Origin of the sequence: Streptomyces sp. S07_1.15 (assembly GCF_020739505.1) — a bacterium.
Lineage (GTDB): Bacteria > Actinomycetota > Actinomycetes > Streptomycetales > Streptomycetaceae > Streptomyces > Streptomyces xinghaiensis.
Map to the genome: position 1 here is coordinate 5,340,784 of NZ_JAJBZK010000001.1, position 917,915 is coordinate 6,258,698.

The window sequence follows — 917,915 nt, forward strand, 5'->3', positions numbered from 1 at the left end:
TTCCGGCTGGCCACGGCGATCCGGCAGGGCGAGCGGGCCGCGGCCGAGGGATCGGCGGGTGACTACTTCTACTGGGTCTTCCCCGCCGACGCCGGGCAGCGGGTCACCGTGACGGCCACCGTGAAGCTGCCCGAGTCCGCCGGCCGCCAGGGGGCGTCCCGCTGGCGGATCGACGTCCACGACGGGCTGCGCCGCCGCCAGGCGTGCGTCCACGGCAGCCAGACCAGGTCGGTCCCGGCGGACGCCGCCTCGGTGCAGCTGGCCTGCACCCTGCGGACCGTGCGGGCGTGGGCGGAGCCGTGGAGCGACGCCCCCCTGCCGGGCAGTTACTACATCCGGCTGACGGTTGTCGATCTGCCGCAGCGGGACCTCGGACTGCCGGTGCGGGCGGAGATCGAGGCCACCTCGGAGGACGCGGGCGGCGCCCATGCCGTGGACGGGAAGCTCTCCACGCCGCTCGTCCCGCTGACCGTCACCGGGCCGGACCGGGAGGACCGGGAGGACCGGGACTCCGCACAGGAGGAGCAGGAGGAGCAGGAGGAGACGGCGCAGGCCGCCGGGGCGCCCGAGGACGGCTGGTCCTCCGGATGGTGGACGGACCGCTGGATCTGGACCGCCGCCGGGGGCCTGCTCGCGGCGTTCACCACCGCGGCCGGATACTCCCTGGCCCGTGGTCCCGGCCGTCGGCCGGGCGCCCCGCCCCGGGCCTGACGCTCCGGTGCGGCCCGTACGGCGGGGCGGCGGCGATGCCGCCGGCCGGTGCCGTACGGGCCCGGAGGGCCGGGCCCCCGGCCCTCCGGGAACGCGGGCATCCGCCGTGCGGCGCCTGTGGGTACCGGGGCAGCCGGCCTCCCGGGTCGCGGGGAGGGCTTCGTCACCGCCTCCGTCACCGCCTCCGCCGGGCCGCCCCTGGAACCGCCTGCGTCGCCCGTACCCCGGCCGCATCCGCCACCGCGCCGTGAGCACCCGGCGGAGGACGGACGGCCGGGGCGTGGCCCGCGCGGTCGTGGGCACTCGTGCGGGCAAGCGCGGCAACCGAGGCAGGCGAGGCAAGGCGGCCTCCCGGCCGCGCTCTGACCAGCGGAGTGGACGGTGATGCCGGCATGAGCGGTGCCAACGGGAAGACGGGACAGGGCGGCAAGGCCGGGCGCGGACGGGAGAAAGCGCTGGTCCGGGCCCTGGTTCAGGAGGAGGGGCGGACATACGCGGAGGAGGCCGGGGTCCGGCTGAAGGACGCGCCCCAGCCGCTCTACCAGCTGATGGTGCTGTCCCATCTGCTGTCCGCGCGGATCCGCGCCGACGTCGCGGTGGCCGCCGCCCGCGCGCTCTTCGAGGACGGGATGCGCACCCCGCGCCGGATGGCGGACGCGAGCTGGCAGGAGCGGGTGGACGCGCTGGGCAAGGGCCACTACCGGCGCTATGACGAGCGGACGGCCACCCAGCTCGGCGACGGCGCCGGACTGGTGCTGGAGAAGTACCGCGGCGACCTGCGGCGGATGCGCGAGGAGGCGCGGCGGCGGGCGGACGGCGACGGGGCCGACGAGACGGCCGCCGAGAGGGAACTGCTGCAGGAGGCCCCCGGCATCGGCCCGGCCGGGGCGGACATCTTCCTCCGGGAGGTGCAGGGCGTCTGGCCCGAGGTCCGGCCCCATATCGACGGCAAGGCGCTGGACGGCGCCGCGCGGCTCGGTCTGCCGGACTCGCCCGGCGCCCTCGCGCGCCTCGTCGGCGAGGAGGACCTGCCGAGGCTCGCGGCGGGCCTGGTACGCGTCGCGCTCGACAAGGGCGCGGCCGAGCGGGTGCGGGAGGCGGCCGGCGTGTGACCCCCGTTACGGGCCCGGGGGCGCGGGTGAGCCGGGGCGGTCACTTTCGGCGGTTACTTCGCTTGTGACGTTCTGTGACGGAGACCGGAGCGACGGCGGGCGGCAGCGCTGCGCCGCGGGGCCGCGGGGCCGCGTGAAGCGGAGTCCCCGCCGTCCGTCCTCCGGTGGTCATCGTCCCGGCCGCCGACGAGCACGCGCCCACGCCCACGCCCCGCGAATCCCGGCGCCCCTGCGAACAGCACGGCCGAACCCGGCCCGTCCGGGACCCGGCGGGGACCCGGCGGGGACCGGCCCCGGAGACGAAACCGGCCCCGGGCCGCCGCGGATGGGCGGGCCGGGGCCGGCTCGGGGAGAGGACGGCCGGTGGGCGGACGGGGCGGGCTCAGGCACCCAGCCGGCCGCCGGTCAGCCGGGCCAGCGGGCCGCGCCTGCGGGCCGCGCGACGGCGCGCGACGAGCACCCCGGCACCGGCCACCGCGGCGGCACCGGCCCCGGCCGCCCCGGCGGCGATCGCCTTGCGGGCCTTGACGGCGAGCCAGGCCGTACCGGCCACCGCCGCGGCCTTCTTGGGCATGCCGGCCATGGCCTGCCCGGTGGCGGTCGCCTTCTCGGAGGTCGCCTGCGCGGTCTTGGTGGCGAGACCGCCGACCGCGGTTTTCGCCGCGGCCGCCTTCGCGGCAGCGGCCTTGGCGGCGGGGCTGTCGGCCATCTTCACCATGCCGTTGGCACCGGAGCGGGCCTGCTCACCCGTCTTGTCGGTGGCCTGCCCGGCGTTGTCCCGGGCGGCCTTGCCCGCTTTCTCGGTGCTGGTCGCGGCGGCCCGCGTACCGTTCGCGGCGTTCGTGGCCTGCGTTCCCGCCTTCTCGGTCGTGGTCGCCGCGGCGGACTTGGCGCCTCCCGCCCGTCCGCCCGCGTTCGTCTTCTTGCCGTTCTGGTTGGATACGTCCTTGTTCTCAGCCATGGCCTCCGCCTTACCGCTACGCAGAGCGACAAACGCATGGCTGTTCCGGCACCTCCGGTGCCCGGTCTCCCGGGGCCTGTCATGAGATCCGGAAAGAAGGGCAGGAGTGCGGGTGTGTAGGACGAATGGGCCGGGGTAGACGCCCCTTCACCCCCGGATGGACGAGCAAGACGAGCATGGAGGCCACTATGGACACCACGGCAAGCACGGTTTCGATGGCGGTCTCGGAGATCGAGTCGGAAGCCGGCGCCGCGGCGACCGTGGGGGAACTGCCCTGGATCGAGGACCCGACCAAGGTCGCGCCCCAGGATGCCCGGGAGCTGTCCAAGCTGTTCTTCGACCGGCTCGCCGAGCTGGAAGAGGGGACGCACGAGTACCAGTACGCGCGCAACTCCCTGATCGAGCTGAACCTCTCCCTGGTCCGGTTCGCGGCCCGCCGCTTCCGCAACCGCTCGGACGAGATGGAGGACATCGTCCAGGTCGGCACCATTGGGCTGATCAAGGCGATCGACCGGTTCGACCTGAGCCGCGAGGTCGAGTTCACCACCTTCGCCGTGCCCTACATCGTCGGCGAGATCAAGCGGTTCTTCCGCGACACCAGCTGGTCCGTGCACGTTCCGCGCCGGCTGCAGGAGCTGCGGATCGAGCTGGCGAAGGCCAATGACGAGCTGTCGCAGCGGCTGGACCGCTCCCCGACCCCCGAGGAGCTGGCCAAGCACCTGAACCGGACGGTCGACGAGGTGCTCGAGGGCATCGTCGCGAGCAACGGCTACGCCGCCGGCTCGTTGGACATGCCGGTCGAGGACGGCGGGGAGAACTCCCGCGGCAACACCCTGGCCGACCTGCTCGGCGACGTGGACCCCGCGCTGGAGACCATCGAGAACCTGCACGCCCTGAAGCCGCTGCTGGAGAACCTGGGCGAGCGCGACCGCACCATCCTGGAGCTGCGCTTCGGCCAGGAGATGACGCAGTCGGAGATCGGCGCCGAGCTGGGCATCTCGCAGATGCACGTCTCACGGCTGCTCTCCCGCACGCTCCGCGAGCTGCGCGCCGGGCTCGTCCCGAACCAGGCGTGAACCCGGCGGTTCCCGCCGCCACTTGGTAAAGCCTCCCGGGCTTTCCGCACTCTTCCCGGCTGTGCCGACCGGACCGATCCGGTCGGCACAGCCGTTTTGGGCGCCACATCCCCGTTTTTGTGCGCACCGCCGCTCAGCCCTTTGTCTTTGTTGTCTTTGCGCCCGCCTTTCCCGGGGGGAACGGATCGGTCGTTCCGGGAAGGAGTCCGGAGAATACGGCGCAGGCGGTGAAGGCGGTGAAGGCGGTGAAAGCGGCGGGGACGGCGGGGACGGCGGGGATGGCGGGGACGACAGAGGGGCCGACCGGAATATCCGGTCGGCCCCTGAGCCATCCCCTGATTCTTCTCAGTCGAGGTGAACCCCGGTTCTACCAGCGGTACCAGCGGCCTCGCCGGCCGCCCGCACCCGCGGGCCGGACGAAGAAGCCCACGAGCCAGAGAACCAGCACGATCACCGCGATCCACCACAGTGCTTCGAGTGCGAATCCCGCCCCGAAAAGGAGCAGGGCCAGAAGGAGAACGAGTAGAAGCGGAACCATGTTTATCAACCTCCATGGAAGCTTGTGCCCCTGAGGTTCCCGTACACACGGCCGCATTCCGGTTAGTTTTCCGGGTTCGGGGGAATCCTGCCGCCCTTTTTCTCCCCTCGCCACCCGGTCGGCGGAATTTCCGGAACGGGGATCCGGCGGAGCTCAGCCCTCGCGGTCGTCGGAGGGCGCCCGCACGATCACGACCGTGCACGGAGCGTGGTGGGTGACGTGCTGGCTCACCGAACCGAGCAGGGCGCCCTTGAAGCCGCCCAGCCCGCGGCTGCCGACCACCAGCAGTGACGCGCCGCGGGCCGCCTCCAGGAGCACCTGCACCGGCCCGCCCGCCTGGGTGAGTGCGCGGACCCGCACCGGCGGCTCCTTCCCGACCGCCTCCTCGACGGCGGTCAGCAGGGTCTGCTGCGCGCTCTCCTCCAGGGTCGCGTCGGTGGGGGCGGTCGGCGGCATCATCCCGCCCCAGGTGACATAGCCCGGCCACTCCCAGGACATGATCGCGTCCACCTCGGCGCCCGTGAGCTCCGCCTGCCGGACGGCCCAGCGCAGGGCCTCCCGGGAGGGCTCCGAGCCGTCCACTCCCACCACGATCCGGTTTTCCGTCCGGTCCGCCACTGGCTGCCTCCTGGGCTCTGGGTAAGGCGTCTGTCTGTCTTGTTCCGTATGACCGCTTCAGCGGCCGTCCATACCGCCCGCCGCCCCGTCCGGCCCCGTCAGCTTCCGGCGAAGAAGCCGGCGATGGCCGAGACGAATCCGGGGTCGCGGACGGCCGTCAGATGGTCTCCGGGGACGGTGTGCAGCCGGGCGCCCGGTATGGCGTCCGCCAGCACCGCCGGCCGTACGGCCAGCGGGTCCTCGTCCCCGGCGATCACCAGCGTAGAGGCCGTGACCTCGGTGAGCGGCATCGGTGCCCGGTGAACGGCGGCGGCGTGGGCGGCGAGGGCGGCGCGGTCCGCGCCGACCGCGTCGGCCAGGGCGCGGAAGCCGGCGGCCTCCGCCGCCACGGTGGAGGGGTCCTCCGCGGTGAGCGCGGCGATCACCGAACCCGTCGGCAGGGCGCGGGTGTCCAGGCCGCCGACCTCCACGACCCCGGCGCCCACGCCGCCCACCACCAGGCGTGTCACGCGCTCGTCCCCGGCGGCCGCGAGCAGGGAGACGACGGCGCCCATCGAGTAGCCGGCGAGGTGCACCCGCTCGGCGCCCAGGAGGTCGAGAAGCCTGCGGAGGTCGCGGGCCATCACGGCCTCGCCGTAGGCGGCCGGGTCGTGCGGCTTGCCGGACCGCCCGTGGCCGCGGGCGTCGATGCCCACGACGCGGTGGCCACGGGCGGTGAGCTCGCCGACGATGCCCGGCGCCACCCAGTTGACGAAGGTGTCCGCGACGAAGCCGTGGTGCAGCACCACGGGCGGGGTGCCCGGGACGGCGGTGTCCGCGCCGTAAACGTGGTAGGTGAGGGGCGTGCCGTCGGCGGCGGTGAACCGGTGGGCGGTTCCGCGCGGATATCCCTCCGGGCCGGCCGGGTCTCCGCTGCCGGCCGATGCCTGCTGTGTCATGCCGTCGTCCCGTCGTGTCGGTGTCGGTGTCGGTGTGGATGTCGGTGCGGGTGCGGGTGCGGGTGCGGGTGCGGATGCGGATGCGGGTGCGGTGTGGGCGGCGGTGTCCGGGGACCGTGGTTCCGGGCCCGGCTCCGCCGCCGGGATCCACGGTCCGGGGCGCCAAGCGAGGTCCGGGGCACCGGCCGGGCCGACCGTAACCGCGGGCGGCGCGGCGGGGCGAGCCTCTTGTGCCCTGGGCACAGCGGGGCGCCGGCCGGTCTGGACGGCCGCCCAGACGGCGCCGGCCCGCCGGACGCTCCCGAAGCGGCTCCGGGCGCCGGTCGGGACACCGGTACGGCCGGTGGCGGGTGCCCGGCGCGCGGCGGGCCCGGCACGCCCCCGCTGTGGGCTCGCACAACGGGGCGCATACCGCTTCTGGGAGCCCGCCCCGATCTCGTCCCCGGCCATGGACCGCGGTTCCGCGCCCGTGGTGTCGTGACGGCCCGATCCGGCCATACGAGGAGGGCCCTTGCGTGCCTGGCAGGTCCACGAACCGGGGGAACCCGTCGCCGCACTGCGCCTGGAGGACGTCGAGGATCCGGTGCCGGGCCCCGGCCGGATCCTCGTCCGGGTGCTCGCGGCGGCGGTGAACTTCCCCGACGCCCTGCTGTGCCGCGGGCAGTACCAGCTCAAGCCGCCGCTGCCGTTCACCCCTGGCCTGGAGGTCTGCGGAGAGGTGATCGGGACCGGCGAGGGCGTGACCACCCCGGCCGTCGGCGAACGGGTCGTCGGACTCTCCGCGCTCCCGCACGGCGCCTTCGCCGAACGGACGCTCATGGAGGCCGACTCCGCACTCCCGGCCCCCGCCGCCCTCGACGACACGGCGGCCGCCGCGTTCTACATCAGCTACCAGACGGGCTGGTTCGGGCTGCACCGGCGGGCCGCGCTGCAGCCCGGGGAGACGCTGCTGGTGCACGCCGCGGCGGGCGGTGTCGGCAGCGCCGCCGTCCAGCTCGGCAAGGCGGCCGGGGCCACCGTCATCGGCGTGGTGGGCGGCCCCGAGAAGGCCGGACTCGCACGCCGGCTCGGCGCGGACGTGGTCGTGGACCGGCACCGCGAGGACTTCGCCGACGTCGCCCTGGAGGTCACCGCCGGGCGCGGCGCGGACGTCGTCTACGACCCGGTGGGCGGCAGCGCGTACAGCGGTTCGGCGCGCTGCATGGCCTTCGAGGGACGCATCGTGGTCGTCGGCTTCGCCAGCGGTGTCGTGCCCCGGCCGAACCTCAGCCGGGCGCTGCTCGGCAACTACACCATCCTCGGCCTGCACTGGGGCCTGTACGCCCGGCGGAGCCGCCCCGAAGTGCTGCGCGCACACCGGGAACTGACGGCGCTCGCCGACCGGGGCGTGGTGACCCCGCTCCTCGGGGAGCGGCTGCGGCTGCCGGACGTCGCCGACGGCTTGCAGCGGCTCGCGGACGGGACGACCGCCGGACGGGCGGTGATGCTGCCGGACTGACCGGACTGACCAGACTGACCGTGCTGAGCGGACCGGCCGGGCCGTGGGAACGCCCGGACCGGCGGAGGAGCAGAGACGCAGAGACGCAGAGACGCAGAGACGCAGAGGCGCAGAGAAGCAGGGGGAGCCGAGGAACGGAGCCGGCGCGGGGGCGGAGGAACGGGGCCGGCAGGGGAACGGATGAACGGTCGGCCGGTTCCAGGGGGCGCACACCGGGGGGATCCGCACCGGGGGATTCACACGAGGAGTTCCTGATGAGATCGGTGAACCAAGAGCACGGCGGCAGGGCACCGGGACGACCGCCGCGGCGCCTGCACGGACGGCGGGCCGAACTCCGGGCCCTGGGCGCGCTGCTGGAGGCGGCACAGCGAGGGACCGGTGGAGCGCTGCTGCTCGTGGCCGAGCCGGGGCTCGGCCGCAGCGCCCTGCTCGACCGGGTGGCGGCGCACGCCTCGGGGACGTCGGGGCGGTCCGCTCCGGGACGCGCGCCGGAGCACGCGCCGGGGCTCACCGGCGGGTGCGTGGCCACCGTGCTCCGTATCCGGGCGGTGGCCGCGGAACAGCACATCCCCTACAGCGGTCTGCACGCCCTGCTGACCCCGGCGGCGTCCCTCCTCCCCGCGGTCACACCGCGCACCGCGCCCCTCGCCGAGGCGCTGCGCCTGGCCCGCCCGGTCCCGCAGGACACGGCGGCCGCCCGGGGCGCCGCGGCGGCTCCGGACACGACGGCTGCCCCCGCCACGACGGCTGCCCCCGACACGGCGGTGTCGGCCCCGCGGGAGACCGTTCGGGGCGCAACGGCCGGGCGAGGTGCGGCGGTTGCCGCTGGCGCGGCGGTGGCTCCGGGCGGCGGCCCCGGGCCGGAACACGAAGGTGGTGCAGGTCCGGGCCGGGGCGTCGCGGCGGCCCGGGGCACGGAGTCCGTCCGAGGCGGGGACCGGGTCCCGGCGAGCGGATTCCCGGGCGGCGTGTGGCGGGACACGGCCGAGAACCCTTCCGCCGTGCCGCCGCAGGCCGCGGACGGGCCGGCCGGTGCACGCGCGCCCGCGCTCCGCCCCGGCCGGCCCGCCGGTGCCGCAGCCGGTGCCGCCGCGAGCGCCTGCTCGGGCACCGGCCCCGGCACCGGTGCGGTCGCGGACGCCCTCCTCGCCCGGCTCGGGGAGCTGACACGCCGCGGGCCGCTCCTCGTCTGCGTCGACGACGCCCATCTGCTCGACCCCGACTCGCGCGCCGTCCTGGGGTTCACCGCGCGCCGCCTCGACGGCGGCCCGCCCGTCGCTCTGCTGCTGAGCGTGGAGCAGGGGCGGGCGGGCGAACCGGAGTTCGCCGGTGTTCCGGCCCTCTCACCGGCACCCCTGGCCGAGCCCGACGCCCTGGCCCTGCTCGACGACCTGCTGCCCGGTGACGCCGCGCCCGCCGTACGGGAGGCGCTGCTCCACGAAGGCTGCGGCAATCCCAGCCTGCTCACCGACCTGGTGGCCGGCCTGACCCCGGCCCAGCTGGCCGGGGCCGCCCCGCTGCCGGAGCCGCTGCCCGCCGACGGGCCGCTGCTGCGCGACGGCGCCGCGCGGCTCCGGGCGCTGCCGCCCGATACCCGGCTGCTGCTCCTGCTGGCCGCCGCCGCGCACGAATGCGCGGGCCAGGGGGCCGGCATCGGCGCCGATCTGCTGCTGTGCGCGGCGCGCCGGGCCGGGCTCGCCGGGGCCGCCCTGGAGCCCGCCGAGACGGCCGGTGTCGTACGGACCGAGGGTGACCGGGTCCGCTTCGCCCACCCGACGCTGCGCCGCGTGGCCTACGGCGGCGAACCGCTGGCCCGCCGCCGTGCCGCGCACGCGCTGCTCGCCGGAGTGCTGGCCGCGCGCGGCGAGGCGTACCGGCTGCGGGCCCTGCGGCACCGGGCGGCCGCCACCGAACAGCCGGACCCGGAGCTGGCCGACCGGCTCGCCGCCGCCGCGGCAGCCGCCCCGGGCGCGGCCCACGCCCACGGCGAACGGGCCGCCGCCCTGGCCCGGGCCGCCGAGCTCACCGTCTCCACCGACGCCCGGGTCACCCGGCTCGCCGCCGCGGCCGAGCACGCCTGGCTCTCGGGCCGTCCCCACCGGGCGCGCTCCCTGCTCGCGGCGGGCCGCGAACTGCCCGCCCGGGAAGCCGTACGGGGCCGGGCCGAACTGGTGCGCGGCATCCTCGAACTGCGGGACGGCGTGGTCACCGACGCCCGCGAGGTCCTGCTGCACGCGGCCCGGCTGCTGGAACCGCACGACCGGCCGGGGGCCCGCCGTGCCCTGCTGCACGCGGCGGAGGCGGCCTGGGCCGACGGCGACGTGACCGGCTATCTCTCCGACATCGGCCGCGCCACGGCCCTGACCTCCCCGGGCGGCACGGCCGGGGATGACCGTGAGGCCGCGGCCTGTGCCGCCGGTGACGCTGACGGCGGTGACGGCGGTGACGGCGGTGAGCACGACCCCGGTGAGGGCGGCGGAGGCGCCGGCCACCGCCGCGTACGGACGCCCGCCGCCCCACCCGCCCGTACGGGCGCGCCCGCCGCCCGGTCCGGGCGCGGGCCGGAGCCGCACGGTCCGGCCGGGAGCGCCCTCCTCGACGCCTACTGCGACGGGATGCGCGCGGTGATGAGCGGCCGGTTCACCGACGGAAAGGAGCCGCTGCGCCGGGTGATCCGGCTGGGCCGGGGCGCCGAGGAGCACGAGAGCCTCATCCGCGCCGGAGTGGCGGCCCTGGTGCTCGGCGAGGTCGGCGCGGCCTGCGAGATCAACACCCGTGCCCTGGCCCTCGCCCGCGTCCGCGGACTCGACACCCTCGTCCCGCAGACCTTGGAACACCTGGTCTACGCGGAGCTGCGCGCGGGCCGTCACACCCGGGCCCACGCCCACGCCCTGGAAGGGCTGAAGGCCGCGGGCCGCGCGGGTCAGCGGAACTGCGCCGCGCACCACCACGCGGCCCTGGCCATGACCGCCGCCCTCCGCGGTGACGCGGCGGCCTGCGAGGAGCATGCGCGGGCGGCCGGCGAGAACGCGGGCCCGCACGGCCTCGGGGTGGCCGCCACGCTGGCCGTGTGGTCGCTCGCCCTCGCGGACCTGGGCCGGGGCCTGCCCCGCGAGGCCCTGGTCCGGCTGCGCCCGCTCGTGGGCACCGGCGCCGGGCGCGGGCATTTCGCGCTGCGCATGATCGCCGTACCGGACCTGGTGGAGGCCGCGGTGCTGGCGGGGGAGCCGGGCGTGGCGCGAGCCGTGCTGCCGGAGTTCGAGATCTGGACGGCGCACACGGCCGATCCGCAGACCCCGGCGCAGCTCGCCCGCTGCCGCGCGCTGCTGGCGGTGGAGCCGGCGGCGGGCGAGCCCGGCCGCACCGGGCGGCGCGCCGTCCCGGCAGGCGCGCCGGCGGCCGGTGTGACCGGTACGGGGGGCGCGGCCGGTGGGGCCGAGGCGGCCGGGTACGGGGTGCCGGCGGCTCGGGTGGCCGTCTCCGCCCTCCCCGGCGCCGTATCCGCACCGCGGCCCTGCCGGACGGCCGGGGCGGGGGAGCCGGCCGGTCCGGCGGTGACCGGCGGCTGCCCGGAGGACGGGACGGGAGGCGGGAGGGGAGCCGGGACGGCGGCCGGAACCGGAGCCGTGACGGCGGCCGGGACGGACGCCGGGACCGACGCCCTCTTCGCCCGGGCCCTGGAACTGCACGACCTGGCCGGCGGTGATTTCCAGCGGGCCCGCACCCAGCTGCTGCGCGGCAAGATGCTCCGCCGCAAGCGCCGCCCGGGAGCGGCCCGGGACCATCTGCGCGACGCGCTCGTCTCCTTCGAGCGGTGCGGCGCCGCGGCCTGGGCCGAGCAGGCGCGGGCCGAGCTGCGGGCCACCGGCGAGGCCGGACGGGCCGCCGAGGCCCCCGCCGTCGCCGGGCTCCTCACCCCGCAGCAGCTGCGGATCGCGCGCTGCGTGGCGGAGGGGGCGACCAACCGCGAGGTGGCGCTCCGGCTGTCCGTCAGCCCGCGCACCGTCGACCACCATCTGCGCAATGTGTTCGCCGCGCTCGGCATCAGATCCCGGGTGGAACTGCCCCGGCTGCTCGCCGCGGCCGGGCCGGCAGCCGGGCCCGGAGCCGGGACCGCGAACGGCCCGGTGCGGGCACGGGCGGCCCGGCCGGGGCCGTGACCGGAAACATGCCCGGGGACCGGTCCGTCCCCCGGGTGGCGAGGCCGGCCGCTCCCGGCCCGGAGACCGGCTCCGCCGCAGCTCACCGGGGTGGAGCCCGGGCGGGGACGGGCCGGCCGGGGCGGCTGTCGCGGACCGAGGCGGCGCTGCGGCCGGGCCGCAATTCGGACACGGTTGCGGGCATGGGTATGGACGAATGACCGACCGGACGGTATGTCCTTGGAGGAAGAGGACGCACCACCCCGGAAACACCGGGGGCGGGCCGGTTGCCACGGCCCGCCCCCCGCCCAGGCCCCCGCACCCGTGGAGGACCGAGATGCACCCAGTCGTACGGGCCCGAGTGCGGGCCCTGCCGGGACTGCCCGCGGCGGACGAGCCGGTCCGGTCGCGGGCGAGCGCCGAGGCGGTCACCGTGCTGCACCGCGCCGCCCGCGTGCTCATCGACCAACTGCCCCTGCTGACCGACCGCGTCGTCACCCTGCTCCGCGAGCAGGAGCCCGCCTACCGTGCCCCCACCACGGACCCGGACGACCTGTGGCAGGAGGTCCACGGCTCCCTCCGCCACAACGTCGGCTCCCTGCTGCGCCCCAAGGAATCCCGCGAGTCGGCCCGCCAGTGCTCCTGGCGGATCGGGGCCGAGCGCGCCGAGCAGGGCATGCCGCTCGACGCCGTGCTGCACGCCTTCCGGCTGGGCGGCTCGGTCGTCTGGCAGGGCCTGGTCGAGGCGGCGAGCGAACGGAACCCGGAGGACGCGCACCTCCTCGTCCACGTCGCCGCCGACGTGTGGAACTTCGTCGACGAGCACTGCGGACTGGTGTCCGACGCCTACCGCCAGGTCGAACGCGAGCTGACCTGGCGCCGCGAGAACCGGCGCCGGCTGATGACCGAGGCCCTGCTCGACGGCACCACCCGCATCTCCGACCTGCCCGAGGTGGCCGCCGCCCTCGGCCTGCCCGAGGACGGCCGGTACGCCGTCGTCGTGGTCACCGGCGGTCGGCGGGCCGCGTACGGGGGAGGGGAGCCGCTGTCCGTCCCGGACGGGATGAGCGTCGTCTGGCACACCGGGGCCGACGCCGACCACGGCATCGTCCTCGTCGGTGACGGCAGCCCGGCCGCACTCGCCGCCCGCATCAAACCGCCACCGGGCGGCCGGGCCGGGATCAGCTCCGTGGTCGGCGGCCTGGCCGCCGTCGGGGACGCGCGCAGGCTGGCCGCCAACGCCCTGCGCTGCGCCGCAGGGGACGGCGATGTGGCGGTGCTGGAGGAGCATCTGCCCGCCGCGATGGTCATCTCCTCCCCGGAGCTCGGGGCCGCGCTGACCGAGCGCGTCCTGGGGCCCGTCCTCGAACTGGAGCCCTCCGACCGGGACATCATGCTGGACACGCTCACCGTGTGGCTGGCCGCGCAGGGGTCGGCCGTGCGCGCCGCGACCCGGCTGTTCTGCCACCGCAACACGGTGCTCAACCGGCTGCGCCGCTACGAGCAGCTCACCGGGAGCTCCCTCGGCAGCCCGCAGGACGTGGTCGAACTGTCGCTGGCCCTGACGGCGCGCCGGCTGCTCCGGGTCTGAGGCCGCCCGCCCGGCGGCGGAGCCCGGAGCTCCGCCGCCGCCCGTCCGCGAGCCGGGCGTCCCGGTGCCGGCCCGCGCCTCCCGTCCGGACGAGCTCGTTCGGGCTCCTCGGGTACGGCCGGATCGCTGCCCGCTGCCCGCTGCCCGCCGCCCCGGGTGACGGTCGTCCGTGCCGCCCCCGGGGCGTGTGCGCGGCGCGCGGGGCACGCGCGGCACCGTCCGGCCGGCGTCCCGGCGCCCCCGTTCCCGCGTGCTCGGACACCGGCCCCCCCGGGCCCCCCGGGCCTGCCCGCGCTCCGGTGCTCCGCCCGTTCCGCCGGCCTTCCGGCGGCCGGTGACCCGGCCCGGCCCGTGGAGGAGGCCCGCCGAGCCGGCCCGTACGCGGGCCCGCCCGGCGGCCCGGACAGCGGTTCCGTAACCGGACGATGGCGCACGGTGTGACAGCGCACAGTCCGTGCGCGGCCCTCTTGGGCCCGGTCACCGAGGTGCGGTCCCCGCCTGTACGGCCGCCGGGCCCGCTGCTGTCGTGACGCGGGTGACTTCCGCTTCCGCCTTCCTCGACGCCGGAACGCTGGCCTATGTGATCTTCTCGGCCTGCGTCGCCATCTCGTTCCTCCTCTGCGTGCTCGCGGCCACCGACACCGACGAACCCGCCCAGTTCTACACGGGCAGCGGCGGGATGAGCCCCGCCCAGAACGGGCTCGCCATCGCCGGTGACTACATCTCCGCCGCCACTGTGCTCACCACCACCGGGGCGATCGCCCTCACCGGCGCCGACGGCCTGCTCAGCGCCGCCGCCACGGTGCTCTCCCTCTACCTGCTGAAGCTGCGGCTGGCCGGGCCGCTGGCCGAGGGGCCGCGCCACTACACGCTCGGCGACATCCTGGCCCGCCGGCTGCGGGAGCGGCCCGCGCGGATCGCCATCGCGCTGGTCACGCTGATCGTCACCTTCCCGATCCTGCTGGTGCAGCTCGCCGCCGCCGGAATCATGATGACCACCCTGCTCGACCTGCCGGGCGAGGCCGCCACCACGATCAGCACGGTCTTCGTCGGCCTGCTGATGGTCGGCTACGTCGCCTTCGGCGGCATGCGCGGCACCGGGCTCGTCCAGATCATGAAGATCGTGGTGGTGACGCTGGTGACCACCGTGCTCGCCGCGATGGTCCTGCACCGCTTCGGCTGGAACCCGATCCGGCTGATGACCACCGCCGCCCGGAACAGCGGGGCCGGCGACGGCTACTGGACCACCGGCGTCCAGTTCGGCCGCTCCGCGCTGAACCGCGTGGAACTCCTCAGCCTGGACCTCACCCTCGTCCTCGGCGTGGCCTGTATGCCGCACGTGATGATGCGGCTCTACACCCACCGCGGGGCCGAGGCCGCCCGCAAGTCCATGCGGTGGGCCGTGGGCACCGTCGCCGGCTTCATGGTGACCATCGTGGTGCTCGGTATGGGCGCCGCCGCCCTGGTCGGCGGAAAGGAGCTGTACCGGCAGGACCACGCCGGCGGCACCGCCCTGCTCGCGCTGACCCGGGTCCTGGACAGCGGGGCGCGCGCCGCCGACCAGAGCCTGCTCTTCGCGGTCGTGGCCTGCGCCGTCTTCGTGACCGTCCTCGCCGCCGTCGTCGGCATCACTCTCGCCGCGGCCACCACCGTCGCCCACGACCTCCTCGCCCGGACCGTCTTCCGGGGCCGGCTGTCCCGCGGCCGGGAGGTCCGGTACGCCCGCTGGGCCGTCCTCGGTGTCGGCACCACGGCGGTGCTGCTGGCGATCCCCGCCCAGGGCTGGAACGCCCAGGTGCTGATCGTCTACACCTTCGGCGTCGCCGCCTCCGCGCTGCTGCCGACCCTCGTCTACACCTTCTTCTGGCGCGGCTTCACCACGGTCGGCATGTACGGCAGCCTCTACGGCACGACGGTGCTGCTGACCGTGCTGACGGTCTTCTGCCCCGGGGTCTCCGGGCTGCCGGTGTCGATCTTCCCGGACCGCGACTTCGCGTGGTTCCCGCTCCAGACCCCCGGCATCGTCACCATCCCGGCCGGCTTCCTCCTCGGCTGGCTCGGCTCCGTCCTCTCCCGCCCCGAACAGCGGCGCGACGGCGGCCCCGGTGAGGGCGGCACCGGTGAGGGCGGCGACGGCTACGACGGCGGCGGCCACGGCGCGGCGGACCCGCGGGAGGACGGCACGGCCACCGTCCCGGCCGGCCGCTCCGACGAGTGGTTTCCCTCCTGGCCGGCCGCGGAACGCCGTGGTCCGCGGCACTCCCCCTCTGGGCGGACGCACAACGGGCACGGGCGGCCCTTGGGAGTGGGACCCGACCTGGCCGACTGACCTGTACCCGCCTCCGGCGCCGTGTTGTCGTATCCGTCACTTCCCCCGAACCGCCCCCGCGCGGACCCCGAGGAGAATCCATGCCCGATGTCTCTCCCGAGGCCCTGCACATCCAGGACCTCGACGTGTCCTACGGACAGTCCGTCCGCGCTCTGCGGGGTGTGACCCTCACCGTCCCCGCCGGCAGCGTGGTCGCCCTGCTCGGCGCCAATGGTGCCGGGAAGAGCACCCTGCTGCGCACGGTCTCCGGCACCCTGCGGATGCACCGCGGCGCGATCACCGCGGGAAGCGTGGAATACGCCGGCCGGAAGCTCAACGGCGCCGACCCGGTGACCGCCGTCCGCGCCGGAGTCGTCCAGGTACCGGAGGGACGCCGCGTCTTCGGCGCGCTGACCGTCGACGAGAACCTCCGCGCCGGCGGCCTCGGACTGCACCGCTCCCGCCGCGACAACGCCGCCCGCGACCGGGTCTTCGGCCTCTTCCCACGCCTCGCCGAACGCACGAACCAGCGCGCCGGGCTCCTCTCCGGCGGCGAGCAGCAGATGCTCGCCATCGGCCGTGCCCTGATGGCCGCCCCCAAGCTGCTGCTCCTGGACGAGCCGTCGCTCGGCCTGGCCCCGCAGATGGTGGCGCGGATCGGCGAGGTCGTCACGGAGATCAACCGGCAGGGCACCTCGGTGCTCCTCGTCGAACAGAACGCGGCCATGGCGCTCGAACTCGCCGGACACGCGTACGTCCTGGAGGTCGGCGAGGTCCGGCTCTCCGGACCCGCCGCCGAGCTGGCCCGCACCGACGAGGTGCGCCGGCTCTACCTCGGCGAGGAGACACCCCGGCAGGAGCCCGTCGCGGCGGGCGCGGAGAAGGGGCGGTGAACGGGGTGAAGCAGCCCAGCACGAGTCCGGCGGCCGCCGGGAAGACGACCGGGGCCGAAGGCACCACCGAAGCCACCGGCACCGCAACCACCGGCACCGTCACACCCCCGCTGCGCGTCGAGGACGTCACGGTGCGGTTCGCCGGACTGACCGCTCTCGACGGCGTCGGCTTCACCGTCGAGCCCGGCAGCATCCACGCCCTCATCGGGCCCAACGGCGCCGGCAAGTCCACCTGCTTCAACGTCCTCTCCGGGGTCTGCCGCCCGGCGAGCGGCAGCGTCCACTTCGGCGACCACGAGCTGACCCGGCTCCGCCCGCACCGGATCGCCGCCCTCGGTATCGCCCGCACGTTCCAGAACATCGTCATGACCGCGGGCACCGTCGCCGACAACCTGATGCTGGGACGGCACGTCCTCACCCGGGCCGGCTTCGCCGCGACCGCCCTGCGGCTGCCCTCGGCCGTACGCGAGCAGCGGGTCCACCGGGAGCGCGCCCGGGAGATCGCCGAACTCGTCGGTCTCGGGCGGCTGTTCGACACCCCGGTGGCCCTGCTCTCGTACGGCGACCGGAAGCGGGTCGAGATGGCCCGCGCCCTCTGCCTGGAGCCGCGGCTGCTGCTCCTCGACGAGCCGGTGGCCGGGATGAACAGCGCGGAGCGGCAGCGCACCGCCGAGACCGTCCGGGCCGTACGGGAGGAACTCGGCCTCTCCGTGCTCATCGTCGAACACGACATGGGCCTGGTCATGCGGCTCGCCGACGCCGTGACGGTGCTCGACTTCGGCCGCCGCATCGCCGGCGGCGCGCCCGGCGAGGTCCGCCACGACCCCGCCGTGCTCCGGGCCTATCTCGGCACCGGAAAGGAAGAGGTCCCCGACCCCGATCCGGACCCGGAGCCGGGCTCCGGCCCGGACCCGGGCCCGGACTCACAGGAACGACAGGAAGAGGAGCACTCCGCATGAGCACGGCTGCGGAAATCGTGCTGAACGGGCTCGCCCTCGGCTCGGTGTACGCCCTGGTCTCCCTGGGCTTCGTCATCATCTTCAAGGCATCCGCCGTCTTCAACTTCGGCCACGGATCGCTGCTGCTGCTCGGCGGCTACCTCACCGCCGTCCTGCACGAACACCTCGGCTTCGCCGCCGCGCTGGCCGTCGCCGTCGTCGCGACGGCCGCCGTGGCCGCCGCCATCGAACGGCTGCTGCTGCGCAACACGGACCCGCACGCCGCGCACACCCTGACGATCATCACCATCGGTGTGGACATCGTCCTGATGACCGACCTGGCCCGCCGGATCGGCGGCGACCTGCTGAGCCTCGGCGACCCCTGGGGCAACGGCATCGTCGAGTTCGCCGGGGTCACCGTCGCGCAGAGCCGGATCGCCTCGATCGTCGCCGCCGTCCTCGTCATCGGCGCCGTCTTCGCGGTCTTCCGCTTCACCTCGTGGGGCCTGTCCCTGCGCGCCGCCGCCGAGGACCGGGAGGCCGCCGCCCTCATGGGCATCCGGCTGGAACGCATCCGGATGCTCGCCTGGTGCCTCGCCGGGGCCCTGGCCGCCATCGCCGCGGTCTTCCTGACCGCCTTCCCGTCCGCCGGACTGGAGCGCACCACCGGGCACATCGCGCTGGCCGCCTTCCCGGCCGCCGTGCTCGGCGGCATGACCTCACCGACGGGCGCCCTGCTCGGCTCCCTGCTCATCGGCGTCACCGAGGCCCTCTGCGCCGGCTACCAGACGGAACTCTCCGCGCTGGGCTCCGGCTTCAGCGACGTCGCACCGTACGCGGTGATGGTGCTGGTCCTCATGTTCCGCCCGACCGGGCTGCTCGGTACGAAGGAGACCGTCCGTGTCTGACCGCACCACCGACAAGCACGACGCCACAGCCGGCACCGCCGGCGGCGAGCGCGCCCAGCCCGCCCCGGCGGCGGCCGGCACCGCGACCGGGACGGAGGCCGCGACCGCGACCGGGCCGGCGACCGCGCCCGCCCCCGGCGGCCCCGGCGACGGCGCCGGCGGGGCCCCCGGGCCGGACACCGCTCCGGCCCCGGCCGGCCGGCGGATCACCCCCGCCCGCGTCCTCCCCTTCGCCGCCGCCCTCCTCCTCTGCGTCTTCCCCTTCTACCTCGACGCCGCCTGGCTCCAGATCGGCCTGTTCGCCATGGCCGCCGCCATCGGCGCCATCGGCCTCAACCTGCTGACCGGCAGCACCGGCCAGCTCTCCCTGGGCCACGCCTTCTTCCTCGCCGTCGGCGCCTACGGCTACGCCTGGTTCGGCGGCGACCCCGGCCCCGGGCTGCCGCCGCTGCTCGCGCTCGTCCTCGCCGTCGCCCTGACCGGCGTCGCGGGCGGCCTGTTCAGCCCCATCGCCGGCCGGCTGCGCGGCATGTACCTGGGCGTCGCCACCCTCGCCCTGGTGTTCCTCGGCCACCATGTGATGCTGAACGCCGAGCCGGTCACCGGCGGCTACAACGGCCGCTCCGTACCGGCCATGGAGATCTTCGGCTTCTCCTTCACCGGCAGCGACCCGTACCTGGCCGTGCTGGGCGTGCCCTTCGGCGCCACCGAACGCCTCTGGTACCTCGCCCTGGCGCTGCTCGCCTTCGCCTGGTGGACCGCGCACAACCTGCTGCGCGGCCGCTCCGGCCGGGCGCTCACCGCCGTACGCGACAGCGAGGTGGCCGCCGCCGTGCTGGGCGTGCCCGTCGCCCGCTACCGCTCCGGCGCCTTCATCGTCTCCTCGATGTACGCCGGTCTCGCCGGCGCGCTGATCGCCCTGATCTCCCAGACCGTGGTGCCCGACTACTTCAGCCTGGCGCTCTCCATCGACTACCTCGCCATGATCGTGATCGGCGGCCTCGGCTCGGTCGGAGGCGCCGCCGTCGGCGCGCTCTTCGTCAGCGCCCTGCCGCTCGTCATCGCCCGCTACGCCGACCAGCTACCGCTGATCGAGCCGCCCGGGGCCCCCGGAAACGCCGTCGGCCCCGCAGACGCCGCCCGCTACCTCTACGGCGCGGCCATCGTCCTCATCCTCCTCCGCGCCCCCGGCGGGCTGAGCGGCCTGCTGCACAGCGGCAAGCTCCGCCGCTTCCGTACCGGCGTCCGTCCCCGTACCACCAACGAAACCCAGGAGCCCACCTCATGAAGCACAGCAGGAGAGCCGCCGTCGCGGCGGCGGTCGTCGCCCTGGCCCTCGCCGGGACCGGCTGCAGCACCAAGGCCCAGGAGTCCGACGGCGGCAAGGCCGGCGCGGACGGGGTCAAGACCGGTCCGGGTGTCACCGAGAAGACCATCAAGCTCGCCGCGCTGACCGACCTCAGCGGTCCGTATGCCACCCTCGGCAAGAGCATCGTCCAGGCCCAGAAGATGTGGGCCGAGGACGTGAACAAGGACGGCGGCATCTGCGACCGCAAGATCGAGATCGTGGTGAAGGACCACGGCTACGACGTGCAGAAGGCCCGCTCCGCCTACACCGAGGTCTCGCCCGACGTGCTGGCCATGCCGCAGGTGATCGGCTCGCCCGTGGTCGCCGCCCTGAAGGACAGCGTGGCGAAGGACAAGATCCTCACCTATCCGATGGCGTGGGCCGCGTCCCTGCTCGGTGAGGACGCCATCCAGGTCCTGGGCACCACCTACGACATCGACATGATCAACGCCGTCGACTTCCTCAACCGCGAGGCCGGGGTGAAGAAGGGCGACAAGATCGGCCACGTCTACTTCGAGGGCGACTACGGGCAGAGCGCCCTGGAGGGCGCCAAGGCCGCCGCCAAGGAGCGGGGCATGACCGTCGTCGAGCAGAAGATCAAGCCGACCGACACCGATCTGTCGGCCCAGGTCTCGGCCCTGCGCGCGGCCAAGGTCAAGGCGGTCCTCATCAGCGCCGGACCCACCCAGACGGCTTCGCTCGTCGGCGTCTCCGCCGCCAAGGGCTTCACCGTCCCCGTCCTCACCAGCGCCCCGGGCTACGCCCCGCAGCTGCTGAAGACACCGGCCGGCCCGGCCCTGGAGAAGATGCTGCACATCGTCAGCGCCACCCCGCCGGTCAGCCACGACCTGCCGGACCTGGAGAAGATGGTCGCCGACTACCAGAAGAAGTACCCCAAGGAGCTGGTCGACTCCGGCACCCTCTCCGGCTACAGCGCCGTCACGGCGCTCGACGCGGACCTCCGCGCGGCCTGCGAGGCCAAGGACCTCACCCGTGAGGGCCTGGTCAAGGCGCACCGCGCGCAGAGCGAGCACAAGGGCTTCGGCGTGACGCAGGACTTCAGCGACGCCTCGCAGCCCGCGACGTACGCCTCGTACATCTCCAAGCCCGACCCGAAGAAGGTCGGCGGCTCGGTGCTGGTCGAGGACGCGCACGAACTGCCGGAGGCGCGGGAGTACTTCAAGAACCGCTCCTGACCCCCGCTGCCCGGGACCCGCGATCCGGGATCCGGGAGCCCGGGAAGCACTGACACGGACGGCGGTCCGCACGGCCCCTCAGCCCGGGGGAGCCGAGCGGACCGCCGTTGGCCGTGCGCCGCGGCCCGTTCCGCCGGCCGCTCCGGGGCCGTGCGGAGCGTCCCCCGCCGCGACAAGGCCGGGGAAACCGCCCGGAAGCGTTGCCTCCGCCGTGCCGCTCCGGGGAGACTGCATTCCGTGACTACCGGGTCGGCCATGGGCCACGCACGAGTGAGGCACCCGGCCACGAGGTGAGGACGGGGCGGGCCAGAGGCCCGCCTGCCCGCTCCGCCCCGGCGGCCGCCGCGCACCCGCGCACCGCGATCATGCGCCCCTGCGCCCGCACGCGCACTCCGCGCCGCCGTTGCCCGGCGTTCCTCCGCACCGCCCGAACGGTGCGCCTCCCCGCCCGTCTTCCGGCGCGGCCGCACAACCGCGCGACCGCCGGGGCCGGCCGGGACGCCCGCCACCGGCCCTCCGGCCGGACGGCAACCCTCACCCCACGCACTCACCGGCGGCGACCGCCCGCCTCCCGGCGCCTGACGCCCCCGCGCACACGGACGCGTCCGGCCGCCGGCGGCCCGCGGCGGCGCCCGCCGGAGAACCGGAGACACACCGCAGCATGCCGAACGACTTCAACCAGCAGATCATCGAGGAGTTCCGCGCCAACGGCGGCCGCGTCGGCGGCCCCTTCGAGGGCGCCCGGCTCCTCCTTCTGACCACCACCGGCGCACGGTCCGGCCGGCAGCACACCACTCCGCTGGGCTGCCTGCCCGACGGGGAGCGGGTGCTGGTCATCGCCTCGGCCGGCGGCTCACCGCACCACCCGGACTGGTACCGCAACGTCCTGGCGCACCCCCGCGTCACCGTCGAGGACGGCGCCTTCACCTACGAGGCGGGGGCGGCCGTCCTGGAGGGCGCCGAACGGGACCACCTCTTCGCCCGCGCGGCCGAGGCCGACCCGGGCTGGGCCGACTACCAGGCCGGGGCGGGACGGACCCTGCCGGTCGTCGCCCTGACCCCCCTCCCGGGCCCGCCGCGCCCGAACGCGGCGTCCTGGGGCGCGGCCCTCCAGCTCGTCCACGACGCCTTCCGCCGCGAACTCACCTTGATCCGCGGGGAACTCGCGGACTCGGGACCGGGCGCGCTCGGCGCCCAGCTCCGCGTCAACTGCCTGACGTTCTGCCGGAACCTGCACGGCCACCACACCAACGAGGACGCCGGGATGCTCCCGGCCGTGGCCGGACGGAACCCGGAGCTGGCCCCGGTGACGGAGCGCCTGTACCGGGAGCACGAGCGGATCGCGGCCCTGCTGGACACCCTCCGCGACCTCGTCTCCGCCGGGGACGCGGAGCCGGCCGCCGTCCTCCCCGAGTTCGACCGCCTCACCACCGAACTCGAAAGCCATCTGGCCTACGAGGAGGAGCACTTGATCCCCCTCCTCGACGCCGCGACCACCTGACCCCACGGGCGCCCGGCCCACCGGGGGAGACGCCGTGACGCCCGCGCGCCCGGCCCGGGCGTCACGGCGCACGCCGCCGGCCGTCCGGCCGTCCCGGGGCCTCAGCCGGCCGGGGAACCCTCCGGGGCGGCGGGCGGCAGGGCGGTGAGCGCCAGGACGGCCAGGTCGTCGCGGAGCCGCTCGCCCCACCAGGCGTGGGCGTCCTCCATCAGCACCGCCGTGATGTGGTCGGCCGGGCGCGCGGTGCCGGGCGGGGGCGGCTGCTTGGCGACGACGGCGGCGAGGTCCTCGGACTCCCGCTGGTGGTACGAGCCCGCGCCCTCGGTGAAGCCGTCGGTGTAGAGGACGAGGGTGTCGCCGGGCAGCAACTCGGTCTCCGTCACCGGGTGGTGCACCTGCCCCAGGGCGCCCAGCAGCGGCCCGTGCACATCGAGGACGGTCGTGCCGCCGTTCGCCCGGCGCAGCAGCGGGGCGGGGTGGCCCGCCGAGGCGAGGTGGAGGCGGGTGGGCGTCACGGTGGTGTCGACGACGACGTAGGCCAGGGTGCAGAAGGGGGTCCGCTGGCGGCGCAGGGCCCGGTCGACGAGGTCGAGGACATGCGCCGGGTCGGGGGTGTGCTGGGCCGCGGCCCACAGGGTGTGGCGCACCAGGCCGGTGATGGCGGCCGCGGCCGGGCCCTTGCCGCAGACGTCGCCCAGGACGAGGACGTGCCGGCCGTCGGCCGCGGCGAAGGCGTCGTAGAAGTCGCCGCCGATGTGCAGCCCGCTGCCGTGGGGGTGGTAGCGGGCGGCGAGGTCGAAGCCGGGCAGGGCGGGGAGGTGGGGCGGCAGCAGGGGGTGTTCGAGTGCCTGGGTGGTGGCGCGCAGCCGGTGCAGCAGGCGGTCCTGCTGGATGCCCACGGCCATCTGGTCGGCGATGCCCTCCAGGGTGCCGGAGGCGGCGGAGGACAGCGGGGCGGTGCTGCCGAGGGCGAGCACCCCCAGCAACTCCCCGCCGGAGACGAGGGGATAACCCACGCAGACGGTGGAGTCCTCGCCCGGGACCTCGTCGAGGGCGGGGCGGCGCTCGGCGGCGACGCGTTCCATCAGCGCCTGGCGGACCCGGACGTGCGCCGGGGTCGGACCGTCGGCCGGGCCGTCGGCGCACACCGTGTGGTCCAGCCGGTCACCGGCCGGCGTCCGTACCGCCCAGACGCACGCGAAGACGGCCGACAGCCGGTTCACCGCCGCCTTGACGCACCGCTCCAGCCGCTCCGGCAGCGGCCCCGGAGCGGTCATGGCCGCGGCGACCTCCGCGCTGAGCAGCGCGTGGCTCGTCCGCTCGGCGAGCTGACGCTGGGCGCGCAGCCGTTCGGTGATGTCCTCGACGAGCAGCAGCCGGCGCTCCCGCCCCTCGGGGTCGAGGACCTGCTGCGGGGCCAGCCGCAGCGCCTGCGCCGTGCCGTCCGGGCGGAGACGTTCGAAGACCGCGCCGGGGTCGGCGCCGGGCTCTCCGCCGGACGAGGCGAGATGCCCCTCCAGCCGGGCGTGCAGGGTCTCGGGGAACAGGGCGGTCAGCGGCCGGCCGAGCGACTCGGGCTCGCCGAGGTCCAGGATGTCGGCGGCCTTGTTGTTCCAGGCGGCCATGGCCCCGGAGGCGTCCAGCATCAGCGCGCCGACCGGCGCCTGGGTGAGGAACTCGCCGAAGAGGTGGTCCCCCATTTGCCGGCTGATCGCCGTGCCGGCGCCGAGCCGGTACTGGGCCGCGGCCCGCACCGTCGTATAGGTGCGCTGCCGGCCGAGCGCCGTCATCATCTCCCGGGCCACCCCGGGCAGCCGGTCCGCCTGCGAGGCGGGGAGGTGGCGCGCCCGGTCGCCGGAGAACAGCAGGGGCAGGGCGGCGAGATCACCCTCGGTCTCCGCGGTGGAGACGGCGATCACCACCAGGTCGGCGGGGTGCGGACGCACCGCGTGGACGAGGCCGAAGGGGGACGGCAGCTCCTGGCCGAGCACCACCAGCGTGGGACGGCGCTCGCCGCGCACCCCCTGGGTGTGGTCCACGAGCTGCTCGGGCGGGACGAAGAGCACGTCGGCTCCCGGGCCGAGCACCGCCTGCAGCGCCGACACCGCGCCCGGGAGTACGCCGACAAGGAGGACGCGGGGTCTGTCCGGAGGCACCGTCATCCCTCCAGCAGCGGTTCGTCGAGCAGGGCCCGGCCCGTCCAGATGCGCAGCACGTCGGTGGTCGGGGCCATCACATGGGCCGCGCGGGCGTCGCGCAGCATCCGGTGCAGGGGGGAGTCCTGGCCGTAGCCGATGCCGCCGACCAGGGTCAGGGCGTCGTTGATGACGCGCTCCGCCGCCTCGGCGACCTCGGCCTTCGCGGACGCCAGCCCCATCAGCGCCTCCGCGCCGCCGGCCTCCGCCTCCACGGCCGCGTGGAAGATCAGCCGCCGGGTGCGCTCCACCCGGGCCCACATCGACCCCAGCCGGTGCTGGACGACCGGCTGCGAGGCCAGGGCCCGGTCGGAGTGGGCGTGCCGGCGCCGCAGCAGATGGGCGCGGGCCTCCTCCAGAGCGGCGGCGGCGACGCCCAGGTAGGTGCCGGCCATGGCCATCAGGAAATACGGGGCGACGACGTTGAAGACGTACCAGATCTGGTCGCCCTCCTCGCCCAGCAGACGGGACTGCGGGATGTCCACCCCGCGCAGCTCCAGGGAGCGCGAGGAGTTGCCGCGCATGCCGAACCCGGTCCACGGCTCGCCCCACACCTGCCCCGCCGTTCCGGCGTCGAGCACGGCGCAGGAGAACAGGCCCGGCGGGATACCGGGGTCGGCCGCGACCGCGGAGAGCACATAGGAGTCCGCGTGGGCGGCGTTGGTGACGAAGCTCTTGGTACCGGTCAGCCGCAGCCGGCCGGGACGGCTGTGCTCCATGCGCGTCTGCGGCAGCCAGAACTCGCCGCCGGTGGCCGGCTCGGACAGGGCGAGCGTCGTCAGATGCTCCCCGGCGGCGATCGGCCGCAGATACCGCTCCTGCTGCTCCGGGGTGGCCTTGGCGGCGATCACGGCGGAACCGGCCAGATGCATGCCGAAACAGATGGACGTCGACGCGCAGGCCCGGCCCGTCACCTCGCCGACCTGCGCCACGGCCAGCAGACCGTGCCCCAGGCCGCCGAACCGCTCGGGCACCACCAGCCCGCCCAGCCGCCGCCGCAGCGCGGCCATGCCCTGCTCCGGCCACCGCTGCCCGGCGTCGGTCTCCGCCGCACGGGGGGCCAGGACCTCGTCCGCGGCCTCGCGTGCCAGGGCCACCACCTTGCCCAGCTCGATCCGCGCCACCGCTGCACCGTCCTTCTGTGTACGGGACCCGGTCGAAGGACTTCGGCGGGCGTCTCCGGCTGTCAACCCACCGACTTTCCGCCGACTCGCGCCGCGGAGTCAAATCGCACGGGAAGGCGAGCTTCCGCGGAAACCGGCCCGGCGCGGCCTCCGGCGCGGCGGCACCGGCCGCCCCGGAGGTCCGGGCCCCGGCTCAGTGCTCCGGCAGGCGCTGGAGCAGGCCCCAGGTGAACTCGGCGATCACCCGGCGCCGTTCACCGGTCGCCGCGTCCGGTGCCGTGAACGCCAGCCGCCAGCGGGTCGGGGCCGAGCCCTCCATCGGCGTGGCCGGGGCGAAGGCGCGGGCCACCTCGTCCACCGTGCAGCTCCAGGGACGCAGATCACCGAGCGTCCGCAGGACGGGGCCGGGGGCGCCCGGGGCGCGGACCAGCCACTCGTTCCACACCTGGCCGCCCGGCGCCGCCAGCACCTCGAACCGCAGCTCCGGCCAGAGCGGCACACGCCAGCGCAGGGCCTCGCACTCCAGGTCGCCGATGCGGCGCGGGGCACGGGACTCCGGCGGGCCGAGCACCGAGCGGTAGCGCGCCAGGGCGCCGCGGGCCCGGGGCGAGCGCACCATCGCCTGCCAGCGGCGGTTGGCCTCGCGCATCACCGCCCGGCTCTCGCCCAGCTCCCGCAGGGCGTCCTCGACGAGGCCGGGCTGGTGGTCGGCCATCCGCCGGAGCAGCACGAGCTGGAACAGGAGAGGACCGGGCAGGGGCGGGGGAGGGGCGTCACGCGGGAAGGCGGGCCCGGCGGGCCCGGCGGCCCCGGCGGCCCCGGCGCCGGCGGCGGATCGGGTGCCGGCGGCGGGGCGGCTGCTGTCGTCGGGACCCGGGGCGCCGGCGGGCGGTTCGGAACGGCTCATGGCTCCATCGTCCCGCGGCGCGGGGGCGCGGAGCGGCCGGCGGGGGAGCGGCGGGATCCGGCGGCACGGTGAGGGGCCCGGCGCGGCCGGAAGACCCCGGAGCCCGAGAGCCCCGGAGCCGCGGAGCCGGAAAGCCCGGAGACGGTGACGACCAGGCTTATTGCCGCCCGAACGGCCCGCGGTTAGGCTGGCGTTCGTCATACCGATCAACGGCCGGGGTTTCGAACGCTCCGTTCCGGGCGCCGCCGCTGACGGAAGCGACTGCCGGAAGTAGGTGAGTGAGCGGTTATGGGACGCCTGGTACCCGCCGTGACCCGAGCCCTGGACATCCTGGAGCTCTTCCTCGAAGGAGACGGTACGCTCTCCGCCCCCGAGATCACGCGCAAGCTGCAACTGCCGCGCACCACCGTGCACGAGCTGGTCACCACGCTCGCCGCCCGCAACTACCTCGTGGCCGTCCCCGACCAGCCCGGCCGCTACCGGCTCGGCGTCCGCCCGTACCAGCTCGGCAGCCGCTACGCCGAGCAGCTCGACCTCGCCGCCGAGGGCCGGCAGGTGGCCAGGGGCGTCGCCGAGACCTGCGACGAGACCGTGCACGTCGCGATCCTGGAGGGCACCGACGTCATCTACATCGCGAAGGTGGACAGCACCCACGCCGTCCGCATGGTCTCCGCGGCCGGCCGCCGGCTCCCCGCGCACTGCACCTCCGTCGGCAAGATGCTGCTCGCCTCGCTCCCCGAGACCGAACTGAAGCAGCTCTTCCCCGACGGCCGGACGCTGACCGCGATGACGGACAACAGCATCACCTCGCCCACCGCGCTGCGCCGCCAGCTCGCCGCGATCCGCGAGAGCGGGATCGCCGTCGAGCACCGGGAGTCCAACCCGGACGTCAGCTGCGTGGCCGCGCCGGTGCGGGACTCCGCGGGCACGGTCGTCGCGGCGCTCTCCATCTCCGTACCGATGATCCGCTGGAGCGAGGAGCGGCACGCGGAGCTGTCGGAGCTGGTCGCCAAGGGCGCGGCCGAGCTGTCGGACCGTCTCGGCTACCGTGGCCGCCCATGAGCACAGTGACTCCCGGCCGCACGGCCCGGCACCCCCGCCCGGAGGTGGCCGTCCGCGAGACCGCCGAACTCGGCGAGGGGCCGACCTGGGACCCGGCGACGGGCCGGCTGATCTGGATCGACATCCTCTCCTCCCGCGTCCACGGCTACGACCCGGCCACCGGCCGCCGCACGGTCTTCACGACCGGACAGCACGTCGGCGCCGTGAAGCCGCGCGCGGGCGGCGGCCTCGTGCTCAACCTCCGCGACGGCGTGGCCCTGCTCTCCCCGGAGGGCGCCTTCTCCTGGCTGCACCACGACCCGGTGCCGAACCGCCGGGGCAACGACGCGGCCGTGGCGCCGGACGGCTCGCTCTGGGCGGGCACCATGACGTACGACGAGACCCCCGGCGGCGGCAGCCTCACCCGGATCGCGCCGGACGGCACGGCGGCCGAGGTGCTGCCGGACTCCACCGTCAGCAACGGCACCGGCTGGAGCCCCGACGGACGGCTGATGTACTACGCCGACTCCCCGACCCGCCGCGTCGACGTCTTCGACGTCGCCGGTCCGGACATCCGGGGCCGCCGCACCCTGGCGGAGATCGAGGACGGCGCGGGCTACCCGGACGGGCTGTGCGTGGACGCCGACGGCTGCGTCTGGGTGGCGCTGTGGGACGGCGGCGCGATCCGCCGCTACACCCCGGACGGCCGTCTGGACCGCACCCTCCCCCTCCCCGTCCGCCGCCCCACGGCCTGCGCCTTCGGCGGCCCGGACCTCACGGACCTGTACATCACCACGGCCCGCGTCGGCCACCGCCCCCACCCCCTGGCCGGCTCCCTCCTCGTCCTCCCGAACGCGGGCCAGGGCCTCCCGCAGCCCCCGTTCGCCGGATGACCGGTCTTCCCGGACGGAGAGCGACGGGTGCAGCGGGAGTGCGAGGCGGACCACGGTCCGGCCGGCCCTCACTCGCCTGACGGGATGCGGTACTGCGATCCGTCGGGTGAATGCCGGGCTCTGACCGGTCTGATCCGCTGGGAGTCCTCGCTCGACGGTCTGATCGGTGCCGCCAACCACTGCGATGCGGACGACCGGCCTTCTGTCCGGCTGGATCGTGATGCGGTGAGGGGCATTTTGCGGCGATGTGTCTCCGGGCAGCTGGACGCTCTCGAACTGCCGCGCTGGGCTGAAGCGGTGCACATGCTGAACCGTGTCGAGATCGACGAAGCAGACCGTGATGTGCTGACCCAATTCCTCTTCGAGGTGTCGACTCCTGAACTGTTCGAGCCGATCACCGTTGACGTATGCCGGCGATGGATCCGTCGTATGGAACAGGCGTAGCGCTCCGCTCACGCAGAGACTCCGGAGGCCCGGACTCGGAACGGCCGGACAGCCGCAGGGCCCCCAACGCGCCCGACACTTGGCAGAGCAGGCCGGCCATCGGCGGGTTTGAGCCGGGCCGTCCCGGCCAGGCGTCCTCCCGGTGGGCCGGGGCAGGTCGAAGCTCTGGGAGGCAGCGGCGCGACGGGTGCTGCCGCCCCCAGACTGGCCAGGTGACCGCAGTGTTCGACTATGAGGACATGCACCACTTGGTGGACCGGCTCACGCCGCACCAGGTACGTCGCCTGCGCCTGCTCGTCACCCGGGACGAGGAACTCGCCCAGGCCGCCGAAGCACTCCCATCGCGTCCCACTGAGGAACAGGCTGTCCCTGCAGGATCGCTGGCGCTGATCGGGGCGGTCAACGGGCCGGAGGACCTGGCCGAGCGGCACGACGACTACATCCGCGAGCGGATGCGCGAGCGGTTCGGCGACCAGGCGTGAACGCGATCGTCCTCGACACCGGCCCTCTCCCCGCTGCCCTGAACGCCGGCGACCGCCGCCACGCGGAGTGTGCGTCTCTGCTGGTCTCGACGACCGGCCGCCGCCTGCTCCCAGCCCTGTGCTGACCGAGGTGTGCTGGCTGCTGGAACGCTGGCCCAAGCTGGAAGCCGCCTTCCTCTCCGAGGTCGCCAAGGGCACCTTCGAACTGGTCCACCTCACCCCTGCCGACCTGGAGCGGATGGGTGAGCTCGTCCTGCAGTACGCGGATTTCCCTCTCGGCGGCGTCGACGCCTCGGTGATCGCCGTAGCCGAACGCTTCGGGGTGGAACGGATCGCGACCCTCGACCACAGACACTTCAGCGTCGTCCGCCCCCAGCACACCCCGGCTGGGACCTATGGATTGCCGCTGAACTGCAAAAACGCAGTGAGAAGAGGCCGCCCGCCACACGTACCACGTGCTGGCCGGGGACGCTCCGTCACTCCACGCTCGCGCCGACCCGTCAGGCCTCCACGCCCAGCATCCGCCGCAGGAGGTCGCGGAGGAGGGTGCGCTGCTCCGCCGACAGGGCGGCCAGCGGCTCGCGGGCGAAGTCGAGGGAGTCGCGGAGGCGGCGGGCGGTGGCGCGGCCCTCGGCGGTGGTGGCGGCCAGTTTGACGCGGCGGTCGTCCGGGTCGGGGCGGCGTTCGACGAGGCCGCGGGCCTCCAGCCGGTCGACGATGCCGGTGACGTTGGACGGCTCGCACTTCAGCCGCTGCGCGATCCGCCGCATCGGGAGCGGTTCCAGGGAGAGCAGGCCGAGCAGCCGGGCCTGGGCGCCGGTGAGGTGGTGCTCGGCCGCGGCGTCCTCGTACTCCTCGTGGTAGCGGGCCACGACGGCGGCGATGAGCTCGACGACCTCGAGGGTCAGGGGGTCCGTGCTGCGTGAGGCCATGCATCCAGAGTAACGATTTACTTGACAATCTGAAATATTGGGCAGCATGGTTGTTTCAGGTAGTGAAGTATCTGGCCGTCGCTGGCTTGCAGCGCGGCCCTGAGGAGGAGTGACCCATGCCGGAACAGCCCGCCCCGTCCGGACTGCCGCGAGCCGGCCGCGCCTGGCATCTGGTGGCCCGGCCGCACGGCGCGCCGGTCCCGGAGGACTTCGCGCTGCGGGAGATCCCCGTCACGGAGCCCGGCCCCGGCCGGATCCTGGTCCGGAATCTGCATCTGTCGGTCGACCCCTACATGCGCGGCCGGATGAACGACGTCAAGTCGTACGTCCCGCCCTTCCAGCTGGACGCGCCCATGGACGGCGGCGCCGTCGGCGAGGTCGTCGCCTCGGAGGCCGAGGGCTTCGCGGTGGGCGACCATGTGCTGCACGGGCTGGGCTGGCGCGAGTACGCCGTCGTGAAGGCCGAGCACGCCACCAAGGTGGACCCGGCCGTCGCCCCGCTCACCGCCTATCTCGGCGTGCTCGGCATGCCCGGCCTCACCGCCTACGCCGGGCTGCTGGAGGTCGCCTCCTTCCAGGAGGGCGACGCGGTCTTCGTCTCCGGCGCGGCCGGTGCCGTCGGCAGCCTGGTCGGCCAGATCGCCCGGCTCAAGGGAGCCTCCCGCGTCATCGGCAGCGCCGGCTCGGACGAGAAGGTGCGGGCCCTCACCGAGGAGTACGGCTTCGACGCCGCGTTCAACTACAAGAACGGCCCGGTGGGGGAGCAGCTGAAGGAGGCGGCGCCGGACGGCATCGACGTCTACTTCGACAACGTCGGCGGCGAGCACCTGGAGGCGGCGATCAGCTCCCTCACGGTGCACGGCCGTATCGCAGTCTGCGGAATGATCTCCCAGTACAACGCCACCGAGCCGTCGCCGGCTCCGCGCAATCTCGCCCAGGTCATCGGCAAGCGGCTCCGCATCCAGGGGATGCTCGTCAGCGACCACCAGGCGCTGCAGCCGCGGTTCGTCGAGGAGGTCGGCGGCTGGATCCGGTCCGGCGACCTCCACCACCCCGAGACCGTCGTGCACGGCATCGACCATGCCGTCGACGCCTTCCTGGGCATGCTGCGCGGCGAGAACACCGGAAAGATGATCGTCAGCCTCGACGGCTGATGCCCTTCCCTCTGCCCCGCGCCACCCCCACGCACCACCCCCGCGTACCGCCGTCTGCTCGGCGCCGGCCGGGTTCGCAGCGCCCGGCGGAGATGCCCGGTGCGCGGAAGCACAGTCCTGACGCAAGTTCAAGAGCGCACACGTCGTGCGCACCACAGGAGGATTCACATGTCCGTCCAGACCGTCGACGTTCTGTACACCGCGATAGCCACCGCCGAGGGAGGGCGTGACGGCCGGGTCGCCACCGACGACGGCAAGCTCGACGTGGTCGTCAACCCGCCCAAGGAGCTGGGCGGGAGCGGTGCGGGCACCAACCCCGAGCAGCTCTTCGCCGCCGGGTTCAGCGCCTGCTTCCAGAGCGCGCTGGGTGTGGTCGCCCGGCAGCGGAAGGCCGACATCACCGGCTCGCGCGTGACGGCGAAGGTCGGCATCGGAAAGGCCGGGGCCGGTTTCGGCCTGGAGGTCGAACTGGTCGTCTCCATTCCGGGCGCGGACGAGGCGACGGTCCGCGAACTGACCGAGGCCGCACACCAGATCTGCCCGTACTCCAACGCCACCCGCGGCAACATCAAGGTCGGCCTGACGGTCGCCTGACCTCCGCCGCACCGTTGCCCCGCACCGGCCCCGCCCCGAATCCACGGGCGGGGCTTGTGCCGTCCGGGGCCCCGATAGGCTGCCGTCATGCGTGATCTCGGGGTGGGTTTCGGTTACTTGGCCAAGGGCCAGCGGTGGGTGAGCCGGCGCGGCAGCCGGATGAAGACGGGGCTGCTGCTGCCGCCGCTCATCACCCTGGCGCTGTATGTGGCGGCGCTGGTCGTCCTCGGCTTCTGGGCCGACGACATCACCGCCTGGGCCACGCCGTTCGCCGACGACTGGGACTCGCCCTGGCAGGGCCTCCTCCGCACCACCCTCACCGCGCTGCTCTTCGTCGGCGGGCTGTTCTTCGCGGTGGTGACGTTCGCCGCGGTGACCCTCCTCGTCGGGCAGCCGTTCTACGAAGCCCTGGCCGAGCAGGTGGACGAGTCCGAGGGCGGCGCCCCCGCCGGACCCGAACTGCCGCTCTGGCGCGAGCTGGTGATCTCGGCGCGGGACAGTCTGCGGGTGCTCTTCTGGGTCGCCCTCTTCGGGCTGTCCCTGTTCGTGCTGGGGTTCGTGCCCGTCATCGGGCAGACCGTCGTGCCCGTGGCCGGTGTCTGCGTCTCGGGGTTCTTCCTCACCGTCGAGCTGGCCGGAGTGGCGCTCGCGCGCCGCGGCCTCCCGATCAAGGAGCGGTTCCGGCTCCTGCGCGGCCGGATGATGCTCACCCTCGGCTTCGGTGTGCCGCTGGCGCTGGCCTTCCTCGTCCCGGTCGTCGCCGTCTTCCTGATGCCGGGCGCGGTGGCGGGGGCGACCCTCCTCGCCCGCGACCTGCTGCCGCCCGAGGAGGAGCCGCCGGGCCCCGGGACCGGCGAGCCGGCCACGCCGGACCCGGCCCGGCCCGTACCCCCGGCCTGGCCCCCGGCGCCGTCGGCGGGCTGACCTTCTTGCGGAGCAAGTCCGCCTCCGTGACGGCACGGAACCGGCTACGGAACTGACGGCGCGCAACGGCCGTCGGCACGCGTGAACACCGCGGGCCGCACCCCATCTCCCGGGCGTGCGGCCCGCGTTGGCGTGTCGGCGGCTTTGCCGTTTCTCTGCGCGAAGCGTTGACGGGGCATTCTTTCGAATCTATCTTGCCGTTCGAAGTTACGGGCGCCATTCGAAATGTCGAACGGTGTCAGCCCTCCCGCACGCCATGAGCATCCCGAAGACGTAGGGATACCCGCCGTCATGCAGCAGAGTTCACGAACTTCACGGAGCCGCAGAAGCGTGCTCACCGGTCTCGGCGCCCTCGCCGCCGCCGGCACCCTGGGAACCGTCTCCTCCGGCTGTGCGGCTCCCTCGGCCGCCGGCGCGGACCGCACCCGCCTGCGTTTCTGGCATCTGTTCGGCGGCGGTGACGGCGTCAACATGCAGACGCTGCTCGACGCCTTCCGCGCCGAGCACCCCGATATCGGCCTGGAGGCCGCCACCCTCCAGTGGGGCGCGCCGTACTACACCAAACTCGGTATGGCCGGTGCCGGCGGACGCGCCCCGGAGGTGGCCGCCCTCCACCTCACCCGCCTCCCCGGCTTCGCCCCCGGCCGGCTCCTCGACCCCTTCGACCTCGGCCTCCTCGCCGAACACGGCGTCCGCCCGCAGGACTTCCCCGAGGACATCTGGCGCCGGGGTTCCGTGGACGGCGAGCAGTACGCCGTCCCGCTCGACACCCACCCCCTGGTCCTCTTCTACAACACCGAGATCTGCAAGAAGACCGGTCTCCTCGGTGACGACGGGAAGCTCGAACCCATCAAGGGCGCCGGGGAGTTCACCGAGGCCCTGCGCACCGTCAAGAAGACCACCGGCCGTCCCGCCCTCGCCATGGAGACCATGGGTGCCGACACTGTCGGCCCCTGGCGGCTCTTCGCCGCCTTCTACTCCCAGACCGGCGGCACCGTCCTCGACGACACCGGCACCCGCATCACCATCGACGACGCCAAGGCCCTGCGGGTCCTGGAATGGATGCGCTCCCTCGTCGACGAGGGGCTGGCCATCCACCGGGTCGACTACCAGGGCGGCGTCGGCGCCTTCAACACCCAGCGGACCGCCTTCCTCATCAACGGGGAGTGGGAGGTCAGCACCTTCCTCACCACGAAGATCCCCTTCTCCATGACCAGGATCCCCGACCTCTTCGGCCGGGCCTCCACCTTCGCCGACTGCCACACCTTCGTCCTTCCGCACCAGGCCGGCCGCGGCGGCGCGAGCAACGAGGCCGCCCACGCCTTCGTCGCCTGGCTGCTCAAGCACACCGTGGAATGGGCCAAGGGCGGCCACGTCCCCGCCTATCTGCCCACCCTGAAGAAACCCGAGTACCTGGAGCTCACCCCGCAGTCCGAGTACCGCTCCGTCCTGGACGACGTGGCGCTCGACCCGCCCGCCTGGTTCGCCGGCTCCGCCTCCTCCATGCAGATCGAACTCGGCGCCGTCTTCTCCGGTGTGCTCACCGGCTCCCGCAGCCCCCGCAACGGCCTCGCCGAGGCGAAGAGACGGCTGCGGAAACTCCTCGACACCCCGAACCCCTTCGGAGGCGCGGCATGACCACCACCTCCGCCGTACCGCCCGCCGCGCCCGCCGCCGAGGCCCGGGCCGGGACCACGGGCCCCGTGCGGTCCGTCCGCCACAGGTGGACCGAGCACGGACTGCTCTTCACTGCCCCGTTCCTCCTCGTCTACGCCCTCTTCCTGGTGTGGCCGCTGCTCTACGGCGTCAAGATGAGCCTCGGCGACGACAACATCGCCGGCACCGAGTCGGAGTTCATCGGGCTGGACAACTACGCCGAGGCGCTGACGGACCCGAACGTCTGGTCCTCCCTCTGGAACACCCTCTGGTTCACCGTCCTCAGCACCGTCCCGCTGGTCGTACTGGGCCTGGTTCTCGCGCTGCTGGCCCACCATCTGCGGGTGGTGCAGTGGCTGTGGCGGCTCTCCTGGTTCGCGCCGTTCCTGCTGCCCTCGGGCGTCGTCTGCCTGCTGTGGCTGTGGATGATCTACCCGTCCGACTTCGGCCTGGCCGACCTGCTGCTGGGCGCCGCCGGGCTCGACCCGGACATCGGCTGGCTCGGCGACACCCGCTACGCGATGCTCTCCATCGTCCTCACCACCGTGTGGTGGACCGTCGGCTTCAACTTCCTGCTCTACCTCGCCGGACTGCAGTCCATCCCGCAGCACCTCTACGAGGCCGCCGAGATCGACGGCGCCGGGCCCTGGCACCGGCTGTGGCACATCACCCTGCCGAGCCTGCGCCGCACCACCTTCGTCGTGCTGGTGCTCCAGCTGCTGGCCTCGCTCAAGATCTTCGACCAGGTCTACATCATGACCGGCGGCGGCCCCGACGAGTCCACCCGGCCGATCCTCCAGTACGTCTACCAGGCTGGCTTCACCGGCTACCGGATCGGCTACGCCTCCGCCGTCTCCTACGTGTTCTTCGCCCTGATCGTCGTCGTCTCGCTGGTCCAGCTGCGGCTGTCCCGGCGCGCCAGTGAGGAGAATGACCGGTGAGCGCAACCGCCGTGGACGGCACCACCGTGGCCGGTGCTCCGGTTCCGGGCGCCGCCGCCGGGCCCGGGACCGGCGGGGGCCGCACGCCCCGCTGGACGCGGGGCCGGATCGCCCTGCTCGCCCTGGCCCTGCTGCTGGCCGTCGCCTGGCTGCTGCCGCTCGCCTGGGCCGTGGCCACCTCCCTCAAACCGGCGAGCGAGACGACGAAGACCACACTGGAGTGGGTGGGCTCCACCATCACCTTCGACGCCTACGGCGAGGTGTGGGCGTCCGGCGACCTGGCCCGCTGGATGTTCAACTCCGCCTACATCGCGGTGATGACGACGCTCCTGACGGTCACCACCTGCGCGATGGCCGCCTACGGCTTCGCCCGCACCGAGTTCCGCGGCCGCCGCGTCCTCTACGGGATCGTGCTCGCCGGGATCATGGTGCCGCCGCAGGTGCTGATCGCCCCGCTCTTCGCCGAGATGGTGCGGCTGCGGCTCGTCGACACCTACTGGGGCGTGATCCTGCCGCAGGTCGCCGTGCCCGCCATGGTCTTCATCCTGGTGAAGTTCTTCCAGGGCGTGCCGCGCGAGCTGGAGGAGGCCGCCTTCTGCGACGGCGCCGGGCGCTGGCGGGTGTTCTGGCAGATCGTGCTGCCGCTCTCCCGGCCCGTGCTCGCCGCCGTCGCGATCTTCACCTTCATCTCCACCTGGAACAACTTCCTCTGGCCGTTCCTGGTGACCACCGACCCGGCCGGGATGACGCTGCCCGTCGGGCTCGTCAACGTCCAGTCCACCTACGGCGTGCGCTACGCCCAGGTGATGGCCTCCCTCGTCATCGCCGGGCTGCCGCTGCTCGTCGTCTTCGCGATCTTCCAGCGCCAGATCGTCCGCGGTGTCGCCCATACGGGTCTCGCCGGCCAGTAGCCCAGGTCCGGCCCGGGGCACCGGCACCCGCCCGGAGCCCCGGCCGGACCGCCCACGCGCAACGCAACGCACCCCGTACGCGCCGCGCACCGCGCACCGCGCGCCGCGCAGCCGCGTACGACCCGCCCTCCCGTACCCCCACGCCCCGCAACGGAAGGACACCCCCATGCGTCGCCGACGCGCTCTGCTCACCGCCCTGCCCGCGGCCCTGCTGCTCGCCCTGCTGCCGTCCGGCGCCACCGCCTACCCCAACCCGGGGCTGGTCACCGGCGATGTCGTCGTCCACGACCCGACGATGGTCAAGACCACCGACGGCCGCTACGTCCTCTACTCCACCCACGGCGGCCTGGAGGCCCGCACCTCCACCGACCGCACGCACTTCACCCGCGCCGGATCGGCCTTCACCAGCCCGCCGTCCTGGTGGTCGGAGTACTCCCCGGAGCGGGACCCCTGGGCGCCCGACATCTCGTACCACGACGGCGCCTACTGGATGTACTACGCCGTCTCCTCCTTCGGCTCCAACCACTCGGCCATCGGGCTGGCCAAGAGCTCCACCGGCCTGCCCGGCAGCTGGAGCGACCGCGGCATCGTGTACCGCACGAGCACGAGCGACAACCACAACGCCATCGACCCGAACCTCTTCGTGGACGACGACGGCACCTGGTGGCTGAGCTTCGGCTCCTACTGGACCGGGATCAAGATGATCCGCCTCGACCCCGCCACCGGTAACCGGCACAGCGACCGCACCGTGCACAGCCTCGCCACCCGGCCCGACGCGCCGCACGCCGTGGAGGCCCCGCAGATCGTCAAACGGGACGGGTCCTACTACCTCTTCGCCTCGTACGACCGGTGCTGCGCCGGCACCGACTCCAGCTACAAGATCAAGGCGGGCCGGGCGAGCAGCCCGACCGGCCCCTACACCGACCGGAACGGTGTACGGATGATGGACGGGGGCGGCACCCCGGTACTGGAGACCCACGGGCGGTACATCGGGCCCGGCGGGCAGTCCGTCCTGAAGGACAGCGACGGGCATGTGCTCGTCTACCACTACTACGACCGCGACGACAACGGCACACCCAAGCTCGGCATCAACCTGCTGGGCTGGAGCGGCGGCTGGCCCACCGCGTACTGACCCCCGGCCGGGCCCGGCGCCCCGGGCCCGGCCTCTCCGTACCGCCCCACCGCCCCACCGCACCGCCGTATCCCCGTCCCCGTCCCCTCGTCCCCGTACCGAAAGGCCTCCATGACCGCCCGCACCGCCCGCATCACCCTGGACCCCGCCTTCGCCGTCGGCGACGTCAACCCCCGCCTCTTCGGCTCCTTCGTCGAGCACTTGGGCCGCTGCGTCTACACGGGCGTGTACGAACCCGGCCACCCGGCCGCCGACGAGGCGGGGCTCCGCACCGACGTCCTCGAACTGGTCCGCGAACTCGGCGTCACCGCCATCCGCTACCCCGGCGGCAACTTCGTCTCCGGCTACAAGTGGGAGGACGGCACCGGCCCCGTGGAGGACCGGCCGCGCCGTCTCGACCTCGCCTGGCGGTCCACCGAGACCAACCGCTTCGGCCTCGCCGAGTACATGGACTTCGTCGCGAAGGCCGGCGGCGAGCCGATGATGGCCGTCAACCTCGGCACCCGCGGCGTCGCCGAGGCGCTCGAACTCCAGGAGTACGCCAACCACCCCGGCGGCACCGAGCTCTCCGAGCGCCGCATCGCGCACGGGGCGAAGGACCCGTACGGCATCCGCCTCTGGTGCCTGGGCAACGAGATGGACGGGCCCTGGCAGACCGGCCACAAGACGGCCGAGGAGTACGGCCGGCTGGCCGCCGAGACCGCCCGCGCCATGCGGCAGATCGACCCGGACGTGGAACTGGTCGCCTGCGGCAGCTCCGGCCAGTACATGCCGACGTTCGCCGCCTGGGAGGCCACCGTCCTGGCGGAGTGCTACGACCTCGTCGACCACATCTCCCTGCACGCCTACTACGAGGAGAAGGACGGCGACCGTGACTCCTTCCTCGCCTCCGCCGTCGACATGGAGTCCTTCATCGAGAACGTGATCGCCACCTGCGACCACGTCGGTGCCCGGCTCAAGTCGAAGAAGCGGATCAACCTCTCGTTCGACGAGTGGAACGTCTGGTACCTCTCCCGCTTCCAGGAGGAGGCCGAGCGCAACCCCGGCCAGTGGGAGGAGGCGCCGCGGCTGCTGGAGGACAACTACAGCGTCACCGACGCCGTCGTCTTCGGCTCGCTGCTGATCGCGCTGCTCCGGCACGCCGACCGGGTGACCGTCGCCTGCCTCGCCCAGCTCGTCAACGTCATCGCCCCGATCCTCACCGAACCCGGCGGCCCCGCCTGGCGGCAGACCACCTTCTTCCCCTTCGCGCAGGCGTCGCGGTACGGACGCGGCCGGGTCCTGACGGTCAACCCGGCCGGACCCGTGCAGAAGACCGCGCGCTACGGAGAGGTGCCGCTGCTGCACGCCACGGCGGTACAGGACGAGGAGACCGGCGCGGTCACCCTCTTCGCCGTCAACCGCAGCCAGACCGAACCGCTGCCCCTGGAGGCCGCGCTGCACGGCCTGTCCGTCGGACGGGTCGCCGAGCACAGCGTGCTGGCCGACCCCGACCCGGAGGCCCGCAACACCCTCGCCGAACCGGAACGCGTCACCCCGCACGCGGCGGCGGAGGGCACCGAACTGGCGGACGGCGTGCTGCGCACGGTGCTGGAACCCCTGTCCTGGAACGTCATCCGCCTCGTCTGACGGGACGGAGCGCCCGGCCCGGACAGGCCCGGCCCGCCCGCTCCGGCTCCGCCCCCACACGTGCCCAACGGCTGTACGCCGAACAGCCGTTGGGCACTCCCTCCGGTACGGGCCCGCACCCACCGGGCCGCACGACCCCCACCCCGTACCGCTCCGCTCCACCGGCCCACCGGCACACCGCACCACCGGACGGACCCGCCCCACCCCGGCCGCGTACACCCTCGTCAACCGCAACAGCGGCAAGTGCCTGGACGTGGAGGACGGTTCCACGGCCGACGGCGCGAACGTCCGCCAGTGGACGTGCAACGGCGCGGACGCCCAGCGCTGGCGGATCGAGGACCTCGGCGACGACACCAGCCGCCTGGTCGGCGTGGCCGGCGGCAAGGTCCTGGACACCGCCGACTGCTCCGCGGAAGACGGCGCCGCTCTGCGCCAGTGGTCCTGGCTGGACAACGCCTGCCAGCGCTTCCGCCTCGCCGTCACGGACAGCGGCGGCTGGGTCCGCCTGATGAACGCGGCGAGCGGCAAGGTCGCGGACGTGGCGGACTGCTCCACGGCCGACGGGGCCGACGTCCGCCAGTGGACGTGGCTGGACAACGCCTGCCAGCAGTGGCAGCTGAAACCGGTGTCCTGACGGCCGGCCGGCCACCGGCGTGGCGCCCGCGCACCGCCGCGGGTGCCACGCCTCCTACATTCCGTGACGCGATTCACACGACCAGTAGCCGCACAGCGGTTGCGCTGTTCACCGCGCAGGGGAGACAAGAAGCATGGAGCCCCACACCTACGCCCTGTGCTGTCCCCCGCAGATCACCGTCCCGAAGATCGCCCGCGACTTCGTGACGAGCGTCCTGCGCTCCCTGGACCTGCGGCACATCACCGACAGCGCGGCTCTGTGCACCTCCGAACTGGTCACCAACTCCTATGTGCACACCAACAGGGGCGGGGACTCCGGCTCCGGCATCGGCTCCCTGCTGTGGCTGGTGATCGAGCCGACCCTCGTACGGATCAGCGTCTACGACGCCAACCCGTCCGCCCCCGCCCCGCGCAGCGCCCGGGACGACGACGAGGGGGGCCGAGGCCTCGCCCTGGTCGCCGCCCTCGCCGACGCCTGGGGCCACGTACGGGGAGGCCCGCCCGGCCTCACCGCACGCCAGGGCAAGGGCGTCTGGTGCGAACTGGGCACCCTCCGGGCGTAGCCGGCGAACCCGGTGCGGCGGCGCGCGGGCGGGCGCGTCGGCCGGTCGTGCACCGGATCAGCTCCTCATGCCCTCAGGGCCGGGCCGTCGAACTCCCCGTTCTTCACACCGCTGAGCAGCGAGCCCAATGCGGTGGGGGAGACGGTCAGGACGGTGCCGGGGGCCTCGCTCTCGCGGAGGGCGACGGCGGCGGGGCCGGCGGCGGCGAGTTCGACGCACTCGCCCTCCTCCTGGGAGTAGGACGACTTCTGCCAGATGGTCTTCTCGGCCAACGGATGACCCTTCACAGCTCTCGGACGACCGACTGGAGGAAGGAACGCGACTCGGTCTCCCCGAGCGCCGCCGCCTGCATGGCATCGAAGAGCGTCCGGTACTTCCGCAGTTGCGGCTCGGTGTGGAGCAGCCCCATGCCGTGCGCGGCGTCGACCTGCACGCTGTCGAGCTGCGGTACGGGCCCGCAGGCGTAGAGCATCGCGTGCCCGGACCCGATGTGCGCCTCGGAGGCGAAGGGGATCACGCGGAGGCTGATGTACGGCTGCTCGCTCAGGCTCTGCAGGGCCTTCAGCTGTTCGCGCACCACCGCGCGGCCGCCGAAACGCATGCGCAGCGCGGCCTCGTGGATGACCACCTCGTAGGGGGACGTGCGGTGCCGGCTCAGGACGGACTGCCGCTCCATGCGGTGCGAGACGCGGGCCTCCAGCTCCGTCTTGGGCAGCGGGGGCAGGGCGGCGCCGAAGATGGTGCGGGCGTACGCCTCGGTCTGTAACAGGCCGGGGATGTGGGTGATCTGGATGGTGCGGAGCCGGGTCGCGTGGTGCTCCAGCTCGGAGAGATCCAGCAGCGGGGCGGGCAGCACGCCCCGGTACGCCTCCCACCAGCCCTGGCCGCGCTGTTCGTAGGTGATGGCCACGAGGGCGTCGATCAGCGCGCTGTCGCCGCAGGAGTAGAACGTCGCGAGCCGCCGCAGGCGCTCCTCGCTGACCCCGAGCCGTCCCGCCTCGATATGGCTGACCTTGGCGGGGTCCACCCCCAGGAGTTTCGCGGTGTCGCGGGCGGTGACCCCCGCGGCCTCGCGCATCCTCCGCAACTCGGCACCCAGTCGCTCCTGACGAGCTGTCGGCGCGCTTCTCAGCGACATGGCGTCCCCTCGTGGCTCGTGTGTCGCATGTGACGCAACACCTTTTCATGAACCGGGGGAGGCGAGGGACGTGGAGGGACCAGGTTGCAGGGGTGCCATGTTGCCCCGGCGGCGGTGCCGGGGAGGCAGCCGCTCTGCCATGGTGCTCCGGGGGTGCTGCTGCCCAGCGTGGCGGAGGGCGTGGTCGGTGGTGACCGGCAGCAGCGGTTCCCGGCTTCACGGGAACACCGCCCCCGGCGGGGGTTACCGCCCCGGCTTCCCCCGGGGCCATGCCACACGGTGAGCATCCTCAACCGCAACCCTTACAGGGGGGAGCCACCCAAGCCCTTGGGGAGCCGGAGGCCGAAATCGTCAGGGAACGTCGTGGATATTGTGTTCGGCCATGTCAGAAGCGTGCCGCGTGATGACGCGGTAGTCGGCGTCGTCATGCAGCACCACCAGCCCGTGATGAGCCGCAGTCGCCGCGATCATGAGATCTACAGCCGAGGCACTGCGGTGCTCACCGGCTTGGGCCATGCGGTGCTGCACCGCGCCGATCCAGCGTCCCGCGTTCTTCGGTACCGACACGTCCGGGTAGAGATCCGCGAACATCTCGGCGATCTCGCCGTACTCGCGACCGTTCCGGGCGCTGTACAGAAACTCGGTGCGCTGTGGAAAGCAGGAGGCCATGGCTCCGGCGTCGACCGCGTCGTACCACGCGGACTGCAGTTTCGGCTCCCGGAGCAACCGGACGAGTGCCGACGTGTCGAGCAGGTACATCACCGGGTGCGCTTCTCCGCCTCGTGCAGAGCCTCGGCGTCCTCCACAGCTCCCCACTCCCGCGCCCGCTCGAAGTGGCGACTGATACGGGCCGCCCGCTCCTGCTGCTCGGCGTAGAAGTGGAGCGCGACGTTCACTGCTTCCTTCTTCGTCCTTGCCTTCGAGAGGGCCATGGCCCGTCGCAGAGCGTCGTCATCAATATCGATTTGCGTAACGGACACACCGCACCTCCGTCCAATGTTGGTGATGTACATAGAAGTGTACATGAGCAACATTCCGACCGCGAGCAGAGCGACTGCGTGCCACGCCTGCCTCTGCACACAGCAAGCCTGCTCTCGCCGACGCGGGGTGTTCACGGCTGGTGCTGTCCGAAGGGGATGGGGCGCTCCGTCAGCCAGAAGGGACGAGTAGGTCACCGTGATCCTCGCCTGACGGCACGAGCTGGCCCTACGGCCGCAGGAAACCGATTGCTGGCTTCCAGGTAAGCCAACGGCCAGGCCTTTGACGAATACCACGATGGCCTGCGCCGGGTGATGGCGAGGACCAATCGCTACCGTCCTGCCGCAGGCCAGGCGTACCGTTTCGGGTGTCGAGTTCAGAACGGAGTCAGTATGCGGCACCCCGCTGACGACCACACCGGCGCTCGCATCGCCGACTACCGCAAATTGCGTCACCTCACCCAAGAGGCGTTGGCTCAGAGGGCGTACCTCTCCCGCAGTTGCATCGCCAAGGTTGAACGGGGACTTGCGCCGGCCACTCCTGCTGTCGTGGCGGCCGTGGCCCGCGTGCTCCAGGTTGACGTCGCTGTCCTCAACGGCCAGCCGTACACCTCCGAAATGCAGCAGGATCACTTGGACTTGATGATCGCGCCGCTGTCCGACGCGTTGGATCTCTACGACCTCGGGCCCGACCCGGACATCACACCTCGCTCTGTCGCCGACATCGAGCTGGACGTCCGCGTCTTGTGTGAGAAAGCCTGTGCCACCGAGTACAGCGGTGTGGGGCAGCAACTCCCCGGCCTGCTTGGCGAGCTCACCACAGCCATCAGCCTTCTGCCCGAAGGCGAGGAACGGCGGCGCACCGCCGCAGCGTTGTCCTGGTGCTACTGGGTGGCCTACGAATTCGCCTACCGGCTCGGCTACCACCTGCTGGCGTCCATCGCGCTGGAGCGGATGGGGTGGACCGCTGAGCAGGCCCAGGACCCACTGCTCCTCGCGGTCCGTCTCAGCCGCCGCAGTGCCATGCTGCTGCGCCGTGGTGACAGCCGCATGTCGCTGCGCACGCTGGACCGCGCGCACCGACTCGTGGGCCAGCACGACGCCCCTGGCTCCGTGCCGGTCCTCGCGGTCTCCGGGAGTCTGCACTTGGCAGCGGCCATCGCCGCGGCTCAGGCCAAGGACCCGGACACTGTGGCAGGGCACATGGAGTTGGCGCGGCAGGTGGCGAAGGAGATTGGCCGCGACGTGCCCCAGGTGTACTGGGCCGCGTTCGGCGAGACCAACGTCCAGCATTTCGATGTGGCCACGCGGGTGGAACTCGGGCAACTCGGCGACGCGGTAAAGACCGCGCGGTCGCTGCGTTTCCCTGCCGAGCATCCGCGGATGCGGGTGGGCCGGTACTACATCGAGATGGCCCGGGCTTACACCGAGATGGGGCGGGTGGAGGCGGCGCAGCGGGCGCTGCGCCAGGCCCGAACAGTGGCACCGCAGCAGGCCCGCTACCACCCGCTGGTGCGGGAGACGATCGGCGCGCTGGTGCGTCGGCAGCGGCGGGCTGCGGAAGGGCTGACATCACTCGCAGCGTGGGTCGGTATGTGACGGTACGACGGTAGTCAAGAGGCGTTTGTTCCCGTCTCGTGTACAGCGGGATCACTCCAGCTCGGCACTGTTGTGACGTACCGTACGCGTCGCGTCGCATGGAGTTCATCGTGCTGGACAAGCATCCCACCGTTGCGCTGGAGTGGATCCGCCGTGCGGGCGGTAGTCCCGGGCAGGCGGCCGTCGCGTGGCCGGCGGACGAGCTCGTCACGGTCCCGGTGGGTGTCGCCTGGGACGTCGTACGGCTGCCGGCCGCCGAGGGATGGCGGACCGTTCACATCCTGCAGAACCTCGGGGAGGTCGGCCCCGTCCTGCTCGGCCCGAAGGGCGTCGAGGTGATGGTGCCGGTAGGCGCGGTCGATGGCTGGGACCTGCCCGGCGCGCGCGTGCTGGCCCGGGCCGAGCAGGTCGATGTGCCGCACCCGCGCGTGGTCGCGCCGCACACCCGGCACCGGCGCACGTGGATCGTTCCACCAACTGCCGAGCCCGCCGTGCTGACGGACGCCGACGCCCTGTACGGGGCCTACGCGGCGGCACTTGCCACGGGAGGGTCCGCCCGGTGAGGCAGTGCGCACGGTGCGGTGACCTCGGTCGACTGGTGCGGGTCGACGCGCGGGACGGTGCTGTCACCGGGGCCGTTGTGTACGCCTGTCCCGGCCACGTCGCGGAGTTACCGCCGCTCCCCGGAGCGGACCCGATCGGGCTGATCGAGTCGGTGGCGCGGGCCCGCCGGGAACGGGACGCGGCCGGGCGGTGAGGCGGCGGTGAGGCTGCGAATGGTGCGCGTGGCACGAGCTGCTCGCCCCGGACGCCGTGCCCGTCCGGGTCGTCGAGGCGGGGCTCGGTGCGGGCTCCCGGTGGTACGCCTGCCGCCGCTGTGTCACCGATCTGGGCCTGGTCCCGGACCTCCGCCTCGCCCCCACGAGGCGGAGGCCCGGGCCGGGTGGTCAGCGGGCCGAGAAGGAGTGCACCGTCTCCGAGCGGTAGGTGTCGCCCGGGCGGAGGACCGTGGACGGGAACGAGGGCTGGTTCGGGGAGTCCGGGAAGTGCTGGGTCTCCAGGCAGAAGCCGTCGCCCTGGCGGTAGACCCGGCCGGAGGTGCCGGCGTAGGTGGCGTCCAGGAAGTTGCCGGTGTAGAGCTGTACGCCCGGCTCGGTGGTGGCGATCCGCATCGTGCGGCCGGAGCGCGGGTCGGTGACCGTCATCGCGTGGCGCGGGCGGGTGGTGATGCCTTTGTCCAGGACGTAGTTGTGGTCGATGCCCCGCCCGTACAGCACCTGCTCGTGCGCCTCGCGGATGTCGCGGCCGATCGGCTTCGCGCGCCGGAAGTCGAAGGGCGTGCCGGCCACGGGGAGGAGCTTGCCCGTGGGGATGAGCGTGGCGTCCACCGGGGTGATGCGGGACGCGTCGAGCCACAGCTCGTGGTCCATGATCGTGCCGGTGCCCTCGCCGCCGAGGTTGAAGTAGGTGTGGTTGGTGAGGTTGACGACCGTGGGGGCGTCCGTGGTCGCCTCGTAGACGATGCGGAAGTCCCCGCGCGCGGTGAGGATGTAGTCCACCCGCACCGTCAGCTCGCCCGGGTAGCCCATCTCGCCGTCCGGGCTGACCCGGGTGAGCGTCAGGCCGGCGTCGCCGCCCCGGGTGAAGGGCTCGACGTCCCAGACCCGCTTGTCGAAGCCCCGGTCGCCGCCGTGCAGGCTGTTCTCCCCGTCGTTGAGCGGGAGTTGGTAGGTCTTGCCGTCGAGGGTGAAGCGGCCCCGGGCGATGCGGTTGCCGAAGCGGCCGATCAGCGCGCCGAAGAACGGGCTGTTCTCGGTGTACGAGGCGAGGTCCGCGAAGCCGAGGGAGACATTGGCCGTGCGGCCGTGCCGGTCGGGGATCTCCAGGGACTGGACGATGCCGCCGTACGACAGCACCCGCAGCCGCGTGCCGCCGCGGGCGAGGGTCCAGCGGTCGACCCGGGTGCCGTCCGGGAGGCTGCCGAAGCCCTCCCGGGTGGGGCGGCCCCGCCCCGCGGGCCCGGCTTCCCCCGAGTCCGGGGCCGCGGCCCCGCTTCCGACTCCGGCCCGGTCCCGGGCCTGCGCCGCGCCTGGTGTCGTCATGCCTGCCGCCAATCCTGCGGCCGCAGCCGCTATCACCGTGCGTCTCGATGTCATGCCGTGCCGATCCTCTCAAAGGGGACAAGGGGACAAACGGGCAGAGGGTGCCCGGCCCGGGGGCCGGCCGGGGCCGGCTAGGAACCGACCCGGCGCTTGTTCCAGACGTCGAAGCCGACCGCCGCGAGCAGCACCAGGCCCTTGATGACCTGCTGGTAGTCCGAGCCGATGCCGACCAGGGACATACCGTTGTTGAGCACGCCGAGCACCAGGCCGCCGATGATGGCGCCGAGGACGGTGCCGACGCCGCCGGTGGCCGAGGCACCGCCGATGAAGGCGGCGGCGATGGCCTCGAGTTCGAAGTTGATACCGGCGTTGGGGGTGGCGGCGGTCAGCCGGGCCGCGTAGACGACCCCCGCCAGGGCCGCGAGGACCCCCATGTTCACGAAGACCAGGAAGGTGACGCGCTTGTCCTTGACGCCGGACAGCTTCGCCGCCGCCCGGTTGCCGCCGAGGGCGTAGACATGCCGGCCGATGATCGCGTTGCGCATCACGAAGCCGAGGGCCATCAGCAGGCCCACGAGGATCAGCAGCACGATTGGTGTGCCGTGATAGCTGGCCAGGGTCAGCGTGAAGGCCACGACCGCCGCCACGAGGGCGGTGCACTTGGCGATGAACAGCCCCCTAGGGATGACGTCCAGCTCGTACCGCTCCTGCTGGCGGCGGTCGCTCCACTCCCGCCACAGCACGAAGACGACCACGCCGAGGCCGATCAGCAGCGTCGCGTTGTGGTAGTTGGTGTCCGGGCCCAGCTCCGGTATGAAGCCGTTGCCGAGGGACTGGAAGCCGTCCGGGAAGGGCCGCAGGGTCTGGCCCTCCAGCATGATCTGGGTGGCGCCGCGGAAGAGCAGCATCCCGGCGAGGGTGACGATGAAGGACGGGATGCCGATATAGGCGATCCAGAAGCCCTGCCAGGCCCCGGCCGCGGCGCCGATCAGCAGGCAGAGCGCCAGCGCGAGCACCCACGGCATATCGTTCTTGATCATCATCACGCCCGCGGCGGAGCCCACGAAGGCGGCCAGCGAGCCCACGGAGAGATCGATGTGGCCCGCGATGATCACGATCATCATCCCGATGGCCAGGATCAGGATGTAACTGTTCTGCTGGACCAGGTTGGTGACGTTCTGCGGCTTCAGCAGGATGCCGTCCGTCCACACCTGGAACAGCACGACGATCAGTGCCAGCGCGAGCAGCATCCCGTACTGCCGCATATTGGCGCGCATCCCGCGCAGCAGCGCCGCGGCGAGGCCGCCCCCGGCGCCGCCCCCGGCGCCCGGGCCGGAGCCCGGACCCGGCGCCGGTCCCTCGTCCTTGGTGGTGGTCGTGGTGCTCATCGGGTCCGTCCTCTGTCCATGGTCATGTGGCGCATCAGCACTTCCTGGGTGGCCTCCGCCCGGGGGATCTCCCCGGTCAGCCGGCCGGCGGCCATCGTGTAGATCCGGTCGCACATCCCGAGCAGCTCCGGCAGCTCGGAGGAGATGAAGACCACGGCCTTGCCCTGTGCGGCGAGATCGTTGATGACCGTGTAGATCTCGTACTTCGCCCCCACGTCGATGCCGCGGGTCGGTTCGTCGAGGATCAGCACCTCGGGGCCCGCGAAGATCCACTTGCTGAGGACGACCTTCTGCTGGTTGCCGCCGCTCAGCCGGTTCACGGTCTCGAACACCGTGGGGGTCTTGATGTTCATCGACGTCCGGAACCGTTCGGCGACCCGGGCCTCCTCGTGCTCGCTGACGACACCGCGCCGGGCGACCTTCGGCAGGGAGGCGATGGAGATGTTGCGGGTCACGTCGTCGCCGAGGTTGAGCCCGTAGGTCTTGCGGTCCTCGGTGACGTAGGCGATGCCGTGGGCGACGGCCTCCGGCACGGTCCGCGTGGAGACCTCCTTCCCGTGGAGCAGGACCCGGCCCGCCGCGTGCCGCCCGTAGCTGCGCCCGAAGACGCTCATCGCCAGCTCGGTGCGGCCCGCGCCCATCAGCCCGGCGATGCCGACGATCTCGCCGCGCCGCACCTCCAGGGACACCCCGTCGACGACCTTCCGCTGCTGGTCGATGGGGTGGTGCACGGTCCAGTCCGCGATCCGCATCGCCGTCTCCCCGGCGCCCGGGCCCGCGTAGTGGGTGCGCTCCGGGAAGCGGTGGTCCAGATCGCGGCCGACCATGCCGCGGATGATCCGCTCCTCGGAGACGGCCGGCTCCGCGTCGGGCGTCTCCCGGACGGCGAGGGTCTCGATGGTCCGGCCGTCCCGCAGGATGGTGACGGAGTCGGCGACCCGCCGGATCTCGTTGAGCTTGTGCGAGATGAGGATGCAGGAGATGCCCTGCGCCTTGAACTCCAGCAGCAGATCGAGGAGTTTGGCGCTGTCCGCGTCGTTGAGGGCGGCGGTGGGCTCGTCGAGGATGAGGAGCTTCACCTCCTTGGCCAGCGCCTTGGCGATCTCCACCAGCTGCTGCTTTCCGACGCCGATGTCGGCGATCCGGGTGTGCGGCGAGTCGGTGAGCCCGACGCGCCGCAGCAGCCTGCGGGCGTGCCCCAGGGTGTCGTTCCAGTTGATCACCCCGCGGGTGGCGTGCTCGTTGCCGAGGAAGATGTTCTCCGCGATGGAGAGATAGGGGACGAGGGCGAGTTCCTGGTGGATGATGACGATGCCGCGCCGTTCGCTGGCCCGGATGTCCTTGAAGGCGCAGGGCTCGCCGCGGAAGACGATCTCGCCCTCGTAACTGCCGTGCGGGTGGACCCCGCTGAGGACCTTCATCAGGGTGGACTTGCCCGCGCCGTTCTCCCCGCAGATCGCGTGGATCTCGCCCTCGCGCACGGTGAACTCGACGCCGGACAGGGCCTTGACGCCGGGGAAGGTCTTGGTGATGGAGTGCATGTCGAGCACGGAGTGCCCGGGCGGCGCCGCCCCCGGGCCGCCCGTCGTGCCGGTGGCCGCTTTCATGGTGACCGCCGCCCCTTACTTCAGCTCGGAGGCTTTGTAGTAGCCCTCGTCGATGAGCAGCTGGGTGTTGGACTTGTCGATGCTCACCGGTTGGAGGAGATAGGCCGGCACGACCTTCTTGCCGTTGTCGTAGGTCTTGGTGTCGTTGACCTCCGGCTCGCCGCCGGTCAGCATCGCGTGGCCCATCTGGACGGTGGCCTTGGCCAGCTTCCGGGTGTCCTTGTAGATGGTCTGGGTCTGCTCACCCGCCATGATCGACTTCACGGAGGCCTTCTCGGCGTCCTGGCCGGTGATCACCGGGTACGGCTTGTCCTTGCTGCCGTAGCCCACGCTCTTGAGCGCGGAGAGGATGCCGATGGAGATCCCGTCGTACGGGGAGAGCACGGCGTCCAGCTCGGCCGAGGTGTAGGACTTGCTCAGCAGGTCGTCCATCCGGCGCTGCGCCGTGCCGCCGTCCCAGCGGAGGGTGGTGATCTGGTTGAGCTTGGTCTGCTTGGAGCGGACGACCAGCTTCTTGTCGTCGATGTACGGCTTGAGGACGCTCATCGCGCCGTTGAAGAAGAAGCGGGTGTTGTTGTCGTCGGGGGAGCCGGCGAACAGCTCGATGTTGAACGGGCCCTTCTCGCCGCCCTCCTCCTTCAGCCCGAGCTTGTCGGCGATGTACGTGCCCTGCTGCACGCCGACCTTGAAGTTGTCGAACGTGGCGTAGTAGTCGACGTGTTCGGTGCCCATCAGCAGCCGGTCGTAGGCGATGACGGGGATGTTCGCCTCGGCCGCCCGGTCCAGCACATTGGTGAGCGCCGCGCTGTCGATCGCCGCGATGACGAGCAGCTCGTGGCCCTTGGCGATCATGTTCTCGATCTGGGCGACCTGCTCGTCGACGTCGTCGTTGCCGTACTGGAGGTCGGTCTTGTAGCCCTTGGCCCGGAACTGCTCGGCCATGTTCCGGCCGTCGGCTATCCAGCGCTCGGACGACTTGGTGGGCATGGCCAGGCCGATGGTGCCGCCCTTGGCGTCCTTCTTGCCGTCGTCGTCGACGCCGGTGGAGTCCTGGCCGCAGGCGCCGAGCGCCGAGGTGAGGAGAAGCGCCGCCGTCGCGGCGCCGAGACCTCTGGTGATGCGCATGGTGGTTCCTTCCGTGGTGGGGCGGGTCGGTGCGGGTCGGTGCGGGTCGGTCAGGAGACCGGGTCGGCGGGGAAGCGCCGCAGGTCTCCGGGGAGGCGGGAGCCGAGGGGGGACATGCCGCCGTCCGCCCCGTGCCGCGCCAGCAGGTCCAGGACGAGCCGGCCGCGGCGCACCCGTTCCCGCGCGGTGTCGAGGGTGACGTCGCGCAGGTGGGCCCCGTAGGGGTAGATACCGGGCGCCTTGCTCAGCCCGAACTTGAGGTAGACGGGGGCGCCGCGGCGGATCAGCTCCCCGGTGTCGTACATCCGGACGTAGCCGCCGAGGTCGTCCGGGGCCTCGATGTAGAGGTCCATCGGCGCCCGGCCGGCCCGGCGTATCTCGGTGAGCTGGTCGAAGGAGAGATCCGAGGGGATGTTGATGGAGTCGGCGCCGAGCCGCTCCCACACCGCGTACGAGGCCGGGTTGACCGGGCCGACGAGCGCGGAGACCTTGAACGTGGTGCCGGCCGGCAGCACACCCCGTTCCCGCAGCCGGTGCAGCGTCCACAGCACGCCCTCGTCGGCGACGAGCAGGCAGCGCACGCCGAGTTCGGTGGCGCGGACGGCGTCCTCCACGCACCCCGCGAGCCCGTCGTGGCCGCGGGCCCGCAGGCCGCCGCCGCGCGAGTCGGTGCGGGTGGCGGCGCCGATGTCCCAGGTGCCGCGCGGGCCGGTGAACAGGCAGAGCTCGATGTCCCGTTCGGCGCAGGCACCGGTCATCTCGGTGATCTCGTCGTCGGTGAGCATCCAGACGCCGCTGCCCTGGCTGATCCGGTGGATCGGCACGTCCAGCCGGGACGATTCCTTGAGGACGGTCGCCAGCGCCTCGGGGCCCTCCACCGACGGCACCTCGGTGCGCCAGGTGCCGCCGTCGGGGAAGGTGTGCGGGGAGGCGTCGGCCGGGTCGTCGGCGGGGACGGGCTCGCCGAGCTGGGCGAGGGCGGCCGAGCCCGGGCGGCGCGGCGCGGGACGGGTGCTGTCGGACACGGGACTCCTCTGTTCTGCATGACGAATGGTGTTCGGTCGGCCGGCCGTCCGGACGGCCCGGGCCGGGACACCACCGGTGGGGAGCCGGGGTGCCGGGGACCGGCCGGAGGGTGTCCGGGGCAGTCGCCGGGAGGCGTACGGCGGGTCGGGGGCGGGAGCGGGCGGGGGTGACGGGAACCGGCCGGGCCGCGGGATCAGGGGCGCAGCAGCACCTTCCCGGCGCCGGGATCACCGCCGCCGACGAGCGCGACGGCCTCGGCGTACTCCTCCCATGCCAGCTCGTGGGTGATCAGCGGTGCGGGGTTCAGCAGCCCGGTCCCGAAGGCCCGCACGGCGTACGCCCAGGCCGCCGGCGGGGCACCGAAGACGGTGTGCACGGTGATCTGGCGCATCGCCAGGCCGAGCGGGTCGATCCCCTCGGCGCCCGCGCCGGGCAGCCCGGTGAGCACCACCCGGCCGCCGCCCCGCGCCAGGGAGACCGCGCAGCACGCGCTGCGCGGCGCGCCCGCGGTCTCGACCACCAGGTCGTACCGGCCGGTGAGCGCGGTGAGCCCGTCCGGCGGGCGGACCTCGGTGGCGCCGAAGGGCACCGCCTGCCCGGCCCGGCTCGCCCGGGGCTCCACGACCAGCAGTTCGGCGGGGGAGGTGGCGGCCAGGAACTGGACGGCCAGCAGGCCGAGGGTGCCCGCGCCGACGACGGCGATCCGCTCGGCGGGCCGGGCCGCCGCCGTCAGCGCCGCGGCGGCGGCCACGGCGGCCGGCTCCAGCAGCGCCGCGGCCCGCAGGTCGGCGTCGGGGGCGAGGAGGTGCAGCAGCCGGGCGGGCAGGGTGAGGGTGTCGGCGAAGGCACCGGGCCGGGTGAAGCCCGTCTCGTCGTAGCCGCCGGTGCACAGGGAGGTCTCGCCGGCTCGGCAGCGTTCGCAGGTCTGGCAGTTGCGGAAGCCCTCGCCGACGGTCTTCCGGCCCACCAGCCCCGGGTCGACGCCCTCGCCGACCGCCTCCACCGTCCCCGACCACTCGTGGCCGGGGGTGACGGGGTAGCGGACGTAGCCGGGTGCGCGGGTGCCCTCGTACAGCTCGCGGTCGCTGCCGCACACCCCCGCCGCGTACACCCGGACCAGGGCCTCGCCGGGGCCGGGCGGCACGGGCTCCGCCGGGACGATCCGGTGGGTGCCGGGCCGTTCCAGGAGGACGGCGCGGCCGCCCGTCATGACCGGCCCCCGGTGGGGTCGCGCTTCTCCCAGCCCTCGGCCCACAGGTCGAAGTGGGCGCGCTGCTGCGGGAACCCGGCCGCCGCGTCGGGGTCGAACTCGACACCGAGGCCGGGTGCCTCCGGCAGGGTGAAGTAGCCGTCCACGACCTCGGGGGCGCCCTTCACCACCTTCTTGATCTCGGCGTCCGCGAAGTCGTTGAAGTGCTCCAGGATCTTGAAGTTGGGGGTGCAGCCCGCGAGCTGGAGGGAGGCGGCGGTGAGCACCGAGCCGCCCACGTTGTGCGGGGCGATGAGGACGTAGTGCGTCTCGGCGGTGGCGGCTAGCTTCCGGGTCTCCAGGATGCCGCCGAGGTGCCCGACGTCCGGCTGGATGATGTCGGCGGCCTGTGACTCGAAGAGCTCGCGGAACTCGATGCGGTCGTGGATGCGTTCACCGGTCGCGATGGGCAACGTTGTCTTCGCCGCCATCTTGGCGAGCGCCTTGAGGTTCTCCGGCGGCACCGGCTCCTCCAGCCAGGAGGGGTGGAACCGCTCCAGCTCCTTCGCCAGCCGGGAGGCCGTCGCCGGGCTGAACCGCCCGTGCATCTCGACCAGCAGCTCGGCCTCCGGGCCGATCGCGTCGCGTACGGCCTCGACGAGGGCGAGGGAGTGCAGGGTCTCGGTGTGGTCGAGCTCGAAGTGGCCGGTTCCGAACGGGTCCAGCTTCAGCGCCCGGTAGCCGCGGTCGACGACCCGGCGGGCGGCGGCGTGGAAGGCCTCGGGGGTGCGCTCGACGGTGTACCAGCCGTTGGCGTACGCCTTCACCCGGTCGGTGACGCGGCCGCCGAGGAGCTGCCAGACCGGCACGCCCAGCGCCTTGCCCTTGATGTCCCAGCAGGCCATCTCCACACAGGCGATGCCGGACATGACGATCTCCCCGGCCCGCCCGTAGTCGCCGTACTTCATCCGGCGGACGAGGTCCTCGATCGCGAACGGGTCGGCGCCGGCCAGGTGGTTGACCTCGGCCTCGCGGAGGTAGCCGACCAGCGCGTCGGTCCGGCCGAGCATCCGGGTCTCGCCGACGCCGGTGATGCCCTCGTCGGTGTGGACGAGGACATAGGTCAGATTGCGCCACGGAGTTCCGACGACATGGGTGGTGATGCCGGTGATGCGCAAGGCCACTGCCCTTCCGGTGTTCGATATTTCGTCACACGTTCGAAATCCTGGCGTGACGGTAATGACGTGCCGGGAGCAGTGTCAATGGTCGTGCACCCGCGTCCTTCCCCGAACCGGGTGACGGCACCCCGGGCCGGGGGAGAAGGGCCGGTTTCCGTGGCCGGAGGGGCAAAGCCCGAGGCCCGGCGGGCGGTGGCGGCGACCGGATCCGGCCAGGGAACGCCGGGGCCGGGGCGGGCCGGAGGGAAGGGCCGGGCCGCGCGGTCCGGCGTCTCCTCCCGCCCCTCATGTCCCTTGCCGCGCACGGCTGTTCGCCGACGCCGCCGGTGGGGCGCGGATACACCCCCTCGGGCGTCCGCGGCCGGGGAACGCGGGACCGCCCCCGAGAGTGAAGCTTCCGTGATATCCGGCCCGGACCGACGGTACGTCACCCCGGGGTCCCCGGCGCACGGTAGCTTTTCCCCGGGGCCGCAGGCGCCGTGCCCCCGTGGCGGGTTCCCGGTCCCCCGATCGGGTCAGGGCGTCACCCGGCATCCGTACGTTCACGGCACGTCACATAGTGTCCCTTTTGCAGAGGATCGCTCCCGATGATGTTTACTGTTGGTAATCTCGGGGCCTGGTGCGGAAGTGATCTCTGGGGCAGACTGTCAAGTGCTGTTCCGGACGAGACCGGTACGGGCGCGAGTCCGCTGGGGAAGGCCCACCTCGTCCCACACTGGAGGTCCCGGTGACGACACGTGGAGTTCTCTACGTCCACTCCGCCCCCCGCGCGCTCTGCCCGCACGTCGAGTGGGCGGTCGCGGGCGTCCTCGGCGTGCGCGTCAGCCTGGACTGGATCAGACAGCCCGCCGAACCGGGCACCTGGCGTGCGGAGTTCTCCTGGCAGGGCGAGCACGGCACCGCTTCCAAACTCGCCTCCGCGCTGCGCGGCTGGCATCTGCTGCGCTTCGAGGTGACCGCGGAGCCCTGCCCCGGCGCCGAGGGCGAGCGCTACAGCTCCACCCCCGGGCTCGGCATCTTCCACGCCGTCACCGGCATCCACGGCGACATCCTGATCCCCGAGGACCGGCTGCGCGCGGCCCTGGCCCGCTCCGCCCGCGGCGAGACCGTCCTGGAGGCGGAGATCGCCAAGCTCCTCGGCAAGCCCTGGGACGACGAACTCGAACCCTTCCGCTACGCCGGCGAGGGCGCCCCGGTCCGCTGGCTGCACCAGGTGGTCTGAGCCCCCGGCGGAAAACGGCGGAACGCCCGGACGCCCGCGGACGCACGCGGAAGCGGCCCGCCCGGATCACTCCGGGCGGGCCGCTCCGTGCCGCGGTGGCGCGTCAGACGGTCCGGAAGGCCAGTACGACGTTGTGGCCGCCGAAGCCGAACGAGTTGTTCAGCGCCGCGATCGTCCCCTCGGGCAGCGTGCGGGGCTCGTCGCGCACGACGTCGGCGTCCACTCCGGGGTCGAGATCCTTGATGTTGATGGTCGGCGGGGCCGTCCGGTGGTACAGCGCCAGCACGGTGGCCACGGTCTCCACACCGCCCGCGCCGCCCAGCAGATGGCCGGTCATCGACTTGGTGGCGGAGACCGCCATGTGGTCGACGTCGTCCGCGAAGACCTTCCGCAGCGCCTTGATCTCCGCGACGTCGCCCTGCGGGGTGGACGTCGCGTGCGCGTTGATGTGGGCGACCTCGGAGGGCTTGAGGTCGGTGGAGTCCAGCAGGTTCCGCAGGGCGTCGGCGATGCCGCGGCCCTCCGGCTCGGGCTGGGTGATGTGGTGACCGTCGGCCGAGATGCCCTGGCCGAGCACCTCGCAGTAGACCTTGGCCTTCCGCGCGGCGGCGTGCTCCGCGGACTCCAGGACGACGACGCCGGCACCCTCGCCGAGCACGAAGCCGTTGCGGCTCGCGTCATACGGGCGGGAGGCGCCCTCGGGGTCGTCGTTGTCCTTCGACATCGCCATCATGTTGCCGAAGGCCGCGATCGGCAGCGGGTGGATGGCGGCCTCGGTGCCGCCCGCGACGACCACGTCGGCGCGGCCGGTGCGGATCATCTCCACCGCGTAGCCGATCGCCTCGGCGCCGGAGGCGCAGGCGCTGACCGGGGTGTGCACGCCGGCGCGGGCGCCCACCTCCAGGCCCACATTGGCCGACGGGCTGTTCGGCATGAGCATGGGCACGGTGTGCGGGGAGACGCGGCGTACGCCCTTCTCCTTGAGCACGTCGTACTGGTCGAGCAGGGTGGTCACGCCGCCGATGCCGGAGGCGATGACGGCGCCCAGCCGCTCCGGGCGGACGGCGCCGGCGTTCTCCTCCGAGCCGGCCGCGCCGGTGAAGCCGGCGTCGGCCCAGGCCTCACGGGCGGCGATCAGCGCGAACTGGGCCGAGCGGTCCAGCTTGCGCGCCACCGGCCGGGGCAGCACCTCGGAGGGGTCCACGGCCGCCGAGGCGGCGATGCGGACGGGGAGGTCGGCGAAGCGCTCGCCCTCCAGGGCCGCCACACCGGAGCGTCCGGCGATCAGGCCTTCCCAGGTCGAAGCGCTGTCGCCACCCAGCGGTGTGGTTGCTCCGATACCGGTGACGACCACGGTGCGATTGGTCGAGTTCACAGGAATGTTCTCCACGAGTAGAGGGGTGCGGTACCGCCACCGCCGGGGTGGCGACGAACGCTCGGCTCAGGCCTGGTGCTTGAGGATGTAGTCCGCGGCGTCGCCGACGGTCTTCAGGTTCTTGACGTCGTCGTCCGGAATCTTGACGTCGAAGCGCTCCTCGGCGGCGACGACGACCTCGACCATGGACAGCGAGTCGACGTCCAGGTCGTCGGTGAAGGACTTGTCCAGCTGGACGTCCTCGGTGGGGATACCGGCGATCTCGTTGACGATCTCCGCGAGACCGGCGACGATCTCTTCCTGCGTGGCGGCCATGATGGCGCTCTCCATTCGATGTGTTTCGGTGGTGCTTTCCGGATGAAAACAGGACGCGTGGTGACCGGATGCCCGTAACCGCGCGTTTCGTGCCTAGGGGAGAGTAACGACCGTGGCGGCGTAGACGAGACCCGCCCCGAAGCCGATGACGAGCGCGGTGTCACCGCTCTTCGCCTGCCCCGTCGCCAGCAGCCGCTCCATCGCGAGCGGAATCGACGCTGCCGAGGTGTTGCCGGTGGTCTCGACGTCACGGGCGACCGTGACGTGCTCCGGCAGCTTGAGGGTCTTCACCATCGAGTCGATGATCCGCATATTGGCCTGGTGCGGAATGAAGACGTCCAGGTCGGCCGGGGTGATCCCGGCCGCTTCCAGGGCCTGCTGGGCCACCTTCGCCATCTCGAACACCGCCCACCGGAAGACCGCCTGGCCCTCCTGGGTGATGGCGGGGTAACGGATGTCGGAGACGTCCGTCCGGCCGCGGTAGGCGTCCCAGGGCACGGTCTGCTTGATGGTCTCGGACTTGTCGCCCTCGGAACCCCAGATGCTCGGGCCGATCCCCGGCTCCTCGGACGGGCCGACGACCACGGCGCCCGCGCCGTCGCCGAACAGGAAGGCCGTGGCGCGGTCCTCCAGGTCGGTGAGGTCCGACAGCCGCTCCACGCCGATGACGAGGACGTACTCCGCGCTGCCCTCGGTGACCATCCCCTTGGCGAGGGTCAGTCCGTAACCGAAGCCCGCGCAGCCCGCGTTGACGTCGAACGCGGCGGGCCGCCCCGCGCCGATCCGGTGGGCGATCTCGGTGGCGACGGCCGGGGTCTGCTTGAAGTGCGAGACGGTGGCGACGATGACGCCGCCGATCTGCTCCGGGCCGATCCCGGCGTCGGCGATGGCCTTGCCCGCCGCCTCGGCCGACATCACCGCGACGGTCTCCTCGGGCCCCGCCCAGTGCCGGGTGCTGATGCCCGAACGGGAGCGGATCCACTCGTCGGAGGAGTCGATGTGCTGCAGGATCTCCTCGTTCGGCACCACCCGCGTCGGGCGGTAGCCGCCGACGCCGAGGATGCGCGCGTACGGGGCACCCCGGCTCGGCTTGATCTTCGCGGTCATGGTTCTTCGGCTCCTATTCCGCGGCAGAGCGGGCGGGCGCCGCGTGCTCGGCGATGAGCTCGCGGGCTGCGTCGAGGTCGGCCGGGCTCTTCAGCGCCAGGGTCTTCACCCCGGGCAGCGCCCGCTTCGCCAGCCCGGTGAGGGTGCCGGCGGGAGAGACCTCGAGCAGCGCGGTGACGCCCAGCTCCTGGAACGTCTCCATGCACAGATCCCAGCGGACCGGGTTGGAGACCTGGTTGACCAGGCGCTCCACGGCGTCCGGGCCGGACGCGACGGCCCGGCCGTCCTTGTTCGAGAGGTAGGGAACGCGCGGGTCGGAGACGGTCAGGTCCTTGACCGCGGCCTCCAGCTTCGCGACCGCCGGCGCCATGTGGCGGGTGTGGAACGCGCCGGCCACCTTGAGCGGCATGACGCGGGCCTTCTCCGGCTTCTCCGCGGAGAGCGCGGCGAGTTGCTCCGCGGTGCCCGCGGCGACGATCTGCCCGGCGCCGTTGATGTTGGCCGGGGTCAGTCCGAGCTTCTCCAGATGCGCCAGCACCTGCTCCGGGTCGCCGCCGAGCACGGCGGACATCCCGGTCTCGGTGACGGCGGCGGCCTCGGCCATGGCCAGGCCGCGCTTCCGCACCAGGGCGACGGCGTCCTCGTCGCTCAGCACCCCGGAGAGCGCGGCGGCGGTCAGCTCGCCGACACTGTGCCCGGCGACGGCGCCGACCCGGGCCGGGATCTCCGCCCGGGGGTCGTCGAAGAGCGCGTACGCGGAGACCAGCCCGGCGGCCACCAGCAGCGGCTGGGCCACCGCGGTGTCACGGATGGTCTCGGCGTCGGCCTCGGTCCCGTAGTGCACCAGGTCCAGGCCGGAGACGGCCGACCACTCCGCCAGGCGTCCGGAGACACCGGGGAGGTCGAGCCAGGGGGTCAGGAAGCCGGGCGTCTGAGCGCCTTGGCCGGGAGCGACGAGTACGAGCACTCTCACACTCTCTCGTGACGGTGGTCCCGGCCGCCCGTGGGGACAGGGACCAAGAACGGACAGGGGAATTGTTGGTATCCAACAAAGGGCTAGTGCGGTGATCCCGCGTCGGCGAGACGGCCCAGGATGAGCGCGATGCGCAGGGTGAACGCGGAGCGCACATCGGACGGTGACCAGCCGGTGACATCCGTCACACGTCGGAGCCGGTAGCGCACGGTGTTGGGGTGGACGAAGAGCATCCGCGCGGCGCCCTCCAGACTGCTGGCCTGCTCCAGATAGACGCTCAGCGTTTCCAGCAGCGCCGACCCGGCTTCCTCCAGCGGTCTGTAGATCTCCTCCACCAACTGCCGCCGGGCGGCGGCGTCCCCGGCCATCGCGCGCTCCGGCAGCACATCGTCCGCGAGGACGGGCCGCGGCGCGTCCGGCCAGGCCGCGCACGCCCGCAGACCGGCCGCCGCGGCCGCCGCCGAGCGCGTCGCGGAGAGCAGATCGCCGACGACGGGACCGGCGACCACCGGGCCCGCCGCGAACGGCCCGATCAGATCCCGCGCGGTGCGCAGCGGATCCGCGCTGCCGCCGGCGACGACCACCAGCCGGCTGCCCAGCACCCCGGTCAGCACCTGGAGCTTCGCGTGCCGCGCGGCCCGCCGGATCGCCTCCACGGTCAGCTCGCTGTCGCCGTCGGGCGCCGTGCCCAGCACGACGCAGACATGCTCCGGGGAGTTCCAGCCCAGCGCGGCGGCCCGGGACAGCGCGCCCTCGTCCGCCTCACCGGAGAGCACCGCGTTGACGACCAGCGACTCCAGCCGGGCGTCCCACGCACCGCGCGCCTCCGCGGCCTGGGCGTACACCTGGGCGGTGGCGAAGGCGATCTCGCGGGCGTAGACGAGCAGGGCCTCGCGCAGGGCGTTCTCGTCGCCCGGGGCGGCGACCTCGTCGATCGCCGACTCCATGACCTCGATCGTGGTGCGCACCATCTCCACGGTCTGCCGCAGCGTGATGGCCCGGGTCAGCTCGCGCGGCGCGGTGCCGAACACGTCCGTGCTGATGGCCTGGGGTGCCTCGGGGTGCCGGAACCACTCGGTGAAGGCCGCGATGCCGGCCTGCGCGACCAGACCGATCCAGGACCGGTTCTCCGGCGGCATCGCGCGGTACCACGGCAGCGTCTCGTCCATGCGGGCGATCGCGTCCGCGGCGAGGGAGCCGGAGGACTTCTCCAGCCGGACGAGTGTCGCGGCGTGCGGATGGCGGACGGGGGCGTCGGAAGATCCGGTCTCAGGTTCAGGCACGGAACCAGCCTGCCTCATCGTGCGGCCATCCGGGGCCGGGGGTCCGGAGAGCGGGACCGGGGGACGGGTCCGGGTACCGGTCCGGGACAGGGGTGCCCCGCCGTCCCCCGGGGCGCCGGGCGGGCGTTCGGCCGTGTCCGGCCGTGTCCGGAGCGCCCCGGGTTGTACCGCCGGATCCGCCCCGCTTCCGTCGCCGTCGGCGTCGGGCCCGCTCCGGCCGTTGACGGGCCGGCGCAACCGCCACAACCACCGCACCCGTCACGCCCGCCTCCGGCCGCCCCCGCCGCGCCCGGGCACACCGCGTCCTCTACGGTGTGATCATGAACGAGGTCTGGCGGGCGGGCGCACGGTTCCGGGGCGGGGACGCGGGCGCCGGCATCGAAACCCTGCACGCGTTCTCCTTCGGCCGGTTCTACGACCCGGACAATCTGTCCTTCGGCGCGCTGATCGCCTGCAACGAGGAACGGCTGGAGCCCGGCGCGGGCTTCGCCTCCCACCCGCACCGCGACACCGAGATCGTCACCTGGGTCGTCGAGGGCGAGCTGACGCACCGTGACTCGGCCGGGAACACCACGGTGGTGCGCCCCGGCGACGTCCAGCGGCTCGGCGCGGGCAGCGGGGTGCGGCACGAGGATCGCAACGAGGGCGAACGGCCACTGGTCTTCGTCCAGATGTGGCTGACCCCGCGCGAGCCCGGCGGCGAACCGGAGTACGAGATCGTGCGCGGCATCGCCGACCGCACACCGCTCGCCGTGGACCGGGCGGAGGCGGACCTGCACATCCGCCGCCCCGACGCCGGGACGCGAGTCGTCCTGCCGGACGCGCCGCTGCTCTACGCCCATGTGGTGCGCGGAGCGGTCCGGCTCGCCTCGGCGGGCACCCCCGGCACCGGCGGCCCGGAGACGCTCACCGGCGCGGACGGCGAGCTGCTGGGCCCCGGGGACGCGGCCCGGATCACGGACTGCCGGGGCCGCTTCCTGGTCGCCGAGGAACCCTCCGAACTGCTGCTCTGGGAACTGCCCTAGCCGAGGGACGCCCGGAGCCCCGGAGCCCCGGTGGCCTCCGGGGAAGGCCCGTCGGCAACGGCCTTCCCCGGAGAGGCCGCGTCAGGGCAGGGTGACGAACGGAGCGAGGAAGTCGCGTGCCGCCGGGGTGTCGAGGCGGTAGGCGACGTTGGTCGCGTAGCACACGGCGTCACCGGTGATGGTCGTCCCCACCAGGGTCCGCTTCCCGTCGATCTCCGCGAAGTTCGGGCCGCCGGAGTCGCCGTAGCAGGCGCCGCCGTTGCCCTGCGGCTCCGTCATCGCCAGCCGGATCCAGGACCGGTCGAGGGCGTTGAACGAGAGCGGGGCCTTCATCCGGACCCCGCCGCCGGGGTGGGTGTGGCCGCCGGGTGCCCGGAGGGCCTCCTGGGTGCCGTAGCCGGCCACCGTGAAGCCGGTGTCGTTCAGCCCGCGCGGGCCGAGTTCGCCGAGCCGGCCGGCGGCGGGAAGCGCGGCCGGGGTGAAGTCCCAGCGCTCCCGCGTCTCCTCCGCCGGGAGCTCGATCACGGAGATGTCGTGGGTGTCGGACTGCGGGCCCGGGTACTCCGGGTGGTTGTGCGCCTCGCCCCGCACGGCGACGTCCGCGGCGACGGCGGCGGGGTCGCCCGGATGCCGGGCCCCGGCCTCGTCCAGCGCGGACTGGACGTCCTGGTCGAGCGAGACGTGGAAGCGGACGTTGTCCGGCCAGTCGGTGGTGCAGTGCGCGGCGGTGAGGAAGGTGTCCTCGTCGACCATCGTGCCGGAGCAGACCCAGTCCACCCGGTCGGGGGTCGCCGGGTCGCCGTCGTTGTCCCAGGTGGCCACGAGGGCGCCGACCTCGGTGCGCTCGGGTGCGGGGGTGGAGTTGTACGAGCTGATGGCCGCGGCCGGCAGGGTCGCCGCCAGTGCCAGGCCGGCGGTGGCCGAGGCCACGGCTATCGACTTCGCCAGAGTGGAGCGGGTGGAGCGCGGATGGGTGGTGGCCCGCAAGATAAGCCCCTTTGTCGGTGTGCCCGTTCGTTCGTGCCGTGCGCCTGGCCGGCGACACGGAACGAACGAACGGACGTTCGGCTGTTCTGCTGCTCTCAGCGTCGGCCGGGCGCAGAACATCACCGGGGCGTGGCGAGCGGGCGGGGCCCCGGCCCGGTTCAGCCCGTCCGTTCGCCCAGTTCGGTGAGAACCGTGTCGGTGAACGGGGGCCAGGCGTCGATCGCCCAGGACCCGAAGTCCCGGTCCGTGAGGACGACGCAGGCGGCGCCGTCGGCACCGGCGTCCGGGTCGGACCAGAGGAAGGTGCCGGTCTGGCCGAAGTGGCCGAAAGTGCGGGGTGAGGAGGAACTCCCCGTCCAGTGCGGGGACTTGCCGCCCCGGATCTCGAAGCCCAGCCCCCAGTCGTTGGGGCGCTGGTGGCCGTAGCCGGGCACCACGCCGTTCAGCCCGGGGAAGACCACCTGGGTCGCGGCGGCCACGGTCTGCGGGTGCAGCAGCCGCGGGGCCTGCACCTCGGCGGCGAACCGGGCCAGGTCGGCGGCGGTGGAGACGCCGTCCTTCGCCGGGGAGCCCGGCAGATGGGTGGCCGTCATGCCGAGCGGTTCCAGCACCGCCTGCCGCAGATAGTCGGGGAAGGCGATCCCGGTGGCCTTGGCGACGTGGTCGCCCAGCGCCTCGAACCCCGCGTTGGAGTAGATCCGGCGCTCGCCGGGGGCCGCCATCACCCTCGGCTCGTCGAAGGCCAGACCGGAGGCGTGCGCCAGCAGATGGCGGACCGTGGAGCCCTCGGGCCCCGCGGGCTCGTCGAGTTCGACGGCGCCCTCCTCGTACGCGACGAGCACGGCGTAGGCGGCCAGCGGCTTGGTGACCGAGGCCAGCCGGAACCGGTGGTCCTGCGGACCGTGCGACCCGGCGAGGCTGCCGTCGGCCCGGACGACAGCGGCCGCCGCGGTGGGAACCGGCCAGTTCTCGATCATCCGCAGACTTTCCATGGCCGGGAGCCTAACCGGCCGCCGGGCGCCTCATGCGTCCGGCCGGGTCCGCCGGGGGAGCGGAACACGGGCAAGGGGGTGACCGGGGCGCGGCCCGAGTGGGCGGGGCCCGTGCGGGTACGCGGACCGGGCCCGCCCGGAATGGCTGGGAAGGAATCCCGCGGCCGCTTGCTTCGAGTGCACTCCAAGCCCATAGCGTGAGCGGCGTCCGGTGAGCTCCGAAGGGAAGGCGGTCGGCGATGAGCGTGGTGGAGAGTGCGCCCGTACGGCGGGATCTGTGTGCGTCGGCGCTCCCGGAGCATCCGCGCCCGGCTGGCCAGGACGCGTACACCATCAGCGAGGTCTCGGCCTGGACCGGCCTGACCGCGCACACCCTGCGCTGGTACGAGCGCATCGGCCTGATGCCGGACGTGGACCGCTCGCACACCGGCCAGCGCCGCTACACCAACCGTGACCTCGACTGGCTCAACTTCGTCGGCAAACTGCGGCTGACGGGGATGCCGGTCGCGGACATGGTCCGCTACGCCGGGATGGTCCGCGCGGGCGACCACACCTACGCCGAGCGCCGGGAGCTGCTGACGGCCCACCGCGAGGACGTCCGCCGGAGGATCACCGAACTCCAGGACACTCTGGACGTACTCGACTACAAGATCGACCTCTACACGGGAGGACCCGGCACCGCATGAACCAGCACACGAGCAGCGACGGCGAACGCATCGCCCGCACCCACCTCGGCACCGGCGGCCCCGAGGTGGGCGTGCAGGGCCTCGGCTGCATGGGCATGAGCTTCGCCTACGGCCCCACCGACGAGGCCGAGGCCCGCGCCACCCTCGAACGCGCCCTGGAACTGGGCGTCACCCTCTACGACACCGCCGACATGTACGGCATGGGGGAGAACGAGCGGTTCCTCGCCCCGTTCGTGGCGGCCCACCGGGACGAGATCACCCTCGCCACCAAGTTCGGCATCGTGCTCGACCCGGCCGACCCGTCCAAGCGCGGCATCCGCAACGACCGCGCGTACATCCGGCAGTGCGCCGAGGCCAGCCTGCGCCGGCTCGGCGTGGACGTCATCGACCTGTACTACATGCACCGCCGGGACGTGAACGTGCCCATCGAGGAGACCGTCGGCGCCATGGCCGAACTGGTCGAGGAGGGCAAGGTCCGGCAGCTCGGCCTGAGCGAGGTCACGGGCGCTGAACTGCGCGCCGCGCACGCCGAGCACCCCATCGCCGCCGTGCAGTCGGAGTGGTCCCTGTTCAGCCGGGACGTGGAGCGCACGGCGGTGCCGGCGGCCGCGGAGCTCGGGGTGGCCTTCGTCCCGTACTCGCCGCTCGGCCGGGGCTTCCTGACCGGGGCGTTCACCGACGCCGGGAAGGAGCTGACCGAGGACGACTTCCGCCGGACGATGCCCCGCTTCACCGGCGAGAACGCCGAGGCCAACGCGGCGCTGCTGGAGCCGGTCCGGAAGGTCGCCGGGGCGCACGGCATCACCCTCGGCCAGACCGCGCTGGCCTGGGTGCACCAGCAGGCTGAGCGGTACCCCGGGCTGAGCGTCGTCCCGATCCCGGGCACCCGCAAGCGCTCCCGCGTGGAGGAGAACACCGCCGCCACCCGCATCCGGCTGACGGACGAGGACCTGACCCTGCTCGCCCCCATCGCCGACCGCGTCGCGGGCACCCGCTACCCCAGCATGGCGCTCACTTCGGCGGGCCGCGAGTAGCCCTCCGGCCGGACACGATGCCCCGGCGGCCCGGGGTGACCACACCCCGGGCCGCCCGGCTCCGGCTCACAGCTCCGCCAGCAGCTCCGCCTTCTTCGAGCTGAACTCGTCGTCCGTGAGCAGCCCCGCGTCGTGCAGGGCCCCGAGGTGGCGGATGCGGTCGGCGACGTCGGCCGGGTCGCGGCGGGTCCGGCCCGGTGGCTCGGCGATGAGGGCGGGGGCGGGGGAGCGGCGCCCCGGGCCGCCGGGGCAGTCGGCGGTGGCGGGCTCGGCGGCCTTGAGCGCCTCCAGCACCGAGGCCGCGAACGGCAGCGACTCGTGGACGAGGCCGTAGCCGAGCCCGAAGACCACGGCCGCCGGGTCCTGGTCGGCGTCGCCCGGCGCCGGGTCGTCCGCGCCCCGGCGCAGCAGCCGCAGATGCCCGTCGAAGACCTCGGGGGAGCGCCACTCGACGCCGGCCAGCTCGCTCACCGGGAAGGTCTGGTCCCCGGCCTTCCACTTGGCGGAGGAGGCGCCGGTCCAGAACCAGCGGAAGGTGACGTTCCGGCCGTCGAAGGCGGCCTTGCCGTCGTACGCCTTGAAGCTGAGCGGCGGCGGAGGGGCGGCGACGAGATGGCAGGCGGCGGGGTCGGCGGCGTCCGGGCCGAGCGCGGAGCGCATCTCGTCCGCGTAGTACTCGGCGAGCAGCTCGCGCTCGGCGGGCAGCACCAGCCGGTAGGGGTCCGAGCCCTCCTTGAGCTGTCCGCCCGCCGCGTCCATCAGCGGGTCGGCGCCCGGCCGGGGCACGGCCCGCAGCACCACCGTTCCCTTTCTGCCGGGAGCGAGCTCCACGGCCGACAGCGCCTCGTACGGGACGCGTCGCTCGCCGAGCACGTGGAAGAGTCTCGGCGTGCGGATCCCCCGTTCGAAGCGGATGAGCACGGAGTCCGTGTCGAACTCCCAGACGGTGTGAAAACCGGCCAGCACATCACCCATACGGCTCATCGTATGCGGCGGGGGACCACCCGTCCTCCCTCCGTGCCCTCCGGCGCGCCCGGCGCGCGTCACAGCGTCCGGTGCCCGGGGGCCGCGGGCTGCCCGCAGCCCGTTCCCCGGCCGGGCGGGCAGCTCACGGCGGCGAGGTCGCCCACGCCGACCCGGGCGAAGTTCGCCAGGCTGGCGGTGCCCGGCACGAAGTAGCCGGTGTGGCCGGTGGCGCCCGCGGCGGAGAGCAGCCGGGCGCCGAAGGCCGGGGAGACCGGGTCCACGCCGTGGCCGAGCGCGCCGAACTCCAGATTCGGCACGTCCTCGATCCAGTCGTCGGCGTCCCGGGTGGCCCAGATCCGGGCCCGCCCGCCGAGGTCCGCGACCCGCTCGGCCCGCATCCCGGGGCTGCCCGCGACCGCTATGTCGGTGACCCGGGACGGCAGCGAGCGGGCGGCGACGCCGCAGACCACGGAGCCGTAGCTGTGGCAGAACAGGGCGACGCTCGACGATCCGGGCAGCGCCCGGACCAGCGCCCGCAGGGTGACGGCGCCCGCCGCGGCGAGCCGGCCCGCGGCGGCGTCCATGCCGACGCCCGCCGGGCTGGTGTAGTCGGCCCAGGCGATGACGGCGGTACGGACTCGGGGGGCGGCCGCGCGCTCGGCGCGGTGCAGCGCCCGCGCCATGCCGACCGGTGCCGTGAACGTCCGCCGGGTGCGTTCGAAGGTGAGCAGATGGGTGTCGACGCCGGGCACCACCACGGAGACCCGCTGGGCCGTGTTGAGGTCGCCGAAGACCTCCGCGACCCGGCCGGGGCCGGTCGGGTCGAAGGCGAGGATCTGCCGGTTCCCACGCAGCAGCGAGCCGTAGCGCTGCATCCGGCGGGCCACCTGCTCCCGGCCGAGCTCGGTGAGCCGGGGGTCGTCGAGCCGGGCCCGTTCGGCGGCGATCGCCTGCCGCAGCGCGGTGCGGTTGGCCCGGTAGCGCAGGGCCGTCGGGGCGCCGTTGAGGTTGCCCACGACCAGTGCGTGGCGCTCGGCGAGCCGCCGGCGCTGCCTCTCGCCGAGCGAGCGGAAGAAGTCCCGGACGGCCGCCGGGGAGGACTCGGGCCGGGGGAGTCTCCGTCCGTCGGCCGAAGCACGGTTCCAGGCCGCCTGGGCGGCGGCGCGGGCCCCCGGCTGCGGGCGGTGGGTGCGGATCGCGGTCCAGCCGGTGGTGGCCAGCAGTATCAGCACCAGGCCCAGGACGAGCGCCGCCCGCGAGGCGGGGGAGCCGCTGAACCAGGAGGCGGGAGCGGAGGAGCCGAGCTCAGACAAGGAAGACACTGCGGCACACCCTAGGAGACGGGCGCTGCCGAATCGTTATCCGGCGGGTGAGCGTGAGTCATTTCACGTTTGAGGCCGGGCATAGCGGTCGCAAGGGACGACCGTCTCCGGGCGGACAGCGGGGCGGATACCGGGGCGGATGCCGGGACGGATGAGGGAGGAAGGCCCAGGTGGACGGCGGGGCGGGGCGTGGGCGTGCCCGCGGCCGGAGGCGGCGGAGCCGGAACCATGGGCCGGCCGGAGCCGGCGGGTCAGTCCTCCGGCGTCGGCCCGTCCAGGGCCAGGGCGGGGCCGATCGCGTCGAGATGGCGCTCGGTGAGCCGGCGCAGCGCCTCGGCGCTCGCGTCCGGTCCCGCGCCCCAGATCCGGCCGGTCATCCGCATCACGCCGGTGAAGGCGGCGACGAGCACCCGTGGCCGGAGGTCGGCGACCGGGTCCGTCCCGGCCCGGCGGGCGATGTCGCGGACGAGGCGGTCCTCCAGCTCCGCCGAGCGGCACATCGCGGTGGCGAGCAGGGCGGGTGTCGACTCGATGACCTGGTACATCCGCATGTGCAGCCCGGGCTCGACGGTTTCCCCGACGGCTTCGCCGAAGGTGTCCCAGGTGACGGAGACGGCCCGGCGCAGCGCGGTCAGCGGCGGCTCGCCGTCCGGCCGGGCCTCGAAGGCGTCGAGGAAGTGATCCTCGACGAGGTCGTGGACGGAGAAGGCGACCGCCTCCTTGCCGGCGAAGTAGCGGAAGAAGGTCCGCTGGGAGACCCCGGCGGCCTCGGCGATGTCGTCGACCGTCGTCTCCTCGTAGCCCCGGCTGGTGAAGAGTTCCAGGGCCGAGCGGATCAGCGCGTCGCGGGTGCGTTTCTTCTTGCGCTCGCGCAGCCCGCCCGGTGCCCCTTCGGGGTCGGCAGTCGTCACCTTCGGGCCGCCTCTCGCTCGGTTCCTCAGCTGTTCTCCCTGCTCAGGGATGGTGTGAGTAGACGTGACAGTTACCGTTCCCGGAAACGGTTTGTCAACTGTCAGTCGCTGCCATAATCTCCGGCCATGACGTCTCAGACCACCGTCGCCGACGCGGCGCCGGACCTTCCCGAGCCCGGACCCCGCAAGGGCCTGCGGGGGCACCCCTGGCTCACTCTTCTCTCCGTCGCGATCGGCGTGATGATGGTCGCCCTCGACGGCACGATCGTCGCCATCGCCAATCCGGCGATCCAGCAGGACCTCGGGGCCTCGCTCGCCGACGTCCAGTGGATAACCAACGGCTATCTGCTCGCCCTCGCCGTCTCCCTCATCACGGCGGGCAAGCTCGGCGACCGCTTCGGGCACCGCCAGACCTTCCTGATCGGCATAGCCGGCTTCGCCCTCGCCTCGGGGGCCATCGGCCTCTCCGCCAGTGTGCCGCTGGTGGTCGGCTTCCGGGTCCTCCAGGGCCTCTTCGGCGCGCTGCTGATGCCCGCCGCGCTGGGCCTGCTGCGGGCCACCTTCCCGGCCGAGAAGCTCAACATGGCGATCGGCATCTGGGGCATGGTCATCGGCGCCTCCACCGCGGGCGGGCCGATCGTCGGCGGTCTGCTGGTGGAGCACGTCAGCTGGCAGTCGGTCTTCTTCATCAACGTGCCGGTGGGCATCGCCGCCCTCCTGATGGGCCTGGTGATCCTCCGTGACCACCGCGCGGAGAACGCCCCGCGCTCCTTCGACATCCCCGGCATCCTGCTGCTGTCGGCCGCGATGTTCTTCCTCATCTGGGCGCTCATCAAGGCCCCCGCCTGGGGCTGGGGCGACGGGCTCACCCTGGGCTTCCTGACCGCCGCGGTGCTCACCTTCGCGGCGTTCGCGTTCTGGGAGACGAAGGTCCGCGAACCGCTCATCCCGCTGGGGATGTTCCGCTCCGTGCCGCTGTCCGCCGGTACGGTCCTGATGGTGCTGATGGCCTTCGCCTTCATGGGCGGGATCTTCTTCGTCACCTTCTACCTGCAGAACGTGCACGGCATGAGCCCGGTCGACAGCGGGCTCCATCTGCTGCCGCTCACCGGCATGATGATCGTGTCCTCGCCGATCGCCGGCGCCCTCATCACCAAGGTCGGCCCGCGGGTCCCGCTGGTCGGCGGCATGGTGTTCACGGCCACCGCCATGTTCGGCATGTCCACCCTGGAGACGGACTCCGGCAGCGGCGTCATGTCCCTCTGGTTCGTCCTGCTCGGCCTCGGCCTGGCGCCGGTCATGGTCGGCGCGACCGAGGTGATCGTCGGCAACGCGCCGCTGGAGCTGTCCGGTGTGGCCGGCGGTCTCCAGCAGGCGGCGATGCAGGTCGGCGGCAGCCTCGGCACGGCCGTGCTCGGCGCGACCATGGCCGCCCGGGTCGACGACCAGCTGCCCGGCAACTGGGCCGAGGCCCAGCTCCCGCCGGTCACCCCGGAGCAGCTGGCGAAGATGTCCGAGGCCGTGGAGGTCGGCATCCCGCCGCTCACCAAGGAGACGCCGCCGCAGGTCGCCGAGATCATCACCGGCGTCACCCATGAGACGTTCGTGTCCGGCATGGGTTTCTCGTTCACCGTCGCGGGCGGGGTCGCGGTCCTCGCCGTCGTGGTCGCCCTCTTCACCAACCGGGGCGTCAACGCCGGGGCCGGTGCCGGCGGCGCCCACATCTGAGGCGGCCGGGGCCCTGCGCCGGGCCGTGCCCGCGCCGGGGGCCGGTTCGGGCCGGGTCCGGGCCGGGCGGCGGCTTGCCCGGCCGCGGGCCGGAGGGGTCAATTCCGTTTACTGGCAGCCCCGTTGGGTCATCCCCGGCGGGGCTGTCCCCTATCCGGGTGGCATCGCCCGGAGGCCCTTGGCGGCGGAGGCACCGGCCGGAGAGGCTCGTCGCGGAAACGCCGCCGGGCATCCGTCCGGCGGCCGGCTGTGTGCCCGCGCCCCGGCGCGGCACCTCACGGGGGAGTGATCCCGATGAAGCGCCCTGTCCTGATGACGCGTTCTTTCCCGACGACCCGCCCTGTCCTGACGACCGCGGCCGTGACCGTCACCGCGCTGGCCGCCGCCCTGGTCCCGGCCGCCCCGCTGGCCGCCGCGGCCCCTCCGGCGCCACCTGCCTCCGCCGCACCCGCGCTCCCGGCCGCGGGGCCGCCCGGCCCCTCCTCCGGCTCCTGCCCGTCCGGGGCGTTCTGCCTCTGGGACCGCCACGGCTACGGCGGCACCCGTACCGCCCACGAACTCTCCGGCACCGACATCGAAAGCTGTATCCCGCTGCCCGCCGGAGCCTCGGCGGGCTCGCTGGCCAACCGCACCGGCCGGCCCGTCACCACCTACCAGAGCGCCGAGTGCGGGGAGACGGGCGAGTTCGACACCTATCCGGGCGGCGGCACCTGGGTGCCCGACTCCCCGTACCGGGTGCGGGCGTTCAAGATCTGGGAGAACTGACACCCGGCCCGCCGCCGTTCCGCCCGGCCGGCTCCGGGACGGCGGCGCGGCCCTCCCCGGCCGCCGCGAGCTCCGCGCGCAGCGCCCGGACCTCGGCGGTGAGGTCATCGATGGCCGCCGTCTGCCGCTGCTCCTCGGCGTTCTCCCGGTCGAACTGGGAGATGAACCAGGCGGCGATGTTCGCGGTGACCACACCGAGCAGGGCGATCCCGGAGAGCATCAGCCCGACGGCCAGCACCCTGCCCAGCCCGGTGGTCGGGGCCAGATCGCCGTAGCCGACCGTGGTCATGGTGGTGAACGACCACCACACCGCGTCGCCGAACGTCCTGATGTTCCCCTCGGGGGATCTGCGCTCGACCTCCAGGACGGCCAGTGAGCCGAACAGCAGCAGCCCGGCACAGGACCCGGCCACATAGGTGGTGAGGCGGATCTGGGCGGTGGCCGCGGCCAGCCGGGCCCGGTGCCCCGCCAGCAGCAGCCCGGAGACCAGCCGCAGCAGCCGCAGCGGCTGGAGCAGCGGAAGGGCCACGGCGAGCACCGCCAGCGGATTCTCGCGGAGGAACCGCAGCTTCCGCGGCGACAGGTGCAGCCTGATGGCGAGGTCCACGGCGAAGGCCGCCCAGACCCCCCACTCCACGGCCCGGCCGGCCTCGCGCACCCAGGGATCACTGTCCGGCAGGACGATCGGCACGGTGTAGGCGGCCGCGAACAGCAGGGACAGCGCCAGCAGCGGCCCCTGGGTGCGGCGCTCCCAGCGCTCCCTCTGGTGCAGGCCGGACGGTGTCTCGCTCATGCCGTGAATCGTATGGGAGTACGAGGGAAGACGGAGAGCAGCCCGAATTCGACAACCCTTGGAGGGACGAGATGGCGGGCATGGGACACAGCAGTACGCGCAGGCACCCCCGTGAGAGCGGCCGGATGTGGTCGCGGAGCGGGCCGGATCGCGCGTCACTGGGCATCATCGGCCTCGTCTGCGCGATCGCCGGGTTCTTCGTCCTGGGCATCGTCCTCGGACCCGCGGCGATCGTGGCCGGCTGGATGTCGATGGGCCGCCGCTGGGACTTCCGCGGCGCCTCGGTACCGGCGCTCGTCGCGGTGGTCCTCGGTGCCATCGACACGGTGATGGCCGTCCTCCTGCTGGCCGGGGCCGGTGGCGGCCTCGGCGGCGGCGTCGTCTGACCGGGCGGCCCCCGCGGCGCCCGGCGCGCACGACGTGACACCACAGAGGGGCCGGGCCCGGAACGCATCTCAGCGTTCCGGGCCCGGCCCCTCTGTTCCACCGCGTGTGCGTCAGGCGTCGCCGCCCGCCGTACCGGGGTTGGCCGCCTTCGGGTCCAGCAGCTGGTAGCGGTCGATGGCCTGCTTCAGCACGGAGCGGTCCACCTTCCCGTCCCGCGCCAGCTCGGTGAGGACCGCCACCACGATCGACTGGGCGTCGATGTGGAAGAAGCGCCGGGCCGCGCCGCGGGTGTCCGCGAAGCCGAAGCCGTCCGCGCCCAGCGACTGGTACGTCCCCGGCACCCAGCGCGCGATCTGGTCCGGAACCGCCCGCATCCAGTCGGACACGGCCACCTTCGGGCCCTCGGCGTCCCGCAGCTTGGTGGTGACGTACGGGACGCGCTGCTCCTCCTCGGGGTGGAGCAGGTTGTGCTCCTCCACCGCGACGGCTTCCTTCCGCAGCTCGTTCCAGGAGGTGGCCGACCAGACGTCCGCCCGGACGTCCCACTCCTCGGCGAGGATGCGCTGCGCCTCCAGGGCCCACGGCACCGCGACACCGGACGCCATGATCTGCGCCGGGATCATGCCCCGCTCGCCCTGCTTGAGGCGGTGGAGGCCCTTGAGGATGCCCTCGACGTCCACGTTCTCCGGCTCGGCCGGGTGCTGGATCGGCTCGTTGTAGACGGTGAGGTAGTAGAAGACGTTCTCGCTGTCCTCGCCGTACATCCGGCGCAGACCGTCCTTGACGATGTGCGCGATCTCGTACCCGTACGCCGGGTCGTAGGACACGGCGGCCGGGTTGGTGGAGGCCAGCAGCTGGGAGTGGCCGTCCGCGTGCTGGAGGCCCTCACCGGTCAGCGTGGTGCGGCCGGCGGTGGCGCCGAGCACGAAGCCGCGGGAGAGCTGGTCGGCCATCTGCCAGAACTGGTCGCCGGTCCGCTGGAAGCCGAACATCGAGTAGAAGACGTAGACCGGGATCAGCGGCTCGCCGTGCGTGGCGTAGGCCGAGCCGGCCGCGATCAGCGAGGCCGTGCAGCCCGCCTCGGTGATGCCGTCGTGCAGCAGCTGGCCCGTCGGCGACTCCTTGTACGCGAGGAGCAGCTCGCGGTCCACGGACTCGTACTGCTGGCCCAGCGGGTTGTAGATCTTGGCGCTCGGGAAGAACGAGTCCATGCCGAAGGTGCGGTACTCGTCGGGCGCGATCAGCACGAAGCGCTTGCCGATCTCCTTGTCCCGCATGAGGTCCTTGAGCAGCCGCACGAAGGCCATGGTGGTGGCGATCTGCTGCTGCCCGGTGCCCTTCTTCACCGTCGCGTAGGTCTTGTCCCCGGGCAGCACCAGCGGCTTCGACCGCACCACGCGGGTCGGCACGTAGCCGCCCAGCGCCTTGCGGCGGTCGTGCATGTACTGGATCTCCTCGGAGTCGCGCCCCGGGTGGAAGTACGGCGGCGCGCCGGACTCCAGCTCCTTGTCCGGGATCGGCAGGTGCAGCCGGTCGCGGAACATCTTCAGGTCGTCGACCGTCAGCTTCTTCATCTGGTGGGTCGCGTTGCGGCCCTCGAAGTTGGGGCCGAGCGTCCAGCCCTTGACGGTCTGGGCCAGGATCACGGTGGGCTGGCCCTTGTGCTCCTTGGCCGCCTTGTACGCCGCGTAGATCTTCTTGTGGTCGTGACCGCCGCGGCCCAGGTGCAGGATCTGGTCGTCGGTCATGTTCTCGACCATCTTGCGCAGCCGCTGGTCGCCGCCGAAGAAGTGCTCGCGGATGTACGAGCCGCTCTCGGTGGCGTACGTCTGGAACTGGCCGTCGGGGGTGGTGTTCAGCTTGTTGACCAGCAGGCCGTCCCGGTCCTGGGCCAGCAGCGGGTCCCAGGTGCGGTCCCAGACCAGCTTGATGACGTTCCAGCCGGCGCCGCGGAACTGGGACTCCAGCTCCTGGATGATCTTGCCATTGCCGCGCACCGGGCCGTCGAGCCGCTGGAGGTTGCAGTTCACCACGAAGGTGAGGTTGTCCAGGCCCTCGCGGGCGGCGATGGAGAGCTGGCCGATCGACTCGGGCTCGTCCATCTCGCCGTCGCCGAGGTAGGCCCAGACGTGGGAGTCGGAGGTGTCGGCGATGCCGCGCGCCTCCATGTAGCGGTTCATCCGCGCCTGGTAGATCGCGCCGAGCGGGCCGAGGCCCATGGAGACCGTCGGGAACTCCCAGAAGTCCGGCATCGACCGCGGGTGCGGGTAGCTGGAGAGGCCGTCGGGGGCCTTGGACTTCTCCTGGCGGAAGCCGTCGAGCTGGGCCTCGGAGAGGCGGTCCAGCAGGAAGGCGCGGGCGTAGACGCCGGGCGAGGCGTGGCCCTGGAAGAAGATCTGGTCGCCGCCGTCGCCGGCGTCCTTGCCGCGGAAGAAGTGGTTGAAGCCCACGTCGTAGAGCGAGGCGGAGGAGGCGAAGGTGGCGATGTGGCCGCCGACGCCGATGCCCGGGCGCTGGGCACGGGAGACCATGACGGCCGCGTTCCAGCGGGTCGCGTTGAGGATCTTGCGCTCGATCTCCTCGTTGCCGGGGAAGAACGGCTCGTCCCTGGTCGCGATGGTGTTGACGTAGTCCGTGCTGCGCATCTCGGGGACGGCGACGCGTTTGGCGCGTGCCCGCTCGATGAGGCGGAGCATCAGGTAACGGGCGCGTTCCCGGCCTCGCTCATCGACGGCTGCGTCGAGCGAGTCGAGCCACTCCTGGGTCTCCTCGGGATCGAAGTCCGGGACCTGGCTGGGAAGACCGCCAATGATGATCGGGTTGCGATCGGATGCGGAAGCCACGCTGTTCCTTCGCTGTTTCGGTCGTGCTGTGCACGTCATGGATTCGTGCTCTGCTGGTGTCGCGCCGCCTCCATCGTGGACCGCAGAGGCGAATACGTCATCTCTACTGATCGGTAATAACCACGGTACTGCGCGGTAACCGCCACTCTGTGAGACAACGGGGGGTTCCGGCCGACTTGGGTGGCTCGGCCGACCGCAACCCTACGCCTCGCCGGGGCGCCGCCCCGATGCCGGTCCGCGGTGCGGACGGCCCGTTCGGCGCAACCTCCGCGTGTACCCCCGAAATGCGCCGGAAATCCCCGACCGGCACCATGGCCGGGGAGTACGTCTTGCGGCGACAAGTCAACGTTTGGGCGGGATAAGGGGTCAGGTACTTGCGCGATCCGCCCGGCCCGTGTGGACTACGCCCAAGCCTCGCGTGCGCGTGGGGTGAGAAGAACACTCGAAACACGACAGGAGGCAATCCGTGAGCGCGACCGCGGACCACGCGGAGGAGCGGACCAACCCTGCCGCCAGGCTGGGTTTCCAGCCCGGACAGGTGGTCCAGGAGCTCGGTTACGACGACGACACCGAGCAGGATCTGCGTGCGGCCATCGAGGAACTGACCGGCACGGAGCTCGTCGACGAGGACTACGACGACGTGGCCGACGCCGTGGTGCTGTGGTTCCGAGAGGACGACGGCGACCTGACGGACGCGCTGGTGGACGCCACCACCATGATCGACGCGGGTGCCCCGATCTGGCTGCTGACGCCGAAGACCGGCCGCGACGGCTACGTCGAGGCCAGTGAGATCGGCGAAGCCGCCTCCACCGCCGGACTGGCGCAGACCAGCAGCGTCAGCGCCGGGAAGGACTGGGCGGGCAGCCGCCTCGTCACTCCCAAGGCGGCCCGCTCCGGGAAGCGGTAGCCCGCCCCCGGCCCCGAGCCGTACCGGACCGTACCGGACCGTCCCTGTGCCCCCGTGGTGATCCACCGCGGGGGCACACGGCGTTCCCGGGCCCCGGCGCGGTCCGCGGGCGGCCCCCGGCACGGGGCGGAACGGCGCAGTGGAAGACTGGGGCACGACCGGTAACCACGACGAGAGGGACGCGCACCCCATGGCGATCGATGTCGGCACCCAGGCCCCTGACTTCCAGCTCAAGAACCAGCACGGTGAGCTCGTGAGGCTCTCGGACTTCCGCGGTGAGAAGAACGTCGTCCTCCTCTTCTACCCCTTCGCCTTCACCGGCGTCTGCACGGGCGAGCTCTGCGCCCTCCGCGACGAGCTGCCCCAGTTCGTCAACGACGACGTGCAGCTGCTCGCGGTCTCCAACGACTCCCCGTTCTCGCTGCGGGTCTTCTCCGAGCAGGAGAACCTGGAGTACCCGCTGCTCTCCGACTTCTGGCCGCACGGCGAGGCCTCGCGCGCCTACGGCGTCTTCGACGAGGAGAAGGGCTGCGCCGTGCGCGGCACCTTCATCATCGACAAGGAGGGTGTGGTCCGCTGGACCGTCGTCAACGGCCTCCCGGACGCCCGGGACCTGAACGACTACGCCAAGGCCCTCGGCACGCTCTGAACCGCCCGCACGGGCGGTGATCCCGGGGGAACGGGCCGGTGGAGAAGCCTGTCCCCCGGGGTGGCCGCTCACTAGGATCGGTCCCGTTGATCCGATGTCATCGCACGACGGGGGCGGGGCCGTCTTCCCCCGCCCCTCGCATCCAGGGGAGGACTTGTGGGAGTCAGTCTCAGCAAGGGCGGGAACGTCTCTCTGAGCAAGGAGGCGCCGGGCCTGACCGCCGTCACCGTCGGTCTCGGCTGGGACGTCCGCACCACCACCGGCACCGACTTCGACCTCGACGCCAGCGCGCTGCTGACGAACGCGGAGGGCAAGGTCGTCTCCGACCAGCACTTCGTCTTCTTCAACAACCTCAAGAGCCCCGACGGCTCCGTCGAGCACACCGGCGACAACCTCACCGGTGAGGGCGAGGGCGACGACGAGGCCATCAAGGTCAACCTCGCCGCGGTGCCCGCGGACGTCGCCAAGATCGTGTTCCCGGTCTCGATCTACGAGGCCGAGAGCCGCCAGCAGAGCTTCGGCCAGGTGCGGAACGCCTTCATCCGCGTGGTGAACCAGGCCGACAACAACGAGCTGGCCCGCTACGACCTGACGGAGGACGCCTCGACGGAGACCGCCATGGTCTTCGGCGAGCTGTACCGGCACGGCTCGGAGTGGAAGTTCCGGGCCATCGGCCAGGGCTACGCCTCCGGTCTGCGCGGCATCGCGCAGGACTTCGGCGTCAACGTCTGACATCCTCGATCGCCCGGCGCCGCACCTCCCCCAGCGCGGAGGTGCGGCGCCGGGCGCGGCGGGGACGACGCCGCGGTGCCGGCGGCGCCCGGCGGGATCAGCAAGGCATCACAGAGGGGGAGGAACAGATCATGGGTGTCACGCTCGCAAAGGGAGGCAACGTCTCCCTGTCCAAGGCCGCGCCGAATCTCACCCAGGTCCTGGTGGGCCTCGGCTGGGACGCGCGGTCCACCACGGGAGCGCCGTTCGACCTCGACGCCAGCGCGCTGCTGTGCCGCGACGGCCGGGTGCTGGGCGACGAGTACTTCGTCTTCTACAACAACCTCACGAGCCCGGAGGGCTCCGTCGAGCACACCGGCGACAACCTCACCGGCGAGGGCGACGGCGACGACGAGTCCCTGCTGCTCGACCTGACCAAGGTGCCGGCGCAGGTCGACAAGATCGTCTTCCCGGTCTCGATCCATGACGCCGATGTCCGGGGGCAGACCTTCGGGCAGGTCAGCAATGCCTTCATCCGGGTGGTCAACCAGGCGGACGGGGCGGAGCTCGCCCGCTACGACCTCAGTGAGGACGCGTCCGGCGAAACCGCGATGATCTTCGGCGAGGTGTACCGGTACGGCGGCGAATGGAAGTTCCGGGCGGTCGGACAGGGGTATGCGTCGGGTCTGCGGGGGATCGCTCTAGACTTCGGGGTCAACGTTTCGTAAAGCCGCGCACTGCGCGCGGGGGACCCGTACTCACGATTGGGTAGCCAGTGCTCCTGAAAACCTTCGGCTGGTCCTTCGGCGTCACCGCCGCGGGACTGGCCGCCGCAGCCTATTTCTGGGGCTGGCAGGGGTTCGCCGTGGTGGCGATCCTGTCGGTCCTGGAGATCTCGCTGTCGTTCGACAACGCGGTGGTCAACGCCGGTGTGCTGAAGAAGATGAACGCCTTCTGGCAGAAGATCTTCCTCACCATCGGCATTCTGATCGCCGTGTTCGGTATGCGACTGGTCTTCCCGGTCGTGATCGTCGCCATCACGGCCAAGGTCGGACCGATCGAGGCCGTCGAACTGGCCATGCGCGACCCCGACCAGTACGAGATGCTGGTCACCGACGCCCACCCGGCCATCGCCGCCTTCGGTGGCATGTTCCTGTTGATGATCTTTCTCAACTTCCTCTTCGACGAGAAAGAGCACCACTGGCTGCCCTGGTTCGAGAAGCCGCTCAGCCGGCTGGGCAAGGTGGACGGCCTCGCCGTGGGCATCGCGCTGGTCGTCCTGCTGGTCACCGCCGCCACCATCGCCACCGAGGCCGCGCAGCACGGCGGTACGTATGAGGACAAGTCGGCGACCGTTCTCCTCTCCGGCGTGGCCGGCCTGATCACGTATCTCTTCGTGGGCGGGCTCTCCGGCTACTTCGAGGACAAGCTGGAGGAGGACGAGGAGCACGACGAGGAGGTCAAGGAGCAGGCCCGGCGCGAGGGCAAGGACCCGTCCCTGGTCGGCCTCGCCGGCAAGGCCGCGTTCTTCATGTTCCTCTACCTCGAAGTGCTGGACGCCTCCTTCTCCTTCGACGGCGTCATCGGCGCCTTCGCCATCACCAACCACATCTTCTGGATGGCGCTGGGCCTCGGCATCGGCGCGATGTACGTCCGTTCGCTCACGGTCTACCTGGTCCGCGAGGGCACCCTCGACGACTACGTCTACCTGGAGCACGGCGCGCACTACGCCATCGGCGCCCTGGCCGCGCTGCTGCTCATCACGATCAAGTTCCACATCTCCGAGGTCATCACCGGCCTCATCGGCGTGGGCCTGATCGCGGCCTCCTTCTGGTCGTCCGTCCGCCGCAACCGCGGACTGGCCGCCGAGGGCCACGAGGAGGAGACCAAGGTGTCACCGGGAGTGTGACCCGGTCCGGGGTGTGACCACGCTCCGAATGAGGAACGCTCTGTGCGGGGCGGCCACCAGGCAGCGGAACCCGGAACCGGCCGGGCCGCCGGCCGTCGTGGCCGCCCCGCGGTGCTGCCCGGTCCGCGCTCCCGCGGGCCGGTCGAGGGGACGAGAGCAGTGGGGGTGTCCAGCGTGGCGTTCTGGAACAGGGAATGGTCCTGGCCTTCCTGGCTGCGGCCCGCCGACGGCCGGTCGGTCTTCGAGAGCGGCAACCCCGCGACCAACGCGATAGAGCTCACCAAACGACGGCAGACCGTCTCGCTCACCAAGCAGGGCGCGGCCAGCGGCAACCTCCGCGTCAACCTCTCCTGGCGGATGCGGACCTCGGACATCGGCGGCTACACCAAACGCGGCGGGCTGCTGCGCAACCCGGGCAGTCTCTTCAAGCCGGAGATCGTGCAGGCGCAGGGCCCGGCCGTGGTCAAGATCGACCTCGACCTGGCCTGCATGTACGAGCTGAAGGACGGCTCCAAGGGCGTGGTGCAGCCGCTCGGGAACTTCCTCGGCGACATCAACAGCCCGCCCTATGTGAAGCTCAGCGGCGACGACCGGTTCGGCGGCACCTCCGGCGAGACGATCTACATCAACCTCGACCACCGGGACGAGTTCAAGCGGCTGCTGGTCTTCGTCTACATCTACGACGGCACCCCCGCCTTCGACCGCACCCACGCCGTCGTCACGCTCTACCCCAGCAACGGCCCGCGGCTGGAGATCGGGCTCGACGAGCGGGCCCCGCAGGCCCGCTCCTGCGCCGTACTGCTGATCGAGAACGTCAAGGGCGAGCTGGTGGTGCGCCGCGAGGTGCGGTACGTCTACGGCTTCCAGGCGGAGCTGGACCGGCTGTACGGCTGGGGGCTCCAGTGGGGGCCGGGGACGAAGGAGAAGGTCTGACGGGCGCGGCGGCCCGGGGCGGCGGCCGTGCCCCCGGGCCCGCCCGGCCGCCGTCCGGTCAGCGGCTCCGCTGGAACTGCGGCCCCTGCGGCGGCAGCGCGAATGCCGGGTCCGGCGCCGCCGGCGCGGGGTGCTGCGGATAGCCGTAGGCCGCCGCCGGGTGGTGCGGGTAGCCGTACCCCGGCGCGTGCGCCGGAGGCGCCTGCGGGACCGGGGCCGGGGCGGCCGGCGGGGGCGGGAACGGCGGCTGCGCGGGCGGGGCGGCCGGCGGGGGCGGCGGATAGCCGTAGCCGGGCCGGTGCGCGCGGGTGGCCTCCTCCAGCGCGGCGGCGGGCGCGGCGGCGGGCGCGGCGGCGGGCACGGCGGCCGGTTCCCGGTGCGGTGCGGGCACCGGCTCGGTGAGCGCCTCCGGGGCGGGTGACGGGGCGGGTGACGGCGCGGGTGCGCCGCCGCCGGACGGGGCGGTGCCGGAGGGCTCGTCCCCGGCGTCCTCCACCGAGATGCCGTACTCGGTGGCCAGACCGATCAGCCCGGTGTCGTACCCCTGGCCCAGGGCGCGGAACTTCCAGGTGTCGCCGCGCCGGTAGAGCTCGCCGCAGATGAGGGCGGACTCGTCGCCGGTCTCGGGCACCACGTCGAAGACCGCGAGCGGCTCGCCGCCGTTCCCCGAGACCTCCGGTGAGGCGTCGAACAGCAGCAGCCGCAGATCCGGCACCCCGCCGAAGGCGCCGCCGTCGGACGACGCGGCCAGCACCACCCGGTCCACCACCGGCTCCAGTGCGGCGATCTCGGCCTCGACGGTGTCCGTCAGCGCGTCCGCCAGCCGCTTCTTGGGCAGGTGCCGCACCAGGCCGGAGGGGTGGCGCGGCTGGTTGTAGAAGACGAAGTCCTCGTCCGAGCGCACACGGCCGTCCGCGTTCAGCAGCAGCGCGGACGCGTCGACATCGGGCACCCCGGGCCCCGGAGTCCAGCGGAGCACCGCCCGTACGGCGGATGCGTCCAGCGGGATGTTCGACCCCTTCAACATCGCGTGCGTCATAGCGGTCATCCTGCCTTCCCGGGGCAGGCGGGTACAACGCGGGGACCGCATCCCGTGCCCGCCGGACCGGCAGCGGACGGGGAACGGACACGGGCGGGATACGTGATTTTCATGTTCGCAAGGGCTTTCGAGCCTGAACGCAACGTACGATTACCGGCCAGATCGCGTCACGGCGCGACAGATCACAGGGGGAGTTCCCATGCGCCACTTCGGGTACGTGCCGCCCGATGTCCGGACGGCCCTGTTCCACCGGGAGCCGGGCCGGTTCGACGTCGACTCCCCAGCTCAGCGGCTCGCCGTCGCGCTCGGAGCCACCCTCTACAGCCCCGCGACCCGGCCCGCGCTGGCCGAGGACGTGATCAAACAGCTGGGCCGCGGAGTCGTCTCGATGGTGCTGTGCCTGGAGGACTCCATCGACGACGCCGACGTGGCCGGCGCCGAGGAGAACCTGGTCCGGCAGCTCCACGCCCTGCTGGAACACGGCTCCGAGCTGCCGCTGCTCTTCATCCGGGTGCGGTGGCCGGAACAGATCACGGACCTCGTGCGCCGCCTCGGGCCCGCGGCGCGGCTGCTGTCCGGATTCGTCCTGCCCAAGTTCACCGAGGAGCGGGGCGTTCCGTTCCTGGAGGCGCTGACGGAGGCCGAGAACGCCTGCGGGCGGCGGCTGTTCGCCATGCCCGTCCTGGAGTCGCCGGAGCTGCTGCACCTGGAGAGCCGCGCGGAGACCCTCGCCGGCATCCGGCGCAGCGTCGACAAGTACCGGGACCGGGTGCTGGCGCTGCGCCTGGGCGTCACCGACTTCTGCTCGGCGTACGGACTGCGCAGATCCCCGGACATGACGGCGTACGACGTACAGCTCATCGCCTCCGTGATCGCCGATGTGGTCAACACGCTCGGGCGGGCGGACGGCACCGGGCTCACCGTGACCGGGCCGGTGTGGGAGTACTTCCGCCTCCAGGAGCGGATGTTCAAACCGCAACTGCGGCGCAGCCCCTTCACCGGCCGCGCCGAGAAGCTGCGGACCGCGCTCATCGAGCACGACATGGACGGCCTGCTCCGGGAGATCGAACTCGACCGCGCCAACGGCCTGCTGGGGAAGACCTGCATCCACCCCTCCCACGTCGCCCCGGTGCACGCGCTGTCCGTCGTGAGCCACGAGGAGTACAGCGACGCGGTCGACATCCTGCGGCCCGAGCGGGGCGGCGGCGGTGTGATGCGCTCCGCCTACACCAACAAGATGAACGAGGTGAAGCCGCACCGCGCCTGGGCCGAGCGGACGCTGCTGCGCGCGGAGGTCTTCGGGGTGGCGCGGGAGGACGTGACCTTCGTGGAACTGCTGGCGGCCGGCATCACGTGACCGAGAACGGCGGCAGCGGCCGCGGCACACCCAGGGTACGGACGACAGCGGAGAGGCGAGGCGTTCACAGGATGCGGCAGGAGCGGGAGTGGTCCGGGGCGTGGGTCGCGGAGCGGCTCGGTGTCGAGCTGCGCGAGGCGGACCGGCCGGAGGACGGCGACGGGCCGGGCCCCGGGGCCGGGGAACCCGCGGCCGGTGACGCCGCGGCCGGACCGGGCGGCATGGCCGGACCGGGCGGCGCCGCCGGTGCCGGGGATCCGGGCGGCGCGGGCATGACCGGCACGGCCGGCACGGCCGGCACGGCCGGTGCGGAGACGCTGCGCGGGCTGCTCGGCCTGGCCCTGCGGCGCAACCCGAAACGGGCGCATCTGCTGGTCTCCCAGGTGCTCGGCAAGCATGTGCCGCAGCGCCCCGATGTGGTCCACGAGGCCGGGCTCGGCCTGGGCCGCCGGGTGCGGCGGCTGCTCGGCGAGGAGGCGGCCGCCCGCGCCGTCGTCCTCGGCTACGCGGAGACGGCGACCGGGCTCGGGCACAGTGTCGCCGACGGGCTGGGGCCGGCGGCGTACCTCCACTCGACCAGGCGGCCCGTCCGGGGGATCGCGCCGGTCGGCGGCTTCGAGGAGGAACACAGCCACGCCAGCTCCCACCTGCTGCTGCCCGAGGACCCGGACCTGCTCGGCGGGGACGGGCCGCTCGTGCTCGTCGACGACGAGTTCTCCACCGGCCGCACGGTGCTCAACACCGTCCGGGCGCTGCACGAGCGGTTCCCGCGCGACCGGTACGTGATCGTCGCCCTCGTCGACCTGCGGACCGGCGAACACCGGGACGCCCTGCGGAAGGCCGCGGCCGATCTGGGGGCCCGGGTGGATCTCGTGGCGCTGGCCTCGGGAACGGTCCGGCTGCCGGAGGACGTCCTGGAGCGGGGACAGGCGCTGGTGGCACGGTACGAGGCGGTGGCGGGTGCGGAGGCCGGTGCCGGGGCCGTCGCCGGGGCCGGTGCCCCGTCCGGAGCCGGCAGCCCTCCGGCGGCGGTGCGGCGGGTGGAGCTCGGCTGGCCGCACGGACTGCCGGACGGCGGACGGCACGGCTTCCTGCCCGGGCACCGGGCACGGCTGGAGGCGGCCCTGCCGGAGATGGCCGGCCGCATCGCGGAGGCGCTCACGACGGACGGCGCCGCGGTCGCGCCGGTACCGGAGCCCGGCGCGGCCGAGCCGGGGCCGGCTTCCGTTCCCGGGCCCGCGGCTTCCGTACCGGGGCCCGCGGCCTCCGTTCCCGGGCCGGCCTCCGTTCCGGAGCACGCCGCCGACCGGCCGGGTCGCGCGGAGCCGGGCGCCCCCGGGCGCGTACTCGTCCTCGGCTGCGAGGAGTTGATGTACGCGCCACTGCGGCTCGCCCAGGCTCTGCAGCGGGCGCTCGGCGAACGGGCCGAGGTGCGGTACTCGACGACCACCCGCTCACCGGTCCTCGCCGTCGACGACCCCGGCTACGCCATCCGCACCCGGATCGCCTTCCCCGCGCACGACGCGCCGGCCGACGGCCCCGGGGAGCGGTACGCCTACAACGTCGCGCCCGGCGCCGACCCGGCCCGCCGCTTCGACGCCGTCGTGACGGTCGTGGACTCGGCCGCCGACACGGTCGAGCTGCACGCCCCGGGCGGACTGCTGTCCGAACTGGCCCGCCACACGGACCGGGTGCTGCTGGCGGTCGTCCCGTCCCACGTGCCCAGCCCCCGGGCGGGACGGACGGGACCGACGGGCCGGACGGGCCGGAAGGAAGGCGCGGCCGGGCCGGGCCCGGCGGCGGCCCCGGACACGGGCCCCGCCGCGCAGGCGGCCCCGGTGTCCGCGGAGGCCGGCCCGGGAGCCGTGCCCCCGCCCCGCGGACCGGCGCCCGCGGCGCTGCCCGGCCCGCTGCGCGGGCCCGCCTTCTCCTCGTACCGGCCGGACGAGGTCGGCTGGCTGCTCCAGGACCTCTCCGCCGTCCCCCTCGAAGCCCCCGTCGAGGAGCGGGAGGAGGCCGTGCAGCGCGGTGGCGCGCACTACGCCGAGTCGCTGCCGGTCGAGTACCAGCCCAGCGAGGACTACCAGCGGCTGTTCCGCACCGCCCTCGACACCTCCGCCGCGCGGATCGCCCGCGCCGTCGGCACCGTCACCGAGACGCTGCTCGCCGAGCGTGCCGGCCGGGGCACCGGCCGTCCCGTCCTGGTCTCGCTCGCCCGCGCCGGCACCCCCGTCGGCATCCTGATGCGCCGCTGGGCGCTCCACGCGCACGGGCTGGACCTGCCGCACTACGCCGTCTCCATCGTTCGCGGCCGGGGCATCGACACCACCGCACTGCGCTGGCTGGCCGAGCACCACGACCCGGCGGACGCCGTCTTCGTCGACGGCTGGACGGGCAAGGGCGCCATCACCCGCGAACTCGCTGCCGCGATCGAGGACTTCACCCGCACCACCGGCATCACGGGCTTCGACCCGGAGATCGCCGTCCTGGCCGACCCGGGCGGCTGCGTGCGGACGTACGGCACGCGCGAGGACTTCCTGATCCCCTCCGCCTGCCTCAACTCCACGGTCTCCGGGCTGGTCTCCCGGACGGTGCTCCGCGCGGACCTGGTCGGGCCGGACGACTTCCACGGTGCCAAGTTCTACCGGGAGCTGGCCGGTTCCGATGTCTCCGGGCACTTCCTGGACGCCGTCTCGGCGCGCTTCGGCGAGGTGGCGGAGCGGGCCGCGGCGGACGCGGCCGAACTGCTCTCGGACACCGGCCGCGCGCCGACCTGGGAGGGCTGGGCGGCCGTCGAACGGATCAGCGAGCAGTACGGCATCCACGACGTGAACCTCGTCAAGCCCGGGGTCGGCGAGACGACACGGGTCCTGCTGCGCCGGGTCCCCTGGCGGGTCCTCGCACGGCGGGGCGCGGGCGCGGACCTGGACCACATCCGGCTGCTGGCCGAGCAGCGCGGGGTGCCGGTGGAGGAGGTCGGCGAACTGCCGTACAGCTGCGTCGGACTGATCCACCCGCGCTACACGCGCGGCGCGACGGGCGCGGACGGCAAGGCGGTGATCTCCGCGTGAGCACGCACGAGACGGCGGGCCGGGACGGAACCGGGAGGCAGGACGAGCCCGTGAGGCACGACAAGACCGCGGGGCACGACAAGACCGCGGGGAACGACGAGACCGCGGGGAACGAGACCGCAGGGCGGGACGAGACCTTGAGCACCGGCGCCACCCCGGCCACCGGCGGAAGCGCGGGCACCGGCGCGGCGGCGCCCGCGCCCGCCGCGCCCGCCACGTCCCCGTCACCGCACCCGCCCGGCAGCGGCCCGGGCCCGATCGTCGTCGCCAGCGATCTCGACCGCACCCTGATCTACTCCGCTGCCGCCCTCGCCCTCGACATGGCCGACGCCCTCGCCCCGCGCCTCCTCTGCGTCGAGGTGTACGAGCACAAACCCCTCTCCTACCTCACCGAGACCGCCGCCGGGCTCCTCGAACACCTGGCGCGGGAGGCCGTGTTCGTCCCGTCGACCACCCGGACCCGGGCGCAGTACGGCCGCATCCGCCTCCCCGGGCCCCCGGCCCCGTACGCCGTCTGCGCCAACGGCGGGCATCTGCTCGTCGACGGGGAGTCCGACCCCGGCTGGCAGCGCCGGGTGCGCCGCACGCTCGACGAGGGCTGCGCCCCGCTCGCCTCCGTGCGCGAGCACCTGCTGCGCTCGGCCGACCCGGAGTGGCTGCTCAAGGAGCGGGTCGCCGAGGACCTCTTCGCCTACCTGGTGGTCGACCGCGCGCTGCTGCCCGACGCCTGGGTCAAGGACCTCGCGGACTGGGCCGACGGGCAGGGCTGGACGGTCTCGCTCCAGGGCCGCAAGATCTACGCCGTGCCGAAGCCGCTCACCAAGAGCGCGGCCGTCGCCGAGGTGGCGCGGCGCACCGGCGCCTCCCGGGTGCTCACCGCGGGCGACTCGCTCCTCGACGCCGACCTCCTGCGCGCCGGCGACCAGGGCTGGCGCCCCGGCCACGGCGAACTGGCCGACACCGGCTGGACCGCGCCGCACGTCACGGCGCTCGCCGAACGGGGCGTGGCGGCGGGCGAGGCGATTCTGCGGTCCCTGGTGCGGGCGGTGGCGGCGTGAACGAGGATGGCGCCATGGCTGATACGAACACCACCACGGGGGCGGCGCGCGAGGCGGGCCGGCGCAGCCCGCTCGACCCGGACCAGGTCACCCCGCTCACCCCCGAGCTCTACGACTACGTCCTGCGCCACAACCCGCCACTGGACCGGGTGCGGCGGGAACTCGTCGACACCACCTACGAGAAGCTCGGCGGCCGGGCCCGGATGCAGGTCTCCGAGGAGCAGGGGCCGCTGCTGGCCTTTCTGGCGAAGCTCGTCGGAGCCCGGCTGATCGTCGAGGTCGGCACGTTCACGGGGATGTCGGCGCTGTGGATGGCGGAGGCCCTGCCGGACGGCGGCAAGGTGATCACCTGCGACGTCTCGGAGGAGTGGACGGCGTACGGGCGCGAGGCCTGGGCGAAGGCGGGCGTCGCCGACCGCATCGACCTGCGCATCGGCCCGGCCCTGGACACCCTGCGCGCCCTGCCCGCCGAGCCGGGGATCGACCTGGCCTTCATCGACGCGGACAAGGAGAACAACGGCCGCTACTGGGAGGAACTGGTGCCACGGCTGCGCCCGGGCGGGCTCATCGCCGTGGACAACGTCTTCTTCCACGGCGAGGTGACGGACCCCGGGGCCACGGGCGGGGGCGGGGCCACCCGGGACTTCAACGAGCAGGTGCTGGCCGACGACCGGGTGGACTCGGTGATGCTGACGGTCGCCGACGGCCTGACCCTGGCCCGCAAGCGCTGAGCCCGGCCGGGCGGGCGCCGGCCGGGCGGGCGTCGGCCGGGCGTCGGCCGGTCCGGGCCGGTCCGGGACGTGGCGGTCTCCCGCCGGCCGTCCCGTCCCGGCCCGGACCGGCCCGTCCCTCCCGGTTCAGCCGCAGCAGCCGCCACCGCAGCAGCCGCCACCGCCACCACCGGCGGAGGGGGCCGGTGCGGCCGGTGCGGAACCGGAGGCCGTGCCTCCGACGGCCACGGTGGAGAGCAGCTTCACGGTGTCCTCATGGCCTTCCGGGCAGACGGCGGGGGCGGAGGACTCGGCCATGGGACGGCTCAGCTCGAAGGTGTCGCCGCAGGACCGGCAGCGGTACTCGTATCGGGGCATGCGGCCAGATTAGCCGCCCGCGGGAGGTGATGGGGCGGGCGCCCGGCGCACCGCCGGGCACCGTCTCAGTGCCCCGCGCCCAGCTCCTCGCGGATCTCGCCGACGACGCGCGCCACCGTCCGCCGCACCGCCTCCGTCTCCAGCAGGAAGTGCCACCAGTCGGGGTGCCGCCCCTCCAGCCCGGCCACCGCGCGGTCCAGGCGCACCACCGCGTCGTCCAGCGGGCGCGCGTGCCGGGGGTCCGGGGTGTCGCGGCCGGCCATCGCCAGGCGCTGCGCGTCGCGGATGGCGAAACGGGTGCGCTCGGTCTCCTGTGAAGGGCGGGCGGAGACCTCGTCCAGCCGGCGCAGCCGGTCACCGGCCGCCGAGACGGCCTCGTCGGCACCGTTGAGCAGGGCCCGCACCGTGCTGAGCCGGGCCGTGGCGTCCGGCCAGCGCTGTTCGCGCCGGGCCTCCCGGGCCTCGCGGAGCTTCTCCTGCGCCTGCTCGACGGCCCGGGTTGCCTCCTCCGGCACCGGCTGGAGGTCCTGCCAGCAGGCCGCGCTGTAGCGGCGGCGGAGCTCGCTGAGGATCGGGCCGACGCCCTCCGTGCGGGTGGTGATCGCCTCGGCGCGGGTGCGCAGCGTGACCAGGCGCCGGTCGATCTCGGCCGCGCGGGCGGGCAGTTGCTCGGCCTCGCTGCGTATCGCCTCGGCCTTGCGAAGCACGTCGTCCGCACGCCGCAGGGTGTCCTGGACGCCGTGCTGCCCGGCGCCCTGGTTGAGCTTGGTCAGCTCGGGGGAGAGGGCGGCGAGGCGGGCGGCGAGATCGTCGGCCCCGAGACCGGCGGCCCGTGCGGAGTCGAGCGCCCCGGTGGCGGCGAGCAGGGCCTGCCGGGCGCGTTCGACGGCGGGGGCGAGGCGGGCGAGCTGGGTCTCGGCCTTGTCGAGGAGCGGGGTCAGACCGCTCGCGAAGCGGTCGAGCTCCGCCTTCGTCCGCCGGAGGTCGTCCCGGGCCCGGTCGAGATCGGCGCGGGCGCGAGAGGCGGTGGCGGAGTCGAGGTCGTCGCGGTCGAGGTCGTGGGCGTCGACGGCGTTGATGTAGCGGTGGCTGACCTCGTCGATGCGCTGCCCGAGAGCCCGGAAGCCGTCGGCGGCGCGGCGGGCGGGCGGCGAGCTGTCCACGGCGACGATGGTCTCGATGGAGATGCGCAGATCGCGCTGGGCGGAGTCGAGCTCGTAGAAGGCGGCAGCGGCGGCGTCCTTGGCGGCCTGGGCCTGCGCACGCTGGTCGTCGCGCCCGCCGCCGAACCAGCGCCGGGTGCCGCCGCCGGAGAAGGCGAGCGGCGCGGCGGCCGCGAGGAGGGGCAGGAGCGGCAGCGGCAGCAGGACGAGCCCGAGCAACGGCCGGAACGGGCCGCTGCCACGGGGGGCGTGGGGGCCGCGGGAATTGCGCGAGGGGGTGCCGTGACGACCGGGGAAGCCGGCGGAACGCGAGGGGCCCGGGGAACCCGAGGGGCCGGGAGCACCGGAAGGACCGGAGAGTCGACCGCGCAGCCGGAGAAACCCCGGCGGGGCGGCGGCCGGACCTCTCCGGCCGGCCGGGCCGGTCGGTGACGGACCGCCGCTGGGCGGAAGGCGGTGGTGTACCGGCCGTCCGTACGGCTGCGCAGGTCTCGCCGTCACATCCCTCTCCCGTGCCGCGTCCGCCCCGTCCGGCAGATCACTGCCGGGTAGGAACATTGTCCCACCAGGGGTGAACGAATACACGGCCCGATTCGTTCGCGATCTTGCGCAGCCGGCCGCCTACTCGGCCGTGCGGACGGTGATGCTCCCGTTGTCGCTGCGGACGGTGATCCGGTGCTTGCTCGCGGTGTCGCGCGGGACCGTGATGTCGGTGTCCCCGTTGCGGGCCTCGGCTTCGACCCGGTAGGAGGCGCGCGGCAGGCCGAGGGAGACGGATCCGTTGTCGCTGGTGACGTCCACCTGGTCCGGCACCCGCGTGAACCCCAGCTCCACCGCCCCGTTGTCGGCTTCGGCGGACACCCGGCGCGCGGCGACACCGGTCGCCTTGACCTTGCCGTTGTCGCTCTTGAGCTCCAGTGCTCCCCGGGCGTTCTCGACCCGCACCGATCCGTTGTCGGAGCGGAGCTTGAGCGCGGTGGCGAAGCCGGTGGCGGTGACCTTCCCGTTGTCCCCGTCGACGGTCACGGCGACATCGCGCGGCACCTCCACCCGGTGCCGGGAGCCGCAGTTGTCGATCAGACCTTCGCAGCGGACGCCGATCCGGAGGGTGTCCCCCTCCATCTCCCAGAACTCCTCGACGTCACCGCCGAGGGCCGTCCAGCCGCTGAACCACCGGGTGACCCGGACGTCCTCGACCTCGGCGGGCACCAGCTCGACCGAGGTGTTCTCCGCGTCTATCTTCAGGATCTCCCCGCCGAGGGAGAACGCCCGCCGCTCAGGGGCCTCGTCGTCGCCGGCGTCACCACCGCACCCGGCGACACCCGTGACCAGAACGACCGAACCCATGACGGCGAGCAGGCCCCGCCACCGACGGCGCGAACGGGAGCGGGACGGGAGCGGAAGACGGCGGTGAGGCATCACGATGAACTCCGAACGGGCCGGTGGAACTCCGGTTGACAGGGTCACTCCGACCGTAGGGATCCGGCCCGCCCCGAACGATCCGGCCGCCCACCCGATCCGGGGTGGGGCCACCCCCCGTACCCGCCCTCCCGCTAGGGCACCGGGCACCGGCACGCGCCGGACCCGGGCGAGCCCGCCGTCGCCGCCGTCGCCGCCGTCCCCGCCCCCTGTCAAGGGCTCGGGCCCGCTACCGTCACGTTTATGGGCAGAAGCCATCGGCCATGTAGTCTGTCCCATCGTTCCCGAGGGCGCATAGCTCAGTGGTAGAGCGCTGCTCTTACAAAGCAGATGTCGGCGGTTCGAACCCGTCTGCGCCCACCAGCCCCCGCGCACCACGAAGGCCCAGGCCGTCCGGCAGAGAACCGGAACCCTGGGCCTTGTCCGTGCCCCCTCCGGCCGGAGGCGGGAGAGGCGGCGTGCCGCCTACGTGCCGGATGGGCCGCCTTGATCGTGCATGTCCCTGATCTCCGCATCTGTCCCTCCATCGCCCCTGCCCGGCGAGATCGCGGTCTATGGCTGGGACACCTACGATCGGCATCGTGGTCGGTCTCGGCGCCTTCGGCTGGAGGAGATGCGCGATGACACACGATGGCGGGCTCAGGCTGCGCCTGCAGCGTGTCCTCCACGCACCGCGCTCGGTCGTATTCCGGGCGTTGACCGAGCCGAAGGAACTGGCCAAGTGGTGGGGCCCCGACGGGTTCACCATCCCCAGTGTGGAAAGCGACCTTCGGCCCGGCGGTAGCTATCGGATCGCGATGCGGCCTCCGGAGGGCGATCCGTTCTTCCTGGTGGGGGAATTCGTTGAGGTCGTCCCTCAGGAACGCCTGTCCTACACCTTCCGGTGGGAGAATCCCGATCCCGAGGATCGGGAGACGGTGGTGACGCTGTCGCTTCGCGATATCGGCGGTACACGGACCGAGCTGGTTCTCAGCCAGGGCGACTTCGCCACTGAGGGGCGCCAGGCTCTGCACGAGCAGGGCTGGGCTGAGAGTCTCCACAAGTTGGAGGAGCTGATGTCGTCGGCCGCGTCGGCCTGAGATCTTTGCCGTGGGCAGGCGCCCTGACGGTGGCTGTACCTGTCTTCGCACCTCCCCTGAACAACGACATCACGACCCACGGCTTGAGTGGCAGGCCGTTCCGGCCGGTGCCTGCACGGACGGATGGGCTCGCAGTTCTTCGACGAGGAAGGCCGCGGAGGCGACCGTTCCCCGCCCGTGGCAGTTCCCTCCCGAAGCCGCTGCGCCGGCCTGCTGAAGCCGCACAAGGGCTCGCTTCAACGGCAAAGCCGTTCAGGGGATCTTCTCGGGTCGTCCGTCCGGATGCGAGTGTCCGACGGCTGGGTGACAGTGGTGGGAGTTCCCTATCCCGGAGACCAGGGAGACCCACGATGATCCAGAAGCTGCACGAGAAGGGCCTGCGCAGCGAACACGCGTACACCGCAGGCTTCCTGTCCATCGGCCTCTCCATTGCCGCCTGGGCCGCGTCACTCAAGGCAGAACAGGGACTCGGACTCGACCGCGCCGACCGGTGGGGCATCTTCGTCGGCGAATGGGCCCCCACCTTCTTCGGCGTCGGGCTGGCGCTCTCCCACTACGAGCAGCAGGAGGGCACCCTCACCGCCGACGTGCACGACTTCCGTCGGGAAAGGGAACGCCAGGCCATGTAACGCGACCGCCCGTCCCATAGGTCATGCGTGAGGTCATGCGTGACGGGTGCGGCGATACGGCGGTCGGGGCGGCCGGCGGATGCCGGATCCGTGCCGGATCGAGCGGCGGGCCACGGCCGATCGGGCCGCGCGTTCGGGTGCGAGCGTCCTCGGGCCGGCCCAATGCCCCGAAACCGCTGATGGCAGGCGCGGACCGCTCTGCGACGGGTGCCAAGCCCGGGCGGCGTGACGCGGCGCTTCGAACCCGTCCGCACCCACCAGCCAGAAGACCCCCGGCCGATCACGGCCGGGGGTCTTCGACATCCCTTTCCGGCATCAGCGGGTGCTGCCGGCCCGTGGTCCGGGCCGTCGTGCCGAAGGCCGTGATGCTCTGCGGCGCACCTTCGAATCCCGCCCTGCGGATCACGTGTCGCGCCGTATGCGCGGGCGGCGGGACCGGAGCCGTATCCGCCCCCGGCGAGCCCGCCCCGCCCTCACCGTGCACATGCACAATCCGGCGCCCCGATCCGGCTTCCCCGCTCCATCGACCGCGCCGCGGCGGCTCCCGCAGACTGCCCGGAACATTCCGCCGAAACCTTCTGAGCAGGAGCCCGGGCCATGACGTCGTACACCAAGCATTTCATCGGCGGGGAGTGGACCCCGTCCGGGAGCACCGAGACGATCGATGTGGTCAATCCCGCCGACGAGCAGGTGATCGGCTCGGTACCGGCCGGCACCGCCGAGGACGTGGACCGCGCCGTGCGGGCCGCCGCCCAGGCGTTCGAGACCTGGTCCCAGACCTCCCCGTCGGTGCGCGCCGCGCACCTGGTCCGGATCCAGCAGGTACTGGAGGCGCGGGGCGAGGAGATCGCGCGGCTCGTGGCCAGTGAGGTCGGCACCCCCGTACAGGAGAGCAGGGTGCTCCAGGCCGGGCTGCCCGCGTTCACCTTCGGCCAGGCGGCCGACCTGGCGTCCGGTTTCGACTACGGACCGGAGGAGGTCGGCAACTCGCAGGTCGTGCGGGAGCCCGTGGGCGTGGTCGGATGCATCACCCCGTGGAACTTCCCGCTCCACCAGGTCTCCCTCAAGGTGGCGCTCGCCCTGGCCGCCGGCTGCACCGTCGTCCTCAAGCCCTCCGAGGTCGCGCCGCTCTCCGCGCTGCTGCTGGCCGAGATCGCCGAGGAGGTCGGGCTGCCCGCCGGCGTGCTCAACGTGGTGACCGGGTACGGGCCGGTCGTCGGCGAGGCCCTGGTGGCCCACCCCGAGGTGTCGATGGTGTCGTTCACCGGGTCGACCCGCGCCGGCCGCCGGGTCGCGGCGCTCGCGGCCGACACGGTGAAGAAGGTGGCGCTGGAACTCGGCGGCAAGTCGCCCAACATCATCCTCGACGACGCCGATCTGCGGGCCGCGGTCACCGACGGCGTCGCCAAGTGCTACCTCAACTCCGGGCAGACCTGCATCGCCCTCACCCGCATGCTCGTCCCGCGCGCCAAGCTCGACGAGGCCGGACGGATCGCCGCCGAGGTCGCGAGCGGCTACCACGTGGGCGACCCGCAGGCGGAGGAGACGCAGATCGGCCCGATGGCCAATGACGCCCAGCTCAAGCGGGTACGGGACTACATCGCCGCCGGTATCGCCGAGGGCGCCACGCTGCTCACCGGCGGGCCCGACGCCCCGCAGGACGGCCCCGGCTACTTCGTCGCGCCCACGGTGTTCAGCGATGTCAGCAATGACATGACCATCGCCCGGGAAGAGATATTCGGTCCCGTGTTGTCGCTCATCCCCTACGACACCGAGGAGGAGGCCGTCGCCATCGCCAACGACACGCCCTACGGCCTGGCCGGAGGCGTGTGGTCGGGCGACCCCGAGCGGGCGAAGTCGGTCGCCCGCCGGATCCGGGCCGGCATGGTCGACGTCAACGGCGGAGCCTTCAACCCCTTGGCGCCTTTCGGCGGTTACAAGCAGTCGGGTGTGGGCCGTGAGGCCGGGCGGATGGGCTTCGAGGAGTTCCTGGAGACCAAGGCCATCCAGCTCTGACACCCGGGGAGCGCTCCGGCGCCCACCGGGAGCGCGATGTCCCCACGCACGCCGGGGCACACCCCGGATGTACGGCGGCCACACGGTCCGGACCGCAACCGGAGCCCTGGGACGCACGCCGGCGCCATGGCCGGCGGACCATCCGACCGGGGGCCCACCGAGGGCCCCGGTCGCATCGAGCAGGCATCTACCGGGCCGCCGGGGGACGGCGGTGGCCCGGTAGGTGCCGGTGGGCGGCCGTCACGCGGCAGCCGCAGAGAGAGGACGCACAATGTACGACTTCATCATCGTGGGTGCGGGATCGGCCGGCTGTGTGCTCGCCGCGCGGCTCAGCGAGGACCCGGACGCGCGCGTGCTGCTGCTGGAGGCCGGCGGGCCGGACGATGCCCAGGAGATCCACATCCCGGCGGCTTTCGGGAAGCTGTTCCGCACCAAGTACGACTGGGACTACCTGACCGAGCCCGAGCCGGGGCTGGAGAACCGCCGCCGCTATCTGCCGCGCGGCCGGATGCTCGGCGGCTCGTCCTCCATGAACGCGATGATCTACGTCCGCGGCAACCGGCGGGACTACGACGCCTGGGCGGCCGCCGGGGCCGACGGCTGGGGATGGGAGGACGTCCTGCCGTACTTCCTGCGCGCCGAGGACCACCACGCCGGCCCGTCGCAGTGGCACGGCGCGGGCGGGCCCCTGCCGGTCAACCCGGGCCGCTCACGGCACCCGCTGATCGACGCGTTCGTCACCGCGGCGCAGGAGGCCGGGCACCCGTTCAACCCCGACTTCAACGGCCCCGAGCAGGACGGCGTCGGCTACTACGAACTGACCCAGCGGGGCGGCCTGCGGTGCAGCACCGCCGCCGCCTATCTGCGCCCCGCCCTGGACCGGCCCAACCTGGAGGTGCTCACCGGTGTCCAGTGCAACCGGGTCCTCTTCGACGGGGACCGGGCCGCCGGTGTCGAGATCGACCGCGGCGGCGCCACCGAGGAACTGCGGTGCGCGCGGGAGGTCGTCCTCTGCGCCGGCGCCTACAACTCGCCGCAGCTCCTCATGCTCTCCGGCATCGGCCCCGCCGGCGAGCTCACCGCCCACGGGATCACCTCCCGGGCCGACCTGCCGGTGGGCGAGAACCTCCAGGACCACGCGCACCTGGCCGTCGTCCACCTCACCGACACCGACTCCCTGCTGAGCGCCGAGACGCCGGACAACGTGCGGCTGCTGGAGACCGAGGGACGCGGCCCGCTGACCTCGAACGTCGGCGAGGGCGGCGGCTTCTTCCGCACCACCGGCGGACTCGACGCCCCGGATGTGCAGATCCACGCCGTCCCCGCGATGTTCCACCAGGAGGGCCTGGGGGCGATCACCGACCACGGCTTCCACATCGGCGCCGTGCTGCTCGCCCCCACCAGCCGCGGCAAGGTCACGCTGCGTTCGGCCCTTCCCAGCGCGAAGGTGCGCATCCTGCACAACTACCTGGCCACGGAGGAGGACCGGGCGACGGCGGTCCGCGCGCTGAGGCTCGTCATGGACATCGCCGGGCGGCCCGCGATGCGGGCGCACCACCGGGCGGACTTCCTGGCCCCCGACCCCGGCTGCGGCGACGACGACCTCCTCGCCTACGCCCGGCGCGAGCTGCAGACGCTGTACCACCCCGCCGGCACCTGCGCGATCGGGCCGGTCGTGGACCCGGAGCTGCGCGTGCACGGGGTGACGGGACTGCGGGTCGCCGACGCCTCCGTCATGCCGACGGTCGTCCGGGGCAACACCAACGCCCCCACCATCATGATCGCGGAGCGGGCGGCGGATCTGATCCGCGGGACCGCGGGCCCGGCCGGTGCGGCCGCGTCCGCCGACGCGGACGACGCGGCGGTGCGCGTGGTCCGTACGGTGCCCCAGGCGCAGCCCGCCGGTTCCCCCGGTCCTGTCCGTTCCGTGCGTCTGGTCGACCCGGCGTGACGCCGCCTCCCTCCCCGGCTCGCGGGGCCGCCCACGCGGCCCGGCGGGGACCGGTGATCGCACGGCCTCTCGCCACCACCGGCACCCGTGGTTACCCTGCAAGTGGCCCGGCCTCCGGAACCGGGCCACGGCCCGACGCCGGGGGAGCCCCCATGACCGTGATCTCCCACGACTCAGGAGTGCACCGGCTGGCCGACGTCCTGCTGCCGGGGGTCGACCGGTTCGCCGACCTGCTCGCCGACCGCATCGCGGTCGAGGAGGAGGCCTACCACGAAGGCGTACCCGTCCCGTACGGCGAGCTCCGTACGGCCTGCGCCGAGAACCTGCACTCCATGATCACCCAACTCGGCCGGGACACCCTGGACCTGCGGGTCCCCCGGGACACCGGCCGCTTCAAGGCCGAGCGCGGCGTGCCGCTGTCGGCGGTCACCCACGCCTACCGGCTCGCCGGCCGCTTCCTGTGGGAATGCGTGCTCAACGAGGCGGGCGACTCCGTCCCGCGGGAGGTGCCGTACGCGGCCTCGGCGGTGTGGACGGTCAGCGATGCCTTCACCGACGCTGTGACCGGCGCGTACCGCGAGACCATGGCGGAGCGGGCCCACTGCGACCGCCAGGTGCGGAGCCTGCTCCTGGCGGCGCTCCTCGACGGCCGGCTGGACGAGGGCGCGCACCTGTGGGAGTGCGCCGAGGCGCTGCGCCTGCCGCCCCGTGGCGTCTTCGCCGTGGTGAGCTGCGAGAAGGTGCCGCCGGCGGCCACCGGGCCCGGCCTCCGCCGCCTGCCCGGCGGCCGGCCGCCGCACGGCGCGGAGGGACCGGGCGGAGCCGGCGGAGCGGAGGGTACTCTGCGCGCCCTCGGCGTCGCCTCGGTCTGGCGGACGGAGGGCGAAGCCCTGGTGGGGCTGCTCTCCCTGGGCTCGCCGCGGGCCCTGCCCGAGGTCACCGGGCTCTTCCGGCGGCACGGCACCGGACGGGTCGGGGTGAGCGCCCTCTTCCACGGACTGGAACACGCGCCCGCCGCGCTCCGCCAGGCACGCCTGGCCTGCGCCTGCGTCCCGCCCGGCACCCGGGAGGTGGCCTCGTACGGCGACTCCCCGGTCGGGCTGATGGTCGTCAGCGCCCCCGACTCGGCCGAGCACGCCGTACGGGAGGTGCTGAGCCCGGTTCTGGAACTGCCCGCGCACGAGCGGGACGTGCTGCTGGAGACCCTGGCCCAGTGGTTCGCCGTCGGCGGCTCCTCCACCGAGACGGCCGCCCGGATGTTCTGCCACCGCAACACCGTCACCCACCGGCTGCGCCGCGTACAGGAACTCACCGGCCGGTCCCCGACCGACCCGGTGGGCGCCAGCGAGATCCATCTCGCCCTGGAGGCGCGGCGGTTGCTGGCCGGACTGCCGGGCGGGCCGGCGGCGCGGACGGGTCCTGGCGGTTCCGCGGTTTCCGTCGGTCCGGCCGGTCCGGCCGGTCCGGCCGGACCGGTCGAACCTGCGGGACCGGTGGGTCCGGTGGGTCCGGGGGGTTCGGTCAGTCCGATCCGTCCGGTCGGCCCGGCCCGTTCCGGCCGGCCTGCGGGTCCGGCGGGGCGCTGACGCGCAGCCCTCGGGACGGGCCGGAGGCCGTCGGAGCCGATGGCATCCGGCGGTGCGGGTGGTCGCCGTCCGGGCGGACGGCCCGTAACGGGAGCGGTCCCTACCGCGGCGCCGGGTGGGTCTCCGGCGGCCGGTGCCGTGCGGCCCCGCCGCCCGTGGAGCCGGCGGGGATGCGCCCCGGCCGGTGAGGGCGTTTCCCCGCTCGGCGGGCACCGCGGCACGGAGACGCCGTGGCGGCCGTGGACACGGCTCCCGTCCCCGTCCCCGTTCACCGTTCTCCCGCCGGGCCCGCTCCCCGTGCCGGCCCCGACCGACGCGCGCACTCTCCGCCCCGGCCGCGGGGCCCGCTCTCCCGCCCCCTGTCCCGGCCCGTACCCCGCCCGGGCCGTCCGGCATCCGCGTGTGCCGCGCCGCGACCCCTGTGTCAGCCCCCCGTGTCAGCCCCTGTTCGTCCACCTCCCACACCACCGTGCACATCCCGAGCGAAAGAAGGCCCTGTCATGCCCACCCTCTCCGTCAACGGCACCACGCTCGCCTACGACGACGTCGGCCCGCGCGACGCCACCGCCCTCGTCCTCAGCCATTCCCTCTTCTTCGACCGGACGATGTTCCGCCACCAGGTGGAGCGCTTCTCCCGGGAGTACCGCGTCATCACCTACGACCACCGCGGACAGGGCGGGAGCGCGCCGTCCGCCGCCGAGTCCCTCGGCATGGAGACCCTGTCCGAGGACGCGGCAGCGCTCATCGAGGCGCTCGGCGCCGGCCCCTGCCACTTCGTCGGGAACTCCCTCGGCGGCTTCATCGCCCTCCGGCTGGCGGCCCGCCGCCCCGACCTCGTACGCTCCGCGGCCGCGCTGGGATCCTCGGCGGAGGAGGAGCACAAGGTCGCCGAATTCGACCCGCTCGTCCAGGAGCTGCGGGCCAACGGCACGCGGAAGGTCGTGGACGCGGTCATGTACGTCATGCTCGGTGACGCGACGCTGGCCGACCCGGAGAAGAAGGAGCTGCGCGAGCACTGGCGCACGTACATCGAGCGGCTCCCCCCGTCCATCGGGGACGCCGCGCACGCGGTGGTGTACCGCGAGAGCGTGCTGGACGAGCTGAGCCGGGCGCGGGTGCCGGTCCTCGCCGTCGCGGGCGAGGAGGACCACGCCTACCCGCCGCCGCTCTCCGAGCGGATCGCGGAGACGGCGCCGGACGGCCGCTGCGTCGTGGTGCCGCGGGCCGGCCACTCGGTGGCCCTGGAGCAGCCGGAGCTCGCCAACGAGCATCTCGCCGCGCACTTCGCCGCGGTGGACGGCGCGTCCCGGCCGGCGTGACCCGGTGAGCAACGCGCCGGCCCCGGTCCCCCCTCAGGGACCGGGGCCGGCGCACGGGGCCCGTGTGGGCCGTCCGCCCGGCGCTACGCGCCGCCGTCGACCGGGCCCGCCCCGGCGCCCGTCAGGATGCGGACCTCCGCCTCGGTGAAGTCCGCGCCGCCCCGTTCGCGGGCGTCGAGGACCGACCCGAGCCAGCCCAGCAGGAAGCCGAGCGGTATCGAGATCACCCCGGGGTTGCTGATGGGGAAGACCGCGAAGTCCGCGTCCGGCAGCAGCGAGGCCGGGGCACCCGACAGGGCAGGGGAGAACACCACCAGCAGCACGGAGGAGGCCAGGCCGCCGTAGATGCTGCACAGCGCGCCCTTCGTGGTGAAGCCCTTCCAGTACAGGCCGTACAGCAGGGCGGGCAGGATCGCGGACGCGGCGATGGCGAAGGCGAGGCCCACCAGGAAGGTGATGTTCAGACCCTGCGCGAACAACGACAGGCCGGTGGCGGCGAGGCCGATCAGCACCACCGCCGTTCTGGCCACCAGCAGTTCGCTCTTCTCCGACGCCTTTCCGCCGCGCATGCCCACCTGATAGAGGTCGTGCGCCACCGCGGTCGCGGCGGCCAGCACCACGCCGGCGACCACGGCCAGGATGGTGGTGAAGGCGACGCAGGTGATCAGGGTGAGCAGGAAGGGACCGCCGAGGAACTCGGCCAGCAGCAGCGTGGCCGAATTGCCCGAGGCGCTGTCGGCCGTGACGGCGTTCCGCCCCAGCAGCGCCACCGCGCCGAACCCGATGAGCCCCGCCATCAGGCAGAAGGCGCAGGTCAGCAGAGTCGCCCACTGGACCGAGCCGCGGGCCGCGCGTGCCGTCGGCACGGCTCCGAGCCGCATCAGCAGGTGCGGCAGCCCCGCGGCCCCCAGCACGACCGCCAACTGCAGGCTCAGCGCGTCGAGTTTGCTCACGCCGTTGTCCCCGTACCGCACGCCGGGGGCCAGGAAGTCCGCCCCCAGGCCGCTGTGCTGGGCGGCCCGGCGCAGCAGGCCGTTGGGATTCCAGCCGACCTCCGCCATGACGAGCAGGGCCAGCAGCCCGCCGCCGCCCAGCAGCAGTACGGCCTTCACGAGTTGTACGACGGTGGTCGCCCGCATCCCGCCGATCACCACGTACGTGACCATGAGCAGGCCGAGCACGGCGACCACGATCTGCCGCGCCCCGGGCCCGGACAGGCCCAGGATCGGCGCGGCCAGCGCCCCGGCGCCGACGAGCTGGGCGACCAGGTAGACCAGGCAGACGGTGACGGTGGCGGCACCCGCCGCCCGGTGCACCCGGCGTGGCCGCAGCCGCCGGGCCAGGCTGTCGCCGATCGTGAACCGCCCCGTGCTGTGGAACGGTTCGGCGATCAGCAGGGCGATCAGGATCCAGGCGACGATCGGCCCCAGCAGGTACGGAAGGCCGTCGTACCCGGTCAGGGCGACCAGGCCGGGCGTGCCGAGCAGGGTCGCCGCCGACATGTAGTCGCCGAAGAGGGCGATGCCGTTCCTGGCCGGGGTGAGCCGGCCGTCGCTGACGTAGAAGTCGCCCGGGGTGACCCGGTCCGTCGTCACCCAGATCGCCAGGAACAGCGCGCAGGACACGAAGGTCGCGAAGACGGTCAGGACGGGAAAGGAGCCGGAGTCCGCCAGGTTCAGTGGATCGGTCACCGGGTGTTCCCCTGTCCCTGGTGGACGACGCGCAGCCGGTCGGCGTCCGGGTCGAGCTCGGTCCGGGCGTACCGGGCGTACCAGAGGGCGGCCCAGACGGTGGTGGCGCACTGGGCCAGACCGAGGAGGAGGCCCACGTTGAGCGGTCCGGCGACCTGCGCGCCCATCAGATCGCGCGCGTGGTTCGCCAGCAGCGCGGTGAGCAGGTAGAGGCCCGTGACGGTACCGGTCACCCGGAACAGCGGGCGCCGGCGGGCGGCCCGCAGCCGGGCCATCCGGGGATCGGCCCGGAGCTGCTCGTACACCGACGGGCGGCCCTGGCGGCCCGCCCCGCCCCCGGGGGCGAACGCGTCGGCCGGGCCGAAGCCGCCGGGGCCGTACTCGGCGCCCGGGCCGTAACCGCCGCCGCGGGGTCCGCCGCCCGGTCCGGACGCGCCGCCGTAGGTCCCGCCACCCGGTCCGGACGCGCCGCCGCGCCAGTCCTCCGCGCCGCTCCCGCTCCCGCTGCCGGACCCGCCGCCGTGGGGCGGCGGAAAGGCGGCCGTCACGCCTCTCTGCCCTGGGACGCGGCGGTACCGGCGGCGGCCGGGCGCGGCTCCTTGTGCGAGCCGACGAGGTCCGCCTTCAGCACACCGTCCGCGTACCGCCTGCGCAGCTCCTTCTTGTCGAACTTGCCCACCGAGGTCTTCGGCACCTCCTCGAGCACGACCCAGCGCTCCGGGAGCTGCCACGCCGCGACCTTCCCGGCGAGGAAGGCGCGCAGCTCCTCGTACCCGGCGGTGCCGCCCTCCCGGAGCACCACCGTGGCCAGCGGGCGCTCGCCCCACTTGTCGTCGGGGACGCCGACCACGGCGGCCTCGGCCACGTCGGGGTGCGCCATGAGGTGGTTCTCCAGCTCGACGGAGGAGATCCACTCCCCGCCGGACTTGATCACGTCCTTGACCCGGTCGGTGAGGGTGAGGAAGCCGTCCGGGGTGATCGTTCCCACATCGCCGGTGCGCAGCCAGCCGTCGTGGAACTTCTCCGGGTCGTCGTCGAGGTAGTACGAACCCGTGACCCACGGGCCGCGGACCTCCAGCTCACCGACGCTCTTCCCGTCCCAGGGCAGCTCGGATCCGCCCAGGCCGATGAGCCGCGCCTCCACCGGAGCCGGGAAGCGGCCCTGGCTGAGCCGGTGGCGCCAGGCGTCCTCGCCCTCGGCCCCCGCCGGCTCACGGGCCAGCGCGCCCAGCGGCGACACCTCGGTCATGCCCCAGGCGTGCAGCAGCCGGATGCCCAGCTCCTCCTCGTAGGTGCGCATCAGCGAGGGCGGGCAGGAGGAACCGCCCACGACGGCCTCCTCCATGCTGGAGATGTCGGCCTCGGGGTGCTGCTGGACGTGCGTGGCCAGGCCCTGCCACACCGTGGGCACACCGGCTCCCTTGTTCGGCCGGGAGGCGGCGATGAACTCCGCGAGGGGTGCGGGGGCCAGGAACCGGTCCGGCATGGCGAGCGAGGCACCGGTCAGGAACGCCGCGTACGGCAGGCCCCAGGCCTGGGCGTGGAACTGCGGGACGATGACCAGGAGGCGGTCCCGGCCGGAGATGTCCATGGTGTCGGGCAGGCTGATGCCCAGGGAGTGCAGGTACAGCGACCGGTGGCTGTAGACGACGCCCTTGGGGTGACCCGTGGTGCCGGACGTGTAGCACATGCCCGCCGCCCGGCTCTCGTCCAGGTCCGGCCAGTCATAGGTCTCGGGCAGGCCCTCCAGCAGCCGCGTGTAGTGGTGCACGGTCACTCCGGCGCCGGACAGGGCCGAGGTGTCCCCCTCGCCGTTGACGACGACATGCCGCACGGTGCGCATCTCCGGCAGCAGCGGGGCGAAGACCGGCAGCAGCGAGGCGTCGACGATGACGACGGTGTCCTCGGCGTGGTTGGCGATATACGTGAGCTGCTCGGGGAAGAGGCGGATGTTCAGGGGGTGGATCACGGCGCCCATGGCGGGCACGGCGAGATACGCCTCCAGGTGCTCCTGGTTGTTCCACATGAAGGTGGCGACCCGGTCGCCCTCCTGCACGCCGAGACCGGACAGGGCGTGGGCGAGCCGGGCCGAGTCCCGGCCCACCTGCGCGTACGTGGCGCTCCTGGTGCCGGTACCGGTGGCAGTGGCGGTGGCAGTGATCACCTCGCTGCTGCCGTGCAGGTTCATGCCGTTCTCCAGCAGCCTGCGGATCAGCAGCGGGACGTCCTGCATGGTGCTGGTGACGAGGGGAGGGGACATGTCCGTGGGAATCCTTGGGTCGGTGGTGTCGAAGAGGTGCCGACGGCGTCGCGTCCGCCGTGGTGAGTGGCGTGATCCTGCGTTCCGGGCCCGCGACCGCGTAGCTCCAGGGAGAGGTCTGACTTCGGAGGTCTCCATCCGGAGATGTCTCCCGGCGGGTCTCCGGGTGACGATGTCGTGAACGGAGGAGAGGGCGGCGCTCGCTCCTGGTCCGTTCCACGGGGAGCGACTTAGCATGAAAAATGTGGCAGTCAGCAAGCGGAATCCGCCGTCATCGGATCTTCTGTTCGAGCTCACCGAGGGCTACGGCCAGGTCCTCGCGCTGCTCGACCAGTCGCTCGCGATGCGCCGGATCGCCGACGACGTGCCCGAGTTCAGCGGCGTCGACGTGGCCTGGGTGGGCGAGCCCGAGGGCGACGACCGGATCGTGCTGGGCCACTGCGTGAACACGCGGACACCCGCCGTGAACGGCCTGGTCGTCCCGGCGGGCTGCGGCCTCGGCGGACAGGTCATGATCCGGCGCCGCCCGCTGTGGGTCAGCGACTACCGCCACTCCGACACCATCACCCACCACTTCAACGCCCAGGCCGAGACGGAGGGCCTGGGCGCCATGATCGCCGTGCCGGTGTCCCACGAGGGCCGCCTGCTGGGCGTCCTCTACGGGGCCAACCGGGAGACCGCCCCGTTCGGCGACCGGACGGCGGAGGCCCTCCAGCAGGCCGCCAGCCGGGCCGCGGCCGCCGCCGTGGTCGCGGAGCGGGCCCGCCACGCGGCGGAGGTGGCGGTCCACGAGGAACGGCGCCGGCTCGCCCTGGAGCTCCACGACACCGTGGGGGCCATGCTGTTCTCCATCGGCGCCGGCATCCGCACCCTCGTCGACGAGCTCCCGGCGGAGGACGCCCGGCACGCCCGCCTCAGCGACCTGGAGGAACAAGCCCTCCAGGCCACCGCCGCGCTGCGCGGCTCCCTCGACATGCTGAGCGCGCCGCCGGAGCAGGTCGCCCTCGGCGTCACGCTGCGCGGTGACTGCCGTGCCTTCCAGGAGCGCACCGGGATCATCGCCCGGCTCATCACCGTGACCGAGGTGCCCGGCCTGTCCTCCGCGCAGATCAAGGCGCTGGCCGACGCCACCCGGGAGGCGCTGCTCAACGTCGAGAAGCACGCGCGGGCCCGCTCCGTCGTGGTCAGCGTCTTCACGCTGTCCGGGGGCGTGTGCGTGACCATCGCCGACGACGGCACCGGGTTGCCGCGGGACGGACGGAGCTCCGGCGGCCTCGGGCTCTCCACGATGTCGGAACGCCTGGAGCGGCTCGGCGGCCGGGCCCGCTTCGGCCGCAACGAGGACGGCGGCGTCACCGTCCAGGCGTGGGTGCCGGCGTGAGCGGACCCACTGTCCGGGTGCTCGTCGTGGACGACCACCCGATCGTCCGCGACGGGGTCGCCCTCGTCCTGGGCAGCACCTCCTGGATCACCGTCTCCGGCTACGCCGGCTCCGGACGCGAGGCGGTCGTCGAGGTCGGGCGGCTGAAGCCGGACGTCGTCCTGCTCGACCTGCGCCTGCCCGACATGCTCGCCCCCGAGGTGATCCGCGAACTGCGCTCCCGTGTCCCCGGCGTCAAAGTGGTGATCTTCACCGCCTATCCGGAGCACGCCGCGCTGGAGGACGCGCTGGAGGCCGGGGCGCACGCCGTCGTCGTCAAGGACGCCGAACGGTCCGACCTCGTGGACATCATCCGCCGGGTCAACGCCGGTGAACGGGTCGTGCGGACCAGCCCCGACCGCCTCATGGAGGTCCTGCTGGCCGGCCGTCTCAAGAAGAGCGGACTGACCCGCCGCGAGTACGAGATCCTGCGCAGGGTGGCGATGGGCGAGACCAACCCGGAGATCGCCGACGCCCTCGGGCTGACCCGCAACACGGTCAAGACCTATCTCCAGCGGACCCTGGAGAAGCTGGGCGCGCGCAACCGGATCGAGGCGCTGGCCCGGGCCGGCGAGCGGGGGATCCTCTAGCAGCCGGGGCCTCCTCTTCCGGCGGCGGCTGTCCGCGACCTATGCGGTCGTGCGCCTGCCGGCCAGGTCCTTGAGCTCCTCCGGCAGTGCGTCGGCGGCCGGCAACAGTGGCAGCAGTTCCGGTTCGCGTGTCACCGCGCGGAAGACGAGCGCGACGCTCACCTGGTGGCCGGGACGGTGCACGATCTCCATCGGATCGCCGGCGCGGATGTCCCCCGGCTTGATGACACGGAGATACGCACCCGGCAGCGCGGCCTCGGTGAACCGCCGGATCCAGCCGTCGCGCTCCAGCCATCCCTGGAATGTCGCGCACGGGATCCGGGGGCACGACACCTCCAGGACGACGTCCCGCCCGATGCGCCAACGCTCGCCGATCAGCGCGCCGTTGACGTCCAGGCCGGCGGTCGTGAGGTTCTCCCCGAAGACACCGTTCGCGAGCGGCCTGCCGAACTCGGCCTCCCAGCCGTCGAGATCCTCGCGGGCATAGGCGTAGACGGCCTGGTCGGGGCCGCCGTGGTGCTTCACGTCGTAGACCCGGTCGCCGGCCAGGCCGACCGCGCCGGTGCCCTTGGGGCCGGGGGCGGCGACGGCGACCGGGCCCTCGGCGGGCCGCTTGTCGATTCCGGTCGCGCTGAGCCTCTTCCAGGGGTTGGGGCCGGGCTTGCCGACATTGACGGAGAGCAGCTTCATCCGGGCGACGGTACGGTTCGTCTGCCCCCGGGCGCGACACATTTCCCGGGCACCGCCCCTGTACCCCGGGCCATCGCCCCTGCCCCTGCCACACCGCGGAGTCTCAGCGGAAGACTTTGGCGAGGCGCAGCAGCCCCTCGCCGATCTCCTCCGGGGTGTGGGTCGTGAACGACATGCGCAGCGTCGCCGGGTCCGGCGGGCCCGCGTGGAACGGGGCGCCGGGGACGTAGGCCACGTCGTGGGTCACGGCTTCGCGGAGCAGGGCCGTGGCGTCGTGGCCGTCGGGGAGCCGGACCCAGAGGAACATGCCGCCGTCGGGACGGTTCCAGCGGCTGCCGTCCGGAAGGGCGGCGGGCAGCCCGTCGAGCAGAGCGTCGCGGCGGGTGCGGTAGGCGGCGCGGACACGCGCCAGATGGGCGTCCAGGTCGGCGTCGGCCAGGTAACGCGCCGCGGCCGCCTGGTCGATGGTGGAGGAGTGCAGATCGAGGGCCTGCTTGGCGATCACGCAGGCGCGGCGCAGTGCCGCGGGGGCACGGAGCCAGCCGAGCCGGAGGCCCGGGGCCATGATCTTGGAGAAGCTGCCGAGCAGGACGGTGCGGTCGGCGGCCGCGCCGAGGGACGCGATCCACGGCACGGGGCTGCCCTCGAACCGCAGTTCGCCGTACGGGTCGTCCTCCACGATCCACAGGCCGTGGCGCCGCGCGGTGCCGGCGACGGCCTGCCGGCGCTCGGCGGGCAGCGTGCGGCCGGTGGGGTTCTGGAAGGTGGGGACGAGGTAGAGCAGCTTCGGCCGCTCGCGGGCCACCAGCTCCTCCAACGCGTCCGGGTCGGCGCCGTCCTCGTCGGAGGGCACGGGCACCACCCGCGCGCCCGCGAGGGCGAAGCACTGCAGCGCCGCCAGGTAGGTGGGGTCCTCGACGAGCACGGTGTCCCCGGGCTCCAGCAGTGTCGTCGCGAGGAGCGTCAGCGCCTGCTGGGAACCCGCCGTGATCAGCAGGTCGTCCGGACCGGTCGGCAGGCCGCGGACTCCGAGCCGGGCCGCGACCGCCGCGCGCAGCGCCGGGTCGCCCTCGGTCGTCGAGTACTGCAGGACGCGCCGCGGCGCCTCGGCCAGGACGCGGTCGTACGCGGCCCGCAGCCCTTCGGCGTCGAAGAGCTCCGGCGCGGGCAGTCCGCCCGCGAACGAGATCACTTCGGGCCGGGCGGTGAGCGCGAGGATGTCGCGCACGGGCGACGAGCCGACCGCGGCGGCACGGCGGGCGAGGGCGGGGAGCTGGGCTGCTGGGCTCGTCATGGCCGAAGCCTAGGGAAGATCGGTGGTGTGCCCATCTACTTTCCGGTATGTGGGCACCATCCGGGTGCCGGGTGCCGGGTGGGCCGGGCGGCTCCGGTCCCCGCCGGGCGGGTGGGACTCCCTGCCGGGGAATGGGTCCGGAAGACCCATGTGCCGGGCCGGGGCGCGGGCTACGGTCGCGCAGGTGGGGGAGTGGTGAGGACGAGTAGCGAGGAGAGACGGTCCCGGTGAACCGCCGACGCGATCTGCCACTGGTGTACTCCTGTTCCGGATGCTCCAGCGCCGCCCAGATGACGAACTGGCTCGCCGTTCAGCTCGACCGGCGCGGGATCGCCGAGATGTCCTGCATCGCGGGTGTCGGCGGTGACGTGCCGAGTCTGGTGCGGAAGGCCACGAGCGGGCGCCCCGTCATCGCCATCGACGGCTGTGTGCTGCAATGCGCCCGTAACTGCCTGGCCCGGCACGGGGTGACGCCCACCGTGCACCACCTCCTCAGCGACGACGGGGTGCGCAAGCGGCTCGGCGAGGACTTCGACCCGGAGCAGGCCGAGCGGGTGCTGACCGGCCTGGTGGACCGTCTCGCCACGGCACCCGTGGACGGGAGGGAACGCGATGCGCACGATGGGTAGGCCGGCCGGTGGCGTCCGGACCGGACGGACGGGGAGCCCGGCGGGGACGGCCCCGGCGAGGTCCGCCCCGGTGGGCGCGGCCCGGGACGGGGCCTCCACGACGGTGCCGAAGACGGCAGAGCCGGACGGGGCGAGGCCGGGCAGGCCGACGCCGCACAGCTCTGGGCTGTCCCCGGCCGGGACGTCCGCGCCGGCGTCCGCCCCGGCGCGTGGCCGGCCCCGGAGCAAGAAGCGCGGGCAGTGGGTGCCGCCGCAGCACGGCGCGTGGGCGATGCTGCTCCTGCCGTACCTGGCCGGGCTGCTGTCCGCCGGGTTCGCCTGGCCGGACCTGCCGCTGCTCGTCGCGTGGATCGGCGGCTACCTGCTGTCGTACTTCGCCCTGCTCGCCGTGAAGACGCGCCGGCCCGCCCGCTACCGCGACCAGCTCCTCGCCTACGGGCTGACGACCCTGGCCGCCGGGGCCGTCGTCCTCGCCGCGCGCCCCCAACTCCTCCTCTACGCGCCCGTGTTCGCCCTGGCGCTCGCGGTCAACGGCTTCTTCGCCTCCCGCCGTGACGACCGCGCCCTGGTGAACGGGCTGGTCTCCGCGGCGGCCGCGACGCTGATCCTCCCCGTCGTGGCGAGTGTCGCGGGCGGGTCCCCGTGGGACGTCGGCGGGACGTTCACCGTCGTCCTGCTCTACCTCGCCGGGACCGTCCTGTTCGTCAAGAGCTGCATCCGCGAGCGGGAGAACACGGCGATGTTCGCCGCCTCCACCGCCTTCCACGCGGCCGCGCCGGCGGTGGCGGTCTGGATCGCCCCGGTGTACGCCGTGGCGTTCGGCTGGTACCTGGTCCGTGCCGCGGGGCTGCCGCGCCGCCGGATGACTCCGCTGCAGCTCGGCCTGGTGGAGATCGTCAGCTCGCTCCTGCTCCTGGTCTCCGTGGCCCTCGCGGCCTGACGAGCCGGCCGGTACGAGGGCCCAGGGCCCGAAAGCCGCCGCCGTTCGCTCCGGTCCGCTCAGGAGTCCGCGGCCGTCAGGAGCACGGCGGCGTCCAGGGGCAGCGGTTCCGGGGTGAAGCGGATGCCCAGGGCGGCGATGACGTCGGCGATGGGGTTGGCGATCCAGTAGGCGCCGTCGGTGCGGCCGGCGAAGAGCAGGCCCACCGCGCGGTTGCGGTCGTCGACCGTCAGGCTCCCCGAGTCGCCGCCCGCGACGACCGGGGCGCCGTCCTCGGACGCCACGGTGAACTGCCCGCGGAACAGCCGGCCGCCGACCGTCACATCGAGACCGACCGCGTCGATGATCCCGCCGGTGACGCCCGTGGTGCGCCCCGACTTCCGGGCCCGCATCCCCAGCCCCGCCGCGCCGACGCCGCTGACCAGCCCGATGCCCGCGATGGCGTCGGACAGGAAGCGGTTGCCGTCGAGGACGGCCACGGCGGCGTCCACCCGGTCGGTGTCGGCGTACCGGAGCAGGCGGGCGACGGTGTCCCGGGGCGCCGTGCCGCCGTCGAACGGGCCCGGCTGGACGATCTCCTCGCCGGCGGCGCAGTCCGGCACCCCGCACAGCACATGCCAATTGCTGAGCAGGAGCTGCGAGCCCCCGCCGGTCGCGTCGTACACCGCCGCGCCCAGCGTGCCGGCCGTGACGCGCAGACCCGCGACGCTCGTCCCGGGGACGGCGAAGGGGAAGTGGCGGGCCCTCCTGCGCTCCGGGGGCAGCGGCGGGGCGCCGTTGCGGAGGAGGGTGAACTCGCCCTCCACGACATCGACGGTGACGCCCTCCAGTTCGCGGGGCAGGACATCCGAGGCGCGGAGTTCGGCCTCGGGCACCTTGCGGCGCACGAAGACGCGGACGCACGGCTCGGACAGGCGCCGGCCGGCCCGCATCCGCAGGCCGACGCCCACTCCCGTGACGTTGGGGTAGGTCATGAGGCGGGTGGCGAACCGCTCCTTGACCACGTCGATGCGGTGGTCGTGGGCGATGGGGCCGTCCGGCGGCCCCTCGCTCCGGGCGCCGCCCTCCTCGCGCTCTCCGGGGATCACGGGGGCGCCTGCACGGTGACGCGGGTGATGTAGGCGCTGTCGTCGCCGTGCAGGAGTTTGACGCGCAGGCCCCGGGCCAGGGCCAGGGACAGCTCGGTGGTGAAGAGGGCGACGGGGCCCTCGGACCGGTCACCGAACCAGATGATCAGCAGTTCGTTGGCCGGAGTGCCCTCCTCCCGCCGGATGTTCACGAACCCGAAGCCGTCGGAGAGCTTGAGCTCCTCCACCCGGCCCACTGTGTCCACGACGGCCATCTCCGCCTCACTCCCCGCAGACCATGGAGACGCCCGTGCCGCCGGATGCCTTCCGCAGCAGACGGGCGGCCAGGTCGGCGTCGCCCAGCACGCGCAGCCGGCCCCCGGTGAAGGCGTCGAGCGGCGACAGACGGCCGTCGGCGATCTCCCACCAGACGGCCTCGCGGGTGACGAGTTCGACATCGGGCGGGCCGGGCACCGCGCCGCCCTCCACCACCCGGTACTTGCGCTTGGCCGGGACCAGCGTCCACTGCCGGTCCACTCCGCTCCCGGACGCGGCGCGGTCCGCGCCGCCCGGGCCGGTCCCGCCGGTTCCGGCGGGGGCGAGGAGGGTGAAGCGGACGATGGCCTGTTCGCCGCTCTCGCTCAGCAGGTCGGCCAGCCGGTGGAAGGTCTGCCCCACGTCGGCCTGCCGTACTGCGGTGAGCGGGCGGAGCTTGGCGTATGCGGTCACGGGGGCCCCTCGGAGTCGTCGTACTGGCCGGGCACTCCGTCCCACACTGCGGGGGTGCGCGCGGGGCCACCAGCCCTCGCACGGGGAATTCACCCGGCCGAGTGGCCGGCGGACGCCGCGGGGTGACGTGTGGCCCGTGGCACGGAGACACGGGGCACCGGACTCGCGGCGTGGCGCCGTCGCGTGCGTGCGGGTGGGCGGGCTCGGGTGAGGCGCCCGGGGGACGAACCGGGGGACGGGCGGGGGCGTGGGCCGGCGGTCAGGGCTGGGGAGCGGCCGCGCGGTCCAGGTCCAGGTGGGGGAGGTGGTGCCCGAAGCGTTCGCGCTTGGTGACCAGGTACGCCAGGTTCTCCTCGCGCGGCGGGATCAGCAGCGGGACCTGCTCGGCGATCCTGATGCCGTGGCGGAGCAGGGCGTCGCGCTTGAGGGGGTTGTTGGACATCAGGCGGACGGAGCGCACCCCCAGATCGTGCAGCATCTCCGCCGCCACCCGGTAGTCGCGGGCGTCGGCCGGGAGACCGAGGGCGAGGTTCGCCTCCACGGTGTCGAGGCCCTCCGCCTGCAGGGCCATCGCCTTGAGCTTGGCCAGCAGGCCGATGCCGCGGCCCTCGTGGCCCTGGAGGTAGATCAGGACGCCCCTGCCCTCGGCCACGATGGCGCGGAGCGCGGCGGAGAGCTGGTCCCCGCACTCGCAGTGCTTCGAACCGAAGGCGTCTCCGGTCAGGCACTCCGAATGCAGGCGGGTGAGGGCGCCCTCACCCTCGATATCGCCGTATACCAGCGCTATTTGTTCGTCGCCGCGAATGCGGTCCAGGTAGCCGACGGCGAGGAATTCGCCGTGCTCGGTGGAAAGCCGGACGTGTGCCACGCGTTCGACACCTGGAGCGAGAGCACTGTCGCGGAGTGCGACATCACTGTCTGTCATGGCTCGATCCTATCGGTAAGACCCTGGCGGTGGAATCGGAAACGGTGAGAAAGTATCAACTGGTTTTGTTGTTCGTCACGTTCGGTCGTTGAGATCGTGATTTCCGCGTAGGCTGCTCGCGTTGACGGCGCGCGGTGCGTGTTCCGTGTGCTCCGGGTCCGTCCCGGACCGGGTTCCGCCGCGGCCGTGTGGTGTCGGAGAAATACTGAAAGGGCCGGGAAACATGAGTGGTTCGGGGACGGGGCTGCCGGCTTCGGGGCTGTTGCCGCTGGACACGACGGAGGACGTGGGGAGCCGCGGAGCCGCCGTCGCCGTGCTCCCCATCGGGAGTTTCGAGCAGCACGGCCGCTTTCTTCCGCTGGTCACGGACACGGTGGTGGCCTGTGCCGTCGCGGGGGAGATCGCGGCCGCGCACCCGGTACGGCTGCTGCCGCCGGTGACGGTCTCCTGCTCGCACGAGCACGCCGACTGGCCCGGGACGGTGAGCATTTCCGCCGCCACGCTCTACGCCGTCGTGAAGGACATCGCGGAATCCCTCCGCCGTTCCGGGGTCACAAATCTCGTCCTTGTCAATGGGCACGGCGGAAACTATGTGCTGCGCAACGTCGTTCAGGAGTCCGCCGGCAGCGGTACCCGTATGGCACTTTTCCCCGGCTCGGGCGACTGGGACGCCGCACGCGAGCGGGCGGGTGTGGTGACCTCCTCGCGCAGCGATATGCACGCGGGCGAAGTGGAGACCTCCATCCTGCTGCACGCTCATCCGGAGCTCGTGCGCCCCGGATATGAGACTTCTGATTGGCTCTCCGACGACCGTCAGCATTTGCTCACTCTCGGTATGCGGCCTTACACCGGTTCCGGTGTGATCGGCCGGCCCTCAATGGCTTCGGCGGAGAAAGGGAAGCAATTGCTGGCCGGGCTGGTGGATTCCTTCGGGGAATACCTTTCCGTGCTGGGTACGGCGGAACGGGTTCCGGAGCCCCCGCGGCCGGAGCCGGACCGGTCCGGACCCCGGTCCGGTGACGGCGCCGGGCGGGGGGCGCTGTGAACGCGGGGGGCGCGGGCCGCGGCGCGGAGCGCGGCGGAGAGCAGGGTGCGGGTGTGCTCGGCGCATCAGAGGCCTGGGAGCGGTTGTGCGGGGTCCGGAGCGAGGCGGACGCCGAAGCCGCCGGACTCGTCGCGGACGCGGACGGCCGGCGCCGCTGGCCGCACGCCTCGCCCGGGGCGGCCCTTCTCGCCGAGCGCTATCTGTCCCTCTGCCTCGCCGGTCCCCGCTTCACCTTCGCGCAACTGGGGCAGAGCCTGGACGGGTTCATCGCCAGCCGCACCGGCGACGCCGACTACGTCACCGGCGAGGAGGACCGGGAGCATCTGCACCGCCTGCGCGCGCTCGCCGACGCGGTGGTCGTCGGCGCCGGCACCGCCGCCGCGGACGATCCCCGGCTGACGGTCCGCGCCTGCGCGGGCACCAACCCGGTACGCGTCGTCCTCGATCCGCACCGCCGCGTGCCGCCGGGGCTCCGGGTGTTCCGCGACGGCGAGGCGCCGACCCTGTGGGTGGTGGGCGCCGGCGACGGCGAGCACGGGCGGCGCGGCGAGCCCGGCGGCGCGGACGGTGACGGCCGGACGGACGTGCTCGTCCTCCCGGACAGCGCCGCGTTCGCCCCCCGCCGCCTGGTGCACGAGCTCGCGCGGCGCGGGCTCGGCCGCGTCCTCGTCGAGGGCGGCGGCGTCACCGTGTCGCGCTTCCTCCACGAGGGGGCGCTGCACCGGCTCTACGTGACCGTGGCGCCGGTCCTCCTCGGGGACGGCGTCCCGGGGCTCCGCTTCACCGGCCCGGAGCTGATGCGCGACGCGCTCCGCCCGCCGGTCCGGCGAGCCGTCCTCGGCGAGGACACCCTCTTCGAACTCGACCTGCGGGCGCCGCAGTCCGGCGCACCACTGGGCCAGCAGCACACCGACACCGGGCAGGCTCGCGGCGAAGGACAGCAGTCCGTAGACGACGGCGACGGTCAGCCCCTGGGCGGCGCCCAGGCCCGCGGCACCGAACGCCCACGCGGTGACACCCTCACGGGGACCCCAGCCGGCGACGTTCAGCGGTAGCGCCATCGCGAGCAGCGCCAGCACCATCAGGGGCAGCAGCTCGGCCGCCGGGGCCGTCGCTCCGGCGGCCCGGGCCGCCAGCAGGAACATGCCCAGATAGCCGGCCAGGACGACGGCCGACGAGACCACCACGCCCGGCCAGCTGCGGCGGGCCAGCAGTCCGAGGCGTGCCTCGGTCAGCATGGTGCGCAGGGCGCGGGCCCAGCGGGAGCCGCCGCCCGGCCTCGCGGCGGAAGCCCCGTCCGGGTTCCCCTCCGGGGCGCGGCCCGGCCGCAGACGCCGCCGGAGGACGAGCAGCAGGACCGCCGCACCGGCCGCGGAGAGCGCCGGCAGGACGCCCGGCGCCGTGACCACGCGCCAGGCGGACCGCCCCGCCTCCGCCAGGGCCGCGGACGGTTGCGCGATCAGCAGCGCCACGCCCACCGCCACCAGCACACCCTGCCCGGCGCACCGTTCGAGGACGACCGCGCGGACGCCCCGGCCGACGTCGCCGGAGCTGCGCCCGTGCCGCACCGCGCGGTGCACATCGCCCAGGACACCGCCGGGCAGCGCCGCGTTGAGGAACAGCGAGCGGTAGTAGTCGGCGACCGCGCGGCCCAGCTTCAGCCGGATGCCCAGGCCCCGGGCCACCAGACACCAGCGCCAGGCACTGAACACGGTGGTCAGCAGGCCCAGGCCGAGCGCGGCCAGCAGCGTGGTGCCGTCGAGCCGCCGCACGCCGTCCAGGAAGGCGCCGGTGCCCAGCTGCCACAGCAGGACGGCGAGGATGGCCAGACCGCCGATCATGCCGAGGCGGTTCCGGAGCGCGTGCGGGATCACGGCGTACCGCCCGCCGGGGGAGCGGGAAGGGCCAGCAGGTCGCTGTGGTGGACGACCGCCCGCAGCTCGCCGGCCGCGCACGACTCCAGCCGGCGCCGCAGATACGTCTCCGCGGGCTCCGTCAGCTCCGGGCACTGTGCGACGGCGGCACCCACCCAGCCGCGCAGCCACTCCGCGGCCAGCCCCGGCCCACCACCGGCGGGGCCGGCGGGGCCTGCGGGGCCGCCGGGGCCCAGCCGCCACGGGCTGGCCTCGGTCCGCACGGTCAGACCGTGGCGCGTGAACGCTTCGGCGGCCTCCGTGACGGCGTCGGGGCCGAGGAGCCGGCGGCCGTCCACGGCCCGGCGCTGGTGGGCGTTGAAGGCGTCGGCGATCTCGCCGTCCAGCGGGTCGGCCGGGGAGAGTTCGACCCGTCCGGCGACCGACAGCACCAGCAGTGCCGGGCAGCCGGCGGCGGCGCAGGACGCGGCGAGCGCGTCCACCTCCTCGCGGGTCAGCAGGTCGAGCAGGGCGGAAGCGGTGACGAGCGAGGTGCCGGCGAGGACGTCGGCGGTCAGGAGCGTCGCGTCCCCCTGTTCGGTCTCCACCGTGACGGGGCTGCCGTCGGCGGCCGTGCGGGGCATCCGCTCGGCGGCCAGCTCCAGCAGCTCCGGGTCGTGGTCGTGGAGGATCCAGTGCTGCGGTCCGGACAGCCGGGGTGCGAGCCAGCGGCTCATGGAGCCGGTGCCGCAGCCGAGGTCGCGGATCACCAGCGGGCCCTGCCGCCCCGGACGTCCGGGGCGCTGCGGCCGCTCCTCCTCCCTGTCCCGCCCGTCCGCCCAGTGCCGGACCAGCGGGCCGAGCAGCCGCGGCGCGCGGGCGGCGGCGTCGGCGCCCTCCCGCAGGGCCAGCCACTCGGGGGCGTAGCGGGGCGCCCCGTCCCCGGCCGCGGCGTCGGGCCCGGCGCCGTCGAGGCTCCCGGTACCGGCCGGGCTCGTCACGGCCGGGTGCCCGGACGGGCCTCCGCCCGCGGCCGGGCCGTCCGCCGCGGTGTCGCGCAGGGTCGCGGGCTCGGTCTCAGCAGGCATGGGTCCTCCGGAGTTCCGTACGGAGCCGGAGCTCCTCCAGCACCGCGGCCAGGTTCCGCGCGGTCGTCTCCCAGCCGGCCAGGGCATCGCGCCGGCGCCGCGCGGCCGTCCGCCACCGGTCGCGCACGTCCGGCTCGGAGAGCCAGCGCCGCAGGGCGGCGGTGAGCACCGCGGGTTCGTCCGGCGGTACGAGGGCACCGGGCCGGCAGCCGTCGGGCGTGTGGCCGACGGCCTCCGGGACGCCGCCGACGGCCGTCGCCAGGACGGGGACGCCGCGCCCGAGCGCCTCGGTCACCGCCATGCCGTACGTCTCGGCGTACGAGGTCAGCACGAACAGGTCGGCGGCGGCGTAACTGGCGTCCAGGGCGGCGCCGGTGCGGGGGCCGGTGAGCCGGACCCGGTCGCCGAGGCCGAGTTCGGCGATCAGCTTCCGCAGCCGGGTCACATAGGCGGGGTCGTGGTCCAGGCCGCCGACGAGATGGCAGCTCCACGGCAGGTCGGTGACGCCGGCCAGGGCCTCGACGAGCCGGTGCTGGCCCTTGCGCGGGGTCACCGAGGCGACGCACAGCAGGCGCGGGGCGCCCGTGTCCGCGCCGCTCCCGGCACCGTCCGCTCCCCCGGCGCCGTGTCCGCGCGGGCCGTCGTCCGTGCCCGGCGCCAGCGGGGCGATGTCCGCCCCGGGCGCGGCGGCGTGGACCCGGGCGGGCGCGAGCCCGTGCTGCTCCACCAGCCGGCCGGCGGCCCACTGGCTGGTGGCGACGACGGCCGGCACGGCCCGGAGGGTCTCCCGCTCGGCGGCGTCCAGTTCGGCGGCCGTCGCCGGGTCGAGCCCGGTCTCGTCGCCCAGCGGCAGGTGCAGCAGCACGGCGAGGCGCAGCCGTTCGGCCTCCGGGACGACGATCTCGGGCACGGCGCAGGCGACCAGCCCGTCGAGCAGGACGAGGCTGCCGTCCGCCGGCTCCCGCAGGACGCGGGCCAGTTCGGCGCGCGCGCCGGGGCCCGGCCGCGGCCAGCCGCCGTCGACGGCGTGCGGGTGGACCTGCCAGCCGAGGCGGGGCAGATCGCGGCAGACACGGAGGTCGTACACGTTGCCGCCGCTGGGCGCGGACGGGTCGGCCACGTCTCCGGGCATCACCACGTGCACCGAGCGCGGGGGCAGGGTGGTGGTGGCGGCCCCGTTCACAGCGTCCGCTCGTAACTCGCCCAGGCGATGTGGGATTCGTGCAGGGTGACGGAGATGCCGCTCAGGCCGCGGGCGCCCTCGCCCAGGGCCCCGGCGTGCACCTTGCCGGCCAGCCGGTCGGCGATGACCTTGGCCAGGTACTCCGTCGAGGTGTTGACGCCGGCGAACTCGGGCACCTCGTCGAGATTGCGGTAGTTGAACTCCCCGACCACGGCGCCCAGTTCACTGGTGGCCAGGCCTATGTCGACGACGATGTTGTCGGCGTCCAGGTCCGTACGGCGGAAGGTGGCGTCCACGAGGAACGTCGCGCCGTGCAGACGCTGCGCGGGTCCGAAGACCTCGCCGCGGAAGCTGTGAGCGATCATCAGGTGCTCACGGACGGTGACGCTGAACAACGACCGACCTCCAGGTCTCGGGCTGTGCGGCCCGCTGCCGGGCCGTGCCATGCAGTACGGCCGGAGCGTAACTCCTGTTCAAAGCCCGGGCCGCGGAGAATTCCGGCGCGCTGCCCGGCGGCGGTGGTGCCGCGTGCGGCCGGTGACGCGGGGAACGGCTCACGCGGGGCGGCTCACGCGGGCGGGTCGTACCGGACGCGGTGGCACAGCCCGGGGAGGTCGCCGGAGGCGATCCGGGCGAGCGTGGCCGGCAGTTCCTCGAAGGCGCATTCGCCGGAGACGAGGGCGTCGAGGGCGGGGTCGGCGAGGAGGCCGAGGGAGAGCGCGAGCCGGTCGGCGTAGCCGCGGCGGGAGGCGCGGGCGGGGGAGACCGTGCCCACCTGGCTGGCGCGCACGGTCAGCCGGCGGGAGTGGAAGGCCTCGCCGAGCGGCAGGGCGACCCGCCGGTCGCCGTACCAGCTCAGCTCCAGGACCGTGCCCTCCGGGGCGAGCAGTTCCAGCGCCCGCGCGAGCCCGGCCTCGCTCGCGCTGGCGTGGACGACGAGGTCGCAGTCGCCCAGCGCGTCCTCCGGGAGGGCGAACCCGGCGCCCAGCGCCTCGGCGACGGCGGCGCGGGACGGATCGGCGTCGACGAGCTGGACGCGGACGCCCGGGAAGCGGGCGAGCAGGGCGGCGACGGAGCAGCCGACCATGCCGGCCCCGATGACGGCGATCCGGTCGCCGACCAGCGGCGCCGCGTCCCACAGGGCGTTCACCGCTGTCTCCACCGTGCCGGCCAGCACGGCGCGGGCGGCGGGGACCGTGTCCGGCACCGGGGTCACGGCGCTCGCCGGGACGACGTACCGGCTCTGGTGCGGGTAGAGGCAGAAGACCGTACGGCCGAGCAGGTGCTCCGGCCCCTCCTCGACGAGGCCGACGCTGAGATAGCCGTACTTGACGGGAGCGGGGAACGCGCCCTCCTGGAAGGGCGCCCGCATCGCGGTGTGCTGGCTCTCCGGCACACCGCCGCGGAAGACGAGGCTCTCCGTGCCGCGGCTGACGCCCGAGTACAGCGCGCGCACGACGACGTCGCCGTCGGCCGGCTCGGGCAGGGTGACGTCCCGTATCTCCCCGTGGCCGGGCGAGTTGAGCCAGAAGGCGCGGGCGGTGCGCGGCATCGGCGTCCTCCTGGTGAACGCTGGGCTGCTGGCTCACGTTATTGAACGCGAGGCCGCACACGGTACGCGGCGGTCCGACTCTGTCACAGCGTCACCTCCCGGCCGGACCCGGCCGGGACCGGTCCGCACCTCCGCACCGGCACAGCGCCGGGAGCGGCACGCGGACCGGCGGCGGACACGGAACACAGCACACGCACAGCACACGCACAAGCACACAGCCGACAAGACACACAGCGGGAGGATGCGCGGTGGCCCTGAGCGACCTATGCGAAACGAGGCTCCTGCGCCAGGAGACGACCGCGGGGGCGGGCGCGCAGATCTTTCTGCTGGTCCTTCTCGACACGGTCGTCGGACTGGGGCTCGCGGGGTGGCTGACGGGCCTGGCGTTCACGGTCGGCACCTGGGCCCTGCTCACCCGCGCCCTGCACCGGTCCTGGCCGCCCAGGCCGTTCGGGCCGGCCAACGCCGTCACCCTGGCCCGTACGACGCTCGTCGGAGGGGTGACCGCGCTCGTCGCTGACTCCTTCACCGGGCCGGTGCCGGTGGGGACGCTGGTCGCGCTCACCGCGGTGGCGCTGAGCCTGGACGCGGTGGACGGGCAGGTGGCCCGGCGCACCGGAACGGCCTCCCCCCTCGGGGCCCGCTTCGACATGGAGGCCGACGCCTTCCTGATCCTGGTGCTCAGCCTCTATGACGCCATGGCCCTGGGTGGCTGGGTGCTGCTGATCGGCGCCATGCGCTACGGCTTCGTCGCGGCGGCCCGGGTGATGCCGTGGCTGAACGGTCCGCTGCCGCCGAGCATGGCGCGGAAGACGGTGGCCGCGCTGCAGGGCGTGGCGCTGCTCGCGGCGGGCTCCGGACTCCTCCCGCACCCGGTCGCCTTCGGGACGGTGCTGGGGGCGCTGGCGCTGCTGGTGTGGTCGTTCGGCCGGGACATCGGGACGCTGTGGCGGTTCCGGGTCCGGGACGTCCGGGACGCCCACGACGCCCGGGCCGTGGTGATCCGGGGAACGGCGGCGGAGAGCGTCTGAGCCGGCCGCGGAGCGCCGGAGGGGCGGCTGCCCCGGTCCCTTCGACGGGCCGGGGCAGCCGCCCCCGTGCGTGCGCTGCTCCGGTCAGGCCTTCTTGTCGACGACCTTCAGGTTGTACGGGTAGCCGGAGGAGCCGCAGTTGAGCGTCGCAGCCTTCTCCACACCCCGCGTGCGGTAGCCGGGGGTGCCCTTGTAGGGGCCCCTGGCGCCGCCCGGGCCGCCGCAGTACGCCTGGACGTTCCAGGTGCCGTTGCCCGAGCTGCACCAGCCCACGGCCACGTGGTCGTTGGTGTGCGACACGTAGGCGCTGCAGCCGGACGGCCCGGCGGCGGCCTGCGCGGACGGCGCGAGGCCGAAGGTCACGCCGGCGGCCAGCAGTCCCATCGCCGACGCGGTGGTCCCGAACTTCTTCAGAGTGCTGGTCATGCACCCTCCCCGTTCGAACGGATATTCCAAAGAGGACGGTAGTCGGGTGGGGGACCGTGCGCGTCCTACCCCAAGATGATCAAAACGGGACCCCGGGGTGGATTGACATATCCCAACCAGCTGTATAGGCAGCCCAGTTGAGACCCCGCGTCCTGGCTCGACGGCGTTCGTGCGCGTGATGTCCGGACGGCAGGGATGAGCCCCGGGCCGTCGGGTCCGGGGCTCACCCTCTGCCGGTGCGGGCCGGTGTTCACCGGCCGGCGGTCACCGCTTCGCCGCCTTGTCCGGGTCCGCGTTCTTGCCCGCGTCCGATTCCGCGTCGGCGTTCGATTCCGGCTCCGACGCGGACGGGGCCTCGGCCTCCGGGCCGTACGCCGTCAGGAAGCGGTCGCGGAAGGTGTCCATCCGCCAGACCGGGGCGTCCGGGCCGGGCTTCAGGCCCTCGTCCCACTCCCAGTCGGAGATCCGGTCCAGCACGGCCTCGTCGTGGGCGACGATCGAGACCGGTACGTCCCGGCTGGCCCCGTCACCGGCGACGGTCGGGACGGGCTGGTGGTCGCCGAGGACGACGAGCACGGTGTCCTCGTCGCCGTACTCCTCCAGGTACGAGACCAGGCTGTCCATTGAGTACTCGACGGCGCGCCGGTACTCGGTGCGCACCTGCTCGGGGTCCTTCCAGACCTCCTCCGGGTCCTTCCCCTCCTCCTTCATGGCGTGGTAAACGGAGCCGTTGCCGACCTCGTCCCAGCCGATCATCCGCGGGATGGGGGCCCAGGGGTTGTGGCTGGTGGCGAGGATGATCCCCGCCATCAGCGGATCACGGTCCCGCTTGGCGCGCTCCAGCCGCTCGAAGGCGGACAGGGTGTACTGGTCGGGTACCGGCGACCAGCTGAACTTCGGCCCCCGGTAGCCGAGTTCCTTCGAGTCGTAGACGGCGTCGAAGTCGTAGAACTTGCCCTCCGGCCAGGCCCGGGTGACGCCCGGCATCATGCCGACCGTCCGCCAGGCGCCGGAGCGCTGGAAGGCGCCGGTGAGGGTGAGGCGGTCGCTCGCCGTCACGGTGCGGTACCGCCGCTGGTTGTCGACCCAGAGGCCCGACCAGAGGGTGGAGTGGGCCAGCCAGCTGCCGGCGCCGGTCGTGGGGGAGCGGAGGAAGCCGCTCCGGGAGGAGAACCCGGCCTTGTCCAGCCGGTCGGTGTCCTCCGCGAGGGCCGCGCTCATGAGCCGCGACATCTCCGGGTTCTCGTCGATCGCCACCCGGCCGTAGCTCTCGATGAAGGCGAAGAGGACGTCCTTGCCGCGCAGGGCGGTCAGCAGCTCGTCGGGCGGGGTGTCGCCGAAGTCGTCGACGGCGGCCACCCGGGCGAACTTGCGTTCGTCCTTGATGCCCGCCTCCACCCGGTTCACCCGGTCCTTGACGAGCTTCGCCGCGGCGCTGGAGGCCACCGGCGTGCTGCCGATCCGGAGGCCGATCGCGGAGCAGGTGATCCAGACGATGGCGACGACGAAGGTGGTGCGGGTGGCCGTCGTGCGGTGCCGGGCCAGGATCTCGCTCAGCCGGATCACCGCCAGCGTCATCAGCACGGGCACGGCGGCGGCCAGGGTCACCGCGCCGATCACGGCCGCGGTGGCGCCGGTCCCGCCGATCGTGGCTTCGAGGAAGGAGTGGCCGTCCTCGAAGAGGATCCAGTCGAGCACCAGGTCGAACGGCCGGCTCAGCACCGCGTAGAAGCCGATGTCGACGAACTTCAGGACGAGCAGCAGCCCGAGGCCCGCCCCGGAGAGCGCCGCGACCCACCGCCGGGGCCTCGGCGGCAGGAAGAGCAGGACGGCGGCGGCGACGACCGCCTCACCGGGGACGCGTGTGAAGGCGAAGGGGGTGAAGCGGCTGAGTCCGTTCGGCATGACGAGCGCGGCGAAGACGAACAGGACGGCCAGGGCCGTCGCCCCGTACGTCAGGACCCTTGCCGCGGCGGGGTGTTCGGCCCGCCACCGGCCGCGCGGGTCGCGGCGCCCGCGGCGCCCGGGGGTTCCGGCGGGGCGGCTGCCCCCGGGGGCGCCGACTGCGGTGCCGTCGTCGCCGCCGGCCGCGGGGCCGTCCGGGGTGCGGGCCGGGGCGGGCTCGTCCGCGGGATCGACGGTTCCGGTCCCGGCGGCGGGGTTTTCGGTCCCGGCGGGCCGCCCGGCCGGAGCGGACTCCTCTTCGGCGGACGGCTGTTCCGGTCCGTGGTCCGCTCCGTCGCCTGCGCGGGAGCGCTCGCCCGCGGGGGCGGTGTCGTCTCCGGGAGGCTTCTCCCCGGCGCCGGTGCCGTCCGCCGCCGTACCGGCGGCTGCCGGGGCGTCATCCGGGCCGGCGCCGGTATCGGCCCGCTCGTCCGTACCGCCGGCCGAGGTGTCCCCGTGGCCCGTGGCGGTGTCCCGGTCCGTGGCAGTGCTCCGGTCCGTGGTCGTGGTGTCGTCCGGTGTGCGCTCCCGGGAGTCGTCCGGCGCCGGGCCGTCCTCCTTGGTGGCGTTGTCCGTTGTCGGAAGCTGACGAGAGAGCGGCAACCCGAAGGTCCTTCCATGCGAAGCCCGGTAGTGGCACGGCGGGCCGGCCCGGAAGCGGGGCCCGCCGTTATGGGTACGGCCCATGGGCGGCAACCACTCAATCAACCGGGCGTGCCGGGCGGGGGAAACTGCCGGTCGTGACGGAACGGTGGCCGTCCGCATCTCCGGGGCCGGGCGCCCCGCGGTCCCGGCCGCCGGGGCCGCGGCGGGCGCCGGGGCCGGGGAGACCCTCCGCGCTTCCCGCGCCGGGTCCCACGCCCGGTTGCCGTCGGCGCGGCGCCGGGTGAGCCTGGACGGAAGGGCGCGGAGGCGCGCCGGCGCCCGGCCGTGCGCGGGACGTCGCGGAGAGGCGGTGGCGTGGACCGGACGGAGGCCGGCGGACGGCCGCGCGGCAGCGGCCACCGGACCGTGCCGCACACCGCCGATCTGCGGCTGGAGGCATGGGCGGAGACGGCCGAGCGGTGCATCGCCGAGGCGGTACGCGCAGCCGTCGAGAGCTTCGCGGACATCTCCGGGGCCGTGGCGGTGGCCGAGCGCACGTTCGAGGTCACGGCGGCGACCGACGAGGACCTGCTGGTCGCCGTCCTCGATGAGGCCGTCTACCGCTTGGACGCCTACGGCGAGATCCCCCTGGAGACCGTGGTCGGCCCGGTCCGGGGCGTGGAAGGCGGCCGGGCCGCCACCGTCCGCTGCCGGATGGCCGACGCCTCCCGCACTCCGCTGATCGGTGCCGTACCCAAGGCCGTCTCGCTGCATGACCTCCGGCTGCGCGGTGACTCCGGGGGATGGGCCTGCGCGGTGACCCTCGACGTCTGAGGCCCGCCCGGAGCCGCGTCCGGCCCCGTCCGGATACGGGACGGCCGCAGGGGCGGGGGAACGGGGGCCGTCATACGGCCGCCCCCGCGGACCGGAGGTGAGGATGTGGAGATCGTACTGACGGAGGAGACCCCGTACCGCTTCCGGATCGAGGAGCGGGAGGCGATGCGCGTGCCGGGAGTGGTCTTCGCCTCGCGCGAGCTGCTGCCGCAGGCGGCCGGTGACAAGGCCCTGGAGCAGGTCGCGAACGTGGCGACCCTGCCCGGCGTCGTCCGCGCCTCGTACGCGATGCCCGATGTGCACTGGGGGTACGGCTTCCCGATCGGCGGGGTCGCCGCCACCGACATCGACGAGGGCGGTGTCGTCTCGCCAGGTGGCGTCGGCTTCGACATCTCCTGCGGGGTGCGGCTGCTGGCCGCCGGGACGACCCGCGCGGAGCTGGACCCCGGCGGTTTCGAGCGGCTGATGGACATCCTCGGCCGCACCGTCCCGCGCGGCATGGGACGCGGCGGTCTGTGGGAGCTGCCCGGCCCGGACGCGATGGACGACCTGCTGGTGGGCGGCGCCCGGTACGCCGTCGAGCACGGCCACGGGGTGCCCCGGGACCTGGAACGCTGCGAGGACTCCGGGGCGCTGGAGGGCGCCGCGCCCGGCGAGGTCAGCCGGCGGGCCGTGGAGCGGGGGCTGGGGCAGGTGGGCAGTCTGGGGTCCGGCAACCACTTCCTGGAGGTCCAGGCGGTCGACCACCTCTACGATCCGGAGGCGGCGGCGGTCTTCGGGCTGCGGCCGGACCAGGTCTGCGTCATGATCCACTGCGGTTCGCGCGGACTGGGCCACCAGGTGTGCACCGATCATGTCAAGGTGATGGACCAGGCGCTGCACCGCTACGGCATCGAGCTGCCCGACCGTCAGCTCGCCTGCGCCCCGGTCGACTCGGCCCCGGGCCGCAACTATCTGGGCGCCATGGCGGCCGCCGCCAACTACGGGCGCGCCAACCGGCAGTTGCTCTCCGAGGCGGCCCGCCGGGCCTTCACCACCGCCCTCGGGACCGGTCTCGACCTGGTGTATGACATCTCGCACAACATGGCCAAGGTCGAGACGCACGAGGTGGACGGCCGGCCACGCCGGCTCTGCGTCCACCGCAAGGGCGCGACCCGGGCCCTGCCGCCGGGCGACCCGGACCTGCCGGAGGACCTCGCGGGGGCGGGGCAGCCCGTGCTCGTCCCCGGCACCATGGGCACCGCCTCGTATGTCATGACCGGCCTGCCCGGCAATGACGCCTTCCACTCCGCCTGCCACGGCGCGGGCCGGGTGATGAGCCGCCATCAGGCGCTGCGCGCCGTCCGCGGCGAGCGGTTGCGCGCCGACCTGGAGTCGAAGGGTGTGGCCGTCCGGCCGTCCTCCTGGCGGGGGCTGGCCGAGGAGACCCCGGAGGCGTACAAGGACGTGGACGTGGTCGCGGACGTCACGGAGGGCGCCGGCCTCGCCCGGCTCGTCGCCCGTCTGGTGCCGCTGGGCGTGGTCAAGGGCTGACGGAGGGCCGGCCGGCACGCGAAGACCCCCTGCCAACGGGAGTGGCAGGGGGTCTCCGGCGCGGTCCGACGACGGTGGAGGTGATCAGCCGGGGGCTTTCAGGGCCGCCGGCCGGAGGACGTCGGACCGGTGCGGGTGGAGCGGGACGGGTGCCGGGCGCGGAGTCGGGGCCGGATCCGGCGTCCGTCCGTGGTCACCGGCGGCCGTGGCCCCAGTGGCCGTGTCCGCGGTTGTGGCCGCGGCCGTGGCCCCAGTGGCCGCGGTGGTGCCCGCGGCCGCGGTCCCAGTGGCCGTGGCCGTGCCCGCGGCCGTGGCCCCAGCGGCCGTGTCCGCGGCCGTGGCCGTGACCCCGGCCCCGGCCGCGGTGCTCGGTGTAGCTCTCCTGGTCGTAGCTCTGCTCGTAGCGGATCTGGCCGCGGTCGGACTGCATGTCCGACTGGGCCGTGGCGGTGCCGGTCCCGAAGATCCCGACCGTCCCCAGCATGGCCATGACGATGGCGGCCTTCTGCAGTTTGCGCATGGTCTCCTCTTCCTCCAGTGATGTCATCCGGCGAACCGGATGGGGTGGATAGAGGCTAACCATCCTTTTCCTGGCTTAGGGGGCACATGGTCCGGATAGAGCCCGGATAGGGGTTTTTCGGTATGTATGTTCGTCCCGGTGGCCCTCCGGCGTGGCGGGACGGCCCGGGAGTGGGCCCGGAGACAGCGCCGGGGGCGGCGGCCGGGTCCGGTCCCCGGCCGCCACCCCCGGCTTTCCCCGCCCCGGCCACCCGTTCGAGGGCGGGGAAGGCGTGGTCAGTTCGGCCAGACCTGGGCCTTGAGATAGCTCTTCTCGACCGTCACCGGCTCCTCGCCGTAGTGCGCGATCTGGAGTTTTATCTTGCGGTCCTTGCGCGCCTTGCCCGAGAAGGGGAAGGCGAGGAAGGTGCTGCCGGCGGTGCCGGCCGTCTCACCGATGGGGTGGGTCTGCACGGTGTCGCCGGAGGTGTTGTCCTCGACGATGCGGGCCTGGAGTTCCCGGCCCGGGGTGAGGCCGCGGACCCGTATCGAGGCCACGCCGTTGTACTGGCAGTTGGTCGCGAAGGTGCGGCCGCCCGCGGCGTGGTGCTTGAGCGGGTCCGACCACTCCTGGTCCCAGGCCACCGAGTACCAGGTTCCGGGAACCATGGTGAATTCCTTGTGCATACCGAGACTGAGGTAGAGCGGCACGTCGTCCTCCGGGGCGGTGTTGTCCTGGCCGGGCGGGCGTGAGAGCAGGGCTTTCACGCGGGACCGGAAAGTGCTCATGGTGAAGCCGCGCGGATCGACCTTCCCCGGCTGCCACTCCAGGTGCCCGATGACGGAGCGTTCGTTCCAGCCGTGCGCGCGGCAGATGGCGGCGGCCCAGCGGGCCGCGGCGTCGAGCTGGGGTTCGGGCCAGGGGTCGCGGCCGTTGCCGAGGTTGATCAGCTCGATGCCGTAGAAGTGGCGGTTGCCGTCGGTGTTGGCCTCGTTGTCGGCCGGCAGGGCCCGCTCGTCGATGACGGCGCGCAGGACGTCGTCGTCGCCCGAACCGGCGTGGTTCGCGCGGCCGTTGCCCACCATGTAGAGCGTGCCGTTCTTGGCGCCCACGGTGTGGCAGAGCGGTCCGGGCAGCGAACTGTGCCCGTTGTAGCAGAGAGCCACGGACGAGTCGGTGCCGGAGGTGACGGTGTGGTGGATCATCACGCCGTACACCGGCCCCCAGGGACCCTTGTGGTTGCGGTTGTGGGTGCGCCAGCTCTTGTACTCGACGACCTTGCAGCCTTCGGCCTTGATCGCTGCGAGGAGCCGGCTCGCGGAGAGGGGTGTGGCCATGGGGCATCCCTTGGACTGCTGGATGGAAGAGGGCACGCCGTGGGGGCGGCACGTGCCGGGAACAGAGAAGGTAGCCAACTATCGGTAATATCAACGGACTTCGAGAGTCTCGGCGTGTTGGCTCAGTGGTGATGCCCGTGATGCGGTGGTGCGGAAACGCCCTCCGGGCAAAACGCCGGTAATTGGCCGGTAACGGGCCTTGACGGGGGCCGCGGTGACCGGCCGTCACTCCGGCAGGCGCAGCCGGCTGACCGTTGTCAGGGGATGGCGGGTCGAGCTCTGCCGCACCTCCACCGTCAGCACCGGCGGCACGGGCAGATACGGCGTTCCGTCCGTGGTCACGGCCCCGGCCGCCGCCGGCTCCCCGCCCGGCGGCAGACCCGCGAGGGCCCCGGCGAGTTGCGCGCGGGCCGCCGGGGCCAGCGGGGAGGTGAGGACGGGGGTGTCGTCGCCGGGCAGGACCACCGCCAGGGCGCGCGGATGCGTGCGGGAACCCGTCACCCCGGCGACCACCGCGTCCCGGGTGTCGGAGTGCCGCAGCTTGCGCCAGTCGCGCCGGCCGCCGCGGTAGGGCCCGTCGAGCCGTTTGACGACCAGGCCCTCGATCCCGTTCGCGGTCAGCGTCTCGTACCAGAGCGAGGCCACCTCCTCGTCGGTCGTCATCGGCACGGCCTGGACGGGCGGGCCGACCGGGGCCAGCAGCCCGGTCAGCGCGGCGCGCCGCCGCCGGTACGGCAGCGGCCGGAGGTCCGTGGTGCCGGTGGCCAGCAGGTCGAAGGCCGCGTACGAGGCGGGGAGCCGCCGGGCGAGCTCGGCGGCCCGGCCGCGGCGGGCCATGGCGCGCTTCTGCACGGCGGCGAAGTCGGTGCGCCCCTCCGTCCAGACGACGACCTCGCCGTCCAGCACCGTCCCGGCGGGCAGCGCCTCGGCCGCCGTCACCAGATCGGGGAAGGCGTCGGTGACGATCCGGCCGGAGCGCGCCTGGAGGAGGACGCGGTCCGGGTCGCGGAGCAGGACGACCCGGTGGCCGTCGAACTTGGGTTCGTACGCGAGACCGGTGCCGCGGGGCAGCCGCTCCACCGGCCGGGCCAGTGCCACCTCCACCGGCGGGCGCAGCACGGCCCGGGCGGGCCGGCCGCCGGGGCCGGGGTCCGGCCGGCCGCCGCCGGCGCTCTCCGCGTCGGCGTCCCCGGGCGCCGGGCCGGGCCCGCGCCCGTCCCCGGCGCCCGGGCCCCGCGCCGGTTCCGCTCCGGGGTCGCTCATGGCGCCCGCAGGTCCGGCAGCGGGTGGCCGCGTTCCGGGTCGAGGAGCCCGGCCAGCAGGTCCCCGTGCCCCTCCAGCCGCCCCGGCAGGTCACCGGCGCGGAAGGTGAGCTGCTCCGGCTCCGAGCAGGCCCGGACCTCCGCCCACTCCACCGGCGCCGAGACGGTCGGGGTGTCGCGGGCCCGCAGCGTGTACGGCGCGGCGGTGGTCTTGGCGGCCGCGTTCTGGCTGAAGTCGACGAAGACCTTCCCCGGCCGCAGCGAGCGGGACATCCGATGGGTGACCAGCCCCGGCATCGCCCGCGTGGCCTCCACCGCGAGGGCCTTGGCGTAGGAGGTGACCTCGCGCGAGGGCGCGGGAGGGTGCAGCGGGACGAGCAGGTGCAGCCCCTTGGAACCGCTCGTCTTGGCGTGGGCGCCCAGGCCGTCCCCGGCCAGCCGCTCGCGCAGCCAGTCCGCGACGACGCAGCACTCGACGACCGTCGCCGGGCTGCCGGGGTCGAGATCGAGGACGAGCCGGTCGGCGAGGGCGGGCTCCGCGGCCTTCCACTGCGGGGTGTGCAGCTCGGTGACGAGGTTCGCCACCCAGACCAGCGTCGGCAGGTCCTGCACCAGGATCTGCCGCGCCCACTTGTCCTCCGAGCGCGGGACCTCGGCCGTCTTCACCCAGGCGGGGGCACCGGGCGGAACGTTCTTGGCGAAGAAGTGCTCGCCCCCCGCGCCGTCCGGATAGCGCAGCAGGGACAGCGGGCGGTCGTGCAGGTGGGGCAGGAGCGCCGGCGCGACGGCGGCGTAGTAGTGCAGGACCTCACCCTTGGTGAAACCGCTCGGATAGAGGACCTTCTCCAGATTGCTGAGCGCCAGCCGCCGCCCCTCCACCTCCGCGATGATCGACATAGCATGGATCATCACATGAAGGCACGAAAGGTGTGAATCGTGCGATCCATCTGGAAGGGTTCCATTTCCTTCGGCCTGGTCAGCATCCCGGTCAAGGTCTTCGGGGCGACGGAGAACCACTCGGTCTCATTCCGCCAGGTCCACGCGGCCGACGGCGGGCGCATCCGCTACCGCAAGGTCTGCGAGCTGGACGAGGAGGAAGTCCCCACGGAGGAGATCACCAAGGCCTTCGAGGCCGCCGACGGGACGACCGTGCCGCTCAGCGACGAGGACCTCTCCGCGCTGCCGCTGCCCACCGCCCGCACCATCGAAATCCTCGCCTTCGTGCCGGCCGACACCGTGGACCCCCTCCAGCTCGACCGCTCGTACTACCTCGGCGCCGACGGCGGCGGCGCGGTGAAGCCGTACGTCCTGCTCCGTGAGGCGCTGAACCGCAGCGAGAAGGTGGCCATCGCCAAACTGGCCCTCCGCGGCCGCGAGACCCTGGCGATGCTGCGGGTCGTCGACGACGCCCTCGCCCTGCACACCATGCTCTGGCCGGACGAGATCCGGCCCGCGACCGGGGTCGCGCCCGACACCGAGGTCGGCATCCGCGACGCGGAACTCGACCTCGCCGACACTCTGATGGAGACCCTCGGCGACCTGGATCCCGAGGAACTGCACGACGAGTACCGGGAAGCCGTCGAGGCGCTGGTCGCCGCCAAGCTGGAGGGCGTCGAACCGGAGGAGGCGCGGGAGCGGGTGGAGGCCGGGGGCAAGGTCATCGACCTGATGGCCGCGCTGGAGAACAGCGTCCGCGCGGCACGGGAGGGGCGCGGCGAGCAGGGCGCGGCGGCCGGCGGGGAGGGCGGAGGCGGCGGGGGGAAGGGCGGCGGCGCGGCCGGCGCGAAGGAGGGCGGAGGGGCGGAGGGCGGCGTCCGGGAGCTGCGGTCCGGCAAGGGCGCCGGCAAGGGCGCGGGGAAGGCGGCGGCCGGGAAGACCGCGGCGCGGAAGAGCACCGCCAAGCGCGGGGGAGCGGAGGAGGAAGGGGCGGGCAAGGCGGGCAAGAAGAGCGGCGGGAGCCGGAAGAGCACGGCGGCGAAGAAGAGCGGATCGGCGGCGAAGGAGTCCGGCGGGCGGCGGAGCACGTCCGGGGCGGCGAAGAAGACGGCGTCCGCCGGGAAGCGGGATCGCGCCACCGGCTGACGGCCCCCGGCACCGCCCCGGGCCCGGCCCGTGCGGGCGGGGCGCCGGGCGTGTCCGGCCGGCGGCCCACGGCCCGTACGGATCGGCCGGTACGGAGGCGGGCGGCCCCGTACGGGGTTCAGCGGCCCGGGGCCGTACGGGCGCGGCGGCGCAGATACAGGCCGAGCGCCGCGGCCGCCAGCAGGGCGCCGCCCGCCGCCGTCACCGTCCCGCGGAAGCCGCCCGCTCCGGCCTCCACCGCCTCCCGCGAGACGGTGACGCGGGTGGCGGCCGAGCGGCCCTCGGGGCCGCCGCACCGGACGCTCACCTGGTGCTCGCCGGTCCCGGCGTGGAGATGGACCGTGGCGCTCCCGAACAGATGACCGGCCTTCAGATCGCCCGGTTCCAGCCTGATGCGCCCGAAGGCCGGGGACGAGGCCGTGCCGGTACGGCTGTCGCACCCGGTGGCCCGCAGGCGCAGCGTGCCGCCCGGCGCGATGGTGGACGGCTCCGTCTCGACGGCGGGGCCCGGCGGGGCGTCGTCCGAGGCGGCGGCCGCGGCGGGGGTGAACGGCTCCGCCACCGTGAGCGGAGCCGCGCTCAGGACGGCGGCGGCCAGGGCGGCCGGCGCGGCGAGGCGTGTGCTGCGCATGGGCGGGTCCTCCTCCACGTCCACGGCGGGCTCCGGGCCCGCCGTGTGCGGCCGGAGGCCCGCGCTCTCCTCGGGGAAGGCTAGAAGCCCCGCCGGGACCCGGCGATCCGGGCGCGGCGAACGAGTGGCCGTACGAACGACTGGCCGTACGGAGGAGCGGCCGGACGGGTGAGGGCCGGGCCCCACCGGGCGGTGGAGCGGCCGTGCGCACCGGGCCGTGGGGGCGGCGTGCGAACCGGGGCGTGGGAGAGCCCCTCCCGGGCTACGCCACCGCGTCCGGCCGCGGCCCGCCCCGGCGGGCAGGGCGCCGGAGGGCGTACGCGGCCGCCGAGCCCGCCGCGAGGAGGGCCAGCACCGAGACGGCGGCGCCGAACCAGGAAGCGCCCAGCCACTGCCCGCCGACATAGCCGAGGCTCACGCCGTAGCCCGCCCACATCAAGCCCGCCAGCGCGGACCACGGCAGGAACTCGCGGACCGCGCGGTGCGCGGCGCCCGCGCCCAGGCTCACCACCGACCGGCCCGCGGGCGCGAAGCGGGCGAGCAGCACCAGCGGGCCGCCGCCCCGGACCAGCGCGGTGCCCAGCCGGTCCTGCGCGGTGGAGAGCCGGCGGGACCGGGCGATGGCACGGTCGAACCGCTCACCGCCGCGCCGGGCCAGCCGGTACGCGGCCAGGTCGCCGAGGACGGAGGCGGTCGCGGCGCAGAGGGCGAGCACCAGGAGGTCGGGCACACCGCCCGCGGCGGGGCCGGCCGCACCGGTGGCGGCGTCGACGGCGTCGGCCGCACCCGCGCCCGCCGCCGCGGTGGCCGCCGCGATCACCAGGACCCCGCTCGGCAGCACGGGCAGGAAGACGTCGAGCAGCACCGACACCACGACGATGACGTAGATGCACGGGGCCGCCGTCAGCGACCCCAGATCCTCCAGCACGGCTTCTCCCATCCGAACCCCCGACCGCGCGTCGCGGGGGTGCGGCAGAAGCGGTCATGTACCGCCGTACAGCGTACGCCCGGGGCGGGCGGGCCGGTCTCCGGGGCTCGCGCGCCGGATCCGGGCGCGGAACATCCGTACGGCGGGCACGGAGCGCCGGTGCGGCCGGGAAGGGATGGTCGCCCGGAGACCCCGGAGACCCCGGAGACCCCGGAGACCCCGGAGACCCCGGAACCGCAGAACGGCGTGTGGACGAGGAGTGCGATGAACGCGGTGACATCGGTGAAGAGCAGGCGTACGGCGGCCCGTTGGAGCGGGTGGCGCACCCGGGCGGCGGCCGGCGGCAGTGCCGCCCCGGCCGTCCTGCTCGTCCTGGTGCTGGCCCTGACCGGCGGCCTGCCGTTCGTGGGGCCGGCCGGCGCGGCGGAGCCGGACCCGGAGCGGAGTGACGGAAGCCATACCGCCGGCGACGACGGGCCGCTGGGCCACTGGCTCCGCGACGTGCTCGGCCCCCGCCCGCCGGAGGACGGCTCCGCCGCCGCCCGGAACGGCCACCCCTCCGGGGCGCGCGGGGAGCGGACACCCCCGGACGCCCCCTGGTCCTCCCGGGTCAGCGCGGCTTCGTCGTTCGCGCCGGTGCCCCCGCACGGCCTGCTGAACGCGGTCACCTACGACACGGAAGCCGTGCCGCCCGGGGCCCGGATCGGCGTGCGCCAGTGGACGGACCCGGAGGGGACGACGGTGCGGCTCCGGGTGAGCGGGCTCGAGCCCGGACGCGCGTACGGAGCACATGTGCACACCCGGCCCTGCGGCGCCGAACCGGACTCCTCCGGGCCGCACTACCAGCACCGCCGGGACCCCGAACAGCCGTCCACCGACCCCCGGTACGCCAACCCGGACAACGAGGTGTGGCTGGACTTCACCGCCGGCGGCTCCGGCGACGGCACGGCGGAGGCCCGGCAGGACTGGAACTTCCGGCCCGGCGAGGCCCGTTCCGTGGTGCTGCACGAGCACACCACGGCGACGGAGGACGGCGCGGCCGGTACCGCCGGTGCCCGGCTGGCCTGCTTCACGGTGCCGTTCGCCGCGCAGCGCTGAGGAGGCGCGGGGGGCCGTGGCCCGGCCGGCCGGCGGTGAGCCGGTCCGGCCGGGGCGGCTCACCACCGGCCGGCACCGCCGCCGTCCGGGCCGGTCATCCGGCGGTCCAGGACCGTGGCCAGCCGGGCGCCCCCGGCGCCGTCGGGCTCGGCGCGGTGGAGCGTCAGAGCGGCCTCGCGGCCGCGCAGCGTCAGGGTCATCAGCTGGTTGCCGAACCACGGTCCGCCGGCCTTCCGCCAGCTCACCGGCGACCGCCGGACCCGCCCGTGCCGGGCCAGGACGCGCCCCAGCAGGCGGCCCGCGCGGCTCCAGCCGAAGCGGAAGCCGAGCTTGATCGCCGCTGGGACGCTGTTGTGCAGCGGGGAGCAGGTCAGCTGGAACACCCGGGCCGAGGGCCGGACCGCTCCGTCCGGCCCGGCTCCGCCCGCACCGCCCGGCTCCGGCCACCGCGGTTCGGCGATGTACGCGTGGTGGACGTCGCCCGAGAGGACGCAGACCGTGGCCGGCGCCTCCGGGCCGCTGCCCGCGCCGGCGACCAGCTCGGTCAGCGCGTCGAAGGAGGCCGGGAACGCGGCCCAGTGCTCCAGGTCCGCGCCCTGCCGCACCTTCTCGCCCCAGCGGGCCCATCGGGAGCCGCGCTCCCCGCCGCACAGGGCCGCGTTCCACTGCTCGGTGTCGTGGATGGCGGGCGGCAGCAGCCAGGGCAGCGAGGTGCCGATCAGCAGATGGTCGCGCGAGCCGGGGTCGGCCAGCGCCTGTTCGCGCAGCCAGTCGGACTCGCTCTTGCCGAGCATCGCGCGCCGCTGCTCGGGCAGGACGCGGGCGGCGCGGGTGTCGACCATCAGGAGCCGGGTCCGGCCGAAGTCGCGGCGGTAGCTCCAGCGGACGTGGGTGGGGTCGGCGTAGGCGGCGGCCGCGAACTCCCGTACGAGCGCGGTGCCGTCGGGTGCCTCCCGTACGGCGGTGAAGAGCGGGTCGGCCGCCAGTTCGGCGGGGGAGAGGTTCCCCAGGTGCTGGTAGACCCAGTAGGACATCAGTCCGGACAGCACCCGCTCGCGCCACCAGCCGGTGGTCTCCATCTCCGCCAGCCAGGCCTCGCTGGTGTTCCAGTCGTCTATGACGTCGTGGTCGTCGAAGATCATGCAGCTGGGGACGGTGGCCAGCAGCCTGCGCAGCTCGGGGTCGGACCAGGATTCGTCGTAGAGGCGGGTGTACTCCTCGTAGTCCGCGACCTGGTCGCCCGGCGGCTCCTCCAGGCCGCGCCGTTCCGCGATCCACCGCCGGGTCGCCTCGGAGGTCTCGTCCGCGTACACCTGGTCGCCCAGGAGCAGCAGGACGTCCGGGCGTTCGGCGTGCGGATCGGCGGTCAGCCGGAGGGAGAGGGTGTCCAGCGCGTCCGGGCCCAGACCGGCGCCGGCGGTGGTGGACGGCGGGGCGGCCCAGCGGCAGGAGCCGAAGGAGACGCGCAGGGGGGCGCCGTCCGCGCCGTCGGTGCCGGGACGCGGAAGGGTGCGGATGACCGGGGCGGGCTCGCCGCCGCCGGGCGGGGGCCAGACCTGGCGGCCGTCGAGCAGCACCCGGTACGGGGTGGTGCTCTCCGGGGCCAGGCCGGTGACGGTCACCAGCGCGTAGTGGTGGCCGCCGACCCGCCAGCTCCGGGCCGTGCCGCCGGGGGCCGCCGGGGGTGCCGTGCCACCGGGTGCGGCCGCTCCCGCGAGGGGTGCGCCGCCCGTGCCGGGCGGGCCGCCCGCACCACGCGCGTCCTCCGCCCCGCCGGCGCAGCGGACCTCCGCCTCGCACGGGCCGTCCGTCTCGACCCAGACCGTGGCGCTGTGTTCGTCCACGTACCGCAGAAGCGGGCCCAGCCGCAGTCCGGTCATGGTGATCGCCTCCCTCCGTCGTCCCGCAACGGTACGGAACGACGGAGGGAAGCGGGGAGTGCCGGGGGCGGCGGGTGGTCCGGCCCGGCGGCCGGCTCGGGTCCGGCGGGGTCCCCGGCCGGCCCCGTCCCCGTCCAACCCCCGCCCGCCTGCGGGCTCTTGGGTGCCGGGCGGGTCAGCAGCCGTTCAGGACGCCGCTGAGCGCCGACTTCTCGGCGGAGTCGACCGAGAGGGCGTAGTAGTGCTTCACCTGGACCCACATGCGGGCGTACATGCAGTGGTAGCCGCTGCTCGGCGGCATCCACTCCGCCGGGTCCTTGTCCCCCTTGGACTGGTTCACATTGTCCGTGACGGCTATGAGCTGGGCGCGGGTGAGGTCGTTGGCGAAGCCCTGGCGCTTGCTGGTGGTCCAGGAGGAGGCGCCGGAGCGCCAGGCCTCGGCGAGCGGTACGACGTGGTCGATGTCGACGTCGGAGGCGGCCGTCCACACGCCGCCGTCGTACGGGGAGCGCCAGGTGCCGCTGACCGCCGCGCAGGAGCTGTTCTGCTCGACGTTGGTGCCGTCGCGCTCGAGCACGACCTCGCGGGTGTTGCAGCTGCCGCTCTGGGTGCTCCAGTGCGGGAACAGGTCGCGGCTGTAGCCGCTGCTGGAACCTTCCGCCCTGACCGTCAGCTGGGAGAGGTAGCTGCGGGCGGTGGAGGCGCTCGGCGGGGTGGGGGGCGCCGCCTGCGCGGACGGACCGCTGAGCAGCATCGTGCCGAGCAGGGCGGTGAGCCCGGCGGCCAGCCCGGCGCGACGCGCGTAGACCGTGGAGCGCGGGGCGGGGGCGGAGTGGGTACGGGGCATGGGAACTCCCTGGGGATGGGGGGATGTTGGCCGGTGGGGATCGGCCACAGGCTGCCGCCGCCAGATGTCCTGGGGTGGGGCGCCGGGTTACAGATTGACGACATGAGCACGTCAGATCAAGGGTTTGACGTGTCCATACCCGGCGGTCGGGTGGACGAACAGGGGCACACCCGTGCGAGCGGGGCGCGGGCCCGTCCTAGGGTGGCCGCGTGCTCACCGCCGCCGACGCCCTGCTCCCCGTCAACCCCGTGCTGGGGATCGTCCTCGCCGCCCTGCTCCTCGCGGCCGCCGCCGTCGCGGCCCTCGCCCGGCTCGCCGGCCCGGACGGCCGCGGCTACGCCCGTGCCGTCGTCACCGCGGGGCTGCGGGCCGCGGTGCAGCTCGCCGCCGTCTCGTACCTCATCGGCTGGGTGGTCCGCGCGGTGCCCCTGCTGCTCGGCTTCGTCGCGCTGATGTTCGGGGTGGCGGTCTGGACGGCGGGCCGCCGGGTGACCCGCAACCGCACCTGGTGGCGGGCCGCCCTGCCGATCGGTGCCGGGGTGGTGCCGGTGGTCGCCGTGCTGCTCGTCACCGGGCTCGTCCCGCTCAAGGGCATCGCCCTGATCCCCGTCAGCGGCATCCTCATCGGCGGCGCGCTGACCGCCACGGTGCTCGCGGGCCGGCGGGCCCTCGACGAACTGCACACCCGCCACGGGGAGGTGGAGGCCGGGATGGCGCTGGGGCTGCTCGTGCGCGAGGCCCGGCTGGAGATCGCCCGGCCCGCCGCCTCCGACGCCCTGCTGCCGGGGCTGGACCAGACGCGGACGGTGGGCCTGGTCACGCTGCCGGGCGCGTTCGTCGGCATGCTGCTCGGCGGGGCGTCACCCGTCATGGCCGGGGCCGTACAGCTGTTCGTCCTGGTCGCGCTGGTGGCGGTGCAGGTGGTGGCGGTGGCCCTGGTGCTGGAGCTGGTCGCCCGCGGACTCCTGCACCGGGACGGGGAGCCGGCGGAGCGTCGCGTAGGCTGAACGCGTCTGAAGGGGAGTAGCTCTTCGCCGGACCGTCGACATACTGCTCGGCCGCCTCTCGCGGCCGGGCCGGCGCCCGGAGGCAGGCGGTGCGCGGTGGCGCGCGGCCCGCCCAGCGAGACCTTCGGCCGCAGTGTCCAGACGCTGCCGGGCCGAAGCGACCCCTGAAACACAGCCAGGTCATCGGTCGGGCAGCCCAGGCAACCGATCGACAGAGGGAAACACCGCTGTGCTCAGCATCGGCACCATCGCACTCGTCTTCGGCGTCGTGTTCCTCGCCGAACTGCCCGACAAGACCGCGCTCGCCGGTCTCCTGCTCGGCACCCGCTACCGCGCCTCGTACGTCTTCGCGGGCGTCGCCGCCGCCTTCCTCGTCCATGTGGTGCTCGCCGTCGCCGCCGGCAGTGTGCTCACGCTGCTGCCGCAGCGGATCGTGCAGGCCGTGGTGGGCGTGCTCTTCCTCGTGGGGGCCGCGGTCCTGCTCTTCAAGAAGGGCGGTGACGAGGACGAGGAGAAGAGCGCCGAGCCGGGCGGCCAGAGCTTCTGGAAGGTCTCCGGCGCCGGCTTCACGCTGATCCTGGCCGCCGAGTTCGGCGACCTCACCCAGATCATGACCGCCAACCTGGCCGCCCGCTACGACGACCCGCTGTCGGTCGGCATCGGCGCGGTACTGGCGCTGTGGACGGTGGCGGGCATCGGCATCCTCGGCGGCCGCACCCTGATGAAGTACGTGCCGCTGCGGCTGATCACCAAGGTCGCGGCGACGGTCATGCTCGCGCTCGCGGCGTTCAGCCTGTACGAGGCCGCGACGGGCTGACGGCCCGTGGCCGCCGGCGGCCGGGCGGGTGATCCGTGCCGCCGGCGGGACGGCCGGGGGTCAGCCGCCGAAGGCCAGGACCAGCCCGGTGGCGTCCCGGGTGATCCGGACCGGCTCCAGGTCCGGCACATGGACGGTGGGCCCGCAGGCGGCCGCGCGGGCGCCGACGCCGACCACCCGCATCCCGGCCGCGCGGGCCGCGGCGATGCCCACCTCGGAGTCCTCGAAGGCCACACAGTCCTCGGCGTCGAAGCCCAGTTCGGCGGCGGCCTTGAGGAAGCCCTCCGGGTCCGGCTTGCTCGCGCCCACGCACTCGGCGGTGACGCGCACCGGCGGCGACAGCAGCCCGGCGGCCGCCATCCGGGCGGTGGCCAGCCCGCTGTCGGCGGAGGTGACCAGAGCGTGCGGCAGTCCGCGGAGCGCCGCCATCAGGGCGGCGGCGCCGGGCACCGGGACGACCCCGTCCATGTCGGTGGTCTCCCGGTCGAGCATCCGGCGGTTGTCCGCGTGGTTGAGGGCCGCCGGACGGTCCGGAAGGAGCAGCGCCATCGTGGCGTGGCCCTGCCGGCCGTGCGCATGCCGCATGACGTGGTCGCCGTCGAGACCCTGCTCCGCCGCCCACTGCCGCCAGCACCGCTCGACCACCGCGTCGGAGTTGACGAGGGTGCCGTCCATGTCGAGGAGGACGGCGCGGGCGGAGAGGGGCGCGGCGGGGATGGCCGTCATGGGCTGCTCCTGGACGCGGGGCGTGCGATGGGGGAACCGGAGACCGGAGAACCGGGAAAAGGGGAACCGGGAACCGGAGGACAAGGCGGCTCCGCCCGCCGGTCAGGGAACACGGGCGGAACCACTTTGTTCCACAACCATACAAAACATGGGGCCAAGACGCCAGACCCACCGGGAAACGGATGTGAATCCGCTGGTGGCGGCCGGTGCTCGGCAGGCAGGGGCGGGCGCTCCGGCTGGGTGATGGGCCGCGACCGGGGGCCGGTGGCCGGTGCCGTACCGTGCCGCGTTTCGCGGCGGACGGGGACGGGGCGGCGCGGAGCGGGACGGGCCGGGACGGGGGTGGGGCGGCCGTCTCCGGCCGGTGCTGTGGCGGAGGTGGAGGTGGAGTGCGTGAGGTGCCGGCGGCTCCCCGGCCGGCCGGCGCGGGCCGGGAGTGGGCGTCCGCCGTACGTCGAGCGGGCCGTCCGTCGAGCGGGCCGTCCGGCGAGCGGGCCGTCGGGCGAGCGGGAGCGGTCGGCGGGCGCGAGCGAGCGGGAGCGGGCGGCCCGTCCCGCCGCACCCCTACCCCTGGGTGCGGCTCTCCAGGGAGCTGCGGGTCGCCGGGCCGTAGACGCCCTGCGGGTCGCCCTCGACGCCGAACATGTTCTGGTAGCGGCTGATGGCCCGGACCTCGTTCCCGTTGTACTGGCCGTCCTCCTCCACCTTCAGCGAGCGGCCGAGCTGGTTCAGCCGCTTCTGCATCTCCAGGACCTCCGCTCCGGACATCCCCTTGCTGAGGACCGGTGCCGGTTGGGGCCCGGGCGTCTCGTCCAGAGTCTCGGCGCCCTCGTCCGCCGTCCGGTCGGCTTCCGGCTTCCCGGACGAGGACTTCGCGGCGGACGGGGACCGGGTCGGTGTGGCGGACGCGGGGCCGGTGGCCGAGGCCGAGGGCCGGCCGCTGCCCGTCCAGGCGTCGCCGGTGGGCAGGACGGCGGTGGGAGCCCGGGGCGTCTCGTCCGGCAGTGCGCGGTCGCTCTCCTCGCTGCTGCCGGACAGGCCGACGGCCAGGACACCGGCGCAGACGGCGGCCACCGCCGCGGCGGTGGCCGTGACGGCCGCGGTGCGACGGCGGCGCTGCCGGCGGTCCGCCCGCCGGTCGGCCCGTGGATACCCCGGTCCGTGGGGGTCCCGGCGTCCGTGCCCGGCCGGCGCCTCCGGTGCGGCGGGGGTGGTGCCGAAGAGGCCCAGATCCTCCTCGCGGGGGCCGGAGGCCGGGGACTCCGGCAGGGCCACCAGTGAGGCCGCCGGGTGGAGGGGGCGGAGGGGCACCGTGGCGCCGTCACTCCCTCCCCCGTCCCGGTCCCGGTCGTGGTCCCGGTCCGGGTGGTCCTGGGGAAGCCCCGGGGCCGGGTGGGCGTCGGTGTTCATGCGCGCCGGGCTGTCCGCGGATGCCGGGTCCGGCTCCGCGGCCGGAGCGGCCGGGCCGTACGGCGGGAATCCGCTGCCACCCTCCTCCGGACCGCGCCGGCCCTGTCCGTCTCCGTCCCGGGGTTCCCCGGAGACCGCGGTTCCGGACGGGAACCCGCCGGCCGGACGGGGCGACGGACCGGTCGACGGCTCATGGGGCGGCGGGGCGGTGCCCCCGGCCGCGGAGGCCGCCCGCCCCGCGCAGTCGCAGCCGAGGCCGTCGGCCTGTGTCCGCTCCAGCCCGCAGACCGGGCAGAGATGTGCCGTCACCTGATGGATCCCCTCATCGCAGTGGGAGCGATTATGCAGACAGCGGTGTGAAGGGGAACGGACAGGTCCCCATCGGGGCGCTTCCCCCGGGGGGCATAGGCCGCGAAACGGGCCGGACGGGACTTCTTCGGGCCCGTGCGGGGTCCTTCCTACGGCTCCTCGGTGCGCCCCTCCAGGGAGCGGCGGGTGGCCGGTCCGTAGACGCCGCTCGGGTCGCCCTCGACGCCGTTCCAGTTCTGGTAGTTGGCGATCGCCCGCTCGTCCTGGTCGTCGTAGCTGCCGTCCTCGTCCACCGTGCTGAACAGGCCCACCTGGTTGAGGCGCTGCTGCATCTCCAGGACCTCCGGTCCCGACATCCCCTTCTGCAGGACCGGCGGAGCGTCCTGTCCGGAGCCCGAGCCGGATCCGGACCCGTCGCCCGGCTCGTCCGGGGCGTCCGAGACGGAACCCGACGCCCGGGTGGGTTCCGGGGTGCCGTCCGGCGCCGCCGAACCCGCTGTCCCCGAAGGGCTCGCGGACGGGGACGAGCCCGTGGCCGAGGCCGACGGGGAGCCGCCGTTGGCCGAGGCGGAGGCCGAGGGCGAGGCCGAGGTGCTCGCCGACGGGCCGTTTCCGTCGGTGGGGAGCACGGCCGTGGGCGTGAGGCTGTTCTCGTTCGGTGCCGCGCGGTCCTCCTTGTCGCCGCCCAGCAGCCCGGTGCCGAGGACCCCGGCGCAGACGGCGACCACCGCCGCGGCCGCCCCGGCGATCACGGCCGTACGGCGGCGGCGCCCGGTCCGGCCCGGTCCGGGGCGGCCGGGGTCCTCCGGGTCGCGGTCCGCGAAGGCCTCGTCGTGGAAGAGCCCCAGGTCCTCGGCGCGGGGGTGGGAGTCCCCGCCCTGGGCCGCGCCGGCCGCGCCGGCCGCAGGGGTGAGCGGGGAGAGGGCGCGGGTGGCGTCCGGGGCGCCGTCCTCCCCGGCCGGGCCGCCGGTCTCCGGTGCGGCACCCGGGCCGGCTCCGGAGTGATCCGGCCGGTCCGGGCCCGCCGGGTGGCCGGTGGCGTCGAGCCGGGGGAGCGCGGTGGTCGGGGCCGCCGGGTCGGCGGGCTGTTCCGCGCCCGTACCGGCGGAGGCGGCGGAGCCCGGCGCGGACCGGCCGGTCCCGGGGGCGTCACCGGGCGGGCCCGCTCCGGCCGGGCCACCGGTGCCGTCGGGCCCGCCGGTGTTCCCCGGTGCCGGACCGGCGGGCGGGGAGTGGAACAGCGTGTCCCAGCCGGTCCCGGACCCGGGAACCGCGGCCGGACCGGGCCCGGATTCCGGAGAGGAGGCGGACGGCGCGGCGGAGGCGGCGGCGGGGTCCGGTCCGGAGATCCCGCCGGCGGACCGGTCCGCGGTCCGGCCGGACCCCGGGTCCGGGGCGCCGTCCGGTTCCCGGGCCGCCGCGGAGTTCTCCGCCGGTGAGCCGGGCGCCGGGGTGTCCGGCGCGGCGGCGGGACCCGCGGCCGGGGGTTCCCCGGAGGCCGGCGCCGGTTCGCGCAGTTCCACGTACGGCCGGATGCGCAGCGGGTCAAAATCCTCGGCGGCGGCGGCCGCCCGGGCCGCGCACGCGCAGCCGGGCCGGCCGTCCCGCTGCCGTGCCGCCCCGCACTCCGGGCAGACATATGCCGTCACGGTGGGTCCCCTCCCTCGCGTGGGAGCGATTATGCAGACAGTTGTGCGAAGAACACAGCCAGGCCCCCGCCGACGGGCCCTTCCGGCGGGCCATACCCCGGCAAAACCGCCAGGATGGGACGCGGAGCCGCGGGAACGCGCGGACACACACGGCAGCCGCCGGGCCGCGCGGGCGGCCGGCGGGGGAGCAGGCCCGAACCGAGGAGGCGTCCATGGCCGAGGACGCGGCCCCACCCCCGGGAGGGACGGCACGGAACGGCGGACCCGACGAGCACCGGGCCCTCCGCGCCTCCGGCGCCCCGGGCGGAACCGCGGCGCCGGGGGCCCCCGCGGCCGTCCGGGCGGCGGACTCGGATTCCACCGCCCCGGCGCCCGCCGGCGCTCCCCGGCCCGGGGAGGACCTGCCCCGGCGCACCGTGCGCCTGGCGATCGGCGCACTGCTGTTCGGCATGCTGCTCGCCGCCCTCGACCAGACGATCGTCGCCACCGCCCTGCCCGTCATCGTCAGCGAACTCGGCGGCCTGGACCACCTCTCCTGGGTCGTCACCGCCTATCTGCTCGCGGCCACGGCCGCCACCCCGCTCTGGGGCAAGCTCGGTGACCAGTACGGCCGGAAGCGGCTCTTCCTGCTCGCCATCGGCATCTTCCTGATGGGCTCCGCGCTCTGCGGGATCGCCCGGGACATGCCGCAGCTGATCGTCTTCCGCGCACTCCAGGGGCTCGGCGGCGGCGGACTGATGGTCCTCTCCATGGCCATCACCGGCGACATCGTCCCGCCCCGTGAACGCGGCCGCTACCAGGGCCTGTTCGGGGCGGTGTTCGGCGCGGCCAGCGTGCTGGGGCCCCTGCTCGGCGGCCTCTTCACGGAACAGCTCAGCTGGCGCTGGGTGTTCTACGTCAACCTCCCGATCGGGCTGGTCGCGCTGTTCGTCATCGCCGCCGTCCTGCACATCCCGGCGCGCCCCGTCCGGCACACCATCGACTATGCCGGGATCCTCCTGATCGCCGCCGTCGCGGCCGTGCTGGTCCTGCTCTCCTCACTCGGCGGCACCGTCTGGCCCTGGGTCTCCTGGCGGGTCGCCGGGCTCGCCCTGTTCGGCGCCGTCCTCCTGGCCGCCTTCACGGCCGTGGAACGGCGGGCCGTGGAACCCGTGCTGCCGCTGGGCCTGTTCCGGATCCGCACCTTCACCCTCGGATCGGTCATCGGCTTCGTCGTCGGCTTCGCGATGTTCGGGACGATGATCTATCTCCCGACCTTCCTCCAGGTCGTACGGGGGCTCAGCCCCACCGCCTCCGGGGTCCGGATGCTCTGGATGGTCGCCGGGCTGCTGATCGCCTCGACCGTCTCCGGCCAGCTCGCGAGCCGCACCGGGCACTGGAAGGTCTTCCCCGTCGCGGGCTGCGCGGTCACCACCCTCGGGCTGCTGCTCCTGCACCGGATCGACCGGTTCAGCCCCGGCTGGGAGATCAATGTCTCCTTCACCGTCTTCGGGCTCGGCCTCGGCCTCGTCCTGCAGATCGTGGTGCTCGCCGTGCAGAACGCCGTCGGCTACGAGGACCTGGGCGCCGCCACCTCCGGCGCGACCTTCTTCCGCTCCATCGGCGCCTCCTTCGGGGTCGCCGTCTTCGGCACGGTCTTCTCCGGCCGGCTGGGCGACCGGCTCACCGCCCTGCTCGCGGACGAGCGTCTGCCCGCCGGAGCCGGGCCCGCCGACCTGGCGTCCGACCCGCGCACCATCGACCTGCTCCCGGCGCGGCTGCGCCCGGAGGTCCTGGACGCCTACTCCGCGTCGATCACCGACGTGTTCCTCTTCGCGGCCCCCGTCACCTTCGGGGCGCTCGTGCTGGCCGTCCTGCTCAAGGAGGAACCGCTGCGCGGCTCCGTCACCACACCCGACATGAGCGAGACCTACGCGAGCAACCCGGTGGAGCGCTCCTCCCACGACGAGGTGGCCCGCGCCCTCTCGGCCCTCGGCGCCCGCGAGGGATGCCACGGCCTCTACGAGGACATCACCGCCCGGGCCGGCTACAGCCTCGACCCCGCCGCGAGCTGGCTGCTGCTCCGCGTGCGGCGCGAGGGCGGGGCCGACCCGGCGGTCCTCGCCGGGCGCGGCACCCTGCCGCTGAGCGTGCTCACCTCGGCCGTACGGCAGATCGAGGGCCGCGGCCTGGCGGTCCGGGACGGGCTGCCGCTGCGGCTGACCGCCCGGGGGCGGAAGGTCGCCGGCCGGCTCGCCGCGGCCCGCGAGGAGCATCTGGCGGCGCTGCTCGGCGACTGGTGGGGGCCGGACCGGCCGCGGGACCTGGAGGAGGTGGTCCGCGAGCTGAGTGCGGAACTGTGCGGCTCGGACGAGGAGTGGCCGTACGACGACGGCGGGCCGCGGCACGGCGGACACCGGCGCGGCGGACACCGGCACGGGCACGGCGGGGGACACGGTGTCCGGCACCGCGCGGACGCCGGGGCAGGGGCGGGGGCGTACCCGGGCTGAGCACGGGGGAGGCGGCCGTACGCCCCCGCGCGGCTCAGCCGAGGTGCTTGGCGAACCAGTGCTCGGCGTACGGGTCGTCGTTGTAGGCGGGCACTTCCGCGTAGCCGTGCCGGGCGTAGAGTGCCCGCGCCTCGACGAGGTCGTGCCGGGTGTCGAGGACGACGCGCTCCGCGCCCAGTCCCCGGGCCGCCGCCTCCACCGCCCCGAGCAGGGCGCTTCCGCCGCCGCTGCCCCGCGCCTCCGGGCGGACGTAGAGGCGCTTGAGTTCAGCCGTGCCCGGCCGCAGGAGGCGCAGCCCGCCGCAGCCGGCCGGCTCGCCGCCGAGGCGGGCGACGAGGAAGACGCCCGCGGGCGCGGCGAGGTCGTCGCTGTGGTGCTCGACGAGCCCTTCGTCGATCTCGGCGTCCGTCACGGCGCGCCCGTGGTACCGGCCGGCGACCTCGGCGTAGTAGGCGCGCAACAGCCGCCCGGCGACGGGTGATCCGACGGGTTCGGGGGAGACGGTCCAGAGGGCGGTGGGGCGGTTTCCGATCCCGGTCATGGCCGCATTCTGTGACGGTCCCGGGGCCGGGGGCAGCTCAATTTCCCGGTCCCCCGGCCGCTTTGACGGCGTTTGCGGCCCGTGTCCGGGGCAACACGCCGTGATGAAAGCCTCGCACGAGGGGAGCTCAGCGAAAGGCACGACATGTCCACAGGCGTGATCATCATCTTGGCCGTGGCGGCTCTCGTCATCGTCGCGCTCGTGCTCGCCCCGCGCGTCATGCAGAGTGGCGGTGGCGGCCTGAAGCGCCGGTTCGGTCCCGAGTACGAGCGCACGGTGGCCCGCCACGACGGCGACCGGAAGGCCGCGGAACGGGAACTCTCCGAGCGGCTGCGGCGCCACGGCGATCTGCGGACACGCCCGCTGAGCGCCGAGGCCCGCGAGCAGTACGTGGCCCGCTGGGCCGGCGTGCAGGAGCAGTTCGTCGACTCGCCCGCGCAGGCCGTCGACGCCGCGGAGCGGCTGCTGGGCGAACTGATCCGCGAACGCGGCTTCCCGGCCGACGAGTTCGACGAGCAGGTCGCGGCCCTGTCGGTGCACCACGGCGAGCACGTCGAGGGCTACCGGCACGTGCACGCCGTCGCCGCACGGGCCCGCGAGGGCCGGGCGGAGACCGAGGAGCTGCGCGAAGCCGTGGTCCACGCCCGCGCGCTCTTCGAGGAACTGGTCAGCACACACCCGCAGGACAACGCGCGGCACCGGGCCCACGACCGCGGCGCCGAGCGGCACGGCACACGCACCCCGGCCGCCGGGACCGGCAAGCAGCGGCTCGCCGACCGGCTGCACGGCCCCTGGGCCGCCCGGCACCACACCGGAACGACGAAGGGCGGTGCGTGATGGCGCATCTCGGCAGGAACAAGCACGAGCACGAACAGGGTGACGGCTACGAGCGGGGACCCGGCTCCCACCCGGACCCGGCCGTGACGAGCGCCCCCGGGCGGACCCCGGCCGGACGGCCCGCGGACGACGGCAGCGCCGCCGGCTTCCCGGCCGGCGCCGCGGCCCCGGAGGCCCCGGGACACCCGGGCGGCCCGGCGGACCTCGTCCCCCCGTCCGACCCCTCCGGTGCGGCGACCACGGCGGCCCCCGCCACTTCGGCGGCCCCGTACGCCCCGCCGGCCCCGGGCGGCGAAGCCGCCCCGGTGGACCCGGCGACCGGCCTTCCGGCCCGCTCGTACCCCGGCCCGGGGGAGCCCGCGGTGGACCCCGCCGGCGACCCCGCGCCCCACGGCGGTGCGACGGCCGGCGAGAACTCCGTCCCCGGCGGCGGCGCGTCGTACAACGACGGCGCGGCGCACGGCGAGGGCGCGGCCCCCGGCGACGGCGCGGCGCACCGCGGTGACACGGCTCTCCCGGCCGCGGCCGCGCCCCTGCTGCCGCAGCGCGAGTGCGACCGGCTCTCGGAGCGGCTGCAGCACACGGTGACGGGCTTCGTCGACAGCCCCCGGGAAGCGGTCCGTGAGGCCGACGCCCTGTTCGAGGAGGCCGCGGAGAACGTCGCGAAGGCCCTCAGCGAGCAGCGCCGCAAGCTGCGCAGCGCCTGGGAGCACAACGGCGGCAGTGGCAGCGGCAGCGGCAAGGGCCGGGACGCTCACCTCGACACCGAGGAACTGCGCACCGCCCTGCGCGACTACCGCGACCTGACGGAGCGTCTGCTCCGCGTCTGAACCACCCACCGCACCGCCGCGACGGGCACACGACCCCGTGGAGACGTCCGTCGGGGAGTAGGAGCCGGTACGACCCTGAGAGGACCCCGGAAGCCACGGCTTCCGGGGTCCTTTCGTGTGCGCGGGGCCCGGCCCGTACCGCCGGCGGCAGGGGGACCGGGAATGGCCGCCGGCCGTGGCGGAGGTGCGCGCCGGTGGTGCGCGGTGCACCCCGCGGTGGTGCGAAAGAGCGCGTACGATAAGCGTTTTGCTGCTGATTGGTGCGTATTGAGGCCATTGCCCCGGTTATCCCGTCCGGGGTGGGGGATCACCAGGAGGTCCGCAGCGGGCGTGCCGCTTCCCCGGCCCGGCCCGGCCCGCCGGCCGCTTCACGGTGCGGCCCCCGGAGACCGGGAGGCGCGGGGACCCGCGCGGGTCCACGGCGCCGGGGCCGCACCGCACACGCTCCGGGCGGGCCCACACTCCGTACCCACACGGGAGATCCACATGGATGCGCACACGCAGCAGTCGCAGCAGTCGCAGCAGCGCGCGGGGCGTCTGCCCCGGCAGACGGGCGGACCGCCGCCGGTGACGCGGATCGGCGTCCTGGCGACGTCCACGATCCCGGTCGGCGCCGGACCGGCCGCCGTGGCGGTCACCCCGGGCGGGAAGGCCTACGTCGTCAACAGCGACTCCGACGGCGTCACCGTGATCGACACGGCCACCGGCACCGTTCTGGACACCATCGCGCTCCCGGCCGGCAGCGGGCCGACGGCGGCCGCCGTGGCCGGCGGCAAGGTCTATGTGACCAACCTCAACACGGACACCGTCTCGGTGATCAGCACCGCCACCGACACGGTCACGGGTACGGTCACGCTCGCGGCGGGCACCGGGCCGATCGGTGTCGCGGTGTCCAACGGCAAGGCGTATGTGAGCAATTTCCTGGCGGGCTCCGTCACGGTCATCGACACGGCGACGGACACGATCGTGCCCGTCGTCTCGCCCGTCCCGGCCGGCGTCCTGCCGTCCGGAGTGGGCTCCTCGAACGGCCTGGTGTTCGTGGCCGACACCGGATCCCACACCGTGACGGTGATCGACAGCAGCACGGACACCACCCAGACCGTCGCGCTCCCGGCCGGCTCCGGACCCTCCTCGGTGGCCGTGTCCGGCGGCTTCGCCTACGTCGTGAACTCCGGCTCCGCCACGGTGTCGGTGATCGACACGGCCACGCTTCTGGTCACCGACACGATCCTGCTCCCGCCCGGGACCGAGCCGGTCGCGGCCGCGATCGCGGACGACGGCAGGGCCTATGTCACCGACTACGCCGGCGACGTGGCACTGGTGATCGACACCGCCACCCACGCCATCCTCTACACCGTCGCGGCCGGCACCACGCCGTACGGGATCGCGGTGGCCCCGGGTGGCGACATCTACGTGACCGACTACACGGTGGGAGAGGTCACCGTCCTCACCGTGCCGGTGGTCACGGGCGTCACCCCGACGACGGGGCCCTCCACGGGCGGGACGACGGTCACGATCACCGGCAGCGGTTTCACCGGGGCGACCGATGTCACCATCGCCGGGGTGCCGGCCGCCTCCGTCACCGTGAACAGCGATACCGGCATCACCGCGGTCACCGCGCCCGGCACGGGCAGCGGCCCGGTGATCGTCACCACGGCCGAGGGCACCGGCACCAGCGTCGGCACCTTCACCTACGTCTTCTCGCTCACCTCCACCACGACGACCCTGGAGGTGATCCCGGGCCCGGCGGTCTGCGGCGAGGACGTCACCCTGCGGGCCACGGTGGTCACCGCCAACGAGGACCCGGTGACCACCGGTTCGGTGACCTTCATCCTCAGCGACGGCGGCCCGGTCCGGACGGTGGCCCTGGACCCCTCCGGGCAGGCCAGTACGGTCTACTCCGGTCTCGGCGTGGGCGTGCGGCAGGCCGCCGCCTTCTTCGTCCCGGCCGGCCTGGGCACCGCCCCGTCGAACTCCCCGCTGACGCCCGTCACCGTCGAACCGGTCACCACGGCCACCACGGTCACGGCCGTCCCCGCCGTCACCACCCAGGGGCAGCCCGTCACCCTCACCGCCACCGTCACCCCCTCGTCCTCCGGCCCGGAGACGATCGACGGCACCGTCACCTTCACCGGCCCGGGCGGCTTCAGCCAGACCGTCCCGGTGAACCCCGGCGGGGTGGCGACCGTGACCACCAGCGCCCTGCCCGCCGGCACCAACACGGTCACCGCGGCCTACAACGGCAACGGCTGCTTCGCCGGTTCCTCCGGCACGGTCACCGTGACCGTCAACCCGCCCGCCACCACCGCGACCCGGCTCGACGCGGAACCGGCCGCCATCCGGATGCGGACCAACGGCACCTTCGTCATCCCGGCCCTGCGGGCCACCCTCACCAACGCCGCCACCGGGGCGCCGCTGCCCGGACAGACCGTCACCTTCACCGCCGACCCCACCACCGGGCAGGTGACCCTGGGCACGGCCGTGACCAACGCCTCCGGTGTCGCCACCCTCAGCCAGGTGACCGTCCAGTCGACCCTGGTCACCACGGAGTCCTACCGGGCCTCCTTCGCCGGGACCGCCGTCTACGGACCGTCCACCGACACGGCGCCGCTGGACTTCCGGCCGCTGCCGCTCCTCCCCTGAGCACCGGAACCGGGGGCCGCGCCGGGTGGGTACCGGCACCCCGGCACGGCCCCCTCCACGCCGCGCCCGCCCCGGGGCGCGGCGTCTCCCGTCCGCACGGGACGCGGACGCGCGGGACTCCGTCCCTCCGCAGGCACCCTTCCGGCCCGGGCGGCGGGATCCGGCCACCGTCCACCACCACCCATCCCGGCACGCCCGGAAACACCCGGACAAACCACCCGGCTCCCCGGGAAGATCGGGGCTAATCTGCGGGCAATGGGCGGCGACGGTCAGGTGGCCGCCGGGTGTCCCGCGTCTTGCACGGCGCGGTGCGATGGACACCCAGGGGGCGGACGGAGACGGGGGAGCGGTCGGACGGTGGCGAATCCGGAGAGCAACGGACTGCGGGCGATCGCGGAACCGGCGGCATCACGGACGGTGCTGGCCGTCGGCGCGCTCTGGCTGGTGGTCGCCCTGCTGGCGGCCCGTCAGGCGGCGGCCGTGCTGCGACTGCCCCCGCGGCGGCGGCTGGCCGATCTGGAGACCTGGATCGGGGAGAACGGCGTCCTGCGGGCCGGGCAGCCGCTGTACGGGGACGGCTCCTTCACCGGCACCCCGTTCGCCGGGCTCGTCCTGAAACCCTTCACCCGGGCCGCCGAACAGGCGCTCGGGGTCGGCTGGACCTTCGGCACCCTGCTCCTCGTCGTCGCCACCGGCCTGGTGACGGCGCGTCTGCTGCCGGGGCCGCTCTCCCGGCGGGCCGCGCTGTTCGCGGCGCCCGTCGCGCTCGTCCTGCTGGTCGTCTCGGTGCCGGTGCGCAACACCTTCACCCTCGGCCAGACCAGCGTCCTCCCCGTCCTGCTGGTCCTCACCGCCTTCCTGCCGCGCTGCTCCGCCCGCGTCTCCGGGGCGCTCACCGGCATCGCGGCCGCGCTCCAGCCCGCCGTGCTGCTCTTCGCCGTGCTGCTGTGGGCGGCCGGCCGGCGGCGGGCCGCGGCGACCGCCGCGGGGACCTTCGCCGCCTGCTCGGCGCTGGCCTGGGCCGCGTCACCGGACGACTCCTGGACGTACTGGCTGCGCCACGCGGCGGGCGCGGGCCTCGGCGGGCCCCCCGACAGCCCGGCCAACCAGTCCCTGCACGGGCTGCTGCTCCGGCTCGGCGCGCAGGGACCGCTGGAGATCGCGCTCTTCCTCGTCCTCGCGGCCGCCGTCGCGGTGGCCGGGCTGCGCCGGGCGGCGCGCTACGCGGCCGACGGCCAGTGGCTGCTCGCCGTGGCGCTGGCCGGCTGCGTCGCGGTGGCCGTCTCGCCCACCGCGTGGCAGCACCAGCAGCTGTGGATCCTGCTCGCCGCCGTCGGGCGGGTCGGGCGGCGCCGGGCCGACCGGCTCGTCTGGCCCGCGGTCGTCGTCCTGGTGATGACCCTGCACCGGGACGCCCTCGTGCCGAAGATCGAGTGGATAGGGCTCATCGGGGAGAACGCCCCGCTGCTGGCGGCGCTGGCCGCCGCCTGCGCGGTGCCGTTCCTGACCAGGGCAGAACCGGAATGGCTGCGGCCGCGCCCCGCGCCGCACGCCTCGCCGGCGGCGGCCGGGGCGGGACGGCTGCCGCTGCTGCGGTCCTGGCCGCAGCCGCTGACCCGGCCCAATCTGCTGCTGGAGCTGCTGCTCATCCGGGTCGGCTACTGGGCGTACTCCTGGGTCCGCGGCCAGGCGCCGGACGGGCGGTGGCTCGCGGAGCACCACGGGTGGCAGATCCTGGAGATCGAGGCGGCGCTCCGCATCGACGTCGAGCTGTGGTTCAACCTGCTGGTGGCGCGGACCGGCTGGCTGGAGAGCGCCATGAACTTCGCCTACTCGGCCTTCCACTTCCTGGTGCCGCTCTCGCTGCTGGGCTTCATGTATCTGCGCCGCCCCGTGCTCTACCGCTGGGGGCGCACCTCGCTCGCGTTCGCCACCCTGCTGGCGCTGATCGGCTTCTGGATGTACCCGCTGGCGCCGCCGCGGCTGATGCCGGGGCTCGGCTTCGTCGACACGGCCCACGGCCCGCAGGACCTGGACCACCCCGACTTCGGCGCGCTGACAGGGATCTCCAATCAGTACGCGGCCATGCCCTCGCTGCACGTCGGCTGGTCGCTGTGGTGCGCCGTGGTGGTGTGGCGGCTGACGCCCGCGCTGTGGCCGAGGGTGCTGGGCGTGCTCTATCCGGTGCTGACGACGGTGGTGATCGTCGGGACCGCCAACCACTATCTGCTGGACGCGGCGGGCGGAGTCGTCGTGGTGGCGGCCGGCTTCGGGGTGCGGCATCTGCTCATCGGCCGTACGGCGGAGCAGGCCGGCGCGGCCGGGATCCCGGAGCTCCCGGACCCGGCGGGCGCGGCGGACGGTGCGGGCGGTGCGGACGCCGCGACCGGGACGGATGCGGACGCGGAGCGGGCGGCGCGGGAGCGGAGGCCGGGGGCGGTCCCGGGCCGGGGCGCGGAGCCGGAACTCGCGGGGAGGACGGCGAGCGGGGAGAAGGCCGGAGCGCCCGGGGAGAGCTGAGCGGCGGGAGCCCGGGCCGGAGCCGGGGCCCCGGTCGCGCGGCGGCCCGGCACCGGCCGCCGCGCGGAGACGAGGGCCCGTACGGACCGGGCGCGCGGCCGGTCCGTACGGGCCCGGCCCGCGGTCGGGGCGGAGGGGACCGGCCGGACCGCGGGAGCCGTGCGGATCAGCCGGTGACGGTGATCTGCGAGGCCGGGTCGGTCACATCGGTGACGTCATAGGTGGCGTTGAAGACCGAGGTCTCCGCGCTGGTCGGGCAGCCGAAGCCGCCGGTGGCCGACACCGGGACCTGGGCGTCGGTGAAGTCCAGCTGCGAGGGGGTGCCGTTGGTCCAGGAGCCGGCCACGGGCGCGGCACCGTCGGGGGCGGCGGTCACCGTGCAGGAGGCGAGGCCGCTGGTCTTCAGCACGAAGCCGCCCTGGGGGATGGTCAGGGTGGCGCTGCTGGGGTCGCCGTGCTGCATCGAGACACCCCAGACGCCGGTGGTGGTGATGGTGACACTCACCCCGGGGAGGCTGGAGCGGCAGGAGCTGTAGGTCGGGGCGTTGATGACGCTCTCGACCGGGCCCTCGGCGTTGGTGTTGCCGGGGGCGTCCGGGACCTGGTTGGCGTCGGAGGTGCCGTCCGCGGCGGGCGCGGAGCTGGAGACGGTGCAGGTGACGGTCACCGCGCCGGCCTTGAAGGTCGCCGATCCGTTGAGGGTGGCGGCGAACTGGTGTCCGGCGGGGGAGACGGTGGTCGGCCCGGCCGCGGTGGAGTCGGCCGGGGCGGCGGTGGCGGAGGCGGCGCCGGTGAGCGCCAGGGCGGCGGCCGTGGCGGCTCCGGTGCCGCAGGCGACGAGGGCGCGCAGGGCTAAGGCTCGCGTCATGGTGGGGGTTCTCCTTGTGAGGGTTGGGGTGTTTCCGGGGTGAAGGAGGTCGTGCGGGGACGGGCCCGGGGAGGGCTCGGCTCCCGGAGCCGGCGGGCGGTTCGGGCCCGTTACCGGCGCCGGCGCCCGGGTGGCGGCCGTTCTCCGGTCGCGTCCCCCTTCGCCCGCCGCGGCACGGGCCGCCAGGCGAAGATCATGGAGCCGCCGACGATGCCCAGCACGGTGCCGATGAAGAAACCACCGAGGTTGGACATCACCAGTGCGGCGGCGGCGAGCAGGACGGTGACGACGCCCGCGAGGCCGCGGTAGTGGGGGGCGAACCAGGCGCTCAGCCCCATCACCATCATGATGAGGGCGAGCAGGACGGAGGGCAGGCCCGCGATCCCCTGATGCAGCATCATCTCGACGGGGGCGAGCGGGATGAGGCTGATCTCCAGACCGGCGAGGACGGTCAGCAGGCCGCCCCAGAAGGGACGGCTCCGCCGCCACCGCCGCCAGCGGGCCCGTACACCGGGCCGGGTGCCCGGGGAGCCGCCGGTCACCCCCGTACCGGCGGCCGCGGGGGTGCCGGGGGAGGCTGCGGGGCGGGCCGGTTCGGAGGGGGCACGGCCGGGCACGTCAGAAGCACTCCGTCCGGCCCTTGTGGATCTTCATGTGCAGCCCGGCGAGTTTGAAGGTGCCGGCGGTGGTGGCCCAGGCGGTCTGCTTCAGGTTCGTCATGCGGATGTCGTCGGCCTGCTGCGAGAAGAGGTCCTGCATGCCCTGGGCGCCGTCCGGCCCCTTGTCGAGGGTGGAGGCGTCCCGGCCGATCTCGATGTTGGTGAAGGAGGCGTTGCCGGCGAGCTGGGTGGCGTCCAGCATCAGGTCGGTGGCCTCGACCTTTTTCTTCCCGGTGCCCGCCGAGAGCTTGAGCGAGATGTCGCCGACGACCGGCAGGCTGGTGACCACGGACTGGCAGAGATTCGTCATCTCCGCCTTCCGCAGGCCGGTCACGGCCACGGGCAGCAGCTCGTCCCGGACGTTGGTGTCGAAACTGCCGTACTGGACGAAGCCGTCCCCGGTGAGTTCGTCGGCGGAGACCTTGAACTCCTGGCCGGAGACGGCGAACGAGGCGGCGAGCGCCCCGTTGGCCAGCGCGACGGCGAGCGCCGCGGTGGCCGCGAATCCCGGGACCGCGAGTAACGCGAATCTCCGCAGTCCGACCCGGCCGGTCTCGTAGCCGTCGGCTTCATCCCTGTTCTGAACGTTCTCCATGGTCTGTCCCCTTGGTAATGATCAGTGATGATCGGTGAAGAACGGGGTCAGCGCCTCGGACTGCGCGTCAGTGGTGCGTGGGGGGAGGGTGGTGCGGCTCTGTGCGCGGTACGAAGGGGCGCAGTGGTGCAGTGTTGAGTGCATGCCAAGCCGTGGGTTACCGAGGGTATGACTCGCCAGTAACCTTGGCAAGACCGCGGCGGAACCGGATTTCCGGGGCCCGGCCCGGAGGTGTGGAGCGCACCCGTCCGCCGCGGGCCGCGAGGAGCGGCGGCCGGCACGGGCTGGCTCAGGGCCGCTCGAACGCCACCGGGGCCTCGAAGGCCGCCCGCCGGGTGGCGCGGCGCAGAGCCGCCAGGACGGTGGAGCCGAGGGTGAGGGTCAGCACCACGGTCAGCGCGGCCCGGGGAAGGTCCCAGCCGAGCGAGGTCGCCAGGCAGTACGCGGCGAAGCGGACGAGGTTCTCGTGCACCGGGTCGCCCGGGACGAAGGAGATGCCGGTCCCCAGCCCGCCGATGTACGGCCAGCCCTGGAGGTTCATCACCGTGCCGTAGAGGACGGCCGCGGCCCCGCCGTACGCGGCCAGCAGCCACCGCTCCGCCCGGCCGCGCAGCCGTTCGGCCCCCGGCAGCAGCCCGGCGCCCATCGACACCCAGCCCATCGACAGCATCTGGAACGGCATCCAGGGCCCCACCCCGCCGGTCAGCAGGGCCGAGGCGAACATCGTCACCGCGCCCAGCACGAAGCCGAAGCCCGGGCCGAGCACCCGGCCGCTCAGCACCATCAGGAAGAACATCGGCTCCAGCCCGGCGGTGCCCGCGCCCAGCGGCCGCAGCGCCGCGCCGGCCGCCGCGAGCACACCCAGCATCGCGATGGCCTTGGCGTCCAGCCCGGTGTCGGCGACGGTCGCCACCACGACGGCCACCAGCAGCGGCAGCAGCGCCGCGAAAAGCCACGGCGCGTCACCCGAGTGCGCCAGCCCGGACGCGGAGTCGGCGAGCAGCGGCCAGCCGAAGGCCATCACCCCGATCGCGCTGACGAGTACGAGCGCCGCGACCGAGCGCGGGCCGAGACGGACCGCCCGCACCCGGCCGGCCGCCGGGCGCTCCGGGGTCATCGGGCGTCCTCCGTCCGGGGGCTGTCCGGATCATCGGGGCTGCCGGGACTGCCGGGGCTGCCGGGGCTGTCCGGGGCGGCCAGGGCGTTCCGCACCTGGGAGACGGTCAGCCAGGGCTGCGGGGCCAGGATCTTGGACACCTGCGGGGAGAAGGCCGGGGAGGCGGTGACGACCTCGGCGGTCGGGCCGTCCGCGACCACCTCGCCGTCCGCCAGGATCACCACCCGGTGCGCCAGTTCGGCGACGAGCTCCACGTCGTGGGTCGCCAGCAGGACGGCGTGTCCCTCCGCCGCCAGTCCGCGCAGGATCTCCACCAGCCGGGACTTGGCGGCGTAGTCGAGGCCGCGGGTCGGCTCATCGAGCAGCAGCAGCGGCGGGCGTGCCGTCAGCACGACGGCCAGGGCGAGCGCCAGCCGCTGCCCCTCGGAGAGGTCGCGCGGATGGGTGGTGTCGGAGACGTCCGGCAGCAGGGCGGTGACCAGGGCCCGGCAGCTGCCCGGCTCCGCGTCCGCGTCCCCGTCCGCCGCCGCGCACTCCGCCGCGACCGTGTCGGCGTAGAGGAGGTCCCGCGGCTCCTGGGGTACGAGCCCGACCCGGCGGATCAGCTCGCGCGGGGGCGTGCGGTGCGGGACGACGCCGCCGGCGAGGGCCGTGCCGCCCGCCGGACGGTGCAGCCCGGCGAGGGTGTTGAGCAGGGTCGACTTGCCCGCGCCGTTGCGGCCCATGAGGGCCACCGTCTCGCCGGGCCGCACGGTCAGCCCGATCCGGCGCAGCACCTCGGTGCGGCCGCGCCGCACCGACAGCCGGGACAGCTCGGCGGCGGGGACGGCATCCGGGGCGGCGGCCTCCGCGGCGGCCCCGGTGGCGGCCGGGCGCGCGGCGGGAACCGGGTCCGGGTGCGGGGTGAGCCCCGCCAGCCGTTCCCGCAGCGGGCCGGCGGTCCGCCGCGCGTCCCGTACCGACAGCGGCAGCGGAGACCAGCCGGCGAGCCGCCCCAGGGCGACGACCGGCGGCGTCACCGGGGACACGGCCATGATCTCCGCCGGACCGCCCGTCACCGGGGCCGCGCCGGGCGCGGGCAGCAGGATGACCTGGTCCGCGTAGTGCACGACCCGCTCCAGCCGGTGCTCGGCCAGCAGCACCGTCGTGCCCAGGTCGTGCACCAGCCGCTGGAGGACCGCGAGCACCTCCTCGGCGGCGGCCGGGTCGAGCGCGGAGGTCGGCTCGTCCAGCACCAGCACCCGCGGATGCGGGGTCAGGACGGATCCGATCGCGACCCGTTGCTGCTGGCCGCCGGACAGGGTGGCGAGGGGACGGTCGCGGAGCGCGGCGAGGCCGAGCAGGTCGAGCGTCTCCTCGACGCGGCGGCGCATCACGGCCGGGGCGAGGCCCAGGGACTCCATGCCGTACGCCAGTTCGTCCTCGACCGTGTCGGTGACGAAGTGGGCGAGCGGGTCCTGGCCGACGGTGCCGACGACGTCCGCCAGCTCGCGCGGCCTGTGGGTGCGGGTGTCGCGGCCCGCGACCGTGACCCGGCCGCGCAGAGTGCCGCCGGTGAAGTGCGGAACGAGACCGCTGACCGTGCCCAGCAGTGTCGACTTGCCGACACCGGAGGGGCCGACGAGCAGGCACAACTCGCCCTCGGGGACCGTCAGATCCACACCGGTGAGCGCCGGTCCGGCGGCGGCTGTGCCTTCGTAACGGACCGACACGTCGTCGAACCGGATCACGCTGTCTCCTCCGGTGGGATGGCGGACGCGGTGCGGCGGCGCTCCGCGCGGTGCGGCGGGCTCGTCCGGCCCGGGCGGACCGGGGCGGCACCGGGAGCCCCGTCCGGGGTGCCGGAATCCGGCGGCGCGGCTCCGTCCGCCGGGCCGTGCTCCGGGCCGTGCTCCGGGCCGTGTTCCGGGCCCGTCCGGCCCGGGCGGAGGCGCCAGGCGGCGACGGCCCCGTCCGGAACGGCGTCCGGGTCCGGGGCCCCGGACCCGCGGGCCCGCTCGGACGGTTTGCCCGCCTCCGCGCCCCCCGACGCGGAGACGGCGTCGAACGGCCCGGATCCGCCCGGCCCGCCGCGGCGGGTCCGGGACGCGGGCGCGGGCGCCGGGGCGGCCACGGCCGGGAGCAGCCCCAGCAGGACACCGGCCGCGGGCCACAGGGGGAGGGCCGGTGCCGTCAGCGGGACGACCGACGGGTGCAGGTCCGCCCGGCCGGCGGAGGCGGACCAGATCATCACCGCGGCCACCGCCGCCCCGGACCCGGCGACCAGCCAGGAGCGGACACCCCAGCGGTCGGGCCGGTAGCGGCTGCGCACCGAGCGGCGGCCGCCGAGCCACAGCCCGGCCAGCGCGGCCGACAGCCCCAGCAGCAGGACGGGCAGGCCGAACCCCGCGCCCTCCGCGGCCAGCAGACCGTAGGTGCCGGCGCAGACGCCGAGGAGCCCGCCGAGGGTCAGCACCGTCGTGGTGTGCCGTACGACGGCCGGGACGCGGGCCGTGCGGCCGTAGCCGCGCGCGTCCATCGCGGCGGCCAGCGCGACGGACCGCTCCAGTGCGCCCTCCAGCACCGGCAGCGCGATCTGGAGGATCGCCGTGACGCCCCGGTCGGCGCGCCCGCGCAGCCGGCGTGCGGCGCGCAGCCGCACCACGTCGGCGACCAGGTTGGGGGCGAAGGTCATGGCGACGACGACGGCGACGCCCGCCTCGTACAGCGCGCCCGGCAGCGACTTCAGCAGCCGCGCCGGGTTCGCCAGCGCGTTCGCCGCGCCCACGCAGGCCAGGAGCACGGCCAGCTTGAGGCCGTCGTAGAAGGCGAAGACAAGCCCCTCGGCGGTGACCCGGCCGCCGATCCGCACCCCGCGCGCCCATTCCGGCAGCGGCACCTCGGGCAGCGTGAAGAGCACCTGGCTGCCCGGGATCGGCGAGCCGAGGAAGATGGAGAAGACCAGCCGGATGGCGATCACCACCAGGCCGAGCTTGAGGAACGCGCTGTAGCTGCGCGCCCAGGGGGCGTCGGTGCGCCGCGCGGCGACGACGTAGCCGGCGACGGTGGCGAGCAGGGCCAGCAGCAGCGGATGGGTGGTCCGGGACGCGGCGGTGGCCAGACCCAGGGCCCACAGCCACCAGGCCCCGGCGTGCAGGGCGTTGCCGCGCGAGGCCTCGGGCGCCCGGGACGCGAGACGCCCGCGGAGCCGCGCCGCCGCGGACGGACCCGCGCCCGTCCCCTCCGCGCCCGGCCGCCGGACCGCGCCGTCCGCGCCCCGCTCCGGCCGCCGGGACCGGGGCACGGCGGCCGTCGCGGGGCGCGGCGGAGCGGCACCGCGGCCCGCCGCGGGCCGGGCGCTGTCGAGAGGGCCGGGACGGGGTGTCCCGGGGGCGCCGGGGCTCATCCGCGGCGTCGGCGGGCCTGCCAGGCGGCGCCCGCGGCGAGGACGGCGACGGCGGCGGCACCCGCGTAGAGACCGGTGGACGAGCCGCCGCCCTCCCCGCCGGCCGGTTCACCGGCACGGTCGTCACCGGAGCGGCCGTCACCCGAGCCGTCGGAACCGCTTCCGCCGGACGGGTCCGCGCCGCCGTCCCCGGCACCCGCGTCCCCGGACACCTGTTCGCCGCAGCCGCGCTCCGGGTAGCCCGCGATCGCGCACAGCAGCGCCGAGGTGTTGTAGCGGAGCGGCTTCGCGACGGCGGCCAGGGCCTCGCCGCTGGTCGCGTCCTCCGGCACGGACGCGCACTCCGTGCGGGGCTCCGGGGGCCGTTCGCCGTCCGGCGCGTCCTCGGTGGTACCGAAGTCCAGCACGAGCGCGACCCGCTTGCGGCCGTCCTCGGCGGGGGTGTCCGCGCAGATGGCCGCGAAGCCGGCGGTGTCGCGCGGCTTCGCGGCGTCCTGGGTGTTGACGCTCACCGAGAAGCGGAAGCCCTCGACGTCGCCGTCGGCGGGCCGGGCCGTCGCCGGCCCCTCGGTGGCGTAGCTCCAACTGCCGCCGTCCCGCTGCCAGAAGGACCAGTAGCGGTACCCCTCGGCCTGCGCCGGTCCCGCGCCGAGCGCGGTGACGGCGGCCACGAGCAGCAGCACGGCCGGCCCGCGCACCCCGGGGCGCGCCGGCGGGCGCCGGTGGACACCGGCCCGGTGCCCCGCGTCCGCCGCCGTGCCGGCGCGGCCCCGGGCTCCGCCGGGACCCGCGGCCGTGCGGGCGGCCCGGGGACGGCCGGTGCCGCGCGGCGCCGTGCCGTGCCGGCCGCCGCTCCGCCGCATGCCACCCGGGCCGCTGCTGTGCGGCTGCTCCGCTCTGTCCGTCTCCGCGCCGAGCGGCCCCGTCAGGCGCGGCCGGGTGCCGCGCCGGTCCGTGCCGTCCGGTGCCCGGAGACCGGTGATCCGCCATGGCCGCCTGCTCACGACCGCTTCCTCCGGCCGGCGGTGAGCATCAGGACGGCGCCGGCGACGAGCCCCGCGAGTACGCCCGCGCCCAGGATCCACCAGAGGACGGAGACGTCGCCGGACCCGGACTTCTCGCCCTCCTCGCCGGCGTCCGCGCCGGCCGCCGGCACCGACTCCGGCTCCGGCCCGGTGGCGTTGAGCTCCTTCACCAGGTCCGTGCCGCCGAAGGAGCGCGGGTCGCCGCCCGCGGCGTGCGCGGCGAGGACCAGGGTGCCCAGACCGGCGGGGTTGTCCGCGGCCCACTCGGCGGAGTTCTTCTCCAGCCAGGCCAGTGGCGCCTCGGCCGCCTCCGGCCGCCCGGCCGCCACCAGGGCGATCACGGCCTCGGCGGTGTTGGAGTGGTCCGGCACCGGCTCGTCGGCGCCGGGCGCGAGCGAGGTGAGGTGCCCGTCCTTCTCCAGCAGCCCGGTGAGGTACGCGGCGGCGCCGGACGCGGCCTCCTCCGGCGTGCGGCCGGCGTCCGCGCCGGAGCCGCACTCCAGCGGCTCGGGCGCGCCGCCGCCCTCGCCGCCGTCCCCGGCGGCCGGGGTGACGGCCAGGCCCTTGCCGTGACCGGCGAGGACACCGGCCACCGTGGCGTCGGCGTTGGCCAGGAGACGGCCCTTCTTGTCGGGCTGGAAGGCGTAGGCGCCGCGGTCACCGGCGTCGGCGTCGCAGCCGAGCTGCAGCTCCGCGAGCGCGTCGTACGGGGACTTGCCGTCCGCCCGGGTGGCTTCCGGCTTCTCGCCCGCCGCGGCCAGCGCGCCGACGACCACGGAGGTGGAGTTGGTGTCGCTGGGGGTCCCCGGGAGGTAGCCCCAGCCGCCGTCCTCGTTCTGCACGGACTTCAGCCAGCCGACGGCCTTGCGGACCTCGCCGGTGTGCCCGCCGAGGGCCGCCAGCGCCTGGACGGCGACGGCGGTGGCGTTGCTGTCCACCGGCGTCTTGGCGTCGCACTCGGCGCCGGCGTCCGCGCGGTAGGCGGCGAACGCGCCGGAGGCGCACTGCTGCCCGGTGAGCCAGTCCACGGCTTCGGCGGCCGGGGTGACGCCCGCGGTGTCCTGGGCGAGCAGGGCTATGGACTGCCGCCACACCCCGTCGTAGGCCGGGTCCTTGGTGCCGTGCAGCCCGGACGGCGGCTTCGGGGCGGGGGAGGAGGACGGCGCGGCGGTGTCGGCCGAGGCGGCGGGTGCGGCGAGCGCACCCAGCACGGCGGACGCGGCCAGGGCCGCGGCGGTGCGGCGTACGTTCATGGTTTTGGTGCCTTCCGTTGGCGGTTCTCGTGGCGGGGGGCAGCCGGGCACGGCCGACCCCGGCCGCGCGGACCGCACGCGGAGGGCACACCGGGCTCGTCTTCCGTAGACCTCGACGGTGCCGTCCGCGGCCGGGCGCCCAGGAGGGCGCCGCACCGGCGGACGGGAGCCTGTTCGCGCCCGGACAGGTGCTCCGGCTCGTACGGCCGCGCGGGGCGCGGGGTGTACTCACGGTTGCGGGTCAGCGCCGGATTCGCACCGGTCTTCCCCTGTCAGGGCACGGATGAAGTTGTCGGGAGACACCCTAACCGGCCGGTAGAAGATCATCGAACGGGTGTCCGCCCAGCCTGCCGGAAGGGAGCGCGGAGCGCCCCGGAAGGGGGTGCCGGACGGGGGCGGCGGCCGGGCGGATGCGGGCCTCCCGCCCTCCCGGTGCCCGCCCGTGCCCGGGCCGCGGCCGTCCGGGGCGGGTGCCACCCCGGGCGCCCGACCGGTAGGACCCCAGGTCAGGGGCTGTTCGGAGGGGCGAGAGGGCGCCGTTCGACGGGATTCGAACTGCCGTAACTTACTCATGCGTTCCGCACATCAGGGTCGTGACAGCTGTGACTGTTCCGCCGGCGCCCCCCGGTGACAAGCTCAAAGCACACCGAGAGGCCCGCACCACCGGACGGGACGAAGGAGCGTCATGGACCTGGGGTACGCCGTGTACTGCGACGCGGACCGCACGTTCTACGACGCCCCGCACCGGCTCTCCGCCGGCACCGAGGACACCCCCGGAGCGCCCGGCGCCCTCTACGAGCACGCCCGCCGCGAGGCCCCCGAGGGGTGGCAGCGGCACAGCAACGGCGACTGGCTCGCCTTCCGCCCGCTCGACACCTCGCTGCCCGCCCAGGGCTGGAAGATCCACGTCTCGGCCACGCTCGACAACGCCGAGAAGATCCTCACCCAGGTCTGGGACTACTGCGTGCCGCGGTCGGTGGCCTTCAAGTTCATACCGGGCCGGCACCTCCTCCGCACCCGCAACGCCAAGTACGCGGACCGGGGCGGCAGCGGCAAGTTCATCACCGTCTACCCGGAGAACGACGAGCAGTTCGGGACCATCGCCCGCGAGCTCGGCGAACTCCTCGACGGGGAACCCGGCCCGTACATCCTCAGCGATCTGCGCTGGGGCGCCGGCCCGGTCCATGTGCGCTACGGCAGCTTCACCGAACGGCACTGCTACGACGAACAGGGCGTCCTGCGCCCCGCCGTGGAGAACGCCGAGGGGAAGCTCGTACCCGACCGCCGGGACCCGGCCTTCCACATACCCGGCTGGGTGGAGCCCCCCGCCTGCCTCACCCCGCACATCGAGGCCCGCACGGCCACCCGCACCACCGGTATCCCGTACCGCATCGAGAAGGCCCTGCACTTCTCCAACGGCGGCGGTGTCTACGCCGGGACGGACACCCGCACCGGTGAGAAGGTCGTCCTCAAGGAGGCCCGGCCCCACGCGGGTCTCGCGGCCGACGGAGCCGACGCCGTGAGCCGGCTGGAGCGCGAACGCGCCGCCCTCGAACGCCTGTCGGGGCTGCCGTACACCCCGGAGGTGCGCGACTCCTTCGTCCTCGGCGACCACCACTTCATGGTGATGGAGTTCCTGGAGGGCAAGCCGCTCAACACGTTCTTCGCCCGCCGGCACCCGCTCATCGAGGCCGACCCCGCACCGGAGGCGCTCGCCGGGTACACGGACTGGGCGATACGGATGCACGGCATGGTGACCGAGGCCGTGGAGGCGGTCCACGCCCGCGGCGTCGTCTTCAACGACCTGCATCTGTTCAACATCATGGTCTCCGAGGACGAGTCCTCCGTCGCCCTCCTCGACTTCGAGGCCGCCGCGCACATCGACGAGGGCCGCCGCCAGGTGGTCGCCAACCCGGGCTTCGTCGCCCCGGCCGGGCACCGCGGCTTCGACGTCGACCGCTATGCGCTCGCCTGTCTGCGCATCGCCCTCTTCCTTCCGCTCACGAGCCTCTTCGCCATCGACCGCGGCAAGGCCGCGCATCTCGCGGAGATCGCCGCCCGGGAGTTCCCGGTGGCCCGCGGCTTCCTCGACGAGGCGGTCGCCGAGATCCTCCGCGACCCCGCCGCCGGACCGACGGCGGCCGGAGCGGACGACGCGGCCGGCAGCGCCCCGGCGGCCCGGGCTCCGTATCTGCCCGTCGACCCCGCGGACTGGCCGCACAGCCGGGACTCCATGGTCCGCGCCATCCTCGCCTCGGCCACCCCGGACCGCCACGACCGCTACTTCCCGGGCGACATCGCCCAGTTCCGGGCCGGCGGCGGCCTCTGCTACGGCTACGGCGCGGCCGGCGTCCTGCACGCCCTCGCCGAGACCGGCGGCGGACGGCACCCGGAGGCGGAGGAGTGGCTGCTGCGCCGCACCGAACGCCCCGCTCCCGGCACCCCCCTCGGCTTCTACGACGGACTCGCCGGCATCGCCTGGACCCTGGACCGCCTCGGCCACCGGGAACGCGCCCTGGAACTGGCCGGGCTCACCCTCGCCGAGGACTGGTCCGGCATGGCGCCCGACCTGCACAGCGGACTCGCCGGCATCGCCCTCGCCCTGGACTCCCTGGGCGCGAGCACGGGCGAGATCGCCCTGGAGGACGCGGCCGCGCGCTGCACCCGGATCGTCGCGGACCGGTTCGCCCGCTCCGACGGCACCGAGGGCGGCACCGGCGGCGGCACCGGGCGGACCGGCGGCGGAGTGCCGCGCGCCGGGCTCCTCCACGGCGCCGCCGGCCAGGCCCTGCTCTTCCTCCGCCGGTACGAGCGCACCGGGGACCCCGCGCTGCTGGACCTCGCGGCCGAGGCCCTGCGCCGCGACCTCGCCCGCTGCGTCAAGGGCCCCGACGGCGCGCTCCAGGTCGACGAGGGCAAGCGCACCATGCCCTACCTCGGCGCCGGCAGCGTCGGCATCGGCATGGTCCTCGACGACTACCTGGCCCACCGCCACGACGAGGACTTCGACCGGGCGCGCCGCGACATCGTGCGGGCCGCCCAGGGCAAGTTCTACGCCCAGCCCGGGCTGTTCCGGGGCGCGGCCGGGATGGTCCTGCACCTGGCCCGCACCACCACCGGCGGCCCGGGCACGGACGAGACCGCCCTGCGCCGCCAGATCACCGCCCTCACCTGGGGCGCCGTCCCGTTCCACGGGGAACTCGCCTTCCCCGGGGAGCAGATGATGCGCCTCTCCATGGACCTCAGCACAGGCACCGCCGGGTGCCTGCTCGCCCTGGGCAGCGCGCTGCACGGCTCTCCCGTGCACCTGCCCTTCCTCCCGCCGCCCGCCGGGCGGCCCCACGAGCCGGTCTCCGCCGGAGGCCGTACCCAAAAAAATCCCGTCCCCACGGACATCAAGGAAAGGACAGTGTCATGACCCTTCTCGACCTGCAGACCATGGAGACCCCCGCCGAGGAGATCACCGGCGAGCTGGCGACGGGCGGCGGCTCCCGCGCCTCCCTGCTGCTCTGCGGCGACAGCTCCCTGAGCGTCACCACCTGCAACTGATCTGAGCCGCTAGTCGGCAGGTCAGCTCAGCGCGGTCCCGGGCGGCGGCATTCCGCCCGGGACCGCACGCTCACCGTACGCGCCGCCTTCGTCCGCGCGTCACCGGAGGAGGGGAGACACCGCAGCCCATGGCCACCGAGCCGGCCGGCACCGGCCCCTCCGCCGAAGCCCGGGACGCCGGGGACCGCTCCCCCGGCGCACGGGCCGTCACCCCGGGCGGGGACTCCCGCCGTGCGGAAGCCCGCGGTGCGGAAGCCCGCGAGAAGGCCCGTAATGGCAAGACCCGTAACGGCAGGGCCCGGACCGCCGGCGCCCGCCGCCACGACGAGGCCCGTACCTCTCCGGCCGCCGCCGGCGCCTCTCCCGCGGACCCGGCCCCCGGCGCCCGCCGGCTGCTGGCCGGCGCCGCGCGCCGCAGCACCGGCCGGGCCGTCCTGATCCTCTGCGCCACCACGGCCTCCGCCGCCGCGACCATCGCGCTGCCCGCCGTGCTCGGCCACACCCTCGACCTGCTGCTCGGCAGACGGGACGGAGCCCAGCCATGGGTGGCGCTCTGCGGCGTGCTGCTCGCGGCCGAGGTCCTGCTCGACGCGCTCACGGCCCACGCCACCGGCGTCACCAACGCCCGCTCCACGGCCTGGCTGCGCAACCGCGGCACCGCCCACCTCCTCTCCGTCGGCCCGCGCCGCGCCGCCCGGTTCACCCCGGGCGACGTCGTGACCCGGCTGACCGGCAACGCCGCCGAGGCGGGCACGGTCCCCGCCACCGCGGCCGCCTCCGCCGCCTCGCTGCTCACCCCGGTCGGCGGCATCGTCGCCCTCGTCCTCGTCGACGTCTGGACCGCCGCGGTGTTCCTCGCCGGGGTGCCCGTCCTCCTGCTGCTCCTGCGGGTCTTCGTCCGCAGCTCCTCCGACAGCGTGACGCGCTACCAGCGCATCCAGGGAGACATCGCGGCCCGGCTGATGGAGGCACTCGGCGGCGCGCGGACCGTCGCGGCCGCCGGTACGGCGCGCCGTGAGCGGGACCGGGTGCTCGCGCCCCTCCCCGAACTCGACGCCCAGGGGCGCCGGATGTGGCAGGTCTACGGCCGTGCCGTCACCCAGGGCGGCATCCTGGTGCCGCTGCTGACCACCGCCGTCCTGGCCGTCGGCGGTGTGCGGCTGGCCGCCGGGCAGCTCAGTGTCGGCGAACTCCTGGCCGCCTCCCGCTACGCGGGCCTCGCCGCCGGGATCGGCGCCGTCGTCGGCCAGCTGAGCGCCCTGGTGCGCGGCCGGGCCGCCGCCCGCCGCACCGCCGAACTGCTGTCCGCGCCGCGCGTGCGCCACGGCAGCCGCCGTCTGCCGCCCGGCGGGCCCGGCCGGCTCGAACTGCGCGGCGTCACCGTGGTCCGGGGCGGCGCCCGGGTGCTGGACGGCGTCGACCTCACCGTCCCCGGCGGCGTCACGGCCGCCGTCGTCGGGCGCTCCGGCGCCGGCAAGTCGGTCCTGGCCGCCGTGGCCGGCCGGCTGGAGGACCCGGACGGCGGCACCGTCCTGCTGGACGGCGTGCCGCTGCCCGAACTCGACCGGGCGGAGCTGCGCCGGGAGGTCGGCTACGCCTTCGAACGCCCGGCGCTGTTCGGCGGCACCGTGGGCGGGGCCATCGCCTTCGGCGCCGGCGAGCCCCCGGAGGAGACCGTACGGTCCGCCGCCCGCACCGCGCGCGCGGACTCCTTCATCCGCCTGCTGCCCGCCGGCTACGCCACCCGGCTCGCCGATGCGCCGCTCTCCGGCGGTGAGCTCCAGCGCCTCGGACTGGCACGGGCGTTCGCTCACGCCGGCCGGCTGCTGGTGCTGGACGACGCCACCTCCAGCCTGGACAGCGTCACCGAGCTGGAGGTGGGCCGCGCGTTGACCCGGGATGTACGGGCCGGCACCCGCCTGCTCATCGCCCACCGGGTCTCCTCGGCGGCGCGCGCCGACCTGGTGGTCTGGCTGGAGAACGGCCGCGTCCGCGCCGTGGGGCCGCACGAGGTCCTGTGGGAACGCCCGGCGTACCGCGCGGTCTTCGCCGGCACCGGCACCGGCACCGACGCCGATACCGGCACTGGCACCGACGCCGAAGCGATCGACCCGCCCGGTCCGGCGGTCACCGGTGCCCCGGGTGCCGTTCCCGGCGGCCGGGGCCGGACGGGGGGCGCCCCGTGACCCGGCCGGGACGCACGGAGGACACCACGCCGGAGCGGCGCGCCGCACCCGGGCCCGGAGCGGCAGCACGGCGGGAGGACCCCGCCGCGGGGCGGGGCGCCGCGACGGGGCGCGACCGTGCCGGACCGGACCCGGCGGCCCCGGACCGGCCGCAACCGGACCGGACCGCAGGGAGCCGGCCCGGAGAAGACCCGGCACCCCGGCCCCGCTCCGGGAGGGACCGGGCCGGGCGGGGGGCGCTGCGGCGGATCCTGCCGCAGGCGCGCCGGTTCCTCGGGGCGCGGCTCCGCGTCCTGGCCGCGCTCGGCGGCTGGTCGCTGCTGGAGTCGGCGCACACCTTCCTCGGCGGCTACAGCGTGGCGCAGGCCCTCGACCGCGGCTTCCTCGCCGGGGACACCCGCACCGGACTCCTCTGGCTGGCCGTGGCCGCCGCGGCCGTCGTCGTCGGAGGCTTCGCCAACCAGGGCGTGTTCCGCGGGCTGGCCGGCCTCGTCGAACCCCTGCGCGACGGGCTGCTGCGCCGGGTGGTGTCGGCCTCCCTGCGCGAGGCGGTCGCCGATCCGGCGCGGGCCGACAGCGCCGTCGTCTCCCGGATCACCCACCAGACGGAGACCGCCCGGGACAGTTTCGCGGGACTGGTGCTGGTGGCCCGCTCCTTCCTGTTCACCGCCGCCGGCGCCCTGCTCGGGCTGGCGTCCCTCGCCCCCCTGCTGCTGCTCGTCGTCGGGCCGCCGCTGCTGCTCGGCCTGGCCCTGTTCCTCGCCACGCTGATCCCGATGGCCGCCCGGCAGCGCGACTACCTCCGCGCCGACGAGGCGCTCGCCGAGGAGTACGGGGCGGTCGCCGGGGGCGTCCGGGACATCGTGGCCTGCGGTGCCGAGGACCGTACGGCGGCACGGGCCGCGCAACTCGCCGACGCCGAGCTGGGCGCCGCGCGGTCGCTCGCCCGGTGGGCCGCGGCGCGCACCCTGTCGCTCGGGGTGGCCGGGCAACTGCCCGTCCTGCTGCTGGTCTTCGCGACGCCCTGGCTGCTGGACAGGGGGGTCACGGCCGGTGAACTGCTGGGCGCGCTGACCTACTTGACGCAGTCGCTGCTGCCCGCGCTGCACACCCTGATGACGGCGCTGGGCGCCGCGGGCACCCGGCTGCTGGTGATCCTGGACCGGCTCACCGGAGGCCACGACGGCCCACCGGGCGCGGAGACGCCGGGCCCCGGGGCCCCCGGCTCCGTCCAGGGCGGCGCCGCGGTGCCGCGTCCGGACCCGGCCTCCTCGGCGGTGCCCCCCGCACGGAGCGCGGCCCCGGACGCGGTCACGGGCGGCGGGCCGGAGCCGGGCGCGCCGGCCGTCGAACTCCGCTCGGTCACCTTCGCCTACGGCGCCGGGGCGCACCCGGTGCTGCGCGATCTGGACCTCACCGTCGGGGCGGGGGAGTGCCTGGCGGTGGTCGGGCCGAGCGGCATCGGCAAGTCCACCCTGACCGGTCTGGTCGCCGGGCTGCTGACCCCGGGCCGGGGGGAGGTCCGGGTGCTCGGCCGCCCCGCCCGCTCGTGGCCGGCCGGGGAACCCGCGCGGCTGCGGGTCCTCATCCCCCAGCAGGCGTACGTCTTCACCGGCACCCTGCGGGAGAACCTGCTCTACCTCTGCCCGGACGGCGCCCCGCCGGAGGCGGTGAGCGCATCGGCGGAGGCGGTGGGCCTGTCCGGGCTGGCGGACCGGCTCGGCGGTCTCGACGCCGTCGTCGACCCCGCCGTGCTGTCGCAGGGGGAGCGGCAGTTGATCGCCCTGGCCCGGGCGCATCTGTCCCCCGCTCCGGTGGTGCTGCTGGACGAGGCGACCTGCCATCTGGACCCGGTGGCCGAGGAGCGGGCCGAGCGCGCGTTCGCGGAGCGGCCGGGCACGGTCATCACGGTCGCGCACCGGATCAGCTCGGCCCGCCGGGCCGACCGGGTGCTGGTGATGGACGGGGTGCACGCGCTCTGCGGCAGCCACGACGAACTGCTGGACCGCTCCGGTCTCTACCGTGATCTCGTGGGCCACTGGCAGACCGTGCGCGTCTGACACCCGGTGCGCCCGGGGGACTGGAATGGCCGCCGCCCGCCGGCCCGGCCCGTCGAAGCGGGGCCGGGCGCCGGCGGGCGGCGGCCGGGGCGGGACTCAGACCCAGCCGGCGCTCTGCGATATGCGAACGGCGTCGATGCGGTTTCTCGCACCGGTCTTGCGGATCACCGAGGCCATGTAGTTGCGCACGGTCCCGTTGCACAGATGCAGGCTCTTGGCGATCTCGGCGATCGGCGCGCCCTCGGCGGCCAGGGAGAGCACGCTCAGCTCGCGTGCCGTCAGCGGCATCTCGGCCGCCTGCATGAAGCCGAAAGCGAGCGATTCGTCCACGAATCGCTCGCCCTTGGACACCTTGCGGATGGCGTCCAGTAATCGCTGCGGGGTCGCGTTCTTGCTGACGTATCCCAGGGCGCTGGCGTCGAAGGCGCGGCGGAGCGCGCCCGGCCGTCCCGCGGTCACCAGGGCGAGCAGCGCGCTGCGGCGGCCGGTCCGGAGCCCCTGGGCCCCACGGCCCTCCGGCTCGGCGGCTTCCAGGACCGCGGTGAGCGAGTCCGAGGCCGGGTTGTCGGCGTCGACCACGCAGACGTCCGGACGGGTGGCTTGCGCCCGCGCCGGGAACTTGTCCCAGGTCGCCGCCGTGACTTCCAAATCGTGCTCCCTCCCCAGCAGTGCGGCCAGCGCCGACCGCAGAAGCCCGATGTCGTGCACCAGAAGTACCCGGATCACTTGCCCGTCCCCTCCAGACTCGTGTGCACCGGTGGTCTCCCATGTGTCCGTCTGTGTCCGTCGGAACATCTGATTAGTTGAGTCGTCCAAGAGCGCGTTCCCACAACGCGGGCGAGGGAACGGACGACACGGGACTTGGCCTACGGACTTGCCCTACGTCCCGTGCTGTAGTCGGTTCAGCGGGCGTGTTCCGGAGCTTTTCCGGGGTTTCGCGCGCCCCCCGCGTGCGCCACCTCCGCGCCCCCCTGGCGCGTCTCGTCCGCGCTGTCCGGTGTCCCCGCCTCCCGCGGGGCCGTGAGGTCGATGAGCCGGCAGGCGGTCTCGATGTCGGTGCGCACCCTCTCCGTGGAGGAACGGCCAGCCAGCCAGGCCACGAGCGTCGCGTGCCAGGTGTGCTCGATGACGCGGACCGCCGAGAGCAGTTCGGGGCCCGGGGTGCCGGTCCGCCCCATGGCGTCCAGGATGATCGTGGTGGTCAGCCGGGACACGGCGGCCACCTCCTCGCTCACCGACCGGTCGGCGAAGGTCAGCGCCCGCACCATCGCGTCCGCCAGCAGCGGCTCGCGCCGCAGCGCGCGGAAGGCGCGCAGCACCGTTTCGGCCACCCGGGCCGAGGGCGCCGCCGCGGTGACGGGTCTTCTCGCCGGCGTCTCGTACAGCCGCTGCAACTGGTCCCGCAGCGTGGCGACCAGCAGATGGATCTTGGACGGGAAGTAGCGGTAGAGGGTGCCCAGGGCGACCCCGGAGCTCTCCGCCACCTCGCGCATCTGTACGGCGTCGAAGCCGCCCCGGCTCGCGAGTTCGGCACTCGCACGCAGGATCGACCGACGGCGGGCCTCCTGACGCTCCGTCAGACGTGAGGGGGAGAGCTGTGACGCTGGTTCCGTGGTCATATGTCCCGATCCGTGACATCTCCGGTGTGCGCCGCCATCCGCAGGGGCACCTCACCGTGCCCGAGTGCTCACGGCGGGCGCAAGCTCAGGGCATGGCTCCGGAGGTGCGGAAAGGCCCGGCGGCGCGCCGACCGTGGTGCGAATCACCCGGCCCGGACCGGCGGTAAGTGCTACCTGCCGGTAGATTCGAAGCTCCTCCCACGGCGGACGACCACGGCGGGCGACTCCGCGGACGGCCGGGCGGGCAGCCGGGCGGGGTGACGGACGGGCGGCCGGGCGGCCGGCCAAGCTGAAACTTGTTCTAGATTGGCGCGAGCCGCTACGCTCCGGCAGAACTGAAGTGAGAAGGGGCCCGAAGAGTGACCGCTGAGGCCGCACCGGCAGCCGCATCGAGCCCCTCCGCCGGAACCCCCGGCCCCCTCGCGGCCGACGGCGGACGCCCGCTGCGCATCGCCCTCCTCACGTACAAGGGCAACCCGTTCTGCGGCGGCCAGGGCGTCTACGTCCGGCACCTCTCCCGCGAACTCGCCGCGCTCGGCCACTCCGTGGAGGTCATCGGCTCCCAGCCCTACCCGGTCCTCGACGGGACCCCCGGCCCCGGCGGAGTGAGCCTCACCGAACTGCCCAGCCTCGACCTCTACCGGCAGCCCGACCCGTTCCGCACCCCGGGGCCCGGCGAGTACCGCGACTGGATCGACGCCCTGGAAGTGGCCACCATGTGGACCGGCGGCTTCCCCGAACCGCTCACCTTCAGCCTCCGCGCCCGCCGCCATCTCGCGGCCCGCCGGGGCGCGTTCGACGTCATCCACGACAACCAGACCCTCGGCTACGGCCTGCTCGGCGGCCCCGCCCGGCTCGGCGCCCCGCTCGTCACCACCGTCCACCACCCCATCACCGTGGACCGGCGGCTCGATCTCGACGCCGCCACCGGGCCCTGGCGCCGCGCCTCCGTCCGCCGCTGGTACGGCTTCACCCGCATGCAGAAGCGCGTCGCCCGCCGGCTGCCGTCCGTGCTGACCGTCTCCGGCACCTCCCGCGACGAGATCGTGGAACACCTCGGCGTGCCCGGGGACCGCATCCACGTCGTCCACATCGGCGCCGACACCGAACTGTTCTCCCCGGACCCCTCCGTCCCCGAGATCCCCGGCCGGATCGTCACCACCTCCAGCGCCGACGTCCCCCTCAAGGGCCTGGTGCACCTCGTCGAGGCGCTCGCCAAGCTCCGCACCGAGCACCCCGGCGCCCATCTGGTCGTCGTCGGCAAGCGTGCCGAGGACGGGCCCGTCGCCGCCGCCATCGAGCGCTACGGCCTCGCCGACGCCGTCGAGTTCGTCAAGGGCATCAGCGACACCGAACTGGCCGACCTCGTGCGCGGCGCCCAGATCGCCTGCGTGCCCTCCCTCTACGAGGGCTTCTCGCTGCCCGCCGCCGAGGCCATGGCCACCGGCACCCCGCTGGTCGCCACCACCGGCGGGGCCATCCCCGAGGTCGCGGGCGAGGACGGCGAGACCTGCCTGGCCGTACCGCCGGGCGACGCCGGAGCCCTCGCCGCCGCGCTCGGCCGGCTCCTCGACCCCCACGACGGCCCCGCGCTGCGCCGCCGCCTCGGCCACGCCGGCCGGGAACGCGTGCTCTCCCGCTTCACCTGGGCCCGCGCCGCCCGCGGCACCGTCGAGCACTACCGGCGGGCCGTGGAGCGGCAGGGCGCCGCCCTCCCGGCCGGAGCCGCCGCCCCCACCGCCCCCTCCACCGGCCGTCCGCCCGGCCGGCCGGACCGGACGCACCCCCGACCGAAAGAGGCAGACCCCGAGTGCTGACCGTCGACTTTTCCCGGTTCCCGCTGGCCGCGGGCGACCGCGTGCTCGATCTCGGCTGCGGCGCGGGCCGGCACGCCTTCGAGTGCTACCGCCGGGGCGCGCACGTCGTGGCGCTCGACCGCAACACCGAGGAGATCCGCGAGGTCGCCACCTGGTTCGCCGCCATGAAGGAGGCGGGCGAGGCCCCGGCCGGCGCCACCGCCACCGCCATGGAGGGCGACGCGCTGGCACTGCCCTTCCCCGACGACAGCTTCGACGTCGTCATCATCTCCGAGGTGATGGAACACATCCCCGACGACAAGGGTGTGCTCGCCGAGATGGTCCGCGTCCTCCGGCCCGGCGGCCGGATCGCCGTGACCGTCCCCCGCTACGGGCCGGAGAAGGTCTGCTGGGCGCTCTCCGACGCGTACCACGAGGTCGAGGGCGGCCACATCCGCATCTACCGCGCCGGGGAACTGGTCCGCAGGATCCGCGAGGCCGGGCTGCGCCCCTACGGCAGCCACCACGCGCACGGGCTGCACTCGCCCTACTGGTGGCTGAAATGCGCCTTCGGCGTCGACAACGACAAGGCACTGCCCGTCCGCGCTTACCACAAGCTGCTGGTCTGGGACATCATGAAGAAGCCGCTGCTCACCCGGGTCGCCGAACGCGCCCTCGACCCGCTGATCGGCAAGAGCTTCGTCGTCTACGCCACCAAGCCGCGGCTCCCGGACCCCGGCCCCGTCGACGCGGCCACCGACGCAACCGCCGAGGGCCGGGCGTGACCAGCCCCGGCCGCACCGAACGCCTGGTCCTGCCCGGGGTCCTCACCGCCGAGCAGGCCGCCGCCACCGTGGCCGGCATCCTCGCCCACCAGCGCGAGGACGGCGCCATCCCGTGGTTCCGCGGCCACCACCTCGACCCCTGGGACCACGTCGAGGCCGCCATGGCCCTCGACGCCGCGGGCGAACACGAGCGCGCCGAGGCCGCCTACCGCTGGCTGGCCGACCACCAGCTGCCGGACGGCTCCTGGTACGCGGCCTACGCCGACGGCGACGCGGCGGCACCCACCGACCGCGGCCGGGAGACCAACTTCGTCGCCTATGTCGCCGTGGGCGTCTGGCACCACTACCTCTCCACCGGCGACGAGATCTTCCTCGACCGGATGTGGCCCACCGTCTACGCCGCCGTCGAGTTCGTCCTCGCCCTCCAGCAGCCCGGCGGGCAGATCGGCTGGAAGCGCGAGGCCCCGGAGCGCGACGGCGACGCCGGAGCGGCCGTCACCGACGCGCTGCTCACCGGCTGCTCCTCCATCCACCAGGCGTTGCGCTGCGCCCTGGCCATCGCCGAGCAGCGCGAGGACCCGCAGCCCGACTGGGAGCTGGCGACCGGACTGCTCGCCCACGCCATCCGGCACCACCCGGAGCGGTTCCTGGACAAGTCCCGCTACTCCATGGACTGGTACTACCCGATCCTCGGCGGGGCGCTGACCGGCACCGCGGCCAAGGAGCGCATCGAGGAGGGCTGGGACGCGTTCGTGGTCCCCGGCCTCGGCGTCCGCTGTGTGCTGCCGAACCCGTGGGTCACCGGCGGCGAGAGCGCCGAACTGGCGCTCGCCCTCTGGGCCATGGGGGAGTCGGACCGCGCCGTGGACATCCTCCGCTGGATCGGCCGTCTCCGGGACGGCGAGGGCATGTACTGGACGGGCTACGTCTACGAGGACGCCGCCTTCTGGCCGGAGGAGCAGACGACCTGGACGGCCGGCTCGGTGCTCCTGGCCGTGGCCGCCCTCGGAGGCGACGAGGCGACGACGGCCGTCTTCGGCGGCGAACGGCTGCCCGCCGGGCTGGACCCGGACTGCTGCTGAGGCGGGACCGGCTGTGGCGGCGGAGGAGCCGCCGGGAGCCGCCGGTCCGGCATCCGGCCGGGAACCCCGGTCGCGGCGGGGTCCCCGGCCGGACGGCTGCGGGACCGCCGGGCTCGCGCCGGGCGGGGCCGTGTGCCCTGCCCTGCCGTGCGAGCCCGGCCGGGGGTCAGGCCCCGCGCGGCATACGGGCCGCCAGGGCGTGCCCGATGGCGAGGTACACCACCGCCGGCAGCCCGTAGTTCAGCACCACGCGCAGCCAGTCGAGATCCATCGTGAAGAGGTCGCGGGACCATCCGGCCAGCCAGTGGGCCGCGTTCTGGACGAAGTTCACCAGGTCGTTCGCCCGGTTCGCGTCGAGCAGATACATGATGATCCACAGGACCAGGATTCCCGCGGCCACATTCGCCACCAGCCGGATCGCCGCGGCCGCGGTACTGCCGCCTGAACGTCGGTAAGGGCTCATGCAGCGCGTATTGCCCCGTTCATGCCACGGAAACCCCTCCGGGGCGCGAGCGGTACGGAACAGCCGGAACCGTCAAGTCCGGTACCGGACGGGTGGGCCCGCCGGGGCTGCCGGGTGCACTGGGGCCGCCGGACCCGCGCGAGCCCGGTACGAGGCGCGGAACACCCCGTGGACGACCGCGGCCCCCGCCCTCCCGGACGCCCCGGTGACGGGACGGACGGAACAGGGGAGCGGGGGCCGGGGAAACCACCGTGCCCGGCACCGTGCGGCACGAGACGGTGCCGTGAAGGGCCGGGCGGCGCCGGGATCAGCCGCGCTGGATGCCGGAGGTGTCCTGCAGGACGCCGCGCCGGCCGTCCTGGGTCTGCGCGACGAGCGCCTGACCGCGCTGCTCGACCGCCAGGTACCAGGTGCCGGGCGCCAGTTCGGCGATCGGCGTCGGGGAGCCGTCCTCCGCGTACAGCGGGCGGGCCACGGGCACCGCGAACCAGAACGGGGAGAAGTCGCCCCCACCCTGCGCCGGCGGGCCGGCCTGCGGGCCGGGCGCCGGGGCCCCCGCCTGCGGCTGGCCGCCGTACGACGGCTGCTGCCCGCCGGGGCCGGGCTGTCCCGCCGGGCCCGGGTAGCCGTAGCCCTGCGGCTGCTGCTGCTGGCCGCCCGGGTAGCCGTAGCCGCCCGGGGCCGGGGCGCCCGGTCCGGCCCCGTACGGGGTGGGGGCCTGCGGCTTCGGGGCGCCCAGCAGGGACGCCTGGAGGGCGGGCACCCGGCTCGGCAGCAGGGCGCCGGCGGCCAGCGCGAGCCCGCCGAGCAGCGCGAGGATCGCGCCGAGGCCGACGGACGGGCCGTCCGGCGTCACGAGGCCCCAGGCGGAGTTCCAGGCGGTCGCCAGCGCCAGCCCGGTGCCCCACTCGCCGAGGGAGAGCCCGAGGACCTTGCGGCCCTGCGGCTGGAAACGGCCCGCGATCAGCAGGCCGGTCGCGATCAGGCCGAGCAGGAAGATGGCGGGCAGGGCCAGCGGGAGCTGGTCCATGTCCCAGGCGCTGGGGAGATTCTTCTCGGCCTGGTCGCAGAACTCGCCTTCGCAGTCCACGGAGTAGTAATTCAGGAACGAGGCGATGAACAGCAACACCGCTGCTCCGATCACCACGCCGTCGCCTCGAGTGAGGGAGCGGATGTTCACGTAAGGTCCTTCGTCGTCTCGTGAGTGTGGTTGCTGCCGCCGGTGCGCGGGTGGCCTGGCGCGGGGGTGGCCCCCCATCGTACGGACGGACAAATCGCCCTGTGGTGCCGGGTGTGACAGCGGGTCACCATGACGTGCGCTTTCCCCGCTTTCCCCGTTTCCTCCCCCGTTTCCCCGTTCGGCCCGGCTCTCCCCCTTCTCCAGGGCGGCCGGGGAGGGCCATGGGCGGTGCCGTTCACGTCGTCAGGAAGGACTCCACGCCGTCCGCGATCCCCCGGGCCGCGCGCCCGCGCCACCGCGCGCTGGTGAACTGCCCGGCGTCGCGCGCGTTCCGCATGTTGCCGCACTCGACGAACACCTTGGGGACCGTGGAGAGGTTGAGCCCGCCGAGGTCGGAGCGTACATCCAAGCCGGTGCCGCCGCCGAGGTAATCCGCGGGCCGGAAACCGGTCTCCCGGGCGTACGCGCCGGCGACGTGCTCGCCCAGTTCGCGGGAGGGCTTGGTGATCGCGGCGGTGTCCGCCCGGCCCTCCCGGACCCGGCCCGGGAGGATCACATGGAAGCCCCGGGCGCCGGCCGGGGCACCGTCGGCGTGGACGGAGACGACGGCGTCGGCGCCCGCCTCGTTGCCGATCTCGGCGCGCTCGTCGATACAGGGCCCGTACGGGCGGTCACCGTCCTGGGTCAGCACGACCTCGGCGCCGCGCTGTTCGAGCAGCGTGCGGATTCTGCGGGCGACGTCCAGGGTGAACTCGGCCTCGGCGTAACCGGAGCCGGTGGCCGTCCCGGTGGTGTCGCACTCCTTGCGCCGGGTGCCGATGTCGACGGTCCGGGCGATCTCGCGCGGGTGGTCGCGGTTGCCGGGGTTGTGCCCGGGATCGATGACGACGACCTTGCCGGCCAGCGGCCCGTCCCGGTCACCGGACCCGGCGCCGTTCCCGCCGCTCGCCGAGGGCGCCGGTGCCCCCGGGCCCGGTTCCGCGGACGGCGCCGGGGTGACCCCGCCGTGCGGCCGTCCCGCCGTCGCGCCGCCCCCGCGGGCGCCCTCGACCGGGCCGCCGGCCGCCGACTGCCAGACCAGCCATCCGGCCACACCGGCGGGCACCAGCACGGACAGCCCGATCAGCGCGCGGCGGCGGGCCCGGCGGGGCCGTGCGAAAGAGTTGCCGTTCGACACGTCGGCGATGCTATCGGCGGGGGTCAGCTCTCCGCGCCCGTACGGCGCAGCACATGCAGGGAGCCGGTGGAGGACACCTCGGTGAAGTCCCCGGACTCCAGGGCGCGGCGGTAGATCCGGTACGGGGCCTGGCCGCCGTCGGCCGGATCGGCGAAGACGTCGTGGATGAGCAGCAGCCCGCCGGGCGGCAGATGCGGGGTCCAGCCCTCGTAGTCGGCGGTCGCGTGCTCGTCGGTGTGGCCGCCGTCGACGAAGACCAGCCCCAGCGGCCGCCCCCAGACCCGCGCCACCTGCGGCGAGCGGCCGACGACCGCGACGACGTGGTCCTCCAGCCCGGCCGCGTACAGGGTGCGGCGGAAGACGGGAAGGGTGTCCATCCGGCCCACCTCCGGGTCCACCAGGCCGGCGTCGTGGTACTCCCAGCCGGGCTGCTGCTCCTCCGAGCCGCGGTGGTGGTCCACGGTCACGGCGACGGTGCCGGCGTCCCGGGCGGCGGCGGCCAGCAGGATGGTGGACCGGCCGCAGTAGGTGCCGACCTCCAGCAGCGGCAGCCCGAGCCCGGCCGCCTCCACGGCGGCGGCGTACAGGGCGAGCCCCTCGTCGACGGGCATGAAGCCCTTGGCCGCCTCGAACGCGGCCAGCACCTCCGGGGCGGGCCGGGCGGTCGTCGCCTGCTGGGGCTGGGGGGCCATGGCTGTCCTTCTTGTCGCTGGTCGGCGGGGCGGTCCGTGCGGCCGGCCGGGGGCGGCGGGACGGACCGCGCGGCCCCGGCCGCCGTTCCGGGGCAGGGTCTCTCCTCCGGTACCGGGCGCCCGGCCGCCCGGGAACGGCGGGCGGAGCCGGCGGAGACCCCCATGCTGCCCGACGGCCCGCGCCGGGAGACGGGCGGGGGCGGCGTACAGGGGAGCGGGCGGGGCCGCTGCCCCGGGGCCCGCGCACCCGCCGCGTCCGGACCGGGCACGGGCCGCGTTGCCCGGAGCCCCGTTCGGCCGGGGTGACCGGGACGGGGCCGGCCGGGACGCTCATAGGGTGGGGCCCGCCCCGGGCGGTCCGGTGCGGGGCGGTGCGGGGCGCGGAAGCGGAGCCGGCAGCCGCCCCGTCACGGAACGCCGGCAGAGTGAGGAAGTGGTTACGCCATGACCGCCGCCAACCACCCGTCCGCGAACCCCGGTCCCGGAGAGAACCCCGGTCCCGGAGAGAAGCCCGGTCCCGGAGGGAAGCCCGGCACGGGCCCGGGAACGAACGGCGCCGCCGGTGCGGAGCCCGCCTCCGCGACCGGGCCCGCCGCCCTGCCCGCCGTACCGCCGTTCCCGGCCCGGGGGCGCCGGGTGCTGGTGACCGGTGCCTCGCGCGGACTCGGCCGGGCGCTCGCCCGGGTGTTCGCCGCGAACGGCGACCGGGTCGCGGTCCACTACGGGTCCCGGCGCGCGGAGGCGGAGCGGACCCTCGCCGCTCTCGACGGGGACGGCCACGCGCTGCTGGGCGCCGATCTGGCCGACCCCGGCGCGGCGGCCGGGCTGGCCGACGCGGCCCGTGAGGCGCTGGGCGGCCTCGACGTCCTCGTCAACAACGCGGCCGTCAACACCCCGCACCCGCCGGCCTCCACCGGCTTCACCGCATGGGCCGAGGCGTGGCGCCGCCATGTGGACGTCAACCTGCTCGCCACCGCCCATGTCTCCCACAGCGCCGCGCGGTGGATGATCGAGCAGGGCACGGGCGGACGGATCGTCAACATCGGATCCCGGGGAGCCTTCCGCGGTGAGCCCGACCACCCGGCGTACGGGGCGACGAAGGCCGCGGTGCACGCGCTCGGCCAGTCCCTGGCGGTCGCGCTCGCCCCGTACGGCATCGCGGTCGCCTCGGTGGCGCCCGGGTTCATCGGCACGGAACGGGTCGCGCACCGGCTGACCGGCCCGGAGGGCGCGGCCATCCTCGCCCAGAGCCCCTACGGCCGGGTCGCGGACCCGGACGAGATCGCGGCGGCGGTCCGCTGGCTCGCCTCACCCGAGGCGGAATGGTCCTCGGGCACGGTGCTGGACCTCAACGGGGCCTCCTACCTGCGCACCTGAGGAGCCGGCGGGTCTGCGGACCCCAACGGCAGCCGGTGTGGTGAACCGCGGGCCACGGACGACGCCGGCCGTCGCCGCGGCGGGGCCGGTGTGTCCGCGGCCCGCAGGCCCGTGCGGGGTCGGCTCGACGAGCTCGCGCTGCGAGCCGGAGAATTGGGCCCGGTGAGAACCGGGCACCGCCGGGCCGGCGTCCTCTCTCGTGACCAGCCCCCCACGCACGGGAGAACGATCGTGACCGGCAAGGATGTTGAACGGACCGACGAGCGGGTCCGCCCCGTGGAGCCCTGGTGGGCGGGGACGGGCACGTGGGGGGCTGCCGCACTGATCGTCGTGGGGAGCGTCGCCGTGGCGTGGGTCTTCCTCGGCCTGCCCGGAACTCCGGACGAGGTGGCGCAGGGCTATCACCAGGCCGCCAGGGTCATCGCCATCGGCTCGGTGATCGCGGGATGCGCCCTGCTGGGCCGCCGCCGCGCCCGGGCGGTAGCGGGGGCGGGGGCGGGGGAAGCGAACGAGCGGGAAAGCCCCTGACGCCACTGGGCGCCGTTCCCGGAACCCGTCCGGCGGGCGGGTGCGGGCGGTGGTGACGCGCGGGGGCGCGGACGGCAGCAACGACGTCCCCTGCTCCCCGGCACCCGGCTCCGTGCCGGTGGCCGCCGGGACTCCGTCCCCGGACGCGGCTGTGGCCGCCGGGGTCGCCGGCGGCCACAGCCGTTCGGTTTCTGCCGGAAGGACCGGTCAGGCGTCGCGTTCCGGCGCCGGGCGGCGGTGCCTGCCGCGTGCGGGGGCCGTGGCGTCCTCGGACGCGGCCGGTCCCCGGTGCTTCCCCGGGCCGGATGAGGTCTGGACGGTTCCCGTGCGCGGGCGGGCCGCGATGGTCTCGGTCTGTGTTTCGGACATGTCGGTGGTTCACCCCGTTGACTGACTGTGTGCTGTGTCCGGGGCCCGCGACCGCGACCACGGCATGAGACGCCTGCCGGTCATGCCAAGTCCCCTGTGGCGCACCGGTCGTGGACGGGCGCCGACCCCCACCGGAGTTTATCCCGGACCCCTGTCATGGACTCGCCCGGAGGTGCCGGGACACGCCGTCGGCATCTCCCGCAGGGGGACCGGGCGCGGGACGGACGGGGTTCCGCCGGGCGCGGACCCGGCACGCTCCCATGACAAGCCTGTTGACGGGTCGCCGGCGCCCGGTGCGCCGCCCCCTCCGCCGGTCGGCGGTGCCGGCTCTCCCGGCGGCGGGCCGGCTGCTCCGGCCGGTGGCGCCCCCGGTGACGTGCCCGCTCCGGGCAGCGTGTCCGAAGCCCTCGCCGCAGCCGCCCGGAGGTCCCTCCGGGAGATCATCCGGAAGGCCATCCGGGGCACCCGGGCCGGGCGGAGGAGCGGTGCGGTGGCGGGCAGGGGCACCCGGGCCAGGCCGCAGGGCACGTCCGCCGTGGCGTACGGCAGCCGGAGTTCCCCCTCCGCCGTCCACAGCCCGGTGCCCGCCAGCCAGCCCCGCGGCGCCGTGAGCAGGCGCAGCCGGCCCTCGGAGGGCCGCCACACCCCCACCCGGGGGCCGTCCGGGCCGTCGATCCGCAGGGCCACCCCGCAGTGCTCGGGCAGCAGCGTCTGGCCGGGCTGCACCGCGAAGGGGACCGGCGCGGTGCCGGCCGCCGCGGCCGCTCCGCCGCCGCTTCCCGCTCGGCCCGCCCCGCCGTCCGCGCGAGTGCCGTCCGCGCGAGTGCCGTCCGCGGAGGCCCCCTCCGCGGAGGTGCCGCCGGGCGGCCGGGCCGGGCCACCGGCCCCGTACAGCAGCGCGCCGGGGAAGCGCGCCGGGCGGGCGCTGCCGAGCACGCCCCAGCCCAGCCGGTCGTGCCCCGGCGCGTTCGACCGCAGCAGCAGCAGACCGCTGTCCGGGTCGGCGAGCAGCAGCCGGTCGTCGCTGTCCTCCGTGATCCGGAGCAGCGGGCTCGTCTCGCCGCGGTGCCGCAGATGGACGGTGATCGTCTTGGTGCGGCCGTCCACCGTCCGGTCCAGGGCCAGCAGGTGGCCGTCGCGGTCGAGCCAGGCGCCGCCCGAGCAGCGGCCGGGGATCTCGGTGACGCGCTCCGGCCCGGCGGGTCCGCCGTGCACGCGCCACAGTTCCGTGGACCGCTCGCCGGGCGCCAGCGCGTAGGCGGTGACGCCGTCGGGCGCGGGCGGGAGCAGCCGCAGCCGCTCGCGGCCGACCGAGCCGGCGGGCTGCTCGCCCGTGACGGGGCCGGCCGGGTAGAGCAGCGCGAGGGCGTGCCGCCCCTCCAGGCGGCGCCGGATCAGCACCCGCCCGTCCGCCAGTGGCAGTACCTCGCTGCCCGGCTCCTCCGGGCGGACGCCGGGCAGCCGTACGGCGTAGGGCTCCGGGCCGCCCAGGGTCCACCGCTCCGCGAACAGGCCGCCGTCGGGGTCCGGCAGCAGCCGGGCGGCGTACGAACCGTCCGCGGCGATGGTGAGCGCCGGGGCCTCCGCCGGGGCGGGGGCCGGGGGTCTTGCCGGTGCCGTGTCATCGTCCACGGCGGTCTCCAGGACACAAGCCGTCATGCTCGGTCACCTCCGGTTACCGATACTGGGTTTCGTCCGCCGGAACGGCCCCATGGAGCCGGGGTGCTTCATGCGTACGGGTGGCGTTCCCCCGAACCGGCTGAGCGGAGGGGCACAGATGTGCTGCCGTCGCTCGCCGGTTGTGCGGATACCGGCCGGGCCCGGGGCGGCGGGGCACCGGCGGGTCCGCCCGGGGAGGGCCCGGGCAGGGGCCCGGGGCGGGTCTGCCGGGTCCGGGTGCGGGTAGCCTTTGCCCGTGCCCGCACTGTCTGAAGTCATCGCCGCGCTCGACGCCCTCTGGCCCCCCGAGCGGGCCGAGGAGTGGGACGCCGTCGGGACCGTCTGCGGAGACCCCGACGCCCCCGTCCGGCGCGTGCTGTTCGCCGTCGACCCGGTGCAGGAGGTCGCCGACGAGGCCGTACGGCTCGGCGCCGATCTGCTCGTCACCCACCACCCGCTCTATCTGCGCGGGACGACGACGGTCGCGGCCACCACCTTCAAGGGCCGCGTCGTGCACACCCTGATCCGCAACTCCGTGGCGCTGCACGTGGCCCACACCAACGCGGACCGCGCCGACCCCGGTGTCTCCGACGCCCTCGCCGGCGCGCTGGACCTGCGGATCACCGGCCCGCTCGTGCCCGATCCGTCCGACCCCGAGGGCCGCCGCGGCCTCGGCCGGATCTGCGAGCTCGACGAGCCGGAGACCCTCGCCGAGCTCGCCGGCCGCGCCGCCGCCCGGCTGCCCGCCACCGCGCAGGGCATCCGGGCCGCCGGTGAGCCGGGCCGCGTGATCCGCACCGTCGCGGTCTGCGGCGGCTCCGGCGACAGCCTGTTCGCCGACGTGCGGCGCGCGGGCGCCGACGCCTACCTCACCGCCGACCTGCGGCACCACCCGGCGTCCGAGGCGCGCGAACACGCCCTGCACTCCGGGCGCGGACCGGCGCTGCTGGACGCCGCGCACTGGGCCACCGAGTGGCCCTGGACCGAGCAGGCCGCCGCCCAGCTCGACGAGATCTCCGACCGCCACGGGTGGGACCTGCGCACCCACGTCTCCCGTACGGTCACCGACCCCTGGACCGCCCACGCGGCGTCCGCCGACCCTTCCACCGACATCCCGGGAGCCCCGAACTGAACGCCGAGCCCGCCGACCAGATCCGCCTTCTCGACGTCCAGGCCCTCGACGTCCGGCTCTCGCAGCTCGCGCACAAGCGCAGGACGCTGCCGGAGCACGCCGAGATCCAGACCCTCGAAGCCGACCTCGCGCAGCTGCGCGACCTGCTGGTCGCCGCCCAGACCGAGGAGAGCGACACCGCCCGCGAGCAGACCAAGGCGGAGCAGGACGTCGACCAGGTGCGCCAGCGCGCCGCCCGGGACCAGCAGCGGCTCGACTCCGGCGCCGTCACCTCGCCCAGGGACCTGGAGAACCTCCAGCACGAGATCGTCTCGCTCGCCAAGCGCCAGGGCGACCTGGAGGACGTCGTCCTGGAGATCATGGAGCGCCGGGAGTCCGCGCAGGAGCGGGCCCGGGAACTGGCCGGGCGCGTCGAGTCCGTGGAGGCCAAGCTCACCGACGCCGCCACCCGCCGGGACAACGCCGTGGCGGAGCTCGACCAGGAGGTCGCGAGCCTCACCAAGGAACGCGAGGTGGTCTCCGCCTCCGTACCGGCCGATCTGATGAAGCTCTACGAGAAGCTCCGCGTCCAGCAGGGCGGGGTCGGCGCGGCCCGGCTCCACCAGCGGCGCTGCGAGGGCTGCCGGCTGGAGCTCAACATCACCGAGGTCAACGACGTCCGCGCTGCGGCGCCCGACCAGGTGCTGCGCTGCGAGAACTGCGGCCGCATCCTGGTCCGTACGCCCGACTCGGGGCTGTAGAGGCGATGAGCGGACGCAAGCGGCGCTTCATCGTCGAGGCCGACGGCGGCTCCCGGGGCAATCCGGGCCCCGCCGGCTACGGCGCGGTGGTCCTGGACGCGGCCACCGGCGAACCCCTCGCCGAGGCGGCCGAGTTCATCGGCACGGCGACCAACAACGTGGCCGAGTACCGGGGTCTCATCGCCGGACTGCGGGCCGCGCGCACCCTGGACCCGGACGCCGAGATCCAGGTGCGGATGGATTCCAAGCTCGTCGTCGAGCAGATGTCCGGCCGCTGGAAGATCAAGCATCCGGACATGCGGCCCCTGGCGGCCGAGGCCAAGACGATATTCCCCACCCCCGGGCAGGTCAGCTACACCTGGATCCCCCGGGAGAAGAACAAGCACGCCGACCGGCTCGCCAACGAGGCCATGGACGCGGGCAAGCGCGGCGAGCGCTGGAAGCCCTCGCTCTCCACGGCGGCCCTCGACGCCGGACCCCGGCCGGAGGCCGTCGCCGACTCCGCCGAACCCGAGGAACTGGAAGAGCTGTCCGATCGGGCCGGGGCGCCCGCCCCGGCCGGGCGGGCCGCCGCACCCGCCGTCCCGCCGGCCGGCTGGGCGGCCCCCGCCGACCTCGGTGCCCCCGCCACCTTCGTCCTGCTGCGGCACGGCGAGACCGCCCTCACCCCGGAGAAGCGCTTCTCCGGCAGCGGCGGCTCCGACCCCGGGCTGTCACCGGCCGGCCGCCGGCAGGCCGAGGCCACGGCGGCGGTCCTCGCCGCGCGCGGCACTGTCCAGGCGATCGTCAGTTCCCCGCTGCGGCGCTGCCGCGAGACGGCGGAGACCGTGGCCGCCCGGACGGGGCTCGACATCCGGGTCGACGAGGGCCTGCGCGAGACGGACTTCGGCGCCTGGGAGGGCCTGTCCTTCGCCGAGGTGCGCGACCGCTACCCGGAGGACCTCGACGCCTGGCTCGCCTCACCCCGGGCCGAGCCCACGGGCGGCGGGGAGAGCTTCGAGACGGTCGCCCGCCGGGTGGCCCGCTCCCGCGACAAGCTCATCGCGCGCCACGCGGGCCGCACCGTTCTGCTCGTCACGCATGTCACGCCGGTCAAGACCCTGGTCCGGCTGGCGCTGGGGGCGCCCCCGGAATCGCTCTTCCGCATGGAGCTGTCCCCGGCCTCCCTGTCCGTGGTGGCGTACTACGCCGACGGCAACGCCTCCCTGCGCCTGCTGAACGACACCGGCCACCTCCGCTGACCCGCACCGGGGCGGGCCCGCCCGGCTTCCCCCCGGGGGTCCGCCTCGCTGCCGGCGGCCGGACAGCGCTGGGCGCGGGGCCGGGCGGGGCCGGGTGGCGCTGCCCGTGCCGGGCGTGCCGCTCAGTGCACGTCGGTGACGATCACGTCCAGGGCCCAGGGCCTGCCGGTTCTGCCCGCCTTCGGTGCCGGCTGCACTTCGACGGTGTGGCCCAGCTCGCGCAGCGCATCGGCCAGTTCGGCCGGGTGCGCGGGCTCCACGCCCGCGACCAGCAGATCCCGGACGATCCTGCCCTTGGTGGCCTTGTTGAAGTGACTCACCACGGAGCGCTTCTCCACCTCCTTCACGGTCTTCGAGTGCAGCACCCGGACCGTGGCGGTCCGCTCCGCCACCGCGCCCTTCGGCTTCCAGGCCGTGGCATACGCCGCCGAGCGGAGGTCGAGGACCAGGCCCTCACCGGCGGCCTCCGGCAGCACCTCCGCCATCGGGCCGCGCCAGTACGCCCCCAGCGCCCCCAGGCCGGGCAGCTTCACCCCCATCGAACACCGGTAGGACGGGATCTGGTCGCCGGTCCGCAGCGCGCCCCAGAGCCCCGAGAACACCAGCAGGGTCCGCTCCGCCCGGGCCCGGGCGGCGGCGTCCAGGGAGGCGAGACCCAGGGCGTCGTAGAGGACGCCGGTGTAGATCTCGCCCGCCGGCCGGGTCCCGGCGGTCAGCAGAGCGGCGTTCTTCGCGACCTCGCCCCGCAGCCCTTCGCCTATCCCCAGGACGGTGCGGGCCTTCTCCTCGTCCGCCCCGCACAGCTCCACCAGCTCGCGCAGCACCTCGCCGCGGGCCGCCGAGAGCCCCGGCAGCGACAGCGAGTCCAGGTCCAGCGGGCCGCCGGACCCGCCCGCGGCCTTACCTTCGGACGGCGGCAACAGCACGAGCACGGCGGAACTCCTCGCAGGGACTCACGGCAGCGGGGCGGATACGGCTACGGATGGTCACGGAACCGGCCGGGTATCCCCGCAACGGAACGACCGGCTCCGATCCGAGCTTAGAACCCGTCCCGAACGCCCCCGCCGGGACCCCGGAGCCGGGCGGCGGCCAAGCACCGGTGTCGCCACGGGGCCGGGCCGGCCACGGGGCGCGCGGGATGTCCGGAGCGGTGCGGCCCGCTGGAGAGGCCGGACCACACGCCCGGGTCAGCCCCCGGATGTCCGGCCGAGCCGGAAGGGCCCGGCCGCCCCGGGCCCGAACATCACCGGCAGTTGGTTGCCCGCCGGTACCAGCACGATCGGCTCCTCCCGGTACTCCCGGAGGAAACACTCCAGGGGCTCCCAGATCAGCGTCCGGTAGCCGGCCTCCGTCTGCTGCGGGGCGAACGAGAGGGACAAGGACTCGCCTTCGGACTCCCCGTCGGTCACGCTGACGGCCTCCACCGGGAGCCATTCCCCGCCGACCCACGCTTCGAGGCGTATGTAGTCCATGGCGCAAGCCTGCCCTGGCTCACCCTCTGTTCGCACCTCGGCCGGGGATCGGTTCGGCCTCGGTCGGGTCCCGGGCGGGACTCATTGCCGTGACCACCCCGGCCTCCTGGGCTGTTTCCCCTTCAGCCGGAGCCGGAGCCGGAGCCGGAGCCGGAGCCGGAGCCGGAGTCCGGAGCCGGAGACCCGGCGGGCGCCGGGACCGGCGGTCGCTCCGGGGCCGCCGCGCCCCGGGCGGGGGTCACGGCCGCGCGTTCACCCTCCGTGGCGCCCCTTGGCCGGAGCGCGGCCACCGCCGCCCGTGGATCGTCCGCGTGGAACCGTATGAGCCGGGCCCGGACCGGCTTTCCGAAAGGCCGCACGGCCGTCACCGGCGCGGTCAGCTCCACTGTGACGGAGGTCTGGCTGTCCACGATCAGGTCCAGGTCACCGGCATCGCCGACCCGCAGCAGCCGGCCGTCCGTGTACCGCCTCTCGTAGCGGACCGAGGCGATCAGTCCCGCCGGTATCCGCAGATCGAAGAGCGCGCCGTAGCGGACACGGAGTGAGCCGTCCGCACCGACCACATGGGGACGGGTGACAGTAGGCGTGCAGCCCCACCATCATCAGCACCCCGTACAGCCCCAGCACCAGCAGAACCGTGTGGACAACGGGCCAGGGGACGACCAGCGCCAGCACCACCGTCTCGATGACGGAGGCGAGCGTCAGCAGGAACATCATCGGAGCCTGGCACCGGGCGTAACCGACGGCCCGGGCGCCCGGGCCCACTCCGTGGCTCCGCCGGGCCGCCCAGAGCACCAGGCTCACCATCGCCCGCGCCTCGTGCGCCACCAGCCGCCGCGCGAGCGGAGGCACCACCTGCCGTACGGCCCGGCGCAGGGCGGGGCCGCGCTCCTCCCCGGCGCGACGGGCCCGACGGTAGCGGCGGGCCGTCACGACCACCCCCGCGGTGAGCGCTGTGAGAACCAGCGCTTCGACGGCGAGCACCACCGGCCACGGAAACCGCACCCCGGCGACGAGGCACACCAGGACCGTCACCTCGCCCACCACGACGGTGCCCGCACCCCACCGCCGCCACCGCACGGTCCGGCCGCCGTCCGCTCTCTCCGAGGCCGGAGCCGCCGCTCCACCCGTGCCGTCCCCGTTCATGTCTGTTCCTTCCGCTCGGTGAGAAGAGTCATCGCCCGCCGCAGCGCCGCCGCCCGGGCGGGGCCGAGACTTTCGAAGAGGGCGTCCATGAAGCCTTCGGGCGGTCCGCCGGGGGCTCCGCCCGCGCCCTCGCCCGGCGGCCCGCCCGCCGCCGTCAGCTCGGATATCGCCTCGCGCGGCAGACAGCCGGCCAGCGCCTGCGCGGCGAGCTCCACGCGGGGGTCCGATGGATCGGCATCCGCCAGCTCGTCCAGCAGCGCGTACATCTCGTAGGCGCGCTCGGCCGCCTGTGGAGCCGCCACCATCTCGCGGACGAACCGCGACAGCCGGCGCCGTTCCTCCGGGCCGGAGCCGGGGGTTTCCAGGAGCGCCAGAACCTCCCGGTCCATGGCGGCCGTGCGCGACTCCGGGCCCGGCAGGGCCGCGGACACCCGGGCCATCTCCTCGAACAGGGCGCCCAGCTCCGGGGAGACCGGCCCCTCCGGCGGCAGGCCGCCACTCTCCCGGGCCTGCCGCAGCAGCACCCCCAAACGCTCGCGCCGGGCGCGGATCGCCGCCTCCTGCCGCGCGAGATCGGCGTCCAGCTCCTCCAGCACCTCGCGCAGCTCCCGTCCCGCGTCGTCCGCGAGGACGTCCCGCACCTCGTCCAGGCCGAGCCCCAGCTCCGTCAGCCGTCGTATCCGCGCGAGCCGCACCGCGTCCCGCAGCGCGTAGACGCGGTAGCCGTTGGCGCGCCGCCCGGGCTCCGGCAGCAGGCCGAGATGGTGGTAGTGGCGCACGGTCCGGGTGGACACCCCGGCCAGCGCGGCAAGCTCTCCGATCCGCATGCCACCCATCCAAAACGTTGACGCTGCGACAAGGTCAAGCGCGGCTGTGCCCGGCCGGTCCGGCGCGGTGCTGATCGTGGCAACCCGGCGTTCGCGTGTGCCACGATCGGGGGAAGTAACCCCTTCGTGCAGGGATGCGGCCCCCTCCGCTCCCTACCGTGGCGGCGAGACAGGGAAGGTGCGTGACATGAGCGCCATGGCGCATGAACACGAGCCGCTCACGCAGGAAGAAGTCCTGCTGGAGGGCTTCTTGGCCCTGGACACGCCGGAAGGCTTCCGGGCCGAGCTGATCGAGGGGGAGATCGTTGTGACGCCGCCGCCGGAGGGGGCCCATGAAGCGAACATCAGCCGGATCATCAGGCAGGTGGCGCGCCGCTCCGCGGTGGACATGGACGTGTCCGGCAACAAGGGCCTCATGCTCCCCCGCGCCGGACAGTGCGTGAAGAACCATGTCATCCCCGACCTGACCTTCGCCGAGGCACGGGTGGGGCTGTTCGACGACGCGGAAGCGTGGATGCCCTGTGGCGAGGTGGCCATGGTCGTCGAGGTGACCTCGACCCGCGCCGACCGCGACCGCACGACCAAGCGCCACTGCTATGCGCGGGGTGGTATCCCGCTCTACCTGCTGGTCGACCGTGAGAAGTGTTCCGTGACGCTCTTCAGCGAGCCGGGGGAGGGCGACTACCGGCAGGTGTGCACCGTGCCCTACGGGAAGCCCATCACCCTCCCCGCGCCCTTCTCCTTCGACCTGGAGACGGGCGACTTCGTCTGAGCCGTGCTCCGGCCGGTGCGGGACCGGGGACCGGGGGGGGCGGATCCCGATGAGTTCCGCATGGTCCGGCCGTCTGTCCTCCTGTGAAGCCCGCGACAGGAGGATGCCGATGCCCCGTTCCGATCCGTCACCGGCCGCGTCCTCCGGGCACGGCCGGCCGCCCGGAAGACCGCGCCCCGCGCCCGGCGGGCCACCGGGCACGGTCGTGCTGACGCTTCCCGGCACGGTCGCCCGCGGAGAGGTACCCGCGCTCTGTACGCGGTTGCAGAGCCTCCTGGGACGGAGTGAGGGGACCGGTGGAGTCCCCGGCCACGAGGGGCCGCTCACGGTCGTCCTCTGCGACGCCGGTGCCGTCACCCGGCCCGATCTGGCGACCGTGGAAGCCCTGGCCCGGCTGCGGCTCACCGCCCGGCGGCTCGGGTGCCGGTTACGGCTGCGGAACGCCGGGCCGGAACTGCTGGCCCTCCTCCACCTCCTCGGTCTGGATGCCGTTCTCGGGGCCCGGGGTGCTGCCGTCGGGGCCGAGCCGCGGGGGCAGGCCGAAGAGGGGGAAGAGGTGCGGGGTGTCGAGGAAGGCGTTGAGCCCGGTGATCCGGCCGTCTGAGATCTCGATGACCTGGAGCGCCCAGGGCTCGTAGCCGTGGCCGTCGGCGGCGGGGCGGTACTGGCCGAAGGCGGGGCAGCCGTTGGCGGTGACCGGGAGCAGCCGGGAGCCGCGGCAGCCGATTCCGGTGCCCAGCATCCAGGCGCGGATCTCGGCGTGACCGCGCAGCCACAGCGGGTACGGCGGCATGGAGAGGCGTGCGTCCTCGTGGAGCAGGGCGGTGAGCGCGTCGAGGTCGTAGCGCTGGAAGGCGTCGACATAGCGCTCCAGCAGGGCCCGCTGTTCCTCGTCGAGGGGGCGGACCGTCTCGGTGGCGTCCGCCCCGGTGGCCTCGATGGTCGAGCGGGCCCGCTGCAGGGCGCTGTTGACCGAGGCGACCGTGGTGTCCAGCAACTCCGCGATCTCGCTCGCCTTCCAGGCCAGCACCTCCCGGAGGATCAGCACGGCCCGCTGCCGGGGCGGCAGATGCTGGAGCGCGGCCACGAAGGCCAGCCGGACCGTGTCCCGCGCCACCGCCACATCGGCCGGGTCACCGCCGGACTCCAGGACCCGGCCGTCGGGGGCCGGCTCGACCCAGGCGGTCTCCGGCAGGGCCTCGGGAAGCGGTGTGCTCGCGGGCTGGGGGGAGGAGAGGTCCATGGGGCGGGCGCGGCGGTTGTTCCCCTTCAGAAGATCCAGGCAGACGTTGGTGGCGATGCGGTAGAGCCAGGTGCGGAGCGACGCGCGGCCCTCGAAGCGGCCGAGGCCCTTCCAGGCGCGGACCATGACCTCCTGGACGGCGTCCTCGGCGTCGAACGCCGAGCCCAGCATCCGGTAGCAGTAGCCGGTCAGCTCCACCCGGTGCCGCTCCAGCCGCTCCTCGGCCGCGGGCCCGCCGGGCCCCGCGGCCTCACTGGCCGTCGCCGTACCGGCCTTTCCGTACGTTGCCACGAGATCACTCACCGAGACTCACCTCACACCGCACCCGGACACCGCTTCCGACCGGCTTCTCCGGTCACGGGGGACACAGTAGGAGGGGGGTCTGACAACGGGCCCGAGCCGCAGACGCCGGCGGAGAGGTCCGGCCGTGGAACCCGCGGCACGTTCGGGCGCCGGGCAGCGGACGGCGGCGGTGGAGGGCCGGCCGCCTGCCGGGCACGGCAACGTGCCTGGTCGGCTACCATGGCGACACGGCAGGCGAGCCGGGCGGACGGCCGCGTGGAGCCCACTGGGCTCCCCGAGGAACGTCCGGACTCCACAGGGCAGGGTGGTGGCTAACGGCCACCCGGGGTGACCCGCGGGAAAGTGCCACAGAAAACAGACCGCCGGGGATCTCGGTCCTCGGTAAGGGTGAAACGGTGGTGTAAGAGACCACCAGTGCCCAGGGTGACCTGGGCAGCTTGGTAAACCCCACCCGGAGCAAGGTCAAGAGGGGACACCCCGGTGTCCCTGCGCGGACGTTCGAGGGCTGCCCGCCCGAGTCCGCGGGTGGACCGCACGAGGCCGGTGGCAACACCGGTCCCAGATGGATGGCCGTCTCCCCGGCCGCCGCGAGGCGACCGGGCGACAGAATCCGGCGTACAGCCCGACTCGTCTGCCTTCATGGCCCTGATGCGGGCGTTGACCCGGAGCGGTTCAGGATGAACCGGGGCAGTTCATCCTTCGTGGGTGCGGGAGGCGGCTCCGGCCTCCCGCACCGACTCCCGTATTCGGAGGCCTGCAATGGGTCTGGCAGTTCAGACAGGCGACCCCGGATTGTTCCCATTTTTCTTCGCCGGAATCTGTGGCATCGGCCTGCTTGTCATGGGGTATGTGTTCGTCGCGAATCCTGGAGGCCGTGGCGATCGAATAACTCGGATGTGGATCAACGCATCGCCTTTTCGTTGTTCCTCACGGTGTACGTGCTGCGTGTGCACGGTGGAGACCGGCTGTGCTGTGGCGGCAGGCGCGGCGTCGGCGTACGGAATTGTTCGTTGGATCACCGGGGCCTGCTACGAGGCCGCGCTGCTGCGGGCGATGGCCGCGTTTCTCGTCACCGCGATCGCGGTGTGCTCGCTCGTTGATGCGGTGGCCGGGCACCGTGAGCCCCGGTCGGACCGGAGAGCTCCCGCCCGTCGCGGTCGGATATCCGGGGAGATTCCTGCATCGCGTCCTTCAAGTGGTCGTTAACCGCGTCGACTTGGCGCGTTCCCGTCGGGGGGAGGCCATGCGTGGGGACCAAGGGGCTTCGGAGGAACCGCAGCCCGGACTGGACAGACCGAGTGCCGATGGGTAGACAAGCACGCGAATCTTCTGGCCGGGCGGGTTGATCCGGGTCGACGAGCCGACTGCGAGGAGCTTCGTCTGCTGCTGCCGCCGGGTCCACCACCCATCTCCGCACCGGATGGGAAGGGGCTCAATGACCGGAAGGTTGATTCTTCGTGCCCGTTCCGCCGCCTGCGTATCCACATCAGCCGCTGCCGCCGCCCGGGCCCGGACAGCAGTGGTATCCGATGCCCCCTCCCGCGCCGCCGGCACTGAATCCCTTGGCGGTTACCGCGCTGGTGACGTCACTGCTGTGTCTTGCTCCGCTTGGTCTGATATTCGGCATCGTCGCGCTGGTGCAGATTTCCCGAAAGAAGCAGCGGGGCAAGGGCCTTGCGATTGCCGGGATCTCCATTTCCGGGGCGGTGCTTGCGCTGGTCGGTATCGCCGTCGCGGTGGCCGACTTCAGGGTCTGGACCCTGCCCGCCCGGGACGACACCGGCGAGGTCGCGAAGCGGGGCTGGACCACGGTCCACTCGGTCGAGGTCGGTGACTGCTTCAATCCGGGCGACTGGCTGCCGGGACGGGACACACCGCGGCTGGCCGACGCGAACGTGGAACTGGTCCCGTGCGACGCTTCGCACCGGGGCGAGGTGTATGCCACCTTCGAGCTCGCCGGGGAGAGGGAATTCCCGGGGCGCGACGAGATCGCGGCGGTCGCGTGGTCGCGCTGCGCGAGGCTCTACCTCGACTACTCGATGGATCCGGTGGCCTTCGGCCGTCTGCAGAGCTACTACTTCTATCCGGAGCAGCGGGACTGGGACGCCGGCCGGCGCACCGTGCTGTGCTGGGTGGCGCGTCCGGGCGAGGCCGAACTCGACACGTCGGTACGGCGGGACGCGTCCCATCTCGAACCCGCGCAGCTGGCCTATCTCTCGGCGCTCAAGCCGCTGAACGCCGAGGCCGTGCTCCGTCCGGTGAAGAGCCCGCGGCAGGACCTTGCCGGTGCCAGGAAGTGGGCCGGTCGCATGGCCGAGGCGCAGGCCGAGACCATCCGGCTGCTCAAGGACGCCGATCTGCCCGGCGCGGAGCGGCCGGCGGGGAAGCTCGTGGCGGAACTCGAAGCGGGGTTGCCGTTCTGGCGGCAGGCGTCCCGGGCGTCCGACACGGACGGCTTTCTCGAGCGTCTGCGCTCCGTGGAGAAGCACGACGGGGAAGCGTACCGCCGCGAGATTCGTGGCCGGCTGGACCTTCCCCTGGCCCCGGCCGAGTCGGCCGAGCGGGCCTAGCGGAGCCGGAGCCGCTGTCCCGCCGGCCGTCCCGGAGCGGGCGGTCGCGGTCGGCCGGCGGCCCGGGCTGCCGGGTACCGCGCGGCGCGCGGCTGCCGGGGCCCTGCGGGATGAGTTCCCGGTCGTGCGCGCCGGGGTTCGGGCGCCGGGGTCCGGAAGGCGTGAGGGTGAGACCGGGATTGAACGGGGCGTACAGGGTGACTCGTGGGATACCGGTCATCCGGAGGTCGCGGGGTCTCCGGGCTGCCCGGGGCCTATAACTCTTCAGGAAAGGTGATGATCGGAATGACGCTTCCCGTCCGCCACCGCACGGCCGCACCGAGCTGGGGGCCGTTCCGCGAGTTCGAGGAGCTGTACGACCGGATGGGCCGGCTGCTCGGCGGCGGCTTCCCCCCGGCCGGTGAGCTCGCCGAGAGCGGCATGTGGTCGCCCCTGGCCGACATCGAGGAGAGCGACGACGGCTACACGGTGGACCTGGAGCTCCCCGGGGTCGGCAAGGACCAGATCATGATCGAGGCCATGGAGTCCCAGCTGATCGTCCGCGGTGAGGTCGAGGAGAAGGAGCGCAAGGGAGTGCTCCGCCAGCAGAGCCGCCGCTACGGACGGTTCGCCTACCGCTGGAGCCTGCCGGCGGACGCCGATACGGACAACATCACCGCCGAGCTGGCCGACGGCGTGCTCGGCGTGCGCATTCCGAAGACCGAGAACGCCAAGCGGCGCCGCCGGGTGAAGATCAAGGGCTGACCGCCGGAACGGCAGTCCGTCCGGCCGGGCCCGTCCGCCGCCTCCTCCCGGCGCGGTGGACGGGCCCCGGCGTGCCCGGTCGCCCGGACCCGGTTCTCTCACGTTCCGCTCGCCGCATGCTGCGCGAGGTGAACGCCGAGTCCGTGATGTGGACCGGTGGTGGCCCTCTTTGCCCCGTTTCCTTTAGATGGACGCACCATTTCCGGTGCGGGAGGGATCCATCCGCCATGAGCCAGCATGTGCACGTCCGCCTCACGAAGGACCTCGGCGTTTCCGAGCGGGGTGAACTCATCGAGGAGTCCTACTGCCGGTGCGGAGCGCAGTGGGCGCGGCTGCTCACCGTGGAGCAGGGCGAATCCGAGCAGTGACCGGAGGTCCCGGCTCCGTACGGCCTGCCTGGGGCGGGTAGGCCCGGCGGGCGCTTCCGCCCGTCGGCGCGCTGTGCCATATTGGGGCGTCCGCCGCCGTGCCGCGGGACCGGGAGGACGGGGCGGATGCCCCCGGCGAGGAAGAGGCGATGAGGGACGGTCTGCGCGTCGGTGAGATCTTCACCCACAGCTATGTCGTGCCGCCGGACAAGACAGTGCGGCATCTCTATCCCGAGTCCCCGGAATTCGCCGAATTCCCCGAGGTGTTCGCCACCGGATTCATGGTCGGGCTCATGGAGTGGACCTGCGTCCGGGCGCTGACACCCCATCTCGAACCCGGCGAGGGAAGCCTGGGCACGGAGATCCGCGTCACGCACACGGCCGCGACTCCGCCGGGGCTGACCGTCACCGTCACCGCCGAACTGCTCAGCGTGGAGAAACGGCGGATCCGCTGGCGGGTCACCGCGCACGACGGCGTCGACGCCATCGGTTCCGGAACCCATGAACGCGCCGTGGTGACGCTCGACCGGTTCACGGCGGGAATGCGGGAGAAGCTGGCCCGGGGCACAGCCGCCGGACCGGCCGTTTCCCCGTAACACCGGCTCCCGGGGCCGGTTTCCGCCGGGGCGTTCCGGCCCGTCCCGCGCCGCCGTGACGTCCCGCACACGGGGTGTGAACAACACGCACGCATCTTTCCGTGCGCACACCCTGTCTTCCGGCCGCGATGCGCGGTTCACTCTGACCACGGGTCGCCGCCCCCCGCCCAGCGGCCCGCCCCGCTCCGCCCCCGGTCGCACCTCCTCCCTCCGCGCGACGGGGGCGGGGCCATGCCCGCGCCCGTACCGCGCCTCGCCCGTCCGCCCTCCGCTCCGCCCGTACGCCCGGCGCCCGGGCCCGCCGAGCCCAGCGGGCGCGCTCCTGGCAGCCGGCGCGTGCAGCCCTCCCGCACGGCCCGGCCGTCCGCACGCCCGGCCTCCCCGCACGCCCGGCCGCTCGCCCCGCCTCGCAGCGCCCTCGGCGGACGTAATGCGGCCGATCGCCCCAGTCGGGGGCGAAGCTCATCCGACGGCCATGTGGGCGTTGTGCACACGACAACGGTCCGCCGTTCCCCGCCGCCACTGTCTTCCCGACACCAACCCACGTCAGGGGAGGGCCACATGACGTCCACGTTCCACGAGCGGGAACTCCGGGCCGCCGCCGCACACCTCGGCCGCCGCCGCTTTCTCACCGTGACCGGAGCCGCCGCCGCACTCGCCTTCGCCACCAACCTGCCGGGCAGCTCCCAGGCCGCGGAGCTGGACGCCCGCCGGGCGCTCGCGGCCGATCCGTTCACCCTCGGAGTCGCGTCCGGCGATCCCCGGCCCGGTTCCGCCCTGCTGTGGACGCGGCTCGCCCCCGAGCCGTACACACCCGACGGCGGAATGCCGGAGGCCAGAGTCGAGGTCTCCTGGGAGGTGGCGCGCGACGAGCGGTTCACCCGGATCGTCCGGCGCGGCACGGCCACGGCCCACCCCGAGTACAACCACGCCCTGCACATCGAGGCGGACGGCCTCGAACCGGACCGGGTGTACTGGTACCGCTTCCGCGCCGGGGACCACGTCAGCCCGGCCGGCCGCACCCGCACCGCGCCCGCCGCGGGCGCCCGGATCACGGACCTCAGGCTCGCCGCCGTCTCCTGCCAGGCCTACCACCAGGGCTACTTCACCGCCCTCGGGCACCTCGCGGACGAGGAGCTGGACGTCGTCTTCCACCTCGGCGACTACCTCTACGAGTACGCCGTGAACGCCGTGGGCGGCGCCCGCGCCTACACCGACCGCACCCTGCCCGCGCACTTCAACCGGGAGACCGTCAGCCTCGACGACTACCGGATGCGCTACGGCCTCTACAAGTCCGACCCGGACCTGATCGCCGCCCACGCCGCCCACCCCTTCGTCGTCACCTGGGACGACCACGAGACCGAGAACAACTATGCCGACGACGTCCCCGAGAACGGCGTGCCGCCGGAGGAGTTCCTGATCCGCCGCGCCGCCGCCTACCGCGCGTACTGGGAGAACCTCCCGCTGCGCGCCCCCCAGCGCCCCAACGGCGCCGACATGCGGCTCTACCGGCGGCTGACGTTCGGCAAGCTGGCCCAGTTCGACATCCTCGACACCCGCCAGTACCGCTCCGACCAGGCCTACGGAGACGGCTGGAAGGCCCCCGGCCCCGAGTCCGAGGACCCCTCGCGCACCCTCACCGGCTCCGCCCAGGAGCGCTGGCTGCTGAGCGGCTGGCGCGCCTCGCGGGCCCGCTGGAACGTCGTGCCGCAGCAGGTCACCTTCTCCCGGCGGCGCAGCAACTCCACCGACGACTACACGGTCAGCATGGACGCCTGGGACGGCTACCCCGCCTCCCGCGAACGGGTGCTGGCCGGGGCGGAGTCGGCCGGGGTGGAGAACCTCGTCGTCCTCACCGGTGACGTGCACGTCGGCTACGCGTTCGACATCAAACGGGACTTCGACCGCCCCGAGTCCCGCACGGTCGGCACCGAGTTCGTCGCCACCTCCCTCAGCAGCGGCGGCGACGGCGCGGACCAGCCGGCCAACTACCGGCGCTACATGGACGCCAACCCGCACATGCGCTTCTACAACGGGCGGCGCGGCTACGTCACCGTCACGCTGGACGAGGAGAAGGCCCGCGCGGACTTCCGCACTCTCCCCGCGGTGACGACCCCGGGGGCGCCGATCGCCACGGCGGCGTCCTTCGTCACCGAGTCCGGCGCGCCGGGCCTCCGGGAGGTCTGACGGTCCCGGCCGCGGCCCCGTCCCGCCGGCTCCCGGGCGGGACGGGGCCGCCGCGGGTCCCGGCGGCGGGGGCCCGGCGGCCGGGACCCGTCAACCCCCTGCCGACCCGGCCCCGTTCACTCCTCGCCGGGGTAGCGGACGCCGATCCGCCCGCGCACCGCGTCCAGCGTGCGCATCACGGCCAGGGTCCCGTCCAGCGGCACCAGCGGCGACTCCTTCTCGCCCGCCCGCAGACAGCGCATGACCTCGGCCGCCTCGTGCTGCATCCCGCTGTGTTCGCTCCGCACGGTGATCTCCTCCGGCTCGCGGCCGGGCCGGTGCAGCACGCACAGTCGCGGGTCGAAGAAGCCGCGCGGGAACTCGATCCGGCCGGCCGTTCCCGTCACGGCGGCCGTCATCGGGGTGTCCGCGGTGATCGAGCAGCTCAGCATCCCCACCGCGCCCGAGTCCCAGCCCAGCAGGATGCCGGTGTTGGCGTCCACGCCCTCCGGGGTGAGCTGGGCCCGCGCCTGGACGTCGTCAGGTTCGCCCAGCAGGAGCTGCGCGAACGCCACCGGGTAGACGCCGAGGTCGAGGAGCGCGCCGCCGCCCTGCGCCGGGTCGCGCATCCGGTGGCCGGCGTCGAACGGGCCGGTGATGCCGAAGTCGGCGTGGACCGCCCGCACCTCCCCGATGGCGCCGTCCCGCACCAGCCGCAGCATCTCCAGCACCACGGGATTGCAGTAGGTCCACATGGCCTCCATCAGGAAGCGGCCGCGGGAGCGGGCCAGGTCCACCAGCTCCGCGGCCTCGGCCGCGTTCAGCGTGAACGGCTTCTCGCAGAGCACCGCGCGCCCCGCCTCCAGGCAGAGCCCGGCCGCCGCCCGGTGCGCGGCGTGCGGCGTGCGGCGTCGCCACGTACACCACGTCCACCCCGGCGTCCCCGGCGAGCTCGGCCCAGCTCCCGTACGCCCGCGGGATGCCGAAGCGCTCGGCGAAGGCCTCGGCCGGGCCCGCGCTGCGGGAGGCCACGGCGGCGATCTCCGCGTCCGGCAGTCTCCGTACCTGCTCGGTGAAGGTGGAAGCGATCCCGCCCGTTGCCAGAATGCCCCACTTGATCTGATCCATGACCATCCCCGCCTGATGTCGGCCGCACTGATGCTGAGAGGATATGGGAGCGATTTCAACAGCGATGGAGAGGCTTATGCGGAAGAGCGGCCCGGCCGGTGACCGGCGGATCCCCCGGCAGCGGTCCCGTCCCGCCCGCGGCGCCGGGAGCGCCCGCGGCGCGGCGGCGGCCGGACAGCGGCGGACGAGCCTGCTGGTCACCCTGATCCTCGGCGGAATGACCGCCGTGCCGCCGCTCTCCATGGACATGTACCTCCCGGCGCTGCCGGAGGTCGGCCGCTCCCTCGGCAGCTCCGCGGCGACGGTCCAGCTGACCCTCACCGCCTGCCTCGCCGGCCTGGCGCTCGGTCAGCTCGTCATCGGGCCGATGAGCGACCGCTGGGGGCGCCGCCGCCCGCTGCTCGCCGGCATGGTGGTCTATGTGATCGCCACCGCGCTCTGTGCGCTGGCCCCCGGCTCCGGGGTGCTCATCGCCCTGCGGCTGGTGCAGGGGCTGGCCGGCTCGGCGGGCATCGTGATCGCCCGCGCCGTGGTCCGCGACCTGTACGACGGCAACGCGATGGCCCGCTTCTTCTCCACCCTGATGCTGATCTCCGGGGTCGCCCCGATCATCGCCCCCGTGGTCGGCGGGCAGGTGCTGCGGATCACCGACTGGCGCGGGGTGTTCGTCGTCCTCACCCTGATCGGGGCCGCGATCACCTTCGCGTCCTGGCGGTGGCTGGGCGAGACCCTGCCGCCGGAGCAGCGGCACGGCGGCGCGGCCCTCGGCGGCACCCTCCGCACGATGCGCGGGCTCCTCGCCGACCGGGTCTTCACCGGCTACATGCTCACCAGCAGCTTCGCCTTCGCCGCCCTCTTCGCCTACGTCGCCGCCTCCGCCTTCGTGGTCCAGGAGATCTACGGCGCCTCCCCGCAGATGTTCAGCCTGCTGTTCGGGATCAATTCCGTCGGCCTGATCGGCGTCAGCCAGATCAACGGCAAGATCCTCGTCGGACGCGTCAGCCTGGACAAGGTGCTCGCCTTCGGCCTCGCCGTGATCACGGCGGCCGCGACCGCCCTGCTGCTCATGACGAGCGGGGTGTTCGGGGCGGTGGGGCTGGTGCCGGTGGCGTCCGCCCTCTTCGTGCTGATGTCCGCCATGGGTCTGGCGATGCCCAACACCAACGCCCAGGCGCTGATGCGCACCCGGCACGCCGCCGGTTCCGCCTCCGCGCTGCTGGGCACCAGCACCTTCCTCGCCGGGGCCGTGGCCTCGCCGCTGGTCGGCATCGCCGGCGAGGACACGGCCGTGCCGATGGCGGTGGTGCAGCTGGTCTGCGCGCTGGCGGCCGTCCTGTCCTTCCTGCTGCTGTGCCGCCCGTGGCGGCGCCGGGAGACTCCGCCGCCGACGGAGGCCGTGGCCGAGCCGGAGCGCCGGGAGGACACGGAGCGCCGGGACGGTACCGAGCGCCGGGAGGACACGGAGCGCCGCGAGGGAGCGGAGAGCTGAGCCACCTCGGACCGCGGCCCGGCAGGCCCGGCAGCCCGGACCGGGCGGGGGCGGCCCCGCGGAGGTTGCGCCGCCTCGCCGAGGGAGTCCGGGAGAGCCCGGCCGCCGTGGTCCCGGTGGTCCGTCCGACCGCCTAAAATCGGCCGGATGTACGCCTCCCCCTCCCACCCGGCCGAGGCCGCCTCCGTCGGCGACGGTCTGCGGGCCGGGCTCGCGCACCTGCTCGACGGGCTGCCGCCCCGGCAGGCCGCGCGGGCCGTCGAACGGCTGATCGCCACCTACCGCGGACGCACCCCCACCGACGCCCCGGTGCTCCGCGACCGGTCGGACGTCACCGCGTACGCCGCGTACCGGATGCCCGCGACCTTCGAGGCCGTGAACTCCGCGCTCGCCGCCTTCCGCGCGAGCGTCCCCGGCTGGGAACCGGAGAGCCACACCGACATCGGCGGCGGCACCGGTGCCGCGGTCTGGGCGGCCGAGGCCAACTGGCCCGGCGGGAACCGCCGCACCACCGTGCTCGACTGGGCGGAGCCCGCCCTGGCCCTCGGCCGCGAACTGGCCGGGTCCGCCGGCCCCGCCGGGCTGCGCGCGGTGGAGTGGCGGCGTGCGGTCATCGGTGACGGGCTGCGGCTGCCGGAGACCGGCCTGGTCACGGTCTCGTACGTACTGGGGGAGCTGACCGGCGCGGACCGCGCCGCGGTGGTCGGCGAGGCGGCCCGCGCGGCGCGGACCGTGGTCCTCGTCGAACCGGGCACCCCGGAGGGCTATCTCCGGCTGCGCGAGGCCCGGGAGCGGCTCATCGCGGCCGGGCTGCGGATCGCCGCGCCCTGCCCGCACAGCGCGGCCTGCCCGATGGAGCCGGGCCGGGACTGGTGCCACTTCGCGGCCCGGGTCGGCCGGTCCGCGCTGCACCGCCGCGTCAAGGGCGGCTCCCTGCCGTACGAGGACGAGAAGTTCGCCTATGTGGCGGCCACCCGCCTCCCGGCCCCGGCGCCGAACGCGGAGACGGGCGCGGAGACGGATGGGCAGGCGCCCGCCGGTCCGGCCGTCCCGCGCGTCGTGCGCCACCCGCAGATCCGCAAGGGGCAGGTGCTGCTGGACCTGTGCACACCGGAGGGGACCCTCCGCCGGGAGACGGTCACCAAGCGGCACGGCGCCGGCTACCGCCGGGCGCGCGACACCGCCTGGGGTGACACCTGGCCCCCGCCGCCCGCCGCTCCCGGGGCGGACTGACGGGGCCGGCCGCCCGAGGCGGTTCGGGGTGAAATATGCCGCCTCGCCCGACTGCTAGATTCTCGCCATGGCCGAACCTCGCAGCCCGCAGACCTCCCGCCGCAGCGAACGCTCCCGCCGCGCCATTCTCGACGCCGCTCTCGAACTGGTCGCCGAGACCGGATTCGGCAAACTCACCATCGAGGCCATCGCGGCCCGTGCGGGCGTCGGCAAGCAGACGATCTACCGCTGGTGGCCGTCCAAGGCGGCGGTACTGTTCGACTCCTTCCTCGCCCTCGGTGAGGACGCGGGCGGGATCGCCCTCCCCGACACGGGTGATCTGGAGGCCGACCTCAAGCAGGTCATGCGGGCCACGGTCGACGAGCTCAACGACCCCCGCTACGACCTGCCGAGCCGGGCGCTCGCCGCCGAGAGCCAGAACGACCCGGTGCTGGCGGCCGAGTTGACGGCCAAGGTGCTCGAACCGCAGCTCGCCGCCTACGAGGAGCGGCTGCGCAGCGCCCAGCGGGCCGGCGACATCGCGGAGGGCACGGATCTGCGGGTGGCGCTGGAACTGCTCGTCGGGCCGCTGCACCACCGCTGGATGCTGCGGACCCGTCCGCTGACCCACGCCTTCGCGGACACCGTCGTCGCGATGGTGCTGCGCTCGCTCGCTCCCCCCGCGCGCTGACGGAACGGCCGCCCCGCGCCATCGCCGGGGGGCGGATGGGGCAGCCGTGGCGGGGGGAGACGGGGCGGGGGCGGGGCGGACCCGGCCGCCGGCCTGTGAGCATGGAGACAGCGGCGGAACGGAATATCCGGACATCAGTGCTCATGGCAGGCCACAAGGCGGGGAACGGCGGGTACCCCGGATGTGAACACCGGCCACCTCGCGCCCCGGAAGGTGGCAGCATTGACCGGGCAACGGTCGAAGTGAGGGGATCGATGGAACGCGAAAAAGGGTTCTCCCAATGGCTGCGCCGCCGCCCGCGAGGTGGGGCGCGGGGCCGTACGGCCGCCGAGGCGGCGGCCGCGGACCGTGAGAACCTGCTGCTGGCGGCCGTGGCCGCGGGCTTTCCCCTGGCGGAGGCCGCCCACCCGGAGGGGTACGGCTGCTCCTGCGACCGGATCGGCTGCCCCACACCCGGCCGGCACCCCGTCTCCTTCGCCTGGCAGACCCAGGCGACCACCGATGCCGAGAAGATCCGCAAGCTGCTGCACGACCGTCCGCAGGCCAACTTCATCACGGCCACCGGCATCGACCACGACGTGCTGGACGTCCCCGCCGAGGCCGGGCTCCAGGCCCTGGAGCGGCTGGAGGCCGAGGGGGTGGAGGTCGGACCGGTCGCGGAGAGCGGCGACGGCGGCCCGCTCGGCCGGGTGCTCTTCTTCACGGCCACCCGCGGCAAGCCCGAGGACGAGGACGAGTGGTGGCCCTGCGAGCTGGACTGCCACCCCGAGACCATGGACGAGCATCCCGGACTGCGCTGGCACTGCCGGGGCAGCTATGTGCTCGTACCGCCCGCCGCGCTGCCCGCCGGGGGTTCGGTGCGCTGGCTGCGGGGGCCGGAGCGGCCGCTGCCCGATCCGCTGACGCTGCTGGAGGCGCTGACGGACGCCTGCGCCCAGTACGCGGACGGGGCGGGCGCGGGCCAGGAGGCCCCGGCCTGGCCGATGGGCCGCTGACCGGCACAGCCGCGGGCACCGGCACCGGCCCGTGGGGCGGGTGCCGGCGCGCGGAGGTCAGCCGCCGCGCGCCGCGGTCAGGCCCTCCAGCCGGTTGAGGAAGACGACCTTGCCGCCGTCCTCCTTCGGCGGAATGCTCACCGCCGACTGCGATATCCGCACCAGGGTGAGGCTCTTCTCGGCCTTCCCGGTCAGCAGGGCGTTGGCCTTCTGATCGTTGATCTTGTTGATGGTGAAGCCCTCGGCCATCGTCTGCTTCTGCGTGTGGTGCGCGGCGAAGAAGGCGAGCGCACCGCCGTCCTCCGTGCGGAGGGCCACGGTGCGGTACTGCGGCGGCCGGGCCGGCTGGTCGGCGAACTGGGTCCAGTACTTGGGGGTCTTGCTCTCCCGCTTGCGGTACGCCAGCTGGGCGGAGGTGGCGTAGCCGTCGCCGAAGAGCTCCCCCTTGCCCGAGCCGAGATAGTCGGTGTACGTCTTGCTGATCTTCGCCGGGTCCGTGACCAGGGCGGAGCCGCGGCCGCCGGTCACCGGCTCGGCGTAGCCGTCCTCGTCGACCGCGAACTCCGGCACCTCGTCCCGGCTGAGGATCGACAGATACGCGGCCTTCCACGGGTCGTCGAGAGCGCTCCGGGTGAAGACGAGGAGCCAGCGGTTGTCGTCGCGGTTGCTGTCGGTGTCGGCGACGAAGAACTTCGGCCAGCCGGCCTGCCGGGGGATGGCGAAGCGCGCGTCCGTCAGCTTGAGCGGCGGGTAGTCGGGCAGGCCGTCCGGGTTCTTCACCCGGCGGGCCTTGAGGTCGGCCTCTCCCATGGTCTGGAGGGCGCCGGTCTCCACCCGGGCGCCGAGGGCCGGGTCGAGCTCGCGGTTGGCCCGGTTGTAGCCGTCGGTGAACCGCTGGAGCGCCTTGGCGGCCTCGGCCTTCGTCACGGCCGGTACCACCGCGCGTTCGCCGTGCACCGTCACGCAACCCGTCAGCGTCAGCAGTGCTGTGGCCGACAGGACCGCCGTCACCTGCGGCAACCTGCGTCTCATGGGGCTCGATGCTCCTTCGGACTGCTCGATTCGGCGCAACCCTACCGGGCGGGGGGCCGGCGCCGGGCGGGGATCACGTTCCACCGCCCCCGCGGGTCGCGGTCCGCGGGTGCACCGGTAACTGGTGGAACGCACCACGGCGGTGGGAGGTTCAACCTCCGCCGGACGTCCCGCGAGAGCGCGGCGGAGCCCGGGCACCCGCGGCGGGGGCGCGGCGGGGCGGCGCCCGTCCGCGGGCGGCGGACGGTTGTCCGCGGCGCGTGCCATCATGCACGGTGCGTGGGTGACCGCCCACCGGGGTGTGCTCTCGTCTGGGGGGATGATGGCCGGGACTGCGGAGTCGGGGTACGCGGCGGCGCTGCGTGAGCTGCGCGGGGCGCAGAAGACGGCGAAGGGGGTGTCGCTCTACTCCCGTTACGTCAACCGACCCGCCGGGCGGATCCTCGCCGCGGCGGCGTACCGGGCCGGGCTGACCCCGAATCAGGTCACGTTGATCAGCGCGGCGTTCAGCTTCGCGGGGGTGGCGGCGCTCGCGCTCGTCCGGCCCTCCTGGGGGCTGGCCGCGGCCGTCTGGGCGGCTCTGGTGGTGGGGTTCGCGCTCGACTCGGCGGACGGCCAGCTGGCCCGGCTGCGCAAGGAGAGCAGTCCGGCGGGGGAGTGGCTCGACCATGTGGTGGACGCGGCGAAGATCGCCGCGCTGCACGCCGCCGTGCTGATCTCCTTCCACCGGTTCTTCGACCTGCCCGGGCCGGGCTGGCTGCTGGTGCCGCTGGGCTTCCAGTCCGCCGCCCTGCTGATCTTCACGGGCGGGCTGCTGGCCGACAAGCTCAAGCCGCGGGGCGCGGCGCCGGCCGGTGCTCCGGCTCCGGCCCCCTCACGGCTGCGGGCGGTGGCGCTGCTGCCGGTGGACTACGGCGTCTTCTGCGCGGTGTTCCTGTTGCTCGGCAGCGAGCCGGTCTTCCTGGCCGCCTATACGGCCCTGTTCGTCGTGCACGCGCTCTTCCTGGTGGCCTTCATGGCGAAGTGGTTCCGGGAGCTGAGCGCGATACGCCCGGTGTGACGGGCTGCGCCAGGGTGTCGAGGGCGCGCCGCAGCTGGGTGCTGGAGGTGTGGACGGTGTACGGGAAGTAGACGACCTCCACGCCCACGGTCGCGAAGTCCCGTTCCAGCTGGTCGCCCTTGGGCGTGCCGCGCCAGTCGTCGCCCTTGAAGATCTTGTCGAAGCGGACCTGCTGCCAGGTCTCCAGCTTGTCCGGCACGGTCTCGACGAACGCCGCGTCGACGAAGCGGATGGAGCGGATGATCTCCAGCCGCTCCACCAGCGGGACCACGGGCGTCCGGCCTTTGGCCAGTTCCGCCATCTCGTCCGAGACCACTCCTGCGATGAGATAGTCACATCGGGCCCGTGCGTGTCTCAGGATGTTGAGGTGACCCACGTGGAACAGATCGTAGACACCCGGTGCATAACCGACGGTGTGCGTCATGCGGTGGTACCCCCCTTCACGGCGCGCTCCCCAGCGCGCCGCTGTCGACGATAGCCGGATGCGGGGGTCGTGCACGGTCGGATTGCGAAAGGCCAACTAACAGAGAAGAAAGCCACGTTGCAGTAATGAACAGCTAGGGTTGCTGCCATTCGACTCCGGGGGGAGGAGCGCGCCATGCCGGAGACCGGTACGGCCGCGGCGGGGCGGGTTCTGCTCGTCTCCACCAACTACGCGCCAGAGCAGGCCGGAATAGGGCCGTACGCCACGCAGATCGCCGAACACTGGGCCGCCGGCGGGCGGATCGAGACCCATGTCCTCGCGGGCATCCCGCACTACCCCGCCTGGCGGGCCGATCCGGCGTACCGCGGCGTCTGGCGCCGCGAGGAGACCCGCGCCGGCGTGCGGGTCCACCGCCGCCGGCACACCGTGCCGCCCCGGCAGACCGCCGTGCGCCGGGCCCTGTACGAGGCGTCCATACTCGCCGGGGGACTGCTCGCACCGCCCCGGATGGGCCGGCCCGACGCCGTGGTCGCCCAGCTGCCGAGCCTCGCCGGCGGTGTCCTCGGCGCCCGGATCGCCGGCCGGCACGGCGTCCCGTACGTCCCCGTCGTCCAGGACCTGATGGGCGCCGCCGCGGCGCAGAGCGGCATCCGCGGCGGTGACCGCGCCGCCGCCGCGGCCGCCGCGGTCGAGCGCCGGGTGCTGCGCCGGGCGACCCTGGTCGGCGTCATCCACGAGACGTTCACCGACAAGGTGGCCGCCATGGGCGTGGACCCGGGGCGCATCCGGCTGGTGCCCAACTGGTCGCACGTCGCCCGCCCTTCGCGGCCCCGGGCCGAGACCCGCGCCCGGCTCGGCTGGGACGCGGACCGCCCCGTCGTGCTGCACTCCGGCAACATGGGCCTCAAGCAGGGGCTGGAAGTGCTCGTCGGCGCCGCCCGCGCCGAACCGGGCGTCGACATCGTCCTCATGGGGGACGGCAACCAGCGCGAACGGCTCCAGGACCTCGGCCGGGGGCTGCCGAACCTGCGCTTCCTCCCGCCCGCCGGGGAGGCCGAGTTCCCCGACGTCCTCGCCGCGGCCGATGTCCTGGCCGTCACCCAGCGCGCCTCCGTCCTGGACATGAGCATCCCGTCCAAACTCACCTCCTACTTCGCCGCCGGCCGGCCCGTGGTCGCCTCCGTCGCGGAGGAGGGGGGCACCGCCGGGGAGGTGCGGCGCTCCGGGGCGGGCGTGCTCGTCCTCCCGGAGGACCCGGACGCGCTGCTGGACGCGGTCCGGAAACTGGCCGCCGACCCCGCCGCGGCCGACGCGCTCGGCGCCCGCGGCCCCGCCTACGTCGACGCCCACCTCAGCCGCGAGGCCGGGCTGGCCCGGATCACCGGGCTCCTCGACGAGGCACTGGAGACACACCCGAGCCCGAGGGGACCCCGCTGATGACGGTGGTACAGCACGGCGCCCAGCAGGGGCCCGACGAACCGGACCTGCTGCGCGACCAGTTCCGCCAGCTGCTGCGCTACCGCGTGCTGATCGTGGCCGGCGTCGTCCTCGGCCTGCTCGGCGGGGCCTGGACCGCCCTCGCCGGCGGCGCCGCCTACACGGCCACCAGCGAGGTGACCGTGCGCTCGGCCACCTTCGACCCGTTCTCGCCCGGCGGCGGCAACCCCGAGAAGGAGGTCAGCATGGGCTCCGAGCGGCAGACGGCGCTCAGCAACGCCGTCGCCGCCCGTGCCGCGAAGGAGCTGGGCGACCCGGACCGCGTCGAACGGCTGCAGGACGGCCTCCAGGTCACCAATCCGCCCAACACCCTGGTCCTGCGCTTCTCCTACACCGACGGCTCCCCGCGGACCGCCGCGACGGCCGCCAACGCGCTCACCCAGGCCTATCTCGACAACCGGCGCGACCAGACCCAGTCCGTGATCGACAACATGATCCAGGGCTACGAGGAGCAGCTCGAACCGCTGAAGAAGCAGCGCGACAAGCTCGCCGAGCAGATCGACGGACTCGGCGAGGGCCGGGCCCTGGACACGACGCTCTCCGTGCAGTCCGGCGTCATCGGCCGGATCTCCGAGCTCAACAGCAGCATCACCAAGCTCAAGGCGGTGGACACCACCCCCGGATTCGTGGTCCGCACCGCCACCCCGCCGGCCGCGGCCTCCGGCCCCGGGCTGCCGCTGCTGCTCGGCCTCGGCGGCGCCGTCGGCATCGGCATCGGCCTGGTCGCCGCCTGGGTGCGGCTGGTCTTCGACCCCACCGCCCGCTCCCAGAGCGACGTGGTCCGCGCCCTGCGCGCACCCGTGCTCGGCACGCTCCCCCGCCCGCGGCGGAAGCAGCCGCGGCGGCTGCTGGCCCAGGGCCGGGTCGCCGAGGAGTACCGTTCGATCGCCTTCCGCCTCGCCTACGACCAGGGCTTCGCCGAACGGCGGCGGCTGCTCGTCGTCGCCCCGCGCGGTCCCATCGACACCGCCGCCGAGGCCTCCGTCAACCTCACCGCCTGCTTCGTGGAGATGGGCCGGGACGTCCTCCTCGTCGAGGCCGACCTGCGCACCCCGGGCCTCGCCCACAAGCTGCGCTCCGCCGAGGGCGTACGGCCCGGCTGGGCCCGCACCCCCGCCCGCGGCGACAACGGCTGGCCGACCGGCCTGCAGATACCCATCGACGCGGGGGAGTCCGGCGCCTTCGACCTGGTGCCCGGCAGCAAGGTGCGCAACGTCGCCCGCGCGCTCACCTCCGGGCCCGCCACCCGGCTGTTCGCCGAGGCGGAATCCCCCGGGACCGTGGTCGTCGTCCTCGCGCCCGCCGTGCTCTCGTACGCCGACGCGATAGCGCTCGCCGACCGCGTCGACGGAGTGCTCGTGGTCTGCGACCCGCGCGAGGTGCGGCGCGACGACCTCGCCCGGGTCCGCGAACTCGTCAGCGGCGCGGGCGGCACGGTCCTCGGAGCGCTGCTGCACTCCGAGGACTCCGCCCGCCGCCGCCGCGTCCCCGAACTCCGCCTCCGCCGCCGCGGACGCGGCGCGGAGCCTCCCCGCCCGGCCGCGGGGGCCGGCGGCACAGGCACCGGCCGCGACACCGCGACGGAGCCCGCGCCGGGATCCGGTGCCGAGCACGGGACCGCGACGGGGGGCGGCGCGGACCAGCAGCGGGTCTCCTGGCCCACCGCCGGGGAAGGGGCCGCCCGCCCGGGTGAGGAGGGCGACCGCAGCGGGGACCCGGCCCGCCCGGCCCGCCGGTGACGCACGGCCCTACCGGCGGCGCTCCGGGCCCGGACCCCGGGGCCCGGTCCGCCGGACCCGCCGAGTCCACGGAGCCCGCCGGACCCGGCGGCACGGGAGCCGGGGAGCGCGGGGCCGGAGCCTCCGGGGCCGGAGGAAGCGGGTCCGGAGGTGCCGCAGCCGAGGAACCCGGAGCCGGGGAGCCCGGAGCCGGGGAGCCCGGAGCCGAGGAACCCGGAGCCGAGGAACCCGGAGCCGAGGAACCCGGAGCCGGGGAGCCCGGAGCCGGGGAGCCCGGAGCCGGAGGGCTGCGGACGCGGGCCGCCGTGCTCTGCTCCGTCGCCGACCAGGGCGTCTCCGCGCTCACCAACATCGCGGTGCTGATCGTCGCCGCCCGGCTCTCCACCGCCGCCGGCTTCTCCGTCTTCTCCATCGTCTACACCGTCTTCACCGTCCTGCTCGGCCTCTGCGTCTCCTACGTCGGACAGGCCCTGGTGCTGGAGCGCGGGGAGCCGTCCGCCGTCCGCTCCGCCTGCCGCTCCGCGCTCGTCTTCACCGCCGGCGTCTCCGCCGCGACCGGTGCCGTCATGGCCGCCGTGCTCGTCCTCGTGCCCGGGGAGACGGCGCGCGGGCTCGCCGTCCTCGGCCTCGTCCTGCCGGTCGTCCTCACCCAGGACGCCGTCCGCTACTGCTGCTCCACCCTCCGGCTGCCCCATCTTGCCCTCGCCGCCGACCTGTTGCGGCTCGCGGCCGTCGTCCCCGCCCTCGCCCTCCAGCCGCAGGGCAGCGGGCCGAGCCGGCTCATCGCCGTCTGGGGCCTGTCCGCCCTCCCCGCCCTCCTGCTCGGCACGGCGCTGCTGTGGCCCCGGCTGCGCGGTGTCCCGGGCGATCCGCGCCGCTTCCTGCGCCGCGGCCATCTGGGGCGGCGCTTCGTGCTGGAGTTCGCCGTCGGCAACGCGTCGAGCCAGCTCGCGATCGTCGGGCTGGGCCTCTTCGCCAACCAGCTCGCCGTCGGCGCGCTCCGCGGCGCCGTGGCCCTCTTCGGCCCGATGAACGTCCTCTTCAACGCGGCGACCTCCTTCGGCCCGCCGCTTCTGAACCGGGTCTCCGGCACCGGGCGCCGCATCCGCGCCACGGCCGTTCTCGCCCTCGTCCTCGCCGGCACGGCGGCGCTGTGGGCCGGCGTCCTCACCCTGCTGCCCGGCCGGGCGGGGCGCGAACTCCTCGGCGCCACCTGGGACTCCGCCTCCGCGCTGCTCCCCGCCACCGGGGCCCAGTACACGGCCATCGCCCTGGGCACCTGCGCGCTGCTGACCCTGCGCGTGCTCAGCCCCCGGGCCACCCTGCCGATCCAGGTGGTCTTCTCCCTGCTCTCGGTGGCCCTCCTCATCGGCGGCTACGTCCTCGGCGGTGTCCTCGGCGCGGCCTGGGGCCTCTGCCTCGGCTCCGCCCTCAAGGCCGCCGCGGCCTGGACCCGCGCGGTCCTCCTCGGACGCGGCGCGGCACGGGACACCGGCGCGGCCGCCGCCCCCGGGGACCGGGCCGGGGCGGGGGCGGGGGCGTCCGGGGGCGGTGGACGCTAGGTGCTCCGGCGGCGGGTGCGCGCCCGGGTGCGGCGCGGCCCGGCCCGGCCCTACCGCAGAAGCTTCCGGACGTCCGAGCGGAACGTCGTCACCAGGGCCAGGCAGAACAGCGCGATCCCGATGCGCCCGGCGGCCTGCAGCAGCGGCCCCCGGAGCAGGATGAAGGAGTAGCCGGCGATCAGCGGGATCACGGCCGCGGTGATGTTGCCCGGCCGTTCGTCGTCCACCGTGCGCAGGGCGTACCGCCGGTCGCCGCGGGCGCAGAGATAGCCCAGCCCCAGGAAGCCGGCCACCATGCCACCGGAGCCGAAGTCGAGCCACAGCTCCGCCCAGAGCGGCGAGGAGAGGTTGGTGTTGGTCATCCCCATCCACTGACCGACCCGCACCCCCGAATCCAGGGGCTTGCCGTCCCAGAGCGAGCGGGGCACGAAGAAGAACGTCGTTCCGGCCAGTTGCCGCCCGTAGGAGTGGCCGGCACCGGACTCGACGAAGGTGATCGTGTTGGCGAACATGCCGATCTGGTCGTAGTCCTTGAGTGTCAGGGGCTCCACGAAGGAGGAGGACTCCACGGCCTTGCGGCCCTCCTCGTCGTACCGGAAGCGGTCCATGAAGGGGAAGAGCAGCAGCGCAGCGATCACCCCGAGTGCCAGCGAGGTCCGGTACATCACCGGGCTCTTCGGGAAGGCCGTGAAGAGGATCGCGAAGGCGACGGTGAGAAACCAGTACCGCGGGTTGGAGACGGGGTTGTTGACGACGGCGTTGACGACCACCAGCCCGGCCAGGAGCAGCAGGATCACCGGGCTGCGCCGCGGCACCTTGGAGGTGACCAGCCAGCGCAGCAGGAAGAGCAGCGCCAGCAGCGCCGGTACGGTGCCGAAGCCGCGCAGGAAGGCCGAGCCCACATTGCCGTCACCGCCGCCCGCCCCGCTGGCCCCGATGGACTCGCTGATCTCCTGGCGGCTCTCGAAGAAGACGGCGGGGCCGCCGAGCTGGACGATGAACAGCCCGCTGCCCGCGTAGGCGAGCAGGATCAGCAGGTAGAGCCGCCGCCGGCCCACCGAGGCCGCGGGCGGCGACCAGCGGATGCGCAGCGCCGGGCGGTGCCGGGCCAGCAGCACGCCCACGTCGAACGCGACGCAGCCCAGCAGCACCAGCGCGATGGCGAGCACCGTGTCCGAGCGGGGACCGACCACCGGAGTGGGCGTACGGCCGAGCACGGCCTGCGCGAGCGGGGCCACACCCATGGCGATGTAGCAGAACAGCCAGAAGGCGCCCTGGATCAGCCGGCGCCGGGCCGTCAGCACCATCGCGGAGAGCCGGGCACCGGCGTAGCAGGTGAGCGCCAGCTGCAGCCAGTACGCCTCGTCCCGCACCCCGTCGCCGTACTGGGCGGACACCACGGCGGGCAGCCCGAAGACCAGTCCGAGGATCAGCGGGACGGACAGCGCCCGGGAGAGCACGGCGCGCGGCGCGGAGCCGGCGGCGGTGGCGGTGGCGGACGGCGGTGCGGGCGCGGGCGGTCCGGGCACGGACGGGCCGGGCGCGGGCGGCCCCCCGGGCGCACCCGGGCCGCCGCCGGACGCACCCGGGCCGCCGGGCGCGGGCGGGACGTTTCCCGGTCCCTTGCCCGGCCCGTCGCCCGGGCCGTCCCCCGGTCCGGCTTCCCCCGGTCCGGCCCGTTCCGCCGCTCCGGCCGGTCCCGCCGGCAGGTCGACTGCCATGTCCCCCCAGACGTACGCGAGTTCGGCCCCGGGACGGCACGGCGGCCGCCCCCCGGCCTGCAGTCTAGAAGCGTCCCCGTACACCGTCCGCCACTTCGTTCGATAAGCCTGCGGGCGGCCGTGCGCCGCCGATACGCTGACGGCACGATGCCGGGGGGCATCGGGGGGAGGAACACTTCGTGAAGGTCCTGCACGCGGTCACGCTGCACACACCGACCAATGACTTCGGCGGTCCCACCCGCGTCGCGCTGAACCTCTCACGGGGGCTGCGGCGGCGTGGCGTGGACGCCCGGATCACCGCGCTCGGCGACCGCTTCGACGGCCCGCTGCCCGACACCGTCGAGGGGGTGCCCGCCTGGCTGTACCAGGCCCGGCACGTGCTGCCGGCCTTCGAGGTCAGCGGCATCACCTCACCGGCCCTGCTCGCCCGCGCGCACCGCATGGTGAAGGGCGCCGACGTCGTCCACGTCCATCTGATGCGGGATCTCATCACGCTGCCCATCGCGCTGATCGCGCTGCGCTGCGGCACCCCGCTGGTCCTGCAGACGCACGGCATGATCGACCCGACCGAGAAGCGCGTCGCCCAACTCGTCGACGTCCTGGGCCTGCGCAAGGTGCTGCGCGAGGCCGACGCCGTCCTGCATCTGACGGAGATGGAGCGGGAGGACGTGGCGGCGGTCATCGCGCCCGACCCGCTGCGCCACACCCACCGGCTGGTCAACGGCGTCCAGCCGCAGGAGCGCCGCCCCGCCACCACCGGGGACCGGCCGCCGACCGTGCTCTATCTGGCCCGCGTCCAGGCCCGCAAGCGGCCGGAGGACTTCATCTCCGCCATGCCCGTGGTCCTCGCCAAGTACCCCGAGGCGCGCTTCGTGCTCGCCGGGCCGGACACCGGCCCGCTCGCCGACGAGATGCTGGCCCTGGCGGCCCGGCTGGGGGTGGCGGACTCGGTGGAGTACGTGGGCCCGCTCGGCCACACCGAGGTGCTGGAGCAGCTGCGCCGCTCCGACGTCTACGTCCTGCCGTCCGTGGTGGAGCCCTTCGCCGTCTCCATCCTGGAGGCCATGTCGGTGGGGCTCCCCGTGGTCGTCACCGAGACCGGCGGGCTGTCGCCGGACGTGGCGGCGGCGGGCGCCGGACGGGTCGTGGACAGCCGCCCCGACGCCGACAACGGGCCGCTGGTCGGCCAGGCGATCCTGGAACTGCTGGACCCGGCCGCCAACGCCGAGGCCTCCGGGGCCGCCCACCGCCTGATCCACGACAAGTTCTCCATCGACGCGGTCGTCGAGGACCTGCACGGGGTGTACGAGGAGGTCATCGCCCGGCACGGACGATGACCCCTCCCCGGCCCCCCCCCGCGTTCCCCTCCGGCCGTCCGGAGGGGAACGCGGGGGAGCGCCGGACGCTCAGCCGGTCCGGCCCGTGCGCCGGCCCTCCCGCGTCTTGAGCCCGATCTGCCACCGGTAGAAGCTCATCGCCAGGGCGTAGTCCAGACCGGCCCGCCCGTCGAGGAAGCCGAGCTTGTAGAAGTAGGCGTAGCCGAACGACACCAGCGGTTTGAACGGCGCCTTGTGGAAGAGCTGCCCCTGCCGGGTCTTGGCCAGCCGGATCTCCTCCCGCACCTCCGGGTGGAGTTCCAGCCACGCCTCCCAGTCGGAGTACCGGTTGTGCCGGTCGAACCAGGTGCGGACCGGGTCCAGGTCCTCGTGCTCGATGGGGGAGCGCAGCCGCCGCACCGACTCCGCGATCGGCTGGTAGTGGCCCTCCTGCTCGCCCATGCCCGGCGCGTCGAGATCGCCGAGCACGGGGAAGTAGCAGCGGTTGCGGTCCATCAGGGCCCGCTTGACGATGGTGTAGCCGTGCCGCAGCCGCTGCCCGGCGAACCAGTAGCCCAGCGGGATGTCGAAGGCCGCCTCCGCCACCGGCTCGGAGAAGACCTGCCGCAGCTCCGCCAGCAGCGCCGGGCTCGGCGTCTCGTCCCCGTCCAGGAAGAGCATCCAGGGGATCTCCGGGCGGACGTGGTCGAGGCACCACTGCTTCTTCTTGGGGTACTTGCCGTCCCACTCGTACGGCACGATCTCCGCGCCGAGTCCGGAGGCGATCTTGCGGGTGTCGTCGGTACTGTCCGAGTCGACCACGACCACCGCCTCGAAGTGGCCCATGACGGAACCGACGGCGGCGGCGATGTTCTCCGCCTCGTTCTTGGTCGGAATCGCCACGACGATGGGGAGTTTGGCGCTCACCCTGTGCCTCCTGGGTTCAGCCAGCTGTGGCAGCCCGCGGAACTGAAGCCGCGGGCCGCCGCCGGGATGGTGATCTCGATGTCCCCGCCCTGGGACCGGCCGGAGCCGGAGTCCAGCTTCTTGCCGCCGGCCCCGGTGATCCGCCAGACGCACTCCTCGCCGCCGCCGCCGTCACCGCCGGCGTCCGCGCCGGACGGGCCCGGGCCGGGGGACCGGTAGCGGCCGGGGACGATGGTGCTCCCCGCCTTCCGCCGCTCGCCGACCGTGAACTCGCCGTCGGGGAAGCCCCGGTCGGCGGCCTCCACCAGCGGCATCCGCCGCGGGCAGAGGTGGGTGACGGCGTCGCGGGCGCCCCGGATCTCGCCGAGGATCAGCGCGCTGACCGCCATGTCCTCGTTCCGCCGCTCCAGGAACGCCAGACGGTCGCAGGCCTCCTGCCCGCCCTCCAGGACGGCCGCCGGGTCCTGCCCCCTGGGCACCCGACCGGCCAGGTACTTCTTCTCCTTCTTGCTGAACGACCCCGTGACGGGGGTGAGTTCCGACACCGGCTCCTTGGGGCCGGACGGTACGCCGCCCGCGTCCGGGCCCTTGGAGTCCTCCGCCGGCGCCGACGGGCCGGCGGCCGCGCCGGAGCGCTCCTCCTTGCCGGCCCTGCCGTCCTTGCCGTTCCGGCCGTCCCCGGCGCCGCTGCCACCGTCCCCTCCGCCGCAGCCCGCCAGCAGCACGGCGGCGGCCGTCACCAGCGTGACGGCCGCGCCGCGGCGGGCACCGTGGCGCTTCACGGTGCCCCGAAGGTCAGCAGCAGGGTGGGGTCACCGGCGGTCCCCGGGGCCTCCCGGGAGGAGAGCCACAGGCTGTCGGTGCCGTCACCCGTCAGGGCGATGTCCAGGTCCTGGCCGAGCCGGGAGGCCAGTTCGGCCGTGTCCAGCAGGGTGGAGTAGGTGCCCTGCGGGGTGCTGGCCCCGGTCAGTGTGCCCAGGACGGTCGAGGACAGCCCGGGCCGGCCGGTGTAGGTCGTGCCGGTCTCGGTCCACGCGCCGGTGACGGGGACGATCCGGGCCGGGTCCCCGGAACCGGCGAACGAGTCCGAGGTCAGCTGCACCCGCAGCGCGGCCGCCTTGAGCACCTGGCCCGCCGGCGCCTCCGGCAGCGGGAAGCGCAGATACGCCTCGTACGCCGTGGAGCCGCGCACCGCGAGCTGCCCGGTGCCGCCGTAATTGGTGCTCGCCGCCTGCTGGTTGACGTAGGTGTCGGCCACCGGCTGCACCGCGGTCACGGTGTCCGAGGGCGCCGTGCCCAGCTCGTGGTGCTCCTCGACCTGCGCGGAGCTGAGCACGCCCGGGTACACGGCGGACTCGTCCAGCTGCCCGGCGAAGTAGTCGCTGCTCGGGCGGCTCGGGAAGCCGCGCAGATTGTCGCCGCCGAAGCGCCAGTAGCCCTCGAAGTCCCGGCTGCTGACGACCAGCAGGTTGCTGGCCCGCAGCTGTCCGTCCACGTAGAGGCGCATCCCGTTGCTGCCCTGGGTGGCGACGACGTGGTGCCACTCGCCGTCGTTGTACGAGCCCGGGGTGGTGATGGTGCGCGTCCAGCCGCTGGTGACGCCGAAGATCAGCCGGCCGGAGTCGGTCATGTAGACGTGCTTGTCGTGCCGGGAGCTGTTCTGCAGGATCCGGTCACCGAAACCGGCGAGCATGCCGCCGGCCGTGGTGTCCGTCTTGAACCAGGTCTCGATGGAGTAGGCGTCCGGCCGGGGCCGCCGCTTGTCGCTGTAGGTGTACGAGTCGACGCCGTCGTGGCCGACGGCCGTGCCGGTGCCGGGGACGGCGCCCGGGGTGACGGCGCGGGCCGGGCCGCCGCGGTGGATACCGGCGCTCTGCGTGCCGGAGGCGTCGGCGGCGAAGGTGCCGGACGGCTCGTCGTAGCGCCAGTACAGCTCGGCGCCGTCGGCGCGCACCTTCTCCGCGTACGCCTCGGGGGCGAGGGCCGGGGTGACCGACCGCGGGGGCGAGAGGGAGCTGGTGTTGGTGCCGTCGCTCGCACTGACCCGGTAGGTGTAGGTGGCACCCGGGGTGACGTCGGTGTCGGTGAACGTCAGCTGCGGCTGCGACCACGGCTTGGAGGAGGCGCTGACGGTGTGCACCGGTGTGGAGGAGCCGTTGCGGTACACGCGGTAGGTCAGCTCGCTGTCGTCGAGGTCGACGCTCGGCTGCCAGCGGACCGTGACCGAACCCGGCGCAGTGCTCGACGCCTCGGTCTGCGGCACCGGCGGCGCGCCCGTGTCGGGGCTGTCGGCGAAGCGCGTCAGGCCCTGCTGGCCGTCGCCGTTGACGGTGGTGAACTCGCCGCCGACCCAGAGGAAGTCCCGGCCGCCGGCCGAGGAGACGGCCATGGTGCGCGGCCCGATCATCTCGCCGAGGCCGTCGTTGGTGTCCGGGAACCAGCCGAGCAGTTCCGGATCGTTCACCGACTGGGCCAGCAGGTGGTAGCGCTCCTGGTTGGGGAAGGCGCCCATGCTGCTGCAGTCGTGCGCGTGCGAGCCGCTGTAGAGGACGTCCTGGTGGGTCTGGACGGACTGGGTGGCGCCCAGGCAGGTGTCCCGCCAGCGCTGGTCCAGGGTGCCGAGATCGTAGGCGACGCGCCCGTCGAAGACGCCGCCGCCGCTGCCCTCGCTGGCCGAGTAGACGCCCGAGGCGTCCGCGAAGATGTCCTTCACCACGGATGTCTGCGGGAAGAAGCCGAGCGGGTAGCTCTTCTCGACCGCGCCGGTGGAGGCGTCCACGGCCGCCAGCGCGTGCGAATTCTCATCGTTGACGGTGAAGAAGTCGCCGCCGAGCACAACCGTTTCGCCGTCGGGGGTCACCTCGACGGCCCGGCCGGGCTCGTCCGCGTCGGCCCGCCAGGGCAGGACGTCACCGCCGGTGGAGACGGCGGCGAAGCGGCTCCGCGACTGGCCGCCCACGGTCTGGAAGTCGCCGCCCAGATAGACGGCGCCGTCCGTGGCGGCCAGGGCCCGGACGGTGGCGTTGACCGAGGGCTTGAAGTCGGTCCGCGGAGTGCAGGTGTCGATGTCGATCGCGGCCAGGCTGCTGACCGGGACGCCGTTGACCGCGCCGAAGAAGCCACCCGCGTAGAGCGTTTCCTCGTCCGGTGACACCGCCAGCGCCCGGACGGTCGCGCTGCCGGAGCCGACCGTGAAGGACAGCTCGCAGTCCGTCGGCGCGCCGGTCGCGGCGTCGAGGGCGGTGAAGTTCACCGCCTGCTGCTCCTGGCTGCTGCCGGCGGACGTGCCCGGCGGTCTGACGGCCGAGAACGTACCGCCGGCGAAGACCACCCCGCCGGCCTCCGCCATCGCCCAGACGATGCCGTTCGTCTGCCAGGTCGGCAGATCGTCGGCGGTGATGCCGACGGGCGGGGTGAGGGCGGCGGCCGGCGCCGCCGTCACCGTCCCCAGTCCCGTCAGCGATGCGGCCGCCAAGGACAAGGCAGCCGTATAGGCCCCCACTGTGCGCATGTGCCCCCCCGGGCTGTGCTTTTACCCGAACGCGGCCCAGCGGCCGCCTCTAGCTGGCGAGAGTAGGCCGTAGCCGTTCCGCCGGTCACCACTTCGGCCGAACTCATTGCCGTTTGTTGGCCGTTGTATTTACCCGCCCTGCCCGGCACATCATCCGCCGATTCACCGGTCGATTCTCACGGCGGCGCCGGAGAGCTCCGATTCCAGCTGGGCCCGGTCGGCGTCCACCATGATCCGGGCGAGTTCCGGCCACCTCACGCGGGCCTTCCACCCGAGGAGCGATTCGGCCTTGGAGGCGTCCCCGATGAGCGCGTCGACCTCGCTCGGGCGTTCGTACTTGGGGTCGAAGCGGACGTGCTCGGACCAGTCCAGACCGGCGGCGGAGAACGCCGTCTCCGTGAACTCCCGTACGCTGCCGGCCTGCCCGGTGGCCACCACGTAGTCGTCCGGCTCGTCGCGCTGGAGCATCCGCCACATCGCCTCGACGTACTCCGGGGCATAGCCCCAGTCCCGCACCGCGTCGAGATTGCCGAGGTAGAGCCGGTCCTGCAGGCCCGCCTTGATCCGGGCCACCGCGCGGGTGATCTTGCGGGTCACGAAGGTCTCGCCGCGGCGCGGGGACTCGTGGTTGAAGAGGATGCCGTTGACCGCGTAGAGGCCGTACGCCTCCCGGTAGTTGACGGTGGCCCAGTAGCCGAAGACCTTGGCGCAGCCGTAGGGGCTGCGCGGGTGGAACGGTGTCCGCTCGTTCTGCGGCGGCGGGGCGGAGCCGAACATCTCCGAGGACGAGGCCTGGTAGATGCGGGTGTCGATCCCGCTGGCGCGGATCGCCTCCAGCAGCCGCAGGGAGCCCATGCCCGTCACGTCGCCGGTGTAGAGCGGGGCGTCGAAGGAGACCCGGACGTGGGACTGCGCGCCCAGGTTGTAGACCTCGTCCGGCCGCAGATCGCGGAGGAGGTTGACGAGCGCCACCCCGTCCGAGAGGTCCGCGTGGTGCAGGACGAGGGTGCGGCCCGGCTCCTGCGGGCCCTGGTAGATGTGGTCCAGGCGTTCGGTGTTGAACGACGAGGACCGGCGGATCAGGCCGTGGACGGTATAGCCCTTCGACAGCAGCAGTTCGGCCAGATAGGAGCCGTCCTGCCCGGTGACGCCGGTGATCAGCGCGGTTCTGCCCCCGGGCTGCGTGGTGTCGTTCGTGTTCATCGGTCGTTCCCCCCTCGGGACGGGGCCGTACGGCGGTACGGCCCCCGTGGTCGGCGCGGGGCCGGACGGGCCTTCCGCCGTTCCCCTGCCTGCGGTGCTGCGGTGCTGCGGTCCTGCGATACGTGGTGCGTGGCGTGCGGTCCGTGGCTCCGTGGTTCTCGGTGTTTCCCGGTTTGGTGTGCTACGCGCGGAATGCCCTGGCAGAATCCGGGACATGACCCAGACGACGCATCAACTGCTGCCGGAAACGGCCCGGATATTCGTGGCCGGCCACCGCGGCCTGGTCGGATCGGCGGTCACCCGCCGCCTCACGGCCGACGGCCACGAAGTCGTCACCCGCGGCCGGGACGAACTCGATCTGCGCGACGCCGCGCGCACCGAGAGCTTCCTGCGCGACGTCCGGCCGGACGCCGTGGTGCTGGCCGCCGCCAAGGTGGGCGGCATCATGGCCAACAGCACCTATCCGGTGCAGTTCCTGGAGGACAACCTCCGCATCCAGCTCAGCGTCATCGCCGGCGCCCACGCGGCCGGGACCGGCCGGCTGCTCTTCCTCGGCTCCTCCTGCATCTATCCGAAACTCGCCCCGCAGCCGATCCGGGAGGACGCCCTGCTCACCGGTCCGCTGGAGCCGACCAACGAGCCGTACGCCCTCGCCAAGATCGCCGGCATCACCCAGGTCCGGGCCTACCGGCGGCAGTACGGGGCCTCCTACATCTCCGCCATGCCGACCAACCTCTACGGCCCCGGCGACAACTTCGACCTGGAGACCTCGCACGTCCTGCCCGCCCTCATCCGCCGCTTCCACGAGGCGAAGGAGAGCGGCGCCCCCGAGGTCACCCTCTGGGGCACGGGCACCCCGCGCAGGGAGTTCCTGCACGTGGACGACCTCGCCGCCGCCTGCGCGGTGCTGCTGCGCTCCTACGACGGCGACGACCCCGTGAACGTCGGCTGCGGCGAGGACCTGACGATCCGCGAACTCGCCGAGACCGTACGGGAGGTGACCGGTTACCCGGGCCGGATCGCCTTCGACGCCGGCAGGCCCGACGGCACCCCGCGCAAGCTGCTCGACATCTCCCGCATCTCCGCCCTCGGCTGGAAGCCGCGCGTCCCGCTCCGCGACGGCATCGCGGCCGTCTACGCCGGCTGGCGCGCCGGCGCCGCGGCCTGATCCCCGGTCTCCCCGGCGGCCACGGCCCGGCGGGCCGCTCACTGCTCGCACCTCGGCACCACTCCGCTCAGTACGCTCCGCGTCCGTCGACGACGGCGCGGAACGTACGGGCCAGCAGGTCCAGGTCCCCGCGGAGGCACCAGTTGTCGGCGTAGCGCAGATCCAGCGCCACGCTCTCGTCCCAGGAGAGGTCGGACCGGCCGCTGATCTGCCAGAGCCCGGTGAGCCCCGGCTTGACCGCCAGCCGCCGCATCGCCACCTCGTCGTACTGCGCCACCTCGTCGGGCAGCGGCGGACGCGGTCCGACCAGCGACATCTCGCCGCGCAGGACGTTGGCCAGCTGTGGCAGCTCGTCCAGCGAACTGCGCCGCAGCCACCGGCCCACCCGGGTCACCCGGGGGTCGCGGCGCATCTTGAACAGCGGGCCGTCCTGCTCGTTGGCGGCGGCCAGCTCCGCCCGCCGCTGCTCGGCGTCGACCACCATGGTGCGGAACTTCCACATGGTGAACGGCTTGCCGTCCAGGCCGGTCCGGGTCTGCCGGTGCAGCACCGGGCCCGGGGAGTCCAGCCGTATCACCAGCGCCAGCAGCCCGTACACCGGTGCGAGCAGCAGCAGGCCGAGCGCCGCGCCCGTCCGGTCCAGCGCCGCCTTGAGCGCCGTCTGCGGGCCCTGGCGGTGCGGCGGGGCGACGTGCAGCAGGGGCAGCCCGGCGACCGTGCTGGTCCGCAGGCGCCGCGGCGCCACGTCCGTCAGCCCCGGCGCCAGGGCCAGCGGCAGCCCCGAGTCGTGCAGCGCCCAGGACAGCCGGCGCAGCCGCTCACCGCTGATCCGCGGGCCGGGCACGACCAGCACCAGATCCGCGGCCAGCTGCTCGGCCGCGCCCAGCACCGGGACCCAGTCCTGCTCGCCCCGCGCGGGCGGCGCGGAGCCGATGCGGGCCGGGGCGGGCACCCCGGACGTCAGCTGGGCGCTGCCGACCGGAACCACCCCGGTCACCACATAGGCGTGGTCGGTACGGGAGGCGAGCCGCTCCACCACCTCGTCCGCGGCGGCGGGTTCGCCGATCACCAGCACCCGGTGCACCGACTGCGCGGAGCGGCGCTGCCGCGTCAGATGCCGGTGGGTGACCTTGCCGCAGAGAGCCGACAGCAGCGGGGCGAAGGAGAGGGCCGACAGGGCCGTCACGGGATCGGACGTCTCGCCGGCCGCGATCCGGACCACCGCCAGCAGGCCCAGCAGCGTCAGCCAGTCGTGGAGTGCCGGGATGACGCCGCGCGATTCGCCGAGGGCGTCGGAGCCGTAGCGGTGGCGGGCGGCGCGGACCACGGTCCACAGAGCCGCCCCGACGAGAGCCGCCGGTACGGGATGCGGTTGCCCCGTACCGGCGAAGACGAAGGCCACGGGAAGCGCGACCCCCAGGATGTCGGTGGCCAGCGCCGCGGGTAAATACCACCGCGCCTTGCCACTGCGCCGGCGGTGTGGTGACCCCCCTCCGCGGACGCCGGAGGCCGTCACCGATCTGGCCTTGGACATACCGATATGCCGCATGAACCCCCCTGGCACAGCGCGACCGTGACGGCGCGCGTACCCTTCCCCAAAGGCCACGCGCCTACGTACGTCTGACCGTATGGCAAACGTCTGTACGTCCGCTGCTGTTTGAAGAACTTTGCTCGGGGATATCCCCGAAATTCACTTCTTGGCGCGAAGACCCACCCTGCGCTGCCGTCACGGCGCCGGAGATGGTATAGGAACGCGGATTTCGGAAGCGCGTGCCCGCCGGCGGCGCGGCGGGCGGCGCCGGGGCGGGTGGCGTGCCGGTACGGTCCCCGGCGCGGGGCCGAGGCGGGGGCTCACGCGCTGAGCGGGTCCTCCACGCGCCGCGCGAAGTGGTCGCCGAGCTCCCGGAAGAGCGCCGTGTTCAGGGCGAAGGCGCGCCGGCACTCGTCCACGACGCGCTCCTTCTCGGCGTCGTCCACCGGCAGGGCGTCGAGCAGTTCGCGGTACTCCCGCTTGAAGGCGGCAGGGTTGCCGATCCCCTCGAAGACGTAGAACCGCACGCCGTCGCCCTTGCGTGCGAAGCCCCAGGTCTTCTCCGCGGTGGAGCGGATGATCTGGCCGCCGCTGAGGTCGCCGAGGTAGCGGGTGTAGTGGTGGGCCACATAGCCCGCGGGCCACTCCCGCGCGACCTCGGTGATCCGCGCGGCGTAGGCCGCGGTGGCGGGCAGTGGTTCCGCGGCGGCGCGGCGGCCGGGGCCCCTGAGGTGGTCGAGATCACGTTCGAGCTCGGGGACCCGCCGCAGCTCCGTGCGGAGAAACGGTCCTGCAACCGGGTCGCCGGCGAGGGCGTCCGCCTGCTCCTCCAGCGCGCGGTAGACGAACCACAACTGCTCCGTGTAGAGCGCGTACGCCTCCACGCCCAGCCGGCCGGCGAGCATGTCACCGATGAAGGCGGAGTTCTCGGCCTCGGTGTGCTGCGCGTGCGACGCGGTGCGGATCAGGGTCGAGAACGGCGTGCTGCTGGGGGCGTCCATGGCGGGCCTCCGGGGGACCGGTGCGGGCGGGTCGGTGCGCCGCCACGCTCTCCGCAAGGTTGCGGCGGAGGCGCGGGCGCCGGCTGGCGTCTGCTCGGGTCTGCTCCGGGCCCGCTCACCGCCGGCCCGCGGCCCGAGTCTACAGCTTCCCGACAGGCTGTCGGGAAGTCCGCCCGCCGGCCCGCGGCCACTTCCGGCCGACCTGCCGCCCGCCCGGCACGCTCCGGGCGGTCGGCGGTCGGCGGTCGGCGGTCGGCAGTCGTCGGTCGGCGGTTCAGGGCAGCGTCAGGATCTCCGCGCCGGACTCGGTCACCACGAGGGTGTGCTCGAACTGGGCCGTCCGCTTCCGGTCCTTGGTGACCACGGTCCAGCCGTCCTCCCACATGTCGTACTCGTGGGTGCCCAGCGTCAGCATCGGCTCGATGGTGAAGGTCATCCCCGGCTTGATCACCGTGGTCGCGTGCGGGCTGTCGTAGTGCGGGACGATCAGGCCGGAGTGGAAGGAGCTGTTGATGCCGTGCCCGGTGAAGTCCCGGACCACGCCGTAGCCGAAGCGCTTGGCGTACGACTCGATGACCCGCCCGACGACGTTGATCTGCCGGCCGGGCCGGACCGCCTTGACCGCCCGGTTCAGCGCCTCCCGGGTCCGCTCCACCAGCAGCCGGGACTCCTCGTCCACGTCCCCGCAGAGGTAGGTGGCGTTGTTGTCGCCGTGCACCCCGCCGATGTAGGCGGTGACGTCGAGATTGACGATGTCCCCGTCGCGGAGCACGGTCGAGTCGGGGATGCCGTGGCAGATGACCTCGTTGACGGACGCGCAGAGCGACTTGGGGTAGCCCCGGTAGCCGAGGGTCGAGGGGTAGGCGCCGTGGTCGCACATGTACTCGTGCGCCACGCGGTCCAGTTCGTCGGTGGTGACACCGGGCGCGATGAGCTGCGCGGCCTCTTCCATCGCGCGGGCGGCGATGCGCCCGGCGATCCGCATGCGCTCGATCGTTTCGGCGTCCTGCACCTCGGACCCCGTGTACGGGGTGGGGGCGTCCCTGCCCACGTACTCGGGGCGCGGGATGGAGGCGGGTACGGAACGGCGGGGGGACAGCGTCCCGGGGACAAGCAGCGACTGGCCAGACATGCGGCGAGTGTATCCGCGGCCGCTCGGGCAACATGAGCGGCAGAGCGGCCGGAAGGCCGCCCCGGCGGCCGGGAGCGGCCGCGAGGAGAGGAGCCCTTCGATGGCGCTGTTCAGCAGGAACCGTCCGGCCGGCAAGGCGGGCGAGTGGTACTACTGCCTCAAGCACGGGAAGGTCGAGGAGGGGCCCGAGTGCCCGGCCAAGGACCGCATGGGCCCGTACGCGAGCCGGCCCGAGGCCGAGCACGCGATGGAGACGGCCGCGGAGCGCAACACCGAATGGGAGACCGACCCCCGCTGGCACGACCGGGACGGGACGGAGAACGGTCCGGGCGGCGGCCGGGGCTGAGCCGGGGCCGCCCGGTGCCGGCGGGCCGGCAGAAGAAGCCGGCGCATCGGGCCGGGCCCTCGGCGCCCGTGCTACCAGCCGGCCGGCGGCGGGGTCATCAGCCCCTCCGCCAGCCGGGAGAGCCGGTCCCGGAAGCGGCGCCGGCCGCGCGGCCCGGGCAGCCCGGTCTCCCCGGCCGCCGCGCTCACCAGATGCTGCACGGTGTCCAGGCCGAGCACCCCGGCCGGCGCCGGCCCCGCCCCCGGCGTGGTCAGCGTCTCGTGCGCCAGCGACCGCAGATCCCGGTCGCCGCCGTCGAGGGCCAGGACGGTCGCCCCGGCGCGGCGGGCGCCGCGCACCCGTTCCAGCAGGTGTTCGCCCGGCTCGTCCGGGGTGACGACCAGCAGGGTCTCGCCCCGCCGCACCGCCTCCAGCCGGGCCGGCCCGACCGCCAGATGCGCGGGCGCCCCCGGCCGCACCCGGTGCCGCACCAGCGTGGGGGAGAGCTGCGGGAGTCCGGCCCGTGCCGCCTCGTCGTCCAGGTGGGCGGCCAGATGCCAGGGCTCGTACTCCGCGCTCCCCACCAGCAGCAGTCCGCCGCCGCGCGGATCGACGGAGCGGCGCAGCGCCCCGGCGAACCACCGGGTGGCGTCCAGCCAGGCCGTCCCGGCGAGCACGTCGCGCAGCAGGGCCACTCGTACGGCGTCCATGCGCGCATCCTGTACCAGCCGCGGAGTCCGGCGCCCGCCGGTCGGGCGAAGTTCCCCCGGACGGGAGCGGAGCGGTGCGGACCGCGGGACCCGCCCGGCCGGACGGCTCCCGGCGCCGGGCGGCGGTCTTCCCGGAGGCGGTCTCCCGGGGCACTCTGTCCGGGTGCGGGAGAGGCGCCGGAGGTGTCGAAGCGCCGGGCCGGGTGTGACAGTATCGCTGTCATGAACTCCACCGACGCAGCGCAGAAGGCCCCGGCCAAGGACCCCTGGGAGCTCCCCGACGTATCCGGCCTGGTGGTCGGCGTCCTTGGCGGCACCGGGGACCAGGGCCGCGGACTCGCCTACCGGCTGGCCCGGGCGGGGCAGAAGGTGATCATCGGCTCGCGGGCCGCCGAGCGTGCGGAGACCGCGGCCCGTGAGCTCGGCCACGGCGTCGAGGGGGCGGCCAACGCCGAGTGCGCCCGCCGCAGTGACATCGTGATCGTCGCGGTGCCGTGGGACGGTCACGCCGCGACCCTCACGGCCCTCCGCGACGACCTCGCGGGCAAGCTCGTCGTGGACTGCGTCAACCCGCTCGGCTTCGACAAAAAGGGCGCCTACGCCCTCAAGCCCGAGGAGGGCAGCGCGGCCGAGCAGGCCGCCGCGCTGCTCCCGGAGTCCCGGGTCACCGCGGCCTTCCACCACCTCTCCGCCGTCCTCCTCCAGGACCCGGCGGTCGAGAAGATCGACACCGATGTGATGGTGCTGGGCGAGGTGCGCGCCGACTGCGAGACCGTCCAGGCCCTGGCCGCCCGCATCCCGGGGATGCGCGGCGTCTTCGCCGGCCGGCTGCGCAACGCCCACCAGGTGGAGTCGCTCGTGGCCAACCTGATCTCCGTGAACCGCCGGTACAAGGCCCACGCCGGGCTGCGGATCACAGACGTCTGAGTCCGGCCGCCGCCACGGCCCGTTCGGGGCTCCGGCCGTGGTCCGCCGGCCGTGGTCCACGCCGGCCGGGTTCCGGCCGCCAGGGGGTGGGGAGGACGGCGGCGGAGGGACGTGGGGGACAATGGCCGGGTTCGTCGCACCCGCTCTCCGAGGAGCCGACCGCCATGCCCCGCCTCGCCCTCTTCTCGCTCGCCGTCTGCCTGCTCGCCACCGCCGCGGCGGTGGTCTCCTTCGTCGAGGGGAGCTGGCTGGGCGTCCTCTGGGTCATGATGGCGGGCGTCTCCTCCAACATGGCCTGGTTCCACTTCCGCAAGAACCGGGCCCAGCGCGCGGCGGCGCAGCACACCACGGGCTGACCTCCCCGCCCCGCCGGCGGGGGAACCACGCGGGTCCGGCGCCGTCTCGAACGGCGCCGGCCGGGTAGACGGCGGCCGGGAGGGGTGCGGAGCGCGCCTCTCCGCCCCGTATCGCGTCAGAGAGACGATTACCGTGACTAGACTGGCGGCCGTGCCCCAACTTCGCCTCGCACTGAATCAGATCGACTCGACCGTCGGCGACCTCGCCGGGAACGCCGAGTCGGTCCTCAACTGGACCCGGCACTCCGTCGAGCAGGGCGCCCATCTCGTGGCGTTCCCGGAGATGGCGCTGACCGGCTACCCCGTCGAGGACCTGGCGCTGCGCCGCTCGTTCGTCGAGGCCAGCCGCGCCGCCCTCGTCTCGCTCGCGGCCCGGCTGGAGGCCGAGGGGCTGGGCGAGGTGCCCGTCGTCGTCGGTTATCTGGACCGTTCCGAGCACCCGCAGCCGCGCTACGGGCAGCCCGCCGGCGCCCCGCGCAACGCCGCCGCCGTGCTGCACCGCGGCGGGATCGCGCTGACCTACGCCAAGCACCACCTTCCCAACTACGGCGTCTTCGACGAGTTCCGCTACTTCGTGCCCGGCGAGACCCTGCCGGTCGTCCGCGTGCACGGCATCGACGTGGCCCTCGCCATCTGCGAGGACCTCTGGCAGGACGGCGGCCGGGTCCCCGCCGCCCGCGCGGCCGGCGCCGGCCTGCTGCTCTCCATCAACGCCTCCCCGTACGAGCGGGAGAAGGACGACACCCGGCTGGAGCTGGTCCGCAAGCGCGCCCAGGAGGCCGGCTGCACCACCGCCTATCTGGCGATGATCGGCGGCCAGGACGACCTGGTGTTCGACGGCGACTCGATCGTGGTGGACGCCCGCGGCGAAGTGATCGTCCGCGCCCCGCAGTTCTCCGAGGGCTGCGTGCTGGTCGACCTCGACCTGCCCGCCGCGGGCGAGATCCCCTCCGGCACCGCCGGGGACGGGCTCCGGGTGGAGCACGTGGTCATCAGCGAGGAGCCGCTGCCGCCCTACGAGGCCGAACTGACCTCCGGCTACGCCGACCGCCTCGACGACGACGAGGAGGTCTACTCGGCCCTCGTCGTCGGCCTGCGCGCCTACGTCGCCAAGAACGGCTTCAGCAGCGTCATCCTCGGCCTCTCCGGCGGTATCGACTCCGCGCTCGTCGCCGCCATCGCCTGCGACGCCCTCGGCGCCGCCAACGTCCACGGCGTCTCGATGCCCTCCCGCTACTCCTCCGAGCACTCCAAGGGCGACGCGGCCGATCTGGCGGAGCGCACGGGGCTCAACTTCCGCACCGTCCCGATCGGCCCCATGTTCGACGCCTATATGGAGTCGCTGGGCCTCACCGGCCTCGCCGAGGAGAACCTCCAGGCCCGGCTGCGTGGCACCCTGCTGATGGCGCTCTCCAACCAGGAGGGCCACATCGTGCTGGCGCCCGGCAACAAGTCCGAGCTGGCCTGCGGCTACTCCACCCTCTACGGCGACTCGGTCGGCGCCTACGGCCCGATCAAGGACGTCTACAAGACCTCGGTGTTCCGCCTCGCGCGCTGGCGCAACCGGGCCGCCGAGGAGCGCGGCCAGACCCCGCCGATCCCGGAGAACTCGATCACCAAGCCGCCCAGCGCCGAGCTGCGCCCCGGCCAGGTGGACACCGACTCCCTCCCGGACTACGACCTCCTCGACCGGATCCTGGAGCTCTACGTGGACCGGGACCAGGGCCGGGAGGAGATCGTCGCGGCGGGCTTCGAGGCCGGGCTGGTCGCCCGGGTGCTGCGGATGGTGGACGCGGCGGAGTACAAGCGGCGCCAGTACCCGCCGGGCACGAAGATCTCCGCCAAGGGCTTCGGCAAGGACCGGCGGCTGCCGATCACCAACCGCTGGCGGGAGGAGACGGGCTGAGCCCGGGGCGGACCGCCGCCCGGGGCGGGGGCCGCGGCGGACCACCCGCCGGGAGCGCCACCGCGGCCCCCGCCCCCGCCGCCCGGGTGCGGGGGCCGCCGCCGTACGCGCTCCGCGGCGGCGGCGTCAGAAGTCCACGGACGCGGCGACCGGCAGATGGTCGCTGGCCGTCCTCGGCAGCGACCAGGACGAGACCGGCTCCACCCCGCGCACTATGATTTGGTCGATCCGCGCCATCGGGAACGACGCGGGCCAGCTGAACCCGAAGCCGTCGCCCGCCGCACCCTGCGTGGACCGCATCTGCGAGGTGACCGGCGACAGCGCGCGGTCGTTCATCGTGCCGTTCAGATCGCCCAGCAGGACCACCCGCTCCAGCGGCTCGTCCCGGATGGCGATGCCCAGGGCCTCCGCGCTGTTGTCCCGCTGCCCGGCGGTGAACCCGGCGTTCAGCTTCACCCGCACCGACGGCAGGTGCGCCACGTAGACGGCGACCGGCCCGTCCGGGGTGCCGACGGTGGAGCGCAGCGCCCGGGTCCAGCCCATCTCGATGTCGACACCGCGGACGTCCGACAGCGGGTACTTGCTCCAGAGCCCGACCGTGCCCTCCACCTTGTGGTGCGGGTACTCCGCGGCCAGCCCCTTCTCGTACGCCGGCACGGTCCCCTGCTTCAGCTCCTGCAGCGCGACCACGTCGGCACCCGATCCGGCGATGTCCCGCGCGGTGCCCGCCGGATCGGGGTTGTCGGCGTTGACGTTGTGCGTGACCACGGTCAGCCCGCCGCCGGAGCCCGCCTTGCCGGTGACGAGTTCGCCGAAGAGGTTGAGCCAGACGGCCAGCGGCAGCACCAGCGCGACCAGCGCCGTCGCCGAGCGCCGCAGCAGACCCAGGACGAGCAGCACCGGCAGCGCCAGCCCGAGCCAGGGCAGGAAGGTCTCCAGCAGACTGCCCAGGTTGCCGACGCGGTTGGGCACCCGGGAGTGGAAGACCATCAGCAGCGCGATCACCACGGAGCAGACCGCCAGCAGGACGCCGCGCCGCCAGGTGCCCGGGCCGAACCGCGCGGCGGCCAGACGCCGGGCCCGGGAACCGGTCCGACCGGTGTCCGGGCCGCCGGGTCCCGAATCCGTCATATACGCCTGCGCCATGTGCTGCCCTTCGTGCCTCGCCGCGCTGGTCCCCGCGTACGCACCCTAGGGGATCGCCTTTCCCTGCCCGCCGTGCGCGGCGGCCTTCCGCTACGGGGACGCCCGGGGCCTCGCGCGGGGTTCCGGACCGTACCGGTGCCCCCGCCGCTGTGACGGAAACAGGACATCCGGCGCCGGTCCGCGCCCTGCCCGCCGCCGGCGTCCGGGCGGGGGAGCCCCGGGCCTCGGGCCCGGCGGCGCGGGGGTGTGGGGCACACCACTTTCCGGATCGCCCGGCCGGTGCCACCATGGGGGGTGATCCGGGGACGCCGTCAGGGCGCCTCGAGACGACAAGGAGCCGAAGCCATGACGCACGTTCCGCCTGCGCCTGCCCCGAAGCAGCCCGCGGCCGACAGCGGGAAGACGCTGTACGGAGGCACGGGAAACCGGCGCATCACCGTCCGCGACATCGCCGCCGCCAAGCAGCGCGGCGAGAAGTGGCCCATGCTCACGGCCTACGACGCCATGACGGCCTCCGTGTTCGACGAGTCCGGCATCCCCGTCATGCTCGTCGGCGACTCGATGGGCAACTGCCACCTCGGCTACGAGTCCACCGTGCCGGTGACCATGGACGAGATCACCCTGCTCTCCGCCGCCGTCGTCCGCGGCACCAAGCGGGCGCTGATCGTCGGCGACCTGCCGTTCGGCTCCTACCAGGAGGGCGCCGTCCAGGCGCTGCGCAGCGCGACCCGGCTGGTCAAGGAGGCCGGCGTGGGTGCGGTGAAGCTGGAGGGAGGCGAGCGCTCGGCCGACCAGATCGAGCTGCTGGTCCAGTCCGGCATCCCCGTCATGGCGCACATCGGCCTCACCCCGCAGTCCGTCAACGCCTACGGCGGCTACCCGGTCCAGGGCCGCGGCGAGGAGGCGGCGCAGCAGCTCCTGCGCGACGCCAAGGCGGTGCAGAACGCGGGCGCCTTCGCGGTCGTCCTCGAACTGGTGCCGGCCGAACTCGCCGCCGAGGTCACCCGCTCCCTGCACATCCCCACCGTCGGCATCGGGGCCGGCGCCGAGTGCGACGCGCAGGTCCTGGTGTGGACGGACATGGCCGGTATGACGTCCGGCCGGGTCCCGCGGTTCGTCAAGCAGTACGCGCAGCTGCGCGAGGCGCTGGGCGGCGCGGCCAGGGCGTTCGCCGAGGACGTCGTCGGCGGCGCGTACCCGGCGGCGGAGCACAGCTTCCACTGATCCCTGTCCCCCGGGAGCTCTCGGGCTTCCGGGTACTCGCGGGAGCGCCCGCCGGGACGCCGTCCCGGTACGCCCCGTACCGCCTCATCCCCGAGCCACCATGAGGCCGGCAGCCCGCCGACATCCCCCATCGGCGGGCTGCCGGTGTGCCGGGGGCCGGGGCCGTACCCGCAGCACGGGCCCCGGGCCGGGGGAGCCGCCGGACGCTCTCCGCAGTCCGCTCTCCGCAGGCCGCTTCCCGCCGGACGCGGGGCCCGGCCTCACCGGGCTGCTCGGGGGTGCGGTGAGACCGCGAAACCCCCTGGTAATCCCCGGTTGCGATACTGGTGTTCGAGCCGTCGCGCAGGAGACGCGCAGGAGACTCGTGAAACGGTATCCGACCTGCGAGGATGGCTCGTGTGACGCCTCCATCCGGCAACGGGACGGCCCTTCCGCCCCGCTCCGCGGAGCCGTACGGCGGCCGGGCCCCGACCGCTGCCCGAGGGCGGGGCCGCGGCGTACTACGCTGCTCGTGGCTCCCAGGGCGGAGGACGCGTTCCCTCCCGGCCTCCCACGGCCGGGAATCCCCACGCAAGGAGAGAGATGGACAAGCAGCAGGAGTTCGTGCTCCGTACGCTGGAGGAGCGCGACATCCGGTTCGTGCGGTTGTGGTTCACCGACGTGCTCGGATTTCTGAAGTCCGTCGCCGTCGCGCCCGCCGAGCTTGAGCAGGCGTTCGACGAGGGCATCGGCTTCGACGGCTCGGCCATCGAGGGCTTCGCCCGGGTGTACGAGTCCGACATGATCGCCAAGCCCGATCCGTCGACCTTCCAGATCCTGCCCTGGCGTGCCGAGGCCCCCGGCACCGCCCGCATGTTCTGCGACATCCTGATGCCGGACGGCTCCCCCTCCTTCGCCGACCCGCGCTACGTCCTCAAGCGCATCCTCGCCAAGACCTCGGACCTGGGCTTCACCTTCTACACCCACCCCGAGATCGAGTTCTACCTGCTGAAGAACAAGCCGGTGGACGGCACCCGCCCCGTCCCCGCCGACAGCTCCGGCTACTTCGACCACACCCCGCAGAACGTCGGCATGGACTTCCGCCGCCAGGCCATCACCATGCTCGAATCCATGGGCATCTCGGTGGAGTTCTCCCACCACGAGGGCGCCCCCGGCCAGCAGGAGATCGACCTCCGCTACGCCGACGCGCTCTCCACCGCCGACAACATCATGACCTTCCGGCTGATCATGAAGCAGGTGGCGCTGGAACAGGGCGTCCAGGCCACCTTCATGCCCAAGCCGTTCTCGGAGTACCCGGGCTCCGGCATGCACACCCACCTCTCCCTCTTCGAGGGTGACCGCAACGCCTTCCACGAGTCCGGCGCCGAGTACCAGCTCTCCAAGGTCGGCCGGTCCTTCATCGCGGGCCTGCTCAAGCACTCCGCGGAGATCTCCGCCGTCACCAACCAGTGGGTCAACTCCTACAAGCGCATCTGGGGCGGCTCGCAGCGCACGGCCGGCGCGGGCGGCGAGGCCCCCTCGTACATCTGCTGGGGCCACAACAACCGCTCGGCGCTCATCCGGGTCCCGATGTACAAGCCGGGCAAGACCGGCTCCACCCGCGTCGAGGTCCGCTCCATCGACTCCGGCGCCAACCCGTACCTCACCTACGCCGTGCTGCTGGCGGCGGGCCTCAAGGGCATCGAGGAGGGCCACGAACTCCCGGCCGGCGCCGAGGACGACGTCTGGGCGCTCTCCGACTCCGAGCGCCGCGCCATGGGCATCGAACCGCTGCCGCAGAACCTGGGCGAGGCCATCGACCTGATGGAGCGGAGCGAACTCGTGGCGGAGACCCTCGGCGAGCACGTCTTCGACTTCTTCTTGCGCAACAAGAAGCAGGAGTGGGAGGAGTACCGCAGCGAGGTCACGGCCTTCGAGCTTCGGAAGATGCTGCCGGTGCTGTAAGCAACGGCCGTGTGACGCGGCCCCGCCGCGTGCGGTGGTCCGGGCCGGCGGTGTCGAACCGTCGGCCCGGAGCCGTTCCCCGTTCCCCGTTCTTTCGTTGTCCGGAGGCCCCGGTGCCGTGGCGACGGGCCCGGGCCGGCAGTTACCCCCGTGAGCTGCCGGCCCAGCGCTGCCGCGTGGCGCCCGGTCAGGCGAACCGTGCCGCTTCCGGTGGCGGCTGTGCCGGGAAGCGGACGACGGGTTCGCCGGGCCGGCCCGCCAGGGCACGGGCCCCTTGGCGGGTGCCCCACAGGTGCCCGCACACCAGGAGGGCGGCGAGCGCCCCGTACACCATGAAGACGGTGGTCCGGATCACTGCCGGTCCGGGCGGCACGGCAGCCGCGACGGCTGCCACGACGAGGGCGACCAGACCGAGCCCCGGACCGGTCCGGAGCGCCCCCCTGGCGCCCCGGCCCGGTCCGGCAACGCCGGTCCGGTCGTCCCCGCCACCGGCGCCGTTCCCGCCGGCGTCCTTCTCCGTACCGCCCGCCTGCGCGGACTCCTCGTCGTCGAGCTGCTGTTCGACGCGGTCGAGCAGTGCGTCCCAGGCACGGGGCGTCATCTCCCCGTACAGCTCCAGCAGCCGATCCTGACTCCTCTCCACCTGTCCGTGGAGAAGACCGCGGATGTCTGACATGTCGATACCTCTACCTCCTCGATCTGTGAGCGGGTTCCGGGCCCGGACCGCTCCGGACGTCCTCCCGCGTGCTCCGTACGGCCGCTAGGACCCAACCTGGGATCACGGGCCGCCGTTGCCGGCAGGCCCGTCCGGCCCGTGATCCCGAGAAGAGTGCTAGTCACTGAATCCGAGCTCGTCGTGGATGGTCTGCCGGTGGGGGGCGAGGTGGGCGCGGATCCTGTCCGTGCGGCGCTTCACCGTCTTGCGGTCGATGCGGAGGGCCCGGCCGATCTCGGTCTGGCCGAGGCCGACGACGATCCACAGGTGGGCGACCTCGCGCAGACCGCTCTTCTCCGGGAGGGCCTTCTCCAGCACCGATTCCACGGCCCGGATACGGAGGTACTCGTCGGTCTCCGGGTCGGTGTGCGCGCTCTCGGGGAGGGTGTCCGAGGGGAAGGAGCGGTCCCGGTCGTACGCCCGGCAGGCGTCGGCGATGACGCCGAGCGTCACGGTCGTCGCGAAGGCCCGGCCGCCGTCGTCGCGGTCGATCGCGAACTCGGGGTCCGACCAGCGGCGGACGAGCCGCAGCACGGCCTCCTGGAGCAGGTCCTCCCGGACCCGGCCCATCCCCTTGCCGAGGATCAGCCGCTCCATGTGCGGCCGCAGCCGCTGGATTTCGGCGACCTTCTCCCCGGTGAGCCTCCGGCGCGGAGCGGGGACGCCATCCCGCCGGTCGTCCGGCTGCGGCACCTTCGAGCGGGGGGACGGGGACGACGGCTCGCCGCCGTCGTCCCTCCCGCACGTCATTGGTGCGTTGCTCATGGGTGTTCCCTTCCTGCTGTCGTGGAGGTGCTCCCGCGGCGCCTCTCGGTGGTTATGCCGACGGGGAAGCCCGGGACGGGGCGGCCGGGCCCCGTAACTTTCCGTCGCTGCGGGGAGGTTGCCGCCGGGGGAGACGGTTCCGGGGCCGGCGCGGTGTCCGCACGCCGGCCCCTGAGGCAGCGGACCGGGCTGGTCAGCGCAGGGCCTGGAGGAGAAAGGCGCCGGCGCCGATACCGACCAGCAACGCCACCCCGAACGTCGGTTCGAGCCAGGCCAGGTATGTCACCAGGGCAGCGATGAGCAGGATCAGCAGAACGAAGGAGACCTTCGCGAGCGACGGATCGGAGTTCATCTACGTCTCCTCTTCGGTGGGGCGGGCGGCGCTCACGGGGACCGGGGCGACGCCGGTTCGCTCTCCTGTGCCGACCGGGCGGTGCCGGTCCGCGGCACGGGAGGCCTGGAAGTGACGCGCGTCACCGCCCGGTGTGCGCGGTGAGGTGGCGTGCTCCGGGCGGCCGCCGCCGGACGGCGCAGCCGTTTCCCGGCGGTGCGGCGCCCGGCCGTCAGCCGTCACCCGGTGATCGCTCGCACGCAACGGGCGGCGGCCGGCCCGCCCCTCCTGTGCCACGGATCCGGGCGGCCGCCCGGCTGTCGGCGTACCGGGTGTGGGCGGGGGCGGATAGGCTCGGGACGATCAACCAGGCGGGCCGGTCAGGGGTCCGGGCCTGGTCGCCGGGCCGGCCACGGCGGGTGGGCCGTGGGTGAAGGACGGGTGGCGCAGCGTGCAGCAGGGGCGGCGGGACAGCACATTCGGACGGCTGGTGCGGAACGGGTTCACCGACCCGGCCGTGGCCGAGCGGCTGCTGAACGCGCCCGAACTCGCCGGTGTGCGGCACGACCCGCTTCTGCTCGACGCCCTCGGCGCCACCGCCGACCCCGATCTCGCCCTGCGCGCCCTGGTCCGCCTGGCCGAGTCGCTGGCCGCGCGCGACGCACGGGACGCGCTGGAGGCCCCTGCCGGACCACCGGCCCCGGCCGGACCACCGGCCGCGTCCGGCACGCCCGTCCCGCCCGGTACGGGCGCTCCGGGGGCCGGGCCCGCCCCCGCCCCCGGCGCGGCCCCGGAGGAGGGTTCCGCCACGGTCCCGGACAAGAGCCCCGGCACGGCCCCGGACGCAGGCTCCGCAACGCTCCCGGCGGGCACCCCCGGTACGCAACCGGGCGGGCATCCGGCTCCGGAACCGTCCCCGGCTGCGGCTCCGGAACCGTCCCCGGCCGCCGACCCGCCCCCGGCGGCCCGCGCCCCCGCGCCCGGCCCGCGGACCCGGGCGCTGCTCGACACCCTGGTCACCGCCAAGCCGTTCCGCGACCGCCTGCTGCGCGTCCTCGGCGCCTCCGAGGCGCTCGGCGACCACCTGGTGCGGCACCCGCTCGACTGGCAGACCCTCGTCACGTACGAACCCGGCGATCTCCACCCCGGGCTGGCCGAGTTCGAGCACGATCTGGCCGGCGCCGAGGACGCCGACAGCCTCCGCGCCGCCTACCGCCGCTCCCTCCTCACCATCGCGGCCCGCGACGTCTGCGGCACCATCGACGTCGCCGAGGCCGCCGCCGAGCTCGCGGACCTCGCCACCGCCACCCTGCGCGCCGCCCTCCGCATCGCCGAGGCCGCCGCCCCCGACGACGCGGCCGTCTGCCGGCTGTCCGTCATCGCCATGGGCAAGTGCGGCGGCCAGGAGCTCAACTACGTCTCCGACGTGGACGTGATCTTCGTGGGCGGGGCCGCCGACGACCGGGCGTCCGCCGAGGAGGAGACGGAGGCCCTGCGCGCCGCCACCCGGCTCGCCTCGCATCTGATGCGGCTCTGCTCCGACACCACCGCCGAGGGCACCATCTGGCCCGTCGACGCCAACCTCCGCCCCGAGGGCCGCAACGGGCCCCTGGTCCGTACTCTCTCCAGCCACCTCGCCTACTACCAGCGCTGGGCCAAGACCTGGGAGTTCCAGGCCCTGCTCAAGGCACGCCCGGTCGCCGGGGACGCCGCTCTCGGCCGGGAGTACTGCGACGCCGTCGCCCCCATGGTCTGGCAGGCCGCCGAGCGGGAGAACTTCGTCGCCGACGTGCAGCAGATGCGCCGCCGCGTGGTCGAGAACATCCCCGCCGCGCAGATCGACCGCGAGCTCAAACTCGGCCCCGGCGGCCTGCGCGACGTCGAGTTCGCCGTCCAGCTGCTGCAACTCGTCCACGGCCGCGCCGACACCGGCCTGCGCAGCGGCTCCACCCTGGAGGCGCTGGCCGCGCTCGCCGAGGGCGGCTACGTGGGCCGGGCGGACGCCGCCGCCCTCGACGAGGCGTACCGCTTCCTCCGGGCGATGGAGCACCGCATCCAGCTCCACCGGCTGCGCCGCACCCACCTCGTCCCCGAGGACGAGGCCGATCTCCGCCGCCTCGGCCGCTCCCTGGCCGCCGCCTTCCGGTGGGACCGCGGTACGGAGCCGGTGGTGACGCTCCGCCGGGAGTGGAAGCGGCACAGCCGCGAGGTGCGCCGGCTGCACGAGAAGCTGTTCTACCGGCCGCTGCTGGACGCCGTCGCGCAGCTGGAGCCCGGCGCGGTGCGGCTCAGTACGACGGCGGCCCGGGAACGCCTGGTGGCTCTCGGCTATGCCGACCCCGCCGCCGCCCTGCGCCATCTGGAGGCGCTGGCCTCCGGTGTCAGCCGCAAGGCCGCCATCCAGCGCACCCTGCTGCCGGTGCTGCTCGGCTGGTTCGCCGACTCGGCCGACCCCGACGCCGGGCTCCTCAACTTCCGCAAGGTCTCCGACGCCCTCGGCGGCACCCCCTGGTACCTGCGGCTGCTGCGCGACGAGGGCGCCGCCGCCGAGAACCTCGCCCGGGTCCTCTCCGGCGGCCGGCTCGCCCCCGATCTGCTGATGCGCGCCCCGGAGGCCGTCGCCCTGCTCGGCGCCCCCGACGGGCTGCGCCCGCGCGGCCGCGCCGCCCTGGAGCAGGAGGTGCTGGCCGCGGTCAACCGCGCCGACGGCCCCGAACAGGCGGTCACCGCCGCCCGCGGGGTGCGCCGCCGCGAGATGTTCCGCACCGCCGCGGCCGACCTCATCGGCGCGTACGGCACCGAGGAGAGCCCCGCCCAGCACGACCCCGGCGGCGCCGTCGGCCGGGTCGGCACCGCCCTCACCGACCTCAACGCCGCCACTGTCGCCGGTGCGCTGCGCGCCGCCGTCCGCGCCCAGTGGGGCGACACCCTGCCGACCCGCTTCGCCGTCATCGGCATGGGCCGCTTCGGCGGCCAGGAGCTCAACTACGGCTCCGACGCCGACGTCCTCTTCGTCCACGAGCCGCGCGAGGGCGTGGCCGAGGAGGAGGCCGCCCGCGCCGCCTTCGCCGTCGCCAACGAGATGCGCCGGCTGCTCCAGCTCCCCTCCGCCGACCCGCCGCTGCTCATCGACGCCGATCTGCGCCCGGAGGGCAAGACCGGCCCGCTGGTGCGCAGCCTCTCCTCGTACGCCGCCTACTACCGGCGCTGGGGGCAGCCGTGGGAGAGCCAGGCGCTGCTCCGCGCGGCACCGGTCGCGGGCGACGCCGGGCTGGGGGAGCGGTTCACCGAACTGATCGACCCGCTCCGCTACCCGGTGGAGGGCCCGGACGAGCACGCCGTCCGCGAGATCCGGCGGCTCAAGGCCCGGATGGAGAAGGAGCGGATGCCGCGCGGCGCCGACCGCACCACCCACGCCAAGCTCGGCCGGGGCGGGCTCTCCGACGTCGAGTGGACCGTCCAGCTGATCCAGCTCCGGCACGCCTGGGCGGAGCCGGGCCTGCGCACCACCCGCACCCGCGAGGCCCTGGCCGCCGCGCACGCGGCCGGGCTCATCGGGACGGAGGACGCGGAGATCCTGGACGAGGCGTGGCTGCTGGCGACCCGGCTGCGCAACGCCGTCATGCTGGTCCGCGGCCGCCCCGGTGACACGTTCCCCGCCGAGGTGCGGGAGCGGGCCGCCGTGGGCCGCTACCTCGGCTACGAGATCGGCAGCAGCGGCGAACTCCTCGACGACTACCGCCGCGTGACCCGCCGCGCCCGCGGCGTGATGGAACGCCTCTTCTACGACGACCAGGGCTGACCCGGGCCCGGCGGAACGGGCTCCGCGGGTCTGCCGTGCCGTCAGCCCCGGTCCGCCGGTGCCGGGGACCCGCCCGGCCGGTGGCCCGCCGCGCCGCGCGGAGCCGCGCCGCGCGGGCCCGGCAGCATCGCGGGCCCGGTGCGCGGTCCGTCACCGCACGCTGCCCCGAACAGGCGCTCCAGGACCACCGCCACGCCGTCCGCGTCGTTCCCGGGGGCCGTCTCGTCGGCGGCCGCGAGCAGCTCCGGATGGCCGCCCGCCATGGCCACCCCGTAGCCGGCCCAGTCCAGCATCGGCAGGTCGTTGGGCATGTCGCCGAAGGCGATGGTGTCCGCGGCGGTGAATCCCAGCAGTTCCGCGGCGGCCGCCAGCCCGGCCGCCTTCGTCGTGCCGGCGGGCAGCAGCTCGACCATGCCCGCCTGCGAGTGGACCACCGTCATCGCGTCGCCCGCCAGCCGCCCGGCGGCCTCGGCCACGGCGCGGTCGGGCAGCTCCCGGTGGCGCATCAGGACCTTCTCGATCGGCTCCGCCCACAGCAGGGCCCGGTCGGTGACCGTCTCGCTGCCCGGCGGGGGCGGCGTGAAGAACCCGGCCGTGCTGACGCAGCGGTTCTCCGGCGCCGCCGTGACCACGCCCAGCTCCAGCGGTCCCAGTTCCCGCTCCACCGCGGCGACCAGATCACGGGCCGGACCGCGGCCGAGGGAGGCCGTCATCAGCAGCCGGTCGGTCGTGGCGTCGTAGAGCTGGGCGCCCTGCCCGCAGACGGCCAGGCCGTCGTAGCCGAGGTCCAGCAGGAACGGGCGGCAGGAGGAGGCGGGCCGGCCGGTGACGACGAGGTGGAGCGCCCCGGCGCCGGTGGCCAGCTTGAGCGCCTGCCGGGTGCGGAGGGAGAAGGTCAGGTCGGTGCGGAGCAGGGTCCCGTCGAGATCGGTGGCGACCACCCGGTACGGCAGCGCGTCCGCCCCGGCCCACCGGTCCGCGGGGCCGTCCCCGCAGACCCGCCCCTCCCCGGACACCGGCTCGTCCCGCTCCTCCCCGGACACCGGCTCGTCCCGCTCGTCCCCGAACACCGGCCCGTCCCCGCCCGCCGCGCCGGGGACGCCCGCCGGCTCAGGCCGCATGGAGCGGCGTCACATGCCGGGGGAGACGGTAGGCGACCGAGCGGTACCAGAGGTACGAGAACCCGTAGCCGGCGGCCAGGCAGAGCACACCGCCGACGGCGTCCAGCCAGAAGTGGTTGGCCGTCGCCACGATCACGAGCAGGGTCAGCGGCGGGTAGAGCCAGCCCAGCACCTTGGCCCAGAGCGCGGGCGCCAGCATCACGATGGTGATCCCGCACCACACCGACCAGCCGATGTGCATGGACGGCATCGCCGCGTACTGGTTGGACATGCTCGCGAGGTTGCCGGAGGCCATCGAGCCCCAGGTGTCGTGCACGACGACCGTGTCGACGAAACCGCCGTCCGGCACCAGCCGGGGCGGTGCCAGCGGATAGAGGTAGTAGCCGAGCAGCGCGATCCCCGTGGTCAGGAAGAGCACCAGCCGGGTCGCGGCGTAGCGGCCCGGATGCCAGCGGTAGAGCCACACCAGGACGCCGACGGTCACGATGAAGTGCAGGGTGGCGTAGTAGTAGTTCATCCCCACGATGAGCCAGGTCACCGAGTTCACGGCGTGGTTCACGGTGTGCTCGACGGCGATGCCCACCGCCTGCTCCGCCCGCCATATCCAGTCGGCGTTGCGCAGGGCCGCGGCCTTCTGCTCCGGGACGGCGTTGCGGATCACCGAGTAGATCCAGTAACTCACCGCGATGAGCAGGATCTCGAACCGCAGCCGTGGGCGTCGCGGCAGCCTCAGCCGTCCGATCGAAAGGCGTTCCCCCCCGGGCTGGGCCTCTGGCCGTGTGTCGGCCGGTGATTTCTCCAGAGTCCTCACAGTCGCGTCACCCACGCGCCACAGTCTGCCAGACCCCGGCGTGTTCCCGATCACCCTCCGGCCGGGACGTCGGCCGGTGCCCTCCGGGCCGGTGAGGACTGTCCCTGCGGACCCGCGGCGGTCGACCCGCGGACCACCAGTTCGGGCAGGAAGATGAACTCGCTGTGCGGGGCCGGGGTCCCGCCGATCTCCTCCAGCAGCGCGCGCACCGCCGCCTGGCCCATGGCCTGGACCGGCTGACGGATCGTGGTCAGCGGCGGGTCGGTGAAGGCGATCAGCGGGGAGTCGTCGAAGCCGACCACCGAGACGTCCCGGGGGACGGCGAGGCCCTGCTGTCGGGCGGCGCGGATGGCGCCGAGCGCCATCATGTCGCTGGCGCAGATCACGGCGGTGCAGCCGCGCCGGATCAGCGCGTCGGCCGCGGCCTGGCCGCCCTCCAGGGTGTAGAGGGAGTGCTCGATCAGCTCGTCGGACTCCTCCTGGGTCAGCCCCAGCTGCTCGCGCATCCCCTGCCGGAAGCCCTCGGTCTTCCGCAGCACGGGGACGAACCGCTTGGGGCCCAGCGCCAGCCCGATCCGGGTGTGGCCGAGGGCCGCGAGATGCGTCACGGCCAGCCGCATCGCCGCGCGGTCGTCGGGCGAGACGAACGGGGCGCGGACCTTCGGGGAGAAGCCGTTGACGAGGACGAACGGCACGCCCTGCCCGCGGAGCTGGTCGTACCGCTGCATGTCGGCGGAGGTGTCGGCGTGCAGCCCGGAGACGAAGATGATGCCGGAGACCCCGCGCTCCACCAGCATCTCGGTGAGCTCGTCCTCGGTGGAGCCGCCCGGGGTCTGGGTGGCGAGGACCGGGGTGTAGCCCTGGCGGGTCAGGTTCTGCCCGATGACCTGCGCGAGCGCGGGGAAGATCGGGTTGTCCAGCTCGGGGGTGATCAGTCCGACCAGCCCGGCGCTGCGCCGCCGCAGCCGCACCGGGCGCTCGTAGCCCAGGACGTCGAGCGCGGCGAGGACGGATTCGCGGGTGGTCGCGGCCACCCCCGGCTTGCCGTTGAGCACGCGGCTGACTGTCGCTTCGCTGACCCCCGCCTGGGCTGCGATGTCGGCGAGCCGTGCGGTCATAGGGCTGGACTGTACCGGTCGCATGTCAGATTGCCCACCACGCGCAGGATTCGGCCGGAATACGGACGGTTCCGCCGTCCTCGCGCGGGGCGGGGGCGGCCATCGGGGCGCTGCTCAGCAGGGGCCGGCCGGGCCGGGGCAGGGTGACGGGCCGGTCGAGGGTGTTGAGCACGCAGACCACCGGGCCCCGCGCGCCGCCCTCTCCCTCTCCGGCGGACGGCGCCGGGGCGGTGCCCGGGGTGCGGCGGAAGGCGAGGACGCCCTCGGGCGCGTCCAGCCACTCGACCGCGTCGCCCGGGCCGAGCGCCGGGAGCTCGCGGCGCAGGGCGATGGCCGCGCGGTAGAGCTCCAGGGTGGAGGCCGGGTCGCCGGTCTGCGCCTCGACGCTGTATCCGGCCCAGTCGCCGGGCTGCGGCAGCCAGCTGGGGCCGCCGGGCTCGGGGCCGAAGCCGTACGGGGCCTCGGTGCCGGACCAGGGGATCGGCACCCGGCAGCCGTCGCGGAAGCCGTCCTGGCCGTCGGCGCGGAGGAAGGAGGGGTCCTGGCGGACCTCGTCGGGCAGGTCGGTGACCTCCGGAAGCCCGAGCTCCTCGCCCTGGTAGACGTAGACGGAGCCGGGCAGCGCGAGCGTCAGGAGGGCGGCGGCGCGGGCCCGGCGCAGGCCGCGCTCCGGGTCGCCGTCGGCGTAGCGGGTGGTGTGCCGGACGACGTCGTGGTTGGAGAGCACCCAGGTGGTGGGCGCGCCGACGGACGCGGTGGCGGCGAGGGAGGTGTCGATCACCGTGCGCATCTCCGCGGTGTCCCAGCCGCTTCGCAGGAACTGGAAGTTGAACGCCTGGTGCATTTCGTCGGGGCGGACGTAGAGGGCGAGCCGCTCGGAGTCCGGGGCCCAGGCCTCGGCGACACCGATCCGCTCGCCGTCGTAGGAGTCCAGCAGCCGGCGCCAGTGGCGGTGGATCTCGTGGACGCCGTCCTGGTCGAAGAAGGGCAGCTTCTGGGTGCCGATGAGGCTGGCCTGCTGCCCGTGGCCGATGTCGGGCAGGCCCTCGGCCTTGACGAGGCCGTGGGCGACGTCGACGCGGAAGCCGTCCACGCCCAGGTCCAGCCAGAAGCGGAGGATGGCGTCGAACTCGCGGCGGACCTCCGGGTGCTCCCAGTTGAGGTCGGGCTGCTCGGGGGCGAAGAGGTGGAGGTACCAGTCGCCGGGGCGGCCGTCGGGGTTCGTGGTGCGGGTCCAGGCGGGGCCGCCGAAGACGGACTCCCAGTCGTTGGGCGGCAGCTCGCCGTCCGTGCCGCGGCCGGGGCGGAACCAGTAGCGGTCGCGGGCGGGGGAGCCGGGGCCCTCGCTCAGGGCCTGCCGGAACCAGACGTGCCGGTCGGAGGTGTGGTTGGGGACGATGTCCATGATCACGCGGATCCCCAGCCCGTGAGCGGCGCTGATCAGCTCCCGGGCGTCGTCGAGGTCGCCGAAGAGCGGGTCGACGGTGCGGTAGTCGGTCACGTCGTAGCCGCCGTCGGCCTGCGGGGAGAGGTAGAAGGGGGTGAGCCAGACCGCGTCCACGCCCAGCCGGGCCAGATGCGGCAGCCGCTCCCGTGCGCCGCGCAGATCGCCGATGCCGTCGCCGTTGCCGTCGGCGAAGGAGCGGACGTAGATCTGGTAGATGACGGCGTCCCGCCACCAGTGTGCGGCGGTGCCGGAGCCGCCGCGCGGGGCGTCCCCCGGGCCGGCGCCGGGGGCGGGCGCGGGCCGGTCGTGGAGGGCGGGCGTGAGCTCCTGAGTCATCGTCGTTTCCCCTTCGGTAGCCGGTGTGACGCTCGGCACGGACGCCAGAGAGGACAACGCGCCGCGGCCCCCCGTGGTTGACGTGGGGAACGTAACAGCTTTGCAAGCTCTTGCGGAAGTATCGGCAGATTCTTGCGGCAGGGCCGAAAGCCCCCCGGCCAGGGCCGTCAAGGGGTGGGGTGACAACTGTGCAGACACGCCGCTGTAACGATCCGGCAGCCTTGCAGAAAGTTGCCGCAAAGACTTTCGGCCACATTGCATCCCTGTTACGTTCGCGGTACACCCGGCGCCGCGACGGCGCGGTCAGGGCAGGTGGTCCCCCGGGACCCCGGCCATCACGGGCTCTCATGAAGGAGTAACACCATGCGGCGTGGCATAGCGGCCACCGCGCTGGTCGCGACGCTCTCCCTGGCGGCGACCGCGTGCGGCGGGGACAGCGACAGCGGCGAGAGCGGCGAGAAGAAGGGCTCCGGCGAGCTCTCCGGCACCGTCACCTTCTGGGACACCTCGAACGAGGCCGAGAAGGCGTTCTTCAAGAAGACCGCCGAGGGCTTCGAGAAGGAGCACCCGAAGGTCGACGTCAAGTACGTCAGCGTCCCCTTCGGCGAGGCCAGCAACAAGTTCAAGAACGCCGCGGGCGGCGGCTCCGGCGCCCCCGACGTGATGCGCACCGAGGTCGCCTGGGTCGCCGACTTCGCCAACCTCGGCTACCTGGCCCCGCTGGACGGCACCGCGGCCGTCGACAACAAGGACGACTACCTCGACCAGGCCTGGGGCAGCACCCAGTTCGAGGGCAAGACCTACGGCGTGCCGCAGGTGATCGACACCCTCGCCCTCTTCTACAACAAGGATTTGCTGAAGAAGGCCGGCGTCGAGGTCCCCGAGTCCGTCGAGGACATCAAGAACTCCACCAAGAAGTTCAAGGGCGAGGACGTCACCCCCTTCTACATGCGCGGTGACGACGCCTACTGGTTCCTGCCCTTCCTCTACGGCGAGGGCGGCGACATGGTCGACGCCGAGGCCAAGAAGATCACGGTCGACGACGGCGCCGGCGCCAAGGCGTTCGAGACGATCCAGGACCTGGTGGACTCCAAGGCCGCGACGACGGACACCACCGACGGCTGGGAGAACATGCAGAAGTCCTTCAAGGACGGCAAGGTGGCCATGATGCTCAACGGCCCCTGGGCGATCGAGGACACCCTGGCCGGCAAGGAGTTCAAGGGCAACGAGGACAACCTCGGCGTCGCCCCGGTCCCGGCCGGCAGCGAGGCCCAGGGCGCCCCGCAGGGCGGCCACAACCTCTCCGTCTACGCGGGCTCGAAGAACCTGGACGCCTCCTACGAGTTCGCCAAGTACATGAGCTCCGCCGAGGTCCAGAAGGCCACCACCGAGGAGCTGAGCCTGCTCCCGACCCGCACCTCGGTGTACGACGAGCAGACCGTCAAGGACAACACGATGGTCCAGTTCTTCAAGCCCGCCGTGGACAAGGCCGTCGAGCGCCCGTGGATCGCCGAGGGCAACTCCCTCTTCGAGCCCATCCGCGTCCAGCTCGCCGACGTGCTGACCGGCAAGACCGAGCCCGAGGCCGCCGCCGACAAGATCGGTGAGGAGTACGCCAAGCTCCTCAAGGACGGCGACTGGAAGTAGGACCGAGGAACCCAGGGAGAGGCTGACCGACGACCATGGCTGTCGAGACAGGCCGGTCGGTGGCACCGGCCGCGGGCGGAGACGCCCGCGGCCGCGGCCGCGGAACCGGCGGAGCACCCGGCAAGACCCCCGGCCCGCTGCGCCGGGCCCTGGCCACCCACTGGTACGCCTGGGCCATGGTGGCCCCCGTGGTGACCGTCATCGGGGTGATCATCGGCTATCCGCTGGTCCGCGGCATCTATCTGTCGCTGACCGACGCGGACGAGGCCAACGTCGCCCGCACCATCGGCGTCAACGAGATCGAGGCGACCTACGAATTCGTCGGCCTCGACAACTACCAGGCCATCCTCACGGACAGTGTCTTCTGGGACCGGCTCGGCTGGACCGTGCTGTGGACGGTGGGATGCGTCTCCATCACCTTCCTCCTCGGCCTGGTGCTGGCCACCATGCTCAACCGCAAGCTGCGCGGCCGCACCGTCTACCGGATGGCGCTGATCCTGCCCTGGGGCATCCCGGCCTTCGTGTCGGTCTTCGCCTGGCGGATGCTCTACAACGAGAAGAACGGCATCCTCAACCAGCTGCTGGCCGGCGGCGGCATCGACGGCATCCCCTGGCTGGGCGACCCGACCTGGGCCAAGATCTCCGTCATCGCGGTGAACGTCTGGCTCGGCGTGCCGTTCATGCTCGTCGCCATGCTGGGCGCCATGCAGGGCATCCCCGGCGAGCTGCTGGAGGCCGCCGAGATGGACGGGGCCAACGCCTGGCAGCGGTTCCGCAACGTCGTGCTGCCCGGCATCCGCTCGGTCAGCAGCACGGTGATCCTGCTGAGCACCATCTGGACCTTCAACATGTTCCCGGTGATCTTCCTGCTCACCCGGGGCGGCCCCGGCGACTCCACCGAGATCCTGGTGACCTACGCCTACCGGCTGTCCTTCATCGTCAGCCCGCGCGACTTCGCCTCCTCCGCGGCCTGGGGCGTGCTCATCCTGCTGCTCCTGTCGGCCTTCGCGGTGGTCTACCGCCGTTCGCTCCGCAAGCAGGGAGAGGTGTGGTGACGACCATGAAGAGCACCGGAACCCCCGGCCCCACCGGGACCACCACGGGCACCACGACGCCCGACCCCGCCACCACCGCCCCGGTACCGGCCGCCGCCGTCCGCGGGGGGAACGGCCGCACCGGCCGCGTCCGCAGGCGCGGCGAGCGCGGGCCGCTGGCCTCCGCCGGGCTGCACGCCGGCCTGCTGCTGGCCGCCGTGACCGCCGTGTTCCCGCCGCTGTGGCTGCTGGTGACGTCCTTCAAGCCCAAGAGCGACGCCTTCACCACCTCACTGGTGGAGAACTTCACCTTCGCCAACTACGACCACGTTCTGAACGACACCCGCTTCCTGACCTGGTTCGGGAACTCGGTGGTGATCGTGCTGATGACCACGCTCCTGGGCGTCTTCATCTCGGCCACCACCGGCTACGCCGTCAGCCGCTTCCGCTTCCCGGGCATGCGCCCGCTGATGTGGACCCTGCTGATCACGCAGATGTTCCCGATGGCGATCCTGATCGTGCCGCTCTACAACCTCATGGCACAGCTCGGGCTCCTCAACCAGCCCGTCGGCCTGATCATCACGTACCTCACCATCGCCGTGCCGTTCTGCGCCTGGATGATGAAGGGCTTCTTCGACACCATCCCCGTCGCCATCGACGAGTCGGGGCGGGTCGACGGACTCAACCCCTTCGGCACCTTCTGGCGGCTGATCCTGCCGCTGGCCAAGCCCGGCATCGCCGTCACCGGCTTCTACAGCTTCGTGACCGCCTGGGCCGAGGTCGCCTACGCCTCGGCGTTCATGACCGGCGAGGAGAACCTCACCCTGGCCGGCGGCCTGCAGACCTTCGTCAACCAGTACACGAACGACTGGGGATCGATGACGGCCGCCGCCGTGATCATCGCCGTGCCCGCCATGATCGTCTTCGGTTTCGCCCAGCGCCACCTCGTCGCCGGGCTGACCGCGGGCGCCACCAAGTCGTGACCGGGACCGGCCGCTTACCCACCCCCGCCTGCCACCCGGCGGCCACGGCCACACCGGCGCCGCGGCCGCCGAGTTCCCCGAGATCCAGGGATGACATGACCCACGACCCCACCGGCACCCCCCAGGCCGGCTCCGCCGCCCCCACCGCGGAACAGCGCACCGGCTGGTGGCGGGACGCGGTGATCTACCAGGTGTACCCGCGCAGCTTCGCCGACGGCAACGGCGACGGCATGGGCGATCTGGACGGGGTGCGCACCCGCCTGCCGTACCTCGCCGGGCTGGGTGTGGACGCCGTCTGGCTCAGCCCCTTCTACGCCTCCCCGCAGGCCGACGCCGGCTACGACGTGGCCGACTACCGCGCCATCGACCCGATGTTCGGCACCCTGGACGACGCCGCCGCGGTCATCCGCGAGGCCCACGCCCTGGGCCTGCGGATCATCGTCGACCTCGTCCCCAACCACTGCTCCGACCAGCACGTCTGGTTCCGGCAGGCACTCCGCGAGGGCCCCGGCTCACCACTCCGCGAGCGGTTCCACTTCCGTCCCGGCAAGGGCGCGGACGGCGAGCTGCCGCCCAACGACTGGGAGTCCGTCTTCGGCGGCCCCGCCTGGACCCGCACCACGAACCCCGACGGGACCCCGGGGGAGTGGTATCTGCACCTCTTCGCCCCCGAGCAGCCCGACTTCAACTGGGAGCATCCAGCCGTCCAGGACGAGTTCCGCTCCATCCTCCGCTTCTGGCTGGACCTGGGCACCGACGGCTTCCGCATCGACGTCGCCCACGGCCTCGTCAAGGCCGACGGACTCCCCGACATGGGCCGCGGTGAGCAGCTGAAGCTCCTCGGCAGCCAGAAGCTGCCGTTCTTCGACCAGGACGGCGTCCACGAGATCTACCGCTCCTGGCGGAAGGTCCTCGACGAGTACGCGGGCGAGCGGATCGGCGTCGCCGAGGCCTGGACCCCCAGCGCCGACCGCACCGCCCTCTACCTCCGCCCCGACGAGCTCCACCAGGCGTTCAACTTCCACTACCTGGGCGCCGGCTGGAACGCCGCCGAGCTGCGCGAGGCCGTCGACGCATCGCTCGATGCCATGCGGCCCGTCGGCGCGCCCACCACCTGGGTGCTCTCCAACCACGACGTCGTGCGGCACACCACCCGCTACGCGGACGGCGACCCGGAGCGCGGCCTGCGCCGGGCCCGTGCCGCCGTGCTGCTGATGCTGGCGCTGCCCGGCTCCGCGTACGTCTACCAGGGCGAGGAGCTCGGGCTTCCGGAGGTCACCGACCTGCCCGACGAGGTCCGCCAGGACCCCTCCTTCTTCAAGGAGAACGGCCAGGAGGGCCTGCGCGACGGCTGCCGGGTGCCGATCCCCTGGTCCGGCACCGAGGCCCCGTACGGCTTCGGCCCCGAACCCGGCGGCCCCAGCTGGCTGCCGCAGCCCGACGTCTGGGCCAAGTACAGCGTCGAGGCGCAGACCGGCGACCCGACCTCCACCCTGGAGCTCTACCGCGCCGCGATCGCGCTGCGCCGCGAACACCCGGCGCTCGGCGCGGGCGAGAGCGTGGAGTGGCTGGACGCGCCCGAGGGCGTCCTCGCCTTCCGCCGCACCCCGGCGGACGGAGCCGGGGGCGCGGGCGGCCGGGCTTCGGACGGTGTCTTCGTCTGCACCGTCAACACCACCGGTGAGCCGGTCCGCGTCCCGGCGCCGGGCCGGATGCTGCTGGCCAGTGACGGCACGGTCGCCAGGGGCGCGGGCGCGGGGGGCGCGGTCGTGGAGGGCGGCGACGTCGTGCTGCCCGCCGACTCCGCCGTCTGGTGGACGACGTGACCATGGCCGTGCCGCGGGGCGGCGGCGAACCCGCCGCCCCGCGGCTCGCGGACATCGCCGCCCAAGCGGCCGTCAGCGAGGCGACCGTCAGCCGGGTGCTCAACGGCAAGGCGGGCGTGGCCGGTTCCACCCGGCAGCGGGTGCTCGCGGCGCTCGACGTCCTCGGCTACGAACGCCCCGTCCGGCTGCGGCAGCGCAGCGCCGGACTCGTCGGACTGGTGATCCCCGAGCTGACCAACCCCATCTTCCCGGCCTTCGCCCAGGTCATCGAGCAGTCCCTGGCCGGGTACGGCTACACGCCGGTGCTCTGCACCCAGATGCCCGGCGGCGCCACCGAGGACGAACTGGTGGAGCAGCTGGAGGAGCGCGGCGTCACCGGCATCATCTTCCTGTCCGGGCTGCACGCCGACACCACCGCCGACCCCGCCCGCTACACCCGGCTGACGGCGCGCGGCGTGCCGTTCGTCCTGATCAACGGCTACAACGACAACATCGCCGCGCCGTTCGTCTCACCCGACGACCGCTCGGCGGCCCGGATGGCCGTACGGCACCTCGTCGAGCTGGGCCACGAGCGGATCGGCCTGGCCGTCGGCCCGCAGCGCTTCGTCCCGTCCCGGCGCAAGACCGAGGGGTTCGTCGCGGAGCTGCGCGAATCGCTGGGCCAGTCCCGCGAGGAGGCCGAACGGCGCGTCCACCACACGCTGTTCGGGCTGGAGGGCGGCCAGGCGGCGGCGGGCGCGCTGCTCGACGAGGGCTGCACGGGCGTGGTGTGCGGCAGCGACCTCATGGCGCTCGGCGTGATCCGGGCCGCCTGGCAGCGCGGCCTGGACGTACCCGGCGACATCTCCGTCGTCGGCTTCGACGACACCCCGCTGATCGCCTTCACCGACCCGCCGCTGACGACCGTGCGGCAGCCGGTGCAGTCGATGGCGACGGCCGCGGTCGGCGCCCTGCTGGAGGAGATCGAGGGCAACCCGGTGCAGCGCACGGAGTTCGTCTTCCAGCCGGACCTCGTCGTCCGCGGCTCGACGGGGCCGGCCCGGAGGACGCCGGGCGACTGAGCCGGGGCGAGCGGCGGTCGCCCCGCGTGGCGCCGGACCGGCCGTCCGTTCGCGTTTCCGTATCCCCGCCCCGCCCCGCCCTGGCCCGCCCCCGCCCGGCCCGCTGCCGGGCCGGGGCGCTGTGCTGTGCTGTCGGCCCCGGCTGCCCCGGGCTGCCCCGGTTCGGGCCGGTTCACGCCCGAGCCGGTCCGGGACCCGTTCCGGAACCGCTCCGGAGGCCGCCGGGACGGCCGTGGAAAGCGATTGCGGATCTTCCTCCGCGAACTGTGTTGCTCCGCCCGCCGTTCGGCTACTGTGGCGCGCGCTCCCACACGCGCCCCCCACCAGCCCGTCTCCGGGCTGCTCCGCGCTGTGCGCTCGCCGGAAGGGTTCGAGAGAGGAACCACCGTTGGCAGACGGCCGCCAAGCACGCCATGACGGCACGGAGCCGGAGCGGGGAACACCCGAGCCGGGCACCCCGGGACCGGACCGGGAGGTACGGATACCGCCGTACCTCGGAGAAGAGGAGGACGGGGAGGAGGACGGGGAGGAGCCGCCCGCCACGGGGGACGCGACCGGGGACGGCGCGGATGACGGCGCGGATGACGGCGCCCCGTCCGGCGGCGCGCCCGCGACCGCCCCCGCGCCGGAACCACGGCCCGGTGTCCCGGCCGGCCCGCCCGCCGTTCCGGCCGGTCCGCCCGCCGGTTCCGCGGAGGCCGCCGGCCCGCACCACCCCGCTCCCGCCGCGCCCGCCGGCCGGAGCCCGGATCCCGCGGCGTCCGACGGCCGCGTCCCGGATGCCTCCGCGTCCCCGGGCGGGAGCCCGGGTGCCCCCGCGTCCACCGGCCGGCCCGCCGGATCCGCCACGCCCGCCGACCGGCCGCTGGTGGCACCCCCGCCGTGGCGGCGGGACCGGCCCTCCGGGCCGCCGGCCGCCGGGGACGATCCGGTGTTCCGCTCGGCCGTCGTCCCGCGGGGCCCGGGCCGGCCGGTGCGGCCGGTGCGGCCGGCGGTCCCGGTGGTGGCCGTGTCCGGTCTCGTGATCGGTTCGGTCCTGGCGCTGGCCCTGTGGTTCGGCGGCGGCGGTCCCGCGGACGCGGGGGCGGAGTCCGGCGCCACACCGTCCTGGCACGCCGCCCCCCGCCCCACCCCGTCCCTGCCGGGTGCCGGCCGGGAGGAACCCTCGAACTCCCCTTCGGGTACGGAGAAGACCCCGTCCCCCTCGCCCAGCGCGTCGCGCACCTCCGCGGCACGCCCGGCGCCCGCCCCGTCCCGTACCGCCGGCCCGTCGTCCGGCTCCCGCACCGGCGGGGACCGTGAGGGCGGCGCGAAGGAGGAGCGCGGCAGGATCAGCGAGGGCGGAGCCTCCCGCACCGGATCGGAACGATCGCTGCGGTCGGTCAACTACCCGGACCGGTACGTGCGTCACCGGGACGGCCGGGTCCTCCTCGACCCGATCGGTTCCCCCGGCGCGGCCCGGGACGCCACCCTCGCCCTGGTGCCGGGGCTCGCCGACGGGCGCTGCCACTCCTTCCGGACGCTCGACGGCCGCTACCTCCGGCACCGCGACTTCCGCGCCGTCGTGGCGGGCAACGACGGTTCCCGGCTGTTCCGCGAGGACGCGACCTTCTGTATGCGCCAGGGCGCGGCCGGACAGGGATCGGTCTCCTTCGAGGCGTTGAACCACCCCGGCCGCTTTCTGCGCCACCGGAACTTCGAGCTCCGGCTGGACCCGTGGGAACGCTCGGGCCTCTACCGGGCCGATATCTCCTTCCAGCTGACCTCGCCCCTCGGCTGAGCGCTCCCGGTCCGGGGCCGGGTGGCCGCCGGGCCGCCGCCCCGGCCGTCACCGCTGCTTACTGCGGTTATAGGAGGCGAAGTGTGTTGCGGCGAAGGTCGTTTGGGCTACTGTGACGCGGGTTCGCCCGCGCCTCCGGGGGCTCCGCCACCGGTTCGGAGGCTGCCGCCCCAAGGGCTGTGCGTTGGTCAGAGAAGGTCTTGGGAGGACCCGAGATGACAGCCGACACGCCACGCGACGACGGCCCGGGGCCGGACCCCGGCGTATGGTCGCCCCCCTATTGGGAGGACGGCGCGGAGTGGCCCACCGGTGGCTACACCGGCGCGTTCCCGGCCGGCGGGGAGCCGGCCGCCGCGCCCGGCGCCGACGACCTGGTGGGAGCCGCCCCCGCCGGGTCGTTCTACGGCTCCGGGCCCCTGATGCCTCCGCCGCCCCCGCCTCCCGCGCCGCGCGGCAGACGCCGCCGGAAAGACGGCGGCAGGGCCGGCGGACCGCCGCCGAACCTGTCGGAGTACGGCCTCTCGCTGCCGGGGGACGACGGCACCGGCGCCCGGCCCGCCCGCCGGGCGCGCCGTATCGGCTGGCGCCTCCGGGACTGGCCGCTGAACCCGATCCTCCTGCTGGCCGGGCTGCTGGCCGCCTCCCTGGCGGGCACGGTCTGGTTCTTCGGAATGGACATGCTGGGCGCGGACGGCGACGACGGCCCGGCGGGCGGCGGCGCGGCGCCGGGGGCGTCGGCGCCGCCCGGGAGCAGACCCCGGCCCACCCCGTCCCTGCCCAACGCCCCCGCGCCGGGCGTGTCCGGCAAGGGCGGGCTGCCGTCCGAGGGGGCCACGGCGAACCGCTCGTTCCAGTCCGTCAACTACCCCAAACGCTATCTGCGCCAGCGCAACGGCGGGATCTTCCTCGACCCCGTCAGCTCCGGCCCGGCCGCGGCGGCCGACGTCAAGGACGCCACCTTCACCGTGATGCCGGGCCTGGCCGACGACAAGTGTTACTCGTTCAAGACGGCCAACGGGACGTACCTGCGCCAGCAGAAGTTCCGCGTGCGGGTCTCCGCCCCGCAGGACACGGGCCTCTTCCGCCAGGACGCCACCTTCTGTGCCACCGAGGGGATGGTCGCCGGCGCCACCAGCTTCGAGTCGTACAACTTCCCCGGCCGCTTCCTGCGCCACCGCGACTTCCGGCTGGTGCTCGACCGTCCCGACGGCTCGGACCTCTTCAAACAGGACGCCTCGTTCCGCGTCATCGCCGCCCTGAGCTGAGCCCGCCCGGGGCCGGCCCCCGTCACGTCCCGCCCGCGCGTACATCATGAGAGCACTCGGGGCGGCGCACCGGAGTGCGGGCCCGGCCGGTCGCCCGGGATCCCGTGAACCTTTCCGCCCCGCACGCCGACTGTTCCGGTGAGACGCGGAAGCGGAGAGGGAGGTGCGGTGAGCGGCGACGAGCGGCGTGACGGGCTGTTGGTGGTGCGCTGCCAGCTCGGGGAACGGGAAGCCTTCCCCGAACTGGTGCGTGCCTGGCATGCCCCGCTGTGGCGCTACGTGCGGGCCATGGTCGGCTCGCCGCACCTCACGGAGGATCTCACCCAGGAGGTGTGGATCGCCGTGGTGCGCGGACTGCCGCGGCTGCGGCAGCCGGAGCGGTTCGCCCCCTGGCTGTTCACCATCGCCCGGCGCGCGGTGACCGACCACCTGAGGCAGGCGTACCGGGCGTCGGAAACCACCATGGACGAAGCGGGCGCCGTCGTCGACGACTCCCTCGGCAGTCTGCTCACGACGATGCAGGTGGAGGCCGGCCTGGGCGGGTTGCCGCCCCCGGAGCGCGAAGTGCTGATCCTGTTCCACCTGCAGGATCTGCCGCTGGCCGCCTGTGCGGAGGTGATCGGCGTACCGGTCGGCACGGTCAAGAGCAGGCTGCACCGCGCGCGCCGCATGTTGCGCGGCGTCCTTGCCGAGAGGGGATACGGACATGAGTGAACCGAACCCCGCTCCCCGGCGCGGCGTGCCCGGGGAACTGGAGCGCGCGCTCGCCGCGGAGGTCTCGCTGGGCTCACGGATCCGCCACCTTGCCGTGGGACTGGCGGGAGGATGCGGGGCGGCACTGATCGCGGTGCTGTGGGCCACCGAGCCGCATCCGCTTCCCCCGCGCACTCGGGCCGCCTTCGCCGGGCTGATCGCCATCGGGCTGGCCTGGGCGGTCTTCGCCGGCTGGGTGCTGAGCAGACGGCGGCCCCTCTTCGCCCGGGACCGGGTGCTGGCAGCCCGGCTCGCGCTCGTGGCCGCCGCGGTGACCGGCGTGGCCGGGACGGCGCTTGCCGCTGTACGCGCCACCACGGCCGGGGTCCTGGTCACGGCCCTGGCCGGTGTCCTCCTCGTCGCCGCGGCAGGACTCGCCCTGGTCCGGGCGCGGTCCCGCCGCCGCGAACTGCTCGGGCTGCGGGCCGCCCTGCAACGGGACAGGTCTTGAGCCCCCGGCCTGCGTTCCTTCCGATTCACCGAGATCACCGAGATCACCGAGGAGACCGCCGTGAATAACAAGATCACCCCCCTGGGGCCACTGGCCCTCGCTCTGCGCCTCCGCGGGGCCGGCAGGCGCACCGTCTTCCTGGTCGCCGCGGCGGTGTGCGCGGCACTGCTGCTCGGGACCGGCCTTCTGCTGCTGACCTGAGGCCCCGGCCGGGCCCGCGGCAGCGGGGACGGTCACCGGCTTCCGCGACGGCGGACGTGCGCGCCGGGCGTGGCCCGGGCCGACCGGGGATTATCGTGAGCGCAGACCGGAACAATCCGCCGGAATCACGGCATAGCGGAAACAGGGCGGCCCCATGGGGGACTGGTGGTATCGCAACATCGTGGAGCCGGGCAAGCTGCCCCTGCTGCTCAGCCTGGCCGGGTTCGTGACCGTGTTCCTGGTCACCCGCGGCATCACCCGGATGATCCGGGCCGGCCGCGGCCCGTTCCGCAACGTCGGCACCGGACGGGTGCACATCCACCACATGGTGCCCGGCATCGTGCTGGCCGCCATCGGGGGCTTCGGGATGGCGGCCATCGCGGACGAGAGCGGCGGGGCGGCGGCGATGGCGCTGGTCTTCGGCGCCGGAATGGGCCTCGTCATGGACGAGTTCGCGCTGATGCTCTACCTCAGCGACGTGTACTGGTCCCAGCAGGGCCGCGCCTCCGTCGAGGCGGTCATGCTCACCGCGGCCGCCGTCGGCATGGTGCTGCTCGGCGCGCTGCCGGTGGGCGTGGACGATGTCAGTGAGTCGGAGCAGGACAACCGGGCGGTTCTGGCCCTGACCGTCGCCCTGCACTTCCTCATCGTCGTGACGTCCTTCGTCAAGGGGAAGATGCGGCTGGGCGTGATCGGGATCTTCCTGCCGCCCGTGGCGCTGACCGCCGCCGTGCGCCTCGCCCGCCCCGACTCGCCCTGGGCCCACCGCTTCTACTCGGAGGGCTCGCGCCGCCGGCGCCGGGCCACGGAGCGGGCCCGGCGGCACGACGCCCGCTGGGGCGGTGTCAGCGCGAAGGCGGGCAACCTCCTGGCGGGCAAGCCGGACCGGCACTGAGGACGGGGCCGGTCCGGGCTCCGCTCACCCGCCGCTCCTCGCCGCTCACTCGCCGACCGCTCCGTCGATCCGCTCGCGCAGGAAATCGGCGTGGCCGTTGTGGCGGGCGTACTCCTCGACCATATGGGCGAGGATGTAGCGCAGGGAGAAGTCCTCGCCGCGGCGGCGGCCCGTGACGTCGAGGGACTCGGCGGCCTCGACGACGGCGCGGGACCGCGCGCACGCCTCCCGCCAGACTCGGAACGCCTCCTCCGGGTCGGCGGTGTCCACGTCGAAGGCACCGTCCGTACCGTCCTCGCGGGGCCAGTACCGCGGCACGCTCTCGCCGTTCACCACGTTCCGGAACCAGCCGCGTTCGACATCCGCCATGTGCCGCACGAGCCCGAGCAGGGAGATCGGGGACGGCGGCACGGCCCGCTCGCGGAGCTGCTCCGGGGAGAGCCCCGCGCACTTCATGGCGAGGGTGTCCCGCTGGTACTGCACATATCCGTTGAGCGTGGCCCGCTCGTCGTCGACCGGCGGCGGATCAATCCTCTGGTGATCGGTCATCGGGACATCATGCCGTCCGGGGGCACCGGCCGCGTGCCGAAGTACCGCCAGGCAGACGCTTCTTGGACGCGACGGACGGCCGGCGAACGCGCCCCGGCGCCCGGATCGGGAGGAAGCCGGCGCGGAGGAAGCGGCCCGGTGCTCGTCTCACCCGGCGGACGGCAGGGTGGCCGGCCGCCGGGCGGCGGCGCCGGGTACGGGCCGGTCGCACGCCGCCCGCCGTGACGCGGACTGCTGTTCCCCCTGGAACCGGCCCGGCCGGACGGGCGCGTGGGGTCCGTGGACGGGGTGGTCCGGAAGCGGCCACGCCCTGCGGATCCCCCGGCCGGCCGGGCCGGAGTCAGGGCTGAACGTAACACTGCTGCAATAGTTTGCGAAAGAGCTTGCAGGCGTCCAACCCGTGGTGAGGCGGCGGGATTTCGCCTCCGTAACGCGGTTGTGTCCAGGGTCTTGACCTCGGGCGGCGGGCGTCCTACCGTCCGGTATCCAACGTCTTGTTGTTTCTTGCAGCAAGAACCTTCATCGGCCTTAGGGGCATGGCGCGTTGCCGCACGAGGCTGGCTCCCCCACCCCCATTCCTCACCCAGGAGGAAGCAATGGCCCGTAGCGTCAGCAGACGCCGACCCCTGGCCGCGGCCCTCGCCCTCGTGGCGGGCGCGGCCGCCGGACTCGCCTCACCCGCCGCCACCGCCCCGGCCCAGGCGGCACCCCCCGGTACCAAGCAGGTGACCGCCGTGCTCTTCGAGTGGCGGTTCGACTCCGTCGCCAAGGAGTGCACCGAGACCCTCGGCCCGGCCGGTTACGGCTACGTCCAGGTCTCGCCCCCGCAGGAGCACATCCAGGGCGGGCAGTGGTGGACCTCCTACCAGCCCGTCAGTTACAAGATCGCGGGCCGGCTCGGCGACCGGGCCGCCTTCAAGAACATGATCGACACCTGTCACGCGGCGGGCGTCAAGGTCGTCGCCGACAGCGTCATCAACCACATGTCCGCCGGCTCCGGCACCGGTACCGGCGGGTCCTCGTACACCAAGTACGACTACCCCGGCATCTACTCGGGCGCCGACATGGACGACTGCCGGTCCGAGATCAACAACTACGGGGACCGGTACAACGTCCAGCACTGCGAGCTGGTCGGCCTCGCCGACCTCGACACCGGCGAGGACTACGTCCGCGGCCGCATCGCCGCCTACCTGAACGACCTGCTCTCCCTCGGCGTGGACGGCTTCCGCGTCGACGCCGCCAAGCACATGCCGGCCGCCGACCTGGCCAACATCAAGTCCCGGCTGAGCAACCCGAACGCCTACTGGAAACAGGAGGCGATCCACGGGGCCGGTGAGGCCGTCTCCCCGGGCGAATACCTCGGCACCGGCGACGTCCAGGAGTTCCGCTACGCCCGCGACCTCAAGCGGATGTTCAACAACGAGAGCCTCGCCCACCTCGAGAACTTCGGCGAGAGCTGGGGCTACATGGAGTCCGGCAAGTCCGCCGTCTTCGTCGACAACCACGACACCGAGCGCGTCGGCGACACCCTCAGCTACAAGGACGGCGCCAACTACACCCTGGCGAACGTCTTCATGCTCGCCTGGCCCTACGGCGCCCCCGACGTCCACTCCGGCTACGAGTGGACGAACAAGGACGCCGGCCCGCCCAACGGCGGAACGGTGAACGCCTGCTACAGCGACGGCTGGAAGTGCCAGCACGACTGGCCCGAGATCCGGAACATGGTGGCCTTCCGCAACACCGCCGGCAACGCGGCCGTCACCAACTGGTGGGACAACGGCAACGACGCCATCGCCTTCGGGCGCGGCAGCAGCGCCTACGTCGCCATCAACCACGAGAGCGGGCCGCTCAGCCGCCTTTTCCAGACCTCGCTCCCGTCCGGCGACTACTGCGACGTCCAGAGCGGCACCACGGTGACCGTCAACGGCTCCGGCCAGTTCACCGCCACCCTCGGCGCCAACACCGCCCTCGCCCTGCACACCGGGGCCCGCACCTGCTCCGGCAGCACCGGCGGCGGTGGCGGCGGTGGCGGTGGCGGTGGCGAGGATCCGGCCGCGGGCGCGTCGTTCAACGTCAACGCCACCACGGTGCTCGGGCAGAACATCTACGTCACGGGCAACCGCGCAGAGCTCGGCAACTGGAACCCGGCCTCCGCGCTCAAGCTCGACCCGGCCGATTACCCGGTGTGGTCACTGAGCGTCCCGCTGCCCGCGGGCACCTCCTTCGAGTACAAGTACCTCCGCAAGGACGCGGGCGGGAACGCCACCTGGGAAAGCGGCGCCAACCGCACCGCCACCGTCGGCAGCGACGGCAGCGTGCGGCTCACCGACACCTGGCGCGACTGACCTCTTCCGCCGCCCCTCGCGGGCGCCGGCCGTCCGGCCCGTACTCCCCGACGGGCCGGGCGGTCGTCCCGCCGTTCTCCACCCCCTGCCGCGCCCCCGCCGTCCCCCCGGCCAACCCCTCCGCCACCGGGTGTGCTCCGCGCGGCCCCGCACGGGCCGCGCACCCCACCGCACCCACCGCACCATCCGCCATCCCTTGAGGAGATGTCACCCGTGACCGGAAACCCGCGTCGCAGAACGGCCGCAGCGGCCGTCACCGCGGCGCTCTTCGCGGCCGTCCTGCCCGCGGCGCAGCCCGCGTCCGCGGCACCGCCGCCGCCGAAACCGCCGTCGGACCGGTCGCTGGCGGCGCAGCCCGCGCGCCACGACCAGTCGCGCGAGCAGTTCTACTTCGTTCTGCCGGACCGGTTCGCCAACGGCAGCCGCGCCAACGACAGGGGCGGGCTGTCCGGCGGCCGCCTCGACACCGGGTTCGACCCGTCCGACAAGGGCTTCTACCAGGGCGGCGACCTCAAGGGCCTGACCCGCAAGCTGGACTACATCAAGGGCCTCGGCACCACCGCCATCTGGCTGGCGCCGATCTTCAAGAACAGGCCGGTGCAGGGCGAGGGCGAGAACGCGTCGGCCGGCTACCACGGGTACTGGATCACCGACTTCACCCGGGTCGACCCGCACTTCGGCACCAACGCCGAGCTCACGAAGCTGATCGACAAGGCCCACGCCAAGGGCATGAAGGTCTACTTCGACGTCATCACCAACCACACCGCCGACACCGTCGACTACGCGGAGAAGGAGTACGGCTACAAGCCCAAGGGCGCCTTCCCGTACCTCGACAAGGACGGCCGCCCGTTCGACGACCGCGACGGCATGCCGCGCACGGGCGTGGACCTGGACGCCTTCCCCTACACGCCGGTGGCCAAGGGGGAGAAGAAGGTCCCGGCCTGGCTCAACGACCCGGCGATGTACCACAACCGGGGCGACTCCACCTTCGCGGGCGAGTCCGGTGAGTACGGCGACTTCTTCGGCCTGGACGACCTGTGGACCGAGCGCCCCGAGGTCGTGCGGGGGATGGAGAAGATCTACCAGCGCTGGGTGAAGGACTTCGGCATCGACGGCTTCCGGGTGGACACCGTCAAACACGTCGACCTGGACTTCTGGACGCAGTGGGCCACCGCCCTCGACGCCTACGCCGCGAAGCGCGGCCGGGACGACTTCTTCATGTTCGGCGAGGTCTACTCCGGCGACCCGGCCGTCACCGCCCCGTACGTCACCCGCGGCCGCCTCGACTCCACCCTCGACTTCCCCTTCCAGGAGGCGGCGCGTTCCTACGCCTCCCAGGGCGCCGAGGCGTCCACGCTGTCGGACGTCCTCGCGCAGGACTACCGCTACACCACCGACGGCGCCAACGCGTACTCCCAGGTCACCTTTCTCGGCAACCACGACATGGGCCGCATCGGGAGCTTCCTGAAGAAGGACAACCCGGAGGCGGACGGCGGGGAACTGCTCCGGCGGGCGAAGCTCGCCAACGAACTGATGTTCCTGACCCGCGGCAACCCGGTCGTCTACTACGGCGACGAGCAGGGCTTCACCGGCGCGGGCGGCGACAAGGACGCCCGGCAGACCCTCTTCGCCTCCAAGACCGCCGACTACCTGGACGACGACCAGCTCGGCACCCGCCGCACCCACGCGGACGACGCCTACGACCCCCGGCACCCGCTCTACCGGCAGATCGCCGGCTTGTCGAAGCTCACCGGGAAGCACCCGGCGCTGCGCGACGGCATCCAGACGGAGCGCCTTGCCGGCACGTCGCTCTACGCCTTCTCGCGGACGGACGTGCGCGAGAAGACCGAGTACGTCGTCGTCTTCAACAACTCCACCAAGGCGAAGACCGCCGAGATTCCCACCGGCTCCGCCCGCATGACATTCCGTACGCTCCACGGCGGCTCCGGCGGCTCCGGCGGCTACGACGACGCGGACCGCGTGGTCAGCGGCGCCGACAAGAAGATCGAGATCACCGTCCCCGCCCTCTCGGCGACCGTCCTCAAGGCCGCGAAGCCGCTCCCCGCGCCCGCCGCCAAGCCCTCGGTGACCCTCACCGCCCCGGAGAAGGGCGCCACCGGCACCGTCGAACTCACCGCCGACGTGGACGGCGGACAGCTTAACCGGGTCGTGTTCGCCGCCCAGACCGGCCGCGGGACGTGGCGGGTGCTCGGCAGCGCCGACCATGCCCCGTACAAGGTCACCCACCACATCGACGACACCGTCCCCGCCGGAACCGCCCTGCGCTACAAGGCCGTCGTGGTGGACAGCAAGGGCCGCACCGCGAGCGCCCTCGCCTCCTCCGCCACCGGGCAGCCCCCGGCGCCCGACAGGCCCACCGCCGTCGAACGGGACTACGCCGTCGTCCACTACCGCCGCCCCGACGGCGACTACGACGGCTGGCAGCTCCGGGCCGGCGAGCGCACCGGAGCCTTCACCGGCCGCGACGCGTACGGCGCCTTCGCCTGGATCACCCTGGGCGAGGACGAGAGTGCCGCCGAACTGAAGTTCACCGTCGAGAAGGACGGCACCGCCGACGGCCCCGAACGCACCATCGACCTGGCGAAGACCGGCGAGGTGTGGATCGAGCAGGGCGACGACGGCCTCACCGGCGAGCGCCCCGACGGCGTCTACCCGCCGCAGGACACGACCAAGGCCGTCATCCACTACCAGCGCCCCGGCGGCGACTACGACGGCTGGGGCCTGCACACCTGGACCGGCGCGGCCGAGCCGACCGAGTGGTCGAAACCGCTGGAGCCGGTCCGGAAGGACGCCTTCGGCGCCACCTTCGAGGTGCCCCTCGCCGAGGGCGCGACCTCCCTGTCGTACATCCTCCACAAGGGCGACGAGAAGGACCTCCCGAGCGACCAGTCCCTCGACCTCGCCGCTCACGGCCACGAGGTCTGGCGGCTCGCCGGCAAGTCCGGTCATCTGCTCCCCGCCACCGGCGGCGCCCCCGACCTCGACCTCAGCAAGGCCGAGGCGCAGTGGATCGACCGCGACACCGTCGTCTGGAAGGTGAAGGCCACCGCCGCCACCAGCCAGCAGCTCGTGTACGCCCCCCGGGGCGGCATCACCGCCGAGGACGGCGCCCTCTCCCACGAGGGGCGGTGGCTGCGGCTCGCCCCCGCCGCGCTGACCGACGCGCAGAAGAAGAAATACCCGCACCTCGCCGGCCACCCGGCCTTCCGCCTGGACGAGCGCGACCGGGACCGGGTCCGCGAGGCCCTGCGCGGCCAGCTGATCGCCACCCAGCGCTCGGCATCCGGCGCGCTGCTCGCCGCCACCGGCGTCCAGATCCCGGGCGTGCTCGACGACCTGTACGGAGCGGAGGCGACCAAGGCGGACCTCGGTCCGGTCTTCTCGGCGGACGGCACCCCGTCCCTCTCCGTCTGGGCCCCCACCGCCCGCGCGGTCTCCCTCGAACTCGACGGCAAGAGGATCGCCATGCGCCGTGACGACGCCAGCGGCGTCTGGAGCGCGGCCGGGAAGAAGAACTGGCGCGGCAAGCCCTACCGCTACGCCGTGACCGTCTGGGCGCCGAGCGTCCGGAAACTCGTCACCAACAAGGTCACCGACCCCTACTCCACCGCCCTCACCGCCGACTCGAAGGAAAGCCTCGTCACCGATCTGGCCGACCCGGCACTGGCCCCCGAGGGCTGGGCCTCGCTGAAGAAGCCGGAGGCGGTGCCGCTGCGCGACGCGCAGATCCAGGAACTGCACGTCCGCGACTTCTCCGCGGCCGACCCGACCAACGAACACCCGGGCGAATACCTGGCCTTCACCGACCGGGGCTCGGACGGCATGAAGCACCTGGAGAAGCTCGCGGACGCCGGCACCTCGTACGTCCACCTGCTGCCGGTCTTCGACATCGGGACCATCCCCGAGAGGAAGTCCGACCGGACCGAGCCGGACTGCGACCTGGCCGCCCTGCCCGCCGACTCCGAGCAGCAGCAGGAGTGCGTCGGGAAGGCCGCCGCCCGGGACGGCTTCAACTGGGGCTACGACCCGCTGCACTACACCGTCCCCGAGGGCGGCTACGCCAGTGACCCGGACGGCCCCCGCCGGACCGTGGAGTTCCGGAAGATGGTGCAGAGCCTCAACGGCAGCGGGCTGCGCACCGTCATGGACGTCGTCTACAACCACACCGTGGCGAGCGGCCAGGACGGCAAGTCCGTCCTCGACCGGATCGTCCCCGGCTACTACCAGCGGCTGCTGGCGGACGGCTCCGTGGCCACCTCCACCTGCTGCGCCAACACCGCTCCCGAGCACGACATGATGGGGAAGCTCGTCGTGGACTCCGTCGTCACCTGGGCGAAGGAGTACAAGGTCGACGGCTTCCGCTTCGACCTCATGGGCCACCACCCCAAGGCCAACATGCTCGCCGTCCGCAAGGCGCTCGACGCCCTGACGGTGGAGAAGGACGGCGTGGACGGCAAGGCAATCATCCTCTACGGGGAGGGCTGGAACTTCGGCGAGATCGCCGACGACGCCCGCTTCGTCCAGGCCACGCAGAAGAACATGGCGGGCACCGGCATCGCCACCTTCAGCGACCGGGCCCGCGACGCGGTGCGCGGCGGCGGCCCGTTCGACGCCGACCCGGGTGTCCAGGGCTTCGGCTCCGGCCTCTTCACCGAGCCCAACGGCTCCGACGCCAACGGCAGCGAGGCGGAGCAGAAGGCACGGCTGCTGCACTACCAGGACCTCATCAAGGTCGGGCTGAGCGGCAACCTCGCCGGCTACTCCTTCACCGGCTCCTCCGGGAAGAAGGTCAAGGGTTCCGAGGTGGACTACAACGGCTCACCGGCCGGCTACGCCGCCGCCCCCGGCGAGGCCCTGGCCTACGCCGACGCCCACGACAACGAAACCCTGTACGACGCCCTGGCGTTCAAACTGCCCGCGGACACCCCGGCGGCCGACCGGGCGAGGATGCAGGTGCTCTCCATGGCCACCGCGGCGCTCTCCCAGGGCCCGGCGCTCTCCCAGGCGGGCAGCGACCTGCTCCGCTCCAAGTCGCTGGACCGCAACTCCTACGACAGCGGCGACTGGTTCAACGTCCTGAACTGGGACTGCGAGAAGGGCAACGGCTTCGGCCGCGGCCTGCCCCCGGCCGCCGACAACAAGGACAAGTGGCCCTTCGCCAAGCCCCTGCTGAGCAAGGAGCGGCTCCGGCCCGGCTGCACGGAGATCGAGGGCGCCTCGGCCGCGTACCGGGACCTCCTCCGCATCCGCACCACCGAGCCGGTGTTCGGCCTGGACACGGCGGAGGCGGTGCAGAAGCGGCTGTCCTTCCCGCTCTCCGGCACGGAGGAAACGCCGGGCGTCATCACCATGGCCCTCGGTGACCTGGTGGTGGTCTTCAACGCCACCCCGCGGGAGCAGAAGCAGAAGGCCGGCTCCGGGCGGGACTACGCCCTCCATCCGGTCCAGGCCGGGGGCTCGGACGGCGTGGTGAAGAAGGCGTCCTACGCGCGCGACTCGGGCACCTTCACGGTCCCGGGCCGCACGGTGGCGGTCTTCCAGCGGCACTGATCCGGCGGCCGGTTCCGCGGGCCGGACCACGCGGTGAACGGACCACCCGGTGAACGGACCATCCGGGCGCGCCCTCTGGGGCGAGCGCCGGGTGGTCCGTTCGCGTGTGTAGGGGAAAGGGGGGAGGGCTGTACGAGGCGTGCGGCCCACGGCGGCGTTTCGGGCGGTGGTTCAGGCGGCGGGCCCGGGGCTGAACTCCGCGAGCCGGGCGACGAAGGCGGCGAAGGCGCCGTCGGCCGTCTGTTCGGAGATGATGGCGCGCACCACGGCGGCGGTCTCCTCGTCGTACGCGGCGGTGACGGCCGCCAGCGCCAGGAAGTCGTGCGCGAGCTGCAACTCCATCTCCTCGCGCGGCACATCGCAGCCGTCGAGCCAGGTCAGCGCCGTGGTCTCGGCGAGCCCGATCCAGGAGCGGACGACGAGGCCGAGACGCGGGCCGGGCTCGTCGGTCCCCAGGTGGAGGAGGATCTGCCGGTACGCGGCCTCGCGGACGTCGTCGATCAGCGCGTTGGCGCGCTCGGGGCCCACGGCGCTGCCGCCGCGCAGCAGGGCGGCGAAGCCGGGGCCGTGGTCGTCGACGAAGTCGAAGTAGCGGTTCACGACCCGCAACATCCGTGCCCCGAGCGGGCCTTCACGGGGCTCGGTGAAACGGTTCGCCAGTTCTTCCGCGGCCCGGCTGACCGCCGCCTCGTACAGGCTGTGCTTGCCCGGGAAGTAGTGGTAGACGAGCGGCCGCGAGATCCCGGCGGCCGTCGCGATGTCGTCGATGGACACCTCGTCGGGGGAGCGGCGGCTGAACTGCTCCAGCGCCACGGCGATCAGTTGTTCCCGCCGCTCTTCGACACCCATCCGGCGGCGTACCACGGTCGTCATGATGGCTACCTTAACGACCGGTTATCTGGGTGTTGTGTCCCCGGCGCCAGGTGTGACGGGCGGCACGGGGGCGTGCCGGGGCGGGGGTGAGGGCCGGTTCCGGTGTTACCCGCGGGACGGGTGTGGCTGGAGGGGCGTGAGTTGGGGTGTTTCCCCGCCGAGGCGGGCGGGGCGGGGGCGGGAGGGGTTAATACCCTAGGGGGTATACCATGGCGGCATGAGGGGACATCCGCGCGGCACCGCAGGACCGGGGCGAGGGCTCCGGTGGCTCCCGGCCGGATCGCCGACCGCCCCGGCCGCCCCGGCCATTCCGCACGGCCCCCCGGCCGGGGGCGGCCACTGCCGGGACACCCGGCCCGTGATGCCGCCGGGACCGGCCGCGGAGGACCGGGCGCGGGAGGACGTCCGCGCCCGGCTCGCCCGGCGCTTCCCGGACACCCCCTCCGAGGTGCTGGACGCGGTCCTGGCGGAGGAGTCCGCCGCCTTCGCCTCGGCGCCGCTCCGGCACTACGTGCCGGTCCTGGTGTTCAAACGCGTGTGCCGCCGGCTGGCCGGGGACGGCCCGGCCGGGGCGGAAGCCGGAGGGGAGCCGTCATGAAGCCCGTACCGAAGTGCGTGCTCGACCGGTCGCGGCCGTGCAACTCCTGCATCGCCGCCGATCCCCGCAGCTGCCCGTACCCCTATCTGCTCGGGGAGAGCGACCTCGGGGAGACGGAGACGGAGACCGAGGGCGAGACGGCGGCTCCGGAGCACGGCGCCGCGGCGCCCGCCCGGTAGCCGGAAGACGTGCGAAGGGGTTCCCCGCCCTTCCCGTGCCGGGCGGGGAACCCCTTCGCGCGGCCGGCCGCCGTGGCCGCCGGGCCGCTCCGGTCAGCTCACCTGCCAGCCGCTGAACTCCACCAGGCCGCGCCGGCCGTCACCTCCGTTGGCCGCGCTCATGAACATCCCCGCGTCCTGCGGCCCCGCGGCCGCGCCCGGCACCCGGACGGCCGCCACGGTGCGCCAGGTCGCGCCGTCGTCCGCCGAGCACTCCCCGGTGTACGCGTCCTCGCCGGTGCGGGTCAGGCGCAGCACGACCGGGGCGGTGAGACCCGTGACGCGGCGGTAGCTGTCGAGGGTGCCGTCGCCCGTGGCGTCGTAGGAGAGGACGACGCCGTTGGCCGGGGTGACGGAGAGATTGAGGAAGCCGGGGGAACCCGCCGCCTCCAGGGAGTTGCGGACGACGAGGCCCGCGCGGGCCCACGGTCCGGTGACGGCCTGGCTGTCGGCGCGGACGGTCACCGCGGTGCCCGCGGCCAGGACGCCCGGGCGGTAGAGCGCGCCGAACTCGGCCGTGGCCTTCCACAGATCGGCACCGCCGCCCTCGATGGCCCAGCGGTCGCCGAGCTGCCCGAAGAGCGCCGCGTTCCCGTTCGCCGTGCGCCAGCCGGGCCCGGGCGGGCTCGCGACGTACAGGACGCCGGGGTGGGCGGTGCGCACCGGGGCCTCGCCGCGCGGCCCGTAGCGCACCGCGATCTCGTACGGCAGCGGGTCCAGGGGGCGCGCCGGCGGGCCCGCGGGGGCGGCCACCCGCCAGCGCGCCCGGCCCTCGCCGCCGGCCGGGACCGGCGGCAGGGTGACGGTCTCCCCGGGTTCGCCGGGTTCGCCGGTGAGGCCGGTGAGGGTGAACTCGACGGAGCCGGTGGGGGCCAGGCCGTTGGTGTTGCGGAACGCCGCGGTGAGGTCGGTGCCGCCGCCGGGCGGGATCGCCGCCGGGTCCGCCGAGACCGTGACGATCCCCTGGTACGGGGCCCGGGCCAGCTCGTCGTGGACGCGCCGCGCGGTGCGGAAGGCGTCGGTGACGGGCCGTTCCGGGTACCTCTGCCGCTCGCGGGTCCAGGGCTCCTCGACGGCGTACCAGTCGAAGGCGCGGGGCTCGCGGTCCTCGGCGAGGGCGTTCTCCAGCTCCTCCAGGTAGCTCCGCCACTGGGGGAGGTGGAAGTCGCCGATGAGGCCGTTCCAGTCGCGGTTGGCGTAGTTGGCGAGGCGCCCGCCGTCGGCGGTGGGGCGGTCGGCCCAGGTGGTGATGAGCGTGCGGGCCGTCTGTTCCAGCCGGTCGGACTCGGCCTCGTCCGACCCCGTGCGGCGGGCGTCGGCGAGCCAGGGGCCCAGCAGGAAGCGGTGGTGGGCGCCCGTCATGGCGTCGCTGAGCCGCATCAGCCGCAGCCACAGCGCGGACAGGGCCCGGAAGGTCTCCGGGTCCCCCCGCTCGTAGGCGGTGCGGAGCTGCGGCAGGAGCTGCCAGGAACGGTTCGCCAGGGCCTGCCGGCCGAGGTCCGTGAGATCGTGCCGGTAGGCGTCGGAGCCGCGCAGCGCGGCCCGGACGCCGAGCAGGGCGGCGAAGGCCGTGTCGAAGGCGGCCGGATCGAAGGCCGGCATGTGGGTGGCGTAGTGGGTGCCGGAGCGTGCGGTGAGGCTGGGGCGGGCGGCGAAGATGCTGTCGTGCGGGCGCCCGTCGCGGCTGCCGATCTCGTAGGCGGTCTCCCGCAGCGCGGCGAGGGCGGCCCGGGCCTCGCGGTCGCGGCCTCCGTAGCGGATGTCGGCGTACTCGGCGAACCAGGCGGCGCGGTCCACCCGCTCCTCGCGCCAGGCGAGTTCGCTGAAGAGTTCGAAGGCGGCCGGGTCGCGCTCGGCGGCCTCCGCCATATAGGCCGTGCCGGTGAGCTTGCTGCCCGGCTTGTCGCGCCAGACCGTGAACCGCTCGGTCCACCGGTGGGTCTTGGCCCCGAGGGTGGTGCGGCCGCCGAAGTTGGGGATGGTGCCGAAGGCGTACGGGGTGCCGCCCCAGTCGGCCTCGCGGTCGGTCACCCGTTCCAGGTCGGAGAGCCCGTCGACGACGAGCATCCGGTCCTTGTCGAGGGCGTCCAGCAGTTCCCGGCGCGGGTTCTCCTGCCAGCCGAGGATGACCCAGACGGAGCCGGGGCGGGCGGTGCGCAGCGCGGTCTCGACGGCGCGCGCCGCTTCGGGGACGGGCACGTCCCCCGGGTCGCCGCCCTCGTGCAGCAGGTCCATCTTGAAGTGGTCCGCCGCGCCGAAGAGTTCCTCCTGATGGCGGTAGAAGGACGCGGCCACGGCGCGGAAGGCGGCGGTGCGCGGGTCGAGCCAGTCGGGGCGCTCCAGGCCGGCCCAGGTGCCCTGCGGGATGGTGCGCGCCCCGTCGTTGCGCCCGGCGAAGCCGCCGGGGACGGTGCCGAAGTAGCCGGGGAGCACCGGGGACATGCCCAGTTCGCGCATCCGGTCGCAGACGCGGCGGCCCAGGGCGGTGCGGCGCGCGAGCAGTTCCGGGCTGACGGGACCGCCGTAGCCGCTCATGTTCTGCAGCAGCCACCACGGCTGGTGGGAGGGGGCCGGGATCCAGGCGCGGGCCTCCTCGTCGGTGTAGCCGAAGTCCAGGAGCAGCCGGTGGTAGACGGCTTCCTGGCCGGGGGTGACGAGCACCTGGTTGCAGCCGTGCAGCGCCAGGATGTCGATCAGGCGTTCCCAGCGCGGCCAGTCGGCGTACGGGGCGGTGTAGCCGTCGTGCGTGTCGTTGAGGGCGAACCGGTTCGGCACGGTCGCGGACCGGACCAGCGGACGGTCCGGGGCGGGCAGCCGGCGGGGCAGTTCCGTCTGGCTTCCGGACCAGCTGAGATGGGCGCGGCAGACGTACTTCAGATACCAGTTGACCCCCGTGAGCAGCACCGCCGGGCTGGTGCCCGCCACCTCGACGCGCCCCGCGGCCCCGGTGACGCGGAAGCGCTCCCGGCCGCCGGACAGCGGCCGGAGCCGGAACTGGCCGGCGTGGCCGGGCAGCAGGCGCTCCAGCGCCGCACGGGCGGGGGCGGGGTCGAAGGGCGGGCCGGCCGCGGGGGCCTCGGCGCGGGCGGCCGGTGCGTGGTCGCCGAGGGCCGTGATGCCCAGGGCACCGGCGGCTCCCAGCAGAACCCGTCTGGTCAGTTCGGACACGTGCGCTCCCCACTCTGCGTAGCACAGCGGTAACAGGTGTGCGTGAGGTGTGCACGCTAACGAGCCGGCCGGGGCCCGGCAATGAGACGCGCGACGCGGTGAGCCGTACCCCGGGACACACCGAGAAGTCACGATGCGGCCCCCGCGGGGCCGCGCCCATCCGGAGGACCGATGTCATCGAAGCGTTCGGCGGTGCGCACCGCCGCCGTCACCCCTGTGCTGGCCTGCGCCCTGCTGCTGACCGCCGGCTGCGGCGGCGGGGACGGCGGGGCGGACGACGGGGCCGGAGTTCCCGAGACGGCCACCGGCACCGTGGAGCAGCTCGCCGGGAAGGCGGGCTGCGGGAAACCGAATCTGCAGATCGACGCCGAGGAGCTGCGGCAGGGACGGTGCGGCACAGGCGACGGCCGCTATGTGCTGGCCACCTTCGCGACCCACCAGGGGCAGCAGGACTGGCTCTCCGAGGCCGAGGGCTACGGGGGCACCTATCTGGTCGGCCCGAAGTGGGTCGCCGTGGGCTCCCCGAAGGTGGTGGAGAGCCTCCGCGGCAAGCTCGGCGGCGACATCGAGACGGGCGCCTCGCACGGCCCCGCGCACGGCGGCGGCTCGGGCGGCGCGTCCGAGGAGTCCCCGGAGGGGTCCCACGGGGACGCGCACCAGGGGGGCCACCGGGACTCGCACGGCTGACCGTACGGCCGGCCCGTCCGTACGAGCCCGGGGCCCGGCGGCACGGCCGCGCGCGGAAACAACGGCGGGGGTGCCGGTGAGGATCACCGGCACCCCCGCCCCGTGACGGCCACAGGGGAGGCCGCCAGGGGAGTGGATGACGAAGGACCGGGTCATCGGGGGGACCGAATCAGCGGTCCGGCAGCGCCGGGAGAGGCACCGTCAGGTGCACTCCTGGCCGCTGTTGATGCACTCCACCGCCTCCGCCATCAGGTTCTCGGAGAACACGTTGATGAAGTCACCGTGGTCCGTGACGGGCTTGTGCAGCTGCTCCGGGAAGGAGTCCACGGCGAAGTTGGTGCCCTCCGGCACGTCGTAGACGATCCGCTGCACGAGCTTCGGGATGGCCACGAAGCCCTCGTCGCAGGAGCCGTCCTCATTGGCGAAGTCGACGTGCGTGCGGTGGTTGGCACTGTCGGCGTTCTGGCCGTCCCAGCAGCTCTGGAACTCGAACGTGCGCACCACCTGGCTGCCCTCGGGGCACAGCGGGTACTTGTCCGCGATCTGCCGGTCCTCGAAGCCGGTGCAGCTCCAGGAGGAGTTGGCGTTGTCCGTGCCGTTGGTGAAGGCCTTGGCGTCACCGGTGATGATGCGCAGGAAGCGCGGCATCTCCACGACCTCGCCGACCGGGCTGCCCTGGAACTCCATCGTCACCTCGGCCGGGGTGATGATCTTGCCGACGTTGCCGTCGAGGCCGCCGCCCGGGGTGTTGACGTCCGCCTCGTCACCGCCGGTCAGGTCGCGCAGGACCGGCCAGTAGTACGTGGACTGGTCCTCCTGGTTGGCGCAGGTGGTCTCGCCCTGGGCCAGGTCCTCGTCGACGGCGAAGGCGTCGTTGGCCTGGTTGCCGACGTAGTCGTGCATGTGGTGCGCGGCGTTGACCACACCGGGCGCCACGATGATGTTGTCCGAGTTGAACTTGCCGTTCTCGTTGACGCCGCAGTCGCTCTTGAACACGCCGGTGGACGCGTTCTCCTGGGCCTCGGGCTCCTGGACGTTCGGCTGGACGTCGTTGATGTCCACGAAGTCCTCGGGGGAGGGACCGATCTGCGGCGGCGGGGCCTCGCCCTCGCCCTGGCCGCCGTCGCCCTGGCCGCCGTTCTGGCCGTCCTGCTGCCCGCCGTCCTGGCCGCCGTCCTGTTCGCCGCCGCCTTGCTGGCCGCCGTCCTGCTGGCCGTCGCCGGGACGGACCGTGCCGCCGTCCTTCATGCCGCAGCGGGCGAGCTTCTCCAGGCCGGCCTGGGTCACACCGGCCCGCTCCAGGGCGATTCTGATGCGGTCGAGACTGGCACGGCGCTTGCTGGCCAGCGGGTCGAGCACGGAGTTCTTGGTCCACGACGCGTCGAGAGCGGCCGCGCGCCGGTTCTCCACGAGGCGCTTGTAGGCCGCGCCGATCTGGGCGTCGAGCCGCCCCAGTTCACGGCTGACTTCCTTCCGCGACTGCCTGGGGACCTTTTCCAGACGGTCCACCACATCCGGACAGGCGATGGTGGACGCCTGTTGTGCTACCGCTCCTTTCCGGCTGTCGCCATCGTTCGAGGTGCCGGCGGAGGCGTAGAAGTTCACTGCAGCGAGCCCGCCGCCTCCCAACAGGAGAGCTGCCGCCGCACCAGCCGTCCTGTTCAGCAAAGGGGAACGCTTGTGTGTCTTGGGCTTCATGGCCAGCGGTACGGAGCCCGTCGCCCGGGTGTTCAAACCCGCGCCGGACGATTACTCCCGCGCGCCCCGGTCCAGATAGGCCAGAACCGCGAGAACCCGCCGGTTGTCGTCGTCCGACGGGGCCAGACCGAGCTTCGTGAAAATATTCGATGTGTGCTTCGCCACGGCCCGCTCGGTGACGAAGAGTTCCCCCGCGATGGCCGTGTTCGAACGGCCCTGGGCCATCAGCTCCATCACCTCGCGCTCGCGCGGGGTGAGCTTCTCCATCGGCCGGTCCCGGGACCGGCGGCTGAGGAGCTGGGAGATGACCTGCGGGTCCATCGCGGTGCCGCCCGCGGCCACCCGCCGCACCGCATCCGTGAACTGGTCGGCGTCGAACACCCGGTCCTTCAGCAGATAGCCGACCCCGCCCATGCCGTCCGCCAGCAACTCCCGTGCGTAGAGCTGCTCCACATGCTGAGAGAGCACCAGCACGGGCAGCCCGGGCGTCTCCCGGCGCGCGGCGAGCGCGCACTGCAGGCCCTCGTCCGTGAACGACGGCGGCAGCCGGACGTCGACCACCGCCACGTCCGGCTTCAGCTCCGCGAGCGCCCGGCTCAGCTCCGGGCCGCTCTCCACGGCCGCCGCGATCTCGAAGCCGAACGCCTCCAGCATCCGGACCAGGCCGTCCCTCAGGAGGAAGAGGTCTTCTGCGAGGACAACACGCACGGCAGCTCCATCGTCACCAGGGTCGGACCGCCGGCCGGGCTGCTGACGGCGAGTATGCCGTCGAATGTACCGAGCCGGCGTTCGATCCCGGCCAGGCCCGAACCGGCCGACGGGTCCGCCCCGCCGCGGCCGTTGTCCGTGACGGTCATCCGGAGTGTCCCCGAGGCCGCGTCATGGTGCACATCCAGCCACACCCGCTCGGCCCCGGAGTGCTTCACCGCGTTCGTCAGCACCTCGCTCACCGCGAAGTACGCCGCCGACTCCACCGGCGCCGCGAACCGCCCCGGCAGGTCCACCTCCACCTCCACCGGCAGCGGCATCCGCAGGGCCAGGGCCCGCACGGCGTCCCCGAGACCGCGCTCCGCCAGCACCGGCGGATGGATGCCCCGCACCAGGTCGCGCAGCTCCGTCAGCGCCTCGGCCGAGTCCTGCCGGGCCGCGGCGAGCAGCTTCCTCGCCTGCTCCGGGTCCTTCTCGAGCAGGGCCTCCACGGTGCCGAGGCTCATGCCCATCGCCACCAGCCGGGCCTGCGCACCGTCGTGCAGGTCCCGTTCGATGCGGCGGAGTTCGGCGGCCGAGGTGTCCACCGCGTCGTGCCGCGTCTCGGACAGCCGCTCCACCCGCCGCGCCAGGGCCTCCTTGGACGGTGCGAGGACCGCCCCCGTCAGCCGGAAGTGGGCCTGCAGCAGTGCCGGGTTGACGCGGAGGGCACCCGCCAGGACCAGCAGCCCGAGCGCGCCCGCCGCGAGAGCGCTCACCTGGCCCCGAACCGGGATGAACGCGAACCAGTAGCCGTCCCCGAGCACCCGCCACAGCCCGGCCGCGATCGCGACCCCCTCGGCGGCGAAGGCGAGCAGCACGGCCGGCAGCGCCGCCGTGAAGAAGCCCGCCGTCATGTCGACCGGCAGCCACAGCAGATCCCGCCACGTCGCCGGGTCCCGCAGCAGACGCGCGCACCGCTCCGCCTGGCCGGCCAGGCCCGGCCGCAGGTCCGCCGGGAGCGGACGGTACGCGGACGGAGTCCGCACGCCGGCCCAGTCGTACCCCAGCCTCCGCCGCCACTCCGCGAACGACCGTACGGCCCCCAGCACCACCGGTGTCGTCAGCACGCCCACGCCGAGGCTGATGAAGCCGATCGACAGCACCGACAGCACGAGCAGCGCGATCGAACCGGCCAGCGACACCACGGCGACGTACAGCCCCCGCCCGGCCGCCCTCAGCGCATCCCTGAACTTCCCCATCTTCGGCCCCCGGCCCCTTGCTCCGCGCCCGGCTCTCGGGCACGGCCCCAGTCTCGCCGGATCGGGAGCCGGCGGTCACGGGGCCGCGCCCCCCGGGCGGGGTGCACCTGGCACCACTCCCGCGCGGTGTGCCCGGGCCTCCGGCCCCCGGCCCGGTCCGGTGCTCGGCCACGGCGTGGGACGGCCCGGCCCGGTGGGGCCGCGCCTGCGGGCGGCTACCGCCGGGGCGGCGTCCGGGGCCGGCCCGCGGCGCGGGGCCGCCGAGCGCGGCTGTCCGCCGCTCCCGTCCCCGTACTGCGGGGGAGCGGGTGACGCCCGGCCTACTCACCAGCGCGCCGGGCACGGGGCCGGGGGAGCGGTCCGGCCACCGGCCCCGGCTGCCGCCCGGTCCTCCGTACGGGAATCCGCTGGCCGGGTGAGTCGATCGGCGGTCCTGTCCGTATCCAGCAGCGGAACGACAAGGACTCCGGGGCAGGTACGGGTGAACTCAGCGGGCGCACAAGGGCGTTGGCCGATCGTCGCCGCTGCCGCCGCCCGGTGCGGCGTGGGAGCATGCACCCCACCATGACGGCAGACGGATCGCTGACGCGCCTCTTGCGGGCCGCGCTCTTCGCGGCCGTCTCCGTCGTGCTCGCGGCCACCGGGCACGCGGTGATGTCCGGTCACGACATCCCGCTCCCGGCCCTGCTGGCCGCCTTCGGCATCACCGGCACCGTTGCCTGGCTGGCCGGAGGGCGGCGCCGCGGCGTCCTCTCCATCGCCGGCACGCTCCTCGCGGTCCAGACCGCCCTGCACCTGCTCTTCACCGACGGCCCCGGCACCGCCGCGGCCCGTCCCCGGGCGCCCGGCGGGCCCCTGCCCGAGGCGGGGCCGGCCGGTGCCGGTACCGGCCCGGGGCACGGCGTCGGCGCCGCGCCGGATCCCGCCGGTCTCGCCGTCCCGGGCGAGCACTCCGCGCACGCCACACTCGCCATGCTCGCCGTCCACCTCCTCGCCGCGCTCTGCTGCGCCGTCTGGCTCTGGCGGGGCGAGGCCGCCTTCTTCCGGCTGCTGCGCTGCCTGGGTTCCCTGGCGCTGACGCCGCTGCGGACGCTGCTCCGGGCCGCCCGGTACGGGACCCCGGCCGCGCCGCGCCCCGTGCGGCCGCCGCTGCCGTACGGGGAGGCGGCCCTCCGGCTTCGGGGCTCCCTGCTGGCCCACGTCCTCTCCCGGCGGGGGCCGCCGCCGTGGGCCCGGCCCCACCCCACCCCGTACGCCCTCGGGCCCGCGCCCGGTACGACGCCGGCCTGACGGGCGCCCGCCGCGCGGTGCCGCACGGGCGGCCCCACGGGCCGCCGCTCCCGCCGTGACCCGACGGCCTGGGCGGTCGCGCCAGCTGTGCGGCCGCGACGCGTTGCCGTCGCGCGGTGGTGAGCGTGTGGGGCCGGGGTGTGAACCGTACGCGGAGCCGCCGTCCGGGCGGCCCGCGGCCATTCCGGGCGGTCCCGGACGGCCGGGCGGTGGAAGCCCCCCGGCCGGGCGACGGGCCGGCCGCGCCCACCGGCATCCCCACGCCGGGCCGCGGCCGGGACTCCACCGCGCCCCTCCGGGCCCGGCTCCACCCGCCCCCGCCCCCGTGCCGCGCCCGCGCCTCCGCGCGCCCCGCGGCCGACCACGAAGTGAGGCCAACCCCCATGTCCATCGACGATCCCGCCAAGCCGGACACCGACCGTCCCACTCCACCGGGCACCGCTTCCGGCTCCGGCACCACGGCCGTGGCGTCCGCGTCCACCGGCACCGCGTCCACCGGCAGCGCGTCCACCGGCACCGCGTCCACCGGCACCGCGTCCCATGACGGTGCCTCCCCGGCCGCGGATCCGGCGACCGCTGACACGGCGGCGGCGGACCCGGCGGCCGCCGGCGAGGCGGTCACCGTCTCACCGGTCACCACCGCGAAGGCCGCCACCCCCGCCCCCGTCCCCGGTCCGGCCCCCGCCGGCGCACCCGGAGGACTCCGCGGGGGCGGCACGGAGGACGAGCCGCCCGCACCGGCCCCGCAGGCCGGCACCGCCACCCCGCCCCGCGTCCCCGCGCCGTCCAAGGGCAGCCTGCGCCCGCTCGTGCTGCGGATGCACTTCTACGCGGGCATCCTCGTCGCCCCGTTCCTCCTGATCGCCGCCGTCACCGGGATGCTGTACGCGGCCTCGTACCCGCTGGAGAAGGTGATCTACGCCGACGAGCTGACGGTCCCCGTGCCCGAGGGCAAAGCCGCTCTGCCGCTGTCCCAGCAGGTCGGGGCAGCCGTCGAGGCGCACCCCGGCGGCACGCTCTCGAAGGTGTGGCCGTCCCCCGAAGCGGGGGCCACAACCCGGGTCCTGTTCGAGGATCCGGGTCTCGGGGAGAGCAAGTCGACGGCCGTGTTCGTCGACCCGTACACCGCCGAGGTGCGCGGAGAGCTCCTCAGCTACGGCAGTTCCGGCGCGCTCCCCGTGCGCGCCTGGATATCGGAGCTCCACCGCCATCTGCACCTGGGCGAACCGGGGCGCCTCTACAGCGAACTGGCCGCCAGCTGGCTGTGGGTCGTCGCGCTCGGCGGGCTGCTGCTGTGGCTGCGGCGCCGCCGTGCCACCCGCGGTGCCCGCGGTCTGCTGCTGCCGGAGCGGGGCCTGACGGGCCGCCGGCGCACGATGTCCCGGCACGGCGCGATCGGTGTCTGGTCACTGCTGGGCCTGCTGTTCCTCTCGGCGACCGGGCTGACCTGGTCGACGTACGCGGGCGAGAACGTCGCCCTGCTGCGCGAGCAGCTGCGCGGCACCACCCCGGCGGTCACCGCCACCGTGGACCCGGCGGCCGGCACCGGGGCGGGCGGCCACGAGGGCCACGGCTCCGCCCACGGCGACGGCGGCCACCAGCCGGGCGAGGGAGGCGACATCGGCCTGGACCGGCTCATGGACACCGCCCGCGAGCAGGGCGTCTCGGAGTCCGTGGTGATCACCCTGCCGGCCGGCGAGAAGGCCGCCTATGTCGTCGCGGAGAACGACAAGCAGTGGCCGGTGCACTTCGACTCGGTGTCCGTGCACCCGATGACCGGCGAAGTCGTGGACACCCTGGCCTTCGCCGACTACCCGGTGCTCGCCCAGCTCACCCGGGTCGGCATCGACGCCCACATGGGGCTCTTCCTCGGGCTGCCCAACCAGCTGCTGCTGATCGCCCTGATGGCCGGACTGATCGTGCTGATCGTGTACGGCTACCGGATGTGGTGGCAGCGCCGCCCCACGCGCGGGACCCGCTTCGGCGTCGGGCGGCCGATGCCGCGCGGCGCCTGGCGCAAGGCACCGCCGGGAGCGCCGGCGGGGCTGCTGGCGGCGGCGGTGCTGCTCGGCTGGTTCGTACCGCTGTTCGGGCTGGGGCTGGTCCTGTTCCTGACCGTGGACCTGCTCCGCGGAGCGGTGGCCCGGCGCCGGGCGGACGTCTCCTGACGCGCACGGCCCGCTGACGGGCTGACGCGCAAGGCCCCGCTCCGTACCGTCTCCTCCGCCCGGTGGCCCGTACGGAACGGGGCCGCGCGGCGGGCGCCGGTACGGGCGGTCCGCCGCCCCGGACAGCGCGACGGGCGCCCGCCGGTGCCGCGGGCGCCCGTCGCCTCACCGCGGGGAGGCGCGGAGGGATCAGACCTGGCCGGCCTTCTCCAGGGCGGTGCAGCAGGTGTCGACCATCAGCCGCGTCACCACGTACGGGTCGACGTTGGCGTTCGGACGGCGGTCCTCGATGTAGCCCTTGCGGTCCACCTCGACCTGCCAGGGGATGCGGACCGACGCGCCGCGGTCGGAGACGCCGTAGCTGTACTCGTTCCAGGGCGCCGTCTCGTGGAGACCGGTGAGCCGGGCCTCGATGCCGACGCCGTAGTGCTTGACGTGCACGGCCGGCTTGTCGCCGTCGCCCAGCGCCTCGCAGGCCGTGATGATCGGCTCGTAGCCCTCGCGCATCGCCTTGGTCGAGAAGTTGGTGTGCGCGCCCGCGCCGTTCCAGTCGCCCTTCGCCGGCTTGGCGTCCAGCGTGGCGGAGATCCCGAACTCCTCGGCCGTGCGGTAGAGCAGCCAGCGGGCCACCCACATGTGGTCGGAGACCTCCAGCGGCGACAGCGGGCCCACCTGGAACTCCCACTGGCCGGGCATGACCTCGGCGTTGATGCCGGAGATGCCGAGGCCCGCCGTCAGGCAGTTGTCCAGGTGCTTCTCGACGATCTCACGGCCGAAGATCTCGTCGGCGCCGACGCCGCAGTAGTAGCCGCCCTGCGGGGCCGGGTAGCCGTTCTCGGGGAAGCCCAGGGGCCGGCTGCCCTGGAAGAAGGTGTACTCCTGCTCGATCCCGAAGACCGGCTGCTGGGCGGCGAACTTCTCCGCCACCGGACGCAGCAGCGCGCGGGTGTTCGAAGCGTGCGGGGTCAGGTCCGTGTGCAGCACCTCGCACAGGACGAGGATGTCACCGCCGCCGCGGATCGGGTCCGGGCAGGAGAAGACGGGCTGCAGGACGAGGTCCGAGGAGTGGCCCTCGGCCTGGTTGGTGCTGGACCCGTCGAAGCCCCAGACGGGCGGCTCGGCGCCGTCGGCCAGGATCTTCGTCTTCGAACGGAGCTTTGCGGTGGGCTCGGTCCCGTCGATCCAGATGTACTCGGCCTTGAAGGTCACGTGGTCCCCCTCGTGCGGGTGCGGACGGCAGCGGGTGCGGGTCCCGGAAGCGCCTCTTCCGCGCGGCTCTGCACGGTGGTGCCCAACCCCCCGGTCCCCTCGGCGGCAGCATGGCAACGGGCCGTTTCCCGGCAGTTGCTCCGGTGTAAACCGGCTGTGTCCGCGGGGCCCCGTATGTGTCGTACGGGCTACGGGGCGCTGCCCGCGCGGCGGGGGCGGCGGGGAGCCGGCGGGGCCGTGGCGGCGACGGGCACCACGGACACCGCCACGGGCAGCACGGGCAGCACGGGCACCCACGGTCTCGACGGGCGTCGCGGCCACCACGGCGCTACGGCATCGGACGGACGGCCGGTGATCCGCCCGGAAAGTCTCCCGGCCCCGGGTGACGATGAGGCCGTACCGCCGCTGTCCCCACCGGCCCCGCACGGCCGTCTCCGCGGGGGACATCCGGGAGTCCGCGCCATGTGGGCATCCGTGGACTCCCGGACCGGGGAATACAGGGCAGCCGAGGGGGACGCCCGAGGGAAGCCGAGGAGAGCCGACCGCCATGAACGACCTGACCTTCACCGCCCCCCTGTGGGTGTGGGCCGTGCTGACCGCCGCCATCGGTGTGATGCTCGCCGTCGACCTGCTCGCCCACCGTGACAGCCACGTCATCGGCTTCCGCGAGGCCTCCCTCTGGAGCGCCGGATGGATCGCCGCGGGTCTCGCCTTCGGCCTGATCGTGTGGGCCTGGCAGGGCGGGGAGGCGGCGAGCACCTACTACGCCGGCTATCTGATCGAGAAGGCCCTGTCGATCGACAACATCTTCGTCTTCGCGCTGGTGTTCTCGTTCTTCGGGGTCCCGGACGCCTACCAGCACAAGGTCCTGTTCTGGGGAGTGATCGGCGCGCTCGGCGCCCGCCTGGTGTTCATCTTCATCGGCGCCGAACTGCTGGAGATCTTCTTCTGGACCGCCTATCTGTTCGGCGCGTTCCTGATCTGGACCGGCTACAAGATGGCCGTCTCGCACAACACAGAAGTGCACCCGGACCGCAATCCGGTCGTGCGGCTCGTCCGGCGGATCGTGCCGACCGATCCCACGTTCCACGGCGACCGGTTCATCGTCCGCGTGAACGGCCACCGCACGGCGACCCTGCTGTTCGTCGCCCTCGTCGCGATCGAGGCCACCGACCTGGTCTTCGCCATCGACTCGGTGGCCGCCGTCCTGGCGATCACCACCAACACCTTCCTGGTGTGGACCGCCAACGCCTTCGCCATCCTCGGCCTCCGCAGCCTGTACTTCCTCCTCGCCGGCCTGCTGCGCCGCTTCCGCTATCTGCACTACGGGCTGGCCGTGCTGCTCGCCTTCGCCGGCGTCAAGCTGATCCTGTCCGAGACCCCGGTCGGCAAGCTGCCCATCCCCGTCACCCTCGGGTTCATCGTCGCGACGATCGCCGTCTCCATCATCTGGTCCCTGGCGGCCACCAGGAGCGAGCAGAAGCGGGACGGGGACAGCGGGAAGGGAGCGGCGGGCGGCACCGGGTGAGCGGGCGAACGGCCCCCTCCGCCGGCCCCCTCCGCCGGCGCCCGCCCGCCCGTCCTCAGATCCGCTCGGTGCGGACCAGGGCGTCGATGGCGGTGCGCGGCCCCTCGTCCGTCTCCACCGGCCGGCCGACCGGCTCGGCGCGCAGGATGCGGGCGTGGGGCCGCCACACATCGGCCACCCGGGCGGCGGTGTAGAGGACGTCGGGGGACTGCGGGCCGCCGTAACCGTGTTCGAGGTTGTCGGAGTCGTGACCCACCAGCAGCAGGGTCCCGCCGGGCCGTACGGCGGTGGCGGCCAGCCGCAGCGCCTCGGCCATCCGGGGCCACGGAAGCTGCAGATAGACGACGAGCGCGAGGTCGTACGCCGCCGCTTCGACCGCCCCCGCCGGCTCGGTCAGATCCGCCTGGACGGTCCGGATCGTCACCCCGCGCTCCGAGGCCAGCCGCTCCGCCTTGGCGAGGGCGACGGGGGAGAAGTCCACGGCGTCCACATCCCAGCCCCGTTCCGCCAGCCAGACGGCGTTGCGGCCCTCACCGGCGGCGAGATCCACTGCCCGCCCGGCGGGCAGCCCGGCCAGCTCCTCCGCGACGAACCGGTTGGGCCCGGCCGACCACACCAGCTCCGTGCCGCGATACCGCTCGTCCCACGCCTCGGCGTCCACACCGGCTCCTCACTGCTCGCTGCTCGCTGCTCGCATGTCCTGCGACGACGGGCTTCATGATTCCAGGGCGGCCGCCCGGCCGCCGCGCAGCCGGTGCCGAGTCCCCCGGGTGCGGCGAAGCGCCTCCGACTGTGGCAGGAGCAGGGACCGCAACGATCCTCGTTCGTGCCGGTCGGAGGCGCTTCTCGGGTGCCCGGCCATCCGCCGGACAGCCCGCTTTCGCGAAGGGGCGGGCTAGCTCCGCGCTGCGGCGGGCTGCCGCTCGAGCGCCGGGGCGGGCGTGCCGTCGGCGCCGATGCTGCCCGGCACGGACAGGAGTGCCTCGTACCAGGCGGTGGCCATCTTGCTGTAACCGGTGGCGTTGGGGTGCACTCCGTCGGCCAGGTCGGCCGTCGTCAGCTTGCTGTACATCTCGACCAGGTGGACCCGCTTGCCGGCGTCGGCCCTGCTCTGCACGATCCCGGGGATCGCCGCATTGAACGTCCGCACGGTCGCGTCACCCCAGGCCAGCGGCACGATCGTCGCCACGAAGAGGTGTGCGTCCGGAGCCTGGGCGGTGATGCGGTCGATCAGCGTGGCGAGCCGTGCGGGGGCGCCGCCCGGGTCGCCGCCGTACATGTCGTTGGTGCCGATGTGCAGCAGGATCGTGTCGGGGGTGTAGGTCCTCAGCCAGCTCTCGATGTTGCTGTCGATCTGGGCGATGGTCCAGCCGGAGTGGCCTTCGTGGTCGCGGTCGCCGAGATTGCCCGGTCCGTTGGCCTGCGAACCGACGAAGTCGATCTCGTGGCCGCCCGCGACCAGCTTCTGCCAGAGGTCGACGCGATATCCGCCGGGCACGTTGAAGCCGTCGGTGATCGAGTCGCCGAGCGGCATGACGCGGACGGGCGCGGCATCGGAGTCGGCGGGGGCGGCGGAGGCGGCTGAGGCGGCGGAGGCGGTGGAGGCCATGCCGAGGAGCAGCGCCACGAGGGCGACCAGGCCGGAGAGCAGGTGCCGTGTTCTGGTCATGGGGGGTGTCCCTTCGTTCCTTCAGGTCCCTCACGGCACACCGCGGCACGCGGAGTTGAGCTCCGCCGCAGAGGGCTGCCGGCGGAGCGGTGGACCGGTGCGGGCGGGCCGGTCGGCGACTCGGGGGTGGGGTGTGGGAGCGCTCCCAATGTACGGGCGGGCCGAGAGGCGCGGCAATACGGCCGGAAGGGCGCAGAACATTCCGCCTGAGGAGGCATCCCGCCGGGCAGTGGACCCGAGCTGTTTCCCGACGGTTGTCCGCCGTCGTCTTGCGCGGACGCGGGGCCGCGACCGGACCCCTGTGCCGGTCGCGGCCCCGCCGGCCGGAGGCGGTGCGGTCAGCAGCCGCCGCCCGTCGTGGCGCCCGCCGTGGCGCCGGCCGGCGCCGGGGCGCAGCAGCCGCCGCCGCTGTCGCCCTGTGCGGTGGCGGCCGCGTCGTCGAACAGGCCGGCGCCTCCGCACACGCCCGTCTCGGGGAGCGTGAGTTCGACCCGGTCGGCGGACTCGGTGTCGCCCGCGAGCGCGGCGGTGACGGAGCGGACCTGCTCATAGCCGGTCATCGCCAGGAAGGTGGGGGCGCGGCCGTAGGACTTCATGCCGACCAGGTAGACGCCCTGCTCGGGGTGGGACAGTTCCCGGTGGCCGTGCGGGTAGACGGTGCCGCAGGAGTGCTGGTTGGGGTCGATCAGCGGGGCGAGGGCGACCGGGGCCTGGAGGCGTTCGTCCAGGCCGAGGCGGAGCTCGGACAGGAAGGAGAGGTCGGGGCGGAGGCCGGTGAGGACGACGACCTCGTCGACCGGGTCGAGGCGCCGGCCGTCTTCGCCGGTGAGCACCAGCCGTCCGCCGGCGTCCCGTTCGACGGCCGCGGTGCGGAATCCGGTGACCGCGTCGGCGTGGCCGTTGTCGACGGCGGCCTTGGCCGCGAGGCCCAGGGCGCCGCGGGCGGGGAGCTCGTCGGCCTCGCCGCCGCCGAACGTGGAGCCGCTGATGCCGCGCCGCAGCACCCATACCGCGTGCGTGCCCGGCTCGTCCCGGGCGACTTCGGCGAGGCCGGCGAGCGCGGTGAAGGCGGAGGCGCCGGAGCCGATGACGGCGGTGCGCTTGCCGGCGTAACGGGCTCGGACGGCCGGGTCGTTGAGGTCGGGTACGCGGTAGGTGACGCGGTCGGCGGCCGCCTTCTCGCCGAGGGCGGGCAGGCCGGCGGCCCCGGCCGGGCCGGGCGTGGTCCAGGTGCCGGAGGCGTCGATGACGGCCCGGGCGGTGACGCGCTCCTCGCGGCCTCCGTCGGTGGTGAGGTGCAGGACGAAGGGCTGGGCCTCGCGGTCGGCGTCGACGATGCGGTCGCGGCCGGCGCGGGAGACGCCCGTAACGCGCGCTCCGTAGCGGACGCGGTCGCCCAGGGCGTCGGCCAGCGGCTGGAGGTAGAGCTCGGCCCAGTCGCCGCCGGTGGGGTAGGCCGCGGGGTCCGGCGCGGTCCAGCCGGTGGGGGCGAGCAGCTTCTCGGCGGCCGGGTCGACGACCTCGCCCCAGGTGGAGAACAGGCGCACATGGCTCCACTCCCGCACGGCGGAGGCGGCGGCCGGCCCGGCCTCCAGGACCAGGGGTTCGATGCCGCGCCCGACGAGGTGGGCCGCCGCGGCCAGGCCCACGGGGCCTGCTCCGATGACGGCGACGGGAAGCTGCTGCTCGCTCATGGTGATGGGTCTCCTCGCGTGGTGGGGCGCGTCGGTGGGCCGTGCGGCGGGCCGGTCCGGACGGTGTGGTGCGGGTTCCCCCGGCGAAGGGCCGGTGAAGGGCTGTTGTGCGGACGGGCGGGGTCGCCACGGGTCTCTGATTCGACGCTTGTCGATGTCTGGTGCATCCGGAGCTTGCCACGTCGCATCGATGAGTGTCAACATAGACGCATGTCGAAGTTCGAGAGGGCCGAGCTGCCCGTCCTGGACGCCGGGGACGTGGTGCCGTGCTGCCCGCCGATCACCGCCGGGGAGTTGTCGCAGGCCGACGCGGAGAAGACGGCCGCGATGTTCAAGGCGCTGTCCGACCCGGTGCGGCTGCGGCTGTTCTCCAGGATCGCCTCACACGCGGGCGGCGAGGCGTGCGTCTGCGACATCTCCGACGTGGGCGTCTCCCAGCCGACCGTCTCCCACCACCTGAGGAAGCTGCGCGAAGCCGGCCTGCTCACCTCGGAACGGCGCGGGACCTGGGTCTACTACCGGGTCGCCCCCTCCGTGGTCGCCGCGATGGCCGCCATGCTCGCCCCGCGCACCTGAACCGTCGCGCGCCGCGTCACCGCCTGCGGGTGCGCCTCGGCGTGACCACGGCTCACGGGGAGGACGGGGTGGTGTTCCGTCCGTCCGGGCCACCGGGGCGGGGCCCGGCGGGCCCGGTGGGAGAGCGGGGCGGGGGAGCCGCGTAGCAGCGCACGGTGACCGTCGTGTCCGGGGACCACCGCTGCCGGACCGCGGCCAGGAAGTGCCATCCCAGCCGCTCGTACAGGGCGACAGCCCGGGTGTCCGAGGCCAGCACGTCGAGGACCGGGTGCAGGCCGCGCTCCCCGGCCTCCTCCACGGCCCGGCCGAGCAGCAGGGCGCCCACCCCGTGACCGCGTGCCGCCGGAGCGGCGAAGAGACGGCCGACGACCGCCGTCGCCGCGGCGTTCCCTCCCGTTCGTTCGCTCCACACCGCCGGTGCCGCATCGTCCGTCCCGCTGCGGGAGAGGCCGATGTGCCCGGCGACGTGCCCGTTCAGTTCCGCCACCCAGGCCGTGAGAAGCGCGGGCGGCGCCAGCCAGCCGGCGGGGTCGTCGGGCCAGTTGGCGGGATAGCCGTCGTGCGCGTGCACGTCGGCCAGAAGCCGGGCGCACGGGCCGAGGTCGGCGCCGGCCCGTGCGCGGATACGGGGGACGAGGGGTGCGCCGGGCGCTGGGCAGGTGCCGGGGCGCATCGGAGGCATCAGAGGCATCGGAGCATCGAACCACGGCCGCGCCCGGCCGCACCGGAACTCCCGGCCGCCCCCTCCGGCGTGCGCGTGTACCGGGACGCCGTGGGGCACTGGTACGCCTCGTTCGCCGTCGCCTGCGGAAGCGCGGCTTGCGGAGGGAGCCCGAGCCAGGACTCCCTCCGCTCGAAGAGGGGAGGGAGTCACACCCCCGTGACGCCGTCGACGCGTTCGCGGATCAGGTCGGCGTGGCCGTTGTGGCGGGCGTACTCCTCGATCATGTGGACGTAGATCCAGCGCAGGTTCACCGGGCCCTCCACGCCCGGGTTGGGCGGAAGCAGACCGGTGTCCTCCAGGCCGTGGGCCGCGCAGATCTTCCGGCTGCTGTCGATCTCCGCGCGCCAGCGGGCGAAGACCTCGTCCCGGCCGAGCCCGTCGCCCAGGTCGAAGCCGCCGTCCGTATCGCTGAGGTCGGCGGCGCGGCCGAAGACGGGCGGGGCGTCCTCGCCGAGCAGGATGCGCCGGAACCAGTTCCGCTCCACCTCGGCCAGGTGCCGCACCAGGCCGAGCAGCGTCATGTTCGACGGAGGGACGGCCGCCTCGCGCAACTGCTCCTCCGTCAGGTCGCGGCACTTGACGGCGAGCGTCTCGCGCTGGAACTCCAGCCAGGCCTCCAGCCCGGTGCGTTCGTCGGCGGTCAGCGGCGGTATGGGACGGTCGAAGGTCGTCATACCGAGCATCCTGCCAACGCGCACCGGGCCGGAGAAGGCCCCTCCGGGAGGCGCGAGGGAGGCGAGGGGCCGGTTTCTGTGCCCCGGCGGTCACGCCGGGGCGGTGCGGCTGCCGCTTATCGGGCGGCGGCTCCGGTGCCGTCCAGGCCGAAGAAGGTGATCGCCCGCGCGGCCATGCCGCTCTGCAGCACGTTGTGGCTGCCGCCCGAGATGCTGATGGCCTCGACCGGCGCCTGGTCGCCGGTGCCCCCGTAGCGGGTGCGGGTCCAGCTCCACTGCGGCTGGTCGGTCGACGACGGGTTCTCGCTCACGCCGTGGACGTTGGTCCACTGCTCGACCTGCTCCCCGAAGTTCGGGTAGCGCAGGGTGTCGTCGTTGGTGCCGTGCCAGATCTGCACCCGCGGCCGGGGGCCGTCGTAGCCGGGGTACGCGCCGCGCACCAGGTCGCCCCACTGTTGGCCGCTCCGGTTGATCTGCCCGTTGGCGCAGGCGCTGTTCCAGCCGGAGCCGTCGGTGGTGGCGAAGCAGCTGTGCGGTACGCCCGCGAAGGACGCGCCCGCCCTGAAGACGTCCGGGTAGTTGCCGAGCAGGACATTGGTCATCATCGCGCCGGAGGAGGCGCCGACGACGAAGACGCGCTCCGGGTCGGCGTTGTTGCGCTGCTGCACGTAGTCGATCATGGATTTGATGCCCACCGGGTCGCTGCCGCCGTCACGGCGCAGCGCCTGCTGCGAGGAGACGTCGAAGCACTGGCCGCTGCGGGTCGCCGACGGGTAGACGATGACGAAGCCGTACCGGTCGGCCAGGGACTTGAACTCCGTGCCGTTGTGGAACGCCGGTCCGGAGCCGGTGCAGTAGTGCACGGCGACCAGCAGCGCCGGCTGCGGCGCGACGTTGTCCGGTACGTACAGGTGCATCCGGAGACCGCTCGGGTTGTTGCCGAAGTTGTTCACCTCGACGAGCTGCGCGGTGGGGGCGGCGGGCGCGGTGCCGGCCGCCGCCGCGGCGGGGGCGGCGGCGATCCACAGGGCCGCCAGCAGCGGCAGGACGCCGCCGAGCAGGGCGGCGACGAGCGTGCGCGGGGATCTTCCGGGCAGCGGTCCACCGCGTAACGCTCCTCCGCGGGATCCGCGGGACGGGATCGCGGGCGACGTGGGGGTGTCGGGCATGCCGTTCTCCTTTCTAGACTGCGGCTGTGAAGGGCTTGTTGCTGCGCTTGTCGGCACTGGACGCGGACGCGGCCACCGCGGTGCGGGTGATCGCCCACTTCGAGGCGCTGATGAGCGCCGGTTCCGACGCCGTGTCGCTGGTGCGGTCCACCGCCGGCCTCGCGCAGTGCGCGGCCGGACTGGAGCGGACCGGCGGGCGCAGGGTGCGGTTCGGGCCCGGGGGAGCCGCGCTCCCGGGCGAGCCCGAACGGGTGTCCGGCAGCGCCTTCTTCGGCGACACCGACTCCGGACCCGGCGGGCGAGTGTGGCTCGAGCGCCCGGGCGCGCCGGGCCCGTTCGACGAGCTGGTGCTCGAATGGATGGCCATCGCCGCCCGGATGCTGGACGGACGGCGCCGCGCGGCCGAGCCACCCCATGCGGCCGACCCCGCGCTGGTCGAACTGGTGCTCTCCGAACGCGAGGCCGTCGAGGACCGGGCGCGGGCCCTGCGGCTGCTGGGCCTGGTGCCCGAACTGCCGCTGCGGGTCGTCGCGGTGGCCCTGGCGGGGACCGGGGCGGCGGGCGCACCGGCTTCCCCCGGCTCACCGGGGGCGGCCGGTTCCGCCGGCGGGACAAGAGGCGCGGACGCGCTCACGCCCGCGGCGGACCGCGGGAACGGCGCCGGCGGGGCGGAGGCCGCGTCGGCTGGCAGCGGACACGGAGCCGGCCCCGCACCCGACATCGGAGTGGAGACGGTCGCCCTGCTCGGGCGGAGCGGTCTGCCCGGCTCCGTACGGATCGCGCGGGTGGGCCCGCTGGGCGCGGTGCTCGTCCAGCGGCCCGACGGCGACCCCGCCTCACCGGCCGAGGAGCTGCGGGCGGCGGCCGGTGCGCGCCCGGCCGGCCCGGACGCGCCGGGACAGCCCGCGGGGCGGGCGGTACGGAGCGTACGGGCCGGCGTCGGCGGCCTCGCCGATGCCCTGGACGCCGGCGTCTCCTGGCAGCAGGCGCGGGTGGCGCTGCGGTTCGCGGTGGCGGGCCCGCCCGAGGAGGCCGTGACGGACCACGACGACCTCGGCCCGGTCGCGCTGCTGGCCGAGGTCCCGGCGGAGCGGCTGCGCGCCCGGCCGGAGGTACGGGCCCTGGCGGAGCTGGCGGCGGGGGAGGGCGGCGGGACGGGGATCGCGGCGCTGGCCGCGTTCTGCCGTACCGGCTCGTTGCGGCAGGCCGCGGCGGAGCTCCATCTGCACCACAGCTCGGTGGCGGCGCGGCTGGCGCATGTCGAGGAGACGCTGGGCTGGCGGCTGAGAGACCCGCGGGACCGTTTCCGTGCCCATCTGGCGCTGTACGCCTGGCGGTTGTCCGGCACGGAGTGAGCGGGGGCCGCGGCGGCGCCCGTCGTCCCCCGGGTGCCCGGGGGCCCCGTCCGGATGCGGCCTCCCGTCCGGATGCGGCCCGGCCGGACGCCCGCCGTCCGGCGGTGCCCCGCCGTCCGGGCGCTCATCGGCCGAGGGCCCGGGCGAGCACGGCCGTGATCTCGGCGGTGATCCGCCGGACGACGGCGGCGTGCTCCACCGCCCCCGCTCCGTGGAAGGTCCCCGGGAGGACGTGCAGCTCGGTGGGGACCCCGGCGGCCAGCAGCGCGCGGGCGTAGTCGATGCCCTCGTCCCGCAGCGGGTCGAACTGCATCACCGTGAGGTGCGCGGGCGGCAGCCCCTTCAGCAGGGCGGTCCCGGCCCGTGCTGGCGCCGCGTACGGGGAGACGTCCTGGGAGCCGGGCGTGCCGGGGCCCAGGTAGGCCTCCCAGCTCAGCCGGGCGTTGTACCGGTTCCACACGGGGGTGTCGGTGTGGAGCCGGGCGCTGGCGGTCCGCAGCCGGTCGTCGAGCGCGGGGGCGACCAGGCACTGGAAGCGGATCGCCGGACCGCCGCGGTCGTGGGCGAGCAGGGTGAGCGCGGCGGCCAGGCAGGCTCCGGCGCTGTCGCCCCACAGCGCCGTCCGGTCGGGCAGTATGCCCAGTTCGGCGGTGTTCTTGGCGAGCCACGAGAGCCCCGCGTAGCAGTCCTCCAGCGCGGCGGGGTACGGGTGTTCGGGCGCCAGCCGGTAGTCCGGCGAGACGACCAGCGCGCCGAGTTCGCGGCAGAACCGCAGGTTGCCCTCGTGGTCGGCGTCGGGCGTGCCGACGACGAAGCCGCCGCCGTGGATCGCGTAGACCACGGGCAGCGGGCCCCGCGCGTCCCGGGGCCGGTAGAGCCGCAGCGGCACGTCCGGGGCGTCCTCGGGGCCGGGAACGGAGATGTCCTCGACCTCGACTCCGGTGGTGTCGGCCGCGGCGACGACGGCGGACAGCTGCTCCGCCTGCGCGGCCCGGGCCGCGGCCACATCGCTGATGTCGACCTCCGGCATCATCGCGACCGCCGCGGCCAGCTCCGGGTCGAAGGCATAACGCATCCGTGGTCCCTCCGTTCCGCGCGGGTGTGGGGGGTGGCGTCGCACGGAACCTCCTGAACGGTGTCACGGAGGGTCCCGCGCGGTCATCAGACAGGCGTCGGAAGAACCGCCTCCGCCGTCCGACACCCGCGCGCGACGCCCGACGGCCCCGAAAATTTTTCGCCAGCCTACGACCTGCGCCTTCCGCAGGAAGGTCCATTCCGGCCGGGCGCTCTCCGCTCACACCCCCTTGACGTGGGGGAAAGCCCGTTCCTAAGGTCTGCCCCGCCCGACAGAAACTTCCGGAAAATTTCGGCCGGAGCGGCTGGCGGGGATGCAGCGGGAGCAGGGGCCGACGGCGGTACGCTCCCGGGCCCGCCGCCCGTGCCGCGGGCGGCGCGGACCGGGCCGGGCACCACCACGCGCCCACGGAGCGTCAGAAAGGGGCCAGGGATGGCCAGATCCGCGACCCGGAACGGAGCCGGCGAACCCGGCCGGAACGAGACCCGGGAGCACGGCGCGCCGCGGCCCGGGCCCGGCGGCGCCCGGCAGGGGAGGGACGCGGCCCCGCCGGCACCGGCCGGCAGGACGGGACGTCCGGGCGCACGGCGCCGGCCGGGCGGTTCCCCGCTGCTCGCCACCGGCCTCTGCCTGGCCGCCGTGGCGGTCACCGCGGCCACCGCACCGGCCGCGCAGGCCCACCGGCCCGGCCCCGCGCAGGGCGGCAAGGCCACCCCGGCGATCGTGGACTCCACCCGGCACGGCGGCAACACCGTCGCCCTCACGTTCGACGACGGACCCAACCCGGCCGACACCCCGCGCCTGCTCCGGGTGTTGCGCGAGCAGCGCGTCAAGGCCGTGTTCTGCCTCTGGGGCGACCACGTCGAGGCCCACCCCGAGCTCGTACGGAAGATCGTCGCGGGCGGCCACACGCTCTGCAACCACAGCATGCACCACGACGACATGGGCGCCTGGTCCGAGGAGGAGATCCGGGCCGACCTGCGGCGCACCTCCGCCGCCATCCGCAAGGCCGCCCCGGGAGCCCGCATCCCGTACTTCCGTGCACCGTACGGCAGTTGGGGCAAGAGCCCGGAGGTCGCGGCCGGGCTGGGGATGCAGCCGCTGGGCTGGCGGCTGGTGGTCGGCGACTGGGACCCGCCGGGGACCGACGAACTGGTCAGCCGTCTGGAGGAAGGCCTCACCCCCGGAGCCGTCGTTCTCCTCCACGACGGCGGCGGCGACCGCAGCCAGACCGTGGCCGCCGTCGAACGGATCATCCCGAAGCTCCGCTCCCAGGGCTGGCGCTTCGACCGGCCCGCCCGCCGCGGCTGACCCGCCGCCCGCCGCCCCGCGGGCCGCTCCGCCCTCCTCGCACCGGATCCCCAGGAGAGAAGCATGAACGACGACAGCACCCGGACACCCGGGCCCCGGGGCGGCCACCGCCCCGGCCCCTGGAGCCGGGTACGGGCCGGTGCCGTGGCCCTGCTCACCGGCACCCTGCTGATGGCCTCGGCGCCCGCCGCCCCGGCCGCCCCCGGACCGCACGGCGGCGGCCCGGCCCGCACCGCGTCCTCCTGGACCGGCACCTGGGGCGCCGCCCCCACGACCGTCCCGGCCTCCGACGGCACCGTCTTCGAGGACCAGACCCTCCGCCAGGTCGTGCGGGTGAGCACCGCCGGCCAGACCCTGCGCGTCCGCTTCTCCAACGAGTTCGGCACCGAGCGGCTGCTCATCGGCGAGGCGCACATCGCCCGGCGGGCCGGCGGCGGACCGGGCTCCTCCATCGCCCCGGCCACCGACCGGACACTCACCTTCGGCGGCAAGCGCTCCGTCACCGTCCCGCCGGGCGCCCCGATGCTCAGCGACCCGGTGAAGCTGCGCGTACCGGCCGGCACCGACCTCGTCGTCAGCATCCACCTCCCGCGCCGCACCCCGGGCGCCACGGTGGCCGCCTTCGCCCACCAGACGAACTACGTCGCCGACGGCAACGTCACCGGCCGCACCCACATCGACCCCGCCGCCACCAACGACCGCTGGTACTTCCTCACCGGCGTCAGCGTGGCCGCCCACCGGCCCGCGGCTGCCGTGGCCCTCGGCGACTCCATCACCGCGGGCACCGGCCTCGACGCCAACAACCGCTGGTCCGACGTCCTCGCCCGGCGCCTCCAGCAGAAGCCCGCGCTGCGCGGCACCGGCGTCGTCAACAAGGGCATCAGCGGCAACCGCCTCCTCCACGATCCCAACCCGCCGGAGGGCCACCAGGCCGAGGCGTACGCGGCCTACTTCGGCGAGAGCGGCCTGGCCCGCTTCGACCGCGACGTGCTCGCCCAGCCCGGCGCGCGCTACGCCCTGGTGCTGCTCGGCGTCAACGATCTCGGGCACCCCGGGACCGTCGCCCCCGAGTCCGAACGGGTCTCGGCGGAGGACCTGATCAACGGCCACCGCCAGCTCATCGCCCGTGCCCACGAGCGCGGACTGAAGATCTACGGCGGCACCGTCACCCCGTTCAAGAACGACACCCTCGGCTTCTACAGCGAGGAGAACGAGGCCGCGCGGCAGCGGCTCAACCACTGGATCCGCACCAGCGGCGAGTACGACGCCGTCATCGACTTCGACCGGGCCGTCCGCGACCCGCAGGACCCGGAGCGCCTGCTCCCGGCCTACGACAGCGGCGACCACCTCCACCCGAACGACGCGGGACTGACCGCCATGGGACGCGCCGTCCCGCTGAGGCTCTTCCGCTGACGGGCCGCCCCGCCGCGACGGGCCGGCGCGCAGCCGCGCCGGCACCCGTCCGCGGGGGACGCCCGCACCGATGTCCTCACGCGCCGGCGCACGCGGGTGCCGACGAACCCGCGGGCCGAAGCGCTGAGGCACAGGCCGAGACCCCCACCGTCTCCGGGGGTCTCAGGGGCCGCCACCCCCGCCCCCGGGTGGCGGCCCCGTGGCCTTTCCCCCGGCTTCTCCGGGGCGGGCACGGGCCGCCTACGAGGCGCCGCAGTGCTCCAGCCGGAGGGCGAGGTCGCGGTCCGGCCAGGGCAGGGAATCCTCGTACAGGTGCGTCCTGGCGACGAGTCGCTGGACCGCGGCGGTCAGGGACCGGGAGAGCCGGGCCTGCCCGGAGACCCCGGGCCCGGAGACCCCGGGTGTCCCCGGTGAGACAGGTCCGGGGGCGCCGCCGGGGCCGGGGCCGGCAGCGCCCTGGTCGAGCTGGGCCAGGCCCATCCTGGTGCGCAGCAGCATGAGGGCGGCGGGGACCTCCGTGCCCTCGTCCGGCCGCGTGTCCCCGTCGGCGGACCGCGGGGGGTTCTCCAGGACGGACGCCTGCCGCGCCCAGTGCCGGGCGTCACGGAGCTCGCCCCGCTGGAGGTGGAGCAGATGCAGGCACAGGGCGGACACGGCCTTGCCGGCGCCCGCGGAGAACTGCCAGAGGAACTCCGCCACTTCCTCGCGGTCGGAGAGGTGGAGGAGGCAGGCGAAGACCAGGGCGCCCTCCGGCTCCAACTGGTGGGAGGTGGCCAGCCGGCCGATGTGCCGGGCGGCGGGGGTGCTGTGGAGAACGTAGGCCGCGAGGTGGCGCAGGTCCCCGGCGGCGCGGCCGTTGCGGGAGGACGCCCACGGGGGCGCCGCCCGCTGTGCGTGGCGCAGGGCGGCGCGTCCGCTGTGGGCGGCCGGAGCCGGGAGCCGGCCGCCGCCGGCGGCGCGGCGCTGGAGTTCGGCGACATCGCGTTCGATGCGGCGGCGGGAGGCGGCGATCTCCTCCTCCTCGTAGTCGTGCCGGAGGACTTCGGCGTCGGCCAGGAGCTCGCCGAGCGTACGGGGCGGTCGCATGGGGGTTCCTGTCTCCTTCATCGGTGCTCCCGGCCCGCCTGCGGGAGCCCGAGGTCCCGTTCGAGCTTCCGGCGGGCGGCCCCCAGATGGCAGCGGACCGTCGCCTCGGTGATGCCCATGATGTGGGCGGTCCGGTCGGAGGGATAGCCCAGGACGTGCCGGAGGACGATGACGTCGAACAGCCGGTCGGGCAGCCGGGAGATCGCCGGGTACAGGCCGATCCTGCTCTCCATGGCGGCGAACTGCTCGCGCACCGACTCCAGTGCCACCCGGGCGACGCTGCTGAAGACCGCCGTCTCCGCCATGGCCGGCTCGCGGTCCCCCAGTTCGCCGGCGATGTACTGCTTGAGGTGGGCCCAGGCGCAGGTGGCCGGGTTGGGCTCCTCCATCAGCTGGTCCCAGTGGGTGGCCAGGTCCATGAAAACCTGGTGCACCAGCCGGGTGGCCGCACCGGGGTCGCCCAGCTGGAGCTCGGCGTAGCGCTGGTAGGGCCGGTAGTACTGGCGGTGCAGTGCCCAGAAGGCGCGCGGCAGTTGCACGGAGCGGGCTCGCAGAGCGCGGCCGGACTGCGACGGGGGCGTGTCCTCACTCACGCGTGCTCTCCCTTCTCCGGAACCTGGAAGGGGCGGGCGGCCCCGGCGGGGGCGGGGGACGGACGGCAGGGGAGCGGGGTCCGGTGATCGAGCAGCGATGCGGTTCCGACGCGTACGCCGGCGGCGAGGGCCCGGCGTACGAGACGTGCGGCGTCAGGGGTGAACACGCGCATGGCGGTGGCCAGCACCAGACCATGCAGGAGCACTTCGTTCACGGCTTGCTTCTCTTTCGCAGAGGCGGCCGGCACTGCGGTCCCGGGTCCGTGGTCCGTGGTCCGTGGTCCGTTCCGGATCCGTGCCGGAGAGGTGTTCGCTCTCAGTGACCAGCTAAGCGAGCCGGGGGGCCGAACGTTGAGACCGGTCTCGAAAAAATCCCCGACCCGACATGACCGACCGGTAGTTCCGTAACAGCAACCGGAATTCCCCGGCGGGTGCCCTCCCGCTCGGCCCCACCAGCTCCACCAGCCCATTTCAGAGCCCGGCCCGGCCTCACCCTCCGTAACCGGCAGACCCCCGCTGGTGTCCCGGGCGGCCCGGCCCCGCGTTCACTGTGAGGCACTTCACTCCCGGTTCAGGTTTTGCCCGTCACCACGGCAGTGCCCACGGGTACCGCGGCACCGGTCCCACACGAAGACCGCCGCCCGCGCGGAGTGCGCGGACGGCGGCCCGGAGCCGGAAGCCCGTGAAGGCCGGTCGCTCTAGATGTCGAAGTACATCTCGAACTCGTGCGGGTGCGGCCGGAGGGCCATGGGGGCGATCTCCTGGGTCCGCTTGTAGTCGATCCAGGTCTCGATCAGGTCGCCGGTGAAGACGCCGCCCGCCTGGAGGTACTCGTTGTCCGCCTCCAGGGCGTCGAGGACCGCGGGGAGGGAGGTCGGGACCTGGGCCACGTTGGCGTGCTCGTCGGGCGCGAGCTCGTAGAGGTCCTTGTCGATCGGCTCGGCCGGCTCGATCTTGTTCTTGACGCCGTCGAGGCCCGCCAGGAGGAGGGCGGAGAAGGCGAGGTACGGGTTCGAGGACGGGTCCGGGGCGCGGAACTCGACGCGCTTGGCCTTCGGGTTGGAGCCCGTGATCGGGATGCGCATCGCCGCGGAGCGGTTGCGCTGCGAGTAGACCAGGTTGACCGGGGCCTCGAAGCCCGGGACCAGGCGGTGGTACGAGTTCACCGTCGGGTTGGTGAAGGCCAGCAGCGACGGGGCGTGCTTGAGGATGCCGCCGATGTAGTAGCGGGCGGTGTCCGAGAGGCCCGCGTAGCCCTGCTCGTCGTAGAAGAGCGGGTCGCCACCGGCCCACAGGGACTGGTGGACGTGCATGCCGGAGCCGTTGTCACCGAAGATCGGCTTGGGCATGAAGGTCGCGGTCTTGCCGTTCCGCCAGGCGACGTTCTTCACGATGTACTTGAAGAGCATCAGGTCGTCGGCCGCGGCGAGCAGCGTGTTGAACTTGTAGTTGATCTCGGCCTGGCCGGCGGTGCCGACCTCGTGGTGCTGGCGCTCGACCTGCAGGCCCGCCTTGTCCAGCTCCAGGGAGATCTCGGCGCGCAGGTCGGCGAAGTGGTCGACCGGCGGGGCCGGGAAGTAGCCGCCCTTGTACCGGACCTTGTAGCCGCGGTTGTCCTCCAGGGCGCCGGTGTTCCAGGCGCCGGCCTCGGAGTCGATGTGGTAGAAGGACTCGTTCGCGGCGGTGCTGAAGCGCACGCTGTCGAAGACGTAGAACTCGGCCTCGGGGCCGAAGTACGCCGTGTCGGCGATGCCGGTGGAGGCGAGGTACGCCTCGGCCTTCTTGGCGATGTTCCGCGGGTCACGGCTGTACTGCTCGCCCGTGATCGGGTCGTGGATGAAGAAGTTGATGTTGACCGTCTTGTCCCGGCGGAACGGGTCGACACGAGCCGTGGTGAGGTCGGCGCGGAGCGCCATGTCGGACTCGTGGATCGCCTGGAAGCCGCGGATCGACGAGCCGTCGAACGCGAGCTCCTCGGCCGGGTCGAAAGCGGCGGCCGGGATCGTGAAGTGCTGCATCACGCCGGGCAGATCGCAGAATCGGACGTCGATGAACTTGACGTCCTCGTCCGCGATGAACTTCTTCGCATCGTCGGCGTTCTGGAACATGCAACTCCTCCTAGCCCGCCGTCCGGGGGGTGGCGGGATTGCCTGGAACGCGGCCAGTGCGGTGGCACGCTGGCATCGACCTTAGGTTTGGGGGATTTCCCGAGCGTGACCCATTTGTTTCGCCGAGGTTAACCGGCCCGTGGTCGCTTCTGCCTGTTGAAACACGGAGCCGCGCTCGTCGCCGGGGTGGTCGTCCGGGTCGCCGGGCCCGTTCCGCGCGGCGGGGAACGTATGCGGTCCCGGGCCCGCCGGGGCGCCGCAGTACCGTGGACGGGTGGACAACAGGCACGCAATCGGATCGTGGATCTCCGGCCCCCGCGCGGCGGCCGAGGACATGGGTGTGGACTTCGGCTACCGCGGCGAGCGCCTCGGCCTGCCCAAGGAGGGGCCGGGCTCGGTCGCGTGCGTGGGGCGCCGCACCGGCGCCCTCTTCATCGACTGGGCGCTCTGCGTCCTGATCGCCTACGGGCTGCTCTCCGGCGGCGAGCTCAGGGCCGCCAACAACTGGGCGCTCGCCCTCTTCGCGCTGCTCAGCGTCACCACCGTCACCACGGTCGGGAGCACGCCCGGCAAGCGGCTGATGGGCCTGCGGGTCATCGCCGAGAACGGTGACCGGCTGGGCGCCGTACGGGTCGTGGCGCGGACACTGCTGCTCCTGCTGGTCGTCCCCGCGCTGATCTGGGACCGCGACGGCCGCGGCCTCCACGACCGGCTCGCCCGGGCGGTCCAGGTACGCATCTGAGCGGCGCCCCCGCCCTCCGCCGGCGGGCGTCCCGGCCGAGCCGCCCCCGCGCCGGCATCCGGCCCGGACGGGGCGGAGCCGGGGCCGGGCCGGAAGCGGCACCGCCCGCGCCGCACGCGAAGGGCCCGGATCCTCCAGGGGCTTCCTGGGGGGATCCGGGCCCTTCGGCTGTCCGTGCCGGGCCGTATACGGCCGGGCCGACCGCCCGGCGCCGGCGCCCCGCGCCGCCGCCGGGGACGGCTCAGCGCATCCGGCCGCCCTTGGGCATCCGCATGCCCTTCGGCAGCGGGCCCTTCGGCATCGGCATATTGCTCATCAGGTCGCCCATCGCGCGCAGCCGGTCGTTGACCGTGGTGACCTGCGGGCCGGTCAGCACCCGGGGAAGCTTCAGCAGATGGGTGCGGACCTTCTTCAGCGGCACCTGGCCCTCGCCGTTGCCCACCGTGACGTCGTGCACCGGGACGTCCGTGACGATGCGGGCCATCTTCCGCTTCTCCGAGGCCAGCAGGCCCTTGAGCCGGTTCGGGTTGCCCTCGGCCACCAGCACGATGCCCGCCTTGCCGACGGCCCGGTGGACGACGTCCTGCTGGCGGTTCATCGCCACCGCGGGCGTCACCGTCCAGCCGCGCTTGATGTTCTCCAGGACCGCCGCGGCCGCGCCCGGCTGGCCTTCCATCTGCCCGAAGGCCGCCGCCTCGGCGCGCCGTCCGAAGACGATCGCCATGGCGAGGAAGGCCAGCAGGGCGCCCAGGATGCCCAGGTACACCGGGTGGTCGATCAAGAAGCCGATCGCGAGGAGGACACCGAAGGTGACAAGTCCCACAGCCGCGACGACGAGCCCGACCTTGGAGTCGGACCGCTTGGTCATCTTGTAGGTCAGGGCGATCTGCTTGAGCCGCCCGGGGTTCTCGGATGTTTCCTTCCTCGCCATGCCCCCGAGTTTACGTGGCCTGTGGGGCGCGGGTCGCCGCGGCCTCCAGTACGTGCTCGGCCTCGTACCGCGCCTTGGCGCGGCGGCGGTCCTCCAGGACGGCGGTCCAGGCGTTGCGGCGGGCGGTGAGCTGGCCCCGGCGCAGAAGAACGGACTCCACGGCCCGCAGTGCGCCGGTGACGGACGGGATCGCGGTGGCGTGGACGGGAGAGCCCTGCATGGTCTCGTTTCCCCTCGGAGCGTCGTGGACGGGAGGAAGTGGCGCGGGCGGTGCGGCGGCGCCGGGTTCACGCGGGCGGGCGCGGCGGGCGGCGGTCCGGCGGGCGGGTAAGGCGGCCGTGCCGGACCGGCGCGTGTGCGTTCGCGGTGCGTAAATCCAGCGTCATGAATAGGTGTTACCAGTGGGTGACCGATCGGTCAAACGCAGCGAAACAATGGTCCGAAACGGACGAACACTGGCCCCGGCGCGGGGCCGTGCGGCCCCTCCGGGGGAGCCGCACGGCCTCTTGACTTCGCGATCGGGAACGCTCGTGTGCACGGGTGAACGCCGGCGGGGGGTGACGGGGCCGGCCGTGCCGCTCAGGCGGACTGCCGGTCCGCGGCAGCGGCGGCGCCACCGCGCGCCGGGGCCTCGCCGCGCCGCTCCATCGCCTGCGCGTAGAGCCGTCCGGCGCGGTAGGAGGAGCGGACGAGCGGGCCGGACATGACACCGGCGTAGCCGATCTCCTCGGCCTCCTGCTGCAGTTCCACGAACTCCTGCGGCTTCACCCAGCGCACCACCGGGTGGTGGCGGGGCGTGGGCCGCAGGTACTGGGTGATCGTGATGAGCTCGCAGCCGGCCTCGTGCAGGTCGCGCAGCGCCTCGGTGATCTCCGCGCGCTCCTCGCCCATGCCCAGGATCAGATTCGACTTGGTGACGAGCCCGTCGGCGCGGGCCTGCCGGAGGACGTCGAGGGAGCGGTCGTAGCGGAAGCCGGGACGGATGCGCTTGAAGATCCGGGGAACCGTCTCGACGTTGTGCGCGAGCACCTCGGGGCGGCTGGAGAAGACCTCGGCGAGCTGTTCGGGGACCGCGTTGAAGTCGGGGATCAGCAGTTCGACGCCGGTGTCCGGCATCAGGCCGTGGATCTGCCGCACGGTCTCGGCGTAGAGCCAGGCGCCGCCGTCCTCCAGGTCGTCGCGGGCCACTCCGGTGATCGTGGCGTACTTCAGCTCCATGGACCGTACGGATTCGGCCACGCGCCGGGGCTCGTCGCGGTCCAGCGCCTGCGGCCTGCCGGTGTCGATCTGGCAGAAGTCGCAGCGCCGGGTGCACTGGTCGCCGCCGATGAGGAAGGTCGCCTCGCGGTCCTCCCAGCACTCGTAGATGTTGGGGCAGCCGGCCTCCTGGCACACCGTGTGCAGGCCCTCGCGCTTCACCAGGCCCTGGAGTTCGGTGTACTCGGGGCCCATTTTGGCCCGGGTCTTGATCCACTCCGGCTTCCGCTCGATGGGGGTCTGGCTGTTCCGGACCTCCAGACGGAGCATCTTCCGACCGTCGGGTGCGACTGCGGACACGTCCGGCACTCCCCTTTTCTCAGCGTTGCCTTGCGTGGCTATTCGAATCTTCGGCGAACACCAGGGTACGCCCGTATTTTCCACGGCCGCCGTGCCGGGGGCCCGCCCCCGTCCGCACCGCCGTGCCCCGCCGCCGCCGGTGCGCCGGGGAAGCGGGCCCGCCCTCCGCCAACCCCGGGCGAGGGGGCGGGCATTCCCGCCTCCCGGGCCGCCCGGCGGGGCACGTCAGACGGCCCGGGGGAGCGGCTCGGCCGTCTCCAGGACCTCGCGCAGCCGCTTCTCCACCACCGGGAGCACCTCGGAGACCGGCACCGTGCGCCCCAGCTCGGCGGAGAGCGAGGTCACGCCCGCGTCGCGGATGCCGCACGGCACGATCCGGTCGAACGAGGTGTTGTCCGGCTCGCAGTTGAGGGCGAAGCCGTGCATGGTGACGCCCTTGGCCACGCGGATGCCGATCGCGGCGAGCTTGCGGTCCTCCCCGCGCTGCCCGGCGTTCGAGGGCGCGTACTCCGGCCCGGCCAGCCGGGGGTCGAACAGCTCGTCGTTGATCCGCGGGTCGAAGTCCAGGGAGAGGCCGCCGAGGGAGGCCGCCGGGGCGTCCGCCGGGTCGCCGAGCACCCAGACCCCGCTGCGGCCCTCGATCCGGGAGGTCTCCAGGCCGAAGTCGGCGCAGACCCGGATCAGGGCCTCCTCCAGGCGGCGCACATGGGCCACGACGTCCACCGGGCGGGGCAGCTTCAGGATCGGGTAGCCGACGAGCTGGCCGGGGCCGTGCCAGGTGATCTTGCCGCCGCGGTCGACGTCGACGACCGGGGTGCCGTCCAGCGGGCGCTCGCTGTCCTCGGTCCGGCGGCCCGCCGTGTAGACGGCCTGGTGTTCCAGGAGCAGACAGGTGTCGGGGACCTCGTCCGCGAACCTCGCCGCGTGCACCCGGCGCTGCTCCTGCCACGCGGCCTGGTACTCGACGGCGTCCGCCCCGAAGCCGAGGTGGACAAAGCGCAGCTCACTCACGGTGGCTCCTCTTCGAACAGCGATACGGCACGGATGGCGCCCTCAGCCACTGTACGACCGGGGCGGGCCCGCGCCGCGCCCGGCCGCCGGAGCCCGCATCCCGGGAGGCCGGAAGCGCCCGGGCCGGGGATCCGGACGCGGCCCGGTCCGGCACGAGGGGACGGACGGGACGGACCGGCCTTAGCGGGCCACCGGGTGGTTTCGCACCGGAATACCGGTCCCGCTCACACGATCGGATGAACAAGGCGACGAGACGGCCGAAATCGCCGCGTCTCTCGCTAAATTCGCGCCGGTCCAAGGAGGGCGATCGGGCGAGCGCGGGCTGCCGGCCACAGCACCGGGGCCTGTCGCGCCCCGCTCCCCCCACGGGTCCGGAAGGCAGGAGACCGCACAACCGATGACGGATCGACCCTCCCCCGGGCTGCGTGACGGGACCATCCCCCAGCGCATCCCCAACCGCCGCCTGGCGGCTCTCATCGCCGAGGCCGGCTTCTCCAACGCGGGGCTGGCCCGCCGGGTCGACCAGCTCGGCCTGGAGCACGGCCTCGACCTGCGCTACGACAAGACGTCGGTGACCCGCTGGCTCCGAGGCCAGCAGCCGCGCGGCACGACCCCCGCACTGATCGCGGAGGTCTTCACCCGCCGGCTGGGACGCCGGCTCACCGCGCAGGACCTCGGGCTGGACGCCTGCGCGCCGGTCTACGCCGGCCTGGAGTTCGCGGAGACGCCCGCGGAGGCGGTGGACATCGTCAGCGGGCTGTGGCGGAAGGACTCCGGCAGCCACGCCGAGCTGCGGAAGATCGCGTTCACCCCGGCCGGCCTGGTGGTCCCGAGCCGCGACTGGCTGATCGGCCGGACGGACGAGAGGGTCGCCCGCCCCGGCCGGCAGCCCGGACCGGCGGAATCCCAGGGCCCCGGGGAGGGCGAGGGCCCCGCCGCCGTGCCCGGCCCCCGTACCGGCCCGTCCGCCGCCCCGGCGCCCGGTCCGGCGCGGCTCCGTCCCGGCACCGTCCCGGGGCCCCGCGCAGCCCTCCGCTCCGGCACCGGCACCGCGGCACCCGGCGTCTCCGGCAGCCCCGGGAGCGACGGCAGCACCGTCACCGCGCCCGGCCGGACGCCGCCGCCCCGCGGGCGGGAACGGCCCGACCGCGGCCCGGGCACCAAGGTGACCGCCGGCGACATCGCGGCCCTGCGTTCGGTGGGCGAGCTGTTCCGCTCGCTCGACCACGCCTACGGCGGCGGCCACGCCCGGCAGGCCCTGGTCCGCTACCTCGAACACGAGGCCGAGCCGATGCTGCGCGGCTCCTACGGCGAGAGCACCGGCCGGCAGCTCTTCGGCGCCGTGGCCGATCTCACCCGGCTCGCGGGCTGGACCTCGTACGACATCGCGGCGCACGGCCTCGCCCAGCGGTACTTCGTCCAGGCCCTGCGGCTTTCGCAGGCCGCCGACGACCGCGTCTACGGCAGCTATGTCCTGGTCACCATGAGCCGGCAGGCCGTCTACCTGGGCCACGGCCGGGAAGCCGCCCAGCTCGCCCGGGTCGCGCAGCAGGGAGCGGGCTGCGGCGCGCCCCCCGTGGTGCAGTCGCTGCTGCACGCGGCCGAGGCCCGGGCGCACGGGCTGCTGGGCGACACCCGGGCCTGCACGGGGGCGCTGACGCGGGCGGAGCGCGCCCTGGAGTCGGCGCGCCCGGGCGACGAGGTGCCGTACTGGGCGCGCTTCTTCGACGAGGCGCAGCTCGCCGACGAGTTCGGGCACTGCCACCGCGACCTCGGCCAGTACCGGGCCGCCGCGCAGCACGCCGAGCGGTCGCTGCAACTGCGCGACTCCGGCTATGCCCGGAGCCGGCTGTTCTGCCGGGTGGTGCTCGCCTCGGCCCGGCTGGGCCTGGGCGATCTGGACCAGGCGTGCGCGCTGGGGGCGGAGTCCGCGCGGCAGGCGGCCGAGATGCGGTCGGTGCGCGCCACGGAGTACGTCCGCGAGTTCGAGCGCCGGCTGGAGCCCTTCAAGGACGCCGCGGCGGTGCGCGGCTACCGGGAGCGCGTCGCGGCACTCTGACCGGCCCCGGGCGGCGGGGGTGCGCGGCTCCCGTGCGGGCCGTGCGCCCGCACGGAGGGCGTCCGTGCGGGAGGCGCCCGCACGGAACGCGTCGGTGCGGGCGGCGCTGACCGCGCCTTCCGCCCGGCCGGGCCGCCCGCGGTGCTACGCCGCGGAGGCCACCGGTTCGGCGGCGGAGCCCGGGCGGAGGCCGAAGTCGCGCAGCACCGCCGCGGCGGCCCGGCACCCCGAGCCGTACGCGCCCTGGGCGGTGCTCGTGTCGCGGTGGTCGCCGCACACGTACAGCCCGTGCAGCAGCCGCACCGGCCGCTGGTGGTCGTGCGGCGCGGGCATCGCGGGCACGGCTTCCGGGTCGTGCCGGACGGCGACCAGCTCCCAGTCCTCCGCCGGGGTGCCGTAGAGCTCCCCGAGCTGGGCGCGGGCGCTCTTGTCGAGGAGCGCGGGCGGCTCCCCGGCGGCCGGGCCCAGGACCGTGGACGTGATGAGCGCGCGGCCGCAGGGGCTGCGCCGGGGGTCCGCCGCGCTGACCACGAGGGTGTGCGCCACGGGCCCGGTCCGGTCGGCGTCGAGGAGGGGCACCGGCTCCTGCGACGGCGGCTCGGGCGCGGCGTGGTGCAACACGGTCACCGGGTGGAACCCGGGCAGCCGCAGACCGGGCAGCAGCCCGGCGGCGGCGCGGGCGCCGGTGGCCACGACGACGGCACGGCAGCCGATCTCGCCCTGCGTGTCGGTGATGACGGAGCTGGTGGCGGCGGACACGGCCCGGACCCCGGTCCGTACGGTGCCCGGCGGGAGGGTGGCGGCGAGGAGGCCGGTCAGCGCGGCCGTACCGCCCTCGACGACGCTGAGCCGGCCCCGGGCGTAGCCGCGCAGCGCGAGATCGGCGCAGCGGCCGGAGGTGGTCAGCTCCGGGTCGTTGAGGAGCGCGGTGAGCAGGGGCCGCAGATAGCCGTCGATGGTGCGGGGCGGCAGTCCCCGGCTGCCGGGGAACGCGGCGGCGGGCAGCTCCGGCCGGGCCAGCAGCCGCTCGGCCGGGGTTCCGGCCAGCCGGCTGAGGTAGCCGGCGAGCCGGGCCTGGTCAAGGGCGTTCGCGCGGGCGGCCCGTGGCGCGCGGGGCGCACGGAGGGTGCGCGGGGCGCGTGCGGCACCGGCCAGGGCACGGGCCGCGGCCCGGGTGCCCCGCGCGCTCCGGGGTTCGGCGTACCGGTGGACGCGGCCCCCGCTGTGCACCAGCAGGCCGGGGGAGAGGGGGCGCAGGACGAGGTCCGCCAGCTCGGGCGCGGACGCCAGCGCCGGCAGCGACGGGTCGAGGAGCCGCCCCGGGCGGTCGAGCCGGAAGCCGTCGGCCTCCTCGGTGGCCATCCGGCCGCCGATCCGGGGTGCCGCCTCCAGGACCGTCACCTCCAGGCCCGCGCGGCTGAGCCGGGCCGCCGCCGTGAGTCCCGCCAGCCCGGCGCCGACCACGACGACGTCCGTCCGGTCCGCGGAGCCCCGTCCGCTGCCGTTCCGTGTGCTGCTCTGCTGTGCGGTGCTCTCCTGTGCGGTGCTGAGCACGTGCCCTCCCCGAGGTCGGCTGTGTCCCCTCACCGGGCCACCTGCGGTCGCTGGAGACCTCATGCCCTCAACCGGCGACCGCAATACCCGGCATCCCCTTCCCCCCGAGCCTAGGAACGATTACCGGCCCGCACAGTCGCGCATCAACCGGGCACGGGCGCACGGGGGTTGAGGGGAGAGCGCCGGTGGGCGGACGGGCCCGCGCACAGCCGCGTCCCGGTCTTTCCGGTTGCGCTCCCATCGGTGCCGGTGCCGGTGCCGGTGCCGGTGCCGGTGCCGGCGTGGGCGTGGGCGTGGGTGGGCCCGTCGGCCGTGCGCCGCCACGCGGACCGTACGGGCGTGCGCGCCCGCCCGGTCAGCGCAGCGCGGCCCGGATCGCGCTCTCGACGGTCGGGTGGGCGAAGGTGAAGCCGGAGCCGAGCAGCCGGCGCGGCACCACCCGCTGGCTGCTCAGCACGTCCTCGGCGAACCCGCCGAGCGCCAGCCGCAGCGCGGGTGCGGGTGCGGTGGCGAGGGTCGGCCGCCGCAGCACCCGGCCCATCGCGGCCGTCACCTCCCGGTTGGTGACCGGCACGGGTGCGGTGAGGTTGACCGGGCCGGAGAGCGAGGCGGTGGCGATGAGGTGCCGCAGGGCGGAGATGTGGTCGTCCAGGGCGATGAAGCTCCAGTACTGCCGGCCGTTGCCGAGCCGCCCGCCGAGCCCGGCCTTGAAGAGCGGGAACAGCCGCCCCCAGGCGCCGCCCTCACGCGCCACCACCAGGCCGGTCCGGGCGAAGACCGTCCGGACGCCGGCTTCCTCGGCGGGCGCCGCCGCGGCCTCCCACTCCTGGCAGACCCCGGCCAGGAAGCCCTCCCCGGGCGGCGCGCTCTCGTCGGTCTCGCGGTCGCCCGTGTCGCCGTAGTAGCCGATGGCGCTGCCGCAGACGAGGACGGGCGGCGGGGTGTCCAGCGAGGCCAGGGCCCGGGCGATCGTGGTGGTGCCGAGCACCCGGCTGTCCCGGATCGTTCTCTTGTAGCTCTCCGTCCACCGGTGGTCGGCGACTCCCGCGCCCGCGAGGTGCACGACGGCGTCGCAGCCGCGGAGCGCGCCGGCGTCCGCGGAGCCGCCCTCCGGGTCCCACTGCGCCTCGTCCGGCGCCCGGGGCGGCCGGCGTACCAGCCGTACGGTCTCGTGCCCTCCCGCGGCGCGCAGGGAGCGGAGCAGTGCCGAACCGATGAGACCGGACGAGCCGGTGATCGCGATACGCATGAGGCCATCCTGCCCCCGGTGTACGGGAGGTGACGGGTATTGGGGGGCGGTGGCACAGTGGCGTCCATGCCCGAACCGCTCATACGTCCGGTTCAGCCGGTGACCGTCCGCCCTGCCGTGCCCGTCGACGGGGCAGCGCTCGGCGACCTCGACCGCCGCGTCTGGTCGCGGCTGCACTCCGTGCAGCCGGAACCTCCCGCTCCGGGTGCGCCCTTCTTCGACGCGGCCCATCCGCCGGAGGACCTGCTCGTCGCCGAGATCCAGGCGCGGATCGCCGGCTACATCCGGCTGGTGCCGCCGACCAGGCTGCCGTCCAACAACCATGTCCGGCAGATCCAGGGACTGGCGGTCGACACCTGGGCCCGCGGCCGGGGCGTGGCCCGCGCCCTCCTCGACGCCGCCTGCGACGAGGCGCGGCGGCAGGGCGCGGTCCGGATCACCCTGCGGGTGCTGGGCCACAACACACCGGCCCGGCGGCTGTACGAGTCGGCGGGCTTCGCCGTGGAGGGCGTCCTGCCGGGCGAGTTCCTGCTGGACGGGATGTTCGCCGACGACGTCCTGATGGGACGCTCCCTGGGGCCGGAGAACGGCTGAGGGACCGGCGGCGTCTCCGCCCGGCGGGCCCCGGGGCCGCGCCCGCGCCTCACCGCGGGGGCGGGAACCGCTCGGTGAGGGCGGGGAAGCGCTCCGCCAGCGCCGCGCGGTCGCCGAAGTCGAGGGGTGTGCCCTCGGGTTCGGCCGGCTGTTCGGGCAGCCCGAGGTCCGGCAGTTCGACCGCGGTGAGCTGCTCGTACGCCTCGTAGGGCGCGTAGCCGAGGTCCTCCGCCTCACCGTCCAGTTCCTCGTCGAAGTCCTCCAGCAGCTCCGCCAGATCGTCGGGCTCGTGCAGCGCGCCCTCGAACACCTGCCGCCCCTGGCCGATCAGCCAGCAGCGGAAACCCTCGAACGCCTCCTCGCCGGCGTCGCCCGTCAGCAGCCAGGCGGCGGCCCACAGATCCCAGCGGTGGGCCCGCGTCAGCCGGGACTCGAAGTGCCGTGCGAAATCCACCACCGATTCGGGGTCCAGCAGCACCAGCCGTTCCACGAGTGCGTCCGCCTGCTCCACCGGATCCCCGCCGGCGGCCTCGCGGGAGCTGTCGACGATCGCCCAGAACTCCGTCTCGTCCATCACGGGACCAGCATCGGCCCTGCCCACCCGCCGCGCACGCGCAGCATGCCGGATGCGGCCGTGTCGTTACCGGCCGGGGTGATGACCCGCAAATCGGGGGATGCCGTCCCGCGCCGGAGCGCCCGGACCGTCCGGACCGGAACTCGCCCGAGGCGCGCGGGAAAAGACGACAGAAGATGTCCGCATTGCCTGCCAGGGTCGTTCCGTCCGCACGGAGGAGGAACCGTGCGGGCGGTACGGACAGAGAGAGGAATCCGCACACGTGAACGAACAGGGCAGGCCGGCGGACCGGGTGGCGCTCGTCGCGGGAGCCACCCGCGGCGCGGGACGCGCCATCGCCGTACAACTGGGGGCCGAGGGCGCGACCGTCTATGTGACCGGCCGCACCACACGGGCGCGGCGCAGCGAGGTGGACCGCCCGGAGACCATCGAGGAGACCGCCGAACTCGTGACCGCCGCGGGCGGCACGGGCATCGCGGTGCCCACCGACCATCTGGAACGGGAACAGGTCCGCGCGCTGACCGAGCGCGTCGACCGTGAGCAGGGGCGGCTGGACGTCCTCGTCAACGACCTCTGGGGCGGCGAGCACCTCGTCGACTTCGGGAAGAAGATGTGGGAGATCGGCCTGGAGCGCGGCCTGCGCATGCTGCGGCTGGGCGTCGAGAGCCACATCGTCACCAGCCACTACGCGCTGCCGCTGCTGATCCGCCGGCCCGGCGGGCTGCTGGTGGAGATCACCGACGGCACCACCGAGACGAACCAGGACTACCGCGAGAGCTTCTACTACGACCTCACCAAGTACGCGCCCCTGCGGATGGCCCACGGCCTCGCAACGGAGCTGGAGGAGTACGGCTGCACGGCGGTCTCCGTCACCCCCGGCTTCCTCCGTTCCGAGCAGATGCTCGACCACTTCGGCGTGACGGAGGAGAACTGGCGGGACGGGGTGGCGAAGGAACCGGGTTTCGCGATCTCGGAGTCCCCGGTCTTCGTCGGCCGGGCCGTCGCCGCACTGGCCGCGGACCCGGAGGTGGCGCGCTGGAACGGGCAGTCGCTCTCCAGCGGGCAGCTCTCCCGGGTCTACGGCTTCACGGACACCGACGGCACCCGGCCGGACGCCTGGCGGTACCTCAGGGAGGTGACGGCCGGCGGCCGGGAGGCGGACGACGCGGAGTACCGCTGAGCGAGGTGCGGCCGTCTCGTCCGTCCCCCGCGGCGCGGCGGCCGTGCTGCCGGGCTACCGCCCGTCCTGCCCGTCCTGCCCGTCCGGCTCGTCGTGCCGGTCCCGTCCGTCGTGCCCGTCCCGCGCGTACAGCGCGGCCGCGCGGGCCGCCGCCTCCGCGAAGCGGGCGCGCAGCTCCGGCGGCTCCAGCAGTTCGGCCTCCGGGCCGAGGGCGAGCAGCTGCTCCTGGGCGACGTCGAGCGACTCCACGGGCAGGGTGACGGTGACCCACCCCTCCCCGTCGGCCTCCCCGGCCGCGGCGAGGGCCTCCCGCGCCGCCACCCGGTCGGTGACCCGGGGCAGCTTCCGGGCCCCGGCCGCGGAGAGCCGTACGACGACCGTGTCGCGCAGGATCGAACGGGCGAACTCCGCGGCCCGCTCCCGCCAGAAGCCCGGCAGATCGAACCCCTCGTCCCGGGCGAACCGCTGCTCCGAGACGGTGACGGAGCCGAAGCGCTCCACGCGGTAGACCCGGTGGGACCGGGGGCCGGGTCCGGCGCCGGGCGTCCGGCCGGACCCGCAGGACCCGCAGGACCCGCCGGAGCCCCGGGGCGCCGGGACCGCCGCCCGCGACGGGGAGAGCCCCTCCTCGGCAGGCCGGGCCACCAGGTACCAGACGCCGGCCTTGAGGACGAGCCCGTACGGTTCCAGGGTGCGCCGCACCTCCGTGCCGCCCGTCTCCGCCCGCCGCCGGTAGCGGGCCGTCAGCAGCCGGTCGCCCCACACCGCCTCCGCGATCAGCGGCAGCGGCTCCGGGGTCACCGGCTCCTGCCACCAGCCCGGCGCGTCCAGATGGAAGCGCTGTGCGGCGCTCGCGGGGGTGTCGCTCAGTTCGGGCAGCAGCGCGGCGGCCACCTTCAGCCGGGCCGCGGAGGCGGTGTCCGCCAGGCCCATGGCGCGGAGCGCCGAGGGCACCCCGGAGAGGAACAGCGTCTCCGCCTCGCCGCGGGCGAGGCCGGTCAGGCGGGTGCGGTAGCCGCCGATGAGCCGGTAGCCGCCCGTCCGGCCGCGCGCCGCGTAGACGGGCACCCCCGCCTCCGAGAGCGCCAGGACGTCACGGGCGACGGTCCGTTCGGACACCTCCAGCTCCCGCGCCAGTTCGGCCCCGGTCATCGACGGCCGGGACTGGAGGAGCAGCACCATGCGGATCAGCCGGGCGGCACGCATGGGCGCCATCATGCCGGGGCGGCCCGCGGCCGGTCACTTCGGCCGTGCCGGAACGACGGGGGCCGCGCCCCGGGAACGACGGTGCCCCCGCCCGGACGGACCGGGACGGGGGCGCCGTCGTGGAATCCCGAGGGGACCCGGGCCCTTACAGGCCGAGATCGCTCTCGAACGCGCCCTCTTCCAGGCGGGTCTTGAGGGTCCCCAGGAAGCGGGCCGCGTCGGCGCCGTCCACCAGGCGGTGGTCGTACGTCAGCGCGAGGTAGACCATGTCGCGGATGGCGATGGACTCGCCCTCCGGGGTGTCCACCACGACCGGACGCCGGACGGTGGCCCCGATGGCCAGCATCGCGACCTGCGGCTGGTTGAGGATCGGGGTGTCGAACAGCGCGCCGCGCGAACCGGTGTTGGTCACCGTGAAGGTGCCGCCCGACAGCTCGTCCGGCTTGAGGCCGCCGTTGCGGGTGCGGTTGGCCAGGTCGGCGGTCTTCTTGGCGATGCCGGCCAGGTTCAGGTCGCCCGCGTTGTCGATGACCGGGACGAAGAGGCCCTTCTCCGTGTCCACCGCGATGCCGATGTTCTCGGTGTCGTGGTAGGTGATGGTCTCGTCGTCGTTGATCTTGGCGTTGACGGCCGGGTGGACCTTCAGCGCCTCGGTGACGGCCTTCACGAAGAACGGCATCGGGGAGAGCTTGACGCCCTCGCGCGCCAGGAACTGCTCCTTGGCGCGCGCCCGGAGCCGCATGACGCGGGTGACGTCCGCCTCGATCACGGTGGTCAGCTGCGCCGAGACCTTGAGGGACTCGGTCATGTGCTTGGCCGTGGCCTTGCGGATCCGGCTCATCTTCACCGTCTGGCCGCGCAGCGGCGACGGCTGCACCGGGGCGGCGGCCTTCGGGGCCGGCGCGGCGGCGGCCGGAGCCGCGGCCTTGGCGGCCTCGGCGGCGGCGACGACATCCTGCTTGCGGATGCGGCCACCGACACCGGTGCCCTTGACCGAGGACAGGTCCACGCCGTGCTCGGCGGCGAGCTTGCGCACCAGCGGGGTGACGTACGCGCCCTCACCGCCGGGCTCGGCGGCGGCCCGCGGAGCCGGCGCGGGGGCCGGGGCGGGCGCGGGGGCGGCCGGCTGCGGTTCCGGAGCCGGGGCCTCGGCGCGCTGCGGTGCCGGGGCCTGCGGGGCCTGCGGAGCCGGAGCCGGGGCGGGCTCGGGAGCCGGAGCGGGCGCCTCCTGCTTCGGGGCCTCCTGCTTCGGGGCCTCCTGCGCCGGCGCGGGGGCCGGAGCGGGAGCGGCGGCCGGGGCCTGTCCGGCCGCGCCGATGACGGCCAGCTTGGCGCCGACCTCCGCGGTCTCGTCCTCGCCGACCAGGATCTCCAGCAGGGTGCCGGCGGCGGGCGACGGGATCTCGGTGTCGACCTTGTCCGTGGAGACCTCCAGCAGCGGCTCGTCGGTCTCGACCGACTCACCGACCTCCTTCAGCCACCGGGTGACGGTGCCCTCGGTCACGGACTCGCCCAGCGCGGGCAGCGTGACCGGGGTGCCCTCGGCGCCTCCGCCGGACGGCGCCGGAGCGACCTCCTGCTTCGGGGCCTCGGCCTGCGGGGCCGGGGCGGGCTCGGGCTCGGGCTGCGCCTCGGCCGCCGGGGCGGCCTCGGCGGCCGGAGCCGCGGTCTCGGCCGGGGCGCCGGAACCGTCGTCGATGACGGCCAGTTCGGCGCCGACCTCGACGGTCTCGTCCTCGGCCACCTTGATGGAGGAGAGAACACCGGCCGCCGGGGCCGGGATCTCGGTGTCGACCTTGTCGGTCGAGACCTCGAGCAGCGGCTCGTCGGCCTCGACGCGTTCACCCTCGGCCTTCAGCCATCGGGTGACGGTGCCCTCGGTCACGCTCTCGCCGAGCGCCGGGAGGGTTACGGAAACCGCCATGGTTTCGGTTGCTCCTATCGAATGGTGCGGATGTGGGCGCGCCCGGATCAGTCGTGGGAGTGCAGCGGCTTGCCGGCCAGCGCCAGGTGGGCCTCGCCGAGCGCCTCGTTCTGCGTGGGGTGGGCGTGGACCAGCTGTGCGACCTCGGCCGGCAGCGCCTCCCAGTTGTAGATCAGCTGCGCTTCCCCGATCTGTTCGCCCATCCGGTCACCGACCATGTGGACGCCGACCACGGCGCCGTCACGCACCTGGACGAGCTTGATCTCGCCCGCGGTCTTCAGGATCTTGCTCTTGCCGTTGCCGCCGAGGTTGTACTTGAGGGCGACGACCTTGTCGGCACCGTACATCTCCTTGGCCTTCGCCTCGGTGACGCCGACGGAGGCGACCTCCGGGTGGGAGTAGGTGACGCGCGGCACGCCGTCGTAGTCGATCGGCACGGTCTTCAGCCCGCCCAGCCGCTCCGCGACGAGGATGCCCTCGGCGAAGCCGACGTGCGCCAGCTGGAGGGTCGGCACGAGGTCGCCGACGGCGGAGATCGTGGGGACGTTGGTCCGCATGTACTCGTCGACGAGGACGTAGCCGCGGTCCATGTTGACCCCGGCCTCCTCGTAGCCGAGGCCCTGCGAGACGGGGCCGCGGCCGACGGCGACGAGCAGCAGCTCGGCCTCGAACGTCTTGCCGTTCTCCAGGGAGACCTTCACGCCGTCGTTCGTGTACTCGACGCCCGAGAAGCGGGAGCCGAGCGAGAAGTTGATGCCGCGCTTGCGGAATGCGCGCTCCAGCAGCTTGGAGCTGTTCTCGTCCTCGAGGGGGACGAGGTGGGGGAGCGCCTCGACGATGGTCACGTCCGTACCGAAGGACTTCCACGCGGAGGCGAACTCGCAGCCGATGACGCCGCCGCCGAGGACGACCACCGACTTCGGCACCCGGTCCAGGCCCAGCGCGTGGTCCGAGGAGATGACACGGTTGCCGTCGATCTCCAGGCCCGGCAGGGACTTCGGCACCGAGCCGGTCGCCAGCAGCACGTGCCGGCCCTCGTAGCGCTGCCCGTCCACGTCCACCGAGGTGGGCGACGACAGCCGGCCCTCGCCGGTGACATACGTCACCTTGCGGGAGGCGACCAGGCCCTGCAGGCCCTTGTACAGGCCGGAGACCACACCGTCCTTGTACTTGTTCACGCCCGCCATGTCGATGCCGTCGAACGAGGTCCGGACACCGAACGAGGCGCCGTCGCGGGCCTGGTCGGCGATCTCACCGGCGTGCAGCAGAGCCTTCGTGGGGATGCAGCCGCGGTGCAGACAGGTGCCGCCGAGCTTGTCCTTCTCGATGAGTGCGACGTCCAGGCCCAGCTGCGCCCCGCGCAGGGCGGCGGCGTAGCCACCGCTGCCGCCGCCGAGGATCACTAGGTCGAAAACGGTGCTGGCGTCGTTCGCCACGTCACGTCCTCCATGCATGGGTGCGCCGGAGCCGGTCTTCCGAGACCGGGCGGCGGCTGTTGTTCGGCCGCTGAGTTCTTCAAGCCCGTCCGTGTGGCTCGCTCGGTACGTGAGCCGGGGCCCTGTCCTGCCGAGACAACATCTTCGCATTTGTTGACGGCCGACGGGACGCGGGGCCGGTCCTCGGGACGCCCGTCCGGCCGAGGCGGGGGGTTACTCGCGCGTAGGGCCGGTGGGGGCGGGCCGCGGGGCCCGGTGGACACTGGTCGGTTGCCCGGGCGCCTGCCCCGGAGGGGCGGAGGGATGCCCGCGCGGATTTCGTTCAGGGCGAACGCACGGACGAACGCGGGGGAGGCCGGGGGCCGGAGGCCCGGCGCGGTGACGGCCGGGGCTGGGCACGCGGCCTCCCGGCGCGGGGCCCGCCGCGGAACGGCACCGGCCGCCGCCGGACCGGTGTTCCCGGTCCGGCGGCGGCCGGTGGTGGAGCGGCGCGCGGAGGGCGACGCGCGCCCGTCGCCGTCGCCCGGCGCCGCCCGGTGCGTTCAGCCCAGGTCGCCCGCCGCGGTGCGCTCGGCCAGCCGCACCAGCGTCCGGACCGCCGAGCCCGTTCCGCCCTTGGGGGTGTAGCCGTACGGGGCGCCCTCGTGGAAGGCGGGACCCGCGATGTCCAGGTGAGCCCAGGTGATGCCCTCGCCCAGGAACTCCTTGAGGAAGAGACCGGCGACGAGACCGCCGCCCATCCGCTCGCCCATGTTGGCGATGTCGGCCACCGGGGAGTCCATCCCCTTGCGGAGCTCCGCCGGCAGCGGCATCGGCCAGGACTGCTCGCCCGCCTCCTGGGAGACCTCGTGCAGCGAGGCGCGGAAGGCGTCGTCGTTCGACATGATCCCGAACGTCCGGTTGCCCAGCGCCAGCACCATGGCGCCGGTCAGCGTCGCCACGTCCACGATCGCGTCCGGCTTCTCCTCCGAGGCGCGGGCGAGCGCGTCCGCCAGCACCAGCCGGCCCTCGGCGTCGGTGTTCAGCACCTCGACGGTCTTGCCGCTGTACATCCGCAGCACGTCACCGGGGCGGGTCGCGGAGCCGGACGGCATGTTCTCGGCCAGCGCCAGCCAGCCGGTGACGTTCACCGCGACGCCCAGCCGCGCCGCCGCGACGACGGCGGCGAACACGGCGGCCGCACCGCTCATGTCGCACTTCATCGTCTCGTTGTGGCCGGCCGGCTTGAGGGAGATGCCGCCCGAGTCGTAGGTGATGCCCTTGCCCACCAGGGCGAGGGTCTTCTTGGCCTTGGCATGCGTGTACGAGACCCGGACCAGCCGCGGCGGGTTCTCCGAGCCCTTGCCGACGCCGAGGATGCCTCCGTAGCCGCCCTTGGCGAGCGCCTTCTCGTCCAGCACCTCGACCTTCAGGCCGTGCTCCTTGGCGGCCTCCTGCACGGAGGCCGCGAAGGACTTCGGGTGCAGGTCGTTGGGCGGCATGTTGACCAGGTCGCGCGCCCGGTTGACCTCGGCGGCCAGCGCCGTGGCGCGCTCCGCCGCCGCCTTGAACGCCTTGTCGCGCGGCTTGCCGCCCAGCAGGGTCACCTCGGCCAGCGGCGTGCTCTTGTCGTCCTTCTTCCGGCCGCCCGCCGGGGCGGAGCGGTAGGCGGTGAAGGTGTACGCGCCGAGCAGCGCGCCCTCCGCCACGGCCGCCGCGTCGTCCGCGTCCTCGACCGGCAGGGCGAACCCGCCCTTCTTGGCACCGGCCAGCGCACGGGCCGCCGTGCCCGCGGCCCGGCGGAGCACCTCGCCGTCGAACCGGTCGCCCTCGGCCGGGGCTTCGCCGAGGCCGACCGCCAGCACGACCGGGGACTTGAAGCCGGACGGCGCGGGCAGCTTCGTCACCTCGCCCTCGCCGCCGGTGGCGCCGAGCGTCTCCAGTACGGCGGCCAGCTTGCCGTCGAAGGCCTTCACCACGGCCTCGGCTCCGGCCGCGGCCACGGGCCCCTTGGCGCCCTTGGCCACGCCGACGACGATGGCGTCCGCGCGGAGCGCGGCCGGGGACGAAGTGCTGAGAGTCAGTGCAGTCACGGTGGTGGGGTCTCTCTCTTCCGTTGAGTTCCTCGGCCGATGGATGGGCCGGCCGCGCCCGGGGCATCGTATGCGCCGGGTGAATCCCGGCTGCCGATGGACGGGCGTGGGGGGTCCTTCTCCGGGAACCCTAGCCCTCACCGGCGGGCCCGTTCAGCGCCCGGCCGCGGCCGCCGGCGCCCCGCCGGCCCTCCCGGCGCCGGTCGCCGGGCGCGCGGGGCGGGGACGGAGCGGGGCGCGGTCGCCGTACGGCAGTTGACGCCCCGGCGGGACGTGACGCGGCCGGCTCGCCGTCCGGCGGGGCGGCGGTGCGGCGGCGGGGGCGGGCGGCCGCCGAACGGCCCGCGGCCGGCGGCCCGTTGGCCGTGCGCCCCGGGGCGGGCGGCCCGGCGGAGCTGCGGATGCCGCTTCCGGGGCGGCGGGACGGCTGTCCGGTCCGCCGCGGACGCCCCGTCCCGCACGGCCGCACGGCCGCTCAGCCGAGGGCGAGCACGATCAGGGCCGCCGTCGCGGCCGTCTCGGCGAGGGCGCCGAAGACGTCGCCCGTCACCCCGCCGAACCGCGACCGGCAGTGGCGGAGCAGGAGTTCGGCCGCGCCGAGAGCGGCCAGGACGGCGAGCGCGGCCTGCAGGGCCGCCCACGGGCCGAGGAGGGCCCCGGCCGCCGCGCACACCACCGCGGTGACCGCCGCCACCGTGAGCGCCGTCCGTACGGGGACCACGCCCGCGACCGCCGCGCCCAGCCCGTCCGGGCGGGCCGCGGGCACCCCGGCGCGGGAAGCCAGGGTGAGGGCGCAGCGCGCCGCCGCGGCGGTCACGACCAGGGCGACCGCGCCGGCCGCCCAGCCGTCCGCGTACAGCTCGGCCAGGGCCGCGGTCTGCGCGAACAGCACCAGGACGAGGGTGACGACCCCGAACGGGCCGATGTCCGGCTGCTTCATGATCCGCAGGGCTTCCCCGGCGGGCCTGCCGCTGCCGAGACCGTCGGCGGTGTCGGCGAGACCGTCCAGATGCAGCCCGCGGGTGAGCGCCGCCGGTACGGCGACGCCGGCGACCGCGGCCAGCAGCGGGCCCGCGCCCAGGAGGAGCAGCACACCGCCGAGCGCCCCCGCGCAGAGACCCAGGACGGCGCCGGCGACCGGGGCGCACACCATGCCGCCCCGCGCGGCGGTCCGGTCCCAGCGGGTGACGCGCACCGGCAGCGCGGTGAGGGTGCCGAACGCGAACCGCAGGGCGTCGTCCGGGGTGGCCGGCCCTTCGGCGGGGGAGTCCGGCTTCCCGGACGGGGGCGGAGGGGTGCCGGGCGGGGAGGCCGGATTCCCGTCCGGGGGGACCGGGTTCCCGCCGGTGGGCGGGGTGCGCTCGTCGTGCGGTCCCCCGGCCTCCCCGGCCCGGGAGGCCGGCCCCTCGTCCGGGGAAGCGGAAGCGGGGCCGTTGCCCGGAGACGCGGGGCGGCGCGGGTCGTCGGCAGTCGGCTCGGTCACGCGGCGCAGGCTATCCGGCGCCCCGCGGCTCGCCAACGGCCGGTGCCGCACGGATTCCGGCCGGGCCCGGGGAGACGGGGCACGGCGGTCCTCGGCTCGCCCCGCAGCCGATGCCGGGGCGGAAGGCCGGGCCGGTCACTGCCCCGGTATCCGTTCCCCGGCGCGCGGCCGCCCCGCCGCCCTGGCGCCGTCGCGTCCTGCCTGCCGTCCGTCAGGCCGTTCCGTCGCCGGACGGTTCCGGGGCGGCGGGTGCCGCGGCCGGTTCCGAGTCCCGCACCGAGTCCGGCACCGAGCCCGGCTGGGAGTCCGGCTGGGAGTCCGATCCCGAGCCGGTGCCGTGTTCCGGTGCCGGTGCCGGTGCCGGGTCCGGCCGCTCCTCGCGCCGTTCTTCCGGGAGTTCCGCCAGCAGGGCAGCCGCCGCCTGCACCATCGGCAGGGCGAGCAGGGCGCCGGTGCCCTCGCCCGCCGTCACCCCGTGGTCCAGCAGCGGGTCCATGGCCATCCGGTCCAGCGCCTTCTCCTGCGCGGGCTCGCCGCTCGCCTGGCCCGCCAGCCACCAGTCCGGGGCGCGGAAGGCCACCCGCTGCCCGACCAGCGCGCAGGCGGCCGACACCACCCCGTCCAGGATCACCGGCGTACGGCGTACGGCGCACTGGAGCAGAAAGCCGGTCATGGCGGTGAGGTCCGCGCCGCCGGTGGCCGCGAGCAGTTCGAGCTGGTCGCCGAGGACCGGCCGGGCGCGGCGCAGCGCGTCGCGGATCGCCGCGCACTTGCGCATCCACGCCAGGTCGTCGATGCCCGCGCCGCCGCGGCCGGTCACCACGGAGGCGTCGGTGCCGCAGAGGGCGGCGACGAGGGTGCTCGCCGCGGTGGTGCCGCCGACGCTGAGGTCGCCGAGGACCACGAGGTCGGTGCCGGAGTCGGCCTCCTCGTCGGCGACGGCCATCCCGGCGCGGAACGCCTGTTCGGCCTCCTCGGAGGTGAGCGCGTTCTCGACGTCGATCCGGCCCGAGCCGCGCCGCACCCGGTGGCGTACGACCTCCTCGGGGAAGTCGCCGGGGTCGCAGTCCAGGGACATGTCCACGACGCGTATCCCGGCTCCGAACCGCCGGGCCAGCACCGCCGCCGGGCTCTCCCCGTCGAGGACGGCGCGCACGAGCCGGTGCGCGCTCCCGGCGGGACGGCCGGAGACGCCCAGCGCGGCCACCCCGTGGTCACCGGCGAAGAGCACGAGGCGGGGCCGTTCGACCGGCCTGACGGCGGCGGAGTGCTGCGCGGCGGCGAGCCACTCGCCGAGATCGTCCAGCCGTCCGAGGGCCCCGGGCCGTACGGCCAGCCGCTCCCTGCGCTCTTCGGCGTCACGCCGTACGCCGGAGTCGGGGCGCTCGATCAGATTGCCGAAGTCATCGAGATTCAGACCGCTCATCCGCCGCACCCTACCCTCGCCGGGCAGCCGCCCGGACGCCACGGGGCGGGCTCCCGCCACGGGCGTGGTACGGGAGCGCGGGTGGCCGGGACCCCGGCTCCTCCGCTCAGCCGCGCAGCGGCAGGGCCTGCCCCGCGACCACCAGCAGGACGTGTTCGCACTCCGCCGCCACGGCCGCGTTCAGCCGGCCCAGTTCGTCCCGGAAGCGCCGTCCCGACGCGGTGGCGGGGACGACCCCCGAGCCCACCTCGTTCGAGACGGCCACGACGGTGCGGCGGGTGGAGCGGACGGCGGACACCAGCGCCTCCGTCCGTGCCCGCAGGGCGCGTTGGCCGCCTCCGGCCGCCCACACCTCGTCGTCCCAGGCGCCCACCGCGTCCATCGCGTGCGTCAGCCACAGCGCGAGGCAGTCGATCAGCAGCGGGGGGCCGTCCCCGGCCAGCAGCGGCACCAGGTCGCAGGTCTCCGTCGTCCGCCAGCTCCCCGGCCGGCGCTCGCGGTGCAGCGACACCCGCGCCGCCCACTCCCGGTCCCCCTCGCGGGTGCCGCCCGTCGCCACGTAGAGCACCTCCGGGAACGACTCCAGTCTCCGCTCCGCCTCCGCCGACTTGCCGGACCGGGCGCCGCCCAGGACGAGCGTGCGCCGCGGCGGGGCGGGGGGCACCGGACGCCCCCGGGCGCCGAGTGCCGTGCCGTCCGGTACGGCCCGGGCACCCGCCGCCGACAGCCGCCGGTGCAGCTCGGTGCCCGGCGGTGTCCCGTGGCCGAGGTGGACGCCGATCACATCGGTGGCGGCCGTGACCGCCCCGGCCGCCCGCAGCCGGGCCAGCGCCTCGGGCCGGCCCAGGACGTCGAGCAGCACCACGCCGTACGGGGCCGGGCGCGGCGGCATGCCTGCCGGTGCCGCGCCCGGCGGCAGGTACAGCAGGTCGTCGCCGTCCGGCCCGGTGACCGAATAGCCGGTGCCCGGGGCGTCCACCGCGACCGCCCGCACCCGGTGCCCGCTGATCAGCGCCAGCTCGCGGCCGTCCGGCACCCGTCCGGGAGCGGGCAGCCCGGCGGGCACGTCGACGGCCGGTCCGGTGTGCGGATGCGAGAGCAGCACCTGCCGTACGCCCCGCAGGGAGCGCCCCGCGCGGGCGGCGGCCTGCACGGCGTCCGGGGGCAGGTCGAGCAGGAGGGCGCCGTCGACGAAGACCGAGGTGGCGGTCCGGGCGTCCGCGCCCACGGCGGTCGCGCAAGAGGCGCAGGGGCAGCCCGGGAGCGGCAGCCCGCCCGGGGCCCCGGTGCCGAGGAGAGTGAGTTCCACGCCCTGATCGTCTCGCGTCCCGGGCCGGTGGCGCGCACGGCCTGCCGGGCGCGCCCCCGGGTGCGCCCCCGCCGTCCCGCGATGGGGTGAGGCACCGGGCCGGCGGCCCCGGGGGCACAGGAGGGCGCCGGCCCGCCCGCCGCATAGGGTGGACGCAGCACCTCATCACAGGAGCCGGCAGCCGGGAGGCGTACATGGCGTGGACGTGGCGGTTCGAGAAGTCCGACGGGACGGAGACGGCACCCGCGGTCGAGCCGGGCGAGTTCAGCACCCAGGGCGACGCGGAGTCCTGGATCGGCGAAGTGTGGAAGGAACTCCTGGAGGGCGGCACCGAGCAGGTCACCCTCTTCGAGGACGGCACGGAGGTCTACGGCCCGATGAGCCTCAGCGCCGCCGAGGGCTGAACCGGCGCGGCGGAGCGGGCGGGCGGGGCGCCGACGGCGTACCGGCCCGCCCGCCCGCCATCCGGGAGCCCGCACCGGACGGAAGCAAAAGCCTGTAACAAGCCGGGAGCTCCCCCGGAACGGCTCCGGGAGAACGAGGTACAGCCGCACTGGCGCCCCCGCCGCCCCGCGCGGACTACGCGTCCGCCACCGCTTCCCCCGGCGCTCCCCGTACCCCGCACACGTGCAGCAGCGCCGCCACCGACCGGTAGGGGTCGGTGCGCCCCGCCCGGTCCTCGGCGGCCAGCATCAGTTCCAGCTCGCGCACGCTGCCCGGATGCGCGTTGTCGGCCACCTGGTCGGTGAGCACCCGCACCCCGTACCAGGCGTGCAGCGGGGCCCCGATCCCGGAGAGCGTGGCGGAGACCGCGTCGAGCCGGTCGGCGCGGGCGGTGCGGCCGGCCCGGGTGGCGTAGGTGGTGGAGTCGAAGGAGGAGAGCGCGGTCTCCCAGTCCCCCGCCAGCCCCGGGCGCATGGCCAGCGCGTCGGCGTTCCGTACGAGCAGCGACAGCAGGCCGCCGGGTGCCAGCACCCGGGCGAGGCCGGCGAGTAAGGGATCGGGCTGCTCCGTGTACATCAGCACCCCGTGGCAGAGCACCACGTCGAAGCTGCCGGGCAGGAAGTGCACGCCCGTCTCGCGGCTGTCGCCCTCGATCAGCTTGAACCGCTCGCGTATGCCCTCGGGTTCGGCGGCCAGCGCGGTGCGCACGGCCTTGATCAGCGGCGCGTGGGACTCCAGACCGGTGATCCGGTGGCCCGCCCGGGCCAGCCGCAGCGCCTGCGTGCCGTGGCCGAGGCCCACGTCGAGCACCCTGAGCCGCTGCCCGACCGGGAAGCGCGCGGTGATCTGCTCCTCCAGCTGCCGGGCCACGAGCTCCCGGCGGACGGTGTTGCGGATCCCCTCCGGACCGCCGAGCCAGTTCGCCGCCCCGTCGGGCTGCCAGTCGGTCTCGGCCGTCGCCCGGCCCGCCCCCGCGGCACTGTCCGTGCTCAGGGCCGCTCTCCGCGCTTGACCTGCGGCTTGGGCAGCCGGAGCCGCCGCATCTGCAGGGTGCGCATCAGGGCGTAGGCCACGGCTCCGCGGCGGGGCTCGTCCGGGAAGCGGGCGGCCAGCTGCTTCCGCAGCCGGACTCCGATGCCGATCGAGTCGATCACGATCATCACGATCACGCCCATCCACAGCAGCAGCGAGGCGTTCTTGACCTGCATCGACGGGAGCATGCTCAGAATGAGGATGATCACCGCCAGCGGCAGGAAGAACTCCGCGACGCAGAACCGGGAGTCGACGAAGTCGCGGGCGAAGCGCCGGACCGGGCCCTTGTCCCGGGCCGGCAGATAGCGCTCGTCACCGCTGGCGAGGGCTTCGCGCTGCCGGGCGAGGTCCGCGCGGCGGGCCTCCCGGGCGCGCTTGGAGGCCTCCTTGCGGTTGGCCGGCGTCGCGGCCACGGTGCGGCGCTGCGACTGGGCGACCGCGCGCTTGGGCGTGGGCCGGCCCTTGGGGGCCTGCGGGTCGCGGGGCTGCTTGGAGCTCGCGGCCACCCGGGGGGTGGCGGCCTGCTCATCCTTGGAACGGCTACGGAACACGAAACCCAAGGGTACGGGGTCCCACGGGCCGGCCCACAGCCCGTACTGGGCACGATCCCGCAACGGTCGGTCCCCGGCCGGTTCCGCGCGGTCGCCGGAGCCGGTTCCGGACCGCGGGAGAGCGGGGATACCGGACCGGTCCCATGGGACGGGGCGGGCCGGGGTACCAGACCCTTGGGGCCCCGGCCTACTCCCTGCGCCGGAGAAGGCCGTCGCGTGATCGTCCTGCAGGAGGAGCGCATCCGCGGCCGATCAGTGCGGTAATGGAAGCAGGGCCCTTACTGTGGGTCCGAGGACTGCCCGAGGACGAGCCCGGAGAAGGGGGCGCGCGAGACCCATGAGCGGTGTCATGAAGCGGATGGGGATGTTGTTCCGCGCGAAGGCCAACAAGGCCCTGGACCGGGCGGAGGACCCGCGCGAGACCCTCGACTACTCGTACCAGAAGCAGCTGGAGCTGCTGCAGAAGGTCCGCCGCGGCGTCGCGGACGTCGCCACCTCCCGCAAGCGGCTGGAACTCCAGCTGGGCCAGCTGCAGAGCCAGTCGAGCAAGCTGGAGGACCAGGGCCGCAAGGCGCTCGCCCTCGGCCGGGAGGACCTCGCCCGCGAGGCGCTGTCCCGCCGGGCCGCGCTCCAGCAGCAGGTGACGGACCTGGAGACCCAGCACCAGACCCTGCAGAGCGAGGAGGAGAAGCTCACCCTCGCCGCCCAGCGGCTGCAGGCCAAGGTCGACGCCTTCCGTACGAAGAAGGAGACCATCAAGGCCACCTACACCGCCGCCCAGGCGCAGACCCGGATCGGGGAGGCCTTCTCCGGCATCTCCGAGGAGATGGGCGACGTCGGCCTGGCGATCCAGCGCGCCGAGGACAAGACCGCGCAGCTCCAGGCGCGGGCCGGCGCGATCGACGAGCTGATGGCCTCCGGGGCGCTCGACGACCCGACGGGCATGGCGAAGGACGACATCGCGGCCGAGCTGGACCGGCTCTCCGGCGGCACGGACGTCGAGCTGGAGCTCCAGCGGATGAAGGCGGAGCTGGCCGGCGGCAGCACCCAGCAGCAGGCCATCGAGGGCGGCGGCGCGCAGCAGCAGCCGCAGGGACAGCAGCCCCAGCAGGCGCCGCAGGCCCAGCAGCCGCAGAATCAGCAGCAGACCCCGCCGGACTTCGGCAAGCACTGACAGCAGGGCGTCGGGGCGCCGGGGCGGCGGAACGGCAGCGCGCCGGGCGGCTCGGCACCCGGCGCCAACGGAGACCGCCGTACGGCAGCAGGCAGCACGGCACCGGGCATCCGGAGACCGGGACCGGCCCCGGCGGGCCGGCAGTGGCAGCGGCAGAGGAGGTCGTCGTGATCGTACGGATCATGGGGGAGGGGCAGGTGAGGCTGGCCGACAGCCACTTCGCCGAGCTCGACAAGCTGGACGACGAGCTGCTCGCGGAGATGGAGGGCGGTGACGAACCGGGCTTCCGCCGCACCCTTCACGCGCTGCTCGACGCCGTGCGGGAGTTCGGCGAGCCCCTGCCGGACGACGCCCTGGAACCCTCCGAGCTGATCCTTCCGTCGCCCGACGCCACCCTGGACGAGGTCCGGGAGATGCTGGGCGACGAAGGGCTCATTCCGAGCTGAGGGCGGGTCCCCGGAGGCCGCCCCGGCCGGTCCGCCCCGGTACGGGTACCGGAGCCGGTCCGGTCACGGGCAGCCGCCGGACCCCGTACCGTTCCTGTCGTGACAACCCTCGCCGCCGGTCCGGGCATGGCCCGCTCGCAGCGCTGGCTGCGCTCGCACCCCCTCGCGGTCGACGCCGTGCTCGCCGGTGTCCTGCTCGTGCTGGTCCTCGTCGCCCTGGCGGTGGGCCACAAGCCGTACGGGCAGCCCCGGTTCTCGGAGCGCACCCCCGAGCCCTCCAGTGTCGTCATCGCGGTGCTCGCCTGCTCGGCGCTGATCCTGCGCCGCCGGATGCCGGCCCGGGTCCTCGTCTGCACCGGCGCCCTCACGCTTCTCGAACTGGTCACCGGACCCGGTGAGGAGGGCACACCGGTCGCGCTGACCGCGGCCGTCGCCCTCTACACCGTCGGCTCCCGCACCGACCGTTCGACGACCTGGCGGGCCGGGGCCGTGGCCGTCGTCGCGCTCACCACGGCGGCCGCGCTGTTCGGCCCGCGCCCCTGGTACGGGCAGCAGAATCTGGCCCTCTCCGCCTGGATGGGCATGGCCGCGGCCGCCGGTGACGCCGTCCGCAGCCGCCGCGCGTTCGTCGACGCCATCCGGGAGCGCGCCGAACGGGCCGAGCGGACCCGCGAGGAGGAGGCCCGCCGCCGGGTGGCCGAGGAGCGCATGCGGATCGCCCGTGAGCTGCACGACGTGGTCGCCCACCACATCGCCCTGGTCAATGTGCAGGCGGGGGTCGCCGCGCACGTCATGGACAACCGCCCCGACCAGGCCAAGGAGGCGCTGGCCCATGTGCGGGAGGCGAGCCGCTCGGCGCTGAACGAGCTGCGCACCACCGTCGGCCTGCTCCGGCAGTACGGCGACCCGGAGGCCCCGACGGAGCCCGCCCCCGGCCTGGGCGTGCTGGACCAGCTCGTCGGCGGCTTCGCCCGGACGGGGCTGCCGGTGGAGGTGGAGGTGTCCTCCACCGAGCCGCGCGGCCCCTGGTTCAGCCGCCGCGCGGAGCAGGCCGCGGCCGTGACCGGGGAGCTGCCCGCGGCGGTGGACCTCACGGCGTACCGGGTGGTGCAGGAGGCGCTGACCAATACGCACAAGCACGCGGGGGAGGGCGCCGCCGCCCTGGTCCGGATAGCGCGGGGCGCGGGGGTCCTGGAGGTCAGCGTCCTCGACGACGGGGCGGGCGCCGCCGCTGCCGCGGCCCCCGGCGGGACGGATCCGGGCGGCCGGCCGGGCCCGCAGCGCGGACCGGACCGCGGGACTCCGCACGGGGACCCGCCCGGCCCGGACGGCGGGGAGTCCGCCGCCTCCGGTCCCCCCGGCGGTCACGGCCTGCTCGGGATGCGGGAGCGGGTGGCGGCGCTCGGCGGGGTGTGCGAGACGGGCCCGCGCCGCGGGGGCGGCTTCCGGGTCCACGTACGCCTGCCGCTCACCGCCGACGGGATAGCCGCCGCGGACGCCGCGGCGAAGGCGTCCGCCGACGCCGCCTGCCGGGGCGCGCGGCGGAGAGAGGGAGCGTTGTGACCATCCGCGTGCTGCTCGCCGACGACCAGGCCCTGCTGCGCAGCGCCTTCCGGATCCTCGTCGACTCCGAGCCCGGCATGGAGGTCGTGGGCGAGGCGTCCGACGGCGCGGAGGCCGTCCGGCTGGCCGGGGAGCGCCGGGCCGACATCGTGCTCATGGACATCCGGATGCCCGGCACCGACGGGCTCGCCGCCACCCGTCTGATCAGCGCCGATCCGGAGCTGTCCGGGGTGCGGGTGGTGATGCTGACGACGTTCGAGGTGGACGAGTACGTGGTGGAGTCGCTCCGGGCGGGCGCCTCCGGGTTCCTCGGCAAGGGCGCGGAACCGGGGGAGCTGCTGGCCGCGATCCGTACCGTCGCGGCGGGGGAGTCGCTGCTGTCGCCGGCGGCGACCACCGCGCTCATCGCCTCCTTCCTCTCCCAGGGCGTGCCCCCCGGCGAACCGTCCGCGGGCGGCGGCGGTGACGGCGGCGCCGGGCGGGGCGACGGCGCCGGCCGGCTGGACGTCCTCACCGGCCGGGAGCGGGAGGTGCTGGGCCTCGTCGCGGCGGGGCTGTCGAACGGCGAGATCGCCGAGCGCCTCACCGTCTCCCCGCTGACCGTGAAGACCCACGTCAACCGGGCGATGGCCAAGCTCGGCGCCCGCGACCGGGCCCAACTGGTCGTGATCGCCTACGAGTCGGGCCTGGTACGGCCGAGGGTGTAGCCCGGGGTGCGCGGCGCGTACTGCGTCCGTGGTACGCGCCGCCGGCGGAACCGCCCCGGGGGCTGAGGAAGCCGCCGCCGGCATGGGGGATCGTAGGGGCGGGCCCCAGGCCCTTCCGCCGGCCGGCCGTGCCCGCCCGGCGCCGTCCGGCGTGCCCTCCCGGGACGTGTCCCCGGGAGCCGGATCCGACGAACCTCCGGAAAGCGAGACCCGCACCCATGTCCTGGCTGTCCCGTATCAGCCTCGTCCAACGGGGGCTGGTCGCCCTCATGGCGATCGTCGCGGTGGTCTTCGGGGCCATCGCGATACCCCAGCTCAAGCAGCAGTTGCTGCCCTCGATCGAACTGCCGATGGTGTCGGTGATCGCCCCGTATCCGGGCGCGGCCCCCGATGTGGTGGAGAAGCAGGTCGTCGTCCCGCTGGAGGACGGCGTCCAGGCGGTGGACGGCATCACCGGCGTCACCTCCACGGCGGGCGAGGGCTCCGCGGTGATCATGGCGCAGTTCGACTACGGGGACGGCACCGACCGGATCGTCGCCGATGTCCAGCAGGCCGTGAACCGGGCCCGCTCCCAGCTGCCGGACGGCGTCGACCCGCAGGTCGTCGCGGGCTCCACGGACGACATCCCGGCCGTCGTGCTCGCCGCCACCTCCGGCGAGGAGGACCAGCAGGCGCTGGCCGGCCGCCTGGAGCGTTCGGTGCTGCCCGTGCTGTCGGACATCGAGGGCGTCGGCCAGGTCACCCTGGAGGGCGTGCGCGACCGGATCGTCGCCGTCACCCCGGACGAGAAGAAGCTCGCCCGGGCCGGGCTGAGCACCGCGGCGCTGACCCGGGCACTGCAGGCGAACGGCGCCACGATGCCCGCCGGGTCGTTCGACGAGGACGGCCGGAACCGCACGGTGCGCGTCGGCGGCGGCTACACGAGCCTGAAGGAGATCGAGGACCTGCGCCTCACCCCGGCGGCGGGCGAGCCGAGCGGCCCGGCCGCGGCGGGGGCCGCGGGCGCCGCCGGAGCGGAACGGGCCGCGGCCCCCGTCCGCCTCGGTGACGTCGCGGAGGTCGAGGAGCGGCCGGACGAGGCCACCTCGCTCACCCGCACCAACGGTGAGCCCAGCCTCGGCGTCGTCCTCACCATGGGCCAGGACGGCAGCGCCGTCGCCATCTCCGAGGCCGTCGCCGAGACCCTGCCCGAGCTGGAGCGGAGCCTCGGTTCCGGCGCCGGGCTGACCGTCGTCAGCGACCAGGGGCCCGCGGTCTCCAAGTCGATCGAGAGCCTGACCACCGAGGGGCTCCTCGGCCTCGTCATGGCCGTGATCGTCATCCTCGTCTTCCTGGTGTCGCTGCGCTCGACGCTGGTGACGGCGGTGTCCATCCCGCTCTCCGTGGTGGTCACCCTGGTGGTGCTCTGGTCCGGCGACCTGTCGCTCAACATGCTCACGCTGGGCGCGCTGACCATCGCCGTCGGCCGGGTCGTCGACGACTCGATCGTCGTCCTGGAGAACATCAAGCGGCACCTGGGCTACGGAGAGGAGCGGCAGCGGGCCATCCTCGGCGCCGTCCGCGAGGTGTCGGGGGCCATCACCTCCTCGACCCTCACCACCGTGGCCGTCTTCCTCCCGGTCGGGCTGGTCGGCGGCATGGTCGGCGCACTGTTCGGCGAGTTCTCCCTGACGGTGACGGTCGCCCTGCTCGCCTCGCTGATCGTCTCGCTGACGATCGTGCCGGTGCTCTCGTACTGGTTCCTCCGCGCCCCCGGGGCCGCGGACGGCGGTACGGGGACCGACCCGGAGACGCTGCGCCGCGAGGCCGAGGAGAAGGAGGCGGGCAGCCTGCTGCAGCGCGCCTATGTGCCAGTGCTGCGCTTCGCCACCCGCCGCCGGGTCACCAGCCTGCTCATCGCCGCGGCGGTGCTCGCCGGCACCTTCGGCATCACGCCGCTGCTCAAGACCAACTTCTTCGACCCCGGGGCCACCGACACCGTCTCCATCAAGCAGGAACTGCCCCCCGGCACCGGCCTCTCCGCCTCGGACGAGGCCGCCGCGAAGATCGAGCGGATGCTCGACGGCATCGACGAGGTCGCCGACCACCAGGTCACCGTCGGCTCCTCCGGCATCATGGCGGCCTTCGGCGGCGGCCGGGACGCCAACCAGGCGACGTACCAGGTCCGGCTGAAGGACTCGGACGGATCCGCCGTCGTCGTCGACAGGATCCGGGAGGGCCTGGCCGGTCTCGGCGAGGACATCGGGGAGACCACCGTCTCCGCCGGCGACGGCTTCGGCAACCAGAACCTGAGCGTCGTCGTCAAGGCGGCCGACGCGGAGGTGCTGCGCGAGGCCGCCGACCGGGTCCGCGACGCGGTGGCGGAGCTCGACGGCGTCACGGACGTCCAGAGCGACCTGTCGCGGTCCGTGCCCCGGATCTCCGTCTCGGCCAAGCCGGAGGCCGCCCGGTACGGCTTCACGGAGAGCGCCCTCGGCCAGGCCGTGACCCAGGCCGTCCGCGGCACCACCGCGGGCACGGCGGTGCTGGGCAACGCCGAGCGCGAGGTCGTGGTGAAGTCCGCGCGGCCCGTCACCACCGAGGCCGGGCTGCGCGGGCTGGAGCTGCCCACCCCCGCGGGCCCGGTACGGCTCACGGAGGTCGCGGAGATCGAGTCGGTGCCCGGCCCCGTGAGCACCACCCGGATCGACGGCGCCCGCGCCGCGACCGTCACCGCCAAGCCGGCCGGTGACAACACCGGGGCGGTGAGCGCCGAACTCCGGACGACGCTCGATGCCCTGGACCTGCCCGAGGGCGCCGAGGCCGAGATCGGCGGCGTCTCGCAGGACCAGGACGAGGCGTTCTCCGCGCTGGGGCTGGCCATGCTGGCGGCCATCGCCATCGTCTTCATGCTGCTGGTGGCGACCTTCAAGTCGCTGGTCCAGCCGCTGATCCTGCTGGTGTCCGTCCCGTTCGCGGCCACCGGCGCGCTGGGCCTGCTGGTGCTGACCGGCACCCCGATGGGCGTCCCTGCGCTGATCGGCATGCTGATGCTGATCGGCATCGTGGTCACCAACGCCATCGTGCTGATCGACCTCGTCAACCAGTACCGGGCCCAGGGGTACGGGATCGTCGAGGCGGTGATCGAGGGCGGCCGGCACCGGCTGCGGCCCATCCTGATGACGGCCCTCGCCACGATCTTCGCCCTGCTGCCGATGGCGCTCGCCGTCACCGGCGACGGCGGGTTCATCTCGCAGCCGCTGGCCGTGGTGGTGATCGGCGGCCTGGTCACCTCGACGCTGCTCACGCTGCTGCTGGTGCCGACGCTCTACGCGATGGTCGAGCTCCGCAAGGAGCGCCGCGCGGCGAAGCGGGCCGCCCGGCGGGAGCGGTCCGGTGAGGGCCCGGCGGGGGAGTCCGGCTCGCCGGACGGCGCCAGGGAGGCCGAGCCGGCCGGCGTCTGACGCGCAGGCCGGGAGGCCGGACGGCGGGAGCCCGAACGGCGGAAGGCCGACGGCGAGAGGCCCGCCCCGCACCAGGACGGTGCGGGGCGGGCCTCTCGCTCGCCGTCGGGCCGCGGCTACGGCAGGGCGAGCATCCGCTCCAGCGCGACCTTCGCGTACTTCTCCGTCTCCCGGTCCACCTGGATGCGGTTGACGACCCTGCCGTCCGCCAGCGACTCCAGGGCCCAGACCAGGTGCGGCAGATCGATCCGGTTCATCGTCGAGCAGAAGCAGACCGTCTTGTCGAGGAAGGAGATCTGCTTGTCCTCGGCGGCGAAACGGTTCGCCAGCCGGCGGACGAGGTTGAGCTCCGTGCCGATCGCCCACTTCGACCCGGCGGGCGCGGCCTCCAGGGTCTTGATGATGTACTCCGTCGACCCGACGTAGTCGGCCGCGGCGACGACCTCGTGGCGGCACTCCGGGTGCACCAGGACATTGACGCCCGGCACCCGCTCGCGCACCTCGTTGACCGAGTCCAGCGAGAAGCGGCCGTGCACCGAGCAGTGCCCGCGCCACAGGATCATCTTCGCGGAGCGCAGCTCCTCGGTGGTCAGCCCGCCGTTCGGCTTGTGCGGGTTGTAGACCACGCAGTCGTCGAGGGACAGGCCCAGGTCCCGTACGGCGGTGTTGCGGCCGAGATGCTGGTCGGGGAGGAAGAGCACCCGCTCGCCCTGCTCGAACGCCCAGTCGAGCGCCCGCCGGGCGTTGGAGGAGGTGCAGATCGTGCCGCCGTTGCGCCCGGTGAAGGCCTTGATGTCGGCGGAGGAGTTCATGTACGAGACGGGCACGGTCGACCCGGCTATGCCCGCGTCGGTCAGCACGTCCCAGCACTCGGCGACCTGCTCGGCGCTGGCCATGTCGGCCATCGAGCAGCCCGCGGCGAGGTCGGGGAGGACGACCTGCTGGGCGTCGCCGGTGAGGATGTCCGCGGACTCGGCCATGAAGTGCACACCGCAGAAGACGATGTACTCGGCCTGCGGCCGTGCGGCGGCCTCCCGGGCGAGCTTGAAGGAGTCACCGGTCACATCGGCGAACTGGATGACCTCGTCCCGCTGGTAGTGGTGGCCGAGGACGAAGACCTTGTCCCCGAGCTTCGCCTTGGCCGCCGCGGCGCGGGCCACGAGGTCCGGGTCGGACGGCGCGGGCAGATCGCCGGGGCATTCCACACCGCGTTCGCTCCCGGGGTCGGCCTCGCGGCCGAGCAGGAGGAGAGCGAGCGGTGTCGGAGACACGTCGAGAGGCTGGGCGGTGGTCACTGCACGCACCTTTTCCTGTTCTGCAGACACCCTTTTCGTCTGAATGACGCTATCTATCATAACCGCTTCACGTCACGTTGACGATGCCGCTTGTGTCGATGTGGCGCATCCGTCCGGCGGGCGGGCCCGGCCGGAACTGTCTCCTTCCGGGCGGGTGTGCGAGCATGAACAGCGGAAGTGATGGCGATACCGCCGCCCGGAATGAATCCGGGGCGCCGTGGGTTGAGCCGACGGCAAGCGATCCGTACAACCCGGGAGAGAAGCAGATGTCCGTTCAGGACGAGAAGACCACCGCGAGTGACGGCATCCTCCTGTCCGACGCGGCCGCGAGCAAGGTCAAGGCGCTGCTGGAGCAGGAGGGCCGCGACGACCTCGCGCTGCGGGTCGCGGTGCAGCCCGGGGGCTGTTCCGGTCTCCGCTACCAGCTCTTCTTCGACGAGCGTTCCCTCGACGGCGACGTCGTGAAGGACTTCGACGGGGTCAAGGTCGTCACCGACCGGATGAGCGCTCCCTACCTGGGCGGTGCCTCCATCGACTTCGTCGACACCATCGAGAAGCAGGGCTTCACCATCGACAACCCCAACGCCACCGGTTCCTGCGCCTGCGGCGACTCGTTCAGCTGACCCGGCCGGCCGGACGCGGGACATACCGGAGGCGGCGGACCGTGCGGTCCGCCGCCTCCGGCGTGCCCGGCCGTCCCCGCCGCGGGAGGCCGGGGGCGCTCACTTCTTCCGCGGGACGCGCTCGCCGTCCGCGGCGTCCACGACCTGCCGGTCGCCCAGCGGCTCCTTGAGCTCCACCGTCTCCTTCATCATCTTCGCCATCTTGACGCAGGCGCGGCCCGGTTCCTTCTCGGTGCCGGTGATCCGGACGGTGACCCGCTGCTCGGTGCTCTCGGCCGACAGTTCGTAGTCGGTGCAGACCCCGCCCCAGAAGCGGACCGTCAGCTTCCGGCCGTCCGCGCTGTAGGTCTCCACCCGGGTCAGGTCCTCGTCGCCACCCGGCTCGCCCGGCTCGGCGGGCCCGGAGGTCGGCCGGTCCCCGGGGGCGGACGAGCCGCCGTTCCCCGCGATGTGCTCCGGCTTCACCGCCGGATAGGTCACCGTGAAGGTGTCACCCTCGCCCGCGCCCGGCGCCTCCACGGTGAACAGCCAGGCGGGCACCAGGGCCTGCTTCCCGGCCACGAAATGCGCCGCGTAGCCGAAGACGGCCTTCCGTACCGTGGCCGGCCCGGGCTTCGCCGGGGTACTCCGGCCCGGCTCGCTCCGCTCGGTGTTCTCTCCGCCGGAACCCTCCTCGGCGGCGGGGCCGTCCTGTGCGGGATCGTCCTGTGCGGGGCCGTCCTGCGCCGGATCGTCCTGGCCGGACCGGACCGGCGCGGGCAGGGTGCTCGGCGCGGCGGGGGGCTCCCCGCAGGTCGGGCTCCCCGGTCCGGAGCCGTCCACGTGCGGTACCGCAGAGGCGCAGCCGCCGAAGCCGATCCGTCCGCCGCCCGCGGACCTGTTGAGCCGCTCCAGCGCCTCCTCCGCGCCCAGCAGCGGATACTCGGGGCCCTTCTCGAGCTCCGCCAGATGCCCGCTGCCGCCGACCACATCACCCCCCGGCCCGATCCGCAGGCCGGTGTGCCGGCCGTAGGTGGGCCGACCGTCCACCACCGGGTCGGCGTTCACCACCCGTACGGCGCCCATGGCCGTACCGGCGTCCACAGCAGCGTCCGCCAGGCCGGCGGCCTTCAGCACGGGCCGGGCGGCGCTCTTCGCCTCCGCCTCGGAGACGGGCTCGCCCTCGGCGGGGCCGTCCGGCGGTACGGGGCACTTCGTGGACGAGGAGGAGCTGTCCGAGCCGGACCCCTTCCCGGGCCCGTCCTGCTCCTTCTCCTTCTTCTCCGGCCCGGCCGGCGGCTCCGCGCAGTCGTCGCTGCCGCCCGGGCCGTAGCGCTGGTACGTCCAGGTGCCGGGAGCGTTCCTGGCGACGTCCAGCTTCGGGCCCGTCGCGTCCCGGAGCGGGCCGAACTTCCAGGTGTCACCGGCCAGTCGCGCCGGGCCCGGCACGTCCAGGGCCCGCGCCAGCCGCTCGGCGGCGGCGCGGCCGACCTCGCCCCGGGGATGGTGCACGGGGGCGGAGTCCGGGCCGTCCGGAAGCTCGCCCTCCGCGATGTAGGTGCGTCCGGCGGGGTCCGGTTCGCCGGGGGCGACCCCCGGGCCCTCCGCCGCTCCGCCGTATCCGTCCAGCCGCAGGGGAGGGGGGTCGCCCGCCGCGGGCGCCGAACCGCCGTCGCCCGCGGTGGAGGCCCAGTACGCCCCGCCACCGCCGGCGAGCAGCACCGCCACCGCGACCGACGCGGCGATGATCGTGGAACGCCGCTGCCGCGGCCTGTCCGGGGCGTGCTGCTCCGGTGCGTCCTCCGGAGGTCGCTGGGTGCTCACCGCATCGCTCCTATCGCTCCGCTCGACGCGGGACGGCGGTGCGCGCCGGTCCGCGTATCGGTCCCTCTCGCGCCCCTTGACCGGGACACGCCGATGGGACGGAGCGGAGGAGCGTACGGTTCCCCCTTTCGGGTGCGGGGATTCCGCTATCCGGACGGACTCAGTCGCCGTACTCCGACATTCCGTCCAGAAGCCGCGCGGAGGAGGCCGGGACCCGGACGCCGTGGATCCGCGACGGCGGTACGGGCTCGGCGTGCGCCGCGGCGCCCGCCCGCCAGTGCGGGGCCATCCGCGAGCAGTCGCCGCGGAGTTCGGCCAGTCCGCCGTCCAGCTCCAGCGGCGTGGGGTCGGTGGTGACCGGCAGCGCGGGGGATCCGGGGTGGTGCGGTGTGATCGGCATGACGACTCCTGGGCCGGGCTGGGAACCGCACAGGCGGAACGCCTGTCTCCTCGCACCGTATGCATCCCGGCCCGGGCGAAGAAAGCCCTACTATCGGGTAGTTTTCACCGGTCGGAGGCGCCGCCCGGACCGGGTAGCGTGAACCGTCCCCTTCCGCCGCCCGCAGGAGAAGCCCGCCGTGCGTATCGCTGTCACCGGCTCCATCGCCACCGACCATCTGATGACCTTCCCCGGCCGCTTCGCCGACCAGCTCGTCGCCGACCAGCTCCACACGGTCTCGCTCTCCTTCCTGGTCGACGCCCTGGACGTGCGGCGCGGCGGCGTCGGCGCCAACATCTCCTTCGGCATGGGGCAGCTCGGCGTCCGCCCCGTCCTGGTCGGCGCCGCCGGACCGGACTTCGACGAGTACCGCGCCTGGCTGGAGCGGCACGGCGTGGACACCGGCTCGGTGCGGATCTCCGAGATGCTGCACACCGCCCGCTTCGTCTGCACCACGGACACCGACCACAACCAGATCGGCTCCTTCTACACGGGCGCGATGAGCGAGGCCCGCCTGATCGAGCTGAAGTCGGTCGCCGACCGGGTCGGGGGGCTGGACCTCGTCCTCATCGGCGCGAACGACCCGGAGGCGATGCTCCGCCACACCGAGGAGTGCCGGACCCGGAACATCCCCTTCGCCGCCGACTTCTCCCAGCAGATCGCCCGGATGACCGGCGAGGACATCCGGATACTCCTCGACGGCGCCACCTATCTCTTCGCCAACGAGTACGAGAAGGGACTCATCGAGTCCAAGACCGGCTGGACCTCCGAGGAGATCCTGGGCCGGGTCGGCACCCGTGTCACCACCCTCGGGGCCAACGGCGTGCGGATCGAGCGGAGCGGGGAGGAGCCGATCGAGGTCGGCACCGCCGAGGAGGAGGCCAAGGCCGACCCGACCGGCGTCGGCGACGCCTTCCGCGCCGGCTTCCTGGCGGGCGTCGCCTGGGGCGTCGGCCTGGAGCGCGCCGCCCAGATCGGCTGCATGCTGGCGACCCTCGTCATCGAGACCGTCGGCACCCAGGAGTACGAACTGCGCCGCGCCCATTTCATGGACCGCTTCACCAAGGCGTACGGCCACGAGGCCGCGGCCGAGGTCCGGGCCCATCTGACCTGAGCCGGCGGGCTCCCCGGGGACTGCCCGGTCCTAAGCCCGGCGGCGCACCAGGTACACCGCACCGCGCTCCGCCGGGCGTTCGCCCGCGTACTCCTGGTCCCGCATGGCGCACCAGGCCGGGATGTCCAGGCGCGCGGCCTCGTCGTCGGCCAGGACGGCGACGAGCGCGCCGTCCGGCACCTCCCCGATGACCTTGGCGAGCTCGATCACCGGGACCGGGCACCGCCGTCCCAGCGCGTCCACGGTCAGCGCGGGCTCTTCGGCGCCGGGCCCCTCCGCCCCGGCCGCTTCCGGAGCGGCGCCTTCCGCGGGCTCGGCCCGCTCCGCCGGGGCCCGCTCCGCCCCGGCCCCCGCGGCCTCCTCCTCCGGCAGGGGCGCCCCCAGTCGGCCCCGCACCTCGCCCACTGTCTCCGGCAGGACGGCGAGGAACCGCTCGACGTCCTCCGCGGCGGTCCCGGCCGGCAGGGACACCCGGACGTTGCCCTCGGACAGCACTCCCATGGCGCGCAGCACATGACTGGGCACCAGCGTGCTCGCCGTGCAGGAGGAGCCCGAGGAGACCGAGAAGCCCCGCCGGTCCAGTCCGTGCAGCAGGGCCTCCCCGTCGACATAGAGACAGGAGAAGGTGACGAGATGCGGCAGCCGCCGCACCGGATCGCCCACCACCTCGACATCCGGCACCAGTTCCGGCACCCGCGCCCGGATCCGGTCCACCAGGGCCCGCAGCCGCGCCGCCTCCCCCTCCGCCTCCTGCCGCACGGCACGGAGCGAAGCGGCCGCGGCCAGCACCGCCGGGATGTTCGGGAAGCCCGCGGCGCGGCCCGACTCCCGCTCGTCCGCCGGCCCGCGCGGCGCGAACCGCACGCCCTTCCGTACGGCCAGCAGCCCGACCCCGGGCGGCCCGCCCCATTTGTGGGCGCTCGCCGTCAGCAGCGACCAGCCGCCGTCCACCGGCCCCCACGCCAGCGACTGCGCGGCGTCCACGAGCAGTGGCACCCCGGCGTCCCGGCACGCCTCGGCGACCTCGGCCACCGGCTGCTCGGTGCCCACCTCGTGGTTGGCGGACTGGAGGCAGGCGAGCGCGGTGTCCGCGCGCAGCGCCCCGGCGTAGCGCCCGGCGTCCACCCGGCCGGTCCGGTCCACGCCGACCTCCTCCACGGTGCCGCCGTCCGCGGCGTGGGCGGCGGCCGACTGCAGGACGCAGGAGTGTTCGACGGCCGAGACGAGCAGATGCCGCCCGACGCGCCGGCGGCCCGCGAGGGCGCCGGCCATCCCGTCGTACACCGCCCGGGTGCCGGAGGAGGTGAAGACCAGTTCGTCGGGCCGGCAGCCGGCCGCCTCGGCGGCGGTCTCCCGGGCCGCGTCGAGCAGCATCCGGGCGCGCCGGCCCTCGCGGTGGAGCCGTGCCGGGTCGGCCCAGCCCTCGTCGAGCGCGGCGAGCAGGGCCTGCCGGGCGACGGGGTGGAGCGGCACGGAGGAGGCGGAGTCGAAGTAGGCCACGCCCCGACGCTAACCCCTGCCCGGCGGGTCCGACACGCCCGTCCCGTACGGGCGCCCGGGCAGGGCCGTTCTGGGCCCCGCGACCTCCCGAAAGGCCCCCGCTCACGGGGTGCGGAGGGCCGCGTTCCCCACCTTCGGGGAGTCGCGCGGCGCGTTGGGCACCCTCCCCGCGCGACGTGAAATGGCGTCCAGTAGGGTTTGGTCCGCATAAACATCCAAACCCCTGCCCGCGACAAGGGCCGGCGACCGAACGCAGAGACGGCCGCAGGTCGGCGGGCGAGACTCTCGGGAAGGCGCTACGTGAGTCCCAACGGCTCCGACCGCTCGTCGCGGCGCCCGATGCGGCGGAAGCTGCCGCAGGCGCTTGCCGCGGGCCTGGTCCTGGTGACCGCCACCGGTTGCACATACGAGGACTTCCCCCGCCTCGGAATGCCCACCCCCATCACAGAAGAGGCGCCGCGGATCCTCTCCCTGTGGCAGGGATCCTGGGCCGCCGCGCTCGCCGTGGGCGTGCTCGTCTGGGGCCTGATCCTGTGGAGTGTCATCTTCCACCGGCGTTCCAGGACCAAGGTCGAGGTTCCCCGGCAGACCCGGTACAACATGCCGATCGAGGCCCTCTACACGGTGGTCCCGCTGATCATCGTCTCCGTGCTCTTCTACTTCACCGCGCGTGACGAGAGCGAGCTGCTGAAGACCTCCAAGGAGCCCGACCACGTCATCAACGTGGTGGGCTACCAGTGGAGCTGGGGCTTCAACTACATGGAGGACGTGGACGGCGACCCGGCGACGCCCGGGACGCTGCCCAAGGAGGTCTCCTCCATCGCGGAGAAGAAGCTGGAAGGCGTCCCCGAGGGCGCCGAGGGCGTCTACGACGCCGGCACGCCCGGCGACCGCAACCCGCAGAACGGCAACCCGGGCCCGACCCTGTGGCTGCCCAAGGGCGAGTCGGTCAAGTTCATCCTGACCTCGCGGGACGTCATCCACTCCTTCTGGGTGGTGCCGTTCCTGATGAAGCAGGACGTCATCCCGGGCCACACCAACCAGTTCCAGGTGACTCCGGAGAAGGAGGGCACCTACATGGGCAAGTGCGCCGAGCTGTGCGGCGTCGACCACGCCCGGATGCTCTTCAATGTGAAGATCGTTTCTCCGGAGCGCTACCAGCAGCACCTGAAGGACCTGGCGGAGAAGGGCCAGACCGGCTACATCCCTGCGGGTATCACCCAGTCTGATGCCGCCAAGAACGCGGAGACCAACAACCCATGAGCATCCTCAACGAACCCCAGGGTGCCGCTGCCGCAGCGACGGCTGCCGCAGCACCGCCCGTGCGCGTCAGGAAACCCGGGAGCGTGGTGGTCGACTGGCTGACGACCACCGACCACAAGAAGATCGGCACGCTCTACCTGGTCACCTCGTTCTTCTTCTTCTGTGTCGGCGGTGTCCTGGCGCTCATCATGCGCGCGGAACTCGCCCGGCCCGGTACGCAGCTGGTCTCGAACGAGCAGTTCAACCAGGCGTTCACGATGCACGGCACGATCATGCTGCTGATGTTCGCGACGCCGCTCTTCGCCGGTTTCGCCAACTGGATCATGCCGCTGCAGATCGGCTCGCCCGACGTGGCGTTCCCGCGGCTGAACATGTTCGCGTACTGGCTGTACCTCTTCGGCTCGCTGATCGCGCTGGGCGGCTTCCTCACCCCGCAGGGCGCCGCGGACTTCGGCTGGTTCGCCTACACCCCGCTGTCCGACGCCATCCGCTCGCCGGGTGTCGGCGGTGACATGTGGATCATGGGCCTCGGACTCGGTGGCTTCGGCACGATCCTCGGTTCGGTCAACTTCATCACCACGATCATCTGCATGCGCGCTCCCGGCATGACGATGTTCCGGATGCCGATCTTCACCTGGAACGTGCTGCTGACCGCGGTGCTGGCGATCATCGTCTTCCCGGTGCTTGCCGCCGCGTTCTTCGCGCTGGAGGCGGACCGCCAGTTCGGCTCGCACATCTTCGACGCGGCCAATGGCGGGGCGCTGCTGTGGCAGCACCTCTTCTGGTTCTTCGGCCACCCCGAGGTGTACATCATCGCGCTGCCGTTCTTCGGCATCGTGTCGGAGATCATCCCGGTCTTCAGCCGGAAGCCGATGTTCGGTTACATCGGCCTGATCGCCGCGACGATGGCGATCGCGGGCCTCTCGGTGACCGTCTGGGCGCACCACATGTACGTCACGGGCGCCGTCCTGCTCCCGTTCTTCTCCTTCATGACGCTGCTGATCGCGGTGCCGACCGGTGTGAAGTTCTTCAACTGGATCGGCACCATGTGGAAGGGCAGCCTGAGCTTCGAGACCCCGATGCTCTGGACGGTCGGCTTCCTGATCACCTTCGTGTTCGGTGGCCTCACCGGCGTCATCCTGGCCTCGCCGCCGCTGGACTTCCACGTGTCGGACTCGTACTTCGTGGTGGCGCACTTCCACTACGTGGTCTTCGGCACGGTCGTCTTCGCGATGTTCGCCGGCTTCCACTTCTGGTGGCCGAAGTTCACCGGCAAGATGCTGGACGAGCGGCTCGGCAAGATCACCTTCTGGACGCTGTTCGTGGGCTTCCACGGCACGTTCCTGGTGCAGCACTGGCTGGGCGTGGAGGGCATGCCGCGGCGTTACGCGGACTACCTCGCCGCGGACGGCTTCACCGCGCTGAACACGGTCTCGACGATCGCCTCGTTCCTGCTCGGCCTGTCGCTCCTGCCGTTCTTCTACAACGTCTGGAAGACCGCCAAGTACGCGCCGAAGGTCGAGGTCGACGACCCCTGGGGCTACGGCCGTTCGCTCGAATGGGCGACGTCCTGCCCGCCCCCGCGGCACAACTTCCTCAGCCTGCCGCGGATCCGCTCCGAATCCCCGGCCTTCGACCTGCACCACCCGGAGATCGCCGAGATCGACACACTCGAAGCCCGGGAAGCGGTGGCCGGCAAGGCCCTCGCCGGTGACAAGGAGGCCGCGAAGTGAAGATCCAGGGACACGTCTTCCTCTGGCTGTCGCTCTTCTTCCTCACCGTCACCATCGTCTACGGCCTCTGGTCGAGGGAGCCCGTCGGTACCACGGCGCTCTTCCTCTCCTTCGGCCTGACCGTCATGGTCGGCTTCTACCTGGCCTTCACGGCCCGCCGCGTGGACACCGGCGCCCAGGACAACCTGGACGCCGATGTCGCGGACGACGCCGGGGAACTGGGCTTCTTCAGCCCGCACAGCTGGCAGCCGCTCTCGCTGGGCATCGGTTCCGCGCTCGCCTTCCTGGGCGTCATCTTCGGCTGGTGGCTGCTGTACTTCTCGGCACCGATCCTCCTCATCGGACTCTTCGGCTGGGTGTTCGAGTACTACCGCGGCGAGAACGCCACCCAGTAGCGCACCACCGCACGCACACGCGCCGGGCCCGGAAGCAGCCGCTTCCGGGCCCGACCCGTTTGGCCCATCCGCCGCGCCGGACCGCCCGGCATTTCATAGCTTGTGGCTTATGAACCACAACCCGCGCATACGCACCGTTCTGGGCAGCGGCCTGCTGATAGGCGGGCTGGTCACGGCCACCGCCGCCTGCGGCGGCTCCGGACCCTCCCTGACCGACAAGCCCTACGACGCCACCGGCCAGATAGCCTTCAGCGGCGACGGGAGCGAGGGGCGCGCCCTCGACCCGGACAAGCCGCTGGAGATCACCGCCAGGAGCGGCGGCGGACGGATCACCGACGTGACCGCCACCGACACCGCGGGCCACCGAATACGCGGCGAGCTCAACGACGACGGAACCCGCTGGCGCAGCACCTCCCAGCTGACCGCCGGTGTCCGCTACACCCTCCGGGTGAGCACCGAGAACCGCGGCGGCGCCCCGGGGCTGCGCGTCATCCACTTCGAGACCGCGCCCGCCGACCGCCGGCTGCGCGTCACCTTCGGCCCGGACGCCGGGACCTACGGCGTCGGCCAGCCCATCACCGCCGAACTCAGCCGTCCCGTCCGGGGCCGCGCGGCGCGCGGCCGCGTCGAGAGCTCCCTGCAGGTCGTCTCACGGCCCCGCGTGGCCGGCGCCTGGCACTGGGTGGACGAGAAGACGCTGCACTACCGGCCACGCGACTTCTGGCCCGCTCGCGCCACCATCGAGGTGCGCAGCGCCCTGGGCGGCGTCGAGGCCGCGAAGGGGCTGCGGGGCGGCTCCTCGAAGCCGCTGCGGATCCGCACCGGCCCACGCGTCGAGGCGGTCACCAACGCCCGCACCCACACCCTGACCTTCAAGCGCGACGGCAAGGTCGTCCGCACCATTCCGGTCACCACGGGCAAGCCCGGCTTCGAGACCCGCAACGGAACCAAGATCGTCCTGGCCAAGGAGGCCTTCGTCAGGATGCGCGGCACCAGTGTGGGCATCGCGGCGGGCAGCGCCGAATCCTACGACCTGCCGGTGCACTGGGCCGTCCGGGTGACCTGGAGCGGCGAGTACGTACACGCGGCGCCGTGGTCCGTCGGCTCGCAGGGCTCGGCCAACGTCAGCCACGGCTGCACGGGCATGAGCATGGCCAACGCCAAGTGGTTCTTCGACCATGTGCGGCTCGGCGACATCGTCAAGGTCGTCGGCAGCGAGGGCGAGACGATGACGCCGTTCGACAACGGGTTCGGCGACTGGAACCTGGACTGGGCGAAGTGGTCGGCGGGCAGCGCCCTGCACGGCCCCGCCGAGCAGGAGGATGCCGGACCGGCCGAACCGGCCCGGCTGCGCCCCCAGTTCTGAGCCCCGGGGCTCAGGCGTCCACGGCGGGCCGGGCGCGCAGCAGGCCCGCCAGGGCGCCGGCGAACTCCACCGGGTCGACCGGGTGGGTCACCGCGGCCTCGGCCCGGCTCCAGGTGGCCAGCCAGGCGTCCTGCGGGCGGCCGATCAGCAGCAGGACGGGCGGGCAGCCGAAGATCTCGTCCTTGATCTGCCGGCAGACGCCCATGCCGCCCGCGGGCGCCGTCTCGCCGTCCAGCACGCACACGTCGATCCCGCCGGCGTCCAGGGCGCTCAGCACGGCCGGCAGCGTGGCGCACTCCAGGAACTCCACCGGGGGCACGTCGGCGGCCGGGCGCTTGCCCGCCGCCAGTCGCACCTGCTCGCGCGTCCTCGCGTTGTCGCTGTAGACCAGGACCGTGGCGGTCGGCTGCATCGTTCCTCCAGGCTTGCGGCGTACGGACGGCACGGTGGTGTGTGGAGCCGTTGCGGCGGATGCTACTCCGCCGGAGCGGCGGGGGAGGAGGGGCGGGCGGATCCACGATCCCGCCCGGGCCGGACGGTCCGGTTCCGCACGGGGCGGCCGGGGCGGCGACGACCGCGGCACCGGGCCGCCCGGAGCCCGTGGAAGCCGCCGTTCCGCCGCCCCGCGGAGCCCGCGGAATGGGCCGAAAGAGCAGCGTGTACGGCCTTGACACACCGAACGGCACCCCCGGGGTGAGCGCTGGATAAGCGACCGACATAATGTCGGTCGTGGCGACAGCAACGACAGTAGACACCGGGCACGCGCACCCGTCGGTCAATCGACCGAACCTCACCAGCGTCGGAACCATCATCTGGCTGAGTTCCGAGCTGATGTTCTTCGCGGCCCTCTTCGCGATGTACTTCACCCTGCGATCGGTGACCGGAGCCGAGTTCTGGTCGGAAAAGGCGGACGCACTCAACTTCCCGTTCGCGGCGGCCAACACCACGATCCTGGTGCTCTCCTCCCTCACCTGCCAGCTCGGCGTCTTCGCCGCCGAGCGCGGTGATGTGAAGAAGCTCCGCTCGTGGTTCGTGGTCACCTTCATCATGGGCGCCGTCTTCATCGGCGGCCAGATCTTCGAGTACACCGAGCTGGTGAAGCACGAGGGCCTCTCGCTCTCGTCGGACCCGTACGGCTCGGCGTTCTACCTGACCACCGGCTTCCACGGACTGCACGTGACGGGCGGACTCATCGCCTTCCTGCTGGTCCTGGCCCGGACCTACGCGGCCAAGAGGTTCACCCACGAGCAGGCCACGTCGGCCATCGTCGTGTCGTACTACTGGCACTTCGTCGACGTCGTCTGGATCGGCCTCTTCGCCACGATCTACATGATCAAGTAATCGGTCCGACGGACCCGCACCACACCAAGCCAGAAGCATCGACGCAGAAGATCCTGACACCGGGGTAATCCGTGAAAAAGCTCTCCGCACGACGGCGCCATCCGCTGGCGGCGCTTGTCGTCCTACTCTTCGCGCTGGCGGTCACCGGGGGGCTGTACGCGGCGTTCGCACCCGCGGACAAGGCCCAGGCCGACACCACCGCTCAGTCCCTTGCCATCAAGGAGGGCAAGCAGCTCTACACCACAGGCTGCGCGAGCTGCCATGGCACGGGCGGTCAGGGGACCTCCGACGGCCCGAGCCTGGTCGGAGTCGGCGCCGCCGCGGTCGACTTCCAGGTCGGCACCGGCCGGATGCCCATGCAGCAGCCGGGCGCCCAGGCCCCGAAGAAGCCGGTGGTCTACTCGCAGGCCGAGATCGACCAGATGGCCGCGTACATCGCCTCGCTCGGCCCCGGCCCGGCCGTGCCGGCGAAGGAGGCCTACGACCCCGAGGGCGCGGACATCGCCAAGGGCGGGGAGCTCTTCCGCACCAACTGCGCGCAGTGCCACAACTTCACGGGCCGGGGCGGCGCCCTGACCGAGGGCAAGTACGCCCCGAACCTCGAGGGCGTCTCGAACAAGCACATCTACGAGGCCATGCTGACCGGCCCGCAGGCCATGCCCGTGTTCCCCGACTCGACCACGCCCGAGCAGGACAAGCGGGACATCATCGCCTACATCAACACGGTGAACGGTGAGGATTCGGCCAACCCGGGCGGCCTGGAACTGGGCGGCTTCGGTCCGGTCACCGAGGGCCTGTTCGCCTGGACCTTCGGCCTCGGCGCGATGATCGCTGTCGCCATCTGGGTCGCCGCCCGGACCGCAAAGGCCAGGAAGTCATGAGCGAGACTGGATCGAACAAAGACGTGTCCCAAGAATCCCTGCCGAGTGAGCAGGCAACGGCTCACGACGGCGCGGTGACCCCCGCGGGCAACCCGTTCGCGGACCCGGGCCTGCCGCCCCACCAGCCCCGCATCCAGGACATCGACGAGCGGGCCGCCAAGCGCTCCGAGCGCACCGTCGCCCTGCTCTTCGTCGTGTCCATGCTGGCCACGATCGGCTTCATCGCCAGCTACGTGGTGTTCCCGATCGACAAGATCGTGTACATCTTCCCGTTCGGTCACGTCAGCGCGCTGAACTTCGCCCTGGGCCTCACCCTCGGCATCGCGCTGTTCTGCATCGGCGCCGGCGCGGTCCACTGGGCCCGCACGCTGATGTCCGACGTGGAGATCGCGGACGAGCGGCACCCCATCGGCGCCGAGTCCGAGGCCAAGGCCACGGTGATGGCCGACTTCCGGCAGGGCGCCGCCGAGTCCGGCTTCGGCCGGCGGAAGCTGCTCCGCAACACCCTCTTCGGCGCGGTGGCCCTGGTGCCGCTCTCCGGCGTGGTGCTGCTGCGCGACCTCGGCCCGCTGCCCGGCGACAAGCTCCGGCACACGCTGTGGGCCAAGGGCAAGCTGCTGGTCAACCAGAACACCAACGAGCCGCTGCGGCCGGAGGACATCCCGGTCGGATCGCTGACCTTCGTCAAGCCCGAGGGCCTGGAGGAGGACGACCACGAGTTCAACGTGGAGATCGCCAAGGCCGCCGTGATGGTCGTCCGGATTCAGCCGGAGGACATCAAGGACAAGAAGGAGCTCGACTGGTCGCACGAGGGCATCGTGGCGTACTCGCGGATCTGTACCCACGTCGGCTGCCCGGTGACCCTGTACGAGCAGTCCACCCACCACGTGCTCTGCCCGTGCCATCAGTCGACCTTCGACATGGCCGACGGCGCGCGGGTGATCTTCGGCCCGGCGGGCCACGCCCTGCCGCAGCTGCGGATCGGTGTCAACCAGGACGGCTACCTCGAAGCCCTCGGTGACTTCGCGGAGCCCGTCGGCCCGAGTTTCTGGGAGCGCGGATGAGTACGGCGACCGACAACCGGCGCAAGGCGCCCGCGGGAGAGCGGGTCGCCGACTGGGCGGACGGACGGCTGGGGATCTACACCCTGGCCAAGACCAACATGCGCAAGATCTTCCCGGACCACTGGTCCTTCATGCTGGGCGAGGTCGCGCTCTACAGCTTCATCATCATCATCCTCACGGGTGTGTATCTGACGCTGTTCTTCGTGCCCAGCATGGCCGAGGTGGAGTACCACGGCGCCTACGTGCCGATGCACGGCGTCCGGATGACGGAGGCCTACGCCTCCACCCTCGACATCAACTTCGACGTGCGCGGCGGTCTGCTCATCCGGCAGATCCACCACTGGGCGGCCCTGATCTTCCTGGCCTCCATGTTCGTGCACATGATGCGGGTGTTCTTCACCGGTGCCTTCCGCAAGCCGCGCGAGGTCAACTGGGTGTTCGGCTTCCTGCTGTTCGTGCTCGGCATGTTCACCGGCTTCACCGGCTACTCGCTCCCGGACGACCTGCTCTCCGGTACCGGTGTCCGGTTCATGGAGGGCGCGATCCTGGCGACGCCGGTCGTCGGCACGTACCTGTCGATGTTCCTGTTCGGCGGGGAGTTCCCGGGTACCGACGTGATCCCGCGGTTCTTCGCGGCCCACGTCCTGCTGCTGCCGGGCATCATGCTCGGCCTGCTGGTGGCGCACCTGATCCTGGTCTTCTACCACAAGCACACCCAGTTCCCCGGCCCCGGCAAGACCAACACCAACGTGGTCGGCATGCCGCTGCTGCCGGTCTACATGGCCAAGGCCGGAGGCTTCTTCTTCCTGGTCTTCGGTGTGATCGCGGTCCTCTCCGCGCTCTTCACCATCAACCCGATCTGGGCACTCGGCCCGTACCGGCCCGACCAGGTGTCCACCGGCGCCCAGCCCGACTGGTACATGGGCTTCTCCGAGGGACTCATCCGGGCCATGCCCGCCTGGGAGTTCGTGCTGCCGGGCGGCTACACGCTCAACCTCGGTGTGGCCATCCCGCTGGTGATCGTCTTCCCGCTGGTGCTGACGGTGATCGCGGTCTACCCGTTCATCGAGTCCTGGGTCACCGGCGACAAGCGGGAGCACCACATCCTGGACCGGCCGCGGAACGCCCCGACGCGTACCGCCATCGGCGCGGCCTGGATCAGCTGGTACCTGGTGATGCTGCTGGGCGGCGGCAACGACATCTTCGCCATCCACTTCGACATGTCGATCAACGCGGTCACCTGGTTCGTGCGGATCGCCTTCTTCGTGGTGCCGGTGATCGTCTTCATCGTCACCAAGCGGATCTGCCTCGGCCTCCAGCGCCGGGACCGGGACAAGGTGCTGCACGGCCGCGAGGCCGGCATCATCAAGCGCCTGCCGCACGGTGAGTTCGTCGAGGTGCACGAGCCGCTCTCGCAGGAGCAGCTCCACACCCTCACCCAGCACGAGCAGCCCAAGCCGCTGGAGGTCGGCCCCGAGGTCGACGAGAACGGCGTACGGCGCAAGGTGCCGCGGAGCCAGAAGCTCCGGGCCCGCCTCTCGCGCGGCTGGTACGGCGAGGGCTCCCAGATCCCCAAGGCGACCCCGGAGGAGTTCAAGGAGATCCAGAGCGGCCACGGCCACCACTGAGGCCGCACCCGCGGTCGCCACACAGCCCCGGGCCCCGGCCCGTCCCCTCGTGGGGCGGACCGGGGCCCTCGGTCCGTCCGGGGGCCGCGGGGTCCATACGGGCGGTCCGCGGGGGCGGTCCGTGCCGCGACCGTCCCGCAGTACGGGCACCGGCCCGTGCCGGGCGCCCCGCCCCGTTAGGCTGTGCCGGGGCCCGCCGCGGCCGGCCCCCAGGCCACCCCTTCCCCATGGACTCCAGGAGCGGACCATGAACGTCGTGACCCCGGCAGGCGGCGGCAGCGTGGCGGCCCGCACCTGGCCCGACGTGCTGACCTCACTGCTCGACGGCAGGAACCTTGGCGCCGACGACACCGCCTGGGCCATGGACCAGATCATGAGGGGCCAGGCCACCGACGCCCAGATCGCCGGCTTCGCGGTCGCGCTGCGGGCCAAGGGCGAGACGGTCGCCGAGCTGTCCGGGCTGGTCCGCACCATGTACGAGCACGCCCGGCTGATCGAGGTCCCCGGGGACACCGTCGACATCGTCGGCACCGGCGGCGACCGCGCCCGTACGGTCAACATCTCCACCATGTCCGCGATCGTGGTCGCGGGCACCGGCGCCAAGGTCGTCAAGCACGGCAACCGCGCCGCCTCCTCGGCGAGCGGCGCCTCCGACGTGCTGGAGAAGCTCGGCGTCAACCTCGAGCTCACGCCGCGGCGGGTGGCCGAGGTGGCCGGGGAGGCGGGGATCACCTTCTGCTTCGCGGTGAAGTTCCACCCGTCGCTCCGTCATGTGGCGGCGGCCCGGCGGGAACTGGGAATCCCCACCACCTTCAACTTCCTCGGCCCGCTGACCAACCCGGCGCGCGTCACCGCGCAGGCGACCGGTGTGGCCAGCGCCCGGATGGCGCCGATCATGGCGGGCGTCCTCGCCGAACGGGGCTCCTCCGCGCTGGTGTTCCGGGGCGACGACGGGCTGGACGAGCTGACGGTCACCGCCACCTCGCAGGTGTGGATCGTGCGGGAGGGCACGGTGCGCCAGGAGTCCTTCGACCCACGGGACGTGGGCGTCGATCTGGTGCCCGTCGAGGCGCTGCGCGGGGCGGACGCCTCGTACAACGCGGATGTCGCGCGCCGGCTGCTGGCGGGCGAGAAGGGCCCGGTGCGGGACGCGGTGCTGCTCAACTCGGCCGCCGCCCTCGCCGCCCTCCACCCGGCGGACACACCGCTCACCGAGCAGATCGCCGAGGGCATGGCCCGGGCCGCCGAGTCGATCGACTCCGGCGCCGCCCTCCGGACGCTGGAGCGCTGGGTCGCCGCGAGCCAGGTGTGACCCCGGGGTTCCGCCGGCTCCCTGGGGGCCGGCGGAACCCCGGCGGGCCGCCGGCCGGGGGTCCGCCTCAGCCGGTCAGGAGTCCAGGCCGATGGCGAACGCGGCCTCCAGGTCGTGCTGCGAGTAGGTGCGGAACGCCACATGGGTGTCGGTGGCCCGGACGCCGTCGACCTTGTTGATCCGGCCGGGGATCACATCGGCGAGATCGTCGTGCCGGTTCACCCGGACCATCGCCACCAGGTCGTAGGTGCCGGTGACGGAGTAGACCTCGCTGACGTTCTCCAGGGCGGCGATCGATTCGGCGATCTCCGGGATCCGGTCCACGCTGGTCTTGATGAGCACGATCGCGGTGATCACGGCTGGCTGTCTCCCTCGGTCGCCCGGTCTGCGCTGCTCACTCTAGCCGCACCCCCGTAGCGGACCCACGCCCAGAGGAAGCCGGCCAGGAAGCCGGTCAGATGCGCCAGGTACGCCACTCCGGAGCCCTCCGGCGCGCTCTGCGACGCCAGCCACTGGAGCGCGAACCAGAAGGGCAGCACCACCCACGCCGGGAAGCGCAGCGGCAGGAAGAAGAGGAACGGGAAGAGGCTGGTGACCCGGGCCCTGGGGAAGAGCAGCAGAAAGGCGCCCAGCACCCCCGAGACGGCCCCGGAGGCGCCGACCAGGGGCTGGTCGGAGGCCGGGTCCGCCGCGGCGAAGGCGGTCAGCGCGAGGTAGCCCGTACCGGCGTGCAGCAGGACGTAGCGCGCCGGGCCCAGCCGGGTCTCCACCATGCGGCCGAAGACGTGCAGGAAGAGCAGGTTGCCGAGCAGATGCAGCCAGCCGCCGTGGACGAAGAACGCGGTCAGCGGGGTGAGGAGGGCCTCCGGCGAGCCGCCGAACAGTTCGGCCGGCACCAGGCCCCAGCGCCGGAAGTGGTCGTTCTGCGCCGCGATCAGCCGGTCGCCGCCGCCCTGGGCGGGGTTGAGTCCGGAGACCGGCCCGAGTACGAAGAACAGGCAGCACAGGCCGGTGAGGGTGTGGGTCACCACGGCGGGCCCGCGGTCCGTGCTTCCCGGGGCCGGTTCCGCGGGGGGCCGGCCGCCGCCGGGGAGCCCGCGCGCCTTTCTCCGCATGCGCAGATCATGGCGTAACGGGCTCCGGCGGACGGAACGCCTCGCCGGGCGTCCACCCCGTGACCGGGCCCGGCGAGCGGGCCCGGGCAGGCCGTAGGGTTGCGGGAGAGCATCCCGCAGTCCGACGGCGCACCGCGGACCAGAACGTGCAGAAGACGCAGACGCAAGTGACGCAGAGAACGAGGAGACGATGGGCGTTCCCCAGCCGACGGCCGAGACCCGGTGGCGCTGCACCCTGTGCGGCAACCTGACCCGTTTCGACGTGACCCGCTCCAGCAGAGCGGTCGAGTACGTGCATCTCGACCTGGCGGGGGAACCCAGGATCGAGGAGCGGGACGTGCTCAGTGAGACGATCGAGTCGGTCCGCTGCCGCTGGTGCAACGCGGTGGACCAGATCGAACTGGTGGACCGCCCCGGTGTGAGCGGCTGAGATCGGAGCGCGACAGGTGGTGGAGCACACGGGCGACGGCGCCGGGGACGCGGAGCGGTCGGCCGACGCCGGGGAGGTGCTCGACCGGCCGTTGCCGGAGGGCGTGCGGCGCCGGGTCGTCGCCCTCGTCGCGGACGCCTTCGGCAGTCTGACGATGGCGGAACTGCCGCCCCAGCTGCGGCAGTACGCCCGTTTCACCCCCAGCCGCCGTGCCAAGTTCGCGGGCAACGCCATGGCCGCCGCCCTGGAGAGCCATCCGCTCTTCCGGCAGCGGGTCGGCGAGCGGCTGCGCGAGAGCCGGCCGGAGCTCTCCGGGGCCCTGGAAGCCGGGGCGCCGCCGGCCGCCGCGGATCCGGCCGAGGTGGCCGCGCTGGCGTACATACTGCGGCCCGTGGGCTGGGCCAAGCTGGTCGCCGCGGCCGGCGAGGAGGTCCAGCGGGCCCGGGCGGAGCGGGCCGAGGAGGAGGCCGGCCGCGAGGTGCGGCGGCTCCGCGAGGAACTGGCCGAGGCTCGCGCGGCCGCACGCGCGGAGGCGGACCGGGCGCGCACCGAGCTGGAGAGCGCCCGCAAGGAGGCGGACGTCCTCCACCGGAAGCTGCGCAGCGCGGTGAGCGACGTGCGCCGCGGCGAGGCCGCGCTCCGCAAGGCCGCGGCCGAGCTGGAGTCCGTACGGGCCGCGGCGGCGGCCGAGAAGACGGCGGCGGACAGCGAGGCGCGGCGGCTGCGGGCCCGGCTGACGGAGGCCGAGTCGGCCCTGGAGGCCGGGCGCCGCGCGGTGCGCGAGGGCCGCAGCGTCGAGGACATGCGGCTGCGGCTGCTGCTGGACACCGTGCTGGACGCGGCCCAGGGGCTCCGCCGGGAGCTGGCCCTGCCACCCGCCGCGCAGCACCCCGCGGACACCGTGGACGCGGTGGAGCCGGGGCGGATGACACCGAAGGACATCGCCACCCGCGCGCTCTCGGAGACCGACCCGGCGCTGCTCGACCAGCTTCTCGCGCTGCCGCAGGCGCATCTGGTGGTCGACGGCTACAACGTCACCAAGACCGGCTATCCGACGATGCCGCTGGACAAGCAGCGGCTGCGGCTGCTGGGCGGGCTGGCGGTGCTCGCCGCGCAGACCGGTGCCGAGATGACGTGTGTGTTCGACGGCGCGGAGCTGGCCGCGCCCGTGCTGCTGGCGCCGCCGCGCGGGGTGCGCGTGCTGTTCAGCAAGCCGGGGCAGACCGCCGACGAGCTGATCCGGCGCCTGGTGCGCGCGGAGCCGCCGGGGCGCCCGGTGGTCGTGGTCTCCGCGGACCGGGAGGTGGCGGACGGAGTGGCGCGCGCCGGCGCGCGCCCCGTCGCCTCGACGCTGCTGCTGAAGCGGCTCGCGCGCACCTGACCCGGAGCGGCCCGGGGCCCGGCGGGGGCCTTCTGTGGCACGCAGTGTCAGGCCGCTGTCACCGGCTGTGCGAGCGCGGGTAAAGAAAACCTTCCGGCGGGAATTTTTTTCGCCTCACCCTTTGAACCGATCACGACAAGGTCACTAGGGTCGGCTCCGAACCCTCCGCGCGGTGATCATCCATCGGGGATGTCCGCGGGGGAACCGCCGAATCCGGTATGTCCGGGCAGCTCCCGGGCCGGACACCGGAGCCGGGCCGCGTTCCGTCCTCCCGGCAGGCGGCTGGAGGAAGAAGGAGGTCGCCTCCGTGGCGTCCCACCGTCGACCCAGGCAGCCGGGCCGGGCACGCGTCAGCGTGCTCACGGCCACCGCCGCCGCAGCCGTCGCCATCACCTCGCAGGCCGCCCAGGCCGCGCCGCAGCCTTCCAAGAACGACGTGAAGGCCAAGGTCGACAAGCTGTACGAAGAAGCCGAGATGGCCACCGAGAAGTACAACGGTGCCAAGGAGAAGCAGGAGAAGCTCGAAGAGGAGGTCTCCAATCTCCAGGACAAGGTGGCCCGCGGCCAGGAGGACCTGAACGACCTGCGCAACGGCCTCGGTTCGATGGCCACGGCCCAGTACCGCTCCGGCGGCATCGACCCGTCCGTGCAGCTGCTGCTCTCCTCCGACCCGGACACATATCTGGAGCGGGCCTCCACGCTCAACCAGCTCAGCGGCAAGCAGGCCGAGGCCCTCGGCAGGATCACCGGGAAGCAGCGCACGCTCCAGCAGCAGCGCGCCGAGGCCGCCGGCAAGCTGGAGGAGCTCGACACCACCCGCGAGGCGCTGGGTGAGAAGAAGCGCGAGATCCAGGGCAAGCTGGCCAGGGCCCGCGCCCTGCTCAACACCCTGACGGCCGCGGAGCGCGCCGAACTCGCCGCCGAGGAGGACCGGGCCAACCGCTCCGCCGGCGAGCGGGTCGACCTCGGCAGCGCCGTCCCGGAGTCGCAGCGCGCCGCCGCCGCCCTCTCCGCCGCGCAGTCCAAGATCGGCGCACCCTACGTCTGGGGCGCCACCGGCCCCAGCTCCTTCGACTGCTCCGGGCTGACCTCCTGGGCCTACTCCCAGGCCGGCGTCGGCATCTCCCGCACCTCGCAGGCCCAGGCCAACGACGGCACGCGGATCGGCCGGAGCGCTCTCAAACCGGGCGACCTGGTCTTCTTCTACGGCGATCTGCACCATGTCGGCCTCTACGCCGGCAACGGCCAGATCCTGCACGCCCCGAAGCCCGGGGCCAATGTGCGCTACGAGTCGATCAACAACATGCCGTTCCAGTTCGGCGTCCGGATCGGCTAGTCCGACACACCGCCCGTTCGAGCGAATCGGGCGGCGTCCGGCTCCTTCCGTCCCACCGGTGACCTGCGTCTCCGGTGGGACGAGGCGTTTCCGGGCCCCGTTCGGTCCTTTCACCCCGAGCATCCATCTGGTTACTCTCTGCCCGCAGTTCTCCGGTCCCGGTCTCCTCCGGGACCTCCAGCGGAAGGGAGCACGGCCAGCAGTGGCATCCCATCGCCGGGCCGGCAAGACCGGCCTCACGCAGTCCAACCGCATCACGATGCTGCCCGCCGCGGCGGCGACGGCCGCCGTGGCGCTCTCCATCGCCCCGGCGGGCGCCGAGCCTCGGGACACCCCCGCCGAGGTGCGGTCCGCGGTCGGCCGGCTCCACGTCGAGGCCGAGCGGGCCACGGAGAAGTACCACGCGGCGGGGGAGCGGTACCGGCGGCTGAGCGCCGAGGCCGGACGGCTCTCCGACCGCGTCGCGCGCGGCCAGGAGCGGGTCAACCGGCTCCGCGGCGTCCTCGGCTCCCTCGCCGGCGCCCAGTACCGTGCCGGCGGTGTGGACCCGGCCGTGCGGCTGCTGCTCTCCTCCGACCCGGACACCTACCTCGACCGGGCCGTCACCCTCAACCGCATCAGCGAACGCCAGGCCGGCGAACTGCGCTCCCTGCGGCGGGCGCAGACCGAGCTGCGCGAGGAACGCGCCCGCGCCGCGCGCCGGATCGCGGCGGCGGAGCGCAGCCGGAAGGCCGTCAGCCGCCACAAGCGGGCCGTCGAGGGCCGGCTGGCCCGCGCACAGCGCCTGCTGGACTCCCTCGGCCCGGAGCAGCGCGCGGAGCACCGGCGGGCCGCCCGCGACGGCGGCCGTACGGAGTTCCCCGGCGGCGGCACCGCGGCGTCCGGCCGCGCGGCGGCGGCCGTGGCCGCGGCCCGGGCGGCGGTGGGACGGCCCTACGTCTGGGGCGCCACCGGTCCCGGCTCCTTCGACTGCTCGGGGCTCACCTACTGGTCGTACCAGCAGGCGGGGGTGACGCTCCCGCGCACCTCCCAGGCCCAGCGGTTCGCCGGCCGCCGGATCCCGCTGAGCGAGGCCCGCCCCGGCGACCTGGTGACCTACCGGACGGACGCCAGCCATGTCGGCATGTACGTCGGGAACGGACAGATCGTGCACGCCCCGCACCCCGGCGCCGCCGTGCGCTACGACCCCGTGGGCCTGATGCCGAACGCCACCGTTACCCGGGTCTGAGGCCCCGCGCCGCCCGCGGCCCGGGCTCGTGTGCCGTCCGGATCCCGGCGCCCGCACGCCCGGATCGGGGCGGGCCCGCGCCCCGGCCGCGGCCGTACGATCGGGAGCGTGGCGTTTCCGGGGCGGTACGGGAGGGTGCGCGCCGCCGCACCGGCGGTCGCGGCGCTGCTCGTGCTGTTCACGCTGCTGCCCGCCTGCGGCCGGGCCGACCCGGGCGACCGGTCGGTGCAGCGGCTGCTGGACCGGCGGTCGGCCGCCCTCCTCGACCGCGACGAACGCGCGTTCCTCGCGGAGACCCACCCCTCGGCCGGCCGGCTCCGCGCCCGCCAGCGGGAGGTGCTGCGGAACCTCGCCGAAGTCCCCCTCGCCTCCTGGGAGTACGACCTCACCGGCACCGGCGGCTTCGAGCCCGCGCCGGGCGAGGGCCGCCGCATCGCCGTCCGGGTCCGGCTGAGCTACCGGCTCAGCGGCCACGACACCGGGCCGGCGACCGCCGACCAGCGGCTCACGCTCGCCGAACGCGGCGGACGCTGGTACATCGCCGCGGAGCACCCCACCGGCGACGGTCCCGAACCGCTGTGGGAGCAGGGCCGGGTCGAGGCCGTCCGGGGGAGCCGCAGCCTGGTGCTCGGCGTCGGCCACGACCGCGGCCGGCTGCGCGGCATCGCCCGCACGGCCGACCGGGCCGTCCCCGCCGTGGACGCGGCCTGGGGCGGCGGCTGGGCCCGCCGGGTCGTCGTCCTCGTACCGCGTTCCCCGGCGGACATGGCGGAGCTGCTGGGTGACCCGCCGGGGAGCTACCGCGGCATAGCGGCCGTGACCACCGGGCGGACCGGGGGCGCACCCGGCGGCCCCGCCGACCGCGTCATCGTCAACCCGGCCGCCTACGGCATCCTCGGCGAGACCGGGCAGGACGTGGTCCTCACCCACGAGACGGCCCATGTCGCCACCCGCGCCCACACCTCGCCCGCCACCCCGCTCTGGCTCTCCGAGGGGTTCGCCGACTGGGCCGGCTACCGGGACACCGATCGCCCCGCCTCCCGGATCGCCCCCGAGCTGGCCCGCGAGGTCACCGCCGGCCGCGCGCCCGGGGCGCTCCCCGGCGACGAGGACTTCTCCTTCACCGGGGACGCCCGCCGGCTGGCCCGCGCGTACGAGGCGGGATGGCTCGCCTGCCGCATGATCGCGGAGGAGTGGGGGGAGGAGACGCTGGTCTCCTTCTACCGGGCGGTGGGCGAGGCCGGCCCCGACCGGTCCCGGGCCCTGGAGGCCGCCCTCCGCGAGCAGCTGGGCCTCGGCCCCGCCGCCTTCACGGCGCGCTGGCGCGCGTACGCGGAGAGCCGGCTCGGCTGAGGCGCCGCTGCGGGTTCCGCGGGGTTCCGCGGGGGTTCGTGACGTTCTGCGCGGTTTCGCAGGTGTGTGCGGGGTTCTCGCCCGGGGTGCGGGTCCGGCGAGGCCGGGGTCGGGTCTTCCCGCCGTCGGCCCGTACTCCCCGGTTTCCGCGCTGCGCGCGGGTGCTGCCCTCCCACCCGCCCGTTTGCCGTACAGCGGTGCCTCGGGGGCAGGCTCCCCAGCCCGGCGCCCGAGCCCCGCACCGTCTCCGCCCCCGGTCCGTCCCTCCCGGGTCCGTCCCCTGGGACCGTCCCCCGGGCCCCCCGCGCGTACGCGGAGAGCCGGCTTGGCTGAGGCGCCGCTGCGGGTTCCGCGGGGTTCCGCGGGGGTTCGTGACGTTCTGCGCGGTTTCGCAGGTGTGTGCGGGGTTCTCGCCCGGGGGCGGGTCCGGCGAGGCCGGGGTCGGGTCTTCCCGCCGTCGGCCCGTACTCCCCGGTTTCCGCGCTGCGCGCGGGTGCTGCCCTCCCACCCGCCCGTTTGCCGTCCAACCAGTGCCTCGGGGGCGGGCTCCCCGGTACGGCGCCCGCGCCCGGCGCCCCGGGCCCCGCACCGTCTCCGCCCCCGGTCCGTCCCTCCCGGGGGCCGTCCCCCGGGCCGCGCTCCCTCCCGTCCCCGGGAGACGGCGCCGCAGGCGCCCCTGGGCCCGCCCCGGGGGGACCCCGGAGCACCCCGGAGCACGCGGCGGGCCACCCGGTACTGTCGGCCGGGATGGACAAGACCCTGATCGTCACGAACGACTTCCCGCCCCGTCCCGGCGGCATCCAGTCCTTCCTGCACAGCATGGCGCTGCGCCTGGACCCGGCCCGCCTCGTCGTCTACGCCTCCACCTGGAAGGACGGCAGCGAGGTGGCCCGGTTCGACGCGGAGCAGCCGTTCCCCGTCGTCCGGGACCGCACGAGCATGCTGCTGCCCACCCCGCGCGTGGCCCGCCGCGCCGCGGAGCTGCTGCGGGAGCACGACTGCACCTCGGTGTGGTTCGGCGCCGCCGCCCCGCTCGGGCTGATGGCGCCGGCGCTGCGCGGGGCCGGCGCCCGCCGCCTGGTCGCTACCACGCACGGGCACGAGGCCGGCTGGGCCCAGCTGCCCGCCGCAAGGCGGCTGCTGCGCAGGATCGGCGAGGGTACCGACACGATGACGTATCTGGGGGAGTACACCCGCTCCCGGATCGCCGCCGCGCTCACCCCGGAGGCGGCGGCCCGCATGGTGCAACTGCCGCCGGGGGTCGACGAGAAGACCTTCCACCCGGGCTCGGGGGGCGACGAGATCCGGGCGCGGCTGGGGCTCACCGGCCGTCCCGTGGTGGTGTGCGTGTCGCGGCTCGTCCCGCGCAAGGGGCAGGACACGCTGATCCGGGCGATGCCGGCGATCCTGGCGGCCGTACCGGACACGATGCTGCTGATCGTGGGCGGCGGCCCGTACCGCAAGGACCTGGAGAAGCTCGCGGACGGCTGCGGGGTGGCGGACTCGGTGCTCTTCACCGGCTCGGTGCCGTGGGAGGAACTGCCGGCCCACTACGGCGCGGGGGACGTCTTCGCGATGCCCTGCCGCACCCGGCGGGGCGGGCTGGACGTCGAAGGGCTCGGCATCGTCTACCTGGAGGCCTCGGCGACGGGGCTCCCGGTGGTGGCGGGGGACTCGGGCGGGGCGCCGGACGCGGTCCTGGACGGGGAGACGGGCTGGGTGGTGCGCGGGGAGTCCGTGCCGGACGCGGCGGAGCGAATCGTGACGCTGCTGCGGGATCCGGCACTGCGGCGGCGGATGGGGGAGCGGGGGCGCGCCTGGATCGAGGAGCGCTGGCGCCGCGACCTGCTGGCGGACCGTCTGGCCTCGCTGCTCTGACGCCCGCCCGGCCCGGGGCACGGCGCGGAACGTACGTCGGGGGCGGGGCCCTTCCCGGGGGGTGCCGGCCGGCCGCGAAGGCGCGGGGCCGGGGCCGGGGCCGGAGCGGAGGACCGTGAGGTCCGCGCCGTCCCGTCCGGGCCGGAGGTGCCCCGGCGGGCGCCCCGGCCGGAATCCGGCACCGCCCGCTCCGCTCGTCGCGTCGTCGGACGGCCTGGGGCGGGCCGGGGCCGGACCCCGGACCGCCCGGCCCGGCGGAACCGGGCCGGAGGCTACTTCGTGTAGAGGGCCTCGATCTCGTGCGCGAAATCCTTCGCCACGACGGCCCGCTTCAGCTTCATGGACGGCGTGACGTGCCCGGATTCCTCGCTGAACTGGGCCGGGAGGATGCGGAACTTGCGGACCGACTCGGCCTTCGACACGGCCGCGTTGCCGTCGTCCACGGCCTTCTGGACGTCGGCCAGCAGCTCCGGGTCGTCCCGCAGCGTGGCGGCCGTCGTGCCGGCGGGCCTGCCGTGGTCCTCCAGCCAGCGCGGCAGGAAGTCCTCGTCCAGGGTGATGAGCGCGCCGACGAAGGGGCGGCCGTCACCGACGACCATGCACTCGCCGACCAGCGCGTGGGCCCGGATGCGGTCCTCGATGACTGCGGGGGCGACGTTCTTGCCGCCGGCCGTCACGATGATCTCCTTCTTGCGGCCCGTGATCGCGAGATAGCCGTCCTCGTCGAGGGTGCCGATGTCGCCGGTGTGGAACCAGCCGTCGGAGAGCGCCTCGCGGGTCGCGGCCTCGTTGTTCCAGTAGCCGGTGAAGATGTGCTCGCCGTGGAGCAGCACCTCGCCGTCGTCGGCGATCCGGACGACCGAGCCGGGCAGCGGCTGGCCGACCGTGCCGATCTTCTGCCGGTCCCAGGGGTTGAACGCCGTCGCGGCGCAGGACTCGGTGAGGCCGTAGCCCTCCAGGACCGTGAAGCCGATACCGCGGTAGAAGTGGCCGAGCCGCTCGCCGAGCGGGGCGCCGCCGGAGATGGCGTGCCGCGCGCGGCCGCCGAGCACCGAACGGAGCTTGCCGTAGACGAGCTTGTCGAAGGCCTTGTGCTTGATCCGCACGCCCAGCGAGGGCCCGGAGGGCGTGTCCAGGGCGCGGCTGTAGGCGATGGCGGCGTCCGCGGCCTTGTCGAAGATCCCGCCCTTGCCGTCGGCCTGGGCCTTGGCGCGGGCGGAGTTGTAGACCTTCTCGAAGACGCGCGGCACGCCGAGCACCATCGTCGGCCGGAAGGAGGCGAGTTCGTCGGTGAGGTTCTTGATGTCGGCACAGTGGCCGAGGCGGATCGGCGCGAGGACGGCGGCGATCTCGACCAGCCGGCCGAAGACATGGGCGACCGGGAGGAAGAGCAGGACGGAGCACTCACCGGTGCGGAACAGCGGGCGCAGCCGCTCCACGACGTTGCCCGCCTCGGCGAAGAAGTTGCGGTGCGTCAGCACACAGCCCTTGGGGCGGCCGGTGGTGCCGGAGGTGTAGACGATGGTGGCGGGCGAGTCGGCGTCCGCCAGCGCGGACCGCTCGTCGGCCTCCGCGTCGGTGATCCCGGCGCCCTGGCCGCGCAGTTGTCCCACGGCGTCGCGCTCGATCTGCCAGACGTGCAGCAGCTCGGGCAGCCGGTCCCGTACGGAGTTGACGGCGCCGGCGTGCGCGTCGGTCTCGACGAGGCAGGCCACGGCGCCGGAGTCGCTGAGGATCCAGGCGATCTGCTCGGGCGAGCTGGTCTCGTAGACGGGGACGCTGACGGCGCCCGCGCTCCAGATCGCGAAGTCCAGCAGGGTCCACTCGTAGCGGGTGCGGGACATCAGGGCGACGCGGTCGCCGGGGCGTACCCCGGCGGCGATGAGGCCCTTGGCGGTCTCGCGAACCTCGGCCAGGAAGTCCTTCGCGGTGACGTCCTCCCAGCGGCCGTCCCGCTTCCGCGCGAGGACGGCGACCTCGGGATGGAGCGCGGCGTTGCGGCGGATGAGATCCGTCAGGTTTCCGTCCGCGGGGACCTCGTACAGGGCCGGAAGGCTGAACTCGCGCAAGACTGCTGCTCCTCATAGGGCGCCGGTGCTGCCACGTCGTAACCGGCGTGCTGCCGCGGCCGCGGTCCTTGATGTGGGGGAATGGGGGAAGGGGACGACGACCCCGGACGTTACCCACCGGTATCGGCTCCCCGGTAGGGGGGGCCGCCCAGATGTTTTACGTGTCACACATACCGGGCCGCGGTGCGGGGTTGGTGCTCGAAGCCTAGTCGAGTCCCCCCGCCGCCCGTGGGGAGCCGCAGGTCGCGGCCGTCTCCCCGGTGGGGTACGGACGGCGTAGGGTCCACCGCATGCGAGTCCATGTGGTCAGTGACGTGCACGGGAACAGCGCGGACCTCGCCAGGGCGGGCGACGGCGCGGACGCCCTGGTCTGCCTCGGCGACCTCGTGCTGTTCCTGGACTACGCGGATCGTTCCAGAGGGATATTTCCGCGGCTTTTCGGCACGGAGAACGCCGAGCGGATCGTGGAACTCCGCACCGACCGGCGCTTCCGGGAGGCCCGCGAGCTCGGCGCCCGGCTGTGGGCCGGGCTCGCCGGCGGGGAGGAGGAGCGCCGCCGCGTCATCGAGTCCGCGGTGCGCGAGCAGTACGCCGAGCTGTTCCCCGCCTTTCCGCGGCCCACGTACGCCACCTATGGCAATGTCGACATCCCGGCCCTCTGGCCGGAGTACGCGGGCGCGCACGGGGTCAGCGTGCTCGACGGCGAGCGGACCGAGATCGGCGGCCTGGTCTTCGGCTTCGTCGGCGGCGGGCTGCCCAGCCCGATGCGCACCCCGTACGAGATCGACGAGGAGACCTACGCCGCGAAGGTCGCCGCCCTCGGCGAGGTGGACGTGCTCTGCTCGCACATCCCGCCGGAGGTCCCCGCACTCTGCTACGACACCGTGGCCCGCCGCTTCGAACGGGGCAGCCCGGCCCTGCTGGAGGCGATCCGCGCGACGCGGCCGCGCTACGCGCTGTTCGGGCACGTGCACCAGCCGCTGGTGCGCCGGATGCGCGTCGGCGCCACGGAATGCGTCAACGTCGGCCATTTCGCCGCGACCGGGACGCCGTGGGCGCTGGAGTGGTGACCGGCGGCGAACGGCGGCCCGCCGGGCGTCCCCGGGCGTCCCCGGGCGTCCCCGGGCGTCCCCGGGCGGGCGGAGAGCGGCCGCCGACCGGAGGGAGGGGCCCGCCGGACCCGTTCCGGCGCGCGGTAGCCTTCACCGGCAGGGGCGCAGGCCGGAGCCGACCGCAGTGAAGGAGCCACCGCGATGGCGGAACACACCAGCTCGAACATCATGATCGAGGCGGCACCGGGCGAGGTCATGTCGGTGATCTCCGACTTCGACCGCTACCCGGAGTGGACCGGGGAGGTCAAGGAGGCCGAGGTGCTGGCCAAGGACGACCGCGGCCGTGCCGAGCAGGTCCGGCTGGTGCTCGACGCCGGGGCGATCAAGGACGACCACACCCTCGCCTACACCTGGACCGGCGAGAACGAGGTGAGCTGGACACTGGTGAAGTCGCAGATGCTGCGCTCCCTCGACGGCACCTACCGGCTGACGCCGGCCGACGGGGGCGCCCGCACCGAGGTGACGTACCAGCTGACCGTCGACGTCAAGATCCCCATGCTCGGAATGATCAAGCGCAAGGCGGAGAAGGTCATCATCGACCGGGCTCTCGCCGGTCTGAAGAAGCGCGTCGAGAGCGGCGCGCAGGCCTGAGGTGGCGAGCACCCTCGTCCGCACGGTCCTGGTGACCGGCCCCGGAGGGGCGGGACGCACCACCGCCGCCGCGGCCTCCGCCCTCGCGTCGGCCCGGCGCGGGCAGCGCGTTCTGCTGCTGACCACCGGCCGGCCCGGCCCTCTGGACACGGTGCTCGGCCGCACGCTGCCGCCGCCCGCCGCGGCCACCCGCGCCCCGGAGCGCGGACCGGCGCCGCACGCCCCGGCGGCCGCCCCCTGGACCGCGCCCGTCCCCGCCGCGCCCGGCCTCTGGGCGGCCCGGGTCGAGGGCGACGAACACCTCCGCGAACACGTCCTCGCCCTCCAGGAGCGCGGCGGGCCCGTGCTCGACCTGCTGGGCGCCGCACCCCTCCACCCGGACGAACTCGCCGTCCTGCCGGGCGCCGGGCGGCTCGCCGTCCTCCGCGCGCTCCGCGCGGTCCGCGACCTCCCGGCCGCGGCCCCCGGGTCCGCGTCCGCCCCCGCCTCCGCGGGGGAACACCCGGCGGAACACCCGGCGGCGGAGGACGGGCTCCCGGACGCCTGGGACCTCGTGGTCGTCGATCTGCCGCCCGCCCAGGAGACCTTGGCCGTCCTGGCGCTCCCCGAACAGCTGAGCTGGTACCTGGACCGCCTGCTGCCCCCGAGCCGGCAGGCTGCCCGCGCACTGCGGCCGGTGCTGGCCCAGCTCGCCGGGGTGCCCATGCCCGCCCCCTGGCTCTACGGGGCCGCCGACCGGGCCCGGGCCGAACTCGCCGCCGCGCGCGAGGTGCTGGGCGCCCCGACGACCACGCTGCGGCTGGTGGCCGAGCCGGGCCCGGCGGCCGTGGACGCGCTCCGCCGCCTCCGCCCGGGACTCGCCCTGCACGGCCACCGCGTCGACGCGGTCATCGCCGGCAAGGTGCTGCCCACCGGCTCGGCCGACCCCTGGCTCGCGGCCCTCTCCGGCGAGCAGCAGACCGCCCTGAAAGCCCTCGACGAGGAGTGGGCGGACCCGGACACCGGCACGGCCCTGTACGAACTGCCGCACCTCGGCCGCGAACCGCGCGGTCCGGAGGACCTGGCCGTCCTGGCCGACGCCCTCGCACACCGGCCGGGCCCCCCGGAGCACCTTCCCGGCGCACCGGCGGCCCCCGGATGCGGGACCCCGGGCCCCGGGGCCCCGAACGGCGCCGTACCGGGCCCGGGCGCCCCGGCCTGGACCGTGGAGGACCGGCGGGCGGAGGAGGGCGTGCTGGTCTGGCGCATCCCGCTGGCCGGAGCCGAGCGCGGCGACCTCGAACTGGTGCGGCGCGGGGACGAACTGATGGTCGCCGCGGGCCCGTTCCGCCGTATCGTCCCGCTGCCGTCGGCGCTGCGCCGCTGCACCGTGTCCGGGGCCGGACTGTCCGACGGCGAGCTGCGGGTCCGCTTCGTGCCCGAGCCCGGTCTGTGGCCCCGCACTCCCTGAGCCGGCGTCCGCCGGCCCGCCGCCGCGGCCCTGACGCCGGGGCCGTCACCGGGCCCCGGGCCGGGCCGGGGAGACGGCCACCGGCGGCGGTTCCGGTACCGTCGGAGGCGGGGGCGTCCGCCGAGGCGCCTGACCGCCGATCCCGCAGCAGGAGCCCGCAATGAGCGATCCCACCGAGCACCCGGCCACCGAGCCCGCCGGGACCCCGGCCACCGGGGCGGCCCCCGACGCCGACGCCTGGTCCACGGCCTGTGCCGAGGACCTCGCCGCCGAGAAGGCGCGCCGCCGCGCCCAGGAGGGCCGGCCGCCCGGCAGCGCCGCCGAGGAACTGCTCAAACTGGCCGACGCCGTCGCGGACAAGCTCTCCTCGCTCCAGCTCCCGGTCGCCGGCCTGGCCGCGCAGAGCGCCGTCCAGCAGCTGGTGAACCGGGCGAAGGCCGCCGTGGAGCCGGTCGTGGAGCGCAACCCGGACGTCTTCGACCACCTCGCCGCCGCCGGCTCCGAGCTGCTCGCCGCCTACCGCTCCGCCGTCGAGCGCCAGGAGAGCGACTGGACCCGGGGCACCGCGGACCCGAGGAGCCGTGGGACGGACGCGGACAGCGCGGACGGAGACAGCGGCGGGGGACCGGAGGACCCGGGGGGTCCGTCCGGAAGCGGGCGCATCGACCTCGACTGACCACAGCTCCGGTACGGTTGGTCACGCAGCGGGGATCGACCGGACAACTGAGGGATACATGGGACTCACCATCGGCGTCGACATCGGCGGCACGAAGATCGCAGCTGGCGTGGTCGACGAAGAGGGCTCGATTCTCGAGACGTGCAAGGTCGCGACCCCACCGACCTCCGAGGGCGTCATCGACGCCATCGCGGAAGCGGTCCGCACGGTCAGCACCGGCCACGAGATCACGGCCGTCGGCATCGGCGCGGCCGGCTACGTCGACGACAAGCGGGCCACCGTACTCTTCGCCCCCAACATCAACTGGCGCCACGAGGCGCTCAAGGACAAGGTCGAGCAGCGGGTGGGGCTCCCGGTCGTCGTCGAGAACGACGCCAACGCCGCCGCCTGGGGCGAGTACAAGTTCGGCGCCGGCGCGGGCCACGACGACGTCATCTGCATCACGCTCGGCACCGGCCTCGGCGGCGGCGTCATCATCGGGAACAAGCTGCGCCGGGGCCGCTTCGGCGTCGCCGGCGAGTTCGGCCACGTCCGGGTCGTCCCGGACGGCCTGCTGTGCGGCTGCGGCAGCCAGGGCTGCTGGGAGCAGTACGCCTCCGGGCGGGCCCTCGTCCGCTACGCCCGCCAGCGCTCCGTGGCCACCCCCGAGAACGCCGGGATCCTGCTGTCGCTCGGCGACGGAACGCCCGAGGGCATCGAAGGCCGGCACGTCAGCCAGGCGGCGCGGCGGGGCGACCCGGTCGCCGTCGACTCGTTCCGCGAGCTCGCCCGCTGGGCGGGCGCGGGGCTGGCCGATCTGGCCTCGCTCTTCGACCCCTCCGCCTTCATCATCGGCGGCGGCGTCTCGGACGAGGGCGATCTGGTCCTGGACCCGATCCGCAAGTCGTTCCGGCGCTGGCTGGTCGGCAGCCAGTGGCGGCCGCACGCCCAGGTGCTCGCCGCGCAGCTCGGCGGCAAGGCCGGTCTGGTGGGCGCCGCCGACCTGGCGCGCCAGGGCTGACCGGCTGAGAGGACCGAGCGGGTGAGCGCGGCGGAGACGGACGGGACGGACGGGGCGGAGCACGGCCCCCGCACCGGTGGCACGGACTCGGACGGCCCGGCCGCTCTCCCCGCCTCCCGCACCGAGGGGGACGGCTCCGCCGTGATCCGCGTGCTCAGCTACAACGTCCGCTCGCTGCGCGACGACCGGGAGGCGCTGGCCCGGGTCATCCGGGCCTGCGCCCCCGATCTCGTCCTGATCCAGGAGGCGCCGCGGTTCTTCCGCTGGCGCAAGTCGGTGGCGCGGCTCGCCCGCGCCGCGGAGCTGGTGTACGTCACAGGCGGGGCCACCGCCACCGGCCCGCTGATCCTCTCCTCGCTCCGCGCCCGGGTGGAGCGCACCGAGGACATCCTGCTGCCGCTCACCCCGGGACTGCACCGGCGCGGCTTCGCCACCGCGGTCCTGCGGTTCGGGGACGCACGGCTGGTGGCGGCGAGCTGCCACCTCAGCCTGGCGGCGGCCGAGCGCGAGGCGCAGGCCGGGATGCTGCTGGACGTCCTGGACCGGCAGACGCGGGAGGCGGGTGTGGCGAACGCGGTCGTCGGCGGCGACCTCAACGACCGTCCGGGCGGGCGCGCGTTCCGCAGGCTCACCGGCGGGCTGCGGGACGCCTGGGCCGAGGCCCCGTGGGGCGGCGAGTACACCTCGACCCCCGCCGATCCGCACCAGCGCATCGACGCGGTGCTGGCCACGGAGGGCGTGGAGATCCTGGGCTGCGGGGTGCCCCTGGAGCTCGACGGCGTCAGCCACGCCGATCTCCGGGCCGCCACGGACCATCTCCCCGTTCTGGCCGCCCTCCGGATCCCCGCCGGACCCGGCGCCCGGCACCGCGGGGCACCGGCGCGCGGCTGAACACGCCCCGCCGGTGCGGCGGTTGGCGCGGAGGGGCCCCGGAACTGGCGAAGACCCCCGTGCGACGGAGGTACCCACCTCGATCGCACGGAGGCCTTCGGAGAACACCGTAGGCCCGGAGGGCCGTTTTCGGAAGGCGCCCGTCCGCCGCGATTACGGATTCTCCGGCGGGCCGGCCCGGGAGTCAGACGACGGCGCCCCGGCCGGGGTCGTCGTCCTCCTCGTCGTCCTCCCGCATCCGGGCGACGAGGGTCGCGAAGCCGCCCAGGAAACCGCCGACCCCGAGGGTCGCGATCCACCAGGTGACCGGCTGCTGGGCCAGCACGGTGACGATCAGCAGCAGCGGTCCGCCGAGCACCGCGAGCCAGGCGAACTTGGTGGGGGTGTCGGCTTCCGGGAGCGGCGGCGGCTCGGGCGGTACGAAGTGGTCCTCGTCCCCGCCCTCTCCGCCTTCCGCGCCCCCGTCCCCGGCGGGCTCACGCGGGCTCCAGTCCCGGGGGCCCGTGCCGGCCGGGAAGATGACGCTCGACCCCAGCGGCCGGTCCGCCCCGGCCGCCGGCCCGGAACCGGGGGAGGCCGGGGCCCCGGGCCGGCCGGTGGCACCGGAGCGGTCCGCGGAGCCGGAGCCCGCGCCCTCCGCCCCGGACGTCCCCGCCTCCCCGGCGGTATCCGACGGCTCCGTCCCCGCGGGCCCGGACTCCCGCCGTACGGGTCCCCGGTCCGCGCCGCCGCGCGCCGGCGTCCCCGGCTCGGGCTCCGCCCCGGCCGGGAACGGCTTGAGCGGCTTCTCCGTCTCCAGGAAGCCGGGCAGCGCCCCGGGCCCGGGCGCCGGCTCCCGCGCGGGCGGGTCGTCCCCCGGGAACTCCGGTTCGTCGCCGTACCCGGCGACGATCGCCGCCCAGGCGGCCTCCTCGTCGAACGGTTCGGGGCCGTCCTCGTGCCCGGTGCCGGTACCGCGTTCAGCCACCGGTCGCCGTCCCTTCCCGCTCGGTGCCGTCCGCCACGAGCCGGCCGATGAAGTCGTGGGAGTCCTGGAAGATCCGCTCGGCGTCGTAGTCGAGCGTGGCCACGTGGTAGCTGCGCTCCAGCAGGGTCTCGGTGACGTCCGTGGACGAGACCCGGCTGAGGATGCGGGCGGAGTCGGCCGGGGAGACCACATGGTCCCGCGCGCTGTGCAGCAGGAGCAACGGCTGGGTGACCTGCGGCAGTTCGCCGTCGAGCAGCCGCAGGAAGCGGCGCAGGGAGTGCGCGGCGTGCAGCGGCACCCGGTCGTAGGCGGCCTCCTGGACGCCGCCCTTGGCGATGTCGCTCGCCAGGCCCTTGGTGGTGCGCACCAGATGGCGGGCGACGGGCAGCGCGTACGCCGACAGCCCGTGCACCCGGTTCACGGGGTTGACCACGACGATCCCGCTGATCTCGTCGCCGTGCTTGGCGGCCAGCCGCAGCGCGAGAGCGCCGCCCATGGAGAGGCCGCAGACGAAGACCTGCCGGCACCGGGCGGTGAGGCCGCGCAGGCCCCGGTCGACCTCGGCGTACCAGTCCTGCCAGCCGGTCAGCTGCATGTCCTGCCAGCGGGTGCCGTGGCCGGGCAGCAGCGGCAGGGACACGGTGTATCCGCGCCCGGCGAGGAAGTCGGCCCAGGGGCGCATGGACTGCGGGGAACCGGTGAAGCCGTGGCAGAGCAGGACACCGATGTCCCCGCCCTCGTGGTGGAACGGTTCGGCTCCGGGGAGGACCTGCACCGGAGGTCTCCTGTTCGTCGTCGTTTCGCGAGGTCCGGCAGGGGCTGCCGGGTGATGCCGGGCCGGTGGGCACGGCCGGTTTTCACCGTACGCGACGGCGCCGGTACCGGGTAGGTCCGCCGACCGCCTCCGGGCCGGAACGCCCGCGGCGGCAGGCTAGAGTCGTGCCGCACACACAGGAGGTCCTCGGTTGCTTTACGGCGCAATGAAGCTGTCCATCGGCGGGACGCTGAAACTCGCCTTCCGTCCCTGGGCGGAAGGGCTGGAGAACATCCCGGCGGAGGGCCCGGCGATCCTCGCCAGCAACCATCTCTCCTTCTCGGACTCCTTCTTCTTCCCCGCCATGGTGGACCGGAAGGTCACCTTCATCGCCAAGGCGGAGTACTTCACCTCGCCCGGGGTCAAGGGCAGGCTGACCGCCGCCTTCTTCAAGGGCGTCGGCCAGCTGCCGGTGGACCGCTCGGGCGGGCGCGCCGCGGGGGAGGCGGCGGTGCGCAGCGGCGCCGGGGTGATCGAGAGCGGCGAGCTGTTCGGGATCTACCCGGAGGGCACCCGCTCACCGGACGGACGGCTCTACCGCGGCAAGCCCGGTGTCGCGCGGATCGCCCTCGCCACCGGGGCCCCGGTGATCCCCGTCGCCATGATCGACACGGAGAAGATCCAGCCGCCGGGGAAGGTCATACCGAAGCTGATGCGCCCCGGGATACGGATCGGCAGGCCGCTGGACTTCAGCCGCTACCACGGCATGGAGAGCGACCGGTTCATCCTCCGTTCGGTGACCGACGAGATCATGTACGAGATCATGAAGCTGTCCGGCCAGGAGTACGTCGACGTCTACGCCAACGTCGCCAAGCGGCAGCTCGCCGAGGCGGCGAAGCGGCGGAAGGACGAGGAGAAGGCGGCGCCCGGCGCGGAGAGCGCCCGGCGGGCCGAGGGGGAGCGCGGGGCCGGGGGCGCCGAAGAGACCGGCGCACCGGGGGATTCCGGGGCGTGATCCGTCCCGGGTGAGGGGGGTTGGGGAGATGGCACCGAGTCTGCGGTCACGCGTTCGGCCCGGCGGCGGGACGGCGGCCCGGGAGGGCGCGGCCGGGGAGGGCGGACCCTCCGGCGGGCGGAGCCGGCCCCGGATGTCCGTGGAGCAGCCGCTCTGGCGGGCGCTGACCGGCTACCGCGTGCTGACCATGGCCTACGCCATCGCCCTCTTCGGCTACGACCACGACGAGTACGCCCGCCCGCTCGGCGCCGCCGCCTATCTCGCCGTGCTGGCGGTGTGGACGCTGGCGACCGCCGGCCGGGTCTCCTCCGCCGAGCGCTGCACCCTGCGGTTCCTGGTCGCCGACCTGACCGTGGCGGTCGCCGGCATCCTGCTGACGCCCGTCGTCGACACCGCGGAGCGCATCGCCGCCGGTGGCCCCACCCTGCCGTCCATCTGGACGGCCGGCGCGGTGCTGGGCTTCGCCCTCAAGGGCGGCTGGCGCTGGGCGGCGGTCGTCTCCGCGGTCGTCGGCGTCGCCAATCTGATCGAGCGCGGCACGCCCGCCCAGGACACCATGCACAACGTTCTGCTGGTCTGGATCGCCAGCGTCGCCATCGGCTACGTGGTGGAGGTGGCCCGGGCCAGTGAGCGCACCCTCGCCCGGGCCCTGGAGGTCGACGCCGCCACCCGCGAACGGGAGCGGCTGGCCCGCGACATCCACGACAGCGTGCTCCAGGTGCTCGCGATGGTGCAGCGGCGCGGGGCGGAGATCGGCGGCGAGGCGGCCGAGCTGGGGCGGATGGCGGGCGAACAGGAGGTGGCGCTGCGCACCCTGGTGGCCGGCGGCCTCGTCCCCGCGGCCCGGCGCTCCCCCGAGCAGGCCTCCCGGGGCGGCGGGGAGCCGCGCCCCGGCCCGGCCGGCTCCCCGGCCGCGGAGGGCGGTGACGGCGCACCGGAGCCCGCCGGTCCGTCCTCGGGGGGTGCGTCCACGGGTGCGGCGGACGGGAGCCGTGATCTGCGGACCCTGCTCGCCGCCTGTGCGAACTCCCGTGTCTCCTTCGCCGAGCCGGGCGCGCCCGTCCTGCTGGAGACGCGCGCGGCGGAGGAACTGGCCGCCGCCGTGGGTGCCGCCCTGGACAATGTGGACCGCCACGCGGGCGCGGACGCGCGGGCGTGGATCCTGCTGGAGGACGAGCCGGGCGAGGTGATCGTCACCGTCCGGGACGACGGCCCGGGCATCCCGGAGGGACGCCTCGCGGACGCGGAGCGGGAGGGGCGGCTCGGCGTCGCCCTCTCCATCCGCGGCCGGCTGCGCGAACTGGGCGGCAGCGCCGAGCTGCTGTCCGTACCCGGGCAGGGCACGGAAGTCGAGCTGCGGATACCGCGGACAGCACGGGGGAGTGAGAGCCGATGACGACGGAACCGGCGCCGGTGAGGGTGATGGTGGTCGACGACCACCCGATGTGGCGGGACGCGGTCGCGCGCGACCTGGCGGCGGCCGGGCACACCGTGGTCGCCACCGCCGGGGACGGCCCGCAGGCGGTGCGGCGGGCCCGTGCCGCGAGGCCGGACGTCCTGGTCCTCGACCTCAACCTGCCCGGGCTGCCGGGGGTCGAGGTCTGCCGGCAGCTCGTCGGCTCGCAGCCGGGGCTGCGGGTGCTGGTGCTCTCGGCCAGCGGTGAGCACGCGGACGTGCTGGAGGCGGTGAAGTCGGGCGCCACCGGCTATCTGCTCAAGTCCGCGGGGGCCGGGGAGCTGCTGGACGCGGTGGCCCGGACCGCGGCCGGCGACCCGGTGTTCACCCCGGGCCTGGCCGGGCTGGTGCTCGGCGAGTACCGGCGGCTGGCGTCCGAGCCGGAGCCGCCCTCCGCCGGCGCCCCGGACGCCCCCCGGCTGACGGACCGGGAGACCGAGGTCCTGCGGCTCGTCGCCAAGGGCCTTTCGTACAAGCAGATCGCCGAACGGCTGGTCATCTCGCACCGCACGGTGCAGAACCACGTCCAGAACACCCTGGGCAAACTCCAGCTCCACAACCGGGTGGAGCTCGTGCGCTACGCCATCGAGCGCGGCCTCGACGAGGCCTGACGCCCCGTCGGTTCCGGCCGGCGGCCCCTCCGGCTCCCCGCCCGCCATCCCCGTCCGTCACTCCATCCGGGTGAAGCCGGGGACCGGTCTCCCCGGGAAAGTGCGAAATCGACCGATTGCTCCCATCCCCTGTGATCTGGATCACTACTACCGTGAGCGCGTAATGGCGCGACTACGGAGAATGATCACGAAGGGAAGATCCCATGCGGGTCGGAGTACTGACCGGTGGCGGTGACTGCCCCGGACTGAACGCCGTGATCCGGGGCGTCGTCCGCAAAGGCGTCCAGGAGTACGGGTACGAATTCGTCGGGTTCCGCGACGGCTGGCGGGGTCCTCTGGAGGCCGACACGGTTCCGCTCGACATCCCGGCGGTGCGCGGCATCCTGCCGCGCGGCGGGACCATTCTCGGCTCCTCGCGGACCAATCCGCTCAAGGCCGAGCACGGCATCCGCCGGATCAAGGAGAATCTGGCGAAGCTGGAGGTCGACGCGCTCATCGCCATCGGCGGGGAGGACACCCTCGGGGTCGCGGCCCGACTCGCCGACGACTACGGCGTCAACTGCGTCGGCGTGCCGAAGACCATCGACAACGATCTCTCCGCCACCGACTACACCTTCGGCTTCGACACGGCCGTCAACATCGCCACCGAGGCGATCGACCGGCTGCACACCACCGCGGAGTCCCACATGCGGGTGCTGGTCGTCGAGGTGATGGGCCGTCACGCCGGCTGGATCGCGCTGCACTCCGGTCTCGCCGGCGGTGCCAACGTCATCCTCATCCCGGAGCAGCGCTTCGACCTGGAGAAGGTGTGCGCCTGGGTGGAGTCCCGGTTCAAGATCCGCTACGCCCCGATCGTGGTGGTCTCCGAGGGGGCCATGCCCCTCGACGGCGACATGGTCCTCAAGGACGGCTCGCAGGACGCCTTCGGCCACGTCCGGCTGTCGGGCGTCGGCGAGTGGCTGGCCAAGGAGATCGAGGCCCGCACCGGCCAGGAGGCGCGCACCACCGTCCTCGGCCACGTCCAGCGCGGCGGCACCCCCAGCGCGTACGACCGCTGGCTCGCCACCCGCTTCGGGCTGCACGCCATCGAGACCGTCCGGGACGGGGACTTCGGCAAGATGGTCGCCCTGCGCGGTACCGACATCGTGCGGGTGCCCATCCACGACGCGACGGCCAGGCTCAAGACCGTGAGCCCGGAACTGTACGCCGAGGCGGGCGTCTTCTTCGGCTGACGGTCCGGAGGCGCCGCCCGCCCCCACCACCCCGGGGCGGGCGGGCGGCGCCCGGCCGGAGCGACGGGCCGTCACCGCGGCCCGTCCCGGCGCCTCCCGCCCCGGATCCCTCCCGGCGGGCCACGGCCTCTTCCCGGACGGCTAGTAGCATCGAAGGCGTTGTCGTCAGCAGCTGTGTGCTCGTACCGGGAGAATCGTGGACATCCTCGCCTTCGGCGTCCAGAACGATGAGAAGCCGATGATCGAGCGGGCCTTCACCGGCCGGCACACCGTCCGCTGTGTGGACGTCTTCCTCAACCGGGACACCGCCCCCATCGCCGCCGACCACGAGATCATCAGCGTCAGCGTCAACGCCCAGCTCGACGCCTCGGTGCTGCGCACCCTCGCCGCGGGCGGCACCCGGATGATCGCCCAGCGGGCCACCGGCTTCAACAACATCGACCTGGAGGTCGCCGCCGAGCTCGGCATGACGGTCGCCCGGGTCTCCCACTACTCCCCGTACTCCGTCGCCGAGTTCGCCTGGACCCTGGCCATGGCCGTCAACCGGCGCGTGGTCCGGGCCGCCACCCGCACCCGCGACTTCGACTTCCGCCTCGACGGGCTGATGGGCCGCGACCTGCACGGCCGCACCGCCGGGGTGATCGGCACCGGCAAGATCGGCGAATGCTTCGCGCGCATCGCCCACGGCTTCGGGATGAAGCTGCTCGGCTGGGACATCGCGGAGAACCCGGCCTGCACCGAGCTGGGCATGGAGTACCGCGAGGACCTGCCCGAGCTGCTCGCCGAGGCCGACCTCGTCAGCCTCCACGTGCCGCTGCTGCCGGCGACCGAGCATCTGCTGGACCGGCACGGCCTGTCCGTCATGAAGGACGACGCGATCCTCGTCAACACCAGCCGCGGCGGGCTCGTCGACACCGGCGCTCTCATCGAGCAGCTGAAGGCGGGCCGCTTCACGGGCGTCGGGCTGGACGTCTACGAGGCCGAGGCCGGGCTCTTCTACCTGGACAAGTCGCTCGACGTGGTCACCGACGACACCCTGGCCCGGCTGATGACCTTCAGCAACGTCCTGGTCACCTCCCACCAGGCGTACTACACCCGCGACGCCACCGCCCAGATCGTCGAGACCACCGTCGGCAACATCGACGACTACCTGGCCGGCCGCACCAGCGAGAACGTCCTGGTCCCGGCGGCCGGCCGCGCGGCCGGCTGAGGGACCCTTCCGGCGGGCCTCCCCGCGCCGCTCCCCGGCCCGGGTGTCGCGGCACCTTTCCCGGCCCGGGTGCCCCGTCCGGTTCCGTGGTCTTCCCCCGCCCGTGGGATGGCGCTGCTCCGACCGGTTGACGCCGGTCCGGGCCGCCCGGCCCGTCCGGTGAAAACGGCGATGTATGCCCGTGCCAGCCATCCCACCGGAACACCTCGGGACCTCGCATGCGCCATCCCGGACGGCCCCTGGCCCCGGCCGCCACCCCGTCCGCCGGGCGGGTGATCCCGCCGGGCGGCCCCGGCCCCGTCGCCCCGGGGCATCCGCCGGGGTATCACGTCCTCGGGGCGGTGAACGGCACCGCCGTCCCCGGGACCGCGGCCGCCCGGGCGCTCCGGCGGCCCGGCTGACGAGGACCGCCGTACGGAACGGGCACCCCCGAGGAGAGGACCGGCATCGTGGACCGACGGGAACTGGTCCGGGTACTGCGCGAGGAGCGGGTGCCGGACGCCTTCTACGACATCCCCGGTGTGCGCGACATCCCGTCCCCCTCGGACGTGTACTTCTTCCTGCGGCCCGCTCCGGACGGCTGGGCCGTGGGACTCCGGCAGCGCTCCGGGGACCAGGACGTGCGCGCCTTCTCCTCGGAGGACGAGGCCTGCCGCGAGCTGCTCGGCCGGCTCACCACGCTGCCGCCCCCGCCCCCGGAGGAGGGAACGGAGGCCGGGCAGCCCGCCCCGGAGCCGGATGCCGTCCGGCCGGACGTCCCGGGTACCCCGCCGGACGCCCCGGGCACCCGGGGTACCCCGGATGATCCGGACGGATCCGGCGGGCCCTGACCGCGCACGGCGGGGCGCACGGCACCTCGCCGAGCGCGCCCCGCCGCCGTGTCATCTCCGCAGCGGAAGCGTCATCACCAGCCGGGCGTCGCCGGGTCCGAAGTAGTTCTCGTGGTGGTCGAGCCGGGCGAAACCCAGCGACTCGTACAGTTCCACCGCGGCGGTGTTGGCGGGCTCGACGGTCAGCCGGACCTCGCCGACCCCCTCCGCGCGCAGCCGGCGCAGGGCCTCCGCCATCAGCTGCCGCCCGAAGCCGCGGCCCCGTGACCCGCTGTCGATCCCGAGGCCGAGGATCCAGCTGCGGCTCTTGTCGGACTGGGTGCCGACGAGGACGTAGCCGACGAGGGAGTCCCCGTCGTCCAGCACCAGGAGCTGGTCCCCGTGCAGGTCGTAGAGCTGGCGCAGCACGAAATAGGGGTAGGCGTGCTCGGCGAAGACCTCTCCGTCGAGCCGGGAGAGGGGCGGCAGGTCCTCCTCGGTGATCGTTCTCACCCATGGCGGCCGGCTCTCCGGGGCCAGGGACACGGCCGAGACGGCGGACAGCGGTAATCGATCTCCGGAAAGAGCAGTCATGCGCCACTTCCTGGTGAAAGGGTCTGGGACCACGCGTCATCACCCGTACAGGTGGAACGCGGTGGGACGGCGTGCGCCTTCCGGCGGGGTGGCCGACGGCCGGCGGTCAGACCAGGATTCCCGGACCGAACAGGACGTTCAAGGTTGGAACGGGCCAGACGCCGCATTGCGCCGACGCGCCCCCCGTGCTCCGGCAGGGCCTGTTCCATGCTTCCGCGAACCCCCTATGGCTTGTTCAAAGCTGAGACCGGGCGGGGGTTTCTCGCTACGCTTGGACGATGGTTCTGAGAACGTTTGATCCCGGGCCCGGGAAATCGCAAGAGCTCAATGGTGAGACCGACTGGAACGCGTTCGATTCCGACGCGTACGTCGAGCACAACTACCGCCATCTGCGCTCCGACGACGAGCAGATCATCCGCATCGTCCGGGATCACTTCCGGGACCATTTCCGGCTCCACCCGGCGGCCGCTCCCGTGCCGGGGATCGACGTCGGGTCGGGCGCCAATCTGTACCCGGCGCTCACTCTGCTCCCCTGGTGCTCGGAGGTCACGCTCTTCGAGCGGGCCCTGACCAACGTGCAGTGGCTGGAGCGCCAGGTGCCCGGCTACGAGGCCAACTGGGACGCCTTCTGGGGCGTCCTGCGCGAGGTGGAGCCGTACGCCGGGATCGAGGACCCCCGGGCGGGGCTGCGGCTGGCCGCCCGCCCCAAGCAGGGCAATCTGTTCGATCTCCCCGAGCGGCGCTGGGGGATCGGCACGATGTTCTTCGTGGCCGAGTCGATGACGACCTCCCACGAGGAGTTCCGGGTGGGCGTGCGGCGCTTCGCGGAGTGCCTGCGCCCCGGAGCGCCCTTCGCGGCCGCCTTCATGGAGGGCTCCACGGGCTACTCGGTCGGCGGGGAATCCTTCCCGGCCTGCAGTGTGGAGGAGGAGCAGGTACGGGAGGGCCTGGCTCCCTATTCCGAAAGCGACATGCACATCACGCGCATCGGCATTCCTGGCGAACGTCCTCTCCGCCAGGGATATGAGGGCATGATCGTGGCCTGCGGCCGACGCCGTTCCGTTTCATCGTGATAAACGCACACCATTGAAGGGCGGCCCGCTTTCCGGTCGGCGGTCCGGGGGCGGGCCCGGGGTGAGGGGTATGGGGGATGCAGATCAAACCGCGCCAGCAATTGCTGGACATCTGGCGGGCCATTGCCCGCTATTCATTCGCGGACGGGGAATGGGACTGGGGGGACGCGGGCGGGCTCAGCAGTGTCGCGGACGCCGAACGCCTGCTCTGCCTCATGTACCCGGCCACCGAGTTCCCCGCGTTCCGCCTGGACGATCCGGACACCACGGACCGTGACGTCCGGGAGGTTCTCAGCGGCGCGGGCAGCCGGCTGGAGCTCCCGGCCAAGCTTCTTTCGGTTGTCGCCGAATTCATGAACACCCACACCACGGACGACAAGAGACCGAGTTTCGCCGGGGGCCACTACTTCAACGCCCGGGATTCCGAAGCCGAACTCACCCCGGAACAGCGGCAGTTGGGTGTCGTCGACTCCTTCTCCCTGTCGATCACGCTCTCCCTGGCCACCCTCGGCTTTCTCAAGGTGTATCTGAGCAAGCCCCGCCGCGCCGAAGTCCAGGCGATGGCCGACGAACTCAGGACCGCCACCGAGGCCCGCCTCACCGCCGCCATGGTGAGCCTGCTCCGCTCCTTCACCGTCAACGTCTTCGACGCCGAGGCCCCCCAGGGCCGCACCCTCTGCAGGCTCCTCGGCCAGGGCCGGGTCTCCGAGCGGATCGCCGCCCAGCAGTTCCAGCGCCGCTTCAGGTCCCTGCGCGCCACCATCCGGGACAGCATCTCCCTCGGTGTCGACGTCGCCGACGGCCTCGGCGACGACAACCAGCTCTTCGAGTGCGGCTGGGCCTGGAGCCTGGTGAAGGACGCCCCGCCGGTGAAGACCGAGAGCGAGATCGGCCCGCAGCCCGACGGCGTCGCCAAGCCCACCCCGTACCTCTACTTCACCGTCGTCGCCCTCGACGGCATCCAGGACCTCTTCTCCGAGCGCACCCTCACCCTCGGCCTGCTCAACGTCGAACAGCAGCGCCTCGCCGAGGCCCTGCGGCTCCGGTGGGAGATCACCCAGCAGTACTGGTCGCGCATCGCCCGGTTCGGGGAGGCCGGCTGGCCGCTGGAGGACATCCCCTGGCGCACCACCGGCCAGCGGCAGGAGTCGGAGTACTTCTCGCTCTCCGTCGCCGCCATCCTCGTCCACGACCTGGTGCGCCGCCGTGCCACCGACGACGACCTCACCCGCACCGTCGACGTCATGGAACGGCTCGCCGAACGCGGCCGCGTCACCAGCCGCATGAAGGTCGGTGACCCGGCCATCGAGCTGCACGCCCCCGGTGTGGCCATGCCCCTCCAGGGCGGTGAGGCGCTCGGACCGCCCATGCAGTGGTCGATGCCGGACTTCTCCGCCCAGCTGCTCAAGCGGACCATCCAGCTGTGCTCCCTGTCCCGCAGCATCTCCTCCCACGACCGGCTGCTGCGGCTGGCCGAGCGGATCTTCGATCACCTCTGGCAGCGCCGCAACCGGAGCGGGGAGAGCGCGGGGCTCTGGGACAACATCCACGCCGTCTACCCGGACGCGCCGGCCCGCGGCTGGTCGCTGTCCTGGAGCATCACCGAGCGCGTCACCGAGTGCATGGTCGCGGCGCGCCAGCTCTACACCCAGCCGCCGATCCGCAGCGGCACGCTCATCGGCATCGCCCGCGACCTCCTCAGCGAGGCCACCCACCTCCTCGGCAACGAGCAGCTCGAACCCACCTCCACGGCCGACGGCTCGCGCGGGATGGCGCTCAAGGGCATCGAGATCAAGCTCGCCCGGGCCCGCGAGCTCCTGGAGGAACAGCCGGGCACCTCCTGCGCGCTCAGCACGGAGGTTCTCGGCGAACTCGACACCCTGGCCCTGGCCCGGCAGACGGCCTCCCGGGGAGTGTGACGGTGATCGTCTTCGCGGCCTCCGACAAGGGAGGCACCGGCCGCTCCGTCACCAGCGCGAACCTGGCCTACCGCCGCGCGCTCGCCGGGGACGACGTCTGCTATCTCGACTTCGACTTCGGCTCCCCCACGGCCGCCGCCGTCTTCGACATGCCCGGCGCGCTGCGCGGCGTCCAGGGGGGAGGGCTCCACTCCTACCTCCAGGGCCGCGCCACCGAGCCGGCACGGACCGACGTCTGGGCCGAGACCGAGCACGAGGTGCTGCGCCACCGCCCGGCCGGCTCCGGGAATCTCGTCCTGCTGCCCGGCGACCGCAGCGGCGGCGAGTTCACCGTCGGCCCGGACACGCTGCGCCGCTGCGTCGATCTCCTCCTCCGGCTGAACGGCGAGTTCGACCTCGTCGTGGTCGACCTGAGCGCCGGCCGCAGCTACGCCGTGGACCTCGCCCTGGAGGCCACCTCGCGGCGCGAGATGCGCTCGGTTCCCGCCCGCTGGCTCGTCTACCACCGCTGGACCCGCCAGCATGTGATCGCCGCCGCCGGGCTGGTCTTCGGTGAGCGGGGCATCGTCGCCGGCGGCGTCACCCGCGGGCACGACAAGGCGCTGCTCACCGGCGCCATCCGCTTCGTCCGGGCCGCGGTGCCCGATCCCGAGTCGCCGCTGTGGTCCCAGGTGCCGCCCGCCCAGTCCGCCTGGATGCGTAAGTGCGACCAGGATCTCGACGTGCTCGCCGCGGACCTCGACATCGGCTACACCCGGCTGCTCGGCTCCGTACCGCTGGAACCCGTCCTGCAGTGGCGTGAGCAGCTCATCACCGACGAGGACGTCCTCGCCAGCCGGATCGCCAACATGGAGACCCTGCAGGCCCTCGAAGAGCTCTCCAGGAAGCTCACCGACGACGAGTCGTGGGGGCAGCCGTGACGGACGCGGTCTTCCGGGAGACGACGGCCGACCCCCGCACCCAGTCCATACCGCTCTCCCACATCTCGCTGGAGATCGGCCACTTGTACATGGAGGACTTCGAGGCGGGCCCCGAACGGCTGCGCGAACACTTCGCCCGGGTGCGGCCCTGGGTGGACGCGGTCCTCGCCTCGGCCGTGAACGGGAAGGGGGCGCGGCCCCGGGTCAGCACCTGCTTCCTCGTCGACGACTACTTCAGCCGGTTCTCCTCGCCCGCCGAGGTCGTCCCCCTCCTGCTGACCGAGGCCGAGCGCTGCGGGCTGACCATCGACTACCTGGCCCGGGAATCCGCCTGCGACGTGGCGGACGGCGTGCGGCTCGCGGAAGCCGTCGAGCACCGGCTCGTCGAGTCGCCGCCGCCCGGCAGCGACGGCTCCCGCCCGCCGGTGAAGGAGATCGGCTGGCTCGCCAACGGCGAGCGCACCCCCGGCGTGGAGCGGCTGGAGGCCATGGCCAACGACCTTCCGCCGTCCTGGCGGCCACCGGCCGAGACCGCCGCCCACCGCCACTCCGTCTTCCTGGACGTCGAACTCTGGGACGACCGCGACGGCCGCCGCACCTGGTCCTGCCCGTTCCTCGCGGCCGTCTGGCAGCTGGCCCGGCTCGGGCTCCTCCGCCACCGCGGCGAGCCGGTGCTCCGGCCCCGGCCCCGGCCCGAGGGCGGCTTTCCCCGGGACTGGGCCGACCTGGCACCCCTGACCCGGCTCAACCCCGCGGCCCAGCCGTTCGCCGCCTACCGCACCTGTTCCGTGCTGCCCTCCCGTTTCCTGCCGGTCGAGCACGCCGTCCGTGTCATCCTCGGCCAGGTGGAGGTGGACCCCGGGGCGCTCGGCCAGGTCGCCGAGCGCTCCGCCGGTGAGCGGATCGCGCTTCCGGACGCCGTCGCCGACCGCGTCACCCACGTCTTCTGCGCGGAGGCGTGAGATGCGGGCGCCCGGTGACACCGCGGAGACCGTGCTGGCCTGTGGCGAGGTCCGCACCTGCCTGCTCCAGACCTCCGCGTCGCTGCCCGCGGCGGCGGCGGGCGAACTGCTCCGGATCCGCGCGGACGAGCGGGTGCGGATCTCCGAGCGCCCCAATCTGCACGCCGTCTCCCCGGACGTCCTCACCGGTGTGGACTGCCGGCTGCCCGCGGCCACCGGTGCCAAGGTGCGCGCCGTCGGGACGGTCGCCGCCCGCGCGGTGCTCGTCGAGGGCCGGGTGCTCCAGACGACCGCGCAGTTCCGCTCCCCGGGCCGCGGCCCCGACCTGCGCCGTCCCTGGGGCCACTACCTCGTCCGGCCCGGGGTGCTGGAGCCCCTGGGCCGGCTGCCCGGACGGGCCGTCGCCGACGGCGTCCTGGCCGACCGCCGGCAGCCCGGCGAGCTCGATCTGGGGGCGATCGCCGAACGGCTCCTCGGCGAACTGCTGCGGCACCCGCTGCTCGACCAGCGGCCCCCCTTCAAGTCCCGGCGCACCCGGCTGCGCTGGGCGGCGTTACGGGCCGCGGACGGCGCCGGCCCGTCGATCGAACGCTTCACCCTCGCCGAGGACGGGCTGCGCACCGTGGAGCTGCGGCTGCCGGAGCACACCGAACCGGCCGCCTGCGCGGGGCTCTGCGAGGACCTCGCCCTGCACGACTGGCTGCTCACGACCCTCGTACGGATGGTCGAGCGCAGCCGGCTGGGATCGGCGGACGGGCACGACGCCGTGATGGCGCTCCGCCCGGCCGTGGACCATCTGTTGCACCTGTGGATGCCGAGAGCACGAGTGGACACGACCCTGGGCCCGCTGTGGGAGGTGCTTGAGCGGAAGCCCGGATTCACCCGGCAGTGGCAGACGCTGGTCCAGCGCATCAGGGACCAGCTCGCCCTGCAGGCCATTCCGTTGCTGCGCGAAGCCCTGACGGCACGCTGACGGGGGTGCGGGCACGCACGGACCCGACCGGGGGAGTAGGACGACAGATGCACGCATCGACGAGAACACCGGGGGCACCGGCCGCCCTGGGCCCGCCGCAGCAGGCCGGCATTCCGCCGTTCCTGCTGAAAACCGTGATCACCGCCTTGATCGGCGGTTTCACCTACGCACTCACCAACGCCGTCGACCAGCCCGAGGTCTGGAAGCTGACGGTCTCCGTCTTCGTCGCCGGCGCGGCCATGATCGTGCAGTACATGGTCGACTTCGAGCGCCGGCTCGGTGCCGTGGAGCACAGTCTCACCCGTCACAACACCGAGATGAAGGAGCTGGTCGCCGAGGGATTCGCCAAGATCAACCACGCCACCGAGCTGTTCGGCCTGGTCGAGGGGTCGGCCCTGCGGGCCGACGGGGTGACCCGGCTGGTGCGCAACGCCACGATGGTCGGCTCCGAGGGGCCCGAGATCATGAAGGCGTTCGCCCAGGCCGAGGTCACCCGCCTCGGCACCCTGATGGCCAACCTCCACCAGAAGCACGCCGACTACGACGGGGAGGACCACGACTGGATCGTGACCCTCACCCAGTGCGCCTCCCGCACCATCGACGCCACCAGCACCTCCGTGGACCACGACTTCTGGCCCACCGAGCTGGGTCAGCGCTATCTGCGGGCCCAGCGCGATGCCATCCACGAGCACGGGGTGAGCATCCGCCGGCTGTTCATCGTCAACACACCGCAGGAGATCGACGAGGAACTGCTGCAGCTGGTGGAGCACCAGAAGGGCCTGGGCATCGAGGTGCGCGTCCTCGCGCTGTCCGAGCTGCCGCCGACCGCCGGAATCGACACCACGAACGACTTCATCGTCTTCGACCACTCCCTGTCCTACGAGGTCGAGCCCGACCTGCGCGGGATGAACGCCAAGACCACCCTGGACCTGCGCGACGACCGGGTGGCCCGGCGGGTCAAGCGCTTCGAGGAGCTGTGGAAGGCCGGGGAGGAGGAACCGGAGCCGGACGAGTAGCCGGCGGGGTGCGGGCACCCCGGGGTCCGAGGAGGCCCCGGGGTCGCTCCGCCACCGCCGCCCCGGCGCCGTCTACACGCGCACGGCCGCCAGAAGGCCGGCGACGAGGGACGTCCCGTCGAGCGTCAGCACCGACTCCGGGTGGAACTGCACCCCCGCGAAGCCGGGACCGCGCAGCGCGTGGACGTCGCCGGTGGCCGGATCGCGGCTCAGCTCCACGCCGTGCAGGGCCAGCTCCCGTTCCGCCGCCTCCTCGCAGCGCGCGGTGAAGGTGTTGTAGAAGCCGACGGTCTCCCGGCGGCCGAAGAAGTCGATCCGTTCCTGCGCGCCCTGGTACGGCACGTCCTTCCGGGCGATCTCCAGCCCCAGTTCGGCGGCGAGCAGTTCGTGGCCGAGGCAGACGCCCAGCAGCCCGTGCCGGTGGTCCCGCACCAGATCGGCGGCCAGGGCGCGCAGCAAGCGCATCTTGGGATCGGCGGTGTCGGCCGGGTTCCCCGGACCCGGGCCGAGGACGACGGGGCCGCGGTGGGAGAGCGCCGCCTCGCGCAGCCCCGGCTCGTCGTAGCGCCGTACGGTCACCGCGAGACCGGTGGAGCGCAGCAGATGCGCCAGCATGGCGGTGAAGGTGTCCTCGCCGTCGACGACCAGGGCGTGGAGACCGGCGAGGGCCGGGCCGTGCGGGGCGTCGGCGCCGGTCCCTTCCTCCGCGGTCCGCATCCGCAGCCAGAACGGCGCCAGCCCGGCGCGGCGGGCGTCGAGCGCCGCCCGCACCCGCGGATCGTCCGCGAGCCGCGGTGGCGCGGCCGCGCCCGGGCGGTCCGGCGCGGCGAGCACGCCCAGCGCGGCGAGGACGCCGGCCGCCTTGGCGTGCGTCTCGGCAACCTCGCTCCGCGGGTCGGAGTGGCGGACGAGGGTGGCGCCGACCGGCACCCGCAGCCGGCCGTCGGGCGCGATGTCGGCGGTCCGGATGAGGATGGGGGAGTCCAGGGTCTGCGCGCCGCCCGCGTCCCGTCCGATGAGCGCGAGCGCGCCCGCGTAGTAGCCGCGGCCGCGGCCGTCCGTGTCGTGCGGGCTCACGGGTTCGTACCGCTCGATGACGCGGCAGGCGTTCTGCACCGGCGAGCCGGTGACCGTCGCCGCGAACATGGTCTCCCGCAGCACGTCCCGCACGTCCAGCGAGCTGCGGCCGCGCAACTCGTACTCGGTGTGCGCGAGATGCGCCATCTCCTTGAGCCGCGGGCCGATGACGGCGCCGCCCCGGTCGCCGACGGTGCACATCATCTTCAGCTCCTCGTCCACGACCATGGACAGCTCCTCCACCTCCTTGCGGTCGTGCAGGAAGCGCAGCAGGCCCTCGGCGTCCGGCCCGCCGGGCGGGTAGCGGTAGGTGCCGCTGATCGGGTTCATCACGACCGTTCCGCCGGACATCCGCACATGCGCCTCCGGGCTCGCCCCGACGAGGGTGCGCTCGCCGGTGTGCACGGCGTAGGTCCAGTAGGCGCCGCGCTCCCCGGCGAGCAGCCGACGGAAGAGGGCGAGCGCGTCGGCGGGGCCGTAGCCGGGGATCTCGCCGCGGAAGGTGCGGCGGATGACGAAGTTGGCGCCCTCGCCGCGGCCGATCTCGTCCCGGACGACGCGCTCCACGATCTCCGCGTAGGCGTCGTCGGTCACGTCGAAGGACCCGTTCCCGACCCGTACGGGATGGCGGGGCAGGGCGTCCAGGAGTGCGGGGAGCGGCAGTTCGAGGGTGCGCTCGGGGCGGAGGACGGCCAGCGGTGTCCCGTCGTCCCGCACGTCGAAGCCGCGCTCGCGGATCTGCCGGAACGGGATGAGGGCGAGCGCGTCGGTGACGGGCCGTCCGTCCGCGGCCGGCCCCTCGCCGAGCGGGATGTCGGCCAGCCGTTCGACATGCTCGACGGGGCCGGTGAGGACCTCGACCACGTCCTCGTCCCGTCCCGGCGCGTTGCGGCGCAGCAGCGCGAACGGCGGGCAGCCCGGGCTCAGCAGCCGGGCCACGATGGCGGCGGGGGACTCCAGGAAGTCGGCTGACCCCGGAGCGGTGGGGGAGGGACGGGAGGCGGGACCGGGGGAGGCGGGGACGCGGGCGGTGCCGGGTGATCGTTCCATGACGGGCGGTTCCTTCCGGATCTGCGGAGGGACGGCCGTCCGTCGAACGCCGAAGGCCGCCCCGGGAGGCGGCCTTCGCGTAAGAGGTTCAGTGGGTGCGCGCGAGGAGGTGGGCCGCCGTATCAGCGGGCCACCACCAGTTCTGGTGCAGAGGCGCGAACATGGCCGCCACCCTACCCGAACGGCCCCCGGCCGCACCGCTCCGTTCCCGCCACGGGAGCGCGGGCCCGGCGGGTGTGCGGGCCCGAACCCCCGGCCGTGCCATGCGCTGCGTCGCAGTGGCCGCGGCGGTCATGCCGGTCGCGGAGCAGCACGGCGGCGCCGGGGCCGGGATCACCCGCCTGACATCGGGTGATCCCGGACGCTCGACGCAGGCCCGGTGCCGTGGGGGCGCCGGGCGGCCGTGCTACTCGAAGGGGATGGTCAGGACCGATCCGGTGCCGACCTGGAGCGTGGCCGGGGCCTTGCCGATGGCGCCCCAGACCTCGGCGCGGACGGTCCCTCCCCGGAGGTCGCCCAGGGTGCCGGAGGAGGAGAGCAGTCCGGTGCGGGCGGGGGTGTAGTCCTCGTAGCCGGGGAGGGGGTCGGTGGCGAAGTAGCGGTACGTCTCCACGCGGTCGAAGGAACCGTCGCCGGTCAGGTCGTAGGAGATCCGGACCTGCTGGCCGAGGCCGACGTGGATGCCGGCGTCCACCTTGAGGCGGAAATCGGTGGAGGCGCCGCCCTTCACGGTGCCGTTGACGTTCCGCACCTCGTACACCAGGGGCCGGTGCGGGACGCCGTCGTAGTTGCCCCCCTCGGCGGAGGGGATGGTGTCGGTCGCCGGGGACGTGGCCGCGGTGGTGGAGAGGGTTCCGCCCGGTCGCAGATGGAAGGTGTCACCGGTCACCGGCGAGGGGGACGGGTCGGTCGGGGTCGGCTCCGGGTCGGTGGGGGTGGGCTCGGGATCGGTGGGGGTGGGGTCCGGGTCGCCGGGCAGCGGGGTGTCGGATCCGTTGCCGGAGGCGGAGGAGTGGGCGGGGACGTTGAGCACGGCGCCGTCGGAGAAGGTGACCGTCCGGGCGGTGCCGGTGTCGTTGCGGGCGGCGTAGGTGCGGCTGCCGCCCTTGGCGAACACGGCGGCGGTGGGGCTGTCGGCGGTGACCGAGGTGTCGGGTGCCCCGATCGCGTCGAGGGTGCTGATCCAGTGGTAGGTGTGGGCCTTGGTCTCGCCGTCCTCCGGGGTGTAGGCGCCACCGGTGGCGTCCCAGGCGGCCTTGGCCTTCGCCGGGTCGGCCAGGGCCTGGAACTCCCACAGCACGTCGCGCCACTCCGCGGCCGGGCCGCCGTTCTCCCGCTCCATCTCGGCGATGCTGCGCCGGATGGCGTCCTTCTCCCGGGCCAGGTGGAGCGAACCGCCCGTCACGGGGAGGACGTTGATGCCGTGGATCTCCTCGGGGTTGGCGGTCCACCAGGTGGCGTAGGCGGCGCCGCTGCTCCACACCATGCCGACGGCGTCGTGGGTGTAGTCGCCGGGGTAGACCTCCTCGTCGGCGTCGAACCAGTACTGGGCGATGGCCTCGGACTCGGTGGTGAGGAGATGGACGCCGAGGTCGCGCAGCGAGGTGTTGCCGGTCGCCGAACCCCACAGGACGAGTCCGGCGCTGAGGTTGACCGACTCGGAGGACGACTCCTGGTTGTTGCCGGCCGCGAAGGACGCGTGCCCGGCGGCCCAGCTGTGCCCGGCGTAGACGTCGAAGCCGCGCAGGAAGGGGAACATGGCGTCGGTCCGGCTGGGGTTGGCGGTGTCCCGCACCAGCAGGTCGACCATGCCGCCCCAGGCGGAGTCCGCGGCCCACCCGGGGTCGTGCTGGGCGACGACGGCGGCCGCCAGCACGTAGTAGCCGTAGTGGAAGTGGTGGTCGTTGAGTTCCTTGTCGCTGCCGTAGGAGGCGGGGTAGCCGGTGAGGGTGCGCCACTGGGCGTCGTAGGAGAACTCGGCCTCCCCGCCGGCGGTGAACCACGCCTCCAGCCGGCCCTTGATCAGCTCCAGCAGCTTGTCCCGGGCGGCCGTCTCCCCCAGTTGCTCCGCGATGGGGACGAGCTGGGCGAGTTTGCCCAGGGCCTTGCCGGTCCAGTACGTGTCACGGGCGCCGCTGAACGGATCGCCCGCGTTCACCGCCTCGTTCAGGTACGCCCTGAGCCGGGCCGTGTCGGGCCCGGAGGTCTTCGGCAGACCGGGCAGGACGCCGGTCACCTTCTGCTCGGTGGTGAAGCTCCTGCCCTCGCGCACCTTCATCGTGCCGCGCGGCGAGACGTAGGTGTACGGGGTGAGCGGGTCGGTGGCGTGCAGCCACTGGTGGCGGTAGAGGGCCTGGAGGGTCCCGGTCTCCGTGCCCTCCTTGGCGGTGGTGGTGAGGGTGTAGCCGGCGCGCACCGTGCCGGCCTTCTCGTCGTAGTCCCAGGTCGCCTTGGAGCCGGTGACGAAGCTGAAGGCGTAGGCGCGGTAGTCCGCCAGGGCGCCGGTGCGGGGCAGGACGGCCAGCGAGAAGTAGTCCTTGGAGCCCAGGCCGGCCCGGATGTCGTTCCCCGAGACCGTCCAGTCGCTGCCGGTGGGCGCGAAGAGGGCGTAGTGGTGGCCGGCGACGGTCACGCCGAGCACGTTGCCGTCGTCGGCGAAGACCTCGGGCGCGCTCGCGGTGGTGATCCGCGCGGCGCCGCCGCTGCCCTGGGCGTAGACGAAGGGCATGCCGTGGCCGATGGTGGCGCGGAACGTCCGGGAGCCGTCGGACCACTGGGGGGTGACGGTCCAGTCGCTCCAGTCATGGGCCTTGGCGTCGGGGGAGTTGAGTCCTTCGAGGCCGACGGTGAGGTCCCGCTGGTGCGGGAACTCGTACTGGCGGCCGTCGCCGACGATCGCCGAGGCGGTGGGGTAACCGACCTCCAGCCCGCCGGAGACCGCCTTGTATGTGAGGGGGTGGCCGTACATGTTCTCGGAGTACGGGTTGTCCGCGAAGCGCTGGAAGGCCAGGGAGGACCACCAGTCGTTGGTCGGCACGGGACGGTCCGCGGCGGCGGCCGTGACCTTGGGGGCGACGGGGGCACCGCTGTTGTTCTGCGGTCCCTCCGCGCCGGCGGGCCGGGTGTCGCTGTAACTGCCCCGGCCGACGGGGACGGTGGCGGCGGAGGCGCTGCCCGCCCCGGCCGCGACGAGGCCCGTCGCGGTTAAGGCGGCGGCCGTGGTGACGGCCATGATTCTGCGAAGACGCATGGACTCTCCTTTTTGAGAGCGCTCTCAAAGAATGCCGTCAACGTAGAGAGCTGTCGGTACACCGTCAATACTTGAAGCAGTCCGGGATGCGGGGGTGTGGAGGCCGGCCGCCCGGGCCGTGCGGTGACCGCCTCCTCGCGGTGCGGAGTCACCGCAGGCCGGTGCGGGTACGGGCCGTCGCGGTCACGGCCGGCGGGCCCGCGGAAGGGGCGGCCGGGAACGGACGGCGTCCTTCGGCTTCTGGAGTCCCGGCGGGCGGCGGCCGGGCCTCCGCTCTCACAAAGCGGCGCGAACGCCCGCGACGGGAGGAGAGGGATTCCGTCTCAGATTCCGGGCGCGGGGCCGGCGGCGGGGCCGGGCGTCGTAGGGTTGACGCCGTGACCGTGAACGCTGAATCCACCGCCGGTGTCAACACCTGGCGAGACCTGCCCGCGGCGCAGCAGCCCGAGTGGCCCGACTCCGAGGCTCTGCGCGATGTGATCGCGGACCTCGAGTCCTATCCTCCGCTCGTCTTCGCCGGCGAGTGCGACCAGCTGCGGGCCCAGCTGGGTGCCGTCGCCAGGGGTGAGGCGTTCCTGCTCCAGGGCGGTGACTGCGCCGAGGCGTTCGACGCCGTGGGTGCGGACCAGATCCGCAACAAGCTGAAGACGCTCCTCCAGATGGGGGCCGTGCTCACCTACGCCGGCTCCGTGCCGGTCGTCAAGGTGGGCCGGATCGCCGGCCAGTACAGCAAGCCGCGGTCCAAGTCGACCGAGACCCGGGACGGCGTGACCCTGCCCACGTACCGGGGCGACTCCGTCAACGGCTTCGAGTTCACCGAGAAGGCCCGGGTCCCGGACCCGGAGCGGCTGAAGCGGATGTACCACGCCTCCGCCTCGACGCTGAACCTCGTGCGCGCCTTCACCACCGGCGGCTACGCCGACCTGCGCCAGGTGCACGCCTGGAACCAGGACTTCGTGAAGAACTCCCCGTCCGGGCAGCGCTACGAGGCGCTGGCCCGGGAGATCGACCGGGCGCTGAACTTCATGAACGCCTGCGGCGCGGACCCGGAGGAGTTCAAGACCGTCGAGTTCTACTCCTCGCACGAGGCGCTGATCCTCGACTACGAGTCGGCGCTGACCCGCACCGACTCCCGGACCGGGGAGCTCTACGACGTCTCCGGCCACATGATCTGGATCGGCGAGCGGACCCGGCAGCTCGACGGGGCGCACATCGAGTTCGCCTCCCGGGTGCGCAACCCCGTCGGCGTCAAGCTCGGTCCGTCCACGACGCCCGAGGACGCGCTGGCGCTGATCGACCGGCTCGACCCGGAGCGCGAGCCGGGCCGGCTGACCTTCATCACCCGCATGGGCGCGGACAAGATCCGCGACAAGCTGCCGAACCTGGTGGAGAAGGTCACCGCCTCCGGCGCTCAGGTGGTCTGGGCCTCCGACCCGATGCACGGCAACACCTTCGAGGCGGCGTCCGGGCACAAGACCCGCCGCTTCGACGACGTGCTGGACGAGGTCAAGGGTTTCTTCGAGGTCCACAAGGGCCTCGGCACCCACCCGGGCGGCATCCACATAGAGCTCACCGGCGACGACGTCACCGAGTGCGTCGGCGGCGGCCACGAGATCTTCGTGGACGATCTGCACCAGCGGTACGAGACGGCCTGCGACCCGCGGCTCAATCGCAGCCAGTCGCTGGACCTGGCCTTCCTCGTCGCGGAGATGTACCGGGAGCAGTGAGGCCGGAGCCCGGGAGCGGCGCGGGGGCGCGCATCCGGGCGGAGGGCATACGCGAGGGGCGCGGATCACAGAGATCCGCGCCCCTCGCGTTGTGCGCCCCGGCCCCTGCTGGGTAAGGTAAGGTTTACCTGACTTTCCGCGACCGGCCGGCCCGGCCGCCTGTTGGAGGTGAACCGCGTGTACGTCTGCTCCTGTTTCGGCATCACCGAGCGGGAAGTGCGCGAGCACGCGGACGCCGGGGCCTGCACACCGCGCCGGATCGCCTCCGCCTGCAAGGCGGGCACCGACTGCGGCGGCTGTGTGCGGCGCATCCAGGCGCTGCTGGGGCGGGGCGCCGCACCCGGGGCCCGGGAGGCGGCAGCCATCGCGTCGTCCACCGCGCCGTCCACCGCGGCGGTCCCGTCCGTCGCCCCGGTGGTCCTCGCCGCCGCACAGGCGGTGCGGTCCGCCCGCTCCGCGCGGGCCGCCGAGGCCGCCTGAGCGGATCCCCGCCCGGCGGTACGGCCGCCCGGGCCCGTACCGCTCCTGCCCCTCAGCCCGTGCTCGCCTGGCCCGACTCCTCGGCCGGGTCGATGAGCTGGGCGAGATAGAGCGGCTCCGTCAGCTTCTCGATCAGATCGAGCTGGGTGTCCAGGTAGTCGATGTGGTTCTCCTCGTCGGCGAGGATCGTCTCGAAGAGGTTGGCCGAGGTGATGTCGCCCTTGGACCGCATGATCTCGATGCCGCGCCGCAGCCGGTCGATGGCCTCGACCTCCACCTCCCGGTCGGCCCGGAACATCTCGCTCACCGTCTCGCCGATCCGTACGTGGAAGAGCCGCTGGTAGTTCGGCAGGCCCTCCAGGAAGAGGATGCGGTCGGTGAGCGCCTCGGCGTGCTTCATCTCGTCGAAGGACTCGGCGCGGGTGTACGCGGCGAGCTTCACCCAGCCGTTGTGCTCCTGCTTCTTGGAGTGCAGGAAGTACTGGTTGGTCGCGGTCAGCTCGGCGGTCAGCTGTTCGTTGAGGATCTCGATGATCTCGGGGTCGCCCTGCATCGCGGTGGCTCCTTCACCATCCGGGTGAAACGGACTGAACGGAATGAACTGGGGTGAGCGGTGTGAACGGAGCGAACGGGCTGAGTGCGCTGTTCGTCGGCCCGGCGCATCCTCGCACCGCCGCGAGGATTGATCCAGTAAGTCACCACTAACCCGAATTCATCCGCTTCATCCCGGCCCCGGTCACGATCCGCTGCCGGGGTCTGTCACCATGGACCCCATGGGTCAGCCGGAAAGCCGCGAAGGGGAACAGTCGGTCCTTCCTCCCGGCCAGCGGCTGCAACGCGGCTGGCCGGTCACCCACTACGGGCCGGTGCCCAAGTTCAGACCCGAGCGCTGGGAATTCCGGATCTTCGGCGCCCTGGCCGACCCGGCCGGCCGGGACCGCTGGAACCACGAGGAATTCTCGGCGCTGCCCTACACGACGGTCACCGCCGACCTCCACTGCGTCACCAAGTTCTCCATGACGGACGCGGAATGGGGCGGTGTCGCCGCCCGGACGCTGCTGGACCTCGCGCCGCCCGCGCCCGCCGTCACCCATGTCATGGCCTGGGCGGAGTACGGCTACAGCGCCAATATGCGGCTCTCCGACTTCGCCTCCGAACGGACCATCCTGGCCACCCACAAGGACGGCGAGCTCCTCACCGCCGAGCACGGCTTCCCGGTACGGCTGATCGTGCCGCACCTGTACGGCTGGAAGGGGCCCAAGTGGCTCCGGGGCATCGAGTACATGACCACCGACCGCCGCGGCTTCTGGGAGGAGCGGGGCTACCACAACCTGGGTGACCCCTGGCGCGAACAGCGCTACTCCTACCAGGAGGAACCGGGCGAGGGCCCGGAGCTGTAGCGCCGCCGGCCGTTCGCCCGCCGCGGGCCGGGGCCGTCCGCGCGGGACCGCACGCCGCGCCCCCGCTACGAGCCGGAGCCGCCGCCGTCCCGGAGTTCCTTGAGCAGGGCCACGTCCGCCGCGTGCCCCTCCTGGCCGCCGGGGGTCTCGATGACCAGCGGTACGCTCTCGGCCGCCGGGTGCGTGAACAGCTCGCGGAACGGCTCCGCACCGATGCGGCCCCTGCCGATGTTCTCGTGCCGGTCCTTGTGCGCGCCGGTGACGTCCTTGGAGTCATTGGCGTGGATCAGCTTCAGCCGGCCCGGGCCGACCGTGTCCACCAGCTCGTCCAGCAGCGCCTTGGTGCCGCCCGGTGCCGCCAGGTCGTGCCCGGCGGCGAAGGCGTGGCAGGTGTCCAGGCAGACACCGAGCCGCGGATGGCGGTCGAGCGCGTCGAAGTACGGGCCCAGGTCCTCGGCGAGCGCGCAGAGCGAGGCGCCCTGGCCGGCGGTCGGCTCCAGCAGCAGCCACGGGTCGTCGTCGTGCGTCAGCTCGTCCAGCAGCGGCAGCACCCGCTCCCGTACCTGGGCGAGCGCCGTGGCGCGGTCCCGGCCCCCGGTGGCCGAGCCGGTGTGGACGACGACGCCCAGCGCGCCGATCGCCCGGCCGCGCCGGAGCGAATGCCGCAGGGACCGGACGGAGCGCTCGGTGGTCGCCTCGGTGTGCGAGCCGAAGTTGATGAGATAGGGAGCGTGCACGTACGCGGGCAGCGCCTCGGCGGCACAGGCGGCGCGGAACGCCTCGTCCTGCGCCGGGGAGCCCGCCGGGGTCGCCCAGCCGCGCGGATTGGCGACGAACACCTGCAGGGACTCGGCGCCGATCTCCCGGGCATGGGCCAGCCCCCGCGCGGCGAGCCCGCCGGCCACACGGACATGGCTGCCCACGGGATTCCGGGCGCGGGCGGGGGAGGGGGCCGGGGCGGGGACGTACGGGGCGCTCACCCCTCCAGGGTGCCAGGCGGCCGGAGCGGACCGGCGGCCGGGCCGACCGGCCTGCGGGTTCGCCGTCCCCGGCCGGGCTCCTCCCCGCCGGACCGGGGACGCCGGTTCAGGCGCGCCCGGCGGCGAACGGGCCTCCCTGGGTGAAGGCGAGAGCGGCGAAGCGTTCGCCGATGCGGCGGTGCGTGGCGGCGTCCGGGTGGAGCCGGTCGGGCAGCGGCAGCTCGGCGGCGTCCGCCTCGCCGTAGAGCGCGCGGCCGTCGAGATACCGCAGGTTCGGGTCCTCGGCGGCCCGCTGCTCCACGAGGCGGCTCAGCTCCTCCCGGATGACGCGCAGCGTCAGCTTTCCGGCGGCGCGCTCGGCGGGGTCGCCCAGGGCCCGGAACCCGAGTTCTCCCTCGGCGAGCCGGCTGAGGTCCGGCGCGCTGGGGCCGGGGGTGTCCTCGTGGATGGGGCACAGCACGGGGGAGACGACCAGCAGCGGCACGGTGGGGTGGCCCTCGCGGACGGTGTCGAGGAAGCCGTGCACCGCGGGGCCGAAGGCCCGCAGCCGCATCAGGTCCGTATTGACGAGATTGATGCCGATCTTGACGCTGATCAGATCCGCGGGGGTGTCGCGCAGGGCGCGGGCGGTGAACGGGTCGAGCAGGGCGCCGCCGCCCAGCCCCAGATTGATCAGTTCCACGCCGCCGAGCGAGGCGGCCAGCGCCGGCCAGGTGGTGGTGGGGCTCGCGGCGTCGGAGCCGTGGCTGATCGAACTCCCGTGGTGCAGCCACACCCTGCGGTTCCCGGCCGGCAAGGGCTCGACGGGGGCGTCGGTGCGCAGGGCGACGAGTTCGGTGGTCTCGTTGTGCGGCAGCCAGATCTCGACGTCCTTGACGCCGCCGGGCAGGCCGGTGAAGCGGGCGGTGCCGGCCGGGCCGGGCCGTTTCTCGGCGCTCCCGGTGGCCATGTCGATGAACAGCGTGTTGCCGCCCGTGACGCTTGCCCGCCCGGCCGGGCGGCCGTCGACGAGCAGGTCGTACAGGCCGTCCGGGCGGGGCGGGGCGCCGTTGTGGACGCGTTTGGTGGGCAGGGTGTCCAGCTCGACGGCGGTGGCCCGGGTGCGGAAGGCCAGCCGGACGCCCGAGGGCTGGGACTCGGCCAGGGCCAGCTGCCCGTCGGCGCACTGGGCACGGGCCCGGGCCGGCAGCCGGTGCGGGAGCAGGCCGTGCTCGGTGCGCTCCAGGTCGAGGGCGCCGCGCAGCAGGTCCGCCGTGACGGGGGTGGTGATCCAGGGGTGCTCGGTGGGCATGGCAGACCTCGCTGAGGGGGATACGGGGGCGTCGTCGCCGAGCGGAGGGCGTCCGCACCGGCGGCGGTCCATCCCGGCGGCGGTCCGTCCCCCGGGCGGTGCGGGCTCCGGCCGGGGTCAGGGCGCGGGCGGAGGTGCGGGCCGAGGTGCGGGGGAGGGGGCCGGGGGTGCGGGCCAGTTCCGCAGCAGGGCGTCGAGGGCGTCCAGGATCCTCGGCCAGGTGTCCTGCGGTCCGGGCGCGCTGTGGCTGAACGCTCCGCCCGTCTCCAGGGTGACGAAGCCGTGGAAGACGCTGCCCAGCAGCCGGACGGCGTGCGTCTGGTCCGGCTCCGTCAGGTCGTAGCCGCGCAGGACCGCCCGCGTCATCCCGGAGTGCCGGGGGCCGGCGCTCGCGGCGGCCGTCCCGGGGTCGAGCCGCAGCTGGGCCGCGGCGTAACGGCCGGGATGTTCCCGGGCGTAGTCGCGGTAGACGTCTCCCAGGGCGGCCAGGGCGTCCTTCCCGGCCCGTCCGGCCAGGGCCGCGGCGCCCCGGTCGGCGAGTTCCTCCAGGGCGAGGAGGGCGATCCTCGTCCGGAGGTCCCGGGAGTTCTTCACGTGCGAGTACAGACTCGCCACCTTGACGTCGAACCGCCGGGCGAGCGCCGAGAGGGTCACCGCGTCGAACCCGGCCTCGTCGGCCAGTTCCGCTCCCGCCCGGGTCAGGCGCTCGGCGCTCAGTCCTGCGCGTGCCATGTCCCTCCTCCTCTGTTCCGTCAGCCATTATGCATTTGCCTAATAGCCTTAGCCAAATTAGCGTGTCTTATATGAAACCGCTGACCGAGCGAGAGATCCGTGCCGCGTTCGTGAACTGCACCAAGGGCGAGGCGAAGCGCCTGTCCGTCCCCCGTGACCTGGGCGACCGCCCCTGGGAAGACCTGGACTACCTCGGCTGGCGGGACCCGCTGGCTCCCGACCGCGCCTACCTCGTCGCCGAGCTGGACGGCCGTCCGCGGGCCCTCGCGCTGCGCGGCTCCCGCGCCTCCTCCCGGACGGCGCGGCGCAGCATGTGCTCGGTGTGCGTGACCACCCACACCGGGGGCGTCTCCCTGATGGTCGCGCCGAAGGCGGGGAAGGCCGGCCGGCAGGGCGACTCGGTGGGCATATACCTGTGCGGCGACCTCGCCTGCTCGCTCTATGTACGGGGCCGGAAGGACCCCGGCCCCGGCGCGCGGCTCCACGAGACGCTCACCACGGAGGAGAAGATCCTGCGGACCGTGGCGAACCTCTCGGCGTTCGTCGCCAGGGTCACCGCCTGACCCCGGGACCGGCGGCCCGCCGCCGGGGGACACCGCGAACCGCGGACTTCCCCGGGGTGAACGCCCCTACCGGACGCGGAGCGTGATCGTGCTGCCCTTCGGCGCCTCGTCGCCCGCGTCGACCGACTGGTCGAAGACCGTGTCACCGAAGAAGAACCGGCGGATCTTCACATCGAAGCCCAGTTCCTCCAGCTCGCTGCGGGCCTCCTCGGCGTCGGCGCCCTCGACGTCCGGCACCACGATCATCTCGGGCCCCCGGGACAGGGTGAGCGTGACCGTGTCGCCCTGCGCGAGGGTGGCGCCCTCGGCCGGTGACTGCTCGGCCACCGCGCCCTTCTCCTCCTCGGAGAAGACCCGCTCCGGGGCGATCCGCACCTTCAGGCCCGCGTCCTCCAGCGTCTGCCGGGCGTCGCCCGCCGGTTCGCCGGTCACGCCGGGCGTCTCCACGGGCTCGCCCCGGGAGACGGTGAGGGCGACGGCCGTGTCGGGCTTCCTCTCGGTGCCCGCCTTCGGGCGGGTGGAGACCACCGCGCCCCGGGCGACCGTGTCGTGGAACGTCTCCGTGACCACGCCGGGCACCAGGCCCAGCTCCTTGAGCCGGTCCTCGGCCTTCCCCAGCGGCACGCCCCGCAGATCCGGGATCTCCACCACGTCCGGGCCCTTGGAGACGAGGAGCGTGACCGTGCGGCTGTCGCGGATGCGGGCGCCGCGCTCCGGGTCGGTGCTGATCACGCGGCCGCGCTCCACGACGTCGCTGAACCCCTCCTTCACCTCGACGTCCAGCCCGGCGGAGCGCAGGGTCTTCTCGGCCGCGGCCCGCGGCTCGCCCAGCACCCCCGGGACCCGGGTGAACTGGCCCGAGTTGATGTACCAGACCCCCAGGACGCTGCCCAGGAGCAGCAGCCCGGCGGTGATCAGCGGCAGCAGCCGCCGGCGCCGCAGCGCGCGGCCGGCGGGCGCGGTGGGGACGGCGGAGGACCCGGGCCCCGGCGCGCCCGGCGGCGGCACCTCCAGCCGGCTGGTGCGCTCCAGGCCGTCCTCGCGGTGCAGGGCGGCGGTGCTCTCGTACGGCTCCCGGCGGGGCCCGCCCCGGTCCGGGGAGCCCGCCGCGGCCGCCGCGGCGCGGGTGCGGGGCAGCACGCTCGTACGGTCCTCGCTGCCCGCGGCCGCGGGCGTCAGGGCCTGCGGCGGCAGGGCGTCCAGCTCGGCGCCGGTGAGCCCGGCGCGCACCTCCCGGACCGCCGCGAGCATCGCGGCCGCGTCCGCCGGGCGCGCCGCGGGGGTGCGGGCGGTGGCGTCGCACACCAGGCGGTCCAGCCCGGGGGCCAGGCCGGGCACGGCGGCCGACGGCGGCGGTACGTCCTCGTGGAGGTGCTGGTAGAGCACCTGGGCGGGGGTGCCGCCGGCGTGCGGCTTGGCTCCCGTCAGCATCTCGTACAGCACGATGCCGCAGGCGTAGACGTCGACGCGGGGGTCGGCGGTGCCGTGCTCGATCTGCTCGGGGGCGAGATACGAGACCGTGCCGAGCAGGGTGCCCGGGGAGGCGGTGGTGTCCGTGTCCACGGCCCGCACCAGGCCGAAGTCGGCGACCTTGACCCGGCCGTCGTCGCCGATCAGCACGTTCTCCGGCTTCATGTCGCGGTGGACGAGCCCGCCGAGGTGCGCGGCGCCGAGCGCGGCGAGCACGGGCTCCAGGATGTCCAGGGCGGCCCGGGGGCGGAGCGCCCCGCGCTCGCGCAGCACGTCGCGCAGGGTGCACCCGGCGACGTACTCCATGGCGAGGAAGACATGGGTGCCGTCGTCGCCCTGGTCGTACACCCCGACGACATTGGGGTGGTCGAGCCGTGCCACGGCCTTCGCCTCGCGGATGAACCGCTCGACGAAGGCGGCGTCGGCCGCGAGCCCCGGGTGCATCACCTTGAGCGCGAGCACACGGTCGAGCCGGGTGTCGAGACCCCGGTAGACGGTGGCCATACCGCCGGTGGCGATCCGCGCGTCGATCCGGTAGCGGCCGTCGAGCACCTGCCCGACCAGCGGGTCCTCCCGGCGCGGGCCGGGGGAGGGGTCCTGCAGGGTCGTATCCACGCTGGTGAGTCTACGAGCCGTGGCGCGCGGTGCGGGCCCTCCCCGGGGCGCCCGTGGCCGCACTGCTACCGGAATGTGACAGCGGGTGGGAAACCGGCGGGCGGCGGGGCGCGGGGCCGCACCGGCCGCCCCGGGAGCGGCCGTTGGGGCGTACGGGGGCGGGGCGGCGGCGGGTGGCGAGGGGCCGGGCGGGCGCGGAGGCGGACGTGAGTCCCGTCACGGCTCCGGGGCCGTGCCGTCGCGGTGGCGGGACCGGGAACCGCGCGGGCCGGGGCCCGGTGCCGCCCCCGGCCCGGCGCGTCCCGCTGCCGTCCGTCCCTCCCGTTCCCCGGCCGGGCCCGCCGCGCCCTCCGCCAGCCGGTCAGCCCGTCAGCCGAAGGCCGGCCGCTCCGGGTCCAGCGCCGCGCGGCCCTCGGCGGGCGAGGACGCCTCGGCGAAGTGCCGGCGCGGGATGCGGCCCGCGCGGTGCGCCAGCCGGCCCGCCTCCACGGCGTGCCGCATGGCGTGCGCCATCAGCTCCGGTTCCTGCGCGCGGGTCACCGCCGAGGCCAGCATCACGGCGGCGCAGCCCAGCTCCATGGCCAGGGCCGCGTCGGAGGCGGTGCCCGCGCCCGCGTCGAGGATGACGGGCACCCCGGCCCGCTCGGTGATCAGCTGGAAGTTGTGCGGGTTGCGGATGCCGAGCCCGGAGCCGATGGGGGAGCCCAGCGGCATGATCGCGGCGCAGCCCGCCTCCTCCAGCCGCCGCGCCAGCACGGGATCGTCGTTGGTGTAGGGCAGGACGGTGAAGCCGTCGTCGACGAGGGTCTCGGCGGCGTCCAGCAGGCCGACCGGGTCGGGCAGCAGGGTGCGCTCGTCGGCGACCACCTCCAGCTTTACCCAGTCCGTGCCGAGCGCCTCACGGGCGAGGCGGGCGGTGAGGACGGCTTCCCCGGCGGTGAAGCAGCCCGCGGTGTTGGGCAGCGCGCGGATGCCGAGCCGGTCCAGGACGGACAGGACGGAGCCCTGCACGGTCGGGTCCAGCCGGCGCATCGCGACGGTCGTCAGCTCGGTGCCGGAGGCGGTGAGGGCGCGCTCCAGGACGTCCAGGCTGGAGGCGCCGCCGGTGCCCATGATGAGCCGGGACGCGAACGGGACCCCCGCGATGACCAGCGGGTCGGCGGCGGGTTCGTGAGCGGGCGAGGGCGCGGTCGCGGACGGGGGCGGCGCGTCCGGGGACGGGCCGGGCGCGGCGGGCGCGGTGCCCGCGTGCGCGGTGCCGTCGTACACGGTGGTGTCGGCCATGGGTCAGCCTCCCTGGACGGCGGTGAGGATCTCGACGCGGTCGCCCGCGCCGAGCCGGGTGGCGGGCCAGGCGCCGCGCGGGACGACGGTCTCGTTGACGGCGGCGGCGACCCCGGTGCGGGCCCGGGTGAAGCCGGCGACCAGCGCGTCCAGCGTGGTGCCGGCGGGCAGGTCGCGGGAGGCCCCGTTGACGGAAACGGTCACGGTCGTGTTGACGTCGACGGTCATACGGGCTGCTCCTGTCGTGCGGAAGCGGATGCGGCGCCGGCCGCGCCGGTGGCTTCGGTGGCTGCGGCGCCGCCCGCGAACCGCAGCGGCGAGAAGGCGCGGGCCTCCTCCGGCAGCGCGCCGGTGGCCAGCGCCTCGGCCATCGCGTCCCCGGTGACCGGCGTGAGGAGAACACCGTTGCGGTGGTGGCCCGTCGCCAGATGCAGGCCGGGCAGTGCGGACGGGCCGAGCAGCGGGGCGTTGTCGGGCGAGCAGGGGCGCAGGCCCGCGCGGGTCTCGGTGAGCGGCAGTTCGGTCAGACCGGGCACCAGCTCATGGGCGTCGCGCAGGAGTTCGTACACCCCGCCCGCGGTGACGGTGGTGTCCCAGCCGAGTTCCTCACTGGTCGCACCGATCACCAGTTCGCCGTTCTCGCGCGGCACCAGGTAGACCTGTCCGCCGCGCACCACGGCCCGTACGGTGCGGGAGAGGAAGGGCGCGTACCGCTCGGGCACCCGCAGCCGCAGCACCTGCCCCTTGACCGGCCGCACCGGTGGCAGCACCTCCTCCGGAATCCCCTGGAGCCGTCCGCTCATGCTCCCGGCGGCCAGCACGGTCAGCCCCGCCGCGACCCCGGTGCCGTCGTCCAGGACGGCGCCGGTCGCGCGGTCCGCCGAGACGGACAGCCGCCCGGCGCGCTGCCGGTGGAAGACGACCCCCGCGCGTTCACAGGCGCGCACCAGGGCGGTCGCCAGCCGCCGCGGATCGCACTGGTGATCGCCGTCCACCCGCAGACCGCCGCGCACCCCCGGCGCCAGCATGGGTTCCAGACGCCGGCACTCACGGCCCGTCAGCCACTGCGCGTCCAGTCCGGACGCCAGTTGCAGGGCGTGCAGTTCGCGCAGGTGGGCGCGGTCGTCGGCGTCCAGGGCGACCGCGAGGGTGCCGCAGGCCCGGTAACCGATGTCCTGGCCGCTCGCCTCCTCCAGCTCGGCCGCGAACGCCGGATAGCGCGCGGCGGAGGCCAGGTTGAGACCCAGCAGCGTCTGCTCGCCGTAGTGGAGTTCGGAGACGGCGGCCAGCATCCCGGCGGCCACCTGCGCGGCACCGCCGCCCGGAGCGGGGTCGGCGACGGCGGTGTCCAGGCCGCGCTGGGCCGCGCGCCAGGCGGTGACCAGGCCGATGATGCCGCCCCCGACGACCAGTACGTCATGGGTGTGCCGGGCGGCTCCGCGCCCGCCTCCGCCCGCGTGCCCCTCGGCGCAGCTGTGCGCGTTCCCCGGTGATGTGTGCATGGGCGTCCAGCTCCTCCCTTCGCCGGCATGACCCGGATCAGGTTCGTACGGTCGGAGGCGGTCCGGCCTCCCTCTCAGCCCGGTCCTCCGGGCTCCCGCGAGTGCTTGTGCCCGCCACCCTAACGCCCCCGCGCCGACCGCTGTAAGGCCCGGCCGGGTCGCGGGCCCGCCGTCCGCCCGGGCGCGGGACCCGTGCGCGGCCCGGCCGCCGGGGACCGCCCGCGGTGTCCGCCGGGGCGGTCCTAGAGTGAACGCGTGAGCGAGGACAGGCGGACAGCAGAGCGAGTCGTGATCGTCGGCGCGGGCATGGCGGGGGCGCGGACCGCGGTCGCGCTCCGCGAGGAGGGCTGGCCGGGCGCCATCACCCTGCTCGGCGCCGAGAGCCACCCGCCGTACGACCGGCCGCCGTTGTCGAAGGCGGTACTCCAGGGCGGGCACGGCGGGCACGGCGGGAACGCGGCCGCCGGTGCCGAGGGGGGCGCGTCGGCCGGCGCGGCCACCGGTCCGGCCGGAGCCACATCGCTCGGCATCGACTTCGCCGCCCTGGACGTCGAATTGCTGCTCGGCCACCCGGCGAACGCGCTCCGCGCCGCCGACCGGCTGGTCGTCGCCGGGGACACCGTCCTCCCGTACGACCACCTCGTCATCGCCACCGGCGCCGATCCCATCGGCCTCCCCGGCAGCGAGACCTCGCCCGGCGTGCACGTGCTGCGCACCCTCGACGACGCCGAACGGCTGCGCCCGGTGCTCGCCGCCGGCCGCCGGATCGTCATCGTCGGCGCGGGCTGGATCGGCGCCGAGCTCACCACCGCCGCACGCGAGGCGGGCTGCCCCGTCACCGTCGTCGAGGCCACCGGCCGCCCGCTGGCCGACGCCCTCCCGGCCGAGGTCACCGCGCCCATGGCGGGCTGGTACGAGGAGGCGGGCGCCCGCCTCCTCACCGGCACCCGCGTCGCCGCCGTCGAGTCCGGCGGCGTCCTCCTCGGGGACGGCAGCCGGCTCCGCGCGGACGCCGTTGTCGTCGGCATCGGCGCCCGGCCCGCCACCGGCTGGCTGGCGGGTTCCGGCGTCGAGCTCGGCGCGGACGGCTCCGTACGGGCCGACGAGCGGCTGGGCACCTCCCTGCCGGACGTCTACGCGGTCGGCGACTGCGCCTCCTTCCCCTCCGCCCGCTACGGCGAGCGGCTGCTGATCCACCACTGGGACAACGCCTTCCGGGGACCGGTCACCGTGGCCGCGCGCATCGCGCGCCGCGCCGAGGAGACCCCCGTGTACGACCCGGTGCCGTACTTCTGGTCGGAGCAGTTCGGCCGCTTCCTCCAGTACGCGGGCCACCACTCCGGCGGCGAGCGCCTGCTGTGGCGCGGTGACCCGGCGGGCACCTCCTGGTCGGTGTGCTGGCTGCGGGACGGGGTGCTGACGGCCCTGCTCGCCGTGGGCCGGCCGCGCGACCTCGCGCAGGGCCGCCGGCTGATCGAGCGGGCGGCGCGGCTCGACCCGGAGCGGGCCGCCGACCCCTCCGTGCCGCTGAAGTCGGCCGCCGTCTGAGCGGGTGTGCGCCCGCCCGGCGGTGCCGCGCTTCCGGGTGTCGGTCCCGGATGGCACGCTTGACCTGTGACCGAGATTGACACGAAGACCGAAGCGCTCGTCTCCGACTGGCTCACCCTCCCCGACGTCGCCGAACGCCTGGGCGTGGAGGTGACCCGCGTCCGGCAGCTGGTCAGGGAGGGCCAGCTGATCGCGGTGCGCCGTGGCGAGAACCGCGTGCTCCAGGTGCCGGCCGCCTTCATCGGGAACGGCAAGGTGATCAAGGGCCTCGTCGGAACGCTGACGCTCCTGCGGGACGACGGCTTCACCGACGAGGAAATGCTGGAATGGCTCTTCACCCCGGATCCGAGCCTGCCCGGCACGCCGGCCCAGGCCCTGGGGGAGAACCGCGGCACGGAGGTGAAGCGCCGCGCCCAGGCGCTCGCCGTCTGACCGGAGCCGGACACGAAGCCGGACCCGGAGCCGCACACGAAGCCGGACACGGCGCCGGCCCGGTCCGGAAACGGTCCGGGCCGGCCCGCCGGCCGGCGGCCGAGTGCCGCACCGGGCGGCCGGGCCCGGCCGCCGGGACGGCGGCGCCCCGTGCGCCGGGAGCCCCGCAGCCCCGGGCCTGCGACCGGTCCGCGTCCGGCGGCCCGCCGGAGCCACGCCGTCCGGACCCACGCCGTCCGGGGCCCGGGCGCACACCGGCACGCCCACAGCACGTCACGCCTGAACAACCGCAACGGTGTACGGGCCCGGAGCACCCGGGCCCGTACACCGACGAAACGGGGGACCGCCATGGCCCGCGCCCACACCCACGCCGAAGCCGCCGCCCAGCTCGCCGGTGCCCGGCTCTATCTGTGCACCGACGCCCGCACCCGCCAGGGCGACCTGCCCGCGTTCCTCGACGAGGTGCTCTCCTCCGGCGTGGACATCGTGCAGCTGCGCGACAAGGGCATCGAGGCCCGCGAGGAGCTGGAGCACCTGGAGGTCATGGCCGACGCCTGCCGCCGCCACGGCAAGCTGCTCGCCGTCAACGACCGCGCCGACATCGCCCACGCCGCGGGCGCCGACATCCTCCACCTCGGCCAGGAAGACCTGCCCGTCCCGGCCGCCCGTGCCGTCCTCGGCGACGGCCCGCTGATCGGCCGGTCCACCCACTCCGGGGCCCAGGCCGCCGCGGCGGCCTCTGAGCCGGGCGCCGACTACTTCTGCACCGGCCCCTGCTGGCCCACCCCCACCAAGCCCGGACGGCCCGCCCCCGGCCTGGACCTGGTCCGTTCCACCGCGGCCCTCGGCACCGGCCGCCCGTGGTTCGCCATCGGCGGGATCGACGCGGGCAATCTGGAGCAGGTGCTCGACGCCGGAGCCCGGCGTGTGGTGGTGGTCCGTGCCCTCACGGAGGCCGCCGACCCGGCCGCGGCCACCGCCGACCTCGCCCGGAGGCTCCGCGAACGCCCGCTCTGACCCGCGGCCGGTACCGGCGCGAGGGGCGGCGGCAGGCCGGGCGGCCCCGTGCCGCACGGCGATCCGCTGTCCGCCTGCTGGACAGTGCTGGGGACGGGGTGCGCCGGTGGTTAACCTGCCGGTATGGCCCTTGGTATCCCCTCCACCCGGACGGACCACGCCCGCACCGTGCGCGACCTCCTCGCGTCCGGCGCGCAGTCGTATTCGTTCGAGTTCGCCGCCCCCAAGACGGAGAAGGGCGAGCGGACGCTGTGGAACGCCATCCGGCGGATCGAGGCCGTCGCCCCCACCTTCGTCTCCGTGACCTACGGCGCGGGCGGCTCCTCCCGGGACGGCACCGTGCGCGCCACGGAGCGGATCGCCACCGAGACCACGCTCACCCCCGTCGCCCACCTCACCGCGGTGAACCACTCCGTCGCCGAACTGCGCAACGTCATCGGCAGCTACGCCGGAGCGGGTATCCGGAACATGCTCGCGCTTCGCGGCGACCCGCCCGGTGACCCGATGGGCGAGTGGGTCCCGCACCCCCAGGGCGTCCGGTACGCCGCCGACCTCGTACGGCTGATCAAGGAGTCCGGCGACTTCTGCGTGGGCGTCGCGGCCTTCCCCGAGATGCACCCGCGCTCCCCGGACTGGGAGAGCGACATACGGCACTTCGTCGACAAGTGCCGGGCCGGCGCCGACTTCGCCATCACCCAGATGTTCTTCTACCCGGAGGACTACCTGCGCCTGCGGGACCGGGTGGCGGCGGCGGGCTGCGAGACCCCGATCATCCCCGAGATCATGCCGGTCACCAACGTCCGGCAGATCGAGAGATTCGCCCAGCTCAGCAACGCGGCCTTCCCCCCGGAGCTGGCCGAGCGGATCCTCGCGGTCAAAGACGACCCGGCCGCTGTACGCTCCATGGGGATCGAATACGCCACGGAGCTGTGCGCGCGGTTGATGGGAGAGGGCATCCCGGGGTTGCACTTCATCACCCTGAACCACTCGACGGCGACGCTGGAGATCTACGAGAATCTGGGGCTGCACCAGCGGCCCCGATGACGGCCGAAAGCGGCGGAAGCGGGGCGGCACATGGGCTGGACAGTCCTCTACATCGCATTCGGGGTCGTCGCCCTCTGGCTGCTCGGTGAAGTGCTGCTGCAGTACAAGGCGCGGCTGCGCTGGCGGCTCCTCGCCTTCGCGGGCTTCTCCTGCGTGGTCGTCGGTGTCCTCCTGATCCCCTCCGTGGTGCTGATCGGCATCGGCGCGATGGCCTTCGCCGTCGGACAGACCTTCGTCACCCTCTCCTTCCGGCGCGGCTTCTCCACCGGGTGGGCCATCGGCGGCAAACCGGGCGCGAGCAAGCGCCGCAAGGGCGACCCCGGGAACCGGGCGGAGCCCACCCTGGAGGTCTCTGACCTCGAAGCCCTGCCCGACGGCGCGGAGTTCCCCGACGACGGGGCGTTCCCCGACGACGGCGGGCGGCCCGAACGGGAGCCGGAACCCGCCGTCTACCGGCCGGAGCCGCTGCCCGACGACACCGGTGAGTACGGCGTCTACGGCGACACCCGGTACGGCGATCCCGGCCGCGACACCGGCCGCGGCGGCTACGGCGAGTACGCCGGCTACGACGACGGCTACGGCACCTACGTGGGGACCGGCGCCGCCACGGGGCAGGCCGGCGGCCAGACCGGCTACGGCCAGGGCCAGGGCACGTACGACTACCAGACGGCGCAGTACGGCGGCTACGCCGACCCGTACTCCGGCGCCGGTGACCAGGGCTACGGCCAGGGCTACGCCCCGGACGGCGGAGCGTACGGGGCGGCCGACCCGTACGCGGGCGCGCCGTACCAGGCGGCGGACCCGTACGCCCCGGACCCGTACGCGCAGCCGTACTCCGAGACCCCGCCCGGCGGTGTCTGGGTGCCGCAGCAGCGCGACGGTGCGGGGCCCCTGCCGCCCGAGGAGGCCCCGGCGGACCAGCCGCCCTACCCGTACCAGGCGCCCCCGGGCTACAACAGCGGCTTCGACGAGCAGCAGTACCGCTACTGATCCGCCGGAGCCACCGAGCCCGGAGCCGCCGGCCCGAGCCCTGAGCGGGTGCGCTTTCCGCGCACCCCGCGAGGGTGCCGGCCCCCTCCCGGCACGTCCGGCCGGCGGACCGGCGCCGGCCGTCCGCCGTTCCGCGGCCGGGGCCCGCGGCGGGGCCCACAGGGCGGGCCGGGCCCCGCCGTTACTGCGAGCCGCGCCAGTCGTCGCCGTTCACGATCAGGCCCGCGACCAGCGCGCCCGACATCCCGGTATGGGCGAGCCCGCCACCGGGATGAGCCGAACCGCCCACCAGATACAGCCCGCCCACACCGGCGCGGTTGCCCGCGCGGAGGAAGGCACCGCCCGCGCCCGCCAGCGAGGGGCCCGGCACCGAGCCCCCGGGCACCCCCGTCTCGCGTTCCGTGTCGGCCGGTGTCCGGGCCTCCCGCCACAGCAGCCGGCTCTCCAGATCGAGCCCGGCCTTGCCGGCGGCGGCCAGTACCGCGTCGGCGAACCGTTCGGCGTGCCCTCCGGCGGTCCAGTCGAGGGAGCCCTCCGCCCCGGTCCCCCCGGGGGCGTGCGGCGGGACGGTCACCGAGAGCACCGCGGTCTCATGGCCGGGGTCCGGGAGCAGTGCGGGATCGCCGGGGCGGAGCACCGTCACGGTGGGGCGGTCGCAGAGGCTGCCGAAGTCCGCGTCCAGACCGGCCCGTTCGGTGGCCGGATCGGCGGCGTGCAGCACCGTGCGGTGTGCCGTTCCCTCCGGACGCGGGCCGCGCAGCGCCAGCAGCAGGCTGAACCGGCCGTGGCCGGGCGGGGCCGCGGTGGGGGACGGAGCGGGCGGAGCGCCCGCTTCCGGCGGCAGCAGGCGGTCGTACAGCAGCCGGGCGTCGACGCCGGAGACCACGGCCTCGGCCGCGACCCGTCCGCCGTCCCGCAGCTCCAGTCCGGCGGCCCGCCCGTTCTCGACGAGGACGCCCGTCACCTCGGCGCTGAAGGTGAACTCCACGCCCCGCGCGCGGCAGCGCTCGTACAGCGCCTCCGCCAGGGCCCGCAGGCCGCCCCGCACGTACCAGCTGCCGAAGGTGTGCTCCAGATACGGCAGTACGGCCGCGCTCGCGGGCACGGTCCTCGGGTCGAAGCCGTAGGCCAGGGCGTGGCTCTCCAGGAGGGCGGCCAGCCGGGGATCGCGCAGCTCGCGCCGGGCGAGTTCGGCGAGGGTGCCGGGCGGTCGCGTCCTGCGCAGGCCCAGCAGCCTCCGCCCGGGCGGGGCCGGGTGGGGATCGCGCTCCAGGCCGGCCCGGTCGCGCGGCAGCGGCTCCTCCAGCAACGGCCGCCGGGTGGCCTCCCAGGTCTCCCGGGCGCGGTCCAGCAGCCCGCCCCAGCGCTCCCCGGCACCCGCGCCGAGCGCCGCGTCGAGGGCCCGGGTCACGCCGGCCCGGGAGGCGCCCGGCAGGGAGAGGTCCGTGCCGTCCGCGAACAGATGCCGGCTCGCCGGGTCGACCTGCTCCAGCGCGAGGCACGACTCCAGGGGCTCCTTGCCGGTCTTGAGGAACAAGTCCCGGAAGACGGCCGGCAGATGGAGCAGCCCCGGTCCCGTGTCGAAGCCGAACCCGTCGCGTTCGAAGCGGCGGACGGCGCCGCCGTACGTCTCCGCGCGCTCGTACACCGCCACCCGGTGGCCTGCCACGGCCAGCCGGGCGGCGGCCGCCATCGCGCCCGTGCCGGCGCCGATCACCGCAATCCGTGCCATGCGCGAGACCTTAGCCGGGGGTGCCGACAGCCGTGCCGGTGGCCCGTTCCACCCGTCCGGCCGGGGGTTTCGCCGGTGCCGGGGGAGTGCCGCCGTGCCCGCCCGTGAGTATGCGGCGCAGGGTCTGAGTACCCGTACCCAGGCGGCGGATGAGTAGCCGCGCGGATGGGCCGGGCCGCCCGCGGACGGAAGAGTGAGGGGCACGGAAGGGGAGCCCGCAGGCACCGCCGGCACGGGGCGGCGGAACGGCGCGGCACCCCGGGACGGCCCGGAGGAGCACCACGGGGGAGCTCGTCCGGGCGGCACGGGGGAAAACCCGGGCCACGGGGAAACCCGGGCACGGGGGTACGGGGGAACGCTGTCCTGGCGGGGTACGACGGGGGATCGCACCACGCCAGGACAGCGCCCTTTTCGCGCGCTCACACCATGCCCGCGCGCTCACACCATGCCCGCGCGCTCACACCATGCCCGCGCGCTCACACCGTGCCCGCGCGGTCCTCCCGGCCGCTCCGCTCCCCGCCGACCCGCCCCTGCAGGAGCCGGGAGAGCGCGGCGTGCACGTCGTCGAGGGTCCGCTCCGGCTGGAACGCCTTCCAGTCCAGCGCCGCCACCAGGACCATGCCGACCAGGGCCGCCGCCGTCAGCTGGACGTCGATCTCCCCGCTCACCTCGCCGTGCTCCACGGCCTCCCGGATCACCGTCTCCACGACCGCGACCGCCTGCTGCCGCAGCACCAGCAGGGTGTCCTGCCAGGCCCGGTTGGTGCGCCAGAGTTCGGCCACGTAGAGCTGGGTGAAGGCCGGGTAGCGGTCGATGAAGGCCAGTCCGGCGCGGACCATGGCGTCCAGCGCGTCCACCCGGCTGCCGCCGCGCTCCGCGGTCTCGTCCGCCGCCCGCTGGAGCGAGGCGGTGAGCATCCCCACCCCGTGGCGGAGCAACTCCTCGAACAGTTCGGTCTTGCTGGCGAAGTTGTAGTAGACGGTGCCCTTGGCCACCCCGGCGCGCTCGGCGATCTCCTCCACCGTGGTGGCCGAGAAGCCCTGCTCCGCGATGAGCGTGACGGCCGCCTCGTAGAGCTTGGTGCGGGTGGCCCGCCGACGGGTGCTCGTGCTCTCCATGCCGCTGATTCTCCCGGTTACCGGGCGGTCTACCGGCGGGTCGGGCCTCACAGGCTCAGCTCCGGGTGCAGCCGGTCCACCGTCCACACCTGGCGGCGCCGGGCCGACCAGGCGGTGAGCGCCAGCGCGCCCAGGGTGTACGCGGCCAGCACCGCGGTGCCCTGCCACACCGGTTCCAGGCCGCCTCCCGTGATCAGCCGGCGCAGCCCCTCGACGACGTGGGTCATCGGCAGGAAGGGGTGGACGGCGTTGAAGAAGCCGGGGCTGGTCTCGACGGGGTAGGTGCCGCCCGCGGAGGTCAGCTGGAGCATCAGCAGCGCCAGGACGAGGATGCGGCCGGCCGGGCCGAAGCGCGCGTTCAGCCACTGCACGACGGCCGCGAAACAGGCGGTGACCAGCAGCAGGAAGCCCATGGTGCCCGCGGCCCGCGCCATCTCCAGTCCGAGTCCCCAGTGGAGTACGGACATCAGGGCCGCCGTCTGCAGCACTCCCAGGGCCGCGACGGGCAGCCAGCCGGCCACCGCGATGCGCCAGGAGGCGGCACCGGTGGCCAGCGCTCGCCGGTTGAGCGGCTGGATCAGCATGTACGCGACCATGGCGCCCACCCAGAGGGAGAGCGGGATGAAGTACGGGGCGAAGCCGGTGCCGTAGTCCGGCGCCGTGTGCAGTGAGCGGTTGGCGAGCCGGACCGGGTCGGCCATGACCTCCGTCCGGGCGTCGCGCTCCTCGCGGTCGTAGTCCGGGATCTTCCGCGCGCCGTCGTGCAGGCCGCCCGCCAGCTTCTCCGATCCGTCCGCCAGCCGGAACAGGCCGCCGCCCAGATCGCCGGCGCCCTCGGAGAGCCTGCCGATCCCCCGGTCGAGGCGCTCCGAGCCCTTCTTGGCGGTGGCCAGGCCGGTGTGCAGGGAGTGCGCGCCGCGGGCGACCTTCTCCGCGCCCGCGTCCAGTTTCCCGATGTCGGTGACGGCGGTGTCGACGTCCTTCCAGAGGGCCGGGGCCTTCCGCTCCACGGTCCGGGCGTGCCGCTGCACGGAGGCCAGGTCGCGGTCCAGCCGGTCCAGTTCGCCGTTCTCGCTCCGCGCCAGGGACTCGACGGTCTCCGCGGCCTCCGCGGACTTCCCGGCGGCCTCGGCGGCCTTCTTCAGCCCCGGGCAGGCGGTGTCGGGGGCCGGGGCGCGCTCACAGCGCTCCTTGTGGTCGGCGGCGAGGAAGTCCGCCGCCTCGCGGGCCTCCCCGGCCAGTTCGGCCGCGGTGGTGGGCGAGGGGAGATCGCCGAGGTGGCCGCGGACGGTCCCGGCGGTGTCGGCGACCAGGCCGGCGGTGCGCCCGATCTCGTCCCCGTGCTCCTTGAGGAAGGGGACGACACGGCCCATCCGTTCGGCCTCCTCGGCGAGCTTCCCGGTGCCCTCCGCCACCCGGGCGGCGCCGGAGTCGAGGCGTCCGGCGCCCTTGTGGAGCTTCCGCAGCCCGGTCCGGAGATCGCCGCTGCCCTTCTCCGCCTTGGCCAGGCCGTCGGCGAGGTCCGTGGCGCCCCGGTGCGCCTTGTCCACGCCCTCGTCCAGCTTGTCGGCGCCCTCGGCGGCCTTCTCGGTGGCCCCGTGGATGTCGGAGAAGGAGAGGAAGATCTTGTCCAGATAGGAGCGGGCGGTGTCCGCCGAGGCCGCGGAGCGCACCTCGGCGAAGACGGTCCTGGAGATCTGCCCGACGACGTAGTTGTTGGCGTCGTTGGTGCGCACCCGGAGCGCGCCGTTCTCGGGGAGCTCCCCGCCGGAGCCCGAGGTGAGGCGCTCGCTGAAGTCGCCCGGCACGGAGAGCGAGAGGTAGTACCGGCCGCTCTCCACCCCCGCACGGGCCTCGGCGGCGCTGACCTCGTGCCACTCGAACGTGTGGCTGTCGCGGAGCCCGTCGGCGATCTCGTCGCCCGCCGTGATCCGTTCACCGCCGGCGGTGGCGCCGCGGTCGGCGTTGACGAGGGCGGCCGGGACCTTGTCCAGCCGGCCGTACGGGTCCCAGAACGACCACAGGTAGAGCGCCCCGTAGAGCAGCGGCAGCAGGAGCAGGGCGACGAGCGCCGCCCGCGGCATCCGGCCCCGGCCGAAGCGCCGCAGCTCAAGCGCGGCGAGTCGTGGCGAACGCATCCGGTGCCCCCTTCCCGTCCGTCGTTTCGTCCAGGGAATCCGTGCGGGCGCCGGAGGGCCCGGCGGACGGCCCGTCGCCCCCGGGGGTCTCCGCGGCGGCCGTGCGGACGGTGACGGAGCCGGGCGGGGCCTGGCTGCACACGGCGAGCACGGTGGTCCCCGCCGCGGCCACCCCGGTCAGCAACTCCCAGACGGCGGCCCGCTCCCGGCCGTGCAGCTTGAGATCGGCGTCATCGACGGCCAGCAGCCGTGGCCGGCCGGTCAGCGCGAGCGCGACGGAGAGCCGCAGCGACTCCAGCCGCTCCAGATCCCGCACGGTCGTCCGGGAGCCCTGGGGAAGGGTCTCGGGCGCCAGCCCGGCGCCCTCCAGCGCCGCCTCGATCCGCTCCCGCAGGTCCGCGGCCCGTGCGGCGCGCGGACGCAGCAGCTCCCGGGGCGGGGTGCCGAACCGGCGTTCCATCAGGGCGCGTTCGCGCAGGTGCTCGGCGACGGTCAGGGACGGTTCGAGCTCGGAGACCCCCGGGACCGGGCCGAGGGCGCTGATCCGCCGTACGGCGGCCATGTGCCCGCGCCGGGCTCCCCGGCCGGTCGGCAGCCGGAGGCCGCCGACCTCCGCGTGCCCGGTGTGGGCCCGCATCCGCCCGGTGAGGGCGAGCAGCAGGCAGGTCCGGCCCGTACCGGACGGCCCTTCGACGGCGATGAGCGCACCGGGTTCCGCCGTGACGGCGATGTCGCGGAAGGCCCAGCCGCGGGGGCCCCGCAGGCCGAACCCCTCGGCCGAGACCGCCGCTCCCCGCGGGGTGGTGTCCTTCACCCTCGCGTCCCCTCTCCTCGTTCCGCGCCGGCTGTGCCGGCGGCTTTTTGAACTGACTGGTCAGTACAGAAACATAGCGGCCGAGGCGTGGCGGCCCACCGCCGGGGGCCCGGCTCGCGGGGGCGTGGCTCGCGGGGGCGTGGGGGAGGGGGGAGGCGGCACGGAACCCTCCCGAGCCGCGGCGGGAAAACCCGGGAAGCGGCTGGTACGGGAGGAAACCGCAGGTCAGGCCGGATTGTCAGTGGTGTGCCCGACGATGTGCACATACGGCCCCGACAGCCGTTCCGCGACGACAGGAGGTTCGTCATGGCGACCACGTCCGCCGCAGCGCGCCGACGCCGCAGCAACCGGACCACCCCCGCACTCGCCGGTTCCCCGGCCGACGTCCACCCCGTGGTGCGCCGGGCCGGCGCACCGCCCGAGGCGCTGGGCCTGCTCGCCCAGGCCCGTGCCGGGCTGGACGAAGCCGCCGGACTCCCGGAGCCGAACGAGCGTTACGCCACCGCCCACCTCGCCGCCCTGCGGACCGCCGCGGCCGTGCTCGCGGTCCGCGGCCGGCCCGAGAGCAGCCCGCGCCGCCGGCAGCGCATCCGCAGCGCCTGGGAGGTGCTGCCGGAGGTGGCTCCCGAACTGACCGAGTGGAGCATGCTGTTCGCCTCCGGTGCCGCCCGCCGGGCCCGCGCCGAGGCGGGCATACGCGACGCGGCCGGCAGCCGCGACGCCGACGATCTGCTGCGCGACGCCGGGATGTTCCTGCGGCTCGTGGAGCGGATGCTGGTGCTCCAGCCGGTGCTGCCGCAGGCCCGCACCGCCGAGCCGCGGCAGGAGGCGGAGCCCGACGCGAGCTGAGCGGGAGAGGCAATAGGGTGGAGGGCGCCTGCACCGACTGCGACCGCCGTCCCCGCGGCGGTCCCGCGCCGAGGAGTCCCCCGCTGTGTCCGACCCGATGCGCCCCCGAGCCTCTCTCCGCACCGCCGTGGTCTGGGACGTGCTCCGGGAGGCACTGGACCGCCGGATGAAGAGCGCGGGCCCCGGCGGGCACGGTTCCCGCGCCGTGCTCGACGTGCTCGACACCGGGGGCGGCACCGGCAACTTCGCCGTGCCCGTGGCCCGTCAGGGCCACCGCGTCACCGTGGTCGACCCCAGCCCCAACGCCCTCTTCGCGCTGGAGCGGCGGGCCGCCGAGGCCGGCGTCGCCGACCGCGTGCGCGGAGTCCAGGGCGATGCGCACGGCCTCTTCGACGTGGTCGAGCGGGGCGGCTTCGACGCCGTCCTCTGCCACGGCGTCCTGGAATACATGGAGGACCCGGCGGAGGGCGTGCGCAACGCCGTCGCCGCGCTCCGCCCGTCCGGCACGCTCAGCCTGCTCGCCGCCGGCCTGGGCGGTGCCGTCCTCGCCCGCGCGCTCGCCGGGCACTTCTCCGAGGCACGGCAGGTTCTGGCCGATCCGCACGGACGCTGGGGGGAGGGCGACCCGGTGCCCCGCCGCTTCACCCCGGAGGAGCTGACCGCGCTCGTCACCGGTGCCGGGCTCGCCGTCGAGGCGGTGCACGGCGTCCGCGTCTTCGCCGACCTGGTGCCCGGCGCGCTGGTGGACGGCGAGCCCGGTGCCGTGGAGGCCCTGCTCAAGCTGGAGGCGGCCGCGGCGGAGGTCCCCGCCCTCCAGTCCGTCGCCACCCAGCTGCACGTCCTGGCTGAACGGGAATCCGGCTGACGCCGTACGACGTACCGTCCGGAGTCGCCCGACTCCGGCCGGCGCATTGCTCTGGGCCACAGCCTCACCCAATCGGACGCATTGCCCCGTATGATCGAGGGAACACGGTCGGCATCGTCGGACGGGCCGGCAGGGGAGAGTGACCCGGAACCTGACCCGATGTGCCCTGCGTCATGGGAAATGACGCAGGGGAGCGGGTTTCACGGGGGCGAATCCCTGCCTATCCTTGAAAGCGTCGCACCCGGTCGCTCCCGCGACCGACGAGTAGGAGGACTCCGTGCCGCTCTCGGAGCACGAGCAGCGCATGCTCGAGCAGATGGAGCGAGCGCTGTACGCCGAAGATCCCAAGTTCGCGACAGCGCTTGAGGGAAGCGGGCTGCGCACGTACACCCGTCGCCGGGTGTACCAGGCGGTCGCGGGTTTTCTGGTGGGTATCGCGCTTCTCATGGCGGGCATGGTCGCCCAGCAGATCTGGATCAGCGTGGTGGGGTTCCTCGTCATGCTCGGGTGCGCCGCGCTCGCCGTCACCAGTTGGCGCAAGGCACCCCAGCCGGGTGAACAGCAGCCCGCCGATACCGGCGCCCAGGGAAGCCGCAGACAGGGCAGGCAGCGCCGCTCCATGATGAACCGCATCGAGGAGCGCTGGCAGCGCCGCCGCGACGAGCCGGGACACTAGCCGCCGGCACCGGCGGACGGCCGAGCCGGACCGCGGAGCCGGCACACGGACACACCGTGAGGGGTGGCCTCGTGAGAGGTCACCCCTCACGTCTGTTCGCGTACACGGGCGTTTCCCCGTTCCCGTCCCCCGCCCCGCGTATCCCGTTCGCGGCCCATGCCCGGTCCGGCCGGACCGCCCGGACCGGCCCCGTCGCGATCCCCGGACGCGGGGCCTCCGGGCACGGCCCGCTCCGGGAGCCGGGCCGTCCCGGCGAAGGCCGTTCCCCGGTCCGTCTCCGGGCTCAGCCCCGCTGCCGGGAGGGGACGCGCCGGGAGACCCGCAGCACAGCCGTGGTCCAAGCGGCGCTCCACCGCTCGGTCAGCGCCCACCACCGGCGCGAGCAGGCCCACACCACCCGTACCGCCGAGCGCGGCGCGAACAGGGCCCGCAGCCGCGTTCCCCGCCCGGCCGCGGCATGCAGCGCCGCCCGCACGCGCCGTACGTCGTCGGCGAGCCCCGGCGCCGGACGCGGCACCGGCGCGTAGAGCACCTGCTCCACGGCCCCGGCCACCCGGCGCACCGATTCCGCCGCGGGCTCCTCCAGCCCGCCGGCCGCCACGATCCGCTCGGCGGCCCGGCGCGGAGTCTGCGAGTCGTCGGGCGGGAAGCCGTGGTCCCAGGCCGAGTCGATCAGCTCCCGCCAGGCGGCGAGGACCTCCCCGGCCGGGTCACGCGGCTCCTTCCCCGCTCCGCCGAGCCGGCGTCCGCGCACCCGGGTCCGCCACACCAGCGGCAGCAGGGGCAGTCCCAGCAGCAGGACGGCCGCCGCGGTGGACAGCAGGATCGTGCGCAGCGGCAGTCCGCCACCGGTGGCACCGCTCCCGGCGTCGGCCGGGGGCACCTGGCACTCACCGAGGAACCGCTGGTCCGCCGGGCAGTCCTCCCGGTCGGAGGGGGCGGCCGACGGCTCCGAGGACTCGACGGGCTCCGGCTCGTCCGGGACCGTGGTGCCGCTCTCCGGGGCGTCCGGCACGGTGTAGTCGGGGACCGTTCCCCGGGAGGGCGTCGGCTCGAAGCGGACCCAGCCGATGTTCTCGAAGTACAGCTCGGGCCAGGCGTGCGCGTCGCGGAGGCCGACGGACATGGTGCCGTTCGCGCTCGCCGTTCCCGGGGTGAAACCGACCGCCACCCGCGCCGGGATGTCCAGGGTCCGCGCCATGGCGGCCATGGAGAACGAGAAGTGGACGCAGAAGCCCTCCTTCTGCTCCAGGAAGTTGGCGATGGCCTCGCTGCCGCTCCCGGCCTCCACCTGGGTGTCGTAGACGAAGCCGCCCTCGGACGCGAACCAGTCCTGCAGCCGCACCGCCTTCTCGTACGCGCTGCCCGCGCCCTCGGTCACGTCCCGCGCCGTGCGGGCCACCACCGGGGGCAGCGAGTCCGGGACCTCGGTGTACTCGCGCAGCAGATCGGCGGGCGGCGGGCCGGCCGCGGCGAGCTGCGCCGCCGTCGGCTGCACCAGCAGGCTCGACACCCGGTACTCCGCCCCCCGGGTCGTCTGCCGGCGGTTGCCGACCAGGGTGCGGCCCTCCGGCTCGAAGCTCCAGCGCCCGCCGATCTCCACCCGGGTGGCCGGGTACGGCATCGGAAGCCAGCTCTGCCGGTAGGAGTCGGAGGCCGAGATGGAGGTGTCGATCCTGGCCGTCGCCACCTCGGGGCTCAGCCCGCGGGGCGGCGGCAGCTCGTCGGGTACCGGGCGTATCGGCCGCTCCGAGGACTTCCAGGAAGAGCCGTCGAACTGGTCCAGGGCGACGATCCGCAGATAGAGGTCCCGGGTGTTCTCCGCGTTCGTCCGGTAGGAGAGGACCTCCCGGTTCTCCGGCTGGTTGAGGCTGTTCTGCAGGGACACCAGCGGATTCACGGTCGTGATGGTGCCCGCCCCGGGCCCGGAGCCCGCGGTGCCCCGCTGCCCGTCGAGGAGCCCGTCGCCCAGTGAGGGCATGACCGCGGGCAGCAGCATGGCGATGCCCAGCGTCACCGCGCCGATCCGGCGGCCGGTGCGGAGCGGGGCGGCCGCCCGGCCGCCGCCGGACGGCTCCAGCCCGGCCCCCAGCCTGCTGGGCGCGGGCGGCGCGCCGCTGAAGACCCGCCCCCACTGCGAGAGCCGGTCCCGGCCCTCGGCCAGCAGGAGCAGCAGATAGCCGACCGCCGCCAGCAGGAACCACAGCCAGCGCGAGCCGCCCTGGTCCAGCCCGGCCGCCACGGAGTACAGCGCCAGCAGCGGCAGGCCGGCGGGGGCCGCCGCCCGGTACGTCACGGCGAGCACGTCCACCAGCAGGCCGATCGCCAGTACACCCCCGACCAGCATCAGCCGGATGCCGGGCGTCACGGGCGCCGGTATGGAGTACTCGCCGATGTCCTGCGCGCCCTCCGACAGCAGCAGGGCGAACTCGCGGAAGGCGTCCGGGCCGGGCAGCAGCCCGGCCACGGCCTGCCCCCGCGCGAAGAACCAGGTCAGCAGCAGGAACGCCACCAGCAGCTGGGCGAGGGCCGTCAGCGGGCGGGGCAGCGGCGCCCGCCGCGCCAGCGCGCCCGCCCCGGACACGGCCGCCAGCAGGAACGCAGCCTGCGGCAGCCAGCCCGCCTCCTTCACCAGCGGCAGCAGGGAGCAGGCCGCCAGCAGGGTGGCCAGCGCCGCGCTCACCGCCAGCCGTCCGCGTCCGCTCATCGCCGCTCCTCCGTCCGCCGCGTCATGTCATGCCCCCGTCTGCCCGCCCGCCGGTGCCCCCGCTCGCGGCCGCTCCGCCATCCGCCACAGGTCGGGCAGGGCCGCGCCGGGGCGGACCGGGACCGTCGACCAGCCCGCCTCGCGCAGCAGCCGCAGCCGGCCCGCGAAGCCGTCGGGGTCCGCGTCCGGCTCGCGCGCCCAGGCGCCGGTGTCCAGGACGAACGCGACGGCCCGCCCGGTCCGGTGCCGCAGCCGCGCCACCACCGCCGTCTGCTCCTCGTCCAGCGCTCCGAGCAGCGCCACCAGCAGTCCTTCCCGGCCGCCGCGGAGATGGTCGTAGGCCCCGGACAGCCCCGGCCCGTCGGAGTGGTCCACCACCGCGAGGGTGTCCAGGATCAGCCCGGCCGTGTCCGCGAAGTCCCCCGGCGTCCCCGCGCCGCCGTCCGTACCGGGCACCGCGTCCCCGGTGTCCGTCAGCAACCGCACCGAGAAGCCCCGTTCCAGCATGTGCGCCGAGATGGAGGCCGCCGCGGACACGGCCCACTCGAACCCGGAGTCCGGCCCCGCGCCCCGGTGCGCGACACGCCGGGTGTCGAGCAGCACCGTGCAGCGCGGCTGCTGCGGCTGCTCCTCCCGGCGCACCATCAGCTCGCCGTAGCGTGCGGTGGAACGCCAGTGCACCCGGCGCAGATCGTCCCCGTGCCGGTAGCCGCGGGGGATGACGTCGTCCTCGCCGGCCAGCGCGAGCGAACGGTGCCGCCCCTCGCCGTAACCGGGAGTGTCCCCGGAGAGCCGGACCGGCGGCAGGGGCTCGGTGCGCGGCACCACGGTCAGGGTGTCCCGCCTGCTGAACGCCCGGGTCAGCTCGCACATCCCGAACGGGTCGGTCAGCCGCAGCTGGAGCGGCCCGAGGGGATAGCGGCCGCGCAGATCCGAACGGACCCGGTACGACACCTCGCGCCGCCCGCCCGGCTCCACCCGGTCCAGGACGAACCGGGGGCGCGGCCCGAGGACGTACGGCACCCCGTCCTGCAGCATCAGCAGCCCCGTGGGCAGCCGGGAGACGTTGTCGACCCGCAGATGGACCCGCGCCTCCGAGCCGGCCGGGACCCGCGCGGGAGCCAGCCGCCGGCTGCCCGCCACCTGGTGGCGCGTGCGGTACAGCACCGCGACGCACACCAGGGGGAGGACGGAGAGCAGCAGCCCGACCCGCAGCAGGTCGTCCTGCCCCAGGACGTAACTGCACGCGGCCGCGGCGAAACCGGCGGCCAGGAAGGACCGCCCCCGGGTGGTGAGCCCGGCCAGCGCACCCCGCAGGGTGCCCCGCTGCTCCCGGCCCTCCGCGGGCGCCGCGGCCTCTCCCGGCGCGCCGGACATCACAGCCCCCGCAGGCCCGGCGGCCGGCCCGGCGTTCCGCGCCACTGCTGCGCGGAGGGATCGGGCACCGGGGTCTGCCGGAGGATGTCGGCGACGACCTGCTCGGACGTACGCCGCCCCAGCTGCGCCTGGGCGGTGGGCAGCAGCCGGTGCGCGAGCACCGGGACGGCCAGCGCCTGCACATCGTCCGGGAGGGCGTAGTCCCGGCCGTGCAGGGCCGCCGAGGCCTTCGCGGCCCGCAGCAGATGGAGCGTCGCCCGCGGCGAGGCGCCCAGCCGCAGCTCGGGGTGGTTGCGGGTGGCCGCCACCAGATCGACGGTGTAGCGCCGGACGGAGTCCGCGACGTGCACGGAGTGGACCGCGTCGATCAGCTTGACGATGTCGTGGGCGTGCGCCACCGGCTGCATGTCGTCGAGCGGCGAGACGCCGCCGTGCACGTCCAGCATCTCCAGCTCGGCCTCGGCGCTGGGGTAGCCGATCGACACCCGGGCCATGAAGCGGTCCCGCTGCGCCTCCGGCAGCGGGTAGGTGCCCTCCATCTCGACCGGGTTCTGGGTGGCCACCACCATGAAGGGGCTGGGCAGGTGGTACGTCTGCCCGTCGGCGGTGACCTGCCGCTCCTCCATCGACTCCAGCAGCGCCGACTGGGTCTTCGGCGAGGCGCGGTTGATCTCGTCACCGATCACGATCTGGGCGAAGATCGCGCCGGGCTTGAACTCGAAGTCCCGCCGCTGCTGGTCGAAGACGCTCACCCCGGTGATGTCCGAGGGCAGGAGGTCGGGGGTGAACTGGATGCGCCGCACCGAGCAGTCGATCGACCGCGCCAGCGCCTTCGCCAGCATGGTCTTGCCGACCCCCGGTACGTCCTCGATGAGCAGATGCCCCTCGGCGAGCAGCACCGTCAGCGAGAGCCTCACGACCTCCGGCTTGCCCTCGATCACGTTCTCCACCGACCGGCGCACGCGCTCCGCGGTGGTGGTCAGATCAGTGAGGCTCGCTCGATCGTCATAGGTCGTCACCCAGCCCTCCTCGGCCCGTTCTCCGGGCCGGCGCACCCTTCGGCGGGCCGGCCACACATCACACGCGCGTCATACGCGCTCACCGCGTCCGGCGTTCGCCGGCGACGGTGCCGTATCTCCGCATTCTTGCCGTCCTCACGGCTTCACGTCACACGCCTGTGGACAACCCGGGTCTCTTTGCCCCCGTGTGTACCGGCTTGTCTGCCCGAAGAGCCGGAGGGTCACGGGGGACCCCCCGTGGCCCCCCGGGGCTCAGGACTCCGGCCCCGCGGGGTCGATCTCCCGCAGCAGCCCTGTGGTCACGTCGAAGACGAACCCGCGGACGTCGCGGGTGTCCAGCAGGAACGGCGAGGTGCGGACCCGCTGCATCGACTGGCGCACGTCCTGATCGACGTCCCGGAACGCCTCCACCGCCCAGTTCGGCCGCTGGCCGACCTCCATCTCCAGGTCGTGCCGGAACTCCTCGGTGAGGCTCTCCAGACCGCAGTTCGTGTGGTGGACCAGAGCGATGCTGCGGGTGCCCAGGGCGCGCTGGCTGATGGTCAGCGAACGGATGGTGTCATCGGTGACCACACCGCCGGCGTTGCGGATGGTGTGGGCGTCACCCAGGTCCAGGCCGAGGGCGGCGTGCAGGTCCAGCCGCGCGTCCATGCAGGCCACGACGGCGACCTTCTGGACGGGCCGGGCGTCCATGCCCGGGTCGGTGAACCCGGCGGCGTACGCGCGGTTGGCGCTCACGAGCCGGTCGATGACGCTGTCGGTGGCGGGGCGGGGTGCGGGCGCAGATGTCGACATACTCCGACGTTATCCGGCGCGCCGGGCCGGGGCCCGCTGTGAGATGGGGGCAAAGCCGTCCAACGGCCCGGGATGTGAGCCGATCCACACCCCGCGGACGGCCCCGCAGGCGGCCCCCCGGACGGCCCCGCGGAGGGCCGGGAGCACGGTCCGCGCGGCGCGCAGGCCCGTTGATTGACCGCGCCGGGGAGTGGACTAAAGTGACGCGAAGTGGGAGGCGCGGAGCTCCCCCGGACCGAAAATCCCGCGTGCGCGGCCTGTACATACGGCTCGGCCTCCTCCCGCTCCCCGGTCGGCTGACGCTCCTTCCCCGGTGCCAGCGGCTCGCGAGAGCGGGCGGGGACCCGGCGGTGCGTACGGCGGCGCCGATCTGAGAGGGCGCATGAGCGAGACCCGACATGTCCCGGTGATGCTCCAGCGGTGCCTGGACCTGTTGGCCCCTGCCCTGGCCGAGCCGGGCGCCGTCGCCGTCGACTGCACCCTCGGCCTCGGCGGGCACAGCGAGGCCCTGCTGAACGCCTTCCCCGGCGTCCGCCTCATCGCCCTCGACCGCGACCCCGTGGCGCTGCGGCTCGCCGGCGAGCGGCTCGCTCCCCACGCGGACCGGGCCACCCTGGTGCACGCCGTCTACGACGAGCTCCCCGAGGTGCTGGACCGGCTCGGCATCCCGCGCGTCCAGGGCGTCCTGTTCGACCTGGGGGTCTCCTCCATGCAGCTGGACGAGGCCGGACGCGGCTTCGCCTACGCCCAGGACGCACCGCTCGACATGCGGATGGACCAGACGACGGGCATGAGCGCGGCCGAGGTCCTCAACACCTACCCGCCCGGCGACCTGGTCCGCATCCTGCGCGCCTACGGCGAGGAGAAGTTCGCCCGGAAGATCGTGGACGCCGTCGTCAGGGCCCGGGCCGAGGAGCCCTTCACGAACAGCGCCCGTCTCGTGGAACTGATCCGGAACGCCCTGCCCCAGGCGGCGAAGCGCACCGGCGGCAACCCGGCCAAACGCACCTTCCAGGCGCTGCGCATCGAGGTCAACGGCGAACTGTCCGTCCTCGAACGGGCGATCCCCGCCGCGGTCTCCCGGCTCGCCGTCGGCGGCCGCATCGCCGTGCTGTCGTACCACTCGCTGGAGGACCGGCTCGTCAAACAGGTGTTCGCGGCCGGAGCGGGCAACACGGCGCCCCCCGGTCTGCCCGTCGTCCCCGAGCAGTACCAGCCGCGGCTGAAGCTCCTGACCCGCGGCGCGGAGCTGCCCGGCGGCGCGGAGGTGGCGGAGAACAAGCGCGCCGCGCCCGCCCGGCTGCGCGGCGCCCAGCGGATCAGGGAGGACCACCGGTGAAGCGGACGCTCCGCGGCAGGGCCGCCCGGCTGGCCCGGCTGATGCCGGCCGGGCCGAGCACGGCGGCCCGCACTCCGTTCGTCCTGCTGGTGGTGCTGCTGCTCGCCGGCGGGCTGATCAGCCTGCTCCTCCTCAACGCCTCGCTCAACCAGGGCTCCTTCCGGCTCAGCGAGCTGCGGAGGGAGACCACCGACCTGACGGGCCGGCAGCAGGCCCTGCAGCAGGAGGTCGACGCCTTCACGGCGCCCGACGCGCTCGCGGAGCGCGCCCGCGAGCTCGGCATGGTCCCCGGCGGCAGCCCGGTCTTCCTGTACCCGGACGGCACCGTGCGCGGCGTCCCGTCCGAGGCGGCCGCCCCGCCGTCCCCGGCGCCGGGCCCGTCCGGCGCCTCCGCCGCTCCCTCCGGGCTTCCGGGCCTCTCCGGGCTCTCGGGGCCGGCGGAGGGGCCGCTCCCGGAGCCGCCCGCGCACCGCCCCGGCGGCTGACCGCCCGCACCCCCGCACCGGAAAGGCCAGCGCATGAGTGACCCCCAGCAGCCGCGCCGGCGGGTGCCCGGCCCCGCCGCCCCCCGCGGCCGCCGGCCGGGGCCGGCGGGGAGGGTCCCGCGGTCCGGCGGTGCCAAGGGCCGCGGACCGGGCGCCCCCGGCGGCCGCGGTCCGCGCCCCGGCCGCCCGGCGCAGCGGCCGATCCGCCTCGGCAGCCCCCGTCCCCGCCTCCGGCTGATCAGCCTCGCGCTGACCCTCGTCATGCTCGCGTTCGTGGTCCGCCTGCTCCAGGTGCAGGCCGTGGAGGCCGACACCTACGCGGCCAAGAGCCGGGTCAACCGGTACATCACCCATACGATCGCCGCCGAGCGGGGCTCCATCACCGACCGCTCCGGCGGGGAGCTGGCCACCACCGTCGACGCCTACGACATCATCGGCGACCCGTATCTCTTCGCCCCGGAGCAGAGCGGGAGCCGGGACGCGCCCGAACAGGCGGCCGAACTGCTCGCGCCCATCCTGGAGCAGGACGAGGACGGGCTGGCGGAGAAGCTCTCCGCGGGCAACTCCCGCTACGCGGTCCTGGCCCGCCGCCAGTCCCCGCAGGTCTGGCAGCAGATCAAGGACCTCAGGGACGGCTTCGCCGAGAAGGCCGGCTCCGGCGGCGAGCCGAACCCGCTGGCGGGGATCTACCAGGAGCCGCACAGCAAGCGGATCTACCCGAACCGGGAGCTGGCCGCCGGGATACTGGGCTTCGTCAACGCCGAGGGCAGGGGCGGCGGCGGCCTGGAGGCCAAGCTCGACAAGGAACTGGCCGGTGAGCCCGGCAAGATCACCTACGCCCACTCCGGCGGCCGCCGGGTGCCCACCGAGAGCGCCCGGGAGCAGCCCGCCGTGCCGGGCTCCGACGTCCGGCTGACCGTCGACCGCGACCTGCAGTGGGCCGCCCAGCGGGCCATCACCGAAAAGGTCCGCGAGACCGGTGCCCAGCGCGGTTACGTCGTCGTGCAGGACACCCGAAGCGGCGAGATCCTGGCGCTGGCCAACGCCCCCGGGTTCGACCCGAACGACATCTCCGCCGCCGGCACGGGCCTCGGCAACCCGGCGCTCCAGGACGCGTACGAGCCCGGCAGCACCAGCAAGGTGATGTCGATGGCCGCCGTCCTGGAGGAGGGCGCCGCCACCCCGGGGACCCATGTGACGGTGCCCAACCGGCTGCACCGGGCCGACCGGCTCTTCGCCGACGACGTCGACCACCCGACCTGGTATCTGACGCTCAACGGCGTGCTCGCCAAGTCCAGCAACCTCGGCACGATCCTCGCCGTCGAACAGCTCGGCACGACGCAGAAGGAGGCCAACAAGGTCCTCCACTCCTATCTGCGGAAGTTCGGCATCGGCCGGCCCACCGGCCTCGGCTACCCCGGCGAGACCCCGGGCATCCTGGCGAAGCCGGAGGACTGGAGCGCTTCGCAGCAGTACACGATCCCGTTCGGCCAGGGGCTCTCGATCAACGCCGTCCAGGCCGCCTCCGTCTACTCGACGATCGCCAACGGCGGGGTGCGCGTGGAGCCCACGCTCGTCCGCGGCACCACCGGCCCCGACGGCCGCTTCACCCCGGCACCGGAGCCCCGGACCACCCGGGTCGTCAGCGAGAAGACCGCCAAGACGCTCGCGAGGATGCTGGAGTCCGTCGTCGGCAGCGAGGAGGGAACGGGCACCAGGGCCCGGATCCCCGGCTACCGCGTCGCGGGCAAGACCGGTACCTCCAACCGGGTGGACCCGGACACCGGCCGTTACAACGGCTACACCGCCTCGTTCGCCGGATTCGCACCCGCGGACCGGCCGAGGGTCACCGTCTACTGCGCCGTCCAGGACCCGGACCCCGACAAGGGGAGCTACTTCGGCGGCCAGGTCTGCGGCCCCGTCTACAAGCAGGTCACGGAGTTCGCGCTGAAGAGTCTCAAAGTGGCCCCGACCGGCGCCGACCCGGCGAAACTGCCGGTGACGTTCGAGCCGCGCGGCTGAACGCGCGCCGGAACCGGGCGGAATCACGCGGATCGACGCACCACAGGGCGGGACAACGGGGAACAAGAGCCGAAACCGGAAGAACCGGGAAGAGGCCCGGAGAACCGGGAGATACCGGAGAGCCCGGACGCCCCAGTAACCGAGAAAGAGATTGAGGCCGGATCCCGTGACGTCGATCACCCCGGACGGCGAGGAACGGAATGCCTTCCACCCCTTGTTTCGCGACCCGCCCGGTGGGCCGGGTACGCTCACCGCCGTGCCACATGCTGATCAGTCCCACACCCCGTCCCCCGACGCGCCGCCGACGGGGGACGCCCCGAGGCGAGTCCCCGCGAACCCCCCGGGGGCGCCACGCCCCGAACGGGTCCACCCGACGCCGGTGGCGAAGCTGGCGGATCAGCTGGGCGCCGAGCTCCCCCCGGGCGCAGCCGACGCGGCGGTCACCGGCATCACCCACGACTCCCGCGCGGTGCGCCCCGGCGACATCTACGCCGCGCTCCCCGGAGCCCGCCTGCACGGCGCCGACTTCGCCGGACAGGCCGCCGGCCTCGGCGCCGCGGCCGTCCTCACCGACCCGTCCGGTGCCGAGCGGGCCACCGCCACCGGCCTCCCGGTCCTCGTCGTGGACGATCCCCGCGGCCGGATGGGCGAACTGGCCGTCACGGTCTACGGCGACCCGGGCCGCGACCTCCTCCAGATCGGCATCACCGGCACCTCCGGCAAGACCACCACCGCGTACATGATCGACGGCGGTCTCCGGGCCGCGGCCGCCGCCCGCCGCCGGCACCCGGTCACCGGCGCGGACGACGGCGGGGACGGGGAGGACGGCGGCGCCCCCGAACCCACCGGTCTCATCGGCACCGTCGAGTCCCGGATCGGCGACGAGCGCATCAAGAGCGAGCGCACCACCCCGGAGGCCACCGACCTCCAGGCGCTCTTCGCCGTGATGCGCGAGCGCGGTGTCCGCTCGGTCACCATGGAGGTCTCCAGCCACGCCCTGGTCCTCGGGCGGGTCGACGGCTGCGTGTTCGACGTCGCCGTCTTCAACAACCTCAGCCCCGAACACCTGGACTTCCACCCGGACATGGAGGACTACTTCCGGGCGAAGGCCCAGCTGTTCACCGCCCGCCGCAGCCGCGCCGGCGTCGTCAACCTCGATGACGAGTACGGCCGCCGCCTGGTCCACGAGTCCGAGGTCCCGGTCACCACCTTCTCCGCGGAGGGCCACCCGGACGCCGACTGGCGCGCCGAGGAGATCGAGGTCGGCCCGCTCGGCTCCACCTTCACCGCCGTCGGCCCCAAGGGCGAGTCCGTGCGGGCCGCCGCGCCGCTGCCGGGCCCGTTCAACGTCGCCAACGCCCTGGCCGCGGTCACCGCTCTCGTCGTCGCGGGAGTCGACCCGCAGACGGCCGCCGACGGCGTCGCGGGAATCCCCGGGGTCCCCGGCCGGCTGGAACGGGTCGACGAGGGCCAGCCGTATCTCGCCTTCGTCGACTACGCGCACAAGCCCGACGCCGTGGAGTCCGTCCTCCGCGCGGTCCGCCGGGTCACCGACGGCAGGATCCACGCGGTGCTCGGCTGCGGCGGCGACCGCGACCCGCACAAGCGCCGCCCGATGGGCGCGGCGCTGGCCCGGCTCTCCGACACCGCCGTGCTCACCTCCGACAACCCGCGCTCCGAGGACCCCCTGGCGATCCTCGCCGTGATGCTCACCGGTGCCTCCGAGGTCCCGGTCCACGAGCGCGGCGACGTCCTGCTGCACGCCGACCGCGCCGAGGCCATCGCCGCGGCCGTCGCCCGGGCCGAGCCCGGTGACGCGGTGCTGGTCCTCGGCAAGGGGCACGAACAGGGCCAGCACATCGCGGGCGTGGTCCGCGCCTTCGACGACCGCGAGGTGCTGGGCGGGGCCATCCGCGCCCGTGCCGCCGCGGAGCGCTCCACCCCGGCGGAAGCCGGCGGCGCGCTCCCTCCGCACTCCACCGACCAGGGATGACAGACCGCCATGCGCGCACACGCCTTCACCCGGCAGCCGTCCGGCCCCCACGGGGGTGACCGGTGATCGACCTCTCGCTCGCCGAGATCACCGCCGCCGTCTCCGGCCGTCCGCACGACATACCGGACCTCGGCGCCCGGGTCACCGGCTCCGTCGAGATCGACTCGCGGAAGGCGGGCCCCGGCGGCCTGTTCGCCGCGTTCGCCGGTGAGAACGTGGACGGCCACGACTACGCACGGCAGGCCGTCGAGCGGGGGGCGGTCGCCGTTCTCGCCGCCCGGCCCGTCGGAGTCCCGGCGATCGTCGTCGACGACGTCACGGCCGCGCTCGGCGCGCTGGCCCGCGAGGTCGTCCGGCGCCTGGGCACCACCGTCGTCGCGCTGACCGGCTCGGCCGGCAAGACCAGCACCAAGGACCTGCTCGCCCAGCTCCTGCAGCGGATCGGCCCGACGGTCTGGCCGCCCGGCTCCCTCAACAACGAGATCGGGCTGCCGCTGACCGCCCTGCGCGCCGAGGCGACGACCCGTCACCTCGTCCTGGAGATGGGCGCCCGCGGCAAGGGGCACATCCGGTACCTCGCGGAGCTCACCCCGCCGCGGATCGGCGTCGTGCTCAACGTCGGAACCGCGCACGTCGGCGAGTTCGGCGGCAAGGAGCAGATCGCCGAGGCGAAGGGCGAGCTGCCCGAGGCGCTGCCGCCGGCCGCGGAGGGCGGCCTGGCCGTCCTCAACGCCGACGACCCGCTGGTACGGGCCATGGCGGGCCGTACCCGGGCCCGTACCGTCCTGTTCGGCGAGTCCGCGGACGCCGGCGTCCGCGCCGAGGACGTCCGCCTCACGGACACCGGGCAGCCGGCCTTCACACTTCGCACCCCCACCGGGTGCAGCGCCGTGACCCTGCGGCTGTACGGTGAGCACCACGTGTCGAACGCGCTCGCCGCGGCCGCCGTCGCCCATGAGTTGGGCATGCCTGCCGACGAGATCGCCACCGCGCTCTCCGAGGCCGGCCAGCTCTCCCGCTGGCGCATGGAGGTCACCGAGCGCCCGGACGGCGTGACGGTCGTCAACGACGCCTACAACGCGAACCCCGACTCCGTGCGGGCGGCGCTCCGTGCGCTCGTCGCCATGGGCAAGGGGCGTCGTACGTGGGCCGTGCTCGGCGAGATGGCCGAGCTCGGCGAGGAGTCACTCGCCGAGCACGACGCGGTCGGGCGGCTGGCCGTCCGACTCAACGTCAGCAAGCTTGTGGCGGTCGGGGGCCGGGAGGCCGCCTGGCTCGACATGGGTGCCAAGAACGAGGGTTCGTGGGGTGAGGAGTCGGTGCACGTGTCCGACGCACGGGCGGCGGTCGACCTTATGCGCAGAGAACTGCGCCCGGGCGACGTCGTGCTGGTGAAGGCGTCCCGTTCGGTGGGGCTGGAGCGGGTGGCGCAGGAGCTGCTCGCCGACGGCGGCGCGGCCGCGGGCGAGGGTGAGGTCGCCGGCCGATGAGGCAGATCCTCTTCTCCGGAGTCATCGGGCTCTTCCTGACCCTGGTCGGCACTCCGCTGCTGATCAAACTGCTGGCCCGCAAGGGCTACGGGCAGTACATCCGGGACGACGGCCCGCGCGGGCACCACGGCAAGCGCGGCACCCCCACCATGGGTGGTATCGCCTTCATCCTGGCCACGCTCATCGCGTACGCCCTCACCAAGGTGATCACCGCCACGAACCCCACCTTCTCGGGTCTCCTGGTGCTCTTCCTGATGGCGGGCATGGGCCTGGTCGGCTTCCTGGACGACTACATCAAGATCGTCAAGCAGCGGAGCCTCGGTCTGCGCGCCAAGGCGAAGATGGCCGGCCAGCTGATCGTCGGCATCGCCTTCGCGGTCCTGTCGCTCAACTTCGCGGACGGCCGGGGCCAGACACCGGCCTCCGACAAGCTCTCCTTCACGCAGGACTTCGGCTGGTCGCTCGGCCCGGTCATCTTCGTGATCTGGGCGCTGTTCATGATCCTCGCGATGTCGAACGGCGTGAACCTGACCGACGGCCTCGACGGCCTGGCCACCGGCGCCTCCGTGATGGTCTTCGGCGCCTACACCTTCATCGGTGTCTGGCAGCACCAGGAGTCCTGCGCCTACGCCGAGCGGCTGACCAACCCCGCCGCCTGCTTCGAGGTCCGCGACCCGCTGGACCTGGCCGTGGTGGCCTCCGCCCTGATGGGCGCCTGCTTCGGCTTCCTGTGGTGGAACACCTCGCCCGCCAAGATCTTCATGGGCGACACCGGTTCGCTGGCCCTCGGCGGCGCGCTCGCCGGCCTGGCGATCGTCTCCCGCACGGAGCTCCTGCTCGCCCTGCTCGGCGGCCTCTTCGTCCTGATCACGATGTCCGTCGTGATCCAGGTCGGCTCCTTCCGCCTCACCGGGAAGCGGGTCTTCCGGATGGCGCCGCTCCAGCACCACTTCGAGCTCAAGGGCTGGAGCGAAGTGCTGGTCGTGGTCAGATTCTGGATCATCCAGGGCATGTGCGTGATCGTCGGTCTCGGTCTCTTCTACGCGGGCTGGGCGGCGGGCAAGTGAACTGGACCGGCACCCGTGTCACCGTCGCCGGACTCGGTGTCTCCGGGGTCCCCGCAGCGCGCGTGCTGCGGGGCCTCGGCGCCCGGGTCACCGTGGTCAACGACGGCGACGACGAACGGTCGCGGCAGCAGGCCGCCGAACTGGAGGCGCTGGGCGTCACGGTCCGCCTGGGCGACGGCGCCACCCTCCCGGAGTCCACCGAACTCGTCGTCACCGCCCCCGGGTGGCAGCCGGACAAGCCGCTCTTCCGGGCCGCGGCCGAGGCCGGCGTCCCGGTCTGGGGCGATGTGGAGCTGGCCTGGCGCCTGCGCGGCCCGGACGCCGCGCCCTGGCTCGCCGTCACCGGCACCAACGGCAAGACCACCACGGTCCGGATGCTCGCCGCCATCCTGGAGGCCGCCGGGCTGCGCACCGCCGCCGTCGGCAACATCGGTGTCTCCGTCCTGGACGCCGTCCTCGCCGAGCAGCGGGAGGACGCCGAGCCGTACGACGTGCTGGCCGTCGAACTCTCCAGCTACCAGCTGCACTGGGCGCCCAGCCTGCGCGCGCACTCCGCCACCGTCCTCAACCTGGCGCCCGACCATCTCGACTGGCACGGCTCGATGGAGGCGTACGCCGCCGACAAGGGCCGGGTCTACCGGGGCAACACGGTCGCCTGCGTCTACAACGCGGCCGACAAGGCCACCGAGGAACTGGTCCGCGCCGCCGACGTGGAGGAGGGCTGCCGCGCCATCGGCTTCACCCTCGGCCCCCCGGCGCCCTCCCAGCTCGGCGTCGTCGACGGCATCCTCGTCGACCGCGCGTTCGTGGCGGACCGTCAGAAGCAGGCCCAGGAGCTGGCCGAGGTCTCCGACGTCAACCCGCCGGTCCCGCACAACATCGCCAACGCCCTCGCCGCCGCGGCCCTGGCCCGCGCCTACGGCGTCGAGCCGCGCGCCGTACGGGACGGCCTGCGGGCGTTCCGGCCCGAGCCGCACCGCATCGCGCGGGTTGCGGAGATCGGCGGCGTCACGTACATCGACGACTCCAAGGCGACCAACACCCATGCCGCCGAGGCCTCCCTGACCGCCTACGACCCCGTCGTCTGGATCGCCGGCGGCCTCGCCAAGGGCGCCACGTTCGACGAGCTGGTGGCGGCGGCCTCCGGACGGCTGCGCGGGGCCGTCCTGATGGGCGCCGACCGGGCCCTCATCCGCGAAGCCCTGACGCGACACGCCCCGGATGTCCCGGTCGCCGAGCTCGACCGGACCGACACTGGGGCGATGGCGGCGGCGGTCCGGGAAGCGGCGGCGCTCGCCCGGCCGGGAGACACCGTTCTGCTGGCCCCCGCCTGCGCCTCGATGGACATGTTCGTCAACTACGGCAAGCGCGGCGAGGCCTTCGCCGAGGCCGTACGCGAGCTCGGGGCCGGGCATGGGGGACAGGGACGCTGACCGGGCCGCCCCCCGTGCCCGACCGGCCGCCCGGCACCCGGCAGCCCGACTGGAGGGGACATGACGGCCGAGCGGCCCCGCATCCCGACACGTGAGCGCGCCCCGGCACGTCCCCGCCCGGCGCGGTCCGGCGGGGCGGGCCGGAGCCGCACCGCCCCGGCCCGCCCCGGACGCCGCCCGTCCGGCCGCTCCGGCCCGGCGCACCGGCTGCGGCACCTCAGGAACCGTCTGCGGCGCGCCTGGGACCGCCCGCTGACGGCCTATTACCTGATCCTGGGCAGCGGGATGCTGCTGACCGTGCTGGGCCTGGTGATGGTCTTCTCCGCCTCCCAGATCCAGGCGCTCCGCTCCGACCTGCCCTCCACCTACTTCTTCGGCAAGCAGTTGCTGGCCGCGGGGATCGGCGCGGGCCTGCTCCTGCTGGCCTCCCGGATGCCGGTCCGCCTCCACCGCGCCCTGGCGTACCCGCTGCTCGCCGTCTGCCTGGTGCTGCTGGTGCTGGTCCAGATCCCCGGTGTCGGGCACGCGGTGAAGGGCAATCAGAACTGGATCCAGCTCGGCGGCCCGTTCCAGCTCCAGCCCAGCGAGTTCGGGAAGCTCGCGCTCGTCCTCTGGGGCGCCGACCTGCTGGCACGCAAGCGGGAGAAGAAGCTGCTGGCCCAGTGGAAGCACCTGCTGGTGCCGCTGGTTCCGGTCGCCTTCCTGGTGCTCGGACTGATCATGCTCGGCGGCGACATGGGCACGGCCATCATCCTGACCGCGATCCTCTTCGGCCTGCTCTGGCTGGCCGGTGCCCCCACCCGGCTGTTCGCCGGGGTGCTCGCCGTCGCCGGGCTCATCGGCGCGCTGTTCATCGGGACCAGCCCCAACCGGATGGCCCGCCTGGAGTGCATCGGTGCCACCGACCCCGGCCCGCAGGACCAGTGCTGGCAGGCCGTCCACGGGATATACGCTCTGGCCAACGGCAACTGGTTCGGTGCCGGCCTCGGCGCAAGCGTGGAGAAATGGGGCGAACTGCCAGAACCACACACCGACTTCATCTTCGCCGTGACAGGGGAGGAACTCGGCCTGGCGGGGACGCTGTCGGTGCTCGCCCTCTACGCGGCTCTAGGCTATGCGGGTATCCGCGTGGCCGGACGCACGGAGGACCCCTTCGTCAGGTACGCCGCGGGAGGTGTGACCACCTGGATCACGGCCCAGGCCGTGGTCAACATCGGTGCGGTGCTCGGCCTGCTGCCGATCGCCGGAGTCCCGCTCCCGCTGGTCTCCTACGGGGGGTCGGCCCTGCTGCCGACCCTGTTCGCCGTCGGGCTGATGATCGCGTTCGCGCGCAGTGAGCCCGCCGCCCGGGCGGCCCTGGCCATGCGGCAGCCTCGTCTGAGGCAGTTTTACCCGGGAAAGCGGCTGGCCCGGGCGGGAAGGAACACGATGAGACGGCGCGCGGAGCGGCCGCCGTCCGGAGAGCGGTGAATTTCGGTGCATGTCGTACTCGCCGGTGGGGGGACCGCCGGCCACATCGAGCCCGCGCTCGCCCTCGCGGATGCCCTGCGGAGGCACGACCCGGCCGTGGGGATCACGGCCCTGGGAACGGAGCGCGGACTCGAGACCCGGCTCGTACCCGAGCGGGGCTACGAACTGGGGCTGATCCCGGCCGTACCACTGCCGCGCAAGCCCACACCGGAACTGATCACCGTTCCCGGCCGGCTGCGCGGCACCATCAAGGCCGCGGAGCAGATCCTGGAGCGCACCAAGGCCGACTGTGTGGTCGGGTTCGGCGGCTATGTGGCGTTGCCCGGCTATCTCGCGGCCAAGCGGCTGGGGGTGCCGATCATCGTCCACGAGGCCAACGCGCGCCCCGGCCTCGCCAACAAGATCGGCTCGCGGTACGCCGCGGCCGTCGCGGTGAGCACCCCGGACAGCAAGCTGCGCGGCGCCCGTTACGTGGGCATTCCGCTGCGCCGCTCCATCGCCACCCTGGACCGGGCGGCGGCCCGTCCGGAGGCCCGGGCCGCGTTCGGCCTGGACCAGAATCTGCCCACCCTGCTGGTGTCCGGCGGATCGCAGGGCGCGCGGCGGCTGAACGAGGTCGTGCAGACGGTGGCTCCGGCGCTCCAGCGCGCGGGCGTCCAGATCCTGCACGCGGTCGGCCCCAAGAACGAACTGCCGCGGGTCGACAACATGCCGGGCATGCCGCCGTACATCCCCGTCTCGTACGTGGACCGGATGGACCTGGCCTACGCGGCGGCCGACATGATGCTCTGCCGCGCGGGCGCGATGACGGTCGCCGAGCTGTCGGCGGTCGGACTGCCCGCCGCCTATGTGCCGCTGCCCATCGGCAACGGTGAACAGCGGCTCAACGCCCAGCCGGTGGTCAAGGCGGGCGGCGGACTCCTGGTGGACGACGCCGAACTGACGCCCGAGTGGGTACAGCAGCAGGTGGTGCCGGTGCTCACCGACGCCTACCGGCTGCACGAGATGTCGCGCGCGGCCGCCGACTTCGGCCGCCGGGACGCCGACGAACTGCTGGTCGGCATGGTCTACGAGGCGATCGCGGCACGCCGGGCCGGCTGACGGCCCCGGAGGACGGCGCGCGGAACGCGGGAAGGCAGGGGAGTGTGGCCGGACAGACGACCGCCCGGCGCGGCGGGAACGGGCTGTCGCCGTCCGGCCCGTCCCCGGAACCGGCCGGGCGGGAGCGTCCGCGCCGGTGGCGCCCGCGGGGAGACCGGCTCGTCTTCTGGGCCCTGGGCCTGGCCCTGTCCGCGGCCGGCGTCTTCTGGTTCCTGTACGGCTCGCCGTGGGTGAGGGTGGAGCGGGTGACGGTGGACGGGACCGGGGTACTGACTCCGGAGCAGGTCCGCCGGGCGGCCGCCGTTCCGCGCGGCGCCCCTCTGGTTTCCGTCGACACCGACGCGGTCGCCGCCCGGCTGCGGAAAAAACTCCCGCGCATCGACTCCGTCGAGGTCGTACGCTCATGGCCGCACGAGGTCGGTCTGAAGGTGACGGAGCGAAAGCCCGCGGTGCTTATCGAAAAGGGCGGAAAGTTCATCGAAGTGGACGGTGAGGGTGTGCTTTTCGCCACGGTGAGCCAACCGCCCAAGGGCGTACCGCTGCTGGAAATGGACGCCGCCCGGTCACCGAGTCTGCGCCGTTTCGGAGCGGAACGGCTGCGGAGGGAGGCAGCCGGTGTCGCGGCCGGGCTGCCTGCCCCGATTCACCGGGAGACCCGTGCCCTGGTGGTCCGTTCCTACGACTCCGTCACCCTGGAACTGACGGGCGGCCGGACCGTGGTCTGGGGTTCGCCCGAGCGCTCGGAACAGAAGGCCGGGACGCTTCTCGCTTTGCTGAAAAGCGCGCGGGGAGCCGACCACTTCGATGTGAGCTCTCCCAGCGCCCCGGCGGTCTCCGGGAGTTGACCCCGGCTCATCCGGCCCGCACCCTGGTGCCCCACCACGACGCGCGATCACATAGGGTGAAAAGAAAAGCGGCAGGTTCGGCGTGTTCGTTGAACGCGCGGCACTTGTCGACTTAGTGTCTCGTTCGAAGGCTCCAAGGGGCAGACACACTGGTAACCCTAAACTTCACGGTTAGGGTTCGGGTCGGCACTTCGAACCGGCCCTCAGGCATACGTAACTCGAGGCGAGAGGCCTTCGACGTGGCAGCACCGCAGAACTACCTCGCAGTCATCAAGGTCGTCGGCATCGGCGGCGGTGGCGTCAACGCCATCAACCGGATGATCGAGGTCGGTCTCAAGGGCGTCGAGTTCATCGCGATCAACACGGACGCACAGGCCCTGCTGATGAGCGACGCGGACGTCAAACTCGACGTCGGCCGTGAGCTCACCCGGGGCCTCGGCGCCGGCGCCAACCCCGATGTCGGCCGCAAGGCGGCCGAGGACCACCGCGAGGAGATCGAGGAGGTCCTCAAGGGGGCCGACATGGTCTTCGTCACCGCGGGCGAGGGCGGCGGCACGGGCACCGGCGGCGCCCCCGTGGTCGCCGGCATCGCCCGCTCCCTGGGCGCGCTGACCATCGGCGTGGTCACCCGTCCCTTCACTTTCGAGGGCCGGCGCCGCGCGAACCAGGCCGAGGACGGCATCGCCGGCCTGCGCGACGAGGTCGACACCCTCATCGTGATCCCCAACGACCGGCTGCTGTCGATCTCCGACCGCCAGGTCAGCGTGCTCGACGCCTTCAAGTCGGCGGACCAGGTCCTGCTGTCGGGTGTCCAGGGCATCACCGACCTCATCACCACCCCGGGGCTCATCAACCTCGACTTCGCGGATGTGAAGTCCGTGATGTCCGAGGCGGGATCGGCGCTCATGGGCATCGGCTCGGCGCGCGGCGACGACCGCGCCGTGGCCGCCGCCGAGATGGCGATCTCCTCACCGCTGCTGGAGGCGTCCATCGACGGCGCCCGCGGGGTGCTGCTCTCCATCTCGGGCGGCTCCGACCTCGGTCTGTTCGAGATCAACGAGGCCGCGCAGCTGGTCAGCGAAGCCGCCCACCCGGAGGCCAACATCATCTTCGGCGCGGTCATCGACGACGCCCTCGGCGACGAGGTCCGGGTCACCGTGATCGCGGCCGGTTTCGACGGCGGCCAGCCGCCCTCGAAGAGCCAGAGCCGGGACAAGGTACTCGGCTCCTACGGCGGCCGCGAGGAGACGCCCGCGCCCGCCCCGGTGGAGAGCCGCCCGTCCTTCGGCGGACTCGGCAGCGTCACCCCCTCCCGTGAGGAGGAGCCCGAGCCGGCCGAGACGGCCCCGGTCGCCGACGTCCCCGCACCGCCGGCCGCGCCCCCGCAGGTGCCCCCGGCCCGTCCGTACTCGGACAGCCAGGCCGAGGAGCTCGACGTGCCGGACTTCCTCAAGTAGCCGTGGCCCGCACGTGATAGGGGAACAGTACGAGACGGGCGGCGCCCGCTTCGCCTTCACCGACCGGTGGGGCGGGGTGAGCGCCGCTCCGTATGCCGAGCTCAATCTCGGCGGCGCGGTCGGTGACGACCCCGCGGCCGTCCGCAAGAACCGCGGGCTCGCCGCGGAGTCGCTGGGCCTCGCCCCGGAGCGGGTGGTCTGGATGAACCAGGTGCACGGCCGGGACGTGGCCGTGGTCGACGGTCCCTGGGAGGGAACCGCGGGTGACGCCGTCGACGCGGTGGTGACGGCCCGCCGGGGGCTCGCCCTCGCGGTGCTCACCGCGGACTGCGTTCCGGTCCTGCTGGCCGATCCGGTCGCCGGAGTCGCGGGCGCCGCCCACGCGGGCCGTCCCGGACTCGCCGCCGGAGTGGTCCCGGCGCTGGTCGGAGCCATGGTGCGGCTCGGTGCCGAACCCTCCCGGCTCGTCGCGCGCACCGGCCCGGCCATCTGCGGCCGTTGCTACGAGGTCCCGGCGGGGATGCGCGACGAGGTCGCCGCCGTGGTGCCGGGGTCCCGGGCCGTCACGGCCTGGGGCACGCCCGCCCTCGACGTGCCGGCGGGTGTCCGGGAGCAGCTGTCCGGGCTCGGGGTGGAGGGGGCGGTCTCGTCGACCGTCTGCACCCGCGAATCGGCGGACCATTTCTCGTACCGCGGCGAGCGCACCACCGGGCGCCTGGCCTCCTATGTCTGGTTGGACGGATGAGCGTGACCGATCGCAGGGCCGAACTGGCCGCCAACCTGGGGCGGGTGGAGGAGCGCATCGCCTCCGCCTGCGCCGCGGCGGGCCGGAAGCGGGAGGAGGTGACCCTGATCGTGGTCACCAAGACCTACCCGGCCTCGGACGTGCGGCTCCTCGCCGAACTGGGCGTCCGGCACGTCGCGGAGAACCGGGACCAGGATGCCGCGCCGAAGGCGGCGGAATGCGCGGACCTGCCTCTGACGTGGCACTTCGTCGGCCAGTTGCAGAGCAACAAAGTCCGTTCGGTGGTCGGTTATGCCGATGTGGTGCATTCCGTGGACCGCCCCAAACTCGTCAACGCGCTGTCCGCGGCGGCGGTCCGGGCCGGCCGCGAACCGGTCTGCCTGATCCAGGTCGCCCTGGACGCCGGGTCCGGCGAGGCGGCGGGCCGGGGCGGCGCCGCGCCCGGCGCGGTACCGGAGTTGGGGGACGCGATCGCGGCCGCCGACGGTCTGCGGCTCGGCGGCGTGATGACCGTGGCGCCGCTCACCGGCCCTTACGCCGGACGTCAACGGGCCGCCTTCGAGCGGCTGTTGGAAATCTCATCCGGCCTGCGGGCGCGTCATCCTGCTGCGAACATGGTCTCAGCGGGTATGAGTACGGATCTCGAGGACGCCATCGGGGCCGGAGCGACACATGTACGCGTCGGTACTGCGGTACTCGGAGTCAGGCCCGGCCTCCGGTAACGTCGCCAAGAAGTCGGACCACAGCAGAAAATATGGTCGGTTCCGCCCCCGGGCGGGCGGACCGAGTGGATCCAGGGCGGCCGGTGACGGAGCCGATCCACCACAGAGCGGAGGACGCAGAACATGGCCGGCGCGATGCGCAAGATGGCGGTCTACCTCGGCCTCGTGGAGGACGATGGGTACGACGGCCGGGGGTTCGACCCCGATGACGAGTTCGAACCCGAGCCGGAGCCCGAGCGGGCGCACCGGCAGCACCAGCCGCACCAGGCGGACCGAATGGAACGGGGCGAACCGGACGAACCGGTAAGAGTCGCCCAACCCCCCGCGCAGCGTGAACCGGTGGCCGTCACGGCCGAAAGCGGGCGTCCCGCCCGTATCGCCCCCGTGGCGTCCATCACACCCGAACGCCAGAGCCTGGAGAAGAACGCACCGGTGATCATGCCCAAGGTCGTCTCCGATCGCGAGCCCTACCGCATCACGACGCTCCACCCCCGGACCTACAACGAGGCCCGTACCATCGGGGAACACTTCCGTGAGGGCACTCCGGTGATCATGAATCTGACGGAGATGGACGACACCGACGCGAAGCGACTTGTCGACTTTGCGGCGGGCCTGGTCTTCGGTCTGCATGGCAGCATTGAGCGAGTGACGCAGAAGGTGTTCCTGCTGTCGCCTGCTAACGTCGATGTCACGGCGGAGGACAAAGCCCGTATCGCTGAGGGCGGGTTCTTCAACCAGAGCTGAGACGCAACAACCGGCCGTACGGCCCGAGACGAAGTGCAAGGGGAGAGGGAAGCGCGGGATGGACATCGCACTGCAGGTGATCTACATCGCGCTGATGTGCTTCCTGATTGTGCTGATTTTCCGGTTGGTCATGGATTATGTCTTCCAGTTCGCCCGGTCGTGGCAACCCGGCAAGGCGATGGTGGTGCTCCTGGAAGCGACCTACACTGTGACCGATCCGCCACTCAAGCTTCTGCGGCGGTTCATTCCGCCGCTGCGTCTCGGGGGCGTGGCGCTCGACCTGTCCTTCTTCGTACTGATGATCATCGTCTACATCCTGATCTCCGTCGTGAGGCAGCTGTGAACGATACGGTCTTGCCGATATGCCGACGACTACGTTGAGGTGAAGAGATGCCGTTGACCCCTGAGGACGTTCGGAACAAGCAGTTCACGACCGTCCGCCTCCGAGAGGGCTATGACGAGGACGAGGTCGATGCCTTCCTCGACGAGGTCGAAGCAGAGCTGACCCGGCTGCTGCGCGAGAACGAGGACCTGCGGGCCAAGCTCGCGGCCGCGACGCGCGCCGCCGCGCAGAACCAGCAACAACAGGGCATGCGCAAACCGCCGGAGCAGCAGGAGAGGCCCGGCGGGCCGGTGCCCGCCGCCATATCGGGCCCGCAGCCGGTGCCGCCGCAGCAGCAGATGGGCCCGCCCCAGCTGCCCGGTGGAGCACCTCAGCTGCCCGCAGGTCCCGGTGGCCACGGCCCGCAGGGCGGCCCCGGCATGCACGGCCCCGGCCCGATGCAGGGTGGTCCCGGTCACATGGGCGGTCCGATGGGCGGCCCCGGCGGCCCCGGCCAGCACATGCAGCAGCACCAGGGCCCCGGCGGTCACATGGGCCACGGTCCCGGCCCCGGCGGTCCGGGCGGTGACGGCGGCGCCGCGCGCGTGCTGTCGCTCGCGCAGCAGACCGCGGACCAGGCGATCGCGGAGGCCCGTTCCGAGGCCAACAAGATCGTCGGTGAGGCCCGCAGCCGTGCCGAGGGCCTGGAGCGGGACGCCCGCGCCAAGGCCGACGCCCTGGAGCGGGACGCCCAGGAGAAGCACCGTGTCGCGATGGGCTCCCTGGAGTCCGCGCGCGCCACGCTGGAGCGCAAGGTCGAGGACCTGCGCGGCTTCGAGCGGGAGTACCGCACCCGTCTGAAGTCGTACCTGGAGAGCCAGCTGCGTCAGCTGGAGAACCAGGCCGACGACTCGCTGGCCCCGCCGCGCAGCGGCCCGCCGGCTCCGTCGCTTCCGCCGTCCCCCTCCATGGCCGGTGCCGGCTCGATGGGCGGGCACATGGGCAACCAGTCCATGGGCGGTCCCTCGGGTGGCAACGGCGGTCCGTCCTACGGAGGCCAGCAGCAGATGTCGCCGGCCATGACGCAGCCGATGGCACCGGTGCGGCCGCAGGGCCCGTCGCCGATGCAGCAGGCACCGTCGCCGATGCGCGGCTTCCTCATCGACGAGGACGACAACTGATCGCGGCGCCTTAGGGCGCGCGCCGTCGGCATATCACGGGTCCGGGCCCGGAGGGAATCCCTCCGGGCCCGGACCCGTGCGCGTCCGCGGGTGGCGCCCCCTGGGGCCCGGCGGGGCCCGGCCGGCTTCCGCGCGGCCGGGCCCCGTCCCTGATCCCGGCTCAGGCCTCCGTCTTGCGGAGACGGAAGGTGAGGGCCAGGCCCTCGTCGGTGAAGGACTCGCCGTACGCCTCGTCCGGTCCGGGAGCCGCCCCGGCGAAGTCGGTCGCCAGGACTTCGTCCGCGATCAGTGCCGCGTGCTCGGTGAGCGCCGCCCGGGTCTCCGGCTCCGTGGACTCCCAGCGGAGGGCGATGCGGTCCGCCACGTCGAGGCCGCTGTTCTTGCGTGCCTCCTGGATCAGCCGGATCGCGTCCCGGGCCAGGCCCGCGCGGCGCAGCTCCGGGGTGATCTCCAGATCCAGGGCCACGGTGGCGCCCGCGTCGGAGGCGACCGACCAGCCCTCGCGCGGGGTCTCCGTGACGACGACCTCCTCCGGGGCGAGCGTGACCGTCTCGCCGTCCACCTCGACCGACGCGGTGCCCTCGCGCAGGGCGCGGGAGAGCGCCGCGGCGTCCGCCCGGGCGATCGCCTTGGCCACCGCCTGGACGCCCTTGCCGAACCGCTTGCCCAGGGCCCGGAAGTTGGCCTTCGCCGTGGTGTCGACGAGGGAGCCGCCGACGGCCGAGAGGGAGTCCAGGGAGCTGACGTTCAGCTCCTCGGTGATCTGGGCCCGCAGCTCCGGCGAGAGGGCGTCGAAGCCCGCGGCGGCGACCAGTGCGCGCGACAGCGGCTGCCGGGTCTTGACCCCCGACTCGGCGCGGGTCGCCCGGCCCAGCTCGACCAGCCGCCGGACCAGCAGCATCTGCTCCGAGAGCCCCCGGTCGACGAGCGCGGCCTCCGGCTCCGGCCAGGTGGACAGGTGCACCGAGTCCGGGGCGTCCGGGGTGACCGGGACGACCAGGTCCTGCCAAACCCGCTCGGTGATGAACGGGACCAGCGGGGCCATCAGCCGGGTCACGGTCTCGACGACCTCGTGGAGGGTGCGCAGCGCCGCGGCGTCGCCCTGCCAGAAGCGGCGGCGGGAGCGGCGGACGTACCAGTTCGAGAGGTCGTCGACGAAGGCCGAGACCAGCTTTCCGGCGCGCTGGGTGTCGTAGCCCTCCAGTGCCTCGGTGACCTCGGTGACCAGGGTGTTGAGCTCGCTCAGCAGCCAGCGGTCGAGGACCGGGCGGTCCGCCGGGGCCGGGTCCGCGGCGCTCGGCGCCCAGCCCGAGGTACGGGCGTAGAGGGCCTGGAAGGCGACCGTGTTCCAGTAGGTGAGGAGCGTCTTGCGGACGACCTCCTGGATGGTGCCGTGGCCCACGCGGCGCGCGGCCCAGGGCGAGCCGCCGGCGGCCATGAACCAGCGCACGGCGTCGGCGCCGTGCCGGTCCATGAGCGGGATCGGCTGGAGGATGTTGCCCAGGTGCTTGGACATCTTCCGGCCGTCCTCGGCGAGGATGTGGCCGAGGCAGACCACGTTCTCGTAGGAGGACTTGTCGAAGACCAGGGTGCCGACGGCCATGAGCGTGTAGAACCAGCCGCGGGTCTGGTCGATGGCCTCCGAGATGAACTGCGCCGGGTAGCGCTTCTCGAAGATCTCCTTGTTCTTGTACGGGTAGCCCCACTGCGCGAAGGGCATCGAGCCGGAGTCGTACCAGGCGTCGATGACCTCCGGGACGCGGGTGGCCTCCAGGGAGCAGCCCTCGGCGGTGCAGGGGAAGACGACCTCGTCGATGTACGGGCGGTGCGGGTCGAGCCCGGACTGGTCGGTGCCGGTGAGCTCGGTGAGTTCGGCCAGCGAGCCGACGCAGGTGAGGTGGTTCTCCGCGCAGCGCCAGATCGGCAGCGGGGTGCCCCAGTAGCGGTTGCGGGAGAGCGCCCAGTCGATGTTGTTGTTCAGCCAGTCGCCGAAGCGGCCGTACTTGACCGAATCCGGGTACCAGTTGGTGCGGTCGTTCTCGCGGAGCAGGGCGTCCTTGACCTGGGTGGTGCGGATGTACCAGGACGGCTGCGCGTAGTAGAGCAGCGCGGTGTGGCAGCGCCAGCAGTGCGGGTAGCTGTGCTCGTAGGGCAGGTGGCGGAAGAGGAGACCGCGGCTGTCGAGGTCGGCGACCAGGTCCTCGTCCGCCTTCTTGAAGAACTGGCCGCCGACGAGCGGCAGTTCCTCCTCGAAGGTGCCGTCGGGGCGCACGGGGTTGACGACCGGCAGCCCGTAGGAGCGGCAGACCTTGAGGTCGTCCTCACCGAACGCGGGGGACTGGTGGACCAGGCCTGTGCCGTCTTCCGTCGTGACGTACTCGGCGTTGACGACGAAGTGCGGCGCGGGCTCACCCGCGTCCGGCGCGGGGAACTCCAGCAGGGCGAACGGGCGCTCGTACGCCCAGCGCTCCATCTCGGCGCCGGTGAAGGACTGCCCGGTGGTCTCCCAGCCCTCGCCGAGCGCCTTCTCCAGCAGCGGTTCGGCGACGACGAGCTTCTCACTGCCGTCCGTGGCGACGACGTAGCGCACGCCCGGGTGGGCGGCGACGGCCGTGTTGGACACCAGGGTCCACGGAGTCGTCGTCCAGACCAGCAGGGCCGCCTCACCGGCGAGCGGGCCGGAGGTCAGCGGGAAGCGGACGTAGACCGAGGGGTCGACGACGGTCTCGTACCCCTGGGCGAGTTCGTGGTCGGAGAGGCCGGTGCCGCAGCGCGGGCACCAGGGGGCGACCCGGTGGTCCTGCACCAGCAGGCCCTTGGCGAAGATCTCCTTCAGCGACCACCACACGCTCTGGATGTACTCCGGGTCCATGGTGCGGTAGGCCTCGTCGAGATCGACCCAGTAGCCCATGCGCGTGGTGAGTTCGGCGAAGGCGTCGGTGTGACGGGTCACCGACTCGCGGCACTTCGTGTTGAACTCCGCGATGCCGTACGCCTCGATGTCCTTCTTGCCGTTGAACCCGAGTTCCTTCTCGACCGCCAGCTCGACCGGCAGCCCGTGGCAGTCCCAGCCGGCCTTGCGGGCGACGTGGTAGCCGCGCATGGTGCGGAAGCGGGGGAAGACGTCCTTGAAGACCCGGGCCTCGATGTGGTGGGCGCCGGGCATGCCGTTCGCGGTCGGCGGGCCCTCGTAGAAGACCCACTCGGGACGCCCCCGGGACTGCTCCAGGGAGCGGGCGAAGACCTTGTTCTCGCGCCAGAAGTCGAGCACGGCGTGCTCCAGCGCGGGCAGGTCGACCTGCGCGGGGACCTGGCGGTACTGCGGCTGTGGACTCATCGGGGTCTGCCTCCGGCGGACACATGCGGGTGGTGATCGTGCTGTCCGTCGGAGGGACGAGAGCCTGTCGCTCCCGCGGTACCACCCTCCTTGACCGGGGAGCCGCCGGCCGGCGCTCCTCGGCCCCCTCATTGGGGTGCGCTGCCGGTTCTACTCGCCCCCGCGGTACGCGGGGGTTTTCCTCCGGCGGCTCCGGGGTGATCTTCGCACCGCGCACACCCCCGGGCTCGCACCGTCCCCGGGTCGCTCATGGCTGCGTACGGAACTACTCGTCCCCATCCACGCCTCACGCTGGGCCCAGTGTACGGGCCCGGGCGGGCGGCGGCCGACCGGATTTCCGGGGGCGGGCCCGGCCCCGCCGGCCCACCCGAATGGCCATACGCGGGCTCCCGGGTTCGCGGCCCCCGGTTGGAGGCGCTCCCGGGTCGCCGCCGCGGCGGATTACCCGCCGGGGAGCGGGGCACAACGGATGCAGGCCCGCTCCCGGCCGGTACCGGCGGAGGCGGGCCGGGGTGGTGGGAGATCCGGATGGTCGGCGTGCCCCGTTGCCGCGACCCCCGAGTCGACTTATCGTCCGAGCACGATTAACGACAAGATCACAATATGGTGAGGGGGCCGCTGCGATGGTGGCGAAGAAGCCCGTCGTCGAGACGGCGGAGCCGGCCGGTACGGCGGCCCCGGACAACAGCGCCGGTACGGCCGGCGCGGCGGCCGTGGTGAGCGGGACGGCCGCCGCGGAGACGGCCGTACGGCGGCCGGCCGCGCACACGGCGGCCGCGCCGGAGCGGACCGCGAAGGCGGCACCGGCCGCCGGGAAGCCCGCAGAGAAGACGGGAGCCAAGACGGTGGTTGCGAAGAAGACCCCGGCCGGCACGGCCGCGGCCGTGCCCGGGGAACTGGCGGTACGGCCCGGTGAGGACCCCTGGACCCCCGAAGAGGTCGACGAGGCGCGGAACGGGCTGCGGAGCGAGGCCGAACGGCTGCGCACCGAGATCGTCTCCTCCCAGGAGGCGATCGCCGGACTGATGCGGGACTCCGGCGACGGCGCGGGCGACGACCAGGCGGACACCGGCACCAAGAACATCACCCGCGAGCACGAGCTGGCGCTGAACGCCAACGCCCGGGAGATGCTCGACCAGACCGAACGGGCGCTGGAACGGCTCGACGCCGGCACGTACGGGCGCTGCGAGTCCTGCGGCAACCCCATCGGCAAGGCCCGGATGCAGGCCTTCCCGCGGGCCACGCTCTGCGTGGAGTGCAAGCAGCGGCAGGAGCGGCGGTAGCGGGGCCCGGAACAGGCGTTCCCCGGCACGGTCCGGCGCCGCCGGGCCGTGCCGTACCCTCGTCCTCAGCCGGGTGGGGCCCGGTGGCGGACCAGAGGCTGAGGGACTCACGTGGCAGAGGCGGAGCGGATCATCGACACCCCGGATTCCGAGGGGGAGCGGCCGGAGGCCGGGCCCGACGGCGAGCAGGGGGCGGACGCCGGCGACGGCGCGGCCCCCCGGGGCCGGGGCAAACGGCGGATCGCCGTACTGCTCGCCGTCGCCGCGATCGCCTACCTCTTCGACCTGGGCACCAAGATGCTCGTGGTGGCCAAGCTGGAGCACCACCAGGCGATTCCGGTGATCGGGGAGTGGCTGCGGTTCGAGGCCGTGCGCAACCCGGGCGCCGCCTTCGGTATCGGCGAGGCGCTGACCGTGGTCTTCACGGTCATCGCGGCGGCCGTGATCGTCGTCATCGCCCGGATCGCGCGGAAGCTGTACAGCCTGCCCTGGGCGGTCGCGCTGGGGCTGCTGCTCGGCGGCGCCCTCGGCAACCTCACCGACCGGCTCTTCCGCAGCCCCGGCTTCTTCCGGGGCGAGGTCGTGGACTTCATCGCGCCCAAGGGGTTCGCGGTGTTCAACCTCGCCGACACGGCCATCGTGTGCGGTGGCGTCCTCATCGTGCTGCTGTCCTTCCGCGGGCTCGACCCCGACGGCACCGTCCACAAGGACTGACGACCGGGCGCCGTGCCGCGTCGCGCCGGGGCACCGGCCGGGACGGGCGGGGTTCCGCGTCCGGCATACTCGACGGGTGAGCACCCTTCCCGAAATCCGCACGCTGCCCGTACCCGACGGCCTCGAGGGCGAACGCGTCGACGCCGCGATAGCCCGTATGTTCGGCTTCTCCCGCACCAAGGCGGCCGAGCTGGCCGCCGCCGGGAAGGTACTGGTCGACGGCAGCCTCGCCGGGAAGTCCGACCGGGTCACCGGTGGTGCCTGGCTGGAGGTCGAACTGCCGCGGGCCGCGCCGCCGGTGGAGATCGTCGCCGAGCCCGTCGAAGGCATGGAGATCGTCCACGACGACGACGACATCGTGGTGATCGACAAGCCGGTCGGGGTCGCCGCTCATCCCAGCCCCGGCTGGACGGGCACCACCGTGATCGGCGGGCTGGCCGCCGCGGGCTTCCGGATCTCGACCTCCGGCGCCGCCGAGCGCCAGGGCATCGTGCACCGTCTGGACGTCGGCACCTCCGGGCTGATGGTGGTGGCCAAGTCCGAGCGCGCGTACAGCCTGCTGAAGCAGCAGTTCCGGGAGCGCACGGTCGACAAGCGCTACCACACGCTCGTCCAGGGCCACCCCGACCCGCTGAGCGGCACCATCGACGCCCCCATCGGCCGGCACCCGGTCCACGACTACAAGTGGGCCGTGACCGCCGAGGGCAAGCCCAGCGTCACGCACTACGACCTCATCGAGGCCTTCCGCGCCGCCAGCCTGCTCGACGTCAAGCTGGAGACCGGCCGCACCCACCAGATCCGGGTGCACATGGCGGCGCACCGCCACCCCTGCGTCGGCGACCTCACCTACGGTGCCGACCCGACGCTCGCCAAGCGGCTGAAGCTCGGCCGCCAGTGGCTGCACGCGATGCGGCTGGGCTTCGAGCACCCGGCGGACGGCCGGTGGGTGGAGTTCGCGAGCGCCTACCCCGAGGATCTGCAGCGGGCGCTGGACATCGTGCGCTCCGAGAGCGCCTAGGAGCGGGCCGGCCGCGCTCCTCCGGCCGCGCTTCCACGGGCCCGTCCGCACGGGCCCTTCCGCGCGGGCCCGCTCAGGCCGGGCTCAGCGGCGGTGGAGCCGGGGGCCGCGGCCGGAGTGGTTCTTGCCCGCCCGGCCGGCCCTGCCGGACTTCTCCGTCCCCTTCCCCTGCTCCGCCGCCTCCTCCGGCCGGCCGTTCCGCGCGGCGGCGCGGTCGGCCGCGGAGGCGGGCGCCTCCGCCCGGTCCTCCGGTGACTCCGTCCGCTGGGCGGCCACGGTCCCGTCGACGCCCGTCGGCAGCCCGTCACGTTCCCGCTTCCGCGGCGGCGGGAAGACCGCCGGGGCCGTGTTGATGCGCGGCAGGGCGTACGGATGCTCCTCGCGCAGCCAGGTCAGCAGCTTCTCCCGGACCTCGACCCGGGCCGTCCAGAGGGTGTCGCCGTCCTTCGCCGTCACCAGGGCCCGCACCTCCATGGTGCTCGGGGTCGAGTCGGTGACGGTGAGGTTCCAGTTCCGGCCGTCCCAGGCGTCGACCGTCTGCACGATCTCGCCCAGTTTCTCCCGCATCAGCTGGACCGGCGCGGAGTGGTCGAGATGGAAGAAGACGGTGCCGGTCATCTGCGGACTGTTGCGCGACCAGTTCTCGAACGGCTGGCTGGTGAAGTACGAGACGGGCATGGTGAACCGGCGTTCGTCCCAGGTCTTCACGGTCAGGAAGGTGAGGGTGATCTCCTCGACGGTGCCCCACTCGCCGTTCACCACGACCGTGTCACCGATCCGCACCATGTCGCCGAAGGCGATCTGCAGGCCGGCGAAGAGGTTCCCCAGCGTGGACTGGGCGGCGATGCCGGCCACGATGCCCAGCAGACCGGCCGAGGCCAGCAGCGAGGTGCCGACGGTGCGCATCGCGGGGAACGTCAGCAGCATCGCCGCGCCGGCCACCACCGCGACGACCGCGGTCACCACTCGCTGGATGAGCGTGATCTGGGTGCGGACCCGGCGGACCCGGGCCCGTTCGTTGGTGGTCGCGGAGTAGCGGGCGAACGAGGCCTCGACGACGGCCGTGACGACCCGCAGCACCAGCCAGGCGGTGGCGCCGATCAGCACCAGCGTCAGCAGCCGCCCGATGGCCACCGTGTGATTCCGGGCGAGATGCGCCTGGTCGTAGGAGCCGCGCAGCAGCGCCGCGCCCAGCACCAGCTGCAGCGGCACCAGCGCCCGGCTCAGCATGTCCCACAGCGGCGTCTCCGGGTGCCGGGCGTCGCTTCTGCGGAGCGCCACGCGGACGAGCCAGCCGACGGCGAGCGAGATGACCAGCGCACCGCCGAACACGATCAGCGGGCGCAGTACAGCCTCCATCGGCACGGTGTCTCCTCCTCGGGGCGGGATTCCGGCGGCGTCCGGGCCGCGGACATCCGGTCGACCGTAACTGGCACGATGAGAAGACTGCTAACCGTTCTCAGGGAAGTGACACGGGTGCCGGGCTCTCCGACAGTTGTTCTTTTTCACAGTTCTTACGGTCTGCGACCGGCCGTGCACGCCGCGGCGGACCGCATGCGGGCCGCCGGGCACGAGGTCCACGTGCCGGATCTGTACGACGGCCGCACCGCGGGCAGCGTGGAGGAGGGCATGGACCTCAAGGACGAGATCGGCGGCGACGAGCTGCTGAGGCGCGCGGTCGCGGCCGCCGCGCCGCTGTCCGACCGCGGACTGGTCTACGCGGGCTTCTCGCTGGGTGGTTCGCTGGCCCAGAACCTGGCGCTGGCGGACGTGAAGGCTCGCGGGCTGCTGATGCTCCACGGCACCTCGGACCTCGCCGAGGACGCGTCCGCGGACGGGCTGCCCGTCCAGCTCCACGTCGCCGACCCGGACCCGTTCGAGCCGCACGACTGGCTGAACGCCTGGTATCTGCGGATGCGCCGGGCCGGAGCGGAGGTGGAGATCTTCCGCTACCCGGGAGCCGGCCACCTCTACACCGATCCGGACCTCCCGGACCACGATCCGGAGGCGGCGGAGGAGACCTGGTCGGTGGCCCTGTCGTTCCTGGCGGAGCTGTAGCCCGCGGTACGGAGCCCGTTCACGGGCGCGGTGGTGCGGACGCCGCGCGCGGCGGCGTCCGCGTACGCCGTTCGTTTCGCGTCATCCGATGGCTTTTCTGCCCGCCGGTGGTGTCCGCCGTCGTCAGCGCGCCTGCCGCGGGAGCACCGTCCCCGCGGCAGGCGCGCCGCCGGGTCCCGGCCCCGGGCGCCTGCCAGGTCAGGCACTCCCCGCACGGTTACGGGTACCGGTGGGAAAGGCTGAAAATACCTGCACCGAGCGTGCTTTTGTCGATCATTTCCCCTGAAGCCGATCGTGTCCGGTGTTGCGGAAGTTGACCCTTTTACCGCCTGCCGGTCCCCTGGTGTGGCGTGATATTTGCAGACGGTCTGGCGGAGTACGGGCGTGCCTGCTGCACTGGGCAGGTCTACCCGGGGGAGTGGCCGTGCTGCGCATGCTGACGTCCGTGCGACTTGCGGCTTCAGTCGCTTCCGTGGTCATGATCGGATGCTGGGTCAACTTCTATACGGAACAGATTTCGCAGGGTGATTACCTGCATTCATTGCTAGGATTGGGCTGGGATAATTCACTGCTGGTCCTGGGTGTATTTTCCCTGGTTGCCGGTGAAAGTGCTACCCGAAGGTGGGCCATGGTGGAACATGACGAGTTCAGGCAGCGGTACTTAATGCTGCAACAGCGTCAACGCCGCCTGTTGGAAAGTACGTTGGGGCTGGTCTGCGAGCTGATTTCCAAAACTTTTCAGATACCGTGCAACGCGCGCTATTTCGTGGCCGAGCGGGACGGGGAGGGCCGCCATTACATCAGGCAGGACCGCGACCTCGCCGTGCTCAACATCAGCATGCCACGCGAATTCGGTTTCACGCGGATCCATGTGGACACCCCGCACATCGTCAGCGGGCGGGCCTTCCGGGAGCGGGTGCCGCTGTTCCAGGAACTCCCGGTCGCCCACAGCGATCTGTACGATCCCGAGGTCGGCCGCATGATCGAGCCCGCGCAGCGCTGGGTGCTCGCCTGCCCGGTCCTGCGCCTGGACGCCGTCACCAACAGCCATGCCCCGGAGGCGCCACCGCACGGCGTCATCGTCTTCTACGGCACCGAGGTGCCCGAAGGGCCGGACCGCGATGACCGCGTCCGGACGAGCCTGGACTACGCCCAGCGCTTCGCCGAGCAGATGTCGCACATGCTCAACATGCTGGAACTCTCCACGGAATCGGAGCCGGCCGGTGCCCCGGTGGCATGAGGGGTTACCGGCGTCCGTCTGCGTCCGGCTGACCCGGCGGTGCAATGCCGCGTGCTCGTTCTGCCAGGCCCCGCCGACGAGCCGGGCGGAGATCCGGGCCGCGGACCTCGGCCGGATGGCACGGTCCTTCGCACGCCACGGGGTCCGTTCGATGAAACTGTCCGGTGGGGAGCCGACGGTGCGCGAGGACTTGCCCGAGATCGTCGCTCTGATCGCCGCCGCGGGGCTCAAGCCGGTCGTCATCACCAACGGCATCACCCTGTCCGGGGCATTACTCGACGCCTGTGCCGCCGGCGGCGGGGAGTTCAAGTTCAGCGTGCACCGGCCCTCTTCCGACAATGATCTCATCCTGCGGCGGCGCCCCTTCGGCCACGTGCGGAAGAACATGGCCCGCGTCGCCGACCGTGGCGCGGGGCTGTCGGTGAACTCCGTGGTCACCCCGGGAACACTGTCCCTGATGCCGGAACTGGTGGAGTTCAGCCGGGAAGCCGGTGCCGGGAAGGTCAGTTTCATTCCCGTCGTAGCCCGGGGCCGTGCCCGCCGCAAGAACGAGTTCTGTTTCTCCTCCGCCGAACTGGACTCGGTGATCGGACGGGCGGGAGAACTCGCGGCGCTGTACCGGGGGCGCATCGTGGTCCGCTGCATAGATTTCCGCAGCCATGACTACTGGATTGTGGAGAACGACGGTTCCCTGTGGGCCGAGACGGCGAGCGAGGAAGCCGACCGGAAAATCTGCGGACGGGAAGAACTGCTGATGCTGGACGACGTTGCTGTGGAAAGGGGCCTCTGATGGGCGCAGCCGGTCATGACCGCTTCGAAGCGGTCATGCAGAAATGCGTGAGCCTGGGCAGGGAAGCGGCCGCTTCCGGGAATTACGGGCTGGGCGCCATGGTGGTCCGGGAGGGGGCCGTCCTGGGGGAGTCCGCCAGCGGGCTCGTCAAGGGCACGGATCCGACCGCGCATCCGGAGATCGTGGCGATCAGGACGGCCGCGGAACGCGTCGGCTCCCGCTACCTCCCGGGCGCCTACCTGATCACGACGCTGGAGCCCTGTCCCATGTGCACCGCCGCCGCCATCTGGGCGAAGATGGGCGGGATCGTCTACGGGGCCGCTCAGCCGGACGCGCTGCACTGGGCCGCGGAACACCCCGACACGACCTTCACCTGGCGTCAGATCGAGATGCGCGCGCGAGACGTCGTACGGGCCGGTCACCCGCTGATCGAGTTGTACGAAGGGGTGTGCCGCGACGACTGCCTGGCTCTTTTCCCCCTCACGGCTTCCCGTGCCCGGGAGCCGCGGCCGCACGGGCGACGTGCCCCGGCGGGCGGCGGTCGGCCCGCGCCGGTGGCGGGAGCACGGTAGGCCCGGCGGGGCCGGGCCGTGGCCGCGGCGACCGGGGGCCGGGGGCCGGGCGGCTGTTCACGGCCGGGTGCAGCGTCCCCGGGAGCCGCCGTCCGGGGTGGGGAGGCACAGCAGTTCGCGGTCGTCCTCGTCATGGCTGAGGTAGCGGCCCACGCACTCGTTCTCGGTGGTCCGGCCGTGTTCCGCGCAGAAGGCGAGGGCCGCCTCACCGTCGTCGAACGGGCCGGGGGCGTAGACCACCCAGTAGCCGGGCCGCAGCGAGGCGAAGTCGCTGCTGTGCAGCAGGAGAGCCCCCGGGACCTTCTCGCGCAGCTCCGCCAGCTGCCGTCTGGGGGCGGGTTTTCCGGGGACCACCGCCTCGGAGAAGAGCTGGGCGATCCAGGTGCCGGGGCGCGGGCCCGTCGCGGACGGGGAGCTCTCCGGCGGCGTCCGCGGCGGTGTCTCCGGGGACGCGGACGGCCCGGTGCCGCCGCTCGTCGGTGCGGTGGACGGTGACGCGGAGGACGAGGGCGCCGCGGACCCGGTGGCGGAGGCGGTGCCCGTGGACGCGCTCGTGGTGCGCGTGGGGGGAGGGGGGTTGCCGCCGTCGCCGGTCAGGGCCAGATAGACCCCGGTCGCCGCTAGCCCGGCGCCGACGACCGCGGCGGCGGCCATCCCCGCCACCGTGCGGCGGCCCCGCCGGTCCCGGTCCGCCGGAGCGGGTGGCCCGGAGCCGGCCGTGGTCACGGTGGGCGCCGTGTGGAGCGGGCCGGACGGGGGCGGGACGCCGGGCAGGGTGGGGGCCGGCGGCGGGGGCGGCGGAGCCGTGTGCCCCTCCGCCGCGGCGGCCAGCAGCCGGTCGAGCCGCGCCGCGTCCGGCCGGGCGGCGGGGTCCCGTACGAGCAGCTCCGCGAGGACGGGCGCGAGCGGGCCCGCGCGCCGCGGGGGCGGCACGGGCTCGTCGAGCACGGCGGCGAGCGTGGCGACGGCCGTGGCGCGCCGCACCGGGTTGACGCCCTCCACGGCGACGTACAGCAGCATGCCGAGCGACCAGAGGTCCGAGGCCGGGAGGTCGTCGCGGCCCCGGAGGCGCTCGGGGGCGATGTACTCGGGAGAGCCGATCACGTCGCCGACGGCGGTGAGGGTCATGGAGCCCTGCAGGGCGGCGATGCCGAAGTCGGTGAGGACCGCGCCGCCGTCGGGCCGCAGCAGGACGTTGGCCGGTTTGACGTCGCGGTGGTGGATGCCCGCGGCGTGCGCGGCGGACAGGGCGGAGAGCAGTTCGCGGCCGATGCGGGCGGCTTCCCGGGGCGTCAGCGGGCCGCGGGTGTCGAGCCGGTCCTGGAGGGTGCCGCCGGACAGCAGCTCCATGACGAGCCAGGGGTACGGCCCCTCGTCGTCCACGATGTGATGGATCGTCACCACATGGGGGTGGCTGAGCCGGGCCAGCGCCCGGGCCTCCCGCCACACCCGCTCCTGGAGCACGCGGCCGGCGCCCGGTCCCGCGCCGGCCGCCGCCGGATCCGGGGGCCGTACCTCCTTGAGGGCGACCTCCCGCCGCAGAGCCCGGTCGCGCGCCCGCCACACCGCGCCCATACCGCCGCTGCCGAGCCGTTCCAGCAGCTCGAAGCGGCCGTCGATGATGTCCCCGGACTCGCTCAACTCGCCGTCCCCCAGCCGCCGTACCGCTGCCGTCCATGCCAGGTGCAGCAGCAGGGTATACAGCCCGCCGCGTCCCGGGGGCCCGCCACGGGAGGGAGAGCGGGCCGGGGAGGCGTGGACCGGGGCCCGCACCGCGCCGGCCGTCCGGGTCACCGGGCCCGCCGCGGCGGCCGGGGCCGCGGCGGGCCCGGCGGGCTGCGGGCGGTGGTTCAGCGGACCGGCCGGTCCACCCGCTCCAGCTTCTGCGCACCGGAACGGGTCCGGTAGGAGCGCAGCCACTCCGTGGAGGCGGAGCGGTCGGTCTTCTCGGATATGGCGTAGTAGTCCATCTGCGCCCGCTCGGCGGTGACGTCCAGGACGCCGTAGCCGTGCGAGTCCATGTCCACCCACTTCACATGGCGGTTGGCGGCGCGGACGGCGGCCGTCGCGACCAGGGAGGCGGTCTGCGGCGGCACGTTCAGGATGTCGTCGATGTTGTCCGAGGTCACCGAGGTCACCACGAACTCCGTGGCGGCGGTGGCCGAGAGGGGGTACGTGGCGGCCCTCACGGGGACGTCGTTGGCCCAGGCGGTGTGGATGTCACCGGTGAGGAAGACGGTGTTCTCGATGCCCGACTCCCGCAGATGGGTGAGGAGTTCGCGGCGGTCGTCGGTGTACCCGTCCCACTGGTCGACGTTGACGGCCAGGCCCTCGGCGGGCAGGCCGAGCAGCTTGCCGAGCGGGCCGAGCAGATACGCGGGGACGGAGCCGAAGGCCACCGGGGAGATCATCACCGAGGTGCCGACCAGCTTCCAGGCGGCGTCGGAGGACGCCAGCCCGCTCTTCAGCCAGTCGAGCTGCTTGCGGCCGGTGATGGTGCGGTCCGGGTCGTCCACCTCGCCGTTGCCGATGGAGCTCTGCTGCGAGCGGAACGAGCGCAGGTCCAGCAGGTGCAGATCGGCGAGCCGGCCGAAGCGCAGCCGGCGGTAGGTGGTGCCCGCGACGGAGGGGCGCACCGGCATCCACTCGAAGTACGCCTGCTTGGCGGCGGCCACGCGCCGCGCCCAGTCGCCCTCGGTGGCGGGGTCGTGGTTCTCGGCGCCACCGGACCAGGCGTCGTTGGCCACCTCGTGGTCGTCCCAGATGGCGATGACCGGGTGGGTGGCGTGCAGGTTCCGCAGGTCCTCGTCGGTCTTGTAGTTGCCGTGCCGGGCGCGGTAGTCGGCGAGGGTGAGGATCTCGTGGGTGGGGACGTGCGAGCGGATCACGCCGTCCGCTCCGGGGAAGCCGCCGCTGCCGTACTCGTAGATGTAGTCGCCGAGGTGGAGCACCGCGTCGAGGTCGGTGCGGGCGGCGAGGTGGCGGTACGCGGAGAACCAGCCGGCCTCCCAGTCGGCGCAGGAGACGACGCCGAAGCGGACGGCGGGGGCGGTGGCGTCGTGCGCGGCGGTGGTGCGGGTGCGGCCGGTGGGGGAGACCGTGCCGCCGGCGGTGAAGCGGTAGAAGTACTGCGTGGCCGGGCGCAGTCCGCGGACGTCGGCCTTGACGGTGTGGTCGGCCGCGGCGGTGGCCGTCGCGGTGCCGCGGGCGACGACCGAGGCGAACGAGCGGTCCTCGGCCACCTCCCAGCCGACCGGGGTGTCCGGCCCCCGGCCGGAGCCGGGTACGGCGTCGGCGGTGGGCGTGATGCGGGTCCACAGCAGGACACCGTCGGGGAGCGGGTCGCCGGAGGCGACGCCGTGCAGGAACGCGGGGGCGTTCCCGGCCGCCGCGGCGCGGTGGGCGCCGGTGAGCGGGATCATCGCGGCGCCCGCGCCGGCGGCCGCGGCCTTGACGACCGTGCGGCGGGAGTGGCCTGCGGGGCGGGGGGCGGTCTCGGTCTCTATAAGGTCCGTCACGGGCCGACAGATTACTGCCGGGTACGGCGAACGGGCAGACGTACGACGGAAATTCGCCTGCCCGTTGCCGTTCCGGCGGTGATTATTCCGCTGTGAGGGCCTTGTCGATGGCGGCCTTGAACTGGTCCGGGGCCATCGGGGTGTTCTCGGTGCCCTCGACGACGAGCTTCTCGCCGTTCATCTTGAGGGTCGGGGTGCCCTGGACATCGCTCTTGTCGAACTTCTTGTCCATCTCCAGGGCCCACTTGTCGAAGGTGCCGTCCTTGACGTCCTTCTCGAAGTCCGCGTTGCCCTTGAGCTCCTTGATCTCGCCGGCGACCTCCAGGAGGTAGGCGTCGTCGGCGAACTTGTCCTCGGACTCCTCCGGGTGGTTCTTCTGGGAGTACAGCGCGTGCTTGTAGTCCATGAAGGCCTGCGGGCTGACGTCCAGGGCGGCGCCCAGGGCGCTCAGGGCGTTCTTCGAGCCGGAGCCCTGGGCCATGTCGTCGATGAAGGTGGCCATGACGAACTCGGCCTTGTACTTGCCCTCCTCGACGTCCTGGATCAGGATCTCGCCGCTGCCCTGCTCGAAGGCGGCGCAGGCGGGGCAGCGCATGTCCTCGTAGACCTGGAGGGTCTTCTCCGCGCCCTTCTCACCGATGATCACATCGGTGCCCTTGGCGCCGGAGGTGTTGGCGGGCTTCACGAGCTTCTTGTCCTCGGCGGCGTCGTTCCACTCTTTCGAGCTCACCGTGCCGCTGCCGCCGCCGTCACCCAGCTGGGTGACGGCGAAGCCGATGCCGGCCGCGATGGCCAGGACGCCCACGATCGAGCCGCCGACGACGAGCTGGCGGCGGAGCTTGTCCTTCTTCGCCTGCCGCTCGCGCTCCTCGCGCAGCCGCTCGCGGGCGTTTCGCTTGGCTTCCTGGCTGTTGCGCTTGCTCATGGTGATTCCCTGCTCCGTGGTGTAAGGGGGTCGCGGTCGCTGTGCCGGGACGGGGCCCGGCGGCTGTCAGCGGACAGCCGCGACGGCGGGCGGTCCGCGCCGTACGACGGAGTACACCAGCATGGGGAGCCGGCCCGGTGCCACGGGGCGCCGCGGCCCGTGCGGCCCGCGGCGCGGCGCGGGACCGGCCGGGACGAGCGCGGCGACCGCGAGGAGCAGCGGCCGGAAGGCGAAGGCGGCCAGGGCCCGCAGCAGCCGGCCGAGCGCCGCCTCGCCGCGCCACAGCCAGACGGCGGCGGTCAGGCCCACCGCGGCGTGCGCGGCGAGCAGCAGCCAGGGGGTGGCCGGACCGCCGGGTACCGGCAGCGCGGCGGCGTCGCCCGGGGCCGTCATCCGCGCCAGGGGGGTGCCGAGGGTGCCGCCGCCGCAGAGCAGGTCGACGCCGAGCGAGCGGAGCGGGCCGGCCACGGGGCCGCCGCTCTCGCCGTAACAGGTGTGCTGGCCGGTGGTGAAGACCGTGTCCGCGGCCAGCTCCAGGGGGACGAGCAGCGCCGCGATGGACCAGAGGCCGCGCTCGCGGCCGGCCAGCGCGTACGCGATCAGGAAGACGCCGGCGGCGACCGCCGCCACCGGGCCGACGGGCAGCGGCGCCGCGGACAGGGCCACGTGCGCGGCCGTGGACAGCGTGAGGCAGAGCGCCGTGAACAGCGCCGCCCGCAGCGTCCTCAGCTGTGCTCCCGATACGTCCATCGCCGGAAAGTGTGCCACGGCCCCGGCTAAGCGGGACCTAAACCCGGGCTTCCGGCAGCCGGTCCGGAACCCGGCGGTCCGGGGGCGGACCGCACCCGTCCGGAGCGGGCCGCCGCCACCCGGTTCCGGCCGGCCGGGGACACGCCCGCGCCGCCGTTTCCCGTACCGTTCCGGAGGCTTCCGCTGCCCGCCCGGCCGGTCCCGGCGGGCAGCGGGAAACCCGTCCGGGGGAAGCCGGAAGAGGGCTCCCGGGTGCCCTCCGGCGTCACTCCCCGGGCATAGACTTCGGTGCTGTCGCCGCACGCGTTCCCCACGCGTCCCAGCCGTCACCGACCCTTGCCCGGAGGTCTTCCACCGTGACCAAGCCGCCCTTCACGCACCTGCACGTTCACACCCAGTACTCGCTGCTGGACGGTGCCGCGCGGCTCAAGGACATGTTCGCGGCCTGCCAGGACATGGGCATGTCGCACATCGCGATGACGGACCACGGCAACCTCCACGGGGCCTACGACTTCTACGACCAGGCCACCAAGGCCGGCATCACGCCGATCATCGGCATCGAGGCCTACGTGGCCCCCGAGTCGCGGCGGAACAAGCGGCGCATCACCTGGGGCCAGCCGCACCAGAAGCGGGACGACGTCTCCGGTTCCGGCGGTTACACCCACAAGACGATCTGGGCGAGCAACAAGACCGGTCTGCACAACCTCTTCCGGCTCTCCTCCGACGCCTACGCCGAGGGCTGGCTCACCAAGTGGCCCCGGATGGACAAGGAGGTCATCGCCGAGCACTCCGAGGGCCTGATCGCCTCCACCGGCTGCCCCTCCGGCGAGGTGCAGACCCGGATCCGGCTCGGCCACTTCGACGAGGCGCTCAAGGCCGCCGCCGACTACCAGGAGATCTTCGGCAAGGACCGCTACTTCCTGGAGCTGATGGACCACGGCCTGGAGCTGGAGAAGCGGGTCCGGGACGACCTCCTGCGGATCGGGAAGAAGCTCGGCATCCCGCCCCTCGTCACCAACGACTCGCACTACACGCACGCCGGCGAGGCCGACGCCCACGACGCCCTGCTCTGCATCCAGACCGGCAAGAACCTCTCCGACCCCGACCGCTTCCGGTTCGGCGGCTCCGGCTACTACCTCAAGTCCACCGACGAGATGTACGCCATCGACTCCTCGGACGCCTGGCAGGAGGGGTGCGCCAACACCCTGCTCGTCGCCGAGCAGATCGACACCACCGGCTGGTTCGAGAAGCGCGACCTGATGCCCCGGTTCGAGGTCCCCGAGGGCTACACCGAGGTGACCTGGTTCCGCGAGGAGGTCAAGCGGGGCATGGCCCGCCGCTACCCGGGCGGCGTCCCGGAGGACCGGCAGCGGCAGGCCGAGTACGAGATGGACGTCATCATCCAGATGGGGTTCCCCGGCTACTTCCTCGTCGTCGCCGACTTCATCATGTGGGCCAAGAACAACGGCATCGCCGTCGGCCCCGGCCGCGGCTCGGCGGCCGGCTCGATCGTCGCCTACGCCATGGGGATCACCGACCTCGACCCCATCGAACACGGCCTGATCTTCGAGCGGTTCCTCAACCCCGAGCGCGTCTCCATGCCCGATGTCGACATCGACTTCGACGAGCGCCGGCGCGGTGAGGTCATCCGGTACGTCACGGAGAAGTACGGCGCCGACAAGGTCTGCATGATCGGCACCTACGGCACCATCAAGGCCAAGAACGCCATCAAGGACTCCGCCCGGGTGCTCGGTTACCCGTACGCCATGGGCGACCGGCTCACCAAGGCCATGCCCGCCGACGTCCTCGGCAAGGGCATCCCGCTCTCCGGCATCACCGACCCCTCGCACCCCCGGTACAGCGAGGCCGGCGAGATCCGCGCGATGTACGAGAACGAGCCCGACGTCAAGAAGGTCATCGACACCGCGCGCGGCGTCGAGGGCCTGGTGCGGCAGATGGGCGTGCACGCGGCCGGCGTCATCATGTCCAGCGAGAAGATCACCGACCATGTCCCGGTCTGGGTCCGGCACACCGACGGCGTCACCATCACGCAGTGGGACTACCCCACCTGTGAGTCGTTGGGCCTGCTCAAGATGGACTTCCTGGGCCTGCGCAACCTCACGATCATGGACGACGCCGTCAAGCTGGTGAAGGCCAACAAGGGCATCGACATCACCCTGCTCGACCTCTCGCTCGACGACCCCAAGACCTTCGAGCTCCTCCAGCGCGGCGACACCCTCGGCGTCTTCCAGTTCGACGGCGGACCCATGCGCTCCCTGCTGCGCATGATGAAGCCGGACAACTTCGAGGACATCTCCGCCGTCTCGGCCCTCTACCGGCCCGGCCCGATGGGCATGAACAGCCACATCAACTACGCGCTGCGGAAGAACGGCCAGCAGGAGATCACGCCGATCCACCCGGAGCTGGAGGAGCCTCTCAAGGAGGTCCTCGACATCACCCACGGCCTCATCGTGTACCAGGAGCAGGTGCAGAAGGCCGCCCAGGTGCTCGCCGGCTACTCCCTCGGACAGGCCGACCTGCTCCGCCGCGCGATGGGCAAGAAGAAGAAGGAGGTCCTCGACGCGGAGTTCGTCAACTTCCAGAAGGGCGCCCGCGAGAAGGGCTTCTCCGACGAGGCCATCCAGGCCGTGTGGGACGTGCTGGTGCCCTTCGCCGGCTACGCCTTCAACAAGGCGCACTCCTCCGCGTACGGACTGGTCTCCTACTGGACCGCCTACCTCAAGGCCAACTACCCGGCCGAGTACATGGCGGCGCTGCTCACCTCGGTCCGCGACGACAAGGACAAGTCGGCGATCTACCTCAACGAGTGCCGCAGGATGGGCATCAAGGTCCTCCCGCCGGACGTCAATGAGTCGGACGCCAACTTCACCCCGCGCGGTGACAGCACGATCGTCTTCGGCCTGACCGCCGTCCGCAACGTCGGGCAGAACGTCGTGGACTCGATCGTGCGCTGCCGCAAGTCCAAGGGGAAGTACGCCTCCTTCCCGGACTTCCTGGACAAGGTGGAGGCGGTGGTCTGCAACAAGCGGACCGTCGAATCCCTGATCAAGGCCGGTGCCTTCGACGAGCTGGGCCACACCCGCAAGGGCCTGACGGCGCACTACGAGTCGATGATCGACAACGTGGTGCAGGTCAAGCGGAAGGAGGCCGAGGGGCAGTTCGACCTCTTCGGCGGCATGGGGGAGGACGACGGGGACGACACCCCGGGCTTCGGGCTCGACGTCGAGTTCTCCGACATCGAGTGGGACAAGGCGTACCTCCTCGCGCAGGAGCGGGAGATGCTCGGCCTCTACGTCTCCGACCACCCGCTCTTCGGCATCGAGCACGTCCTCAGCGAGAAGGCGGACGCGTCGATCTCCCAGCTGACCGGCGGGGACTACTCCGACGGCACCATCGTCACCATCGGCGGCATCATCTCGGGCCTCCAGCGGAAGATGACCAAGCAGGGCAACGCCTGGGCCATCGCCACCGTCGAGGACCTGGCCGGCTCCCTCGACTGCATGTTCTTCCCGGCCACCTACCAGCTGGTGTCCACCCAGCTCGTGGAGGACGCCGTGGTGTTCGTCAAGGGCCGGCTCGACAAGCGGGAGGACGTGCCCCGGCTGGTCGCCATGGAGATGATGGTCCCCGATCTCTCGGAGGCCTCCGCCAACGGGCCCGTGACGATCACCATTCCGACGGTGCGGGTCACTCCGCCGCTGGTCGAGAAGCTCGGTGAGGTGCTCACCCAGCACCGCGGGTCCACCGAGGTGCGGATCAAGCTCCAGGGCGCCCGGAAGACCACCGTCCTCCGGCTCGACCGGCACCGGGTCACCGCCGACCCCGCCCTCTTCGGGGATCTCAAGGTGCTGCTCGGGCCGTCCTGCCTGGCCGGCTGAGGCACCGCCCGGGGCTTCCCGCTCCCGCCCCGCCGCCGGGACCGTACGCCGAAGGGGGCGCGCCCGTGGGACCGGGGCGCGCCCCCTGTGCGCCGGAGGGCGCCGTCAGTTGTGCCCGAAGCGCCGCTGGTGCTTCTTCGAGACGTTCCGCGAGGATTCCGGGGACTCGGCTCGCATCCGCTCCTGCGCTTCCATGGAACCGCCCTTGTCCTGTTCCCCGCCGCTCCCGGCGGCGGAGCGGACCTGCTGCTTGCGGTCCCGGTTCTTGTTCTTCGCCATGGTGGTGCCTCCTCCCGGCGCTCCGGCCGGCGGCCCGGCGGGGGACGGGAGCGCCGTCGCCCTCACTGTGACATGCCCCGGCAAAGGCCGCATGTCGGACAATTACCGGCGGTGAGCGGCGAGATCGGGGCCCGGCGGCACCGACGCGCCACGCCGGTGATCCAGTTCGGCAGATAACCCCCGGGCGGTCGGGCAGACTCGGGGGATACCCGAAAGAAAACCGTTCCGGGGGGCGGCGGATCAGGAAAGAGGGTGGACCGTGGAGCGCTGCGTCGTCCTGGTGGACGCCGGTTACCTGCTGGGGGCCGCCGCGAGTCTGCTCGCCGGAGAGCCCGCCCGGTCCCGTATCAGCGTGGACCACGCCGCCCTCATCCAGGCCCTGCGGGAGCGCGCCGAGGCCGACACGGAACGCCAGTTGCTCCGCATCTACTGGTTCGACGGCGCCCCCGACCGCGTACCCCAGCCCGAGCACCGGCGGCTGCGCGTCATGCCGCGGGTCACCGTCCGGCTCGGCGCGCTGACCCGGAGTGACGGCCGCTGGGCGCAGAAGGGCGTCGACGCGGCGATGCACGCCGAGCTCACCGAACTCGCCCGCAACCGCGCCTGCTCCGACATCGTCCTCGTCACCGGCGACGGCGATCTGCTGCCGGGGCTGATGTCCGCCAAGGAGCACGGCGTCGCCGTCCACCTCTGGGCCGTGCAGGCCGCCGACGGCGACTACAACCAGTCCGAGGACCTGGTCGCGGAGGCCGACGAACGCCGGGTCCTGGACCGCACCTGGATCACCCGGGCCGTCCGCGCCAGGGACGCCGGCACCGCCTGCCCGCCGCAGCCCGAGTCCCGGCCGGAGATCGCGGCGATCCTCTCCGCGCCGCTGCCCGAGTCCGACGGTGACGGGCCGCGCGGGAGCCGGGTCGGAGCACCGCGCAACGGCGCTCCGGCCGCCCTGGGCACCCCCGCCCCCGCACCCGGCGAACCCGCCGCCGCCCCGGACGGCACGGAGGACGGCGCCCCCGCGGAGCGCAACGGGCGGCCCGCCGGGAGCGACGGCCCCGCCGACGGCGCGGCCAGAGGCGTGCCGACCCCCAAGGACCTCGCCGGCCTCGGCCGCGGCCCCGCCGCCCCCGCCGGGCCGCCCGCACCGGTCCCCGCCGCCACCCTGCGCTGGTCCTCCGACCGCGGCTGGATCGACCGCGGCGGCGGCCCCGCCGACCCCCCGGAGAGCGCGGCCCTGCCCACTCTCGCCCAGCTCACCAGCCCGGAACAGCGCTGGGCCGACCGGGAGGAGGACATCACGGCCGTCAGCGGCGACCCCTTCGAGGTCGGCCAGGTCTTCGCCCGCCGCTGGAAGGACCGGCTGCCCTCCCCGGCCCCCCTGAAGCAGCTGACCGCCGACTACCCGCGCATCCCGCACCGCATCGACGGCGAACTGCTGCGGTACGCCGCCCGCTTCGGGCTGCTGGCCCACAAGGACGACCAGATCGACGAGCGCGACCGCTACGCGATCCGCGCCGGCTTCTGGCGCGAGGCCGGCGCCCCGGCCGCCGCCGAGCCCTCCCCGGCCGCGGACTGAGCGGCACGGGCGCGTACTCTCGTTGACCGTGAGCACGGGCACAGCACAGGCGGCACACGGCGCCGGCGGCGCGGCGGCGGCCGCCGCGCCGGTCTGCTCGGTGCGCGGCCTGGTCAAGACCTATCCGGCCGCCCGCGCCCGCCGCGGCGCCCCGGCCCACCCGGCCGTCCGGGCCAGCGACGGCATCGACCTGACGGTGCGGCGCGGCGAGATCTTCGGCCTGCTGGGACCCAACGGCGCCGGCAAGTCCACCCTCGTCCGCCAGCTCACCGGGCTCATGCGCCCCGACGCGGGCGAGGTCCGGGTGCTCGGCCACGACCTCGTACGCCATCCCGAGCGCGCCGCCCGGCTCATCGGCTACCTCGGGCAGGAGTCCACGGCGCTCGACGAGCTGACGGTCGCCCTGGCCGCCGAGACCACCGGGCGGCTGCGCGGCCTGGACCGGCGCACGGCCCGTGCCGAGCGGGACGCCGTCCTCGACGAACTCGGCCTCGCCGCCCTCGCCGGCAAGCCGCTGAGCCGGCTCTCCGGCGGCCAGCGGCGGCTCGCCTGCTTCGCCGCCGCGCTCGTCGGCGACCGTCCGCTGCTCGTCCTCGACGAGCCCACCACCGGCATGGACCCGGTGGCGCGCCGCGCCGTCTGGGCGGCGGTGGACCGGCGCCGCGCCGAGCGGGGGGCGACCGTCCTGCTGGTGACGCACAACGTCCTGGAGGCCGAGACGGTGCTCCACCGGGTGGCGGTGCTGGAGCGCGGCCGGGTCATCGCCTGCGACACCCCGGCCGGGCTCAAGGCGCTGGTGGACGGCGAGGTGCGGCTGGAGCTGGTGTGGCGGGACCGGCCGCCGCTGAACGTTCCCGAGGTCGCCGCCGTACGGAAGGCCGCGACGGAAACCGGGCGGCACTGGACGCTGCGGCTGACGCAGGAACGGGCCCGGGCGCTGGTCGCCGCCGTCACCGGCGGTCCGGCGTTCGCGGCGCTCGACGATTTCACGCTGGCCACCCCGAGCCTGGAGGATGTCTATCTCGCGCTCGGCGGAAACGGCACGGAAGGGCTGGTGAAGGGGTGACCGGCGGTACACGCAGGGCCACAGCGGACGGGAGCGGCAGGACGTGAGCGCCGTGTCCGCGCGGGCGGTGCCCGGCGCGGCCCCCGCAGCGGCCGGACCGGCCGGACCGGCCGGATCGGCCGCCCCCGGAGCGGAGCCCGCGCCGCTCGCGCCCCGCGCGCGGCTGCTGCCCGCGCTGGCCGCCGTCTACCGGGCGCAGCTCTCGCGCGCCCGGGTGGCCCGGATCCCCCTGCTGTTCGTGGCGACCTTCCAGTCGCTGGGGATCATGGTGCTGATGCGCGGCATCGTCCACAGCGGCGAGGAGGCGCGGGCCGTGGTGGCCGGGTCGAGCGTGCTGGTCGTCGCCTTCGTCGGGCTCAACCTGCTCGCCCAGTACTTCGGGCGGCTGCGGGCCGGCGGCGGGCTGGACCACTACGCGACGCTGCCGGTGCCGCCCGCGGCCGTGGTGCTGGGCGCCGCCGGGGCGTACGCCTCGTTCACGGTGCCCGGCACGGTCTTCGTCGCCGTGGCCGGCAGTGTGATGTTCCAGCTCCCGATGGGCCAGCTCTGGGTCCTCGGCGCGGTGATCCCGCTGGCCGGTGCCGCCCTGGCCGGCCTGGGGGCCGCGCTCGGGCTGCTGGCGCCCCGGCAGGAGATCGCCACGCTGCTGGGGCAGCTGGGCATGTCCGCGGCGCTGCTGCTGGGCGTCCTGCCGGCGTCGCGGCTGCCGGAACCGGTCGCCTGGGCGCGCGATCTGCTGCCCTCCACCTACGGTGTGGAGGCGCTCGCCCGGGCCTTCCAGACCCGCCCCGACTGGGCCGCCCTGGGGCTCGATCTCGCCGTCTGCGCCGCGGTGGGCGTGGTCTCGCTGGCCGCGGCGACCTGGGCCTACCGGAGGGCGGCGCTGCGGTGAGCCGCCCCGACGGCCCTCCTGCGGAGGGAGGACGGTACGGCACCTGGCACGATGGCGGGGTGACCGCACCGCTGACACCGCCGCCCCACGGCCGTTCCCCCGATGACCCCGTGCCGCAGCCTTCCCTCGGCGCCCCGCCGTCCGCGGCCCTGGAGCCCGGCGAGCTGCGCCGGGCCGTACTCGTGGGGCTCGCCGTCACCGTCACCGGAGTGCTGCTGGGGCTGGCCTGGCTGTGGCTGGCGCCGCGCGTGCCGCTGGTCTCCGACGGCAAGGCCGTCTATCTGGAGAACACCGAGGGCGAGCACGCGGTCGGCGCGGACGGGACCTTCGTCCTGCTGGGCCTGGCCCTCGGCGCGGTCTGGGCGCTGCTGGTCTTCCTGCTCTTCCGGCGCGGCGGCGTGCCGCTGGTGGCCGCCCTGGCGGTCGGCGGGCTGCTCGGTTCGCTGATCGCCTGGCGGCTCGGCGTCGCCCTCGGGCCGACCACGGACGTCGTCGCGCACGCCCGCGAGGTGGGCAAGGGCGTCACCTTCGACGGGCCGTTGCAGCTGCGGGCGAAGGGCGCGCTGCTGGCCTGGCCGACCGCCGCCATGCTGGTCCATCTGGCGCTGACCGGCTTGTTCGGGCCGCGCGACCCGGAACCGGTGCTGCCGCCGCTCTGAGCGGGGGAGGGCCCGGAGGGGGCCGGCACCGGGGCACCCGGCCTCAGGGCCGGGCGATCGGGGCCAGGACGGCGCCGGTGAGTCCGGCGAGGTCCGCCGGGGCCAGCTCCACCTCCAGGCCGCGGCGGCCCGCCGAGACGCAGATCGTGGCGTGCTCCGCGGCCGAGGCGTCGAGCACGGTGGGCAGCCGGCGCCGCTGGCCCAGCGGGGAGATACCGCCGCGGACGTAGCCGGTGGCCCGCTCCGCCGCCGCCGGGTCGGCCATCGCCGCCCGCTTCCCGCCCGCCGCCGCGGCCAGGGCCTTGAGGTCCAGCGAGCCGGAGACCGGGACCACGGCGACCGTCAGCGCCCCGTCCACCTCGGCGAGCAGCGTCTTGAAGACCCGGGCCGGCTCCACCCCCATGGCCTCGGCCGCCTCCGCGCCGTAGGAGGCCGCGGCCGGATCGTGCGCGTAGGAGTGCACCGTGAAGTCGGTGCCGGCCTCGGTGAGGGCGACCGTGGCGGGTGTGCCCCCGGAACCGGCCGCCGCTCCGCCCCGTCGCTGCTTCTTCTTCGCCACGTCTCCGTGCCTCCGCCCGTGCCGCCGGCCCGTCCGCCGGGGCCCGTCTAGTTCTGGCTCATCGGCTGCCGGGTCAGGTCGACCGCGGGCAGCGAGGGGATGCTACGGATCACCGCGCTCTCCGCGCGAAGGAGTTTCAGCTCGGCCGCGAGCCGGGACACGGTGTCCGGCGCCTCCAGCAGCCGCTGCTTCGCCGGGGTGTCGAGCACCGCCGCCGCGGCGACCAGGTACGACAGCACCGACGGCTCCCCGGGCAGCTCCTGCTCGCCCGCCAGCGACCGCTCGCTCGCCCCGGCCAGCCGCTTCTGGTACGTACGGAACGCCCGGACCACCCCGGAGGCCAGCGCGCCCGCGCCCTCCCCCTGCACCTCCGGGAGTTCCTCGCACTCGCCGGTCAGAAACGGGCCGGAGGCGTCGACCGAGTGCAGCCGGACCCGGGTCGTCCCGGTGGCCAGCACCTCGTAGCCGCCGTCCTCCTTCTCGCGGATCGTGGCCGCGTCGGCCACACAGCCCACGGAGTGGAAGGCGGCCAGCGGGTCACCGCCGAAGCCCGCGCCGGGGCCGCGCTCGGGCAGCGCGGTGGCGTCCGGCAGGCCCGGGACGGAGGGGGCCGTCTCGTGACCGTCGCGGATGGCGACGACGACGAAGCGCCGCGGGGCGTCCTCGTCCAGTTTCAGCAGGTCGCGCATGAGGGCCCGGTACCGCTGCTCGAAGACGTTGAGCGGCAGGACGAGGCCCGGGAAGAGCACCGTGTTCAGCGGGAAGAGCGGAAGGCGCGCGATGGTCACAACGGGCAAGCCTACTGGCCGGGCGGCACCACCCGGTGGCCGCGCCGCCACAGGGGCATGCCGGCGGCCACCTGGAGCCGGGTGCCGTCGCGCATCTCCAGGAGCTGGCCCAGCGGGTCGTCGGAGACGGCCGTCCACGGGAAGGCCGTGGCGTGCGGGCCGATGAGCCGGAACTGGTCCAGGGCCTCCTCCCAGCGGCCGCGGAGGACCAGCAGCAGGGCGAGGACGTTGCGGACCTCGGCGGGCCACGGGTCGCCGGGCGCGTACCGGGCGGACATGCCGATGGCGAGTTCGACGGCGGCGTCGATCCGGCCCGGGGAGGCGATGTCCGCCAGGTCCTCGAACTCCGTGCGGGCGAGACGAGACCGGGCGGTGCCCCCGGCCGGGGGCCCGGCCGCCGGGCCGGCGTGGCCGAGGAGGGCACGGGCCGGGAGGGCCTGCAGCAGGGAGCCGGGGAGCGCGGCCTCGGCGGCCCGCTCGGCGAAGTAGAAGCAGGCGTCGTGGCGGCGGGCGCCGAGAAGGACGTCGCCCTCCTCGGGTTCCGTCTCCTCCGCACCGGCGGCGCCCGCCCGCCCCGCACCGTCCGCGCCGTGCGGCCCTCCGCCGTCCCCCGGGCCCGAGGAGCGGCATCGGGCGGTCAGATAGCGCAGGGCCGCCACATGGCAGCCGCTGTGGTGCGGGGAGCGGGCGACCGCCTCGGACCAGATGCCGGCGAACTCGGAGTGCGGGAGGCCGAGTCCGCGCGCCCGGTCCAGGGCGATCCGCCAGGGCACCGGGTCGTGCGGCGCGGCCCCGGCGGCGGCGCGGACGAGCGGGGCCGCGGCGTGCAGCCATTCCTCGCGGTCCGCGCGCGGCCGGGCGCGGCGCACGGCGAGCGCGGCGCGGAGCAGGGCGAGGTCGGGGTCGCCGGGCGCGGCCTCGGCCTGCCAGCGGCCGAACCAGTCGGGACGGGACTGCGCGAAGCGCGCCAGGACGTCGGTGCAGCGGTCGCGGTACTCCCACTCGGCGTCGTCCCGGGTGGCGGCGAACAGGGCGGCGGCGGGGCGGTGGTCGCCCGCCCCGGCGGCGGTGAGCACGCCGGAGAGCCGTTCGTCGGGCGCGTCGAGCACCACCTCGTGGTCGGGAACGAGGCCGGCGGCGAGACGGGAGGTATGGCGGATCATGCGCGCAGTGGTCGCCAGCGCGCGGAAATAGACCATGGTTCCATTGAAAAGCGCAGGTCGTAGCTGTTCCAGCAGTTTCCGGTGACGCTTCGGTATCGGAATTTCGGTTGCCTGGGGAACAGTCAACAAGCGGTAAAAAAACGGGAGTTCGCCGCCCGGTGACGCGGCGGGCGCACCCGGGGGCCGGGCCGCCCCGTTCCCCGGCGGCCGGTCAGTTGCGCCGCAGGAGGCGCGACGCCCCGGCCGCGACGGTGGTGGCGAGGACCCAGCCGAGCAGGATCATGACCACCGACGCCCACTGGTGGAAGCCCGTCATCCGCCAGGACGTGTCCTGGCCCAGGTTGATGACCGGCAGCAGCAGGTCGAGGGCGTAGATCCAGGGGTCCCAGTGCGGGGCGCCCTCGTCGCTGACGGCCGGCGGCTTGATCCGGGAGAACAGCAGCGCGCCGGCCGCCCACAGGAAGGCCATCCACACCGCCGCGCGGCCCGGCCGGTACCCGTACGCCACCGTCCAGTCCTGCAGGAAGCCCCACAGCTTCCCGGCCACCGGCAGGGTTTCGCGGCGCCGCCGCTGCTTGGCGAGCAGCACCTCGCGGGCGTGGGCGTCCTCACCGCTCGCCCGCAGCGCGTTCGACAACTGCTCGTACGGTTCGGGGGCGTACTCCGGGGTGGCGGCCGCGACCCACTCCAGCCGCATCGCCAGCGGGAACCGGCCGCGCGGGATCAGGCACTCGTAGCCGAATCCGGCCATCGACAGGCCGCCCGGCCCGGGCCAGCTCGACGCCTGGTCCACCAGATTGACCACCTTGGCACCCGACAGTGTCACCCGGCCGCGGTGCGGGCGCTCGCACAGGAAGCGCAGCTCCGGCGTCTGGATGCGCCGCATGGACAGCTCCTGGTCGGCCTCCATGACGAAGCGGGCCTGCTCGAAGTCGACGGCGTCCCCGAAGCGCCCGTCGTCCAGCCGGACCCCGCCCACGCATTCGAAGCGCTGCACGCGCATACCGCTCCCGGGCGTGTTGACGACCCCGTACGGCGGTGTGGTGCCGGTGGCGAACGGCGAGCCGCTGAGCCCGGCGGCGGTCAGATAGAGCGTGCGTTCCACGGTGAGCTGCGGCGCGTTGAGCGCCCGCCGCCCGTGCGGATTGCGCAGCTTGCTGCCGCGCAGGCTGAGCGAGACCCCGATCTGCGCGCCGCGCAGGCTCAGCTCGCCGTGCGACTCGATCAGCTCGGCCTGGAGGTCCTGGCCGACGGAGATCCCGTCGGCGACGATCGAGCGGCCCCGGCGGTCGCGCTCCACGGTGAGCTGGTTGAGCAGCAGATCGGTGCCGATCTGGGCGTCGGTGAGGCGGATGCCGTGGGGCACGGTGCAGCGCGGCAGATGCAGATCGCCCTCCGTCTGCAGCCGCGCGCCCTCCAGCCGCGGTATCCGGCAGCCCACCAGCCGCAGCGTGGTGAATCGGGCCTCCGGCAGCAGGATCTCCCGCTCGAAACGGCAGCCGTGCATCTCCACATACGGATCGACGGTGCCGCCGGCCAGGTCCAGGGTGCCCGTGACGTAGGCACCGTTCAGCTTCAGCGCGGTGACCCGGCCCGGCTGCGGCGGCGGACCGTCGAGGAGTAACAGCGCCAGGACGCGGGCGCGCACCGTGCGGTCGGGGCCCCAGCGGTGCTGCCCGTCCGGATCGTCGTGGAGCGGGTTGCGGCTGCGCAGATCGTGCGTGCTGCCGTTGCGGAACGCCTGCCACATCCCCCATTCCGCGGGGGTCAGTTCAAGAGATGCCGGCGGCTCGCCGTCCCCTGGCACGGTCACTCGCGCGTCCTCCTAAGTCGTGCACGGCCGTCCCGGCCCGTACAGGTGTCCCATGCCCGCTGGGTAACCGTATGAAAGCCGATGGTCACGAGTGACTGCGGGGTCCCGTATCAGCGATTGATACGGGTGCCCGGCCCGCGTGCCGGGTCTGAGACACTTGACCGCGTGATCTCCCGAATCGATCTGCGCGGCGACGCCCTCCCCGAGGGGGCGGCCCTGCGCGACCTGCTGCCACGAGCCGAGTTCGACGTCGAGGCCGCCCTGGAGAAGGTGCGGCCCCTCTGCGACGACGTGCGCCATCGGGGCTCGGCGGCGGTGCTCGACCTCAACCGGCGGTTCGACGGTGTCACGCCCGACCGGACCCGCGTCCCCGCCGAGGCCCTCACCCGGGCCCTGGAGGAGCTGGACCCGGCCGTCCGCGCCGCGCTGGAGGAGTCGATCCGCCGCGCCCGGCTCGTCCACCGCGACCAGCGCCGCACCGACCACACCACCCAGGTCGTGCCGGGCGGCACCGTCACCGAGCGCTGGGTGCCCGTGGAGCGCGTCGGCCTGTACGTTCCGGGCGGCCTCGCCGTCTACCCGTCATCCGTAGTGATGAATGTGGTGCCCGCGCAGGAGGCCGGCGTCGAGGGCATCGCCGTCAGCTCTCCGCCGCAGGCGGCCTTCGGCGGTCTGCCGCACCCGACGATCCTCGCCGCCTGCGCCCTGCTGGGCGTGACGGAGGTGCACGCCGCGGGCGGCGCCCAGGCCATCGCCATGTTCGCGTACGGCACCGACGAGTGCCTGCCGGTGAATCTCGTCACCGGCCCCGGCAACATCTACGTCGCCGCGGCCAAGCGGCTGCTCAAGGGCCGGATCGGCATCGACGCCGAGGCCGGGCCGACCGAGATCGCCGTCCTCGCCGACGCCGGGGCCGACCCGGTGCACGTCGCCGCCGACCTGATCAGCCAGGCCGAGCACGACACCCTCGCCGCCTCCGTCCTCGTCACCGACTCCCCGGAGCTGGCCGGGGCCGTGGAGACGGAGCTGAAGACCCAGGTCGCCGCGACGAAGCACGTGGAGCGGGTCACCGCGGCGCTGGCCGGCCGGCAGTCCGCCATCGTGCTCGTCGACGGCATGGACGAGGGCCTGCGCGTGGTCGACGCCTACGCCGCCGAGCACCTGGAGATCCAGACGGCCGACGCGGCGGCCCTCGCCGCCCGGGTCCGCAACGCGGGCGCGATCTTCGTCGGCCCGTACGCCCCGGTCTCGCTCGGCGACTACAGCGCCGGCTCCAACCACGTCCTGCCCACCGGCGGCTGCGCCTGCCACTCCTCGGGGCTCTCGGTGCAGTCCTTCCTGCGCGGCATCCACGTCGTGGACTACAGCCGCGAGGCGCTCGCGGACGTCGCCCACCACGTGGTCACCCTCGCCGAGGCCGAGGACCTGCCGGCGCACGGGGCCGCGATCACGGCCCGTTTCCCCGGGGCGCGGACGGACGGACGGGCGGACGGAGGGTCCGGGAGCACGTGAGCGCGAACACCCCGGCACCCTGGGACGCCCTGCCCATCCGGGAGGAACTGCGCGGCCAGTCCGCCTACGGCGCCCCGCAGCTCGACGTCCCCGTCCGGCTGAACACCAACGAGAACCCGTACCCGCTGCCCGAGGCGATCGTGCGGCGGATCGCCGAGCGCGTCACCGAGGCGGCCCGCACCCTCAACCGCTACCCGGACCGGGACGCCGTCGAGCTCCGCACCGAACTGGCGACGTACCTCACCCGCACCTGCGGGCACGAGGTCACCACCGGCCAGGTGTGGGCGGCCAACGGCTCCAACGAGGTGCTGCAGCAGCTGCTGCAGGCCTTCGGCGGCCCCGGGCGCACCGCCATCGGCTTCGAACCCTCCTACTCGATGCACGCCCTCATCGCGCGCGGCACCGGCACCGGCTGGATCTCCGGCCCCCGCCACGCCGACTTCCGCATCGACGTGGAGAAGGCCCGCGCGGCCATCGCCGAGCACCGCCCCGACATCGTCTTCATCACCTCCCCGAACAACCCCACCGGCACCGCCGTCGAGGCGGAGACCGTCCTCGCCCTGTACGAGGCGGCGCAGGAGGCCAAGCCCTCGCTGGTCGTCGTCGACGAGGCGTACGGCGAGTTCAGCCACCGGCCCTCGCTGCTGCCGCTGATCGAGGGCCGGCCGCTGCTGGTGATCAGCCGCACCATGTCCAAGGCCTTCGGCGCGGCCGGGCTCCGGCTCGGCTATCTCGCCGCCGACCCGGCCGTCGTCGGCGCCGTCCAGCTCGTACGGCTGCCCTACCACCTCTCGGCCGTCACCCAGGCCACCGCGCTCGCGGCGCTGGAACACACCGACACCCTGCTCGGTTACGTGGAGCAGCTGAAGTCGGAACGGGACCGCCTGGTCACGGAGTTGCGCGCACTCGGCTGCGAGGTGACCGACTCGGACGCCAACTTCGTCCAGTTCGGCCGCTTCGAGGACGCCCACAAGACCTGGCGGGCGCTGCTGGAGCAGGGCGTCCTGGTCCGCGACAACGGCGTGCCCGGATGGCTGCGCGTCACCGCCGGCACCCCGGCCGAGAACGACGCCTTCCTCGACGCGGTACGCGCCGTGCTGCACCGCCCGGGGAACGCACCGGACCCCCGGCCGGACCCCCCGAGCACCGGGAACCCCACCAAGGAGACGAACCGATGACCCGCGTGGGCCGCGTGGAGCGCACCACCAAGGAGACCAGCGTCCTCGTCGAGATCGACCTGGACGGCACCGGCAAGGCCGATGTCTCGACCGGCGTCGGCTTCTACGACCACATGCTCGACCAGCTCGGCCGGCACGGCCTCTTCGACCTCACGGTGAAGACCGAGGGCGATCTGCACATCGACAGCCACCACACCATCGAGGACACCGCGCTGGCGCTCGGCGCCGCCTTCAGGAAGGCCCTCGGCGACAAGGTCGGCATCTACCGCTTCGGCAACTGCACCGTCCCGCTGGACGAGTCGCTCGCCCAGGTCACCGTCGACCTCTCCGGCCGCCCCTACCTCGTGCACACCGAGCCCGAGAAGATGGCGCCGATGATCGGCGAGTACGACACCACGATGACCCGGCACATCCTGGAGTCCTTCGTGGCCCAGGCGCAGATCGCCCTGCACGTCCACGTGCCCTACGGGCGCAACGCGCACCACATCGTGGAATGCCAGTTCAAGGCCCTCGCCCGCGCGCTGCGCTACGCCAGCGAGCGCGACCCGCGCGCCGCCGGCATCCTGCCGTCCACCAAGGGCGCGCTGTGACGGGGCTGTCCACCGTCCTGATCGTCGTGGGGCTCTTCCTGCTCGGCGGGGTGATCTCCTTCGCCCGGCAGGGGCTGCCCAGGGGCGTCATCGTGCTGCTGGCGATCAGTTCGGCGATGTGCCTGGCGGCGGGCATCATGCGGCTGGAGGGAGTATGGGAATGACCGGCACCACTGACCCGGGCGGCACGGGCGCCGCCGGAAGCGCCGGCACCGGCACCGGCACCGGCAAGAAGGTCGTCGTCTTCGACTACGGCTTCGGCAACGTCCGCTCCGCGGAGCGCGCCCTCGCCCGGGCCGGCGCCGACGTCGAGATCACCCGCGACTACGACCGTGCCATGAACGCCGACGGGCTGCTCGTCCCCGGCGTCGGCGCCTTCGCCGCCTGCATGCAGGGGCTCAAGGAGGCACGCGGCGACTGGGTCGTCGGCCGCCGGCTGGCCGGCGGGCGTCCCGTCCTGGGCATCTGCGTCGGGATGCAGATCCTCTTCGCCCGCGGCATCGAGCACGGCGTCGAGACCGAAGGGCTGGACGAGTGGCCGGGCACCGTCGGCCCGCTGCGCGCCCCCGTCGTCCCGCACATGGGCTGGAACACCGTGAAGGCGGCCGAGGGTTCGCAGGCCTTCGCCGGGCTGGACGAGGACACCCGCTTCTACTTCGTCCACTCCTACGCGGTCGGCCAGTGGGACTTCGAGGCCGGCAACGCCTCCATCCGCCCGCCGAAGGTCAGCTGGACCACGCACGGCGAGCCGTTCGTGGCCGCCGTGGAGAACGGCCCGCTGTGGGCCACCCAGTTCCACCCGGAGAAGTCCGGCGACGCCGGTGCCCAGCTGCTGCGCAACTGGGTCGACACCCTCTGACACCCTCTGACGGCACCGCGCGGCGGCCGGCACCGGCGGCCCCGCCCGGGCCGGCCCGTCCCCCTCCCGTCCACCGCCCGCCCCGACACCGAAGGCACGCCACGCCATGACCACGCACCGCCTCGAACTCCTCCCGGCCGTCGACGTCCGCGACGGCCAGGCCGTCCGCCTCGTCCACGGCGAGTCCGGCTCCGAGACGTCCTACGGCGACCCGCTCTCCGCCGCCCTCGCCTGGCAGAAGGCGGGCGCGGAGTGGCTGCACCTGGTGGACCTCGACGCGGCCTTCGGCACCGGCGACAACCGCGCGAAGATCGCCGAGGTCGCCCGCTCCATGGACATCAAGGTCGAGCTGTCCGGCGGCATCCGCGACGACGCCACCCTGGCCGCCGCCCTCGCCACCGGCTGCACCCGCGTCAACCTCGGCACCGCCGCCCTGGAGACCCCCGAGTGGGTCGCCCGGGTCATCGCCGAGCACGGCGACCGGATCGCCGTCGGCCTCGACGTCCGCGGCACCACCCTCCGCGGCCGCGGCTGGACCCGTGACGGCGGCGACCTCTACGAGACCCTGGCCCGGCTCGACTCCGAGGGCTGCGCCCGCTACGTCGTCACCGACATCGCCAAGGACGGCACCCTCCAGGGCCCCAACCTGGAGCTGCTGCGGAACGTCTGCGCCGCCACCGACAAGCCCGTCGTGGCCTCCGGGGGCGTCTCCTCCCTGGACGACCTGCGGGCCATCGCGGCCCTGGTGCCGGAGGGCGTCGAGGGTGCCATCGTGGGCAAGGCCCTCTACGCCAAGGCGTTCACCCTGGAGGAAGCGCTCGCCGCGGTGTCCTGAGCGGTGACCGGCCGCGGCCCCGCACCGCCGCGGCCGGCCCGCGCCGCCCCCGTCCGTCGTCCCGTCCGCCATGCCGTCCCGCAGCTTCGAGGAGCAGGAACCGATGCCGATGCCCGGAACCGGACCGTCCGACGCCGTCCCGTCCATACAGCGCGTGCAGACCGACAGCCCCTGGGAGGAGTCGATCGGTTTCGCGCGGGCCGTCGCGGCGGGGGACCGGGTGCTGGTCTCCGGCACCATGCCCCTCGTCGGGGGAGACCTGATGGGCGAGGGTGACCCCTACGAGCAGGCGCGGACGGCCTTCCGCAACGCGCTGGACGCGCTCGCGCGGTTCGGCCTCGGCGCCGGGGCCGTGATCCGCACCCGCATGTACCTGACCCACGCCCGCGACGTGGAGGCCGTCGGCCGCGCCCACCAGGAGATCTTCGGCGCCGTGCGCCCGGCCGCGACCCTGGTCGTGGTCTCCGGCTTCGTCGACTCCCGGGTGCTGGTCGAGGTGGAGCTGGAGGCGTTCCGCGGCGACGACCGCTCCGCGCCCGCCGCCCCCGCGCGGACGTCCCCGCAGACGCCCGCGTAGACGTCGCGCGGACGTCCGCGCAGACCTCCCGCACACAGACCGACAACGAAGAGGAGACCGAGCGACATGACCCTGGCGGTCCGAGTCATCCCCTGCCTGGACGTGGACGGCGGCCGGGTCGTGAAGGGCGTCAACTTCCAGAACCTGCGCGACGCGGGCGACCCCGTCGAGATGGCCAAGCTGTACGACGCCGAGGGCGCCGACGAGCTGACCTTCCTCGACATCACCGCCTCCTCGGGCGACCGGGAGACCACCTACGACGTGGTGCGGCGCACCGCCGAGCAGGTCTTCATCCCGCTCACCGTCGGCGGCGGCGTCCGCTCCACGGAGGACGTCGACAAGCTGCTGCGCGCCGGGGCGGACAAGGTCGGCGTCAACACCGCGGCCATCGCCCGCCCCGACCTGATCCGCGAGATCTCCGAGCGCTTCGGCAGCCAGGTGCTGGTCCTCTCCGTCGACGCCCGCCGCTGCCCGGAGGGCACCACCACGGCCTCCGGCTACGAGGTCACCACCCACGGCGGGCGGCGCGGAACGGGCATCGACGCCGTCGAGTGGGCCCACCGCGCGGCCGGGCTGGGCGCCGGGGAGATCCTGCTCAACTCGATGGACGCCGACGGCACCAAGGACGGCTACGACACCGAGATGATCAAGGCGGTGCGGGCCGAGGTCACCATCCCCGTGATCGCCTCCGGCGGCGCGGGCAGGCTGTCCGACTTCGCCCCGGCGGTCACCGCGGGTGCGGACGCGGTCCTCGCCGCCTCGGTCTTCCACTTCGGCGACCTCCGCATCGGCGAGGTCAAGCGAGCCCTGCGCGAGGCCGGCCACCCGGTCCGCTGAGCGGGCGGCCGTCCGGGCGCGGCCCTGTCCGCACGGACGGGGAGAGGGGACGTTCGCCCGGCTGAAACCGGCGGCGGCGCCCTCAGGGCAACACCTCACGGCGGCGGCTGCCCCAGAGGCCGATGGGGGCATGTCCGGCGCCAGCCTGTGGCCGCCGTCCAGAGCGCCGGCCATGGGCCCTCCGCGGGTCAGCTCCCCGATCCGCCCCCGAAGGTGATGCCGCCGTGGAAGTCGCGTCCCTGGACGAGAGGCCCGCCGATCCGCGCGTTTCCGCTCACCGTGTTGCCCGAGGGCCCGGCATCCGCCTCCGGAACGCCCAGCGCGGTGCGGTGGTGCTGCACCCAGGCGGCGAGCAGCGCCGCGAGCTCGCCGTCCTCCTCGGCGCGGGAGACAAGGATCTCCGCGTACCGCCGGAAGTCCTCCGGCCCGGCGCCCGTGAGATCCGGAACGGAATCCGGCGGTGCTCCGGGAAGTTCCCGCTCCCGGTGGAACGCCCGGCGGACCAGGCTCGAGAGCTGCTCCAGGGCTTGGCGGGCCGCCTCACTGCCCACCTGCGCGCCGGCCGCGGTCATCACCGACATCAGTGCCACCGCCGAAACGGTCTCCATGGCTTCCCCCCGTTGTTCCCCCGGTCCGTGGATGTCTCACGGTAGCCGTATATGCCCGGAATCGGTACACGGCCGCCGGCGGCCGCCGCCCGGAAACCTCCGGCCGAAACGTGCCGTGCAAGGTTTGTCCAAGCCCCGGGCAAGCCTTTCGTCCGCCGCGCCGGGCAGACCGCTCGCGACAAGGACCGGACACGCGTCAAGACGACGGGGGGCACGATGTCTGTGGAGGACGGGCCGGCAAGGCCGGTGGTGAGGGACTCGGGTCAGTGGGCCACACTGCCCGACTGCAAGAAGATCCTGGTGGTCGTACACACCGAGGTGTACGGGAGGAGACTGCTGGACCTGCTTCCTCTGCTGGAGGCGGACCTGCGGGTGCAAGTGGTCTTCACGGTCGCCCCGCACGCGTTCTCGGGAGGCGCGGAGCGGTTGCTGCGGGAGCTGGGCGGAACCGTACTGCCCTGGGAGAAGGCGGCGCGGCGTTCCTTCGACCTCGCCCTGGCCGCCGGCTCACAGGGCACGGAGCAACTGCGCGCTCCTCTCATCCGGCTCCCGCACGGAGCCGGGCACATCAAGCTGTCGCGTGTGGCGGACGACGGGCCCGGAGCACCGCGTACGGTCGGGGGCTTGGGGCGGAAGTACCTGATGTGGCAGGGCCGGGTGGTCCCGCAGGCGGTGGCGCTGGCGCACCGGGAGGAACTGGCCGAGCTGGAGCGCTGGTGCCCGGAGGCGCTGCCGCGGGCGGAGGTGGTCGGTGACCCGTGCCACGACCGCATCGCCGCGAGCCTGCCGCTGCGGGCGCGGTACCGGGAGGCGCTGGGCCTGGACGACGGCCGGCGGCTGGTTCTGGTCTCCACGACCTGGGGCCCCGGCTCGTCGTTCAACCGGCTGGACGCCCTGGTGCCCCGGCTGTCGGCCGAACTCCCGGAGGACGAATACCGGGTGGCGCTGCTGGTCCACCCGAACATCCGGGCGGGGCACGGCGACTGGCAGGTGCGCGCGTGGCTCGCGGCGTGCCGCCGTCGGGGAGTGGCCCTGATCCCGCCCGGGACCGACTGGCGGACTCCGCTGATCGCGGCGGACTGGATCATCGGTGACCACGGCTCCGTCACCCTCTACGCCACCATGACCGAGGCCCCGATCCTCCTGGCCCGCTTCCCGGAAAGGGATGTGAACCCCGCCTCTCCCGGGGCGGACCTCGCCCGCACGGCTCCCGCTCTGTCGCCCTCCCATCCGCTGCACGAGCAACTCGCTTATGCCGCGGCCGAGTACCCGGAGGCGGAATACCGGGGGATCGCCGCGCGGATCTCCTCCGAGCCGGGCCGGTTCAGCAGGAACATGCGACGGCTGATGTACCGGCACCTCGCCCTCGGCGAGCCGGCCTGCTTTCCGGAGACGGAGCCACTGCCCCTGCCGGAACGGCTCGCCGGAGAGCCGGGACCGGAGCGGGGGGAGAGGTCGGCATGAGAGCACCCGCCGGCCCCGCGGGCCCGGCCGTCGTGGTCCGTACGGACGCCGGGAAGCCGGTCGCGCCGGTCCCCGCCGCGGAGTGGCCGGCGGGGGACAGCCTGGTCGTGGACCTCGGCGGAGCCGCCTCCGCGGCACTGGCGCAGTGCGCGGACGTCCTCTGGAGTACCGGGGAGGAGGCCCGTGCCCGGTCGCTGCTGCGTACGTATCCCGGCTGCCTGGTGGTGATGCTGCGGACCCCGGCGGAGGAGTGCGTCGCCTTCTTCCGCAGCGGTGCCCGGGTCGCGGCCGCCGCGGGTGGCGACCGTGCGGGGGACGCAGGGGACCGGCAGGTGTTGGGGGCGGCCCTCCACGCCTGGTATGTGGCGGCGCTGCCGCTGGAGGACCTGGACTCCGCACTTCTGGTGCGGGCCGAACGCGTCTACCGGTTCCGCCTGCTCGGGCCGCCTGGGTGCAGGCTCTGCAAGCGGGCGGCCAGCCGCCGCGCGTCTTGAGAACTGACCGGGGCGTAGAGGGCCAGGGACCGCTCGTAGTGGTCCCCGGCCTTCTCCGTGTCACCGCCTTCCGCGGCCGTCTGGCCCAGGAATTCGAGGACCCGGGCCTGCCAGTGCACGGACCCGGCCGCGAGGAATTCCTCGTGGGCCCGGTGGAGCAGTTCCTCGGCGGCCGCCGGGTCCCCGTGCGCCCGCGCGTGGGCCCGGCCCAGAAAGGCCAGGGCGCGCGCCGCGTCGTAGGCGTCGGACTCGGCGAGCAGGGCCTCACGGGCCGCGGTCAGGAGGGTGACCGCCTCGTGGGGCCGTCCCCGGGCCTGGGCGATGTCGCCCAGGACCAGCCGGGTCAGGGCGGCCCCGCGGCGGTATCCGATCTCCTCACGCAGTTCCAGGGCCCGGGTCAGATGGGGGATGGCGCGTTCCAGGTGCCCGGCCAGCCGCAGCGACTGGCCGAGTCCGTGGAGCGCCTGAGCCTCCGCCCGGACGTCACCGTCCTGCCGGGCGAGCTCCAGCGAACGGCCGAACCACTCGGCCGCCTCGTCATGACGCCCGTCGTTGCGCAGACCCGCGCCGCCGGAGGTGAGCATGCGCTTCTCGGCGGTTCTGTCCCCGGCCCGGCACGCGGAGTCCAGACCGATCCCGTGGGCCTCGGTCCACAGGTCGTAGGGCCGCAACCGCAGGAACAACGGCCACATGGCATCGGTGAGTTGCCATACCGCGTCGTGCCACTCCCGCCCGGCGGCGGCCCGCAGCACCGCCATCAGGTGCAGGCGTTCCCCGTCCAGCCACTGCAGCGCGGCGCGGGAATCCGCGAAGGTCACGGGGTGCGCGGGAGGGAAGACGTAGTCGCGGCGGAGCGTGCGGTGGCTCGGGGTCAGCAGAGCTTCGGCGGCGGTCGCTGCGGCGAGATAGACGTCGACGACCCGACGGACCGCCGCGTCCCGGTCGGCGGGTGAGTCCTCGCGGCCGGCGAGATCGTCGGCGTGCGCCCGGATCAGGTCGTGGAACCGGTAGCGTTCACCGCCGCCGACGGGGTCCGGCGTGAGGTCCTCCAGAAGGTTCACCTCGACGAGATCGTCGAGAACGCGTTCCGCCTCCGCGCGGGACGTGCCGCAGGCGGCAGCGGCCACCGTGCTGTCGAAGACGGTGACGGGCTGCGTGCCGAGGCACCGGTACGCCCGGGCGACGTCGGCCGGAAGCGTCCGGTACGACTCGTCGAGCGCGGTCCGGACGGCTCCGCTGCCCTCCGCCCGCAACGGCTCCAGCCGGCTGCCGGCGTCCCGGTCCAGAGCCGCCGCCATCACCGTCAGCGACTGCCGGGGCCGGGCGGCCATCCGGGCGGCGGCCACGCTGACGGCGAGCGGCAGACCGGCGCACAGGGCGGCGACCCGTCGCGCTGCCTCCGGCTCCTGTCCGACCCGGTGCGCGCCGACCCTGCTGGTGAGCAGTGCCACCGCGGCCTCGGGGCGGAGCGGCTCCACGTGGTGGAAAACTGCGCCGTCCACCACCAGCCCGGTCAGCCTCCGCCTGCTGGTGACGACCACCAGGCTGCTCGCCGAGCCGGGCAGTAGTGGGCGTACCTGGGCCGCGCTGAGGGCGTTGTCCAGAAGGACCGCGATCCTCAGGCCGGCGGTGACCGACCGCCACAGAGCGGCCTGTTCGTCGAGCCCGGACGGAATGTGCGTGCTGCCGAAGGCGCGCAGGAACTGGCCCAGGACCTCTCCCGGCGCGGCAGGGCCGCCGGTCGGCGAGTGGCCGCGCAGGTCGGTGTAGAGCTGGCCGTCGGGACAGTTTCCGGCCAGCCCGGTGAGCCAGTGGGAGGCCAGAGTCGTCTTCCCCACCCCGGCCGGGCCGCTGATCACCACGCGGAGCGGCGCCGGCGCGGGGCCGTCCGCTGTCTCCCGGCGGAGCGCCTCCAGTGCCCGGAGATCGCTGTCGCGGCCGCCGAAGTCCGCGGGAACGGGCAGGAGCTGGCGCGGTACGGGGCCGCGCGGCGGCCCGGCGGGCTCGGCGGAGTGGATATGCACCCCGCCGTGGATGTCCCGGCTCTGCAGGACCGCTCCGCTGATCCGTGCGGTGCCGCCCAAGGTGTTGGCGTGGACGGAATCGTCCGCGCGCGGTGTCGCGGCGAGGACCCACAGCCTGAGCTCCTCCGTGAGCCCGGGCCGGCTCGCGGCCCGGGCCGCGAGAAGCTCCGCCAGTTCCGCGGCGCGGAAGGGGTCCCCGGGGGACGTCTCCCAGGAGGCCAGCGCCCGTGACAGGAGGTCCCCGGGCGCAGCGGCGGCTCGTACGATCTCCACGAGAGCGGGCCGGGCGGTCCTCCGCCGGTCCGCCCCGATCAGGGCAGCGGTCAACTGCGGGACCGTCACCGGGTCCATGTCCACGTCTTCCCCCGTCTGTCCGCGGCAGCGTAAGCGCATGGGCGGGCTCGGATGACTGGGGCATACCCCTGCTTCGGACCTGACAGGCCGGTCGATGGGCGTGGAAGAACGTTTCGGCCATGCCAATCACCGCAAGTGGGCTTCTAGTGCGACAAGTTGACGACGTGTCATGCTTGACCCAAAGACGGCGGGCCGGCGATGGGGGGAACGCTGGTGGGCTGCGCGATTCACATCCTGGGACCTGTGGCCGTACGGACGCCGGCCGGGCGTCACCGTTTCGGGTCGTCCAAGGAGGGAGCCGTACTCGCCGCTCTGGCCTTCGACGTGAACAAGCCGGTCTCCACCGACACACTGATCCGTAGGGTGTGGGACGAGGACCCGCCCGACAGGCCCCTGGTGAGTCTCCGTTCCTATATGTCGCGCCTCCGGAAGAGACTGGGCAGAGCCGCCGTGCCGGACGGGCCGCGGCTGACCCAGAACGCCCACGCCTACACGCTCGAAACGCCGCCGGACACCGTTGACTGCCACCGCTTCCGCACGCTCGTCTCCCGGGCCGCCGCACGGTCGGCCGACGGCGACGATCCGGGCGCCCTGGCCCTGATGCGGGAGGCCGAGGCGCTGTGGCGGGGCGAACCCCTGACGGGAATCGGCGGGACCTGGGCCGAAACCGTCCGGGCCGACCTCGGCGAGCGGCGCTTCGCCGCGATCCTCGCCCGGGCCGAGACACAACTCCGGACCGGGGATTTCGCGGAGGTGGTCGCCGACCTCTCGGCCCTCGCCGCGGAGCGCCCCACCGACGAGACCCTCCTCGCCCACCTCATGGTGGCGAGCTATGCCTGCGGCCGGCAGGCCGACGCCCTGCGGTTCTACGAATCCGCCCGCCGGCGGCTCTCGGACGAACTTGGTACGGACCCCGCGGAGAACCTCTCCCGCGTCCACCGGCTGATACTGCGCCAGGCCCCCGTCAGCGAGCTGATATCCGGCGGGAAGGCCACCACCCGGCGGAGCCGGAGCGCGGAACAGCGGCCTCCCGACAACCTGCCACGCCACGCGGAACTCGTGGGCCGTGAGGCGGAGATGGGGATTCTTGCGGACTGCGTCGGCAGTCCTCCGCCCGGCTCTTGCGCAGTTGTCGCACTTCAGGCGATTTCCGGCATGGCCGGGGTGGGGAAGAGCCTGCTGGCTCTCCACGCCGCGGAGCGGTTCGGCGCCCATTTCCCCGACGGGCGGATCCACCTCAATCTCCAGGCACACGCCCCGGGGGCGGAGCCCCTGACTCCGCGGGCGGCCCTCTCGTCGCTGCTGCGCGCCCTGGGGGTGCCGGCCGGGTCCATCCCGCAGGAACCGGAGGAGGCGGCGTCACTGTGGCGGACCCTCCTCACGAGCCGCCGCGCCGTGATCGTCCTCGACGACGCGGCCGACGCGGAACAGGTGCGCCCCTTGCTGCCGGGCCGGTCGTCCTCCCTGGTCGTCATCACCAGCCGCCGCCGGTTGTCCGGCCTGCCCGGGGTGCGCCCCCTCTTCCTCGACGTCCTGCCACCCGAGGACGCGGTGGCGCTCTTCCGGCGGCTGGTCGGGGACGAACGCGCGGGGGACGGCGCGCAGATCGCGGAAGTGGTGCGTCTCTGCGGATATCTCCCCCTGGCGGTGGAACTCGCCGCCGGGCGACTGGTGTCCCGGCCCACGTGGAAGGTCTCTCATCTGATCCGCAGAATGACGCGGGGACAGGGCCGGTTGAGAGAAATCCGCGACGGCTGCGATGAGATCGGCCGGGCGTTCGAGATGTCCTACAACACCCTTACGGAAGATCAGAAGAGAGTGTTCCGGTTCGCCGGACTGCACTTCGGCTCCGAATTCGATCTGTACGCCGCCGCGGCTCTCACCGGGTTCGGCCCGCAGAAGACGGAGCGGATTCTCGATGATCTGCTCGACGCGCACCTGGTTCACGAGACCGCACCCGAACGGTACCGATTTCATGATCTGCTCGGCGAGTACTCCCGCACTCTGGCCACGGCGGTGGACTCCGCGGCGGACCGCGACCGGGCCCTGGCGCGCCTCGCGGAATTCTGTCTCCACGCGGCGGACCGTGCGGTCCGGCTTGCCGATCCCCGTCACCCGCGCCTCGGCACCGGCCACGGCGACTGCCGTCTCCCGCTGCCCTCCTGGCATGACCCGCAGGAAGCCGAGAGCTGGCTGATGGCCGAACGCGCGGCACTGATCGCCGCGGAACGCCATCTGCGCGAACACGGCGCACCCCGCCGGGCGGCCCTGCTCGCCCACACGCTGGCGGGCTTCCTCGACAAGGAGGGGTACTGGCCGGAGGCCCAGCGCATGCACGAGCACGCCGCCCGTACCTGGGCCGGCCTGGGGGAGGAGCGCTGTGAGGCCCGGGCCCGCATCGACCTCGGCATCACCCTCACCCACGCGAGCCGCTACGCGGAGGCCGCCGCGGCGGGAGAACGGGCCCTGGAACTGGCCCGCGCGGTCGGCGACACCGAAGCCGAGGCGGAGGCACTGCACCGGTTGGGACTGGTGCACTGGTGCAGGGGCGATTACCGCTCCATGCTAGCGACCCAGCAGACGGCACTGGAATTGCGCAGAAAATCCGGCGACCGATGGCAGATGACCCGCAGCGTGAACAATATCGGGATCGCCTATCTGCATCTGGGGGAACATTCCAAGGCGCTGCAGCATTTCCAGGAGGCCCTGGCGGTTTTCGGGGAACTCGGGGACGGGCGGGGACAGGTGCAGTCCCTGAACAATGTGGCAGAGGCCTATCTCGAAATGGGTGACAAGAAGGCGGCCCGCGAATCCTTTGCGAGGGTGTTTGATCTCGCCATGAAGCAGGGGAGCCGCACGGAACAGGCCGTGGCCCAGTTGAACATGGCCAACACCTTCTCGCTGCCAGAGGAAATGAACCAGGCATTGGACCTCTCCAGGGAGGCCCTGTTCTCCTTCCGGCGGTTGGGAGACCGGCGTTACGAAGCCATTACGATGAACTTCATGGGCCGGGCGCTCCTGGTGGCGGGACGGCACCGTGACGCCCAGGTGCACCACGCCCGGGCGCTGGAAGCGGCGCGCCCCATCGGCGCGGGGCTGGAGGAAGCCCAAGCGCTGTGCGGTCTCGGTGCCGCCGAGTTCGGTGCCGGTCAAGGGCCGGCCGCTGCCACGCACTTGGAAGCGGCGCTCGCTGTCGCCCGTCGTCTCCACTCGCCGAAGGACGAAGCCCAGGCGTGCGCTCTGCTCGCCGAGGTGCGGTTGGCGGCCGGTGCGCGCGCCGAGGCCGTCTCCCTGCTCCGGCGGGCGCTGGAGATATTCGAACGCCTCGATCCCGCCGAGGCCGAGCGAACAAGAATTCGACTAGCATGCCTGCGGGGAACTCGAGCGGACGGGACGGGCGGCCTGGATCCAGGGTGAGGACACCCCTTTGGTGTCGCCGCCCGCCTTCTTCGGCCCCCGTCCGGTCAAACGAGTGTTTGCTGGTAGTGTTCCCTTTCGGTTCATTGGGATCGTTGAGCAAACCTCGGAGTTTCCCGCGTGTTCGAAATGCTGCTTCTTGCCGCCATTGTTCAGCCCGTCGGCCAAGCCGGATCCGAAATTGGCAATCCCGGGCATGTACACGTCGCTGCGGCGCGGCCGGCCGCCATTTCGCTCTCCGCACCGATCCGGATCGCCGCGCAGGAATCCACAGTGGCGAGTACAGGTGGCAAAGGGCGCGTTTGCATGCCGTCCTGAGGCGGAATCGCACGAATCCCGAGGCGGGTCTCCGGCGTGGCGGCCGTCGTCGCAGACCGCCGGAGCCGGGTCAGGGGCCGGCGTTCCCGGCGCCCGCGGAGGCTGCGGTGGCCGCCGGGTCCGGTGACCTGCTCGTGGCGCCCAGTTCGCGGAGGACGCGGATCAGGTCGGCCGGGGCCGCGGCGAGGCGGACCCGGCGGCCCGCGTCGTCGAGTTCGGCGATGTGCCAGCTCCGGGGAACGGCCTCGCTGTCGTCGCCCCGGACCCGGCGCACCTCCCGGACGGTAAGCCGTTCCACCGGTATCGGTTTCGCCGCGAACCGGCCCGGGCCGGGGTGGGGTGTCACCGCGGGCGGGCCGCCGCCCCCGAGCACGATGTGCGTGCCGAAGTGGTGCGGGTTGTAGTCGGTGTGCTCCAGGAAGCGGGCCGACAGGAACACCTCTGCGTCCTCCCCCTTCTTCTGATCGGGGGACGCCCCGGCCGCACCGGCGTCTCCGGGGCCGCGCACCCGGGTGGCGCGCCAGGCGAGGACGAGAAGCCCCAGCGTGACGAGCGAGCCCGCGGCTGCCCACGTGACCGCCACCGGAGAGGTGAACAGGGTCGTGGGGTGGAGGTAGCAGAGCGGCAGCAGCCACAGCGCCGTTCCGGCGAGGGCGCCCACGAACGGCAGCGCGGACGGCAGGACTTCGTCGTCGGGCAGCCGCCGCCCGCGCAGGCGCAGCAGCACACGGGCACCGGGGTAGCCGGCGGCGAGGGCGAGCACGGCCGCGAGGACGGCCACGTCACCGGCGGGGACGACGTGCTTGTGCCACACATGGCGCTCCCCGGCGACCTCCATCACCTCGCCGCGCCAGACGGCCAGTTCGACACGGTCGCCGGGCCGGAACGTCTGTGCCGCCTCTTGCGAGACCGAGAGCTGCTCCAACGGCCGGCCGTCGCTGAAATACACCTGGCCGGGCTGCTTGGGTCCGTTGACCTCGGTCCGCTCGATCACGGCGGGCACGGTGGACAGACAGTCGGCCCGTGACTCGGCGGCGGAGGCTTCCGCGGCACACGGAACGGCCGCCCGCCAAGCCCGCACCTCCGACGCGGTGCCCGGTACGAACGACGCGGCCACTCCGGCGCCGGCGAGCAGCAGCGCGCACAGGGTCAGCGATCCCGCCCAGCCGCCCCCGGCGGTGCGGGACGAGACGACGGGCCGATGGTCCGATTCCGGGGCTCCGTAACGGCGGTGCAATGCGCGGAGCACGTCCAGCTTCGCGTCGAACTCCGGGTCGGGGGAGGCCCCGCAACTCGGCAGCGGAAGCAGCCTCCTGCGTCCGTCGCGCAGCACCAGGCCGACGCGGCGGATCTCCTTGGAGTGGTAGGCGCCCGGGTACCGGAGCTGGATCCGCAGATCGGCGATGTCGCGCCACGGAACGCTCCGCCGGCGCAGCAGCGTCCGGGAGTGCAGGCCGTAGGCGTCACCGCGCACCTCGGCGGTGACCCCGCGCACCGAGGCGAAGCCCACCAGGGCGAAGAACAGGCCGAGGCCCAGCCACATGTCCAGGAGCGTGCCCCGGGAGGCCGCCCGCGCCACGGCCAGAACCGCCCCCGCCACCCCGAGGGCGAGGAAGAACCCAAGGGTGCGGCGGTAGGGGGAATGGCAGGTCACTTCCCGTGCGGTGGTCATGCGCGGAAGCATGCCATCGGCCGCGCCGCGCGTTCTTGTGCGGGGTACGGCAGCGTTCCGGCCCGGAACGCTGCCGCACTGTCCGTGAACCCGGTTCCGGCACCCGGGAGTTCCGGCCGGCCGCGCGGTTCCGGGCGGGCCTGTCGCGCGGGGTCCGGTGCCCTGGACCGGCGGCAGCGCGTGCCGGGTGCGCGTGTTCCGGCACTGCGGAAGAGAGCGGCCCGATGCCCGTCGTCCCGGCTAGGACGCGTTCGCCGTGCGTCCCGACTGCTGTCCGCGGGTCCGGTCCACCAGATGGAGCACCGTGAGCGGCGCGGAGGGGAGCGCGGTCCAGCCGTCCTCGGCCGAGCTGCCCCTGGACAGGTACTTGGCGGCGATGGAGACGACCACCAGCGCCTGCCTGTAGCTGAAGCCCTCGGCGATGCCGGTGCGCGCACTGAACTCCGGCAGCTGACCGCCGTGACCGATCTGGGATTGGCTCGCGGCCCGGTCCGGAGCGGTGGTGCTCGCGTTGGCGGACCTGCCCCCCGCGCTGCCGTTCGCCTCCATGGCCTCGGCCCGTGACAGTGTGGTGCCGCGCCAGAGGATCACGTGCTGGTCGGACTGCTGTTCCACCAGACTGGCCACCGTGGCATCGGGCGTGGGCTGCGGCAGCTGTGACTCGAACCTGGTGCTGAAGTTGTCGTCGTCCGAGTCGTAGTTGTCGCTGTCCGGGTCCCGCTCCGTCGGCCCGGTGGCGTGCCGGGCGAGCTGCACGGGAATGCCGGCGTCGGCCGGGGCCTGCCGGGCATCCTCCTCCGGTGCGCGCTGGACGTCGGGGAGCGGGGCGGACATCACGCGGGCCGCGTTGGCCTCGGCGGCCCGTTCGAACCGGTCGCCCGGGTCGGACACCCGCACCCCGCCGGGCCCGGTCGTGCCGTCCACCGACCCCGAGCGCTGCTGCATCACATGGGTGAGCTCGTGCGCGAGGGTGTGGGGATCGGCGCCGTCCGGACCGATGGCGATGTCGTTGCCCGAAGTCCACGCCTTGGCCCGAGCTCGGCCGTGGAGCGCTGGGCCACCGCGTCGGTGTGCACCCTGACCTCGGAGAAGTCGGCGCCCAGCCTGGTCTCCATCTCGCTCCGGAGCGGCTCGTCCAGCGGCCGCCCGCCCGAACGCAGCACGTCGTGCACCGGGGACCGCTGCACGTCCGGCTGCGGCCACCGGTCCGAGCAGCCCCGGGTGCAGCGCTCGGCCGTCCATGACGTGCAGCGTGCCCCCGGCCGGCCCCTCGACGACACCACCCGCGCCGAGATGGAGGGCCGGCTGGACGCGGACTTCTCCGACGTCCGGGTCCACAACGACAGCACCGCGAAGGCGTCCGCCGCCGAAGTCGGCGCCCGTGCCTACACCTCCGGGAGCCATGTCGTCATCGGCGACGGCGGCGTGGACAAGCACACCCTCGCCCATGAGCTGACGCATGTCATCCAGCAGCGGCAGGGCCCGGTCGCGGGCACGGACAACGGCGCGGGTGTGAAGGTGTCGGATCCCTCGGACCGGTTCGAACGCGAGGCGGAGGCCAACGCGACGCGGGTGATGTCGGGTCCGGCGGAGCGGAGGAGCGTCCCGGAACCGGGCGGCGGCGCGGAGGGGACGGGCGGCGCGGGGGCGCCGGTGCAGCGTTCGGCACCGGCGGTCCAGCGGATGAAACTGGCGCAGGGCAAGATCGTTTTCACCAACGTGGCCCTGAAGTACCCGGAGTACATGGAGAAGGCCGGCAGGCTCCTTCAGCTCCTCGCCGGACACAGCATGATCAGGAGTTACCTCGGGGAGCGCGACTGCTCGATCACGCTGGAGAAGCGCACCACGGAGACCCCCGCCGACGTGATCGACAAGGGGGAGGAGGGCGTGTTCGTCACCCTCGCCTCCTACTACTTCGAGAACTACGACATCGGCTACATCGCCGGAATGCTCTGCCACGAGTTCGGCATCCACCCGCTCGCGGAGAGCATGCCGAACATGGCGCGGGAGGAGGAGAGCTTCCGGGACATGCCCTTCCCCGTGCCCGGCCTGGAGAGCGAGGACAGGGGCGGGCCCGACGGGTTCGTCTCGATGAACTCGGCCAACGCCAAGCAGGCCGACCACGTGCTCGGCGCCATCCCCGGCAGCCCCCGCTACACCGTCTACCGCGATCTGGCCCTGGAGATGGCGCAGATGCTGCTGCGGGACGCGGAGACCCGCGTCCAGGGGGCCAGGGAGCAGGACGTCACGGACCTGCTCGACTGCTTCCTGATGGACGTCGCCTCCATCGCCGCCACCAACGACGACCGCAAGCGCGGGCTTCCCGTCTTCACCAACCGGGAGGGTGAGGCGGTGCGCCGCGACATCGCGACGGTCTACAACGCCTACAAACAGCGGCTGGCGAACGGCCTGCCGGCCGACCGCCAGGGCATCGCCCCGCTGTTCCCGCAGGACAAGACCCCGCAGGCCGTCAAGGCGGACTTCCAGACGCTCATGGCGCGCATCGCGAAGGGCGCGTTCCGGGCCTGGAGCATCGACAACAGCGAGGGGTGACGCGGGCCGGGAACGGCGGACGCGACGCATGATGCAGAGATGACCGGAGGAGAACGGGTTCGGCACGGCAGCCCGCAGCGCTACGCGGAAGCGTTCCTGCGGGCCGCCCGCCCCGCCCTGGAGGACTTCCCGGTCTGCCGGGGCGCGCGGCTGGAGTCACTGGACGTCGAATACCTGACGGATGACCGGGAGGCTGAGGGCGCCGTCCGCGCCATCTGCGCGGTGGCCGTCGTCACCTTCCGCGGCCACCGCTTCTCCTACCGCCGGGGCATCTGGCCACCGGCCCACCCGGCGTCCACGGCCGCCGCGATCTACGCGACGGTCCTGGAGGAGCGGCTGCTGACTCGCCCCCGTCCTCCGCGCGTCTCCGGGACGGACCCGGCGATCGAACCACCGGTCGAGCTGTGAGGCGGAGGTCCCGGGTGCGGGACTGCCCGCGTCCGCCGCGTTGGGCCGTCACCCCGCCGACGGGACGCGAGGCTCAGGCACGCAGGTGCGCCGCCTGCGCGGTGAAGGTCGTCCACGCGTCGGGGGAAACGACCAGCGGGTGCCGCTCGGTGTCCTTGGAGTCCCGGACCAGGACGTCTTCAGGACGTATGGCGACCTCGACGCAGTTGTCACCCCCGCCGCCGCTGTAGCTGCTCTTGGACCACACCAGTTCAGTCGTGTTCACAACGCTCCTCGCATCCGCTCCAGCAGGCTCGTAGTGGCCTGTCGGCTCAGAGCCTGTGCGCGCATCTTGCCATAGCGCTGAAGCATCGAACTGGCTACTTTCGGATCGGTGACGAGGGCGCTGTTGTCATGGCCCTCGACGTAGCCGATCCATCGGTTCTCGACCGTCTCCGCCAGATACATCGGCCCTTCGAAACCGGAGTGATCCTCCTGCTCAAGCGGCATGACCTGGATCTCCACGTTCCGCAGGCGTCCCTGCTGGAGAAGATGGTCGATGAGTGTCCTCGTGACATCGACGCCTCCCAAGCGGCGCGTCAGCAGAGCCTGCTCGATGATGAAGCTGAACGTCGTGTTCGGCCGTTCGGTGAAGAGCCGCTGTCTGGCCAGCCGGGCTGCTACCTGACGCTCGAACTGCTCCTCCGTGAGCGGCGGCAGGCGACGTTCGAAGATCTGCCGGATGTACGGCTCGGGTTGCAACAGCCCCGGAACGACCCGGCACTCATACGCATACAGCGACACCGCCTCCTCCTCGATCCCGGCCCACTGCCGGAACCAGGAGGCGAGCCCCGCCTTGCGGGTGAGGCTGCGGGCCGCCGCGTCCAGGACGCGGGCGGCTGCCGGGCCCAGGACGTCCTCCGAGCGGTCGATGAGGTTGTGGGGCGGGAACCGCTTGCCCTGCTCGATCTTGGCGATGTATGGCTGGGAGTACTGCACCCGGGGCGCGAACTCCTCCTGCGTCAGCCGCGCTTCCTCCCGGAGCGCCTTCAGTACCGCGCCGAAGGTCTTGAGACTGTCCGACACCTCGGGCTCACCGTTCGTGCAGCCGCCGCCCCCACCGCCGGTGCCTCCGCGCCCGTTCCCGGCGCCGCCCGTGCCACCCCCGTCCCCGACTCCGCCGCGCTTGCCGCCGCCCCCGCTGCCCGCCGCCATCGCAGCCTGCCTTTCCGCCGCACTCCCGTGACACTTCCGGTGTTCACATGCTCACCCAGGGTCACGCGCTCAGTCCAGCGGGTCGGCTGATACAACGCGATCTGTATCAGCGTCGTCCCTGCTCAACTGCACGACCCCGGCGGAGAGATCGGCCATCGTGGCCGCGCCCGCACGGGGGGTGCCGTCACCGTACGTGCGTTCGCGTACCGCAGCGTCCATGCGATGCGGTGTCCGACCGGCCCGACTGCCGGCCAGTCTTCGACCGAAGCGGCCGTTGGGCCACCGCCGGGAGAAGGTGGCTCCTGTGCCACGGCTGTGGGCCATCAAGCTGACCAACGAGCTGAACCAGCTGGCCTACGACGACGACAAGAAGCACAAGGCGCAGTACCTGGAACTGCAGGGCGGGCTGGCCGACACCATCGCCAAGGCCACTCGGGTACCCGGCTCGGTCGCCGACGCGCCCCCGGGGTCGCAGAAGTTCAAGGACTGGCTCGCCGGCGAGGACGGCAGGTTCTACCGGCAGTGGATGGAGAGCCTTGACCGGCACGGCACCAAGAACTACGGGTCGAACACCCAGCCGCTCTACGGCTACCAGTCCTTGGTCGGTCTGATGCAGCACAGCAACGCCAAGTACGACGACCAGTTCCTCTACGAGCTGGGCGACGATCTGATAGCGGCCGAGAAGAAGCAGCCCGGCATCTACACCGAGTGGGGGGCCGGCCACGACGGCATCCGGGCGGATGCCCTCGACGGGCTTCTGGGCGTGATGAGCAAGAACCCCGACGCGGCCACGGCCTTCTTCGACCCTGCGGGCAACGGGTCGGGCTCCGACCACCGCGGCAACGACCATCTGAAGTACCTGCTCAACGAACGTGAATGGCCGCAGCACAGCACAGCCGCCGGTACGACGGTCTTCACCATGGACGACCCCCTCAACCGCACCGGGCTCGGCGCGGCGCTGGAAGCGGCGGCCACCGGGCGGGAGCCCAACTCCGCCGGGGCGGCCTTCGGTCAGCACTCGGAGGCCCAGGCCCGGGTGATGCAGGAGACCATCACGCTGCTGGACAAGGACGGCAACGGCGACACGATCCCGGAGAACCTGAAGGTTCCGCTCGGACGTGCTCTCGCCGACTACACGGTCGACACCCACGCGATCCTCAGCGGCACTGAGCCGAGCAGCCCGGGAGGGCTGTCCAACATCAACGCCAACGGTGACGAGTCCGGCATCACCAACAGCAAGCACAGCCTGCTCCGCGTGATGCGCGGGGTGTCCGACGCGGCGTACGGGACGACTCCGGGCGGCGAACCCGTCCTCGTCTACGATCTCCTGTACGAGAACGAGAGGCGCTACTCCGCCGAGTACCTGAGCACGGCCAGGGACGCCCCGGCCGGCCAGCAGAGCAACGTCGTCGGCGACTGGGACAACAGGGCCCGCCACGTGGCCGAGGTGTACGGCTCCATGACCGCCATCGGATCCGACATGATCCTCGACGACCGGGACACGAAGATCGGCAACCTCAACGACCAGATGCGCTACACGTACCACGGGGTCGGCGGCCTCTTCACCCAGATCCCCGTGGTGGGGGACCCAGTTCAGCGCATGGTCGACGCGGCCACCTACGAGTACTCCAAGGACGTGGCGCAGGCGGCCGAGGACGTGGCCCAATCCGAGGATAGTGCCGCCACGACCGCCGGTATCGACGGTACGAACGCGCTTCTCGACGCATGGGGGGACGAACGCGGCGTCAGCGACAGCGATGCGCACAAGCATGCCAAGGGCGAAGCCAAGCAGAGCTTCATCACCGGGCGCGAAGACGCCTATTCGGCCCTGCGGACGAGGAAGTGAAATGACGAACGAAAACGGCGGGGTGGGTCTCGGGCGGAAAATCCTCATCCCCCTCCTGGCGGTCGGCGTCCTGGCCGTGGGGGCCCATCTATGGCTGAACACCAACCTGTTCGGCCCCGAGGACGTGTGCGGAGGGCTGGTGTCCACCGACTCGGCCGAGGCCGTCTTCACACGGCCCGGCCGCATCTCCGACCGGGACGGGCTGGACGACCGTCCGCGTGACCGGCTTCACTTCCGCTGCATCGTGGAGAGCTCGTCCTTCCTCCCCGGATCGGACACCGAGCGAATCAGCCTCTCGGGGAGCCGCGAGCGCGGTGACTTCGTCTTCACCGAAGAGGGCCGCTGGCCGAGCCCCGCCACGATGTCGTTCTTCTCCGGCGGCGCCACCGGCGCGGTGGGAGCCCACCACGGCTGGGTCCTGCTGCCCGGCGCCTGCACCACGGCGGACGGGCCCGCCGCCGTCGAGGGGTACGTGCCGGAGGGCTCGGACCCGGTGGAAGTCGCCCGGCTTCTGACCGAGGTCGCCAATCACGCGGCTGAGCGGGCGGATTGCGCGGCCGAGCGGCCCCTCACCGCTCCCGACACCCTCGATGCGGCGCCGGAGCCGCGCCGGGTCCGGGACGGCGCGGTGTGCGGCCTCCCGGGCCTGGGGTTCCCCGGGCCGGACGCGCCGGCCGAGGTGATGGAGACGGTTCAGGACCACCGCGGCCGCATCTGGGCGTGCGAGGTCGCCGGATACGCGACCTACTCCGTGACGCGGGAGCCTCGCATCGTGGAGGGCATCCGCTCCTCGCCCCGCTTCAAGGAGCAGCCGCGCGTGGCCGGTATGGAGGTGTCGGGCTTCGATTCCTTGCACTTGGTCGCCGATTGCGCGGGCACTCCGACGTACTTCTCCCTGGAGTTCGACCTCGGCTACACCTCCACCATCGGAGACCCCCGAACCCCGCGCGTTCGGGCCCTGCTCGACAATTTCGCCGAGGTCGTCGGCAAGCGGTTCGGCTGCTCCACGGCGACTTCCTGACCAGGTCTATTCCCCCGCACGAGACAACCGAGGATCTGACCCGTGACTCATTCCCGGCAGCACCGGCCGGCGATCGCAGCCGTCCTGACGGCGGCGGCCCTGATGACCGGCTGCCAGAGCGGCGGCGCAGCGACACCGCTGAGCCTGGACGGCCTGACCGAGACCGCCGACGGAATGCCGGACGACGGCACCGACACCTGCCCGCTCCCGTACGACATGGGTCGGGCCGCGAAGGCCGCGGGCCTGGACGCGGAAGCCGGGCCCGGGCCGGTGGAGAAGAGCGACGAGCCCGTCGCCACGGCCGAGGGCGGGAAGCGCGCCGAGCCCGGGGACCCGCTGGCCGTCAACCAGGGCGTCCTGGTGAGTTGCACGTTCCACATCGGGCGGGACGACGTGCAAGTGCACACCGCCGCCACCCGCGAGGGGTACGCGGTCGTACCTCTGGCACCGGTGGTCTCGCGGCTCGCCGCAGTGTCCTCCGACGAACTGATCGGCTATATCGACAAGGCCGGAAAAGCCAAGCCCGGAGAGGCCGTCGTCACCGGCAGCGGCAATGTTGCCGCCGTGCGCCTGAAGCTCGACGGCGACGGAGATGGCGTTCTCGTGGTCGGTGCCGGGGAGTGGGGGAAGGCTTCCCTGGGCCGGAAGCAGACCGGCGACCTCACGCAAGCGCTCGCGGATCAGGTGGGGTGAAGCAGGGCCGGACAGGGCTGCGCTCCTCCTGACGCCCGTTGCCACGGTGCTCCTGATCTCTCGTGGTCACGCAGTGCCACGGACCCGGACCGGCGACTGGGCTGATACAGCGCGAATCCGGGTCAGCGTTGTCCCTGGTCAACCATCTTGTCGGGCCGAAACGCTGGCCGTCATGACAGCACCACGCACCGAAGTCCCCGTCACCGTACGTACGTTCGCGCACCGCTTCTCGTCCACGCGGCGCGGTGCCCGGCTCGCCCGGCTGCTCGCCGGGCACCAGCTCGTCGACTGGGGACTCCCGCGCGGCACGTGCGCGTTCGACGGCGCCACCCTCGTCGTCGCGGAACTCGCCTCGAACGCCGTGCTGCACGGCCTCGTCCCGGGCCGGGACTGCGCGCTGCGGCTCGCGTACGACACCGGGACCGGCATCCTCCGGATCGAGGTGTCCGACACCCATCCCGGCCGCCCCGCCCGCGTCGAGCCCTCACCCGCCTACGACCGGGGGCGGGGGCTGGCCCTGGTCGAGGCGATCGCCTTCCGCTGGGGTGTGCAGGACCGGAACGGGCCCGGCAAGACGGTGTGGGCGGAGTGCGCCATGGCGACGGCCTGCGAGAACGCGGACCGTCGGAGGGCTGGGAGCACCCCTGTGCGCGCACCCGGACTGAGCCCGGGCGGGCCCGGGCGTACTGGTCCGGACGGCGCCGTCCCGGATGCCGCTGGGGAAGAAAGGGGCGAGGATCGGCTGATGTGACGAACACCGGGCCACACCGTGGCGGGAAGGGCTCCCTCGGTGGAAGCGGTGGCACCGCTCGGGCCGGCGGCGCCCAGAGAGTGGAGGCTCTGTCGGACGGGGTCTTCGCCATCGCGATGACGCTCCTGGTGCTGGACATCTCCGTGCCGGCGGGGCTGGACAGTGCGCACTTCCACGAGGCGCTGCTCGATGTGACGCCGAACATCGCCGCGTACGCGCTCAGCTTCGCCGTCATCGCCCAGTTCTGGCGCGATCACCGCAGCATTCTCGGCACCGCGCCCACGGCGGACGGCGCGGTCCTCGGTCTGACGCTGGTGGGACTCGCCCTGGTGGCCCTGCTGCCGTTCCCGACGTCCCTGCTCGCCGAGTACACCGAGCAGGCCCTGGCCGTGGCGGTCTACTCGGGCACGGTGGCGGCCGTCAATACCGTTCATACAGCCTTGGTGGCTGCCGTGCGCCGCAGTGAGACGGCCCGGGACCGGGACCGGGACCCCGCCGGACCGGCCGACAAGGGGCCGAGGGCCAGGAGGCAGCGGCTTGCCGTTGACTCGGGGGTCACCGCCGCGGTCTTCGGTGCCGCCGTGCCGCTGGCCTTCGTCTCGCCGGCGGCGGCCATGTGGTCCTGGCTCGCACTGGTCCCGCTGAACATCGTGATCGGCCGCAGACGACGGCGTGCGCAGCAGGAGGCGACGCACCGGGAGCCTGCGCAGAGATCTCCCGAGGTGTGACACCGGCGGGTATCGGGCCGGTGTCACACCGCCGGGCCGGACGACGCGTACAGGCCACACGGCCGACGGCTCCTCGGAGAGCGAGCACGTCTGCCGTGCCGTCGGCGGCCGGGTCGGGCTCCGGATCAGCCCTCCCGCAGTTCCCGCGCCAGGCCCTGGATCTCCTCCGCGATCCGGCGTTGCAGGCCGCCGCCGAACGTGACGCGGCTGGCTCCCAGTTCGCCGAGGTCGCGCGGGGACGGGCCGCCGGGGAGTGCGATCGCGTTGAGCGGTCCGCCGATGCCGGCGGCGAGTTCGGGCAGCAGCTCCGGCGGGGCGAGGATCGGGTAGACGCAGTCGGCGCCGGCCTCGCGGTAGAGGCGGCCGCGTTCGATCGCCGCGCCGGCGTCCGGCACACCGCGGAGGAAGGTGTCGACACGGGCGTTGAGGAACAGGGCGCCGCCCGCCGCGGCCCGGACCTCCGCGAGCCAGTCCGCGTGCCACCGCGGGTCGGCCAGCTGGTGGTCCGCCGGACCGGAGTCCTCCAGATTGCAGCCCACCGCCCCCGCCTCCAGCAGCCGTTCGACCAGCTCGCGGGGCGGCAGTCCGTAGCCGTCCTCGACATCCGCCGAGACGGGGACGGAGACGGACCGGACGATCCGCCCGATCGCCGCGAACATCTCCTCCGGCGGAGTGCCGCCGCCGTCCGGATAACCGAGGGCCGCCGAGACGCCCGCGCTGGGCATGGCCAGGGCCGGGAAGCCCGCGGACTCGAAGGCGCGGGCGCTGACGGCGTCCCACGGGCCGGGGAGGACGAGCGGAGCGGAGGGCGCCCGGTCGTGGTGGAGGGCGCGGAAGGTCTCGGCCCGCGAAGCGGCTCCGTTGGTGCCGTCGGCGGTGTCGGTCGTGGCAGTCATGTGTGTGAGCGTAGGCAACTGCCGTGGAATACACCTCCGTTCGAGGCGGGCCGGCTCCGGCACGGCCCGGGAGCGGGTCAGCACACCCCGCCGGGGCCCGGGGCGGGAAGCCCCGGCGGGGGAGCAGCCGGTACCGCGCACCGGGCCCGGCGGGACCCCGGCCGGACAGGGGGCCCAGGCGCGGGTGAGGCGCGGGTCACCGGTGCCCGCGGGACGGAGGGCCGGGTCCTGGCCAACCGTGCCCGGTCGCGCAGCTGTTCAGGACGGTCCGGAGTCCCCGGGCGCCGGGCGGCGGCCCTCCATGCGCCCGAAGACGGTGAGCGCGTCCTCCGCGGAGTTGCGGGCATGGACGTACTCGTCCGCCCAGGCGGCGGCGTCCGGGAAGGCCGACTCGGCGGCGATCCGCGCGCACGCCGCCGTGTAGTCGTACGGAGTGCGGCGCAGCTCCACGCCCGGGCCGAGCAGCGCCCAGTGGGCGCCCCGGCGGCCGTACGGCATGCCGACGCTGCCCGGGTTGACGACCAGACGTCCGTGCACGAGCCGGGTGAACGGCATGTGCGTGTTGCCGCAGACGATCACCTCGACGCCGGCGTCCACACCGGCCAGGACCTCGGCCCAGCGGCCGGCGGAGGAGTCGGCGAGGACGATCTCCGCGTCGTCGCGCGGGGTGCCGTGGCAGAACAGCACGCGGCCGAGGCCGTCCACGTCCAGTTCGGCGGTGAGCGGGAGACCCGCGAGCCGTTCGGCCTGGTCCGGGCGGAGCTGCTCGGCCGCCCAGACGGAGACCGGGATGCCGGCCGGCGCTCCCTCGACCAGTTCCCGGTCCGCGTTGCCCCGGATCCACAGCGCCCGGTCGCCGAGCGAGTCCAGCAGGTCCAGCGTCTCGGCGGGCTGCGGCCCGGCGGCCAGGTCGCCGGTGAGCACGATCCGCTCGGCGGACCGGACGGCGGGTTCGGCCAGCACGGCCTCCAGGGCGGGCAGCGCCCCGTGGATGTCGGACAGTACGGCGACTCGCTGCGGCATGGCGGTGACGGTAGTGGCGCCGGGCGTGGCCCGCGGGCAGGTTCACTCACCGCGAAGCCCCGCGCCGGCAGGGCCTGTTGCGGCCGTCGAGCTGCCAGGGCTGTCGGGACTGCCCGGGGTACGGGACTGCCCGGGGTACGGGGCTGTCCGGGCCGACGGGGCCGTCCGGGGTGCCGGGGCCGTCCGGGCGGCCGTCCCGGGTCCGGCGGAGCTCTGGGCCCGGCGGGGGCCCGGCCCCTCACCACGCCCGGGGACGCCCGCCGCCCGCGTCAGCCGCGTCAGATGCCGAGCTTGGCCGCGTACGCCTTGGCGACGGCGTCCTTGTCGCCCTCCGTCTCCACGCGCGCCTTCTCCTGGCGGCCGTAGAGGAAGAGCAGCAGCTCACCGGGCTCGCCGGTGACCGTGACCACCGGCGTGCCGCGGTGGGCGACCGCCGTGCGGCCGTCCGGGCGGCGCAGCACCAGGCCGACCGGCGACTTGCGGCCCATCATCCGGGCGGCCTTCTCGACACGGGACCACAGGGCGTCGGCCAGGACCGGGTCCAGCTCGCGCGGCTCCCAGTCGGGCTGGGCGCGGCGGATGTCCTCGGTGTGGACGTAGAACTCGACGGTGTTGGCGACCTCGTCGATCTGCTTCACCGAGAACGGCGACATCCGGGGCGGGCCGGTGCGGATGAGCTGGATCAGCTCCTCGTACGGCTTCGCGCCGAACTCGGCGGCCACCCGGTCCAGCCGTGACGCGAGCGGCTTGACGAACATGCCCGCGGCCGCGTCGGGACGGCGCTCGCGCACCACGAGGTGCACGGCGAGGTCGCGGGTGGTCCAGCCGTCGCACAGGGTCGGGGCCCCCGGGCCCGCGTTCTCCAACAGATCGGCCAGGAGCAGACGTTCACGCTTCGCAAGGGTCGACATACCGCCACCCTACGACCGCGACGGGGAAGCGGCCATGACGCCGCGCGGCGTTCCGGGGGCCATGGGGGAGAACCCCGAGCGAGGTCGGGGGCGGGTCTCGGGGGCGGACCGGGGGTGAGGGCCGGGACGGTCCGCGGCCGCGTGTCCCCGCGCCGCCGCGGGACGGCCGGCGGCGCGTCCCTCGGGGCGGCCGCGGCCGGAGCCGCCGGTGCGCCGGCCCGGTGCGGACGGTGCGCCGGCCCGGTGCGGACGGTACGGCGCCGGGCGTGACGGCGCGTCGCTCCGTCCGGGCCGGCGGATTTTCCGGGGCGCCCCCCGTGGCGGCAGAATGGCGGCCATGTCCAGCGACTCCCGTGACCGCGGCCGCACCGCCTCTGCCGGTGCGGCCGGTTCCTCCCGTCTCGACCCCGCCGTCGCCGCGCGGCTCAAGCGGAACGCCGACGGGCTCGTCCCGGCCATCGCGCAGCAGTACGACACCGGCGAGGTGCTGATGCTGGGCTGGATGGACGACGAGGCCCTGCACCGGACCCTCACCACGGGCCGCTGCACCTACTGGAGCCGCAGCCGCGGCGAGTACTGGGTGAAGGGCGACACCTCGGGGCACGTCCAGCACGTGAAGTCCGTGGCGCTCGACTGCGACGGCGACACCGTGCTCGTCAGGGTCGACCAGGTGGGCGCCGCCTGCCACACCGGTGACCGCACCTGCTTCGACGCGCAGGAACTGCCGCTCGGCCCGGCGGCCCCGGCCGGACCGGGCCCCTCGGCCTGAGGAACCGGGCCCCCTCGGTCCGGCCCGGGGTCTCCGGTCCGCCGCCGGGGCCCCGGCGGGCCGCATCGTGGAACGCACCCGGTGGCAGCCGCCGCGCCCACTAGGATCCGGGCCCATGAGTACCGGCGCCGCCACGATGGATCTCACCACCTTCCGCAAGCTGGCGGCCGACCGCCGCGTCATCCCCGTCAGCCGCAGACTGCTCGCCGACGGGGACACCCCGGTCGGCCTGTACCGCAAGCTCGCGGCCGAACGCCCCGGCACGTTCCTCCTGGAGTCCGCGGAGAACGGCCGCTCCTGGTCGCGCTACTCCTTCGTCGGTGTCCGCAGCGACGCCACCCTCACCGTCCGCGACGGCGAGGCGCACTGGCTCGGCACGCCCCCCGTCGGCGTCCCCACCGGCGGCGATCCGCTGGAGGCCCTGCGCGCCACCGTCGACACCCTGCACACCCCGCGCGACCTGGGCGACCTCCTCGGCCTGCCGCCCTTCACCGGGGGCATGGTCGGCTACCTCGGCTACGACATCGTGCGCCGCCTGGAGAAGATCGGCGACAGCACCCGTGACGACCTCGGCCTGCCCGAGCTCACCATGCTGCTCACCTCCGACCTCGCCGTGCTCGACCACTGGGACGGCACCGTCCTGCTCATCGCCAACGCGATCAACCACAACGACCTCGACACCGGCGTCGACGAGGCCTACGCGGACGCCGTGGCCCGCCTCGACGCGATGACCGCCGACCTCGCCCGGCCCCTGCCCGGCGGCGCCGCCGCCCTGCCGCCGTCCGTACTGCCCGAGTTCACCCAGGGCTGGGGCGGCGCCGCGTACCAGGAGGCCGTGGAGGACATCAAGGAGCGCATCCGGGCCGGTGAGGCGTTCCAGGTCGTCCCGTCCCAGCGGTTCGAGACGCCCTGCCCGGCCTCCGCCCTCGACGTCTACCGGGTGCTGCGCGCCACCAACCCCAGCCCGTACATGTACCTTCTGCGGTTCGACGGCTTCGACGTCGTCGGCTCCAGCCCCGAGGCGCTGGTCAAGGTCGAGGACGGGCGCGCCATGCTGCACCCCATCGCGGGCACCCGGCCGCGCGGCGCCACCCCGCAGGAGGACGCCTCCCTCGCCGAGGAACTGCTGGCCGACCCCAAGGAGCGCGCCGAGCACCTGATGCTGGTCGACCTCGGGCGGAACGACCTCGGCCGGGTCTGCGAGCCGGGCAGCGTGGAGGTCGTCGACTTCATGTCGGTGGAGCGCTACAGCCACGTCATGCACATCGTGTCCACCGTCACCGGCCGTCTCGCCGAGGGCCGCACCGCCTTCGACGTGCTCACCGCCTGCTTCCCGGCCGGCACCCTCTCCGGCGCCCCCAAGCCGCGCGCCCTCCAGATCATCGAGGAGCTGGAGCCGACCCGGCGGGGCCTGTACGGGGGCTGCGTCGGCTATCTCGACTTCGCCGGGGACTCCGACACCGCCATCGCCATCCGCACGGCCCTGCTGCGCGACGGCACCGCCTATGTGCAGGCCGGGGCCGGGGTGGTGGCCGACTCCGACCCGGTCTCCGAGGACACGGAGTGCCGCAACAAGGCGGCGGCGGTGCTGCGCGCGGTACGGATGGCCTCCGGGCTGCGGTAGACCGCCCGTTCCGGGCCCCGCGCCCGTACCGGGCCGGCCGCGCGCGGCCGGCCGGACCGCACGGCGGACGGCGCCGGCGCTTCCGCCGTGCGTACTCGGGTGCCCCGGACGACACCCGGCCGCTCCGAGAGACATGGCGGCGGCCGGTACGGTGCCCGCGGTTCCCGGGCGGGCCCCGGGCCGGGCGGTCTCCTGCGAGCCGTTCATCCCCCGGGCCCGCGGACTGCCCGCGAAACCGCGGACTGCCCGGGCCCGCGTGCCCGCACCCGGGCCCGTACCGCCCCGGGTGCGGGCAGCGGGGCGGTACGGGTCATAGTGGAAACGTGAGTCCCGTACCCGAGCCGCGCAATCACCCCGAACCCGAGCACCCCGAACCCGGGCACCCCGCATCCGGCCCTCGCCGGACCGGGGCCGGTCCCGCACCCGGATCCGCCGGCGGCGCCGGTGCCGGGGACACGTCCGGCGGCGCGGGCCGGCGCAGTCTCGCCGCCGCGCTCGCACTCGGTGCCGCGGGTGCCGCCCTCGCCCTGGTCGCCGGCGGACAGACCTGGTCCGAGGCCACGACCACCGCCGCCCAGGGGGCGCTGCGGGTCGCCGCCGAAGGCCGGGACGTCACCGGCGTGCCCGCCGCGCTGGCCGTCGTCGGGCTCGCCGCGCTGGTCGCCGTGTTCGCCGTGCGCCGCGCCGGACGGGCCGCCGTCGCCGCGCTGCTGGCGCTCAGCGGCGCGGGCACCGCCGCCGCCTCCCTGTACGGCCGCGCCGGCACCGGGGCCCTGGAGGCCGAGGCGGCCCGGACCACCGGGCTGGTCGGCGCCGGTGTGGAGAACGTCACCCACACCCCCTGGCCGCTGGTCTCCACTGCGGCCGGGCTGCTCCTCCTGCTCGCCGGACTGCTCGCCCTGCGCCACGGGCACCGCTGGCCCGCCATGTCCGGCCGGTACGAGCGCCCGTCCGGTGCCGCGCGCCGCGGCGCCGCCGCGCCCGGCCCGGAGCGCCCCGAGGAGATGTGGCGTGCCCTGGACCGGGGCGAGGACCCGACCCGCGACCGCTGAAACACCCTGGGACACCACCCCGGACCCCACCCCCGACCTGCGCGGCGGCCCCGCCGTTCCGACGCTCCGGGACGGCACCCCGGCGCGACGGTGTCACAGCCCGTCGGGAACAATGGACGCCGAGCGTTCACCGCGCCCGAGCCAGGCGCACACAGAGCAACGAGGAGAACTCATGGCGGGCACCGACCACGGACACACCCCGGCCGCCTGGACCGGCGTCATCATCGCCTTCATCGGTTTCTGCGTGGCCAGCGCCTTCACCGTGATGGCCAGCCCCGTGGGCTTCTGGGTGGGTATCGCCCTCGTCTTCCTGGGCGGGATCGTCGGCTGGATGATGAAGAAGGCCGGCCTGGGCCAGGACGCCACGCGCGAGCCGCAGAAGCGCCAGCCGCAGCACTGACCCGCGGGCGGCGCACGGCGCCCCCGCGAGCCGGGGCGGAACCGTGAAGGCGCGGCCCCGTGGCCCGTACGGCCGTATGGACGGCGTACGAGGGCCCGGGGCTGCGCCTTTCCGCGTGCGCGGAAAGACTCGGTCCTGTGAGCGACGAACCCGCGCACCCCGCACCGTGCCCTTCCCCGCCTCCCGCGTCCCTGCCTCCCACGTCCCGGCCTTCCGCGTCCCCGTCTCCCGCGTCTCCGTGCCCGTCCCCGCCGCCCGGCGGTGACCGGCGCCCGGCCGGCCGTGCCGCGCGGCTCCTTCCGTCCCGTGTGAGGGCCCTCGCCGCACCCGCGGGGGCGCTCGCCGCCGGTGCGGCCGCCCTCGGCTGGGTCGGGGCCGTGGACCCCGGGGTGCCGGGGCGCTACCCGGTGTGCCCGCTCTTCCACACGACCGGCCTCCTGTGCCCGGGCTGCGGCGGTCTCCGCAGCGCCCACGCCATCGCGCAGGGCGATCCGGCCGCCGCCTTCGGCGCCAACGCGCTGGTCGTCCTGGCCGTGGCCGCGGCGGCCGTCGTCTGGGTGCTCTGGGCCGTACGCGCCGTACGCGCCGTACGCGCCGTACGGGTCGTGCCTGCCGCCCGGCAGGGGCGCGCCGCCCGCCCCGTGCCGGCCGGGTGCGGGGCGCGGTTCGTGCGGAGCCGTCCGGTGTGGTGGGCCGCCGGGGTGCTCGTCACGGCGTTCACGGTTGTCCGGAACCTGTCGTTCGGCGCGGGCCTGGCACCGTAGAACCGGAACCGGTAGCACCGGGTATGTCCACGTGTCGGGACCCCGGGCGCCCGGATGTGAACGGTGTGCGCCCGGCCGGATACCATCGCAGAGTCTCGCGCAGTCGTGGGCGGGCGGTGCCCGGCGGGCACCGGACGGCCGCGATCGCTCCACCACCGTCCCGGAAGGGGGCCGCTCCCGTGAGTGTGCTCGACGAGATCATCGAGGGAGTCCGTGCCGACCTCGCGGAGCGGCAGGCGCGCGTGAGCCTCGACGAGCTCAAGGAGCGGGCGGCCAGGACCCCTCCGGCCAAGGACGGGGCCGCGGCGCTCCGCGGTGACAGCGTCAAGGTCATCTGCGAGGTCAAGCGCTCCAGCCCGTCCAAGGGCGCGCTGGCCGCGATCGCCGACCCGGCCGGGCTCGCCGCCGACTACGAGGCGGGCGGCGCGGCCGTCATCAGCGTGCTGACCGAGGAGCGGAAGTTCGGCGGCTCGCTCGCGGACCTGGAGGCCGTCCGCGCCCGGGTCGACATCCCCGTGCTGCGCAAGGACTTCATCGTCACCTCCTACCAGCTCTGGGAGGCCCGCGCCCACGGCGCCGACCTCGCCCTGCTCATCGTCGCGGCCCTGGACCAGGCGGCCCTGGTGTCGCTCATCGAGCGCGCCGAGTCGATCGGCCTGACGCCGCTCGTCGAGGTGCACGACGAGGAGGAGGTCGAGCGGGCCGTCGTCGCCGGCGCCCGCGTCATCGGCGTCAACGCGCGGAACCTCAAGACGCTGGAGGTGGACCGGGCCAACTTCGGGCGGATCGCCCCGGGGATCCCCGACCACATCGTCAAGATCGCGGAATCGGGCGTGCGCGGACCGCACGATCTGATCGCGTACGCCAACGAGGGCGCGGACGCCGTGCTCGTCGGGGAGTCGCTGGTCACCGGCCGCGACCCCAGGACGGCGGTGTCCGACCTCGTGGCGGCAGGCGCGCACCCGGCCCTGCGGCACGGGCGCGGCTGAGGCGTCCCGATGACCCGTTCCCCGTACGCACGGCTCGCCCGCGGCTGCCGGCCGCGGGGCTGCCGCGCGCCCGCGCGGCGGGTGCGGGGGCGGCGGGTGCGCTACCACATCGGCAGCGAGCCGGGGCAGATCAACGGCATGCGATGGCATGCCGTGGCCACGCGTACGCCCGCCGGCACGGCCTGACGCGGCCTGACAGGGTCCGACTCCGTCCGGCCGCCGGCTGGAGCGCGCCCCCCGTGAGGGGGCCGGCCACCGGAGCGGTGCTGCCTTCCGCTTCCGGGCTGCTCCTGCCGCGCCCTCGGCTTCCGAAGTCCGAGAGTCCGGTTTCCGGGCCCGTCCGGACCGGGGGCTCCGGCTCGGCGTCCCGCAGCGGTGTCCCGCAGCGGTGTCCCGTGCCGGCGTCCGGCGGCCGCCCGTCTCCCCGGCTCGTTACGGCCACGGGCCGGAAGCACCGGGCCCGGGCGGCGGCCATACCGCCGGGCGGCCGGGCGTACGCGTACCTCTCCCCGCGGACCGTTCACCACACCACCACGCCATCCGGGGCACCGCGCCCCGGCACGAGGAGTACCGCAGATGTCCTCCGATTTCTTCATCCCGGACCCCGAGGGTCTGGTCCCCAGCCCCGAGGGCTACTTCGGCGCGTTCGGCGGCAAGTTCATCCCCGAGGCGCTGGTCGCCGCGGTCGACGAGGTGGCCGCCGAGTACGCCAAGGCGAAGGCCGACCCGGCCTTCGCCGCCGAGCTGGACGAACTGCTCGTCAACTACACCGGCCGCCCCAGCGCCCTCACCGAGGTCCGGCGGTTCGCGGAACACGCCGGTGGCGCCCGGGTCTTCCTCAAGCGGGAGGACCTCAATCACACCGGCTCCCACAAGATCAACAATGTGCTGGGGCAGGCGCTGCTGACCCGCCGTATGGGCAAGACCCGCGTCATCGCCGAGACCGGCGCCGGGCAGCACGGGGTCGCGACGGCCACCGCCTGTGCCCTCTTCGGCCTCGAATGCACCATCTACATGGGCGAGGTCGACACCAAGCGCCAGGCGCTCAACGTGGCGCGGATGCGGATGCTCGGCGCCGAGGTCATCGCCGTCAAGTCCGGCAGCCGCACCCTGAAGGACGCCATCAACGAGGCGTTCCGCGACTGGGTCGCCAACGTCGACCGCACCCACTACCTCTTCGGCACGGTCGCCGGACCGCATCCCTTCCCCGCCCTGGTCCGGGACTTCCACCGGGTGATCGGCGTCGAGGCGCGCCGGCAGATCCTGGAACGCGCCGGCCGGCTCCCGGACGCGGTGGCGGCCTGCGTGGGCGGCGGCTCCAACGCCATCGGCCTGTTCCACGCGTTCCTCCCCGACGAGGCCGTCCGGCTCGTCGGTTTCGAGCCCGCCGGGCACGGCGTGGAGACCGGCGAGCACGCGGCGACCCTCACCGAGGGCACCTCCGGCATCCTGCACGGCTCCCGCAGCTACGTCCTCCAGGACGAGGACGGCCAGATCACCGAGCCGTACTCGATCTCCGCCGGGCTCGACTACCCGGGCGTCGGCCCCGAGCACGCCTACCTCAAGGACACCGGCCGCGCCGAGTACCGCGCGGTCACCGACGACGAGGCGATGCAGGCGCTGCGGCTGCTGTCGGAGACCGAGGGCATCATCCCGGCCATCGAGAGCGCGCACGCGCTGGCCGGCGCCCTCGTCCTCGGCCGCGAGCTGGGCCAGGACGGGCTGGTGCTGGTCAATCTCTCCGGCCGCGGCGACAAGGACATGGAGACCGCCGCGCGCTACTTCAAGCTGTACGACCCGAGCGACGAGATCGAGGCCGAGTGATGGCGGGCAACCTGGAACTCCTGGAATCCGTCCTGGCCAAGGCCAAGGGGGAGGGCCGGGCCGCGCTGGTCGGCTATCTGCCCGCCGGTTTCCCGACCGTGGACGGCGGGGTGCGGGCCGTCACGGCGATGGTCGAGGGCGGCTGCGACGTGGTCGAGGTCGGGCTGCCGCACAGCGACCCGGTGCTGGACGGGCCGGTCATCCAGACCGCCGACGACATCGCCCTGCGGGCCGGGCTGCGCATCACCGACGTGATCCGCACGGTGGCCGAGGTGCACGCCGCGACCGGGGCGCCGGTGCTCTGCATGACGTACTGGAACCCGGTCGACCAGTACGGCGTCGAGCGGTTCGCCGCCGATCTGGCCGAGGCCGGGGGAGCGGGCTGCATCCTCCCCGACCTCCCCGTCGAGGAGTCCGCGGTGTGGCGCGAGGCCGCCGCGCGGCACGGCCTGGCCACGGTCTTCGTCGTCGCGCCGAGCAGCCGGGACGAGCGGCTGGCGAAGATCACGGCGGCCGGCAGCGGCTTCGTCTACGCGGCCTCCCTGATGGGGGTCACCGGTACCCGGGAGTCCGTCGGCGAGCAGGCGCAGGACTTGGTGCGCCGCACCCGGGCCACCACCGGGCTGCCCGTCTGCGTCGGGCTCGGCGTCTCCAACCCGGAGCAGGCGGCCGAGGTCGCGGCGTTCGCCGACGGGGTGATCGTCGGCTCGGCCTTCGTCAAACGGCTGCTGGACGCCCCGGACCTGGAGAGCGGGCTGGACGGAGTCCGGTCGCTGGCCGGGCAGTTGGCGAAGGGCGTGAGCCGCGGGGCCTGACCGCCCGGATCAGCGGGGGAGCGGAACGGGGAGGCCTGCGCCTCCCCGTTCCGCCGTTCCGGCTCCGTTCCGCCATTTCGGCTCCGTCCCGGCTCTCGGCCGCTGTCGGCCCGCTGGATTACCCTGGCACCACCCCCACACCCCGTCACCGGCCGGGCCGCCGTGCGCCCCGCCCGGCCGCCCCGTGCGACCCCAGGAGATGTGAGGACCGTGACCGCAGAGCCGCCCGCCACCGGCCGGGCCGCGGACGAGCCCGATCTGCCCGCGATATCCGAGGAGGAGTGGGCGCGGTTCGTCGAGGAGAGCGCCGGGCCCGCGCGGGCCCGGGCGCCCAGGGAGCCGTCGGCGCGTGCCCGTATGGTCACCGAACGGCTGCGCCGGGAGGACGAGGCGGCCGCCCGGCGCCACGGCACCCTCCGCCGGTGGCGCCGGCGGGGGAGGCCGGCCGTGCCCCGGCAGCCGGAGGGGTGGCGGACCGCGCCCGCCCGACCGCAGGCCCGCGGGCAGCGCTGGTCGGGCGTGGTGGCCGGCCTGGTCTTCGTCGTCCTGCTGGTCGTGGTGGTGGCCGACCCGGCCCGGGTCCTCTCCTGACGCCCCGATTCCTCAGCCCGGCCTCCGGGGCGGGTCCCCGCCGGGCGCCCGCCCGGCCGGCCCCCGTGACCGTTCGGCCACGGGCGAGCACGGGGAGGACGGGGGCGCGGGGCCACACCCGGGGCGGCCCGTTACGGAGCCGTTGCCGGGCGGGTTGCCCGGTCCCCCGCCCGGCACGGTAGCGTCGGGACCGCCATGGACCTCGCATACATTCCCAGCCCGTCGACCGGCGTGATCGAACTCGGTCCGATCCCGCTGCGCGGCTACGCGTTCAGCATCCTCATCGGCGTCTTCGCCGCCGTCTGGATCGGAGGCCGGCGCTGGGTCGCCCGCGGCGGCCTGCCCGGCACGGTGGCCGACATCGCCGTCTGGGCCGTGCCGTTCGGTCTCGTCGGCGGCCGTCTCTACCACATCTTCACCACGTACGAGCCGTACTTCGGTGAGGACGGCAACTGGGTCGACGCCTTCAAGATCTGGGAGGGCGGGCTCGGCATCTGGGGGGCCATCGCCCTCGGCGCCGTCGGTGCGTGGATCGGCGCCCGGCGCCGCGGCGTCCCGCTCCCCGCCTACGCGGACGCGGTCGCGCCCGGCATCGCCATCGCCCAGGCCATCGGCCGCTGGGGCAACTGGTTCAACCAGGAGCTGTACGGCAGGGCCACCGATGTGCCCTGGGCCCTGAAGATCGACAAGGGCCCCGAACCCGGGCTCTACCACCCCACGTTCCTCTACGAATCGCTGTGGTGCGTCGGCGTCGCCCTGCTGGTGATCTGGGCGGACCGCCGCTTCAAGCTCGGCCACGGGCGGGCCTTCGCGCTGTATGTCGCCGCGTACACCGTGGGCCGCGGCTGGATCGAGTACCTGCGGATCGACGAGGCCAACCATGTGCTCGGCCTGCGCCTCAACGTCTGGACCTCGATGATCGTCTTCCTCGGGGCGGTCACCTACATGATCGTCTCCTCCCGGCTGCGCCCCGGCCGGGAGACCGTGGTGGAGCCGGCGGCGGAGGAGGCCCGCGCGGCCGAGGCCGCCGACGCCGGGCGGGACGGCGAGAAGGACAGCGGGCCCGGGAAGAACGGCGGGCCCGGGAAGAACGGCGGGGCCCCCGGGGCGACGGGGACCGCGGAGAGCGGCGACGCCCCCACCGGGTCCGGCGAACCGGCGGTGTCCGGCGGCGGCACGGCCGCTGCGGACGGCCCGGCTGACGGTGACGGCACCGCGGACTCCGGGGCGGGCACCACCAAGAAGCTCTGAGACGGAGATCACGGACACGTCCGCGGACGGCGGCGGCCCCCCGGGGGGACCGCCGCCGTTTTGGCTGCCCGCTCCACCGCCCGGAAGTAAAACCGCAGGTCAGAGAGGTAAGTTCGGCCTTCCTTGCTGGCGGCGCCAAGGCATCGCGCGTACCTTCGCAGCCAGGGGGAGCCGACGGGCTGTCCCGGGGAAGGGAGCACCACACCCATGGCCAGCAGCAGCGCCGCCGACAACCTCACCGCGGATGTCACCGGGGCCGAGGACAAGCCGCACGACACGCACCGGGACAACCACACCCACCGCGACGTCAACGGCGGCTGGCTCCGCCCCGCGGTCTTCGGCGCGATGGACGGCCTGGTGTCGAACCTGGCCCTGATCACGGGTGTCGCGGGCAGCAACGTCGCCTCGCAGACCATCGTGATCACCGGGATGGCGGGCCTCGCGGCGGGAGCCTTCTCCATGGCCGCCGGCGAGTACACCTCGGTCGCCTCGCAGCGTGAGCTGGTGCTGGCCGAGCTGGAGGTCGAGCGCGAGGAGATACGGAAGAACCCGGCGGAGGAGGAGCGGGAGCTCGCGGAGCTCTACGTGTCGCGCGGCGTGGAGCCGAGGCTGGCCCGGGAGGTCGCCGAGCAGCTGTCCCGCGACCCCGAGCTGGCCCTGGAGATCCACGTCCGGGAGGAGCTCGGGGTCGATCCCGGCGACCTGCCCTCGCCGGCGATCGCCGCCGTCTCCTCCTTCGGTGCCTTCGCGGTGGGTGCCGTTCTTCCCGTACTGCCGTATCTGCTGGGGGCGGAGCGGCTGTGGCCGGCGGTGCTGCTCGCCCTGGCCGGGCTGTTCCTCTGCGGCAGCCTGGTGGCGAGAGTCACGGCCCGCTCCTGGTGGTACAGCGGCCTCCGGCAGTTCATCCTGGGGGGAGCGGCCGCCGCTGTGACGTACGGCCTGGGCTCCCTCATCGGAACGGCCGTAAGCTAGAGGGACCGGCCACGCCGGCCGGTGCTTCCTCCCGGCCGGGAAACCAGTTGTTACTTGCGGGTTTCGATCGGTGCCCGGCTGGGCATGAGCCGGAAGCGCTACGGGCAGTGCCGCCCGTCCGGCGCCGGAGAAGACGAGGGCCGAACGCTCCTGTCGCTCCCCCCACCACCGCTCTGAGCTGGTGGTGTCCGCATGATGGAACGCCGTTTTCGCGCTGCGGGACAGCGGTCATCATGTAACCTGCACGAAATTCGCAGAGGGCCAACGTCGTCCCTCGGCACGTGACACTGCCACGACGACGACGGGAGAGCCGATGCGCACGCCGCGCCTGCTGTCCGACCACTCCGCGGCCAGCGGTGGGAACACCGCCTGGTCGCCCCTGGCCGGACGCCCTGACCAGCAGGGCATGTACGACCCGCGCAACGAGCACGATGCCTGCGGCGTCGGCTTTGTGGCCACCCTCACCGGCGAGGCGAGCCATGACATGGTCGAGCAGGCCCTCACCGTGCTGCGCAACCTGGAACACCGCGGCGCCACCGGCTCCGAGCCCGACTCGGGCGACGGCGCGGGCATCCTCCTCCAGGTCCCGGACGCCTTCCTCCGCGAGAACGTCTCCTTCGAACTCCCCGAGGCCGGCGCCTACGCCGTCGGCATCGCCTTCCTCCCCGCCGGGGACAGCGAGGCCGCCGGCCGCGTCGAGGCCATCGCCGCCGACGAGGGCCTGACCGTCCTCGGCTGGCGCGAGGTGCCCGTCGCCCCGCAGATGCTCGGCGCCGGCGCCCGCGCCACCATGCCGGACTTCGCCCAGCTCTTCGTGGCCGACGGCGAGAACACCGCGCTGGACCTGGACCGCAAGGCGTTCCTGCTCCGCAAGCGCGCCGAGCGCGAGGCCGGGGTCTACTTCCCCTCCCTCTCCGCCCGGACGATCGTCTACAAGGGCATGCTCACCACCGGGCAGCTGGAGCCGTTCTTCCCGGACCTCTCCGACCGCACCTTCGCCACCGCGATCGCGCTGGTCCACTCCCGGTTCTCCACCAACACCTTCCCGAGCTGGCCGCTCGCCCACCCCTACCGGTTCGTCGCGCACAACGGCGAGATCAACACCGTCAAGGGCAACCGCAACTGGATGCGGGCGCGCGAGTCACAGCTCGCCAGCGACCTGTTCGGCGAGAAGGCCGCCGAGCGCGTCTTCCCGGTCTGCACCCCCGACGCCTCCGACTCCGCCTCCTTCGACGAGGTCCTGGAGCTGCTGCACCTCGGCGGCCGTTCGCTCCCGCACAGCGTGCTGATGATGATCCCGGAGGCGTGGGAGAACCACACCTCGATGGACCCGGCCCGCCGCGCGTTCTACCAGTACCACGCGACGATGATGGAGCCCTGGGACGGCCCCGCCTGCGTCACCTTCACCGACGGCACCCAGGTCGGCGCCGTTCTCGACCGCAACGGCCTGCGCCCGGGCCGCTACTGGGTCACCGACGACGGCCTCGTCGTGCTCTCCTCCGAGGTCGGCGTCGTCGACGTCGACCCGGCCAAGGTCGTCCGCAAGGGCCGCCTCCAGCCCGGCCGCATGTTCCTGGTGGACACCGCCGAGCACCGCATCATCGAGGACGACGAGATCAAGGCCGAGCTCGCCGCCGAGCAGCCCTACCAGGAGTGGCTGGAGACCGGCCTGATCGACCTGGCCGACCTGCCGGAGCGCGAGCACGTCGCGCACACCCACGCCTCGGTCATCCGCCGCCAGCAGACCTTCGGCTACACCGAGGAGGAGCTGCGCATCCTCCTCGCCCCGATGGCCAAGACCGGCGCCGAGCCCATCGGCTCCATGGGCACCGACTCGCCCATCGCCGCCCTCTCCGACCGGCCCCGGCTGATCTTCGACTACTTCACCCAGCTCTTCGCGCAGGTCACCAACCCGCCGCTGGATGCCATCCGCGAGGAGCTCGTCACCTCGCTGCTCTCCTCCCTCGGCCCGCAGGGCAACCTGCTGGAGCCGACCGCCGCGTCCTGCCGCAGCGTCACCCTGCCGTTCCCGGTGATCGACAACGACGAGCTGGCCAAGCTCGTCCACATCAACGCCGACGGCGACCTGCCCGGCTTCAAGGCCGTCACCCTCTCCGGTCTCTACCGGGTGAGCGGCGGCGGCGAGGCCCTGGCCGCGCGGATCGACGAGATCTGCGCCGAGGCCGCCTCCGCCATCGAGGACGGCGCCCGGCTGATCGTCCTCTCCGACCGGCACTCCGACGCCGAGCACGCGCCGATCCCCTCGCTGCTGCTCACCTCCGCGGTCCACCACCACCTCATCCGCACCAAGCAGCGCACCCAGGCGGGCCTGCTGGTCGAGGCCGGTGACGTCCGCGAGGTCCACCACGTCGCCCTGCTGATCGGCTACGGCGCCGCCGCCGTCAACCCGTACCTGGCGATGGAATCGGTCGAGGACCTGGTCCGCGCCGGCACCTTCCTGCCCGGTGTCGAGCCCGAGACCGCCATCCGCAACCTGATCAAGGCGCTCGGCAAGGGCGTCCTCAAGGTCATGTCCAAGATGGGCATCTCCACCGTCGCCTCCTACCGCGGCGCACAGGTCTTCGAAGCCGTCGGCCTGGACGAGTCCTTCGTCGAGAAGTACTTCCACGGCACCACCACCAAGATCGGCGGTGCCGACCTGAACGTGATCGCCCAGGAGGTCGCCGCCCGGCACACCAAGGCGTACCCGGTCTCCGGCATCGCCGCGGCCCACCGCGCCCTCGACATCGGCGGCGAGTACCAGTGGCGCCGCGAGGGCGAGCCGCACCTCTTCGACCCGGAGACGGTCTTCCGGCTGCAGCACTCCACGCGCACCCGCCGCTACGACATCTTCAAGCAGTACACCCGGCGGGTCGACGAGCAGTCCGAGCGGCTGATGACGCTCCGCGGCCTGTTCTCCTTCAAGTCCGGCCGCCCCTCGATCCCCATCGAGGAGGTCGAGCCCGTCTCGGAGATCGTCAAGCGCTTCTCCACCGGCGCCATGTCGTACGGCTCCATCTCCCAGGAGGCGCACGAGACCCTCGCCATCGCCATGAACCAGCTCGGCGGCAAGTCCAACACCGGTGAGGGCGGCGAGGACCCGGACCGGCTCTACGACCCGGCCCGCCGCTCGTCGATCAAGCAGGTCGCCTCCGGCCGCTTCGGCGTCACCAGCGAGTACCTCGTCAACTCCGACGACATCCAGATCAAGATGGCCCAGGGCGCCAAGCCCGGCGAGGGCGGCCAGCTCCCCGGCCACAAGGTCTACCCGTGGGTCGCCAGGACCCGGCACTCCACCCCGGGCGTCGGCCTGATCTCCCCGCCGCCCCACCACGACATCTACTCGATCGAGGACCTCGCCCAGCTCATCCACGACCTGAAGAACGCCAACCCCCAGGCGCGCATTCACGTCAAGCTGGTCTCCGAGGTCGGCGTCGGCACCGTCGCCGCCGGCGTCTCCAAGGCCCACGCCGACGTGGTGCTGATCTCCGGCCACGACGGCGGCACCGGCGCCTCGCCGCTCACCTCCCTCAAGCACGCGGGCGGCCCCTGGGAGCTCGGCCTCGCCGAGACCCAGCAGACCCTGCTGCTCAACGGGTTGCGCGACCGCATCGTCGTGCAGACCGACGGCCAGCTGAAGACCGGCCGCGACGTGGTCGTCGCCGCGCTCCTCGGCGCCGAGGAGTTCGGCTTCGCCACCGCGCCGCTCGTCGTCTCCGGCTGCGTCATGATGCGCGTCTGCCACCTGGACACCTGCCCGGTCGGCATCGCCACCCAGAACCCGGTGCTGCGCGAGCGGTTCAGCGGCAAGGCCGAATACATCGTCAACTACTTCCAGTTCATCGCCGAGGAGGTCCGCGAACTCCTCGCCGAGCTGGGCTTCCGCACCCTGGAGGAGGCGGTCGGCCACGCCGAGCTGCTGGACACCTCCCGGGCCGTCGGCCACTGGAAGGCGCAGGGCCTCGACCTGGAGCCGCTGCTCCACGTCCCGGACCTGCCGGCCGGTGCCGCCCGGCACCAGGTGATCGAGCAGGACCACGGCCTGGGCAAGGCCCTCGACAACGAGCTGATCAAGCTCGCGTCGGACGCGCTCGCCGCGGACAGCGCCGAGAAGGCCCAGCCGGTCCGGGCCCGGCTCGCGATCCGCAACATCAACCGGACCGTGGGCACCATGCTCGGCCACGAGGTGACCAAGCGGTTCGGCGGCGCAGGACTGCCGGACGACACCATCGACATCACCTTCACCGGCTCCGCCGGCCAGTCCTTCGGCGCCTTCGTGCCGCGCGGCGTCACCCTGCGGCTGGAGGGCGACGCCAACGACTACGTCGGCAAGGGCCTCTCCGGCGGCCGGCTCGTCGTCCGCCCGGACCGCGGCGCCGACCACCTCGCCGAGTACTCGACCATCGCGGGCAACACCATCGCCTACGGCGCGACCGGCGGCGAGATCTTCCTCCGCGGCCGGGTCGGCGAGCGCTTCTGCGTCCGCAACTCCGGCGCCACGGTCGTCTCGGAGGGCGTGGGGGACCACGGCTGCGAGTACATGACCGGCGGCCACGCGGTCGTCCTCGGCGAGACCGGGCGCAACTTCGCGGCCGGCATGTCCGGCGGCGTCGCGTACGTCATCGACCTGGACAAGGACAACGTCAACCCGGACCTCGTGTCCGCCGTCGAGGCGCTCGACGCCGACGACGCGCGCTGGCTGCACGACGTCGTGCGGCGCCACCACGAGGAGACCGGCTCCACCGTCGCCCGGGCCCTGCTCGACGACTGGGACGCGGCCCTGCCCCGCTTCGGCAAGGTCGTCCCCGCCACCTACAAGGCCGTGCTCGCCGCCAAGGACGCCGCCGAGCGAGCGGGACTCTCCGAGTCCGAGACCCACGAGAAGATGATGGAGGCGGCGATCAATGGCTGACCCCAAGGGCTTCCTGACCACGGGCCGCGAGGTCGCCGAGACCCGCCCCGTCCCCGAGCGCGTCAAGGACTGGAACGAGGTCTACGTCCCCGGCTCCCTGCTGCCGATCATCAGCAAGCAGGCCAGCCGCTGCATGGACTGCGGCATCCCCTTCTGCCACCAGGGCTGCCCGCTCGGAAACCTCATCCCCGAGTGGAACGACTACGTCTACCGCGAGGACTGGACGGCGGCGAGCGAGCGGCTGCACGCCACCAACAACTTCCCGGAGTTCACCGGGAAGCTGTGCCCGGCGCCGTGCGAGGCCTCCTGCGTCCTCGGCATCAACCAGCCGCCGGTGACCATCAAGAACGTCGAGGTCACCATCGCCGAGAAGGCGTGGGACCGCGGCGACATCACTCCGCAGCCCCCCGAGCGGCTCTCCGGCAAGACCGTCGCCGTGATCGGCTCCGGCCCGGCCGGCCTGGCCGCCGCCCAGCAGCTCACCCGGGCCGGCCACACCGTCGCCGTCTTCGAACGCGCCGACCGCATCGGCGGTCTGCTCCGCTACGGCATCCCCGAGTTCAAGATGGAGAAGCGCCACATCAACCGCCGCATCGAGCAGATGCGCGCGGAGGGCACCCGCTTCCGCACCGAGATGGAGATCGGCCGGGACATCAACGCGGCCAAGCTGCGCAAGCGGTACGACGCCGTCGTCATCGCCGTCGGCGCCACCACCGCCCGCGACCTGCCCGTCCCCGGCCGTGAGCTGAACGGCATCCACCAGGCGATGGAGTACCTGCCGCTCGCCAACAAGGTGCAGGAGGGCGACCTCACCGTCTCCCCGATCAGCGCCGAGGGCAAGCACGTCGTCGTCATCGGCGGCGGCGACACCGGCGCGGACTGCGTCGGCACCGCCCACCGCCAGGGCGCGGCCTCCGTCACCCAGCTGGAGATCATGCCGCAGCCGGGCGAGGACCGGGCGCCGAACCAGCCCTGGCCGACGTTCCCGATGCTCTACAAGGTCACCTCCGCGCACGAGGAGGGCGGCGAGCGGGTCTACTCCGTCTCCACCACCCACTTCGAGGGCGACGAGGACGGCAACGTCCAGTGGCTGCACATGGCCGAGGTCGAGTTCAAGGACGGCAAGCTCGAACAGAAGCCCGGCACCGAGCGGAAGATCCCGGCGCAGCTCGTCACGCTCGCCATGGGCTTCACCGGCACCGACCGGGAGAACGGCATGGTCGAGCAGTTCGGCCTGGAGCTCGACGCCCGCGGCAACATCGCCCGGGACGAGCACTACGCCACCAACGTCGACGGCGTCTTCGTGGCCGGCGACGCCGGACGCGGCCAGTCGCTCATCGTCTGGGCCATCGCCGAGGGCCGCTCCGCGGCACGCGGCGTGGACCGCTACCTGACCGGCGGCAGCTCCCTGCCCGCCCCCATCCGCCCGACGGACCGCGCCCTGACGGTCTGACGGCCCGGGACCCGCGCCGCTCCGACGGCGTACGGAACGAACGCGGCGCCCGCCCCTCCCACCCCGGAGGGGCGGGCGCCGCGCCGTTCGGTACGGGGGCAGCCGGGCGGCTCGGTCAGCAGGGAAGCAGAGCGGCCGTCACCACCGGACCGCAGGACGGCGTCGCCGCCTTCCCCGTCTCCGCCGTCTCCTCCTGCACCGGGGCGACCCAGGTCAGGAGCACGGCGGCCGCGATGGCCAGCATCCCGGCCAGCGCGAGACCGCGGGCCCGGCCCACTATGCGCCAGATGGCGCGGGTGCGTTCGGTCTCGTAGTCGAGAACGCGGGTGGCGTCCAGGGTGGGGGTGTAGCCCGGTGGGCCGTGCACGGCGGACACGGTGAGCCACGAGGCCGCGATCAGCGCGGCGAACGAGGCGGCCAGCAGACCGATCACCGCCCACCGCCACCAGCCGGGCAGATCCATCAGGTTCTCCCGGCCCTTCAGCACGAACACCGCACCGATCAGCCCGGTCAGCGAGGCGATGAAGTTGCGGTAGCCCTCCGCCTGCTGCCGCGCGGCCCGGAGCTGCTCGTGCGGCTCCACCATGGCCCGCAACCGGCGGTCGGCGGCGGCCAGTTGCTCGGGCGTGAACCGCCAGGGTGTCCGCGGGCCGCCGGGAGCGCCGCCCGCACCCCCGGCGCCCGGGGCAGCGCCCGTCACCGGTGCGTCTCCGCCCCGCCGAGGCCCGGCAGCCCGCCGGGAGGGAGCTCGATCAGCAGATGGGCGCCGCAGCCCGGGCTGTCCTCCTCCGGCGGCCGGCCGGCGTGGGCCCGGCCGCAGAGGCAGCGGGTGTAGAGCGGGGCGCGATCCTCCTCGCCGCCCCCGCGGCCTCCGCCCCGGCGTTTCCTTCTCCGTCGCAGCGCTTCCCGCCCGCCGCCCTTGGCCACGTAGGCGTACTGGTTGAGTTCCCAGCGGCGGACCATGGCGCCGTGGCACTCCGGGCACTCCCCGGCGGCCTCGTACACCTCCTCGCCGATCCGCCGCCAGGTGAACCCGGCCACGACGGCTCTGGCCTGCGGGTCCCACTCCACCGAACGGTGGCCGGTCATCACGGTGCTCCTGTCGTGCGGGGAGGATCCGGCAAGGTTAAGCCGAAGAGCCCCGCGTAACGGGCGAGGCGCTCCAGTACCCGGGCGGGGGAGAGGTCCGTCTCCTCGGAACAGAGCAGAACGTGGTCCGGGTCCACCGCGCCGGAGAGCGCGGGGGCCCGGCCCGTCAGCCGCTCGGTGAGGACGATGACGTCCCGCCAGTCCGGCACCAGGCCCCTCTCCGCACCTTCGGGGGCCCGGACGGTGACGTCGAGGCCGAGCTCGGCGAAAGGGGCGTAGCGCTCGTAGGTCTTGACGAGCGGCCACCCGAACCGGCCGGACACCAGGACGAGTTCGAGTGCGCCGAGGGTGCCGGGGCCGAGCAGGCCCGCGTCGAAGACCGCCTGATCGGGCTTGATCGGGGTGAGTTCGTCGAGGAGGCCAGGGTCTTCGCCGCGGGTCAGCGTCCCGGGCGGCTCGGGCGCTCCCGCGCCCGCGAATCCGGCCAGCCGGCGGGCCGACGCCCCCACGGTCAGCCGGGAGCGGAGCGCGTGCTGAACGATGGCGCCGATCGTCAGGCGCTCCACGAAGCGGGTGGGCTCGACCTCGTCACACAGCGCCTGGCAGTCCTGGGCCCGCGGGCACAGGGCGGCCGCGGCCCCGGTGAGCTCCGCAGCTCGCAGGGGCAGACCGTATTGCTGTGCTTCCTGGAGCAGCAGCGCCCGGGCTCCCGCCAGATCCAGTGAGAAATCCGCAGCTAGGGAAAGGAACTGGGCTCCCGTCAGGCCGGCGCCGTCGAGATCTGCCTGACCGACCAGGCTGTAGGAACGGTGACTGACAAGAATCTTGGACGGCGGGTGTCCGGCCCGGACGGCGTCCATGGTCGGCTGCACCTCGCCGGCGTCCAGCAGCCCGAACTCCACCAGGTGGGACAGTGTTTCCTCCAAGGGCTCTGCCTCGTCCGGGTCGGCAGACGCGTCCCAGGACGCGGAGAGCAGCGTCCACGGCCCGATCCGGTGGCCGCGTACGCGAGGAGCCGGCCGCAGTGCGTACTGGAGCCAGTCCGGCACCCGCCAGCCCGCGCTGCGTGCGGGTATCCGCGGACCGCGGATACCAGTGATCGTGCTGCACCGGTCGATGCGTTCGACCACCTCGCCCACCGGCAGTTTCAGCCGCTGAGACGCACGGAGTACGTGCCATGGATCGGGGTCCGCGCCCAGCCAGGGCGCTGAGCCGTCGAGGTCTCTGGAGAGCAGCCAAGGACCCAGCGCGTCGAGTTCCGCGACAGCGGCGGCGGTCGGGGAAACGGGGCCGACGACCGCTTCCCCGACGTCCTCGCGGAGAGCGCGGATCTGGTCGAGGGAGGCGTCGGGTATCTCCAAGGCCCGGGGTTCGTCCGCTCGTACCCGGGTGTTCCGCGGCTTCAGCCGGCCGACGGCATCACTGGCCTCGAACCCGGCCAGAGCGGTGGCCTCGGAAGGGCTGATGGTCCGTGCCCCGGCGGCCCCCAGGGGAGGCGGGGTGGGAAGCCTGTCGTCGAGCGCCGACAGTTGCGTCAGCGCCTCAGCCGCCCGGCTCAGCGGCACCTCGCTCAACGCGGCGGCCAGCAGCAGCGGGGCGTGCTGTGTCGGAGGGCCGGCTTGCGGCGGGAAGGGCACCCCCCAGTAGGAGGGGCGCGGCAGGAGGAACTCCCGGTAGCACTCGTAGACATCCGCGACCACCCTGTCGGGGCGGACGGACCGCAGCGCGCGGATGTCCGGTGCCTCGGGCACATGCAGCCCGGCGATGGCGTAGCGGCGCAGGGCCCGCACCGCCTCGGCTAGCGGGATCTCCACCGCTGCGGACGTGCGCACCGCCGCGGCCCAGTCGGGCGCGGGCAGACCGTTGAGGAACAGCAAGCTGTCGAGTCCCGCCGGTTCGGGATACCCGGTGAACGAGAGATCTAAGTCGCCCCGGTCGATTCCCAGGGACTGTCGTCGCCAGTCGAGCACCAGGCCGTTTTCCGAGGGCCGGTCGGGCTCATGCAAAAAGTGGAACCAGGGACTGCTCACTACCTGGCCGTCCAGAGGAAGGACACCGGCCTTCGCCAACGGGACCGAGACGCTGACGGGCTTGTGGGACCGGGCATCCGGCTCCACGAATCCGGCCGCGCCCGGCAGCAGAAGATCCACCAGCCGTACAGCGAGCCGTGGTTCGGTCTCGCAGAGGCGCCACAACCATTCCAGCGAGACCTTCTTCCAGCCCTGCGCGCCCGCCACCGCCTCGGCGTGGCCCATCAGGACCCGGAGCACCCGGTCGCGGTCGTATGACAGCAGCCGGTTCCGGTCCACGCTCGGCACCGGCTCGTACCGTTCGCGCAGATTAACGATGGAGCCGGACACGGCAGGGGCGTCGCGGACCACGACCCCGTCGAGGAGCAGCTGCCCCTTCCCCTGGACGAACCAGGCGTCGCGGTGCGCATGCACGGGGCCGCCCGGCCAGCTCCGGGAGGGCCGGAGTCTCCGCGCGTGCCAGGTGACGCTCCGCTCCTGCGACCGGGCCCGGCCCGCCTCCGCCCGTTCGACGGCCGTCACGTCGTAGTCGCTGAACCACAGCAGTGACTCCAGGGTGTCCAGCAGCGACGGCCGGGGGCCGTCGTGGTGCGCCAGGTACAGCCGGACGCGAGTGCCGCCGAGGCGGGGCGCGTTCCACTCCTGCCGGATCTGCAGCAGCCCGGAACCGGACTGGATGTCGGCCCGCAGCTGTTCCTGGGGGATGTGCTCACCGAACCGGTCCACCGGACAGGTGCGGACCTCCACCTCCTCCGCCAGCATGAAGTAGCTGAACACCCCGATACCGAAACGGCTGTTCAGATGGACGTCGTCGAGCCCCGCCCGGCGCCAGTTGCGGCGTTCCTGGACGAAGTCCGGGTCCTGCTCGTAGCGCCGGCCCGCCCGGGCGAACATCGAGGTCAGCTTCTCGCGGGTCATCCCCGAGCCGTTGTCCTCGCACTCGATGTACGCGCGCCCCTCCTCGTCCACCCCCTGCCGGAACACGATCCTCGGCCGCCAGTCGTCGGAGTGCCCGCTGTGCCGTTTCCGGCCGTACCGTACGCGCATCTCGCGGTAGCGGCAGGCGTCCAGGGCATTCTGATACAGCTCCCGCACCGCGAGCATCGGATCGCCGTAGAGCTGGGTGCCCATGAGCAGCGGCCGGATCTCGTCCTCGGCCAGCCGGAACCGCTCCAGCGGCTCGGTGTACTTCCGGTCGCGCGGCTTCAGCAGCCCGGTGGAGACCCGGCGCGGCAGGCCGCGCAGCAGCGGGGCCCGGCCCTGGTGGTGCCGGTGGATCTCGCGGAACGCCGTGTCGGCGCGGGCGGCCAGCTCTTCCACCGCCGCGTGCAGGGCGGGATGCGGGCACCGGAAGCTCACCTCGACGCCGTGCCGTTCCTTCTCGCCGCCGCGTTTCCCCGGGTCGTACCGCAGACCTTCCGAAAGGGAGATCACCGCGTCGGACGGCGAGAGGGGCGTGCGCGCGGCGAGATGGTCGACCAGCACGCTGGACAGCGTGCGCGTGTCCACGGCCAGCAGGGCCGCGGCCCACAGCAGGGTGGCCAGTTGCTCACCGCGCCAGCGGGTGCCCTGGACCGGGGGATGGTCGTTCCAGCCGTCCGGCGCGTCCGGGTCGTTGATGCGGGGGCTGCCGCCCGGGCGCACGGAGACATGCCCGAGCACCTGCCGGAGCTGACTGCTGATCTCCTCCCGGGACTGGGCGACCGGCCCGCACCAGCCGGGCGCCGGGGTCGCCGCGAGCACGGCGGACACGGCGACGTCGAAGAGCTTCTCCGCCGATGGATACTGGCCCGTGCACTCCCAGACCAGGTCCCAGTCGGCGACGAAGCGGTGCCGCAGCCACTGGTCGGCGGCCCGGGCGGCGGCGAGCTGGCCGCGCTCACGCAGGGTCGCGGCCGTGCGGCGCACCAGGTGGTGCGCCCGGCCCATGTCCCGCAACTCGCTGCGGACCAACTCGGCATGAGCGTCGGGGCCGCCGGGCTTCGGGCCGCCCGCGGCCCCACGGCCCGCGTCCTCGGGCGGCAGCGCGCCCAGTTCGTCCATGACGAGGGCCACGACGCCCTCGTGGACGATCGGCGCGGCGAGCAGCGCGGCCGTCTCGGGCGGCGACAGCTGCTCGTCCTCCCGCAGTCCGGCCTGTACGGCCAGTTCCCCGAGCTGTCCGATCAGCCGCTCGGGGTAGCGGGGGTCGTCCCACTGGTCGGGGCGCCGGGCGAGGGTGTCGGTACGCAGACCGACGACCAGCCGCACCAGGTGACGTAACCGGTCCAGCACCGGCTCCCGTACGCTGCCGGCGTCCGCGGTGACGTCCCACAGCGCCGACTTCTCGACGGCCTTGGTCCAGCGGTGCGTTGTCTCGGACCCGTCGCACACCACGGCCGACCGCGCCGACTCCCACGACCAGTCGGGGACCTGCCGGTCGACCTGCGGCGGGACGGTGCCGTCCCTGGCCGCCCTGCCCGCGACCGTGCGGACGTACTCATAGACCTCGCCGATCGTCTTGGGAGCGGCGCTTGCCGACAGCGCCTCGGCGAGCGCCCGGCCGAACCAGCTTCCCTCGGCGTCGGCGTAGGCCGCTTCGCCCGGGCTGCAGCTGTACAGCCACACCACCGAGCCGTGGTCGCCGGAGAGCTTCCGCTCGTCGTCGTGGACGAACGGCACGGCTCCGTCCTCTCGGCAGGCGTCCAGGCAGACGACGGCGGTCACGGCGCGGGAGAGGCCGGCGAGCAGTTCCCCCGGGGCGGTCTGGAGCAGCGTGCGGGGGTTGACGGAGGGCAGGCCGTCGTGAGCGGGGCCGGGCTGGGCGTCGGCGGGGACCAGATAGTGCCGCTTGTCGAGGGTGACGCCGTGGCAGGTGAGGTAGACCAGGGCGGTGTCCCCCGGTTCGCAGGAGGCGAAGAACGAGCCGAGGGCACCGATGATGCCGTTGCCGCCCGCATCCCGGCAGTCGGGGTCGGGGTGGTCCTGGTGCAGCGACCGCACCTCGTACCCCGAGCTCTTCAGCGCCGCACTCATCAGCTCGATGTCCTGCGGTACGCAGTCCAGCGCCGGATAGGCCGCGGCCAGGCCCGGGTCCCGGTGCAGCGCCCGGGTCTCCCTGACGCCGATCAGCAGCGCCCGCCGGCGGCCGGTTTCCCGCGCGGAATCCGAATCCGTCACTCCCCGCCCCCTGTTCAGCCGTGACCCGGCCGATGATTCCAGACGGGTCGGACACGGGAGGCGTTTCCCGGCACATCCGGGGACGGACGGCCCGGGCGGTCCGCCGCGTACCCCCGGACCGGTGAGGCCGTCACCCGGGCGGACCGTCCCGGTCGCGGGGCGCGGGAGCCGGCGGTACTTCTCGGAGAGTCGCCGCGGATCACCCGCCGTGTCCGCTGCTGGGGCGGGCACGGCGGGTGGCCGGCGGCCTGCCCCGAACACCCACGACCGGACGGGACGTCCCGCATGAAAGCCACGATCCGACGCGGCGGCATCGGCGCCGCCGCCGGCCTGGGGCTCTGTCTTGCCCTGCTGCCGGCCGGGCAGACCCAGGCCCGCGCCCAGGTCTTCGTTCCCTGCGGCGACATCGCCGCCCTGAAAGCCGCCGTCACCAACGCCAACGCGGGAGGCGGACCCGTCCTCCTGGCGTCCGGCTGCACCTACACCCTGACCGCTCCCGACACCCCGGCGAACGCGGACGACGCCCTGCCCGAGATCACCGGCAACGTCCAGATCAGCTCCGTCGGCGGCGCCACCCTCCGCCGGGACTCCGCCCAGGTCTTCCGCATCCTCAACGTGGTGCCGGGCGGCAGCCTCACCCTGAACCGGATCACCGTGCGCGGTGGCGAGGCCGCCCAGGGCGGAGGCATCCGCAACGCGGGTCGGCTCGGCCTGTACCGGTCGGTGGTCCGCGACAACACCGGAAGCGGCATCCACAACTCCGGCACGCTCGGCCTCCACCGCTCCGTCCTCCTGCGCAACAAGGCCTCCTCGGGCGGCGGCCTCGCCAACGTGGCGGGCTACGCGACCGTCAACTCCTCCCGGATCTACGGGAACTCCGCGACCTCCGACGGCGGCGGCATCGTCAACGCCGCCACCCTCCGGGTCCGCGGCAGCACGGTCTACGCCAACCGCGCCGTCCGCGGCGGTGGCCTCTTCAACCGGGCCGGCACGGCCACCCTCGCGCGCAGCAAGGTCCTCGGGAACACGGCCACCGCCCCGGCCGGCGGGGGAGGCGTCCACGAGTCCGGCGGTGCGGTGACCGCCCTGACCAGCTCGGTCATCGGGAACGTGCCCGACAACTGCGCGCCGCTGGGCAGCGTCCCCGGCTGCGTCGGCTGACCGGCCACCGGCCCGCCCCGTCCGGGCCGCCCCGAACCGCGGCACCCGCCCCACCCGATCCGGGGCGGGTGCCGCGCGGTTGCGCCCCGGGCCCCGGCACGTCGCCGCCCCGGGCCCGGGCGCTGACGCCGGGGCGCCGGGGCGGCGCGGCGGGCCCGTTCAGGCGTAGACCTTCTCGACGAACTCGGCGAGCATCTCGTCGCTGATGTTCCGGGCCAGATCGTGCTCGGTGACGATGCCGACCAGCCGGTGGCCGGCGCCCGTGTCGATCACGGGGATCCGCTTGATCTGGTGCTGCTCCATCGCGTCCAGCGCCTCGCTGATGGACGCGTCCACATCGATCCAGAACAGTTCCCCGGCGAGCTCCCCGGCACGGACCTGGTTCAGGTCCTTCCCCTCGGCACAGCACTTGATCACGATGTCACGGTCCGTGATCATGCCCTTCAGCCGGTCGTCCTCCCCGCAGATGGGGAGGCTGCCGACGCCGAGATCACGCATCATGCGCGAGGCGTCGGTCATGTTCTGGCTCTCACCGATGCACTGGGCCCCCTCCGTCATGACGTCGCGGACCGTCAGATTCTGCTTCGCTGCCATATCGGAGCTTCCTCTCTGCTTCCAGGCGTATCCGGATCTCTACGGGTCTCCCGTTCGGCCCCGTTCCATGCGAAACCCTCCCCATCGATCACAACACGGATGGCCGCAACGCACCTCCCGAGCGGACGCGCCCCCGACGGGCCCGCCTCTCCGCCCCGGAATGGGCCCCCGTCCCGGGCCGTTCGGCTCCGTACCGTGGTCACGCGGCCACGCACCGCACACCCCTGTGCCGTCAGGTGTCGCAGTCCAGAACGCTCCGGCAGAGCCCGCAGCGCACCCGCACCGGCCCCCGGACGGGCACCCGGAGCCGCTGGCAGCAGACCGGGCACGGGAAAACCACCCGTAGCGGCGGACCGGCATCGAACGCGTACGGGGCGTCCGGCAGCGGGGGAGGCGGCGCCGCCCCCGGCTCCGAGGCGGCGCGGCGGGCCCGGCCGTACCGCAGCCGCGCGAAGCGGCTCGCGCCCGCCAGCGGCGGCTGCCGCTCGTCGGCCCGGGCCCGCTCCATCCCCTCGGTGTACGCGGTGTACGCCTGCGGGCTGGTGAACCACGGAGAGGGGTCCTCCCCGAAGACCAGCGCCCGCTTGGCGAGAACGTAGCCGTACTCCTCCGGCGTCAGATAGCCCAGCTTCTGCGAGGTCAGCGCGTCCTGCCGGAAGGCGTCCAGCAGCAGCCAGCCCACCCCCAGGTACGCCGCCGCCGTGTCGGTGAGGATCTCGTTGGCCGCCGTGCCGGGGAAGGACAGCCCCGCCCGGTGCAGGAACACATGGGTGATCTCGTGCGCCAGGGCCGCGCCGATGTCCCGCCGGTGCCGGTCGAACCGCGTGTGGAGCTCCACGTCGTACTCGGGACCGGCCGCCAGCTCCACGTTCGCCGCGTCCGCCATCTCCCGGAAGGTGACCGCCACCCGGGCGTCCGGCAGCCCCAGATGGCGCACCATCACCAGCGCGACCCGCTCCACACCCGCGCGCAGGTCCTCCTCCCCGGAGAACCCCGCCTCCACGGGCAGCACACTGGCCGTGAACGACCGCACCGCCCCCGGCGGCAGCGCCCGGTACAGCGCGGTGAGCGCCGACCGTACCGTCTCCAGATGCGGATAACCGCGCTCGACCTCGCTCCCGGGCATCACGCCCCCACCCTACGGCGGGGCACCGTCCGGACCGCCCCGACCGGGTCTTTCCGCACCATGGACGCCCCCGGCGGCGGCCGGTCGCCCCTGTTACGGTGACGCATTGTTCCGCCCGTGACGAGCGACCGGAGAGCTCCGCGATGACGAACCAGCCCCCGAACACCGCCACCGACGCCGACCCGTCCGTCCGGGCGGAACTGGAGCGGCTGCGGGAGAGCATCGACAACATCGACGCCGCCGTCGTCCACATGCTCGCCGAGCGCTTCAAGTGCACCCAGCAGGTCGGCCGGCTCAAGGCCGAACACCGCCTCCCCCCGGCCGACCCGGCCCGCGAGGCCCGCCAGATCACCCGGCTGCGGCAACTCGCCGAAAGCGCACGGCTCGACCCGGCCTTCGCGGAGAAGCTCCTCAACTTCATCATCGCCGAGGTGATCCGCCACCACGAAACCATCGCCCGCTCCTGACCCGACCGCGCAGACAGCGGAGAGCCGGGGTGCGGCAGGGTTTCGCCCCGTACCCATCGGCGGGAGACGGCGGAGAGCCGGGGCCAGCGGCAGAGCCCACCCCCTACCCGTCACCGGGAGGTGGCGGAGAGTCGGGGTGCGGCAGCAGGGCCCACCCCGGTTCCGTCGCCGGGAGACGGCGGAGAGCCGGGGGACGGCAGGAGGGGACGGGACCGTAGGAGGGGGGTCCTCCACGCTGCCGCGTATTTGTGGCCGCGGCCCCGTTCATCGATCTCGGCACGGGTGCAGGCGGCCGTAAATAGACGGTGGAGGACCCCCCTCCGGAGGGCCCGGCCCCGGCACCCCGAACCGGTCTCGCCGCTACCCCGAACGTGCCTCGCCCGTACCGCGAACCGGTTTCGCCGCTACCCCGAGCCCGCGCCTCCTGCCCCGGCACCGCCGGTCGTCCCCCGGCACCCCGGCACCGCCGCACCGCCCCCTTTGGCAGCATGGCGCCATGCCCGCACTGACGCGCGACGAAGCGCGAACCCGAGCCCGCCTCCTCGACGTTCACCACTACACCGTCGACCTCGATCTCACCCGCGGTGACGACGTGTTCGGCTCCACCACCGTCATCCGCTTCACCGCCGCCACCGCGGGCGACACCTTCGCCGACGTCGAACCCGCCCGGCTGCGCCGCGTCCTCCTCGACGGGCACGACCTCGACCCGGCGCTCCTCCGGGACAACCGGCTGCCGCTCTCCGGCCTCACCGCCGGCGAGCACGAACTCCGCGTCGAGGCCGACATGTGCTACACCCGCACCGGCGAGGGCATGCACCGCTTCACCGACCCCGCCGACGGCGAGACCTACGTCTACACCCAGGGCTTCCTCCACGACTGCCGTCGCGTCTTCGCCGCCTTCGACCAGCCCGACCTCAAAGCCCTGTTCGACGTCTCCGTCACCGCGCCCGCCGGCTGGACCGTTCTCTCCAACGCCGTCACCACGCCCGCGGACCCCGCGCCGGCAGCCGCCGGGGACTCCATCCCGGCCGCCGCGGGAGAACCCGCCCCGGCACCCGGAAACCCCACCCCGGCACCCGCCGGAAACCCCACCCCGGACCCCGGCTCGGCGCCCGCGCCCGCCCCCGCGCCCGCCCCCGTGCCCACCCCCGCGTCCGTCCGGTGGCGGGCCGCCCCCACCCCGCCCCTCAGCACCTACCTCCTCGCCGTCGCCGCCGGCCCCTGGCACTCCGTCCGCACCGAACACGCCGGCCTCCCCTTCGGCCTGCATGTCCGCCGCTCCCTCGGGCCCCACCTCGACCGGGACGCCGTGGAGATCCTCGACATCACCCGCCGCTGCTTCGACCGCTACCACGAGATCTTCGAGGAGCCGTACCCCTTCGACTCCTACGACCAGGCGTTCGTCCCCGAGTTCAACTACGGGGCCATGGAGAACCCCGGCCTGGTCACCTTCCGCGACGAGCACATCCACCGCTCCGCCGTCACCGACACCGAGCGGCAGACCCGCGCCATGGTCATCGCCCACGAGATGGCCCACATGTGGTTCGGCGACCTCGTAACCCTCCAGTGGTGGGACGACATCTGGCTCAACGAGTCCTTCGCCGAATACATGGGCTTCCAGACCCTCACCGAGGCCACCCGCTACCGCGACACCTGGACCGACTACGCCGCGGGCCACAAGACCTGGGGCTACGACGCCGACCAGCGGCCCACCACCCACCCCGTCGCCCCGGCCCCCGAGGACGTCCCGGACACCGCCTCCGCACTGCTGAACTTCGACGGCATCTCCTACGCCAAGGGTGCCTCCGCACTCCGCCAACTCGTCGCCCGGCTCGGGGAGAAGGACTTCCTCGCCGGCATCAACGACCACTTCGCCCGGCACCGGTTCGGCAACGCCACCCTCGCCGACTTCCTCGACTCCCTCGCCCGCGCCTCCACCGAGGACGTGCACGGCTGGGCCGACCGCTGGCTCCGCACCACCGGCGTCGACACCCTCACCGCGGAGGTCACCACGGAGACCGCCGAGGACGGCACCGCCGCCCCCGCGGAACCCGCCTGGCGGCTCACCCTGCGCCACACCGGCACCCGCCCCCACCGCGTCACCGTCACCACCTACGACCACGGCAGCGACCACGACAGCGACAACGACCACGACCCCGGCGGGCACCCCGCCGCGCACCCCGCCCACACCCGCCACACCCCCCGCGGCCGCCTCACCCTCCGCGACCGCTTCACCGCCGACGTCCCCGCCGACGGCGACGCCCCCGCCCGCACCCTCCCCGGCCCTCGTCCCCCACTCGTCCTCCTCAACGGGGACGACCTCGACTACGCCAAGATCCGCCTCGACCCCCGCTCCTGGAACACCGCCCTCGGCGCCCTCTCCGCACTCCCCGACCCGATCACCCGCGCCGTCGTCTGGAACACCGCCCGCGACATGGTCCGCGACGGCGAACTCGCCCCCGGCGGCTACCTCCGCGCCGTCCGCGCCCACCTCCCGCACGAGACCGACCTCGCCATCGTCCAGGGCGTCCTCGGCTTCGCCCGCCACCAGATCGCCGACCGGCACCTGCCCCCGCCGGACCGCCCCGAGGCCCTCGCCGGCCTCACCGCCGTCTGCCGCGACCTGCTCGACCGCACAGCCGACGGCGGCAACCCCGGCCTCCGGCTCGCCGCCGCACGCGGCTGCCTCGACACCCTCACCGACCCCGGCGAACTCCGCGCCTGGCTCACCGCCGGCACCGTCCCCGGCGGACCCGCCCTCGACCCCGAACTCCGCTGGCGGCTGCTGCTGCGCCTCACCGTCCTCGGCGCCGCCGGACCCGCCGACATCGACACCGCACTCGCCGACGACCCGGGCGCCACCGGCCGGGAGGGCGCCGCCCGCTGCCGCGCGGCCCTCCCCGACCCGGCCGCCAAGGAAACGGCCTGGAACGCCCTGTTCGACTCCGATGAGCTGTCCAACCGGCTCGTCAAGGCCATCGCCGAGGGCTTCTGGCAGCCCGAGCAGCGCGACCTCCTCACCGGCTACGTGCGCCGTTACCACCCCGCGGCCGTCGCGGCCGCCGCCCGCCGCGGACCCGCCATCGCCACGGTCCTCGGCCGCGAGGGCTACCCCGCCCACGCCGTCGACGAGGAGACCCTCCGCCTCGGCCGGGAATGCCTGCGCCGCGACGAGCCCGTCCCGTCCCTCCGCCGGAAACTCGACGACCAACTCGACGACCTGGCCCGCGTCCTGCGCGCCCGCGCCCGCGTCGCCACTCACACCACCGGCCACACCAGCGGCGCCGGCTGACCGGCCCGGCCGCCCGCCCGGGGCCCGTGACCGGCGACGGGCGACCGCGATCCGGCCGGGCGGCCCACGCCCGGCCGGGCCCGGTGCCGTACCCCCGGCCCCGCCGCAGCCACCCCCGGGACGAACCCGGCTCCCGCGACGGACCCGCGCCCGGCGGCCGACGCCGTCGGCGGGAGCAGGGGCGGCAGAAGCCGGGGCGGTCGTGGAGGCGCCGGTGGCCGGCGCTCCTCGCCCGCACCCGCTCGCCCGCACCCGCCCGCACCCGCGCCGCCGGCACCACCCGCGCCACCGGCAACCGGCGCCCCCGTTGCTACGGCACCCGCACCACCAGCAGCGCGATGTCGTCCGCCGACTCCTCCGGCGCCACCTCCACCAGCAGCCGGTCGCAGAACTCGCCCAGCGGCCGTCCCACCAGCCCCGCCGCCCGCTGCCGCAGCCGCTCCAGACCCGTGTCCAGCGACTGCCCCGGAGCCTCCACCAGCCCGTCCGTGTACAGCACGAACGTGGTGTCCGGCGCCAGCGTCACCGCCGAGTCCACCCGCGGCGGACTCGCCTCCGTGCCCAGCAGCATGCCGTGCCCCTCCCACAGGAAACGGGCCTCCCCGTCCGGCTCGATCACCAGCGGCGGCGGATGCCCGGCGTTGGACCACCGCACCACCCACGGCTCACCGCCCCCGCCCTCCAGCCGGCACAGCACCAGAGTCGCCATCGGCACATCACTGATGTGCACCAGCGCACTGTCCAGCCGGTCGATGATCAGACTCGGCACCTCCCGCTGGTCCCAGACGAACGCGCGCAGCATGTTCCGCACCTGCGACATGCTCGCCGCCGCCTGCAGGTCGTGCCCGATCACATCCCCGATCACCAGCGTCGTCGCCCCGTCCGGCATGACGAACGCGTCGTACCAGTCACCGCCCACCTGCGAACCCTGCGGGGCCGGCAGATAGCGGGCCGCCATCTCCAGACCCTCCACCCGGGGCAGCGGCGTCAGCAGATGCAGCTGCATCGTCTCCGACACCCGCCGCTGCCGGTCGTACAGCTGCGCGTTGTCCACCGCCAGACCGGCCCGCCGCGCGATGTCGTCGATCAGCTCCAGATCCTCCCGGTCGAACGGCTGTTCCTGATCCGCCCGGCCCAGCGTCAACGCCCCCAGCACACCCCGGCCGCCGCGCAGCGGGGCCATCACCGCCGAGTGGATCCCGGTGAACCGGAACAGATCACCCTGCACCCGCTGAATGGCCGAATCCGGCACACCCGTGTAGTCCTCCGGGCCGGCGATCAGCGACGGAGCACCCCGCAGCACCCGCTGCAGCGGCGAGCGCGAATCCCACGACAGCTGATCCGGCAGCCGCCCCTCCAGCTCCGTGACGTTCACATGCCGGCCGTTCTCGTGGTGCACCACCGCGACCCGCAGCACCTCCTCCTGCTCGCCCAGCAGATCCACCACCGCCCAGTCCGCCAGCCGGGGCGCCACCAGCCGCACCAGCCGCCGCAGCGCCTCCCGCACATCCAGCGTCGAGGTCAGGACCGTCGTCACCTCCGACACCAGCGACAGCCGCTCCGCGCGCTTGCGCAGCGCCGCCAGATGGGCGTCCCGACGCCGCGCCTCCTCCTCCTGCGCGGAGAGGTCGAAGAACGTCACCACCGCGCCGGCCTGCTCACCCCCCACCAGATACGGGGCCAGCAGCCACCCCACCCGCAGCAGCGAACCGTCACCGCGCCGGAACCAGGCACCCTGCGTCCTCGTCGGCAGACCCTCCGCCATCGCCGCCAGCAGCGGGCACCGGGAACGCGGCTGCTGACTGCCGTCCGCCTCCCGGTGCAGCAGATCGTGCGCGTCCGCACCGATGAACCGCTCCGGCGGCATCCGGACGATCTCCGCACCCCGCGGATTCACCACCAGGATGCGCCCGCCGGAATCCATCACCCAGACGCCGGCGTCCAGCCCGTAGAACATCGCGTGCAGCAGTTCCTCGCCGGGCAGCGGACGGTACTCGGCGTCGCCGGACGGATACCCGGGATCAGTCATCAACGGGCACTCCTGCGGAACGGGGAGACGGGGACGGTACGGCTGCGGCCGCGGTCACGGCCGGGAAGACCGGCACATCGGGGCCGGGACGGCGGAACGGACGGGACAGGGCGGGACGCACCGCAGAGGTACCCAGCCCCACCCGTTTCACGCCCGGACGGCACCACCGGCACCACCGCCCGCCGGACCACCGGCCCGGAACGCCCCCGTACGCCCCATACCACCACCGCCCCGACCCCGCATCCCCGGCGCCACGGCACCCCGCACCCCCGCCATCCCACCGCACCCCCGGACACGCGCCCCGTCCCGCCGCCGGCCGGCACCCCCGCACCACGCCCCCGTCAACACGACACCCGCCCCATCACCCTCGTACCGAAACGCCACGCACTCCGTAATCACAACTCAACACACTGCGATTTTATGGGAGTTGGCCCGTTCTGCTCGGTCCTGCGATGAACCCGGTACGACCGGGAAGCGTGTAGAGGAGTATGAGGCACACCCCGCCCGAGACCGGGGCACCCCACTGGTTCGTGTGCCTCCATACCTCGACCAAAGGGCTCCTCCATGTCGCTCGGCGCCTCCCGCCCCCCGCACCGCACCGGCCCCGCCACACCACCGGCCGGCCACCGCGCCACGCCGCGGAACGACGCCCCCGCGCCCCCGAACGCCCCCGCGCCCGCGAACGCCCCCACCGCGCCCCCGGACACCGCCCCCACACCGCCACCGGCCGGCCTCGCCGGCGGCACCCACGGACCCACCACCCTCGAACCCCTCCTCCACACCGTCCTCGACGCCCTCCGCACCGGCAGCCACGCCCGCAGCGGACCCCTCCCCGCCGGCGGCCCCAAAATCGTCACCGACCGGCTCCGCACCACCCTCGACCCCGCCCTCCCCGAACACGGCACGGGCCCCCACGAAGCCCTCCGCACCCTCGTCCACGCCCTCGCCGAAGGCGCCGCCGACCCCGCCGACCCCCACTGCGCCGCCCACCTCCACTGCCCCCCACTGGCCGTCGCCGTGGCCGCCGACCTCGCCGCCACCGCCCTCAACCCCTCCATGGACTCCTGGGACCAGGCCCCCGCCGCCACCGCCCTCGAAACCGGCATCACCCGCGCCCTCGCCGCCCTCGTCCACCCCCGCAGCCCCCAACCCGACGCCCTCGTCACCAGCGGCGGCACCGAGTCCAACCTCGTCGCCCTCCTCCTCGCCCGCGAACGCGCCCGCGCCGCCGGCGCCCGCACCGTCCAGGTCGTCTGCGGAACCAACGCCCACCACAGCATCCACCGCGCCGCATGGCTCCTCGGCCTCCCCACCCCCGTCACCGTCGCCTGCCACGCCGGCCGCGTCATCCCCGCGGCCCTCGACCGCGCACTCGCCACCACCGCGGGACCCGCCCTCGTCATCGCCACCGCCGGCACCACCGACGAAGGACTCATCGACCCCCTGCCCCAACTCGCCCGCATCGCCACCACCTACGGCGCCGAACTCCACATCGACGCCGCCTACGGAGGCCCCCTCCTCTTCAGCGACACCCTCCGCCACCGCCTCGACGGCATCGACAACGCCATCAGCGTCACCCTCGACCTGCACAAACTCGGCTGGCAGCCCGTCGCCGCCGGACTCCTCGCCGTCCGCGACACCACCGAACTCGAACCCCTCACCCACCGGACCGACTACCTCAACGCCGACGACGACACCGAAGCCGGCCTCCCCGACCTCCTCGGCCGCTCCATCCGCACCACCCGCCGCCCCGACGCCTTCAAAATCGCCGTCACCCTCCGCGCCCTCGGCCGCACCGGCCTCGCCCACCTCGTCGAACACTGCGTCACCTCAGCCGAACAACTCGCCGCCATCACCGACCGCCACCCCGCACTCCGCCGCCGCCCCGGCCCCATCGGCATCAGCACCGTCCTCCTCCGCCCCACCGCCGCCGACGAACTCGCCGCAACCGAAGGCGAAGAAGCCGGTGACGCCCACGTCGCCGACGTCCGCCGCCGCCTCCTCACCGCCGGACGCGCCGTCATCGGCCGCGCCCGCGCCCAGGACACCGACGGCCGCGTCCGGCTCTGGCTCAAAGCCACCCTGCTCCACCCCGACACCCGCACCACCGACCTGGAGGCCCTCGCCGACACCATCGCCCACACCACCCCCTGACCCACCTGCCCCCGCCCCCCACACCAGCGGCAGCCACCGACTTCTCACCCACGGTGCGACGTCCCCGACGCCACACCCGGACCACCCCCCACACTGACAAGGCCCGACCGCACCACCCACCGCGGACCACCGGCCCCACCCGGGCACCGGCGGCCCGGCCGGCACAGCGGCCTCCGGACAGAAAGAGAACCGATGAGCATGACGCTTCCCGCCCGCGCCGCCACCGGACACCACCGGCCCGGCGACCCCGCGGCCATCGCCGACGCCATCACCACCGGCAACCTCCTCCGCTGCTGGATCCGCGAAACCGGCACCCCCAGACCCACCGACGGCATCCTCCGCCTCCGCCTCCCCGCCTCCGGCATCACCCTCGAAACCCCCGTCATCCACTGGTCACCCACCGGCCACCACCGCTTCGGCCGCGCCCGCCTCCGCACCGGCACCAAAGCCCCCGCCCCCCTCATCGCCTCCCTCCTCGGCATCGAGATCGCCGCCGGAGACCCCACCTCCGTCACCGACCTCACCAGCCGCGTCACCGACTCCGCCCACCGCATCGAACAATTCCTCCGCACCCGCCCCCACACCACCCACACCCCCACCACCCCCTTCATCGACGCCGAACAAGCCCTCGTCACCGGCCACCCCCTCCACCCCACCCCCAAAAGCCGCGAAGGACTCAGCGACAACGAAGCCGCCCGCTACTCACCCGAAGCCCACGGACACTTCCCCCTCCACTGGTTCGCCGCCGACCCCGCCGTCCTCCACAGCGACACCGCCCTCGACCGCCCCCTCCAGAACCTCCTCGCCGAACTCGCCGGCCACCCCACCACACCCCCCGGCACCAGCCTCGTCCCCGCCCACCCCTGGCAAGCACAAGACCTCCTCCACCGCCCCGCCGTCCGCACCCTCCTCGACGACGGACACCTCCACGACCTCGGCCCCTCCGGCCCCCACTGGACCCCCACCTCCTCCGTCCGCACCCTCTACCGCGCCGACGCCCCCGTCATGCTCAAACTCTCCCTCGGCATCCGCATCACCAACTCACGCCGCGAGAACAACCGCACCGAACTCCGCCGCGGCCTCGCCGTCCACCGCCTCCTCGACGCCGGCCTCGCCCACGCCCTCCACACCACCCACCCCCACTTCCACATCGTCCGCGACCCCGCCTGGCTCGCCGTCGACACCCCCGGCGCCACCACCCCCACCGGCCTCGACGCCGTCATCCGCGACAACCCCTTCCGCACCGGCACCCCCACCCCACCCCGCACCCCCCGCACCACCACCGGCTGCCTCGCCGGCCTCCTCGCCGAACGCCCCGACCAACCCGACCACCGCAGCCGCCTCGCCACCCACATCCAGCACCTCGCCCACCGCACCGGCCACAGCACCCCCCGCACCACCCGCACCTGGTTCACCCGCTACCTCGACACCGTCATCACCCCCCTCCTCTGGCTCCACGCCACCTACGGACTCGGCCTCGAAGCCCACCAGCAGAACACCCTCGTCACCCTCGACACCGACGGCTGGCCCACCGGCGGCCACTACCGCGACAACCAGGGCTACTACTTCTCACCCGCCCGCAGCCACGCCCTCCACCAATGGATCCCCGGCGCCGGCCGCGACCTCGGCACCTACGTCGACGACACCGTCATCGACGAACGCCTCGGCTACTACATCGGCATCAACAACATCCTCGGCACCATCGGCGCCCTCGGCTCCCAAGGCCTCGCCGACGAAACCGACCTCCTCGCCGACACCGACCGCCACCTCGCCGCCCTCGCCGCCCAACACGGCGACCGCCTCACCCTCGCCACCACCCTCCGCGAAGCCCCCACCCTCCGCTGCAAAGCCAACCTCCTCACCCGCATCCGCGGCATGGACGAACTCATCGGCCCCCTCGAAGCCCAATCCGTCTACGTCGACATCCCCAACCCCATCGCCGAAGCACGCCGATGACAGCGCCCGACCGACGCCCGCGGAGAGGACGGTGAACCAGTGACGACCCACCACACCCCCCGGCCACCCCTCCTCACCACCCGCCTCCCCGCAGGCCACTTCACCCTCCACCCCGCCCACCCCGACACCCACACCCCCCTCCTCCACACCTGGGGCCACGACCCCGACACCGCCCCCCACTGGCCCGAACTCCACCAACCCGCCCACGCCGTCCGCGCCCACCTCGAACAACTCCTCACCCCCCACAGCCACTCCACCCCCCTCATCGGCCACCTCGACAACACCCCCATGAGCTACTGGGAGCTCTACCGCGCCGACCTCGACCCCCTCGCCCGCCACTACCCCGCACGACCCCACGACGCCGGCCTCCACCTCCTCCTCGGCCCACCCCACTACCGCGGCCGCGGCCTCGGCCCCCAGCTCATCCGCGCCGTCTCCGACCACCAACTCGCCACCGACCCCCTGGCCACCCGCGTCCTCGCCGAACCCGACACCCGCAACACCCGCTCCATCCACGCCTTCCGGCGCGCCGGATTCCACCCCGCCGGAGAACTCGACCTCCCCGGCAAAAAAGCCCTCCTGATGATCCGCGACCGCCCCGAAAGCGCTCATCGGAGCACCACCCCGCACTTTCAGCGAACCGTCAACAGCCCTTCACCCAACGCTTGACGGCCCGTCACCCCAACCCAAATCGCTACCCACCGGTACGTCATAAGGTCGACCCCATGCGCCGAGCGAAAATCGTCTGCACACTGGGCCCCGCCACGGACTCGTACGACCAGATCAAGGCACTCATCGACGCCGGAATGAACGTGGCCCGCCTCAACCTCAGCCACGGCACCTACGCCGAACACGAAAACCGCTACCACCACATCCGCAAAGCAGCCGACGAAACCGGACGCAGCGTCGGAATCCTCGCAGACCTCCAAGGCCCCAAAATCCGCCTCGGCCGCTTCCACGAAGGCCCCGTCCTCCTCGAACGCGGCGACGAATTCACCATCACCACCGAAAACATCGAAGGCGACCGCCACACCAGCTCCACCACCTACACCGGACTCGCCGCCGACGTCAGCCGCGGCGAACGCATCCTCGTCGACGACGGCCGCGTCACCCTCGAAGTCACCAACGTCGAAGGACCCCGCGTCCACACCATCGTCATCGAAGGCGGCCTCATCTCCGACCACAAAGGACTCAACCTCCCCGGAGTCGCCGTCTCCGTCCCCGCCCTCTCCACCAAAGACATCGAAGACCTCCGCTGGGCCCTCCGCACCGGCGCCGACGCCATCGCCCTCTCCTTCGTCCGCAACGCCCGCGACGCCGACGACGTCCACCGCGTCATGAAAGAAGAAGGCCGCCGCCTCCCCGTCATCGCCAAAATCGAAAAACCCCAGGCCGTCCGCAACCTCGAAGAAATCGTCGCCGCCTTCGACGGCATCATGGTCGCCCGCGGCGACCTCGGCGTCGAAATGCCCCTCGAAACCGTCCCCATGGTCCAGAAACGCGCCGTCAAACTCACCCGGCGCAACGCCAAACCCGTCATCGTCGCCACCCAGATGCTCGACTCCATGGTCGACGCCTCACGCCCCACCCGCGCCGAAGCCAGCGACGTCGCCAACGCCGTCATGGACGGCACCGACGCCGTCATGCTCTCCGGCGAAACCAGCGTCGGCAAATACCCCTTCCAAACCGTCCGCACCATGTCCCGCATCATCGAAGCCGCCGAAGAAGACCTCCTCGCCCAAGGCCTCCCACCCCTCGTCACCACCCACAAACCCCGCACCCAAGCCGGCTCCGTCGCCCGCGCCGCCGCCGAACTCGGCGACTTCCTCGGCGCCACCCACCTCGTCGCCTGCACCCAATCCGGCGACACCGCCCGCCGCCTCTCCCGCTACCGCTCACCCATCCCCCTCCTCGCCTTCACCCCCGACCCCGCCACCCGCGCCCAACTCAGCCTCACCTGGGGCGTCGAAACCTTCCTCAGCCCCGAAGCCCACTCCACCGACGAGATGATCGCCCAAGTGGACGCGGAACTGCTGCGCATCGGCCGCTGCCGGAAAGGCGACATCGTCGTCATCACCGCCGGCTCCCCGCCCGGCATCCCCGGCACCACGAACCTGGTCCGCGTCCACCGCATCGGCGAGGACGCCGCCGCTACGGCGTGACGCGACGCGGAGCGACGCGCGCGGCCTCGGAGGGGGACGAGAACGGGGACGGACGCGACGACCGGCGGCACGGCTCAGTGCTTCGGGCCGATGTGCTCGTCCAGGCGCGCCACATCGGCCCGCCGGGCGACGGAGATGTTGAACGGCTTCCCGCCCCGGGTGCAGTGGGTCCAGGTGATCCCGAGTTTGTCCAGGGTGCCGGTGTAGATCCGGCGGATGTCGTCGGATTTATTGGTGAAGAAATACCGGGGGTATTCGTACCGCTTCCGCTCGCCGCGCACGACTTTGGTGGTCCAGTTGGTGACCCGGCACCCATCGGAATGCACCAGCCCGCGCAGAAAATCCCAGGGGTATGCGTCGACGATCTCTTGTTGCCATGCTTCGAGGGCGATGAGACGGTTGTGCTTTTTGCCCGGGCCGTGCTGTGGGAAAAGGCAGACCCAGTGCTTGCTGTAACTGGTGACCATGGCGCACCCCTGCTTCTGCGCGAGATAGGTGCTCCGTCCCGGGAGCACGGCCGTCATCGCATTCCGGCACTCCTCAATCAGGCCCGGCCATGCGTCGGAGCAGGCGATACGCAGGTAATGGCCGCCGGTCTTGGGGTGCGAGCTGATGCAGCCGTCACCGAGGTAGAGGCCGAGGAGATACGCATAGGCCTCAGGTGCCGCCAGATCGCGCTGCTCCGGCGTACACCGCGGACAGCCGTTCTCCGGAGATGCGCGAGGGAGTGGGAGCAGGCGAACTCGCCAACTGCGCAGTGCGGAGCGGGACACTCCCGTCCGTCTGCTGACCTCGGAAAGGGGGCATCCCTGGTTGATGAGAGTGAGGGCGGACCGGCGCGTGTCGACGTCGTACACGCCGAGAGCTTGATGCGGTTTGCCCGGGCAGATGGGGAATCGAAGGTCTGTCCACCCGCAAGAGTGAAGATCGCCGAACCGTTGGCAACCTTAGAAATGAAGGCAAGTGCCCCGGGTGGGATTCGAACCCACGCTGTCGACGGTTTGAGCGTCGCGCCTCTAACCACTGGGCTACCGGGGCTTCCTTCGAAAGCAAGGATAGCGCTGCCCTGCTGTGACTCAAACATACAGGAGCTAGGTAGGCTCAGGGAGCACTACCTGCCTGGAACGAGGAGACCCGTGAGCGCCGCCGAGCCCGAGCAGCCCGTTGCCGACGAGCAGTCGCACGTCCCCCCGACGACGACCCGCGTGGTCATCGCCGAGGACGAGGCTCTGATCCGTCTGGATCTCAAGGAGATGCTGGAGGAAGAGGGCTACTCGGTCGTGGGGGAGGCCGGGGACGGGCAGAAGGCCGTGGAGCTGGCCCGTGAACACCGGCCCGATCTGGTCATTCTCGATGTGAAGATGCCGGTGCTGGACGGGATCTCGGCGGCGGAGCAGATCGCGGCGGAGAGTATCGCGCCGGTGCTGATGCTGACGGCGTTCTCGCAGCGTGAGCTGGTGGAGCGGGCGCGGGACGCGGGTGCGATGGCGTATCTGGTGAAGCCGTTCAGCAAGAGTGATGTGGTGCCGGCGATCGAGATGGCGGTGTCGCGGTTCACGCAGTTGAAGGCGCTGGAGTCGGAGGTCGCGGATCTGACGCAGCGGTTGGAGACGCGGAAGCTGGTGGACCGGGCGAAGAGCGTTCTGCAGACGCAGTACGGGCTGACGGAGCCGGCGGCGTTCCGGTGGATTCAGAAGACGTCGATGGATCGCCGGTTGTCGATGCAGCAGGTGGCGGAGGCGATTATTGAGGATGCCGAGGAGAAGAGGCGGCAGCAGCAGGAGGGTTGAGTGTGTCCGTGCGGCCGTGTGCCGTGCGGGGCGGGGGATGGTGGACGGTGAAGGGGCCCGCGGCCGGTTCGGTCGCGGGCCCCTTCGGTGTGTGGTGCCGGGTGTGGTGCGGGTTCTGCGGGTTCAGTCCTCGCCGAGGTAGGCCTTGCGGACGGATTCGTCGACGAGGAGGTCCTGTCCGGTGCCGGAGAGGACGATCTTGCCGATTTCCATGACGTGGCCGTGGTCGGCGAGGGAGAGGGCGGCCTGGGCGTTCTGTTCGACGAGCAGGATGGTGGTGCCCTGTGCTTTGAGCTCGCTGATGGTTTCCATGATCTTCTGCATCATGATGGGGGAGAGGCCCATGGAGGGTTCGTCCAGCATGAGCAGTTTGGGCTGGGACATGAGGGCGCGGCCCATGGCGAGCATTTGCTGTTCGCCGCCGGAGAGGGTGCCGGCGGGTTGTTTGCGGCGTTCGCCGAGGATGGGGAAGCGCTCGTAGGCGCGTTCGATGTCCTTGGCGATGCCGGCGGGGTCGCGGCGGAGGAAGGCTCCGAGTTGGAGGTTTTCCGCGATGGTGAGCCGGGGGAAGATGTGGCGTCCCTCGGGGGAGTGGGCGAGTCCCAGTTCGACGATTTTGTGGGCGGGGATGCCGTTGAGGGGCCTGCCGTCGAACATGATCTTGCCGCTGAGGGGTTTGATCAGTCCGGAGAGGGTGCGCAGCGTCGTGGTTTTGCCGGCGCCGTTGGTGCCGATGAGGGTGACGATCTGGCCGGCCTCGACGCTGAAGGAGATTCCTTTGACGGCTTCGATCTTGCCGTAGGCGACCCGCAGGTCCTCGACTTCGAGCAGTGGGGTCATGCCTGTTCTTCTCCCTTGGTGCCGGCTCCGTCCGTGGTGCCGGTGGTGCCGGTTCCCGGTGTGTCGGTGTCCGCCTGCGGGGTGTCCGCTGCGGTGGTGGGGGTGTGTCCGGCGTGTGCTTCGGCTGCTGCGACTTCGGCGGCTTCTTCGGCGCCGGGGGCGTCTTCGTAGGGGGTGCCGAGGTAGGCGGCGACGACGCGTTCGTCGCTCTGGACGACGGAGGGGGTGCCTTCGACGAGTTTTTTGCCCTGGACGAGGACGGCGACGCGGTCGCAGAGGTTGAAGATGAACCGCATGTCGTGCTCGATGACGAGGACGGCGATGCCCTGGTCGCGGACGGCGAAGACGAGTTCCTGGGTGGCCATCGTCTCTTGGGGGTTCATGCCGGCTGTGGGTTCGTCGAGGAGGAGGAGTCCGGGGTCGCTGGCGAGGGCGCGGGCGATTTCGAGCTTGCGTTGTTCGCCGTAGGGGAGGTTGCGGGCGAGGTGGTCGCGTTTGGCGGCGAGGCCGGTGAATTCGAGGAGTTCCATGGCCCGTGCTTCGGATTCGCGTTCGGCTTTTTTGAAGCGGGGGCCGCGGATGAGGGCGGAGAAGAGTCCTTCTTTGGTGCGGGTGTGGCGGCCGACGAGGACGTTCTCCAGGACGGTCATGTTGGGGAAGAGGCGGATGTTCTGGAAGGTGCGGGCGATGCCGGCCTGGGTGACGAGGTGGGAGCGGTGGGGGAGGACGGTGCCCTTGTAGGACACGGTTCCCTCGGTGGGGATGTAGAGGCCGGTGAGGCAGTTGAAGAAGGTGGTTTTGCCGGCTCCGTTGGGGCCGATGAGGCCGACGATTTCGCCGCTGTTGACGGTGAGGGCGACGTTGTCGACGGCGGTGAGGCCGCCGAAGCGCATGGTGACGCCGGTGGCTTCGAGTACGGGGGTGGTGGGGGCCGCGCCGGGGGTGGGGGCGGCGGGTGTGGTGGTGTCGGTGGTCATGTCGTCAGGCCTCCGCCTTGCCGAGGCCGGCGGTGCCGCCGGGTGGGGTGTCGTTGCCGTTGCTGTTTCCCGTGCCGGTGCGGTTGCCGGTGCCGCCCGGGGTGCCGGTGCTGCCGTTTCCGTTTCCGTTGGTGTCCGTGAGTGCCGTTGTGTCGGGCACGTCGAGTTGTCCGGTCTCGTGGAATTCCAGTTGCTTTCTGCGGTCGGCGACGAGGCCCTCGGGGCGGAAGCGCATGAGGAGGACGAGTGCGAGGCCGAAGAAGAGGAGCTGGTATTCGCCGATGAACTGGAGTTTCGCCGGGATGAGGAAGAGGAGCGCGGCGCCGATGAGGGGTCCGCCGACGGTTCCCATGCCGCCGAGGATGACGGCGGCGAGGAGGAAGGCGGAGTTGGGTGGTACGGCTTCGACGAATTTGTACTGTTCGGGGTCGATGGAGGAGACGGCGTGTGCCTGGACGGTGCCGGCGAGTCCGGCGAGGGTGGCGCCGAGGGCGAAGGCGATGAGCTTGAAGCGGAAGGCGTTGATGCCCATGGCGCGGGCGGCGGTTTCGTCTTCGCGGATGGCGACCCAGGCGCGGCCGATCCGGGAGGAGTCGGAGCGCCGGAAGACGGAGACGACGATGACGGTGAAGAACAGCATCAGCCAGAAGTAGTTGGCCGACCGGGTGAAGTCGAAGCCGAGGAAGCTGTGGGACTCACCGAAGTTGAATCCGAGGATTTCGAGGTCGGGGATCTGGGGGATGCCGGTGGAGCCGTTGGTGATGGCGGGTCCGGAGATGCCGTCGAGGTTCTGCATGCCGATGCGGAAGATCTCGCCGAAGCCGAGGGTGACGATGGCGAGGTAGTCGCCGCGGAGGCGGAGGGTGGGGGCGCCGATGAGGACGCCGAAGACGAGGGAGACGAGGGCTCCGGTGAGGACGGCGGCCCAGAAGGGGAATTGGACGCCGATGCTGGAGAAGGGGGAGCCGGAGACGAGGGCGGCGGTGTAGGCGCCGACGCCGAGGAAGGCGACGTAGCCGAGGTCGAGGAGGCCGGCGAGGCCGACGACGACGTTCAGTCCGAGGGCGACGGTCGCGAAGATGAGGATGTTCGCGGCGATGGAGGTGAACTGGTTGTCGCTCTGGAGGAAGGGGAACGCGGCGGCGGCGACGAAGGCGGAGGCGATGGAGATGTTGCGGTGCCGGGCGGTGAGCCGGCTGACGCGCCGGATGAGGCCGGCTTTGGAGAGGGCGGGTACGGCGAGGCCGGTGAGGAGGAGGAAGCCGATGAAGAGTTCGCCGTATTCGGTGGCGATGCCGTAGGTGAAGACGTACAGGAGGACCGCGAAGGCGGCGGCGATGAGGAGGATCTCGGCCCAGGAGGGGAGGTCCTTGGCGCGGCCGGGTGCGGGTGCCTTCATGGCGTGGCGGAGCCGCTGGAGGGGGGTTGCGGTGGGTTGGCCGGGGCCGGCGGGGGTGTCGGCGGGGAGGCCGAGGGCGGCTGCGGCGGTGAGGAGGGAGGCGAGGGCGGCGATCCAGCCGCCGGGTTCCAGGTTGACGAGGCCGCCGAGGGTGGTGGTGATGGCGGCGACGGCGTACCAGGTGGTGGCGAGGGTGCCGAGGGCGAGGAGGAGGACGGGGCTGTTGGTGCCGCCGGGGGTGAGCCAGCGGAGGCCGCGGATGCCGTGTCCGGAGAGGAGGAAGAGGAGGGTGAGGAGGGAGCCGGTGAGGGTGAGGACCTGGAGGCCGCCGGGGTAGCCGGTGACGGTGAGGTTGCCGGGGAAGGCGGAGGTCCAGGTCCAGGCGAGGAAGGTGCTCGCGAGGGTGAGGGCGGCTCCGGCGGCGGTGCCGATGCGGGCGGCGCCGGTGGGGAGGGTGAGGACGCCCGGGGTGGTGGCCGGGGCGGTGGTCTCGGGGGTGGTCTGCGTTGTGGTCATGGTGATCACGCCCGATCCGCGACGCGTTCGCCGAGTAGGCCTTGTGGCCGTAGCAGCAGGACGAGGATGAGGAGGACGAAGGCCCATACGTCCTTCCAGGCGCCGCCGCCGAAGAGTTCCATGCCGGGGATGAATTCGATGTAGGCGGTGGCCATGGCTTCGGAGAGGCCGAGGACGAGTCCGCCGATCATGGCGCCGTAGATGTTGCCGATGCCGCCGAGGACGGCGGCGGTGAAGGCTTTGAGTCCGGCGATGAAGCCCATCTTGAATTCGACCTGGCCGTATTTGAGGCCGTGGGCGATGGCGGCGATGGCGGCGAAGGCGGCGCCGATGGCGAAGGCGGTGACGATGATGCGGTCGGTGTTGATGCCCATGAGCTTGGCGGTGTCGGGGTCCTGCGAGGTGGCCTGCATGGCGCGGCCGGTGCGGGACTTGGCGACGAAGAGCGCCAGGGTGATCATGCAGATGGGGGCTGCGGCGATGAGGAAGAGTTCGCCGCGCTGGACGGAGAAGGGCCCGAGGTCGATGGGGCCGCCGCCGATCTGGGGGAAGGGGCGGGCCTTCTTGGCGTCGGGGTAGAAGGCCCAGATCGCCTGCTGGAGGGCGATGGAGAGGCCGATGGCGGTGATGAGGGGTGCCAGGCGGGGGCCGCCGCGCAGTGGGCGGTAGGCGAACCGTTCCGCCCCCACTCCGACGAGGACGGAGGCCATCATGCCCATGAGGAGCATGAGCGGCAGGGCCAGGGCGATGGAGGTGCCGTCGGGGAGGAGGAGCCAGGCGGTGAGGGCTCCGAATCCGCCGATCATGAAGATCTCGCCGTGGGCGAAGTTGATGAGCTGGACTATGCCGTAGACCATGGTGTACCCGATGGCGATCAAGCCGTACATCGCACCGAGGATCAGGCCGTTGGCAAGCTGCTGCGGCAGGTCGTGCACCGCTGGGCCTCCGAGTATGGGTGGTGGATACGGCTGCGCGGGGGCGCTGGTGGCGCCCCCGCGCAGCTGCGGTGAAGCGTCGGGCGGGCGGGTGTGCCCTGGGTCAGTCCTGGTATTCGCCGGTCTGGACGACGGTGTGCTCGCCGTTCTTGACCTCGTAGAGGGAGAGCTGCTTGTTGGTGGTGTCGCCGTATTCGTCGAAGGCGACGGCGCCGCTGACGCCTTCGAAGGAGACGTCCTGGACGGCCTTGACGACTTCGCTGCGGGCCTTGTCCATGTCCTCGGGGAGCTTGCCGTCGTTGTTCTCGGCGACGGCCTTGACGGCCTGGATGATCGCCCAGACGCTGTCGTAGGCGTAGCCGCCGTAGGCCTCGTAGGGCAGGTCGTAGCCGGCGGCCTCGTAGTCCTTCATGAAGGCCTTGGCGGTGTCGAGGGTTTCGAGGGGGGCGCCGACGGAGCTGGCGAAGTCGCCTTCGGCGTTCTTCTTGGCGAGCTTGATGTACTCGCCGCTGAAGAGGGCGTCGCCGCCGACGACGGGGATCTTGGCTCCGGCCTTCTTGATCTGGTCGGAGAGGGGGGCGCCGGCCGGGTACTCGCCGCCGTAGTAGACGAAGTCGGCGTCGGAGTTGCTGACCTTGGTGGCGATGGCGGAGAAGTCGGTGTCCTCGGGGTTGACGTGGTCGGTGCCGACGACCTTGCCGCCGAGCTTGACGAACTCGTCCTTGAAGGTGCCCGCGAGGCCGGCTCCGTAGGTCTTCTTGTCGTCGATGACGAAGACCTTCTTGAGCTTCTTCTCCTCGTACATGTACTGGGCGGCGTAGGGGCCCTGCACGGCGTCCGTGGTGGAGGTGCGGAAGTAGGTCTTGAAGGGGCGGACCTTCTTGCCGCTGCGCCAGTCCTTGCCCTGGGTGAGTTCGGGGGCGGTGTTGGCGGGGGATATGAGCGCCATGTCGGCGTTGTCGAACGCCTTCTGCATCGGCGGGGCGACGTTGGAGTTCAGCGGGCCGATGGCGGCGATGGCCTGCTTGTTGTCGATGACGCGGTTGGCGTTCTGCTGGCCGGTGCCGGGCTGGGCGACGTCGTCGAGCGCCAGCATCTTGAAGGTGACGCCGTCGACTTCCTTGTTCTTGTTGGCGGTCTTGATGGCCAGTTCGGCGGAGTTCTTGATGCCCTGGCCGAGGGCGGAGAGCTTGCCGGAGAGCGGGGCGTCGACGCCGATCACGACGGTGGTGTTGCCGCCGTCTCCGCCTCCCGCGCTGTCGTCGCGCGAACCGCAGGCCGTGAGTGTGAGTGCCCCCGCGGTGACCGCGGTGGTGATGATGAGCAAGGAACGTTGACGCACGTTCTGTCCTTTCCCCTGGCGCGGCCTTCTCGCCTGAGTGGGCCGTGTGCGTTGCCGGGCGGGGGCAGTGCGCTTGGTGGGCATTGCGGTGTCGCACCCGGCGGCGCGGTAACTGGCGGTGAATATATGGGGATGAGCTACGGCCCGGCAGAGGGCGGGAGAGGATGTGACGCTCTTGTTATGCCCGGTGTGTCTTCGGGGGCCGGTGCGGGGGGCGTGGGGGCTGCCGGTGGGGGACCGCTCGGGCAGCGGACGGCCCGGAGGGGGTGATTCCGCAGTTCGGCCGTGGGGTGGGGCGGCGGGGTGCCGGGGTGGGGTCCGCATATCGTGCGCGCCGCCGGGGGAGGGGCCGGTGGGGTGGGGGCGCGGGCGGGTCCGGCGGGAAACCGTCGGGCACGAATATCACGCTGTGTTACGACGGTGTGAGCGGACCGGACGTTTCGGACACGGTGCGTGGGGGCCGGGGGCCCGCGGCGCGGGGAGCGGCCGTCGCCGGGTGCGGGGTGCGGGACGGCCGGAGCCGGGGCCGGGAGCCGGACGGCCGCCGCGGCGGGGTGTGCGGTGGGGGTGCGGCGCCCCGGCCGGCGGGAGGGACCGGGGCGGCGGCGGGGTGCGGCGTCAGCTGGCGGGTGCGTCCTTGAGCAGGCAGGTGAGCCGCGCGCTGCAGACCCTCCGGCCGTCCTCGTCGGTGATGACGGTCTCGTAGGTCGCGGTGGTGCGGCCGCGGTGGACGGGGGTGGCGACTCCGGTGACGAGGCCGGAGCGGACGCCCCGGTGGTGGGTGCAGTTCAGGTCGACGCCGACGGCCAGCTTGCCGGTGCCGCCGTGGAGCATGGCGCCGACGGAGCCCAGGGTCTCGGCGAGCACGGCGGAGGCGCCGCCGTGCAGCAGGCCGTAGGGCTGGGTGTTGCCCTCGACGGGGAGGGTGCCGACGACCCGCTCGGCGGAGGCCTCCAGGACCTCCAGGCCCATGCGCGCGCCGAGGTGCCCGGCGGAGAACAGGGTGGTGAGGTCGATGCCGAGGCCGGCGTACTCGTCCAGGACCTCCTGGGGAAAGATGATCTTGCTCTGCTCACCCATGGGGCGCGGCTCCGGTTCTCGCTGGGGACCCGGCGGGGGCGTCCCGCCGGTGTGGTGTGCACCGTCCTATCAGGACTCCCCGGCGGGCGCTGTGCCGGGGATCACGGGGCGGCCGGGAGGCCGTCCCGCTCTCCGGCCGGCGGGGTGGGTTCGAGCCGGATGACGACGGACTTGCTGGCGGGGGTGTTGCTGGTGTCGGCGGTGGCGTCGAGGGGGACGAGGACGTTCGTCTCGGGGTAGTAGGCGGCGGCGCAGCCGCGGGCGGTGGGGTAGTGCACCACGCGGAAGCCGGGGGCGCGGCGTTCGGCGCCGTCGGTCCATTCGCCGACGAGGTCGGCGTAGGAGCCGTCGGGGAAGCCGAGGGCGCGGGCGTCCTCGGGGTGGACGAGGACGACGCGGCGGCCGCCCTTGATGCCGCGGTAGCGGTCGTCGAGCCCGTAGATGGTGGTGTTGTACTGGTCGTGGGAGCGGAGGGTCTGCAGCAGGAGGCGGCCTTCGGGCACGCGGGGGTGTGCCAGGGGCGCGGCGGTGAAGTTGGCCTTGCCGGTGGCGGTGGGGAAGCGGCGGTCGTCGCGGGGGGCGTGCGGCAGGGTGAAGCCGCCGGGCCGGGAGACCTTGGCTTCGAAGTCGTCGAAGCCGGGGATCACGCGGGAGATCCGGTCGCGGATGAGCCGGTAGTCCTCTTCGAACCGCTCCCAGGGCACGCGGCTGGCCGAGCCGAGGACGCGGCGGGCGAGGCGGCAGACGATGGCGGTCTCGGAGAGCAGGTGGGGGCTCGCGGGTTCGAGGCGGCCGCGGGAGGCGTGCACCATGCCCATGGAGTCCTCGACGGTGACGAACTGTTCGCCGCCCGCCTGCATGTCGCGTTCGGTGCGGCCGAGGGTGGGGAGGATCAGGGCGCGGGCGCCGGTGACCACGTGGGAGCGGTTGAGCTTGGTGGAGACGTGGACGGTGAGCCGGGCGCGGCGCATCGCGGCTTCGGTGACGGCGGTGTCGGGGGAGGCGGAGACGAAGTTGCCGCCCATGGCGAAGAAGACTTTCGCGGTGCCGTCGCGCAGGGCGCGGATGGAGCGGACGACGTCGTAGCCGTGGTGGCGCGGGGGCGCGAAGCCGAACTCCTTCTCCAGGGCGTCGAGGAAGGCGGGGGCGGGGCGTTCGAAGATGCCCATGGTGCGGTCGCCCTGCACGTTGCTGTGGCCGCGGACGGGGCAGACGCCGGCGCCGGGGCGGCCGATGTTGCCGCGGAGCAGCAGGAAGTTGACGATCTCGCGGATGGTGGGGACGGAGTGCTTGTGCTGGGTGAGGCCCATGGCCCAGCAGACGATGATGCTGCGGGCGCCGAGGACCATCCGCAGCGCGGCGTCGATGTCGGCGCGGCCCAGGCCGGTGGCGCGCAGGATCTCGTCCCAGTCGGCGGAGCGGGCGGCGGCGGCGAACTCCTCGAAGCCGTGGGTGTGTTCGCGGATGAAGGCTTCGTCGACGGGCGGGGGGCCGCCGGGTGAGGCGGTCGTGTGCCCGGCGCCGGGCCGGCCGGCGGCCGTGTCGGCCGCTTCGAGGAGGAGCCGGTTGAGGGCGCGGAAGAGGGCCTGGTCGCCGCCGATCCGGATCTGCAGGAAGAGGTCGGTGAGGGGGGTGCCACGGCCGGTGAGGCCGCGGGCGGTCTGCGGGTTCCTGAACCGCTCCATGCCGGCCTCGGGCAGCGGGTTGACCGTGATGATGCGGGCCCCGGCGGCCTTGGCCCGTTCCAGGGCGGTGAGCATGCGCGGGTGGTTGGTGCCCGGGTTCTGGCCGGCGACGATGATGAGGTCGGCCCGGTCGAGGTCGTCGAGGAGGACGCTGCCCTTGCCGACGCCGAGGGTCTCGGTGAGCGCGGAGCCCGAGGACTCGTGGCAGAGGTTGGAGCAGTCGGGCAGGTTGTTGGTGCCGAACTCGCGGGCGAAGAGCTGGTAGAGGAACGCCGCTTCGTTGCCGGTGCGGCCGGAGGTGTAGAAGACGGCCTCGTCGGGGGAGTCCAGGGCGCGCAGTTCCTCGGCGATGATGTCGAACGCGCGCTCCCAGGGCACCGGTTGGTAGTGGGTGGCGCCCTCGGGGAGGTACATCGGCTGGGTGATCCTGCCCTGCTGGCCGAGCCAGTAGCCGCTGCGGCCGGCGAGGGCGGCGACGGGGTGGGCGGCGAAGAAGTCGGGGGTGACCCGGCGCAGTGTCGCCTCCTCGGCGACGGCCTTGGCGCCGTTCTCGCAGAACTCGGCGGCGTGCCGCTTGTCGCCCTCGGGCCAGGCGCAGCCGGGGCAGTCGAAGCCGTCCTTCTGGTTGACCCTGAGGAGGGTGAGGGCGGTGCGGCGGACGCCCATCTGCCGTCCGGCCATGCGCAGGGTGTGGCCGACGGCGGGCAGCCCGGCGACGGCGCGGGGCGGGGGGCCGACCTCCGGGGCGTCCTGGACCGGGTCGCTTGCGGGCGGCTTGCCTGCCATGGCTTCTCCCTCGGGCTCCTGCGGGCGGCGGGTGCGTGGGGCCGATCCTCCCACGGGGTGCCGGCGGGGGATCCGGTGCCGCGGGGCGGCACGGGCCCTCATGCCGCGGTGGTGTGCGGGTGGGGCGCGGGGCGGCACGGGGCGGCGCGGGGCGGAGGGGGGTGTCGGCGGGGCGGGCAGTGTCGGTGGGGTCTGGCAGGATCGTGGGCGTGGCGAAGACAGCATCGAAGAAGACCGCAGCGACCGCTTCTCCAGGGCAGGGGGACGGCCGGCCCCGACTGATGCTCATGGACGGGCACTCCCTGGCGTACCGCGCGTTCTTCGCGCTGCCCGCGGAGAACTTCACGACGAGCATGGGGCAGCCGACGAACGCGATCTACGGCTTCGCCTCGATGCTGGCGAACACGCTCCGTGACGAGCAGCCGACGCATCTGGCCGTCGCGTTCGACGTGTCCCGCAAGACCTGGCGTTCGGAGGAGTTCGCGGAGTACAAGGCGAACCGTTCCAAGTCGCCGGACGAGTTCAAGGGCCAGGTGGAGCTGATCGGCGAACTGCTCGACACGATGCGGGTCACCCGCTTCGCGGTGGAGGGCTACGAGGCAGACGACGTCATCGCCACGCTCGCCACCCAGGCGGAGGCCGCGGGGTTCGAGGTGCTGATCGTCACCGGTGACCGGGATTCCTTCCAGCTGGTCAGCGAGCACGTCACGGTGCTCTACCCGACGAAGGGCGTCTCGGAGCTGACCCGCTTCACCCCGGAGAAGGTGCAGGAGAAGTACGGCCTGTCCCCGGCCCAGTACCCGGACTTCGCGGCCCTGCGGGGCGACCCGTCGGACAACCTCCCCGGCATCCCGGGCGTCGGGGAGAAGACCGCCGCGAAGTGGATCAACCAGTTCGGGTCGTTCGACGAGCTGGTGGCGCGGGCCGAGGAGGTCAAGGGCAAGGCGGGGCAGAACCTCCGCGAGCATCTCGACGCCGTCAAGCTCAATCACCGCCTGACCGGTCTGATAAAGGACGTGACGCTGCCGACGGGCCCGGACGGGTTGTGCCGGGAGCCGTACGACCGCAAGTCCATGGCGGTGCTGCTGGATTCGCTGGAGATCCGCAACCCGAGTCTGCGGGAGCGACTGCTGGCCGTGGATCCGGGCGCGCAGGAGGAGGAGCCGGCCCCGGCGGCCGGCGTCGAGGTGGACGGCGAGGTGCTGGGCGCCGGGGAGCTCGCCCCCTGGCTGGAGGCGCACGGGGGGCAGCCCCTGGGGCTGGCCTCGGTCGGCAGCTGGTCGCTGGGCAGCGGCAGCTGCACCGAGATCGCCCTGGCGGTGGCCTCCGGGGAGGCCGTCTGGTTCGACCCCACCGAGCTCGACGAGACCGACGAGCGGGCCTTCGCGGCCTGGACGGCCGACGCCGGCCGGCCGAAGGTGGTGCACAAGGCGAAGGAGACCATGCGGGTCTTCGCGGAGCACGGCTGGACGGTCGCCGGGATCACCATGGACACGGCCCTCGCCGCGTATCTCGTCAAACCCGGCCGCCGCACCTTCGACCTGGACGCCCTCTCCCTGGAGTATCTGGGCCGCGAGCTGGCCCCGGCCGAGGCCGGCGGCGGGCAGCTGGCCTTCGGCGCCGACGAGGACGCCGAGCGGAACGCCCTCATGGCCGAGGCCCGTACCGTGCTGGACCTCGGCGGGGTGCTGGGGGAGCGGCTCGCGGAGGCCGGCGCCGCCGATCTGCTGCGCGAAGTGGATCTGCCGACCTCGGAGCTGCTGGCCCGGATGGAGCGGGCCGGTATCGCCGCGGACCGCGGCTGGCTGGACCGCATGGAGCAGCAGTTCGCCGCCGCCGTGCAGCAGGCGGTCCGCGAGGCGCACGACGCGGTGGGCCACGAGTTCAACCTGGGCTCCCCGAAGCAGCTCCAGGAGGTGTTCTTCGGCGAACTGGGCCTGCCCAAGACGAAGAAGACCAAGACCGGCTACACCACCGACGCCGACGCCCTGGCCTGGCTGGCCCAGCAGACCGACCACGAACTCCCCGTGATCATGCTGCGTCACCGGGAGCAGGCCCGGCTGCGGTCCACGGTCGAGGGGCTGATCAAGACGATCGCGCCCGACGGGCGCATCCACACCTCCTTCAACCAGACGGTGGCCGCCACGGGCCGGCTCTCCTCCACCGACCCCAACCTGCAGAACATCCCGGTCCGCACGGACGAGGGCCGCGCCATCCGCCGCGGCTTCGTCGTCGGCGAGGGCTACGAATCCCTGCTGACCGCCGACTACAGCCAGATCGAGCTGCGGGTGATGGCCCACCTCTCGGAGGACGAGGGCCTGATCGAGGCGTTCACCTCCGGCGAGGACCTGCACTCCACCGTCGCCTCCCAGGTCTTCGGCGTCAGCCGCGGCAGCGTCGACCCGGAGATGCGGCGCAAGATCAAGGCCATGTCCTACGGGCTCGCCTACGGTCTCTCCGCGTTCGGGCTGTCCCAGCAGCTCGGCATCGAGGCGGCCGAGGCCCGGCGGCTGATGGACACCTACTTCGAGCGCTTCGGCGGGGTCCGGGACTACCTCCACCGGGTGGTGGAGGAGGCGAGGGCCAGCGGCTACACCTCGACGATCCTGGGCCGCCGCCGCTATCTGCCCGACCTCAACAGCGACAACCGGCAGCGCCGGGAGGCCGCCGAGCGGATGGCGCTCAACGCCCCCATCCAGGGGACCGCCGCCGACATCGTGAAGGTCGCGATGCTGCGGGTCGACCGGGCGCTGGCGGAGCAGAAGCTGGAATCCCGGATGCTGCTCCAGGTGCACGACGAAATCGTGCTGGAGGTGGCGCACGGCGAGCGCGGCCCGGTGGAGGAGCTGGTCCGCCGCGAGATGGCCGGGGCCGCCGACCTGCGGGCGCCGCTGGACGTGGCCGTCGGCTTCGGGGCGGACTGGGAGTCGGCCGCCCACTGACGGCGGGCCGGGTCAGCCGTCCCCGGGGGGTCCCCGGCCGGCCCCGGGTGTCCCCGGGCGGAGGCCGTGCCGGGCGGCGGCTGTGCCGCCCGGCACGGCCGGGCCGGGAGTCCGCCGTGCCCGGGAGCCCCGGGCACGGCCACCGGTCGTGCCTCCGGTGGCCTCAGCGCGGGCTTCCGCGCCCCGTCCTCCCGGCCGTCCCGCCGTCGGAGGTTCCGCCACCGGCCCTGCCGGCCGGCACGGCGGCGGCCTCGCGCGGGCCGTCGGCGGCTCCCGTCCGCCGCGGCTCACCGGCCGGACCCCACCACCGGCGCGCCCGGACCGTCACCGTGTAGACCACGAGGCCGGCCGCCAGGCCCGCCCCCGCGCCGAACATGGCGGTGGGCGTGTAGTTGACGAGGTTGTAGTCCCAGCCGGTGGCGGCGTTCATGCGCAGACAGCGGTGCACGGCACCCGCCGACGCGCACAGCGCGAGCAGCACCACCACGATCAGCCGCCCGGACGCCCCCGGGCGCGGCACGGACACCGGCAGCGCCGCGTCCGGCGACCGCCGTACCGCCGACACCAGGAACGCCGCCGTACCGGCCAGCGCCAGGGCCGAACCCCCGTACTGCGCGTAGTAGTAGAGCGGGAAACCCGCCGTCATCTCGCCGAGCACGGGCAGCAGCCGCACACCCCAGCGGTCGGCGTGCGTGAACGCGTCCCACACCACGTGCGTGGTGGCGCCGAGCGCCGCCGACACCCAGAACCACAGGGCCTGCGGCAGCACCGGCCGGCCCCGCCACGGCCGTCCGCGCACCAGCCCGTACACCCGCCCCCGCCAGGCCGGCGGCACCAGTCCCACCAGCGGATCGCGGAGGACCAGCCAGCAGCCGGCCAGCAGCGCGCCGAGGAGGACGTCCACGGTCAGCACCCCGAGCGGGGAGTGGGTGACCTCGCCGAAGGCCATGGCGCCGGGCAGCACGGAGTCCGCGAAGTACGTCAGGTCCGGTGCGAACGAACCTGCGACGAGGGCCGATGCCACCAGCGGCCCGCGCGCCCGCCCGGTACGCCGGATCACCGGCAGTACGGCCGCCGCGTGGCTGAGTGTGAACGGCATGGTCCCCCTTGATCGGTACGGAACGTCCGGAGAGTACAGACGCCGGGCCGCACCCCGGGGTTCGCGCCGCCCGGGGAGAGCCGGGTCACCTCCGCGGGGCCGCCGCGGTCCGCTCCATGACTCGCGTGCCCGGCGCGGGCGGCGCCCGTCCGGCGCCGGCACGGCACGGCCACGACCGGCCGCGGAACGGACCACGACGGGGGCCGCGCCCGGCACGCGCGGCCATCGGCCGCTCCCCGGGCGTGGCCGCCCCGGGGCCACCGGACAGCCCTGCCGGAGCCGGGCGGTCCGTCTCCGCACGGCCCGATGGTGCGAATGTGGTGAAACATGCCCGGGAGGCGGTGACCTCGGGCCAGAAGTTGCCGTAGTGTCGCGGCAGTTGCCGGGAAGACCGTCATCAGAGAAGGCTGTCCGACGGCGCACGGCGCGAGTGGTGTCGGAGGGGCGGCGATTCCGCCCGGGGTCCAGGGGAGGGACGCAGCATGGCAGCGCACATCGGCCGACGGCTTCGCAGGGGAGCGGCCTCGACAGCCATCGCGGCGGTGGCGATGGCGGCGCTGACCGCCTCTCAGGCCCCGGGAACCCTGCCGTTCAAGGACCCCGACGTGCCCGCCGGTGCGCCCTCCGACGACCACCCCATCGACGGCGGATCGCCCTACCACACGGAACTGCCGCCGCTGCAGACCCCGGACAAGCCCGGCGCCTCCATAGACCTGCCGGGTGCCGGGGACCCGGACTCCGGCATACCGGCCACCGTCCTCGCCGCGTACAAGAGGGCCGAGGCGTCGCTCGCCGACACCAACCCGGGCTGCAACCTCCCCTGGGAACTGCTCGCCGCGATCGGCAAGGTGGAATCCGGACAGGCCGGTGGCGGAGCCGTGGACGCCGAGGGCACCACCCTCAAGCCCATCCTCGGCCCGCAGCTCAACGGCAACGGCTTCGCCAACATCTCGGACACCGACGGCGGCACGTACGACAACGACACCGTGCACGACCGGGCCGTCGGCCCGATGCAGTTCATCCCGGAGACCTGGATGCGATGGGGCGCCGACGGCAACGGCGACGGCGCGAAGGACCCCAACAACATCTACGACGCGGCGCTCGCCGCCGGGCGCTACCTCTGCGCCGGCAACCGCGATCTGTCGGAGCCGGCCGATCTCGAGGCCGCCATCCTCGGCTACAACCGCTCGCGGGAGTATCTGCGCACGGTCCTGTCCTGGCTGGAGTTCTACCGCAAGGGCACGCACGAGGTGCCCGACGGCACCGGTGTCCTGCCCCGCACCCCCGGCGCCGGCGCCTCGGACGGCGGCGGGGCCGGCGGCTCCGGCGGCCGGGGCGGTTCGCAGAAGGACGACTCCGGTTCCGGTGACGGCAAGGACAACGGCTCGGGGAAGCAGCGGAACGAGGACCCGGGCAAGGGCTCCGGCGGCAAGGACGACGAAACCGGCACGCCGACCAGGTCCGGCTCGCCCACCGCCACCGCCACCGGCGGCGGAACCATCAGCCCCGGAGGGAGTCCTTCCTCCTCCGCGAGCTCGTCCCCGTCCGCGTCCCCCTCGCAGTCCCAGCCGGAGGACGAGGAGAGCACGCCTCCCGCCGAGTGCCCCACCGAGTCGGTCTCCCCCTCACCGAGCGGAAGCTCGGGCTCCGCCAGCCCGACGCCCACCCCCAGCGGCAGCGGGTCGCCCTCGGCATCGCCCAGCGGCGAGCCCGGCGACGACCCCTGCGCCGACGAGGACGCCGGAGAGCAGAAGGCCCCCGAGCCGGAGCCGAGTTCCTCGACCGGTTCGGTCCTCGGAGCCGCGCTGGCCCGGCTGACGTCCTTCTGAGACCGCGGGCGACACCACCACCCCGTGCGTCCGCTCCCGGAGCCCGGCCGCCCCCTACGGCGGCCGGGCACATCCGTTCACGGGCCGGCCGCGCGACCCTCCCCCGGGGCCCGGGTCTGCCCGGTGCCCCTCCGGCGCGGCCGTGAACCGGCCGGGCGATGCCCGCGGGCCTGCTGTGACCGGTGCTGCGGACCAGTGCATACGGGCGGCGGCGGGCCCGCCCCGGCTGCGGGGCGCCACGACGCCCCGCAGCACGGCCGTGCACGGACTCGCTCGCGGCGCGCCGCACCATGACTCGGGACGCGTCCTCCGGCGTGGCCTCCCCGGAACTCCGGTGGCGGAGGTCTCCCTCCCGCCGGCCCGTTCCGGCGGAGACGCCTCACCGCCGGAATGCCCGCCTCAGCGCCGGGTGGGTTCCGCCGCGGCCGGGTCCTCCGGCCACGGGTGCTTCGGATAGCGTCCGCGCAGCTCGGCGCGTACGGAGCGGTAGCCCTCGCGCCAGAAGGACGCCAGATCCGCGGTCACCGCCGCCGGGCGTCCGGCGGGGGAGAGGAGGTGGACCAGCAGCGGCACCCGGCCGCCCGCGATCCGCGGTGTCTCCTGCCAGCCGAACAACTCCTGGAGTTTGGCGGCCAGTACCGGCTGCGGGCCGCCGTAGTCGATCCGGACGCGGGAACCGCTCGGCACCGCGATCCGCTCCGGCGCCAGCTCGTCGAAACGGGCGGCCTCACCCGTGGCCCACGGCAGCAGATGGGACAGGGCCCGGCCCGCGTCGGTACGCTCCAGATCGGCCCGCCGCCGTGCCCTCTCCAGTGCGGGCCCCAGCCACTCCTCCACACGGCCGGGCGCCAGCAGGGCCGCGTCGGAGACATCGGACCAGGGGTCCCCCAGCTCCCGGTGGAGGAACGCCATCCGCTCCCGCAGCTGCGCGGCCTCCCGCGACCAGCGCAGCAGCCCCGGCCCCTCCCGCCGCAGACCGTCCAGCAGCGCGGCCCGCACGGCGGCTCCGTCCGGGGAGGACAGGGGGCGCGCGGAGAGTTCGAGCGCCCCCAGCCGTTCCACCCGGCGCGCCACGACATCGCCGCGCTCCGCCGACCAGACGACCTCCTCCCCGGCCGCGTACAGCGGCGCGGCAGCCCACCGTGCGGTCTCCTCGCCGATGACCGCGGCCAGCCGTATCCGCGCCGATGCCGCCGCGACCGGCCGGTCGGCGGCGGCGACGGCGAGCCACTCGGCGGTCCCCAGCCGCGAGCCCTGGCCCAGTTCGGCTCCGGTGCCCGAGGCCATCAGATACGTGCCCGTCCCGCGCCGCCGCGCCACCCGCTCCGGGAACGCGAGCGCGGCCACCAGCCCGGCGGCCCCGTCGTCCGAGAGCGCCCCACCGCCGCTTCCGCCGCCGTCCCCGGCCGCCCGGCCGCCCGCGTCCACGGCGCTCTCCAGACGCCGCACCTCGCGCCGCCAGCGCGCCGCGTAAGCGCCCTGACCGCCCTGACCGCCTTGGCCACCCTGACCGCCCTGGCCACCCGGCCCGCTCCGCCCGCCGCCGTCCCGGTGTCCGCCGCCTCCGCGCACCGCACGCCACACCGCCGCGAGATCGTCCCCGAGCGCACGCGGCGGTTCCTCCGACAGCAGGGCCACCAACTCCGCGGCCCGGCGCGCACCCACCTCCCGCGCGCCGTCCAGAAGCGCCCGCGCCAGGCGCGGATGCAGGCCCAGCCGGGCCATCCGGAGGCCCCGTTCCGTCGGCCGGCCGTTCTCGTCCACCGCCCCGACCGCGGTCAGCACCTCCCGCGCCGCCGCCATCGCCCCGGCCGGCGGCGGATCCGGCAGGGCGAGCGACGACGCGTCGGGATCGCCCCAGCAGGCGGCGTGCAGCGCGAACGGCGCCAGGTCCGCCACCGCGATCTCCGGCGACGGACTGCGCGGCAGCCGCCCGTCCTCGGCCTCCGCCCAGCAGCGGTAGGCCCGGCCCGGCGCCTCGCGCCCGGCGCGCCCCGCCCGCTGGACGGCGGACGCGGCCGAGACCCGTACGGTCGTCAGCGCCCCCAGCCCGCGCCCGTGGTCCATCCGGGGCTCCCGTGCCAGTCCGGAGTCCACGACCGTGCGCACCCCCGGCACCGTCAGGCTGGACTCGGCGACCGACGTGGCCAGCACCACCCGCCGCCGCTCCCCGCCCCCGCGCAGCACCGCCTCCTGGACGGCCGCCGGGGCCTGCCCGTGCAGGTGCAGCACCTCGGCTCCGAGACCGCCCAGCATTCCGGCGACCCGCGCGATCTCCCCGACACCGGGGAGGAAGCACAGCACGTCGCCGTCCGTCTCCCGCAGCGCGGTCCGCACGGTCGCGGCGACGTGCTCCAGCAGCGCCGGGTCGACGCGGGTGCCGTGCGGCGGGCGCACCGGCCGCGGCGGTGGCGCGTACGCGACCGTCACCGGGTGCGCCCGGCCCTCCGCCCGTACGGCCGGCGCCGGACCCCCGCCCTCCTGGCCGCCGAGCAGCCGCGACCAGGCGGCGGCGTCCGTCGTCGCGGAGGCCGCCACCAGCCACAGCCCGGGCCTGAGCGCCGCCCGGACGTCCAGCAGGAAGGCGGCGGCGGTGTCGGCGTCCAGATGCCGCTCATGGCATTCGTCGAGCAGGACGGCGTCCACCCCGGGCAGCTCCGGGTCGCGCTGGAGCCGCTGGAGCAGCACACCCGTCGTGACCACCTCCACGACGGTCTCCCGGCCGGCCCGGTGCTCACCGCGCACCGTGAGGCCGACCCGGCCGCCCACGTCCTCGCCCAGCAGCCAGGCCATGCGGCGCGCGGCCGCCCGCACCGCCATCCGGCGCGGCTCGGCCACCAGCACCCGCCGCGGCTCCGGGACGCCGCCGGGGGCGAGCCCGGGCACCAGTCCGGCCAGCGCCAGCGGAACCAGGGTCGTCTTGCCGGTGCCGGGCGGGGCCTCGAGCACGGCGGCGCCGCGCTCCCGGAGCGCTTCCAGCAGCTCGGGGACGGCGGTGCGGACGGGCAGGTCGAACAGGGCGTCGGTCCGGATCACGCCCCCAGTCTCCCGGACCGGGCGGCCGGCCCGCGGCCCCGGGCGGGGCCCGGGGCACACGCCCGGCGACGGCCCGGCCGCGGCGGCGCCGGCCGCCGCCCCGGGCCCGGCGCTCCGCGAGAGGCGTCCCGTCCCGTGCGCCGCCGAGTGCCGCGCCCCGGTGTTCCCCGCCGTGGCCCGGAGGAAGCACCGTGACGCGTGCCGGCATCCCCTGCTCCCGCCGGATGCCGGGCGCTACCCCGGCACCCGGCACCCGGCCGGGCGAGAGAGAGCGGGGCGAGCCCTCGCCGCCTCAGTCCCGCGTGCAGACGAAGATCGCCGTGCCCGGGATCAGCCGCCCCCGCAGCGGGGACCAGCCGCCCCACTCCTGGGTGTTCCAGTCCGGCCACTCCGGCTCGACCAGGTCCACCAGCCGGAAACCCGCCGCGACCACGTCCCGTACCCGGTCGCCGACCGTGCGGTGGTGCTCCACGTAGACGGCGTTCCCCCGCTCGTCCTCCTCGACGTAGGGCGTGCGGTCGAAGTACGACGCGGCGACCGACAGCCCTTCCGGCCCCGGCTCGTCGGGGAAGGCCCACCGCAGCGGGTGCGTGACGGAGAAGACCCACCGTCCGCCCGGCCGCAGCACCCGGCGCACCTCCCGCATCACCCGCACCGGGTCGGCGACGAACGGGATCGCCCCGTAGGCCGAGCACGCCAGGTCGAAGGAGCCGTCGGCGAACGGCAGCGCCCCGGCATCGGCCTGGACCAGCGCCACCGGGCCGGCGGGAACCGGGCCCGCACCGGAGGCCCCGCCCGCCGCCGGACCCGTGTCGGGAGGGCCGGAGGCACCCCCGGCGGTTCCCCCGGCGCCCGGCTCCCCGTCCGCACCACCCGCACCGTCCGTGCCGGAGGCGATCCGCAGGGCGTGCCGCAGCTGGCGGTGCGAGAGGTCGAGGGCCACCGGCCGCGCGCCCTGTGCCGCCAGCCACCGGGAGCACTGGGCCGCGCCGGCCCCGATCTCCAGCACGTCCCGGCCCCGGAGCCCGGCGGCCGGCCCCAGCAGGGCGGCCTCGGCCTCGTCCAGGCCCTCCGGGCCCCAGACGAAACGGTCGTCGCCGAGGAAGGCCCCGTGCTCGTCCTGGTACTCGTCGGCGTTCCGGTCCCACCAGCCGCGGTTCGCCCGGCTGCTCTCCGCCTCGCCGGTGGCGCGCCGGGTCGCCGTCGCTTCTGGTCCGTCCTCTTGGTTCATCGCGCCCGTCGTCGTAGTCTTCCGTCCAACCCGCCGCCACGCGGTGCCGGCGGCTCCCGTCGGGGCCGTGCGGGCGCGCATGGTGCGGTTCTGCCGTGAGCGGATATCTGCCGGGTTTGGGAGTTTCCACCCATCCTGCGCTCTTCGTGCATTGACCCTGTCCGGCTGCCCCCGTATGCTACAAGTTGCGCTGCGGGCCTGCGCGCCTCAGACAGAGCAGGTCGCGCTCGCATCTGTTGCATGTCCCCTCGGTCGTCGGGACGCCGGTTCTTCCCCAGGAAGTAGGGCGTTCCAGGGCTGTCCGGCTTCGGCAGTGCGATACGGGTTCTCGGCGTAGCAGTATCTACGACACCATGTCCGTACCGGAGCCCTTTCCCACATGACGAGCAGCACCGAGGCAACCCGCACCACCCCGCAGGTGGCGGTCAACGACATCGGTTCCGAGGAAGAATTCCTCGCCGCGATCGATGAGACGATCAAGTACTTCAACGACGGCGACATCGTCGACGGCGTGATCGTGAAGGTCGACCGGGACGAGGTCCTGCTCGACATCGGTTACAAGACCGAAGGCGTCATCCCCTCCCGCGAGCTCTCGATCAAGCACGACGTCGACCCGAACGAGGTCGTGGCCGTCGGTGACGAGATCGAGGCCCTGGTTCTCCAGAAGGAGGACAAGGAAGGCCGCCTGATCCTCTCGAAGAAGCGCGCCCAGTACGAGCGCGCCTGGGGCACGATCGAGAAGATCAAGGAAGAGGACGGGATCGTCACCGGTACGGTCATCGAGGTCGTCAAGGGTGGTCTCATCCTCGACATCGGCCTCCGTGGCTTCCTCCCGGCGTCCCTCGTCGAGATGCGCCGCGTCCGCGACCTCCAGCCCTACGTGGGCAAGGAGCTCGAGGCGAAGATCATCGAGCTGGACAAGAACCGCAACAACGTGGTCCTGTCCCGCCGTGCCTGGCTGGAGCAGACGCAGAGCGAGGTCCGCCAGACCTTCCTCACCACCCTCCAGAAGGGCCAGGTGCGCTCCGGCGTCGTCTCCTCGATCGTCAACTTCGGCGCCTTCGTGGACCTCGGCGGCGTCGACGGTCTGGTCCACGTCTCCGAGCTGTCCTGGAAGCACATCGACCACCCCTCCGAGGTCGTCGAGGTCGGCCAGGAGGTCACGGTCGAGGTCCTGGACGTCGACATGGACCGCGAGCGCGTCTCCCTGTCGCTGAAGGCGACCCAGGAAGACCCGTGGCAGCAGTTCGCCCGGACCCACCAGATCGGCCAGGTCGTCCCCGGCAAGGTCACCAAGCTCGTCCCGTTCGGCGCGTTCGTCCGCGTCGACGAGGGCATCGAGGGCCTGGTGCACATCTCCGAGCTGGCCGAGCGCCACGTGGAGATCCCGGAGCAGGTCGTCCAGGTCAACGACGAGATCTTCGTCAAGGTCATCGACATCGACCTCGAGCGCCGCCGCATCAGCCTCTCGCTGAAGCAGGCCAACGAGGCCTTCGGTGCCGACCCGACGGCGGTCGAGTTCGACCCGACCCTGTACGGCATGGCCGCGTCCTACGACGACCAGGGCAACTACATCTACCCCGAGGGCTTCGACCCGGAGGCCAACGACTGGCTGCCGGGTTACGAGAAGCAGCGCGAGGAGTGGGAGCGCCAGTACGCCGAGGCGCAGCAGCGCTTCGAGCAGCACCAGGCGCAGGTCGTCAAGTCCCGCGAGGCCGACGAGCAGGCCGCGGCCGAGGGCGCTGCCGCCCCGGCCCCGGGTGCCGGCGCCGGTACCGGCGGTGGCGGTGCGGCCGGTGGCGGTTCGTACTCCTCCGAGTCCGCGGACAACTCCGGCGCCCTGGCGTCGGACGAGGCGCTGGCGGCGCTCCGCGAGAAGCTGGCCGGCGGACAGAGCTGACGCCCGGTCAACCAGGTCGTCCCGGCCGGCAGGCCGGACAGCCGAACGGCGAGGCCCGTTCCCCTTCGGGGGAGCGGGCCTCGCCGCGTCCCGGCTTCAGGCGCCCGGCGCCCGGCCGGGGCGGTCCGGTCCGTGCGGGGGGAATGCGGGTACCGCGGCCGGTGTTGACCGCACAGGAACGAGGAGGAACGGACTGTGCAGGATCCCCAGAGTTTGTACACGTGGGACCCGGACGGGCTCCCGGCCGCCGACGCGCTGAACACCCGGGACTCGGCCGGGCTCACGATGCTGTACCACTTCGAGGGGTACATCGACGCGGGCGACACCGGCGACCAGATCGTGGAGCGGCTGCTCGACGGCCTGCCCCGGCAGACCGTGGCCCGGTTCGACGCCGACCGGCTCATCGACTACCGGGCCCGGCGCCCCCTGCTCACCTTCGAGCGCGACCGCTGGACCGCCTACGACACGCCGAAGCTGGAGCTGTACCTGGTGCGGGACGCCACCGCCGCGCCGTTCCTGCTGCTCGCCGGCCCCGAACCGGATGTCGAGTGGGAGCGGTTCGCCGCGGCCGTCCGGCAGATCGTCGAACGTCTCGGCGTCCGGCTCTCGGTGAACTTCCACGGCATACCCATGGGCGTGCCGCACACCCGGCCCGTCGGCATCACCCCGCACGGCAACCGGGTGGACCTGGTGCCGGGCCACGGCGGGCTCTTCGAGGAGGCGCAGGTGCCCGGCAGCGCCGAGGCGCTGGTCGAGTTCCGGCTCGCGCAGGCCGGTCACGACGTGCTGGGCGTCGCCGCCCACGTACCGCACTACCTCGCCCGCTCGCCCTACCCCGACGCGGCGCTCACCGTGCTGGAGGCCGTCACGGCGGCCACCGGACTCGTGCTGCCCGGGGTGGCGCACGCGCTCCGCAGCGAGGCGCACCGCACCCAGGCCGAGATCGAACGCCAGCTCGGGCAGGGGGACGAGGAGCTGGTGGCGCTCGTCCAGGGACTGGAGCACCAGTACGACGCCGCCGCCGGGGGCGAGACCCGCGGCAATCTCGTCGCCGAGGCGACCCCGTTGCCGTCGGCGGAGGAACTGGCCGGGGAGTTCGAACGCTTTCTCGCCGAGCGCGAGGGCAACGACGGCTGACCGCCGCCGGACGCCGCCGTCCGCGCCCCGTACCGCCCGGTAGGCTGACCTCATGCTGAAGGTGGGTCTGACCGGCGGTATCGGCGCGGGCAAGAGCGAGGTGTCCCGGCTCCTCGCCTCGTACGGCGCGGTGATCGTGGACGCCGACAAGATCGCGCGGGAGGTCGTCGAGCCCGGCACCCCCGGTCTGGCGGCGGTCGTCGCCGAGTTCGGCCCGGAGATCCTCACGGAGGACGGCGCCCTGGACCGGCCCCGGCTCGGCGGTGTCGTCTTCGCCGACCCCGAGCGCCTCAAGGCGCTCAACGCGATCGTGCACCCGCTCGTCGGCGCCCGTTCCGCCGAACTGGAGTCCGCCGCGGGCGAGGACGCCGTCGTCGTCCACGACGTCCCGCTGCTCGCCGAGAACGGACTCGCCCCGCTCTACGACCTGGTCGTCGTGGTCGACGCCGCCCCGGAGACCCAGCTCGGCCGGCTCGTGCGGCGGCGCGGCATGTCGGAGGAGGAGGCGCGCTCCCGGATGGCCGCGCAGGCCGGCCGGGAGCAGCGCAAGGCCGTCGCCGATCTGGTCATCGACAACGACGGCCCGATCGAGGCGCTGGAACCCCAGGTCAGGGCGGTGTGGGAAGAACTCCTGCGGCGCGAGCGGGCCACGCGCACCGCCGACGGCTGAGCGGACCCCGCGGACCCCGCGGGGCCGGGGCGGGCCACCGGGGCACCACGGTTGCCGCCGCGCGGGAATGACGGCCCCGGGGCCGGTGTTGTGGGAGACCGTACGGAGCTCGCCGCGGCCGCCGCGCCGCCGCCCGCTCCGGGAAGGAGAGACCGTGACCGCGCGCACCCCCGAGAACACCGTCATCCAGTACCGTGCCGCCGAGCAGCTGCTGGCCGCCCGCGACCCGCAGGGCGCCGTCAAGCTGCTGGACTCCGTCGTCACGGCCCACCCGGAGAACACCGCGGCCCGGCTGCTGCGCGCCCGTGCCTTCTTCCACGCCGCCCAGCTCCGCCCGGCCGAGCTGGAGTTCCAGGTCGTCCTGGAGCGCGAACCGGACAACGCCTTCGCGCACTTCGCGCTGGCCCGCACCCTGCAGCGCGCCGACCGCCCGGCCGAGGCCACCCGGCACTTCCGCCTCGCCGCGGCCCTCGACCCCCGGCCGGACTACCTCGCCGCCGCGGGCTTCGGTGGCTGACGCCGGCCTTGCCGCTGCCGGCGGCGGCCACCGCTCCGCCCCCGCCTGCCCGCCTGTTCGGCGCGGTTGATCGCGCCGGCGGTGGATATCGCGGCCAGGGGACGGATCACCCGTGTGAGGGCGTTCCGGGCGTGTGGCTCGCGGGGCCACGGTGTGCATCCGTACGTCGTCCGGAGCCGACGGCCGGGTGGGTTTCACCGGACGTCCTCACCGCTCGCCCCGTCCGCGTCGGTGCGGTCGTAGACCAGGAGGCCGTCCTCGCGCAGGCGTGCTCCCGGGGTGGGCGGGTGTGCGGTGAGGCGGCCGTCGTGGGAGAGGTGCAGCACCGGCACGCCGCGGGCCAGCACGGCGAAGTCGGCGATCAGCCGCCGGTGGCAGCGCCACCACACCGACTCACCGCACATCACCGCCGTGCGGGCGGCGGCCGCCTTGCGCAGCAGTTCGTCCATGGCGGCGAGGAAGTCCGGGTGGCGGGTGTGGCCCGCGTACCCCCGGAAGGACGCGTTCCGCCAGAAGGTGTCGGGGGAGCCGGGCGCGGCCCGGCGGAAGCCGCCGAGCCGGGGCTCCCAGCGGTAGCCGATGCCGGCCTCGCCCGGCAGCCACACCGCGAGGGCGTCCCGGGCGACGTCCGGGTTGCGGCGGCTGCCGGGGGCCGTCCGTACGTCCACCACCGCCGTCACCCCGGCGCCGTGCAGCAGCCCGGTCAGCCGGTCGCGGCCGGCCGTGCCGTGACCGAACGTCAGCAGGGGCGCCTGGGTGCTCACAGCCGGTCGGCCGGTCAGCCGGGCTTGGCGACGGTCAGCAGGACCGCGGAGTCCTCCAGGGCCTCCAGACTGTGCCGGGCCTGCGGGATGACGAGCAGATCGCCGTCGCGGCCGTCCCAGTGCTCGTCGCCGCTGTGCAGCCGCACCCGGCCGCGGAGCACCTGGAGGGTGGCCTCGCCCGGGTTCTCGTGCTCCGAGAGGGAGTTGCCGGCGGTCAGGGCGAGAAGGGTCTGCCGCAGGACGTGTTCGTGACCGCCGTAGAGGGTGTCGGCGCTGCGTCCGGCGGAGGAGTTGGCGGCGCGTGCCAGGTGTTCGCGGGCCTGTGCGTCGAGAGAGAGCTTCTGCATGGCCGTCAGTCTCGCACCGGTGACGGACAACGGGGCAGAGCGGGCCCCGGTGTCGGCTACGGTCGGGGGATGTCCGTATCCGCCGGGAAGTTCGACGCGGCGATGGAGGCGTGGCAGCGGTGGCAGGACAGCCCCGGCGGCCGGCTGCGCTACACCCTCGCCGAGGCCAATCTCGCCCGCCACACCGGGAGTCCGCCCCGTGCCGGAGGCCGGCCGCTGCGCGTGCTCGACCTGGCCGGGGCCGACGGCGGTGACGCGATCCGGCTGGCGCTGCGCGGGCATCACGTGACGATCGCCGACTTCACCCCCGCGATGCTCGCCCGCGCCCGGGAACGCGCCGCCGCGGCCGGCGTCGCCGCGCTGGTGGACACGGTCGAGGCGGACGTCCTGCGGCTCCCGGGGGAGCAGACGCGTCCGGTGCACGACCTGGTCGTCTGCCACAACCTGCTGCAGTACCGGGAGGACGTCGAAGCCGTGCTGCGCGCGGCCCTCGCCCCGCTGCGGCCCGGTGGACTGCTCTCCGTGATGGCGTTCAACCGGCACTCCGGGCCCTTCGACCGGGCGGTCCGGGAGCTGGACCCGGCCGCCGCGCTCGCCGCGCTGGACGTACGCCGGGACCGCACCCGGACGTTCGACACCGAGCTGGTCCTGCACACCGCCGAGGAGGTGATCCCCGTCCTGGAGTCGCTCGGCTGTACGGACGTCCACCACTACGGCATCCGCAGCTTCTGCGACGTCATCGCGGACGACGAACGCAAGCGCGACCCGGCGTTCTACGCGGAACTGGAGCGGCTGGAGCTGGCGGTGACCGGCCGGCCGCCGTATCCCCATCTGGCGCGGATCTTCCAGCTCGTCACCCGGAAGCCTCCGGCCTGAGGAGCCCCGTTGCCGCCGGGCGGGGCGTGCGCGCCTGGCAGGATGGCCGTTCGAGCGACGGACACACCAGGTGGGGGTGGCGGACATGGAAGACCGGTCCTGGAGCGGGGCGGTGGCGGTACGGGCCCGGATCCGGGGGTGCCTGCTGGGCGGTGCCGTCGGGGATGCGCTGGGCAATCCGGTGGAGTTCCTGTCCACGGACCGCATCCGCGCCGCGCACGGGTCGCACGGTCTGCGCGGCCTGGTGGCCGCCGGCCGCGGCGCACCGGCCGGCACGGTCACCGACGACACCCAGATGACGCTCTTCACGGCCGAGGGCCTGATGCGGGCCCGTGAGCGGGCGGCCGCGGGGGGCCTCGCGGGCGCCGGTACCGAACTGGTACGCGATGCCTATCTGCGCTGGCTGGACACCCAGCGCCACGATGGGCCGCCGGCCGCTGACGGGCTCACGCACCGCACCGGGAGGCTCCGCGAGGAGCGGTGGCTGTACGCACGGCGCGCACCCGGCAACGCCTGCCTCTCGGGCCTCGAACACGCGTATGCGCCCGACCCGGCCGGTGAGCTGCGCGGCGAGCCCGGCCCGGTCAACCCGGAGTCCAAGGGCTGCGGCACGGTGATGCGCTCCGCTCCCTTCGGCCTCACCGGCGCCGGGCCGCGCGCGTCCTTCGAACTGGCGGCCCGCTGCGCGCAGATCACCCACGGCCATCCCACCGGCTCCTACGCGGCCGGCGCCCTGGCGGCGATCGTCCACCATCTGCTGTACGGCGAGAGCCCGGAGGCCGCCGTGCTGCTGACGCTCCGCCTCCTCGCCCGGTATCCGGGCCACGAGGAGACGACGGCCGCCCTCGGCGCCGCACTTGACCTCGCGGCGGACCGCGGCGCCGCTCCGGGCCCGGAGCGGGTGGAGACACTCGGCGGCGGCTGGATCGCCGAGGAGGCGCTGGCCATCGCCGTGTACTGCGTGTTGGTCCACACCCCGGAGCGGCGCGGGACCGGCGGTCCGGCGGCCGTCTCCGGGGAGGCGGTCCGCGAGGCCCTGCTGCTCTCCGTCAACCACTCGGGTGACAGCGACTCCACCGGCGCCGTCTGCGGCAACCTCCTCGGCGCCCACCACGGGGACCTGCGGCTGCCGCAGGACTGGCTGGCACGGGTCGAGGGGCGCGCCACCATCACGCTGCTCGCGGACGACTTCGCGGCGGGGTTCCATGCGGGGGACGAGACGTGAGGGGGCGGACGGACGGAAGGGACGGAAGGCGCGGAAGGGGTGGAAGGGGCGGCGGGTCCGAGGGTCCGGGGCGGCGGTGCGGTCCCCGGCCGCCCGCGTGGTGGCCGGGGTGCGGGTGTCCCTCCGAACTCGCTTGACCTCAAGCTTGGTTGATGTCTGAGGGTGGTGGTCGCCGGCACGCGAACGGCGTGCCCCACAGGGCCCCGGCCCGCGACCACCACGGAGGACCACCCATGACCGCCGCGCACCCGCGCTCCGCCCCCCACCGGCCCGACATCGCCCGCCCCGACGCCGGCGCCCGCTTCTTCAGCACCTGGCGGGTCGGCACCCCGCAGCGGCAGCGGGCCGTCGTGGCGGCCGTCGCCGCCACCTGGGCGGAACGCCCCTGGCCCACCCGCGACCTGCTCGCCTACCACGTCTACACGGGCACCGACGGCGACACCCTGCTGCACCACTCGCAGTGGACGGACAAGGCCGCCTACCACGCCTTCGTCCGGACCCACCGGGAGGAGCGGAACGACGAGATCGACGCCGCCGTCCCCGGAATCGAACGGGTCGGCATCGCGGCGTACGAGCTGTACCGCAGCCGTTCGCTGCGCGATCCGGGCGCCGTGCCCGGCTGTGTCGTCCTCGTGGACGTGGAGTTCGACGGCCCGGACCGCGCCCGGCAACGCGCTTGGGTCGACACGGTGTTCGAGGCCCTGGACGGGGAACCGCGGTCCCGTCCGGGCGGCATCTCCGCGAACTTCTTCCTGAGCACGGACGGCACCCGGGTGCTCAACTACGCGGAGTGGACGAGCGAAGAGGCGCACGCCGACGCCCTCGCCGCGCCGGGTGACGGCGTGGGCTCCGCCACCGAGGGGTGGCGCCGGGTGCAGAGCTTTCCGGGGCTGCTGCGCAGTGACGTCAAGCGCTACCGCTGGGCGTGGAGCGGCCTCCGGCCGTGAGGCGGGCGCTCCGGGCCGGCCGCGGGAGCCGCCGGAGCGGAAGGGGCGGAAGGAGCGGACGGAGCCGCCGGAGCGGAAGGAACGGGCGGCACCGTGGTCGCGGCCGCCGCCGGAGCCTTCGGGACTGCCGCACTCCCGCCCGGGGCCGCCTCCCTGCCGCGGAGCCGACGCAGCATCCGGGCGTCCTGGAAGCCGGCGGCCCGGGCGGCGGCCTCGACGGTCGCACCCCGGCCGATCAGGTGCTCGGCGCGTTCGACACGCAGCCGCTGCTGGTAGCGGAGCGGCGTCAGTCCGGTCGCCGCTCCGAAGCGGCGGGTGAGGGTGCGTTCGCTGACGCCCGCGGCCGCGGCCAGCTCCGCCAGGGGCAGCGGCTCGGTGAACCGGGCGTCGATCACGTCCTGGGCCCGGTGGACCACGTCGCTGAGGTGGGCCCGGTACCGGAGCATGGCGCTGCTCTGCCGCTCGTCGCCGTTGCGGCGGGTGTGGACGACCATCGAGCGCGCCACCCGGGCGGCGGCGGCCGGCCCGTGCCGCACGGCCACCAGGTGGAGCGCCAGGTCGATGCCGCTGGCGATCCCGGCGGAGGTCACCACCCGCTCGTCGACGACGTAGAGCACGTCGCGCTCGACGGTGGCGCGCGGATGGCGCCGGGCCAGTTCGTCCTGGAGTTCGTGGTGCGTGGTGCAGCGGCGTCCGTCGAGCAGGCCCGCACGCCCCAGCGCGTACGCCCCGGAGCACACGCTGGCCACGGTGCCGCCCGCCGCGTGGTGCGCGGCGAGGCGGCCGAGGACCGGGGCGCTGAGGAACCCGGCGCCGCGGGCGGCCAGGGACGTACGCCACCCCGGCACGAGGACGAGATCGTCCGCGCTCAGCTCCGGCCACGCGGTGGCGGCGTGCAGTGGCAGTCCCTGGGCCGTGGGGACGTCCTCCCGCTCGGCCACGTAGGCGAGCCGGTAGCCGTGGCCGAGGTCGGCGGCTGTGGAGAACACCTGTGCGGGACCGGCGAGGTCCAGCAGATGCAGCCCCGGCACGAGCAGGAAGACGACACGGGTCACGATCCGGTCAGCTCGCCCACTGCCGCGGCCGCCGCGGCGGCCGGTTCCGCGCCGGTCACCGCCGTCAGCTCGGCCACGGTGCGCAGGGTCGCGAAGCGGCCGGCCAGCGCGTACTCGGTGCGGGTCATGATCTCGGCCGTCGTCAGGGTGCGGGGATCGGCCAGGATCTCCGCGAGGGGGCGGCCGGGCGGCGCGTCACGGTGCTCGACCGGGGTGGTCGCGGTCGCGTCGATCGCGAAGGTCACCTCGTAGCCGAGGTCGGCGGCGAGCCGTGCCGTCGTCTCGCAGCACTGTTCGGTCCGGATGCCGCAGACCGTGAGGGCGCGGACGCCGCGCGCGGTGAGGAGCCGCTGAAGCGGGGTGGTGGTGAAGACGTTGTGCGCGGTCTTGGTCAGCACGGGCTCCCCGGCCCCGGGTTCCAGACCCGGCATGAGCCGTACGTGGCCGAGCTCCGGATCGAACACCGTGCCGGTGCCGGGCTCGCTGTGCAGCACCCAGACGACGTACTCGCCGCGCTCGCGGGCCGCGGCGACCAGCCGGGCGACCTGGCCGGCGACCTCGGGGTCGGACGAGGCCCGCCAGTCCGGCCGCTGCCGGAAGGACTCCTGGACGTCGATGACGAGCAGCGCGCTCGCGGCGGCGGAAGCGGACGCGGGGGCGGCGGCGGACGCGGTGTACGCGGGGTCCGCGGTGTGGGAGGTGTGCGAGGTGTTCCCGGTGGTGTGGTCCATACCCCGACCCTGCTCCTCCGACGGCTCCCGCGACAGACACCATCATGCCTGCCGGCGGACCGATCCGGTCAGCCGGCCGGGTCGCGGTCGTCCTCCCGGCCCGTGCTCGTCCGGCCCGGCCCGTCCGGGCACGGCGGAAGGGGCGGGGAAGATGGCCGTATGCGGATGGAAGCGATCACCTGGGAACGGCTGACGGAGGCACTCGCGGAGCGCGTCGCGGCGGCGGAGACCGGCCGGGACGGCAGCCCGTGGCAGCGGATCGCGATCGACGGCGCCCCCGCGGCGTCCCCCGGGGAGCCGGCGGCGCGGCTCGCCGGAGCCCTGCGCCTCCGCGGCCGCCCGGTGTGCGGTGTCTCCACCGAGGGATTCCTGCGGCCCGCCTCGCTGCGGTACGAGTCCGGGCGCGAGGACCCCGACGCGTACTACGAGGACCGGCTCGACACCGGCGCCCTCTGGCGGGAGGTCTTCGGGCCGCTGGACCCCGGCGGCAGCGGGCGGGTACTGCCCGATCTGTGGGATCCGGAGACCGACCGGGCCACCCGCAGCCCGTACACCGAACTCCCGCCCGGCGGGGTACTGGTGCTGCACGGCCCGCTGCTGCTGGGGCACTGGTTCCCGTTCGACCTGACCGTCCATCTGCGGTTGTCGCCCGGCGCGCTGGAGCGGCGCACCCCCGCCGGGGAGCGGTGGACGCTGCCCGCCTTCGCGCGGTACGCGGACGAGGTGGGTCCGGAGGAGGCCGCGGATGTGGTCGTACGGGTGGACGATCCGCGCCGGCCGGCCTGGAACGGCGCCGAGTGGCGGGCCGGGGGCCCGTGGACGAGCCATAACCATCGGTAACCCGCTTTTCCGCAAGCACTCTTGACAGTACGTCAGCAAGCCCTGATCGTGGCGGCCATGGTGGTCAGCGGTGTGCGGACACGGCGTGGCGGCGGACGGCGGCGGGCCGGGGCGGTCGGAATCGTCCTCGGCGCCTTGATGACGGCCGGGCTGTACGGCCCGGACACGGCCGCGAGAGCCGCCGGGACGGAGAGCGCCGCCGCCGGCACCGGGACCGCGGCCGGTGACGGCGGACTCTGGTTCGACGGCCGTGCCGCCGCCGAGGTGACGCCGGACGGCACCCGGTTCACCGACGGGCACGGCCGGGAGGTCGTCCTGCGCGGCTTCAACGTCTCCGGCGAGACCAAACTGCACGAGAACCGCGGCCTGCCCTTCGCGAACACCGCCGACGCCCGCGCCTCCGCCGAGGCGCTGCGGGACCTCACCGGCGGCAACACCGTGCGCTTCCTGCTCTCCTGGGCGTACGCCGAACCCGAGCCGGGCCGGGTCGACGAGGCGTACCTGGCCGCCGTCACCGAACAGATGGGCGCCTTCCTCGACGCGGGCCTGCGCGTCTACCCCGATTTCCACCAGGATCTCCACTCCCGCTACCTCTTCCACGAGGACAGCTGGTACACCGGCGACGGCGCACCCCGGTGGGCCGTCGAAGCCGGCGGCTACCCGCGGGAGTTCTGCGGCATCTGCGTCCACTGGGGGCAGAACATCACCCAGAACCGGGCCGTCATGGACGCGAGCCGCGACTTCTGGCACAACCGGGTCCTGGAGACGGAGGCCGGGCCCCTCGGCGTGCAGGACGCGTTCCTGGCCACCGCCGAGAAGACCATGGCGCACCTCAAGGAACGCCTCACCGGGGACCAGTTCGCGGGGATCGCCGGCTTCGACCCGTACAACGAGCCCTACGCGGGCACCTACGAGGACGGCGAGGACAGCCGGTCCTGGGAGCGGGACACCCTGGCGCCGTTCTACGAGCGCTTCCGCGCCCGCATGGACGCCGCGGGCTGGCAGGACAAGCCGGCCTTCCTCGAACCGAACATGTTCTGGAACTCCAACATCGGCTTCCAGCACGAGGAGGGGGGCTTCCTGGACGCGGGGCGGCTCGGCCCCCGCTCCGTCTTCAACACGCACTTCTACGATCAGCGGGCCATCTCCGGCGTCCTCATGCCGGGCAAGGCGCGGGACGGCCAGAACCTCGGCGACTTCGAAAAGGTGCGCGAACGCTCGGCGGCGACCGGAGTGCCCGCGGTCGTCAGTGAGTTCGGGCACCCGCTCAACGGGCTGACGGCGGACAAGGCGCCCACCGTCCTCAAGGCGATGTACCAGGCGCTCGACTCCCGCCTCCCCGGCCGGGACTGGTGGCGGCGGGCCGCCGAGTCCGGTCCCGTGCTCTCCGCCCAGCAGTGGCAGTGGGACCTCTACAGCGGCCGCCACCGCGAACTGATGAACGGCAACCCCGGCAAGGTGCTCACCGAGGGCGACGCCTGGAACGACGAGGACCTCTCCGCCGTCGAACGGGACGCGTCCGGCGAGCCGGTGCTCCGCCAGGACGAACGCCTGCTCGACCGGCTCTACCCGACCGCCGTCTCCGGCCGCACCCTGGCCTTCGTCTACGAGGACCGCTCTCGCGACGGGGACCGCACCCTGACCTGGAACCGGATCCCGGACGACCTGCCGCACGTCGCCGAGCTGACCGGCTCCGGCCGCTACGGGATGCTGGTGTGGCGCTCGGACGCTCCGGACGGCGGCGCGGAGGAGGCCCCCACCGAACTGCACCTGCCCCGGGGCTTCGACCCGGAGCGCACCGTGGTCGTCTCCGACCTCGGGACGGCCGCCGGGCCGCCCCCGTACGCCGCCGACGGCCGCGCGGCCCGGCACCCGGTCGCCACCGCCCCTCAGGCGGGCGGCACGGACGCCCGGCGGCTGCTGCTCTCACCGCCGGCGGCCGGCGAGGAGGACGGCGGACCGGGCGGACGGCTGCACTTCGCGCTGGTCGCCGAGGGCACCGCCCCGGCGCCGCCGGAACTGCGGGAGGAGGCCCGGCGGGAGCTCGCGGGCTGGGCCGCCCGCGCCGGTTTCGGCGGGTGACCGGGGCGGCGGGCCCTCACGCGACCGAGCCCGGCGGGACCATCCGGGCCGTCGTGCTCGCCCCGTCCAGCGCCTCGCGGATCATGTCGGCATGGCCCGCGTGCTGCGCCGTCTCCCGGACGATGTGGAGCAGGATGCGGCGGGCCGACCAGTGCACCGTCTCCGGCGGTCCCCACGGGCTGTGCGGCAGCGGCACGGTGACGTCCAGTCCGGGCAGGCCGGCCACGGTCTCCTCGGTGACCCGTGCCGCGGCCTCGTAGTCGGCCACCAGAGCGGCGAGGGTGTCCTCCTCCCGCATCCGGTACTGGTCCATGTCGAACATGCCCTCCGGAGCCCTGCCCTCGCCGTCGGCCAAAATCCGGATCCAGGCGCGTTCCCCCTGGGCGACGTGGCGGAGCAGCCCGCCGAGGGTCAGTTCGCTGACGGTGGTGCGCCGGGCGGCCCGCTCGTCGTCCAGACCGCGGACGGTGATCAGCAGATTGGCCCGCTGCTCGGCCATGCTGCGCAGGAACTCCCCGCGCTCACCGGGCAGGTCGCGCGGTGGGACGGCGCCGGGCGCGGGCGAGGAAGCCGCGGAGGGGGTGTTGGATGTCCCGGAGGACGCGGGGGGATGAGCGTTCACGGGGTGAGTCCCTTCGTACGGTCGGCGGGCCGGCGGGGGCAGGGCCGGCGCCCGGGTGGTGTCCCGTGGGCCGGGGCCCGTGTGCCGCCGGTGCCCCGACCGTAGAAGGACTTGCGGCCGGATTCCGTCCGCAAGATGCCGCGTCCCCGGCCGAGGACCGGGCGTCGCCCGGCCGCGCCCCCCGGCACCCTCCGGCTCAGGCCGCGTCCACGTCCTGTTTCGTCAGTGCCTGCCGGCGGCTCTGCCCGCCGCCGCGGCGGCGGCGGTACCGGCGGACGCGGCGCTTGGCCTTGTCCAGCCTCGGGTGGCGGGCCCGCTGCTCGCGCGAGTACCGGTCGAGTTCCTCCGCGAGCCGGGTCGAGCGCTTCTCGACGTCCAGCTCGTCCAGGAACCGGTCGACCTCGGCCAGCAGCGCCCCGTGCAGCTGCCACTGCCGCGGGTGCTCCTGCACCTTCTCCAGCAGCAGGCGGGCCACGTGCTCCCGGCTCATCCGGGCCGCCGAGAGCTCGGTGAGCAGGAAGGTCTCCGCGTCCTCCGCGTTGGCGCTCACCTGATCGGTGATCAGCACGGAGAAGCTCTGCACCGCGCCGGCCATGTTGATGAACAGTTCGCGCAGCGCGGCGGAGACATCCGGGGGGAACAGCGCCTCCTCCGTCCGCGCCCGGGCCAGATCCGCCAGGCTCCGGGTGGTGACCCGCAGTATCACCGCGCAGATCTCCAGGGTGTCCAGACCGGTCCGCAGCACGATCCGGGAGAGCAGGCCCTCCTTCACCCGGGGGTTGAACCGCACGCTCTCCTCGGCCCGGGTGAGGGCCTCGTCCACCTCCGAGATGTCGTGGTCGAGCCGGCGGGCCTCCTCCACCCGCGCGGTGGCCTCCTCCACCGGGGTGTGGCCGCCGAGCTCCTCGCCGAGCTCCAGCAGCAGCGCCGACATCCGCTTGGCCAGGTCCTCAATGGACTCGCCCGCGTCCTCCACCCAGACCGGCGGAACGAAGACGATATTGAAGAGGAGCCCCACCCCGGCGCCGACCAGGGTCTCCAGGACCCGCGTCAGCGCCAGATCGGTGGCATGGGTGACGCCGAGGACGAGCATGGCGGAGATGGCCACCTCGGGGACGAACTCCCCGACGCGCACCAGATGCCCGGTGACCAGCGCGGAGATGATCAGCAGGCCGAGGCTCCACCAGGTGAGCCCCACCCAGGCGCTGAAGCCCACGGCGATGAGGACCCCGGCCACCACGGCGTTCACCCGGCGGACGCCGCTGGTGAGGGTCGCGTAGAGGGTGACCTGGACGACGAGCAGCGCGGTCAGCGGGGCGAGCAGCGGGGGAGGCTTCGAGCCGAGCAGCCACACGGCGGCCGCGTAGGCGATGGTCGCGCCTGTCGCGGAGCGGACCGTCTGGACGACGACCGGCTCCCTGCGGCGCTTGGCGAGCTCCGCCACGGGCTCCGGGACGACATCGTGCATTGTGTCCGCATTCCCGATCCGCCAGGCCGGATACACCCGCCGGTCGCCTGCCACCCGGGTGGGCGACCGTCCGCGGAGGGTCCCGGTCCCGTGGGGCGGGGACGCCTCAGGCGGTTCCGGCGCGGCCGGGACGGCGCCGGCCGTGGACGGCGAGGATCACCACCGGGAACAGCAGCAGGGCGCCCAGGGCGTTCAGCCAGCCGTAGCCGGCCTGGGCGACGACCAGGCCGGCCAGCGCGCCGCCGAGGCCCGCCGCCGCGTTCATCGTCAGGTCCGACAGGCCCTGCACGGCGGCGCGCGCGGCCTGCGGCACCGAGTCGGTCAGCAGCGCCGAGCCGGACACGAGCCCCGCCGACCAGCCGAGGCCGAGCAGGAACAGCCCCGCCGCCGTGCGGCCGTGCCCGCCCCCGGCCGTGCCGGCGAGCAGGGCCGCCGCGCCCAGCAGGACCACGGCGAGACCGATGACCGGCAGCCGGCCGGCGCGGTCGCACAGCCAGCCCATCAGCGGCGAGAAGGCGTACATACCGGCGATGTGACCACTGATCACCAGGCCGATCAGCTCGATACCGGCCCCGTGGTGCGCCAGGTCGACAGGGGTCATCACCATGATCGCGACCATGACCGTGTGCGAGGTGCTGACCGTGACCAGCGCCAGCCGGGCCGGGGCCGAGGCGGCCACGGCGGCCAGCCCGGCACGCAGCGAACGCCCCCGCTCCGGGTGCTCCTCCCGGGGAGCGAGCGCCCGGGCGGTGAGCAGCGGGTCCGGCCGCAGCAGGGCGGCCACCAGCACGGCGCAGACGACGAAGACGGCCGCCGCCCACAGGAACGGGCCGGCGGCCTCGGGTATCCCGAGCCCCGCCACGCTGCGGCCCGCCGGCGCGGCGATGTTGGGGCCGAGGACGGCGCCGACGGTGGTGGCCCAGACGACCGTGGAGATCGCCCGGGCCCGCTGCTCGGCGGGTGCGAGGTCGGCGGCCGCGAACCGGGCCTGGAGGTTGGCCGAGGAGCCCGCGCCGAAGGCGGCCATGCCCACCAGGAGCAGCGGGAAGGAGCGGAGGGCGGCGGCGAGGACGACGAGGCCGCCGCCCGTGGCGCCGATGGCGTAGGCCAGGGTCAGCCCCGGGCGCCGGCCGCGGGCGCTCATGAGCGCGGCCAGCGGCATGGAGAGCAGGGCGGTGCCGGCCACCGCGGCGGTCTGCGCCAGCCCGGACAGCGCCTGGGAGCCGCCGATCTCCTCGGCCAGCACGGAGGCCAGCGCGATGCCGATGGCGACACCGAGTCCGCCGAGGATCTGGCTCGCGATGAGGACCGCGGTGGTACGGCGGCGCAGCGCGGCCAGGTCGAGCGGTACTTCCCGGTGCACGGCCGGGTCCCGGGTGGAGGTCACGGGCCGAGTCTGCCAGCAGGCACCGACAGGGGTGAACGGGTGTTCACCCACGGCGGAGGGCCGCCGCCCGCGCCCTGTCAGAACAGCGGCCGCGGAAGGACTCCCTCCAGCTCCAGCAGCGCCCGCTTGGCCGGCAGTCCGCCGCCGAAACCGCCGATGCCGCCGTTCTGTTCGACCACGCGATGGCAGGGCACGACCACCGGCAGGGGGTTGGACCCCATGGCCGCGCCGACGGCACGGGCGGCGCCCGGCTCGCCCGCCCGGCCGGCGAGGTCCTGGTAGGAGACGACGGTGCCGTACGGCACGCCGGCGGCCAGTTCGCGGAGCACGCGCAGGTTGAAGCCGGAGGAGAGCGACCAGTCCAGTTCGAGCTCGAAGGCCGTCCGGGTGCCGGCGAAGTAGGCCCGGAGCTGCCGGACGGCGTCCGCGAGCGGGGGCGGCCCGGCCTCCCCGTCCTCCTCGGCCGGCTCACCGCCGAAGCGTGCCGCCAGCCGGTCCACGGCGCGCCGGAGGACGGGCCCGTCGGCGTGGAAGACGACGTGGGCCAGCCCCCGGCCGGTGGCGGCGAGCAGCAGCGGGCCGATGGGGGTGCCGGTCACGGTCCAGGTCACTGCGGTCATCCCGGCAGGGTAGGCCCGGGGACCGACAGCCGCCGGGCGGCACCCCCTCTTCCCGGGGGAGCCCGGCCGGGGAGACGGCCGGGCTCCGGGCGCCCGACGGGGAGCCGGTCCGACGGGGACCCCGTCCACGGAACTCGGTCCGCGGGGTCCCGTCCGGCGGGAATCCGGCCGGGCGGGCGGTCAGCCGGCGGAGGGCAGCAGCGCCTCCGCCGCGGCGCTCTCCTCGCCGACCGCGTCCCGGACCACGTCCGGATAGTTGGTGATGATGCCGTCCACGCCGATCCCCGCGAGCCGGGTGGCGGTCGGGCCGTCGTTGACCGTCCACGTCAGCACTTGCATCCGCTTGCCGTGCGGGCCCTTGAGCCGGTGGACCGCGTCCACGTAGTCGGCCGTCACGGTGCGGAAGCTGGGGTTGATCTGGTCGGTGAACTCGGCGTACGAGGGCAGGTCCGCCACCGCCGGTGTGCCGAGGAAGCCGGTCCGCACGTCGGGGCGCCACTCGTGCACGGTCCGGATGCTGTCGGCGGCGAAGCTCTGGACGATCAGCTTGTGCCGGACGTGGTACGGGCTCAGCCAACCGGTGCGGCGCAGCTCGCCGAGGATCTGCCGCTCGATGCCCGGGTACAGCTCCGGTGCCTTGATCTCCAGCAGCAGTTTCTGCCGGTTCCAGGAGAGCCGGTGCAGGAACTGCCGGAGGGTGGGGACCTGCTCACCCGCGTACTCCTCGGAGAACCAGCTGCCCGCGTCGAGCTGCCGGATCTCCTGGAGGGTGAAGTCCGAGACCTTCCAGGGCGACCGGTCGGGGAAGACCTCCTCGACGTCCGTCGTGCGGGCAAGGGTGGTGTCGTGGATGACGACCAGCGCGCCGTCCTTGGTGCGCTGGACGTCGTTCTCCACCCAGACGGTGCCGAGCTCGTCCGCCTTGTCCGCGGCGGCGAGGGTGTTCTCGGGGGCGTAGCCGGAGGCGCCGCGGTGGGCGAAGATCTCCGGGCCGCCCGAAGGGCCGGCGGCCAGGGCCGCCGGTGCGGAGAGGAAGAGTGCGGAGAACCCCAGCACCGCGCCGGTGACGGCTGCGACAGGGCGTGTGAGCACGTGGACTCCTCGCGTCGTCTGTTCACGGACCCGCTGAGGTTCCCAGCCGTCCGCCAACGGGAAACAGGCGCAGGATGGCCAGAAAGTGAATGAGCGACTCCGCAGGGTGGTGTTTCGCACCATGTGACGATATGTAGTGGAACAGCGGACCGCCGGGGTTCCCGGGACGCGTCACTCCGGGCGCGTCCCGCCACAGGCACCCCATCAGCCTGCGGTTTCGCCGCGGCGCGCGGCTCCGGCAGCCCGCCGGGCCGACTTGATCCGATCGGGGGACGGGGCCGGGGCCGGAGCCGCTCCCGGGCGCACGGTCTTCCGGCGCCGGTTGTCGGTGCCGGGTCGTACGGTGGTGGCATGCGGCCCGTATCCCACATCGAACGCACGGTGGCGCCCTTCGAGGTCGTCAGCCCCTACCAGCCCAGCGGCGACCAGCCCGCGGCCATCGCGGACCTGGAGCGGCGCATCCGCGCCGGCGAGAAGGACGTCGTGCTGCTCGGCGCGACCGGCACCGGCAAGTCGGCCACCACCGCATGGATGATCGAGCGGCTCCAGCGGCCGACGCTGGTGATGGCGCCCAACAAGACCCTGGCCGCCCAGCTCGCCAACGAGTTCCGCGAGCTCCTGCCGAACAACGCCGTCGAGTACTTCGTCTCGTACTACGACTACTACCAGCCCGAGGCGTACGTACCGCAGTCGGACACCTACATCGAGAAGGACTCCTCGGTCAACGAGGAGGTCGAGCGCCTGCGCCACTCCGCCACGAACTCGCTGCTCACCCGGCGCGACGTGGTCGTGGTCGCCTCCGTCTCCTGCATCTACGGCCTGGGCACCCCGCAGGAGTACGTCGACCGCATGGTGCCGCTGAAGGTCGGCGAGGAGTACGACCGGGACGAACTGCTGCGCCGCTTCGTCGACATCCAGTACACGCGCAACGACATGGCCTTCACCCGCGGCACCTTCCGGGTGCGCGGCGACACCATCGAGATCTTCCCGGTCTACGAGGAGCTGGCCGTCCGGATCGAGATGTTCGGCGACGAGATCGAGGCGCTCTCCACGCTGCACCCGCTCACCGGCGAGGTCATCAGCGAGGACGAACACCTGTACGTCTTCCCCGCCAGCCACTACGTCGCCGGACCGGAGCGCATGGAGCGCGCGATCGGGGCCATCGAGCGGGAGCTGACCGAGACCCTCGCGGTGATGGAGAAGCAGGGCAAGCTGCTGGAGGCCCAGCGGCTGCGGATGCGCACCACCTACGACATCGAGATGATGCGCCAGATCGGCTCCTGCTCCGGCATCGAGAACTACTCCCTGCACGTCGACGGCCGCGAGCCCGGATCCCCTCCGCACACCCTCCTCGACTACTTCCCGGAGGACTTCCTCCTCGTCATCGACGAGTCGCATGTCACCGTCCCCCAGATCGGCGCGATGTACGAGGGGGACGCCTCCCGCAAGCGGACCCTCGTCGAGCACGGCTTCCGGCTGCCGTCCGCCATGGACAACCGCCCGCTGAAATGGGAGGAGTTCGCCGAGCGCATCGGCCAGACGGTCTACCTCTCCGCCACCCCCGGCGCCTACGAGCTGTCCCGGGGCGACGGGATCGTCGAGCAGATCATCCGGCCGACCGGGCTCGTCGACCCGGAGGTCGTCGTCAAGCCCACCGAGGGCCAGATCGACGACCTGGTGCACGAGATCCGCCTCCGCACCGAGAAGGACGAGCGCGTCCTCGTCACGACCCTCACGAAGAAGATGGCCGAGGACCTCACCGACTACTTCCTGGAGCTCGGCATCCAGGTCCGCTATCTCCACTCGGACGTGGACACCCTCCGCCGCGTCGAGCTGCTGCGCGAACTGCGTGCCGGCGAGTACGACGTCCTCGTCGGCATCAACCTCCTCCGGGAGGGCCTGGACCTGCCCGAGGTCTCGCTGGTCGCCATCCTCGACGCCGACAAGGAGGGCTTCCTCCGCTCCGGCACCTCGCTCATCCAGACGATCGGCCGGGCCGCCCGGAACGTCTCCGGCCAGGTCCACATGTACGCCGACAAGATCACGCCGGCGATGGAGCGGGCCATCGACGAGACCAACCGGCGCCGGGAGAAGCAGATCGCGTACAACACGGAGCGCGGTCTCGACCCGCAGCCCCTGCGGAAGAAGATCAACGACATCGTGGCCACCATCGCCCGCGAGGACATCGACACCCAGGAGCTGCTCGGCACCGGCTACCGCAGCCCGAAGGAGGCCAAGGGTGCCAAGGAGGCCAAGGCCCCCGTGCCCGCCCTCGGCGGCAAGGCGGCGGCCAAGTCCGGGCACCGGAAGCCCCTCGCGCCCACCGACCGGCCGGCGGCCGAACTGGCCGAGCTCATCGAGGAGATGACGGACCGGATGCGCGCCGCCGCGGCGGACCTCCAGTTCGAGGTCGCGGCACGGCTCCGTGACGAGGTGGGCGAACTCAAGAAGGAGCTGCGGCAGATGCGGGAGGCCGGCCTCGCCTGAGGCCGGAGCCCCGCCGGACACGGGCTCTCCCCGGGAGGCCTCCGGGCCTTCCGGGCCCCGGTGTGCCCCCGCGTCACTCCCGGCATCCCGGGCGGCGCCGCTGTGTTGCAAGAACGACACAAACCGCGACCGGGCGGCCGCGCTGTCAGCGGCACTGCGTAGGGTTTCTCTCCAGCCGCGCACTCAGGCGGTTTTTCGGGTTTCGAGAGGGGACAGCGCGTGAGCGTCAACTTGTCCAAGGGACAGGGCATCAGCCTGCAGAAGTCCGACGGGGGGACTCTGACCGCGGTGCGGATGGGGCTGGGCTGGCAGGCTGCCCCGCGCCGTGGACTGTTCGGCAAGCGTACGAAGGAGATCGACCTCGACGCCTCCGCCGTGCTGTTCGCCGACAAGCAGCCGGTGGACGTGGTGTTCTTCCGCCACCTGGTCAGCGACGACGGCTCCGTCCGGCACACCGGTGACAACCTCGTCGGCGGCGCCGGCCAGGGCGGCGACGACGAGGCCATCCTGGTCGACCTCCAGCGCGTCCCGGTCCACATCGACCAGATCGTCTTCACGGTCAACTCCTTCACCGGGCAGACCTTCGCCGAGGTGGAGAACGCCTTCTGCCGCATCGTCGACGAGACCAACGGCCAGGAGATGGCCCGCTACACCCTCACCGGCGGCGGCCAGTACACGGCGCAGATCATGGCCAAGGTGCACCGCTCGGGCAGCGGCTGGACGATGACGGCCATCGGCACCCCCGCCAACGGCCGCACCTTCCAGGACCTGATGCCCACCATCACCCCCCACCTCTAGGCAGGATCCGCCGGCCCGCCCCCGAGGGCGGGATTCCGGGCGGCCCCGCCCTCCCCGCTCCGCGGCCCGCGGAGGCGGTGCCACCGCCACGGGCCGCGGAGCGGACGCGTCCCGCCGCGCCGGGCGCCCGGACGCGGAGCCCGGCCCGGCGGACGCACCACCCGACGAGCGACTCACCGAGGGGAACGCACGATGACGGCCGAGCTGGTACGCGGGCAGAACCACCCGCTGACGCGGACCCGCCTGGAGATCCGGATATCCGCCGGTGACCCCGTCATCGCCGGAGCCACCCTGGGCGACGAGGACGGCCGCGTCGCCGGCCCCGAGCGCGTCGCCCACCCCGCCGCCCCCCACCTCCCCGGTCTGGAGGTCCCCCAGCAGGCCGCGGCGGACCACCGGCTGGCCGTGGACCTCGAAGCGCTGCCCGAGGGCGTGCACCGGGTCACCGTGCTGCTCGCGCTGCCCACCGGCGTCGGCGGCCCGTCCCGGTTCGGCACGGTCGCCGCGCCGTTCGTCGCCGTCACGGGGCTCGACGGCACCGCGCTCGTCAGCTTCACCATCACCGGCCTCGATACCGAGTCGGCGGTCACCGCGCTGGAGCTCTACCGCCGCCTTGGAGCCTGGAAGGTCCGCGCCGTCGGCCAGGGCTACGCGGACGGCCTGGCCGCGATGCTGCGCGACCAGGGGCTGCCGCAGGCCGCCGAACTGGCCGCCACCGTCCAGGAGGCCGTGACCCGCGGCATGGCCCGGACCATAGCGCCGCCACCCCGGACCCCCGGCGACGGCACCCGCGTCCGCACCGCCGCCGGCCTGCCCCCGGGGGAGCCCGGGCCCGCACCCCGGCCCCAGCCCCCGGCCGCTCCGGCCCCGCCGGAGGCCCGGCCTCCGCAGCAGCAGGCGCAGAGCGGCTCCCCCGTCGACTACCGCCACCCCGGACGGGCCCGCACCGCGCCGCCGCCCCCGCCGCCGCCCCCGCCGCCGCAGGCGTCGCCGCCCGAGCCCGGCCGGCCGCCGCAGCCCGTCGCGGGCGACGCGAGCGGCTGGACGATGGACGAACGCCTCTACAACCAGGTCTGGGGCATGTTCGAGGATCTGGCCCGGAGCGTCGCCGCGTACCGCAGCGCGGTGGATTTCGCCGACTCCCGCCAGGAGCAGGAACTCGAACGAGTGCTCTCCGACCCCCGCTCCCGCATCGGCGGCGCGGGGGACGAGGCCCGGGCGGCGGCCGGCGCCAAGCACACCGCCCTCGTGGACCGGGCCCGCGCCGTCCTCGACCGCGATCTCGCCCAGCTGACCGCCGAGTCGGAGGTCGTCGAACCGGCCCTGCCGCCCGCCTTCGCGGGCTGGGCGAGCCCGGTCTGGCACGGCTACCGGGTGCCGATGGAGATTCCGATGGCCATGCGCCTGGGCGACCTCCACCTCCCGGAGCGGCCGGAACTGCGCATCCCGATGCTGGTGCGGCTGCCGCTGGAGCGCGGTCTCTGGATCGACGGCGGACGGTCCCGCTCCGGCCCGGACCACGCCCTCGGCTCCGACGGGCTGCGCCGCGCGGCCGTGGAGACGGCCGTGGCCCACGCGGCCCGGCTGCTCGCCGTCCACCCCGCCGGGGAGTTCACCGTCCACGTCCTCGACCCGGCCGGATCGGCCACCGCCTCCCTCGCCCCGCTGCTGGAGTCCGGTGTGCTCCCGGAACCCCCGGCCGCCGGAGCCGCGGGGGTGACCGCCGTCCTGTCCCGGCTGACCCAGCGCGTGGACCTGGTGCAGATGGCCGTCCGGGGCGGCGCCCCCGACGCGCTGCCGCCGGACCTCGACACCGGGGAGCAGCTCCTCCTCGTCAACGACTTCCCCCACGGCTTCGACGACCGTGCCGTGACACAACTGCGCTACCTCGCCGACGAGGGGCCCTCGGTCGGCGTGCATCTCATGATGGTCGCGGACCGCGAGGACGCCCGGGAGTACGGGCCGGTGCTCGACCCGCTGTGGCGTTCACTGCTGCGGATCACGCCGGTGCCGGACGACCACCTGGCCGACCCCTGGGTGGGCCACGCCTGGACGTACGAACCGGCGCTCGCCCCGGCGGGCAGCCGGGTGCTGGTCCAGGTGCTCCGCCAGGTCGCGGAGGCCCGGCGCGCCTACGGCCGCTGAGCTGCCCCCGCCGGCCTCTCAGGAGTGAATCCACCCCTCTGAGCTGCTGTCTTTTACCTTTATTTGCCTTCCCTGTACTCTTCCTTGGCATGCCGGGATGTCCGTTCCGTGCGCCCTGCCCGACGCCCGGGCGGAAGCACGGGCGTGCCCGGCAAGCCCGCCCGCCGCAGCCAGAGGAGTTCCGTGGACGTATCCCTGACCGCCTGGACACTGACCGTTGTGGGACTCTGCGTCCTGATCGCCGCCGACTTCTTCATCGGCGGCCGCAAGCCGCACGACGTCTCCGTCAGGGAGGCCGGTGTCTGGACGGCGGTCTGGATCGTGCTCGCCGTCCTCTTCGGCGCCGGGCTGTACCTCGCCGGCGGCGGGGCTCCGGCCGGGGAGTTCTTCGCGGGCTACATCACCGAGAAGTCGCTCAGCGTCGACAACCTCTTCGTCTTCGTCCTGATCATGGCGAAGTTCGCGGTGCCGACCCGGTACCAGCAGCGGGTGCTCATGATCGGCGTGCTCATCGCCCTCGTCATGCGGGCCGTCTTCATCGCCGCCGGCGCCGCGCTCATCGCCAACTTCTCCTGGATCTTCTACGTCTTCGGCGCGTTCCTGATCTACACCGCCTGGAAGCTGATCCACGACGCCCGCACGGAGGAGCACGACGAGGAGTACGAGGAGAGCCGTCTCCTCAAGGCGATCGAGGCGCGCGTCCCCTCCACCGGGGCCTGGCGCGGCACCCGGATGTTCGTCCGCGAGGACGGCAGGCGGCTGATGACGCCGATGTTCGTCGTGGTCCTCGCGCTCGGCACCACGGACCTGCTCTTCGCGCTCGACTCGATCCCCGCGATCTTCGGTCTCACCGATGACCCGTACATCGTCTTCACCGCCAACGCGTTCGCCCTGATGGGGCTGCGTCAGCTGTACTTCCTCATCGGCGGGCTGCTGAAGAAGCTGGTTCACCTCTCCTACGGGCTGTCGGTCATCCTCGGCTTCATCGGTGTGAAGCTCGTCCTGCACGCCCTGCACGAGTCCGGGGTCCACGTCCCCGAGATCAGCACCCCCGTCTCGCTGGGCGTGATCTGCGGTGTCCTCGTCGTCACCACGGTCACCAGCCTCTACGTCTCCTCGCGGGAGGCGCGGCGGGAGATACCCGAGGGGACGGCTCCGGCGAAGGGCGCGGAGAAGGCGTCGGGCGCGGAGACCCCGGCGAAGGACCGCGCGGACGGCTGACCACCGGGCAGCGGCCGGCGGCCGGCTCCCGGGCACCGGCCGGTCACCAGCCGCGGGCGCGCCACTCCGGCAGGTGCGGGCGCTCGGCGCCCAGCGTGGTGTCCCGCCCGTGGCCGGGGTAGACCCACGTCTCGTCCGGCAGCTCACCGAAGAGCTTCGACTCCACATCGGAGATGAGGCTCGCGAAGGCCTCCGGGTCCTGGTGGGTGTTGCCCACGCCGCCGGGGAAGCCCTAGGGTCCTCTCCTGTGAACACTAAGACGCTCCCGCGCCGTACCCTCGTCTTCCTGTACGCGCGGATCTCCGAGGACCCCCGCGACCGCCGACGGGGCGTCAACCGGCAGATGAGCGACCTGCGCACGTTCTCCGAGGAGAACGGCTGGGAGGTCGGCGGCGAGTACATCGAGAACGACGTTTCGGCCCACTCGGGTGAGGGGCGCCCCGAGTACGACCGGCTGATGGCCGACGCCCTCGAGGCCGCGACGGAGCCGGGTGTCCGTGTCATCGTCGCGGGCTACCACCCGTCGCGTGTCTGGCGGCGCCGTGTCGAGCGTGCGCAGGCGATTGAGGACTTGCGGCACGCGGGGTGCTGGGTGGCGTTCGAGTCGGGCGGCCTGTTCAACATGGCGAAGGCGTCGGACCGGTCGCAGCTCGCCAACCTTGGTGAGTCCGATACCGCCGAGTCCGAGGTGAAGAGTGAGCGGGTGGCTCGTGCCGCCCTCGAACGTGCACAGGAGGGCCGGGCGAACGGCGCCGTGGCGTACGGGTGGCGGCGTCAGTACGAGTACGACGCCCGGGGGCAGGTCAGTGGCTTCCAGGACGTCGAGGACCCGGTACAGGCCGGGATTGTCCGGGAGATCGTCATCCGCCTGCTGGCCGGAGGCAGTCTCATCGGCATCACGGCTGACCTGAACGAGCGCCGTGTGCCGTCGCCTGGCGCCGGGATGCAGCTCAAGCGGCGGGCGGTCGGGCAGAACGAGGACGGGTCGCTGTGGAACAAGACCAGCGTGAAGAAGCTCGCGCTGCGGCCGGCGAATGTGGGGCTCCGTGTGCACCAGGGCGTGGAGTACAAGGCGGCGTGGCCGGCGCTTATCACGGACGAGCAGTACGCGCAGCTGCGGAACCTGTTCGCGGAGCGGACCGTGGTGCGGGAGCTGCCGGGCGCGCGGAAGCACCTGCTGACGTGGGGTGAGGTCGCCACGTGCGGGCCGTGCGGGTCGGTGCTCCGGGTCGCGCCGAAGGGGAACGCGAAGCGAGGCAGGAAGCAGCCGACGTACGTCTGCGACGTGAACGGCTGTGTCGGCCGGAACGAGGAAGCGCTCGATCGCCATGTGGGGCGTGTGGTCGTGGGGCTGCTGTCGCGGCCCGAGGCGGCCGAGGTCTTCCGCGGCGACGACTCGGCGGCCCTGGCGGCCCTGGAGCGGGCGGAGGGGCTGAAGGCGCGCCAGGAGGCGGCGGCGGACGACTACGCGGACGGGATCATCACCCGGGAGCAGTTGCGGCGCATTACGGCGAAGCTGGCGGCGCAGATCACGGACGCGCAGAACGAGGCGCGCCGGTTGCGGCCGGCCTTCGACCTCGACGCGTTCGACGGCCTCGTGGGGCCACGGTCGGAGGAGGCTTGGGAGGCACTCCAGGTGCCCCAGCAGCGGCGGGTCCTGGATGGCTTGGGGCTGAGGTTGAGGGTGCATCCGGTGGCGCGGCGCGGCCCCGGGTTCGACCAGAGCACCATCGAGCTCCAGTGGGTGCGGACGGGCGACTGAGTGCGCGGATGCCGTACGGGAGTGGCCCCCGGGATGTCCCGGGGGCCACGTTGTTGTTCCGGTCGCGGTCGGAGGGCTGCTCAGTCGTCGTGGTTGCCGTGCTGGTCGAACTCGACCGGCTCGCCGGTGCTGACCTCGTGCAGCTTGCCGTCCCGGCCGCGCTGGTAGTACCCGCGACCGCCGGAGTCCTCGAAGTGTGCTGCCTTGCTGGCGGGTGAGCGGTCGTAGCTGCGGATGCCGAGAGGCCGGGCGTAGCGCTGGAAGTCGGCGCTCGCGGTGCCGTCGTCGCCCTCGGGAACAGTGAGCGGGCGGCGGCCCTCGGCCCATGCCCACACGATCGTCGCGTCGACGCGGCCCATGCCGGTCAGCGTGATGCTGCCTGATCCCTGGTGAGGGAGCAGCAGAGCGTTCGGGTTCACGCCAAGGGCCGCGGCGAGGGCGGTCAGGTCATCGACGTCGATGCGCCGGACGTTCTTCGGCGGCTCGGCTCCAGCCTCGGGGGTCCGCCCGTTCTCGATCTTGTTGAGGGCGTCGGCGCTGAGGTTGTGGCCGCGCCGCTTGAGGTCGGCTGAGAGTGCGCGGAGGCTCAGCCCTCGCGCCTCGCGAAGCCTGCGGAGATTGTCCGCGACGGCCCGGGAGGTGGGGCCGAGGTCCATGGGTCCAGTCGCCATAACCGCGACGATATCTGTCGAGGTTACCGAGGTGGGTGTGTGTGTTGTAGCGACGAATGAAGATCACTGCTAGTGTCGCCGTAATTCCGATACTTACCGGTTCTACCGAGTGAGTTGTCTCGATTACGTGGACAGGAGTCCCGGTTATGTCGCACCTACCTACGCCCCAGACTCTTCAGTCGGGCGAGTGGATGACGCCCCGCCAGGTGTCGGCGGCGACGCACTACGCCCTCCAGACGCTCGCGAACAACCGCTCCCTCGGGATCGGCCTGCCGTACGTCAAGCTCCCGACCGGCCGCATCTGGTACCGGCGCGCGGACGTCGAGGCCCTGCTGGGCGGGGCGGTCGCCGCGTGAACGTCACCCCGGACGGCTGGTGCTCACCGGCCGCAGGCCAGGACCCCGAGGCGTTCATCGCCGAGTTCGTCGCATCCCGGCACCCGCTCACCGGAGCGGAGATCACCGAGCTTCGCGTGATCTTCCGGCCCGCCCTGGCCAAGGTCGCGCAGCGCGCGGCCTCCGAGGCGGACACCGATGCCGCCTAACCACAAGCAGACATGCGAAAGGCCCGGCTCCCTCTCACAGTCGCCGGGCCTCTCCAAGCACTCCGCAGGAGCGCCTTCGATGCGCCACACCCTAGCGGCCCCCGTGGTCCGCGCCAACAGTCCGGGCTGGTTTTGGGCCGCCGGTACGAACACCGCTCGGCCCGTCGTCTCCGGGGGCCTGGGGACCAGGCCGAGCGGCTTCCTACTGGAGGCCCCCAGCATGACGCACTCGCCCGCCTTCCGTACCGCCGCCACGGTCGGCGCCTCCCTCGCTGGGGGTACCCGATGACGAAGCGCCCCAAGGTCGAGGAGGAGACCCGGGTCGAGTCCGAGGACTGGCCGACCTTCTTCACGATGGTCCCGGAGTGGGTGACCTTCTCCGCGATCAGCGACAGGGCCCACCGGATCTACAGCGTCCTCGCCGCTCACCTCCGCCGGGACACCGGATCGCGGGTGACCGGCGTCATCACTCAGGCCGACCTCGCGGCCGTCGTCGGCCTCGCGTCCCACCCGGACCGCGTCCGCCGGTACATCACCGAGTTGGAGGAGCTGGGGGCCGTCCGCGTGATCGAGGAGTGGGACGCGGTCCGCAAGATCCCGATCACTCGCTACGTCGTTCGCTTCAACCCTCCGCCGGGCTTCGCTGGTCACCTCCGGGTCCAGGACTGGCAGGAGGAGCGGCGGGCGGCGCGCGCGGTCCGGATCGCGGAGCGGCAGCAGAAGGAAGCCCGCCGAAAGGTCAAAGTCGCAGGTCAGCCCGTGTCCCCCCAAATTGGGGGACACGATGCCCCCAGAAGTGGGGGACACCGGACCCCCAAAAATGGGGGTCCTTCTACAGACGAACCTCACCCATACGAAACTTCCTCAGGTGACACAGCGCCTTCGGCGCGTAGCGCCGCTGACGTCCGTAGGACTGGTGCGGGTAGTAGCGCGCGCGAGGCTGAAAGCGGCTCCGCCGCGACGGGAAAGACCAGCTCGTCATCGGGGGCGGGCGGCGGGAAGGCGCGGGTACCGGGACCGCGTGACGAACAGGCCGACGCCGAAGCCGCAGCCTGCCGTGAGGTGGAGGCCGGCCTTCCGCCCGCCCTGGTCGCCCTCCTGCCCTATGGGCACATCCCGAAGCGCAACCGGAAGGCGGTCCTGGAAGCCCTCGACTCCCGGACCCCGCAGCAGCTCACCGACCGCGCGGCCCGCCGCTGGCTGACGTATCGCTACGAGGTCGCCCTCCATGACGAGGGCCTGCGCTCCCCGGTCGGCGTCGCCCTGGAGATGATCGCTCCCACCCCGTACTGCCCGGACCCGTCCTGCGAAGACGGCATCGAGGACGGCCACCTCGGTGGCAAGGCTGAGTGCACCGCGTGCGTCATGCGCCGCCGCGACCGCCGTAACGCCCGCCGCAAAGGGCTGCCGGTACCCACCGGCCGCGCCACCCGGCACGCCCCGATCGTGGAGTGCGCCGACTGCCAGCGCCCCCTTCCCGCTGGCACCCCGGAGGGGACCGTGTGCACTCGGTGCACCGACGAGGCCGCCGCCGCTTTCCAGGCCCTCACCGAGCAGTGGGCCACCGAGGAGCAGGAACGCGCCGACCAGCGGTCCGCCGAGGCCGCCGCCCTGGCCGACCAGGAGCAGCAGCAGGCAGCCGAGCAGGCAGCAGCAGCTGCCGAGGACGAGGAGCGGGCCCGCGCCCTCGCTGACCGCCTCGCGGCGGAGGCAGCCGAGACGGCACGGCTCCGGGAGCAGATGGCCGCCGAAAACCCGGCGCTCGCCGGATACGGCAGCGGCACCCGGTACGCGACAGCCCCCGCCGCCGACCAGCTCTTGGACCAGGCACGCGCCGCCATCGCAGCAGCCAAGACCGCCCGCGCCACCGCCGCCCCGTTCTAGGGCTCCGGCCGGAGCCCCCCCGAGGCGGAGCCCTGTGGCCCGCACAAGGACGGACCCGGACCCGGGGGCCCCCGGGGCCCGCCAATCCAACACAGACCCGCACACGGCCGCACAAGCGATCACCAGGAGGAAACCAAGATGACGACCGACGAACACACCCGCTGGAACGCGCTAGAAGTCCGGGAGCCGGACCAGGTGCCGGCCGCCACGCCGCTGTCATGGCAGGTGGCCAAGCTCACTGATCACGCGGACCGGCTCATGAATAACCTGCTGCCCGCCGACTTCCCGCACGAGGTGAAGCGCGGGACGGCTGGTGACGCACTGGCCGCGCTCGCCCTGCGGGAGTCCATCCGCCGGGACGTTGAGCACGGGCGCGGCACGCGGGTCCACGAGGCGCTTCTGCTGGGGGCGTCCTGGGACGAGGTGGCCCGCGCGCTGGACGTCGAGCCAGACCAGGCCCGGGAGCTGCTGCGCAGGTGGGCACAGGGGCAGCGGGACCTTTGGCTGAGGAACGAGGCCGAGGGCATCCGGCCGTTCGGGCTGGACGCCGACGCGCACGCGGCCGTGCTCGCTCTGTGCGGCCGGGATGACGACGAGCCGCCGGCCCCGGTCGCCGTGGAGGAGGCCGACGCCACGGAGCCCGTGAAGGAGTCCACCCGCCGCTACGCAGAGGAGCTGCGCAGCAACCCGGGCACGGCGTCGGCGGACGGGCACACCGGATGGGAGTGCGAGGCGGGTGCCTCGCTGATCGTGGAGGCCAGCACCCCGGGGCCCGGGAAGCTCGGCACCCACCACGGCGTGATCTACGCATGCGCCGGTCACCGGGCCGCGGCCGTGGAACGCATCACGGGCGCTGGGTACGAGGTGGACCCCCGGCCCGCCCCGCCGGGGCACCGCTGGAACCCGTGGCCGTGCGGCCACGTGACGGCACATGACACGGAGTCCCTTGCCGCCCTCTCCCAGCAGCAGGAGACGGGGGCGGAGCGATGACGACCGCCGACCACCGCGACCGATACCGGGACATGAGCAGTGCCGAGCTGCTGGAGGAGGTGCGCGCCCTGGCTGCCGAGTTCGCCGGCGGAACCGGGCGCGCCGCCGAGCTGGCCGACGCGGCCGCGATCCTCCAGTATCGCTACGCCTTCCCGCTGCACCAGGGCCCGCGCGGACCGCGCCCGGACTCCGGGCTGCCCCACGTGGACCTCATGCGGCGAGTCGTGTTCCAGGCGAACGGGTTCCTCGCCGTCCCGGCAGGAGAGGTGCGGGCCGCGACGGAAGGCCGACCCCTGGTGGCGATGAACCTGTGCTCGGCACCGGACCCGCTGCCGGTCGTGGACGACGCCATGGTGTTGCTCTACAACCCGCTCTCCGGGGTCGCCTCGCTGGTGGGACGCCTCACCCGTGGGGAGGACGCCACGGACGCCCTGGAGGACGTGGAGGGGCGGGCCGTGCACAACCGGCCGCCGTACGAAGAGTGGTGACCCGGGCTTACTGACCGGCGGACGCGACTGGCGGAGGCCCGACACCGTGGTGGTGCCGGGCCTCCGTTGCGTTTCGCTGGCGCCCAGCGGTGCCCTCTGAAGGCCACCAGTGAGCCCGACAACGTGGTCCCTGCCGCTCCGATTCCTGGCCAGACAGCACCAGCGCCCCCGCTCCGAGACGATCGGAGCGGGGGCGGGTCGTGTCGCGATGTCAGTCGAGCGGGACGCCGTACCGCAGCGTCCAGCCCTCGCCCAGGACGTGCCGGGTGACCTCTACAAGGCGGCCGTCCTCGGTCCGGCCCACGTGCGTGATGGTCAGCAGCGGGGCGCCGTCCTGGACGCCCAAGGCCGCCGTCTGGTCGGCGGTCGCCGGCACCTGCGTCACGTCCTCCACGACGTCCGCCTGTGCCAGGCCCGCGTCAGCCATGCGGGAGATGATCCCGCCCGTGCCGGTGTCGAACTGGGCGACGACCGGGGCCGCCTCCGCAACGAATCCCGGGATGTACGTGTCGGCGAGCTGCACCAGGCGCTCACCCGTCGTGAGTCTTAACCTTTACAACTCCTCTTTGCCAACTGCCACGCCGTAGCCGCGCGCGGAGAGCGCCCCGCGGTCAGCGTGGCCGGCCTTCCTGGGACGGCATGAGCGCGGCGGCTGCGGCCCGGATCGTCGGGTACGGGATCACGTCCTCCCGTTGCCCCGGCTGCAGCTGTTCGTCGTCGCCGTAGGGGCGGGGCCGCCAGCACCGCAGCGCCCCCGGGCCCTCCTGGTGCACCTCGCCGATAAGGCGGCCGTTCCAAGAGACCAGGTACGGGCCGCCCTCATCGAGCGCGGCGTATACCAGGCCCGACCGGGCGTGCAGCTCCTCGACCACGGCCAGGCGGTGAAGCTCGGCGTCCGCCCGGTCGCGGGCTTCCAGCGCTGCTGTGCGTGGGTCCGTCATCCTGTGCTCCTCTTCGTCGGGCGGTTGAGCGGGAGTCGTTCGTAGACGAGCTCCAGGCGGTCGGCGGCGCCGGTTACCCGGACGACCTCCAGCACCCGGCCCGCCTCGTCGCGGGTGACCCGCTCCACGACGAGCACAGCCGTGCGTTCCCCCAGGGCCAGCTCGGCGGCCTGTTCGGTCGTCGGCACCCATGCGGTGACGCGGTGGTCTGTCTCGGAAGGCAGGAGGCCGGCCCCGACCATGGCGCCCAGGACACCGCCGGTGATCTTCCCCGGCGCGTCGAGTCCGGCCGTCCGGGCGATGTCGAGCGGGTACCAGGCGTCTTGGAGCTGTACGACGTCCTCCCCGATCATCGCGCGGCGGCGACGCCGAATGACCGGCGCCCCCGGGGAGATGCCGAAGGCATGCGCAACGTCCTCCGGCGCGGGCTCCTCGACCGGCGGCCGGACCTCCATGCGCCCGTCGAGGCCCTGTGCGGCGGTCGCTTGCTCCCACGGCCCCCGGTCGCCGTCAGGGCGTAGCGCCGCCTCGTACGCGCTGAACGGCACCCGGGCGCGGCTGCGGTCACGTACGACCGTGCCCACTCCTGGCTTGGCGGACGTCAGACCCTCGTCCTTAAGGATGCGAAACGCCCGGTTCACGGTCGTGATCGATGCCTCGAACTGCTCGCACACGTGCCGCATCGATGGGAGCGCGTCCCCGGGCCTGAGTTGCCCGTCTTCGATCTTCTGCCGGTAGTGGGCGGCGATTGCCTCCTGCCCGTTTGCCCGGCCCTTTCGCTTCCGCATCGGTTCCCTCCTGAGTGGCTGACACTGCTGCAAGTGTAGTGCTTGCTTTAAATTAAGTGTAGTGCTCTACTTAAGGGGTGACGCGCCCGGACGGCCGGTACGGACCCGGTCCTAAGGAAGCGCCCGCGGCCTCATCTCGGGGTCTTGAGAGCTTCATACGAGGTCGCCCCGGCCGGAACAGGGGAGGGCAAGCGGAGTTCCTTACCGGCTCCGGCCCTACGCGCCCCCGGGTCACAGCGCGGGGCGCCGGAGAACCGCCAGCGATGGCGGAGCAGCCGCGGCAGGGAGTCCAGCAACTACAGACGTCGCTGGTCAGAACGGTTCGATTCCGTCCCGTGGGCACGGACGCCGTACGCCTTGCGTACGCGCGTCGCACGGCGTGGCACGGGCTACCGACCCGGGCCGCGCCGGTTCACGTCGAGCACCTGGAGGAGCAGCGCAATGAACAACACCCCCCGCCCCGCCCGCCGGTTCGGTCGCGTCCTGCGCGCCATGTCGGACGCTGTCCGCTCCGCCGTGTCCCCGGCCGCCCTGGTCCGCTCCCGCGCCGACGCGCCGGAGGTGGCCGACCCGGCCGACGTCTTCCCCCCGGAGGAGATGCCGGCGCCCGAGGTCATCGAGGAGGCCGCCGCCGACTACGCGGCCGCCACCGACCGGGCCCGCTCCGGGGACCGGGGCAAGCGCAAGGCGCGCAAGATCCTGGACCGCCTCCCCGCAGGCCGCTACGGCGCCTGGATCGTGGAGCGCGTCCCGTCCTCCCGGCAGACACCCGACCTCGAGGCCATCCGCGCCACCTATACGCGGCTCGGGCTCGGGGACGTCCCCATGCGGACCTGCGCCCCCTCCCTCCGGATCACGGAGGTCACCGAGGCCGCCGAGGTCGTCACCTTCCCCAGCGCCTCCGAGAGCGCTCCGGCCGCCGTCGCGGCCTGACCACCGGAGGCACCGCACCGTGCAGGCCGCACCACAGCCGCCCATCGTGATCGTCTGCGGGCCCCTGCCCGCCGGTGAGCCGGTCCGGGTCACCCGGCCCGCCGGACGCCTGACGCTCACCTGGGACACCCGGCAGATCAGCCGGGCCGCCCTCCTCGCCGCCGCCGAGCGAGCTGCGAGCAACCGACCCCATCCATGACGACGACGGCCCCCCGGCGGCGCTACCGACGCCGTGAGCCCGGGGGGCCGTCGCTGCGCCCATCACCTGGAGGAGACGAAACGCATGAACGACCGTATCGCCCACGCCGCCCCGACGGACTCCGACCCCGACATGGACGAGGCCCTGCGCCGGGTCCGGGCGGGAGGCAAGCGATGACCACCCGTCAGGGACCGCAGCACCAGCAGCAGGAGCCGCCCGCGTGGCTGGAGGACGCCGCGCACGAGCGGCTCGTTGAGGAGACCTGCACCCGCCTCAGGGCAGCCGAGGCGGCCGGATCCGCCGCCGACGCCGCCCGCGCCGAGATCGAGAAGCGCGCCGATCAGGCGTGAACCGCACCCCGGGCCGGTCACCAGGCGCACACCGCGCCGGGTGGCCGGCCCCGCTGCTGCCCCGAGGAGGGACCACATGCACCGCCGTATCGCACTCCTACGCCTCCGCATCACCTGTGTCCTCGCCTGCCTGGCCGCGCTGCCGCTCTACGCCACGGAGGAGGCCATCAGCCGCCTCCTGGGACGGCCGTGGATCATGCCCGGCCGCCTGGTCGACCGCATAGACCACCGGCTGTCGGACCTGGAGGACCGCGTCACCGCCGCCGACGACGAGCGGTTCGGGAAGCGCCTCGGCGCCTGGACTGAACGCGCCTGCGACGCCATCGACACCGCCCTGACCTACATCACCGGCCGCGCCTGAGCCGGGAGGGAGACACACACCGTGTTCCGCATCATCCGCACCAGCACCCTCCGCGCGCTGCAGGAGGACGCCGCCGACGCCGACCGGGACGTGCAGACCTACAGCGACGAGGCCGAGAAGTGGCACCAGGAGTACATCGCCCTGGAGGGGCAGCTCGACGGCCTCCACGGCACCATCCGGCGGATCAGCCGGGAGCGCGACAACGCCCGCGCAGAGCTGGCCGCCGCACGGGAGCGCGAGACCGACCTCGCCGGGGTCCGCGCCGATCTCGACCGGCTCCGTACGGACGCCGCCGACCCCGAGGCCGGCGCCTCCGTCCGAGGTGCCATCGCCCTCGGCGTCCTGCGCCGCCTCTACCTCGACGGCCGCTCACGCGGGATCGAGCCCGGCCGCCCGTGGGACCTCCTCGCCGCCATCCTCCGGCTCGACACCGACGACGACCAGGAGCAGCGGGAGGACACAGCCGAGCACGGCACGGCGGCCGACAGCTCGCCCCACTGAGCGCGGTTTCAACCGCGGCCGGGGCAGCTTCAACCACGCCCCGGCCGCGCCCGGCCCGGCACCCCTCTACCGTCCCGCCCCGGCCGTCCGCCCGCCCTCGCCCGGCCCCGGCTTCACCGGCGGCCCTCACCGCTTCAACTCCCCGCGCGCCGGTTTCAACCACGGCCGCCCCGGACCTTTTGAGAGGACCCGATGAGTACCGCAACGATGCCGCTCGAAGCGGCCCCGCCCGCCGCCGCTTCAACTCCCCGCGCGCCGGTTTCAACCGCACCGGCCGAAGCTTCAACGGCGCCCGGCACGGACCGGTCGGCCGCCACGCTCCGCCTCGTGACCGTCCTCGCCGTCGTCGGCGGCGCGACCCTCGCCGCGATCGGCTTCACCGGCTCCTACGCGGCCCTCCGGGACCTCGGGGAGGACAAGGGCCTCGGACGGTTCGCGTACGTCTTCCCGATCGGCCTGGACGCCGGGATCGTCGTGCTCCTCGCCCTGGACCTCCTCCTCATCCGCCGCCGCACCCCGTGGCCCGTGCTGCGCCTCCTGGCCCACACGTTCACGCTGGCCACGGTCTGGTTCAACGCCTCCTCCGGGGACCAGTCCATCCGCGAGGACCCGGTGGGCGCCGGGATGCACGGCGTCATCCCGCTCATGTTCATCGCCGCCGTCGAGGCCGGCCGCCGCCTCATCATCCGCATGACGGCCCTCGAGGACGGCCGGGAGCGGCCCGGCGTGCCCCTGCACCGCTGGATCCTCGCCCCGATCCGCACGTTCGCGATGTGGCGCCGTATGCGGCTGTGGGACGTCCCCACGTACGCGGAGGCCGTCGCCCGGGAACAGGCCCTGACCGTGTACCGGGTGATGCTGGAGCGCAAGCACGGCAGCGCGCGGAAGGCCCCGGCAGACGCCCGCCTCCCGCTCACGATGGCGCCGTACGGCCTCACCATCGACGAGGCCCTGGCGCTCCCGCAGGAGGCCACGGAGCGCGAGCAGCGACGCCGGGAAGCCGAGGCCGACCGGATCGCCGCCGAGGAGCAGCGCGCCCAGGACCGGGCCGCCGCCCTCGAGCGCTCCCGTATCCGCGCCGCCGGGTCCGTGACCGCCGCCCGGCACGAGGTCGAGGGCGAGACGCACCAGGTGCAGGCCCGCGCCGCCGCCGCGGCAGCAGCAGCGGAGCGCGCCGCCCGCGCCGAGGCGGAGGCGGAAGAGACCGCCGCGGCCGCCGCCGCGAAGGCACGGGCCGCCGCCGACGAGCGGCGCGCGGCGGACGACCGGAAGGCCGCCGCTGAAACCGCCGCCGCCGCCGCTGAAATCGAGCGGGCCGCCGCTGAAACCCGCCGCCTCACGGCCAACGAGGACGACCGCACCGCGGCGGCGGAAGCCCGGGCGGAGGAGGCCCGCGCCACCGCCGCGCGGTCCCGGAAGGCCGCCGCTGAAGCAGAGGCCGCCGCCGCTGAAATCCGGCACCGCGCGGCTGAGATCGAGCTGCGCGCGGTCGAGCTGGAGGACGCCGCCCGCCTCTCCCCGAGGGAGCGCACCGTCCGCCGCCTCGCCCGGCAGATCCTCGCCGCCGGTGGCGACCCGGAGGCCCTGCGCCTGGAGGAGATCGCCGAGACCTACAGCGTGTCGATGGGCACCGCCTCCGCATACCGGCAGGAGGCCGGTGCACTCCTCACCGACGGCTACCGGCCCGGGGAGGCGGCGTGATGGCACGCACCCGGCGCCGCCCCGTCCGCTGCCCGGCCCGCACGGCGGAGCCGGTCCCCGGGCAACTCGGGCTGTTCGGCTCACCCGACCCGTGGCAGCCCACCGGCTGCCGGTGCTGGCCCGTCGACAACCGCGGCTGTGGCCACTGCCGCACCTGCTCCGCCTGCCAGGACTGCGGCCGGTGCGCCGGCCCCGGCTGCGCCTGCGGCTGCGACGACGACTGACCAGCACGAACACCCGCCGGAGGGCGGCCCGACCACACGGCCGGTGCCGCCCTCCGGCATGTCTGGCGCTGCTGCTGCCGCCCCCGCCCCGGCGGGTGCGGCTGTGGGACCTCCAGACCCCCGACCGACCCCACGATCAGCAGGAGGAGCACCGTGACCGAGATCAACCGCCGGGAGCTGGACTACGACCGGCTCCTGAACCTGAAAGCCCTGTCGACCTGGACGTACGACCGGCAGGGCGAGCACGGCGAGGACGCCCGCGCCTACGAGGCCGCGCTCGCCAGCTTCCAGGCACACCTGCGCTCGCAGCACGTCGAGGGCGACGGCCGCCGGTCGGCGGTCCGCCGGTCCCGCAAGGTCGAGAAGCACCTCAAGGCGCTGGTCAAGGCGTCGAGGCGGGCGGAGCGGGCCGCCGAGGAGCTGCGCACCAGCTACGCGACGCACGTCGCGCACGTCGCCGCCCTCCCCGGACAGCGGGAGGCCAAGGCGATCAAGCGCGGGGACCGGCGGCAGGCCCTCGGAGAGATCACCGCCAAGAGCCTGCACAAGACGGCGGCGGCCGCCGCCCCGGCCGAGGAGACCCCGCAGGCCCCGGCTCCGGCCGACGGGCCGCGCGGGCTCGGTGACCTGTGGAAGCAGCAGAGGAAGGGCGCGTGACCGTGACGACGATGCCGAGCCCGGCGGAGCGGTCCGCCGCTAACCGCCGCCGTCACCACGAGGCACGGCAGGCGACGCAGGCCGCCCGGGGGCCGCGGGGCGTCGCCGCCTCCTGGTGGGACCACGCACGGGCAGTCGCCGCCGCCGAGGAGCGGCGGACCGGCACAACCGAGGCGTGGGACGACCTGATCCTCACCCTGGAGAACTACGCGGCCCGCTACTCGCAGTAGCGGGCCGCGTCTTCATCTTCATCATCATCACCGGCGGGGCCGCCTCGCGTGTGTAATGCGGGCGCGCGGACGCTCGGGCGCGCGGGCGCGCGAGGTTGCCCCATCCGGTCACCCTCTGTCAAGGGAGGCACCATGTCCGACGACGGCAACGTGATCACCATGAGGCCCCGGGGAGGGGGCGGCCCGCCGGGCCTCCCGCCGCTCCCCGGCACCCCTCCGGCGACGCCCCCGGCACCGCCGCCCACCGCCCCGCCTCCCGACGGGGGAGGCGGGGCGGACCCGTTCCCGGGCCACCACCGGCGGTCGGCCGCGGGCTCCCTCGCCGCCCTCTCCCCGGCCGCGCTGCCGCTCCCCCCGGCCACGCCGCCCGGCGCGGTGCCGGCCACCTTCCGCAGCGAGCCGCCCGACGACGGAGAGCACCAGGCGCCGGGCCTCGGCGCCCTCGGGCTCTCCGCGATCCTCGCCGTGGCGCTCGCCGCGCTGCGCGGCACGGCCGGGGCAGTGCAGGACTGGCGGCAGCGCCGCATGGAGCGGGCGGCGGAGGCCGAACCGCTCCGTAAGGCGCGGCTGAAGCTCGCTGAGGCACGGACGCACCCGGACGCCGGGACGGCACCCGGGCGCGGGCGGGTGCCGTCTTCCCAGGAGTTCGGGCGCCGCTCACACCGCGGCGGCGGCTCCGGCTCCGGCGGGTCGGGCGTCGGTCTCCTCGGACGCCGCTCCGGTGGCGGGGGCCGTTCCCCGGCGGGCTCCAGGCCGGGCGGGACACCGACCGGCTCCGCGTCGACGGGCCGCAGCGGACCGGGCTCCCCGGGCGGCGGCAAGAAGCCCGGCAAGGCCGGGCCGGGCTCCTCCTCGCCCGGGTCGGGCCGCAGCGGCGGCGGCACGGGGAGCAGCGGCACGGGGAACGGGAAGGCCGGTTCCTCCTCCGGCTCCCGGTCGGGCGGCGGCCGGTCACCGGGCACGCTCGGGCAGCTCGCCATGGAGCGCGCGAAGCGCCGCAGCGCCCGGGAGGCCGCCGCCGACAAGCGCGCCGCCCGCCAGCAGAAAGCCGACCTCGCCGGGAAGGCCGGCGGACGGCCGGGCACCGGATCGGGCAGCAGGACCGGGAAGGGCTCCGGCTCCTCCCCGGGCGCCGCCGGGCCGGGCAAGGCCACCAGGGAGGGGCGCAAGGACCGGGCGACAGGCAAGGCCGGGGCCGGGGGCGAGCGGGTGACGCTCGGCAAGGCCGTGGGGGAGGAGGCGTACCGCCGTGCCTCCGACCGGCTCCGCTCCCGCCGGGACGACCCGGACGATCCGGTCCTCTCCCGCACGCGCGACGCGGACCACGACGGCACTGACCGCGACGGGCCGGACACCGGCGCCACCGAGGGCACCAGCGGACCGGAGACGACCGCAGACGGCCCCGAGGACGCCGGGCCCGGCCCTGACGCCGACGACGCCGCCAGCGGCCCGGGAACGGGCGGCGGGGACTTCTGGACACCGCCCCCGCGCGGAGACCGGCGCAGCGCCGACGACGCGATGCGCGACGCCACCGACGAGGGCCCGACGGTCACCGTCGAGTGGCCCGACCGCCCGACCGGACCGGCACGGCCCCGCACCCCGGCCGGAGCCGTCGGCCACACCGTGCGCGGTCTCCCCCGCGCACCTCACCGACCGGCCGGACCACGGCCGGGCACCACCGCATCACCGAAAGGAACCGCCGTGAGCCCCGCTGTACGGCTCCCCGGCACCCCCAACGGGGTCGCCGCCGAGCACATGACGGACGTGACGCTCGATGACGTCCTAGACCACCTCGCCGCCTCCCGCGGCCACTGCTTCACCACCTACGACGAGTGCGCCCGCCTCGCCGGGAAGGCGTCCGAGCTCAAGGCCGCGCTCCTCGACCTGGCGGAGGAGCTGCGCACCCGGCACAACGTCATCGGCCGCCTCACCGCGGCGGCACTGGCGCGGCTGTCCGACGCGATGGACCTCCTCGTGCGGCGGGCGAACCACATGCGTGGCGAGTCCCTGCGTGCGGCGGAGGCCGTCGAGCTGGCGCACGACGAGATGCACGACGCCTACCGGCCGGTGCAGCAGGCCGCCACCGACGCCGGTCTCCACATGCCCTCTGCCCGCATCCACAACGAGGACTGACATGGGTTCCGAGATCGAGCCGTACACCGTCCACCTGCCCGACCGCGCCGAGAAGCCCTCGTTCACGCGCCTGATGGGGCAGGTGGCGACGCTGACCGCCTCCGCCCTCGCGCTGAAAGAAGGGCTGTGGCTGCTCAAGCGCCGCATGGAGCACGACGCAGCCGACGCGGACCACCTCGCCGAGCAGTGCGCGGCGGCGGAGGTCGAGCCGAAGTTCACCGGCCTGGTGCACGAGGCCGGGGCCGCGCTGCGAGCGGTCGCGGAGGCCTCCGGCGAGGTGGCCGGCGCCGCCGACGTCATGGAGCACGAGGCCCGCGGGCTCGGCGACGCCCACCAGGCCGAGTACCGCGGCGTGTACGAGGCCGTGAACGCCTCCGGCGTCCGCCAGGCCAAGCCCGGGTTCTACCGCACCCGCTGACCGCACCACCCCCCATCACGGGCCGCGCCCCCACCCGGGCGCGGCCCGTTCCCGTTCACCACCTGGAGGAGCACCGTGACCGCCGAAACCGTCCAGCCCACCGCCCCGGCCGCGCCCGCCCCGTTCTCCGCGACGGCCGCACGCCGCCTCGCCGCCGTCGAGTGCACCGCCTACACCGCCGCCGGGATCACCGCCGCCATCGGCCCGCAGACCGACGCCCTGTGGCTGCACGCCGGAGCCGTCGCCCTCGGCGCGGGCACCCTGTGGCGCCTGTGGTCCCGCACCCGCGACGCCGACGGCGCCCGCCTCCTCACGACCGCGTACCGGTCCCTCCCCGCCCTCGGGATCTCCGGCGCGTACACCGCCGCCCTGATCACCCCCGGCGCGGCCTGGTGGGAGTACACCGCCCCGCTCCTGGCCGCCGGAGCCGCAGCGCTCGCCGCCCCGTGGACCCGGTCACGCAGCATCCGGCACCGTGCCGAAGAGCTCCCGGCCGTCATCGAGGAGCAGGGCGCCGCGGTCGCCCAGGAGCTCCCCGCCCCGGCCGCCGTCGACCCGTACGCGGACGGCCTCACCCGCCTGTGGGCCGCTTCCCCCGCGACCGGCGGGACGACGCTCACGCAGGTCCGGCAGTACAGCCCGGAGCGGCCGGATTTCGAGGCCGTGATCCTCGCCCCGGCCGGGCAGGCCGTGCCGGAGTCGGTCAACGAACGTGCTGTCGCGGCCGTCTTCGACGTTCCCGTGACGGCTGTCGATGTCGCGGAGATCCCGGGCGCTGGCCCCGGCCGTCTCGCGGTGCGCGTCGCCCCCTCCCTCGCGGAGCAGCGCGCCCGGCAGGCCCTCACGCCCGACGAGGTCATCGAGCAGGTGTGGGCGGAGCGCGTCGCCGCCAGGAACGGCATCGCCCCCGGGATGCACCGCGTCGCGCACCGGATCGAGGACGACCGGCTGGTGATCCGCGTCGAGGCGGAGGACAGCCAGATGATCCGCCTGCCGCGCGTGCAGCTGGCCCGCGCGCTCGACGTCGCAGACCCCGACCTCGTCATGGTCGAGACCGACGGCATGGCCCGCGGCGTCGTCACCGTCTACCGGGAGCACCCGCTCATCAACATCCGGGAGGCGACGCCGGAGGATCTGACGATGGACGCGACCGGGCGGATCGTCCTCGGGCTCCAGCACGACGGACGCCCGGCCCGGTGGCCGCTGTACGACCCGGAGCTCGGCGCCATTACCGACCTGATCGTCGGCGCCCCGGGCTCCGGCAAGTCGGTCACCCTGAACACGGTCCTCGCGGCGGAGCGGATCAGCGGCGTCGTCTCGATCGTCGCGGACGCGCAGAACGGCATGAGCCTGCCGGAGGCCCGCGGCCGGGTCTACCACTTCGGGGCCGGCATCGCGGCCGTCGGCGCCACGCTCGCCGCCGCCTGCGCGGTCGGTGACTACCGGGAGCAGATCGCCGCCGCGAACGGCTGGGGCGCCTGCGAGATCGGCCGCCCGTGGAAGCTCATGAACATCACGATCGACGAGATCAACAAGGTCTTGGGGGCGGAGGCCGAGGTCCCCCGCGAGTACCGCAAGTGGGTCACGGGCCTGATCGGGCACTTCCAGCTCACCGGCAGGAAGTTCCTCGGCGGCATCCGGTTCGCCGGTCAGTCGATCCACCTCACCGACCTGGGCGACTCCGAGAAGATCCGGGCGAACGCCAAGAACGGCTCGGTGTGGCTCGGCCGGGTGAACTCCACCATGACCGCGTCCATGGCGGCCGACATGGTCACCGACGGCACGGAGGTCACGCCGATCCCGAAGTGTTTCGGGTCGGCCGCCGCTGAGGTCGAGGCCGCATGGTCCGGCGAGGAGACGCCCCCCGGGCCGATCACCGCCGGTCGGGCCTGGCACCTGCAGAGCGGCCGGGCCGCGTCCATGCGCACCTTCAAGGCCGTGAAGGAGAACCGCGCGTTCCCGGGCCTGATCAACCTGTACGAGTCCGCGCCGATCCCGGGCCTGACCCCGGAGGAGGACGGGGTCTTCCAGGAGGCGTACGCCATCGCCCTCGAGGCCGCGGAACGCCTCCTCGCCGGAGAGGACCCGTACGCCGCCGAGGAGGACCAGGAGGACGGCGGGAAGAGGACCCGGAAGCAGGAGACGGCCGCGCCCCGGCGCTCCGCCGTGCCGACCCCGCCCCGCACGCTGCCGGACCTGGTGCTGGCCGCCCTCACGGATGGGCCGCTGCGCACCCGGGAGATCCGGGCTGCGGTCGGCGTCGGGGAGCCGGACGGACCGGCCTCCGGCTCCGTCGACAACGCCCTGTCGAAGCTCGCCGAGACGGGCCGTGTGGTGAAGGCCGGCCACGGTCGGTGGGCTCTCCCCCCGACTGACTGACGGCCGTCAGTGTCTCCCTCCATCCTGGTGCCTCCGCACCTGGAGGACGGAGACGCGACGCATGGAGGACTTCGAGTTCGAGTGCTGGCGGTGCCTTGCCGACTGCACCGTCCAGGGCACGCCCAAGGGGTTCTGGACGACGACGCACTACGAGCTACCGACCGAGTGGGAGTGCTGGAACTGCGGCGCGATCAACATCACGCCGGACTAGCACCCCGTCACCACCCGAGAGAGGCCCGGACCCGATGGTCTGGGCCTCTCCGTATGCCCGCCCTGGAGGAGACATCCGATGCACCCGCCCGCCCCGGCACCCGCCCGGGATCACGCTGCTCCGCCCGTCCCGGAGGCGGTGCCCGACCTCGACGCCCGCATGGCCGCGACGGACGCCGCGATGACCGTCCGCCTGGAGCTGGCCGCGCTCGCCCTCGACGTCGACGCCTCCGCCCCGGAGACCGTGCTCCGCCTGGAGGACGTCATCACCGGCCCCGTGCAGCTCCCCGAGCCGGAGGAGACGCCATACCCGACACCGGCCGCCGCGGCGCTCCAGCGGGCCGCCCGCCGCCTCACCGACGGCGGGTGGTGCCGTGGCGCCCTCATCGACGCCGAGGGCGCCCGCTGCCTGTACGGCGCGGTGCGCGCGGAGGCCCCGACCGCCCGCGCCGAGGCCGACGCCCTGGCCGTGCTCCTGGACGCGATCCGCCGACGCTTCCCCGGCGCCGGATCCGTCCCGGACGCGAACGACCGGTGTCTCACCGATGGGTGGGCCGCCGTCCGTGTGCTCGGGGAGGCCGCTCGCCTCGCCGACGCCCGCGGCCTATGACCCCTCCAGACCGCCCTGCCACCCTCCCTGGCCCCCGGCTGCCCCTCCACGCGAGGGAGCGGCCGGGGGCCCCTTTTTTGTGCGTCCCCGCCTGTCGCGAGGTGTGGCACACTGCCCCGCTGCTCCCGGCCGTCCCCGTGTGGGACCGCACGAAGACGGCACGTCCACCACGGCAGAAGGAGGCCCCCGTGGGCACCGACAACCACGGCCCGGAGTGGCTGACCCGCCAGCAGTTCGCGGACGCCCTCCAGGTCCACCCCAAGACCGTCTCCCGCTGGATCGCCGCGGACTCGACGATGCGCGTGCGGCGCCTCGGACCGACCGGTCACCGGGTCCGCATCCACCGCTCCGAGCTGGAGCGCCGCCACCCCGGCATGTCCCCAATTGGGGACACCACGGCGTCCGTCTGACCGCCGCCGTCCCCGAGCGGTCCACGGCCGCCGACCACTCACCGCCATCCGAAGAGAGGACACCGTCCCGTGAAAGCCGCCCGCCCCACCGCCGCCGACCGCATCGCCGGGACCCGCCGCCCCGAGAGCTCCCGGTGCTGGCTGTGCGGTGCCCACGGCGTCCCGGAGCGGACACTACGCGCGGATGTCCATGTGTCCGGGCACCTCTGCCTCGGCTGCTGGGACCTCCAGCCGCGCGGCCGCAACCCGTGGTCCCGCGCCGCCTCCGCCCTGTACGCCGCCCTACAGCTGCCGCGCGAGTGGCACACCACCGGCTACCGCTCCGGATGGCTGGAGGCCGCCGCCCTGCACCACGGCATCACCGCGTGGCACGACGCACCCCAGGGGACAGCACTACCGGCCGAACCGTTCGCCTGGATCCCCCGGGACGCCTTGCAGGCCGCGGCCGCCGACCTCCACGCCCGGGCGGAGGAGTTCCAGCGGTCCCGTATCGCGCCCTCCGCCCGCCCGGCGGGAAAGGCCGGCCCCCGGTGAACCAGACGCCCCCCGCCCCCGACGAGGACGACGACCAGGGCCCGGAGGACAACGACCAGGACGAGGGCCCCGGCCCCGGCTCCGCGTTCACCCTCGCCTCCTGACGTCCTGTCCGTGGGCGGGCACCAGCACCCCGCTACGGCCCGCCCGCCGGACCTCTGCAGACCCTCTACGGGGCCCTCCCGGCCCCTCTACGCCCGTACACCGCCCCACTACGGCCCACCCGCCCACGTCCCCCGACCAGGCCCGGCCACCCCCTGAGCGTTCGCTCACTGGGTGACAAGGGATGCGAACAAGGACACAACGAACCAGGAGGAGCGCCATGGCGTCCGCTGCGCAGCTCGCCGCCCGTCCCGTTCTCCCGCGCCTTCCTGACGGCACCTACGCCGTCCAGGACCCGCACGACCCGGAGGTGACCACCCTGTGGCGCGTCGACGGGGGCGCCCTGCACCCGTGGCCGCTGCGGCAGCGCTGGGCACCCCGGCCGCCGAAGGCCGACCCCGACGTCCCGCCCGAGGAGCGCCGGGCCCGCCGGGAACGCTGGTACGCAGAGGTCTACTGGCCGTGGAAGCTCGCCGTCGCCGAGGAGATCCGCCGCGCGCCTCTCACCGCGGCCGACCTGTTCGAGCGCCTGGTACCCGAGCACGAGCGGCCCCGGGCCGTGTTCGCCGCCATCCTCGACGGCCGCCCCACGCGCGAGGAGCTGGACGAGGCGCAGCGCCAGGAGGAGGAGGCCGACCGGGACCACGTGCGCACGGTCGCGGTCCTGGCAGCCGCCGGCCTCCCGTACCGGCACATCGCCCGGGCCTACCGGGTGTCGCCGTCGACCGCATGGACATGGGCGCGGCGCGGAGCGGAGCTCTGGCACCAAGAGGGAGGCGCGGAGGCTCTGGCGGCCGCCCTCGCCGCGCTCCCGCCCCTGGAAGACCTCAAGGCCCGCACGGCGGCCCCGGCGGTCTCCAGGGCTCGCCAGGAGACGCCCGGGGCACCGTCCGACCGGCCGCTGCCCGAGGTCACCGATGAGGAGTTCACCGCGTGGGCACACGCCCGGTTCGGCGTCGACCCGGAGGACCTGACGGAGCTGCTGGACGTCGTGGCCGCCGCCGACTGGACGGAGCTGGAGGACGTGACAGCAGCCGATGCCGGCCAGCTCGCCGCGCTCCTGGACGACCTCCCCGACGAGGACCCCGGCGCCTGACGTGCCGCGCCACAACACCCGCCACGACAGCTCGGCCCGGGGCTACAGGACGCTGCGGAAGGACTACACCCGGGCGGCGGCCCGGGCGTCTCCTCCGCCCGGGCGCGCCCTGCCCCGTCCGGGGTCCCTTTGCTGTCCTCCTGGCCCCGTTCCCCACCTATGAGGTGAAGGCGGGAGGTGCCCGCCCGATCGGAGGTCCTGACGTGAAGGTGCGATTCGTGGGCGGTCCCCTCGCCGGGCGCGAGCTGGTGACGACGCCGGGCCCGTGGTTCGGCGACTGGATGACGATCGGAAACCAGGACTGGGCGCTGTACGTGCCCACGCACCGCGACCCGGTGACGGGCGTGGTCCTGGCGGAGGTCCTAGCGAGGGCGCCGCGTCACCGGTAGCACAGCGCCCTCGGGGATGGTCATGGCTGGTGCCTCAGCAGGAGATAGAGCAGCGTGACCACCCCCGCTCCAACCAGCAGCGCTGATCCGAGCTGGGCGTCCTGGTAGGCGATATACGCGACAGCGCCGCCGATCGCGAGGAACACAATGGCGGTCAGATCCATGTGACCCTTCAAGGCACGGGCCCCCTTCGGGCTACCGGGGAGCCCGCCGAATCTCCGCCAAGAGTCTGCGCGGCGGGCTCCAGAAACCAGATAAGGCCTGCTCCCGGAAGGGGAACAGGCCTAAATAAGCAGAAAGGCCCACTGCTCCCAGGAGCGTGGGCCAACACGAGGACAACCACCCTTCCGGTGAGGGAGGGGCGGAGGTCTTTCGGTTGTGCGGCTCTAGAGCACCAGATCCCGGGCGGAGTCGGCACCACTTCGGAACAAGTTGTGTCTCGCGTCACAGCCCCGTTCTTCCGGTCCTCATGTCCCCCCGTGGGTCCGCGTGTTCCCGCATGTCCCCGTCTGACGACGGATAACCTCTCCTTATCCGACGCCAAGACCGGAGGAGACCGCTCGATGGGTGAGTTGCGGACCGACGTTCTGTACGCCGTCGCAGACCTGTTCACAGAGGGCCAGCCGTGGCCCGTCCGAGTCCTCGACGCACGCCGCTGGAGTTCAACGTCGTCCCGGGACCGCTCGGGTTTCGTATGGCGGCTCGACAACGCCGGTGACACCCCGGGTTCCTCCTGGGACACCAACTACGGGGTCGCCTGCCTGTACTGGTCTCCCACTGACCCCGAACCGGATGGGGCGGCGCTGCTCGAGTACCCGTGGGAGCCGCTCCCCGAAGACCCAGAGGAAGCCGGTGCCGAACTCACCCGCCGCGCGAAGGAGACCGGGCCGGGGCGCGGGCACTCCTCGGTATGGCTGTGCCTGGTCCCGATTCCCCGCCGGCGCATCAGCACCCGATGGCTAGAGCCCGCTCAGCGCGAGGCGTGGGCGCAAGCCAGTGCACGTCTGGCAGCCCTGGGGCTGGGCTCGGTGCAGTACGGCGGCCCGGGCGACCATGCGCCCATCTCACTGGCTCAGCTCACCGCGCTCCTGGACCGGGCGGAGCAGGCGTGAACGACGACGTGCAGTTTTCGGCGCTTCCGGTCGCCGACGAAGAGCGCCCCGCCCTGGTCGTCCAGTGGGCGCAGCGCCACGGCGTGGAGGTCGCGCAGCGCCTCGCGGACGCGGAGGACTTCGCCGACGCGGTCCAGCGGCGGCTACGGCCGGCGAACACGACGGACACGTACGCGAAGGCGTGGCGCGTCTGGACGCGGTTCTGCGCCGACCAGGAGTTCCCCGTGCTGGAGGCCACGCGCGGCGCCCTGGTGGCGTTCGTCGTGTGGCTGCTCGACCGGGGCCGGACGGACGGGAAGGGCTACGCCTCCTCGTCGGCCGGGACGATCCTCGCCGGGGCCGTCGTGGAGCTGCGCCGCCGGGGCGCGGAGGTGAGCCGGGACGACCAGGCACAGGCCCGGGCGACGCTGGAGGCCGCCGCCGTGGAACTCCTCAAGGCCGGGGAACGGCGCGGGCGGGGCCAGGCGGCCGCGGCCGAGGTGCCCGACCTGTACCGGGTGGTGCGGGCCTGCCCCGACACTCTCGCCGGGGCTCGGGACCGGGCGCTCATCCTGACCGGCTTCCACTACGCCTCGCGCGCCCAGGACCCCGCCGGCCTCCTCGCCGGAGACGTCACCCTGACGCCGCGCGGCCTGGTCGTGTCGGTGCTCACCGGCAAGACGAAGCACTCCGTCCGGGACGCGAAGATCAACTATCAGGACGACCCGGAGGTCTGCCCCGTGGAGGCGTGGAAGGCGTACCGGGCGCGCCTGGCCGCCGAGGCCGCGCCGCGCTGGTCGGAGCCGACCGCGCCCGCGTTCGTCGGCGTCGACCGGCACGGCAACGTCACCGGCGGCATGGTCCCGGACAGCGTGACCCGGGCCGTCAAGCGGACCAGCGTCCGCGCCGGGGTCCCCCTCGCCTGGACCGGCCACAGCCTCCGCATCGGCCTGGCCACCACCGCCCGCAAGCGCGGGAAGGACGCCGTGACGATCGCGGACCAGGGCGGATGGGCCCGGCACTCCCGCTCCATGAACGGCTACTTCCAGCGGGTCGACGGCTGGGAGGACAACGCCACCGCTGGCCTCACCTGACCACCGCCACCAGACCAGACAGGAGACCTCAGTGGGGCGCACCATCCATGAGGACGTCGCCGAGGATGAGCTGGCCGACATGCTGGCCGACCCCGACCATGCGAAGCACCTGCACGCCGTGGCCGCCCGGCTGCGCGACGGACGCTTTCCCGGCTGGCTCGCCGCCATGATCGGGCAGACACCGGCCCGGCCCGGCTCCTGGCCGCCGCACCAGGTCGCCGCGTTCGCAAGCGTCATGACCCGGCTCGCCTACGGAAAGGTCGCCCGCCGCCGTATCCGGGTCGGAGCGTCCCCCGGAGCGGACGCCGACCGTACGGGCAACGCCGCCCGCCTCCAGGGACTCCCGGCACCGTTCGTGGCCCATCTGAACATGACCCAGCACGGGGCCGACTCTGACGGCCTTCTGGAGTGGACCGAGCCGGTCACGACGTGGCGCAGCACTGCCGTGCCAGTCCTGGGCACGCACGTACTCCACGGGGCCATTCAGGCGCCGTTCGAGGTGCGCCCGTCCTCGGTCCCGGTGGAAGTGGGCTACACCCTGCCGAGCCGCACCTTCGCGCACCTGCTCACTGACGGAGCCGTGGCCCGCTGGCCCTACGAGGACGACGAGATTCACCTCCTGGTCGACCTGGAGCGCGCCGGGCCGCACATGGGGACGCGACCGCTCCCGATCGACGTAGAGCCGGTGCGAGTGCTGTGACCTGACACACCCTGCGGGAAAACTGACACCACCCACCTACCAGGAGGGGCCGCACGGCGCGCGGGTGCGGCCCGCCCGTACGGAAGTAGTCGCGTTGGACGGCTACCAGCCGCGGGCCCGCCACTCGGGCAGATGGGGGCGCTCGGCGCCAAGGGTGGTGTCGTTGCCGTGGCCGGGGTAGACCCAGGTCTCATCCGGCAGGACGCCGAACACCTTCGCCTCCAGGTCCTGCATGAGGGAGTTGAACTCCTCAGGCCGTGTTGTCCGGCCGGGACCGCCGGGGAAGAGGCAGTCGCCGGTGAAGACGTGCGGGTGCCCGTGCGGGTCGTCGTAGACCAGGGCGATGCTGCCGGGGGTGTGCCCGGTGAGATGGCGGGCGGTGAGGCCGATCCGGCCGAAGTGGATGGTGTCCCCGTCGTCCACCAGCACGTCCGTGGAGACCGGAATGCCCGCGGCGTCGTACCGGCCGGCGTGGGTCCGGGCCCCGGTCGCCGCCACGACCTCGGCCAGGGCCTGCCAGTGGTCACCGTGCTGGTGGGTGGTGACCACCCCGGCGAGACCACCGTCACCGATCAGCTGGAGGAGGGTGTGCGGCTCGTCCGCCGCGTCGATCAGCAACTGGGCGTCGGTGGCCCGGCAGCGGAGCAGATAGGCGTTGTTCTCCAGGGGCCCCACCGCCACCTTGGAGATCATCAGGTCCGTCAGTTCGTGCACATCGGCCGGTCCGCCGACCTTCACCGCTCCGCTGTACGTCATGGGATCAGCCTAGTGGGGGAAGGGAGGGAAGCGGGGAGCCGCCCGCGTCGAGTCCCGTACCGGCCTCGCGGCCGGTCAGCCAGCCCAGCAGGGCGGCGGGGGAGCCGGAGACCCGCAGGGGGTCCCCGCCGGGCCGGCCGGTGCGCCACTCGCGCCCGCCGTGTGCACCGGAGGCGGCGACGATCAGGGCCGGTACGTCCTCCCGGCCCGCGAAACGCCCACCGGCGACCTGCGCCAGCAGCCCGTCGGTGAAGAAGCCCGGCAGATCGGCGATCTCGCGGCCGATGCCCAGATCGACGTGGTGCAGCTCCACCTCGGCGAGCCGCCGGAAGGGCATGTCCACGGCGAGACCGGTCGCCCCGCCCCGGAGTTCCACGGTGCGGGACCAGTCACCGGAATGAAGTGCGGCCGCCGCGTCGTTGAAAGCGGAAGAGCTCCTCTCCAGATCGTCGAGCTGGACGGCGAGCGGCCGGCCGGCGCCGTCCCCGATCGCGGCGTCCCGCGCTTGTTCGTCCGGGTACATGGGGATGCGCTCGCCGGTGCGGGCCGAGACGAGCACGTTGACGAGCGCGTCGGCGTTGCGCGCCAGATGGGTCAGCACGTGACCGCGGGTCCAGCCCGGCAGCCGGGACGGTGCGGCGACGGCTGCGTCGTCCAGCCCGCGGACCGCGGTGAGCAGCCGTTCCGTGGCCTCGCGGACCGCCGTGAGGTCGCGCGCGAGATCGGTTGTCATACCCCGACGCTATCGTCACGAGCCGGGGGTGTGGTCGGTATCGAGCCGCCGTGGGAAGCGGCGGGAGAGGTGGCGGACGAGAGGACGGAAGAAGCAGCCGGCCGACAGTAATCGAAAATGCGTGCGATAGGCTCGGATCGGCCCCGAAGCCGTGTCCCATCGCCGGGACACCGCCGTGGCACGCCCCATTACCCTGGGTCCGGGGCTCCGCACCGCACCCCCGTCGCTTTCTCAAGAAAGGTGCCGACCGGCGTGGCCGACCGTCTCATCGTTCGTGGCGCTCGCGAGCACAACCTCAAGAACGTCTCCCTCGACCTGCCCCGCGACGCCCTCGTGGTCTTCACCGGGCTGTCGGGTTCGGGCAAGTCCTCCCTCGCGTTCGACACGATCTTCGCGGAGGGCCAGCGCCGCTACGTCGAGTCGCTCTCCTCCTACGCACGGCAGTTCCTCGGGCAGATGGACAAGCCCGACGTCGACTTCATCGAGGGCCTCTCCCCGGCCGTCTCCATCGACCAGAAGTCGACCTCGCGCAATCCGCGCTCCACGGTCGGCACCATCACCGAGGTCTACGACTACCTCCGGCTCCTCTTCGCCCGGATCGGCAAGCCGCACTGCCCCCAGTGCGGCCGCCCCATCGCCCGGCAGTCGCCGCAGGCGATCGTCGACAAGGTGCTGGAGCTGCCCGAGGGCAGCCGCTTCCAGGTGCTCTCCCCGCTGGTCCGGGAGCGCAAGGGCGAGTTCGCCGACCTCTTCTCCGACCTGCAGACCAAGGGCTACAGCCGCGCCCGGGTGGACGGCACCACCGTCCAGCTCAGCGATCCGCCGAAGCTCAAGAAGCAGGAGAAGCACACCATCGAGGTGGTCGTCGACCGCCTCACCGTCAAGGCCGGCGCCAAGCGGCGGCTGACGGACTCGGTCGAGACCGCCCTCGGGCTCTCCGGCGGCATGGTCGTCCTCGACTTCGTCGACCTCCCCGAGGACGACCCCGAGCGCGAGCGGATGTACTCCGAGCACCTGTACTGCCCCCACGACGACCTCTCCTTCGAGGAGCTGGAGCCCCGCTCCTTCTCCTTCAACTCGCCCTTCGGCGCCTGCCCCGAGTGCACCGGCATCGGCACCCGCATGGAGGTCGACCCGGAGCTGGTCGTCCCGGACGAGGAGAAGTCCCTCGACGAGGGCGCCCTGCACCCCTGGTCGCACGGGCACAGCAAGGAGTACTTCGGCCGGCTGATCGACGCCCTCGCCGACGCCCTCGGCTTCCGTACCGACATCCCCTGGGCCGGGCTGCCCCAGCGCGCCAAGAAGGCCCTGCTGCACGGCCACCGCACGCAGATCGAGGTGCGCTACCGCAACCGCTACGGCCGCGAGCGGGCGTACACCACCGCCTTCGAGGGGGCGGTGCCCTTCGTCCGCCGCCGGCACGGCGAGGCGGAGACCGACAGCAGCCGTGAGCGCTTCGAGGGCTATATGCGCGAGGTGCCCTGCCCGGCCTGCGAGGGCACCCGGCTCAAGCCGATCGTCCTCGCGGTCACGGTCCAGGGGCGCTCCATCGCCGAGGTCGCCGCGATGTCCATCAGCGACTGCGCGGACTTCCTCCGGGAGATGAAGCTCAGCGACCGCGAGAAGACGATCGCCGAGCGGGTGCTCAAGGAGGTCAACGAGCGGCTGCGCTTTCTCGTGGACGTCGGCCTCGACTACCTCTCCCTCAACCGCGCCGCGGGCACCCTCTCCGGAGGCGAGGCCCAGCGCATCCGGCTCGCCACCCAGATCGGCTCCGGTCTGGTCGGCGTGCTCTACGTCCTCGACGAGCCGTCCATCGGGCTCCACCAGCGCGACAACCACCGGCTGATCGAGACCCTGGTCCGGCTGCGCGACCTCGGCAACACCCTCATCGTCGTCGAGCACGACGAGGACACCATCAAGACCGCGGACTGGGTGGTGGACATCGGCCCCGGCGCCGGCGAGCACGGCGGCCATGTGGTGCACAGCGGGCCGCTGGCGGAGCTGCTGGCCAACGCGGAGTCGGCGACCGGCCAGTACCTGTCCGGCAAGAAGTCCATCCCGCTGCCCGCGAGCCGGCGCCCGGTGGACCCGGCCCGGCAGCTGACCGTGCACGGCGCGCGGGAGAACAACCTCCAGGACATCGACGTCTCCTTCCCGCTGGGTGTGTTCACCGCCGTCACGGGCGTCTCCGGCTCCGGCAAGTCCACCCTGGTCAACGACATCCTCTACACGCACCTGGCGCGCGAGCTCAACGGCGCCAAGTCCGTGCCCGGCCGGCACACCCGGGTCGAGGGCGACGACCTCGTCGACAAGGTCGTCCATGTCGACCAGTCGCCCATCGGCCGCACCCCGCGGTCCAACCCGGCCACGTACACCGGTGTCTTCGACAACATCCGCAAGCTCTTCGCGGAGACGATGGAGGCCAAGGTCCGCGGCTACCAGCCGGGCCGCTTCTCCTTCAACGTCAAGGGCGGACGCTGCGAGAACTGCTCCGGCGACGGCACGATCAAGATCGAGATGAACTTCCTCCCGGACGTGTACGTCCCGTGCGAGGTCTGCCACGGCGCGCGCTACAACCGGGAGACGCTGGAGGTCCACTACAAGGGCAAGTCCATCTCCGAGGTCCTGGACATGCCGATCGAGGAGGCACTCGACTTCTTCGAGGCGGTGCCGAGGATCTCCCGCCATCTGCGCACGCTCCACGAGGTGGGGCTCGGCTACGTCCGCCTCGGTCAGCCGGCGCCGACCCTCTCCGGCGGCGAGGCCCAGCGGGTGAAGCTCGCCAGCGAGCTGCAGAAGCGCTCCACCGGCCGCACGGTCTACGTGCTGGACGAGCCCACCACCGGGCTGCACTTCGAGGACATCAGCAAGCTGATCACGGTGCTCTCCGGGCTGGTGGAGAAGGGCAACACGGTGATCGTCATCGAGCACAACCTCGATGTGATCAAGACCGCGGACTGGGTCGTCGACATGGGCCCGGAGGGCGGCAACGGCGGCGGCCTGGTGGTGGCCGAGGGCACACCCGAGCAGGTCGCCGCGGTGCCCGCGAGCCACACCGGCAAGTTCCTCCGCGACATCCTGGACACGGTGAGCGACGCCCCCGTTCCGGCCGCGAAGAAGCGCTCCGGGGCACGCAAGCGGGTCGCGGCGGCCGCGAAGTGACGGCGGCGGCCGTGCGGTAGGGGGCCGTCCAGCCGGGTTGACGACGGCGCCCCCGGCCCCGCTCCGCGCTTCTCCGCGCGGCGCCGGGCCGGGGGCGCCGTGCCGTGCTGTGCTCCGGGCTCTCCGCGCCCGGCACCCGCCTCCCGGACCCGGGTCCTTCCGGCGCCCGCCCGGCGCGCCGCCCCGCCCGGGCCGGCAGCTCAGGGCCGGCCGGTGAGTTCCTCCGCGTACGGCGGCCGGGCGCCCGCCCGGGAGCAGGTGACCGCCGCCGCCCGGGAGGCGTACGCCAGGACGTCCCGCCACTCCTCGCCGGAGAGCCGCCGCGGGCCGCCCCGGACCAGGGCACCGTGCGCGTCCAGCCGGTGCAGCAGCGCGGCGTTCACGGTGTCGCCGGCGCCGATCGTGTCCACCACCTCGACCGGCTCGGCCGGCACCGACCACTCGCCGTCCCGGGTCAGCACCGTCAGCCCGTCCCCGCCCCGCGTCAGCACCACGGCGTCCGGGCCGGCCTCCAGCCACGCGCGCGGATCCCCGCCCAGCCACTCCGCGTCCTCCACCGACAGCTTCACCAGTCCGACCGAGGGCAGCCAGGACCGGAACCGCGCCCGGTAGGCGTCCGCGTCGGGGATCAGCTCCGCCCGGATATTGGGGTCCAGCGCCGTGAGGACGCCCCGCGCCGCCTCCCGCCGCAGCAGCGCCTCGTACGCGCTCGCGCCCGGCTCCAGCACGAGAGAGCAGGTGCCCAGCGACAGGGCCCGGGTGTCCGGGGGCAGGGGGCCGGGCAGCTCGAACAGCCGGTCCGCCGTCCCCTCGGCGTAGAAGCGGTAGCCGGCCGAGCCGTCGGCGCCGATCTCCGCGACCGCGAGCGTCGTGGGCTCCGGCCCGCGCTGCACCAGCGCGGTGTCCACCCCGTCCGCGCGCAGGGCGCGCAGCAGCTCCGTACCGAAACGGTCGGAGGACACCCGCGAGCAGAACGCGGCCCGGGCACCGAGCCGGCCCAGGGCCAGGGCGGTGTTGAACGGCCCGCCGCCGAGCCGGGGGGCCAGGGCGGGCAGCCCGCCGGGCCCGGAGCCCGGGGGCGAGGGCTCCGGAGGGGCGGACGGAACGAGGTCGATCAGGGCTTCACCGGCTATGACGATCACATGTCCCATCCTCGCCCGGGGCGGGCCGGTGCGTCCACGGTCCCGCGTGCCCCGCGCCCGTCCGGCGTCCCGGCCCGTCCGGCCCGGCGCCCGGGGAGGGCGGGGCGGCCGGCTGCGCCGACGGGCCGCCGGTAGGGTTCGGGGACAGCGGCATCCGCCCGCCGCGACCGGCGCCGGACCACCGGCCCGGCCCGTGGCGTCCGGCCGCCGGCGCCACCCGCACCACGCTCCGACCAGGGGGTTCCCATGACCAGCCAGCCCGCGGCCTCCCGCCGCACCCTGCTCCGTGGAGCCGCGCTCGCCGGTGCCGCCGGGGCCGGGCTCACGGCGTGCGGCGACGGCGGTGGCGGCGGCGGGACCGGCGGCGGGGAGGCCCCCTCCGCGCCGGTCGACCTCGGAGCCGCCGACGAGGTTCCCGTCGGCGGCGCCAGGCTCTACCGGGAGCAGCGGTTGCTCGTCAGCCGGCCGGCCGAGGACGAGTACAAGGCGTTCAGCGCCGTCTGCACCCACCAGCGCTGTGTGCTGAGCGCCGTCGAGGGCACCGGCGCGGACTGCGCCTGCCACGGCAGCCGCTTCGACGCCGAGACCGGCAAGGCGCTGCGCGGCCCGGCCACCAAGGCGCTGCCAGCCGTCCCGGTCTCCGTGCGGGACGGCAGGCTGGTGGCCGGCGGGGACGCCTGAGCACCGGCCGGCAGGGGCCGGGACGCCGGCCGGCGACCGCGCCCGGACCGGGATCCGGCGGCGGCCCGGGAGCCGTGGCCGAGGCGCGGCACCCAGCCGCGGCCGAAGGGGCCCGCAGCACCAGCCCCGTGGCGGCCCGCCCCGCCCCGCCGCAGCCGCCAACACCCCCCGGAAGCCCCGGAAAGCCCGCCGCGCGCGGCGCCCGCGCCGGGGCGGGGAACAGGCGGCGGTGTCCTACCACGCCAGTAGGGTGGAGCCATGGCAGACCCCAGCAGTTACCGACCCAAGCCGGGACAGATCCCCGACTCGCCCGGGGTCTACAAATTCCGTGACGAGCACCGCCGCGTGATCTACGTCGGCAAGGCGAAGAGCCTCCGCCAGCGGCTCTCCTCCTACTTCCAGGACCTGGCGGGCCTCCACCCGCGCACCCGCACCATGGTCACCACCGCGGCGTCGGTGGAGTGGACGGTGGTCTCCACCGAGGTCGAGGCCCTCCAGCTCGAATACTCCTGGATCAAGGAGTTCGACCCCCGCTTCAACGTCAAGTACCGCGACGACAAGAGCTATCCGTCCCTCGCGGTGACGATGAACGAGGAGTTCCCCCGCGTCCAGGTGATGCGCGGTCCCAAGCGGAAGGGCGTGCGCTACTTCGGCCCGTACGCCCACGCCTGGGCCATCCGCGAGACGGTCGACCTGATGCTGCGGGTCTTCCCGGTGCGCACCTGCTCCGCCGGTGTGTTCAAGCGCTCCGCGCAGATCGGCCGCCCCTGTCTCCTCGGCTACATCGGCAAGTGCTCGGCCCCCTGCGTCGGCCGGGTGAGCGCGGAGGAGCACCGCGAGCTCGCCGAGGACTTCTGCGCCTTCATGGCCGGCCGCACCGGCGCCTACCTCCAGCGCCTGGAGCGGTGGATGCGCGAGGCCGCCGAGGAGATGGAGTATGAGCGGGCCGCCCGCCTCCGCGACGACATCGAAGCGCTCCGCCGGGCCATGGAGAAGAACGCCGTCGTCCTCACCGACGCCACCGACGCCGATCTGATCGCCGTCGCCGAGGACGAACTGGAGGCCGCCGTCCAGATCTTCCACGTCCGCGGCGGCCGGGTGCGCGGCCAGCGCGGCTGGGTCACCGACAAGGTCGAGGCCGTCGACACCGCCGGCCTCGTCGAGCACGCCCTGCAGCAGCTCTACGGGGAGGAGAGCGGCGAGGGCGTCCCCCGCGAGGTGCTGGTCCCGGCGCTGCCCGATCCCGTCGAGCCGCTCGCCGACTGGCTCGCCGGGCGCCGCGGCTCCCGCGTCGACCTGCGGATACCGCAGCGCGGCGACAAGAAGGACCTGATGGCGACGGTGCTGCGCAACGCGCAGCAGGCGCTCGTCCTCCACAAGACCAAACGCGCCTCCGACCTCACCACCCGCTCCCGGGCCCTGGAGGAGATCGCGGAGGCGCTCGGCCTGGACTCCGTGCCGCTGCGGATCGAGTGCTTCGACATCTCCCACCTCCAGGGGGAGGACGTCGTGGCCTCCATGGTGGTCTTCGAGGACGGCCTCGCCCGCAAGAGCGAGTACCGCCGCTTCCAGATCAAGAGCTTCGCGGGCCAGGACGACGTCCGCGCCATGCACGAGGTCATCGGCCGCCGCTTCCGCCGCTATCTGCGCGAGAAGATGGCGACCGGCGAGTGGGACGAGGAGACGGGGAACGGCCCCGAGGGCAACGGGGCGAACGGGGCGGACGGGGCGGACGGGGCGGCCCCGGACGGCGCGGTTCCGGAGCCCGGCCTCCCGGGCGGCCCCGTCGACCCCGAGACCGGCCGGCCCCGCCGGTTCGCCTACCCGCCGCAGCTCGTCGTGGTCGACGGCGGGCAGCCGCAGGTCGCGGCGGCCCGGCGCGCCCTGGACGAGCTCGGCGTCGACGACGTCGCCGTCTGCGGCCTCGCCAAGCGCCTGGAGGAGGTCTGGCTGCCCGGCGAGGACGACCCCGTCGTCCTGCCCCGCACCAGTGAGGGGCTCTACCTCCTCCAGCGGGTCCGTGACGAGGCACACCGTTTCGCCATCGCCTACCAGCGCAGCAAACGGGGCAAGAGCCTGCGTGCCGGGCCGCTGGCCGAGGTACCCGGGCTGGGCGAGACCCGCCGCAAGGCGCTGCTGAAGCACTTCGGCTCCGTGAAACGGCTCCGGGCCGCCACGATCGAACAGATCTGCGAGGTGCCCGGGATCGGCCGCCGGACGGCCGAGCAGGTCGCCGCGGCGCTCGCCGGCGCCGCACCGGCCGCTCCGGCGGTGAACACCGCGACCGGAGAGATGATGGAAGAGGACGAGCCGGCGGCTTCCCCGCCGCCGGGGATACGGGGGCAGCGAGCATGAACGGCCACGAAGGAGAAGAAGCTCAGGTGAGTACGGGCACCACGGCGGACGCGGCGGACACGGCCGCCATCCCCGAGCTGGTCATCATCTCCGGCATGTCCGGGGCCGGCCGCAGCACCGCGGCGAAGTGCCTGGAGGACCTCGGCTGGTTCGTCGTGGACAACCTCCCCCCGGCGCTGATCCCCACCATGGTGGACCTGGGGGCGCGCTCCCAGGGGAACGTCGCCCGGATCGCGGTCGTCGTCGACGTCCGCGGCCGCGGCTTCTTCGACAGCCTCCGCCAGTCGCTCGCCGACCTGGCCGCCAAGAACGTCAGACGCCGGGTGATCTTCCTGGAGGCGTCCGACGACGCCCTCGTACGGCGCTTCGAATCCGTCCGCCGCCCGCATCCGCTGCAGGGCTCCGGCCGGATCGTCGACGGCATCGCCGCGGAGCGGGACCTGCTGCGCGAGCTGCGCGGCGACGCGGACCTCGTCATCGACACCTCCAGCCTCAACGTCCACGAGCTGCGCGCCAAGATGGACGCCCAGTTCGCCGGCGGCGAGGAGCCCGAGCTGCGGGCCACCGTCATGTCCTTCGGCTACAAGTACGGCCTCCCGGTCGACGCCGACCTCGTCGTCGACTGCCGCTTCCTGCCCAACCCGCACTGGGTCCCGGAGCTGCGCCCCTTCACCGGCCTCAACGAGGAGGTGTCCGGCTATGTCTTCAACCAGCCCGGCGCCAAGGAGTTCCTCGACCGCTACACCGAGCTGCTCCAGCTCATCGCCGCCGGCTACCGCCGCGAGGGCAAGCGCTATGTGACGGTCGCCGTCGGCTGCACGGGCGGCAAGCACCGCAGTGTGGCGATGTCCGAGAAGCTCGCCGCCCGCCTGGCCGCCGAGGGCGTGGAGACCGTGGTGGTCCACCGGGACATGGGGCGCGAGTGAGGAGCCCGCGGCAGCCCGAGCCCGGTTCCCGGCTGGGCGGACGGGTCCGGCGGCTGATGCCGGCGCGCACCGGCCACACGGCCTCCCGCGCGGGCCACACCGTGCGGCGGCGGGGGATGAACCCCAAGGTCGTCGCGCTCGGCGGCGGGCACGGCCTGTCCGCCTCGCTCGCCGCGCTCCGCCGCATCACCGGCGACCTCACGGCCGTCGTCACCGTCGCCGACGACGGCGGCTCCAGCGGCCGGCTCCGCGACGAACTCGGCGTGCTGCCGCCGGGCGATCTGCGCAAGGCCCTCGCGGCGCTCTGCGGGGACGACGCATGGGGCCAGACCTGGGCCCGCGTCGTCCAGCACCGCTTCGCGGGCGAGGGGGACCTCCAGGGCCACGCCGTGGGCAATCTGCTGATCGTCGCCCTCTGGGAGCAGCTCGGCGACCACGTCCAGGCCCTGGAGTGGGTCGGCCGGCTGCTGGGGGCGCACGGCCGGGTGCTGCCGATGTCCGCGGTCCCGCTGGAGCTGGAGGCGCTGGTTCGGGGCCACGACCCGGCCCGCCCGGAGGACGTGGACACCGTCCGCGGCCAGGCCACCGTCGCGCTCACCCGCGGCGAGGTGCAGTCCGTGCACCTCGTCCCGGCCGACCCGCCCGCGGTGCCGGAGGCCGTCGAGGCGGTCCTCGACGCGGACTGGGTGGTGCTCGGCCCCGGGTCGTGGTTCTCCTCCGTGATCCCGCATCTCCTGGTCCCGGAGCTGCTCGACGCGCTGACGGAGACCAAGGCCCGCCGCGTGCTCTCGCTGAACCTCGCGCCGCAGCCCGGTGAAACCGACGGCTTCTCCCCGCAGCGTCATTTGGAGGTTTTGGCCCGACACGCACCTAAACTCGCCTTCGACGTGGTGCTGGCCGACGAGGCCGCCGTGCCCGACCGCGACAGTCTCACCGAAGCCGCCGAGCGGCTCGGCGGCGCGGTCGAACTGGCGCCGGTGGCCGCGCCGGACGGCTCGGCCCGGCACGACCCCGAGCTGCTGGCCGCCGCGTACGACCGGATTTTCAGGATGCATGGAAGGATCGGCCCATGGCGATGACGGCAGCGGTGAAGGATGAAATCTCCCGGCTCCCCGTCACCCGGACCTGCTGCCGGAAGTCGGAGGTCTCGTCGATCCTGCGGTTCGCGGGCGGCCTGCACCTCGTCAGCGGCCGGATCGTGATCGAGGCGGAGCTGGACACGGGAATCGCGGCGCGCAGGCTCCGCAAGGACATTCTGGAGATCTTCGGACACGCGTCCGACCTGGTGGTGATGGCCCCCGGCGGGCTCCGGCGCGGCAGCCGCTACGTCGTCCGCGTGGTGGCGGGCGGCGACCAACTCGCCCGTCAGACGGGGCTGGTGGACGGCCGCGGCCGACCGGTGCGCGGGCTTCCCCCGCAGGTCGTCTCCGGCGCCACCTGTGACGCCGAGGCCGCCTGGCGCGGGGCCTTCCTGGCGCACGGCTCCCTCACCGAGCCCGGCCGTTCCTCCTCCCTCGAAGTCACCTGCCCCGGCCCCGAGGCCGCGCTCGCCCTGGTCGGCGCGGCCCGCCGGCTCGGCATCGGCGCGAAGGCCCGCGAGGTGCGCGGTGTCGACCGGGTGGTCGTCCGTGACGGTGATGCGATCGGCGCGCTGTTGACGCGGCTCGGCGCCCACGAGTCCGTACTGGCCTGGGAGGAGCGGCGGATGCGCCGCGAGGTGCGGGCCACCGCCAACCGCCTCGCCAACTTCGACGACGCCAATCTGCGCCGCTCGGCGCGCGCCGCCGTCGCGGCCGGCGCCCGGGTCCAGCGGGCGCTGGAGATCCTCGGCGACGACGTGCCGGAGCACCTCGCGGCGGCCGGACGGCTGCGCATGGAACACAAGCAGGCGTCCCTGGAGGAGTTGGGGGCGCTCGCCGACCCGCCGCTGACCAAGGACGCCGTGGCAGGCCGCATCCGGCGGCTGCTGGCGATGGCCGACAAGCGCGCCCAGGACCTCGGCATCCCCGGCACCGAGGCCGGTCTCACCGAGGACATGGCCGAGGAGTTCTCCGGGGAGATGGCCGGCCAGCTCCACTGAAGTCCCGTCAGTTCCCCGCGCCCGCCGCGCTGTCCGCGGGCGGCGCCGGACCGGTGCCGGGGCGCCCGGCCGGCCCGCTCCGGACGGGCTCCGCCGGGCCCGCTGTCCGCATGGCGGGACCGGGCCGGGAGGGCGGCGCCAATGTCACGAACGTCCTCTCTTAGGGGTAGGGTCGGTGGTGGTCGGGGAATCCCATACAGCTCGCCGGTGTCGCAACCGGCGTACCAACGAGGAGATCGGTTCGTGACGATCCGCGTAGGCATCAACGGATTCGGCCGCATTGGCCGCAACTACTTCCGGGCCGCCCTGGAGCAGGGTGCGGACATCGAGATCGTCGGTGTCAACGACCTGACCGACAACGCGACCCTGGCGCACCTGCTCAAGTACGACTCCATTCTGGGCCGTCTGCAGGCCGAGGTCAGCCACACCGAGGACACCATCACGGTGGGCGGCAAGACCTTCAAGACGATGGCTGAGCGGGACCCGGCGAACCTGCCCTGGTCCGAGCTCGGCGCCGACATCGTCATCGAGTCGACCGGCATCTTCACCAAGCGTGACGACGCCGCCAAGCACCTGGCCGCCGGCGCCAAGAAGGTCCTCATCTCCGCGCCCGCGAAGAACGAGGACATCACCATCGTGATGGGCGTCAACCAGGACAAGTACGACGCCGCTCAGCACCACGTCATCTCCAACGCCTCCTGCACCACCAACTGCGTGGCCCCGATGGCCAAGGTGCTCGACGAGGCCTTCGGCATCGTCAAGGGCATGATGACGACCGTCCACGCCTACACCAACGACCAGCGCATCCTCGACTTCCCGCACAAGGACCTGCGCCGCGCCCGCGCCGCCGCGGAGAACATCATCCCGACCTCCACGGGCGCCGCCAAGGCCACCGCGCTGGTCCTGCCGCAGCTCAAGGGCAAGCTGGACGGCATCGCCATGCGCGTCCCGGTCCCGACCGGCTCGGTCACCGACCTCGTCATCGAACTCGATCGCGAGGTCACCCGCGACGAGGTCAACGCCGCCTTCCAGAAGGCGGCCGAGGGCCAGCTCAAGGGCGTCCTGGAGTACACCGAGGACCCGATCGTCTCCTCGGACATCGTCAACTGGCCGGCCTCCTGCACCTTCGACTCCCTGCTCACCATGGCGCAGGGCAAGCAGGTCAAGGTCGTCGGCTGGTACGACAACGAGTGGGGCTACTCCAACCGCATGGTGGACCTGACCACGTTCGTCGGCGGCAAGCTCTGACCACCGCCGCACCGGACAGCTCGACATGAGACAGCAGGGCCCGCGGCCACACGCCCGGGCCCTGCTGCCTGATCAGGCACCCCGGCTCACGGGTTCACAAGGAGTCCCCTCATGAAGACGATCGACGACCTCCAGGTGGCGGGCAAGCGGGTCTTCGTCCGCGCCGACCTCAACGTGCCGCTCGACGGCACCACCATCACCGACGACGGCCGCATCCGCGCCGTCCTCCCGACGATCGCCCGGCTCGCCGAAGCGGGCGCCAAGGTGATCGTCGCCTCCCATCTGGGCCGCCCCAAGGGCGCCCCGGACCCGAAGTTCTCCCTCGCCCCCGCGGCCGCGCGCCTCGGCGAACTGCTGGGCCGGGACGTCGCGTTCGCGGCCGACACCGTGGACGACGGCGCCCGCTCCACCGTGGAGGGGCTCGCCGGCGGCCAGGTCGCCGTCCTGGAGAACCTCCGCTTCAACCCGGGCGAGACGAGCAAGGACGACGCCGAGCGCGGCGCCTTCGCCGACCGGCTCGCCGCCCTCGCCGACCTCTACGTCGGCGACGGCTTCGGCGCGGTCCACCGCAAGCACGCCTCCGTCTACGACCTCCCGGCCCGCCTCCCGCACGCCGCCGGCGGCCTCATCGCCACCGAGGTCGGCGTCCTGAAGAAGCTCACCGAGGACGTCAAGCGCCCGTACGCCGTCGTGCTCGGCGGTGCCAAGGTCTCCGACAAGCTCGGCGTGATCGACCACCTGCTGGGCAAGGCCGACCGCATCCTCATCGGCGGCGGCATGGCCTACACCTTCCTCAAGGCCCAGGGCCACGAGATCGGCGGCTCGCTGCTGCAGGAGGACCAGGTCCCGGCCGTCCGGGAGTACCTCACGCGGGCGAAGGAGCAGGGCGTGGAGTTCGTGCTCCCCGTCGACGTGCTGGCGGCCGCCGGGTTCCCGGACCTGAAGACGAAGGCCCCGGCGAACCCGGTCACGGTCTCCGCGGACGTCATCCCGGCCGACATGCAGGGCCTGGACATCGGTCCGGAGACCCGTAAGCTCTTCGCCTCGAAACTCGCCGACGCGGCCACCGTCTTCTGGAACGGCCCGATGGGCGTCTTCGAGCACCCGGACTACGCCGAGGGCACCCGCGCGGTCGCCCAGGCGCTCCTCGACAGCCCGGCCTTCTCCGTCGTCGGCGGTGGCGACTCCGCCGCCGCCGTGCGGCAGCTGGGCTTCGACGAGAACGCTTTCGGCCACATTTCGACCGGCGGTGGCGCGAGCCTCGAGTACCTCGAGGGCAAGACGCTCCCCGGCCTCGCCGCACTGGAGGACTGACCCCGCATGACCGCTCCCGCCCACGGCCGCACCCCGCTCATGGCGGGCAACTGGAAGATGAACCTCAACCACCTCGAGGCCATCGCGCACGTCCAGAAGCTCGCCTTCGCCCTGTCCGACAAGGACTACGACGCCGTCGAGGTCGCCGTTCTGGTGCCCTTCACCGATCTGCGCTCGGTGCAGACCCTGGTCGACGGCGACAAGCTGAGGATCGCCTACGGCGCCCAGGACGTCTCCGCCCACGACAACGGCGCCTACACCGGCGAGATCTCCGGCTCCATGCTCGCCAAGCTGAAGTGCGCCTACGTCGCGATCGGCCACTCCGAGCGCCGGCAGTACCACGGCGAGGACGAGGAGATCGTCAACGCCAAGGTCAAGGCCGCGTACCAGCACGGCCTGACCCCGATCCTCTGCGTCGGCGAGGGCCTGGACGTCCGCAAGGCCGGCAACCAGGTCGCGCACACGCTCGCCCAGGTCGACGGCGCCCTGAAGGACATCCCGGCCGAGCAGGCCGCGTCCATCGTGATCGCCTACGAGCCGGTGTGGGCCATCGGCACCGGCGAGGTGGCCACCCCCGAGGACGCCCAGGAGGTGTGCGGCGCGATCCGCGGCCGCCTGGCCGAGCTGTACAGCCGGGAACTGGCGGACGGGGTCCGGATCCAGTACGGCGGCTCGGTGAAGTCCGGCAACGTCGCGGCGATCATGGCGCAGCCCGATGTGGACGGGGCCCTGGTCGGCGGCGCGGCGCTGGACGCCGACGAGTTCGTCAAGATCGTCCGGTTCCGCGACCAGTAAAGAGACCGGGAAGTAGGCCGGACAGCACAGTCCGGCGTACTCTGTCGGGGGCCGGGACGGCACACAGCCGCCGGCCCCCGAACTGTCGCAGTCAGCCGTCAAGCCCGAGAGAGTTGGTCCAGTCGTGGTTATGGGGTTCTCGATCGCCCTGATCATCTTCAGTGGTCTGCTGATGATGCTGGTGCTCATGCACAAGGGGAAGGGCGGCGGTCTGTCCGACATGTTCGGCGGTGGCATGCAGTCCTCCGTCGGCGGGTCCTCGGTGGCCGAGCGCAACCTCGACCGCATCACCGTCGTGATCGGGCTCCTGTGGTTCGTCTGCATCGTCGCTCTGGGGATCCTGATGAAGCTGGACAGCTGACGGATCGTCGTGTTCGCGGCCTATCATGGGCTTGCGTCCGCGGGGCGGATTTTGTAACTCCGGCCACTGGACGCGCGTTGGGCCTTGCATAGACTGGGGCGCCCGGTAGCTGAGCTGCCTACCGATGCTTCGCAGCACCATCACGCAGGGAGTTACGACCGTGGCAAGTGGCAACGCGATCCGTGGAAGCCGGGTCGGCGCGGGGCCGATGGGGGAGGCCGAGCGGGGCGAGTCCGCTCCGCGCCTCCGCATCTCCTTCTGGTGCTCGAACGGGCACGAGACGCAGCCGAGCTTCGCCAGCGACGCGCAGGTCCCCGACACCTGGGACTGTCCGCGCTGTGGCTTCCCCGCCGGTCAGGACCGGGAGAACCCACCGGACCCGCCGCGCACCGAGCCGTACAAGACCCATCTCGCGTATGTGCGGGAGCGCCGCAGCGACGCCGACGGCGAGGCGATCCTCGCCGAGGCGCTGGCCAAGCTCCGCGGCGAGATCTGAGCCCCCGCGCGACACCGGCCGGACACCGGCACGACGACTTTCCACGGCCCGGCCGCCAGGGCGACCCCTGGCGGCCGGGCCGTCCGCCGTGTACGGCACGGGGGCGGCTCCGAGCCCTGTGAGCCCCCGAGCCGACTGAGGACCGGAGAGCCGTATCCGAGGCCCCGGATGAGGAATGTTCCCGATGCCGCTGTCAGTGCCCGCGGCTAGGTTCTCCGGCGTACGGGAGACATCCAACATCCACGGGACCGGGGCCGGGGCGGCGGGCGGCACGGCGGGGGAGCGGTGATGAGCGCGGAGACGGGCACGGGCAGCACGGGTACCGGCACTGGCACGGCCACCGGCACGGACGCGGGTGCGGGAGCCGGGCCGGAGACCGGGCCGGGTGCGGCGGAGGCCGCCGGCCCCGCCGTACCCGCCTGGCGGGGCGGGTTCGGACGGCTGTGGGCGGCCGCCGTCCTGTCCCGCTTCGGTGACGCCCTGCGCGGGGCGGCGCTCCCGCTGCTCGCCGTCCGGCTCACGGACGACCCGTTCCTCGTCTCGCTGGTGACCGCCTGCGGATTCCTCCCCTGGCTGCTCTTCGGGCTGCTGGGCGGGGCCGTGGCGGACCGGGTGGACCAGCGCCGGGCCATGTGGTCGGTGGACGTCCTCCGGGGCGTGCTGATGGCGGCCTTCGCTCTCGCCGTGGCCCTCGGTCTCGCGACGATCGCCCTGCTGATCGCGCTGGCCTTCGCGCTCACCACCCTCCAGACCCTCTTCGACAACGCGGCCACGGCCCTGCTGCCCTCCGTCGTCCCCGGCTCCGCGCTCTCCTCGGCCAACGCCCGGCTGATGACCGGCCAGCAGATCGCGGGGTCGTTCCTCGCCGCGCCCCTGGTGCCGGCGGCGCTGGCCCTCGGTGCGGCCGTGCCCTACGCCGCCGACGCCGCGACCTATCTGGCGGCGGCGGCGCTCATCGCCTCCCTCCGCGTCACCGCGCCCGAACGGGAGCCGCGGTCCCCGGGCCGGACCCTCCGCCGGGACATCGCCGAGGGCATCCGGGTGCTGTGGCGGGACCGGGTGCTGCGGTCGCTGTGCCTCTCCAACGCGCTGTCCAGCGTGGGCATGGGCGCCCTGATCGCGACGCTGGTGCTCCATGTGACGGGCTGGCTGGGCGCGGGGGAGACGGGCTACGCCGCCGTCCTCACGGCCTACGGCGCCGGCAGCGTCCTGGGCGGCCTGGTCGCCGGACGGGTCACCCGCCGGGCCGGGCAGGCCCGCGCGCTGTTCCTCGGTCTCGTCCTGCAGATCGGCTGTCTGGTCGTGCTCGGTTCGGTCCGCGGTCTGCCCGCCGCGCTGGCCGCGCTCGGGGTCTTCGGTGTCATCGGCATGGTCTGGAACGTCACCGAGGTGACGATGATGCAGCAGCGCAGTCCGGCCGGGATGCTCGGCCGGGTGAGCGCGGCGAGCCGCACCCTGTCCACCGGCAGTGCCCCGCTCGGTGCCGTGCTGGGCGGCGCGGCCGCCGCGGCCTGGGGGCTCAACACCCCCGCCCTGCTGACGGCGGCCCTCTTCGCGCTCGGCGCACTGGCGTTGATACCGGCCCTCCGCGCCCCGGACCGCGAGGGGACACCTCCTGCCGCCGCGTGATCCCTTAGGTTGGGAGACGCAGTGGGGGCTCGTACGAGAAGAAGTGGGTCGATGTCCGAGATGAACGCAGAAGGCCGCGGCAGGCTGGACCGCATGCCGGAGTGGGCCGCGTTGGCTCAGCACCGGGAGAAACTGGGGGAGGTGGGACTGCGGGAGCTCTTCGCGGGCGACCCGGAGCGCGCCGGGCGCTACTCCCTCCGGGCCGGTGACCTCCATCTGGACTACTCCAAGCACCTGGTGACCGACGAGACGCTCGCTCTGCTGCGCGAGCTCGCGGCGGCGGCCGGGGTGGCCGGTCTGCGGGACGCGATGTTCCGCGGCGAGAAGATCAACAACACCGAGGGCCGGGCGGTGCTCCACACCGCGCTGCGCGCCCCGCACGACGCGGTCGTCGAGGTGGACGGGGAGAACGTGGTCCCCGCCGTCCACTCCGTCCTGGGCAAGATGTGCGTCTTCGCCAACAAGGTCCGCGGGGGCCAGTGGACGGGCCACACCGGCAAGCCCGTCCGGGCCGTCGTCAACATCGGCATCGGCGGCTCCGACCTCGGCCCGGCCATGGCCTACGAGGTGCTGCGGCCCTACACGGCGCGTGAGCTGACGTTCCGTTTCGTCTCCAACATCGACGGCGCCGATCTGCACGAGGCGCTGCGCGACCTGGACCCGGAGACGACGCTGTTCGTCATCTCCTCCAAGACCTTCACCACCATCGAGACCATCACCAACGCCACCAGCGCCCGCAGCTGGCTGCTGGACGGGCTCGGCGGCGACGAGGCGGCGGTCGCCCGGCACTTCGTGGCGGTGTCGACCAACGCCTCGGAGGTCGCGCGGTTCGGCATCGACCCGGCCAACATGTTCGAGTTCTGGGACTGGGTCGGCGGCCGGTACTCCTACGACTCGGCCATCGGGCTGTCGCTGATGATCGCCATCGGCCCGGACCACTTCCGCGAGATGCTGGCCGGCTTCCACCTCATGGACGAGCACTTCCGCTGCGCGCCGCCGGAGGAGAACGCCCCGCTGCTGCTCGGCCTGCTGGGCATCTGGTACGGCAACTTCCACGACGCCCAGTCGCACGCCGTGCTCCCGTACAGCCACTACCTCTCCCGGTTCACCGCCTACCTCCAGCAGCTCGACATGGAGTCCAACGGCAAGTCCGTGGACCGCGAGGGCCGCCCGGTGAGCTGGCAGACGGGCCCGGTCGTCTGGGGCACGCCCGGCACCAACGGGCAGCACGCGTACTACCAGTTGCTCCACCAGGGCACCAAGATGATCCCGGCCGACCTCATCGGCTTCGCCCGCCCGGCCGGCGAACTCGACGACCGGCTCGCCGCCCAGCACGACCTGCTGATGGCCAATCTGTTCGCGCAGGGCCAGGCGCTCGCCTTCGGCAAGACGGCCGAGGAGGTCGAGGCGGAGGGCGTACCGGCCGAGCAGGTGCCGCACCGCACCTTCCGCGGCAACCACCCCACCACCACCATCCTGGCCCCCGAGCTGAACCCCTCGGTCCTCGGCCAGCTGGTCGCGCTCTACGAGCACAAGGTCTTCGTGCAGGGCGCCGTCTGGAACATCGACTCCTTCGACCAGTGGGGCGTCGAGCTGGGCAAGGTGCTGGCCAAGCGGATCGAGCCGGCTCTCACCGAGGGGGCCGAGGTGCCCGGTCTGGACGCCTCCACGGCCGCCCTCGTCTCCCGCTACCGCGCCCTGCGCGGACGCTAGTCACGCCGCTCGGGACACGGAACGGCCCGGGACCGGGTGCACGGTGGTGCACGGTCCCGGGCCGTTCCCGGTACGAGCGGCCGAGCCGCGGGCGACGCGTCAGGGCGAGGCGGGCGGGTACATCTCGCGCGGCAGTCCGGCCGCGGCGGCCCGGTCGAGCAGCCACAGGGTGCGCCGGGTGCCGTACGCGCCCGCCGCCGGCACCTGGATCTCCCCGGCGCCGGAGAGCGCGAGCGCCACCGCCTTGGCCTTGTCCTCGCCCGCTGCCAGCAGCCACACCTCGCGGGCCGCGCGGATCGCGGGCAGGGTCAGCGAGATCCGGGTCGGCGGCGGCTTGGGGGCGCCGTGCACCCCGACCACCGTCCGCTCCGTCTCCCGTACGGCCGACAACTCCGGGAAGAGCGAGGCCACATGGGTGTCCGGGCCGACCCCCAGCATCAGCACGTCGAAGGCCGGCACCGGACCGTGGTCCTCCGGGGCGGTGGCCCGTTCCAGCTCGGCGGCGTACGCCGCGGCCGCGTCGTCCACGTCCGCGCCGTGCGGGCCGTCGGAGGCGGCCATCGGGTGGACCCGGGCCGGATCGAGGGGCAGCGCGTCCAGCAGGGCCTCGCGGGCCTGGGCCTCGTTGCGCTCGGGGTCGTTCGCGGGCAGGAAGCGCTCGTCGCCCCACCACAGGTCGATCCGCGACCAGTCCACGGCGTCCCGCGCCGGTGACGCGGCGAGCGCGGCCAGCAGCCCGTTGCCGTTGCGGCCGCCGGTGAGCACCACCGAGGCGGAGCCGCGCGCCGACTGGGCGTCCACGATCCTCGTGATCAGCCGGGCCGCGGCGGCCCCGGCCATGAGTTCCTTGTCGCGGTGGACGACGATCTGCGGAGCGCTCACAGGGCCGGCCTCCCGGCGGGGCCGCCCGGGCCGCCCGGATCCTTGCGCGGCGGCTGCGGCCGGACGCCCTCCAGGGGCCGGGCCCCCGGCGGCGGAGGCGGCGGCGACGGCGGGGCGGCGGAACCGGCGGATCCGGCGGAACCGGCCGGACCCGGCGGCGCGGGCCGCGGGGCCTCCAGCGCCCGGTGGGCCGGGGCCGACGGCTTCGCCGGCTCGGGCTCGGGCTCGGGTGGCGTCCGCCCGGCCGCCGGCGCCCCGGCCGCCGGTGCCGACCGCGCCCCGTTCACCGTCTCCGGCTGAATCGTCTGCTTGCCGAGCCGCCCGGCGCCGAATCTGACCGTGGCGGCGAACGCCTCGTCGGGGTCGAGCCGCCGCAGCTCCTCCGCGATCAGCTCGGAGGTCTCCCGCCGCTGGAGCGCGACATGCCGGTCCGGCTGCCCCGGCATCTTGAGCGCCGCCAGGGATCCGTCCGCCCGGTGCAGGCAGATCTCGCCCTCACCGGTCGTCAGCCGGACGGCCGTCAGGCCCGGCCCCGCCGACACCTTGCGGGCCACGGGCACCTTCAGCCGGTCGGCCAGCCACAGCGCCAGCAGCTCACTGCTCGGGTTGTACGCCTCGCCCTCGACCACGGCCGACTCGACCGGCGCGTGCCGCTGGTCCAGCGCGGCCGCCAGGACGCTGCGCCACGGGGTGATGCGGGTCCACGCCAGGTCGGTGTCGCCCGGCGTGTACGTCTCGGCCCGCAGGGCGAGTGTGGAGACCGGGTCCTCGGTGGCCGAGGCGTCGGTGATGCGCCGGGCCGCCAGCTTGCCCAGCAGGTCCTCGTTGGGGTGCGCCGGGGCGTCCTCCGGCCACCACACGACCACGGGGGTGTCCGGCAGCAGCAGCGGCAGGACGACCGAGTGGGCGTGGTGGGCCAGTTCGCCGTGGAGCCGCAGCAGCACCGTCTCGCTGGTGCCGGTCTCCCCGCCGACCCGCACCTCCGCGTCCAGCCGGGCCAGCTTGCGGTCCCGCGGCGAGCGCCCCGGCCGCTTGATGACCACGAGGATGCGCGAGGGGTGCTCCTGGGAGGCCTGGCTGGCCGACTTCAGCGCGTCGTAGTGGTTGCCCTCGTCGGTGACGATGATGAGGGTCAGCACCATGCCGACGGCCGGTGAGCCGGCGGCCCGGCGCGCCTTCACCAGGCTGGAGTTGATCTGGCTGGAGGTGGTGTCCGTGAGGTCGATGTTCATGGCCGGCGCCAGCTCCGTCCGTCTCGTGCGAGCATCTCGTCCGCCGCCCTGGGGCCCCAGGTGCCGGCGGTGTACTCCTCCGGCTTGCCGTGGGTGTCCCAGTACTCCTCGATGGGGTCGAGGATGCGCCAGGACTCCTCGACCTCCTGGTGCCGCGGGAAGAGGTTGGCGTCGCCCAGCAGCACGTCCAGCAGCAGCCGTTCGTAGGCCTCGGGGCTGGAGGTGGTGAAGGACTCGCCGTACGCGAAGTCCATGGTGACGTCGCGGATCTCCATCGAGGTGCCCGGCACCTTGGAGCCGAACCGGATGGTGACGCCCTCGTCCGGCTGCACCCGGATGACCAGGGCGTTCTGCCCCAGCTCATGGGTGTCGGTGGTGTCGAAGGGCGAGTACGGCGCGCGCTGGAAGACGACCGCGATCTCGGTGACGCGGCGGCCCAGCCGCTTGCCGGTGCGCAGGTAGAACGGCACCCCGGCCCAGCGGCGGTTGTCGATGGAGAGTTTGATGGCGGCGTAGGTGTCGGTGCGCGAGTCGCGGCTGATGCCCTCCTCCTCGCAGTAGCCGAGCACCTCCTCGCCGCCCTGCCAGCCGTGCGTGTACTGGCCGCGCACGGTGTGGGCGCCCAGGTCCCCGGGGAGCTGGACGGCCTTGAGGACCTTCAGCTTCTCGGTCACCAGCGCCTTGGCGTCGAAGGAGGACGGCTCCTCCATCGCGGTCAGGGCCAGCAGCTGGAGCAGGTGGTTCTGGATGACGTCCCGGGCTGCGCCGATGCCGTCGTAGTAGCCGGCCCGGCCGCCGATCCCGATGTCCTCGGCCATCGTGATCTGCACATGGTCCACGTAACTGCGGTTCCAGATCGGCTCGAACATCGTGTTGGCGAAGCGCAGCGCCAGGATGTTCTGGACCGTCTCCTTGCCCAGGTAGTGGTCGATCCGGAAGACGTCACCGGGCTTGAACACCTGGTGGATGATGTGGTTGAGCTCCCGGGCGCTCTCCAGGTCGTGGCCGAACGGCTTCTCGATGACGGCGCGCCGCCAGGAGTCGCCCTGCCCCTCCGACAGCCCGTGCTCCTTGAGCTGCCGGACGACGGTGGGGAAGAACTTCGGCGGCACCGAGAGGTAGAAGGCGAAGTTGCCGCCGGTGCCGCGGGCCTTGTCGAGCTCGTTGATGGTGGCCTTCAGCTTGCGGAAGGCGTCGTCGTCGTCGAAGGTGCCCGGGACGAAGCGGAAGCCCTGGCTCAGCTGCTGCCAGACCTCCTCGCGGAACGGGGTCCGGGCGTTCTCCTTGATGGCGTCGTGGACGACCTGGCAGAAGTCCTGGTCCTCCCACTCCCGTCGGGCGAACCCGACCAGGGAGAACCCCGGCGGCAGCAGTCCGCGATTGGCCAGATCGTAGACGGCGGGCATCAGCTTCTTGCGGGACAGATCCCCCGTGACGCCGAAGATGACCAGACCGGACGGCCCCGCGATGCGCGGGAGCCGCCGGTCCGACACGTCACGCAGCGGATTGCTGCTGCTCAATGTTCACGCCTCCGGAGCGAGTCGCTTCAGCTCGGCCTCGGTGGATTCGAGGAGGTCGGTCCAGGACTTCTCGAACTTCTCCACGCCCTCGTCCTCCAGGAGCTGGACGACCTCGTCGTAGGAGACGCCGAGCTTCTCCAGCGCGTCGAGGTCGGCGCGGGCCTGCTCGTAGCCGCCGGTCACCGTGTCACCGGTGATCTCGCCGTGCTCGGCGACGGCCTCCAGGGTCGCGTGCGGCATGGTGTTGACCGTGCCGGGGGCGACCAGCTCGTCGACGTACAGGGTGTCCTTGTACGCCTTGTCCTTGACGCCGGTGGAGGCCCACAGCGGCCGCTGCCGGTTGGCGCCCTGGCGCTCCAGGGCGGCCCAGCGGTCGGAGGCGAAGACCTCCTCGTACGCCTGGTAGGCCAGCCGGGCGTTGGCCACGGCCGCCTTGCCGCGCAGGGCCGCGGCCTCCTCGGTGCCCATGCCGTCCAGCCGCTTGTCGATCTCGGTGTCCACCCGGGACACGAAGAAGGAGGCGACCGACTGGATCCGGGAGAGGTCCAGGCCGGCGGCGCTCGCCTTCTCCAGGCCGGACAGGTAGGCGTCCATGACCGCGCGGTAGCGCTCCAGCGAGAAGATCAGCGTGACGTTGACGCTGATCCCGAGGCCGATGACCTCGGTGATCGCCGGAAGGCCCGCCTCCGTGGCCGGGATCTTGATGAGCGTGTTCGGCCGGTCCACCAGCCAGGCCAGCTGCTTGGCCTCGGCGACGGTCGCGTGGGTGTTGTGCGCCAGCCGCGGGTCGACCTCGATGGAGACCCGGCCGTCGCGGCCGTCCGTGGCGTCGAACACCGGCCGCAGCACGTCGGCCGCGTCCCGGACGTCCGCCGTGGTGATCATGCGCACGGCCTCTTCGACGGTCACCCGCCGCACGGCGAGGTCGGAGACCTGCCGCTCGTACCCCTCGCCGCCGGAGATGGCCTTCTGGAAGATGGTCGGATTGGTGGTGACCCCCACGAGGTGGCTGGTGTCCATCAGCTCCGCGAGTTCACCGGACGAGATGAACGTGCGGGACAGGTCGTCCAGCCAGATCGCCACGCCCTCGTCGGAGAGGCGCTTGAGTGCGTCTGCCATAAGAGTTGCAACTCCTCCTTGTACGGATACGGGCGTCAGCGACCCGCGGCTTCGAGGGATTCCCGGGCCGCGGCCTCGACGGCCTCGGCGGTGAGACCGAACTCGCGGTACAGCACCTTGTAGTCGGCGGAGGCACCGAAGTGCTCCAGGGACACGATCCGGCCCGTCTCACCGGTGTACCGGTGCCAGGACAGGCCGATTCCCGCCTCCACCGCCACCCGGGCGCGGACGGCCGGGGGCAGCACGCTGTCCCGGTACCCCTGGTCCTGCTCCTCGAACCACTCGACGCAGGGCATCGACACCACGCGGGCGGGGACGCCGGACGCCTGGAGGCGCTCCCGGGCCTCGACGGCCAGCTGCACCTCGGAGCCGGTGGCGATGAGCACCACCCGCGGGTCGGCGGCCTTCCCGTCGGCGTCCTCGGCCTCGAACAGGACGTAACCGCCCCGGGCGGCTCCGCCGTTCGCGGCGTACGTCGGCACGTTCTGCCGGGTGAGGGCCAGTCCGTGCGGGGCGGGCTTGGCGGTGTGCCGGCGGATGATCTCACCCCAGACCACGGAGGTCTCGTTGGCGTCGGCCGGGCGGACCATGTTGAGGCCCGGGATGGCGCGCAGCGCGGCCAGGTGCTCCACGGGCTGGTGGGTGGGGCCGTCCTCGCCGAGGCCGATCGAGTCGTGCGTCCAGACGTAGGTGACCGGCAGCTCCATCAGGGCGGCGAGCCGCACGGCGGGGCGCATGTAGTCGGAGAACACCAGGAAGGTGCCGCCGTAGATGCGGGTGTTGCCGTGCAGCGCGATGCCGTTCATGGTCGAGCCCATGGCGTGCTCGCGGATGCCGAAGTGCACCGTGCGGCCGTAGGGGTTCGCCTCGGGCAGCGGGTTGTCCGCCGGGAGGAAGGAGGAGGTGGCGTCGATCGTGGTGTTGTTCGAGCCGGCGAGGTCGGCGGAGCCGCCCCACAGCTCGGGGATGATCTGCCCGAGCTCCTTGAGGACCTCACCGGAGGCCTTGCGGGTGGCGACGTCCTTGCCGGGCTCGAAGACCGGCAGCTTGCGTTCCCAGCCCTCGGGCAGCTCCCCCGCGCTGATGCGGTCGAACTCGGCGGCGCGCTCCGGGTTGGCGTTCCGCCAGTCCTGCATCCGCTTGTCCCAGGCGGCACGGGCCTCGCGGCCCCGGTCGGCGGCGGCACGGGCGTGCGCCAGGACCTCCGTGTCCTCCGGGAAGTGGACCTCGGGGTCGAAGCCGAGCACCCGCTTGGTGGCGGCGACCTCCTCGGCGCCCAGCGCCGAGCCGTGCGAGGCCTCGGTGTTCTGCGCGTTCGGCGCCGGCCAGGCGATGATGGTGCGGGCGGCGATCATGGAGGGCCGCCCGGTCTCGGCCTTCGCGGCCTGGAACGCCGCGTACAGCGCCCGCACGTCGAAGTCGCCGTTCGGCGCCTGGTCGACGCGCTGGACGTGCCAGCCGTACGCCTCGTAGCGCTGCAGCACGTCCTCGGAGAGGGCCGTCGCGGTGTCGCCCTCGATCGAGATGTGGTTGTCGTCGTAGAGCGCGATGAGGTTGCCGAGCTTCTGGTGCCCGGCCAGCGAGGACGCCTCGGCGGAGATGCCCTCCTCCAGATCGCCGTCGGAGACGATCGCCCAGACGGTGTGGTCGAACGGGGAGCCGCCCTCGGGCGCCTCCGGGTCGAACAGTCCGCGCTCGTAGCGCGCGGCCATCGCCATGCCCACGGCGTTGGCGATGCCCTGGCCGAGCGGGCCGGTGGTGGTCTCGACACCGGTGGTGTGACCGAACTCCGGGTGCCCCGGGGTCTTGCTGCCCCAGGTGCGGAAGGCCTTGAGGTCGTCCAGCTCCAGTCCGTAACCGGCCAGGTAGAGCTGGATGTAGAGGGTCAGGCTGGAGTGGCCGGGGGAGAGGACGAAGCGGTCCCGTCCGGTCCACCCGGCGTCGGAGGGGTCGTGCCGCATCAGTTTCTGGAACAGGAGGTAGGCGGCGGGCGCCAGGCTCATGGCCGTGCCGGGGTGGCCGTTACCGACCTTCTGCACGGAATCCATGGCCAGGATTCGGGCGGTGTCAACGGCCCGCTGGTCCAGCTCTGTCCACTCGAGCTCTGTGGTCGTCGGCTTGATGCTCACCCTGGGTCAGGGCTCCTCTCCACAAGGTCGCAGTGCCGGTGACTTGGCTCACCGGGCGGTGTCGAGCCTATCTCGCACCCGTGTGCGTGCTTTCGACCGTCCAACTGTCGGAACCGCACCTCACGGAGGCTTCTGTCCGCCCGGCGCACCCCTCCCGCCGCGGCCGTACGGTGCGCCGGTGCGGCCCTGACCGGGTTCCCCGCCGGACGCATGATCAGACCTGTCGGGCATCCATACGGGCCATGGGCCCCAACTGCTCAAACGGAGGGGCGCCGCGCCCGCCCAACACGTCCGGTACCCCCGGCGGCGGGCGTGGTCCCCGGGGCGTCTAAAGTGGCGTGGTACGCGCAAGCCGTGACCGGACCCGTCGGTTCCGGGCGGACTTGCAGGATCTCCCCGCGGCACCGAGCCGCTGATGTCATTCACCACAGGGGTGCGCGTGACGGTCGTCGATTCCCATCCAGTGCGGGTGCCCGTGATGGGCCCCGGCTACCGGCCACTCGATGCACGGGTCAAGGCTTTCTTCGCGCTGACGAAGCCGCGCGTCATCGAGCTGCTGCTGATGACCACCGTCCCGGTGATGTTCCTCGCCGCGGAGGGTGTGCCGGACCTGTGGCTGGTCCTGGCCACCTGTATCGGCGGCTTCATGTCGGCCGGCGGCGCCGGCGCGTACAACATGTACATCGACCGGGACATCGACGCGCTGATGGACCGCACCTCGCAGCGTCCGCTGGTGACGGGCATGGTCTCGCCGCGCGAGTGCCTGGTCTTCGCGACCGCGCTCGCCGCCGGCTCCACCGCGTGGTTCTGGTTCCTGGTCAATCCGCTGTCCGCGATGCTCTCGCTGGGGGCGCTCCTCTTCTACGTCGTCGTCTACACGATGTGGCTCAAGCGGCGTACCGCGCAGAACATCGTCTGGGGCGGCATCGCGGGCTGTATGCCGGTCTTCATCGGCTGGTCCGCGGTGCGGAACGAGGTCTCCTGGGCCGCGCTCGTCCTCTTCCTGGTCATCTTCTTCTGGACGCCGCCGCACTACTGGCCGCTGTCGATGAAGGTCAAGGACGACTACGCGCGGGTGGGCGTCCCGATGCTGCCGGTGGTCGCGGGGAACAAGGCGGTCGCCCGGCAGATCGTCCTCTACAGCTGGGTGATGGTCGGGGTCTCGCTGCTGCTGTGGCCGCTGGGCTACACCGGCTGGTTCTACCCCGTGGTGGCCGTCGTCCTCGGCGCGTTCTGGCTCAAGGAGGCGCACGGACTGCAGGCGCGCGCCCGGGCCGGGATCACCGGCGCCAAGCTGAAGGAGATGCGGCTGTTCCACTGGTCCATCACCTATGTCTCCCTGCTCTTCCTCGCCGTCGCGGTGGACCCCTTCCTCCGCTAGCACCCCCGGTGGTTTTCGCCCGGTACGGGCCGGGTGCGTGGTCAAGGCCACGCGCCCGGCCCGTCGCCAGTTGATCTACCCGTGGGTAGCATCCTGGTCATGGCAGACAGCAAGCAGGACCAGGACGCGGGCGGCACCCAGGCCGCCGGAGACACCGCCGCGGCGGCCGGGAAGGCGACCGGGGCGGACAAGAGGGCCGAGCGCCGGGTGGCCAAGCTGGCCCGGGAGATCAACGCCTTCGCCAAGCAGCACGGCGGCTCCGCCGAGGGGCAGATCGCGCACCTCGGGCAGATGGGTGCCCGGATCGTCCTCGTCGGTGCCGACGGCGGCTGGGGCGACCTGGTGGCGCCGTCCCACGCGATCGCGGAGCGCGCGGCCGAGAAGGCCGGCATCACCGTGCACGAGAACTTCGACGGGGAGATGGCGGCCCGGGTCCGCACCGGACCGTACGAGTGGTCGCGCATGGCCGGGATCCAGCTCGGCGGCCCGCGCAACGCCGCCTGACCGGGACGGGCGCTCCGGACCCGTCCTGCCGCCGGGCGGGGTACGGACGGCCGGCGGGCGGCCGGTCCGGGGCGGTGGGACGGCCCCTCCCGGCACGGTCGGCGCAAGCCGTGACCGTGCCGGGAGGGGCCGTCCTGTGTCCGGGGCGCGAGGGGCGCGGCGTCCGGAGCCGGGCCGGAGCCGCCGCGGAGGCGGGGTCCGGAGGCGGGGTCCGGAGCCGGGGTCAGAGAGCGGCGGCGACCGCCGGGCCCCCCTGCCGGGGTGCCGGCGGTACGGGCGGCTCCGCCGCGACGGCGGGCCGCTCCCGCAGGGAGAGCAGGACCCGGATCACGCCCACCCAGACCAGGCAGGAGCCGAGCATGTGCAGGCCCACCAGGACCTCGGGCAGGTCGGTCAGGTACTGCGCGTAGCCGATGGCGCCCTGCGCCAGCAGCACCGCCATCAGCAGGGCGGTGCGCCTGCGGGGCGCGGCCGGGGCGTCCACCGCGCGCAGCACCACCCACAGCGCGGCGGTCAGCAGGACCACCGCCCAGGCGAGCAGCGCGTGCACCCGGGTGACGGTCTCCCAGTCCACGCCCATCCGGGGCACCTCGCTGCTGTCGCCCGCGTGCGGGCCCGCGCCCGTGACCACGGTGCCGGCGATCACCAGGAGGGCGGTGACGGCGGCCAGCGCCCACGCCAGCGCGCGCACCCGGGGGCCGGCGAGCGGCCGGGGGGCGCCGTCGCCCTCCCGCGTCCGCTCCCAGGTGACCGCCGTTACCGTGAGCAGCGCGGTGGCGGCGAGGAAGTGCCCGGCGACGATGTACGGGTTGAGCTCCAGCAGCACCGTGATGCCGCCCAGTACCGCGTTGGCCAGGACGACGAAGAACTGCAGCCAGCCCAGCCGGGTGAGGCTCCGGCGGCGGGGCTCGGCGGAGCGGGCCGCGATGATCGTCCAGCCGACCGCGGCGGTCAGCACGTAGGTGAGCATGCGGTTGCCGAACTCGATGGCGCCGTGCAGCCCCATCTCCCGGGTGGCGATCAGGCTGTCACCGGAACATTTGGGCCAGGTGTCGCAGCCCAGCCCGGAGCCGGTCAGCCGGACGGCACCACCGGTCACGATGATGACGATGCTCATCAGCAGCGCGGCGAGCGCGGCCAGCCGGACCGTCCGCGGGGACGGCGTCCAGCGGGCGGCGATGGCGGCGAGGGGATTGGGCACGATTGCGGTCGGCTTGGACACGGGTCCATCGTAAACATGCCCTTGTGCATCTTTTCACGAGGGTCCCCGGTCGATGTCCCCGGCGGCCGGTGCGGGGGAGGCGCGGAGGTGATGGTTTTCCGTTCACCGGACGGGGCGATCTTTGACAGGATTCCGTCATGGAGACCTCAGACGTGTGGCTGAACACCGACGGCCACTTCGCCCCCGGCAGGGAACTCTTCCGCTCCGAACGCGCCTTCTCCGTCTGGGCCTACACGGTCAGCCACGGCCAGCTGCTGCTGCGCGCCCGTTCCGTCGGCCGGGACGGTACGCGGCAGTCCCGGATCGATGTGCTGTTCAAGCCGGTGCGCGCGGTCAAGACCGGCATCAACTACAGCGGTCTGGTGATCCGCTGCGCCACGGAGGAGGAGCGGAAGCTGATCCTGGCCGACACCGGGCATGCCCGCCGCGACGACCGGGTGCTGGTACTGGAGACCGCCGACGGGCGCCGGGACCACGTCGTGGCGGGAGCCGTCGGCTGGAGCGAGGACTGGGAGGGCGACCACGAGCCGAGCCGGCTGGCCTTCCTGGCCCCCGGAACCCTCCCGGGGCGGCTTCTGCCGTAGCTCCCGCGTCTCCGGCCCTCCGCGGAAACGGAAGCGGAAATTACGCTTCTGTCAAGAACCGGTTTCTGCGCGGGGGTTGGGCAGAAGAACGGTGGAACGGAAGCGGCCGGCCGCCTCCCCGCGTCCCTTCGCGGGTGTTCCGCCCGTCGTGAGTATTTTCGAAATGGTCTGTACCGCGCCTACGCTGAACCACGGAACGGCCGACACCGGGGGAAACCGGGCGGGACGCACGAGGAAGAGAGGGGCAGCGCATGCGAGGAACCGGACACCCGGCACCGGTGCCATGGCGCCGCCCCGCGCCGGGGACCACCGCGCCGGCGCCGCGCCCCGGTGCCGCGCGCCGTCCCGGCGGCCCCGCTCCCCGTCCCCGTCCGATCACCAGTGCGGCCGGCGCGGCGCCCCCCGCCCCGGCCGCCCCCGCGTCCGCCGACGGCGGCGCTCGCCGACACGTCCGGCAGGAGCCCGTGCCCTCATGACCGAACCGCTCAGTCTCAGCGTCCACCACGCCGACGGCCCTCTGGCGCTGCTCCGTGTGGAGGGCGAACTCGATCTCGAAACCGCCCCCGCGCTGCGGTCCCGCGGCCTCGAACTGATGGACGCCGGCCGGCGCCATCTCGTCCTCGATCTGGCCCCCGTGCCGTTCTGCGACTCCTCCGGCCTCAACGCCTTCATCAACCTGCTGCGCCACGCGGGCGAGCACAACGGATCGCTGACCCTGGCCGCGCCGCCCCACTCCCTGAGCCGGCTGCTGGAACTCACCGGGGTCGGCCGGCTGATCCCCGTCCACGCCAGTGCCGACGACGCCCTGGCGGCGGTCCGCGCCGGTCTCGGCGGGACCGCACCGGAACCGCCGCGGGAGAGCGGGCCGGACGCCGGCCGGCCCGAGGCCTGACGGGCGGGGCCGCCGGGCCGGCCCCGGCCCGCCCCCGGCCGCGCCCCGCGCGGAGCGGTTGCCGCGCGGCCGGGCGCGGGAGATCGTCGGGGGAGGGGGACCGGCCGTCGTCCAGCGTTGCGAGGTGAGGGGCCCGCGGTGCGGGCCGTGCTCCCGTGGAACATTCCGTAGAGCCTGCCGCCGACGGCGGCGGTGCCGGGCTCGGCACCGCCTGGCGGTCCGCGCCGTACCCGGTGCTCGCGGTCGGCGCGGACGGTGTGGTGCGCTCCGTGAGCGAGGCGGCCGCGGAGCTGAGCCCCGCCGTCCGTCCGGGCGCACGGCTGCGGGACACCGCCCCGGACTGGCTGGCCGCGGCACACGACCGGCTCACCGGCGGCCTCCGGGAGGGCGGGCCCGGGACCACCGGGCAGCGGGGGAACGGGCGGCGGGACCGGGCCGCCGCCGGCGCGGCCGGCGGGCGGATCGGTGAGCGCCACTACCTGGCGCACCCCGCCCCGCACCCCGGGGGCACCGTGCTGTGGTGGCTGTTGGACGACACCGGCCGCCGCGCCGCGGACGACGCGCTGCGCGAGGAGCGGCAGCGCACGGAGTCCCTGGCGGACGCCGGCAACCTGCTGCTGGCCTCGCTGAATCCCGAACGCTGCGTGGAGGTGACCGCCCGCCTGGCGGCCGAGTACTTCGCCGAGGCCGCGCTGGTGGTCGTCCCCGGCCCCGGGCGCCGGCTGCCGGTGGTCTTCTGCGTACGCGGCGGACGCCCGGTGCGCCGGCCCGCGGGCGTGGACCCCGCCGGGATGCCGGGGCTGACCGAGGCGCTGCGCGGTGCCCCGCTGCCGCCCCCGCGGTGGGTCGCTCCCGGGGACGCGCCCGCGTGGGTGGTCCCGGAGGGGCTCGGACCGGTGGGTTCGATCGTGGTGAAGACGCTTCCGGGGCCCCTGGAGAAGCCGTCCGGCGCGCTGATCCTGCTGCGCTCCGGGCCGGCCGGCTTCCCGGGGCGCGAGGAGTTCTTCGCCCGCCTGTTCGCCTCGCGGGCCGGGGCGGCGATGTCCGCGGCCCGGCTGTACACGGACCAGGCCGCGATCACCGAGACACTGATGCGCGAACTCCGGCCCCCGGTCCTGCACCGCGCCGCCGGTGCCGACTTCGCCGGCGGCTACCGCGCCTCCTCGGACACCGAGCAGGTCGGCGGGGACTTCTACGACGTCCACCCGCTGCCGGGCGCCGCCGGGGGCCAGGGGTTCCTGGTGGTCCTCGGTGATGTGTGCGGCAAGGGACTGGAGGCCGCCGTCCTGGCCGGCAAGATCCGCATCACGCTGGAGGCCCTGGTCCCGCTGGCCGGGGACCACCACGAGGTGCTGAGCCTGCTCAACGGGGCGCTGCTCAACTCCCCGCAGCACACCCGATTCGCGACCCTCGTGCTGGCCTCGGTCCTCCCCCGGGTGGGCGGTCTGGAACTGCGGGTGACGAGCGCGGGCCATCCGGCGCCGCTGATCGTACGGGCCGGCGGGCGGGTGGAGGAGACCGCGACCTCCGGCACGCTGGTCGGCCTGCTGCCGGAGGTCGAGACGGTCACGGTGCGGACCGCTCTCGCGCCGGGGGAGACCTGCGTGCTCTACACCGACGGCATCACCGAGGCCCGCGGCGGGCCGCTGGGCCGGGAGATGTTCGGCGAGGAACGGCTGCGGCAGGCGCTCTCGGAGTGCGCGGGGCTGCCGCCGGAGGCCGTCGTGGAACGGGTCCAGATGCTCGCGGCCGAGTGGGCGGGCCCCGGCCCCGCCGACGACAGGGCCGTCGTCGCCATCGCGCCCCCGCACGGAGTGCCGCACTCCGGGCCACCGCCTCCCGGGGCGGACGGGCTCGGGACGGGCGGCCACGGAGGCTCCCCCCACGACGGCGGGCCTCCCCGCACCATCGGACACCGACCGGACAGGGGCACCCCATGACCGCAGGAGAACCCGGGAACCGGCACCCCGGCCCCGCCGCGTACGCGCGCGAGCTGTGGGAGGCCGTCGTGGACGGGGACGAGTACGCCGCCACCCGGACGGCCCTCGCCGCCCTCGACGCGGGCCTCGACGCCGAGAGCGTGCTCCTCGACGTCATCGGCGCGGTGCAGCGCAAGGTCGGCGTGGAGTGGGCCGCCAACCGCATGAGCGTGGCCGGGGAGCACGCGGCCACCGCCATCAACGACCGCGTGATCGCCGTCGTCGCCCACCACGGCGAGCCGCCGCGGGCGGAGCCCCGGCGCGGACGGCTCACCGTGGCCTGCGTGGACGGGGAATGGCACGCACTGCCGGCCCGGCTCCTCGCCGAGGTGCTGAAACTGCGCGGCTGGCGCGTGGACTACCTCGGCGCCCAGGTCCCCGCCCCGCACCTCATCGCCCATCTGCACCGCACCGGACCGGAGGCGGTCGCCCTGTCGGGCTCCCTCGCCACCCGGCTGCCCATCGCCCACGCGACGATCATGGCCTGCCAGGGTGCCGGGGTGCCCGTGCTGGTCGGGGGAGCCGCCTTCGGGCCGGACGGGCGCTACGCGCGCCTCTTGCACGCGGACGCCTGGGCGCCCGACGCCCGCTCCGCCGCCGACCGGCTCGCCGACGATCCGCCGCCCCCGCCGCGCCCCGTCCGCCGGGCCGTCGACGACCTGCCGCACCTGGCGGACCAGGAGTACACCCGGGTCTCCGAGGCCGCCCCGCGCCTGGTCGAGGCGGTGCTGGACGGCCTGGAGCGGCGGCTGCCGGAAACGGCCGGCCTCTCCGGCGGCCGGCGCCGCGAGCTCGCCGAGGACATCGCGCACCTCGTCGACTACCTCGCCGCCGCCCTCTACACCGACGACGCCGGGCTGTTCACGGGCTACGTGCTCTGGACGGCGGAGGTGTCCGCGGCACGGGACGCGGACACGCACCACCTGCCGACGGCCCTGGACGTCCTCGACGGGCAGCTCGGGGACTGCCCCCGCGCCCGGCGGCTGCTGGACCGGGCCCGCCGGGCCGCCGGCCCCATGCCCACACCCGCCCCCACACCCGCTTCCGGCGGCGGGGACCCGGCCCGTCCGGCGGACAACGACCCGGGGCGCGAACCGGGCCGCTGACGCCTCACCGGAACGGTTCCGGGCCCGCGCCGCGTACCGGCCGGACCGGGGCCGGTGCGAACCGCCTGCGACCGGACCCGACCGTCCGGCCCGGGCCGCGATGTCACATCCCGGAGGGGCTGTTCCGTCGAGTCGGTGAACGCAGCCCCCGCACGGGGGCGGGCGGCACGACTCGTACGAGGAGGCAGCACCATGGCGCGGATCTCCCTGAACCCGCGGCGCACGCTCTCGCTCCGCCTGGGTGAGTGGTACTCACGGCGCGCGTACGGCAAGGTCCTCGAACCGGCCCTGGTCTTCGGGCACCACCCCGGGGCCCTGCGCGCCTACTTCGCCTTCGAGACGAAGGCGGGGCGCTGGAAGGAGCTGGACCCGGTCCTGAAGCACCTGGCCGAGATGGCCGCCGCGGTGCGGATCGGCTGCTCCTGGTGCGTGGACTTCGGCCACTGGGTGTCCGAACGGCAGGGACTGCCACTGGAGAGGGTGAGCAGGGTGCCCGATTGGCGGGAGCACCGTGAGGTGTTCTCGGAGACCGAACTGCTGGTCCTGGAGTACGCCGAGGCGATGACCGCGACCCCGCCGGAGGTCACCGACGAACTGGCCGCGAGCCTGCTGGAGCGCCTCGGCGAACCGGCGTTCGTCGAACTGACCGCGATGGTGGCGCTGGAGAACTTCCGCTCCCGCGTCAACAGCGCGGTGGGACTGACCAGTCAGGGCTTCTCCGACACCTGCGCCCTCCCCCCGGACGGCACCGGCGCGGGCCGCCCGCGGAGCGGCTGACGGCACGGCCGTACCCGCCGCGCGGCCGCGGGGCGGGAGCGCCGGTGCCGTGGTGGGCCCGGACGGGGGTCGGGCACACCACGGCCACGGCGCCCGTCCGGCACCACCGGCCGGGTCCGGCCGCGTCGCCCTGGCCGCTCACTCCCAGCGGAAGAAGCGGGCCGCGAGGCCGAGGCCCAGGGCCGACCAGCCGGCCAGAAGGCCCAGGTCGCCCCAGGGCACCGGCGCGCCGTGCTGGAGGACGTCCCGCAGGCCGTCCGACAGGGCCGCGATCGGCAGGAGCTGGAGGACGGACTGTGCCGCGTCCGGGAACCTCTCCAGCGGGACGACCACCCCGCCACCGACGAGCAGCAGGATGAAGACGAGGTTCGCGGCGGCCAGCGTGGCCTCCGCGCGCAGGGTGCCGGCCATCAGCAGCCCCAGCCCCGAGAAGGCCGCGGTCCCCAGGAGCAGCAGGGCCGCCACGGTGAGCGGATTGCCCCGGGGCGACCAGCCCAGGGCGATTGCGACCGCCGTCAGCAGCGCGATCTGCAGCAGTTCGGTGACGAGCACCGAGCCCGTCTTGGCGGTCATCAGCGCCCAGCGCGGCAGCGGGGAGGCGCCGAGCCGCTTCAGCACCCCGTAGCGGCGTTCGAAGCCGGTGGCGATGGCCTGCCCGGTGAAGGCCGTGGACATCACGGCCAGCGCCAGCACGCCCGGGGCGAGGAAGTCCACGGCCCGGCCGGCGCCCGTGTCGACGATGTCGACGGTGGCGAAGAGCGCCAGCAGCAGGGTGGGGATGACGACCGTCAGCAGCAGCTGCTCGCCGTTGCGCAGCAGCATCCTGGTCTCCAGGGCGGTCTGCGCCGCGATCATCCGGCCCAGCGGCGCGGCCCCGGGCCGGGGCGCGAAGGTGCCGGCGGTCCGGTCCGCTTCCGTGCTCATGCGCGCAGCTCCTTGCCGGTCAGCTCCAGGAAGACGTCCTCCAGGGTGCGCCGTTCGACCGCGATCCGGTCCGGCATCACCCCGTGCTGGGCGCACCAGGAGGCGACGGTGGCCAGCATCTGCGGACCGACCTTCCCGGTGACCCGGTACGAGCCGGGCGCCGTCTCCGCCGCGGCCGCGCCGGCCGGCAGGGCCGTGAGCAGGGCGGTGAGGTCGAGACCGGGACGGCCGGTGAAGCGCAGGGTGTCCTCGGCGCCGCCCCGGCACAGCTCCTCGGGGCTGCCCGCGGCGACGGCCCGGCCGCCGTCGATGATCACCACATGGTCGGCCAGCTGTTCGGCCTCGTCCATGAAGTGCGTGGTGAGGACGGCCGTCACCCCGTCCGCGCGGAGCTCCCGCACCAGGTCCCAGGTGGCGCGCCGGGCCTGCGGGTCGAGCCCCGCCGTCGGCTCGTCGAGGAAGACCAGCTCCGGGCGGCCGACGACCGCCATGGCGAGCGCGAGCCGCTGCTGCTGGCCGCCGGAGAGCCGCCGGTAGGGGGTGCGGCCGCAGCCGCCCAGGCCCAGCCGCTCGCTGAGCATGTCCGTGTCGAGCGGGTGGGCGTGGAGCTTCGCGGTGTGCCGCAGCATCTCCGCGGCCCGCGCGCCCGGGTAGACGCCGCCGGACTGGAGCATCACCCCGATCCGGGGCCGCAGGGCCGCCGCCTGTGCCACCGGGTCGAGACCGAGGACCCGGACGGTGCCCGCGTCGGGGCGGCGGTAGCCCTCGCAGATCTCGACGGTGGTGGTCTTCCCGGCACCGTTGGGGCCGAGGACGGCGGTGACGGTGCCGGCCGCCACGGACAGATCGAGCCCGTCCACCGCGGTCCCGGGGCCGTACCGTTTGACCAGTTTCCGCACCTGGACGACGGGCTCCTCATGCATGGCGGCAGTCTACGGAGCCCCGCGCGGCGGCCGGCGGCCAGGGACCCGGAGGGGGACGGGGGCCGGGTCCCGCGCCCGGCGGGCCGCCCGCGGTACGGCCGGTCGGGCGGTTTCCCGGCGCCGGTGGGCCGCCGGGAGCCGCCGGTGAGCGCCGGTGAGCCACGGGGGAGCGGCACGCCGGCGGTGCCTGCCCCCGGACCCCGCCCGGCCCGGCCCGCCGGACCCGGCCGCCCGGCCCCGGGTGTTAGGTAACCCTTAGTGATCGAGCCCACGTGACGGCCGCTCCGGCCTCGGTTGTCGCCGGCGGAATAATTACGCAACAATGGCGTTGTGAAAAACGTGAGCGAAGAGCGGAAGACAGCGGCGGTCCCGGTGACCGCCCCGTCGCCCCTGCCCGCGCACGACGAGCCGCGCTCCACCCGCAACCGCGTCGCGCGCTCCATCCTCGACCACGGACCCTCCACCGCCGCCGAACTCGCCGGGCGGCTGGCGCTGACCCAGGCGGCCGTCCGCCGCCACCTCGACACCCTCCTCGCCGAGGGCCTCGTCGAACCCCGCGACCAGCGGGTCTACGGCTCGCGCGGCCGGGGCCGGCCCGCGAAGGCCTTCGCGCTCACCGACGACGGCCGCGACGCCTTCGACCAGGCCTACGACTCCCTCGCCGCCGACGCGCTGCGCTGGATCGCGCAGCAGGCGGGCGGCGGCGAGAAGGGCGAGGCCGCGGTCTCCGCCTTCGCCCGCGCCCGGCTGGCCGCGCAGGCCGCCGGCTACCGCAAGATCATCGAGGGCGTGGCCCCCGAGCAGCGCACCGAGGCCCTGGCCAGAGCGCTGAGCGCGGACGGGTACGCTGCCGCCGCGCGCAGCGCACCGGTCGGCGAGCAGCTCTGCCAGCACCACTGCCCGGTCGCCCATGTCGCCGAGCGGTTCCCGCAGCTGTGCGAGGCGGAGACCGAGGTCTTCTCGGACCTGCTCGGCACCCATGTGCAGCGGCTGGCCACCATCGCCCACGGCGACGGGGTCTGCACCACCTTCGTGCCCAAGGGCGGCGCTCCTCCGGGCGGCGCCGCCGGCGGCCCGAAGGGCGGCGGCCGCGCCAAGGGCGGCGGCCGGACCCGGAGCGGCGGCGCACCGGGCGCCCCGCGGACCGGAACGGCCGAGAGCGGCCCCGCCCGCCCGCACCGCACCACCACCAGGACCACCACAGCATCCGCAAGCACGGCCGGGAGGAACCCCGCATGACGCTCCCCACGGAGACCGCCCACCCCGAACTCGAGGGTCTGGGCACCTACGAATACGGCTGGTCCGACTCCGACGCCGCCGGCGCGGCGGCCAAGCGCGGACTGTCCGAGGAGGTCGTCCGCGACATCTCGGCGAAGAAGAACGAGCCGGAGTGGATGCTGAAGCTGCGGCTCAAGGGTCTGCGGCTGTTCGGCAAGAAGCCCATGCCCACCTGGGGCTCCGACCTCAGCGGCATCGACTTCGACAACATCAAGTACTTCGTCCGCTCCACCGAGAAGCAGGCCGCCAGCTGGGAGGACCTGCCCGAGGACATCAAGAACACCTACGACCGGCTGGGCATCCCGGAGGCCGAGAAGCAGCGCCTCGTCGCCGGTGTCGCCGCCCAGTACGAGTCCGAGGTCGTCTACCACCAGATCCGCGAGGACCTGGAGGAGCAGGGCGTCCTCTTCCTGGACACCGACACGGCGCTCAAGGAGCACCCGGAGCTCTTCCAGGAGTACTTCGGCACGGTCATCCCGGCCGGTGACAACAAGTTCGCCGCGCTCAACACGGCCGTGTGGTCCGGCGGCTCCTTCATCTACGTGCCGAAGGGCGTGCACGTGGAGATCCCGCTCCAGGCCTACTTCCGGATCAACACCGAGAACATGGGCCAGTTCGAGCGGACGCTGATCATCGTCGACGAGGACGCCTACGTCCACTACGTCGAGGGCTGCACCGCCCCGATCTACAAGTCGGACTCGCTGCACAGCGCCGTCGTCGAGATCATCGTGAAGAAGGGCGCCCGCTGCCGCTACACGACGATCCAGAACTGGTCGAACAACGTCTACAACCTGGTCACCAAGCGCGCCGTGGCCTACGAGGGCGCGACCATGGAGTGGGTCGACGGCAACATCGGCTCCAAGGTCACGATGAAGTACCCGGCCGTCTACCTCATGGGCGAGCACGCCAAGGGCGAGACCCTGTCCATCGCCTTCTCCGGCGAGGGCCAGCACCAGGACGCGGGCGCCAAGATGGTCCACATGGCCCCCAACACCTCCTCGAACATCGTCTCCAAGTCGGTGGCGCGGGGCGGCGGCCGGACCTCCTACCGTGGCCTGATCGAGATCGGCGAGGGCGCCGCGGGCTCCAAGTCCAACGTGCTCTGCGACGCCCTGCTGGTGGACACGATCTCCCGCTCGGACACCTACCCCTACGTGGACGTCCGTGAGGACGACGTGTCCATGGGCCATGAGGCGACCGTCTCCAAGGTCAGCGAGGACCAGCTCTTCTACCTGATGAGCCGCGGTCTCTCCGAGGACGAGGCCATGGCGATGATCGTGCGCGGCTTCGTCGAGCCGATCGCGCGCGAGCTGCCCATGGAGTACGCGCTGGAGCTGAACCGGCTGATCGAACTGCAGATGGAGGGCGCGGTCGGCTGACCGGCCGGCGCCGTCCGGGGCCCGCCCGTCCCGTGCCCGTCCGACGGGGCACGGGGCGGCGGCCGCCCCACAGACCGTGAGCGATCACAATGAGGCAGAAAGTGAGCAGTACGACTAGCCATGGCTGACAACATTCCGGTGGGCAGCACCACGGAAGGTGCCATTCAGGTGGGCGGTGACCATCCCGCCGACGCCCGGGTGAGCGCGCCCGCCTCCTATGACGTGGCGGACTTCCCCGTGCCGCACGGCCGCGAGGAGGAGTGGCGGTTCACCCCGCTGGAGCGCCTCCGCGGGCTGCACGACGGCACGGCCGTGGACGACGGCGGCGTCCGCTACGAGGTCTTCACCCCCGCCGAGGCCACCCAGGAACGGGTCGGACGGGACGACCCCCGGCTCGGCCGGGCCGGCAAGCCCGTCGACCGGGTCGCCGCACAGGCGTACAGCTCGTTCGAGAAGGCCACGGTCATCACGATCCCCAAGGAGACCGTGCTCTCCGAGCCGGTGCGGATCTCCGTGCACGGGCAGGGCGGCACCGCCTACGCCCACCACGTCATCGAGGTCGGCGCCTTCGCCGAGGCGATCGTCGTCCTCGACCACACCGGGGACGCCACCTTCGGCGGCAACGTCGAGTACGTCCTCGGGGACGGCGCCAAGCTCACCGCCGTGTCCGTCCAGGACTGGGACGGCAAGGCCGTCCACGCCGGCCAGCACACCGCGCTCGTCGGCCGCGACGCCACCTTCAAGTCCGTGATCGTCACCTTCGGCGGCGACCTGGTCCGGCTCCACCCGCGGATCAACTACGCGGCCCCCGGCGGCGAGGCCGAGCTCTACGGCCTGTACTTCACCGACAACGGCCAGCACCAGGAGCACCGGCTCTTCGTCGACCACGCCATCCCGCACTGCCGCAGCAACGTCGTCTACAAGGGCGCGCTGCAGGGCGAGGAGGCGCACGCCGTCTGGATCGGCGACGTCCTCATCCGCGCCGCGGCCGAGGGCACCGACACCTACGAACTCAACCGGAACCTCGTCCTCACCGACGGCGCCCGGGTGGACTCGGTCCCCAACCTGGAGATCGAGACCGGCGAGATCGTCGGCGCCGGCCACGCCTCGGCCACCGGCCGCTTCGAGGACGAGCAGCTGTTCTACCTGATGGCCCGCGGCATCCCCGCCGACGAGGCCCGCCGGCTGGTCGTCCGCGGCTTCTTCGCCGAGCTGGTCCAGCAGATCAACCTCCCCGAGCTGCAGGAACGGCTGCTGGAGAAGATCGACACGGAGCTGGAGGCATCCGTCTGATGGCCGCCGGCACCGGTACCGCCTACGTACGGGTCTGCGGGCTGTCCGAGCTGGAGGAGGACACCCCCCGGCGGGTGGAGGTCGACGGCACCCCGGTCTCGGTCGTCCGGACCGAGGGCGAGGTGTACGCGATCTACGACATCTGCTCGCACGCCAACGTCTCGCTCTCCGAGGGCGAGGTCGAGGACTGCCAGATCGAGTGCTGGCTGCACGGCTCGCGGTTCGACCTGCGCACCGGCAAGCCCTCCGGCCCGCCCGCCACCCGCCCCGTCCCCGTATACCCCGTAAAGATCGAAGGAGACGGCCCCGAAGCGGCTGTGCTCGTCTCCGTCACCCAGGAGTCCTGAGGCATCCATGGCAACGCTTGAAATCCACGACCTGCACGTCTCCGTCGAGGTCGAGAACGGCACGAAGGAGATCCTGTCCGGGGTCGATCTGACCGTGAAGCAGGGCGAGACGCACGCCATCATGGGCCCGAACGGCTCCGGCAAGTCCACCCTCGCCTACTCCCTCGCGGGTCACCCCAAGTACACCGTCACCGGCGGCACCGTCACCCTCGACGGCGAGAACGTCCTGGAGATGTCCGTCGACGAGCGGGCCCGCGCCGGCCTCTTCCTCGCCATGCAGTACCCGGTCGAGGTCCCCGGCGTCTCCGTCTCCAACTTCCTCCGCACCTCCGCCACCGCCATCCGCGGCGAGGCGCCCAAGCTGCGCACCTGGGTGAAGGAGGTCAAGGGGGCCATGGAGCGGCTGAACATGGACCCGGCCTTCGCCGAGCGCAACGTCAACGAGGGCTTCTCCGGCGGTGAGAAGAAGCGCCACGAGATCCTCCAGCTGGAGCTGCTCAAGCCGAAGGTCGCGATCCTCGACGAGACCGACTCCGGTCTGGACGTGGACGCGCTGCGCACCGTCTCCGAGGGCGTCAACCGCGTCCGCGAGAGCGGCGAGACCGGCACCCTGCTGATCACGCACTACACCCGCATCCTGCGGTACATCACCCCCGACCACGTGCATGTGTTCGCCCGGGGCCGGATCGCCGAGTCCGGCGGCCCGGAGCTGGCCGACAAGCTCGAGGCCGAGGGCTACGAGGCCTACACGAAGGAGGCCTGAGCCGAGTGACACAGCTGCCGGGCCTCCTCACGGCGTCGTCGTACGACGTGGAGGCGATCCGCAAGGACTTCCCCCTCCTGGACCGCACGGTCCACGACGGGAAGAAGATCGTGTACCTGGACAACGCGGCCACCTCGCAGAAGCCGCGCCAGGTCCTCGACGCGCTGAACGCCTACTACGAGCGCCACAACGCCAATGTGCACCGCGGTGTGCACGTGCTCGCGGAGGAGGCCACGGCGCTGTACGAGGGCGCCCGTGACAAGGTCGCCGCGTTCGTCAACGCCCCGAGCCGCGACGAAGTGATCTTCACCAAGAACGCCTCGGAGTCGCTCAACCTCGTCGCCAACATGCTGGGCTGGGCCGACGAGCCCTACCGCGTGGACAGCGACACCGAGATCGTCATAACGGAGATGGAGCACCACTCCAACATCGTTCCGTGGCAGCTGCTCGCGCAGCGCACCGGCGCGAAGCTGAAGTGGTTCGGCCTCACCGACGACGGCCGGCTCGACCTGTCGGAGATCGACCGGATCATCACCGAGAAGACCAAGGTCGTCTCGTTCACCCTGGTCTCCAACATCATGGGCACGGTCAACCCGGTCGACAAGATCATCCGCCGGGCCCAGGACGTCGGCGCGCTCACCGTCATCGACGCCTCCCAGGCCGCCCCGCACATGCCGCTGGACGTGCAGGCGCTCCAGGCCGACTTCGTGGCCTTCACCGGCCACAAGATGTGCGGCCCGACCGGCATCGGCGTCCTCTGGGGCCGCCAGGAGCTGCTGGAGGACCTGCCGCCGTTCCTGGGCGGGGGCGAGATGATCGAGACGGTGTCGATGCACCACTCGACCTACGCCCCGGCGCCGCACAAGTTCGAGGCGGGCACGCCCCCGATCGCCCAGGCCGTCGGCCTCGGCGCGGCCGTGGACTACCTCACCTCGATCGGCATGGACAAGATCGCGGCCCATGAGCACACCATCACCGAGTACGCCGTCCGCCGGCTCCGGGAGGTCCCGGACCTGCGGATCATCGGCCCGGTGACGGCCGAGGACCGCGGCGCGGCGATCTCCTTCACGCTCGGCGACATCCACCCGCACGACGTGGGCCAGGTCCTGGACGAGCAGGGCATCGCCGTCCGGGTCGGCCACCACTGCGCGCGGCCCGTCTGCCTGCGGTACGGAATTCCCGCGACCACCCGAGCGTCGTTCTATCTGTACTCCACCCCGGCCGAGGTCGATGCCCTGGTCGACGGCCTGGAGCACGTACGGAACTTCTTCGGCTGACGGACGGACGAGGGCTGACTGCTGTGAAGCTGGATTCCATGTACCAGGACGTCATCCTGGACCACTACAAGCACCCCCACGGGCGTGGTCTGCGCGAGGGTGACGCCGAGGTGCACCATGTCAACCCCACGTGCGGGGACGAGATCACCCTGCGCGTGCGGCTCGACGGCGAGACCATCGAGGACGTCAGCTACGACGGCCAGGGCTGCTCCATCAGCCAGGCCAGTGCCTCGGTGCTCAACGAACTGCTGGTCGGCAAGGAGCTCGCCGAGGCGCGGAGGATCCAGGAGACCTTCCTGGAGCTGATGCAGTCCAAGGGCAGGCTGGAGCCCGACGACGCGATGGAGGAGGTGCTGGAGGACGCGGTCGCGTTCGCCGGCGTCTCGAAGTACCCGGCGCGCGTGAAGTGCGCCCTGCTGTCCTGGATGGCCTGGAAGGACGCCACGGCGCAGGCACTGGGCGACGAGTCAGCGAAGGAGTCGGCATGACCGAGACCGCACAGACCACCAAGCCCGCGAGCGAGGAAGAGGTCCGCGAGGCCCTCTACGACGTCGTCGACCCGGAGCTGGGCATCGATGTCGTCAACCTCGGCCTGATCTACGGCATCCACGTGGACGACTCCAACATCGCCACCATCGACATGACGCTGACGTCCGCGGCCTGCCCGCTGACCGACGTCATCGAGGACCAGGCGAAGTCGGCCACCGACGGGATCGTCAACGAGCTCCGGATCAACTGGGTCTGGATGCCGCCGTGGGGCCCCGACAAGATCACCGACGAGGGCCGCGAGCAGCTGCGCGCCCTGGGCTTCAACGTCTGACGCGGCGGCGCGGGCCCGTCCCGCCCACCGCGCGGCGGCGCCACCGGCACCGCCACCGTCCACCGCCCCGCCCGGGGCCGCACCCGGCGCGGGGCGGAGGCGTGCCCGGGTCCGCCCCGGCCGGTGACCGGGCGCTGAGACCGGTTCGCGGGCCCGGAGCGGAACCGGTTAGCGTTCGGTCATGACCGATGCAGCCACCACCCGTAAGACCGGCGCGGCCGCCGCCGGGCTCGCCACCCTCGCCGCCGACGGCACCGTCCTCGACACCTGGTTCCCCGCCCCCGAGCTCATCGCCGAGCCCGGCCCGGCCGGGACCGAGCGGCTGACCCCGGAGCGCGCCGCCGAACTGCTGGGCGAGTCCGCGCCCAAGGCGCTGGGCCCCGATCCGCGCCGCGGCGTCGAGGTGATCGCCGTCCGCACCGTCATCGCCTCGCTCGACGACAAGCCGGCCGACGCCCACGACGCCTACCTCCGGCTGCATCTGCTCAGCCACCGCCTGGTCCGGCCGCACGGCCAGAACCTCGACGGGATCTTCGGCCTGCTGGCCAACGTCGCCTGGACGAGCCTCGGCCCGGTCCCCGTCGACCAGGTCGAGAAGGTCCGGCTCGCGGCCCGCGCCGAGGGGCTGCACCTCGCCGTCACCAGCGTCGACAAGTTCCCCCGTATGACCGACTACGTCGCCCCGGCGGGCGTCCGGATCGCCGACGCCGACCGGGTGCGCCTCGGCGCCCACCTCGCCACCGGCACCACCGTGATGCACGAGGGCTTCGTCAACTTCAACGCCGGCACGCTGGGCCACTCCATGGTCGAGGGCCGGATCAGCGCGGGCGTGGTCGTCGGTGACGGCTCCGACATCGGCGGCGGCGCCTCGATCATGGGGACGCTCTCCGGCGGCGGCAAGCAGGTCATCTCCATCGGCGAGCGCTGCCTGCTCGGCGCCGAGGCGGGCATCGGCATCGCCCTCGGCGACGACTGCGTCGTCGAGGCCGGCCTCTACGTCACCGCGGGCACCCGCGTCAGCCTCCCCGACGGCGGCGTCGTCAAGGCCGTGGAACTCTCCGGCGCCCACAACCTCCTCTTCCGCCGCAACTCCACCACCGGCAAGGTCGAGGCCCTCCAGCGCACCGGCTCCTGGGGCGGCCTGAACGCGGCCCTGCACAGCAACGACTGACCGGCGCCGGCCGGCACGGCACACGCCATACGGCCCGTGCGGCCCGGTGCATCACGGGACCGCACGGGCCGTGGGCTTCCCGGCCTTCGGACTGGTGGCCCCGCATGCCGAGGTGCCGCGCAAGCGCCGGTCCTCCCGTTGCTCCCGTTGCTTCTTGTGGCTATCGCGTCGGGAGGGGAGTCAGCCGTGGGTATCGGGGTGTGCGTCTTCCGCGCCATCGCCCGCGCAGAAGCGGAGGCCACGATTCACGGCATCAGAGGAGTCGGTGCCGTCGGTGGAGCTCCAGGGTGATGACGACCGCTACGCCGAGGGTGATGTGCATCAGGGACAGGGCGGCGACGGTGCCACCATCGGCTCCGGACGACAGGGGCCCGGCGACCGACAGCAGTGCCAGGCCACCGCCCGTGTACTGCGCGATCCGCAAGAAGACCAGTTTCCACAGGGACAGCAACAGGGCAGCTCCCGTCCCGACGGCCAGCGGGACGACTGAGGCACCGATGACGTCCCCGACCGCGATCGGATGCTCCTTGCCGCCGTCGACGACGACAAGCGAGGCATCGGCCAGCTCGGCGACGGCAAGGACGATGAGATTGACGAGGACCGCGAAAGCCGCTCCGGTGGCCAGTGCCTTCCACCAGGTGAGGCCGGAGCGGTGGACCGCGGATGCGTCGGGCACAGCCGGGCCGGGGTTCTGAACGGTATTGCTCGACATGGGGACTTCTCCAATGGGTGAGGCCGCGCCGCCTCCAGGCGACGACGGCGCGTACGAGGAGCCTCCAACCTGAATCACGCTTGAGGTCAAGACCCGTCCGTGCGGGGTCCCGTGGTGCGACGGTGGGCTTCTCCCATCCGGCCACAGGACGCCGTGCCCCTCACCGCCACCGGCTACGCCGAGGCTCAGGGGAACACCAAGGGTTTGCCGGCCTGGTGGACGCGGCCGGCCGACGGGTCACGGAACTCGCCGGCTTCCGCAGGAGTGACACCGCGAGAAGCCGGACCCCGGTGTTCACCCGGCGCCGAGGACGCCGGGTGCCTCGCCCGGGGCACCGCCTCAGCGCACCGGCTCCTGGGGCGGCCTGAACGCGGCCCCGCACAGCAAGGACTGAGCACGGCGGCCCCGCTCCGCCCGCGACGACCCGTCCGCCCCGGCCACCCGCCCGGCACGGACGGGCCTTCCGGTCACGCGCCACGGCCCGGGACGGGGCGCGTGGTCGAGGAGCGCCCGGATCACTTGGCCGCCCTGCTGGACCACCCGGGCCGTCCCGCCTCCGGCGCCCCTGCGGCATAGCCGGCCTCCGCCGCGTCCGCCGGCGAGCCGGCCGGGTCTGCGGTAGGCGCCCCGCCGGGAGACCGTGCGCAGCGCGTGGGCGGACCTGAAGAGGGGGGAGCGATCGGGAGCGCATCGCGCAGCCTCATGTGGTGCCGGTGCCGGTGCCGGTACCGGTGCAGGTGCCGGGCCGCTCGCCTCCGGGGAGCCGGGGCGTCCCGTCCGTCCGTGCAGAAGTCCGGGAGCGGTGGCATAGCGGGAGACGTCCGGAAGCGTCGGGGGAGACAGCGGGTGCCGGCACCCGCCGAGCCGGATCAGCCTCTCCGCGGACAGCGGTCTCCGGTTCCGTCCGACACAGACGCAGAAGGTGACGATGGATGCCCAGGGCCAGGAGAGTTTCCGCGAGTTCGTGGCGAACAGATCCCCCGCGTTGCTGAGGGTCGCCGTGCTGCTCAGTGGCGGCGACCGGCACGCGGCGGAGGATCTGCTCCAGAACGCGCTGATCAAGGCGGCGGGTCGCTGGCACCGCATCGACGAGCCCGAGGCCTATGTGCGCCAAGTGCTCTACCGCCAGCAGATCGGCCGCTGGCGGTTGCGGTGGCCGCAGCGCGAAGTGGTGGTCCCGGAGGCCCCCGAGCCGTCGCCCGTGCGGGGGGCGGGCGACGGCTCGGGGACCGAGGCGGCCGAGCTGCGCGTGGTGGTCCGCCGCGCCCTGAGCCGTCTGACGGCGCGCCAGCGCACCGTGCTGGTGCTGCGGTACTTCGAGGATCTTCCGGAGGCGGAGGTGGCGCGGCAGTTGGGCTGCTCGGTCGGCACGGTCCGCAGTACCACGCACCGTTCCCTCGCGAGGCTGCGGATGATCGCCCCGGAACTGAGGGCTCTCAACGTGGGTGCCGAGCCGGGACAGCCCGGTTGCTCTCCTGTGGAGGTTCACCCGTGAACATCGAGCAGTTGGTGAGGGAGTCCCTCCGCGAGGGGGCGGAGGAGGGCCAGCCGCCTCCCGCGGACTTCGCGGACCGTGTCCTGCGCGTACGGCGCCGGCGCAGGAGCCGGCGGATCGTGACCGCGTCGGTGGCGGCGGTCGTGGCGATCGCCGTCGCGATGGGTGTCCCGGTGCTGAACACCGATGAGACGCGGCCCGCGGAGGTGACCGTCCGCGAGGATGTGAGCGCCCGGCCGGGCCAGTCACCGCCGCGTGATCTTGTCGCGGCGGGGGAGACGGCGCTCTCGGCGTACTACCGGTACGAGAAGGAGAAACTCCCCAACGGGGACGAGATCCTGCACCGTCGGTGGCATCTGTACAACGCGGACACCGAACGGTACGAGAAGGCGGACTGGGCGTACCTGGATGTCGCACCGGGGATGGAGACGGCGGCGGTGCTGGAGAAGCTTCCGGCCCAGCGCGTCGGTCTGCTCGATCTGCGCACCGGGAAGGTCCGCCGCTGGCTGGAGACGGGACACGGCATGGCCGGCCTGGAGTGGTCGCCCGACGGCAGGCGCATCGTCGCCACCACCTACGACCGGAACCCGGGCCACTACGACCACACGAAGCCCGTCAACGTCAACGGCAAGGAGGAGCCCGGCCCGATGCGGAGCCGCACCGGCTTCGCCGTGATCGACGCGGCATCGGGTGAGAGCACCTGGCACGAACTGCCGGCCTACGAGGACGCGAGGGGCTATCTCGGCAACGCCCGCGAGGACATGTCCTGGAACCGGGACGGCACCCTGCTGTACACGGACATCCCCGCGGAACCCTACCGGCAGTTCTACGACCTGCGCGGTCGGCGGGTGGCCGCCCCCCGGGACGAGATGCGCTCGTTCTCGAAGGCCGGCCTGTCGCCGGACGGCCGACTGGCCGCGGGGGACTTCGCCGGCAGGGGCGAGGAGATCGCCACGGAAGTACTGGACGCGTCCACCGGGAAGCGAGTGGCTCTCCAGCCGGTACAGGAGCTGCTGGCCTGGGCGGACAGCGACCGGCTCATCGCCTGGGGATGCGACCCCGACCGATGCTCCGGCAAGGGGGAGTTCCGGCAGCAGTTGGTGCTGGTGGACGTCGCCGGCCGGCACGTCGCGGAACTCACCGGCTTCCGCAGGAGCGGCACCTCGAAGAGCTGGGTCCCGGTGTTCACCCGGCGCTGAGGCCGCCGGGGACCGCCCCGGGTCACCGCCCCCTCCGTGGCGGTGACCCGGGGCGCCGCTGTGTCAGGGACGGAAGCGGAGGACCTGGGGGTCGTGGTCGCTCGCCTGGTCGGCGAACTCCGCGTTGATGTGGACGATGTCGTAGTCCGCGCGGCGGATCGCGCGGCTGGTGAGCATGTGGTCCAGTACCTGCGAGTTGCCGTTGTAGACATAGCCGTAGCGCTCGTCGCGCGGCAGGCGGTCCACCAGGTCGGTGAGGATCCGGCCCCGGTCGGTGAGGGCTTCCACGGCCGGCGAGAAGTTGAAGTCGTTGATGTCGCCGGCGACCACGACCTTCGCCTTGCGGTCCAGCTCCAGCAGCGACTTCACCCAGCCGGCCACCAGCTTGGCCTGGGAGATCCGCTGGGTCTCCGAGGAGCGCGCCGGGGGCTGGAAGCGGCCGTCGAGCGCCTGGTCGCCGCCCTTGCTGGCGAAGTGGTTGGCGACGACGAAGACCGGCTCGCCGCGGAAGCGGAACTCGGCCGCGAGGGGCTTGCGGCTGTCGTCCCAGGCGGCGTTCTCCGGGCGGATGCGGCCGGGGTTGGCCGAGAGACCGACCTCGCCGTCCGCGCCGCGCAGCGGGACGGCGGACGTGGTGGCGTCACCGCCCGGGACGTCGGGGAAGGAGACCCGCTCGGGGTTGTAGAGGAAGGCCACCCGGATGTTGCCGCCGGGCTGGCCGCCGTCCTCGTCGTCGGCCGGGTCGATCTGGCGCCACGCGTACGAGGGCCCGCCCGCGGCGGCGATGGCCTCGGTCAGCTTCCGCAGCGTGGCGTCGGCGCTCACCACCGCGTCATTCGTCGGGCCGTTGTCGTCCTGGACCTCCTCCAGGGCGACGATGTCGGGGGAGGCGAGGTGGTCCACCAGGGCCTCGGCGAGCCGGGTGAACTTCTCGCCGGGGTTCTTCGGGGAGAGGTTCTCCACGTTGTACGTGGCGACGGACAGTTCGCCGGCCCGCTGCGGCCGGGTCCGCTCCCGGTCCGGGCCGTTGTCCTCCAGCGCGCCGAGCTCGGTCGCCTGGAGCTCGTAGCCGCCGAACTGGTCGTAGTCCAGGGGGCCGGCGGTGGTGCCGGTGAGCCGGTCGCCGACATCGGCCTGCGGGAACGGCCGTTCGGCGAAGGGGATGAGGGAGGCGACCTTCAACCGGGCGCCGTTCTGGTCGCGGTACGAGGCGTAGAGCGTGCCGCCGCGCGCGGTGGGGTTCTCGCGCGGATCGGCCGTCACCCACAGTTCGTTGTAGCGGCTGGAGGGGCCGACGACGCCGGCGTCGGAGACCTGGACGCGCATGCCCTCCAGCGACTCGTGGCGGTCCAGCGCGTAGCGGTGCGGACGGAGCGGAAGGTGCTCGATGCTGCCGCCGCCGCGCGCCTCGGGGGCGTAACGGTTCGGCACCGAGGCGCCGTTGAGCCGGAAGGCGGCGGGGAGGGCGTTGCCGGAGGAGTCCACCGTCCAGGTGGCGCCGGAGATCTGGGTGACGGACTGGAGCCCGCGGTCCTTCCCGCCCGGGTAGTACTCGCCGACGGTGCCGGAGAGCAGCACCGCGTCGCCCACCGCGACGGCCGGGGTCTTCGAGCCGGTGAAGACGAACACGCCCTCGCTGGTGGCCGGGTCGCGGTCCGGCCGCGGGTCCTGCACCCAGAAGCCGCGCGCGGAGCCGAAGGCGCGGACCGCGGTGACCACGCCGGGGACGTCGGTGACCCGCTCGCCGTCGTACGGGGAGAGGCGGGTGCTCCCCTGGATGTCGTGGATGCGCGGCTGCGCGGCCTCGGCCTGCTGCGGCGCGGCCAGCAGTCCGGCCGCGAGCGCGGTGGCGGCCACCGTGCCCAGCGCGGCGGTGCGGCGGAGCGGTCGGGCGGCGGCGGGCGGGGCTATCGGATCCATCGAATTCTCCGGATGCTGAGGGCGGACGGACGGCGGGCCCGCGCCCCGGCGGTGATCCACGGGACGGGCGGGACCCGCCTCGCCGGGATGGGAGGCGGGGGAACGGCAGTTCGGCCCCCACGCTGCTTCTACGCGCGTCAATCTCCGGCGTGGGCACCCCTGTTGTCAAGGGACCGCCGGTGTACACGGCCGGACGCCGCGGTGAACCGGACGGGAAGCGCCCCTGCCGGTCTAGGCTGGATCAGCACCCGACGCGGTGCGGACCCCAGAGCGTTTCGAGGAGAAGTCGCCCATGCCCGGAGACCGTTCCGTCATGCCGCCGCTCCGGCTGCCCTCCGAGGCCGAACTCGCGCGCCGGGCCCTGGCGGCGCCGCTCCTCGCGCGCGCCGTACGGCTCGCCCGCCGGCTGGGGGACGGGGTGCCGGTCGGCGCGGACGGGCAGCCGGAGCGCGCCGGACTGACGCGTCTGGCAGGGGAGTTGGGGCTGGACGGCGATCCGGGCGGGCTCGCGGCGACCCGCGCGGCATGGCGGCTCGCGGCCGGGACCGGACTGCTGCGGATCACCGCGGAGGACGGGACGGAAACAGGGGCTGCCCCGGACGGCTCCGGGCGGACGGGCCCCGCGGGCCTGCGGGCCGTCCCGGGCGAGCGGGCCGCACGGGTCACCGGCGGCGGCCCCCGGGAGATCCTGGAGCTCTGGCGCGGCGGACTGGAGACGGTCCTCACCGAGGCGGAGACCGAGGCCGGGACGGGGACCGGGACGGGGACGGGTGAGGCCGCCGACGCCGGCGCGGGTGCCGGGAGCGGCGCCGGTGCCGCCGCCCCGGACCGGCCCTCCGGCGAAGCCGGGTCCTTCGGCCGCGTCCTCGCCGCGCTCTACGTCCTCACCGCCCTGGAAGGCGGCGGCCTCGGCGACCCGGAGCGCAGCTTCGTACCGCTGCCCGCGCTCGCCGCCACCGTCGTCGTCCCCGAGGACATGGCGGAGCCCACCGACGCCGTGCTGGAGGAGGTGTCGGAGGAGGTCATGCGGCTGGACCGCCGCTTCCGGCTGCTGGAGCCCCTCGGCCTCGTCGAGTACCGGCCGGTCGACGAGGCCCTCATCGAGGAACTGGACGGGCCCGGCGAACCGGCGGACGGTACGGGCGGGGGCACCGCCGGGGACGGGGGCGGCGGGACCGGTGCCGGGCGGGCCGCCGTGTCCGGCCGGGGCGATGCCGCCGCCCGCTACGGCATGGTCCGGCTGACCGCTCTCGGCGCCCACGGCGTGCGCGCCCGTCTGCTCGACACGGGCATCACCGCGCCGCTCACCGGGGACCTCGCCGGACAGGGCGCGGAAACCCTGCTGGACACCGTCACCGGATACCCGGAGGCCGCGGCCCGGGACGAGGTCGGGGAGTGGCTGGACCGGCGCGATCCCGTCGCCGCCGCCCGGGAACTCCTCGCCGCGGGCCGGGGCGACGACCCGGCCGCGCCGCTGCGCCGGCTCGGGTGCCAGCAGGCCCTGGCCCTGATCGGCCGGGAGGCCGAGCCCGCGCTGCGCGAGGTGCTGGACGACCGGCACCTCGGCGGGCTCGCCCGGGTCTGGCTGGCGGAGCACGGGGCGACCGGGGTGCCCGAACCCTCGGAGGAGATGGTCTTCTGGCTGACCGTCGACACCCTCGCGGCCCAGCTCGGCGCGGACGGCGACTCCGCCGAACTGGAGGAACTGGTCCTGGGGCTGGTGGGGCAGCACGGCGCCTTCTTCGACACGGCCTGGCGGGTGGACCATCCCGCGACCGGGGAGGTCCTGGAGGCGATGGGGCGGCTGCACCCCGACCGCGCGGTAGCGAAAGCGGCCCGCCAGGCGGCGTACAAGGCGCGCTCGCGGGGGCGTTGAGCCGGTCTCCCGCGTGCGGGGCGCCCGGGGTGATGCCCTCGCCGGGCGGCGGGGCCCGTCTTCCGGCGGCTTCCGGCCGGTGATCGCCCAATGGACGAACGGCCGTCGGGCGGTGTTCAGCCGGTGTTCGGCGGGGCCGGGCACCGTGGTTCCCGTAGAGCAGGGGATCGATCCGGCCACGCAGGAGATGAAGATGCCGCTCACCCGCAGGGATTTCGCGAGAGGGTCCGCCTACACCGGTGCGGGCGTGGTGCTCGCCGGCAGCGTCGGCGTGCTGGCCGGCGCGCCCGACGCCATCGGCATCGGCGGCGGGGACGAGGAGTCCCGGGTGGCCGAGGCCGCCGGTACGGACCGGCAGCACCCCCCGCGGGGCGTCGGCTACGGGCCGCTGCGGGACGACCCCGAGGGCGTCGTCGCGCTGCCCGAGGGCTTCTCGTACCGCGTCATCTCCCGCACCGGCGTCACCGAACTGGAGTCCGGCGAGCCCACTCCCTCGAACCACGACGGCACCGCGGCCTTCCCCGGTCCGCGCGGCGCGACCCTGCTCGTCGTCAACCACGAGATCGACGGCCCGCGCGAGGAGACCGAGCACCCCGTTCCGCTCGCCGACGGCCTGGTCTACGACCCCGCCGCGCCCGGCGGCTGCACCGTCGTCGAGGTGCGCCGCGGCGGCGAGGTCGCCCAGTGGGTCGGCATCGCCGGCACCTCCGACAACTGCTCCGGCGGCCGCACCCCCTGGAACACCTGGCTGACCTGCGAGGAGAACTCCGACCGGGCCGGCGAGAACGGGATGACCAAGGACCACGGCTATGTCTTCGAGGTCGACCCCCTCGACCGGCGCGCCAACCGCGCACCGCGGCCGGTCAAGGCCCTGGGCCGCTACGACCACGAGGCCGTCGTCGTCGACCCGCGGCGCGGCCACATGTACCTGACGGAGGACGACGACGAGCCCAACGGTCTCTTCTACCGCTGGGTCCCGCCGAAGGGCTTCGAACACGGCCGCGGCCGGCTCCGTACCCTGGCCGACGACGCCGGCGTCCTCCAGGCGCCCAAGTGCTACGACTCCGGCGGCCGTTTCGTCGACGACCTCTCCCGGGCCACCCGGGCGGGCACCGTCTACGGCGTCGACTGGGTGGACGTGCCCGACCGCGACGCCCGCACCGTCCCCGTGCGCAAGCAGTTCGAGGACGGAGGCGTCACCCGGGGCCGCAAGCTGGAGGGCATGTGGTGGGCCGACGGCGGGGCGTACTTCGTCTCCTCCTACGCCCGCGAGGAGAGCCCGGGCCGGCCGCACGACGGCCAGGTCTGGTTCTACGACCCCCGGCGCCGGACCCTCACCCTCAAGGTCATCCTCGGCGTCAACGCCAAGCCCTTCGAGGACGGCGCGTTCGACGGCCCGGACAACATCACCGTCTCGCCGTACGGCGGGCTGATCATCGCCGAGGACGGCGAGGGCATCCAGCACCTCTTCGGCGCCACGGAGAGCGGCCGGATGTACCCGATCGCCCGGAACGAGGTGAACGTCGGCACCGCGGAGGAGCCGGAGTACAGCGAGTTCACCGGTGTGGTCTTCTCACCCGACGGCAAGACGCTGTACGCCAACATCCAGGAGCCCGGGATCATGCTCGCCATCACCGGCCCCTGGCGCCGGCAGCCCCGCTGACACACCGCGCCTCCGGCCCGGGGGCGACGCCACGGGCCCGGGACGCCCGGAGGTCCGGATGCCGCCGTGCCCGACGCGGCCCGGCTCCGCGCCCGGACGCCCGGCCCCCGAACCCCGGACGCCCGGTCCCGCCCCGGGGCTCCGCCGCGGTCCCGCACCCGCTCCGGGCCGGGGCCGGGCGTCCGGCCACCACGACGGGACGGCGGGCGGACGGCGGCGGGCGGCGCCAACGGCCGCCCGCCGCACGGCCCCTACAGCGCCTTGGCGCCCGGCTTCACCATGCCCCGGACCGTGCGGGAGTCGACGTACTCGCCCATCGCCGTCATCTCCCACTCGCCCGAGAACTGCCGGATGAGCTTGCACATCATCACGCCCGTGCGGGGCTCGGCCCCCGTCAGGTCGAAGCGCACCAGCTCCTGGCCCGCGCCGTCCAGCAGCCGGCAGTACGCCTTGGAGACCTCGGTGAACTTCTGCCCGGAGAAGGAGTTCACCGTGAACACCAGTCCGGTGACCTGCTGTGGCACATCGCCCAGGTGCACGGTGATCGCCTCGTCGTCACCGCCGCCCTCGCCGGTGAGGTTGTCACCGGAGTGCTGGATGACGCCGCCCAGAATGGTGAGCTTGCCGAAGTAGCAGGCGTCGATCTTCTTGCGGTCCGGGCCGTAGGCGATCACGGAGGCGTCGAGGTCGATGTCCTTGCCCCGGTAGGCCGGCTCCCAGCCGAGGCCCATCCGCACGGAGGTCAGCAGTGGGCGGCCGCCCTTCACCAGGGAGACCGTCTGGTTCTTCTGCAGGCTGACCCGGCCCTTGTCCAGGTTGATCTTCCCGGTTCCGGGAGCGGCGGGGGCCGCGGGCGGGGCCGCCGGAGCGGCCGGGGCCGGAGCCGCCGGCATCGCGGGCGCGGCCGGAGGCGGGGGCGGGGGAGCCGCGGCGGCGGCCGGCGGGGGAGCCGGCTGGGCGGCCGGGGCGGCGGGCTCCTCCACGCTCACGCCGAAGTCCGTGGCGATGCCCGCCAGTCCGTCGGCGTATCCCTGCCCGACGGCACGCACCTTCCAGGCGCCGCCCCTGCGGTACACCTCGGCCACCACGAGGGCGGTCTCCGGGCCGAGACGCGGCGGGGTGAACGTGGCGAGCACCGAGCCGTCGTCGGCGTTGCGGACCGTGGCCGTCGGCTCCGTGCCGGCGAACGTCGCCCCCGGGGCGTCGAGGCTGGCCGTCACCACCACCTTGTCGATCCCGGCCGGTACGGCGCCGGTGTCCACGGTGATGGTGTCGGGGGTGCCGCCGCCACCGCCGCGGTGGGTCACCCCCGGGGCGCCGGGCTGGTTGTAGAAGACGAAGTCCTCGTCGGAACGGACTTTTCCGTCGGAGGTCAGGAGCAGGCCCGATACGTCGAGCCGCGCCGGTGCGGTGACGTCCACCGCCACACGGGGGACGGAGAGAGGGATGTTCGAGCCGGGGGTCATAGCGGTCATGCCAGGGTAACGATCGGCCCGGCTTTACGGTTCCATTACCCAACCCGTCCGGCGGGGAGGGGAGCCCCGTCCGGCCGTCCCCGCCCGCAGCGGGCAGCCGCGGACAGGCCGCCGTGGCGGAACGGGCACCGAACGGGCATCCGGGGTCCGCCGTTCGGGCACCGGCGCGGGCGGCCGCGTCCGCGTCCCACCAGGTCGAACCGTTCCGGAAGTCTTCCGGGAACGGGCACAGACGGGCAGGATCGCCACCCGCAGGAACCTGGCCGGGCCGTTGCGCGCGCTGTACAAATCTCCTCACGGCCCGCACGGGCACAGCTGCTCCGGGAGACCCCCGGGAGCCGGGCCGGGCGAGTCGAGGAGGTGCGCCGGTGAACGCCGAGGAACGGCAGCGGGAGATCGTCGCCCTGGCCCGGGACACGGGTGCGGTGGAGGTCACCCGGCTCGCCGAGAAACTGGCCGTCGCGAAGGAGACCATCCGCCGTGACCTGCGGGTCCTGGAGGACCACGGCCTGGTGCGCCGCACCCATGGCGGCGCCTACCCGGTGGAGACACCGGGGTTCGAGACGACGCTCGCCTTCCGCGCCACCCTGCATGTGCCCGAGAAGCGGCGGATCGCCGCCGCGGCGGCCGAACTGCTCGGCGAGGCCGAGACGCTCTTCGTCGACGAGGGCTTCACCCCGCAGCTCATCACCGAGGCGCTGCCCCGGGACCGCCAGCTGACCGTCGTGACCACCTCCCTGGCCACCGCCAGGACGCTGGCCGGACGGGACAACTTCACCGTGCTCCTGCTGGGCGGCCGGGTGCGCGGCGGCACCCTGGCCACGGTCGGCCACTGGGCGACCCGGATGCTCTCCGGATTCGTCATCGACCTGGCGTTCCTCGGAGCCAACGGCATCTCCCGGCTCCACGGCCTGACCACACCCGACCCGGTGGTCGGCGAGGTCAAGGCGACCGCCGTACGGGCGGCACGGCGCCGGGTCTTCGCCGGTGTGCACACCAAGTTCGGAGCCGTGGGCTTCTGCCGCTTCGCGGAGGTCTCCGACTTCGAGGCGATCGTCACCGGCACCGCCCTGCCGTCCTCCGAAGCCCACCGCTACTCCCTCCTGGGGCCGCAGGTCATCCGCGTGTGACCGGCGCCGGCCACCGGCCGCGCGCCCCCGGAACCACCCGCACACCCCCGACAGGCACACCGTCCACCACGGACCGTCCGCGACCCACCCACCGCCGGCGGTACGGCACCGCACACCCGCGCACCCGTCCCTCCACCCCCTCCAGCCCCGCCACCCCCCGACCGCCCTCACCCCGCCCACGGCAAGGAGCCCGACATGCGACGCAGAACCATCCGCACCCCGGTACGCACCCTGATCGCCACCGCGGTGGCCGGCAGTCTCCTGGCGGCCTGCGCCGGGGCCGGCGGCACGGCCTCGGAGGACGGCTCGATCAATGTGCTCATGGTCAACAACCCGCCGATGACCGAGCTGCAGAAACTCACCGCCGAGCACTTCACCAAGGAGACCGGCATCGAGGTCAACTTCACGGTGCTGCCCGAGAACGACGTCCGCGACAAGATCAGCCAGGACTTCTCCAACCAGGCCGGCCAGTACGACGTCGCCACCATCAGCAACTACGAGGCGCCGATCTACGCCGGCAACGGCTGGCTGCACGCCCTCGACTCCTATGTGGACGAGGACGAGGCGTTCGACCAGGACGACGTCCTGGAGCCGATGCGGCTCTCGCTCACCGGCGAGGACGGCAAGCTCTACGGCCAGCCCTTCTACGGCGAGTCGTCCTTCCTGATGTACCGCCGGGACGTCTTCGAGAAGCACGGGCTGACCATGCCCGAGAAGCCCACCTGGCAGGAGGTCGCGGACCTCGCCGAGCAGGTGGACGCCGAGGAGAAGGGCATGAAGGGCATCTGCCTGCGCGGACTGCCCGGCTGGGGCGAGGTCATGGCACCGCTGACCACGGTCGTCAACACCTTCGGCGGCACCTGGTTCGACGAGGACTGGAACGCCCGGCTCACCTCCCCCGAGTTCACCGAGGCCACCGAGTTCTACGTGGACCTGGTGCGCGAGCACGGCGAGGCGGGGGCCGCCCAGGCCGGGTACGCCGAGTGCCTGAACAACATGACCCAGGGCAAGACGGCCATGTGGTACGACGCCACCGCCGGCGCCGGATCGCTGGAGGCCTCCGGCTCCCCCGTGAAGGGCAAGATCGGTTACGTGCCCGCCCCGGTGGAGGAGACCGAGAGCTCCGGCTGGCTCTACACCTGGGCGTGGGGGGTGCAGAAGGCTTCGGACAACGCCGACGACGCCTGGAAGTTCATCTCCTGGGCCTCCGGCAAGGAGTACGAGGAACTGGTCGGCGAGGAGATCGGCTGGGCCAACGTACCGGCCGGGAAGCGCGCCTCCACCTACGAGCGCCCCGAGTACCGCAAGGCGGCGGGAGCCTTCTCCGAGGTGGCCCGGACCGCCATCACCGGGGCCGACCCGCGCGACCCGGGCGTGCAGAAGCGGCCCGCGCCCGGCATCCAGTTCGTCGGCATACCCGAGTTCACCGACCTGGGCACCAAGGTCTCCCAGGAGATCAGCGCGGCCATCGCCGGACGCAAGTCGGTGAAGCAGGCGCTCGCCGCCTCGCAGCGGCTGGCCGAGGCGGTCGGCAAGGAGTACCGGAACAAATGACCGGACAGCTCACCGCGGCCTCCCCGCCGCCCGCCGCCTCCCCGCCCCGCGCGCCCGCGCAGGCCCCGGCCGCCCCCGCGCGGCTGCGGGCCTGGGCCACCCGCGCCCCCCTGCTGCCCGCGCTGGTCTTCCTGATCGCCGTCACCCAGCTCCCGTTCGCGGCGACGCTCTTCATCTCCGTGTTCGACTGGTACGCACTCGACCCCGGCGGCCGGGAGTTCACCGGGCTGTCCAACTACGGCACGGTGCTCTCCGACCCGCGGCTGCGGTCCTCCGTCGTCACCACGGTGGTGCTCACCGTGTCCGTGGTGCTGGCGAGCCTGCTCCTGGGGCTCGGCCTGGCGCTGCTGCTGGACCGGTCCTTCCGCGGCCGGGGCGTGGTGCGCACGATGCTCATCGCCCCCTTCCTGATCGTCCCCGTGGCCGCCGCGCTGCTGTGGAAGCACGCCCTCTACAACCCGGAGTACGGGCTGTTCAACGGGGCCCTCGCCTGGCTGGGCGGGCTCTTCGGCGTGGACGACCCCGTCCAGCCCGACTGGCTCTCCGACATGCCGCTGCCCGCGGTGGCGGCGTCCCTGGTGTGGCAGTGGACGCCGTTCATGATGCTCATCCTGCTGGCGGGGCTGCAGAGCCGGCCGCTGGAGACGGCCGAGGCGGCCCGGCTGGACGGCGCCGGCTCCTGGCAGGTGTTCCGCTATCTGACGCTGCCGCACCTGCGGCGCTATCTGGAACTGGGGGCGCTGCTGGGCTCGATCTACATCGTGCAGCACTTCGACGCGGTGTTCACCCTCACCGCCGGGTCGCTGGGCACCGCCAACCTCCCGTACACGATCTACCACACCTTCTACAAGGCCCATGAGTACGGCCTCGCCTCGGCCGCGGGGGTGCTGGTCGTCATCGGCTCGATCGCCATCGCCGTCTTCGCCCTGCGCGTGGTCTCGTCCCTGTTCAGCGAGGAGGTGTCCGGGTCATGACCGCCCCCGCTCCCGCCCCCGTCCCCGCCGCGCCCGCCGCGCCGGCGGCGGCGTCCGCCCCCGCCGGGCCCCCCGGCCGTACCGTCCCGCATCCGGCGGTGCGGCGCGCCCGGCGCCGGAACACCGCGCTCGGGATGCTGGCCTGGCTCGCCGGCATCGTGTTCTTCCTGCCGGTGGCCTGGATGACCCTCACCTCCCTGCACTCCGAGGCCGACGCCGCGACCAACCCGCCCTCGCTCGCCGCCCCGCTCACGCTGGAGGGCTACCGCGAGTTCTTCGCCGCCGGCGCCGCCGGCCCCTGGCCCTCGCTGGCCAACTCGGCGATGGCGTCGCTCTTCTCCACCGCCGCGGTGCTGCTGCTGGCGTTCCCGGCGGCGTACGCCCTGTCCCTCCGGCCGGTGCGCAAATGGCGGGACGTGCTGTTCTTCTTCCTGTCGACGAAGATGCTGCCGGTGATCGCCGGGCTGCTGCCGGTGTACCTGTTCGCCCGGAACACCGGGCTGCTCGACAACATCTGGCTGCTCGTCCTCCTCTACACCTCGATGAACCTGCCGATCGCGGTGTGGATGATGCAGTCCTTCCTCGCCGAGGTGCCCGCCGCCCTCATCGAGGCCGCACAGCTCGACGGGGCGCGGCTGCCCACCGTCCTCGGCCGGGTGATCGCCCCGCTCGTGGGGCCCGGCATCGCCGCCACCGCGCTGATCTGCTTCATCTTCAGCTGGAACGAGATGCTGTTCGCCCGGGTCCTCACCGGGGTGACCGCGCAGACCGCGCCGGTCTTCCTGACCGGTTTCATCACCAGCCAGGGGCTGTTCCTGGCCAAGGTGTGCGCCGCCTCCGTCGTCATCTCCCTGCCGGTGCTCGCCGCGGGGTTCGCCGCCCAGGACAAACTCGTTCAGGGCCTGTCTCTGGGAGCCGTCAAGTGAGAGCCGCCGTCATCGAGTCGCCCGGCAAGGCCGTACTGGCCACCGTCCCCGACCCCGCTCCCGGGCCCCGGGAGGTGGTCGTCAAGGTCGCCGCCTGCGGGCTGTGCGGAACCGATCTCCACATCCTGCAGGGCGAGTTCGCCCCCTCGCTGCCGCTGGTGCCGGGGCACGAGTTCGCCGGCGAGGTGGTCGGCACCGGCAGCGCCGTCAGCGAGCTGAAGGCCGGCGACCGGGTGGCGGTGGACCCCTCGCTGTACTGCCAGGAGTGCCGCTACTGCCGTACGGGACGCAACAATCTGTGCGACCGGTGGGCCGCCATCGGCGTGTCCGCGGCGGGCGGCGCGGCCGAGTACGCCCTCGCCCCGGCCGCCAACTGCGTCAAGCTCCCGGACCACGTGGGCCTCCAGGACGCCGCGCTCATCGAGCCGCTGTCCTGCGCCGTGCGCGGCTATGACGTGCTGTCGGCGCGGATGGGCGCCCATGTGCTCATCTACGGCTCCGGCACGATGGGCCTGATGATGCTGGAGCTCGCCAAGCGGACCGGGGCCGCGAGCGTCGACGTCGTCGACATCAGCGCCGAACGCCTCGCCACCGCACGCAAGCTGGGCTGCTCCGGCTCGGCGGCGGCCGCCGCCGAGCTCTCCCGGCCCGGGGGCTGGGACGTCGTCATCGACGCCACCGGCAACGCCGCGGCGATCCAGGACGGCCTGGGGCGGGTCGCCAAGGCCGGCACCTTCCTGCAGTTCGGGGTCGCCGACTACGCCACGACCGCCGTCATCGAGCCGTACCGGATCTACAACCAGGAGATCACCATCACCGGCTCGATGGCCGTCCTGCACAGCTACGAACGTGCCGCGGAGCTCTTCGCGGCGGGCGTCATCGACCCCGGGGTCTTCATCAGCGACCGGATGCCGCTGGAGCGTTACCCGGAGGCGCTGGAGCGGTTCGCGGCGGGGGAGGGCCGGAAGATCGTGGTCGTGCCGTGACGCCGCGGGCGGGCGTCCGGCCCGGACGCCCGCCCGCGCGGTCCCGTTCCGTTCCGTTCCCGTCCGCGGACCGCGCCGTTCCGGCCGTAGAGTCCGGAGAATGAGACGAGCACGCACCGGTTCCCTGGTCAGCGACGGCCGCGGCCTCATCCTGCACGCGTTCCGCCGCGTCCCCGAGGACACCCGCTTCCGCGAGGCCGGGATCGGCATGTCCCTCGTGGCGCTGTGGCACGGTGACAGACTGCTGATGGTCTACGAGCGGGACCGCGCCACCTGGGAGCTGCCCGGCGGGGGCATCGAGGACGGGGAGAGCCCGCGCGAGGCGGCGGTCCGCGAACTCGCCGAGGAGTCCGGCCAGGTCGCCGACGAGCTCTGCTTCACCGGCTACGGGCTCTACACCCTGGGGCGCCGGCGGCGCCTGGTGTACGGGGCCGTCTACACCGGACGGACCTCGGTGCCCCGCCCGTTCACCCCGAACGAGGAGATCGCCGCCATCCACTGGCGCGCCGCCGCGGAGCCCCTCTCCGGCCGTGTCCAGCCCGTGGACGAGTACCTGGCGGCCCTCTGCGCCGCCGCACGGGACACGGAACCCCGGCCCCCGGCCTGAGGACCCCCGGCCTGAGGACCGCCGCCCGCGCCTCCGGGCGGCGGGGGACGGTGCGGCCGGACGGGCGCGGCCGCACCGGTGCGGCCGGTCAGTGCGGCCAGCGGGGCGGGTTGGTGCAGAAGTGGCCGCCGAGATGGGCGTGGTCGGGGTTGTCCGGGTCGAGGGCGCCCTGTTCGGCGACGAGCTTCGCCGCGTACGGCTCCGAGTCGTCCCGCGGCTCGTAGCCCAGCGCCCGGGCGGAGGAGAGGTCCCACCACAGGCGGGTGTTGGCGGAGCTGCCGTAGACGACGGTGTGGCCGACGTCCTCGGCGGTCAGGGCCGCGTGCAGCAGCCGGGCGGCGTCCGGCGGGCTGAGCCAGAGGGAGAGCATCCGGACGGTGGTGGGCTCGGGGAAGCAGGAGCCGATGCGGAGGGAGACGGTCTCGATGCCGTGCTTGTCCCAGTAGAGGGAGGCCAGGTCCTCGCCGAAGCACTTGGAGAGGCCGTAGAAGGTGTCGGGCCGGTGAGGGGCCTCGACGGGCAGCGGCGGGGCGTCCTCGCCGGCGGGGCGGGGGAGGAAGCCGACGGCGTGGTTGCTGGAGGCGAAGACCACGCGGCGCACGCCCTCTTCACGGGCGGCCTCGTAGAGGTGGTAGGTGCCCCGGATGTTGGAGTCGAGGATGTTCTCGAAGGTGGATTCGAGGGAGATCCCGGCGAGATGGACGATCGCGTCGACACCGCGGACCGCTTCCCGGAGGGCCTCCCGGTCGGCGAGGTCGGCCGTGACCGCCTCGGTGCCGTGGGGGACGTCCGGCACCGGCACGCGGTCGAGCAGCCGGAGGGTGTAGCCGTACGGGGGCAGCAGGTCGCGCATCAGGGTGCCGAGGCCGCCGGCGGCTCCGGTGAGCAGGACGGTGCGGTCTGCGGGCATGGCGGTGTCTCCTCGGGAGGGCGGCGGCCGGCGGGCCGGGGGCCGGTTCGGGGCGGACGTGGTGTGCGGCCGTGCGCGGCGGAGCCTGTTCACGATCTCCGGGGAAGACTCTGCCATCGTGTAGTAAGCGCTGTCATCCCCCCGTGGCCGCTGTCTTGACCGCTTCCGGGCGCCGCCTTAGCGTGACCGCTTCCGCGGAGGGTCCGCCGGCCGAGCGGGCGGCGGGCCGGTGAGGAGACGACATGCGAGCCTCGGCCTTTCTCTACCCCTGGGACGTGGTCGGTGATCCGTACGCCCCGGTCCGGCTGGCCCGGCTGGGGGTGCGGCAGGTGACGCTGGCCTCCGCCTACCACTCGACCCGCGCCCTGACACCCCGCCACCCCCGGCACCGGATCGTCACGGCGCGCCACTCGGCGGTGCTCTACCCGCCCGACCCGGCCCGCTGGTCGGGGCGCGTGCTGAGACCGTACGAGCAGCGGTGGACCGAGGGCCGCGATCCGTTCGGGGAGGCGGCGGAGGCGCTGGCCGGGGCGGGGCTGGAGGTGCACAGCTGGGTGGTGCTGGCGCACAACTCCCGGCTGGGCGAGGAGCATCCGGAGACCACCGTGCGCAACGCCTACGGCGACCGGTATCCGTGGGCGCCCTGCATCGCCCGGCCCGAGGTGCGGGAGTACGCGGTGGAGCTGGCCGCCGAGGCCGCCGTACGGCCCGGGGCGCGCGGCACCGAACTGGAGTCCTGCGGCTGGTACGGCCTGGCGCATCTGCACGCGCACGACAAGACGGCCGGGGTCGCGCTCGGCGGCGCCGGGCACTATCTGATGTCGCTCTGCTTCTGCGAGGTCTGCGAGGAGGGGTACGCCGGGGCGGGCGGGGATCCGGAACGGCTGCGGGCCGCGGTGGTGACGGCCCTGGAGCCGCTGTGGCGCGGGGAGCCCGGACCGGAGGCGGGCCCGGCCGGGGACCGGGACGCGGAGTGGGCGGCGGTGGAGAAACTGCTCGGGGAGGAACTCGCCGATGTGACGCGCCGCTGGCGCCGGAGCGTCGCGGGCGGACTCCGGCGGGCGGCGGTCGCAGCGGTGCGCCGGGCGGCGCGGCCGGGGTTCCAGGTGCTGCTCCACGCCGACCCGGCCTGGCACCGGTGCGGGGCCAACGCCGGCGCGGACCCGGAGGATCTGCTGGAGTACGCCGACGGCGCCGTGCTGCCCTGCGCGGGAGGCGAGGGCGGACGGGCGGCGCGGGCGGCCGTTCTGGACCCGTTCGTCCGGGTCCGGCCCGAAGGGGCGGTCCTCGCGGCGAACTTCACGGTCGTCTCCGGTATGGGCGGCAGCCCGGCGACGCTGGCGGCGGACGCGGCGCACGCGGCCGGACTGGGCGCGGACGAACTCCGGCTCTACCACGCCGGACTGGCCTCCGACGCCGACCTCGCGCAGGTCGGGGCGTTCCTCGGCTGAACGGGCGGGCCGGGCGGCCCGGTTGGCGCCCCCCGGTCCGCCGGGGGCCGCGGACATCTCGTGGTGCGCGGGGCATTGACGGGACGGCGGCCCGGCCCTAGCTTCATCGCGTCGTCCTTCGTACGTCATATATGAGACGCGATACGCGAGATCTGAGAGCCTTCATGGTCACTGCGCCCGGCCCGCTCCCCGCCACCCCGGCCCCGATCCCCTCCCGCACCCAGGTCGTGCTGGAGGCCGTCAAGCACGCCATCCTCACCGGCCGGCTGAGCCCCGGCCAGGCGCTGGTGGAGACGGAGCTGGCGCAGCGGTTCGGCGTCTCCAAGACCCCGGTGCGGGAGGCCCTGAAGACGCTCGCGGGCTCCGGGCTCGTCGTCATGAACCAGTACAAGGGCGTCACCGTGCGGACCGTGGACGCCGCCATGGCCCGCGAGGTCTACGACGTCCGGCTGCTGCTGGAGCCGGAGGCGCTGCGCCGCTCCGTCACCCGCGAGGCGTCGCTGGAGGAGGCCCGGGAGGCGCTGGAGCGCGCCGACCACTCCTCGGACCGGGCCGACCGGAGCCTGGCCAACCGGGACTTCCACCGGGCGCTGTACCTGCCGTGCGGCAATCCGCTGCTCGCACGGATGCTCGACGATCTGCGCGACCAGGCGGCGCTGGTGTCGGCGGTCGCCTGGGCGTCGGTGCCGTCCTGGGAACGGGAGGCGCGCGAGCACCGGGAGATCCTGCGCACGGCGCTCGCGGGGGACGCGGACGGCGCGGCCCGGCTGCTCCACGACCACATCGGCTCCTTCGTGCGGCGGGCCTTCCCGGACGCCGTACCGGATGCTGCGGCGCCGGACACGGCGGTGCCGGAGCGGCCCGCCGCTCCCTGACCGCGGTCCGGACGGCGTCCGGCGCCGGCCACGCCTCGGACCGCGCACCACCCGCACCACACGACCCGCACCACACCGCACCACCCGCACCACCCGCACGGCACGACGGCAGCACCGGCCGGAGCATCACCGGCCAACCGCGGTACCGGTCCACCGAGTCGCCCGGGCCGGCGCCACGATCCGGCACCCGCACCGCACGCAACACCGCACCGCACCGCACAGCACGCAATCAGCACCGCACCGACGGCCCGTCACCACCCGGCGGGCCGCCATCCAGGCGACGGACCGCCCCGCGAACGGCGGCCCGGAGCGCAGACCGCGGCACGCGCCGCGCACGGAAAGGGCGGACAGCATGGACCAGGCACGGCTGAAAGCGGCTCTCGCCGAGGTCGTGGCGATACCGGTGACGCCGTTCGGCGCGGAAGGCCGCGTCGAACGGGCCACCTACCGCGCGCTGCTGCGCCGGCTGCTCGACGGGGGAGTCGTCACCGTCACCCCGAACGGCAACACCGGGGAGTTCTACGCCCTCACGCCCGAGGAGCGGCGCACCGTCGTCGAGGAGACCATGGCGGAGACCGGCGGGCAGGCGACCGTCGTGGCCGGGGTCGGCCACGACGTGCCCACCGCCGTCGGCGCCGCCCGGCACGCCCGGGACTGCGGCGCCGAGATGGTGATGGTCCATCAGCCGGTGCACCCGTACGTGTCGCAGGACGGCTGGGTCGACTACCACCGCGCCATCGCCGAGGCGGTGCCCGAGCTGGGTGTCGTCCCGTACATCCGCAACGAGCTGCTGGACGGGGAGCGCATCGCGCGGCTCGGCGAACTCTGCCCCAATGTGGTCGGCGTGAAGTACGCGGTGCCGGACGCGGCGCGGTTCGCGGCGGTCGCCCGGGACGCGGGCCTGGACCGGTTCACCTGGGTCGCCGGACTGGCCGAGCTGTACGCGCCGTCGTACTGGGCGGTGGGGGCCACCGGCTTCACCTCCGGTCTGGTCAACGTCGCCCCCCGGCTGTCGCTGGCGATGCTGGTGGCGCTGCGCGCCGGGGACTACCCCGCCGCCATGGAGGTCTGGGAGCGCGTACGGGAGTTCGAGGCGCTGCGCGCGGAGCGGCAGGCGGCGAACAACGTCAGCGTCGTCAAGGAGGCGATGGCCGTTCTGGGCCTGTGCCGGCGGGAGGTGCGGCCGCCCAGCCGGCCGCTGCCCGAGCCGGAACGCGGCCGCGTCGCGTCGCTGCTGAAGGGATGGGACCTGCGATGAGCGGGCCCGGGAACACCGGCGGTACCGGGGCGGCGCCCCGTCCGGACGGCCGCCCGTCCGCGGACGCGGCCCGGCGCGAGCGGGTGAAGAGCCCGGAGGAGCTGCGGAGCCACGCCTGGTACGGCACCGGCGGACTGCGGTCCTTCAGCCACCGGGCCCGCACCCGCCAGCTCGGCTACCTGCCCGAGGAGCACCTGGGCAAGCCGGTCGTCGCGGTCCTCAACACCTGGAGCGACATCAACCCCTGCCACCAGCATCTGCGCGAGCGCGCGGAGGCCGTGAAGCGGGGCGTCTGGCAGGCGGGCGGCTTCCCGCTGGAGTTCCCGGTGGCCACGCTCTCGGAGACCTTCCAGAAGCCGACGCCCATGCTCTACCGGAATCTGCTGGCGATGGAGACCGAGGAACTGCTGCGCTCCTATCCGGTGGACGGTGCCGTGCTCATGGGCGGCTGCGACAAGACCACACCGGCGCTGCTGATGGGCGCCGCCTCAGCCGGGCTGCCCGCCGTGTTCGTCCCGGCCGGGCCGATGCTGCGCGGCCACTGGCGCGGCGAGACCCTCGGCTCCGGCACCGACATGTGGAAGTACTGGGACGACAAGCGCGCCGGGCTCATCGGGGACCGCGAACTGGCCGAACTGGAGTGCGGCCTGGCCCGCTCGCCCGGCCACTGCATGACCATGGGCACCGCCTCCACGATGACGGCCGTCGCCGAGGCCCTGGGGGTGACCGTGCCCGGCGCCTCCTCGATCCCCGCCGTGGACTCGGGGCACAGCCGGATGGCCGCCGCGGCCGGACGCCTCGCCGTCGAACTGGTGTGGCAGGACCTGCGGTTGCCGGAGCTCCTGACCCGCGAGGCGTTCGAGGACGGCATCGCGACCGCCGTGGCGCTCGGCGGTTCGACCAACGCCATCATCCATCTGATCGCGATGGCCGGCCGCTCGGGCGTGAAGCTCACCCCGGACGACTTCGACGCCATCGCCCGCCGGGTGCCCGTCCTCGCCAACCTCCGCCCCGGCGGCGCGTATCTGATGGAGGACTTCCACTACGCGGGCGGGCTGCCGGGCCTGCTGGCACGGCTCGCGGAGGCCGGGCACCTCCACCTCGGCCGGCCCACCGCCGCCCACGCCACGCTGCGCGAGCAGATCGCCGGGGCCCTCGTCCACGACGACGACGTCATCCGGCCCCTGGACGATCCGCTGGCCGCGGAGGGCGGCATCGCCGTACTGCGCGGCAATCTCGCCCCCGACGGTGCCGTGATCAAGCACATCGCCGCCGAGCCCCGGCTGCTGCGGCACACCGGGCCCGCCGTCGTGTTCGAGAACTACCGGCAGCTCCAGGACCGCATCGACGACCCGGCGCTCTCCATCACCGCCGACAGCGTGCTCGTACTCCGCGGCTCCGGCCCGCTCGGCGGCCCCGGGATGCCCGAGTACGGGATGCTGCCGATCCCCGCGTACCTGCTCAAGGAGGGAGTGCGCGACATGGTGCGGCTCTCCGACGCCCGGATGAGCGGCACCAGTTACGGCGCCTGCGTGCTGCACATCGCCCCCGAGTCGCACGTCGGCGGGCCGCTGGCGCTGGTCCGCACCGGCGACCCCGTCACCCTCGACGTACCGGCGCGGCTGCTGCGCCTGGAGGTGGACGAGGTTGAACTCGCCCGCCGCCGCGAGGAGCTGAGGCCGCCGCCCGCCCCGTACGTGCGCGGCTACGGCGCGCTCTACCAGCGGCACATCACCCAGGCCGACACCGGCTGCGACTTCGACTTCCTGGCCCGGCCCGGCGAGGTCCCCGAACCCTACGCGGGCTAGCGGCCCGCGCCGCGCCCCCGCGCCTCCGCCGAGCCGCCCTCCGTCCCCGTCCGCCGTCCCGTCGAACGGGACCGCCGCACCCCGCGTAGTAAGCGCTTAACCCCTCAACCCCTCAACCCCTCACCCCCTCAACCCGACACCGGCACACCGCACCCGACCCGCACACCCCACCCCGACCCCCGCACCCGCTCGCCCCGCTCGACGTGAAGGAGCAGTCATGGCCCTCGCCGTGGCGAAGGAACCCCGCGGGACCGGCCGCCGCCGGGCGGGCGGCCCGGCCCGTCTCCCGTATCTGCTGATCTCACCGGCCGTGCTGCTCATGCTGGGCTTCCTCGCCTATCCCATGATCAGCGTCCTCTACTACAGCCTCCGGCACTACAACGTCACCAAGCCCTGGCGGAACGGCTTCGCCGGCCTCGACAACTTCTCCGCCCTCCTCGCCGACGACCTGTTCTGGCAGAGCCTGGTCTTCAGCGCCCAGTGGGTCGGCACCGAGGTCTCGCTCCAGCTCGCGCTGGGCCTGGCGCTGGCGCTCATCGTCAACCAGACGTTCGTGGGACGCGGCATCTCCCGCGCCCTGGTCTTCTCGCCCTGGGCCGTCTCCGGCGTGCTGACCACCACCATCTGGATGCTGCTCTACAACCCGTCCACCGGCGTCAGCCGCTATCTCGCGGACGCCGGCGTCGGCTCGTACGGCACCTCGGTGCTCTCCGACCCCGGGACCGTCTTCTGGGCCGCCGTCCTCGCCGAACTCTGGCGCGGCGTCCCCTTCTTCGCCATCCTCATCCTGGCCGATCTGCAGTCCATCCCCCGGGACCTCTACGAGGCGGCCTCCGTCGACGGCGCCGGGCGGATGCGGCAGTTCCTGCACATCACCCTGCCCCACCTCAAGGACGCGATCGTCCTCTCCACGCTGCTGCGGGCGGTGTGGGAGTTCAACAACGTCGACCTGCTCTACACCCTCACCGGCGGCGGACCGGCCGGCGCGACCACCACGCTGCCGCTCTACGTCGCCAACACCGGCATCCACGGGCACGACTTCGGCTACGCCTCCGCGCTCACCACCGTCGCGTTCGTGATCCTCCTCTTCTGCTCGATCCTCTACCTGCGGCTCAGCAAGTTCGGGGGCGACCGCTGATGACCACCACCGCCATCACCGACCAGGGCTCGGCCACCGGGGCACGCACCGGAGCGCACACCGGAGGCGCGCCCCCCGCGCGCCGCCTCCGGCGCGGTCCCGGCACCGGCGGCGGCCCGGCCGGGGAGCGCACGCCGCGCTGGCAGATCCACCTGCCCCTCGGGCTGTATCTGCTCTTCACCCTGGTGCCGTTCTACTGGATGCTGCTGTTCGCCCTGCGCCCGGCGGGCTCCACCTCACTGGTGCCCTGGCCGGCCACGGCCGCGCACTTCGACAAGGTCTGGAACGACCTGGGCTTCGCGGTCTTCTTCCGCAACAGCCTGCTGGTCGGCGTCGCGTCCCTGGTGATGACCACGGCCGTCGCACTGGCCGGCGGCTACGCCCTGGCCCGGTTCCGGTTCCGGGGCCGGAACGGCTTCATGCTGGCGCTGCTGTGCTCGCAGTTCATCCCGGGCGCGCTGATGCTCGTACCGCTCTTCGAGATCTTCCGCGAGCTGGCCCTCGTCAACTCGCTGTGGAGCGTGGTCATCGCCGAGACCGTCTTCCAGCTGCCGCTCTCGCTCATCCTCATCAGCGGGTTCATCCGCAATGTGCCGGCCGAACTGGAGGAGGCCGCCTGGGTCGACGGCTGCGGGCGCTTCCGGGCCTTCTGCGCGGTGGTGCTGCCGCTGCTGCGGCCGGGGCTGATCGCGGTCGGTTCCTTCGCCTTCGTGCACAGCTGGAACCACTTCCTCTTCGCGCTGATGTTCCTCAGCTCGCAGGAGAAGTACACGATCCCCGTCGGACTCAACTACACGATCGGCGCGGAGAGCGTCGACCTGGGCGCGCTGGCCGCGGGCGGCGTCGTGGCCGCCGTACCCGTGGTGATCGTCTTCGCCTTCATCCAGAAGTGGCTCATCGCCGGCTTCAGCGCCGGGGCGGTCAAGGGCTGAGCCGCCCGGAGGCGGCCAGGGACAGGACATCGGGGAGAGACATGACGGCAGTTGACGGAGCGAACGCCGGGCCGGCCGGGCCGGGCACCGTACCGGACGCGGTGCTCCGCGCCGGGCCGGTCGCCGGGCCGGTCACCGGGCCGGACGCCCGGCCGGAGGCCGGGCCCGCGGACGGACCGGACGGGCCGGTGCCCGTGGTGCTCGCCGGCGGGCGCGGCCACGGCTCCTGGCATCTGGAGAACCTGCGGCGGCTCGAGGCGGCCGGGCGGGTCCGGCTCGCCGGGGTGTGCGAACTCCAGCCGCTCGCCGCGGAGGAACTGGCCGGCTTCGACGGGGTCGAGCAGTCCCCGGACCTCGCCGGGCTGCTGGAACGGACCGGCGCGCGGATCACCGTCGTCTGCACACCGATCCACACCCACACCGAGCTGGCGCTCACCGCCGCCCGCGCGGGCTCGCACCTGCTGCTGGAGAAGCCGCCGACCCCCTCCTACGAGGACTTCCGGCGGCTGACCGGGGGACTCGCCGCGGCCGGCACCGCCTGCCAGATCGGCTTCCAGTCGCTGGGCTCGCACGCCCTGGACGCCATCGCCGGGCTGATCGGCGGCGGCGCCGTCGGCCGGGTGCGCGGCATCGGCGGCGCGGGGGCCTGGGTGCGCGGCGAGGACTACTACACCCGCGCGCCCTGGGCCGGACGGCGGACCCTCGGCGGCCGGGACGTCGTCGACGGGGTCCTCACCAACCCCCTCGCGCACGCCGTCGCCACCGCGCTGCGCATCGACGGCAGCGACCGGGCCGAGGACCTGGCCGGGATCGAACTGGAGCAGTACCGGGCCCACGCGATCGAGGCGGACGACACCTCCTGCCTGCGGCTGACCACGGCACGCGGCACCCGGATCACCGTGGCCGTGACCCTCTGCGCCGAACGGACCGCCGATCCGTATCTGCTCGTCCACGGCGACCGGGGCCGGATCACCTTCTGGTACACGCGGGACCGGGTGCTGGTGCAGCGCGCCGGGCACGCCCCGGAGGAACGCCTCTACGGCCGGACGGACCTGCTGGAGGACCTGCTCGCGCACCTCGCCACCGGCTCGCCCCTGCTCGTACCGGCGCACCGCACGGGCGCGTTCACCCGCGTCGTCGAGGCGGTCCGGACCGCGCCGCCGCCGGTGCGGCTGACGGAGCCGGTCTGGCATCGGGCGGACGGACCGGCCTGGCGCAGCGGGGGCACGGCACCGCGGCGGGTGATCTCCGGTGTCGACGAGCTGGTCGCGGCGAGCGCCGAGACCCTCTCCCTCTTCTCCGAACTGGGCGCGGACTGGGCCGTACCGGCCGGGGTGCCCGGTGGAGAGGGGGAACGGCGGCCGTAGCCCCCGGGACCGCCGGGCGCGGCACACGGCCGGCCGGTCCACGAGCACGCCGGCACACCACCGCGCCGGCACGCAGGCACCCGTACGCGGGCACAGCAGCACACCGCGGGGCCGGGACCCCCGCGTCACCGAACCGAGAACCGAGAACCGAGGAGAGCCGAGATGACGACAGCACACCGGGACCAGCGCCCCGGCCCACGCCCCCGGAGAGCCGTACGGCCCGCCGCGGCCGTGGCCCTCACCGCCGTGCTCGCCCTGACCGCGAGCGCCTGCGGGGACTCCGGCGACGCGGCCGGGGGAGAGGGCGACGGCAAGGGCACCGTCGAGTTCTGGGACAACAACGGCGGCGTCCGCACCCCCGTCTGGAAGAAGATCATCGCGGCCTTCGAGAAGAAGCACCCGGACATCGACGTGAAGTACGTGCCGGTGCCGATCACGGAGGTGCAGTCGAAGTACGACACCGCCATCGCCGGCGGCGGGCTGCCGGACGTCGGCGGCGTCAAGACCGCGGATCTGGCGAACATGGTGGCGCAGGGCGCGCTGGAGCCGGTCGGCGACCGCATCGAGGACGGCCCGCTCAAGGGCAGGCTGTCGAACGGCATGGTGGAGAGCGTCCGCGCCGCGGGCGGCGAGGGCGACGAGATGTTCTCCGTGCCGACCTCCGCCAACCAGAGCGTCCTCTGGTACCGCACGGACCTCTTCGAGAAGGCGGGGCTGGACGCGCCCGACGACTGGGAGACGTTCTACGAGGCGGCGGAGAAGCTGACCGACGCGGAGGACAACAAGTTCGGCTTCACCATCCGTGGCGGCGCCGGATCCGTCGCCCAGGCGCTGGACATGATGTACGCCCAGTCCGGCGTCGACACCTTCTGGGATGGGGAGAAGACCACGGTCAACGCCCCGGAGAACGTCGAGGCGCTGGAGCGGTACACGGACCTCTACAAGAAGGCCACGCCCGCCGCCGACCTCAACAACGACTTCACCAAGATGGTCGCCCAGTTCGGCAGCGGCGACATCGGGATGCTGCTGCACAACCTGGGTTCGTACCCCGACCACGTGAAGGCGTTCGGCAAGGACCGGATCGCCGGCATCCCGCTGCCGCCCTCGGCGGACGGCGCGCCGCGCACCATTCCGTCCAACCCGGTCGACGGGCTGGGGCTGTTCCGGAGCAGCGACAACAAGGCCGCGGCCTGGAAGTTCATCGAGTTCGCCGTCTCCCACGAGATGAACAGCCTCTGGAACGAGGAGGCGGGCGCCATCCCGGCCCGTACGGACGCCGTCGGGGACGCCTGGATCGAGGACGCGGCGCCGGTGAAGGCCGCCATGGAATCCGTCAACGACCCCCAGACGAAGATCGTCCAGCTGCCATACCACCTGCCGGACTGGAACCACATCAGCAAGGCCGGGACCGAGCCGGACTTCCAGAAGCTGCTGCTGGGCGAGATGACCGCGAAGGAGTTCGCCGACAAGCTCGCCGGACTCCTCAACGAGGCCCGGGCGGAGTGGAAGGAGCAGCAGGAGAAGTGAGCCTCCGATTCCTTCCGTTCCCCCACGATCCCCAGGAGTCCGACATGCCGAGAGCGTCACGTCATGTGCGTGCCGTGGCCGCCCTGCTGTGCGGCGCCGCGCTCGCCCTGTCCCCCGCCCCGGCCGGGGCCGCGGCACCGGCCCCGCCCGCCCCCGCTCCCGTCCCCGCCCCGTCCGGCGGCCGGCCGGTGCTGCCGGCCGGTGACGGCTGGGCCTCGGCGGAGGGCGGCACGACCGGCGGCGCGGCCGCCGACGCGGACCACGTCTTCACCGTCCGCACCCGGGCCGAGCTGGCCGCGGCGCTGAACGGCGGCGATCCCACCCCCAAGGTCATCCGGATCGCCGGCACGGTCGACGCCAACACCGACGACGCCGGCCGGCCCCTCTCCTGCGCCGACTACGCCACCGACGGCTACACCCTCGACGGCTATCTCGCCGCCTACGACCCGGACAGCTGGGGCGACGCCGACCCCTCCGGGCCGATGGAGGACGCCCGCGCCGCCTCCGCCGCCCGCCAGGCGGAGCGGGTGCGGCTGGCCGTCGGCTCGAACACCACCATCGTCGGCGCGGGGCGCGGGGCCCGCCTGCTCGGCGCGAGCCTTCAGGTCAGGGCCGCCGAGAACGTCGTCATCCGGGGCGTCACCTTCGAGGACGCGTACGACTGCTTCCCGCAGTGGGACCCCACCGACGGCGCCGACGGCAACTGGAACTCCGAGTACGACAACCTCGTCGTATACGGCTCCCGCCACGTCTGGATCGACCACAACACCTTCACCGACGGCCGCCGCCCCGACAGCGAACAGCCGCGCTATTTCGGCGTGCTGTTCCAGCAGCACGACGGCGAGCTGGACATCGTGCGCGGCGCCGACCTCGTCACCGCCTCCTGGAACGTCTTCGCCGACCACGACAAGACCCTGATGATCGGCAACAGCGACAGCGCGGGCGACACCGACCGGGGCCGGCTGCGGGTGACCCTCCACCACAACCTCTTCCGCGACGTGGCCGAACGGGCGCCCCGGGTGCGTTTCGGGCAGGTCGACGTCTACAACAACCACTATCTGACGACCGGCGACCGCTACGGCTACAGCTGGGGGGTCGGCTTCGAGTCCCGGCTCGTCGCCGAGGCCAACGCCTTCACCCTGCCGGACACGGTGGACCCCGCGAAGGTGATCAAGAGCTGGAAGGGCACGGCCCTCACCGAGCGGGACAACCTGGTGAACGGGGAGGCCGTGGACCTGCTCGCCGTCCACAACGCCGGTGTCCCGGAGGAACGGCTCGGGGACGACGCGGGCTGGACCCCGGAGCTCCGGCCCCGTGTCGACCACCCGCGCGCCGTCCCGCACCTGGTGGCCCGGCACGCGGGCGCCGGCCGGCGCTGAGCCGGGCGCACGGCCGCGGTCCCGGCCCCGGGCGGGGTGCCGGGACCGCCGGGGCCGGCCGGTCCCTCCGGTGCTTCCGGGAGTCCGGCCGGCCCGGGCACGCCGCACGCCGCACGCCCGCGCCCGCGGGGAGCACGCCCCCGGGGCCCGGGCGCTCGGCGGAGCACCGGGAGCCGAGCCTTGACCCTCTCCACGCCCCGGAAATAGGGTCCAAGGGTATTCAGCATCAGGAACAGCGTTCAGTATCTCGAACGCCGCCTACGTGGTACGAGCTGGAGGAACCGCAAGTGGCCACAGCAGTGTGGAGCGTCGATCCCCGGACCGGGAAGCAGCGGGAGGAAGTGGCCGTCGAGGCCACGCCCGCGGAGGTCGACGAGGCCGTGCGCGCCGCGCACGCGGTCCGCGGCAGTCTCGCCGACCGCTCCGTGCGCACCGCCTTCCTGCGCACGGCCGCCGACCTGCTGGACGAGGCCGGTGACCATGTCGTCGAGGCCGCCGACGCGGAGACCGCGCTCGGCCCCGGCCGGCTCACCGGCGAGCTCGCCCGGACGACATACCAGCTCAGGGCGTTCGCCGACCTCGTCGACGAGGGCTCCTTCCTCGGCGCGATGATCGACCACGCCGACCCGGACCTGAAGCCCGTTCCCCGCCCCGACCTGCGCCGCTACAAGGTCCCGCTCGGTGTCGTCGCCGTCTACTCCGCGAGCAACTTCCCGCTCGCCTTCTCCGTCCCGGGCGGGGACACGGCCAGCGCGCTCGCCGCCGGCTGCCCCGTCGTCGTCAAGGCGCACCCCGACCACCCGGCGACCTCCGAACTCTGCGCCTCCGTGCTGCGCCGCGCCGCCGTACAGGCGGGGCTCCCGGCCGATGTCGTCCGCCTGGTGCACGGCTTCGAGGCGGGCGTCGAGCTGATCAAGCACCCGCTGGTCTCGGCCGCCGGGTTCACCGGGTCGGTCCGCGGCGGCCGGGCGCTCTTCGACGCGGCCGCCGCCCGCCCCGTCCCCATCCCGTTCCACGGCGAGCTGGGCAGCCTCAACCCGGTCGTCGTCACCGAGGCCGCGGCGGACGAGCGCGCCGAGGAGATCGGCACCGGCCTCGCCGGGTCCATGACCCTCGGCACCGGGCAGTTCTGCGTCAAGCCGGGCCTGGTGCTGGCCCCCTCCGGCGCCGCCGGGGACCGGCTGCTGTCCGCCCTCACCGACGCGGTCAGCCGGACCGAGGCGGGGGTGCTGCTCGACACCCGGATGCGCGACAACTTCGTCCGCGGGGTGCGCGAGCGGCTGGACCTCCCCGGGGTCGGCAGCCCGGTCACCCCCGGCGAGAGCGGCGAGCTGGCCGTGGGCGCCGGGTACCTCACCGTCCCGGCGGCGCGGCTCGCCGGGGGCGACGCCCACGAGCTGCTGCTGGAGGAGTGCTTCGGCCCCGTCACCGTCGTCGTCCGCTACGAGAACGCGGCCGAGGTCTCCGCGGTCCTGGAGCGGCTGCCCGGCAACCTCACCGCCACCGTGCACATCGGCGAGCGGGAGGCGGCGGAGGAGAACGGCTCCGGCGCGCGGCTGCTCGCCGAGCTGACCCCGCTGGCCGGCCGGCTGCTGGTGAACGGCTGGCCCACGGGCGTCGCCGTGGCCCCGGCGCAGCACCACGGCGGTCCCTACCCGGCCACCACCTCCACCTCCACCTCGGTGGGCTCCACCGCGATCGAGCGCTGGCTCCGCCCGGTGGCGTACCAGAACACCCCGCAGGCGCTGCTGCCCCCGGAGCTCAGGGACGGCAACCCGCTGGGCCTCCCGCGCCGCGTCGACGGCCGTCCGGAGCTCTGACCGGAACCGCGTCCCCCGGCGCCCGCGGGCCCCGGGGGACCTGTTCGGCGTAACGGACCGGCGCCGGAGGGAGACGCCCGCCCGCGGCCGGAGAGCGGCCGGAGAGAGGGGCGCGGCCGCACCCCGCGCGGACTCCCCGCCGGACACGGAGTGCCGCCCGCCGCGGAAACGGGACAATGGGGGCATGCCGGAAGGGAATGCCGCGGTGCACGAGGCGTACGACGCCGTCCGGACCCGTATGACGGACGGCCGCTACGCCCAGGGGCAGATCCTCACCCCGGAAGCGGTCGCCACGGAGACGAGCCTCCCGCTCCCGGCGATCAAGGCGGCCTTCGGGCGTCTGGCCGAGGAGAACGCCCTGCGGTTCCATCCGCCCCAGGGCGCGCTGATCCTGCCGCTGGACCTGGAGGAGGCCCGCGATGTCATGGAGGCCCGGCTGCTCCTGGAGATGTTCGCGATCGACTCCGTGGTCGCCCGCGGCCGGGAGCACGCACGCCGGCTGGGCCGGGCGCTCGAACCGCTGCTGCACGAGAAGGACACCTCCGAGGCGACCCTGCTCCAGGCCCGGCAGTTCCACGGGGAGCTGGTCGCGGCGGCGGGCAACGCCGTGGTCGCCCTGATGCACGAGACGCTCTGGGACCGCAGTCTGCACGTCGCCGCGGCCTCCACCGCCGGGCCGGACAACCGGCGCGGCAACGTCGCGGAGCACCGGGCCATCGCCGAGGCGCTGTGCCGCGGCGAGGGCGCCCGGGCCCGCCGGCTGGTGTACGAGCACATCGCCGCCATCCTGCGCCGCGTCGGCGTCGGCGACGAGCTGGCCCTGCCGCGCCCGGCGGACGCCTGACGCCGGACGCCTGACGCCGGACGCCTGACGCCTGACGCCGGGCGCCTCCGCGGCCCGTCGGGCAGCCGGCCCACGGCCACAACCCCGTGGACGGGAGGACGCCGTCCCGCCCATAGTGGCTGGTATGGAGACCACTCTGGGAGGGGCGCACTTCGCGCCGAAGTCGACCTATCTCAACACCGCTTCGATGGGACTGCTGCCCCGGGAGGCCGCGGCCGTGCTCCGGGAGGGGGTCGACGGCACCGCCGACGGCCGTCCCTCGCCCGATCTCGGCTTCCCCTCGGTGGACCGGGCCCGTGCGGCCTTCGCCCGGCTGGCCGGGGTGGACCCCGGGCGGGTGGCCACCTCGGGCGCCGTCGCCGTCCACACCGGCCTCATCGCCGGCTCACTGCCGGAAGGGGCCGAAGTCCTCATCGCCGACGGGGACTTCAGCTCGCTGGTCAACCCCTTCGCCGTCCGTCCCGATCTCAAGCTGCGCAGTGTGCCGCTCACCGCCCTGGCGGACGAGGTCCGGCCGGGTACGGCGCTCGTCGCCGTCAGCGCCGTCCAGTCCGCCGACGGCCGGATCGCCGACCTCGCCGCGATCCGTGCGGCCGCACGCGCCCACGGCGCCCGTACGCTCGTCGACGCCACCCAGGCCCTCGGCTGGTTCCCGGTGGACGCCGGAGACTTCGACTACACCGTCACCGGCGCCTACAAGTGGCTGCTCTGCCCGCGCGGGGTCTCCTTCCTCACCGTCCCGGAGGACGGCGGGGGCCTGCGCCCGGTCTTCTCGGGCTGGACGGCGGGGGAGGACCCCTGGGAGAGCTGTTACGGCCCGGTGCGCCGGCTGGCCCGCACCGCACGCCGGTTCGACGAGAGCCACGCGCTGCTGGCGTATCTCGCGGCCCCGGAGGCGCTGGCGGTCATCGAGGAGACCGGCCCGGAAGCCATCCGCGCCCACAACCTCGCGCTCGCCGAGCGCTGCCGTGCCGGACTGGCCGGGCTGGGCTACGAGCCGGGGTCCGCGATCGTCGCCGTGCCCGGGCTGGGCCACGCCGAGGAGACGCTGGCGGCGGCGGACGTCCGCGTGGCCATCCGGGCCGGCAATCTGCGGGCGGCCTTCCATCTCTACAACACCGCCGCCGACGTGGACCGGCTGCTCGACGTCGTCTCGGGCCTCCCGGCCCGCCCCTGAGCCGGCCCCGGGTACGCGACGGCGGCCGTCACCGGGAACGCCTCCCGGCGACGGCCGCCGTCACTCGCCCAGTGGGAGCCCGATCCGGACGTGCCCCTCCCCCTTCCGCGAGGAGGCCGCGGCCCGGACCCAGGTCACACCCTGCGAGCCTGGGTCATCTCGCTACTTCACCGGCGTGAACTCCCGGGCACCGAGGAACTCGGGCCGGCGGATGGGGGCCGCGAAGGGCTCCACAGCCGGGTTCTCCACGCTGTTGAAGACGATGAAGACATTGCTCCGCGGGAACGGGGTGATGTTGTCCCCGGAGCCGTGCATGCAGTTGCAGTCGAACCAGGTCGCCGAACCGGCCTTGCCGGTGAACAGCTTGATGCCGTGCTTCTCGGCGAAGCCGGACAGCGCCTCGTCGGACGGGATGCCCGCGTCCTGCATCTGCAGCGACCGCTTGTAGTTGTCCTTCGGGGTCTCGCCGGCGCAGCCGAGGAACGTCTTGTGCGAACCCGGCATGATCATGAGACCGCCGTTGGTGTCGTAGTTCTCGGTCAGCGCGATCGAGACGGACACCGTGCGCATGTTGGGCAGGCCGTCCTCGGCGTGCCAGGTCTCGAAGTCCGAGTGCCAGTAGAACCCGGAGGCACCGAACCCCGGCTTGACGTTGATCCGGCTCTGGTGGACGTAGACGTCCGAACCGAGGATCTGGCGGGCGCGGTCCAGCACCCGCGGGTCGCGGACCAGCCCGGCGAAGACCTCGCTGATCTTGTGCACCTCGAAGACCGACCGGACCTTCTGCGACTTGGGCTCGACGATCGAACGCTCGTCGGCCTTCACCTCGGGATCGGTGACCAGCCGGTTCAGCTCGTCGCGGTAGACCGCGACCTCGTCAGGGGTGATCAGCTGGTCGACCGCCATGAAGCCGTCACGGTCGAAGTCGCTGAGTTCGTTCTCGGAGATCGGGCCGGGGGTTCCGGGAGCCGACCACACGACCGGGTCCACCCGCGGGGTGGCCACCTCCGTGGCGCCGCGGGTCGGGTAGAGATCGGTCGTCCGCTCGGGTGCGATGGTCATGGTGCTGCACCTTCTCCTCTCGTTACGTCCCTGCTTCTGTCCGTTTCCCTCGTCGGGGTCGGTCAGCCCTCTTCGGGCTCGGTGAGCAGCGGGTAGACACCGTTCTCGTCGTGGTCCTCACGGCCGGTGACCGGCGGGTTGAAGACGCAGACGCAACGGAAGTCCGTCTTCGGCCGCATCGTGTGGCGCTCGTGCCCGTCCAGCAGATACATCGTGCCGGGCTCGATCCAGTGCTTCTCGCCCGTTTCCTCGTTGGTGAGTTCGGCCTCACCTTCCACGCACAGCACCGCCTCGACGTGGTTGGCGTACCACATCTTGGTCTCGGTCCCCGCGTAGAGCGTGGTCTCGTGGAGGGAGAAGCCCACCCGCTCCTTGGCGAGGACGATGCGCTTGCTCTCCCAGGTGCCCGACTGCGACTTGATGTGCCGGTCGGTGCCCTCGATGTCCCTGAGGGATCGGACGATCACGGTGTTCTGCCTTTCTGTTTCTACGGTCGGCGATACGCGGGCCCGGGGCAACCCGGCAAACAAGCCGGATTGCCCCGGGGAGATGGCTCAGACCGTCTCGCGTACCGCCCGGGCGAGGATCCGCAGACCCTCGTCCAGCTCTTCGGGGGTGGTGGTCAGCGCGGGCAGCAGCTTGACGACCTCGCTCTGCGGCCCCGACGTCTCGACCAGCAGCCCCAGCTCGAAGGCGCGCTTGCACACGGCGCTCGCGCGGGACTTGTCGGTGAACTCCATGCCCCACACCAGACCGCGGCCGCGCACGACGCCGCCGAGCCGCGGGTGCTCCTCGGTGATCGCCGTGAGCGCCTGCTCGACCTGCTCGCCGCGGCTGATGGTCTGCTTCTCCATCTGGCCGTCGGCCCAGTAGGTGTCCAGGGCCGCGGCGGCCGTCACGAAGGCCGGGTTGTTGCCGCGGAAGGTGCCGTTGTGCTCACCCGGCTCCCACACGTCCAGCTCAGGCTTGAACAGCGTCAGGGACATGGGCATCCCGTAGCCGCTGATGGACTTCGACAGCGTCACGATGTCCGGCGTGATGCCCGCCTCCTCGAAGGAGAAGAAGGCACCCGTACGGCCGCAGCCCATCTGGATGTCGTCGACGATCAGCAGCATGTCCCGGCGCCGGCACAGGTCGGCCAGGGCGCGCAGCCAGTCGGCGCGGGCGACGTTGATGCCGCCCTCGCCCTGGACCGTCTCGACGATCACGGCGGCGGGCTGGTTGAGCCCGGAGCCCTGGTCCTCCAGCAGCCGCTCGAACCACAGGAAGTCCGGGACCTTGCCGTCGAAGTAGTTGTCGAACGGCATCGGGGTGCCGTGCACCAGCGGGATGCCGGCGCCGGCGCGCTTCATGGAGTTGCCGGTGACGGCCAGCGAGCCGAGGGACATGCCGTGGAAGGCGTTGGTGAAGGAGACGATCGCCTCCCGGCCCTTCACCTTCCGGGCCAGCTTGAGCGCGGCCTCGACGGCGTTGGTGCCCGTCGGGCCGGGGAACATGACCTTGTACGGCAGGTCGCGCGGCCGCAGGATCGAGTTCTGGAAGGACTCCAGGAACGCCCGCTTGGCGGTGGTGCCCATGTCCAGGCCGTGGGTGACGCCGTCGCGCTCCAGGTAGTCCAGCAGCGCGCGTTTCAGCACCTCGTTGTTGTGGCCGTAGTTGAGGGCTCCGGCGCCGGAGAAGAAGTCCAGGTAGGTGTGGCCGTCCTCGTCGTACATGTAGCTGCCCTTGGCCCGGTCGAACACGGCCGGCCAGCCGCGGCAGTAGCTGCGAACCTCGGATTCGAGGCTCTCGAAGACACTCAGGGCGGGCGGGGTGATGGTCACAGCGAACTCCAGGGAGTGGTCTGGGGAGTGAAGAAGGAAGTCGGTGGGGGCGGGCAGGGCTCGGAGTCGGGGTTTCCGGGGGCCCGGGGTGAGGGGGCCCGGGTCAGCGCGGGGGCGCCGTCCACGGCAGGGGTCCTATCCGGTAGAGCACCTCGGGCAGGTGCCCCTCCTCGGGGAACAGGCCCGGGTCGAACAGGACCTCGCGCTCCACGGCCGCGCCGTGCCGCTCGGCGAACGAGGTGAACAGGCGGTTCGATGCCGTGTTGTCCGGGGTGATCGTGGTCTCGACCCGGTCGATGCCCTTCTCGTGGGCGACCCGCTCGGTCAGCCCGTCGAGCAGGGCGCCCGCGAGGCCGCGCCCGCGCTGGCTCGCGTCGACGGCGACCTGCCAGACGACGAGGGTGCGGGGGGCCTCGGGGCGGAGGTATCCGGTCACGAAGCCCACCGGCTCGCCGTCGGCGCCGCGGGCCACCACGGAGGTGGCGGCGAAGTCGCGGCACCACAGGAGGTAGCTGTACGACGAGTTGAGGTCGAGCACCTCGGAGTCGCGGGCGATGCGCCAGATCGCGGCTCCGTCGTCGACGCGTGGCGTGTCGAGCTTGAGTCCTTCCGGCATTTCCAAGAATTCCGTACGGGGACCTGCGTGGTCTGCTTGCGCGGCGGTCATGCGTATTCAATTTACCGAGCAAAAGTTAAAAATGCATCGGGGCAAGGGGTTACGCGGGCGGGGGTTCCTGTGTTATTCGGGCGCGGCCGTGCGGGCGCGCGACACCCCACCTGATTGCCCGTATATATGGGCCGATTCCCGGATGAACCGGGCGGCCTGTGGATCGCGTCACATATCCGTAACAACCCGGGCCGCGGCCACGGGAGAGGCCCCTGAGGTCTGTGGCGAATCCGTGTGTTTGAGACACGGGAAAGCGGGAAGAAGAGTTCCGGACTCTACGCATTTGGAGAATACGGAATTCCGTTGAGGAGAACATAGCGCGAATGCGCGAAACTGTCACCGGAATCACGGAACCCAACCGTCCCAGAGTCCGTCCGCCCCCTCGCGGACCCGGCGCGGGCCGGGCCCGCCCCTCCCGCGTACCGCGCCGCTCGTAGAGTGCCTGCCATGAGCGAAGGCACGGTGCTGCACATCAAGGGACGGGTGCTCCGCGGTCCGGAGGACGTCCGGGACGAGCTGTGGGTGCGGGACGGCCGCGTCACCTACGAGGCCCCCGCCGCCGCGCGGGAGGTGACCACCCTCACCGGCTGGGTCCTCCCCGGACTCGTCGACGCCCACTGCCACGTCGGCCTGGACGCCCGGGGCCCGGTCGACGAGTCCACCAGCGAGAAGCAGGCCCTGACCGACCGCGACGCCGGGACGCTGCTGATCCGCGACGCCGGCTCGCCCTCCGACACCCGCTGGATCGACGACCGCGAGGACCTGCCCCGGATCATCCGCGCCGGCCGGCACATCGCCCGCACCCGCCGCTACATCCGCAACTACGCCCATGAGATCGAGCCGGGCGACCTCGTCGCGTATGTGGCGCGGGAAGCGCGCCGGGGTGACGGCTGGGTCAAGCTCGTCGGCGACTGGATAGACCGCTCCACCGGCGATCTCGCCCCCTGCTGGCCGCGCGGCGAGGTGGAGGCCGCCATCGCCGAGGCCCACCGGCTCGGTGCCCGCGTCACCGCCCACTGCTTCGCCGAGGACTCGCTGCGCGACCTGGTGGAGGCGGGCATCGACTGCGTCGAGCACGCCACCGGGCTGACCGGGGAGACCATTCCGCTCTTCGCCGAGCGCGGTGTGGCCATCGTCCCCACCCTCGTCAACATCGCGACCTTCCCCCGGCTCGCCGACGGCGGCCAGGAGAAGTTCCCCCGCTGGTCGGACCATATGCGGCGGCTCCACGAGCGGCGCTACGAGACCGTGGCCGCGGCCCACGACGCCGGCATCCCGGTCTTCGCCGGCACCGACGCCGGCGGCTCCCTTCCGCACGGCCTGATCGCGCAGGAGGTCGCGGAACTGGTGAAGGCCGGGCTCCCGGCGGCGACCGCCCTGTCGGCGGCCACCTGGGGGGCGCGGGAATGGCTCGGGCGCCCCGGCCTGACCGAGGGCGCCCCGGCGGACCTGGTGGTGTACGACACCGACCCGCGCGAGGACGTCCGCGTCCTGGCGGCGCCCCGGCACGTGGTGCTGCGCGGCCGCGTCACCGGCTGAGCCGCCGTACGCCGCCGTACGCCGCCGTACGGGGACCCGCCGCGGCGGATCCCCGGCCCGGGCCCCGTCCCCGCCTCCGGAGCCGCCGTGCCTCCGGGGCCGGGACGGGGCCCGGCGGGCTTCCCGGGACGGCGAGTCGAACGCACGCCCAGAAACCACCCGATGGTGTGAACTCACGCCATGTCGCTGCCTGTTCACCGACAGTACGTAAGTATGCGTTGCGTACGAGGTCGCCGCGCAGACGTCCCCCGGACCGCGCCGGCGACTCCATTTCTCTTGTGGGGGTTCCACACCTTGAACAGCAATGCCTTCGTCCCGCCCGTGCGCCGTACCGCCGCCGCGCTGACGGCCGCCGCTCTGGCCGCCGCCCCGGTGCTCCTCGCCGGTGCCGCGCCCGCGTACGCCTCCGGAGGGGACGGCAAGGCCGGAGCGGTCGTGCTGCGCGCGGACCTCGGGGTCACCCTGCTCGACCGGACCCGGGTGCCGCTGAACGTCACGCTCAACGAGGTCCAGGCCCCGGAGTCGGCCAGTGAGACGCTGCTGACCGCGCGGGTGGAGGGCGCCCACCGGGGCCGTCCCGTCGAGGTGCTGAAGGCGGCCGTCGCCACCGCGGAGGCGAAGACGGAGGCCGGGAAGGCCGAGGGGCGGGCCAACCTCGTGAACGCCCGGGTGTTCGTGCCCGGTCTGAAGAAGCACCCGCTGATCGAGCTCGACCAGGTCACGTCCACCGCCGTGTGCCCGGCCGGCGAGCAGCCGACGGCCGAGGCGAAGATCCCGGGGCATGTGACGGTCTTCGGCCAGCGGGTCGAGCTGACCGCCGAGGGCACCGCGCGGGCGGACGTCAAGGGCATCGGCTCGGTCGAGCTGGCCCTGGCGAAGACCACCACCACGGCGACGACCGCCGCGGCCACGGCCCTGGAGCTCCAGGTGTCCGTCACCCCGGAACTGACCGCGCCGAAGAAGCTCAACGTCGCGGCCGTGGAGGGCAAGGTCACCCTGGTGGAGGCCACCTGTGAGAGCCCCGCCGGCGGCTCCGGCGACGGCGGGCCGGGCACCGGCAGCGGCGGAGCGACCGAGGGCGCCACCGGCGGCTCGGGCGGCTCGGGCGGCGGCTCGGGCGACGGTGGCCCGGGTGACGGCGACGGCTCGGGTGACGGCTCCGGTGACGGCTCCGGCGACGGCGTCAGCACCCAGACCGGCTCGGGAAGCGGCGAGGACAACCTCGCCGCCACCGGCGGCAACTCCACCACCCCGTACCTGGCGGCCGGTGCCGGGGCCCTGCTCGCGGCCGGCGGAGTCTCGGTCTTCGTCGCACGGCGCCGGGCGGCCGCCCGCCGCGGCTGACCGCGACGGGTCCGGGGCCGCGGGCCCCGGACCCGGACCGGGAAGGTGACGGCGCGGGCCGCCCCGGGGGTGGGGCGGCCCGCGCCGTCGGCCTTCCCGCCGTTCGACCGGGCCGTACCCCCCGGCCGGCCCCGGCCCGGCCGCGCACGACCGCCCGTACGGCGGGGTGCCCGCGAGGCCGGCGGCGGGCGGGGTCAGCAGCCGGCGGGGTCAGCGGCCGGGGAAGTCAGCGGTCGGCGAGGGCCTTGGCCAGGGCATCGGCGAACCGGTCCGTGGTGCGGGGATCGCGGACCGCCAGCCGCAGCCACTCCGGACCGAGCCCCGGGAACGTGTCGCCCCGGCGGACCGCGAAGCCGTGCTCGCGCAGCCGTTCCCGTACGGCGGCCGCTCCCTCCAGCCGGAGCAGCACGAACGGCCCGGCGGCCGGACCGCAGACGGCGACCTCGCCGAACTCCGCCAGCCGCGCCAGCAGATGCTCCCGGTCCGCCGCCACGCGCTCCGCGGCGCGCTCCGCCTCCGCGAGCGCCGCCGGCTCGCAGCAGGCCTCCGCCGCCGCGAGGGCCGGCGCGGACACCGGCCACAGCGGCTGGGCGCGCTCCAGCGCCGCGATCCGCTCCGGTTCCGCGAGGACGTAGCCGATGCGCAGCCCGGCCAGCCCCCAGGTCTTGGTGAGGCTGCGCAGCACCACCAGTCCCGGCAGGTCCGTCCGTGACGCCAGTGAGGCGTGCTCGCCCGGCACCGCGTCCATGAAGGCCTCGTCGACGACCAGCAGCCGCCCGGGCCGGGCCAGCGCCGCCAGACCGGCCGGGCCGTCCGCGGGATGGAGGACGGAGGTCGGGTTGGTGGGGTTGCCGACCACGACCAGATCCGCGTCCTCCGGTACGGAGTCCGGGCGGAGCCGGAAGCCGTCCTCGCGGCGCAGCAGCACCCGTTCCACCCGGTGGCCGGCGTTCCGCAGGGCCGCCTCGGGCTCGGTGAACTGCGGGTGCACCACCACCGGACGGCGGGCCGGGAAGGCCCGGGCGGCCAGCACGAACGCCTCCGCGGCCCCGGCCGTCAGCAGCACCCGGGAGACGGGCAGCCCGTGCCGCCGCGCCACCGCCTCGCGGGCCGGGGCGCCGTCCGGGTAGGCGGCGAGTGTGCCGAGGGAGGCGGCGATCCGGGCCCTGAGCCAGTCCGGGGGAGTGCCGGCGCGGACGTTGACGGCCAGGTCGGTGAGACCGGTGCCGCGCACCTCGGCGTCGCCGTGGTGGCGCAGATCGGGTCCGGGCAGCGCGGTCACGGGATTCCTGCCTTTCGGGACCGGGCCGGCGCCGGGCCGGGCGGCGCGGGGGCCCGCGGGGCGCGGGGATGCGGGGTACGGGTGTGCGGGCTGGCGCCGTCCGGAGGCGGCTGCGGGCCGGGGGCGGCCGGGAAGCGGGCCACGGCCACCGTGGCCCGGGACGAGGCGGTCTTGGGCACCAGGAGCGCGCCCCCGGGGCCCGCGGCGAGCAGGGCGGCCGCCTCGGCCACACTCGGCGTGCCCGCCGCGCCGAGCACTGTACGGGACGGGTGCGGCACGTCCACGGCGGCCAGCTCCGCCGCCGTGTACGTCACCAGCGGTACGCCGAGCCGGGCCGCCGCCCCGGCGATGCCCGCCTCACCCGCCTTGGCCTCGGCGGTCGCCAGCACGGCGACCGCCGGGTCCCGCCGCCCGGCCTCCTCCAGCGCCGCCCGCAGCAGCGCCAGCACCTCGCCCTCGGTGACCCCGGCACGTGCGCCGACCCCGGCCGCGAGCACGGGGCCCCGGCCGGCCTCCTGGCCGTCCCCGCTCATCCCGCTGATCCCGCTCATCCGGCTCGTCCGGCTCATCGCGCGCACCATTCGACGAATCTGCGGGCCGTGCCCGGGGCGCCCGCCCAGTGCAGATGGACGTAGGAGGCGTGGACGCCCCGCCGGACGAAGCCCTCGACGCGGCGCGACGGCCGGTGCAGCCCCCAGGCCGGCGCGGCGCCCGCGCCCGGCTCGATCACCGTGCGGTGGAACTCGTGGCCCCGGAGCCTCGCCCCCACGGGGGCCAGCGGGCTGTCCGAGAGCGCCACGGCCTCGCGGTAGCCGAGCGTCAGCCGCTCCGTCATCCGCGCCTCGGCGTCCAGGACCCCGCACATCGGCCTGCCGTCCAGCGACCGGGCGAGGTACAGCAGGCCCGCGCACTCCGCCGCCACCGGGGCGCCCCGGGCGGCGAGCGCCGCGACGGCCTCGCGCAGCGGCTCGTTCGCCGACAGCTCGGGCGCGTACATCTCGGGGAAGCCGCCGCCGACGACGAGTCCGGCGGTGCCCGGCGGCAGCTTCTCGTCGTGCAGCGGGTCGAAGGGGACGACATCGGCGCCGGCCGCCGTGAGCAGCTCGGCGTGCTCGGTGTACGAGAAGGTGAAGGCCGGACCACCCGCGACGGCGACCACCGGGCGCCCGGGCCGGTCCCTCCCGTCCCGCCACGCCCCGGCCCCGTGCCCGGACGCGCCCGGCGCCGGGGCCGCCACCACCGGGGGAGACGCGGGAACCGGCGAAGCCGGGGCAGCCCCGGAGACCGGGGGCGCCAGGCCGGACCGGGCGCCCGTCACCGTGGTTCCCCCCGCGGGGGCCGCCCCCACCAGGGCTTCCCGTGCCGGGTCCCAGACCGGTCCCGGGAGGGGCGGGGCGCTGCGCGCCAGGGCGTACAGGGCGTCCAGATCGCAGCCCGCCCGCACTCGGGCCGCGAGCGCCGCCACCGACGCGACCGCCTCGGCCCGCCGCTCGGCGGCCGGCACCAGGCCCAGGTGGCGCGAGGGCGTCCCGGCGTCCGGTGAACGGCGCAGCGCGCCCAGCACCGGCACCCCGGACTCGTCCAGGGCCTCCCGCAGCAGCTCCTCGTGCCGCTCGGAGCCGAGCTTGTTGAGGATGACCCCGGCCAGGCGCACCTCCGGGTCCCAGGAGGCGAAGCCGTGGACCAGGGCCGCCACCGAACGGGACTGCGAGGAGGCGTCCACGACCAGCACCACGGGGGCCCGGAGCACCTTCGCCACCTGCGCGGTCGACGCCAGCTCGCCCTGCCCGGCGGCGCCGTCGTAGAGGCCCATGACGCCCTCGACGACGGCCAGGTCGGCGCCGGCCGCGCCGTGCAGGAAGAGCGGGGCGATCCGCTCGGGGCCGCACAGATAGGCGTCCAGGTTGCGTCCGGGGCGGCCGGCGGCGAGCGCGTGGTAGCCGGGGTCGATGTAGTCCGGGCCGACCTTGTGCGGGGAGACGGCGAGGCCGCGTCCGGCGTAGGCGGCGATCAGTCCGGTGGCCACGGTCGTCTTGCCGCTGCCCGAGGCGGGCGCGGCGATCACCAGACGCGGCACCGTGTGCGGGGCCGCCGCGGACGGGGCTCCGGCGGGCGGGGCCGCGGCGGGCGGGGTGCTCACCACTCGATGCCCCGCTGGCCCTTCTGGCCCGCGTCCATCGGGTGCTTCACCTTCGTCATCTCGGTGACCAGGTCGGCCGCGTCCAGCAGTTCCGGCGGCGCGTTGCGGCCGGTGATCACGACGTGCTGGGTGCCCGGCCGGGCGCGGAGCACCGCGACGACCTCGGCGGTGTCGATCCAGCCCCAGTGGAGCGGATAGGCGAACTCGTCCAGCACGTACAGGCGGTGGGTCTCGGCCGCGAGGTCCCGCTTGACCTGCTCCCAGCCCTCCCGGGCCGCCTCCTCGCTCGACTCCATGTCCCGCTGGGTCCAGGACCAGCCCTCGCCCATCTTGTGCCAGACGACGGGGCCGCCCTCGCCCGAGGCGCCCAGGACGCGCAGCGCGCGCTCCTCGCCGACCCGCCACTTCGCGGACTTCACGAACTGGAACACCCCGACCGGCCAGCCCTGGTTCCACGCCCGCAGCGCCATGCCGAAGGCGGCCGTGGACTTCCCCTTGCCGGGGCCCGTGTGCACCATCAGCAGCGGCCGGTTGCGGCGCTGACGGGTCGTCAGTCCGTCGTCCGGCACCGTGCTCGGCTTTCCCTGCGGCATTACGCGGCCCTCCCGGTCGTGTTCGTCGTCCCCGTTGTTCCCGTCGTCCCCGTTGTTCCCGTCGTTCCTGCCGTCCCCGGCCTCTTCGCCGCCGCCGGTCCGGGCCTTCGCCCGGTGTGCTGCGCGGACGGTGCTTGCCGCGTGCCCCGGACGCCGCGGACCAGCCCGGCCACGCTGTCCGCGCGCAGCTCCTCCAGGGTCACGGCCTCGGCGCCCAGCCGGCGGGCCAGTTCCCCGGCCAGCCCCAGCCGCACCGGCCCCGACTCGCAGTCCACGACCACCGACGCCGTCCCCTCGGCGGCCAGCAGGTGCGCGGCCCGCGTCACCGGCGTGAACGGATCCGCCGCGCGCCCGGCGCGTGCCCCGTCGCCCGTACCGCCGCGCCCGCCGGTCCCGGCGCTCCGCGCGGCGGTCGCCCGGCCGTCGGTGACGACCACCAGCAGCGGCCGCCGGGACGCGTCCCGCAGCCGCTCCACCCGCAGCACCTCGCGTGCCCGCAGCAGTCCGGCGGCCAGCGGGGTGCGGCCGCCCGTCGGCAGTGACTCCAGCCGCGCCGCCGCCGCGTCCACGGAGGACGTCGGCGGCAGCACCAGTTCCGCGCCCGTGCCCCGGAAGGTGACCAGCCCGACCTTGTCGCGCCGCTGGTACGCGTCCAGCAGCAGCGACAGCACCGCGCCCTTGACGGCGCTCATCCGCCGCCGCGCCGCCATCGACCCGGAGGCGTCGACGAGGAACAGCACGAGATTGCCCTCGCGTCCCTCGCGCACCGCCTCCCGCAGATCGTCGCGGCGCACGACCAGACCGCTGCCGGCCCGGCCCCGCGCGCGCTGGTACGGGGCGGCGGCCCGGACGGTCGCCGCCAGATGGAGCTTCGTCAGGGCGCCCCGCGGCCGTCGCGCGCCGGTGGTGCGCCCGTGCCGGGTGCGGGCGCGCGAGCGGCGCCCGGCCGCCCCCTCGCCCAGGCCCGGCACGCTCAGCACCCGGGTGCGGAACGGATCGGCGGCTCCCACCGCACGCTGCCCGGGGCCGTCCCCGCCGGTGACCGGCCGGTCCTCCCCGGCGGGCTCGTCCCCCGCCGCGGCGGACGGCTCGCCCGCCGGCTCCCCCGCACCGTCCGGACGACCGCCGGGATCCTCCGCGGCGCCCCCGTCCTCCGGGCCGCCGGGGCTCTGCTCGGGTGCGGTGTCCCCGCCCGGCGCGCTCCCGTCGTCCGTGGGGCCGTCGTCCGTGGTGCCGCCGTTCCCGCTGTCTCCGCCGTCCCCGCCCCCGGGGCCGTCCGGTCCGTCACCCGGGTCGTCCGGGTCGTCCGGGCCGCCGGGGCCGGGGTCCGGTTCGTCGCCGCCGAACTCCTCCAGCGTCCGGTCGAGCTTCTCCTCGTCCAGGCCCGGCGCGTCGAACGGATTGCGGCGCCGGCGGTGCGGGAGCGCCAGCAGCGCCGCCTGCCGGACGTCCTCCTCGCGCACGTCCGTGCGACCGGCCCAGGCGGCGAGCGCCGTCGCCGTACGGGCCATCACGATGTCCGCGCGCATCCCGTCCACCTCGAACGCGGCGCAGACGGCGGCGATCCGGCGCAGTGACCGGTCGTCCAGCACGACCGACGGCAGCAGCGCGCGCGCCGCCGCGATCCGCGCCCGCAGCGCCGACTCCTCGGCCGCCCAGCGGCCCGCGAAGCCGGCCGGGTCGTCGTCGTGCGCGAGCCGCCGCCGGACGACCTCCACCCGCAGCTCCGGCTCGCGCGAGGCGGAGACCTCGACCGTCAGCCCGAACCGGTCGAGCAACTGCGGCCGCAGTTCGCCCTCTTCCGGGTTCATCGTGCCGACCAGCAGGAAGCGCGAGGCGTGCCGTACGGAGACCCCCTCGCGCTCCACATAGGAGGCGCCCATGGCGGCGGCGTCCAGCAGCAGGTCCACCAGATGGTCGTGGAGCAGATTGACCTCGTCGACGTAGAGCACGCCGCGGTGGGCCTCCGCGAGCAGCCCCGGTTCGAACGCCTTCTTCCCCTCCGACAGGGCGCGTTCGATGTCGAGCGCGCCGGCGAGGCGGTCCTCGGAGGCGCCGACCGGCAGTTCGACCATCCGGGCCGGCCGCTCCGTTCCCGGTGCCGCGGGGTGCGGGCCGTCGGGGCAGGCACCGTCCGGTGCCTGCGGATCGCAGGAGAAGCGGCAGCCCGGCACCACGGCGACCGGCGGCAGCAGCGCCGACAGGGCGCGCACGGCGGTCGACTTGGCGGTGCCCTTCTCCCCGCGGACGAGCACCCCGCCCACGGCGGGGGACACCGCGTTCAGCAGCAGGCCCAGCCGCAGGTCGTCCATGCCGACGATCGCGGTGAACGGGTAGTGCGGATCGGGGGAGCGGGACACGGCGCCGGCCGTGCCGCTCGTGACGGTGCCGCTCGTGACGGTGTCGCTCATGCGGTGCCCTCCGGTGGAACCCTCGGAAATCGGTCAGGTGTCCGCCTCCGCGGCCCGGACGGCCGGGGCGGTACTCGGCGGGACGGCGCGCCGGGCCGCACGCTCACGGCGGTGCGCCCGGCGGCGTGCGGACAGCCGCGCTCACGGCGCGCCCGGTGGTACGAACGGCAGGTCCGGCGGCGCCCCCTCCTCGATCAGCCGCAGCAGCGCCCCGGTGTCGGCGTGCTCCTCGATCAGGTCCCCCAGCCGGTCGAGCTGCTCCTCGCGCAGCTCCCCGAAGGCCGTGTCCGGCGCCGGGACGAAGCGGCGCCCGGCGTCCCGCGCCACCCGGCGCAGAAACGCCCGCCGGAAGGCGTCGCTCTCCAGCGAGCCGTGCCAGTGCGTGCCCCAGACGGAGCCCGCCCGGCAGCCGTCCAGGGCGCGGCCTTGGCCGTCGGTCATGAACGGCTCGGCGGAGTCCGCCACGCCGGCCACCCCGTGGTGGATCTCGTAGCCCGCCACCGGCTCGCCCAGGGCCTCGCCCGCCGGCCGTGCCAGCGTCTTCTCCACCGCGAAGCGCACCCGCAGCGGCAGCAGTCCCAGCCCGTCCACCGTCCCGGCCCGCGACTCGACCTCGTCCTCGATGCGCTCGCCCAGCATCTGGTAGCCGCCGCAGATCCCGAGCACCGGCCGCCCCTCCGCGGCCCGCCGCGCGACGGCCTCGGCGAGGCCCCGTTCACGCAGCCAGGCCAGCGCGCGCACGGTGCCGCGGGTGCCCGGGAGGACGACGAGATCGGCGTCGGCCAGCTCCTCCGGCCGGTCGGCGAAGCGCACCAGGACGCCGGGTTCGGCGGCCAGCGCGTCGACGTCCGTGAAGTTGGACATCAGGGGCACGGCCGCCACGGCGATCCGCAGCACCTCCTCGCCGCACGGAGGTCCGGCGGCGGACTCGCGGACCGCGCCGCGCAGCGAGAGCCGCAGCCCGTCCTCCTCGTCGATGCCCAGGCCGTGCGCGTACGGCAGGACGCCCAGCACCTGCCGCCCCGTCAGCCCGCGCAGCATGTCCAACCCCGGCTCCAGCAGGGACGCGTCGCCGCGGAACTTGTTCACCACATAGCCCGCGACCAGCGCCTGGTCGGCGCGGCTCAGCAGGGCCGTGGTGCCGAAGAAGGACGCGAACACCCCGCCGCGGTCGATGTCGCCGACCACCACGGCTGGCAGTCCGGCCGCCCGGGCCAGCCCCATGTTGACGATGTCGTGCCGGCGCAGATTGATCTCCGCCGGGCTGCCCGCGCCCTCGCAGATCACCGCGTCGTACCGGGCGCGCAGCCGCTCGTAGCAGTCGAGGACGACGGGGAGCAGCGCCTCCCGGCGGTTCGCGCTCGGGGCGCCCCCGGTCCCCGGGCCGGCCGCGAAGTAGCCCCGGGCGCTCAGCTCACCGGCCGGTTTGCCGAGCACCACGACCTGGCTGCTGCGGTCGCCGCCGGGCTTGAGCAGTACCGGGTTCATCAGCGCCGACGGCTCCACCCGCGCCGCCTGCGCCTGCATGGCCTGCGCGCGGCCGATCTCGGCCCCCTCGGGTGTCACAAAGGAGTTCAGCGACATGTTCTGCGCCTTGAACGGGGCCACGGAGACGCCCTTGCGGGCCAGCCACCGGCAGATACCGGCGGTGACGACGCTCTTGCCCGCGTCGGAGGTGGTCCCCGCGACCAGCAGGCCGCCGCCGGTCCGGTGGCTGCCGGTCCGGGTGCTGCCGCCGTCGGTGCCGGTCATCCCCGCCCCTCTCCGGCGGCCCGCCGCCGCCCGCTCACCGGACGCGCGCCCCGCGGGCCGGCGGGCGGCCGGGGGACAGCCGTCGCGCCACCCCGGAGCGCCCCGTACGCCAGCCGTCCGCCGGCGCACACCACCAGCGCCAGCGCGCCGACCCGGTGCGAGAGCCGCACCGCACGCTCGATGTCGCGCGGCTCCACCGGGCGGTTGCCGGCCCCCAGCACGGGCCGGTGTTCGACCCGGCCGCCGTACGCCAGCGTGCCGCCCAGCCGTACGCCGAGGGCCCCCGCGAACGCCGCCTCCACCGGGCCGGCGTTGGGGCTCGGGTGGCGCCGGGCGTCGGAGCGGAGCACCCGCAGGGCGCCCCGCGGGTCCGGGCCGGCGAGCACGGCCAGCGCGGCGGTGAGCCGGGACCCGGGGAAGCCCGCCACATCGTCCAGCCGGGCCGGGGCCCAGCCGAACCGGCGCAGCCGCGGCGACTTGTGGCCGGCCATCGCGTCGAGGGTGTTGACCGCGCGGAAGCCGGCCAGGCCGGGCACCCCGGCGGCGGCACCCCACACCAGCGCCCCGACGACCGCGTCGGAGGTGTTCTCCGCGACGGACTCCACGACCGCGCGGGCGATCTGCTGTGCGTCCAGCGACTGCGGGTCCCGCCCACAGAGGCCCGGCAGCCGTTCGCGCGCCCGTGCCAGGTCACCGGCCTCCAGCGCGGCGCCGACGGCCCGCGCCTCACGGCCGAGCGACGTGCCGCCCAGCACGGCCCAGGTGACGGCGGCGGTCAGCGCCCCGGAGGCGGCGGGGGAGCGGCGTACGGCGCGGGAGACCCCGGCGGCCGCGGCCACCGTGCCGCCGGCGCACAGGGCGGTGTACAGCGCCCCGGCACCCCGGTGATCGCGCCACAGCAGCCGCTCGGCGGCCGTTGCGGCCCGCCCGAACGCGGCGACGGGGTGGCCGCGCCGGGGATCGGCCAGAAGGAGGTCGGCGAGGAAGCCGAGCGCCGTACCGGCGACGAGGACGGCGTCCGTGGAGTGCGGAGGAGCGGGCGCCGGGGGCGCGGGTGTCCGGGGCGCGGGGGCCCCGGCGGCGTCTTCGGAACGCATCGGCTCAGACCGCCGTCACGCCTCGGAGGGGGGACGGGGGCGGCGGGGCCGCCGGGAGCGGAGGGAGGGGCGCCCGCCCGCGGGCCGTCCGGCCACGGGGCGTTCGACGGCAGGGCGTACTGCGGCGGCAGCCGGGCATCGCGTGTGTCCTCACTCAGGGTCCGCGCCCTGGTTCGACGTGACCGGCGGTGAGAGTCTCCTGGCTCCCGGATCGGCGCGGGCCCCGGTCTTCCCGCCCGTCGGAACGGGCCGTGACGTGGGTGGGGTGCGCTCCCCGGTGACAGTGGCGGGACCGCGCCGGATTCGCACCGGCTTCCTCTCCTGCCGCCGTTTGGCCCCGGCAGTCCACCACGCCCGGGAACGCCCGTCAACTCGCCCTTGACCTGCGGGGGATCAGTGTGCGGAGTGCCACACCGGGGCGTGCGCGGTGCGTACGCCGCCCGGTGCCGGGTCGGGAGGGGCGCACGGGACGGGAGAGCCGGGTGGAGAGGGATGGCAGGGCGCCGGGGCGGCCGCGGACGGGCGCGGCGGCCGCGGACGGGCAGGGCGGGGGACGGGCGGGCGGAAGGGGCGCGGGCGACGCGGAGGGCCCGCCGCCCCGGCAGCACGCGTCACGCGCTGTCCGGGCGGCGGGCCCGGGTGCCGCTGTACCGCCGGCCCGTTCGACGCGGGCGGTGCGGGTGGTGCGGGAGACCGTCAGGCGACGATCAGATAGATCCCGTACGCCACGACCGCCGCGGAGACCGCGAAGCAGACCGTGGCGAGGGTGCGTGCCAGGGCGGTCGGCGCCTCGGTGACCGTGGCGCCCTCCGCGCCGTCCGCCTGCGGGTGCCGCCGGGCGGAGGTGCCGACGATACCCAGGGTGAAGACGCCGACGATGGCGACGGTCGCCACGAGGCTGACCACGGAGACCTGGCCGAGTGCTGCCCAGTCGATGTTCATGGGGTTCTTCCTTCTACCTGAGCCGTCAGACGACGGTGGCCTTGGACGCCGGGGACTCGGACGCCGGGGACGCGGAGCGCGGGGAACCGGCCTCGCCGTCGTGGGCGGCCGCCTCCAGCACGGAGTCGGTGGGCGGCGGGGAGAGGGAGGCGACGACGTCGGCGACGATGTCCTCGTGCTCCGGATCGGCGTCCGGGCCGGGGACGTCGTTCACATTGCTGTGGTCGACCTTCTCCTGGCGCGACTTCACCCAGATCCAGGCGCTGCCCGCGAGAGCCATGACGGCGACCGCGGTGACGCCCCAGGTGCCGCGCCCGGCCAGCAGGGCGGCCAGTCCGGCGACGAGGCCGGCGGCCGGCAGGGTCAGGCCCCAGGCGACGAACATGCGGGTCGCGGTCGACCAGCGCACCACGCCGCCCTTGCGGCCCAGGCCGGAGCCCATGATCGCGCCGGAGGACACCTGCGTGGTGGAGAGGCCGAAGCCCAGGTGGGAGGAGGCGAGGATGACGGTCGCCGCGCCGGTCTGGGCGGAGAAGCCCTGCGGCGGCTGGATGTCGGTGAGGCCCCGGCCCATGGTGCGGATGATCCGCCAGCCGCCGAGGTACGTGCCGAGGGCGATGGCGACACCGGCCGAGGTGATGACCCAGAACGGCGGACCGGCGTCGGGCGCGAGCACACCGCCGGTGATGAGCGCGAGGGTCATCACACCCATGGTCTTCTGGGCGTCGTTGGTGCCGTGGGCGAGGGAGACCAGGGCGGCCGAGGCGATCTGCCCGGAGCGGTAGCCCTTGGCGGTGTCCCGCTCGTCGCGTCCGCGGGTGAGCCGGTAGGTGAGCCGGGTGGCGGCCATCGCCGCGAGTCCCGCGACGATCGGCGCGGCCAGGGCCGGCAACAGCACCTTCGAGAGGACGACGTCGAGGTGGATGGCCCCGATGCCCGCGGAGAACAGGGTGGCGCCGATCAGACCGCCGTAGAGGGCGTGCGACGAGCTGGAGGGGAGGCCCACCAGCCAGGTCAGCAGATTCCACATGATCGCGCCGACGAGCCCGGCGAAGATCACTTCTGGACGGATACCACTCTCGTCGACGATGCCGCCGGAGATGGTCTTGGCGACCTCCACGGACAGGAACGCGCCGACGAGATTGAGGACCGCCGACATCGCCACCGCTGTCCTGGGCTTCAGGGCCCCGGTGGAGATGGTCGTGGCCATCGCGTTGGCGGTGTCGTGGAAGCCGTTCGTGAAGTCGAACACCAAGGCCGTGATGATCACGATCCCGATGAGAAGCGTGATGTGTTCCATTCACCCAGGCAATCGTTTCGGGGGCCGGTTACACAGCGAAGGTAGGGACGTCCGGTGAACGGAAGGTGAATGGGAGTGGGCTTCCAGGTGCGATTGCGGACCGCCGTCCGGGGGTGACAGCGGGGTCTTATATCCCTCATGGGGTGCGATACCGGGCGGATCGGCCGCTCCAAGGCGTCCGGAGACTGAATGCACACCGGACCCAAGGTGAACAGCGCTCCCGGCGGATCCCACGGAAGGGGGAGTTCCGGCACCGGCCGAGGCGGGCCGCCGGCTCCCGCCCCCGGCCCGCCGGTCCTCTCTCTGACAGGATCGGCCACCGGAGGTGAGGGCAGTGACGGAACCGCTCCCGCAGGAGCTCGCCGGCGCCTGGGCCGATCTGGTGGCCACGGCCCGGCGCACCACCGACGAAGGGCTGGTCACCGGCACCTCCGGCAACGTCTCGGTACGCGTCGGCGACACGGTCCTCGTCACGCCCAGCGGGGTGCCGTACCACCGGCTCGGACCCGCGGACGCGGTCGGCGTGGACCTCGGCGGACGGCGCCTCCTCGGCGCACTGCGGCCCACCAGCGAACTGCCGATGCACCTCGCGGTCTACCGGGCCACCGGCGCCCGCGCCATCGTGCACACCCACGCCGTGCACGCCACGGCCGTCTCCACGCTCGTCACCGAGCTCCCCCTCGTCCACTACATGGCCGCCGCGCTCGGCGGCCCCGTCCGCGTCGCCCCGTACGCGCTCTACGGCAGCGAGGAGCTGGCCCGTCACACCCTGGACGCCCTCCGCGACCGCACCGGATGCCTGCTGCGGAACCACGGCACGCTCACCTACGGCGCCACGCTCGACCAGGCGTACGACCGGACCGCGCAGCTGGAGTGGATGTGCCGGGTCTGGCTGGCCGCCCGTTCCGTGCCCGGCCTCAGCCCCGCCCTGCTCTCCCGGGAGGAACTGGCCGAGGCCGCCGGGAAACTCCGCGACTACGGCCCGCGCCCCTGACGGCCGCGCCGCGCCCCGCCCGGCCGGATCACCCCCGGGCGGGCCGGCACTGGCCGCCCGGCCGTATCCCGAGCACACTGGGACCGATGCGACCTCGTACAGCGGCGGCCCTCGCCGCCACAACCGTTCTCGGCGCCGGTACGGCCGCGGTGGCCGCCGGGCGGTACGCCGGCGACGCGGCCCTGTCCCCGTCCCGGCCGCTGCCGAGCGACCCCCGGCTCACCGTCCACGCCACCACCGCCGACACGGTGACCCTCACCCGCAGCCTGGCCTCGCTGCGGCCCGGCACCTACGGACTGACCGGCGGCGGCGTGCACGCCGTCATCGGCGACGTGGCCGAGGACGCCGACTGCCCGCCCGACTCGGTGGTGCGCCGCCTGGTGCGGGTGGAGCGCGGCGGCCTCCGGCGCGGTGCCAAGGTGCGCTTCACCCCGCAGGTCCACACCGGCAACCCCGGCGAGGCGCACGGCCTGGAGTACGAGGACGTGGAGGTGCCCGGCGAACTGGGCCCGCTGCCCGCCTGGCTGGTGCCCGGCACCCGCTCGACCTGGGTCGTCACCGCGCACGGCCTCGGCACCACCCGGGAACACCCCATGGTCGTCATGCCGTTCCTCTCCCGCCTCGGCGTCCCCGTGCTCGACCTCTCCTACCGGGGCGACCCGGGCGCGCCCCGCGACCCGGACGGCACCGGACACCTCGGCGACACCGAGTGGCGCGACCTGGACGCCGCCATCCGCTTCGCCGTGCACCGGGGCGCCGAGCGGGTCGTGCTGCACGGCTGGTCCACCGGCGGCAGCATGGCCGTGCACACCGTGGCCAACTCGGCGCTGCGGGACCGGATCGGCGGCCTGGTGCTCGACTCGCCCGTGCTCGACTGGCACTCCACGGTCCGCGCCCTCGCCGCCGCCCACGGCACCCCCCGGGCGCTGCTGCCGCTGGCCGTACGGGCCGCGGAGGGCAGGGCGGGGCTCGGCGCGGAGAGCCTGGCGGAGGCTTCGGCGCCGTCCCGGGTCTCCGTTCCCACCCTGATCCTGCACGGCCCGGACGACCGGCTGGCACCCTGGGACCGCTCGCAGCTCCTCGCCGAGCGCCGCCCGGACCTCGTCACCCTCCACGCCGTGCCGGAGGCCCCGCACGCCGCGATGTGGAACGCCGACCCGGCCGGCTACGAGGAGGCCCTGCGCCGCTTCCTGACCGCGCTGCTGTAGCCGGCCTGGGACGGGCGAGCGGCGGCCGGAGCCCCGGGCACGGGGGCCGGGGGAGCGGCCCGAAACACCGTCACCCGGTGCGCGGCACCCCCGCGTACCGGCCCCGGCACCGGCCGGGAACCCGTCCGCGGCCCGTGCCGGACCCGCCCCGGAGAGCGTTCCGGACCCGCCGCGTCATGGGCGCCGCACCCTCCGATTGGGCTTTCGGGCCGTCACCCGGGACACTGCTGCCGTGACGTCCCGTACTCCGCGCGACTCCCGGCTCCATCTTGTCCCGAAACGACCGACGACCGCCGCCAGGCGGGCGGTGACCACCCGTCGTAAACGGCAGGGCCCCCCGGCCTGGGGGGCCACCGCTCCCCGCCCGCCCGCGGGCACCCCCGCCCCCGCCGAACTGGCGCGCCACGCACGGGAGATCCTCGCCGGAGCGGTGCGGATCGCCCGCTGGGCCGACGCCGAGCGGGGCCGCGGCGCCCGGCCCGGGCCCGGCGGCACGGGAGTGCTCTCCGGCGAGTCCGCCGAACGGGCCGCCGCCGCTCTCGGGCTGGCACCGCACCGGGTCCGCGCCGACTGGGACCGGGCGCGGCTCGCCGGGCTCGTCGAACTCCACGGTGACGTGGCCCGCCCCGGCTGGCGCCTCCACGCCTGGGACCGCGACGACACCGCCGCGCTGCGCGGCTGGGTCGCCCTGCTCGACGCCTGGTCGATAGCCCATCCCGCCCCGTCCGCCTTCGCGCCCACCGTCGTCGCGGAGGTCGTGGAGGCCGTTCCGCAGCTGCTGTCCGTCCTCCAGCTGTCGGCCGGTCCCGTGCCCCTCGGCACGCTCGGGGACATCCTCGAACAGCGTGTCGCCGAACTCCGGACGGAACGCTGCGAGGTCCCCGGCGCCGGCAACGGCGCCCCCGCCCCGGCCGCCGCCCCCGCCGAGCGCACCGGGGCCGCCGGTGACCGGCCCGGGGAGAGACCGGCCGGGGACGGCCCCGCCGGCGGCCCGCCCCCGGCACCCCTGCTGGACTGGGCGCTGGACGGCCTGGTCTCCGTCGGCGCGCTGACCCGGGAGGACGGCCAGGCCATGCTGACCCCGCTCGGCAACTGGGCGGTCTGGGTCAAGCTCGAACAGATCTGCGTGGCCGCCCAGAGCCCGGCCGGCAACATCGAACAGTCCGCCGCCGACATGCTGCGCGGCTGCGCCAACCTCACCCCCGGCCCGGCCCGCGCGGAGTACCGCGCCTGGCTCGCGGCCCGTCCCGCCGGCAGTGCCGTCGAGGAACTGCTGGAGGCGGCCCGCGGCGAGGACGCCCTGCTGCGCGGCCTCGCCTTCGAGGCGCTGCGCGTCGTCGGCGCCCCCGCCGAGCCGGCCGTGCGGGCGGTGACCGGCGAGCCGTATCTGCGCCCGTACGCCCTGCTGTGGCTGGCCGAACAGGAGGGCGGCGACCCCGAGGACTCCCCGGACGTGCTCACCCGCGAGGAGGCGACCTGGCTCTGGGTGGACACCGCCGCCGCGGTGGCCGACCACGGCGAGGGCCAGCTGCTGGTGCACCACCTGGAGTCCGCGGTGCAGGAGACCGTGCCCGCCCTGCTCAGGGAGGTGCGCTCGGTCGGCCATCCGCGCACGGTCCAGGTCCTGGTCGCCCTGGCCGCGGCCCACCCGGACCCGGCGCTGGCCAAGGCCGTGCGCCGGGCGGCCTTCCAGGTGCACACGGGCGGCGCGTAGCACCGGGGCCGCCCGCGCCCCCGGGCGTCAGCCCGGGGGCATCGTGCTGGGGGCGTAGTCGCCGAAGCTCCACACATGGCCCCCGGTGTCCCGGGCCGTGTACGTCCGGGCGCCGTAGGGCTCGTCGGCCGGGGCGGTGAGGATCTCCGCGCCGTGGGCCACCGCGCGGCGGTGGTGCGCGTCGACGTCGGACACCCGTACGTAGACCCCCGCCGGACCGCCGTCCGCCGGGGCGTCGGTGAGCGCCCCCTTCTCCGCCGTGCTGCCGAGCATCACCACCCCGTTGCCGTACGACAGTTCGGCATGGACGACCGTGCCGGTCTCCTCGTCCTCGTACACCGCGACCTCCGTGAAGCCGAAGGCCCCGGTGAGCTGCCGGAGAGCCGCGTGCGCGTCCTCGTAGCGCAGGGCCGGGCAGATGCTGGGATGGGCGCTGGCCCCGGCACCCGCACCGGCGTCCCCGCCGCCGCTCTCACGGGCATCCGCGCCGGCGCCGTCACGGTCCGCTCGGGCCGGGCTGTCCGTCATGGCGGTCACTCCTCACCGGATCGGCTCCGTACGGGCGGCGGGCGGTACCGGCCCGTCCGTCCCGCCTCCCAGTCTCCCCGCCCGTGCCCGGAAGGGCCCGCCGGACGGGCCCGGCCGCGGCCCGGGCCACCGGGGAGACCGGGTTGCGCCGACCGTTAGACTGGCCCGTATGGCAATTCTCCTCGCTCATTAGGCGGCGTCGCGACCGCGCCGTACGCGGCCTCACGAGATCCGCGATCCGCCCGGTATCAGCCCGGATTCGCCTGGATCCGCCCGTCGATCCGACCGCCCGACGTCCGTCCGTTCCGCCTGGAGTATTTCCGTGATCACCGCCACCGGCCTTGAGCTGCGCGCCGGAGCCCGTCTTCTGATCGAATCCGCATCCTTCCGCATCGCCAAGGGCGACCGCATCGGCCTCGTCGGCCGGAACGGCGCGGGCAAGACCACCCTCACCAAGGTCCTGGCCGGCCAGGGCATCCCCGCCGCCGGGACCGTCACCCGCTCCGGCGAGGTCGGCTATCTGCCGCAGGACCCGCGCACCGGCGACCTGGACGTGCTCGCCCGCGACCGCGTCCTCTCCGCCCGCGGCCTGGACGCCGTCATCCGCAAGATGCGCGAGAACGAGCAGCGGATGTCCACCGGCCAGGGCGCCACCCGCGACAAGGCGATGAAGAAGTACGAGCGCCTGGAGACCGAGTTCCTCACCAAGGGCGGTTACGCCGCCGAGGCCGAGGCCGCCACCATCGCCGCCAGCCTGGGGCTGCCCGACCGGGTCCTCGGCCAGCCGCTGCACACCCTCTCCGGCGGCCAGCGCCGCCGGGTCGAGCTGGCCCGGATCCTCTTCTCGGACTCCGACATCCTGCTGCTCGACGAGCCCACGAACCACCTCGACGCCGACTCGATCACCTGGCTGCGGGACTACCTCAAGACCTACAGCGGCGGCTTCGTGGTCATCTCCCACGACGTGCAGCTCGTCGAGACGGTCGTCAACAAGGTGTTCTACCTGGACGCCAACCGCTCCCGCATCGACGTCTACAACATGGGCTGGAAGCAGTACCAGGCCCAGCGCGAGGCCGACGAGCGGCGCCGCAAGCGGGAGCGCGCCAACGCCGAGAAGAAGGCCGCCGCCCTCAACAGCCAGGCCGACAAGATGCGGGCCAAGGCCACCAAGACCGTCGCCGCCCAGAACATGGCCCGGCGCGCGGAGAAGCTGCTCTCCGGACTGGAGGAGCAGCGGGTCTCCGACAAGGTCGCCAAGCTCCGCTTCCCCGACCCGGCGCCGTGCGGCAAGACGCCGCTCACCGCCGAGGGCCTGTCGAAGTCCTACGGCTCCCTGGAGATCTTCACGGACGTCGACCTGGCCATCGACAAGGGCTCGCGGGTCGTCATCCTCGGCCTCAACGGCGCGGGCAAGACCACGCTGCTGCGGCTGCTCGCGGGCGTGGAGAAGCCCGACACCGGCGCCGTGACCCCGGGCCACGGCCTCAAGCTCGGCTACTACGCGCAGGAGCACGAGACCCTCGACCCGGACCGCACGGTCCTGGAGAACATGCGCTCCGCCGCCCCGGACCTCGATCTGGTCGCGGTCCGCAAGACCCTCGGCTCGTTCCTGTTCTCCGGTGACGACGTCGACAAGCCCGCGGGGGTGCTCTCCGGCGGGGAGAAGACCCGGCTGGCGCTGGCCACCCTCGTGGTCTCCTCGGCCAATGTGCTGCTGCTCGACGAGCCGACGAACAACCTCGACCCGGCCAGCCGCGAGGAGATCCTCGGCGCGCTGCGCACCTTCACCGGCGCGGTGGTCCTGGTGACCCACGACGAGGGCGCCGTGGACGCGCTCCAGCCGGAGCGGATCATTCTGCTGCCGGACGGCGTGGAGGACCTGTGGGGCGAGGACTACGCGGATCTCGTCGCCCTGGCCTGATCTCCGGGGGGCGCCCCGGTCTCCGGGGGCGGCCCCACCGCTTGATCCACTCCGGCTGGATCATTCGGCCCATGCGTGATCCGTCATCTGAGTGAGTCCGGTTCGTACCCCGGTGCGTTTCCGTACCGGTGCGCCCCCGGTGTGCCATGCCCGGTCCTCCGGCCCGTCCACCACAGCTGACCTGGCCATTTCCGGTGGAAAACGGAAAACGGCGGTCGGAAACGGAATGGGGAGTTCAATTCGCCACCCCCTTCCGTGTGCCATGCAAGGGTCAAGGATGTCGTACGGACCTTGTCGAATGGGTGGCCAGGACGGCGGATAGGGGTGATCATGAGAAGTCCAGAGGCGCACTTCCCATGAGGAGGCACGGGTGGCCGAGACTCTGAAGAAGGGCAGCCGGGTAACCGGCACCGCGCGCGAAAAGCTCGCGGCCGACCTGAAGAAGAAGTACGACTCCGGTGCGAGCATCCGGGCGCTGGCCGAGGAGACCGGCCGCTCCTACGGATTCGTCCACCGGATGCTCAGCGAGTCAGGAGTGACCCTGCGGGGCCGCGGCGGTGCCACACGCGGCAAGAAGGCCACTTCGGCCTGACATCCGTCCCGTCCGCAAGGGCGGTGCGCCCCGAGGGAACGGGTGGTGACCACCCGGTCGGTCCCCGGACCGCCCGGGTGGTTACTGTGCAGTAATACAGTTGCCCGGGAGCGACCGGTACCGCCACGGCCCGCTCCCCGACAGGCGCTGATCCACTGCGGCCCATTCCGGAGGCACCCATGACCCTGCTGGACCGGGACGGCGTACGGCTCACCCTCGACGACGACGGCTCCGTCGCCACGGTGACCCTGGCCAACCCCGCCAAACGCAACGCCCAGACCTTCGCCCTGTGGCGCGCCCTGGCCGAGTCCGGGCGGCTGCTCCCGGGGACCGTCCGGGTCGTCGTGGTGCGGGCCGAGGGCCAGTCCTTCTCCGCGGGCCTCGACCGGCGCGCCTTCACCCCCGAGGGGATCGACGGCGAGCCCTCCGTCATGCAGCTCGCGGCCCGGGAGGACGGCGGCGAGTCCGCCATCGCCGAGTTCCAGGAGGGCTTCACCTGGCTCCGGCGGAACGACATCATCACCGTCGCCGCGGTGCAGGGGCACGCCATCGGCGCCGGCTTCCAGCTCGCCCTCGCCTGCGATCTGCGGGTCTGCGCCGACGACGTCCGGTTCGCGATGCGCGAGACCGCCCTCGGCATCGTGCCGGACCTCACCGGCACCCACCCGCTGGTCGCCCTCGTCGGCTACGCCCGCGCGCTGGAGATCTGCGTCACCGGCCGCTTCGTCCAGGCCGAGGAGGCCGAGCGCACCGGCCTCGCCAACCTCGTGGTCCCGGCGGCCGAGCTCGACGCCGCGGCCCGGGACCTGGCGGCGGCCGTGCTGGCGGCGCCGCGCGACGCCGTGATCGAGACCAAGGCCCTGCTGAAGGACGCCGCCGGCCGCACCCTCGACGAGCAGCGGGCCGCCGAGCGCGCGGCCCAGAGCCGCCGCCTCCGCGATCTGGCGGGCCTCTCCGACTGACCGCCGCCCGCCGCCTCCGCGGGACCCGCCGTCACCGGCCGGTCCCGCGGAGTCCGGGCCCGCGCGTCCCGCGGCCGGTGAGCGCCCCGGCTCAGAAACCGCGCCGGAAGCCGCCGTCCACCGGGAGCATCACCCCGGTGAGGTACGAGGCCGCAGGGGAGAGGAAGAAGGCCGCGGCCCGGCCGAACTCCTCCGGGGTGCCGTAGCGGCCGAGCGGGATCGCGGCCGCGTTGCGGGCACGGGCCGCCTCCGCGTCCCCGGAGAGCGCGTCCAGCTCGCGGACCCGGTCGGTGTCGATCCGGGCCGGGAGCAGCCCGATGACGCGGATGCCGCGCGGGCCGAGCTCCACGGAGAGCGACTTGGCGAAGCCGGCCAGCCCGGGGCGGAGCCCGTTGGAGATGGCCAGCCCGGGGATCGGCTCGTGGACGGAGCCGGAGAGCACGAAGCCGATGACGCCGCCCTCGTCCAGTTCGTCCGCCGCCACGCGGGCCATCCGGACGGCGCCCAGGAAGACGGACTCGAAGGCGGACCGCCACTGCTCGTCGCTGTTCTCCGCGCCCGAGCCGGGCGGCGGGCCCCCGACGCTGACCAGCACGCCGTCGAACCGCCCGAAGTGCTCCCGGGCGGTGCCGATCAGCCGGGCTGGGGTCTCCGGATCGGCGTTGTCGGCGGCGACCCCGATCGCGTTCGGGCCCAGTACCTCCGCCGCGGCGGCGACGCTCTGCCCGTCACGGGAGGCGAGCACGATCCTCGCGCCGTCCGCGGCCAGCTCGCGGGCGGCGGCCAGGCCGAGGCCCCGGGAGCCGCCGGTGACGACGTACACACGGTCATTCAGTCCGAGATCCATGGCCCCATGGTCTCGTACCGTCCCCCGAGGAGAGCGCACGGGCCGTGTTGACCAGGCCCACATGGCTGAAGGCCTGGGGGTAGTTGCCCAGTTGGCGGCCGGCCGCCGGATCCCACTGCTCGGCCAGCAGCCCCACGTCGTTGCGGAGGGCCAGCAGCCGCTCGAAGAGTTCACGGGCCTCGGCGCGGCGGCCGGTGGCCAGCAGCGCGTCGGCCAGCCAGAAGGAGCAGACGAGGAACGCGCCCTCGCCGCCGGGCAGGCCGTCCTCCCCGTGGCCCGGGTCGTAGCGGCGGACGAAACCGCCGTGGTCGAGCTCGCGGCGGACGGCGTCCACGGTGCCCGTCACCCGCGGGTCGGAGGGCGGCAGGAAGCCCACCGCGGGGATGAGGAGCGTGGCCGCGTCCAGGCCCGGGGAGCCGTAGTACTGGGTGAAGGTGTTGCGCTCCGGGTCGTAGCCCTTCTCGCACACCTCGCGGTGCACGGAGTCCCGCATCGCCCGCCACCGGCCGGTGCCGGCCTCCAGCCACGGATGCGCCTCCGCGGTGCGGATCGCGCGGTCCGCGGCCACCCACGCCATGACCTTGGAGTGCACGAAGTGGCGGCGCGGCCCGCGCACCTCCCAGAGCCCCTCGTCCGGCTCGCGCCAGTGGCCCTCCAGGAAGTCCATCAGCGCCCGCTGGAGGTTCCAGGCGTTCTCCTCCTGGGCGAGACCGCTGCTCCGGGCGAGGTGGAGGGAGTCCAGGACCTGGCCGTAGACGTCGAGCTGGTGCTGCTCCACGGCGCCGTTGCCGATCCGGACCGGGAGCGAGCCCTCGTAGCCCTTGAGCCAGGGCGCCTCGAACTCCGTCAGCCGCCGTTCGCCCGCGATCCCGTACATGATCTGGAGGTCCGCGGGGGAGCCGGCGACGGCGCGCAGCAGCCAGTCCCGCCAGGCGGAGGCCTCGGCGAGGTAGCCGCCGGTGACCAGCGCCTTGAGGGTGAGACCGGCGTCCCGCAGCCAGCAGTAGCGGTAGTCCCAGTTGCGGACGCCGCCGATCTGTTCGGGGAGCGAGGTGGTGGCCGCGGCCACGATGCCCCCCGTCGGGGCGTAGGTGAGGGCCTTGAGAGTGATCAGTGACCGCAGCACGGCGTCCCGCCAGGGCCCCTGGTAGGTGCACTGCGCGGACCACTCCTCCCAGTCCTCCAGGGCGTGGGCCAGCGACTCGTACGGGTCTATGGCGCGCGGCACCTCCTCGTGCGAGGGGTGCCAGGTCAGGACGGAGGCCGCGCGCTCGCCCGCGGCGACGGTGAAGTCCGCGCGGGTGCGGTTGTCCGCACCGCGGGTCCAGACGGCCTTCTCGCCGCGCAGCCAGACCGAGTCCGGGCCCGCGACGGCGATGTGGTGGCCGTCGGCGCGGCGCTCCCAGGGGACGATGTTGCCGTAGTCGAAGCGCAGCCGGATCTCGCTGGTCATCTCCACCCGGCCGGACAGGCCCTCGACGATCCGGACGAGGTCGGGGGCGCGGTCGCGCTGCGGCATGAAGTCGGTGACCCGGACGCTGCCCTCCGGGGTCTCCCAGACGGTGTCCAGCACCAGGGTGTCCCCGCGGTACGAGCGGCGGGTGCAGACCGCCCCGGGGCCGGCGGCGCGGGGGGCCAGCCGCCAGTGGCCGTTCTCCTCGTCGCCGAGCAGGGCGGCGAAGCAGGCGCCCGAGTCGAAGCGGGGCAGACAGAGCCAGTCGATGGAGCCGTCGCGGCCCACGAGGGCGGCCGTCTGCAGATCGCCGATGAGCGCGTAGTCCTCGATCAGTCCCGGCACGTCGTCCCTTCCCCGGTGGAGCCCGGGCGCCCGCCGCCCGTGGCCTCTCTCCTGCTACCCCGGCCGGGCGCGCGGACGCCGGGGTTCTCCGGCTCAGGACGGGACGGGCACGGGGGCGTCGTGCTCCTCGTCACCGGTGGTCTCCGCGCGGCGCCGGTCGGCGAGCTCGCGGCGCAGGAGGATGACCCAGCCGACGGGGACCCCGGCGGCGAAGATCCACCACTGCACGGCATAGGCCATGTTGACGCCGATGCCGTCGTGGTCGGGTTCGTCGAGGGGCCGGGGGCTCGCGGCGGCCGGCTCCACCAGCTCGATGTAGCCGCCCAGCACCTCCCGGTCCAGCCGCTCGGCCTGCTGGGCGCTGTTGATCAGCATGAACTGCCGGTCGGGCAGTCCCCGCTTGTCCTTGATGCCGCTGGCCTCGGTGGTCTCGTCGCCCATGAGGCGGCCGGTGACGGTGACCTCCCCGGCGGGCGGGGCCGGGATCTCGGGGAAGGCGGTGAGGTCCGTGCCCGTTTCGATCCAGCCGCGGTTGACGAGGACGGCGCGGCCGTCGCCGAGGAGCAGCGGGGTCAGCACGAAGTAGCCGATGCGGTCGCCGTCCGGGGCGGTCCGCTGGCGGATCACGACCTCGTTCCGGGTGTCGAAGGAACCGGTGGCCGTCACGCTCCGCCAGTAGTCGTCCTTCGGCACCACATGGCCCGGCGAGGTCAGCTCGGTCACGGGCGCGGGGCGGGCCTCGAGGTTCCGCTCGATCAGCCGGTTGTGCGCGACCCGGTTCTCATGGCGGTGGAGCTGCCAGAATCCCAGCTCGACCATCACGGGGATGAGGAGCAGCGCCACGAGGGTGAGGATCACCCACTGCCGGGTCAACAGGAAGCGGTACACCCCACGACCGTACAACTCGGTCGCGGGGTGCGGGACGGTAGGGGGCCCGGCGGGCCCGGGCGGGGCGGCGGCGCGAGGCCGGCGGCGGCGCGGGGGCGGGCGCGGCGCCGGCCCCAGGCGGCCGTGATCAGACGTGGTCGACCAGGCCCACCTTCCCCTCGGCGCGGGCGCAGTGGGCACCGCAGTAGAAGTGCCCGTCCGCCTCCGTGCCCTGGCCGATGATCCGGGAGTCGCAGTGCTCACAGATCGGCGCCATGCGGTGGATGGCGCAGGAGAAACAGTCAAATACGTGCACGTCGCCCTGCGCGTGCACCTCGAAGCTCATGCCGTAGTCGTTTCCGCATACCTCGCATCTGGCCATGCGCCACAGACTGCGGGCGCACGGCATCGGACGGGGGGCGTGCGGCGGGCGCGTCGCGCCTCATTCACCTGATTGCGGGGCGGCTTCCTGCGGGGCGGCTTCCTGCGGGGCGACGTCGCCCAGCAGCTGCATGAACGCGGCCTCGTCGACGACGGGGGTGCCGACGGACCGGGCCCGGACGGCCTTGGAGGTGGCCGCGTCCGGGTCGTTGGTCACCAGCAGGCTGGTGAGCCGGGAGACGCTCGTCGCGACATGCAGGCCGGCCTCGGTGGCCCGGTCCTCCAGCAGCTCGCGGTCCACGGAGGTGTCACCGGAGAAGGCGACCCGCATCCCCTGGATGAGCCGCCCGCCCGGCTCGTACCGGCCGGGATTCGGATACGGGCAGGGCGGGCGCTTGCGGCTGGGCCGCCAGCTCGCCGGACGGTACGAGCTGCGCGCCCCCGCGGACGGGGAGGGGCTGTCCTGCCACTCGGTGAGCGGCCGGCAGGTGTGCAGCGGCAGGTCCACACCGCTACCGGCCGCCAGATGCAGACTGGGCTGGAACGCCTCGGCGAGCACCCGGGCGTCGTCCAGGGCGTGGTGGGCGTGGCGCTGTTCGACGCCGTAGTGCGCGGCGAGCGACTCCAGTTTGTGGTTGGGCAGCGGCAGCCGCAGCTCCTTGGCCAGCGCGATGGTGCACAGCCGCTGCCGCACCGGGGCGGCGCCGCCCGCACGGGCGTACTCCCGGGCCAGCATCGACCAGTCGAACATGGCGTTGTGCGCGACGAGCACCCGGCCGTCGAGCCGCGCGGCGAGCTCCTGGGCGATCTCCGGGAAGAGCGGGGCGCCTTCGAGGACGTCGCTCGTCAGACCGTGGATCCACACCGGTCCGGGGTCGCGCTCCGGATTGACCAGGGTGTACCAGTGGTCCTCCACCTCGCCCCGCGCGTCGAGCCGGTAGACGGCGGCCGACACGATGCGGTCGTCCCGGGCGAGACCGGTGGTCTCGACGTCGACCACGGCATAGCCCTGCGGATACGCCGGGGGCCAGGCGGTCGGGGGCGTCGGAACGGCCTGCCGCCCGATGAGGGGCGGGGCTGCCGTGCGGTCTTCGAGCATGGTCACTGAGAATACGGGGCCCCGCCGACATCGCCGCCGCGCCCCGGGCCCGGGGCCGGATCCGAACCGGTGTCCGGGCCGGGCCGGGCCCTCAACTCGCGGCTCCGGTACGGGAGTCGGCGGCGCGCGGGCCGGGTGCTGACGCGGTGTCGGCCGGCCCCGGCGCCGAGGGCGGTCCGGCCGTGCCGCGGGGGAGGGCCGGAAAGAAGAAAATACTGCTCGGTAACCACCTCTGGCGGCACCGGCGCGGTGGTCCTATCGTGCGTACATGCCAAACCTTCCCGACGTCGTGCTGTGGTCGATCCCCGCCTTCGTGCTGCTCACCGTCGTGGAGGCGGTGAGCTACCGGCTGCACCCCGACGAGGACTCCGCCGGTTACGAGACCAAGGACGCCGCCACCAGCATCGGTATGGGCCTCGGCAGCCTGGTGTTCGACCTGCTGTGGAAGATCCCGATTGTCGCGGTCTACACGGCCGTCTACGAGCTGACGCCGCTGCGGGTGCCCACCGTGTGGTGGACGGTGCTGCTCCTGGTGGTCGCCCAGGACTTCTTCTACTACTGGTCCCACCGCGGCCACCACGTGATCCGCATCCTCTGGGCCTGCCACGTGGTGCACCACTCCAGCCGGAAGTTCAACCTCTCCACGGCGCTGCGCCAGCCCTGGACGAGCCTCACCTCCTGGCCGTTCTACCTGCCGATGATCGCCTGCGGTGTGCACCCGGCGGTGCTGGCCTTCCTCTCCTCGGTCAGCCTCGTCTACCAGTTCTGGATCCACACCGAGCGGATCGGCAAGCTGCCCCGGCCGCTGGAGTTCGTCCTCAACACGCCCTCCCACCACCGGGTGCACCACGCCTCGCAGGGCAGCTACCTGGACCGCAACTTCGGCGGCATCCTCATCGTCTGGGACCGGCTGTTCGGCTCCTTCGCGGCCGAGGTGGAGCGTCCCGTCTACGGGCTGACGAAGAACATCAGCACCTACAACCCGCTGCGGGTGGCCACCCACGAGTACGTGGCCATCGCCCGGGACCTGCGCGCCGCCCGGAGCTGGCGCGAACGCGCCGGGCGGGTGCTGCGCGGGCCCGGCTGGCAGCCGGAGCCGGAGCCGGCGGCCGTCGCGGTGCCGGCCGCGGTGGTGCCGCCGGGCGCGGTGCCGGCCGCGGCGCCGGGCGCCGTACCGGCCGGCGAGTAGCCGCGGGGCGTCACCGGGGAGGCGAACGGCCGGAGGGCCGGGCGGCGCCGCGGCCGCCCGGCCCTCCGGGGCTGAACTCCCCTCAAGGGGTCAGCGCTTCACCGCGTCCAGGGCGTCGGTGAGCCCGGCTCCGTAGAAGCCGTTGCCGTACCGGCCGCCCTCGCAGACCGCGTCCGCCTCGCCGTCGCCGTTGATGTCGTACGGGTCGGTGCAGGACTTCCGGTCCGCCTCGGCCTTGAGCAGGGCCTTGACCACCGCCGGCGGCGCCCACGGGTGGGTGCTCTTGATCAGCGCGGCAACACCCGCGACATGCGGGGAGGCCATGGACGTGCCGGCCATGTAGCCGTAGCGGCCGCCCGGCAGCGGGCCGAGGATCAGCCCGCTGGTCGCCGGCGCCTCCGGCGGCTGGTAGGCGGTGCTGTCACCGCCCGGTGCCGCGATGTCGATGACCCCCTTGCCGTAGTTGGAGAACGAGGACTTGAGCCCCTTGGCCCCGGTCGAGGAGACGGTGACCACGCCGGGGAGCTGGGTCGGGATGTCCGGGCACACGCTCGGGTCAATGTCGCGCTCGACCGGGGTGGAGTCGTTCGGGCTGGAGGCGTCGGTGATCGAGTCCGACGCCAGGTCGAAGTTGGAGTTGCCGGCCGCGGCGACATTGACCGCGCCCTTGCGCTCCGCGTAGCGGGTCGCCCGGGTGAGCGCCTCCACCAGCGCCTTCTGGTCGGGGTCGTCCGTGCAGTTGAACATCCACGGGTCGACGTAGTAGCTGTTGTTGGTCACCTCGACGCCGTGTTCGGCCGCCCACATGAAGCCGCAGACGACGGCCTCCGTGTAGAACCAGCCGTCCACGGTCGACACCTTGATGCCGGAGACCTTGACACCCGGGGCGACACCGGTGACGCCGACGCCGTTCTTCGCGGCGGCGATCTCCCCCGCGACGTGCGTTCCGTGCGGACTCTCGCCCTCGCCCGGGCGCCAGGCGCCGTCGCTGGTGTCCGGCTTGCCGGCCACGCAGTTGACGGACGCCTCGCGGTCGAAGTTCGGCGCCAGGTCCGGGTGGGTGTCGTCCACGCCGGTGTCGATCACTGCGACGGTCACCTTGTCGCTGCCGAGGGACACCTCGTGAGCCCGGTCCGCCTTGATGGCGGGCAGGTCCCACTGGAGCGGCTGCAGCGGATCCTCGTCCTCCTCCGCCTTGGCCTCCGCGGCCTTCATCTGGCTGGGCGTCAGTTCCTGCGGGGCGCCCACGTCGGTGGTGGTGGCCGAGGACAGGGGCGCGGTGCGGGTGGCACCGGCCGACTGGACGCCCTTCACACCGCGGATCTTGCCGGCGAAGCCGGGGTCCGACGCGTGGACGACGATCACGCCGATCTTGTCGTACGCCTGGACGATCGTGCCGCCCGCCCTGGCGATCGCCTTCCCGACCCTCGCGCTCGTGCCCTTGCCCGGGCGGACGTTGACGACGTAGCTCAGGGACTCGCCTTCCGCGGCGGTCCGCGCGGTGGTCTCCGCGCCGCCGTCGGCCGGGGCGGCGCTGGCCGGGCCGGGCAGCACGGCGAGTGCGGCGGCCAGGGCCATGCCCGCCGGTATGGCCACGGCACGGCGCGACCGTGCGGATAGCGGCGTCATGGTCATGAGGTCTCCACTTCATCGGAAAGAACAGGGCGGTCGGGACGGCGGATGCCGGCGGTACAGGCAGTGTGTCGGGAGCGTCGGGTGCCGCCGGGGCAACCGGTGCGCCGCATCACTTCTTTACCGCGTCCAGGGCGTCGACGATGCCGAAGCCGTAGAAACTGTTGATGTGTTCGGTGCCCTCGCACTCGGCGTTGATCTTGCCGTCACCGTCCGGGTCGTACGGCTCCGACGGGCAACCCGGGTTGTCGGCACCGGCCTTGAGCAGCCACTGCACCTCCTGCGGGCTCGCGTCCGGACGCGCGCTCATCGCCAGCGCGGCGACCCCGGCGACATGCGGGCCGGCCATCGACGTCCCCTGCAGATAGGCGTAGTCGCCGTCCGGCATGGTGGAGAGGATCCGGCCGTCCTTCGCGGGCAGTTCGGGCACCTGGTACTTGTCGCCGCCCGGGGCCGCGACGTCGATCTGGCCGAGGCCGTAGTTCGAGTAGTACGACTTGAGGGACTGGACGCCGGTCGCGGCGACGGTGACGACCCCCGGCAGCTGGGCGGGGATGTCCCAGCACTCGCCCGGGTCGATCTCCCGCTCGACCGGGGTGGTGTCGTTCGGGCTGGAGTCGTCGGTGAGGGAGTCCGCGGCGAGGTCCATGTTCGAATTGCCCGCCGAGGCCACGTTCACCGCGCCCTTGCGCTGGGCGTACGCCGCCGCACGGCCGACCGCCTCGCGGATGGCCTTCTGGTCCGGCTGGTCCGCGCAGGCGAAGAGCCACGGGTCCACGTAATAACTGTTGTTGGTGACCTCGACACCGCGGTCGGCGGCGAAGACGAACGCGCAGACCACCGCCTCGGCGAAGAACAGACTGGTGTCGGGCTCGCTCACCTTGATCGAGGAGAGCCGCACGTTCGGCGCCACGCCGGCGACGCCGACGCCGTTGCGGGCCGCCGCGATCGAACCGGCGACGTGCGTGCCGTGGTAGTCCCCGGAGGTGTACGGACGCCAGGCGCCGGGGCTGGTGTCCGGGACGCCGCCGACGCAGTTCGCCGACTGGCGGCGGGAGAAGTTGGGCGCCAGGTCCGGGTGGGTGTCGTCCACGCCGGTGTCGATCACCGCGACCGTCACCTTGCGGCTGCCCGGGTTGACCTCGGCCGCGCGGTCCGCCTTGACGGCGGGGATGTCCCACTGCAGGGACTCCAGCGGCTCCCGGCCCTCCGCGGCCGCCGCGCCGCGCAGCGCGGCGGCGGGCTCGCGGACCTTCTCGGGCCGGCCGACCTCGGTGGTGGCGGCGGACCTCAGCGGCGCGGTGCGGGTGGCACCGGCCGAGTGGACGCCCTCGACGGCGCGCAGCGTGGCGCCGAACTCCGGGTCGGCCGCATGGGCGACGATCACGCCGATCCGGTCGTGGCTGGTGACGACCGTGCCGCCGGCCCGGGTGACGGCCCGCTCCACCCGGGCGACCGCACGCCGGCCGGGGGCGGTGTTCACCACGTACGAGAGCAACGGGCCCTCCGCGGCCGCCGTCTTCGCCGGCGTCTCGTGTGGCGAGGCGGAAGCGGCACCGGGCAGGAATCCGACAGACGCCGCCAGCGCGAGCCCGAGAGGCAGGGCGAGAGCGCGCGAGCGTCTGGAGCGGAGATGAACCATGGGTTCTCCACATCATCCGTGGGTCCGTCCGCACGCGGGTCGCGCGTGGACGGGTGCATGACAGCGGAAGCTAGCGTCGAACAACCGATCTGATCAATTGAATCTGACGGAAAGTCGGGCTTTCGCTGCGGATTGGACCGCCTGGGCCAAGAAGGCTGCCCCTCCGGCCCGGACGGTCCGGCGAGGCCCCCCGGACCGGACCGCGCACCGCCCCGCGCACCTCACCCCGGTATACGCGCGGTAACCCTCGGTGTTCGGTTCTGTCTCGCCGGGCCCCCGCGGGCGCCGCCGGACACGTTCGCCCTGGTGACCCCGCGTGCCACAAGAATGACCGGAACTGGGGGGCCGAGCGCCCGCACACGGCCGTCCAGCCGTCGGCCGCAAGAGGGGCAAAGGGCTCTGATCAGCGTGTTCGTGCTGTAACGATGAGGTGATCCACCGCTGGTGAGAGCGCCCATCGGCAGATCATGCGAAATTGAAATGGCAACCCTCTGTTCGAATGGCTGAGAACGCGCCTAACATGCCGAGTCCGGCGCCGAAGTGATCTGTCACTCAGTGCCAACGTTCCGTCTCAGCTACACCCACTGGAGAGCCCGTGGACACCGCATCGCCCCCGCCCCAGGGGAACGACTACACGCAGAGAACGGCGCTCGGCGCCGTGGCGTACCGCGAGGCGCAGGAGAGTGCCGAATTCGCTGAACTGCGCCACGCACACCGCTCCTTCGCGTTCCCGCTGACCATTGCCTTCATCACCTGGTACTTCCTGTACGTGCTGCTGTCCAGCTACGCGGGCGGTTTCATGGGCACCAAGCTCCTCGGGAACATCAACGTCGCCTTCGTCCTGGGCGTGGCGCAGTTCGTGAGCACCTTCCTCATCGCCTGGTGGTACTCCCGCCACGCCGAGGCGAAGCTCGACCCGAAGGCTGACGCGATCAAGGCTCGTCTGGAGGGTCAGGCATGAGAACTCTCTCCCTCGACACGGCCACGGTGCTGGCTGCCGGTGACGCCAGTGAGCACCGCGTTCTGATCATCAGCCTCTTCGTGACGTTCGTCCTCGCCACCCTCGGCATCACCATCTGGGCCGGCCGGCAGACGAAGGACGCCACCGACTTCTACGCCGGCGGCCGCTCCTTCACCGGTTTCCAGAACGGTCTGGCGATCTCCGGCGACTACATGTCGGCGGCGTCCTTCCTGGGTATCGCGGGCGCCATCGCCCTCTTCGGATACGACGGCTTCCTCTACTCGATCGGCTTCCTCGTCGCCTGGCTGATCGCGCTGCTGCTCGTCGCCGAGCCGCTCCGCAACTCCGGCCGGTTCACCATGGGTGACGTGCTCGCCTTCCGTATGCGGCAGCGCCCGGTCCGCACCGCGGCCGGTGTCTCCACCATCGTGGTCTCGATCTTCTACCTGCTCGCCCAGATGGCCGGCGCGGGCGCCCTGGTGGCGCTCCTCCTCGGCATCAGCTCCGAGGCCGGCAAGATCGCCATCGTGATCCTGGTCGGCATCGTGATGATCCTCTATGTCGCCATCGGCGGCATGAAGGGCACCACCTGGGTCCAGATGATCAAGGCGGTGCTGCTGATCGCGGGTACTCTCCTGATCACGGCGCTGGTCATGTTCAAGTTCAACTGGAACATCTCCTCGCTGCTCGGCGCCGCGGCGGAGAACAGCGGCAAGGGCGCGGCCTTCCTGGAGCCCGGCCTCAAGTACGGCGTCGACTCGATGACGAAGATCGACTTCATCTCGCTCGGTCTCGCCCTCGTGCTCGGCACCGCCGGTCTCCCGCACATCCTGATCCGCTTCTACACGGTGCCGACCGCCCGGGTCGCGCGGAAGTCCGTGAACTGGGCCATCGGCATCATCGGCGGCTTCTACCTGATGACCATCGCCCTGGGCTTCGGTGCCGCGGCGCTGCTCAAGCAGGAAACGATCATAGAGTCGAACGCGGCGGGCAACACGGCGGCACCCCTCCTCGCGCAGGAGATCGGTGGCGGCGCGGGCTCCGCGGGCGGCGCCATCCTGCTGGCCGTCATCTCCGCGGTCGCCTTCGCCACCATCCTCGCGGTGGTCGCCGGCCTGACCCTGGCGTCCTCGTCGTCCTTCGCGCACGACCTGTACGTCAACGTCATCCGCAAGGGCAATGCCTCCGAGAAGGAGGAGGTCCGCGCGGCCCGCTGGTCCACCGTCGGCATCGGCGGCGCGGCCATCTTCCTCGGTGTGTTCGCCCGCGACCTGAACGTGGCCTTCCTGGTCGCGCTCGCCTTCGCGGTCGCCGCCTCGGCCAACCTCCCCACCATCCTCTACAGCCTCTTCTGGAAGCGCTTCACCACCCAGGGCGCGCTGTGGTCGATCTACGGCGGTCTGGCGTCCTCGGTGCTGCTGGTGGTCTTCTCGCCGGTCGTCTCCGGTAAGGACAGCTCGATGTTCTCCGGTGTCGACTTCCAGTGGTTCCCGCTGTCGAACCCCGGTCTGATCTCCATCCCGCTGGGCTTCCTGCTCGGCTGGGTCGGCACCCTGCTCTCCAAGGAGCAGCCGAACATCGACAAGTACGCGGAGCTGGAGGTGCGTTCCCTCACCGGTACGCACGCCCACTGATCAACTGATCACAGCACCGCACCCGCGAGGGTGAGAGCGGCCCCCACCACGGAGCGGGGTGCGCGGCCCCGGTGGACAACTCGAATGTCACCGGAGTCGCGTACCCTGCACGGAACGGAGCCCGGAGCCTCGGCCCCGGACTCCGCGTCCGCAGGAACCCGTGGGAGGGGCCGCTTTCATGCTCATCGACACCTTCGGACGGGTCGCCACCGACCTGCGCGTGTCCCTCACCGACCGCTGCAATCTCCGCTGCACCTACTGCATGCCCGAAGAGGGCCTCCAGTGGCTGGCCAAGCCGGACCTGCTCACGGACGACGAGATCGTCCGGCTCATCGGCATCGCCGTCACCGACCTCGGGGTCGAGGAGGTCCGCTTCACCGGCGGCGAGCCGCTGCTCCGTCCCGGGCTGGCCGGGATCGTCGAGCGCTGCGCCGCCCTGGAGCCCCGCCCCAGGATGTCCCTCACGACCAACGGCATCGGGCTGGAGCGCACCGCCGGCGCCCTGCGCGACGCCGGCCTCGACCGGGTCAACGTCTCCCTCGACACCCTGCGGCCCGAGGTCTTCCGCACCCTGACCCGCCGCGACCGTCACCGGGACGTCCTCCGGGGCCTGGAGGCCGCCCGCGCCGCCGGCCTCGACCCCGTCAAGGTCAACACCGTCCTGATGCCGGGTCTCAACGACGACGAGGCGCCCGACCTGCTCGCCTGGGCCGTCGAACACGGCTACGAACTGCGCTTCATCGAGCAGATGCCGCTCGACGCCCAGCACGGCTGGACCAGGGACGGCATGATCACCGCCGGGGAGATCCTGGCGAGCCTCCGCACCCGTTTCCAGCTCACCGCCGAGGGCGAGGACGAGCGCGGCTCCGCGCCCGCCGAGCGCTGGCTGGTGGACGGCGGCCCCGCTCGCGTGGGCGTCATCGCCTCCGTGACCCGCCCCTTCTGCCGGGCCTGCGACCGCACCCGGCTCACCGCCGACGGCCAGGTGCGCACCTGCCTCTTCGCCCGCGAGGAGTCGGATCTGCGCGGCGCGCTCCGCTCCGGGGCACCGGACGAGGAGATCGCCCGGCTGTGGCGCACGGCGATGTGGGGCAAGAAGGCCGGTTCCGGCCTGGACGATCCGTCCTTCCTCCAGCCGCAGCGCCCGATGTCAGCGATCGGCGGCTGAGGGGCCGCTTCCCCCGGCGTTCCCGGTTCCCTCCGTCCGCGCGTCCGCCCGGGAGCTCTCCCAGTCGGCGAACGGCACCACGTCCTTGAGGAAACCGCGGGCCCCGAGGAACGACGACAGATGCTCGCGGTGCTCCTCGCAGGCCAGCCAGGTCTTGCGCCGCTCCGGGGTGTGCAGCTTGGGGTTGTTCCAGGCCAGCACCCAGACGGCCGGGGCCCGGCAGCCCTTGGCGGAGCACGGGGGAGGGCCGTCGCCGGACGGTTCGGCGCGCGGGGGGAGCGGGGGGTCCTGGGGAGCGTTCACGGCCCCAGCCTATGGCCGGGGGCCCGTGACAGGACGCCGGGGAGGGCGGAAGCGGAGCCGCCGGTTCGGACATGGCGACGCCGGGCAGCCACGGGGGGAGCCGCCCGGCGTCGGTCCGTCGCCCCGACGGGGGATGCGGAGCGCGTACGCAGTATGGCACGGCGGACACACGCCGGTGCACTGGAACCGCATGATTGATCTGAGCATTTCTTGAGCTTGGCGGACCGTTTCACCCGCCGTCGCGGGGCCCCTCCGCTCCGTTCCCCCCGCCCGGTTCCCCGTCCTCCCGGGCACCGGCCGCCTCCGCGCCCGATTCCGGCCCGGGTTCCGGGCGGCCGTCCACCGGCCTGCCCTCCAGCACCGGCCGGACCGGTTCCGTCAGATACGCGGACGGCAGGGCGACGGCGTTCTCCCGCCCCCCGTTGGCGATCACCACGGCGATGTACGGCAGCAGCACACCCAGGACGAGCGCGACCACCGCGACATGCCGTTCCACATTCCAGAGGACCGCCGCGAGCACCACCGAGACCGTGCGCACCGACATCGAGATCACATAGCGCCGCTGCCGCCCCCGCACATCGTCGGCCAGCCCCTGCCGGGCCCCGGTGATCCGGAAGACCTGCGTCTCCTTATTCTTCCGCATCGCGTTCCACCACCTGAGTCCGTGCCGGGCACCCCGAGACCGGCGTTCCGTCCACGGTACGCCGGGCCGGCCCGGGACCACCCCGGGGGTACCGGCCCGGCCCGCCGGGAGGCACTGCGCCGGACCGCGTAGTCCCACCTCCGACATGCGGCGTAGGACAACCGGGCGGAGACTGGCGGGGACGGGTTCACACCGACGTACGAGAAGGAGTGACCATGGGCTGGTTGTGGGCGATCATCCTGGGCCTGGTCCTGGGCGTGCTCGCCCGGGGCATCCTCCCCGGGAGGCAGAACATCCCGCTCTGGCTGACCGTCATCTGCGGCATGCTCGGCGCGGTGGGCGGCAACGCCCTGGCCCGGGCCGTGGGCGTGGAGACGACCAGCGGCATCGACTGGTGGAGGCACGCCTTCCAGCTGGCCGGAGCCATCCTGGTCGTCGCCCTGGTGGCCCCGCTCTGGGCCAGGATGCGCGGCGGGACACATCACCGCGAAAGGGCGTGAGGCATGTGAGGCGTGGGCGGCCCGGCGGCCCGGCGCACGGAGCGCGCACCGGGCCGCTGAAGGGCCGCTGACACCGGACCAGGACCCGCCCGGCACGTCGGCACGCGCGTCACATGCCCGGCACGGGATCCACCGGTCCTCGGCCGGGCTCAGGCGTCCGTCACCCGGGCGAGCTTCCGCCCCGCCTTGAGGTAGATCTCCGCGGCGCCGATGGCCCCGGCCTCGGCCAGTGACTCGGCCAGCACCTCACCCAGCGGGCGGGCGGCCGCGGCCTCGGACAGGACGACGGCCCGCTGGCCGTTCTCGGTCTCCACCACCAGCCGCAGCCCGTTCTGCTTGGCGATCCGCCGCGCCGCCGAGACGCTGGGGGTGAACTCCAGCACCTTCGTCAGGACCACCGCCACGGTCTCGGTGCCGTGCTCGGCCACATCGACCCCCGGCAGCTCCCCGACGTCCGAGAAGCTCCGCCGCGAGAACTGCGCGGTGAACCCGGCCCGCGCGGCCATCGCCGCCTCCACCCCGTGGAGCGCCGCGACCACCTCGCCGGCCAGCACCTTCTTGAGATCCATCGGATGCAGCACGCGGTCCGCGACCCGGCCGAGGGCGAGCTCGATCTCCTCGTCCGTCCACTCGGTCCACGCCTTGAGGTACGGCTCCATCAGCCGGTCCGGCACCGACATGATCTTGCCGAAGACATCGTCGGCCGCGGCGGTCAGCCCGACGTAGTTGCCCTTGGACTTGGACATCTTGGCGCCGGTGCCGTCCGTGCCCTCGATCAGCGGCATCGTCAGCACGAGCTGCGGCCGCTGCCCGCGCAGCTCCATCAGCTTCCGGCCCATCTGCAGATTCAGCAGCTGGTCCGAGCCGCCCACCTCCACATCGCAGTCCAGCGCCACGGAGTCCAGGGCCTGCGCGATCGGGTAGAGCAGCTCCGACATGGTCAGCCCGGAGCCGGCGGCCAGCCGGTTGCGGAAGTCCTCGCGCTGGAGCAGCTGCGAGGCCGGCACCTGGGACAGCAGTTCCAGCAGCTCGGGGAAGGTGTACGGGGACAGCCACTCGCTGTTCTGCCGGAAGCTGACCTTCTCGAAGTCGAAGAACGGCCGCACCTGCTGCCGGTACCCGGCGAGGTTGGCGGCGATCTCCTCGTCCGTCAGCGGCGGGCGCTCCGCCGTACGGCCCGAGGGGTCGCCGATCTTGGCGGTGAAGTCCCCGATGAGCAGGGTGACGTCATGCCCCATCCGCTGGAAACGGCTGAGGACGATCACCGGCACGGCGTGCCCCAGATGCACATCGGCCGCCGTCGGGTCGATGCCCAGCTTGATGTGGAGGCCCCGGCCCTCCGCGCGGCGCTCCTCGATCCGCGCGGCGAGCTGCTCCACCCCCGGCAGCACCTCGACGCAGCGGGCGCCGATCAGCTCCGCCTGCTCCTTCGCCGGCAGGTCGGACAGGTCCAGATAGCGCCTGGCCTTCGTCTCCGTGAGCAGCCGCTCCACGGCCTGGTCGGAGGAGAGGTCCTGCGCCAGCAGTTCGCTGGTGCGCGTGACGGAGTCGCCGAGGCGTGTCATCGTGTCGTTCCCGCGGATCGAAGGGGAGAGGTCGGGGGTCAGTCTAGAGGGGCCCGCTCACACCCCCCGGCTGACCGAGCTCATGTGGAAGTCCGGGACGCGCAGCGCCGGCATCGCGGCCCGGGTGAACCAGTCGCCCCACTCCCGGGGGAGGGTGCGCTCGGTGACGCCCGCCTCCGTCGCCCGGCCCAGCAGCGAGACCGGCGACTCGTTGAAGCGGAAGTTGTTCACCTCGGCGGTGACCTCGCCCTTCTCGACGAGATAGACGCCGTCCCGGGTCAGCCCGGTGAGCAGCAGCGTCGCCGGGTCCACCTCGCGGATGTACCAGAGGCAGGTCAGCAGCAGACAGGGCCCGTCGTGGCCGGAGGCCGCCACCATCTCGTCCAGGGAGCGGCTGCCGCCCGCGTCCAGGACGAGGTTGTCCATGCCCGGGGCGAGCGGCAGACCGGTCAGCCCCGCGGTGTGCCGGGTGGTGATCAGCCGGTTCAGCTCCCCGCCCCGCAGCCACTCGGTGGGTTCGAGGGGCAGGCCGTTGTCGAAGACGGAGGCGTCGTCGCCCGAGGAGTGCGCCAGGACGAACGGCGCGGACTCCAGGCCGGGTTCGCGCGGGTCGCTGCGCAGGGTGAGCGGCAGCCCGGACAGCCTCTCGCCGACGCGGGTGCCGCCGCCGGCCTTGGAGAAGACGGTCCGGCCCTCGGCCGCGTCCCGGGCGGTGGCGGACCACTGCTGGTAGATCAGCAGATCGGCCACGGCGGTGGGCGGCAGCAGCGTCTCGTAGCGGCCGGCGGGCCGCTCGACGCGGCGCTCCGCCCAGGCCAGCCGGCGCGCCAGCTCCGCGTCCAGGGCGAGCGGGTCGACGTCGCGGAAGTCGCGGGTGGGACGGCCCGCCCAGGCGGAGCGGGTGCGGTCCGGGGACTTGGCGTTGAGTTCGAGGGTGCCGGTGGGCTGGTCGTGGCGGAGGCGGAGGCCGGTGGAGGTGCCCAGGTAGCTGGAGGTGAGGTTGTGGGCGGCGAAGCCGTACAGCTCGCGGCCGCCGGCGCGGGCCCGCGCGAAGGACTCCCCGAGCGCCGGGGCGAAGGCCGCGAACACCCCGGAGGAGGTCTCGGCCGGGGGCTCCGTGAAGTCCGGCGACTCCGGCACCCCCTCGACCAGCGGCTGGGCGTCCTCGGCCGGCCCGGCCTCCCGCGCCGCGGCCTCCGCGGCCCGAACCAGCGGCTCCAGGTCGTCCGCGGTGACGGCGGAGCGCGAGACCACGCCCGAGGCGGTGCCCTCCGCGCCGCCGACGGTGGCGATGACGGTGAGGGTGCGGCCCCGGGTGACGCCGTTGGTCGTCAGGGCATTGCCCGCCCAGCGCAGATTGGCGCCGGAGTGCTCGTCGGCGATGACGACGCAGCCGTCGGCGCGGGACAGCTCCAGCGCCCGTTCGACGATCTCGTGCGGCTTGCCGCTCGCGGGATTCACCGTGCTCATCGACCGGCCTCCTGAGCGGTGTTGAGAATGCTGACGTCTTCGAAGAGGGCCGAGGGGCAGCCGTGCGAGACGGCCGCGACCTGCCCCGGCTGGGCCTTGCCGCAGTTGAACGCGCCGCAGAGCACATACGTCTCCGGGCCGCCGACGGCCTTCATCGACCCCCAGAAGTCGGTGGTCGTCGCCTGGTACGCGACATCGCGCAGCTGGCCCGCGAGCCGCCCGTTCTCGATCCGGAAGAAGCGCTGCCCCGTGAACTGGAAGTTGTAGCGCTGCATGTCGATGGACCAGGAGCGGTCGCCCACGACGTAGATGCCGCGTTCGACCCCGGAGATCAGCTCCTCGGTCGACGGGCCGTCCGGCGCGGGCCGCAGCGACACGTTGGCCATCCGCTGGACCGGCACATGGGCGGGGGAGTCCGCGTAGGCGCAGCCGTTGGAGCGTTCGAAGCCGGTGAGCTTCGCGATGCGGCGGTCGAGCTGGTAGCCGACGAGGGTGCCGTCCTTCACCAGGTTCCAGGACTGGGCCGCCACGCCCTCGTCGTCGTAGCCGACGGTGGCCAGGCCGTGCTCGGCGGTGCGGTCGCCGGTGACGTTCATCAGCTCCGAGCCGTAAGCCAGCGTGCCGAGCCGGTCGAAGGTGGCGAAGGAGGTGCCGGCGTACGCGGCCTCGTAGCCGAGGGCCCGGTCCAGCTCGGTGGCATGTCCGATCGACTCATGGATGGTCAGCCAGAGATTGGAGGGATGTACGACAAGGTCGTACCGCCCGGGGTCGACACCCGGGGCGCGCATCTTCTCGGCGAGCAGCTCCGGGATCTCGGCCAGCTCGGCGTCCCAGTCCCAGCCGCCTCCGCCGGTCAGGTACTCCCAGCCGCGCCCGACGGGCGGCGCGATGGTCCGCATCGACTCGAACTCGCCGCTCTCCGGGTCCACGGCCACGGCGGTCAGCTCCGGGTGCAGCCGGACGCGCTGCTGGGTGGTCGTCGTGCCGGCGGTGTCCGCGTAGAACTTGTTCTCGTGGACGGTGAGGAGCGAGGCGTCCGCGTGGGAGACGGCGGGGGCGGCCAGCAGCCGCGAACTCCACTCGGCGAGCAGCCCCGTCTTCTCGGCGTCCGGCACGGTGAAGGGGTCGGTCTCGTAGGACGACACCCAGGTCCGGTCGGCGTACACCGGCTCGGCGGCCAGCTCGACCCGCTCGTCCGAGCCGGCGGCCGCGATCACCCGGGCCGACAGCTTGGCCATCTCCACGGCCTGGCTCGCCACCCGGGCGGCGGCGTCCATCGTCAGGTCGACTCCGGAGGCGAAGCCCCAGGCCCCGCCGTGCACCACCCGGACCGCGTAGCCCAGGTCCGTGGTGTCGGACGACCCGGCCGGCCGGGCGTCCCGCAGCCGCCACGCGGCGCTGCGCACCCGCTCCAGCCGGAAGTCCGCGTGCGTGGCACCCAGCGCGCGGGCCCGCGCCAGCGCGGCGTCCGCGAGCGCGCGCAGGGGCAGCGCCAAGAACGACTCATCGACCTCATGGGGCACGGCGTCTTCCCTTCGTGTCATGTCGCCTTCGTGTCATGTCGCACTGCCGTGGGTCACCGTCCGGCAGCAGTGAATCACGGTGGGGATGCGTGGGGCTTGTCCATGTGCCCGCCGGGCTGTGGGCGCGCCGTGCACCCGGGGGAGTCGGATCCGAGGGCCTCTGCAGCCAGAGGAATCGGCCGACTGCGCCGAACCGGCCGACGCGATGGACAAGCTCGGGAGCCTGGCAAGGGGCGCTCAACCGGTTCGGTGAGAGAAGTGACGAGTCGGCGTTGGGCGGGCGCGGGAGAGGACCCGTACCCGCCCCGACCACTGGCACCCGGCACTCAGAGCCTTCCGGCCACGAGGCTCGCCTGGAAGGCAGCCCATCCCGGGGCGCCGAAGCGCAGCGCCCCCCGCTCAGGATTCTTGGAATCTCGCACGGCTCGTCCGCCACCGGGCAGTTCGGCTATCTCCACACATTCGTGTTCGCCGGCGCTGGCACTGGCTTTGCGCCACGTGACGTGTGAGAGATCCAGGGCGTGCAGTTCGGATTTCCGATCCTTCACTCGCGGCTTCTCTCCTCCAACTCGCCGATCAGTGCCTGAGTATCGTCCACCGGAAGCGCCGCAGCGACAATGCGTTCGAAGGCATCGGAGAAGACGCGGACTTCGTCGACCCCCTCCACGTAAGTCGCGCCGATGAGGTTCTCCAGGGTCACGACCTCCGGCATCGGCCCGGGGAACGACGCCAGGGTGAAGCTTCCGGCTCCGCCGGGATGCGGTGTCGAGGCCAGCGGCATGATCTGCAGGGTGACATTGGGCAGTTCGGCCGTGTCCAGCAGGCGCCGGAGCTGATCTCGCATCACGGTGGGCCGTGCCGGGAATCGCTGGTGGAGTACGGCTTCGTGGATGACGGCCCACAGCTGCAACGGATTGCCGGGGCGGGTCAGAACTGCCTGGCGGGCGAGGCGGACCTCTGCGAGCGCGGCGATCTCGTCCGGGCTGCGCCGTGTGGCATTGGCGGCGATCGTCTCCCGGGCGTAGGCGGCCGTCTGCAGCAGCCCGGGCAGGACGAGCGGGGCGTAGGCGCGGATCGCTTCCGCGTCCGATTCCAGTGAGATGTAGTCCGCGTATGCCGGTGCAACGACACCGCTGTAGGTCTGCCACCAGCCCTTCTTCCGGGCGTCCTTGGCGAGTCCTTCCAGCGCCGAGACCGTCTCAGCGTCCTGCACGCCGTATGTCTTGAGGAGAGGTGCGACTTCGTTCGGCTTGATGTAGCCGTTCGCGGTCTCGATGCGGGACAACTTCGGGCCGATCCACCCCATGGCGGCCGCTGCTGTGTCCAGGCTCATCCCCGCTTCGCGCCGGTACCGGCGGAGGGCTTCTCCGAGGCGTCGGCGGCGGACGGTCGGGAGGGGGCGCGCGTTCGGCATGGTGGCCGATGGTAGCGGTATCCCGACGGTGGTGATGAGAACAAAGAACCGAACTTGCGATTCGGGTGACAAACTTGCGGATTTTTCAGTCGGTCGGCCACGCTGATTTCAGGTCGCGGAGTTCACGCGACGGTCGGTTCATCGAACGGTTCCCAAGGAGTCCGCATGTCTCCCGCCCTCGGCTGGTATCCCGCCGTCACCCCCGCCGGTTTCGTGCTCCATCTCTCCGCCACTCCGCACCACTTGAGCGCGACGCGCCGGCTCGTCGACAAGACGCTCTGCGGGGCGGGGGTGGACGTGGATCTCGTGGACTCCGTGCAACTGGTCCTCTCGGAGCTGTACGGCAACGCGGTCCGCGCCTGCGGTGACTACGTGCCGCTGGTGGCGGAGGTGGAGGTGGAGCCGGACTCCGCACCGGGCATGGGCGCGGGAGCGCCGGGCGCGGTATGGGTCCGGCTGCACGACCCGTACCGCACCGCCCGCCCGCGCCGTACCGGCGTACGGCTGGACGATCCGGAGGCCGAGTCCGGCCGTGGGCTTCCCATCGTGGACCTGCTCGCTCCCGGCTGGGACGTGACGGCGACGCCGGTCGGCAAGCAGGTCCGCTGCCGGGTGCCGGTGCCCGGGCGTTGAGCCACCCGGGCTTCCGGGCCTCGGCCGGATCCCGTGCACCGCCTGCGGCGGCTCCGTGCGCCGAGGTGCCGACAGTGGTGTCGGGAAGAGTGGCTATGATGCCGACAAGTGTGTCGTCAAGGTTCGGCAAAGTCCGTGGCCGAGCGCGTCCGTGCCCGCGTGTCCGGTGCCCGAGCGGCCCCGGTTTCCCGGGGCCCGGCCGGCCGGGCCGTCCGGCGGCCGCCGCGTCATCCGTGCCCCCTACCGGGAGTCCTCCGTGTTCCTCGCCCTCCGCGATCTGCGGTTCGCCCGCGGCCGCTTCGCCCTGATGGGCGCCGTGGTCGCGCTCATCGCCGTCCTCGGCGTCCTGCTCTCCGGCCTCGCCTCCGGGCTGGCCGACGCCGGCATATCCGGGCTCCGCGCCCTGCCCACGACCCACATGGCCTTCGACGAGAAGGCCGCCAGCGAGCAGTTCTCGCGCTCCACCGTGGAGCGGGAGGACTGGCGGGCCTGGGCGGAGGCGCCCGGCGTCGAGCGCGCCGAGCCCTTCGGCAACGCCCTCGCCAACGCCGAGGTGACCGAGGGCGCGGCCAAGGGCGCCTCCGTCAACCTCGCCGTCTTCGGCATGGAGCCGGACTCGTCTCTCGCCCCCGAGCCCGCCGCCGGCAAGGGGCTCGCGGACGGCGGCGAGGAATTCGTCATCAGCGAGGAGATCGCCGACGAGGGTGTCCGCGTCGGTGACGTCCTCACCGTCGACAAGAGCGGGGTCGAGCTGACCGTCACCGGCACCGTCGACGAGAAGGTCTCCTACGGCCACATCGGTGTCGTCTACGCGAGCCTCGACACCTGGCGCCATGTGCACTACGGCCTCCCCGGCGAACTCCCCGCCTCCGCCCGCGAGCAGGCCACCGCCGTCGCCCTCACGCTGGAGCCCGGCGCGGACACCGCCGCCGTCGAGCAGGCCACCGGCACCCGCGCCGACACCATGGAGAAGGCCTACGGCGCCTCGCCCGGCTACCTCGCCGAGTCCAGCACCATGGCCCTCATCAAGGGCTTCCTCTACGCCATCTCCGCCCTGGTCGTCGGCGCCTTCTTCACCGTCTGGACCGTGCAGCGCAAGGCCGAGATCGCCCTGCTCAAGGCCCTCGGCGCCTCCACCGGCTACATCCTGCGGGACGCCCTCGCGCAGGTTGTCGCCGTGCTGCTCGGCGCCACCGCCGCCGGTACGGCCGTCGGGCTGGCCCTCGGCAGCGCCATGACCGGCAAGGCGCCCTTCACCCTCTCCGTCCCGGCCGTCGCCACCGCCGCCGGGCTGCTGATCGGCCTCGGCACCCTGGGCGCCGTCGTCGCCATCCGCCGCATCACCGCCGTCGACCCCCTCACCGCGCTGGGAGCCAACCGTTGAACGCCTCCGCCTCCGCCTCCGCCGCTGTCAACGCCACCGCCGCCCCCGGCCCCGCGGTCTCCCCGGAGCGCCGGGAGCACGACGGGACGCCCGGGCTCCGCCTCTCCGGCGTCACCCTCGCGCTCGGCGACGGGGACACCGCCGTCACCGCCCTGGACGACGTCTCGCTCACCGTCGAGCCAGGGGAGTTCGTCGCCGTCGTCGGCCCCTCCGGCTCCGGAAAGTCCAGCCTGCTCGCCGTCGCCGGGGGACTCCAGCGGCCCACCTCCGGGACCGTCGAGGTCGCCGGCACGGAACTCACCGCCCTGAGCGACAAGGAGCGGACCGCTGCCCGCCGCCGCCACATCGGCTTCGTCTTCCAGCAGTCCAACCTGCTGGCCTCGCTGACCGTCCGCGAACAGCTCCTGCTGCCGCTCCACATCGACGGCCGCCTCGACGCGGCGGCCCGGGCCCGCGCCGACGAGCTGATCAAGGCAGTCGGCCTGACGCTCCGAGCCGGGGCCCGGCCGCACCAGCTCTCCGGTGGCGAACGGCAACGCGCCGGACTCGCCCGGGCGTTGATGACCTCCCCGGCGGTCCTGCTGGTGGACGAGCCCACCTCGGCGCTGGACCGGGTCCGCGCCACCGAGGCCGTACGGCTGCTCGCCGAACAGACCCACGAGCGGGGGACGGCCACGGTCATGGTCACCCACGACTCGGCGATACTGGATGCCGCCGACCGTGTGTACGAGATGCTGGACGGCCGTCTGACGATGACCTGACCCGACCGATGCGCCCGGTGCCGTCCCCGCACCCGGCCCTTCTGGAGACCGCCGGAATGCCGAAGATCAGCGCCGCAACCGTCGCCGAGCACCGCGCCCGCCAGCGGGAGGCACTGATCGAGGCGGCGGTGGACATCTTGGTCGCGGAGGGCGCCACCGCCGTCACCCCGGCGGCGGTCGGCGCCCGGGCGGGGCTGGCCCGCTCCAGCGTCTACCAGTACTTCGACTCGGCCGCCGCCCTGCTGGCCACCATCATCGAAGAGGCGTTTCCGCGCGCCAACGCCGCCCTGGCCGAGGCGCTCGCGGCGGCGGACGGCCCGGCGGCCCGTGTCGACGCCTACATCACCACCATGGTCCGGCTCGGGGCGGCGGGCGCCCACCGGCCCGCCGCCGCCCTGATGGCCTCCGACCTGCACCCCGCCTGCCGGGAACGGCTGTTGGAACTCCACCACGAACAGGCCGCCCCGCTCCGGGACGCCGTACGGGACCTGGGCGTTCCGGACCCCGGCCTCACCGCCGGCCTCCTCGGCGGACTGCTGCACGGCGCGCTGACGGCCGTCGACCGCGGCGCCCCGGCCGATACGGTGCTGGCGCGCACGCTCTCCCTGGTCCACCAGGGCCTGGACGGGGACGGGCCGCGCCCCGGAGCGGCGGACGGCCCGGCCGCCTGACGCCCCCCGCGCCCGTGCCCGCCCCTGCGGCGGCCCGGCAGCCACCGGCGGCGGTGCCGCATCCGGGAGGCCATCCGCCGCACCGCGCCCACGGAGGCCGCGCACCGCATACCGGAGCGCCTCCCCGGACACGCTGCCCGTAGACATGCGAACCGCGGCCGCCGCCGCGACCGACACCAGGGAAGGTCCACCGTATGAGCGACGAACTCCGGCCGCCCTTCCCGTGGTTGTGGCTGCTCCCGGGCCTCGTGGTGCTCCTCGGTACGACCGTCTGGGGCATCGTCGTCTATCCGGAGCTCCCCGAGTGGCTGCCGCAGCACTTCGGCCCGGGCGGGGTGGACGCGTGGGCGGAGAAATCCGTCGCGGCGGCCTTCGTCCCGGTCTTCGTCCAGGCGGGCGTCATGGTGACGATGGCGGGCACGGCGGCGGCCACCTTGCGGGTCAGGACCCGCGAGGAGGCCGCTGCGGCCGGGCCGGAGTCCGCGTGGGCGAGCCTGCTGAACCGGCCGGGCAGCCGCGCCTCCGCCCTCCGGGTCGCCAAGGCCACGCTCTTCCTCGGCTTCTGCATCGGCCTCACCACCGCCGCGGCCTGCGCGGTGATGTGGCGCCCGGAGGCGCGGACGGACGTGCCGGTGCTGCTCCTCCCGGCCGCCCTGCTGCCCGTTCTGGCGGGGACTGCCGTGCTGATCGTCGTGGCCGTCCGCGACCGGTCGGCCGGCGGACGTGCCGGTGCCCGGTGACCCGGGTCCGGGTGTGCCCCGGACCGGGCGGCCTGCGGGGAGGCGCGCGGAAGGCGTGCGCCCGGTGTCGCGGAAGCGACGCAACGCCGTCGCTCAACCGTGGGTGGTGTCGATGACGCAGAAGCGGTTGCCCTCCGGGTCGGCGAGCACGACGAAATCCGGGTCCTCCGGGTAGAGGTCCCAGTCCACCCGCTCGGCGCCGAGCGACACCAGACGCTCCACCTCGGCGGCCTGCTCGGCGGCGTCGGCGGCGTACAGATCGAGGTGGGTCCTCGGATGGTGCCGCGCGGGCGTCTCGCTGACGGTGAGCGCCAGGCCGGGGCCGGGGCGGCCGGCCGGGATCAGCACGGTCCATCCGTCCTCGACGGGGTCCCGCAGCACATAACCCAGCGCCTCCTGCCAGAAGCGCACCGCGCGCTCGACATCGGACACACCCATGACGACGGTTCCGAGAGTCAGCATGACCATCCTTCTGGTCGGCCGCAGCGCGCCCCAAACCGCCCTGCGTGCGCGGCCGTGACGGCGGAGCGGTGCCTGCTCGGGACGGCCCGCGCCCCGTCCGATGTGCGAGAGGTCAGATGCCGGCGGCGTGGGCGAGGATGTGCGCTGTCCGGTTTCCGGCTCGTACGGCGTGGTCGGCGTGGCTGGGCCGGCAGCGGCGGGACTCGGGGTCGTATTCGGTCATGATCACCCCGGCGTGGTCGGTGTCGGGCTCATCGAGCGAGGACGGCCAGCCCCGGAGCTGGAGAGCCGCGTGGAGCCGGCGTGACTGCCGGATGTCCACGACCGGATCGGCAGAGCCGTGGACCAGCCGGACGGGGAGGCCGGGCAGCGATGGTTCGGACCTGATCAGTTCGTCGAGCGGGGCGCGGCCCGTCAGCGGGTCCGGTCCGGTGTATCCACCGGCGACACCGACGACGGCCTGGGGCCGCCGGCCGTCGAGCGCATGCGGGTCCAGAGCCGCTGCCATCGCGGCCTTGCCTCCCAGGGACCAGCCGGCGAGCGTGACCCTTCTGGTGTCACCACCGAAATCGGCTGCGTTCTCCCTGACGAACACGGCTGACGCGCGGAGGTGACTGCGCCCGCGGTCGTGGGCGTCCGGCCGCCAGTCGGGGACGAAGCAGACGACACCGAGTGAGGCCGCGGCCCGGGCCAGCGGCGTGAGAACGTCCCGTTCCCCGGGGCCGCTCCCGTGCCAGAGGAGCACGACCGGCGCAGCCTCCGGCGTGGTCGCCGGCCGGTACACGTCCAGACGCTGCCCACCGGGTTCATAGACGAGTCCGACCACCACAGCGACATCCACGGTCAACTCCACCTGCTCCGTTCTGCGGAAGGTCCTGACGCGTCGCGCGCCCGATGCCGACCCTACCGATCGGGCTGCTCGCTCAAGCGCTCACCAAACAGGACGAACGTGTTGCGGGGCAGGGCTAGTTGACGCAGAACTCGTTGCCCTCGGGGTCGGCCATGACGACCCAGCTGCCGGACGGCTCGTCCACGGTCCGCAGCACGCCGGCACCGAGTCCCTCCAGCCGCGCCACCTCCGCGTCCCGCTCCCCGGGGGCGAAGTGCAGGTCGATGTGGAGCCGGTTCTTGACCGTTTTCGACTCGGGTACGGCCTGGAAGAGCACGCGGCGGCCGAGCCCGGCGCCGGTGTTCTCGTCCATCGGATCCTCGGGGTGGCGCACGGCGGCGAGGGTCCGCCATGCCTTGCGCCCGTCGACCACGGTCCAGTCGTCGTCACTCACCAGGCCCGTGCGTGAGCTGATCAGCCGCTCGATGAGCGCGCTGTTGTCCTCCTGCTCGTAGCCGAGGGCCTCGGCCCAGAAGCGGGCGAGGCGCAGCGGGTCGGCGCAGTCGACGACGAGTTTCCAGTGCACGGCCATGCGGGTCCTCCCGTGTCCGGCGGGGCTCCGGCTACGGCCCTCTCGCCGTAACCAGATATACTGGTTACATGAGTCGGTCGGCAACCGGTTTGGTCCTCCAGGCGCGGGACGGCGCCCGTTTCCGCTTCGACCCGGGTGCCCTCTGTCTGGAATTCCTCACCACCGGCGGGCCGGGCCCGCTTTCCCGCTTCGAGGCGCTGCACGGCCCGCGGGAACTGGCCGGCTGGCTGGCCCTCTCCCGTCTCGGCCTCGACCCCGGCGAGATCCGGGCCGGTCCCGAGGACGCGGCGGCGGGCCGCCGGCTCCGCGACGCCCTGTGGCACCTGGCCCGCGCCGTCATCGGAGACGCTTCCCTGCCCGCCGGTGATCTGGCCGAAGTGAACCGGGCGGCGGCGCACCCGGCCCTCGTCCCGCGCATCGCCCCGGACGGGACGCGCGCCTGGGCCCCGCCGGTCACCGGCGCCCAGGCCCTCTCGTCCATCGCCCGCGACGCGGTCGAGCTGCTGACCGGCCCCGACGCCGGCCGCATCCGCGAGTGCGGCGCCGGCGACTGCCCGCTCGTCTTCGTGGACCTGTCCCGGTCCGGCCGCCGCCGCTGGTGCTCCATGGAGCGCTGCGGCAACCGCCACAAGGTCCGCGCCCTGCGCGCCCGCCGAGACCGCACCGAGGAGGAGCACCCGTGACGCGTTCCACCCCCACCGGACTGACCAAGGACGCCGGATACGAGATCGGCGTCTCCAGGACCCTGCCGCTGCCGCCCGGAACCGTCTGGCGCTTCCTCACCGGGCCGGAAGGGCCGGCCCTGTGGCTGGGCCGCGGCGCCGAGATCACCCCCGAGCGCGGCTCCGCCTACCGCACCGGCGACGGCACCACCGGGCAGGTCCGCGGGTACCACGAGGGAGTCCGTATCCGCCTCACCCACCGTCCGCCCGGCGCGCACCGGGACAGCACCGTGCAGGTCACCGTCACGCCCAGGGGAGAGAAGTCGGTTCTCCGCTTCCACCAGGAACGCCTGACGAGCGCGGCGGAGCGCGAAGACCGGCGCCGTCACTGGCAGTCGGTCATGGACGAGGTGGCGGGCGCGCTGCTGCCGGAAGGGAACCGCTGAGCGGCGCTGCCGCAGTCGGCCGCCAGTCCCTCATGGCGGCACTCGGCGGCTAGTGCTGTGACCGCATAGGTTCGCCGGTTCGTATGCCTTACAGGTTGTTTGCATAGAAGCTGACGAGTCGTTCGACGGCAGCGTCGACGTATTCGGGTTCGTTGTACATCTCGTAGTGGCCGGCGCCGTCGATCACCATGAGGTCGACGGGGTTGGGGGCCAGCTTCCACAGCTGCATGCCGGTGTCGTAGGAGCCGGTGTTGCCGATGCGTCCGGCGAGGATGACCTGGAGTGGTTGGGTCATGAGCTGATCGGCCAGGTGGAACGCGTCGTAGCCCAGCAGGTGGGAGTCGCTGCGCAAGAGGCGCCGGTTCGTGGAGTGTTCGTTACCGCCGCGCTCGGTGCGGTAGTAGGTGATGGCCTGAGTGGTGTCGATGTCGGTCAGGCCCGCTGCCGCGGCGTCCTCGAGGGTGTCGGGCAGCCAGTTCACGCGGGTCGTCCCGCCGGAGCGGGCCTCTTCGGTCCGTGCGTCCGCGAGGGCGTCGAGTGCTGCGGCCGGACCGTTGGGGGAGAAGCTGCGGAACGCGTTGCCGATGTTGACGGGGACGACCGTACCGACCGCTTTGATGCGGTGGTCCGTGCGGGCGGTGTGCACGGCGTAGCCTCCACCGGCGCAGATGCCGAGGACGCCGATGCGCTGCGGGTCGATGCCGGGGGTCGTGGTGAGCACGTCGATGGCGTAGGAGATGTCCTCACCTCGGCGGTAGGGGTCTTCGAGGTCGCGGGGCTCGCCCTCGCTCTGGCCCTGATGGGCGGGGTCGAGGACGAGCGCCGCGATGCCGCGGGCGGCGAGACGGGAGGCGTAGTTGGCGCCGATCTGCTCCTTCACGCTGCTGCCTGGGGTGGAGAGCACCACGGCGCGCAGCGGTGCACTGCTGTCGGCGTTGTCGGGCAGGTGGAGGTCCGCGGCGAGGTTGATGGGACCGCGCGGGATCGTGAGGTGCTGAAGCATGCCTGGCTTCCTTCGTGAGATTGTTGTTCCATAGGAGTCCAGTACAAAATAATATCTTGTACGATCTGAAACTAATACGAAACTGTATCACCTGGATGGAGGGTCGATGTCAGTCGACGGGGCGCAGCTGTGGACGCTGAACCAGCGGCTGCTGGGTGTTGTGATGGATGCCTGCACGGGGGAGCTGGCCGAGCTCGGGTTGGAGACGAAGGAGTTCTTCGTCCTGGCCGAGGTGGAGGCATCGCCGTACCCGGCTGAGATCGCGACTGCGCTGCTGCTGCCCAAGGCGAGCGTGACGGTCTACGTTCGCAACCTCGTCGCCAAGGGCTTTGTCCGCCGCGAGATCGACGAGGCGGACTTGCGGCGTCATCGGCTCGTACTGACCGCTGAGGGCACGCAAGCACGCGATCGAGCACTTGCAGCTCTCGCGGCGGAGTACGACCGCAGGTTGGCGAGGGTCACCCCCCAGGACCGCGTTGAGCTGCAACGCATCCTCAAAGCGATGCTCGCCTCGCCCGCGTCAGGCCGTACGCGCGAGTGATTCGTCTGCCCGGTGCTCTGCTGCACGTTCGGGCCGCGACCGCGTGGATTCGTCAGATCGTTCAGGTTGCGACGGCAAGGGACGTCCGCCCCAGCGGAGGCCCTTCTCGCTTCGGACGCGGGCACGTTCGCGACGCTGCGCCGCGAGGATGTCGGGGTGGCGGGTGTTGGTGTTTCGCCAGCGCAGGTAGGCGTGCAGGGCCCGGGTTTGCACGCTGTGGTTGCGGTGGTTGGAGTTGGCGATCGTGAACTGCCGCAGTGGCCCGAAATGGGCTTCGATCGGGTTGGCCCAGGAGGCGTAGGTCGGGGTGAAGCACAGCTCGACGCGGTTCTTCTTCGCCCAGCGGCGGATGCCGAGCGGCCCGAACTCGTCGAACGCGAACACGCGGTCCGGGAAGCGTTCCAGCACCTCCTCGATGCGGTCCAGCTTGGCGTCACGCTCGGGGTCGGGCGACTCCTTCCAGGTTTTGGTGCGCTGGAAGGTGATGCCGCGGCGGGCGAGCAGGCACCGTAATGCCTCGCGGCCGATCCGGATCACACGGCCGTGCACTTTCCGCAGGTAGGCGGCGAGTTTACGGATGGACCAGCGGGTGAAGGGCTGGCCGAGCTTGGTCGGGCGGGTGGTGGCCGTCTGGACGACGAAGTCCTCGTCGTCAGGACTGAGCAGGCGGGGACGGCCTTCCGCCCAGCGAGGGTCCAGGCAGGCCAGGCCGATCTCGTTGAACCGGTGGATCACGTCGCGGACGGTGTCCTCGTCAGCCTGAACCAGCTTCGAGATCACCGGGACCCGGTTTCCGCCGGCCGAGGCCAACAGCATCATCGCGCGCCGGTATCGCACCGAGCTGGTGCTGCCCCGGCGCACGATCTGCTGCAGCTTCTGCCCCTCCTGGTCGGTCAATCTGCGCACACGGACAGGCTCAGCCACCACACCCCCAACGGTTGGGTCGGACGTCTCCGGACATCCAACCGCTGGAACCGCCGACCCGGCGAACCTTCCCGGTCAGAGCACTAGTCAGCTCAGGAGACCGTCCCCGGGGTGTCCCGCAGGGTGACGTTGGCGTGGCTCTCCTGGAAGCTCTGCTCCGAGACGAGCGTCAGCCGTGCCGTGGACCGGAACTCCGGCACGGTGGTGGAGCCGCAGGAGACCATCGTGGTCTTCAGCTTGGCGACGGTCAGGGCGAGCCCTTCGTCGAGGCCGCCCGCGTAGGGGACGTAGCCGTCCACGCCTTCCTCGAAGACCAGCCCCCGGCCACCGCCCTGGCCGTAGCGCTGCCAGTTGCGGGCCCGGTTGGAGCCCTCGCCCCAGTACTCCTTGACGAAGCCGTCACGGGTGGGCAGCTTCGCGCCGGCGGCCTGGTCGAAGCGTGCGAAGTAACGCCCCATCATCACGAAGTCGGCGCCCATCGCCAGGGCCAGGGCCACGTGGTAGTCGTGCACCAGCCCGCCGTCGGAGCAGATCGGCACATACGCGCCGGTGCGCTCGCGGAAGGCGTCCCGGGCCGCGGCGACGTCCAGCACGGCGCTGGCCTGGCCGCGGCCGATGCCCTTCTGGTCCCGCGTGATGCAGATGGAGCCGCCGCCCACCCCGACCTTGACGAAGTCCGCTCCCGCCTCGGCGAGAAAGGTGAACGCCTCGCCGTCGACCACGTTGCCGCCGCCGGCCGGGATCTCCGGGTAGTGCTTCTTCACCCAGGACAGGGCCTGCGCCTGCCAGTCGCTGTAGCCGTCGGAGGAGTCGAAGCACAACGCGTCCACGCCCGCCTCCAGCAGGGCCGGGACGCGCTCCCGGTAGTCGTGGGTGTTGACACCCGCGCCCACGCGCAGCCGCTTGGCGGCGTCCACGAGCTGGTCCGGGAACCGCTTGTTGTCCGTGTAGTCGGAACGGAACACCAGGTGTTGCAGGTGGCCCCCGGCATCCAGTACCGGGAGGCAGTCCAGCCGTTCGTCCCACAGCCGCGCGTTGGCCTCGGACAGCGTGATGTCCGGCCCGGCGTGGGCCAGTTCGGCGACGGTGGTCATCCGGCTGCTGACCGGTCCGTCCGGGCCGTGGCGCTGGGGGTGGAAGTCCCGGGAGGTCACGAGGCCCAGCAGGCGGCCGGTGGCGGTCCCGTCGTGGGTGACCGCGGCGGTGCTGTGGCCGGTGCGGCGCATGACCTCGGCCAGGAGGCCCAGGCTGTCGTCGGGGCGGACGTTGGTGTCGCTGGTGACGAACCCGGCCTTGAAGTTCTTCACCTGCCGGACCGCCGCGGCCTGGTCCTCGACCGGCTGGTTGTGGTGCAGGAAGCTGAGGCCGCCGTTGCGCGCGAGCGCGATGGCGAGCTCCGGAGTGCTGACGGCCTGCATGATCGCGGACGTGAACGGGGAGCGCAGTTCGATCGCCGGTGCCTCGCCCGCGAGGTGCCGTACCAGGGGTGTGCGCAGGTCGACCGTCGCGGACGAGCAGTCGGTCCGCGTCCGGTTGGGCAAGAGCAGGAACTCGTTGAACGTCCGTGAGACCTCGGCGATGATCTGTGCCACTCGTTCCTCCTGACCCGTCGGCCGGGGCCGACTGCCCCGCCGTGAGGATCGCCCCCCGCGTCCCGGGGTCCGGGCGGGCAGGGACCGGCACGGCAGCCGTGAAGGTGCCACCGGCTGCGGCAGAGCCCTGACCGGCCCGCGGTTCGAACGGAGTGCGGTCGTGACGCGGCACCCTATCGGCCGACTCGGCCGCGGCACGAATCGTCGCCGTCACCTGGCAGTTGGCCGTAGGAGAACAAACCGAGGACGTACGCGACCGGGACACCCGCCATCGCGGCGAACCGGATCAGCCCGTCACGATGGTCACCGGACTGATGCGCGCCTCGCTGTGCCCCCTGCGCACCGTGGAAGTCACCGCCGACGCCACCGTCGCGGGAGACCTTTCCCGCCGTAGACCGCATCAGTCTCCGCGGACCGAGACAGGCCGTCTGGGGCAAGCTCTCAACGCGATGCTGAGCCAGGTGCCGCCCCGACGCTGCCATCGCTTGAGCCGGCGGCCGTCCACGCGCCCTTCCCGGGGCAGCGGCGGGTACACGATCGCGCGGCAGCCATGGGGGAGACGAAGCCGGCCCCGTGCGCGGTGAGGGCGCGGCGCGGACGGGGCGGGCGGGCAGCTCGGTGCACCAGCCGCCCGCTTTCAAGTCTTGGTTCGAGAGGAGAGTCAACTCCCGGGGAACCCGGCCGTCAAGGGCTTGAACGAGGGGAAGTGTCTTCAAGTGGTGAACGAAAATGCTGTTTGAGAGCGCTCTCAAACTGTGATGCCCAATTTGGGCGTGAAGCCTTGACGCCCCTCCCTCGCTACCGCTTGACTCCGTGCCCGGCACCGGTACCGGGCACGGAACCGGTGTCACCGCCCCGCCGCCCCGTTCGCGTCCCCGCTGTCGCCGGGCCGAGCCCCCGAAGGAGTGCCCATGCGCGCCGCCATCGCCGATGCCGCCCGTGCGGCCGGCGTCGGCACGTCGGCCGTCTCCCGGGTGCTCGACGGCAAGGGTGAGTGGACCGCCGGGCGGGTGCGCGACGTCATCGGCGGGCTGGGGTGCGGACCCGGTTCGCGCGCCGTCGGGCTGCCGCCGGCCCGGATCGGCGGCGACCCTCCGGGCGGCCTCCCCGGCGGCGGCCGTGCCGCCCTGCCCGCCGAGCCGGTGGACCGAGCGTCGGCCCTGACCCCGGTCCTCGCCCCCTAGATACCCGCAACCCGAACCGTAGCGCCGCAGATACCCCATGAGAGCGCTCTCAAGCGCAGAGGTCCCCTCGTTTTGAGAGCGCTCTCATGACGAACCGCAATCGTCCCCTCGCTCACGGTGAGCGAACGGAAAGACCCAGGAGGAGAACCATGAGAGTCCGAACCCGGACCAGAACCGCCGTCGCGGTGGCCCTCGCCGCCACCGCCCTGCTCGCCGGCTGCACCGCGGGCGCCCCAGGTGCGGGCGGCTCCCAGGGCAAGGGGGCCACGGGCGTGCTCACCGTCGGCATGCCCAACGGCCCGCAGACCAACAACAGCAACCCGTTCCTGGGCACCTCCGCCGGCGCCTCCCTGGGGTATCGCTTCATGATCTACGAGCCGCTGGTGATGGTGAACGGCGTCCGTCCCGCCGAAAAGGGCAAGCCCTGGCTGGCCAGTGAGTGGAAGTGGTCGGACAACTACAGGAAGCTCACCCTGACCGTGCAGGACGGGCCCGCCTGGTCCGACGGGAAGAAGTTCAGCGCGGAGGACGTGGAGTTCACCTTCCGGCTGCTGAAGGAGAACGAGGCGCTCAACACCAACGCCATCCCCTACGACGGCATCAGCCGCGAGGGCGACACCGTCGAACTGACCTTCCCCGAGTCGCAGTTCGTCAACCAGAGCAAGATCCTGACCACCTTCATCGTGCCCCGGCACATCTGGTCGGAAGTGAAGAACCCCGAGACCTGGCCCAACAAGAAGCCCGTGGGCACCGGCCCGTACACGCTCAAGACCTTCACGCCGCAGACCATCACCCTCACCGCCCGCGACACCTACTGGCAGGACAAGCCGAAGGTCGAGGAGTTGCGCTACACCTCCTACAACGACAACAACGCGCAGACCACGGCCCTGGCCAACGGCACCTGCGAGTGGTCCTTCGTCTTCACCCCCGACTACAAGAAGATCTACGTCTCCAAGGACCCCGAGCACAACAAGCTCTGGTTCCCGTCCGGACTGGGCGTCCACGGCCTGTGGTTCAACACCGCCAAGAAGCCCTTCGACGACCCGGCGCTGCGCCGCGCCATCAACCACGTCGTCGACCGTGAGGCCATCCACGTCCGGGCGCAGGCCACGCTCTATCCCAAGATCGAGAGCGTGACGGGCATCCCGCTGCCCGCCGGCGAGCCCTTCATCGCGCCCGCGTACCAGGACGAGAAGCAGGAGGTGGACGTCGAGGCCGCCAAGAAGGAACTGAAGAAGGCCGGCTACACCCTGGCCGACGGCGTCCTGAAGGACCCCTCGGGCAAGCCGGTGAAGATGACGCTCACCGACCCCGCCGGCTGGTCGGACTACCTCACCGGTCTGTCGATCATCAAGGACAACGTCAAGAAGATCGGCATCGAGGCCAAGGTCAGGACCCAGACCGTCGACGCCTGGACCACCGCGATGAACGAGGGCGACTTCGACGCCAGCCTGCACTGGACCAACAGCGGCGCCACCCCGTACGACATGTACCAGAACGTGATGGACGGCGAGCTGTACCAGCCGATCGGCAAGCCGTCCCCCGGCGGCAACTTCGGCCGCTTCCGCAATGAGGCGGCCACCGACGCTCTCAAGGAGTACGCGAACGCGAGCGACGAGGGCACCCGCACCAAGGCGCTGAACGAACTCCAGCGGATCATGGTTGAGGAAGTGCCGCTCATCTCCACCGCCGCCGCTCCCATCGGCGCCGAGTACAGCACCCGCAACTGGGACGGCTGGCCCTCGGAGTCCGACCCGTACGCGCCGCCGCAGCCCACCCAGCCCAACGCCCTGGACGTCGTCCTGCGCCTGCGCCCCGCCTCCTGACCGCGAGCCGGGCGCCGGACGCCGGGTGGGCCCCCGCCCCGCCGCACCGCATCCCCTCCCCGCCCCGCGGCGGGGCGGGCCCCTCTCCGTACTCTCCGGCATCCCCGCGCACCCCGCACAGGCGGCCCGACAGCCATGACCACAGGGACAACAGGAAGAGCCATGCCCGAAGAACGCTCCGAAGAACACGCCGCACCACCACCCGACCGCAACCCCGGCCCCGCGGCCGGCGCCGATCCCGCCGGCCCCGGCGAGCGGGTGGTGCTGGAGGCCAGGGGGGTGAGCAAGCACTTCCCCGTGCGGCGTGGCGCCCGCGCTCTGCTGGGCGGGCCGCGCCGGGCCGTCCACGCGGTGGACGACGTGTCGCTGCGGCTGCGCCGCGGCTCGGTGACCGCGCTGGTCGGCGAGTCCGGATCGGGAAAGTCCACCGTCGCCCGGCTGCTCGCCCAGCTCTACCCCGCGACCGCCGGGGAGATCCGGCTGGACGGAAAGCCGGTGCGGGCCGGACGGGGACGGGCGTTCCGCGCGTACTGCCGGCACGTCCAGCTGATCTTCCAGGACCCGTTCGCCTCGCTCAACCCGGTGCACACCGTGCGCTACCACCTCACCCGCGCGCTGCGCGTCCACGGCCGGGCCGGCAGCGGTGCGGCGGAGCTGGAGGAGGCGCTGGCCGCGCTCCTGGAGCGGGTACAGCTCACCCCGGCCGCCCGCTATCTGGACGCCTTCCCGCACGAACTGTCCGGTGGCCAGCGCCAGCGGGTGGCCATCGCCCGCGCCATGGCCGCCGGCCCGCGGGTGCTGCTGGCCGACGAGCCCGTCTCCATGCTGGACGTCTCCATCCGCCTGGGCGTGCTCAACCTGCTGCGCGACCTCAAGGAGCGGCTGGACCTGGCGATCCTCTACATCACCCACGACATCGCCTCGGCCCGCTACTTCGCGGACGAGACGCTGGTGATGTACGCGGGGAGGATGGTCGAGGGCGGCGACAGCGAGACCGTCACCCAGCGCCCCGCCCACCCCTACACCCGGCTGCTGCTGGACTCCGCCCCCGACCCGGACCGGGTCACAGGTGACGGCGCGACCGGCGCGACCGGCGCGACCGGCGAGGGCAGCGGGGACGGCGGGGAAACCACCGACCCCTCGGCGAGCGAGCCGCCCAGCCTGATCTCGCCGCCGGCCGGCTGCCGCTTCCACCCGCGCTGCCCGCTGGCGATGGAGCGCTGCCGCGACCGGACCCCGCCGCGCTTCGACCTCAACGACGGCCACTGGGCCGCCTGCTGGCTGTACGACATCGCCCCGGACGTACCGGCCCCCGGGGGCGCGTCGGCCGCCGGAGCCGGGCGGGGGGCCGCCTCGTGAAGTTCGTCCTCCAGCGCCTGGCCTTCTACCTCCTGACCGCCTGGGCGGCCATCACCATCAACTTCCTCATCCCCCGGCTGATGCCCGGCGACCCGGTGCAGTCGCTGCTCGCCCGCTATCAGGGCCAGCTCTCCAGCAAGTCCATCGCCTCCCTGGAGGCCCTCTTCGGGCTCGACCGGGACAGCTCGCTGTGGCAGCAGTACACCGACTACTGGGCCGGCCTGGCCCGCAGCGACCTGGGCACGTCGTTCACCTTCTTCCCCACCCCCGTCTCGGAGGTCATCGCCCAGAGCCTGCCGTGGACGCTGGCGCTGGTCGGCACCACGACCCTGATCAGCTTCCTGCTCGGCACCGGCATCGGCATCTTCGCCGGCTGGAAGCGCGGCTCCTGGCTGGACGGTCTGCTGCCGGTGACCACGTTCATCTCGGCCATTCCCTACTTCTGGCTGGGGCTGATCGCCATCGCGGTGTTCGCCGTGCAGTGGCCGCTCTTCCCCGCCTCCGGCGGCTACGACACCTCCCTGGTGCCCTCTCTCAGCGGGGAGTTCCTCTCCAGCGCGCTGTATCACGCGGTGCTGCCGGGCACGACCGTCGTGCTCAGCGCGATGGCCGGCTGGGTCCTGGGGATGCGGAACATGATGGTGACCGTCTCCTCCGAGGACTACGTGATGGTCGCCCAGGCCAAGGGGCTGCCCGAGCGCCGGGTGATGTTCTCCTACGCCGCCCGCAACGCGATCCTGCCCAACGTCTCCGGCTTCGCCCTCTCACTCGGCTTCATCGTCGGCGGCACGCTGCTGGTGGAGATGGTCTTCTCCTACCCGGGCATCGGCTACGTCCTCTTCCAGGGCGTCGGCGCCAAGGACTACCCGCTGATGCAGGGCGTCTTCCTGATCATCACCCTGGCCGTGCTGGCCGCCAACCTCCTGGCCGACCTGCTCTACGTGATCCTCGACCCGCGCACCCGGAAGGAGGGCTGACCCATGGCCGTCCAAGCCTCCGAAAGCGCCGTCGTCGCCGTCGCCCCGCCCGTGGCCCGCCGCGACCGGCTGCGCTTCCTGCGCAACGGCAAGACCGCGACCGGGCTGATGATTCTGGGCCTGTTCGTCCTGCTCGCCGTCGCCGGGGAGTGGCTGGCCCCGTACGCCCCGTCCGCGATGAGCGACGACGTGCTCCAACCGCCCTCCTGGAAGCATCCGTTCGGCACCACACAGACCGGGCAGGACATCTTCTCCCAGGTACTGGTGGGCACCCGCGGGGTGCTCGTGGTGGGCTTCGTCGCGGGCTTCTTCGCGACGCTGCTGTCGGTACTGGTTGGGGTGAGCTCCGGCTTCCTGTCCGGCATCGGCGACGAGGTGCTCTCCGCGCTCACCAACATCTTCCTCGTCCTGCCCGGGCTGCCGCTGATCATCATCATCGCCAGCTTCCTGCCGGACTCCGGCGACATGATCATCGCGATGGTCATCAGCCTCACCGCGTGGGCCTGGGGAGCCCGGGTGCTGCGCGCGCAGACCATGTCGCTGCGTGCGCGGGACTACGTCCAGGCCGCACGGGCCACCGGCGAGTCCACCTGGCGGATCATCGTCTTCGAGATCCTGCCGAACCTGACCGCCGTCATCGCCTCCGGATTCGTCGGAACGGTGATCTTCGCGGTGCTCTCGGAGATCACCCTGGCCTTCATCGGTGTGGCCGACATCTCCCACTGGAACTGGGGGACCATCCTCTTCTGGGCGCAGAGCAACCAGGCCCTCGGCCAGGGCGCGTGGTGGTGGTTCGTGCCCGCCGGGCTGTGCATCGCACTGCTGGGCACGGCACTGACGCTGATCAACTTCGGCATCGACGAATTCGTCAATCCCAGGCTGCGCAACGCCGTCCGCGTCCGAGGCGGAGCCCGGATGCGGGTCGGCTTCACCCCGGTTGCCCGCGCCCCGCGCGGTGGGGCGGAGCCCGCGAGGGAAGCGGGCGGGGCGCGCGAGACCGAGGAGACCCCCGTATGAGCACATCGGCCACTTCCCCCGTGAGCACTCCGGCGCACGCTGCGACGCAGCCGCCGGTGCTGGAGATCAGCGGCCTGTCCGTCGACTACGGCGTCGGGGACGGTGCGGTGCGGGCCCTGCACGACGTGGACCTGACTCTGCGCCGCGGCGAGGTGCTGGGCCTGGCCGGCGAGTCCGGCTCGGGCAAGTCCACCCTGGCCTACGCCATCACCCGGCTGCTCTCCCCGCCCGGGGTGATCACCGGCGGGGACGTGCGCTACCACCCGCGTGAGGGAGAGCCGGTGGACGTGCTGGCCATGACCCCGCGGGAGCTGCGGGCGTTCCGCTGGCAGGAGGTCTCCATCGTCTTCCAGGGGGCGATGAACTCCCTCAACCCCGTCCACACCGTCCGCACCCAGCTCACCGACGTCCTGAAGGCCCACCGGCCGCAGATGTCCCGGGAGGAGCGGGCCGGGCTGGCGCGGGAGCTGCTGTCGCTGGTGGGGATCTCCCCCGACCGGCTGGGCGCCTATCCGCACCAGCTCTCCGGCGGGATGCGGCAACGGGTGATGATCGCGATGGCGCTGGCCCTGGAGCCGGATGTCGTCATCATGGACGAACCGACCACCGCGCTGGACGTGGTGATGCAGCGCCAGATCCTGCGGCAGCTGGTGCGGCTGCGCGAGGAGCTGGGCTTCTCGGTCGTCTTCATCACCCACGACATCTCGCTGCTGATCGAGTTCTCCGACCGGATCGCCATCATGTACGGCGGCCGGGTCGTGGAGCAGGCCGGGGCCGCCGACATCTACCGCGACCCCCGCCACCCGTACAGCCACGGGCTGCTGCACTCCTTCCCCGCACTGCACGGCCCGCGCCGCGAACTGACCGGCATACCCGGCTCCCCGCCGGACCTGAGGGCCATGCCGTCCGGCTGTGCCTTCCACCCGCGCTGTCCGAAGTCCTTCGAACCCTGCGACCGGCGCACGCCCCATCTCGCGCCCGTCGCCGACACCGCTACCGGCACGGACGCAGACACCGGCCGCAGCGTCGCCTGCTGGCTGAACCACGACCACCGAGACGGAGAAGCATGACCGCCATCGTTCCCGCATCCCCCCTGACCGCCCCGGCGCCGGAGCCGGTCCCCGGGCTGCCCGCGCACTTCCGCTGGGGGGTGGCCACCTCGTCGTACCAGATCGAGGGCGCGGCCGCCGAGGACGGCCGCACCCCCTCCATCTGGGACACCTTCTGCCGCGTGCCCGGAGCCGTGGCCGGCGGCGAGAACGGAGACACCGCCTGCGACCACTACCACCGGATGCCGCAGGACGTGGAGATGATCGCCTCCCTCGGCGTGGACACCTACCGTTTCTCGCTGGCGTGGCCGCGGATCCAGCCGGGCGGGCGAGGGAAGGGCAACCCGCGCGGCATCGCCTTCTACGACCGGCTGGTCGACGAGCTGCTGGAGCGCGGCATCACCCCGTGGGTCACCCTCTACCACTGGGACCTGCCCCAGGAGCTGGAGGACGCGGGCGGCTGGCCGGAGCGCGACACCGCATACCGGTTCGCCGACTACGCCCGGATCGCCCACGACGCCCTCGGCGACCGCATCCGGCACTGGACGACGCTGAACGAGCCGTGGTGCTCGGCCGTGCTCGGCTACGACCAGGGGGAACACGCGCCCGGCCGCCGCGACTTCGGCGACTCCATGCGTGCCGTCCACCATCTGCTGCTCGGCCACGGGCTGGCCGCACGGGGGCTGCGCGCCGCCGGGAGCCCTCCCGAGGAGCTGGGCATCACCCTCAACCTGGGCACCGCCACCCCGGCGAGCGACAGTGAGGCCGACCGGGCCGCCGCACGCCGCGCCGACGGTATGGGCACCCGGCTCTACCTGGACCCGCTGGTGCACGGGCGCTATCCACAGGACGTGGTGGAGGACCTGGCCGCCCGGGGTGTGACGCTGCCCGTGCGGGACGGCGACCTGGAGACGATCTCCGCACCGCTGGACGTGCTCGGCGTCAACTTCTACACCGGTCACGTCTTCTCCGGCACCGCCGAGGACGGCTCAACGACCGGTGAGGAGGGTCTGCCGGTGACGCGGATCGTCCCGCAGGGCCGACCGCGCACGGCGATGGACTGGGAGATCGTCCCCGAGCGCCTGACCGAACTGCTGGTGCGGCTGCAGGGGGACTACGGGCTGCCGACGGTGATCACCGAGAACGGGGCCGCCTTCGACGACGAGCCGGCGGCCGACTGCTCGGTGCACGACGCCGACCGCACCGCCTACCTCGCCGACCACATCCGCGCGGTGGCGGCGGCCCGGAGCGCCGGGGCCGACGTGCGCGGCTACTTCGCCTGGTCGCTGATGGACAACTTCGAGTGGGCCTACGGGTACGCCAAGCGGTTCGGTCTGGTCCACGTCGACTACGGCTCCCAGCGCCGGACCGTCAAGGACAGCGGACTCTGGTACCGGGACACCATCCGGCTCACCCGTCAGGCCGCGGGCCGGGCCACCGGGGGGCAGGCCGCCGCGGACTGACGTCCGGCCGGCACCCGGGGAATGCGCTCGTGCCCGGCGGTCCGCAGCCGCCGGGCACGGCGGAGCCTCAGCCGAGAGGGTTCTCCGTGTCCCGCAGGGCCTCCAGGGCGGGCGCGTACATGCGGGACTTGATGGTGCCGAGGGTCGGGCCGGTCTTCGCCGTCAGGGCTCCGGCGATCTCCAGGGCGGTCGCGCGCACCGCGTCCTCGTCCACCGCGCGGTCGACGATGCCGGCGGCGAGGGCGTCCCCGCCTCCGTAGCGGCGGGCGGTGGTCATGGACTCGTGCGCGGCCTGCGGGGTCAGCCGGGCCTGGATCAGCGCGGACATGCCCGGGGTGAACGGGATGTTGATGTCGGCCTCGGGCAGGCACCAGAAGCCGCGGTCGGCCCGCATCACCCGGAAGTCGTGCGCCAGGGAGAGCATCGCGCCGGCGGCGAAGGTGTGCCCCTGGAGAGCGGCCACGGTGATCACCGGCAGGGACAGCATCCGCGCCAGGAGTGCGTGGACGGAGACGACGTAGTCCCGGTGCTGCTCGGGGTTGGCGAACAGCCAGTCCAGATCGAGGCCGTTGGAGAAGAACTTGCCCGTGGCGGCAGTGACCAGGGCGCGCGGTCCGTCCGCCTTCTCGACCTCGTCCAGCACGGTGTTGACGGAGGCGATCCAGTCGGGGTGGAAGCGGTTCTCGGTGTCCCCGATGTCGAGGATGAAGACGTCGTCCTGGCGGTCGAGCGTGGGCATGGGGACTCCTCGGGCTGGGCGGGGTGGGGCGGGGTGACGTCATCGGCGGGCGCCGCCGCCGGGGCCGGGACCGCTGGCCCCGGCAACGGAACTACCAGTCGGTAACTTATGGTGTGCCGCGAGAACGGGCAAGAGGCGTCCGGCCGGGCGTCCCCGCTGGTATGACGCGGATCACAGGCCGGACGGCGCCGGGGGTGCGGGCGGTCCGGGGCCCGGCCGGGCCGCTCGGACGTCTGTCCCGTCTGACCCCCCGCCGGTCGCCCCGGGCGGTGGTGGCCGGCGGGCCGCGCAGGGGGCGGAGCGGACCAGGGCTTCTGTAGGGATCCAACAGAGAGCGGCGGAAGCCCCTGTCGGGGGCGGGATCCCCGCCGTGCGGCCGGGGCCGATAGTTTCAGGGGGACCCAGTCCGCTACCGAAAGGGTGATCCGTTGAGCCGCTCGGTTCTTGTCACCGGAGGAAACCGGGGCATCGGCCTCGCCATCGCCCGTGCTTTCGCCGACGCGGGGGACAGCGTCGCGTACACCTACCGGTCGGGCGAGCCGCCGGCCGAACTCGCCGAGCTGGGCTGCCTGGCGGTGAAGTGCGACATCACCGACCCCGAGCAGGTGGAGCAGGCGTACAAGGAGATCGAGGACCGGCACGGCCCGGTCGAGGTGCTCGTCGCCAACGCCGGTGTCACACGGGACCAGTTGCTGATGCGGATGTCCGAGGAGGACTTCAGCACCGTCCTGGAGACCAACCTCACCGGCACCTTCCGCGTCGTGAAGCGCGCCAATCGCGGCATGCTCCGGGCCCGCAAGGGACGGATCGTGCTGATCTCCTCCGTGGTCGGCCTGATGGGCTCGGCGGGGCAGGCCAACTACGCCGCCTCCAAGGCCGGACTGGTCGGCTTCGCCCGCTCGATCGCCCGGGAACTGGGCTCCCGCAACATCACCTGCAATGTCGTCGCGCCCGGGTTCGTCGACACCGACATGACCCGCGTGCTCAGCGACGAGCAGCGGCAGGGCATCGTGAAGCAGGTGCCGCTCGGGCGTTACGCCCGGCCCGAGGAGATCGCCGCCTCGGTCCGCTTCCTCGCCTCGGACGAGGCCGCATACATCACCGGAGCCGTCATCCCCGTCGACGGCGGATTGGGCATGGGTCACTGAACGTCATGAGTGGAATCCTCGCAGGCAAGCGCATCCTGGTCACGGGTGTCCTCACCGAGTCCTCGATCGCCTTCCAGGCCGCCAAGATCGCCCAGAACGAGGGCGCAGAGGTGATCCTGACCGGCTTCGGCCGGCTCTCGCTCGTCGAGCGGATCGCCAAGCGGCTGCCCAAGCCCGCTCCGGTCATCGAACTGGACGTGACCAACCAGGAGCACCTGGACGGACTCGCGGACGGCATCCGCGGACACCTCGGCGAGGACGCCTCCCTCGACGGCGTCGTGCACTCGATCGCCTTCGGCCCCCAGGGCGCGTTCAACTTCCTGGAGGCGGACTGGGAGGACGTCGGCACGGCCGTGCACGTCTCCGCGTACTCGCTGAAGTCGCTGACCATGGCCTGCCTCCCGCTGATGTCCCGCGGCGGCTCCGTCGTCGGCCTCACCTTCGACGCGCAGATCGCCTGGCCGAAGTACGACTGGATGGGCGTCGCCAAGGCCGCCCTGGAATCGACCAGCCGTTACCTCGCCCGCGACCTGGGCGCGAGGAACGTGCGCTGCAACCTCATCTCGGCCGGGCCCATCAAGTCGATGGCCGCCAAGTCCATCCCCGGCTTCGAGGAACTGGCGGACGTCTGGAACCACCGCGCGCCCATCGGCTGGGACCTGGCCGACCCGGAGCCCGCGGGCCGGGGAGTCGTCGGACTGCTGTCCGACTTCTTCCCGAAGACAACGGGAGAGATCGTGCACGTCGACGGCGGTGTGCACATGATGGGCGCCTGAGCGCCGCCGTCCCCGGCGCTCGCCGCCCCGCACCCGGCGCCCACCACACGCGCCGACGCCCCGGACCCCGCCACAAGCGGGGAGCGGGGCGTCATGCGTTGCGGACGCCCGGCCGCCACGGGGCCGGGCCGGCCCGGGGGCAGGGCGGCGTCATTCGTTCGGAGCAGCAGGCCGGGCGGCGGACCGCCGGGGGCGCGCACGCTGGGAGCACGCCCCCGGGCGGGGCGTATGGAGGTGCGGCAAGGGCGGTCCGCTCGCGGTCCGGTCCGGCCGCCCCGCGCGGCCGAGGAGGTCCGGAATGTGCACTCCGTGCCGTCATCCCCTGGCGACCGTCCTGATCGCGGCGGTGCTGCTGGTCTCTCCGGTGGCCGCCGCCGCGGCGCTCGCCGCCGGGAAGGGGCCGACGGGCGCGGACGGCCGGGAGCGGCCGGCCGCGGCGGCCCTCCGGCCGTCCGGCCGCACGGCGGAGGGAGAGGGGGAGCGGCGGCGCGAGTACCGGGCGGGGTGCCGTACGGAGATCGACGGCTCGCAGGCCACGGTGTACTGCCACAACCCGTATCCCGTCGTCGACCGGGTGCGGCTGCACGTCGAGTGCGAGCAGTGGTGGGACCTGGACGCGGACACGCGGCCCGTCGAGATAGGGCCCGCGCAGACGGCGGAACTCTCGGCCCGCTGCTGGAAGACCATAGGGCGCGCCTGGGTCACCCACGACGTGGTGCGGTGAGTGCGGTGTGTGCCGAGAGGCGGCCCGGCCGCTGTGCCGCCCCGCACCGCACGGTGCCGCCACCCCGTGCCGCCGCCCGGTCCGGCTACCGCTCCGGGACGCAGCGGAGGGCGTAGGCCGACGCCTCCGCGCCCGCCAGCTCGCCGTCGCCCGCGCGGATCGCCTCGACCAGGCGCGTGTGGTCCACGTAGTTCTCCGGCAGCAGCTCCGGGCCCACGTCACGGCGGAGGTGGTCCCGCAGGACCGCGCCGAGATCGGCGTAGAGCGCGGCCAGGACGTCGTTGTGCGAGGTGGCGACCACGGCCAGGTGCAGGGCGGCGTCGGCGGCCACGAACGCCTCGGCGTCGCGTGACTCCCACGCCTCCTCACGGCGCGCCAGCGCCGCGTCGAGCTGCCGCAGATCCTGCTCGGTGCGCCGCCGCGCGGCCATTCGGGCCGCCGAGGACTCCAGCGTGCCGCGCAGTTCGGCGATGTGGTGCGGATCGGCGTCCGCGAACCGCCGGTGCATCACGCCGGCCAGCTCGCTGGTGGCGAGGACGTAGGTGCCCGAACCCTGGCGGATGTCCAGCAGGCCGTTGTGCGCCAGGGCGCGCACCGCCTCCCGGACGGTGTTCCGCGCCACGCCCAGCTGCTCGACCAGCTCGCCCTCGGTGGGAATCCGCGAACCCACCGGCCACTCACCGGACGTGATCTGGCGGCGCAGCTCGGCGATCACCCGGTCGGCGAGCGCGGAACGCCGGAGCGAGGTCAGCGGCATGGGGCGGGACTCCTCGGTGCGGACGGTGCACGGGGCGGACGGTGAAGACGGTGCGGGCCGGGCGGGCGCGCCCGGCGGGGCGGGAGGTCTCAACAGCCGGTGGGGGCCGGTGGGTCCGGGGCGTGCGGGACGGGTGCAGGGTACGGGAGGCGGGCCCGGTGCCGCGGCTCGCCGGTCGGTCCGGGAGGGCTGAGCCGTCGTACCGGACGGGCGGCCTCCGTACGGCCGGGGTGGCGGGTTCGCGCGACGCGCTCGCCGTGCACCGGACACCCCGGCGGGGCCCGGCGGTGCCGGGGCTTCGGCGGGGACACGGCCACCCCGGCAGCCTCGGCGCCGGGGAGCCGCCGCGGTGGACAGCCAATCATCCCATGATTCTATGATGGCTGACATGCCCGAGGACGAGACCCGCTGCCGTACCGCCGCACGCCCCCTGCCCCCGCAGGCCGGCCGCGACGCCGGCCGGCCGGTTCCCGGCCCGGACGCGGCGGCCGGTCCGGCGGTTCCCTCCGACCCCGCAGACCCGGCGACCTCCGGCCCCGCCGACCCGGCGAAGCATTCCGGCCCGGCGGCCCCGGCCCCGTCCGCCCCTCCGTCCGTCTGGCGGACCCGGCTGCTGATCGCCGGTATCGCCCTGGCCGCGCTGAACCTCCGGCCCGCCATCACCAGCCTCGGCGCCCTCCTCGAAGAGGTCCGGGACGGGCTCGGGATCAGCGGCGCCACCGCGGGCCTCCTCACCTCCCTGCCCTCCCTCTGTTTCGCCGTCTTCGGCGTCATGGCACCGAGGCTGGCGAAGCGGGGCGGCCCGGCGCCCGTCCTCCTCGCCGGGATGGCGGCCATCGCGGCGGGCGTGCTGCTGCGGCCCTTCGCCGGCGGTACGGCCGGGTTTCTCGCGGGCAGCGCGCTGGCCCTGGCCGGTATCGCGCTGAGCAATGTGCTGATGCCGGTCGCCGTCAAACGGTGGTTCCCCGACCGGGTCGGCACGATGACCGGTCTCTACTCGATGACCCTGGCCCTGGGTACCGCGCTGGCCGCGGCCTCCGCGGTACCGGCCGCGGAGGCGTTCGGCGGCAGCTGGCGGGTCGGCCTGGCGGTCTGGGCTCTCCCCGCCCTCGCCGCCGTGCTGCTCTGGCTGCCCCTGGCCCGGGTCCGTGCCACCCGCCGTCGCGGACGGACGGACGGGCCCGGGGCCGCAGCGGACCGGAAGCTCCCCGGGCAGCGGGAACACGAGCGGACGGCTGCGGGCCCGGCTCCCGCCTCGGCGCCGGAACCGGAACCGGCACCCGGACCGGCACGGGCCCCCGGCCTCGCACCCGGACCCGCCGACGGCACGGCCCGCGCCCTCCGCATCACCCGCAGCCCCACGGCCTGGGCCCTGGGCTGCTTCTTCGGCTTCCAGTCCACCGCCGCCTACATCACCATGGGCTGGCTGCCGCAGATCTTCCGCGACGCCGGGCTCCCGGCGTCCACCGCGGGGGCGCTGCTCGCCGTGACGATGGGCCTCGGCGTCCCGCTCTCGTTCCTCCTGCCGAGGATCGCCGCCGGAATGCGCCACCAGAGCGCGCTGGCCGCGGCCCTGGGCCTCAGCGGCCTTCTCGGCTACGCGGGGCTGTACTTCGCGCCCGCCGCCGGAGCCTGGGCCTGGGCGCTGCTCCTCGGCATCTCCAACTGCGCGTTCCCGCTGGTCCTGACGCTGATCGGGATGCGCTCCCGTACCACGGCCGGCGTCATCCGGCTCTCGGCCTTCGCGCAGAGCACCGGCTATCTCCTCTCCGTACCCGGACCGCTGCTCATCGGCGTGCTCTACCAGCACAGCGGCGGATGGGGCCTGCCGCTGGCCCTGATGTCGGGGCTGATGGTGGTGCAGCTCGGGCTCGGTGTGCGGGCCGGCCGGCAGCGCTACATCGAGGACGAGGGCCGGCGCCCGCTCCCCGCCGGCCCCGCCGCCCGCACACCCGCGGGCTGAGCCCCTGGAAGGGGGCGGCGGGGACGGGGATGGGAGACTGGACGCATGCCAGTCCTCGACCCGAATCCCCAGAACGGCCAGAAGAAGCTGCTCGGCGTGCTCGGCGCGATGCTCGCCATCGGCATCGTCATCTCCGTGATCGCCACCATCCTCGCCCCCTGACGCCCCCGGCCCGGTGCACCCCGCCCCACCCCGGTGGTGGGGCCGGCCCCACCACCCCTAGGGGGTCAGGGTCAGGGTCGACTGGGTGGATCACCGGATGGGAACCGGCCGTCCGGATCCGTAGGTTCGTGAGTACACCGCGAAGCAGCGGTGGACGCGGCCGTGGCAGGCGGCCGCGTCACCCCCGAACCCGCACGGAGGCGGTCCCATGTCGGCCGGTACGCATTCGCCCCACCCGGCGGCCCGTGCCGCGCAGACGCGGCTCCCGTGGTGGGCCGTCGTCCTCCCGGCCGTGGCCTTCGCCGTGCTGCTGACGCTGATCACCGGCGCGCAGGACGCGCACGCGGCGGCCGGCGCGCCCTCCGGCCTGGAGCAGTTGCTGGAGCTGCTGCGGAACACCCTCTTCCGGGGGGACCGCTGAGCCGTGGGCCACCACCCGCTCCGGCCGGGCCCGGGGCTGCCGTGAGAGCCCCAACAACCGGGGCCGTACAGCGGTTTTCGTGCGAAGCTGGGTGTCATGAGCGTCGCTGAACCCTCCCGGGAGAGCACTCCCGGAACCCCGGATTCCCGCAGGATCGTCCTCGTCCGGCACGCGAAGGCCGACTGGCCCGAGGTGGCCGACCACGACCGGCCGCTCGCCGAGCGCGGGCGCAAGGAGGCACCGGTCGTCGGCCGCTGGATCGCCGCTTCCGGCATCAACCCCGATCTGACCCTCTGCTCGACCTCCGTCCGCACCCGCGAAACCTGGAAACTCGTCGTCCACGAACTGCCGCACCGCCCGCGGACCGTCTACGAGGACCGGCTCTACGAGGCCACGCTCGGCGACCTCCTCGCCCTGCTCCGGGAGACCCCCGACGAGGTGCGGGACCTGCTCGTCGTCGGCCACAACCCCGGCATGCACGCCCTGGCCGACGCCCTCGCCGGCTCCGCCGAGGGCGACACCCTGGCCCGGATGAACCGGGGCGGCTACCCGACCGGCGCGGTGGCCGTCGTCGGCCTCACCGGAGCCTGGAAGGCCGTGGAGCACGGGGTGGGCCGGCTGGTCCAGTACTGGACACCGCACGACTGAGGCCGGACAAGGGCACCGCGCGGCACACGGTCCCGGGGCGGTCCCGGGCGTGGGTCCGCCGCCCCGCCCGCCCCGCCGGTACGGCGGTCGCCGCCGCCCGCCCCCGCCACTTCGCCTCGCCGACCGGCCGGCCGACGGGGCGAAGCGCTGCCGGGAGGTGTCCGCGGGGCGGACGGCGCGCGGCTCAGCGGATGTCGAACTCCCCGTCCCGCGCCCCGAGAACGAAGGCCCGCCACTCGCCCTCGGTGTACCGGAGGACGGTGTCGGGGTCGGCCGAGGACCGCATCGCCACGGCACCACCCGGCAGATACGCGATCTCGACCCGCTCCTCCGACTCGCTCCCCGGGGCACTGAGCCACTCGACCCCCGAGATGTCGAGCGCGTACAGCTCGGCCTTCTCCTGCTCATCAGCCATCAGTCCAGCTTCCCTTCGCTGCCGTCAGTGACAAACTCGCCGGTCGACGGCGCGGGAGCCGGCCGGCCGCATACGGTGCGCCGCGCCGGTGCGGACACGGCGCCCTCGCTCGTCGGCGCCCGTGCCGCTTCCCCCGCTGTCGCCGGCCGTGGTGCCCGCGGTGAACCCCTCCGCCCGGCGCGCTGCCCGGCGGACGGTGCGCAACTCCCGTGGCCCGCGGGGACGTCGGCCGCCCCCGGGTAACGTTAACCAGACGGCGCACATCCCGCACTCACCCGATCGGGTCAACGCCCGGGGTCAGCGCCCGGGCCGGCGGTCCGGCCGGAGCGGGCCCGGCGGGCGGCGATTCCGCGACCGCCGGCCCTCAGCCCTCGTCCGCCTGCGTGTCCGCCGCCTCGACCTCTTCGCGCGTGATGCCCAGCAGATAGAGCACGGTGTCCAGGAACGGCACATTGACCGCCGTGTGGGCCGCCTCGCGCACGACCGGCTTGGCGTTGAACGCCACCCCCAGACCGGCCGCGTTGAGCATGTCGAGGTCGTTGGCGCCGTCACCGATCGCGACCGTCTGGGCCAGCGGCACCCCGGCCTCGGCGGCGAAACGGCGCAGCAGCCGCGCCTTGCCCGCCCGGTCGACGATCTCGCCGGTCACCCGGCCGGTCAGCCTGCCGTCCACGACCTCCAGGGTGTTGGCGGAGGCGAAGTCGAGCCCCAGCCGCTCCTGAAGATCGTCGGTGACCTGGGTGAAGCCACCGGAGACGACACCGACCTGGTAGCCGAGACGTTTCAGCGTACGGATGAGGGTGCGGGCGCCGGGCGTGAGCCGGACCTCCGAGCGCACCTTGTCCACCACGGACGCGTCCAGCCCGGCGAGCAGCTCCACCCGGGCGTGCAGCGACTGCTCGAAGTCCAGCTCGCCGCGCATCGCCGCGGCCGTCACCTCGGCGACCTGGTCCTCGCAGCCCGCGTGCGCCGCGAACAGCTCGATGACCTCGTCCTGGATGAGGGTGGAGTCCACATCCATCACCACCAGCCGCTGGGCCCGGCGGTGCAGCCCGGCGGCGACCACGGCGATGTCCACGCCCAGCAGCGCGGCCTGCGTCGCCAGGGCGGTGCGCAGCGGCGAGGTCTCGGCGCCGGAGACCGCGAACTCCACGGCCGTCACCGGGTACTTCGCGAGCCGGAAGATGCGGTCGATGTTCCCGCCGGTGCCGGTGATGGCCGCCGCTATGGCGGCGGTGGACTCGGCGGTCAGCGGGTGGCCCAGCACGGTGACGATCGAGCGCCCGGTGCCGCGGGGCCGGTTGTCGCCGCGGCCGGAGATGATCTCCGCCTGGAGGTGCAGGGACTCCGCCCAGCCGTGGACGGTGGCCCGCAGCTCACCTTCGGCGCTTCCGTGGCGCCCGGTCTGCGGCGGAGCCGTGACCAGCGCACACAGGGTGATCCGGCCTCGGGTGACCACCTGCTCGATGTCGACCACGTCGAGGGAGTAGGCGGCGAGGGTGTCGAACAGCCCGGCGGTGATGCCCGGGCGGTCCTTCCCGAAGATCTTGATGAGGAGGGTGGGGGTGTCATCGCCCGGAACGGCGGTGGCAGGCGGGATCTGCGATGCGCTCATGGTGATTCCACCGTATCGGGCATCCGTGACGGAGCGCGCGGCCGTCCCGCACTACGGAACGGGGGCGCCCGCGCCGGACCGGGCGCCCCGCGCCCGCGCCGCCCGGAGAGCGCCACCGCCGGCCTCCGGGCGGAAGGATCTTCCTAGTCGGGGCGGCCGGGGCGGTCGGGGTGGGCCTGGGCCGGGGCCGGGCGGCAGGCCGCTGCGGTGCGGCCCGGCCGGCCGTACGGGGAGGCCGCGCGGTTCAGCCGTTCGGGGGACCCGGCGGGCGGTGGAACGGCCGGGGCCCGGCCCGGCCCCGCCGGCCCGCCCGCGTCAGTGCGCGGCCGGTGGATACGGGGGAGGAGGCGGCGGTTCGCGGTCCGTGTCCGGGCCGGTACCGGAGGGGGCTGTCCCCGGGCCGGTACCAGCCCGCCCGCGGTCGTAGGCCCCGTACGCGTACGCCCCGCCGGAGCGCGGATGCGGTGCCGTGCCGGGGGCGGAGGCCCGCCGCCCGGCCACCCCCGCCGCTCCGGCCAGGAGTGCGCCCGCGGCACCGGCCGCCGCGCCCCAGACGGCCCCGAGCAGCAGCGCGAGCCCGGCGTTGCCGCCCAGCTCCAGCCCGGCCCCGAAGGCGTCGAAACCGAAGACCGACAGACTCGCGTTGGCCGAGACCCCCGTGAGCCAGGTGAGCAGCGGCAGCCCGAGCCCGGTGGCCACGGCGAGCGGCACCGCGCAGCGCACGGCGAAGGCCGCCGTTCCCGCGGTGCGGCCCCCGCCTGGGCCGGGCCGGGCGGCGGCGGAACCGGAGGGGCCCGGCGCCGCGGGGCGGCCGCCGGCGGAGGCGCCCGCCCCGCGCGCACCCGCTGCCGCCGGTGCGCCCGTCCCGGCTCCGCTCGTCCCCGTCGCGTCCCGCGGTGTGCGGACGGCCGTGAGCGCCCCCGCGCAGAGCAGGGCGAGGACGGCGGCCGGGACCAGCAGCCACGCCCGGCCGTCCAGCTCCGCCAGCCGGCCGACGGTGATCGTCTCCTCCGAGGCCGTCAGCAGCCGGTCCAGCGGAGCCGGGAGCAGCCGTACCAGGGCCCCGCTCGCCCAGCCGGTCCAGGGGACGAAGAGACCCAGCAGCATCCCGGTCCAGGCGCCGTTGGGCCCGACGAGCAGGGCCGTACCGGCGATCCGGGCCGGGTGCTCGTCCCCGGCGGCCGCCCACACCGCCGCGGCCAGGCCCGCGCCGACGGCGAGCAGCAGGGCGGCGCAGAGAGCGGAGACGGCCGGGCGCACCACCCGGTGCAGCACCTCCCAGCCGGGCGGCAGCGGCGTGCGGCGGGAGGCCAGCAGGGCGATCACCAGCACTCCGGCGACCCAGAGCGCCCCGCCGAGCAGCGAGGGGCCGGTGTCCACCCGGAAACCGACCGAGGCCTCGGCGCGGACCAGGTCCGCCAGCCGGGCGGCGAGACCGCCGCCGAGATCCCCGAGCCCCTCGGGCAGCAGCTCCGCGATGCCCTCCGGCAGTCCCGAGTCCGGCAGCGCGGAGTCCGGCAGGTCCCCGGCCAGGTCGCCGAGCTCGGCGCCGTCGAAGGTCACGGTGTCGTGCCCGGCCCAGGAGAGCCCGCCGACCACCGCGAGGAAGAGCGCCACCACCGCCCCGGCCCGGACCGCGAGCTCCCCCGCCCCGATCACCCCGCCCGCCCCGCGCAGCGAGCGGAGGAAGACCGCGGCGAGCACCAGGGCGCCGACCAGGGCCACGCCCAGTGGCGTGATGTCGACGGAGGCGGCGGCCCGTCCGCCCTCCAGACCGAAGACGCCGACGTCCCCGGCCGGGACGACCCGGCCGTTCACCGCGAGGACCACGGCCGCCGCGGTCATCGGCCCGAGGGACCCCACCGCGTCGGCCTCCAGGAGATGCAGGGCGAGGGCGGCGGTCCCCGTCATCGCGACGAACGCCCAGCCCACGGCGGCGACGGCGGTGAGGAGCGCGTCCGCCGGGCGGATGCCCCGATTCCCCTCTGCGCGCATGAGCAGCCCCGATGGACAGCCGCCCGGGAAAACGAGAGACGGCGGAGAAACAGTGACGTGCGGTGATTCTTCATGACCGGTGGGCCATCGGACGTGCTTGCCCCTCTCCGGGCGTGTTCCGGCCCGATGCGCACCGCTCCGGCGTGTCCGCTTGCCACAGCCGGGTTGGGGGCGGAGGCGTCCGCCTGAAATAGTTCCCCCGATGTCCGCCATCCCTAGACTCCCTCTGCAGGGGGTAACTCGGGGGAAAATCAGTGGGGCTTGGAGTGCCGGAACTCGTACTGGAATTGAACGGAAGGACCTGGACGCTCGACCCGTCCCGGTCCTACAGCCTCGGACGTGATCCGAAGGGCGACCTGGTGCTGGAGGACGCCAGAGTCTCCTGGCGTCACGCCACCGTCCGCTGGGACGGGCACAGCTGGGTCATCGAGGACCTCGGAAGCACCAACGGCACCTACGCGGGGGGCCGTCGGGTCCAGCAGGAGCGGATAGGCCCCGGTGCCGCCGTCCATCTGGGCAACGCGACGGACGGGCCGGTGCTGACGGTGTCCGCGGCGGCCCCGGCGCGCAGCGCGCCCGCCGCGACGGCGGCACCGCAGCAGGCGCCGGTGCCACAGCAGCCGCAGGGGCAGGCCGGGCCGCCCGGCCAGGCGCCCCCGCAGCAGGCGCCCCCGCAGCAGGCACCACCGCCGCAGGGATACGCGCCGCGGGTGCCGCCCCAGGGCGGCCCGCAGCAGCCGCCGGCCGGCGGCACCCAGCCGTACGACGGCCAGCAGCCCACCGGGCTGCACCGGCTGGCCCTCGGCCGGGTGATGCGCATCGGCCGTGCGCTGGAGAACGACCTGGTCGTCTCCGACCTCCAGGTCTCCCGGCACCACGCGGAGTTTCGCTCCACGCCGGACGGCCGCTTCGAGATCGTCGACCTCGGCAGCCACAACGGCACCTACGTCAACGGCCAGCCGGTCCGGCAGCAGACCATCGGCCCGCACGACATCGTCGGCGTCGGCCACTCCACCTTCCGGCTGGTCGGCGACCGGCTGGAGGAGTTCGTCGACACCGGCGAGATCTCCTTCTCCGCCCGCCACCTCACCGTCACGGTCGACGGCGGCAAGCAGATCCTCAAGGATGTCTCCTTCGGCGCCCCGGAGAAGTCGCTGATCGCGGTGATCGGCCCGTCCGGCTCCGGCAAGTCCACGCTGCTGCGCGCACTGACCGGCTACCGCCCGGCCGACCGCGGCGAGGTGCTCTACGACAACCGGAACCTGTACAAGCACTTCGCCGAGCTGCGCCAGCGCATCGGTCTGGTCCCGCAGGACGACATCCTGCACAAGGAGCTGACCGTCCGCACCGCCCTCAAGTACGCGGCCAAGCTCCGCTTCCCCGGCGACACGGCGGAGGCCGAGCGCGAGGCCCGGATCGACGAGGTCCTGCGCGAGCTCAAGCTGGACATCCACAAGGAGAAGAAGGTCACCTCCCTCTCCGGCGGCCAGCGCAAGCGCGTCTCCGTCGCCCTGGAGCTGCTGACCAAGCCGTCACTGATCTTCCTGGACGAGCCGACCTCCGGCCTCGACCCGGGCATGGACCGCGACGTCATGCAGCTGCTGCGCGGCCTCGCGGACGACGGCCGCACGGTCCTCGTCGTCACCCACTCCGTGGCGGAGCTGGCGCTCTGCGACAAGCTGCTGGTGATGGCGCCGGGCGGCTCGGTGGCGTACTTCGGCCCGCCGGACGAGGCGCTGAACTTCTTCGGCTACGGCTCCTGGGCCGATGTCTTCTCGGCCTTCGAGAACTACCGCGACTACGACTGGTCGGGCCGCTGGCGCGGCTCCCGGCACTACCAGATGTACGCGGCCGACCTCGACGCCGTCGCCCCGCAGGCGGCCGCGTCCGTCCAGCCGCGGCAGATGCGCGCGCCCAAGCAGCAGAGCTGGGGCTCCCAGCTGTGGACGCTGATCCGGCGCTATGTGTCGGTGATCGCTTCGGACCGCGGCTTCCTGGGCCTCATGCTGATCCTTCCCGCCGTGCTCGGCGTGGTCAGCGTCCTCATCCCGGCCGACTACGGGCTCGCCCGGGGCCCGGCCAACGGCGGCCCGCCGTTCTCCAACCGGGACGGCAGTGTCATCCTGCTGATTCTCGCCGTCGGCGCCTGCTTCGCCGGCGCGGCCAACTCCGTACGAGAACTGATCAAGGAGCGGGTCATCTACGAACGGGAACGGGCCACCGGCCTTTCCCGTTCGGCCTATCTGATGTCCAAGGTGATCGTGCTGGGCGCCATCACCGCGCTCCAGGGCGCCATCATCTGCGGTATCGGCCTCGCCCCCCGGGATCTCCCGGAGGAGGGGGTCCTCCTGGAAGGGCTGCCCGCCGTCGAGCTGACCCTGCCCATCATGGCCCTGGGTTTCACCTCCATGATGTTCGGCCTGGTCATCTCCTCCCTGGTGAAGACCGCCGAGAAGACCATGCCGCTGCTGGTCATGTTCGCCATCGTCCAGGTCGTCTTCACCGGCTGCCTCTTCCAGCTGAACGACAAGCTCGGCGCCGAGCAGCTGGCCTGGCTCATGCCCTCCCGCTGGTCGGTCTCCGCCGCCGGCTCCACGGCCGACCTCAACGTGCTGCTGCCCTGGGAACCGGGCAACCCCGACCCGCTGTGGGAGCACGAGCTGAGCACCTGGCTGCTGGACATGGGCGTCCTGGTGGCCCTCGGCGTGATCTGCGGCGTCGCCGTCGCACGCCTGCTGCGCCGCCACGAGCCGGAGGTCATGCGCAAGTAGGGGCGCAGGCGGAAGCGCGGGGGTACGGCGCCGCGCCCGCGCACACGACAGGGCGGCGGCACCCCCGCGGGGGTGCCGCCGCCCTCTGCCGTCACGGCCGGTTGGGTGACCTGCGCGGTGCCGGTCAGTAGGCCGAGTCGACGTTGTCCATGGAGCCGTACCGGTCGGCGGCGTAGTTGCAGGCCGCGACGATGTTGGCCACCGGGTCGTACAGGTCGTTCGCCGTGCCCTCGACGTGGTAGGCCTCGAAGGTCGGCTGGATCACCTGCAGCAGGCCCTTGGACGGGATGCCGTTCTTGGCGTTGATGTCCCAGGTGTTGATGGCCTGCGGGTTACCGCTGGACTCCCGCATGATGTTGCGGTGGATGCCCTCGTAGCTGCCGGGTATGCCGTGCTTGTCCATGATGGCCATGGCCTCACGGATCCAGCCGTCGAGGTTGTCCGCGTACGTCTGCGGGGCCGGGGTGGCCGGCTTGGCGGCCGGAGCGGGCGCCGCGCGCTCGGCCGAACGGCTGGCGGCCTGCTCGGTGGCACGCTCCGCCTCGGCCTTGGCCTCGGCGTTCTTCACGGCCTCGGTCTTGGGGGCGTCCTTCTTGGCGTCGCCCTTGTCCGCCGGGGGCTCCACCGTCTTCAGGAGAGCGTTCCCGGCACGGGTACCGGCTTCGTCCTCGGTCCCGGCCGCGGCGAACAGCGAACCGGTCTTCTTCTCGTCCTGGCCGGTGTCCGCCTGCACGGAGTAGGCCGCCGGCAGGGTACGGGCGGTCTCGGCCTTGTCGGCACCGGAAGCGGAGCCGGGGGCGGCCGCGAAGGCCAGGGAGGCGACGCTCACCGCGGCCAGGCCGGCTGCCGAGATCTTGTGGGGCTTGGCGAGTCGGGTGCTGTTACCGGAGAAGGTGGGGACGCGCATAGTGAGGAACCAATCCAATCGCTGGGCCGCTGACGCGGGCTGGTCGGAAGCGGCGGTGCGAGACGCTCTCCTCAGGGGTGAGAGCCACTCGCCGTTCCGGCGAAGTGCACCGCTCGGATCCGCGGTGCCTTGCGACGTAAACCATTCTTAGCGGCGCAAATCGGACGTGGCAAAGGTGTGACCTACTATCCCGATTCGTGAAAAACCGGGCCCGGAGTCCGGGCCCCGGAAGCCGGGGTGCCGATCGGCACCCGCGCGGCAACTCCTAAGCGCCTTCGTACGTGACCTGGGCCCTATGCCCCGCCTCACAGCGGGCCGGTCGGCCGCCCACTCCGTGTGAGGGCGTTCCTGCGGACGGTCACCGGATTCGGCACTCTGCCCCGGGCCCCTTCGCGCCCGCCGGCCCCTGGGCGTGCGGGCGCGGTGGCGGCCGGCCGGCGCCCCGGAACCGGGTCCGGGACCGGAAAAGCCCGCGGCCCGGGGTCGTGGACCCGGGCCGCGGGCAGGTTCCGCACACGTCGTGCGGCGGCCACCGCACGGTCTCCGGGAGCGGGTGAGGCCTCTGCGCCCCTGCGGTGGCCGCTGTCGTCCCCGCCCGCCCCGGGGCTACCAGGCGGCCTCGCCCGTGCTGTCGAAGAAGCCGCCGGTCGGGCCGTCGGCGCCGATGGTGGCCATCCGGACGATGATCTCCGCGCCCTCCTCGACGCTCCGGGTGCCCTGGTGGCCGTTGAGGTCGGTGGCGGTGTAGCCCGGGTCGACGGCGTTGAACCGGATGCCGGGGAACGCCTTGGCGTACTGGGAGGTGACCATGACCAGCGCCGCCTTGGAGGAGTTGTAGTCCAGCACCGTCACCCGGGACTCCATCCGGCCGGGGTCGTTGGTCGCCGCCCGCGAGCCCAGCCCGCTGCCGACGTTGACGACGACCGGGGCGTCACTCGCCTCCAGCAGCGGCAGGAAGGCGTGCGTGACCCGCACGACGCCGAAGACATTCGTGTCGAACGTGGTCATCATGTCCGTCCCGGTGACCTCCCCGACCCGGCCGAGCTTCCCCGCGCCCGCGATCCCGGCGTTGTTGACCAGGACGTCGAGGCGCCCGGCCTCGGCGCGGACGGTCTCGGCGGCCGCCTTGACGGAGTCCTCGTCGGTGACGTCCAGCCGGATGAAGCGGGCGCCGAGCCGCGTGGCCGCCGCACCGCCCCGGCCGGCGTCGCGGGCCCCGACGTACACGGTGTGCCCGGCCCCGGCCAGGCGGCGGGCCGTCTCGAAGCCGAGACCCTTGTTCGCTCCGGTGATCAGTGTGGTGGTCATGGTGTCCGCTCCGGTGCTCGGTGGGTGGTCCGTCCCCACCCTCGGCCCACCGCGGCAGGACAGACAGAGCCCGCCCCAGCCTGGGGACTGCCAGTACCAGGATGTCCGGGCGCGGCTGCCGGATACTGGGGAGGTGAGCGGATCCGGGGAACTCGGCAGGGCCCTGCGCGGCTGGCGCGACCGTATGCCGCCCGCGGCGGTGGGCATGCCCGCGGGCGGAGGGCGGCGGGCCGCCGGGCTGCGCCGCGAGGAGGTGGCGCAGCTCGCCGGCCTGTCGGTGGACTACCTCATCCGCCTGGAACAGGGCCGGGCGACGTCCCCGTCGGCGCAGGTGCTGGCCGCGCTCGCCCGCGCCCTGCGGCTGACGGCGGCCGAGCGGGAACACCTGTACCTCCTCGCGGGCCGGCCGGCGCCGGGCCCCGGGCAGGTGCCGGCCCACATCCCGCCGGGGGTCCGCAGGCTGCTCGGCCGGCTGGACGGCGCACCGCTGAGCGTGTACGACGCGGCCTGGAACCTGGTCCTGTGGAACCGCTGGTGGGCCGCGCTGATCGGTGACCCGTCCGAGCACCGCGGACGCGAGGGCAACGTCGCCTGGCGGCAGTTCACCTGCCCGCGGAGCCGGATCAGCCACACCCCCGCGCAGAAGGCCCGGTTCGAGGCGGCCCTGGTCGCCGACCTCAGGGTCGCGGCCGTCCGCTACCCCGCCGACGCCGCCCTGCACTCCCTCATCAGGGACCTGCGGGAGACCGGCACCGGCTTCGCGGAGCTCTGGGACACCGGAGCCGTGGGCGTGCACGAGACGCACACCAAGACCGTCCGCCACCCCGAGGCCGGAACGTTCACCTTCGACTGCGATCTGCTCACGGCCCCCGGCAGCGATCTGCGCATCGTCGCCCACACCGCCGCTCCCGGCAGCGACGCCGCCGGCCGGCTCCGGCTCCTCGACGTCATCGGCACCCGGGTCATGACCGGGAACGGCAACCGGGAGTAGCGGCCCGCGCACCGCGCCCGGGCCCGGGGTCGTTCCCGGGTCCTGGTCCGGAAGCCGCAGACCGCCGCCGTCCCCGGCCGGATACGGACCGGGCCCCCGCCGGTTACCGTGTGGCCATGACCACCGGCCCCGTCCCCCCGTCGGGACTCGCCGCGGTGAGCGAGGCCCTGCTCGCCATGAGCCGCCACCTCGAAGTGCGCGACGTCCTCAAGACGATCGTCGTCTCCGCGCGCGACCTCCTCGACGCCGAGTACGCCGCCCTCGGCGTCCCCGACGACCACGGCGGCTTCGCCCAGTTCGTCGTCGCGGGCGTCAGCGACGAACAGTGGAAGGCCATCGGCCCGCTGCCCCGCCAGCACGGCATCCTCGCCGCGATGCTCCGGGACGCCACCCCGCAGCGGCTCGCCGACGTCCGCGCCGACCCCCGCTTCGAGGGCTGGCCGGAGGCCCACCCCGACATGTCCGACTTCCTCGGCCTCCCGGTGGCCGACGGCGACGAGGTCCTCGGCGCCATCTTCCTCGCCAACAAGCGCTGCCCGCTGCCCCGCACGGAGGGTGCCTGCGGTTTCACCGCCGAGGACGAGGCCCTGCTGTCGATCCTCGCCCAGCACGCCGCCATAGCCCTCACCAACGCCCGCCTCTACGAGCGCAGCCGTGAGCTGACCATCGCCGGCGAGCGCGCCCGGCTCGCCCACGAACTGCACGACGCCGTCTCGCAGAAGCTGTTCTCGCTGCGCCTCACCGCGCAGGCCGCCGCCGCGCTCCTCCGCCGCGACCCCGACCGGGCGCGGGAGGAGCTCCAGCAGGTCGCCGCCCTCGCCGCCGAGGCCGCCGAGGAACTCCGCGCCGCCGTCGTCGAACTGCGCCCCGCGGCCCTCGACGAGGACGGCCTCGTCGCCACCCTCCGCACCCAGGCCCGGGTCCTCGACCGCGCGCACAGCGCGCGCGTCGTCTTCCGCTCCTCCGGGGTACGGGCCCTGCCGGCGGCCCAGGAGGAAGCCCTGCTCCGGGTGGCGCAGGAGGCCCTGCACAACGCGCTCCGGCACGCCGGCCCCACCCGCGTCGACATCACCCTCGACCGGCACGGCCAGGGCGCACTGCTGCGCGTCGCCGACGACGGCACCGGCTTCGACCCGACCGCCGTCCGCCGCGCCGGACGCCATCTGGGCCTGGTCTCCATGCGGGACCGGGCGAACGGCGTGGGCGGCGGCCTGACCGTGGAGTCGGCGCCGGGCAAGGGCACCGTGATCGAGATGGAGGTCCCCGGTGGCGCCTGAGAGAACCACCGTCCGCGTCCTGCTGGTCGACGACCACCAGGTCGTACGGCGCGGCCTGCGGACCTTCCTGGAGGTCCAGGACGACATCGAGGTCGTCGGCGAGGCGTCCGACGGCGACGAGGGCGTGACCCGCGCCGAGGAGCTCCGCCCCGACATCGTCCTCATGGATGTCAGGATGCCCGGCACCGACGGCATCGAGGCGCTGCGCAAGCTGCGCGAGCTGGAGAACCCCGCCCGGGTGCTCGTCGTCACCAGCTTCACCGAGCAGCGCACCGTCGTCCCGGCCCTGCGCGCCGGCGCCTCCGGCTACGTCTACAAGGACGTCGACCCCGACGCACTCGCCTGCGCCATCCGCTCGGTGCACGCCGGTCACACCGTCCTGCAGTCCGAGGTGGCCGGGGCCCTGCTCGCCCAGGAGGGCGACCGGGCCGGCCAGGGGCGCGCCGGCGTGCTCACCGACCGGGAGCGGGACGTCCTGGGGCTGCTGGCGGACGGCCGGTCCAACCGGGAGATCGCCCGCGCGCTGGTGCTCTCCGAGAAGACGGTCAAGACGCATGTCTCCAACATCCTGATGAAGCTCGACGTGTCGGACCGCACCCAGGCCGCGCTCTGGGCGGTCCGCCACGGCCTCACGCCCTGACCGGGGCACGGCGGCGGCCGGCACCGCGGCCGTACGAGGGCACCGGCCCGGGGGAGGGGCGTTGCTCCGTTCGGATTCATCCGGCCCGGTATCCGTGCCATTCGGGCGTACCGCGCGTTCATTCGGGTGACCCCGCTGTCAGGGGTCCCGAACGGCATCAGGAGAAGGAAGCTCTACATGAAGACTGCCAAGAAGGCCGCCCTCGTCATCGCCGCCGCGGGAGCCGCGATCGGTGCTGCCCCGGGTGCCGCGTTCGCGGACACCGGAGCGGCCGGCCAGGCCACCGGTTCGTGGGGCATCGGCTCCGGCAACCTCGTCCAGGCGCCGGTGGAGGTGCCGGTCAACGTCTGCGGCACCACCGCCAACGTCGCCGGCCTCTTCAACCCCGCCGCCGGCAACAGCTGCGGTGACGCCGGCGGCTCGGACGCCACCCTCCTCACCGCCAGCCCCCGGTCCGCGGGCGGCGGCCTCGACGGCGGAGTCGCCGGCCTCCGCGGTGACGAGAGGGGCCTCGGCGCGGAAGCCGGCCCCACCGTGCTCCGGGGTGACGAGAGCGGCCTCGGAGCCGAGGCCGGCCCTGCCCGTCTCAGCGGTGACGCCGAGGGCCTCGGCCTGGACAGCGGAATCGGCTCCGAGGGCGAGGGGGAGACCCGCCTTCTGTCGGACGAGGAGTACAACGTCTGACGGCACCGGGGCCGCCACCCCGGTGACAAGCACCACCGGGGCGCCCGGCACCACGGCGTCAGCCGGCGCGGCCGGCATCACCGCGAGCGGCGACTGCGGCACCACCGCCGGGCGGCCCGGGCTCCGCGGACCTCACAACGGTCCGCGGAGCCTTCGCGCGCCCGCCGCCGCACTGCCTCACGCGGACCCCGGCCCCGGACCACGCCCCGAATGGCCCTGCACCGCCCGAGTGCGGCCCCCGCCTCAGCCGCGCTCGCGCTCCTCCACACAGGCGTTGTACGCGGCGACCTGCGCCCGCCGGGCCGTACGCTCCACCGGCCGCAGCGCCTCCTCCCGCACCGCCATCTGCGAGGCGCTGACCGCGGCCCCGTGCTCGGCGCCCGCGGCGCCGCCGCCCCCTCCGCCGCCCGCCGCGCCCGGCCCGCGGGCGATCGCCACCAGGGCACCCACGCGCTGCGCCAGCGCCAGCACCCGCGCCGCGCGCGGCGGATAGCCCGGCGCGAGCACCTCCCGGTCCCGCTCGGCCCGCGCCCGGTACGCCTCCAGCGCCGCCTGCGCCGCGGGGCCGGCCCCGGCCAGATCCAGCCGGGACAGCAGTTCCGTCGCGTCCCGCAGGGCCTCCGCCAGCTCCCGCTCCGCCTCACCGAGCGAGGGCACGTCCGCCGGCGGCGCCTCCCGCACCGGCAGGCAGTGCCACACCACCTCGACGTGCGCATCACCCTCCGGCCCCGCCTCGGAGACCTCCGGGACCAGCCCCAGCGCGGCCCCCGGCACCAGCACCGCCTCCTCGGAGGCCAGCGCCCGCGTGTTGAACTCCGGCGGCCCGCTCAGCCCCAGCGGATGACCCGGCACGGGCAGCGCCACCCGGAAACCGGCCGCACCGAGGCCGCGCAGCCTGCCCAGCGCGAGCGAGAGCCCCACCGGCCCGGACTCGCCCGGCAGCCCTTCCACCCGGTGCAGCGCGTCGTCCCCGACGATCCGCTGCACCGCGTCATCCGGTGGGACCAATCCGGCAAGAAGGGCATTTCCCCAGGCGGTCAGCCGCCCTGATCGCGGTTCCGTGAGCATGGGACCAGCCTAAGGACAGGCGCCGACATCGCGTGGCGTAGGTTTGCTGAGAGCGGCTGCGCCCACCGGCGCACGAGATGTTCCGACACTGCAAGGGGAGACGACGCGCTCATGAGCGATGTACTGGAGCTGGTGGACGTATCAGTGGTCCGCGAGGGGCGGGCTCTGGTGGACCAGGTCTCATGGTCGGTCGCCGAGGGCGAGCGCTGGGTGATCCTCGGCCCCAACGGCGCCGGCAAGACCACGCTGCTCAACATCGCCTCCAGCTACCTCTTTCCGACCACCGGCACCGTCCAGATCCTCGGCGAGAAGCTCGGCAACGTCGACGTCTTCGAGCTGCGCCCCCGGATCGGCATCGCCGGCGTCGCCCTGGCCGACAAGCTGCCGCCCGGCCAGACCGTCCTCCAGACGGTGCTCACCGCCGCCTACGGCATGACCGCCCACTGGCAGGAGAGCTACGAGAAGGTCGACGAGGAGCGCGCCCTCGCGTTCCTCGACCGCCTCGGCATGACCGACTACCTCGACCGCAAGTTCGGCACCCTCTCCGAGGGGGAGCGCAAGCGGACCCTGATCGCCCGCGCGATGATGACGGACCCCGAACTGCTGCTGCTGGACGAGCCCGCCGCCGGCCTGGACCTCGGCGGCCGCGAGGACCTCGTGCGGCGCCTCGGCCGCCTCGCCCGCGACCCGTACGCCCCCTCCATGATCATGGTGACCCACCACGTCGAGGAGATCGCCCCCGGCTTCACCCACGTCCTGATGATCCGTCAGGGCAAGGTGCTCGCCGCCGGCCCCATCGAGCTCGAACTGACCTCCCGCAACCTCTCGCACTGCTTCGGGCTGCCGCTCGTCGTCGAGCGCAGCGGCGACCGCTGGACCGCCCAAGGACTGCCGCTCACCTGACAGTTGGCCCGATAGTTGACCGGGCGCTGTTCCCCCGGGCGCACCACCGCGCCTACCATGGGTTCCGTGGAACCATGGGTGTGGTGGCTGATCGCAGCCGTAGGTCTGGGCATTCCCCTCGTCATGACGGCGATGCCCGAGTTCGGGATGTTCTCCGTCGGGGCCGTCGCCGCGGCTGTCACCCAGGCATTCTTCGGTGGCGGCATCGTGGCGCAGGTCCTCGTCTTCGTCATCGTCTCGGTCGCGCTGACAGCGGTCGTGCGCCCCCTCGCGGCCCGCAGCCGGGCCCGGATGCCCCTGGCGGCCACCGGCGTCGACGCCCTGACGGGGCGTCAGGCGCTGGTGCTGGAGCGGGTCGACAGCCAGGGCGGACGCATCAAGCTCGCGGGCGAGGTCTGGTCCGCGCGTACGCTCGACGCCGGCCAGGTCTACGAAAAGGGACAGCAGGTGGACGTCGTGGAGATCGACGGCGCGACGGCCGTCGTCATCTGACGCGCTCCGGCGTACTTCGGGGACACCGGACGCCCGTGTGTGGCCGAAGGCCCCCCGGGACAGCCTGTTCTCTGACAGACTGATGATCAAGCGACCGAAGGGGTACGGAGAGCATCCATGGAACCGATCATCATCGTCCTGATCATCCTGGTGGTGCTCGTCTTCATCGCCCTCATGAAGACGGTGCAGGTCATCCCGCAGGCCAGCGCCGCCATCGTGGAGCGCTTCGGCCGCTACACCCGCACCCTCAACGCCGGGCTCAACATCGTCGTCCCGTTCATCGACTCGATCCGCAACCGCATCGACCTCCGCGAGCAGGTCGTGCCGTTCCCGCCGCAGCCGGTGATCACCCAGGACAACCTGGTCGTCAACATCGACACCGTCATCTACTACCAGGTCACCGACGCCCGCGCCGCGACCTATGAAGTCGCCAGCTATATCCAGGCGATCGAGCAGCTCACCGTCACCACCCTCCGCAACATCATCGGCGGCATGGACCTGGAGCGCACCCTCACCTCCCGCGAGGAGATCAACGCGGCGCTCCGCGGCGTGCTCGACGAGGCCACCGGCAAGTGGGGCATCCGCGTCAACCGCGTCGAGCTCAAGGCCATCGAACCGCCCACCTCCATCCAGGACTCGATGGAGAAGCAGATGCGCGCCGACCGCGACAAGCGCGCCGCCATCCTCCAGGCGGAAGGCGTCCGGCAGTCCGAGATCCTCCGCGCCGAGGGCGAGAAGCAGTCCGCCATCCTCCGCGCCGAGGGCGAGGCCAAGGCGGCCGCGCTGAAGGCCGAGGGTGAGGCCCAGGCCATCCGCACCGTCTTCGAGTCCATCCACGCCGGCGACGCCGACCAGAAGCTCCTCTCCTACCAGTACCTCCAGATGCTCCCGAAGATCGCCGAGGGCGACGCCAACAAGCTCTGGATCGTGCCCAGCGAGATCGGTGAGGCGCTCAAGGGCCTCGGCGGCGCCCTCGGCAACTTCGGCGGCGCCCCGGCGGCCCCCGCGGCCGGCAACGGCGCACCCATGGAGAAGGCCGTCCCGCCCGCCCCGCGCCGCGAGCAGCCCCCGCTCGACTGATCCGGCGGCCGTTCCGGCATGATCGGTGCAGCAGGCACCGATCACGGAGAGGCACGGCGTGGACATCTGGGAAGCGGTCGCGGTCCTCGCCGCGGGCATCGGCGCCGGGACGATCAACACCATCGTCGGTTCCGGCACCCTCATCACCTTCCCGGTGCTGCTCGCCACCGGCCTGCCGCCGATCACCGCCAACGTCTCCAACAACCTCGGCCTGGTCCCCGGTTCCGTCAGCGGCGCCATCGGCTACCGCCGCGAACTCGCCGGGCAGGGGCGGCGTACCGTCCGCCTCGGCGCCGCGGCGCTCGTCGGCGGCCTCACCGGAGCCCTTCTGCTGATCTCCCTGCCGTCCCGGGCCTTCGACGCGATCGTGCCCGTCCTCATCGCGCTGGCCCTGGCCCTCGTGGTCCTGCAGCCGCGGCTCGGACGCGCGATCCAGCGCCGCCGCGAGCGGACCGGCAGCGATGCCCACCGGGACGGCGGCCCGCTGCTGCTCCTCGGCATCCTGCTGTCCAGCGTGTACGGCGGCTACTTCGGCGCCGCCCAGGGCGTCATCTACCTCTCGCTGATGGGACTGCTGCTCAGCGAGGACCTCCAGCGGATCAACGCCGTCAAGAACGCCCTCGCGGTCGTCGTCAACGGCGTCGCCGCCCTCGTCTTCCTGTTCGTCGCGGAGTTCGACTGGCTCGCGGTCCTGCTCATCGCCGTTGGTTCCGCCCTCGGCGGGCAGCTCGGCGCCAAAGTCGGCCGCCGTCTGCCGCCCGCCGTCCTCCGCGGCGTCATCGTCGCGGTGGGAACCGCCGCCATCGCCCTGCTGCTGCTCCGCTGAGGGCGGCCCGGCGGGCGGCGGCGGCCCCGTGCACGGCGGCCCGTTGACGGGGCAGGCCCCCGGACCGGCGCGACCGCCGGCGCGGCTGCCGGGCCGGAGCCGGCCCGGGGAACCGGCCACCGCTCAGGCGGGCTGCGGCAGCCACTCCGGGAGAGCGTCCCAGCCCCCGCCCCGCCCGCCGACCGCCAGCAGCAGCGCGTCCGCCGGTGTGGGCTCGAACGGCTTGCTGAGCAGCCGCATCCCCGCCTGCTCCGGAGTCCGGTTCGCCTTGCGGTGGTTGTCCTCGGCGCAGGCCGCGACGGTGTTCAGCCAGGTGTCCCCGCCCCCGCGCGACCGCGGCACGACGTGATCCACGGTCGTCGCCCGCCGGCCGCAGTACGCGCACCGGTGCCGGTCCCGTACCAGCACCCCCCGCCGGGACCAGGGCGCCCGTTGTCGGAACGGCACCCGGACGTACCGGCTCAGCCTGATCACCTGCGGCACCGGCACCTCGACGGCCGCGGCCCGGATGCGCAGACCGGGGTGAGCCTGTTCGACGACGGCCTTGTCCTGCAGAACCAGCACCACCGCACGCCGCAGCGACACCGTCGACAGCGGCTCGAAGCTCGCGTTGAGCACCAGCGTCTCGCGCATCCCGCCCACCTTCCGCTCATTCCCCGCCCATGGCGGCGGACCGGGATCAACTCTGACCGCGCCCACCCGCCGCGACAACGCAATTTCCCGCACGGATACGGGGAACGGAGCACGGCCCGGGAGTGAACGGACACGTGACGCGCCCCGCGGACAGCACTCCGCCCCGCCCACCCGAGGGCGGACGGGGCGGAAGTGGGGCCCTGCCGCGCCGGCCTCAACCGCACGGCTGACGCTCGGACGGGGACGGCAAGGACGGCAAGGATGGCAAGGAAGGACAGCAAGGACGGATACGGTCGGAAGGCGGACGGCAGGGATCCCCGCCGGCGCCGGAACGCCGGAACCCCGTCAGCCCGCTGCCGGAACGGCGTACTCGCTCACGATGTGCGCCCGCGCGAGCGTGTGGAACCGCAGGTTGAAGCCCACCACGGCAGGAGTGGCGTCCGCGTCCGGCCCCAGCTTCCCGGTGTCCACGGCGTACACCGTGAAGACGTAGCGGTGCGCCGGGTCCCCGGGCGGCGGCGCCGCACCGCCGAACTCCCGCTTGCCGTAGTCGTTCCGCACGTGCACGGCCCCCTCCGGCAGCCCCGCGAAGTCTCCGCCGCCCGCGCCGCGCGGCAGCTCCGTGACGGTTGCCGGGATGTCGAAGAGCGACCAGTGCCAGAAGCCGCTGCCGGTGGGGGCGTCCGGGTCGTAGCAGGTCACCGCGAAGCTCTGGGTCTCCGGCGGGAAACCGGACCACCGCAGCTGCGGCGAGACGCTGCCGCCCTCCAGCGTCTGTTCCCCGCCCAGTTCGGCTCCGGCTGCCACATCGTCGCTCACCAGGGTGAACGACGGCACCGGGGGCAGGAAGTCGTGGGGGAGCGGTGGCCTCTTGGAGTCGGTCACGTCGAAACCTCCGGATCGGTGATCGCGTCGGTTCCGAGCCTAAAGGCTGTCCGGCCCATCCTGTTGGCTCCGGGGCGCCCGCTGCCGTACCTCGCCGCGCTGCCGGGCCCGCCCGCGTGCGACCGGGTACGAGGGCGACCCTCCGCCGTGCGGCGCACGGCCCCGGGCGGCGCGGCCCGGTCCGGGCGGAGGGTCCGGACAGCCCCGAGAACCACGGGAACCGCTAGAACCAATTGCGCTTTCCGCCGACCTCCGCCAGCCACGCGTTGAGGTAGGCCGCCCAGTCGGTCTCCTGGTAGGAGTTCAGCCCCACGGTGAACGCGCGGTAGGAGTCGGTTCCCTCGGTGAAGAGCCCCGGCCGCTTGTCCATCTCCAGGATGACGTCCATCTCGCCGTTGTCCGCGACGAACGTCAACTCCACCTGGTTCAGGCCCCGGTACTGCTGCGGGGCGAAGAACTCGATCTCCTGGTAGAACGGCAGCCGCTGCCGCGTCCCCCGGATGTGCCCCCGCTCCAGGTCGGCGCTCTTGAAACGGAAGCCGAGCGAGCCGAAGGCGTCCAGGATGGCCTGCTGGGCGGGGAGCGGGTGGACGTTGACGGGGTCGAGGTCGCCGGAGTCCACGGCCCGCGCGATCTCCAGCTCCGTCGTCACCCCGACGTCCATCCCCGTCAGGTGCCGCCCCATGAACATGGTGATGGGCGTCTCCCACGGGATGTCCAGCGCGAACGGGACCGAGTGCACCGCACCGGACTGCACCTCGAAGGCGCCGCCGAGCCGCTGCTTGTGGAACTCGATGTCCTGCTTGTACTCCTGGTCGCCGCTCTCCACCTCGACCCGCGCCTGCAGCCCCACCGAGAGGCCCTCGATCTGCTGGGCCACCGAGCCGCCCTGGATGCGCACCTCGCCCTGGACGATCCCGCCCGGCACCACGTTCTGCTCCGTGAGCACCGTCTCCACCGACGCCCCGCCGGCGCCCAAACTCGCGAGCAGCTTCTTGAAGGCCATGTCTGTCTCTTCCTCCCCTGGGCGAGCCCTGCCGGGCCCCGCCTCGAAACCCTTGATCCCTACATACGCGGAACAGCGCACCGGCGGTTCCCGCCGAGCTCCGCACGGGACCACCGCCGGCGGCCGCGATCCCGTGCGCCATGCTCCCGTATCGCATCCGCCCGCCCGGCACCGCCCGGTGCATTACGCTCGGTCGGCATGCTCGACCACCCCCGGGGAAAGCCCCCCGAGCCGCCCGCACGGCTCGACCGCACGCCCCTGACCCGCGACTTCTTCAACCGTCCCGTGCTGGAGGTCGCCCCCGACCTGCTCGGCCGTGTCCTGGTCCGCAACACGCCCGAGGGACCGGTGGAGCTCCGCCTGACGGAGGTCGAGGCCTACGACGGGGAGTCCGATCCGGGCTCCCACGCCTACCGGGGGCGCACGGAGCGCAACGCGTCCATGTTCGGCCCTCCGGGCCACGCGTACGTCTACTTCATCTACGGCATGTGGTTCAGCCTCAACCTGGTCTGCGGCCCCGAGGGCAAGGCGAGCGGTGTCCTGCTCCGCGCCGGGGAGATCCTGACCGGCACGGAATGGGCCGGCGAACGCCGCAGGACGGCGCGCAAGCACAGCGAACTCGCCCAGGGCCCGGCCCGCCTGGCGACCGCCCTCGGCATAGACCGTTCCCTGGACGGCACCGACGTCTGCGCCGGCCCGGACGCCCCCTTCTCCGTACTGACCGGGGACCCGCCGCCGGGGGACCGGGTCCACAACGGCCCGCGCACGGGCGTGGGCGGAGACGGCGCCGACCATCCCTGGCGCTTCTGGATCAGCGGGGATCCCACCGTGAGCCGGTACCGGGCCCATGTACCCAGGAACCGGGCCCGCCGCAAGGGCGGCGCTTGACGCCGCACGCGGGAGCGTCTAACGTAGCCCGAGCCGCTTGAGACGGGCAGGGCTGCGGGACGGCGGAGAGCCGGACCTGCGGAAGCCCCTCAGCGACACCACCACTACGACGAGATCCCCGCTCGGGGTTTCTCGGTGATGCCGGAAATTCTGGAATTGGCTCGATTATGAGCCGGCCGGGAAATCCGCTAACGTAGGGGCCGCGCCGGAAGGCGCAGCGGAAACCCTCTCCAACGGGGACCGGATACGAAATTCGGGCCGGGAAATCGGTTCGGAAAGTGTCTGGTAGGGTTGGAAACACCGAAGGGAAGCGCCCGGAGGGCCCGGAGACGGGGCCGAAGGAAGCGTCCGTTCCTTGAGAACTCAACAGCGTGCCAAAAGTCAACGCCAGATATGTTGATACCCCGTCCGGGCGGCAACTTCTGTTTGCTGCCGGGATGAGGTTCCTTTGAAACAAGTCCTTCCGTGCCACCGTTTCGGCGGTGGTGGTCGGGAGGCAATTTTACAGCGAGGACGCTGTGCGCGGTCCGGATTATTCCTCCGGGCTGCGCCGCTCTTGCGTGAAGCATTCACGGAGAGTTTGATCCTGGCTCAGGACGAACGCTGGCGGCGTGCTTAACACATGCAAGTCGAACGATGAACCTCTTCGGAGGGGATTAGTGGCGAACGGGTGAGTAACACGTGGGCAATCTGCCCTGCACTCTGGGACAAGCCCTGGAAACGGGGTCTAATACCGGATACGACCATCTCGGGCATCCGATGGTGGTGGAAAGCTCCGGCGGTGCAGGATGAGCCCGCGGCCTATCAGCTTGTTGGTGGGGTGATGGCCTACCAAGGCGACGACGGGTAGCCGGCCTGAGAGGGCGACCGGCCACACTGGGACTGAGACACGGCCCAGACTCCTACGGGAGGCAGCAGTGGGGAATATTGCACAATGGGCGGAAGCCTGATGCAGCGACGCCGCGTGAGGGATGACGGCCTTCGGGTTGTAAACCTCTTTCAGCAGGGAAGAAGCGCAAGTGACGGTACCTGCAGAAGAAGCACCGGCTAACTACGTGCCAGCAGCCGCGGTAATACGTAGGGTGCGAGCGTTGTCCGGAATTATTGGGCGTAAAGAGCTCGTAGGCGGCTTGTCGCGTCGGATGTGAAAGCCCGGGGCTTAACCCCGGGTCTGCATTCGATACGGGCAGGCTAGAGTTCGGTAGGGGAGATCGGAATTCCTGGTGTAGCGGTGAAATGCGCAGATATCAGGAGGAACACCGGTGGCGAAGGCGGATCTCTGGGCCGATACTGACGCTGAGGAGCGAAAGCGTGGGGAGCGAACAGGATTAGATACCCTGGTAGTCCACGCCGTAAACGTTGGGAACTAGGTGTGGGCGACATTCCACGTCGTCCGTGCCGCAGCTAACGCATTAAGTTCCCCGCCTGGGGAGTACGGCCGCAAGGCTAAAACTCAAAGGAATTGACGGGGGCCCGCACAAGCGGCGGAGCATGTGGCTTAATTCGACGCAACGCGAAGAACCTTACCAAGGCTTGACATACACCGGAAAGCCGTAGAGATACGGCCCCCCTTGTGGTCGGTGTACAGGTGGTGCATGGCTGTCGTCAGCTCGTGTCGTGAGATGTTGGGTTAAGTCCCGCAACGAGCGCAACCCTTGTTCTGTGTTGCCAGCATGCCTTTCGGGGTGATGGGGACTCACAGGAGACTGCCGGGGTCAACTCGGAGGAAGGTGGGGACGACGTCAAGTCATCATGCCCCTTATGTCTTGGGCTGCACACGTGCTACAATGGCCGGTACAATGAGCTGCGATACCGCGAGGTGGAGCGAATCTCAAAAAGCCGGTCTCAGTTCGGATTGGGGTCTGCAACTCGACCCCATGAAGTCGGAGTCGCTAGTAATCGCAGATCAGCATTGCTGCGGTGAATACGTTCCCGGGCCTTGTACACACCGCCCGTCACGTCACGAAAGTCGGTAACACCCGAAGCCGGTGGCCCAACCCGTAAGGGAGGGAATCGTCGAAGGTGGGACTGGCGATTGGGACGAAGTCGTAACAAGGTAGCCGTACCGGAAGGTGCGGCTGGATCACCTCCTTTCTAAGGAGCACTTCTCACCCGGTTCTGCCGGGTCAGAGGCCAGAACACCGGCGAGTGTCCGGTGCTGGTTGCTCATGGGTGGAACGTTGACTATTCGGCGCATCACGGTTGCTGCTGCTAGTACTGCTCTTCGGGGCGTGGAACGCGGTGGGGGCCGGGGTGTGCCGGGCGCGCTGTTGGGTGTCTGAGGGTACGGGCTGTTTGCTTGTGTCTTCGGTTGCCGGTCCCGGTGAACCGCACGGTTGGTGTGGGTGGCGGGTGGCTGGTCGTTGTTTGAGAACTGCACAGTGGACGCGAGCATCTGTGGCCAAGTTTTTAAGGGCGCACGGTGGATGCCTTGGTACCAGGAACCGATGAAGGACGTGGGAGGCCGCGATAGGCCCCGGGGAGCTGTCAACCGAGCTTTGATCCGGGGGTGTCCGAATGGGGAAACCCGGCAGTCGTCATGGGCTGTCACCCATACCTGAACACATAGGGTATGTGGAGGGAACGCGGGGAAGTGAAACATCTCAGTACCCGCAGGAAGAGAAAACAACCGTGATTCCGGGAGTAGTGGCGAGCGAAACCGGATGAGGCCAAACCGTAGGCGTGTGATACCCGGCAGGGGTTGCGCTTACGGGGTTGTGGGATCGCACTTCGGTGGTCTGCCGGCCATCGGGCGAGTCAGAAATTGTTGGTGTAGGCGAAGGGCATGCGAAAGGCCCGGCGTAGAGGGTAAGACCCCCGTAGCCGAAATGTCAGCAACTTGCTTGTGCGACACCCAAGTAGCACGGGGCCCGAGAAATCCCGTGTGAATCTGGCGGGACCACCCGCTAAGCCTAAATATTCCCTGGTGACCGATAGCGGATAGTACCGTGAGGGAATGGTGAAAAGTACCGCGGGAGCGGAGTGAAATAGTACCTGAAACCGTGTGCCTACAAGCCGTGGGAGCGTCGCGCATCGGACTTGTCCGGTGCGTCGTGACTGCGTGCCTTTTGAAGAATGAGCCTGCGAGTTTGCGGTGTGTTGCGAGGTTAACCCGTGTGGGGAAGCCGTAGCGAAAGCGAGTCCGAATAGGGCGGTATAGTAGCGCGCTCAAGACCCGAAGCGGAGTGATCTAGCCATGGGCAGGTTGAAGCGCGGGTAAGACCGTGTGGAGGACCGAACCCACCAGGGTTGAAAACCTGGGGGATGACCTGTGGTTAGGGGTGAAAGGCCAATCAAACTCCGTGATAGCTGGTTCTCCCCGAAATGCATTTAGGTGCAGCGTCGTGTGTTTCTTGCCGGAGGTAGAGCACTGGATAGGCGATGGGCCCTACCGGGTTACTGACCTTAGCCAAACTCCGAATGCCGGTAAGTGAGAGCGCGGCAGTGAGACTGTGGGGGATAAGCTCCATGGTCGAGAGGGAAACAGCCCAGAGCATCGACTAAGGCCCCTAAGCGTACGCTAAGTGGGAAAGGATGTGGAGTCGCAGAGACAACCAGGAGGTTGGCTTAGAAGCAGCCATCCTTGAAAGAGTGCGTAATAGCTCACTGGTCAAGTGATTCCGCGCCGACAATGTAGCGGGGCTCAAGCGTACCGCCGAAGTCGTGTCATTGGCACATATACCCCTAACGGGGGTGCTGATGGGTAGGGGAGCGTCGTGTGCCGGGTGAAGCCGCGCCGGAAGGCAGTGGTGGACGGTTCACGAGTGAGAATGCAGGCATGAGTAGCGATACACACGTGGGAAACGTGTGCGCCGATTGACTAAGGGTTCCTGGGTCAAGCTGATCTGCCCAGGGTAAGTCGGGACCTAAGGCGAGGCCGACAGGCGTAGTCGATGGACAACCGGTTGATATTCCGGTACCCGCTTTGAAGCGCCAGCGCTGAACCTTCTGATGCTAAGTCCGTGAAGCCGCCGGCTGAGTCTTCGGACGAGGTCGGAGTGGTGGAGCCGACGGCCCGAGGGGGTAGTAGGTGAGTGATGGGGTGACGCAGGAAGGTAGTCCAGCCCGGGCGGTGGTTGTCCCGGGGTAAGGGTGTAGCCCGGAGGGTAGGTAAATCCGTCCTCCGTGTAAGGGTGAGACCTGATGCCGAGCCGATTGTGGTGAAGTGGATGATCCTATGCTGTCGAGAAAAGCCTCTAGCGAGTTTCATGGCGGCCCGTACCCTAAACCGACTCAGGTGGTCAGGTAGAGAATACCGAGGCGTTCGGGTGAACTATGGTTAAGGAACTCGGCAAAATGCCCCCGTAACTTCGGGAGAAGGGGGGCCATTGCTGGTGATCACCCTTGCGGTGTGAGCTGGTGGTGGCCGCAGAGACCAGCGAGAAGCGACTGTTTACTAAAAACACAGGTCCGTGCGAAGCCGTAAGGCGATGTATACGGACTGACGCCTGCCCGGTGCTGGAACGTTAAGGGGACCGGTTAGTCATGATCCGTCATGGCGAAGCTGAGAACTTAAGCGCCAGTAAACGGCGGTGGTAACTATAACCATCCTAAGGTAGCGAAATTCCTTGTCGGGTAAGTTCCGACCTGCACGAATGGCGTAACGACTTCTCGACTGTCTCAACCATAGGCCCGGTGAAATTGCACTACGAGTAAAGATGCTCGTTTCGCGCAGCAGGACGGAAAGACCCCGGGACCTTTACTACAGCTTGATATTGGTGTTCGGTTCGGCTTGTGTAGGATAGGTGGGAGACTGTGAAGCCCGGACGCTAGTTCGGGTGGAGTCGTCGTTGAAATACCACTCTGGTCGTGCTGGATGTCTAACCTGGGTCCGTGATCCGGATCAGGGACAGTGTCTGGTGGGTAGTTTAACTGGGGCGGTTGCCTCCTAAAGGGTAACGGAGGCGCCCAAAGGTTCCCTCAGCCTGGTTGGTAATCAGGTGTTGAGTGTAAGTGCACAAGGGAGCTTGACTGTGAGACCGACGGGTCGAGCAGGGACGAAAGTCGGGACTAGTGATCCGGCGGTGGCTTGTGGAAGCGCCGTCGCTCAACGGATAAAAGGTACCCCGGGGATAACAGGCTGATCTTCCCCAAGAGTCCATATCGACGGGATGGTTTGGCACCTCGATGTCGGCTCGTCGCATCCTGGGGCTGGAGTCGGTCCCAAGGGTTGGGCTGTTCGCCCATTAAAGCGGTACGCGAGCTGGGTTTAGAACGTCGTGAGACAGTTCGGTCCCTATCCGCTGTGCGCGTAGGAGTCTTGAGAAGGGCTGTCCCTAGTACGAGAGGACCGGGACGGACGAACCTCTGGTGTGCCAGTTGTCCTGCCAAGGGCATGGCTGGTTGGCTACGTTCGGGAGGGATAACCGCTGAAAGCATCTAAGCGGGAAGCCTGCTTCGAGATGAGGACTCCCACCCCCATGAGGGGTTAAGGCTCCCAGTAGACGACTGGGTTGATAGGCCAGATATGGAAGCACCGCAAGGTGTGGAGTTGACTGGTACTAATAGGCCGAGGGCTTGTCCTCAGGTGCTCGCGTCCACTGTGTGGTTCCCGGATAACGAACAGTTGTCCCGGTTGAACCAAGCTTGACTCAATTGAAGAGTGTGCTTGTTCGCTAGGAACTTGTCGTGATCCCGCTGTGCGGGGTTATCCGATAGAGTTTCGGTGGTTATAGCGTGAGGGAAACGCCCGGTTACATTCCGAACCCGGAAGCTAAGCCTTTCAGCGCCGATGGTACTGCAGGGGGGACCCTGTGGGAGAGTAGGACGCCGCCGAACAATCTTTAAAGGACCCTTGGTCCCAGCGTTCACGCTGGGACCAAGGGTCCTTTGTGTTTTATGCCGAAGCGCGCCGGCTCACAGAGCGCGCGAGAATGCGTTATCAGTGCGGTTCCCGCAGGTAGGAGTCACGTCGATGTCCAGCAACTCTCCGGAGGAACGATCAGGGCGCTCGGAGCGTCAGCCGAGGCGCCAGGAGGGCGACGACCCCCGGGGCTTCCGCCGCGATGACCGTCCGCGTGGTCCGCGCCGCGACGACCGGGAGGGTTATCGCGGCCGGGATGAGCGCGGCTCCTCCAGCCGTGGGGACCGGAACCGGCCGGAGGACCGTCCGCGGGGTCCGCGGCGGGATGATGAGCGTGGTGGGTTCCGTGGTCGGGATGACCGGGACCGGCGGGATGACCGGCCGCGTGGGCCCCGGCGTGAAGATGACCGTGGTGGTTTCCGGGGTCGGGACGACCGGCCCGGGTTTCGGCGGGATGACCGTGATCAGCCGCGGGGTCCGCGGCGGGATGATGAGCGTGGTGGGTTCCGAGGTCGCGATGACCGGGACCGGCGGGATGAGCGGCCGCGTGGGCCCCGGCGTGAGGACGACCGGGGCGGTTACCGCGGGCGGGATGAGCGGCCCGCGTTCCGGCGGGGCGACGACCGTGGTGGTTTCCGGCGGGACGACCGTGACCAGTCGCGGGGTCCGCGGCGTGAGGACGACCGTGGTGGGTTCCGGCGGGACGACCGGGACCGCCGTGGTGAGCGGCCTGCCGGTCCGCGGCGGGATGATGAGCGCGGTGGGATCCGGGGTCGGGACGACCGGGACCGGCGGGATGACCGTCCGCGTGGTCCCCGGCGTGAAGATGACCGTGGTGGTTTCCGGGGGCGGGATGACCGTCCGGGGTTTCGGCGGGATGACCGTGACCAGTCGCGGGGTCCGCGCCGGGACGACGACCGTGGTGGGTTCCGTGGACGGGACGACCGGGACCGGCGGGATGAGCGGCCGCGTGGTCCCCGGCGTGAGGACGACCGGGGCGGTTACCGCGGGCGGGACGACCGGCCCGCGTTCCGGCGGGATGATGACCGTGGTGGGTTCCGCGGGCGGGACGATCGGTCCGGTTTCCGGGGGGACGGTGACCGCGGTGGTCGCTCGTACGGGGCCGGTCCGCGGGGTGAGCGGGGGCGCGGTGGCTATGGCCGGCGTGACGACCGAGCTGGTCCCGGGCGGCGCGACGGGCGGCCCGGTGGCGGCCGGTTCGGTGACCGGGAGCGGGGCGACCGCGACCGCGAGCCGATCAGGCGGCTGCCGATCCCCGAGGACGTCACCGGTGACGAGATCGACAAGGACGTGCGGCAGGACCTGATGAGCCTGCCGAAGACGCTGGCCGTCGATGTCGCGCGGAACCTCGTCATGGTGGCCAAACTGCTGGACGAGGATCCCGAACAGGCCTACGAGTACTCCAAGATCGCCCTGCGGCTGGCATCGCGGGTCGCCTCGGTCCGGGAAGCCGCCGGCTTCGCCGCGTACGGGGTCGGCAAGTACGCCGAGGGGCTGGCGGAGTTCCGGGCCGCGCGCCGGATGACCGGATCCGCCGATCTGTGGCCGGTGATGGCCGACTGCGAGCGCGGCATGGGGCGTCCCGAGCGGGCGCTGGCCATGGCGGGCGAGCCGGAGGTGCAGCGGCTGGACAAGGCCGGGCAGGTCGAGATGCGCCTGGTGGCCGCGGGCGCACGGCGTGACATGGGGCAGCCGGACGCCGCCGTGGTCACCCTCCAGAGCCCGGAGCTGGCGTCGCACTCCGTACAGCCGTGGACGGCGCGTCTGCGGTACGCCTACGCCGACGCCCTGCTGGCCGTCGGCCGGGAGACCGAGGCGCGCGAGTGGTTCGCCCGGGCGCTCGAGGCCGACCAGGGCGGTACGACGGACGCGTCCGACCGGCTCGCCGAGCTGGACGGGGTGGAGTTCGTGGACGCCTTCGACCCCGAAGCGGAGCAGGCTGACGGCGTGGAGCAGGCGGGCGAAGCGGGGCCGCGGGACGAGGCGGAGGCACCGGTCTCCGGCGCCGGAGATGCCGGGGTGTCCGCTGCCGGCCCGGACCGGGACGGTGCGGCCGAGTCCGCGCCGGTGACCGGGGCGGAGTCCGCGGACCGGGACGGCGAGCCGCGGGACGCTCGCGGGGACGGCGGGGACGCAGGTCTCCGGGAGGCACCGGAAGCCCGTGAGAGCCGTGAGCCGGCGCGGGACGAGGAGCGGGAGGACTGATTCCGGCCGTGCCGGGAGACGCGTGACGGGGGCGGGAACCGATCGGGTTCCGCCCCCGTTCCCGTTCCCGTTCCCCTGCCCGTGGCCGCCCCGGCAGGGGGGTACGGCCGGGACGAACAGGGCAGCGGTGCGCCGGTGCGGGCGGCGGCCGGTGCGGGCCCGGCGGCCGCACCGGGTCTCCGGTATGCGTCCGTTCCGGCCGGCCGCGGCCCCGGGAGCAGACGGCTTCCGAGGTCTGCCACGGAACGGTGGACGGGGCCGGCCGCCGTCCCCGCCGGTTCAGTCCGTGCCGAGGCTGCGGAGGACGAGGCCGGTGGCGGGCTTGGGCCCGAAGGACGTCGACTTGCGGGGCATCATCACACCCTGCTCCGCCAGATGCCGGACGGTCTCCTCGCGGACCGGCCGCATCAGGACGGCGGTGCCGCCGTGGCGTTCCACCTGCTCCACGGCCGCCGCCGCGTCGTGGATGTAGCGGATGTGCTCCGGATCGTCGGGAACCTCCCAGATCCGTCCCAGCAGCACCGAGTGCAGCACCGTGGCGTCCAGGGTCCGCCAGGCGCGGGGGCGGCCGGCGGGGACCGTGCGGGCGAGCAGGGCGGGGTCGGGGCGGTCGACGAGGTGGAAGCTTCCGTCATCCCCGGCGAGCAGGAAGGCGTTGCCGGTGGCGCCGGGGTCGGCACTGGCACCGGCGAGGGAACCGTCTTCGTCGCCGCCGGTGGTCCCGGTCCCCCGTTCCGTGGGCTCCGCGGGGTCGCCCAGGGCCTTGAGGGCGTGCGGGAGCGGTCCGTCCACCCGGCGCACGCGGAAGGCGCCGCGGAGCGCGTCCAGCGCCTCGGGAAGGGGCAGACGCGGCAGCAGCCGGTGGATGGCGCGGACCCGCAGGGGGTGGCGTGCGGTGTCGACGAGCAGTACCAGACCGGAGTCCCAGGGCCCGGGGGAGGGCTGTTCCTCGCGCAGCCGGAGATAGGTCGCCCAGCGGTGGTGGCCGTCGGCGATGAGGGCCCGGCGGCGGCTGAGGTCGGCGTCGGCCTCGGCCAGTTCGGCCGGATCGGTGACCGCCCACAGGCGGTGGCGCCGGCCGTCCTCCGTGACCGTGGTGAGCAGCGGGGCACCGCGTACCGCGCGCTCGATGACGGCGGCGGCGCCGCGCGGACCGCCGTCGCCGCCGTCGCCGCCCTCACCGCTGCCATCGCCGTCCTCCGCGTCGTCGCCGCGGTAGGTGAGCAGGAGCGGTTCGAGGTTGGCGGCCGTCGCCCGCATGAGGGCGGCCCGGTCGGCGACGACGTCCGGCATGACGTCCTCGTGCGGCAGGACCACGCCCTCCTCGGGCGGGGAGAGGCGGAGGGCGCCGATCAGGCCGCGCTGCAGCAGGCCCTCGCCGTACTGCTCGTAGACGTAGAGGGCCGGTTCCGGATCGGCTCTGAGGACGCCCTCGGCGCGCCAGCGGCGCAGTGTCTCGCCGGCCTGCCGGTGGCAGACGGCCGGGTCGGCGCCGTGCGGCAGGATGAGGCGGACGATGTTGTACGGGTCGGCCGTCTCCAGATGGCGCAGCCCGTCGGGCCGGACCACCACGTCGTACGGCGGTGAGGTCACGGCGGCCAGGCTGCCGACCCGCTCCGGGGCGTAGCGCAGACCGCGGAACGGCGACAGCCGCAGACCGCCGCGGGTGAGACCGGTTCTGCTCATTGGTGCATGTTATGCGCCTGCGGACGATGCGGGATGATCGGGGGACAAGTACCGAGCGAGGGGCGGGAGTCCATGGGAGAGCAGGGCGCGACCGGGGTCCGTACCCGCACCGACGGGAGGGAGCGGCCGCTGTGCGCGGAGTACGACACGGCCCTCCTGGACCTGGACGGTGTGGTGTACGCGGGCGGCGAGGCGATCGAGCACGCCGTGGAGGCGCTGGAGACGGCGCGGGACGGCGGGATGCGCCTGGCGTACGTCACCAACAACGCCTCGCGGACGCCGCTGGACGTCGCCGCCCTGCTGACCCGGCTCGGGGTGCCCGCCGAGGCCGCCGAGGTGATCACCTCGGCGCAGGCGGTGGCCCGGCTGATCTCCGAACAGGTGCCCGCCGGCTCGCGGGTGCTGGCCGTCGGCGGTGAGGGACTGCGGGTGGCGCTGCGCGAACGGGGCCTGGAGCCGGTGGAGTCGGCGGAGGACGGCCCGGCCGCGGTCGTCCAGGGCTACGACCCGAAGCTGGGCTGGGAGCAGCTGGCGGAGGCGGCGTACGCCGTGGGCCGCGGGGTGCCCTGGTTCGCGTCCAACACGGATCTGACGATCCCGACCGGGCGGGGCCGGGCGCCCGGGAACGGGGCGCTGGTGGAGGTGGTCCGGATCGCCGCGGGCGGGCGGCCGCAGGTCGCCGGGAAGCCGCTGCCGCCGATGCACCGGGAGACGATCCTGCGCACCGGGGCGCGGCGGCCGCTGGTCGTCGGCGACCGTCTGGACACCGACATCGAGGGCGCGCACGCCGGTGGCGTCGACTCGCTGCTCGTGCTCACCGGGGTGACCGACGCCGCGCAGCTGCTGGCCGCGCCGCCGCACCACCGGCCCGCCTATGTCGCGGCCGATCTGCGCGGGCTGCTCACCGGCCATCCGGAGACCGAGGCCGCCGTGCCCGCCGTGCCCGGCGGGGCCGGCCCGGAGGGTCACCGGTGCGGCGGCTGGACGGCCCGGGTGGTCCGCGGCGAACTGCTGCTGGAGGGCGGCGGCGATCCGCTGGACGGGCTGCGCGCCGGCTGCGCGGCGGTGTGGACGGTGGCCGGCGGGGGCTCGGGCGAGGGTGTGGAGACGGCGAAGGCGCTGGCGCGGCTGGGCCTCGGCTGAGCCGGGCGGGGCGGAGCCGTGGCGGGGCGGTCCCGGTCCGCGCCGGGCGCCCGCCGTCTCCCCTCCAGTCCGCGGCCGGTCTCCCGCCCCGGCCGTGACGCGGGCGGGCGGACGGGGTGCGGGGCCCGGGGCCGGATACCGGGCGGAGTCGTCGGCCGGCCTTCCGTCGATGCGGCTGTGGGCCCACGGCCGCCCGGACCTGCCGAACGCGCCACGCCCGCGCGACTGGCGCCGGCGCAGCGCGCCGGTCGCCGACGGGGACGGGACGATGCCCCGTGGGGCCTGACCGCCTGCGCCGCTCACAGCAGGGAGCGGAGGCGGAGGAGGTCGCGGAAGCCCGCCTCCAGCCGGACCCGGCCGCTGCCCCAGGCCTTGGCGAAGTGCAGCTCGCCGTCGACCATCGCGACAAGATCGTCCGAGGTCGTCGACAGCCGGATCTGGGCCTTCTCCGCCGGCGGTCCGGGGGCCGTGGTCACGCCCTCGATCCGGCCGTTGGCGAGCCGTCCGGTGAAGGTGGTGTCGAGATCGGTGATGTGGCAGCTCAGCGAGCGGTTCATGGCGGCGGCGCCGCGGACGTCGTCGTCCGCGCCGGCGAGATTCTCCGACAGCCGTTCCAGTGCCCGGTGGCAGTCCTCGATGGTCCTGGTCATCCCGGCCGACGTTACCCCAGACCGGCATGCGCGGCGGACGGCCGGATCCGGGTAGCGTCGGGGGCATGAACGGCATGAACGAGCCGCTGCCCGGCGCCGGGCCGGGGCCGGTGGCGGAGCACGGTCAGGGCGGCGTGGTCCCGGTGGCGGGCGGGCCCGCCGGTCCGGAGTCCCCGGCCGGGGACGGAGGGCCGGACGCGGCCCCGGCGCCCCCCGGCCCCGCTCCCGGCGCGGAGAGCGCCGGCCCGGAGCGGCCCGGCATCACCGCGGCGGAGCCAGGGACCGCGGCTCGGGAGGACGGTCCCGCCGCGGCGGAGGCCGGCGATCCGGACGCGCCGGCCGGCCCCGCGCCCCTCGGCGTCCCGCGGACGCCCACGGGGAACGCCGGGGTGGACGCCGCGCTCGACCGGCTGGCCGATGTGGACCACCTCCCCGGTGACGGGCACATCGAGGTGTACGAGGATGTGCACCGGGCCCTGCGCGACACCCTGACCGCGCTCGACCAGCGGCCGGGCCCGCCGGGTCCCTCCCCCGCTCCGTCCGCACCGTCCGCCCCGTCCGCCCCGCGCCCGTCCGCCCCGTACGACACCAGGAGCTGAACCCCCCGTGGCAGTGTCACGACGCCGACTCGACGCGGAGCTGGTGCGCCGCAAACTGGCCCGCTCGCGCGAACACGCCGGCCAGTTGATCGCCGCGGGCCGGGTCACGGTCGGGGGCAGCGTGGCCGGCAAGCCGGCCACGCAGGTGGAGACCAGCGCGGCGGTCGTGGTGATCCCCGATGACGGCGACCCCGACTACGTCTCCCGCGGCGGCCACAAACTGGCCGGGGCCCTGGCGGCCTTCACGCCCCTCGGGCTGGAGGTGAAGGGCCGCCGCGCGCTCGACGCGGGCGCCTCGACCGGCGGGTTCACCGATGTGCTGCTCCGGGCGGGCGCGGCACACGTCGTCGCCGTGGACGTCGGCTACGGCCAGCTCGCCTGGGCGCTGCGGAACGATGAACGGGTCACCGTGCGGGACCGTACGAACGTCCGTGACCTGGAACCCGACCTCATCGGCGGGCAGCCGGCCGGCATCGTCACCGGCGATCTGTCCTTCATCCCCCTCGGGCTCGTCCTGCCCGCCCTGGTGCGCTGTGCCGCCCCGGACGCGGATCTGGTGCTCATGGTGAAACCGCAGTTCGAGGTGGGCCGGGAGCGGCTGGGCAGCGGAGGGGTCGTCCGGAGCCCCGAACTGCGGGCCGAGGCGGTGCGCAAGGTCGCCGGACAGGCGGCGGAACTCGGTCTCGGCGTGCTGGGCGTCACCGCGAGCCCGCTGCCCGGACCGTCCGGAAACGTCGAGTACTTCCTCTGGCTGCGTGCCGGGGCACCCGCACTCGACCCCGCAGCAGTGGACCGAGCAGTGGCGGAGGGGCCGCGGTGACGACGACAACAGCACGGACGGTATTCCTGCTCGCGCACACCGGCCGGCGGGCCGCCGTGCGCAGCGCCGAACTGGTGGTGCAGGGGCTGCTGAGAAGCGGGATAGGAGTCCGGGTCCTGGCGGAGGAGGCCGCGGAGCTCACGCTGCCGCCCGTCGTCGAGCTGGTGGACGCCGAGGAGGACGTGCTGGACGGCTGCGAGCTGCTGATGGTCCTCGGCGGGGACGGCACGCTGCTGCGCGGCGCCGAGTTCGCCCGGGCCTCCGGGGTGCCGATGCTCGGCGTCAACCTCGGCCGGGTCGGTTTCCTCGCCGAGGCGGAGCGCGACGACCTCGACAAGGTGGTGGACCGCGTCGTCACGCGCGACTACGAGGTCGAGGAGCGGATGACGCTCGATGTGGTCGTCCGGAACAACGGGCAGATCGCGCACCGCGACTGGGCGCTCAACGAGGCCTCCGTGGAGAAGGCCTCCCGCGAGCGGATGCTGGAGGTCGTCACGGAGATCGACGGCCGTCCGGTCTCCCGCTTCGGCGGTGACGGAGTGGTGTGCGCCACGCCCACCGGCTCGACGGCGTACGCCTTCTCGGCCGGCGGCCCGGTCGTCTGGCCGGGCGTGGAGGCGCTGCTGATGGTGCCGATCAGCGCGCACGCGCTGTTCGCCAAACCGCTGGTGACCACACCGGACGCGGTGCTGGCCGTCGAGGTGCAGCCGGAGACGCCCCACGGCGTGCTGTGGTGTGACGGCCGGCGCACGGTCGAACTGCCCGCCGGCGCCCGCGTGGAGGTGCGGCGCGGAGCGGTGCCCGTGCGCCTGGCGCGGCTGCACCACGCCTCGTTCACCGACCGGCTGGTGGCCAAGTTCGCGCTCCCGGTGGCCGGTTGGCGCGGGGCGCCGCACTGACCGGGGGAGCCGCGGCGAAGGGATGACGGGCGGACACGGCGCCCGGGACGGGAATCAACCGGAACGCTCCGGAACCACTCCGTCGAAGGGTCTCCCGGCCCGTCGCGGGGGAGGTACGTCGCGCCGCGCCCCCCGTACCTCGTAAGGTCGTGTCCGTGCTGGAGGAAATGCGGATACGGTCGCTCGGAGTCATCGACGACGCCGTTGTGGAGCTGTCACCCGGCTTCACGGCGGTCACCGGCGAGACGGGCGCCGGCAAGACCATGGTCGTCACCAGCCTCGGTCTGCTGCTCGGCGGACGGGCCGACGCGGGCCTGGTGCGGATCGGGTCGAAGGCGGCGGTCGTCGAGGGACGGATCGTGCTGCCCCCCGACACCCCCGCCGCGCGGCGGGCCGAGGAGGCGGGCGCCGAGCTGGACGACGGCGCGCTGCTCATCAGCCGCACCCTCTCCGCCGAGGGGCGCTCGCGGGCCCATCTGGGCGGGCGGTCGGTGCCCGTCGGGCTGCTCGGCGAGCTGGCCTCGGACCTGGTGGCGGTGCACGGCCAGACCGACCAGCAGGGGCTGCTGCGGCCCGCCCGGCAGCGGCAGGCGCTGGACCGCTACGCGGGCTACGCCGTCGCGGGCCCGCTCGGCGAGTACACCGTCGCGTACCAGCGGCTGCGCACCGTCGCGGCGGAGCTGGAGGAGCTGACGACCCGCGCCCGGGAGCGGGCCGCCGAGGCCGACCGGCTCCGCTTCGGCCTGGAGGAGATCGCCGCCGCCGAGCCGCAGCCCGGCGAGGACGCCGAACTGGCCGCCGAGGCCGAGCGGCTGCGCCACGCCGAGGCCCTCGCCACCGCCGCGACCGCCGCGCACGGCGCGCTCGCCGGCAACCCCGAGGATCTGGAGGCGGTCGACGCCGGGGCCCTGGTGGGCGGCGCGCACCGCGCCCTGGAGGCCGTGCGCTCGCACGACCCGGCGCTGGCCGCGCTCGCCGACCGGATCGGCGAGATCGGCATCCTGCTGGCGGACGTCGCCGGGGAGCTCGCCGGCTACGCCGGTGACCTCGACGCCGACCCGCTGCGGCTCGCCGCGGTCGAGGAGCGCCGGTCCGTCCTCACCCACCTCGTCCGCAAGTACGGCACGGAGGACGGCGACCCGGCCGGACCGGGGGGCGGGGACATCGCGGGCGTCCTCGCCTGGGCGGAGCGGAGCGCGGCCCGGCTCGCCGAACTGGAGGGCGACGACGACCGGATCGGCGGACTGGCCGCGGAACGCGACGAACTGCGCGTCCAACTCTCCGAAATGGCCCGGACCCTCACCGACGCGCGCACCGAGGCCGCCAAGCGACTCGCCGACGCCGTCACCACCGAACTCGCCCAACTCGCCATGCCCCACGCCCGGGTGAGCATCGACATCCGGCAGACGGACGACCCGGACGGCATCGAGGTGGACGGCCGCACCGTCGCCTTCGGCCCGACCGGAGCCGACGAGGTGGAGCTGCTGCTCGCCCCGCATCCGGGCGCCCCGGCCCGGCCCATCGCCAAGGGCGCCTCGGGCGGTGAGCTGTCCCGCGTGATGCTCGCCGTCGAGGTCGTCTTCGCCGGGGCCTCACCGGTGCCCACCTACCTCTTCGACGAGGTGGACGCGGGGGTCGGCGGCAAGGCCGCGGTGGAGGTCGGCCGGCGGCTGGCCCGGCTGGCCAGGTCGGCGCAGGTCGTCGTCGTCACGCATCTGCCGCAGGTCGCCGCCTTCGCCGACCGCCATCTGGTGGTGGAGAAGACCCACGACGGGTCGGTGACCCGCAGCGGCGTGCAGGCGATGGAGGGGGAGGACCGCATCCGCGAGCTGTCCCGGATGCTCGCCGGCCAGGAGGACTCCGAACTGGCCCGCGCGCACGCCGAGGAACTGCTGGCCGCGGCCCGCGCGGCGGCCGGAGGGCCGGAGGAGCCGGGGGAGGCCGGGGAGCCCGGCTGAGTCTGCCACCCCCGGGGCCGGGGGCGCAGCCGCTCACCGGTCCCGGCCACCCGGCCCGCCCGGGGCGCGTAGGGTGTCGGGCGGTTCAGCGGTGAGGGGAGCGGACGATGACGGTGCCGGACGGCGCGGAACGCGGGCGTACGCAGGTGCTGTTCGCCGCGGCGGGGGCGGCCCGGGCCGTCTTCGCCGGGATACGCCGCAGGCCGCCGGGCGGTGCGGCGCTGTGGGAGCGGCGCAACCACGCCGGCCGGCCGGTCGATCTGTACGCCGGTCCGGCGGTGGTGCTGGGCACCGCGCTCGCGGCGGCGACCGTCCCCGGCCTCCCGGCCCGGGTGCGCGGGGCCGCGGCGCTGGCGGTCCTCGCGGCGGGTGCCTGCGGCGCGTACGACGACCTGGCGGGCCGGAACGACGCCCGGCGCGGCTTCCGCGCCCATCTGACCGCGCTGCGGCACGGGGAGATCACCTCCGGCGGGATCAAGCTGCTCGGCATCGGCGCGGCCGGGCTCGCCGCCGGAGCGCTGGTGCGGCGGCGGCCGCTCGACGCGCTGCCGGCCGGCCTGGTCGTCGCCGGAGCCGCGCATCTGGTCAATCTGCTGGACGTACGGCCCGGGCGGGCCGCCAAGGCCGTCCTCGCGATGGGCGCGCCCGTGCTGCTGCGCGGGGGAGCGGCGGGTCTGCTCTGTGCCGCGCCGATGGGAGCCGCGGCCGCCCTGCTCGCGGACGACCTGGACGAGCGCACGATGCTCGGCGACACCGGCGCGCACGCGCTCGGCGCCGGGCTCGGCCTGGCGGTCGCGGCCGGCAGCGACCGCGCGGGGCTGCTGCTGGCCGCGGCCGTGCTGCTCGCCGCCGCGGTGGCCGGGGAGCGGATCGGTGACGGGCCCGCCTGGCTCGACCGGCCCGTCCTGCGCGTCTGGGACGCGCTGGGCCGCCGGCCGGACCCGGTCTCGGTCTTCTCGCGCGGGGCGACGCCGGTCCGGGTCACGGGGGGTCGCAGAGGCTGAACGGGCGTGCGGGCGGCGGGAGTCGAGGCGGCTGCCGGCAGTGGGAGAGGGGCAGGCATCCTGGGGGGCGCGCCGTCCGCCGTACCGGGCCGGCGCGGGCCGTGCCGGGTGCGGTGGGGGCCGTGACAGGTCCGGCGGCGCCGGGCGGGATCGGGGCCCGAGCGGGTTCCGCCCGCCGCCCGGGACCGGTGACGGGCCGCCGGCTCCGGACCCGTGCCCCGTGCCCCCGCGCCACCGACCGGAGCGGATCGGACCCGACCGGGCCGGAATCGGACCACACCCAGGACACCTCCAGGAGTGCACCCCGAAGTGAGCAGCACACCCGTACCGCCGCACCGGGAACCGGGGCTGCACGCCGTCCATGTGCTCGGGCACGGCCGTTCCGGCAGCGGCGCGCAGGTGCGCGCCCTGGCCGCCGGACTGGTGGCCCGGGGCGTGCGCGTCACGGTCTGCGCCCCGCGCTGCGCCGAGCGGGCCCACGACTTCACCGGCTCCGGGGCGCACTTCGCCGCCACCGCGCTCCGGGCCGACCCGGCCACGGTCGCCGTGCTGCGTGCCGTGTGCGCCGGGGCCGACGTCGTCCACGCGCACGGTCTCCGTGCCGCGTTCCGGGTCTCCCTCGCGCTGGGCCGCGGCTCCGTACCGCTGGTCGTCACCTGGCACCGCGGGGCGTACGCGGAGGGGGTGCGGGGCGGCCTGGTGCGGCTGATGGAGCGCCGGGCGGCCCGGACGGCCGCGGTCGTGCTCGGCGCGACCACGGAACTCGTCGACCGGGCCCGGCGGCGCGGGGCGCGGGACGCCCGGCTGGTGTCCGTCATGCTGCCCCCGCGGCGCCCGCCCGCGGAGAGCGGCAGCGACGCGGTCCGGTCCGGACGGCCGGACGCGCGGACCGCCCGGCGGGCCGCTCTCGGCGCGCAGGGGCGGCCGCTGCTGCTCGCGGTCGGCCGCCTCGCTCCCGGGGAGGGGATGCGGCCGCTGCTGGACGCCGCCCGGGCCTGGAGCGTCCGCGAGCCGCGTCCGCTGCTCCTCGTCACCGGGGACGGGCCCGCCAGGACGGCGCTGCAGCGGCGGATCGACTTCGAGGACCTGCCCGTGCGGCTGCTCGGCCACCGGCCCGACGGGGCGGAACTCGTCGCCGCCGCCGACGTCCTGCTGCTGCCGGGCCGCCGCGACGCGCCGCTGCCGCTCGTCCGGGAGGCCCTGCGGGCGGGTGTGCCCATGGTCGCGGTGGGCTCCGGCGCGGTGCGCGATCTCGCCGGCGACGCGGCCGAGTTCGTCCCCTACGGCGACCCCCGCGCCCTCGCGGAGGCCGTCGGCGGGCTGCTCGCCGACCCCGGACGGCGCGAGCGGCTCCGGGCGGCGGGCCGGGCGCGTGCCGCGCACGGCCCCACGGCGGAGGACACGGTGGCGCAGGTGCTGAGCGTCTACGACGAACTGGCCGGCCGCCCGGTCAGGTGGAGGCGCGGACGATCAGCCGCGCCTGGGTGATCACCGGCGCCAGGCCCTCGTCCGGCGGGGCGACGCCGAGCCGGCGCAGCAGCAGGCCGGCCATCAGGCGCCCCATCTCCTCCACCTCCTGGCGGACGGTGGTGAGCGGCGGATCCGACCAGCTCGCGGGCTCCATGTCGTCGTACCCGACGATCGCCACGTCCTCCGGCACCCGCAGGCCGCGGGCGCGCAGGGCGCGCAGGGCGCCGGTGGCCATCAGGTCCGAGGAGGCGAAGACGGCGTCCAGATCCGGGCAGCGGTCCAGGAGTTCGAGCATGGCGCGCTCGCCGCCCTCGGCGGTGAAGTCCCCCTGGGCGACGTCTCCGGGGCCCCCGAGGGCGTCCCGGTAGCCGTCCAGGCGGTCGGCCGCGGAGGTCTGGTCGAGCGGGCCGGTGATGACGGCGATCCGTTTCCGGCCGCGGTCCCGCAGATGCCGGACGGCCTGCCGGGCACCGTCGCGGTTGTCGGTGTCGACGTACAGCAGCCCGGGGTCCTCCTCGGCGCCCGGCCAGCCGGGGCGGCCGCCGAAGACCGCGGGCAGGCCGGAGGCGGCGGCCATGCCGGGCAGCGGATCGTCGCGGTGCAGGGAGAACATCAGCGTGCCGTCGACGTGGCCGCCGGAGAGGTAGCGGCCGATCCGGTCGTAGTCCTCCCGCCGCTCCACCAGCATCAGCACCAGCTGGGTGTCGTACGCGGCCAGTTCGCGGCTGATGCCGCGCAGCTGCTGGGCGAAGAAGGGATCGGCGAAAACCCGCCGCTCCGGTTCGGCGACGATCACGGCGACGGCCCCGGTGCGCCGGGTGACGAGCGAACGCGCGGCGCTGTTGGGAATGTACCCGAGATCCGCCACCGCCCGCTCCACCCGGTCCCGTACGGCCGCACGGACGCCCGTACTGCCGTTGACCACCCGCGAGACGGTGGCCCGGGACACTCCGGCGTGCGCGGCGACGGCTTCCAGCGTGGGACGGGTATCGGCCACCTTCAACTCCTCTTTTCTCCAGGAGGCTTGACGCTACCGCCTGAGATCGGCACTGTCTTCCGCATGGCTTGAGAGCGCTCTCACATAGCCCCTCGACCCCCACCATGCGAGGAGAGCGGACCCATGAGCAAGAAAATCAAGCTGGCCGCGGCCGTGGCCGGAGTCGTCGCGGGTACCGCGATGATCCTGCCCGCGGCCTGGGCCGGATCCCCGGCGGACACGCCCGCCGGCGACGACCGGACCCGCGCCGGCGCCCTCCAGGAGGTCTGGCGCGCGGACTTCGACGGACCGGCGGGCGCGCTGCCGCCGAGCTCCGACTGGATCATCGACACCGGCACCTCCTACCCGGGCGGTCCGGCGAACTGGGGCACCGGCGAGACCCAGACGTACACCGACGATCCGGCCAATGTCAGCCAGGACGGCCGGGGCAATCTGCGGATCACCCCGCTCAAGGACGGCTCCGGGACGTGGACCTCGGCCCGGATCGAGACCCGCCGGACCGACTTCGCCGCCCCCGAGGGCGGCACGATGCGCATCGAGGCGCGCATCCAGATGCCCGACATCACGGGCGAGGAGGCGCTCGGCTACTGGCCGGCCTTCTGGACCCTGGGCGCGGACTTCCGGGGCGACTACTGGAACTGGCCGGGGATCGGCGAGTTCGACATCATGGAGAACGTCAACGGGCTCAACACCGTATGGGGCGTGCTCCACTGCGGCACCGCGCCCGGCGGCCCCTGCAACGAGTACGACGGCCGCGGCGGCTCCACCACCTGCCCCGGCAGCAGCTGCCAGTCCGGCTTCCACACCTTCGCCCTGGAACTCGACCGGACCGGCTCCACCGAGTATCTGCGCTGGTACGTCGACGGGCAGCACTACCACACGGTGAGCTCGGCCGACCTGGACGCCGCCACCTGGGCCGACGCCGCCCACCACGGCCACTTCGTGCTGCTCAACGTGGCCATGGGCGGCGCCTTCCCCGACGGGGTCGCGGGCCACGCCACCCCCACCGCCGCCACCCGGCCCGGGGTGCCCATGATCGTCGACTACGTCTCCGTCCAGCAGAGCGGGTGAGCCGCACGATCAGTCGCGGGACGCGCTTCACCCTCACCCTCGACGCCTCCTGAGCGACCCCGTTCCCCCCTCGTGTCAGGGAGGGGGGCGGGCCGGAAAGCACCGGGCCCCGGCGGACAACGCGTCCGCCGGGGCCCGGTGGTGTGGCAGGAGCGGGGGATCAGGCGCCGTACGCTCCGGACGCCGTCAGCCGCAGCGCCGTGTCGATCAGCGGAACGTGGCTGAACGCCTGCGGGAAGTTGCCCACCTGGCGCTGGAGCCGCGGGTCCCACTCCTCCGCGAGCAGACCGAGGTCGTTGCGGAGCCCCAGCAGCTTCTCGAAGAGCTTGCGGGCCTCCTCGACCCGGCCGATCATCGCCAGGTCGTCGGCCAGCCAGAACGAGCAGGCCAGGAAGGCGCCCTCGTCGCCCTCCAGGCCGTCCACGCCCGCCTCCTCGCCCTCCGTCGGGTAGCGGAGCACGAAACCGTCCGAGGTCGACAGCTCCCGCTGGATCGCCTCGATGGTGCCTATGACCCGCTTGTCGTCCGGCGGCAGGAAGCCCATCTGCGGGATCAGCAGCAGCGAGGCGTCCAGCTCCCGTGAGCCGTAGGACTGGGTGAAGGTGTTCCGTTCCTTGTCGTAGCCCTTCTCGCAGACGGTGCGGTGGATCTCGTCGCGCAGATCGCGCCAGCGGTCCAGCGGGCCGTCCACGTCGCCCGACTCGATCAGCTTCACCGTGCGGTCGACGGCGACCCACGCCATCACCTTGGAGTGCACGAAGTGCCGGCGCGGACCGCGGACCTCCCAGATGCCCTCGTCCGGCTCGTCCCAGTGGTCCTCCAGGTAGCTGATCAGCTTGATCTGGAGCAGGCTGGCGTAGTCGTTGCGGGCCAGACCGGTCATATGGGCCAGGTGCAGCGCCTCGGTGACCTCGCCGTAGACGTCGAGCTGGAGCTGGCCCGCGGCGCCGTTGCCGACCCGCACCGGCTGGGAGTTCTCGTAGCCGGGCAGCCAGGTCAGCTCGGTCTCGCCCAGCTCGCGCTCGCCCGCGATGCCGTACATGATCTGCAGGTTCTCCGGGTCGCCGGCGACCGCGCGCAGCAGCCACTCGCGCCAGGCGCGGGCCTCCTCGCGGTAGCCGGTGCGCAGCAGCGAGGAGAGGGTGATCGCGGCGTCCCGCAGCCAGGTGAAGCGGTAGTCCCAGTTGCGGCTGCCGCCGACGTCCTCGGGGAGGGAGGTGGTGGGCGCGGCGACGATGCCGCCGGTCGGCCCGTACGTCAGCGCCTTGAGCGTGATCAGTGAGCGCACCACCGCGTCCCGGTACGGGCCGTGGTAGGTGCACTGGGCCACCCAGTCGCGCCAGAAGTCCTCGGTCGCCTCCAGGGACGTCTCGGGCTCCGGCAGCGGCGGGGGCTGCTTGTGCGAGGGCTGCCAGCTGATGGTGAAGGCGATCCGCTCACCCGGCGAGATGGTGAAGTCCGCGTAGGTGGTGAGGTCCTCGCCGTACGTGGGCACGGGGGAGTCCAGCCACACCGAGTCGGGGCCGGCGACGGCGACCGTGCGGTCGTCCACCTTGTGCACCCACGGCACGACCCAGCCGTAGGAGAACCGCATCCGCAGCGCGGACCGCATCCGCACCCGGCCGCTGACGCCCTCGACGATGCGGATCAGCTGGGGGGCGCCGTCACGCGGCGGCATGAAATCGATCACTCTGACCGTGCCGCGCGGGGTGTCCCACTCCGACTCCAGGACCAGGGAGTCGCCGCGGTAGCGCCGGCGGTCGGCCGCCGGGGGCTCGGCGTCCTTCGCGTGGGCCGGTCCCAGCCGCCAGAAGCCGTGCTCGTCCGTCCCGAGGAGACCGGCGAAGATGGCATGGGAGTCGAAGCGGGGCAGGCACAGCCAGTCTGCTGTCCCGTCCCGGCAGACGAGGGCGGCGGTCTGCATATCGCCGATGAGTGCGTAGTCCTCGATGCGCCCGGCCACGTGCATCTCCAGTCGAACGGCCTTTGGTGCCCCGGGGAAGGGGTCTTGCGGTCAAGGGAACATGTGACGAGTCTCGTTCCGGTGACTGACGTGGGTGGTGCCATGCCGGCCGGCTCGCTGATGTGTCCGAGAAGGATACGACGCTGGAATGGGTTCCGTGTGACGGTCCGGGCAAGGTGACTGAGCCGAACGGGTGGGCTACCGCACGCAGTGGCCGAGGGGGCTTGCGCGGATGGCCGGAAGCGGCCGTCCGCGGTCGCTGATACCCTGGTGGCCCGTGGACCGGTGGGAAGCGTCCGTTGAGACCGCACCCCGGAACCGCAGCGCCGGCACCCCGTCCGAAAGGGGCCGATCCGCACCTCACTTCGCGACCACGGGAGCCCCCTCTTGGCCATCGCCGCTAAGCCCACGACGACCAAGCACCTCTTCGTCACCGGGGGTGTCGCCTCCTCGCTCGGCAAGGGACTCACCGCCTCCAGCCTCGGCCGGCTGCTCAAGGCCCGCGGTCTGCGCGTGACCATGCAGAAGCTCGACCCGTACCTCAACGTCGACCCGGGCACGATGAACCCCTTCCAGCACGGCGAGGTGTTCGTCACCAACGACGGCGCCGAGACCGACCTGGACATCGGCCACTACGAGCGCTTCCTCGACGTCGACCTCGACGGCTCCGCCAACGTCACCACCGGCCAGATCTACTCCACCGTGATCGCCAAGGAGCGGCGCGGCGAGTACCTGGGCGACACCGTGCAGGTCATCCCGCACATCACCAACGAGATCAAGCACCGGGTCCGGCGGATGGCCACGGAGGACGTGGACGTCGTCATCACCGAGGTCGGCGGCACCGTCGGCGACATCGAGTCGCTGCCGTTCCTGGAGGCCGTCCGCCAGGTCCGGCACGAGGTCGGCCGCGACAACGTGTTCGTCGTCCACATCTCGCTGCTGCCGTACATCGGCCCGTCCGGCGAACTCAAGACCAAGCCGACCCAGCACTCCGTCGCCGCGCTGCGCAACATCGGTATCCAGCCGGACGCGATCGTGCTCCGCGCCGACCGCGACGTCCCGGTCTCCATCAAGCGGAAGATCTCGCTGATGTGCGACGTCGACGAGGACGCCGTGGTGGCCTGCAAGGACGCCCCGTCCATCTACGACATCCCCAAGGTGCTGCACACCGAGGGCCTCGACGCCTACGTCGTCCGCAAGCTCGACCTGCCGTTCCGCGACGTGGACTGGACCGAGTGGGACGACCTGCTCGGCCGGGTCCACCGGCCGGCGCACGAGGTGACGGTCGCCCTCGTCGGCAAGTACATCGACCTGCCCGACGCCTATCTCTCCGTGACCGAGGCGCTGCGCGCGGGCGGCTTCGCCAACAACGCCCGGGTGAAGATCAAGTGGGTCGTCTCGGACGACTGCCGCACCCCGGCCGGCGCCAAGGAGCAGCTCGGCGACGTGGACGCGGTCTGCATCCCGGGCGGCTTCGGCGAGCGCGGCGTGGACGGCAAGGTCGGCGCCATCACCTACGCCCGCGAGCACAAACTGCCGCTGCTCGGCCTCTGCCTGGGCCTGCAGTGCATCGTGATCGAGGCGGCGCGCAACCTCGCCGGCGTCCCGGACGCCAACTCCACCGAGTTCGACGCCGCCACCGCGCACCCGGTCATCTCCACCATGGAGGAGCAGCTCGCCATCGTGGAGGGCGCCGGCGACCTCGGCGGCACCATGCGGCTCGGGATGTACCCGGCGAAGCTCGCGGAGGGCTCCATCGTCCGCGAGACCTACGGCGACCAGCCCTACGTCGAGGAGCGCCACCGGCACCGGTACGAGGTCAACAACACCTACCGCACCGAGCTGGAGAAGAAGGCCGGCCTGGTCTTCTCCGGCACCTCCCCGGACAACAAGCTGGTCGAGTTCGTCGAGTACCCGCGCGAGGTCCACCCGTATCTGGTCGCCACCCAGGCGCACCCGGAGCTGCGCTCCCGCCCGACCCGCCCGCACCCCCTCTTCGCGGGTCTGGTCAAGGCCGTGATCGACGGCCGCGCCTGAGGCCCGTCGGCGGGCGATACGGTTGCCGGGGGCCCGGGTTCACGGTCCGGCCCCCGGCGACGGCACGACGGAAGGACGCGGACAGCGCATGGGCACCCCCGACATCCGGGACACCCCGGAGGAGTGGCGGGTCACCGCCACCGAGACCCCGTTCACCGGCAACAAGACCGGCGTCCGCACGGACGAGGTCGTCATGCCGGACGGGAGCACCGCCCGCCGCGACTACCAGACGCACCCCGGCTCGGTGGCGGTCCTCGCCCTCGACGAGCGGGACCGGGTCCTGCTGCTGCGCCAGTACCGGCACCCGGTGCGGCAGAAGCTCTGGGAGATCCCGGCCGGCCTGCTCGACGTGCCGGGGGAGAACCCGCTGCACGCCGCCCAGCGGGAGCTGTACGAGGAGGCGCACGTCAAGGCGGAGGACTGGCGGGTCCTCACGGACGTCTACACCTCGCCCGGCGGCTGCGACGAGGCGGTGCGGATCTTCCTCGCCCGGGAGATCTCCGCGGTCGAGGGCGAGCGCTTCGAAGTCTCCGAGGAGGAGGCGGACATGGAGCTGGCCCGGGTGCCGCTGGCGGAGCTCGTCCGGGGGGTTCTGGCGGGCGATCTGCACAACAACTGCCTGGTGGTCGGCGTGCTCGCGCTGACGGCGGTACGCGCCTCCGGCGGCGACGAGACGCTCCGCCCGGCCGGGGCGCCGTGGCCGGCCCGGCCGTTCTCCTGAACCCTCCGGCTCCCGGACCTCTCTGCTCCTGAGGACCACCGCTTCTGAAAGTCCCCGCCCGGGGCGCTTCCCCCCGGGCCGCTTCCTCCTCCCGGCCGCCCGGCGGGTCTCTCCGCCGGGCGCCCGTCCGGCCGCCGGCCCTCCCGTCACCCGGAGCGGCCGGACCACGGCCCGGGGTGAACTACCCTCGGTGTGCCCCTGGTGGAGCGGACGGACGGAGCGTGGCCGGTGACGGAGCAGGCGGTCGGCACCGACGGGCCGGCCGGGGTGACGGCGGGCGGGATCATCGGACGCGACCGGGAGCTGAAAGCCCTCCGCGCCGACATCGGACGGACCGGCCTCGACACCCTCTCCGGCCGGAAGGCCGCCCGCAGCCGGGTGCTGCTCGTCGCCGGCCGCCCCGGGTCCGGCCGGACGGCGCTGGCCGAGGAGCTGGCCCGCGCGGTGGCCGGGGACTACCCGGGCGGCCTGTACCGGGTCCGGCTGACGGAGCCGGACGGCCGCCCCGTCCCGCCGGAGGACGCGGCCCGCGACCTGCTCGGCGCGCTCGGCGGCTCGGCGCCCGCCGGGGCCGCCGAGGACGAGCTCACCGAGGCCGTGCGCGCCGCCCTCGCCGGCCGCCGCTGCCTGCTGCTGCTGGACGACGCGGCCGACCCCGCGCAGGTGCACGAGCTGATCCCGGACACCCCGGGCTGCCTGGTGGTCGCCGTCTCCGAAGGGCCGCTGACCGGCATCCCCGACGTCCGGCCCTGCACCCTCGGCGGGCTCGGCACCACCGCGGCGGTCGCGCTGCTCGCGCGGTACGCGGGCCGTACCCGGGTGACCGTCGACCCGCAGGCCGCGCAGACGCTCGTCGAGGAGTGCGGCGGCCGCCCGGCGGCGCTGCTGGTCGCCGGGGGCTGGCTGGCGGGCCGTCCCACCGCCTCCGTCGCGGACGCGGTGCTGGGGATGCGCGGACTGCCCTCCGGCGCGGACCGCGCGGTGCGCGCGGACCCCGGCGCGGCGGCACCGGTCTCCGGGGACGGCCCGTCGATACGGCCGCTGGCCCGCGCCTTCCGGCTCGCGTACGGCGGGCTGCCGCAGGCCGCCGCCGTGCTGCTCCGGCTGCTGGCGCTGGCCCCGGCCGGGTTCGCCGACGCGCAGATCGCCTCCGCGCTCGCGGGCTGCCCGCTGTCCGTCGCCCGGTCGCTGCTGGCCGATCTGGCGGCCCGGGGGATGCTCCGTCCCGCCGGCGAGGCGCCCGGGCTCCCCGGCGGCCCCGCCTACCGGCTGCCGGGCTGCCTCTTCCCGCTGGTGGACGCGGCACTGCGGGAGCGGGAGAAGCCCGCCGCGATCGGCACCGCCCGGGCCCGGATGCTGGAGCGCCTCGTGCGGCAGCTGCGGTCCTGCCGGGCGGAGGCGGAGCGTGACGAGGAGCCGGCGGCCCGCGCCTGGCTGGAGAAGCTGCCCCGGGAACTGCGCTTCCCGTCCCGGGCGGCGGCGGGGGTGTGGCTGGACGCCCGGCTGCCGGTGCTGCGGACCGCGGTGCGGCTCGCCGTCGAGGAGGGCGAGCCGGCGACGCAGGCGCGGCGGCTGCTGTCGGCCCTCGCCCGGGCGCTGATCGCCCACCGCGGCGAGGAGGCGGCCGCCCCGGAGCTCTATCCGCTGCACCAGCTTGCCCTGGAGGCGGCCGAACGGCACCGGCTCGTACCGGAGCAGGCGGCCGCCCACGTCAACCTGGCGGATCTGGACGCCGCCGCGGGCCGGGTCCGTGACGCCGCGGCCCGGTACCGCTCCGCGCTGGAGGCGGCGCGGGAGGCCGGGGACCGGGCGCTGGCGGGCCGGGTCATGGAGTCGCTCGGCGCCGCGTACGAGGAGCTGGAGGACTGGCAGCGCGCCGCGGACTGGTACGGCCGGGCACTGGCCCTGCGGCTCTCCCGCGGGGAACTCGCCGCGGAGGTGCGGCTCTACGGGCGCCTGGGCACGGTGCACGGCCGCGCCGGTGACTGGGAGGAGTCGCTGCGTGACTGGCGCGCGGCGGCGGCCGGCTGCCGCAGGATGCGGGACGACGCGGGGCACGCCCGCGCGCTGGGCGAGCTGGCCTGGACGCAGGAGCGGGCCGGCCGGCCCGAGGAGTCGCTGCGGACCGGGGCCGAGGCGCTGGCCGCGGCCCGGCGGGCCGGCGACCGGCGGCTGGCGGCGGGGATCCAGTTGCGGACCGCGGACACCCTGGACCGGCTCGGCGATCCGGTGGCCGCCGGCGTCCAGCGGGCCGCGGCTCAGCGGCTGTTGAGCGAAACTCCAGGACCCGCCTAAGAAACATGTAGAACATCCAGCAGAAATTTGAGGTTTGCAAGGCTGGACAGGGGAACCTCCTTCATTAGACTGGCTGCGCCGCGGAAGAAGTGTGTGCATCCTGGATGTACCGGTATGTCCCGGCTTGCTGGAAGAACCCCCTCATCCAAGGACTGTGATCCCCGTGAAGGTCGGCATTCCCCGCGAGGTCAAGAACAACGAGTACCGGGTGGCGATAACCCCGGCCGGCGTGCACGAACTGGTGCGGGGCGGGCACCGCGTCCTGGTGGAACGGGACGCCGGCCGCGGCTCCTCCATCCCGGACGAGGAGTACACCGCCGCCGGCGCCACCGTCCTGGAGACCGCCGACGAGGTCTGGGCCGACGCCGACCTGCTGCTCAAGGTGAAGGAGCCGGTCGCCGAGGAGTACCACCGCCTCCGCAAGGACCAGGTTCTCTTCACCTATCTGCACCTGGCCGCCTCCCGCGAGTGCACCGAGGCGCTGCTGGAGTCCGGCACCACCGCCATCGCCTACGAGACGGTGGAGACCGCCGATCGCCGGCTGCCGCTCCTCGCCCCGATGTCCGAGGTCGCCGGCCGGATCGCGCCCCAGGTGGGCGCGTACCACCTGATGCGCTCGGCCGGCGGGCGCGGGGTGCTGCCCGGCGGGGTGCCGGGTGTGCCGGCGGGCCGCGCCGTGATCATCGGCGCCGGTGTCTCGGGCTGGAACGCCGCCCAGATCGCCATCGGCATGGGCTTCCACGTCACCCTGCTCGACAAGGACGTCAACAAGCTGCGCGAGGCCGACAAGATCTTCGGCACCCGCGTGCAGACCGTCACCTCCAACGCCTTCGAGCTGGAGCGCGCCGTGCTCGCCGCCGACCTGGTGATCGGCGCCGTGCTCATCCCGGGCGCCAAGGCGCCCAAGCTGGTCACCAACGAGCTGGTCTCCCGGATGAAGCCCGGAAGTGTCCTTGTCGACATCGCCATCGACCAGGGCGGCTGCTTCGAGGACTCCCGTCCGACCACCCACGCCGAACCGGCGTTCACCGTCCACGACTCGGTCTTCTACTGCGTGGCCAACATGCCGGGCGCGGTGCCGAACACCTCCACTCACGCGCTGACCAACGTCACCCTGCCGTACATCGTGGAACTCGCCGGCCGGGGCTGGCGCGAGGCGCTGCGCCGGGACCCCGCGCTGGCCAAGGGCCTCAACACCCATGAGGGGCAGGTCACCTACGGGCCCGTGGCCGAGGCGCACGGCATGGCCGCGGCCGACCTCGGCGCCCTGCTCGGCTGAGCCCGCCGGCAACTCCCCGGGGCGCGGGCCCCATACGCCATGACGGGGCGTCAACCATGCGATTTCGGCCGGACCTCGGAGAGTGAGGTCCGGCCGGACGTGTGTCCGGCTTCTCCCACGACGGGGTCAACACGCCTCGAACATCACCGTTCGACCGGTTTCGTTCCTGCCGATATGTGCCGCCCGGAGGCGTAAACGCCCTTGACAGCGGGCAGTTCCGCCTCCGACACAGGGTGCCGGGTGCGGCGGATTGTGTTGCTGTGAGGCGTCGACACGCCATAGAGTCGCCAACCGTCGGCATAGTGCCACGCTGACCTATCGATAAAGTTTTCTGGTCACATCCAAGGAGGTAAGACGACTTGTGAATGAGTCGACATTTACTCCCGGAGGTGGCCGGCCGGATGCGGCTGCGCAGGGCCGGAGCCTTTCAGGGCTCGAATCTGCCGGATCCATAGCTGTCCACACCTTCGCAGCCCAGCAGAGCACGACAGCCCACATGAGCATGGACGGCCATCACGTGAACGACACGGCCGGCGGCCAGGGTGGCGGCGAGCCCGCCCGTTTCGCCGACTACGAGGACCTGCCCGACGGGCACTTCTACGACCCGGACGCGGAGTACGAGCCCGATCCGGAGTACGCGGCCACCCTCGCCCCGGACGCGGCCCGCCAGCGCCGGGAGCGGGTCGGCCCCACCGGGCGTCCGCTGCCGTACTTCCCGATCCCCGGCCCGCTCACCGACCACGGCCCCGCCAAGGTCATCGCGATGTGCAACCAGAAGGGCGGGGTCGGCAAGACCACCTCGACCATCAACCTGGGCGCCGCGCTGGCCGAGTACGGACGCCGGGTGCTGCTGGTCGACTTCGACCCGCAGGGCGCGCTCTCCGTCGGACTCGGCGTCAACCCGATGGAGCTCGACCTCACCGTCTACAACCTGCTCATGGAGCGGGGCATGGCGGCGGACGAGGTGCTGCTCAAGACCGCGGTCCCCAACATGGACCTGCTGCCGAGCAACATCGACCTGTCGGCCGCCGAGGTGCAGCTCGTCAGCGAGGTGGCCCGGGAGTCCACGCTCCAGCGCGCCCTGAAGCCGCTGCTCGCGGACTACGACTACATCGTCATCGACTGCCAGCCGTCCCTCGGCCTGCTGACCGTCAACGCGCTCACCGCGGCGCACAAGGTGATCGTGCCGCTGGAGTGCGAGTTCTTCGCGCTGCGCGGGGTGGCCCTGCTCACCGAGACCATCGAGAAGGTCCAGGAACGGCTCAACCCCGAGCTGGAACTCGACGGCATCCTCGCCACCATGTACGACTCCCGGACCGTCCACAGCCGCGAGGTCCTCGCACGCGTGGTCGAGGCCTTCGACGACCACGTCTACCACACGGTGATCGGCCGCACGGTCCGCTTCCCGGAGACCACGGTCGCCGGTGAGCCGATCACCACCTACGCCTCCAACTCCGTGGGCGCCGCTGCCTACCGCCAGCTCGCCAGGGAGGTGCTCGCCCGGTGCCACGCCGAGTGAGCCTTCCCGGCGCCGACGAACTGTTCCGCACCACCGGGGGGACCGCGCTCCAGGCGTCCTCACCGGCCTCCGCCCGCGAGCACGCGGGCGGGGAGACCGCCGCGGAGGCACCGCGGGTCCCCGCCCCGGCGGCCTCGGGCGAGGACGGGGAGGGCGCGGCCGGCGGTGACACCGCCCGGCCCGAGGCCGCTCCCGAGCACGGCGGCCGGGGAGCCCCGGCCCCCCGCGCCGACGCACCGGAGCGGTCCGCGCCGTCCGTCCCGCCCGTACGGCCCGCCGGCGGGCGGCAGCAGGAGACGGGGCCGGCGTCGCGCACCCCCGCCGCGGCAGGAGCGGCCCGCCGCCGTACCCGCGCGGCCGGCCGCCGGCCCAGCGGCCGGGAGCGTCACGACGAGAAGATCACGGTGTACGTCTCCGCCGAGGAGCTGATGGACCTCGAACACGCGCGCCTGGTGCTCCGCGGCGAGCACGGGCTGGCCGTCGACCGCGGCCGGATCGTGCGGGAGGCCGTCGCGGTCGTCCTCGCCGACCTCGAGTCGCGGGGGGACGCGAGCATCCTCGTACGGCGCCTGCGGGGCAGCTGAGCGGTAACCTGCCCGTTCCACGGGCGGCACTCCGCCCGGCCCTCCGCACCATGGACCGCGATGCCGCCGACCGACGACCGAGACCCGCCCCGCCGGCCGGGCCGCCGCCCGCTGGGCGCCGGTCCGGGCGCCCGCCCGTCCCCCCTTCCGGTGCCGAACCCCGTGCCGGCTCCGGACCCTGCTCCGGACCCGGCGCGGGACCCGGCGCGGGACCCGGTCCCCGGAACGGCGGACGCGCCCGCGTACGCGCCCCCGGGCCCGGCGCTCCCCGGCGCCGCGCCGCGGCCCGCCGGGGAGCCGTCCCCGTCCGCCCCGGAGCCCTCGCCCGCCCCGGAACCGGCGCCCCCGGCGGAGCCCGCGCCCACGGCGGGGCCCGGGGCAGGGTCCGGCCCTCCGGCGGCCCCCGCACCGGACGCCGTGCAGGCGCCGCCGGCCCGCGAGCGCGCCGGACAGGACGACGACGGAGCCCGCCCCGCGCCGGTCCCTGCCTCCGCGGAACAGGACGGCGACGGGGTGTCCCCTTCCGGCGAGGCCGCCGGCGAGGCCCGTGCGGGCACCGGTGAAGCCGCTGCTGAAGGCGCCGAGGAGGGCGACGGCCGGTTCACCGTGCGGCTGGCGAACTTCGAGGGCCCCTTCGACCTGCTGCTGCAACTGATCGCCAAGCACAAGCTCGATGTGACCGAGGTCGCCCTCTCCCGGGTCACCGACGACTTCATGGCGCACATCCGGGCCATGGGCCCGGACTTTGACCTCGACCAGACCACCGAGTTCCTGGTCGTCGCCGCGACCCTCCTCGATCTGAAGGCCGCCCGGCTGCTCCCCGCCGCCGAGGTCGAGGACGAGGCCGACCTCGCGCTGCTGGAGGCCCGGGACCTGCTCTTCGCGCGGCTGCTGCAGTACCGCGCGTACAAGCGGATCGCCGACATCTTCGGCGAGCGGCTGGTCACCGAGGCCCGCCGGCACCCCCGCACGGTCGGCCTGGAACCGCACCACGCCGAACTGCTGCCCGACGTCGTCATCAGCATCGGCGCCGAGGGCTTCGCCCGGCTCGCGGTCAAGGCGATGCAGCCCCGCGCGAAGCCCCAGGTGTACGTGGACCACATCCACGCCCCGCTGGTCAGCGTGCGCGAGCAGGCGGGGATCGTGATCGCCCGGCTGCGCGCCGCCGGAGCGGCGACGTTCCTGGAGCTGACCGAGGACACCGACGACACCCTCACCGTCGTCGCCCGCTTCCTCGCGCTGCTGGAGCTCTACCGGGAACGCGCGGTCGAGCTCGACCAGGAGGAGGCGCTCGGCTCGCTCCTCGTCCGCTGGACCGGCGCGCGGGACGGGGACGGCGAGCGGCCCCTCGTCACGGACGAGTTCGACCAGGAGCCGGGGAGACCGGCGGACGAGAAGACCGGCGCGGCCGGGCAGAAGGAGACGGCGTGAGCACGGTGCACGGGACCGGCGGGGCGGACGAGGCGTACGACATCCGGGAGTTGGCGGCCCACGGGGCCGGAGCGGGGGAAGAACTCCCGGCCGGGGCCCGGGACGTCGCCGGCCTCGACCTCAAACCCGCCCTGGAGGCGGTCCTGATGGTCGTCGACGAGCCCGCGACCGTCGAACACCTGGCCAAGGTGCTGGAGCGTCCGCGCCGCGCCGTCTCCGACGCCCTGCGCGAACTGGCGGACGAGTACACGGTCCAGGGCCGGGGCTTCGAGCTGCGGCTGGTGGCGGGCGGCTGGCGCTTCTACACCCGGCCCGAGTACGCCGACGCCGTCGAGTCGTTCGTCCTGGACGGCCGGCAGGCCCGGCTCACCCAGGCCGCTCTGGAGACACTCGCCGTGGTCGCGTACCGGCAGCCGGTGAGCAGGTCCCGCGTCTCGGCCGTACGAGGGGTCAACTGTGACGGTGTGATGCGCACCCTCCTCCAGCGGGGTCTGGTGGAGGAGGGGGGCACGGAACCCGAGACAGGTGCGATCCTGTACAGGACGACGAACTACTTCCTGGAGCGGATGGGCCTGCGCGGCCTGGACGAACTGCCGGAGCTCGCGCCCTTCCTCCCCGAGGCGGAGGCGATCGAGCCGGAGTCCCAGGAGGGAGTGCCGTCGTTCGATCCGGACGCTCCGGACACAGACGACAGCGGCCACTCTCAGACGGAACTTTGATGCGAAGCAGCGGCAGGAACAGCAGGGACACCGGTAGGCAGAACTACCGGGGCACGGGAGGGGACTCCCGGCGGCAGGCCGGGGGAGGCCGCGACGAGCGGCCGCGGCGCGACGGCCGGCCCCGTCCCGAGGAGCGCCGCTACGACGTGGGCTTCGACCGGGACCGCGAGGGCGGCCGGGGCCGTGACGAGCGCCGTCCCGCCGACCGCGACAGCCGGGGCCGCGACGACCGCGGCCGGGACGACCGGCGCAGGGACGACCGCGGCCGGGACGACCGCCGCCCCGCCGACCGCGACCGGGACCGCGAGGGCCGTGGCCGCGCCGCACGGGACGACCGCGACCGCGGCGCCCGCACCCCCGACCGCGACGGCCGTCCCGGCCGGGGCCCGGCCGGATCCCCCGGGGGCAGCCGGGGCGCGGCGGCCCGCGGCGGCGCCAAGGGCGGCCCGAAGAGCCCGGCGGGATCCCGCGGCGGCCCGGCCCGGGGCGCGGGCCCGCGCGGCGGCGGTCCGTCCCGCGGCCGTCCGCAGCCCCCGGCCCGTCCCCGCGAGTACGAGGCCCAGATCGAGGAGCGCAACCGCGCCCGGCACCGCACGGACCGGCCCAAGCCGCCGACGACCTTCGGGGAGCCGGAGGGGGAGCGGCTGCAGAAGGTCCTGGCGCGGGCCGGCATGGGCTCCCGGCGGGCCTGCGAGGAGCTGATCGACCAGCGGCGCGTCGAGGTCAACGGCAGGATCGTCACCGAGCAGGGCCTCCGGGTCGACCCGGAGAAGGACGAGGTCAAGGTCGACGGCCTGACCGTCGCCACCCAGTCGTACCTCTTCTTCGCCCTGAACAAGCCCGCCGGCGTGGTCTCCACCATGGAGGACCCGGACGGCCGCCAGTGCCTCGGCGACTACGTCACCAACCGGGAGACCCGGCTCTTCCACGTCGGCCGGCTCGACACCGAGACGGAGGGCATCATCCTGCTCACCAACCACGGTGAGCTGGCCCACCGCCTCACCCACCCCCGGTACGGCGTGCGGAAGACCTATCTCGCCGCGATCCAGGGCCCCATCCCGCGCGACCTGGGTAAGCGCCTCAAGGACGGCATCCAGCTGGAGGACGGCTACGCCCGCGCCGACCACTTCCGGGTGGTGGAGAACACCGGCAAGAACTACCTGGTGGAGGTCAGCCTCCACGAGGGCCGGAAGCACATCGTCCGCCGGATGCTCGCCGAGGCGGGCTTCCCGGTCGACCGGCTCGTCCGCACCGGCTTCGGCCCGATCGCCCTCGGCGACCAGAAGTCCGGCTGGCTGCGGCGCCTCACCAACACCGAGGTCGGCATGCTGATGCGCGAGGTCGAGCTCTAACCGCCGTCCGGCCGGGACCGGGCCGCACCGCGGCCGCAGCGGAGCCGGGCCGCAGTCGGGCCCGGGGACCGGGGTGCGCCGCGGGGCACCCCGGGCGGGCCCCGCGCAGGTGTCCGGGCCGGGCGGGGCCCGGGGGGTATCGCGCGGCCGCCGGGCGGGCCCGGGACCCGGCCGGCTCCGGGCTCACCGTCTCGCAGGACGGTCCGCGCCCGGCCCCGCCGCCCGCGCTCGTTACGCTGGACCCGAGCCGGGACGGCACCGCCCGCCGCCCGTACCGGCGCCGCAGCCGCACTCCGCTAGGACGTCACCCAGTGAGAACCGCCCTCGTCATCGGGACCGGACTGATCGGCACCTCCGCCGCGCTCGCCCTCTCCGGCCGCGGCGTGCGGGTCCATCTCACCGACCACGACCCGTCCCGGGCCCAGACCGCCGCCGCCCTCGGCGCCGGCACCGACGAGGCCCCCGGCGGTCCCGTGGACCTGGCGGTCGTCGCCGTACCGCCCGCCCGGGTCGCGGAGACGGTCGCCGGCGCCCAGCGCCGCGGACTGGCCCGCGGCTATCTGGACGTCGCCAGCGTCAAGGGCGGCCCGCGCCGCGAGCTGGAGGCCCTCGGCGGCGACCTCACCGCCTACCTCGGTACGCATCCGATGGCGGGCCGTGAGCGGTCCGGCCCGCTGGCGGCCACCGCCGACCTCTTCGAGGGCCGCCCGTGGGTCCTCACGCCCACCGCCGCCACCGACACCGAGGTGCTGAACCTCGCCCTGGAACTGGTCTCGCTCTGCCGCGCCGTGCCGGTCGTCATGGACGCCGACGCCCACGACCGCGCCGTGGCGCTCGTCTCGCACACCCCGCAGCTGCTGTCCAGCCTGGTCGCGGCCCGGCTGGAGGACGCCGACGAGACGGCGGTGCGGCTCTGCGGCCAGGGCATCCGGGACGTCACCAGGATCGCCGCGTCCGACCCGGCCATGTGGATCGACATCCTCTCCGCCAACCCCGGCCCGGTCGCCGAGATCCTCTCCGCGGTCGCCTCCGACCTGGAGGAGACGGTGCGGGCCCTGCGCGCCCTGGAGTCGGCCGACGAGGAGAAGCGGCACGGCGGCGCGGCCGGCATCGAGGACGTGCTCCGGCGCGGGAACACCGGCCGCGAGCGGGTACCCGGGAAGCACGGCGCGGCCCCGGCGGCGTACGAGAGCGTGACGGTGCTCATCGGCGACCAGCCCGGACAGCTGGCGAAGATCTTCGCCGACGCGGGCCGGGCCGGGGTCAACATCGAGGATGTCCGGATCGAGCACGCCACCGGGCAGCAGGCCGGTCTCATCCAGCTCATGGTGGAACCGGCGGCGGCCCCGGGCCTCACCGCGGCCCTGCGCGAGAAGGGCTGGTCGATCCGGCAGTAGCCGCCTCCGGCGCCGCCCGGGCACCGGCCCGGTACCACACCGGCCGGCCGTCCCGCGGCCCCCGGGGCTCCCGGGACGCCTGGGGCTGTACGGGGCGCTCCGGGGGGCCGGTAACCTTGTCCGAAGGTTCTCCGGCAGGCTCTCCCGCCGGTCCGCTCCCGCCCGTGCACACAAGGAAGGTGTTCGTCACCGTGGAAACCGCCGCCCGGACCGCTCCGGCAGCAGTGATCGTCGCCATCGACGGCCCCTCCGGCACGGGCAAGTCCAGCACCTCCAAGGCCGTGGCCGCCAAGCTCGGCCTGCGGTACCTGGACACCGGAGCGCAGTACCGCGCGATCACCTGGTGGATGCTGAGCAACGGTGTGGACGTGAACGACCCGGCGGCCGTGGCCACGGCCGCCGCCAAGCCGACGATCGTCTCCGGCACCGACCCCGGCTCCCCGGCCATCACGGTCGACGGCGCCGACGCCGCCGGGCCGATCCGCACCCGGGAGGTCACCGCCGCGGTCAGCGCCGTGAGCGCCGTCCCCGAGGTGCGGGCCCGGCTGACGGAGCTCCAGCGCCAGATCGCCCGGGCCGGGCGCGGCATCGTCGTCGAGGGCCGGGACATCGGCACCACCGTCCTCCCCGACGCCGACCTCAAGATCTTCCTGACCGCCTCGCCCGAGGCCCGCGCCGCCCGCCGCAGCGGGGAGCTCAAGGGCAAGGAGGCCACCGGTCTCGCCGCCACCCGCGAAGCGCTGATCAAGCGGGACGCGGCCGACTCCGGCCGCAAGGTCTCCCCGCTGGCCAAGGCGGACGACGCCCACGAGGTGGACACCACCGAACTGACGCTGGAGCAGGTCGTCGAGTGCGTCGTCACCCTCGTGGAGAACACCGCGGACCGTGCGGGGCAGTCGGCGTGAGGACGGCGCGCGCGCAGGCCGGGGCCACGGCCGCCGCGGCCGCGGGCAAGGGCTCGGAGAGCGGTGCGGCGGTCGGCCGCCGCATCGGGGTCGGGCTGATGTACGGGCTGTGGAAGCCGCGGGTCCTGGGCGCCTGGAAGGTGCCCGCCACCGGACCGGTGATCCTCGCGGTGAACCACTCCCACATCATCGACGGCCCGATGCTGATGGGCACCGCGCCCCGGCCGGTGCACTTCCTGATCAAGAAGGAGGCGTTCATCGGTCCGCTGGACCCGTTCCTGCGCGGGATCGGGCAGCTGAAAGTGGACCGTTCGGGCGCCGACCGGGCCGCGATCAGCGGAGCGCTCGGGGTGCTGGAGCGCGGCGGCGTCCTCGGGATCTTCCCCGAGGGGACCCGCGGCGAGGGCGATTTCGCCTCCCTGCGCGCCGGGCTCGCCTACTTCGCGGTGCGCTCCGGTGCGCCGATCGTCCCGGTCGCCGTCCTCGGCTCCAATGAGCGGCGCGGCCGGGCGATATCCGCCCTGCCGCCGCTGCGCAGCAGGGTCGACGTGGTGTTCGGCGACCCCTTCGACGCGGGGGACGGCACCGGCCGGCGCACCCGGACGGCCCTGGACGCGGCGACCGAGCGCATCCAGCGCCGGCTGGGCGCCCATCTGTCCGAGGCCCGGCGCGTCACTGGCCGCTGAACGACACTGACGGGCGGACCTCGGAGGTCCGCCGACGATGAACGATGAACGAGGAATCCACTTCATGAACGACCAGCAGCACGCCGCCGACGAGCACGGGGCGCTCGGCGACGCCGAGTACACGGAGTTCATGGAGCTCGCCGCGGAGGAGGGCTTCGACCCGGAGGAGATCGAGGGCGATCTCGCCGCGGCCGGCCACGGCCCGCTCCCCGTGCTCGCCGTCGTCGGCCGTCCCAATGTCGGCAAGTCGACCCTGGTGAACCGGGTCCTCGGCCGCCGCGAGGCGGTCGTCGAGGACAAGCCCGGGGTCACCCGCGACCGCGTCACCTACGAGGCCGAATGGGCCGGCCGCCGCTTCAAGGTCGTCGACACCGGCGGCTGGGAGCAGGACGTCCTCGGCATCGACGCCGCCGTGGCCGCCCAGGCCGAGTTCGCCATCGAGGCCGCCGACGCGGTCGTCTTCGTCGTGGACGCCAAGGTGGGCGCGACCGACACCGACGAGGCCGTGGTCAAGCTGCTGCGCCGGGCCGGCAAGCCCGTCGTGCTCTGCGCCAACAAGGTCGACGGCCCCAGCGGCGAGGCGGACGCCGCCGCGCTCTGGAACCTCGGCCTGGGCGAGCCGCACCCGGTCTCCTCGCTGCACGGCCGCGGCACCGGCGACCTGCTCGACGCGGTGCTGGAGGCGCTGCCGGAGGCGCCGCAGCAGACCTTCGGCGGCGGACTCGGCGGGCCCCGCCGGATTGCCCTGATCGGCCGCCCCAACGTCGGCAAGTCCTCCCTCCTCAACAAGGTCGCCGGCGAGGAGCGGGTGGTCGTCAACGAGATCGCCGGCACCACCCGCGACCCGGTCGACGAGCTCATCGAACTGGGCGGCGTCACCTGGAAGTTCGTGGACACCGCGGGCATCCGCCGCCGGGTCCACCTGCAGGAGGGCGCGGACTACTACGCCTCGCTGCGCACCGCCGCCGCCCTGGAGAAGGCCGAGGTCGCGGTCGTCCTGATCGACGCGAGCGAGTCCATCAGCGTCCAGGACACCCGCATCATCAGCATGGCCGTCGACGCCGGACGCGCCCTGGTGATCGCGTACAACAAGTGGGACACCCTCGACGAGGAGCGCCGCTACTACCTGGAGCGGGAGATCGAACGGGACCTGGTGCAGGTCCAGTGGGCGCCGCGGGTCAATGTCTCCGCACGCACCGGCCGGCACATGGAGAAGCTCGTCCCGGCGATCGAGACGGCGCTGGAGGGCTGGGAGACCCGGGTGCCGACGGGCCGGCTCAACGCCTTCCTCGGTGAGATCGTGGCCGCCCACCCGCACCCGATCCGGGGCGGCAAGCAGCCGCGGATCCTCTTCGGCACCCAGGCCGGCGTCCGGCCGCCGCGGTTCGTGCTGTTCGCCTCCGGCTTCCTGGAGGCGGGCTACCGCCGGTTCGTCGAACGGCGGCTGCGCGAGGAGTTCGGCTTCGAGGGCACCCCGATCCACATCTCGGTCCGGGTGCGCGAGAAGCGGGGCCGCAAGAAGTGACCCCGGCGGCGGGGGAGCGCCGGGCGGAGGCCCCGGCCCCCGCCCGGCGTGTGTCCACGGCCCCCGCCCCGGCGGCCTTCTCCGCCGGTGCGGTCCGCGGCACCGGGGCCCTGCATCCGGGCCGGCCCGGCCCGAGCGGGACAACCCTCAGCGCGCGCGGTGGTCCGGCACGGCGGGCGGCAGGGCCCGCGGCACACCCCGCCGGTGCCGCCGCAGCGGTTCGGGGGGCAGCACCCGCTCCCAGGTGTTCCGGGGTTCCCGCAGGCCGATGCCGAAGGGTTTGAAGCCGAGGTCCTCCTCGCCCAGGCGGTCGCCGGGCAGGGCGCGGAACTGGCGCCGGTACTCGGCGTAGAGCGAGTCGTAGATCGGGGTCGGCGACTGCTGCCCGCCCGCCGGGGAGGTCTCGCGCGCCGGGCGCATGCCCGGGATGGGGTGGGGGTACGGGAGCCGGGCCGGCGGTTCGTATGAGTGCACGTACCTGCCAACGACCCGGGCGCCCGGTGGATGCGGTTCCGTGAGGAAAAGCCCGTTTCCGGTGTTTTGCGCGTGCCCGGGGTCCGCCGGCCGGACGCCCCCCGCGGGGTGCCCGCGCCCCGCGGGGGGCGGGCACCCGGAACCGGCGGAGGTCATGTACCCGCCAGCGGCAGCACCGCGGCGACCAGCACACCGGCCGCCGCCGCCCGGTCCAGGGCCTCGCGCAGCACGTCCTCGTGGGCCTGCCGGCCGATCGCGCCCGCGGGTGCCGCGAAGACCAGGACCTTCGCCGTCCGGGCGGCCGCGGTCCGCCAGCCGTCGGTCACCGTCAGCGGTTCGTGCGCCTGCCACCACGCCGTCGGAGGGCCGCCGTTGCCCGGCTGGAGCACCGCGTGCAGCCGCCCCTCCGCCAGCAGGACCGACCACCCGGCCAGCAGCGGCGGCTTCTGTTCCACATGGTTCACGGACCGGAAGCCCTGTTCGACGAGGATCGGCAGGAACTCGTCGCCGGGTCCGTCGGAACCGGGCCGGGCGATCGGGCCGGTGGGCTCCACGACGAGCCCCGGCCACAGGGCGCCGTCGGCGAGGACCAGTCCGCTGGTGACACCGATCACCGCCTGCCGGGGCTCCGGCCGGGCGCCGGCGCCGGAATCGGCGCCGGAACCCGTGGGAAAGGGCCCGGCGGGCGGTACGGTCCGCAGGCCGTGCGGGGCCGGATCGTACAGCGGGTCGTGCGGCGGGCCGTCCTGGGACGGGCGGGCGTCCGGGAGCGCGGGCGGGCCCGGCACGGCGGCGCCGGCCGGCACCGGCGGCGCGGCCGCCGCCTCCCGGCCCTCCCCGCCCGTGATGCTGCGCACGGCGCCCTGCAGCTGCTCCTCGGCGACCGGGACCACCTGGGACGGCACGCAGGTGGCGTGGGCGAAGGCGAGTACGGCGGTTTCATCGCCGACGAACAGCACGGTGCTGGTCCGCTCCTGCCCGGTGTCGCCGGGGGTCCGGCAGGAGGTGCAGTCGTAGCTGCCCGGGGCGTTCTCGCCGGTGAGCAACCGGTCGGCTTCTTCATCACCGATCTCGGCGCGCACGTCATCGCTGACGTCGAGCAAACGCGGCACGGGAGGCTCCTCGGTCTCGGGGTGGCGGCCGGGCGATCCGGCCCACACGGGGGACAACGGGTGACGCGTGGCCGGGGTCACGCCCGGTCCGCCCCGTGGGACGTGGCGGGGAGGGGAAGTGAACTCCTGTACGGGCGCCTGCGGTTGACCGGCCTCCGGCCGCGACCCGCGCAGGCCCGGGCGCGCGGGCCGGCGGGAGTGCGCGGAGGGCGCACGGCGGCACCGGTCCGGCGGTGGTTCCCGGCAGGGACCGCGGGTGTTTCGCCCGCCTATGGGGGGACAGCCGGGAGATGTCGGGCACCGCGGTCCGCCGGCAACGCGGTGCCCGGGACGGAACCGGTCCCGTGACCGGGGGCCGCCCGGACCTCGCCCGGCGGCCGGCAGGGTCGCTCAAGGGGGTGAATCGTATGGCCGACGCGGCGTCAGACCGTAACGGATACAGGCATGGTGACGTTCTATCGCTTCGGAAAGTTCCCCGCGTCGGCTACCGATGTCGCATCTCTTGTGCCACAGGATCGTCATGGAGCCCAACCCGAAGCGCCCGGGAGAGGTCCAACCACTCGGTAGGCGGAGGAGACGGGACCAGCCGGACCCTTCGCGGAAACCGTGGAAGCCGTGGAAAACGGGGACGTATGGAGATTTCCTTTCTGATTCACAACGCGTACGGCATCGGGGGCACGATCCGTACCACCTACAACCTCGCCCGCTCGCTGGCCGAGCAGCACGACGTGGAGATCGTCTCCGTCTTCCGCCACCGTGACGCGCCCGTGTTCGACCACGGCCCGCACGTCCGGCTGCGGCACCTCGTGGACCTCCGCAAGGACAGCCCGGGATACGACGGGGACAGTCCCGAACACCGCCTGCCCGCCCGGGTGTTCCCCACGGCGGAGGGGCGCTACAAGCAGTACAGCCGGCTCACCGACCGCCGGATCGCCGAGCATCTGCGCACCGTCGAGGCGGACGTCGTGGTCGGCACCCGGCCCGGGCTCAACGCGCACATCGCCCGGGAGACCCGGCGCGGCCCGGTCCTCGTCGGGCAGGAGCATCTGACCCTGGACAGCCACTCGGCCGCGCTGCGCGCACAGCTGGGGCGGCTCTACCCCCGGCTCGACGCGGTCACCACCGTCACCGAGGCCGACGCCACGTCCTACCGGCGCCGGCTCAAGCTGCCCGGAGTCCATGTGGAGGCGGTTCCGAACAGCGTTCCGGAGCCGCGCGTCGCGCCCGCCGACGGCTCCGGCAAATGGGTGGTCGCGGCCGGCCGGCTGGCCCGGGTCAAACGCTACGACCTGCTGATCCGCGCCTTCGGAAAGGTGGTCGCGGTCAGACCCGACTGGCGGCTGCGGATCTACGGCGGCGGTGCGGAGAAGGAGAAATTGCGGAGGCTGATCGACAACCTCGGCCTCTACAACCACGTCTACCTGATGGGGCCCGCCAATCCGCTCGACCCCGAGTGGACCAAGGGGTCGATCGCCGCCGTCACCTCCAGCCTGGAGTCCTTCGGGATGACCATCGTCGAGGCCATGCGCTGCGGACTGCCGGTGGTCTCCACCGACTGCCCGCACGGGCCGGGGGAGATCATCGACAACGGCGTCGACGGCCGGCTGGTGCCGACCGGCAACGCGGACGCGATCGCCACCGCCCTCCTCGAACTGATCAACGACGACTCCTTAAGGCACCGGATGGGCCGTGCAGCACTGGACGATTCCGCCCGTTTCGACCCCTCCCGGGTCGCCTGCCGCTACGAGAGCCTGTTCCGGGAACTCGTGGAGCGCGGTGGCCGCGGGACCCGGGGCCGGCTGCGCAGCTCGCTGCACCGCACCCGGGGCGCGCTGCTCGGCGGGGCCTACGCCGCCCGCGTCCACGCCGCCGCCGCTCTGAGAGGGGGCCGCACCGCATGACCACCTCCGCCGATCTGCCCCTCCGCCCCGGCATCCCGCGGCCCGTCCCCGCGCCGGGAGACGGGGAGCGCCCGGGGGCGCCCGCCGCGCCGAGGGCCGACTGCATAGCGGACTCCGCCGGAGGGCTCACCTTCGACGTCGAGGCCCCGGGGCGCGCCGAGTCCTGGGACGCGGCCCTGCTGCTCCGCCGCCGCGGCGGCCGGAACGGCGGCGCGGCCGGCGAGCTGCGGCTCCCCCTGGTGCCGGCGGGCCGGGGCCGGCTGCGTGCCGTCCTGCCGAGCACGGTGGTGCTGCCGGAGGGGCGCTGGGACGCCTACGAGGCGGCCCCCGGCGCCGAGCCGGTACGGCTGACGCCCGGGATCAACGATCTGCGCACGATCGTCGACCGCCATCCCGACCCGGGCCGCGGCTCGGTGGCCGTCCGCCTGCCGTACGCCACCAAGCACGGCAACCTCTCCGTCCGCAGCTGGCTGCGCTCACCGCACGCGGAGGCCGACGACCTTCATGTGCGGGACGGGGAGCTGCTGGTGGAGGGGCGGCTGTACGGGGCGGTGCCGGGTCCCGGCGCCGCCGTCGAGGTGCGCTGCCGCCGCGACCCCTCCGAGGTCCGCACGGTGCCCGTGACCGCCGACGGTACCCGGTTCTCCTGCACCCTGCCGTACCCGGAGTTCGCCGGCCCCTGGCAGGGCGGTGACGAGCCGTGGGACCTGTGGCTGCGGCCGGCCGCGGGGGCCGGGGCGGTGCGGATCTCCCGGATCCTGGACGACATCGCGGACAAGAAGGCGGTCTTCGGCTATCCCGCGCGGCCGCTGTCCACACCGCACGGCCCGGCCCTGATCGGCCCGTACTACACCGTGGACAACGACCTGTCGGTACGCCTCACCGAGCCCGAGCACGAGCCCGACCCCGGAAAGGGCTGAACCCGGCGGGCCCGGACCGGCCGTCGCGGACGGAAGCTGTCCGCGACGGCTGGGAGACTACCCCGCATGCCGGCCACCTCCGCACGTCTCCTCCGTCTGCTCTCCCTGCTGCAAGCCCACCGGGAATGGTCCGGCGCGGACCTCGCCGATCGTCTCGGCGTCACCGCGCGCACCGTCCGGAGGGACGTCGACCGGCTGCGCGAGCTGGGCTACCCGGTGCACGCGAGCCCCGGCACCGGCGGCGGCTACCAACTGGGCGCGGGCGCGGCCCTCCCGCCGCTGCTCCTCGACGACGAGGAGGCCGTCGCGGTGGCGGTCGTCCTGCGCACCGCGGCCGGCGGCGGTCTCGAAGGCATCGAGGAGACCTCCGTCCGGGCGCTCGCCAAGCTGGAGCAGGTGCTGCCGGCCCGGCTGCGCCGGCGGGTCGAGGCGTTCACCTCCTTCACGGTGCCGATGCTCGGCGGGCGGGGCGGGCCGACGGTCGGCGCCGACGTGCTGACCGAACTGGCTTTCGCCTGCCGGGACCGGGAGCGGGTGCGTTTCGACTACCGGGACCACCAGGGCCGGGAGGGCCGGCGGACCGTGGAGCCGCACCGGCTGGTCTTCACCGAGCGCCGCTGGTACCTCGTCGCCTGGGACGTGGACCGGCGGGACTGGCGGACGTTCCGGGCCGACCGGCTCACGCCCCGGCCGCCGCACGGCCCGCGGTTCGAGCCGCGCCGCCCCCCGGCCGGGGATCTCGCCGCCTATGTCGCCCGGGGCGTCTCCACCCAGGCGTACGCCGTCCGGGCCGTCGTCCTGCTGCACGCCCCGCTGGAGGAGGCCGCGGCGCGCGTCACCCCGGCGATGGGGACGCTGGAGGCGGTCGACGAGCACAGCTGCCTGCTCCGGACCGGGGCGCCCGGCCCGGAGACGATGGTCGCCCACCTGGCCTCGCTCGGCTTCGACTTCGAGATACGGGAGCCGGCCGGGCTGAAGGAGCACATGGCGCCGATAGCCGCTCGGCTGAACAGGGCACTCGGCGTTTCACCGGACTGAGCGGGGCAACCCGGCGGATTCCGTATGCATACGGACGGATACGCACCGGACACGCAAGGAGAGCCTCGCCATGGCACCACAGCAGGACCGGCCCGGGGACCCCAAGCAGCGGCAGCGGGAGGCGTACCGGGCCCCCGACCCCGCGGGCGGGCCGCTCACCACCGACCAGGGCGTCGTCGTCGACCACACCGACGACGCGCTGGCCGCGGGGGAGCGCGGGCCCACCCTGCTGGAGGACTTCCACTTCCGGGAGAAGATCACCCGCTTCGACCACGAGCGGATCCCGGAGCGGGTGGTGCACGCCCGGGGCGCGGGCGCGTACGGCTGGTTCGAGCCGTACCACTCCTGCGCGGAGTTCACGAAGGCGGCGTTCCTCCAGGACCCCTCGGTGCGCACCCCGGTCTTCGTGCGCTTCTCCACCGTGCAGGGGCCGCGGGGGTCCGCCGACACGGTGCGCGACGTGCGGGGATTCGCCACGAAGTTCTACACCTCGGAGGGGAACTACGACCTGGTGGGGAACAACTTCCCGGTCTTCTTCATCCAGGACGGCATCAAGTTCCCCGACTTCGTGCACGCGGTGAAGCCGGAGCCGCACAACGACATCCCCACCGGCGCCTCGGCCCACGACACCTTCTGGGACTTCGTCTCGCTGCAGCCGGAGACGCTGCACGCCGTCTTCTGGCTGATGTCGGACCGGGCCATCCCGCGCAGCTACCGGATGATGCAGGGCTTCGGGGTGCACACCTTCCGCTTCGTCGACGCGCGGGGCCGGGGCACGTTCGTGAAGTTCCACTGGAAGCCGAAGCTGGGGGTGCACTCGCTGGTCTGGGACGAGGCCCAGGAGATCCAGGGCCGCGATCCGGACTACAACCGCCGCGACCTGTGGGACATGATCGAGGCCGGCCACCACCCGGAGTGGGAGCTGGGCGTTCAGCTCGTGCCGGAGGAGGACGAACACGCCTTCGACTTCGACCTGCTCGACGCCACGAAGATCATCCCGGAGGAACTGGTGCCGGTGCGGCCCATCGGCCGGATGGTGCTGGACCGCAACCCGGACAACTTCTTCGCCGAGACCGAGCAGATCGCCTTCCACACCGCCAATGTGGTGCCTGGGATCGACTTCACCAACGACCCGCTGCTCCAGGCGCGCAACTTCTCCTATCTGGACACCCAGCTGATCCGGCTGGGCGGGCCCAACTTCGCCCAGATCCCCGTCAACCAGCCGGTCGTGCCGGTGCGCAACCACCAGCGCGACGGCTACCACCAGGGGCGCCTCCACACCGGGGCCAACTACGGCAAGAACTCCCTGGGCGGCGGCTGCCCCGGCATCGCGGACGCCACGGACCCGCGCGCCTACAGCCACCTCCAGGAGCGGGTGGACGGGCGCAAGATCCGCAAGCGCAGTCTGAGCTTCGAGGACTTCTACAGCCAGCCGGCCCTGTTCTGGCACTCGATGGCGGACTGGGAGAAGCAGCACATGGTCGAGGCCTTCCGCTTCGAGCTGGGCAAGGTGAACTCGGTGCGGGTCCGCGGCCGCACCGTCGACCAGCTGGCGCTGGTGGACCACGAACTGGCCGCCGCGGTCGCCGAGGGCATCGGCGTGCCGCTGCCGGAGCAGCCGGAGGGGACCCCCGGGCCGGTGCCCTCCCCGGCGCTCAGCATCGAGAGCCTGAAGGGACCCGGCACGATCGCCACCCGGCAGATCGCGGTCCTCGTCGCGGACGGGGTGGACGGCGCCCAGCTGGACGCGGTGCGGGAGACGCTGGAGGCCGCGGGCGGCGCGGTCGTCGAGGAACTGGCCGCGCGCGACGGCACGGTGCGCGACGCCGGCGGCGGCGCCAGGCCCGTCACCCGTGCCCTGCCCACCGTCGCCGCGGTGCTGTACGACGCGGTGCTGGTACCCGGCGGTCCGGACAGTGCCCTGGCGGTCGGGGCGGACCCGGCCGCGGTGCGGTTCGTCCGGGACGCCTTCCGGCACGGCAAGCCGGTCGGGGCACTGGGCGCGGGGGTGGGCGTGCTCGGTGCGCTGGACCTCGGCGGGGTGGAACTCGCCCGGAACGGCGGGGGGATGGTGGCCGACCGGGGGGTCGTCACGGATCCGGTGACGGGGCCGCCGGGCGAGGACTTCGGCCGGGCGTTCACCGAGGCGGTCGCGGCGCACCGGCACTGGGGGCGTACTCCGGCGGCGCACTGAGGAACCGGGGACCGCCCGGCGCGGGCCGCTCCCGCCCGGCCCGGCCCCTGCGGGTACGGATGAGGGCGCCGTACCGGACGCCGTTCCGGTACGGCGCCCTCATCCGGGAGCCCTGTGCTCGGGGGCCGGCGCCCCCGCGCCGCGGTGGGCTCGCGCCGCGGTGCGGCGGTCTGCCGCGGTGGTTGCCCGGACGGCCGTGCGGCCGTCGGCGGGGAGGGGGTCAGCGGCGGGTGCCGGCGGGCTCGGGCTCCTCGTCCTCCGCGTACTCCGGGTCCTCCTCGTCCTCTTCGTACTCGGCGTCCTCCTCGGCGGCCTCGTCCTCGTCGTAGGCCTCCTCCGGGAGGTCCTCCTCCTCGTCCTCGTAGGCGTCCTCGGGGTGCTCCTCGTCGTCGGGGTCCTCCGCGTCCTCCGCGGAGTCCTCGGCGTCCTCGGCGTCCCCGGGGGGCGCCTTCTCGTCCGGGCCGGACGGCTCGCCGTCCTCCTCGGGTACGGCGTCCTCCTCGTGGGCGTCCTCCGGGAGGTTCTCGTCCTCCTGCTCCGCCTCCAGGACCTCCTCGTGGCTGCGGACGACTTCCCCGTCGCGGATCTCGCCGCGCCACTCGCCGGTCGCCTCGCCGCGCATCATCACGAACCGGCGGAAGTTCTTCAGATCCAGGCGGGCCCGGCGGCCCTGGGCGCGCCAGATGTTGCCGGTCTTCTCGAACAGGCCCTTGGGGTAGTACTCGAGGACCATCAGGATCCGGGTGAGGCTGTGGTCCAGCGCGTGGAAGGTCACCACGCCCTTGAGGGTTCCCTTGGCCCCCTCGGAGGTCCAGGCGATCCGCTCGTCGGGTATCTGCTCGGTGGTGGAGGCCTTCCAGCTGCGGGAGGACCAGAAGATCTTCGCTCGCCAGTTCGATGTGGTCTCGTCGGCGGACTCCACACCCTGCACGCCCTTGGCGAAGGTCGAGAACTCCTGGAACTGGGTCCACTGGTTGTACGCCTCGCGCAGCGGCACCCCGACATCGACGTCCTCGCTGATGGTGACGTACTTGCCCTTGCCGCCACCGCCCTTGCGCTTGCCCATCCCGCTCGTGACGGCCTCCTTGACCTTGTCCTTGAGGCCCGCGGCGCCGATCTCCACGGCGGAGCGCACGGGTCCCTTGCCCTCGGCGAACTTCCTGCCGCTCTCGCCGGCCAGCCTGACCAGGCCGGACCCCCCGGAAGCGCGGCCCTCGGCCACATCGGTGAGCCGGGCCGTCGCGCCGCCGAGCTTCTCCCCGGCCGACACCAGCAGCCGCTGGGCCTGGGCCGCGGCGAAGGCGGACGCCTCCTGCTTCAGCCGGTCGAGAGCCGGGTTCTCCTTGAGGGACGACACCGGGCCGCCGTTCTGCTCAGCCACGGTCGTCACCTCCCGTGGTGCGCCGCCGGGCGGTGGTCTTCTTCGCGGCCCGGCCGGACTTGCCCGCCGAGGAAGCCGTCGAGGAGGCCGTTGAGGCGGCCGTCTTCTTCGCCGGACGCCCGGCGCCGGAGGCCGGGGCCTTCTTCGCGGCGCGGGCGGGCTTGCGGGCGGGGCGCTCGTCCTTCTCCGTGCCGCCGCCCTTCCCGGTGGCGCCGCGCTTCGCGTCCGCCTCCCCGGTGCCGTGCGCCTCGTCCTCGTCCTCGTCCCGGTCCCCGTCGGAGCCGGCCGTGGAGCCGCCGGGCATCGTGCCGCCGGCCACCTTCCCGCCGACCGCGCCGAGACTGTCCTGCACCCCGAGGGTGCGGTCGTGCAGGCGGTCGGAGAGGGCGTCCAGCCGGCGCGTGACCACGGCGGTCGCCGCGGCTTTGCCCACGCCCTGCAGATCGTTCCGGAGCTGGTCCCGCACCTCGGCGAGCTGCGGGTTGTTCTTCAGCTGTTCGGTCAGCAGCCCGGTGAGCTGCTGGGGGTTCAGATTCAGCCGTTTGCCGAGCACCATGCCGCCGACGCCGAGAGCGAGTTTCGCCTTCTTCGTGCGTCCCAGCAGGTAGCCCGCGCCCACGGCCAGCGTCATCGCCAGCCGGTTGTTCATCGCGCTCATCTCCTCGTCATCGGGGCGGCGGGGGTGGCCCGCCGTCCGGCGCCGCTCCCCGGCGGCGCTGTACCTCTTCGAGCCGGTCCAGCAGCTCGTCCTCGCGGCGGTCGAACTCGGCCTCGTCGATCAGGCCGTTGTCGAGCTCCTCCGCCAGGGCGCTCAGCTCCCGCTGGACGGCCGAGGGGTCGTAGTACTGCCGCTCCGCCTCCGCCACCACCTGCCGCAGGACCCAGCCCGTTCCACGGACCGGGGCCAGCGGCAGGAGGAAGAGCTCGCCGAGCAGTCCCATGTCAGGCGTGTGCCGGGACGGCCCGGACGAAGCTGTACGGGGGCAGCGGGCCGGTCACCTGGATGTCCAGGTGAGGGTGGTTCCGGCGGACGTCCTCGACGGACTCCATGAAGGCCGCGGCCTCGTCGCGCTGCATCAGGAAGGACAGGTTGACCAGCCAGCCCGAGGACTCGGGGCCCGGGCTCTGCTGCTCGGCGGCGGACGCGAGAGCCGCCTCGACGGCCTTGCCGTCCTGCACCTCGCGGGCCCGTACGGCGCCCGCGACCAGCTCGCCGAGGCGCAGCCGGTCCTCGTGGGAGCCGCCGCCGGAGGCGCGGTTGGCCTCCGTCAGGGCCCGGATCTCCGGGTCCTCGGAGACCACCAGCCGGAGCACGTCCTCCTCGCGGTGCACGGCCTTGACGTTGTACTCGACCCGGCCGTCGAGTTCGGCGAGCTGGGCCCGGTAGTGCCCGGCGTGTTCGGTGAGCACCGCCAGTACGGCGTCGTCGTCGGCGGAGAGGCTGCCGAACCGCAGGGGCAGCACGGCGCCGTCGGCACCGGCCTCCGCCAGGACGTGCTGGTGGGCCAGCAGGTCGCGGCGCTTGGGCCGGAGTTGCTCGGGACAGTCGCTGACGACGGCGGCCAGACCGCCCGCGCGGAGCACCCGCACCGGGTGCGGCGGATCACCGACCCCGGCGAGGCTCTCGGGGAGATCCGGGCGGTCGCCGTCCATGATGCCGTAGACGTAGGTGCTCACTCGGTCTCCTCCTTCCTGCGGGTGGTGGTGCGGCGGGGCTTGCGGGCCGGCTCGGCCTCCTGGTCGCCGGACGTGCGGTCCTGGCCCTGCTTGAAGGCCTCGGAGAGCGTCTCGGCGGCGCCGGACAGGGCGCCCTTGGACTTGCCCCTCGCGCCGGACTCGGTCATCTCGCCGACGAGGTCGGGCAGCCCCGGGTCCTTGCGCGGACCGGACTCCAGATCGAGGCGGTTGCACGCCTCGGCGAAGCGCAGGTAGGTGTCGACGCTCGCGACGACCACCCGCACATCGATCTTGAGGATCTCGATGCCGACCAGTGAGACACGCACGAACGCGTCGATCACCAGCCCGCGGTCGAGTATCAGTTCCAGGACGTCGTAGAGGCCGCTGCTGCCGCCACCCGATCCGCCTTGCTGTTGTGCCGGTACAACGGTCATACCGGGATACACATCCCTTCGTGCCGATGGTGTGTGGTGCGCGGTGGTGTCAGCGGCGGTCCGCCCGGCCGCGCTCGTAGCGCCGGGTACGCCGGTAGCCGGTGAGTTGGCCGTCCTGGTCGGTACTGACCTCGTAGGACGCCATCAGGCTCATCGTCTCGGGCACCCGCGGGAGTTCGAGGACCTCGATCTCGATCAGCCAGCCCTCACCGGTCCGTTCGAACCGGGTCACCGTCTCCGCGCGCAGGCCGGTCAGCTCGGCGAGCTGAGCACCCGCGGTGCGGAGGACGTCCAGGGCCGCTTGGCTGCCGCTGCGGCTGTCCGCCGCGCTCTTGTCACTGTTCTCGGATTTGTCTGCCATGGCTCCCCTCGGCCAGCGCATACCTCGTCCGGACCCATGCAAACGGCAATGTGGAGAGGCGGAGGGAATGCGTGTCCGATGACCGGTGATGCCGAATAGCCCATGAAATTCCGGGCAGCCGCGAGAAGTTGAGGGACCGGAAATCTCCTGGGGCATTGCCGGGGAGGGCGGGGCGCCCGGCCCGCGGACCTGGGCCGCGGCGCTCACGATGCGTCATCCTGGTGACAGAACAGTGACGGCCCCGGGATGGGCCGGCGGCCCGCTCTGTGCTGTCCCCGGACCCGGGGCGGGACGCGGAGCCGGACCCGGAGCCGGGGCGTACGGTGGCTGTCATGAACGACTCACCGAACCCCCCCAACCCGGCGGACGACGACTGCGACGCCTACACGGGCCTCGGCGCGGCGGAGGCGGAGGAGCGCGCCCGGCAGCGCGGCTGGACCACCGTGCGGACACTGCCACCGGACGCCATCATCACTATGGAATACGTGGTTGGGCGTATCAACTTCGCGGTGAAGGACGGCACGGTGGTCCGCTCCTGGAAGGGGTAGCAAGCAGCCCCCGGCGCGGCGTGCTGCTCCACGGACCCGGCGGATCGACGGAACACCGGAACGAACACCGCAACGAACACCGGAACACGGCACACCGGACACCGGAAGCGGTTCGGACCGGGCGTCGCGGGCCGCCCGGCGATGCGCCCCGTGTGGGGCATGGCGGAGCGGCGGCGCGGCGGAGCAGGGCGAAGGCCCCGGCACTCGGGTGAGTGCCGGGGCCTTCGCCGCGGTGCGGAGGGGGTGTGTGCGTACCGCCCGCGCCGGGCGCTCAGCCGGACGTGTGGCCGCGTCGCCCCGCGGGCGCCACCGGTGCGGCGCGCGGCGCGCGTTCGGCGGGCGGTTGCGGGCGACGGCTTCCGGTCGGGGTGACCGGGGTCCGTTCCGAGCGGGTGAGGTGTGGCCGCGCCGGGTGGTACGGCCGGGACTGCTCGGCGTTTCGTCCGGCCGCGGGGGAGCGGCCCCCGGTGACGGCCGGCACCGGCTCGCGTGCCGGAGCGGGACGCGCGGGTGGCGCCGGTTCGTGGGCGGGCGCCGGTTCAGGGGTCCCGGCGGTGTGCCCGGCGGGGCTTGCGGCGGCCCGGGCGGAGGACGCCTCGGGGCTCACCGCGACCGGTGGAAGGGGCGGTATGGGGAACGGCAGCGGGGCGAGTCCCCGGCCCTGCTTCAGCCGGTCCCGCGAGTCGAGCAGCCAGGCGTTGGCGGCGGCGATCGCCGGCTCGCACCAGGGCAGCGCCAGCAGCACCAGCAGGCCGGCGATCCAGCCCAGCAGTACGTCGCTCACCCAGTGGGTGCCCAGATAGACGGTGGTCGCCCCGACGCCGAGCGCGAAGCCGGCCGCCACCACCGACAGCACCCGGCGGGCCCGCGGCGTGGTCGCGAGATAGGCCAGGATGCCCCAGGTCACCACCGCGTTGGCGGTGTGACCGGAGGGGAATATGTCGCCGCCGGCGAACATCTCGTCCGCCCCGACGGTCGTGGCGTAGTGCGGCCCCAGCCGCCCCAGGCCGTACTTCACCGCGCCGACCGTGCTGTTGAGCAGCAGGAGGGCCGCGCCGAGCGCCAGCAGCGGGCGCAGGGTCCGCTGCCGCCAGGAGCGCCAGCCCAGCCAGGCCGCGACCAGCACGGCGGTCGGTCCGCGCTGCCCGAGCACCACGAAGTAGTCGAGCGCGGCGTGCAGTTCCGGCCACTGCTTGTAGGGCCGGAACAGCATGACCTGCCAGTCGAGCAGAATCAGACGGTCGCTCACGAATACGGCCAGCACGACGGCCGCGTAGAACCCGAGGGCCGAGCCGAACAACGCCTTGCGTGTTCGGCTCATCCGCGGGACGTCGCGGCTGCTCGCTCGCTCGGGCTCCTGTTCGAGCCGGGCGAGGATTCGGTCGGTACGCACCCAACGGACGTTACAGGGGGTGAGCGGCCGAACCGCTCCTACGGGCGGGTTCGTGATGACGATGTGATGTGGACTTGCTCTCATTGAGAAGTTTATTCATGGCGTTCCCTCAAAAGCATTACCGGCCTTGAGGAATTAACGGGAGGCCGTTAATCCGAGCATCTTTCCGTGGGCGGAAAAAGTTCACCTGGAAGTGGTCCCGTCTTTTCCGGCGGGCCGGACGCGGGCCCGTCCGGCGCGGCCGCCCGGAACCGCGGAGCGCTCCGCCGGCGGCGATGACCTGCACTTCCGCCGGCACCCGGCGGGAGGCGGGGCGGCCGGGCGGGCCGGCGGGCGGGGTGGCGGCAGCGGGCCGGCGGAGCCGCGGTCCGGACGGTGCCCTTCCGCCGCACAGCGGAATTCGATCTTCCGGGAGCCGGTACGCCCGGACCGCGGTTCCGGGCCCCGGGGGCGCCCGGCGGCGCGGCATGCCGTATTGACAGAAGTGAGCCCGGACACATGACCCCCCACACGCCTCGCGTACCCTGTCGTCTCACTCACTTCTCGATGCCGGGCCCGCCCGGGCCGGAGCCGCCCGCCCGGAGCCCGCCGAGAGCGAGAGCAACACGCGGAGGTGCGCATGTCAGGAACGACCACGGCCCGCGGACGACGGGCGGCGGACGTTCCCCCGCACCGCCGGCAGGCCGGCGGCGGCCGCTGGTCCGTCCTGGTGGTGCTCTGTGTCAGCCTGCTGCTGGTCGCGCTCGACGCCACCGTCCTCCACGTCGCCGTACCGGCCGTCACCGAGGATCTCCGCCCCGACGCGGTGGAACTGCTCTGGATCGTCGACGCCTACCCGCTGGTCGCCGCCTCCCTGCTGATCCTCTTCGGCACCCTGGGCGACCGGATCGGCCGCCGCCGGGTCCTGCTGCTCGGCTACGGCATCTTCGGCCTGGCCTCCGCCGTCGCCGCGACCGCGGACGACCCGCACGTCCTGATCGCCGGCCGCGCCCTGCTCGGCGTGGGCGGCGCCATGATCATGCCCGCCACGCTGTCGATCCTGCGCCAGGTCTTCCCCGACCGCCGGGAACGGGCTCTGGCCATCGGCATCTGGAGCGCGGTCGCGGCCGTCGGGGCGGCCGTCGGCCCGCTGCTCGGCGGGCTGCTGCTGGAACACTTCTGGTGGGGCTCCGTCTTTCTGATCAACATCCCGCTGATGGCCGTCTGCCTCCCGGTCGGCCGCTGGATCCTCCCCGAGTCCACCGGCGACGGCCGGGGCCCCTGGGACGTGCTCGGCGCCCTCATGGCCGCCTTCGGGCTCGCGGGGACCGTCCTCGGCGTGAAGCGGATCGGCGGGGGCGGGGACCCGCTCCACCCGCTGAGCATCGTGCCGCTGCTGGCGGGCGTCCTGCTGCTCGTGCTCTTCGTCCGCCGGCAGCGGCGGCGCGAGCACCCGCTCATCGATCTGCGGATGTTCTCCCGCCCGGCCTTCGGCACCTCCGTCGGCTGCATCGTGCTGGCGATGCTCGCGCTCGTCGGCCTCCAGCTCATCGCCACCCAGTACCTCCAGCTCGTCCTCGGCTTCACCCCGCTGCAGACCGGGCTGCGGATGGTGCCGCTCACCTGCGCCGCCATGGCCGCCGGGCTGCTGGGCTCCCGGATGCTCCAGTGGCTGGGCCCGCGCACCATGGTCGCGGCCGGGTTCCTGCTGACCGCGGCGGCCGTCTGCTCGCTGACCGCCATGGGCCAGCACGACCGCCCCGCCCTGCTCGTCACCGGATTCCTGCTGCTCGGCTTCGGACTGGAGACCACGCTCTTCGGCGCCTACGAGTCGATGCTCAGCGAGGCGCCCGCCGAGCAGGCCGGCGGCGCCGCGGCCATCGGCGAGACCTCCTACCAGCTCGGTGCCGGGATCGGCATCGCCCTGCTCGGCACCGTCATGAACGCCGTCTACGCCCCCGGGGTCACCCGCGTCCCCGGAGTCCCGGCCGCCGCGGAGAGGGCCGCCGGGCACTCGCTGGGCGAGGCGCAGGAGGTGGCGCGCGGGCTCGGCGGACCGGCGGCGGACGCGCTGCGCACGGCGGCCCGGGAGGCGTTCGTCCGGGGGCTGCACGTCACGCTGGCGGTCAGCGCGGTCCTGCTGCTGCTGGGCGCCGTCGCCGCCCTGCGGCTGCCGCGCCGCATGGAGTGCGCCCGGCCGGACAAGGGGGAGCCGGAGTCCGGTGGCGCCCGAGGCGGCTCCGCCCCCGGCGCGGCGGCCGGGGAGAAGCACGGTGTCCCCGCGGGCCCCCGGGATGCGGACGGTGCCGGACGGGGCCCCCGGGCCGTCGGCACGCGCGGCGACCCGGGAGCCGGGCCGGACGGTGCCGCTCCGGCCGCGGGCCGGGCCCCGCACCGCCGGGACCGGGCGGGTGCGAGCGCCGTCCGCTGAGTCCGCCTCCGGTGTGGCACGGAGTGCCGTGGACGGGTCTGGACAGGGCGGATGTCCTCGCCGTAGCGTCGGCTGATCACCCGGGCCGGGCCGGGAGCCGCAGCCGTATGGAGGCCGAGACATGTCCGCAGCCGCCGCACCGTCGTTCGATCCGCGGGACCCGCTGGGCATCGACGATCTGCTGAGCGATGAGGAGCGCGCGGTGCGCGACACCGTGCGCCGGTGGGCCGCCGACCGGGTGCTCCCGGAGATCGCCGGCTGGTACGAGCGCGGCGAGCTGCCCGTCATCCGCGAACTCGCCCGGGAGCTCGGGTCGCTGGGAGCGCTCGGCATGTCCCTGGAGGGCTACGGCTGCGCGGGCGCGAGCGCGGTGCAGTACGGGCTCGCCTGCCTCGAACTGGAGGCCGCCGACTCGGGCATCCGCTCCCTGGTGTCCGTCCAGGGCTCGCTGGCGATGTACGCCATCCACCGCTTCGGCTCCGAGGAGCAGAAGCGGGAGTGGCTGCCGCGCATGGCGGCCGGCGAGGTCATCGGCTGCTTCGGGCTCACCGAACCGGACGCCGGCTCCGACCCGGCGGCCATGCGGACCCGCGCCAAGCGCGAGGCCGGCGGCGACTGGGTGCTCGACGGCCGCAAGATGTGGATCACCAACGGCTCGGTGGCCGGGGTCGCCGTCGTCTGGGCGCGGACCGACGAGGGGGTCCGCGGCTTCGTCGTCCCCACGGACACCCCCGGCTTCTCCGCCCCCGAGATCACCCGCAAATGGTCGCTGCGGGCCTCCGTCACCAGCGAACTCGTCCTGGACGGCGTCCGGCTGCCGGCCAACGCGGTGCTCCCGGGGGTCACCGGGCTCAAGGGCCCGCTCAGCTGCCTCAACCACGCGCGGTACGGGATCGTGTGGGGCGCGATGGGCGCCGCCCGATCGTCCTTCGAGGCGGCGCTCGACTACGCGGGGACCCGTGAGCAGTTCGGCCGGCCCATCGGCGGTTTCCAGCTCACCCAGGCCAAGCTGGCCGACATGGCCGTCGAACTCCACAAGGGCGTCCTGCTCGCCCACCATCTGGGGCGGCGGATGGACGCCGGCCGGCTCCGCCCGGAACAGGTCAGCTTCGGCAAACTCAACAATGTGCGGGAGGCGATCGAGATCTGCCGGACGTCCCGGACGATCCTGGGCGCCAACGGGATCTCCCTGGAGTACCCGGTGATGCGGCACGCCACCAATCTGGAGTCGGTGCTCACCTACGAGGGCACCGTCGAGATGCACCAGCTGGTGCTGGGCAAGGCGCTCACCGGCATCGACGCCTTCCGGTGATCCGGGCCCGGTGAAACCCGGGGCCCGGGGCCGGGCCCCGGGCGGCCTGCTCAGCTCTGGTTGAAGAAGCCGTCCGCCGTGCGGCCGGCCGGCTCGCCGGGCATGATCCGGTAGTCGGCGGGCGTGAGCAGGAAGACCCGGGTGGCGACGCGCTCGATGCTGCCGCGCAGGCCGAAGATGAGCCCCGCGGCGAAATCGACCACCCGTTTGGCGTCGGAGGGCTCCATGGTCGTAAGGTTCACAATCACCGGGACGCCGTCCCGGAACAGCTCACCGATGGCGCGCGCGTCACGGAAGCCGGTCGGGGTGATCGTGGCGATCCGGCGGCCCTGGTCCTGGGCCACCTCGTCGGCGACCTGGACCCGCGGGTCGGTCACCCAGGCGTCCGCGTCCCGGGGGTCCTCGGCGTAGTCGTCGTCGTAGTAGCGCTCGTCGCCGTCATCGACGAGACCCAGCCATGCACTCGCCTTGCGCACCGATCCCATGGACGCCTCCTCTCTACCCGCGGTCGCTGCCGTCCGCCCTCCTATGGTCGTCCATGATGCGGATGATGCGCCAAACGGATAGCCCCCGCACGCGCTTTTCGTGACGGTACTGGTGCAGAACGCTAAAAAGGGCATCAGTTTTTCACGATGACGGGCCTGGTGACAGGGCGTCGGCCCGATCGGCGCGCTGCGGACGGAAGTCGCCGGATCCATCCGGGTGAACGAGACGTCAATATGATGAAAGCGATCGCGAGTGATCGCGTCGCGCCGTCTCGGCCGGCCCGCCGGACCGGGCCGAACGGCCGCAGTACGGGGGGAACCGTGTTCGGAATCGTCAGGCCGTGCCCGCACCGGCTGTCGGGGGAACTGCGCGCGCAGTGGACGGCCCATCTCTGCGGGCTGTGCCTCGCGCTCCGCGATGACCACGGGCAGTTCGCCCGGGTCGTCACCCACTACGACGCGCTGCTCGTGTCGGTGCTGACGGAGGCCCAGTCGGAGCGGCCGGAGAGCGGACGGCGCACCGCGGGGCCGTGCCCGCTGCGCGGGCTGCGCACCGCCTCCGTCGCCCGTGGCGAGGGGGCGCGGCTGGCCGCGGCCGTCTCCCTGGTGCTGGCCTCCGCCAGGATGCGCGACCACGTCACCGACCGGGACGGGCTGCTGGCCCGGCGGCCGGCGGCCGCGGTGGCGCGCCGGCTGGCCGCTTCCTGGGACCGGGCCGGCGCGCGGACGGGGGCGGATCTCGGCTTCGCCACGGATGTCCTGGTCCGGGCCGTGGAACGGCAGCCGGAGGTCGAGGCGGCGGCCGGTCCCGGGACACCGCTGCGGACGGTCACCGAACCCACCGAGACGGCCACCGCGGCGGCCTTCGGGTACACGGCCGTCCTCGCCGGGCGGAAGGAGAACGCCGGTCCGCTGGCGGAGGCCGGGCGGTACTTCGGGCGGCTCGCGCACCTGCTCGACGCGGTCGAGGACCGGGACGCGGACGCCGCCACCGGGGCCTGGAACCCGCTGACGGCCACCGGTACGGATACGGCCGCGGCGCGCCGGGAGTGCGACGAGGCGGTGCGCGGGGTGCGGCAGGCGCTGCGGAAGGCCGAGTTCACGGACGGCGCGCTGGCGCACCGGCTGCTCGCCCACGAGCCGGCGCGCTCCGTCGACCGGGCCTTCGGCTCCACGTCCTGCACGCATCTGCCGGAGGGCGGTAAACCGTACGGACATCCGCACGGGAATCCGTATGCCGCCGGCCCGGGCGGCGGGGGCCCGGGGCAGTCCGGTGGAGCGCACGGCGGGTACGGGGGACAGGGGGGAGCGTCCCCGTATGCCGGCGGCGGGGCGGGCGGCGGCTTCGGCGGGCCCGGGGGGACGGGGGGACCCGGGGGCGCGGGCGGTCCGGGCGGTCCGGGGCCGCGGTACCCCCGGAAGCGCGGGCTGATGGCGGGCTGCGCGGTGTGGACGGGTCTCTTCTGCACCTGCCAGGTCTGCTGCCGGAAGTCCTACGACGATCCCTGGCGGCACCACAAGAAGCGCGACGGCTGGTGCCGGCAGTGCGACGGCGACTGCTGTGACTGCTGCGAGTGCTGTTCGTGCGACTGCTGAACGGCCGTGAACGGGTGATGGCGGGTTCTCTACCGCCCGGTGTCATCGGATGGTCGATTTTCGGACACCACTGTCCGTCCGTGATGTACCGATCATGACCTGAACCGGTCGGCCGGGAGCGTGCGCGGCCCGGAGGCCGTTGCGGAGGGCGGGCGCGGGGTGCGAGCCTGCGTTGCGGGTGGTGGCGGTCGTCCGCGCCGGGCCGGTGATCGCCGTCGCCACCTGGAAGGACTGTGCCGCGTGGGGCGGTTGGGGCCGAGTGGGAACCCAGGGCCGCGCCGCTGCGTCCAAATACCGCCGGAACAGCGGACCACCCCGGCGGCCGACGGGCCGCCGGGGTGGTCGGCCTGCGCCGAGGCGTGGCCGAAAGGGGCCCTTGTGGACTCATGTTCCACCCCCGAATACTCCCCTCAGTGCTTGTCAGGGGCACGTCGTATCCGGAATCCGGAGTGTTCCTGACTGCGCCTCACGATCCGCCCACCCCAAGCGGATCTTTCGATTCTTCTCTGGAGGAAGCAGTGAGGATCAAGCGCACGACCCCCCACGGCGCGGTGGCGAGACGTACCCGGCTGATCGCCATGGCCTCCGGCCTGGCGGCCGCGGCGGCATTCACCGTCCCGGCGACGGCCAGTGCCGACACGGCCACCGCCTTCGGCGCGGCCCAGCTCTCGACCGCGAGCGAGGCCGTCCTCGAGGCCGACGTCCCGGGCACCGCCTGGCACGTCGACAAGGAGACCAACAGCGTCGTCGTCACGGCCGACAGCACCGTCTCCAAGGCCGAGATCGCGAAGATCAAGAAGGAGGCCGGCAAGAACGCCGGTGCCCTCAAGATCGAGCGCACGGAAGGCGTCTTCCAGAAGTACGTCCAGGGCGGCGACGCCATCTACGCCAGCAGCTGGCGCTGCTCCGCCGGCTTCAATGTGCGTTCCGGCTCCACCTACTACATGGTCACCGCCGGCCACTGCACCGACGGTGCGGGCACCTGGTGGGCCAACTCCGGCCGCAGCACCGTCATCGGCCCGACGGTCGGCTCCAGCTTCCCGGTCAACGACTACGGCCTCGTGCGCTACGACGGCTCCGTCAGCCACCCGGGCAGCGCCGGCGGCGTGGACATCACCGGTGCGGCCAACGCCAGCGTGGGCATGTCGGTCACCCGCCACGGCAGCACCACGGGTACCCACAGCGGCCGGGTCACCGGCCTCAACGCCACGGTCAACTACGGCGGCGGCGACGTCGTCTACGGCATGATCCAGACCAACGTGTGCGCCGAGCCCGGCGACAGCGGCGGCTCGCTGCGCTCCGGCAGCACGGCGATCGGTCTGACCTCGGGCGGCAGCGGCAACTGCTCCTCCGGTGGCACGACCTTCTTCCAGCCGGTGGTCGAGGCGCTCAACGCGTACGGCGTGAGCATCTACTGAGCCCCGGGCCGGCGCACCAACCCCGCCGGCTGAGAGAGTCCCCGCCCGAGTCGACCGGGTGGGGACTCTCCGCGTTCCGCGCGTCTTTCCGCGTGCCGCGCGACTCCCCGTGCCACGTACCTCCGTGCGCCTGTGCGGCCCCGCGCCGCCGCTTGCCCGGGCCGCCGCTTCCCGGGGCCCGGCCGTTCCCCGCCCCCGGCCCCGGACCGGACTCCCGTACCCCGCGATCCCCGTTTCCGGGGCGCGGGGTTCCGTGTGGGCGCGGGGCTCCCGGGTCCCCGGACTGTTCGGAAAGTGACCGCCAGGCGGTGGGGCGATGCCGGATTCCGGTACTCAAGGGAACGTTTTCGGCCAGGTGCAGTCCTCTCCCTGAGTGGCCATCAGCCGCTCTTCGTCGCGCTGGGTGAGGAAAAGTGTCCGCTGAGCGTGTCGGCGGGCACGGATAGCGATGAGTGTCCGTGCTGTGAGGCAGCTCCGCCTTTTCTGTGCGGGACCGGAAGTTGACCTTGTGTGTGCCGTCCGCCCGTCGCAATACTCGGGGCTCGTTGGCATGAACGCGACCCCGCGTCGCCGCCGTGCCGCGGTGTACGGCATCTTTCCTCCGGGCCCCACGCTCCCCACGGCAGGGCCCAACCCCCCACTGGAGGCCACTCCTTGAAGCACCGACGCATACCCAGCCACCGCATCGCGATCGCCGGAGCCGGCATCGCGGCCCTCGTCGCCGGCGCGTTCACGCTGAACAGCGCCAACGCGACCACCGCGGAACCGGCCCCGGCCCCCGCCACGCTGTCGGCCGCCTCGGCCGACAAGCTCGCCGGCACCCTCCTCTCCGACCTCGGGGACGAGGCCGCCGGTTCGTACTACGACGCGAAGGAGCGGAAGCTCGTCGTCAACGTCGTGGACGAGGGCGCCGCCGAGGGCGTCCGCGAGCGGGGCGCCGTGGCGAGAGTCGTCGAGCACACCCTCGCCGAGCTGAAGTCGGCCCGCGCCACCCTGAAGGCCGAGGCCACCATCCCGGGCACCTCCTGGTCGGTCGACCCGAAGACCAACAAGGTCGTCGTCACGGCCGACAGCACGGTCAAGGGCGCGAAGCTGGAGAAGCTCAACAAGGTCGTCGACGGGCTGGACGGCCGGGCGGCCGTCGAGCGGGTCGCCGGCGAGTTCAAGCCCTTCGCCGCGGGCGGCGACGCCATCCACAGCGGCGGCGGGCGCTGTTCGCTCGGCTTCAACGTGGTCAAGGGCGGGGAGCCGTACTTCATCACCGCCGGCCACTGCGGCGATCAGGGCAGCAGCTGGTCCGACTCCTCCGGCGGCGCCACGATCGGCACCATGGAGGAGTCCAGCTTCCCGGGCAACGACTACGCCCTGGTGAAGTACGCCTCCGGCGCCGACCACCCGAGCGCGGTGAACCTCTACAACGGCAGCACCCAGGAGATCACCCGGGCCGGTGACGCGACCGTGGGCCAGCAGGTGCAGCGCAGCGGCAGCACCACCCAGGTGCACGACGGCGAGGTCACCGGCCTCAACGAGACCGTCAACTACCAGGAGGGGTCGGTGTCGGGTCTGATCAAGACCACCGTGTGCGCCGAGCCCGGTGACAGCGGCGGCTCGCTCTTCGCGGGCAGCACGGCGCTCGGTCTGACCTCCGGCGGCAGCGGCGACTGCTCCTCCGGCGGCACGACCTTCTTCCAGCCGGTCCCCGAGGCGCTCTCCGCGTTCGGAGCCTCGATCGGCTGACGCGGCCCCCGCGCCTCGTACGCGCCCTCCCCGCGGATTCCGCGGCGGAACCCGGCCCCCGGACACCCCTGGTGTCCGGGGGCCGGCGGCGTTCCCGGGGCTCCGCGGCCGGTGGCCCCGGCGGATTCCGGTCCCGGCGCGGGTATCGTACGAGTGTTCGAGAAATTGGTTATGGTGGTGCCGGGGGACGGAGAGCAGGGCTGGTCAGGGGGTGTGCGAGCGGCAGGAGGTGCGGATGTCCGGGTTCACTCATCTGCACGCCGTCTCGGGCTTCTCCCTCCGCTACGGGGCCTCGCCCCCCGAGCGGCTGGCCGAGCGCGCCGCCGAGCGCGGCATGGACGCCGTCGCTCTCACCGACCGGGACACCGTGGCCGGAGCCGTCCGGTTCGCCCGCGCCTGCACCGGGGCGGGGGTGCGGCCGATCTTCGGGGCGGGGCTCGCCGTGGCCGAAAACGTGCTGCCGCCCGCCGGCCGGCCGGGCCGCACGGAGCCGCGCGGACCGGGGAGCGGCCCGGCCGCACCGGACGGCGCGGACCGGGGCACGGTCCGCCGGCGCACACCGGTGCGCGGCGGTGCGTTCATCGACGAGTCCGCGCCCCGCGCGGTCTTCCTCGCCCGGGACGGAGCCGCCGGCTGGGCCGCCCTGTGCCGCCTGGTCTCCGCCGCCCACACCGGGGAGAGCGGACGCCCCCTGCTGGACGACCGGGCCGCCCTGGAGCGCTCCGCGGCCGGCGGCGGCCTGACCGTCCTGCTCGGCCCGGACTCCGAGACCGGCCGCGCCCTCGCCGCCGGCCGCCCCGACCGCGCCGCCCGGCTGCTCGCCCCCTGGCGGGAGCTGTACGGCGACGCGCTCCGGCTGGAGGTCACCCACCACCGGCGGCCGGACGAGGCCCGGGGCGCCACCGCCCCCGGCTCACTGCGGCTCGCCGCCCGCACCCTGGGCTTCGCCGCCGAGCAGGGCGTACCGGCCGTGCTGACCAACGCCGTCCGCTACGCCGATCCCGGGCAGGGCCCGGTCGCCGACGTCCTGGACTCCGCCCGCCGGCTCGTCCCCGTCGACCCGCGCCGGCCCGGCTCCCTCGACAGCGGTGAGGGCTGGCTCAAGGGGCCCCGGGAGATGGCGGAGACCGCCCTGCGCGTCGCGGAGGCCGCCGGTTTCCGGCGGGAGGCCGCGCACCGCCTGCTGGCGGAGACCGAACGGACCGCCGCCCGGTGCCTCGTCGATCCCCAGGACGACCTGGGCCTCGGCACCGTCCACTTCCCCGAGCCGCGCCTGGTGGGCGCGGGCCGGCGCACCGCCGACCGCGTGCTGCGCTCCCGCTGCGCCGCCGGCATGGTGCTGCGCGGCCACGACCGCGACCGGCGGCGCTGGGAACGGCTGGAGGACGAGCTGCGCACCATCGAACGGCTCGGCTTCGCCTCGTACTTCCTCACCGTCGCCCAGGTCGTGGACGACACCCGCGCCCTGGGCATCCGGGTGACGGCGCGCGGCTCCGGCGCGGGCTCCCTCGTCAACCATCTGCTCGGCATCGCGCACGCCGACCCGGTGGAGCACGGCCTGCTGATGGAGCGCTTCCTCTCGGAGCGCCGGGCCGCGCTGCCCGACATCGACATCGACGTCGAGTCCGCACGCCGCCTCGACGTCTACCGCGCGATCTTCGACCGCTTCGGCGCCGACCGGGTGGCCACCGTCGCCATGCCCGAGACCTACCGGGTGCGGCACGCCATCCGCGACGTCGGGACGGCGCTCGGCATGGACCCGGCCGAGACCGACCGGCTCGCCAAGGCCTTTCCGCACATCCGTGCGCGCGAGGCCCGCGCCGCCCTCCGCGAACTGCCCGAGCTGCGCGAGGTGGCGGCCGGGCACGGCGCCGACGAGCGGCTGTGGGGGCTGGTCGAGGCCCTGGACGGGCTGCCGCGCGGCATCGCCATGCACCCGTGCGGCGTGCTGCTCTCGGACGCCTCGATGCGGGACCGCACCCCGGTGGTCGCGAGCGCCGGCCCGGACGGCTTCCCGATGTCCCAGTTCGACAAGGACGACGTGGAGGAGCTGGGGCTGCTGAAGCTCGACGTCCTCGGGGTGCGGATGCAGTCCGCGATGGCGCACGCGGTGACCGAGATCGAACGGGCGACCGGGGAGCGGCTGGACCTGGACGACCCGGGGCAGGTGGCGCCGGGCGACCCGGCCACGTACGAGCTGATCCGGTCCGCCGAGACCCTCGGCTGCTTCCAGATCGAGTCGCCCGGCCAGCGCGATCTGGTCGGCCGGCTGCAGCCCGCCACCTTCCACGACCTGGTGGTCGACATCTCGCTCTTCCGGCCCGGCCCGGTCGCGGCCGACATGGTCCGGCCCTTCATCGAGGCCCGGCACGGGCGGCGGGCGCCGCGCTATCCGCATCCGGACCTGGAGCCGGCGCTGCGCGAGACCCATGGCGTCGTCGTCTTCCACGAGCAGATCATCCAGATCCTCTCGGTCATGACCGGCTGCGACCGGGGGCTGGCCGACGAGGCGCGGCGCGCGCTGTCCGTTCCGGAGCGGCAGGGGCGGGTGCGGGCCTGGTTCGCCGGGGAGGCGGCCGGGCGGGGGTACGCGCCGGAGGTGGTGGCCCGCACCTGGGAGATCGTGGAGGCGTTCGGTTCGTACGGCTTCTGCAAGGCACACGCCGTGGCCTTCGCCGTGCCGACGTACCAGTCCGCCTGGCTCAAGGCGCACCATCCGGCGGCCTTCTACGCGGGTCTGCTCACGCACGATCCCGGGATGTACCCGAAGCGGCTGCTGCTGGCGGACGCGCGGCGGCGGGGGGTGCCGATCCTGCCGCTGGACGTCAACCGGTCGGGGGCCGCCTATCGAATCGAACTGGTGTCTGAGGAGGGGGCGCGGGAGCGGCGGAAGGGACAGCGCGGGAAGGAGACCGGAAGGACCGGGGAAATCCGGGCAACCCGGGCAACCCGGGCAACCGGGGCGGCCGAAGGGACCGAGGGGGTCTACGGCATCCGGCTCGCCCTTGCCGACGTGCACGGCATCAGCGAGGCCGAGACCGGGCGCATCGCCGCCGGACAGCCCTACACCTCCCTGTCCGACCTGTGGCGCCGGGCCCGGCCGGGCCGTCCCGTGGCCGAACGGCTCGCCCAGGTCGGCGCGCTGGACGCCTTCGGCGGCAACCGCCGCGACCTGCTGCTGCACATCAGCGAGCTGTACCGCCGGCAGAAGGACCCCGCCGCCCACCCGGGCCAGCTGCCGCTCGACGCCGCCGACGGCGCGGGAGGCGCGAGCGGCGCGGGGTTCGTCACCGAACCGGCCGGGCTGCCCGACCTCGACGCGTCCGAACGCACCGGCGCGGAGCTCGGCGTGCTCGGCATGGACGTCTCCCGGCACCTCATGAGCGAGCACACGGCCTTCCTGGAGGAGCTGGGCGTGGTCACGGCCCGGCGGCTGCGTGCCGCCCGGCACGGTGAGACCGTCCTCGTCGCGGGCGCCAAGGCGTCCACCCAGACCCCGCCCATCCGCTCCGGCCGCCGCATCGTCTTCACCACCCTCGACGACGGGACGGGGCTGGCCGACTGCACCTTCTTCGAGGACAGCCACGCCGACTGCGCGCACACCGTCTTCCACTCCTGGCTGCTGCTCGTCCGCGGCACCGTGGAGCGGCGCGGTGCCCGCAGCCTCACCGTGGTCGGCCGCCGCGCCTGGGACCTCGCCGAACTCGCCGCGCTCCGGAAGGAGGGCGGCCTGGAGGCGGTCGCGGCCCGCCTCGCCGCCCCGGGCCCCGCCCGCCCGGACGCCCCGGGAGACGCGGGGCCGGCGGCGGGGGACGGGCCGGCCGGCGGCGCGGATGACGCGGCCGGGGACGGCGGGGGCGCCGGGGCGGACGGGGCCGCCGGGCCGGCGGACGGCCGCCGTATACGGCTCGCCAACGGCTACGAGATGCACCCGTGGGCGGATCTGCGTCCGGCGGGCGAGGGCGCCGCCACCGGCCGCAAGCTGTGGCACTCCAGCCCGGGGAGCGCGGGCCGGTGAACACGGAGAGGAGTGCGGGGAGGAGGGCGGGGAGCGGCGCGCCCGCCGGGCAGGCGCCCGCCGGTGCCGCCTCTGCCGGTGCCGTATCCGGTGCCGCCGGGAACGGTCCCGCCGGGCAGGGCGCCGCCGGGACGGCCCCGGCCCGGCCGCATGTGCTGTACCTGCGGTTCCGGGCCGCCGACGGCGGCGGGCCGCCCGACGAGGAGACCTACGAGGGACTGCGCGGGCTGCTCACCGAGTTCACCCCCGTCGTCCAGGCCCTGCCGCCCGACGCCGCGCTCGCCGACGTCCGGGGCGCGCTCCGCTACTTCGGCCGGGACGCCGCGGAACTCGCCGCCCTCGTCCGGGTGCGGGCGCTCGCCCGGTACGGCGTCGACTGCACCGTCGGGGTCGCGGCCAACCCGCTGCTCGCCCGGATGGCCGCGCACGACGGCCCGCCCGGCGCGATCAGCACCGTCCCCGGCGAACCCCGGGCGGTCACCGCCTTCCTCGCCCGCAAACCCGCCTCCGGACTGCACGGCGTCGGACCGGCGACCGTGCGCGCCCTGACCACCTACGGGCTGGACAGCGTCGACCGGATCGCCGCCGCACCGCCCGCCACCCTCCAGCGCATCCTGGGCGCGTCCACCGGGCGGCGGGTATACGAACAGGCGCACGGCATCGACCCGACCCCCGTCACACCGAACGCCCCCGCCCGCTCCGCCGGAGCCGAACACCGCTTTGACCACGACGAACTGGACCCGGACCAGCGCCGCCGGGCGCTGCTCACCCTCGCGCACGAGCTCGGGGCACGGCTCCGTACGGACGGGCGGGTCGCACGGGCGCTGACCCTCACCGTCCGCTACGCCGACCGCTCCACGACCAGCCGCACCCGGGCTCTCGCCGAGCCCACGGACCACACCCCGGCGCTGACCGGTGCCGCGTACGCCCTGCACGACGTCCTCGGTCTGCAGCGTGCCCGCGTGCGCGCCGTCGCGCTGCGCGCGGAGGATCTGACACCGGCGGAACACGCCGCGCGCCAGCTGACGTTCGATACGGCCGACGACAAGTCCCGCCGGATCGAGGCCGTCACCGACCGGGCCCGCGCCCGCTTCGGCGCCGCCGCGGCCCGCCCCGCGGCGGCCCTGGACCGGGGGACGGACCGGAGCCCGGGCGGCGGCCCGGACGGGACCCCGGCGCGCGGCCCGCGCCGCTGGGGCCGGGGCGGCCCGCCCCGCTCCCCGGGTCGGCACGCCGCCTGACGGGCGGTGCCGGCCGGCACCGTACACAACCGCCGCCCTCTCCCCGTGCGGGAAGAGGGCGGCGGCGGCCCGTGACGGCGGCTCCGGCCCGGCCGGGCGGGGGCCCGGCCGGAGTGTCCGTCAGGGCGTCAGGGGCGTCCGGACACCGGAGTGTCCGGACGTGTGCCCGGAGGCCGGAGCGTCCGGGCGTCCGGCTCAGCCGCGCCGGCGGACCGCCCGGCGGCGGGCGGAGGCGAGGAGCACGGCGGCACCGAGCGCCACGACGGCCGAACCGCCGACGGCGAGCGGGGTGGTGGAGCTGTCGCCACCGGTCTGCGCGAGTTCCTCCGTGCCCGCGCCCGCCTGCTCGGCGCCCGCGGCCGGGCCGCTCGCGCCGTCCGCCGTCGGGGCGTTGCCCGTGCCGTCCGCGTCGTCCGCGGTGTCGTCCGCGTCCGCTCCGTCCGCCGGCGCGGCCTGTGTGACGGGCTTGTCCGCGTCTCCGGCCGGGTGTTCGTCACCGCCGTGACCGCCGTGGCTGACGGTCGACTTGCCGGCGGCGGCCTCGATCTGGTCGTCGTCCGGCGCGGCCGCCTCCGGACCGCCGTCCGCGCCCGCACCGGCACCGCTCGCGGCGCTGCCGCCGAAGGTGACGTCCGAGCAGGTGTAGAACGCCTCCGGGCTGTCCGAGCGCTGCCAGACGCTGTAGACCAGATGACGGCCCGAGCGCGCGGGCACCGTGCCGTCGAACACGTACTCCCCGTTCACCAGGCTCGGGTCGGTGACCTCGGCGAACGGCTCGGCCTCCAGGTCCGACCACTTCAGGGGCTTCGTCGGGTCGTAGCCCGCCTTGGTGATGTACAGCTCGAACGAACCCTTGTGCGGGGCGGTGGCCTTGTAGTGGAAGGTGTGCTTCCCGGCGGACAGGGCGGTGGCCGGCCAGTCCGCGCGCGGCAGGTCGAGCCCCTTGTACTTGTCCCGTCCGGCGCTGCACAGCTTGCCGTCCGGGATGATCTCCTGGTGCTTCCCGGCGGCATTCGGGATGTTGACCTCGTTCCAGTCGTAGAACGCCTGGGTGCCGCTGGCCGCGACAGCCGCCTTGCAGGCCGCCGAGTCCGGGCTCTCCGGGTTCTCGGCGAAGCAGGCGGACACCCGGCTGACCGGGTCGGTCATCGAGCCGTGCGCGGCCGCGGGGACGGCGGTGAGCACGGTCAGCGCCAGCGGCGCGACACCGATGAGAGCGGTTCCGGCGGCCTTGCGACGTACGGTCATCGTGGGGGTCTCCTTACACGGTGGAACTCAGGTGCGGCACGGGGGCCGGGCGGGGAGGCGCACGCCGGTGCGGCCCCCCGAAGTGCGGCACCGGCGGCCGGAACCCGCCCCGGCGCTCAGCACGCTAGCCCCGCGGAAGACCGGAATCCGCCGCCGGGACGGGGCGGGAGCGATCCTTATGCCGCCGTTAAGGAACGGCTGAGCGGTCGTTAAGGAGCGGCGGCCCGCGCGGCGCCCGGCGGCGGAGGACCGGCCCGGAGCCGGCCGCTGGACGTGGTCACTTCGCCCCGCGGCCCGCGGCCCGCGGGGCGAAGTGACCACGTCCGCAAGGGAATGGGTCATTCACCTTCACGGTGGTGACAGCGCTTGCTAAAAGTGGATGACACACGTTGCGCGACGGGGGGAGTGGGCTGCGTGGGCTGGGAGTGGGAGCCCGGGGCGGAGGGCACGGCTCGCCGGGGCCCTCGCGAACCCGGCGGGCGAAGCGGGAGGGGCGGAGCCGGTGTGGCGCCCCGGGGGACGGCGGGCCTGCTCCGGCTGGTCGCCTTCCTCGTCCGGCGGCCGCGGCCCCGGGACCGCCGGCTGCCGCTCATCTGGCTGACCGGACCGGGCAGTCCGGCCGCGCTGAGGACGCTGCGCGGCCGGCTGGCCGCGCCGCCCAAGAGGCGTGTCCCGCACGCCTGGGCCGAGGCCGGACGGCCGGCCGGTGAGCTCCCCGTACTGCCTCTGCTGAACCAGCTGCGCGCGGCGCTGTCCGTACAGACCTTCGGCGGGGACCGGCTGTGGTTCCGTCACTTCGGGCTGCTCAGCTGGCTGCTCGGACAGGATGTGTCCGGCGTGGACTCCGACGCGGTCCCCGGCGAGCTCGTCCGCCGGCTGCGGCAGCGCCGGCGGCTGGTGGAGGAGCCCGCCGCCGCGCAGGAGACCGCCGGGCAGTTCGGAGCGCTCTACCACCTCGTATGGCAGCTGCTGCGGAAGGCGGTGCCCGCGGCGCTGTTCCGGGCCGCCGTCTCCGGGCGCATTCCGGGAATCGGCCGCCAGTACCGCTGGTTCATGCGCCAGCACTACCTGGCCCCGGCGCAGTCGGGCACGTTTCCCGCCTTCGCCGAGCGGCTCACCGCGGGCGCGCGGCGGGGTGAGGACCCTGCCCAGCTGAACCGGCTGCTGGTACACGCCTTCCTGGAGGACCTGCGCCGGGCGTACGCCCGTCCGCCCTGGCGGGTGCGCGGCTGGCGGCGCACCGCCTATCCGGTGGCGCTGATCCTCGGCGGCCCGTCCGGCGACACGGGGGATGTGCTGCTCGGCCTCCTCAACGACGTACGGAACGAGACCGGGCGCTGGGACCCGCTGCTGGCCGTCTACGCGACCGAACGGCCGGCCGAGCCCGCGGGCACCGGCCCGCTCACCACCGCCGGGCTCGCCGGCCTCGGCTCCGGAGACGCGGACGAGGAGTGGGGCGAGTGGGAGGAGGAGCTGGACCACAGGCGCCACGCCCGGGCGGACCGGGCGTGGTTCCTGCTGCTCCGGACGGGGCGGGACGAGGGCACGGCGCACGAACCGGCCGGCGGCCCGTCCGGGATCAAGGCGCCGGGGCCGCCCTGGTTCGCCCGCCGCACCCTCGCCGTCGCGGTCTGCCTGGTCCTGCTGGCGCCGGGCGCCGTCTGGACGGGCCGGTGGCTCGGCGGACCGGACTGCCTGCACGCCCCGTTCTCCGGAGAGGTCTCCGTCCGCAGCCTGGGCGGCGAGTGCGTCGGCTACAGCGACGACAGCGGCTTCAAGTTCAACGACCAGCCCGGCCAGGAGAACCTCCGCCGGGTGCAGGAGCGGATCTTCGAACAGAACCGCGAGGCGCGGGACATCTGGGAGCGCAGCGGCCGGCGCCGCCCCTACGTCACCCTCGTCTATCTCGGCACGCTCACCGGCCGCTCCACCAAGCCGAACGAGGAGGCGTACGCGGCCGAGCGGGAGGAACTGGAAGGACTCGCGGTCGCCCAGTACGAGGGGGTGCTGGAGGCACCGAGCACCTACAGTGCCCCGCTGGTGCGCGTCGTCGTCGCCAACGCCGGTTTCCAGATGCGGTACGCCGACGCGGCCGTCAGCATGATCGCGGACCTGGCGCGTGAGGAGTCCGACGCCCCGGTGGCCGGCGTCATCGGCCTGGTCGAGAGCCGCCGCAGCACCGCCGAGGCCCTGAAACGGCTCAACCGGGCGGGACTTCCCGCGATCGCCCCCACCCTCTCCGGGGACGGGATGGACCGCCACTCCAAGCTCTATCTCCAGATGGCCGCGCCCAACCGCGACCAGGCGGAGATGATCGCGGCGTACGCGCGCGGGGTCCTGCGGGTGCGGGGCGTCCGCGTGTACTACACCCACGGGGAGCGTTCCTCCCTGAAGGAGGACTACTACGTCTCCACCCTCCTCGACGATCTCCGGGCCGGCCTCGGCGGCGAACTGCTGGACGGGGAACCGTCGTTCTTCGGCAGCGGTGACGACCTGAGCCGGGAGTGCGGCTACCCGGGCATGCTGTTCTTCGCCGGGCGGTGGTCGGAGTTCAACGGCTTCCTGCAGGCGCTCCGCAGGTCCTGCGGCAACAACCCGCCGCGCCACCTGGTCGCCGACGACTCCGTCAACCGCTACATGGCCAACCCCGAGCTGCGGAAGGGCGCGCCGGGCACCGTCCCGCTCACCTATGTGTCGAAGGCCGCGCCGGCCACCTGCGAGGCGCTGGAGACCCGCGTCCGCCGGCAGCGGGACGAGGCGGCCGACCGCTTTCTGCGCTCGGTCAGGGAGGAGGGGCTGCTCAGCCCGCCGCGCTGCCTCGGCCGGGGGGACGCCGACGACCGGGTCGGCGAGCGGGTCGGACTCGCGTACGACTCGGCCGGGATGCTGCTCCGGGCCGTCGAGACCCTGGTGGCGCGGGTCCGCGCACCCGGACAGCCCTGGGACCCGCACGCGATCAACCCGGCGGCGGTCCACGCCGAGGTGCTGCACCAGAACTACGTCAACCCGTACTACGGGGCCACGGGCAGCACCGTGTACGGCACCACGGGGAGGGGGGAGCCGACGGACAAGCGGATCTCGCTGCTGCGGGTCGAGAAGATCTCCGACCGGACCACTCCGCCGGTGGAGGTGTTCCACTGCGGCGCGGTCCGGAAGGGCGACGACCCGGCGTGCGCGCGGGCGCGCGACGGAAGCGGCTGACCCGGCCGGCACGGCTGCCGGGCCGCCGAACCGTGGAGCCCGCTAACGCCCTTGCGGGGAAAGCCTGTTCGGGCCGCCGCCACGGGAGGCCCGGACGGCGTAGGACCTCAGCCGCTCAGCCGGATCTCCAGCCGGCCGCCGACCACCCGCGTCTCGAACGAGTGCTCGGGCGCGGTCGCCGGGCCGCGCACGTTCCAGCCGTCGGACAGCCGGAAGGCGCTGCCGTGCCAGGGACAGGTGATGCAGCCGTCCGCGACCTCACCCTCGGACAGCGGACCGCCCATGTGCGTGCACCGGTCGGCCAGCACGTGCACATCGCCGCCCGGCTCCCGTACGACGACCACGTCCACCTCGCCGACCCGGCGCCGCACCGGCTGCTCCGCCGGGAACTGCGCCATGTCGCCCACCGGGTGCCAGCCGGGCGGCATCCGGTGCGGCACGTCCTCGGCGTGGTTGGCGCCGGAAGCCTGCCGGTACGCCATGTGGCCGCCCAGCGCCCCGCCGATGCCGACCACCGTGAGCCCGGCGAAGCCCAGCGTGCGTCCCAGACCGCGCAGCCCCGCCCTGCGGGCGGCGAACGAACCGGCGTAGAGCAGCACGCCCACCGCGTTGGAGACGGAGTGCGGCAACCCCACCCGCATCTGCGGTTTCTGCAGTTCGGCCCAGTCCACCCAGCCGGCCACCGCGGCGGGACCGGCACCGGACAGCCCGAGGAGTACCAGCGCGTCGGCCTCCCGCCGCTCACCGGGCAGCAGATCGAGCACGGCCGCGGACAGCCAGGCGCCGATCGGCACCTGCACCAGCACCGGATGGAGCGGGTGTCCCAGCCACCGGCCGTGCAGTGCGTCGCGGAGGGGACCGAGCGGCAGGCGGCGGATCCGCCCGCGCAGCCAGTCGATGGTGGGATCGAGTTCTTCCGTCCGCTCCAGCCGGTCGACGGCGGACAGGAAGCGGCCGGGCCCGGCGCTGTCCGGGAACACCCGGCGGGCGGTGACGTCGGCGCTGCTCTTGCGCTGTGAAATGGCCATACCGCCCGGTTCCCGGAGCAACCGACCTCAAACGCCCCGCCTTCCGCCGTCCCCGTCCCGCCCCGCCGTCCGGCGCTCCGGGCAAGGCCACGCCCGGATCCGTACCGGCGAGCCGGCGGGGAGCCGGATCCCAGGGGCGTCCGGCCTGGTGAACCGGGGGAAGGTGCCCCGTGGCAGGGTGTTCCCATGACCGGACCGAGCGACCGCGAGCCCGTGCTCCAGCTGATCGAGGCCGTACTGGACGGCGGCAGCTGGCGGACCTGGGACGAGCCCGTCCCCGTCACCACCCGCGACCCCGGCTACCGCGCCGACCTCGAACGGGCGCGCGAGCGCACCGGCCTGGACGAGTCCGTCATCACCGGTGAGGGCCGGATCCGGGGCCGCCGGGTGGCCGTGGTCGCCTGCGAGTTCCGCTTCCTGGCCGGCTCGATCGGGGTGGCGGCGGGGGAGCGGCTGGTCCGCGCGGTGGAACGGGCGACGGCGGAACGGCTGCCGCTGCTCGCCGCACCCGCCTCCGGGGGCACCCGGATGCAGGAGGGCACGGTCGCGTTCGTCCAGATGGTGAAGGTGACCGCCGCCATCGCCGGGCACAAGGCGGCCGGCCTGCCGTACCTGGTGTATCTGCGCCATCCGACGACCGGCGGGGTCCTCGCGTCCTGGGGCTCTCTCGGACACCTCACCGCCGCCGAACCGGGCGCGCTCATCGGCTTCCTCGGACCGCGCGTCCACCGGGCCCTGTACGGCGAGGAGTTCCCCCCGGGCGTGCAGACGGCGGAGAACCTGCTGGCCCACGGCCTGGTCGACGCGGTGCTGTCCGCCCGCGAACTGCCCGCGGTGGTCGCGGACGCCCTGGACGTGCTCTGCGACGACACCGCCGGCGCCGCCGGCACCGTCCCGCCGCCCCTGTCCGGACCGGAGGCGGCGGGCCCGGCGGCGGGAGCGGACGGCGGCCCGGGAGCACCGGCCGCGCCATCGCCCGCGGACGGACCGGACGGCGGCGCCGCGACGGTCTCCGGCGGTACGGCACAAGCGGCGGCGCCGGCGGGACGGGAACCGCGGCAGGACCGGGCGGCCGCCGGCGGTGCCCCGACCCCCGCCGTGACGGAGAGTCCGGCCGGGGCGGGGCCCGAGGTCCCCGCCACCGCTGTCTCCGCCACCGCCGACTCGATCCGGCGGTCACGGCGCCCCGGGCGCCCCGGGGTACGGGCCCTGCTCAAGGCGGCAGGCCGGCAGGTCACGCCCCTCAGCGGGACCGGTGCCGGCGAGCACGACCCCGGGCTGCTGCTCGCGCTCGCCCGGATCGGCGGCACCCCGTGCGTCGTCCTCGGCCACGACCGGCACGACGGCGCGTCGCCCCCGCTCGGGCCCGGCGGGCTGCGCGAGGCCCGGCGCGGCATGCGCATCGCCGCCGAACTCGGCCTGCCGCTGCTGACCGTCGTCGACACGGCCGGTGCCGCGCTCTCCCGGGAGGCCGAGGAGGGCGGCCTGGCCGCCGAGATCGCCCGCAGTCTGGCCGATCTGGTCACCCTGCCCGCGCCGACGCTGTGCCTGCTCCTGGGCCAGGGTGCGGGCGGCGGCGCGCTGGCGCTGCTGCCCGCCGACCGGGTGCTGGCCGCGGAGCACGCCTGGCTCTCCCCGCTGCCCCCGGAGGGCGCCTCGGCGATTCTGCACCGGACGACGGAACGGGCCGACGAGGTGGCGGCCCAGCAGGGCGTGCGCTCGGCCGACCTGCTGGCGCACGGCATCGTGGACCGCGTGGTCGCCGAACCCGGCCCGTCCGAGCCAGGACCGGGCGCCGGCCCGGGCTCCGGCTCCGGCCCGGACGCCGTGACGGACGCCGCCGACGACCCCGGCCGCTTCCTCACCCATCTCGGTGAGGTGCTCGGCCGTGAACTCGCCCTGCTCCGCGCCGAACGGCCGGAGGCCCGGCTGGCCGCCCGCCGCCTCCGCCACCGCACGCTGGGCGTCCGGCCCCTGCCGCCGCACTGACGCGGACCGGCCACCGGAACCCGCCCGGCCCGCCGGCAGGATCCGTGTCAGTGGCCGCTGCCAGGATCTCCGCATGACCGAGAACAACACCGCGCCTTCCGGACCCCCGTCCCCCCGGTCCCCCGGCTACTGGGACGCCGCCGCACCGGAGTTCGACGAGGAGCCCGACCACGGGCTGCGCGACCCGGCCGTCCGCGCGGCGTGGTCGGCGCGGCTCGCGGACTGGCTGCCCGGCGAACCGTCGGACGTCCTCGACCTCGGCTGCGGCACCGGCAGCCTGGCGCTGCTCGCCGCCGGGCAGGGGCACCGGGTGACCGGCGTCGACAGCTCCCCGCGCATGGCGGAGCGCGCCCGCGCCAAGCTCGCCGGCACCGGCGCCGAGGTGCTGACCGGGGACGCCGCGGCACCCCCGGTGGGCACCCGCCGCTTCGACGTCGTCCTGGCCCGTCACGTGCTCTGGCTGATGCCCGACCCCGCCGCCGTGCTGCGGCACTGGGCCGGACTGCTCCGTCCCGGCGGCCGGCTGGTCCTGGTCGAGGGGGTGTGGGGCACGGTGAGCCCCGCCGGGCTGCCGGCGGCGGACCTGGAGGCGGCCGTCGCCCCGCTGGCGGACCGGACCCGGTTCGAACGGCTGTCGGGCGAACCGGCGTTGTGGGGCGGGCCGGTCGATGACGAGCGGTACGCCCTGGTGGCCTGGCCGGCGCCGGCCCGCCGCCACACCGAGGTCGTCGACGTCCACCTCGTCCTCCGCCGCGGTGCGGAGGTGCTGCTCGCCCGGCGGGCCGGCACCGGATACGGCGACGGACTGCTCGGCGTACCGTCCGGGCACGCCGAGGACGGGGAGGACGTGCGGCAGGCGGTGATCCGTGAGGCCCGGGAGGAGACCGGGCTGGACCTCGCGCCGGAGGACCTGCGCGCCGCCCTGGTCATGCAGCACCGCGGCCCCGGGGGCGCGCCGCGCATCGGCTGGTTCTTCGAGGCGGCGTACGGGGCGGGCGGTGAGCCCGTCAACGGGGAGCCGGAGAAGTGTTCGGAGTTCCGCTGGTGCCCGCTGGACCGGCTGCCGGACGACATGGTCGCCTACTGCCGGGCCGGTCTGGAGGCCTACCGCGCGGGCGACCGCTTCGTCCTCCACTGGCAGATGGCGGGGGACCGGGTCGCGCACGACCCCGCGGCCCCCGACCGCACCGTGTGCCTCCCGGCCACGGAGGGCCGGGCCGGCTGACCCGGGCCGGCCGGGGCCCGCCCGTCCGCGTTCCGCGCCATGCCGTGGTGCCGTGGTGCCGTCGCGCCGTGGTGCCGTCGTGCTTCCCCCCGCTCCCGCCGCGGTCCGGCCGCGCCGCGCACGGCCGGTGCCGGTGGCACACAATGGAGACTTGGACCGGCGCACGACGAGGGAGAAGCACCTGTGAGTCTGAAGGTCACCGTCGACCCCGGCTCGGCCGACGCACCGTATGAGCAGTTGCGCTCCCAGGTCGCGGACCAGGCCCGCTCGGGGCGGCTCCCGGCCGGCTACCGGCTGCCGACCGTACGGGCCCTCGCCGGCCAACTGGGGCTCGCCCCCAACACGGTGGCCAAGGCGTACCGCGCGCTGGAGACGGACGGGGTGATCGAGACCCGCGGCCGCAACGGCACCTTCGTGGCCGCCGCGGGCGAAGGCGCCGAGCGCGAGGCGGCAGCCGCCGCACAGGTGTACGCACAGCGCGTCCGCAGGCTGGGGCTCAACCGCGCGGAGGCCCTGGCCGCCGCCGAGGAGGCCCTGCGCGCCGCCTACAGCGCGGACTGACCCCCGGGGCGCCCCGGCCCGCCGTCCACTCTTCCCCGAGTTGTCGTGGAAGCCCCCGTACCGGGTGAATTGCCCGCTACGCTGACGGGTGATGAGACGTCAGAGGAGAACGGGCGGGCCGGCGCCGGCGGGCGCGGCGGGGGCAGGGGCGCGGGCAGGGGCACCGGATCCACGGCGACGGCGCCCGGGAACCGCCGTGCTCCTCGCGATCGGCGTGACGGCGCTCAGCCTGCTGCTGGTGATGTGCGGCTTCCCGCCCGACGGCGCCCCCGACGGCCGGAACGGCGATCCGGGGCCGCACGGCACCCCGCGCATGCCCGGCGGCAAGCCCGCGCCGGAGCTGGGCTGGGGCTTCACCCACACCCAGTACAGCGCCGACGACGGCCGCGCCGCCGCCCGGAGCCGTGCGGACCGGATACTCTCCGCGCGGCCGATACCGCAGAACCAGCACATCATGGGCTGGGGCGCCGACAACCCCGAGCCCGCGCCGGGCCGTTACGACTTCTCCGCACTGGACAGCCGGATCGACCTGATCCGCCGCACCGGCGGCACCCCCGTCATCACCCTGTGCTGCGCGCCGGACTGGATGAAGGGCGGCGAGCGCGGGAAGACCGACTGGTCCCGGGAGTGGCTGGAGAAGGCGCCCGACCCCGCCTACTACGACGACTTCGCCCGCCTGTCGGGCGTCGTCGCCAGGCGCTACCCGGACGTCCGGCACTTCATCGTCTGGAACGAGCTCAAGGGCTTCTACGACGACGACCGGCAGCGCTGGGACGCCGAGGCCTACACCCGCCTCTACAACCTCGTCCACGCCGAGCTGAAGAAGGTGAACAAGGAGAACCTCGTCGGCGGGCCGTATGTCGTCATGGACAGCCAGCCGCCGGGCGAGAGCACCAACGCCTCGGAGGTCAAGGGCCCCTGGGGCAGCCTCGACCGGCGGGCCCTCGACGCCGTCCGGTACTGGAACGAGAACAAGGCGGGCGCGGACTTCGTCGTGGTCGACGGTTCCAGCTACACCCGCGAGGACGCGCTCGTGCCCGACGAGTTCCGCGCCACCGCCAAGTTCACGGCCGTCAGCCGCTGGGTGCGCGAGGAGACCGGGCTGCCGCTGTGGTGGGCCGAGTGGTACGTCGAGCCGGGGGACGGGAACGACGAGCGCGACGGCTGGAGCGAACCGCACCGGCGCGCCGTGCACGCCGCCGCCCTGATCGCGATGAGCAGGGGCGGCGCGACCACCGGCTTCTACTGGAACCCGCAGAAGCGGAGCACGAGCTGCGCCGGCTGCCTGTGGCGCGGCACGGCGGCCGGGGACGGCGGGTCCGCGCTGCCGATGATGGACCTGCTGAGCCGCTTCTCCCGCGAGTTCCCGCCCGGCAGCCGCTTCACGGAGGTAGAGGTCGCGGCCGGGGACCGGCCGTACGTACGGGTGCTCGCCGATGAGGACGCGGTGCTCGTCGTGAACATCCGGAACCGCCCGGTCGCCGCGGAGGTCGACGGCCGTTCGTTCGACCTCGGCGCGTACGGGGTGCGCTGGCTGAAGCGCTGACGGAAGCGGTGGGGCCGGCCGGAAGGGCTGCGGGCCCCGGAGCACCCGTCCCTGCGCACGGCTTCGCGCGCCACACCCGTTGACCGACCGACGCCCCCGTTCCCGTCGACCGGCCGCCCGCACCCGTACGGAGCGGGCGCCCGGACGGGGCCGGCCGCCGGGGCGCGGCCACCCCCGGCGGCCCCTGATCAGGACATCGTCCAGAACCGGTGCACCAGAGAGGCCAGCGTCACGGCCATCAGCGGCAGCGCGAACCACAGCGTCCCCTGCAGCCAGGCCAGCGCCCCGACCCCCGGCGGCGCCGTCACCCGCAGCAGTTCGCGCGCCGCCAGCAGCAGCATCAGGACGCCCGCCGAGATCGCCCCGTAGACCGACCAGGGCGTCCAGGTCACCTGGGGGCCCGGTCGTCCGGGCTCCGGTTCCGGGACGGCCCCCGGCGGCTGTTCGCGGAGCTCGTAGAGCACGGCGTGGTCGTCGGAGAACGCGCGGCGCAGCTCCGGCCGGCCGTCCAGCGCGCGGATCAGCGACCGTTCCCAGTCCGGGGCGTAGCCCGCGTCCATGCGGAGGTACACGGACTGACCGCGGCCGACCATCAGATACGAGTTCGGGCCCGCGTTCTCCAGCGCCTCGACCACGGGGCCGACCCGCGCGGCGTCGCGGGGCGCGAGCGTCGGCAGATAGCCGACCCGCTCCATGTCCCGGGCGCCCCACGGCATCGCCGGAGTGACGTTCTCGACCGGGTCGTCGCTCATCCACAGCACCCGTACGGTCGGCTCGTCGTGCGCGTAGACATACTCCATGGCGGCGACCTCACCGGTGCGCACCCGTTCGAACGGCTCGTTGCCCCAGCGCGCGACGAGGAAGCCGCCCATGAACACCAGTCCGGCCAGCGCCGCCGCGAGCACGGCCGGCGCCCGGCGGCCGCTGCCCACCCGGGGGAAGACGGCCAGCGCGGCGAGCGCACAGGCGCCCGGCAGTGCGAACAGGAAGACCCGCAGCGCCATCTCACCGCCGTACGACTGCATGCCGAAGCCGAGGAACGGAACGAACGCCAGAACGAGCAGCGACCGTTCGCCGTAGCCCGCCCTGCGCCGGCGCCACCAGCCGAGACAGGCCATCCCCAGGACGGAGCCCGCGAGCGCCACGCGCGTGTAGAGCACCAGCTTGTGCGTCTCGCTGCCGCCCTCGATCCGGCCGGAGACGGAGGACGACACATTGCCGCCGACGCCGCCGACGCCGCCGAACAGCTCATCGAAGTGGCCGGACCAGTACGGCTCCGCGAAGAACCCGATCCACACGGCCACCATCGCGGCGAACAGCAGCGGCAGCCCGCGCAGCCACGAACGGCCCACGAGCACCAGGGCCGTCAGCACCCCCAGCATCACGAACGGCGTCAGCTGGTGCGTGGGCACCACCGCCGCGAACAGGACGATCAGCACCAGCAGCAGGACGGCCCGGTCGGCCCGCCCGGCGGCCGGCGGCTCCGCCTCGCCGGGCCGGCGCTTCCCCGGCAGCACCCGCGGCTCCCGGAACCAGACCAGCAGCACGGCAGCGAAGGCCAGATAGAGCAGATAGGTGAAGCCCTGCGGGGAGAAGTAGTCCTGGCCGACCCAGCCGCAGAGCGCGAACAGCCAGACCGCCGTCCACTTCGCGCGCCAGGAGGCCCGTACCGCGCGGAGCAGCAGGAACAGCGGTGCGAGATACAGCAGTTGGATGACCGTGGGCCACCAGCGCAGCAGTTCGGTCAGATCCGTGACCCCGCAGGCGCGGGCCGCGAACGCCACCGCCGCGAAGAAACCGGGCCAGGACCACCGGGCGTCCAGATCGGGCACGGCGGTGCCGGTGCGGTCGATGTGGTCGATGAACCCCAGATGCTGCCACGCGGTGGCGAAGCGCGGCTCGGCCTCCAGCACGGCCGGCAGCGCGTGCAGCGACACCACGGTCAGCAGCAGGACGGCCGTCAGCAGGGGACGGCGGGGCGCGGCCGGCCACAGCGCGGCCGCGAAGGCGGCCACCAGCAGGGCCGCGCCGAGGAGGGTGGCCGCGGGCAGGACGGAGACGAGGCCGAGACCGCCCATCCGGTCGAGGCCGGCGTCGTCCAGGCCGCGCAACGGAAGCCAGTACAGGGCGAGTCCGGCCGCGAGCAGCAGCCAGCCGGCGGCGTGCCCGGCCCGGGCGGCCAGAACCGGTGAGCCGCGCCGCCGGGCCGCCGCGGGCCCACTGCCGGACGCCGGGGCCCCGGCGCGGGAGGCGGCTCGGAGACCGCCGCCGGGTCTGCCGTGGTCCGGCCCGGGAGCGGCGGTCCCGTCCGGCCGGGGAGCCGGCTTCGGCGGTCCTTCCGCGCCTCCGCTCCCCGGGGCGCCCGTCCCGCCGGCCGTACCGGCGGTGCGGCCCGCGCCGGGGGCGGTGACCGTGCGGGCTTCGGTTTCCGTGCCGCCCGGGAGCGCGAGCGGCGGCCGAGCGCCGGCGGGGAGTGCCCGGCCGGTGGCCTCGGCGACGGCCGGGTCCGCCGCGGGGCCGGCGTCCGTCCGCGGCGGGGGCCCGCCGGGCGGCGGCGGGGGGTACGGGTTGAGCACGGGATGGCGTTCCGGGTGGTCCAGATCGGCGCGGAGGCCCAGCCGCAGGGTGTCCTCGTCCAGCGCCAGACGCCGTGCCCAGGCAGGTGTGCGGAGCGGCCGCCCGCTCGTCCGCCCGGCGGGCCCGGGCGCACCCGCCCCGCTTCCCGCGTCCGGCCGGACGGTGGCGTGCTCCCGTCCGCTCTCCGGTACGGCGGCGGTGTGGTGCGGCGCGGGTGCGGGTGCGGACCCGGCCCGCGGCCACAGGACCGGGCCGGACAGCATCTCCCCGCCGGAGCCGCCGAGTCCGGTCCTGCCCGGGCCCGGACCCGCGGCCGACTCCGCCACCGGCCCCGGCCCCGGCCGCGGCCCCGACCCGGGCCCCGGCCCCGGAACGGCAGCGCCCCGGCTGCCCCCCGGTGCGCGGCCCGCACCCTCCGCCCCGGCTGCTGCCGCTGCTCCGGCTCCCGCCGCGGCCCCGGACTCCGCGGGCCGCACCTCGGCCGTCCCCGCCCCCTTCCCCGTCCCCGCCCCAGCCCCGGACTCCGCCCGTCCCGCCGTCCGCAGCAGCCGGAGGAGCTTCCATCCGGCGACGGACGCCACCAGCGCGAGGCTCACCACCTCGGCGATACCCGCGCCCGTCAGGCCCATGCGCGGCAGCAGCAGCAGCGTCAGCCCGAGCACCAGGACGCACAGCGTGCCCTGGAGGGCGGCCAGCCCACTGGTGCGCGACTGGGCGCGCAGCACCGCGAAGTACACCTCGATCACGACGCGCAGGACCGCGCCCACCGCGAAGAGGCGCAGCAGCGGTGTCGCCTCCCGTGCGTAACCCTCGCCGAAGACGCCCAGGATCAGGGGCGCTCCGGCGAAGAGGAGCACCCCGACCGGGAGCATGATCCGGGCCATCCGGAGCAGCGCGGCCCGGCAGTTCTCCGCCAGCCGCCCGGGGTCGTGCGCTCCTTCGACGGTGAGCGAGGCCCCCATGTTCAGGGCGAGCAGATTGACCGTGCCGCCGATGGTGGTGGCGATGTAGAAGTACGCGTTGTCCGCGGAGCCGACCTGCGCGGCGACGATCACCGGCACCAGATAGACCACGGCCAGCGCGAAGAGCGAGCCGGTGTAGTCACCGGCGAGGAACCGGCCGACCTCGCGCAGGCCCGGCGGCCGCATGTCCGGGCCGGCCGCCGCCTCGTGACGCGGCACCAGCCGCCGGAACACCAGCAGCCCCAGCGGCACCACCGACACCGCGATCGCTGCCACCCAGGAGACGAACACCCCCGCGGTCGGCACCGAGGCGGCGATCAGCACGAGCAGGACGAGCTTCACCGCCGAGAAGGCGGTGTTGCCGACCGGTACCCAGAAGGCGCTCCGCAACCCCGTCAGCACCCCGTCCTGCAGGGTCAGCAGGGACCACAGGACCACCGCGGCGACGAACCCCAGCCCGTTCAGCGGACCGTGCAGAAAGCGGTACGAGGGCCCCCACAGATCGAGGGTCAGCAGGAAGACCACGGCCGCGACGGCCACCAGCACGGAACTCGCCGCGTAGGTGCGCAGCACCAGCCGTCCCGTCGCGCGCCCCGCCACCGGGATGAAGCGCGCCATCGCGCCGGTGAGCGTCAGCGCGGTCAGCCCGGCCAGGAGTTTCATCGCGGCGATGGCCGCCGAGCCCTGGCCGACCGCCTCCTCGGTGTAGTACCGGGCGGCGGCCAGCCAGAAGCCGAGCCCCAGGACGGCGGAGATCCCGGTGTTCACCATCAGCGCGTACGCGTTGCGGAACAGCGGGCTGCCACCGGCCGGCCGGGGCAGCAGCCGTCGCAGCCGGCGGGGCCGGGGCCCGCGGGGGGCGTCCGGTCTCTCCCCGGTGCGCTCCCCGGCCGGGACGGTGGTGGTCGTGTCAGTCACCGGCGCGGGTCACCTTCCGGAGAGCTTGCCGTGAGCGTCGGACGAGGGCGTAGCCCTTCGTCAGGGTCCGGTCCCGGGCGAAGACCCGGCCGAGCGCCCGCCCCTCGACCAGCCGTTCGAACTCCTCGATTCCGGTGCTCCGGCGGACGGTGACCCGCCGCAGGGCGTACGGGCCGTGCCGCCGCTCGGCCAGCGCGTTGCCCACCGCGAGCGACTGCCGGAACCCCGCCGCCCGCACGGCGGCCCGCACCTGTCTGCTGGAGTAGCCGTACGGATAGGCGAACGACACCGGGCACCGCCCCAGCTCCCCGGCGAGGAGGTCCCGGCAGCGGGCCAGCTCGGAGCGGAGCCGGGGCCCGGTGAGGGCGTCCAGCTGCGGATGGGTGTGGCTGTGCCCGCCGATCTCGAGCCCGGCCGCGGACAGATCGCGCAGCTGGTCCCAGTCGAGCATGAGGTCGAGGGCGCCCGGCGTCTCGTGCGGGCCGCGCAGCCAGCCGGTGGTGGCGAAGACGGTCGCGGTGAAGCCGTGGCTCCGCAGGGCGGGCAGGGCGTACCGGTGCACACCCTCGTAACCGTCGTCGAAGGTGAGGAGCACGGGTCTGGGCGGCAGCGGCCCGTCCGACCGCCAGGCGGCGGCCAGGGCACGGGTGGTGACGGGGGTGAACCCCCGCTCCGCCAGCACCTCCAGCTGCGTCCGCAGCGCCTCGGGCGTGACCGACAGCCCGTACGCGGCGGGGGCGGGCGTCTCCCCGACGGCGTGGTACATCAGGATCGGCACCGGGCCGGGCGGCCCCGGCCACCGGCCCGGCCCGCCCGGCCGCCGCCCCCGGCGCGGTCCGCCCGGGGGACGGCCGGCCCCGGCCCCGCTCCCGCCGGGTGACGACAGCAGGGGCCCGGCGGCCGTCCCGTCCGCCCCGTGCCCGGCGCGGGGGCCCGGCCCGCCGGTGCCGGGCACCGGACCCGTCCCGGCCGCCCGTGGCTCGGTCCCCGCCGGGCCGCCCGCCGGCCGGGGGAGCAGTGCGCCGCGCCGGACGGTGCCCACCGTGTAGCCGCAGGCGGCGGCGGCCAGTCCGGCGGCGATGGCGCCCGCCCGGCCCGCTCCGCCGGGCCGGCCCAGCAGGGCGTCCCGCAGTCCGCGCGCGACCCCCGCGGGCAGCACCCGGGTGGTGTAGCGGCGCTCCGTCTCCAGCCCGGCCCTGCTTCCCACGCTCCGGGTGACCAGGGCCTTGGAGATGCCCTCGGCGTAGGCGCGGCGGCGGAAGTAGCCGAACTCCTCCCGGCCGGCGGGCACCTTGTGGTGGATCACCGCGCGGTCCTCCAGGAGCAGCACGGCCTCCGGCCGGGCCGCCGAGAGGCGGATGCAGAGCTCGGTCTCCTCGCAGCCCAGCGGCCGCGTGTCGCCGTCCCGCCCGATTCCGGTGGTGAAGCCGCCGGCCAGTTCGAACGCCTCGCGGCGGAAGGAGGCGTTGCCGCCGAGGACATTGCGCACCCGCGCCCTGCCGGGCGGCAGTCCGCGGTAGTAGCAGCCCACCACCCAGTCGAACTCCTCGGGGAACCAGGCGGGCCGGCGGCCGGACGCCCACACGGGGAGCGTCCGGCCGCCGACGGCCAGCACGGCCGGATCGGCGTACGGCCCGGTCAGCCGGCGCAGCCAGTCCTGTTCGGCGACGGCGTCGTCGTCGAGGAAGGCCAGGATGTCGCCGCCGGCCGCGGCGATGCCCGTGTTGCGGCCGGCGGAGAGGCCGCGGGGGCCCGCGTTGGCGAGCACCCGCACCTCCCCGGTGTCCGCGTACCGCTCGGTGAGCCGCCGCAGCAGCTCCGGGTTGTGGTCCACGACCAGCAGCGTCTCGTACGCGGGCCGGGACTGGCCGCGTACGGAGTCCACGGCCGCCAGGATGTCCTCCCAGCGGTCCTCGGTGTAGACGCAGATCACCACGGAGACCCGGAGCTCCCCGGTCTCCCGGAGTTCCCCGGCGTCCCGGGGGTCCTCGGTCCTCAACGGGCCTCCCCCCGGCCGGTCTCCATGGCGATCACGGCGGGACGGGGACGGGAGCGCCGGGAGGCCCGCTCGCGGAGGATCACCTTGAGCACCCGCAGTCCGTCCCGCACGGCGCGCAGATTGCTGTCGCCGTGGATCCGGTGGTACTCGTGGCTCGGGATCTCCTGGACTCTGAGTCCGGCCTTGACGACTCTGATGTTCATCAGCGTCTCCACCTCGAAGCCCGCGCAGTCGAGGTGGATCTCGTCCAGGCAGCGCTTCCAGAAGGCGTTGTATCCGTAGCAGAGATCGGTGTAGCGGGCGCCGAACTTGGCGTTGACGAGCGTGGTGAGCACCCGGTTGCCGAGCTTGCGGATGCCCGTCATGTCGTCCGTGCCGCCCCCGTTGGCGAACCGCGAGCCCTTGGCGAAGTCGGCGCCGGCCACGAGTGCGGAGACGTAACTGGCGATCTCGGTGCCGTCCGCCGAGCCGTCGGCGTCGACCATCACGATGATCTCGCCGGTGCAGGCGGCGAAACCGGTGATGAGGGCGTCGCCCTTGCCCTTGCCCCGCTGCGGGACCACCTTGATGTCGGGCCGGAGTTCACGGGCCACCCGGACCGTGTCGTCGGTGGAATTGCCGTCGACCAGAATCACTTCGTGAATCCAGCCCGGCAGTGTCTTGAATACGTACGGGAGATTTCCGGCCTCGTTCATCGCCGGAATGACGACGCTCACCGGTGGGGTGATCGCGAAATGGCAGGAGACCGGGCGGTACCGGTCCGCAGGCCGTTCGTGGTGGTCGGGATTTCCGCCGGCCGGTGACGGCGGACCTAAAGGGTCCTCGTCCGATCGCGCCGGGCGCAGAAATGAGCTCATGTGATGTTCCCTCTCGTCCGGTGGGCCGCCCGCCCCGCGGGGGCCCGGTGGTGTGTCCGGTTCGAAAGGGGGGTTCTCCCGCAGGCCGCGGGACGGCACGGACCGTCCCCAGGGCATGCGTGAGCTGTATGGATACCGCCGTGCGCGGCCCGTGTCCCGGCAGACTCCTGCGCCGCCGGACACGGCACCCCCCAACCGCGCCCCGCTTCGGTGCCATCGCGGTCCTGAGCCCCTCCCCGGGCCGTTCACCGATGAACCGATGCGGGTGGTCGATAAGACCGTATGAACATCAAGGACCGCATGGCAAGTCCCTTAGGGCATTTCCCCCCTTCTCTGATTTTTCTGATCGTTCTCCCATGCAGACCCGGGAAATTCCGGTCAGGAATCACGCGGATGTGATCGCCGGGAGCGCGACCGGATTCTGCCGAACTCCCGGAGAATCCGGTCGGTCGGTGTGAAGAGCCCGGGTCTCGCGAGCACGGTGTTGCGGAGCGCCCGCACGGGCGCACGCCGGGCGCGGTGGCCCGCGGCCACCGGATGGGGCCGGGTCACCCAGCCCTCGGAGACGGTGATCTCCCGGGTCTTCAGCTCGTCCTTGTAGCGCTTCGCGCCCCGCCCGAGGTCGATCAGCTCCAGCCCCTGGGCCGCCGAGCCCTCGGCCATCCGCAGATGGAGCACCAGCCCGGGCGAGAAGGCCCCGTACTCCGGGTCGTAGGCCGGGAACCAGCTGCTGAGAACGCGCCCGGTGCGCGGCCCGAAGTGCGCGGCCACCGGCCGGCCGCCCGCGTAGAGCACCGAGAGCTGTCCCCGGAAGCCGTCGTTGCGGGTGTGGAAGAGCTGGTGGACGAGGTCGGTGATCCAGGGCTGGGCGAACCGGTCGCTCCGCCCGGTCCTGCGGTACTGGGCGGACTTCCAGCGCATCAGGGTGCGCAGCACGGCCGGATCCCGCTCGTCGTGGACGTAGGTCACCTCGCCGGCCCGGCGGCCGAGTCTGCGCTCCTTCGCCAGGGTGGACTTGAGAAAGCCGGGGGAGGAGGCGCGCAGCCGTTCGAGATAGGCCTCGTAGCCCCGGCCCACGTCGATGACCGGGGAGGGGAAGGAGGCGCTGACGCCGTCCGCGAACGGCTCCTGGCCCTCGACCAGATGGTCGAATTCCCAGACCGCCAGCCCGCAGGCGCGCAGCAGTTCCCGCGCGTCCCACCGGAACCCGGGGCGGTGGACGAGGCCCTGGCAGTCCGACACCCCGAGGCCCACCGCGCGGCCGACCCCGGCGGCGGTCCGCTGGAAGGGGAAGAAGCCGGCCGGGACGCCGCCCTCGCGCAGGACGGCGATCCGGGTGTCGCGCCGGGTGCGGCCGACCGCGAGGGCGAACTCCGGTGAGAGGAAGGGATTGGCGAGCCCCGGTCCGGCCGGCGGGCGCGACCGGTCCTGGAAGGCCGTCCACGCCGCCCGGTCGGCGGCCGTCAGCTCGCCGGGGCGGCAGACGCTGATGTCCACGTCAGAGGATCCGGCTTCCCGCCGCGGTGTGCTCCCGGCGGCGTCGCAGAGTGGCGTACAGGAACAGGACGGCGCTGAGCCCGGCGACCACGGCGATCCCGCCGCGCGCCGACCACAGCCGCAGGGCCAGCATGCTCTGGGCGACCAGGACGTCGACCGCGATCGCCCCCGCCACCGCGATCACCCAGCGGCTCAGCGGGTCGGGGCCGGTCAGCACGGCGGCGATGGCGGCGGCCGGTGCGGCGAGCAGGAAGAAGAGGGTGAACGGGGCGCGCAGCGGCGAGGCCGAGCCGGTGAGGGCCAGGACCGCCCCCAGCCCCCCGATCCCGGCGGCGGCCCCGGCCAGCAGCGGCCAGACGGTTCCCCGCGTGGAACGTTGACGGTCACTCAGTGTCTGCATTGGCGACTTTGCCCCCCGACGCGCCGGATGCCGGGCTTCAATGTGGCGCAACCGTCGCAAGCCCGTCAAGGCGGAACGGTCCGGGCGGGACTGCTGGGGCTGCTGTCCGGAAAGTCGGCATTGATCCCGGCGTGCCGTCACATCCGCGCCTGTGGACAAACTTTCACCCTCGGCACGCGCGTAGACCGCGTGTTTCAGGGGGATGTCATAGCCATGCCACGCAGGTTCGCCCCCACGGCCGGTTGCGATGTCTGGATTGACATGGACGTGTCAAAAAGACTTGGCATGGCCACGACAGAACAGCGCCACCGGTTGCCCCGTTCCCCACTGAGACCCTGCTCCCCGGAGGTTCCGTGAGACTCTTCCGCCGTGCGGCCACCCTCTCCGCACTCCTGCTCTCCGCCGCGCTGACCCTGACCGGAGCCGGCGCCGCCCACTCCGCCGAACAGGCCGCCACCGGTTACGTCGCGCTGGGCGACTCGTACGCCTCCGGCCTCGGGGCCGGCAGCTACGACAGCGGCAGCGGCGACTGCAAGCGCAGCAGCAAGGCGTTCGGACCCCTGTGGGCCGCCGCCAACAACCCCTCCTCGTTCCACTTCACCGCCTGCTCGGGCGCCAAGACCGGGGATGTGCTGAACAACCAGCTCGGCCCGCTCAGCTCGTCGACCGGCCTGGTCAGCATCAGCATCGGCGGCAACGACGCCGGCTTCGCCGATGTGATGACGACCTGCGTCCTCAGCTCCCAGAGCACCTGCCTCGACCGGGTCGCGGCAGCGCGCTCCTACATGAACAACACCCTGCCCGGCAAACTGAACCAGGTGTACTCCGCGATCAGGGCCAAAGCCCCGTCGGCCCGTGTCGTCGTACTCGGCTACCCCCGTCTCTACAAGCTCAACGGCTCCTGCATCGTGGGGCTGACCGAGACCGAGCGCTCCGCGCTCAACGCCGCGTCCGACAACCTCAACGACGTGACTGCCAAGCGGGCCGCCGACCACGGCTACGCCTTCGGCGATGTGCGGCCCACCTTCTCCGGGCACGAGATCTGCTCCGGAAGCTCCTGGATCCACAGCGTGACCTGGCCCATCAACCACTCCTACCACCCCACGGCCGCCGGGCAGTCGGGCGGCTACCTCCCGGTGCTCCGCTCGCTCGCCTGACGGCCGGCCGGGGTACCGCCCGGCCGCTCCCACCGGTGGGGCCCTGCTCGAGAGGGTCCCGCCGGTGCGCGCCGTCCGGTGGGGAAGCGCTGCGCACCGGGGGCGCAACGGCGCGCGAGCGGCGGCGTGGCGCGCCCGCCGCACCCGCCGCCGTGCCGCGACACGCCCGGCGCGCACCCGGCGGGGCACACCGCGGCGGAGTGCCGCACCGCAGGGCGGGTAGCCATCCGGATACGTCAACCGCCTTACCGGGCAGCCGAGTCAGGGATACGCGGATGCGCGGGTGACGTGCCGGGGCGGTAGGGTTAACCTGCCCGGGCCGGGTGCCCTCGTTTGGGTGGGGAGTGTCATGGAACAGATAACTATGCGGAGCAGGCCCCGAGTGCCTGCCATCAACTGCGGGAGCAGCGCGAACAGTTCGCGCCTCGACCGCCATCTCGCCGTGCTGGCCGGCCCCGCCGTGCCGCAGCGGGAGACGGAGGAGGCCACCCTGCTGATGCGGGAACTCACCGCGCGCGATGTGCGGCGGCCCAAGTCCGGCCGGGGCGCGCGGGTGTCCCGGGTCTCGCTCTTCGCGCCGCTGCGGCGGCTGAGGCGGTCCCTCTTCGGCAACCACGGCTAGCCCCGCCCGGGCCCCGGCCCGTACCGCGTCCCGGCCCCGCCCCCGGGCACGCACCCCGGCCCGGGGGCTCAGCGGATCACACCCTCCCGGCGCAGTGCCGTGATCCGCTCCTCCGGCAGCCCGAGCGCCTCCAGCAGCGTGTCGGTGTGCTCGCCGAGAGCCGGCACCGGACCCAGCCGCGGCGGTTCCCCGCCGGGCAGCCCGATCGGTGGCAGCAGCGTCCGCAGCGCGCCCACCGGCGACCCCACCTCCCGCCAGCGCTCCCGGGCGGCCAGCTGCGGATGCCCGGCCAGCTCGGCCACCCCGTTGAGCCGGGCGCAGGCGATGCCCGCCCCCTCCAGCCGCGCCACCGCCTCCTCCGCCGTCAGCGCGGCGAGCGCCTCCGCGACCACCGCGTCGGTCCGGGCGCGGTTCTCCGTCCGGGCCACATTGGTGGCGTACGCCGGATCCTCCGCCAGCTCCGGCCGCCCCAGCACCTGTTCGGCGAGCCGGCGCCACTCCCGGTCGTTCTGGACCGACAGCAGCACCGGCGTGCCGCCCGCGGTCGGGTAGGCGTCGTACGGCGCGATGACCGCGTGCGCCAGGCCGGTACGGGCCGGGGGCGGTCCGCCGTGCATCCCGTGGTGCAGCGGATGCCCCATCCACTCGGCCAGCGCGTCGAACATCGACACCTCCACCGGCCCGCCCCGCCCCGTGGTGCCGCGCCGCAGCAGGGCCGCGAGCACGCCGGAGAAGGCGTACATGGCGGCGGCGATGTCGGCCGCCGGGATGCCCGCCTTGACCGGCTGCTCCGGTGTGCCGGTGACGGAGACCAGGCCCGCCTCGCACTGGACGAGCATGTCGTAGGCGCGCTTGTGCGCGTACGGGCCGTCCGGGCCGTAGCCGGAGATGTCCACGGCGACCAGCCGGGGGTGGCGTGCGCACAGGGCCGCCGCGTCCAGGCCCAGCCGGGCGGCGGCGCCCTGCGCCAGGTTCTGCACGAAGACGTCCGCGTCCCGGACCAGCTCCTCCAGCAGCTCCCGGCCGCGCGAGTCCTTGAGGTCCAGGGCCAGGGACTCCTTGCCGCGGTTGGCCCAGACGAAGTGCGAGGCCAGGCCGCGGGCGGCGGTGTCGTAACCGCGGGCGAAGTCGCCGCCGTCGGGCCGCTCCACCTTGATGACCCGGGCCCCGAGGTCGGCCAGCTGCCGGGTGGCGAACGGCGCGGAGACGGCCTGCTCGACGGCGACGACGGTGATGCCCTCCAGCGGCAGCGGCAGCGGCAGCGGCTGGGGCGGCTGCGGCTGCGGCGGCGTCGGCGGTGGCGCGGGGCGGTCCGGGGCGTTGTCCATGTCCCCAGGTCCTACCCTGTGCCCCGCCCTCCGCGCCAGAGGAGGTGATCTTGCTCACCGGCCGCTGCCGGGCCCGTCCCCCGTGGCGGGGCGACCCCTACAGCAGGGCGAACTGGCCGTTCGGGCCCTCCTCCGGGCGGTCCAGGACGGAAGCGGGGCGGCGGGCGGACGCCGGCGGCGGCAGGATCCCGCCGCGGCGCAGCTCCGCGGCGGTGAGGCGCGGAACCGACGCCAGCCGCTCCGCCAGCCGTCGCCGCTCCGGGCGGAGTTCGCCGAGCAGGGCCAGCACGGTGATCAGTTCGAGCAGTTCGGAGGTCAGGGACGGCGGCCAGCCCGCCGGGCGGACCGCGCTCAGGGTCCCCGGTTCGGCCGGGGCCGTGCGCCGCTCGTACCACTGGGCCAGCACCGGGACGCCCGAGGCCTCGAACTGCCAGGCGGCCGGCGGCACCGGCGCGATCCGGCCCTCCCCGAGCAGCAGCGCCCGCTCCTCCGGGTCGTACAGGGGTTCGGCGGGCAGGGCGTGGGGACCGGGCAGCGCGGCGCGGACGTACGGGCGCCGCCCGCCCGGGAGCTTCGGGCGGGCGTCCGGTGTCTCGCCGCAGCGTGCGCCGAAGGTGTGCAGCCAGAGGACCCGGCGGCCCAGGGCGACGCCGTCCCGCCAGACCCCGGCCGAGAGCGGCAGCGGTACGCAGCGGCCCTCGCCCCGGGGCCGGGCCGCGGCCGCCGCCCAGGCCAGGACGTCCACCGCGCCCACCGGAATCCCGAGCCGCTCCGTGAGCAGCACTGTCAGCCCCGGGGCGAGGTTGGGCTCCCGGCCGCCGGGGCGGCGGAACAGTGGCCGGATGCGGCCGGGCCGGCCCGCCGGGGAACGGCCCTCGGGGAGCAGCGCGGAGAAGAGCAGCGCCTCCTCCTCCGGGCCGCCGGGGCCGCCGGCGCGGGCGGACGCGGACGGGCGGGGCGCGGGGCCCGGCTCGACGGCGAAGAGCTGGTGCTCGTCGGCGACCCGCCACAGCTCCGGCCGGGCCGCGTCCAGCAGCCGCTGGTCCGGGATCAGCCACTGGCGGTCGAAGGGCGCGTGCAGAACGCGCACCGGCTCCGGGCAGGGCCCGGTCTCCTCCGCGAGGGGGCCGGTGCCGGCGCTGTGGCCGGGCAGCTGGGGGAGGGCCGCGTGGAGGCCGCGCGCCCGGGAGGGCCGGAACAGCCGCTCCCGCTCGGCCCGGCCGTCGCTGCGCAGCAGCCGGTCCCAGCGGGCCGTGAGCGTTCCGGGGTCCGGGGCGAGCACCCAGGAGCGCCCGGTGCGCAGGGGCGGGACCGACCAGGGCATGAGATCGGCGAGCAGCGGATCGTCACCGGGGGAGGCGCCGGGGGAGGAGCTGGGGCCGGGCACGGCCGCCGCGGCGCCCGGGCGTGCCGGGCCGGTGCGGCCGCCGGCCGGGGAGGCCGTGCTGTCCCGTCGCGCCGTCACGCAGCCGCCCTCCCGTACGGTTCCCGTCGCCCCGCCGGTTCCCCGGCGGAAGCCCTGCCCCGGGGGCGGGGCCTTCTCAGGCCCGCACCCGGCCGCGCCGGTGCCCTGCCCCGCCGTGCGGCTCGCGGGGACCGCTGCCGGGCCGTCGCCGGGACCGCAGGGCCCGCCCGGTCGGCCATCGTAGTCGCGGCCGCCGACAGCGCGGGGTCCCGGGGCGCCCGGGGCCCGGCCCGGAAGCCGTCTTCCGCGTCCTCGCCCGCGAGGCCCCGCGAGGCCCCGCGAGGCCCCGCGAGGCCCCGCGAGGCCCCGGCGGGGGCCGGCCGGCGGGCCGTGCGGCTCGGCCGGGCAGGCGCGAACACCGTCCGCTCAGGCGTCCACCGTCACGGTGAAGGAGAACCGGTCGCCCCGGTAGCGGATCCGTGCCACGTCCACCGCGCGGCCGGTCTCGTCGTAGACCACACCGGTGTAGTACAGGATCGGGCTGAGCAGCGGTACGTCCAGCAACTCCGCCGTCGCGGGGTCCGCGAGCCGCGCCTCGACGGTGTCCGTGATCCGGCTGATCCGCACGCCCGCCACATCACGGAGCACCTTCGTCATCGGCTGCCGCGCGAGATCCGCCGGGTCGATCCGCTCCGCGATCTCCGGACGCACCGCGTTCTCCGCCCAGTTGACGGGCTCACCGGTCTTCTCGTCGCGGCGCAGCCGGCGGAACTCCACGACCTCCTCCAGGTCCGGGAAGTGCTCCGCCACCTCCGCCGGTACGGGTACGGGGCCGTGGCCGAGCACCGTGGCGGTCTCGCCGGACTGCTGGGCGACGATGCTGTCCACCGAGCCGAGCAGCTGTACGGGCGCGCCGCGCCGGGCGGCGGGCTCGATGAAGGTGCCCCGCCGGCGGTGCCGGCTGATCAGCCCCTCGTTCTCCAGTTCCTTCAGCGCCTGCCGCATGGTGAGCACGCTGACGCCGTAGTGCTCGGCGAGCCGGTCCTCCGGCGGGAGCCGCAGCGGCTCGGCGGGATGGCGGCCCAGTATCGAGGCGCGCAGCGACTGCGAGACCTGGTACCACAGGGGCAGCTTGCGGTTCAGGACCAGTGAGTCGGGCGAGAAGACGGTCACGGCTGCGGCTCCGGCGGGGGCATGGGGACGTACGGCGGTCCGGGACGGGAGATTACGGTGCCCGGCGCCGCCGGGGATACGGCCGGGCCGGGGCCGCCGCCCGGCAAGGCGGCGCAGGCGGTGCGCGGCGGCCGGCGCGGGCGGCCCCGCGCCCCGGGCCCGCCCCGGCCCGTCCGGCACCGCACCTCGTCCCGGACCGGCCGGCCGTCTCACCGTCCGAAGTGCCGCTCCATCCCGTCCCACACCCGGTCGTAGCCGCTCTGCAGATGCCCGGCGCCGAGTGCCTGCGCCGTCGCCGTCACCGGCCAGCGGGTTTCGAACATGAAGGCGAGACCGTCGTCCACCTTCTGCGGTGTCAGCTCGGCCGCGCTCGCGTTCTCGAAGGTCTCCCGGTCGGGTCCGTGCGCGGACATCATGTTGTGCAGCGAGCCGCCGCCGGGCACGAAGCCGCCCGGCCCGGAGGTCTTGGCGTCGTAGGCGCCCTCGATCAGCCCCATGTACTCGCTCATCACATTGCGGTGGAAGTACGGCGGCCGGAAGGTGTCCTCGCCGACCAGCCAGCGTGGCGCGAAGACCACGAAGTCGATGCCCGCCAGGCCCGGGGTGTCGGACGGGGAGGTCAGCACGGTGAAGATCGACGGGTCGGGGTGGTCGTAGCTGATGCTGCCCAGGACGTTGAAGCGGCGCAGGTCGTAGACGTACGGCGCCAGGGTGCCGTGCCAGGCGACGACGTCGAGCGGGGAGTGGTCGTACACCGCGGCCCAGAGGTTGCCGCAGAACTTGTTGACGACCTCCACCGGCTCCTCGCGGTCCTCGAACGCCGCGGCGGGTGCCAGGAAGTCGCGCGGGCTGGCCAGCCCGTTGGCGCCGATCGGGCCCAGCTCGGGGAGGGTGAACGGGCGTCCGTAGTTCTCGCAGACGTAGCCGCGCGCGGTGCCGCCGGTGAGCTCCACCCGGAAGCGGACACCGCGCGGGATCAGCGCCACCTGGCCGGGTTCGGCCCGCAGCCGGCCGAACTCGGTGTGCAGCAGCAGGCCGCCGCGTTCGGGGACGATCAGCAGTTCGCCGTCGGAGTCGGAGAACACCCGGTCCGTCATGGAGGCGCTGGCGGCGTAGAGGTGGACGGCCATGCCGGCGCGCTGCCGGATGTCGCCGTTGCCGCCGAGCGTCCACAGGCCGGAGACGAAGTCGGTGCCCGGGGCCGGGTCGGGGAGCGGGTCCCAGCGCAGCCGGTTGGGGTCGGGCTCGGTCTCGGTGAACGGGGCGCCGCGCAGCGCGCCGTTGTCCGTCCGGGCGAAGGGCGGGTGGGCCGCCGAGGGGCGGATGCGGTACAGCCAGGAGCGGCGGTTGTCGTGGCGCGGCTCGGTGAAGGCGCTGCCGCTCAGCTGCTCCGCGTAGAGCCCGAGTGGGGCGCGCTGCGGGGAGTTGCGGCCCACGGGCAGCGCGCCGGGCACCGCCTCCGAGCTGTGCTCGTTGCCGAATCCGGAGGAGTACGCCGGTGCCGCCGGCTCCGGGGCCGGGACCCCGGACCGTTGTTCCGTGTGCGTCGCGCTCATGACCGCTCCCGTCGTCCCGCTGTCCGGTTCCCGTGGTTCCTGCTAATCCTGTGCTGAACCATAGGAATGGCGGTGCGGGCGCGTCAATGACCCGCCGGGCCCGGCGGGCCGGCCCTGCGGGCGCCGGTCTGCGAGCCGGTCTGCAAGCCGGTCTGCAAGCCGGGTGGCCGCGCGGGCGGGCCCGGGTCCCGGAGCGGGTCCGCGAAGCCCGATGCGGCAAGACGGGTGCCATCGTGCGTACCGGTCGGTATGGTCAGGGTGCTCCCGCAACCGCGCCCCGGATCCCGTGCGGCGCGCCCGATCCCGGCACCGCCGGCCGCTCCATCCCCGACGGAGGGAACCGATGAGCCGCACCGCTCCGCGTATCTGCCCGCTCTGCGAGGCCACCTGCGGCCTCGTCCTCACCCTCGACGGCGACCGGGTCACCGCCGCCCGCGGCGACCGAGACGACGTGTTCAGCGCCGGCTTCGTCTGTCCCAAGGGCGCGGCCTTCGGCGGCCTGGACAACGACCCGGACCGCCTCGCCGGCCCCCTCGTGCGCCGCGGGGGAAGCCTGGCGGAGACCGGCTGGGACGAGGCGTTCGACGAGGCCGCCGCCCTGCTGCGGCCGGTGATCGACACCCACGGCCCGGACGCCGTGGCCGTCGTCCTCGGCAACCCCAACGTGCACACCATGGCCGGCGGGCTCTATCCGCCGCTGCTGATCGGGGCGCTCCGCACCCGCAACGTCTACACCGCCAGCACCGTCGACCAGATGCCCAAGCACGTCTCCAGCGGGCTGATGTTCGGCGACGCCGCGGCCATCCCCGTCCCGGACCTGGACCACACCGCCCATCTGCTGCTGATCGGCGCCAACCCCCTGGAGTCCAACGGGAGTCTGTGCACCGCCCCGGACTTCCCCGGCCGGCTCAAGGCGCTGCGGCGGCGCGGCGGCACCCTCACCGTCGTGGACCCGCGCCGCACCCGCACCGCCGCGCTCGCCGACCGTCATCTGGCGCCCCGGCCCGGAACGGACGCGGCGCTGCTCGCCGCCCTCGTCCAGGTGCTCTTCGCCGAAGGGCTCACCGACCTCGGCCGGCTCGCGGAGCATGCCGAGGGCGTGGACGAGGTCCGCGCGCTCACCGAGGAGTTCACCCCGGAGGCGGTCGCCGCCCACTGCGACCTGCCCGCCGAGGAGATCCGGGCCACCGCCCGTGAACTGGCCGCCGCGCCCACCGCGGCCGTCTACGCCCGGGTCGGCGGCTCCACCGTCGAGTTCGGCACCCTGACCAACTGGCTGGCCGATGTGCTGAACGCGCTGACCGGCAATCTCGACCGGCCCGGCGGGGCGATGTTCCCGCTCTCCGCCACGGCCCGCGCCCCCCGCCCCGCCCGACCCGGCAAGGGCTTCGCCCTCGGCCGCTGGCGCAGCCGCGTCTCCGGGCACCCGGAGGCCAAGGGAGAGCTGCCGCTCGCCGCCCTCGCCGAGGAGATCGAGACCCCGGGGGAGGGGCGGGTCCGCGCCGTCGTCCTGGTCGGGGCCAACCCGGTGCTCTCGGCGCCGGACGGGGAGCGCCTGGACCGGGCGCTGGCCGGCGCCGACTGCGTCATATCCGTCGACCCGTACCTCAACGAGACCTCCCGGCACGCGCATGTCGTGCTGCCGCCGCCCCCGCCCTCCCGGTCCCCGCACTACGACTTCGCCTTCAACGCGCTGGCCGTGCGCAACCAGGTCCGCTACACCCGGGAGGCGCTGCCGCTCGCCCCCGGGCGGCCGGACGAGTCCACGATCCTCGCCCGGCTCGTGCTCATCGCCGCCGGCCTGCACGGCGCGGACCCGGCCGAGGTGGACCGCACGGCCATCGGGGGCGCGCTCGCCAAGGCCGTCGCCGATCCGCACGGGCCGGTGCACGGCCGCGAACCGGCCGAGCTGGAGGCGGAGCTCACCGGGCGCACCGGGCCCGAACGCCGGCTGGACCTGATGCTGCGGCTCGGCCCGTACGGCGACGGCTTCGGCGCCCGCCCGGACGGCCTGTCCCTGGCCAAGGTTCTCGACAACCCGCACGGCATCGACCTCGGGCCGCTGCGGCCCCGCGTCCCCGGACTGCTGCGCACCCGCAGCGGCCGGATCGAGCTCTGCCCGGAGCCCGTCGCGGCGGACCTGCCGCGGCTGCGCCGCTCCCTGGACACGGCCTCCGGCGAGCTGCTGCTCGTCGGCCGCCGCCACCTCCGCTCGAACAACAGCTGGATGCACAACGTGCCCGCCCTGACCGGCGGCAGCAACCGCTGCACCCTCCAGATCCACCCCGCGGACGCCGAACGGCTGGGCCTGGCCGACGGGGCCCCGGCGCGGGTCAAGGGGGAGGGCGGCGAGCTGGAGGTGCCGGTGGAGGTGACGGACGCGGTGCGCACCGGGGTGGTCAGCATCCCGCACGGCTGGGGCCACGACCGCACCGGCACCCGGCTCTCGGTGGCCTCGGCGGCGCCCGGCGTGAACGTCAACCAGCTCCTGGACGGCAGCCGCCTCGACCCGCTCTCCGGCACCGCGGTGCTCAACGGCTTCCCGGTGCGGGTGGAGGCGGCGCGCTGAGCCGGCGGGCCCCGGCCGCGTACGCCCGCCCCGCCGGTGCCGGCCGGTGGGCGGGACCGTACGGAGCCGGGGCGGGGCCGTTCCCGGGGCGGCCGTTCCGGGGAGGCTGTCCCGGGGGACGTGAGCCGTGGCACGTCCGCCCGTTCTGGCGCCGGAAAACTAACAGCGCTAGTTTGGTTCCCCGGATCACATACCGAGCAGTCTGTCCTGGAGGGTAAGGCGATGAAGGCCCACGACGGGATGTACATCGACGGCGACTGGCGGCCCGCCGCCGGGCAGGACACGATCGCCGTGGTCAACCCGGCCGACGAGTCGGTCATCGGCACCGTTCCGGCCGGTACGGCGGAGGACGTGGACGCGGCCGTACGGGCCGCCCGCGCGGCCCTCCCCGGCTGGGCCGCCACCCCGCCCGCCGAGCGCGCCGCGCATCTCAAGGCGCTGCACGCCGCGCTCGACGCGCGCCGGGACGAGATCGCCGCGACCGTCACCGCCGAACTCGGCTCCCCGCTGAAGTTCTCCCAGGCCGTGCACGCCGCGGTGCCGGTCGCGGTCGCCGGGAGCTACGCGGAACTCGCCGCCACCCACCCCTTCGAGGAGAAGGTGGGCAACTCCACCGTCCTCTCGGAGCCGGTCGGCGTCGTCGGCGCGATCACGCCGTGGAACTACCCGCTGCACCAGATCGTGGCCAAGGCGGCCCCGGCGTTCGCCGCCGGCTGCACGGTCGTCCTCAAGCCCGCCGAGGACACCCCGCTCGTGGCCCGGCTCTTCGCGGAGATCGTGCACGAGGCGGGGCTGCCCGCCGGCGTGTTCAACCTCGTCACCGGCCTCGGCCCGGTCGCCGGGCAGGCGCTGGCCGAACACCCCGGGGTCGACATGGTGTCCTTCACCGGCTCCACCGGCGTCGGCAAGCGGATCGCCGCCACGGCGGCCGCGGCCGTCAAGCCGGCCGCGCTGGAGCTCGGCGGCAAGTCCGCGAACGTCATCCTGCCGGACGCCGACCTGGCCCGCGCCGTCAACGTCGGCGTCGCCAACGTCTTCGCCAACTCAGGCCAGACGTGCAGCGCCTGGACCCGGATGCTCGTGGACGCCCCCCGCTACGAGGAGGCCGTCGCCCTGGCCGCCGCGGCCGCCGCCAAGTACGTCCCCGGCGACCCGCTGGACCCCGCCAGCCGCCTCGGCCCCGTCGTCAGCGCCAGGCAGCGCGACCGCGTCACCGGCTACATCGAGCGCGGCGTGGAGGAGGGCGCCCGCCTGGTCGCGGGCGGCCCGGGCGCGCCCGAGGGCCGGGAGACCGGCTACTTCGTCCGGCCCACCGTCTTCGCCGACGTCACCCCCGACATGACCATCGCGCAGGAGGAGATCTTCGGCCCCGTGCTGTCGATCCTGAAGTACGAGGACGAGGAGGAGGCCGTAGCGGTCGCCAACGGCACCGTCTACGGCCTCGCCGGAGCCGTCTGGTCCGCCGACGCCGAGCGGGCCGCCGCGTTCGCCCGCCGTCTGGAGACCGGGCAGGTCGACATCAACGGCGGCCGCTTCAACCCGCTCGCCCCCTTCGGCGGCTACAAGCAGTCGGGCGTGGGCCGCGAACTGGGCAGCCACGGGCTGGCCGAGTACCTGCAGACCAAGTCGCTCCAGTTCTGACGCGGAGCGGCGCCGCCCGCACGGCGCCGCCCGCACCGCCCGCCCCGCCGGCCCCCGTGCGGGGCGGGCCGGGGACGGGAAGCCCGAAGACCGAGAAGCCGAGAACACCGAGAAGAGCGAGAAGAGCCGCCATGACCCGCGCCGTCGTGCTGCCCGCCGTCAACGCACCGCTGGAGATCACGGAGATCGAACTGCCCGACCCCGGACCCGGCCGGGTGCGGATCAGGATCGCCGCGGCCGGGGTCTGCCACTCCGATCTGTCCCTCTCCAACGGCACCCTGCGCCAGCCCGTCCCGGCCGTCCTCGGCCACGAGGGCGCGGGCACCGTCACCGCCGTCGGCGAGGGGGTCACCGCCGTCGCCCCCGGCGATGCGGTGGTCGTCAACTGGGCCCCGTCCTGCGGCAACTGCCACTACTGCGGCCTCGGCGAGCCCTGGCTCTGCGCCAACGCCCTGGCCGGCGCCGCGGTACCGTACGCCCGGCGGACGGACGGCACCTCGCTCCACCCCGGGCTCAACAGCGCCGTCTTCGCCGAGGAGACCGTCGTCTCCGAACGCTGCGTGCTGCCGCTGCCCGAGGGCGTCCCGCTGGCGGACGCGGCCCTCCTCGGCTGCGCCGTGCTCACCGGCTACGGAGCCGTCCACCACGCGGCGCGGGTGCGGGCGGGGGAGTCGGTCGCCGTGTTCGGCGTCGGCGGCGTCGGGCTCTCCGTGATCCAGGCGGCCCGGATCGCCGGGGCCGGGCAGATCATCGCCGTGGACGTCTCGCCGGAGAAGGAGGAACTGGCCCGCAAGGCCGGAGCCACCGACTATCTGGTCGCCGCCGACGACACGGCCAAGCGGATACGGAAGCTCACCGGCGGGCACGGCACGGACGTCGCCGTCGAGTGCGTCGGCCGGGCGCAGACGATCCGCACCGCCTGGTCCTCGACCCGGCGCGGCGGCCGCACCACGGTCGTCGGCATCGGCCGCAAGGACGACCAGGTGTCCTTCTCCGCCCTGGAGATCTTCCACTTCGGCCGCACCCTCTCGGGCTGCGTCTACGGCAACTGCGACCCGGCCCGGGACCTGCCGGTGCTGGCGGGCCTCATCCGCGAGGGCAGCCTCGACCTCAGCGGCATGGTCACCGACCGCATCGGCCTCGACGGGGTGCCGGCGGCGTTCGAGGCCATGCTGGCCGGCCGGGGCGGCCGGGCCCTGGTGGTGTTCTAGGGTCTGGCCGGCCGCGCCGGCACCGCCCCCGCGCCTCATCCCACCGCGGTGCCCATCAGCGCCCCGATGGCGTAGGTGACAGTCATCGCCGTGAAGCCGCCGGTGACGTTGCGCAGCACCGCGATCCGCCGTGGCGCCCCGCCCAGCGCCGCGCTGGACCAGCCGGTCGCGGCCAGCGCGAGCAGCACCGTGCCGACCGTGACCCACAGCCGGACGGCGGCCGGCGGCAGCACGATCGCCATGAGCGGCAGCAGCGCGCCCACCGAGAAGGCGGCGAGGCTGGCCCAGGCGGCGTGCCAGGGGTTGGTGAGCTGTTCCGGGTCCAGGCCCAGCTCCGCCTCGGCGTGGGCGGCGAAGGCGTCGTGCCGGGTGAGTTCCTCGGCAACCTCGCGGGCCAGTCCGGGGGAGAGGCCCTTCGCCTCGTAGAGGCCGGCGAGCTCGGCGAGTTCGGCGGCCGGCGTCTCGGCCAGCTCCCGGCGCTCTTCAGCCAGGGTGGCGCGCTCGGAGTCGCGCTGGGTGCTCACGGAGACGTACTCCCCGACGGCCATCGACAGGGAGCCCGCGAAGAGCCCGGCGAGACCCGCCACGAGCAGGGTGTCCGCCGAGTCGGTGGCCCCCGCGACGCCGACCACGAGACCGGCCGTGGAGACGATGCCGTCGTTGGCGCCCAGCACGGCGGCGCGCAGCCAGTTGAGCCGTACGCCGAGGCCGGCCCGGTGCGGCTCGTGGTGCCGCGGCTCGTCCGCGTCCGGGGGGCGCCCGCCGAGTGGTTCGCTCATGGAACGCAGTATCGGAGGGCTGCCGGGGTACGGCAGCCGGGACGCGCCGGGCCACTCGCGGCCCGCCGCGGCCGCTCGCGGCCCGGCGGATGAGGACCGCGCCCCGCTCCGGCGGCCGGTGCCGGTTCCGGCGCGACGGGCTCCGGCCGTTCGGGTGCGGAGCGCGGCCCATGGCGTAGAATACCCAAGGGGGTATCGAAAGGAGTAAGCCGTGGAGCTGGAGATGGCAGCGGAGGACCTGAAGTCGGTGCTGAACCGGCTGCGTCGGGCCCAGGGCCAGCTGTCCGGGATCATCCGGATGCTGGAGGACGGCCGGGACTGCGAGGACGTCATCACGCAGCTCTCCGCCGTGTCCAAGGCGCTGGACCGGGCCGGGTTCGCGATCATCGCGACCGGACTGCAGAGCTGCATGGCCGACGGCGACGTCGACGCGGCGGACCGCGACGCCATGAAGCTCCGCCTGGAGAAGCTCTTCCTCTCCCTGGCCTGAGCCGCAGGCGGACCGTCGCCCCGGCCCTGTGGTGCCGAATTCGCGCGCGGGACCCCAACTGCCCGTCGCCACCGCCGTATTGTTGATTGTGGCTCGGCGGGGCGACGGGAGGGGAGAACACCGCCATGAGCGATGACGGGACGACCGGCTCACAGGGAGCAAGCGGCTCTCCCCCCGACGAGGGCCACAACGGCACCGTCGGCCCTTTGGGCAGGAAGATCGTCGGCGTCTGTACGGTGGTGCTCGCCGTCACGGCGGTGCTCGGCCAGGCCCTGGGGGTCTGGAAAGAGGTCTACGGCTTGTTCGTGCCCGGGGAGGACGGTTCCGCCCCGCCGGCGGCGGACAGCGTCCGATCCCCCACAGCCGGCGTGTCCGGCCGGTCGGAGTCCGTGCCCCGCTGCGATGCGTCGAGCAGCCGGCAGGTGCTGCTCGCCCTGAAGGGTAGGCCGACCCGTTCCGAGGCGCATGCGGTGGCCACCGTGAAGTGCGCGGTCGGTCCGGGAGACCACTTGTCGTGGGTGGTGCGCAAGGAGACCGGTGATCCGGCCCGGCCGCGTGTCCACTACACCCTGAGATACGACCTGGGGCGGCAGGGGCCGGGGCAGTACCGCTACGACGCGGATCTCGGCACCACCGCACCGGGGTCCGAGCGGACCCTGATCGTCGTTCTGATGGACGACACCACCTACCGGGACGTGAAGGCGACCAGGGACCCCGTGACCGCCTACGTGGACTTGCCCTTGCCGGTCCCCGCCGTGTCCAACTCATTGCTGGTCACCACACCCGGATAGCCGCGAGCACGGTGGGCGGGGCGGATGCCCCGGTGGCTCCCGCACGCACTGCGTGCCGGGTCCGCCGGCCGGCGGGGAGCGGCCGTTCCGCGACGTGTCGCGCGGTGGACTGAAGCCTCTTCGAGGCCTGTCCGGGAGAGGACCGGCCGACCGGGCCCCCGCTCCTCGGGCGACGTCACGGGAACCGCTCCCGGCCGGCACCGGACCGGCCCCGGCCCATCGGGCGGACGGCCCTCGGGGACGGCTCCGGCGCCCACGGGCCCCGCGCCGGGACCGGCCGCGGTCCCGTGCCCGCCGCCGGCCCTCTTCCGGACGGTCAGCCCTCTTCCGGGCGGTCAGCCGTCTTCCGGGCGGACGACGCGCAGGCCGGCCTTCCCGGCGGCGTCGAAGGCGTCGTCCACCACGACCGCCTCACGGCCGGCCGCGTCCAGCATCGAGGCGGCGATCGTCGCGCGCATCCCGCTCGCGCAGTGCACCCACACCCGGCCCGGCGGCACCTCGCCGATCCGGCCGTGCAGTTCATGGATCGGGATGTGGACCGAGCCCTCGACATGGCCGGCGGCGCGTTCGGAGTCCCGGCGGACGTCCAGGACCACCACCCCGTCACCGGCGGCCGGACCGGCCGTGCCGTCCGCTGCGCGCCCGCGCGCCTCCTCCGCCAGGCCCGCGAACGTACCCCGTCCGGAGGACCGCAGCCGCTCGCCGTCCCGGACCCAGCAGCGGGGGTCGCCGGTGGCCGCGGCGGCCGGCCGGTCGATCCCGACCCGGACCAGCTCCCGCTGCGCGTCCGCCAGTTGCTCCGGGCTCTCGGCGAGCAGGGTGACCGGTTTGCCCCAGGGGATCAGCCACGCCAGATAGGTGGCGAGCTGCCCGTCCGCCTCGAAGTTGTACGAGCCCGCCACGTGCCCCTCGGTGAAGGCCGTACGGCTGCGCAGGTCCACCACCCACTCGCCGGCCGCCAGCCGCCGCGCGATCTCCCCGGCGTCCGCGGCCGCGGCGGGGGAGAGGTCCACCGGGGGCGGCCCGCCGGCGTTGACCGGTCCGATGTGCGCGTAGTAGGCGGGGATGTCGTCCAGCCCGGCGAGCAGGTCCGCCACGAACGCGTCCACGTCCTTGAGGAGGACGTCGTTGCTCTTCCGCTCGGCGCCGACGGTGGTGCTGTCCTGCTCCGTCTGCGGGGAGGAGGAGCAGAAGCTGCCGAAGCCGTGGGTGGGGAGCACCGGCACCTCGTCCGCGAGTTCCCGCGCCAGCCGCCGTGCCGAGGCGTGCTGGGCGCGCGCCAGTTCCTCGGTCAGCCGCGGCTCCACCAGGTCCGGCCGCCCGACGCTGCCGATGAGCAGCGAGCCGCCGGTGAAGGCGGCGACCTCGCGGCCGTCCTCGGTCAGCAGGTACGCGAAGTGGTGCGGGGTGTGGCCGGGGGTCGCGAGGGCGCGCAGCGCCAGGCCCTCGTCCACCGGCAGGGTGTCGCCGTCGTGGACGGGCGTGTGCGCGAACGGCACGCGCGCGGCGGCGGGCACCACATGACGGGCGCCGGTGATCCGCGCCAGCTCCCGCCCGCCGCTCACGTAGTCGTTGTGCACATGGGTCTCCAGCACGGCGCCGATCCGCACGCCGCGCCGTGCCGCCGCGGCCGCGACCCGGTCGATGTCGCGCGGCGGATCGACCGCCACGGCGGTCCGGGGCCCGCCGGCCAGATAACCGCGGTTGCCCAGCCCCTCGGTCTCCACGATGTCCACGAAGTACACGGGATGCCTCCTTTCCGGGTCCGCCCGCACGCGTACCCGGCGGCAGGCGTTCCAGCCGCCGGCGGGCCAGGCGCCCCGGCACCGCTCAGCAGGGCCGCAGCAGCAGCAGCGCGACGTCGTCGGCGCGCTGGGCCCCGGCTTCGGCCGGCTGGACGAGGGCGTCCGCGATGTCGTCCAGCCGTTCGAGGTCCGCCAGCGCGGAGACGCGGTCGGCCAGGGCGGACACGGACAGCCCGATGTCCTCCCCGGGCCGCTCGACGAGACCGTCGGTGTACAGGACGAGCAGGCTGCCGGCCGGTATCCCGACCTCGGCGACCTCGTACCGCGCCCCCGAGTCGATGCCCAGCAGCAGCCCCGGCGGCACCTGCAGGACCCGGGTGCCGTGCCCCGGGATGTGCAGCAGCGGCGGCGGATGCCCGGCGCTGGCCAGCAGGGCCCGGTGCCGGGACAGGTCGAGATGGGCGTACAGGCAGCTGGTGAAGAGGCCCGGGTCCAGGTCGGTCACCAGCCGGTTGGCGCGGGTCAGCACCTCGTCCGGCGGGGCTCCGACGCTCGCGTGGGCGTGGACGGCGGTCCGCACCTGCCCCATCAGCGCGGCGGCCGTGACGTTGTGGCCCTGGACGTCCCCGATGAACGCGCCGGCTGTGACGGGGTCGAGGCGGATGAGGTCGTAGAAATCGCCGCCGATGTCCATGCCGCGAGTGGCGGAGGCATAGCGGGCCGCGATGTCCAGACGGCCGGCCATCGGCGGCAGGCTCTGCGGCAGCAGGCTCCGCTGGAGGCTCTGGGCGAGCCGGTGCTTGGCCTCGTACAGCTGTGCCCGGTCGAGGGCCTGGGCGAGCAGGCCGCTCACCGAGGAGAGCGCGGCCTTCTCCTCCGGGGGGAACGGATGCGGGTCCTCGTAGCCCAGGACGCAGGTGCCGACCGGGCGGCCGGAAGCGATCAGCGGCAGGAAGGCCCAGGCGTGCATGACCTGATCCGGTGGAGGGCTCTCGGGGAAGAGGCGCACCCGTTCCTCCGGTGAGGCGAGGAAGACGGGCGTGCCCTGGGCGAGAGCCCGTGCCACGGGAGCGTGCCCGGAGACCGGGATCCCGTCGAAGAGGTTCAGCGTCGAGTCGGGGAAACCGCGGTGGCCCGCCTGGTGCATACGGCCCCCCTCGGCGATCAGGAGGGCGAATCCGGAGGCTCCGAAAGCGGGCATCAGGTGGTCCGCCGCCAGCTCCATGACCTGCCGCGCCCCGGTCGCCTTGGTCAGCGCGCCCGCCAGGTGCATCAGCTGGTAGATGGAACCCACGCGGGTGGGCTCGCCGGGGCGGGAGCCCGGCTTCCCGGGCTGCTCCGGGTGCTCCTCCACGTGGGCGGGGGAGATCAGCACGCTGATCCCGGTCGCATCGGGGTACAGCTGGAAGGTCAGCCACTGGTCCGGGGGGCGCAGTGCCGTGAAGGACGTGGCCTGCCGGCTGATGACGGCGGCACGATAGCGGTCCTCGTACACGGGGTCGTCCAGCCAGGGCAGAACCTCCCACGGCAGTGCCCCCATCAGTTCCTCCACGCCGCGGTCCAGAAGCTCGGCCGCCCGGCGGCTGATGTAGGTGATGCGTGCGTCGAGCCCGAGAGCGCAGCACCCCTCGGGAAGGCGTTCGAGGAAACCGGCCACGGCCAGGGGAGCGGAGCGGCCGCCGGGGGTGGGCGCGCCACCCGGCCCGGGCAGCACGCGGGTCGCGGACAGGGGACGCAGCGGCTCCCCGGCGCCCGCCGCCCGGTGCAGCACCCCGGCCATCTCGGCGGCGAGCTCCTCGATCCGCTCCCGCTCCTCGCCGGGCAGGTGCTCGTCGTGCGAGGCGGGCCAGAAGAGCAGGATGGTTCCGTGGCACACGCCGGCGGAGAGCAGGGGGGCGGCGGCCAGCCGGAAGTCGTACGGCAGGATCAGCGCCGATTGCGGATAGCGGCGGGACAGCTCTCCCGTACCGCTGACCCAGACGAAGCGCCGTTCCCGTACGGCGTCGCCCCCCGGGGTGGGGGCGCTGAGGGGGACCCGGGCCCACGGGGCGATGAAGTCCAGCTGCACGCCGATCAGCGTGTCCAGGCGCAGCGCGTGCTCACCGGGCAGTGGCAGGTACAGGGCGGCGCCGTAGGCGTCGGTGTCCCGGACGGCACTGGTCACCAGCTCTTCCAGCCGGTGTCGTTCCGGGCTGGACCGGACGGCCGACGGCCGCGGGGGGGATGGTCGCTGTGCCGGCACGTCCGGGCTCCCGTCTCATCCGCGGGGCGGGACGGTGGCCTCCGGCGTCCGCGGCGAGGCCCGGCGGGCGGAGGACGGGACGGCGGAAGGTCCGGATTGCCGGGAATCGCTCATATCCGGATCGTACGCCGCGGCGGGGGAGGCGGCATGTGTACGGCGGGAGACGGAGGGTCGGGGCGGGGGTGCGGGAACGGGGCGGCAGTACGGAGCGGTGCGGCCCCGTCAGCCGGCCGCCCGCGGGCCGCCCGCGCCGGCGCCCGCGGGCCGGCCGACGGCCAGTTCCTCGTACTGCAGCGCGAGCCCGTCGACCAGGGCCCGCAGTCCGGTCTCGAACGCGCCCTCGTCGACCTGCTGCTGGTGCTCGGCGAGCCGGTGGGCCTGCTGGAGGTGCGGATAGTCCGCCGGGTCGTAGGCGGTGGCGTCGCCGACGAAGCCGCGGGCGAAGGAGCCGAGGGCCGAACCGGCGACGAAGTAGCGCATCAGGGCGCCGATCCGGGTGGCGTGGGCGGGCGGCCAGCCGGCCTCGACCATGGCGCCGAAGACCGCGTCGGCCATCCTCAGGCCCGCCGGGCGGCGACCCGGGCCCTGGGCCAGGAACGGGACGATGTTGGGGTGGGCGGCCAGCGCCGCGCGGTAGGAGCGGCCCCAGCGCAGCAGCGCCGTGCGCCAGTCCTCGCCGCCGCCGAACATCGACAGGTCCACCTGGGCGACGACGGTGTCCGCCACCGCGTCCAGGATCTCGTCCTTGACCGCGAAGTGGTTGTAGAGCGACGGGCCGCTGACCCCCAGCTCCGCCGCGAGCCGGCGGGTGGAGAGTGCCGCCAGCCCGTCCTCGTCGATCAGCGCGAGCGCGGTTGTGACGATGCGCTCTCTGCTCAGCAGGGGCTTGCGGGGGCGGGCCATGCGCCACATAGTAGAGACGAGTAAAACTAGCAGCGTTAGTTAAACCTTTTGAGGAGTGCGGCCGTGGATCTGGAACTCTCCGAGGAGCAGGCGGCCGTACGGCAGCTCGCCCGGGACTTCGTCGAGCGGGAGATCGCCCCGCACGCCGCCGCCTGGGACCGCGCCGAGCGGGTGGACCCCTCCGTGCCGGAGAAGCTCGGGCGGCTGGGTTTCCTCGGGCTCACCATCCCGGAGGAGTACGGCGGCTCCGGCGGCGACCACCTCGCCTACGTCCTGGTCACCGAGGAGCTGGGGCGCGGCGACTCCGCGGTGCGCGGCATCCTCTCCGTCTCCCTCGGCCTCGTCGCCAAGTCCATCGCCGCCTGGGGCAGCGAGGAGCAGAAGCGCGCGTGGCTGCCGCGGCTGTGCTCCGGCGAGGCGCTGGGCTGCTTCGGCCTCACCGAGCCCGGTACCGGCTCGGACGCCGCGGCGCTCACCACCCGGGCGGTGCGCGAGGGGGAGAGCTATGTGATCAACGGCTCCAAGATGTTCATCACCAACGGCACCGTGGCCGATGTGGTCCTGCTCTTCGCCCGTACCGGCGGCCCCGGCCACCAGGGCGTCAGCGCCTTCCTCGTCCCCACGGACACCCCCGGCCTGGAGCGCCGGGAGATCCACGGGAAGCTCGGGCTGCGCGGCCAGGCCACGGCCGAGCTGACGCTCACCGCTGTGCGGGTGCCCGCCTCGGCTCTGCTCGGCCCGGAGGGCAAGGGCTTCTCCGTCGCCATGTCCGCGCTCGCCAAGGGCCGGATGTCGGTGGCCGCCGGCTGCGTGGGCATCGCCCAGGCCGCCCTCGACGCCGCCGTGCGGTACGCGGGCGAGCGCGAGCAGTTCGGCAGGCCGATCGCGCACCACCAGCTCGTCCAGGAGCTGATCTCCGACATCGCCGTGGACGTCGACGCCGCCCGGCTGCTGACCTGGCGGGTCGCCGACCTGATCGAACGCGGACTGCCGTTCGCCACCGAGTCCTCGGTCGCCAAGTTCTACGCGAGCGAGGCGGCGGTGCGGTGTGCCAACAACGCCCTCCAGGTCTTCGGCGGGTACGGCTACATCGACGAGTACCCGGTGGGCAAGCTGGTCCGGGACGCGCGGGTGATGACCCTCTACGAGGGCACCAGCCAGATCCACAAACTGCTGATCGGCCGCTCCCTCACCGGGGTCGCCGCCTTCTGACCGGACGCGGGCCGGCGGTCCCCCGGCCCGCGTCCACCCGCCACCCGGTCCCCTAAGCGCTTGCTCAGTACCCTGTAAGGTGTTCGCCGCCGGTGGAGAGGCCGCCGGGCACCGGAGAAGCGGGGCGCGATGAGCAGCGAGGCGCAGCAGACCGAGGAGTGGGCGGACGTGACGCCCGACGCCGCCAGGCGGCTGGTGACGGCCGCCGTCGAGGCCTTCGCCGAGCGCGGTTACCACGCCACCACCACCCGGGACATCGCCTCCCGCGCCGGCATGAGCCCGGCGGCGCTCTACATCCACTACAAGACCAAGGAAGAGCTGCTCTACCAGATCAGCGGGGTCGGCCACCGGCTCGCCCTCGACATGCTGGAGCGGGCGGCCGGCGGCGGGGGCAGTCCCGCCGAGCGGCTCGCCGACGCGGTGCGGTCCTTCGCCCGCTGGCAGGCCGAGCGCCACACCACCGCGCGCGTCGTCCAGTACGAGCTGGGCGCGCTGGGCGAGGAGCACCACGCCGAGCTGCTCGACGTGCGCCGGAGGACCGACGGCGCGGTGCGCCGGATCATCCAGGACGGCGTCACGGCGGGCGACTTCGACGTACCGGACGTGAGCGGCACGACGCTCGCGGTGCTGTCGCTCTGCGTGGACGTGGCCCGGTGGTTCAAGCCGGACGGCCGCCGCACCCCCGAGGAGGTCGGCGAGCTCTACGCGGACCTCGTCCTGCGCATGGTCGGTGCGGCCCGCCCGGAGGCGTGAGGGCGTGAGGGCGGCCCGAGGGCCCGCGGCTCGCGGCCCGCGGGGACCGGCGGCCGCCGGAACAGCCGGAGACCGCCGGGAGCCCTCGGGGGCGCTCAGAGGTAGAAGCGGCTCACGCTCTCCGCGACGCAGACCGGCTTGTCGCCGCCCTCGCGCTCGACGGTGACGGCGGCGGTCAGCTGGACGCCCCCGGCCACCTCGCTCACCCCGGCGATCCGCCCGGTGGCCCGCAGCCGTGAGCCGACGGGCACGGGGGAGGGGAAACGGACCTTGTTGGTGCCGTAGTTGATGCCCATCCGCACCCCCTCCACCCGCATCAGCTGCGGGACGAGGACGGGCAGCAGCGAGAGGGTCAGGTAACCGTGGGCGATCGTCGTCCCGAAGGGTCCGGCGGCGGCCTTCTCCGGGTCGACGTGAATCCACTGGTGGTCACCGGTCGCCTCGGCGAAGAGGTCGATCCGCTTCTGGTCGATTTCCAGCCAGTCGCTGTGGCCCAGCTCCTCGCCGACCGCGGACTTCAGCTCGTCGAGCGACGCGAACACCCGGGGCTCCGCCATCTCCATGACCTCCCAAAGACAGATACTAAGCGGTTGCTCAGCATGCTGCCCGGTGCGGTCCCTGTCAACGGCCCGGCCGCGGCTACGGGCGAGGTCACACCGGCCGGACGCGGCGCGAGCGGGGCGGGGACGCGAGCGGGACCGGCGGACCGGGGCCGGCGGTGCGGGGTCGGCGGTGCGGGACCGGCGGACCGGTGGGCGGTCGTCCGGCCCGCCGCGTAGCCTTGGGCGGCGTGCCGCAGATTCCAGCAGGACTCCAAGAACTCACCGTGGGCCAGCTCTCCGCGCGCAGCGGCGCCGCCGTCTCCGCACTGCGCTTCTACGAGGCCAAGGGGCTGATCAGCAGCCGCCGCACGGCGGGCAACCAGCGCCGCTACAGCCGTGACGCGCTGCGCCGGGTGGCCTTCGTCCGGGCCGCCCAGCGGGTCGGCATCCCCCTCGCCACCATCCGTGACGCACTCGCCGAGCTGCCCGACGAGCGTACGCCGACCCGCGAGGACTGGGCGCGGCTCTCCGAGGCCTGGCGCTCCGAGCTGGACGAGCGCATCGCGCAGCTCGCACGGCTCCGCGACCATCTGACCGACTGCATCGGCTGCGGCTGCCTCTCCCTGGAGACCTGTGTGCTCTCCAACCCCGATGACATGCGCGGCGGTCACGGCAGCGGATCGGCGCTGCTGTCCGAGCGCGGGCGGGCGCGCGGCGGCTGAACGCTGTGGCGTGCGCCGCGCGGCGGGGCCGGGAAACCCGTGTCGTGGTTGTCTCAGGGGGTGGTGGCGGAGGCCAGGGCCGGCCGCCGTGACCGGCGGGAGGCGGCCAGGGCCTGCTCGGTCAGCACCGGCTCCGGCACGACGATGCCGCAGTCCGTGCAGACCGGGCCGGAGCTGGGGACGTGGTCCAGGCCGCCGCGCCAGGCGATACGGGGCGAGTCGCAGACCGGGCAGAGGGAGCCGGGTTCCGACTCCAGCGCCGTGATGATGCGCCGCAGCACGTCGGCCAGCGGTGCCGCCGGGTGGACCAGGGGATCGTCGCACCAGGCCACTCCGCAGCCGCCCCAGGTGCACCGGTGCCAGTCGTCCAGGGCGCTCGGCTGCCGTATGCCGAGCCGCTTCTCCTGCTTGCGGCGGACACCGAACGCCACGTCGTACGCCAGCCAGACCCGGCGGGCCTCCTCCAGCTCCGCCAGGGCCGCGACCAGCCGGTCCGGTCCGGGCCGCCGGTCCTCGGTGCCGATGCCGACCCGGCCGCACAGATGGTGCCAGGTCGCCCGGTGCCCGTACGGGGCGAATTTCTCCAGGCACCGGCGCAGCGCGGTGCGGCGCTGCTCGGGGGTCAGCCGGGGGTCACGCACCTGTTCGGCGAGACTTCTGAATCCTGCCATTCGTCTCCCACCTCCGTCGCTCGTGCTTCGGCGATGTGGAATGGACGTACCGCGACCCGAAATGGCTCCCGCTCCGGGGAGTTGACCGCAAACTGTCCGGTTGCGCGCTCTTGCGTCCCGGCCGGCGCACCGTCAGGTACCGGATAGCGGATACCTCTGACGGACCATCGGAAAATCTGACGTCAGCTCCCTTCCGTGCTCCTGTACCCAGCGGTAACGTCCGGCGCACCCCCCTTCTGGAAGGAGCAGGAATGCGCCGGTGCCGTCCGCGTTCCCTCAGCCGCAGAGTCCCGCGTCCGCGCGGGGCTCTTCTCACGACCGCGCTGCTCGCCCTCGGCGCGGGACTGCTCTCCCCGCCCCCGCCCGCCGCCGCCTCCGCGCCGGCCGCCACCACCGCCTCCGCCGTCACCTCCGCCTCCGCGGACGACTACTGCGCGGACCAGTGCTCCGACATCCTCCCGCCCGGCGCCAACGGCAACGCCACTCTCGCCGGCATCCTCGCCCACCGCACCCTCGGTACCCGGCCCAAGCACAGCTCCGACCAGCTCGGCCCGTACACCGATCTCGTCGCCGGCCACCCCTCCCTCACCGACGCCTCCCTCGCCGAGTTCTTCAACGACGCCTCCTTCGGCGTTCCCGAGGACCAGGTCGAGTCCGTAACCCGGCCCCGCGACGACGTGACGATCACCCGCGACAAGAAGACCGGCGTCCCGCACATCCAGGGCACCACCCGCGAGGGCACCGAGTTCGGCGCCGGATACGCCGCCGCCCAGGACCGGCTCTGGCTGATGGACCTCTTCCGCCACATAGGCCGCGGCGAGCTCACCCCCTTCGCGGGCGGAGCCGCCGGAAACCAGGGCCTGGAGCAGCAGTTCTGGCCGCAGGCCCCGTACACCGAGGCCGACCTCCAGGCGCAGATCGACCGGATCGCCGCCTCCGGCGAGCGCGGCGCGCAGGCCATGGCCGACTCCCGGGCCTACCTCGACGGCATCAACGCCTACATCGAGAAGTCCAAGAAGGGCCGCTACTTCCCCGGCGAGTACGTCCTCACCGGGCATGTCGACGCCATCACCAACATCGGCACCATCGAGAAGTTCGAGCTGACCGACATGGTGGCGCTCGCCTCCGTCGTCGGCGCCCTCTTCGGCGGCGGTGGCGGCGGCGAGGTGCAGTCCGCGATCGCGCTGCTCGCCGCGCAGGAGAAGTACGGCACCGAGAAGGGCACCGCCGTCTGGGAGGCGTTCCGGCAGCGCAACGACCCCGAGGCCGTCCTCACCCTGCACGACGGGGAGTCCTTCCCCTACGCCGGCAAGCCGGAGAACCCCCGCGGCGCCGCCCTGCCCGACCCGGGCTCCGTGACCGCCGAGCCGCTGGTCCACGACCGCGAGGGCACGGCCGTGAAGGACGCCGAGAACCCGGTCAAGGCGCCCGCACACCTGCGGAAGCTGCGGAACCTCCACGACGACGGGGTGCTCCCCGCCGACCTGTTCGCGAAGCCGCACGGCATGTCCAACGCCCTGATGGTCTCCGGCGCGCACACCGCGAGCGGCAACCCCGTCGCCGTCTTCGGCCCGCAGACCGGCTACTTCGCGCCCCAGCTGCTGATGCTCCAGGAACTCCAGGGCCCGGGCATCAGCGCCCGCGGCGCGTCCTTCGCCGGCGTCGGCATGTACGTCCAGCTCGGCCGCGGCCAGGACTACGCCTGGAGCGCCACCTCCGCCGGGCAGGACATCACCGACACCTACGCCGTCGAACTGTGCGAGCCGGACGGCTCCGCCCCCACCAAGGACTCCTCGCACTACCGCGACGGCGAAGCCTGCGAGCCGATGGAGAAGCTGGAGAAGCGCAACGCCTGGAAGCCCTCCCTCGCCGACTCCACGGCCAGGGGCTCCTACCGGATGCAGGTGTTCCGCACCGACTACGGCATCGTCACCCACCGCGCCACGGTGGACGGCAAGCCGGTCGCCTTCACCTCACTGCGCTCCACCTACCGCCACGAGGCCGAGTCGATCATCGGCTTCCAGATGTTCAACGACCCCGGCTACGTCACGGACGCCCAGTCCTTCCAGCGCGCGGCCGAGCACGTCAACTACACCTTCAACTGGTTCTACGCCGACTCCCGCGACACCGCCTACTTCAACAGCGGCAGCAACCCGGTGCGGGCCGGGGGCGTCGACGCCTCACTGCCGGTGAAGGCCGAAGAGGCTTACGAGTGGCGGGAGTTCGATCCCGGGCCCAACACCGCCGCGTACACCCCGGCGGCCGAGCACCCACAGTCGGTGAACCAGGACTACTACATCTCCTGGAACAACAAGCAGGCGAGGGACTACACCTCGGCCGGCTTCGGCGACGGCTCCGTCCACCGCGGCGACCTGCTCGACACCCGGGTGAAGCGGCTGACGGAGCAGGGCGGGGTCACCCGCGCCTCCCTCACCCGCGTCATGGCCGAGGCCGGGGTCACCGACCTGCGCGGCGAGGCCGTCCTGCCCGTACTGCTCAAGGTCCTGCGCGGCGGTGCCGTCAGTGACCCGGCGGCGGCCGAGGCCGTCCAGCGGCTGGAGTCCTGGGCGGCCGGCGGCGCCCAGCGCAAGGAGACGAAGGCGGGCTCGCGGACCTACGCCCACGCGGAGGCCATCCGCACCATGGACGCCTGGTGGCCGCTGCTCGTCGAGGCCCAGTTCGCCCCCGGCCTCGGCGACGCGCTCTACGAGGCCTTCCGCGCCAAGCTGCCGCTGGACGAGTCGCCGTCCGCGAGCCATGGCGCGACGGGCGGGCACGCGGGCTCGGCCTTCCTCGCCGGCTGGTGGAGCTATGTCGACAAGGACCTCCGGGCCGTCCTCGGCGAGCCGGTCGCGGGCGGTCTGGAGGAGGAGTTCTGCGGCGGCGGGGACCTCTCCGCCTGCCGCGAGGTCCTGCTGACGACGCTCACCCGGGCGGCCGCCACCCCGGCCACCGAGGTCTACCCGGGCGACGCGGACTGCGAGCCGGGCGACCAGTGGTGCTCCGACGCGATCATCCACCGGCCGGTCGGCGGGATCACGCACCCGGTCGTCCACTGGCAGAACCGCCCGACCTACCAGCAGGTGGTGGAGTTCCCCCGGCACCGCTGAGACGTCACGTCCCGAGGCGACCACCCCGGGCGGCGGCCGGCACCCACCGGCCGCCGCCCGGCGGCGTGCGCGGCCCGGGGACCCCGGGCTCGTCAACTCTCCGGCGCACGCGTGCCGTTCACCGCCGGTACAGCAGGTGCTCCGCGCGCACCCGGCGGAACGCCGCCAGGTCCGCCCGCCAGCCCGCCACCACCTCGTCGGTGTCCGCCCCTCGGTCGATCGCCGTACGGACCCAGGTGCTGCCGGTCAGCTTGTCGATCCAGTGGTCGGACCGCCAGGTGAAGCCGTCCCACACCCGCTTCGCGGTGACCAGCAGCCCGATTCCGGTGCGGACCGGGTCGAACGCCTCCCGGTCGTGCACGTGCAGCTGCACCCCGCCGACCGTGCGGCCCTGGAACTTGGAGAAGACCGGCTGGAAGTACGCCTCACGGAAGCGCACCCCGGGGAGCTCCAGCCCGTTCGCCGCCTCCGCCCAGCGGCGGTCGATCCCCTCGGCGCCCAGCAGTTCGAACGGCCGGGTGGTGCCGCGTCCCTCCGAGAGGTTGGTGCCCTCGAAGAGACAGGTGCCGGAGTAGACCAGGGCCGTCTCGGGTGTCGGCATGTTCGGGCTCGGGGGCACCCAGGGCAGCCCGGTCTCGTCGAAGAAGTCGCCGCGCCGCCAGCCCGACATCCGGACCACGTCCAGCTCCACCGCCCGCCCGGCCGCCTCCGGCACGAACTCGGCGTTGAACAGCAGCGCCAGCTCGCCGACCGTCATGCCGTGCGCCTGCGCGATCGGCTCCCGGCCCACGAAGGTGGCGAACTCCTTCTCCAGCACCGGCCCGTACGCGCCCCGCCCGGTGACGGGGTTCGGCCGGTCCAGCACCATGAACCGCTTGCCCGCGAGGACGGCGGCGACCATGCAGTCGTACATCGTCCAGATGTAGGTGTAGAAGCGGGAGCCGGCGTCCTGGATGTCGAAGACGACCGTGTCCACGCCGGAGGCGGTGAAGATGTCCGCCAGCTCCTGCCCGCTCTTGAGGTAGGTGTCGTAGACCGGCAGGCCCGTCGCCGGGTCCTCGTACCGGCCCTCGGAGCCGCCCGCCTGCGCCGTGCCGCGGAAGCCGTGCTCGGGGCCGAAGACGGCCGTCAGGTTCACCCGCTCGTCGGCGTGCATGACGTCCACCAGATGGCGCACCTCCGCCGTCACCCCGGTGGGATTGGTGACCACCCCGGCCTTCCGCCCCTCCAGCGGCGCGTAGCCCGCCGCCGCGAGCCGGTCGAAGCCGGTACGGACCCGGGGCCCGCCGTGGCGCCCGGACCGGCCGCCCGCCGCCTCGGCGCCGGCCGCGGGCGCGGCGGTGGCGGCCACCGCTCCGACGGCTCCCGTGACCGCCAGCAGGTTTCTCCGGGACAGGGACATCCAGCACCTCCGGGCTCGGCGTCGGACCGGGGCGCGGCGGCGCCGGCCCCGGCGATTGCGCTGTGCACCCGCACGCTAACCCGCCGGAGCCCCGCGCGGAACGACCCCGGCGGCCGCCGTCCGGCCGCTCCCGGCACCCTTCCCCCATGACATACCGACCGGTTAGTGTGCGGTGCGGACGCCGCCCGCGCCACCGGCACCGGCCGCGGGCCGCGGTACGGACAGGCCGCAGCCGAAACCGGAGGGGACGCCCGATGCCCGAGTCGATCTACGCCGCACGGCCCTGGCTCAAGCTGCTCAGCGAGGCCCAGCGGGCCCCCGTCGATCCGCCGGAGACCACACTCCACGCCTTCCGCGACGCCGTCCGCCGGGCCCCGGACCACCCGGCCCTCGCCTACTTCGACGCCCGGCTGGACTACCGCGGGCTCGACGAGCTCTCCGACGGCTTCGCCGCGCACCTCGCCGCACGGGACTTCCGGCGGGGCGACCGGCTGGCGCTGGTCCTGCAGAACACCCCCCATTTCGTGATCGCGCTGCTGGGGGCGTGGAAGGCGGGCGGCATCGTCGTCCCCGTCAACCCGATGTACAAGGAACGGGAGGTCGCGCACGTCCTCGCCGACGCGGGCGTGACCGCCCTGGTCTGCTCCGGCCACGCCTGGGAGGCCTTCCTGCGCCGGACCGCCTCCGACTCACCGGTGCGCCTGGCGTACACCGCCGAGGAGCGGGACCTGCAGACCCGGAACGACACCCGGGTGCTGCCCGGGCACAGCGCGTCCCGCGCCGAGGACGCCACCGACCTGCTCCGGGCCGCGCGGAGCGGCGGCCGGCCGCCGGCGGACCGGGAGCCGGGGGCCGGCGGGACCGCGCTCATCAGCTACACCTCCGGCACCAGCGGCGCCCCCAAGGGCGCCATGAACACCCACGGCAACATCGCCCACAACGCCGAGCGGATGCGCGCCGGCGCCGGACTCGGCGACGGCGTCCGGATCTTCGGGCTGGCCCCGCTCTTCCACATCACCGGCATGGTCGTCCAGCTCGCCACCTCCATCGCCGGCGCGGGCACCCTCGCCCTCGCGTACCGCTTCGAGGCCGGGGTCGTCCTCGACGCCTTCGCCGAGCACCGTCCCGCCTTCACCGTCGGCCCGTCCACCGCCTTCATGGCGCTGGCCGCGCACCCGTCCTGCACCCGCGACCACTTCAGCTCCTTCGCCATGATCGCCTCCGGCGGCGCCCCGCTGCCGCCCGCCCTGGTGGAGAAGTTCCGCGCCGACTTCGGCCCGTACATCCGGAACGGCTACGGCCTCACCGAGTGCACCGCGCCCTGCGCGAGCGTCCCGCCGCACCTGGAGGCGCCGGTCGATCCCGTCTCCGGCACGCTCGCGGTCGGCGTGCCCGGCGCCGACACCCTGGTGCGGATCCTGGACGAGGACGGCCGGGAGGTGCCCTTCGGCGAGCCGGGGGAGATCGTGGTGCGCGGTCCGCAGGTCGTGCCCGGATACTGGAACCGGCCGGAGGACACCGGGGCCGCGCTGCCCGGGGGTGAGCTGCGCACCGGCGACATCGGCTTCATGGACCCGGACGGCTGGCTGTACGTCGTCGACCGCAAGAAGGACATGATCAACGCCTCGGGGTTCAAGGTCTGGCCGCGCGAGGTGGAGGATGTCCTCTACAGTCATCCGGCGGTCCGCGAGGCGGCCGTGGTGGGCGTCCCGGACCCGTACCGGGGCGAGTCGGTGAAGGCGTACGCCAGCCTGCGGCCCGGCGCCCGCGCCGAGCCGGCCGAACTGGTCGCGTACTGCCGGGAGCGGCTCGCCGCGTACAAGTACCCGCGGGAAGTCGAGATCCTGCCGGAGCTGCCGAAGACGGCCAGTGGGAAGATCCTGCGACGGGAACTGCGCGTCCGGGACTGACCGGCGCGGGCAGCGGCAGGGCGGCGTGACAGGACGGCGCGGCACGACGGCGCGGCGCCACGGCGCCGCGGCACGACACGGAGAGCAGAGAGGCAAGGTGGCGGTGATGGCCAGAACGACGGAGGGCAGCGGAGCACCGGTTCCGCAGCGGCTGCTGGCCGCCGCCACCCGCCTTTTCGCGGACCGGGGCTACGACCGGACGTCCGTCCAGGAGATCGTGGAGGCCGCGGGGGTGACCAAGGGCGCCCTCTACCACTACTTCGGCTCCAAGGACGATCTGCTGCACGAGATCTACGGCCGGGTGCTCCGCCTCCAGCAGGAGCGGCTCGACGCCTTCGCGGAGTCCGGCGCCCCGGTCGAGGAGCGGCTGCGGGGCGCGGCGGCCGACGTCGTCGTCACCACCCTCGAACACCTCGACGACGCGACGATCTTCTTCCGCTCGATGCACCAGCTGAGCCCGGAGAAGAACAAGCAGGTGCGGGCCGAGCGGCGGCGCTACCACGAGCGCTTCCGCGCCCTGATCGAGGAGGGGCAGCGCACCGGCGTCTTCTCCACCGCGACCCCGGCCGACCTGGTGGTCGACTACCACTTCGGCTCGGTGCACCATCTGGCCACCTGGTACCGGCCGGAGGGACCGCTCACCCAGCAGGAGGTGGCCGACCACCTCGCCGACCTGCTGCTGCGCGCCCTGCGGCCGTAGCCGGCGGGACGGCCGGCGCGGCGGGAACCGGGGCGGGCCCGGACCGGATCTCCGGTCCGGGCCCGCCCCGGTCTGCCGCGCGGTGCCCGCGGCGGCCGCCCGCCGTTCAGCGGTACTGCTTGATCTCCCGGCGCGCCAGCGAGCGCTGGTGCACCTCGTCCGGCCCGTCGGCGAGCTGGATGGTCCGGGCCGCGGCCCACAGCTCCGCCAGCGGTGTGTCCTGGCTGACGCCGGCGGCGCCGTGCAGCTGCACCGCCCGGTCCAGCAGGGCCACCACGGTGCGCGGTGTGGCGATCTTGATGGCCTGGATCTCGGTGTGCGCGCCCCGGTTGCCGACCGTGTCCATGAGCCAGGCCGTCTTGAGGACCAGCAGCCGCAGCTGCTCGACGGCCACCCGGGCGTCCGCGATCCAGCCCTGGACGACGCCCTGCTCGGCCAGCGGCTTGCCGAACGCCGTACGGGACACCGCGCGCCGGCACATGAGCTCGATGCCCCGCTCGGCCATGCCGATCAGCCGCATGCAGTGGTGGATCCGGCCGGGGCCCAGCCGGGCCTGGGCGATGGCGAAACCGCCGCCCTCCTCGCCCACGAGGTTCGTCACCGGGACGCGGACCCGGTCGAAGACGATCTCGGCGTGGCCGCCGTGGTGGTCGTCCTCGTAGCCGTAGACCTTCATGGCCCGGCGGACCTCGACGCCCGGGGTGTCGCGGGGAACGAGCACCATGGACTGCTGGCGGCGCACGTCCGCGCCCTCGGGGTCGGTCTTGCCCATCACGATGAAGATCTTGCAGTCCGGGTTCATCGCCCCGGAGATGTACCACTTGCGGCCGGTGATGACGTACTCGTCGCCGTCCCGCTCGATCCGGGTCTCGATGTTGGTGGCGTCGGAGGAGGCCACCTCCGGCTCGGTCATCGCGAACGCGGAGCGGATCTCGCCGGCGAGCAGCGGCTCCAGCCACTCCTTGCGCTGCGCCTCCGTGGCGAACTCGGCGAGGAGTTCCATGTTGCCGGTGTCCGGGGCCGCGCAGTTCAGGGCGGTGGGCGCGAGCTGCGGGCTGCGGCCGGTGATCTCGGCCAGCGGGGCGTACTGGAGGTTCGTCAGCCCGGCGCCGTACTGCTCGTCGGGGAGGAAGAGGTTCCACAGCCCCTGCCGGCGGGCCTCGGCCTTGAGCTCCTCGACCACCGGCGGCGTGTCCCACTGGGAGGCCAGCTCCGCCCGCTGCTCCTCGGCGGTCCGCTCCGCCGGGTAGACGTGCTCGTCCATGAACGCGAGGAGCTTCGTGCGGAGTTCCTCGGTACGGGCGTCGAATGCGAAATCCATGAGCTCAGCCTTCCTGCAGGGTGGTGAGGCCGTTGTCGATGAAGACCGGGACGAGGGCGCCGATGCGGTCGAAGCCCGAGCCGACGGTCTGGCCGAGGGTGTAGCGGTAGTGGATGCCTTCGAGGATCACCGCGAGCTTGAAGTAGGCGAACGCGGTGTACCAGGCGATCCGTGAGACGTCGCGGCCCGAGCCGGCGGCGTAGCGCTCGATCAGCTCGGCCGGGGCGGGGTGGCCCGGGGCGCCGGCGGTGGTACTGATCGGCATGCCGGGCAGGGCGCGCTGACCGCTGTACATCACCAGCAGCCCCAGGTCGGTGAGCGGGTCGCCGAGGGTGGACATCTCCCAGTCGAGGACGGCCCGGACGGAGTCGTCGGGGCCGACGAGGACGTTGTCCAGCCGGTAGTCGCCGTGGACGACGGCGGGCGCGGGGGAGCCGGGCAGCGCCTTGCCCAGGGCGGCGTGGAGCTCGTCGATCCCGGCGAGCTCGCGGTTGCGGGAGGCGTCGAGCTGCTTGCCCCAGCGCCGCAGCTGGCGGTCGAGGAAGCCCTCCGGGCGCCCGAAGTCGCCGAGGCCCACCGCCTCCGGCTCGACGGCGTGCAGCGCGACCAGGGTGTCGACGAGCCCGAGCACCACCCCGCGGGTGCGCTCCGGCCCCAGCGGGACCAGCTCCTCGGACTTGCGGTAGGGGGTGCCCTCCACGAACTCCATGACGTAGAAGGCGGAGCCGATGACGGACTCGTCCTCGCAGAGCAGTACCGTTTTGGGCACCGGTACGGCCGTCGGGTGCAGGGCGCTGATCACCCGGTGCTCGCGGCTCATGTCGTGGGCGGTGGCGAGCACGTGGCCCAGCGGCGGCCGGCGGACGACCCAGCGGGAGGTGCCGTCGGTGACCGCGTAGGTGAGGTTCGACCGGCCGCCCTCGATCAGCCGGGCGGTCAGCGGCCCCCGCACCAGCCCGGGGCGTTCGCGGTCGAGATGGCCGCGGAGGCGGTCCAGGTCGAGGCCGGGCGGGTGGTCCTTGCTCATCACTGCTCCTTGGGGGGAAGGGACGTCCCGCTCATCATGCCGACCAGTCGGTATGACGTCCAGACCCGGGCGGCACTTGACAGCCGGGCCGGCCGCCGGAGCGGCGCCGCGTCACAGGACCAGGAGGGTCCCGCACGCCGCCATGGCGACGACGCAGCCCGCCGCCAGCGTGACCGATCGTACGGACAGGGCCCCGGGCCGCGCCCGGTCCAGCGCGCGGATCCTGCGGTGGGCGGCGGTCAGCAGTACGAGCCAGGCCGCGGCCGTCAGGGCCACCGCCACGGCGGCGACGGCCCCGGTGTCGCCGTGCAGGGCCAGCCGCACGGCCAGGATCGCGGCCACCGTGCCCGCCAGCGTCGAACGCCGCCAGGCGAAACCGGTGCGCTCGGGCTGTGCCGCCGGGTCGCGCGGGGCCGTCTCCGTCATCAGCCCGCCCAGCCGACGGCCACGGTGGTGACCATCACCGCGGAGACCAGGATCACCCCGGCCGCGAGGAAGGCGGGGAAGCGGGTGGAGGGCAGGTCCTCGCCGCGCCGCATCGCCAGTTCCACCCGCACCCAGTGGTTCACCGCCCGCGCGGCCACCAGCGCCCCGCCCACCAGCAGCACGACGGCGACGGTGGCCCGCACCGAACGGTGCAGGTCCGGCAGGAACTGGGCGACCGCGAAGCCGCCGCCCACCAGGGCCAGGGCGGTGCGCAGCCAGGCGAGGAAGGTCCGCTCGTTGGCGAGGGAGAAGCGGTAGTCCGGGGTCTCGCCCTGGGAGCGGATCCGGGCGGGGGAGAACCACAGCCGCACTCCGGCGGCCGCCGCACGCACTTTTCCGAACGGAGTTCCGGCCATGACCCCATCCAATCATCAGGGACCGGGGAAATCCTTCGAGGGGTGAAGGCGGAGCGCGGCCGTCCCCGGGGACGGAATCCGCTCTCCCCCCGGAACGGGCCCCCGGCCTGCGGTCATACACTGCGGGGGGCGGTCGCCGGACGGGCCCGATTATCAACAAGATGTAAACAACCATCCGGTGAGGAAACGGCCCTCCGGGGACGCCTTGACGCGGAGTGGTGACTAACGGTTTGCTGTCTGTGATCATCGGCCGGTGTAGCGGAGATCACGCCGCCGGCGGGTCCGCCAGATGCACGGACAAGTGCCCCATACCGGGCGGGAAGTGGCGTGTTGCCGTGGAGGAAGAAGCTCACGGATGACCCCTCCACCGCCGCCACCGCCCCCGCTGGGCAGATCCCGTAACAAGGACGGCTTCGCCTTCGACCCGGCCCTCGACGACACGGAGCTCGCCGGGGTCCGCGACGCGCTCGTGCAGGGCCGCTGGGGCGAGAGCCGCGCCCTGCTGGCCAGGACCGGCCGGGACTGGGACCGCCGCGGCCACCGGCTGGTCGTCCTCGGCATGGAGCCCAACAGCGCCGCCTGGGCCGAGGAGTGGCGGCTGGCCGAGCCCGACAGCGTGGACGCCGCCGCCCTGTACGCCTGCGCCAAGGTCTTCCGCGCGCTGCGCGGCAAGGAGGACCCGGCCGCCGCCCGCGAGGTCTGCCGGGCCGCCGCCCGGATGTACCCCGCCGACCCGTCCCCCTGGCTGGCCCTGCTGATCCTCGCCCGGCACACCGGCACCGACGAGGAGCGGCTGCAGATCTTCGACCAGGTGCGCGGCCGCCACCGCGAACACCACCACGCGCACCACCTCATGACGGCCTGCCTGGCCGAACACCAGCAGGGCGACCGGGACGACCCCTTCCACGAGGTCTACGACTTCGCCGCCTGGGCCGCCGAACAGGCCCCCGCCGACTCGCCGCTCTGCGCCCTGCCCGTCATCGCGCACACCGAGCGCTACCGGGTCCTCGCCCACGCCGGCATCGAACCGCGCGACCCCACCCGCTCCGGGCACTGGAAGAGCCGCCGGGCCCGCCAGGTGATGAAGGCGGCCTTCGACTGGTGGCTGGAGTGGGGCTACGAGGAGCACCCCCGCCGCCTGGTGGACCTCAACTTCCTGGCGCACGCCAAGTACCACGAGGGCCGGCCCTGGGAGGCCGCCGCCCTCTTCCACCGCATCGGACGCCATGTCACCAAGGAGCCCTGGTCCTACCCCGACCGGGACCCCCGGAAGACCTACCGGGCGGCCCATGCCGCCGCCACCGGCGGGACGGACATCCGGTGACCGGCCCGCCGCGCGTCCGGCACCACCTCTTACCGGCCGACAGACCTCAACCAGCGGGAAGGTGACCATGCTGACGGACAACAACTCCGCCATCAGCACGTACAAGGGCCAGGAACGGGCGCTCCGCGCGGACCGCATCGGCCTGGGCGGCCTGCTGCTCTCCGTCCTCGCGGCCAGCGCGCCCCTCCTCGTGGTCGCGGGTGTCATGCCCACCACATACGCGGTGATGGGCATCGTCGGACAGCCGCTGATCTTCGTCCTCCTCGGCGTGGTCCTGCTGCTCTTCAGCGTCGGCTACGCCGAGATGAGCCGCCATGTGCACAACGCCGGCGCCTTCTACGCCTACATCGCCCGCGGCCTCGGCGGCACGGCCGGGGCCGGCGCCTCCGTCGTGGCCCTCGTCGCCTACAGCGCCATGCAGGTCGGCATCTACGGCATCTTCGGCTTCGAGGTCAGCGGACTCGCCGACACCTACCTCGGCCTCACCGTCGCCTGGTGGATCCCCGCCCTCGCCGCCGCGCTCATCGTCGGCGTGCTCGGCTGGCTCAAGATCGACCTCAGCGCCAAGGTGCTCGGCGTGCTGCTCGTCATCGAGGTCTGCATGGTCGTCATCTTCGACGCCGCGGCCATCGGCGACCCCGGCCCCCAGGGCCTCTCCCTGACGGCCTTCGACCCCGGCACCCTCGCCGGGGCCGGCCTCGGCACCGCGCTCTGCTTCGCCTTCGCGTCCTTCGTCGGCTTCGAACAGGCCCCCGTCTACGCCGAGGAGACCCGGCGCCCGCAGGTCGTCGTCGCCCGCGCCATGTTCCTCGCCGTCGGCTTCGCCGCGCTCTTCCTGGCCCTCAGCTCCTGGGCCCTCAACATCGCCTCCGGCCCCGCCCGGATCGTCCAGGACGCCCAGGAACAGAGCGCCGGGCTGCTCTTCCACCTGACCGAGAGCCGGCTCGGCTCCACCTTCACCGACGTCATGCACGTCTTCTTCGTCACCGGCATGTTCGCGGCCATGCTCAGCTTCCACAACGTCGTCGCCCGCTACGCCTTCGCCATGGGCCGCGAGGGCCTGCTGCCCGCCGCCCTCGGCCGCACCACCCGCACCAGCGGGGCGCCCGGCACCGGATCGCTGCTGCAGAGCGCCGTCTCCTTCGCCGTGATCGCCGTCTTCGCGCTCACCGACGACAAGCCGCACGGCGACCCCACCGCCCCGGTGCTCAACCTCTTCACCTGGATGGGCAACGTCGGCGCGCTCGGCGTCATCGTCCTGATGGCCACCGCCTCCGCGGCCGTCATCGCCTTCTTCGTCCGCCGCGGCGCGGCCCGCGCCCAGGCCTGGCGGCTTCTCTGCTCCGGCATCGCCTGCGCCGCGATGCTCACGATCATCGTCTACACGGTGAAGGACTTCGACGTGCTGCTGGGCGCCGAGCCCGGCTCGGTGCTGCGCTGGGTCCTGCCCGGCATCATCGGGCTCGCCGTGGCCGGCGGCCTCGTCTACGGACTGGTGCTGCGCTCCGTACGGCCCGAGGTGCACCGCCGGATCGGGCTGGGGAACCAGGCGTTCCAGCTGGAACGGACCGCGGCCGCGCAGGCGGACTCCGCGGACCCCGCGCCCCCGGCCGGCACCGCGGCACCGCGCGGCTGACCCCCCACGACGGCACGGGACGGTACGGCCCGGGTCCCCGGACCCGGGCCGTACCGTCCGATCATCACTCTTTCGAGTGTTGAACACCGGGCCACCCCTAGGCAGTTGAGGATTCCGAACGGTAACTTGCGCTCGCCGACGGCCCCGCCGCGGCGGGTACGGGTTCGAGAGAGGTGACGCGGTGCGCGAACTCAGCCTTCCGCCCCTGGTGCAGAAGCTCCGTACGGGAGGTCTCGCGGATTCCGTGTACGAGATCGCCGAAAGGGCCCCGGACCGGGTGCAGTTCTCCCGGCGCGAGGACGGCCCCGGCGGCATCCGCTGGCTCCCCGTCACGGCCCTCGGCTTCCGCAGCGAGGTGACGGCCCTGGCCAAGGGGCTGATCGCGGACGGCGTCCGGCCCGGCGACCGCATCGCCGTGATGTCCCGCACCCGCTACGAATGGACCCTCTTCTCCTACGCCCTCTGGTCCATCGGCGCCCAGCTCGTCCCCGTCTACCCGACCTCCTCCGCCGAGCAGGTGCACTGGATCCTCTCCGACACCCGCGCCTCCGCCGTCGTCGTCGAACACGCCGACGAGGCGATGACCGTCGGCGCCATCTGCGACGACCTCCCCCGGCTGCGCCGCATCTGGCAGCTCGACGAGGGCTGCGTCCAGGAACTGTCCGCCCTGGGCCGAGGCATCCCCGACGCCCTGGTGCACCGGATGCGCGCCGGGGTCAGCCCCGGCTCGGCGGCCACCATCACCTACACCTCCGGAACCACCGGCCGCCCCCGGGGCTGCGTGATCACCCACGCCAACCTGGCCTTCGAGTGCGACACCCTCATCGAGGGCTGGCGCGAACTCCTCGCCGAACCGGGCGAACAGCCCGCCGTCCTCGCGTTCCTCCCGCTCTCCCACGTCTACGGGCTGATGGTGCAGGTGGCCTGCCAGCGCCACGGCGTCCGCCTCGGCCACCAGCCGGACCCGTGCTCCGAGGAGCTCCTCCCCGCCCTCGCCTCCTTCCGGCCCACCTTCCTCTTCGCCGTGCCGTACGTCTTCGAACGGATCTACCGCACCGCCCGCCGGCAGGCCGAACAGGCCCAGAAACTGGAGGCGTTCGACCACGCCGTGGACATCGCCATGCGCTACGCCGAGGCCGCCGAACGGCGCTCCCTGCTCCGCGGCGCCGGACCGGGGCCCGCGCTGCGCGTTCAGCACGCCCTGCACGACCGCACCGTCTACGCCCGGCTGCGCGCGGTGCTCGGGGGCCGGGTGCGGCACGCCGTCTCCGGCGGATCACCGCTCTCCCGGGAGCTCGGCCTGGTCTTCGCGGGGGCCGGCGTCACCATCTACGACGGCTACGGCCTCACCGAGACGGCGGCCGCCGTCACCGGCCACCCGATCGGCCGCCCCAAGTTCGGCACCGTCGGCCGCCCGCTGCCCGGATGCGCCGTGCACATCGCGGAGGACGGCGAGATCTGGGTGCGCGGGGACAACGTCTTCGCCGGGTACCTCGACGACCGGGAGGGCACCGAGGAGGTGCTGCACGAGGGCTGGCTGGCCACCGGCGACATCGGCCACCTCGACGAGGACGGCTATCTCCACCTCACCGGGCGCAAGAAGGACATCATCGTCACCAGCGGCGGCAAGAGCGTCTCCCCGCTCATCCTGGAGGAACGGCTCCGCGCGCACCCGCTGATCTCGCGCTGCCTGGTGGTCGGCGACAACCGGCCGTTCATCGCGGCCCTGATCACCCTGGACCCGGAGGCCGTGGGCCACTGGCAGCGGCTCCGCTTCCAGCAGCCCATGGACCTGCGGGTGGTGGTGCGCCACGCCGAGCTGCAGGAGGAGATCCAGCGCGCGGTGTCCCGCGCCAACACCGCCGTCTCCCGCAGCGAGTCCATCCGCGCCTTCCGCGTTCTGCCGCACGACTTCAGCGTCCGCGGCGGCCTGCTGACCCCCTCCCTGAAGCTCCGCCGGGGCGCCATCGTCAAGGCGTACGCGGCCGAGATCGCCGAGCTGTACTCCCGGTGAGCGAGGGCCCGGGCCCTTGCGGGCCGGCGGGCCCGGCCGCCGGCGGAGGGGGACGGCGGCCGGGCGGTCCGTCAGCGGATGTGCACCCAGTGGGCCTTCGAGGGCACACCCGCGGAGTCCGTCACGAAGAGCATGTACCAGCCGCGCGGCACCAGCGTCGGGTCCTCCGGCACCGTCAGCGCCAGCCGCCCGCCGCGCCGCCGCTCCAGGCCCAGCTCGACGGAGCGCTGCTCGACATCCGTGGTGTGGGTGACGGCGCTCGGCCGCATCAGCCGGGCCCGGGCCGCGCGCCGGGCGGACTCGACGGTGAAGACGGCCGTGTCGCCGCGCTCGGCCTCGTCCGGCCCGCCGGTGATCCGCGGCCGCTCGCCCCGGTGGAGATACGGCGGGGAGAAGATCTCGACGCGCTGTTCGAAGGTGCCCGGCTGGTTGTTCTCCGGGTCGGCGTAGAGCGGGTCGGAGCCGAAGGTGGCCACCCGCCCGTCGGGCAGCAGCAGCGCCTCGGAGTGGTAGTTGCGGCCCACCACCGGGGACGCGGCGGGCCGGAACGCGTTCTTCTCCGGGAGGTAGAACTGCGCCTTGTGGATGTCGCTCTCGCCCTTGCCGCGGTAGTCCTCCGAACCGCCGGTGGTGAAGACGGTGTCGTCCGGCAGCAGCACGCTGGAGAGATAGCGGGTGCCCTGCGGCAGGTCGGGCCCCGGGGTGAAGCGGGGGTCCTTCCGCGCCAGGTCCGCGACGGCGGTGCGCGCGGTGGACTTCGGCGACTCGCCGACGCCCCCGCCACCGAGCACCATCACCTTCTGCTCCTGGGCGGGCGGCAGCAGCACCGAGGCCGAGGTCTCCAGCTGGTCCTGGTCGGCGAGGCCGGGCACCGGGCGGAAGGTGTTCTTCTCCACGTTCCACAGCCCGGGCGCGCGGCCCTTGTCGGCGGGGCCGTAGCCGGCGTTGGAGCCCGAGTAGAACAGGTCTCCGCCGCGGGTCAGGAAGAGCGCCGGATAGGTGGGGAAGTAACGTTCCGGCGCGGGCGACCAGGTCCGCGTCTCCGGATCGAAGACCTCGTTCTTGCCGGGGACGACCTGGCCGATCTCGTCCAGACCGGAGACGGCGAGGACCCGGCCGTCCTTGAGGGTGGTCAGGGTGGGGTACCAGCGGGCCTCCGCCATCGGGTCGACCGGCAGATACCGCTCGGCCAGGGGGTCGAACTCGTAGGCGACGTCCAGGCCGTGGTAGTCCTGCTTGTCCAGGGTGAGGGACTGCGCGAGACCGTAGACGTTCCGCCGGTCCGCGCCCTTCAGCCCGTCGACGGAGTACTGCGCGGGGCGCCGGGTGACCTGGCTCCGGCCCTTCCGCACGGCCTCGACGAAGACCCGCTCCTCGCTCGCCGTGACGGTGACCTTGCCGCCCTTGCGCTTCTTCTTCTCGGCGGCGGGGAGTTCGAACGCCCGGGTGGTGCGGTACTGCTTGCCGTCCGGGGAACGGAAGACGGTGCCGCGGGGGAAGTGGTGCGGCCGGTCCGGGTCCTCGTTCTTGACGAGCATTCCGCCGCCCGCGCGTTCGACCTTGCCCTCCAGGACCTCGTAGCGGGCGGTGCCGCCGGCCACCAGCAGCTTCCCGCTGGGGAGCTGGGCGTGGCCCGAGCAGAACAGGTCCTCGGGGGTGGGAATCAGCCGGAAGGTGTTCTTCTCCGGGTCCCACAGCAGCGTCTTGAAGGTGCCCGCCTTGAACATCTTCTCGTTGTTGCCGGACCCGGCGATCAGCAGCACCTTGCCGGTGTGCAGCAGCGCCGCGTGGATGGCGTTGACCCGGTACTTCTCCGGGACGCCGAGCAGGTCCCAGTGGCCGTACCGCGCCTTGTACTCCGGCTGTTCGATCTTGTAGGCGTGGTAGGTGCGCTCGGCGTAGCTGATGGCGGCGGGGGCGTTGAGCCCGGCCAGGGTGAGGAACGCGGCCGCGCCGAGGGCCGTGGTGCGGAAACGGGGGCTGATCAGATGGCGCACAGCGGGTCCTTCTCTGCGGGGGTGTCACGCTTCGGGGACGCGGCCGTCGGCGCGGCCGCGGGGGAGGCCGTCGACGCGGCGGGGACGACGGCGGGGACGGCGGGGGAGCGGGCCGGGTCGCGGCGGGCGGAGTCCGCCCCCACCGGTCTGGCGGAGGAGTCCGCCCGGGCCGCGGGGACGGCGGGGACCGCGGCGACCGTGCTCCGCCTGCGCCGCCCGCCGGCCGCCCAGACGAGCACGGGGGCGAGGCACAGGGCCAGGGCGAGCAGGGCCCAGGCCGTTATGGCGGCGTGCAGATGGCCCAGGAAGAGGGCGGCCACCACCGAGCCGCCGAAGACCGCGGCCCAGAAGAGATGGATCCGGAAGGTGGCGAGCCGGTCGGGGCTGGCCGAGTCGCCCTTGGGCGTCACCACGAAGGAACTCTTGCGGCGCAGCACGGCGTCGACCAGCGACTTGGCGTAGATGGGCGCGGAGAGGGCGGACATCGCCATGCCGGCGAGTCCGCCGGACCCCTCCGGTTCGTGCGGGGAGACGTTGTGCCGCCGGTTCCAGATGTAGAGCCCGATCTGCAGGGCCGCCGCGTCGCTGTACAGCATCAGCCAGATCTCCGCGGGGACGTGCAGCCCGGACGCGCCGACGACGAGGAAGAGCAGGCAGCTCAGAGCGGCGAGAAGCCAGTTGAGCGCCGTCATCGGGTAGTAGACGACCATCAGCGTGTAATTGAGCAGCCGGCCCGGCGGAAGGGAGAACGGGGCCTTCCAGAACTGCTTGAGGATGGTCTCGTAGGTGCCCCGCGACCAGCGGAGCTGCTGGGTGAAGAAATCCGTCCAGGCGGCCGGTCCCTCACCGACGGCGAGTACGTCGGGGGTGTAGACGGAGCGCCATTTCCGCCCGGTCTCCGGATTCCTGGCCCGGTGGATCTCGAAACCGGTCGCCATGTCCTCGGTGATGGAGTCGTAGAGGCCGCCGATTCCCTGGATGGCCTTGATGCGGACGGCGTTGGAGGTGCCGACGAACATGGGGGAGCCATAGGCGTTCCCGGCCCGCTGGATGAGCGCGTGGAAGAGGAATTGCTGGCTTTCCGCGGCCTTGGTGACGGCGGTGTCGTAATTCCCGTACACCTGGGGGCCGATGACGAAGGCGACGTCCGGATCGCGGAAGAAGCCGAGCATGCGCTCCAGGTAGTTGGGGAGTGGTACGTGGTCGGTGTCGACGGAGGCGAAGAAGTCGTAGTCCCCGCCGTGGGCGTCCAGCCAGGCGTTGTAGTTGCCGTGCTTGGTCCGGGCGCGGTGCGGGCCGGTGGACCGGTTCCACTTCTCCACGCCCTTGCGGGTGAAGTGGCGGACGCCGAGGCGGGCGCAGACGGCCTTGGCCGCCGGGTCGTCGCCCTCGTCGAGGAGCCAGACGTGCACGGTGCCGCGGTGCCGGATGCGGACGGCGGCCTCCAGGGTCCTGGTGACCATCTCGATCGGTTCCTTGCCGGGCACGAACGAGGTCAGGAAGGCGACCCGGGTACCGGGCTCGGGGGTGACCGGCACGGGGTCGCGGGCGACGAGCGTCGCGTGGGCGTTCGAGAAGACCGTGCACAGCCGGAAGAACTCGATGAGGCCGATCGAGACGAGCATCGTGGTGTCCGCGGCGGATTCCCAGCCGGAGACGTACGGGCGGTGTACCCAGTGCGCCGGCTGGAGCAGCCAGAACAGCAGCAGCGCGGAGAACAGGGGGGCGGCGCAGAGCAGCAGGGTGGCGCGGATCCGGTGCGGTTCCTGCGCCAGCAGGCTGCGGTACGCCACCCGGTACGGCTTTTCTTCCTCTTCCGGGTCGTGGAGCGGTCCCGCGAGTCTGCTGTACCGCTCGTAATCGTAGGCCGGAGGGGAATCGGCGGCAGGCTGCTCCCCGGCCTTCTGGGTTACGGAATTCGGTGACGCCATCGGGGCACTCCCGTGGGACTGACTGGAAGGAAATCGAGGGGCGATGACCCGGACGGCCTAGAATTTTCATGTCATCGACCGAGATGAGAAGGTAACAATCACCTGCCGGATTCCTGCGGAAATGTGATGTTCGGCGCGCCATGATAATGACCCTGGAGAACGCCGGGGTGGACCCGGGCGGCTGCGGCCGCGCTCTCGTGAATCCCCGGAATCCCACGGCGGACAGGGTGCGGCGCGGGGCGTGGGGCCCGCACGGATGGCCGCGGGAGACGGCCCCGCTGCGCGTGCCGGACCCGGGGAAACGGGGGGTCGGGCGCAAGTCCGTGGCATCCGGGAGAGCGAAAGCCATACGGGTGGCAGTCGCCGGTGCCGGCCCACGGCCCCGCACGGGGCGGGGCCTGCCGTGTGTGGTCCTCCGCTGCCCGCCGCCGGGAGGGAGGGACCGATCGGACCGTCAGAAGGCTGGGAGAGGCCGGACCGTCAGAAAACCGGGAGCGCCCGCCCGAAGGGGGCGCGGTGCGGGGTGTAGGGCGCGGGGTGCGTCCGCAGGCCTGCGCGTGCGGGTGGCAAGAAAGCGGCCGCGGAACTCCGCGGCGAGGAGTTCCGCGGCGAAGGCCGCGCAGAAGCCGTGGCCCACGGCCGTCCGCGACCTCGGGGCCCGCTGCATCAAGCGTGCCGGTCCTTGGCTACGCCCCGGACGACGAGGCATGAGGCACGGGTACCGCCAAAAAGTGTGCCGTCCGCCGATCCGGCATCCCGGGCGGCGAACGGCACATCAACTGCTCAGCGCCCTGACGCGAACTCCACGAACGAGGCCCATCCCTCGGGGGCGACGGTGAAGGCCGGGCGGGTCGTGTCCTTGGAGTCCCTTACGTGGACGGTCTGTTCGGCGATCGCGACCTCTACGCAGCTGTCGCCCTGGCTTCCGCTGTAGCTGGACTTGAACCAGGCGAGGTCCGTCTCGCCGCGCATCAGCCGCTCACCGCCCTGACGCGAACCCGAGGAACGATGCCCACTCCTCGCGGCCGACGGTGAAGGCCGGGCGGGTCGTGTCCTTGGAGTCCCTTACGTGGACGGCTTGTTCAGCGATCGCCACCTCCACGCAGTCGTCGCCCTGGCTGCCGCTGTAGCTGGACTTGAACCAGGCGAGTTCCGTCTTACCGCTGTTCATCGCTCTCCTCGCAGTCGCTCCAGCAGGGCCCGGGATTCTGTTGGGCTCAGGGCCTGCGAGCGCAGTGTTTCATAGCGATTGCAGAGCAGGCTCACCTCTTTCCGGTCGGAGATGAGCCGTCCGTTCTGCTGACCCTCGGAGTAGCCGAGCCGCTGCCCCGCCGGAGTCTCCAAGATTCGCACCGGCCCGTCCAAGCACGCGTGCAGCCCTGCCTCCAGCGGCACCACCTGAAGCGTCACGTTGCGCGGGGCGCTCAGCTCAAGGACGTGATCCAGCAGCCGGCGCATGGCCTCCGCGTCGCCGAACTGCCGCCAGAACACGTGCTCTTCGACGATGAAGCTGAACGGCACAGTCGGCCGCTCCCGCATCATCTGCTGCCGTTCCATCCGGGCAGTGAGCTGCGCTTCCAGGTGCTCGTCGGTCCGCAGCGGGATCGTGCCCTCGATGACCGCCCGCGCGTACGTCTCAGACTGCAACAGCCCTGGCACGAGCCGGTTTTCGTACGTACACAAGCTCACCGCCTCCCGCTCAAGCCGCGCCCAGCGCCGGAACCAGGCCGCGAGCCCGGGCTCGCCCCGGGTGAGGTGCCGGGCGGCCTTCCGGAGGGCGCCGGTGTTGCCGAGCGCTTCCTCCGCCCGCTCCACGAACCTCGGGTCCGGCATACGGCGCCCCAACTCCACCGACTCGACGGTGTGCTTGGAGAAGTGCACCCGGACGCCGAGATCCGCGCGGCTGAGCCCCGCGTGCTCGCGCAGCGCCTGCACGAACGCGCCGAACGTCCGCAGGCTGTCCGAGGGACACGGTTCCCGCTCCCACTCCCCGGCCGGCCCCTGCTGCGGCAGGCCGACGCCTTCGCCCCCGGCTTCCCCTCCGGCTTCCGTTTCCGCCTCGTGCCCGGCCGCAGCGGCCGGGCCCCCTTCGACGATGTCCATCCGCCGCCCTCTCTCCGTACCGGACCGCGAACCTCCCCACGGCCCTCGTGCTCACCACTCAGCGTGACGGACCTTTTCGCGCGCTGTCCACCCTGCGTGCCCGTACGCGCACGCCGCGTACGGATTCTGTACGGGCCCCGGCGCACACACCCGTCCGCACGGGACCGTCGTACCGGCACCGCAAGCAGGGCGCGAGCCCGAAGTGGGCGCGCTACCAGTAGATTTGAGCGACCGCCCGCCGCCCGCTCCCCGCTCCACCCACGCGCCCGGCCGCCCGTCGCCGACCGAGCCGCGTCCCCGGGGTACTGCCCACCACATCACGGAGCGTACTCGGGACTGCCCGGCCGCCCAGTACCGGCAGAACCCGGCCGTCCACCCCGAGCAGGTCGCGCAGCGGGCGGCAGCAGTCCGGAAGGACGCGGGGAACTGGCAGAGTTGCCCCATGGTCGTCACCCTCGTCCTCATCTGCCTCGCCCTCACGACCGCAGTGTGGTTCTGGAGCCGTCCGCTGTTCCTGGGCACGTGGCGGCGCAGCCCCGCCTGGTTCATCTGGAACGCGGTGTTCCTCCTGATGGGAGCCGGTGTCACCTACCTCATCGGCTCCCTCGCCCCCCTGGGGTCACTGGACCCCGAGGAGGGCTGCCACAAGGCAGGCCAGACCCCCGACCGGGCGTACCGCAGCGCGAACTTCGAGGAGTACACGCGGTGGTTCCCGCTGCACAACAAGTGCCACGCGGGGTACGACCTGGTCCCGTCCTGGGTGAACCCGGCCCTGGTCGCGCTCCCCGCCCTGGCGCTCCTCTGCCTGGCCTACGCCGTGCTCCTGGCCGTCATCCAACGCCGGACCGGGAACAAGGGCACGACGTGCGCTACTTGAGCAGGCGCCGTGAGCTCGCCGCCGCCGACGGCCCGGCCGGGGCCGCCGCCCTCGGCGTGGCGGTCGTGGTGGTCCTGGCGATCCGCAGCCGTCTCAAACGCTGACCGCGCCCGCCCACGCGCACAGCGGCGGCGTCAACGCGGGTATAGGGCCCGGCGTGCCGAGTTGATGACGTTGCGGGCCTCGGCCCCGTGCACGGCCGACTCGCCGAGGGTCTTCCAGACCTTCATGTACAAGGCGATGTTGTCAGCATCGTCCAGCCACAGTTCGGCGTGCCAGTCCTCGGCGACGACCAGCCGGTCGTCGAGCACCCAGAAGCCGTTGGCCGGCACGATCTTGACGGGCGCCGTGAAGGGGATGATCCCCAGCTCCACCGTGTCCATGCCGATCACGCCGCTCAGGCGGTCGAGTTGGCTCGCCAGCACCGAGGGCGGGCAGATCAGCGACCGCAACGCGGCCTCCCAGACCAGCACGTGCAGCTTGCGGCCGGACCGGTACAGCCACTCCTGGCGCTGCACCCGGGAGCGGACGGCCGCCTCGATGTCGCCGGCTCCGCCCAACAGTTCGGCGTATCGCTGGATGACGTGCCGGGCGTACTCCGGGGTCTGCAGGAGTCCGGGGATCACCGACTCCTCCCAGACCCACATCTCCGAGGTGCGGTCGATTTCGGCGCTCAGCCCTTCGTGCAGGTGCTTGAAGCCGTTCGCCAGCGCTCGTCGCCATGATCTGATGTGCGACTCGAAACCGGCCAGCCGGGCGGCGAGTTCGGGGTACGCCTCCGGCTGCCCCGTCGCGGCCGCCCACGCCCTCAGGTCCTCGGGAGTGGCCGTCTGCCTGCCGTTCTCCAGCTTGCTGACCTTGGAGCCCGGCCAGCCGAGCCGCCGCGCGAGCTGTTGACCGGTGAGCCGGCCACCGGGGCATGTAAAACGGAGTTCGCGCAGCCGCGCTCCCAATGCCGCCCGTGCCTGCTGGTAGTCCGTGCTCACCGTTCACGCGCTATTCGGTTGAGGCCACCTGCGCGGCGAATCGGTCGCGCGGGATCGCGTGGTGCATCGCCGCGTCGCGGACGATGGCGTAGCGCACGACCTCGGCCGGTTCGGTGATCAGCTCGACGTCGAGCAGGTTGTCCTCGTCGTCGAAGCGCAGCAGGGCGACCAGGCGTGAATCGAAGATCCAGAAGTCCTCGGCGGGCAGGCCGGCCCGCAGGGCGTCCTCGCGCCAGAGGTACCGGATGTCCTCGCCGAAGGCGGCGTTGTGCCGGGCGTAGTCGAGCAGGAACAGCTGTCCCTCGGTGGGCGGGTCATCGGCGATGCGGACCCGGCCGACCGTCTTGCCGGCGTCCGTCTGGGCCTTGATGGTGCTGAACCAGGGTTCGTCGCGGTCGCAGGGCGACGAGCCGGTGGCCAGGAATGCCTGGAAGTCGGGGTCCTGCCGGTCCGACGCATAGCCGCGCCGGGTCTCCAGCCGCCAGGCGGTGTGCTCGAAGGTCTCGAACAGGCGGCTGAAGCCGGCCTGGTCCACGCGTTCCGGCACCCGCTCCAACTCCTTCGGTCCCCAGTTCACGAGCAGTTCGCGCGGCACGGCCACCGCTGCCTCGCCGGCTCCGAAGTGCCGGAGCTGTGCGAGGTCGTCGGGGTCGGTGACGGGCGTGCCCTGAACGATGATCTCGCCGGTGCCTTCGTCCGTGTGGAGGGCGGGGCAACCGTTGACCTTGCTGTCCGTGCCGGCGAAGCGCAACCGACGAACCATGGAGGCTCTCCCTTCTGCGGGTTTGACCCCCTCAGCATGGCCGGGGTGTCCGGCCCGGCACTACGAGGACCGGCAGGGTTCAGGAGAAAACACCAGAAATCTTGGCTGCGCGTCGAGCAAATTCGAGAAAACAGCGTACCGGCGGCCAACACCTGGCGTCTAGCGTCTTGTTCATGGCCACGTCTGCCGCGTGGGCAACGGCCCCGGGCTCTGCCCAAGCCGATCGTTCCAGCCAGGTGAACCAGAAGCCTCGCTGAGGCGGGAGGTGCAAGGCGTCCGTGCCGCACCCGGCCCAGGAGGGGCCGACAGGTGGGACGGTCCCGCATCGGCAAGGCACGACACGCGACCCGACGACCATTCCGAAGGAGCAGTACATGACCGTCACACTCGACCGGCCCGCCGACACCCGGACACGGGACCCGAAGCAACTCCTCAACGCCGTCCAGCCCCGCATCCAGCACCTGACGGTCAACGTGCTGGACAGCGGCATGAGCCTCTGGGACCGCGAGGTATCCCTGCTGCTGCGCGACCACACGATGGTCCGCGACATGGCGGAGCGCATCCTCGGCAACGCCGTCATGTACACCATCGGCTGTATGGAGCATCCGGAGGTCCACCTCGGAGTCGGCAAGCTCGTCGACATCGGCGTTCACCAGCTCATCCTCGACACGCCGGTGTGGTGGGCCCTCTGCGACGTGTACAACGAGGGCCGTTACAAGCACCACGCCCCGTTCATCGAACGCCGCCGCGACGGCCTGTGCCTGCGCACGGCGGACTTCCTGGCGTCCATCGGCTTCGCTGTCGACGAGGAGCTGTGGGCAATCGACGGCGCGGAATGCTCGCCGTGCGACAACAAGGTCCCCGACAGTCACTGAACGGTCCCACCCTGGCCCCTGCCCTCGGTCCCCGGAGGACAGGGGCCGCCCCCCTGCGAAGAGGAATCGCCTTGCCCGCACACCACGACATCGCCGCCGAGACGGAGCTGTGGGACACCTTCGCCGCCTCCGCCTTCAAGGAAGACGCGGAGCCTGGCTTCTGCTGGACCCAGTACGCCGGCCACGGGCCCGGCCCGGAGCTCCTGGGAAACCCGCGCTCCGTGCTGGAGATCGGCTGCGGCACCGGCCGCGCCCTCGCCCACCTCGCCCGGCAGGGCATCGCCGCCCGCGGCGTCGATCTGTCTCCGGTCATGGTGGAGAAGACCACCACCAAGTGGGCCGGTACCGGCGCGGAGTTCGTGTGCTCCGAAGTGCTGGAGTACCTGAGCGGGCACGAGGAGATGTACGACGCGGTCTACTCGATCTTCGGAGCCGCCTGGTTCGCCGACCCGGGCCTTCTCTTCCCTCTCGTCCGCAGGCGGCTCGGGCCCGGTGGCGTCTTCGCGTTCTCGCAGCCGCCGGCCATCCCCGGCGCGTACGGGCCACAGGGCATGTACAAGGGCGGCTTCGCCGGAAAGGCGATGTTCACCTACCGCTACAGCTACCGCCCGGCCGTCTGGGAACGCCTGCTCACCCGGGCCGGGTTCGCCACGGCCGACGCACGGGTCATCGACGCGCCGCACCCCGGGCACATCGGGACACTCCTTGTGCGGGCGGTCGCTCCGTGAGGAGGGGCCGTGCGGTCAAGGGTGCGGATGCATCTCCAGAACCGCCGCACCACTCGGGGACGTCACGGGCGGTACACCATGGAGGTCACCGCCACAGCAATGCACCGGCACCCCTACCGTCTGCTGTACGTGCAGTGGGTGTCCTCCGGGCGGACCGAGGGAGAAACGGATCTCATGGCAGCTTCCGACTGGCTGGGCACGCCGTCCCCCGACGAAGGGCGACGGCTGGCAGTGTGGACCCTCGCCAGAATGGGTGCGGCCCTGGCCGAGGACACACCGTTCGAGGCGCGGGTCGTCTGCACGGACGACGAGGGCGCCCGCACCGTCGAGGTGAGCGGCTCCAGCGCGCGGCTCCGGGAGGCGGAGGGCGGCGATCCGCGAGTGGCCGCGCTGTTCGACCCGGCGTCGCTGATCCGGGACATCGGCACGGCCTCGGCACGGCACGGCACCGTGCTGGGGCGGCCCTGCGTGGTGCTGGACGTCGCACCCCACCCGGTGTGGGCGGACCCGGACAGCCCCTGGTGCCCGCCCGGGGCCGCCTCCGCGCGCCTCGTGGTGGACACGGCCACCGGATTCCTCCTCGAAGCGGCGACCACGCGGCCCGGCGCGCCGGTCTCTCACGCCCGCGTCGACGGTCTGGCCGGCCCGGTGCCCGTACCCGAAGGTGACGGTCCGTTCGGTACGCGCGGCTGGTGCCGTCCGGACCGGGGCGAGGCCGGGGACGCCGCCTGGGCGCTCGGCCGCATGGCCGCGACGCTGCTGGAGCCGCTGGACGCGACAGCCCGGGTCACCGTTCACAGCGAGGCCATGGGCCGGATCGCCGATGACCCGCAGCCGGTTCCGGAGCCCGGGGAACGCAGGTGGACCGTCACCGTCGAGCGCGCCGGTGACGGCGAACGGACCGTCGTCATGGGCGACGATCCAGACCCGCACAACAGCCGCTTCGTGATCGCACGGCTGGCGGAGATGCTGACGCCCGCGCGGATCGTCTCCCACCTGTGGCGGGTCGATATCCCTCCCGGTACGGACGGGACGACGGTGGCCGCGAACGGTCCGGCCGATGAGGACGTTCCCCATGAGCTGCTGGGCACCTGACGAGGACGCGGAATGCCGCTTCACCGTCGACCCCGCCACCGGCGTCCTCACCGAAGCGACCGCACGCCTGGACGACCGCGAGCTCGCCCACTACGGCATCACGTCACTGCGGACCTGAGCCTGCTGTTCGCAACCCGCAGCGTTCGCCGGAGGGGTGACGCTGCGGGGACCGGGCGCGATCCGTTCACCCGGCAGGGCCGGACCGGGTGTGGCTCCGGCTCGGAGAAGGCCGAGGCCGGGCTACGGGTGGGCCGGCGCTCGGGCCACCGGGGCCGGGGGCGGGGTGGGGAGGTTCGTCAGCGGCTTCCCGCTCGGGTGCGGAAAACCGGCTGCCGTCGAGACCGGCCCGCCCATATCCTCGCGCGGAGGGCTGACTTGGCGCCCCGCCGGCAGCCGGCACCCGACGGACCGAGGATGCGTGGCGCAATGAGCAGCCGACTCTTCGCAATCACCTTCGACGCGCACCAGCCCGAACGCCTGGCCCGCTTCTGGTCCGGCCTCCTCGGCCTGGAGAGAGCCGACGATGCTGACGACGGCATCGCCCTGCTGTCCGGGAACGACGCCGGTTACCGCCTCGGCTTCCGGCCCTCCCCGGCCCGGAAGACCGCCCAGAACCGGCTGCACTTCGACCTGACCAGTTCCTCCACGGAGGACCAGCGGGAGACCGTGGCCCGGGCGCTCGAACTGGGCGCGCACCACGCCGACATCGGCCAGGGACCGGACACCCCCCATGTAGTGCTGGCCGACCCCGAGGACAACGAGTTCTGCGTCCTGGAGCCGGGCAACAAGTTCCTCGCCGGCTGCGGCGTCCTCGGAGCGCTCGCCTGCGACGGTTCGCAGGCCGTGGGCTACTTCTGGAGCGAGGCGCTGGGCTGGCCGCTGGTCTGGGACCAGGACGAGGAGACCGCCGTCCAGTCGCCGGACGGCGGCACGAAGATCACATGGGGCGGCCCGCCCCTCCTGCCGGACCCCGGCAAGGACCTGCACCTCGAACTCGCGCCGGACGGCGACCAGCAGGCGGAGGTCGAACGGCTGCTCTCCCTCGGCGCGAAGCGCCTCGACCACGCCCCGGGCGGGGACGGCGCGGTACCGCTGGCCGACCTGGACGGCAACGAGTTCCGCGTACTCACGCACCGCTGAGGCCGTCACCGCGCGGGCCGCGGTGGGCGGTTGGTGCCGCAGGGGTGGGGAAGAGGCCCGGGCCTGCCCCTGGTTCACCGAAGCGGCGGCTCAAGTCCCGGCGAACTGCCCAATGAGGAACCACTCGGTCCGCGGACTCTGCGGCCCGGTGGAAAGGGAAAGCGGGGCTCCTGCGGTGGCTCCCGCTGCCAGCCATGTGTCGGATGGGCGGCGGGGGAGGGGCCAGCACCGTGCCCGGGACACGGTCCCCGTAGGGCGTCGGCGGCTCCATCGGACCAACGGCGGACGGCTCGAACGTCCGTGGAACCTCGCACAGGACGGTGCTCCGCTCTTGCCTGCACAGTGCATGCAACTCCCGGCTGCGCCCGGCCGTCCTCTGGGCATGAGCTCCGCGACGCCCGACCCACCGTCCACCACTCCGCCCGACTGGCCGCACTGCGCCCACGGCGCCACCGCGGGGGACCCGGTTGGCTGCCGTGGGCGCCGCATCCCCGACCGCACCGCGTGCCTGGCTCACCTGACCGAGGCCGACCGCGCCGCCACCACCGGACACCCTCGCCTCGGCAATGCCTGGTTCACCAAGGCGACGTTCTCCGGCGATGCCGTGTTCGGCAGGGCCACGTCCGGCCGCGCTGGGTTCGGCGGAGCGACGTTCTCCGGCGATGCCGTGTTCGCCAGGGTGACGTTCACCGGCCGCGCCGTGTTCGGGGGAGCGACGTTCTCCGGCCGCGCCGTGTTCGGGGGAGCGACGTTTACTGGCGATGCCGTGTTCGGGGGAGCGACGTTCTCCGGCCGCGTCGGGTTCGGCAGGGTGACGTTCTCCGGCCGCGCCGGGTTCTATGAGGCGACGTTCTCCGACGATGCTGGGTTTGGCAAGGCGACGTTCTGCGGCGATGCCGTGTTCAGCAGGGTGGTCTTCTCCGGCGATGCCGTGTTCAGCAGGGTGGTCTTCTCCGGCGATGCCGGGTTTGGTGGAGCGACGTTCTCCGGCCGTGCCGGGTTCGGTGGGGTGATGTTTGCCGGCGATGCCGGGTTCGGCAGGGTGGTCTTCTCCGGCGATGCCGGGTTTGGCGAGGCGACGTTCTCCGGCGATGCCAAGTTTGGTGGAGTGACGTTCACTGGCGATGCCGGGTTTGGTGGGGTGACGTTTGCCGGCGATGCCGGGTTCGGTGGGGTGACGTTTGCCGGCGATGCCGGGTTTGGTGGAGCGACGTTCTCCGGCGATGCCGGGTTCCGCAGCGCCCGGTTTGAGGCGGCGGCGCGTCTGGGTCCGCTGGTGTGCGGTGGCGCGGTCGTGTTGGACGGTGCAGTGTTCGGGGAGCCGGTGACGGTGGAGGCCGCTGCCCGCGTGGTGACCTGCGACCGTACCCGGTGGGCCTCGGCGGCTACGCTGCGGCTGCGCCATGCCGAAGTGGACCTGACTGACGCGGTCCTGGAGTACCCCCTGACGGTCGCCGCCCGACCGACACCTTTCACCTCCTGGGGCGACTCGCTGCCCGAGACGCCGTTGTCCGGCAGCGATCCCGGTGTCCGCCTGACCTCCCTGGACGGGGTGGACGCCGCGCACCTGGTGCTGAACGACATCGACCTCAGCGCCTGCCGGTTCGCGGGGGCGGTTCACCTCGACCAGCTCCGTGTGGACGGCTGGTGCACCTTCGCCACCACCCCCACCGGCGTCCGGCGGCACCGGCTCCTCCCGAGGTGGTGGAGCCTGCGCAGCACGCTGGCCGAGGAACACCACTGGCGCGCCCGGCGCCCGCGCCCCACCGCGGACCGGGGGTGGACGCCCCCGCCCCGGGAGGACACCCCCGTGCTGAAGCCGGCCGCGCTGGCCGCGCTGTACCGGCAGGTGCGCAAGTCGCTGGAGGACGGCAAGAACGAGCCGGACGCCGCCGACTTCTACTACGGCGAGTCCGAGACGCGCCGCCACGACACCACCCGCTCCCGGGGCGAGCGGGCGCTGCTGACCGCGTACTGGGTGCTGTCGGGGTACGGGCTGCGGGCCGGCCGCGCCCTGGCCTGGCTGCTGGGGGCCATGGCAGTCACCTTGCTCGCGCTGCTGCTGTGGGGGCTGCCGGTGGACGACCCGAAGCCGACCACCACCGGCCGCCAGGTCGCCGTGGGGCAGGAGGTCACCTGGACCACCGACACCCCGGACCCGGTCAACCCCACCGGCCCCTGGCCGGAACGGGTCACCACCGAGCGGTTCGAGAAGGCGCTGCGCGTGGTGATCAACTCGGTGGTCTTCCGCTCCTCCGGCCAGGACCTCACCACCGCCGGCACCTACACCGAGATGGCCTCCCGCCTCGCCGAACCCGTCCTCCTCGGCCTGGCCGTCCTCGCCATCCGCAGCCGCGTCAAACGATGACCCCGCCCGGCTCCGCGGCGCCCAGAGAATGATCTGCGCGTCTTCGGCCGGGACCGCCGCAAGGGCCGCTTCGGCGGCTCCCGTTCGTCACTTCTCGCGGGTCGGGGCACGGGGCTGAGGCGGGAGAAGACGCGGCCTGCGGGACGGCGAGGAGGAGCCTGGGAGCGGAGCGCGGCGGCCACATGGCACAGCGTGGAGGAATGCGGGGACCCGGCGTCCCATGCCCAACCGCTCAGCGCACCATGCGGTCGGACATGCCCGGCCCCTCCGACAGTGTTACCCGGTTCTTCCTTGGCGGCTCCGCCGACAGCCGCTCGACGGGCTGGGCGAGCGCTCGTCATGGCTCCGCCGGTTGAACGGACACCCCAATGCGACAGTCGGCCCCGAGAGTTCGACACCCCACTCTGGTGTCCACTCAGCCGTCATGCGCAGCATCATGCCGGTCGACGACACAGCTGGAGGCTCATCAAGAGATCTCCGGTCGTAGCACTAGGATCGGTCAGTAGTTCCCATACTGCACATCAGTGGCACCAGCTCACCAGCCATCGGCCTCTCCATCGCGATCATCAGGAAGCTCATGTCCTTCGCAGAAGAGTGGGCCGGTCTCAAAGCGGAGGCCGCCGCCCGTCTACAGCTGAACGGTGCGTCCACGATGGACCCGCACCCGGCACCGTCCGACGCGGACCTCGTCATCCACGACGACGAGCTCGGCAAGATCGGCGACTTCGCCTACCAGTTGCACACCAACCTGAGCGCTGACGGCAAGCACGCCCAGACCGCGAGCGAGGCCGCCGGGACGAGCCTGGGGTCGGACGGGCTGGAGATGGGCAAGGCGCTGACCGCCGCGTCCAAGGCGTGGGCGAAGCAGGTCGGAACCCTGCTCGACGCCTGCGCGCACATCTCCAATCACCTCGACTACTCGAAGACGTCGAGGAAGAAGGAAGACGCATGGATCGCCACCCGGATCAGCGCGTCCAAGATCTCCGATTACTACGTCGTCCCCCAGGACGAAGCCAGACCTTCGGTACCGAAGGCACAGGGACCGATCATGTGAACTGCTCTCTGTGCACGTCCACCCCCTTCTTCCTCTTCTCCGTCCTCCTGCTCAGGCGAGGTGCCCGGTGCTGGTGTTCCAGCAGCTTCTCCATCTGAAAACGAAGCCACTCGGCTCGGCGATCGACGATTGGGTCGCCATGGTCGGGAAGCTCAAGGAACTCGCCAAGGACGCTGGCGACATGAGGACCTATACGAACGGGACGGCTTGGAAAGGTGAGAACGCCGGCGTCACCAAGCCGTTCGTCACCAGGACGGCGGCCGAGTTCCAGGACGCGGTGATCCAGGCCGAGAGCATCACCAATCTGCTCAAGGGCGCCTACAGGGAGCTGACGAAGGCCCAGTCCGAACTCGAGGCGATCTACCAGAATCCACCCCACGGCCTCAAAATCGCCCCGGACGGGGTCATCACGCACCCTGAGGGCTCCGATGCCGCCCAAGGAGACGTCGACGCACTCATCAGTCGACTGGAGGCCCTACTCCAGCGCGCTGCCGACGCGGACGCGCTCTGCGCCTGGGGTCTGGCGGACCTCACCAAGGACCCGAACGAGTTCAGCAGCGCGCACTACGGTTCCTTGAAGGACGCGAAGACGGGCATGGAGCAAGCAGCCCGCACGAAGCTGGACACGACGGAGTACGCGCCTCCCGGCAAGTGGGGCAGCGGTACCGTCAAGCCCGTTGCCGAGTTCCTCAGTTACCGCTCCTGGATGGGCGGGAGCGAGGCGCTCCTGCGCGGAGACCTCAACGGCGCGGTCCAGGGCTTCATCGGTGGCACGCCCTCATTCGCCGCCGGGGAGGCCAGCAAGCACCTCGAGAAGGGTTCACTCCTGAGCGACGTAAAAGGGAAACACCACCGCCCTACCTTCATCAACACGATCGGCAAGTTCGGTGGGAAGATATTCGGCGCACCGGTCGCCGTGGTGGCGACGGGAATCGACTTCTACTACACCCCGTCGAAGAAGGCGCCGGGCGATACCTCTGTGGAGGCTCCAGCAGCACCGGGGAAGGTGAGGTACCGATGACGCACTCCGCAGGCCCGCCGCCGCCTGATCGCCGCCGCCCGAGCGTGGGGCACTGGCTGAGACCCCGGACTTCGCGGGCGTTGGTCCTCGGCGTCTGCATGGCCGTCGGCGGGCTTGCTGGTGGGGTGCGCGCTGCGGTGGACGGCAAGGGGATCTGGACGGCTCTTGGCATCCTCGGCGTTGGGGTTCTCGGGGTCGCTCTCGCCGTGTCGTGGATCGTGACGTACGCGCGGGAGCGCTGAGGAGACGGCTCGGGCGCCTACCGCAGCGGCCCTCGGCTTGGACGTCGGGGGCCGGGCGTGCCGTGGTGGGGTAGCGGTGTTGCCGCCCGCGCAAGGGGATCGCAAGGACGCAGAACTCGTGTTCCTTCAGGTCGGTGAATAAGCCCCGCTTCTCATCGCCCTGTCCGACGTCTGCGTGCCGGCCGCCAGGTCGCCGTATCGGGCAGGAGGTCACCCTGACCACTGACACCCCCGACCCGGTCAACCCCACCGGCCCCTGGCCGGAGCGGGTCACCACCGAGCGGTTCGAGAAGGCTCTGCGCGTGGTGATCAACTCGGTGGTCTTCCGCTCCTCCGGCCAGGACCTGACCACCGCCGGCACCTACACCGAGATGGCCTCCCGCCTCGCCGAACCCGTCCTCCTCGGCTTGGCCGTCCTGGCCATCCGCAGCCGCGTCAAACGCTGACCCCCTCGAGACGGCTTCGGTAGCCTGGTGTCCTCTGTGTGCCAGGGGGGCCGACCGTGGAGAACATCCTGTCCGTGGCCATCGGGGCCGGTATCGGCCTCATGGGGGCCGTGTTCGGTTCATGGTTCACCGCACGCCGGCAGGACCGCATGTGGCTCCGCGAACAGAAACTCAAGGCCGGGATCGGCTTCAACACCGCTGTATCGGCGCTGCTCGACCACCTTCGTGAAACACAGTTGGGTGACGACGGTCCGGGAGCCAACGAGTTGGCGGACCGGATGCAGGAAGCGCGGTCAGCCCTCTACCTCCTGTGCGCCGACGAGACCGTCGATCTCGCCAACGCCCTCGCACGCCGGGTCTGGAAGGCCCGGCCCAGCAACGGCAGAGCCGACCGCAAGGCCGAACACAGGGAGACGCTGGAACTCCTCCGCCGCTTCACCCACCAGCTCCGACGAGAGATCGCCAGGTCGTAGTGTCCATCGGCGACGTCCACGGCGTCGCTGCCCGCGTCGACTCCGCGCACTGGCGGTCTCGCGGTTCACCGCTCTGACCGACGCGACGCAGCCATACGGACAGCCGCCGTCGGCGAGGGGTGCACGAGGACGCAGGATTGCGCCACCGCCCGGCCGTCGACGGTCGCGCCGGAGACCATCGAGCGCATGGGCAAGCACAGCCGACCCGGGCCGCCGAACCTCCGCTGCAGCCGCGTGGGCGTGCCTTCCTGCCCGGCCGGTGGCGTCATTCCTCCAGCGTGATCACCACCTTGACGTCGTCCGGACCCTGCTCCAGAGCCTCGGCCGCCCGGTCGAGCGGCAGACGGCGGGTGATGAGCCGGTGCAGCCAGTCCGTGTCGGCCCGTGCGAGGGCGTCGGCCGCCTGCCGGAAGTGCCGGCCATTGGCGTTGACGGAGCCCACCACGACATCGTTCTCCAGCACGATCTCGCGGTTCACCGTGCCGGCGTCGACGGTCAGCCGGCGTCCGGCGGGTGACACGCCGGTGAGACAGACCACGCCGTAGGCGGCGGTGCCGTGCATGGCGGCGAACACCACCTGTCCGGCACCGGTGGCCTCCACGACGACGTCCGGACGCACGGCTGACAGCACGTCGTCCACCGCGCCGCTGTGGTAGGTGGCCCCCAGATCGCGGACCAGCCCGGGCTTCGGTCCGTCCGTCACCCGGTCGAGGACGTGGACCTCCAGCCCGCGCTGCATTCCGAGCAGGGCGGCCAGCAGACCGATCGGGCCGGCGCCGGTCACCAGGACACGCCGGGGCTCGAACCAGGCCCTGGCCCCCACGCGCTCGATCTGCTCCCACGCCTTGGCGACGACACTGGCCGGTTCCAGCAGGACGCCCGCAAGACCCAGATCCGCGTCGACCGCCACGGCGTAGTCGTCCTCCACACACCAGAGTCCGGCGCCGTAGCCGTCCAGTTCCTTGATACCGCGTTCCCGGTAGCGCCCGTTGCGGCACATGTCGAACTCGCCGTGCGCACACGCGCCGCACGGTTCCGGGTCCGGGCGCCGCACCACACCCGCGACCAGGTCGCCGACGGCGAAAGCGCTGCCGACCGGTGCCTCCTCGACCCGGCCCAGTGATTCGTGGCCCAGCACCAGCAGATCCCGGCCCCCGGGGGCCCGGCCGTACTCGCCGGCGGCGATCTCGCGGTCCGTGCCGCACACCCCTAGGGCGATGCCGCGGACCAGGAGTTCACCCGGCGCCGGCCTCGGCTCCTCCACCTCCCGCACCGCGAGGGAACCGCTGTGACCCGGTCGGACCGTCAGTGCGCGCACGCTGCTCTTCCTCTCCAGACCCGGTGTACGGCTTCCCGAACGGATACCGCGGAACGCGGCCGGTACACCTCCCCGGGAGTCCGGAACGCCACCGTCTCGCCGTGCCCGGTCCTGATGAGCGACGCGCCCGGCGTCGTCCAGCACACCCGCCCCGACAGCTGGCAACCGCCGGAGGCCCTGCTGCGGACCGTCGGCTGGGCCGCGAGTCGACAGCCGCCCGCTGGCCCGGCCCCACGGACCGGGGGTGCTCCGGATCGGCGCCGACCGGGTCGTTCCCCGGTCCCGGCCCCGGCCCGGAGCGCGGTCCCGGTAGCGGCCCTGCTTCGGCCGCCCGGGTCCGGGTACACACGAGGACGGCCGCAGGGACGCGCCGGCCGTGGCCCGGGGCCCTCCCGGCAGCGGCGTTCACCGGACCCGCCGGAGCCCCGGCCCGGCCGCTCGCCGCTGCCCGCCGACGAGGTGACCCGCCGTACCGCCAACCCTGGAGTCAGGATGTGGAAGATGTGGAAGCGCAAGAAGGACCGCCGCCGCGTGGACCCCGCCCCTCTGGAACTGTGCGATCTGTGCGCGCGGACCTTCCCGGAGGACGAGGCGGTGAGCGGCTACGTCCCGGACTCCTCCTGCGCGCATCCCCGTCGCCAGTGGTTCGACGGCCTCCGCCCGGTCACTGCCTGCAGCGAGGAGCACTTCGGGGTGATCCGTGAGGAATACCGGCTCCGCCCCTTCGTACCGGAGGAACTCTGGGCGGCGAAGGTCAACCGCGCTCTCACCACCGGCCGGCCCGTGCTCACCCTGGAGGAACTCGGCCGCCGGACCGGCCTGCACGAGCCGGAGCTCCGACGGGCCATCGCCTGGCACAACGAGCGGCTGCGGCACGCGGGCGCCAACGGCGCGGGCGCCAACGGCATCGACGGCGGGACGAGCACGGTCTGAGCCGTGCCCCTGCGGGAACGCACGCTGCGCCGTACCCTGCTGCCGACCGTCGTCGGGAGCCCGGGCGGTTCGGGCCGTCCGGTGCGGCAGAGCCCGGCGCCTGAAGCCCGCAGGCCCCGGCTCAGGCCCCGGCTCCGGGTCAGGCTCCGGGGCAGGCTCCGGGTCAGGGCCGGTGTCCGTGCCCGGACGGCCGGTAGGCGTCGTTGACGGCGACCGGCGCCCCGCCTTCGGCGGTGCCGCCTCCCGGGATGTAGACGGTGCCGCTGACGGTCGCCGCGGCGGTGCCGTGGCGTGGCACCGGCATGGGAGCCAGGCGCTGCCAGCGGTCGCGGGCGGCGTCGTAGACCTCGGTCTCGGCGAAAACGCCGTCCGAGCCCGGGGCCGGGTTGCCCTCGCCCCCGAAGGTGTAGATCCTCCCGCCGGCCGCGGAGGCGGCGAGGCCGCCCCGTGCGGTCGGCATCGGGGCGCGTTCGGCCCACCGTCCGGTGTGCAGGTCCAGTGCGAAGACGGTGTCGCGCACATTCACCTGGCCCCGGTCACGTCCGCCCAGAACATAGAACGTGGAACCGACGATCGCACCGCCGACGTGGTCGCGGGCCTGCGGCAGCGGGGCCAGTTCGCGCCACCTGCCGCTCTGCACGTCGTACGCCGACACGGTGTCCACCGTGTCCTGCAGGCCACCGGGCCCCGGGGTCAGCGTCCGCATACCGCCGGCGAGGTAGACCGTCCGGCCCTTCACCCCCATCGCGGCGCTGCCGCGTGCCATCTCCCGCGGCACCGGAGGCAGCGAAGACCATCGGTTGCTCTGCGCGTCGTAGACGAAGCTCGCTCCGGTGGCCTCCCAGGAAGCGCCGCCCGTCAGCCCGCCCAGGACGTAGATCCTGCCGTCCGCGACCGCCACGTTCGGATGGTTCATGGGTACCGGCAGCGGAGCCGCTTCCGACCAGCGGCGGGTGCGGGTGTCGAAGACCTCGACCCGGTCGACCGTGGTGACGCCGCCGCCTGCCCGGGGGACGATGCCGCCCAGCACGTAGATCTTCTCGCCGAGTGCGGCCACACCGTGCTCCTGGCGCGGGCCGCCCTTGATCCCCGGCAGTTCCTGCCACCCGCGCCCGTAGTGCGGATCGGCCGGGACGACCCCCGCGCCGGCCGCCGGCGGATGGCCTTCCTGCGCGTGCGCGGGTACCGCCACCCCGCCCACCGTCACCGACGCGGCGAGAGCTAAGGGCACCATCGCCGTACGCATTCTCGTGTTCAGATTCGGGTTCATACCCGAGACCATGGCACCGGCCGAGAACATCAGTCCAATGCATAGTTGTCATGCAATGCTATGCGCGTGACGCATATCGAGCGCCTTGACCTCAACCTGCTCGCCCCCCTGGCAGCACTGCTGGAAGAACGGAATGTTTCCCGCGCTGCCGGGCGTGTGCATCTGAGTCAGCCCGCGATGAGCCGTACGCTGCGGCGCCTGCGTGAGACGTTCAACGACGACCTGCTGATCCGGAGCCCTTCCGGATACCGGCTGACACCGTGCGCCGAACGGTTGCGGCAGCAACTCGCCGTGCTGCTGCCGCAGATCGCCGACCTGTTCGCCCGCGAGGAATTCTCTCCCGGGACCGCCACGGAAACCTTCCGGCTGACCGGCACCGACTACGCCGCCTCCGTGATCGGCGAGGAGTTGTTCCGGACCGTCATGCAGCGCTCCCCTCAGTCCCGGCTGCACTACCGGTCCTGGCACGAGGGAGTTTTCGACGACCTCCACCGCGGGACGGTGGATCTGGCGTTCTTCGGCGCCGAACCGCCGGCCTCCTTGCGCGCCGAGCCCTTGTTCACCGAGGAGTTCGTCTGCGTGATGGACCGTGAGCACGCGCCGGCCGGCCGTACCGCGCTCGACCTTGCCGATTATCTGCGCGCCGTCCACGTCGTGGTCGATGTCTCCCACGGCCGGCAGGGTGTCGTCGACGCGAGCCTGCGCCGGGCAGGCGTGGAACGTACCGTCGGCCTCACGGTGCCCTACCACTACGCGGCCCTGCAGGCCGTCGCCGGAACGGCACTCGTCGCCACACTGCCGAAACGACTTCTGAACGCCGGTACCCCGGGACACGGTGCAGCACTGCACGTCGTGCCCGCCCCCGAAGTCATCGACACCATGACCTATCTGATGCTCTGGCATCCACGACTGGACAACGACCCCGCACAGCGATGGCTGCGGCAGCAGGCCCGCACAGAGCCTTCGCCACCTTGACGTTACTGGTCAAGGGGCTGGTGTGACCGGTGCGCAGCGTGCTCATGCCGGTCGTGGGCGGAAGTCCACGCAGGGCAACGGCTCCACCATCGTCCTGGACTCGGGCGGCGGTGAGTACTCCACGCAGTGGAAGGACATCGTCCCCAAGCTTCACGCGGCCACCGGTGCCACCGTCATCACGTATGACCGGGCCGGTCTCGGCAAGAGCGACGTGGTGCCTGGCGCGTGGAAGGTGCGGAGCGCCGTCAGCGACCTCAAGGCGGGACTCAAGCAACTGGGCATCGCCAAGGACGTGACCTTGGTATCTCACTCCCAGGCCGGGGAGATCGCGAACTACCTCGCCCAGGACAACCCGGAGATGCTGTCCGGCGCGGTCCTGGTCGATGCCCATCTCCCGCAGTTCTTCACGGACGAGCAGATTCCTCGTCTCGTGGCCGGGGCTCAGCCGGAAGTTGATGCGGCGAAGAAGGACCCTGAGAAGCCGGAGAACCGCCAGTTGATTTCCACCGCAGAGGGCTTCGCCGCGGCGCACAAGGCGTTCCACAAGGTGACGTGGCCGGCTTCGGTGCCGGTAACGGTCATGGTTTCGGAGAAGACTCCGTTCGCCGGGTCTCCTGAAGACGCCCAGCGCTGGCGTGACGCCGCCGCCTCGTTCGCCCGGCAGGCGCCGAACCGGACGCTCGTCACTGCCAAGGGCACTTCCCACGAGCTGCCGACGGACCGTCCCGACCTCGTGCTCAAGGAGATCGAAGCGATGTTCGCCGCACAACACTGATCTCCGGGACTTGGGGTGCGATGGGCGACGCCGATGCCGCCGGCCATGGCGCACCGCGCACCACGTCGTGAGTCGGCACAACGGAGGGGGCGGCACGGAATCCTCCGGTGCCGCCCCCTCCGGCTGTCGTTCTCCGTGCTCAGGAGCCCGACATGGTGTCCCCGAACATGGGGTCGTCCCCGGAGCGGGCGATGCCCACGGTCGGCCCGCTGAAGCTCACCGCGCCGGAGGTCGTGATGCCGCCCGAGGCGCCGCGCAGCATCCACACGGCTCCGTCGTCGCTGTTCTCGCCGGCCGCGCCGACGGACAGGTCGGCGCGGCCGTCCCCGGTGAGGTCGGCGAGGTGGACGACGCCGCCGAAGCAGTCGGACGACTCATTGGCGCCCGGTACCCCCGAGGTCCCCTGGTTGAAGGACGTGGCGCCGGTCGCGGTCAGGCCGGAGGGGCCGCCGCGCAGCACCCAGACGTTACCGGTGTGGGAGGCGGAGCCGATGGTCTCGAAGTAGGCACCGACCGCCAGGTCCGGGAAGTCGTCGCCGTCGGCGTCGCCCGCGGCGAGCGCGCCACCGAACGAGTCGTTGGACTCGTCCGCCCCCGGCACACCCTCGGTGGCCTGGCTGAAGACGGTGCCGCGGGAGGCGTCGACGCCCGCCGCGCCGCCGGGGTACACGGTGACGTAACCACCGTCCGCCGTCGCGTCCAGGACTCCGACGAAGTCGTTGCCGACGACCAGGTCGTCGTGCCCGTCGAGGTCGAAGTCGGCCACGGTGAGCGCGCCCGCGTACCCCGTGCCCACCTCGGTCTGCAGCGTGGGCCCGGTCGAGGCGCCCCGGTAGACGAAGTTGCCCGCGGAGGACGCCACCACCACGTCGTCCGCCCCGTCGTCGTCGAAGTCCCCGGCGGCCAGCTGGACGGCGCCCCTGGGGTGCCCGCCGGACTCGATGTGTGCGTCGAAGCGCAGCTTCCCCGCCGCGCCGCCCGACGTGGTGAAGCCGCCCTTGAAGATCCACACGTCCTTGCCGGTGGAGCCGACCGCCAGGTCCGTCCTGCCGTCGCCGGTGAAGTCGCCGACCGCGAGGGACTGGCCGAACCGGTCGTGGCCCGACGCGTTCGGATCGCTGATCGTCGTGCCGCCGGACAGACCGGACGAGCTGCCCCACAGGATCGTCACCGTGCCACGGTCGATGTCCCCGGGGACATCCTCCAGGGGGATGCCCACGACGAGATCGCCGTAGCCGTCGTTGTTGAGGTCGCCGTGCGCCAGCTCGGTGCCGAACCGGTCGTCCGCCTCGGAGGCGCCCGGAACACCGGAGGAACTCTGCGACGTGATCTTCTTGCGGGATGCGCTGATCCCGCCCGACGAGCCGTAGTTGACGACGATGGCGCCCGCCTTCTCCTTGCTGTTCGCGACGGCACCCGGCGCGGCGCTCGCCAGATCGCGGTAGCCGTCACCGTTGAAGTCGTCGGCGAGACCGGAGGGCGCGGCGCCGGCGGTGCCGGGCAGGGCGATGAGCAGGCCGGCGGCCAGGGCTGCCGCGACGGAGGCGGCACCCAGGACGGCGGGACGCCGGGAGCGCTCGTGGTGGGACTGGGGCATGGGTTCCTTTCAGGAGATACCTGTGGGCTCGGATATGACCTCTGGTGAGCCTGAGGGGTTGTACGGGGTGTGCGGGGCGACCGCCGGGCAGTGACCGAGATCCTCCGACGAGAGGAGACCGAGGTGCTGACCCGGACGGGATCGGTGCCATGTGCTCCGGTCTGAAGGACCATGGCCCGTCCGCGGGCGAGGCCTCGCCGCCACCGAGGGGGGAAGGTCTCCCCGTAGGATCGGACGCCGTACGAGCAGGCAGGCCGGTCAGGCGCTCATGGAGCCCGCGCGGAGATCCGCCGGTCCTCGCGGGCCTCGGGGGAGTGCGCGCCGACCGGTCCGGACAAGGCGGCGGACGAGCCGGCGGAGGATGGCCGTGTCGACACCCCAGGTACTCGATGAGTTGCTGCGTCAGCTGAGTTCCCGTGCCCGCCGGGGCGCCGGTCCCGCTCCCGGCCCGCGGACGCTGATCGACTGGCTGGGGCGGCAACTCGGCGCGGAGATCGCCCTCGTGGACCGAGGAGGCACGGTGGAGGCTTCCACGGCCCGGTTTCCGCCGGACATCCTCGGCGGTCTCCATCCGGTGCTCACGCGGTTGTCCGGCGGACACCTGGCCGCCGCGGCCTCGCAGGCGGGCGCGTTCCATGTGCGGTGCGAAGCGCTGGGGCAGCAAGTGCCGCGCCCGGTGCTGGTGGTGGCCGGCCCGCAGCCGCTCACGCGGGAGGCGCTGGGACTGACGTCCCACG

General features: G+C 73.6%; 779 protein-coding genes, 2 tRNA genes, 3 rRNA genes, 1 other RNA gene, 14 pseudogenes and 3 riboswitches (2 of these 802 only partly in view). Of the genes and pseudogenes, 470 read left to right on the plus strand and 329 right to left on the minus strand.

Annotated features, from left to right (window positions below; genetic code table 11):
• Positions 1–711: the 3' portion of a hypothetical protein gene (locus tag LIX60_RS22845; RefSeq protein WP_227960148.1), read on the plus strand. The gene continues 153 nt to the left of window position 1, outside the view; 711 of the gene's 864 nt are visible here — the last part of the coding sequence; its start codon lies beyond the left edge, outside the window; the stop codon is at positions 709–711.
• A 392-nt stretch (positions 712–1,103) separates the two neighbouring features.
• A complete protein-coding gene (locus LIX60_RS22850; protein WP_227960149.1) occupies positions 1,104–1,823 on the plus strand; it encodes an endonuclease in 720 nt (239 codons plus the stop codon).
• Positions 1,824–2,205: 382 nt separating this feature from the next.
• Here the strand turns inward: LIX60_RS22850 and LIX60_RS22855 are convergent, their stop codons facing one another.
• Positions 2,206–2,784: a hypothetical protein gene (locus LIX60_RS22855; RefSeq protein WP_227960150.1), complete on the minus strand. Its 579-nt coding sequence runs from the start codon at positions 2,782–2,784 to the stop codon at positions 2,206–2,208.
• 215 nt (positions 2,785–2,999) lie between these two features.
• Between LIX60_RS22855 and LIX60_RS22860 the strand changes: the two genes are divergently transcribed.
• Complete coding sequence (locus LIX60_RS22860) at positions 3,000–3,860, plus strand: SigB/SigF/SigG family RNA polymerase sigma factor (RefSeq protein WP_227962877.1); 861 nt, start codon at positions 3,000–3,002, stop codon at positions 3,858–3,860.
• Between the two features lie 367 nt (positions 3,861–4,227).
• Here LIX60_RS22860 and LIX60_RS22865 read toward each other — a convergent pair whose 3' ends face one another.
• From LIX60_RS22865 to LIX60_RS22875, 3 genes are all read right to left on the minus strand, one after another.
• Positions 4,228–4,398: a DUF5670 family protein gene (locus LIX60_RS22865; RefSeq protein WP_227960151.1), complete on the minus strand. Its 171-nt coding sequence runs from the start codon at positions 4,396–4,398 to the stop codon at positions 4,228–4,230.
• 153 nt (positions 4,399–4,551) lie between these two features.
• Positions 4,552–5,016 carry a universal stress protein gene (locus tag LIX60_RS22870; protein ID WP_227960152.1) on the minus strand — a complete coding sequence of 155 codons (465 nt, stop codon included), beginning with the start codon at positions 5,014–5,016 and terminating at the stop codon, positions 4,552–4,554.
• 98 nt (positions 5,017–5,114) lie between these two features.
• Entirely contained in the window at positions 5,115–5,954 is an 840-nt protein-coding gene (locus tag LIX60_RS22875; protein ID WP_227960153.1) for an alpha/beta fold hydrolase, read from the minus strand.
• Between the two features lie 511 nt (positions 5,955–6,465).
• Here LIX60_RS22875 and LIX60_RS22880 point away from each other — a divergent pair.
• The 10 genes from LIX60_RS22880 to LIX60_RS22935 all read left to right on the plus strand — a co-directional run bounded on the left by LIX60_RS22880 (position 6,466) and on the right by LIX60_RS22935 (position 22,274).
• A complete protein-coding gene (locus LIX60_RS22880) occupies positions 6,466–7,452 on the plus strand; it encodes an NADPH:quinone oxidoreductase family protein (protein WP_019709164.1) in 987 nt (328 codons plus the stop codon).
• 254 nt (positions 7,453–7,706) lie between these two features.
• Entirely contained in the window at positions 7,707–11,612 is a 3,906-nt protein-coding gene (locus tag LIX60_RS31530; protein ID WP_265584910.1) for a LuxR family transcriptional regulator, read from the plus strand.
• Positions 11,613–11,928: 316 nt separating this feature from the next.
• Entirely contained in the window at positions 11,929–13,182 is a 1,254-nt protein-coding gene (locus tag LIX60_RS22900; protein ID WP_227960154.1) for a CdaR family transcriptional regulator, read from the plus strand.
• A 535-nt stretch (positions 13,183–13,717) separates the two neighbouring features.
• The gene (locus tag LIX60_RS22905; protein WP_227960155.1) at positions 13,718–15,511 is read left to right on the plus strand and encodes a cation acetate symporter; all 1,794 of its coding nucleotides are present in this window, start codon (positions 13,718–13,720) and stop codon (positions 15,509–15,511) included.
• A gap of 80 nt (positions 15,512–15,591) precedes the next feature.
• Positions 15,592–16,383, plus strand: a complete 792-nt coding sequence (locus LIX60_RS22910; RefSeq protein ID WP_227960156.1) for an ABC transporter ATP-binding protein — start codon at positions 15,592–15,594, stop codon at positions 16,381–16,383.
• Between the two features lie 110 nt (positions 16,384–16,493).
• Positions 16,494–17,342, plus strand: a complete 849-nt coding sequence (locus LIX60_RS22915; RefSeq protein WP_227962879.1) for an ABC transporter ATP-binding protein — start codon at positions 16,494–16,496, stop codon at positions 17,340–17,342.
• A complete protein-coding gene (locus LIX60_RS22920) occupies positions 17,339–18,229 on the plus strand; it encodes a branched-chain amino acid ABC transporter permease (protein ID WP_227960157.1) in 891 nt (296 codons plus the stop codon). Before LIX60_RS22915 ends, LIX60_RS22920 begins: the two co-directional genes overlap by 4 nt.
• A 205-nt stretch (positions 18,230–18,434) precedes the next feature.
• Positions 18,435–19,517, plus strand: a complete 1,083-nt coding sequence (locus LIX60_RS22925) for a branched-chain amino acid ABC transporter permease (protein WP_227962880.1) — start codon at positions 18,435–18,437, stop codon at positions 19,515–19,517.
• Positions 19,514–20,773 carry an ABC transporter substrate-binding protein gene (locus tag LIX60_RS22930; protein WP_227960158.1) on the plus strand — a complete coding sequence of 420 codons (1,260 nt, stop codon included), beginning with the start codon at positions 19,514–19,516 and terminating at the stop codon, positions 20,771–20,773. Before LIX60_RS22925 ends, LIX60_RS22930 begins: the two co-directional genes overlap by 4 nt.
• A gap of 661 nt (positions 20,774–21,434) precedes the next feature.
• Positions 21,435–22,274 (plus strand): nitroreductase/quinone reductase family protein, encoded by an 840-nt coding sequence (locus LIX60_RS22935; RefSeq protein WP_227960159.1) that lies wholly within the window; start codon positions 21,435–21,437, stop codon positions 22,272–22,274.
• Positions 22,275–22,375: 101 nt separating this feature from the next.
• Here LIX60_RS22935 and LIX60_RS22940 read toward each other — a convergent pair whose 3' ends face one another.
• From LIX60_RS22940 to LIX60_RS22950, 3 genes are all read right to left on the minus strand, one after another.
• The gene (locus tag LIX60_RS22940) at positions 22,376–24,379 is read right to left on the minus strand and encodes a SpoIIE family protein phosphatase (RefSeq protein WP_227960160.1); all 2,004 of its coding nucleotides are present in this window, start codon (positions 24,377–24,379) and stop codon (positions 22,376–22,378) included.
• A 53-nt stretch (positions 24,380–24,432) separates the two neighbouring features.
• Positions 24,433–25,593: an acyl-CoA dehydrogenase family protein gene (locus LIX60_RS22945; protein ID WP_227960161.1), complete on the minus strand. Its 1,161-nt coding sequence runs from the start codon at positions 25,591–25,593 to the stop codon at positions 24,433–24,435.
• A 193-nt stretch (positions 25,594–25,786) separates the two neighbouring features.
• Positions 25,787–26,308: a hypothetical protein gene (locus tag LIX60_RS22950; protein WP_227962881.1), complete on the minus strand. Its 522-nt coding sequence runs from the start codon at positions 26,306–26,308 to the stop codon at positions 25,787–25,789.
• 480 nt (positions 26,309–26,788) lie between these two features.
• On the opposite strand from LIX60_RS22950, the gene LIX60_RS22955 reads away from it, so the two are divergent.
• From LIX60_RS22955 to LIX60_RS31535, 5 genes and pseudogenes are all read left to right on the plus strand, one after another.
• Entirely contained in the window at positions 26,789–27,562 is a 774-nt protein-coding gene (locus LIX60_RS22955) for an IclR family transcriptional regulator (RefSeq protein WP_227960162.1), read from the plus strand.
• A complete protein-coding gene (locus LIX60_RS22960) occupies positions 27,559–28,434 on the plus strand; it encodes an SMP-30/gluconolactonase/LRE family protein (protein WP_227960163.1) in 876 nt (291 codons plus the stop codon). The genes LIX60_RS22955 and LIX60_RS22960 overlap by 4 nt, the downstream gene beginning before the upstream one ends.
• An 84-nt stretch (positions 28,435–28,518) precedes the next feature.
• Entirely contained in the window at positions 28,519–28,878 is a 360-nt protein-coding gene (locus tag LIX60_RS22965; protein WP_227960164.1) for a hypothetical protein, read from the plus strand.
• A 221-nt stretch (positions 28,879–29,099) separates the two neighbouring features.
• Complete coding sequence (locus tag LIX60_RS22970; RefSeq protein WP_227960165.1) at positions 29,100–29,360, plus strand: hypothetical protein; 261 nt, start codon at positions 29,100–29,102, stop codon at positions 29,358–29,360.
• A gap of 130 nt (positions 29,361–29,490) precedes the next feature.
• A pseudogene (locus LIX60_RS31535) lies at positions 29,491–29,661 on the plus strand (VapC toxin family PIN domain ribonuclease); the annotation flags it as partial.
• Between the two features lie 199 nt (positions 29,662–29,860).
• Here LIX60_RS31535 and LIX60_RS22980 read toward each other — a convergent pair.
• Positions 29,861–30,292, minus strand: coding sequence for a MarR family winged helix-turn-helix transcriptional regulator (locus LIX60_RS22980; protein WP_227960166.1), 432 nt, complete (start codon positions 30,290–30,292; stop codon positions 29,861–29,863).
• Positions 30,293–30,408: 116 nt separating this feature from the next.
• On the opposite strand from LIX60_RS22980, the gene LIX60_RS22985 reads away from it, so the two are divergent.
• From LIX60_RS22985 to LIX60_RS23030, 10 genes and pseudogenes are all read left to right on the plus strand, one after another.
• On the plus strand, positions 30,409–31,446 hold the full coding sequence (locus tag LIX60_RS22985; protein WP_227960167.1) for an NADP-dependent oxidoreductase: 1,038 nt from the start codon (positions 30,409–30,411) through the stop codon (positions 31,444–31,446).
• 168 nt (positions 31,447–31,614) lie between these two features.
• Positions 31,615–32,040 carry an organic hydroperoxide resistance protein gene (locus LIX60_RS22990; protein ID WP_227960168.1) on the plus strand — a complete coding sequence of 142 codons (426 nt, stop codon included), beginning with the start codon at positions 31,615–31,617 and terminating at the stop codon, positions 32,038–32,040.
• Between the two features lie 87 nt (positions 32,041–32,127).
• Positions 32,128–32,964 (plus strand): EI24 domain-containing protein, encoded by an 837-nt coding sequence (locus tag LIX60_RS22995; RefSeq protein WP_227960169.1) that lies wholly within the window; start codon positions 32,128–32,130, stop codon positions 32,962–32,964.
• A 291-nt stretch (positions 32,965–33,255) separates the two neighbouring features.
• Entirely contained in the window at positions 33,256–34,602 is a 1,347-nt protein-coding gene (locus LIX60_RS23000; protein WP_227960170.1) for an extracellular solute-binding protein, read from the plus strand.
• Positions 34,599–35,561 carry a carbohydrate ABC transporter permease gene (locus LIX60_RS23005; protein WP_227960171.1) on the plus strand — a complete coding sequence of 321 codons (963 nt, stop codon included), beginning with the start codon at positions 34,599–34,601 and terminating at the stop codon, positions 35,559–35,561. The genes LIX60_RS23000 and LIX60_RS23005 overlap by 4 nt, the downstream gene beginning before the upstream one ends.
• An 11-nt stretch (positions 35,562–35,572) precedes the next feature.
• Positions 35,573–36,472 carry a carbohydrate ABC transporter permease gene (locus tag LIX60_RS23010; RefSeq protein WP_374117987.1) on the plus strand — a complete coding sequence of 300 codons (900 nt, stop codon included), beginning with the start codon at positions 35,573–35,575 and terminating at the stop codon, positions 36,470–36,472.
• Between the two features lie 166 nt (positions 36,473–36,638).
• Entirely contained in the window at positions 36,639–37,604 is a 966-nt protein-coding gene (locus LIX60_RS23015) for an arabinan endo-1,5-alpha-L-arabinosidase (RefSeq protein ID WP_227960172.1), read from the plus strand.
• A gap of 111 nt (positions 37,605–37,715) precedes the next feature.
• Positions 37,716–39,233, plus strand: coding sequence for an alpha-N-arabinofuranosidase (locus LIX60_RS23020; protein WP_227960173.1), 1,518 nt, complete (start codon positions 37,716–37,718; stop codon positions 39,231–39,233).
• A gap of 142 nt (positions 39,234–39,375) precedes the next feature.
• Positions 39,376–39,867 (plus strand): annotated as a pseudogene (locus LIX60_RS23025) (RICIN domain-containing protein); the annotation flags it as partial.
• A 133-nt stretch (positions 39,868–40,000) separates the two neighbouring features.
• Positions 40,001–40,429: an ATP-binding protein gene (locus LIX60_RS23030; protein ID WP_210987198.1), complete on the plus strand. Its 429-nt coding sequence runs from the start codon at positions 40,001–40,003 to the stop codon at positions 40,427–40,429.
• Positions 40,430–40,494: 65 nt separating this feature from the next.
• Here LIX60_RS23030 and LIX60_RS23035 read toward each other — a convergent pair whose 3' ends face one another.
• The 4 genes from LIX60_RS23035 to LIX60_RS23050 all read right to left on the minus strand — a co-directional run bounded on the left by LIX60_RS23035 (position 40,495) and on the right by LIX60_RS23050 (position 42,547).
• Entirely contained in the window at positions 40,495–40,701 is a 207-nt protein-coding gene (locus LIX60_RS23035) for a DUF397 domain-containing protein (RefSeq protein WP_227960174.1), read from the minus strand.
• An 11-nt stretch (positions 40,702–40,712) separates the two neighbouring features.
• Positions 40,713–41,567, minus strand: coding sequence for a helix-turn-helix transcriptional regulator (locus LIX60_RS23040; RefSeq protein WP_227960175.1), 855 nt, complete (start codon positions 41,565–41,567; stop codon positions 40,713–40,715).
• A 351-nt stretch (positions 41,568–41,918) separates the two neighbouring features.
• Positions 41,919–42,329 (minus strand): PIN domain-containing protein, encoded by a 411-nt coding sequence (locus LIX60_RS23045; protein ID WP_210987201.1) that lies wholly within the window; start codon positions 42,327–42,329, stop codon positions 41,919–41,921.
• Positions 42,326–42,547 (minus strand): type II toxin-antitoxin system VapB family antitoxin, encoded by a 222-nt coding sequence (locus LIX60_RS23050; RefSeq protein WP_210987202.1) that lies wholly within the window; start codon positions 42,545–42,547, stop codon positions 42,326–42,328. The genes LIX60_RS23045 and LIX60_RS23050 overlap by 4 nt, the downstream gene beginning before the upstream one ends.
• 390 nt (positions 42,548–42,937) lie before the next feature.
• Between LIX60_RS23050 and LIX60_RS23055 the strand changes: the two genes are divergently transcribed.
• Positions 42,938–44,143, plus strand: a complete 1,206-nt coding sequence (locus tag LIX60_RS23055) for a helix-turn-helix transcriptional regulator (RefSeq protein WP_227960176.1) — start codon at positions 42,938–42,940, stop codon at positions 44,141–44,143.
• Between the two features lie 98 nt (positions 44,144–44,241).
• Positions 44,242–44,706 (plus strand): hypothetical protein, encoded by a 465-nt coding sequence (locus tag LIX60_RS23060; protein WP_227960177.1) that lies wholly within the window; start codon positions 44,242–44,244, stop codon positions 44,704–44,706.
• A 384-nt stretch (positions 44,707–45,090) separates the two neighbouring features.
• Here LIX60_RS23060 and LIX60_RS23065 read toward each other — a convergent pair whose 3' ends face one another.
• From LIX60_RS23065 to LIX60_RS23095, 7 genes are all read right to left on the minus strand, one after another.
• Positions 45,091–46,245 carry an aldose epimerase family protein gene (locus LIX60_RS23065; RefSeq protein WP_227960178.1) on the minus strand — a complete coding sequence of 385 codons (1,155 nt, stop codon included), beginning with the start codon at positions 46,243–46,245 and terminating at the stop codon, positions 45,091–45,093.
• Positions 46,246–46,376: 131 nt separating this feature from the next.
• Entirely contained in the window at positions 46,377–47,633 is a 1,257-nt protein-coding gene (mmsB, locus tag LIX60_RS23070; RefSeq protein WP_308101745.1) for a multiple monosaccharide ABC transporter permease, read from the minus strand.
• Positions 47,630–49,240, minus strand: coding sequence for a multiple monosaccharide ABC transporter ATP-binding protein (gene mmsA, locus LIX60_RS23075; protein WP_227960179.1), 1,611 nt, complete (start codon positions 49,238–49,240; stop codon positions 47,630–47,632). Before mmsA ends, mmsB begins: the two co-directional genes overlap by 4 nt.
• A gap of 15 nt (positions 49,241–49,255) precedes the next feature.
• The gene (chvE, locus tag LIX60_RS23080; RefSeq protein ID WP_227960180.1) at positions 49,256–50,365 is read right to left on the minus strand and encodes a multiple monosaccharide ABC transporter substrate-binding protein; all 1,110 of its coding nucleotides are present in this window, start codon (positions 50,363–50,365) and stop codon (positions 49,256–49,258) included.
• Positions 50,366–50,415: 50 nt separating this feature from the next.
• Entirely contained in the window at positions 50,416–51,390 is a 975-nt protein-coding gene (locus LIX60_RS23085) for a hypothetical protein (RefSeq protein ID WP_227960181.1), read from the minus strand.
• A 194-nt stretch (positions 51,391–51,584) separates the two neighbouring features.
• The gene (locus tag LIX60_RS23090; RefSeq protein ID WP_227960183.1) at positions 51,585–52,601 is read right to left on the minus strand and encodes a zinc-binding dehydrogenase; all 1,017 of its coding nucleotides are present in this window, start codon (positions 52,599–52,601) and stop codon (positions 51,585–51,587) included.
• Positions 52,598–53,758 (minus strand): mandelate racemase/muconate lactonizing enzyme family protein, encoded by a 1,161-nt coding sequence (locus LIX60_RS23095; RefSeq protein ID WP_227962884.1) that lies wholly within the window; start codon positions 53,756–53,758, stop codon positions 52,598–52,600. The genes LIX60_RS23090 and LIX60_RS23095 overlap by 4 nt, the downstream gene beginning before the upstream one ends.
• A 727-nt stretch (positions 53,759–54,485) precedes the next feature.
• Between LIX60_RS23095 and LIX60_RS23100 the strand changes: the two genes are divergently transcribed.
• On the plus strand, positions 54,486–54,980 hold the full coding sequence (locus LIX60_RS23100; RefSeq protein ID WP_227960186.1) for a DUF3145 domain-containing protein: 495 nt from the start codon (positions 54,486–54,488) through the stop codon (positions 54,978–54,980).
• Between the two features lie 103 nt (positions 54,981–55,083).
• Here LIX60_RS23100 and LIX60_RS23105 read toward each other — a convergent pair whose 3' ends face one another.
• The 5 genes from LIX60_RS23105 to LIX60_RS23125 all read right to left on the minus strand — a co-directional run bounded on the left by LIX60_RS23105 (position 55,084) and on the right by LIX60_RS23125 (position 60,033).
• On the minus strand, positions 55,084–56,355 hold the full coding sequence (locus LIX60_RS23105) for a beta-ketoacyl synthase (RefSeq protein ID WP_227960188.1): 1,272 nt from the start codon (positions 56,353–56,355) through the stop codon (positions 55,084–55,086).
• Positions 56,356–56,421: 66 nt separating this feature from the next.
• Positions 56,422–56,670, minus strand: a complete 249-nt coding sequence (locus LIX60_RS23110) for an acyl carrier protein (protein ID WP_030545387.1) — start codon at positions 56,668–56,670, stop codon at positions 56,422–56,424.
• Between the two features lie 93 nt (positions 56,671–56,763).
• A complete protein-coding gene (locus LIX60_RS23115) occupies positions 56,764–57,777 on the minus strand; it encodes a ketoacyl-ACP synthase III (protein WP_227960190.1) in 1,014 nt (337 codons plus the stop codon).
• Positions 57,778–57,790: 13 nt separating this feature from the next.
• Positions 57,791–58,744, minus strand: coding sequence for an ACP S-malonyltransferase (locus tag LIX60_RS23120; protein ID WP_019709216.1), 954 nt, complete (start codon positions 58,742–58,744; stop codon positions 57,791–57,793).
• Between the two features lie 89 nt (positions 58,745–58,833).
• The gene (locus LIX60_RS23125) at positions 58,834–60,033 is read right to left on the minus strand and encodes a CdaR family transcriptional regulator (RefSeq protein WP_227960191.1); all 1,200 of its coding nucleotides are present in this window, start codon (positions 60,031–60,033) and stop codon (positions 58,834–58,836) included.
• 320 nt (positions 60,034–60,353) lie between these two features.
• Between LIX60_RS23125 and LIX60_RS23130 the strand changes: the two genes are divergently transcribed.
• Positions 60,354–61,058: a pirin family protein gene (locus LIX60_RS23130; protein ID WP_227960193.1), complete on the plus strand. Its 705-nt coding sequence runs from the start codon at positions 60,354–60,356 to the stop codon at positions 61,056–61,058.
• Between the two features lie 81 nt (positions 61,059–61,139).
• Here the strand turns inward: LIX60_RS23130 and LIX60_RS23135 are convergent, their stop codons facing one another.
• Complete coding sequence (locus tag LIX60_RS23135) at positions 61,140–62,045, minus strand: trypsin-like serine protease (RefSeq protein ID WP_227960195.1); 906 nt, start codon at positions 62,043–62,045, stop codon at positions 61,140–61,142.
• 158 nt (positions 62,046–62,203) lie between these two features.
• Positions 62,204–63,037, minus strand: a complete 834-nt coding sequence (locus tag LIX60_RS23140; protein WP_227960197.1) for a serine hydrolase — start codon at positions 63,035–63,037, stop codon at positions 62,204–62,206.
• A 239-nt stretch (positions 63,038–63,276) separates the two neighbouring features.
• Between LIX60_RS23140 and LIX60_RS23145 the strand changes: the two genes are divergently transcribed.
• Positions 63,277–63,723 carry a MerR family transcriptional regulator gene (locus tag LIX60_RS23145; RefSeq protein WP_227960199.1) on the plus strand — a complete coding sequence of 149 codons (447 nt, stop codon included), beginning with the start codon at positions 63,277–63,279 and terminating at the stop codon, positions 63,721–63,723.
• On the plus strand, positions 63,720–64,757 hold the full coding sequence (locus LIX60_RS23150; protein WP_227960201.1) for an aldo/keto reductase: 1,038 nt from the start codon (positions 63,720–63,722) through the stop codon (positions 64,755–64,757). Before LIX60_RS23145 ends, LIX60_RS23150 begins: the two co-directional genes overlap by 4 nt.
• A 66-nt stretch (positions 64,758–64,823) precedes the next feature.
• Here LIX60_RS23150 and LIX60_RS23155 read toward each other — a convergent pair whose 3' ends face one another.
• The 3 genes from LIX60_RS23155 to LIX60_RS23165 form a co-directional block, all read right to left on the minus strand.
• A complete protein-coding gene (locus LIX60_RS23155; RefSeq protein WP_227960203.1) occupies positions 64,824–65,732 on the minus strand; it encodes a DUF4429 domain-containing protein in 909 nt (302 codons plus the stop codon).
• Between the two features lie 68 nt (positions 65,733–65,800).
• Entirely contained in the window at positions 65,801–67,045 is a 1,245-nt protein-coding gene (locus LIX60_RS23160; protein WP_227960205.1) for an alpha/beta hydrolase, read from the minus strand.
• A gap of 251 nt (positions 67,046–67,296) precedes the next feature.
• On the minus strand, positions 67,297–67,956 hold the full coding sequence (locus tag LIX60_RS23165; RefSeq protein WP_227960208.1) for a TetR family transcriptional regulator: 660 nt from the start codon (positions 67,954–67,956) through the stop codon (positions 67,297–67,299).
• Between the two features lie 126 nt (positions 67,957–68,082).
• Between LIX60_RS23165 and LIX60_RS23170 the strand changes: the two genes are divergently transcribed.
• Both LIX60_RS23170 and LIX60_RS23175 read left to right on the plus strand, forming a co-directional pair.
• Entirely contained in the window at positions 68,083–69,684 is a 1,602-nt protein-coding gene (locus LIX60_RS23170; protein ID WP_227960210.1) for an MFS transporter, read from the plus strand.
• A 312-nt stretch (positions 69,685–69,996) separates the two neighbouring features.
• The gene (locus LIX60_RS23175) at positions 69,997–70,449 is read left to right on the plus strand and encodes a peptidase inhibitor family I36 protein (protein ID WP_374117988.1); all 453 of its coding nucleotides are present in this window, start codon (positions 69,997–69,999) and stop codon (positions 70,447–70,449) included.
• Here LIX60_RS23175 and LIX60_RS23180 read toward each other — a convergent pair.
• Entirely contained in the window at positions 70,430–71,242 is an 813-nt protein-coding gene (locus LIX60_RS23180) for a potassium channel family protein (protein ID WP_227960214.1), read from the minus strand. The two genes, LIX60_RS23175 and LIX60_RS23180, sit on opposite strands and share 20 nt — an antisense overlap.
• 71 nt (positions 71,243–71,313) lie before the next feature.
• Between LIX60_RS23180 and LIX60_RS23185 the strand changes: the two genes are divergently transcribed.
• Entirely contained in the window at positions 71,314–71,628 is a 315-nt protein-coding gene (locus LIX60_RS23185) for a small hydrophobic protein (RefSeq protein WP_227960216.1), read from the plus strand.
• Between the two features lie 111 nt (positions 71,629–71,739).
• On the opposite strand, the gene aceE is transcribed toward LIX60_RS23185, so the two are convergent.
• Positions 71,740–74,472: a pyruvate dehydrogenase (acetyl-transferring), homodimeric type gene (gene aceE / locus LIX60_RS23190; protein WP_227960218.1), complete on the minus strand. Its 2,733-nt coding sequence runs from the start codon at positions 74,470–74,472 to the stop codon at positions 71,740–71,742.
• 466 nt (positions 74,473–74,938) lie between these two features.
• Between aceE and LIX60_RS23195 the strand changes: the two genes are divergently transcribed.
• The 6 genes from LIX60_RS23195 (at position 74,939) to LIX60_RS23220 (ending at position 79,581) form a co-directional block, all read left to right on the plus strand.
• Complete coding sequence (locus tag LIX60_RS23195; protein ID WP_019709241.1) at positions 74,939–75,379, plus strand: DUF3052 domain-containing protein; 441 nt, start codon at positions 74,939–74,941, stop codon at positions 75,377–75,379.
• A 190-nt stretch (positions 75,380–75,569) separates the two neighbouring features.
• Positions 75,570–76,028, plus strand: a complete 459-nt coding sequence (locus tag LIX60_RS23200) for a peroxiredoxin (RefSeq protein WP_227960220.1) — start codon at positions 75,570–75,572, stop codon at positions 76,026–76,028.
• A 156-nt stretch (positions 76,029–76,184) separates the two neighbouring features.
• Positions 76,185–76,760 (plus strand): TerD family protein, encoded by a 576-nt coding sequence (locus LIX60_RS23205; protein WP_030545331.1) that lies wholly within the window; start codon positions 76,185–76,187, stop codon positions 76,758–76,760.
• Between the two features lie 131 nt (positions 76,761–76,891).
• The gene (locus tag LIX60_RS23210) at positions 76,892–77,467 is read left to right on the plus strand and encodes a TerD family protein (RefSeq protein ID WP_019709244.1); all 576 of its coding nucleotides are present in this window, start codon (positions 76,892–76,894) and stop codon (positions 77,465–77,467) included.
• A 47-nt stretch (positions 77,468–77,514) separates the two neighbouring features.
• Complete coding sequence (locus LIX60_RS23215; protein ID WP_227960223.1) at positions 77,515–78,648, plus strand: DUF475 domain-containing protein; 1,134 nt, start codon at positions 77,515–77,517, stop codon at positions 78,646–78,648.
• A 174-nt stretch (positions 78,649–78,822) separates the two neighbouring features.
• Positions 78,823–79,581 carry a Tellurium resistance gene (locus LIX60_RS23220; RefSeq protein ID WP_374117898.1) on the plus strand — a complete coding sequence of 253 codons (759 nt, stop codon included), beginning with the start codon at positions 78,823–78,825 and terminating at the stop codon, positions 79,579–79,581.
• 58 nt (positions 79,582–79,639) lie between these two features.
• Here LIX60_RS23220 and LIX60_RS23225 read toward each other — a convergent pair whose 3' ends face one another.
• Positions 79,640–80,620 (minus strand): TerD family protein, encoded by a 981-nt coding sequence (locus tag LIX60_RS23225; protein WP_227960225.1) that lies wholly within the window; start codon positions 80,618–80,620, stop codon positions 79,640–79,642.
• Between the two features lie 199 nt (positions 80,621–80,819).
• On the opposite strand from LIX60_RS23225, the gene LIX60_RS23230 reads away from it, so the two are divergent.
• The 4 genes from LIX60_RS23230 to LIX60_RS23245 all read left to right on the plus strand — a co-directional run bounded on the left by LIX60_RS23230 (position 80,820) and on the right by LIX60_RS23245 (position 86,837).
• Entirely contained in the window at positions 80,820–81,977 is a 1,158-nt protein-coding gene (locus tag LIX60_RS23230) for an HpcH/HpaI aldolase/citrate lyase family protein (protein WP_227960228.1), read from the plus strand.
• Between the two features lie 272 nt (positions 81,978–82,249).
• Complete coding sequence (locus tag LIX60_RS23235) at positions 82,250–85,048, plus strand: phosphoribosyltransferase (RefSeq protein WP_227962885.1); 2,799 nt, start codon at positions 82,250–82,252, stop codon at positions 85,046–85,048.
• Between the two features lie 257 nt (positions 85,049–85,305).
• Positions 85,306–86,106, plus strand: a complete 801-nt coding sequence (locus tag LIX60_RS23240; RefSeq protein ID WP_227962886.1) for an HAD family hydrolase — start codon at positions 85,306–85,308, stop codon at positions 86,104–86,106.
• Positions 86,107–86,120: 14 nt separating this feature from the next.
• Positions 86,121–86,837 (plus strand): O-methyltransferase, encoded by a 717-nt coding sequence (locus LIX60_RS23245; protein ID WP_227960230.1) that lies wholly within the window; start codon positions 86,121–86,123, stop codon positions 86,835–86,837.
• 126 nt (positions 86,838–86,963) lie between these two features.
• On the opposite strand, the gene LIX60_RS23250 is transcribed toward LIX60_RS23245, so the two are convergent.
• The 3 genes from LIX60_RS23250 to LIX60_RS23260 form a co-directional block, all read right to left on the minus strand.
• The gene (locus LIX60_RS23250) at positions 86,964–87,194 is read right to left on the minus strand and encodes a zinc ribbon domain-containing protein (RefSeq protein ID WP_227960233.1); all 231 of its coding nucleotides are present in this window, start codon (positions 87,192–87,194) and stop codon (positions 86,964–86,966) included.
• A gap of 65 nt (positions 87,195–87,259) precedes the next feature.
• Positions 87,260–88,552 carry a hypothetical protein gene (locus LIX60_RS23255; protein ID WP_374117989.1) on the minus strand — a complete coding sequence of 431 codons (1,293 nt, stop codon included), beginning with the start codon at positions 88,550–88,552 and terminating at the stop codon, positions 87,260–87,262.
• 426 nt (positions 88,553–88,978) lie between these two features.
• On the minus strand, positions 88,979–89,704 hold the full coding sequence (locus tag LIX60_RS23260; protein WP_227960237.1) for a DUF4097 family beta strand repeat-containing protein: 726 nt from the start codon (positions 89,702–89,704) through the stop codon (positions 88,979–88,981).
• 360 nt (positions 89,705–90,064) lie between these two features.
• Here LIX60_RS23260 and LIX60_RS23265 point away from each other — a divergent pair.
• The 7 genes from LIX60_RS23265 (at position 90,065) to LIX60_RS23295 (ending at position 98,356) form a co-directional block, all read left to right on the plus strand.
• Positions 90,065–90,139 (plus strand) — tRNA-Val (locus LIX60_RS23265).
• 218 nt (positions 90,140–90,357) lie between these two features.
• On the plus strand, positions 90,358–90,855 hold the full coding sequence (locus LIX60_RS23270; RefSeq protein ID WP_227960247.1) for an SRPBCC domain-containing protein: 498 nt from the start codon (positions 90,358–90,360) through the stop codon (positions 90,853–90,855).
• 350 nt (positions 90,856–91,205) lie between these two features.
• Positions 91,206–91,484: a hypothetical protein gene (locus LIX60_RS23275; RefSeq protein ID WP_125624026.1), complete on the plus strand. Its 279-nt coding sequence runs from the start codon at positions 91,206–91,208 to the stop codon at positions 91,482–91,484.
• Between the two features lie 597 nt (positions 91,485–92,081).
• Positions 92,082–93,500, plus strand: coding sequence for an aldehyde dehydrogenase family protein (locus LIX60_RS23280; RefSeq protein ID WP_227960249.1), 1,419 nt, complete (start codon positions 92,082–92,084; stop codon positions 93,498–93,500).
• Between the two features lie 271 nt (positions 93,501–93,771).
• Positions 93,772–95,451: a GMC family oxidoreductase gene (locus LIX60_RS23285; RefSeq protein WP_227960251.1), complete on the plus strand. Its 1,680-nt coding sequence runs from the start codon at positions 93,772–93,774 to the stop codon at positions 95,449–95,451.
• A gap of 152 nt (positions 95,452–95,603) precedes the next feature.
• The gene (locus LIX60_RS31540; protein ID WP_265584913.1) at positions 95,604–97,037 is read left to right on the plus strand and encodes a CdaR family transcriptional regulator; all 1,434 of its coding nucleotides are present in this window, start codon (positions 95,604–95,606) and stop codon (positions 97,035–97,037) included.
• 500 nt (positions 97,038–97,537) lie between these two features.
• Entirely contained in the window at positions 97,538–98,356 is an 819-nt protein-coding gene (locus tag LIX60_RS23295) for an alpha/beta fold hydrolase (RefSeq protein ID WP_227960254.1), read from the plus strand.
• Positions 98,357–98,439: 83 nt separating this feature from the next.
• Here the strand turns inward: LIX60_RS23295 and LIX60_RS23300 are convergent, their stop codons facing one another.
• Genes LIX60_RS23300 through LIX60_RS23310 form a run of 3 tightly spaced genes read right to left on the minus strand, consistent with a single transcriptional unit; the run spans position 98,440 to position 102,307 of the window.
• Positions 98,440–100,047, minus strand: coding sequence for a cation acetate symporter (locus tag LIX60_RS23300; protein WP_227960255.1), 1,608 nt, complete (start codon positions 100,045–100,047; stop codon positions 98,440–98,442).
• Entirely contained in the window at positions 100,044–100,595 is a 552-nt protein-coding gene (locus LIX60_RS31800; protein WP_227960258.1) for a DUF485 domain-containing protein, read from the minus strand. The genes LIX60_RS23300 and LIX60_RS31800 overlap by 4 nt, the downstream gene beginning before the upstream one ends.
• Positions 100,592–102,307: a long-chain fatty acid--CoA ligase gene (locus LIX60_RS23310; protein WP_227960259.1), complete on the minus strand. Its 1,716-nt coding sequence runs from the start codon at positions 102,305–102,307 to the stop codon at positions 100,592–100,594. Before LIX60_RS23310 ends, LIX60_RS31800 begins: the two co-directional genes overlap by 4 nt.
• 244 nt (positions 102,308–102,551) lie before the next feature.
• Between LIX60_RS23310 and LIX60_RS23315 the strand changes: the two genes are divergently transcribed.
• Together LIX60_RS23315 and LIX60_RS31805 are read left to right on the plus strand one after the other, a co-directional pair.
• Positions 102,552–103,688 (plus strand): GAF domain-containing protein, encoded by a 1,137-nt coding sequence (locus LIX60_RS23315; RefSeq protein WP_227960261.1) that lies wholly within the window; start codon positions 102,552–102,554, stop codon positions 103,686–103,688.
• A complete protein-coding gene (locus LIX60_RS31805) occupies positions 103,685–104,317 on the plus strand; it encodes a response regulator transcription factor (RefSeq protein WP_227960263.1) in 633 nt (210 codons plus the stop codon). Before LIX60_RS23315 ends, LIX60_RS31805 begins: the two co-directional genes overlap by 4 nt.
• A gap of 39 nt (positions 104,318–104,356) precedes the next feature.
• Here LIX60_RS31805 and LIX60_RS23325 read toward each other — a convergent pair whose 3' ends face one another.
• Positions 104,357–105,007: an MOSC domain-containing protein gene (locus LIX60_RS23325; protein ID WP_227960264.1), complete on the minus strand. Its 651-nt coding sequence runs from the start codon at positions 105,005–105,007 to the stop codon at positions 104,357–104,359.
• A gap of 103 nt (positions 105,008–105,110) precedes the next feature.
• Positions 105,111–106,301 carry a PLP-dependent aminotransferase family protein gene (locus tag LIX60_RS23330; protein ID WP_227960266.1) on the minus strand — a complete coding sequence of 397 codons (1,191 nt, stop codon included), beginning with the start codon at positions 106,299–106,301 and terminating at the stop codon, positions 105,111–105,113.
• Between the two features lie 227 nt (positions 106,302–106,528).
• Between LIX60_RS23330 and LIX60_RS23335 the strand changes: the two genes are divergently transcribed.
• On the plus strand, positions 106,529–106,930 hold the full coding sequence (locus LIX60_RS23335) for a putative zinc-binding protein (RefSeq protein ID WP_227960267.1): 402 nt from the start codon (positions 106,529–106,531) through the stop codon (positions 106,928–106,930).
• Positions 106,931–107,174: 244 nt separating this feature from the next.
• The gene (locus LIX60_RS23340; RefSeq protein WP_227960269.1) at positions 107,175–107,870 is read left to right on the plus strand and encodes a YwiC-like family protein; all 696 of its coding nucleotides are present in this window, start codon (positions 107,175–107,177) and stop codon (positions 107,868–107,870) included.
• Positions 107,871–107,929: 59 nt separating this feature from the next.
• On the opposite strand, the gene LIX60_RS23345 is transcribed toward LIX60_RS23340, so the two are convergent.
• The 4 genes from LIX60_RS23345 to ribA form a co-directional block, all read right to left on the minus strand.
• Positions 107,930–108,958: a S1 family peptidase gene (locus tag LIX60_RS23345; protein ID WP_227960274.1), complete on the minus strand. Its 1,029-nt coding sequence runs from the start codon at positions 108,956–108,958 to the stop codon at positions 107,930–107,932.
• The gene (locus tag LIX60_RS23350; RefSeq protein ID WP_227960276.1) at positions 108,955–109,212 is read right to left on the minus strand and encodes a hypothetical protein; all 258 of its coding nucleotides are present in this window, start codon (positions 109,210–109,212) and stop codon (positions 108,955–108,957) included. The genes LIX60_RS23345 and LIX60_RS23350 overlap by 4 nt, the downstream gene beginning before the upstream one ends.
• Positions 109,213–109,219: 7 nt before the next feature.
• A complete protein-coding gene (locus tag LIX60_RS31810) occupies positions 109,220–109,666 on the minus strand; it encodes an SCP2 sterol-binding domain-containing protein (protein ID WP_227960278.1) in 447 nt (148 codons plus the stop codon).
• 259 nt (positions 109,667–109,925) lie between these two features.
• Entirely contained in the window at positions 109,926–110,591 is a 666-nt protein-coding gene (gene ribA / locus LIX60_RS23360) for a GTP cyclohydrolase II (RefSeq protein ID WP_125626919.1), read from the minus strand.
• Between the two features lie 223 nt (positions 110,592–110,814).
• On the opposite strand from ribA, the gene LIX60_RS23365 reads away from it, so the two are divergent.
• On the plus strand, positions 110,815–111,636 hold the full coding sequence (locus LIX60_RS23365; protein ID WP_227960280.1) for a creatininase family protein: 822 nt from the start codon (positions 110,815–110,817) through the stop codon (positions 111,634–111,636).
• A gap of 53 nt (positions 111,637–111,689) precedes the next feature.
• A pseudogene (locus LIX60_RS23370) lies at positions 111,690–112,343 on the plus strand (RibD family protein); the annotation flags it as partial.
• 168 nt (positions 112,344–112,511) lie between these two features.
• Here the strand turns inward: LIX60_RS23370 and LIX60_RS23375 are convergent.
• The 5 genes and pseudogenes from LIX60_RS23375 to LIX60_RS23395 all read right to left on the minus strand — a co-directional run.
• Positions 112,512–113,477 (minus strand): annotated as a pseudogene (locus LIX60_RS23375) (lysylphosphatidylglycerol synthase domain-containing protein); the annotation flags it as partial.
• A 29-nt stretch (positions 113,478–113,506) separates the two neighbouring features.
• Positions 113,507–114,577 (minus strand): class I SAM-dependent methyltransferase, encoded by a 1,071-nt coding sequence (locus LIX60_RS23380; RefSeq protein ID WP_227960281.1) that lies wholly within the window; start codon positions 114,575–114,577, stop codon positions 113,507–113,509.
• A complete protein-coding gene (locus LIX60_RS23385; protein ID WP_227962887.1) occupies positions 114,567–115,709 on the minus strand; it encodes a glycosyltransferase family 4 protein in 1,143 nt (380 codons plus the stop codon). Before LIX60_RS23385 ends, LIX60_RS23380 begins: the two co-directional genes overlap by 11 nt.
• 47 nt (positions 115,710–115,756) lie before the next feature.
• Complete coding sequence (locus LIX60_RS23390; RefSeq protein ID WP_227960283.1) at positions 115,757–116,155, minus strand: 6-carboxytetrahydropterin synthase; 399 nt, start codon at positions 116,153–116,155, stop codon at positions 115,757–115,759.
• Positions 116,156–116,328: 173 nt separating this feature from the next.
• Positions 116,329–117,312 carry a zinc-binding alcohol dehydrogenase gene (locus LIX60_RS23395; RefSeq protein WP_227960285.1) on the minus strand — a complete coding sequence of 328 codons (984 nt, stop codon included), beginning with the start codon at positions 117,310–117,312 and terminating at the stop codon, positions 116,329–116,331.
• A gap of 248 nt (positions 117,313–117,560) precedes the next feature.
• Here LIX60_RS23395 and LIX60_RS23400 point away from each other — a divergent pair, with 248 nt between their 5' ends.
• Positions 117,561–118,343, plus strand: a complete 783-nt coding sequence (locus tag LIX60_RS23400; RefSeq protein WP_227960288.1) for a CDP-alcohol phosphatidyltransferase family protein — start codon at positions 117,561–117,563, stop codon at positions 118,341–118,343.
• 84 nt (positions 118,344–118,427) lie between these two features.
• Here the strand turns inward: LIX60_RS23400 and LIX60_RS23405 are convergent, their stop codons facing one another.
• Together LIX60_RS23405 and LIX60_RS23410 are read right to left on the minus strand one after the other, a co-directional pair.
• Positions 118,428–118,769, minus strand: coding sequence for a hypothetical protein (locus LIX60_RS23405; protein ID WP_227960290.1), 342 nt, complete (start codon positions 118,767–118,769; stop codon positions 118,428–118,430).
• A gap of 264 nt (positions 118,770–119,033) precedes the next feature.
• Entirely contained in the window at positions 119,034–121,316 is a 2,283-nt protein-coding gene (locus tag LIX60_RS23410; protein WP_227960292.1) for a sulfatase, read from the minus strand.
• Between the two features lie 357 nt (positions 121,317–121,673).
• Here LIX60_RS23410 and LIX60_RS23415 point away from each other — a divergent pair, with 357 nt between their 5' ends.
• The gene (locus LIX60_RS23415; protein WP_227960295.1) at positions 121,674–122,132 is read left to right on the plus strand and encodes an archease; all 459 of its coding nucleotides are present in this window, start codon (positions 121,674–121,676) and stop codon (positions 122,130–122,132) included.
• Between the two features lie 105 nt (positions 122,133–122,237).
• Positions 122,238–123,665 (plus strand): RtcB family protein, encoded by a 1,428-nt coding sequence (locus LIX60_RS23420; protein WP_308101754.1) that lies wholly within the window; start codon positions 122,238–122,240, stop codon positions 123,663–123,665.
• A gap of 193 nt (positions 123,666–123,858) precedes the next feature.
• Here LIX60_RS23420 and LIX60_RS23425 read toward each other — a convergent pair whose 3' ends face one another.
• From LIX60_RS23425 to ligD, 4 genes are all read right to left on the minus strand, one after another.
• A complete protein-coding gene (locus LIX60_RS23425; RefSeq protein WP_227960297.1) occupies positions 123,859–124,212 on the minus strand; it encodes a hypothetical protein in 354 nt (117 codons plus the stop codon).
• 248 nt (positions 124,213–124,460) lie between these two features.
• Positions 124,461–125,501: an N-acetylmuramoyl-L-alanine amidase gene (locus tag LIX60_RS23430; RefSeq protein WP_227960299.1), complete on the minus strand. Its 1,041-nt coding sequence runs from the start codon at positions 125,499–125,501 to the stop codon at positions 124,461–124,463.
• Positions 125,502–125,726: 225 nt separating this feature from the next.
• Entirely contained in the window at positions 125,727–126,605 is an 879-nt protein-coding gene (locus LIX60_RS23435; protein WP_227962889.1) for an ATP-dependent DNA ligase, read from the minus strand.
• A 155-nt stretch (positions 126,606–126,760) separates the two neighbouring features.
• Entirely contained in the window at positions 126,761–127,660 is a 900-nt protein-coding gene (ligD, locus tag LIX60_RS23440) for a non-homologous end-joining DNA ligase (RefSeq protein WP_227960301.1), read from the minus strand.
• A gap of 39 nt (positions 127,661–127,699) precedes the next feature.
• On the opposite strand from ligD, the gene LIX60_RS23445 reads away from it, so the two are divergent.
• The gene (locus LIX60_RS23445) at positions 127,700–128,845 is read left to right on the plus strand and encodes a Ku protein (RefSeq protein ID WP_227960304.1); all 1,146 of its coding nucleotides are present in this window, start codon (positions 127,700–127,702) and stop codon (positions 128,843–128,845) included.
• A 118-nt stretch (positions 128,846–128,963) separates the two neighbouring features.
• Here LIX60_RS23445 and LIX60_RS23450 read toward each other — a convergent pair whose 3' ends face one another.
• Together LIX60_RS23450 and LIX60_RS23455 are read right to left on the minus strand one after the other, a co-directional pair.
• Entirely contained in the window at positions 128,964–129,476 is a 513-nt protein-coding gene (locus tag LIX60_RS23450; protein ID WP_227960306.1) for a hypothetical protein, read from the minus strand.
• A gap of 262 nt (positions 129,477–129,738) precedes the next feature.
• On the minus strand, positions 129,739–130,404 hold the full coding sequence (locus LIX60_RS23455; protein ID WP_227960308.1) for a DedA family protein: 666 nt from the start codon (positions 130,402–130,404) through the stop codon (positions 129,739–129,741).
• 264 nt (positions 130,405–130,668) lie between these two features.
• Here LIX60_RS23455 and LIX60_RS23460 point away from each other — a divergent pair, with 264 nt between their 5' ends.
• Positions 130,669–131,502 (plus strand): superoxide dismutase family protein, encoded by an 834-nt coding sequence (locus tag LIX60_RS23460; protein WP_227960309.1) that lies wholly within the window; start codon positions 130,669–130,671, stop codon positions 131,500–131,502.
• Between the two features lie 59 nt (positions 131,503–131,561).
• Here the strand turns inward: LIX60_RS23460 and LIX60_RS23465 are convergent, their stop codons facing one another.
• A complete protein-coding gene (locus LIX60_RS23465) occupies positions 131,562–133,382 on the minus strand; it encodes an alkaline phosphatase D family protein (RefSeq protein ID WP_227960311.1) in 1,821 nt (606 codons plus the stop codon).
• A 175-nt stretch (positions 133,383–133,557) separates the two neighbouring features.
• A complete protein-coding gene (locus tag LIX60_RS23470) occupies positions 133,558–134,229 on the minus strand; it encodes an HNH endonuclease family protein (protein ID WP_374117899.1) in 672 nt (223 codons plus the stop codon).
• 209 nt (positions 134,230–134,438) lie between these two features.
• Between LIX60_RS23470 and LIX60_RS23475 the strand changes: the two genes are divergently transcribed.
• Together LIX60_RS23475 and LIX60_RS23480 are read left to right on the plus strand one after the other, a co-directional pair.
• Positions 134,439–135,236 (plus strand): ABC transporter permease, encoded by a 798-nt coding sequence (locus tag LIX60_RS23475; RefSeq protein WP_227960312.1) that lies wholly within the window; start codon positions 134,439–134,441, stop codon positions 135,234–135,236.
• A gap of 229 nt (positions 135,237–135,465) precedes the next feature.
• Positions 135,466–136,053, plus strand: coding sequence for a TMEM165/GDT1 family protein (locus LIX60_RS23480; protein ID WP_227960314.1), 588 nt, complete (start codon positions 135,466–135,468; stop codon positions 136,051–136,053).
• A 60-nt stretch (positions 136,054–136,113) separates the two neighbouring features.
• On the opposite strand, the gene LIX60_RS23485 is transcribed toward LIX60_RS23480, so the two are convergent.
• From LIX60_RS23485 to LIX60_RS31815, 3 genes are all read right to left on the minus strand, one after another.
• Positions 136,114–136,779 (minus strand): HAD-IA family hydrolase, encoded by a 666-nt coding sequence (locus LIX60_RS23485; protein WP_227960316.1) that lies wholly within the window; start codon positions 136,777–136,779, stop codon positions 136,114–136,116.
• A gap of 564 nt (positions 136,780–137,343) precedes the next feature.
• Positions 137,344–138,189: a peptidoglycan-binding domain-containing protein gene (locus tag LIX60_RS23490; RefSeq protein WP_227960317.1), complete on the minus strand. Its 846-nt coding sequence runs from the start codon at positions 138,187–138,189 to the stop codon at positions 137,344–137,346.
• A 458-nt stretch (positions 138,190–138,647) separates the two neighbouring features.
• Positions 138,648–140,147 carry a peptidoglycan-binding protein gene (locus LIX60_RS31815; RefSeq protein ID WP_227960319.1) on the minus strand — a complete coding sequence of 500 codons (1,500 nt, stop codon included), beginning with the start codon at positions 140,145–140,147 and terminating at the stop codon, positions 138,648–138,650.
• Between the two features lie 212 nt (positions 140,148–140,359).
• Between LIX60_RS31815 and LIX60_RS23500 the strand changes: the two genes are divergently transcribed.
• Positions 140,360–142,636, plus strand: coding sequence for an MFS transporter (locus tag LIX60_RS23500; protein ID WP_227960321.1), 2,277 nt, complete (start codon positions 140,360–140,362; stop codon positions 142,634–142,636).
• A 34-nt stretch (positions 142,637–142,670) separates the two neighbouring features.
• On the opposite strand, the gene LIX60_RS23505 is transcribed toward LIX60_RS23500, so the two are convergent.
• Positions 142,671–143,177, minus strand: a complete 507-nt coding sequence (locus LIX60_RS23505) for a GNAT family N-acetyltransferase (protein WP_227960322.1) — start codon at positions 143,175–143,177, stop codon at positions 142,671–142,673.
• Between the two features lie 144 nt (positions 143,178–143,321).
• Between LIX60_RS23505 and LIX60_RS23510 the strand changes: the two genes are divergently transcribed.
• The 4 genes from LIX60_RS23510 (at position 143,322) to LIX60_RS23525 (ending at position 150,007) form a co-directional block, all read left to right on the plus strand.
• Entirely contained in the window at positions 143,322–144,014 is a 693-nt protein-coding gene (locus tag LIX60_RS23510; RefSeq protein WP_227960324.1) for a hypothetical protein, read from the plus strand.
• Positions 144,011–144,844, plus strand: a complete 834-nt coding sequence (locus tag LIX60_RS23515) for a hypothetical protein (RefSeq protein WP_374117900.1) — start codon at positions 144,011–144,013, stop codon at positions 144,842–144,844. Before LIX60_RS23510 ends, LIX60_RS23515 begins: the two co-directional genes overlap by 4 nt.
• A gap of 486 nt (positions 144,845–145,330) precedes the next feature.
• Entirely contained in the window at positions 145,331–147,487 is a 2,157-nt protein-coding gene (locus tag LIX60_RS23520; protein ID WP_227960326.1) for an Ig-like domain repeat protein, read from the plus strand.
• Between the two features lie 357 nt (positions 147,488–147,844).
• Complete coding sequence (locus LIX60_RS23525) at positions 147,845–150,007, plus strand: bifunctional glycosyltransferase 87/phosphatase PAP2 family protein (protein WP_374117901.1); 2,163 nt, start codon at positions 147,845–147,847, stop codon at positions 150,005–150,007.
• A 166-nt stretch (positions 150,008–150,173) separates the two neighbouring features.
• Here LIX60_RS23525 and LIX60_RS23530 read toward each other — a convergent pair whose 3' ends face one another.
• The 8 genes and pseudogenes from LIX60_RS23530 to LIX60_RS23565 form a co-directional block, all read right to left on the minus strand.
• Complete coding sequence (locus tag LIX60_RS23530) at positions 150,174–150,875, minus strand: hypothetical protein (protein WP_227960327.1); 702 nt, start codon at positions 150,873–150,875, stop codon at positions 150,174–150,176.
• A 110-nt stretch (positions 150,876–150,985) separates the two neighbouring features.
• Positions 150,986–151,492 (minus strand): DUF6114 domain-containing protein, encoded by a 507-nt coding sequence (locus LIX60_RS23535; RefSeq protein WP_227960329.1) that lies wholly within the window; start codon positions 151,490–151,492, stop codon positions 150,986–150,988.
• 1 nt (position 151,493) lies between these two features.
• Positions 151,494–152,129 (minus strand): DUF6230 family protein, encoded by a 636-nt coding sequence (locus LIX60_RS23540; RefSeq protein ID WP_227960331.1) that lies wholly within the window; start codon positions 152,127–152,129, stop codon positions 151,494–151,496.
• Positions 152,130–152,418: 289 nt separating this feature from the next.
• On the minus strand, positions 152,419–153,246 hold the full coding sequence (locus LIX60_RS23545) for an ECF transporter S component (RefSeq protein WP_227960333.1): 828 nt from the start codon (positions 153,244–153,246) through the stop codon (positions 152,419–152,421).
• Positions 153,243–154,976, minus strand: coding sequence for an ABC transporter ATP-binding protein (locus LIX60_RS23550; RefSeq protein ID WP_227960335.1), 1,734 nt, complete (start codon positions 154,974–154,976; stop codon positions 153,243–153,245). The genes LIX60_RS23545 and LIX60_RS23550 overlap by 4 nt, the downstream gene beginning before the upstream one ends.
• Positions 154,977–155,340: 364 nt before the next feature.
• Positions 155,341–156,382 (minus strand): annotated as a pseudogene (locus tag LIX60_RS23555) (CbiQ family ECF transporter T component); the annotation flags it as partial.
• A 245-nt stretch (positions 156,383–156,627) separates the two neighbouring features.
• Complete coding sequence (locus LIX60_RS23560) at positions 156,628–157,329, minus strand: SCO2322 family protein (protein ID WP_227962894.1); 702 nt, start codon at positions 157,327–157,329, stop codon at positions 156,628–156,630.
• Between the two features lie 302 nt (positions 157,330–157,631).
• Positions 157,632–158,909 (minus strand): prenyltransferase/squalene oxidase repeat-containing protein, encoded by a 1,278-nt coding sequence (locus LIX60_RS23565; RefSeq protein WP_227960337.1) that lies wholly within the window; start codon positions 158,907–158,909, stop codon positions 157,632–157,634.
• A 165-nt stretch (positions 158,910–159,074) separates the two neighbouring features.
• A riboswitch (cobalamin riboswitch) is annotated at positions 159,075–159,236 on the minus strand.
• 358 nt (positions 159,237–159,594) lie between these two features.
• Here LIX60_RS23565 and lanKC point away from each other — a divergent pair.
• The 4 genes from lanKC (at position 159,595) to LIX60_RS23585 (ending at position 166,704) form a co-directional block, all read left to right on the plus strand.
• A complete protein-coding gene (gene lanKC / locus LIX60_RS23570; protein ID WP_227960339.1) occupies positions 159,595–162,327 on the plus strand; it encodes a class III lanthionine synthetase LanKC in 2,733 nt (910 codons plus the stop codon).
• The gene (locus LIX60_RS23575) at positions 162,324–162,458 is read left to right on the plus strand and encodes a SapB/AmfS family lanthipeptide (protein ID WP_019706186.1); all 135 of its coding nucleotides are present in this window, start codon (positions 162,324–162,326) and stop codon (positions 162,456–162,458) included. The genes lanKC and LIX60_RS23575 overlap by 4 nt, the downstream gene beginning before the upstream one ends.
• 128 nt (positions 162,459–162,586) lie before the next feature.
• The gene (locus LIX60_RS23580; RefSeq protein WP_227960341.1) at positions 162,587–164,644 is read left to right on the plus strand and encodes an ABC transporter ATP-binding protein; all 2,058 of its coding nucleotides are present in this window, start codon (positions 162,587–162,589) and stop codon (positions 164,642–164,644) included.
• 248 nt (positions 164,645–164,892) lie between these two features.
• Positions 164,893–166,704, plus strand: coding sequence for an ABC transporter ATP-binding protein (locus LIX60_RS23585; protein WP_227962895.1), 1,812 nt, complete (start codon positions 164,893–164,895; stop codon positions 166,702–166,704).
• Positions 166,705–166,800: 96 nt separating this feature from the next.
• On the opposite strand, the gene LIX60_RS23590 is transcribed toward LIX60_RS23585, so the two are convergent.
• The gene (locus LIX60_RS23590; protein WP_227960343.1) at positions 166,801–167,430 is read right to left on the minus strand and encodes a response regulator transcription factor; all 630 of its coding nucleotides are present in this window, start codon (positions 167,428–167,430) and stop codon (positions 166,801–166,803) included.
• Positions 167,431–167,606: 176 nt separating this feature from the next.
• On the minus strand, positions 167,607–168,323 hold the full coding sequence (locus LIX60_RS23595) for a TetR family transcriptional regulator (RefSeq protein ID WP_227960345.1): 717 nt from the start codon (positions 168,321–168,323) through the stop codon (positions 167,607–167,609).
• A 359-nt stretch (positions 168,324–168,682) separates the two neighbouring features.
• Here LIX60_RS23595 and LIX60_RS23600 point away from each other — a divergent pair, with 359 nt between their 5' ends.
• Genes LIX60_RS23600 through LIX60_RS23610 form a run of 3 tightly spaced genes read left to right on the plus strand, consistent with a single transcriptional unit; the run spans position 168,683 to position 171,986 of the window.
• A complete protein-coding gene (locus LIX60_RS23600) occupies positions 168,683–170,140 on the plus strand; it encodes a glycosyltransferase family 4 protein (protein ID WP_227960347.1) in 1,458 nt (485 codons plus the stop codon).
• Positions 170,134–170,904: a class I SAM-dependent methyltransferase gene (locus LIX60_RS23605; protein WP_227960349.1), complete on the plus strand. Its 771-nt coding sequence runs from the start codon at positions 170,134–170,136 to the stop codon at positions 170,902–170,904. Before LIX60_RS23600 ends, LIX60_RS23605 begins: the two co-directional genes overlap by 7 nt.
• Positions 170,901–171,986 carry a prenyltransferase gene (locus LIX60_RS23610; protein ID WP_227960351.1) on the plus strand — a complete coding sequence of 362 codons (1,086 nt, stop codon included), beginning with the start codon at positions 170,901–170,903 and terminating at the stop codon, positions 171,984–171,986. Before LIX60_RS23605 ends, LIX60_RS23610 begins: the two co-directional genes overlap by 4 nt.
• Before the next feature lie 166 nt (positions 171,987–172,152).
• On the opposite strand, the gene LIX60_RS23615 is transcribed toward LIX60_RS23610, so the two are convergent.
• The 4 genes from LIX60_RS23615 to LIX60_RS23630 form a co-directional block, all read right to left on the minus strand.
• Positions 172,153–172,449 carry a hypothetical protein gene (locus LIX60_RS23615; protein ID WP_030545182.1) on the minus strand — a complete coding sequence of 99 codons (297 nt, stop codon included), beginning with the start codon at positions 172,447–172,449 and terminating at the stop codon, positions 172,153–172,155.
• A 307-nt stretch (positions 172,450–172,756) separates the two neighbouring features.
• Positions 172,757–173,629 (minus strand): hypothetical protein, encoded by an 873-nt coding sequence (locus tag LIX60_RS23620; RefSeq protein ID WP_227960353.1) that lies wholly within the window; start codon positions 173,627–173,629, stop codon positions 172,757–172,759.
• Positions 173,630–173,864: 235 nt separating this feature from the next.
• On the minus strand, positions 173,865–174,806 hold the full coding sequence (locus LIX60_RS23625) for an N-acetylmuramoyl-L-alanine amidase (protein ID WP_227960355.1): 942 nt from the start codon (positions 174,804–174,806) through the stop codon (positions 173,865–173,867).
• A gap of 23 nt (positions 174,807–174,829) precedes the next feature.
• Positions 174,830–175,498 (minus strand): class I SAM-dependent methyltransferase, encoded by a 669-nt coding sequence (locus LIX60_RS23630; protein WP_227960357.1) that lies wholly within the window; start codon positions 175,496–175,498, stop codon positions 174,830–174,832.
• 444 nt (positions 175,499–175,942) lie between these two features.
• On the opposite strand from LIX60_RS23630, the gene LIX60_RS23635 reads away from it, so the two are divergent.
• Together LIX60_RS23635 and LIX60_RS23640 are read left to right on the plus strand one after the other, a co-directional pair.
• Complete coding sequence (locus LIX60_RS23635) at positions 175,943–176,875, plus strand: SDR family NAD(P)-dependent oxidoreductase (protein WP_227960360.1); 933 nt, start codon at positions 175,943–175,945, stop codon at positions 176,873–176,875.
• Positions 176,876–177,106: 231 nt separating this feature from the next.
• Positions 177,107–177,403, plus strand: coding sequence for a hypothetical protein (locus LIX60_RS23640; protein ID WP_227960362.1), 297 nt, complete (start codon positions 177,107–177,109; stop codon positions 177,401–177,403).
• A 207-nt stretch (positions 177,404–177,610) separates the two neighbouring features.
• Here LIX60_RS23640 and LIX60_RS23645 read toward each other — a convergent pair whose 3' ends face one another.
• Both LIX60_RS23645 and LIX60_RS23650 read right to left on the minus strand, forming a co-directional pair.
• On the minus strand, positions 177,611–177,772 hold the full coding sequence (locus tag LIX60_RS23645) for a hypothetical protein (RefSeq protein ID WP_227960364.1): 162 nt from the start codon (positions 177,770–177,772) through the stop codon (positions 177,611–177,613).
• A 138-nt stretch (positions 177,773–177,910) separates the two neighbouring features.
• Positions 177,911–179,431, minus strand: coding sequence for a hypothetical protein (locus LIX60_RS23650; RefSeq protein WP_227960366.1), 1,521 nt, complete (start codon positions 179,429–179,431; stop codon positions 177,911–177,913).
• Positions 179,432–179,687: 256 nt separating this feature from the next.
• Between LIX60_RS23650 and LIX60_RS23655 the strand changes: the two genes are divergently transcribed.
• From LIX60_RS23655 to LIX60_RS23665, 3 genes are read left to right on the plus strand one after another with little or no spacing between them, the layout of a single operon-like run.
• Complete coding sequence (locus LIX60_RS23655) at positions 179,688–180,563, plus strand: Nif3-like dinuclear metal center hexameric protein (RefSeq protein WP_227960368.1); 876 nt, start codon at positions 179,688–179,690, stop codon at positions 180,561–180,563.
• A complete protein-coding gene (locus tag LIX60_RS23660; RefSeq protein ID WP_185831344.1) occupies positions 180,560–181,303 on the plus strand; it encodes a zinc ribbon domain-containing protein in 744 nt (247 codons plus the stop codon). Before LIX60_RS23655 ends, LIX60_RS23660 begins: the two co-directional genes overlap by 4 nt.
• A 5-nt stretch (positions 181,304–181,308) precedes the next feature.
• The gene (locus LIX60_RS23665) at positions 181,309–182,544 is read left to right on the plus strand and encodes a bifunctional RNase H/acid phosphatase (protein ID WP_227960371.1); all 1,236 of its coding nucleotides are present in this window, start codon (positions 181,309–181,311) and stop codon (positions 182,542–182,544) included.
• Between the two features lie 122 nt (positions 182,545–182,666).
• Here the strand turns inward: LIX60_RS23665 and yaaA are convergent, their stop codons facing one another.
• From yaaA to LIX60_RS23685, 4 genes are all read right to left on the minus strand, one after another.
• A complete protein-coding gene (gene yaaA / locus LIX60_RS23670; protein WP_227960373.1) occupies positions 182,667–183,476 on the minus strand; it encodes a peroxide stress protein YaaA in 810 nt (269 codons plus the stop codon).
• Between the two features lie 255 nt (positions 183,477–183,731).
• Positions 183,732–184,016, minus strand: a complete 285-nt coding sequence (locus LIX60_RS23675) for a hypothetical protein (protein ID WP_043462027.1) — start codon at positions 184,014–184,016, stop codon at positions 183,732–183,734.
• A 423-nt stretch (positions 184,017–184,439) separates the two neighbouring features.
• Positions 184,440–185,162, minus strand: a complete 723-nt coding sequence (locus LIX60_RS23680; protein ID WP_227960375.1) for a hypothetical protein — start codon at positions 185,160–185,162, stop codon at positions 184,440–184,442.
• Positions 185,159–185,989, minus strand: coding sequence for a MerR family transcriptional regulator (locus tag LIX60_RS23685; RefSeq protein WP_227960377.1), 831 nt, complete (start codon positions 185,987–185,989; stop codon positions 185,159–185,161). The genes LIX60_RS23680 and LIX60_RS23685 overlap by 4 nt, the downstream gene beginning before the upstream one ends.
• Positions 185,990–186,176: 187 nt before the next feature.
• Between LIX60_RS23685 and LIX60_RS23690 the strand changes: the two genes are divergently transcribed.
• Together LIX60_RS23690 and LIX60_RS31820 are read left to right on the plus strand one after the other, a co-directional pair.
• On the plus strand, positions 186,177–186,761 hold the full coding sequence (locus LIX60_RS23690; RefSeq protein ID WP_227960379.1) for a Uma2 family endonuclease: 585 nt from the start codon (positions 186,177–186,179) through the stop codon (positions 186,759–186,761).
• A 109-nt stretch (positions 186,762–186,870) separates the two neighbouring features.
• Positions 186,871–187,194: pseudogene (locus LIX60_RS31820) on the plus strand (hypothetical protein); the annotation flags it as partial.
• On the opposite strand, the gene LIX60_RS23700 reads toward LIX60_RS31820, so the two are convergent.
• A complete protein-coding gene (locus LIX60_RS23700; RefSeq protein ID WP_227960381.1) occupies positions 187,189–188,307 on the minus strand; it encodes a sigma-70 family RNA polymerase sigma factor in 1,119 nt (372 codons plus the stop codon). The pseudogene LIX60_RS31820 and the gene LIX60_RS23700 overlap by 6 nt on opposite strands.
• A gap of 235 nt (positions 188,308–188,542) precedes the next feature.
• Here LIX60_RS23700 and rnpB point away from each other — a divergent pair.
• The 6 genes from rnpB (at position 188,543) to LIX60_RS23730 (ending at position 194,772) form a co-directional block, all read left to right on the plus strand.
• Positions 188,543–188,941: RNase P RNA component class A (gene rnpB, locus LIX60_RS23705), an RNA gene on the plus strand.
• A gap of 895 nt (positions 188,942–189,836) precedes the next feature.
• On the plus strand, positions 189,837–190,877 hold the full coding sequence (locus LIX60_RS23710) for a DUF4190 domain-containing protein (protein WP_227962896.1): 1,041 nt from the start codon (positions 189,837–189,839) through the stop codon (positions 190,875–190,877).
• Positions 190,878–191,162: 285 nt separating this feature from the next.
• Positions 191,163–191,621 (plus strand): Hsp20/alpha crystallin family protein, encoded by a 459-nt coding sequence (locus tag LIX60_RS23715; RefSeq protein WP_227960383.1) that lies wholly within the window; start codon positions 191,163–191,165, stop codon positions 191,619–191,621.
• Positions 191,622–191,848: 227 nt separating this feature from the next.
• Positions 191,849–191,989, plus strand: a complete 141-nt coding sequence (locus LIX60_RS23720) for a hypothetical protein (RefSeq protein ID WP_019709329.1) — start codon at positions 191,849–191,851, stop codon at positions 191,987–191,989.
• 149 nt (positions 191,990–192,138) lie between these two features.
• Positions 192,139–192,585, plus strand: a complete 447-nt coding sequence (gene flK, locus LIX60_RS23725; protein ID WP_227960385.1) for a fluoroacetyl-CoA thioesterase — start codon at positions 192,139–192,141, stop codon at positions 192,583–192,585.
• Positions 192,586–193,146: 561 nt separating this feature from the next.
• On the plus strand, positions 193,147–194,772 hold the full coding sequence (locus tag LIX60_RS23730; protein ID WP_227960387.1) for an alkaline phosphatase: 1,626 nt from the start codon (positions 193,147–193,149) through the stop codon (positions 194,770–194,772).
• A gap of 116 nt (positions 194,773–194,888) precedes the next feature.
• On the opposite strand, the pseudogene LIX60_RS23735 reads toward LIX60_RS23730, so the two are convergent.
• A pseudogene (locus LIX60_RS23735) lies at positions 194,889–195,885 on the minus strand (Gfo/Idh/MocA family protein).
• A gap of 70 nt (positions 195,886–195,955) precedes the next feature.
• Here LIX60_RS23735 and LIX60_RS23740 point away from each other — a divergent pair.
• The 4 genes from LIX60_RS23740 (at position 195,956) to LIX60_RS23755 (ending at position 200,266) form a co-directional block, all read left to right on the plus strand.
• Positions 195,956–197,368 (plus strand): multidrug effflux MFS transporter, encoded by a 1,413-nt coding sequence (locus LIX60_RS23740; protein ID WP_227960389.1) that lies wholly within the window; start codon positions 195,956–195,958, stop codon positions 197,366–197,368.
• 147 nt (positions 197,369–197,515) lie between these two features.
• Positions 197,516–198,601, plus strand: a complete 1,086-nt coding sequence (locus LIX60_RS23745) for a small ribosomal subunit Rsm22 family protein (RefSeq protein WP_227960392.1) — start codon at positions 197,516–197,518, stop codon at positions 198,599–198,601.
• Positions 198,602–198,668: 67 nt separating this feature from the next.
• Positions 198,669–199,271, plus strand: a complete 603-nt coding sequence (locus LIX60_RS23750; protein ID WP_227960394.1) for a TetR/AcrR family transcriptional regulator — start codon at positions 198,669–198,671, stop codon at positions 199,269–199,271.
• A gap of 254 nt (positions 199,272–199,525) precedes the next feature.
• Positions 199,526–200,266 (plus strand): bifunctional DNA primase/polymerase, encoded by a 741-nt coding sequence (locus LIX60_RS23755; RefSeq protein ID WP_125626314.1) that lies wholly within the window; start codon positions 199,526–199,528, stop codon positions 200,264–200,266.
• Positions 200,267–200,323: 57 nt separating this feature from the next.
• On the opposite strand, the gene LIX60_RS23760 is transcribed toward LIX60_RS23755, so the two are convergent.
• The gene (locus tag LIX60_RS23760) at positions 200,324–201,298 is read right to left on the minus strand and encodes a hypothetical protein (protein ID WP_227960396.1); all 975 of its coding nucleotides are present in this window, start codon (positions 201,296–201,298) and stop codon (positions 200,324–200,326) included.
• A gap of 319 nt (positions 201,299–201,617) precedes the next feature.
• Here LIX60_RS23760 and LIX60_RS23765 point away from each other — a divergent pair, with 319 nt between their 5' ends.
• Complete coding sequence (locus LIX60_RS23765; RefSeq protein WP_227960398.1) at positions 201,618–202,358, plus strand: CDP-alcohol phosphatidyltransferase family protein; 741 nt, start codon at positions 201,618–201,620, stop codon at positions 202,356–202,358.
• Here LIX60_RS23765 and LIX60_RS23770 read toward each other — a convergent pair.
• Positions 202,312–202,782: an adenylyltransferase/cytidyltransferase family protein gene (locus LIX60_RS23770; RefSeq protein WP_043462058.1), complete on the minus strand. Its 471-nt coding sequence runs from the start codon at positions 202,780–202,782 to the stop codon at positions 202,312–202,314. The genes LIX60_RS23765 and LIX60_RS23770 overlap by 47 nt on opposite strands.
• A 174-nt stretch (positions 202,783–202,956) precedes the next feature.
• Here LIX60_RS23770 and LIX60_RS23775 point away from each other — a divergent pair, with 174 nt between their 5' ends.
• The 3 genes from LIX60_RS23775 to LIX60_RS23785 all read left to right on the plus strand — a co-directional run bounded on the left by LIX60_RS23775 (position 202,957) and on the right by LIX60_RS23785 (position 207,580).
• On the plus strand, positions 202,957–204,219 hold the full coding sequence (locus tag LIX60_RS23775) for a glycosyltransferase (protein WP_227960400.1): 1,263 nt from the start codon (positions 202,957–202,959) through the stop codon (positions 204,217–204,219).
• Positions 204,219–206,018 carry a lipopolysaccharide biosynthesis protein gene (locus tag LIX60_RS23780; RefSeq protein ID WP_227960402.1) on the plus strand — a complete coding sequence of 600 codons (1,800 nt, stop codon included), beginning with the start codon at positions 204,219–204,221 and terminating at the stop codon, positions 206,016–206,018. Before LIX60_RS23775 ends, LIX60_RS23780 begins: the two co-directional genes overlap by 1 nt.
• A gap of 287 nt (positions 206,019–206,305) precedes the next feature.
• Positions 206,306–207,580, plus strand: a complete 1,275-nt coding sequence (locus tag LIX60_RS23785) for a hypothetical protein (protein WP_227962897.1) — start codon at positions 206,306–206,308, stop codon at positions 207,578–207,580.
• Between the two features lie 50 nt (positions 207,581–207,630).
• Here LIX60_RS23785 and LIX60_RS23790 read toward each other — a convergent pair whose 3' ends face one another.
• Positions 207,631–209,109 (minus strand): O-antigen polysaccharide polymerase Wzy family protein, encoded by a 1,479-nt coding sequence (locus LIX60_RS23790; protein ID WP_227960404.1) that lies wholly within the window; start codon positions 209,107–209,109, stop codon positions 207,631–207,633.
• Positions 209,110–209,480: 371 nt separating this feature from the next.
• On the opposite strand from LIX60_RS23790, the gene LIX60_RS23795 reads away from it, so the two are divergent.
• Entirely contained in the window at positions 209,481–210,638 is a 1,158-nt protein-coding gene (locus LIX60_RS23795; protein ID WP_227960406.1) for a glycosyltransferase, read from the plus strand.
• A gap of 69 nt (positions 210,639–210,707) precedes the next feature.
• Here LIX60_RS23795 and LIX60_RS23800 read toward each other — a convergent pair whose 3' ends face one another.
• The 4 genes from LIX60_RS23800 to gmd all read right to left on the minus strand — a co-directional run bounded on the left by LIX60_RS23800 (position 210,708) and on the right by gmd (position 216,258).
• Positions 210,708–211,544, minus strand: coding sequence for a glycosyltransferase family 2 protein (locus tag LIX60_RS23800; protein WP_019709339.1), 837 nt, complete (start codon positions 211,542–211,544; stop codon positions 210,708–210,710).
• Positions 211,541–212,326, minus strand: a complete 786-nt coding sequence (locus LIX60_RS23805; protein WP_227960408.1) for a hypothetical protein — start codon at positions 212,324–212,326, stop codon at positions 211,541–211,543. Before LIX60_RS23805 ends, LIX60_RS23800 begins: the two co-directional genes overlap by 4 nt.
• Complete coding sequence (locus LIX60_RS23810; RefSeq protein WP_227960410.1) at positions 212,323–215,055, minus strand: LamG-like jellyroll fold domain-containing protein; 2,733 nt, start codon at positions 215,053–215,055, stop codon at positions 212,323–212,325. The genes LIX60_RS23805 and LIX60_RS23810 overlap by 4 nt, the downstream gene beginning before the upstream one ends.
• 162 nt (positions 215,056–215,217) lie before the next feature.
• Positions 215,218–216,258 carry a GDP-mannose 4,6-dehydratase gene (gmd, locus tag LIX60_RS23815; RefSeq protein WP_227960413.1) on the minus strand — a complete coding sequence of 347 codons (1,041 nt, stop codon included), beginning with the start codon at positions 216,256–216,258 and terminating at the stop codon, positions 215,218–215,220.
• Between the two features lie 214 nt (positions 216,259–216,472).
• Between gmd and LIX60_RS23820 the strand changes: the two genes are divergently transcribed.
• A complete protein-coding gene (locus tag LIX60_RS23820) occupies positions 216,473–217,426 on the plus strand; it encodes a GDP-L-fucose synthase (protein WP_227960415.1) in 954 nt (317 codons plus the stop codon).
• A gap of 67 nt (positions 217,427–217,493) precedes the next feature.
• Here the strand turns inward: LIX60_RS23820 and LIX60_RS23825 are convergent, their stop codons facing one another.
• The 3 genes from LIX60_RS23825 to map form a co-directional block, all read right to left on the minus strand.
• On the minus strand, positions 217,494–218,975 hold the full coding sequence (locus LIX60_RS23825) for a sugar transferase (protein ID WP_227960417.1): 1,482 nt from the start codon (positions 218,973–218,975) through the stop codon (positions 217,494–217,496).
• Positions 218,976–219,277: 302 nt separating this feature from the next.
• Positions 219,278–219,958 (minus strand): heme oxygenase (biliverdin-producing), encoded by a 681-nt coding sequence (locus tag LIX60_RS23830; RefSeq protein WP_227960419.1) that lies wholly within the window; start codon positions 219,956–219,958, stop codon positions 219,278–219,280.
• Between the two features lie 274 nt (positions 219,959–220,232).
• Complete coding sequence (gene map / locus LIX60_RS23835; protein WP_227960421.1) at positions 220,233–221,090, minus strand: type I methionyl aminopeptidase; 858 nt, start codon at positions 221,088–221,090, stop codon at positions 220,233–220,235.
• A gap of 100 nt (positions 221,091–221,190) precedes the next feature.
• Between map and LIX60_RS23840 the strand changes: the two genes are divergently transcribed.
• Positions 221,191–221,436, plus strand: coding sequence for a hypothetical protein (locus tag LIX60_RS23840; protein WP_043462077.1), 246 nt, complete (start codon positions 221,191–221,193; stop codon positions 221,434–221,436).
• Positions 221,437–221,507: 71 nt separating this feature from the next.
• On the opposite strand, the gene LIX60_RS23845 is transcribed toward LIX60_RS23840, so the two are convergent.
• Positions 221,508–222,125 carry a hypothetical protein gene (locus LIX60_RS23845; protein WP_227960423.1) on the minus strand — a complete coding sequence of 206 codons (618 nt, stop codon included), beginning with the start codon at positions 222,123–222,125 and terminating at the stop codon, positions 221,508–221,510.
• A 222-nt stretch (positions 222,126–222,347) separates the two neighbouring features.
• Between LIX60_RS23845 and npdG the strand changes: the two genes are divergently transcribed.
• The 3 genes from npdG (at position 222,348) to LIX60_RS23860 (ending at position 225,314) form a co-directional block, all read left to right on the plus strand.
• Positions 222,348–223,052: an NADPH-dependent F420 reductase gene (gene npdG / locus LIX60_RS23850; RefSeq protein ID WP_043462082.1), complete on the plus strand. Its 705-nt coding sequence runs from the start codon at positions 222,348–222,350 to the stop codon at positions 223,050–223,052.
• Positions 223,053–223,216: 164 nt separating this feature from the next.
• On the plus strand, positions 223,217–223,408 hold the full coding sequence (locus LIX60_RS23855; protein WP_227960425.1) for a hypothetical protein: 192 nt from the start codon (positions 223,217–223,219) through the stop codon (positions 223,406–223,408).
• A 151-nt stretch (positions 223,409–223,559) separates the two neighbouring features.
• On the plus strand, positions 223,560–225,314 hold the full coding sequence (locus tag LIX60_RS23860) for an NAD+ synthase (RefSeq protein WP_227960427.1): 1,755 nt from the start codon (positions 223,560–223,562) through the stop codon (positions 225,312–225,314).
• 126 nt (positions 225,315–225,440) lie between these two features.
• Here LIX60_RS23860 and LIX60_RS23865 read toward each other — a convergent pair whose 3' ends face one another.
• Positions 225,441–226,460: an endonuclease/exonuclease/phosphatase family protein gene (locus LIX60_RS23865; RefSeq protein ID WP_227960429.1), complete on the minus strand. Its 1,020-nt coding sequence runs from the start codon at positions 226,458–226,460 to the stop codon at positions 225,441–225,443.
• A gap of 345 nt (positions 226,461–226,805) precedes the next feature.
• Here LIX60_RS23865 and panB point away from each other — a divergent pair, with 345 nt between their 5' ends.
• A complete protein-coding gene (gene panB / locus LIX60_RS23870; protein WP_043462091.1) occupies positions 226,806–227,684 on the plus strand; it encodes a 3-methyl-2-oxobutanoate hydroxymethyltransferase in 879 nt (292 codons plus the stop codon).
• Positions 227,685–228,266: 582 nt separating this feature from the next.
• A complete protein-coding gene (gene glnA, locus LIX60_RS23875) occupies positions 228,267–229,628 on the plus strand; it encodes a type I glutamate--ammonia ligase (RefSeq protein ID WP_125622841.1) in 1,362 nt (453 codons plus the stop codon).
• Positions 229,629–229,815: 187 nt separating this feature from the next.
• Here glnA (LIX60_RS23875) and LIX60_RS23880 read toward each other — a convergent pair whose 3' ends face one another.
• From LIX60_RS23880 to LIX60_RS23890, 3 genes are all read right to left on the minus strand, one after another.
• Entirely contained in the window at positions 229,816–230,304 is a 489-nt protein-coding gene (locus LIX60_RS23880; protein WP_227960431.1) for a hypothetical protein, read from the minus strand.
• Between the two features lie 156 nt (positions 230,305–230,460).
• Positions 230,461–231,108 carry an RNA polymerase sigma factor gene (locus LIX60_RS23885; RefSeq protein WP_227960433.1) on the minus strand — a complete coding sequence of 216 codons (648 nt, stop codon included), beginning with the start codon at positions 231,106–231,108 and terminating at the stop codon, positions 230,461–230,463.
• Positions 231,109–231,301: 193 nt separating this feature from the next.
• Positions 231,302–231,460, minus strand: a complete 159-nt coding sequence (locus LIX60_RS23890; protein WP_227960435.1) for a hypothetical protein — start codon at positions 231,458–231,460, stop codon at positions 231,302–231,304.
• A 430-nt stretch (positions 231,461–231,890) separates the two neighbouring features.
• On the opposite strand from LIX60_RS23890, the gene LIX60_RS23895 reads away from it, so the two are divergent.
• Positions 231,891–235,241 carry a bifunctional [glutamine synthetase] adenylyltransferase/[glutamine synthetase]-adenylyl-L-tyrosine phosphorylase gene (locus tag LIX60_RS23895; RefSeq protein WP_374117990.1) on the plus strand — a complete coding sequence of 1,117 codons (3,351 nt, stop codon included), beginning with the start codon at positions 231,891–231,893 and terminating at the stop codon, positions 235,239–235,241.
• Positions 235,242–235,282: 41 nt separating this feature from the next.
• Here the strand turns inward: LIX60_RS23895 and LIX60_RS23900 are convergent, their stop codons facing one another.
• The 4 genes from LIX60_RS23900 to LIX60_RS23915 are packed head-to-tail and all read right to left on the minus strand — an operon-like array spanning position 235,283 to position 240,074.
• Positions 235,283–236,362 carry an HAD family hydrolase gene (locus tag LIX60_RS23900; RefSeq protein ID WP_227960440.1) on the minus strand — a complete coding sequence of 360 codons (1,080 nt, stop codon included), beginning with the start codon at positions 236,360–236,362 and terminating at the stop codon, positions 235,283–235,285.
• The gene (locus LIX60_RS23905) at positions 236,352–237,188 is read right to left on the minus strand and encodes a phosphatase PAP2 family protein (protein ID WP_308101773.1); all 837 of its coding nucleotides are present in this window, start codon (positions 237,186–237,188) and stop codon (positions 236,352–236,354) included. Before LIX60_RS23905 ends, LIX60_RS23900 begins: the two co-directional genes overlap by 11 nt.
• Positions 237,189–237,223: 35 nt before the next feature.
• A complete protein-coding gene (locus LIX60_RS23910) occupies positions 237,224–238,291 on the minus strand; it encodes a LacI family DNA-binding transcriptional regulator (protein ID WP_227960442.1) in 1,068 nt (355 codons plus the stop codon).
• A gap of 25 nt (positions 238,292–238,316) precedes the next feature.
• On the minus strand, positions 238,317–240,074 hold the full coding sequence (locus LIX60_RS23915; protein WP_227960444.1) for a glycoside hydrolase family 13 protein: 1,758 nt from the start codon (positions 240,072–240,074) through the stop codon (positions 238,317–238,319).
• 363 nt (positions 240,075–240,437) lie between these two features.
• Between LIX60_RS23915 and LIX60_RS23920 the strand changes: the two genes are divergently transcribed.
• The 11 genes from LIX60_RS23920 (at position 240,438) to LIX60_RS23970 (ending at position 251,970) form a co-directional block, all read left to right on the plus strand.
• On the plus strand, positions 240,438–241,721 hold the full coding sequence (locus LIX60_RS23920) for an extracellular solute-binding protein (RefSeq protein ID WP_227960446.1): 1,284 nt from the start codon (positions 240,438–240,440) through the stop codon (positions 241,719–241,721).
• A gap of 35 nt (positions 241,722–241,756) precedes the next feature.
• Positions 241,757–242,776: a carbohydrate ABC transporter permease gene (locus tag LIX60_RS23925; protein ID WP_227960448.1), complete on the plus strand. Its 1,020-nt coding sequence runs from the start codon at positions 241,757–241,759 to the stop codon at positions 242,774–242,776.
• Between the two features lie 5 nt (positions 242,777–242,781).
• Entirely contained in the window at positions 242,782–243,738 is a 957-nt protein-coding gene (locus LIX60_RS23930; RefSeq protein WP_227962899.1) for a sugar ABC transporter permease, read from the plus strand.
• A 95-nt stretch (positions 243,739–243,833) separates the two neighbouring features.
• The gene (locus LIX60_RS23935) at positions 243,834–245,564 is read left to right on the plus strand and encodes a glycoside hydrolase family 13 protein (RefSeq protein ID WP_227960450.1); all 1,731 of its coding nucleotides are present in this window, start codon (positions 243,834–243,836) and stop codon (positions 245,562–245,564) included.
• A 2-nt stretch (positions 245,565–245,566) separates the two neighbouring features.
• Entirely contained in the window at positions 245,567–246,625 is a 1,059-nt protein-coding gene (locus LIX60_RS23940; protein ID WP_043462108.1) for a LacI family DNA-binding transcriptional regulator, read from the plus strand.
• Positions 246,626–247,634: 1,009 nt separating this feature from the next.
• On the plus strand, positions 247,635–248,405 hold the full coding sequence (locus tag LIX60_RS31825) for an AbfB domain-containing protein (protein ID WP_227960452.1): 771 nt from the start codon (positions 247,635–247,637) through the stop codon (positions 248,403–248,405).
• Between the two features lie 215 nt (positions 248,406–248,620).
• Positions 248,621–249,670, plus strand: a complete 1,050-nt coding sequence (locus tag LIX60_RS23950) for an AbfB domain-containing protein (protein WP_227960454.1) — start codon at positions 248,621–248,623, stop codon at positions 249,668–249,670.
• A 168-nt stretch (positions 249,671–249,838) separates the two neighbouring features.
• Entirely contained in the window at positions 249,839–250,384 is a 546-nt protein-coding gene (locus LIX60_RS23955) for an RNA polymerase sigma factor (RefSeq protein ID WP_227960456.1), read from the plus strand.
• On the plus strand, positions 250,377–250,874 hold the full coding sequence (locus LIX60_RS23960) for a transmembrane transport protein (RefSeq protein WP_227960458.1): 498 nt from the start codon (positions 250,377–250,379) through the stop codon (positions 250,872–250,874). The genes LIX60_RS23955 and LIX60_RS23960 overlap by 8 nt, the downstream gene beginning before the upstream one ends.
• Before the next feature lie 60 nt (positions 250,875–250,934).
• A complete protein-coding gene (locus tag LIX60_RS23965; RefSeq protein WP_227960460.1) occupies positions 250,935–251,075 on the plus strand; it encodes a hypothetical protein in 141 nt (46 codons plus the stop codon).
• 154 nt (positions 251,076–251,229) lie between these two features.
• A complete protein-coding gene (locus LIX60_RS23970) occupies positions 251,230–251,970 on the plus strand; it encodes a hypothetical protein (protein ID WP_227960462.1) in 741 nt (246 codons plus the stop codon).
• Positions 251,971–252,015: 45 nt separating this feature from the next.
• On the opposite strand, the gene LIX60_RS23975 is transcribed toward LIX60_RS23970, so the two are convergent.
• Positions 252,016–252,519: a DinB family protein gene (locus LIX60_RS23975; protein WP_227960465.1), complete on the minus strand. Its 504-nt coding sequence runs from the start codon at positions 252,517–252,519 to the stop codon at positions 252,016–252,018.
• A 596-nt stretch (positions 252,520–253,115) separates the two neighbouring features.
• Between LIX60_RS23975 and LIX60_RS23980 the strand changes: the two genes are divergently transcribed.
• A complete protein-coding gene (locus LIX60_RS23980) occupies positions 253,116–254,864 on the plus strand; it encodes a carbohydrate-binding module family 20 domain-containing protein (protein ID WP_227960467.1) in 1,749 nt (582 codons plus the stop codon).
• A 213-nt stretch (positions 254,865–255,077) separates the two neighbouring features.
• The gene (pulA, locus tag LIX60_RS23985) at positions 255,078–260,435 is read left to right on the plus strand and encodes a pullulanase-type alpha-1,6-glucosidase (protein WP_374117902.1); all 5,358 of its coding nucleotides are present in this window, start codon (positions 255,078–255,080) and stop codon (positions 260,433–260,435) included.
• 171 nt (positions 260,436–260,606) lie between these two features.
• Here the strand turns inward: pulA and LIX60_RS23990 are convergent, their stop codons facing one another.
• A complete protein-coding gene (locus tag LIX60_RS23990) occupies positions 260,607–261,308 on the minus strand; it encodes a TetR/AcrR family transcriptional regulator (RefSeq protein WP_227960471.1) in 702 nt (233 codons plus the stop codon).
• Positions 261,309–261,525: 217 nt separating this feature from the next.
• Between LIX60_RS23990 and LIX60_RS23995 the strand changes: the two genes are divergently transcribed.
• Together LIX60_RS23995 and LIX60_RS24000 are read left to right on the plus strand one after the other, a co-directional pair.
• Positions 261,526–261,906 (plus strand): three-helix bundle dimerization domain-containing protein, encoded by a 381-nt coding sequence (locus LIX60_RS23995; RefSeq protein ID WP_227960474.1) that lies wholly within the window; start codon positions 261,526–261,528, stop codon positions 261,904–261,906.
• A complete protein-coding gene (locus LIX60_RS24000; RefSeq protein WP_227960476.1) occupies positions 261,903–262,085 on the plus strand; it encodes a hypothetical protein in 183 nt (60 codons plus the stop codon). Before LIX60_RS23995 ends, LIX60_RS24000 begins: the two co-directional genes overlap by 4 nt.
• A 93-nt stretch (positions 262,086–262,178) precedes the next feature.
• On the opposite strand, the gene LIX60_RS24005 is transcribed toward LIX60_RS24000, so the two are convergent.
• Complete coding sequence (locus LIX60_RS24005; RefSeq protein ID WP_227960478.1) at positions 262,179–265,292, minus strand: alpha-N-acetylglucosaminidase; 3,114 nt, start codon at positions 265,290–265,292, stop codon at positions 262,179–262,181.
• 171 nt (positions 265,293–265,463) lie between these two features.
• Here LIX60_RS24005 and LIX60_RS24010 point away from each other — a divergent pair, with 171 nt between their 5' ends.
• Positions 265,464–265,979 carry a hypothetical protein gene (locus LIX60_RS24010; protein ID WP_227960480.1) on the plus strand — a complete coding sequence of 172 codons (516 nt, stop codon included), beginning with the start codon at positions 265,464–265,466 and terminating at the stop codon, positions 265,977–265,979.
• 201 nt (positions 265,980–266,180) lie between these two features.
• Here the strand turns inward: LIX60_RS24010 and LIX60_RS24015 are convergent, their stop codons facing one another.
• From LIX60_RS24015 to LIX60_RS24025, 3 genes are read right to left on the minus strand one after another with little or no spacing between them, the layout of a single operon-like run.
• Complete coding sequence (locus LIX60_RS24015) at positions 266,181–267,677, minus strand: DUF1996 domain-containing protein (protein WP_227960483.1); 1,497 nt, start codon at positions 267,675–267,677, stop codon at positions 266,181–266,183.
• Between the two features lie 51 nt (positions 267,678–267,728).
• Entirely contained in the window at positions 267,729–268,385 is a 657-nt protein-coding gene (locus tag LIX60_RS24020) for a response regulator transcription factor (RefSeq protein ID WP_039821629.1), read from the minus strand.
• The gene (locus tag LIX60_RS24025) at positions 268,349–269,626 is read right to left on the minus strand and encodes a histidine kinase (RefSeq protein ID WP_227960484.1); all 1,278 of its coding nucleotides are present in this window, start codon (positions 269,624–269,626) and stop codon (positions 268,349–268,351) included. Before LIX60_RS24025 ends, LIX60_RS24020 begins: the two co-directional genes overlap by 37 nt.
• Positions 269,627–270,190: 564 nt before the next feature.
• Here LIX60_RS24025 and LIX60_RS24030 point away from each other — a divergent pair.
• A complete protein-coding gene (locus tag LIX60_RS24030; protein ID WP_227960486.1) occupies positions 270,191–270,916 on the plus strand; it encodes a hypothetical protein in 726 nt (241 codons plus the stop codon).
• Between the two features lie 383 nt (positions 270,917–271,299).
• Positions 271,300–273,084 carry a PepSY domain-containing protein gene (locus tag LIX60_RS24035; RefSeq protein ID WP_227960488.1) on the plus strand — a complete coding sequence of 595 codons (1,785 nt, stop codon included), beginning with the start codon at positions 271,300–271,302 and terminating at the stop codon, positions 273,082–273,084.
• 189 nt (positions 273,085–273,273) lie between these two features.
• Here LIX60_RS24035 and glnII read toward each other — a convergent pair whose 3' ends face one another.
• Positions 273,274–274,293 carry a glutamine synthetase gene (gene glnII / locus LIX60_RS24040; RefSeq protein ID WP_019709377.1) on the minus strand — a complete coding sequence of 340 codons (1,020 nt, stop codon included), beginning with the start codon at positions 274,291–274,293 and terminating at the stop codon, positions 273,274–273,276.
• A 547-nt stretch (positions 274,294–274,840) separates the two neighbouring features.
• Between glnII and LIX60_RS24045 the strand changes: the two genes are divergently transcribed.
• The gene (locus tag LIX60_RS24045; RefSeq protein WP_227960490.1) at positions 274,841–275,821 is read left to right on the plus strand and encodes a TerC family protein; all 981 of its coding nucleotides are present in this window, start codon (positions 274,841–274,843) and stop codon (positions 275,819–275,821) included.
• A gap of 55 nt (positions 275,822–275,876) precedes the next feature.
• On the opposite strand, the gene LIX60_RS24050 is transcribed toward LIX60_RS24045, so the two are convergent.
• The 3 genes from LIX60_RS24050 to LIX60_RS24060 form a co-directional block, all read right to left on the minus strand.
• The gene (locus tag LIX60_RS24050) at positions 275,877–276,482 is read right to left on the minus strand and encodes a bifunctional 2-polyprenyl-6-hydroxyphenol methylase/3-demethylubiquinol 3-O-methyltransferase UbiG (RefSeq protein ID WP_227960491.1); all 606 of its coding nucleotides are present in this window, start codon (positions 276,480–276,482) and stop codon (positions 275,877–275,879) included.
• Between the two features lie 234 nt (positions 276,483–276,716).
• A complete protein-coding gene (locus LIX60_RS24055) occupies positions 276,717–277,490 on the minus strand; it encodes an SGNH/GDSL hydrolase family protein (protein ID WP_227960493.1) in 774 nt (257 codons plus the stop codon).
• A gap of 338 nt (positions 277,491–277,828) precedes the next feature.
• Complete coding sequence (locus LIX60_RS24060) at positions 277,829–279,184, minus strand: NAD(P)-binding domain-containing protein (RefSeq protein ID WP_227960495.1); 1,356 nt, start codon at positions 279,182–279,184, stop codon at positions 277,829–277,831.
• 210 nt (positions 279,185–279,394) lie between these two features.
• Here LIX60_RS24060 and LIX60_RS24065 point away from each other — a divergent pair, with 210 nt between their 5' ends.
• Entirely contained in the window at positions 279,395–279,760 is a 366-nt protein-coding gene (locus LIX60_RS24065; protein ID WP_125624044.1) for a helix-turn-helix transcriptional regulator, read from the plus strand.
• Positions 279,761–279,812: 52 nt separating this feature from the next.
• Here the strand turns inward: LIX60_RS24065 and LIX60_RS24070 are convergent, their stop codons facing one another.
• From LIX60_RS24070 to LIX60_RS24080, 3 genes are all read right to left on the minus strand, one after another.
• Positions 279,813–280,451, minus strand: coding sequence for a GNAT family N-acetyltransferase (locus tag LIX60_RS24070; RefSeq protein WP_374117903.1), 639 nt, complete (start codon positions 280,449–280,451; stop codon positions 279,813–279,815).
• Positions 280,452–280,630: 179 nt separating this feature from the next.
• Complete coding sequence (locus tag LIX60_RS24075; RefSeq protein WP_227960497.1) at positions 280,631–281,158, minus strand: DinB family protein; 528 nt, start codon at positions 281,156–281,158, stop codon at positions 280,631–280,633.
• A gap of 116 nt (positions 281,159–281,274) precedes the next feature.
• A complete protein-coding gene (locus LIX60_RS24080; protein WP_227960499.1) occupies positions 281,275–282,327 on the minus strand; it encodes a PHB depolymerase family esterase in 1,053 nt (350 codons plus the stop codon).
• 26 nt (positions 282,328–282,353) lie between these two features.
• Between LIX60_RS24080 and LIX60_RS24085 the strand changes: the two genes are divergently transcribed.
• Positions 282,354–283,682, plus strand: a complete 1,329-nt coding sequence (locus LIX60_RS24085) for a helix-turn-helix domain-containing protein (RefSeq protein ID WP_227960501.1) — start codon at positions 282,354–282,356, stop codon at positions 283,680–283,682.
• Positions 283,683–283,806: 124 nt separating this feature from the next.
• On the opposite strand, the gene LIX60_RS24090 is transcribed toward LIX60_RS24085, so the two are convergent.
• The gene (locus tag LIX60_RS24090) at positions 283,807–284,757 is read right to left on the minus strand and encodes an alpha/beta hydrolase (RefSeq protein WP_227960503.1); all 951 of its coding nucleotides are present in this window, start codon (positions 284,755–284,757) and stop codon (positions 283,807–283,809) included.
• Between the two features lie 432 nt (positions 284,758–285,189).
• Here LIX60_RS24090 and LIX60_RS24095 point away from each other — a divergent pair, with 432 nt between their 5' ends.
• A complete protein-coding gene (locus LIX60_RS24095; protein ID WP_227960505.1) occupies positions 285,190–286,068 on the plus strand; it encodes a polysaccharide deacetylase family protein in 879 nt (292 codons plus the stop codon).
• Positions 286,069–286,131: 63 nt separating this feature from the next.
• Positions 286,132–287,481 carry an SGNH/GDSL hydrolase family protein gene (locus LIX60_RS24100; RefSeq protein WP_227960507.1) on the plus strand — a complete coding sequence of 450 codons (1,350 nt, stop codon included), beginning with the start codon at positions 286,132–286,134 and terminating at the stop codon, positions 287,479–287,481.
• Positions 287,482–287,721: 240 nt separating this feature from the next.
• Here LIX60_RS24100 and LIX60_RS24105 read toward each other — a convergent pair whose 3' ends face one another.
• The 4 genes from LIX60_RS24105 to glnA (LIX60_RS24120) all read right to left on the minus strand — a co-directional run bounded on the left by LIX60_RS24105 (position 287,722) and on the right by glnA (LIX60_RS24120) (position 291,268).
• A complete protein-coding gene (locus tag LIX60_RS24105; protein ID WP_227960509.1) occupies positions 287,722–288,567 on the minus strand; it encodes a hypothetical protein in 846 nt (281 codons plus the stop codon).
• Positions 288,568–288,584: 17 nt separating this feature from the next.
• Positions 288,585–289,160: a sigma-70 family RNA polymerase sigma factor gene (locus LIX60_RS24110; protein WP_227960511.1), complete on the minus strand. Its 576-nt coding sequence runs from the start codon at positions 289,158–289,160 to the stop codon at positions 288,585–288,587.
• Complete coding sequence (locus LIX60_RS24115; RefSeq protein ID WP_227960513.1) at positions 289,157–289,375, minus strand: hypothetical protein; 219 nt, start codon at positions 289,373–289,375, stop codon at positions 289,157–289,159. Before LIX60_RS24115 ends, LIX60_RS24110 begins: the two co-directional genes overlap by 4 nt.
• Before the next feature lie 483 nt (positions 289,376–289,858).
• A complete protein-coding gene (gene glnA, locus LIX60_RS24120) occupies positions 289,859–291,268 on the minus strand; it encodes a type I glutamate--ammonia ligase (protein ID WP_019709389.1) in 1,410 nt (469 codons plus the stop codon).
• 274 nt (positions 291,269–291,542) lie between these two features.
• Here glnA (LIX60_RS24120) and LIX60_RS24125 point away from each other — a divergent pair, with 274 nt between their 5' ends.
• Positions 291,543–292,010, plus strand: a complete 468-nt coding sequence (locus LIX60_RS24125) for an RDD family protein (protein ID WP_227960515.1) — start codon at positions 291,543–291,545, stop codon at positions 292,008–292,010.
• 241 nt (positions 292,011–292,251) lie between these two features.
• On the opposite strand, the gene LIX60_RS24130 is transcribed toward LIX60_RS24125, so the two are convergent.
• From LIX60_RS24130 to lipB, 4 genes are all read right to left on the minus strand, one after another.
• Complete coding sequence (locus LIX60_RS24130) at positions 292,252–292,941, minus strand: DUF4191 domain-containing protein (RefSeq protein ID WP_043462157.1); 690 nt, start codon at positions 292,939–292,941, stop codon at positions 292,252–292,254.
• 10 nt (positions 292,942–292,951) lie between these two features.
• On the minus strand, positions 292,952–293,161 hold the full coding sequence (locus tag LIX60_RS24135; RefSeq protein ID WP_043462160.1) for a hypothetical protein: 210 nt from the start codon (positions 293,159–293,161) through the stop codon (positions 292,952–292,954).
• Between the two features lie 359 nt (positions 293,162–293,520).
• Positions 293,521–294,498 (minus strand): lipoyl synthase, encoded by a 978-nt coding sequence (gene lipA / locus LIX60_RS24140; protein ID WP_227960518.1) that lies wholly within the window; start codon positions 294,496–294,498, stop codon positions 293,521–293,523.
• A 225-nt stretch (positions 294,499–294,723) separates the two neighbouring features.
• Positions 294,724–295,509, minus strand: coding sequence for a lipoyl(octanoyl) transferase LipB (gene lipB, locus LIX60_RS24145; protein WP_227960520.1), 786 nt, complete (start codon positions 295,507–295,509; stop codon positions 294,724–294,726).
• A gap of 397 nt (positions 295,510–295,906) precedes the next feature.
• Between lipB and LIX60_RS24150 the strand changes: the two genes are divergently transcribed.
• The gene (locus LIX60_RS24150) at positions 295,907–297,568 is read left to right on the plus strand and encodes a regulator (protein ID WP_227960522.1); all 1,662 of its coding nucleotides are present in this window, start codon (positions 295,907–295,909) and stop codon (positions 297,566–297,568) included.
• 144 nt (positions 297,569–297,712) lie between these two features.
• Here LIX60_RS24150 and LIX60_RS24155 read toward each other — a convergent pair whose 3' ends face one another.
• Together LIX60_RS24155 and LIX60_RS24160 are read right to left on the minus strand one after the other, a co-directional pair.
• Positions 297,713–299,122, minus strand: coding sequence for an FAD-dependent oxidoreductase (locus tag LIX60_RS24155; RefSeq protein WP_374117904.1), 1,410 nt, complete (start codon positions 299,120–299,122; stop codon positions 297,713–297,715).
• A 355-nt stretch (positions 299,123–299,477) separates the two neighbouring features.
• Positions 299,478–300,371 carry a TIGR01777 family oxidoreductase gene (locus LIX60_RS24160; protein WP_227960526.1) on the minus strand — a complete coding sequence of 298 codons (894 nt, stop codon included), beginning with the start codon at positions 300,369–300,371 and terminating at the stop codon, positions 299,478–299,480.
• A gap of 66 nt (positions 300,372–300,437) precedes the next feature.
• On the opposite strand from LIX60_RS24160, the gene LIX60_RS24165 reads away from it, so the two are divergent.
• Entirely contained in the window at positions 300,438–300,965 is a 528-nt protein-coding gene (locus tag LIX60_RS24165; protein WP_227960528.1) for a GNAT family N-acetyltransferase, read from the plus strand.
• Positions 300,966–301,014: 49 nt separating this feature from the next.
• Here LIX60_RS24165 and LIX60_RS24170 read toward each other — a convergent pair whose 3' ends face one another.
• Positions 301,015–301,539: a DUF4240 domain-containing protein gene (locus tag LIX60_RS24170; protein ID WP_019709393.1), complete on the minus strand. Its 525-nt coding sequence runs from the start codon at positions 301,537–301,539 to the stop codon at positions 301,015–301,017.
• A 262-nt stretch (positions 301,540–301,801) separates the two neighbouring features.
• Between LIX60_RS24170 and LIX60_RS24175 the strand changes: the two genes are divergently transcribed.
• A complete protein-coding gene (locus tag LIX60_RS24175) occupies positions 301,802–302,719 on the plus strand; it encodes an SDR family oxidoreductase (RefSeq protein WP_227960530.1) in 918 nt (305 codons plus the stop codon).
• Between the two features lie 54 nt (positions 302,720–302,773).
• Here the strand turns inward: LIX60_RS24175 and LIX60_RS24180 are convergent, their stop codons facing one another.
• The 7 genes from LIX60_RS24180 to LIX60_RS24210 all read right to left on the minus strand — a co-directional run bounded on the left by LIX60_RS24180 (position 302,774) and on the right by LIX60_RS24210 (position 313,575).
• The gene (locus LIX60_RS24180) at positions 302,774–303,925 is read right to left on the minus strand and encodes a YafY family protein (protein WP_227960532.1); all 1,152 of its coding nucleotides are present in this window, start codon (positions 303,923–303,925) and stop codon (positions 302,774–302,776) included.
• Between the two features lie 145 nt (positions 303,926–304,070).
• The gene (sucB, locus tag LIX60_RS24185; RefSeq protein WP_227960533.1) at positions 304,071–305,849 is read right to left on the minus strand and encodes a 2-oxoglutarate dehydrogenase, E2 component, dihydrolipoamide succinyltransferase; all 1,779 of its coding nucleotides are present in this window, start codon (positions 305,847–305,849) and stop codon (positions 304,071–304,073) included.
• Positions 305,850–305,896: 47 nt separating this feature from the next.
• Complete coding sequence (gene lpdA, locus LIX60_RS24190) at positions 305,897–307,285, minus strand: dihydrolipoyl dehydrogenase (protein WP_227960535.1); 1,389 nt, start codon at positions 307,283–307,285, stop codon at positions 305,897–305,899.
• A gap of 542 nt (positions 307,286–307,827) precedes the next feature.
• Positions 307,828–309,357: a leucyl aminopeptidase gene (locus LIX60_RS24195; protein WP_227960537.1), complete on the minus strand. Its 1,530-nt coding sequence runs from the start codon at positions 309,355–309,357 to the stop codon at positions 307,828–307,830.
• A gap of 475 nt (positions 309,358–309,832) precedes the next feature.
• Positions 309,833–310,588 carry an adenosylcobinamide-GDP ribazoletransferase gene (locus LIX60_RS24200; protein WP_227962901.1) on the minus strand — a complete coding sequence of 252 codons (756 nt, stop codon included), beginning with the start codon at positions 310,586–310,588 and terminating at the stop codon, positions 309,833–309,835.
• A gap of 463 nt (positions 310,589–311,051) precedes the next feature.
• Positions 311,052–312,266 carry a nicotinate-nucleotide--dimethylbenzimidazole phosphoribosyltransferase gene (gene cobT, locus LIX60_RS24205; protein ID WP_227960540.1) on the minus strand — a complete coding sequence of 405 codons (1,215 nt, stop codon included), beginning with the start codon at positions 312,264–312,266 and terminating at the stop codon, positions 311,052–311,054.
• Positions 312,267–312,372: 106 nt separating this feature from the next.
• Positions 312,373–313,575 carry a bifunctional adenosylcobinamide kinase/adenosylcobinamide-phosphate guanylyltransferase gene (locus LIX60_RS24210; protein ID WP_227960542.1) on the minus strand — a complete coding sequence of 401 codons (1,203 nt, stop codon included), beginning with the start codon at positions 313,573–313,575 and terminating at the stop codon, positions 312,373–312,375.
• Between the two features lie 194 nt (positions 313,576–313,769).
• Here LIX60_RS24210 and LIX60_RS24215 point away from each other — a divergent pair, with 194 nt between their 5' ends.
• On the plus strand, positions 313,770–313,979 hold the full coding sequence (locus LIX60_RS24215) for a hypothetical protein (protein ID WP_030543074.1): 210 nt from the start codon (positions 313,770–313,772) through the stop codon (positions 313,977–313,979).
• Between the two features lie 175 nt (positions 313,980–314,154).
• On the opposite strand, the gene LIX60_RS24220 is transcribed toward LIX60_RS24215, so the two are convergent.
• Positions 314,155–314,889 (minus strand): class I SAM-dependent methyltransferase, encoded by a 735-nt coding sequence (locus tag LIX60_RS24220; protein WP_374117905.1) that lies wholly within the window; start codon positions 314,887–314,889, stop codon positions 314,155–314,157.
• Between the two features lie 119 nt (positions 314,890–315,008).
• Entirely contained in the window at positions 315,009–315,602 is a 594-nt protein-coding gene (locus LIX60_RS24225) for a DUF3043 domain-containing protein (protein ID WP_050364597.1), read from the minus strand.
• Positions 315,603–315,939: 337 nt separating this feature from the next.
• Between LIX60_RS24225 and LIX60_RS24230 the strand changes: the two genes are divergently transcribed.
• From LIX60_RS24230 to LIX60_RS24250, 5 genes are all read left to right on the plus strand, one after another.
• Positions 315,940–316,776, plus strand: coding sequence for a PspA/IM30 family protein (locus tag LIX60_RS24230; protein ID WP_227960544.1), 837 nt, complete (start codon positions 315,940–315,942; stop codon positions 316,774–316,776).
• A gap of 167 nt (positions 316,777–316,943) precedes the next feature.
• Positions 316,944–317,222 carry a hypothetical protein gene (locus tag LIX60_RS24235; RefSeq protein ID WP_019709403.1) on the plus strand — a complete coding sequence of 93 codons (279 nt, stop codon included), beginning with the start codon at positions 316,944–316,946 and terminating at the stop codon, positions 317,220–317,222.
• 99 nt (positions 317,223–317,321) lie between these two features.
• Positions 317,322–318,785, plus strand: coding sequence for a sensor histidine kinase (locus LIX60_RS24240; RefSeq protein ID WP_374117906.1), 1,464 nt, complete (start codon positions 317,322–317,324; stop codon positions 318,783–318,785).
• The gene (locus tag LIX60_RS24245; RefSeq protein WP_227960546.1) at positions 318,782–319,492 is read left to right on the plus strand and encodes a response regulator transcription factor; all 711 of its coding nucleotides are present in this window, start codon (positions 318,782–318,784) and stop codon (positions 319,490–319,492) included. Before LIX60_RS24240 ends, LIX60_RS24245 begins: the two co-directional genes overlap by 4 nt.
• Positions 319,493–319,710: 218 nt before the next feature.
• Entirely contained in the window at positions 319,711–322,935 is a 3,225-nt protein-coding gene (locus LIX60_RS24250; RefSeq protein ID WP_227960548.1) for an efflux RND transporter permease subunit, read from the plus strand.
• Between the two features lie 116 nt (positions 322,936–323,051).
• Here LIX60_RS24250 and nadA read toward each other — a convergent pair whose 3' ends face one another.
• Entirely contained in the window at positions 323,052–324,239 is a 1,188-nt protein-coding gene (nadA, locus tag LIX60_RS24255) for a quinolinate synthase NadA (protein ID WP_227960551.1), read from the minus strand.
• A 257-nt stretch (positions 324,240–324,496) separates the two neighbouring features.
• Between nadA and LIX60_RS24260 the strand changes: the two genes are divergently transcribed.
• The gene (locus LIX60_RS24260) at positions 324,497–324,853 is read left to right on the plus strand and encodes an iron-sulfur cluster assembly accessory protein (RefSeq protein WP_030543065.1); all 357 of its coding nucleotides are present in this window, start codon (positions 324,497–324,499) and stop codon (positions 324,851–324,853) included.
• Positions 324,854–324,952: 99 nt separating this feature from the next.
• On the opposite strand, the gene LIX60_RS24265 is transcribed toward LIX60_RS24260, so the two are convergent.
• Together LIX60_RS24265 and LIX60_RS24270 are read right to left on the minus strand one after the other, a co-directional pair.
• Positions 324,953–326,656, minus strand: a complete 1,704-nt coding sequence (locus LIX60_RS24265; RefSeq protein WP_227960553.1) for a hypothetical protein — start codon at positions 326,654–326,656, stop codon at positions 324,953–324,955.
• Between the two features lie 160 nt (positions 326,657–326,816).
• A complete protein-coding gene (locus LIX60_RS24270) occupies positions 326,817–327,056 on the minus strand; it encodes a hypothetical protein (protein WP_043470595.1) in 240 nt (79 codons plus the stop codon).
• A gap of 178 nt (positions 327,057–327,234) precedes the next feature.
• Between LIX60_RS24270 and LIX60_RS24275 the strand changes: the two genes are divergently transcribed.
• On the plus strand, positions 327,235–328,209 hold the full coding sequence (locus LIX60_RS24275) for a carbohydrate kinase family protein (RefSeq protein WP_227960555.1): 975 nt from the start codon (positions 327,235–327,237) through the stop codon (positions 328,207–328,209).
• A gap of 30 nt (positions 328,210–328,239) precedes the next feature.
• Here the strand turns inward: LIX60_RS24275 and LIX60_RS24280 are convergent, their stop codons facing one another.
• Positions 328,240–329,709, minus strand: a complete 1,470-nt coding sequence (locus LIX60_RS24280) for an aminotransferase class V-fold PLP-dependent enzyme (RefSeq protein ID WP_227960557.1) — start codon at positions 329,707–329,709, stop codon at positions 328,240–328,242.
• A 300-nt stretch (positions 329,710–330,009) separates the two neighbouring features.
• Between LIX60_RS24280 and coxB the strand changes: the two genes are divergently transcribed.
• From coxB to LIX60_RS24300, 4 genes are all read left to right on the plus strand, one after another.
• Positions 330,010–330,972 (plus strand): cytochrome c oxidase subunit II, encoded by a 963-nt coding sequence (gene coxB / locus LIX60_RS24285; RefSeq protein WP_227960559.1) that lies wholly within the window; start codon positions 330,010–330,012, stop codon positions 330,970–330,972.
• Complete coding sequence (ctaD, locus tag LIX60_RS24290; RefSeq protein WP_227960561.1) at positions 330,969–332,705, plus strand: cytochrome c oxidase subunit I; 1,737 nt, start codon at positions 330,969–330,971, stop codon at positions 332,703–332,705. The genes coxB and ctaD overlap by 4 nt, the downstream gene beginning before the upstream one ends.
• Complete coding sequence (locus LIX60_RS24295; RefSeq protein ID WP_227960563.1) at positions 332,702–333,100, plus strand: cytochrome c oxidase subunit 4; 399 nt, start codon at positions 332,702–332,704, stop codon at positions 333,098–333,100. The genes ctaD and LIX60_RS24295 overlap by 4 nt, the downstream gene beginning before the upstream one ends.
• A gap of 109 nt (positions 333,101–333,209) precedes the next feature.
• The gene (locus LIX60_RS24300) at positions 333,210–334,466 is read left to right on the plus strand and encodes an Ig-like domain-containing protein (RefSeq protein WP_227960565.1); all 1,257 of its coding nucleotides are present in this window, start codon (positions 333,210–333,212) and stop codon (positions 334,464–334,466) included.
• Positions 334,467–334,476: 10 nt separating this feature from the next.
• Here the strand turns inward: LIX60_RS24300 and LIX60_RS24305 are convergent, their stop codons facing one another.
• Complete coding sequence (locus LIX60_RS24305; RefSeq protein WP_030543056.1) at positions 334,477–334,878, minus strand: hypothetical protein; 402 nt, start codon at positions 334,876–334,878, stop codon at positions 334,477–334,479.
• A gap of 308 nt (positions 334,879–335,186) precedes the next feature.
• On the opposite strand from LIX60_RS24305, the gene LIX60_RS24310 reads away from it, so the two are divergent.
• From LIX60_RS24310 to trpD, 5 genes are all read left to right on the plus strand, one after another.
• The gene (locus LIX60_RS24310) at positions 335,187–335,807 is read left to right on the plus strand and encodes a heme-copper oxidase subunit III (RefSeq protein ID WP_125623094.1); all 621 of its coding nucleotides are present in this window, start codon (positions 335,187–335,189) and stop codon (positions 335,805–335,807) included.
• A 71-nt stretch (positions 335,808–335,878) separates the two neighbouring features.
• Positions 335,879–336,688, plus strand: a complete 810-nt coding sequence (locus tag LIX60_RS24315) for a c-type cytochrome (protein WP_227960567.1) — start codon at positions 335,879–335,881, stop codon at positions 336,686–336,688.
• A complete protein-coding gene (locus tag LIX60_RS24320) occupies positions 336,685–337,752 on the plus strand; it encodes a ubiquinol-cytochrome c reductase iron-sulfur subunit (RefSeq protein ID WP_227960569.1) in 1,068 nt (355 codons plus the stop codon). The genes LIX60_RS24315 and LIX60_RS24320 overlap by 4 nt, the downstream gene beginning before the upstream one ends.
• Positions 337,749–339,380 carry a ubiquinol-cytochrome c reductase cytochrome b subunit gene (locus tag LIX60_RS24325; RefSeq protein ID WP_019709417.1) on the plus strand — a complete coding sequence of 544 codons (1,632 nt, stop codon included), beginning with the start codon at positions 337,749–337,751 and terminating at the stop codon, positions 339,378–339,380. Before LIX60_RS24320 ends, LIX60_RS24325 begins: the two co-directional genes overlap by 4 nt.
• A 247-nt stretch (positions 339,381–339,627) precedes the next feature.
• On the plus strand, positions 339,628–340,692 hold the full coding sequence (trpD, locus tag LIX60_RS24330; RefSeq protein ID WP_227960571.1) for an anthranilate phosphoribosyltransferase: 1,065 nt from the start codon (positions 339,628–339,630) through the stop codon (positions 340,690–340,692).
• Between the two features lie 75 nt (positions 340,693–340,767).
• Here the strand turns inward: trpD and LIX60_RS24335 are convergent, their stop codons facing one another.
• Both LIX60_RS24335 and LIX60_RS24340 read right to left on the minus strand, forming a co-directional pair.
• On the minus strand, positions 340,768–341,049 hold the full coding sequence (locus LIX60_RS24335; protein WP_227960573.1) for an Lrp/AsnC family transcriptional regulator: 282 nt from the start codon (positions 341,047–341,049) through the stop codon (positions 340,768–340,770).
• Positions 341,046–341,807 carry a rhomboid family intramembrane serine protease gene (locus LIX60_RS24340; RefSeq protein ID WP_227960576.1) on the minus strand — a complete coding sequence of 254 codons (762 nt, stop codon included), beginning with the start codon at positions 341,805–341,807 and terminating at the stop codon, positions 341,046–341,048. Before LIX60_RS24340 ends, LIX60_RS24335 begins: the two co-directional genes overlap by 4 nt.
• Before the next feature lie 190 nt (positions 341,808–341,997).
• Here LIX60_RS24340 and LIX60_RS24345 point away from each other — a divergent pair, with 190 nt between their 5' ends.
• The 6 genes from LIX60_RS24345 to LIX60_RS24370 all read left to right on the plus strand — a co-directional run bounded on the left by LIX60_RS24345 (position 341,998) and on the right by LIX60_RS24370 (position 349,413).
• Positions 341,998–342,237, plus strand: coding sequence for a hypothetical protein (locus tag LIX60_RS24345; RefSeq protein WP_227960578.1), 240 nt, complete (start codon positions 341,998–342,000; stop codon positions 342,235–342,237).
• Positions 342,238–342,256: 19 nt separating this feature from the next.
• The gene (locus LIX60_RS24350) at positions 342,257–343,618 is read left to right on the plus strand and encodes an NYN domain-containing protein (protein WP_227962904.1); all 1,362 of its coding nucleotides are present in this window, start codon (positions 342,257–342,259) and stop codon (positions 343,616–343,618) included.
• Between the two features lie 307 nt (positions 343,619–343,925).
• Complete coding sequence (locus tag LIX60_RS24355; RefSeq protein ID WP_227960580.1) at positions 343,926–344,954, plus strand: NlpC/P60 family protein; 1,029 nt, start codon at positions 343,926–343,928, stop codon at positions 344,952–344,954.
• 202 nt (positions 344,955–345,156) lie between these two features.
• Positions 345,157–346,182 carry an NlpC/P60 family protein gene (locus tag LIX60_RS24360; protein ID WP_227960582.1) on the plus strand — a complete coding sequence of 342 codons (1,026 nt, stop codon included), beginning with the start codon at positions 345,157–345,159 and terminating at the stop codon, positions 346,180–346,182.
• 108 nt (positions 346,183–346,290) lie between these two features.
• The gene (locus tag LIX60_RS24365) at positions 346,291–347,535 is read left to right on the plus strand and encodes a hypothetical protein (protein WP_227960584.1); all 1,245 of its coding nucleotides are present in this window, start codon (positions 346,291–346,293) and stop codon (positions 347,533–347,535) included.
• Between the two features lie 747 nt (positions 347,536–348,282).
• Positions 348,283–349,413 carry a glycosyltransferase family 4 protein gene (locus tag LIX60_RS24370; protein WP_227960586.1) on the plus strand — a complete coding sequence of 377 codons (1,131 nt, stop codon included), beginning with the start codon at positions 348,283–348,285 and terminating at the stop codon, positions 349,411–349,413.
• A 272-nt stretch (positions 349,414–349,685) separates the two neighbouring features.
• Here LIX60_RS24370 and LIX60_RS24375 read toward each other — a convergent pair whose 3' ends face one another.
• Positions 349,686–351,482 (minus strand): long-chain fatty acid--CoA ligase, encoded by a 1,797-nt coding sequence (locus LIX60_RS24375; RefSeq protein WP_227960588.1) that lies wholly within the window; start codon positions 351,480–351,482, stop codon positions 349,686–349,688.
• Positions 351,483–351,772: 290 nt separating this feature from the next.
• On the opposite strand from LIX60_RS24375, the gene LIX60_RS24380 reads away from it, so the two are divergent.
• From LIX60_RS24380 to LIX60_RS24405, 6 genes are all read left to right on the plus strand, one after another.
• Positions 351,773–352,552, plus strand: a complete 780-nt coding sequence (locus LIX60_RS24380) for a metallophosphoesterase (protein ID WP_227960590.1) — start codon at positions 351,773–351,775, stop codon at positions 352,550–352,552.
• Between the two features lie 183 nt (positions 352,553–352,735).
• A complete protein-coding gene (locus LIX60_RS24385) occupies positions 352,736–353,185 on the plus strand; it encodes an SRPBCC family protein (protein WP_043469069.1) in 450 nt (149 codons plus the stop codon).
• A 1-nt stretch (position 353,186) separates the two neighbouring features.
• Positions 353,187–354,635, plus strand: a complete 1,449-nt coding sequence (locus tag LIX60_RS24390) for an ArsA family ATPase (RefSeq protein WP_227960592.1) — start codon at positions 353,187–353,189, stop codon at positions 354,633–354,635.
• Between the two features lie 160 nt (positions 354,636–354,795).
• Positions 354,796–355,311 (plus strand): DUF5304 domain-containing protein, encoded by a 516-nt coding sequence (locus tag LIX60_RS24395; RefSeq protein WP_227960594.1) that lies wholly within the window; start codon positions 354,796–354,798, stop codon positions 355,309–355,311.
• Positions 355,312–355,369: 58 nt separating this feature from the next.
• Positions 355,370–356,311 (plus strand): ROK family glucokinase, encoded by a 942-nt coding sequence (locus tag LIX60_RS24400; RefSeq protein WP_019710525.1) that lies wholly within the window; start codon positions 355,370–355,372, stop codon positions 356,309–356,311.
• A gap of 141 nt (positions 356,312–356,452) precedes the next feature.
• The gene (locus LIX60_RS24405) at positions 356,453–357,202 is read left to right on the plus strand and encodes an endonuclease/exonuclease/phosphatase family protein (RefSeq protein WP_227962905.1); all 750 of its coding nucleotides are present in this window, start codon (positions 356,453–356,455) and stop codon (positions 357,200–357,202) included.
• A 184-nt stretch (positions 357,203–357,386) separates the two neighbouring features.
• Here the strand turns inward: LIX60_RS24405 and LIX60_RS24410 are convergent, their stop codons facing one another.
• Positions 357,387–358,169 carry a hypothetical protein gene (locus LIX60_RS24410; RefSeq protein WP_227960596.1) on the minus strand — a complete coding sequence of 261 codons (783 nt, stop codon included), beginning with the start codon at positions 358,167–358,169 and terminating at the stop codon, positions 357,387–357,389.
• A complete protein-coding gene (locus LIX60_RS24415) occupies positions 358,162–358,944 on the minus strand; it encodes a carboxylesterase (RefSeq protein ID WP_227960598.1) in 783 nt (260 codons plus the stop codon). The genes LIX60_RS24410 and LIX60_RS24415 overlap by 8 nt, the downstream gene beginning before the upstream one ends.
• A 190-nt stretch (positions 358,945–359,134) precedes the next feature.
• Here LIX60_RS24415 and LIX60_RS24420 point away from each other — a divergent pair, with 190 nt between their 5' ends.
• From LIX60_RS24420 to LIX60_RS24445, 6 genes are all read left to right on the plus strand, one after another.
• Positions 359,135–359,938 carry a 1-acyl-sn-glycerol-3-phosphate acyltransferase gene (locus tag LIX60_RS24420; RefSeq protein ID WP_227960600.1) on the plus strand — a complete coding sequence of 268 codons (804 nt, stop codon included), beginning with the start codon at positions 359,135–359,137 and terminating at the stop codon, positions 359,936–359,938.
• A 133-nt stretch (positions 359,939–360,071) separates the two neighbouring features.
• On the plus strand, positions 360,072–361,334 hold the full coding sequence (gene macS / locus LIX60_RS24425; protein WP_227960602.1) for a MacS family sensor histidine kinase: 1,263 nt from the start codon (positions 360,072–360,074) through the stop codon (positions 361,332–361,334).
• A complete protein-coding gene (locus LIX60_RS24430; RefSeq protein ID WP_227960605.1) occupies positions 361,331–362,005 on the plus strand; it encodes a response regulator transcription factor in 675 nt (224 codons plus the stop codon). The genes macS and LIX60_RS24430 overlap by 4 nt, the downstream gene beginning before the upstream one ends.
• A 203-nt stretch (positions 362,006–362,208) precedes the next feature.
• Positions 362,209–363,237: a 6-phosphofructokinase gene (locus tag LIX60_RS24435; RefSeq protein WP_227960607.1), complete on the plus strand. Its 1,029-nt coding sequence runs from the start codon at positions 362,209–362,211 to the stop codon at positions 363,235–363,237.
• Between the two features lie 196 nt (positions 363,238–363,433).
• On the plus strand, positions 363,434–364,447 hold the full coding sequence (locus tag LIX60_RS24440) for a 2-hydroxyacid dehydrogenase (protein WP_227960609.1): 1,014 nt from the start codon (positions 363,434–363,436) through the stop codon (positions 364,445–364,447).
• Between the two features lie 449 nt (positions 364,448–364,896).
• Positions 364,897–365,277 (plus strand): hypothetical protein, encoded by a 381-nt coding sequence (locus LIX60_RS24445; protein ID WP_227960611.1) that lies wholly within the window; start codon positions 364,897–364,899, stop codon positions 365,275–365,277.
• Between the two features lie 51 nt (positions 365,278–365,328).
• On the opposite strand, the gene LIX60_RS24450 is transcribed toward LIX60_RS24445, so the two are convergent.
• The gene (locus LIX60_RS24450; RefSeq protein ID WP_227960613.1) at positions 365,329–365,850 is read right to left on the minus strand and encodes an N-acetyltransferase; all 522 of its coding nucleotides are present in this window, start codon (positions 365,848–365,850) and stop codon (positions 365,329–365,331) included.
• A gap of 278 nt (positions 365,851–366,128) precedes the next feature.
• Between LIX60_RS24450 and LIX60_RS24455 the strand changes: the two genes are divergently transcribed.
• The 6 genes from LIX60_RS24455 (at position 366,129) to LIX60_RS24480 (ending at position 372,713) form a co-directional block, all read left to right on the plus strand.
• Positions 366,129–366,923, plus strand: coding sequence for an SCO2525 family SAM-dependent methyltransferase (locus LIX60_RS24455; protein WP_227960616.1), 795 nt, complete (start codon positions 366,129–366,131; stop codon positions 366,921–366,923).
• A gap of 77 nt (positions 366,924–367,000) precedes the next feature.
• The gene (locus tag LIX60_RS24460) at positions 367,001–368,842 is read left to right on the plus strand and encodes an SCO2524 family protein (protein ID WP_227960618.1); all 1,842 of its coding nucleotides are present in this window, start codon (positions 367,001–367,003) and stop codon (positions 368,840–368,842) included.
• 2 nt (positions 368,843–368,844) lie between these two features.
• On the plus strand, positions 368,845–369,762 hold the full coding sequence (locus LIX60_RS24465; protein WP_227960620.1) for an SCO2523 family variant P-loop protein: 918 nt from the start codon (positions 368,845–368,847) through the stop codon (positions 369,760–369,762).
• Positions 369,759–370,724, plus strand: coding sequence for an SCO2522 family protein (locus LIX60_RS24470; protein WP_227960622.1), 966 nt, complete (start codon positions 369,759–369,761; stop codon positions 370,722–370,724). The genes LIX60_RS24465 and LIX60_RS24470 overlap by 4 nt, the downstream gene beginning before the upstream one ends.
• 1 nt (position 370,725) lies before the next feature.
• Positions 370,726–371,697, plus strand: a complete 972-nt coding sequence (locus LIX60_RS24475) for an SCO2521 family protein (RefSeq protein WP_043469115.1) — start codon at positions 370,726–370,728, stop codon at positions 371,695–371,697.
• A 47-nt stretch (positions 371,698–371,744) separates the two neighbouring features.
• On the plus strand, positions 371,745–372,713 hold the full coding sequence (locus LIX60_RS24480; protein WP_227960624.1) for a DUF6879 family protein: 969 nt from the start codon (positions 371,745–371,747) through the stop codon (positions 372,711–372,713).
• A 72-nt stretch (positions 372,714–372,785) separates the two neighbouring features.
• Here LIX60_RS24480 and LIX60_RS24485 read toward each other — a convergent pair whose 3' ends face one another.
• The gene (locus tag LIX60_RS24485) at positions 372,786–374,840 is read right to left on the minus strand and encodes an anthranilate synthase family protein (RefSeq protein ID WP_227960626.1); all 2,055 of its coding nucleotides are present in this window, start codon (positions 374,838–374,840) and stop codon (positions 372,786–372,788) included.
• Positions 374,841–375,246: 406 nt separating this feature from the next.
• Complete coding sequence (locus tag LIX60_RS24490; RefSeq protein WP_227960628.1) at positions 375,247–378,090, minus strand: glycosyl hydrolase; 2,844 nt, start codon at positions 378,088–378,090, stop codon at positions 375,247–375,249.
• A gap of 377 nt (positions 378,091–378,467) precedes the next feature.
• On the opposite strand from LIX60_RS24490, the gene LIX60_RS24495 reads away from it, so the two are divergent.
• Positions 378,468–379,817, plus strand: coding sequence for a class II 3-deoxy-7-phosphoheptulonate synthase (locus LIX60_RS24495; protein WP_125626590.1), 1,350 nt, complete (start codon positions 378,468–378,470; stop codon positions 379,815–379,817).
• A 177-nt stretch (positions 379,818–379,994) separates the two neighbouring features.
• The gene (locus LIX60_RS24500; protein ID WP_227962906.1) at positions 379,995–380,297 is read left to right on the plus strand and encodes a bacterioferritin-associated ferredoxin; all 303 of its coding nucleotides are present in this window, start codon (positions 379,995–379,997) and stop codon (positions 380,295–380,297) included.
• Between the two features lie 52 nt (positions 380,298–380,349).
• Here LIX60_RS24500 and bfr read toward each other — a convergent pair whose 3' ends face one another.
• Entirely contained in the window at positions 380,350–380,850 is a 501-nt protein-coding gene (gene bfr, locus LIX60_RS24505; RefSeq protein ID WP_227960631.1) for a bacterioferritin, read from the minus strand.
• 220 nt (positions 380,851–381,070) lie between these two features.
• Between bfr and LIX60_RS24510 the strand changes: the two genes are divergently transcribed.
• Positions 381,071–381,697, plus strand: coding sequence for a sulfite oxidase-like oxidoreductase (locus LIX60_RS24510; protein WP_227960633.1), 627 nt, complete (start codon positions 381,071–381,073; stop codon positions 381,695–381,697).
• Positions 381,698–381,762: 65 nt separating this feature from the next.
• Here LIX60_RS24510 and LIX60_RS24515 read toward each other — a convergent pair whose 3' ends face one another.
• The 3 genes from LIX60_RS24515 to LIX60_RS24525 all read right to left on the minus strand — a co-directional run bounded on the left by LIX60_RS24515 (position 381,763) and on the right by LIX60_RS24525 (position 384,700).
• On the minus strand, positions 381,763–382,677 hold the full coding sequence (locus LIX60_RS24515; protein ID WP_227960635.1) for a deoxyribonuclease IV: 915 nt from the start codon (positions 382,675–382,677) through the stop codon (positions 381,763–381,765).
• Between the two features lie 106 nt (positions 382,678–382,783).
• Complete coding sequence (locus LIX60_RS24520) at positions 382,784–383,968, minus strand: GDSL-type esterase/lipase family protein (protein WP_227960636.1); 1,185 nt, start codon at positions 383,966–383,968, stop codon at positions 382,784–382,786.
• A 117-nt stretch (positions 383,969–384,085) separates the two neighbouring features.
• Positions 384,086–384,700 carry a TetR/AcrR family transcriptional regulator gene (locus tag LIX60_RS24525; RefSeq protein ID WP_227960637.1) on the minus strand — a complete coding sequence of 205 codons (615 nt, stop codon included), beginning with the start codon at positions 384,698–384,700 and terminating at the stop codon, positions 384,086–384,088.
• Between the two features lie 71 nt (positions 384,701–384,771).
• Here LIX60_RS24525 and LIX60_RS24530 point away from each other — a divergent pair, with 71 nt between their 5' ends.
• Positions 384,772–385,263 (plus strand): FBP domain-containing protein, encoded by a 492-nt coding sequence (locus LIX60_RS24530; RefSeq protein ID WP_227960638.1) that lies wholly within the window; start codon positions 384,772–384,774, stop codon positions 385,261–385,263.
• Between the two features lie 66 nt (positions 385,264–385,329).
• On the opposite strand, the gene pknB is transcribed toward LIX60_RS24530, so the two are convergent.
• The 4 genes from pknB to thiO all read right to left on the minus strand — a co-directional run bounded on the left by pknB (position 385,330) and on the right by thiO (position 390,134).
• On the minus strand, positions 385,330–387,348 hold the full coding sequence (gene pknB / locus LIX60_RS24535) for a Stk1 family PASTA domain-containing Ser/Thr kinase (RefSeq protein WP_227960639.1): 2,019 nt from the start codon (positions 387,346–387,348) through the stop codon (positions 385,330–385,332).
• 369 nt (positions 387,349–387,717) lie between these two features.
• Positions 387,718–388,632, minus strand: a complete 915-nt coding sequence (locus LIX60_RS24540) for a thiazole synthase (RefSeq protein WP_227960640.1) — start codon at positions 388,630–388,632, stop codon at positions 387,718–387,720.
• Between the two features lie 3 nt (positions 388,633–388,635).
• Positions 388,636–388,860 carry a sulfur carrier protein ThiS gene (gene thiS / locus LIX60_RS24545; protein ID WP_227960642.1) on the minus strand — a complete coding sequence of 75 codons (225 nt, stop codon included), beginning with the start codon at positions 388,858–388,860 and terminating at the stop codon, positions 388,636–388,638.
• A complete protein-coding gene (thiO, locus tag LIX60_RS24550) occupies positions 388,857–390,134 on the minus strand; it encodes a glycine oxidase ThiO (RefSeq protein ID WP_227960644.1) in 1,278 nt (425 codons plus the stop codon). The genes thiS and thiO overlap by 4 nt, the downstream gene beginning before the upstream one ends.
• Positions 390,131–390,243, minus strand: a riboswitch (TPP riboswitch). (Overlaps the previous gene by 4 nt.)
• A 197-nt stretch (positions 390,244–390,440) precedes the next feature.
• Here thiO and LIX60_RS24555 point away from each other — a divergent pair.
• The 5 genes from LIX60_RS24555 to LIX60_RS24575 all read left to right on the plus strand — a co-directional run bounded on the left by LIX60_RS24555 (position 390,441) and on the right by LIX60_RS24575 (position 395,165).
• Positions 390,441–391,682 (plus strand): NAD(P)/FAD-dependent oxidoreductase, encoded by a 1,242-nt coding sequence (locus tag LIX60_RS24555; RefSeq protein ID WP_265585745.1) that lies wholly within the window; start codon positions 390,441–390,443, stop codon positions 391,680–391,682.
• A gap of 66 nt (positions 391,683–391,748) precedes the next feature.
• Entirely contained in the window at positions 391,749–392,114 is a 366-nt protein-coding gene (locus tag LIX60_RS24560; protein ID WP_019706499.1) for an Rv2175c family DNA-binding protein, read from the plus strand.
• A 348-nt stretch (positions 392,115–392,462) separates the two neighbouring features.
• Positions 392,463–393,131, plus strand: a complete 669-nt coding sequence (gene thiE / locus LIX60_RS24565) for a thiamine phosphate synthase (RefSeq protein ID WP_043469146.1) — start codon at positions 392,463–392,465, stop codon at positions 393,129–393,131.
• A 123-nt stretch (positions 393,132–393,254) separates the two neighbouring features.
• Positions 393,255–394,175, plus strand: a complete 921-nt coding sequence (gene metF / locus LIX60_RS24570; RefSeq protein WP_050364009.1) for a methylenetetrahydrofolate reductase [NAD(P)H] — start codon at positions 393,255–393,257, stop codon at positions 394,173–394,175.
• 30 nt (positions 394,176–394,205) lie between these two features.
• On the plus strand, positions 394,206–395,165 hold the full coding sequence (locus LIX60_RS24575) for a hypothetical protein (protein WP_227960648.1): 960 nt from the start codon (positions 394,206–394,208) through the stop codon (positions 395,163–395,165).
• Between the two features lie 181 nt (positions 395,166–395,346).
• On the opposite strand, the gene LIX60_RS24580 is transcribed toward LIX60_RS24575, so the two are convergent.
• The 4 genes from LIX60_RS24580 to LIX60_RS24595 all read right to left on the minus strand — a co-directional run bounded on the left by LIX60_RS24580 (position 395,347) and on the right by LIX60_RS24595 (position 400,967).
• Positions 395,347–396,897: an NAD(P)/FAD-dependent oxidoreductase gene (locus tag LIX60_RS24580; RefSeq protein ID WP_227960651.1), complete on the minus strand. Its 1,551-nt coding sequence runs from the start codon at positions 396,895–396,897 to the stop codon at positions 395,347–395,349.
• A 476-nt stretch (positions 396,898–397,373) separates the two neighbouring features.
• A complete protein-coding gene (locus LIX60_RS24585) occupies positions 397,374–398,015 on the minus strand; it encodes a TetR/AcrR family transcriptional regulator (protein WP_227960653.1) in 642 nt (213 codons plus the stop codon).
• A 47-nt stretch (positions 398,016–398,062) separates the two neighbouring features.
• Positions 398,063–400,153, minus strand: coding sequence for a YhgE/Pip family protein (locus LIX60_RS24590; RefSeq protein WP_227960655.1), 2,091 nt, complete (start codon positions 400,151–400,153; stop codon positions 398,063–398,065).
• Positions 400,125–400,967, minus strand: a complete 843-nt coding sequence (locus LIX60_RS24595) for an ATP-binding cassette domain-containing protein (RefSeq protein WP_227960657.1) — start codon at positions 400,965–400,967, stop codon at positions 400,125–400,127. The genes LIX60_RS24590 and LIX60_RS24595 overlap by 29 nt, the downstream gene beginning before the upstream one ends.
• Before the next feature lie 306 nt (positions 400,968–401,273).
• Here LIX60_RS24595 and LIX60_RS24600 point away from each other — a divergent pair, with 306 nt between their 5' ends.
• The 3 genes from LIX60_RS24600 (at position 401,274) to LIX60_RS24610 (ending at position 403,357) form a co-directional block, all read left to right on the plus strand.
• Positions 401,274–401,816 (plus strand): SAV_6107 family HEPN domain-containing protein, encoded by a 543-nt coding sequence (locus LIX60_RS24600; RefSeq protein WP_227960659.1) that lies wholly within the window; start codon positions 401,274–401,276, stop codon positions 401,814–401,816.
• Positions 401,817–401,901: 85 nt separating this feature from the next.
• Positions 401,902–402,681, plus strand: a complete 780-nt coding sequence (locus LIX60_RS24605; protein ID WP_227960661.1) for a methyltransferase — start codon at positions 401,902–401,904, stop codon at positions 402,679–402,681.
• A gap of 277 nt (positions 402,682–402,958) precedes the next feature.
• Complete coding sequence (locus LIX60_RS24610) at positions 402,959–403,357, plus strand: DUF3040 domain-containing protein (RefSeq protein WP_019709455.1); 399 nt, start codon at positions 402,959–402,961, stop codon at positions 403,355–403,357.
• 283 nt (positions 403,358–403,640) lie between these two features.
• Here LIX60_RS24610 and LIX60_RS24615 read toward each other — a convergent pair whose 3' ends face one another.
• The 4 genes from LIX60_RS24615 to LIX60_RS24630 form a co-directional block, all read right to left on the minus strand.
• Positions 403,641–406,064: a DUF3488 and transglutaminase-like domain-containing protein gene (locus tag LIX60_RS24615; protein ID WP_227960664.1), complete on the minus strand. Its 2,424-nt coding sequence runs from the start codon at positions 406,062–406,064 to the stop codon at positions 403,641–403,643.
• 27 nt (positions 406,065–406,091) lie between these two features.
• Positions 406,092–407,441, minus strand: a complete 1,350-nt coding sequence (locus LIX60_RS24620; protein WP_227960666.1) for a DUF58 domain-containing protein — start codon at positions 407,439–407,441, stop codon at positions 406,092–406,094.
• Positions 407,441–408,460, minus strand: a complete 1,020-nt coding sequence (locus LIX60_RS24625) for a MoxR family ATPase (protein ID WP_227960668.1) — start codon at positions 408,458–408,460, stop codon at positions 407,441–407,443. Before LIX60_RS24625 ends, LIX60_RS24620 begins: the two co-directional genes overlap by 1 nt.
• A 252-nt stretch (positions 408,461–408,712) precedes the next feature.
• Positions 408,713–409,255, minus strand: a complete 543-nt coding sequence (locus LIX60_RS24630; protein ID WP_227960671.1) for a carbonic anhydrase — start codon at positions 409,253–409,255, stop codon at positions 408,713–408,715.
• Between the two features lie 382 nt (positions 409,256–409,637).
• On the opposite strand from LIX60_RS24630, the gene rsmH reads away from it, so the two are divergent.
• The 16 genes from rsmH to LIX60_RS24710 all read left to right on the plus strand — a co-directional run bounded on the left by rsmH (position 409,638) and on the right by LIX60_RS24710 (position 427,671).
• On the plus strand, positions 409,638–410,594 hold the full coding sequence (gene rsmH, locus LIX60_RS24635; RefSeq protein WP_227960673.1) for a 16S rRNA (cytosine(1402)-N(4))-methyltransferase RsmH: 957 nt from the start codon (positions 409,638–409,640) through the stop codon (positions 410,592–410,594).
• Positions 410,591–411,079 (plus strand): septum formation initiator family protein, encoded by a 489-nt coding sequence (locus LIX60_RS24640; RefSeq protein ID WP_374117908.1) that lies wholly within the window; start codon positions 410,591–410,593, stop codon positions 411,077–411,079. The genes rsmH and LIX60_RS24640 overlap by 4 nt, the downstream gene beginning before the upstream one ends.
• A gap of 33 nt (positions 411,080–411,112) precedes the next feature.
• Positions 411,113–413,101, plus strand: coding sequence for a penicillin-binding protein 2 (locus tag LIX60_RS24645; RefSeq protein WP_227960675.1), 1,989 nt, complete (start codon positions 411,113–411,115; stop codon positions 413,099–413,101).
• A gap of 166 nt (positions 413,102–413,267) precedes the next feature.
• Entirely contained in the window at positions 413,268–415,094 is a 1,827-nt protein-coding gene (locus LIX60_RS24650) for a UDP-N-acetylmuramoyl-L-alanyl-D-glutamate--2,6-diaminopimelate ligase (RefSeq protein WP_374117909.1), read from the plus strand.
• A 62-nt stretch (positions 415,095–415,156) separates the two neighbouring features.
• On the plus strand, positions 415,157–416,584 hold the full coding sequence (murF, locus tag LIX60_RS24655) for a UDP-N-acetylmuramoyl-tripeptide--D-alanyl-D-alanine ligase (RefSeq protein WP_227960677.1): 1,428 nt from the start codon (positions 415,157–415,159) through the stop codon (positions 416,582–416,584).
• Positions 416,581–417,651, plus strand: a complete 1,071-nt coding sequence (mraY, locus tag LIX60_RS24660) for a phospho-N-acetylmuramoyl-pentapeptide-transferase (protein WP_019709463.1) — start codon at positions 416,581–416,583, stop codon at positions 417,649–417,651. Before murF ends, mraY begins: the two co-directional genes overlap by 4 nt.
• The gene (gene murD, locus LIX60_RS24665; protein WP_227962909.1) at positions 417,633–419,084 is read left to right on the plus strand and encodes a UDP-N-acetylmuramoyl-L-alanine--D-glutamate ligase; all 1,452 of its coding nucleotides are present in this window, start codon (positions 417,633–417,635) and stop codon (positions 419,082–419,084) included. Before mraY ends, murD begins: the two co-directional genes overlap by 19 nt.
• Positions 419,085–419,144: 60 nt before the next feature.
• Positions 419,145–420,554 carry a putative lipid II flippase FtsW gene (ftsW, locus tag LIX60_RS24670; RefSeq protein WP_227960679.1) on the plus strand — a complete coding sequence of 470 codons (1,410 nt, stop codon included), beginning with the start codon at positions 419,145–419,147 and terminating at the stop codon, positions 420,552–420,554.
• A 6-nt stretch (positions 420,555–420,560) separates the two neighbouring features.
• A complete protein-coding gene (gene murG / locus LIX60_RS24675) occupies positions 420,561–421,655 on the plus strand; it encodes an undecaprenyldiphospho-muramoylpentapeptide beta-N-acetylglucosaminyltransferase (protein WP_227960681.1) in 1,095 nt (364 codons plus the stop codon).
• A gap of 44 nt (positions 421,656–421,699) precedes the next feature.
• Positions 421,700–422,500: a cell division protein FtsQ/DivIB gene (locus tag LIX60_RS24680; protein WP_374117910.1), complete on the plus strand. Its 801-nt coding sequence runs from the start codon at positions 421,700–421,702 to the stop codon at positions 422,498–422,500.
• A gap of 239 nt (positions 422,501–422,739) precedes the next feature.
• Positions 422,740–423,957, plus strand: a complete 1,218-nt coding sequence (gene ftsZ, locus LIX60_RS24685; RefSeq protein ID WP_227960683.1) for a cell division protein FtsZ — start codon at positions 422,740–422,742, stop codon at positions 423,955–423,957.
• Between the two features lie 13 nt (positions 423,958–423,970).
• Positions 423,971–424,702 carry a peptidoglycan editing factor PgeF gene (pgeF, locus tag LIX60_RS24690; protein WP_227960686.1) on the plus strand — a complete coding sequence of 244 codons (732 nt, stop codon included), beginning with the start codon at positions 423,971–423,973 and terminating at the stop codon, positions 424,700–424,702.
• Between the two features lie 2 nt (positions 424,703–424,704).
• Positions 424,705–425,424: a YggS family pyridoxal phosphate-dependent enzyme gene (locus LIX60_RS24695; protein WP_227962911.1), complete on the plus strand. Its 720-nt coding sequence runs from the start codon at positions 424,705–424,707 to the stop codon at positions 425,422–425,424.
• Positions 425,425–425,547: 123 nt separating this feature from the next.
• Positions 425,548–426,168, plus strand: coding sequence for a cell division protein SepF (locus LIX60_RS24700; protein WP_043470295.1), 621 nt, complete (start codon positions 425,548–425,550; stop codon positions 426,166–426,168).
• A gap of 58 nt (positions 426,169–426,226) precedes the next feature.
• Entirely contained in the window at positions 426,227–426,511 is a 285-nt protein-coding gene (locus tag LIX60_RS24705; RefSeq protein WP_019709472.1) for a YggT family protein, read from the plus strand.
• A gap of 47 nt (positions 426,512–426,558) precedes the next feature.
• Positions 426,559–427,671: a DivIVA domain-containing protein gene (locus tag LIX60_RS24710; RefSeq protein ID WP_227960688.1), complete on the plus strand. Its 1,113-nt coding sequence runs from the start codon at positions 426,559–426,561 to the stop codon at positions 427,669–427,671.
• 160 nt (positions 427,672–427,831) lie between these two features.
• Here the strand turns inward: LIX60_RS24710 and ileS are convergent, their stop codons facing one another.
• On the minus strand, positions 427,832–431,008 hold the full coding sequence (ileS, locus tag LIX60_RS24715; protein WP_227960690.1) for an isoleucine--tRNA ligase: 3,177 nt from the start codon (positions 431,006–431,008) through the stop codon (positions 427,832–427,834).
• A gap of 623 nt (positions 431,009–431,631) precedes the next feature.
• On the opposite strand from ileS, the gene LIX60_RS24720 reads away from it, so the two are divergent.
• The 3 genes from LIX60_RS24720 to LIX60_RS24730 all read left to right on the plus strand — a co-directional run bounded on the left by LIX60_RS24720 (position 431,632) and on the right by LIX60_RS24730 (position 434,023).
• Positions 431,632–432,291, plus strand: coding sequence for a TraR/DksA family transcriptional regulator (locus tag LIX60_RS24720; protein ID WP_374117911.1), 660 nt, complete (start codon positions 431,632–431,634; stop codon positions 432,289–432,291).
• A gap of 111 nt (positions 432,292–432,402) precedes the next feature.
• Positions 432,403–433,005 (plus strand): signal peptidase II, encoded by a 603-nt coding sequence (gene lspA, locus LIX60_RS24725; RefSeq protein WP_227960695.1) that lies wholly within the window; start codon positions 432,403–432,405, stop codon positions 433,003–433,005.
• 76 nt (positions 433,006–433,081) lie between these two features.
• On the plus strand, positions 433,082–434,023 hold the full coding sequence (locus tag LIX60_RS24730; protein ID WP_227960699.1) for an RluA family pseudouridine synthase: 942 nt from the start codon (positions 433,082–433,084) through the stop codon (positions 434,021–434,023).
• A gap of 84 nt (positions 434,024–434,107) precedes the next feature.
• Here the strand turns inward: LIX60_RS24730 and LIX60_RS24735 are convergent, their stop codons facing one another.
• Positions 434,108–435,382 (minus strand): mechanosensitive ion channel family protein, encoded by a 1,275-nt coding sequence (locus LIX60_RS24735; RefSeq protein WP_227960701.1) that lies wholly within the window; start codon positions 435,380–435,382, stop codon positions 434,108–434,110.
• Between the two features lie 78 nt (positions 435,383–435,460).
• Here LIX60_RS24735 and LIX60_RS24740 point away from each other — a divergent pair, with 78 nt between their 5' ends.
• The 4 genes from LIX60_RS24740 (at position 435,461) to LIX60_RS24755 (ending at position 438,683) form a co-directional block, all read left to right on the plus strand.
• Positions 435,461–436,081, plus strand: a complete 621-nt coding sequence (locus LIX60_RS24740) for a dienelactone hydrolase family protein (RefSeq protein WP_227960703.1) — start codon at positions 435,461–435,463, stop codon at positions 436,079–436,081.
• 424 nt (positions 436,082–436,505) lie between these two features.
• Positions 436,506–437,321, plus strand: coding sequence for a hypothetical protein (locus LIX60_RS24745; protein WP_227960705.1), 816 nt, complete (start codon positions 436,506–436,508; stop codon positions 437,319–437,321).
• Positions 437,203–438,111 (plus strand): radical SAM protein, encoded by a 909-nt coding sequence (locus LIX60_RS24750; RefSeq protein ID WP_227960707.1) that lies wholly within the window; start codon positions 437,203–437,205, stop codon positions 438,109–438,111. Before LIX60_RS24745 ends, LIX60_RS24750 begins: the two co-directional genes overlap by 119 nt.
• Entirely contained in the window at positions 438,111–438,683 is a 573-nt protein-coding gene (locus LIX60_RS24755; protein WP_227960709.1) for a nucleoside deaminase, read from the plus strand. The genes LIX60_RS24750 and LIX60_RS24755 overlap by 1 nt, the downstream gene beginning before the upstream one ends.
• A gap of 57 nt (positions 438,684–438,740) precedes the next feature.
• Here the strand turns inward: LIX60_RS24755 and LIX60_RS24760 are convergent, their stop codons facing one another.
• The 4 genes from LIX60_RS24760 to LIX60_RS24775 all read right to left on the minus strand — a co-directional run bounded on the left by LIX60_RS24760 (position 438,741) and on the right by LIX60_RS24775 (position 443,876).
• A complete protein-coding gene (locus LIX60_RS24760; protein ID WP_227962912.1) occupies positions 438,741–440,324 on the minus strand; it encodes a serine/threonine-protein kinase in 1,584 nt (527 codons plus the stop codon).
• Between the two features lie 209 nt (positions 440,325–440,533).
• The gene (locus LIX60_RS24765; RefSeq protein WP_227960711.1) at positions 440,534–442,201 is read right to left on the minus strand and encodes an alkaline phosphatase; all 1,668 of its coding nucleotides are present in this window, start codon (positions 442,199–442,201) and stop codon (positions 440,534–440,536) included.
• A gap of 82 nt (positions 442,202–442,283) precedes the next feature.
• Positions 442,284–443,126 (minus strand): thioredoxin domain-containing protein, encoded by an 843-nt coding sequence (locus LIX60_RS24770; protein WP_227960713.1) that lies wholly within the window; start codon positions 443,124–443,126, stop codon positions 442,284–442,286.
• A 66-nt stretch (positions 443,127–443,192) separates the two neighbouring features.
• Positions 443,193–443,876, minus strand: a complete 684-nt coding sequence (locus tag LIX60_RS24775) for a hypothetical protein (protein ID WP_227960715.1) — start codon at positions 443,874–443,876, stop codon at positions 443,193–443,195.
• Positions 443,877–444,232: 356 nt separating this feature from the next.
• Between LIX60_RS24775 and dnaE the strand changes: the two genes are divergently transcribed.
• Entirely contained in the window at positions 444,233–447,775 is a 3,543-nt protein-coding gene (dnaE, locus tag LIX60_RS24780; protein WP_227960718.1) for a DNA polymerase III subunit alpha, read from the plus strand.
• Positions 447,776–447,880: 105 nt separating this feature from the next.
• Here dnaE and LIX60_RS24785 read toward each other — a convergent pair whose 3' ends face one another.
• Positions 447,881–448,054 (minus strand): hypothetical protein, encoded by a 174-nt coding sequence (locus LIX60_RS24785; RefSeq protein WP_227960720.1) that lies wholly within the window; start codon positions 448,052–448,054, stop codon positions 447,881–447,883.
• Between the two features lie 259 nt (positions 448,055–448,313).
• Here LIX60_RS24785 and LIX60_RS24790 point away from each other — a divergent pair, with 259 nt between their 5' ends.
• From LIX60_RS24790 to LIX60_RS24805, 4 genes are read left to right on the plus strand one after another with little or no spacing between them, the layout of a single operon-like run.
• Entirely contained in the window at positions 448,314–449,627 is a 1,314-nt protein-coding gene (locus LIX60_RS24790; RefSeq protein ID WP_227960722.1) for an NYN domain-containing protein, read from the plus strand.
• Between the two features lie 28 nt (positions 449,628–449,655).
• Entirely contained in the window at positions 449,656–450,693 is a 1,038-nt protein-coding gene (locus tag LIX60_RS24795) for an ABC transporter ATP-binding protein (RefSeq protein WP_374117912.1), read from the plus strand.
• 43 nt (positions 450,694–450,736) lie between these two features.
• Positions 450,737–451,585 (plus strand): ABC transporter permease, encoded by an 849-nt coding sequence (locus LIX60_RS24800; protein WP_227960724.1) that lies wholly within the window; start codon positions 450,737–450,739, stop codon positions 451,583–451,585.
• A 59-nt stretch (positions 451,586–451,644) separates the two neighbouring features.
• Entirely contained in the window at positions 451,645–452,244 is a 600-nt protein-coding gene (locus LIX60_RS24805; RefSeq protein ID WP_374117913.1) for an ABC transporter permease, read from the plus strand.
• A 43-nt stretch (positions 452,245–452,287) separates the two neighbouring features.
• Here the strand turns inward: LIX60_RS24805 and ybaK are convergent, their stop codons facing one another.
• The 4 genes from ybaK to LIX60_RS24825 all read right to left on the minus strand — a co-directional run bounded on the left by ybaK (position 452,288) and on the right by LIX60_RS24825 (position 456,567).
• Positions 452,288–452,803: a Cys-tRNA(Pro) deacylase gene (gene ybaK, locus LIX60_RS24810; RefSeq protein WP_227960727.1), complete on the minus strand. Its 516-nt coding sequence runs from the start codon at positions 452,801–452,803 to the stop codon at positions 452,288–452,290.
• A gap of 47 nt (positions 452,804–452,850) precedes the next feature.
• Positions 452,851–453,591, minus strand: a complete 741-nt coding sequence (locus tag LIX60_RS24815) for an LON peptidase substrate-binding domain-containing protein (RefSeq protein WP_227960729.1) — start codon at positions 453,589–453,591, stop codon at positions 452,851–452,853.
• An 11-nt stretch (positions 453,592–453,602) separates the two neighbouring features.
• A complete protein-coding gene (locus LIX60_RS24820; protein ID WP_227960731.1) occupies positions 453,603–454,790 on the minus strand; it encodes a hypothetical protein in 1,188 nt (395 codons plus the stop codon).
• A 175-nt stretch (positions 454,791–454,965) separates the two neighbouring features.
• Positions 454,966–456,567, minus strand: coding sequence for an oxidoreductase (locus tag LIX60_RS24825; RefSeq protein ID WP_227960733.1), 1,602 nt, complete (start codon positions 456,565–456,567; stop codon positions 454,966–454,968).
• Positions 456,568–456,732: 165 nt separating this feature from the next.
• Between LIX60_RS24825 and hisD the strand changes: the two genes are divergently transcribed.
• The 8 genes from hisD to hisF all read left to right on the plus strand — a co-directional run bounded on the left by hisD (position 456,733) and on the right by hisF (position 462,955).
• Positions 456,733–458,079: a histidinol dehydrogenase gene (gene hisD / locus LIX60_RS24830; protein ID WP_227960735.1), complete on the plus strand. Its 1,347-nt coding sequence runs from the start codon at positions 456,733–456,735 to the stop codon at positions 458,077–458,079.
• The gene (locus LIX60_RS24835; RefSeq protein ID WP_227960737.1) at positions 458,076–459,257 is read left to right on the plus strand and encodes a histidinol-phosphate transaminase; all 1,182 of its coding nucleotides are present in this window, start codon (positions 458,076–458,078) and stop codon (positions 459,255–459,257) included. Before hisD ends, LIX60_RS24835 begins: the two co-directional genes overlap by 4 nt.
• Positions 459,254–459,847, plus strand: a complete 594-nt coding sequence (gene hisB, locus LIX60_RS24840; RefSeq protein WP_227960740.1) for an imidazoleglycerol-phosphate dehydratase HisB — start codon at positions 459,254–459,256, stop codon at positions 459,845–459,847. The genes LIX60_RS24835 and hisB overlap by 4 nt, the downstream gene beginning before the upstream one ends.
• Positions 459,844–460,011, plus strand: coding sequence for a hypothetical protein (locus LIX60_RS24845; protein WP_227960742.1), 168 nt, complete (start codon positions 459,844–459,846; stop codon positions 460,009–460,011). Before hisB ends, LIX60_RS24845 begins: the two co-directional genes overlap by 4 nt.
• Positions 460,008–460,706 carry an imidazole glycerol phosphate synthase subunit HisH gene (gene hisH, locus LIX60_RS24850; protein ID WP_227960744.1) on the plus strand — a complete coding sequence of 233 codons (699 nt, stop codon included), beginning with the start codon at positions 460,008–460,010 and terminating at the stop codon, positions 460,704–460,706. The genes LIX60_RS24845 and hisH overlap by 4 nt, the downstream gene beginning before the upstream one ends.
• A 106-nt stretch (positions 460,707–460,812) precedes the next feature.
• On the plus strand, positions 460,813–461,541 hold the full coding sequence (gene priA, locus LIX60_RS24855; RefSeq protein WP_019709495.1) for a bifunctional 1-(5-phosphoribosyl)-5-((5-phosphoribosylamino)methylideneamino)imidazole-4-carboxamide isomerase/phosphoribosylanthranilate isomerase PriA: 729 nt from the start codon (positions 460,813–460,815) through the stop codon (positions 461,539–461,541).
• A gap of 103 nt (positions 461,542–461,644) precedes the next feature.
• A complete protein-coding gene (locus LIX60_RS24860; protein ID WP_227960746.1) occupies positions 461,645–462,118 on the plus strand; it encodes a RidA family protein in 474 nt (157 codons plus the stop codon).
• Between the two features lie 66 nt (positions 462,119–462,184).
• The gene (gene hisF / locus LIX60_RS24865; protein WP_227960748.1) at positions 462,185–462,955 is read left to right on the plus strand and encodes an imidazole glycerol phosphate synthase subunit HisF; all 771 of its coding nucleotides are present in this window, start codon (positions 462,185–462,187) and stop codon (positions 462,953–462,955) included.
• Between the two features lie 188 nt (positions 462,956–463,143).
• Here the strand turns inward: hisF and LIX60_RS24870 are convergent, their stop codons facing one another.
• The gene (locus tag LIX60_RS24870; protein ID WP_227960750.1) at positions 463,144–463,563 is read right to left on the minus strand and encodes a hypothetical protein; all 420 of its coding nucleotides are present in this window, start codon (positions 463,561–463,563) and stop codon (positions 463,144–463,146) included.
• 249 nt (positions 463,564–463,812) lie between these two features.
• Between LIX60_RS24870 and LIX60_RS24875 the strand changes: the two genes are divergently transcribed.
• Together LIX60_RS24875 and LIX60_RS24880 are read left to right on the plus strand one after the other, a co-directional pair.
• Entirely contained in the window at positions 463,813–465,027 is a 1,215-nt protein-coding gene (locus LIX60_RS24875; RefSeq protein WP_308101796.1) for a hypothetical protein, read from the plus strand.
• Positions 465,024–465,521 (plus strand): hypothetical protein, encoded by a 498-nt coding sequence (locus LIX60_RS24880; RefSeq protein WP_227960754.1) that lies wholly within the window; start codon positions 465,024–465,026, stop codon positions 465,519–465,521. The genes LIX60_RS24875 and LIX60_RS24880 overlap by 4 nt, the downstream gene beginning before the upstream one ends.
• Here LIX60_RS24880 and LIX60_RS24885 read toward each other — a convergent pair.
• A complete protein-coding gene (locus LIX60_RS24885; RefSeq protein ID WP_227960756.1) occupies positions 465,449–467,896 on the minus strand; it encodes a tetratricopeptide repeat protein in 2,448 nt (815 codons plus the stop codon). The two genes, LIX60_RS24880 and LIX60_RS24885, sit on opposite strands and share 73 nt — an antisense overlap.
• A gap of 246 nt (positions 467,897–468,142) precedes the next feature.
• Here LIX60_RS24885 and LIX60_RS24890 point away from each other — a divergent pair, with 246 nt between their 5' ends.
• Together LIX60_RS24890 and LIX60_RS24895 are read left to right on the plus strand one after the other, a co-directional pair.
• Complete coding sequence (locus LIX60_RS24890) at positions 468,143–471,316, plus strand: AfsR/SARP family transcriptional regulator (RefSeq protein ID WP_227960758.1); 3,174 nt, start codon at positions 468,143–468,145, stop codon at positions 471,314–471,316.
• Between the two features lie 120 nt (positions 471,317–471,436).
• Positions 471,437–471,634, plus strand: coding sequence for a hypothetical protein (locus LIX60_RS24895; RefSeq protein ID WP_227960760.1), 198 nt, complete (start codon positions 471,437–471,439; stop codon positions 471,632–471,634).
• 70 nt (positions 471,635–471,704) lie between these two features.
• Here LIX60_RS24895 and LIX60_RS24900 read toward each other — a convergent pair whose 3' ends face one another.
• From LIX60_RS24900 to LIX60_RS31970, 3 genes and pseudogenes are all read right to left on the minus strand, one after another.
• A complete protein-coding gene (locus tag LIX60_RS24900; RefSeq protein ID WP_227960762.1) occupies positions 471,705–473,306 on the minus strand; it encodes a PH domain-containing protein in 1,602 nt (533 codons plus the stop codon).
• 240 nt (positions 473,307–473,546) lie between these two features.
• Positions 473,547–474,251, minus strand: coding sequence for a DUF4765 family protein (locus LIX60_RS24905; protein ID WP_265585756.1), 705 nt, complete (start codon positions 474,249–474,251; stop codon positions 473,547–473,549).
• A gap of 42 nt (positions 474,252–474,293) precedes the next feature.
• Positions 474,294–474,421 (minus strand): annotated as a pseudogene (locus LIX60_RS31970) (DUF4157 domain-containing protein); the annotation flags it as partial.
• Here LIX60_RS31970 and LIX60_RS24915 point away from each other — a divergent pair.
• Entirely contained in the window at positions 474,375–475,859 is a 1,485-nt protein-coding gene (locus LIX60_RS24915; RefSeq protein ID WP_227960764.1) for a DUF4157 domain-containing protein, read from the plus strand. The pseudogene LIX60_RS31970 and the gene LIX60_RS24915 sit on opposite strands and share 47 nt — an antisense overlap.
• A 39-nt stretch (positions 475,860–475,898) precedes the next feature.
• A complete protein-coding gene (locus LIX60_RS24920; protein WP_227960767.1) occupies positions 475,899–476,267 on the plus strand; it encodes a hypothetical protein in 369 nt (122 codons plus the stop codon).
• Positions 476,268–476,340: 73 nt separating this feature from the next.
• Here the strand turns inward: LIX60_RS24920 and LIX60_RS24925 are convergent, their stop codons facing one another.
• From LIX60_RS24925 to LIX60_RS24935, 3 genes are all read right to left on the minus strand, one after another.
• Positions 476,341–476,532: a DUF397 domain-containing protein gene (locus LIX60_RS24925; RefSeq protein WP_227960769.1), complete on the minus strand. Its 192-nt coding sequence runs from the start codon at positions 476,530–476,532 to the stop codon at positions 476,341–476,343.
• On the minus strand, positions 476,529–477,461 hold the full coding sequence (locus LIX60_RS24930; protein ID WP_227960771.1) for a helix-turn-helix transcriptional regulator: 933 nt from the start codon (positions 477,459–477,461) through the stop codon (positions 476,529–476,531). Before LIX60_RS24930 ends, LIX60_RS24925 begins: the two co-directional genes overlap by 4 nt.
• A 69-nt stretch (positions 477,462–477,530) precedes the next feature.
• Positions 477,531–477,680: a hypothetical protein gene (locus tag LIX60_RS24935; RefSeq protein ID WP_227960773.1), complete on the minus strand. Its 150-nt coding sequence runs from the start codon at positions 477,678–477,680 to the stop codon at positions 477,531–477,533.
• 85 nt (positions 477,681–477,765) lie between these two features.
• Between LIX60_RS24935 and LIX60_RS24940 the strand changes: the two genes are divergently transcribed.
• From LIX60_RS24940 to LIX60_RS24960, 5 genes are all read left to right on the plus strand, one after another.
• On the plus strand, positions 477,766–479,307 hold the full coding sequence (locus tag LIX60_RS24940; protein WP_227960775.1) for a hypothetical protein: 1,542 nt from the start codon (positions 477,766–477,768) through the stop codon (positions 479,305–479,307).
• Between the two features lies 1 nt (position 479,308).
• On the plus strand, positions 479,309–480,328 hold the full coding sequence (locus LIX60_RS24945) for a hypothetical protein (protein WP_227960778.1): 1,020 nt from the start codon (positions 479,309–479,311) through the stop codon (positions 480,326–480,328).
• A gap of 42 nt (positions 480,329–480,370) precedes the next feature.
• Positions 480,371–481,021, plus strand: coding sequence for a hypothetical protein (locus LIX60_RS24950; protein ID WP_227960780.1), 651 nt, complete (start codon positions 480,371–480,373; stop codon positions 481,019–481,021).
• Between the two features lie 172 nt (positions 481,022–481,193).
• Complete coding sequence (locus LIX60_RS24955; protein WP_308101799.1) at positions 481,194–481,772, plus strand: ATP-binding protein; 579 nt, start codon at positions 481,194–481,196, stop codon at positions 481,770–481,772.
• A gap of 80 nt (positions 481,773–481,852) precedes the next feature.
• Positions 481,853–482,500: a TMEM175 family protein gene (locus tag LIX60_RS24960; RefSeq protein WP_227960782.1), complete on the plus strand. Its 648-nt coding sequence runs from the start codon at positions 481,853–481,855 to the stop codon at positions 482,498–482,500.
• A 125-nt stretch (positions 482,501–482,625) separates the two neighbouring features.
• On the opposite strand, the gene LIX60_RS24965 is transcribed toward LIX60_RS24960, so the two are convergent.
• The 3 genes from LIX60_RS24965 to LIX60_RS24975 form a co-directional block, all read right to left on the minus strand.
• Positions 482,626–483,396 carry an isocitrate lyase/phosphoenolpyruvate mutase family protein gene (locus LIX60_RS24965; RefSeq protein ID WP_227960785.1) on the minus strand — a complete coding sequence of 257 codons (771 nt, stop codon included), beginning with the start codon at positions 483,394–483,396 and terminating at the stop codon, positions 482,626–482,628.
• A gap of 258 nt (positions 483,397–483,654) precedes the next feature.
• Positions 483,655–484,419, minus strand: coding sequence for a metallophosphoesterase (locus LIX60_RS24970; protein ID WP_227960787.1), 765 nt, complete (start codon positions 484,417–484,419; stop codon positions 483,655–483,657).
• A gap of 278 nt (positions 484,420–484,697) precedes the next feature.
• On the minus strand, positions 484,698–485,330 hold the full coding sequence (locus tag LIX60_RS24975; protein ID WP_227960789.1) for a TIGR03085 family metal-binding protein: 633 nt from the start codon (positions 485,328–485,330) through the stop codon (positions 484,698–484,700).
• A 337-nt stretch (positions 485,331–485,667) separates the two neighbouring features.
• Between LIX60_RS24975 and hisI the strand changes: the two genes are divergently transcribed.
• From hisI to LIX60_RS25045, 14 genes are all read left to right on the plus strand, one after another.
• Entirely contained in the window at positions 485,668–486,099 is a 432-nt protein-coding gene (hisI, locus tag LIX60_RS24980) for a phosphoribosyl-AMP cyclohydrolase (RefSeq protein WP_227960791.1), read from the plus strand.
• Positions 486,100–486,214: 115 nt separating this feature from the next.
• Complete coding sequence (locus LIX60_RS24985) at positions 486,215–487,723, plus strand: anthranilate synthase component I (RefSeq protein WP_227960793.1); 1,509 nt, start codon at positions 486,215–486,217, stop codon at positions 487,721–487,723.
• Between the two features lie 323 nt (positions 487,724–488,046).
• Positions 488,047–488,775, plus strand: a complete 729-nt coding sequence (locus LIX60_RS24990; RefSeq protein WP_227960795.1) for a TIGR02234 family membrane protein — start codon at positions 488,047–488,049, stop codon at positions 488,773–488,775.
• Positions 488,776–488,947: 172 nt separating this feature from the next.
• The gene (locus LIX60_RS24995; RefSeq protein WP_019706500.1) at positions 488,948–489,175 is read left to right on the plus strand and encodes an HGxxPAAW family protein; all 228 of its coding nucleotides are present in this window, start codon (positions 488,948–488,950) and stop codon (positions 489,173–489,175) included.
• A gap of 308 nt (positions 489,176–489,483) precedes the next feature.
• Positions 489,484–489,939, plus strand: a complete 456-nt coding sequence (locus tag LIX60_RS25000; protein ID WP_227960797.1) for a DUF2752 domain-containing protein — start codon at positions 489,484–489,486, stop codon at positions 489,937–489,939.
• 179 nt (positions 489,940–490,118) lie between these two features.
• Positions 490,119–490,928 (plus strand): indole-3-glycerol phosphate synthase TrpC, encoded by an 810-nt coding sequence (trpC, locus tag LIX60_RS25005; protein WP_227960799.1) that lies wholly within the window; start codon positions 490,119–490,121, stop codon positions 490,926–490,928.
• Positions 490,929–490,937: 9 nt separating this feature from the next.
• Positions 490,938–491,114 carry a tryptophan biosynthesis modulator TrpM gene (gene trpM, locus LIX60_RS25010; RefSeq protein WP_227960801.1) on the plus strand — a complete coding sequence of 59 codons (177 nt, stop codon included), beginning with the start codon at positions 490,938–490,940 and terminating at the stop codon, positions 491,112–491,114.
• A gap of 390 nt (positions 491,115–491,504) precedes the next feature.
• Positions 491,505–492,752, plus strand: a complete 1,248-nt coding sequence (trpB, locus tag LIX60_RS25015; protein WP_227960803.1) for a tryptophan synthase subunit beta — start codon at positions 491,505–491,507, stop codon at positions 492,750–492,752.
• Positions 492,752–493,567: a tryptophan synthase subunit alpha gene (gene trpA / locus LIX60_RS25020; protein ID WP_227960805.1), complete on the plus strand. Its 816-nt coding sequence runs from the start codon at positions 492,752–492,754 to the stop codon at positions 493,565–493,567. The genes trpB and trpA overlap by 1 nt, the downstream gene beginning before the upstream one ends.
• 210 nt (positions 493,568–493,777) lie before the next feature.
• The gene (locus LIX60_RS25025; RefSeq protein ID WP_227960807.1) at positions 493,778–494,158 is read left to right on the plus strand and encodes a hypothetical protein; all 381 of its coding nucleotides are present in this window, start codon (positions 493,778–493,780) and stop codon (positions 494,156–494,158) included.
• 195 nt (positions 494,159–494,353) lie between these two features.
• Positions 494,354–495,409, plus strand: a complete 1,056-nt coding sequence (lgt, locus tag LIX60_RS25030) for a prolipoprotein diacylglyceryl transferase (protein WP_227960810.1) — start codon at positions 494,354–494,356, stop codon at positions 495,407–495,409.
• A gap of 207 nt (positions 495,410–495,616) precedes the next feature.
• Positions 495,617–496,381, plus strand: coding sequence for a VIT1/CCC1 transporter family protein (locus LIX60_RS25035; RefSeq protein ID WP_227960812.1), 765 nt, complete (start codon positions 495,617–495,619; stop codon positions 496,379–496,381).
• 313 nt (positions 496,382–496,694) lie between these two features.
• Positions 496,695–501,293: a glutamate synthase large subunit gene (gene gltB / locus LIX60_RS25040; protein WP_227960814.1), complete on the plus strand. Its 4,599-nt coding sequence runs from the start codon at positions 496,695–496,697 to the stop codon at positions 501,291–501,293.
• Positions 501,286–502,746 (plus strand): glutamate synthase subunit beta, encoded by a 1,461-nt coding sequence (locus LIX60_RS25045; protein WP_019709515.1) that lies wholly within the window; start codon positions 501,286–501,288, stop codon positions 502,744–502,746. The genes gltB and LIX60_RS25045 overlap by 8 nt, the downstream gene beginning before the upstream one ends.
• A 115-nt stretch (positions 502,747–502,861) precedes the next feature.
• On the opposite strand, the gene LIX60_RS25050 is transcribed toward LIX60_RS25045, so the two are convergent.
• Genes LIX60_RS25050 through LIX60_RS25060 form a run of 3 tightly spaced genes read right to left on the minus strand, consistent with a single transcriptional unit; the run spans position 502,862 to position 509,024 of the window.
• Positions 502,862–503,446: a hypothetical protein gene (locus LIX60_RS25050; RefSeq protein WP_227960816.1), complete on the minus strand. Its 585-nt coding sequence runs from the start codon at positions 503,444–503,446 to the stop codon at positions 502,862–502,864.
• On the minus strand, positions 503,443–503,835 hold the full coding sequence (locus LIX60_RS25055; RefSeq protein WP_227960818.1) for a hypothetical protein: 393 nt from the start codon (positions 503,833–503,835) through the stop codon (positions 503,443–503,445). Before LIX60_RS25055 ends, LIX60_RS25050 begins: the two co-directional genes overlap by 4 nt.
• Complete coding sequence (locus LIX60_RS25060) at positions 503,835–509,024, minus strand: caspase family protein (protein ID WP_227960820.1); 5,190 nt, start codon at positions 509,022–509,024, stop codon at positions 503,835–503,837. Before LIX60_RS25060 ends, LIX60_RS25055 begins: the two co-directional genes overlap by 1 nt.
• 285 nt (positions 509,025–509,309) lie before the next feature.
• Here LIX60_RS25060 and LIX60_RS25065 point away from each other — a divergent pair, with 285 nt between their 5' ends.
• Positions 509,310–510,185: a hypothetical protein gene (locus LIX60_RS25065; RefSeq protein ID WP_227960823.1), complete on the plus strand. Its 876-nt coding sequence runs from the start codon at positions 509,310–509,312 to the stop codon at positions 510,183–510,185.
• A gap of 159 nt (positions 510,186–510,344) precedes the next feature.
• On the opposite strand, the gene LIX60_RS25070 is transcribed toward LIX60_RS25065, so the two are convergent.
• Complete coding sequence (locus tag LIX60_RS25070) at positions 510,345–510,779, minus strand: CBS domain-containing protein (RefSeq protein ID WP_019706582.1); 435 nt, start codon at positions 510,777–510,779, stop codon at positions 510,345–510,347.
• A gap of 232 nt (positions 510,780–511,011) precedes the next feature.
• Entirely contained in the window at positions 511,012–511,905 is an 894-nt protein-coding gene (locus LIX60_RS25075; protein ID WP_227960825.1) for a tautomerase family protein, read from the minus strand.
• 143 nt (positions 511,906–512,048) lie between these two features.
• Between LIX60_RS25075 and LIX60_RS25080 the strand changes: the two genes are divergently transcribed.
• On the plus strand, positions 512,049–512,372 hold the full coding sequence (locus LIX60_RS25080) for a chorismate mutase (RefSeq protein WP_125623917.1): 324 nt from the start codon (positions 512,049–512,051) through the stop codon (positions 512,370–512,372).
• A gap of 496 nt (positions 512,373–512,868) precedes the next feature.
• Positions 512,869–515,664, plus strand: a complete 2,796-nt coding sequence (gene pepN, locus LIX60_RS25085; RefSeq protein ID WP_227960828.1) for an aminopeptidase N — start codon at positions 512,869–512,871, stop codon at positions 515,662–515,664.
• A 310-nt stretch (positions 515,665–515,974) separates the two neighbouring features.
• Here the strand turns inward: pepN and LIX60_RS25090 are convergent, their stop codons facing one another.
• Positions 515,975–517,693, minus strand: coding sequence for a SpoIIE family protein phosphatase (locus LIX60_RS25090; RefSeq protein WP_265584927.1), 1,719 nt, complete (start codon positions 517,691–517,693; stop codon positions 515,975–515,977).
• A gap of 564 nt (positions 517,694–518,257) precedes the next feature.
• On the opposite strand from LIX60_RS25090, the gene LIX60_RS25095 reads away from it, so the two are divergent.
• The 4 genes from LIX60_RS25095 (at position 518,258) to pyk (ending at position 523,965) form a co-directional block, all read left to right on the plus strand.
• Positions 518,258–519,847 carry an aminotransferase class V-fold PLP-dependent enzyme gene (locus tag LIX60_RS25095; protein ID WP_227960830.1) on the plus strand — a complete coding sequence of 530 codons (1,590 nt, stop codon included), beginning with the start codon at positions 518,258–518,260 and terminating at the stop codon, positions 519,845–519,847.
• Positions 519,848–520,039: 192 nt separating this feature from the next.
• The gene (locus LIX60_RS25100; protein ID WP_227960832.1) at positions 520,040–521,803 is read left to right on the plus strand and encodes an IucA/IucC family siderophore biosynthesis protein; all 1,764 of its coding nucleotides are present in this window, start codon (positions 520,040–520,042) and stop codon (positions 521,801–521,803) included.
• Between the two features lie 39 nt (positions 521,804–521,842).
• Entirely contained in the window at positions 521,843–522,472 is a 630-nt protein-coding gene (locus tag LIX60_RS25105; RefSeq protein ID WP_227960834.1) for a GNAT family N-acetyltransferase, read from the plus strand.
• Between the two features lie 56 nt (positions 522,473–522,528).
• Complete coding sequence (pyk, locus tag LIX60_RS25110) at positions 522,529–523,965, plus strand: pyruvate kinase (protein ID WP_227960836.1); 1,437 nt, start codon at positions 522,529–522,531, stop codon at positions 523,963–523,965.
• Between the two features lie 74 nt (positions 523,966–524,039).
• On the opposite strand, the gene LIX60_RS25115 is transcribed toward pyk, so the two are convergent.
• Positions 524,040–524,822 (minus strand): LAGLIDADG family homing endonuclease, encoded by a 783-nt coding sequence (locus LIX60_RS25115; RefSeq protein ID WP_227960839.1) that lies wholly within the window; start codon positions 524,820–524,822, stop codon positions 524,040–524,042.
• Positions 524,823–524,929: 107 nt separating this feature from the next.
• Positions 524,930–525,003: transfer RNA gene (locus LIX60_RS25120), tRNA-Leu, on the minus strand.
• Positions 525,004–525,101: 98 nt separating this feature from the next.
• On the opposite strand from LIX60_RS25120, the gene LIX60_RS25125 reads away from it, so the two are divergent.
• The gene (locus LIX60_RS25125; protein ID WP_125626969.1) at positions 525,102–525,755 is read left to right on the plus strand and encodes an ANTAR domain-containing response regulator; all 654 of its coding nucleotides are present in this window, start codon (positions 525,102–525,104) and stop codon (positions 525,753–525,755) included.
• A gap of 123 nt (positions 525,756–525,878) precedes the next feature.
• Here the strand turns inward: LIX60_RS25125 and LIX60_RS25130 are convergent, their stop codons facing one another.
• The 7 genes from LIX60_RS25130 to LIX60_RS25160 form a co-directional block, all read right to left on the minus strand.
• Positions 525,879–526,595: an ABC transporter ATP-binding protein gene (locus tag LIX60_RS25130; RefSeq protein ID WP_019709531.1), complete on the minus strand. Its 717-nt coding sequence runs from the start codon at positions 526,593–526,595 to the stop codon at positions 525,879–525,881.
• A complete protein-coding gene (locus LIX60_RS25135; RefSeq protein ID WP_227960841.1) occupies positions 526,592–527,572 on the minus strand; it encodes an ABC transporter ATP-binding protein in 981 nt (326 codons plus the stop codon). Before LIX60_RS25135 ends, LIX60_RS25130 begins: the two co-directional genes overlap by 4 nt.
• Positions 527,573–527,576: 4 nt before the next feature.
• On the minus strand, positions 527,577–529,487 hold the full coding sequence (locus LIX60_RS25140) for a branched-chain amino acid ABC transporter permease (RefSeq protein WP_227960843.1): 1,911 nt from the start codon (positions 529,485–529,487) through the stop codon (positions 527,577–527,579).
• A gap of 5 nt (positions 529,488–529,492) precedes the next feature.
• Complete coding sequence (locus LIX60_RS25145; protein ID WP_019709534.1) at positions 529,493–530,422, minus strand: branched-chain amino acid ABC transporter permease; 930 nt, start codon at positions 530,420–530,422, stop codon at positions 529,493–529,495.
• A gap of 103 nt (positions 530,423–530,525) precedes the next feature.
• Complete coding sequence (locus tag LIX60_RS25150; RefSeq protein WP_227960845.1) at positions 530,526–531,764, minus strand: branched-chain amino acid ABC transporter substrate-binding protein; 1,239 nt, start codon at positions 531,762–531,764, stop codon at positions 530,526–530,528.
• 618 nt (positions 531,765–532,382) lie between these two features.
• On the minus strand, positions 532,383–532,844 hold the full coding sequence (locus LIX60_RS25155; protein ID WP_019709536.1) for a PaaI family thioesterase: 462 nt from the start codon (positions 532,842–532,844) through the stop codon (positions 532,383–532,385).
• Between the two features lie 101 nt (positions 532,845–532,945).
• Entirely contained in the window at positions 532,946–535,315 is a 2,370-nt protein-coding gene (locus LIX60_RS25160) for an FdhF/YdeP family oxidoreductase (RefSeq protein WP_227960847.1), read from the minus strand.
• A 209-nt stretch (positions 535,316–535,524) separates the two neighbouring features.
• On the opposite strand from LIX60_RS25160, the gene polA reads away from it, so the two are divergent.
• Positions 535,525–538,257, plus strand: a complete 2,733-nt coding sequence (gene polA / locus LIX60_RS25165) for a DNA polymerase I (protein ID WP_227960849.1) — start codon at positions 535,525–535,527, stop codon at positions 538,255–538,257.
• 163 nt (positions 538,258–538,420) lie between these two features.
• On the opposite strand, the gene LIX60_RS25170 is transcribed toward polA, so the two are convergent.
• Positions 538,421–539,356, minus strand: a complete 936-nt coding sequence (locus LIX60_RS25170) for a DUF4184 family protein (RefSeq protein ID WP_227960851.1) — start codon at positions 539,354–539,356, stop codon at positions 538,421–538,423.
• Positions 539,357–539,838: 482 nt separating this feature from the next.
• On the opposite strand from LIX60_RS25170, the gene LIX60_RS25175 reads away from it, so the two are divergent.
• Positions 539,839–541,185: a lytic transglycosylase domain-containing protein gene (locus LIX60_RS25175; protein WP_227960853.1), complete on the plus strand. Its 1,347-nt coding sequence runs from the start codon at positions 539,839–539,841 to the stop codon at positions 541,183–541,185.
• 399 nt (positions 541,186–541,584) lie between these two features.
• On the opposite strand, the gene hrpB is transcribed toward LIX60_RS25175, so the two are convergent.
• On the minus strand, positions 541,585–544,221 hold the full coding sequence (gene hrpB, locus LIX60_RS25180) for an ATP-dependent helicase HrpB (RefSeq protein WP_227960855.1): 2,637 nt from the start codon (positions 544,219–544,221) through the stop codon (positions 541,585–541,587).
• 292 nt (positions 544,222–544,513) lie between these two features.
• The gene (locus LIX60_RS25185) at positions 544,514–545,452 is read right to left on the minus strand and encodes a class I SAM-dependent methyltransferase (RefSeq protein ID WP_227960857.1); all 939 of its coding nucleotides are present in this window, start codon (positions 545,450–545,452) and stop codon (positions 544,514–544,516) included.
• 379 nt (positions 545,453–545,831) lie between these two features.
• Between LIX60_RS25185 and rpsA the strand changes: the two genes are divergently transcribed.
• The 4 genes from rpsA to LIX60_RS25205 all read left to right on the plus strand — a co-directional run bounded on the left by rpsA (position 545,832) and on the right by LIX60_RS25205 (position 549,676).
• Entirely contained in the window at positions 545,832–547,352 is a 1,521-nt protein-coding gene (rpsA, locus tag LIX60_RS25190) for a 30S ribosomal protein S1 (RefSeq protein ID WP_043463184.1), read from the plus strand.
• 195 nt (positions 547,353–547,547) lie between these two features.
• The gene (locus LIX60_RS25195) at positions 547,548–548,489 is read left to right on the plus strand and encodes a PAC2 family protein (protein ID WP_043463183.1); all 942 of its coding nucleotides are present in this window, start codon (positions 547,548–547,550) and stop codon (positions 548,487–548,489) included.
• 52 nt (positions 548,490–548,541) lie between these two features.
• Positions 548,542–549,159 carry a dephospho-CoA kinase gene (gene coaE / locus LIX60_RS25200; protein ID WP_227960859.1) on the plus strand — a complete coding sequence of 206 codons (618 nt, stop codon included), beginning with the start codon at positions 548,542–548,544 and terminating at the stop codon, positions 549,157–549,159.
• 154 nt (positions 549,160–549,313) lie between these two features.
• A complete protein-coding gene (locus tag LIX60_RS25205; RefSeq protein ID WP_043463180.1) occupies positions 549,314–549,676 on the plus strand; it encodes a tetratricopeptide repeat protein in 363 nt (120 codons plus the stop codon).
• 194 nt (positions 549,677–549,870) lie between these two features.
• On the opposite strand, the gene LIX60_RS25210 is transcribed toward LIX60_RS25205, so the two are convergent.
• Both LIX60_RS25210 and LIX60_RS25215 read right to left on the minus strand, forming a co-directional pair.
• Entirely contained in the window at positions 549,871–550,440 is a 570-nt protein-coding gene (locus tag LIX60_RS25210) for a DUF488 family protein (RefSeq protein ID WP_227960861.1), read from the minus strand.
• Positions 550,441–550,454: 14 nt separating this feature from the next.
• Complete coding sequence (locus LIX60_RS25215; RefSeq protein WP_227960863.1) at positions 550,455–550,787, minus strand: cupin domain-containing protein; 333 nt, start codon at positions 550,785–550,787, stop codon at positions 550,455–550,457.
• Positions 550,788–550,856: 69 nt separating this feature from the next.
• Here LIX60_RS25215 and LIX60_RS25220 point away from each other — a divergent pair, with 69 nt between their 5' ends.
• The 3 genes from LIX60_RS25220 to LIX60_RS25230 all read left to right on the plus strand — a co-directional run bounded on the left by LIX60_RS25220 (position 550,857) and on the right by LIX60_RS25230 (position 553,835).
• The gene (locus LIX60_RS25220; RefSeq protein ID WP_227960865.1) at positions 550,857–551,663 is read left to right on the plus strand and encodes a bifunctional 2-polyprenyl-6-hydroxyphenol methylase/3-demethylubiquinol 3-O-methyltransferase UbiG; all 807 of its coding nucleotides are present in this window, start codon (positions 550,857–550,859) and stop codon (positions 551,661–551,663) included.
• A gap of 85 nt (positions 551,664–551,748) precedes the next feature.
• Positions 551,749–552,888, plus strand: a complete 1,140-nt coding sequence (locus LIX60_RS25225) for an ADP-ribosylglycohydrolase family protein (protein ID WP_227960867.1) — start codon at positions 551,749–551,751, stop codon at positions 552,886–552,888.
• Positions 552,889–553,121: 233 nt separating this feature from the next.
• Entirely contained in the window at positions 553,122–553,835 is a 714-nt protein-coding gene (locus LIX60_RS25230) for an antibiotic biosynthesis monooxygenase (protein WP_227960869.1), read from the plus strand.
• Positions 553,836–553,975: 140 nt separating this feature from the next.
• On the opposite strand, the pseudogene LIX60_RS25235 reads toward LIX60_RS25230, so the two are convergent.
• Together LIX60_RS25235 and LIX60_RS25240 are read right to left on the minus strand one after the other, a co-directional pair.
• A pseudogene (locus LIX60_RS25235) lies at positions 553,976–554,890 on the minus strand (GlxA family transcriptional regulator); the annotation flags it as partial.
• Entirely contained in the window at positions 554,887–555,621 is a 735-nt protein-coding gene (locus LIX60_RS25240; RefSeq protein ID WP_227960871.1) for a cysteine hydrolase family protein, read from the minus strand. The pseudogene LIX60_RS25235 and the gene LIX60_RS25240, both read right to left, overlap by 4 nt.
• A gap of 159 nt (positions 555,622–555,780) precedes the next feature.
• Here LIX60_RS25240 and LIX60_RS25245 point away from each other — a divergent pair, with 159 nt between their 5' ends.
• Positions 555,781–556,461 (plus strand): uridine kinase, encoded by a 681-nt coding sequence (locus LIX60_RS25245; RefSeq protein WP_227960873.1) that lies wholly within the window; start codon positions 555,781–555,783, stop codon positions 556,459–556,461.
• 138 nt (positions 556,462–556,599) lie between these two features.
• Complete coding sequence (locus LIX60_RS25250) at positions 556,600–558,543, plus strand: cellulase family glycosylhydrolase (RefSeq protein ID WP_227962916.1); 1,944 nt, start codon at positions 556,600–556,602, stop codon at positions 558,541–558,543.
• Positions 558,544–558,559: 16 nt separating this feature from the next.
• Here LIX60_RS25250 and LIX60_RS25255 read toward each other — a convergent pair whose 3' ends face one another.
• From LIX60_RS25255 to LIX60_RS25275, 5 genes are all read right to left on the minus strand, one after another.
• Positions 558,560–559,165, minus strand: coding sequence for a DinB family protein (locus LIX60_RS25255; protein WP_227960876.1), 606 nt, complete (start codon positions 559,163–559,165; stop codon positions 558,560–558,562).
• Between the two features lie 196 nt (positions 559,166–559,361).
• Complete coding sequence (locus LIX60_RS25260) at positions 559,362–560,633, minus strand: aromatic acid exporter family protein (protein WP_227960878.1); 1,272 nt, start codon at positions 560,631–560,633, stop codon at positions 559,362–559,364.
• A 106-nt stretch (positions 560,634–560,739) separates the two neighbouring features.
• Positions 560,740–562,020 carry an MFS transporter gene (locus tag LIX60_RS25265; RefSeq protein WP_227960880.1) on the minus strand — a complete coding sequence of 427 codons (1,281 nt, stop codon included), beginning with the start codon at positions 562,018–562,020 and terminating at the stop codon, positions 560,740–560,742.
• Positions 562,021–562,097: 77 nt separating this feature from the next.
• Positions 562,098–562,640, minus strand: coding sequence for a methylated-DNA--[protein]-cysteine S-methyltransferase (locus tag LIX60_RS25270; protein WP_227960882.1), 543 nt, complete (start codon positions 562,638–562,640; stop codon positions 562,098–562,100).
• Between the two features lie 180 nt (positions 562,641–562,820).
• A complete protein-coding gene (locus LIX60_RS25275; RefSeq protein ID WP_374117915.1) occupies positions 562,821–563,732 on the minus strand; it encodes a glycerophosphodiester phosphodiesterase in 912 nt (303 codons plus the stop codon).
• A gap of 351 nt (positions 563,733–564,083) precedes the next feature.
• On the opposite strand from LIX60_RS25275, the gene uvrB reads away from it, so the two are divergent.
• The 4 genes from uvrB (at position 564,084) to LIX60_RS25295 (ending at position 570,383) form a co-directional block, all read left to right on the plus strand.
• A complete protein-coding gene (gene uvrB, locus LIX60_RS25280; RefSeq protein WP_227960884.1) occupies positions 564,084–566,219 on the plus strand; it encodes an excinuclease ABC subunit UvrB in 2,136 nt (711 codons plus the stop codon).
• Between the two features lie 219 nt (positions 566,220–566,438).
• Positions 566,439–567,017 (plus strand): TerD family protein, encoded by a 579-nt coding sequence (locus LIX60_RS25285; protein ID WP_019709556.1) that lies wholly within the window; start codon positions 566,439–566,441, stop codon positions 567,015–567,017.
• A 192-nt stretch (positions 567,018–567,209) separates the two neighbouring features.
• Complete coding sequence (locus LIX60_RS25290; RefSeq protein WP_227960886.1) at positions 567,210–569,162, plus strand: TerD family protein; 1,953 nt, start codon at positions 567,210–567,212, stop codon at positions 569,160–569,162.
• A gap of 183 nt (positions 569,163–569,345) precedes the next feature.
• Complete coding sequence (locus tag LIX60_RS25295; RefSeq protein WP_227960887.1) at positions 569,346–570,383, plus strand: TerC family protein; 1,038 nt, start codon at positions 569,346–569,348, stop codon at positions 570,381–570,383.
• Between the two features lie 43 nt (positions 570,384–570,426).
• Here the strand turns inward: LIX60_RS25295 and LIX60_RS25300 are convergent.
• A pseudogene (locus tag LIX60_RS25300) lies at positions 570,427–570,612 on the minus strand (MBL fold metallo-hydrolase); the annotation flags it as partial.
• Positions 570,613–570,630: 18 nt separating this feature from the next.
• Between LIX60_RS25300 and LIX60_RS25305 the strand changes: the two are divergent.
• Positions 570,631–572,145, plus strand: a complete 1,515-nt coding sequence (locus LIX60_RS25305) for a recombinase family protein (protein ID WP_227960889.1) — start codon at positions 570,631–570,633, stop codon at positions 572,143–572,145.
• Between the two features lie 80 nt (positions 572,146–572,225).
• Here the strand turns inward: LIX60_RS25305 and LIX60_RS25310 are convergent, their stop codons facing one another.
• Positions 572,226–572,816, minus strand: coding sequence for a helix-turn-helix domain-containing protein (locus LIX60_RS25310; protein ID WP_227960890.1), 591 nt, complete (start codon positions 572,814–572,816; stop codon positions 572,226–572,228).
• Between the two features lie 146 nt (positions 572,817–572,962).
• Between LIX60_RS25310 and LIX60_RS25315 the strand changes: the two genes are divergently transcribed.
• The 5 genes from LIX60_RS25315 (at position 572,963) to LIX60_RS25335 (ending at position 576,722) form a co-directional block, all read left to right on the plus strand.
• The gene (locus tag LIX60_RS25315) at positions 572,963–573,172 is read left to right on the plus strand and encodes a hypothetical protein (RefSeq protein WP_227960892.1); all 210 of its coding nucleotides are present in this window, start codon (positions 572,963–572,965) and stop codon (positions 573,170–573,172) included.
• Complete coding sequence (locus tag LIX60_RS25320; protein WP_227960894.1) at positions 573,169–573,360, plus strand: hypothetical protein; 192 nt, start codon at positions 573,169–573,171, stop codon at positions 573,358–573,360. The genes LIX60_RS25315 and LIX60_RS25320 overlap by 4 nt, the downstream gene beginning before the upstream one ends.
• Before the next feature lie 285 nt (positions 573,361–573,645).
• On the plus strand, positions 573,646–575,244 hold the full coding sequence (locus LIX60_RS25325) for a hypothetical protein (protein WP_227960896.1): 1,599 nt from the start codon (positions 573,646–573,648) through the stop codon (positions 575,242–575,244).
• A gap of 138 nt (positions 575,245–575,382) precedes the next feature.
• A complete protein-coding gene (locus tag LIX60_RS25330) occupies positions 575,383–576,234 on the plus strand; it encodes a hypothetical protein (RefSeq protein ID WP_227960898.1) in 852 nt (283 codons plus the stop codon).
• On the plus strand, positions 576,231–576,722 hold the full coding sequence (locus LIX60_RS25335) for a hypothetical protein (protein WP_227960900.1): 492 nt from the start codon (positions 576,231–576,233) through the stop codon (positions 576,720–576,722). Before LIX60_RS25330 ends, LIX60_RS25335 begins: the two co-directional genes overlap by 4 nt.
• A 211-nt stretch (positions 576,723–576,933) precedes the next feature.
• On the opposite strand, the pseudogene LIX60_RS25340 reads toward LIX60_RS25335, so the two are convergent.
• The 3 genes and pseudogenes from LIX60_RS25340 to LIX60_RS25350 all read right to left on the minus strand — a co-directional run.
• Positions 576,934–577,251: pseudogene (locus LIX60_RS25340) on the minus strand (UTRA domain-containing protein); the annotation flags it as partial.
• 82 nt (positions 577,252–577,333) lie between these two features.
• A complete protein-coding gene (locus LIX60_RS25345) occupies positions 577,334–577,663 on the minus strand; it encodes a hypothetical protein (protein WP_227960904.1) in 330 nt (109 codons plus the stop codon).
• Positions 577,660–578,451, minus strand: a complete 792-nt coding sequence (locus tag LIX60_RS25350; RefSeq protein WP_227960906.1) for a GntR family transcriptional regulator — start codon at positions 578,449–578,451, stop codon at positions 577,660–577,662. Before LIX60_RS25350 ends, LIX60_RS25345 begins: the two co-directional genes overlap by 4 nt.
• Before the next feature lie 441 nt (positions 578,452–578,892).
• Here LIX60_RS25350 and LIX60_RS25355 point away from each other — a divergent pair, with 441 nt between their 5' ends.
• The 18 genes from LIX60_RS25355 (at position 578,893) to LIX60_RS25440 (ending at position 591,888) form a co-directional block, all read left to right on the plus strand.
• Positions 578,893–579,384 (plus strand): hypothetical protein, encoded by a 492-nt coding sequence (locus LIX60_RS25355; RefSeq protein ID WP_227960908.1) that lies wholly within the window; start codon positions 578,893–578,895, stop codon positions 579,382–579,384.
• Positions 579,385–579,403: 19 nt separating this feature from the next.
• Entirely contained in the window at positions 579,404–579,583 is a 180-nt protein-coding gene (locus LIX60_RS25360; RefSeq protein ID WP_227960910.1) for a hypothetical protein, read from the plus strand.
• 173 nt (positions 579,584–579,756) lie between these two features.
• Complete coding sequence (locus LIX60_RS25365; RefSeq protein ID WP_227960912.1) at positions 579,757–579,933, plus strand: hypothetical protein; 177 nt, start codon at positions 579,757–579,759, stop codon at positions 579,931–579,933.
• Positions 579,934–580,009: 76 nt separating this feature from the next.
• Positions 580,010–580,294 carry a hypothetical protein gene (locus LIX60_RS25370; RefSeq protein WP_227960914.1) on the plus strand — a complete coding sequence of 95 codons (285 nt, stop codon included), beginning with the start codon at positions 580,010–580,012 and terminating at the stop codon, positions 580,292–580,294.
• A 21-nt stretch (positions 580,295–580,315) separates the two neighbouring features.
• On the plus strand, positions 580,316–580,795 hold the full coding sequence (locus tag LIX60_RS25375; RefSeq protein WP_227960916.1) for a hypothetical protein: 480 nt from the start codon (positions 580,316–580,318) through the stop codon (positions 580,793–580,795).
• 327 nt (positions 580,796–581,122) lie between these two features.
• Positions 581,123–582,496, plus strand: a complete 1,374-nt coding sequence (locus LIX60_RS25380) for a DUF2637 domain-containing protein (RefSeq protein WP_227960919.1) — start codon at positions 581,123–581,125, stop codon at positions 582,494–582,496.
• Positions 582,496–582,720 (plus strand): hypothetical protein, encoded by a 225-nt coding sequence (locus LIX60_RS25385; protein WP_227960921.1) that lies wholly within the window; start codon positions 582,496–582,498, stop codon positions 582,718–582,720. The genes LIX60_RS25380 and LIX60_RS25385 overlap by 1 nt, the downstream gene beginning before the upstream one ends.
• Before the next feature lie 153 nt (positions 582,721–582,873).
• Positions 582,874–583,377 carry a hypothetical protein gene (locus tag LIX60_RS25390; protein ID WP_227960923.1) on the plus strand — a complete coding sequence of 168 codons (504 nt, stop codon included), beginning with the start codon at positions 582,874–582,876 and terminating at the stop codon, positions 583,375–583,377.
• Entirely contained in the window at positions 583,374–583,607 is a 234-nt protein-coding gene (locus tag LIX60_RS25395) for a hypothetical protein (RefSeq protein WP_227960925.1), read from the plus strand. The genes LIX60_RS25390 and LIX60_RS25395 overlap by 4 nt, the downstream gene beginning before the upstream one ends.
• Positions 583,608–583,739: 132 nt before the next feature.
• Positions 583,740–585,740 (plus strand): hypothetical protein, encoded by a 2,001-nt coding sequence (locus LIX60_RS25400; protein ID WP_227960927.1) that lies wholly within the window; start codon positions 583,740–583,742, stop codon positions 585,738–585,740.
• Between the two features lies 1 nt (position 585,741).
• A complete protein-coding gene (locus LIX60_RS25405) occupies positions 585,742–586,158 on the plus strand; it encodes a conjugal transfer protein TraB (RefSeq protein WP_227960929.1) in 417 nt (138 codons plus the stop codon).
• Positions 586,159–586,233: 75 nt separating this feature from the next.
• On the plus strand, positions 586,234–588,537 hold the full coding sequence (locus tag LIX60_RS25410; RefSeq protein ID WP_227962991.1) for a hypothetical protein: 2,304 nt from the start codon (positions 586,234–586,236) through the stop codon (positions 588,535–588,537).
• A gap of 61 nt (positions 588,538–588,598) precedes the next feature.
• Positions 588,599–588,748 (plus strand): hypothetical protein, encoded by a 150-nt coding sequence (locus LIX60_RS25415; RefSeq protein ID WP_227960931.1) that lies wholly within the window; start codon positions 588,599–588,601, stop codon positions 588,746–588,748.
• Positions 588,749–588,826: 78 nt separating this feature from the next.
• On the plus strand, positions 588,827–589,357 hold the full coding sequence (locus tag LIX60_RS25420; protein ID WP_227960933.1) for a hypothetical protein: 531 nt from the start codon (positions 588,827–588,829) through the stop codon (positions 589,355–589,357).
• A 188-nt stretch (positions 589,358–589,545) separates the two neighbouring features.
• Complete coding sequence (locus LIX60_RS25425) at positions 589,546–589,767, plus strand: helix-turn-helix domain-containing protein (RefSeq protein WP_227960935.1); 222 nt, start codon at positions 589,546–589,548, stop codon at positions 589,765–589,767.
• 69 nt (positions 589,768–589,836) lie between these two features.
• Positions 589,837–590,301 carry a hypothetical protein gene (locus tag LIX60_RS25430; protein ID WP_227960937.1) on the plus strand — a complete coding sequence of 155 codons (465 nt, stop codon included), beginning with the start codon at positions 589,837–589,839 and terminating at the stop codon, positions 590,299–590,301.
• Positions 590,302–590,623: 322 nt separating this feature from the next.
• Positions 590,624–591,499 carry a helix-turn-helix domain-containing protein gene (locus tag LIX60_RS25435; RefSeq protein ID WP_227960939.1) on the plus strand — a complete coding sequence of 292 codons (876 nt, stop codon included), beginning with the start codon at positions 590,624–590,626 and terminating at the stop codon, positions 591,497–591,499.
• Between the two features lie 218 nt (positions 591,500–591,717).
• Entirely contained in the window at positions 591,718–591,888 is a 171-nt protein-coding gene (locus LIX60_RS25440) for a hypothetical protein (RefSeq protein WP_227960941.1), read from the plus strand.
• Positions 591,889–591,908: 20 nt separating this feature from the next.
• Here the strand turns inward: LIX60_RS25440 and LIX60_RS25445 are convergent, their stop codons facing one another.
• On the minus strand, positions 591,909–592,052 hold the full coding sequence (locus tag LIX60_RS25445) for a hypothetical protein (RefSeq protein WP_227960943.1): 144 nt from the start codon (positions 592,050–592,052) through the stop codon (positions 591,909–591,911).
• Positions 592,053–592,451: 399 nt separating this feature from the next.
• Between LIX60_RS25445 and LIX60_RS25450 the strand changes: the two genes are divergently transcribed.
• The 3 genes from LIX60_RS25450 to LIX60_RS25460 are packed head-to-tail and all read left to right on the plus strand — an operon-like array spanning position 592,452 to position 594,773.
• Positions 592,452–593,000 (plus strand): hypothetical protein, encoded by a 549-nt coding sequence (locus LIX60_RS25450; protein WP_227960945.1) that lies wholly within the window; start codon positions 592,452–592,454, stop codon positions 592,998–593,000.
• Complete coding sequence (locus LIX60_RS25455) at positions 592,997–594,073, plus strand: integrase (RefSeq protein WP_227960947.1); 1,077 nt, start codon at positions 592,997–592,999, stop codon at positions 594,071–594,073. The genes LIX60_RS25450 and LIX60_RS25455 overlap by 4 nt, the downstream gene beginning before the upstream one ends.
• A gap of 31 nt (positions 594,074–594,104) precedes the next feature.
• Complete coding sequence (locus LIX60_RS25460) at positions 594,105–594,773, plus strand: hypothetical protein (protein WP_227960949.1); 669 nt, start codon at positions 594,105–594,107, stop codon at positions 594,771–594,773.
• A gap of 102 nt (positions 594,774–594,875) precedes the next feature.
• On the opposite strand, the gene LIX60_RS25465 is transcribed toward LIX60_RS25460, so the two are convergent.
• The gene (locus LIX60_RS25465; RefSeq protein WP_227960951.1) at positions 594,876–595,529 is read right to left on the minus strand and encodes an MBL fold metallo-hydrolase; all 654 of its coding nucleotides are present in this window, start codon (positions 595,527–595,529) and stop codon (positions 594,876–594,878) included.
• 4 nt (positions 595,530–595,533) lie between these two features.
• Positions 595,534–596,262, minus strand: a complete 729-nt coding sequence (locus LIX60_RS25470; RefSeq protein ID WP_227960953.1) for a maleylpyruvate isomerase family mycothiol-dependent enzyme — start codon at positions 596,260–596,262, stop codon at positions 595,534–595,536.
• A gap of 252 nt (positions 596,263–596,514) precedes the next feature.
• Between LIX60_RS25470 and uvrA the strand changes: the two genes are divergently transcribed.
• Positions 596,515–599,427, plus strand: coding sequence for an excinuclease ABC subunit UvrA (gene uvrA, locus LIX60_RS25475; protein ID WP_227960956.1), 2,913 nt, complete (start codon positions 596,515–596,517; stop codon positions 599,425–599,427).
• Between the two features lie 200 nt (positions 599,428–599,627).
• On the opposite strand, the gene LIX60_RS25480 is transcribed toward uvrA, so the two are convergent.
• A complete protein-coding gene (locus LIX60_RS25480) occupies positions 599,628–600,569 on the minus strand; it encodes a carbohydrate kinase (protein WP_227960958.1) in 942 nt (313 codons plus the stop codon).
• A gap of 246 nt (positions 600,570–600,815) precedes the next feature.
• Here LIX60_RS25480 and LIX60_RS25485 point away from each other — a divergent pair, with 246 nt between their 5' ends.
• The 12 genes from LIX60_RS25485 to pgi all read left to right on the plus strand — a co-directional run bounded on the left by LIX60_RS25485 (position 600,816) and on the right by pgi (position 614,167).
• Positions 600,816–601,250: a Rieske (2Fe-2S) protein gene (locus LIX60_RS25485; RefSeq protein WP_227960960.1), complete on the plus strand. Its 435-nt coding sequence runs from the start codon at positions 600,816–600,818 to the stop codon at positions 601,248–601,250.
• 258 nt (positions 601,251–601,508) lie between these two features.
• Complete coding sequence (gene uvrC, locus LIX60_RS25490; protein WP_227960962.1) at positions 601,509–603,605, plus strand: excinuclease ABC subunit UvrC; 2,097 nt, start codon at positions 601,509–601,511, stop codon at positions 603,603–603,605.
• Positions 603,602–604,531 (plus strand): RNase adapter RapZ, encoded by a 930-nt coding sequence (gene rapZ, locus LIX60_RS25495; RefSeq protein WP_095757550.1) that lies wholly within the window; start codon positions 603,602–603,604, stop codon positions 604,529–604,531. Before uvrC ends, rapZ begins: the two co-directional genes overlap by 4 nt.
• 56 nt (positions 604,532–604,587) lie before the next feature.
• Positions 604,588–605,610 carry a uridine diphosphate-N-acetylglucosamine-binding protein YvcK gene (gene yvcK / locus LIX60_RS25500; protein ID WP_227962918.1) on the plus strand — a complete coding sequence of 341 codons (1,023 nt, stop codon included), beginning with the start codon at positions 604,588–604,590 and terminating at the stop codon, positions 605,608–605,610.
• Entirely contained in the window at positions 605,601–606,611 is a 1,011-nt protein-coding gene (whiA, locus tag LIX60_RS25505; RefSeq protein WP_227960964.1) for a DNA-binding protein WhiA, read from the plus strand. The genes yvcK and whiA overlap by 10 nt, the downstream gene beginning before the upstream one ends.
• Positions 606,612–606,854: 243 nt before the next feature.
• Entirely contained in the window at positions 606,855–607,859 is a 1,005-nt protein-coding gene (gene gap, locus LIX60_RS25510) for a type I glyceraldehyde-3-phosphate dehydrogenase (RefSeq protein WP_043463156.1), read from the plus strand.
• A gap of 111 nt (positions 607,860–607,970) precedes the next feature.
• On the plus strand, positions 607,971–609,173 hold the full coding sequence (gene pgk, locus LIX60_RS25515) for a phosphoglycerate kinase (RefSeq protein ID WP_227960967.1): 1,203 nt from the start codon (positions 607,971–607,973) through the stop codon (positions 609,171–609,173).
• A 6-nt stretch (positions 609,174–609,179) separates the two neighbouring features.
• Positions 609,180–609,968 (plus strand): triose-phosphate isomerase, encoded by a 789-nt coding sequence (gene tpiA, locus LIX60_RS25520; RefSeq protein ID WP_227960970.1) that lies wholly within the window; start codon positions 609,180–609,182, stop codon positions 609,966–609,968.
• Positions 609,969–610,098: 130 nt separating this feature from the next.
• Complete coding sequence (gene secG / locus LIX60_RS25525; RefSeq protein WP_019709568.1) at positions 610,099–610,329, plus strand: preprotein translocase subunit SecG; 231 nt, start codon at positions 610,099–610,101, stop codon at positions 610,327–610,329.
• A gap of 160 nt (positions 610,330–610,489) precedes the next feature.
• The gene (locus LIX60_RS25530) at positions 610,490–610,825 is read left to right on the plus strand and encodes an RNA polymerase-binding protein RbpA (protein ID WP_078649359.1); all 336 of its coding nucleotides are present in this window, start codon (positions 610,490–610,492) and stop codon (positions 610,823–610,825) included.
• 288 nt (positions 610,826–611,113) lie between these two features.
• Positions 611,114–612,454, plus strand: coding sequence for an MFS transporter (locus LIX60_RS25535; RefSeq protein WP_227960972.1), 1,341 nt, complete (start codon positions 611,114–611,116; stop codon positions 612,452–612,454).
• A gap of 60 nt (positions 612,455–612,514) precedes the next feature.
• A complete protein-coding gene (gene pgi, locus LIX60_RS25540; RefSeq protein WP_227962919.1) occupies positions 612,515–614,167 on the plus strand; it encodes a glucose-6-phosphate isomerase in 1,653 nt (550 codons plus the stop codon).
• Positions 614,168–614,266: 99 nt separating this feature from the next.
• On the opposite strand, the gene pgl is transcribed toward pgi, so the two are convergent.
• Genes pgl through tkt form a run of 5 tightly spaced genes read right to left on the minus strand, consistent with a single transcriptional unit; the run spans position 614,267 to position 621,049 of the window.
• The gene (gene pgl / locus LIX60_RS25545) at positions 614,267–615,049 is read right to left on the minus strand and encodes a 6-phosphogluconolactonase (protein WP_227960974.1); all 783 of its coding nucleotides are present in this window, start codon (positions 615,047–615,049) and stop codon (positions 614,267–614,269) included.
• The gene (opcA, locus tag LIX60_RS25550; protein WP_227960977.1) at positions 615,046–616,281 is read right to left on the minus strand and encodes a glucose-6-phosphate dehydrogenase assembly protein OpcA; all 1,236 of its coding nucleotides are present in this window, start codon (positions 616,279–616,281) and stop codon (positions 615,046–615,048) included. Before opcA ends, pgl begins: the two co-directional genes overlap by 4 nt.
• A complete protein-coding gene (gene zwf, locus LIX60_RS25555; RefSeq protein ID WP_019709574.1) occupies positions 616,278–617,801 on the minus strand; it encodes a glucose-6-phosphate dehydrogenase in 1,524 nt (507 codons plus the stop codon). The genes opcA and zwf overlap by 4 nt, the downstream gene beginning before the upstream one ends.
• 3 nt (positions 617,802–617,804) lie before the next feature.
• Positions 617,805–618,920, minus strand: a complete 1,116-nt coding sequence (tal, locus tag LIX60_RS25560) for a transaldolase (protein WP_227960979.1) — start codon at positions 618,918–618,920, stop codon at positions 617,805–617,807.
• A 35-nt stretch (positions 618,921–618,955) separates the two neighbouring features.
• Positions 618,956–621,049 (minus strand): transketolase, encoded by a 2,094-nt coding sequence (gene tkt / locus LIX60_RS25565; RefSeq protein ID WP_227960982.1) that lies wholly within the window; start codon positions 621,047–621,049, stop codon positions 618,956–618,958.
• Positions 621,050–621,488: 439 nt separating this feature from the next.
• Here tkt and LIX60_RS25570 point away from each other — a divergent pair, with 439 nt between their 5' ends.
• Both LIX60_RS25570 and LIX60_RS25575 read left to right on the plus strand, forming a co-directional pair.
• Positions 621,489–622,430 (plus strand): heme o synthase, encoded by a 942-nt coding sequence (locus LIX60_RS25570; protein ID WP_374117991.1) that lies wholly within the window; start codon positions 621,489–621,491, stop codon positions 622,428–622,430.
• A 99-nt stretch (positions 622,431–622,529) separates the two neighbouring features.
• Positions 622,530–622,934: a hypothetical protein gene (locus LIX60_RS25575; RefSeq protein WP_227960984.1), complete on the plus strand. Its 405-nt coding sequence runs from the start codon at positions 622,530–622,532 to the stop codon at positions 622,932–622,934.
• A gap of 223 nt (positions 622,935–623,157) precedes the next feature.
• On the opposite strand, the gene LIX60_RS25580 is transcribed toward LIX60_RS25575, so the two are convergent.
• Positions 623,158–624,156: a heme A synthase gene (locus LIX60_RS25580; RefSeq protein WP_227960986.1), complete on the minus strand. Its 999-nt coding sequence runs from the start codon at positions 624,154–624,156 to the stop codon at positions 623,158–623,160.
• 137 nt (positions 624,157–624,293) lie between these two features.
• On the opposite strand from LIX60_RS25580, the gene LIX60_RS25585 reads away from it, so the two are divergent.
• From LIX60_RS25585 to LIX60_RS25605, 5 genes are all read left to right on the plus strand, one after another.
• Positions 624,294–624,740, plus strand: coding sequence for a hypothetical protein (locus LIX60_RS25585; protein WP_019709580.1), 447 nt, complete (start codon positions 624,294–624,296; stop codon positions 624,738–624,740).
• A gap of 472 nt (positions 624,741–625,212) precedes the next feature.
• On the plus strand, positions 625,213–625,632 hold the full coding sequence (locus LIX60_RS25590; protein WP_227960988.1) for an STAS domain-containing protein: 420 nt from the start codon (positions 625,213–625,215) through the stop codon (positions 625,630–625,632).
• Between the two features lie 155 nt (positions 625,633–625,787).
• On the plus strand, positions 625,788–627,572 hold the full coding sequence (locus LIX60_RS25595) for a PP2C family protein-serine/threonine phosphatase (protein ID WP_374117917.1): 1,785 nt from the start codon (positions 625,788–625,790) through the stop codon (positions 627,570–627,572).
• Positions 627,569–628,717 carry a B12-binding domain-containing protein gene (locus LIX60_RS25600; protein WP_227960990.1) on the plus strand — a complete coding sequence of 383 codons (1,149 nt, stop codon included), beginning with the start codon at positions 627,569–627,571 and terminating at the stop codon, positions 628,715–628,717. Before LIX60_RS25595 ends, LIX60_RS25600 begins: the two co-directional genes overlap by 4 nt.
• A 192-nt stretch (positions 628,718–628,909) precedes the next feature.
• Entirely contained in the window at positions 628,910–629,494 is a 585-nt protein-coding gene (locus LIX60_RS25605) for a carboxymuconolactone decarboxylase family protein (RefSeq protein ID WP_227960993.1), read from the plus strand.
• Positions 629,495–629,632: 138 nt separating this feature from the next.
• On the opposite strand, the gene LIX60_RS25610 is transcribed toward LIX60_RS25605, so the two are convergent.
• On the minus strand, positions 629,633–630,418 hold the full coding sequence (locus LIX60_RS25610) for an ABC transporter permease (RefSeq protein WP_227960995.1): 786 nt from the start codon (positions 630,416–630,418) through the stop codon (positions 629,633–629,635).
• Positions 630,415–631,341 carry an ABC transporter ATP-binding protein gene (locus LIX60_RS25615; protein WP_227960997.1) on the minus strand — a complete coding sequence of 309 codons (927 nt, stop codon included), beginning with the start codon at positions 631,339–631,341 and terminating at the stop codon, positions 630,415–630,417. Before LIX60_RS25615 ends, LIX60_RS25610 begins: the two co-directional genes overlap by 4 nt.
• A 330-nt stretch (positions 631,342–631,671) precedes the next feature.
• Between LIX60_RS25615 and LIX60_RS25620 the strand changes: the two genes are divergently transcribed.
• The 9 genes from LIX60_RS25620 (at position 631,672) to dapD (ending at position 639,669) form a co-directional block, all read left to right on the plus strand.
• Complete coding sequence (locus LIX60_RS25620) at positions 631,672–632,580, plus strand: helix-turn-helix transcriptional regulator (protein ID WP_374117918.1); 909 nt, start codon at positions 631,672–631,674, stop codon at positions 632,578–632,580.
• Entirely contained in the window at positions 632,577–633,998 is a 1,422-nt protein-coding gene (gene sufB / locus LIX60_RS25625; RefSeq protein ID WP_125626046.1) for a Fe-S cluster assembly protein SufB, read from the plus strand. Before LIX60_RS25620 ends, sufB begins: the two co-directional genes overlap by 4 nt.
• 120 nt (positions 633,999–634,118) lie before the next feature.
• Positions 634,119–635,291 carry a Fe-S cluster assembly protein SufD gene (gene sufD, locus LIX60_RS25630; RefSeq protein WP_125626045.1) on the plus strand — a complete coding sequence of 391 codons (1,173 nt, stop codon included), beginning with the start codon at positions 634,119–634,121 and terminating at the stop codon, positions 635,289–635,291.
• Positions 635,291–635,638, plus strand: coding sequence for a non-heme iron oxygenase ferredoxin subunit (locus LIX60_RS25635; RefSeq protein WP_019709587.1), 348 nt, complete (start codon positions 635,291–635,293; stop codon positions 635,636–635,638). Before sufD ends, LIX60_RS25635 begins: the two co-directional genes overlap by 1 nt.
• Before the next feature lie 7 nt (positions 635,639–635,645).
• The gene (gene sufC, locus LIX60_RS25640; RefSeq protein ID WP_227960999.1) at positions 635,646–636,401 is read left to right on the plus strand and encodes a Fe-S cluster assembly ATPase SufC; all 756 of its coding nucleotides are present in this window, start codon (positions 635,646–635,648) and stop codon (positions 636,399–636,401) included.
• A gap of 5 nt (positions 636,402–636,406) precedes the next feature.
• Entirely contained in the window at positions 636,407–637,678 is a 1,272-nt protein-coding gene (locus LIX60_RS25645) for a cysteine desulfurase (protein ID WP_019709589.1), read from the plus strand.
• Between the two features lie 23 nt (positions 637,679–637,701).
• Positions 637,702–638,166: a Fe-S cluster assembly sulfur transfer protein SufU gene (gene sufU, locus LIX60_RS25650; RefSeq protein ID WP_043463136.1), complete on the plus strand. Its 465-nt coding sequence runs from the start codon at positions 637,702–637,704 to the stop codon at positions 638,164–638,166.
• Positions 638,163–638,498: a metal-sulfur cluster assembly factor gene (locus LIX60_RS25655; RefSeq protein ID WP_019709591.1), complete on the plus strand. Its 336-nt coding sequence runs from the start codon at positions 638,163–638,165 to the stop codon at positions 638,496–638,498. Before sufU ends, LIX60_RS25655 begins: the two co-directional genes overlap by 4 nt.
• Positions 638,499–638,679: 181 nt before the next feature.
• A complete protein-coding gene (dapD, locus tag LIX60_RS25660; RefSeq protein ID WP_227961001.1) occupies positions 638,680–639,669 on the plus strand; it encodes a 2,3,4,5-tetrahydropyridine-2,6-dicarboxylate N-succinyltransferase in 990 nt (329 codons plus the stop codon).
• Between the two features lie 253 nt (positions 639,670–639,922).
• On the opposite strand, the gene LIX60_RS25665 is transcribed toward dapD, so the two are convergent.
• Positions 639,923–640,381, minus strand: a complete 459-nt coding sequence (locus LIX60_RS25665; protein ID WP_227961003.1) for a DUF6069 family protein — start codon at positions 640,379–640,381, stop codon at positions 639,923–639,925.
• A gap of 928 nt (positions 640,382–641,309) precedes the next feature.
• Between LIX60_RS25665 and LIX60_RS25670 the strand changes: the two genes are divergently transcribed.
• Positions 641,310–641,876: a SigE family RNA polymerase sigma factor gene (locus tag LIX60_RS25670; RefSeq protein ID WP_227961005.1), complete on the plus strand. Its 567-nt coding sequence runs from the start codon at positions 641,310–641,312 to the stop codon at positions 641,874–641,876.
• The gene (locus tag LIX60_RS25675) at positions 641,873–643,075 is read left to right on the plus strand and encodes a WD40 repeat domain-containing protein (protein WP_227961008.1); all 1,203 of its coding nucleotides are present in this window, start codon (positions 641,873–641,875) and stop codon (positions 643,073–643,075) included. The genes LIX60_RS25670 and LIX60_RS25675 overlap by 4 nt, the downstream gene beginning before the upstream one ends.
• A 63-nt stretch (positions 643,076–643,138) precedes the next feature.
• Here the strand turns inward: LIX60_RS25675 and LIX60_RS25680 are convergent, their stop codons facing one another.
• Positions 643,139–644,995, minus strand: a complete 1,857-nt coding sequence (locus LIX60_RS25680; protein ID WP_227961010.1) for an endonuclease/exonuclease/phosphatase family protein — start codon at positions 644,993–644,995, stop codon at positions 643,139–643,141.
• Between the two features lie 292 nt (positions 644,996–645,287).
• Here LIX60_RS25680 and LIX60_RS25685 point away from each other — a divergent pair, with 292 nt between their 5' ends.
• Together LIX60_RS25685 and LIX60_RS25690 are read left to right on the plus strand one after the other, a co-directional pair.
• A complete protein-coding gene (locus tag LIX60_RS25685; RefSeq protein ID WP_227961012.1) occupies positions 645,288–646,871 on the plus strand; it encodes a hypothetical protein in 1,584 nt (527 codons plus the stop codon).
• Between the two features lie 193 nt (positions 646,872–647,064).
• Positions 647,065–648,534, plus strand: a complete 1,470-nt coding sequence (locus tag LIX60_RS25690; protein WP_227961014.1) for an alkaline phosphatase PhoX — start codon at positions 647,065–647,067, stop codon at positions 648,532–648,534.
• A 251-nt stretch (positions 648,535–648,785) separates the two neighbouring features.
• Here the strand turns inward: LIX60_RS25690 and LIX60_RS25695 are convergent, their stop codons facing one another.
• Positions 648,786–650,000 (minus strand): TerD family protein, encoded by a 1,215-nt coding sequence (locus LIX60_RS25695; RefSeq protein WP_227962923.1) that lies wholly within the window; start codon positions 649,998–650,000, stop codon positions 648,786–648,788.
• A gap of 377 nt (positions 650,001–650,377) precedes the next feature.
• Here LIX60_RS25695 and LIX60_RS25700 point away from each other — a divergent pair, with 377 nt between their 5' ends.
• From LIX60_RS25700 to LIX60_RS25725, 6 genes are all read left to right on the plus strand, one after another.
• Positions 650,378–651,139, plus strand: coding sequence for a DeoR/GlpR family DNA-binding transcription regulator (locus tag LIX60_RS25700; protein ID WP_227961016.1), 762 nt, complete (start codon positions 650,378–650,380; stop codon positions 651,137–651,139).
• 195 nt (positions 651,140–651,334) lie between these two features.
• Positions 651,335–652,693, plus strand: coding sequence for a sugar ABC transporter substrate-binding protein (locus LIX60_RS25705; RefSeq protein ID WP_227961019.1), 1,359 nt, complete (start codon positions 651,335–651,337; stop codon positions 652,691–652,693).
• Positions 652,690–653,667 carry a carbohydrate ABC transporter permease gene (locus LIX60_RS25710; protein WP_227961021.1) on the plus strand — a complete coding sequence of 326 codons (978 nt, stop codon included), beginning with the start codon at positions 652,690–652,692 and terminating at the stop codon, positions 653,665–653,667. Before LIX60_RS25705 ends, LIX60_RS25710 begins: the two co-directional genes overlap by 4 nt.
• Positions 653,664–654,593, plus strand: a complete 930-nt coding sequence (locus tag LIX60_RS25715; RefSeq protein WP_374117919.1) for a carbohydrate ABC transporter permease — start codon at positions 653,664–653,666, stop codon at positions 654,591–654,593. The genes LIX60_RS25710 and LIX60_RS25715 overlap by 4 nt, the downstream gene beginning before the upstream one ends.
• Positions 654,590–655,579: a zinc-dependent alcohol dehydrogenase family protein gene (locus tag LIX60_RS25720; RefSeq protein WP_227961023.1), complete on the plus strand. Its 990-nt coding sequence runs from the start codon at positions 654,590–654,592 to the stop codon at positions 655,577–655,579. Before LIX60_RS25715 ends, LIX60_RS25720 begins: the two co-directional genes overlap by 4 nt.
• Positions 655,580–655,679: 100 nt before the next feature.
• Positions 655,680–656,186, plus strand: coding sequence for an NUDIX hydrolase (locus LIX60_RS25725; protein ID WP_227961025.1), 507 nt, complete (start codon positions 655,680–655,682; stop codon positions 656,184–656,186).
• An 88-nt stretch (positions 656,187–656,274) separates the two neighbouring features.
• On the opposite strand, the gene LIX60_RS25730 is transcribed toward LIX60_RS25725, so the two are convergent.
• On the minus strand, positions 656,275–657,096 hold the full coding sequence (locus LIX60_RS25730) for an NAD(P)-dependent oxidoreductase (protein WP_227961028.1): 822 nt from the start codon (positions 657,094–657,096) through the stop codon (positions 656,275–656,277).
• Between the two features lie 242 nt (positions 657,097–657,338).
• Here LIX60_RS25730 and LIX60_RS25735 point away from each other — a divergent pair, with 242 nt between their 5' ends.
• The 12 genes from LIX60_RS25735 to LIX60_RS25790 all read left to right on the plus strand — a co-directional run bounded on the left by LIX60_RS25735 (position 657,339) and on the right by LIX60_RS25790 (position 672,672).
• A complete protein-coding gene (locus LIX60_RS25735; RefSeq protein ID WP_227961030.1) occupies positions 657,339–658,547 on the plus strand; it encodes a hypothetical protein in 1,209 nt (402 codons plus the stop codon).
• Between the two features lie 164 nt (positions 658,548–658,711).
• The gene (locus LIX60_RS25740) at positions 658,712–659,422 is read left to right on the plus strand and encodes a GntR family transcriptional regulator (RefSeq protein ID WP_227961032.1); all 711 of its coding nucleotides are present in this window, start codon (positions 658,712–658,714) and stop codon (positions 659,420–659,422) included.
• Between the two features lie 352 nt (positions 659,423–659,774).
• Positions 659,775–660,680: a dihydrodipicolinate synthase family protein gene (locus tag LIX60_RS25745; protein WP_227961035.1), complete on the plus strand. Its 906-nt coding sequence runs from the start codon at positions 659,775–659,777 to the stop codon at positions 660,678–660,680.
• Positions 660,681–660,763: 83 nt separating this feature from the next.
• Positions 660,764–662,488 carry an L-arabinonate dehydratase gene (gene araD, locus LIX60_RS25750; RefSeq protein ID WP_227962925.1) on the plus strand — a complete coding sequence of 575 codons (1,725 nt, stop codon included), beginning with the start codon at positions 660,764–660,766 and terminating at the stop codon, positions 662,486–662,488.
• Positions 662,489–662,705: 217 nt separating this feature from the next.
• The gene (locus LIX60_RS25755) at positions 662,706–663,626 is read left to right on the plus strand and encodes a carbohydrate ABC transporter permease (protein WP_019709607.1); all 921 of its coding nucleotides are present in this window, start codon (positions 662,706–662,708) and stop codon (positions 663,624–663,626) included.
• A complete protein-coding gene (locus LIX60_RS25760; protein ID WP_308101822.1) occupies positions 663,626–664,558 on the plus strand; it encodes a carbohydrate ABC transporter permease in 933 nt (310 codons plus the stop codon). Before LIX60_RS25755 ends, LIX60_RS25760 begins: the two co-directional genes overlap by 1 nt.
• A 41-nt stretch (positions 664,559–664,599) precedes the next feature.
• Positions 664,600–665,925 carry a Gfo/Idh/MocA family protein gene (locus LIX60_RS25765; RefSeq protein WP_227961037.1) on the plus strand — a complete coding sequence of 442 codons (1,326 nt, stop codon included), beginning with the start codon at positions 664,600–664,602 and terminating at the stop codon, positions 665,923–665,925.
• Between the two features lie 162 nt (positions 665,926–666,087).
• The gene (locus LIX60_RS25770; RefSeq protein WP_227961039.1) at positions 666,088–667,452 is read left to right on the plus strand and encodes a sugar ABC transporter substrate-binding protein; all 1,365 of its coding nucleotides are present in this window, start codon (positions 666,088–666,090) and stop codon (positions 667,450–667,452) included.
• A gap of 44 nt (positions 667,453–667,496) precedes the next feature.
• Positions 667,497–668,831 carry a polysaccharide lyase family 1 protein gene (locus tag LIX60_RS25775; RefSeq protein ID WP_227961041.1) on the plus strand — a complete coding sequence of 445 codons (1,335 nt, stop codon included), beginning with the start codon at positions 667,497–667,499 and terminating at the stop codon, positions 668,829–668,831.
• A gap of 287 nt (positions 668,832–669,118) precedes the next feature.
• A complete protein-coding gene (locus LIX60_RS25780) occupies positions 669,119–670,651 on the plus strand; it encodes an aldehyde dehydrogenase (NADP(+)) (protein WP_227961043.1) in 1,533 nt (510 codons plus the stop codon).
• A 184-nt stretch (positions 670,652–670,835) separates the two neighbouring features.
• Positions 670,836–671,495, plus strand: a complete 660-nt coding sequence (locus LIX60_RS25785; RefSeq protein WP_227961045.1) for a GntR family transcriptional regulator — start codon at positions 670,836–670,838, stop codon at positions 671,493–671,495.
• Between the two features lie 124 nt (positions 671,496–671,619).
• Positions 671,620–672,672 (plus strand): aminotransferase class V-fold PLP-dependent enzyme, encoded by a 1,053-nt coding sequence (locus LIX60_RS25790; protein WP_227961047.1) that lies wholly within the window; start codon positions 671,620–671,622, stop codon positions 672,670–672,672.
• 162 nt (positions 672,673–672,834) lie between these two features.
• Here LIX60_RS25790 and thpD read toward each other — a convergent pair whose 3' ends face one another.
• From thpD to ectA, 4 genes are all read right to left on the minus strand, one after another.
• Positions 672,835–673,734, minus strand: a complete 900-nt coding sequence (thpD, locus tag LIX60_RS25795) for an ectoine hydroxylase (RefSeq protein ID WP_227961049.1) — start codon at positions 673,732–673,734, stop codon at positions 672,835–672,837.
• Positions 673,735–673,796: 62 nt separating this feature from the next.
• Positions 673,797–674,201 (minus strand): ectoine synthase, encoded by a 405-nt coding sequence (locus LIX60_RS25800; RefSeq protein WP_019709613.1) that lies wholly within the window; start codon positions 674,199–674,201, stop codon positions 673,797–673,799.
• Between the two features lie 87 nt (positions 674,202–674,288).
• Positions 674,289–675,557: a diaminobutyrate--2-oxoglutarate transaminase gene (gene ectB / locus LIX60_RS25805; protein ID WP_019709614.1), complete on the minus strand. Its 1,269-nt coding sequence runs from the start codon at positions 675,555–675,557 to the stop codon at positions 674,289–674,291.
• Between the two features lie 103 nt (positions 675,558–675,660).
• Positions 675,661–676,224, minus strand: coding sequence for a diaminobutyrate acetyltransferase (gene ectA / locus LIX60_RS25810; protein WP_227961051.1), 564 nt, complete (start codon positions 676,222–676,224; stop codon positions 675,661–675,663).
• 447 nt (positions 676,225–676,671) lie between these two features.
• On the opposite strand from ectA, the gene LIX60_RS25815 reads away from it, so the two are divergent.
• Positions 676,672–677,763, plus strand: a complete 1,092-nt coding sequence (locus LIX60_RS25815; protein ID WP_227961054.1) for an amidohydrolase family protein — start codon at positions 676,672–676,674, stop codon at positions 677,761–677,763.
• A 294-nt stretch (positions 677,764–678,057) separates the two neighbouring features.
• Positions 678,058–679,107: an SCO1860 family LAETG-anchored protein gene (locus LIX60_RS25820; protein ID WP_227961056.1), complete on the plus strand. Its 1,050-nt coding sequence runs from the start codon at positions 678,058–678,060 to the stop codon at positions 679,105–679,107.
• Between the two features lie 226 nt (positions 679,108–679,333).
• Here the strand turns inward: LIX60_RS25820 and cobC are convergent, their stop codons facing one another.
• The 9 genes from cobC to LIX60_RS25865 form a co-directional block, all read right to left on the minus strand.
• Positions 679,334–680,389, minus strand: coding sequence for an Rv2231c family pyridoxal phosphate-dependent protein CobC (cobC, locus tag LIX60_RS25825; protein ID WP_227961058.1), 1,056 nt, complete (start codon positions 680,387–680,389; stop codon positions 679,334–679,336).
• Complete coding sequence (locus LIX60_RS25830; RefSeq protein WP_227961060.1) at positions 680,386–680,958, minus strand: cobalamin biosynthesis protein; 573 nt, start codon at positions 680,956–680,958, stop codon at positions 680,386–680,388. Before LIX60_RS25830 ends, cobC begins: the two co-directional genes overlap by 4 nt.
• The gene (locus tag LIX60_RS25835) at positions 680,955–682,466 is read right to left on the minus strand and encodes a cobyrinate a,c-diamide synthase (protein WP_227962926.1); all 1,512 of its coding nucleotides are present in this window, start codon (positions 682,464–682,466) and stop codon (positions 680,955–680,957) included. Before LIX60_RS25835 ends, LIX60_RS25830 begins: the two co-directional genes overlap by 4 nt.
• A gap of 59 nt (positions 682,467–682,525) precedes the next feature.
• Positions 682,526–683,122 carry a cob(I)yrinic acid a,c-diamide adenosyltransferase gene (cobO, locus tag LIX60_RS25840; RefSeq protein ID WP_227961062.1) on the minus strand — a complete coding sequence of 199 codons (597 nt, stop codon included), beginning with the start codon at positions 683,120–683,122 and terminating at the stop codon, positions 682,526–682,528.
• Positions 683,122–685,434: a putative cobaltochelatase gene (locus LIX60_RS25845; RefSeq protein WP_265585793.1), complete on the minus strand. Its 2,313-nt coding sequence runs from the start codon at positions 685,432–685,434 to the stop codon at positions 683,122–683,124. Before LIX60_RS25845 ends, cobO begins: the two co-directional genes overlap by 1 nt.
• Positions 685,435–685,674: 240 nt before the next feature.
• Positions 685,675–687,285 carry a cobyric acid synthase gene (locus tag LIX60_RS25850; protein WP_227961067.1) on the minus strand — a complete coding sequence of 537 codons (1,611 nt, stop codon included), beginning with the start codon at positions 687,283–687,285 and terminating at the stop codon, positions 685,675–685,677.
• Entirely contained in the window at positions 687,282–688,382 is a 1,101-nt protein-coding gene (locus LIX60_RS25855) for a cobalamin biosynthesis protein (protein ID WP_227961069.1), read from the minus strand. The genes LIX60_RS25850 and LIX60_RS25855 overlap by 4 nt, the downstream gene beginning before the upstream one ends.
• A gap of 192 nt (positions 688,383–688,574) precedes the next feature.
• A riboswitch (cobalamin riboswitch) is annotated at positions 688,575–688,702 on the minus strand.
• A gap of 376 nt (positions 688,703–689,078) precedes the next feature.
• Complete coding sequence (locus LIX60_RS25860; RefSeq protein WP_019709623.1) at positions 689,079–689,324, minus strand: hypothetical protein; 246 nt, start codon at positions 689,322–689,324, stop codon at positions 689,079–689,081.
• A gap of 25 nt (positions 689,325–689,349) precedes the next feature.
• A complete protein-coding gene (locus LIX60_RS25865; protein WP_227961072.1) occupies positions 689,350–690,624 on the minus strand; it encodes an inorganic phosphate transporter in 1,275 nt (424 codons plus the stop codon).
• 334 nt (positions 690,625–690,958) lie between these two features.
• Between LIX60_RS25865 and LIX60_RS25870 the strand changes: the two genes are divergently transcribed.
• The 3 genes from LIX60_RS25870 to LIX60_RS25880 all read left to right on the plus strand — a co-directional run bounded on the left by LIX60_RS25870 (position 690,959) and on the right by LIX60_RS25880 (position 694,540).
• The gene (locus LIX60_RS25870) at positions 690,959–691,618 is read left to right on the plus strand and encodes a class II aldolase/adducin family protein (RefSeq protein WP_227961074.1); all 660 of its coding nucleotides are present in this window, start codon (positions 690,959–690,961) and stop codon (positions 691,616–691,618) included.
• A gap of 86 nt (positions 691,619–691,704) precedes the next feature.
• Positions 691,705–692,826, plus strand: coding sequence for an alpha/beta hydrolase (locus tag LIX60_RS25875; RefSeq protein WP_227961076.1), 1,122 nt, complete (start codon positions 691,705–691,707; stop codon positions 692,824–692,826).
• Positions 692,827–693,058: 232 nt separating this feature from the next.
• Complete coding sequence (locus LIX60_RS25880; RefSeq protein WP_227961078.1) at positions 693,059–694,540, plus strand: hypothetical protein; 1,482 nt, start codon at positions 693,059–693,061, stop codon at positions 694,538–694,540.
• Positions 694,541–694,567: 27 nt separating this feature from the next.
• Here the strand turns inward: LIX60_RS25880 and LIX60_RS25885 are convergent, their stop codons facing one another.
• Positions 694,568–695,068, minus strand: coding sequence for a VOC family protein (locus LIX60_RS25885; protein WP_227961080.1), 501 nt, complete (start codon positions 695,066–695,068; stop codon positions 694,568–694,570).
• Between the two features lie 322 nt (positions 695,069–695,390).
• Between LIX60_RS25885 and LIX60_RS25890 the strand changes: the two genes are divergently transcribed.
• The 3 genes from LIX60_RS25890 (at position 695,391) to LIX60_RS25900 (ending at position 698,543) form a co-directional block, all read left to right on the plus strand.
• Complete coding sequence (locus LIX60_RS25890; protein WP_227961082.1) at positions 695,391–696,989, plus strand: ABC-F family ATP-binding cassette domain-containing protein; 1,599 nt, start codon at positions 695,391–695,393, stop codon at positions 696,987–696,989.
• A 370-nt stretch (positions 696,990–697,359) separates the two neighbouring features.
• Positions 697,360–697,581, plus strand: a complete 222-nt coding sequence (locus LIX60_RS25895; protein WP_043472943.1) for a helix-turn-helix domain-containing protein — start codon at positions 697,360–697,362, stop codon at positions 697,579–697,581.
• Positions 697,582–697,760: 179 nt separating this feature from the next.
• On the plus strand, positions 697,761–698,543 hold the full coding sequence (locus LIX60_RS25900) for an enoyl-CoA hydratase/isomerase family protein (protein ID WP_227961084.1): 783 nt from the start codon (positions 697,761–697,763) through the stop codon (positions 698,541–698,543).
• 91 nt (positions 698,544–698,634) lie between these two features.
• Here LIX60_RS25900 and LIX60_RS25905 read toward each other — a convergent pair whose 3' ends face one another.
• The 5 genes from LIX60_RS25905 to LIX60_RS25925 all read right to left on the minus strand — a co-directional run bounded on the left by LIX60_RS25905 (position 698,635) and on the right by LIX60_RS25925 (position 703,535).
• On the minus strand, positions 698,635–699,390 hold the full coding sequence (locus LIX60_RS25905; protein WP_227961086.1) for an SDR family oxidoreductase: 756 nt from the start codon (positions 699,388–699,390) through the stop codon (positions 698,635–698,637).
• Complete coding sequence (locus LIX60_RS25910) at positions 699,371–701,188, minus strand: glycoside hydrolase family 15 protein (protein ID WP_227961088.1); 1,818 nt, start codon at positions 701,186–701,188, stop codon at positions 699,371–699,373. The genes LIX60_RS25905 and LIX60_RS25910 overlap by 20 nt, the downstream gene beginning before the upstream one ends.
• A 93-nt stretch (positions 701,189–701,281) precedes the next feature.
• On the minus strand, positions 701,282–702,076 hold the full coding sequence (locus tag LIX60_RS25915) for an SURF1 family protein (RefSeq protein ID WP_227961090.1): 795 nt from the start codon (positions 702,074–702,076) through the stop codon (positions 701,282–701,284).
• Positions 702,077–702,203: 127 nt separating this feature from the next.
• The gene (locus LIX60_RS25920; RefSeq protein ID WP_078650077.1) at positions 702,204–702,437 is read right to left on the minus strand and encodes a hypothetical protein; all 234 of its coding nucleotides are present in this window, start codon (positions 702,435–702,437) and stop codon (positions 702,204–702,206) included.
• A 60-nt stretch (positions 702,438–702,497) separates the two neighbouring features.
• Positions 702,498–703,535: a DEDDh family exonuclease gene (locus LIX60_RS25925; RefSeq protein WP_227961092.1), complete on the minus strand. Its 1,038-nt coding sequence runs from the start codon at positions 703,533–703,535 to the stop codon at positions 702,498–702,500.
• Between the two features lie 268 nt (positions 703,536–703,803).
• Between LIX60_RS25925 and LIX60_RS25930 the strand changes: the two genes are divergently transcribed.
• Positions 703,804–704,724: a sterol desaturase family protein gene (locus LIX60_RS25930; protein ID WP_227961094.1), complete on the plus strand. Its 921-nt coding sequence runs from the start codon at positions 703,804–703,806 to the stop codon at positions 704,722–704,724.
• Between the two features lie 90 nt (positions 704,725–704,814).
• On the opposite strand, the gene LIX60_RS25935 is transcribed toward LIX60_RS25930, so the two are convergent.
• Together LIX60_RS25935 and LIX60_RS25940 are read right to left on the minus strand one after the other, a co-directional pair.
• Positions 704,815–706,353, minus strand: coding sequence for a S8 family serine peptidase (locus LIX60_RS25935; RefSeq protein ID WP_227961096.1), 1,539 nt, complete (start codon positions 706,351–706,353; stop codon positions 704,815–704,817).
• Between the two features lie 115 nt (positions 706,354–706,468).
• The gene (locus LIX60_RS25940; RefSeq protein WP_227961098.1) at positions 706,469–707,998 is read right to left on the minus strand and encodes a S8 family serine peptidase; all 1,530 of its coding nucleotides are present in this window, start codon (positions 707,996–707,998) and stop codon (positions 706,469–706,471) included.
• 595 nt (positions 707,999–708,593) lie between these two features.
• On the opposite strand from LIX60_RS25940, the gene LIX60_RS25945 reads away from it, so the two are divergent.
• From LIX60_RS25945 to moaA, 3 genes are all read left to right on the plus strand, one after another.
• A complete protein-coding gene (locus tag LIX60_RS25945) occupies positions 708,594–708,959 on the plus strand; it encodes a DUF485 domain-containing protein (RefSeq protein WP_019709636.1) in 366 nt (121 codons plus the stop codon).
• Entirely contained in the window at positions 708,956–710,593 is a 1,638-nt protein-coding gene (locus tag LIX60_RS25950) for a cation acetate symporter (protein WP_227961101.1), read from the plus strand. The genes LIX60_RS25945 and LIX60_RS25950 overlap by 4 nt, the downstream gene beginning before the upstream one ends.
• 178 nt (positions 710,594–710,771) lie before the next feature.
• A complete protein-coding gene (gene moaA / locus LIX60_RS25955; RefSeq protein ID WP_227961103.1) occupies positions 710,772–711,761 on the plus strand; it encodes a GTP 3',8-cyclase MoaA in 990 nt (329 codons plus the stop codon).
• Here the strand turns inward: moaA and LIX60_RS25960 are convergent.
• A complete protein-coding gene (locus LIX60_RS25960) occupies positions 711,744–712,064 on the minus strand; it encodes a hypothetical protein (RefSeq protein WP_227961105.1) in 321 nt (106 codons plus the stop codon). The genes moaA and LIX60_RS25960 overlap by 18 nt on opposite strands.
• A 229-nt stretch (positions 712,065–712,293) precedes the next feature.
• Positions 712,294–712,707 carry a DUF3099 domain-containing protein gene (locus tag LIX60_RS25965; protein ID WP_227961107.1) on the minus strand — a complete coding sequence of 138 codons (414 nt, stop codon included), beginning with the start codon at positions 712,705–712,707 and terminating at the stop codon, positions 712,294–712,296.
• A 215-nt stretch (positions 712,708–712,922) separates the two neighbouring features.
• Between LIX60_RS25965 and LIX60_RS25970 the strand changes: the two genes are divergently transcribed.
• Entirely contained in the window at positions 712,923–713,207 is a 285-nt protein-coding gene (locus LIX60_RS25970) for a GlsB/YeaQ/YmgE family stress response membrane protein (RefSeq protein WP_227961109.1), read from the plus strand.
• Between the two features lie 149 nt (positions 713,208–713,356).
• On the opposite strand, the gene tyrS is transcribed toward LIX60_RS25970, so the two are convergent.
• The 5 genes from tyrS to LIX60_RS25995 form a co-directional block, all read right to left on the minus strand.
• Positions 713,357–714,772, minus strand: coding sequence for a tyrosine--tRNA ligase (tyrS, locus tag LIX60_RS25975; protein ID WP_019709642.1), 1,416 nt, complete (start codon positions 714,770–714,772; stop codon positions 713,357–713,359).
• 57 nt (positions 714,773–714,829) lie between these two features.
• On the minus strand, positions 714,830–716,242 hold the full coding sequence (locus tag LIX60_RS25980; protein WP_227961111.1) for a metallopeptidase TldD-related protein: 1,413 nt from the start codon (positions 716,240–716,242) through the stop codon (positions 714,830–714,832).
• On the minus strand, positions 716,239–717,765 hold the full coding sequence (locus LIX60_RS25985; protein ID WP_227962927.1) for a TldD/PmbA family protein: 1,527 nt from the start codon (positions 717,763–717,765) through the stop codon (positions 716,239–716,241). Before LIX60_RS25985 ends, LIX60_RS25980 begins: the two co-directional genes overlap by 4 nt.
• Before the next feature lie 326 nt (positions 717,766–718,091).
• Positions 718,092–718,313, minus strand: a complete 222-nt coding sequence (locus LIX60_RS25990) for a DUF397 domain-containing protein (RefSeq protein ID WP_227961113.1) — start codon at positions 718,311–718,313, stop codon at positions 718,092–718,094.
• Entirely contained in the window at positions 718,310–719,179 is an 870-nt protein-coding gene (locus tag LIX60_RS25995) for a helix-turn-helix transcriptional regulator (protein WP_227961115.1), read from the minus strand. The genes LIX60_RS25990 and LIX60_RS25995 overlap by 4 nt, the downstream gene beginning before the upstream one ends.
• Positions 719,180–719,344: 165 nt before the next feature.
• Between LIX60_RS25995 and LIX60_RS26000 the strand changes: the two genes are divergently transcribed.
• The 5 genes from LIX60_RS26000 (at position 719,345) to LIX60_RS26020 (ending at position 723,368) form a co-directional block, all read left to right on the plus strand.
• A complete protein-coding gene (locus LIX60_RS26000) occupies positions 719,345–719,812 on the plus strand; it encodes an ATP-binding protein (protein WP_227961117.1) in 468 nt (155 codons plus the stop codon).
• 256 nt (positions 719,813–720,068) lie between these two features.
• The gene (locus tag LIX60_RS26005; RefSeq protein ID WP_227961119.1) at positions 720,069–721,196 is read left to right on the plus strand and encodes an ABC transporter permease; all 1,128 of its coding nucleotides are present in this window, start codon (positions 720,069–720,071) and stop codon (positions 721,194–721,196) included.
• Entirely contained in the window at positions 721,193–721,957 is a 765-nt protein-coding gene (locus LIX60_RS26010) for an ABC transporter ATP-binding protein (RefSeq protein WP_227961120.1), read from the plus strand. Before LIX60_RS26005 ends, LIX60_RS26010 begins: the two co-directional genes overlap by 4 nt.
• Positions 721,958–722,013: 56 nt before the next feature.
• Complete coding sequence (locus LIX60_RS26015; RefSeq protein ID WP_227961121.1) at positions 722,014–722,628, plus strand: TetR/AcrR family transcriptional regulator; 615 nt, start codon at positions 722,014–722,016, stop codon at positions 722,626–722,628.
• 194 nt (positions 722,629–722,822) lie between these two features.
• A complete protein-coding gene (locus tag LIX60_RS26020) occupies positions 722,823–723,368 on the plus strand; it encodes a DUF1648 domain-containing protein (protein ID WP_227961122.1) in 546 nt (181 codons plus the stop codon).
• A 93-nt stretch (positions 723,369–723,461) separates the two neighbouring features.
• Here the strand turns inward: LIX60_RS26020 and LIX60_RS26025 are convergent, their stop codons facing one another.
• The 3 genes from LIX60_RS26025 to LIX60_RS26035 form a co-directional block, all read right to left on the minus strand.
• Entirely contained in the window at positions 723,462–723,830 is a 369-nt protein-coding gene (locus LIX60_RS26025) for a VOC family protein (RefSeq protein ID WP_227961123.1), read from the minus strand.
• Between the two features lie 112 nt (positions 723,831–723,942).
• On the minus strand, positions 723,943–724,671 hold the full coding sequence (locus tag LIX60_RS26030) for an alpha/beta hydrolase (protein ID WP_227961124.1): 729 nt from the start codon (positions 724,669–724,671) through the stop codon (positions 723,943–723,945).
• A 124-nt stretch (positions 724,672–724,795) separates the two neighbouring features.
• A complete protein-coding gene (locus LIX60_RS26035) occupies positions 724,796–725,251 on the minus strand; it encodes a VOC family protein (protein ID WP_227961125.1) in 456 nt (151 codons plus the stop codon).
• Positions 725,252–725,319: 68 nt separating this feature from the next.
• Between LIX60_RS26035 and LIX60_RS26040 the strand changes: the two genes are divergently transcribed.
• Positions 725,320–725,934, plus strand: coding sequence for an ABATE domain-containing protein (locus LIX60_RS26040; protein WP_227961128.1), 615 nt, complete (start codon positions 725,320–725,322; stop codon positions 725,932–725,934).
• Positions 725,931–726,359 carry an SRPBCC domain-containing protein gene (locus LIX60_RS26045; RefSeq protein ID WP_227961130.1) on the plus strand — a complete coding sequence of 143 codons (429 nt, stop codon included), beginning with the start codon at positions 725,931–725,933 and terminating at the stop codon, positions 726,357–726,359. The genes LIX60_RS26040 and LIX60_RS26045 overlap by 4 nt, the downstream gene beginning before the upstream one ends.
• An 88-nt stretch (positions 726,360–726,447) precedes the next feature.
• On the opposite strand, the gene LIX60_RS26050 is transcribed toward LIX60_RS26045, so the two are convergent.
• The gene (locus tag LIX60_RS26050; protein WP_227961132.1) at positions 726,448–727,362 is read right to left on the minus strand and encodes an alpha/beta hydrolase; all 915 of its coding nucleotides are present in this window, start codon (positions 727,360–727,362) and stop codon (positions 726,448–726,450) included.
• 106 nt (positions 727,363–727,468) lie between these two features.
• Here LIX60_RS26050 and LIX60_RS26055 point away from each other — a divergent pair, with 106 nt between their 5' ends.
• Positions 727,469–727,903, plus strand: a complete 435-nt coding sequence (locus tag LIX60_RS26055) for a MarR family winged helix-turn-helix transcriptional regulator (RefSeq protein ID WP_227961134.1) — start codon at positions 727,469–727,471, stop codon at positions 727,901–727,903.
• Positions 727,904–727,978: 75 nt separating this feature from the next.
• Here LIX60_RS26055 and LIX60_RS26060 read toward each other — a convergent pair.
• Both LIX60_RS26060 and LIX60_RS26065 read right to left on the minus strand, forming a co-directional pair.
• A pseudogene (locus LIX60_RS26060) lies at positions 727,979–728,827 on the minus strand (helix-turn-helix domain-containing protein); the annotation flags it as partial.
• A gap of 92 nt (positions 728,828–728,919) precedes the next feature.
• Positions 728,920–730,419 carry an IMP dehydrogenase gene (locus tag LIX60_RS26065; RefSeq protein ID WP_227961138.1) on the minus strand — a complete coding sequence of 500 codons (1,500 nt, stop codon included), beginning with the start codon at positions 730,417–730,419 and terminating at the stop codon, positions 728,920–728,922.
• A gap of 314 nt (positions 730,420–730,733) precedes the next feature.
• On the opposite strand from LIX60_RS26065, the gene LIX60_RS26070 reads away from it, so the two are divergent.
• From LIX60_RS26070 to LIX60_RS26105, 8 genes are all read left to right on the plus strand, one after another.
• Positions 730,734–731,003 carry a HAMP domain-containing protein gene (locus tag LIX60_RS26070; protein WP_227962928.1) on the plus strand — a complete coding sequence of 90 codons (270 nt, stop codon included), beginning with the start codon at positions 730,734–730,736 and terminating at the stop codon, positions 731,001–731,003.
• A gap of 327 nt (positions 731,004–731,330) precedes the next feature.
• On the plus strand, positions 731,331–731,603 hold the full coding sequence (locus LIX60_RS26075; protein WP_227961140.1) for a LacI family DNA-binding transcriptional regulator: 273 nt from the start codon (positions 731,331–731,333) through the stop codon (positions 731,601–731,603).
• A 149-nt stretch (positions 731,604–731,752) separates the two neighbouring features.
• Positions 731,753–733,429 carry an ABC transporter substrate-binding protein gene (locus LIX60_RS26080; protein ID WP_227961143.1) on the plus strand — a complete coding sequence of 559 codons (1,677 nt, stop codon included), beginning with the start codon at positions 731,753–731,755 and terminating at the stop codon, positions 733,427–733,429.
• Positions 733,430–733,591: 162 nt separating this feature from the next.
• Positions 733,592–734,788, plus strand: coding sequence for an ABC transporter ATP-binding protein (locus LIX60_RS26085; protein ID WP_227961145.1), 1,197 nt, complete (start codon positions 733,592–733,594; stop codon positions 734,786–734,788).
• The gene (locus LIX60_RS26090) at positions 734,785–735,765 is read left to right on the plus strand and encodes an ABC transporter permease (protein WP_227961147.1); all 981 of its coding nucleotides are present in this window, start codon (positions 734,785–734,787) and stop codon (positions 735,763–735,765) included. Before LIX60_RS26085 ends, LIX60_RS26090 begins: the two co-directional genes overlap by 4 nt.
• Positions 735,766–735,768: 3 nt before the next feature.
• A complete protein-coding gene (locus LIX60_RS26095; RefSeq protein WP_227961149.1) occupies positions 735,769–736,782 on the plus strand; it encodes an ABC transporter permease in 1,014 nt (337 codons plus the stop codon).
• A complete protein-coding gene (locus LIX60_RS26100) occupies positions 736,779–737,852 on the plus strand; it encodes an ABC transporter ATP-binding protein (protein ID WP_227961151.1) in 1,074 nt (357 codons plus the stop codon). The genes LIX60_RS26095 and LIX60_RS26100 overlap by 4 nt, the downstream gene beginning before the upstream one ends.
• Positions 737,849–739,294: a GH1 family beta-glucosidase gene (locus LIX60_RS26105; protein ID WP_227961153.1), complete on the plus strand. Its 1,446-nt coding sequence runs from the start codon at positions 737,849–737,851 to the stop codon at positions 739,292–739,294. Before LIX60_RS26100 ends, LIX60_RS26105 begins: the two co-directional genes overlap by 4 nt.
• Before the next feature lie 67 nt (positions 739,295–739,361).
• Here LIX60_RS26105 and LIX60_RS26110 read toward each other — a convergent pair whose 3' ends face one another.
• On the minus strand, positions 739,362–740,033 hold the full coding sequence (locus tag LIX60_RS26110) for an enoyl-CoA hydratase-related protein (RefSeq protein ID WP_227961155.1): 672 nt from the start codon (positions 740,031–740,033) through the stop codon (positions 739,362–739,364).
• A gap of 428 nt (positions 740,034–740,461) precedes the next feature.
• Here LIX60_RS26110 and fabG point away from each other — a divergent pair, with 428 nt between their 5' ends.
• The 3 genes from fabG to LIX60_RS26125 all read left to right on the plus strand — a co-directional run bounded on the left by fabG (position 740,462) and on the right by LIX60_RS26125 (position 742,681).
• Positions 740,462–741,181 carry a 3-oxoacyl-[acyl-carrier-protein] reductase gene (gene fabG / locus LIX60_RS26115; protein ID WP_043469999.1) on the plus strand — a complete coding sequence of 240 codons (720 nt, stop codon included), beginning with the start codon at positions 740,462–740,464 and terminating at the stop codon, positions 741,179–741,181.
• Positions 741,182–741,186: 5 nt separating this feature from the next.
• Positions 741,187–741,957 (plus strand): enoyl-ACP reductase FabI, encoded by a 771-nt coding sequence (gene fabI / locus LIX60_RS26120; protein WP_227961157.1) that lies wholly within the window; start codon positions 741,187–741,189, stop codon positions 741,955–741,957.
• 298 nt (positions 741,958–742,255) lie between these two features.
• Entirely contained in the window at positions 742,256–742,681 is a 426-nt protein-coding gene (locus LIX60_RS26125) for a hypothetical protein (protein WP_227961159.1), read from the plus strand.
• Between the two features lie 85 nt (positions 742,682–742,766).
• On the opposite strand, the gene LIX60_RS26130 is transcribed toward LIX60_RS26125, so the two are convergent.
• Complete coding sequence (locus tag LIX60_RS26130; RefSeq protein ID WP_227961161.1) at positions 742,767–743,438, minus strand: FadR/GntR family transcriptional regulator; 672 nt, start codon at positions 743,436–743,438, stop codon at positions 742,767–742,769.
• Positions 743,439–743,826: 388 nt separating this feature from the next.
• On the opposite strand from LIX60_RS26130, the gene LIX60_RS26135 reads away from it, so the two are divergent.
• The 4 genes from LIX60_RS26135 (at position 743,827) to LIX60_RS26145 (ending at position 746,632) form a co-directional block, all read left to right on the plus strand.
• Positions 743,827–745,401, plus strand: a complete 1,575-nt coding sequence (locus LIX60_RS26135) for an MFS transporter (protein ID WP_227961164.1) — start codon at positions 743,827–743,829, stop codon at positions 745,399–745,401.
• A gap of 45 nt (positions 745,402–745,446) precedes the next feature.
• A complete protein-coding gene (locus LIX60_RS31575; protein WP_265584933.1) occupies positions 745,447–745,563 on the plus strand; it encodes an SGM_5486 family transporter-associated protein in 117 nt (38 codons plus the stop codon).
• A gap of 208 nt (positions 745,564–745,771) precedes the next feature.
• A complete protein-coding gene (locus tag LIX60_RS26140; RefSeq protein WP_019707982.1) occupies positions 745,772–745,984 on the plus strand; it encodes a hypothetical protein in 213 nt (70 codons plus the stop codon).
• A 96-nt stretch (positions 745,985–746,080) separates the two neighbouring features.
• A complete protein-coding gene (locus LIX60_RS26145; protein WP_019707983.1) occupies positions 746,081–746,632 on the plus strand; it encodes a histidine phosphatase family protein in 552 nt (183 codons plus the stop codon).
• 184 nt (positions 746,633–746,816) lie between these two features.
• Here LIX60_RS26145 and LIX60_RS26150 read toward each other — a convergent pair whose 3' ends face one another.
• From LIX60_RS26150 to LIX60_RS26160, 3 genes are all read right to left on the minus strand, one after another.
• Complete coding sequence (locus LIX60_RS26150; RefSeq protein ID WP_019710519.1) at positions 746,817–747,047, minus strand: DUF397 domain-containing protein; 231 nt, start codon at positions 747,045–747,047, stop codon at positions 746,817–746,819.
• Between the two features lie 364 nt (positions 747,048–747,411).
• On the minus strand, positions 747,412–748,662 hold the full coding sequence (serB, locus tag LIX60_RS26155; RefSeq protein ID WP_227961166.1) for a phosphoserine phosphatase SerB: 1,251 nt from the start codon (positions 748,660–748,662) through the stop codon (positions 747,412–747,414).
• Between the two features lie 315 nt (positions 748,663–748,977).
• Entirely contained in the window at positions 748,978–750,657 is a 1,680-nt protein-coding gene (locus LIX60_RS26160; protein WP_227961168.1) for a streptophobe family protein, read from the minus strand.
• 266 nt (positions 750,658–750,923) lie between these two features.
• On the opposite strand from LIX60_RS26160, the gene LIX60_RS26165 reads away from it, so the two are divergent.
• The gene (locus tag LIX60_RS26165; RefSeq protein WP_374117920.1) at positions 750,924–753,428 is read left to right on the plus strand and encodes an FHA domain-containing protein; all 2,505 of its coding nucleotides are present in this window, start codon (positions 750,924–750,926) and stop codon (positions 753,426–753,428) included.
• A gap of 124 nt (positions 753,429–753,552) precedes the next feature.
• On the opposite strand, the gene LIX60_RS26170 is transcribed toward LIX60_RS26165, so the two are convergent.
• Together LIX60_RS26170 and LIX60_RS26175 are read right to left on the minus strand one after the other, a co-directional pair.
• Complete coding sequence (locus LIX60_RS26170) at positions 753,553–754,335, minus strand: transglycosylase SLT domain-containing protein (protein WP_227961172.1); 783 nt, start codon at positions 754,333–754,335, stop codon at positions 753,553–753,555.
• Between the two features lie 606 nt (positions 754,336–754,941).
• Positions 754,942–755,643, minus strand: coding sequence for an SDR family NAD(P)-dependent oxidoreductase (locus LIX60_RS26175; protein WP_227961175.1), 702 nt, complete (start codon positions 755,641–755,643; stop codon positions 754,942–754,944).
• A 133-nt stretch (positions 755,644–755,776) separates the two neighbouring features.
• On the opposite strand from LIX60_RS26175, the gene LIX60_RS26180 reads away from it, so the two are divergent.
• The 4 genes from LIX60_RS26180 (at position 755,777) to LIX60_RS31830 (ending at position 759,235) form a co-directional block, all read left to right on the plus strand.
• Positions 755,777–756,634: a helix-turn-helix domain-containing protein gene (locus LIX60_RS26180; RefSeq protein WP_227961177.1), complete on the plus strand. Its 858-nt coding sequence runs from the start codon at positions 755,777–755,779 to the stop codon at positions 756,632–756,634.
• Positions 756,635–756,750: 116 nt separating this feature from the next.
• Positions 756,751–757,911 carry a GAF domain-containing sensor histidine kinase gene (locus LIX60_RS26185; protein ID WP_227961179.1) on the plus strand — a complete coding sequence of 387 codons (1,161 nt, stop codon included), beginning with the start codon at positions 756,751–756,753 and terminating at the stop codon, positions 757,909–757,911.
• A complete protein-coding gene (locus tag LIX60_RS26190; protein WP_227961181.1) occupies positions 757,901–758,551 on the plus strand; it encodes a response regulator transcription factor in 651 nt (216 codons plus the stop codon). The genes LIX60_RS26185 and LIX60_RS26190 overlap by 11 nt, the downstream gene beginning before the upstream one ends.
• A gap of 177 nt (positions 758,552–758,728) precedes the next feature.
• The gene (locus tag LIX60_RS31830) at positions 758,729–759,235 is read left to right on the plus strand and encodes a chaplin (protein WP_227961183.1); all 507 of its coding nucleotides are present in this window, start codon (positions 758,729–758,731) and stop codon (positions 759,233–759,235) included.
• Between the two features lie 243 nt (positions 759,236–759,478).
• On the opposite strand, the gene LIX60_RS26200 is transcribed toward LIX60_RS31830, so the two are convergent.
• Entirely contained in the window at positions 759,479–760,303 is an 825-nt protein-coding gene (locus tag LIX60_RS26200) for a hypothetical protein (protein WP_227961185.1), read from the minus strand.
• A 111-nt stretch (positions 760,304–760,414) separates the two neighbouring features.
• On the opposite strand from LIX60_RS26200, the gene LIX60_RS26205 reads away from it, so the two are divergent.
• The 4 genes from LIX60_RS26205 to LIX60_RS26220 all read left to right on the plus strand — a co-directional run bounded on the left by LIX60_RS26205 (position 760,415) and on the right by LIX60_RS26220 (position 763,604).
• A complete protein-coding gene (locus tag LIX60_RS26205; protein WP_227961187.1) occupies positions 760,415–761,206 on the plus strand; it encodes an ABC transporter ATP-binding protein in 792 nt (263 codons plus the stop codon).
• 57 nt (positions 761,207–761,263) lie between these two features.
• The gene (locus LIX60_RS26210; protein ID WP_227961189.1) at positions 761,264–761,698 is read left to right on the plus strand and encodes an NfeD family protein; all 435 of its coding nucleotides are present in this window, start codon (positions 761,264–761,266) and stop codon (positions 761,696–761,698) included.
• A gap of 117 nt (positions 761,699–761,815) precedes the next feature.
• Positions 761,816–762,778, plus strand: coding sequence for an SPFH domain-containing protein (locus LIX60_RS26215; protein ID WP_019708992.1), 963 nt, complete (start codon positions 761,816–761,818; stop codon positions 762,776–762,778).
• Positions 762,779–762,836: 58 nt separating this feature from the next.
• The gene (locus tag LIX60_RS26220; RefSeq protein ID WP_227961191.1) at positions 762,837–763,604 is read left to right on the plus strand and encodes a sulfite exporter TauE/SafE family protein; all 768 of its coding nucleotides are present in this window, start codon (positions 762,837–762,839) and stop codon (positions 763,602–763,604) included.
• A 123-nt stretch (positions 763,605–763,727) separates the two neighbouring features.
• On the opposite strand, the gene LIX60_RS26225 is transcribed toward LIX60_RS26220, so the two are convergent.
• From LIX60_RS26225 to LIX60_RS26235, 3 genes are all read right to left on the minus strand, one after another.
• Positions 763,728–764,237 carry an HNH endonuclease gene (locus tag LIX60_RS26225; RefSeq protein WP_019708990.1) on the minus strand — a complete coding sequence of 170 codons (510 nt, stop codon included), beginning with the start codon at positions 764,235–764,237 and terminating at the stop codon, positions 763,728–763,730.
• Positions 764,238–764,582: 345 nt separating this feature from the next.
• Positions 764,583–765,122 (minus strand): YbhB/YbcL family Raf kinase inhibitor-like protein, encoded by a 540-nt coding sequence (locus LIX60_RS26230; protein ID WP_227961193.1) that lies wholly within the window; start codon positions 765,120–765,122, stop codon positions 764,583–764,585.
• A 223-nt stretch (positions 765,123–765,345) separates the two neighbouring features.
• Positions 765,346–766,128, minus strand: coding sequence for a sporulation protein (locus LIX60_RS26235; protein ID WP_227961195.1), 783 nt, complete (start codon positions 766,126–766,128; stop codon positions 765,346–765,348).
• Positions 766,129–766,326: 198 nt separating this feature from the next.
• Here LIX60_RS26235 and LIX60_RS26240 point away from each other — a divergent pair, with 198 nt between their 5' ends.
• The 5 genes from LIX60_RS26240 (at position 766,327) to LIX60_RS26265 (ending at position 775,045) form a co-directional block, all read left to right on the plus strand.
• Complete coding sequence (locus LIX60_RS26240) at positions 766,327–767,016, plus strand: DNA-3-methyladenine glycosylase (protein ID WP_227961197.1); 690 nt, start codon at positions 766,327–766,329, stop codon at positions 767,014–767,016.
• Positions 767,017–767,584: 568 nt separating this feature from the next.
• Positions 767,585–769,110 (plus strand): 16S ribosomal RNA (locus tag LIX60_RS26245).
• Positions 769,111–769,415: 305 nt separating this feature from the next.
• Positions 769,416–772,541 (plus strand): 23S ribosomal RNA (locus tag LIX60_RS26250).
• 136 nt (positions 772,542–772,677) lie between these two features.
• A 5S ribosomal RNA gene (rrf, locus tag LIX60_RS26255) occupies positions 772,678–772,794 on the plus strand.
• The 16S, 23S and 5S rRNA genes sit together here, the layout of an rRNA operon.
• A gap of 1,336 nt (positions 772,795–774,130) precedes the next feature.
• Positions 774,131–775,045: a tetratricopeptide repeat protein gene (locus LIX60_RS26265; protein WP_227962929.1), complete on the plus strand. Its 915-nt coding sequence runs from the start codon at positions 774,131–774,133 to the stop codon at positions 775,043–775,045.
• 279 nt (positions 775,046–775,324) lie between these two features.
• Here the strand turns inward: LIX60_RS26265 and LIX60_RS26270 are convergent, their stop codons facing one another.
• Positions 775,325–776,731, minus strand: coding sequence for a DUF1015 family protein (locus tag LIX60_RS26270; protein WP_227961200.1), 1,407 nt, complete (start codon positions 776,729–776,731; stop codon positions 775,325–775,327).
• 72 nt (positions 776,732–776,803) lie between these two features.
• Here LIX60_RS26270 and LIX60_RS26275 point away from each other — a divergent pair, with 72 nt between their 5' ends.
• The gene (locus tag LIX60_RS26275; protein ID WP_227961203.1) at positions 776,804–777,874 is read left to right on the plus strand and encodes an HAD-IIA family hydrolase; all 1,071 of its coding nucleotides are present in this window, start codon (positions 776,804–776,806) and stop codon (positions 777,872–777,874) included.
• A gap of 299 nt (positions 777,875–778,173) precedes the next feature.
• Here the strand turns inward: LIX60_RS26275 and LIX60_RS26280 are convergent, their stop codons facing one another.
• The gene (locus tag LIX60_RS26280; protein ID WP_227961205.1) at positions 778,174–778,524 is read right to left on the minus strand and encodes an SCP2 sterol-binding domain-containing protein; all 351 of its coding nucleotides are present in this window, start codon (positions 778,522–778,524) and stop codon (positions 778,174–778,176) included.
• Positions 778,525–778,589: 65 nt separating this feature from the next.
• Here LIX60_RS26280 and LIX60_RS31975 point away from each other — a divergent pair, with 65 nt between their 5' ends.
• The 6 genes from LIX60_RS31975 (at position 778,590) to LIX60_RS26310 (ending at position 785,292) form a co-directional block, all read left to right on the plus strand.
• The gene (locus LIX60_RS31975; RefSeq protein ID WP_374117921.1) at positions 778,590–779,123 is read left to right on the plus strand and encodes a hypothetical protein; all 534 of its coding nucleotides are present in this window, start codon (positions 778,590–778,592) and stop codon (positions 779,121–779,123) included.
• Between the two features lie 13 nt (positions 779,124–779,136).
• The gene (locus LIX60_RS26290) at positions 779,137–779,943 is read left to right on the plus strand and encodes a TlyA family RNA methyltransferase (protein WP_227962931.1); all 807 of its coding nucleotides are present in this window, start codon (positions 779,137–779,139) and stop codon (positions 779,941–779,943) included.
• On the plus strand, positions 779,940–780,842 hold the full coding sequence (locus LIX60_RS26295; RefSeq protein ID WP_125626067.1) for an NAD kinase: 903 nt from the start codon (positions 779,940–779,942) through the stop codon (positions 780,840–780,842). Before LIX60_RS26290 ends, LIX60_RS26295 begins: the two co-directional genes overlap by 4 nt.
• A gap of 167 nt (positions 780,843–781,009) precedes the next feature.
• Positions 781,010–782,800: a DNA repair protein RecN gene (gene recN, locus LIX60_RS26300; RefSeq protein WP_227962932.1), complete on the plus strand. Its 1,791-nt coding sequence runs from the start codon at positions 781,010–781,012 to the stop codon at positions 782,798–782,800.
• Positions 782,801–782,907: 107 nt separating this feature from the next.
• Complete coding sequence (locus LIX60_RS26305) at positions 782,908–783,804, plus strand: hypothetical protein (protein ID WP_227961208.1); 897 nt, start codon at positions 782,908–782,910, stop codon at positions 783,802–783,804.
• Positions 783,805–784,113: 309 nt separating this feature from the next.
• Positions 784,114–785,292: a glycosyltransferase family 4 protein gene (locus LIX60_RS26310; RefSeq protein ID WP_227961211.1), complete on the plus strand. Its 1,179-nt coding sequence runs from the start codon at positions 784,114–784,116 to the stop codon at positions 785,290–785,292.
• Here the strand turns inward: LIX60_RS26310 and LIX60_RS26315 are convergent.
• Positions 785,255–786,271: a LacI family DNA-binding transcriptional regulator gene (locus LIX60_RS26315; RefSeq protein ID WP_227961213.1), complete on the minus strand. Its 1,017-nt coding sequence runs from the start codon at positions 786,269–786,271 to the stop codon at positions 785,255–785,257. The genes LIX60_RS26310 and LIX60_RS26315 overlap by 38 nt on opposite strands.
• 123 nt (positions 786,272–786,394) lie before the next feature.
• Between LIX60_RS26315 and LIX60_RS26320 the strand changes: the two genes are divergently transcribed.
• The gene (locus LIX60_RS26320; RefSeq protein ID WP_227961215.1) at positions 786,395–787,342 is read left to right on the plus strand and encodes a glycoside hydrolase family 16 protein; all 948 of its coding nucleotides are present in this window, start codon (positions 786,395–786,397) and stop codon (positions 787,340–787,342) included.
• A 160-nt stretch (positions 787,343–787,502) separates the two neighbouring features.
• Here LIX60_RS26320 and LIX60_RS26325 read toward each other — a convergent pair whose 3' ends face one another.
• The gene (locus tag LIX60_RS26325; RefSeq protein WP_227961219.1) at positions 787,503–789,311 is read right to left on the minus strand and encodes a glycoside hydrolase family 15 protein; all 1,809 of its coding nucleotides are present in this window, start codon (positions 789,309–789,311) and stop codon (positions 787,503–787,505) included.
• A 387-nt stretch (positions 789,312–789,698) separates the two neighbouring features.
• Here LIX60_RS26325 and LIX60_RS26330 point away from each other — a divergent pair, with 387 nt between their 5' ends.
• From LIX60_RS26330 to der, 13 genes are all read left to right on the plus strand, one after another.
• Positions 789,699–791,342, plus strand: coding sequence for a CTP synthase (locus LIX60_RS26330; protein WP_374117992.1), 1,644 nt, complete (start codon positions 789,699–789,701; stop codon positions 791,340–791,342).
• Positions 791,343–791,430: 88 nt separating this feature from the next.
• A complete protein-coding gene (locus tag LIX60_RS26335) occupies positions 791,431–792,063 on the plus strand; it encodes an NUDIX hydrolase (protein WP_227961224.1) in 633 nt (210 codons plus the stop codon).
• A 228-nt stretch (positions 792,064–792,291) separates the two neighbouring features.
• The gene (locus LIX60_RS26340) at positions 792,292–794,358 is read left to right on the plus strand and encodes a tetratricopeptide repeat protein (RefSeq protein WP_227961226.1); all 2,067 of its coding nucleotides are present in this window, start codon (positions 792,292–792,294) and stop codon (positions 794,356–794,358) included.
• Between the two features lie 163 nt (positions 794,359–794,521).
• On the plus strand, positions 794,522–795,637 hold the full coding sequence (gene ald, locus LIX60_RS26345) for an alanine dehydrogenase (RefSeq protein ID WP_227961228.1): 1,116 nt from the start codon (positions 794,522–794,524) through the stop codon (positions 795,635–795,637).
• Between the two features lie 361 nt (positions 795,638–795,998).
• Entirely contained in the window at positions 795,999–797,156 is a 1,158-nt protein-coding gene (locus LIX60_RS26350; RefSeq protein ID WP_078650003.1) for a ParA family protein, read from the plus strand.
• Positions 797,141–797,740 (plus strand): hypothetical protein, encoded by a 600-nt coding sequence (locus LIX60_RS26355; RefSeq protein WP_227961231.1) that lies wholly within the window; start codon positions 797,141–797,143, stop codon positions 797,738–797,740. The genes LIX60_RS26350 and LIX60_RS26355 overlap by 16 nt, the downstream gene beginning before the upstream one ends.
• A 60-nt stretch (positions 797,741–797,800) precedes the next feature.
• On the plus strand, positions 797,801–799,171 hold the full coding sequence (locus LIX60_RS26360) for a ScpA family protein (protein ID WP_227961233.1): 1,371 nt from the start codon (positions 797,801–797,803) through the stop codon (positions 799,169–799,171).
• A gap of 50 nt (positions 799,172–799,221) precedes the next feature.
• Positions 799,222–799,890: an SMC-Scp complex subunit ScpB gene (gene scpB / locus LIX60_RS26365; RefSeq protein ID WP_227962933.1), complete on the plus strand. Its 669-nt coding sequence runs from the start codon at positions 799,222–799,224 to the stop codon at positions 799,888–799,890.
• On the plus strand, positions 799,890–801,242 hold the full coding sequence (locus LIX60_RS26370; protein WP_227961235.1) for a pseudouridine synthase: 1,353 nt from the start codon (positions 799,890–799,892) through the stop codon (positions 801,240–801,242). The genes scpB and LIX60_RS26370 overlap by 1 nt, the downstream gene beginning before the upstream one ends.
• Before the next feature lie 311 nt (positions 801,243–801,553).
• Entirely contained in the window at positions 801,554–802,639 is a 1,086-nt protein-coding gene (locus LIX60_RS26375; RefSeq protein WP_095757598.1) for a prephenate dehydrogenase, read from the plus strand.
• Between the two features lie 179 nt (positions 802,640–802,818).
• Positions 802,819–803,544: a (d)CMP kinase gene (cmk, locus tag LIX60_RS26380; RefSeq protein ID WP_227962934.1), complete on the plus strand. Its 726-nt coding sequence runs from the start codon at positions 802,819–802,821 to the stop codon at positions 803,542–803,544.
• 98 nt (positions 803,545–803,642) lie between these two features.
• A complete protein-coding gene (locus tag LIX60_RS26385; RefSeq protein ID WP_227962935.1) occupies positions 803,643–804,230 on the plus strand; it encodes a 1-acyl-sn-glycerol-3-phosphate acyltransferase in 588 nt (195 codons plus the stop codon).
• Positions 804,231–804,294: 64 nt separating this feature from the next.
• Positions 804,295–805,755 (plus strand): ribosome biogenesis GTPase Der, encoded by a 1,461-nt coding sequence (gene der / locus LIX60_RS26390; protein WP_227961237.1) that lies wholly within the window; start codon positions 804,295–804,297, stop codon positions 805,753–805,755.
• 147 nt (positions 805,756–805,902) lie between these two features.
• Here der and LIX60_RS26395 read toward each other — a convergent pair whose 3' ends face one another.
• Both LIX60_RS26395 and LIX60_RS26400 read right to left on the minus strand, forming a co-directional pair.
• Positions 805,903–806,175: a hypothetical protein gene (locus LIX60_RS26395; RefSeq protein ID WP_078650008.1), complete on the minus strand. Its 273-nt coding sequence runs from the start codon at positions 806,173–806,175 to the stop codon at positions 805,903–805,905.
• Between the two features lie 206 nt (positions 806,176–806,381).
• Positions 806,382–807,341 carry a hypothetical protein gene (locus tag LIX60_RS26400; RefSeq protein WP_227961240.1) on the minus strand — a complete coding sequence of 320 codons (960 nt, stop codon included), beginning with the start codon at positions 807,339–807,341 and terminating at the stop codon, positions 806,382–806,384.
• Positions 807,342–807,973: 632 nt separating this feature from the next.
• Between LIX60_RS26400 and LIX60_RS26405 the strand changes: the two genes are divergently transcribed.
• The 4 genes from LIX60_RS26405 to LIX60_RS26420 all read left to right on the plus strand — a co-directional run bounded on the left by LIX60_RS26405 (position 807,974) and on the right by LIX60_RS26420 (position 813,394).
• Entirely contained in the window at positions 807,974–809,242 is a 1,269-nt protein-coding gene (locus LIX60_RS26405) for a glycosyltransferase family 4 protein (RefSeq protein WP_227961242.1), read from the plus strand.
• Positions 809,239–810,162, plus strand: a complete 924-nt coding sequence (locus LIX60_RS26410; protein WP_227961245.1) for a hypothetical protein — start codon at positions 809,239–809,241, stop codon at positions 810,160–810,162. Before LIX60_RS26405 ends, LIX60_RS26410 begins: the two co-directional genes overlap by 4 nt.
• A gap of 66 nt (positions 810,163–810,228) precedes the next feature.
• Entirely contained in the window at positions 810,229–811,200 is a 972-nt protein-coding gene (locus tag LIX60_RS26415; protein ID WP_227961247.1) for a YafY family protein, read from the plus strand.
• A 70-nt stretch (positions 811,201–811,270) separates the two neighbouring features.
• Positions 811,271–813,394 (plus strand): catalase, encoded by a 2,124-nt coding sequence (locus tag LIX60_RS26420; RefSeq protein WP_227961249.1) that lies wholly within the window; start codon positions 811,271–811,273, stop codon positions 813,392–813,394.
• A gap of 220 nt (positions 813,395–813,614) precedes the next feature.
• Here the strand turns inward: LIX60_RS26420 and LIX60_RS26425 are convergent, their stop codons facing one another.
• The 6 genes from LIX60_RS26425 to gvpO are packed head-to-tail and all read right to left on the minus strand — an operon-like array spanning position 813,615 to position 817,247.
• A complete protein-coding gene (locus LIX60_RS26425; RefSeq protein WP_227961251.1) occupies positions 813,615–814,775 on the minus strand; it encodes an SRPBCC family protein in 1,161 nt (386 codons plus the stop codon).
• Positions 814,768–815,433, minus strand: coding sequence for a DNA primase (locus LIX60_RS26430; protein WP_227961253.1), 666 nt, complete (start codon positions 815,431–815,433; stop codon positions 814,768–814,770). Before LIX60_RS26430 ends, LIX60_RS26425 begins: the two co-directional genes overlap by 8 nt.
• 7 nt (positions 815,434–815,440) lie before the next feature.
• Positions 815,441–815,716 (minus strand): gas vesicle protein GvpG, encoded by a 276-nt coding sequence (locus LIX60_RS26435; RefSeq protein ID WP_019708964.1) that lies wholly within the window; start codon positions 815,714–815,716, stop codon positions 815,441–815,443.
• Position 815,717: 1 nt separating this feature from the next.
• Positions 815,718–816,452, minus strand: coding sequence for a GvpL/GvpF family gas vesicle protein (locus tag LIX60_RS26440; protein WP_227961255.1), 735 nt, complete (start codon positions 816,450–816,452; stop codon positions 815,718–815,720).
• Entirely contained in the window at positions 816,449–816,886 is a 438-nt protein-coding gene (locus LIX60_RS26445) for a gas vesicle structural protein GvpA (RefSeq protein WP_227961257.1), read from the minus strand. The genes LIX60_RS26440 and LIX60_RS26445 overlap by 4 nt, the downstream gene beginning before the upstream one ends.
• 49 nt (positions 816,887–816,935) lie before the next feature.
• Complete coding sequence (gene gvpO / locus LIX60_RS26450; protein ID WP_227961259.1) at positions 816,936–817,247, minus strand: gas vesicle protein GvpO; 312 nt, start codon at positions 817,245–817,247, stop codon at positions 816,936–816,938.
• Between the two features lie 332 nt (positions 817,248–817,579).
• Between gvpO and LIX60_RS26455 the strand changes: the two genes are divergently transcribed.
• Positions 817,580–817,795 carry a hypothetical protein gene (locus tag LIX60_RS26455; RefSeq protein ID WP_019708960.1) on the plus strand — a complete coding sequence of 72 codons (216 nt, stop codon included), beginning with the start codon at positions 817,580–817,582 and terminating at the stop codon, positions 817,793–817,795.
• A gap of 271 nt (positions 817,796–818,066) precedes the next feature.
• On the opposite strand, the gene LIX60_RS26460 is transcribed toward LIX60_RS26455, so the two are convergent.
• Positions 818,067–819,188, minus strand: coding sequence for a phosphatase PAP2 family protein (locus tag LIX60_RS26460; protein ID WP_227961262.1), 1,122 nt, complete (start codon positions 819,186–819,188; stop codon positions 818,067–818,069).
• 619 nt (positions 819,189–819,807) lie between these two features.
• Between LIX60_RS26460 and LIX60_RS26465 the strand changes: the two genes are divergently transcribed.
• Both LIX60_RS26465 and LIX60_RS26470 read left to right on the plus strand, forming a co-directional pair.
• A complete protein-coding gene (locus tag LIX60_RS26465) occupies positions 819,808–821,598 on the plus strand; it encodes an MFS transporter (protein ID WP_227961264.1) in 1,791 nt (596 codons plus the stop codon).
• Positions 821,599–821,719: 121 nt separating this feature from the next.
• Positions 821,720–822,910: an acyl-CoA dehydrogenase family protein gene (locus LIX60_RS26470; RefSeq protein WP_227961266.1), complete on the plus strand. Its 1,191-nt coding sequence runs from the start codon at positions 821,720–821,722 to the stop codon at positions 822,908–822,910.
• 50 nt (positions 822,911–822,960) lie between these two features.
• Here LIX60_RS26470 and LIX60_RS26475 read toward each other — a convergent pair whose 3' ends face one another.
• Positions 822,961–823,395: a cell division protein SepF gene (locus LIX60_RS26475; protein WP_227961269.1), complete on the minus strand. Its 435-nt coding sequence runs from the start codon at positions 823,393–823,395 to the stop codon at positions 822,961–822,963.
• 321 nt (positions 823,396–823,716) lie between these two features.
• Here LIX60_RS26475 and LIX60_RS26480 point away from each other — a divergent pair, with 321 nt between their 5' ends.
• The 5 genes from LIX60_RS26480 to LIX60_RS26500 all read left to right on the plus strand — a co-directional run bounded on the left by LIX60_RS26480 (position 823,717) and on the right by LIX60_RS26500 (position 833,405).
• On the plus strand, positions 823,717–824,991 hold the full coding sequence (locus LIX60_RS26480; protein WP_227961271.1) for a DUF5685 family protein: 1,275 nt from the start codon (positions 823,717–823,719) through the stop codon (positions 824,989–824,991).
• Between the two features lie 518 nt (positions 824,992–825,509).
• The gene (locus tag LIX60_RS26485) at positions 825,510–826,409 is read left to right on the plus strand and encodes a S1 family peptidase (protein ID WP_227961273.1); all 900 of its coding nucleotides are present in this window, start codon (positions 825,510–825,512) and stop codon (positions 826,407–826,409) included.
• A 654-nt stretch (positions 826,410–827,063) separates the two neighbouring features.
• Positions 827,064–828,146, plus strand: a complete 1,083-nt coding sequence (locus tag LIX60_RS26490) for a S1 family peptidase (RefSeq protein WP_227961275.1) — start codon at positions 827,064–827,066, stop codon at positions 828,144–828,146.
• Between the two features lie 235 nt (positions 828,147–828,381).
• The gene (locus LIX60_RS26495; RefSeq protein ID WP_227961277.1) at positions 828,382–832,164 is read left to right on the plus strand and encodes a DNA polymerase III subunit alpha; all 3,783 of its coding nucleotides are present in this window, start codon (positions 828,382–828,384) and stop codon (positions 832,162–832,164) included.
• Positions 832,165–832,325: 161 nt separating this feature from the next.
• Positions 832,326–833,405 (plus strand): helix-hairpin-helix domain-containing protein, encoded by a 1,080-nt coding sequence (locus LIX60_RS26500; RefSeq protein WP_308102104.1) that lies wholly within the window; start codon positions 832,326–832,328, stop codon positions 833,403–833,405.
• A gap of 195 nt (positions 833,406–833,600) precedes the next feature.
• Here the strand turns inward: LIX60_RS26500 and LIX60_RS26505 are convergent, their stop codons facing one another.
• A complete protein-coding gene (locus tag LIX60_RS26505; RefSeq protein ID WP_227961278.1) occupies positions 833,601–834,653 on the minus strand; it encodes a lytic polysaccharide monooxygenase in 1,053 nt (350 codons plus the stop codon).
• 504 nt (positions 834,654–835,157) lie between these two features.
• Here LIX60_RS26505 and LIX60_RS26510 point away from each other — a divergent pair.
• The gene (locus LIX60_RS26510; RefSeq protein WP_227961279.1) at positions 835,158–837,854 is read left to right on the plus strand and encodes a hypothetical protein; all 2,697 of its coding nucleotides are present in this window, start codon (positions 835,158–835,160) and stop codon (positions 837,852–837,854) included.
• Positions 837,855–837,961: 107 nt separating this feature from the next.
• Here LIX60_RS26510 and LIX60_RS26515 read toward each other — a convergent pair whose 3' ends face one another.
• Entirely contained in the window at positions 837,962–838,882 is a 921-nt protein-coding gene (locus LIX60_RS26515; RefSeq protein ID WP_227961280.1) for a Rieske 2Fe-2S domain-containing protein, read from the minus strand.
• 186 nt (positions 838,883–839,068) lie between these two features.
• On the opposite strand from LIX60_RS26515, the gene LIX60_RS26520 reads away from it, so the two are divergent.
• From LIX60_RS26520 to LIX60_RS26535, 4 genes are all read left to right on the plus strand, one after another.
• The gene (locus LIX60_RS26520) at positions 839,069–840,871 is read left to right on the plus strand and encodes an acetyl-CoA carboxylase carboxyltransferase subunit alpha/beta (protein WP_227961281.1); all 1,803 of its coding nucleotides are present in this window, start codon (positions 839,069–839,071) and stop codon (positions 840,869–840,871) included.
• Between the two features lie 73 nt (positions 840,872–840,944).
• Complete coding sequence (locus LIX60_RS26525) at positions 840,945–842,096, plus strand: methyltransferase domain-containing protein (RefSeq protein WP_227961282.1); 1,152 nt, start codon at positions 840,945–840,947, stop codon at positions 842,094–842,096.
• A gap of 183 nt (positions 842,097–842,279) precedes the next feature.
• Entirely contained in the window at positions 842,280–842,657 is a 378-nt protein-coding gene (locus LIX60_RS26530; protein WP_227961284.1) for a GntR family transcriptional regulator, read from the plus strand.
• Positions 842,658–842,748: 91 nt separating this feature from the next.
• Entirely contained in the window at positions 842,749–844,203 is a 1,455-nt protein-coding gene (locus LIX60_RS26535; protein WP_374117922.1) for a xylan 1,4-beta-xylosidase, read from the plus strand.
• Positions 844,204–844,391: 188 nt separating this feature from the next.
• Here the strand turns inward: LIX60_RS26535 and LIX60_RS26540 are convergent, their stop codons facing one another.
• The 6 genes and pseudogenes from LIX60_RS26540 to LIX60_RS26565 form a co-directional block, all read right to left on the minus strand.
• Positions 844,392–848,660, minus strand: a complete 4,269-nt coding sequence (locus tag LIX60_RS26540; protein ID WP_374117923.1) for a lipopolysaccharide biosynthesis protein — start codon at positions 848,658–848,660, stop codon at positions 844,392–844,394.
• Positions 848,653–849,426 carry a polysaccharide deacetylase family protein gene (locus LIX60_RS26545; protein WP_227962939.1) on the minus strand — a complete coding sequence of 258 codons (774 nt, stop codon included), beginning with the start codon at positions 849,424–849,426 and terminating at the stop codon, positions 848,653–848,655. The genes LIX60_RS26540 and LIX60_RS26545 overlap by 8 nt, the downstream gene beginning before the upstream one ends.
• A 261-nt stretch (positions 849,427–849,687) precedes the next feature.
• A pseudogene (locus LIX60_RS26550) lies at positions 849,688–850,593 on the minus strand (glycosyltransferase family 2 protein); the annotation flags it as partial.
• 62 nt (positions 850,594–850,655) lie between these two features.
• Positions 850,656–851,516 (minus strand): glycosyltransferase family 2 protein, encoded by an 861-nt coding sequence (locus LIX60_RS26555; protein WP_227961286.1) that lies wholly within the window; start codon positions 851,514–851,516, stop codon positions 850,656–850,658.
• Between the two features lie 378 nt (positions 851,517–851,894).
• Positions 851,895–853,013, minus strand: coding sequence for a GNAT family N-acetyltransferase (locus LIX60_RS26560; protein ID WP_227961288.1), 1,119 nt, complete (start codon positions 853,011–853,013; stop codon positions 851,895–851,897).
• Position 853,014: 1 nt separating this feature from the next.
• Positions 853,015–853,413 carry a hypothetical protein gene (locus LIX60_RS26565; RefSeq protein WP_227961290.1) on the minus strand — a complete coding sequence of 133 codons (399 nt, stop codon included), beginning with the start codon at positions 853,411–853,413 and terminating at the stop codon, positions 853,015–853,017.
• Positions 853,414–853,766: 353 nt separating this feature from the next.
• Here LIX60_RS26565 and LIX60_RS26570 point away from each other — a divergent pair, with 353 nt between their 5' ends.
• The gene (locus tag LIX60_RS26570) at positions 853,767–854,570 is read left to right on the plus strand and encodes an SGNH/GDSL hydrolase family protein (protein ID WP_227961293.1); all 804 of its coding nucleotides are present in this window, start codon (positions 853,767–853,769) and stop codon (positions 854,568–854,570) included.
• 349 nt (positions 854,571–854,919) lie between these two features.
• Positions 854,920–855,192 (plus strand): hypothetical protein, encoded by a 273-nt coding sequence (locus LIX60_RS26575; RefSeq protein ID WP_039819469.1) that lies wholly within the window; start codon positions 854,920–854,922, stop codon positions 855,190–855,192.
• A 68-nt stretch (positions 855,193–855,260) separates the two neighbouring features.
• On the opposite strand, the gene LIX60_RS26580 is transcribed toward LIX60_RS26575, so the two are convergent.
• The 4 genes from LIX60_RS26580 to hmgA form a co-directional block, all read right to left on the minus strand.
• Positions 855,261–856,520, minus strand: coding sequence for a CaiB/BaiF CoA-transferase family protein (locus LIX60_RS26580; protein ID WP_227961295.1), 1,260 nt, complete (start codon positions 856,518–856,520; stop codon positions 855,261–855,263).
• A 97-nt stretch (positions 856,521–856,617) separates the two neighbouring features.
• A complete protein-coding gene (locus LIX60_RS26585; protein ID WP_227962940.1) occupies positions 856,618–857,844 on the minus strand; it encodes a type ISP restriction/modification enzyme in 1,227 nt (408 codons plus the stop codon).
• A gap of 507 nt (positions 857,845–858,351) precedes the next feature.
• Entirely contained in the window at positions 858,352–859,098 is a 747-nt protein-coding gene (locus LIX60_RS26590) for a GntR family transcriptional regulator (RefSeq protein WP_019708943.1), read from the minus strand.
• Between the two features lie 209 nt (positions 859,099–859,307).
• The gene (hmgA, locus tag LIX60_RS26595) at positions 859,308–860,654 is read right to left on the minus strand and encodes a homogentisate 1,2-dioxygenase (RefSeq protein ID WP_227961297.1); all 1,347 of its coding nucleotides are present in this window, start codon (positions 860,652–860,654) and stop codon (positions 859,308–859,310) included.
• A gap of 343 nt (positions 860,655–860,997) precedes the next feature.
• Between hmgA and LIX60_RS26600 the strand changes: the two genes are divergently transcribed.
• The 3 genes from LIX60_RS26600 to LIX60_RS26610 all read left to right on the plus strand — a co-directional run bounded on the left by LIX60_RS26600 (position 860,998) and on the right by LIX60_RS26610 (position 866,075).
• Entirely contained in the window at positions 860,998–863,223 is a 2,226-nt protein-coding gene (locus LIX60_RS26600; protein ID WP_227961300.1) for a molybdopterin oxidoreductase family protein, read from the plus strand.
• Positions 863,224–863,445: 222 nt separating this feature from the next.
• On the plus strand, positions 863,446–864,864 hold the full coding sequence (locus LIX60_RS26605) for an aldehyde dehydrogenase family protein (RefSeq protein ID WP_227961302.1): 1,419 nt from the start codon (positions 863,446–863,448) through the stop codon (positions 864,862–864,864).
• A 131-nt stretch (positions 864,865–864,995) separates the two neighbouring features.
• Positions 864,996–866,075: a Zn-dependent alcohol dehydrogenase gene (locus tag LIX60_RS26610; protein ID WP_227961304.1), complete on the plus strand. Its 1,080-nt coding sequence runs from the start codon at positions 864,996–864,998 to the stop codon at positions 866,073–866,075.
• A 35-nt stretch (positions 866,076–866,110) separates the two neighbouring features.
• Here the strand turns inward: LIX60_RS26610 and LIX60_RS26615 are convergent, their stop codons facing one another.
• The gene (locus tag LIX60_RS26615; RefSeq protein ID WP_227961310.1) at positions 866,111–866,854 is read right to left on the minus strand and encodes a VIT family protein; all 744 of its coding nucleotides are present in this window, start codon (positions 866,852–866,854) and stop codon (positions 866,111–866,113) included.
• A gap of 211 nt (positions 866,855–867,065) precedes the next feature.
• On the opposite strand from LIX60_RS26615, the gene LIX60_RS26620 reads away from it, so the two are divergent.
• Together LIX60_RS26620 and LIX60_RS26625 are read left to right on the plus strand one after the other, a co-directional pair.
• On the plus strand, positions 867,066–867,344 hold the full coding sequence (locus LIX60_RS26620; protein WP_019706584.1) for a metal-sensitive transcriptional regulator: 279 nt from the start codon (positions 867,066–867,068) through the stop codon (positions 867,342–867,344).
• A gap of 125 nt (positions 867,345–867,469) precedes the next feature.
• A complete protein-coding gene (locus LIX60_RS26625; RefSeq protein ID WP_227961312.1) occupies positions 867,470–868,135 on the plus strand; it encodes a hypothetical protein in 666 nt (221 codons plus the stop codon).
• A 335-nt stretch (positions 868,136–868,470) separates the two neighbouring features.
• Here the strand turns inward: LIX60_RS26625 and LIX60_RS26630 are convergent, their stop codons facing one another.
• From LIX60_RS26630 to LIX60_RS26640, 3 genes are all read right to left on the minus strand, one after another.
• Entirely contained in the window at positions 868,471–869,880 is a 1,410-nt protein-coding gene (locus LIX60_RS26630) for an MBL fold metallo-hydrolase (protein WP_227961314.1), read from the minus strand.
• An 85-nt stretch (positions 869,881–869,965) separates the two neighbouring features.
• Positions 869,966–872,044 (minus strand): SpoIIE family protein phosphatase, encoded by a 2,079-nt coding sequence (locus LIX60_RS26635; protein WP_227961317.1) that lies wholly within the window; start codon positions 872,042–872,044, stop codon positions 869,966–869,968.
• 300 nt (positions 872,045–872,344) lie between these two features.
• Complete coding sequence (locus LIX60_RS26640) at positions 872,345–873,025, minus strand: TetR/AcrR family transcriptional regulator (RefSeq protein WP_227961319.1); 681 nt, start codon at positions 873,023–873,025, stop codon at positions 872,345–872,347.
• A 63-nt stretch (positions 873,026–873,088) separates the two neighbouring features.
• Here LIX60_RS26640 and LIX60_RS26645 point away from each other — a divergent pair, with 63 nt between their 5' ends.
• Positions 873,089–874,237 (plus strand): acyl-CoA dehydrogenase family protein, encoded by a 1,149-nt coding sequence (locus LIX60_RS26645; protein ID WP_227961321.1) that lies wholly within the window; start codon positions 873,089–873,091, stop codon positions 874,235–874,237.
• A gap of 129 nt (positions 874,238–874,366) precedes the next feature.
• Positions 874,367–874,990, plus strand: a complete 624-nt coding sequence (locus LIX60_RS26650) for a TetR/AcrR family transcriptional regulator (RefSeq protein WP_227961323.1) — start codon at positions 874,367–874,369, stop codon at positions 874,988–874,990.
• 95 nt (positions 874,991–875,085) lie between these two features.
• Here LIX60_RS26650 and LIX60_RS26655 read toward each other — a convergent pair whose 3' ends face one another.
• Positions 875,086–875,547 (minus strand): MaoC family dehydratase, encoded by a 462-nt coding sequence (locus LIX60_RS26655; protein WP_039821249.1) that lies wholly within the window; start codon positions 875,545–875,547, stop codon positions 875,086–875,088.
• 233 nt (positions 875,548–875,780) lie between these two features.
• Between LIX60_RS26655 and soxR the strand changes: the two genes are divergently transcribed.
• On the plus strand, positions 875,781–876,254 hold the full coding sequence (gene soxR, locus LIX60_RS26660) for a redox-sensitive transcriptional activator SoxR (RefSeq protein ID WP_227961326.1): 474 nt from the start codon (positions 875,781–875,783) through the stop codon (positions 876,252–876,254).
• A gap of 53 nt (positions 876,255–876,307) precedes the next feature.
• Here the strand turns inward: soxR and LIX60_RS26665 are convergent, their stop codons facing one another.
• A complete protein-coding gene (locus tag LIX60_RS26665) occupies positions 876,308–876,925 on the minus strand; it encodes a hypothetical protein (RefSeq protein ID WP_227961328.1) in 618 nt (205 codons plus the stop codon).
• A 251-nt stretch (positions 876,926–877,176) separates the two neighbouring features.
• Here LIX60_RS26665 and LIX60_RS26670 point away from each other — a divergent pair, with 251 nt between their 5' ends.
• Positions 877,177–880,035: a penicillin acylase family protein gene (locus tag LIX60_RS26670; protein ID WP_227961330.1), complete on the plus strand. Its 2,859-nt coding sequence runs from the start codon at positions 877,177–877,179 to the stop codon at positions 880,033–880,035.
• Positions 880,036–880,153: 118 nt separating this feature from the next.
• On the opposite strand, the gene LIX60_RS26675 is transcribed toward LIX60_RS26670, so the two are convergent.
• Positions 880,154–881,437 (minus strand): exo-beta-N-acetylmuramidase NamZ domain-containing protein, encoded by a 1,284-nt coding sequence (locus tag LIX60_RS26675; protein ID WP_227961332.1) that lies wholly within the window; start codon positions 881,435–881,437, stop codon positions 880,154–880,156.
• A 254-nt stretch (positions 881,438–881,691) separates the two neighbouring features.
• Here LIX60_RS26675 and LIX60_RS26680 point away from each other — a divergent pair, with 254 nt between their 5' ends.
• Positions 881,692–883,347: an AMP-binding protein gene (locus LIX60_RS26680; RefSeq protein WP_227961334.1), complete on the plus strand. Its 1,656-nt coding sequence runs from the start codon at positions 881,692–881,694 to the stop codon at positions 883,345–883,347.
• Between the two features lie 106 nt (positions 883,348–883,453).
• On the plus strand, positions 883,454–884,047 hold the full coding sequence (locus tag LIX60_RS26685) for a TetR/AcrR family transcriptional regulator (RefSeq protein WP_039821245.1): 594 nt from the start codon (positions 883,454–883,456) through the stop codon (positions 884,045–884,047).
• A gap of 106 nt (positions 884,048–884,153) precedes the next feature.
• Here the strand turns inward: LIX60_RS26685 and LIX60_RS26690 are convergent, their stop codons facing one another.
• The 4 genes from LIX60_RS26690 to LIX60_RS26705 form a co-directional block, all read right to left on the minus strand.
• Positions 884,154–885,368, minus strand: a complete 1,215-nt coding sequence (locus tag LIX60_RS26690; RefSeq protein WP_227961335.1) for an acyl-CoA dehydrogenase family protein — start codon at positions 885,366–885,368, stop codon at positions 884,154–884,156.
• Between the two features lie 4 nt (positions 885,369–885,372).
• Positions 885,373–886,395, minus strand: a complete 1,023-nt coding sequence (locus tag LIX60_RS26695) for a phosphotransferase family protein (RefSeq protein WP_227961337.1) — start codon at positions 886,393–886,395, stop codon at positions 885,373–885,375.
• Positions 886,396–886,506: 111 nt separating this feature from the next.
• Positions 886,507–886,821, minus strand: a complete 315-nt coding sequence (locus tag LIX60_RS26700; RefSeq protein WP_227961341.1) for a DUF202 domain-containing protein — start codon at positions 886,819–886,821, stop codon at positions 886,507–886,509.
• Complete coding sequence (locus tag LIX60_RS26705) at positions 886,821–887,237, minus strand: YidH family protein (protein ID WP_227961345.1); 417 nt, start codon at positions 887,235–887,237, stop codon at positions 886,821–886,823. The genes LIX60_RS26700 and LIX60_RS26705 overlap by 1 nt, the downstream gene beginning before the upstream one ends.
• 355 nt (positions 887,238–887,592) lie before the next feature.
• Between LIX60_RS26705 and LIX60_RS26710 the strand changes: the two genes are divergently transcribed.
• From LIX60_RS26710 to LIX60_RS26720, 3 genes are all read left to right on the plus strand, one after another.
• Positions 887,593–888,561, plus strand: a complete 969-nt coding sequence (locus tag LIX60_RS26710; RefSeq protein ID WP_227961347.1) for a hypothetical protein — start codon at positions 887,593–887,595, stop codon at positions 888,559–888,561.
• A 67-nt stretch (positions 888,562–888,628) separates the two neighbouring features.
• Complete coding sequence (locus LIX60_RS26715) at positions 888,629–890,197, plus strand: APC family permease (RefSeq protein WP_227961349.1); 1,569 nt, start codon at positions 888,629–888,631, stop codon at positions 890,195–890,197.
• A 181-nt stretch (positions 890,198–890,378) separates the two neighbouring features.
• On the plus strand, positions 890,379–892,211 hold the full coding sequence (locus LIX60_RS26720) for a long-chain fatty acid--CoA ligase (RefSeq protein ID WP_227961352.1): 1,833 nt from the start codon (positions 890,379–890,381) through the stop codon (positions 892,209–892,211).
• A gap of 71 nt (positions 892,212–892,282) precedes the next feature.
• Here LIX60_RS26720 and LIX60_RS26725 read toward each other — a convergent pair whose 3' ends face one another.
• The 5 genes from LIX60_RS26725 to LIX60_RS26745 form a co-directional block, all read right to left on the minus strand.
• The gene (locus LIX60_RS26725; protein ID WP_227961354.1) at positions 892,283–894,208 is read right to left on the minus strand and encodes a kelch motif-containing protein; all 1,926 of its coding nucleotides are present in this window, start codon (positions 894,206–894,208) and stop codon (positions 892,283–892,285) included.
• The gene (locus LIX60_RS26730) at positions 894,196–896,139 is read right to left on the minus strand and encodes a glycosyltransferase family 2 protein (RefSeq protein ID WP_227961356.1); all 1,944 of its coding nucleotides are present in this window, start codon (positions 896,137–896,139) and stop codon (positions 894,196–894,198) included. The genes LIX60_RS26725 and LIX60_RS26730 overlap by 13 nt, the downstream gene beginning before the upstream one ends.
• A 783-nt stretch (positions 896,140–896,922) precedes the next feature.
• Positions 896,923–897,111: a DUF397 domain-containing protein gene (locus LIX60_RS26735; RefSeq protein WP_227961358.1), complete on the minus strand. Its 189-nt coding sequence runs from the start codon at positions 897,109–897,111 to the stop codon at positions 896,923–896,925.
• A 7-nt stretch (positions 897,112–897,118) separates the two neighbouring features.
• Entirely contained in the window at positions 897,119–897,310 is a 192-nt protein-coding gene (locus tag LIX60_RS26740; protein WP_019708914.1) for a DUF397 domain-containing protein, read from the minus strand.
• Complete coding sequence (locus tag LIX60_RS26745) at positions 897,307–898,242, minus strand: helix-turn-helix transcriptional regulator (RefSeq protein ID WP_227961360.1); 936 nt, start codon at positions 898,240–898,242, stop codon at positions 897,307–897,309. Before LIX60_RS26745 ends, LIX60_RS26740 begins: the two co-directional genes overlap by 4 nt.
• Before the next feature lie 442 nt (positions 898,243–898,684).
• Here LIX60_RS26745 and LIX60_RS26750 point away from each other — a divergent pair, with 442 nt between their 5' ends.
• A complete protein-coding gene (locus LIX60_RS26750) occupies positions 898,685–899,119 on the plus strand; it encodes a hypothetical protein (RefSeq protein ID WP_227961362.1) in 435 nt (144 codons plus the stop codon).
• Positions 899,120–899,253: 134 nt separating this feature from the next.
• On the opposite strand, the gene LIX60_RS26755 is transcribed toward LIX60_RS26750, so the two are convergent.
• Together LIX60_RS26755 and LIX60_RS26760 are read right to left on the minus strand one after the other, a co-directional pair.
• Positions 899,254–900,105, minus strand: a complete 852-nt coding sequence (locus LIX60_RS26755; RefSeq protein ID WP_227961364.1) for a helix-turn-helix transcriptional regulator — start codon at positions 900,103–900,105, stop codon at positions 899,254–899,256.
• A 10-nt stretch (positions 900,106–900,115) separates the two neighbouring features.
• Positions 900,116–900,868: a DUF6879 family protein gene (locus LIX60_RS26760; protein WP_227961367.1), complete on the minus strand. Its 753-nt coding sequence runs from the start codon at positions 900,866–900,868 to the stop codon at positions 900,116–900,118.
• Positions 900,869–901,242: 374 nt separating this feature from the next.
• Between LIX60_RS26760 and LIX60_RS26765 the strand changes: the two genes are divergently transcribed.
• From LIX60_RS26765 to LIX60_RS26810, 10 genes and pseudogenes are all read left to right on the plus strand, one after another.
• Positions 901,243–901,743: a hypothetical protein gene (locus LIX60_RS26765; protein WP_227961369.1), complete on the plus strand. Its 501-nt coding sequence runs from the start codon at positions 901,243–901,245 to the stop codon at positions 901,741–901,743.
• Positions 901,744–901,814: 71 nt separating this feature from the next.
• Complete coding sequence (locus tag LIX60_RS26770; RefSeq protein ID WP_227961371.1) at positions 901,815–902,471, plus strand: bifunctional 2-polyprenyl-6-hydroxyphenol methylase/3-demethylubiquinol 3-O-methyltransferase UbiG; 657 nt, start codon at positions 901,815–901,817, stop codon at positions 902,469–902,471.
• A 174-nt stretch (positions 902,472–902,645) separates the two neighbouring features.
• Positions 902,646–903,566 (plus strand): hypothetical protein, encoded by a 921-nt coding sequence (locus tag LIX60_RS26775; RefSeq protein WP_227961373.1) that lies wholly within the window; start codon positions 902,646–902,648, stop codon positions 903,564–903,566.
• Positions 903,547–903,684, plus strand: a complete 138-nt coding sequence (locus LIX60_RS26780) for a hypothetical protein (RefSeq protein WP_227961375.1) — start codon at positions 903,547–903,549, stop codon at positions 903,682–903,684. Before LIX60_RS26775 ends, LIX60_RS26780 begins: the two co-directional genes overlap by 20 nt.
• A gap of 308 nt (positions 903,685–903,992) precedes the next feature.
• Positions 903,993–904,706, plus strand: a complete 714-nt coding sequence (locus LIX60_RS26785; protein WP_227961377.1) for a VOC family protein — start codon at positions 903,993–903,995, stop codon at positions 904,704–904,706.
• Between the two features lie 382 nt (positions 904,707–905,088).
• The gene (locus LIX60_RS26790; RefSeq protein ID WP_227961379.1) at positions 905,089–907,074 is read left to right on the plus strand and encodes a pentapeptide repeat-containing protein; all 1,986 of its coding nucleotides are present in this window, start codon (positions 905,089–905,091) and stop codon (positions 907,072–907,074) included.
• Positions 907,075–907,651: 577 nt separating this feature from the next.
• Positions 907,652–908,128 carry a hypothetical protein gene (locus tag LIX60_RS26795; protein ID WP_227961381.1) on the plus strand — a complete coding sequence of 159 codons (477 nt, stop codon included), beginning with the start codon at positions 907,652–907,654 and terminating at the stop codon, positions 908,126–908,128.
• 67 nt (positions 908,129–908,195) lie between these two features.
• Positions 908,196–909,149 carry a hypothetical protein gene (locus LIX60_RS26800; protein WP_227961383.1) on the plus strand — a complete coding sequence of 318 codons (954 nt, stop codon included), beginning with the start codon at positions 908,196–908,198 and terminating at the stop codon, positions 909,147–909,149.
• Between the two features lie 442 nt (positions 909,150–909,591).
• A pseudogene (locus tag LIX60_RS26805) lies at positions 909,592–909,837 on the plus strand (hypothetical protein); the annotation flags it as partial.
• Between the two features lie 56 nt (positions 909,838–909,893).
• A complete protein-coding gene (locus LIX60_RS26810; RefSeq protein ID WP_227961385.1) occupies positions 909,894–910,310 on the plus strand; it encodes a hypothetical protein in 417 nt (138 codons plus the stop codon).
• A 265-nt stretch (positions 910,311–910,575) separates the two neighbouring features.
• On the opposite strand, the gene LIX60_RS26815 is transcribed toward LIX60_RS26810, so the two are convergent.
• Positions 910,576–911,628: a glucose 1-dehydrogenase gene (locus LIX60_RS26815; protein ID WP_227961387.1), complete on the minus strand. Its 1,053-nt coding sequence runs from the start codon at positions 911,626–911,628 to the stop codon at positions 910,576–910,578.
• A gap of 501 nt (positions 911,629–912,129) precedes the next feature.
• On the opposite strand from LIX60_RS26815, the gene LIX60_RS26820 reads away from it, so the two are divergent.
• Positions 912,130–912,561, plus strand: a complete 432-nt coding sequence (locus tag LIX60_RS26820) for a hypothetical protein (RefSeq protein WP_227961389.1) — start codon at positions 912,130–912,132, stop codon at positions 912,559–912,561.
• 163 nt (positions 912,562–912,724) lie between these two features.
• Here LIX60_RS26820 and LIX60_RS26825 read toward each other — a convergent pair whose 3' ends face one another.
• Positions 912,725–913,831, minus strand: a complete 1,107-nt coding sequence (locus tag LIX60_RS26825) for a kelch repeat-containing protein (protein WP_227961391.1) — start codon at positions 913,829–913,831, stop codon at positions 912,725–912,727.
• 66 nt (positions 913,832–913,897) lie between these two features.
• On the opposite strand from LIX60_RS26825, the gene LIX60_RS26830 reads away from it, so the two are divergent.
• Positions 913,898–914,806 carry a LysR family transcriptional regulator gene (locus tag LIX60_RS26830; RefSeq protein WP_227961393.1) on the plus strand — a complete coding sequence of 303 codons (909 nt, stop codon included), beginning with the start codon at positions 913,898–913,900 and terminating at the stop codon, positions 914,804–914,806.
• 22 nt (positions 914,807–914,828) lie between these two features.
• The gene (locus tag LIX60_RS26835; RefSeq protein ID WP_227961395.1) at positions 914,829–915,581 is read left to right on the plus strand and encodes an alpha/beta fold hydrolase; all 753 of its coding nucleotides are present in this window, start codon (positions 914,829–914,831) and stop codon (positions 915,579–915,581) included.
• Between the two features lie 139 nt (positions 915,582–915,720).
• Here LIX60_RS26835 and LIX60_RS26840 read toward each other — a convergent pair whose 3' ends face one another.
• The gene (locus LIX60_RS26840) at positions 915,721–917,178 is read right to left on the minus strand and encodes an FG-GAP and VCBS repeat-containing protein (protein WP_227961398.1); all 1,458 of its coding nucleotides are present in this window, start codon (positions 917,176–917,178) and stop codon (positions 915,721–915,723) included.
• Positions 917,179–917,545: 367 nt separating this feature from the next.
• Between LIX60_RS26840 and LIX60_RS26845 the strand changes: the two genes are divergently transcribed.
• Positions 917,546–917,915, plus strand: the 5' end (the start) of a protein-coding gene (locus LIX60_RS26845) for a helix-turn-helix domain-containing protein (RefSeq protein WP_227961400.1). 1,115 nt of this gene lie beyond the right edge of the window; the window shows 370 of its 1,485 coding nt (coding positions 1–370); its start codon is at positions 917,546–917,548; its stop codon lies beyond the right edge, outside the window.

What these genes read in the sequence shown, in the direction of transcription:
- LIX60_RS22850 (WP_227960149.1), top strand. Translation starts at nt 1,104, where the DNA reads ATGAGCGGTGCCAACGGGAAGACGGGACAGGGCGGCAAGGCCGGGCGC.
- LIX60_RS22855 (WP_227960150.1), bottom strand. Translation starts at nt 2,784, where the DNA reads ATGGCTGAGAACAAGGACGTATCCAACCAGAACGGCAAGAAGACGAAC.
- LIX60_RS22860 (WP_227962877.1), top strand. Translation starts at nt 3,000, where the DNA reads ATGGCGGTCTCGGAGATCGAGTCGGAAGCCGGCGCCGCGGCGACCGTG.
- LIX60_RS22865 (WP_227960151.1), bottom strand. Translation starts at nt 4,398, where the DNA reads ATGGTTCCGCTTCTACTCGTTCTCCTTCTGGCCCTGCTCCTTTTCGGG.
- LIX60_RS22875 (WP_227960153.1), bottom strand. Translation starts at nt 5,954, where the DNA reads ATGACACAGCAGGCATCGGCCGGCAGCGGAGACCCGGCCGGCCCGGAG.
- LIX60_RS31530 (WP_265584910.1), top strand. Translation starts at nt 7,707, where the DNA reads ATGAGATCGGTGAACCAAGAGCACGGCGGCAGGGCACCGGGACGACCG.
- LIX60_RS22900 (WP_227960154.1), top strand. Translation starts at nt 11,929, where the DNA reads ATGCACCCAGTCGTACGGGCCCGAGTGCGGGCCCTGCCGGGACTGCCC.
- LIX60_RS22910 (WP_227960156.1), top strand. Translation starts at nt 15,592, where the DNA reads ATGCCCGATGTCTCTCCCGAGGCCCTGCACATCCAGGACCTCGACGTG.
- LIX60_RS22920 (WP_227960157.1), top strand. Translation starts at nt 17,339, where the DNA reads ATGAGCACGGCTGCGGAAATCGTGCTGAACGGGCTCGCCCTCGGCTCG.
- LIX60_RS22930 (WP_227960158.1), top strand. Translation starts at nt 19,514, where the DNA reads ATGAAGCACAGCAGGAGAGCCGCCGTCGCGGCGGCGGTCGTCGCCCTG.
- LIX60_RS22935 (WP_227960159.1), top strand. Translation starts at nt 21,435, where the DNA reads ATGCCGAACGACTTCAACCAGCAGATCATCGAGGAGTTCCGCGCCAAC.
- LIX60_RS22950 (WP_227962881.1), bottom strand. Translation starts at nt 26,308, where the DNA reads ATGGCCGACCACCAGCCCGGCCTCGTCGAGGACGCCCTGCGGGAGCTG.
- LIX60_RS22955 (WP_227960162.1), top strand. Translation starts at nt 26,789, where the DNA reads ATGGGACGCCTGGTACCCGCCGTGACCCGAGCCCTGGACATCCTGGAG.
- LIX60_RS22960 (WP_227960163.1), top strand. Translation starts at nt 27,559, where the DNA reads ATGAGCACAGTGACTCCCGGCCGCACGGCCCGGCACCCCCGCCCGGAG.
- LIX60_RS22965 (WP_227960164.1), top strand. Translation starts at nt 28,519, where the DNA reads ATGCGGTACTGCGATCCGTCGGGTGAATGCCGGGCTCTGACCGGTCTG.
- LIX60_RS22980 (WP_227960166.1), bottom strand. Translation starts at nt 30,292, where the DNA reads ATGGCCTCACGCAGCACGGACCCCCTGACCCTCGAGGTCGTCGAGCTC.
- LIX60_RS22985 (WP_227960167.1), top strand. Translation starts at nt 30,409, where the DNA reads ATGCCGGAACAGCCCGCCCCGTCCGGACTGCCGCGAGCCGGCCGCGCC.
- LIX60_RS22990 (WP_227960168.1), top strand. Translation starts at nt 31,615, where the DNA reads ATGTCCGTCCAGACCGTCGACGTTCTGTACACCGCGATAGCCACCGCC.
- LIX60_RS22995 (WP_227960169.1), top strand. Translation starts at nt 32,128, where the DNA reads ATGCGTGATCTCGGGGTGGGTTTCGGTTACTTGGCCAAGGGCCAGCGG.
- LIX60_RS23000 (WP_227960170.1), top strand. Translation starts at nt 33,256, where the DNA reads ATGCAGCAGAGTTCACGAACTTCACGGAGCCGCAGAAGCGTGCTCACC.
- LIX60_RS23005 (WP_227960171.1), top strand. Translation starts at nt 34,599, where the DNA reads ATGACCACCACCTCCGCCGTACCGCCCGCCGCGCCCGCCGCCGAGGCC.
- LIX60_RS23015 (WP_227960172.1), top strand. Translation starts at nt 36,639, where the DNA reads ATGCGTCGCCGACGCGCTCTGCTCACCGCCCTGCCCGCGGCCCTGCTG.
- LIX60_RS23020 (WP_227960173.1), top strand. Translation starts at nt 37,716, where the DNA reads ATGACCGCCCGCACCGCCCGCATCACCCTGGACCCCGCCTTCGCCGTC.
- LIX60_RS23030 (WP_210987198.1), top strand. Translation starts at nt 40,001, where the DNA reads ATGGAGCCCCACACCTACGCCCTGTGCTGTCCCCCGCAGATCACCGTC.
- LIX60_RS23040 (WP_227960175.1), bottom strand. Translation starts at nt 41,567, where the DNA reads ATGTCGCTGAGAAGCGCGCCGACAGCTCGTCAGGAGCGACTGGGTGCC.
- LIX60_RS23055 (WP_227960176.1), top strand. Translation starts at nt 42,938, where the DNA reads ATGCGGCACCCCGCTGACGACCACACCGGCGCTCGCATCGCCGACTAC.
- LIX60_RS23060 (WP_227960177.1), top strand. Translation starts at nt 44,242, where the DNA reads ATGGAGTTCATCGTGCTGGACAAGCATCCCACCGTTGCGCTGGAGTGG.
- LIX60_RS23065 (WP_227960178.1), bottom strand. Translation starts at nt 46,245, where the DNA reads ATGACGACACCAGGCGCGGCGCAGGCCCGGGACCGGGCCGGAGTCGGA.
- mmsB (WP_308101745.1), bottom strand. Translation starts at nt 47,633, where the DNA reads ATGAGCACCACGACCACCACCAAGGACGAGGGACCGGCGCCGGGTCCG.
- mmsA (WP_227960179.1), bottom strand. Translation starts at nt 49,240, where the DNA reads ATGAAAGCGGCCACCGGCACGACGGGCGGCCCGGGGGCGGCGCCGCCC.
- chvE (WP_227960180.1), bottom strand. Translation starts at nt 50,365, where the DNA reads ATGCGCATCACCAGAGGTCTCGGCGCCGCGACGGCGGCGCTTCTCCTC.
- LIX60_RS23090 (WP_227960183.1), bottom strand. Translation starts at nt 52,601, where the DNA reads ATGACGGGCGGCCGCGCCGTCCTCCTGGAACGGCCCGGCACCCACCGG.
- LIX60_RS23110 (WP_030545387.1), bottom strand. Translation starts at nt 56,670, where the DNA reads ATGGCCGCCACGCAGGAAGAGATCGTCGCCGGTCTCGCGGAGATCGTC.
- LIX60_RS23115 (WP_227960190.1), bottom strand. Translation starts at nt 57,777, where the DNA reads ATGACCGCGAAGATCAAGCCGAGCCGGGGTGCCCCGTACGCGCGCATC.
- LIX60_RS23130 (WP_227960193.1), top strand. Translation starts at nt 60,354, where the DNA reads ATGAACGAGGTCTGGCGGGCGGGCGCACGGTTCCGGGGCGGGGACGCG.
- LIX60_RS23140 (WP_227960197.1), bottom strand. Translation starts at nt 63,037, where the DNA reads ATGGAAAGTCTGCGGATGATCGAGAACTGGCCGGTTCCCACCGCGGCG.
- LIX60_RS23145 (WP_227960199.1), top strand. Translation starts at nt 63,277, where the DNA reads ATGAGCGTGGTGGAGAGTGCGCCCGTACGGCGGGATCTGTGTGCGTCG.
- LIX60_RS23150 (WP_227960201.1), top strand. Translation starts at nt 63,720, where the DNA reads ATGAACCAGCACACGAGCAGCGACGGCGAACGCATCGCCCGCACCCAC.
- LIX60_RS23155 (WP_227960203.1), bottom strand. Translation starts at nt 65,732, where the DNA reads ATGGGTGATGTGCTGGCCGGTTTTCACACCGTCTGGGAGTTCGACACG.
- LIX60_RS23170 (WP_227960210.1), top strand. Translation starts at nt 68,083, where the DNA reads ATGACGTCTCAGACCACCGTCGCCGACGCGGCGCCGGACCTTCCCGAG.
- LIX60_RS23175 (WP_374117988.1), top strand. Translation starts at nt 69,997, where the DNA reads ATGACGCGTTCTTTCCCGACGACCCGCCCTGTCCTGACGACCGCGGCC.
- LIX60_RS23180 (WP_227960214.1), bottom strand. Translation starts at nt 71,242, where the DNA reads ATGAGCGAGACACCGTCCGGCCTGCACCAGAGGGAGCGCTGGGAGCGC.
- LIX60_RS23185 (WP_227960216.1), top strand. Translation starts at nt 71,314, where the DNA reads ATGGCGGGCATGGGACACAGCAGTACGCGCAGGCACCCCCGTGAGAGC.
- LIX60_RS23200 (WP_227960220.1), top strand. Translation starts at nt 75,570, where the DNA reads ATGGCGATCGATGTCGGCACCCAGGCCCCTGACTTCCAGCTCAAGAAC.
- LIX60_RS23210 (WP_019709244.1), top strand. Translation starts at nt 76,892, where the DNA reads ATGGGTGTCACGCTCGCAAAGGGAGGCAACGTCTCCCTGTCCAAGGCC.
- LIX60_RS23225 (WP_227960225.1), bottom strand. Translation starts at nt 80,620, where the DNA reads ATGACGCACGCGATGTTGAAGGGGTCGAACATCCCGCTGGACGCATCC.
- LIX60_RS23230 (WP_227960228.1), top strand. Translation starts at nt 80,820, where the DNA reads ATGCGCCACTTCGGGTACGTGCCGCCCGATGTCCGGACGGCCCTGTTC.
- LIX60_RS23235 (WP_227962885.1), top strand. Translation starts at nt 82,250, where the DNA reads ATGACCGGCACGGCCGGCACGGCCGGCACGGCCGGTGCGGAGACGCTG.
- LIX60_RS23245 (WP_227960230.1), top strand. Translation starts at nt 86,121, where the DNA reads ATGGCTGATACGAACACCACCACGGGGGCGGCGCGCGAGGCGGGCCGG.
- LIX60_RS23250 (WP_227960233.1), bottom strand. Translation starts at nt 87,194, where the DNA reads ATGCCCCGATACGAGTACCGCTGCCGGTCCTGCGGCGACACCTTCGAG.
- LIX60_RS23260 (WP_227960237.1), bottom strand. Translation starts at nt 89,704, where the DNA reads ATGGGTTCGGTCGTTCTGGTCACGGGTGTCGCCGGGTGCGGTGGTGAC.
- LIX60_RS23275 (WP_125624026.1), top strand. Translation starts at nt 91,206, where the DNA reads ATGATCCAGAAGCTGCACGAGAAGGGCCTGCGCAGCGAACACGCGTAC.
- LIX60_RS23280 (WP_227960249.1), top strand. Translation starts at nt 92,082, where the DNA reads ATGACGTCGTACACCAAGCATTTCATCGGCGGGGAGTGGACCCCGTCC.
- LIX60_RS23285 (WP_227960251.1), top strand. Translation starts at nt 93,772, where the DNA reads ATGTACGACTTCATCATCGTGGGTGCGGGATCGGCCGGCTGTGTGCTC.
- LIX60_RS31540 (WP_265584913.1), top strand. Translation starts at nt 95,604, where the DNA reads ATGACCGTGATCTCCCACGACTCAGGAGTGCACCGGCTGGCCGACGTC.
- LIX60_RS23295 (WP_227960254.1), top strand. Translation starts at nt 97,538, where the DNA reads ATGCCCACCCTCTCCGTCAACGGCACCACGCTCGCCTACGACGACGTC.
- LIX60_RS23310 (WP_227960259.1), bottom strand. Translation starts at nt 102,307, where the DNA reads ATGTCCCCTCCCCTCGTCACCAGCACCATGCAGGACGTCCCGCTGCTG.
- LIX60_RS23325 (WP_227960264.1), bottom strand. Translation starts at nt 105,007, where the DNA reads ATGAAGCTGCTCTCCGTCAATGTCGGCAAGCCCGGCCCCAACCCCTGG.
- LIX60_RS23330 (WP_227960266.1), bottom strand. Translation starts at nt 106,301, where the DNA reads ATGACGAGCCCAGCAGCCCAGCTCCCCGCCCTCGCCCGCCGTGCCGCC.
- LIX60_RS23350 (WP_227960276.1), bottom strand. Translation starts at nt 109,212, where the DNA reads ATGGCCGTCGTGGACACAGTGGGCCGGGTGGAGGAGCTCAAGCTCTCC.
- ribA (WP_125626919.1), bottom strand. Translation starts at nt 110,591, where the DNA reads ATGACAGACAGTGATGTCGCACTCCGCGACAGTGCTCTCGCTCCAGGT.
- LIX60_RS23365 (WP_227960280.1), top strand. Translation starts at nt 110,815, where the DNA reads ATGAGTGGTTCGGGGACGGGGCTGCCGGCTTCGGGGCTGTTGCCGCTG.
- LIX60_RS23380 (WP_227960281.1), bottom strand. Translation starts at nt 114,577, where the DNA reads ATGCCTGCTGAGACCGAGCCCGCGACCCTGCGCGACACCGCGGCGGAC.
- LIX60_RS23385 (WP_227962887.1), bottom strand. Translation starts at nt 115,709, where the DNA reads ATGCCCGGAGACGTGGCCGACCCGTCCGCGCCCAGCGGCGGCAACGTG.
- LIX60_RS23395 (WP_227960285.1), bottom strand. Translation starts at nt 117,312, where the DNA reads ATGCCGCGCACCGCCCGCGCCTTCTGGCTCAACTCGCCCGGCCACGGG.
- LIX60_RS23405 (WP_227960290.1), bottom strand. Translation starts at nt 118,769, where the DNA reads ATGACCAGCACTCTGAAGAAGTTCGGGACCACCGCGTCGGCGATGGGA.
- LIX60_RS23425 (WP_227960297.1), bottom strand. Translation starts at nt 124,212, where the DNA reads ATGACATCACTGGAGGAAGAGGAGACCATGCGCAAACTGCAGAAGGCC.
- LIX60_RS23430 (WP_227960299.1), bottom strand. Translation starts at nt 125,501, where the DNA reads ATGGCCACACCCCTCTCCGCGAGCCGGCTCCTCGCAGCGATCAAGGCC.
- ligD (WP_227960301.1), bottom strand. Translation starts at nt 127,660, where the DNA reads ATGTCGATCATCGCGGAGGTGGAGGGGCGGCGGCTGGCGCTCAGCAAT.
- LIX60_RS23450 (WP_227960306.1), bottom strand. Translation starts at nt 129,476, where the DNA reads ATGCGCAGCACACGCCTCGCCGCGCCGGCCGCCCTGGCCGCCGCCGTC.
- LIX60_RS23460 (WP_227960309.1), top strand. Translation starts at nt 130,669, where the DNA reads ATGAACGCGGTGACATCGGTGAAGAGCAGGCGTACGGCGGCCCGTTGG.
- LIX60_RS23465 (WP_227960311.1), bottom strand. Translation starts at nt 133,382, where the DNA reads ATGACCGGACTGCGGCTGGGCCCGCTTCTGCGGTACGTGGACGAACAC.
- LIX60_RS23470 (WP_374117899.1), bottom strand. Translation starts at nt 134,229, where the DNA reads ATGCCCCGTACCCACTCCGCCCCCGCCCCGCGCTCCACGGTCTACGCG.
- LIX60_RS23485 (WP_227960316.1), bottom strand. Translation starts at nt 136,779, where the DNA reads ATGACGGCCATCCCCGCCGCGCCCCTCTCCGCCCGCGCCGTCCTCCTC.
- LIX60_RS23490 (WP_227960317.1), bottom strand. Translation starts at nt 138,189, where the DNA reads ATGAACACCGACGCCCACCCGGCCCCGGGGCTTCCCCAGGACCACCCG.
- LIX60_RS23500 (WP_227960321.1), top strand. Translation starts at nt 140,360, where the DNA reads ATGGCCGAGGACGCGGCCCCACCCCCGGGAGGGACGGCACGGAACGGC.
- LIX60_RS23505 (WP_227960322.1), bottom strand. Translation starts at nt 143,177, where the DNA reads ATGACCGGGATCGGAAACCGCCCCACCGCCCTCTGGACCGTCTCCCCC.
- LIX60_RS23510 (WP_227960324.1), top strand. Translation starts at nt 143,322, where the DNA reads ATGTCCACAGGCGTGATCATCATCTTGGCCGTGGCGGCTCTCGTCATC.
- LIX60_RS23520 (WP_227960326.1), top strand. Translation starts at nt 145,331, where the DNA reads ATGGATGCGCACACGCAGCAGTCGCAGCAGTCGCAGCAGCGCGCGGGG.
- LIX60_RS23530 (WP_227960327.1), bottom strand. Translation starts at nt 150,875, where the DNA reads ATGACGCGAGCCTTAGCCCTGCGCGCCCTCGTCGCCTGCGGCACCGGA.
- LIX60_RS23540 (WP_227960331.1), bottom strand. Translation starts at nt 152,129, where the DNA reads ATGGAGAACGTTCAGAACAGGGATGAAGCCGACGGCTACGAGACCGGC.
- LIX60_RS23545 (WP_227960333.1), bottom strand. Translation starts at nt 153,246, where the DNA reads ATGACCCCGGAGCGCCCGGCGGCCGGCCGGGTGCGGGCGGTCCGTCTC.
- LIX60_RS23565 (WP_227960337.1), bottom strand. Translation starts at nt 158,909, where the DNA reads ATGAACGTACGCCGCACCGCCGCGGCCCTGGCCGCGTCCGCCGTGCTG.
- lanKC (WP_227960339.1), top strand. Translation starts at nt 159,595, where the DNA reads ATGGACCTGGGGTACGCCGTGTACTGCGACGCGGACCGCACGTTCTAC.
- LIX60_RS23575 (WP_019706186.1), top strand. Translation starts at nt 162,324, where the DNA reads ATGACCCTTCTCGACCTGCAGACCATGGAGACCCCCGCCGAGGAGATC.
- LIX60_RS23580 (WP_227960341.1), top strand. Translation starts at nt 162,587, where the DNA reads ATGGCCACCGAGCCGGCCGGCACCGGCCCCTCCGCCGAAGCCCGGGAC.
- LIX60_RS23595 (WP_227960345.1), bottom strand. Translation starts at nt 168,323, where the DNA reads ATGACCACGGAACCAGCGTCACAGCTCTCCCCCTCACGTCTGACGGAG.
- LIX60_RS23615 (WP_030545182.1), bottom strand. Translation starts at nt 172,449, where the DNA reads ATGAGCCCTTACCGACGTTCAGGCGGCAGTACCGCGGCCGCGGCGATC.
- LIX60_RS23630 (WP_227960357.1), bottom strand. Translation starts at nt 175,498, where the DNA reads ATGGCCCCCCAGCCCCAGCAGGCGACGACCGCCCGGCCCGCCCCGGAG.
- LIX60_RS23635 (WP_227960360.1), top strand. Translation starts at nt 175,943, where the DNA reads ATGACCGCCGCCAACCACCCGTCCGCGAACCCCGGTCCCGGAGAGAAC.
- LIX60_RS23645 (WP_227960364.1), bottom strand. Translation starts at nt 177,772, where the DNA reads ATGTCCGAAACACAGACCGAGACCATCGCGGCCCGCCCGCGCACGGGA.
- LIX60_RS23650 (WP_227960366.1), bottom strand. Translation starts at nt 179,431, where the DNA reads ATGACGGCTTGTGTCCTGGAGACCGCCGTGGACGATGACACGGCACCG.
- LIX60_RS23665 (WP_227960371.1), top strand. Translation starts at nt 181,309, where the DNA reads ATGAGCGGACGCAAGCGGCGCTTCATCGTCGAGGCCGACGGCGGCTCC.
- LIX60_RS23675 (WP_043462027.1), bottom strand. Translation starts at nt 184,016, where the DNA reads ATGGACTACATACGCCTCGAAGCGTGGGTCGGCGGGGAATGGCTCCCG.
- LIX60_RS23680 (WP_227960375.1), bottom strand. Translation starts at nt 185,162, where the DNA reads ATGAACGGGGACGGCACGGGTGGAGCGGCGGCTCCGGCCTCGGAGAGA.
- LIX60_RS23685 (WP_227960377.1), bottom strand. Translation starts at nt 185,989, where the DNA reads ATGCGGATCGGAGAGCTTGCCGCGCTGGCCGGGGTGTCCACCCGGACC.
- LIX60_RS23690 (WP_227960379.1), top strand. Translation starts at nt 186,177, where the DNA reads ATGAGCGCCATGGCGCATGAACACGAGCCGCTCACGCAGGAAGAAGTC.
- LIX60_RS23710 (WP_227962896.1), top strand. Translation starts at nt 189,837, where the DNA reads ATGCCCCCTCCCGCGCCGCCGGCACTGAATCCCTTGGCGGTTACCGCG.
- LIX60_RS23715 (WP_227960383.1), top strand. Translation starts at nt 191,163, where the DNA reads ATGACGCTTCCCGTCCGCCACCGCACGGCCGCACCGAGCTGGGGGCCG.
- LIX60_RS23720 (WP_019709329.1), top strand. Translation starts at nt 191,849, where the DNA reads ATGAGCCAGCATGTGCACGTCCGCCTCACGAAGGACCTCGGCGTTTCC.
- flK (WP_227960385.1), top strand. Translation starts at nt 192,139, where the DNA reads ATGAGGGACGGTCTGCGCGTCGGTGAGATCTTCACCCACAGCTATGTC.
- LIX60_RS23730 (WP_227960387.1), top strand. Translation starts at nt 193,147, where the DNA reads ATGACGTCCACGTTCCACGAGCGGGAACTCCGGGCCGCCGCCGCACAC.
- LIX60_RS23740 (WP_227960389.1), top strand. Translation starts at nt 195,956, where the DNA reads ATGCGGAAGAGCGGCCCGGCCGGTGACCGGCGGATCCCCCGGCAGCGG.
- LIX60_RS23745 (WP_227960392.1), top strand. Translation starts at nt 197,516, where the DNA reads ATGTACGCCTCCCCCTCCCACCCGGCCGAGGCCGCCTCCGTCGGCGAC.
- LIX60_RS23750 (WP_227960394.1), top strand. Translation starts at nt 198,669, where the DNA reads ATGGCCGAACCTCGCAGCCCGCAGACCTCCCGCCGCAGCGAACGCTCC.
- LIX60_RS23755 (WP_125626314.1), top strand. Translation starts at nt 199,526, where the DNA reads ATGGAACGCGAAAAAGGGTTCTCCCAATGGCTGCGCCGCCGCCCGCGA.
- LIX60_RS23760 (WP_227960396.1), bottom strand. Translation starts at nt 201,298, where the DNA reads ATGAGACGCAGGTTGCCGCAGGTGACGGCGGTCCTGTCGGCCACAGCA.
- LIX60_RS23765 (WP_227960398.1), top strand. Translation starts at nt 201,618, where the DNA reads ATGATGGCCGGGACTGCGGAGTCGGGGTACGCGGCGGCGCTGCGTGAG.
- LIX60_RS23770 (WP_043462058.1), bottom strand. Translation starts at nt 202,782, where the DNA reads ATGACGCACACCGTCGGTTATGCACCGGGTGTCTACGATCTGTTCCAC.
- LIX60_RS23775 (WP_227960400.1), top strand. Translation starts at nt 202,957, where the DNA reads ATGCCGGAGACCGGTACGGCCGCGGCGGGGCGGGTTCTGCTCGTCTCC.
- LIX60_RS23780 (WP_227960402.1), top strand. Translation starts at nt 204,219, where the DNA reads ATGACGGTGGTACAGCACGGCGCCCAGCAGGGGCCCGACGAACCGGAC.
- LIX60_RS23810 (WP_227960410.1), bottom strand. Translation starts at nt 215,055, where the DNA reads ATGCGCACAGTGGGGGCCTATACGGCTGCCTTGTCCTTGGCGGCCGCA.
- gmd (WP_227960413.1), bottom strand. Translation starts at nt 216,258, where the DNA reads ATGAACACGAACGACACCACGCAGCCCGGGGGCAGAACCGCGCTGATC.
- LIX60_RS23820 (WP_227960415.1), top strand. Translation starts at nt 216,473, where the DNA reads ATGACCCAGACGACGCATCAACTGCTGCCGGAAACGGCCCGGATATTC.
- LIX60_RS23825 (WP_227960417.1), bottom strand. Translation starts at nt 218,975, where the DNA reads ATGCGGCATATCGGTATGTCCAAGGCCAGATCGGTGACGGCCTCCGGC.
- LIX60_RS23830 (WP_227960419.1), bottom strand. Translation starts at nt 219,958, where the DNA reads ATGGACGCCCCCAGCAGCACGCCGTTCTCGACCCTGATCCGCACCGCG.
- map (WP_227960421.1), bottom strand. Translation starts at nt 221,090, where the DNA reads ATGTCTGGCCAGTCGCTGCTTGTCCCCGGGACGCTGTCCCCCCGCCGT.
- LIX60_RS23840 (WP_043462077.1), top strand. Translation starts at nt 221,191, where the DNA reads ATGGCGCTGTTCAGCAGGAACCGTCCGGCCGGCAAGGCGGGCGAGTGG.
- LIX60_RS23845 (WP_227960423.1), bottom strand. Translation starts at nt 222,125, where the DNA reads ATGGACGCCGTACGAGTGGCCCTGCTGCGCGACGTGCTCGCCGGGACG.
- npdG (WP_043462082.1), top strand. Translation starts at nt 222,348, where the DNA reads ATGAACTCCACCGACGCAGCGCAGAAGGCCCCGGCCAAGGACCCCTGG.
- LIX60_RS23855 (WP_227960425.1), top strand. Translation starts at nt 223,217, where the DNA reads ATGCCCCGCCTCGCCCTCTTCTCGCTCGCCGTCTGCCTGCTCGCCACC.
- LIX60_RS23865 (WP_227960429.1), bottom strand. Translation starts at nt 226,460, where the DNA reads ATGGCGCAGGCGTATATGACGGATTCGGGACCCGGCGGCCCGGACACC.
- panB (WP_043462091.1), top strand. Translation starts at nt 226,806, where the DNA reads ATGACGCACGTTCCGCCTGCGCCTGCCCCGAAGCAGCCCGCGGCCGAC.
- glnA (WP_125622841.1), top strand. Translation starts at nt 228,267, where the DNA reads ATGGACAAGCAGCAGGAGTTCGTGCTCCGTACGCTGGAGGAGCGCGAC.
- LIX60_RS23880 (WP_227960431.1), bottom strand. Translation starts at nt 230,304, where the DNA reads ATGTCAGACATCCGCGGTCTTCTCCACGGACAGGTGGAGAGGAGTCAG.
- LIX60_RS23885 (WP_227960433.1), bottom strand. Translation starts at nt 231,108, where the DNA reads ATGAGCAACGCACCAATGACGTGCGGGAGGGACGACGGCGGCGAGCCG.
- LIX60_RS23890 (WP_227960435.1), bottom strand. Translation starts at nt 231,460, where the DNA reads ATGAACTCCGATCCGTCGCTCGCGAAGGTCTCCTTCGTTCTGCTGATC.
- LIX60_RS23900 (WP_227960440.1), bottom strand. Translation starts at nt 236,362, where the DNA reads ATGCGGCCTGAGCCGGCGGGCGTCCCCGGCGCGGCGGGCGGGGACGGG.
- LIX60_RS23910 (WP_227960442.1), bottom strand. Translation starts at nt 238,291, where the DNA reads ATGACCGCACGGCTCGCCGACATCGCAGCCCAGGCGGGGGTCAGCGAA.
- LIX60_RS23915 (WP_227960444.1), bottom strand. Translation starts at nt 240,074, where the DNA reads ATGACTCAGGAGCTCACGCCCGCCCTCCACGACCGGCCCGCGCCCGCC.
- LIX60_RS23920 (WP_227960446.1), top strand. Translation starts at nt 240,438, where the DNA reads ATGCGGCGTGGCATAGCGGCCACCGCGCTGGTCGCGACGCTCTCCCTG.
- LIX60_RS23925 (WP_227960448.1), top strand. Translation starts at nt 241,757, where the DNA reads ATGGCTGTCGAGACAGGCCGGTCGGTGGCACCGGCCGCGGGCGGAGAC.
- LIX60_RS23930 (WP_227962899.1), top strand. Translation starts at nt 242,782, where the DNA reads ATGAAGAGCACCGGAACCCCCGGCCCCACCGGGACCACCACGGGCACC.
- LIX60_RS23935 (WP_227960450.1), top strand. Translation starts at nt 243,834, where the DNA reads ATGACCCACGACCCCACCGGCACCCCCCAGGCCGGCTCCGCCGCCCCC.
- LIX60_RS23940 (WP_043462108.1), top strand. Translation starts at nt 245,567, where the DNA reads ATGGCCGTGCCGCGGGGCGGCGGCGAACCCGCCGCCCCGCGGCTCGCG.
- LIX60_RS23950 (WP_227960454.1), top strand. Translation starts at nt 248,621, where the DNA reads ATGACAGCCGACACGCCACGCGACGACGGCCCGGGGCCGGACCCCGGC.
- LIX60_RS23960 (WP_227960458.1), top strand. Translation starts at nt 250,377, where the DNA reads ATGAGTGAACCGAACCCCGCTCCCCGGCGCGGCGTGCCCGGGGAACTG.
- LIX60_RS23970 (WP_227960462.1), top strand. Translation starts at nt 251,230, where the DNA reads ATGGGGGACTGGTGGTATCGCAACATCGTGGAGCCGGGCAAGCTGCCC.
- LIX60_RS23975 (WP_227960465.1), bottom strand. Translation starts at nt 252,519, where the DNA reads ATGACCGATCACCAGAGGATTGATCCGCCGCCGGTCGACGACGAGCGG.
- LIX60_RS23980 (WP_227960467.1), top strand. Translation starts at nt 253,116, where the DNA reads ATGGCCCGTAGCGTCAGCAGACGCCGACCCCTGGCCGCGGCCCTCGCC.
- LIX60_RS23990 (WP_227960471.1), bottom strand. Translation starts at nt 261,308, where the DNA reads ATGACGACCGTGGTACGCCGCCGGATGGGTGTCGAAGAGCGGCGGGAA.
- LIX60_RS23995 (WP_227960474.1), top strand. Translation starts at nt 261,526, where the DNA reads ATGAGGGGACATCCGCGCGGCACCGCAGGACCGGGGCGAGGGCTCCGG.
- LIX60_RS24000 (WP_227960476.1), top strand. Translation starts at nt 261,903, where the DNA reads ATGAAGCCCGTACCGAAGTGCGTGCTCGACCGGTCGCGGCCGTGCAAC.
- LIX60_RS24010 (WP_227960480.1), top strand. Translation starts at nt 265,464, where the DNA reads ATGTCATCGAAGCGTTCGGCGGTGCGCACCGCCGCCGTCACCCCTGTG.
- LIX60_RS24015 (WP_227960483.1), bottom strand. Translation starts at nt 267,677, where the DNA reads ATGAAGCCCAAGACACACAAGCGTTCCCCTTTGCTGAACAGGACGGCT.
- LIX60_RS24025 (WP_227960484.1), bottom strand. Translation starts at nt 269,626, where the DNA reads ATGGGGAAGTTCAGGGATGCGCTGAGGGCGGCCGGGCGGGGGCTGTAC.
- LIX60_RS24030 (WP_227960486.1), top strand. Translation starts at nt 270,191, where the DNA reads ATGACGGCAGACGGATCGCTGACGCGCCTCTTGCGGGCCGCGCTCTTC.
- LIX60_RS24035 (WP_227960488.1), top strand. Translation starts at nt 271,300, where the DNA reads ATGTCCATCGACGATCCCGCCAAGCCGGACACCGACCGTCCCACTCCA.
- LIX60_RS24045 (WP_227960490.1), top strand. Translation starts at nt 274,841, where the DNA reads ATGAACGACCTGACCTTCACCGCCCCCCTGTGGGTGTGGGCCGTGCTG.
- LIX60_RS24055 (WP_227960493.1), bottom strand. Translation starts at nt 277,490, where the DNA reads ATGACCAGAACACGGCACCTGCTCTCCGGCCTGGTCGCCCTCGTGGCG.
- LIX60_RS24060 (WP_227960495.1), bottom strand. Translation starts at nt 279,184, where the DNA reads ATGAGCGAGCAGCAGCTTCCCGTCGCCGTCATCGGAGCAGGCCCCGTG.
- LIX60_RS24065 (WP_125624044.1), top strand. Translation starts at nt 279,395, where the DNA reads ATGTCGAAGTTCGAGAGGGCCGAGCTGCCCGTCCTGGACGCCGGGGAC.
- LIX60_RS24070 (WP_374117903.1), bottom strand. Translation starts at nt 280,451, where the DNA reads ATGCCTCTGATGCCTCCGATGCGCCCCGGCACCTGCCCAGCGCCCGGC.
- LIX60_RS24075 (WP_227960497.1), bottom strand. Translation starts at nt 281,158, where the DNA reads ATGACGACCTTCGACCGTCCCATACCGCCGCTGACCGCCGACGAACGC.
- LIX60_RS24080 (WP_227960499.1), bottom strand. Translation starts at nt 282,327, where the DNA reads ATGCCCGACACCCCCACGTCGCCCGCGATCCCGTCCCGCGGATCCCGC.
- LIX60_RS24090 (WP_227960503.1), bottom strand. Translation starts at nt 284,757, where the DNA reads ATGCGTTATGCCTTCGACCCGGAGCTGGCCGCGGCGGTCGCGATGATG.
- LIX60_RS24095 (WP_227960505.1), top strand. Translation starts at nt 285,190, where the DNA reads ATGGCCAGATCCGCGACCCGGAACGGAGCCGGCGAACCCGGCCGGAAC.
- LIX60_RS24100 (WP_227960507.1), top strand. Translation starts at nt 286,132, where the DNA reads ATGAACGACGACAGCACCCGGACACCCGGGCCCCGGGGCGGCCACCGC.
- LIX60_RS24105 (WP_227960509.1), bottom strand. Translation starts at nt 288,567, where the DNA reads ATGCGACCGCCCCGTACGCTCGGCGAGCTCCTGGCCGACGCCGAAGTC.
- glnA (WP_019709389.1), bottom strand. Translation starts at nt 291,268, where the DNA reads ATGTTCCAGAACGCCGACGATGCGAAGAAGTTCATCGCGGACGAGGAC.
- LIX60_RS24130 (WP_043462157.1), bottom strand. Translation starts at nt 292,941, where the DNA reads ATGGCGAGGAAGGAAACATCCGAGAACCCCGGGCGGCTCAAGCAGATC.
- LIX60_RS24135 (WP_043462160.1), bottom strand. Translation starts at nt 293,161, where the DNA reads ATGCAGGGCTCTCCCGTCCACGCCACCGCGATCCCGTCCGTCACCGGC.
- LIX60_RS24150 (WP_227960522.1), top strand. Translation starts at nt 295,907, where the DNA reads ATGACGGATCGACCCTCCCCCGGGCTGCGTGACGGGACCATCCCCCAG.
- LIX60_RS24160 (WP_227960526.1), bottom strand. Translation starts at nt 300,371, where the DNA reads ATGCGTATCGCGATCACCGGCTCGTCCGGTCTCATCGGTTCGGCACTG.
- LIX60_RS24165 (WP_227960528.1), top strand. Translation starts at nt 300,438, where the DNA reads ATGCCCGAACCGCTCATACGTCCGGTTCAGCCGGTGACCGTCCGCCCT.
- LIX60_RS24170 (WP_019709393.1), bottom strand. Translation starts at nt 301,539, where the DNA reads ATGGACGAGACGGAGTTCTGGGCGATCGTCGACAGCTCCCGCGAGGCC.
- LIX60_RS24180 (WP_227960532.1), bottom strand. Translation starts at nt 303,925, where the DNA reads ATGCGTGCCGCCCGGCTGATCCGCATGGTGCTGCTCCTCCAGTCCCGG.
- sucB (WP_227960533.1), bottom strand. Translation starts at nt 305,849, where the DNA reads ATGGCGGTTTCCGTAACCCTCCCGGCGCTCGGCGAGAGCGTGACCGAG.
- cobT (WP_227960540.1), bottom strand. Translation starts at nt 312,266, where the DNA reads ATGAGCGGTCTGAATCTCGATGACTTCGGCAATCTGATCGAGCGCCCC.
- LIX60_RS24215 (WP_030543074.1), top strand. Translation starts at nt 313,770, where the DNA reads ATGGCGTGGACGTGGCGGTTCGAGAAGTCCGACGGGACGGAGACGGCA.
- LIX60_RS24230 (WP_227960544.1), top strand. Translation starts at nt 315,940, where the DNA reads ATGAGCGGTGTCATGAAGCGGATGGGGATGTTGTTCCGCGCGAAGGCC.
- LIX60_RS24250 (WP_227960548.1), top strand. Translation starts at nt 319,711, where the DNA reads ATGTCCTGGCTGTCCCGTATCAGCCTCGTCCAACGGGGGCTGGTCGCC.
- LIX60_RS24260 (WP_030543065.1), top strand. Translation starts at nt 324,497, where the DNA reads ATGTCCGTTCAGGACGAGAAGACCACCGCGAGTGACGGCATCCTCCTG.
- LIX60_RS24270 (WP_043470595.1), bottom strand. Translation starts at nt 327,056, where the DNA reads ATGCCGATCACACCGCACCACCCCGGATCCCCCGCGCTGCCGGTCACC.
- ctaD (WP_227960561.1), top strand. Translation starts at nt 330,969, where the DNA reads ATGAGCATCCTCAACGAACCCCAGGGTGCCGCTGCCGCAGCGACGGCT.
- LIX60_RS24300 (WP_227960565.1), top strand. Translation starts at nt 333,210, where the DNA reads ATGAACCACAACCCGCGCATACGCACCGTTCTGGGCAGCGGCCTGCTG.
- LIX60_RS24305 (WP_030543056.1), bottom strand. Translation starts at nt 334,878, where the DNA reads ATGCAGCCGACCGCCACGGTCCTGGTCTACAGCGACAACGCGAGGACG.
- LIX60_RS24310 (WP_125623094.1), top strand. Translation starts at nt 335,187, where the DNA reads ATGTCGGTCGTGGCGACAGCAACGACAGTAGACACCGGGCACGCGCAC.
- LIX60_RS24320 (WP_227960569.1), top strand. Translation starts at nt 336,685, where the DNA reads ATGAGCGAGACTGGATCGAACAAAGACGTGTCCCAAGAATCCCTGCCG.
- LIX60_RS24325 (WP_019709417.1), top strand. Translation starts at nt 337,749, where the DNA reads ATGAGTACGGCGACCGACAACCGGCGCAAGGCGCCCGCGGGAGAGCGG.
- trpD (WP_227960571.1), top strand. Translation starts at nt 339,628, where the DNA reads ATGAACGTCGTGACCCCGGCAGGCGGCGGCAGCGTGGCGGCCCGCACC.
- LIX60_RS24340 (WP_227960576.1), bottom strand. Translation starts at nt 341,807, where the DNA reads ATGCGGAGAAAGGCGCGCGGGCTCCCCGGCGGCGGCCGGCCCCCCGCG.
- LIX60_RS24345 (WP_227960578.1), top strand. Translation starts at nt 341,998, where the DNA reads ATGGGCGTTCCCCAGCCGACGGCCGAGACCCGGTGGCGCTGCACCCTG.
- LIX60_RS24370 (WP_227960586.1), top strand. Translation starts at nt 348,283, where the DNA reads ATGGACAAGACCCTGATCGTCACGAACGACTTCCCGCCCCGTCCCGGC.
- LIX60_RS24380 (WP_227960590.1), top strand. Translation starts at nt 351,773, where the DNA reads ATGCGAGTCCATGTGGTCAGTGACGTGCACGGGAACAGCGCGGACCTC.
- LIX60_RS24385 (WP_043469069.1), top strand. Translation starts at nt 352,736, where the DNA reads ATGGCGGAACACACCAGCTCGAACATCATGATCGAGGCGGCACCGGGC.
- LIX60_RS24395 (WP_227960594.1), top strand. Translation starts at nt 354,796, where the DNA reads ATGAGCGATCCCACCGAGCACCCGGCCACCGAGCCCGCCGGGACCCCG.
- LIX60_RS24400 (WP_019710525.1), top strand. Translation starts at nt 355,370, where the DNA reads ATGGGACTCACCATCGGCGTCGACATCGGCGGCACGAAGATCGCAGCT.
- macS (WP_227960602.1), top strand. Translation starts at nt 360,072, where the DNA reads ATGTCCGTGGAGCAGCCGCTCTGGCGGGCGCTGACCGGCTACCGCGTG.
- LIX60_RS24430 (WP_227960605.1), top strand. Translation starts at nt 361,331, where the DNA reads ATGACGACGGAACCGGCGCCGGTGAGGGTGATGGTGGTCGACGACCAC.
- LIX60_RS24435 (WP_227960607.1), top strand. Translation starts at nt 362,209, where the DNA reads ATGCGGGTCGGAGTACTGACCGGTGGCGGTGACTGCCCCGGACTGAAC.
- LIX60_RS24450 (WP_227960613.1), bottom strand. Translation starts at nt 365,850, where the DNA reads ATGACTGCTCTTTCCGGAGATCGATTACCGCTGTCCGCCGTCTCGGCC.
- LIX60_RS24455 (WP_227960616.1), top strand. Translation starts at nt 366,129, where the DNA reads ATGGTTCTGAGAACGTTTGATCCCGGGCCCGGGAAATCGCAAGAGCTC.
- LIX60_RS24460 (WP_227960618.1), top strand. Translation starts at nt 367,001, where the DNA reads ATGCAGATCAAACCGCGCCAGCAATTGCTGGACATCTGGCGGGCCATT.
- LIX60_RS24475 (WP_043469115.1), top strand. Translation starts at nt 370,726, where the DNA reads ATGCGGGCGCCCGGTGACACCGCGGAGACCGTGCTGGCCTGTGGCGAG.
- LIX60_RS24480 (WP_227960624.1), top strand. Translation starts at nt 371,745, where the DNA reads ATGCACGCATCGACGAGAACACCGGGGGCACCGGCCGCCCTGGGCCCG.
- LIX60_RS24485 (WP_227960626.1), bottom strand. Translation starts at nt 374,840, where the DNA reads ATGGAACGATCACCCGGCACCGCCCGCGTCCCCGCCTCCCCCGGTCCC.
- LIX60_RS24490 (WP_227960628.1), bottom strand. Translation starts at nt 378,090, where the DNA reads ATGCGTCTTCGCAGAATCATGGCCGTCACCACGGCCGCCGCCTTAACC.
- bfr (WP_227960631.1), bottom strand. Translation starts at nt 380,850, where the DNA reads ATGCAGGGCGACCCCGAGATCATCGAGATCCTCAACGAACAGCTGACC.
- LIX60_RS24510 (WP_227960633.1), top strand. Translation starts at nt 381,071, where the DNA reads ATGGGTCAGCCGGAAAGCCGCGAAGGGGAACAGTCGGTCCTTCCTCCC.
- LIX60_RS24520 (WP_227960636.1), bottom strand. Translation starts at nt 383,968, where the DNA reads ATGCCCACCGAGCACCCCTGGATCACCACCCCCGTCACGGCGGACCTG.
- LIX60_RS24525 (WP_227960637.1), bottom strand. Translation starts at nt 384,700, where the DNA reads ATGGCACGCGCAGGACTGAGCGCCGAGCGCCTGACCCGGGCGGGAGCG.
- LIX60_RS24530 (WP_227960638.1), top strand. Translation starts at nt 384,772, where the DNA reads ATGAAACCGCTGACCGAGCGAGAGATCCGTGCCGCGTTCGTGAACTGC.
- LIX60_RS24540 (WP_227960640.1), bottom strand. Translation starts at nt 388,632, where the DNA reads ATGGCCGACACCACCGTGTACGACGGCACCGCGCACGCGGGCACCGCG.
- thiS (WP_227960642.1), bottom strand. Translation starts at nt 388,860, where the DNA reads ATGACCGTCGACGTCAACACGACCGTGACCGTTTCCGTCAACGGGGCC.
- thiO (WP_227960644.1), bottom strand. Translation starts at nt 390,134, where the DNA reads ATGCACACATCACCGGGGAACGCGCACAGCTGCGCCGAGGGGCACGCG.
- LIX60_RS24555 (WP_265585745.1), top strand. Translation starts at nt 390,441, where the DNA reads ATGGCGGGGGCGCGGACCGCGGTCGCGCTCCGCGAGGAGGGCTGGCCG.
- thiE (WP_043469146.1), top strand. Translation starts at nt 392,463, where the DNA reads ATGGCCCGCGCCCACACCCACGCCGAAGCCGCCGCCCAGCTCGCCGGT.
- metF (WP_050364009.1), top strand. Translation starts at nt 393,255, where the DNA reads ATGGCCCTTGGTATCCCCTCCACCCGGACGGACCACGCCCGCACCGTG.
- LIX60_RS24575 (WP_227960648.1), top strand. Translation starts at nt 394,206, where the DNA reads ATGGGCTGGACAGTCCTCTACATCGCATTCGGGGTCGTCGCCCTCTGG.
- LIX60_RS24580 (WP_227960651.1), bottom strand. Translation starts at nt 396,897, where the DNA reads ATGGCACGGATTGCGGTGATCGGCGCCGGCACGGGCGCGATGGCGGCC.
- LIX60_RS24585 (WP_227960653.1), bottom strand. Translation starts at nt 398,015, where the DNA reads ATGGAGAGCACGAGCACCCGTCGGCGGGCCACCCGCACCAAGCTCTAC.
- LIX60_RS24590 (WP_227960655.1), bottom strand. Translation starts at nt 400,153, where the DNA reads ATGCGTTCGCCACGACTCGCCGCGCTTGAGCTGCGGCGCTTCGGCCGG.
- LIX60_RS24600 (WP_227960659.1), top strand. Translation starts at nt 401,274, where the DNA reads ATGGCGACCACGTCCGCCGCAGCGCGCCGACGCCGCAGCAACCGGACC.
- LIX60_RS24615 (WP_227960664.1), bottom strand. Translation starts at nt 406,064, where the DNA reads ATGAGCGGACGCGGACGGCTGGCGGTGAGCGCGGCGCTGGCCACCCTG.
- LIX60_RS24620 (WP_227960666.1), bottom strand. Translation starts at nt 407,441, where the DNA reads ATGTCCGGCGCGCCGGGAGAGGCCGCGGCGCCCGCGGAGGGCCGGGAG.
- LIX60_RS24630 (WP_227960671.1), bottom strand. Translation starts at nt 409,255, where the DNA reads ATGTCGACATCTGCGCCCGCACCCCGCCCCGCCACCGACAGCGTCATC.
- rsmH (WP_227960673.1), top strand. Translation starts at nt 409,638, where the DNA reads ATGAGCGAGACCCGACATGTCCCGGTGATGCTCCAGCGGTGCCTGGAC.
- LIX60_RS24645 (WP_227960675.1), top strand. Translation starts at nt 411,113, where the DNA reads ATGAGTGACCCCCAGCAGCCGCGCCGGCGGGTGCCCGGCCCCGCCGCC.
- mraY (WP_019709463.1), top strand. Translation starts at nt 416,581, where the DNA reads ATGAGGCAGATCCTCTTCTCCGGAGTCATCGGGCTCTTCCTGACCCTG.
- ftsW (WP_227960679.1), top strand. Translation starts at nt 419,145, where the DNA reads ATGACGGCCGAGCGGCCCCGCATCCCGACACGTGAGCGCGCCCCGGCA.
- LIX60_RS24700 (WP_043470295.1), top strand. Translation starts at nt 425,548, where the DNA reads ATGGCCGGCGCGATGCGCAAGATGGCGGTCTACCTCGGCCTCGTGGAG.
- LIX60_RS24705 (WP_019709472.1), top strand. Translation starts at nt 426,227, where the DNA reads ATGGACATCGCACTGCAGGTGATCTACATCGCGCTGATGTGCTTCCTG.
- LIX60_RS24710 (WP_227960688.1), top strand. Translation starts at nt 426,559, where the DNA reads ATGCCGTTGACCCCTGAGGACGTTCGGAACAAGCAGTTCACGACCGTC.
- ileS (WP_227960690.1), bottom strand. Translation starts at nt 431,008, where the DNA reads ATGAGTCCACAGCCGCAGTACCGCCAGGTCCCCGCGCAGGTCGACCTG.
- LIX60_RS24720 (WP_374117911.1), top strand. Translation starts at nt 431,632, where the DNA reads ATGGTGGCGAAGAAGCCCGTCGTCGAGACGGCGGAGCCGGCCGGTACG.
- LIX60_RS24735 (WP_227960701.1), bottom strand. Translation starts at nt 435,382, where the DNA reads ATGGAGGCTGTACTGCGCCCGCTGATCGTGTTCGGCGGTGCGCTGGTC.
- LIX60_RS24740 (WP_227960703.1), top strand. Translation starts at nt 435,461, where the DNA reads ATGAGAAGACTGCTAACCGTTCTCAGGGAAGTGACACGGGTGCCGGGC.
- LIX60_RS24750 (WP_227960707.1), top strand. Translation starts at nt 437,203, where the DNA reads ATGACCGCGTCCGGACGAGCCTGGACTACGCCCAGCGCTTCGCCGAGC.
- LIX60_RS24755 (WP_227960709.1), top strand. Translation starts at nt 438,111, where the DNA reads ATGGGCGCAGCCGGTCATGACCGCTTCGAAGCGGTCATGCAGAAATGC.
- LIX60_RS24770 (WP_227960713.1), bottom strand. Translation starts at nt 443,126, where the DNA reads ATGAGCAAGCGCAACAGCCAGGAAGCCAAGCGAAACGCCCGCGAGCGG.
- LIX60_RS24775 (WP_227960715.1), bottom strand. Translation starts at nt 443,876, where the DNA reads ATGGACGTATCGGGAGCACAGCTGAGGACGCTGCGGGCGGCGCTGTTC.
- LIX60_RS24785 (WP_227960720.1), bottom strand. Translation starts at nt 448,054, where the DNA reads ATGGCGAAGAACAAGAACCGGGACCGCAAGCAGCAGGTCCGCTCCGCC.
- LIX60_RS24820 (WP_227960731.1), bottom strand. Translation starts at nt 454,790, where the DNA reads ATGGTCTATTTCCGCGCGCTGGCGACCACTGCGCGCATGATCCGCCAT.
- hisB (WP_227960740.1), top strand. Translation starts at nt 459,254, where the DNA reads ATGACCCGCGTGGGCCGCGTGGAGCGCACCACCAAGGAGACCAGCGTC.
- hisH (WP_227960744.1), top strand. Translation starts at nt 460,008, where the DNA reads ATGACCGGCACCACTGACCCGGGCGGCACGGGCGCCGCCGGAAGCGCC.
- priA (WP_019709495.1), top strand. Translation starts at nt 460,813, where the DNA reads ATGACCACGCACCGCCTCGAACTCCTCCCGGCCGTCGACGTCCGCGAC.
- LIX60_RS24860 (WP_227960746.1), top strand. Translation starts at nt 461,645, where the DNA reads ATGCCGATGCCCGGAACCGGACCGTCCGACGCCGTCCCGTCCATACAG.
- hisF (WP_227960748.1), top strand. Translation starts at nt 462,185, where the DNA reads ATGACCCTGGCGGTCCGAGTCATCCCCTGCCTGGACGTGGACGGCGGC.
- LIX60_RS24870 (WP_227960750.1), bottom strand. Translation starts at nt 463,563, where the DNA reads ATGGAGACCGTTTCGGCGGTGGCACTGATGTCGGTGATGACCGCGGCC.
- LIX60_RS24880 (WP_227960754.1), top strand. Translation starts at nt 465,024, where the DNA reads ATGAGAGCACCCGCCGGCCCCGCGGGCCCGGCCGTCGTGGTCCGTACG.
- LIX60_RS24885 (WP_227960756.1), bottom strand. Translation starts at nt 467,896, where the DNA reads ATGGACCCGGTGACGGTCCCGCAGTTGACCGCTGCCCTGATCGGGGCG.
- LIX60_RS24900 (WP_227960762.1), bottom strand. Translation starts at nt 473,306, where the DNA reads ATGACCACCGCACGGGAAGTGACCTGCCATTCCCCCTACCGCCGCACC.
- LIX60_RS24905 (WP_265585756.1), bottom strand. Translation starts at nt 474,251, where the DNA reads ATGCAGCAGCGCTCGGGGTCGGTGGACGGCACGACCGGGCCCGGCGGG.
- LIX60_RS24920 (WP_227960767.1), top strand. Translation starts at nt 475,899, where the DNA reads ATGACCGGAGGAGAACGGGTTCGGCACGGCAGCCCGCAGCGCTACGCG.
- LIX60_RS24930 (WP_227960771.1), bottom strand. Translation starts at nt 477,461, where the DNA reads ATGGCGGCGGGCAGCGGGGGCGGCGGCAAGCGCGGCGGAGTCGGGGAC.
- LIX60_RS24935 (WP_227960773.1), bottom strand. Translation starts at nt 477,680, where the DNA reads ATGGACGCTGCGGTACGCGAACGCACGTACGGTGACGGCACCCCCCGT.
- LIX60_RS24945 (WP_227960778.1), top strand. Translation starts at nt 479,309, where the DNA reads ATGACGAACGAAAACGGCGGGGTGGGTCTCGGGCGGAAAATCCTCATC.
- LIX60_RS24955 (WP_308101799.1), top strand. Translation starts at nt 481,194, where the DNA reads ATGACAGCACCACGCACCGAAGTCCCCGTCACCGTACGTACGTTCGCG.
- LIX60_RS24965 (WP_227960785.1), bottom strand. Translation starts at nt 483,396, where the DNA reads ATGACTGCCACGACCGACACCGCCGACGGCACCAACGGAGCCGCTTCG.
- LIX60_RS24970 (WP_227960787.1), bottom strand. Translation starts at nt 484,419, where the DNA reads ATGCCGCAGCGAGTCGCCGTACTGTCCGACATCCACGGGGCGCTGCCC.
- LIX60_RS24975 (WP_227960789.1), bottom strand. Translation starts at nt 485,330, where the DNA reads ATGTCGACCCTTGCGAAGCGTGAACGTCTGCTCCTGGCCGATCTGTTG.
- hisI (WP_227960791.1), top strand. Translation starts at nt 485,668, where the DNA reads ATGTCCAGCGACTCCCGTGACCGCGGCCGCACCGCCTCTGCCGGTGCG.
- LIX60_RS24985 (WP_227960793.1), top strand. Translation starts at nt 486,215, where the DNA reads ATGAGTACCGGCGCCGCCACGATGGATCTCACCACCTTCCGCAAGCTG.
- LIX60_RS24995 (WP_019706500.1), top strand. Translation starts at nt 488,948, where the DNA reads ATGGCGGGCACCGACCACGGACACACCCCGGCCGCCTGGACCGGCGTC.
- trpM (WP_227960801.1), top strand. Translation starts at nt 490,938, where the DNA reads ATGACCCGTTCCCCGTACGCACGGCTCGCCCGCGGCTGCCGGCCGCGG.
- trpB (WP_227960803.1), top strand. Translation starts at nt 491,505, where the DNA reads ATGTCCTCCGATTTCTTCATCCCGGACCCCGAGGGTCTGGTCCCCAGC.
- trpA (WP_227960805.1), top strand. Translation starts at nt 492,752, where the DNA reads ATGGCGGGCAACCTGGAACTCCTGGAATCCGTCCTGGCCAAGGCCAAG.
- lgt (WP_227960810.1), top strand. Translation starts at nt 494,354, where the DNA reads ATGGACCTCGCATACATTCCCAGCCCGTCGACCGGCGTGATCGAACTC.
- LIX60_RS25035 (WP_227960812.1), top strand. Translation starts at nt 495,617, where the DNA reads ATGGCCAGCAGCAGCGCCGCCGACAACCTCACCGCGGATGTCACCGGG.
- gltB (WP_227960814.1), top strand. Translation starts at nt 496,695, where the DNA reads ATGCGCACGCCGCGCCTGCTGTCCGACCACTCCGCGGCCAGCGGTGGG.
- LIX60_RS25045 (WP_019709515.1), top strand. Translation starts at nt 501,286, where the DNA reads ATGGCTGACCCCAAGGGCTTCCTGACCACGGGCCGCGAGGTCGCCGAG.
- LIX60_RS25055 (WP_227960818.1), bottom strand. Translation starts at nt 503,835, where the DNA reads ATGACCGGCCACCGTTCGGTGGAGTGGGACCCGCAGGCCAGAGCCGTC.
- LIX60_RS25065 (WP_227960823.1), top strand. Translation starts at nt 509,310, where the DNA reads ATGAAAGCCACGATCCGACGCGGCGGCATCGGCGCCGCCGCCGGCCTG.
- LIX60_RS25070 (WP_019706582.1), bottom strand. Translation starts at nt 510,779, where the DNA reads ATGGCAGCGAAGCAGAATCTGACGGTCCGCGACGTCATGACGGAGGGG.
- LIX60_RS25075 (WP_227960825.1), bottom strand. Translation starts at nt 511,905, where the DNA reads ATGCCCGGGAGCGAGGTCGAGCGCGGTTATCCGCATCTGGAGACGGTA.
- LIX60_RS25080 (WP_125623917.1), top strand. Translation starts at nt 512,049, where the DNA reads ATGACGAACCAGCCCCCGAACACCGCCACCGACGCCGACCCGTCCGTC.
- pepN (WP_227960828.1), top strand. Translation starts at nt 512,869, where the DNA reads ATGCCCGCACTGACGCGCGACGAAGCGCGAACCCGAGCCCGCCTCCTC.
- LIX60_RS25090 (WP_265584927.1), bottom strand. Translation starts at nt 517,693, where the DNA reads ATGACTGATCCCGGGTATCCGTCCGGCGACGCCGAGTACCGTCCGCTG.
- LIX60_RS25095 (WP_227960830.1), top strand. Translation starts at nt 518,258, where the DNA reads ATGTCGCTCGGCGCCTCCCGCCCCCCGCACCGCACCGGCCCCGCCACA.
- LIX60_RS25100 (WP_227960832.1), top strand. Translation starts at nt 520,040, where the DNA reads ATGAGCATGACGCTTCCCGCCCGCGCCGCCACCGGACACCACCGGCCC.
- pyk (WP_227960836.1), top strand. Translation starts at nt 522,529, where the DNA reads ATGCGCCGAGCGAAAATCGTCTGCACACTGGGCCCCGCCACGGACTCG.
- LIX60_RS25130 (WP_019709531.1), bottom strand. Translation starts at nt 526,595, where the DNA reads ATGACCCCACTGCTCGAAGTCGAGGACCTGCGGGTCGCCTACGGCAAG.
- LIX60_RS25135 (WP_227960841.1), bottom strand. Translation starts at nt 527,572, where the DNA reads ATGACCACCGACACCACCACACCCGCCGCCCCCACCCCCGGCGCGGCC.
- LIX60_RS25140 (WP_227960843.1), bottom strand. Translation starts at nt 529,487, where the DNA reads ATGACCACAACGCAGACCACCCCCGAGACCACCGCCCCGGCCACCACC.
- LIX60_RS25155 (WP_019709536.1), bottom strand. Translation starts at nt 532,844, where the DNA reads ATGGGTGAGCAGAGCAAGATCATCTTTCCCCAGGAGGTCCTGGACGAG.
- LIX60_RS25160 (WP_227960847.1), bottom strand. Translation starts at nt 535,315, where the DNA reads ATGGCAGGCAAGCCGCCCGCAAGCGACCCGGTCCAGGACGCCCCGGAG.
- LIX60_RS25170 (WP_227960851.1), bottom strand. Translation starts at nt 539,356, where the DNA reads ATGCCGTTCACACTCAGCCACGCGGCGGCCGTACTGCCGGTGATCCGG.
- LIX60_RS25175 (WP_227960853.1), top strand. Translation starts at nt 539,839, where the DNA reads ATGGCAGCGCACATCGGCCGACGGCTTCGCAGGGGAGCGGCCTCGACA.
- LIX60_RS25185 (WP_227960857.1), bottom strand. Translation starts at nt 545,452, where the DNA reads ATGAACCAAGAGGACGGACCAGAAGCGACGGCGACCCGGCGCGCCACC.
- rpsA (WP_043463184.1), top strand. Translation starts at nt 545,832, where the DNA reads ATGACGAGCAGCACCGAGGCAACCCGCACCACCCCGCAGGTGGCGGTC.
- coaE (WP_227960859.1), top strand. Translation starts at nt 548,542, where the DNA reads ATGCTGAAGGTGGGTCTGACCGGCGGTATCGGCGCGGGCAAGAGCGAG.
- LIX60_RS25215 (WP_227960863.1), bottom strand. Translation starts at nt 550,787, where the DNA reads ATGCAGAAGCTCTCTCTCGACGCACAGGCCCGCGAACACCTGGCACGC.
- LIX60_RS25220 (WP_227960865.1), top strand. Translation starts at nt 550,857, where the DNA reads ATGTCCGTATCCGCCGGGAAGTTCGACGCGGCGATGGAGGCGTGGCAG.
- LIX60_RS25225 (WP_227960867.1), top strand. Translation starts at nt 551,749, where the DNA reads ATGGAAGACCGGTCCTGGAGCGGGGCGGTGGCGGTACGGGCCCGGATC.
- LIX60_RS25230 (WP_227960869.1), top strand. Translation starts at nt 553,122, where the DNA reads ATGACCGCCGCGCACCCGCGCTCCGCCCCCCACCGGCCCGACATCGCC.
- LIX60_RS25240 (WP_227960871.1), bottom strand. Translation starts at nt 555,621, where the DNA reads ATGGACCACACCACCGGGAACACCTCGCACACCTCCCACACCGCGGAC.
- LIX60_RS25245 (WP_227960873.1), top strand. Translation starts at nt 555,781, where the DNA reads ATGCGGATGGAAGCGATCACCTGGGAACGGCTGACGGAGGCACTCGCG.
- LIX60_RS25250 (WP_227962916.1), top strand. Translation starts at nt 556,600, where the DNA reads ATGACGGCCGGGCTGTACGGCCCGGACACGGCCGCGAGAGCCGCCGGG.
- LIX60_RS25260 (WP_227960878.1), bottom strand. Translation starts at nt 560,633, where the DNA reads ATGCACGATGTCGTCCCGGAGCCCGTGGCGGAGCTCGCCAAGCGCCGC.
- LIX60_RS25270 (WP_227960882.1), bottom strand. Translation starts at nt 562,640, where the DNA reads ATGACCGCAGTGACCTGGACCGTGACCGGCACCCCCATCGGCCCGCTG.
- uvrB (WP_227960884.1), top strand. Translation starts at nt 564,084, where the DNA reads ATGCGGCCCGTATCCCACATCGAACGCACGGTGGCGCCCTTCGAGGTC.
- LIX60_RS25290 (WP_227960886.1), top strand. Translation starts at nt 567,210, where the DNA reads ATGACGGCCGAGCTGGTACGCGGGCAGAACCACCCGCTGACGCGGACC.
- LIX60_RS25310 (WP_227960890.1), bottom strand. Translation starts at nt 572,816, where the DNA reads ATGGCGACTGGACCCATGGACCTCGGCCCCACCTCCCGGGCCGTCGCG.
- LIX60_RS25315 (WP_227960892.1), top strand. Translation starts at nt 572,963, where the DNA reads ATGTCGCACCTACCTACGCCCCAGACTCTTCAGTCGGGCGAGTGGATG.
- LIX60_RS25325 (WP_227960896.1), top strand. Translation starts at nt 573,646, where the DNA reads ATGACGAAGCGCCCCAAGGTCGAGGAGGAGACCCGGGTCGAGTCCGAG.
- LIX60_RS25330 (WP_227960898.1), top strand. Translation starts at nt 575,383, where the DNA reads ATGACGACCGACGAACACACCCGCTGGAACGCGCTAGAAGTCCGGGAG.
- LIX60_RS25335 (WP_227960900.1), top strand. Translation starts at nt 576,231, where the DNA reads ATGACGACCGCCGACCACCGCGACCGATACCGGGACATGAGCAGTGCC.
- LIX60_RS25345 (WP_227960904.1), bottom strand. Translation starts at nt 577,663, where the DNA reads ATGACGGACCCACGCACAGCAGCGCTGGAAGCCCGCGACCGGGCGGAC.
- LIX60_RS25350 (WP_227960906.1), bottom strand. Translation starts at nt 578,451, where the DNA reads ATGCGGAAGCGAAAGGGCCGGGCAAACGGGCAGGAGGCAATCGCCGCC.
- LIX60_RS25355 (WP_227960908.1), top strand. Translation starts at nt 578,893, where the DNA reads ATGAACAACACCCCCCGCCCCGCCCGCCGGTTCGGTCGCGTCCTGCGC.
- LIX60_RS25365 (WP_227960912.1), top strand. Translation starts at nt 579,757, where the DNA reads ATGACCACCCGTCAGGGACCGCAGCACCAGCAGCAGGAGCCGCCCGCG.
- LIX60_RS25370 (WP_227960914.1), top strand. Translation starts at nt 580,010, where the DNA reads ATGCACCGCCGTATCGCACTCCTACGCCTCCGCATCACCTGTGTCCTC.
- LIX60_RS25385 (WP_227960921.1), top strand. Translation starts at nt 582,496, where the DNA reads ATGGCACGCACCCGGCGCCGCCCCGTCCGCTGCCCGGCCCGCACGGCG.
- LIX60_RS25400 (WP_227960927.1), top strand. Translation starts at nt 583,740, where the DNA reads ATGTCCGACGACGGCAACGTGATCACCATGAGGCCCCGGGGAGGGGGC.
- LIX60_RS25405 (WP_227960929.1), top strand. Translation starts at nt 585,742, where the DNA reads ATGGGTTCCGAGATCGAGCCGTACACCGTCCACCTGCCCGACCGCGCC.
- LIX60_RS25415 (WP_227960931.1), top strand. Translation starts at nt 588,599, where the DNA reads ATGGAGGACTTCGAGTTCGAGTGCTGGCGGTGCCTTGCCGACTGCACC.
- LIX60_RS25420 (WP_227960933.1), top strand. Translation starts at nt 588,827, where the DNA reads ATGCACCCGCCCGCCCCGGCACCCGCCCGGGATCACGCTGCTCCGCCC.
- LIX60_RS25435 (WP_227960939.1), top strand. Translation starts at nt 590,624, where the DNA reads ATGGCGTCCGCTGCGCAGCTCGCCGCCCGTCCCGTTCTCCCGCGCCTT.
- LIX60_RS25445 (WP_227960943.1), bottom strand. Translation starts at nt 592,052, where the DNA reads ATGGATCTGACCGCCATTGTGTTCCTCGCGATCGGCGGCGCTGTCGCG.
- LIX60_RS25450 (WP_227960945.1), top strand. Translation starts at nt 592,452, where the DNA reads ATGGGTGAGTTGCGGACCGACGTTCTGTACGCCGTCGCAGACCTGTTC.
- LIX60_RS25465 (WP_227960951.1), bottom strand. Translation starts at nt 595,529, where the DNA reads ATGACGTACAGCGGAGCGGTGAAGGTCGGCGGACCGGCCGATGTGCAC.
- LIX60_RS25470 (WP_227960953.1), bottom strand. Translation starts at nt 596,262, where the DNA reads ATGACAACCGATCTCGCGCGCGACCTCACGGCGGTCCGCGAGGCCACG.
- LIX60_RS25485 (WP_227960960.1), top strand. Translation starts at nt 600,816, where the DNA reads ATGACCAGCCAGCCCGCGGCCTCCCGCCGCACCCTGCTCCGTGGAGCC.
- uvrC (WP_227960962.1), top strand. Translation starts at nt 601,509, where the DNA reads ATGGCAGACCCCAGCAGTTACCGACCCAAGCCGGGACAGATCCCCGAC.
- rapZ (WP_095757550.1), top strand. Translation starts at nt 603,602, where the DNA reads ATGAACGGCCACGAAGGAGAAGAAGCTCAGGTGAGTACGGGCACCACG.
- yvcK (WP_227962918.1), top strand. Translation starts at nt 604,588, where the DNA reads ATGCCGGCGCGCACCGGCCACACGGCCTCCCGCGCGGGCCACACCGTG.
- whiA (WP_227960964.1), top strand. Translation starts at nt 605,601, where the DNA reads ATGGCGATGACGGCAGCGGTGAAGGATGAAATCTCCCGGCTCCCCGTC.
- pgk (WP_227960967.1), top strand. Translation starts at nt 607,971, where the DNA reads ATGAAGACGATCGACGACCTCCAGGTGGCGGGCAAGCGGGTCTTCGTC.
- tpiA (WP_227960970.1), top strand. Translation starts at nt 609,180, where the DNA reads ATGACCGCTCCCGCCCACGGCCGCACCCCGCTCATGGCGGGCAACTGG.
- secG (WP_019709568.1), top strand. Translation starts at nt 610,099, where the DNA reads ATGGGGTTCTCGATCGCCCTGATCATCTTCAGTGGTCTGCTGATGATG.
- LIX60_RS25535 (WP_227960972.1), top strand. Translation starts at nt 611,114, where the DNA reads ATGAGCGCGGAGACGGGCACGGGCAGCACGGGTACCGGCACTGGCACG.
- pgi (WP_227962919.1), top strand. Translation starts at nt 612,515, where the DNA reads ATGAACGCAGAAGGCCGCGGCAGGCTGGACCGCATGCCGGAGTGGGCC.
- opcA (WP_227960977.1), bottom strand. Translation starts at nt 616,281, where the DNA reads ATGAACATCGACCTCACGGACACCACCTCCAGCCAGATCAACTCCAGC.
- tal (WP_227960979.1), bottom strand. Translation starts at nt 618,920, where the DNA reads ATGGCAGACGCACTCAAGCGCCTCTCCGACGAGGGCGTGGCGATCTGG.
- LIX60_RS25575 (WP_227960984.1), top strand. Translation starts at nt 622,530, where the DNA reads ATGGCAGACAGCAAGCAGGACCAGGACGCGGGCGGCACCCAGGCCGCC.
- LIX60_RS25585 (WP_019709580.1), top strand. Translation starts at nt 624,294, where the DNA reads ATGGAGACCTCAGACGTGTGGCTGAACACCGACGGCCACTTCGCCCCC.
- LIX60_RS25590 (WP_227960988.1), top strand. Translation starts at nt 625,213, where the DNA reads ATGACCGAACCGCTCAGTCTCAGCGTCCACCACGCCGACGGCCCTCTG.
- LIX60_RS25600 (WP_227960990.1), top strand. Translation starts at nt 627,569, where the DNA reads ATGACCGCAGGAGAACCCGGGAACCGGCACCCCGGCCCCGCCGCGTAC.
- LIX60_RS25605 (WP_227960993.1), top strand. Translation starts at nt 628,910, where the DNA reads ATGGCGCGGATCTCCCTGAACCCGCGGCGCACGCTCTCGCTCCGCCTG.
- LIX60_RS25610 (WP_227960995.1), bottom strand. Translation starts at nt 630,418, where the DNA reads ATGAGCACGGAAGCGGACCGGACCGCCGGCACCTTCGCGCCCCGGCCC.
- LIX60_RS25615 (WP_227960997.1), bottom strand. Translation starts at nt 631,341, where the DNA reads ATGCATGAGGAGCCCGTCGTCCAGGTGCGGAAACTGGTCAAACGGTAC.
- sufB (WP_125626046.1), top strand. Translation starts at nt 632,577, where the DNA reads ATGACGCTCCCCACGGAGACCGCCCACCCCGAACTCGAGGGTCTGGGC.
- sufD (WP_125626045.1), top strand. Translation starts at nt 634,119, where the DNA reads ATGGCTGACAACATTCCGGTGGGCAGCACCACGGAAGGTGCCATTCAG.
- LIX60_RS25635 (WP_019709587.1), top strand. Translation starts at nt 635,291, where the DNA reads ATGGCCGCCGGCACCGGTACCGCCTACGTACGGGTCTGCGGGCTGTCC.
- sufC (WP_227960999.1), top strand. Translation starts at nt 635,646, where the DNA reads ATGGCAACGCTTGAAATCCACGACCTGCACGTCTCCGTCGAGGTCGAG.
- LIX60_RS25655 (WP_019709591.1), top strand. Translation starts at nt 638,163, where the DNA reads ATGACCGAGACCGCACAGACCACCAAGCCCGCGAGCGAGGAAGAGGTC.
- dapD (WP_227961001.1), top strand. Translation starts at nt 638,680, where the DNA reads ATGACCGATGCAGCCACCACCCGTAAGACCGGCGCGGCCGCCGCCGGG.
- LIX60_RS25665 (WP_227961003.1), bottom strand. Translation starts at nt 640,381, where the DNA reads ATGTCGAGCAATACCGTTCAGAACCCCGGCCCGGCTGTGCCCGACGCA.
- LIX60_RS25670 (WP_227961005.1), top strand. Translation starts at nt 641,310, where the DNA reads ATGGATGCCCAGGGCCAGGAGAGTTTCCGCGAGTTCGTGGCGAACAGA.
- LIX60_RS25680 (WP_227961010.1), bottom strand. Translation starts at nt 644,995, where the DNA reads ATGGATCCGATAGCCCCGCCCGCCGCCGCCCGACCGCTCCGCCGCACC.
- LIX60_RS25685 (WP_227961012.1), top strand. Translation starts at nt 645,288, where the DNA reads ATGCCCGGAGACCGTTCCGTCATGCCGCCGCTCCGGCTGCCCTCCGAG.
- LIX60_RS25690 (WP_227961014.1), top strand. Translation starts at nt 647,065, where the DNA reads ATGCCGCTCACCCGCAGGGATTTCGCGAGAGGGTCCGCCTACACCGGT.
- LIX60_RS25695 (WP_227962923.1), bottom strand. Translation starts at nt 650,000, where the DNA reads ATGACCCCCGGCTCGAACATCCCTCTCTCCGTCCCCCGTGTGGCGGTG.
- LIX60_RS25705 (WP_227961019.1), top strand. Translation starts at nt 651,335, where the DNA reads ATGCGACGCAGAACCATCCGCACCCCGGTACGCACCCTGATCGCCACC.
- LIX60_RS25710 (WP_227961021.1), top strand. Translation starts at nt 652,690, where the DNA reads ATGACCGGACAGCTCACCGCGGCCTCCCCGCCGCCCGCCGCCTCCCCG.
- LIX60_RS25715 (WP_374117919.1), top strand. Translation starts at nt 653,664, where the DNA reads ATGACCGCCCCCGCTCCCGCCCCCGTCCCCGCCGCGCCCGCCGCGCCG.
- LIX60_RS25725 (WP_227961025.1), top strand. Translation starts at nt 655,680, where the DNA reads ATGAGACGAGCACGCACCGGTTCCCTGGTCAGCGACGGCCGCGGCCTC.
- LIX60_RS25730 (WP_227961028.1), bottom strand. Translation starts at nt 657,096, where the DNA reads ATGCCCGCAGACCGCACCGTCCTGCTCACCGGAGCCGCCGGCGGCCTC.
- LIX60_RS25735 (WP_227961030.1), top strand. Translation starts at nt 657,339, where the DNA reads ATGCGAGCCTCGGCCTTTCTCTACCCCTGGGACGTGGTCGGTGATCCG.
- LIX60_RS25740 (WP_227961032.1), top strand. Translation starts at nt 658,712, where the DNA reads ATGGTCACTGCGCCCGGCCCGCTCCCCGCCACCCCGGCCCCGATCCCC.
- LIX60_RS25745 (WP_227961035.1), top strand. Translation starts at nt 659,775, where the DNA reads ATGGACCAGGCACGGCTGAAAGCGGCTCTCGCCGAGGTCGTGGCGATA.
- LIX60_RS25755 (WP_019709607.1), top strand. Translation starts at nt 662,706, where the DNA reads ATGGCCCTCGCCGTGGCGAAGGAACCCCGCGGGACCGGCCGCCGCCGG.
- LIX60_RS25760 (WP_308101822.1), top strand. Translation starts at nt 663,626, where the DNA reads ATGACCACCACCGCCATCACCGACCAGGGCTCGGCCACCGGGGCACGC.
- LIX60_RS25765 (WP_227961037.1), top strand. Translation starts at nt 664,600, where the DNA reads ATGACGGCAGTTGACGGAGCGAACGCCGGGCCGGCCGGGCCGGGCACC.
- LIX60_RS25770 (WP_227961039.1), top strand. Translation starts at nt 666,088, where the DNA reads ATGACGACAGCACACCGGGACCAGCGCCCCGGCCCACGCCCCCGGAGA.
- LIX60_RS25775 (WP_227961041.1), top strand. Translation starts at nt 667,497, where the DNA reads ATGCCGAGAGCGTCACGTCATGTGCGTGCCGTGGCCGCCCTGCTGTGC.
- LIX60_RS25785 (WP_227961045.1), top strand. Translation starts at nt 670,836, where the DNA reads ATGCCGGAAGGGAATGCCGCGGTGCACGAGGCGTACGACGCCGTCCGG.
- LIX60_RS25790 (WP_227961047.1), top strand. Translation starts at nt 671,620, where the DNA reads ATGGAGACCACTCTGGGAGGGGCGCACTTCGCGCCGAAGTCGACCTAT.
- thpD (WP_227961049.1), bottom strand. Translation starts at nt 673,734, where the DNA reads ATGACCATCGCACCCGAGCGGACGACCGATCTCTACCCGACCCGCGGC.
- ectA (WP_227961051.1), bottom strand. Translation starts at nt 676,224, where the DNA reads ATGACCGCCGCGCAAGCAGACCACGCAGGTCCCCGTACGGAATTCTTG.
- LIX60_RS25815 (WP_227961054.1), top strand. Translation starts at nt 676,672, where the DNA reads ATGAGCGAAGGCACGGTGCTGCACATCAAGGGACGGGTGCTCCGCGGT.
- LIX60_RS25830 (WP_227961060.1), bottom strand. Translation starts at nt 680,958, where the DNA reads ATGAGCCGGACGAGCCGGATGAGCGGGATCAGCGGGATGAGCGGGGAC.
- cobO (WP_227961062.1), bottom strand. Translation starts at nt 683,122, where the DNA reads ATGCCGCAGGGAAAGCCGAGCACGGTGCCGGACGACGGACTGACGACC.
- LIX60_RS25845 (WP_265585793.1), bottom strand. Translation starts at nt 685,434, where the DNA reads ATGGACGACCTGCGGCTGGGCCTGCTGCTGAACGCGGTGTCCCCCGCC.
- LIX60_RS25850 (WP_227961067.1), bottom strand. Translation starts at nt 687,285, where the DNA reads ATGACCGGCACCGACGGCGGCAGCACCCGGACCGGCAGCCACCGGACC.
- LIX60_RS25855 (WP_227961069.1), bottom strand. Translation starts at nt 688,382, where the DNA reads ATGCGTTCCGAAGACGCCGCCGGGGCCCCCGCGCCCCGGACACCCGCG.
- LIX60_RS25860 (WP_019709623.1), bottom strand. Translation starts at nt 689,324, where the DNA reads ATGAACATCGACTGGGCAGCACTCGGCCAGGTCTCCGTGGTCAGCCTC.
- LIX60_RS25865 (WP_227961072.1), bottom strand. Translation starts at nt 690,624, where the DNA reads ATGGAACACATCACGCTTCTCATCGGGATCGTGATCATCACGGCCTTG.
- LIX60_RS25875 (WP_227961076.1), top strand. Translation starts at nt 691,705, where the DNA reads ATGCGACCTCGTACAGCGGCGGCCCTCGCCGCCACAACCGTTCTCGGC.
- LIX60_RS25885 (WP_227961080.1), bottom strand. Translation starts at nt 695,068, where the DNA reads ATGACGGACAGCCCGGCCCGAGCGGACCGTGACGGCGCCGGCGCGGAT.
- LIX60_RS25900 (WP_227961084.1), top strand. Translation starts at nt 697,761, where the DNA reads ATGACCCTGCTGGACCGGGACGGCGTACGGCTCACCCTCGACGACGAC.
- LIX60_RS25905 (WP_227961086.1), bottom strand. Translation starts at nt 699,390, where the DNA reads ATGGATCTCGGACTGAATGACCGTGTGTACGTCGTCACCGGCGGCTCC.
- LIX60_RS25920 (WP_078650077.1), bottom strand. Translation starts at nt 702,437, where the DNA reads ATGGCCAGATGCGAGGTATGCGGAAACGACTACGGCATGAGCTTCGAG.
- LIX60_RS25925 (WP_227961092.1), bottom strand. Translation starts at nt 703,535, where the DNA reads ATGCTCGAAGACCGCACGGCAGCCCCGCCCCTCATCGGGCGGCAGGCC.
- LIX60_RS25930 (WP_227961094.1), top strand. Translation starts at nt 703,804, where the DNA reads ATGCCAAACCTTCCCGACGTCGTGCTGTGGTCGATCCCCGCCTTCGTG.
- LIX60_RS25935 (WP_227961096.1), bottom strand. Translation starts at nt 706,353, where the DNA reads ATGACGCCGCTATCCGCACGGTCGCGCCGTGCCGTGGCCATACCGGCG.
- LIX60_RS25940 (WP_227961098.1), bottom strand. Translation starts at nt 707,998, where the DNA reads ATGGTTCATCTCCGCTCCAGACGCTCGCGCGCTCTCGCCCTGCCTCTC.
- LIX60_RS25950 (WP_227961101.1), top strand. Translation starts at nt 708,956, where the DNA reads ATGAGAACTCTCTCCCTCGACACGGCCACGGTGCTGGCTGCCGGTGAC.
- moaA (WP_227961103.1), top strand. Translation starts at nt 710,772, where the DNA reads ATGCTCATCGACACCTTCGGACGGGTCGCCACCGACCTGCGCGTGTCC.
- LIX60_RS25965 (WP_227961107.1), bottom strand. Translation starts at nt 712,707, where the DNA reads ATGCGGAAGAATAAGGAGACGCAGGTCTTCCGGATCACCGGGGCCCGG.
- LIX60_RS25970 (WP_227961109.1), top strand. Translation starts at nt 712,923, where the DNA reads ATGGGCTGGTTGTGGGCGATCATCCTGGGCCTGGTCCTGGGCGTGCTC.
- tyrS (WP_019709642.1), bottom strand. Translation starts at nt 714,772, where the DNA reads ATGACACGCCTCGGCGACTCCGTCACGCGCACCAGCGAACTGCTGGCG.
- LIX60_RS25980 (WP_227961111.1), bottom strand. Translation starts at nt 716,242, where the DNA reads ATGAGCACGGTGAATCCCGCGAGCGGCAAGCCGCACGAGATCGTCGAA.
- LIX60_RS25995 (WP_227961115.1), bottom strand. Translation starts at nt 719,179, where the DNA reads ATGCCGAACGCGCGCCCCCTCCCGACCGTCCGCCGCCGACGCCTCGGA.
- LIX60_RS26000 (WP_227961117.1), top strand. Translation starts at nt 719,345, where the DNA reads ATGTCTCCCGCCCTCGGCTGGTATCCCGCCGTCACCCCCGCCGGTTTC.
- LIX60_RS26015 (WP_227961121.1), top strand. Translation starts at nt 722,014, where the DNA reads ATGCCGAAGATCAGCGCCGCAACCGTCGCCGAGCACCGCGCCCGCCAG.
- LIX60_RS26020 (WP_227961122.1), top strand. Translation starts at nt 722,823, where the DNA reads ATGAGCGACGAACTCCGGCCGCCCTTCCCGTGGTTGTGGCTGCTCCCG.
- LIX60_RS26025 (WP_227961123.1), bottom strand. Translation starts at nt 723,830, where the DNA reads ATGCTGACTCTCGGAACCGTCGTCATGGGTGTGTCCGATGTCGAGCGC.
- LIX60_RS26035 (WP_227961125.1), bottom strand. Translation starts at nt 725,251, where the DNA reads ATGGCCGTGCACTGGAAACTCGTCGTCGACTGCGCCGACCCGCTGCGC.
- LIX60_RS26040 (WP_227961128.1), top strand. Translation starts at nt 725,320, where the DNA reads ATGAGTCGGTCGGCAACCGGTTTGGTCCTCCAGGCGCGGGACGGCGCC.
- LIX60_RS26050 (WP_227961132.1), bottom strand. Translation starts at nt 727,362, where the DNA reads ATGCTTCAGCACCTCACGATCCCGCGCGGTCCCATCAACCTCGCCGCG.
- LIX60_RS26055 (WP_227961134.1), top strand. Translation starts at nt 727,469, where the DNA reads ATGTCAGTCGACGGGGCGCAGCTGTGGACGCTGAACCAGCGGCTGCTG.
- LIX60_RS26070 (WP_227962928.1), top strand. Translation starts at nt 730,734, where the DNA reads ATGCGCGCCTCGCTGTGCCCCCTGCGCACCGTGGAAGTCACCGCCGAC.
- LIX60_RS26075 (WP_227961140.1), top strand. Translation starts at nt 731,331, where the DNA reads ATGCGCGCCGCCATCGCCGATGCCGCCCGTGCGGCCGGCGTCGGCACG.
- LIX60_RS26080 (WP_227961143.1), top strand. Translation starts at nt 731,753, where the DNA reads ATGAGAGTCCGAACCCGGACCAGAACCGCCGTCGCGGTGGCCCTCGCC.
- LIX60_RS26085 (WP_227961145.1), top strand. Translation starts at nt 733,592, where the DNA reads ATGCCCGAAGAACGCTCCGAAGAACACGCCGCACCACCACCCGACCGC.
- LIX60_RS26095 (WP_227961149.1), top strand. Translation starts at nt 735,769, where the DNA reads ATGGCCGTCCAAGCCTCCGAAAGCGCCGTCGTCGCCGTCGCCCCGCCC.
- LIX60_RS26100 (WP_227961151.1), top strand. Translation starts at nt 736,779, where the DNA reads ATGAGCACATCGGCCACTTCCCCCGTGAGCACTCCGGCGCACGCTGCG.
- LIX60_RS26105 (WP_227961153.1), top strand. Translation starts at nt 737,849, where the DNA reads ATGACCGCCATCGTTCCCGCATCCCCCCTGACCGCCCCGGCGCCGGAG.
- LIX60_RS26110 (WP_227961155.1), bottom strand. Translation starts at nt 740,033, where the DNA reads ATGCCCACGCTCGACCGCCAGGACGACGTCTTCATCCTCGACATCGGG.
- fabI (WP_227961157.1), top strand. Translation starts at nt 741,187, where the DNA reads ATGAGTGGAATCCTCGCAGGCAAGCGCATCCTGGTCACGGGTGTCCTC.
- LIX60_RS26125 (WP_227961159.1), top strand. Translation starts at nt 742,256, where the DNA reads ATGTGCACTCCGTGCCGTCATCCCCTGGCGACCGTCCTGATCGCGGCG.
- LIX60_RS26130 (WP_227961161.1), bottom strand. Translation starts at nt 743,438, where the DNA reads ATGCCGCTGACCTCGCTCCGGCGTTCCGCGCTCGCCGACCGGGTGATC.
- LIX60_RS26135 (WP_227961164.1), top strand. Translation starts at nt 743,827, where the DNA reads ATGCCCGAGGACGAGACCCGCTGCCGTACCGCCGCACGCCCCCTGCCC.
- LIX60_RS31575 (WP_265584933.1), top strand. Translation starts at nt 745,447, where the DNA reads ATGCCAGTCCTCGACCCGAATCCCCAGAACGGCCAGAAGAAGCTGCTC.
- LIX60_RS26140 (WP_019707982.1), top strand. Translation starts at nt 745,772, where the DNA reads ATGTCGGCCGGTACGCATTCGCCCCACCCGGCGGCCCGTGCCGCGCAG.
- LIX60_RS26145 (WP_019707983.1), top strand. Translation starts at nt 746,081, where the DNA reads ATGAGCGTCGCTGAACCCTCCCGGGAGAGCACTCCCGGAACCCCGGAT.
- LIX60_RS26150 (WP_019710519.1), bottom strand. Translation starts at nt 747,047, where the DNA reads ATGGCTGATGAGCAGGAGAAGGCCGAGCTGTACGCGCTCGACATCTCG.
- serB (WP_227961166.1), bottom strand. Translation starts at nt 748,662, where the DNA reads ATGAGCGCATCGCAGATCCCGCCTGCCACCGCCGTTCCGGGCGATGAC.
- LIX60_RS26160 (WP_227961168.1), bottom strand. Translation starts at nt 750,657, where the DNA reads ATGCGCGCAGAGGGGAATCGGGGCATCCGCCCGGCGGACGCGCTCCTC.
- LIX60_RS26170 (WP_227961172.1), bottom strand. Translation starts at nt 754,335, where the DNA reads ATGCGCGTCCCCACCTTCTCCGGTAACAGCACCCGACTCGCCAAGCCC.
- LIX60_RS26175 (WP_227961175.1), bottom strand. Translation starts at nt 755,643, where the DNA reads ATGACCACCACACTGATCACCGGAGCGAACAAGGGTCTCGGCTTCGAG.
- LIX60_RS26185 (WP_227961179.1), top strand. Translation starts at nt 756,751, where the DNA reads ATGACCACCGGCCCCGTCCCCCCGTCGGGACTCGCCGCGGTGAGCGAG.
- LIX60_RS31830 (WP_227961183.1), top strand. Translation starts at nt 758,729, where the DNA reads ATGAAGACTGCCAAGAAGGCCGCCCTCGTCATCGCCGCCGCGGGAGCC.
- LIX60_RS26200 (WP_227961185.1), bottom strand. Translation starts at nt 760,303, where the DNA reads ATGCTCACGGAACCGCGATCAGGGCGGCTGACCGCCTGGGGAAATGCC.
- LIX60_RS26205 (WP_227961187.1), top strand. Translation starts at nt 760,415, where the DNA reads ATGAGCGATGTACTGGAGCTGGTGGACGTATCAGTGGTCCGCGAGGGG.
- LIX60_RS26210 (WP_227961189.1), top strand. Translation starts at nt 761,264, where the DNA reads ATGGGTTCCGTGGAACCATGGGTGTGGTGGCTGATCGCAGCCGTAGGT.
- LIX60_RS26215 (WP_019708992.1), top strand. Translation starts at nt 761,816, where the DNA reads ATGGAACCGATCATCATCGTCCTGATCATCCTGGTGGTGCTCGTCTTC.
- LIX60_RS26225 (WP_019708990.1), bottom strand. Translation starts at nt 764,237, where the DNA reads ATGCGCGAGACGCTGGTGCTCAACGCGAGCTTCGAGCCGCTGTCGACG.
- LIX60_RS26235 (WP_227961195.1), bottom strand. Translation starts at nt 766,128, where the DNA reads ATGGCCTTCAAGAAGCTGCTCGCGAGTTTGGGCGCCGGCGGGGCGTCG.
- LIX60_RS26240 (WP_227961197.1), top strand. Translation starts at nt 766,327, where the DNA reads ATGCTCGACCACCCCCGGGGAAAGCCCCCCGAGCCGCCCGCACGGCTC.
- LIX60_RS26270 (WP_227961200.1), bottom strand. Translation starts at nt 776,731, where the DNA reads ATGAGCAGAACCGGTCTCACCCGCGGCGGTCTGCGGCTGTCGCCGTTC.
- LIX60_RS26275 (WP_227961203.1), top strand. Translation starts at nt 776,804, where the DNA reads ATGGGAGAGCAGGGCGCGACCGGGGTCCGTACCCGCACCGACGGGAGG.
- LIX60_RS26280 (WP_227961205.1), bottom strand. Translation starts at nt 778,524, where the DNA reads ATGACCAGGACCATCGAGGACTGCCACCGGGCACTGGAACGGCTGTCG.
- LIX60_RS31975 (WP_374117921.1), top strand. Translation starts at nt 778,590, where the DNA reads ATGAACGGCATGAACGAGCCGCTGCCCGGCGCCGGGCCGGGGCCGGTG.
- recN (WP_227962932.1), top strand. Translation starts at nt 781,010, where the DNA reads ATGCGGATACGGTCGCTCGGAGTCATCGACGACGCCGTTGTGGAGCTG.
- LIX60_RS26305 (WP_227961208.1), top strand. Translation starts at nt 782,908, where the DNA reads ATGACGGTGCCGGACGGCGCGGAACGCGGGCGTACGCAGGTGCTGTTC.
- LIX60_RS26320 (WP_227961215.1), top strand. Translation starts at nt 786,395, where the DNA reads ATGAGCAAGAAAATCAAGCTGGCCGCGGCCGTGGCCGGAGTCGTCGCG.
- LIX60_RS26325 (WP_227961219.1), bottom strand. Translation starts at nt 789,311, where the DNA reads ATGCACGTGGCCGGGCGCATCGAGGACTACGCACTCATCGGCGATATG.
- LIX60_RS26335 (WP_227961224.1), top strand. Translation starts at nt 791,431, where the DNA reads ATGGGCACCCCCGACATCCGGGACACCCCGGAGGAGTGGCGGGTCACC.
- LIX60_RS26360 (WP_227961233.1), top strand. Translation starts at nt 797,801, where the DNA reads ATGCCGCCGACCGACGACCGAGACCCGCCCCGCCGGCCGGGCCGCCGC.
- LIX60_RS26370 (WP_227961235.1), top strand. Translation starts at nt 799,890, where the DNA reads ATGCGAAGCAGCGGCAGGAACAGCAGGGACACCGGTAGGCAGAACTAC.
- LIX60_RS26385 (WP_227962935.1), top strand. Translation starts at nt 803,643, where the DNA reads ATGTACGGGCTGTGGAAGCCGCGGGTCCTGGGCGCCTGGAAGGTGCCC.
- der (WP_227961237.1), top strand. Translation starts at nt 804,295, where the DNA reads ATGAACGACCAGCAGCACGCCGCCGACGAGCACGGGGCGCTCGGCGAC.
- LIX60_RS26395 (WP_078650008.1), bottom strand. Translation starts at nt 806,175, where the DNA reads ATGCGCCCGGCGCGCGAGACCTCCCCGGCGGGCGGGCAGCAGTCGCCG.
- LIX60_RS26405 (WP_227961242.1), top strand. Translation starts at nt 807,974, where the DNA reads ATGGAGATTTCCTTTCTGATTCACAACGCGTACGGCATCGGGGGCACG.
- LIX60_RS26410 (WP_227961245.1), top strand. Translation starts at nt 809,239, where the DNA reads ATGACCACCTCCGCCGATCTGCCCCTCCGCCCCGGCATCCCGCGGCCC.
- LIX60_RS26415 (WP_227961247.1), top strand. Translation starts at nt 810,229, where the DNA reads ATGCCGGCCACCTCCGCACGTCTCCTCCGTCTGCTCTCCCTGCTGCAA.
- LIX60_RS26420 (WP_227961249.1), top strand. Translation starts at nt 811,271, where the DNA reads ATGGCACCACAGCAGGACCGGCCCGGGGACCCCAAGCAGCGGCAGCGG.
- LIX60_RS26430 (WP_227961253.1), bottom strand. Translation starts at nt 815,433, where the DNA reads ATGAGCGCGATGAACAACCGGCTGGCGATGACGCTGGCCGTGGGCGCG.
- LIX60_RS26435 (WP_019708964.1), bottom strand. Translation starts at nt 815,716, where the DNA reads ATGGGACTGCTCGGCGAGCTCTTCCTCCTGCCGCTGGCCCCGGTCCGT.
- LIX60_RS26445 (WP_227961257.1), bottom strand. Translation starts at nt 816,886, where the DNA reads ATGACCGTTGTACCGGCACAACAGCAAGGCGGATCGGGTGGCGGCAGC.
- gvpO (WP_227961259.1), bottom strand. Translation starts at nt 817,247, where the DNA reads ATGGCAGACAAATCCGAGAACAGTGACAAGAGCGCGGCGGACAGCCGC.
- LIX60_RS26455 (WP_019708960.1), top strand. Translation starts at nt 817,580, where the DNA reads ATGAACGACTCACCGAACCCCCCCAACCCGGCGGACGACGACTGCGAC.
- LIX60_RS26465 (WP_227961264.1), top strand. Translation starts at nt 819,808, where the DNA reads ATGTCAGGAACGACCACGGCCCGCGGACGACGGGCGGCGGACGTTCCC.
- LIX60_RS26470 (WP_227961266.1), top strand. Translation starts at nt 821,720, where the DNA reads ATGTCCGCAGCCGCCGCACCGTCGTTCGATCCGCGGGACCCGCTGGGC.
- LIX60_RS26475 (WP_227961269.1), bottom strand. Translation starts at nt 823,395, where the DNA reads ATGGGATCGGTGCGCAAGGCGAGTGCATGGCTGGGTCTCGTCGATGAC.
- LIX60_RS26495 (WP_227961277.1), top strand. Translation starts at nt 828,382, where the DNA reads ATGTCCGGGTTCACTCATCTGCACGCCGTCTCGGGCTTCTCCCTCCGC.
- LIX60_RS26505 (WP_227961278.1), bottom strand. Translation starts at nt 834,653, where the DNA reads ATGACCGTACGTCGCAAGGCCGCCGGAACCGCTCTCATCGGTGTCGCG.
- LIX60_RS26515 (WP_227961280.1), bottom strand. Translation starts at nt 838,882, where the DNA reads ATGGCCATTTCACAGCGCAAGAGCAGCGCCGACGTCACCGCCCGCCGG.
- LIX60_RS26520 (WP_227961281.1), top strand. Translation starts at nt 839,069, where the DNA reads ATGACCGGACCGAGCGACCGCGAGCCCGTGCTCCAGCTGATCGAGGCC.
- LIX60_RS26525 (WP_227961282.1), top strand. Translation starts at nt 840,945, where the DNA reads ATGACCGAGAACAACACCGCGCCTTCCGGACCCCCGTCCCCCCGGTCC.
- LIX60_RS26535 (WP_374117922.1), top strand. Translation starts at nt 842,749, where the DNA reads ATGAGACGTCAGAGGAGAACGGGCGGGCCGGCGCCGGCGGGCGCGGCG.
- LIX60_RS26545 (WP_227962939.1), bottom strand. Translation starts at nt 849,426, where the DNA reads ATGTACCACGCCGTCGGGGAGACGCCCGCCCCCGCCGCGTACGGGCTG.
- LIX60_RS26555 (WP_227961286.1), bottom strand. Translation starts at nt 851,516, where the DNA reads ATGAGCTCATTTCTGCGCCCGGCGCGATCGGACGAGGACCCTTTAGGT.
- LIX60_RS26565 (WP_227961290.1), bottom strand. Translation starts at nt 853,413, where the DNA reads ATGCAGACACTGAGTGACCGTCAACGTTCCACGCGGGGAACCGTCTGG.
- LIX60_RS26575 (WP_039819469.1), top strand. Translation starts at nt 854,920, where the DNA reads ATGGAACAGATAACTATGCGGAGCAGGCCCCGAGTGCCTGCCATCAAC.
- LIX60_RS26580 (WP_227961295.1), bottom strand. Translation starts at nt 856,520, where the DNA reads ATGGACAACGCCCCGGACCGCCCCGCGCCACCGCCGACGCCGCCGCAG.
- LIX60_RS26585 (WP_227962940.1), bottom strand. Translation starts at nt 857,844, where the DNA reads ATGCCCTGGTCGGTCCCGCCCCTGCGCACCGGGCGCTCCTGGGTGCTC.
- hmgA (WP_227961297.1), bottom strand. Translation starts at nt 860,654, where the DNA reads ATGAGCGCGACGCACACGGAACAACGGTCCGGGGTCCCGGCCCCGGAG.
- LIX60_RS26600 (WP_227961300.1), top strand. Translation starts at nt 860,998, where the DNA reads ATGAGCCGCACCGCTCCGCGTATCTGCCCGCTCTGCGAGGCCACCTGC.
- LIX60_RS26605 (WP_227961302.1), top strand. Translation starts at nt 863,446, where the DNA reads ATGAAGGCCCACGACGGGATGTACATCGACGGCGACTGGCGGCCCGCC.
- LIX60_RS26610 (WP_227961304.1), top strand. Translation starts at nt 864,996, where the DNA reads ATGACCCGCGCCGTCGTGCTGCCCGCCGTCAACGCACCGCTGGAGATC.
- LIX60_RS26615 (WP_227961310.1), bottom strand. Translation starts at nt 866,854, where the DNA reads ATGAGCGAACCACTCGGCGGGCGCCCCCCGGACGCGGACGAGCCGCGG.
- LIX60_RS26625 (WP_227961312.1), top strand. Translation starts at nt 867,470, where the DNA reads ATGAGCGATGACGGGACGACCGGCTCACAGGGAGCAAGCGGCTCTCCC.
- LIX60_RS26640 (WP_227961319.1), bottom strand. Translation starts at nt 873,025, where the DNA reads ATGGCCCGCCCCCGCAAGCCCCTGCTGAGCAGAGAGCGCATCGTCACA.
- LIX60_RS26650 (WP_227961323.1), top strand. Translation starts at nt 874,367, where the DNA reads ATGAGCAGCGAGGCGCAGCAGACCGAGGAGTGGGCGGACGTGACGCCC.
- LIX60_RS26655 (WP_039821249.1), bottom strand. Translation starts at nt 875,547, where the DNA reads ATGGCGGAGCCCCGGGTGTTCGCGTCGCTCGACGAGCTGAAGTCCGCG.
- LIX60_RS26665 (WP_227961328.1), bottom strand. Translation starts at nt 876,925, where the DNA reads ATGGCAGGATTCAGAAGTCTCGCCGAACAGGTGCGTGACCCCCGGCTG.
- LIX60_RS26670 (WP_227961330.1), top strand. Translation starts at nt 877,177, where the DNA reads ATGCGCCGGTGCCGTCCGCGTTCCCTCAGCCGCAGAGTCCCGCGTCCG.
- LIX60_RS26675 (WP_227961332.1), bottom strand. Translation starts at nt 881,437, where the DNA reads ATGTCCCTGTCCCGGAGAAACCTGCTGGCGGTCACGGGAGCCGTCGGA.
- LIX60_RS26680 (WP_227961334.1), top strand. Translation starts at nt 881,692, where the DNA reads ATGCCCGAGTCGATCTACGCCGCACGGCCCTGGCTCAAGCTGCTCAGC.
- LIX60_RS26685 (WP_039821245.1), top strand. Translation starts at nt 883,454, where the DNA reads ATGGCCAGAACGACGGAGGGCAGCGGAGCACCGGTTCCGCAGCGGCTG.
- LIX60_RS26690 (WP_227961335.1), bottom strand. Translation starts at nt 885,368, where the DNA reads ATGGATTTCGCATTCGACGCCCGTACCGAGGAACTCCGCACGAAGCTC.
- LIX60_RS26695 (WP_227961337.1), bottom strand. Translation starts at nt 886,395, where the DNA reads ATGAGCAAGGACCACCCGCCCGGCCTCGACCTGGACCGCCTCCGCGGC.
- LIX60_RS26700 (WP_227961341.1), bottom strand. Translation starts at nt 886,821, where the DNA reads ATGACGGAGACGGCCCCGCGCGACCCGGCGGCACAGCCCGAGCGCACC.
- LIX60_RS26705 (WP_227961345.1), bottom strand. Translation starts at nt 887,237, where the DNA reads ATGGCCGGAACTCCGTTCGGAAAAGTGCGTGCGGCGGCCGCCGGAGTG.
- LIX60_RS26710 (WP_227961347.1), top strand. Translation starts at nt 887,593, where the DNA reads ATGACCCCTCCACCGCCGCCACCGCCCCCGCTGGGCAGATCCCGTAAC.
- LIX60_RS26715 (WP_227961349.1), top strand. Translation starts at nt 888,629, where the DNA reads ATGCTGACGGACAACAACTCCGCCATCAGCACGTACAAGGGCCAGGAA.
- LIX60_RS26730 (WP_227961356.1), bottom strand. Translation starts at nt 896,139, where the DNA reads ATGGCGTCACCGAATTCCGTAACCCAGAAGGCCGGGGAGCAGCCTGCC.
- LIX60_RS26735 (WP_227961358.1), bottom strand. Translation starts at nt 897,111, where the DNA reads ATGCGCGGCGAGACGGACCTCGCCTGGTTCAAGTCCAGCTACAGCGGA.
- LIX60_RS26740 (WP_019708914.1), bottom strand. Translation starts at nt 897,310, where the DNA reads ATGAACAGCGGTAAGACGGAACTCGCCTGGTTCAAGTCCAGCTACAGC.
- LIX60_RS26745 (WP_227961360.1), bottom strand. Translation starts at nt 898,242, where the DNA reads ATGGACATCGTCGAAGGGGGCCCGGCCGCTGCGGCCGGGCACGAGGCG.
- LIX60_RS26750 (WP_227961362.1), top strand. Translation starts at nt 898,685, where the DNA reads ATGGTCGTCACCCTCGTCCTCATCTGCCTCGCCCTCACGACCGCAGTG.
- LIX60_RS26760 (WP_227961367.1), bottom strand. Translation starts at nt 900,868, where the DNA reads ATGGTTCGTCGGTTGCGCTTCGCCGGCACGGACAGCAAGGTCAACGGT.
- LIX60_RS26765 (WP_227961369.1), top strand. Translation starts at nt 901,243, where the DNA reads ATGACCGTCACACTCGACCGGCCCGCCGACACCCGGACACGGGACCCG.
- LIX60_RS26775 (WP_227961373.1), top strand. Translation starts at nt 902,646, where the DNA reads ATGGCAGCTTCCGACTGGCTGGGCACGCCGTCCCCCGACGAAGGGCGA.
- LIX60_RS26780 (WP_227961375.1), top strand. Translation starts at nt 903,547, where the DNA reads ATGAGCTGCTGGGCACCTGACGAGGACGCGGAATGCCGCTTCACCGTC.
- LIX60_RS26785 (WP_227961377.1), top strand. Translation starts at nt 903,993, where the DNA reads ATGAGCAGCCGACTCTTCGCAATCACCTTCGACGCGCACCAGCCCGAA.
- LIX60_RS26790 (WP_227961379.1), top strand. Translation starts at nt 905,089, where the DNA reads ATGAGCTCCGCGACGCCCGACCCACCGTCCACCACTCCGCCCGACTGG.
- LIX60_RS26795 (WP_227961381.1), top strand. Translation starts at nt 907,652, where the DNA reads ATGTCCTTCGCAGAAGAGTGGGCCGGTCTCAAAGCGGAGGCCGCCGCC.
- LIX60_RS26820 (WP_227961389.1), top strand. Translation starts at nt 912,130, where the DNA reads ATGTGGAAGCGCAAGAAGGACCGCCGCCGCGTGGACCCCGCCCCTCTG.
- LIX60_RS26825 (WP_227961391.1), bottom strand. Translation starts at nt 913,831, where the DNA reads ATGAACCCGAATCTGAACACGAGAATGCGTACGGCGATGGTGCCCTTA.
- LIX60_RS26840 (WP_227961398.1), bottom strand. Translation starts at nt 917,178, where the DNA reads ATGCCCCAGTCCCACCACGAGCGCTCCCGGCGTCCCGCCGTCCTGGGT.